This is a genomic window from Fictibacillus barbaricus (assembly GCF_014635025.1).
Lineage (GTDB): Bacteria > Bacillota > Bacilli > Bacillales > Fictibacillaceae > Fictibacillus > Fictibacillus barbaricus.
Window position 1 is genome coordinate 634386 of record NZ_BMCE01000001.1, and the last position, 922746, is coordinate 1557131.

Annotated in this window: 934 protein-coding genes, 9 tRNA genes, 2 other RNA genes, 6 pseudogenes, 6 riboswitches and 8 other annotated features (2 of these 965 running past the window's edge); of the genes and pseudogenes, 758 read left to right on the plus strand and 193 right to left on the minus strand. The window is 38.9% G+C overall.

Translation table 11 applies throughout. The features are described 5' to 3' along the window. Window positions 1–407 carry the start of a sugar transferase gene (locus IEV52_RS02965; protein ID WP_188401035.1) on the minus strand. The gene continues 943 nt to the left of window position 1, outside the view, so only the first 407 of its 1350 coding nucleotides appear in the window; the start codon lies at window positions 405–407; the stop codon falls past the left edge of the window. Window positions 408–1182: 775 nt separating this feature from the next. Here IEV52_RS02965 and IEV52_RS02970 point away from each other — a divergent pair. The 4 genes from IEV52_RS02970 (at window position 1183) to IEV52_RS02985 (ending at window position 7005) form a co-directional block, all read left to right on the plus strand. Next, window positions 1183–2211: a processed acidic surface protein gene (locus tag IEV52_RS02970; RefSeq protein ID WP_188401036.1), complete on the plus strand. Its 1029-nt coding sequence runs from the start codon at window positions 1183–1185 to the stop codon at window positions 2209–2211. A 9-nt stretch (window positions 2212–2220) separates the two neighbouring features. Continuing rightward, window positions 2221–2847, plus strand: a complete 627-nt coding sequence (locus tag IEV52_RS02975) for a class D sortase (protein WP_188401037.1) — start codon at window positions 2221–2223, stop codon at window positions 2845–2847. 471 nt (window positions 2848–3318) lie between these two features. Continuing rightward, window positions 3319–6102: a SpoIID/LytB domain-containing protein gene (locus IEV52_RS02980; RefSeq protein WP_188401038.1), complete on the plus strand. Its 2784-nt coding sequence runs from the start codon at window positions 3319–3321 to the stop codon at window positions 6100–6102. 183 nt (window positions 6103–6285) lie between these two features. Further along, window positions 6286–7005 (plus strand): hypothetical protein, encoded by a 720-nt coding sequence (locus IEV52_RS02985; protein ID WP_188401039.1) that lies wholly within the window; start codon window positions 6286–6288, stop codon window positions 7003–7005. A gap of 40 nt (window positions 7006–7045) precedes the next feature. Here the strand turns inward: IEV52_RS02985 and IEV52_RS02990 are convergent, their stop codons facing one another. Beyond that, entirely contained in the window at window positions 7046–7939 is an 894-nt protein-coding gene (locus IEV52_RS02990) for an accessory Sec system S-layer assembly protein (RefSeq protein WP_188401040.1), read from the minus strand. Window position 7940: 1 nt separating this feature from the next. Further along, the gene (gene secA2 / locus IEV52_RS02995) at window positions 7941–10322 is read right to left on the minus strand and encodes an accessory Sec system translocase SecA2 (protein WP_188401041.1); all 2382 of its coding nucleotides are present in this window, start codon (window positions 10320–10322) and stop codon (window positions 7941–7943) included. A gap of 249 nt (window positions 10323–10571) precedes the next feature. Between secA2 and IEV52_RS03000 the strand changes: the two genes are divergently transcribed. From IEV52_RS03000 to IEV52_RS03070, 15 genes are all read left to right on the plus strand, one after another. Next, the gene (locus IEV52_RS03000) at window positions 10572–11858 is read left to right on the plus strand and encodes a lipopolysaccharide biosynthesis protein (protein ID WP_188401042.1); all 1287 of its coding nucleotides are present in this window, start codon (window positions 10572–10574) and stop codon (window positions 11856–11858) included. Window positions 11859–11868: 10 nt separating this feature from the next. Next, window positions 11869–12876: a polysialyltransferase family glycosyltransferase gene (locus IEV52_RS03005; protein ID WP_188401043.1), complete on the plus strand. Its 1008-nt coding sequence runs from the start codon at window positions 11869–11871 to the stop codon at window positions 12874–12876. 29 nt (window positions 12877–12905) lie between these two features. Beyond that, window positions 12906–14132 carry a hypothetical protein gene (locus IEV52_RS03010; RefSeq protein WP_188401044.1) on the plus strand — a complete coding sequence of 409 codons (1227 nt, stop codon included), beginning with the start codon at window positions 12906–12908 and terminating at the stop codon, window positions 14130–14132. A 27-nt stretch (window positions 14133–14159) separates the two neighbouring features. Further along, complete coding sequence (locus tag IEV52_RS03015) at window positions 14160–15164, plus strand: UDP-N-acetylglucosamine 4,6-dehydratase family protein (RefSeq protein ID WP_188401045.1); 1005 nt, start codon at window positions 14160–14162, stop codon at window positions 15162–15164. Window positions 15165–15173: 9 nt separating this feature from the next. After that, window positions 15174–15866 (plus strand): acylneuraminate cytidylyltransferase family protein, encoded by a 693-nt coding sequence (locus IEV52_RS03020; RefSeq protein ID WP_188401046.1) that lies wholly within the window; start codon window positions 15174–15176, stop codon window positions 15864–15866. Then, window positions 15853–16902, plus strand: coding sequence for an N-acetylneuraminate synthase (gene neuB, locus IEV52_RS03025; protein WP_229754169.1), 1050 nt, complete (start codon window positions 15853–15855; stop codon window positions 16900–16902). The genes IEV52_RS03020 and neuB overlap by 14 nt, the downstream gene beginning before the upstream one ends. Beyond that, on the plus strand, window positions 16899–18053 hold the full coding sequence (neuC, locus tag IEV52_RS03030; protein ID WP_188401047.1) for a UDP-N-acetylglucosamine 2-epimerase: 1155 nt from the start codon (window positions 16899–16901) through the stop codon (window positions 18051–18053). Before neuB ends, neuC begins: the two co-directional genes overlap by 4 nt. A 9-nt stretch (window positions 18054–18062) precedes the next feature. After that, window positions 18063–18677 carry an acetyltransferase gene (locus IEV52_RS03035; protein ID WP_188401048.1) on the plus strand — a complete coding sequence of 205 codons (615 nt, stop codon included), beginning with the start codon at window positions 18063–18065 and terminating at the stop codon, window positions 18675–18677. 26 nt (window positions 18678–18703) lie between these two features. Continuing rightward, window positions 18704–19867, plus strand: a complete 1164-nt coding sequence (locus IEV52_RS03040) for a DegT/DnrJ/EryC1/StrS family aminotransferase (protein WP_188401049.1) — start codon at window positions 18704–18706, stop codon at window positions 19865–19867. A gap of 280 nt (window positions 19868–20147) precedes the next feature. Continuing rightward, the gene (locus IEV52_RS03045) at window positions 20148–22496 is read left to right on the plus strand and encodes an N-acetylmuramoyl-L-alanine amidase (protein WP_188401050.1); all 2349 of its coding nucleotides are present in this window, start codon (window positions 20148–20150) and stop codon (window positions 22494–22496) included. Window positions 22497–22612: 116 nt separating this feature from the next. Continuing rightward, window positions 22613–23365, plus strand: coding sequence for a glycosyltransferase family 2 protein (locus IEV52_RS03050; RefSeq protein ID WP_188401051.1), 753 nt, complete (start codon window positions 22613–22615; stop codon window positions 23363–23365). Between the two features lie 56 nt (window positions 23366–23421). Next, window positions 23422–24303 carry a UTP--glucose-1-phosphate uridylyltransferase GalU gene (galU, locus tag IEV52_RS03055; RefSeq protein ID WP_188401052.1) on the plus strand — a complete coding sequence of 294 codons (882 nt, stop codon included), beginning with the start codon at window positions 23422–23424 and terminating at the stop codon, window positions 24301–24303. A 22-nt stretch (window positions 24304–24325) separates the two neighbouring features. Further along, window positions 24326–25639: a UDP-glucose dehydrogenase family protein gene (locus tag IEV52_RS03060; protein WP_188401053.1), complete on the plus strand. Its 1314-nt coding sequence runs from the start codon at window positions 24326–24328 to the stop codon at window positions 25637–25639. Window positions 25640–25977: 338 nt separating this feature from the next. Further along, window positions 25978–26652, plus strand: a complete 675-nt coding sequence (locus tag IEV52_RS03065) for a sugar transferase (RefSeq protein ID WP_268234746.1) — start codon at window positions 25978–25980, stop codon at window positions 26650–26652. A 121-nt stretch (window positions 26653–26773) separates the two neighbouring features. Continuing rightward, window positions 26774–28132 carry an O-antigen ligase family protein gene (locus IEV52_RS03070; protein WP_188401055.1) on the plus strand — a complete coding sequence of 453 codons (1359 nt, stop codon included), beginning with the start codon at window positions 26774–26776 and terminating at the stop codon, window positions 28130–28132. Window positions 28133–28157: 25 nt separating this feature from the next. On the opposite strand, the gene IEV52_RS03075 is transcribed toward IEV52_RS03070, so the two are convergent. Next, window positions 28158–29597, minus strand: coding sequence for an oligosaccharide flippase family protein (locus IEV52_RS03075; RefSeq protein WP_188401056.1), 1440 nt, complete (start codon window positions 29595–29597; stop codon window positions 28158–28160). A gap of 374 nt (window positions 29598–29971) precedes the next feature. On the opposite strand from IEV52_RS03075, the gene IEV52_RS03080 reads away from it, so the two are divergent. After that, window positions 29972–30925 carry an LCP family protein gene (locus IEV52_RS03080; RefSeq protein ID WP_308464559.1) on the plus strand — a complete coding sequence of 318 codons (954 nt, stop codon included), beginning with the start codon at window positions 29972–29974 and terminating at the stop codon, window positions 30923–30925. Between the two features lie 62 nt (window positions 30926–30987). Here IEV52_RS03080 and IEV52_RS03085 read toward each other — a convergent pair whose 3' ends face one another. Continuing rightward, on the minus strand, window positions 30988–32055 hold the full coding sequence (locus IEV52_RS03085) for a glycosyltransferase family 4 protein (RefSeq protein WP_188401058.1): 1068 nt from the start codon (window positions 32053–32055) through the stop codon (window positions 30988–30990). Between the two features lie 70 nt (window positions 32056–32125). Next, window positions 32126–32758, minus strand: a complete 633-nt coding sequence (locus IEV52_RS03090) for a YigZ family protein (RefSeq protein WP_188401059.1) — start codon at window positions 32756–32758, stop codon at window positions 32126–32128. A gap of 313 nt (window positions 32759–33071) precedes the next feature. Here IEV52_RS03090 and IEV52_RS03095 point away from each other — a divergent pair, with 313 nt between their 5' ends. Both IEV52_RS03095 and IEV52_RS03100 read left to right on the plus strand, forming a co-directional pair. Continuing rightward, complete coding sequence (locus tag IEV52_RS03095) at window positions 33072–34220, plus strand: sensor histidine kinase (protein WP_188401060.1); 1149 nt, start codon at window positions 33072–33074, stop codon at window positions 34218–34220. A gap of 12 nt (window positions 34221–34232) precedes the next feature. After that, the gene (locus IEV52_RS03100) at window positions 34233–34964 is read left to right on the plus strand and encodes a response regulator (RefSeq protein WP_188401061.1); all 732 of its coding nucleotides are present in this window, start codon (window positions 34233–34235) and stop codon (window positions 34962–34964) included. A gap of 120 nt (window positions 34965–35084) precedes the next feature. On the opposite strand, the gene IEV52_RS03105 is transcribed toward IEV52_RS03100, so the two are convergent. Then, window positions 35085–36872, minus strand: coding sequence for an ATP-binding protein (locus tag IEV52_RS03105; RefSeq protein WP_188401062.1), 1788 nt, complete (start codon window positions 36870–36872; stop codon window positions 35085–35087). Between the two features lie 154 nt (window positions 36873–37026). Between IEV52_RS03105 and IEV52_RS03110 the strand changes: the two genes are divergently transcribed. The 14 genes from IEV52_RS03110 (at window position 37027) to IEV52_RS03175 (ending at window position 47628) form a co-directional block, all read left to right on the plus strand. Continuing rightward, window positions 37027–37950 (plus strand): ROK family protein, encoded by a 924-nt coding sequence (locus IEV52_RS03110; protein ID WP_188401063.1) that lies wholly within the window; start codon window positions 37027–37029, stop codon window positions 37948–37950. A gap of 129 nt (window positions 37951–38079) precedes the next feature. Next, the gene (locus tag IEV52_RS03115; RefSeq protein ID WP_188401064.1) at window positions 38080–38928 is read left to right on the plus strand and encodes a DegV family protein; all 849 of its coding nucleotides are present in this window, start codon (window positions 38080–38082) and stop codon (window positions 38926–38928) included. A 48-nt stretch (window positions 38929–38976) separates the two neighbouring features. Further along, window positions 38977–40473 carry an ATP-dependent helicase ComFA gene (locus tag IEV52_RS03120; RefSeq protein WP_188401065.1) on the plus strand — a complete coding sequence of 499 codons (1497 nt, stop codon included), beginning with the start codon at window positions 38977–38979 and terminating at the stop codon, window positions 40471–40473. Further along, a complete protein-coding gene (locus tag IEV52_RS03125) occupies window positions 40470–41180 on the plus strand; it encodes a ComF family protein (RefSeq protein WP_188401066.1) in 711 nt (236 codons plus the stop codon). The genes IEV52_RS03120 and IEV52_RS03125 overlap by 4 nt, the downstream gene beginning before the upstream one ends. An 80-nt stretch (window positions 41181–41260) precedes the next feature. Continuing rightward, the gene (locus tag IEV52_RS03130) at window positions 41261–41656 is read left to right on the plus strand and encodes a TIGR03826 family flagellar region protein (protein WP_188401067.1); all 396 of its coding nucleotides are present in this window, start codon (window positions 41261–41263) and stop codon (window positions 41654–41656) included. A gap of 87 nt (window positions 41657–41743) precedes the next feature. Then, a complete protein-coding gene (gene flgM, locus IEV52_RS03135) occupies window positions 41744–42010 on the plus strand; it encodes a flagellar biosynthesis anti-sigma factor FlgM (RefSeq protein ID WP_188401068.1) in 267 nt (88 codons plus the stop codon). Between the two features lie 9 nt (window positions 42011–42019). Then, entirely contained in the window at window positions 42020–42478 is a 459-nt protein-coding gene (locus IEV52_RS03140; protein WP_188401069.1) for a flagellar protein FlgN, read from the plus strand. A gap of 21 nt (window positions 42479–42499) precedes the next feature. Then, window positions 42500–44023: a flagellar hook-associated protein FlgK gene (gene flgK, locus IEV52_RS03145; RefSeq protein WP_188401070.1), complete on the plus strand. Its 1524-nt coding sequence runs from the start codon at window positions 42500–42502 to the stop codon at window positions 44021–44023. A 10-nt stretch (window positions 44024–44033) separates the two neighbouring features. Then, the gene (gene flgL, locus IEV52_RS03150) at window positions 44034–44915 is read left to right on the plus strand and encodes a flagellar hook-associated protein FlgL (protein ID WP_188401071.1); all 882 of its coding nucleotides are present in this window, start codon (window positions 44034–44036) and stop codon (window positions 44913–44915) included. A 64-nt stretch (window positions 44916–44979) separates the two neighbouring features. Continuing rightward, window positions 44980–45555 (plus strand): DUF6470 family protein, encoded by a 576-nt coding sequence (locus IEV52_RS03155; RefSeq protein ID WP_188401072.1) that lies wholly within the window; start codon window positions 44980–44982, stop codon window positions 45553–45555. A 12-nt stretch (window positions 45556–45567) separates the two neighbouring features. Continuing rightward, window positions 45568–46002, plus strand: a complete 435-nt coding sequence (fliW, locus tag IEV52_RS03160) for a flagellar assembly protein FliW (RefSeq protein WP_188401073.1) — start codon at window positions 45568–45570, stop codon at window positions 46000–46002. 1 nt (window position 46003) lies between these two features. After that, window positions 46004–46231, plus strand: a complete 228-nt coding sequence (gene csrA / locus IEV52_RS03165) for a carbon storage regulator CsrA (RefSeq protein ID WP_188401074.1) — start codon at window positions 46004–46006, stop codon at window positions 46229–46231. 145 nt (window positions 46232–46376) lie between these two features. Beyond that, window positions 46377–47219 (plus strand): flagellin Hag, encoded by an 843-nt coding sequence (gene hag / locus IEV52_RS03170; RefSeq protein ID WP_188401075.1) that lies wholly within the window; start codon window positions 46377–46379, stop codon window positions 47217–47219. A 100-nt stretch (window positions 47220–47319) separates the two neighbouring features. Next, window positions 47320–47628: a DUF5658 family protein gene (locus tag IEV52_RS03175; RefSeq protein ID WP_188401076.1), complete on the plus strand. Its 309-nt coding sequence runs from the start codon at window positions 47320–47322 to the stop codon at window positions 47626–47628. A gap of 57 nt (window positions 47629–47685) precedes the next feature. On the opposite strand, the gene IEV52_RS03180 is transcribed toward IEV52_RS03175, so the two are convergent. After that, entirely contained in the window at window positions 47686–49629 is a 1944-nt protein-coding gene (locus tag IEV52_RS03180; RefSeq protein ID WP_229754170.1) for an acyltransferase family protein, read from the minus strand. 250 nt (window positions 49630–49879) lie between these two features. On the opposite strand from IEV52_RS03180, the gene flaG reads away from it, so the two are divergent. From flaG to fliT, 4 genes are read left to right on the plus strand one after another with little or no spacing between them, the layout of a single operon-like run. Beyond that, on the plus strand, window positions 49880–50218 hold the full coding sequence (flaG, locus tag IEV52_RS03185) for a flagellar protein FlaG (protein WP_229754171.1): 339 nt from the start codon (window positions 49880–49882) through the stop codon (window positions 50216–50218). A 21-nt stretch (window positions 50219–50239) separates the two neighbouring features. Further along, entirely contained in the window at window positions 50240–51763 is a 1524-nt protein-coding gene (locus tag IEV52_RS03190; RefSeq protein WP_188401078.1) for a flagellar hook-associated protein 2, read from the plus strand. A gap of 27 nt (window positions 51764–51790) precedes the next feature. Beyond that, window positions 51791–52192 (plus strand): flagellar export chaperone FliS, encoded by a 402-nt coding sequence (gene fliS, locus IEV52_RS03195; RefSeq protein ID WP_188401079.1) that lies wholly within the window; start codon window positions 51791–51793, stop codon window positions 52190–52192. Beyond that, window positions 52132–52542, plus strand: coding sequence for a flagellar protein FliT (gene fliT, locus IEV52_RS03200; protein WP_188401080.1), 411 nt, complete (start codon window positions 52132–52134; stop codon window positions 52540–52542). The genes fliS and fliT overlap by 61 nt, the downstream gene beginning before the upstream one ends. A 299-nt stretch (window positions 52543–52841) precedes the next feature. Here the strand turns inward: fliT and IEV52_RS03205 are convergent, their stop codons facing one another. After that, window positions 52842–53945 (minus strand): citrate synthase/methylcitrate synthase, encoded by a 1104-nt coding sequence (locus IEV52_RS03205; protein ID WP_188401081.1) that lies wholly within the window; start codon window positions 53943–53945, stop codon window positions 52842–52844. Between the two features lie 111 nt (window positions 53946–54056). On the opposite strand from IEV52_RS03205, the gene IEV52_RS03210 reads away from it, so the two are divergent. After that, window positions 54057–54935 carry a LysR family transcriptional regulator gene (locus IEV52_RS03210; protein ID WP_188401082.1) on the plus strand — a complete coding sequence of 293 codons (879 nt, stop codon included), beginning with the start codon at window positions 54057–54059 and terminating at the stop codon, window positions 54933–54935. Window positions 54936–54939: 4 nt separating this feature from the next. Here the strand turns inward: IEV52_RS03210 and IEV52_RS03215 are convergent, their stop codons facing one another. Continuing rightward, complete coding sequence (locus IEV52_RS03215; RefSeq protein ID WP_188402225.1) at window positions 54940–55203, minus strand: YqhV family protein; 264 nt, start codon at window positions 55201–55203, stop codon at window positions 54940–54942. 283 nt (window positions 55204–55486) lie between these two features. Between IEV52_RS03215 and IEV52_RS03220 the strand changes: the two genes are divergently transcribed. From IEV52_RS03220 to IEV52_RS03235, 4 genes are all read left to right on the plus strand, one after another. Next, complete coding sequence (locus tag IEV52_RS03220; protein ID WP_130296881.1) at window positions 55487–55684, plus strand: cold shock domain-containing protein; 198 nt, start codon at window positions 55487–55489, stop codon at window positions 55682–55684. 124 nt (window positions 55685–55808) lie between these two features. Beyond that, the gene (locus IEV52_RS03225) at window positions 55809–56078 is read left to right on the plus strand and encodes a DUF4282 domain-containing protein (RefSeq protein WP_188401083.1); all 270 of its coding nucleotides are present in this window, start codon (window positions 55809–55811) and stop codon (window positions 56076–56078) included. 132 nt (window positions 56079–56210) lie between these two features. Further along, window positions 56211–56765 carry a ribosome hibernation-promoting factor, HPF/YfiA family gene (gene hpf / locus IEV52_RS03230; protein ID WP_188401084.1) on the plus strand — a complete coding sequence of 185 codons (555 nt, stop codon included), beginning with the start codon at window positions 56211–56213 and terminating at the stop codon, window positions 56763–56765. A gap of 13 nt (window positions 56766–56778) precedes the next feature. Beyond that, window positions 56779–57390 carry a DinB family protein gene (locus IEV52_RS03235; protein ID WP_229754172.1) on the plus strand — a complete coding sequence of 204 codons (612 nt, stop codon included), beginning with the start codon at window positions 56779–56781 and terminating at the stop codon, window positions 57388–57390. A 33-nt stretch (window positions 57391–57423) separates the two neighbouring features. On the opposite strand, the gene IEV52_RS03240 is transcribed toward IEV52_RS03235, so the two are convergent. Beyond that, entirely contained in the window at window positions 57424–59289 is a 1866-nt protein-coding gene (locus IEV52_RS03240) for a dihydroorotate dehydrogenase (RefSeq protein ID WP_188401085.1), read from the minus strand. Between the two features lie 220 nt (window positions 59290–59509). Here IEV52_RS03240 and IEV52_RS03245 point away from each other — a divergent pair, with 220 nt between their 5' ends. Then, window positions 59510–61135 carry a long-chain fatty acid--CoA ligase gene (locus tag IEV52_RS03245; protein ID WP_188401086.1) on the plus strand — a complete coding sequence of 542 codons (1626 nt, stop codon included), beginning with the start codon at window positions 59510–59512 and terminating at the stop codon, window positions 61133–61135. Between the two features lie 235 nt (window positions 61136–61370). On the opposite strand, the gene IEV52_RS03250 is transcribed toward IEV52_RS03245, so the two are convergent. Next, the gene (locus IEV52_RS03250) at window positions 61371–61571 is read right to left on the minus strand and encodes a cold-shock protein (RefSeq protein ID WP_188401087.1); all 201 of its coding nucleotides are present in this window, start codon (window positions 61569–61571) and stop codon (window positions 61371–61373) included. A 171-nt stretch (window positions 61572–61742) separates the two neighbouring features. Next, window positions 61743–62339 carry a hypothetical protein gene (locus IEV52_RS03255; protein WP_188401088.1) on the minus strand — a complete coding sequence of 199 codons (597 nt, stop codon included), beginning with the start codon at window positions 62337–62339 and terminating at the stop codon, window positions 61743–61745. 212 nt (window positions 62340–62551) lie between these two features. Here IEV52_RS03255 and secA point away from each other — a divergent pair, with 212 nt between their 5' ends. Together secA and prfB are read left to right on the plus strand one after the other, a co-directional pair. After that, window positions 62552–65068: a preprotein translocase subunit SecA gene (gene secA / locus IEV52_RS03260; RefSeq protein ID WP_188401089.1), complete on the plus strand. Its 2517-nt coding sequence runs from the start codon at window positions 62552–62554 to the stop codon at window positions 65066–65068. A gap of 135 nt (window positions 65069–65203) precedes the next feature. Continuing rightward, window positions 65204–66302 (plus strand): peptide chain release factor 2 gene (gene prfB, locus IEV52_RS03265; protein ID WP_229754173.1). Its coding sequence is split into 2 segments (ribosomal slippage): window positions 65204–65266 and window positions 65268–66302, totalling 1098 coding nucleotides; the frame shifts between segments, so codons are not numbered across the junction. 273 nt (window positions 66303–66575) lie between these two features. Here the strand turns inward: prfB and IEV52_RS03270 are convergent. Next, the gene (locus IEV52_RS03270) at window positions 66576–66731 is read right to left on the minus strand and encodes a hypothetical protein (RefSeq protein WP_188401091.1); all 156 of its coding nucleotides are present in this window, start codon (window positions 66729–66731) and stop codon (window positions 66576–66578) included. Between the two features lie 364 nt (window positions 66732–67095). Here IEV52_RS03270 and IEV52_RS03275 point away from each other — a divergent pair, with 364 nt between their 5' ends. The 3 genes from IEV52_RS03275 to tatC all read left to right on the plus strand — a co-directional run bounded on the left by IEV52_RS03275 (window position 67096) and on the right by tatC (window position 69808). Further along, window positions 67096–68727, plus strand: coding sequence for a PhoX family protein (locus IEV52_RS03275; protein WP_229754174.1), 1632 nt, complete (start codon window positions 67096–67098; stop codon window positions 68725–68727). Between the two features lie 44 nt (window positions 68728–68771). Next, window positions 68772–68957, plus strand: a complete 186-nt coding sequence (gene tatA / locus IEV52_RS03280; RefSeq protein WP_188401092.1) for a twin-arginine translocase TatA/TatE family subunit — start codon at window positions 68772–68774, stop codon at window positions 68955–68957. An 80-nt stretch (window positions 68958–69037) separates the two neighbouring features. Then, window positions 69038–69808 carry a twin-arginine translocase subunit TatC gene (gene tatC / locus IEV52_RS03285; RefSeq protein ID WP_188401093.1) on the plus strand — a complete coding sequence of 257 codons (771 nt, stop codon included), beginning with the start codon at window positions 69038–69040 and terminating at the stop codon, window positions 69806–69808. A gap of 211 nt (window positions 69809–70019) precedes the next feature. Here tatC and IEV52_RS03290 read toward each other — a convergent pair whose 3' ends face one another. Then, a complete protein-coding gene (locus IEV52_RS03290; protein WP_188401094.1) occupies window positions 70020–71264 on the minus strand; it encodes a helix-turn-helix domain-containing protein in 1245 nt (414 codons plus the stop codon). Between the two features lie 300 nt (window positions 71265–71564). Between IEV52_RS03290 and IEV52_RS03295 the strand changes: the two genes are divergently transcribed. The 22 genes and pseudogenes from IEV52_RS03295 to IEV52_RS03400 all read left to right on the plus strand — a co-directional run bounded on the left by IEV52_RS03295 (window position 71565) and on the right by IEV52_RS03400 (window position 94632). Next, window positions 71565–75632 (plus strand): S8 family serine peptidase, encoded by a 4068-nt coding sequence (locus tag IEV52_RS03295; RefSeq protein WP_188401095.1) that lies wholly within the window; start codon window positions 71565–71567, stop codon window positions 75630–75632. A gap of 293 nt (window positions 75633–75925) precedes the next feature. Further along, complete coding sequence (locus tag IEV52_RS03300; protein WP_188401096.1) at window positions 75926–77437, plus strand: glycine betaine uptake BCCT transporter; 1512 nt, start codon at window positions 75926–75928, stop codon at window positions 77435–77437. Between the two features lie 189 nt (window positions 77438–77626). Next, complete coding sequence (locus IEV52_RS03305; RefSeq protein ID WP_188402228.1) at window positions 77627–78487, plus strand: YitT family protein; 861 nt, start codon at window positions 77627–77629, stop codon at window positions 78485–78487. A 459-nt stretch (window positions 78488–78946) separates the two neighbouring features. Then, window positions 78947–79633: a cell division ATP-binding protein FtsE gene (ftsE, locus tag IEV52_RS03310; protein ID WP_188401097.1), complete on the plus strand. Its 687-nt coding sequence runs from the start codon at window positions 78947–78949 to the stop codon at window positions 79631–79633. Next, window positions 79623–80516, plus strand: coding sequence for a permease-like cell division protein FtsX (gene ftsX, locus IEV52_RS03315; RefSeq protein ID WP_188401098.1), 894 nt, complete (start codon window positions 79623–79625; stop codon window positions 80514–80516). The genes ftsE and ftsX overlap by 11 nt, the downstream gene beginning before the upstream one ends. Before the next feature lie 68 nt (window positions 80517–80584). Beyond that, window positions 80585–81799 (plus strand): murein hydrolase activator EnvC family protein, encoded by a 1215-nt coding sequence (locus IEV52_RS03320; RefSeq protein ID WP_188401099.1) that lies wholly within the window; start codon window positions 80585–80587, stop codon window positions 81797–81799. A gap of 132 nt (window positions 81800–81931) precedes the next feature. Continuing rightward, window positions 81932–83392, plus strand: coding sequence for a S41 family peptidase (locus IEV52_RS03325; protein WP_188401100.1), 1461 nt, complete (start codon window positions 81932–81934; stop codon window positions 83390–83392). Beyond that, entirely contained in the window at window positions 83382–83669 is a 288-nt protein-coding gene (locus IEV52_RS22255) for a hypothetical protein (RefSeq protein ID WP_229754175.1), read from the plus strand. The genes IEV52_RS03325 and IEV52_RS22255 overlap by 11 nt, the downstream gene beginning before the upstream one ends. Further along, window positions 83666–84865, plus strand: a complete 1200-nt coding sequence (locus IEV52_RS03335; protein ID WP_188401101.1) for a PDZ domain-containing protein — start codon at window positions 83666–83668, stop codon at window positions 84863–84865. The genes IEV52_RS22255 and IEV52_RS03335 overlap by 4 nt, the downstream gene beginning before the upstream one ends. Before the next feature lie 244 nt (window positions 84866–85109). Beyond that, on the plus strand, window positions 85110–85598 hold the full coding sequence (locus IEV52_RS03340; RefSeq protein ID WP_188401102.1) for a DinB family protein: 489 nt from the start codon (window positions 85110–85112) through the stop codon (window positions 85596–85598). Window positions 85599–85784: 186 nt separating this feature from the next. Next, window positions 85785–86747 (plus strand): helix-turn-helix transcriptional regulator, encoded by a 963-nt coding sequence (locus IEV52_RS03345; protein ID WP_188401103.1) that lies wholly within the window; start codon window positions 85785–85787, stop codon window positions 86745–86747. Window positions 86748–86821: 74 nt separating this feature from the next. Beyond that, on the plus strand, window positions 86822–87454 hold the full coding sequence (locus IEV52_RS03350; protein WP_188401104.1) for a type 1 glutamine amidotransferase family protein: 633 nt from the start codon (window positions 86822–86824) through the stop codon (window positions 87452–87454). A gap of 312 nt (window positions 87455–87766) precedes the next feature. Further along, on the plus strand, window positions 87767–87991 hold the full coding sequence (locus tag IEV52_RS03355) for a hypothetical protein (protein ID WP_188401105.1): 225 nt from the start codon (window positions 87767–87769) through the stop codon (window positions 87989–87991). A 515-nt stretch (window positions 87992–88506) separates the two neighbouring features. Continuing rightward, window positions 88507–89520, plus strand: a complete 1014-nt coding sequence (locus IEV52_RS03360; protein ID WP_188401106.1) for an AraC family transcriptional regulator — start codon at window positions 88507–88509, stop codon at window positions 89518–89520. Between the two features lie 57 nt (window positions 89521–89577). Continuing rightward, a complete protein-coding gene (locus IEV52_RS03365; protein ID WP_188401107.1) occupies window positions 89578–90372 on the plus strand; it encodes an SDR family NAD(P)-dependent oxidoreductase in 795 nt (264 codons plus the stop codon). Window positions 90373–91126: 754 nt separating this feature from the next. Further along, window positions 91127–91612 (plus strand): DinB family protein, encoded by a 486-nt coding sequence (locus tag IEV52_RS03370; RefSeq protein ID WP_188401108.1) that lies wholly within the window; start codon window positions 91127–91129, stop codon window positions 91610–91612. Between the two features lie 318 nt (window positions 91613–91930). Next, complete coding sequence (locus IEV52_RS03375) at window positions 91931–92185, plus strand: hypothetical protein (RefSeq protein ID WP_188401109.1); 255 nt, start codon at window positions 91931–91933, stop codon at window positions 92183–92185. Between the two features lie 121 nt (window positions 92186–92306). Then, window positions 92307–92834 carry a P-loop nucleotide/nucleoside kinase family protein gene (locus IEV52_RS03380; protein WP_188401110.1) on the plus strand — a complete coding sequence of 176 codons (528 nt, stop codon included), beginning with the start codon at window positions 92307–92309 and terminating at the stop codon, window positions 92832–92834. A 122-nt stretch (window positions 92835–92956) separates the two neighbouring features. Beyond that, window positions 92957–93331 (plus strand): annotated as a pseudogene (locus tag IEV52_RS03385) (alpha/beta hydrolase); the annotation flags it as partial. A gap of 179 nt (window positions 93332–93510) precedes the next feature. Continuing rightward, entirely contained in the window at window positions 93511–93729 is a 219-nt protein-coding gene (locus tag IEV52_RS03390) for a hypothetical protein (RefSeq protein ID WP_188401111.1), read from the plus strand. A gap of 60 nt (window positions 93730–93789) precedes the next feature. Then, window positions 93790–94278: a hypothetical protein gene (locus IEV52_RS03395; RefSeq protein WP_188401112.1), complete on the plus strand. Its 489-nt coding sequence runs from the start codon at window positions 93790–93792 to the stop codon at window positions 94276–94278. 105 nt (window positions 94279–94383) lie between these two features. After that, a complete protein-coding gene (locus tag IEV52_RS03400) occupies window positions 94384–94632 on the plus strand; it encodes a hypothetical protein (RefSeq protein ID WP_188401113.1) in 249 nt (82 codons plus the stop codon). 416 nt (window positions 94633–95048) lie between these two features. On the opposite strand, the gene IEV52_RS03405 is transcribed toward IEV52_RS03400, so the two are convergent. Beyond that, a complete protein-coding gene (locus IEV52_RS03405; RefSeq protein WP_188401114.1) occupies window positions 95049–95966 on the minus strand; it encodes a Gfo/Idh/MocA family protein in 918 nt (305 codons plus the stop codon). A 710-nt stretch (window positions 95967–96676) separates the two neighbouring features. On the opposite strand from IEV52_RS03405, the gene IEV52_RS03410 reads away from it, so the two are divergent. From IEV52_RS03410 to IEV52_RS22725, 7 genes are all read left to right on the plus strand, one after another. Further along, window positions 96677–97009, plus strand: a complete 333-nt coding sequence (locus tag IEV52_RS03410; RefSeq protein WP_188401115.1) for an ArsR/SmtB family transcription factor — start codon at window positions 96677–96679, stop codon at window positions 97007–97009. Between the two features lie 45 nt (window positions 97010–97054). Further along, window positions 97055–97501, plus strand: coding sequence for a DoxX family protein (locus IEV52_RS03415; RefSeq protein WP_229754176.1), 447 nt, complete (start codon window positions 97055–97057; stop codon window positions 97499–97501). A 32-nt stretch (window positions 97502–97533) separates the two neighbouring features. Continuing rightward, window positions 97534–98052, plus strand: a complete 519-nt coding sequence (locus IEV52_RS03420; protein WP_188401116.1) for an SRPBCC domain-containing protein — start codon at window positions 97534–97536, stop codon at window positions 98050–98052. Between the two features lie 109 nt (window positions 98053–98161). Then, the gene (locus tag IEV52_RS03425; RefSeq protein ID WP_188402231.1) at window positions 98162–98542 is read left to right on the plus strand and encodes a VOC family protein; all 381 of its coding nucleotides are present in this window, start codon (window positions 98162–98164) and stop codon (window positions 98540–98542) included. 386 nt (window positions 98543–98928) lie between these two features. Next, a complete protein-coding gene (locus tag IEV52_RS03430; RefSeq protein ID WP_188401117.1) occupies window positions 98929–99423 on the plus strand; it encodes a DinB family protein in 495 nt (164 codons plus the stop codon). A gap of 116 nt (window positions 99424–99539) precedes the next feature. Then, the gene (locus tag IEV52_RS03435) at window positions 99540–100106 is read left to right on the plus strand and encodes a GNAT family N-acetyltransferase (protein WP_188401118.1); all 567 of its coding nucleotides are present in this window, start codon (window positions 99540–99542) and stop codon (window positions 100104–100106) included. 196 nt (window positions 100107–100302) lie between these two features. After that, window positions 100303–100491 (plus strand): hypothetical protein, encoded by a 189-nt coding sequence (locus tag IEV52_RS22725; protein WP_373869399.1) that lies wholly within the window; start codon window positions 100303–100305, stop codon window positions 100489–100491. Between the two features lie 231 nt (window positions 100492–100722). On the opposite strand, the gene IEV52_RS03440 is transcribed toward IEV52_RS22725, so the two are convergent. After that, window positions 100723–101073 carry a YkgJ family cysteine cluster protein gene (locus IEV52_RS03440; RefSeq protein WP_188401119.1) on the minus strand — a complete coding sequence of 117 codons (351 nt, stop codon included), beginning with the start codon at window positions 101071–101073 and terminating at the stop codon, window positions 100723–100725. A 788-nt stretch (window positions 101074–101861) separates the two neighbouring features. Here IEV52_RS03440 and IEV52_RS03445 point away from each other — a divergent pair. The 3 genes from IEV52_RS03445 (at window position 101862) to IEV52_RS03455 (ending at window position 103796) form a co-directional block, all read left to right on the plus strand. Further along, window positions 101862–102530, plus strand: coding sequence for a Type 1 glutamine amidotransferase-like domain-containing protein (locus IEV52_RS03445; protein WP_188401120.1), 669 nt, complete (start codon window positions 101862–101864; stop codon window positions 102528–102530). 144 nt (window positions 102531–102674) lie between these two features. Further along, window positions 102675–103031, plus strand: a complete 357-nt coding sequence (locus IEV52_RS03450; protein WP_188401121.1) for a hypothetical protein — start codon at window positions 102675–102677, stop codon at window positions 103029–103031. A gap of 78 nt (window positions 103032–103109) precedes the next feature. Continuing rightward, window positions 103110–103796: an HAD family hydrolase gene (locus IEV52_RS03455; RefSeq protein ID WP_188401122.1), complete on the plus strand. Its 687-nt coding sequence runs from the start codon at window positions 103110–103112 to the stop codon at window positions 103794–103796. Between the two features lie 504 nt (window positions 103797–104300). Here IEV52_RS03455 and IEV52_RS03460 read toward each other — a convergent pair. Continuing rightward, the gene (locus tag IEV52_RS03460) at window positions 104301–105440 is read right to left on the minus strand and encodes a S8 family peptidase (RefSeq protein WP_188401123.1); all 1140 of its coding nucleotides are present in this window, start codon (window positions 105438–105440) and stop codon (window positions 104301–104303) included. A 975-nt stretch (window positions 105441–106415) separates the two neighbouring features. Continuing rightward, window positions 106416–107603, minus strand: a complete 1188-nt coding sequence (locus IEV52_RS03465) for a MalY/PatB family protein (protein ID WP_188401124.1) — start codon at window positions 107601–107603, stop codon at window positions 106416–106418. 181 nt (window positions 107604–107784) lie between these two features. Between IEV52_RS03465 and IEV52_RS03470 the strand changes: the two are divergent. The 5 genes and pseudogenes from IEV52_RS03470 (at window position 107785) to IEV52_RS03490 (ending at window position 111908) form a co-directional block, all read left to right on the plus strand. Continuing rightward, window positions 107785–108285, plus strand: a pseudogene (locus tag IEV52_RS03470) (DinB family protein). Between the two features lie 139 nt (window positions 108286–108424). Beyond that, window positions 108425–108907, plus strand: coding sequence for a PaaI family thioesterase (locus IEV52_RS03475; protein ID WP_188401125.1), 483 nt, complete (start codon window positions 108425–108427; stop codon window positions 108905–108907). A gap of 341 nt (window positions 108908–109248) precedes the next feature. Next, window positions 109249–110253 (plus strand): ROK family transcriptional regulator, encoded by a 1005-nt coding sequence (locus IEV52_RS03480; RefSeq protein WP_188402232.1) that lies wholly within the window; start codon window positions 109249–109251, stop codon window positions 110251–110253. Between the two features lie 23 nt (window positions 110254–110276). Further along, window positions 110277–111521: an MFS transporter gene (locus IEV52_RS03485; RefSeq protein WP_188401126.1), complete on the plus strand. Its 1245-nt coding sequence runs from the start codon at window positions 110277–110279 to the stop codon at window positions 111519–111521. Between the two features lie 6 nt (window positions 111522–111527). Beyond that, window positions 111528–111908: a VOC family protein gene (locus IEV52_RS03490; protein WP_188401127.1), complete on the plus strand. Its 381-nt coding sequence runs from the start codon at window positions 111528–111530 to the stop codon at window positions 111906–111908. Between the two features lie 244 nt (window positions 111909–112152). Here the strand turns inward: IEV52_RS03490 and IEV52_RS03495 are convergent, their stop codons facing one another. Further along, window positions 112153–113136, minus strand: a complete 984-nt coding sequence (locus IEV52_RS03495; RefSeq protein WP_188401128.1) for a LacI family DNA-binding transcriptional regulator — start codon at window positions 113134–113136, stop codon at window positions 112153–112155. 85 nt (window positions 113137–113221) lie between these two features. On the opposite strand from IEV52_RS03495, the gene IEV52_RS03500 reads away from it, so the two are divergent. From IEV52_RS03500 to IEV52_RS03530, 7 genes are all read left to right on the plus strand, one after another. Next, entirely contained in the window at window positions 113222–114049 is an 828-nt protein-coding gene (locus IEV52_RS03500; protein WP_188401129.1) for an HAD-IIB family hydrolase, read from the plus strand. A 526-nt stretch (window positions 114050–114575) separates the two neighbouring features. Further along, complete coding sequence (locus IEV52_RS03505; protein ID WP_188401130.1) at window positions 114576–115445, plus strand: YitT family protein; 870 nt, start codon at window positions 114576–114578, stop codon at window positions 115443–115445. A gap of 301 nt (window positions 115446–115746) precedes the next feature. After that, the gene (vanR, locus tag IEV52_RS03510) at window positions 115747–116442 is read left to right on the plus strand and encodes a vancomycin resistance response regulator transcription factor, VanR-F/VanR-M family (RefSeq protein WP_188401131.1); all 696 of its coding nucleotides are present in this window, start codon (window positions 115747–115749) and stop codon (window positions 116440–116442) included. Beyond that, complete coding sequence (locus IEV52_RS03515; RefSeq protein ID WP_188401132.1) at window positions 116435–117547, plus strand: sensor histidine kinase; 1113 nt, start codon at window positions 116435–116437, stop codon at window positions 117545–117547. Before vanR ends, IEV52_RS03515 begins: the two co-directional genes overlap by 8 nt. A 103-nt stretch (window positions 117548–117650) precedes the next feature. Beyond that, window positions 117651–118517 (plus strand): VanY-A/VanY-F/VanY-M family D-Ala-D-Ala carboxypeptidase, encoded by an 867-nt coding sequence (vanY, locus tag IEV52_RS03520; protein ID WP_188401133.1) that lies wholly within the window; start codon window positions 117651–117653, stop codon window positions 118515–118517. 457 nt (window positions 118518–118974) lie between these two features. Further along, a complete protein-coding gene (locus tag IEV52_RS03525; protein ID WP_188401134.1) occupies window positions 118975–119349 on the plus strand; it encodes a WapI family immunity protein in 375 nt (124 codons plus the stop codon). Window positions 119350–119547: 198 nt separating this feature from the next. Then, the gene (locus IEV52_RS03530) at window positions 119548–120051 is read left to right on the plus strand and encodes a DinB family protein (protein WP_188401135.1); all 504 of its coding nucleotides are present in this window, start codon (window positions 119548–119550) and stop codon (window positions 120049–120051) included. A gap of 190 nt (window positions 120052–120241) precedes the next feature. Here the strand turns inward: IEV52_RS03530 and IEV52_RS03535 are convergent, their stop codons facing one another. Further along, window positions 120242–121405, minus strand: coding sequence for a DUF5667 domain-containing protein (locus tag IEV52_RS03535; protein ID WP_188401136.1), 1164 nt, complete (start codon window positions 121403–121405; stop codon window positions 120242–120244). A gap of 84 nt (window positions 121406–121489) precedes the next feature. Next, window positions 121490–121573, minus strand: a riboswitch (cyclic di-GMP riboswitch). Between the two features lie 370 nt (window positions 121574–121943). On the opposite strand from IEV52_RS03535, the gene IEV52_RS03540 reads away from it, so the two are divergent. The 4 genes from IEV52_RS03540 to IEV52_RS03555 all read left to right on the plus strand — a co-directional run bounded on the left by IEV52_RS03540 (window position 121944) and on the right by IEV52_RS03555 (window position 124356). After that, window positions 121944–122264, plus strand: coding sequence for a PadR family transcriptional regulator (locus IEV52_RS03540; protein WP_188402233.1), 321 nt, complete (start codon window positions 121944–121946; stop codon window positions 122262–122264). Between the two features lie 72 nt (window positions 122265–122336). Further along, window positions 122337–122678, plus strand: coding sequence for a DUF1048 domain-containing protein (locus tag IEV52_RS03545; protein ID WP_188401137.1), 342 nt, complete (start codon window positions 122337–122339; stop codon window positions 122676–122678). Window positions 122679–122844: 166 nt separating this feature from the next. Then, on the plus strand, window positions 122845–123606 hold the full coding sequence (locus IEV52_RS03550; RefSeq protein WP_188401138.1) for an ABC transporter ATP-binding protein: 762 nt from the start codon (window positions 122845–122847) through the stop codon (window positions 123604–123606). Beyond that, window positions 123607–124356, plus strand: a complete 750-nt coding sequence (locus IEV52_RS03555; protein WP_188401139.1) for an ABC transporter permease — start codon at window positions 123607–123609, stop codon at window positions 124354–124356. Between the two features lie 212 nt (window positions 124357–124568). On the opposite strand, the gene IEV52_RS03560 is transcribed toward IEV52_RS03555, so the two are convergent. Next, window positions 124569–125315 (minus strand): SDR family oxidoreductase, encoded by a 747-nt coding sequence (locus IEV52_RS03560; protein WP_188401140.1) that lies wholly within the window; start codon window positions 125313–125315, stop codon window positions 124569–124571. A 186-nt stretch (window positions 125316–125501) separates the two neighbouring features. On the opposite strand from IEV52_RS03560, the gene IEV52_RS03565 reads away from it, so the two are divergent. The 3 genes from IEV52_RS03565 (at window position 125502) to IEV52_RS03575 (ending at window position 128380) form a co-directional block, all read left to right on the plus strand. Beyond that, window positions 125502–126047, plus strand: a complete 546-nt coding sequence (locus IEV52_RS03565; protein ID WP_188401141.1) for a TetR-like C-terminal domain-containing protein — start codon at window positions 125502–125504, stop codon at window positions 126045–126047. Window positions 126048–126229: 182 nt separating this feature from the next. Continuing rightward, window positions 126230–126772 carry a PepSY-associated TM helix domain-containing protein gene (locus tag IEV52_RS03570; RefSeq protein WP_188401142.1) on the plus strand — a complete coding sequence of 181 codons (543 nt, stop codon included), beginning with the start codon at window positions 126230–126232 and terminating at the stop codon, window positions 126770–126772. 465 nt (window positions 126773–127237) lie between these two features. Beyond that, a complete protein-coding gene (locus IEV52_RS03575; protein WP_188401143.1) occupies window positions 127238–128380 on the plus strand; it encodes an MFS transporter in 1143 nt (380 codons plus the stop codon). A 989-nt stretch (window positions 128381–129369) separates the two neighbouring features. On the opposite strand, the gene IEV52_RS03580 is transcribed toward IEV52_RS03575, so the two are convergent. Then, window positions 129370–130131 carry an MBL fold metallo-hydrolase gene (locus tag IEV52_RS03580; protein ID WP_188401144.1) on the minus strand — a complete coding sequence of 254 codons (762 nt, stop codon included), beginning with the start codon at window positions 130129–130131 and terminating at the stop codon, window positions 129370–129372. A gap of 127 nt (window positions 130132–130258) precedes the next feature. On the opposite strand from IEV52_RS03580, the gene IEV52_RS03585 reads away from it, so the two are divergent. The 3 genes from IEV52_RS03585 (at window position 130259) to IEV52_RS03595 (ending at window position 131696) form a co-directional block, all read left to right on the plus strand. Continuing rightward, on the plus strand, window positions 130259–130669 hold the full coding sequence (locus IEV52_RS03585) for an Lrp/AsnC family transcriptional regulator (protein WP_188401145.1): 411 nt from the start codon (window positions 130259–130261) through the stop codon (window positions 130667–130669). 140 nt (window positions 130670–130809) lie between these two features. Continuing rightward, window positions 130810–131298, plus strand: a complete 489-nt coding sequence (locus tag IEV52_RS03590; RefSeq protein ID WP_188401146.1) for an SRPBCC family protein — start codon at window positions 130810–130812, stop codon at window positions 131296–131298. 206 nt (window positions 131299–131504) lie between these two features. Then, the gene (locus IEV52_RS03595; protein WP_188401147.1) at window positions 131505–131696 is read left to right on the plus strand and encodes a YbxH family protein; all 192 of its coding nucleotides are present in this window, start codon (window positions 131505–131507) and stop codon (window positions 131694–131696) included. 78 nt (window positions 131697–131774) lie between these two features. Here IEV52_RS03595 and IEV52_RS03600 read toward each other — a convergent pair whose 3' ends face one another. Both IEV52_RS03600 and IEV52_RS03605 read right to left on the minus strand, forming a co-directional pair. Then, window positions 131775–132422: a YczE/YyaS/YitT family protein gene (locus tag IEV52_RS03600; RefSeq protein WP_188401148.1), complete on the minus strand. Its 648-nt coding sequence runs from the start codon at window positions 132420–132422 to the stop codon at window positions 131775–131777. Beyond that, complete coding sequence (locus tag IEV52_RS03605; RefSeq protein WP_188401149.1) at window positions 132406–132864, minus strand: GNAT family N-acetyltransferase; 459 nt, start codon at window positions 132862–132864, stop codon at window positions 132406–132408. Before IEV52_RS03605 ends, IEV52_RS03600 begins: the two co-directional genes overlap by 17 nt. 118 nt (window positions 132865–132982) lie before the next feature. On the opposite strand from IEV52_RS03605, the gene IEV52_RS03610 reads away from it, so the two are divergent. After that, window positions 132983–133435 carry a MarR family winged helix-turn-helix transcriptional regulator gene (locus IEV52_RS03610; protein ID WP_188401150.1) on the plus strand — a complete coding sequence of 151 codons (453 nt, stop codon included), beginning with the start codon at window positions 132983–132985 and terminating at the stop codon, window positions 133433–133435. 275 nt (window positions 133436–133710) lie between these two features. On the opposite strand, the gene IEV52_RS03615 is transcribed toward IEV52_RS03610, so the two are convergent. After that, a complete protein-coding gene (locus IEV52_RS03615) occupies window positions 133711–134538 on the minus strand; it encodes a MerR family transcriptional regulator (RefSeq protein WP_188401151.1) in 828 nt (275 codons plus the stop codon). Window positions 134539–134658: 120 nt separating this feature from the next. Here IEV52_RS03615 and norA point away from each other — a divergent pair, with 120 nt between their 5' ends. The 3 genes from norA (at window position 134659) to IEV52_RS03625 (ending at window position 136624) form a co-directional block, all read left to right on the plus strand. After that, complete coding sequence (gene norA, locus IEV52_RS03620; protein ID WP_188401152.1) at window positions 134659–135861, plus strand: multidrug efflux MFS transporter NorA; 1203 nt, start codon at window positions 134659–134661, stop codon at window positions 135859–135861. Window positions 135862–135992: 131 nt separating this feature from the next. Then, entirely contained in the window at window positions 135993–136118 is a 126-nt protein-coding gene (locus IEV52_RS22500; protein ID WP_268234748.1) for a hypothetical protein, read from the plus strand. Window positions 136119–136255: 137 nt separating this feature from the next. Further along, window positions 136256–136624: a DUF2750 domain-containing protein gene (locus IEV52_RS03625; protein ID WP_188401153.1), complete on the plus strand. Its 369-nt coding sequence runs from the start codon at window positions 136256–136258 to the stop codon at window positions 136622–136624. 231 nt (window positions 136625–136855) lie between these two features. Here the strand turns inward: IEV52_RS03625 and IEV52_RS03630 are convergent, their stop codons facing one another. After that, a complete protein-coding gene (locus IEV52_RS03630) occupies window positions 136856–137452 on the minus strand; it encodes a class I SAM-dependent DNA methyltransferase (RefSeq protein WP_188401154.1) in 597 nt (198 codons plus the stop codon). 500 nt (window positions 137453–137952) lie between these two features. On the opposite strand from IEV52_RS03630, the gene IEV52_RS03635 reads away from it, so the two are divergent. The 5 genes from IEV52_RS03635 (at window position 137953) to IEV52_RS03655 (ending at window position 143012) form a co-directional block, all read left to right on the plus strand. Continuing rightward, window positions 137953–138720 carry a 3-hydroxyacyl-CoA dehydrogenase gene (locus tag IEV52_RS03635; protein ID WP_188401155.1) on the plus strand — a complete coding sequence of 256 codons (768 nt, stop codon included), beginning with the start codon at window positions 137953–137955 and terminating at the stop codon, window positions 138718–138720. Further along, window positions 138720–138869: a hypothetical protein gene (locus IEV52_RS03640; protein WP_188401156.1), complete on the plus strand. Its 150-nt coding sequence runs from the start codon at window positions 138720–138722 to the stop codon at window positions 138867–138869. Before IEV52_RS03635 ends, IEV52_RS03640 begins: the two co-directional genes overlap by 1 nt. Before the next feature lie 200 nt (window positions 138870–139069). Beyond that, window positions 139070–140215: an acyl-CoA dehydrogenase family protein gene (locus IEV52_RS03645; RefSeq protein ID WP_188401157.1), complete on the plus strand. Its 1146-nt coding sequence runs from the start codon at window positions 139070–139072 to the stop codon at window positions 140213–140215. Between the two features lie 35 nt (window positions 140216–140250). Further along, entirely contained in the window at window positions 140251–141393 is a 1143-nt protein-coding gene (locus tag IEV52_RS03650; RefSeq protein WP_188401158.1) for a thiolase family protein, read from the plus strand. Between the two features lie 50 nt (window positions 141394–141443). Continuing rightward, window positions 141444–143012 carry a fatty acid--CoA ligase gene (locus IEV52_RS03655; RefSeq protein ID WP_188401159.1) on the plus strand — a complete coding sequence of 523 codons (1569 nt, stop codon included), beginning with the start codon at window positions 141444–141446 and terminating at the stop codon, window positions 143010–143012. A 198-nt stretch (window positions 143013–143210) separates the two neighbouring features. Here the strand turns inward: IEV52_RS03655 and IEV52_RS03660 are convergent, their stop codons facing one another. Further along, the gene (locus IEV52_RS03660) at window positions 143211–143840 is read right to left on the minus strand and encodes a LysE family translocator (protein WP_188401160.1); all 630 of its coding nucleotides are present in this window, start codon (window positions 143838–143840) and stop codon (window positions 143211–143213) included. A gap of 247 nt (window positions 143841–144087) precedes the next feature. Here IEV52_RS03660 and IEV52_RS03665 point away from each other — a divergent pair, with 247 nt between their 5' ends. The 6 genes from IEV52_RS03665 to IEV52_RS03690 all read left to right on the plus strand — a co-directional run bounded on the left by IEV52_RS03665 (window position 144088) and on the right by IEV52_RS03690 (window position 149260). After that, complete coding sequence (locus IEV52_RS03665; RefSeq protein ID WP_188401161.1) at window positions 144088–144300, plus strand: hypothetical protein; 213 nt, start codon at window positions 144088–144090, stop codon at window positions 144298–144300. Between the two features lie 362 nt (window positions 144301–144662). Then, the gene (locus tag IEV52_RS03670) at window positions 144663–145544 is read left to right on the plus strand and encodes an alpha/beta fold hydrolase (protein WP_229754177.1); all 882 of its coding nucleotides are present in this window, start codon (window positions 144663–144665) and stop codon (window positions 145542–145544) included. Window positions 145545–145697: 153 nt separating this feature from the next. Then, on the plus strand, window positions 145698–145949 hold the full coding sequence (locus tag IEV52_RS03675) for a cyclase (protein WP_188401163.1): 252 nt from the start codon (window positions 145698–145700) through the stop codon (window positions 145947–145949). A 260-nt stretch (window positions 145950–146209) separates the two neighbouring features. Next, window positions 146210–146605 (plus strand): hypothetical protein, encoded by a 396-nt coding sequence (locus IEV52_RS03680; RefSeq protein WP_188401164.1) that lies wholly within the window; start codon window positions 146210–146212, stop codon window positions 146603–146605. Window positions 146606–146757: 152 nt separating this feature from the next. Continuing rightward, window positions 146758–147231: a YjdJ family protein gene (locus IEV52_RS03685; RefSeq protein WP_188401165.1), complete on the plus strand. Its 474-nt coding sequence runs from the start codon at window positions 146758–146760 to the stop codon at window positions 147229–147231. Between the two features lie 673 nt (window positions 147232–147904). Next, window positions 147905–149260, plus strand: coding sequence for a glycosyltransferase family 2 protein (locus IEV52_RS03690; protein WP_188401166.1), 1356 nt, complete (start codon window positions 147905–147907; stop codon window positions 149258–149260). A 442-nt stretch (window positions 149261–149702) separates the two neighbouring features. On the opposite strand, the gene IEV52_RS03695 is transcribed toward IEV52_RS03690, so the two are convergent. Continuing rightward, window positions 149703–150155, minus strand: a complete 453-nt coding sequence (locus IEV52_RS03695; protein ID WP_188401167.1) for an anthrone oxygenase family protein — start codon at window positions 150153–150155, stop codon at window positions 149703–149705. A gap of 284 nt (window positions 150156–150439) precedes the next feature. On the opposite strand from IEV52_RS03695, the gene IEV52_RS22730 reads away from it, so the two are divergent. From IEV52_RS22730 to IEV52_RS03710, 3 genes are all read left to right on the plus strand, one after another. Next, window positions 150440–150508, plus strand: coding sequence for an SEC-C metal-binding domain-containing protein (locus IEV52_RS22730; RefSeq protein WP_188402234.1), 69 nt, complete (start codon window positions 150440–150442; stop codon window positions 150506–150508). A gap of 122 nt (window positions 150509–150630) precedes the next feature. Then, window positions 150631–151602 (plus strand): hypothetical protein, encoded by a 972-nt coding sequence (locus IEV52_RS03705; RefSeq protein ID WP_205724050.1) that lies wholly within the window; start codon window positions 150631–150633, stop codon window positions 151600–151602. Window positions 151603–151732: 130 nt separating this feature from the next. Continuing rightward, complete coding sequence (locus tag IEV52_RS03710; protein WP_188401169.1) at window positions 151733–152422, plus strand: MBL fold metallo-hydrolase; 690 nt, start codon at window positions 151733–151735, stop codon at window positions 152420–152422. Window positions 152423–152686: 264 nt separating this feature from the next. Here IEV52_RS03710 and IEV52_RS03715 read toward each other — a convergent pair whose 3' ends face one another. Beyond that, window positions 152687–153169 (minus strand): hypothetical protein, encoded by a 483-nt coding sequence (locus IEV52_RS03715; protein ID WP_188401170.1) that lies wholly within the window; start codon window positions 153167–153169, stop codon window positions 152687–152689. Window positions 153170–153311: 142 nt separating this feature from the next. On the opposite strand from IEV52_RS03715, the gene IEV52_RS22505 reads away from it, so the two are divergent. From IEV52_RS22505 to IEV52_RS03755, 10 genes are all read left to right on the plus strand, one after another. Then, window positions 153312–153440, plus strand: coding sequence for a hypothetical protein (locus IEV52_RS22505; protein ID WP_268234749.1), 129 nt, complete (start codon window positions 153312–153314; stop codon window positions 153438–153440). 143 nt (window positions 153441–153583) lie between these two features. After that, entirely contained in the window at window positions 153584–153856 is a 273-nt protein-coding gene (locus tag IEV52_RS22510; RefSeq protein WP_268234750.1) for a GyrI-like domain-containing protein, read from the plus strand. Between the two features lie 37 nt (window positions 153857–153893). After that, window positions 153894–154070 (plus strand): GyrI-like domain-containing protein, encoded by a 177-nt coding sequence (locus IEV52_RS22515; protein WP_268234762.1) that lies wholly within the window; start codon window positions 153894–153896, stop codon window positions 154068–154070. 151 nt (window positions 154071–154221) lie between these two features. Next, the gene (locus IEV52_RS03725) at window positions 154222–154824 is read left to right on the plus strand and encodes a GNAT family N-acetyltransferase (RefSeq protein WP_308464567.1); all 603 of its coding nucleotides are present in this window, start codon (window positions 154222–154224) and stop codon (window positions 154822–154824) included. Window positions 154825–155238: 414 nt separating this feature from the next. Further along, window positions 155239–155709: a DinB family protein gene (locus tag IEV52_RS03730; protein WP_188401171.1), complete on the plus strand. Its 471-nt coding sequence runs from the start codon at window positions 155239–155241 to the stop codon at window positions 155707–155709. 146 nt (window positions 155710–155855) lie between these two features. Continuing rightward, window positions 155856–156758 carry an alpha/beta hydrolase gene (locus tag IEV52_RS03735; RefSeq protein WP_188401172.1) on the plus strand — a complete coding sequence of 301 codons (903 nt, stop codon included), beginning with the start codon at window positions 155856–155858 and terminating at the stop codon, window positions 156756–156758. 419 nt (window positions 156759–157177) lie between these two features. Further along, entirely contained in the window at window positions 157178–157543 is a 366-nt protein-coding gene (locus IEV52_RS03740) for a DUF2089 domain-containing protein (RefSeq protein WP_188401173.1), read from the plus strand. Between the two features lie 12 nt (window positions 157544–157555). Continuing rightward, window positions 157556–157960, plus strand: coding sequence for an SHOCT-like domain-containing protein (locus tag IEV52_RS03745; protein ID WP_188401174.1), 405 nt, complete (start codon window positions 157556–157558; stop codon window positions 157958–157960). 13 nt (window positions 157961–157973) lie between these two features. Continuing rightward, window positions 157974–158255, plus strand: coding sequence for a hypothetical protein (locus IEV52_RS03750; RefSeq protein WP_188401175.1), 282 nt, complete (start codon window positions 157974–157976; stop codon window positions 158253–158255). Between the two features lie 646 nt (window positions 158256–158901). After that, window positions 158902–159516 (plus strand): flavin reductase family protein, encoded by a 615-nt coding sequence (locus IEV52_RS03755; RefSeq protein WP_188401176.1) that lies wholly within the window; start codon window positions 158902–158904, stop codon window positions 159514–159516. 362 nt (window positions 159517–159878) lie between these two features. Here IEV52_RS03755 and IEV52_RS03760 read toward each other — a convergent pair whose 3' ends face one another. Next, the gene (locus tag IEV52_RS03760; protein ID WP_188401177.1) at window positions 159879–160394 is read right to left on the minus strand and encodes a C1q-like domain-containing protein; all 516 of its coding nucleotides are present in this window, start codon (window positions 160392–160394) and stop codon (window positions 159879–159881) included. A 499-nt stretch (window positions 160395–160893) separates the two neighbouring features. Between IEV52_RS03760 and IEV52_RS03765 the strand changes: the two genes are divergently transcribed. Then, window positions 160894–162006 carry an ATP-binding protein gene (locus IEV52_RS03765; RefSeq protein ID WP_188401178.1) on the plus strand — a complete coding sequence of 371 codons (1113 nt, stop codon included), beginning with the start codon at window positions 160894–160896 and terminating at the stop codon, window positions 162004–162006. Window positions 162007–162130: 124 nt separating this feature from the next. Here the strand turns inward: IEV52_RS03765 and IEV52_RS22520 are convergent, their stop codons facing one another. Then, window positions 162131–162262: a hypothetical protein gene (locus IEV52_RS22520; protein ID WP_268234751.1), complete on the minus strand. Its 132-nt coding sequence runs from the start codon at window positions 162260–162262 to the stop codon at window positions 162131–162133. Then, window positions 162259–163329, minus strand: coding sequence for a response regulator aspartate phosphatase (locus IEV52_RS03770; RefSeq protein ID WP_188401179.1), 1071 nt, complete (start codon window positions 163327–163329; stop codon window positions 162259–162261). Before IEV52_RS03770 ends, IEV52_RS22520 begins: the two co-directional genes overlap by 4 nt. Before the next feature lie 344 nt (window positions 163330–163673). Between IEV52_RS03770 and IEV52_RS03775 the strand changes: the two genes are divergently transcribed. Beyond that, entirely contained in the window at window positions 163674–163844 is a 171-nt protein-coding gene (locus tag IEV52_RS03775; RefSeq protein WP_188401180.1) for an imidazoleglycerol-phosphate dehydratase, read from the plus strand. 160 nt (window positions 163845–164004) lie between these two features. Here the strand turns inward: IEV52_RS03775 and IEV52_RS03780 are convergent, their stop codons facing one another. Beyond that, on the minus strand, window positions 164005–164310 hold the full coding sequence (locus IEV52_RS03780; protein ID WP_188401181.1) for a WGxxGxxG family protein: 306 nt from the start codon (window positions 164308–164310) through the stop codon (window positions 164005–164007). Between the two features lie 181 nt (window positions 164311–164491). On the opposite strand from IEV52_RS03780, the gene IEV52_RS03785 reads away from it, so the two are divergent. From IEV52_RS03785 to IEV52_RS22735, 5 genes are all read left to right on the plus strand, one after another. Next, window positions 164492–164620 carry a DUF4023 family protein gene (locus IEV52_RS03785; protein ID WP_188401182.1) on the plus strand — a complete coding sequence of 43 codons (129 nt, stop codon included), beginning with the start codon at window positions 164492–164494 and terminating at the stop codon, window positions 164618–164620. Between the two features lie 518 nt (window positions 164621–165138). Then, window positions 165139–165342, plus strand: a complete 204-nt coding sequence (locus IEV52_RS03790) for an alpha/beta-type small acid-soluble spore protein (protein ID WP_188401183.1) — start codon at window positions 165139–165141, stop codon at window positions 165340–165342. A 120-nt stretch (window positions 165343–165462) separates the two neighbouring features. Beyond that, complete coding sequence (locus tag IEV52_RS03795) at window positions 165463–165609, plus strand: hypothetical protein (protein ID WP_188401184.1); 147 nt, start codon at window positions 165463–165465, stop codon at window positions 165607–165609. A gap of 35 nt (window positions 165610–165644) precedes the next feature. Then, window positions 165645–166280, plus strand: coding sequence for an FMN-dependent NADH-azoreductase (locus IEV52_RS03800; RefSeq protein WP_188401185.1), 636 nt, complete (start codon window positions 165645–165647; stop codon window positions 166278–166280). A 236-nt stretch (window positions 166281–166516) separates the two neighbouring features. Then, the gene (locus IEV52_RS22735) at window positions 166517–166699 is read left to right on the plus strand and encodes a Spo0E family sporulation regulatory protein-aspartic acid phosphatase (protein ID WP_188401186.1); all 183 of its coding nucleotides are present in this window, start codon (window positions 166517–166519) and stop codon (window positions 166697–166699) included. A 15-nt stretch (window positions 166700–166714) separates the two neighbouring features. Here the strand turns inward: IEV52_RS22735 and IEV52_RS03810 are convergent, their stop codons facing one another. Continuing rightward, entirely contained in the window at window positions 166715–167614 is a 900-nt protein-coding gene (locus tag IEV52_RS03810; RefSeq protein ID WP_188401187.1) for a LysR family transcriptional regulator, read from the minus strand. A gap of 364 nt (window positions 167615–167978) precedes the next feature. Here IEV52_RS03810 and IEV52_RS03815 point away from each other — a divergent pair, with 364 nt between their 5' ends. After that, window positions 167979–168290 (plus strand): PTS lactose/cellobiose transporter subunit IIA, encoded by a 312-nt coding sequence (locus IEV52_RS03815; RefSeq protein WP_188401188.1) that lies wholly within the window; start codon window positions 167979–167981, stop codon window positions 168288–168290. A gap of 7 nt (window positions 168291–168297) precedes the next feature. Next, complete coding sequence (locus IEV52_RS03820; protein ID WP_188401189.1) at window positions 168298–169377, plus strand: DUF871 domain-containing protein; 1080 nt, start codon at window positions 168298–168300, stop codon at window positions 169375–169377. A gap of 68 nt (window positions 169378–169445) precedes the next feature. Here the strand turns inward: IEV52_RS03820 and pdxR are convergent, their stop codons facing one another. Next, entirely contained in the window at window positions 169446–170831 is a 1386-nt protein-coding gene (gene pdxR / locus IEV52_RS03825; protein ID WP_188401190.1) for a MocR-like pyridoxine biosynthesis transcription factor PdxR, read from the minus strand. A 124-nt stretch (window positions 170832–170955) separates the two neighbouring features. Between pdxR and IEV52_RS03830 the strand changes: the two genes are divergently transcribed. From IEV52_RS03830 to bcaP (IEV52_RS03860), 7 genes are all read left to right on the plus strand, one after another. After that, a complete protein-coding gene (locus tag IEV52_RS03830) occupies window positions 170956–171879 on the plus strand; it encodes a DMT family transporter (RefSeq protein ID WP_188401191.1) in 924 nt (307 codons plus the stop codon). A gap of 30 nt (window positions 171880–171909) precedes the next feature. Continuing rightward, on the plus strand, window positions 171910–172584 hold the full coding sequence (locus tag IEV52_RS03835; protein ID WP_188401192.1) for a response regulator transcription factor: 675 nt from the start codon (window positions 171910–171912) through the stop codon (window positions 172582–172584). Continuing rightward, the gene (locus IEV52_RS03840) at window positions 172581–173960 is read left to right on the plus strand and encodes a sensor histidine kinase (protein ID WP_188401193.1); all 1380 of its coding nucleotides are present in this window, start codon (window positions 172581–172583) and stop codon (window positions 173958–173960) included. The genes IEV52_RS03835 and IEV52_RS03840 overlap by 4 nt, the downstream gene beginning before the upstream one ends. 83 nt (window positions 173961–174043) lie before the next feature. After that, complete coding sequence (locus IEV52_RS03845; protein WP_188401194.1) at window positions 174044–175132, plus strand: ABC transporter permease; 1089 nt, start codon at window positions 174044–174046, stop codon at window positions 175130–175132. Continuing rightward, window positions 175132–175815 carry an ABC transporter ATP-binding protein gene (locus IEV52_RS03850; protein WP_188401195.1) on the plus strand — a complete coding sequence of 228 codons (684 nt, stop codon included), beginning with the start codon at window positions 175132–175134 and terminating at the stop codon, window positions 175813–175815. Before IEV52_RS03845 ends, IEV52_RS03850 begins: the two co-directional genes overlap by 1 nt. Window positions 175816–175934: 119 nt before the next feature. Beyond that, window positions 175935–176138 (plus strand): hypothetical protein, encoded by a 204-nt coding sequence (locus IEV52_RS03855; RefSeq protein WP_188401196.1) that lies wholly within the window; start codon window positions 175935–175937, stop codon window positions 176136–176138. 106 nt (window positions 176139–176244) lie between these two features. Beyond that, on the plus strand, window positions 176245–177651 hold the full coding sequence (bcaP, locus tag IEV52_RS03860; RefSeq protein ID WP_188401197.1) for a branched-chain amino acid transporter BcaP: 1407 nt from the start codon (window positions 176245–176247) through the stop codon (window positions 177649–177651). 309 nt (window positions 177652–177960) lie between these two features. On the opposite strand, the gene IEV52_RS03865 is transcribed toward bcaP (IEV52_RS03860), so the two are convergent. Continuing rightward, window positions 177961–178161: a cold-shock protein gene (locus tag IEV52_RS03865; RefSeq protein WP_066245567.1), complete on the minus strand. Its 201-nt coding sequence runs from the start codon at window positions 178159–178161 to the stop codon at window positions 177961–177963. A 382-nt stretch (window positions 178162–178543) separates the two neighbouring features. Between IEV52_RS03865 and moaA the strand changes: the two genes are divergently transcribed. From moaA to IEV52_RS03930, 13 genes are all read left to right on the plus strand, one after another. Further along, window positions 178544–179563, plus strand: a complete 1020-nt coding sequence (gene moaA / locus IEV52_RS03870) for a GTP 3',8-cyclase MoaA (protein WP_188401198.1) — start codon at window positions 178544–178546, stop codon at window positions 179561–179563. 104 nt (window positions 179564–179667) lie between these two features. Further along, the gene (locus IEV52_RS03875) at window positions 179668–180522 is read left to right on the plus strand and encodes a VOC family protein (RefSeq protein ID WP_188401199.1); all 855 of its coding nucleotides are present in this window, start codon (window positions 179668–179670) and stop codon (window positions 180520–180522) included. Between the two features lie 77 nt (window positions 180523–180599). Next, complete coding sequence (locus IEV52_RS03880; protein ID WP_188401200.1) at window positions 180600–181274, plus strand: TVP38/TMEM64 family protein; 675 nt, start codon at window positions 180600–180602, stop codon at window positions 181272–181274. Between the two features lie 302 nt (window positions 181275–181576). Further along, a complete protein-coding gene (locus tag IEV52_RS03885) occupies window positions 181577–182119 on the plus strand; it encodes a peroxiredoxin (RefSeq protein ID WP_188401201.1) in 543 nt (180 codons plus the stop codon). A gap of 78 nt (window positions 182120–182197) precedes the next feature. Continuing rightward, window positions 182198–182647 carry a TlpA family protein disulfide reductase gene (locus tag IEV52_RS03890; protein WP_188401202.1) on the plus strand — a complete coding sequence of 150 codons (450 nt, stop codon included), beginning with the start codon at window positions 182198–182200 and terminating at the stop codon, window positions 182645–182647. Window positions 182648–182658: 11 nt separating this feature from the next. Next, window positions 182659–183093: a Dps family protein gene (locus tag IEV52_RS03895; RefSeq protein ID WP_188401203.1), complete on the plus strand. Its 435-nt coding sequence runs from the start codon at window positions 182659–182661 to the stop codon at window positions 183091–183093. 132 nt (window positions 183094–183225) lie between these two features. Continuing rightward, window positions 183226–184212, plus strand: coding sequence for a TAXI family TRAP transporter solute-binding subunit (locus IEV52_RS03900; protein WP_188401204.1), 987 nt, complete (start codon window positions 183226–183228; stop codon window positions 184210–184212). 48 nt (window positions 184213–184260) lie between these two features. Further along, complete coding sequence (locus IEV52_RS03905; RefSeq protein WP_188401205.1) at window positions 184261–184767, plus strand: DUF1850 domain-containing protein; 507 nt, start codon at window positions 184261–184263, stop codon at window positions 184765–184767. Window positions 184768–184819: 52 nt separating this feature from the next. Continuing rightward, window positions 184820–186745: a TRAP transporter permease gene (locus IEV52_RS03910; protein WP_188402236.1), complete on the plus strand. Its 1926-nt coding sequence runs from the start codon at window positions 184820–184822 to the stop codon at window positions 186743–186745. A gap of 152 nt (window positions 186746–186897) precedes the next feature. Beyond that, window positions 186898–188517 (plus strand): ABC-F family ATP-binding cassette domain-containing protein, encoded by a 1620-nt coding sequence (locus IEV52_RS03915; RefSeq protein ID WP_188401206.1) that lies wholly within the window; start codon window positions 186898–186900, stop codon window positions 188515–188517. Between the two features lie 94 nt (window positions 188518–188611). Further along, window positions 188612–188917: an MGMT family protein gene (locus IEV52_RS03920; protein ID WP_276208353.1), complete on the plus strand. Its 306-nt coding sequence runs from the start codon at window positions 188612–188614 to the stop codon at window positions 188915–188917. Between the two features lie 27 nt (window positions 188918–188944). Beyond that, window positions 188945–189433 carry a GNAT family N-acetyltransferase gene (locus IEV52_RS03925; protein ID WP_188401208.1) on the plus strand — a complete coding sequence of 163 codons (489 nt, stop codon included), beginning with the start codon at window positions 188945–188947 and terminating at the stop codon, window positions 189431–189433. A 170-nt stretch (window positions 189434–189603) separates the two neighbouring features. Beyond that, window positions 189604–190977, plus strand: a complete 1374-nt coding sequence (locus tag IEV52_RS03930) for a DUF2254 domain-containing protein (protein ID WP_229754179.1) — start codon at window positions 189604–189606, stop codon at window positions 190975–190977. 301 nt (window positions 190978–191278) lie between these two features. Here IEV52_RS03930 and IEV52_RS03935 read toward each other — a convergent pair whose 3' ends face one another. Together IEV52_RS03935 and IEV52_RS03940 are read right to left on the minus strand one after the other, a co-directional pair. Then, window positions 191279–192073, minus strand: coding sequence for a serine/threonine protein kinase (locus IEV52_RS03935; RefSeq protein ID WP_229754180.1), 795 nt, complete (start codon window positions 192071–192073; stop codon window positions 191279–191281). Window positions 192074–192095: 22 nt separating this feature from the next. Further along, on the minus strand, window positions 192096–192281 hold the full coding sequence (locus IEV52_RS03940; RefSeq protein ID WP_188401210.1) for a hypothetical protein: 186 nt from the start codon (window positions 192279–192281) through the stop codon (window positions 192096–192098). Between the two features lie 261 nt (window positions 192282–192542). Here IEV52_RS03940 and IEV52_RS03945 point away from each other — a divergent pair, with 261 nt between their 5' ends. Then, the gene (locus IEV52_RS03945) at window positions 192543–192773 is read left to right on the plus strand and encodes a DUF2198 family protein (RefSeq protein ID WP_188401211.1); all 231 of its coding nucleotides are present in this window, start codon (window positions 192543–192545) and stop codon (window positions 192771–192773) included. Between the two features lie 15 nt (window positions 192774–192788). On the opposite strand, the gene IEV52_RS03950 is transcribed toward IEV52_RS03945, so the two are convergent. Next, window positions 192789–193658 (minus strand): sulfite exporter TauE/SafE family protein, encoded by an 870-nt coding sequence (locus IEV52_RS03950; protein ID WP_188401212.1) that lies wholly within the window; start codon window positions 193656–193658, stop codon window positions 192789–192791. A gap of 257 nt (window positions 193659–193915) precedes the next feature. Between IEV52_RS03950 and uvrB the strand changes: the two genes are divergently transcribed. Beyond that, window positions 193916–195892 carry an excinuclease ABC subunit UvrB gene (uvrB, locus tag IEV52_RS03955; protein ID WP_188402238.1) on the plus strand — a complete coding sequence of 659 codons (1977 nt, stop codon included), beginning with the start codon at window positions 193916–193918 and terminating at the stop codon, window positions 195890–195892. A gap of 6 nt (window positions 195893–195898) precedes the next feature. Further along, window positions 195899–198775, plus strand: a complete 2877-nt coding sequence (gene uvrA, locus IEV52_RS03960) for an excinuclease ABC subunit UvrA (RefSeq protein ID WP_188401213.1) — start codon at window positions 195899–195901, stop codon at window positions 198773–198775. 149 nt (window positions 198776–198924) lie between these two features. On the opposite strand, the gene IEV52_RS03965 is transcribed toward uvrA, so the two are convergent. Continuing rightward, window positions 198925–199131, minus strand: coding sequence for a hypothetical protein (locus IEV52_RS03965; protein ID WP_188401214.1), 207 nt, complete (start codon window positions 199129–199131; stop codon window positions 198925–198927). A gap of 106 nt (window positions 199132–199237) precedes the next feature. Further along, complete coding sequence (locus IEV52_RS03970; protein WP_188401215.1) at window positions 199238–199438, minus strand: hypothetical protein; 201 nt, start codon at window positions 199436–199438, stop codon at window positions 199238–199240. Window positions 199439–199564: 126 nt separating this feature from the next. Between IEV52_RS03970 and IEV52_RS03975 the strand changes: the two genes are divergently transcribed. The 17 genes from IEV52_RS03975 to IEV52_RS04055 all read left to right on the plus strand — a co-directional run bounded on the left by IEV52_RS03975 (window position 199565) and on the right by IEV52_RS04055 (window position 213842). Beyond that, window positions 199565–199918: a magnetosome magnetite crystal formation protein family gene (locus tag IEV52_RS03975; protein WP_229754181.1), complete on the plus strand. Its 354-nt coding sequence runs from the start codon at window positions 199565–199567 to the stop codon at window positions 199916–199918. 90 nt (window positions 199919–200008) lie between these two features. Then, entirely contained in the window at window positions 200009–201088 is a 1080-nt protein-coding gene (locus tag IEV52_RS03980; protein ID WP_188401216.1) for a DUF4097 family beta strand repeat-containing protein, read from the plus strand. Between the two features lie 14 nt (window positions 201089–201102). After that, window positions 201103–201291: a PspC domain-containing protein gene (locus IEV52_RS03985; protein ID WP_188401217.1), complete on the plus strand. Its 189-nt coding sequence runs from the start codon at window positions 201103–201105 to the stop codon at window positions 201289–201291. Between the two features lie 4 nt (window positions 201292–201295). Then, window positions 201296–201658, plus strand: a complete 363-nt coding sequence (locus tag IEV52_RS03990) for a phage holin family protein (protein WP_188401218.1) — start codon at window positions 201296–201298, stop codon at window positions 201656–201658. Window positions 201659–201883: 225 nt separating this feature from the next. Then, window positions 201884–204304, plus strand: coding sequence for an immune inhibitor A domain-containing protein (locus IEV52_RS03995; RefSeq protein ID WP_188401219.1), 2421 nt, complete (start codon window positions 201884–201886; stop codon window positions 204302–204304). A gap of 607 nt (window positions 204305–204911) precedes the next feature. Beyond that, the gene (locus IEV52_RS04000; RefSeq protein WP_188401220.1) at window positions 204912–205406 is read left to right on the plus strand and encodes a DUF1062 domain-containing protein; all 495 of its coding nucleotides are present in this window, start codon (window positions 204912–204914) and stop codon (window positions 205404–205406) included. Window positions 205407–205462: 56 nt separating this feature from the next. Next, window positions 205463–205966 (plus strand): GNAT family N-acetyltransferase, encoded by a 504-nt coding sequence (locus IEV52_RS04005; RefSeq protein ID WP_188401221.1) that lies wholly within the window; start codon window positions 205463–205465, stop codon window positions 205964–205966. Window positions 205967–206043: 77 nt separating this feature from the next. Continuing rightward, the gene (gene hprK, locus IEV52_RS04010; RefSeq protein WP_188401222.1) at window positions 206044–206979 is read left to right on the plus strand and encodes an HPr(Ser) kinase/phosphatase; all 936 of its coding nucleotides are present in this window, start codon (window positions 206044–206046) and stop codon (window positions 206977–206979) included. Between the two features lie 22 nt (window positions 206980–207001). Beyond that, window positions 207002–207814, plus strand: a complete 813-nt coding sequence (lgt, locus tag IEV52_RS04015; RefSeq protein WP_188402240.1) for a prolipoprotein diacylglyceryl transferase — start codon at window positions 207002–207004, stop codon at window positions 207812–207814. 16 nt (window positions 207815–207830) lie between these two features. Continuing rightward, window positions 207831–208799 carry a nucleoside recognition domain-containing protein gene (locus IEV52_RS04020; protein ID WP_188401223.1) on the plus strand — a complete coding sequence of 323 codons (969 nt, stop codon included), beginning with the start codon at window positions 207831–207833 and terminating at the stop codon, window positions 208797–208799. Next, on the plus strand, window positions 208774–209415 hold the full coding sequence (gene ppaX / locus IEV52_RS04025) for a pyrophosphatase PpaX (RefSeq protein WP_188401224.1): 642 nt from the start codon (window positions 208774–208776) through the stop codon (window positions 209413–209415). The genes IEV52_RS04020 and ppaX overlap by 26 nt, the downstream gene beginning before the upstream one ends. Beyond that, window positions 209416–209931, plus strand: coding sequence for an acyltransferase (locus IEV52_RS04030; protein WP_188401225.1), 516 nt, complete (start codon window positions 209416–209418; stop codon window positions 209929–209931). It abuts the gene before it with no gap. An 89-nt stretch (window positions 209932–210020) separates the two neighbouring features. Beyond that, a complete protein-coding gene (locus IEV52_RS04035) occupies window positions 210021–210611 on the plus strand; it encodes a hypothetical protein (RefSeq protein WP_188401226.1) in 591 nt (196 codons plus the stop codon). A 181-nt stretch (window positions 210612–210792) separates the two neighbouring features. Continuing rightward, window positions 210793–212265 carry a sodium/proline symporter PutP gene (gene putP, locus IEV52_RS04040; protein WP_188401227.1) on the plus strand — a complete coding sequence of 491 codons (1473 nt, stop codon included), beginning with the start codon at window positions 210793–210795 and terminating at the stop codon, window positions 212263–212265. Between the two features lie 169 nt (window positions 212266–212434). Further along, on the plus strand, window positions 212435–212734 hold the full coding sequence (locus IEV52_RS04045; protein ID WP_188401228.1) for a hypothetical protein: 300 nt from the start codon (window positions 212435–212437) through the stop codon (window positions 212732–212734). Between the two features lie 80 nt (window positions 212735–212814). Continuing rightward, on the plus strand, window positions 212815–213276 hold the full coding sequence (locus IEV52_RS04050) for an SRPBCC family protein (protein ID WP_188401229.1): 462 nt from the start codon (window positions 212815–212817) through the stop codon (window positions 213274–213276). 23 nt (window positions 213277–213299) lie between these two features. Then, on the plus strand, window positions 213300–213842 hold the full coding sequence (locus IEV52_RS04055) for a histidine phosphatase family protein (RefSeq protein WP_188401230.1): 543 nt from the start codon (window positions 213300–213302) through the stop codon (window positions 213840–213842). 72 nt (window positions 213843–213914) lie between these two features. Here IEV52_RS04055 and IEV52_RS04060 read toward each other — a convergent pair whose 3' ends face one another. Both IEV52_RS04060 and cax read right to left on the minus strand, forming a co-directional pair. Next, entirely contained in the window at window positions 213915–214937 is a 1023-nt protein-coding gene (locus IEV52_RS04060) for a TlpA disulfide reductase family protein (RefSeq protein ID WP_188401231.1), read from the minus strand. A 242-nt stretch (window positions 214938–215179) separates the two neighbouring features. Then, window positions 215180–216235 carry a calcium/proton exchanger gene (gene cax, locus IEV52_RS04065; RefSeq protein WP_188401232.1) on the minus strand — a complete coding sequence of 352 codons (1056 nt, stop codon included), beginning with the start codon at window positions 216233–216235 and terminating at the stop codon, window positions 215180–215182. Window positions 216236–216460: 225 nt separating this feature from the next. Between cax and IEV52_RS04070 the strand changes: the two genes are divergently transcribed. From IEV52_RS04070 to trpE, 17 genes are all read left to right on the plus strand, one after another. Next, complete coding sequence (locus IEV52_RS04070) at window positions 216461–217645, plus strand: ATP phosphoribosyltransferase regulatory subunit (RefSeq protein WP_188401233.1); 1185 nt, start codon at window positions 216461–216463, stop codon at window positions 217643–217645. Beyond that, on the plus strand, window positions 217642–218283 hold the full coding sequence (gene hisG, locus IEV52_RS04075) for an ATP phosphoribosyltransferase (protein ID WP_188401234.1): 642 nt from the start codon (window positions 217642–217644) through the stop codon (window positions 218281–218283). Before IEV52_RS04070 ends, hisG begins: the two co-directional genes overlap by 4 nt. Continuing rightward, window positions 218283–219554 (plus strand): histidinol dehydrogenase, encoded by a 1272-nt coding sequence (hisD, locus tag IEV52_RS04080; RefSeq protein WP_188401235.1) that lies wholly within the window; start codon window positions 218283–218285, stop codon window positions 219552–219554. The genes hisG and hisD overlap by 1 nt, the downstream gene beginning before the upstream one ends. Further along, window positions 219555–220151 (plus strand): imidazoleglycerol-phosphate dehydratase HisB, encoded by a 597-nt coding sequence (gene hisB / locus IEV52_RS04085; protein ID WP_188401236.1) that lies wholly within the window; start codon window positions 219555–219557, stop codon window positions 220149–220151. Then, window positions 220152–220787 carry an imidazole glycerol phosphate synthase subunit HisH gene (gene hisH / locus IEV52_RS04090; RefSeq protein WP_188401237.1) on the plus strand — a complete coding sequence of 212 codons (636 nt, stop codon included), beginning with the start codon at window positions 220152–220154 and terminating at the stop codon, window positions 220785–220787. It begins immediately after the preceding gene. 2 nt (window positions 220788–220789) lie between these two features. After that, window positions 220790–221521, plus strand: coding sequence for a 1-(5-phosphoribosyl)-5-[(5-phosphoribosylamino)methylideneamino]imidazole-4-carboxamide isomerase (hisA, locus tag IEV52_RS04095; RefSeq protein ID WP_188401238.1), 732 nt, complete (start codon window positions 220790–220792; stop codon window positions 221519–221521). Next, window positions 221521–222279, plus strand: a complete 759-nt coding sequence (gene hisF, locus IEV52_RS04100; protein ID WP_188401239.1) for an imidazole glycerol phosphate synthase subunit HisF — start codon at window positions 221521–221523, stop codon at window positions 222277–222279. The genes hisA and hisF overlap by 1 nt, the downstream gene beginning before the upstream one ends. Then, entirely contained in the window at window positions 222276–222920 is a 645-nt protein-coding gene (gene hisIE / locus IEV52_RS04105; RefSeq protein WP_188401240.1) for a bifunctional phosphoribosyl-AMP cyclohydrolase/phosphoribosyl-ATP diphosphatase HisIE, read from the plus strand. The genes hisF and hisIE overlap by 4 nt, the downstream gene beginning before the upstream one ends. 808 nt (window positions 222921–223728) lie before the next feature. Further along, window positions 223729–224892: a tetratricopeptide repeat protein gene (locus IEV52_RS04110; protein WP_373869407.1), complete on the plus strand. Its 1164-nt coding sequence runs from the start codon at window positions 223729–223731 to the stop codon at window positions 224890–224892. Window positions 224893–224975: 83 nt separating this feature from the next. After that, entirely contained in the window at window positions 224976–225932 is a 957-nt protein-coding gene (trxB, locus tag IEV52_RS04115) for a thioredoxin-disulfide reductase (RefSeq protein WP_188401242.1), read from the plus strand. A gap of 260 nt (window positions 225933–226192) precedes the next feature. After that, window positions 226193–226651 carry an NUDIX hydrolase gene (locus IEV52_RS04120; protein ID WP_188402241.1) on the plus strand — a complete coding sequence of 153 codons (459 nt, stop codon included), beginning with the start codon at window positions 226193–226195 and terminating at the stop codon, window positions 226649–226651. A gap of 53 nt (window positions 226652–226704) precedes the next feature. Continuing rightward, entirely contained in the window at window positions 226705–227580 is an 876-nt protein-coding gene (gene rapZ / locus IEV52_RS04125; RefSeq protein WP_188401243.1) for an RNase adapter RapZ, read from the plus strand. Then, a complete protein-coding gene (locus IEV52_RS04130; protein WP_188401244.1) occupies window positions 227581–228531 on the plus strand; it encodes a gluconeogenesis factor YvcK family protein in 951 nt (316 codons plus the stop codon). A gap of 40 nt (window positions 228532–228571) precedes the next feature. After that, on the plus strand, window positions 228572–229513 hold the full coding sequence (gene whiA / locus IEV52_RS04135) for a DNA-binding protein WhiA (protein WP_188402242.1): 942 nt from the start codon (window positions 228572–228574) through the stop codon (window positions 229511–229513). A 39-nt stretch (window positions 229514–229552) separates the two neighbouring features. Then, window positions 229553–229810 carry an HPr family phosphocarrier protein gene (locus IEV52_RS04140; protein WP_188401245.1) on the plus strand — a complete coding sequence of 86 codons (258 nt, stop codon included), beginning with the start codon at window positions 229553–229555 and terminating at the stop codon, window positions 229808–229810. A 144-nt stretch (window positions 229811–229954) separates the two neighbouring features. Continuing rightward, entirely contained in the window at window positions 229955–230254 is a 300-nt protein-coding gene (locus tag IEV52_RS04145) for a hypothetical protein (protein WP_188401246.1), read from the plus strand. Window positions 230255–230487: 233 nt separating this feature from the next. Next, window positions 230488–232017, plus strand: coding sequence for an anthranilate synthase component I (trpE, locus tag IEV52_RS04150; RefSeq protein WP_188401247.1), 1530 nt, complete (start codon window positions 230488–230490; stop codon window positions 232015–232017). A gap of 208 nt (window positions 232018–232225) precedes the next feature. On the opposite strand, the gene clpP is transcribed toward trpE, so the two are convergent. Together clpP and yvfG are read right to left on the minus strand one after the other, a co-directional pair. Next, window positions 232226–232828, minus strand: coding sequence for an ATP-dependent Clp endopeptidase proteolytic subunit ClpP (clpP, locus tag IEV52_RS04155; RefSeq protein WP_066245680.1), 603 nt, complete (start codon window positions 232826–232828; stop codon window positions 232226–232228). A 219-nt stretch (window positions 232829–233047) separates the two neighbouring features. Then, complete coding sequence (yvfG, locus tag IEV52_RS04160) at window positions 233048–233263, minus strand: protein YvfG (RefSeq protein ID WP_066245683.1); 216 nt, start codon at window positions 233261–233263, stop codon at window positions 233048–233050. Between the two features lie 336 nt (window positions 233264–233599). Here yvfG and cspD point away from each other — a divergent pair, with 336 nt between their 5' ends. The 9 genes from cspD to eno all read left to right on the plus strand — a co-directional run bounded on the left by cspD (window position 233600) and on the right by eno (window position 243215). After that, entirely contained in the window at window positions 233600–233800 is a 201-nt protein-coding gene (gene cspD, locus IEV52_RS04165) for a cold-shock protein CspD (protein WP_066245685.1), read from the plus strand. A 216-nt stretch (window positions 233801–234016) separates the two neighbouring features. Beyond that, on the plus strand, window positions 234017–235342 hold the full coding sequence (gene rpoN, locus IEV52_RS04170) for an RNA polymerase factor sigma-54 (protein WP_188401248.1): 1326 nt from the start codon (window positions 234017–234019) through the stop codon (window positions 235340–235342). Between the two features lie 94 nt (window positions 235343–235436). Next, on the plus strand, window positions 235437–235682 hold the full coding sequence (locus IEV52_RS04175; protein WP_188401249.1) for a glutaredoxin family protein: 246 nt from the start codon (window positions 235437–235439) through the stop codon (window positions 235680–235682). Between the two features lie 277 nt (window positions 235683–235959). Then, window positions 235960–236982, plus strand: a complete 1023-nt coding sequence (locus IEV52_RS04180; protein ID WP_188401250.1) for a sugar-binding transcriptional regulator — start codon at window positions 235960–235962, stop codon at window positions 236980–236982. An 81-nt stretch (window positions 236983–237063) separates the two neighbouring features. After that, the gene (gene gap / locus IEV52_RS04185; protein ID WP_188401251.1) at window positions 237064–238071 is read left to right on the plus strand and encodes a type I glyceraldehyde-3-phosphate dehydrogenase; all 1008 of its coding nucleotides are present in this window, start codon (window positions 237064–237066) and stop codon (window positions 238069–238071) included. Between the two features lie 130 nt (window positions 238072–238201). Next, window positions 238202–239386, plus strand: a complete 1185-nt coding sequence (locus IEV52_RS04190) for a phosphoglycerate kinase (RefSeq protein WP_188401252.1) — start codon at window positions 238202–238204, stop codon at window positions 239384–239386. Window positions 239387–239538: 152 nt separating this feature from the next. Continuing rightward, window positions 239539–240297 carry a triose-phosphate isomerase gene (gene tpiA / locus IEV52_RS04195; protein ID WP_188401253.1) on the plus strand — a complete coding sequence of 253 codons (759 nt, stop codon included), beginning with the start codon at window positions 239539–239541 and terminating at the stop codon, window positions 240295–240297. Beyond that, window positions 240294–241826, plus strand: coding sequence for a 2,3-bisphosphoglycerate-independent phosphoglycerate mutase (gpmI, locus tag IEV52_RS04200; RefSeq protein WP_188401254.1), 1533 nt, complete (start codon window positions 240294–240296; stop codon window positions 241824–241826). Before tpiA ends, gpmI begins: the two co-directional genes overlap by 4 nt. A gap of 96 nt (window positions 241827–241922) precedes the next feature. Further along, window positions 241923–243215: a phosphopyruvate hydratase gene (eno, locus tag IEV52_RS04205; protein WP_188401255.1), complete on the plus strand. Its 1293-nt coding sequence runs from the start codon at window positions 241923–241925 to the stop codon at window positions 243213–243215. Window positions 243216–243360: 145 nt separating this feature from the next. Here eno and IEV52_RS22740 read toward each other — a convergent pair whose 3' ends face one another. After that, complete coding sequence (locus IEV52_RS22740; protein WP_373869408.1) at window positions 243361–243429, minus strand: putative holin-like toxin; 69 nt, start codon at window positions 243427–243429, stop codon at window positions 243361–243363. Here IEV52_RS22740 and IEV52_RS22525 point away from each other — a divergent pair. The 14 genes from IEV52_RS22525 to IEV52_RS04270 all read left to right on the plus strand — a co-directional run bounded on the left by IEV52_RS22525 (window position 243398) and on the right by IEV52_RS04270 (window position 256000). Beyond that, window positions 243398–243526 carry a hypothetical protein gene (locus IEV52_RS22525; RefSeq protein ID WP_268234752.1) on the plus strand — a complete coding sequence of 43 codons (129 nt, stop codon included), beginning with the start codon at window positions 243398–243400 and terminating at the stop codon, window positions 243524–243526. The two genes, IEV52_RS22740 and IEV52_RS22525, sit on opposite strands and share 32 nt — an antisense overlap. A gap of 376 nt (window positions 243527–243902) precedes the next feature. Further along, window positions 243903–244604: an FHA domain-containing protein gene (locus tag IEV52_RS04210; protein WP_188401256.1), complete on the plus strand. Its 702-nt coding sequence runs from the start codon at window positions 243903–243905 to the stop codon at window positions 244602–244604. A 198-nt stretch (window positions 244605–244802) separates the two neighbouring features. Continuing rightward, the gene (locus IEV52_RS04215) at window positions 244803–245063 is read left to right on the plus strand and encodes a hypothetical protein (RefSeq protein ID WP_188401257.1); all 261 of its coding nucleotides are present in this window, start codon (window positions 244803–244805) and stop codon (window positions 245061–245063) included. Between the two features lie 45 nt (window positions 245064–245108). Continuing rightward, window positions 245109–245441, plus strand: a complete 333-nt coding sequence (locus tag IEV52_RS04220) for a hypothetical protein (RefSeq protein ID WP_188401258.1) — start codon at window positions 245109–245111, stop codon at window positions 245439–245441. 89 nt (window positions 245442–245530) lie between these two features. Continuing rightward, entirely contained in the window at window positions 245531–245761 is a 231-nt protein-coding gene (gene secG / locus IEV52_RS04225) for a preprotein translocase subunit SecG (RefSeq protein ID WP_188401259.1), read from the plus strand. A gap of 140 nt (window positions 245762–245901) precedes the next feature. Further along, entirely contained in the window at window positions 245902–246591 is a 690-nt protein-coding gene (locus IEV52_RS04230) for an alpha/beta hydrolase (protein ID WP_188401260.1), read from the plus strand. A gap of 12 nt (window positions 246592–246603) precedes the next feature. Then, window positions 246604–247350, plus strand: coding sequence for an alpha/beta hydrolase (locus IEV52_RS04235; protein WP_188401261.1), 747 nt, complete (start codon window positions 246604–246606; stop codon window positions 247348–247350). A 57-nt stretch (window positions 247351–247407) separates the two neighbouring features. Beyond that, on the plus strand, window positions 247408–249699 hold the full coding sequence (rnr, locus tag IEV52_RS04240) for a ribonuclease R (protein ID WP_188402243.1): 2292 nt from the start codon (window positions 247408–247410) through the stop codon (window positions 249697–249699). A 103-nt stretch (window positions 249700–249802) separates the two neighbouring features. Next, window positions 249803–250270 carry an SsrA-binding protein SmpB gene (smpB, locus tag IEV52_RS04245; RefSeq protein WP_188401262.1) on the plus strand — a complete coding sequence of 156 codons (468 nt, stop codon included), beginning with the start codon at window positions 249803–249805 and terminating at the stop codon, window positions 250268–250270. A gap of 139 nt (window positions 250271–250409) precedes the next feature. After that, window positions 250410–250770: a transfer-messenger RNA gene (gene ssrA, locus IEV52_RS04250) on the plus strand. Between the two features lie 390 nt (window positions 250771–251160). Further along, window positions 251161–252036: a YitT family protein gene (locus IEV52_RS04255; RefSeq protein ID WP_188401263.1), complete on the plus strand. Its 876-nt coding sequence runs from the start codon at window positions 251161–251163 to the stop codon at window positions 252034–252036. A gap of 898 nt (window positions 252037–252934) precedes the next feature. After that, window positions 252935–253396: a CarD family transcriptional regulator gene (locus IEV52_RS04260; protein ID WP_188401264.1), complete on the plus strand. Its 462-nt coding sequence runs from the start codon at window positions 252935–252937 to the stop codon at window positions 253394–253396. A gap of 533 nt (window positions 253397–253929) precedes the next feature. After that, entirely contained in the window at window positions 253930–254991 is a 1062-nt protein-coding gene (locus IEV52_RS04265) for a M42 family metallopeptidase (protein WP_188401265.1), read from the plus strand. A 172-nt stretch (window positions 254992–255163) separates the two neighbouring features. Further along, window positions 255164–256000 (plus strand): undecaprenyl-diphosphate phosphatase, encoded by an 837-nt coding sequence (locus IEV52_RS04270; RefSeq protein WP_188401266.1) that lies wholly within the window; start codon window positions 255164–255166, stop codon window positions 255998–256000. A gap of 119 nt (window positions 256001–256119) precedes the next feature. Here IEV52_RS04270 and IEV52_RS04275 read toward each other — a convergent pair whose 3' ends face one another. Both IEV52_RS04275 and IEV52_RS04280 read right to left on the minus strand, forming a co-directional pair. Then, complete coding sequence (locus tag IEV52_RS04275; RefSeq protein WP_188401267.1) at window positions 256120–256326, minus strand: CsbD family protein; 207 nt, start codon at window positions 256324–256326, stop codon at window positions 256120–256122. A gap of 17 nt (window positions 256327–256343) precedes the next feature. After that, the gene (locus tag IEV52_RS04280; protein WP_188401268.1) at window positions 256344–256871 is read right to left on the minus strand and encodes a general stress protein; all 528 of its coding nucleotides are present in this window, start codon (window positions 256869–256871) and stop codon (window positions 256344–256346) included. A 213-nt stretch (window positions 256872–257084) separates the two neighbouring features. On the opposite strand from IEV52_RS04280, the gene IEV52_RS04285 reads away from it, so the two are divergent. The 3 genes from IEV52_RS04285 (at window position 257085) to IEV52_RS04295 (ending at window position 260309) form a co-directional block, all read left to right on the plus strand. Then, a complete protein-coding gene (locus tag IEV52_RS04285; protein WP_188401269.1) occupies window positions 257085–258326 on the plus strand; it encodes an EAL and HDOD domain-containing protein in 1242 nt (413 codons plus the stop codon). A gap of 308 nt (window positions 258327–258634) precedes the next feature. Then, entirely contained in the window at window positions 258635–259654 is a 1020-nt protein-coding gene (locus IEV52_RS04290; RefSeq protein WP_188401270.1) for an LLM class flavin-dependent oxidoreductase, read from the plus strand. A gap of 133 nt (window positions 259655–259787) precedes the next feature. After that, window positions 259788–260309: a DinB family protein gene (locus IEV52_RS04295; RefSeq protein ID WP_188401271.1), complete on the plus strand. Its 522-nt coding sequence runs from the start codon at window positions 259788–259790 to the stop codon at window positions 260307–260309. 240 nt (window positions 260310–260549) lie between these two features. On the opposite strand, the gene IEV52_RS04300 is transcribed toward IEV52_RS04295, so the two are convergent. Both IEV52_RS04300 and IEV52_RS04305 read right to left on the minus strand, forming a co-directional pair. After that, window positions 260550–260915, minus strand: a complete 366-nt coding sequence (locus IEV52_RS04300; protein WP_188401272.1) for a hypothetical protein — start codon at window positions 260913–260915, stop codon at window positions 260550–260552. An 86-nt stretch (window positions 260916–261001) separates the two neighbouring features. Then, the gene (locus IEV52_RS04305; RefSeq protein ID WP_188401273.1) at window positions 261002–263377 is read right to left on the minus strand and encodes an immune inhibitor A domain-containing protein; all 2376 of its coding nucleotides are present in this window, start codon (window positions 263375–263377) and stop codon (window positions 261002–261004) included. Window positions 263378–263784: 407 nt separating this feature from the next. Between IEV52_RS04305 and IEV52_RS04310 the strand changes: the two genes are divergently transcribed. The 4 genes from IEV52_RS04310 (at window position 263785) to IEV52_RS04325 (ending at window position 268188) form a co-directional block, all read left to right on the plus strand. Then, the gene (locus tag IEV52_RS04310; protein ID WP_188402244.1) at window positions 263785–264639 is read left to right on the plus strand and encodes a GAF domain-containing protein; all 855 of its coding nucleotides are present in this window, start codon (window positions 263785–263787) and stop codon (window positions 264637–264639) included. Window positions 264640–264778: 139 nt separating this feature from the next. Beyond that, window positions 264779–266014 (plus strand): aminopeptidase, encoded by a 1236-nt coding sequence (locus IEV52_RS04315; protein ID WP_188401274.1) that lies wholly within the window; start codon window positions 264779–264781, stop codon window positions 266012–266014. 165 nt (window positions 266015–266179) lie between these two features. Continuing rightward, window positions 266180–266986, plus strand: a complete 807-nt coding sequence (locus IEV52_RS04320; RefSeq protein WP_188401275.1) for a 2-phosphosulfolactate phosphatase — start codon at window positions 266180–266182, stop codon at window positions 266984–266986. A 23-nt stretch (window positions 266987–267009) separates the two neighbouring features. Next, window positions 267010–268188 (plus strand): glycosyl hydrolase family 18 protein, encoded by a 1179-nt coding sequence (locus tag IEV52_RS04325; RefSeq protein WP_188401276.1) that lies wholly within the window; start codon window positions 267010–267012, stop codon window positions 268186–268188. A 243-nt stretch (window positions 268189–268431) separates the two neighbouring features. On the opposite strand, the gene thrB is transcribed toward IEV52_RS04325, so the two are convergent. From thrB to IEV52_RS04340, 3 genes are read right to left on the minus strand one after another with little or no spacing between them, the layout of a single operon-like run. Further along, entirely contained in the window at window positions 268432–269346 is a 915-nt protein-coding gene (gene thrB, locus IEV52_RS04330; protein WP_188401277.1) for a homoserine kinase, read from the minus strand. Beyond that, on the minus strand, window positions 269343–270404 hold the full coding sequence (thrC, locus tag IEV52_RS04335) for a threonine synthase (RefSeq protein ID WP_229754182.1): 1062 nt from the start codon (window positions 270402–270404) through the stop codon (window positions 269343–269345). Before thrC ends, thrB begins: the two co-directional genes overlap by 4 nt. A gap of 1 nt (window position 270405) precedes the next feature. After that, on the minus strand, window positions 270406–271698 hold the full coding sequence (locus tag IEV52_RS04340; protein WP_188401279.1) for a homoserine dehydrogenase: 1293 nt from the start codon (window positions 271696–271698) through the stop codon (window positions 270406–270408). A gap of 207 nt (window positions 271699–271905) precedes the next feature. On the opposite strand from IEV52_RS04340, the gene IEV52_RS04345 reads away from it, so the two are divergent. Beyond that, window positions 271906–272688 (plus strand): STAS domain-containing protein, encoded by a 783-nt coding sequence (locus tag IEV52_RS04345; protein ID WP_188401280.1) that lies wholly within the window; start codon window positions 271906–271908, stop codon window positions 272686–272688. Between the two features lie 110 nt (window positions 272689–272798). Here IEV52_RS04345 and IEV52_RS04350 read toward each other — a convergent pair whose 3' ends face one another. The 3 genes from IEV52_RS04350 to IEV52_RS04355 all read right to left on the minus strand — a co-directional run bounded on the left by IEV52_RS04350 (window position 272799) and on the right by IEV52_RS04355 (window position 275276). Further along, window positions 272799–273902: a response regulator aspartate phosphatase gene (locus IEV52_RS04350; protein WP_188401281.1), complete on the minus strand. Its 1104-nt coding sequence runs from the start codon at window positions 273900–273902 to the stop codon at window positions 272799–272801. Between the two features lie 280 nt (window positions 273903–274182). After that, on the minus strand, window positions 274183–274314 hold the full coding sequence (locus IEV52_RS22530; protein WP_268234754.1) for a hypothetical protein: 132 nt from the start codon (window positions 274312–274314) through the stop codon (window positions 274183–274185). A 281-nt stretch (window positions 274315–274595) separates the two neighbouring features. Continuing rightward, on the minus strand, window positions 274596–275276 hold the full coding sequence (locus IEV52_RS04355) for a DNA alkylation repair protein (RefSeq protein WP_188401282.1): 681 nt from the start codon (window positions 275274–275276) through the stop codon (window positions 274596–274598). Between the two features lie 239 nt (window positions 275277–275515). Here IEV52_RS04355 and IEV52_RS04360 point away from each other — a divergent pair, with 239 nt between their 5' ends. Both IEV52_RS04360 and floT read left to right on the plus strand, forming a co-directional pair. Continuing rightward, a complete protein-coding gene (locus IEV52_RS04360; protein ID WP_188401283.1) occupies window positions 275516–276049 on the plus strand; it encodes an NfeD family membrane protein in 534 nt (177 codons plus the stop codon). 22 nt (window positions 276050–276071) lie between these two features. Next, the gene (gene floT / locus IEV52_RS04365; protein WP_188401284.1) at window positions 276072–277637 is read left to right on the plus strand and encodes a flotillin lipid rafts scaffold protein FloT; all 1566 of its coding nucleotides are present in this window, start codon (window positions 276072–276074) and stop codon (window positions 277635–277637) included. A gap of 603 nt (window positions 277638–278240) precedes the next feature. Here the strand turns inward: floT and IEV52_RS04370 are convergent. Further along, window positions 278241–278552, minus strand: coding sequence for an MTH1187 family thiamine-binding protein (locus IEV52_RS04370; protein WP_188401285.1), 312 nt, complete (start codon window positions 278550–278552; stop codon window positions 278241–278243). A gap of 76 nt (window positions 278553–278628) precedes the next feature. On the opposite strand from IEV52_RS04370, the gene IEV52_RS22535 reads away from it, so the two are divergent. The 4 genes from IEV52_RS22535 to brnQ all read left to right on the plus strand — a co-directional run bounded on the left by IEV52_RS22535 (window position 278629) and on the right by brnQ (window position 281658). Then, window positions 278629–278754 carry a hypothetical protein gene (locus tag IEV52_RS22535; protein ID WP_268234755.1) on the plus strand — a complete coding sequence of 42 codons (126 nt, stop codon included), beginning with the start codon at window positions 278629–278631 and terminating at the stop codon, window positions 278752–278754. A 108-nt stretch (window positions 278755–278862) separates the two neighbouring features. After that, window positions 278863–279477, plus strand: coding sequence for a DedA family protein (locus IEV52_RS04375; RefSeq protein WP_188402245.1), 615 nt, complete (start codon window positions 278863–278865; stop codon window positions 279475–279477). 135 nt (window positions 279478–279612) lie between these two features. After that, window positions 279613–280158 (plus strand): YhcN/YlaJ family sporulation lipoprotein, encoded by a 546-nt coding sequence (locus IEV52_RS04380; RefSeq protein WP_188401286.1) that lies wholly within the window; start codon window positions 279613–279615, stop codon window positions 280156–280158. A gap of 189 nt (window positions 280159–280347) precedes the next feature. Then, entirely contained in the window at window positions 280348–281658 is a 1311-nt protein-coding gene (gene brnQ, locus IEV52_RS04385) for a branched-chain amino acid transport system II carrier protein (RefSeq protein ID WP_188401287.1), read from the plus strand. Between the two features lie 56 nt (window positions 281659–281714). On the opposite strand, the gene IEV52_RS04390 is transcribed toward brnQ, so the two are convergent. Both IEV52_RS04390 and IEV52_RS04395 read right to left on the minus strand, forming a co-directional pair. Continuing rightward, on the minus strand, window positions 281715–283172 hold the full coding sequence (locus IEV52_RS04390) for an NAD(P)/FAD-dependent oxidoreductase (protein WP_188401288.1): 1458 nt from the start codon (window positions 283170–283172) through the stop codon (window positions 281715–281717). Window positions 283173–283352: 180 nt separating this feature from the next. Further along, on the minus strand, window positions 283353–284177 hold the full coding sequence (locus IEV52_RS04395) for a hypothetical protein (protein WP_229754183.1): 825 nt from the start codon (window positions 284175–284177) through the stop codon (window positions 283353–283355). A 136-nt stretch (window positions 284178–284313) separates the two neighbouring features. Between IEV52_RS04395 and IEV52_RS04400 the strand changes: the two genes are divergently transcribed. The 3 genes from IEV52_RS04400 to IEV52_RS04410 all read left to right on the plus strand — a co-directional run bounded on the left by IEV52_RS04400 (window position 284314) and on the right by IEV52_RS04410 (window position 287030). Next, complete coding sequence (locus IEV52_RS04400) at window positions 284314–285171, plus strand: ABC transporter permease subunit (protein WP_188401289.1); 858 nt, start codon at window positions 284314–284316, stop codon at window positions 285169–285171. Beyond that, a complete protein-coding gene (locus IEV52_RS04405; RefSeq protein WP_188401290.1) occupies window positions 285168–286190 on the plus strand; it encodes an ABC transporter permease in 1023 nt (340 codons plus the stop codon). The genes IEV52_RS04400 and IEV52_RS04405 overlap by 4 nt, the downstream gene beginning before the upstream one ends. A gap of 63 nt (window positions 286191–286253) precedes the next feature. Beyond that, window positions 286254–287030: a protein-glutamine gamma-glutamyltransferase gene (locus tag IEV52_RS04410; RefSeq protein ID WP_188401291.1), complete on the plus strand. Its 777-nt coding sequence runs from the start codon at window positions 286254–286256 to the stop codon at window positions 287028–287030. A 36-nt stretch (window positions 287031–287066) separates the two neighbouring features. On the opposite strand, the gene IEV52_RS04415 is transcribed toward IEV52_RS04410, so the two are convergent. Further along, complete coding sequence (locus IEV52_RS04415; RefSeq protein WP_229754184.1) at window positions 287067–288386, minus strand: murein hydrolase activator EnvC family protein; 1320 nt, start codon at window positions 288384–288386, stop codon at window positions 287067–287069. A 188-nt stretch (window positions 288387–288574) separates the two neighbouring features. Between IEV52_RS04415 and IEV52_RS04420 the strand changes: the two genes are divergently transcribed. The 4 genes from IEV52_RS04420 (at window position 288575) to IEV52_RS04435 (ending at window position 291607) form a co-directional block, all read left to right on the plus strand. Beyond that, window positions 288575–289486, plus strand: coding sequence for a GNAT family N-acetyltransferase (locus tag IEV52_RS04420; RefSeq protein WP_188401292.1), 912 nt, complete (start codon window positions 288575–288577; stop codon window positions 289484–289486). Window positions 289487–289553: 67 nt separating this feature from the next. Next, complete coding sequence (locus IEV52_RS04425) at window positions 289554–290108, plus strand: sigma-70 family RNA polymerase sigma factor (protein WP_229754185.1); 555 nt, start codon at window positions 289554–289556, stop codon at window positions 290106–290108. 4 nt (window positions 290109–290112) lie between these two features. Continuing rightward, complete coding sequence (locus IEV52_RS04430) at window positions 290113–290793, plus strand: hypothetical protein (RefSeq protein ID WP_188401293.1); 681 nt, start codon at window positions 290113–290115, stop codon at window positions 290791–290793. A gap of 46 nt (window positions 290794–290839) precedes the next feature. Continuing rightward, window positions 290840–291607, plus strand: a complete 768-nt coding sequence (locus IEV52_RS04435; RefSeq protein WP_188401294.1) for a DUF4931 domain-containing protein — start codon at window positions 290840–290842, stop codon at window positions 291605–291607. A 141-nt stretch (window positions 291608–291748) separates the two neighbouring features. On the opposite strand, the gene IEV52_RS04440 is transcribed toward IEV52_RS04435, so the two are convergent. Beyond that, window positions 291749–293386: a M20/M25/M40 family metallo-hydrolase gene (locus IEV52_RS04440; protein WP_188401295.1), complete on the minus strand. Its 1638-nt coding sequence runs from the start codon at window positions 293384–293386 to the stop codon at window positions 291749–291751. A gap of 158 nt (window positions 293387–293544) precedes the next feature. Between IEV52_RS04440 and IEV52_RS04445 the strand changes: the two genes are divergently transcribed. From IEV52_RS04445 to IEV52_RS04460, 4 genes are all read left to right on the plus strand, one after another. Continuing rightward, a complete protein-coding gene (locus IEV52_RS04445) occupies window positions 293545–294249 on the plus strand; it encodes an ABC transporter ATP-binding protein (RefSeq protein ID WP_188401296.1) in 705 nt (234 codons plus the stop codon). After that, the gene (locus IEV52_RS04450) at window positions 294233–295546 is read left to right on the plus strand and encodes an ABC transporter permease (protein ID WP_188401297.1); all 1314 of its coding nucleotides are present in this window, start codon (window positions 294233–294235) and stop codon (window positions 295544–295546) included. The genes IEV52_RS04445 and IEV52_RS04450 overlap by 17 nt, the downstream gene beginning before the upstream one ends. 317 nt (window positions 295547–295863) lie before the next feature. Next, entirely contained in the window at window positions 295864–296550 is a 687-nt protein-coding gene (locus tag IEV52_RS04455; RefSeq protein WP_229754186.1) for a Type 1 glutamine amidotransferase-like domain-containing protein, read from the plus strand. Between the two features lie 65 nt (window positions 296551–296615). Beyond that, entirely contained in the window at window positions 296616–297200 is a 585-nt protein-coding gene (locus tag IEV52_RS04460) for a superoxide dismutase family protein (RefSeq protein WP_229754187.1), read from the plus strand. Between the two features lie 71 nt (window positions 297201–297271). On the opposite strand, the gene IEV52_RS04465 is transcribed toward IEV52_RS04460, so the two are convergent. Genes IEV52_RS04465 through IEV52_RS04475 form a run of 3 tightly spaced genes read right to left on the minus strand, consistent with a single transcriptional unit; the run spans window position 297272 to window position 299876 of the window. Further along, the gene (locus tag IEV52_RS04465) at window positions 297272–298063 is read right to left on the minus strand and encodes an ABC transporter permease (RefSeq protein WP_188401298.1); all 792 of its coding nucleotides are present in this window, start codon (window positions 298061–298063) and stop codon (window positions 297272–297274) included. 12 nt (window positions 298064–298075) lie between these two features. After that, window positions 298076–298864, minus strand: coding sequence for an ABC transporter permease (locus tag IEV52_RS04470; RefSeq protein ID WP_188401299.1), 789 nt, complete (start codon window positions 298862–298864; stop codon window positions 298076–298078). Next, a complete protein-coding gene (locus IEV52_RS04475) occupies window positions 298848–299876 on the minus strand; it encodes an ABC transporter ATP-binding protein (protein WP_188401300.1) in 1029 nt (342 codons plus the stop codon). Before IEV52_RS04475 ends, IEV52_RS04470 begins: the two co-directional genes overlap by 17 nt. 337 nt (window positions 299877–300213) lie before the next feature. Between IEV52_RS04475 and IEV52_RS04480 the strand changes: the two genes are divergently transcribed. Then, complete coding sequence (locus IEV52_RS04480; RefSeq protein WP_188401301.1) at window positions 300214–301959, plus strand: mechanosensitive ion channel; 1746 nt, start codon at window positions 300214–300216, stop codon at window positions 301957–301959. A 115-nt stretch (window positions 301960–302074) separates the two neighbouring features. Next, window positions 302075–302803, plus strand: coding sequence for a ZIP family metal transporter (locus IEV52_RS04485; protein WP_188401302.1), 729 nt, complete (start codon window positions 302075–302077; stop codon window positions 302801–302803). Window positions 302804–302864: 61 nt separating this feature from the next. On the opposite strand, the gene IEV52_RS04490 is transcribed toward IEV52_RS04485, so the two are convergent. Then, window positions 302865–303644, minus strand: a complete 780-nt coding sequence (locus tag IEV52_RS04490) for a hypothetical protein (RefSeq protein WP_188401303.1) — start codon at window positions 303642–303644, stop codon at window positions 302865–302867. A 332-nt stretch (window positions 303645–303976) separates the two neighbouring features. On the opposite strand from IEV52_RS04490, the gene pyrH reads away from it, so the two are divergent. From pyrH to IEV52_RS04545, 11 genes are all read left to right on the plus strand, one after another. Further along, on the plus strand, window positions 303977–304711 hold the full coding sequence (gene pyrH, locus IEV52_RS04495) for a UMP kinase (RefSeq protein WP_188401304.1): 735 nt from the start codon (window positions 303977–303979) through the stop codon (window positions 304709–304711). 216 nt (window positions 304712–304927) lie between these two features. Next, on the plus strand, window positions 304928–305794 hold the full coding sequence (locus tag IEV52_RS04500) for a hypothetical protein (RefSeq protein ID WP_188401305.1): 867 nt from the start codon (window positions 304928–304930) through the stop codon (window positions 305792–305794). A 160-nt stretch (window positions 305795–305954) separates the two neighbouring features. Then, window positions 305955–307040: a copper resistance D family protein gene (locus IEV52_RS04505; protein WP_188401306.1), complete on the plus strand. Its 1086-nt coding sequence runs from the start codon at window positions 305955–305957 to the stop codon at window positions 307038–307040. 25 nt (window positions 307041–307065) lie between these two features. Further along, entirely contained in the window at window positions 307066–307314 is a 249-nt protein-coding gene (locus tag IEV52_RS04510; RefSeq protein WP_188401307.1) for a DUF2573 family protein, read from the plus strand. 173 nt (window positions 307315–307487) lie between these two features. Next, window positions 307488–308405: a proline dehydrogenase family protein gene (locus IEV52_RS04515; protein ID WP_188401308.1), complete on the plus strand. Its 918-nt coding sequence runs from the start codon at window positions 307488–307490 to the stop codon at window positions 308403–308405. 282 nt (window positions 308406–308687) lie between these two features. Then, entirely contained in the window at window positions 308688–311084 is a 2397-nt protein-coding gene (locus IEV52_RS04520) for a 3-hydroxyacyl-CoA dehydrogenase/enoyl-CoA hydratase family protein (RefSeq protein WP_188401309.1), read from the plus strand. Window positions 311085–311099: 15 nt separating this feature from the next. After that, entirely contained in the window at window positions 311100–312281 is a 1182-nt protein-coding gene (locus IEV52_RS04525; RefSeq protein WP_188401310.1) for an acetyl-CoA C-acetyltransferase, read from the plus strand. A gap of 15 nt (window positions 312282–312296) precedes the next feature. Next, window positions 312297–314081, plus strand: a complete 1785-nt coding sequence (locus tag IEV52_RS04530; RefSeq protein ID WP_188401311.1) for an acyl-CoA dehydrogenase family protein — start codon at window positions 312297–312299, stop codon at window positions 314079–314081. Window positions 314082–314229: 148 nt separating this feature from the next. Then, complete coding sequence (locus tag IEV52_RS04535; RefSeq protein WP_188401312.1) at window positions 314230–314589, plus strand: arsenate reductase family protein; 360 nt, start codon at window positions 314230–314232, stop codon at window positions 314587–314589. A 74-nt stretch (window positions 314590–314663) separates the two neighbouring features. Further along, window positions 314664–315050, plus strand: a complete 387-nt coding sequence (gene gcvH / locus IEV52_RS04540; protein ID WP_066239057.1) for a glycine cleavage system protein GcvH — start codon at window positions 314664–314666, stop codon at window positions 315048–315050. 62 nt (window positions 315051–315112) lie between these two features. After that, the gene (locus IEV52_RS04545) at window positions 315113–315352 is read left to right on the plus strand and encodes a YusG family protein (RefSeq protein ID WP_188401313.1); all 240 of its coding nucleotides are present in this window, start codon (window positions 315113–315115) and stop codon (window positions 315350–315352) included. A gap of 62 nt (window positions 315353–315414) precedes the next feature. Here the strand turns inward: IEV52_RS04545 and IEV52_RS04550 are convergent, their stop codons facing one another. Then, window positions 315415–315735 carry a KGG domain-containing protein gene (locus tag IEV52_RS04550; RefSeq protein WP_188401314.1) on the minus strand — a complete coding sequence of 107 codons (321 nt, stop codon included), beginning with the start codon at window positions 315733–315735 and terminating at the stop codon, window positions 315415–315417. Window positions 315736–315974: 239 nt separating this feature from the next. On the opposite strand from IEV52_RS04550, the gene IEV52_RS04555 reads away from it, so the two are divergent. The 16 genes from IEV52_RS04555 (at window position 315975) to sufB (ending at window position 329516) form a co-directional block, all read left to right on the plus strand. Continuing rightward, window positions 315975–316322: a toprim domain-containing protein gene (locus IEV52_RS04555; protein WP_188401315.1), complete on the plus strand. Its 348-nt coding sequence runs from the start codon at window positions 315975–315977 to the stop codon at window positions 316320–316322. Between the two features lie 377 nt (window positions 316323–316699). Then, the gene (locus IEV52_RS04560; protein WP_188401316.1) at window positions 316700–316900 is read left to right on the plus strand and encodes a hypothetical protein; all 201 of its coding nucleotides are present in this window, start codon (window positions 316700–316702) and stop codon (window positions 316898–316900) included. 8 nt (window positions 316901–316908) lie between these two features. Continuing rightward, window positions 316909–317250 (plus strand): thioredoxin family protein, encoded by a 342-nt coding sequence (locus IEV52_RS04565; protein WP_229754188.1) that lies wholly within the window; start codon window positions 316909–316911, stop codon window positions 317248–317250. A 461-nt stretch (window positions 317251–317711) separates the two neighbouring features. Further along, complete coding sequence (sigI, locus tag IEV52_RS04570; protein WP_188401317.1) at window positions 317712–318467, plus strand: RNA polymerase sigma-I factor; 756 nt, start codon at window positions 317712–317714, stop codon at window positions 318465–318467. Between the two features lie 91 nt (window positions 318468–318558). Continuing rightward, complete coding sequence (locus tag IEV52_RS04575; protein ID WP_188401318.1) at window positions 318559–319671, plus strand: anti-sigma-I factor RsgI family protein; 1113 nt, start codon at window positions 318559–318561, stop codon at window positions 319669–319671. A gap of 121 nt (window positions 319672–319792) precedes the next feature. Next, window positions 319793–320137: a hypothetical protein gene (locus IEV52_RS04580; protein WP_188401319.1), complete on the plus strand. Its 345-nt coding sequence runs from the start codon at window positions 319793–319795 to the stop codon at window positions 320135–320137. A 78-nt stretch (window positions 320138–320215) separates the two neighbouring features. Next, a riboswitch (SAM riboswitch) is annotated at window positions 320216–320340 on the plus strand. 86 nt (window positions 320341–320426) lie between these two features. Continuing rightward, window positions 320427–321452, plus strand: a complete 1026-nt coding sequence (locus tag IEV52_RS04585; RefSeq protein WP_188401320.1) for a methionine ABC transporter ATP-binding protein — start codon at window positions 320427–320429, stop codon at window positions 321450–321452. Next, entirely contained in the window at window positions 321445–322113 is a 669-nt protein-coding gene (locus tag IEV52_RS04590) for a methionine ABC transporter permease (RefSeq protein ID WP_188401321.1), read from the plus strand. The genes IEV52_RS04585 and IEV52_RS04590 overlap by 8 nt, the downstream gene beginning before the upstream one ends. Before the next feature lie 27 nt (window positions 322114–322140). Beyond that, a complete protein-coding gene (locus IEV52_RS04595) occupies window positions 322141–322959 on the plus strand; it encodes a MetQ/NlpA family ABC transporter substrate-binding protein (protein ID WP_188401322.1) in 819 nt (272 codons plus the stop codon). A 265-nt stretch (window positions 322960–323224) separates the two neighbouring features. Beyond that, window positions 323225–323605, plus strand: a complete 381-nt coding sequence (locus IEV52_RS04600) for a carboxymuconolactone decarboxylase family protein (RefSeq protein ID WP_188401323.1) — start codon at window positions 323225–323227, stop codon at window positions 323603–323605. 256 nt (window positions 323606–323861) lie between these two features. Next, window positions 323862–324014, plus strand: coding sequence for a YuzK family famiily protein (locus IEV52_RS04605; RefSeq protein WP_188401324.1), 153 nt, complete (start codon window positions 323862–323864; stop codon window positions 324012–324014). 284 nt (window positions 324015–324298) lie between these two features. Continuing rightward, window positions 324299–325084, plus strand: coding sequence for a Fe-S cluster assembly ATPase SufC (sufC, locus tag IEV52_RS04610; protein WP_077359600.1), 786 nt, complete (start codon window positions 324299–324301; stop codon window positions 325082–325084). Between the two features lie 19 nt (window positions 325085–325103). Next, window positions 325104–326405, plus strand: coding sequence for a Fe-S cluster assembly protein SufD (gene sufD / locus IEV52_RS04615; RefSeq protein WP_188401325.1), 1302 nt, complete (start codon window positions 325104–325106; stop codon window positions 326403–326405). A gap of 1 nt (window position 326406) precedes the next feature. Next, window positions 326407–327627: a cysteine desulfurase gene (locus tag IEV52_RS04620; protein WP_188401326.1), complete on the plus strand. Its 1221-nt coding sequence runs from the start codon at window positions 326407–326409 to the stop codon at window positions 327625–327627. Next, window positions 327617–328063 carry a Fe-S cluster assembly sulfur transfer protein SufU gene (sufU, locus tag IEV52_RS04625; RefSeq protein WP_188401327.1) on the plus strand — a complete coding sequence of 149 codons (447 nt, stop codon included), beginning with the start codon at window positions 327617–327619 and terminating at the stop codon, window positions 328061–328063. The genes IEV52_RS04620 and sufU overlap by 11 nt, the downstream gene beginning before the upstream one ends. 55 nt (window positions 328064–328118) lie before the next feature. Next, on the plus strand, window positions 328119–329516 hold the full coding sequence (gene sufB, locus IEV52_RS04630; protein WP_188401328.1) for a Fe-S cluster assembly protein SufB: 1398 nt from the start codon (window positions 328119–328121) through the stop codon (window positions 329514–329516). 400 nt (window positions 329517–329916) lie between these two features. On the opposite strand, the gene IEV52_RS04635 is transcribed toward sufB, so the two are convergent. Beyond that, complete coding sequence (locus tag IEV52_RS04635) at window positions 329917–330879, minus strand: helix-turn-helix transcriptional regulator (RefSeq protein ID WP_188401329.1); 963 nt, start codon at window positions 330877–330879, stop codon at window positions 329917–329919. A 104-nt stretch (window positions 330880–330983) separates the two neighbouring features. On the opposite strand from IEV52_RS04635, the gene IEV52_RS04640 reads away from it, so the two are divergent. The 4 genes from IEV52_RS04640 to IEV52_RS04655 all read left to right on the plus strand — a co-directional run bounded on the left by IEV52_RS04640 (window position 330984) and on the right by IEV52_RS04655 (window position 336800). After that, window positions 330984–331463 carry a GyrI-like domain-containing protein gene (locus tag IEV52_RS04640; protein WP_188401330.1) on the plus strand — a complete coding sequence of 160 codons (480 nt, stop codon included), beginning with the start codon at window positions 330984–330986 and terminating at the stop codon, window positions 331461–331463. A 19-nt stretch (window positions 331464–331482) separates the two neighbouring features. Further along, window positions 331483–331944 (plus strand): phage tail protein, encoded by a 462-nt coding sequence (locus IEV52_RS04645; protein WP_188401331.1) that lies wholly within the window; start codon window positions 331483–331485, stop codon window positions 331942–331944. A 184-nt stretch (window positions 331945–332128) separates the two neighbouring features. Continuing rightward, on the plus strand, window positions 332129–332551 hold the full coding sequence (locus IEV52_RS04650; RefSeq protein WP_188401332.1) for a DoxX family protein: 423 nt from the start codon (window positions 332129–332131) through the stop codon (window positions 332549–332551). Window positions 332552–333230: 679 nt separating this feature from the next. Beyond that, window positions 333231–336800 carry a S8 family serine peptidase gene (locus IEV52_RS04655; RefSeq protein WP_308464560.1) on the plus strand — a complete coding sequence of 1190 codons (3570 nt, stop codon included), beginning with the start codon at window positions 333231–333233 and terminating at the stop codon, window positions 336798–336800. Between the two features lie 170 nt (window positions 336801–336970). Here IEV52_RS04655 and IEV52_RS04660 read toward each other — a convergent pair whose 3' ends face one another. Next, window positions 336971–338215 (minus strand): helix-turn-helix domain-containing protein, encoded by a 1245-nt coding sequence (locus IEV52_RS04660; RefSeq protein ID WP_188401333.1) that lies wholly within the window; start codon window positions 338213–338215, stop codon window positions 336971–336973. Window positions 338216–338618: 403 nt separating this feature from the next. On the opposite strand from IEV52_RS04660, the gene IEV52_RS22540 reads away from it, so the two are divergent. The 8 genes from IEV52_RS22540 (at window position 338619) to IEV52_RS04700 (ending at window position 349870) form a co-directional block, all read left to right on the plus strand. Beyond that, a complete protein-coding gene (locus IEV52_RS22540; protein ID WP_188401334.1) occupies window positions 338619–342764 on the plus strand; it encodes a S8 family serine peptidase in 4146 nt (1381 codons plus the stop codon). Between the two features lie 115 nt (window positions 342765–342879). Then, on the plus strand, window positions 342880–344124 hold the full coding sequence (locus IEV52_RS04670; RefSeq protein ID WP_188401335.1) for a helix-turn-helix domain-containing protein: 1245 nt from the start codon (window positions 342880–342882) through the stop codon (window positions 344122–344124). Between the two features lie 181 nt (window positions 344125–344305). Further along, window positions 344306–345751, plus strand: a complete 1446-nt coding sequence (locus IEV52_RS04675) for a spore germination protein (protein WP_188401336.1) — start codon at window positions 344306–344308, stop codon at window positions 345749–345751. A 147-nt stretch (window positions 345752–345898) separates the two neighbouring features. Continuing rightward, complete coding sequence (locus IEV52_RS04680; RefSeq protein WP_188401337.1) at window positions 345899–346462, plus strand: NUDIX hydrolase; 564 nt, start codon at window positions 345899–345901, stop codon at window positions 346460–346462. 414 nt (window positions 346463–346876) lie between these two features. Next, window positions 346877–347530, plus strand: a complete 654-nt coding sequence (locus IEV52_RS04685; RefSeq protein WP_268234763.1) for a DsbA family oxidoreductase — start codon at window positions 346877–346879, stop codon at window positions 347528–347530. 411 nt (window positions 347531–347941) lie between these two features. Continuing rightward, window positions 347942–348688: an oxygen-insensitive NADPH nitroreductase gene (gene nfsA / locus IEV52_RS04690; protein ID WP_188401339.1), complete on the plus strand. Its 747-nt coding sequence runs from the start codon at window positions 347942–347944 to the stop codon at window positions 348686–348688. 27 nt (window positions 348689–348715) lie between these two features. Then, a complete protein-coding gene (locus IEV52_RS04695; protein WP_188401340.1) occupies window positions 348716–349558 on the plus strand; it encodes a DUF72 domain-containing protein in 843 nt (280 codons plus the stop codon). Between the two features lie 153 nt (window positions 349559–349711). Further along, the gene (locus IEV52_RS04700; RefSeq protein ID WP_188401341.1) at window positions 349712–349870 is read left to right on the plus strand and encodes a hypothetical protein; all 159 of its coding nucleotides are present in this window, start codon (window positions 349712–349714) and stop codon (window positions 349868–349870) included. A gap of 126 nt (window positions 349871–349996) precedes the next feature. On the opposite strand, the gene IEV52_RS04705 is transcribed toward IEV52_RS04700, so the two are convergent. After that, on the minus strand, window positions 349997–350299 hold the full coding sequence (locus IEV52_RS04705) for a YunC family protein (protein WP_188401342.1): 303 nt from the start codon (window positions 350297–350299) through the stop codon (window positions 349997–349999). A gap of 144 nt (window positions 350300–350443) precedes the next feature. Between IEV52_RS04705 and IEV52_RS04710 the strand changes: the two genes are divergently transcribed. The 4 genes from IEV52_RS04710 to IEV52_RS04725 are packed head-to-tail and all read left to right on the plus strand — an operon-like array spanning window position 350444 to window position 352882. Beyond that, entirely contained in the window at window positions 350444–351238 is a 795-nt protein-coding gene (locus IEV52_RS04710; RefSeq protein ID WP_188401343.1) for a thymidylate synthase, read from the plus strand. Beyond that, entirely contained in the window at window positions 351235–351717 is a 483-nt protein-coding gene (locus IEV52_RS04715; protein WP_188401344.1) for a dihydrofolate reductase, read from the plus strand. The genes IEV52_RS04710 and IEV52_RS04715 overlap by 4 nt, the downstream gene beginning before the upstream one ends. Before the next feature lie 59 nt (window positions 351718–351776). Next, the gene (gene yunB, locus IEV52_RS04720; RefSeq protein WP_188401345.1) at window positions 351777–352628 is read left to right on the plus strand and encodes a sporulation protein YunB; all 852 of its coding nucleotides are present in this window, start codon (window positions 351777–351779) and stop codon (window positions 352626–352628) included. A gap of 23 nt (window positions 352629–352651) precedes the next feature. Then, window positions 352652–352882, plus strand: coding sequence for a hypothetical protein (locus tag IEV52_RS04725; protein WP_188401346.1), 231 nt, complete (start codon window positions 352652–352654; stop codon window positions 352880–352882). A 282-nt stretch (window positions 352883–353164) separates the two neighbouring features. On the opposite strand, the gene IEV52_RS04730 is transcribed toward IEV52_RS04725, so the two are convergent. Next, window positions 353165–354166 (minus strand): M23 family metallopeptidase, encoded by a 1002-nt coding sequence (locus tag IEV52_RS04730; protein WP_188401347.1) that lies wholly within the window; start codon window positions 354164–354166, stop codon window positions 353165–353167. Window positions 354167–354366: 200 nt separating this feature from the next. Between IEV52_RS04730 and lipA the strand changes: the two genes are divergently transcribed. Next, window positions 354367–355251, plus strand: coding sequence for a lipoyl synthase (gene lipA, locus IEV52_RS04735; RefSeq protein ID WP_188401348.1), 885 nt, complete (start codon window positions 354367–354369; stop codon window positions 355249–355251). 44 nt (window positions 355252–355295) lie between these two features. Here the strand turns inward: lipA and IEV52_RS04740 are convergent, their stop codons facing one another. Then, a complete protein-coding gene (locus tag IEV52_RS04740; RefSeq protein ID WP_188401349.1) occupies window positions 355296–355907 on the minus strand; it encodes a YhcN/YlaJ family sporulation lipoprotein in 612 nt (203 codons plus the stop codon). A 121-nt stretch (window positions 355908–356028) separates the two neighbouring features. Between IEV52_RS04740 and IEV52_RS04745 the strand changes: the two genes are divergently transcribed. After that, the gene (locus IEV52_RS04745; RefSeq protein ID WP_077359566.1) at window positions 356029–356304 is read left to right on the plus strand and encodes a YutD family protein; all 276 of its coding nucleotides are present in this window, start codon (window positions 356029–356031) and stop codon (window positions 356302–356304) included. A 19-nt stretch (window positions 356305–356323) separates the two neighbouring features. On the opposite strand, the gene IEV52_RS04750 is transcribed toward IEV52_RS04745, so the two are convergent. After that, window positions 356324–356620: a hypothetical protein gene (locus tag IEV52_RS04750; protein WP_188401350.1), complete on the minus strand. Its 297-nt coding sequence runs from the start codon at window positions 356618–356620 to the stop codon at window positions 356324–356326. A 91-nt stretch (window positions 356621–356711) separates the two neighbouring features. Beyond that, a complete protein-coding gene (locus IEV52_RS04755) occupies window positions 356712–356981 on the minus strand; it encodes a DUF3055 domain-containing protein (protein WP_188401351.1) in 270 nt (89 codons plus the stop codon). A 106-nt stretch (window positions 356982–357087) separates the two neighbouring features. On the opposite strand from IEV52_RS04755, the gene IEV52_RS04760 reads away from it, so the two are divergent. From IEV52_RS04760 to IEV52_RS04770, 3 genes are all read left to right on the plus strand, one after another. Continuing rightward, entirely contained in the window at window positions 357088–357528 is a 441-nt protein-coding gene (locus IEV52_RS04760; protein WP_188401352.1) for a DUF86 domain-containing protein, read from the plus strand. 75 nt (window positions 357529–357603) lie between these two features. Further along, window positions 357604–358260, plus strand: coding sequence for a helix-turn-helix transcriptional regulator (locus tag IEV52_RS04765; protein WP_229754189.1), 657 nt, complete (start codon window positions 357604–357606; stop codon window positions 358258–358260). A 66-nt stretch (window positions 358261–358326) separates the two neighbouring features. Beyond that, window positions 358327–359094 (plus strand): TIGR01457 family HAD-type hydrolase, encoded by a 768-nt coding sequence (locus IEV52_RS04770; RefSeq protein WP_188401354.1) that lies wholly within the window; start codon window positions 358327–358329, stop codon window positions 359092–359094. 57 nt (window positions 359095–359151) lie between these two features. Here IEV52_RS04770 and IEV52_RS04775 read toward each other — a convergent pair whose 3' ends face one another. After that, window positions 359152–359649 (minus strand): phosphatidylglycerophosphatase A family protein, encoded by a 498-nt coding sequence (locus IEV52_RS04775; protein ID WP_188401355.1) that lies wholly within the window; start codon window positions 359647–359649, stop codon window positions 359152–359154. Window positions 359650–359847: 198 nt separating this feature from the next. Here IEV52_RS04775 and yutH point away from each other — a divergent pair, with 198 nt between their 5' ends. The 10 genes from yutH (at window position 359848) to argF (ending at window position 372321) form a co-directional block, all read left to right on the plus strand. Beyond that, window positions 359848–360870, plus strand: coding sequence for a spore coat putative kinase YutH (gene yutH / locus IEV52_RS04780; RefSeq protein ID WP_188401356.1), 1023 nt, complete (start codon window positions 359848–359850; stop codon window positions 360868–360870). Window positions 360871–361060: 190 nt separating this feature from the next. Further along, window positions 361061–362026 (plus strand): 2-hydroxyacid dehydrogenase, encoded by a 966-nt coding sequence (locus IEV52_RS04785; protein WP_188401357.1) that lies wholly within the window; start codon window positions 361061–361063, stop codon window positions 362024–362026. A 12-nt stretch (window positions 362027–362038) separates the two neighbouring features. After that, window positions 362039–362815: an SDR family oxidoreductase gene (locus IEV52_RS04790; RefSeq protein ID WP_188401358.1), complete on the plus strand. Its 777-nt coding sequence runs from the start codon at window positions 362039–362041 to the stop codon at window positions 362813–362815. 149 nt (window positions 362816–362964) lie between these two features. After that, the gene (argC, locus tag IEV52_RS04795; RefSeq protein WP_188401359.1) at window positions 362965–363999 is read left to right on the plus strand and encodes an N-acetyl-gamma-glutamyl-phosphate reductase; all 1035 of its coding nucleotides are present in this window, start codon (window positions 362965–362967) and stop codon (window positions 363997–363999) included. Window positions 364000–364017: 18 nt separating this feature from the next. Further along, window positions 364018–365244, plus strand: a complete 1227-nt coding sequence (gene argJ / locus IEV52_RS04800; RefSeq protein WP_188401360.1) for a bifunctional ornithine acetyltransferase/N-acetylglutamate synthase — start codon at window positions 364018–364020, stop codon at window positions 365242–365244. Between the two features lie 15 nt (window positions 365245–365259). After that, window positions 365260–366003 carry an acetylglutamate kinase gene (gene argB, locus IEV52_RS04805; protein ID WP_188401361.1) on the plus strand — a complete coding sequence of 248 codons (744 nt, stop codon included), beginning with the start codon at window positions 365260–365262 and terminating at the stop codon, window positions 366001–366003. Then, window positions 366000–367163, plus strand: a complete 1164-nt coding sequence (argD, locus tag IEV52_RS04810; RefSeq protein ID WP_188401362.1) for an acetylornithine transaminase — start codon at window positions 366000–366002, stop codon at window positions 367161–367163. Before argB ends, argD begins: the two co-directional genes overlap by 4 nt. A gap of 73 nt (window positions 367164–367236) precedes the next feature. Then, the gene (locus IEV52_RS04815; RefSeq protein ID WP_188401363.1) at window positions 367237–368289 is read left to right on the plus strand and encodes a carbamoyl phosphate synthase small subunit; all 1053 of its coding nucleotides are present in this window, start codon (window positions 367237–367239) and stop codon (window positions 368287–368289) included. Continuing rightward, complete coding sequence (carB, locus tag IEV52_RS04820) at window positions 368282–371374, plus strand: carbamoyl-phosphate synthase (glutamine-hydrolyzing) large subunit (protein WP_188401364.1); 3093 nt, start codon at window positions 368282–368284, stop codon at window positions 371372–371374. Before IEV52_RS04815 ends, carB begins: the two co-directional genes overlap by 8 nt. Then, window positions 371374–372321: an ornithine carbamoyltransferase gene (gene argF, locus IEV52_RS04825; RefSeq protein WP_188401365.1), complete on the plus strand. Its 948-nt coding sequence runs from the start codon at window positions 371374–371376 to the stop codon at window positions 372319–372321. The genes carB and argF overlap by 1 nt, the downstream gene beginning before the upstream one ends. Before the next feature lie 361 nt (window positions 372322–372682). On the opposite strand, the pseudogene IEV52_RS04830 reads toward argF, so the two are convergent. Continuing rightward, a pseudogene (locus tag IEV52_RS04830) lies at window positions 372683–372952 on the minus strand (NifU family protein); the annotation flags it as partial. Between the two features lie 135 nt (window positions 372953–373087). Here IEV52_RS04830 and IEV52_RS04835 point away from each other — a divergent pair. After that, a complete protein-coding gene (locus IEV52_RS04835; RefSeq protein ID WP_188401366.1) occupies window positions 373088–373411 on the plus strand; it encodes a YuzD family protein in 324 nt (107 codons plus the stop codon). Window positions 373412–373500: 89 nt separating this feature from the next. Beyond that, the gene (locus IEV52_RS04840) at window positions 373501–373809 is read left to right on the plus strand and encodes an LSM domain-containing protein (protein WP_188401367.1); all 309 of its coding nucleotides are present in this window, start codon (window positions 373501–373503) and stop codon (window positions 373807–373809) included. A gap of 41 nt (window positions 373810–373850) precedes the next feature. On the opposite strand, the gene IEV52_RS04845 is transcribed toward IEV52_RS04840, so the two are convergent. Continuing rightward, complete coding sequence (locus IEV52_RS04845) at window positions 373851–374915, minus strand: NAD(P)/FAD-dependent oxidoreductase (RefSeq protein ID WP_188401368.1); 1065 nt, start codon at window positions 374913–374915, stop codon at window positions 373851–373853. A 235-nt stretch (window positions 374916–375150) separates the two neighbouring features. Between IEV52_RS04845 and IEV52_RS04850 the strand changes: the two genes are divergently transcribed. Together IEV52_RS04850 and IEV52_RS04855 are read left to right on the plus strand one after the other, a co-directional pair. Then, entirely contained in the window at window positions 375151–375387 is a 237-nt protein-coding gene (locus IEV52_RS04850; protein WP_188401369.1) for a YuzB family protein, read from the plus strand. A 213-nt stretch (window positions 375388–375600) separates the two neighbouring features. Beyond that, window positions 375601–376776, plus strand: coding sequence for a NupC/NupG family nucleoside CNT transporter (locus IEV52_RS04855; RefSeq protein WP_188401370.1), 1176 nt, complete (start codon window positions 375601–375603; stop codon window positions 376774–376776). 268 nt (window positions 376777–377044) lie between these two features. Here the strand turns inward: IEV52_RS04855 and IEV52_RS04860 are convergent, their stop codons facing one another. Continuing rightward, window positions 377045–377623: an ECF transporter S component gene (locus tag IEV52_RS04860; protein WP_229754191.1), complete on the minus strand. Its 579-nt coding sequence runs from the start codon at window positions 377621–377623 to the stop codon at window positions 377045–377047. Window positions 377624–377730: 107 nt separating this feature from the next. Here IEV52_RS04860 and IEV52_RS22850 point away from each other — a divergent pair, with 107 nt between their 5' ends. From IEV52_RS22850 to dapF, 3 genes are all read left to right on the plus strand, one after another. Further along, complete coding sequence (locus tag IEV52_RS22850; protein WP_425589496.1) at window positions 377731–377910, plus strand: hypothetical protein; 180 nt, start codon at window positions 377731–377733, stop codon at window positions 377908–377910. A 332-nt stretch (window positions 377911–378242) separates the two neighbouring features. Next, window positions 378243–378485, plus strand: a complete 243-nt coding sequence (locus IEV52_RS04865) for a hypothetical protein (RefSeq protein ID WP_188401371.1) — start codon at window positions 378243–378245, stop codon at window positions 378483–378485. A gap of 15 nt (window positions 378486–378500) precedes the next feature. Continuing rightward, the gene (gene dapF, locus IEV52_RS04870) at window positions 378501–379364 is read left to right on the plus strand and encodes a diaminopimelate epimerase (protein WP_188401372.1); all 864 of its coding nucleotides are present in this window, start codon (window positions 378501–378503) and stop codon (window positions 379362–379364) included. A gap of 32 nt (window positions 379365–379396) precedes the next feature. Here the strand turns inward: dapF and mqnE are convergent, their stop codons facing one another. Continuing rightward, window positions 379397–380494 carry an aminofutalosine synthase MqnE gene (gene mqnE, locus IEV52_RS04875; RefSeq protein WP_188401373.1) on the minus strand — a complete coding sequence of 366 codons (1098 nt, stop codon included), beginning with the start codon at window positions 380492–380494 and terminating at the stop codon, window positions 379397–379399. A gap of 307 nt (window positions 380495–380801) precedes the next feature. Between mqnE and IEV52_RS04880 the strand changes: the two genes are divergently transcribed. Together IEV52_RS04880 and IEV52_RS04885 are read left to right on the plus strand one after the other, a co-directional pair. Beyond that, complete coding sequence (locus IEV52_RS04880; RefSeq protein ID WP_188401374.1) at window positions 380802–380981, plus strand: aspartyl-phosphate phosphatase Spo0E family protein; 180 nt, start codon at window positions 380802–380804, stop codon at window positions 380979–380981. An 80-nt stretch (window positions 380982–381061) separates the two neighbouring features. After that, window positions 381062–381418, plus strand: a complete 357-nt coding sequence (locus tag IEV52_RS04885; protein ID WP_188401375.1) for a HesB/IscA family protein — start codon at window positions 381062–381064, stop codon at window positions 381416–381418. Between the two features lie 58 nt (window positions 381419–381476). On the opposite strand, the gene IEV52_RS04890 is transcribed toward IEV52_RS04885, so the two are convergent. The 3 genes from IEV52_RS04890 to IEV52_RS04900 all read right to left on the minus strand — a co-directional run bounded on the left by IEV52_RS04890 (window position 381477) and on the right by IEV52_RS04900 (window position 382990). Then, a complete protein-coding gene (locus IEV52_RS04890) occupies window positions 381477–381638 on the minus strand; it encodes a hypothetical protein (protein WP_188401376.1) in 162 nt (53 codons plus the stop codon). A gap of 136 nt (window positions 381639–381774) precedes the next feature. Beyond that, a complete protein-coding gene (locus tag IEV52_RS04895) occupies window positions 381775–381948 on the minus strand; it encodes a hypothetical protein (RefSeq protein ID WP_188401377.1) in 174 nt (57 codons plus the stop codon). A gap of 64 nt (window positions 381949–382012) precedes the next feature. Then, entirely contained in the window at window positions 382013–382990 is a 978-nt protein-coding gene (locus IEV52_RS04900; RefSeq protein WP_188401378.1) for an NAD(P)/FAD-dependent oxidoreductase, read from the minus strand. Between the two features lie 378 nt (window positions 382991–383368). Here IEV52_RS04900 and IEV52_RS04905 point away from each other — a divergent pair, with 378 nt between their 5' ends. The 5 genes from IEV52_RS04905 (at window position 383369) to IEV52_RS04925 (ending at window position 386593) form a co-directional block, all read left to right on the plus strand. Next, on the plus strand, window positions 383369–384568 hold the full coding sequence (locus IEV52_RS04905) for an NAD(P)/FAD-dependent oxidoreductase (protein ID WP_188401379.1): 1200 nt from the start codon (window positions 383369–383371) through the stop codon (window positions 384566–384568). A gap of 76 nt (window positions 384569–384644) precedes the next feature. Next, on the plus strand, window positions 384645–385127 hold the full coding sequence (locus tag IEV52_RS04910) for an NUDIX domain-containing protein (protein ID WP_188401380.1): 483 nt from the start codon (window positions 384645–384647) through the stop codon (window positions 385125–385127). A gap of 148 nt (window positions 385128–385275) precedes the next feature. Continuing rightward, window positions 385276–385407: a YuiA family protein gene (locus IEV52_RS04915; RefSeq protein WP_188401381.1), complete on the plus strand. Its 132-nt coding sequence runs from the start codon at window positions 385276–385278 to the stop codon at window positions 385405–385407. A gap of 81 nt (window positions 385408–385488) precedes the next feature. Continuing rightward, window positions 385489–385812: a YuiB family protein gene (locus IEV52_RS04920; RefSeq protein WP_188401382.1), complete on the plus strand. Its 324-nt coding sequence runs from the start codon at window positions 385489–385491 to the stop codon at window positions 385810–385812. Between the two features lie 112 nt (window positions 385813–385924). Continuing rightward, complete coding sequence (locus IEV52_RS04925; protein ID WP_240460862.1) at window positions 385925–386593, plus strand: 3D domain-containing protein; 669 nt, start codon at window positions 385925–385927, stop codon at window positions 386591–386593. A gap of 18 nt (window positions 386594–386611) precedes the next feature. Here IEV52_RS04925 and IEV52_RS04930 read toward each other — a convergent pair whose 3' ends face one another. Next, window positions 386612–387442, minus strand: coding sequence for a cobalamin-binding protein (locus tag IEV52_RS04930; RefSeq protein WP_188401383.1), 831 nt, complete (start codon window positions 387440–387442; stop codon window positions 386612–386614). A 13-nt stretch (window positions 387443–387455) separates the two neighbouring features. Then, window positions 387456–387941, minus strand: a complete 486-nt coding sequence (locus tag IEV52_RS04935) for a divergent PAP2 family protein (protein ID WP_188401384.1) — start codon at window positions 387939–387941, stop codon at window positions 387456–387458. Between the two features lie 114 nt (window positions 387942–388055). Here IEV52_RS04935 and IEV52_RS04940 point away from each other — a divergent pair, with 114 nt between their 5' ends. The 4 genes from IEV52_RS04940 to IEV52_RS04955 all read left to right on the plus strand — a co-directional run bounded on the left by IEV52_RS04940 (window position 388056) and on the right by IEV52_RS04955 (window position 391708). Next, on the plus strand, window positions 388056–388433 hold the full coding sequence (locus tag IEV52_RS04940; RefSeq protein WP_188401385.1) for a DUF309 domain-containing protein: 378 nt from the start codon (window positions 388056–388058) through the stop codon (window positions 388431–388433). Between the two features lie 80 nt (window positions 388434–388513). Further along, window positions 388514–390001 carry a leucyl aminopeptidase gene (locus IEV52_RS04945; protein WP_188401386.1) on the plus strand — a complete coding sequence of 496 codons (1488 nt, stop codon included), beginning with the start codon at window positions 388514–388516 and terminating at the stop codon, window positions 389999–390001. A 150-nt stretch (window positions 390002–390151) separates the two neighbouring features. Continuing rightward, on the plus strand, window positions 390152–391471 hold the full coding sequence (locus IEV52_RS04950) for a Na+/H+ antiporter family protein (protein WP_188401387.1): 1320 nt from the start codon (window positions 390152–390154) through the stop codon (window positions 391469–391471). 87 nt (window positions 391472–391558) lie between these two features. Then, complete coding sequence (locus IEV52_RS04955; RefSeq protein ID WP_188401388.1) at window positions 391559–391708, plus strand: hypothetical protein; 150 nt, start codon at window positions 391559–391561, stop codon at window positions 391706–391708. Between the two features lie 42 nt (window positions 391709–391750). On the opposite strand, the gene IEV52_RS04960 is transcribed toward IEV52_RS04955, so the two are convergent. Next, entirely contained in the window at window positions 391751–392911 is a 1161-nt protein-coding gene (locus IEV52_RS04960; protein WP_188401389.1) for a CapA family protein, read from the minus strand. Window positions 392912–393023: 112 nt separating this feature from the next. Here IEV52_RS04960 and kynU point away from each other — a divergent pair, with 112 nt between their 5' ends. The 4 genes from kynU to IEV52_RS04980 all read left to right on the plus strand — a co-directional run bounded on the left by kynU (window position 393024) and on the right by IEV52_RS04980 (window position 396495). Then, the gene (gene kynU, locus IEV52_RS04965; RefSeq protein WP_188401390.1) at window positions 393024–394295 is read left to right on the plus strand and encodes a kynureninase; all 1272 of its coding nucleotides are present in this window, start codon (window positions 393024–393026) and stop codon (window positions 394293–394295) included. Window positions 394296–394307: 12 nt separating this feature from the next. After that, window positions 394308–394928 carry an arylformamidase gene (gene kynB, locus IEV52_RS04970; RefSeq protein WP_188401391.1) on the plus strand — a complete coding sequence of 207 codons (621 nt, stop codon included), beginning with the start codon at window positions 394308–394310 and terminating at the stop codon, window positions 394926–394928. A gap of 126 nt (window positions 394929–395054) precedes the next feature. Further along, complete coding sequence (locus IEV52_RS04975) at window positions 395055–395357, plus strand: hypothetical protein (RefSeq protein WP_188401392.1); 303 nt, start codon at window positions 395055–395057, stop codon at window positions 395355–395357. Window positions 395358–395364: 7 nt separating this feature from the next. After that, window positions 395365–396495: a conserved virulence factor C family protein gene (locus IEV52_RS04980; protein ID WP_188401393.1), complete on the plus strand. Its 1131-nt coding sequence runs from the start codon at window positions 395365–395367 to the stop codon at window positions 396493–396495. A gap of 36 nt (window positions 396496–396531) precedes the next feature. On the opposite strand, the gene IEV52_RS04985 is transcribed toward IEV52_RS04980, so the two are convergent. Continuing rightward, entirely contained in the window at window positions 396532–397413 is an 882-nt protein-coding gene (locus tag IEV52_RS04985; RefSeq protein WP_188401394.1) for an alpha/beta fold hydrolase, read from the minus strand. 540 nt (window positions 397414–397953) lie between these two features. Between IEV52_RS04985 and IEV52_RS04990 the strand changes: the two genes are divergently transcribed. The 4 genes from IEV52_RS04990 to yugI all read left to right on the plus strand — a co-directional run bounded on the left by IEV52_RS04990 (window position 397954) and on the right by yugI (window position 402687). Next, on the plus strand, window positions 397954–398112 hold the full coding sequence (locus tag IEV52_RS04990) for a sporulation protein YjcZ (RefSeq protein ID WP_188401395.1): 159 nt from the start codon (window positions 397954–397956) through the stop codon (window positions 398110–398112). Window positions 398113–398659: 547 nt separating this feature from the next. Next, window positions 398660–400042 (plus strand): class II fumarate hydratase, encoded by a 1383-nt coding sequence (locus IEV52_RS04995; protein WP_188401396.1) that lies wholly within the window; start codon window positions 398660–398662, stop codon window positions 400040–400042. Between the two features lie 230 nt (window positions 400043–400272). After that, entirely contained in the window at window positions 400273–402189 is a 1917-nt protein-coding gene (asnB, locus tag IEV52_RS05000) for an asparagine synthase (glutamine-hydrolyzing) (protein WP_188401397.1), read from the plus strand. Window positions 402190–402267: 78 nt separating this feature from the next. After that, entirely contained in the window at window positions 402268–402687 is a 420-nt protein-coding gene (gene yugI / locus IEV52_RS05005) for a S1 domain-containing post-transcriptional regulator GSP13 (protein WP_188401398.1), read from the plus strand. Between the two features lie 46 nt (window positions 402688–402733). Here yugI and IEV52_RS05010 read toward each other — a convergent pair whose 3' ends face one another. Further along, window positions 402734–402970 (minus strand): DUF378 domain-containing protein, encoded by a 237-nt coding sequence (locus tag IEV52_RS05010; protein ID WP_188401399.1) that lies wholly within the window; start codon window positions 402968–402970, stop codon window positions 402734–402736. A 195-nt stretch (window positions 402971–403165) separates the two neighbouring features. Between IEV52_RS05010 and IEV52_RS05015 the strand changes: the two genes are divergently transcribed. From IEV52_RS05015 to IEV52_RS05025, 3 genes are all read left to right on the plus strand, one after another. Further along, a complete protein-coding gene (locus IEV52_RS05015) occupies window positions 403166–404329 on the plus strand; it encodes an iron-containing alcohol dehydrogenase (RefSeq protein WP_188401400.1) in 1164 nt (387 codons plus the stop codon). A 149-nt stretch (window positions 404330–404478) separates the two neighbouring features. Beyond that, complete coding sequence (locus tag IEV52_RS05020) at window positions 404479–405828, plus strand: glucose-6-phosphate isomerase (RefSeq protein ID WP_188401401.1); 1350 nt, start codon at window positions 404479–404481, stop codon at window positions 405826–405828. A 127-nt stretch (window positions 405829–405955) separates the two neighbouring features. After that, window positions 405956–406360 (plus strand): YugN-like family protein, encoded by a 405-nt coding sequence (locus tag IEV52_RS05025; RefSeq protein WP_188401402.1) that lies wholly within the window; start codon window positions 405956–405958, stop codon window positions 406358–406360. 33 nt (window positions 406361–406393) lie between these two features. Here IEV52_RS05025 and IEV52_RS05030 read toward each other — a convergent pair whose 3' ends face one another. From IEV52_RS05030 to IEV52_RS05040, 3 genes are all read right to left on the minus strand, one after another. Then, the gene (locus tag IEV52_RS05030) at window positions 406394–407161 is read right to left on the minus strand and encodes an NAD-binding protein (RefSeq protein ID WP_188401403.1); all 768 of its coding nucleotides are present in this window, start codon (window positions 407159–407161) and stop codon (window positions 406394–406396) included. A 103-nt stretch (window positions 407162–407264) separates the two neighbouring features. Then, entirely contained in the window at window positions 407265–408725 is a 1461-nt protein-coding gene (locus IEV52_RS05035) for an anti-sigma factor domain-containing protein (RefSeq protein ID WP_188401404.1), read from the minus strand. Further along, window positions 408725–409156 (minus strand): hypothetical protein, encoded by a 432-nt coding sequence (locus IEV52_RS05040; protein ID WP_188401405.1) that lies wholly within the window; start codon window positions 409154–409156, stop codon window positions 408725–408727. The genes IEV52_RS05035 and IEV52_RS05040 overlap by 1 nt, the downstream gene beginning before the upstream one ends. Before the next feature lie 171 nt (window positions 409157–409327). Between IEV52_RS05040 and IEV52_RS05045 the strand changes: the two genes are divergently transcribed. Then, window positions 409328–409588: a hypothetical protein gene (locus tag IEV52_RS05045; protein WP_229754192.1), complete on the plus strand. Its 261-nt coding sequence runs from the start codon at window positions 409328–409330 to the stop codon at window positions 409586–409588. A gap of 103 nt (window positions 409589–409691) precedes the next feature. Here IEV52_RS05045 and IEV52_RS05050 read toward each other — a convergent pair whose 3' ends face one another. Further along, a complete protein-coding gene (locus IEV52_RS05050) occupies window positions 409692–410042 on the minus strand; it encodes a hypothetical protein (protein ID WP_188401407.1) in 351 nt (116 codons plus the stop codon). Window positions 410043–410144: 102 nt separating this feature from the next. Here IEV52_RS05050 and IEV52_RS05055 point away from each other — a divergent pair, with 102 nt between their 5' ends. The 5 genes from IEV52_RS05055 (at window position 410145) to IEV52_RS05075 (ending at window position 415165) form a co-directional block, all read left to right on the plus strand. After that, window positions 410145–410687 (plus strand): flavodoxin family protein, encoded by a 543-nt coding sequence (locus IEV52_RS05055; protein WP_188402255.1) that lies wholly within the window; start codon window positions 410145–410147, stop codon window positions 410685–410687. 129 nt (window positions 410688–410816) lie between these two features. Next, window positions 410817–412646: a PAS domain S-box protein gene (locus IEV52_RS05060; protein ID WP_188401408.1), complete on the plus strand. Its 1830-nt coding sequence runs from the start codon at window positions 410817–410819 to the stop codon at window positions 412644–412646. 219 nt (window positions 412647–412865) lie between these two features. Continuing rightward, window positions 412866–413651, plus strand: coding sequence for a transporter substrate-binding domain-containing protein (locus tag IEV52_RS05065; RefSeq protein WP_188401409.1), 786 nt, complete (start codon window positions 412866–412868; stop codon window positions 413649–413651). Window positions 413652–413758: 107 nt separating this feature from the next. After that, on the plus strand, window positions 413759–414418 hold the full coding sequence (locus tag IEV52_RS05070; protein WP_188401410.1) for an amino acid ABC transporter permease: 660 nt from the start codon (window positions 413759–413761) through the stop codon (window positions 414416–414418). 24 nt (window positions 414419–414442) lie between these two features. Beyond that, window positions 414443–415165 (plus strand): amino acid ABC transporter ATP-binding protein, encoded by a 723-nt coding sequence (locus IEV52_RS05075; protein WP_188402256.1) that lies wholly within the window; start codon window positions 414443–414445, stop codon window positions 415163–415165. A 48-nt stretch (window positions 415166–415213) separates the two neighbouring features. Here IEV52_RS05075 and IEV52_RS05080 read toward each other — a convergent pair whose 3' ends face one another. After that, entirely contained in the window at window positions 415214–416119 is a 906-nt protein-coding gene (locus IEV52_RS05080; RefSeq protein ID WP_188401411.1) for a DMT family transporter, read from the minus strand. A 103-nt stretch (window positions 416120–416222) separates the two neighbouring features. Continuing rightward, entirely contained in the window at window positions 416223–417104 is an 882-nt protein-coding gene (locus tag IEV52_RS05085; protein ID WP_188401412.1) for a formate/nitrite transporter family protein, read from the minus strand. Between the two features lie 278 nt (window positions 417105–417382). Between IEV52_RS05085 and IEV52_RS05090 the strand changes: the two genes are divergently transcribed. Continuing rightward, window positions 417383–418549 (plus strand): M14 family zinc carboxypeptidase, encoded by a 1167-nt coding sequence (locus tag IEV52_RS05090; protein WP_229754193.1) that lies wholly within the window; start codon window positions 417383–417385, stop codon window positions 418547–418549. Window positions 418550–418885: 336 nt separating this feature from the next. Beyond that, a complete protein-coding gene (locus IEV52_RS05095; RefSeq protein WP_188401414.1) occupies window positions 418886–421021 on the plus strand; it encodes a YhgE/Pip domain-containing protein in 2136 nt (711 codons plus the stop codon). 46 nt (window positions 421022–421067) lie between these two features. On the opposite strand, the gene IEV52_RS05100 is transcribed toward IEV52_RS05095, so the two are convergent. Together IEV52_RS05100 and IEV52_RS05105 are read right to left on the minus strand one after the other, a co-directional pair. Next, window positions 421068–422339 carry an MFS transporter gene (locus IEV52_RS05100; protein ID WP_188401415.1) on the minus strand — a complete coding sequence of 424 codons (1272 nt, stop codon included), beginning with the start codon at window positions 422337–422339 and terminating at the stop codon, window positions 421068–421070. Between the two features lie 26 nt (window positions 422340–422365). Continuing rightward, window positions 422366–423682, minus strand: a complete 1317-nt coding sequence (locus tag IEV52_RS05105) for an alkaline phosphatase family protein (RefSeq protein WP_188401416.1) — start codon at window positions 423680–423682, stop codon at window positions 422366–422368. A gap of 135 nt (window positions 423683–423817) precedes the next feature. On the opposite strand from IEV52_RS05105, the gene IEV52_RS05110 reads away from it, so the two are divergent. Next, window positions 423818–424261: a hypothetical protein gene (locus tag IEV52_RS05110; protein WP_188401417.1), complete on the plus strand. Its 444-nt coding sequence runs from the start codon at window positions 423818–423820 to the stop codon at window positions 424259–424261. A gap of 33 nt (window positions 424262–424294) precedes the next feature. Here IEV52_RS05110 and IEV52_RS05115 read toward each other — a convergent pair whose 3' ends face one another. Continuing rightward, complete coding sequence (locus IEV52_RS05115; RefSeq protein WP_188401418.1) at window positions 424295–424972, minus strand: hypothetical protein; 678 nt, start codon at window positions 424970–424972, stop codon at window positions 424295–424297. 379 nt (window positions 424973–425351) lie between these two features. Between IEV52_RS05115 and IEV52_RS05120 the strand changes: the two genes are divergently transcribed. From IEV52_RS05120 to IEV52_RS05175, 12 genes are all read left to right on the plus strand, one after another. Beyond that, window positions 425352–425801: a YndM family protein gene (locus IEV52_RS05120; RefSeq protein WP_188401419.1), complete on the plus strand. Its 450-nt coding sequence runs from the start codon at window positions 425352–425354 to the stop codon at window positions 425799–425801. A 300-nt stretch (window positions 425802–426101) separates the two neighbouring features. Then, window positions 426102–427214, plus strand: a complete 1113-nt coding sequence (locus IEV52_RS05125; RefSeq protein ID WP_188401420.1) for an ABC transporter substrate-binding protein — start codon at window positions 426102–426104, stop codon at window positions 427212–427214. Further along, window positions 427204–428037 (plus strand): alkaline phosphatase family protein, encoded by an 834-nt coding sequence (locus IEV52_RS05130; RefSeq protein WP_188401421.1) that lies wholly within the window; start codon window positions 427204–427206, stop codon window positions 428035–428037. The genes IEV52_RS05125 and IEV52_RS05130 overlap by 11 nt, the downstream gene beginning before the upstream one ends. 32 nt (window positions 428038–428069) lie before the next feature. After that, window positions 428070–429008, plus strand: a complete 939-nt coding sequence (locus tag IEV52_RS05135) for an ABC transporter permease (RefSeq protein ID WP_229754194.1) — start codon at window positions 428070–428072, stop codon at window positions 429006–429008. Next, window positions 429005–429877, plus strand: a complete 873-nt coding sequence (locus IEV52_RS05140; protein WP_188401422.1) for an ABC transporter permease — start codon at window positions 429005–429007, stop codon at window positions 429875–429877. The genes IEV52_RS05135 and IEV52_RS05140 overlap by 4 nt, the downstream gene beginning before the upstream one ends. Then, the gene (locus IEV52_RS05145; RefSeq protein ID WP_188401423.1) at window positions 429877–430890 is read left to right on the plus strand and encodes an ABC transporter ATP-binding protein; all 1014 of its coding nucleotides are present in this window, start codon (window positions 429877–429879) and stop codon (window positions 430888–430890) included. Before IEV52_RS05140 ends, IEV52_RS05145 begins: the two co-directional genes overlap by 1 nt. 27 nt (window positions 430891–430917) lie before the next feature. Then, window positions 430918–431700: a DeoR/GlpR family DNA-binding transcription regulator gene (locus IEV52_RS05150; RefSeq protein ID WP_188401424.1), complete on the plus strand. Its 783-nt coding sequence runs from the start codon at window positions 430918–430920 to the stop codon at window positions 431698–431700. Window positions 431701–431830: 130 nt separating this feature from the next. Beyond that, window positions 431831–432703, plus strand: a complete 873-nt coding sequence (locus IEV52_RS05155; RefSeq protein ID WP_188401425.1) for a Cof-type HAD-IIB family hydrolase — start codon at window positions 431831–431833, stop codon at window positions 432701–432703. A 29-nt stretch (window positions 432704–432732) separates the two neighbouring features. Continuing rightward, a complete protein-coding gene (locus IEV52_RS05160; protein WP_188401426.1) occupies window positions 432733–433062 on the plus strand; it encodes a DMT family transporter in 330 nt (109 codons plus the stop codon). A 40-nt stretch (window positions 433063–433102) separates the two neighbouring features. Continuing rightward, window positions 433103–433423: a DMT family transporter gene (locus IEV52_RS05165; RefSeq protein ID WP_188401427.1), complete on the plus strand. Its 321-nt coding sequence runs from the start codon at window positions 433103–433105 to the stop codon at window positions 433421–433423. Window positions 433424–433489: 66 nt separating this feature from the next. Continuing rightward, window positions 433490–434830 carry a D-serine ammonia-lyase gene (gene dsdA / locus IEV52_RS05170; protein ID WP_188401428.1) on the plus strand — a complete coding sequence of 447 codons (1341 nt, stop codon included), beginning with the start codon at window positions 433490–433492 and terminating at the stop codon, window positions 434828–434830. A gap of 195 nt (window positions 434831–435025) precedes the next feature. Then, on the plus strand, window positions 435026–435475 hold the full coding sequence (locus IEV52_RS05175) for a cupredoxin domain-containing protein (protein ID WP_188401429.1): 450 nt from the start codon (window positions 435026–435028) through the stop codon (window positions 435473–435475). A 37-nt stretch (window positions 435476–435512) separates the two neighbouring features. On the opposite strand, the gene IEV52_RS22745 is transcribed toward IEV52_RS05175, so the two are convergent. Both IEV52_RS22745 and IEV52_RS05185 read right to left on the minus strand, forming a co-directional pair. After that, window positions 435513–435767 (minus strand): multicopper oxidase domain-containing protein, encoded by a 255-nt coding sequence (locus tag IEV52_RS22745; protein ID WP_373869409.1) that lies wholly within the window; start codon window positions 435765–435767, stop codon window positions 435513–435515. Between the two features lie 6 nt (window positions 435768–435773). Further along, on the minus strand, window positions 435774–437216 hold the full coding sequence (locus IEV52_RS05185; protein WP_188401430.1) for an alkaline phosphatase PhoX: 1443 nt from the start codon (window positions 437214–437216) through the stop codon (window positions 435774–435776). Window positions 437217–437526: 310 nt separating this feature from the next. Here IEV52_RS05185 and bcaP (IEV52_RS05190) point away from each other — a divergent pair, with 310 nt between their 5' ends. The 5 genes from bcaP (IEV52_RS05190) to IEV52_RS05210 all read left to right on the plus strand — a co-directional run bounded on the left by bcaP (IEV52_RS05190) (window position 437527) and on the right by IEV52_RS05210 (window position 441795). Then, entirely contained in the window at window positions 437527–438912 is a 1386-nt protein-coding gene (gene bcaP, locus IEV52_RS05190) for a branched-chain amino acid transporter BcaP (RefSeq protein WP_188401431.1), read from the plus strand. A 182-nt stretch (window positions 438913–439094) separates the two neighbouring features. Then, on the plus strand, window positions 439095–439850 hold the full coding sequence (locus IEV52_RS05195) for a transporter substrate-binding domain-containing protein (RefSeq protein ID WP_188401432.1): 756 nt from the start codon (window positions 439095–439097) through the stop codon (window positions 439848–439850). 67 nt (window positions 439851–439917) lie between these two features. Further along, window positions 439918–440562, plus strand: coding sequence for an amino acid ABC transporter permease (locus tag IEV52_RS05200; RefSeq protein WP_188401433.1), 645 nt, complete (start codon window positions 439918–439920; stop codon window positions 440560–440562). Next, window positions 440559–441287 carry an amino acid ABC transporter ATP-binding protein gene (locus IEV52_RS05205; RefSeq protein WP_240460864.1) on the plus strand — a complete coding sequence of 243 codons (729 nt, stop codon included), beginning with the start codon at window positions 440559–440561 and terminating at the stop codon, window positions 441285–441287. The genes IEV52_RS05200 and IEV52_RS05205 overlap by 4 nt, the downstream gene beginning before the upstream one ends. A 373-nt stretch (window positions 441288–441660) precedes the next feature. Beyond that, entirely contained in the window at window positions 441661–441795 is a 135-nt protein-coding gene (locus tag IEV52_RS05210) for a sporulation histidine kinase inhibitor Sda (RefSeq protein ID WP_229754195.1), read from the plus strand. A gap of 101 nt (window positions 441796–441896) precedes the next feature. On the opposite strand, the gene IEV52_RS05215 is transcribed toward IEV52_RS05210, so the two are convergent. Beyond that, on the minus strand, window positions 441897–444236 hold the full coding sequence (locus IEV52_RS05215; RefSeq protein WP_188401435.1) for an alkaline phosphatase D family protein: 2340 nt from the start codon (window positions 444234–444236) through the stop codon (window positions 441897–441899). Between the two features lie 52 nt (window positions 444237–444288). Continuing rightward, window positions 444289–445122, minus strand: coding sequence for an endonuclease/exonuclease/phosphatase family protein (locus tag IEV52_RS05220; protein ID WP_229754196.1), 834 nt, complete (start codon window positions 445120–445122; stop codon window positions 444289–444291). A gap of 408 nt (window positions 445123–445530) precedes the next feature. On the opposite strand from IEV52_RS05220, the gene IEV52_RS05225 reads away from it, so the two are divergent. Both IEV52_RS05225 and IEV52_RS05230 read left to right on the plus strand, forming a co-directional pair. Next, a complete protein-coding gene (locus tag IEV52_RS05225; RefSeq protein WP_229754197.1) occupies window positions 445531–446739 on the plus strand; it encodes a sensor histidine kinase in 1209 nt (402 codons plus the stop codon). A 660-nt stretch (window positions 446740–447399) separates the two neighbouring features. Continuing rightward, entirely contained in the window at window positions 447400–447828 is a 429-nt protein-coding gene (locus IEV52_RS05230; protein WP_188401437.1) for a hypothetical protein, read from the plus strand. Between the two features lie 130 nt (window positions 447829–447958). On the opposite strand, the gene IEV52_RS05235 is transcribed toward IEV52_RS05230, so the two are convergent. Both IEV52_RS05235 and IEV52_RS05240 read right to left on the minus strand, forming a co-directional pair. Next, window positions 447959–449092, minus strand: coding sequence for a YdcF family protein (locus IEV52_RS05235; RefSeq protein ID WP_188401438.1), 1134 nt, complete (start codon window positions 449090–449092; stop codon window positions 447959–447961). A 426-nt stretch (window positions 449093–449518) separates the two neighbouring features. After that, window positions 449519–449779, minus strand: coding sequence for a hypothetical protein (locus IEV52_RS05240; protein WP_229754198.1), 261 nt, complete (start codon window positions 449777–449779; stop codon window positions 449519–449521). Window positions 449780–449999: 220 nt separating this feature from the next. Here IEV52_RS05240 and IEV52_RS05245 point away from each other — a divergent pair, with 220 nt between their 5' ends. The 11 genes from IEV52_RS05245 to mngB all read left to right on the plus strand — a co-directional run bounded on the left by IEV52_RS05245 (window position 450000) and on the right by mngB (window position 459893). Continuing rightward, on the plus strand, window positions 450000–450203 hold the full coding sequence (locus tag IEV52_RS05245; RefSeq protein WP_188401439.1) for a DUF1657 domain-containing protein: 204 nt from the start codon (window positions 450000–450002) through the stop codon (window positions 450201–450203). A gap of 92 nt (window positions 450204–450295) precedes the next feature. After that, window positions 450296–450757: a YhcN/YlaJ family sporulation lipoprotein gene (locus IEV52_RS05250; RefSeq protein ID WP_188401440.1), complete on the plus strand. Its 462-nt coding sequence runs from the start codon at window positions 450296–450298 to the stop codon at window positions 450755–450757. A gap of 32 nt (window positions 450758–450789) precedes the next feature. After that, window positions 450790–451266, plus strand: a complete 477-nt coding sequence (gene spoVAC / locus IEV52_RS05255) for a stage V sporulation protein AC (RefSeq protein WP_188401441.1) — start codon at window positions 450790–450792, stop codon at window positions 451264–451266. A gap of 1 nt (window position 451267) precedes the next feature. Further along, entirely contained in the window at window positions 451268–452281 is a 1014-nt protein-coding gene (gene spoVAD, locus IEV52_RS05260) for a stage V sporulation protein AD (RefSeq protein ID WP_188401442.1), read from the plus strand. Continuing rightward, window positions 452282–452635 carry a stage V sporulation protein AE gene (gene spoVAE / locus IEV52_RS05265; RefSeq protein ID WP_188401443.1) on the plus strand — a complete coding sequence of 118 codons (354 nt, stop codon included), beginning with the start codon at window positions 452282–452284 and terminating at the stop codon, window positions 452633–452635. A 20-nt stretch (window positions 452636–452655) separates the two neighbouring features. Further along, window positions 452656–452862, plus strand: a complete 207-nt coding sequence (locus tag IEV52_RS05270; protein ID WP_188401444.1) for a DUF1657 domain-containing protein — start codon at window positions 452656–452658, stop codon at window positions 452860–452862. 24 nt (window positions 452863–452886) lie between these two features. Then, window positions 452887–453747, plus strand: coding sequence for a DUF421 domain-containing protein (locus IEV52_RS05275; RefSeq protein ID WP_188401445.1), 861 nt, complete (start codon window positions 452887–452889; stop codon window positions 453745–453747). Between the two features lie 152 nt (window positions 453748–453899). Continuing rightward, window positions 453900–454163, plus strand: a complete 264-nt coding sequence (locus IEV52_RS05280) for a YrzE family protein (RefSeq protein ID WP_229754199.1) — start codon at window positions 453900–453902, stop codon at window positions 454161–454163. A 325-nt stretch (window positions 454164–454488) separates the two neighbouring features. Further along, window positions 454489–455232 carry a MurR/RpiR family transcriptional regulator gene (locus IEV52_RS05285; RefSeq protein ID WP_188401446.1) on the plus strand — a complete coding sequence of 248 codons (744 nt, stop codon included), beginning with the start codon at window positions 454489–454491 and terminating at the stop codon, window positions 455230–455232. 124 nt (window positions 455233–455356) lie between these two features. Further along, window positions 455357–457276: a PTS 2-O-a-mannosyl-D-glycerate transporter subunit IIABC gene (gene mngA, locus IEV52_RS05290; protein ID WP_188401447.1), complete on the plus strand. Its 1920-nt coding sequence runs from the start codon at window positions 455357–455359 to the stop codon at window positions 457274–457276. 16 nt (window positions 457277–457292) lie between these two features. Next, window positions 457293–459893, plus strand: a complete 2601-nt coding sequence (gene mngB, locus IEV52_RS05295; RefSeq protein WP_188401448.1) for a mannosylglycerate hydrolase — start codon at window positions 457293–457295, stop codon at window positions 459891–459893. A 59-nt stretch (window positions 459894–459952) separates the two neighbouring features. Here the strand turns inward: mngB and hpt are convergent, their stop codons facing one another. Beyond that, window positions 459953–460480, minus strand: coding sequence for a hypoxanthine phosphoribosyltransferase (gene hpt, locus IEV52_RS05300; RefSeq protein WP_188401449.1), 528 nt, complete (start codon window positions 460478–460480; stop codon window positions 459953–459955). A gap of 247 nt (window positions 460481–460727) precedes the next feature. Here hpt and IEV52_RS05305 point away from each other — a divergent pair, with 247 nt between their 5' ends. Beyond that, on the plus strand, window positions 460728–461717 hold the full coding sequence (locus tag IEV52_RS05305) for an NAD(P)-dependent alcohol dehydrogenase (RefSeq protein WP_188401450.1): 990 nt from the start codon (window positions 460728–460730) through the stop codon (window positions 461715–461717). Between the two features lie 465 nt (window positions 461718–462182). Here the strand turns inward: IEV52_RS05305 and IEV52_RS05310 are convergent, their stop codons facing one another. Then, window positions 462183–462530: a hypothetical protein gene (locus IEV52_RS05310; RefSeq protein WP_188401451.1), complete on the minus strand. Its 348-nt coding sequence runs from the start codon at window positions 462528–462530 to the stop codon at window positions 462183–462185. Between the two features lie 206 nt (window positions 462531–462736). Between IEV52_RS05310 and IEV52_RS05315 the strand changes: the two genes are divergently transcribed. The 5 genes from IEV52_RS05315 (at window position 462737) to IEV52_RS05335 (ending at window position 470667) form a co-directional block, all read left to right on the plus strand. Further along, the gene (locus IEV52_RS05315; RefSeq protein WP_188401452.1) at window positions 462737–463531 is read left to right on the plus strand and encodes a DUF2935 domain-containing protein; all 795 of its coding nucleotides are present in this window, start codon (window positions 462737–462739) and stop codon (window positions 463529–463531) included. 345 nt (window positions 463532–463876) lie between these two features. Next, entirely contained in the window at window positions 463877–465733 is a 1857-nt protein-coding gene (locus IEV52_RS05320) for a GAF domain-containing sensor histidine kinase (RefSeq protein ID WP_188401453.1), read from the plus strand. Then, window positions 465708–466364 carry a response regulator gene (locus tag IEV52_RS05325; RefSeq protein WP_188401454.1) on the plus strand — a complete coding sequence of 219 codons (657 nt, stop codon included), beginning with the start codon at window positions 465708–465710 and terminating at the stop codon, window positions 466362–466364. The genes IEV52_RS05320 and IEV52_RS05325 overlap by 26 nt, the downstream gene beginning before the upstream one ends. Before the next feature lie 225 nt (window positions 466365–466589). Beyond that, window positions 466590–468008 carry a S8 family serine peptidase gene (locus tag IEV52_RS05330; RefSeq protein ID WP_188401455.1) on the plus strand — a complete coding sequence of 473 codons (1419 nt, stop codon included), beginning with the start codon at window positions 466590–466592 and terminating at the stop codon, window positions 468006–468008. 190 nt (window positions 468009–468198) lie between these two features. After that, window positions 468199–470667 carry a S8 family serine peptidase gene (locus IEV52_RS05335; RefSeq protein WP_188401456.1) on the plus strand — a complete coding sequence of 823 codons (2469 nt, stop codon included), beginning with the start codon at window positions 468199–468201 and terminating at the stop codon, window positions 470665–470667. 352 nt (window positions 470668–471019) lie between these two features. On the opposite strand, the gene IEV52_RS05340 is transcribed toward IEV52_RS05335, so the two are convergent. The 3 genes from IEV52_RS05340 to IEV52_RS05350 all read right to left on the minus strand — a co-directional run bounded on the left by IEV52_RS05340 (window position 471020) and on the right by IEV52_RS05350 (window position 473274). Further along, window positions 471020–471172 (minus strand): YpzG family protein, encoded by a 153-nt coding sequence (locus tag IEV52_RS05340; RefSeq protein ID WP_188401457.1) that lies wholly within the window; start codon window positions 471170–471172, stop codon window positions 471020–471022. Window positions 471173–471797: 625 nt separating this feature from the next. Further along, window positions 471798–471950: a hypothetical protein gene (locus IEV52_RS05345; RefSeq protein ID WP_188401458.1), complete on the minus strand. Its 153-nt coding sequence runs from the start codon at window positions 471948–471950 to the stop codon at window positions 471798–471800. Further along, window positions 471943–473274 (minus strand): purine/pyrimidine permease, encoded by a 1332-nt coding sequence (locus IEV52_RS05350; protein WP_188401459.1) that lies wholly within the window; start codon window positions 473272–473274, stop codon window positions 471943–471945. Before IEV52_RS05350 ends, IEV52_RS05345 begins: the two co-directional genes overlap by 8 nt. 127 nt (window positions 473275–473401) lie before the next feature. Here IEV52_RS05350 and IEV52_RS05355 point away from each other — a divergent pair, with 127 nt between their 5' ends. The 25 genes and pseudogenes from IEV52_RS05355 to IEV52_RS05470 form a co-directional block, all read left to right on the plus strand. Beyond that, window positions 473402–474295, plus strand: coding sequence for a LysR family transcriptional regulator (locus tag IEV52_RS05355; protein WP_188401460.1), 894 nt, complete (start codon window positions 473402–473404; stop codon window positions 474293–474295). A 193-nt stretch (window positions 474296–474488) separates the two neighbouring features. Further along, window positions 474489–475784, plus strand: a complete 1296-nt coding sequence (locus IEV52_RS05360; RefSeq protein WP_188401461.1) for a serine hydrolase domain-containing protein — start codon at window positions 474489–474491, stop codon at window positions 475782–475784. 20 nt (window positions 475785–475804) lie between these two features. Further along, a complete protein-coding gene (locus tag IEV52_RS05365; RefSeq protein WP_188401462.1) occupies window positions 475805–476494 on the plus strand; it encodes a response regulator transcription factor in 690 nt (229 codons plus the stop codon). A gap of 3 nt (window positions 476495–476497) precedes the next feature. After that, on the plus strand, window positions 476498–477862 hold the full coding sequence (locus tag IEV52_RS05370; RefSeq protein ID WP_188401463.1) for a sensor histidine kinase: 1365 nt from the start codon (window positions 476498–476500) through the stop codon (window positions 477860–477862). Window positions 477863–477930: 68 nt separating this feature from the next. Next, window positions 477931–478638 carry a PepSY domain-containing protein gene (locus IEV52_RS05375; RefSeq protein ID WP_188401464.1) on the plus strand — a complete coding sequence of 236 codons (708 nt, stop codon included), beginning with the start codon at window positions 477931–477933 and terminating at the stop codon, window positions 478636–478638. A 144-nt stretch (window positions 478639–478782) separates the two neighbouring features. Then, window positions 478783–479355, plus strand: coding sequence for a PepSY domain-containing protein (locus IEV52_RS05380; RefSeq protein ID WP_188401465.1), 573 nt, complete (start codon window positions 478783–478785; stop codon window positions 479353–479355). A 288-nt stretch (window positions 479356–479643) separates the two neighbouring features. After that, entirely contained in the window at window positions 479644–480252 is a 609-nt protein-coding gene (locus tag IEV52_RS05385; protein WP_229754200.1) for an HAD-IIIA family hydrolase, read from the plus strand. Between the two features lie 154 nt (window positions 480253–480406). Then, complete coding sequence (locus tag IEV52_RS05390) at window positions 480407–480691, plus strand: hypothetical protein (protein ID WP_188401466.1); 285 nt, start codon at window positions 480407–480409, stop codon at window positions 480689–480691. Between the two features lie 171 nt (window positions 480692–480862). Continuing rightward, window positions 480863–481651, plus strand: a complete 789-nt coding sequence (locus IEV52_RS05395; RefSeq protein ID WP_188401467.1) for a TIM barrel protein — start codon at window positions 480863–480865, stop codon at window positions 481649–481651. A 180-nt stretch (window positions 481652–481831) separates the two neighbouring features. After that, entirely contained in the window at window positions 481832–482038 is a 207-nt protein-coding gene (locus IEV52_RS22270; RefSeq protein ID WP_205724057.1) for a hypothetical protein, read from the plus strand. A gap of 12 nt (window positions 482039–482050) precedes the next feature. Continuing rightward, a pseudogene (locus tag IEV52_RS22275) lies at window positions 482051–482287 on the plus strand (GNAT family N-acetyltransferase); the annotation flags it as partial. A gap of 255 nt (window positions 482288–482542) precedes the next feature. Continuing rightward, the gene (locus IEV52_RS05405) at window positions 482543–484924 is read left to right on the plus strand and encodes an RCC1 domain-containing protein (RefSeq protein ID WP_188401468.1); all 2382 of its coding nucleotides are present in this window, start codon (window positions 482543–482545) and stop codon (window positions 484922–484924) included. Between the two features lie 379 nt (window positions 484925–485303). Beyond that, complete coding sequence (locus IEV52_RS05410) at window positions 485304–485786, plus strand: DUF2975 domain-containing protein (protein ID WP_188401469.1); 483 nt, start codon at window positions 485304–485306, stop codon at window positions 485784–485786. 11 nt (window positions 485787–485797) lie between these two features. Beyond that, the gene (locus tag IEV52_RS05415; protein ID WP_188401470.1) at window positions 485798–486013 is read left to right on the plus strand and encodes a helix-turn-helix domain-containing protein; all 216 of its coding nucleotides are present in this window, start codon (window positions 485798–485800) and stop codon (window positions 486011–486013) included. A gap of 47 nt (window positions 486014–486060) precedes the next feature. Beyond that, window positions 486061–487308 carry a DUF4153 domain-containing protein gene (locus IEV52_RS05420; RefSeq protein WP_188401471.1) on the plus strand — a complete coding sequence of 416 codons (1248 nt, stop codon included), beginning with the start codon at window positions 486061–486063 and terminating at the stop codon, window positions 487306–487308. A gap of 352 nt (window positions 487309–487660) precedes the next feature. Continuing rightward, complete coding sequence (locus IEV52_RS05425; RefSeq protein ID WP_188401472.1) at window positions 487661–488113, plus strand: GNAT family N-acetyltransferase; 453 nt, start codon at window positions 487661–487663, stop codon at window positions 488111–488113. 309 nt (window positions 488114–488422) lie between these two features. Then, window positions 488423–488959 carry a DinB family protein gene (locus IEV52_RS05430; RefSeq protein ID WP_188401473.1) on the plus strand — a complete coding sequence of 179 codons (537 nt, stop codon included), beginning with the start codon at window positions 488423–488425 and terminating at the stop codon, window positions 488957–488959. A gap of 132 nt (window positions 488960–489091) precedes the next feature. After that, window positions 489092–489490, plus strand: a complete 399-nt coding sequence (locus tag IEV52_RS05435) for a YxiJ family protein (protein ID WP_188401474.1) — start codon at window positions 489092–489094, stop codon at window positions 489488–489490. A 235-nt stretch (window positions 489491–489725) separates the two neighbouring features. Beyond that, window positions 489726–490685, plus strand: a complete 960-nt coding sequence (locus tag IEV52_RS05440; RefSeq protein ID WP_188401475.1) for an ABC transporter substrate-binding protein — start codon at window positions 489726–489728, stop codon at window positions 490683–490685. 327 nt (window positions 490686–491012) lie between these two features. Then, the gene (gene nikA, locus IEV52_RS05445; RefSeq protein ID WP_188401476.1) at window positions 491013–492635 is read left to right on the plus strand and encodes a nickel ABC transporter substrate-binding protein; all 1623 of its coding nucleotides are present in this window, start codon (window positions 491013–491015) and stop codon (window positions 492633–492635) included. A gap of 16 nt (window positions 492636–492651) precedes the next feature. Beyond that, window positions 492652–493596 carry a nickel ABC transporter permease subunit NikB gene (nikB, locus tag IEV52_RS05450; RefSeq protein ID WP_188401477.1) on the plus strand — a complete coding sequence of 315 codons (945 nt, stop codon included), beginning with the start codon at window positions 492652–492654 and terminating at the stop codon, window positions 493594–493596. Further along, window positions 493593–494426, plus strand: a complete 834-nt coding sequence (gene nikC / locus IEV52_RS05455; protein ID WP_188401478.1) for a nickel ABC transporter permease subunit NikC — start codon at window positions 493593–493595, stop codon at window positions 494424–494426. The genes nikB and nikC overlap by 4 nt, the downstream gene beginning before the upstream one ends. 15 nt (window positions 494427–494441) lie before the next feature. Then, window positions 494442–495269, plus strand: a complete 828-nt coding sequence (gene nikD, locus IEV52_RS05460) for a nickel import ATP-binding protein NikD (protein WP_188402263.1) — start codon at window positions 494442–494444, stop codon at window positions 495267–495269. A gap of 33 nt (window positions 495270–495302) precedes the next feature. Beyond that, window positions 495303–496133: a nickel import ATP-binding protein NikE gene (gene nikE, locus IEV52_RS05465; protein WP_188401479.1), complete on the plus strand. Its 831-nt coding sequence runs from the start codon at window positions 495303–495305 to the stop codon at window positions 496131–496133. A gap of 101 nt (window positions 496134–496234) precedes the next feature. After that, a pseudogene (locus tag IEV52_RS05470) lies at window positions 496235–496444 on the plus strand (MATE family efflux transporter); the annotation flags it as partial. Between the two features lie 989 nt (window positions 496445–497433). Here the strand turns inward: IEV52_RS05470 and IEV52_RS05475 are convergent. Further along, window positions 497434–497509: transfer RNA gene (locus IEV52_RS05475), tRNA-Ala, on the minus strand. Window positions 497510–497881: 372 nt separating this feature from the next. Between IEV52_RS05475 and nagZ the strand changes: the two genes are divergently transcribed. The 7 genes from nagZ to nagE all read left to right on the plus strand — a co-directional run bounded on the left by nagZ (window position 497882) and on the right by nagE (window position 507033). Beyond that, window positions 497882–499900, plus strand: a complete 2019-nt coding sequence (gene nagZ, locus IEV52_RS05480) for a beta-N-acetylhexosaminidase (protein ID WP_188402264.1) — start codon at window positions 497882–497884, stop codon at window positions 499898–499900. A 15-nt stretch (window positions 499901–499915) separates the two neighbouring features. Continuing rightward, window positions 499916–501169, plus strand: a complete 1254-nt coding sequence (locus IEV52_RS05485; RefSeq protein WP_188401480.1) for an exo-beta-N-acetylmuramidase NamZ family protein — start codon at window positions 499916–499918, stop codon at window positions 501167–501169. 239 nt (window positions 501170–501408) lie between these two features. Further along, entirely contained in the window at window positions 501409–502128 is a 720-nt protein-coding gene (locus tag IEV52_RS05490) for a GntR family transcriptional regulator (protein ID WP_188401481.1), read from the plus strand. A gap of 49 nt (window positions 502129–502177) precedes the next feature. Continuing rightward, a complete protein-coding gene (locus IEV52_RS05495) occupies window positions 502178–503551 on the plus strand; it encodes a PTS transporter subunit EIIC (RefSeq protein ID WP_188401482.1) in 1374 nt (457 codons plus the stop codon). A 17-nt stretch (window positions 503552–503568) separates the two neighbouring features. Continuing rightward, window positions 503569–504618, plus strand: coding sequence for a DUF871 domain-containing protein (locus tag IEV52_RS05500; protein WP_188401483.1), 1050 nt, complete (start codon window positions 503569–503571; stop codon window positions 504616–504618). 84 nt (window positions 504619–504702) lie between these two features. Then, a complete protein-coding gene (gene murQ, locus IEV52_RS05505) occupies window positions 504703–505608 on the plus strand; it encodes an N-acetylmuramic acid 6-phosphate etherase (RefSeq protein ID WP_188401484.1) in 906 nt (301 codons plus the stop codon). Window positions 505609–505623: 15 nt separating this feature from the next. Beyond that, window positions 505624–507033 (plus strand): N-acetylglucosamine-specific PTS transporter subunit IIBC, encoded by a 1410-nt coding sequence (gene nagE, locus IEV52_RS05510; RefSeq protein WP_188401485.1) that lies wholly within the window; start codon window positions 505624–505626, stop codon window positions 507031–507033. 127 nt (window positions 507034–507160) lie between these two features. Here nagE and IEV52_RS05515 read toward each other — a convergent pair whose 3' ends face one another. After that, window positions 507161–507835: a hypothetical protein gene (locus IEV52_RS05515; protein WP_188401486.1), complete on the minus strand. Its 675-nt coding sequence runs from the start codon at window positions 507833–507835 to the stop codon at window positions 507161–507163. Between the two features lie 304 nt (window positions 507836–508139). Here IEV52_RS05515 and IEV52_RS05520 point away from each other — a divergent pair, with 304 nt between their 5' ends. Together IEV52_RS05520 and IEV52_RS05525 are read left to right on the plus strand one after the other, a co-directional pair. Next, complete coding sequence (locus tag IEV52_RS05520) at window positions 508140–508784, plus strand: 3'-5' exonuclease (protein ID WP_188401487.1); 645 nt, start codon at window positions 508140–508142, stop codon at window positions 508782–508784. A 219-nt stretch (window positions 508785–509003) separates the two neighbouring features. Further along, window positions 509004–509231: a hypothetical protein gene (locus IEV52_RS05525; protein WP_188401488.1), complete on the plus strand. Its 228-nt coding sequence runs from the start codon at window positions 509004–509006 to the stop codon at window positions 509229–509231. Between the two features lie 101 nt (window positions 509232–509332). Here IEV52_RS05525 and IEV52_RS05530 read toward each other — a convergent pair whose 3' ends face one another. After that, window positions 509333–510046 (minus strand): TrkA C-terminal domain-containing protein, encoded by a 714-nt coding sequence (locus IEV52_RS05530; protein WP_188401489.1) that lies wholly within the window; start codon window positions 510044–510046, stop codon window positions 509333–509335. Between the two features lie 134 nt (window positions 510047–510180). Between IEV52_RS05530 and IEV52_RS05535 the strand changes: the two genes are divergently transcribed. Further along, the gene (locus IEV52_RS05535; RefSeq protein ID WP_188401490.1) at window positions 510181–510339 is read left to right on the plus strand and encodes a hypothetical protein; all 159 of its coding nucleotides are present in this window, start codon (window positions 510181–510183) and stop codon (window positions 510337–510339) included. Window positions 510340–510413: 74 nt separating this feature from the next. Next, window positions 510414–511151 (plus strand): GDSL-type esterase/lipase family protein, encoded by a 738-nt coding sequence (locus IEV52_RS05540; RefSeq protein ID WP_188401491.1) that lies wholly within the window; start codon window positions 510414–510416, stop codon window positions 511149–511151. A 137-nt stretch (window positions 511152–511288) separates the two neighbouring features. Here the strand turns inward: IEV52_RS05540 and IEV52_RS05545 are convergent, their stop codons facing one another. Beyond that, a complete protein-coding gene (locus tag IEV52_RS05545; RefSeq protein WP_188401492.1) occupies window positions 511289–511483 on the minus strand; it encodes a hypothetical protein in 195 nt (64 codons plus the stop codon). Window positions 511484–511818: 335 nt separating this feature from the next. On the opposite strand from IEV52_RS05545, the gene IEV52_RS05550 reads away from it, so the two are divergent. Continuing rightward, complete coding sequence (locus IEV52_RS05550; protein WP_188401493.1) at window positions 511819–512508, plus strand: hypothetical protein; 690 nt, start codon at window positions 511819–511821, stop codon at window positions 512506–512508. On the opposite strand, the gene IEV52_RS05555 is transcribed toward IEV52_RS05550, so the two are convergent. Next, entirely contained in the window at window positions 512505–513080 is a 576-nt protein-coding gene (locus IEV52_RS05555) for a DNA-3-methyladenine glycosylase (RefSeq protein ID WP_188401494.1), read from the minus strand. The genes IEV52_RS05550 and IEV52_RS05555 overlap by 4 nt on opposite strands. A gap of 165 nt (window positions 513081–513245) precedes the next feature. Between IEV52_RS05555 and IEV52_RS05560 the strand changes: the two genes are divergently transcribed. From IEV52_RS05560 to abbA, 4 genes are all read left to right on the plus strand, one after another. Beyond that, complete coding sequence (locus IEV52_RS05560; protein WP_188401495.1) at window positions 513246–513410, plus strand: hypothetical protein; 165 nt, start codon at window positions 513246–513248, stop codon at window positions 513408–513410. A gap of 114 nt (window positions 513411–513524) precedes the next feature. After that, window positions 513525–513713 (plus strand): Fur-regulated basic protein FbpA, encoded by a 189-nt coding sequence (locus IEV52_RS05565; RefSeq protein WP_188401496.1) that lies wholly within the window; start codon window positions 513525–513527, stop codon window positions 513711–513713. Between the two features lie 118 nt (window positions 513714–513831). After that, window positions 513832–513914: riboswitch (cyclic di-GMP riboswitch) on the plus strand. Between the two features lie 42 nt (window positions 513915–513956). Further along, on the plus strand, window positions 513957–514142 hold the full coding sequence (locus tag IEV52_RS05570) for a hypothetical protein (RefSeq protein WP_188401497.1): 186 nt from the start codon (window positions 513957–513959) through the stop codon (window positions 514140–514142). A gap of 92 nt (window positions 514143–514234) precedes the next feature. Further along, a complete protein-coding gene (abbA, locus tag IEV52_RS05575; RefSeq protein WP_188401498.1) occupies window positions 514235–514423 on the plus strand; it encodes an antirepressor AbbA in 189 nt (62 codons plus the stop codon). Window positions 514424–514468: 45 nt separating this feature from the next. Here the strand turns inward: abbA and IEV52_RS05580 are convergent, their stop codons facing one another. Beyond that, complete coding sequence (locus IEV52_RS05580) at window positions 514469–514681, minus strand: hypothetical protein (RefSeq protein WP_188401499.1); 213 nt, start codon at window positions 514679–514681, stop codon at window positions 514469–514471. Between the two features lie 217 nt (window positions 514682–514898). Between IEV52_RS05580 and IEV52_RS05585 the strand changes: the two genes are divergently transcribed. The 3 genes from IEV52_RS05585 to ytkD all read left to right on the plus strand — a co-directional run bounded on the left by IEV52_RS05585 (window position 514899) and on the right by ytkD (window position 516542). Further along, the gene (locus IEV52_RS05585) at window positions 514899–515162 is read left to right on the plus strand and encodes a holin (protein ID WP_188401500.1); all 264 of its coding nucleotides are present in this window, start codon (window positions 514899–514901) and stop codon (window positions 515160–515162) included. Window positions 515163–515266: 104 nt separating this feature from the next. Next, on the plus strand, window positions 515267–515803 hold the full coding sequence (locus tag IEV52_RS05590) for a hypothetical protein (protein ID WP_188401501.1): 537 nt from the start codon (window positions 515267–515269) through the stop codon (window positions 515801–515803). A gap of 259 nt (window positions 515804–516062) precedes the next feature. Next, a complete protein-coding gene (ytkD, locus tag IEV52_RS05595) occupies window positions 516063–516542 on the plus strand; it encodes an RNA deprotection pyrophosphohydrolase (protein WP_240460866.1) in 480 nt (159 codons plus the stop codon). Between the two features lie 5 nt (window positions 516543–516547). On the opposite strand, the gene IEV52_RS05600 is transcribed toward ytkD, so the two are convergent. Genes IEV52_RS05600 through IEV52_RS05610 form a run of 3 tightly spaced genes read right to left on the minus strand, consistent with a single transcriptional unit; the run spans window position 516548 to window position 519138 of the window. Then, window positions 516548–517342 (minus strand): ABC transporter permease, encoded by a 795-nt coding sequence (locus tag IEV52_RS05600; RefSeq protein WP_188402266.1) that lies wholly within the window; start codon window positions 517340–517342, stop codon window positions 516548–516550. Beyond that, the gene (locus IEV52_RS05605) at window positions 517335–518114 is read right to left on the minus strand and encodes an ABC transporter ATP-binding protein (protein WP_188401502.1); all 780 of its coding nucleotides are present in this window, start codon (window positions 518112–518114) and stop codon (window positions 517335–517337) included. Before IEV52_RS05605 ends, IEV52_RS05600 begins: the two co-directional genes overlap by 8 nt. Before the next feature lie 19 nt (window positions 518115–518133). Continuing rightward, entirely contained in the window at window positions 518134–519138 is a 1005-nt protein-coding gene (locus IEV52_RS05610; RefSeq protein WP_188401503.1) for an ABC transporter substrate-binding protein, read from the minus strand. 104 nt (window positions 519139–519242) lie between these two features. Here IEV52_RS05610 and IEV52_RS05615 point away from each other — a divergent pair, with 104 nt between their 5' ends. Continuing rightward, window positions 519243–520040, plus strand: a complete 798-nt coding sequence (locus IEV52_RS05615; protein WP_188401504.1) for an alpha/beta hydrolase family protein — start codon at window positions 519243–519245, stop codon at window positions 520038–520040. A gap of 33 nt (window positions 520041–520073) precedes the next feature. Here the strand turns inward: IEV52_RS05615 and pckA are convergent, their stop codons facing one another. Then, window positions 520074–521657 carry a phosphoenolpyruvate carboxykinase (ATP) gene (gene pckA / locus IEV52_RS05620; RefSeq protein WP_188401505.1) on the minus strand — a complete coding sequence of 528 codons (1584 nt, stop codon included), beginning with the start codon at window positions 521655–521657 and terminating at the stop codon, window positions 520074–520076. Window positions 521658–521919: 262 nt separating this feature from the next. Beyond that, window positions 521920–522051, plus strand: a riboswitch (SAM riboswitch). A 162-nt stretch (window positions 522052–522213) separates the two neighbouring features. Between pckA and metK the strand changes: the two genes are divergently transcribed. Next, window positions 522214–523419 carry a methionine adenosyltransferase gene (gene metK / locus IEV52_RS05625; RefSeq protein WP_188401506.1) on the plus strand — a complete coding sequence of 402 codons (1206 nt, stop codon included), beginning with the start codon at window positions 522214–522216 and terminating at the stop codon, window positions 523417–523419. Between the two features lie 258 nt (window positions 523420–523677). On the opposite strand, the gene IEV52_RS05630 is transcribed toward metK, so the two are convergent. From IEV52_RS05630 to IEV52_RS05650, 5 genes are all read right to left on the minus strand, one after another. Continuing rightward, window positions 523678–524835, minus strand: coding sequence for a glycosyltransferase family 4 protein (locus IEV52_RS05630; RefSeq protein ID WP_188401507.1), 1158 nt, complete (start codon window positions 524833–524835; stop codon window positions 523678–523680). Between the two features lie 16 nt (window positions 524836–524851). Then, window positions 524852–525403, minus strand: coding sequence for a phosphatase PAP2 family protein (locus tag IEV52_RS05635; protein ID WP_188401508.1), 552 nt, complete (start codon window positions 525401–525403; stop codon window positions 524852–524854). Between the two features lie 119 nt (window positions 525404–525522). Continuing rightward, entirely contained in the window at window positions 525523–526092 is a 570-nt protein-coding gene (gene cotJC / locus IEV52_RS05640; RefSeq protein ID WP_188401509.1) for a spore coat protein CotJC, read from the minus strand. Between the two features lie 21 nt (window positions 526093–526113). Next, the gene (locus tag IEV52_RS05645; RefSeq protein ID WP_188401510.1) at window positions 526114–526377 is read right to left on the minus strand and encodes a spore coat protein CotJB; all 264 of its coding nucleotides are present in this window, start codon (window positions 526375–526377) and stop codon (window positions 526114–526116) included. 5 nt (window positions 526378–526382) lie between these two features. Further along, a complete protein-coding gene (locus IEV52_RS05650) occupies window positions 526383–526607 on the minus strand; it encodes a spore coat associated protein CotJA (protein WP_188401511.1) in 225 nt (74 codons plus the stop codon). Between the two features lie 140 nt (window positions 526608–526747). Between IEV52_RS05650 and IEV52_RS05655 the strand changes: the two genes are divergently transcribed. Continuing rightward, the gene (locus tag IEV52_RS05655) at window positions 526748–527119 is read left to right on the plus strand and encodes a VOC family protein (RefSeq protein WP_188401512.1); all 372 of its coding nucleotides are present in this window, start codon (window positions 526748–526750) and stop codon (window positions 527117–527119) included. Here IEV52_RS05655 and IEV52_RS05660 read toward each other — a convergent pair. Next, window positions 527109–527627: a gamma carbonic anhydrase gene (locus IEV52_RS05660; RefSeq protein ID WP_188401513.1), complete on the minus strand. Its 519-nt coding sequence runs from the start codon at window positions 527625–527627 to the stop codon at window positions 527109–527111. The genes IEV52_RS05655 and IEV52_RS05660 overlap by 11 nt on opposite strands. Window positions 527628–527713: 86 nt before the next feature. Here IEV52_RS05660 and IEV52_RS05665 point away from each other — a divergent pair, with 86 nt between their 5' ends. Both IEV52_RS05665 and IEV52_RS05670 read left to right on the plus strand, forming a co-directional pair. Next, complete coding sequence (locus tag IEV52_RS05665) at window positions 527714–528514, plus strand: alpha/beta hydrolase (protein ID WP_188401514.1); 801 nt, start codon at window positions 527714–527716, stop codon at window positions 528512–528514. 28 nt (window positions 528515–528542) lie between these two features. Next, a complete protein-coding gene (locus IEV52_RS05670; protein WP_188401515.1) occupies window positions 528543–529613 on the plus strand; it encodes a tetraprenyl-beta-curcumene synthase family protein in 1071 nt (356 codons plus the stop codon). Between the two features lie 32 nt (window positions 529614–529645). Here the strand turns inward: IEV52_RS05670 and mnmM are convergent, their stop codons facing one another. Both mnmM and mnmL read right to left on the minus strand, forming a co-directional pair. Continuing rightward, window positions 529646–530221 carry a tRNA 5-(aminomethyl)-2-thiouridylate-methyltransferase MnmM gene (gene mnmM / locus IEV52_RS05675; RefSeq protein WP_188401516.1) on the minus strand — a complete coding sequence of 192 codons (576 nt, stop codon included), beginning with the start codon at window positions 530219–530221 and terminating at the stop codon, window positions 529646–529648. Beyond that, the gene (gene mnmL / locus IEV52_RS05680; RefSeq protein ID WP_188401517.1) at window positions 530218–531180 is read right to left on the minus strand and encodes a tRNA modification radical SAM protein MnmL/YtqA; all 963 of its coding nucleotides are present in this window, start codon (window positions 531178–531180) and stop codon (window positions 530218–530220) included. Before mnmL ends, mnmM begins: the two co-directional genes overlap by 4 nt. Before the next feature lie 164 nt (window positions 531181–531344). On the opposite strand from mnmL, the gene IEV52_RS05685 reads away from it, so the two are divergent. Continuing rightward, window positions 531345–532544: an MDR family MFS transporter gene (locus tag IEV52_RS05685; RefSeq protein WP_188401518.1), complete on the plus strand. Its 1200-nt coding sequence runs from the start codon at window positions 531345–531347 to the stop codon at window positions 532542–532544. Between the two features lie 46 nt (window positions 532545–532590). On the opposite strand, the gene IEV52_RS05690 is transcribed toward IEV52_RS05685, so the two are convergent. Beyond that, complete coding sequence (locus tag IEV52_RS05690) at window positions 532591–533160, minus strand: biotin transporter BioY (RefSeq protein WP_188401519.1); 570 nt, start codon at window positions 533158–533160, stop codon at window positions 532591–532593. Window positions 533161–533367: 207 nt separating this feature from the next. Beyond that, window positions 533368–533598, plus strand: a binding site (T-box leader). Window positions 533599–533662: 64 nt separating this feature from the next. On the opposite strand from IEV52_RS05690, the gene leuS reads away from it, so the two are divergent. The 5 genes from leuS to IEV52_RS05715 all read left to right on the plus strand — a co-directional run bounded on the left by leuS (window position 533663) and on the right by IEV52_RS05715 (window position 539476). After that, the gene (gene leuS, locus IEV52_RS05695) at window positions 533663–536083 is read left to right on the plus strand and encodes a leucine--tRNA ligase (RefSeq protein WP_188401520.1); all 2421 of its coding nucleotides are present in this window, start codon (window positions 533663–533665) and stop codon (window positions 536081–536083) included. Between the two features lie 15 nt (window positions 536084–536098). Further along, window positions 536099–536401: a rhodanese-like domain-containing protein gene (locus tag IEV52_RS05700; RefSeq protein ID WP_188401521.1), complete on the plus strand. Its 303-nt coding sequence runs from the start codon at window positions 536099–536101 to the stop codon at window positions 536399–536401. 142 nt (window positions 536402–536543) lie between these two features. Then, window positions 536544–538463 carry a putative bifunctional diguanylate cyclase/phosphodiesterase gene (locus IEV52_RS05705; protein WP_188401522.1) on the plus strand — a complete coding sequence of 640 codons (1920 nt, stop codon included), beginning with the start codon at window positions 536544–536546 and terminating at the stop codon, window positions 538461–538463. A 100-nt stretch (window positions 538464–538563) separates the two neighbouring features. Further along, window positions 538564–539199, plus strand: coding sequence for an SDR family oxidoreductase (locus tag IEV52_RS05710; protein ID WP_188401523.1), 636 nt, complete (start codon window positions 538564–538566; stop codon window positions 539197–539199). 88 nt (window positions 539200–539287) lie between these two features. Further along, window positions 539288–539476, plus strand: a complete 189-nt coding sequence (locus IEV52_RS05715; protein WP_188401524.1) for a sporulation protein Cse60 — start codon at window positions 539288–539290, stop codon at window positions 539474–539476. Window position 539477: 1 nt separating this feature from the next. Here IEV52_RS05715 and IEV52_RS05720 read toward each other — a convergent pair whose 3' ends face one another. Further along, a complete protein-coding gene (locus tag IEV52_RS05720; protein ID WP_188401525.1) occupies window positions 539478–540740 on the minus strand; it encodes a BaiN/RdsA family NAD(P)/FAD-dependent oxidoreductase in 1263 nt (420 codons plus the stop codon). 181 nt (window positions 540741–540921) lie between these two features. Between IEV52_RS05720 and IEV52_RS05725 the strand changes: the two genes are divergently transcribed. Continuing rightward, entirely contained in the window at window positions 540922–542526 is a 1605-nt protein-coding gene (locus IEV52_RS05725; RefSeq protein ID WP_188401526.1) for a putative polysaccharide biosynthesis protein, read from the plus strand. A gap of 49 nt (window positions 542527–542575) precedes the next feature. On the opposite strand, the gene IEV52_RS05730 is transcribed toward IEV52_RS05725, so the two are convergent. Next, window positions 542576–543010 carry a DUF6884 domain-containing protein gene (locus tag IEV52_RS05730; protein WP_188401527.1) on the minus strand — a complete coding sequence of 145 codons (435 nt, stop codon included), beginning with the start codon at window positions 543008–543010 and terminating at the stop codon, window positions 542576–542578. A gap of 99 nt (window positions 543011–543109) precedes the next feature. Here IEV52_RS05730 and IEV52_RS05735 point away from each other — a divergent pair, with 99 nt between their 5' ends. Both IEV52_RS05735 and IEV52_RS05740 read left to right on the plus strand, forming a co-directional pair. Beyond that, window positions 543110–543838 carry a pseudouridine synthase gene (locus IEV52_RS05735; protein WP_188401528.1) on the plus strand — a complete coding sequence of 243 codons (729 nt, stop codon included), beginning with the start codon at window positions 543110–543112 and terminating at the stop codon, window positions 543836–543838. Between the two features lie 41 nt (window positions 543839–543879). Further along, a complete protein-coding gene (locus IEV52_RS05740; RefSeq protein ID WP_188401529.1) occupies window positions 543880–544509 on the plus strand; it encodes a PRC-barrel domain containing protein in 630 nt (209 codons plus the stop codon). A gap of 75 nt (window positions 544510–544584) precedes the next feature. Here IEV52_RS05740 and IEV52_RS05745 read toward each other — a convergent pair whose 3' ends face one another. Further along, window positions 544585–544803, minus strand: a complete 219-nt coding sequence (locus IEV52_RS05745; RefSeq protein WP_188401530.1) for a DeoR family transcriptional regulator — start codon at window positions 544801–544803, stop codon at window positions 544585–544587. A gap of 418 nt (window positions 544804–545221) precedes the next feature. Between IEV52_RS05745 and IEV52_RS05750 the strand changes: the two genes are divergently transcribed. Genes IEV52_RS05750 through IEV52_RS05760 form a run of 3 tightly spaced genes read left to right on the plus strand, consistent with a single transcriptional unit; the run spans window position 545222 to window position 548861 of the window. Next, window positions 545222–546229 (plus strand): potassium channel family protein, encoded by a 1008-nt coding sequence (locus IEV52_RS05750; RefSeq protein ID WP_188401531.1) that lies wholly within the window; start codon window positions 545222–545224, stop codon window positions 546227–546229. Between the two features lie 24 nt (window positions 546230–546253). Further along, window positions 546254–547660 carry a dipeptidase PepV gene (gene pepV, locus IEV52_RS05755; RefSeq protein WP_188401532.1) on the plus strand — a complete coding sequence of 469 codons (1407 nt, stop codon included), beginning with the start codon at window positions 546254–546256 and terminating at the stop codon, window positions 547658–547660. Window positions 547661–547679: 19 nt separating this feature from the next. After that, a complete protein-coding gene (locus IEV52_RS05760) occupies window positions 547680–548861 on the plus strand; it encodes an MFS transporter (RefSeq protein ID WP_188401533.1) in 1182 nt (393 codons plus the stop codon). Between the two features lie 45 nt (window positions 548862–548906). Here IEV52_RS05760 and cysK read toward each other — a convergent pair whose 3' ends face one another. Continuing rightward, the gene (gene cysK, locus IEV52_RS05765; RefSeq protein WP_188401534.1) at window positions 548907–549836 is read right to left on the minus strand and encodes a cysteine synthase A; all 930 of its coding nucleotides are present in this window, start codon (window positions 549834–549836) and stop codon (window positions 548907–548909) included. A gap of 112 nt (window positions 549837–549948) precedes the next feature. Here cysK and thpR point away from each other — a divergent pair, with 112 nt between their 5' ends. From thpR to IEV52_RS05795, 6 genes are all read left to right on the plus strand, one after another. Continuing rightward, window positions 549949–550509 (plus strand): RNA 2',3'-cyclic phosphodiesterase, encoded by a 561-nt coding sequence (gene thpR / locus IEV52_RS05770; RefSeq protein ID WP_188401535.1) that lies wholly within the window; start codon window positions 549949–549951, stop codon window positions 550507–550509. A 21-nt stretch (window positions 550510–550530) separates the two neighbouring features. Continuing rightward, the gene (locus IEV52_RS05775) at window positions 550531–551316 is read left to right on the plus strand and encodes a hypothetical protein (RefSeq protein WP_188401536.1); all 786 of its coding nucleotides are present in this window, start codon (window positions 550531–550533) and stop codon (window positions 551314–551316) included. A gap of 49 nt (window positions 551317–551365) precedes the next feature. After that, a complete protein-coding gene (locus IEV52_RS05780; RefSeq protein WP_188401537.1) occupies window positions 551366–552289 on the plus strand; it encodes a diacylglycerol/lipid kinase family protein in 924 nt (307 codons plus the stop codon). Between the two features lie 22 nt (window positions 552290–552311). Continuing rightward, window positions 552312–552515 carry a hypothetical protein gene (locus IEV52_RS05785; RefSeq protein ID WP_188401538.1) on the plus strand — a complete coding sequence of 68 codons (204 nt, stop codon included), beginning with the start codon at window positions 552312–552314 and terminating at the stop codon, window positions 552513–552515. A gap of 94 nt (window positions 552516–552609) precedes the next feature. Further along, window positions 552610–554748, plus strand: a complete 2139-nt coding sequence (gene pulA / locus IEV52_RS05790; protein WP_188401539.1) for a type I pullulanase — start codon at window positions 552610–552612, stop codon at window positions 554746–554748. A 153-nt stretch (window positions 554749–554901) separates the two neighbouring features. Continuing rightward, the gene (locus IEV52_RS05795; protein WP_188401540.1) at window positions 554902–555684 is read left to right on the plus strand and encodes a phosphotransferase family protein; all 783 of its coding nucleotides are present in this window, start codon (window positions 554902–554904) and stop codon (window positions 555682–555684) included. Between the two features lie 44 nt (window positions 555685–555728). Here the strand turns inward: IEV52_RS05795 and IEV52_RS05800 are convergent, their stop codons facing one another. Then, window positions 555729–556013: a YtzH-like family protein gene (locus tag IEV52_RS05800; protein ID WP_188401541.1), complete on the minus strand. Its 285-nt coding sequence runs from the start codon at window positions 556011–556013 to the stop codon at window positions 555729–555731. Window positions 556014–556140: 127 nt separating this feature from the next. Between IEV52_RS05800 and trmB the strand changes: the two genes are divergently transcribed. The 3 genes from trmB to IEV52_RS05815 all read left to right on the plus strand — a co-directional run bounded on the left by trmB (window position 556141) and on the right by IEV52_RS05815 (window position 558389). Further along, window positions 556141–556785: a tRNA (guanosine(46)-N7)-methyltransferase TrmB gene (gene trmB / locus IEV52_RS05805; RefSeq protein WP_188401542.1), complete on the plus strand. Its 645-nt coding sequence runs from the start codon at window positions 556141–556143 to the stop codon at window positions 556783–556785. 95 nt (window positions 556786–556880) lie between these two features. Then, entirely contained in the window at window positions 556881–557723 is an 843-nt protein-coding gene (locus IEV52_RS05810) for a YtnP family quorum-quenching lactonase (RefSeq protein WP_188401543.1), read from the plus strand. 129 nt (window positions 557724–557852) lie between these two features. Continuing rightward, window positions 557853–558389 (plus strand): hypothetical protein, encoded by a 537-nt coding sequence (locus tag IEV52_RS05815; protein ID WP_188401544.1) that lies wholly within the window; start codon window positions 557853–557855, stop codon window positions 558387–558389. Between the two features lie 38 nt (window positions 558390–558427). On the opposite strand, the gene IEV52_RS05820 is transcribed toward IEV52_RS05815, so the two are convergent. Further along, entirely contained in the window at window positions 558428–558736 is a 309-nt protein-coding gene (locus tag IEV52_RS05820; RefSeq protein WP_188401545.1) for a PepSY domain-containing protein, read from the minus strand. 231 nt (window positions 558737–558967) lie between these two features. Here IEV52_RS05820 and queD point away from each other — a divergent pair, with 231 nt between their 5' ends. The 6 genes from queD to mltG (IEV52_RS05850) all read left to right on the plus strand — a co-directional run bounded on the left by queD (window position 558968) and on the right by mltG (IEV52_RS05850) (window position 563707). Then, a complete protein-coding gene (gene queD, locus IEV52_RS05825; RefSeq protein WP_188401546.1) occupies window positions 558968–559450 on the plus strand; it encodes a 6-carboxytetrahydropterin synthase QueD in 483 nt (160 codons plus the stop codon). Further along, the gene (locus tag IEV52_RS05830) at window positions 559437–560165 is read left to right on the plus strand and encodes a 7-carboxy-7-deazaguanine synthase QueE (protein WP_188401547.1); all 729 of its coding nucleotides are present in this window, start codon (window positions 559437–559439) and stop codon (window positions 560163–560165) included. The genes queD and IEV52_RS05830 overlap by 14 nt, the downstream gene beginning before the upstream one ends. Window positions 560166–560167: 2 nt before the next feature. Continuing rightward, on the plus strand, window positions 560168–560839 hold the full coding sequence (gene queC / locus IEV52_RS05835) for a 7-cyano-7-deazaguanine synthase QueC (protein WP_188401548.1): 672 nt from the start codon (window positions 560168–560170) through the stop codon (window positions 560837–560839). A gap of 84 nt (window positions 560840–560923) precedes the next feature. After that, on the plus strand, window positions 560924–561994 hold the full coding sequence (locus IEV52_RS05840; protein ID WP_188401549.1) for a M42 family metallopeptidase: 1071 nt from the start codon (window positions 560924–560926) through the stop codon (window positions 561992–561994). Between the two features lie 13 nt (window positions 561995–562007). Next, complete coding sequence (locus IEV52_RS05845) at window positions 562008–562520, plus strand: DUF84 family protein (RefSeq protein ID WP_188401550.1); 513 nt, start codon at window positions 562008–562010, stop codon at window positions 562518–562520. A 161-nt stretch (window positions 562521–562681) separates the two neighbouring features. After that, window positions 562682–563707, plus strand: coding sequence for an endolytic transglycosylase MltG (gene mltG / locus IEV52_RS05850; protein WP_188401551.1), 1026 nt, complete (start codon window positions 562682–562684; stop codon window positions 563705–563707). Window positions 563708–563743: 36 nt separating this feature from the next. Here mltG (IEV52_RS05850) and IEV52_RS05855 read toward each other — a convergent pair whose 3' ends face one another. After that, window positions 563744–565912, minus strand: a complete 2169-nt coding sequence (locus IEV52_RS05855; protein ID WP_188401552.1) for a methyl-accepting chemotaxis protein — start codon at window positions 565910–565912, stop codon at window positions 563744–563746. A gap of 170 nt (window positions 565913–566082) precedes the next feature. On the opposite strand from IEV52_RS05855, the gene IEV52_RS05860 reads away from it, so the two are divergent. The 7 genes from IEV52_RS05860 to murC all read left to right on the plus strand — a co-directional run bounded on the left by IEV52_RS05860 (window position 566083) and on the right by murC (window position 574583). Continuing rightward, window positions 566083–567090, plus strand: coding sequence for a PTS sugar transporter subunit IIC (locus IEV52_RS05860; protein ID WP_188401553.1), 1008 nt, complete (start codon window positions 566083–566085; stop codon window positions 567088–567090). Window positions 567091–567103: 13 nt separating this feature from the next. Next, window positions 567104–567430: a thioredoxin family protein gene (locus IEV52_RS05865; RefSeq protein ID WP_188401554.1), complete on the plus strand. Its 327-nt coding sequence runs from the start codon at window positions 567104–567106 to the stop codon at window positions 567428–567430. Window positions 567431–567493: 63 nt separating this feature from the next. Further along, entirely contained in the window at window positions 567494–567919 is a 426-nt protein-coding gene (gene queF / locus IEV52_RS05870; protein ID WP_188401555.1) for a preQ(1) synthase, read from the plus strand. Window positions 567920–567993: 74 nt separating this feature from the next. Next, a complete protein-coding gene (locus IEV52_RS05875; protein ID WP_188401556.1) occupies window positions 567994–568806 on the plus strand; it encodes a DUF1444 family protein in 813 nt (270 codons plus the stop codon). 148 nt (window positions 568807–568954) lie between these two features. Next, window positions 568955–571648 carry a DNA translocase FtsK gene (locus IEV52_RS05880; RefSeq protein WP_188401557.1) on the plus strand — a complete coding sequence of 898 codons (2694 nt, stop codon included), beginning with the start codon at window positions 568955–568957 and terminating at the stop codon, window positions 571646–571648. 301 nt (window positions 571649–571949) lie between these two features. After that, window positions 571950–573047, plus strand: coding sequence for a nicotinate phosphoribosyltransferase (locus IEV52_RS05885; protein WP_188401558.1), 1098 nt, complete (start codon window positions 571950–571952; stop codon window positions 573045–573047). Between the two features lie 228 nt (window positions 573048–573275). After that, window positions 573276–574583 (plus strand): UDP-N-acetylmuramate--L-alanine ligase, encoded by a 1308-nt coding sequence (gene murC, locus IEV52_RS05890; RefSeq protein WP_188401559.1) that lies wholly within the window; start codon window positions 573276–573278, stop codon window positions 574581–574583. Between the two features lie 240 nt (window positions 574584–574823). On the opposite strand, the gene IEV52_RS05895 is transcribed toward murC, so the two are convergent. Next, the gene (locus tag IEV52_RS05895; RefSeq protein WP_188401560.1) at window positions 574824–575936 is read right to left on the minus strand and encodes an aminopeptidase; all 1113 of its coding nucleotides are present in this window, start codon (window positions 575934–575936) and stop codon (window positions 574824–574826) included. A gap of 178 nt (window positions 575937–576114) precedes the next feature. Here IEV52_RS05895 and IEV52_RS05900 point away from each other — a divergent pair, with 178 nt between their 5' ends. From IEV52_RS05900 to IEV52_RS05925, 6 genes are all read left to right on the plus strand, one after another. Further along, complete coding sequence (locus IEV52_RS05900) at window positions 576115–576570, plus strand: DUF948 domain-containing protein (protein WP_188401561.1); 456 nt, start codon at window positions 576115–576117, stop codon at window positions 576568–576570. Further along, entirely contained in the window at window positions 576571–576987 is a 417-nt protein-coding gene (locus IEV52_RS05905; RefSeq protein ID WP_188401562.1) for a YtxH domain-containing protein, read from the plus strand. Window positions 576988–577051: 64 nt separating this feature from the next. Continuing rightward, a complete protein-coding gene (gene ytxJ, locus IEV52_RS05910) occupies window positions 577052–577408 on the plus strand; it encodes a bacillithiol system redox-active protein YtxJ (protein WP_229754202.1) in 357 nt (118 codons plus the stop codon). A gap of 291 nt (window positions 577409–577699) precedes the next feature. Next, window positions 577700–578788: a bifunctional 3-deoxy-7-phosphoheptulonate synthase/chorismate mutase gene (locus IEV52_RS05915; RefSeq protein ID WP_188401563.1), complete on the plus strand. Its 1089-nt coding sequence runs from the start codon at window positions 577700–577702 to the stop codon at window positions 578786–578788. Between the two features lie 260 nt (window positions 578789–579048). Beyond that, on the plus strand, window positions 579049–580050 hold the full coding sequence (gene ccpA / locus IEV52_RS05920) for a catabolite control protein A (protein WP_188401564.1): 1002 nt from the start codon (window positions 579049–579051) through the stop codon (window positions 580048–580050). 21 nt (window positions 580051–580071) lie between these two features. Next, window positions 580072–580776, plus strand: a complete 705-nt coding sequence (locus IEV52_RS05925) for a 5'-methylthioadenosine/adenosylhomocysteine nucleosidase (protein ID WP_188401565.1) — start codon at window positions 580072–580074, stop codon at window positions 580774–580776. Window positions 580777–580944: 168 nt separating this feature from the next. Here the strand turns inward: IEV52_RS05925 and IEV52_RS05930 are convergent, their stop codons facing one another. Genes IEV52_RS05930 through IEV52_RS05940 form a run of 3 tightly spaced genes read right to left on the minus strand, consistent with a single transcriptional unit; the run spans window position 580945 to window position 583417 of the window. After that, window positions 580945–582099 (minus strand): acetoin utilization protein AcuC, encoded by a 1155-nt coding sequence (locus tag IEV52_RS05930; protein ID WP_188401566.1) that lies wholly within the window; start codon window positions 582097–582099, stop codon window positions 580945–580947. Beyond that, window positions 582089–582739: an acetoin utilization AcuB family protein gene (locus IEV52_RS05935; protein ID WP_188401567.1), complete on the minus strand. Its 651-nt coding sequence runs from the start codon at window positions 582737–582739 to the stop codon at window positions 582089–582091. Before IEV52_RS05935 ends, IEV52_RS05930 begins: the two co-directional genes overlap by 11 nt. Window positions 582740–582784: 45 nt before the next feature. After that, complete coding sequence (locus IEV52_RS05940) at window positions 582785–583417, minus strand: GNAT family N-acetyltransferase (protein ID WP_188401568.1); 633 nt, start codon at window positions 583415–583417, stop codon at window positions 582785–582787. A 160-nt stretch (window positions 583418–583577) separates the two neighbouring features. On the opposite strand from IEV52_RS05940, the gene acsA reads away from it, so the two are divergent. After that, window positions 583578–585293 carry an acetate--CoA ligase gene (acsA, locus tag IEV52_RS05945; protein WP_188401569.1) on the plus strand — a complete coding sequence of 572 codons (1716 nt, stop codon included), beginning with the start codon at window positions 583578–583580 and terminating at the stop codon, window positions 585291–585293. Between the two features lie 30 nt (window positions 585294–585323). Here the strand turns inward: acsA and IEV52_RS05950 are convergent, their stop codons facing one another. Then, window positions 585324–588182 (minus strand): transglycosylase domain-containing protein, encoded by a 2859-nt coding sequence (locus tag IEV52_RS05950; protein ID WP_188401570.1) that lies wholly within the window; start codon window positions 588180–588182, stop codon window positions 585324–585326. Between the two features lie 125 nt (window positions 588183–588307). Beyond that, window positions 588308–588527, plus strand: a binding site (T-box leader). 54 nt (window positions 588528–588581) lie between these two features. Here IEV52_RS05950 and tyrS point away from each other — a divergent pair. Together tyrS and IEV52_RS05960 are read left to right on the plus strand one after the other, a co-directional pair. After that, complete coding sequence (gene tyrS, locus IEV52_RS05955) at window positions 588582–589841, plus strand: tyrosine--tRNA ligase (RefSeq protein ID WP_188401571.1); 1260 nt, start codon at window positions 588582–588584, stop codon at window positions 589839–589841. Window positions 589842–589910: 69 nt separating this feature from the next. Continuing rightward, window positions 589911–590813 carry an aldo/keto reductase gene (locus tag IEV52_RS05960; RefSeq protein ID WP_188401572.1) on the plus strand — a complete coding sequence of 301 codons (903 nt, stop codon included), beginning with the start codon at window positions 589911–589913 and terminating at the stop codon, window positions 590811–590813. 124 nt (window positions 590814–590937) lie between these two features. Here the strand turns inward: IEV52_RS05960 and rpsD are convergent, their stop codons facing one another. Continuing rightward, entirely contained in the window at window positions 590938–591540 is a 603-nt protein-coding gene (gene rpsD / locus IEV52_RS05965; protein WP_188401573.1) for a 30S ribosomal protein S4, read from the minus strand. A 344-nt stretch (window positions 591541–591884) separates the two neighbouring features. Here rpsD and megL point away from each other — a divergent pair, with 344 nt between their 5' ends. After that, window positions 591885–593063: a methionine gamma-lyase gene (gene megL / locus IEV52_RS05970; protein ID WP_188401574.1), complete on the plus strand. Its 1179-nt coding sequence runs from the start codon at window positions 591885–591887 to the stop codon at window positions 593061–593063. Between the two features lie 40 nt (window positions 593064–593103). Here the strand turns inward: megL and IEV52_RS05975 are convergent, their stop codons facing one another. Continuing rightward, complete coding sequence (locus tag IEV52_RS05975; protein WP_188401575.1) at window positions 593104–593589, minus strand: GAF domain-containing protein; 486 nt, start codon at window positions 593587–593589, stop codon at window positions 593104–593106. Between the two features lie 152 nt (window positions 593590–593741). Between IEV52_RS05975 and refZ the strand changes: the two genes are divergently transcribed. Beyond that, window positions 593742–594428, plus strand: coding sequence for a forespore capture DNA-binding protein RefZ (gene refZ, locus IEV52_RS05980; RefSeq protein WP_188401576.1), 687 nt, complete (start codon window positions 593742–593744; stop codon window positions 594426–594428). Here the strand turns inward: refZ and hisJ are convergent. Then, on the minus strand, window positions 594393–595226 hold the full coding sequence (gene hisJ, locus IEV52_RS05985; protein ID WP_188401577.1) for a histidinol-phosphatase HisJ: 834 nt from the start codon (window positions 595224–595226) through the stop codon (window positions 594393–594395). The two genes, refZ and hisJ, sit on opposite strands and share 36 nt — an antisense overlap. A gap of 186 nt (window positions 595227–595412) precedes the next feature. Here hisJ and ezrA point away from each other — a divergent pair, with 186 nt between their 5' ends. The 6 genes from ezrA (at window position 595413) to IEV52_RS06015 (ending at window position 603398) form a co-directional block, all read left to right on the plus strand. Then, window positions 595413–597140 (plus strand): septation ring formation regulator EzrA, encoded by a 1728-nt coding sequence (gene ezrA, locus IEV52_RS05990; protein ID WP_229754203.1) that lies wholly within the window; start codon window positions 595413–595415, stop codon window positions 597138–597140. Between the two features lie 168 nt (window positions 597141–597308). Next, complete coding sequence (locus IEV52_RS05995; protein WP_188401579.1) at window positions 597309–598454, plus strand: cysteine desulfurase family protein; 1146 nt, start codon at window positions 597309–597311, stop codon at window positions 598452–598454. A 2-nt stretch (window positions 598455–598456) separates the two neighbouring features. Next, window positions 598457–599668 carry a tRNA uracil 4-sulfurtransferase ThiI gene (gene thiI / locus IEV52_RS06000; RefSeq protein ID WP_188401580.1) on the plus strand — a complete coding sequence of 404 codons (1212 nt, stop codon included), beginning with the start codon at window positions 598457–598459 and terminating at the stop codon, window positions 599666–599668. A gap of 134 nt (window positions 599669–599802) precedes the next feature. Then, window positions 599803–599988: an alpha/beta-type small acid-soluble spore protein gene (locus IEV52_RS06005; protein WP_188401581.1), complete on the plus strand. Its 186-nt coding sequence runs from the start codon at window positions 599803–599805 to the stop codon at window positions 599986–599988. Between the two features lie 136 nt (window positions 599989–600124). Beyond that, window positions 600125–601699: an acyl-CoA synthetase MbcS gene (mbcS, locus tag IEV52_RS06010; protein ID WP_188401582.1), complete on the plus strand. Its 1575-nt coding sequence runs from the start codon at window positions 600125–600127 to the stop codon at window positions 601697–601699. Between the two features lie 91 nt (window positions 601700–601790). Further along, window positions 601791–603398 carry an amidohydrolase gene (locus tag IEV52_RS06015; protein WP_188401583.1) on the plus strand — a complete coding sequence of 536 codons (1608 nt, stop codon included), beginning with the start codon at window positions 601791–601793 and terminating at the stop codon, window positions 603396–603398. Between the two features lie 43 nt (window positions 603399–603441). Here the strand turns inward: IEV52_RS06015 and IEV52_RS06020 are convergent, their stop codons facing one another. After that, window positions 603442–604239 carry an NAD kinase gene (locus IEV52_RS06020; protein WP_188401584.1) on the minus strand — a complete coding sequence of 266 codons (798 nt, stop codon included), beginning with the start codon at window positions 604237–604239 and terminating at the stop codon, window positions 603442–603444. A 128-nt stretch (window positions 604240–604367) separates the two neighbouring features. Between IEV52_RS06020 and IEV52_RS06025 the strand changes: the two genes are divergently transcribed. The 8 genes from IEV52_RS06025 (at window position 604368) to IEV52_RS06060 (ending at window position 610857) form a co-directional block, all read left to right on the plus strand. Then, a complete protein-coding gene (locus IEV52_RS06025) occupies window positions 604368–605039 on the plus strand; it encodes a DUF2953 domain-containing protein (RefSeq protein ID WP_188401585.1) in 672 nt (223 codons plus the stop codon). A 1-nt stretch (window position 605040) separates the two neighbouring features. After that, a complete protein-coding gene (gene ytfJ / locus IEV52_RS06030; RefSeq protein ID WP_188401586.1) occupies window positions 605041–605487 on the plus strand; it encodes a GerW family sporulation protein in 447 nt (148 codons plus the stop codon). Between the two features lie 88 nt (window positions 605488–605575). Beyond that, complete coding sequence (gene tpx / locus IEV52_RS06035; protein ID WP_188402268.1) at window positions 605576–606076, plus strand: thiol peroxidase; 501 nt, start codon at window positions 605576–605578, stop codon at window positions 606074–606076. Window positions 606077–606211: 135 nt separating this feature from the next. Next, the gene (locus IEV52_RS06040) at window positions 606212–607210 is read left to right on the plus strand and encodes a class I SAM-dependent methyltransferase (protein ID WP_188401587.1); all 999 of its coding nucleotides are present in this window, start codon (window positions 606212–606214) and stop codon (window positions 607208–607210) included. 206 nt (window positions 607211–607416) lie between these two features. After that, window positions 607417–608604, plus strand: a complete 1188-nt coding sequence (locus tag IEV52_RS06045) for an acetate kinase (protein WP_188401588.1) — start codon at window positions 607417–607419, stop codon at window positions 608602–608604. Between the two features lie 154 nt (window positions 608605–608758). Next, window positions 608759–609430, plus strand: a complete 672-nt coding sequence (locus IEV52_RS06050; protein WP_188401589.1) for a GNAT family N-acetyltransferase — start codon at window positions 608759–608761, stop codon at window positions 609428–609430. Between the two features lie 72 nt (window positions 609431–609502). Then, a complete protein-coding gene (locus IEV52_RS06055; protein WP_188401590.1) occupies window positions 609503–610333 on the plus strand; it encodes an EcsC family protein in 831 nt (276 codons plus the stop codon). Between the two features lie 17 nt (window positions 610334–610350). Continuing rightward, window positions 610351–610857 carry a MogA/MoaB family molybdenum cofactor biosynthesis protein gene (locus IEV52_RS06060; RefSeq protein WP_188401591.1) on the plus strand — a complete coding sequence of 169 codons (507 nt, stop codon included), beginning with the start codon at window positions 610351–610353 and terminating at the stop codon, window positions 610855–610857. 28 nt (window positions 610858–610885) lie between these two features. On the opposite strand, the gene IEV52_RS06065 is transcribed toward IEV52_RS06060, so the two are convergent. Next, window positions 610886–611200 carry a hypothetical protein gene (locus IEV52_RS06065; protein WP_188401592.1) on the minus strand — a complete coding sequence of 105 codons (315 nt, stop codon included), beginning with the start codon at window positions 611198–611200 and terminating at the stop codon, window positions 610886–610888. Window positions 611201–611414: 214 nt separating this feature from the next. Here IEV52_RS06065 and IEV52_RS06070 point away from each other — a divergent pair, with 214 nt between their 5' ends. The 7 genes from IEV52_RS06070 (at window position 611415) to IEV52_RS06100 (ending at window position 618108) form a co-directional block, all read left to right on the plus strand. Beyond that, a complete protein-coding gene (locus IEV52_RS06070) occupies window positions 611415–612617 on the plus strand; it encodes an argininosuccinate synthase (RefSeq protein WP_188401593.1) in 1203 nt (400 codons plus the stop codon). Then, window positions 612614–613999, plus strand: coding sequence for an argininosuccinate lyase (argH, locus tag IEV52_RS06075; protein WP_188401594.1), 1386 nt, complete (start codon window positions 612614–612616; stop codon window positions 613997–613999). The genes IEV52_RS06070 and argH overlap by 4 nt, the downstream gene beginning before the upstream one ends. A 69-nt stretch (window positions 614000–614068) precedes the next feature. Continuing rightward, window positions 614069–614230, plus strand: coding sequence for a hypothetical protein (locus tag IEV52_RS06080; protein WP_188401595.1), 162 nt, complete (start codon window positions 614069–614071; stop codon window positions 614228–614230). Window positions 614231–614470: 240 nt separating this feature from the next. Then, entirely contained in the window at window positions 614471–615595 is a 1125-nt protein-coding gene (ald, locus tag IEV52_RS06085; protein ID WP_188401596.1) for an alanine dehydrogenase, read from the plus strand. 131 nt (window positions 615596–615726) lie between these two features. Continuing rightward, complete coding sequence (locus IEV52_RS06090; protein ID WP_188401597.1) at window positions 615727–616407, plus strand: metal-dependent hydrolase; 681 nt, start codon at window positions 615727–615729, stop codon at window positions 616405–616407. 58 nt (window positions 616408–616465) lie between these two features. Continuing rightward, complete coding sequence (locus tag IEV52_RS06095; protein ID WP_188401598.1) at window positions 616466–616708, plus strand: hypothetical protein; 243 nt, start codon at window positions 616466–616468, stop codon at window positions 616706–616708. A gap of 83 nt (window positions 616709–616791) precedes the next feature. Beyond that, the gene (locus IEV52_RS06100; protein ID WP_188401599.1) at window positions 616792–618108 is read left to right on the plus strand and encodes a DRTGG domain-containing protein; all 1317 of its coding nucleotides are present in this window, start codon (window positions 616792–616794) and stop codon (window positions 618106–618108) included. A 44-nt stretch (window positions 618109–618152) separates the two neighbouring features. Here the strand turns inward: IEV52_RS06100 and IEV52_RS06105 are convergent, their stop codons facing one another. Next, window positions 618153–618449 (minus strand): YtpI family protein, encoded by a 297-nt coding sequence (locus IEV52_RS06105; RefSeq protein WP_188401600.1) that lies wholly within the window; start codon window positions 618447–618449, stop codon window positions 618153–618155. An 85-nt stretch (window positions 618450–618534) separates the two neighbouring features. Here IEV52_RS06105 and IEV52_RS06110 point away from each other — a divergent pair, with 85 nt between their 5' ends. Then, the gene (locus tag IEV52_RS06110) at window positions 618535–619482 is read left to right on the plus strand and encodes a DHH family phosphoesterase (RefSeq protein WP_188401601.1); all 948 of its coding nucleotides are present in this window, start codon (window positions 618535–618537) and stop codon (window positions 619480–619482) included. Between the two features lie 49 nt (window positions 619483–619531). Here the strand turns inward: IEV52_RS06110 and IEV52_RS06115 are convergent, their stop codons facing one another. The 3 genes from IEV52_RS06115 to IEV52_RS06125 all read right to left on the minus strand — a co-directional run bounded on the left by IEV52_RS06115 (window position 619532) and on the right by IEV52_RS06125 (window position 620684). Next, window positions 619532–619717 (minus strand): YtzJ family protein, encoded by a 186-nt coding sequence (locus IEV52_RS06115; RefSeq protein WP_188401602.1) that lies wholly within the window; start codon window positions 619715–619717, stop codon window positions 619532–619534. A gap of 122 nt (window positions 619718–619839) precedes the next feature. Beyond that, window positions 619840–620352, minus strand: a complete 513-nt coding sequence (gene ytrI / locus IEV52_RS06120) for a sporulation membrane protein YtrI (RefSeq protein ID WP_188401603.1) — start codon at window positions 620350–620352, stop codon at window positions 619840–619842. Then, a complete protein-coding gene (locus IEV52_RS06125; protein WP_188401604.1) occupies window positions 620352–620684 on the minus strand; it encodes a YtrH family sporulation protein in 333 nt (110 codons plus the stop codon). The genes ytrI and IEV52_RS06125 overlap by 1 nt, the downstream gene beginning before the upstream one ends. A 140-nt stretch (window positions 620685–620824) precedes the next feature. Here IEV52_RS06125 and dnaE point away from each other — a divergent pair, with 140 nt between their 5' ends. The 8 genes from dnaE to IEV52_RS06165 all read left to right on the plus strand — a co-directional run bounded on the left by dnaE (window position 620825) and on the right by IEV52_RS06165 (window position 631568). Continuing rightward, window positions 620825–624229, plus strand: coding sequence for a DNA polymerase III subunit alpha (dnaE, locus tag IEV52_RS06130; RefSeq protein ID WP_308464561.1), 3405 nt, complete (start codon window positions 620825–620827; stop codon window positions 624227–624229). A gap of 114 nt (window positions 624230–624343) precedes the next feature. Continuing rightward, window positions 624344–625585, plus strand: a complete 1242-nt coding sequence (gene ystJ / locus IEV52_RS06135) for an NADP-dependent malic enzyme (protein WP_188401605.1) — start codon at window positions 624344–624346, stop codon at window positions 625583–625585. Next, window positions 625582–626256: a FadR/GntR family transcriptional regulator gene (locus IEV52_RS22650; RefSeq protein WP_188401606.1), complete on the plus strand. Its 675-nt coding sequence runs from the start codon at window positions 625582–625584 to the stop codon at window positions 626254–626256. The genes ystJ and IEV52_RS22650 overlap by 4 nt, the downstream gene beginning before the upstream one ends. Window positions 626257–626272: 16 nt before the next feature. Next, complete coding sequence (gene accD / locus IEV52_RS06145) at window positions 626273–627127, plus strand: acetyl-CoA carboxylase, carboxyltransferase subunit beta (protein ID WP_188401607.1); 855 nt, start codon at window positions 626273–626275, stop codon at window positions 627125–627127. A 2-nt stretch (window positions 627128–627129) separates the two neighbouring features. Beyond that, window positions 627130–628107 carry an acetyl-CoA carboxylase carboxyl transferase subunit alpha gene (gene accA, locus IEV52_RS06150; protein WP_188401608.1) on the plus strand — a complete coding sequence of 326 codons (978 nt, stop codon included), beginning with the start codon at window positions 627130–627132 and terminating at the stop codon, window positions 628105–628107. Window positions 628108–628225: 118 nt separating this feature from the next. Further along, a complete protein-coding gene (gene pfkA / locus IEV52_RS06155) occupies window positions 628226–629185 on the plus strand; it encodes a 6-phosphofructokinase (RefSeq protein WP_188401609.1) in 960 nt (319 codons plus the stop codon). A 96-nt stretch (window positions 629186–629281) separates the two neighbouring features. Continuing rightward, window positions 629282–631036 carry a pyruvate kinase gene (pyk, locus tag IEV52_RS06160; protein WP_188402270.1) on the plus strand — a complete coding sequence of 585 codons (1755 nt, stop codon included), beginning with the start codon at window positions 629282–629284 and terminating at the stop codon, window positions 631034–631036. A 58-nt stretch (window positions 631037–631094) separates the two neighbouring features. After that, complete coding sequence (locus tag IEV52_RS06165; protein ID WP_229754204.1) at window positions 631095–631568, plus strand: FxsA family protein; 474 nt, start codon at window positions 631095–631097, stop codon at window positions 631566–631568. A gap of 49 nt (window positions 631569–631617) precedes the next feature. Here the strand turns inward: IEV52_RS06165 and ytvI are convergent, their stop codons facing one another. Beyond that, window positions 631618–632736 (minus strand): sporulation integral membrane protein YtvI, encoded by a 1119-nt coding sequence (ytvI, locus tag IEV52_RS06170; RefSeq protein WP_188401610.1) that lies wholly within the window; start codon window positions 632734–632736, stop codon window positions 631618–631620. Between the two features lie 47 nt (window positions 632737–632783). Here ytvI and IEV52_RS06175 point away from each other — a divergent pair, with 47 nt between their 5' ends. From IEV52_RS06175 to IEV52_RS06300, 26 genes are all read left to right on the plus strand, one after another. Continuing rightward, entirely contained in the window at window positions 632784–633245 is a 462-nt protein-coding gene (locus IEV52_RS06175; protein WP_188401611.1) for a DUF441 domain-containing protein, read from the plus strand. Window positions 633246–633492: 247 nt separating this feature from the next. Beyond that, a complete protein-coding gene (gene citZ, locus IEV52_RS06180) occupies window positions 633493–634608 on the plus strand; it encodes a citrate synthase (protein ID WP_188401612.1) in 1116 nt (371 codons plus the stop codon). A 114-nt stretch (window positions 634609–634722) separates the two neighbouring features. Then, a complete protein-coding gene (gene icd, locus IEV52_RS06185; protein ID WP_188401613.1) occupies window positions 634723–635991 on the plus strand; it encodes an NADP-dependent isocitrate dehydrogenase in 1269 nt (422 codons plus the stop codon). Window positions 635992–636070: 79 nt separating this feature from the next. Further along, a complete protein-coding gene (gene mdh / locus IEV52_RS06190) occupies window positions 636071–637009 on the plus strand; it encodes a malate dehydrogenase (protein WP_188401614.1) in 939 nt (312 codons plus the stop codon). Between the two features lie 83 nt (window positions 637010–637092). Then, window positions 637093–637569, plus strand: a complete 477-nt coding sequence (locus IEV52_RS06195; protein ID WP_188401615.1) for a MaoC family dehydratase — start codon at window positions 637093–637095, stop codon at window positions 637567–637569. 150 nt (window positions 637570–637719) lie between these two features. Continuing rightward, complete coding sequence (locus IEV52_RS06200; RefSeq protein WP_188401616.1) at window positions 637720–638430, plus strand: response regulator transcription factor; 711 nt, start codon at window positions 637720–637722, stop codon at window positions 638428–638430. Further along, window positions 638430–640151 (plus strand): two-component system histidine kinase PnpS, encoded by a 1722-nt coding sequence (gene pnpS / locus IEV52_RS06205; RefSeq protein WP_188401617.1) that lies wholly within the window; start codon window positions 638430–638432, stop codon window positions 640149–640151. The genes IEV52_RS06200 and pnpS overlap by 1 nt, the downstream gene beginning before the upstream one ends. A gap of 215 nt (window positions 640152–640366) precedes the next feature. Next, entirely contained in the window at window positions 640367–643006 is a 2640-nt protein-coding gene (gene polA / locus IEV52_RS06210; protein ID WP_188401618.1) for a DNA polymerase I, read from the plus strand. A 64-nt stretch (window positions 643007–643070) separates the two neighbouring features. Then, a complete protein-coding gene (gene mutM, locus IEV52_RS06215; protein WP_188401619.1) occupies window positions 643071–643892 on the plus strand; it encodes a DNA-formamidopyrimidine glycosylase in 822 nt (273 codons plus the stop codon). A 59-nt stretch (window positions 643893–643951) separates the two neighbouring features. Beyond that, on the plus strand, window positions 643952–644584 hold the full coding sequence (ytaF, locus tag IEV52_RS06220) for a sporulation membrane protein YtaF (RefSeq protein ID WP_188401620.1): 633 nt from the start codon (window positions 643952–643954) through the stop codon (window positions 644582–644584). 14 nt (window positions 644585–644598) lie between these two features. Beyond that, window positions 644599–645204, plus strand: a complete 606-nt coding sequence (coaE, locus tag IEV52_RS06225) for a dephospho-CoA kinase (RefSeq protein ID WP_188401621.1) — start codon at window positions 644599–644601, stop codon at window positions 645202–645204. Between the two features lie 132 nt (window positions 645205–645336). After that, on the plus strand, window positions 645337–646380 hold the full coding sequence (locus tag IEV52_RS06230) for a glyceraldehyde-3-phosphate dehydrogenase (RefSeq protein WP_188401622.1): 1044 nt from the start codon (window positions 645337–645339) through the stop codon (window positions 646378–646380). 286 nt (window positions 646381–646666) lie between these two features. After that, window positions 646667–647050: an adenosylmethionine decarboxylase gene (gene speD, locus IEV52_RS06235; protein ID WP_066396744.1), complete on the plus strand. Its 384-nt coding sequence runs from the start codon at window positions 646667–646669 to the stop codon at window positions 647048–647050. A gap of 103 nt (window positions 647051–647153) precedes the next feature. Further along, window positions 647154–647540 (plus strand): cytosolic protein, encoded by a 387-nt coding sequence (locus IEV52_RS06240; protein WP_188401623.1) that lies wholly within the window; start codon window positions 647154–647156, stop codon window positions 647538–647540. Between the two features lie 72 nt (window positions 647541–647612). After that, entirely contained in the window at window positions 647613–648074 is a 462-nt protein-coding gene (gene nrdR, locus IEV52_RS06245) for a transcriptional regulator NrdR (RefSeq protein ID WP_188401624.1), read from the plus strand. Between the two features lie 150 nt (window positions 648075–648224). Beyond that, entirely contained in the window at window positions 648225–649604 is a 1380-nt protein-coding gene (locus IEV52_RS06250) for a replication initiation and membrane attachment family protein (RefSeq protein WP_188401625.1), read from the plus strand. Between the two features lie 14 nt (window positions 649605–649618). After that, window positions 649619–650563 carry a primosomal protein DnaI gene (dnaI, locus tag IEV52_RS06255; protein WP_188401626.1) on the plus strand — a complete coding sequence of 315 codons (945 nt, stop codon included), beginning with the start codon at window positions 649619–649621 and terminating at the stop codon, window positions 650561–650563. A 139-nt stretch (window positions 650564–650702) separates the two neighbouring features. Further along, entirely contained in the window at window positions 650703–651809 is a 1107-nt protein-coding gene (gene mqnC / locus IEV52_RS06260; protein WP_188401627.1) for a cyclic dehypoxanthinyl futalosine synthase, read from the plus strand. Between the two features lie 256 nt (window positions 651810–652065). Then, a complete protein-coding gene (locus IEV52_RS06265; protein WP_188401628.1) occupies window positions 652066–652869 on the plus strand; it encodes a basic amino acid ABC transporter substrate-binding protein in 804 nt (267 codons plus the stop codon). 18 nt (window positions 652870–652887) lie between these two features. Beyond that, window positions 652888–653544 (plus strand): amino acid ABC transporter permease, encoded by a 657-nt coding sequence (locus IEV52_RS06270; RefSeq protein WP_188401629.1) that lies wholly within the window; start codon window positions 652888–652890, stop codon window positions 653542–653544. A gap of 100 nt (window positions 653545–653644) precedes the next feature. Beyond that, window positions 653645–654514 (plus strand): sporulation protein YtxC, encoded by an 870-nt coding sequence (gene ytxC / locus IEV52_RS06275; protein WP_188401630.1) that lies wholly within the window; start codon window positions 653645–653647, stop codon window positions 654512–654514. Between the two features lie 64 nt (window positions 654515–654578). Continuing rightward, window positions 654579–654810, plus strand: a binding site (T-box leader). 48 nt (window positions 654811–654858) lie between these two features. After that, complete coding sequence (gene thrS / locus IEV52_RS06280) at window positions 654859–656769, plus strand: threonine--tRNA ligase (protein WP_188401631.1); 1911 nt, start codon at window positions 654859–654861, stop codon at window positions 656767–656769. A gap of 543 nt (window positions 656770–657312) precedes the next feature. Then, window positions 657313–657816, plus strand: a complete 504-nt coding sequence (gene infC, locus IEV52_RS06285) for a translation initiation factor IF-3 (RefSeq protein WP_188401632.1) — start codon at window positions 657313–657315, stop codon at window positions 657814–657816. A gap of 23 nt (window positions 657817–657839) precedes the next feature. Beyond that, window positions 657840–658043 carry a 50S ribosomal protein L35 gene (gene rpmI, locus IEV52_RS06290; RefSeq protein WP_188401633.1) on the plus strand — a complete coding sequence of 68 codons (204 nt, stop codon included), beginning with the start codon at window positions 657840–657842 and terminating at the stop codon, window positions 658041–658043. A gap of 38 nt (window positions 658044–658081) precedes the next feature. Then, window positions 658082–658441: a 50S ribosomal protein L20 gene (gene rplT, locus IEV52_RS06295; protein WP_066243619.1), complete on the plus strand. Its 360-nt coding sequence runs from the start codon at window positions 658082–658084 to the stop codon at window positions 658439–658441. Between the two features lie 74 nt (window positions 658442–658515). Further along, entirely contained in the window at window positions 658516–658767 is a 252-nt protein-coding gene (locus tag IEV52_RS06300) for a DUF1294 domain-containing protein (protein WP_268234756.1), read from the plus strand. Between the two features lie 3 nt (window positions 658768–658770). Here IEV52_RS06300 and IEV52_RS06305 read toward each other — a convergent pair whose 3' ends face one another. Then, entirely contained in the window at window positions 658771–659796 is a 1026-nt protein-coding gene (locus IEV52_RS06305) for a cytochrome d ubiquinol oxidase subunit II (protein WP_188401634.1), read from the minus strand. Window positions 659797–659812: 16 nt separating this feature from the next. Beyond that, on the minus strand, window positions 659813–661153 hold the full coding sequence (locus tag IEV52_RS06310; RefSeq protein WP_188401635.1) for a cytochrome ubiquinol oxidase subunit I: 1341 nt from the start codon (window positions 661151–661153) through the stop codon (window positions 659813–659815). Between the two features lie 142 nt (window positions 661154–661295). Here IEV52_RS06310 and IEV52_RS06315 point away from each other — a divergent pair, with 142 nt between their 5' ends. Together IEV52_RS06315 and IEV52_RS06320 are read left to right on the plus strand one after the other, a co-directional pair. Next, window positions 661296–661898 carry a TVP38/TMEM64 family protein gene (locus IEV52_RS06315; RefSeq protein ID WP_188401636.1) on the plus strand — a complete coding sequence of 201 codons (603 nt, stop codon included), beginning with the start codon at window positions 661296–661298 and terminating at the stop codon, window positions 661896–661898. A 161-nt stretch (window positions 661899–662059) separates the two neighbouring features. Beyond that, complete coding sequence (locus IEV52_RS06320; protein ID WP_188402273.1) at window positions 662060–662554, plus strand: dUTP diphosphatase; 495 nt, start codon at window positions 662060–662062, stop codon at window positions 662552–662554. A 25-nt stretch (window positions 662555–662579) separates the two neighbouring features. Here IEV52_RS06320 and sspI read toward each other — a convergent pair whose 3' ends face one another. Beyond that, window positions 662580–662786, minus strand: coding sequence for a small acid-soluble spore protein SspI (gene sspI / locus IEV52_RS06325; protein WP_188401637.1), 207 nt, complete (start codon window positions 662784–662786; stop codon window positions 662580–662582). Window positions 662787–662894: 108 nt separating this feature from the next. Here sspI and IEV52_RS06330 point away from each other — a divergent pair, with 108 nt between their 5' ends. The 3 genes from IEV52_RS06330 to pheT all read left to right on the plus strand — a co-directional run bounded on the left by IEV52_RS06330 (window position 662895) and on the right by pheT (window position 667467). Beyond that, the gene (locus tag IEV52_RS06330) at window positions 662895–663662 is read left to right on the plus strand and encodes a TrmH family RNA methyltransferase (protein ID WP_188401638.1); all 768 of its coding nucleotides are present in this window, start codon (window positions 662895–662897) and stop codon (window positions 663660–663662) included. Window positions 663663–663728: 66 nt separating this feature from the next. Beyond that, window positions 663729–663950: a binding site (T-box leader), on the plus strand. 40 nt (window positions 663951–663990) lie between these two features. Continuing rightward, entirely contained in the window at window positions 663991–665025 is a 1035-nt protein-coding gene (gene pheS, locus IEV52_RS06335; protein WP_188401639.1) for a phenylalanine--tRNA ligase subunit alpha, read from the plus strand. A gap of 18 nt (window positions 665026–665043) precedes the next feature. Next, entirely contained in the window at window positions 665044–667467 is a 2424-nt protein-coding gene (gene pheT / locus IEV52_RS06340; RefSeq protein ID WP_188401640.1) for a phenylalanine--tRNA ligase subunit beta, read from the plus strand. Window positions 667468–667654: 187 nt separating this feature from the next. Here the strand turns inward: pheT and rnhC are convergent, their stop codons facing one another. Continuing rightward, a complete protein-coding gene (gene rnhC, locus IEV52_RS06345) occupies window positions 667655–668602 on the minus strand; it encodes a ribonuclease HIII (protein WP_188401641.1) in 948 nt (315 codons plus the stop codon). A gap of 152 nt (window positions 668603–668754) precedes the next feature. Between rnhC and zapA the strand changes: the two genes are divergently transcribed. The 14 genes from zapA (at window position 668755) to IEV52_RS06415 (ending at window position 684143) form a co-directional block, all read left to right on the plus strand. Continuing rightward, window positions 668755–669018: a cell division protein ZapA gene (gene zapA / locus IEV52_RS06350; RefSeq protein ID WP_188401642.1), complete on the plus strand. Its 264-nt coding sequence runs from the start codon at window positions 668755–668757 to the stop codon at window positions 669016–669018. A 1-nt stretch (window position 669019) separates the two neighbouring features. Further along, a complete protein-coding gene (locus IEV52_RS06355; RefSeq protein ID WP_188401643.1) occupies window positions 669020–669556 on the plus strand; it encodes a CvpA family protein in 537 nt (178 codons plus the stop codon). Window positions 669557–669622: 66 nt separating this feature from the next. Next, window positions 669623–671338: a DNA polymerase/3'-5' exonuclease PolX gene (gene polX / locus IEV52_RS06360; RefSeq protein ID WP_188401644.1), complete on the plus strand. Its 1716-nt coding sequence runs from the start codon at window positions 669623–669625 to the stop codon at window positions 671336–671338. A 35-nt stretch (window positions 671339–671373) separates the two neighbouring features. Next, a complete protein-coding gene (locus IEV52_RS06365) occupies window positions 671374–673731 on the plus strand; it encodes an endonuclease MutS2 (RefSeq protein WP_188401645.1) in 2358 nt (785 codons plus the stop codon). Window positions 673732–673784: 53 nt separating this feature from the next. After that, complete coding sequence (locus tag IEV52_RS06370) at window positions 673785–674189, plus strand: DUF350 domain-containing protein (protein WP_188401646.1); 405 nt, start codon at window positions 673785–673787, stop codon at window positions 674187–674189. A 257-nt stretch (window positions 674190–674446) separates the two neighbouring features. Beyond that, on the plus strand, window positions 674447–676138 hold the full coding sequence (locus tag IEV52_RS06375) for a long-chain-fatty-acid--CoA ligase (protein ID WP_188401647.1): 1692 nt from the start codon (window positions 674447–674449) through the stop codon (window positions 676136–676138). Between the two features lie 181 nt (window positions 676139–676319). Further along, entirely contained in the window at window positions 676320–676919 is a 600-nt protein-coding gene (fadR, locus tag IEV52_RS06380) for a fatty acid metabolism transcriptional regulator FadR (RefSeq protein WP_188401648.1), read from the plus strand. 24 nt (window positions 676920–676943) lie between these two features. Next, complete coding sequence (locus IEV52_RS06385; protein WP_188401649.1) at window positions 676944–677717, plus strand: enoyl-CoA hydratase; 774 nt, start codon at window positions 676944–676946, stop codon at window positions 677715–677717. A 14-nt stretch (window positions 677718–677731) separates the two neighbouring features. Next, window positions 677732–678502, plus strand: a complete 771-nt coding sequence (locus IEV52_RS06390; protein WP_188401650.1) for an electron transfer flavoprotein subunit beta/FixA family protein — start codon at window positions 677732–677734, stop codon at window positions 678500–678502. Between the two features lie 12 nt (window positions 678503–678514). Then, a complete protein-coding gene (locus IEV52_RS06395) occupies window positions 678515–679486 on the plus strand; it encodes an electron transfer flavoprotein subunit alpha/FixB family protein (protein ID WP_188401651.1) in 972 nt (323 codons plus the stop codon). Window positions 679487–679550: 64 nt separating this feature from the next. Continuing rightward, window positions 679551–680144: a histidine phosphatase family protein gene (locus tag IEV52_RS06400; protein ID WP_188401652.1), complete on the plus strand. Its 594-nt coding sequence runs from the start codon at window positions 679551–679553 to the stop codon at window positions 680142–680144. A gap of 114 nt (window positions 680145–680258) precedes the next feature. Then, entirely contained in the window at window positions 680259–680570 is a 312-nt protein-coding gene (gene trxA, locus IEV52_RS06405) for a thioredoxin (protein WP_066396676.1), read from the plus strand. 210 nt (window positions 680571–680780) lie between these two features. Beyond that, window positions 680781–682532 carry an excinuclease ABC subunit UvrC gene (uvrC, locus tag IEV52_RS06410; protein WP_188402274.1) on the plus strand — a complete coding sequence of 584 codons (1752 nt, stop codon included), beginning with the start codon at window positions 680781–680783 and terminating at the stop codon, window positions 682530–682532. Window positions 682533–682597: 65 nt separating this feature from the next. Continuing rightward, a riboswitch (Lysine riboswitch) is annotated at window positions 682598–682786 on the plus strand. Window positions 682787–682904: 118 nt separating this feature from the next. Further along, window positions 682905–684143 (plus strand): aspartate kinase, encoded by a 1239-nt coding sequence (locus IEV52_RS06415; protein WP_188401653.1) that lies wholly within the window; start codon window positions 682905–682907, stop codon window positions 684141–684143. A gap of 36 nt (window positions 684144–684179) precedes the next feature. On the opposite strand, the gene IEV52_RS06420 is transcribed toward IEV52_RS06415, so the two are convergent. Further along, a complete protein-coding gene (locus IEV52_RS06420; protein WP_188401654.1) occupies window positions 684180–684626 on the minus strand; it encodes a YslB family protein in 447 nt (148 codons plus the stop codon). 303 nt (window positions 684627–684929) lie between these two features. On the opposite strand from IEV52_RS06420, the gene IEV52_RS06425 reads away from it, so the two are divergent. The 31 genes from IEV52_RS06425 to yihA all read left to right on the plus strand — a co-directional run bounded on the left by IEV52_RS06425 (window position 684930) and on the right by yihA (window position 719479). Continuing rightward, window positions 684930–685538, plus strand: a complete 609-nt coding sequence (locus IEV52_RS06425; protein WP_188401655.1) for a succinate dehydrogenase cytochrome b558 subunit — start codon at window positions 684930–684932, stop codon at window positions 685536–685538. A gap of 15 nt (window positions 685539–685553) precedes the next feature. Then, the gene (gene sdhA, locus IEV52_RS06430; RefSeq protein ID WP_188401656.1) at window positions 685554–687314 is read left to right on the plus strand and encodes a succinate dehydrogenase flavoprotein subunit; all 1761 of its coding nucleotides are present in this window, start codon (window positions 685554–685556) and stop codon (window positions 687312–687314) included. A gap of 2 nt (window positions 687315–687316) precedes the next feature. After that, the gene (gene sdhB, locus IEV52_RS06435; RefSeq protein WP_188401657.1) at window positions 687317–688072 is read left to right on the plus strand and encodes a succinate dehydrogenase iron-sulfur subunit; all 756 of its coding nucleotides are present in this window, start codon (window positions 687317–687319) and stop codon (window positions 688070–688072) included. A 144-nt stretch (window positions 688073–688216) separates the two neighbouring features. After that, window positions 688217–688684 (plus strand): acyl-CoA thioesterase, encoded by a 468-nt coding sequence (locus IEV52_RS06440; RefSeq protein ID WP_188401658.1) that lies wholly within the window; start codon window positions 688217–688219, stop codon window positions 688682–688684. A 156-nt stretch (window positions 688685–688840) separates the two neighbouring features. Next, entirely contained in the window at window positions 688841–689065 is a 225-nt protein-coding gene (locus tag IEV52_RS06445) for a helix-turn-helix domain-containing protein (protein ID WP_066243534.1), read from the plus strand. Between the two features lie 137 nt (window positions 689066–689202). Next, window positions 689203–690048, plus strand: coding sequence for a glucose PTS transporter transcription antiterminator GlcT (gene glcT, locus IEV52_RS06450; RefSeq protein WP_188401659.1), 846 nt, complete (start codon window positions 689203–689205; stop codon window positions 690046–690048). Window positions 690049–690261: 213 nt separating this feature from the next. After that, window positions 690262–692334 carry a glucose-specific PTS transporter subunit IIBC gene (ptsG, locus tag IEV52_RS06455; protein WP_188401660.1) on the plus strand — a complete coding sequence of 691 codons (2073 nt, stop codon included), beginning with the start codon at window positions 690262–690264 and terminating at the stop codon, window positions 692332–692334. Between the two features lie 13 nt (window positions 692335–692347). Beyond that, window positions 692348–692614, plus strand: coding sequence for a phosphocarrier protein HPr (locus IEV52_RS06460; RefSeq protein WP_188401661.1), 267 nt, complete (start codon window positions 692348–692350; stop codon window positions 692612–692614). Then, window positions 692614–694329, plus strand: coding sequence for a phosphoenolpyruvate--protein phosphotransferase (gene ptsP / locus IEV52_RS06465; RefSeq protein WP_188401662.1), 1716 nt, complete (start codon window positions 692614–692616; stop codon window positions 694327–694329). The genes IEV52_RS06460 and ptsP overlap by 1 nt, the downstream gene beginning before the upstream one ends. Before the next feature lie 150 nt (window positions 694330–694479). Continuing rightward, window positions 694480–695274: a glutamate racemase gene (gene racE, locus IEV52_RS06470; protein WP_188401663.1), complete on the plus strand. Its 795-nt coding sequence runs from the start codon at window positions 694480–694482 to the stop codon at window positions 695272–695274. Window positions 695275–695404: 130 nt separating this feature from the next. Next, window positions 695405–696451 (plus strand): GerMN domain-containing protein, encoded by a 1047-nt coding sequence (locus IEV52_RS06475; RefSeq protein ID WP_188401664.1) that lies wholly within the window; start codon window positions 695405–695407, stop codon window positions 696449–696451. A 74-nt stretch (window positions 696452–696525) separates the two neighbouring features. Further along, the gene (locus tag IEV52_RS06480) at window positions 696526–697137 is read left to right on the plus strand and encodes an XTP/dITP diphosphatase (RefSeq protein ID WP_188402275.1); all 612 of its coding nucleotides are present in this window, start codon (window positions 696526–696528) and stop codon (window positions 697135–697137) included. After that, window positions 697122–697640 (plus strand): metallophosphoesterase family protein, encoded by a 519-nt coding sequence (locus IEV52_RS06485; RefSeq protein WP_188401665.1) that lies wholly within the window; start codon window positions 697122–697124, stop codon window positions 697638–697640. Before IEV52_RS06480 ends, IEV52_RS06485 begins: the two co-directional genes overlap by 16 nt. A 95-nt stretch (window positions 697641–697735) precedes the next feature. Further along, window positions 697736–697809 (plus strand) — tRNA-Gly (locus IEV52_RS06490). A 191-nt stretch (window positions 697810–698000) separates the two neighbouring features. After that, window positions 698001–698077: transfer RNA gene (locus IEV52_RS06495), tRNA-Arg, on the plus strand. A gap of 314 nt (window positions 698078–698391) precedes the next feature. Then, complete coding sequence (ilvE, locus tag IEV52_RS06500; protein WP_188401666.1) at window positions 698392–699294, plus strand: branched-chain-amino-acid transaminase; 903 nt, start codon at window positions 698392–698394, stop codon at window positions 699292–699294. A 24-nt stretch (window positions 699295–699318) separates the two neighbouring features. Then, the gene (gene ilvD, locus IEV52_RS06505) at window positions 699319–700986 is read left to right on the plus strand and encodes a dihydroxy-acid dehydratase (protein ID WP_188401667.1); all 1668 of its coding nucleotides are present in this window, start codon (window positions 699319–699321) and stop codon (window positions 700984–700986) included. Between the two features lie 345 nt (window positions 700987–701331). After that, on the plus strand, window positions 701332–703050 hold the full coding sequence (gene ilvB, locus IEV52_RS06510; RefSeq protein WP_188401668.1) for an acetolactate synthase large subunit: 1719 nt from the start codon (window positions 701332–701334) through the stop codon (window positions 703048–703050). Continuing rightward, entirely contained in the window at window positions 703047–703565 is a 519-nt protein-coding gene (gene ilvN, locus IEV52_RS06515) for an acetolactate synthase small subunit (protein ID WP_066243502.1), read from the plus strand. Before ilvB ends, ilvN begins: the two co-directional genes overlap by 4 nt. A 15-nt stretch (window positions 703566–703580) precedes the next feature. Next, window positions 703581–704606, plus strand: a complete 1026-nt coding sequence (gene ilvC / locus IEV52_RS06520) for a ketol-acid reductoisomerase (RefSeq protein WP_188401669.1) — start codon at window positions 703581–703583, stop codon at window positions 704604–704606. Then, window positions 704593–706137: a 2-isopropylmalate synthase gene (locus tag IEV52_RS06525; protein ID WP_188401670.1), complete on the plus strand. Its 1545-nt coding sequence runs from the start codon at window positions 704593–704595 to the stop codon at window positions 706135–706137. Before ilvC ends, IEV52_RS06525 begins: the two co-directional genes overlap by 14 nt. A gap of 18 nt (window positions 706138–706155) precedes the next feature. Next, complete coding sequence (gene leuB / locus IEV52_RS06530; protein WP_188401671.1) at window positions 706156–707250, plus strand: 3-isopropylmalate dehydrogenase; 1095 nt, start codon at window positions 706156–706158, stop codon at window positions 707248–707250. Window positions 707251–707263: 13 nt separating this feature from the next. Then, a complete protein-coding gene (gene leuC / locus IEV52_RS06535; protein ID WP_229754206.1) occupies window positions 707264–708700 on the plus strand; it encodes a 3-isopropylmalate dehydratase large subunit in 1437 nt (478 codons plus the stop codon). Further along, the gene (gene leuD / locus IEV52_RS06540; RefSeq protein WP_188401673.1) at window positions 708687–709280 is read left to right on the plus strand and encodes a 3-isopropylmalate dehydratase small subunit; all 594 of its coding nucleotides are present in this window, start codon (window positions 708687–708689) and stop codon (window positions 709278–709280) included. The genes leuC and leuD overlap by 14 nt, the downstream gene beginning before the upstream one ends. A 43-nt stretch (window positions 709281–709323) precedes the next feature. Then, window positions 709324–710277 (plus strand): threonine ammonia-lyase, encoded by a 954-nt coding sequence (ilvA, locus tag IEV52_RS06545; RefSeq protein WP_188401674.1) that lies wholly within the window; start codon window positions 709324–709326, stop codon window positions 710275–710277. A gap of 306 nt (window positions 710278–710583) precedes the next feature. Next, complete coding sequence (locus IEV52_RS06550; RefSeq protein WP_188401675.1) at window positions 710584–711597, plus strand: hypothetical protein; 1014 nt, start codon at window positions 710584–710586, stop codon at window positions 711595–711597. A gap of 106 nt (window positions 711598–711703) precedes the next feature. Next, window positions 711704–712996, plus strand: a complete 1293-nt coding sequence (tig, locus tag IEV52_RS06555; RefSeq protein WP_188401676.1) for a trigger factor — start codon at window positions 711704–711706, stop codon at window positions 712994–712996. 330 nt (window positions 712997–713326) lie between these two features. Next, entirely contained in the window at window positions 713327–714601 is a 1275-nt protein-coding gene (gene clpX, locus IEV52_RS06560; RefSeq protein ID WP_188401677.1) for an ATP-dependent protease ATP-binding subunit ClpX, read from the plus strand. Window positions 714602–714769: 168 nt separating this feature from the next. Then, the gene (gene lonB, locus IEV52_RS06565) at window positions 714770–716437 is read left to right on the plus strand and encodes an ATP-dependent protease LonB (protein ID WP_188401678.1); all 1668 of its coding nucleotides are present in this window, start codon (window positions 714770–714772) and stop codon (window positions 716435–716437) included. Window positions 716438–716576: 139 nt separating this feature from the next. Continuing rightward, the gene (lon, locus tag IEV52_RS06570) at window positions 716577–718892 is read left to right on the plus strand and encodes an endopeptidase La (protein ID WP_188401679.1); all 2316 of its coding nucleotides are present in this window, start codon (window positions 716577–716579) and stop codon (window positions 718890–718892) included. Then, window positions 718892–719479, plus strand: coding sequence for a ribosome biogenesis GTP-binding protein YihA/YsxC (gene yihA / locus IEV52_RS06575; RefSeq protein ID WP_188401680.1), 588 nt, complete (start codon window positions 718892–718894; stop codon window positions 719477–719479). Before lon ends, yihA begins: the two co-directional genes overlap by 1 nt. A 64-nt stretch (window positions 719480–719543) precedes the next feature. Here the strand turns inward: yihA and IEV52_RS06580 are convergent, their stop codons facing one another. After that, entirely contained in the window at window positions 719544–720020 is a 477-nt protein-coding gene (locus IEV52_RS06580) for a LiaF transmembrane domain-containing protein (RefSeq protein WP_188401681.1), read from the minus strand. Window positions 720021–720254: 234 nt separating this feature from the next. Here IEV52_RS06580 and hemA point away from each other — a divergent pair, with 234 nt between their 5' ends. The 20 genes from hemA (at window position 720255) to minD (ending at window position 743717) form a co-directional block, all read left to right on the plus strand. Beyond that, window positions 720255–721622: a glutamyl-tRNA reductase gene (hemA, locus tag IEV52_RS06585; RefSeq protein WP_188401682.1), complete on the plus strand. Its 1368-nt coding sequence runs from the start codon at window positions 720255–720257 to the stop codon at window positions 721620–721622. 37 nt (window positions 721623–721659) lie between these two features. Next, window positions 721660–722478, plus strand: coding sequence for a cytochrome C assembly family protein (locus IEV52_RS06590; RefSeq protein ID WP_188401683.1), 819 nt, complete (start codon window positions 721660–721662; stop codon window positions 722476–722478). A 20-nt stretch (window positions 722479–722498) separates the two neighbouring features. Next, window positions 722499–723431, plus strand: coding sequence for a hydroxymethylbilane synthase (hemC, locus tag IEV52_RS06595; protein ID WP_188401684.1), 933 nt, complete (start codon window positions 722499–722501; stop codon window positions 723429–723431). Further along, window positions 723431–724192, plus strand: a complete 762-nt coding sequence (locus tag IEV52_RS06600; protein WP_188401685.1) for a uroporphyrinogen-III synthase — start codon at window positions 723431–723433, stop codon at window positions 724190–724192. Before hemC ends, IEV52_RS06600 begins: the two co-directional genes overlap by 1 nt. 2 nt (window positions 724193–724194) lie before the next feature. Then, window positions 724195–725166 carry a porphobilinogen synthase gene (gene hemB, locus IEV52_RS06605; RefSeq protein WP_188401686.1) on the plus strand — a complete coding sequence of 324 codons (972 nt, stop codon included), beginning with the start codon at window positions 724195–724197 and terminating at the stop codon, window positions 725164–725166. 14 nt (window positions 725167–725180) lie between these two features. Beyond that, window positions 725181–726467 (plus strand): glutamate-1-semialdehyde 2,1-aminomutase, encoded by a 1287-nt coding sequence (gene hemL, locus IEV52_RS06610; protein WP_188401687.1) that lies wholly within the window; start codon window positions 725181–725183, stop codon window positions 726465–726467. Between the two features lie 121 nt (window positions 726468–726588). Continuing rightward, on the plus strand, window positions 726589–728376 hold the full coding sequence (locus tag IEV52_RS06615) for a LysM peptidoglycan-binding domain-containing protein (protein ID WP_188401688.1): 1788 nt from the start codon (window positions 726589–726591) through the stop codon (window positions 728374–728376). 14 nt (window positions 728377–728390) lie between these two features. Further along, entirely contained in the window at window positions 728391–729308 is a 918-nt protein-coding gene (locus IEV52_RS06620) for a hypothetical protein (RefSeq protein ID WP_188401689.1), read from the plus strand. Then, a complete protein-coding gene (ysxE, locus tag IEV52_RS06625) occupies window positions 729305–730372 on the plus strand; it encodes a spore coat protein YsxE (protein WP_188401690.1) in 1068 nt (355 codons plus the stop codon). The genes IEV52_RS06620 and ysxE overlap by 4 nt, the downstream gene beginning before the upstream one ends. A gap of 387 nt (window positions 730373–730759) precedes the next feature. After that, window positions 730760–730984 (plus strand) — a binding site (T-box leader). Window positions 730985–731087: 103 nt separating this feature from the next. Further along, on the plus strand, window positions 731088–733736 hold the full coding sequence (locus tag IEV52_RS06630) for a valine--tRNA ligase (protein WP_188401691.1): 2649 nt from the start codon (window positions 731088–731090) through the stop codon (window positions 733734–733736). 78 nt (window positions 733737–733814) lie between these two features. Further along, window positions 733815–735104: a bifunctional folylpolyglutamate synthase/dihydrofolate synthase gene (locus tag IEV52_RS06635; protein ID WP_308464562.1), complete on the plus strand. Its 1290-nt coding sequence runs from the start codon at window positions 733815–733817 to the stop codon at window positions 735102–735104. 114 nt (window positions 735105–735218) lie between these two features. Then, window positions 735219–736940 (plus strand): GGDEF domain-containing protein, encoded by a 1722-nt coding sequence (locus IEV52_RS06640; protein ID WP_188401693.1) that lies wholly within the window; start codon window positions 735219–735221, stop codon window positions 736938–736940. 134 nt (window positions 736941–737074) lie between these two features. Next, window positions 737075–738076, plus strand: a complete 1002-nt coding sequence (locus IEV52_RS06645; protein WP_188401694.1) for a hypothetical protein — start codon at window positions 737075–737077, stop codon at window positions 738074–738076. 279 nt (window positions 738077–738355) lie between these two features. Next, window positions 738356–738949 (plus strand): Maf family protein, encoded by a 594-nt coding sequence (locus IEV52_RS06650; RefSeq protein ID WP_188402276.1) that lies wholly within the window; start codon window positions 738356–738358, stop codon window positions 738947–738949. Window positions 738950–738979: 30 nt separating this feature from the next. Next, window positions 738980–739651, plus strand: a complete 672-nt coding sequence (gene radC / locus IEV52_RS06655; RefSeq protein ID WP_188402277.1) for a RadC family protein — start codon at window positions 738980–738982, stop codon at window positions 739649–739651. 72 nt (window positions 739652–739723) lie between these two features. After that, on the plus strand, window positions 739724–740761 hold the full coding sequence (locus tag IEV52_RS06660) for a rod shape-determining protein (protein ID WP_137788747.1): 1038 nt from the start codon (window positions 739724–739726) through the stop codon (window positions 740759–740761). A 14-nt stretch (window positions 740762–740775) separates the two neighbouring features. After that, window positions 740776–741648 (plus strand): rod shape-determining protein MreC, encoded by an 873-nt coding sequence (gene mreC / locus IEV52_RS06665; protein ID WP_188401695.1) that lies wholly within the window; start codon window positions 740776–740778, stop codon window positions 741646–741648. Further along, window positions 741648–742166, plus strand: a complete 519-nt coding sequence (mreD, locus tag IEV52_RS06670) for a rod shape-determining protein MreD (protein WP_188401696.1) — start codon at window positions 741648–741650, stop codon at window positions 742164–742166. The genes mreC and mreD overlap by 1 nt, the downstream gene beginning before the upstream one ends. Before the next feature lie 63 nt (window positions 742167–742229). Next, window positions 742230–742907: a septum site-determining protein MinC gene (minC, locus tag IEV52_RS06675; RefSeq protein WP_188401697.1), complete on the plus strand. Its 678-nt coding sequence runs from the start codon at window positions 742230–742232 to the stop codon at window positions 742905–742907. A 15-nt stretch (window positions 742908–742922) separates the two neighbouring features. After that, a complete protein-coding gene (gene minD / locus IEV52_RS06680) occupies window positions 742923–743717 on the plus strand; it encodes a septum site-determining protein MinD (RefSeq protein WP_188401698.1) in 795 nt (264 codons plus the stop codon). Between the two features lie 41 nt (window positions 743718–743758). Here the strand turns inward: minD and IEV52_RS06685 are convergent, their stop codons facing one another. Further along, entirely contained in the window at window positions 743759–744040 is a 282-nt protein-coding gene (locus IEV52_RS06685) for a hypothetical protein (protein WP_188401699.1), read from the minus strand. A 219-nt stretch (window positions 744041–744259) separates the two neighbouring features. Here IEV52_RS06685 and IEV52_RS06690 point away from each other — a divergent pair, with 219 nt between their 5' ends. The 9 genes from IEV52_RS06690 (at window position 744260) to IEV52_RS06730 (ending at window position 750982) form a co-directional block, all read left to right on the plus strand. Next, window positions 744260–744988: a M23 family metallopeptidase gene (locus IEV52_RS06690; protein ID WP_188401700.1), complete on the plus strand. Its 729-nt coding sequence runs from the start codon at window positions 744260–744262 to the stop codon at window positions 744986–744988. Continuing rightward, window positions 744981–745832, plus strand: a complete 852-nt coding sequence (locus IEV52_RS06695) for a site-2 protease family protein (protein ID WP_188401701.1) — start codon at window positions 744981–744983, stop codon at window positions 745830–745832. The genes IEV52_RS06690 and IEV52_RS06695 overlap by 8 nt, the downstream gene beginning before the upstream one ends. 72 nt (window positions 745833–745904) lie before the next feature. Then, a complete protein-coding gene (locus IEV52_RS06700; protein ID WP_229754207.1) occupies window positions 745905–747350 on the plus strand; it encodes an Rne/Rng family ribonuclease in 1446 nt (481 codons plus the stop codon). Window positions 747351–747396: 46 nt separating this feature from the next. Beyond that, window positions 747397–747472, plus strand: a sequence feature (ribosomal protein L21 leader region). 14 nt (window positions 747473–747486) lie between these two features. Next, window positions 747487–747795, plus strand: a complete 309-nt coding sequence (gene rplU / locus IEV52_RS06705; protein WP_188401703.1) for a 50S ribosomal protein L21 — start codon at window positions 747487–747489, stop codon at window positions 747793–747795. Window positions 747796–747800: 5 nt separating this feature from the next. Then, on the plus strand, window positions 747801–748154 hold the full coding sequence (locus IEV52_RS06710; protein ID WP_188401704.1) for a ribosomal-processing cysteine protease Prp: 354 nt from the start codon (window positions 747801–747803) through the stop codon (window positions 748152–748154). Continuing rightward, the gene (gene rpmA / locus IEV52_RS06715; protein WP_066291343.1) at window positions 748147–748437 is read left to right on the plus strand and encodes a 50S ribosomal protein L27; all 291 of its coding nucleotides are present in this window, start codon (window positions 748147–748149) and stop codon (window positions 748435–748437) included. The genes IEV52_RS06710 and rpmA overlap by 8 nt, the downstream gene beginning before the upstream one ends. Before the next feature lie 140 nt (window positions 748438–748577). After that, window positions 748578–749114 carry a Spo0B domain-containing protein gene (locus IEV52_RS06720; protein WP_188401705.1) on the plus strand — a complete coding sequence of 179 codons (537 nt, stop codon included), beginning with the start codon at window positions 748578–748580 and terminating at the stop codon, window positions 749112–749114. Window positions 749115–749132: 18 nt separating this feature from the next. After that, on the plus strand, window positions 749133–750419 hold the full coding sequence (gene obgE, locus IEV52_RS06725; protein ID WP_188401706.1) for a GTPase ObgE: 1287 nt from the start codon (window positions 749133–749135) through the stop codon (window positions 750417–750419). A 116-nt stretch (window positions 750420–750535) separates the two neighbouring features. Continuing rightward, window positions 750536–750982 carry an ACT domain-containing protein gene (locus IEV52_RS06730; RefSeq protein ID WP_188401707.1) on the plus strand — a complete coding sequence of 149 codons (447 nt, stop codon included), beginning with the start codon at window positions 750536–750538 and terminating at the stop codon, window positions 750980–750982. Window positions 750983–751346: 364 nt separating this feature from the next. Here the strand turns inward: IEV52_RS06730 and IEV52_RS06735 are convergent, their stop codons facing one another. Further along, entirely contained in the window at window positions 751347–751883 is a 537-nt protein-coding gene (locus IEV52_RS06735; protein WP_188401708.1) for a transcription repressor NadR, read from the minus strand. Next, window positions 751874–753022, minus strand: coding sequence for an IscS subfamily cysteine desulfurase (locus tag IEV52_RS06740; protein WP_229754241.1), 1149 nt, complete (start codon window positions 753020–753022; stop codon window positions 751874–751876). The genes IEV52_RS06735 and IEV52_RS06740 overlap by 10 nt, the downstream gene beginning before the upstream one ends. 105 nt (window positions 753023–753127) lie before the next feature. Here IEV52_RS06740 and nadB point away from each other — a divergent pair, with 105 nt between their 5' ends. The 12 genes from nadB to yajC all read left to right on the plus strand — a co-directional run bounded on the left by nadB (window position 753128) and on the right by yajC (window position 764783). Next, window positions 753128–754711, plus strand: coding sequence for an L-aspartate oxidase (gene nadB, locus IEV52_RS06745; protein ID WP_188401710.1), 1584 nt, complete (start codon window positions 753128–753130; stop codon window positions 754709–754711). Beyond that, window positions 754665–755513, plus strand: coding sequence for a carboxylating nicotinate-nucleotide diphosphorylase (gene nadC, locus IEV52_RS06750; RefSeq protein ID WP_188402278.1), 849 nt, complete (start codon window positions 754665–754667; stop codon window positions 755511–755513). The genes nadB and nadC overlap by 47 nt, the downstream gene beginning before the upstream one ends. Continuing rightward, a complete protein-coding gene (nadA, locus tag IEV52_RS06755; RefSeq protein ID WP_188401711.1) occupies window positions 755500–756597 on the plus strand; it encodes a quinolinate synthase NadA in 1098 nt (365 codons plus the stop codon). Before nadC ends, nadA begins: the two co-directional genes overlap by 14 nt. 136 nt (window positions 756598–756733) lie before the next feature. Beyond that, window positions 756734–758671, plus strand: a complete 1938-nt coding sequence (locus IEV52_RS22655) for a LysM peptidoglycan-binding domain-containing protein (protein ID WP_308464564.1) — start codon at window positions 756734–756736, stop codon at window positions 758669–758671. Window positions 758672–758717: 46 nt separating this feature from the next. Then, complete coding sequence (locus tag IEV52_RS06765; protein ID WP_188401712.1) at window positions 758718–759650, plus strand: phosphotransferase; 933 nt, start codon at window positions 758718–758720, stop codon at window positions 759648–759650. A 71-nt stretch (window positions 759651–759721) separates the two neighbouring features. Next, window positions 759722–760309, plus strand: a complete 588-nt coding sequence (locus IEV52_RS06770; protein WP_188401713.1) for a YhcN/YlaJ family sporulation lipoprotein — start codon at window positions 759722–759724, stop codon at window positions 760307–760309. Between the two features lie 177 nt (window positions 760310–760486). Then, window positions 760487–761080: a Holliday junction branch migration protein RuvA gene (gene ruvA / locus IEV52_RS06775; protein ID WP_188401714.1), complete on the plus strand. Its 594-nt coding sequence runs from the start codon at window positions 760487–760489 to the stop codon at window positions 761078–761080. 14 nt (window positions 761081–761094) lie between these two features. Continuing rightward, window positions 761095–762096, plus strand: coding sequence for a Holliday junction branch migration DNA helicase RuvB (gene ruvB / locus IEV52_RS06780; RefSeq protein ID WP_188401715.1), 1002 nt, complete (start codon window positions 761095–761097; stop codon window positions 762094–762096). Beyond that, a complete protein-coding gene (locus IEV52_RS06785) occupies window positions 762093–762284 on the plus strand; it encodes a DUF2905 domain-containing protein (protein WP_188401716.1) in 192 nt (63 codons plus the stop codon). The genes ruvB and IEV52_RS06785 overlap by 4 nt, the downstream gene beginning before the upstream one ends. A gap of 18 nt (window positions 762285–762302) precedes the next feature. Next, the gene (gene queA / locus IEV52_RS06790) at window positions 762303–763331 is read left to right on the plus strand and encodes a tRNA preQ1(34) S-adenosylmethionine ribosyltransferase-isomerase QueA (protein WP_188402279.1); all 1029 of its coding nucleotides are present in this window, start codon (window positions 762303–762305) and stop codon (window positions 763329–763331) included. 17 nt (window positions 763332–763348) lie between these two features. Beyond that, on the plus strand, window positions 763349–764491 hold the full coding sequence (tgt, locus tag IEV52_RS06795) for a tRNA guanosine(34) transglycosylase Tgt (protein ID WP_188401717.1): 1143 nt from the start codon (window positions 763349–763351) through the stop codon (window positions 764489–764491). A 22-nt stretch (window positions 764492–764513) separates the two neighbouring features. Continuing rightward, window positions 764514–764783, plus strand: coding sequence for a preprotein translocase subunit YajC (gene yajC / locus IEV52_RS06800; protein WP_188401718.1), 270 nt, complete (start codon window positions 764514–764516; stop codon window positions 764781–764783). Between the two features lie 33 nt (window positions 764784–764816). Here yajC and IEV52_RS06805 read toward each other — a convergent pair whose 3' ends face one another. Further along, window positions 764817–765194: a TIGR04086 family membrane protein gene (locus IEV52_RS06805; protein ID WP_188401719.1), complete on the minus strand. Its 378-nt coding sequence runs from the start codon at window positions 765192–765194 to the stop codon at window positions 764817–764819. 197 nt (window positions 765195–765391) lie between these two features. Between IEV52_RS06805 and IEV52_RS06810 the strand changes: the two genes are divergently transcribed. Next, a complete protein-coding gene (locus IEV52_RS06810) occupies window positions 765392–766051 on the plus strand; it encodes a DUF421 domain-containing protein (RefSeq protein WP_188401720.1) in 660 nt (219 codons plus the stop codon). Between the two features lie 23 nt (window positions 766052–766074). On the opposite strand, the gene spoVB is transcribed toward IEV52_RS06810, so the two are convergent. Beyond that, entirely contained in the window at window positions 766075–767625 is a 1551-nt protein-coding gene (gene spoVB / locus IEV52_RS06815; protein WP_188401721.1) for a stage V sporulation protein B, read from the minus strand. Window positions 767626–767720: 95 nt separating this feature from the next. On the opposite strand from spoVB, the gene IEV52_RS06820 reads away from it, so the two are divergent. The 11 genes and pseudogenes from IEV52_RS06820 to IEV52_RS06870 all read left to right on the plus strand — a co-directional run bounded on the left by IEV52_RS06820 (window position 767721) and on the right by IEV52_RS06870 (window position 780907). After that, window positions 767721–767966, plus strand: coding sequence for a post-transcriptional regulator (locus tag IEV52_RS06820; protein ID WP_188401722.1), 246 nt, complete (start codon window positions 767721–767723; stop codon window positions 767964–767966). 165 nt (window positions 767967–768131) lie between these two features. Beyond that, window positions 768132–770349: pseudogene (secDF, locus tag IEV52_RS06825) on the plus strand (protein translocase subunit SecDF). Between the two features lie 72 nt (window positions 770350–770421). After that, the gene (gene recJ / locus IEV52_RS06830) at window positions 770422–772773 is read left to right on the plus strand and encodes a single-stranded-DNA-specific exonuclease RecJ (protein WP_188401723.1); all 2352 of its coding nucleotides are present in this window, start codon (window positions 770422–770424) and stop codon (window positions 772771–772773) included. Between the two features lie 21 nt (window positions 772774–772794). Further along, a complete protein-coding gene (locus IEV52_RS06835; protein WP_188401724.1) occupies window positions 772795–773307 on the plus strand; it encodes an adenine phosphoribosyltransferase in 513 nt (170 codons plus the stop codon). Window positions 773308–773457: 150 nt separating this feature from the next. Beyond that, window positions 773458–775641: a RelA/SpoT family protein gene (locus tag IEV52_RS06840; RefSeq protein WP_188401725.1), complete on the plus strand. Its 2184-nt coding sequence runs from the start codon at window positions 773458–773460 to the stop codon at window positions 775639–775641. Window positions 775642–775663: 22 nt separating this feature from the next. Next, window positions 775664–776107, plus strand: a complete 444-nt coding sequence (gene dtd, locus IEV52_RS06845; RefSeq protein ID WP_188401726.1) for a D-aminoacyl-tRNA deacylase — start codon at window positions 775664–775666, stop codon at window positions 776105–776107. Between the two features lie 65 nt (window positions 776108–776172). Continuing rightward, complete coding sequence (locus IEV52_RS06850; protein WP_188401727.1) at window positions 776173–776346, plus strand: hypothetical protein; 174 nt, start codon at window positions 776173–776175, stop codon at window positions 776344–776346. 43 nt (window positions 776347–776389) lie between these two features. After that, window positions 776390–776620 (plus strand) — a binding site (T-box leader). Between the two features lie 71 nt (window positions 776621–776691). After that, a complete protein-coding gene (gene hisS, locus IEV52_RS06855) occupies window positions 776692–777960 on the plus strand; it encodes a histidine--tRNA ligase (protein WP_188401728.1) in 1269 nt (422 codons plus the stop codon). 14 nt (window positions 777961–777974) lie between these two features. Continuing rightward, entirely contained in the window at window positions 777975–779753 is a 1779-nt protein-coding gene (aspS, locus tag IEV52_RS06860) for an aspartate--tRNA ligase (RefSeq protein WP_188401729.1), read from the plus strand. A gap of 90 nt (window positions 779754–779843) precedes the next feature. Further along, window positions 779844–780023: non-coding RNA, 6S RNA (ssrS, locus tag IEV52_RS06865), on the plus strand. 116 nt (window positions 780024–780139) lie between these two features. Continuing rightward, window positions 780140–780907, plus strand: a complete 768-nt coding sequence (locus IEV52_RS06870; protein WP_188401730.1) for a tRNA threonylcarbamoyladenosine dehydratase — start codon at window positions 780140–780142, stop codon at window positions 780905–780907. 159 nt (window positions 780908–781066) lie between these two features. Here the strand turns inward: IEV52_RS06870 and IEV52_RS22550 are convergent, their stop codons facing one another. Then, complete coding sequence (locus IEV52_RS22550) at window positions 781067–781906, minus strand: RsfA family transcriptional regulator (RefSeq protein ID WP_188401731.1); 840 nt, start codon at window positions 781904–781906, stop codon at window positions 781067–781069. A gap of 162 nt (window positions 781907–782068) precedes the next feature. After that, entirely contained in the window at window positions 782069–783403 is a 1335-nt protein-coding gene (locus IEV52_RS06880) for an AAA family ATPase (protein WP_188401732.1), read from the minus strand. A gap of 123 nt (window positions 783404–783526) precedes the next feature. Between IEV52_RS06880 and IEV52_RS06885 the strand changes: the two genes are divergently transcribed. The 27 genes from IEV52_RS06885 to IEV52_RS07015 all read left to right on the plus strand — a co-directional run bounded on the left by IEV52_RS06885 (window position 783527) and on the right by IEV52_RS07015 (window position 808182). Further along, window positions 783527–784270: a YczE/YyaS/YitT family protein gene (locus IEV52_RS06885; RefSeq protein WP_486599024.1), complete on the plus strand. Its 744-nt coding sequence runs from the start codon at window positions 783527–783529 to the stop codon at window positions 784268–784270. Further along, on the plus strand, window positions 784203–784622 hold the full coding sequence (cymR, locus tag IEV52_RS06890) for a cysteine metabolism transcriptional regulator CymR (protein ID WP_188401734.1): 420 nt from the start codon (window positions 784203–784205) through the stop codon (window positions 784620–784622). Before IEV52_RS06885 ends, cymR begins: the two co-directional genes overlap by 68 nt. A gap of 14 nt (window positions 784623–784636) precedes the next feature. Next, entirely contained in the window at window positions 784637–785776 is a 1140-nt protein-coding gene (locus IEV52_RS06895) for a cysteine desulfurase family protein (RefSeq protein ID WP_188401735.1), read from the plus strand. 40 nt (window positions 785777–785816) lie between these two features. Beyond that, on the plus strand, window positions 785817–786944 hold the full coding sequence (gene mnmA / locus IEV52_RS06900) for a tRNA 2-thiouridine(34) synthase MnmA (protein WP_188401736.1): 1128 nt from the start codon (window positions 785817–785819) through the stop codon (window positions 786942–786944). Window positions 786945–787276: 332 nt separating this feature from the next. Beyond that, on the plus strand, window positions 787277–787936 hold the full coding sequence (locus IEV52_RS06905; RefSeq protein ID WP_188401737.1) for a tetratricopeptide repeat protein: 660 nt from the start codon (window positions 787277–787279) through the stop codon (window positions 787934–787936). A gap of 12 nt (window positions 787937–787948) precedes the next feature. Then, window positions 787949–790270 (plus strand): SF1B family DNA helicase RecD2, encoded by a 2322-nt coding sequence (gene recD2 / locus IEV52_RS06910; protein WP_188401738.1) that lies wholly within the window; start codon window positions 787949–787951, stop codon window positions 790268–790270. A 147-nt stretch (window positions 790271–790417) separates the two neighbouring features. Further along, window positions 790418–790615, plus strand: a complete 198-nt coding sequence (locus tag IEV52_RS06915; RefSeq protein WP_188401739.1) for a hypothetical protein — start codon at window positions 790418–790420, stop codon at window positions 790613–790615. Between the two features lie 31 nt (window positions 790616–790646). Further along, a complete protein-coding gene (locus IEV52_RS06920; RefSeq protein ID WP_188401740.1) occupies window positions 790647–790826 on the plus strand; it encodes a DUF3918 family protein in 180 nt (59 codons plus the stop codon). A gap of 53 nt (window positions 790827–790879) precedes the next feature. Next, on the plus strand, window positions 790880–791962 hold the full coding sequence (locus tag IEV52_RS06925; protein WP_188401741.1) for an AI-2E family transporter: 1083 nt from the start codon (window positions 790880–790882) through the stop codon (window positions 791960–791962). Between the two features lie 27 nt (window positions 791963–791989). Then, window positions 791990–792208: a binding site (T-box leader), on the plus strand. A 56-nt stretch (window positions 792209–792264) separates the two neighbouring features. After that, window positions 792265–794901 carry an alanine--tRNA ligase gene (gene alaS, locus IEV52_RS06930; protein ID WP_188401742.1) on the plus strand — a complete coding sequence of 879 codons (2637 nt, stop codon included), beginning with the start codon at window positions 792265–792267 and terminating at the stop codon, window positions 794899–794901. 78 nt (window positions 794902–794979) lie between these two features. Beyond that, window positions 794980–795255, plus strand: a complete 276-nt coding sequence (locus IEV52_RS06935; RefSeq protein WP_066240205.1) for an IreB family regulatory phosphoprotein — start codon at window positions 794980–794982, stop codon at window positions 795253–795255. After that, window positions 795255–795674: a Holliday junction resolvase RuvX gene (gene ruvX / locus IEV52_RS06940; protein WP_188401743.1), complete on the plus strand. Its 420-nt coding sequence runs from the start codon at window positions 795255–795257 to the stop codon at window positions 795672–795674. The genes IEV52_RS06935 and ruvX overlap by 1 nt, the downstream gene beginning before the upstream one ends. Window positions 795675–795695: 21 nt before the next feature. Further along, window positions 795696–795995 carry a DUF1292 domain-containing protein gene (locus IEV52_RS06945; protein ID WP_066240211.1) on the plus strand — a complete coding sequence of 100 codons (300 nt, stop codon included), beginning with the start codon at window positions 795696–795698 and terminating at the stop codon, window positions 795993–795995. A 122-nt stretch (window positions 795996–796117) separates the two neighbouring features. Beyond that, window positions 796118–797254, plus strand: a complete 1137-nt coding sequence (gene mltG, locus IEV52_RS06950; RefSeq protein WP_188401744.1) for an endolytic transglycosylase MltG — start codon at window positions 796118–796120, stop codon at window positions 797252–797254. 140 nt (window positions 797255–797394) lie between these two features. After that, on the plus strand, window positions 797395–798039 hold the full coding sequence (locus IEV52_RS06955; protein ID WP_188401745.1) for an O-methyltransferase: 645 nt from the start codon (window positions 797395–797397) through the stop codon (window positions 798037–798039). A 30-nt stretch (window positions 798040–798069) separates the two neighbouring features. After that, window positions 798070–798711 (plus strand): uridine kinase, encoded by a 642-nt coding sequence (gene udk, locus IEV52_RS06960; protein ID WP_188401746.1) that lies wholly within the window; start codon window positions 798070–798072, stop codon window positions 798709–798711. A gap of 151 nt (window positions 798712–798862) precedes the next feature. After that, window positions 798863–799339 carry a transcription elongation factor GreA gene (greA, locus tag IEV52_RS06965; RefSeq protein WP_188401747.1) on the plus strand — a complete coding sequence of 159 codons (477 nt, stop codon included), beginning with the start codon at window positions 798863–798865 and terminating at the stop codon, window positions 799337–799339. A 96-nt stretch (window positions 799340–799435) separates the two neighbouring features. Next, window positions 799436–801220: a peptidoglycan D,D-transpeptidase FtsI family protein gene (locus IEV52_RS06970; protein ID WP_188401748.1), complete on the plus strand. Its 1785-nt coding sequence runs from the start codon at window positions 799436–799438 to the stop codon at window positions 801218–801220. Between the two features lie 80 nt (window positions 801221–801300). After that, window positions 801301–801915, plus strand: coding sequence for a YrrS family protein (locus IEV52_RS06975; RefSeq protein WP_188401749.1), 615 nt, complete (start codon window positions 801301–801303; stop codon window positions 801913–801915). Between the two features lie 181 nt (window positions 801916–802096). Next, a complete protein-coding gene (locus IEV52_RS06980) occupies window positions 802097–802735 on the plus strand; it encodes a class I SAM-dependent methyltransferase (protein WP_188401750.1) in 639 nt (212 codons plus the stop codon). A 15-nt stretch (window positions 802736–802750) separates the two neighbouring features. Further along, window positions 802751–803455, plus strand: a complete 705-nt coding sequence (gene mtnN, locus IEV52_RS06985; protein WP_188401751.1) for a 5'-methylthioadenosine/S-adenosylhomocysteine nucleosidase — start codon at window positions 802751–802753, stop codon at window positions 803453–803455. After that, the gene (locus tag IEV52_RS06990; protein ID WP_188401752.1) at window positions 803452–803919 is read left to right on the plus strand and encodes an S-ribosylhomocysteine lyase; all 468 of its coding nucleotides are present in this window, start codon (window positions 803452–803454) and stop codon (window positions 803917–803919) included. The genes mtnN and IEV52_RS06990 overlap by 4 nt, the downstream gene beginning before the upstream one ends. 12 nt (window positions 803920–803931) lie before the next feature. After that, entirely contained in the window at window positions 803932–804855 is a 924-nt protein-coding gene (locus tag IEV52_RS06995; RefSeq protein ID WP_188401753.1) for a PLP-dependent cysteine synthase family protein, read from the plus strand. Between the two features lies 1 nt (window position 804856). Then, entirely contained in the window at window positions 804857–805990 is a 1134-nt protein-coding gene (locus tag IEV52_RS07000) for a bifunctional cystathionine gamma-lyase/homocysteine desulfhydrase (protein WP_188401754.1), read from the plus strand. 151 nt (window positions 805991–806141) lie between these two features. Then, window positions 806142–806378: a YrhC family protein gene (locus tag IEV52_RS07005; RefSeq protein WP_188401755.1), complete on the plus strand. Its 237-nt coding sequence runs from the start codon at window positions 806142–806144 to the stop codon at window positions 806376–806378. A gap of 145 nt (window positions 806379–806523) precedes the next feature. Continuing rightward, window positions 806524–807378, plus strand: coding sequence for a GRP family sugar transporter (locus tag IEV52_RS07010; protein WP_188401756.1), 855 nt, complete (start codon window positions 806524–806526; stop codon window positions 807376–807378). Window positions 807379–807390: 12 nt separating this feature from the next. Further along, window positions 807391–808182: a glucose-1-dehydrogenase gene (locus IEV52_RS07015; protein ID WP_188401757.1), complete on the plus strand. Its 792-nt coding sequence runs from the start codon at window positions 807391–807393 to the stop codon at window positions 808180–808182. Window positions 808183–808220: 38 nt separating this feature from the next. Here IEV52_RS07015 and menA read toward each other — a convergent pair whose 3' ends face one another. From menA to IEV52_RS07040, 5 genes are all read right to left on the minus strand, one after another. Then, a complete protein-coding gene (menA, locus tag IEV52_RS07020; protein ID WP_188401758.1) occupies window positions 808221–809111 on the minus strand; it encodes a 1,4-dihydroxy-2-naphthoate octaprenyltransferase in 891 nt (296 codons plus the stop codon). A 301-nt stretch (window positions 809112–809412) separates the two neighbouring features. After that, window positions 809413–810018, minus strand: coding sequence for an adenylyl-sulfate kinase (cysC, locus tag IEV52_RS07025; protein ID WP_188401759.1), 606 nt, complete (start codon window positions 810016–810018; stop codon window positions 809413–809415). Window positions 810019–810034: 16 nt separating this feature from the next. After that, window positions 810035–811177 (minus strand): sulfate adenylyltransferase, encoded by a 1143-nt coding sequence (gene sat, locus IEV52_RS07030; protein ID WP_188401760.1) that lies wholly within the window; start codon window positions 811175–811177, stop codon window positions 810035–810037. A 14-nt stretch (window positions 811178–811191) separates the two neighbouring features. After that, a complete protein-coding gene (locus IEV52_RS07035; protein ID WP_188401761.1) occupies window positions 811192–811917 on the minus strand; it encodes a phosphoadenylyl-sulfate reductase in 726 nt (241 codons plus the stop codon). Window positions 811918–812126: 209 nt separating this feature from the next. Next, on the minus strand, window positions 812127–812891 hold the full coding sequence (locus tag IEV52_RS07040) for a sulfite exporter TauE/SafE family protein (protein WP_188401762.1): 765 nt from the start codon (window positions 812889–812891) through the stop codon (window positions 812127–812129). Window positions 812892–813208: 317 nt separating this feature from the next. On the opposite strand from IEV52_RS07040, the gene IEV52_RS07045 reads away from it, so the two are divergent. Beyond that, window positions 813209–813505 (plus strand): hypothetical protein, encoded by a 297-nt coding sequence (locus IEV52_RS07045; RefSeq protein WP_188401763.1) that lies wholly within the window; start codon window positions 813209–813211, stop codon window positions 813503–813505. A gap of 41 nt (window positions 813506–813546) precedes the next feature. Beyond that, on the plus strand, window positions 813547–814410 hold the full coding sequence (gene comA / locus IEV52_RS07050) for a phosphosulfolactate synthase (RefSeq protein WP_268234757.1): 864 nt from the start codon (window positions 813547–813549) through the stop codon (window positions 814408–814410). Between the two features lie 40 nt (window positions 814411–814450). On the opposite strand, the gene IEV52_RS07055 is transcribed toward comA, so the two are convergent. Further along, window positions 814451–815569 carry a mandelate racemase/muconate lactonizing enzyme family protein gene (locus IEV52_RS07055; RefSeq protein WP_188402280.1) on the minus strand — a complete coding sequence of 373 codons (1119 nt, stop codon included), beginning with the start codon at window positions 815567–815569 and terminating at the stop codon, window positions 814451–814453. A 250-nt stretch (window positions 815570–815819) separates the two neighbouring features. On the opposite strand from IEV52_RS07055, the gene IEV52_RS07060 reads away from it, so the two are divergent. Then, entirely contained in the window at window positions 815820–817079 is a 1260-nt protein-coding gene (locus IEV52_RS07060) for an MFS transporter (protein ID WP_188401765.1), read from the plus strand. 2 nt (window positions 817080–817081) lie between these two features. Here IEV52_RS07060 and IEV52_RS07065 read toward each other — a convergent pair whose 3' ends face one another. After that, on the minus strand, window positions 817082–817546 hold the full coding sequence (locus tag IEV52_RS07065) for a DUF441 domain-containing protein (RefSeq protein ID WP_188402281.1): 465 nt from the start codon (window positions 817544–817546) through the stop codon (window positions 817082–817084). Between the two features lie 43 nt (window positions 817547–817589). Then, on the minus strand, window positions 817590–818306 hold the full coding sequence (locus tag IEV52_RS07070) for a 2-phosphosulfolactate phosphatase (RefSeq protein ID WP_188401766.1): 717 nt from the start codon (window positions 818304–818306) through the stop codon (window positions 817590–817592). 285 nt (window positions 818307–818591) lie between these two features. Between IEV52_RS07070 and IEV52_RS07075 the strand changes: the two genes are divergently transcribed. The 3 genes from IEV52_RS07075 (at window position 818592) to IEV52_RS07085 (ending at window position 820340) form a co-directional block, all read left to right on the plus strand. Then, window positions 818592–819500, plus strand: a complete 909-nt coding sequence (locus IEV52_RS07075) for a YIEGIA family protein (protein WP_188401767.1) — start codon at window positions 818592–818594, stop codon at window positions 819498–819500. Window positions 819501–819503: 3 nt separating this feature from the next. Then, on the plus strand, window positions 819504–819710 hold the full coding sequence (locus tag IEV52_RS07080) for a capping complex subunit for YIEGIA (RefSeq protein WP_188401768.1): 207 nt from the start codon (window positions 819504–819506) through the stop codon (window positions 819708–819710). Window positions 819711–820178: 468 nt separating this feature from the next. After that, window positions 820179–820340, plus strand: coding sequence for a YrzI family small protein (locus IEV52_RS07085; RefSeq protein WP_188401769.1), 162 nt, complete (start codon window positions 820179–820181; stop codon window positions 820338–820340). Window positions 820341–820384: 44 nt separating this feature from the next. Here IEV52_RS07085 and IEV52_RS07090 read toward each other — a convergent pair whose 3' ends face one another. Then, window positions 820385–821623: a glutathionylspermidine synthase family protein gene (locus IEV52_RS07090; RefSeq protein ID WP_229754209.1), complete on the minus strand. Its 1239-nt coding sequence runs from the start codon at window positions 821621–821623 to the stop codon at window positions 820385–820387. A gap of 79 nt (window positions 821624–821702) precedes the next feature. On the opposite strand from IEV52_RS07090, the gene IEV52_RS07095 reads away from it, so the two are divergent. Beyond that, window positions 821703–822149 (plus strand): RNA helicase, encoded by a 447-nt coding sequence (locus IEV52_RS07095; RefSeq protein ID WP_229754210.1) that lies wholly within the window; start codon window positions 821703–821705, stop codon window positions 822147–822149. A 27-nt stretch (window positions 822150–822176) separates the two neighbouring features. Here the strand turns inward: IEV52_RS07095 and IEV52_RS07100 are convergent, their stop codons facing one another. Together IEV52_RS07100 and IEV52_RS07105 are read right to left on the minus strand one after the other, a co-directional pair. Beyond that, window positions 822177–822572 carry a DUF350 domain-containing protein gene (locus IEV52_RS07100; protein ID WP_188401770.1) on the minus strand — a complete coding sequence of 132 codons (396 nt, stop codon included), beginning with the start codon at window positions 822570–822572 and terminating at the stop codon, window positions 822177–822179. Window positions 822573–822591: 19 nt separating this feature from the next. Next, window positions 822592–822915, minus strand: coding sequence for an aminotransferase yhxA (locus tag IEV52_RS07105; RefSeq protein ID WP_188401771.1), 324 nt, complete (start codon window positions 822913–822915; stop codon window positions 822592–822594). A 174-nt stretch (window positions 822916–823089) separates the two neighbouring features. Between IEV52_RS07105 and sigK the strand changes: the two genes are divergently transcribed. From sigK to IEV52_RS07120, 3 genes are all read left to right on the plus strand, one after another. Beyond that, window positions 823090–823797, plus strand: coding sequence for an RNA polymerase sporulation sigma factor SigK (gene sigK, locus IEV52_RS07110; protein WP_188401772.1), 708 nt, complete (start codon window positions 823090–823092; stop codon window positions 823795–823797). A 293-nt stretch (window positions 823798–824090) separates the two neighbouring features. Then, complete coding sequence (locus IEV52_RS07115) at window positions 824091–824372, plus strand: alpha/beta-type small acid-soluble spore protein (RefSeq protein ID WP_188401773.1); 282 nt, start codon at window positions 824091–824093, stop codon at window positions 824370–824372. Window positions 824373–824662: 290 nt separating this feature from the next. Continuing rightward, window positions 824663–826444, plus strand: coding sequence for a M3 family oligoendopeptidase (locus IEV52_RS07120; RefSeq protein WP_188401774.1), 1782 nt, complete (start codon window positions 824663–824665; stop codon window positions 826442–826444). A gap of 49 nt (window positions 826445–826493) precedes the next feature. On the opposite strand, the gene pssA is transcribed toward IEV52_RS07120, so the two are convergent. The 7 genes from pssA to IEV52_RS07155 all read right to left on the minus strand — a co-directional run bounded on the left by pssA (window position 826494) and on the right by IEV52_RS07155 (window position 832452). Further along, window positions 826494–827039: a CDP-diacylglycerol--serine O-phosphatidyltransferase gene (gene pssA / locus IEV52_RS07125; protein WP_188401775.1), complete on the minus strand. Its 546-nt coding sequence runs from the start codon at window positions 827037–827039 to the stop codon at window positions 826494–826496. 171 nt (window positions 827040–827210) lie between these two features. Beyond that, window positions 827211–827564: a monovalent cation/H(+) antiporter subunit G gene (mnhG, locus tag IEV52_RS07130; protein WP_373869400.1), complete on the minus strand. Its 354-nt coding sequence runs from the start codon at window positions 827562–827564 to the stop codon at window positions 827211–827213. After that, complete coding sequence (locus IEV52_RS07135) at window positions 827536–827826, minus strand: Na(+)/H(+) antiporter subunit F1 (protein WP_188401777.1); 291 nt, start codon at window positions 827824–827826, stop codon at window positions 827536–827538. The genes mnhG and IEV52_RS07135 overlap by 29 nt, the downstream gene beginning before the upstream one ends. After that, a complete protein-coding gene (locus IEV52_RS07140; RefSeq protein ID WP_188401778.1) occupies window positions 827823–828299 on the minus strand; it encodes a Na+/H+ antiporter subunit E in 477 nt (158 codons plus the stop codon). Before IEV52_RS07140 ends, IEV52_RS07135 begins: the two co-directional genes overlap by 4 nt. A 4-nt stretch (window positions 828300–828303) precedes the next feature. Continuing rightward, complete coding sequence (locus IEV52_RS07145) at window positions 828304–829779, minus strand: Na+/H+ antiporter subunit D (protein WP_188401779.1); 1476 nt, start codon at window positions 829777–829779, stop codon at window positions 828304–828306. Next, on the minus strand, window positions 829772–830110 hold the full coding sequence (locus IEV52_RS07150; protein WP_188401780.1) for a Na(+)/H(+) antiporter subunit C: 339 nt from the start codon (window positions 830108–830110) through the stop codon (window positions 829772–829774). The genes IEV52_RS07145 and IEV52_RS07150 overlap by 8 nt, the downstream gene beginning before the upstream one ends. Next, on the minus strand, window positions 830110–832452 hold the full coding sequence (locus IEV52_RS07155) for a Na+/H+ antiporter subunit A (RefSeq protein ID WP_188401781.1): 2343 nt from the start codon (window positions 832450–832452) through the stop codon (window positions 830110–830112). The genes IEV52_RS07150 and IEV52_RS07155 overlap by 1 nt, the downstream gene beginning before the upstream one ends. A 442-nt stretch (window positions 832453–832894) precedes the next feature. Between IEV52_RS07155 and IEV52_RS07160 the strand changes: the two genes are divergently transcribed. Further along, window positions 832895–833053: a hypothetical protein gene (locus IEV52_RS07160; protein ID WP_188401782.1), complete on the plus strand. Its 159-nt coding sequence runs from the start codon at window positions 832895–832897 to the stop codon at window positions 833051–833053. A gap of 15 nt (window positions 833054–833068) precedes the next feature. Here IEV52_RS07160 and sda read toward each other — a convergent pair whose 3' ends face one another. Beyond that, window positions 833069–833212, minus strand: coding sequence for a sporulation histidine kinase inhibitor Sda (sda, locus tag IEV52_RS07165; protein ID WP_188401783.1), 144 nt, complete (start codon window positions 833210–833212; stop codon window positions 833069–833071). Between the two features lie 418 nt (window positions 833213–833630). On the opposite strand from sda, the gene IEV52_RS07170 reads away from it, so the two are divergent. The 13 genes from IEV52_RS07170 to IEV52_RS07230 all read left to right on the plus strand — a co-directional run bounded on the left by IEV52_RS07170 (window position 833631) and on the right by IEV52_RS07230 (window position 846309). Further along, window positions 833631–834146 carry a YqeG family HAD IIIA-type phosphatase gene (locus IEV52_RS07170; protein WP_188401784.1) on the plus strand — a complete coding sequence of 172 codons (516 nt, stop codon included), beginning with the start codon at window positions 833631–833633 and terminating at the stop codon, window positions 834144–834146. After that, window positions 834143–835246: a ribosome biogenesis GTPase YqeH gene (gene yqeH, locus IEV52_RS07175; RefSeq protein WP_188402284.1), complete on the plus strand. Its 1104-nt coding sequence runs from the start codon at window positions 834143–834145 to the stop codon at window positions 835244–835246. The genes IEV52_RS07170 and yqeH overlap by 4 nt, the downstream gene beginning before the upstream one ends. 15 nt (window positions 835247–835261) lie before the next feature. Beyond that, window positions 835262–836089, plus strand: a complete 828-nt coding sequence (gene aroE, locus IEV52_RS07180) for a shikimate dehydrogenase (protein ID WP_188401785.1) — start codon at window positions 835262–835264, stop codon at window positions 836087–836089. A 2-nt stretch (window positions 836090–836091) separates the two neighbouring features. Continuing rightward, window positions 836092–836382, plus strand: a complete 291-nt coding sequence (gene yhbY / locus IEV52_RS07185; protein ID WP_188401786.1) for a ribosome assembly RNA-binding protein YhbY — start codon at window positions 836092–836094, stop codon at window positions 836380–836382. An 11-nt stretch (window positions 836383–836393) separates the two neighbouring features. Beyond that, window positions 836394–836987 carry a nicotinate-nucleotide adenylyltransferase gene (locus IEV52_RS07190; RefSeq protein WP_188401787.1) on the plus strand — a complete coding sequence of 198 codons (594 nt, stop codon included), beginning with the start codon at window positions 836394–836396 and terminating at the stop codon, window positions 836985–836987. Next, on the plus strand, window positions 836965–837534 hold the full coding sequence (yqeK, locus tag IEV52_RS07195; protein WP_188401788.1) for a bis(5'-nucleosyl)-tetraphosphatase (symmetrical) YqeK: 570 nt from the start codon (window positions 836965–836967) through the stop codon (window positions 837532–837534). Before IEV52_RS07190 ends, yqeK begins: the two co-directional genes overlap by 23 nt. A gap of 17 nt (window positions 837535–837551) precedes the next feature. Next, the gene (rsfS, locus tag IEV52_RS07200; RefSeq protein WP_188402285.1) at window positions 837552–837920 is read left to right on the plus strand and encodes a ribosome silencing factor; all 369 of its coding nucleotides are present in this window, start codon (window positions 837552–837554) and stop codon (window positions 837918–837920) included. Continuing rightward, the gene (locus IEV52_RS07205) at window positions 837921–838661 is read left to right on the plus strand and encodes a class I SAM-dependent DNA methyltransferase (protein WP_188401789.1); all 741 of its coding nucleotides are present in this window, start codon (window positions 837921–837923) and stop codon (window positions 838659–838661) included. It abuts the gene before it with no gap. Window positions 838662–838763: 102 nt separating this feature from the next. Beyond that, window positions 838764–840137, plus strand: coding sequence for a sigma-54 interaction domain-containing protein (locus IEV52_RS07210; protein WP_188401790.1), 1374 nt, complete (start codon window positions 838764–838766; stop codon window positions 840135–840137). 297 nt (window positions 840138–840434) lie between these two features. Next, entirely contained in the window at window positions 840435–841829 is a 1395-nt protein-coding gene (locus IEV52_RS07215; protein ID WP_188401791.1) for a GntP family permease, read from the plus strand. Between the two features lie 28 nt (window positions 841830–841857). Then, window positions 841858–842643 carry a 3-hydroxybutyrate dehydrogenase gene (locus IEV52_RS07220; protein ID WP_188401792.1) on the plus strand — a complete coding sequence of 262 codons (786 nt, stop codon included), beginning with the start codon at window positions 841858–841860 and terminating at the stop codon, window positions 842641–842643. A gap of 66 nt (window positions 842644–842709) precedes the next feature. Then, window positions 842710–842912: riboswitch (cobalamin riboswitch) on the plus strand. Window positions 842913–843041: 129 nt separating this feature from the next. Further along, window positions 843042–845267, plus strand: a complete 2226-nt coding sequence (locus tag IEV52_RS07225; protein WP_188401793.1) for a ribonucleoside-diphosphate reductase subunit alpha — start codon at window positions 843042–843044, stop codon at window positions 845265–845267. Window positions 845268–845283: 16 nt separating this feature from the next. Further along, window positions 845284–846309, plus strand: a complete 1026-nt coding sequence (locus IEV52_RS07230; protein ID WP_188402286.1) for a ribonucleotide-diphosphate reductase subunit beta — start codon at window positions 845284–845286, stop codon at window positions 846307–846309. Window positions 846310–846371: 62 nt separating this feature from the next. On the opposite strand, the gene comER is transcribed toward IEV52_RS07230, so the two are convergent. Next, window positions 846372–847205: a late competence protein ComER gene (gene comER, locus IEV52_RS07235; protein WP_188401794.1), complete on the minus strand. Its 834-nt coding sequence runs from the start codon at window positions 847203–847205 to the stop codon at window positions 846372–846374. Window positions 847206–847299: 94 nt separating this feature from the next. Between comER and IEV52_RS07240 the strand changes: the two genes are divergently transcribed. The 3 genes from IEV52_RS07240 to IEV52_RS07250 all read left to right on the plus strand — a co-directional run bounded on the left by IEV52_RS07240 (window position 847300) and on the right by IEV52_RS07250 (window position 850750). After that, window positions 847300–847935 (plus strand): helix-hairpin-helix domain-containing protein, encoded by a 636-nt coding sequence (locus IEV52_RS07240; protein ID WP_188401795.1) that lies wholly within the window; start codon window positions 847300–847302, stop codon window positions 847933–847935. Window positions 847936–848003: 68 nt separating this feature from the next. Then, window positions 848004–848465 (plus strand): ComE operon protein 2, encoded by a 462-nt coding sequence (locus IEV52_RS07245; protein ID WP_188401796.1) that lies wholly within the window; start codon window positions 848004–848006, stop codon window positions 848463–848465. Further along, window positions 848462–850750, plus strand: coding sequence for a DNA internalization-related competence protein ComEC/Rec2 (locus tag IEV52_RS07250; protein WP_188401797.1), 2289 nt, complete (start codon window positions 848462–848464; stop codon window positions 850748–850750). Before IEV52_RS07245 ends, IEV52_RS07250 begins: the two co-directional genes overlap by 4 nt. 42 nt (window positions 850751–850792) lie before the next feature. Here the strand turns inward: IEV52_RS07250 and IEV52_RS07255 are convergent, their stop codons facing one another. Further along, window positions 850793–850924, minus strand: coding sequence for a YqzM family protein (locus IEV52_RS07255; protein WP_188401798.1), 132 nt, complete (start codon window positions 850922–850924; stop codon window positions 850793–850795). 288 nt (window positions 850925–851212) lie between these two features. Here IEV52_RS07255 and holA point away from each other — a divergent pair, with 288 nt between their 5' ends. Next, the gene (gene holA / locus IEV52_RS07260; protein ID WP_188401799.1) at window positions 851213–852235 is read left to right on the plus strand and encodes a DNA polymerase III subunit delta; all 1023 of its coding nucleotides are present in this window, start codon (window positions 851213–851215) and stop codon (window positions 852233–852235) included. 460 nt (window positions 852236–852695) lie between these two features. On the opposite strand, the gene rpsT is transcribed toward holA, so the two are convergent. Further along, on the minus strand, window positions 852696–852962 hold the full coding sequence (gene rpsT / locus IEV52_RS07265; protein ID WP_066291124.1) for a 30S ribosomal protein S20: 267 nt from the start codon (window positions 852960–852962) through the stop codon (window positions 852696–852698). A gap of 158 nt (window positions 852963–853120) precedes the next feature. Here rpsT and gpr point away from each other — a divergent pair, with 158 nt between their 5' ends. The 37 genes from gpr to IEV52_RS07450 all read left to right on the plus strand — a co-directional run bounded on the left by gpr (window position 853121) and on the right by IEV52_RS07450 (window position 889082). Next, the gene (gene gpr, locus IEV52_RS07270) at window positions 853121–854230 is read left to right on the plus strand and encodes a GPR endopeptidase (RefSeq protein WP_188401800.1); all 1110 of its coding nucleotides are present in this window, start codon (window positions 853121–853123) and stop codon (window positions 854228–854230) included. 69 nt (window positions 854231–854299) lie between these two features. Beyond that, window positions 854300–854647 (plus strand): DUF3679 domain-containing protein, encoded by a 348-nt coding sequence (locus IEV52_RS07275; RefSeq protein WP_188401801.1) that lies wholly within the window; start codon window positions 854300–854302, stop codon window positions 854645–854647. Between the two features lie 151 nt (window positions 854648–854798). Continuing rightward, window positions 854799–856634, plus strand: a complete 1836-nt coding sequence (lepA, locus tag IEV52_RS07280; protein ID WP_240460873.1) for a translation elongation factor 4 — start codon at window positions 854799–854801, stop codon at window positions 856632–856634. 73 nt (window positions 856635–856707) lie between these two features. Next, a complete protein-coding gene (gene hemW, locus IEV52_RS07285) occupies window positions 856708–857853 on the plus strand; it encodes a radical SAM family heme chaperone HemW (RefSeq protein ID WP_188402288.1) in 1146 nt (381 codons plus the stop codon). 80 nt (window positions 857854–857933) lie between these two features. Then, complete coding sequence (gene hrcA / locus IEV52_RS07290) at window positions 857934–858959, plus strand: heat-inducible transcriptional repressor HrcA (RefSeq protein ID WP_188401802.1); 1026 nt, start codon at window positions 857934–857936, stop codon at window positions 858957–858959. 24 nt (window positions 858960–858983) lie between these two features. Beyond that, window positions 858984–859556: a nucleotide exchange factor GrpE gene (gene grpE, locus IEV52_RS07295; protein ID WP_188401803.1), complete on the plus strand. Its 573-nt coding sequence runs from the start codon at window positions 858984–858986 to the stop codon at window positions 859554–859556. Between the two features lie 30 nt (window positions 859557–859586). Beyond that, the gene (gene dnaK, locus IEV52_RS07300) at window positions 859587–861422 is read left to right on the plus strand and encodes a molecular chaperone DnaK (protein ID WP_188401804.1); all 1836 of its coding nucleotides are present in this window, start codon (window positions 859587–859589) and stop codon (window positions 861420–861422) included. Between the two features lie 177 nt (window positions 861423–861599). Next, window positions 861600–862712: a molecular chaperone DnaJ gene (gene dnaJ, locus IEV52_RS07305; protein ID WP_188401805.1), complete on the plus strand. Its 1113-nt coding sequence runs from the start codon at window positions 861600–861602 to the stop codon at window positions 862710–862712. Window positions 862713–862763: 51 nt separating this feature from the next. Continuing rightward, complete coding sequence (gene prmA, locus IEV52_RS07310; RefSeq protein ID WP_188401806.1) at window positions 862764–863705, plus strand: 50S ribosomal protein L11 methyltransferase; 942 nt, start codon at window positions 862764–862766, stop codon at window positions 863703–863705. A 17-nt stretch (window positions 863706–863722) separates the two neighbouring features. Then, the gene (locus IEV52_RS07315; protein ID WP_188401807.1) at window positions 863723–864475 is read left to right on the plus strand and encodes a 16S rRNA (uracil(1498)-N(3))-methyltransferase; all 753 of its coding nucleotides are present in this window, start codon (window positions 863723–863725) and stop codon (window positions 864473–864475) included. Between the two features lie 5 nt (window positions 864476–864480). Further along, a complete protein-coding gene (gene mtaB, locus IEV52_RS07320) occupies window positions 864481–865833 on the plus strand; it encodes a tRNA (N(6)-L-threonylcarbamoyladenosine(37)-C(2))-methylthiotransferase MtaB (protein WP_188401808.1) in 1353 nt (450 codons plus the stop codon). 132 nt (window positions 865834–865965) lie between these two features. Next, the gene (deoC, locus tag IEV52_RS07325) at window positions 865966–866640 is read left to right on the plus strand and encodes a deoxyribose-phosphate aldolase (protein ID WP_188401809.1); all 675 of its coding nucleotides are present in this window, start codon (window positions 865966–865968) and stop codon (window positions 866638–866640) included. A gap of 138 nt (window positions 866641–866778) precedes the next feature. Further along, complete coding sequence (gene rpsU / locus IEV52_RS07330) at window positions 866779–866952, plus strand: 30S ribosomal protein S21 (protein WP_007202240.1); 174 nt, start codon at window positions 866779–866781, stop codon at window positions 866950–866952. A gap of 14 nt (window positions 866953–866966) precedes the next feature. Beyond that, the gene (locus IEV52_RS07335; RefSeq protein ID WP_188401810.1) at window positions 866967–867410 is read left to right on the plus strand and encodes a GatB/YqeY domain-containing protein; all 444 of its coding nucleotides are present in this window, start codon (window positions 866967–866969) and stop codon (window positions 867408–867410) included. A 103-nt stretch (window positions 867411–867513) separates the two neighbouring features. Beyond that, the gene (locus IEV52_RS07340; RefSeq protein ID WP_373869401.1) at window positions 867514–868860 is read left to right on the plus strand and encodes an NfeD family protein; all 1347 of its coding nucleotides are present in this window, start codon (window positions 867514–867516) and stop codon (window positions 868858–868860) included. 16 nt (window positions 868861–868876) lie between these two features. Next, window positions 868877–869884, plus strand: a complete 1008-nt coding sequence (gene floA, locus IEV52_RS07345; RefSeq protein ID WP_188401812.1) for a flotillin-like protein FloA — start codon at window positions 868877–868879, stop codon at window positions 869882–869884. Window position 869885: 1 nt separating this feature from the next. Next, the gene (locus IEV52_RS07350; protein WP_188401813.1) at window positions 869886–870311 is read left to right on the plus strand and encodes a hypothetical protein; all 426 of its coding nucleotides are present in this window, start codon (window positions 869886–869888) and stop codon (window positions 870309–870311) included. A gap of 73 nt (window positions 870312–870384) precedes the next feature. Beyond that, window positions 870385–870666 (plus strand): sporulation protein YqfC, encoded by a 282-nt coding sequence (gene yqfC, locus IEV52_RS07355; RefSeq protein ID WP_188401814.1) that lies wholly within the window; start codon window positions 870385–870387, stop codon window positions 870664–870666. Window positions 870667–870692: 26 nt separating this feature from the next. Further along, window positions 870693–871883, plus strand: a complete 1191-nt coding sequence (gene yqfD, locus IEV52_RS07360; RefSeq protein ID WP_188401815.1) for a sporulation protein YqfD — start codon at window positions 870693–870695, stop codon at window positions 871881–871883. A gap of 5 nt (window positions 871884–871888) precedes the next feature. Beyond that, on the plus strand, window positions 871889–872851 hold the full coding sequence (locus IEV52_RS07365) for a PhoH family protein (RefSeq protein WP_188401816.1): 963 nt from the start codon (window positions 871889–871891) through the stop codon (window positions 872849–872851). A gap of 104 nt (window positions 872852–872955) precedes the next feature. Further along, entirely contained in the window at window positions 872956–875073 is a 2118-nt protein-coding gene (locus IEV52_RS07370) for an HD family phosphohydrolase (RefSeq protein WP_188401817.1), read from the plus strand. 2 nt (window positions 875074–875075) lie between these two features. Next, window positions 875076–875540, plus strand: coding sequence for an rRNA maturation RNase YbeY (ybeY, locus tag IEV52_RS07375; protein ID WP_240460874.1), 465 nt, complete (start codon window positions 875076–875078; stop codon window positions 875538–875540). Next, window positions 875537–875917: a diacylglycerol kinase family protein gene (locus IEV52_RS07380; RefSeq protein WP_188401818.1), complete on the plus strand. Its 381-nt coding sequence runs from the start codon at window positions 875537–875539 to the stop codon at window positions 875915–875917. Before ybeY ends, IEV52_RS07380 begins: the two co-directional genes overlap by 4 nt. 22 nt (window positions 875918–875939) lie before the next feature. Beyond that, a complete protein-coding gene (locus IEV52_RS07385) occupies window positions 875940–876338 on the plus strand; it encodes a cytidine deaminase (protein WP_188401819.1) in 399 nt (132 codons plus the stop codon). Beyond that, on the plus strand, window positions 876331–877239 hold the full coding sequence (era, locus tag IEV52_RS07390; RefSeq protein ID WP_188401820.1) for a GTPase Era: 909 nt from the start codon (window positions 876331–876333) through the stop codon (window positions 877237–877239). Before IEV52_RS07385 ends, era begins: the two co-directional genes overlap by 8 nt. A gap of 104 nt (window positions 877240–877343) precedes the next feature. Next, the gene (locus tag IEV52_RS07395; protein ID WP_188401821.1) at window positions 877344–877487 is read left to right on the plus strand and encodes a YqzL family protein; all 144 of its coding nucleotides are present in this window, start codon (window positions 877344–877346) and stop codon (window positions 877485–877487) included. A 42-nt stretch (window positions 877488–877529) separates the two neighbouring features. Further along, window positions 877530–878273, plus strand: coding sequence for a DNA repair protein RecO (gene recO / locus IEV52_RS07400; protein ID WP_188401822.1), 744 nt, complete (start codon window positions 877530–877532; stop codon window positions 878271–878273). A 116-nt stretch (window positions 878274–878389) separates the two neighbouring features. Continuing rightward, window positions 878390–879025, plus strand: a complete 636-nt coding sequence (gene ccpN / locus IEV52_RS07405; RefSeq protein WP_188402290.1) for a transcriptional regulator CcpN — start codon at window positions 878390–878392, stop codon at window positions 879023–879025. 18 nt (window positions 879026–879043) lie between these two features. Beyond that, window positions 879044–879859 carry a pyruvate, water dikinase regulatory protein gene (locus IEV52_RS07410; RefSeq protein ID WP_188401823.1) on the plus strand — a complete coding sequence of 272 codons (816 nt, stop codon included), beginning with the start codon at window positions 879044–879046 and terminating at the stop codon, window positions 879857–879859. Between the two features lie 186 nt (window positions 879860–880045). Next, a complete protein-coding gene (locus IEV52_RS07415; RefSeq protein ID WP_188401824.1) occupies window positions 880046–880513 on the plus strand; it encodes a YaiI/YqxD family protein in 468 nt (155 codons plus the stop codon). A 58-nt stretch (window positions 880514–880571) separates the two neighbouring features. Then, on the plus strand, window positions 880572–882380 hold the full coding sequence (gene dnaG / locus IEV52_RS07420) for a DNA primase (protein ID WP_188401825.1): 1809 nt from the start codon (window positions 880572–880574) through the stop codon (window positions 882378–882380). A 42-nt stretch (window positions 882381–882422) separates the two neighbouring features. Further along, window positions 882423–883553 (plus strand): RNA polymerase sigma factor RpoD, encoded by a 1131-nt coding sequence (gene rpoD / locus IEV52_RS07425; RefSeq protein ID WP_188401826.1) that lies wholly within the window; start codon window positions 882423–882425, stop codon window positions 883551–883553. A 255-nt stretch (window positions 883554–883808) separates the two neighbouring features. Beyond that, window positions 883809–884948, plus strand: a complete 1140-nt coding sequence (locus IEV52_RS07430; RefSeq protein WP_188401827.1) for an acyl-CoA dehydrogenase family protein — start codon at window positions 883809–883811, stop codon at window positions 884946–884948. 30 nt (window positions 884949–884978) lie between these two features. Next, entirely contained in the window at window positions 884979–886592 is a 1614-nt protein-coding gene (locus tag IEV52_RS07435; RefSeq protein ID WP_188401828.1) for an AMP-binding protein, read from the plus strand. Between the two features lie 217 nt (window positions 886593–886809). After that, window positions 886810–887154, plus strand: a complete 345-nt coding sequence (gene cccA, locus IEV52_RS07440; protein WP_188401829.1) for a cytochrome c550 — start codon at window positions 886810–886812, stop codon at window positions 887152–887154. A 108-nt stretch (window positions 887155–887262) separates the two neighbouring features. After that, window positions 887263–887964, plus strand: a complete 702-nt coding sequence (locus IEV52_RS07445; protein ID WP_188401830.1) for a tRNA (adenine(22)-N(1))-methyltransferase — start codon at window positions 887263–887265, stop codon at window positions 887962–887964. Beyond that, window positions 887961–889082, plus strand: a complete 1122-nt coding sequence (locus tag IEV52_RS07450; protein WP_188401831.1) for a Nif3-like dinuclear metal center hexameric protein — start codon at window positions 887961–887963, stop codon at window positions 889080–889082. Before IEV52_RS07445 ends, IEV52_RS07450 begins: the two co-directional genes overlap by 4 nt. Before the next feature lie 97 nt (window positions 889083–889179). Here IEV52_RS07450 and IEV52_RS07455 read toward each other — a convergent pair whose 3' ends face one another. Both IEV52_RS07455 and vrrA read right to left on the minus strand, forming a co-directional pair. Continuing rightward, window positions 889180–890124, minus strand: coding sequence for a 4-hydroxy-3-methylbut-2-enyl diphosphate reductase (locus IEV52_RS07455; RefSeq protein ID WP_188401832.1), 945 nt, complete (start codon window positions 890122–890124; stop codon window positions 889180–889182). A gap of 119 nt (window positions 890125–890243) precedes the next feature. Next, on the minus strand, window positions 890244–890867 hold the full coding sequence (vrrA, locus tag IEV52_RS07460; protein ID WP_188401833.1) for a VrrA/YqfQ family protein: 624 nt from the start codon (window positions 890865–890867) through the stop codon (window positions 890244–890246). A gap of 177 nt (window positions 890868–891044) precedes the next feature. On the opposite strand from vrrA, the gene IEV52_RS07465 reads away from it, so the two are divergent. Continuing rightward, on the plus strand, window positions 891045–892328 hold the full coding sequence (locus tag IEV52_RS07465; protein ID WP_188401834.1) for a DEAD/DEAH box helicase: 1284 nt from the start codon (window positions 891045–891047) through the stop codon (window positions 892326–892328). A gap of 27 nt (window positions 892329–892355) precedes the next feature. Next, on the plus strand, window positions 892356–893249 hold the full coding sequence (locus IEV52_RS07470; protein ID WP_188401835.1) for a deoxyribonuclease IV: 894 nt from the start codon (window positions 892356–892358) through the stop codon (window positions 893247–893249). Between the two features lie 37 nt (window positions 893250–893286). Here the strand turns inward: IEV52_RS07470 and IEV52_RS07475 are convergent, their stop codons facing one another. Beyond that, entirely contained in the window at window positions 893287–893547 is a 261-nt protein-coding gene (locus tag IEV52_RS07475; RefSeq protein WP_188401836.1) for a DUF2624 family protein, read from the minus strand. A gap of 101 nt (window positions 893548–893648) precedes the next feature. Then, the gene (locus IEV52_RS07480; protein ID WP_188401837.1) at window positions 893649–894908 is read right to left on the minus strand and encodes an NCS2 family permease; all 1260 of its coding nucleotides are present in this window, start codon (window positions 894906–894908) and stop codon (window positions 893649–893651) included. Window positions 894909–895197: 289 nt separating this feature from the next. Between IEV52_RS07480 and IEV52_RS07485 the strand changes: the two genes are divergently transcribed. The 10 genes from IEV52_RS07485 to IEV52_RS07530 all read left to right on the plus strand — a co-directional run bounded on the left by IEV52_RS07485 (window position 895198) and on the right by IEV52_RS07530 (window position 902103). Beyond that, entirely contained in the window at window positions 895198–895947 is a 750-nt protein-coding gene (locus IEV52_RS07485) for a metal ABC transporter ATP-binding protein (RefSeq protein ID WP_188401838.1), read from the plus strand. Beyond that, window positions 895944–896816 carry a metal ABC transporter permease gene (locus IEV52_RS07490; protein ID WP_188401839.1) on the plus strand — a complete coding sequence of 291 codons (873 nt, stop codon included), beginning with the start codon at window positions 895944–895946 and terminating at the stop codon, window positions 896814–896816. Before IEV52_RS07485 ends, IEV52_RS07490 begins: the two co-directional genes overlap by 4 nt. A gap of 13 nt (window positions 896817–896829) precedes the next feature. Further along, window positions 896830–897750, plus strand: a complete 921-nt coding sequence (locus IEV52_RS07495; RefSeq protein WP_188401840.1) for a metal ABC transporter substrate-binding protein — start codon at window positions 896830–896832, stop codon at window positions 897748–897750. Between the two features lie 102 nt (window positions 897751–897852). After that, a complete protein-coding gene (locus IEV52_RS07500; protein ID WP_188401841.1) occupies window positions 897853–898503 on the plus strand; it encodes an HAD family hydrolase in 651 nt (216 codons plus the stop codon). 140 nt (window positions 898504–898643) lie between these two features. Beyond that, window positions 898644–899420: a metal ABC transporter ATP-binding protein gene (locus IEV52_RS07505; protein WP_188401842.1), complete on the plus strand. Its 777-nt coding sequence runs from the start codon at window positions 898644–898646 to the stop codon at window positions 899418–899420. Window positions 899421–899432: 12 nt separating this feature from the next. Further along, window positions 899433–900281 carry a metal ABC transporter permease gene (locus IEV52_RS07510; protein WP_188401843.1) on the plus strand — a complete coding sequence of 283 codons (849 nt, stop codon included), beginning with the start codon at window positions 899433–899435 and terminating at the stop codon, window positions 900279–900281. Further along, a complete protein-coding gene (locus IEV52_RS07515) occupies window positions 900278–900703 on the plus strand; it encodes a Fur family transcriptional regulator (protein ID WP_188401844.1) in 426 nt (141 codons plus the stop codon). The genes IEV52_RS07510 and IEV52_RS07515 overlap by 4 nt, the downstream gene beginning before the upstream one ends. A 69-nt stretch (window positions 900704–900772) precedes the next feature. Next, on the plus strand, window positions 900773–900985 hold the full coding sequence (locus tag IEV52_RS07520) for a DUF1540 domain-containing protein (RefSeq protein WP_188401845.1): 213 nt from the start codon (window positions 900773–900775) through the stop codon (window positions 900983–900985). Between the two features lie 113 nt (window positions 900986–901098). Then, complete coding sequence (locus IEV52_RS07525; RefSeq protein WP_188401846.1) at window positions 901099–901467, plus strand: DUF4190 domain-containing protein; 369 nt, start codon at window positions 901099–901101, stop codon at window positions 901465–901467. A 189-nt stretch (window positions 901468–901656) separates the two neighbouring features. Next, complete coding sequence (locus tag IEV52_RS07530) at window positions 901657–902103, plus strand: hypothetical protein (RefSeq protein WP_188401847.1); 447 nt, start codon at window positions 901657–901659, stop codon at window positions 902101–902103. Between the two features lie 61 nt (window positions 902104–902164). Here the strand turns inward: IEV52_RS07530 and ispG are convergent, their stop codons facing one another. After that, window positions 902165–903265 carry a flavodoxin-dependent (E)-4-hydroxy-3-methylbut-2-enyl-diphosphate synthase gene (gene ispG, locus IEV52_RS07535; protein WP_188401848.1) on the minus strand — a complete coding sequence of 367 codons (1101 nt, stop codon included), beginning with the start codon at window positions 903263–903265 and terminating at the stop codon, window positions 902165–902167. A gap of 96 nt (window positions 903266–903361) precedes the next feature. Continuing rightward, window positions 903362–903682, minus strand: a complete 321-nt coding sequence (locus IEV52_RS07540; protein WP_188401849.1) for a LysM peptidoglycan-binding domain-containing protein — start codon at window positions 903680–903682, stop codon at window positions 903362–903364. A gap of 168 nt (window positions 903683–903850) precedes the next feature. On the opposite strand from IEV52_RS07540, the gene IEV52_RS07545 reads away from it, so the two are divergent. After that, a complete protein-coding gene (locus tag IEV52_RS07545) occupies window positions 903851–904726 on the plus strand; it encodes a DUF1002 domain-containing protein (protein WP_188401850.1) in 876 nt (291 codons plus the stop codon). Between the two features lie 32 nt (window positions 904727–904758). On the opposite strand, the gene IEV52_RS07550 is transcribed toward IEV52_RS07545, so the two are convergent. Then, window positions 904759–905298: a DUF1189 family protein gene (locus tag IEV52_RS07550; RefSeq protein WP_188401851.1), complete on the minus strand. Its 540-nt coding sequence runs from the start codon at window positions 905296–905298 to the stop codon at window positions 904759–904761. Between the two features lie 174 nt (window positions 905299–905472). Between IEV52_RS07550 and IEV52_RS07555 the strand changes: the two genes are divergently transcribed. From IEV52_RS07555 to IEV52_RS07595, 9 genes are all read left to right on the plus strand, one after another. Further along, window positions 905473–907092, plus strand: coding sequence for a Na/Pi cotransporter family protein (locus IEV52_RS07555; RefSeq protein ID WP_188401852.1), 1620 nt, complete (start codon window positions 905473–905475; stop codon window positions 907090–907092). An 80-nt stretch (window positions 907093–907172) separates the two neighbouring features. Beyond that, entirely contained in the window at window positions 907173–907655 is a 483-nt protein-coding gene (locus IEV52_RS07560; protein ID WP_188401853.1) for a DUF456 domain-containing protein, read from the plus strand. 153 nt (window positions 907656–907808) lie between these two features. Then, a tRNA-Asn gene (locus tag IEV52_RS07565) sits at window positions 907809–907883 on the plus strand. Between the two features lie 4 nt (window positions 907884–907887). Next, window positions 907888–907964 (plus strand) — tRNA-Met (locus IEV52_RS07570). Window positions 907965–907985: 21 nt separating this feature from the next. Then, window positions 907986–908061 (plus strand) — tRNA-His (locus tag IEV52_RS07575). A 24-nt stretch (window positions 908062–908085) separates the two neighbouring features. Next, window positions 908086–908162 (plus strand) — tRNA-Ile (locus IEV52_RS07580). A gap of 8 nt (window positions 908163–908170) precedes the next feature. Then, window positions 908171–908263 (plus strand) — tRNA-Ser (locus IEV52_RS07585). Between the two features lie 27 nt (window positions 908264–908290). Then, window positions 908291–908366, plus strand: a tRNA-Phe gene (locus IEV52_RS07590). A gap of 211 nt (window positions 908367–908577) precedes the next feature. After that, window positions 908578–909189 (plus strand): superoxide dismutase, encoded by a 612-nt coding sequence (locus IEV52_RS07595; RefSeq protein ID WP_188401854.1) that lies wholly within the window; start codon window positions 908578–908580, stop codon window positions 909187–909189. Here the strand turns inward: IEV52_RS07595 and IEV52_RS07600 are convergent, their stop codons facing one another. Then, on the minus strand, window positions 909190–909447 hold the full coding sequence (locus IEV52_RS07600; RefSeq protein WP_188401855.1) for a hypothetical protein: 258 nt from the start codon (window positions 909445–909447) through the stop codon (window positions 909190–909192). It lies immediately after the preceding gene. Window positions 909448–909547: 100 nt separating this feature from the next. Here IEV52_RS07600 and IEV52_RS07605 point away from each other — a divergent pair, with 100 nt between their 5' ends. The 7 genes from IEV52_RS07605 to phoU all read left to right on the plus strand — a co-directional run bounded on the left by IEV52_RS07605 (window position 909548) and on the right by phoU (window position 917645). Next, window positions 909548–910825: an MFS transporter gene (locus tag IEV52_RS07605; RefSeq protein ID WP_188401856.1), complete on the plus strand. Its 1278-nt coding sequence runs from the start codon at window positions 909548–909550 to the stop codon at window positions 910823–910825. A gap of 122 nt (window positions 910826–910947) precedes the next feature. After that, on the plus strand, window positions 910948–912999 hold the full coding sequence (locus tag IEV52_RS07610) for a penicillin-binding transpeptidase domain-containing protein (protein ID WP_188401857.1): 2052 nt from the start codon (window positions 910948–910950) through the stop codon (window positions 912997–912999). 229 nt (window positions 913000–913228) lie between these two features. Beyond that, entirely contained in the window at window positions 913229–914188 is a 960-nt protein-coding gene (locus IEV52_RS07615) for a PstS family phosphate ABC transporter substrate-binding protein (RefSeq protein ID WP_188401858.1), read from the plus strand. Window positions 914189–914292: 104 nt separating this feature from the next. After that, a complete protein-coding gene (pstC, locus tag IEV52_RS07620) occupies window positions 914293–915249 on the plus strand; it encodes a phosphate ABC transporter permease subunit PstC (protein WP_373869402.1) in 957 nt (318 codons plus the stop codon). Next, window positions 915249–916127 (plus strand): phosphate ABC transporter permease PstA, encoded by an 879-nt coding sequence (gene pstA, locus IEV52_RS07625; protein ID WP_188401859.1) that lies wholly within the window; start codon window positions 915249–915251, stop codon window positions 916125–916127. Before pstC ends, pstA begins: the two co-directional genes overlap by 1 nt. 48 nt (window positions 916128–916175) lie before the next feature. Then, entirely contained in the window at window positions 916176–916961 is a 786-nt protein-coding gene (pstB, locus tag IEV52_RS07630) for a phosphate ABC transporter ATP-binding protein PstB (protein ID WP_229754243.1), read from the plus strand. A gap of 24 nt (window positions 916962–916985) precedes the next feature. Then, on the plus strand, window positions 916986–917645 hold the full coding sequence (phoU, locus tag IEV52_RS07635; RefSeq protein WP_188401861.1) for a phosphate signaling complex protein PhoU: 660 nt from the start codon (window positions 916986–916988) through the stop codon (window positions 917643–917645). Window positions 917646–917690: 45 nt separating this feature from the next. On the opposite strand, the gene IEV52_RS07640 is transcribed toward phoU, so the two are convergent. Continuing rightward, window positions 917691–918161, minus strand: coding sequence for a hypothetical protein (locus IEV52_RS07640; protein WP_188401862.1), 471 nt, complete (start codon window positions 918159–918161; stop codon window positions 917691–917693). Between the two features lie 19 nt (window positions 918162–918180). After that, the gene (locus tag IEV52_RS07645; RefSeq protein ID WP_188401863.1) at window positions 918181–918372 is read right to left on the minus strand and encodes a hypothetical protein; all 192 of its coding nucleotides are present in this window, start codon (window positions 918370–918372) and stop codon (window positions 918181–918183) included. Window positions 918373–918748: 376 nt separating this feature from the next. Between IEV52_RS07645 and IEV52_RS07650 the strand changes: the two genes are divergently transcribed. The 3 genes in view from IEV52_RS07650 to IEV52_RS07660 are tightly spaced (at most 11 nt apart) and all read left to right on the plus strand, a layout consistent with a single transcriptional unit that may run on beyond the window. Beyond that, window positions 918749–919393, plus strand: coding sequence for a DUF4912 domain-containing protein (locus tag IEV52_RS07650; RefSeq protein WP_188401864.1), 645 nt, complete (start codon window positions 918749–918751; stop codon window positions 919391–919393). 11 nt (window positions 919394–919404) lie between these two features. Continuing rightward, a complete protein-coding gene (locus IEV52_RS07655) occupies window positions 919405–922203 on the plus strand; it encodes a 1,4-alpha-glucan branching protein domain-containing protein (protein ID WP_188401865.1) in 2799 nt (932 codons plus the stop codon). Then, on the plus strand, window positions 922203–922746 hold the 5' portion of the coding sequence (locus IEV52_RS07660; protein WP_188401866.1) for a sugar phosphate nucleotidyltransferase. 1868 nt of this gene lie beyond the right edge of the window; 544 of the gene's 2412 nt are visible here — the first part of the coding sequence; it begins with the start codon at window positions 922203–922205; its stop codon lies beyond the right edge, outside the window. The genes IEV52_RS07655 and IEV52_RS07660 overlap by 1 nt, the downstream gene beginning before the upstream one ends.

Below are 922746 nucleotides of genomic sequence, written 5' to 3' on the forward strand. Positions count from 1 at the left end.
GTCCCTTCATTCGTTTTACGTGATGTGTTTACTAAGATCAATTTAAACGAGATTAATAGAACAATAGATAAAAAGTATGCCAGCAAAATGACGGAACGCGGTAAAGCGAACGCACGGAACATGAACGATGCTGACATCGTAAAGAACATTATAAAGGTTGTTACGATAAAAATATTGCTGTATATATCCCAGATGGTTTTACGGTGAAACGAGTACATTTCATACGCCGCTAAGAAGAATAAGCTTACAACCAGGATCCAAGGCAGGACTTCTAACGATGCGTCCCAGTTTCGTACCTCTAGGTCAGGTCTTCTTAGGAAGAGGGCTATAAAATACGAAAGGGTGATGAGAACAAGATCTGTTAAAAGAACTGTTATCTTTTGTGTTGGTGTTTCAATTTTATTCATTCATTAATTTCTCCTATCTTGAAAACTATGTTCTGTGAGAAATGCATTGACATGTTGAAAAAATTACTATATACAATGTAACGCTTAACCCCTTAAAAAACAAGTGAACATATGTTTATTCTCGACAAATTTTATAATTCCCGGTCTCTCATTTAAGAAACCTGTAGAAGCATGTTAGTAACAGTTTAAAGTATTCTTTCGAAAAAGTACGAAATATGAATAAAATTACAAAATCTTAGAGAAAGCAGTCATTAAAATGCGTTTCAGTCTGTTGTTTAAAAATTTGATCAAAATACTGACATCCAGAAAAATTGTAATGTTTGATCCGTCTGAAACAGCTATCATCAGAAGAATTTTATTCACCACAATATAGACGAAGCAATTGAGTTATTTTATTCAAAATCGGAAGAGCAACATGAAGACTTATTATTAAAGAGACGATTTCCATTTAGGAATCGTTACAGGCAAAGCTATAAGAAGCCTTGAATTATCATTTAAAAAATTTAACATGATGTACTTTACCGTTTTTCTTTTTGATTACCAGTGATGATGTAGTGATGTCCAGTCAGCAGCATTTAATGGACCTGACCTTTACATCATGAGTTTTAAACAAATGTTTATTTTAAACTAAGGAATAAAGACCTAAAAAAATCTGTAAAAGCCTTATAAATAGCTGTATGTCGAAATTTGTCTATATTAAATTATATATTATTTTATGCCTACGAATTATACTATATTAGTAAAATATAAACATATTTTGGTAGGAGGCTATTACGTGAAAAAGTTGGTAGGGATATTTTTAGCATTTGTAATGGTTTTAAGTTTTTTCTCATCACCTGCATCAGCAGCAATCGACGAGACAGAACTGGATGCATATTTGCAGGAAGTTAGTGCTGAAAGAGGTTGGCCAACACTAACAGCTGATGAGTTTAACGATTATTTAAACACTTACAGCTTGCTTGAAGATGGGGTCAATGAATTTGAAACACTTGATGAAATGAAAGAATACTTAGGAGAAGTCATCTTAGCTGACCTTAGCAATGTTGAACAGCTAAATGAAGTCTTTGAAACTGATGTGTTAAAAGTTTTGGAGGAAAACGGCGATTCTGTAGAAAACTATCTGTATATTGATGATGTTTATTTCGCTGTTGAGGAATACATAGGTTATGACTGGGAAGAAGAGGAAGAAATGTTTGATGAAGAATTCCTTGGCTTCTTAGCAGAAACTTTTGGTTTGACGGGAGAAGAAGTTGACCGTTTAGTTGCTCATCTGGAAATGCTTGATGAAGAGCTGAGTACGCCTGAAAACGAAGCGAAACTTGAAGAAATTGCCCTTCGTATGATGGAATTTGAAGAGTTTGAGAGTGTTAGTGAATTAACTGACGACCAAGTTGCAGAACTTCTATACCTAACAAAAGAATTAATGACTACATTGAAGCTTGATGGTGAAATCTATCTTTTAGATGCAGATGGAAATAAGACTTCTATCAGCTACAAAGAATTGATCTTTATGGAAGACCTTAAAGGGTATAGCGTTTTAGTAGAGTTATATAGCGCAGTTGATGGAGAGTTCTTGGCTGATTTTATTCTTACAGCTGATATGTTTGATTCTGAAATCATCACAGATACAGGTAAAGAGATCAAAGAAACGCCTGTAGCTGCAAAACCTGTTAAACCTGCAAAAACAGTTAATGGGGCGAAACTTCCTAAAACAGCTGGGTTCCATGCTGAGTATATGATTCTTGGAGCAGGCATGCTTGCTCTTGGTCTATGGGTTAGACACCGCGCTATTTCAGTAAAATAGGAATTAATAATGAAAAAAAAGCTGATTCTGCTTATCGTTTCCGTAGCATTGATTTCAGGCGGCACATGGTTTTCTTCTACCAGTATCTATCAATTAACAAAGGGTTATTTGATGTTTAAGTTTGGTTCGGAAAAAACATTTACTCAAAAGAAAGAAACGGTGCAGGCAAAAGAGAGTACAAAAGAAGTAGAGGAATCTAGCGATCAAACTTTGTATGATGTGAGACCAAAAGTAGGAGAGCAGATGGGAGAGCTAAGAATCCCAAAGCTCGATGCTGCTTTACCCATTTATCATGGTACAAACGAAGATGAACTAGAAAAAGGTGTCGGTCATTTTGCAGATAGTGTGCTGCCAGGTGAAAAAGACAATTCCGTTCTTTCAGGACATCGTGATACGGTGTTTCGTAAACTAGGTGAAGTCGGGAAAGGGGATTTGTTAGTCGTAGAAACAACAGCAGGTACATTTACGTACAAGGTTCGAAAAGTGCGTATTGTTGATAAAGATGACCGTTCTGTCATTGTTTCTATGCCGCGTGCTACTTTAACGGTAAGCACTTGTTACCCTTTTACGTTTGTCGGTGCAGCGCCTGAGCGTTATGTATTGGTGGCTTATTTAGTTAAAAGTGAAAAGAAATAGTTCTAATACAGCTGACTCATACGGGTCAGCTGTATTTTTTGTGAAATTAAGAAGGAATGAACCACTTATCATGAAGAGTAAGGAAGATATCATGAATTCAGAATCAAATATCATGAAAAAAGTGATTTTATCATGAAAAATTAAAGATTTATCAGGAATCCACAATTTCGTTCACTTCTTTATAGTTGCCGTAGGAACGAGCCTAAAAATAAACGTAACCATACCGATATTAAAAGTGTTCTTACATTTGAGCAGATTTCCTAGCTGGAATATTCTAAGATAATTTCACCTTCAAATGTATTAGTTGAAAATACCTATTTTTTTAAAATGAATCCTTTTATATCAACCTTTCCTCACCGTTTATTGGAAAACTTTACATTAATTTTACTGATTTATCTTGTTATTGAAAAAATAGATTACTATACTAATAATGTACAATATTTGCATAAATTTGTTGAAAGAGGGGCGAAAATGAAGAAATTTGCAATATTTTTCTTTTTGGTGTTGGGGGTGTTGATTTCTCCTAATCTACTGAACAAGGTTTCTGCGGAGGTGCCTAAAGGATTAGTAGAAGTTAAGCTCAGAAACTTTTTGGGGAACCAGACGAGTATATCTCTTGACGTGATCGGCAAATATATTGTCGACAGCGACAGGAGAACCTTATCTGGCACTGGCTTTATTTTGAAAGCAGAAGCAGGCAGTCTAAACTTATATAAAGACACAACTCTAGTAAAAAAGTATGGGGCTACTTTTTCTATGCATCCCGAACAATATGGGACAAGTCATTATGTGAAGCTGAACAATAAAGCTTATACGGGGGCTTTTGCTTTTGAAATCGAAGACGGCAAATATGTGAGGCCAATTAACTCTCTTTTAATGGAAGATTATTTAAAAGGGGTAGTTCCGCGTGAGATGTCAGGAAGCTGGAATGTTAACGCGTTAAAAGCGCAGACGCTTGCAGCAAGAACGTATGCGATGAGATATGCAGGTGCCTCGATTAACGATACGCAAAGCTATCAAGTATACGGAGGCTACACATGGTTCGATAATTCAAACCGTGCCGTAAATGAGACCAATGGTGAAGTTATTAAATATAATGGTAGTTTAATAACAGCACTTTACTCTTCCAGCAACGGTGGTATGATTCTTTCTAACAAGAATACATGGGGAACAGATCGATTAGCTTACTTTGACAAAAAACAAGATCCTTATGATCTGCAAAGCGGAAATCCCAATCTTAATTGGTCATACAGCTTAAGGAAAACTCAAATTGATATGACAGGTAAGGATCTGAAAAAACCTGAACTATGGTGGGGACAAGTGCAAGAAGCAGATAGTGCCATCATGAAGAATCTAAAATCAAAGCTGATCGGCGGAAAGATCTCGTCAAACTCGGATATAAAGATTACAAATGTAACAGCTGTGAATTTTAAAACTTCATTTACGGCAGATGACGTTCTAACTGGTTATATTAATATTGAGTACTACCGAAAAAGAACAGATACCAGTGAATTTATTAAAGATCCGGCTACAGGCAACATTTTAAAGCATAAACTGACGGTGGACGGCGAAAGCTACGATCTTCGTTCTATGATTGGTTCTACTATTATGAAAAGTGCTTATGTGAAATCTGTTAAAAATGAAACAGACCGATTTACAGTAAACGGCGGAGGCTGGGGTCATAGCATCGGGATGAGCCAATTCGGTGCAAAAGTGATGGGGGACCAAGGAAAGCCGTATACTGAAATTCTTTCTTTCTACTACCCGAACACATCGATCGTAAAAGAATCGTATGGCTATCAAGGTGTTAAAGTGAATGGGCTATCAGCAAATGTCCCTAGTCCACAGCTCCAAAATACATCTATCACACTTTCAGCGGATGCAACAGGTGGATATGATAAAGTGTACCGTTTCTGGGTGCAGGATGGAACTCAATGGAGAATCGTTCAGGATTATTCTACAAAAAGTACATACTCTTGGGTGCCTAAAGAAGGCGGAGATTACAAGTTCAGTGTACATGTGAAAGACAAGTATTCTACAAAGTCTTATGATGGATACGCAGCACTGGATTACCGTATTGCTTCAAGTGTTAAAGTAAACAGCGTAACTGCTGACAAACCATCTCCTCAAGTTGCAGGAACACCGATTAAAGTAACAGCAAACGCTGAAGGCGGCCATGAAAAGCTGTATAAGTTTAACCTTCTTAAAGACGGAAAATGGACAGTGGTGCAAGAGTATTCATCATCGAGTTCCTTTGCATGGACACCAACGGCAGCAGGGGATTATCGATTTAGCGTCCATGTAAAAGATGTAAGCTCTTCTAAAAGTTATGATGCTTACGGAGTCTTAGATTATAAGATCTCAACAAAAATAGATCCTGTTGTCATGCAGAGTGTTACAACGGACAAACCTAGTCCGCAGGTTACAAACACAACGATCAACATGACAGCAAATGCAACAGGCGGCACAACGAAGCTGTACAAATTCAATATCTATAACGGAAAATCATGGGTAGTTGCTCAAAATTACAGTACGAAGAACACATACGCATGGAAACCAGCGGCTGCAGGTGCTTATAAGATAAGCGTACATGTAAAGGATCAGTCATCCTCTAGAAGCTATGATTCCTATAAAGCTTTTGATTATAAGATCACTGCATCAACTTCTGGACAATTTGGAACACCTATTAAAATTGATAGTGTTGTAACTGATAAAACATCACCACAGCCTGCTAATACCTCTGTTAAGGTAACGGCGAACGCATCTGGTGGAACTGCGAAAGAGTACAAGTTCTGGATTTCAAAAGATGGCGGAGCGTATGTGAGAGTTCAGGATTACTCAACGAACAACACATATAATTGGCTGCCTACTGCAGCAGGAAGCTACAAGATTAATGTCCATGTAAAGGACCAATCTTCCAGCAAATCATATGATGCATACAAAGTAATTGACTATGTGGTAACAAAAGATGAAGTAGTTGTACAAAGTGTGACATCTGATATTCCTTCTCCGCAGCGTATGAACACTGCGATCAATGTAACAGCCAATGCAAGTGGCGGAGAATCGCTTCTGTACAAATTCAATGTCTTTAATGGTACAGATTGGATCCTATTAAGAGATTATTCACCTGAGAAAACGTTAAAATGGGTTCCTATTAAGCCAGGAGCATATAAGTTTAGCGTACATGTGAAAGATTCAAGTTCGAGTAAAGCTTATGATCATTACGGGGTATTAAACTATAACATAACGAATTAATAGTAGAAGGAAGCTGACTCTAGGGGCACATTGCGTGTAATTCGGGTCAGCTTTTCTTAATTTTAACTGCGTACTCAGTTAATATTTCACCCAACATGTATAGAAAATTTAGTCGTTGTTGAACATTGTGAATAGCGAATGGTAATATTAAAGTTGTATGCTGTGACATGAAAGGGAATGGATATGAAAACAAAGTGGAAATGGATTGTTTTTAGCTTAATTGCAATTGCAGCTAGTTTTTTAATAAAAAATCCGTATTACGATGCATCGCATGATGATAAAGTGCTTACTGAGATAACGGTTGAAAAAGCAAGGGATGCATCAAAGAAACTAAGGGGTGCATATCAGGATAATAGCATCTATCTTAACGGGATCGATGCACCTTATGATAAGGCTAGAACGGAATATGCACATGCGATCGGTATGGTAAACGAACTGGAAAATGGTGAACGGAAAACGAGGTTGGAAGGGCAGCTAAAATCAGTAGAGCAGGAAATTGAAATAGCAAATACCTTTAATAAAGCCGTTCGATCTGGTAAAAGAATGTTAGAGGCACAACAAAAAGCAGAAGCTGTACATGTGAAAGAACCTTTTGATATTAAAGCGGCAGTCAGATCACAAAAGGAACTGGAAGACTCCATAGATAAACTATCTGGAATCTTCAATGACATTCCTTTTACATATGTACAGAAGGATATGAAAGTCACGTATGTTTATCCCGCTAAGCAATTTAACCGAGATGCCATTTTCTACGTAGAAGGTCTTGCATTACTAGATGAAGCAAAGCAGAACCAAATAGAAAGTGAAAAATTGAAATATATAGATCAAGCAAAAGTGAAAGCAAAGGGAATCAAACATAAGGAATTAAAAGCGAAGTTAGAAAAACAAATTAATGAGCTATAAAAAAGCAGAGGGCCTTCAATGGCACTCTGCTTTTTCTCTATTAACCTGCTGAAGGAACACTTACTTTCCAGCTCGTAAACTCCTCTGGCATTGCCAGTACGAGATTCTCAGGGAATATAAATGTCCAGGGCTTACATGAGTAGGGACTTATCGAAAAGTCCTTTAGCTGGAATAAACCTGATGCGATGATCTTTCCGTCTTCGCTTTCCAATTGGAGCGGCAACTGCGATAACTCAATTTTTTTGCCGGTCCCATTCCGAATGAGCAAGGTTAAGGCAACATTTTTTTCATTTGATCTTTCTGCTTTTAATCCAAATAAATTCACTTCTTCATTTTTAAGGGGCGGAAGTGTAGAGATAAGCTTTCTCAAATCCTTTTGTTCCTCTTCACTTAAACGTTCTTCCCATGAAGCTTCAAGTTCGAGTGTTTCATTGGCAGGATTCTGTTTTTTTAACTCAAAAGCCAGTTTCCAATCATCTTTGTTCCATTCCGATAAGTTCACCAGAAAATCTTCTGGTTCGAATAAGAACTTCCATGGTATAGAAGAGGAAGGAGGCAATTCACCAAGCATGTTAAAATCAAAGACCTTACGAGCCAAAATACGGCTATCGGAATCCATGATTAACAGAATCACTTCTTCAAAACGAATTTTTGAAGGCAGTGTATTCCGAATAAAACCTTCAATAATAACGGAATCATTAAATTCCATCAGCTCATAACCATTGATCGAGATTTGATTAGGCTTTAGGTCAGGTAAAAGTTGGTGGTAGAACTGAAATACATATTTTTCTTGCGGGCTAACCACAACAGCTGGGTGAATAAATAACTGAGTTCGACCTGGTTTTTCCTCTTCAGCTGTATCTACTACCTGAGACGTATCACTGTCTAAAGAAGGAGAATGGTTATCTTTTTTTCTCTTTAATAAAGACCACATATTAAACCTCCACGGTGCTTAGAGCTTGTTCGGCTGAATTCTGATTATAGTCCATCTGCAGCAATAGTTTGATGCGATGAAGGATTTCTTTGTTTAAGTGATTAATCATCTCTTGAAATAGAGCAAAACCATTCTTCTGAAAGGCACGAGTTGGATCTTCCTGACTGTAGCTATGAAGGTTGATTCCTTCTTTTAAATTTTGCATGTTTTCAAGATGCGCAATCCAGTTGCGGTCCAATGTTTGCAAGTAAACGCTTCGAACTTGTTCGCTCATGCATAGTTGCTGCAATTCATCTTGTTCAAAAGCATGCCTTGCTTTTTCAAGGAACTCAGCTTCAATTTCATATTTTTCTTTTCCTTTTAATTGATCGAATTCAAACGGTTGAAAAGGCAAAATATCATTTAATTGATTAATGAGCTGCTCTAGGTTCCATTCCTCAGCAACCAACTCATCATTGCACTCTTGATCAATAATCATCATTCCGGTAGATACTAAAGTCTCTTCTGCACGATCACGGATATTATCCGTTTCTAAAAGTTCATTTCGCAGCTGATAAATCGTTTCCCTCTGATTTTCAATCACGTTTTCAAGTTTTAACATGTGAGAACGAGAAGAATAATGAATACTCTCAATAGCTTGCTGGACATTTGTGATATACTTCCCAGGTTTAGGAGATAACACGATACCGGTTTCATCTGTTTTTACTTTTTTCCTCCAGCTATCAATAAGCTCCTGGTCATATAATTTAAAAAGTTCATCATCAAGTGAGATGACGAATTGAGTCGTACCAGGATCTCCTTGACGGCCAGCTCTTCCTCTTAACTGGTTATCGATCCGGCGGCTTTCATGACGCTCAGTGCCGAGAATAAAGAGACCGCCTGAATTCTTAACGTCCTCATCCAGCATTATATCGGTTCCGCGACCGGCCATATTGGTTGCGATCGTGATCATGCCTTTTTTGCCCGCTTTTGAAATCATCTCAGCTTCTAGTTCTTCACTTTTTGCATTTAATAGCTGGTGAGGAATTTTTTCTTTTTTTAATCCGCCAGACAGCTTTTCTGACTGTTCAATTGAAGTCGTTCCGATCAAGACCGGCCTTTTTTTCTTATACAGCTCTTTAACCATTTCAATGATCTTTGTATACTTTTGTTCCATCGTTTCATATACAAGGTCATCTAAGTCAACCCTTTGTCTTTCACGATTCGTAGGGATTACAGACACGTTTAGTCCGTATGTTTGGAAGAACTCATCTTTATCCGTAAGGGCAGTTCCCGTTAAACCTGAAAGGGAACGATAGAGCTGGAAATAATTTTGTATCGTAATGGTCGCAAAGGTCTGGTTCTCTTCGGTAATTTCTACACCTTCTTTTGCCTCGATAGCTTGATGCAGTCCGTTGCTATAGCTTCGGCCCTCCATCACTCTTCCAGTGAATTGGTCTACAAGCATGATCTTTCCGTCACGAATGATATAATCAATATCTTTTCTCATGATCACTTGAGCTTTTAGAGACTGATTAACAAAATGATTCAAAAGCTGATGTTCTGCATCATAGAGGTTTTCGATACCGAAGGCTCGTTCAATTTTATTCGCTCCTTCGTCAGTCAAGAAAACTTGCTTAGTATTAATCTCAAGGCTGTAGTCTACGTCTTCCATAAAATGCGCGACAACCCGTGATGTGACAGTAAACAATTGAGCAGATTCATTGGATTTGCTTGCTATAACAAGTGGTGTTTTTGCCTCATCGATCAGAATGCTGTCCACCTCATCAATTAACGCAAAATGAAGGGGACGCTGGACGCGTTGAGAGAGATCTTGTACCATGTTATCCCTCAAATAATCGAATCCAAATTCACTTCCAGTTCCGTATGTAATATCACATGAATAGGCATGCTGCTTATCACCCGTATCCATTTGAGAGATGTTTAATCCAACCGTTAAACCTAGAAACTCATGAATTTTGCCGATGGTTTCATAGTCTCTGTTCGCTAGATACTCGTTTACTGTAATAACATGTGTACCTTTACCTTCAAGTGCCTTCACATAGCTTGGGAATGCAGCCACAAGTGTTTTTCCTTCTCCAGTTTGCATTTCAGCGATCTCATTATTAAGTAGAGATAAACCTCCAATTAATTGAACATCATAAGCTCTTAAACCAAGGACTCTGTATGCTGCCTCACGGACGGCTGCGAATGCTTCTTCCTTTATCTCATCTAGTGACGTACCTTTATTGAGCGCTTCTTTAAATTTAATAGTTTGTCCTCTGAGCTCTGCATCACTGAGATTCTGATAAGTTGGCTCTAATTTATTAATTTTTTCTAACATTTTTTTAAATTTTTTAACAGTCTTGCTCGTTTCACTGGATGCTTTCAAACCCAATACCATAATTCATCTCCCAATTCATGACAATATTAGTGAAATTATAACATAAAATACTAAAATTTAGAGATGGAATGGAATATTTTTATATTTATATAACATATTTCTTGTGGGACCTATAACGAATCTTCTGGCGAAGAAGTATTGGTGGGATATAGTTAGTTTAAAATGAAGATATACAATGGTATGATTATGATGATTTTGAAAAAAACATGTCGAAATTAAGACGAACAAAATTGTGAGGAAAGTAATTACATGAAATATACACCAAAGATAAAAAAGCTTCTTACAAATAAATTCTTTGTGAATTCATTCTGGTATACATTCGCAACGATGCTGCCTCCATTGACAGGTATTATTCTTTTGCCTGTTTTCACGAAATATTTTACACCTGGAGAATATGGTATTTTCACAACAGTCCAATCCTATGTGTGGATCCTTCAGCTTCTTATGATTCTTTCTTTACATGGAGCCATAACGAGACTTTATTACGATTACAAAGAAAATAGCAAAGAGCAGAAAGAATATCTGGGCTCTGTTGTGATGTTTACGATTGTATTTGCAGCTTTAACATCCGCTTTGCTTCTATTATTAAAGCCTATTGTTGCGCCATTATTATTCAAAAATATTCCGATTGATCCTTACTATGATATTTTAATATATTTTGCATTATCATCTTCCTTATCTTTAGTTCCTATGGCGATCTTAAGAGCGCAGGAAAGAGCAAAATCGTTTGTTATCATCAACATTATTAAGAGTGTAATCGTAATGGCAGTAACCAGCATTGCGGTTATCTTTATGAATAAAGGACCGGAAGCCGCTTTATTTTCTTTTGTTATTGCTGGTATCGGAACAGGACTTGGATACATTGCAGTGTTATTTAAGAGTGTCCGCTTGTCTTTTAAAACTCAATATATTAAACAAAGTTTAGCATTTAGTATTCCTTTAATGCCCCATGTAATCAGTGGTTGGGCAATTACCGCATCCAGCCGTTTTATCTTGGAGAAGTTTGTATCACTAGATGAATTAGGAAGATTCTCTTTGGCTGCACAGATGGCTATGGTTTTGGGGATGCTATATACAGGTGTTAATAATGCGTTTGTTCCGCGTTATACGCGATTGCGAAAAGATTCTAAAGACCAAGAAGCCAATAAAATCATGAAGTTTTTCCAAATGGCTGTAATCGTACTGGGTGTACTGGCTATTATCTTTTCTTTATTAGTTATTGAGTGGCTGCTTCCTCCGAAATATAATGGTGTAAGTGGAATACTCGTCTTTTTGCTAGCAGCAGAAATTGTAAGAGGTTTCTATTTTGTTGTAGTAGCCCGATTATTTTATATCAAGAATACAAGGATCGTTGGAATTAGCAGTGTGTCAGCTGCAACCGTTAACGTTGGTGTCAATTTGATCTTGATTCCGATCATCGGTGTATGGGGTGCTGTAGTCGCAGCGATAGCGGCAGAATTAACAAGATTCCTTTTTAACCTTTTTATGGAGAGAAGTTATCTAAACAAAAAGTTGCAAGCTGAAAGCCAGGAGTGAAGAAGAAGCTATGAACATATTTATGATTGAATCGCCATTGCAGTTAATAAACGCGATAGAAGCCAAGCACCATTTTTCTATTAAAAAGGAACATGCCGTTCTTTTAATCCTGCAAGCTGAGAACGAAAATACGATGAGACAGATCGCGAACATGGTTTCTAAAGATGAGTGGGCAGATGTTCAAATCATAGGGAGCGGTACCGGGAAAGTAACATGGATTACTCGTTTGCTCAGTCTTCGCAGTGTGGTTAAGAAATACAGCAGGGTAGATTACATTTTCATCGGGGACTACCGGTCTGATATCATGAGAGATTTTGTTGTTTCTGTTGAGCATAAGAAAGTGTATCTACTCGATGATGGAAACGTAACGATCAGAATGTTCGAAATGATTTCCAATGGAAGGCTCCCGCAGGATTCTGGTGCCAAATATTTAATAAAATCAGCGTTCAAAAAAGTGTTAACCCCTAAATCACCAAAGAATAACGAAATAACCAATATTGCGTTCTTTACAACCTTTGATCTTAAGTCAGATCGAATGGAAATCGTAAGAAATAATTACGAATACTTTAGTTCCTTAAGCAAGGATCAGAAAAAGAAACCTGTCTTCTTCTTTTTAGGAGCACCTCTAAGTGAAAAGAATGTGATGGACAGTGAAGATCGGTATATTGAATATTTAAGGGATGTAAAGAGCTACTTAAACGAGACGGAAATGGTTTACATTCCGCATAGAAGTGAAAGTCCCGAGAAGTTGGACAAGATTAAAAATGAGTTAAATATCTCAGTTACCCCAATCGATACGTGTATAGAATTTGAGCTGACTAGAAACCCATACTTGCCTGAAGGATTAGGTTCTTTTTATTCATCTGCACTAGGCACTTGTCATCAAATATTTAAGGATTTGATCGAAATTAAAGCTTTTTATTTACAGCCGGGGGATCTAGCAGAGAAAAATCAAGCTGAAATCGAAAAGATATACCATTACTATGGGGACTTTATTGATGTTGTCAGGGACTACTAAATTAGAATGCTGCAGTTGGAGGAAATAAAATGTTTCTTTATGTTATAACCCCATGGATATTATTCTTTATATTTGCTTATATCGCTTATAAAAAAGACCTGCTAAAAAGTTTCTCAGGTGCCTTTTATGTAACGGTAACCTTCATGATTCTTCCGGCAGGGCTTTTCTATGCTTTTGGCGGAGAGAGATACTATGTCCCGAATGAAGAGAGCATAAAATGGTTTAGTATATATATGAGCATTTTATATGTGTCAATGATTGCTGGGCTTTTTGTACAGCAAAAAGTAAAAAATCTTTTCTTAAATCGTGAGTACAAACTCTCAGAAGGGTTTCAAAATTATACGTATATTAAATGGGTTAGTGTGATTGTGTTTTCCGCGTGTTTTATATATGTGATTGCTTTTGCGGAAAAAATCCCTCTTATTCAGCTCGTGATCGGAAAAACCTTGCAGACTTCGTTTAGCCGTCCGGACGTCGCTGGGGGTATTCCTTTCTTTTATACCTTTACTATCGTAGCCAATACCGTAATTCCTTTTTTCCTAATTCTTATGCTTCGAAAAGAGAATTTCTTTAAGCATAATAACCGAATCCTATTGGTTGTATTTACAACGATGGCTGTTATCTTTACATCTGTTGCATTAAATAAAAATACTTTATTTCTAATTATCATATTCTTTATCTTGTATGTGATTAAAAGCCAAAAACGTTTTATCTACCTTTTCTCGGCAGGGTTTGTTTTTGTTATATATTATTTTGCAACAAAGGTATTTTTTAACGCAGGGGAGAACCCTTACAGTGCTTTTACATTCGTCGAAAGTATTCTTAAACGGATTTTTGTTACACAAGGTGCTGGCCTGACTACTCGGATCGAATTTGAAGACAAGCCTTTGCCTGACGATATTTCTATTAAACGATATATTTTTGAAATTATGTATGGAAAAGAAGGGGGAAGTGCTCCGACGATCTTCTTTGGAGATAACATTATGACCGATTCCCTTCTTGTAACGGCAAGTTTAATTGTAGTAGCTACACTTTTCTTTTTCGCACTTGCCGGCATGACGGATGGGCTCTATCAGAAATCAGGAAAAGTGGAGTTCCTTGCTCTCGGTTATGTTGTTTTTTATGGCGGACATTTATTAGGAATCTCAGAGATTCAAAGCTTCGGGCTCCGAACATTGCTTCCTATCGCATTGATCGCTGGATTATACCTGACAGACAAGCTTGTGGATCGAACACAGCTTTTTAACAAAAATTAAGAACTAAACATGAGGAATGGTGATTATATGTTACAAGGAAAGAAAATTCTTATTACCGGTGGTACTGGATCTATAGGCAGCGAGATCGTTCGTCAGGTTCTTGCCCAAAACCCTGCAGTTGTTCGTATTTTCAGCAGAGATGAATCTAAGCAGTTTGCACTGCAGCACGAGCTTTCTGATTTCACAAATGTTCGTTATCTGGTTGGTGACATTCGTGATAAGAACCGCTTGAATTATGCAACGAAAGATATTGATGTTATTTTCCATGCTGCGGCACTGAAACATGTCCCATCATGTGAATATAATCCGTTTGAGGCTGTAAAAACAAACGTAATTGGTGTTCAAAATATTATTGAGGCAGCGATTGAAAACAATGTAGAACGAGTGGTTTCCATTAGTACAGATAAAGTCGTTAACCCAATGAACACGATGGGTGCAACAAAGCTTCTTTCTGAACGCCTTATATTAGCTGCTGAATATTACAAAGGTTCTGCGCAAACAATTTTTTCTTGTGTTAGATTCGGAAATGTAATGGGCTCCAGAGGTTCCGTTATCCCTTTGTTCAGACAGCAGATTGAGTCTGGTAAACCTGTAACTTTAACCGATCGCGAAATGACTCGCTTTATGATGTCCATTCCACAGGCAGCAAGACTAGTATTAAGAGCTGCTGAGCTTGCAAAGGGCGGAGAAGTTTTTGTCCTCAAGATGCCTGTCCTTAAGATCGAAGACTTAGCTCAAACGTTGATTGATGATTACAAGGAAAAAAGAAATGTTACAGACGTTTCTGAGATCGTTGAAGTAGGGGTGCGTCCGGGTGAGAAGGTATATGAAGAGCTGATGACTCTGGAAGAATCAGAAAGAGCTTACGAGAACGACATTATGTATGCGATCTATTCTCATCTAGACGATGATTGGCAAGCTCCAGAAGGATTTAGAAAAGCTGATCGAAAAGCTTATTCTTCACATACGAGTCCTTTAATCACGAAACAAGAAATCTTCGAGTTAATCAATGAGCAAGGACTTACCTTTTAGGAGGGTTCCATGAATATTGTAGCTATTATCCCGGCGAGAGGCGGTTCTAAGGGCTTAAAAAGAAAAAATGTCCTCCCGTTGAACGGTAAACCGCTGATCGCATATTCCATAGAAGCTGCATTAAAACTAAATGATGTTAAACGAGTGATCGTCTCAACAGATGATGAAGAGATAGCAGACATTGCAAAAGAATACGGGGCAGAAGTTCCTTTTCTTCGTCCTGAATACTTAGCTTCTGATACAGCAACAACCATTGATGTTTTAAAGCATACGATCGAGTTCTTACTAGAAGCGGAAGGGTATAAGACAGACCATGTTCTGTTGCTTCAACCTACTTCTCCGCTGCGAAATGAACGGCATGTAAGAGAAGCGCTGGATCTATATCTTGGAAATCAATGTCCTGTGGTGAGTGTTTGTTTAGCAGACACACCCCCTTTCTTAATGAGGGTGAAGAAAGAAAACTATTTGGTTCCTTTTATGGAGCTGCCTGAACAAAAGGCAACGAGAAGACAAGACCTCCCAGAGGTATATGAATTAAATGGTGCGATCTATTTAACAGATCATCACCACCTTATGAATGAAAATGCGATCTATACAGATAAAGTAATTCCTTATGTGATGGATAAAAGGTCATCTGTTGATATTGATGATGAGATAGATTTTAAGTTAGCAGAAGTACTTTTAAAAGATGGAGCTGTTTAATATGTTTCAAATCGGTGATAAAAAAATTGCTCAGAGTGAACCTGCCTATATCATTGCTGAGATTGGCGTAAACCATAATGGAGATATGGAACTTGCTAAGAAATCAATCGCAAAAGCTGCTGAAATCGGGGCAGATGCTGTTAAATTTCAAACGTTTAACAGTAAGAAGCTTGTGTCCAAATACGCGGCTAAAGCAAAGTATCAAACCCAGAATACAAGTTCCGAAGAGTCTCAGCTGGATATGCTGAAGAAACTGGAACTCTCTTATGATGATCACATTGTGTTAAAAAACTATTGTGAACAGCTTGGTATTGAATTCCTTTCTACTCCTTTTGATACAGACAGCGCGAAGTTTCTGAATGATATCGGAGTACATGCCTTCAAGATCGGATCTGGTGATCTAACAAATATCCCGCTGCTTGAAGAGATCAGCACCTATAAACGTCCTGTTCTTCTATCGACTGGGATGGCTAATCTTACAGAAGTAGAAGAAGCTTTAGAAGCACTAAAAGGAACGGAAACGGCAATCCTGCATTGTACTTCTAACTACCCAACACCTGTCGAAGATGTAAACCTTCGTGTGATGAATACGATGGAGCAAGCTTTTGGGAAAATTGTTGGCTATTCTGATCACACATTGGGTTATGAAGTAACCGTAGCTGCAGTAACGCTGGGAGCAAAAGTGATCGAGAAGCATTTCACGTTAGATCGTGATCTTCCTGGACCTGACCATAAAGCATCAATGAATCCAGAGGAATTTGCAGAACTCGTTCAAGCGATACGTAATGTGGAAGAAAGTTTAGGTGACGGAATCAAGCGGTGTATGCCTTCTGAAGAAGATACAAAATCAGTGGCCCGTAAAAGTTTAGTTGCTATAGCTGACCTCAAGCCGGGTGATGTTTTAACAGAAGAAAATCTGACGGTGAAGCGGCCAGGTACCGGCATACCGCCAAAATACTTTTCATTACTGATCGGTAAAACGGTTAAAAATGAAGTGAAAGAAGACAATGTCTTAACCTGGAATGATGTGCTATGAGCAGTATTCTAAATAAAATAACTGTGGTAACAGGCACCCGCGCAGATTATGGGATCTATTATCCTGTTCTAAAAAGACTGGAGAGTGAACCTGTTTTTCACGTTAACCTTCTTGTAACGGGTATGCACTTGTCACCCCAATACGGTATGACGGTTCAGGAGATTGAAAAAGACGGCTTTGAGATCTTAGGGAAAGTTGATATGCTCCTTCAAGGGGACTCGGATGCCAACATGTCTAAAGGTATCGGGATTGGATTATTAGGGATGACACAGCTGCTTGAGCAAGCAAGGCCTGATCTTCTGATCGTTTTAGGTGATAGAGGCGAGATGCTTGCAGCAAGTATTGCTGCAGCACACCTTAACATTCCAATCGCCCATTTTCATGGTGGAGAAGTTTCGGGTTCCATTGATGAGTCAGTTCGTCATTCTATCTCGAAATTCTCACATATCCATTTCCCGGCTACGGAGAAGAGCGCGGAACGTCTTCGTAAGATGGGGGAGGATGAATGGAGAGTCTATCCAGTAGGTGCTCCTCGGATCGAGACGATCCAGAATGCTGAACTGAAAAGCTGGTCAACGGTTAAAGACATCTACTCGCTAAAAGCAGAAGACGATTTTATTCTTCTTGTGTTCCATCCGGTAACAACAGAGATTGAAGGAATAGAAGATCAAGTAAAAGATGTTCTGGAGGCTGTTGAGAAAACGGGCAAGTCTGTTGTTTGTATTATGCCAAATTCAGATGCAGGGACGGAGCATATTCTTCGTATCTATAAGCAGTATCAAAACCATTCTAGTTTTGATTTTGTCACGAACTTTCAGCACCTTGATTATTTAACGGTGTTGAAGCAATGTGCAGCTTTAGTTGGAAATTCATCTTCTGGCATCATCGAAGCAGCGAGTTTTTCAAAACCTGTGCTAAATATTGGGTCTAGACAAAACGGACGTGAAAGAAGCGGTAATGTTATCGATGTTCAGCCAAACTTTAAAGATATCAAACAAGGACTTGAAAAAGTTCTGTCAGAAACGTTTAATAATGAAGTAAAGTCCATCAAAAATGCTTATGGAGATGGAACAACAAGTACAAAGGTAGTAGAGATTCTGAAGAAGTTAGAGGTTGCTGATTCCCTTCTTCAAAAGAAAATCTCTTATTAGGAGGACAGCATGATCGTACTCATAGGGGCTGGCGGCCATGCCAAGGTAATTGTTGACATCCTGAAAGCCAGCGGTAAACAGATTGCAGGTTTTTACGATGACCATCCACAAGCTAAACTAGAGGATCTTACTTTGCTGGGAAAGATTGAAGATATTACGAATGATCAACCAGAATATCGTTTTATAATTGCGATCGGCAATAATGAGGTGCGAAAGAAGATTGCTGATCAATTAGAACGGTTAGGCTGTAAAAACGGAACCGCTATTCACCCTGCTGCCATCATTGGGAGTGACGTTGAGGTGGGTGAGGGCACAGTAGTAATGGCTAATTGTGTGATTAATCATTCAGCATCCATAGGCGCGCATTGTATTATTAATACAGCTGCAACTGTGGATCATGATTGCAAGATCAAAGACTTTGTCCACCTTTCACCTGGGGCACATCTTGCAGGGAATGTATCGATTGGATCTGGTTCTCACATTGGTATCGGCTCTTCTGTCATCCAATCTGTAAAGGTTGGAGCTGGTTCAGTCATCGGGGCAGGCGGAGTGGTCATAAATAATATTCCGGATCATACGGTTGCTGTAGGTTGCCCAGCAAAGGTCATTAAATCAAATAAGTAAATCTTATGAGAAAGCAGGTTGTGAAAATGTCTGCAAACGAAAGAATTTTATTATCTACTCCCCACATGAGCGGGAATGAACAAAAATATATAAACGAAGCATTTGAAACGAACTGGATTGCGCCACTCGGACCAAATGTTGATGCATTTGAAAACGAAATCGCTCAGTATGTTGGCTCAAAAGGTGCTGCAGCTATTAGTTCTGGTACAGCTGGTATCCATCTTGCATTAGATCTTTTAGGGATCACAAGAGATGATTATGTTTTCTGCTCGTCCTTGACGTTTATAGCGAGCGCAAATCCAATTCTTTATTGTGGTGCGATTCCAGTATTCATCGACTCAGAACCTGAGAGCTGGAACATGTCTCCTGCTGCTCTTGAAAAAGCTTTTAAAGAAGCGGAAGAAACGAACACTCTCCCTAAAGCAGTAATCGTGGTTAACTTATACGGCCAAAGTGCAGACATGGACCCGATCCAGGAAATCTGCAGCCGTTATGATGTACCTATTATTGAGGATGCGGCTGAATCATTGGGTGCAACGTACAAAGGTAAAGCAAGCGGAACAATTGGGAAATACGGAATCTTCTCTTTTAACGGCAATAAGATTATTACGACTTCTGGTGGAGGGATGCTCGTTTCCAATGATACTGAAGCACTGAGCAGAGCTCGTTTCCTTGCAACGCAAGCGAGAGACCAAGCCCCGCATTATCAGCACAGCAAGATGGGCTACAACTATCGCATGAGTAACATCTTAGCTGGTGTAGGAAGAGCACAGCTTGAAGTGTTAGACGAGAGAGTGAATGCAAGAAGAGAGATCTTTGACCGTTACAAAATTGCATTCTCAGAGATAGACGCTATTGAAATGATGCCAGAAGCAGAATTTGGCAGATCAACAAGATGGCTATCCACACTAACGATTAATCCTGACAAAACGGATATTAAGCCGATGGACCTCATCAACTGGTTGAATAACAAGAACATTGAAGCACGGCCAGTATGGAAACCATTGCACCTTCAGCCGGTCTTTGAAGGGATAAAGTATTTCACACACGGCGATGAAAGTGTATCTGATTATCTGTTCTATAACGGTGTTTGTTTGCCGTCTGGTTCAAATATGACGGTTGAACAGCAACAGAGAGTGATCGAGCAAATAAAAGATTGTTTTGTCACACATGGAGCGAACGTAAAATAAAAAAATTCACGATGAAGAGTTGAACGTAATTAAGTTCAGCTCTTTTTTTTATTGTTCTTTTATTATTTTGTAAATATTTTCATAAGAATCCAAATTTATCTTCCCGACAGTTGGTAAAACCTTTAAAATTATAGAAGATTTTGTAGGAAAATGTCTAAACAACAAAATCTATCTGACGATAATTATATTGTTAGAATCTATCAAAAATTGGTAAAGGGGGAGCGATTTTACACATACCGGTCGAAGCGGTAAAGGAAATCAAAAAGGGGTTAGGGATTTAATGTCTAAAAAAATATATATTGTGCCGTTAATTTTAATTCTTTTATTTACGTTTGCTTATAGTCAACCCGTAGATGCTAATGTGGCAAAAGCTCAAGTAACATCCATGACAGTGGGAACACCACTAGTCGTAGGGAAAGCAGCAACTGTCAGTGCCAAAGCTTCAAGTCCGAACCAAACATTATACAAATATCATTTAGGCGACAGAAATACGGATACTTGGACTGTTATAAAAGATTATTCAACATCATCCTCTTTTTCATGGACACCTAAGAAAGAAGGTAAGTATCGCTTAGTTGTACATGTTAAAGACAGCCAGAGCAATGCTGTTTACGATTCATATACCTTTAAAGACATCGAAGTCACTTCAGGTATGTCAAAGGCAAACATATCTTCCATTTCGGTTGGAAATCCTTTGGTGATCGGCAAGTCCACAACCGTTAAAGCTTCTGCGACGAGTGCAAACCAGACGCTCTACAAGTATTACCTTGGAGACAGAAAGACCAACCAGTGGACGGTCTTAAAGGATTATTCTACATCTTCATCGTATACGTGGGTTCCTAAAAAAGAAGGTATTTATCGGGTTGTCGTGCATGTAAAAGACAGTACAAGCAATGCGTCTTATGATTCTTATCTTTCTAAAGATGTCGAGGTCTCAGCTGCGTATTCAGCAGCAGCAAAAAGCTTATCAGTGAACGAGAAAGCATATGTAGGGTACTCCGAGTCGATTTCAGGAAGTTCGGAAAGTACAACAAGTCCGCTTTATAAGTTCTATTTAAACAATCGAGATACGGGTGAGTGGATCACGTTACAAGAATATGCAAGCTCTTCCAAACAATCTTTTACACCGCAAAAGCCGGGTAGTTACCGAGTGGTCATGCATGTAAAGGACGCCCAAAGCACAAAAGAGTATGACAGCTACCTGTACAAAGACGTTGATGTAAAACACCTATCAAAAGCAACGATTGAATCCTTTCAAACAACCGATGAAATGTTTGTAACACCAGCTAATGTGATCGCTGCAACTGCCAAATCAGACAATGCAGCTCTTTATAAATTTTTGGTGAGGCATCCAGATCAAACATGGGAAACGCTTCAAGAATACTCACCTAACGGAAGGATCTCATGGAAACCTTCCAAAACGGGCGACTACCGCGTTGTTGTACACGTGAAAGACAGTTACAGCAAAAACACGTATGACGATTATACGTTTAAAGATGTTGTCGTGAAGGAACACCCTGAAGCTGATTATCAAGGATTTACGACAGATCGTCCTTTTTACTACAATCAGTCTACACAGATCACACATGCAGCTAAGAGTTCTATCACCGCACAATTCAAGACAGTTGTGAAGAACTTGTCTACAGGTGAAGAAACCATCCTTCAGAACTTTGATACAAGAACAAAGATCAGCTGGGCACCAAAACAGACTGGGAATTATCAGATTACCGTTTATGCAAAAGACCAGTACAGTCCAAAAGCCTATGATGACTCTTATCAAAAAAGTATTACCGTAACGCCGGTTCCTAAGGCTTCGTTAACTACTTTTACAATGAACGGAAGTGCGTTCTACACAGGAAAAACGTATCCTGTTTCAGCATTTGCTTCATCTCCGAATGGTGCTCTATATAAATTTATTGTAAAAGACGAAACAACAGGACAATGGACAACGGTACGCGACTACAGCATCAACAGTTCGATCAACTGGATTCCTAAATATAAAGGAAAATACCGAATTGTTGTTCATGTGAAGGATCGCTATACCGATGCTTCATTTGATGCATATCGTTTTAGGGACGTTACCGTAACGAAGATTACAAAAGTCGTGATCGATGCAGGACATGGTGGTTCTGACCCTGGTGCGATCGGCAGCAATGGTACACATGAAGCAGACTTAACCTTGGATATTTCAAAACGAATTGTTCAAATGTTGAATGAAAGATCTGATTTTACTGCCCTTGCAACGAGAGAAACGGATAAGTATGTATCCTTGGAAGATCGAGTGGCATTTGCTAACTCCCAAAATGCCGACTTATTCATGTCCTTACACTACAATTCCAGTACGAGTAAAGAAGCGAATGGTACAGAAACATATATATACTATAATTCTGACCCTCTATTCGGACAGACCATTCATAAGCACCTGATCGCGGCAACTGGTTTAAGAGACAGAGGATTAAAAGAAAGCGGCTTTTATGTAATTAAGAATACAAAAATGCCAGCTGCACTGGTTGAAATTGCTTTTGTAAGCAACCCTGCTGAAGAAAATCTTGCCAATACTTCTGCATTTAAAGAGAAAGTTTCAAGAGCGTTAGCAGATGCATTAATTGAATATTCTTCCTTACGTTAAACAAAAAGAGAGGCTCTACGGAGCGCTCTTTTTTGTTTGTTTGTAACCTATTGCATGGAAGGTTATAATAAGAATGCTTTATAACCATGTAGCTATAAAATTGAGGTGTAAGGAAATTGGAAGAAATTTTAGTGAGTGTTATTACTCCATCATATAATGCTGAAAAATTTATAAGGCACACAATAGGGTCTGTACAAGCTCAAACCCATCAGAACTGGGAGATGCTGATCGTAGATGACTGTTCAAAAGACAGTACAGTTGAAATTATTAAACAGATCTCATCAGAAGACCCTCGAGTAAAGCTTATACAGCTCGAAACAAACTCAGGAGCAGCTGTAGCCCGAAATACGGCAATAGAAAATGCTAAAGGAAAGTACATAGCTTTTTTAGATAGCGACGACTATTGGAAGCCGGAAAAGCTGCAGAAACAGCTGGCATTTATGGAAGAGAATGATTATGTTTTTTCATATACGAACTATGACATCATGAATGAAGCTGGTGAATCTTTAGGAATCGAAGTCAAGGTTCCACCATCCCTTACTTACCATGATTTACTAAAGAACACGATTATCGGCTGCTTGACCGTCATGATTAACATTGAGAAAATAGGGAAGTATAAAATGCCGAACATTCGTACAAGACAGGATTTTGCACTGTGGCTGTCCATCTTAAAAGATGGATATACAGCGTATGGCCTGCAGATTCCTTTGTCCCGCTATCGAAAAGTAGAGGGTTCAATCTCAAGCAATAAAGTAAAAGCGGCTAAAAAAACATGGGCTGTTTACCGTGAAATTGAAAAATTAAGTCTTCCTTATTCAGCGTGGTGTTTTGTGAACTACGCGTATAATGCTGTCAAAAAATCTAGATGAACGACGACTACTATCTACACAGAGATAGACTCTATAAGTTAACAGGAGTGAGATGAATGAAGGTAAAAAAAGCCATAATTCCAGCAGCAGGATTAGGAACAAGATTCCTGCCTGCTACAAAAGCACAGCCTAAAGAAATGTTGCCGATCGTGGATACACCAACTATTCAATATATTATTGAAGAAGCTGTAGATGCTGGTATTGAAGATATCTTAATCGTAACCGGCAGAGGAAAGCGCGCGATCGAGGATCATTTTGATAAGTCTCTTGAATTGGAAGAAACATTAAAAGAAAAAGGCAAAGATGAGGAACTTGCACGTATTCAAAAGATCTCAAATATGGTCGATATCCATTATATCCGACAAAAAGAGCCTAAAGGCTTAGGACATGCCATCTGGTGTGCACGCAAATTTATCGGAAATGATCCATTTGCTGTTATGCTTGGTGATGATATTGTCCGTGCACAGACACCTTGCTTAGAACAGCTTATAAATGAATTTGAAGCTAGAAATTCATCCGTCATTGGCGTACAAGAAGTGCCGACGAAAGATGTCTCAAAGTATGGGGTTGTTGAATACGACAACACGTTCAATTCCGGAAGCGGGTTGTATAAAGTAAAGAGTCTGGTTGAAAAGCCTGCAATTGAAGAAGCTCCATCTAACTTGGCTATTATGGGCAGATATGTCCTAACACCAGAAATTTTGGATATACTTGAACACTTAAAGCCAGGAAAAGGAAACGAGATTCAGCTTACAGATGCTTTGCAGGAATTAAGTGGCATTCAAGAAGTGTTTGCATATCTCTTTGAAGGTAAACGCTATGATATAGGGGATAAATATGGCTTTGTTCAAGCAACAGTTGAATTTGCCTTAGAAAGAGAAGATATTGGAGAACCATTGCTTAACTGGCTGAAAAAGGTCGTTAACGAGCGTTCATAATTGTTCATTGGGGAGTGGAAGAATGAATATTTGCGTTATAGGAACAGGTTATGTTGGGCTAGTGTCAGGCACATGTTTTAGTGAAGTCGGCAATAACGTGACTTGTATAGACTTAGACGAAGGTAAGATCGAGCGCCTGAAACAAGGGATCATTCCGATCTATGAGCCAGGTCTTAAAGAATTAGTATTAAAAAATATTGAAGAGGGCCGTCTTCACTTTTCAACGAAGCTTGAAGAAGGAATGAAGGATGCTGAGGTTGTCATCATTGCAGTTGGAACACCACAAGCACCTTCTGGTGAGGCTAATTTAGAATACGTTGAAAATGTAGCTGTTTCCATTGGGGAGAACTTAAACGGTTATAAAGTCATCGTAACGAAGAGTACCGTTCCTGTCGGCACCGGCCAGCGTGTGAAGAGCATTATCAGCGAATACTCTCACGGCAAGCATGAATTTGACGTAGCTTCTAACCCTGAATTCCTAAGAGAAGGAACAGCTGTCTACGATACGATGAACATGGATCGTGCAGTTATCGGGGTAGAATCTAAACGAGCAGAAGAAGTTCTTACAAAGCTGCACGAGCCATTCAACACGGAGATTGTTGTTACAAACGTCGAAACATCAGAGATGATCAAGTATGCATCTAATGCTTTCTTAGCGACAAAAATCAGCTTTATCAATGAGATCGCAAATCTTAGCGAGCATTTCGGCGCAGATGTAACAAAAGTTGCTGAAGGCATGGGTCTTGATAAAAGAATCGGTAAGCACTTCTTGCAAGCCGGTATCGGGTATGGAGGTTCTTGTTTCCCTAAAGATACTAGTGCTCTCATTCATATTGGAAGAGAAGTTGGAGAAGATCTTACCATTCTGAAGGCTGTAGAAGACGTAAACCGACAGCAAAGAATGAAAATCGCAGATAAAGTAAACGAAGTCTACCCAGATTTAAAGGGTAAAAAACTTGCAGTACTCGGACTTGCTTTTAAACCTAATACGGATGATATGCGTTACGCTCCATCCATCGATCTGATTCCATACTTTACGAATAAAGGTGCTGAAGTTGTTGCCTTTGATCCGATTGCTTATGAAAACGCAGCAAAAGAAATTGAAGGATTACAGTATTCAACAGACCTTTACGAGACGATCAAAGATAGCGACGCTGTTGTTATTCTGACAGAGTGGGACGAAGTGAAGAAGATGGAACTTTCAAAAGTGAAGGAATTAATGAAAGAACCAATCATTATTGATGGACGAAATATCTTTAATCTAGAAGAAATGAAGGCATCTGGTTTCTATTACGCTTCAATCGGACGTCCAACCATTTCACCAGTTAAAGCATAAATATAAATGCTCTTGTAGCTTCGGCTATGAGGGCATTTTTTTGTTAAGTTTTTGTAAACACCACCGATGATAACGTTTGAATCCCTTGTAAACAGGGGATTTAATACTCGGAGTCACATCATTTGTTTATGAAGGAATAAATTCACAATGATTGAATACCCAGAAACAATCGAAAAAAGTCGAAAAAATGAATATCACCTTGAAATCCAATCAAGGGTTCTTTAGTGCAAGTAACTAAAAATTGACAAAAAAAATATATGTACTAGAGAAAATTGTGTGATATGATATGAAATGGTTTATAAACAGACATCAACGATAGAACTATGAGGTGAATGTTAGTGGCAATTAATCGAGCTGAAACAAACAATTATTATAATACCTATACACAACAAGCCGAAACGAAACTAACTGCAATAGACTCAAAAATCAATGATTCAACGTTTTTATTTGTGAAACGTTTGATTGATTTAGCAGCCGTTCTTATATTAAGTATACCAGCCTCAATCATTGTATTGATTACAATGCTGGCGATCCGTTTAGAATCTAAAGGCTCTGCTTTATACTTTCAAGAACGCTGTGGTTTAAATGGCAAAGTTTTTAACGTAATTAAGCTTCGTTCCATGTACACGGATGCAGAATGCAATGGACCTCAATGGGCTAAAAAGAACGACTCACGGGTAACACGAGTAGGTAAGTTTATTAGAGCTACCCGTATTGATGAGCTTCCTCAGTTAATTAACGTTTTAAGAGGGGATATGAGTCTTGTCGGTCCTCGTCCTGAACGTCCTATGTTTGTAGAAGAATTCTCTAAAGAGATTCCCGATTTCAAGGACCGTTTACTGGTTAAACCAGGCCTTACGGGTTGGGCACAAGTTAATGGAGGATATGATATTTCTGCAAAAGAAAAGCTGCATCTGGATAAGTATTATATCCGCAACATCAGTATTATGATGGATCTGAAAATCTTATTAAGTACGGTCCGTGTAGTTTTTACAGGTGACGGCGCAAGATAAATCTCTTAATTAAACGCTTCTATCATTAAAGATAGGAGCGTTTTCTCCATGAAAAAATGTATTTATTATCGTTTTTTTCGTTACAATAGAGATAGATTTATTATGAGAGGATCGACGATTTATGAAAACTTCCAGCTTTGACAAATGGATAGATTATCTATTCTATTTGTATATCTTTTTTATTCCTTTTTCCGTATCAGAAGATTTTAGAGCCATAACAGGTCCCATACCAGCTTCTGTATTATTGACCTTTATTATCTCTCTAGCTTTTATGATTTATTACATAAGGACTACCCGTAAACTTCCATTCGTTGTTAATCAAGATCTGAGTAAGAACTTACTTGTTGTATTGATCTGCTTTTTCCTGCCGGTCTTATTTTCAACGATAAGTGCTGTATATAATTTTTTATCCATTGACGCTTATCCATACAGCGAATATTTTAAAGGTGATTTTCCAGCCCGAATTATTAACTTTGACTTATTCTTTGTGTTCTTAATTTCCTTTGTACCTCTAATTAACAGGTTTAAAACTGAAAGATTGCACGCATACATCAAGGCTTATTGGATTGCTGTATCTTTCTTATTATTGATTGGTTTTTGGCAATTTCTTCACTTAACGGTTGGGATCCCAATGTTTGATATGCAGACTCGTTCTTATGTTCATAGTGTAGGAGGGGGCGCTCAGTTATTTGACTTCCGATTAACATCATTCGCATCTGAACCAAGTTACATGGTCCCATTTGTAATTGATGGTTTCCTAATCGGAGCATTGGTTTTCAGGTCATATAAAAAATATATAATCTGGAGCTTTCTGCCGGCTTTATTTATTTTGTTATTTTCCTTTTCGTTAGGTGGATACCTAAATTTCTTTCTCGTTTTTTGCGGCTTCTTATTGATCATATTTACAACTACTAACCCATACAAAGGGAAAGTGTTAAAAGGTCTAGCGGTTTTAATCGGATTGGCTTTAGTCGCTGCACTTTTTAATACGGGGTTTATCTTAAAATTAATCGGTCCTGTAATTGGAAGGCTTGATACCGTTTTTGATATGCAAGAACACGAAAGACTTTTCTTGCTTCTTATGCCGTTTATCTGGATCTTCCAGCACGGACAGACTTTCTTCCAAGTTCTGTTTGGAATGGGACCAGGTTCATTTAAGTATTTAAACATTACACAGTACTTTCCTGATGACCTGCACAAAGTATATGTGACGTCCAATAACTTTTATATTGATGTTTTATATGAACATGGTTTGATTGGTTTCATTTTATCTATTGTTCTAATGGTTTATTTTCTCTGGTTCTTCTTTAAACGACGTAAGGAAGGAAAATACGCTCAGGTTGGATTCTTAATCACCCTTCATCTGAGTATTACATCTCTATATCGAGCAGACTTTACGTCACCACGCTTTTGGATGATGTTTATCATCTTATTTATCCTTATCCATCTGCTGTCCCTTAAAAAAACAAAAATTGAATAAAAAGAAGGGGGGTTAACCAAAATGGTCAACCCCTCTTTTTTATGATCTTTTTATATGCTTTTGGCAGCAGTGCCCTGCAATTTCCTACGTTCAAAACGTAAACAAGCAACAGATAAACAATTCCACCGATCAGTACTTTTAAGAACATCCACATGACGCCGTTTACGTTATATAGCGGGTAGAGGCATAAAGCCATCCCAGAAGCGGCTAGAAATAGTTTTGCCACATTCCTGCCGGGGAAAGTTAAAGGAAAAGCTTTCTTTCCGATCGACCAACTCATAATGATCGCAACGATATAAGCAATAATGGATGCGTAAGCTGATCCTTTGATGCCAAACGGCGGGATCAGTATGAAGTTAAGCACAATGTTGATTACACCAGCGATTAAAACAGGCCAAATTTGATACAATGTTTTTTTGCCAAGCTCAAATGCTAAATCAAAATAATACGTTTTGATCGTTTGAATAAATACAGCTACACAGATCAGTGAAAATATGATACCTCCAGCTTCTCTGAAACTTGCCCCTAAAAATACGGATGTTATATCTGGGCTTAGCAGGATCAGGCCTAATGTTGCAGGGAGTCCGATAAAGAACAGCAAGATAGTGTTTTGGTCGAGCTGTTTTTGAGCAGCTTTAACTCCTTCGCTCTCCAGGGCTTTAATGACTAGCGGGTAGGCAGCTAAGTTAACAATCATCATAAGCAGCACCAAAATCTGCTTCGCCAAATCATATCCTACAGAATATAATCCGGTACTTTTCGTTCCTAATAAATAGCCGATAATAAAACGGTCAGAACTAAAAATGATGTAGTTCATGGATAATGTCGCTACCAGAGGCATTCCGTACCGGAACACTTCTTTAACCAGTGTCCAATCAATATGTTTAAGTCGAATCTTCCTAAGGTATCTTGGCAGCAAATAGATAAGAGGAACAATCATACCAACGATAAGACCCCAAAGAATGGAACTAGCCTCAAGTCCCCATTTGATCAACAAGAAAGAAATTCCTAGTGATAGAACGGTTTTTACAAGTGTGATGATTCCATATAAAAGTGATGATAATTTCGATCTTAAGTATTCGGTAGCCATGTCAAACAAGTTCTGTACAAGCAAGAGTGCTAGTCCGATCAGCCAAAGTGCCTGCCATTCGTCCGTTTTTGCAAAATAAAAGAATGGTCCTGTAAAAAGTAAAAGTGAAAAACCTACCAGAGAAAGAAAGGCAGCAGCAATGGAACTTAAGAACAGGTTCTCTTGCTCTGTGTATCTTGGTGCAAACCGTAACAGACCAAGTCGCAGCCAATGAAACAGACCTGTACTTGCAAACCCTACGGCTGATAAGACAAGTGCATATTTACCATATTCTGATGGTGAGAGGAGCCGTGTATATAAGGCAATTGCCGCAAAGTTAACAAGGCCAGGCAGCCCCCTTGATAAAAAGTAGATGAACGTGTGTTTTAAAAGCATTTTGTACTCCTAACATAATTTTACACATTTCTAACCGCTACAAAAATAAAACTTGAGTCGAAATGTGTCAAAGATAGTCTTTTTTTAATAAAAATTGTAAAATATTATCACGGGTCTTTTGTGCTATAATGTATCCTGATACAAATATATAGATAGACGTTTAATCAAGCAATAGATATTACCAAAATCAAAGACTGACTAAATAAATATGGCCTTAACTATTATTTTATCGAATAAAGCAGGATCAGCATAATTTTAATTTTTTATTTAAGTTAGAATGGGGAGTTTTTATAATGGATGAGCGCAAAAGGGCAGTACGCAGGAATAGAAAAAAACGGAAGAAAAGACGTCTGTTATTAGGTTGTTCGTTTTTTATGTTTGTCTTTTTAGCTATAGGCGGATACATGTTCTACAATGTTTACGAAGCAGCAAATAATTCGTATTCTGAACTAGATCGTGGTGAACATTCTAAGCTTAGAGAAGAGTCTGTAGCAATTGGAAAAGATCCAATTAACATTTTGATCATGGGTATTGAGGACTATTCCAGCGGTGGTGGAAACGGACGTACGGATTCCTTGATGGTGGCTTCCGTTAACCCTGATAAAAACTCAATTAAAATGTTGAGTATACCTAGAGATACGTATGTTGATATAGAAGGACACGGACAATCTAAGATCAATCATGCGCATGCTTATGGCGGTAAAGAGTTGACGATCGATACAGTTGAAGGGCTGCTGGATGTTCCTATTGATTATTATGTGACAGTCAACTTTAAAGGTTTCAAGGACGTTATTGATGAGCTGGGTGGCATTACTGTTGATGTTCCATTTGACTTCTCTGAAGTTAGTGATGGGGAAGCCGGATCAGAGAAACATAAGATCTATTTTAAAGAAGGCGAGATGACTCTAGACGGTCAAGAAGCACTTGCTTATGTTCGTATGAGAAAACAAGACCCTAGAGGAGACTTTGGTCGAAGTGAGAGGCAGAAACAGGTCATTCAAGCTGCGATTAAAGAAAGTGCTTCTGTAAGTACTTTGCTTAACTTCAGTGATCTTGCAGACCATATTGGAAATAATATAGAAACCAATTTATCTGTCTCAGAAATGTATACGCTGAAAAATAAATACGCAGAGAAGAACATTGAAAGTTTAACACTTGAGGGTGTAGATGATACGATCAACGGCGTATATTATTATGTTCCTACAGAAGAGGGATTAGCCAATGTACAGAATGAATTAAAGAGTCACTTAGGACAGGAAGTTTCTGCTTCAGAGACGACATCTGATACTGAAACAACTGAAAATGGATCTTCCAATTATAGTGAGTAACAAAATGAGATGATCCGGATAAAGAGCTGCTTTAGGGAGAACACCTGAAGCAGCTTTTTTATTTACGATTTCTTTTTATGGGGAGCTAGAACACCATATATAAAGTGGGTAAGAGGTTTTTTCTGACCCATGAGACCTAGAAATTCTGCTATCAGTTCGATGGTCAGCAATAAGAGTAGAAACAAAAAGAAGGACTCTTCTAAAGTGGATAAGGAGAAAGCAAAAGCAAGTATGCTGAAAAAGATGCTGATTCCATAGATAAGTAATACCGTTTTAGGGTGGCTGAATCCTACTGCCAAGAGCCTATGGTGCAAGTGAGACTTATCTGGCTGCGACCACTTTTGCTTATTTACAAGCCGTCTTATAATAGCGAAAGCCGTATCCAAAAAAGGAACACCTAAAATCATGATAGGTACAAATAAAGATAGGAACGTTACGCTTTTAAAGAAGCCAGATATGGAGATTACCGCTATTAAAAGGCCAAGTAGCTGTGACCCTGTATCACCCATAAAGATCTTAGCAGGGTAAAAGTTAAACAAGAGAAACCCTAATGTACTACCCATGACAATCACACACAGCATGATAACAAGCAGCTGATCTTTGCCGATAGCCATGATTAAGATTGTGGAGAGAGCAATTGTAGAAACGCCGCCAGCCAATCCATCAAGACCATCTATTAAGTTGATCGCATTTATTAGTCCGATCATCCAAAAGAGCGTCAGAGGAATAGTCATTAATTGCAGTTCAACTAATCCAAAATAAGGAATCGTGATGTAGTCTATAACAAAACCACCGTAAATTAATATAAAAGCAGATAGGAATTGTCCGAGCAGTTTTTGTTTAGCAGAGAGTTCATAAATGTCGTCGAGTACCCCTGTAATGACAATAACAGCAGTACTTGAGAAGATGTACGTTTTTGTATGAAAATCGATTGGGAGGATGAGAAGACCGGCTATAAAAGCAACATAAATAGCCAGCCCGCCTAGCCTTGGCTTTGCCTCACGATGTACTTTTCTTTTATTGGGCTTATCAACAGCCCCGATTTTTTTTGCTAATCTGGAAACGAAAGGTGTTATCAAAAGAGCGATTAAAAAACAAAAGATAAAAGTAATGAAAAGTTGAAGGTTCATGGAATTACACCTTTCCGTGAAAAATAAACTCATCATTAGTTTTATCTCATAACCTCAAAATTATTTATCTTTATACGTCCTTTTCTAAGTACGCCTGCCCACCAAAAACGATCTCACTCTGTGCATTGGAAAGATCGGTGATCCATTCTTTGAAAGACGCTGCTTTATCTATCGGTACATACATCTGAATTTCTACTTTATCCAAGTAATTCATCTCTTTAATGGGATAGACAGAATTTCGAAGTTCATTTTCCATTTTGCCCAGGAGTGTGTAGTCAACGGTGATGTGTACGATCTGTTGAAGCTGACGTTCTACAACGCCAATAGACTTTAGGCCTTCTGAAACGGCTTTACCGTAAGCCCGAATAAGTCCTCCTGCACCAAGCTTGATTCCGCCGAAGTAACGGGTAACGACAGCAACCGTATCTTTCAGTTCCTTTTTTTTGAGAACCTCTAACATCGGAACACCCGCTGTACCGCTTGGTTCTCCGTCATCGTTCGCTTTTTGGATATTATCCGTCTCGCCGATTAAATAGGCAGAGCAATTGTGTGTAGCACTGTTATGCTCTTTTTTGATGGACTGGATGAATTGAATCGCTTCGTCTTCTGTTTTTGCTCGTGCAATATGTGCGATAAAACGAGATTTTTCAATCACGATCTCGTGCTGGCCTGTCTCTTTTACAGTAAGATAGTCGGATAACATATATTAAGAATCTCCTTTAAGTAGCGAATATTATGAATTCGATATCAAATTTGTCGAAAAATCTTCATTCTTTAAGTAGAACATGATATCCTTCATTATAAGGTGATTAAAAGAAGCGTTCAAATTCTTAAATTTTTTTAGTAAGAAAAGTCATAAAATTCCACATCTTGGCGAATGTAGTATAATAGAAGGATTGATGTCTTCCTGTTCATATTTTGCTTAGATAGTTAAAAAGTCCTATGTGCAAATTAGGCAAGATGGTTCTAGAACTTCCGTTTATACTTCTTTATCGTTTTAATTGGGGGAAATTTACATGTCTGCAGCTAAGTTAACGATAGATCCACATTTGTTGGACGGAATATTAAATAAAACCATCGACACGGTTACAGAAAGCCAATCGCAGATCTTTGAGATCAGCGAGCATTCTCGCCAAGAGTTTCAGCAACTGCACCGTGAGATGGAGTTAGTGAAGCAGCAGGTTATTGAAGTCATTCATAAATCTGATCGAACGGAAGAGTATGCAAAGCTGGCAAGAACTCGCTTGGCTGAAGTGAGCAAGCATTTTCAAAAGTATAGCGAGTCAGATATCCGCGATGCGTATGAGAATGCGAACAAATATCAAATTGAGCTTTCGATTATCCGGCAAACAGAAAAACAGCTTCGTGAAAAAAGAGATGAGCTGGAGCGCAGAATTGGTGCGTTAAATGACACCGTCCAAAAAGCTGAATCTCTAGCAGGTCAGATTTCTGTCGTATTAAATTATCTTAACGGGGACTTAAGAAAGATCAACGAGCTCGTACAAAATGCTCAACAGAAACAGGAATTTGGTCTCCAGATCATAGAGGCGCAGGAAGAAGAGCGTAAACGGGTTTCAAGAGAAATTCATGACGGGCCCGCTCAATTAATGGCAAATGTCCTTATCCGCTCAGAACTTTTAGAGAAAATCTTTGTAGAAAAAGGAACTGAGGCTGCCCGTGCCGAAATAAAAGATTTACGGGTTATGGTTCGGAACTCTTTAAAAGAGGTTCGCCGAATTATATATGATTTACGTCCAATGGCTCTAGACGATCTTGGAATCGTCCCAACTTTAGACAAGTATTTACGAAATGTAAAGGAAAGTACAGGTATAGAGGTAGAGCTTCATGCACTAGGTCAAACGAGAAGATTTCCAAACAAAATGGAGATTGCGATTTTCCGTCTTGTGCAAGAGTCAGTCAGCAATGCAGTTAAACATTCTGATGCCAAGCTGATCGAAGTTAAACTGGAATTCACTCAAAAGTTTATTTCATTATATATCCGAGATGATGGCAAAGGATTCGATATGGCTCAACCTGCGAAATCCAATTCCTTTGGCATGATGGGGATGAGGGAGCGGGTCGAACTGCTCGAAGGTACATTAAAAGTTAAATCCCGCTTGAACTTCGGTACTAGTGTTTACATTCAAATTCCCATTCAAGACTAGGAGGGTTCACACATGAATAATATTAATGTGTACGAAAATAATGCCTCAGCACCTGAGAAAACAAGAATAGCAATCATTGATGACCACCGTTTGTTCCGTGAAGGAGTAAAACGCATTCTAGATATGGAAGATCAATTTTCTGTGGTCGCTGAAGGTGACGATGGTTCTGAAGCCGAAAACATCGTCCGAGATCATAATCCAGATGTAGTATTGATGGATATCAATATGCCGAACATCAACGGTGTTGAAGCAACACGTCGTTTAGTAGAGAAATCTCCGGACACTAAAGTAATTATTCTTTCCATCCATGATGATGAGACATATGTATCCCATGCCGTTCAAACGGGTGCATCTGGTTATTTATTAAAAGAGATGGACGCAGACTCTCTAATTGAAGCTGTAAGAGTTGTTGCTGATGGAGGGGCGTATTTGCACCCGAAGATTACTTATAACCTTTTAAATGAATTTCGCAGATTATCTACCAATACAAAAACTCAGCAGAACAAAGCGGGATTTGTAGAAGTAGAATACCGCAAGCCGCTGCACATCTTAACGCGTCGTGAATGTGAAGTTCTTCAACTTTTAGCGGATGGGCGAAGCAACCGTACGATTGGCGAAGAGCTGTATATCAGTGAGAAGACGGTTAAGAACCATGTAAGTAACATTCTTCAAAAGATGAATGTGAACGACCGTACGCAAGCAGTTGTTGAAGCGATTAAAAATGGCTGGGTAAAAGTTCGTTAATGAATGGAGAGAAAAGACCTTCTGTAGTGAAGGTCTTTTTTTGTTTGAAGAAGCGGGAAAAAGCGTGGAGGCTTGAAACGGAGATTTATGTTTGAATCATTGTGGATCATGTTAAAAGTGCTAAAAACTCATCTCAAGGGCTAATTCTTCAGATGGCACATTCAATGGAAACTCGAGGGAAACCCTTGTCCCGCAGCCTTCTTTTGATTGAATGTGCATCTTCCCGCCATGGTTTTGAACGATTTGATAGCAGATGAGCAGGCCAAGACCCGGGTTGCCTTCTTTTGTTGTATAAAAGGGCTGTCCGAGTTTTGATAGAAGATGATCCGGTATTCCTGGGCCATCATCTTGAATGATGATTTGAATGTTCTTATCATTATTCTTGAGTTTCACCAAGATATTTCCCCGTGAAGAAGTAGCTTCTAAGGAATTTTTTAATATATTTAAAAAGAGTTGAGTCATCAAATTTTCTTCGCATGTAAAAAGGACTGGTTGATCAGGAAGTTCTAAATTGAGTCTAGTTGTTTGAAAGTCTGTTTCATCCTCCATACATTTTAAAGACCGTTTAATCACTTCGTTTAAATCGTGATCATGTTTTAAAATCATATGCGGCCTTGCTAAGATCATAAGCTGGCTGATGATAAAGTTAATGCGATCGGTTTCTCGGAGCATGATGCCTAAGAAATGCTCGGTCTCTTCTATGGTATTTTGAGATTGAAAGAGCTGTGCAAAGCCTTTGATCGAAGTGAGCGGATTACGGATCTCATGGGCAAGTCCGGCGGCCAGTTCCCCAACATAAGCCAGAGTGTTCGCTCGCTGTTTAAAGTTATGTGCTTCATTAACGGCAGTCATGTCTTTTGCAATCCCAATTACGGCTTTGATATCATTGCTTAACGAATAAGGAATACTTGTGATATCTAGTTCCACTTCTTTTCCGCTTTTATGAAAAATGGTAAGGGTGCGTTCTGCAGTTTCGCCTTGCATCACTTTTTTATAGAAATGAAGAGAAGTATCTATTTCACTTTTGTCTAAAAGCTTCGTGTAAGGCATACATTGCAGTTCTTCGATGGTATAACCCGTAATCTTCTCAAAGGATGGATTGACTCTTATAAAATGTCGGTCAGGGCCGATCACAAAAACACCTTCACGGTTCAGTTCAAAAAGAGAGTTATAACGATGTTCTGATTCAAGAAGGTCCATTCGCTGCTGAAACAGCTTTTTTTGATTGCGCTGTTCTAAAATATATAAAACTAAAACCACTGTTGTTGCTCCAAAAACAAGCAGCGTCACAACGATGTTAATATTGTTTAATGGAAAATCACTATACCAATTAAAGGTTGGAATACCAGCTATTAGAGCCATCTCACCGATATAGTGCATAAAGCTAACTCCAGCTGTAAAGGCAAGACTTGCTGATATTTTTTTAAATCGATAGTTCTTTCTTAAGATGTGAAAACCAAGCCATGAAAAGAAAATAGCTGAAAAGAGAGATAGAATGATAAGAAGTGTGTTTGGCTGTATCGACATATGAACGTGAAAGGACATGATTCCGATCACATGAACCAAGATTAATCCAAGACTATAAGAAGTAACTGAGACCCACATTTTCTTCTGTGGCTGCTGAGAGGTAAAATGGTAAAAGGATATGTATGAGAAGACAATGCCAGTTCCAAAGGCAGCTGTCATCACTGGAAGGTTATAAGCAGATGGGACAGGGTTTTGGATAGATAGCATCCCCATATAATGTGTGGCCCATAGGGCAATGCCCATTGTAACGGAACCTATTAACAAAAAATGATGCTGCGATTTTTGCTCTTCTGAACGCCTTATAGCCCAGTCGATGGAGATAAGAGTAAACAGAAAGCAAACGAATAGAGAAAGTATTACGATATATAGATTGTGATCCAATGGTGCTAACCCTCCTTTAAATCTTGTGACATATTCTAATTTCTTCCATTTCCGACAAATTCCTTCTTAATTCGAAAAAATCTTTTAAAAATTTTAATGATTAAATTATCGAATAATGAATAGCTTGAATGTCTAGCTTATGGAGGTGGTAAGCTTGAAGAAAAAGTACATATTAGCAGTGGATGTAGGCGGAACTTCTATCGAGTGTGGATTGTTTGATTTTAGCAGAAATCTGCTTTCTTCAAGTATGCTTGCGACCCGGGATGTATTGATGACGGATGTTGCGGAATGCATAGCGGTTGAAATGGGAGATATATTGAGTAAACATGGGATCTCATTTGACGAAGTATGCTGTATCGGACTTGGAGTTCCAGGCTTGGTGGATACGAAAGCAGGAGTAATAATAAAAGCACCAAGTTTAAAATGGAACCAATATCCTTTGAAAGAAAAATTGCAGCGATTGCTTGGAATTCCTGTTTTTATCGGTAATGATGTGAATACGGGACTTTTAGGAGAAGTAGAGAATGGCAGTCTGAAGAAAGTCAATCATGCTGTTTATGTGATGATCGGAACGAGTATTGGTGCAGGTCTGTTGATTAACGGTGAGGTTTATGAAGGCAGTCACTTTTCTGCCGGTGAATTGGGATATTTGGTTACGGATCAGACGGTCATTCGAGAGGGCTTCACACCAGCTCGTCCAGGATATGGATATTTAAGTTCTAAAGCGGGCGGTTTTGGTATGAGTTTTGAATACGAGCAAAGGACGGGTGTCCAAGTGTCAGCTCAGCAGTTATTTGAGCAAGCTCGTAGTGGCGATTTCACAGCTAGTAAAATGATAGAGGAAGCAGTCAGCCATATTACAACGGCATTGATAAATATAGCTGCAGTTATAAATCCAGAAGTGATTCTGATTAGCGGTGGAGTGGGCAGTCAGCTGAGTCCTTTCTTAGAGCAAATGGATGGGAACCTTGAAAAATACGTACCGATAAAGCCGGAATTAAGAATATCGTCTATGCAAAATCGCTCTGTTTTGTATGGTGCATTTTCATTATGCCGAAAACAGTTAAAAAACCTTTAGAGGATAGCGATAATAAAAAGCGAATACTTCCTTTAAGGTAAACCGGAATTTAGTGAATTACTTTTTCTGATGGTGTACACTGTTAGAGGAATGGAAAACAAGATTTTGGCATAAGAGAGGACAAAAAATATGAGCAAGGTAGCCGTCATTACAGACAGTACTTCATACATACCCGAGCATATCCGCAGCGAAAAAAATATTGTAATGATTCCGCTCAACGTGGTTTTTGATAAAGAAACATACAAAGAAGAAGCCGAAATAAAAGCAGACGATTTTTACGAGATGGTAAGTAAAGAAGAAGCACTTCCTAAAACATCACAGCCAGCGATCGGAGAGCTCGTGGAGTTATTAGAAGAGCTGGCGAAAAATTATGAGGAAGCAGTCATGATTACTCTATCCAGCGGGATTAGCGGTACTTATCAAAGTGCTGTCGCAGCAGGTGAGATGGCGGAAGGGATCAAGCTTCATGTGTTTGATTCTGAGATCAGCTGTTCACCACAGGCATTTTATGTATTAAAGGCAGCAGAGCTTGCGAGTGAAGGTGCGAACGGTTACGAGATCATGAACCGATTGCTGGAGATGAAGAATAATGGAATTCCAGCATATTTCTTGGTTGATGATTTGAACCACCTGCACAGAGGTGGCCGTTTGAACACTGCACAGCTTTTTGTTGGTAACCTACTTCAGATCAAACCAATCCTTCATTTTGAGGATAAAAAAATCGTTCCGTTTGAAAAAGTGCGTACGAAGAAAAAAGCATTGAAACGTATCTTTGATATCATGGATGAAGATTTGCTGCCTGAGGATACGGTAACAATAAGCGTGATTCATGCGAAGCGCGAAGATGATGCGGTTGAGATCGCAGAAGAATTGCGACAAAAGTTTGTGAATGCAGATGTGGGTGTCAGCTACTTCGGACCAGTCATCGGTACTCACTTAGGTGAAGGATCGCTAGGTATTACGTGGATAAAAGAATAATATGGGAGAGATGTAAATGAAATCTCTAACACTTCGGGAGACAACACAATGAGGTTTGTCTCCCTTTTTTTAAACAACCGTTTAACCATTGCCCCTGAACACCTTGTGGATGACCCCGGTTTAAAGCCAGTTCCGTTTAGTGAGTTGCCTTTTACTAAACCACCACCTCTAAATACTTCGTTTGTATTTGATGAAAGTCTCCAGCAAATTCTTCATGGTAAGCTGCTTCTCCTTGATGAACTTCCTTTTTCTATAGAAACTCTTCATGAGCATTATGAGAATGGCTTTATAGATTACCAAGTTGGTGTAAGTAGGACAAAGTATGGCCATAATTGCGGAAGGTGTGGAAATGAGAAGGACCGCTTATTCGCTTCTTTTTCTTGTTACCGTTGTAAAAGTGAGACATGTACATACTGTCGAAACTGCATCATGATGGGACGAGTAAGCCAGTGTACACCATTATTATCGTGGACAGGGCCTAAAGTTCAGTGGTCTGGTGAGAACAAACTGGAGTGGGATGGGAAATTGTCGTCCGGTCAGAATGTGGCTTCTCAGCGGTTTGTTGAACAAGTTGGTCTTGATGGAGAACTGTTAATCTGGGCCGTGTGTGGTGCTGGAAAAACAGAAGTCCTTTTTAAAGGGATCGAAAAAGCGTTGCAACTCGGACTTCGAGTTTGTATAGCCACTCCTCGAACGGATGTAGTCTTAGAACTCGCTCCACGGTTAAAGAAAGTTTTCCCCCATACCATGATTGCGAGCTATTATGGTGGCTCAGAAGAACGAGAATTACCCGCACAGCTCGTCATCTCAACGACTCATCAGCTCTACCGATTTAAACAAGCGTTTAACATCATGGTTGTCGACGAAGTCGATGCCTTTCCTTACTCCTACGATACAACCCTTCAGCATGCTGTCTCACGAGCGGTTACACCTGATCATTTTCTTCTATATCTCTCAGCAACACCTTCTAGATTAATGAAAAAAGCAGTGAAGAATAGAAAGCTTTCCTGTGTAAAAATACCACGACGATTTCATGGATATCCTTTGCCTGTTCCGAAAATGGTATGGAGCGGTGAGTGGAAGAAGCGTTTGGAACGCGGGGAACTGCCGACTCCATTTGTAAATTGGATTAGGGAGCAAGCTAAAAGTGGCAGAAGAGCAATGATTTTCGTGCCTTCTGTTTCTATTTTAAAAAAGGTAACGGAAATCATTCGTGGGATGGTAGAAGTACCTATAGATTGTGTACATGCCGAGGATCCAATAAGGAAAGAAAAAGTAGAACAGTTTCGAGCTGGGGAGATACAGCTTCTCGTATCAACAACGATCTTGGAACGGGGTGTGACCGTCCCTTTTTTAGATGTGGCAGTGTTTGGAGCTGATCATAACGTATTTTCAGAAAGTGCTCTTGTTCAAATTTCTGGTCGAGCTGGCAGGAGTAAGGATGATCCGAATGGACAAGTTATCTATTTTCATTATGGGAAATCATTAGAAATGGTACGAGCAATAAAGCATATTAAAGAGATGAATAAGGAGGATAATTCTTGAGTTACTGCCTGTACTGTCATCAATCATATACCGAAAGATGGTCATGGACGGATCTGTTTGGCCTTTCAATTCGAACTTTGCTCTGTTTAGACTGTGAAGATATATTGGAGTTGGTTAAAGGGGATATTTGTAGTATATGTGGTCGCTCTTTTTCATTATTTCCCGAGCAATATCGACAGGGTGACTGTTGCAACGACTGCATTCGGTGGGAGGAAAACGAAGATTGGACCGGTATTCTACAGCAGAATCGGTCACTTTATGTCTACAACGACTTTTTAAAAGAGGTTATTGCCAAATTTAAATATCGAGGAAACGCAGAACTTATAAAAGCCTTTTATCCTGTTTTGAAAAAACAATATAAAAAGATTTCCCAACAGGCTTTCATTATACCGATACCATTAAGTGAAGAACGGAACTATGAAAGAGGGTTTAACCAGGCTGAACTTTTAGCTAGAGGGATCAGCAACCATATAGCACTTCTATTAGAGAGAAAAACTCATGAAGAAAAACAAAGTAAAAAGACTCGTGATGAAAGATTGGAGCAGAAAGAGAATCCATTTATAGTTATCGAGCCTAATAAAGTCCAAGGTCAAAAGGTACTCCTGGTAGATGACGTTTATACGACGGGCAGCACATTGCGATATGCGGCTAAAGTCCTGTTAGAAGCTGGTGCTAAACAAGTATCATCTATAACCCTCGCAAGATAAATAAAACAAACGTCCTGTTAAAAACTCTATAGCACATTCCGATATAAAAGAAAGATAGAAGTGCTAAGGAGCGGAACGTAATGGGTGATTTAAAGAACTGTCCGCAGTGCGGAAGGCTTTTTGTAAAAGGAATTCGTGAACAATGCGATGCTTGTTTTCGTGAAGAAGAGCAGCAATATGATAAAGTGTATCGCTATATAAGAAGAAGTGAGAATCGGAATGCAACGATTGTGGATGTAAGTGAAGCTACTGCTGTCTCAGAAAGTAAAATTATCTATTTTATACACCAAGGGAGAATTCGTGTAAAAGGCTATCCGAATTTTACGTATCCCTGTGATGGGTGTCAAAATCCAATTAATGATGGACGTCTCTGTCAAACATGTAAGGACAAGCTAAAGTCAGAGCTGTCCATTGAGGACTTTATCAAAAGAAAACAAGAAGAAGCATTACCTTCTTACCATACAGATGAAAATTAACCTAATTTGTTTTCATTCTTTAAAGAATTCTTTAGAATTGCCGATATAATAAATAAGAAAAACAGTCTCTAAATGAGGTGACTAATAATGCGTATAAACCACTATAATTCCATTCAAAGTAATCCATATAAAAAACAGACACCTGAAATGAAACAAGAGAAGGTCCAGTCTTTATATAAGAAAGATGAAATTCAAATTTCGGATGAAGCAAAAAAGCTATTGTCTTCTTCCAAGTTTGAACAAGAGCGTGCGGAGAAAGTAAGCGAAATTAAACGTCAAGTTGAGAGCGGGAACTATCAAGTCGATTCTGCAAAAACTGCAAAATCAATTCTTGATTTTTGGCGTAGATCCTAGGAGGATTCCATGGAAACGGCACAAATGACTTCATTGTTAGAACGATTATTAAGATCTCACGAGGATCTTCTTTCATTGGGTGAGCGAAAAACGAGTGTATTGAAGCTGGGAGATATGAAAGCACTCGACATTCTATTAAAAGAAGAAGATCTTCAGGTTAAGAAGCTGCAGATGCTCGAAAAAGAAAGGTTGCTTAAGTTTGCTAATGTTACATTATCAGATGTACTCGAGCAAGCGGAAAGCGACGAAAAAGAGAATTTAACTCATCTGCAAAATAAATTAATCACTGCCTATGAAGCTTTAAAGAGCAGAAACCAATTAAACCAAGAGCTATTAGAACAATCTCTTCAGTATGTAAACATGTCATTAAGCATGGTTCAGCCAGATAATGAACCAGCTACTTACCGAAATCCAAAAGGAAATCTATATCAAACAAACTCAACATCATTATTTGATTCAAAAGCTTAAACTTTACGGAGGAAACTGATCATGCGCTCAACTTTTCACGGCTTAGAAACAGCCCGCAGGGGTATGTTTACTCAGCAAACAGCTCTACAAACAACAGGGAATAATATTGCGAATGCCAATACACCTGGTTATTCAAGGCAACGAGTAAACTTCTCACAAACAGAACCTTATCCGGCTGCTTCTATGAATCGTCCGCAAATTCCTGGTCAGCTGGGAACAGGTGTTGAGGCTGGATCGATCCAACGTGTACGTGAAGGCTTTTTGGATACTCAATTTCGTGGTGAAAACAATAAGTTTGGTTTCTGGAATGCAAAAAGTGAAGCATTAGCTAAGATGGAAGACATCATGAATGAACCATCGGATAACGGATTAGCCAAAACGATGGATCGTTTTTGGCAGTCTTTGCAGGATCTATCAGTGAACCCTGAAGATTCAGGAGCTCGTTCAGTTGTACGGCAGCGTGGTCTAGCTGTTGCTGAAACCTTTAATTATCTATCAAACTCGTTATCTTCAATTCAAGAGGATTTAAAAGCACAAGCTGACTTAACAGCAAAAGAAATTAATTCTCTATTAACTCAGATTAGTAACATCAATACACAAATCAAAGAAATAGAACCACACGGGTACCTTCCAAATGATCTTTATGATGAGAGGGATATGCTGGTAGACCAGCTCTCAACAATGGTCAACATTAAAGTAACGAAAACAGGCAGTGGTGGCCAATCGTCACCACTTGCTGAAGGGATTTACAACATAGAGCTTTTAAATGCAAATGGCGAGTCTTATCCTGGCTCACCTGCACCAGCTGCTCCAGTCATGTTACTAGATTCAGCAGCTGCAACACCTGTAAACCCTGTTTCGATTCAATACAATGCTAATAACCTTGCAGATACAGTAACGGTAGATGGAACGGCAATCGATATTCAAGATTTCTCTGGTGGTAAATTAAAAGGACTATTAGAATCTTATGGATATGATGATAATGGAACATCTAAAGGAACTTACCCAGATATGCTAAAGAGCCTTGATGAAATGGCTTTAAACTTTGCCACTGAATTTAACAGAGTTCATCAAGCAGGAACAGGATTAGATGGCAACACAGGGTACTCATTCTTTGATGTAACAGGTACTAAAGGTGCAGCCAAAGATATTAAACTTCATAGCGATACTAAAAATCTTGATCATATCGCGGCTGCAAAGAGCAACTTTGATGGAGATGGAAGTAATGCTCTATCTCTAGCAGATGTAAAAAATGCAAGCTTAACATTTACGAGTGGAACAGCTACTTTAAAGAGCTTTTATGAAGGTGCTATTGGTAAAATGGCTGTTGATGCTCAACAAGCGGTACGATTAACCAATAACTCATCCGTGTTGTCAGGAGCAGTCCAACAAAGAAGAACTTCTGTAAGCGGAGTCTCTCTTGATGAAGAAATGACAAATATGATTCAATATCAGCATGCTTATAATGCATCAGCGCGAAACATTACGGTGATCGATGAAATGTTAGATAAAATTATTAACGGCTTAGGTGTTGGTGGAAGGTAGGTAGAGGTAAATGCGAGTAACTCAATCAATGCTAGCTAATAACACATTGAGACACATTAGCGAAAGCTACGGGCGTATGGCAAAAACACAAGAGCAGTTATCTACAGGAAAGAAAATTAGCCGTCCGTCCGACGATCCTGTCGTTGCGATGAAAGGTATGACTTATCGAACAAATCTTACTGAAGTTGAACAATACAAGCGGAATCTGTCTGAAGCTTACAACTGGATGGAGAACTCGGATGCGGCTCTCGACAAAGCAACGAGTGTTATGCAGCGTATCCGGGAGTTAACAGTTCAGGCGAGTAACGGAACGTTAGAAGATTCGCAACGAGAAATTATTGCAAAAGAAGTAGGACAATTAAAAGAACACCTTGTCTCTATTGCGAATACACAAGTAGCAGGAAAGTTCATTTTTAACGGAAATGATACAACGGCAAAACCAGTGGATTTAAACGCCTCAAAAGTTTCTACGAACGGTAACCCTGTAGAGTTAGAGTTATCAAAAGGGATAAAAATTGCTGTGAATATCGATCCTAGGAATGTATTTACTCTTACACCGGATGGGTTGTTTGGAGATATCACAGCTTTAGAGAATACATTAAATAGCACGAATCCTGCAAATGTTGACAGTTTCCTTGGTAAACTAGATAAGCACATTAATAATCTAGTATCAGAGCGTGCTGAACTTGGTGCACGATACAATCGTGTAGAGTTAATCGATGAACGTGTCAGTGAGCAAGAGGTTATTGCTAATCGAATTCTCTCAGATAATGAAGATGCAGATATTGAACGTGTGATTACAGACCTTAAAATGCAAGAAACTGTTCATCGGGCTGCACTAGGCGTTGGGTCACGTATTATGCAGCCGACTTTAATGGACTTTTTACGCTAAACTTTAGAGCTATCCTTGTGATAGCTCTTTTCTTGCAATTACACTCTTTTTTAGGAGGGACTCTATGAATTTTCCTCAATTAAAAATGGAATCTACGTTTGGGCAGTTAGGATTAAACATACAAAAACCGGTTCAGGAAATTGAACAGCCAGCAGCAGAAATATCCATTCAACAACCAAAAGCAGAATTAGAAATGGAGACAACACCTGGCAAGTTAACGATTGACCAAACACAAGCCTGGGAAGACATGGACTTAAAGCATATCTTTAAACGAATTGAAGACTTTGCTCAAAATGGGTATCAGGATTGGTTAGCCGGGATGGGACGAAGAGCTTCAGAAGGCGATGACCTGATGAGAATAGAAAATGGTGGTATTCCAATTGCTGACCATGCGAAAATAAATGGAGAGAGCCCCATTTATGAATTCAATATAGGATTTGTTCCCTCTCATTTTAGTGTGAAGACAAACTATCAGCCCGGGGATTTAAAAATTAATTGGAAAGCAAATAAACCAGAAATAGATGTCCAAGTAAATAAACCACGTCATGACTATACTCCAGGAGTCATCCGTGGAGAAATGAAACAATGGCCATCTTTAAAAATCGAAGTAATCGGTTTAGAAGTAGATGAGAAAAAGTAAAGGACTGAGTATATGAAACTTCAAACGAAATTCGAAGAGACAATAGAAGTGAATGAATCTGATATTCTGGATTTTGAGTTGGGTTTACCAGGATTTGAAGAAGAAAAGAAATTTGTTTTGCTGCCAATAGAAGGAACACCGTTCTCAATTCTTCAATCAGTAATATCACCAGATCTAGCGTTTATAACTGCAGATCCATTCGTGTTTTTTAAGAATTATGATTTTGAATTATCCAATTCTGACCAGGATCAATTAGCTGTATCAACACCAGGTGATGTGATGGTGCAAGTAATAGTTACAGTAGCCGAACCTTTTGAAAAATCGACAGCTAATTTACAAGCTCCAGTTGTTATCAATACTAAACAAAACAAAGCAAAACAGGTGATTATAAATGATGGGAATTATGGGACGCGTCATCATTTAAACACTACTAAAAGGGAGGGTTAATATGTTAGTCTTAACCCGAAAACTACAGGAAGCGATTAAGATTGGACAGGATATTGAAATTACTATATTAACTATAGAAGGCGACCAAGTAAAGCTAGGAATATCAGCACCAAAGGATATTGAAATACATAGAAAAGAGATTTTTCTTTCAATACAAGAGGAAAACAACAAAGCTTCAAATACTAATTTTAATCAATTACAACAATTATTTAACATTAAAAAAAATTAAAAATGGATTAAAGATTAATTCTCTTATTCCGATATAAGTAATGTAGAAACAAACAGTGTTTTTAACGGCCGGTAAAAACACTCGCGTTTCAAAAAACATCCAACCACAAGGACGTGGGCGGAACACATTCAAGGAGGAAAATGAAATGAGAATTAATCACAATATCGCTTCACTTAACACGTACCGTCAGTTGTCTACAAACAGTGCGAACACTGGAAAGTCTTTAGAGAAGTTATCATCAGGTCTAAAAATCAACAAAGCTGGTGATGATGCAGCAGGATTAGCAATATCTGAAAAAATGCGTGGGCAAATCCGTGGTCTTGAAATGGGTTCTAAGAACGCACAAGATGGAATCTCTTTAATTCAAACGGCTGAGGGTGCATTGAACGAAACACATGATATCCTTCAACGTATGCGTGAATTGGCTACTCAATCTGCCAACGATACTAACACAGCAACTGACCGTGGAGAACTTCAAAAGGAGTTTAACCAGTTATCAAAAGAAATCACTCGTATTGCAAAAACTACCGAGTTCAACACTCAAAAACTTCTTGATGGTTCTGATGTTGACGGTAAAGTATTCCATATCGGTGCTAATGCAGGGCAAAGCCTGACATTAACTATCAATGCTATGGATGCTACAACTCTTGCAGTTGGTACTGGAACAACTGAAGCTGACACAGTTGGTATCGACATTACAACTCAAGCTAATGCGAACGCAGCTATCACTCTTGTAAATACAGCGATCGAAACTGTATCTGCGGAGCGTTCAAAACTTGGTGCTACTCAAAACCGTTTAGAACACACTATTAATAACCTTGGAACTTCTGCTGAAAACTTAACGGCTGCTGAATCTCGCATAAGAGATACAGACATGGCGAAAGAAATGATGGAGTTCACAAAGAACAACATCCTATCTCAGGCTGCTCAAAGCATGTTAGCTCAAGCCAACCAACAACCACAAGGAGTTCTTCAACTTCTTCGTTAATTTACCTAAAGTCATCGGATACTTATCCGGTGGCTTTTTTATCTTAATACAGGCAACAATCCTTCTGATTGGGATATACTCCTAATGTGGGGGTGTTGAAATGAATAGAGCCGTTTGGTTGAAAGCTCATTTTTGGGTATGCGTGGGTATCGCTGTCTTAAACTTGCTGGATGCTTCTGTTACCCATTTTCTTCTGATGAATGGTGCAAAGGAATTAAACCCTTTGATGAATGCTTTATATGGATATCATCCTCTATGGTTTATTAGCATTAAACTTTTTTTCTCTTTAGTCATTTTGGGGTTTGGCTTTTTTCCCGTTCATCGTATTGCAAGAAAGCTAACTTTTGGGGTGTTAATTGTTTATTCGTTTGTGGTTTTTTGGCAATTGTATCTATATTTTTCTTTATGAGTATTTTTTGTGTACAAAAAAGCCAAACACCCTAATACTGGATGATTGGCTTCTTTTTTATTCAATATGATCGATCAAATATTTTGAGTATTCTTTTGCACCTGTTAACGTGAGATGAACACCGTCATTGCCAATGTATTCTGGATGAGATTCACTCATTTCAAACCAGTCAACTACTTTCACGTTTTTGTGTTGTGTGGCAACCTTTTTAATCGTCTCATTGACTTCATTTTGCCATGGTTTTGGTACGCGTGTTGTTATCATGTAAATGTCCCGGTCGCCGATTTCCTCAATCAGCTGATGCATCTTTTTCTCGGCTAGAGGTCCATTGGCACCAAGTTCGATGACCACGATCTCTCCTAAGCTGTTAGAACTTTTCTTTTGCTGAACGATTTCTTCCGCTTCTCTAAATTGACGACCAATCTTCGCGTCTACATCAACTTTTTTGAAGGCTTCTTCTAAATGTTTTGTTACATCAATCATGACGGAGTCACCAATTACTGAGAGAGAACGTGAATCTTGAACAGGTGGCTTTTTCTCTTTATTAGAATCTTTTTCCTCAGTTGGTTTCTTTTCAGGCTCATCTTTCTTGTCTTCTTTTTTAGGCGCATCTGGTTTAGGTTCAGGTTTTATTTTGTTCTCCGTCGGCGGCTCTTCGTTTACAACTTTTGCTTGGATCGTGTTAATTACTTTATCTTTGCTTAACGCTACTGTAGTTGTAGTAAAGCCAATTACAGATACACATGTGAGCAATCCTAAGATACATGCCGTTGTGACAAAGCGTCCAATAAATGATCGTTCCCGCTTCCACTCACCGCGTTTAACCACGCGGCAGAACTTTGTTAATGCTCCTTTTCGGATAGGGCTCTCGATAAACGTATAAGAGAGACTTGCAAGAACTAAGATTAACACGAGTTGAAATGGCGTTCTAAACAGGCTTGGTGCATCCGCTCCCCATTGTGGAGAAGTGAGCACGATGACAGGAAAATGCCAGAGATAGATGCCGTATGAACGGACGCCGATCCAACGTAACGGTTTAAAGCTGAGCCAAATGTTCAGTCTGCTGGACGGATGAACCATGACGGCCACAACAAGTAATGATGCTACAGAAATCGCAACCATTCCTCCTTGATAGAGGAAGTCTTGATATTGGTTTGTGCTCCAGAACATATAAAAGACGAAAGCGAGTGCTGACAATCCTACAAAATCTAGTTTCCAACGAATCTCCGGTGGAAGACTGCTAGACAGCTTTCGGCTAGGCCAGATCACAGCTAGACTTGCGCCAAGAAGGAGAGAAAATACACGTGTATCCGTTCCGTAATAGACACGGCTAGGGTCTGCGCCTGGTTCGTACATCAAAGTCATGAGAGCTGCGGATACAAGGGCACCTGCTAGAATAATAGAAAATAGATAGCCTTCACGTACTCTAAGCTTTAACACAGCCATGATAACGATTGGCCATAGAATATAAAACTGTTCTTCCACCGCCAACGACCAGAAGTGCGTTAGAAGGGAAGGGGGACCGAAGCTTTCGAAATACGATAGGTCCTGGAAAATGTACCACCAGTTGCTCACATAAAAGACAGCTGCTACCGTGTCTTCCTCTAGCTTTTCAAGCATGGCGGGCTCAAAAAGTGTGACATATGTTATTACCACGAGCAGCATGGTGAACATAGCAGGTAATAGTCTTCGGGCCCGGCGAATCCAAAAGTTTTTAAAATTTATTGAATTAGTTGCGACATATTCCGCTACTAGAAGGTCTGTTATTAAGTATCCTGATAAAACAAAAAAGACGGTAACTCCCAGTAATCCGCCTGCAGCCCACTCGAAGTTTAAATGATAAGCGATGACGGCAAGGACGGCGATGGCTCTTAGTCCATCTAATCCGGATATGTACCTGTTCTTTCCTAGAGGTTGTTCAATGGCTTCATTTTGCTTTATACCGGATTGCCGGCTACGTTTCATGTGCTGCTTTTTGTGACGGTCTTTCATTACTGCCATTATCCTCTCGTTTTCAATTTTCCATTTAATGTTATTTGTATTTTTATATGTAAATGCCATCCATTAGTGGTCATTTTTCTACATTTTTTTTATCTTCCTAAGCAACTATTTTACAATAAAAAAACGGGTGTTTGAGAAGTTTCATAGAATTGTAATAAATTTTTTTTGTACTTTTGCATGGATCTACTTCCTCAACAATTATTTAATGTATCCGATATAAATTTTAGAGAAAATAAAAGGGGCGATGAAGGTGGAACTGCAAACGATTAGTTCTCCCGTTTTTTCAAAATCTGAGCCTGTGCTTAAAAGCCAAAATCAACAAGAACCAACACCTAAAGCTGAAGCTTCAGCACAAGTAAAGCCAACAAAAGATCAATTAGAAAAAGTCATAGATGCCATGAATGACATGCTGAAGCCGGCACCTACTTCCTCTAAGTTCGTGCTTCATGAAAAGCTGAACGATTATTACGTGCAGATCGTGGATCAAGTGACTCAAGAAGTTGTCAAGGAAATACCAAATAAAAAGTTCCTTGATATGTATGCTGAGATGATTGATTTTATGGGTATTTTTGTAGATAAAAAAATTTAGGGACGGTGATGAACCGTGAGTATGAGAATAGGTGGATTAGCTAGTGGTATGGATATTGATACTCTCGTAGGCGATCTGATGAAGGCTGAGCGTATTCCATTAGATAAACTCTCACAGAAGAAGACCACTTTGGAGTGGCAGCGTGACGACTATCGTTCTATGAATAAATTGTTGGACGAGCTTGATCGCTTTATTTTAGATGGTATAGCTCTGCAAGGAACATTTAACAAGAAAACCGTAACAAGTACGAATCCTAACGCTGTTACGGCAACCGTCTCAGGAAGTGCTTCGAATATAACGTCTACTATTAAAGTTACGCAGTTAGCAACTGCACGAAGTTGGGTATCAACTGAGATTTATAATAAAGGTGGAACTACTAAAGCAAGTGGTAAGGCAACTTTAGCTGCAATAGATGACACTAAATTTACAGCTCCTGTTGAATTAAAGGTTGCAGTTCAAAAACCTGGTAGTACTGCTACAGAGGCTGTAAAAACAATATCAATAGATCCTTCTAAAGACACTTTAGAGTCTGTAGCTAAGAAATTTTCTGAAGCAGGATTAGATATTTCGGCATTCTATGATGAATCAACTGGAAAATTTGCAATATCAAATAACGTAACAGGTAAGGGATCAAGTCTATCACTAGAAACTCCTGAAACAGTAGCATTTTTTAATAATATTGGGTTTTCAACGGATGGCACAAAACTTGGTGCAGCCGGATCAGACAATGGATTAAACGCCACGTTTGATCTTAATGGTCTTAATGGAATTGAAAGAACTTCAAATACTTTCGCCATCAGTGGTGTTACTTATTCACTAAAAGCCCTTGGAGAATCAACCATCAGCTCTAGTACGGACACAGATGGTGTAGTTACTTCTATTAAGGATTTTGTGAAAAAGTACAACGAAACGATTGAAGCCATTAATAAAAAAACGGCTGAAACAAAGTATCGTGATTTCCCTCCGTTAACCGATGCTCAGCGTAAGGATCTATCCGATAAGGAAGCGGAGCTGTGGGATGAGAAGGCAAAGAGCGGGATGCTGCGAGGTGATTCCATCCTTTCAAGCGGATTAAACACGATGCGTTCGGTTTTGTACGCTTCCGTTAATACTGGGGACACAAAATATGACCAGCTTTCAGAGCTTGGAATTACAACCTCTCGTAACTATTTGGACAAAGGGAAGCTAGAAGTCGATGAGAAGAAACTTCGTGATGCTTTAGCTGCTAATCCTGATGCAGTCATGAAAATGTTTACTGGGGATAGTGCTAATAATATCGATGGAATCGCAAAGAAACTTCGTACGACGATTGATCAAACCGTTGAAAAGATTGAACTAAAAGCGGGTAACGCCCTTCGAACAAATGCTCAATTCACGCTTGGCCGTGAATTAACGGACGTTGATAAGCGGATATCGGCTTTTGAAGACCGTTTAGTACAAGTAGAGGACCGTTATTGGCGTCAGTTCCAAGCAATGGAAGCGGCTATCCAACGATCCAATCAGCAAAGTGCTTATTTAATGCAACAGTTTGGCGGCGGACAATAGTAAACTAAAAAGGAGTGTTACCTTTACATGTCCATACTTAACGCAAAAAATGTGTATCAAAACAACTCAGTCCAAACGGCGTCTCCAGGTGAGCTGACGCTTATGCTCTACAACGGGTGTTTGAAATTTATCGGTCTTGCGAGAACAGCGATCGAGCTTAAGAATACAGAACAAAAGAATACAAATCTATTAAAAGCTCAGAAGATCATCCAAGAATTGATGGTCACCTTAAACATGGATGTCGAGATCTCAAAATCTATGATGCAGATGTACGACTACATTAATCGTCGTCTGATCGAAGCGAACATTCAAAGTGACGTTACGATCTTGGATGAAGTGGAAGACTATGTGACGGATTTTCGGAATACGTGGAAAGAGGTTATCCAGATCAACCGTCGAATGCAGCATGGCGAGACTGGACGCGTATAATGCCTGCTATTAAGATTTTGCTTGAGATCACGAAAAACTTGCATAATCATGTGAGTCCAGGACTTCCAAAAGAAAACCGAGAATCTTATATTGAACGGTTAAACGAACTTTTAGAACAACGGCAGGTTGCTATGAACCAGCTTCCCAGCTCTTATTCAGCAGAAGAACAGAGGGTAGGCCAGATGATCATAAAATTAAACGAGTCCATTGACCCGCTGTTAGCACGGCAATTTGAAGAGATCAAACATAACCTTACAATAATGAAAAAGAAAAAGGTCAAGAACAATCAATACGCTAATCCCTATCAGACATTATCGGGTGATGGGATGTATTTTGATAAAAAGAAATAAACAAAAGGCACCAGTCCAAGAACTGTGTGCCTTTTTACTTTAAATCACGATCTCCTCCTCTTGCTGTAATAGTGTTAAGCACTATCAAAAAAAGGTAAAAAACGTTTAAAAAAACCGAACAGAGTTGTTCGGTTTTTCTTTTTAGGTTCATGTATGCAATATATAATGAAACATGTAAGTGATATCAGTAAAAAGCACTAATTATCAGCAAAAAAATAAAAATATCAGGAATAAATAGAATATATCAGGAATTCTAGAACTGATATCAGGCATACCAGCAATCTACACACAGATGCTGTCTAAATCATAGAGGGCTTATCATAAAGCTTCCCCGTATAGACAGACTGGGGCCGATAGATCGTGTTGTCGTCGGCTTGCTCAAGTATATGAGCAGTCCATCCGACCATGCGGCTTGCCGTGAAAGTAGGCGTGAAAAGGGAAGGGTCAAGTTGAATGGATTTCATGATAGCAGCTGCGTAGAATTCAACATTCGTATACAATGATCTCCCTGGTTTGTATTCTTTGAGCAAATCCACAGCCGTTGTCTCAACTTCTAGAGCAAGGTCGAGCCATTCGTCTTCACCGACTAACTCTGAAAGTTTTGCCTTTAGAGCGACGGCTCGAGGATCATGTGTTTTATATACACGATGGCCGAATCCCATGAGCTTTTCACCTTTTTCGAGCTTTTCACGAATAACACTCTCAGCACTGCCAGCTTCCCGCACCTCGTCCAACAAATCTATAACCCCAGATGGTGCTCCTCCGTGAAGTGGGCCTTTCATTGTCCCGATGGCAGAAGTTACAGCAGACACCATATCGGACTCCGTGGATGCGGTCACGCGGGCTGAAAAAGTTGAAGCGTTCATCCCGTGTTCTAATGTCAGGATTATATAGGTTTCGAGCGCAAGGGTTTGTGCCTTGGATGGAGTTTCTCCGTTTAACATGTAGAGGTAATTTTCTACATGGCTTAATTCTTTTGATGGCTCCACAATAGATTTCCCTTCTAATTGACGCTTGCGATAAGCAATGATTGTCGGCACCAGACTTGTTAGCCGTATCGCTTGTGATATGGTAGGTTTCCATCCATAACTCTCGTTTCCTTCCGAAGAGATAGCTGTTCGGATCACACTCATTAAGTCCATCTCTTTTGGCAGGTGTTCTAGAATATTTTTCATATGGACGGGAAGTGTACGATTTTTGATCAGTTCTTTCTTTAAGGCTGCGAGTTCTTTTTGTTCAGGAAGTTCACTATACCACAGCAGATACGCTATTTCTTCAAATGAGTAGGCAGAGGTAAGTTCACCAATCTCATATCCTCGGTAGATTAACTTTCCTTCAGCACCGTCGATGTGGCTGATTTCCGTCTCGGCTGCAACGATTCCTTTTAGACCTTTTTGTATCATCGTCTTCACTCCTTCCATTATTTAGTACTATTGTATAGAATGAAGTTGATTTATGATATTAATTGTTTTTAATTGAATTAATACGATTTATTAATAAGGGTGGTGAATGTCATGGAATTCTCTTGGCTTAAGACTTTCATAACGGCAGCAGAATGCGAGAACTTTAGAAGAACGTCAGAGATCCTCCACGTGTCACAGCCTTCTGTCACTGTCCATATAAAAATGCTGGAAGCTGAGTTAGGGATGTCTTTATTTTTACGTGAAGGAAGAAGAGTGAAACTGACAGCGGAAGGAAGAAGATATTTAAAGCATGCCAAAAAACTGATGGAAGTTTATGAAGGCGGGTTAGAGGATTTAAACGCTTTTCAGCAAGGATACCACTCGAAACTTTGTATCGGCATCTCACCGCTTATCGCGGATACGATTCTGCCATCGGTTTTAAAAAGATACGTAAAAGGACATCCGGAAGTGGAGATCTCCATTAAGATTATTGATTCTGAAGATATAGAGCATGCGGTCTTAAACGAGGAAGTGGATTTAGGATTGTCTTGCTTAGGCAGTACCCATTCTGAGATTACGAGTCAGCTGCTTTATAAAGATAAAGTCGTTTTGGTTGCGCCACATGATGGGATCGATTTTGAAGCCGCTCTGCCATTAGAGGAAAGAGAAGTTCTTCTATCAAGCTATCTTTTGACACATAATCACCCTGGGTATTGGGATGACCTATGTAAACGTGTAAAGCTGGTTTATCCTGGTGTCCGTATGATGAAAGTTTCTCAGATTCATATTACAAAAAGGTTTATCTCTGAAGGTCTTGGCGTATCATTTTTACCGCTGTCAACGGTTAGAAGAGAATTGTTAGAAGGCAGATTGCTCGAGGTCGATTGCTTTTCTGTGAACCTGCCTGACGCCAACACTTATGCGCTAACAAAATACAATCATGGTAAGCAAACAGAGTTTTTAGCTTATCTATCTGGGTACAGGTTTTAATTTGTTATCTTTTTATCCCATAAACAATACAAATCACGCCAACCATGATCCAGATCAAACTGGTGAATGATAGTTTAGTGGATAATCCGTAGATTCCTAGTGTCATTGTAGAGAAAAAGATGATGGGACCGACGATTGAGAGAAGGGAATTGATGACGAGCGCTCGATCGACGGTATTGTAATGCAGCATGAAAAGAGCCGCTGTAATTTCAAGCGTTCCCGATAGAATGCGAATTGCAGCCATGCCTAGGACGACTTTTTCAATCATATGCAGCAACGTCCATTGCCTCCTTTAAACACTTGTTTAATTTTCCTGTGCTGTATATTGCATTATATGTGGCCAAGCCCGAATTAGAAGTGTTAAAGCTAATGTGAATTAATATAATAAATTTGCGGATATTTATGCGGTTTGATCAATGGAGATTTTTCGACAAAACTTCTTACAATTCGCTAATCTTAAGCCTTTGACAACTTTTTTGGGTATGTGTCATACTATGAAGTGTATAGATTAACTATACAAAGATTCGCATGATGAAGGGATTGTGAAAGGCATGTTAGGAAAAGTAAAATGGTTTAACGCAGAAAAAGGTTTTGGATTTATCGAGCGCGAAGACGGAGACGATGTGTTCGTACACTTCTCTGCAATCAACACTGAAGGATTCAAAAGCCTTGATGAAGGTCAGCAAGTCGAGTTTGATATTGTAGATGGCGCACGTGGGCCTCAAGCGGCTAACGTAACTAAACTATAATTCATTGGCAATATGACCATAACTGTGATCCCGTCTGTTTAATGCAGACGGGTTTTTATTTTGCGTGCTAAACCTTCTGCTGGTCTCATAAATTGTAATAAGTCAATTTACATAGGAGGTAAGCATGCAGGATTTTTTGAACTTCAATAAAATGCTAACGCCAACAATCATAAAGGTGATCTTTTTGGTAGGGTCTGTTTTATCTGTCATCGGGGGCTTATTCGCTATGGTAGCTGGAGCTCAACAACCGTATGGAGGTGGAGCTGCTGTTTTTATGGGGTTTCTTATGATACTTTTTGGTCCGTTCGTAACACGCGTCTATTGTGAGCTTCTCATCGTCCAGTTTAAGATGCACGAAGCACTGGATAAACTCGCTAAACAAAACGAATCTTAATAAAATAATGAGCAGAATGTAAATATTTTGTCGACACTGTTAAGAAATTGTCAAACTTTTTTAAATGTTACAAAGGAATTCTTTTCGGGTATATCGAAATATATATACATCACCGAAAGGAGGAGTTAAGTTATGCATTTTAACATTCGTGGAGAAAACATCGAGGTGACCGAAGCTATCCGAGCTTATGTGGAGAAAAAGGTGACGAAACTCACAAAATATTTTAACGAAACTCCGAATTCTGAAGTACACGTCAATTTAAAGGTGTATAACAATGAACAATCCATCGAGGTTACAATACCGATGAAGGGCCTTCTGCTTCGTGCAGAGGAACGTCATTTGGATTTATACGCTGCGATTGATTTGGTGGTAGAGAAATTAGAGCGTCAAATTCGAAAGCATAAAACAAAAGTGAACCGCAAATTCAGAAGTGCTGACAATTCCAAGCACATGTTTGCTAACGGTACAGAAGGCGTATCAACGGCACTGTTAGAAGAGGAAGATGACTTTGAGATTGTTCGTGAAAAGCGTTTCGATCTTAAACCGATGGACACGGAGGAAGCTATTCTTCAAATGGGCTTACTTGGCCATAACTTTTTCGTCTATAACAATGCCGAAACTGGTGAGATGAACGTCGTGTACAGACGTAAAGACGGCAAATATGGATTGATTGCAGGAACTAACTAATAACATAAAATGTATGGGCACACCCCAAGGTAAGGGGTGTGTTTTTTGTTGTGCAAAACTTCTCTTTTTTACCAAGAAAGAGGAAATGCCTCTATTTTTAGCGAAAATGTACTCCGAAACGATTGATGAGGAGGGTTACGCTATGAGAAACGAAATCCTTTTAAAACAACTGGCTGCATTCCGGCATAATACACTTAGCTGCGTTGAAGGTTTGACGGAAGAGGAAGCGGATTTCATCCCGGAGGGCTTTAACAACAATATCCGTTGGAACTTAGGGCACATCTACCTGGATCAGTATGACTGGCTGTATCATAAAACACGCGAGGACAATCCGGCACCTAAACATTACCGCGAGCTTTTCGGTTATGGGACAATGCCTGAGAACTGGCAGCAGACACCTCCAACACTGGAAGAGCTCCGCAATCACCTGATGGAACAAGTGAAGGTGATCGACCAGGAGTTCGGACATCGCCTTGATCAAGAACTGGATGAGCCCACTGAACTCGGAATGAGCACGTTTGCGGAAGTGCTTCCCCGGACGTTTTATCATGAAGGGCTGCACATGGGGGCGATCCTGGCAATCCGAAAAGCCATTACTCTTCAAAACCAGAAACAGCTTAAATAGGTTAAAAGAAAAAGTGCAGACGCAGCTATACGTCTACACTTTTTTTGCTTCCATCATACGAGCTTTGCTGACTCGTACTCCTCCATTTAAATAAGAATACGAGTACACCAATCCGGTAATATAAAATACAAATAACAGATAAGCAGGGGAAAGGTGGAAGTGGTTGTCATAACCGATCATAAAGTGTGTACCCACACCGGTAATAAATCCAGGTAAACCTCCAATCGCAAGTGTCCACCAGACCCATTTTGCTCCTTCCCGGTACCCCCATAACGCAATCGTCAACAATAGGAATCCTTCCGAGATCAATGCACCGCCAAATCCGGCGCGGTCATGCGCGATCAACGGAATCAGCCTGTCATTGAACGCTGAGATCTGTTCAGGAGTGAGCGAAAAGAATAATAGATCTTCTTTAACAAAAACGCCGTTCATGCCGATGATGGAGATCACAATCCCCGCTGAAAAAAGGGACATGCCGGCGATCACAAACATGCTTTGCCCAAGCTGGCTTCTCTTCCAAGGGGCAGAATTATATGTGTTCACGCCTTTACTCCCGATTCTAAAATTCCTGGTTTGATAAAGTCCGTAGATAAAGAACGGAAAGATGATAAGGTAATAGAGAAAGTGCAGCTTATCAAAGTAACCGAATCCCATAAAATAAAAAATATTGAAAAAACCGAGTGCTGCGGCGATCACGTACGCTTTTCTCGCCCAATGTTCACTAAAACGGATGCCATGATAAGAGAGCTGCATGAACATAAAACCGGCTGAGATCATGACACCAGCTAAACAGATCCGATCATGAGACATAAAATGAAACAGGTTGTGGTCAAAGGCCATGATTTCTTCTTTTTGAATACCTAAAAAATGCTCATCATAGGGCAATAGAACTTCCGTCAAGCCGATCATTAAGGCAATGATTCCTGCGATAAAAACACCTAGTCCCATCATGAAAAATGATTTCCACCCAGCTGTCTGATCACGCGAAGCCTCCGTATGATTGCCATAAAGGTATCGTTCGTTTATCCGTTTCGGAAGACCGGGTCCGGAGTAGACGAACCCGCTGTGAAGCTGAACAAGTGATGCACCACTTTGAAAAAGCTCCATCGCTTCGTTAGGCTCGTGAACACCACCTGATACAATGATTGGCAAATTAAACGGAAGGAGCTGCTGAATACCTTTTTTAAGATAAGGCATCTCTGACTTTCCAAGCTCAATCCCACCGTCTATCTCTATACCTTCCCGGATTAAGAAACCATCTGCAGCCAAAAGTCCAATCTCATCTGGTGTTAAGGAGTTAAGTCTATGGATGGTGAATTCTATAAAAAGAGGTTTTGCCGTAAGTCTTCGAATCTTATCCATATACCGAACCGCATCTTCCCCTATGATAAAGAAATCTGCTTGTTCATCCAGTCTTTGAACAAGCATCTGCCACTCGTTTTCTGTTTCTCCTTTTATCCCGATGCCGATGGGAATCTTTAGCTGAAGTGACTGAAGCTTCAATCGTGCCGCCTCAAGCCCCAGGTTGGCATGTAAATGGGGATACCACAATGTTTCATCCTCCGTTTTGCGCAGGATTGGTTTCTCCAACGAGCAGGGCTTGACCGAAATGGGTCCAACTTCTATATATCCAAAGCCAAGGTTAGAAAAAGCGGTCGTTCCGTTTAATTTAGAATCTAATGCACCACTGATCCCAACAGGAGATGGAAAGGTGATACCTGCAACATCCTTTTTCAACTCTTCACTTGGCTGCATATGCCCAAAAAATTGAATGATTTTATCACCTATCGGAAGCTTTGCGAGGGTGTTCATCGTATACAAGGTAAGGTCGCGGCTCCATTCAGGTTTTATCCGAAACAGCAGCGGTTTAAAAAATGTATGATAGGACCAGTCTGGCATAAGTGACACTCCTTTTTATGCCTTTTTTTATCAGTGTAACGTAAAAGATGGCTAGAATTTCAAATTATTTTTATAAATCTATATTTTGTGCGGCCGGAATAAGTTCTCCTAGCAGGATTTTGCACGAGGCAAGGTGAACTAGTGATAAAGAAAGCGCTTACATCAATTGTATTTATCGTTTACATTAATAATTTTTATAATTAAAGGAGGAGTAGCAGTTATGATGATGAATGTGCCGTTTCGAGTTACAAGTATGCTGGAGCACGCAGAGCGTTATTTTGCTAAAAAAGAAGTAACGAGCCGCACGATGTCGGGGATTAGAAAGTTCAGTTACCGGGAGATCGGTGAGCGAACACGAAGGCTTTCAAGTGCGCTTAAGCGCCTAGGTGTTCAAAAAGGTGAGAGGATTGGAACGCTCGCATGGAATCACCATCGGCATCTTGAGGCTTATTTTGCAATTCCTGGTGTTGAAGCTGTACTGCACACGATTAATATCCGACTTTCTCCTCAGCATATCGCATACATTATCAATCATGCCGATGACCAGATTTTAATGATCGATCAGGACATTCTTCCTCTTGTAGAACATTTAAAAGACCATCTTCAAAACGTAAAAGCTTATATATTAATGACGGATGAGGTGGAACTGCCACAGTCACCGCTTCAACCTCTTTATCATTACGAAAAACTTCTTGAAACGGGTGACCCGGCTTATGAGTTTCCGCAAAACGTGGATGAGAACGACCCCGTGGGAATGTGCTATACCTCTGCCACGACTGGAAATCCGAAGGGGGTAACGTACACACATAGATCAACGGTTCTGCATTCTATGGCGCTAGGCCTAGCTGATGGCGGTGCTGTTTCGGAAAGCGATGTTTGTATGCCTGTTGTTCCGATGTTTCACGTAAACGCTTGGGGTCTTCCGTATGCGGCAACGTGGTTCGGATCTAGCCAAGTGATGCCTGGACCTCAGTTTACGCCTAAACTTTTAGCTGAACTTATTGAGATGGAGAAGGTTACGGTAACAGCCGGGGTTCCAACGATTTGGATGGGACTGCTGCGTGAATTGGATGAGAAAACTTACGAAACTTCAAGTCTTCGAGCGGTGTTATGCGGAGGATCAGCTGCACCAAAAGGAATGATCAGACAGTTCCAGGAAAAGCACAACATTCCTTTCATGCACGCGTACGGGATGACCGAAACGAGTCCGCTTGTTATCTCAACGAGACTCAAAACCTATCAAAGCGATTTGGATAATGAAGCAAAATTGGACTTCAAAGCAAAACAAGGCTATGTCGTGCAAGGAGTAGAAATGAAAGTTATTGGCGCGAACGGCGAAGTGAAATGGGACGGCAACGAGATGGGTGAGCTTCTTCTGCGTTCGAACTGGATCGCGGATGAATACTACAACGACGATCGAACGGAGGGAACGTTTGTTGATGGCTGGCTTCACACTGGTGATGTGGTGACGGTTGATGAAGAAGGCTTCGTAAAAATTGTGGATCGGACAAAGGATCTGATCAAGAGTGGGGGTGAATGGATATCGTCCGTAGATTTAGAGAATGCGATCATGGCTTACCCGGATGTATTTGAAGCTTCTGTTATCGCGGTTCCGCATCCGGAATGGCAGGAACGGCCGCTTGCATGTGTGGTTTTAAAGCCTGAGGCAAAAGGCAAAGTACCGAAAGAAGATATTATGGCGTACTTGCAGCCGCAATTCGCCAAGTGGTGGATTCCAGACGATATCGTGTTCATGGATGAAATTCCGAAAACATCAGTAGGAAAGTTTTTGAAACGGACGCTTCGCGATCAGCTGAAAGATCATTATATGACACCGGCTACCTAATAAAACAAAAAAAAGCACTGCCCTAATCTTTTGAGGGCAATGCTTTTATATATGGCACCGTTAAAGCGTTTAGTATGTTATAATAAGGACAACCTTTAATGCTTTAAATGATTTACTTTGCCTGTACCATGTCCCTGCTCAAATTTTTTGAGTGGGGTTTTTTTATTGAGTTTTTTATATAAACAATAAAAAAAACAGGCTCTAAAGAGAGCCTGTTAATATAATTTATTTAAAATTATACTTTTTGAACGTTAGCAGCTTGAGCTCCACGAGCACCTTGCTCAACTTCAAATGTTACTTTTTGGCCTTCGTCTAAAGACTTGAAGCCATCAGTTTGGATTGAAGAGAAATGTACGAATACGTCATCTCCATTTTCGCGTTCGATAAATCCAAAACCTTTTTCTGCGTTAAACCATTTTACTGTACCTTGTTCCATTTTTGTTGCCTCCTAGTGTGTTGCCACACAATATATTACTATCCTTGCCCAAATCTATTCTCAAGAAGAAAAGTTATATCTCAAACTATCGATTACACCGAACAAAAATAATTCTATAATCATCATAACAGTAATCAGCAGATGTTGCAAATCGGCGTCTAAAAGAGACCCTTATCGTGCTCTCTGAAGCCATTCCCACGTTTCGGTAACTTCCCAATAGTCCGTTGCTTGCTTATAACCGTTTAAAGTAATGTCGAGATCATGGAAGATGCGGTGCACACCTTTTAACGGCTCAACACTCTTTGATTTCAGACTAGACTCAATCTTCGCAACAGCATTCTCTGTATCTTCCTTAAGAGGACCTGCTACATAAGGAAGAAGGTCTTTTTGGATGTCATTTGCAATCATTTCTAATTCTTTTGTATGAGTGCCAACTTTATAGTTCGACCATTGATCAAAGCCAAGCTCACCATTCCAATATTCATGCATAACATTTAGTCGCTTTTGTATTTCGGTTACAGGAACTTCGATGGTCGGTTTATAGATTGGAGTACCGCTTGATTTTTCAGCCGCCAGCACTTCTTCGTTAGAAGGAGGATCAAAGTCAGATGCTAATTTAGTACCAAATACCGCATAATACCCCCATGTACCAAAGCCCCCAATAAAAATGAAACTTAATACAAGGGTTAATATAATGGTTCTCCTGTTTTCACTGCGCCGCTGATCTTGTTTTGTGCTGCTTGTCCTGTCCAGATCTGTTTTCTCCATGCAGAACCTCCTGGTTATATCTTTTTATTATTTTACCAAAATTTAGGTACATTGTCTTGGCAAATTATTTAATTTTTCACACAAATAGAAAGTGATTTCGTGGCAGATGGTACAATTCATCATGAAAAGATTTGGGATTTCTTGTGGCTCGTTTCACAAACTGGTAGAATAGAAGTGGTATATAATTCTCGAGAACAGGGAGCGTTTATCGGATGATTAGCATTTTGAAAAAGATTTTTCCAAGTTCCAATGATCGGACCTTAAATAGATATGAGAGAGTTGCTGAAAAAGTAGAAGCTTTAGCAGATGAGTATAAAGCGTTGAACGATGAAGCTTTAGCGAATAAGACGGCAGAATTTAAAAGCCGTATTGAAAAAGGGGAGTCACTTGACGACCTGTTGCCAGAAGCGTTTGCAACTGTGCGAGAAGCATCAGAACGTGTTTTGAGCATGCGCCATTACCCTGTACAGATCATGGGTGCTGTTGCGCTTCATGAAGGTAACATTGCAGAGATGAAAACAGGTGAAGGTAAAACGTTAGTTGCGACGATGCCTGTTTACTTGAATGCACTTGATGGGAAAGGTGCTCACGTTGTAACCGTCAACGAATATTTGGCTCGCCGTGACTCCGAGATCATGGGGCCGCTATACAACTTTTTAGGCTTAACGGTTGGACTGAACGTATCTGACCTTTCGAAAGAAGAAAAGCGTGAAGCATATGCTGCAGATATCACTTACGGAACGAACAACGAGTTCGGCTTCGACTATCTGCGTGATAACATGGTTGTTTATAAAGAACAAATGGTTCAGCGCCGTAACTATGCGATCGTCGATGAAGTGGACTCTATTTTAATTGACGAAGCGCGTACACCGTTGATCATTTCTGGTTCTGCACAGAAATCTACCCAGCTTTATCAGATGGCAAACATGTTTGTGCGCCAGCTAAAAAAAGACACGGATTATACAGTGGATGAAAAGACAAAGAACGTACAGCTTACTGAAGATGGAATCAACAGAGCTGAGCAGATGTTCTCTATTGATAACCTTTATGATTATCAGCATGTGACGCTTAACCATCACATCAATCAGGCTTTAAAAGCGAACATCATCATGCAGCGTGATGTGGATTATGTTGTTCAAGATGGTGAGATTGTTATCGTTGACCCGTTCACAGGACGTTTGATGGCTGGACGCCGTTACAGCGATGGTCTTCATCAAGCGATTGAAGCGAAGGAAGGTCTTGAGATCCAGCGTGAGAGCATGACGCTTGCGACGATCACGTTCCAGAACTACTTCCGTATGTACAACAAGCTTGCTGGTATGACAGGTACAGCGAAAACCGAAGAAGAGGAATTCCGCAACATCTACAATATGGATGTTATCGTGATTCCGACAAACCGTCCGATCGCCCGTGATGATAGGTCTGATCTTATCTATAAAACGATGCAGGGCAAGTTCAAGGCGATTGCTGAAGAAATTGAAGAGCGTCATAAGACAGGACAGCCGATTCTTGTTGGTACGGTTGCCGTTGAAACATCTGAATTGCTTTCACAGCTTTTAACAAAGCGTAAAATTAAGCATAACGTGTTGAACGCGAAAAACCATGAACGTGAAGCTGAGATCATTGAAAATGCAGGTCAGCTTGGCATGGTCACGATTGCAACAAACATGGCCGGCCGTGGTACAGATATCAAGCTTGGCGAAGGTGTTCGTGAAGTTGGCGGTCTTCATATTCTAGGTACGGAACGTCATGAATCTCGCCGTATCGATAACCAGCTGCGTGGACGTGCAGGACGTCAAGGGGATCCAGGGTCTTCTCGTTTCTATATCTCGATGGAAGACGAATTGATGCGTCGATTCGGTTCTGATAACTTGATGACGATGATGGAACGCCTCGGTATGGATGAAGATACGCCGATCGAATCCAAAATGGTTACAAAAGCGGTTGAATCTGCACAAAAACGTGTTGAGGGCTCTAACTTTGATGCGCGTAAACAATTACTTCAATATGACGATGTTATGCGCCAGCAGCGTGAGATCATCTACGCTCAGCGTCAGGATGTTTTAGATGCAGAGAATTTGAGCGATATCGTTCTTCGCATGATCGATTCTACGATTGATCGTATCGTAACGGTTCATACGCCGGAAGCGGAAGTCCAAGAAGAGTGGAACACAAAAGAGATCGCTGATTATGTGAACGCGGTTATGTTCACTGAGCCTGTGTTCACGGAAAAAGATTTCTACGGACTTGATCGTGAAGAGATAATCGAGAAGATCCAAGCGAAAGTGCATGCTGCATTTGCTGAAAAAGAAACTCAACTGCCTCCAGAACAAATTGCAGAGTTCCAAAAAGCCGTTATCCTTCGTTCGGTTGACAGCAAGTGGATGGATCACATTGACCAGATGGAACAGCTTCGCCAAGGAATCCACCTTCGTGCGTATGGTCAAACCGATCCGCTGCGTGAATATCAGTTTGAAGGCTTCGAGATGTTTGAAGCGATGGTTGCTGCGATCGAAGAGGAAGTTACGACTTACATCCTAAAATCGCAGATCGAACAAAACATGCAGCGTGAACAAGTGGCTGAGGGTAAAGCCGTTGTTCCGAGCGATAAAGCAGAAGCATCAAAAAAGAAACCAGTTCGTAAAACGCAGGACATTAAGCGTAACGACCCTTGTCCGTGCGGAAGCGGCAAGAAATACAAGCAATGTCACGGAGCTGACCAGGAATAATCTTAAGTTGCGTGCGTGAAGAGAGTCTCTTACAGGGCTCTCTTTGCACTTGTAATCAGACGTAAACAAGGTTTATTTTAATAGGGTTTGGCATATTTTAAAAAGTGGAACAAAACAAGATGAGGTGCAGAGAATATGGATTTAGTAGAAGTAAAACAAGAACTTAACGTGATTGAGAAACGTATCAACGACTTTAGGGGGTCTCTTTGACCTCGATTCAAAGAAAGCACGAATCGCTGAACTAGATGAACAGATGAGTGCACCGACGTTTTGGGATGACCAGAACGCAGCGCAAGTGGTTATTAATGAAGCGAACGGGTTAAAAGAGCAAGTAAACGAGTTTGAAGAACTGTCTTCATCTTATGAGGACTTGGAGATTGCGCATGAGCTTGTGAAAGAAGAAGCAGATGCAGATCTTCAGAAAGAGCTTGTTAAGGATTTGAAAGATCTTATCGCAAAACTAAACGACTTCGAGCTTCAGCTTTTATTAAACGAACCGTACGATAAAAACAATGCGATCCTGGAGCTTCATCCAGGTGCGGGTGGTACGGAATCCCAAGACTGGGCATCCATGCTGCTTCGTATGTACACTCGTTATGCGGAGCGCCAAGGCTACAAAGTGGAAACTTTGGATTATCTGCCTGGTGATGAAGCTGGTGTAAAATCAGTAACTTTAAGCATTAAAGGCCATAACGCATACGGTTATTTAAAAGCGGAAAAAGGGGTTCACCGTCTCGTTCGTATTTCTCCGTTTGATTCGTCAGGCCGCCGTCATACATCATTCGTTTCTTGTGAAGTCATGCCGGAAATTACGGATGATACAGAGATCGAAATCCGTACAGAAGATTTAAAGATCGATACGTATCGTGCATCAGGAGCGGGTGGTCAGCACGTTAACACGACGGATTCTGCCGTTCGTATTACACATACACCAACCAATACGATTGTATCGTGTCAAACAGAACGTTCGCAGATCAAAAACCGTGAACGTGCGATGAAGATGCTGATGGCAAAATTAGTACAACGCCGTTTGGAAGAGCAGCAGGCACAACTTGCTGAAATTCGCGGTGAGCAAAAGGAAATCGGGTGGGGAAGCCAGATTCGTTCTTATGTTTTTCATCCGTATAGCCTTGTTAAGGACCACCGTACAAATACAGAAGTTGGTAATGTACAGTCTGTTATGGATGGCGAAATCACGCCGTTCATTGATTCTTACTTGCGTTCAAAACTTTAGGAAAAGACAGGAAATCCACTCCCTTTCCGCAGGAGTGTCGCATATTTCCTTTTTAAAAAAGTTGATTGGAGCGTAAGGATCGAGACTCCTGCGGGATCAGCGGGACAGGTGAGACCCCGCAGACGCAATTAGCTAGCTCACCTTACCCCTCGCGGAAAGCGAGTATCCTGAAGCGTAAATCAACCATTCCTCTCACTACTTAAATAGCAACAAAGATTGCGAAAAAGGCTTAAAAAAACAAAACTTCCGGGGCATCTGCTTCCGGAAGTTTTTTTATAATCGTATTTGTGTAAGATCACCCTTTTGTACAAGTTCGATCTTTCGATGCTGTCCGTCTTTTACGATTTCTACATTCCCATTTCCATAAATCCATACCACTTGATACTCTTCGCCGTTATAAACGACCGAACTCCCCACTTCAATCTTCATGGCTTCACCTCAAATAAAGCTCTCTCTGGTTAATTATACCTATAAAAAATGGAATGTAAATTGGGAAAATGATAGAACTCTTCTATCAATTAGTGTAAAGTAAATTACCCTATTTTCCCAACTTATATGTTTGATAGAAGGAAACTTCACCATATAAAAAGTTTGACAGAGTAATACTTCAATAAATTGGATCTCTTGGATACCATCGCCAAGCTGCTTATTTTTTTGTCCGCCGGGATGCCAACTTTATAAAAAAACAAAAAATTCTTAAACGTTTGTTTATACATCCTACATAGTTCCTTAATATTTCGACAGTATTCTTATAGATGCAGCACAAACTTATTTGTCTAGGGGGAAATTTTAAGTGGAAAAGAAACCATTGGATAGAAGAACTTTTTTAACATATTTAGGAACAGGCGCAACTGCACTTGCTGCGGCTACTTCTGGATTAGGGGCTCTTACGGAAACAGCAAACGCACAATCTGACAGCTTAATGCGTATGAAACCGCGTAAACAGGGATTTAAGTTTCACCCGATCGCACCAACAGACAAAGACGACCTTGTACTTCCAAAAGGTTATAAATATGAAGTGATTGCGTCTTTCGGTGATGTGATTAACCAAAAAGGTGATACATTTGGATTTAATAATGACTTTACGATGTACTTCCCAATTAACGAATCGAGTGAACATGGTTTGCTTTGGGTAAACCACGAATACACAAACCCTCTTTATGTAGAAGGTGAAAAAGTAAACGGCAAGTATACAGCTGCTCAAATTGAAAAGATGCTTTACAACCAAGGCGGCTCAATTATTGAAGTAAAAGTAAAGAATGGCAAGTGGATGATGGAAACGAATTCTGAGTATGCACGCCGTGTAACAGGACTAACACCGTTTGCTCTTACAGGTCCAGCAGCAGGAACATCATCTGTTTCAGGTGCAACAACAGCTCAAGGAACGTTTGCAAACTGCTCAGGCGGACGCACGCTTTGGAACACAGTCATGTCATGTGAAGAAAACTTTGAAACAACTTCTAAAGATGCTGGACTTGATCAAACACACTATGGCTGGGTCATTGAAGTTGATCCTTTCGATCCGAACTTCAAAGTTAGAAAGCACACAGCTCTTGGCCGTTTCAACCATGAAAACGCAAGCATGGGCCTCTCAAAAGACGGACGTGTCGTTGTATATATGGGAGACGACAAAAAGGATGCTTGCGTGTACAAATTTGTAAGTAAAGGAAAGTATGTTGAAGCAAAAGGAAAAGAAAACAGCAAGCTTTTAGAAGAAGGAACCCTATATGCTGCAGACCTTGCTAAAGGGAAGTGGGTAGCTCTAACGATTGAAGCGGTTCGTGAAAAAGCAGCTGGCAATGCAGCTCTTTTAGAGAAGTTTAAAACGCAAGGTGATGTTGTTGTTAACGCACATGATGCAGCTATCCTTTTAGGTGCTACACCAACTGACCGTCCAGAAGACGTTGAGATCTCGCCGCTTGATCAAACTGTTTTCATCGCACATACGAATAATGACAAGCATGGTAACATTCACGGACACATCACACGCTTCTTCGAAAAAGGCGGAGATCATGGTGCAGAGTACTTTGATTTTGAAATCTTTGCAGCAGGCGGGCGTCAGAGCGGATTCAGTGCTCCAGATAACTTAACGTTTGATTCAAATGCAAACCTTTGGACGGTTACTGATATTTCTTCAAGCAAGTTGAATTCTGAAGCATGGACAAGCTTTGGGAACAACGGAATGTTCATGATTCCAACTGTTGGACCTGATAAAGGGGTTGCGTTCCAATTCGCCTCAGCACCTGTTGAAGCTGAGCTTACTGGACCATCTTTCACACCAAACGAAAAATCATTGTTCTTAAGCATCCAGCATCCGGGAGAAGAAACACAAGATAAAGCAAATCCAACAAGCACATGGCCACAAGTGCGCGGCGGCAACATGCCAAGACCATCTGTTGTAGCGATTACAGGATTTAAGTTTTAAACGTTCACTTAACGATTGATCACCAATTTGAGGAGGCGATATACATGGGTTTCACTAACATTGGAGTACCAGGTTTAATCTTGATCTTAATCATCGCTCTTATTATCTTTGGTCCATCTAAGCTGCCAGAGATCGGACGAGCATTCGGAAGCACGCTGCGTGAATTCAAGAGTTCTGCAAAAGATTTAATGTCTTCTGATGAAAAAGAAGAAAAACCGCAGGCAAAATAAAGAGTAACGAGTAGAAAGGATGCGGGCGTCGTTTAAAGTCTGCATCTTTTCTCTATTAAGCAGAAAAGGAGGGCTAATGTATGAAAGCAGAAGAGATGTATTTTGTTGAGCATCTGGGCGAACTTAGAAAACGAATCATAATCACGCTCGCTGTATTTATGACAGTTCTTGCAGTATCTTTCTTTTACGTTCAGCCGATCTATGACTGGCTGATACGAGACTTGGATCAACAGCTTGCCATCCTTGGTCCAAGCGAGATTCTTTGGGTGTATTTTATGATCTCGGGTGTTATTGCTATTGCTCTAACCATTCCGGTGGCAGCACATCAAACGTGGATGTTCATTAAGCCAGCACTAAACAAGAAAGAGCAAAAGGTAACACTGTCTTACATTCCAGCACTATTTCTATTGTTTTTGCTAGGGTTGGCATTCGGCTATTTTATCGTTTACCCGATGGTTTTGAACTTTTTACTGAGTCTGTCAGAAGGCCATTTTCAGACATTCTTCACATCAGAAAAATACTTCAAGTTTATGATGAACTTAACATTGCCGTTCGGTTTTTTGTTTGAAATTCCGCTTGTCGTCATGTTTTTGACGTCGCTCGGCATATTAAACCCTCTATTACTTGCAAAAGCACGAAAAGTATCTTATTTCGCTCTAGTCGTTGTGGCAGTCTTGATTACACCGCCAGACTTGGTTTCAGATTTTCTTGTGGTCATTCCGCTTCTTGTACTCTATGAGATCAGCATCATGCTATCAAGATGGGTGTATAAGCGAAAGTTAGCGAAAGATCAGCTCGTTACAGATGAGGAAGAGGAAGATAAGGTCGTGCAGATGAGACGTCCGTCTTAGTAGTAACCCTTTAAAATGATTAACGTGATAAATTGGGAACAAGGTTAGGCAAGAAATCATAAAGTCAAAAAATGAAGAGAAAGCTGGCTCTTTATACTGAAGAGCCAGCATTTTTATGGACTAAATGGATGAATCTGTCCAATTGGAGCCAATAATTTGTCCATTCGACAAAATAGGGGAAGAAAAACCTACTTTGAGGGCTGTCTCATCCCTACACAAAATGATTCTTACGTCGATTCTTTTCTGCGAGGGACCGCGCATATTCGTTTGCCTTTTCTATGCTCCCTTTTGCTATATGAAAATCAAACAGTTTGATCTCATAATGTTCTGCTGGGAGTACATAGCCGAGCTTTTTAAGAAACGGGTACAGTTCCGTTTCAATGTAATTAAAATAATGATCTTCCTGCTTTTTCAATTTATAGATGTGCAGTTGAAAGAAATGAACAAAGGTAGTGGCACCGTTCTCTTTCGCGGTTTTCAATCCTTTTTCAGCTAAAGCGATCAGTTTTTTCGGTGACTCTTTTCCGAGAAGTACTGATGCATTTAAGTACCCCTCTAGAGAACCTAAATAATTTGGAGTTGCAGGATCTTTCAGTTTCATTGATTCTTGATAATAATGGCAGGCATCCTCATAATTTTCATGTCGGATAGAATGATAGCCAAAGTTATGAAGAAGGAGGGACTTTTGTTTTTCTAAACCGAAATTCTCACATTTTTCAATCAGTTCATGATACTTTTCGTTTTGTGGACCGCTTGTTATATCTTGTTCGATTTGAATCAGCATGAGCATTTCCGTTTCAATTACACGTACATAACAATGTGCTTTTTCGAAAAAGGCAAGAGCTTTGCTTGCATAATAATATGAAAGTACCCGAGAATTTGTAGAGTGATAGGCAACAGCCATATGATAATAATATTCTGAGTTGTTGTAATAGGCAGAGTCCACTTGTTTTAATAGATCGATCGCTTCGTAATAGTCATGTTTTATTTGCAGGCCATAGATGCCTTTTATGTGAAGAAGCATGTTCCTCTCACGATGGGTGAGATCTACCCATTTATCCATCTCTTCAATAAGTGCTTCTGCCTTGGATCTTTCATCCGTCATCAAGTAATAACGAGTTAATAATAGAGTATGTGAGCGATGGAAGTCAGGGATTTGCAGCAGGGCGATCTGTTCAAGCTGTTTCTTCAGATTTTCCGCTTTGGCATCCAGCTTCATGATGATCGCTTCTTCCCATTTTTTTAAAAGAAGGTCTAATCCGGTATACGTCTTCATCTCTCTTTCAATGTCAATCTCTAACCGGTCTGCCAGGAATTGAATGGTCTCCTGAGAGACTTCTGTTAACCCTCGTTCAATTTTACTCACATGTGTACCGGAGCAAATGCCGTCTCCAAGTTCCTTTTGTGTCATATTTTTGCGTTCACGAAAGAACTTAATGATTTTTCCCTCTAGCATATCTCTCTGCCCCCATCTCCAACATAAACAGCTTATTCCGTATTATTTCTATTCTACTAAAGAAAACCCCAATTCGGTTTTACGTTTTTTAAGTCTATTTCCCTATTTCTCATAGTCATTTTACGTATATCCCTATTAAGTAAACAGTTGATATAGGCTATGAGTCACGAACGTAACCCCGATAGCAAACCTCAGAAACTACCTTTACAATTACTTTTAAATAAACACAATTTTCAATTAATGAGAGGAGGTACCTGTTACATTTTTGTTTTTCTAAAAAATCAAGAAAGCAGGGAAACTATGAAAAAGAAATCTTTCATTAAAAAATCTACCGCGCTGACATTAGCAGCAGGATTGCTGTTATCTCCAAACTCAACTCTCTTCACACCAAAAACTAACGCTGCATCTTTTAAAGCAGAGGAAATCTTATCATCGCTTACTGCTAAGCAAAGAGAAGCCTTAAAACAACTTGAATTAACAGACGCTCATGGTCTTCAAGGTTTCAAGAAGCAAGACCTTATAAGTGATACCGAAATCTCCGTCATCGTCCAATTTCAATCAAAACCAGGTCAGGCTGCTGTGTTAGAAGCACAATTAAAAGGAAAAAAATTATCCCGTCAAGAAGCTGATGCTCAAGTCGATCGAGAGCATGCTCAATTCGAAAAAGACCTAGAAACACTATTGCCGACAGTAGCTTTAACTAATAAAAAATCCAACCACAAGATTACATCAACTTATAAAACGGTATACAACGGTGTGGCGATGAAATTGCCTGCTAATCAAGTAGAAACTCTTTTACAATCAGATACGGTTAAAGCCGTATACAAGGATGTGAAGTTTCAGGTAGACCCGATCACACTGGGGGATGAAAAAGCATTTAACAGTGGCAGTGCAGGAACAGCTGTAGAGAGTATTCCTTATTTGAAGATCGATCAGATACATAAAGAAGGAATCACTGGTGAAGGTGTTAAAGTTGGAATTTTGGATACAGGAATTGACTACAACCACCCTGATTTAAAAGACGCATATAAAGGTGGATATGATTTTGTCGACGGTGACAGCGATCCGATGGAAACGACCTATAAAAACTGGCAAGACTCTAAGAAGCCGGAGTTCAATGGAAACTCATATTACACAGCACATGGTACACACGTTGCAGGAACGATTGCTGGACAAGCAACGAACGGGAATGTATCTGTTCAAGGTGTAGCGCCTGACGCGGACATCTATGCTTATCGTGTATTAGGTCCTTATGGCTCTGGTACATCTGAAGCTGTAATTGCCGGAATCGAAAAAGCAGTTCAGGACGGGATGGATGTTATCAACCTATCGCTAGGTGCCGGAATAAACGATCCTTATTATCCAACAAGTACAGCGATCAATTATGCGGTGCTTAACGAAGTAACAGCAGTGGTATCTGCAGGGAACTCAGGTCCGAACGATTACACGCTGGGTTCACCAGGTTCAGCCGCTTTGGCATTAACGGTTGGTGCTAGTGATGTACCGATGACAGTGGCTTCTTTTACTGGATCAGTTGGTGCTGAGAGCGGACTTCAGCTGACTGGACTTGCACGTCATTACGTAGACCGTCTGAACGAGCTTTCTGGAAAATCATACGACCTTGTTGATGTTGGTTTAGGAAAACTAGCAGACTACACGGGTAAGGATGTAACAGGTAAGATCGCGCTGATTTCTCGTGGCGAGACTACACTGAACGAAAAAGTGAACAACGCGAAACAAAAGGGTGCTGTTGCTGTTCTTCTTTATAACAATGTGGACGGTGTGATTGAAGCAAATCTAGGTGAATCCACTGGCTTTATCCCTGCTTTTTCTCTAACGAAAGCAGCTGGAGAAAAGATCAAGGCACAGATCGCAGTAGGCAAATCCAAGTTCACGTTTGGAAACTATTCTGAAGTGCAAACAGAAGGGGACCGTCTAGCAGCGTTCAGTTCAAGAGGTCCAGCCAGACAGACGTACGATATGAAGCCAGAAGTAACAGCACCAGGTGTTGCTGTGCTTTCAACTGTTCCGTCTTATATGGTCAATCCAACTCAGCAAGAAAACTATGATTATGCGTATTCCAGATATTCAGGAACGTCTATGGCAGCACCTCACACAGCAGGAATCGCGGCTCTAATGCTTGATGCAAACCCTGAGCTTGAGCCGGAAGATGTAAAAACGCTGTTGATGAATACAGCTGACCCACTAAACGGTGATTATTCTGTATTTGAAGTAGGAGCAGGACGTGTAGATCCATATCAAGCGATTTATAGCGGAACGAGTTTTCAGGTTAATGACGAGACTATGGTTCCAGGTGCGACCAGTCTTGTAAAGATCAAAGAACGCACAGGGGGGATCGCGTACGGAAGCCATTATGCAGGAAAGAATCTAGCTATCCCAAAAACCATTACGATTGAAAACCATGACAGTGTGAACAAGACCTTTTCTGTTGAGGTACACGGAACGAAGGGTTCACCTGGTTTAAAAGAAAATCGAATAAACATCAACATTCCAGATGAGATCAAAATTGCGAGTGAAGATTCAAAGAAGGTAACGGCGGGTATTGAGATTCCAAAAGATGCAAAAGAGGGCATTTACGAAGGCTATATCATATTGACGAATAAGTTAAAAGAAGCTGAGCAATACCGTATTCCGTTCAGTGTTCGTATAACAGAAGAAGGCTACAATGCATTAGAACTGCTTTCACCTGCTATTGCTCCAAACTATCTGAACCAAGATGGATTCTTCGGATATCGCGCCATTTATACGCCGATGGAATTCAACATGAAAGCACCAATGGAAAAAATGGAGGTAGTTGTTCAAGACGGTAAAACAGGTCAAGATCTAGGATTTATCGGAACGATGAACTTGAATGGACGTAACGAAAACCAAAGCTTTTTTGTGTTGAACGCGTTCAGCGGAATTTACTATAAATTCACGGGTGATGACAAACAGCCGATTGACTCAGAACCAACCTATGCTCCAGCAGGGCACTATAAGCTGAAATTCATCTCTACTACAGCAACCGGAAAAGAAATCATCGAATATCGTCATGTGTTCATTGACATTGATGCTCCAACTTTTGAAAGTTCACTTGACGGGGAATCACCTTTCTTAGAGTACAAACCAGGTCAAGCTACCTATCCGTTTGACATCCAGATTAACGACCCACTTGTGGATGAGATGAAGGAAGCAGGCGTGGACGTTGATCAATCTTCAAACTCGATGATCTATTATTGGAACAGTCCTTTCCCATCATCTGCGATCAAAATGGACAAAGAAGGAAAGTTCGTTGAAGAGATCGCGATGAACGAAAAAGTTCCAGCTCTTAACTTCCGCATGGACGGGTTTGACATGGCTGGAAATAGAGCATTACAGAAAAACTATTATTTTGTAAAAGAGGGTACTCCTGTATCCTACACGGAGAGTACGGATGAAGTTTTAAAAACAGGAGATACAGTAAAAGCAACTCTAAAGTTAGATAATCTTACAGATCTAACGAAAGCAGAATGGAACTTAAACAGCAGCAGCTATGGAGCAGCCTCACTCGTGGATGCGAAGTTAAGTGACTCTTACAAAGACAAAGCGTCCATCGATGTGAAAGATGGCATCGTCACTGTTCAGTTTAACGGCGGAAGCGGTGTTTTAGACCACGCTGGTATCGTAGAAGTAACTCTAAAAGTAAGTGATGAGTATTACGCAACACGAGCAGGTGTCGTGCCAGTTGTGAAAGTTACGGACAACAACGCAGTGACATCAACTGTCCTGCAAGCTCCCTATGTCTGGAAAGTAAATCCACAGTTCTCTACAGCGAATGGCTATGTTACACCAGAAGGATTTAAGAATGAAGCAGGAACGATTACCGAAAAACGAGATTGGACTAAAGTAGGCGGTTCCGTACAGATCGTTGATGCAGAAGGCAATGCACATGATCCATCAGCCAAAATCTCGGACAACGGCCAGTACGTTTATAACAAGCTTCCAATCCAAAAAGAGGCATTTACAGTGGAAATGAAGGTGCCGGGGCATTTTGTGACGAAAGGTAAAGTGTATGCCGGGTTTGAACATAAAGGAGAACTGTATGGGCAAAGCCGCTTTATCACTGCATTGCAAGTAAAAGCAGGTGACGTGAACCAAGATAACGTAATTGATATTTATGACGCGATTGAAGTCCAAAATGCTTGGGGAACGGCAAAGCGCGGGGCAGACATTAACTTTGACGGAAAGGTGGATGAAAAAGATATGAAACATGTACAAACGAATTACATGCTCCAAAATCAGCACGTTGACGATTCCCCTCAGCCAAGAAAACAGCATCAAGGAAAAACATTAGAAATCATTCTAGCAGAACTGGGGATTCAGCAATAATGTATTACAGTGACAGCCAATAAGGGAGCGAGTCTTCCTGAAGGCTGTTTCTTTTTGTTTTTGGACAAAAATAGTTAACTTGCCACGTATGCTATACTGGTAACTTGTTGTTTTAAAGTGAGTTATAGAAAGGGGAGGTATAGATTGTTTCACCTATTCACTTGTTTATTATGAATAAACCGAATGTGGGTACAATAGAAAAATGAATCTCGCTTAAAACTGGACATAAAAATAGGAAATACAGGTGAATATAAAGAAGTGTATCCATTTTCGAAGTGCAAAGGGGAATTAAATTGAGTACTAATCATCGTAAAGGGAAAAGTGTTCTTTATATATCGCTGCTATTGACAGTGGTGTTCATATTATGGGGAATATTCTTCAAAAAGAATCTTACGTACGTTACGAATAATATTTATGGCTATACGATTGACTACTTAGGGTGGATCTATCTAGCTTCAGCATTGTTCTTTGTTTTGTTCTCGGTCTATCTCTTATTCTCAAAATATGGCCGAATTCGATTAGGCAAAGAAACAGACAGACCGGAATTTAAAACTTCCTCTTGGTTAGCCATGCTGTTTGGAGCGGGAATGGGAATAGGAATCGTTTATTGGAGTGTCGCTGAACCTGTCACTCATTATGTTAACCCTCCATATGGAGAAGGGTTTACGGATGCTTCAGCAAAACTAGCAATGAAATATACGTTTTTCCATTGGGGACTGCACCCTTGGGCAATTTATGCAGTTATCGGATTAGCACTTGCTTTCTTCCAATACAACAAGAAGCTGCCTGCATCCATAAGTTCTGCTTTCTATCCTTTATTGGGAGACAAAATTTATGGACCAATTGGTAAAACGATTGATATTCTTGCTGTGTTTGCTACAGTATTCGGCATCGCTACCTCATTAGGTTTTGGAGCATTGCAAATTTCAGGCGGATTTAATACTTTATTTGATGTTCCAAACACCTTAACTTTACAAATTATCATCATCGCTGCAGCGACCATCCTTTTCTTGATCTCTATTACGACAGGCTTGGAAAAAGGGATTCAATATTTATCAAATACCGCAATGATTCTATCCTTCTTGATCATGCTTCTCGTTTTAATACTAGGTCCAACATTTTTCATCTTTAATTTATTCTTTAATTCATTAGGAAATTATTTAAACGATTTCCTAGAAATGAGTTTAAGATCCGCTCCATTCAGTAAGGGAGAATGGATCGGTAACTGGACACTGTTTTACTGGGCATGGTGGATTGCGTGGGCGCCGTTTGTCGGTATGTTCATTGCAAGGGTTTCTAAAGGAAGAACTATAAAAGAGTTCATTCTAGGAGTGCTTGTTGCGCCAACATTAGGCACCTGCTTCTGGATTGCAATCTTTGGTGGTACAGGGCTTCATTTTGTACAGAACTTAGGCAATCATGAATTGGCTAATAAAATCGCGGATAATGTTTCGCTATCTATCTTTTATTTATTTGATCAGCTGCCGTTCAGCACCGTGTTAAGTATGATCGGCTTGCTGGTGGTGATCACGTATTACATTACGGTTGCGGATACTTCTACATTTGTTTTAGGAATGCTTAGTGAATCAGGAAACTTAAATCCTTCCAACAAGATTAAAATCACATGGGGAGTTATTCAATCATTGGTTGCTATCGTTCTTTTAGCAGCAGGCGGTTTAACTGTCTTACAGACCGTATCAATAGCAACAGCTCTTCCATTTGCCATTATTATGGTATTCATGTGCTGGTCCTTAGTAAAAGGCCTAAGACATGAAGTAAAGAAGAAATCAATAGAAAAAAAATAAAGGAATAAAAACGAGGGCCAGAGATAAGCGGCTCTCGTTTTTTGTGTTACATTGCATAACAGTCACTTCACCTTATCACCGCGGCACTAAGGTCGCATTTACAAGGGTATACTGAGATTGATATACTTTTTTCGGTTTAAAGAAATTGATATGAAAGTTTGAGGTTAACAGACAGCGATGATGATGGCGATACGAAAACGACGCGGGTTTCTACACCCGGCAGTTGAACTCATTTTAGAATATGTATATGTTGTGATTGGCTCAGGGCTAGTGGCACTGGCATTCTCGGTATTTCTCCTTCCAAACCAGATTGCCTCTGGCGGAGTAAGCGGGATATCTACAATCCTATATGGCCTTTTCCAATGGAAACCTTCAATTGTACAGTGGAGCTTAAACATTCCGCTTTTCTTAGCTGGGCTTTTCTTTCTAGGCAGACGATTTGGAGCAAAAACCCTAGTCGGAACCATTGTACTTCCATTCTTCGTTTTTATTTTTGAAGAGTGGGGAGCAGCAACAGAAGATCCGCTTCTTGGTGCGATTTTCGGAGGACTTGGAATCGGAGCGGGACTTGGAATCGTTTTCCGAGGCAAAGCTTCCACTGGCGGGGTAGACCTCTTAGCACAGATCGTCCATAAATACACAGGAGCGTCACTCGGAACCATTATCCTATTCATAGACGGTACGGTCGTATTGGCTTCAGCTCTGTTCTTTGGAATTGAACAAGCTTTGTACGCACTTATTGCCATGTTCATTACGGCGAAGACGATTGATGTTGTGCAGATTGGTCTAGGCACTACAAAAATGGCCCTTATTATCTCTGATCATGAAGATGAGCTGCGCCAGGGCATCCTTACCCATATTTATCGTGGTGTTACAAAGATCAACGCGTTCGGTGGATATACACAAGATGAGCGGCCGATGCTGATGGTCGTTGTTGCACAATATGAAGTGACGAAATTAAAGCAGTACGTAAAAAGCGTGGATCCTTCCGCTTTTGTAATCGTAGTAAATGCGAACGAAGTACTAGGAGAAGGGTTCAAACGAGGTTAACTGTACCACCAAAATTCACTCCCAAACCAGTCTGGTCTCAAATCGGCTGGTTTTTTTAATGTTAAAGGACTTTTTACCTAAGTCTGCCTTTTTTACTATAAAACCTGCCATCTAGAGCGATAAATCGTAACGTGCATGCAGGACAAAAGTGCCTAAATTCAGTTCAATGGTCGACTTTAGAACCCGGTTGTCGAAAAGTCTACCTGCAGGTTTTTTCTGATCATGAAGGATTACAGCGAATTTTGTCGTATTTTATACATTACAGTTTTATTAAAACACAACCATTGTCCCTTGTTTGAGGAAGATGAAACACAACTGTAATAAAATTGTCAGTACGAGATGTTATAATAGTTATTGCGGAAAAAAACTGACATTTATCGCGCTTTTGTCGAAAGACTTAAATAGATTGTTGATTAAATAGGGAAATATTTTTTTGGGGTAGTAAGGAAGTGATTTAGATTGATAGAAATGATTGATGTGTGGAAAACCTATCCGAACGGTGTTATGGCACTAAATGGGATTGATGTCTACATAGAAAAAGGCGAGTTTGTATATGTGGTCGGACCCAGTGGTGCAGGTAAATCTACATTTATAAAATGCATGTATCGTGAAGAAAAACCAACACAAGGGTCTATTATTATTAACGGAACAAACCTTGCAAAAGTAAAAGAACGCCAAATTCCAAAAGTACGACGTAAGATCGGCGTTGTTTTCCAAGACTTTAAACTTTTACCGCGTCTAACGGTTTACGAGAATGTAGCGTTCGCACTTGAAGTTATTGAAGAATCGCCAAAAGTGATCAGAGAACGTGTAATGGAAGTTCTTGATCTCGTAAAACTAAAAAACAAAGCCCGCATGTTTCCAGACGAGCTGTCTGGTGGAGAACAACAGCGTGTATCGATCGCTCGTTCTATCGTGAACCATCCGCCGGTTATCATTGCGGATGAGCCGACTGGAAACCTTGATCCCGAAACAGCTTGGGAGATCATGGACATCTTTAAAGAGATTAATGCAAGAGGAACGACAGTTGTCATGGCAACTCACAATAAAGAAATCGTTAATACAATCACAAAGCGCGTAATTGCCATAGAAGGCGGCCGAATTGTACGTGATGAGGCGAAGGGGGATTACGGCTATGAAGATTAGAACATTAAAACGACATGTAGTAGAAGCGTTTAAGAGCATGGGAAGAAACGGCTGGATGTCCTTTGCTTCCATCTCTGCAGTAACGGTTACATTACTCCTAGTAAGTGTGTTCTTGGCTATTCTATTGAACATTAACTATATTGCTAGTCAGATTGAAGACGATGTACAGATCAGAGCTTACATTGAAAGAACGGAAAAGCCTGAAAACTATAAGGATTACCAACAAGACCTTGAGAAACTGGATAAAGTTAAAACGGTCGAGTACCAATCCAAAGAAGAAGGTCTAGATGAATTGATTGAAAGCCTTGGAGATGAAGGAGAAGCCTTTTCTTCATTAAAAAATGAAAATCCGCTTCGAGATGCGTTCATTATCTATACGGACAAGCCGCAAGATACAGCTGCTGTAGCGAAAGAAGTAGAGAAATTTAAATTTGTTAACAAGGTTGAGTATGGAAAAGGGACCGTCGAAAAGCTCTTTAAAGTTACAGATGTTGCCCGCAACGTTGGGATTGTCCTCGTGTTAGGACTTGTATTCACAGCGATGTTCCTGATCTCAAATACGATAAAATTAACGATTGTTACACGTCGCCGTGAGATTGAAATTATGAAACTCGTTGGTGCGACAAATGGATTTATCCGCTGGCCTTTCTTTATCGAAGGGTTTGCCTTGGGTGTATCCGGTGCAGTCCTTCCGATCGTCGTGATCGCTGTAGGATATCAAGCCATTTTTGATATTGCTAATCAAAAATTAGGGACGGTATTCATTGAGCTATTGCCAGTAACGCCGCTTATCCCGCAGTTATCGTTATTGATGCTGTTGATCGGTGGAGTCATTGGCGTATGGGGAAGCTTAACATCTGTCCGTAAGTTCTTAAAGATATAAGTAGAGATAGCAGAAGTAAAGATCCAAGAAAAGCGAAACAAATTAATAGGGGTTAGGGAGGAAAACGAATGAAAAGGAAAGTGGTTGGTACAGTGCTTTCGTTAAGTTTAGCACTGGGCGCTTTTACTGTGTATCACTCTGAATCCGTCGTTAACGCGGAGTCTTTATCAAGCATCAAGAAAAAACAACAAGAGAATGCAAAGAAAGCTCTGGATTCTAAAGCAAAGCTTGACGCAAACAAAAGCAGCCAGGCTGCTGTTGAGAAAGAAATAGAGCGTATTGATATGCTTTCTTCTGAGACTGATATGAAAGTACAGGAGAAACAAGCAGAAATTAAAAAAACAAAAGATGAGATCGCACAATTAAAAAGTGAGATTGCTGTTGTTCAAAAGAGAATTGACGAACGTGATAAACTTTTAAAAGAACGTGTTAATTCTATGTACGAATCAGGCGGAGCAGTATCTTACTTAGAAGTTGTTCTAGGTTCTAAAGACTTCGGTGATTTTCTTGATCGCGTGTTAGCACTTAACATGATTGCAGAACAAGACCGCCAGCTTCTAGAAGAACAAAAGAAAGATAAAGAACTGCTGGAAGAAAAGATGGCAGCTGTTGAGAAGAAACTGATTAATCTTCAAAAAGCGATGCAAGATCTTCAAAAACTTCAGCAGCAATTAAAAGCACAAATGACTGAAAAAGCCCGTTTGATGGCTTCTCTTGAAAAAGAAGAAGAGCAGCTTCATGCAGAAGCGCACAAGATTGAAAATGAAGGTGCACTTCTAAAAGCTCAAGAAGACGCGTTCCGTGCTGAACAAGCGCGTGCAGCTGCAAGGGAAAAAGCGGCTCGTGAGTCTTCGTCTGGTGGTTCAGCTCCATCAATGGGACCTGTTTCTGGAAATGGCATGATCATTAAACCAGCTGCAGGAAGAGTTTCTTCTGGTTTTGGAATGAGAAGCAGTGGTATGCACGAAGGAATTGATATCGCACAAGGCGGAACAGTTCCGATCTATGCTGCAGCAGATGGAACTGTTATTAAATCAGAATACTCATCTTCATACGGAAATGTCGTTTACATTTCTCACTCTATCGGAGGCCAGCAATGGACAACGGTTTACGCTCATATGAGCAGCCGTGCTGTATCCGGTGGATCAGTATCAAAAGGCCAGTTCTTAGGCAATATGGGGAACACAGGGCATTCATTTGGTCAGCATCTGCACTTTGAGCTTCATAAAGGACCATGGAATGCAGGAAAAACAAATGCTGTAAATCCTGCGGCTTACTGGTAAAATAAACACATAAAGTAAACAAGCTATTCATATAGTGAAGTAGGAGACAGGCTGTTGCCGAAACTCTTACAATGGAAGGCATCGCACTTTGCAGGGTGTGATGCCTTTTCCTGCAAAAATGAGGTGAGCAGAATGAACTTAACTAAAAAAATGTTGGCCCTGCTGATTGTCCTGTCAATGCTTGTTGGTGCTGGTGGAATGTATGGCTCTATGGCGCTTTTTGGAAATGAATCAAAGTACGTACAGAATGGTGAAGTGAACGAGCTGCCGAAAACAGAAACAAAGATCAACAGTGACGGAGAGTTTGCAAAGCTTCAAAAGACATATGAGATCATCTCTTCTCGGTATGTTGAAGATGTTGATCGAGATAAGCTCCTCGAAGGTGCTATTCAAGGAATGGTTAAAACGTTAAAAGATCCATATTCTGTTTATATGGATGAAGAGACGGCAAGCCAGTTCACACAATCATTAGATTCTTCCTTTGAGGGAATCGGTGCAGAAGTAAGTATGGTGGACGGAAAAGTAACGATTGTTGCACCATTTAAAGACTCTCCTGCAGAAAAAGCAGGTCTAAAGCCGAACGACCAGATCATTACGATTGATGGGAAAAGTGTTGAAGGCCTTGATCTTTATAAAGCCGTATTGAAGATTCGCGGTGAAAAAGGGTCTGTCGTCACACTTGGTGTTAAACGCAGCGGTGTTAACGATGTAATGCCGATTAAAGTAACACGTGACGAGATTCCGATCGAAACGGTTTATTCCGATATTGAAGAAGTAAAAGGTAAAAAGATTGGGGTTCTAGAAATCACATCGTTCTCTGAGAAAACAGGTTCTGATTTTAAAAAGCAGTTAACAGAGCTTGAGAAAGAAGATATTGATGGTCTTGTTATTGACGTACGTGGTAATCCTGGGGGCTATCTAGAAGCGGTTGACAGTATTCTTCGTCAGATCATTCCTGAGAACAAACCATTCGTGCAGATAGAAGACCGTAAAGGGAACAAGGAACGTTATGTTTCTGCACTAAAAGAAAAGAAAGACTATCCAATCGTAGGTCTGATTGATAAAGGAAGTGCCTCAGCATCTGAAATTCTTGCTGCAGCGTTACAAGAAGCAGGAAACTATGACCTTGTTGGTGAGAAGTCATTCGGTAAAGGTACCGTTCAGCAGTCTATCGACCTAGGTGATGGATCGAACATCAAGCTTACTTTGTTTAAATGGCTGACACCGGATGGAAACTGGATTCATAAAAAAGGTGTCAAACCAACCTTTGAAGTAAAGCAGCCAGAATACTTCTACACGAACCCAATTGCGGTGGAGAAAAAAGCACTTGAATTTGATATGAACAATGAACAAGTGAAAAACGCACAAGTTATGCTTAATGGATTAGGGTTCCAGACAGGTAGAGATGATGGATACTTTGACGAAAAAACACAAGCTGCAGTAACAGCCTTCCAACGTGCAAACAACTTGCCTGCAACAGGAAAAGTAGATGCAAAAACAGCTGGCAAAATGGAGTCTAAAGTCATTGATTCTATCCGTGACGAAAAGAATGATGTTCAGCGTAAAACAGCCATCGAATTACTTGCAAAATAAGGGATTATGGCAGGAAAAAACAACTGAAACACGAATACTATCCGTAGAGGAAATATTCTCTGCGGATTTTCTTTTTACACTTAAAGGGGCAAACAAAATGGGATCATTCAATATTGGAGATATACTTTTTCAGCTGGCAGCCTTTCTGGTACTTGTTGCAATCATTACCGGAATAGGCTTGCTGATGAAACGAGCTGTAAGCACAGATAGAAGATTAAAAAGAATCGAAGAAAAAGTGGATGAATTAAAAGAAGAGAAAAGGAGAGAACGCCCATGACAGACACCTTTGTGAACGAACTGCTGCAAGGCATAGGGCTGCTTTTTTTACACCCGCTTTTTTATGGCTTTATCCTCATTGCATTTTTAATCGGTTTAAAACGGGTAAAACGTGAGCGCAAAGAATTTAAAGTAAGAGTCCATCCGGTGATTGATAATCTGATCTTCTCACTGTTGCCTGGTATCTTGATAGGTCTAATTGGTTCCGTAATCTTTGTTTCTGCCGGGGTAACACTGCCTCTTGGGATGATCGCTTTAATCGGGATTATGTATTTAGTGCTCGGTTTAACGTTTAAAACGCGCTTTTTAAACCCTGCGTATGCTGTAAGTTTAGCAGCAGTCATCGGTCTTCTGCTGCCAAAGTTTGAAACTGGTTTAGTTTTTTTAGACAGATGGATAGTAGATGTTCAAAAAACACCCCTTGATTCATTAGCTGTTATTATTGGTGTTCTTCTGATACAGGAAGGGATTTTGGTAATCTGGAGAGGGGCAGATCGAACGTCACCTCGTCTGTTTAAAGGGAAGAGAGGTCATTACATAGGCGCACATGAAGCTACAAGGTTTTGGATCGTTCCTCAGTTTCTTGTACTGCCTGCTGGTTCTATCCCTGTTTTAGATTGGTGGCCTTTGTTTCCGATGGGAGCAGTCGGCTTTTCATTCTTTCTTGTTCCTTTTGCGATCGGATACCGCCAGCTTGTAACACATACACTGCCTGCTGAAGCCATTAAACACCTTGGCAAGCAAGTTTTGTTTCTAGGAATAATCGTTACAGGTATTGCAGCGGTTGGTCATTTTTATAATCTGCCTCTTTTGATTGCCATATCGATTGCGTCCGGTCTTGCAGGCCGAGAACTCATTACACTTGTAACAAGTCAGCGGGATGACACGAGGCCATCGTTTTTTGTACCGCGAGATAAAGGGGTAATGATTCTTGCTGTAGTCCCTGGAACGCCTGCTGCAAAAATGGGCTTAAAAGCAGGGGAAGTGATTGTAAAAGTAAACGGAGTCATGCTTTCACACGAGTCAAGTCTTTACAAAGCACTTCAGATCAATGCTGCATATTGTAAGCTCGAGGTTCTTGATTTGAACGGAGAAATTCGTTTTGTACAAGGTTCTCTATACCAAAATGAACACCATCAATTAGGTGTGCTGCTCGTTCACGATGTCGTTGATCGTAACGTTGCGGTAGGGAACTAGTTGTGATTTTTCATAATTAACCGGAATCTGGTCAAAATTCTCCGGAATCATTTTTCATAATTTATCGGAATCGTATAATTGTTATAAAAAGGCTCATTCAACTTGAGTCTTTTTTTATTCCAGTTATTCCACAAACGGGCCAGATTGTTGAGTAAGGAAGGTGATTAGATAGTTCATCTTGAAATTGTAAGTTATGCCAGAACAATCGACCGCAATAGATTATTTAGATTGGAGGAAATAGAAAATGGATGTAAGGACACTTTTGTTACAGCAATGGGCAAGCTGCTTAGATCAGGAAGACTGGTTTCCACCACTTGAAAAAGTGCTAGAGGATATCACTTTTGAACAGGCAATTTGGAGACCAGTTGAGGGGGCACATTCCATTTGGGAATTAGTTTGTCATTTGCTTTTCTTTGAAAAAAGAATTCTGTTACGATTTCTTGGTGAAACAGCGAATGAACCACAGGCAGAAAATAATGACGCTACATATCGATTACCAACTGAAACGTCTCAAAATTGGCAGAAAACAAAACAAGAATACTTTTATGTTCATCGTGAACTTGAAAAAATACTTGCAACATCAGAACTAGAAGATTTGTATAGAGAAATCCCTGAAGACAATCCATTAATGATTGAACTGAAGAGTTTAGCCATGCACGACGCCTATCATATTGGGCAAATTGTATTCCTTAGTAAAATGCAAGGAGCTTGGGCAGCGAAACGCAGCTTTTAAAAAAAATTATTAGCTTTCAGTTATTCCATTATAGGGTGCATTTCTGTAATAAGAAATGTACTCTTTTATATGAAACTGGCCATTTAATGGAATAAGGGGATTGCTCAATATTATAGTATTTGAAATAATTGGTATTGTAAGATGGTTATTAATTATATATATAGAGGGATATAGAGGTGGAATTATATGCCTAAAATTGACAATATGTTAGCAATTCTATGGATGCTTCGTTCAGGTGAAAAAATTACTGCAAAACAAATTTCAGAAAAGTTAGAGATGAATATAAGGACTGTGTATCGTTATATTGATACAATTTCAACAAGTGGCGTACCTATAATTTCAGAACCAGGACATAACGGTGGATACACTTTATTGGACAATTTTATTGAGGCTCCTCTATTTTTTGATTTTGAGGAGCAAACTTCATTATTTCACGCTGCTGTTTTTGCAGAAGAAGCCGGATATTATGGTGGTGAGGCACTAAATAGGGCCATTTCAAAACTAAGTAACTACTCAAATCAAGAACAGGAAACAAAGGTAAACCAACATTTAACGAGTCTTGAAGTAATCAGTCGATTACGTTCACTTTCTATGGAACCTTTTTTGAAGGAGTTGGAGCAGGCCGTAGCTGACGGGTACTCAGTAAAAATTGTTTACCATAAAAGTGGAGAAAAGCAATTAAATGATAGATTGGTCGATCCGTACAGAATGATCTATTGGAATAATAAGTGGTATGTGATTGGATTTTGTCATCTTAGAAATGATATCCGTAGTTTTAGAGTAGATCGAATTGAAAGTCTAATGCTGACCGAAAATACGTTTAACCGGCCGGAAGATTTTTCAGCACGTGACTTTTTTACAAGAAATCTTCTTCCAGCTATAGAAGATAAGGAAGGGATTATTGCTTTGGTTATTTCTGGGGACAAAAGTGTATTGGATGATATTTGCCAACATTGGTTTATAGGACATTATTTACAAGAACGGACTTCAAATCAAGCCGTTTTTCTTCTTGAAAAAGATGTGATTCATACATATGTACCTTATTTACTTTTACCGTACAATCAATCTATTAAAGTGATTGAGCCGATCAGTCTGAAGAAAAGACTTGTTAAAGTTCTGTCGGAATTAATAAAATTTCATGAAGTATGATCACTTCCCTGACGCTAACTGTCAGGGAAGTTTTATTATACTGGCTATATCAATTGTGATTGGAGTGTTATTGGATGCAAACAAAAAAAGTTTTTTTATATGTATTTAATACAATGTCAGACTGGGAATATGGATATTTAATAGCTGAACTAAACTCAGGAAGGTATTTCAAAAAAGATTTAGCACCTTTAAAAGTAATGACAGTAGGAGCTAATAAAGAAATGATTACGACTATGGGAGGGCTGAGCATAAAACCAGATATGTCCCTTGATGAATGTACTTTTGAAAATAAAGATCTTTTAATTTTACCGGGAGGAACTACTTGGAGTGAAGACATTCATCAGCCTATCTTGGAAAGAATCGGCCAGGCTTTAAAGCTTGGCACCATTGTTACTGCAATTTGTGGCGCAATTGAGGCCCTCGCGAATAGGGGATACTTAGATACTAGAAAGCACACAAGTAATAACTTGGAATATACCAAAATGGTATGTCCTAACTACAAAGGAGAAAAGTTTTATGAGTTGGGATCTGCGGTATCTGATGCGAATTTAGTCACCGCATCAGGAATAGCTCCTCTGGAATTTGCCATGGAGGTACTGAAAAAAATAGATGTATTTACACCAGATGCATTACATTCATGGTATAACCTAAATAAGACTCATAAACCTGAATACTTCTTCCAGTTAATGAATTCAATAAATAAATGAAGTAACTGAAAAGCTCAATTTCTCTATTTTGATTTGTAGAGAAGTTGGGCTTTTTAATTTGGAATCTCCTTATCGTTGTAAATCCGCATTTTCCTGACGCTACCCCGGAAAGGAAATAATCTTTAATAAAGCCTATTATGAAAAGGGATTGGAAAATGTATTTTAAGGGATGTTCAAAATATACAAGATGGTCAGTTAGTTAAAATTACTTTTATTTCTAAAACGTCGCCTCATAGACAAGGAGTTTGGTTAAGAACTGATAAAGGTATTGAAATTTCTGCATTAAAAAGTGAAATCTATAAGAGCATAAATTTGTGGGAAGACACATCTCCAGAAGAAGTCATTATTAAATGGCATACAAACGATGGCAAATTGAGTATTTATAATATTTGGGATGAAGGTGACGGTAGAGAATCTCAATCATACTCCTCAGGAATGTTGATAAGCGAAAAAGACGGTTCATTAGTTTATAAATGCAATGCATATGGATTCGATACTGAATTTAATGATTTAATATTTTCTATTGAAAAACTATGATTCGTTCTTCAACAATCGGGTGCGTTTGTGGAATAAACCTTAATTTTAAACAACTTAGTAATTATTAATTTTAGAGTCATAAATTTTTGTTGAAGAAAATTAAAACTATTTTATAACACCGTTCCTTTTTCGAACGGTGTTATGTTTGTTTCGAGTAATAAAATTCAACGACTTTACCACTCTTTGAATACTTTTTACATTCAGAACAATCACGGCATGAGTCCTGGAATACGGAACTTATACCGCATAAGGATAGGCTTTTTTTTCTGTATACTTGATAGGAACAAGTTTCATTTGTATTTTAAATGGAGCTGCATGTACTAATTCTAGTTTCTTTATTTTAATGGTTTATATTACAAACGGATTTATTAGACGTAATCGGCAAGTAAAATGTCGCCGTTTGCTAGTTACAAAGCGACATTGGATAGGTAAAGTAATAACTGTCCTGCCAACAAAATAAGATGCACTCACAATTAAAACTGGTGAATTTGTAGATAGCTAAGGAGGGCATATGTATGACTTCTCATACTCGTATTAAAATCCCGGCAGGATTTTGGGCAGGATTAAGTCAAATAGGGATTGCCGCCCACGAGGTGCTTCGAAAAGCACGACTGCCGCTCACCATTATTACTGAACCAATTGTCACCACCGGCCAATATTTCGCGATCTGGCAGGCTTATTCCGATCTCATTGATGACACTGCCAAAGGAATCATCAAGCTTACAACCAGCTTTGAAACAGCGCATTACCCACCAGCCGTGTTAGCGACTTACCACGCCCGTGACTACCGAGACGCTCTAAAGCGAATGGCCAGGTTCAAACAAATGTGCCCCCCCGAAAGCTTACGCATCACCGAGGAAGGTGAGCTCTGTACAATCGAACTGGAATGGTTGGATACCGAGCAACCTGGTCCGCCGTTGCTGGTTGGTATCACGCTGGCATTTCTTCTGGAGCTAGGGCGTCGGGGCACAGGTCAACCTTTGACGGCGAGGTTCGTTGAATTTTCGGACTCAATGGGCGACGTACAGGCACTTGAAGCTTACTTCGGCTGCGGTATCCGAATCGGTGCAAATTGTAACCGGTTAAAGTTACATAGAAGAGATCTTGACCGCCCCTTTGTCTCGTACAATGCAGAGTTGCTGGAGATTCTAACTCCCGTACTGGACCAATCGTTGGATGAGCAGGAACGCCAGCGCTCAATCACTGAGATGGTTAAGTGGATCATGAAACGTAGCCTAACAGGAGGGCGTCCTGACATTCAGACTGTCGCGAGTGAGTTGGGGATGAGCGATCGTACCTTGCAGCGCCGGCTTACTGACGATGGCACGAGTTTCAAGCATCTGTTGACACAAGTCCGACATGAGCAGGCACGAGAGTATTTGGCAGACCCCTCACTCGATATTAAAGAAGTCGCCTTCTTGATTGGATATGAAGATCAGAACTCGTTCTACCGCGCCTTTCGCCTTTGGGAAGGGGATACTCCTTCAAATTGGCGTACTGAACATTTAGGGACAAATTCGATAAATTAATTCTAGCATTAGGGGTTTATTTTTTTACACTAAGTTAATTAAGAGGAGAAATGTATTATGGATATGGGATTAAATAATAAAACAGCTTTAGTTACAGGGTCAACGAAAGGTATAGGTAAAGCAATTGCCATTGAACTTGCTAAAGAAGGTGTTAATGTGCTAATTAATGGACGAAATTATGAAGAGGTAGAACGAATTGTAAATGAAATTAAATCAGATTTTCCAGCTACCTCTCCTCAAAATGCTACAGCCGATATTGTGGATATTCAACAGAGAGAAGCTTTATTTGAAAAATACCCCAATATTGATATTTTAGTGAACAATATGGGGATTTATGAAATAATGCAATATGAGGACGTTGAGGATGAAGTATGGGAAAAATACTTCCGCACTAATGTTCTTGCTGCAAATGGATTATCTAGATTTTATTTACCTAAAATGTTGAACAATGATTATGGCCGTATTATCTTTATTGCGAGTGAAGAAGCAATTATGCCTTCAGGACAAATGCCTCAGTATTGTATGACAAAATCAATGCTATTATCATTATCAAAAAGCTTATCTAAATTAACAAAAGGAAAAGAAGTTACAGTTAATACGATCATGCCAGGACCAACACTCTCTGAAAATGTGCATCAAATAATTGAAGGTATCTACCCTAATGATGATATGAATTTTTCAGAGAAAGAGAAAGAATTTATGACTACAAACCTACCTCAATCTGAAATTCAACGATTTATCAGACCAATTGAAATAGGTAGACTAACTACATTTGTATGTAGTCCTTATGCATCCGCATTTAAAGGGTCTCCAATCCGTATGGATGGGGGAATGGTACCGACTATTTTTTAACATTTTTTTAATTGCGAATTTTTATATACGATTAATAAATAACAATAGGCTGCAGTATAGGAGCAGCCTATTTATTCACTATATCTATTTTATTCATGAATCTATTAATTAGATGGTATTAATCAGTTGTTCCACAATCGGGTGCTTTTCTTCAAGAAGGATGTTAGAATTTAATAGCTGGATTATGGAGAAAAGAACTATTGTTAATAACGATTCGGAGAAAATGATGACCTCTTAGATTAAATGCATAATTATTTAATTCAACTTTATTTACAAAAAAAAGATTTTCTAACTAATTATGAAATATCGAATCCATTCCTAAATGAATTATAGAGATTTCTAATAAATTTTGAAGAAAGTAAGTTAATAAGTACTATTTTTAGATGACGTAATTATGAAAAATCACAACTAGTTGTGATTTTTCATAATTTCTTAGAATCTTAGAATTCTTTCATAATTTGTTAGAATATATTTCAAAATTTATTAGAATGAATTTTAAGTTACAATCTAGAGCTGACCTCAAAGGTTAGCTCTTTTTTTATTCTACAAACGGGCCAGATTGTTGAAGAACGCTTGGCTATAAGATTTTGTAAGTATTAAGATGTGTGAAAATTTCACTTAAACTGACGGTCATGATTTAAGAAGGAATTTATACTATTTAGTTGGAATAGTAATACTGGAGTTTGTTTTGTTTTATTCTCAGAAGTGAAGTATTTTATCAGTTGTCATATTCTTGAAATATGGAGGGGTTTCATTGCAAACATTTTTTCAATATAACTGGATGGTCAGAGAAGAATGGTATCGGTGGTGTGAGGAGTTAAGTGAAGAAGATCTTCTATGCAACCGAACTGGCGGGGTAGGTAGTATACTTCATACACTCTTCCATATTGTTGATGTTGAATGGAGCTGGATACGTGTCTTACAAGGTAAAACTGACTTTCAGGAGAGTTTCGATAGTTATAAAAGCTTGAACAAGGTTCGAAAATTGGACGCTGAATTTCATTTAGAAGTGGAAAACTTTGTGAACAATTGGGATGCTAGGATGGAAAATCAAATATTTTACGATACTTTGCCAGATGGAAGAATTGTGACGGATACTTGGGGTGAAATCATGCGACATGCCATTGCTCACGAAATTCACCATATAGGACAATTATCAATTTGGGCAAGGGAATTAGGAAAAAAGCCAGTTTCTGCAAACCTTATAGGTCGGGGTCTTTCCTCTCATTTGAATAAATAATTTAAAGAGATATTAATTTAGTCGGTTTCTGTTTAATGGGTGTGATACTTTAATAACAATTCGCCTTTTCCAGGTTCTGCTGCATGTTCAATTTTGTGGAGAATTATGAAGATTATATAGAATACCACATTAAAATAATGGATATTACGTTTCAAAATCCAGATTATAAGACAATAAAAATAAAAAAAGCAATTATAAGCTATTTAAATGACTAAATAGTAAGCATACCGCTGTTTAATTTACTCTATTCAAAAAACGGGCAGGAAAGTGGAATAAGACATGGGGATTTGTATTGCTTATAGAGAGAAGGGAATCAACATGGCCGAAGAAGTTGAGAAGGTTAAGAAACGTGTTGACAAACGTTTGGAGCAATCTAACAGTCCCAAAAACGGAGAAGTGCCTTTTAATGATGTCATAGATCATATGAGGCAGATCGAAGGCTATCCAACTAAAAACCTTTCGAAGGTCAATTTATATAGTTTACTATTACCCATCCGTATTCTCGGATATTTGTTGATAGGTTCTATGGGTTTAGGAACTCTTATTGTGATTATATTGATGCTTTTTAAATAAAAGGAACTCTTTTATTGAACAATCGTAGCAGGATTGTTGAAGAAGGGATTAATGTCTAAGATTGAGAATTAACTTAAGGTAATGTAGGGATTCACTTAAAAAAATGTGAGGGTATAGGCAGATGTTTGAAAAAGTTAATTTTGACTTAATTTATCGTGAACAAAATGATGTAACTCCTTTAGTGGTGATGATGTGTGGTGTTGCTGGTTCTGGGAAAACTACTTTTTCACAACTATTAGAAAAGGAAGGTTTTGTACGTATTTCTATTGATGAAGAAGTATGGGCTACCAATGGTCGTTGGGGGATTGACTTCCCAATGGATAAATTTGAGGAATACAGGAAAGATGCAGAGAGAAAATTACGCAACCGTTTAATAAAGTTAATTCACGATAAACATCAAGTGGTAATTGACTTTAGTTTTTGGGATCGTTTAAGAAGGAACCAGTATAAAAAACTTATTGAGGATTCTGGCGGTAAATGGAAACTTATCTATTTAAAAGTTCATCCAAATGATTTACGTGAACGACTTAAGTTACGTAACAAACGTTCTGATGCAAATTCGTTCCCAATTTCAGAAGAACTTTTAACTTCTTACCTTAATGGTTTCGAAATTCCAAATGGCGAAGGAGAAATTTTAATTAAAAATTAGAACTATCAAATAAAAACCACTAAGACTTACTTCAATAAAGAGTGAACCCCTTATTTTCTTAATGCTAAACTAGCTAATAGCTGATACTTAGTTATTCCACAAACGGGTGTGTTAGTGGAAGATTCAATACTGAAAAAGCAGCGTATACAAGATGGTCCCCAATGATTGAAATGGCAGTAAAAGATCTGGCCGTTGAAAAGGAAGGAAAAATATATTGGCATGCGAGAGGTACTACAGCAGCAAATATTATTAAAGCCATGCATAAGCACGAAACAGTCGACATTTATGAAAAACTACCATCTTCAATCCTGTTGTTAAGAGCAACGTTACCGAACAGCTGGAATGAGTATAGGAATAAGACTGCTAAAATTTTCGGAGAAAAAACAAAGGGAACAGTAAAATTAATCCCAGACTCAACCCACATGTTGCATTGGGATTACCCAGAAATAGTTGTTGAAGAAATAAGAAAAATTTGGTCTGTGTCTCAATTGTCCTAGCTAATGTTATTCAACAAACGGGTGCGTTTCTACAATAAGGAATGCGCTCTTTTTTATTGAACTTATTGAACAAACAGGCAGGATTGTTGAATAAGCAATAAAGTGAGTTCTTGAGAATAATATATAAGGTGATTAAATATGTTCTATGTTCCTTTAATAACAATGCTGGAGGTCATAATATGCATATAATAAGAAAGACTTTAATTGTATGTCTGTTTTTATTGTTAATAAGTGGTTGTGGGGCTCCAGGCAAAGGGGAAAAATTTAAAGTGGGTGACCCAGATGCTCCACCTCCAAATAAACAAGAGGAAAAAGTAATTTATCTAATATTCAACAATCGGGTGCAATTCTTTATTAAGGATTGTGTTTTTTATTTTGGACTTAAAACTGTTAAATAACTTGATATATTAATGCTAAAGCCGATATAAAGATTTAAGAAATAAAGGAGTTTGATAATTATGGCTGAGGATATAAAAAAATTATTTGAAAGTGTAATTAAAACCCCAAGGAATGATGGAAGAGTAATTTATAAAATTAAAAACATAGATTATAATTCAAGACCATTTGTTAAGCTATTTTCACTAAGTTCTCCTGAAGCTAAAGAAAAATTTTTAAAAGAACTAGGTCTGAAAAATAAACGGATTAAAAACAAATGGAAAAGGGTTGAAAAAGAAAATGCACATAAAATAATTGATTATTTACTATCGAGGGATATGGCATATGATTTTGAACTTGACACTAAACCAATGGCGAACCGATTGAGTAGTTATTTTTTCGACCAATTTACCCCAGAGGCTCAATTTTATACAAATGGTGAATTTAATGAAGAACGAGGTTTCTTCGCTTTAGGTTCCTGGATCTCTATTACGAATTCCGTGTTTGATACTGGAGTGCTAGTAGTGGATCAAAGGAAAATAGGTATTTTGTGGGCTGAAGATAACGATTAGATTTAAAAATCGGGACTGTTAATTGTTAATCCTACCTATGTTATTCCACTAACGGGTGCATTTTTTTAAAAAATTATATAATGCAATAATCAGGAGGGGAATTATATGTATTTGTTATTATCAATTTTTCTAAGTGGAATTTTAGGAGCATTTCTACTTATGATAGAACCTCATTATGCTGACTTAATTGCCTTCGCTATCGTTGCTGGTTGCTTATTTAGAGGGATATATTTACTAAACGATTTAAATAAAAGATTAAATACAATAGCACCAAAAAAAGACAAAGTCCAGGAAGCTTATGAAAACTATCTAAAAGAAAAGGAAAATAGAGAAAAAAACGAACCTATCCAGTAATAATGGCCATTTTTCACAATATAAAATTTTCAACAATCGGGTGCATTTCTTCAAGAAGGAGAAGTGCATCTTTTTATTGAACAATAGGTCAGGATTAAATAACAGAGTAGGTAGGGTAGTGAGGTGATAGCCTTGCAGCATCAAATTTCTACAACCGTTTTGTTGCCTTGAAGCCACTAAAACGCCTTAAGGCTTTAAGGAGTAAATACCTTTGTTCTTCCTGGACAATGTATAGAATGGTACGGTTTATCTAGGCAAATTTTTTTGATCCTTCTCATTGTCAAGACATCACTACATTCAATTAAATGGGTGGTTTATTCACATATAGTTACCATATCGTCGTTAAAGGAAATTAATCAAAATTTAAAGCTGACTTTAAAAGCCAGCTTTAAAACACCCTTTACTTATGAATTTAATTATTTTTGTTTTAGTAATTGATCAACAAGTAATTGAGACTTTAACCCTTCTAAACCATCAACAACGGGTTGCTCATCATTTTCAATACAGTAAATAAAATGCCGTACAGCATCTTCAAAGCCTCGTTGTTTTAAAGTTGTTTCCCATGAAGAAGAAAATGTTGTAGATATTGCATTGTTTTCTTCGATTTCTGTTGTATTCATATTTTTCACACGGATAATTGCTCCGTCTGTTACCAGTTCTATTTGTTCTAAATTCGTTCCTGCTTTTCTATGCATTGCTGTAGTGAAAGGTATATTTTGAGAGGATTCATATGTATGCTGTGTATATAAAAGTTGATTTTCATCGTTCGTATGAACAGTTCCATATAGCACACTAAGATCTCCATCCCCCAACCAACGTACTGTATCGACTAAGTGAAGATAATCATCTAACATTGTGAACTCATAAGAATATGGACCCACACTGTCCGTTCTATGCTTTTCAACTCGTACCCAAGCTATATTATTAGCTTTTTCCTTTGCCTCCACATACATTGGAGCAAAACGGCGATTAAATCCAACCATAAGCTTTCTTCCCGATTTTTCACTTAACTCGATTAATTTTTCTGCTTCAGAGATAGATGCTGCCAATGGTTTATCAACATACACATCAATCCCTTTGTTAAGTAATTCCGAAACCACTTCATAATGTGATTCAGTAGAGCTGTGTACAAACATAGCATCACATTCTTGAGCCAATGCTGGTAAGCTATTAAAATCTTGTATACGATACTGATTACAGATTGCCTTCCTCTTCTCTCTAGTAGGCGAAAATGCACCAGCAAATGTCCAATCTATTTCTTTTGAAAGAATAGGCAAATATGCTTTCTGAGCGATACCACCCAGTCCTACCATACCGATTCTAGGTTTCACCAAATTAATCATCCTTTATCATATATAGATTTGGTACCAGAGACTATTTTACAACCCACCTATGGTATATACAACTTAGTGTTTTTTTGAATTTAAAGAGATTGAATTTAAAAACAGAATAAAGTTAATATCAAAAAATTAAAATACCGAGCTCATTAAATGTAAATTACTCTAAATCGGATGCGATTGTTGAAGAAAATGAATAATGTTTTCTAAGTTATTGAATATTGAACCATAATTTTTACCTTTTACTTCTGTATTCTAATGAATTTTGAAATATTATATGTTTTTATTCCTTTTATAAAAGCGTTTAATTCTAATAAATTATGAAAAGTCACAACTAGTGTGATTTTTCATAATTTCTTAGAAATGATTTGACCTATCCTTACTAAAGGATTTTTATTCAAAATTATTTAATTTTTATGTAGTATTTCAAAATCGCTAAAGGATATGAGCTTACCGAGAGGTGGGCTCTTTTTTTTCGTATTCCAGAAACGTGCCATATTCTTGAATAACGGGTGACCCATACATGTAATCTCTACATTTAAACCTTAGCGGAAATAATAAAATCCTTTTTTGTTAGAGGACTTAGAACCTTTAATTCCTGGTGTTAATGTCCTCTATCCTTTTTTATCGAACATCAGAAAACCGTTGCTAAAAAATATTCTGAATATTCCTTGACAGGAATATTCCTTTTAAGGTATATTGAATTCATGAAAACAACTTTGAATGCTCTTGCTGAGCCCAACCGGCTACACATTGTCGAACTCTTGCGTGACGGCCCTCTCACTGTAGGGGAAATTGCTGACCGACTTGGGCTAAACCAGCCTCAAGCTTCCAAACATCTTCGTGTACTTAGTAATGCAGGACTCGTCGAAGTAAATGCAATCGCCAATCGACGGATCTACAAGCTAAGGGCCGAGCCGTTCAAAGAGTTTGATTCCTGGTTAGAGTCCTACCGCCACATTTGGAACGAGAGATTCGACCGCTTGGACGATTACCTGCAGGACCTACAAAGAAAGGATGTGAACCATGACGACAAGTAGGAGTGCTGCCAAAGATTAAAAAAACGATATTGGAGGAATGAGATCATGGAAAACCTTTTGACGTCTGTAGAAGATCGGAAACTCATTAGGAATGACCAAACCAAAGAAGGAAAAATGGTATCTCTGAAGAAAGTAACAATCGGATACTGGTGTTTTACAGGGCTGTTAATTGCATTAATGCTTCTAGGTTCCATTGGTGATATAATGTCTGCCCCTGAAGCAGTTGCTTTATTTAAACATTTAGGGTATCCGACATACCTTCTTCCCTTTATTGGCATTGCCAAACTGTTAGGTGTAATAGCGATACTAATACCTGGCTTTCCGCGAATTAAGGAATGGGCTTATGCCGGATTTGTCATTGATTTGACGGGTGCCATGTATTCAACCATAGCAGTGGGCGATCCTTGGGTATTTTTCATTATTGGGTACATTTTAATTGCCGGTTCGTATATTTTTTATCATAGAAAACGAAAAACCATTTCTGCGAAATAACTTAACAAAAAATTTAATGGGAGGAATTACGAATGTCCAACAATACCATAATTTCGAGAGTAGAGAACGATCGGGTACTTGTGCTAGAGCGTATTTTCAATGCATCGCGCGACCTCGTGTTCGAAATGTTTAAAGATCCTGAGCATCTCAAACGCTGGTGGGGGCCCAGAGGCTGGGAGCTTCCTGTATGTAACGTGGATTTCCGGCCGGGCGGCGTTTGGCACTACTGCATGAAGTGCGTCGATCAAAACCAAGGTGAATTTTTCGGTATGGAATCTTGGGGAAAAGGGGTTTATAAGGAGATTATCGAGCCTGAGAAGATCATCTACGTCGATTTCTTCTCGGATGCCGAAGGCAATACGAATGATGCCATGCCATCGTCTGATGTTACATTGGAATTCATCGATTTGGGCTGCGGCAAGACGAAGCTGATCAACCGTGCTGAATATGCGTCGGCAGAGACCCTCAAGACCGTCACTGACATGGGCATGATGCAAGGAATCACCGAAACTTGGGACCGTCTGGAAGAAGTTCTTCAGCACCTGAAGTAAGGAAATACCACGCGCACGGCAGGCCGGTTCAGTAAAGAAACCAGTATCTATAGTAATGATTAGGAGCATGGAGTTTGGTAATTACTTATACAAGGGAGTGGAAAAATCAATGATTAATAAAGTCGGTCAAATTATGTTGTATGTAAATAACCAAGATGAGGCAGTGAATTTTTGGACAAAAAAAGTAGGGTTTAGCGTAATTTCTGATGAAGATAACGGTCAAGGAATGAGATGGATTGAAATGGCTCCAACAAAGGAAACAGAAACAAGCATCATTCTGCACAATAAGGAATTCGTTGCTAAAATGTCACCTGGATTAAATCTTGGTACACCTTCTTTAATGTTTTTCTCGGAAAACTTTGATGAATTATATACCGATTTATCCAATAAAAATATCAAAGTCGGTGAAATTGTAAATATGCCTTCTGGTAGGGTATTTAACTTTGCTGATAATGAAGAAAATTACTTTGCAGTCATGGAAAAAAAGTAAACCACAATGAAAAAATAATAAAGTAATTCATACACCGTTCATTGTTGGACGGTGTTTTGGATTTAAAGTAATAAAGTTAAACTAATTCTATATATTATTTTTCTATCCTCCTAAATTAATATTAAGCCTCTTATTCTTATTGAACAAAAGGGGCTTTTCAGGAATAAAAGTACAGCCAACATACAGTAATACGATCTTCAGCAATCGGGCGCAATTCTGCAGCAGGAATTGTGCTCTTTATTTATGTTAAGGGCCAGATTGTGGAGTAAGGAAGGTAATTAGATGGTTCATCTTGAAATTGTAAGTTATACCAGAACAACACGCCGCAAATGAATTTTAACCAACGGGATTATCTAGTAGAGGGTTTAAATTGGAGGGAATAGAAAATGGATGTAAAGACACTTTTGTTACAACAATGGGCAAGCTGCTTAGATAAAGAAGACTGGTTTCCACCACTTGAAAAAGTGCTAGAGGATATCACTTTTGAACAGGCAATTTGGAAACCAGCTGATGGGGCAATGAATTCCATTTGGGAATTAGTTTGTCATTTACTTTTCTATGAAAAGAGATTTCTGATGCGATTTCTTGGTGAAACAGCGAATGAACCACAGGCAGAAAATAATGAATCTACATTTCGATTACCAACTGAGACGTTAGAAAATTGGAAGGAAACAAAACAAGAATATTTTTATGTTCATCGTGAACTTGAAAAAATACTAGCAAAATCAGAACATGAAGATTTGTATAGACAGATCCCAGGAGAAGATAATTCATTAGTGCTTGAACTGAAGAGTTTAGCAATGCACGACGCATATCATATTGGGCAAATTGTATTCCTAAGTAAAATGCAAGGAGCTTGGGCAGAGAAACGAAGCTTTTAAAAAAGCTTCATTAGCTTTACAGCTATTCCATTAAAGGGTGCATTTCTTTAAGAAGGAGAAATGCTCTTACTGATTTTCATTATTAATCTAAAATAATCAAGGAGAGGGAAAATCAAATGAACCCTTTGTTATTAGATATTCCTTTACAATTAGAAACCGAAAGGCTAATTCTTCGAGCACCACTTCAAACTGGAGACGGAGAAATTGTGAACCAAGCAATTAGAGATTCATTTTATGAATTAAAAGCGTGGTTGTCACTTTTCCAAGAACTTCCTACTGTTGAAGAAACAGAGATCATGTTAAGGAATGCTCATATAAATTTTTTGAAAAGAGAAAGTTTTCGTTTTCTTATCTTTGATAAAGGTGGCGGCAAGGACTTTATTGGAACTACGAGCCTTCATGGGATTGACTGGGACATTCCAAAATGTGAAATGGGATACTGGATTAATACAAAATATAGCGGTAATGGATATATGACGGAAGCAGTAAAGGAGTTAGCTAACTTCGGATTAAATCACCTCGCATTTAAGAGAATTGAAATAAGATGTGAATCAAGAAACTTTAAAAGTCGCTTTATACCGGAAAAACTTGGTTTTATATTTGAAGGTACTTTAAGGAATGAGGATCTATCCGCAGATGGCAGCAAGCTGACTGACACTTGTATTTATTCTAAAATAAATTAACATCGCTTAAATTAAAGGCAGCTAAAAAGAATTATCTCAATGCAAGTCTTCAAGAAAAGGGTTCATTTCTTCAAGAAAGAGAAGTGCACTTTATTATTAAAATAGTGCTTAATTGATTTAAACAGAAAATAGGTGACATCTATTGAGTGCTTTAATTGATTCCATTATATCTGGTGAGTTATCATCAGTACTTTAGTTGGTTCAGTCTGGATCGAACATAAATATTCGAGATGAAGACGGTAGAACCCCATTGATCCACGCATGGTTTACTAACGCTCGAACCAATGTAGCTAGGATATTTATTTTATTAAGTTTAATTCCCTCAGCTATCCTCTTTATCTTTTTCAGTTTCTTTTTTTCATTTGGTTATGGATACAGACCTTAAAAGTTAGGTTAAAAGGGTAAGTAAAATTCATGTAATAAGAAACATACTTTTTCTTTATGCCAGATTTATGAAAATAAAGGAATTTTCAAGCTAATATCCTAGTGAAAAATTGATAAACAATAGGAAGCTGTATGTTCGGTAGCTTTCTTTTTTCAACAATCGGGTGCTATTCTTCAGGAAAAGTGCAATTTTTATGGATAAAAAGCAAGTAAACTATAAAGTGTATTTCTATTATCTAAAATCATCCCAAGTTAAATCGAGTGTTAAAATTCCAACATACTTTTCTTTAACAATTTGATTAATGCTTTTTGTTGCTAATTCTGGTTTTCGAAAACAAGTTAGTTCCTTGTAATACCCAAACTTCCGACAAATGTCTGGTCTAACAGAATGTATACCACATCTATCTTTATCTAGATCATAGAAAATACAAGTTCCATAATATCTTTTTTGATTCTCAAGCTCTGAACGTAATTTTGAAGGCATTGATTGTATTTTCTTTTTTATTTTTTTAACTTCGTTTTCACTAACAGGAACTGGACCACAACACAAACCTTTACAACCTTCACATGGTAAAGTTTGCATATTTACACCTCTTAATAGTTTATTTGATATGAAGCCGAATAAAAAAAGCCTCGCAAAATGCGAGGCTTTAAGAGTCATTAGCTTGTTATATGTTAAATAAGCTGAGACCATATGATATGGTACAAATGTTATTCTTAATATATTATAACAAAAAATCTGTATATTCTAAATATCTTTTCGTCGTAACCTTTTCTTTTTGCAACAATCGGGTGCATTTCTTCAAGAAGGAGAAATGCATCATACAACTCGAACGTGAACTGAACAACTTAAGTGTAAATTATACAACTTGAGTGTTCACTATACAACGCTGGTGTGAACTAAATTTTGTAAACCCCACTCATTAGAAGAGTGGGGTTTTATTGTGGTTAAAAAAGCTGCTTCTTATTCCGCAAACGGGCCAGATTGTTGAATAAGGGATAGTTTTACAATATTAATTTTGAAATGAGATTGGAATTAAATATCTAATTAAATCTTACTACATTAGGAATTTTACAATTAGAGTATTCAACTTGGATACCGTAGGCTGTGTACTATTTAGTACATGTTACACTTGAAAGTGTTTTCTTTTCAGAATATTATAAAAATATCAGTGTTGTAAGTTGGTAGTCTAAAAAGTTTATAAAAAATTATCTTTAAAGCTTCGAAGATAGGGTGCATAAACCCTAAGCTTCTGATATTACAAGAATTGTTCTAATCATGCTAAATATAGTTAGAAAAATCAAAGAGTTGACTGTCTTAGAAGTATGAAAAACTTTGACAGTACTACACAATGACAAGGAGTTGATTTTATGAAGTTTCTCCTCACATCAGGAGGCATCAATAATAAAAGCATTCACGACGCGCTGGTTGATATGCTAGGTAAACCCATCGCCGAATCCAACGCCCTGTGCATCCCAACCGCGATGTACGGACACCCCTGGGTCGGCCCCGGCGTCAAAGCCTGGGAGTTCATCAGCGGGAAAGAAGAGAATCCCATGGTTAATCTAGGCTGGAAGTCAGTGGGCGTGCTGGAGCTCACTGCGCTGCCAAGCATCGACGAAGACCGCTGGGTACCGCTGGTTCGGGAGACGGACGTCCTGCTGGTGTCGGGCGGCGACGCCCTTTACCTGTGCCACTGGATGCGGCAATCCGGGCTGGCAGACCTCTTGCCGTCGCTGCACGCAGTATATGTTGGAATGAGTGCTGGGAGCATGGTGATGGCACCTAACATCGGGGAATTCTTCGTTGGCTGGACTCCACCCAACGGTGGTGATAAAACGCTGAGTCTGGTCGATTTTGCAATGTTCCCGCATCTGGATCACGAGATGCTGCCGTATAACACGATGGCTGCTGCAGAGAAATGGGCCGCTGGAATGGAGGGGCCGGCGTATGCGATTGATGATCAGACAGCCATCAAAGTGATCGACGGAGCAGTCGAAGTTGTTTCCGAAGGGCATTGGAAATTGTTTTCGCCCTGATATTACTCCTACGCTAAAAATATCAAAAACGTTGGCGAGATTCATTGTGATGCAATTTAGAGAGAATTGTATAGGTTTCTTGTCAATATATTGTGAATGGTTTCACTTAAGCAACGGGTGCATTTCTTTAAGAAGGAATAAAGAATGGATTTAGAAAAAGTAAAAGAGTATCTAGAAATTGGACATGATATAGAACCTGAGTTCCATGGGGAGAAGTATTCTATTACACCTATTCCCACTATTCCAAATGGGGTATGTTTAACTAAATTTTATAGTGAAGAATACCAAGAATACGAAAATCCAAAAGATCTAATTGAAAATGCAACTATAACAAATCAAAAATTCAAAAAAATATTAAATAAAATTACCAATATATATTTACTAAAAAACGTATATAAGTTTAAAGCTTATTCAACAAACGGGTGCATTTCTTCAAGAAGGAGAAGTGCTCTTTTTATTGAAGTGAAGGATAAGGCCCTTTTCTTACCACAAATAGAATGAGTAAAATGAAGCGTGCAAAGTCATAAATAAGGGTATTTACCCTTTATAAAGAGAATACAAGGATAGGAGAGTGTCATTTTGATTAAAGCTGTATTGTTTGATTTGGACGGAACGCTTTTGGACCGCGACACGTCGGTTAAGAAGTTTGTAGAGGACCAGCATACCCGTCTGTCATCCGTGCTGTCCCATATTCCTAAAAAGATATTTGCAGAAAGATTTATCGAGCTTGAACAGAACGGTTATGTGTGGAAGGACAAAGTGTACCAGAAGCTAGCCGAGGAGCTGGCTGTCAGGAGAATGCCTCCAGGAGAACTGCTCGCTGACTATTTAACACAGTTCAAACACCATTGCACACCGTTTCCGAACCTTGTAAGCATGCTGAATGAACTGAAGAAAAAAGGCCTGCGCCTCGGTTTGGTCACGAACGGATACGGTGTGTTTCAGTATGACACCATTAAGGCACTAGAAATTAAGGATTACTTCGACACGATCCTTATATCTGAGATGGAGGGGTTGAGGAAGCCCGATCCACTCTTGTTCGAGAGAGCTGCAGAGCGATTGAACGTTAAGACGGAAGAGTGCATGTTCGTGGGCGACCACCCGAAAAATGACGTAGAAGCCGCGAAGAACACCGGAATGTTAGCCGTCTGGAAAACAAGCCCCCATTGGGATGAAGCAGAAGCCGCCGATTATACGATAACTGATTTGTCAGAGCTAAATCTGATCGTAGAAAATAAGGTAAAGGCAGTACAACCTTCTAAATAAAGAAAAGAGCATTGCGTAACTTGGAAACAAAATTTTTTTAGAGTACAAACCCATAAAAAAGTAAAGCAAATAGCTAGCTAATTCATTTATTTTGTTGATAGTCCGAATTTGCATACGTTTAGAAAGATGATAATAATTTCTGTCATGATGCATTTGGTATGCTGTTTCACTTGTTAAATAACTTACTAATCCGCGAGAAAAAGGAGTAAACGAAGGTTATATTGAATATGTCATAAGGTTTAAGAGTGAATCTTATTCCACAAACGAGCAGGATTGTTGAAGAAGAAAGTAAGCGGGGGACTGAAAAATGGACCGAATCTAAATCATATTAACTTTTGGGGGTTTTATGACAAACATCTTACCTTAATGTGCTAAGGTGTAGTTTCATCTGCAACTGTAGGATCTGTAGTAGGAGCTTTGGTGCTCAGTATCAACTGATGTATTAGATATTCAAAAAAGTATGAGTCGATAGAAATACCTACTCATACTTTTATACTTTTTTATTTATCGAGTTGCTGCATACACATCGATTACACCATTTCCATAGTAGAATGGATCGCCCAGTGGAATAGCTGTATCGTTCAGCTTCTGTCGGACTTGAACGTTAGATAATCCAGGATTTCCTGCCATGATGAGCGCTGCTGCTCCTGCTACGTGCGGAGAAGCCATTGATGTTCCATTGTAACTGTCATAGCTGTTACCAGGAACAGAGCTTAAGATGTTTACACCAGGTGCCATCACTTCGAGCTCAGAGCCTACACTTGAGAAAGAAGCACGGTTGTTACTTGAATCCACCGCCCCTACCGCCATAACAGAAGCATATTTAGCCGGGTATCCGATCGTGTTTTGCTTCCCTTTAGTACCTGAGTTTCCTGCAGCTGCAACTACTAGAACACCAGAGTTATAGGCGTTGTCACATGCTTGCTGTAGGGCAGTCGATCCCGAGCTGCCTCCTAAGCTCATGTTTATGATATCCATATTGTTAGCTACAGCCCACTCAATCCCTTGAATGATGCCGCTGTATGTTCCACTTCCAGAGCTGTCTAACACTTTTACCGCATAAAGACTTGCTGAATGAGCCACACCGATAACACCAGTCGTGTTATTTAATGCAGCAACTGTTCCTCCAACGTGAGTACCGTGGCCGTTCCCATCGATTAACGCATTTGGCTCACCTGCAACGAAACTCGCTCCGCCGCTGACGTTTAAGTCCTCGTGACTAGCGTCGATTCCCGTATCTAATACCGCAACCTTCACACCAGAACCCGTGTTGCCAGTCGCGTGGACTTGATCTGCCTTAATATGTGGTATTCCCCATGGAGTAGATTGACCGATCGCATACGCCATCTGATCTTCTTCTACATAAGCTACATTCGGGTTCTTTTTAAGGGCTTCTGCTGCCGCTTCTGGTATAGAAACAAGCATCGTATCCATAAACTTGTACTGATGCTTAACCTGTCCACCCATCTTCTTAATGTCGTTCACCTGAGCTGTTTGAATATCTGATTTAAAACCAACGAGGAAGTTTTTCGGTCCTTTATCAGCCGTTGCTGCTGATGCAGAGAAATGGAGATTTCCTACCAAAAGGGATAGGACAAACAACAAACTGAGAACAGCACTACATGCACGTAAAACAGCTTTCATTTCTTTTCCCCCAATCATGATTTTGCAACAATCAAATCATGCTCATGGTGAATCAGGTCCCGGACACCTTTATGTATATTCTGAATTATTTGACTATTACTTATTTATGGTAACACAATCTATAAATTCAAATATTGGGAAATATACGGTTAAAAATGGAAAATAAACAACCTAAGCAATGATTGATTTTCCCAATTAACATACTAAAGACCTAATGCTATAATAAAAGTTTTAAAATTAATCTAATAATGGTAATCTCCCTAATAAGAGTGTGATACAAACAAATGTCTTTGTTTATTCACAAAGTCAAGAATCTCTCTCTCTAGTTTTTTCTGAGCATCCTCTGGAGTACCTATCATTTCCTCTTTAATTGGGTGATAGTATATGAGTTTGTACATGTCTTCTTTAAAACCAAAATAGCTATAGATGATAATTAATGTCTTATAGAGGTCGACTAACAACATCTTTTTTTATGAAACTATTGTGATCTCGTGGTTTCTATACGAGAAGATTTTCCTTCCGAATCGTAAAACGATGTTGATACACTAAGCTTCTTTTCGGTACTATTTTTGAGTTCTTTTTAATTTCCTTATTCTACAAACGGGCCAGATTGTGGAGTAACATTTCTTAAGGACATTGGATATTTATGTTAAAATTGACATTGTGAAGGTTTTCACTTAAAGTAACGATGCAGTTTAGTGGAATATGAAAAGGTGAGTATTTGTCCTCAATATTACAAGTAGTATAAAAAAAGCAAATTGAGAGGACGAAAATATGAAGGATTTCATATTAATCTGCACATTATTTTTAGTACTAAACCTTTAATCCTTTATTTTCATTAGCTGAAGGGAAAACTAGTCTATCGTCTAAATGTCTAGATGAAATAAAGCACAGAGTGTGAATCTAAGGATATCTTTGAAAAGTTGTATTCAATTGGGCTGTTATTTATTAGAAGCAAGAATAGGTGCCTTGCACCTATTCCTGCTCAAATTCTCTGGCAATCCTATCGAATGCTTCCTTAATAATCGGTCTTGGCGATGGAATACAAATTCTTTGATAGTGTACACCTTCTTCTCCAAACATGACGCCATCTTCTAATAATACGTTCGCTTTGTTATAGATACGATCATGGACTTCTTCTGGTGTTAGGCCATATTCGCTAAAATCCATCCACATAATATAAGTGCCTTCTGGAATTCTCACTTTCACTTTCGTCATTCTTTCAGCCAAGAAATTAACAACCCATTCCATGGTGCCGTCAATATATTCTTTCAGTTGCTCTAACCAATCTTCCCCCTCATTGTATACAGCGATGAGGGCAGATATTGTAAATGGCGATGCTAATTGAAAGCCCATTTCTTTACCGAATATTTCTCTAAGCCCTGAGTTTGGGATGATCGTATTTGTACAATGAAGACCTGCTACATTAAATGTTTTGTTGATAGCGGTTAACGTGATAATATGATCAGTATTGTCCGCAGCTTTTGCAATTGGTGTAAAGGTTTGATCACGTCTAATTAAATCGCCGTGTATTTCGTCTGCTACGATAAGGACACCATTTTTTGCACAAATATCGGATATTTTCTTGAGTTCATTCACATTAAATATTCTTCCTGTAGGATTGTGAGGATTACATAAAATAAACATTTTCGTCTTTTCTTCTTTTGCTTTTGCTTCAAAATCATCAAAATCGATCGAATAATACCCATCATTATCACATTTAAGAGCATTATTTCTTATTTTTCTACCATTACCTTCTGTCACCGATGTAAAAGGCGGGTAAACTGGACGCTGAATAATGATCCCATCACCTGGATTGGTAAAAGCTCTTACTGCAATATTTAATGCATGGACCGTTCCAGGGCTATAGATGATTTCTTCCTTCTTGATCTCCCAATCATGTCGCTTTTTAAACCAACGTTGTATGGCTTCATAGTACTCATTAGGAAATATTGAGTAACCAAAAATTTTATGATCCACGGTTTTATGTAAAGCATTAATCAAGGCTTGAGGTACAGGTAAATCCATGTCTGCAGTAAATAAAGGTATAGTCTCTTCATCATATCTTTCAGTCAGGCCAAATTCTTTAATTAACTCTCCACCATCCCATTTTATTGAATAGGTCCCTCTCCGATTTACTATTTCATCAAAGTTATATTTCATTTAAATCCAACCTTTCTCTAGTTATAAATATCGTATTAATCTCCAACTATACTATTCTGCATATATAGTTGATATCATTCTTTGTTCCACAAACGGTTGCATTTCTCGAAGAAGGAGAAGTGTACTTTTTTATTGAAGTAAAAGTATTATAATTTAAAATGAAACAAACGGAGTGTGAAATATGATTCATGCAAAAGAATTATTGTCTGATCAATTATTAGCCAATGCCAATGATCCTAGCTGTTACCTTCCGTTTACCGAATCAGTCGAAAACCTTACAGAAGAAGAAGCTTTTTTGAAACCTAATGAAAATTGCAATAGTATTGCTGAAATTGTGCAACACCTACTTTATTGGAATGAAACATGGCAGATAAGATATCAAAAATCTCATGTTAATGCCGTCTCTTCGTTAGAGGATAATGATAAGAGTTTTGTTCTACCGGAAAATGTGAGATTTGATCATTTGAAGGGACGTCTTTTAGAGGTCTTGTTGAATTGGCAAGACTTATTATCTGAAGAAAAAATGGAAGACGATGTGATTGGCTTTTCTGTACCTGCTAAATGGTAGGCAATCATAGGAAATGTCACCACCCATAACGCTTATCATATTGGCCAGATCATATTCATTCGTAAGCTGCAAAAGAGCTGGAAAGTTGAAAAAGTTGGAAACACAATCGATTAAAATTTATGTGAAGATCCTCTAACTTTATATCATCAATATTTAACAAACGGGTTCATTTCTTCAAGAAGGAGAAGTGCGAAAAGAGGATTTCGTAATCGTTGTAATTATTGGATTTTGTATTATATAGGGAGGTAAAACGATGGAAGAAAAGGTCTTAAAAGCAATTCAGGATGAATACTCAGATGATTTTGCATGGTGTTATGGATGTGGAAGACTAAATGAGAATGGCCATCATTTTAGAACAGGTTGGCAAGGGGATAACACGATAACGATTTATAAACCACTTCCCGAACATACAGCAATACCTGGCTTTGTTTATGGCGGACTGATTGCATCGTTAATAGATTGTCATGGAACAGGATCAGCGTCATTAGCATTGCAACAGAAAAATGTGGAAAAGGAGGGTGGAAACTCAGAGCCACCACGATTTGTGACTGCATCTTTAAAGGTAGATTTTATAAAGCCGACTCCACATGGTGTTCCTTTAAAAGCAATTGGTGTGGTAGAAGAGGTTCATCCAAAGAAATGGAAAGTCTATACAGAAGTATTTGCTGAAGAAACTCTTTGCGCAAAGGGAGAAGTCGTTACGGTTATTATGCCCGCAACGTTTAAGCAAAAATAGAATTATTTTAAACTTCTGTATAATCGTATGTAAATGTTATGGAATTCTTTTCAGGAAGCGAAGGGATCATTATAGAGCATAGACATATTTATATACAGATATTAGTTATTCAACAAACAGGTGCATTTCTTCAAGAAGGAGAAATGCTTTTTTTATTGAACTTCTTGAACAAACGTAGCAGATTTGTGGAAAACAGCTATTGTTTTCCCTATTTCTGTATGATATAGTTTCAACGACACTTATTAAAGCAATTTAATAAGTTTTTTATCGGATACTTATTAAATATCTTTAATAAGTTTATTACACAGGAGGTGACCGTTGTGGATGCTACTCCAAAAGCAATGAAGAAGGTAATCCTTAACGGAATTCGTAAAACTCTTTTAGAACATGGAAGTGCAACAAAAGTTGAACTTAGTGATCAATTGGGGATCAGTTTTCCTACAATAAGCAAATTTCTATCGACGATGGAAAAGACAGGGGAACTTACATTAATCGGTCTAGATGAATCGAGTGGGGGAAGAAGGGCAAAACGATATGCCTACAATCCAGAGTATATGTTAGGGTTGGCTATCTTCTTAGAGAGAACGGAGACCAATTATATCGTTTTTAACTGTTTAGGAGAAGTGAAGGATACGGGAAAAACAACAAGCTTATTAGAAGATAATGACCTGCAGTCCTTAACAAAATGTGTAGAAGAGATCATAGAGAACTATCCGAAAATCTGCTCTATCACCATTGGGGTACCTGGTTCTGTCGATCAGGGACGGATCATTTACATACCAAATTATGAGCATCTTCAAAACTACGATTTGAAGAAATACTTGGAAAATCGTTTCTCCGTACCTGTTATCATCGAAAATGATATGAATGCGGCGGTGCTCGGATATCACAATCGTAAGGAATCTAAGAAAGGTCAATCTTTGATCTATTTTTATTTCGGGCAGAACGGTCCAGGTGCTGGAATTATGGTAAATGGAATTGTGGCAAGGGGCAGCACGCATTTTTCTGGAGAAGTTTCATTCATTCCACAATATGATGACCGAAATTTCGGCCAGGCTTTAGAAAATGAAAATGTTCTGAAGAAAGCCTACACGTTCGAGGAAAAGGAAATCGATGCCATCAGCAGGTTAGTTGCTTCGTTTGTAGCGATCATAAACCCTCATACGATCATTTTCTGCGAGGATGAGGTCAACGAGCTTAACATAAATCAAATTGAAAAGCAAAGTTCCATGTATGTTCCCATAGAACATCTTCCTGAACTGATCATGAGTGATTGGAAGCAAGATTATCTATTTGGCTTACAGCGTCTTGGTCTGGATTGTATGATGAACGGAATGAGCAGCTAAAACAAAAAGAGGCGAGGTTAATTATGGCTACATTTTTTTTAGTAATTATTTATTTGGCATTTATCAGCTTAGGTTTACCGGATTCATTGTTAGGCGTGTCATGGTCCATGATGCAGCCGGAATTTGGAGCACGGCTCGAGACCGCTGGATTGCTTTTTATGACGATCGCAGGAGGAACGATTATTTCCAGTTTTGTTAGCGGAACATTACTGAAACGCTTCGGAACGGGTATCGTCACATTTATTAGTTGTTTCATGACAGCTGCAGCACTTCTTGGTTTTTATTATGCACCGTCATTAATTTGGTTATTTCTCTTTGCCATACCACTTGGACTAGGGGCAGGGGCAGTTGATGCCGGATTAAACAATTACGTTGCTACCCATTATAAAGCACAACATATGAGTTGGCTCCATTGTTTTTGGGGAATTGGGGCTACAATGGGTCCCGTCATCATGGCTCAGTTTATTTCAGAGCAAAACTCGTGGAGAAACGGTTATATTGCCATCGCAGGTCTTCAGTTTGCATTGGTTATGATCCTTTTCTTCACATTGCCTTTATGGAATAAGATTTCAGAAAACAGTAAGATAAACGCGACGAAAAGGCAAGAAGAAATAAACGATGGAATTGGTGGAGATACGAAACACCAAAAACCTATCCAAATAAAAGGAGTTAAGTTAGCTCTTGTTTCATTCTTGTTTTACTGTGGGACGGAAGCAACGATGGGACTGTGGGGAAGCAGTTTTCTCGTCAATGTTAAAGGCTTATCGGTAGGTGTAGCGGCTAAATGGGTTTCCTTGTATTATGCGGGGATCACCATTGGAAGATTTATCACAGGATTTATTACCTTGTGGATGAGCAGCCAACTTCTCATTCGAATCGGGCAAATCACCGCGTTAGCTGGGACGATCCTGTTACTTTTACCGTTGCCATCTATTTTTTCAATGATTGGTTTTATCCTGATCGGATTAGGGTTAGCACCTATTTTTCCATGTATGTTGCATGAGACACCAGCACGATTCGGGAAGGATCACTCTCAGACCATCATGGGCTATCAAATGGCAGTTGCCTATACAGGCAGTACATTTCTGCCACCTCTTTTCGGTTTCATGGCTGCTAATTCAACGATCGGAATCTTCCCGTTCGTGGTTGCAGGGTTTGTAGCCATCATGCTTTTGGGGTCTGAAAAGTTAACGAGTCTATTGAACAAGAACCGTTGGAGTTCGCGCGAAGATTTTTTAAATGGGGGAAAAACAACATTTGGGGAGTAAAGCGAAATGAAGATTGAACATATGGCAATCTGGGTTAAAAACTTGGAAGTGATGAAGTGGTTTTATGTCACGTATTTTAATGGAACCTCAAACACAAAGTATTACAATCCAAACAAAGAATTTGAATCTTATTTTCTAACGTTTGAAGGTGGTGCACGATTAGAGATCATGCGTCAGTCAGGCATCGATCAGCTGGATTCTGGCAATCGAATCGGATGGGGTCATATTGCTTTTTCCTTAGGAAGTAGGGAGTCCGTCGATCTGTTAACAGCACGTTTACAGCATGATGGATACCAGCTCGTGAATGGTCCTCGTGTAACGGGGGATGGTTATTACGAGAGTGTGATTGAGGACCCTGAAGGCAATCTCATAGAATTAACGGTGTAATTTAAGTGGTTAAAACTGTGGCTGTTAATGTACAACACTTCCGTTACTTACTGTTATTAAACACAATACAATTAATAAGTTATTCAACAAACGGGGCATTTCTGTAATTAGAAATGTACCCGTTTTTTTATGAAGCGGGCCAGATTGTGAATCGGTTGGATGTATTTATTCAACAAAATTTACTCCAGGATTAGAGAAAAAATAATACGAAAATCTATTTTAACAAATATATCACCTGTTTATTCTAGGTCCCCCTAATTATTAGTTCTCCTTTATAGACCCTTCTGATAGTGGAAAATTTTTTTTGGCCAAGTCTGTCTAACAAACAGGTAACTAGGTCGTTGACCATCATTTCAGTCTGATTTTGAATGCTGGAAAGTGCAGGGAAAGTTGTCAGGCAAATGGGATGGTTGTCAAAACCAATAATGGATAGTTCTTTTGGAACAGAAACACCATGTTTTTTAGCGGAAGTAAGTAATCCTACTGCTAAAAAGTCGCTGCCTGCAAGAATTCCATCATAATTGCTTTTATCTAAAAAAATTTCATCTCCTAGTATAATACCTTCTTCAATCGTGGAGTAACCACTGATCTTCTGCTGAATCGTACATGTTTTATTTAAATCAAGATGAGCTTGTACAAACCCTTCCCATCTTTGTTGCTGAAGTGGCGTTCTTTCTTCATCCGCACAAAACAACAGGTAGTTACGACCTTCCTTGAGCAAGTATCGGGTAGCCGAATAAACTGCTTCACTTTCATTCAGTGAAAAGACATCCAAGCATCCTGTTTGAAGTGGCTCATTGCAAACCATCACGATTTTATCCCCAACTCTTTGTTTTATCTCTTCCTCACTTAACAGAGTATGTGTGATAATTACCGCATCCAACTCATTTTCAGTTAATTTTTCATAAATCTCGTATTCTTCATCAATAGAATAATATGTTTGGAAGATTACTATCTTATATCCAGCTTTTCGGCATTTTTCAGCGATTTTACTCACAAGCGGGCTAAAATAGGGGTGATCAAGGACAGGTATAGTCACACCAATAGTGTTAGTTGATTTAATTCTAAGATGTACTCCTCTGGCATTTCGAACAAAAGACAATTCCTCAATAGCTTTCATTACTCTTTTTCTACTGTCTTCTGATACATGTGGATGATTATTGATAACACGCGACACGGTGGACTTAGAAACACCGCTTAGACGAGCTATGTCAAGAATGGTAGCCATTTTTTGTCCTCTTTAAAAAATATATTGACCTGGGAACGTTCCCTGCCTGTAACCTATAAAACACATAGTACAGGAGGGATTAAAGGTGCCATTAAAAGTATACCATTCTAACGGAAATCCTGAATACTTATTGCTTTTTGATTTTGATGAGACATACTATCCACACGAGCTAAAAGGTTGGCAGTTAAAAGATTTATATGAGCTTGAGGATTATCTTGAAAAGATTCTTCATGAGAAAAATGTCCGGATTGGTTGGGTAACAGGGAGTAGTTTGGTTGATATCCATAAAAAAATGAGAGCAGCCCGGATGCGTTACCTTCCACATTTTATTGCTTCCGACCTAGGAACAGAGTTGTGGGAGATCAATCAAAAGGGAGAATTTTATCAAAATCAAACATGGTTGAAAAGAATAAAAAGGTCGGGCTTCAGTCATAGAGTAGTTGAAGAGTTGATTAATGATTTAAGGCTGCTGTACGGGATAACGTTACACAAACAAACACAATTTGGTCAACAATTGTTTAAGATGAATTATTATTATTTTATAGAGGAACATGTAAGGGTTAAGTATGATCTTGATACTATAAGAAGATTAGCAGGCAATAGCGGAATATATATTAATATTAACCGTTGTAACCCTCTTGCAGGAGATCCAGTAAATGCTTTTGATGTAGATTTTATTCCACAAAAAACAGGTAAACGAGCAGTAGTAGAATTTTTAATGAAACAGTATAAGATCTCGTTTAAAAATACATTTGCTTTTGGGGATAGTGGGAATGATATTGAAATGCTTAAAGCGGTTCAACATGGATATTTGTTAAAAAATGCCACAGAAGAAGCAAAACTATTACATCATACTATTACGTCAGAGCCTTATGCCAAAGGTATCCAAAACGTTTGTAGTAATTACTTTTGATTGTTATTAAATAGTAGTTCATGATTAAAACATGGTGTTATAAATGACTTCATGGAAGGTTGCCCGGATGATTAAAAAAAATGTTCAAAGATTTATGTTATTCAACAATAGGGTGCGATTGTTGAATAAGGTGGTTTTTAAACAACTTTATTATTATTAATTTTAGAGACTCTTATTTAATACGAAGAAAATATTTAACGTTATCTTGCTCGGTAATTGTAGATAAATGTGATAATGTTTGTCTTTTACAATTGAAGATCTACACACTTTATAAATTTCAACGATTGGGTGCATTTCTTCAATCTGCTGAAGCAATCGCAATAATGTAACTGAGGTCTTGGTTGTGATTCTGCTGAGGTTTAGCGGCAACTCCGACCTGAAGTTAAGGTATTATTTTGTAAATCGGAACTTTATATTGGACCGTTATATAGAACTTAACAAATATATCCTTTGAGATACACTTAAAGTAAGTGTTATTATATCTAATTATGATAGCAATGTTCTTTAAAGAAAGGATAAGGTAAAGTTGAAGAAACATACATCTCAGACAAAATTACTCAATGAATACATTTCTATTATCTTAGGTTCTATATTAGTTGGCTTATCGTATAATGTTTTTTTATTACCAGCTAGGCTTGCAGCAGGTGGCGTTTCTGGTATAAGTACTATCCTTTATGAGCTAAATCAGTATAACCCGGCATATGTACAATGGATGATTAATATTCCACTTTTTATTGTCGGTTTTCTGCTCCTTGGAAAAGACTTTAGTTTAAAGACGTTAGTAGGTATCTTTTTTGTTCCATTCACCATTTGGCTTAGTACCGATATTCCCTTTAAAATTGATAATCCTTTGTTATCAGCTATCTACGGGGGGATCATGCTAGGAGTTGGACTTGGAATTGTGTATCGTGGAAAGGGATCAACAGGAGGATTAGCTACGGTGGCACAAATCCTTAAAAAGTATACAGGGCTATCAAGTGGCTACTCCCAGTTAATCGTTGATGGTTTTGTTGTTATCAGTTCTGCTCTTGTTTTTAATTTAGAACTAGCTTTATATGCAATGATGTCAATTTATGTAACGAGTAAAGTGATTGACTTTGTTCAACTCCAAACCTCACCATCCAAACTGGTACTCATTATTACTGAACAAGAAGAACTTATTCAGTCTATTATTAAAGATGAAATTGATCGAGGTCTTACAAAAATCCGCTCGATCGGCGGCTTTTCTAATAAAGAAAAAACAATGATCCTATGTGTTGTTGAGCAGGAGGAAGCTATTTATTTGAAGAAAGTGATGCAAGAGCAAGAACCTACTTCCTTTGTTGTATTCCTCAATGCCTCTGATATCCTTGGACGAGGTTTTTCACTATCAAAATTATATGGATCAGCAAGGTAAGTGTTGGTGTTTTTACTCTTCCCTTGAAAAGGCAATGTCCCCTCCCATAGAAAGACCTCCCATATAGACTTAAGGCTACACGTAAAAACTCCTTAGATTCATAGATTCTAAGGAGTTTTTGATTGTTCAAATCAAGCATGGAGAAGCATCGTACTTAAAGTAACGGGGCAGTTTAGTAGAAGAGCTGTGTTTATTTTATGTGACAATGTGACCATATTTTTGAAAAAGAAAAGGAAATAATAGAAAATGAATATGACTTGATATATACCTGTTTTGTAATCTTTTATTTAGGAGTGGGAAGATGAGAGATATTTCGATATTAATAGCTGATGATGAGGAGGACATTGCTGATCTGATTGCCATCCATTTAGAAAAAGAAGGGTATCATGTTATTAAAGTGTCGGATGGACAAGAGGCTGTTGGTGTAGTCGAGACTCAATCGATTGATTTGCTGATTTTGGATATTATGATGCCGAAAATGGATGGATATGAAGTAACCCGCCGCATTCGCGAACGGCATAATATGCCCATCATCTTTTTGAGTGCTAAAACATCTGATTTCGATAAAGTACAGGGACTGGTTATTGGAGCAGATGATTATATGACTAAACCATTCACCACGATAGAATTGGTTGCTCGTGTAAATGCTCAGCTCCGGCGTTTTATGAAGCTAAATCAGCCGAAAACAGATAATAAAACCTCCTTGGAATATGGCGGGTTAGTGATTACTCCTGATCAGCGCACAGTAACCCTATATGGTGAAAGCATCGAGCTTACGCCGAAAGAGTTTGACATTTTGTATTTACTTGCGAGTCATCCAAAGAAGGTTTATAGTGTGGAAAATATTTTTCAACATGTGTGGGGAGAAGCATACTTTGAAAGTGGCAATACTGTCATGGTACATATTCGTACGTTGCGGAAAAAACTTGAAGCAGGCAAACAGAACCACAAATGGATTAAAACCGTGTGGGGAGTGGGGTATTCCTTCAATGGCTAAAATGGTACACAGCTTTCGTTCAAAGATGGTGCTATTATTTGGTTTTAGTATGATTTTTTCTGGAATTATAACGTTTATAGTCTTTAAATCACTCCAATTCTATTATCACTCGAATGTCCAGTATGGTGACCGACTGGAATATTATCGGAAAATTATGAACCGAATTGGCGACATTAACGTCTTTTTACTACTATTTATCCCGCTTTCGTTCATGTTCTTTTACTTACTCACGCAGCGATATTCTAGCTATTTTAACAAGATTTCAATTGGAATTCATTATCTCTCTCGGGGAGACTTTTCACATCAAATTCAAATTGAGTCAAATGATGAATTTCGAGATATTGCCCATGATATTAATTTGGCAAGTGAAAAATTGAAACAAGCTGTAGAAAGAGGAGATTTTTCGGAAAGCAGCAAGGATCAATTGGTCGTAAATCTAGCTCATGATTTGCGGACTCCGCTTACCTCTGTTTTAGGATATTTGGATTTGATCCTTAAGGATGAGAGCTTGACTAAAGAACAAGTCAGACATTTTTTAACGATTGCCTTTACTAAATCTCAACGTTTAGAAAGGTTAATTGATGAATTATTCGAAATAACTAGAATGAACTATGGTATGCTTCCAGTTGAAAAAAAGAGAATAAATTTAACTGACCTGCTTAATCAATTAAAGGAAGAATTGTATCCTGTATTCAAAAAGAATCATTTGGTCGCTCGGATGGATAGTACACCCCATTTACCCATTTTTTGCGATGGAGAATTGTTAGCACGTGTGTTTGAAAATCTTCTAACCAATGCCATTCGTTATGGATATGAAGGTCAGTATGTCGATATTAACGGCTTTATTGATGCAGATGAAGTGGTCGTTCAAGTTGTGAATTATGGAGATAGCATTCCTCCGGATGAACTCCCGCATCTCTTTGATATGTTCTATACCGGTGACAAAGCACGAACGCATCAAGAAGATAGCACTGGTCTTGGCTTGTTCATTGCGAAGAATATTGTGGAGCAGCATAATGGAACCATTACTGTTGAAAGCAGTGTCATCAAGACAATTTTTGAAGTTCGTTTACCAAAGGAAAGTGAACCAATTAATGAAGATTAGCAGTAATTACAGGATTTAAGAAAAATTTAATATTTACCCTACTCTTTTTTTTAATAGTTTTTCCTATTCTTTAAGCAAGGAAGAATAAGGAGGAAACTGAAAAATGAAGAAGTGGGGCTTTATATTATTAGTTTGCTTGGGGTTAACTTTCGTTAATATTGAACCTATTTTTGAACCAAAAGTAGAAATACAAAATTATGATCAAAATGAAAATGATAAAGATGATAGAAGGACTTCTGAAAATATCCAAAAAGAGATTGCAGAAGATCAAATCTATCAAGGAAATTTGCTTTTGGTCAACATTGAATATCCGGTTCACCCGGAAAGTATTAAATCGGATGTCATCAATCTATCTGCGCACAATGAATTGACAAAGGATTACGGATTGTTAAATAGCGAAATTTATTTGTCAGAGGATGTTGCACGTGAATTTTCAGAGATGATAGCTACAGCAAAAAAAGAAGGAGTTCGAAATTTCTCCATTAATAGTGGCTTTCGAGGCTTTGATGAGCAAAGTGTGCTTTATCAAGAAATGGGTTCTGACTATGCCTTGCCAGCTGGCAATAGCGAACACAATTTGGGCCTATCGCTTGATGTAGGATCTACTCAAATGAAGATGGCCGATGCACCTGAAGGAAAGTGGATAGAAGAAAATGCTTGGAAATACGGATTCATTTTACGCTATCCAAAGGATAAGACAGAAATAACTGGTATTCAATATGAACCGTGGCATATCCGCTATGTTGGTTTGCCACATAGTGCAATTATGAAGGAAAAAAATTTTGCTTTCGAAGAGTATTTAGATTACCTAAAAGAAGAAAAACACATTTCTGCTAGTATTAACGGGGAAAAATACTCAATTACTTATTACTCCATTTCTCAAAGCAGGATGATTAACGTACCGGATAATAAATATTTTGAGATTTCAGGTAACAATATGGATGGAGTAATTGTGACCGTTTATAAATGATAATGTTTTTTGCAATCGAAAAATACATAGTTTTTGCAACGGGGAGTGCAGAGAACCAAACGAATCAATAGTTGAAGCAGTAATTAGAGAAGCAAGCATAGATATAGAAGTTGGTCCATTAGCCTTTGTATATGAGTATGCACCACATCTTAACTCGGAAAAGTTCGGAAATACTCACACCTTAGTTTTGATGTTCGATTGCACCTTGAAAAATAGTTCTATTCCTAAGCTACCTCTTAAACCGGATCCTAACCAAACTGGTGTTAAGTGGGTTCCATTATCTGAGTTAGAGAATGTGCAACTTTACGCTAATATTGAAAAGCAGATAAAAGGTTTCACATTAAATAAAAGAAATATTGAATTGCTCGAAGAACATAAACTTCTAATACGCACGACTTAAAAAAGTTATCTCACAAAACAGGTGCATTTCTTCAAGAAGGAGGAATGCACTTTTTGATTGAACTTATTGAACAAACGGTCAGGATTATATAATAGAGTAGGTAGTGAGGTGATCATTTTAAATTTTATTATCCTAGGTGAAGATACCCAGATAGAGATCGAGGTTATTCGTAGAAAATATCCTAATGCTACGGACTATTGGGATATAAATTGGGTGGATTGCACAGTCAGCGTTAACATCCCTGGGTATAAAGCTCATTTTAGCGCAGATTTGACAACCAATGAGATCAGAGATTTTTATACTGAACTTATAAGGATGGAGACAGACCTTAAAGGACAAGCAAAACTAAACAATCCTAAAGATAAACAAAGCGGGGCCTACATATCAATGTCTTTAAAAGAATTAGCTAATAAAGGATACAAACTAATGTAATCATTAATTTGTTATTCCACAAACGGGTGCATTTCTTTAAGAAAGAAATGTGCTCTTTTTTATGATTAGGACCCGATAGTTAAGTATGTCTTATTAGAAAAATAGTTAATAAAAATGAGCATACGAAGAGTTATTTCTGGGAGGGAAAATTTTCGGTTTGTCGAAAGCCTTATTCATACTAATAATAGGAGGAATTTCATGTTCCTAACTTTAAAACATTTTCTGGAATCTTGGGAGTACGAAGCTGGTGCCACACAGAAATTACTAAATAATCTAACCGATGTGTCACTGAAACAGGAAATTACTTCACAGAGCTGGAATTTAGGACGTATCGCATGGCATACTGTTGCTTCCATTTATATTATTGCTGCAAATACAAACTTAGTATTTCAAGCACCATCAAAAGATTGGCCAGTTCCTAATTCAGCTAAGTTTATTGCACAAAGTTATATGCGGACAAATGAAGCTTTTGTACAAGCGATAACAACTCAGTGGAAGGATCAAACTTTAGAAGAACTTATCACCTTTTTGGGTAAACAGATACCAAATGGTTCTCTTTTAATGTTTTTAATCCAACATCAAAGCCACCATCGAGGACAAATGACAGTTCTTATGCGACAAGCTGGATTAACCGTTCCAGGAATCTATGGTCCTTCAAAAGAAGAATGGGCTAACTTTGGTATGGAACCACCTAAAATATAAAAACAGAGCACTTTTTATTCTTTAATACCTGAACAATAAGTTATTTCATTATAAAGTGCTTTAATTAAATGAGGAGTTTATTCCACAATCGGGTGCATTTCTGTAAAAAGAAATGCACTCTTTTTATGAAAAGGGCCAGATTGTTCAATAATTCAAAAACCCTGCCAAATTAGCTGGCAGGGTCTCTGAATTATTCTATGTTTTTACCTTTGTTGCCTTGCTCTTTACCTTTTTTATCTTCTCCACGTTCATTTTTATGATTATCATTGTCTTTTTCTTCTTTATGATCATCGCTATTTCCATGATCTTCGTTTTTATCTTTCTCTTTTTTCGGTTGCTCCTTCTTAGGCTCTTCTTTCTTAGGTTGTTCCTTTACTGGCGGAATTTTATCCTTTAATTCCTCCTTTTTAGGCTTTTCCTTCTTCGGTTGCTCTTTTTTAGGAGCAGAAATAACAGGCTGCTGCTTCGTCTTCTTTTCTTTTACAGGTACAACTGTTGCTGCAACAGTACCTTCATCTGTTTCCGTTGTTTCCTCAGTTCGCTCTTCCACAATTGGCCCTTCAGCTTCTGGCTCATCTGTTCCAGGTGTTTCTTTTGTTGAATCTTCGTCTTCTTTCGATTCGTCATCATCATTAATTTGCTTTTTCTCATGTTTTGCGATCTTTTTTTCAAGCTTTGCAAATGCTTTTGCTATGTTATTAGAAAGTGCTTGTTGAGCCTTCGGATTATCAATCTTTTCAAGAGCTGTCATTAACGCTACGATATTTTGGAAAAACTTTTTCTCAAGCTCCGATGCCGGCTCATCTTCAGGAGCATCTTTATCATTAGCTGTATCGTCTTCTGTTCCTTCTTCAGCTGGCGTTTCCTCGGTTAATTCTACTTCAGTTACCTCATTTATTACTTCTTCAGAAGCTTCTTCCTCTTTTTCAACAGCTTCTTCTTGCTGTGCGATAGCTTCTTCTAAAAGCTTTGTGGCCCCTTCTAAATCACCATCTTTTAAAAGAACGTTTGCTTCTTTAATACGTTCAGCTGCGAAATCCGCTAAAAGTGTAGCTTCCTCATAGTTATCAGTTGTTACAGCCAGTTGAATCTTTTCCATCATGATTTTTACAAAATAAAAGAAATCTCCTGGGACGAGGTCTGGAGCTTCTTCTTCTGCAAGTTCCTCAGACACTGTATCATCTGTTGCATTTTCTTCTATAGTTTCTGGAGTCGTTTCAACCGTTTCTTCTGTTTGTGTTTCTTCAGCAGGTTCTTCCACTGGTGTTGCTGCATCAGTATTAGCGAATACAGACGGTCCAAACCCAGTAGTTGCAAGTCCTAATGCTAAAATCGAACTTAAAATCTTCTTCACTTTCATTCTCCCTTTCTTCTTAAAAGAATCGGAAAACTATAAAAAGACACACTCATACCGTTTGGCGGAGTGTGCTCCGAGAAAAACGGCGGCTGGCTGGCATTACCAAATGTAGAAGCCCCTTTAGCTTTGCGTCGCTATGTTTCCATAGGTTTGCCTTTATCTTTTTAAGTTTTCAGTGTTGTGATTCATGTTTTATATCGGTTAGAAATTGTATAGTTAAGATATTTTTTATGGAATACAAGAAAATTTACCTATTTATTTACTTCCTTACCAGTCCAATAAGAAGCATAGGATAATATTGAAATAAAAACGAGTACCTGTTGTAGGTTACACTAGATACCGACAACACTGATTAGTGAGACTGAAAAAATATTTTATGGAAAATAGTTGACATTTAATCTACTCGGTCATACAATGTAGAAGTAATAAGCATTACTTAATAGCGCGATTTTTTAAAAGCTATTAAGTAAAAATTTTTTTCATAGTACTAAGTCATACTTATTATAAGTCAGACTAAATAGAGGAGGCTTTGAACATCGAAAATTTAACTGAGATGCTGAAGGGTTCGTTGGAAGGCTGCGTGCTGGAAATCATCAGCCGCCATGAAACCTATGGCTACGAGATCACCCGCCGTCTGAACGATCTTGGGTTTACCGAAGTTGTGGAAGGGACGGTTTACACCATACTCGTGCGATTGGAAAAGAAGAAATTGGTAAACATAGTCAAGAAACCTTCAGATATGGGACCACCTCGCAAATTTTACTCACTTAATGAGGCTGGCCGGCATGAACTTGAATTGTTTTGGAGAAAATGGGATTTTTTATCATCAAAAATCAACGTCTTGAAGTCACACTAGTTTCATAAGATGATTAGTCAGATATTTTTGGAGTGTTCTTGTTCAAAAATTTTAAATAAGGAGGAAAAATTCATGTTGGAAATGATCAAAAAATTGATAGGTGATAAAAAAGAGTACAAAATGATGATGGCACGGGTTGAAGACCTTCCTGAGGATTACCAGTTTGTATTTAAGAAAATTCAAAACTACATGTGGAATTTCTCAGCGGGCAACGGGATGGATATGCTGCACATGCAGTATGAATTAATCGATTTGTTTGAAGCTGGAGCGGCGGAAGGCAGACAAGTGCTAGAAATTACTGGGGACGACGTGGCGTCCTTTGCTGACGAACTAGTGGCAAACGCTAAAACCTATTATGCCAAGTATCGTGAAGATTTGAATCAGAGCATCATGAAGCACCTGGGAAAGAAATAATTTCAATTGATAATACCGACTGAATAGCTGGTTATAAATGTGAATCACCACCTTTGCTATTCAGTTATATTTTCAAGCTAGTAATAAGTAATACAGATTATCAGTAACACTAAATAGTAGAGTATAGACAATATAGCTCATGTAGATTTTATAAGGAGGAAAAAATATGAATAATGCAGCGATTTCTGTAAAAGGGTTAAAAAAATCGTTTAAAGACAAGGAAGTCTTAAAGGGGGTGGATTTTGAGGTGCGGCGTGGCGAAATTTTCGCACTGCTGGGCTCAAATGGAGCGGGCAAGACGACAACGGTCAACATCCTCTCGACGCTGATGAAGCCCGATGGCGGCGAAGTAGGTATTTGCGGATTTGACGTCCAGCGTCAACCGGATCATGTTCGCCAGAGCATCAGCTTGACAGGGCAGTTCTCAGCTTTAGACGGCATGCTCACCGGGCGAGAAAACCTGATGATGATCGCCAAGTTGCGGGGAGTTTCCAATCCCGCTCAAGTCGCCGACAATCTCCTTGCAAGATTCAGCCTGACCGATGCGGCCAACCGCCGGGCGGACAAATATTCCGGCGGGATGAAGCGCCGGCTTGACATCGCCATGAGCCTGATCGGGAAGCCAGCAGTCATTTTTCTCGACGAACCGACGACAGGGCTTGACCCTGAAGCGCGGATTGAAGTCTGGAATACCGTCAAGGAGCTTGCCGGCGGCGGCACGACCATCTTGCTGACGACCCAGTATCTGGAGGAAGCCGAACAACTGGCGGACCGTATCGCCATCCTGCATGGCGGAAAAATCATCACGACCGGTACCCTTACCGAACTCAAGGAGATGTTCCCACCAGCGAAAGTGGAGTACATCGAGAAGCAGCCGACATTGGAGGAAATTTTCCTCGCGATCATCGGCAAAAAGGAGGAGATGTAAATGAAAAGCAAAACAGGGGTATTACTAGGGCGTTTAATGCGCAACATCATGCGTAGTCCAGATACGATTATCACGGTGGCGATTACACCGATTATGATGTTACTGCTGTTTGTCTACGTATTTGGCGGCGCCATAGAGACAGGCACGGACAACTACGTCAATTATTTATTGCCGGGAATCTTGCTGATGGCTATAGCATCCGGCGTCGCTTACACTTCCGTGCGCCTGTTTACGGATGTAAAGAGCGGGCTGATGGCGCGTTTCATTACCATGCCAATCAAGCGCTCGTCGGTATTGTGGGCTCACGTGTTGACCTCGCTTGTTTCCAATGCGCTTACTGTCGTGGTGGTTATCCTTATCGCGCTCTTGATGGGCTTCCGTTCCAGCGCTGATATCCTGGATTGGCTCGCGGTAGCTGGGATACTCGGGCTGTTTACGCTGGCGCTGACATGGCTGGCGGTCATTCCCGGATTGACAGCGGGGTCTATGGAAGGGGCGACAGCCTACTCGTACCCGCTGATTTTCCTGCCGTTTATCAGTTCGGCCTTTGTCCCCACCGAAACCATGCCTAAAATTGTCCGTGCGTTCGCTGAGAACCAGCCCGTGACTTCAATCGTGAATGCGATTCGTGCTCTCTTGTATGAAGGGTCTGTTGGCAACGGTATCTGGATCGCGCTTGCCTGGTGCGTCGGCATCACGGTTATCGCTTACTTCTTCGCCAGTAAACAATTTAAACGCCAGTTAGAATAAGTACACCATTCTGGGATTAGCCATATCAATTGACAAGTATCCTTTGACATTTTAATTCATCCATTTTTCGGGCTAATAGTTTTGAGCAGAGGAGATTTTTTCAATTAAAATCTGTATAAAATATTGAAAAGAAATTAAAAGGCTGTCGAGAAGACCTCGACAGCCAAAGCTTTAGAAAATGAATAGCTAAGTTTTATCTTATCTTGTAGTTATTACCAAGGTTGACTTGTTGGTCCAATTGTAAACTCATTAATGTTCGTATCTTCTGGCTGATCAATCGCAAATGCAACAACATTGGCAACTCGATCAGGTGAAATACCATATTGTTCGTACAACGTAGTCATACCTTCTGAAATATTCTTATCAGTAATCGTATCCAACAATTCCGTGTTGATCGCTGCTGGATAAATAGTTGCTGTGCGGATGTTAGTACCTTCTTGAGCAGATTCCATACGCAAAACTTCCATTAAATCACGAACAGCCCACTTTGTTGCACCATAAACCGCACCGCCAGGGTAAGCTTTAAGCCCAGCTACTGATGAAGTAGTAATGATATGTCCAGACTTTTGCGATGTAAATGTTGGCAATACTGCGGCGATACCATTCAATACACCTTTAATATTAACGTCAACCATACTGTTCCACTCTTCAGTTTTTAATTCGGAAAGTGGTGAATTAGGCATTAGTCCAGCGTTCAAGAAGATTACATCGACTCCACCAAAAGTGTCTTTAGCTAGTTGAACAAGCTGCTGACTATCATCTGGATTAACAACATCTGTGACGCGATACGCCGCTTGACCACCATTCGATTTGATTTCTTCAACTAATTTTACTAAACGCTCTTTACGTCTTGCACCAAGTACAACTTTTGCGCCTTTCTCAGCTAACAGCTTAGCTGTAGCTTCCCCAATACCTGAACTTGCGCCTGTAATTATAACCACTTTGTTTTCAATAGTCATTTCATTTATACACCCTTTCATATTAAATAAAACTACAATTGTTGCTTTCTCGACATCTGTAAATAATTTATAATATAAAAATAAACAAAACAAGGCATAGAAATCGTTAATTTATTCAGTTTTGTTGTTTACGCAACAAAACGATAAAAATTGTTGATTATTTCAAGAAAGCAGGGTGTTTTTAACATGACAAAAATAGATCGAAGGGTAGCAAGAACCCAAGAAGCAATTAAAAAAGCGTTCCTTGAATTAATGTCTGAAAAAAATTTCGATAGCATTACCATTCAGGATATTTCTGACAGGGCAAATATTAACCGCGCAACTGTTTATCTTCATTACTTGGATAAATTTGACCTGTTGGATAAGATCATCGAAGAACATATCAGTAACATGGCTAATCTTTGTGAGTTGGAAGCTGAAATGGATTGGATTGAAGGGACTGTACTCTGCATGGAATATCTTGAAAGTAATTATTTATTTTTTTCGACGATGTTGGCGAGTGAAGGTGCTCCGTTTTTTCGAAGCCGGTTTGTTCAACATAATATCGAAGAGTTCAAAAAAGACGTGGATATAACAAAAGGTAAAAATTTTGGCCAAAGCGAAGAGGTAGTTGTCGAATTTGTTGCAAATGCTTACGTAGGTGTAGTGGAATGGTGGCTAAAAAATGGCATGCCTTATCCACCGCAGGAAATGGCAGAAAAAGTGGGGGATTTATTAGAAAGGATTATATAGATTTATCGTTCAAACAGCTCCGGAAAAGAACTTTTTTATTTAACAATTTTGGAATAACTATTAGATATAACTTCATATAGTTTTTCCTACTTAAGGTTCAGAGGAGTTGCTTTTGTTTTATTGAATACTAGAGACATCTATTAAACAAAAACGAAGGTTACGAATGAAACGGAGGAAAAGATATGTCAAACCCAGCAAAGTTCTACCAAGTAAGTAGGAAAGTACATAAATGGTCTGGTTTACTTTTATCTCTCATTTTTATGTTCGTAGCAGTCACCGGTCTATTGTTGGTATATATGATACCGCTCGGAGTCACTGATGATATCAAAATGGGGAAGGATGCTAGCCCAAGTCAATCGATATCAATGGATAAAGTCATCTCGATTGCAATATCTCAAGACCTTCCAGGTGTAGCATCCGTTGAAGATATCTTTAGGATAGAATACAGACCAAGTGCGAATATTTATCAAATTCGTTTTAATAATAGTCAAGGTCTGCAATTAGATGCAAGCACTGGAGAAGTTTTATCTAAGAAACAAGATTACTCAACTTTCCTCATTACTTTACATGATGGATCTTACTTTGGTAACTGGTACAGATTCAGTTTTCTTACGCTTGCAGGTTTATCCTTAATTCTCCTTTCATTTTCAGGTTATTACATGTTTGGTTATCCTCTCTATAGACGCTTGAAGACAAAAAATAAAACATCGAATCTAGAGGTTTAGAAGGCAATCATAATTTTGGTTAGTTTCTCTTCAACAAACGGGTGCATTTCTTCAAGAAGGAGAAGTGTGCTTTTTTATTGAAATAAAACAAAGATTGGAATGATAAGGGAGACGGGGATATGAACTGAGTATATACAATAATTATGACCGCGGTCGGAACTGCTTTTTGGAGTGATCACCAATCATTTAATTGAAGAAACCTTGCTGCGATCAGGAATAGAGGAAGCATCTGTATTAATCACATATTACATCTTCAAAATCTACATAAGATAGGTGTAACAACATAATAGTGTAAATAATATATAAAAACTAAAGGAGATGTTAGCATGTCAACATACGCAAGACCACCCTGTTAATTTAAAAAATTAGACCGTTTACGAGCACCTCCAACTTTTTGGTTAGCAAGTTGCAATCAAAATGAGAGGAGCTTGATTATGGACTATAAAACGAACATTTGGAAACTGTATGTCTTTCGTTTTTTTTTATAACCTAATTCCTGCATATGTAATTGAAAGGTTATTCTGGGAACAGAGGGGCATGTCCATCCAGATGGTTGTATACACAGAAATTATCTTTGCCATTACCGTTGTTCTGCTTGAGGTCCCAACAGGCATTATTGCCGATAAGTGGGGTCGGAAGAAAATGGTCGTGTTAAGTGCGTTGTTGGAATGCTGCATGTTTCTTATACTAGTTTTTGCAACGGAATTCTGGCATTTTGCAATTGCAATATTTCTCGCAGGGATTGCCCGTACTTCAAGCAGTGGGTCAGAAAATGCACTGCTATATGACTCGTTATTACAAGATAATAAGGAGCAACAATTTGAAAAGTACCTAGGCCGCTTAAATGTTTGTGATTATTCATCAGCTATAATAGCGGCAATTTGTGGGAGTTTTTTTGCAAGCAAATATGGTTTTGAGATGAACTATTGGATATCGGTTTCCAGCATGCTAGTATCTTCGTGTATTTCGTTGATGCTTATTGAGCCAGCTATTAAAAGCAAATCTGATGAATCCATTGAAATCAGTGTGTATATTAAAGCTTCTATTAATTTTTTTAGAAAAAATCAGGGCGTTTGCCTTGTAGTGCTTTCGGGCATGATTACAGGAGCAGCTTTATCCTTCATCGATGAGTTCTGGCAGCTTTATTTAAACAGACTTGAGATTCCAGTTTTATACTTTGGGCTTTATTCGGCAGTCATTATGGTCTTAAGACTTCCAGGAAATATAATTGCTTATGTAATGAAAAGACGGTTTCGTTACAAGACGATTCTGACTTGGGTGATAGCAGTTTTTACAGTAGGGTTCTTATATGTATCCGTGACCCAAGACTATACTGGTTTGGGCGCAATTTTCCTCATCTGTCTATTCTCAGGGATCATAGAACCCATCTCTACAGGATATTTACATCATCGAACCGATTCTAACATGAGAGCAACCATTGATTCATTTCAGTCATTAGGGCTGAATGCAGTACTTATTATTACAGGTTTGGGTTTCGGGTACTTTTCATCTAAATATGATATTTTCGGTGGATTCGGGTTTGTTGCATTCATTTGCGGGGTGTTTTTTGTATATTTTTTAATTGCTTCAAAAGAAACAATTGAATAGAAAAGGAAATCATGCTGTCCTTTGTATCATTTTAGACCTAAGTGGGCAGCTTTCTTATTCAATTAAAGGGCAGCATTCCTGGATAGTTTATTCAACAATCGGTTGCGTTACTTGAAGATTGAGCTGTCTTATCAGGCAGCTTTTCTTATTCAGCAAAAGTAACAGGATAGTTGAAGAAGGAGATAATTAATAACTCTCGAATTTTTAATCTATCTTTTATGAAAAGAAGTGATCTCTATATGAAATATCAACAAAGAGAGTTTACAGAGGATTTATTGGAGAAGATTAGAAATACTTATGTATTCCAAATCTAGTAAGATAAACATCGTCTTAAGGTTTTAAAAAAGGGAATGATATTTTTAGCAAATATCTTTAGACTTTTATATTAACATTAATTATCACAAAGCATTTGATGAACTAGTATCATAAAACATCTTGAAAAATCCCCTATTCAACATCTAATCCAAGTGTCTCTTAGCGTGATCTGAGTAGCAAAAAAAAATTGTTTGTCCAAACATTTTAGATAAGCTTGCGTAAAATAAAGTATGAAAAAAGGATATTCCAATATCCTCTTTTCTAGGTTCATAAATAGAAGGGGGGTGTCTATTGTGATTCCGATTTTATTCCCAATTTTATTTCCCTTGAAGAAAAGAAAGAAAATTGAAAAGAAAAGACCTGTAATTATTGCAGAATAATTACTTAAAAACCGGGGCCTTCCCAGTTTTTTAATTTCCCTTTTAATATTATTTTCAGAGCCCTTTTAACACTATTCTAAACTCGCAATAAAAGACCAAAAAGAAATTCAGGCTTTTGGGGAGATTAATAGATTTAAAGTAGTAAAATCAATTTACTTTTTAACATCTATGTCTTATTCAACAAAAGGGGTGCATTTCTTCAAGAAGGAGAAGTGCTCTTTTTATTCAATTAAAGGGCAGGATTTGTTGAAAATCAAAGAAAAAAAGACAGAAAATTTTCTGTCTTTTTTATTCTTAAAATGTGTATGATTCACCGTCATCTGGCACTAATACACTAGACATAATTCCTTTTTCACTTACAAAGTTCTTTAATTCTTTTCTGGACAATGCCCAATGGTTTAAAGCTTCCATGTGAACAGCAATAATTTTTGCGCTAGGAGCAGCCTTATACACTTCATAGACATCATCTTTGCCCATGACAAGAGAACCGCCTTCAAAGAATTGGTTATCTCCAGCATTTACCACAATAATTTCTGGTTTATGTGTGTCTATTACCTCTTGAACTGCACCATACCATACCGTATCTCCAGCAACATATAAAGTTTTCTCGGTTGAGTGTTTGAAGACAATACCACATACTAGACCTGTAAGTTTTAAGATTTCTCCTCTTCCATGTTCGCCTTTTGTTTTAATTAATTGGATACCTTCAAAGACTGTATCCACTTGTAAAACTTCTACATTTTGAAAACCAGCTTTTCGAATTTCTGCCGCATCTTCTTCATTTTGGGCAAATATTTTAATCTCTTTTGGCAATGCTTCTTTAGCAGCATCATCCCAATGATCATAGTGTAGATGAGTAACGATAACTGCATCAATATTTTGAATAAGATTATCAATGGAAGTAGGTAAGTTTACCAAAGGATTATTTTGATCTTGTCTTGGTGCATTTGGGAAAGGTGGGTAAGCCCCTATTTCCGCCAACATTGGATCGATTAAAAACCTTTTACCTGCGTATTCAATAACTATTGTTGCATTACGAATATGTTGTATATTCATATTCATTAACTCCTCTCTTTGAAATTTTCTTTGAACAATGTATATTCTAAACTATGGCACATAGAGGATACATAGATTAAATAAAGTGTTTTGGCTTTTTACTTTATTTATGAAAGGAGTTAGATAAATGTTAGATAACACCGATTCTCATATTTTAGATGAACTATCCAAGAACAGTCGGATTACAATGAAAGAATTGGGGGAAAAAGTCCATTTGACTGGACCAGCTACTTCAGCTAGAGTTGCAAAATTAGAGGACAGTGGGATTATTGAGGGATACACCATTAAAGTTAATCAAGAAAAAATGGGGTATTCGGTTCACTCAATCATACACGTCTATACCAAAAACACGAATCATCAACCTTATCTGTCCTTCATAAAAAATCATAATCAATACGTCATAAATAATTACAAAGTCAGTGGAGAAAGTTGTTATCTTCTTGAATGCAAATTTCAATCGAATGCAATATTAGATGAATTTTTAACAGGCTTGAGCAATTTTGTAAGCTATAAATTATCGATAGTTATTAACAAATAGTTCATAAATTGAATGATAAATGTAAAATAATTCACTTAAACAAACGGGTGCATTTCTTTAAGAAGGAATGTACTCTTTTTTATTGAATTAAATCCTTTGTAAAAAACCACAAACAATTTTTGTATTAGGAGGGGATTTTTTTGTCTATTACATCTCAGAATAAAGTTCTTTCGAAAGAGTGTTTAATTAACGTACATCTGTCATTAGTTTGGCATGCATGGACGAATTCTGACCGTGTTTCACAATGGTTTGCTGGAGAAGCCAATGTTGATCCAGTGGTCGGGGGCGCATATGAATTATATTTTGAACCAGGTAATACTACTGGAATGAACACTAAAGGGTGTAAAATAGAAAAAATTATTCCTAATCAAGAGTTGAATTTTACTTGGAAGGGACCAGATCAATTTAGAGATTTAATGAACCAAGGAGATTTGACACTGGTTAAAGTGAAATTTGAAAAACTCGGTGAAAATACAACAAAAGTTGAAGTAAATCATGTCGGTTGGAAAAATGAAAAGGATTGGAATGAAGCGATTAAATGGCATGAAATGGCTTGGTCGGGTGTCCTTAATAGCTTAAAATTTGCCCTAGAAAAAGGCGAAGGGGATTTATGTTGTCAACCCGAATAAAAATACAATTAATATAACCTTACGATTTTCACAATCGAGTGCATTAATTTAAGATCCAGAGAGCTGTTACGCAGCTCTTTTTTATATTGAACAGTTAAATATGATTTTTTATGAACTGGATACAAAAGAAAAATATGAATTTTAAGATTGTTAACAGCAGATTTGTTAAATAATAATTGTTGTGTTTTAAGGAGGTGATTTGGCAAATGGGTGCAGTGGAACGAAATGGGTATCGGTTTGAACCAGAATATAGTGTAATCAACCAAAATGGCGCGATTCATGTTTATAACAAAGGAGAGTTTTTAGAAGAAATAAAATTTTCTTTTTCCGGAAAATTTCCGAATTTTGATCAAATTGAACAGTTAATTGATACCTACTGCAATCAGCGAGGGGTTTGATTTTTTATAGGGTGAATTGTGGTTAAATAGAAAGTTAGGGAGATAGGCAAAAGCCATTCATTAGAATGGCTTTTATCTTTATCCATTTTTAGCTATTGTAGCTATACTTTTTGAAATATTTATGTTGTTAAATCTTCTCTCAGTGATTGGCATAAAGTAATTAAGGATAGGGCCTCCTAGACAAACTGTAAATACAGTCCCAATGCCAATTGGTCCATTTAATATAATAGCCACTATTAAGAACAGGAGATATAGTAATGTTCTTGAAAACAGTATGTTCATTTTAGTTAAGTCTCGTATTATTAACATTGACTGATCAATAGGAATTGGTGCAAAATTTGTTTGTAAATAGATTGCAGTACCTAGACCAATTAGGATTAATCCCATACTAAAACAAACAAGTTTACTGAACCATATTTCTGGGGTTATGAGAGTCCCTAATAAAAGTAGCCATAAATCTATTCCTAGTCCAGTAAAAAAAGCTGTTAGTAGCCCAAGAAATTCTGGTCTCTTTCTTTTTAATAACGAGTTACAAAAAATTAGTACTAAGGCAAGTAAGATTTCCCAACTTCCAACAGTTAGCCCAACAGTCCTTGATAGTCCCACCAAAAGTGCATCAAACGGAGATGTTCCGAGGTCTGATTGAATAGTAAAAGAAATTCCAAGGGTCAATATCAAAATACCTAATCCATAAAAAATAAATTGCTGCTTACTCAGCTTTTTCATATTTACCCGAAAATAATTTTTTTGTCATTAATATATGAGGAATCCCATCCTCCATAAATACACTTGATGAAGTCTGATAGCCAAGTTTTTTATAAAAACCCTCTGCCTGTGTTTGACCGTGCAATTTTACTTGGGATACTCCTTTTTCTTCTGCTATTTCCTCTAAACCTCTAATAATTACTTTTCCCATACCAAATTTACGATACGGTTCTAAGATACAAATTCTCTCCAATTTTCCTAATCCATCAACAACTCTTAATCTTCCCGTTCCAACTGGTTCTTCATTGTAGTAGACCAATATGTGTTTACATTGGTCATTAAGTGTGTCAAATTCATCGAATTCATCTTCTAATGGTACGCCTTGTTCCTTAACAAAGACTTCTTCCCTAATATAAAATGCGGCATTTAAATCCTCTTCCATGATGATTTTCTTTGAATTCATGAATTCTCAGCCCTTTCTGGAATTATTATTTAAGACAAGTCATAATAAAGTTAATCATATAGTATTATATATGGAATTTATTTTGTTGTAAATGCAACAAAATATCGGAGGTTTTATAATGAAGGAAATTCTTCGTGAAATTGGAATGATTGCAAGGGCACTAGATTCTATAAGTAATATAGAATTTAAAGAATTTGACCTGACAAAAGGACAATATTTGTATCTTGTTCGAATATGTGAAAATCCAGGAATTATACAAGAAAAATTGGCAGAAATGATCAAGGTGGATCGAACAACAGCAGCTCGTGCGATAAAAAAGCTAGAAATTCAAGGTTTTATTGAAAAAAGAGACGATAATTTTAACAAGAAAATTAAAAAACTTTATTCTACTGAGAAAGGTGAGACTATTTATCCCTTTTTAAAGAGAGAAGGAGATTATTCCAATAAGGTAGCCCTTTCCGGATTATCCAAAGAAGAAACAGATCTTCTCCATAATCTTCTTTGCAGAGTTAGGAAAAATGTTGAAGTTAATTGGGACTTTGTAAAGAAGGGAAACAAAAGGGACTACTGAATGTTCCTTATTAGTGGAAATATGCATTGCATTAGGCACGAGTATTGGCTAGAGGGGAGCATTCCTATGAATAAACCTTTACTTATTCCACAAACGGGTGCATTTCTTCAAGAAGTAGATATGCTTCTTTTATGAATTAAAGGGCAGGTTAAATGAACAAGGAAGTTACTAAAAAAGAACTACAAAAAAATATTGTAAAGAGAGGTTCTTTTGCAATTTTTTATCGGGAGCTTGGGTTGAATCTTCCCAAGCTCATCTATGAAGAGCATGGATGATTATTTTTGATCGACTTGTATCATAATTTTGGTTACATAATGTTCTTTATGATTCTTTACAACTGTATCATAAATATACTCTTCAAAAACATAATCTCCTAAGGCTAAATTTAAACGTTCCATCTCTAAAAAAAGCCGCTTATATGTATGATTTATTGTTTTTTCATCCCCAATATGGTATCCAATGAGAAAATTACCCTTTACTGCTTGAAAATACGGATATCCTTCCTTAGGGTTTGGTTGCTCAATATATAAATAGCTATAATTAGAGAATTCTCCCTTTATTACTTTCTCCCGTTTCGTTATACAACCTATTGGATATCCAGAATCAAGATGCGATATGTTCAATTCATTAATAAAATCTGAAATGACCTCTACAAATTCTTCATCAGTTATATTTTGAATGTTTCTACTTAGATAAAGTGTTGCTTCTGGTAAATGTTCGAGCGTAATTTGATGAAAATCAAGGTGTGACGCTTCTTCCATCAATGTTATTTTTGCCTCTATCATTTTTTCCTTCATTTCAATCTCCTGACGTTTTTTTACAATCTCCTCTTTTTTTCGATACATCAATGACAAAAATTTTTCAGGCGATTTATTTTGCATGTATTGTTGAATATCGTTAAGTGACATTCCAAGATCCTTTAATAAATCAATAACAAAGAATAATTCTATTTGGTGGATTGAATAATAACGGTACCCTTTTTCATTTTTTAATACCGGAGACAAAAGTCCAATTTGATCGTAATAGAAGATTGTCTGTTTGTTTACTTTGCAAAGCCTCGCAAATTCACCTGTAGTCAAATATTTCCCATCTTTTTTATTCATCTTTTACAGCACCACCCTTGACTATATAGTTACTATATACACTAGGATAATCTTATAAACAAATGAAAACAAATAAAGTTTGTTCTTAGGTAATTATTTTTGTTAAGGAGAATGTAGAAGATGAAGACTTACAAAATCACTTTAATATTATTATTAATGAATTTATTCATTGCCTTTTTAGGAATTGGTCTAGTAATTCCAGTCCTACCTACACTGATGAATGAATTGGGCATAACTGGAACAACAGTTGGTTATTTAACAGCAGCTTTTGCAATTGCTCAATTAATTGTTTCCCCATTTGCAGGGAAAGCAGCAGATAAATGGGGTAGGAAAATTATGATTGTAACTGGCTTATTTATTTTTGGGATATCAGAATTTTTATTTGGCTTCGGAAAAGAAATCGAACTGTTATTTATTTCTCGTATTTTAGGTGGAATTAGTGCTGCATTCATTATGCCATCTGTAACAGCTTTTATTGCTGATATTACAAATTTGGATACTCGCCCCAAAGCACTCGGTTATTTGTCAGCTGCAATTAGTACAGGATTTATTATTGGTCCAGGTATCGGTGGATTTTTAGCGGAATTTGGGACACGGCTACCATTCTTCTTTGCAGGGGCACTTGGTACATTTGCTGCTATTCTTTCTATTATTTTATTAACTGAACCCAATCGTACAGAAGAAGAAAATAATAAACAAAACAAAGAAGGTAAGACTGGCTTCAAACGTATAACCGTGCCAAAGTATTTCGTTGCGTTTATTTTAATTTTTATTGCTTCATTTGGTTTAGCAGCTTTTGAATCATTCTTTAGTCTATTTGTGGATCACAAATTTGGATTTGAACCATCTGATATAGCCATTGTTATCACAGGTGGAGCGATTTTGGGTGCTGTTTCACAAGTTATACTATTTGATAGGCTAACTCGGATTTGGGGTGAAATTAAACTGATTCGATACAGCTTAATATTATCAGCCTTCCTTGTCTTTTTAATGACAATTGCTCATTCATATTTCTCTATTTTACTTGTTACATTTATTGTTTTTGTAGGATTCGATTTATTCCGACCAGCTGTTACTTCCTATCTTTCGAATATCGCTGGGAATGAACAAGGCTTCGTTGGTGGAATGAACTCTATGTTTACAAGTTTAGCCAACATTAGTGGACCAATTCTAGGGGGTATATTATTTGATATAGATATTAACTACCCGTACTATTTTGCGACTATAATTCTAGCTCTAGGAATAGTTTTAACGTTGTTCTGGAAGAAGCCAACAAATGATGCAGCTAATAAGGTGAAGGCTAGTGTAGTAGGTCTTAAATAAAAATGAAAGTTCTTTAATATTGAAAAAATACATTTTGAGTCTAGATTTTATTATTAAAGTAGATCTGCCAAACTCGATTGTACAAATGATCAAAAGTGTAGTTTTTTTAATGCCCTTAAACTTACTGTGATATGGAGTACCTTTCATATAAAAATGGCAGCGTTCCTGTAATTAGTTATTCCACAAACGGGTGCATTTCTCTTCAAGAAGGAGAAGTGCATTTTTTTATTGAATTATTAATCAAACGTTTTGATTAATTCATCATGATTTGTAGTTTGAATTGCATAAGTCTAAATGCATCATGCGATTGACAATGTATTGAAATGAAAAAATATAGTAACTTTCAGTTCTGTTTGTTATATTCTTTAATAATTACCGTAAAGGAATGACCGATATGAAATTAATTAAACGATTTATTTTAAACCGCCCTGCTGAAAAGCGTCTTGTCTATTTTTATAGTATGGTTGCAACGGATGAACAGGTATGGTTACTACGCGACGAAAATGGCGACTTATTACTATTGGAAGATAATGAAGACTGTTCATTTTTACTACCTGTTTGGCCAAGTCGAAGCTTTGCTGAAATGGAAGCTGCCAATTTGGAAGAGTCATACGAAGCTTTCAACCTACCACTTTCAATATTTTTAGACGATTTACTAGTAGATATTGAAAATGACGGCGGTGCCACAGCGATTTTCCCAAATAAAAACGACACAACCGTTCAATATCGTGATGAAATAAAGGAAATGATTAGCCAAATATAGCAAGTAGGAGGCTATGCCACATTAGATAAGTAAGACAAGATCGTACCTTCTGATACTTCAATATTATTATCATCTGTTTCTTCAACAAACGGGTGTTTTAGTGGAACAAGCCAAACTAAAAAAGTCGACTAAAAATGTCAAAAGAACCAGTCATATGTCAAAGGCCAAAACCCTTGATATGAATGGTTCTTTTTTAGAGATTATGTGAACTAAGAAATAAAAAACAAGAAATCACTTTATACTACTGGATATAAACATTGAGGCATCTTGATTCATAAAAATACGATTACCATGATAGAATGTCTTAATTTCAATTGATTGAAATCCAACTTCGGAAATTCTTTTTTTTAGTTCTTCATGCGAAAAACCGTTATGAACTTTCGGATGATTTATTTTATCGTTTTTGTCAAAATCAATAATAATTAGCTTGCCACCATTATTTAAAATGTTGAACAATTCTTGTAAAATTCTTTTAATATCCGGAATATGAAGAAGGACTAGTGACATTAAAACTATGTCTGCCTTAAGTTCAGGAGTTTCTTGAGTAAAATCTGAATAAAATACTTTTGAGTTGGTAATTCCTTTGTGAGAAATTTTAGATTTCGCAACCTCCAACATTTGTTTTGATGAATCTACCAACAAAATAGAATCTACTAAATCTGATAATTCTAAACTAATTAAACCAGTACCACTCCCATAGTCTATTAAAGATTTTGATTTACTATTTCGTAATTCTGGTCGTACTTCCTTAACTATAACTTTAGCTAATTCAATTCTTTCTTCAGTATCATATCTTTTTGCCATCTGTTCAAAAACGTTATTTTCCATTTTCCACTCCGCTTCCGTATTTATTAAAAATTAAACCTACATAGTGGCCATTATAGCAAAAGTCATAATCTTGAGGGGCAATTCTCCCCCTCAAACCCTTTCGTATAGATCATCTGGCCCATCGAAAAAAATTTTAAAAAAATCATCAATATAGGGGTAGTGTCATTGGCAGTACTCCTTATAGAAATAACGATATAAGCTCTTACGACTCATTAAGAATAATATCGACATTACAGTAAATTAATTATTCAAAAGACGGGTGCATTTCTTCAAGAAGGAATAAGATATGCGCCTTTTTATATGAAGAAGGGATTTATAAAAAGACAAGAGAATAATTAGAAGAAAATGGGCAGTAATATTACTGTGTTTTATACATACGTTTATCTCAAATCATGTGCAATTTCAATTTTTGCCAGAAATAATTTAAGATGAACAAACACTAGACATCAAGACAGGATAATGGCTTATTTTTTTACTGTTTTTAGTTGGGAGGGATGATAATGAATATAAAAGAATGCAAAGCACTTGTAACAGGCGGGGCTTCAGGTCTTGGGGAGGCGACGGTAAGAAAAATTGTTGAAAACGGAGGCCAGGCTGTGATTCTTGACCTTTCCGAAGAACAAGGAAAGAGAGTTGTTGAGGAGCTTGGATCAGCTGTATCGTTTATTAAAACGGATGTAACCAGCGATGAGGAAGTCAGGACAGCAGTTGCTTCAGCCGTGAACCGGATGGGTTACATTAATACGGTTATCAATTGTGCCGGTATCGGTATTGCCGAAAAGGTACTTGGAAAAAAGGGAACGCATAGCCTGGATCTTTTCTCCAAAGTGATATCCGTTAATCTGATCGGCACGTTTAATGTATGTCGGCTTGCAGCAGAAAGTATGGTTCAAAACGTGGAGAATTCCGATGGTGAAAGAGGAGTCATCATTAATACTGCTTCCGTAGCTGCGTTCGAAGGCCAAATCGGCCAAGCTGCCTATAGCGCTTCAAAAGGCGGAGTGGTGGGGATGACCCTCCCGCTTGCAAGAGAGTTCGCCAGGTATGGTGTGCGAGTGATGACAATAGCCCCGGGTCTTTTTCATACACCGATGTTTGAAATGCTACCTGAAGAGGCTCGGATTGCACTTGGAAAGATGGTTCCGTTTCCATCAAGACTAGGACTTCCGGAAGAGTATGCCCAGCTCGTACAAAGCATTGTCGAGAACTCGATGCTGAACGGCGAAACCATCCGTCTGGATGGGGCAATTCGAATGCAGCCAAAATAATGATTGAAAAAGAAGGGATTGACCGAAAAGGAATCGTAAAGGTACCTTTTGGTGTCAGCCCTAATTCTTTTAAAGCTTGTAGAGAAAGACTGATGGAGTCTATGAACCAAAATAGTAAGTCTTTAAAAAGTTATTGCACTATGAACTAAACCAATAATCCTAAAAATCAATAATCCTTTTATAAGGAGGGTTCCTCATCAAGAGGCTCCCTCTATTTTTTGTTAAGTTAGAAAATTCTAAAAACTTCAAAAAAACATTATAATAAGCTGAAGAGACGAAATGCAATTTGGTAAATGAGCTTATTATGCAAACTGTAATAAATAACAACTATGGAAAGAGGTTACGGAAAATGAAACGTTCTTTTTTGAATGATGAACATGAGATGTTCCGTAAATCATTAAGAAAATTTTTAGAAAAAGAGGCGTATCCGTTTTATGAACAATGGGAAGAAGATCGGATGATTCCGCGTTCTTTTTGGAGAAAAATGGGCAACCAGGGCTTCCTTTGTCCGGATGTGGATGAAAAGTATGGTGGGAGCGGAGTTGACTGGGGCTTTTCTGCAGTTATTAATGAAGAGCTTGAACGAGTCGGATCAGGGCTTATTGGAATAGGGCTGCACAATGATATCGTTGTTCCTTATATCACGGCATATGGAACCGAGGAGCAAAAGAAGCGTTGGCTGCCGCGGTGTGTGACAGGAGAAACCATTACTGCTATTGCCATGACAGAGCCTGGCACTGGATCGGATCTTGCCAGCATCAAAACGACAGCGAAGCTTGAAGGCAGCCATTACGTGATAAACGGACAAAAGACATTTATAACGAACGGAATTCAGTCCGATCTGGTCATTGTGGCTTGCAAAACAGATCTCAATGCAAAACCAAAACACAAGGGTATCAGCTTATTTGTCGTTGAAAGGGATACACCGGGTTTTTTCAGGGGGAGAAAGTTAGATAAGGTAGGGCTTCACTGCCAGGATACATCAGAACTTATTTTCGAAGACTGCCGCGTCCATAAGGATAACATGCTTGGTGAAGAAGGAAAAGGTTTCATCTATTTAATGGAAAAGCTGCAGCAGGAAAGGCTTGTAGTGGCTATTGGAGCGCAGGCAGCGGCTGAGGAAATGTTTAAGCTGACGTTTAACTACGTAAAGAACAGGGAGGCATTTGGACGTCACGTCAGTCAATTTCAAAACACGCAGTTCAAAATGGCAGAGATGGCTACTGAAATTGAGATGGGTAGGGCATTTCTTGATTCACTTATCGCCAAACATATCGCGGGCGAAAATATCGTGACTAAGGTTTCGATGGCGAAATGGAAGCTCACAGAGACGGCTAAGCACATTGCTGGAGAATGCATGCAGCTGCATGGCGGTTATGGTTATATGGAAGAATACGAGATTGCTAGAAGGTACAGGGATATTCCGGTTGCGAGCATATACGCTGGTACAAACGAAATTATGAAAGTGATCATTGCTAAAAATCTGGGACTGTAGAAAGTTTTGCACAAAGAAAAGTGAGGGAGAAAATAATGAGAGAAGCAGTAATCGTAGAGGGGTTAAGAACAGCAGTTGGAAGAAGAAACGGGGGTTTGAAGGACATCCGCCCGGATGATCTGGCGGCAATCGTCATTAAGGAACTGGTGGACCGTACAGGCTTAGATCCTCATTTAATAGAAGATGTCATTCTTGGCTGTGTCACTCAGTCAGGTGAACAAGCTGGTGATATTGCAAGGGTGTCCGCGCTGATTGCCGGTCTGCCGATCGAGGTACCTGGCACCACGATTGACCGTCAGTGCGGGTCAAGCCAGCAGGCTGTCCATTTTGCTGCACAAGCGATCCTTTCTGGAGATATGGATATCGTCATCGCAGGCGGTGTAGAGAGCATGTCTCGCGTGCCAATGGGATCGAACTATCAGGGAAAAGGCTTCAGCCCAGCCCTCATGGAAAGGTATGAAGTGATTCATCAAGGATTGTCGGCAGAACGAATCGCTGAAAAATACAAGTTTACAAGAGAGGACTTAGATCGTTATTCACTGGAAAGCCATAAAAGAGCACTTCGAGCACAGGCAGAAGGCTATTTTAACCGGGAAATTGTTCCTGTTCAGCTTTCAGATGGAACCGTGTTTTCCAAGGATTCGGGTCCACGCGAAGAGACTTCCCTAGAGGCATTGGGAAGTCTTAAGCCTGCCTTTACAGAGAATGGAGTTATCCATGCCGGAAATGCAAGCCAGATAAGTGATGGAGCTGCTGCAATCCTCTTGATGAGCCGGGAAAAAGCGGAACAACTTGGACTGAAGCCGCGTTTTAAAGTCCATACCCGTGTTGTGGTTGGTTCCGATCCAACGCTGATGCTGACCGGTCCGATTCCAGCCACACAGAAAGCATTAGAAAAATCAGGTCTTACCCTTGACGAAATTGACATTTTTGAAGTGAATGAGGCGTTTGCATCCGTTACACTTGCATGGCTAAATGAGACAGGCGCCGATCCAAAGAAACTGAACCCGAATGGAGGTGCTATCGCCCTAGGGCATCCTCTAGGAGGCAGCGGTGCCCGATTGATGGTTACGCTAATGCACGAGCTTGAACGCACAGGTGGCAGATACGGACTGCAGACGATGTGCGAAGGCCACGGAATGGCTAATGCAACCATCATTGAACGACTTGATTCATAACGATACGAACGTTAAAAAGATGGATCCTATTGATAATGGAGGGAATTGAGATGGGAACAACGATTGGCAGAATTTTTGATTTGACAGTGCAGAAGTATGCAAACAAAGAGGCGATTTATGATGTAAGGAAGAACCAACGCTTGTCATACAGCGAATGGAGCGTACAGGTCAATAAGCTTGCAAATGCACTTCTTGCTGAAGGAGTGACAAAGGGAGACCGCGTTTCAACGTTTTTATTCAATACGGAAGAACTCGCTACTGCTTTCTTTGCCTGTACTAAAATCGGGGCTGTCTTCAACCCCATCAATTTCCGTCTGACGGCAGAAGAGGTGGCGTTTATCCTTCATGATGCAACACCCAAGGTCGTACTATTTGAAAAGGGACTAGAGCCAACTGTAAAGGCGGTTAAAGATCGGTTTTCGAAAACTTCATTCTGGCACATTGACGGAGAAAACCCTGGATATGCCGCGAGCTATCACCAAAGAATAGCAGCAGCATCAGAAGAATTACCTGACATAACTATAGATGAAAATGACTTGTATGCCATCATGTATACGAGTGGGACGACCGGAAGGCCAAAGGGTGTGCTTCACTCCCATCGTGAGATTGTAGAACAAAGTTTAATTGTTATTGGGGCAACAAAGCTTGATTCTTACGATGTTGGACTTGTGACCGCACCAATGTTCCACTGTGCTGAACTGCATTGTGCTTTTTTACCAAGAATCCATGTCGGAGCAAGTAATGTTATTCTTCATCAATTTGATCCGAAAAAAGTGCTTAGCTTGATTGAAGAAGAAAAAATTACGAAATTTTTTGCTGCTCCGACAATGTGGAATATGCTTTTGCAAGAAGATCTGGAGAAGTACGATATTAAGAGTTTAAAAACAGGTTTGTACGGGGCAGCACCGATGGCTCCTTCCCTTGTTCATGCGTGCCACGATCAATTAGGAATTACTCTCGTCCAAGCATATGGAATGACAGAGATGGGTCCGGCGATTACTTTTCTCGGGGAAAAAGACCAACTTACAAAAGCAGGATCTGCAGGGCAGGCTTGCTTGAACCACGAAATCCGTATTGTCCGCCCAAACGAGAATGGTCCGTCTGATCCAAATGATGTTATGCCGACAGGTAAAACGGGTGAGATCATCGTCAAAGGACCTTGTATGATGGCCGGTTATTTCCAAAGGGAAGAGGCTACAGAAAAGGCTTTGTACAAGGACTGGTACCATTCAGGTGATATTGGCTATCTCGATGAAGAAGGTTATTTGTGGGTCAAGGATCGCGTGGATGACATGATCATTTCCGGCGGTGAGAACATATACCCGCGTGAGGTCGAAGATATTCTACATGCCCATAAAGGTGTGCTGGATGCGGCAGTTGTCGGGCAGCCGGATGACCGCTGGGGGGAAACGGTCACGGCTTTTGTTGTAAAGAAGGATTCTTCCATTACAGAAGGAGACCTTGATGAGTGGTGTAAAAACAGTGATCAAATCGCCAATTATAAACGCCCACGGAAATATATTTTCTGTGAGGCGCTCCCAAGGAACGCAAGCGGCAAAATTCAAAAATTCATACTCCGTAAACAAATAGAGGATATGTTCTTGCCAAATAAGCAGTAACTGAAGATCGATATTAATGTCTGAGTAGTTTGAGTGTTTCTCTTATTCCATTAAAGGGTGCATATCTGTAACAAGATATGCGCTCTTTTTATAAATCGGCCCAGTTAGTTGAACAAGATTAAAGATTAGTTATTCTGCCAAAAAACAAGACCCTTCGATTTATGGAAATCAAGGGTCATCCTTATAAATACAAATATCCTAATTATGGGACTTTTCTAGTGCTAGTTTTATTCCAAAACCTATCAGTATTGTACCTGTGATTCCTTCAATAATACTTTGTGCTTTAGGTTTTTTCATAACAGCACTAATCTGATTAATTAAATAGATATAAAGTAAAAACCATATGGAAGTCAATACAGTATAAGTGATACCCATTATAAGAAACGGTATAAAGGTATTACTTCCTGAGTCCACGAATTGAGGCAAAAAGGTTAAGAAAAAGACCGCAACTTTGGGATTTAGGATATTGGTAAGGAACCCTTGTTTAAAACAAGATGTGTTTTCAAATTGTTTTGTATTCATCTCTACGCTTGCTGCTTCTTCTTTTTTCCTCAAAGACCACAATGTTTTAATACCCATATAAATTAAGTAAATTGCACCAATGTATTTGAAGACAGAAAATAATAACGCTGATTTAACAATGATTGCTGAAAGTCCTAATACAGCAGCAGAAGTATGGATAAGAAGGGCACAACAAGTACCTAAAGCTGTTTTAAGACCTCCCCTTTTCCCAACGGTGAGAGTATTTTTTGTAGCAATGGCAGTATCGGGACCGGGTAAAATAATTAGAAAAATACACATAAGGACAAACAGATAAAAGTTTTCCATTTTAGTATCACCTTTCTGGTTATGATAAGATCTTCTGAATATGTGATTCTTACACTTTATTATAAATAATTCGTGTTATTAATTGAATTTAAACATTATTTGATTGACTTCCTTATTTCACTAACGTGTGCTTTCATGTAAAAAAACGATCTTCCGCATTCGGGTGCATTTCTTCAAGAAGGAGAAATGCTTTTTTTATTGAAGTAGACTAGCAGCTTAATGTCATAAAGGTAAATTAGGAGGAACAATGGAGATAGGAACTGAGATCATTTTTAATGCTGCCTTTACTGAAAGAGGCTTAGATAATGTAGTTTTATGGGATGTTCAAAATATAAAAGATGGTCAATCCATCAAAATTACTTTTATTTCTACAAATTCACATCACCGACAGGGAATCTGGCTAAGGACAAATAAAGGTATTGAGATTCCTGTCTTAGGAAATGAAGTAAAAAAAACATAAATTTATGGGAAGAGACAGCTCCAAAAGAAATTATAATCAACTGTCGTACAACTGATGGGAAGTTGAGTATTTATAACATTTGGGATGAAGGTGATGGAAAAGAATCTCAAGCATACTCTTCAGGAATGTTGATAAGCGAAAAAAACGGCGTATTAGTATATAAGTGCAACGATTATGGTTTTGAGACCGATTTTAGTTCTTTAGTATTTTCGTTGGAAAAACTTTAACTCCATTTTTTGAAACTCTAAGATTATTCAACTAACAGGTGCATTTCTTTAAGAAAGGAATGTGCTCTTTTTTATTGAACTAATAAAGGCTTGGAATTTCACGTGAATAAGAGGTGCCTTTAATTGAAGAGTCTTATGGATGGAGAATATAAAGTAAAATTAAATGGAATTACCCATTGGATAAGGGTGGTAGGAAGTGAGAACAACACAATGCCTTTAGTTATTTTACACGGTGGGCCAGGTGGGAATCATTATGTATTTGAACGAACAATTGGTCCTTTACTCTCAAATAGTAGAACCGTTATCTATTATGAGCAGCGCGGATGCGGTAGGACTGAAAAACCTTCTGACGATACTAAGTACTCTATAGATTTGCTGGTTGAGGATTTTAAATCTATACAGAAATGGTTAGATGTAAAGAAAGTAGATCTACTGGGATATTCTTTTGGTGGAGAATTAGCTCTAGAGATTGCCCTTGCAGCTCCAACAGTTATAAATAGAATAGTTCTTTCCGGACCAAGTTTAATAAATTCAGAAATAAACAAGATGGTTCAGATCACAGGAATTTGTTCCGTGGTTGATATCCAATTGTATCGACAGATGCAAGATGTCCTTAAAAAGGTGTTAACAATCGACGAAACATACAACAAGATTTGGGAACTGGCGGATAGTAAAACAGTTGATTTATTATTGTTTGAAAATCAAGAAATAGCAAAAAGGAACAGGGAAATGTGGGCGGAAAGTAATTTAGTAAACACGGGATTAATGTATAAAGCCTTAAAAAAAAATCCTGTTAAAATCCCATTATTAGATCGATTAAAAGAAATTCAACAAGAAACCTTAATTATTGCTGGTGCATTTGATCGTAATACAGGAATTTCTATTTCAACATTAATCCATAAAGAATTAAGAAATAGTGAAATGGTATTGTTTAATAATAGTGCCCATTTCCCCGATTTAGAGGAACCTGACAAATTTAATAAAATAGTACATGAATTTTTAGAACCTTTATTATAAGCATTAGTTATTCCACAATCGGGTGCATTTCTTCAAGAAGGAGAAGTGCCTTTTTTAGTGAAGTGAAAGGCAGTTTAAGTCAGGTAGGTTATTGTTTCAATTAACTAGAATATATATAATATCAACCCAAAAATAATAAAAAGGGGATTCATAATGGATAAAAGAGTTCAATTCGACTTTGAAATCGATTTTACAAATGGCGGTGGAATACAAGGGCAGGAATTTCGTCTTGATATTGATGGAGATGATATTACCGATGAAGAGTTAGCTAAGTATATCGTAGAAGATATGAGGTTGTTAATGGTTGGTGAAGTTAGGATTCTTAACAAGAAAATAATTAATGAAAAACATAAACGAAGACTTCAGATGAGAAGTCTGAGTAATAACCTCAAGCACAAAATATAAGAAAGAATCAAAATTTATTTTTACAAGGGTTATAGATTGTGCTGCCAAATAGGTGTCTTTTTGTTTAACAATCGGGTGCGATAGTTAAAGATCCAGAGGGCTCTTAGCAGCTCTCTTTTTTATACCATTAACGGGCCATATGGTGGAATAAGGAAGGGATTGTAATGGTCATTCTTGAAATTGTAAGTTATTCCGTTAAAGTAGCAGGATAGTTTAATAAGGAATGTAATAAGTTAGTCATTCAAGTAGGAGGTGTTTTAATGAAAAATCATATATTAGTATTCTCGTTTTTTCTTATATTTCTTAAGACTGGTTGTGGTTTAGAAACAAAGACGCTTCCTCAATTTTATGAGAAAGACCTTGCTGATGTATCTAAAATAGTGATTGTTGATGGGAATACAGGATATAAAAAAACAATTACAGATAATATAATTATAGAGGATTTTCTTGGTGATATAAAAGATATAAAGTTCATTCTAGATGAAAATCAAAAAGCAAGAGATGGTTTTATTTATTCAATTACCCTTTTCCAAGATGATGAAGAAACTTTCCAATTTGGATTAACACAAGTAAATGACTATTACTATCATACGGAACCAGATATTTATCCAATTGTAGATGAATTTTATACAGATCTTAACAATAAAGAGGAATAATTTTAAATTTAATTATTATACTAACGGGTGCTATTTCTTCAATAAGGAATAGCTTTTTCTTATTGATGGAAAATTTAGTTAAATAGTTATAAGCAGCAATTAGGTCATTCATGGTAAAATAAGGTTCTAAAATGAAAACGAGAGGAAATGCTATGGCGTACATAATTCAATATGCTTTATCGATCTTTGTGTTTTTATTTTCAACATTTTCTGCATGGTATGAAGGAAGTGAATTAAGAGATAAAACATGGGAATGGAATTACTCGGCTATTTTTTCTAAATGGAAACATGGAACGATAACAAATGCTTCTGAAATCTCTGGGTTCGACCATTTTATTTACGCAGCAAAATTCAAACCACTTTATCCCATACTCATGACGATAAGTATGCTATATATCCTTGTATTAATAGCTACATGGCTTTTAAGAAATAATACAAATAAACTGGTCCTATTTTTTAGCATACTCGGTCTTTCATTAATTCTAGCCAGCTTGTTAACTTTCAAATCTCCTACAACGGGTCTAGAATTGTTTACTTGGTTGTTTGCTTTAATAGGAATGTCGAGTATCATCGTTTCAGTTATATTGAAGTTAAAATTACCAACACAAGAACAAGAGATTTATTAGCTGCAATTTCAAGCAGGTTTATTCAACAAACGGGTGCATTTCTTCAAGAAGGAGAAGTGCTCTTTTTTATTTCGATAAAAGGGAGGATTATAAAACTAGAAAAGCCGATACACTAAAAAAAGAACTTTAAAATGGGGTATTTCCAATGACGATATTTAATTATCTTGGATGCAATTTTAAATGTCCAGCTAGTGATATTAATAGTGATGAAAAAATTTTGATTATTGAGAACTTCCCTGGAGACGAAACAATAGAAAATGTAAAAAAACATTTTTCAACTAGGTATGTGTACGAAGTTTCTCATATGTTGGGCAGGAGATGAAGAAGAAAATAGAAATAAAGAATTAGATCAAACCTTTATTCTTAATAATTCCGACATTAATGACATTGAAATATATGAGAGAACACTGTTAGTAAAAAAGAAATAGTTATTCAACAAACGGGGGATTATGAAGAATTCTATAAACAAGGATAATAATAGAAAAATATCAAAAAAGATATATAGTTTTATGTGGGGGGATAATATTATTGAAAACTTCTATTTAATTGGAAAAAAGTTTACGTTTTTGTAAAGTAAGCCCTTACATATCATCTGTTTTATTTTCAACCCACAAAAACGGACTTCCTATTCCCAAGTTATATTAAGATAACAATTAGGATTAGGAGGTTTATTTTGGATTATTTGCTGTTGATATTCTTTATCATGTCGATCACTTTCCCCGTCATTCATTCAATTAATTGTTTACCATTCTTTCAAAAGAAAAGTAACAAGCTAAGCAAGTCATATGCCAAAAAGGGTATAAGTATTTTAGTGCCATGTTATAACGAACAAGGTATCATCGAGACTTCAGTAAGCAGTATGAAACAATTAACCTATTCAAATTCGGAAGTCATATACATAAACGATGGTTCGTCAGACAGAACTTTAATCATCTTAAATCAGCTGTTGAAGTTAAACCCTTTTAATAAGCCAGCAAAACGAGAACTTCCATATGAAAAAGTAAAAATGGTTTACCAATCAGAAATCTATCCTCATATTTTTGTAGTAGATAAATTAAATGGGGGCAAAGCTGATGCTTTAAATGCGGGGATAGAGTATGCGGACAAGCCCTTAGTTATTACACTTGATGCAGATACCATTCTAAATGATAATGCGCTAACGGCTGTCAATAAAGCTTTTCAGGATGAAAACGTGGTTGCAGCTGGTGGTATGGTACATGTCTTGCAGACAAAAGCGGCAAAACCTTTATACGGGTTGTCATTAAGTAAAGCAAATCTTTTGGTGCAGGCACAGACCTTGGATTTTTTAAAAGCGTTCTATGTCAACAAAGTATCACTAGCTCGTTTTCATGCATTAGCGGTAATATCTGGTGCTTTCGGTATTTTTACCAAAAAGTCTTTACTAGATGTTGGCGGGTATCGTTCTACTATTGGAGAAGACATTGATATCACACTTAAAATGCACAAGTATATTTCTAAAAAGAAAAAAAGAAAAGTGATGCTTATTCCAGACGCTGTTTGTTATACGGAATTGCCAGAGACCATTAAAGATTTATTTAAACAGCGTGTCAGATGGCAAAAAGCATTTGTAGATTGTTTATTATATTTTGCGCCGTTCTTGTTGAAATCACTGTTTAAAAAGCCTGTCTCCTTCTTTTATTTATTTGAAGGCTTCCTTTCAGGAACTTTAGCCGTATATTTTATGACTGCCGTATTACTATTCGATATTGTTACTGGTGAATTCTTCTCTATTTCTTTTCTAATCATTTATACCTTGTGCGTTTTCATTCTTGGATATACGTATGATGTGCTCGCTGTTGAAATGTCAGATCATTACGGCTACTCCTTCCAAGATGAGGACAGTTATAAATTATTGCATGCAATCTTTTTCGATATATTTATCTATCGTTTTATTACCATTACCGCAGTGATATACGGTACAATCGCTTATTTCTTTAACAACAAAAACTGGAATAAAGTAGCTAGAACAGGACGAAATTATCAAACTGAACCGGAATCTGCCGCATAAGTATGGTACTGGAATAAAAAGCCCCGCAAAAAATGCGGGGCTTTAAACTATTGGTTGGGTACTCTTATGCTTGTGTTTACCATAAATACGACTGGTATTCTGTTAAGGCAGTTATATATGAGTAAATGAAATAAAAGTATTTAATACATAGAAAAAAGCAAGCGGCCAGCTTGCTTTTAACTGTAGGACAATAGGGAGTATCGTTGTATTAAACCATTCGAATGAATTTAAATAAACCTGTGCATAATAAATTTTTTTCTAAAAAAATTTAGATAAACCAAACTGTTCAGTTTTTGTAAAAGTGTATAAAAAATAACAGTCTACTCAGGAATTAAAGGCAAACATTACTGTAGTATGTTATTCCACAATCGGGTGCATCTCCTTAAGAAAGAGATATGCATCTTTTTATTAAAAAATAGAACAGGAAGTTTGGAACATAAAATTATATGGTAACTGAGAAACAAAGTAACACAAATCCGATTAGAAGCAACCATGACCGGATAGCCTGAAAGAACATCCATCGATTTCTTATCTCCTTCCAATCAGTTGGTGGATTGTCTGATTCCCATTGTTTGATTTTCTTGTTAAAAGGAACATTAAATATAATAGTAATTATCGTTGCTAATACGTACATTCCAGCACAAGAAACACGAATTATTAATTCGATACTTTCAAGATCTTGACTAAATACAACATATAACACAGTAAGTATTACGCAAAAAGGCATTAGTACGGGCATAATAATTCCATAGGTTCTTAGTGAACCTTGTTCAAAGCGTATATGAAGTTTTTGAGGTAAACGACGAATAACTGGATGTACCAAGGCGTATGAAGCAAACTCAGCACAAGCAGTGAATCCAGCTATTACCAACGTTAAAAAACTTAAGATATCCAAGTTGTATCATCTCCTAAATTTAAATGATGCATCACATTTTTTCTGTGTTTTATTAGTGGCAGTCATAAGGATTAAAACAATATTCTTAATACTTCAACAAACTGGTCCATTTCTGTAGTAAGAAATGTACCTTTCTTTTTGAAGGGGGCCAGATTTTGGAATAAGATGGAGCAGTCCTTCCTCTTCTAGCGAAATGGAAAAATGCATTGAAACCTTTTCCCAGTGGGATTTATAATATAAAAGAGCAATTTTACATATTTTGAAATTTGAGGTAAAAGACATCCATGACTAACTTGAAAAGAAACGCCCGGTGCAACTGTGGTTCGGGTAAAAAGTACAAAAACTGCTTATAAACAAAGGAATTTTAACAGCCAAATCGATCCTGATTGACGAAAGTAATATCAGAGATGTAGTCGCAAATGCATTGGTTTCCAGGTTCAGAAATGTAAAACCCGACAGTGAACTTTTAAAAACTTTGAATTTCACCCAAAACACCGATAAAAAGGCTGCTGTTTTATCCTGCCTAGATTTGATTCTTTCGGAGTTAGGTAAGGACACAAAGAATGATCGTGTCCTTCAATATGCTTGCACCGAAATCTTAAAGATATGGTTAAGCAAGCAGTATCAAAACTTATCAACTAATGAGATCGTCATTGCGGAAATCATTGCAGAGAGTACCCTTACCGACTATATAAACCAGGAAGTCGATTACGCAGCCATCCGGGTTAATGGTGAATTTGCGTATCAAGCAATCCTGCAGGGGCTGAGTGATGAGACGAAATATGCCGGAGCAACTCTAAGTGTCGATACGAATGATGTACTCGTCAATTGGAAACTAACATCTGGTAATCCTGAGAACTCTTCGAGCGGATTTTTTATACAATGGAATGTGCTTGATAAGATATACAATGAAAATAAGAATCTATCAAAAAGCTACCCGAACTTCGATAAACACTCTCTTAAACTATTGTCCACTGTCAGGCTGCAGGAAAATGAGATCAGTATTAACAAATCAAGAGACCTTTTTGCTTATAACGGCTGGGTGGTTGCCTATTTAAGCGTATTCGAACGGGAATTAAGAAACGTTATCAGACTCATAGACAGTAATCCTAAAAAAGAAAAATTAATGCTGCGGAAATTATGCGAGGAAATCATCAAAATGAGGTCGGCCAATTTTCATTTCATGGACATGGCTGAAATCGAAGGCCTTATCAGTATAAGAAATAAAGCCGCACACGGAGAAGAACTATCAAAAGAAGACTATGAATACTGCAAGAAAACCTTAAACTCAAACTACTTTGAAAATCTTTCCGAACTAAAAGGCGATCTAAAAGACGATACCACCCTGAATCACCTGAAACTCATGAAATTCCTATCCAACAAAGAAGGAAAGGACTTCATCAAAGAATTCCAATCCTCCCCAGACTACAAGGACCCATGGGCATAGGAAGCGGGGACGGTGTGCACTTTATATATCAAGACAGGTTCATAGAAAGGTTGTTTAAAAAGTGAAGAATGCAATAGGATAATAAACAAGAATATTTATGATTAGAATTCTGGGACTTGGGGGAAAACAGATGAAAATCATAGAACTACCTATTGAATATGAATTTAATGACCAAAAAAATCACATTTTTCCTAGCTTAATTATATCGAATAATGAACTAACATTAGTCGATACAGGGTATCCAAACTTTTTATCTTTAATTGAAAATAAAATTAATAAAAATGGATATGAAATAAGGGATCTAAAGAATATAATTATTACTCATTATGATATTGATCATATTGGTTCATTAAATGATCTCAAAGTAAAGTATCCTTGGATTAATATTATTGCAAGTGAAATTGAATCAAAATACATTAGTGGTTTAATGAAGTCAGAGAGATTGGTTCAAGCTGAGGAATTGCTTGGAAATATGAATTCTGAAGAAATCGAATTTGGTAAATGGTTTATACAACAATTAAATAAATTAAAGCATGTTTCAATAGATGAAAAAGTACAAGATGGTGATTGGATTTTAGATAACAAATGTAGGATAGTAGCAACACCAGGGCATACTTCAGGGCATATTTCATTATATTTTCCAAGCATAAAAAGTGTAATTACTGGGGATGCAGCTGTTAATGAGAATCATGAATTGGTCATTGCGAATCCACAATTTTGTTTGAATACTGAAAAAGCAGAACGTTCTTTAAAGAAGATTAAAAACCTTAAAGCCAAAACTTACTATTGCTATCATGGTGGGAAGTTGAAGTTTATTTAATTCTTTGGGACTAAACGTAGATGTAGATTTTTCGGAAGAAACTTTAATTAATTGAAGAAATTGATTTATATCATTTTGACACTGAATCCATAAGCTAAGCCTCGTCAAAATTTAACTTACTTGGTCAACAAACGGGTGCGATTGTACTAACACTAAAAACCTTCTTTCCTAAATCAGGATAGAAGGTAATTTTAATGCTCTATGTTTGAAATGAAAAAGGTGTCTAGTACTTCTTGATTTTATCATTATAATTCCTGTCCTTATTTATTTTGATTCTTTGCTAACTTTAAATAATGCCTTAAATGCATTTTCGTTCATTTTCGATTTTTCTCCTGAAGAATCCTCAACGATATATTCAAAACCATCGTAATAATAAGTATAAGTAAACCCAGAAATTAATGTAGATTCACATTCGTTCTGAATACTTTCGATTAATGAATAGTGTCCTTCTTCCTTTGTTTTAAATTCATCGTTTAATTCTTCTTCTGAAAAATAATATTTTGACTGATCAAATACGAGTTCAGCTTCACCTTTTGTTATTTCAGACCCATCATTTTTCCATATGTATATTTCTTTCTCTAAACACTCTTGAGGATCATTGTATAAAGAGTTTAAACTTGTGCTTCCACCTCTTCCAACATTCCAATCAGCGTAGGTTATACAGTTCATTTGACATTCTTCATAATCCACTAATTTTTCTTCTATATTTTTTTCCTTCCAGAATGAGAGCTTCTTCTCTTTTTTCATCCTATTTGTCCCCCATCGTTCTATTAACTTATTTAGTTTATCGCTAGAAAATGGAATAGACAGGTCCATATTATTCCAGTTTAAGAGCTTGATAGTTTGGCAACAATTTAGATAACACAATCATTTTAGGGGAGGAACTAGAATGTTAAACAGTACAGTAAAATTAAGTGAATTTGTTAAGGATGAGCGTTTCGATCTTAAAGAGTATTTATCCCAGTTAATTTCTACTTCCCAAAAGATACATTTCTTTTATAAAGATAAACGGCTTTAAGTGATTATAAGTTCCTTAACAAACTGGCGCATTTCTTTAATAAGAGATGTGCCTTTCTTTATAAATAGCTAATAATTGGAATAAGAAGGGAATTCATTCCTGTTTATAGAAATAAAAGAAATAGGTGAAAAGGAGAAATATTTATGTCAAACACAATAATTAAGAGTAAAGTGATCGAACGAAACGGATTTAGTTTCTTAGGAAGTTCAATACGAACAAGTAATGAAGCTGAGATGAAAGGAGAAGGGGAAATCCCACAACTTTGGGAAAGGTTTTATAAGAATAAAGTATTGGACTCTATACCTAATAAAGAGAATTCAATTATTATAGCTCTATATACCGATTACGAATCTGATGAAACTGGCACCTATACATATGCTATTGGTACAGAAATAATAGATAACGAAAGATTCTAAAGGTCTAGAGTCTTTTGAAATCGCTGATGATACTTATATTGTTTTTACTACTAGAAAGGGACCTATTCCAGAAGTAGTTATTGAGGCATGGCAGGAGATATGGGATTGGTCAGAAGATCGAGAAAGAGCCTATAAAACAGATTTTGAAGTATATGGTGAAAATGCTAAAGATCCTCAAAATAGTCAAGTTGATATTTATATCTCAGTTAAGTAATACCAGAAAATATTATAACGTTGTTAAAGAAAAAGTGGGACTTTTTAATTGAAGTAAAGGGTAGCAAACCTGTACGAAGTTCACAATCGTGTGCATTTCTTCAAGAGCTCTTTTTGTTGAAGTAAAGGTAAAGTCGGAAAGGTTGAAAAATATTTTAATAATAATCAATAAGAATATCAATATTTTGAAAGGGAGTGTTGGTATTATATCAACAAATGTTAATTCTTATAAAACAAAAAGTGGAAAAACAGTAACAGTTAGGGAAGCCAGCGTACAGGATGCGGAAAGGATGTTAATTGCTGCATCAAAAGCATTAGTAGAAGCCCCATACATGCTAAGTACAGTCGAGGATATAGAAAAGGTAACTCTTGAAGATATGAAAGGGTTATTAGAATTTTACTCCCAAAACCCTAATTATGTAAAATTCGTTGCTGAAGTTGAAAATAAACTTGTTGGTGCAATCGATTTTAGGAATGGAGATAAAGAAAAAATAGCACATCAAGGCTCTTTTGCGATGACAGTGTTACCTGAATATCGAAACAATGGTATTGGAAAGGCATTGGTAGAATCACTAATCACCTGGGCTAGAAACAACGATCAAATTGAAAAGATTTGTCTTGAGGTAATGGAAGAAAATTATGGTGCAATTAATTTATATAAATCTATGAACTTTGTGGAAGAAGGAAGGAAAATGAAAGCTGTTAAAATAGAAAATGGATATCAAGATTTAATATTAATGGCTTTATTTGTTTAAAGTTTTTTAATTTTTAAGTTCTTATAATGAGCTGTTAACAAACGGGTGCTTTACTTCAATAACGATCTTCAACAAAAGGGCGGATTTCCCGAGTAAGGAAATAGCCTTTCTGTATGAAAAGGACCATTTAATTGAGTAAGGCTTATTGAGCTAACAAGCAGGTTAGTTGAACAAATTATAAATTAAATAGTTTTAAGTTTTATAGAGCATTTCTTTGTAATAAGGAATGCTCTTTTATAATGAAAAGGAAATTTCACTAACAATAATAATTTTTATTCCATGGGCGGATTGTTGAATAAGAAATAGCAGGATAATTAAAAAGCAGGATGTTTAATTAAAATGCAGAATCTCAACAGAGGTAATTTAATTTGTTGGGATTTTTTGGAATTCTAAATATTCAAGGAGTTGATGACTTTGAAGCGAACTGATTTGCTTTTAAAAGTACTAGATTCAACATTCGAAAAAGAAAGCTGGTATGCACCGTTTAAACATGCTATAGAAGGACTTACAGCCGAACAGGCTATCTGGAAACCATTTGGAGAGGCAACTAAAACCATTTGGGAGAACGTTAATCATCTAATTTATTACAAAGAGAGACTTGCTGCAAACTTGGAAGGTCGGGAATGGCCACATAATCTTGACGGTAATGAAACCTTTTATCTTACCGATCAATCTAATGATGATAAGGAATGGAAGAAAGTCGTTGAACGTTCCGAAAACGCTCAACGCAAATTAAGACAGGTATTGAGTACAATTTCCGACCAAGAGCTTGATCAAAATTCACTTGAAAGGAAATTACTGGATATCATGCTTCATGATGCTTATCATACAGGCCAAATTATTCAATTAAGAAAAATGCAAGGGTCGTGGCCATCAAATCGTTGACCGAACGAAGAAATATTTTGTACTTTGTTATTCCATTAAAGGGCATATTGTTGAAAAAAATACAGATCCTCAACAAACAGGTGCATTTGTTCAAAGAAGAAATGCTCTTTTTTAGAAGTAACCTTTTTTTAAAGAAGGAGATAGCTATGATCGAAATAAAAGCTACACTAAAAAACGATTTGACTATTAATGCCCAGGTCAATGAATCGGAGAAATCGGCAGTTTGTTTTCTTCATTTTAGCGGAGGAACACTTCATATGTGGAACGGGGTACTTCCTCTGTTTGAAAATAATTATAAAGTGATCGTACCGGATTTACGTGGACATGGGAAATCAGATAAACCGGCTGACAGCTATCACATCGACGATATGGCAAATGATGTTTATTTACTTCTGCGTAAGCTTGGGATTAATGAGTGTCATATTATAGGGAGTTCTCTCGGTGCTGAAGTTGGGCTGAGTCTAGCTGCATCACACCCTTCAATGGTTTTATCACTTGTATGTGAAGGAGCCATTTATAACGAATTTGGTGAATACGGATTGTTTAACGGAACTGAACAAGAGATTCAAGATAAAAAAGAAAAGTTGACCGAAGAACTGATGCAAAGAAAGGTACCGTTTCATGGTTCGAAGGCTGATTATTTAGCGGAAGCACGTTCTCAATTAGTCGAAAACAAACTTTGGAATCCCTATTTCTCAAAATACCTTGATAGTACAGTGGCTCAGACGGAAGATGGAAGGTACACCAGCCATTATCTAAATAGGGTACGTACAGCATATATACAAACATACTGGAATCTTGAGTTTGAAGACTACTACAAGGAGATTCAGTGTCCTGTACTTTTTTTAGTGAGTAGAGAAGAGAAGGAAAATCCTAAAATTACCCACTCCTTATCATATTTTCAGAGTTTAGTTAAGAGCTATAGTGAGGTTGTGGTCACCCAAGGTATGCATGCTTATGTATGGATGCAGTACCCAAAAGAGACCGGAGAGAGGGTCGAGTCATTTATTCGTTCAGTTACGAAAAATAATAAAATACATTCGATCTAAAAGAATAAATAAGGTTAGGGCATATATTTAATATTCATGATTGGGGTCACATTGACCATATTTCAAAAAGGCAATTAACGTCCTAATTGCCTTTTTTGTGCTTTCCGCTGTATTCCCAATTTCATGGGTCTGAATCAAAACGTAGGGGATATTTATACTGGAATTGTTCAAAGGGCAGCATTTCTCTAATGAGTTCTTCCACAATCGGGTGCATTTCTGTAATAAGAAATGGGCTCTTTTTTATGAAAAGGGCCAGATTGTGGATTAAGGATCTTCGAAATAAAAAACTTTAAAAAGTAAACATACTCTACGTGAAAATTAAAATATTTAATATTAAAATTAAATATTTTTATAAATCACGTTCACTTTTTTAAGTTTATTGTATATAATCTAATTAAATCAAAAGAAAGGAATCTATTATGGCCCATCCATTACTAACGAATTGTCCTGTTTGTACACAAACACTCAAGATTACGAAACTGCATTGCTCACATTGCCAAACGACAATCGAGAACGAATTCGAATTATCCAAATTTGCTTCACTAACTAGAGAGCAGCTTCATTTTGTTGAGGTCTTTCTCGTATGTAGAGGCAATATTAAAGAAGTAGAAAAAGAACTTGGGATCTCATACCCAACCGTTCGAGGCAAGCTGAACGACATTGCATCTTCATTAGGGTATGAACAAAAAAAGAAGAATGAAGTAGACGAGAAAAAAATCGTTATGATGCTTGAACGTGGTGAGATTACCCCAGATGAAGCAATCAAAATGTTAAAAGACGAATAGGAGGAATGTGAAATGAAAAGTGAGATCGAAAAGGTTTTAACAATGGTTCAAGAAGGTAAGATTGACACTGAAAAGGGTTCTGAATTAATTCAAGTTTTAAAAGAAAAGGAACAAAGTACATCTGTTAGACCATTAAGCTATACGACTCATAAACCTTCTAGTTACATCGACAAAACATTAAAGATTCGTGTCGTATCTGCTGAAAGTGACAACGTAAATGTGAACCTTCCAATTAAACTAGTAAAGGTCGTTTTAGCAGCAGGTCACAGCATCGCTTCAAAGATTCCACAATCTGAACAATATGTAAAAGATATTAATATTGATCTAATCCTTGAAGCGATCGAAAATGAACTGGACGGTCAGATTGTTGATGTGAAATCGGCAAACGGTGACACCGTTTCAATAGTTATTGAGTAAGAGGATACAGAACATGTTACATGTAAATGTAAAAACAAAAGGGGCAAAGTTCACGATACCTGTTCCTTATATCCTTTTAAACATCGGTGTTTCGATCTTAACCTCCAGACTGCTGATTCGACATGCAAACAAATGGTCCAAACCTCATCTAGATATGAAGAACATATCCTTTACCATTCCTTCCATAGATAAAATAGAACTCAAACGTATTATTAAAGAACTGAAAAAGCACAAAGGTCTAGAGTTAGTTAATGTGAAAGCCCAAGACGGCACCGAAGTGATTGTAAGATTATAAAAAACACCGAGAATTTCGGTGTTTCAGATGGTCGATAACTCCTATTTTAATTTTCATCTGAGCTTACCGAAAGGTGCGCTCTTTTTTATTCAACAATCGGGTGCAATTCTGTAATAAGAAATACACTCTTCTTTATGAAATGGGCAAGATCTTGAAATAAGAATAGATGGTTAGTAAAGGCAGTAGAAATATTTAATGATAATTTTTAAGAAGAGAAAAACAGCTCTATCCAAAAAGGGATAGAGCATTTTTTATAGTAGAGGTTCTAGTATAATCCCAAAAATATTTTGTATATTTTTTTCACCTTCCTTTGTTATTTTGATTGCCCGTGTATCATGATGTCTGCGTAACCATTGAAGTTCCAGTAATCTTACTAAAAGTGCGTTGCCCACAGCTCCTGAAATATGATGGCGACGTTCACTCCAGTCTAAACACTTGCTTATATAAGTACGACGTTTTTTTCTAACTTCTTGTAGGTCAATCTTGAGCTCAGGCGAAAAATTTCTCCCCTTTCTGGGTCACGATAAAGGAGTCTTCATTGTTTTCAAGATATTCATTCTTAATCCCCCTATGTAATCCATATTTCGATGATAATGGAAATGTAATTCCTTTACAATATGAATATACAAATAGGGAGGTTAAATAAATGGAACAATCATTAATTAATACGGAAACAAAAATTATCCACCCGAAAATACTGTACTATGGGACACCCGTTATTTTACTAACAACCCTTAACGAAGATGAGACCGTTAATATAAGCCCAATTTCTTCATCATGGGCATTGGGAGACTACATCATCATGGGACTCGGAGTTGGGGGGAAAGCTTTTGAAAACCTTAAGCGCCATCCTGAATGTGTAATCAATATCCCTGGTCCAAACCTGTGGAAAAACGTAGAGTTGTTAGCTTCATTTACAGGTAAGAACCCTGTACCGGAGAATAAAAAAAGAATTGGATTTACATACAACAATCAAAAATTTGAAGCGTGTAAACTAACTCCAATCAACTCAAACAGTGTTAAGCCTACCCGTATTCAAGAGTGTCCAATTCAAATTGAAGCAAAAATAAACGAAATTAGGGTTCCAGATTATTGTGAGGAGTTAGCTATAGTCGAAACATATGCTGTACATGTTCATGCACACAAAAACATTCTTTCAAAGGAAAATCACATTGATCCTGAAAAATGGAGCCCATTAATTTATAATTTCCGTCATTATTTTGGCCTGGGTGACCAATTGGGAAAAACATTTCGAGCGTAAAGTTCAGCCTTTATTCAAAAAACGGGTGCTTAATGGAAGATTGACAGAACATTTATGAGCACATTGAAAGAACAAATTGAATTGTGAAAAAGGACAAAAGTAAAAACCAACCTAATAGTTGGTTATTACTTTTTTAAGCACAGTACGGGCACTGTCGCTGCAATATTAAAACAGCGTTTGATTCTAACAAATTATGAAAAAAAAAAAAAGCTTACAAACGGCAAGCTTTTTTTGTTTTGTTTTTATTCTAAAAGGGACAGTCGTTTTTTTAATGCAAAACTGTGCGAGAGATTTTGTGTGCTGTGTTGAACGCAAAAGGTTACTGAATTATTCACATAAAGGTTATATTGAACAAAAATTTCTTAACCTATTCGCGTTGCCTCAAAATGTGAGAATGCTTCGTCACCCACTAAAATGCTAAATTGTGGTACTTCAGCAAAAACTTGAACTCTATCGCCCGCTTGTAAACGTATGTTGGTGGACACACTTAATCCCGTTAATTGTGTAATAGTCGAATTTTCATTGTCACTGGCTACATCGTTACCGTTTACACGTATGTTTATTCGAAAACTTACATCCGGACTAGAACTCACTAATATACTTGCAATAATGGAATATACACCACTTTGTTTAGGAATAAACGTCGATGTAGCCGGATCATATTCATTGTTGGTATCGTATTGTTCCACAGGATATAGAACTTGAGTAGGAACATTTTGTAGAACTTGTTGACCAACTGTCTTGATAGCCCTAAAAGCGGAGTTGCATCCACACCGTTCACTCTTATCGCTTTTGCATCCTCTACTTTTCCCTACTAATGGCCTTGGTGATCCGAGAGGCCGAACACCATACCAATCGTTATGGTCATATCTAGTCATTTTTTATCCTCCTTTTATCCATGACTATAGAGGCTTACCCTATAGCGAACCAATCAGAACAGTTCTTGTCATTGGTTGTAACAAGAATCCACTGTTGATTGGTATTACTATTAATCTATGAGGACAAGCCATGGAAGGTTTGGACTTATAGATAGGTCAGTCGATTGGAATTTAAAAATGATGAATAAAAAATGATAAAACACTTTTTTAAAGCTAACATACAACACAAACATAGGGTTGCTTTAATAGACTAACTAACATCAAAAATTATAGATATAAATACCTAGAATTTTAGTTTTATTGACAAGGATATTCCTAAATTTTGTCGAAAATCAAATAAAGTGGGTAAATCTAGGAAGTAGGGAACGGTATGTGGGAGTCTATTCAAAGTATGTGCTTGCACGTGGTCTTCATTCTTTTTACAATCCTTATCTATCAAGTCTTTTTTAAAGAAAGAGAAGAGAAACGGAAAAAAATTCGTTCGAAATTTTTTCTGTTCATGCTCATTATTTTAGTTTTTACTATGAGCCAGCCTGTCCTTTATTCCGAAATCTATAAGTATGACTTTAAAGCAGTCGCTATAATCCTGTCCTTTTTATACGGAGGCAAAAGGGCAGGATTTGCAGCCTTTTTGGCACTGATTGTAACCGGTTTCTTTACAGACCAGAGGCTGTTGATCCTATTAGGCAATTATACAGTGTTTTGTCTATTGTTACTCCCAGTAACCAGTATGTTTCACCGTTATCGAATAAAAGGTAAAGTCATAGTGATCAGCTTGTTTTATATGATGATCCCGATCACAAGAGGGATCTTTCTTCAGTTAAAAGAAGACCACCGGCAAACCATTTTTGAATTAAGCTCCTCTCTTATTGTTTTGGCAACCTTGATTGCAATCGTATATTTAATTGAAAACATGAATGAGCAAATTGAAATGAAACAAGAGCTGATTCGAACGGAAAAAATGAATGTCGTCAGCCAGCTGGCTGCTTCGGTTGCACACGAAATCCGCAATCCGATGACATCTGTCCGTGGGTTTATGCAGTTAATGCAAAAGGAAAATTTAACTAAGGAACAGCATTTGTACATTAGCATCTCGATTGAGGAATTAGACCGGGCACAGGAAATCATTAATCAATATTTAGCTCTCGCAAAGCCGCAAACCGATCAATATGAAACCATTGATTTAACTTCCGTCATTCAACAATCGATTGACGTGATGCATTCCTACGCCATTCTGAACAGCATTCATATTACACAACAAGTGGAATCATCTTTAGAAATCGAGGGGCTTAAACTAGAAATTCAGCAAGTGTTAATTAACATCATCAAAAATGCGATTGAAGCGATTAAAAGCGAAGGGGAAATCTGGATATCGGCTGCAAAAAATTCCAATGGCTTCGTATCAATTCAAATTCAAGATAACGGTGTAGGTATGACCGAAGACCAAATGAAAAAACTAGGCAGTCCGTATTACTCAACAAAGGAAAAAGGAACTGGCCTGGGGTTAACGGTATGTCATCAAATCGTGAAGCAAATGGGCGGACAAATTATGATTAAGAGCGAGTTAAAAAAAGGAACATGCTTTACGATAAATCTTCCCTCTATAAAGTAAGAAAAAACAGAGATACTAGTTACTGGATCTCTGTTTTTTTTGTGTCTCCTTTTTAAGTGCTCCCGCTATCTAGTATAGATCTTTTGACCAAACAAAAAGACCTCTTTTTAAGAGGCCCTGTATATTAAAATTTTTGAGCAGCTGTAAATACTCTACCATGTTCAGCTTTTTCAACTGTTTTTGTGGATAGAGTTCCAATGAGGACAGCTGTAAGTACTATGGAAGTGAGCATGATGCCAGCAGCTATTTTTTTCATTTTAGTGCCTCCTTTTTTTGTAAAGCTCGTTTAGCTTCATAAGCTTTGTTAAAGTATTGGCTTGCTTTTTTATAGTCTTCTTTGTTGTAGAAGTATTGTGCGAGTTCTCCAGCATAATCTTCTGCGAACCCATGGAGTTCATGCTGTTTAAAGTAGTCGATAGCCTCCCTAAATATGCTCTCGAGCTCATCTTCATTCATGTCAGTATTGAGTGCTTTTAAGATCCCGAAGTGATGTTTATATTCGTCATTCGTGATCTCTATTCCTTTATTGTAGAAGGCCTTCGCTTTTTCTATATCGTTGATCCTATAGAATTCACGAGATAAAAGGAAATGTGTCTTAAAATAAGGTTCCTCTTCTTCGTTGACTTCCAACAGATAACGGATTGCAAGAGCCGACAGGGTCTGTTCAGCGTAGAGGAATCCGATGTTATATTTGATAAGGGTTGTGTAATTCTTGCTCTCTTGTTTAGCGAGATCCAGTGCACTTAAAAAATGTTCTTCCGCTTTTCCGTATTGTTTGAGCGATAATGAGGCGAGACCTAAGATATTCTCACAACCAGACCTAACCAACTCATAACCTTCTATTCCAGAAAGTATTCTTAATGCTTCGTTCGCATAGTTTAGTGCGGTCAGCGGCTGACGAATATGATAATACAACATGGAAGCTTTATGATAGAAGTCTGCCTTGATCGTCTCATCCGTAATGTGATTTAAAAGTTCATAAGCACGGATGAATCTCGCCTCAGCGACTTCGTACTCTCCCTCAGAGGTTAAAAGTATTCCTGTAATAAGATTAATATAGTACCCAAATGCGTCAGTTCGATTGAGGTGGGTGCCAGTGAGGGTATCTAATGTCGCATGAGCTGCTGAAAAATCTCTTTTTAAGATGAGGTACCGGCTGTTCAACAATTGATAGTAAAGCTGTGTAGTAGGATTTTGGATCTGTTGTAATTCGTCTATTATTTCCTTATGTATTTTCTCAGATTCTAGTAGGCGATTAGTACGAAGAGCTGTATGCCAACGTTCCAGTTTCTGTGTGATTTGTTCGCTTGTTCCTACGTTCATAATGGAACTCCTTTCTAAGAGACGCTTAATACAAATCTAACATAAAATGGAAAAATATAACTTGGGAAAATAGAGGGCAGAAAGTGTAAATTAATCCACATATATTTCATGTATTTTCCCAATAAGATTATCCTCGGACATGAAAAAACGTTTTTTAGATGAAAAAACCCCTTATGTATAAGCAATATTTCATGAGTATTAAACAATCATTTTTCAAGAAGCTAATTTGTGATATAGCGTGAAATCAGCGTTTAACACAAATACTGTTTCATACTGAACAATGAGTAAAAAAGCATCGAACGAGCAATACTAAAAAGGATGTTTTTGAGTAAAGGAGGGAATGTATGACAAGTCGCAATGGCAGCAAAGGAAGCCAAAATCAAGGTTCACCAAAAGCGCAATACAATCAAGAATTCAGCAGTGAGTTTGTGAGTGGGGATAATAACAAAGGAAATGAATATCGTTCTAAAAAGGGCAGTAAATCAAAGAGTAAACCAAAGCAAAGTAAAGAATAAAAAATCGTGAGGTCCGCGCCTCACGATTTTTTTTAGGTCTATATCAATATCACAATGTTTGAAGGCAGCTTAGCTTAGTAAATTCATCCTCGGGTTTACTCACATCAGCAGCTACCGAATGGCTATTGCCGATGTCTTACCAAAGAAGAATGTGGGTTATTTATCTTTTATCGTCTCTTCTTCTTAATCCTAGTAATCCAGCTAACCCGATTAGTCCTATCCATCCTAAATCCAAATCATTATCCTCTTGGTCATTCGTAGCAGCAACATTTCTTGTCATATTGTTATTATCTGTAACATCCCTTGGAACATTATTCGTATCAGAAAAATTATCATCATTATCTGCTGCATCTCTTATTGTATTATTGTTGTTGTTGTTATTATCTGCAGCATTATTTCCATTATTACAACCAAATAATAGTGCTAGAGAAAGGATAAAAGCTGATATAATTTTTACTTTTTTCATGATAAACCTCCTGTTTTTAAATAAATCACAACATTAATATCTCTTTTTTTACCTTTTTTATACATAAATTTCATATGTTTATCCAGATAAATAAACTACCAGATCTTATTTAAGTATGTGTGTATTTTCACTGTAAGTTGGAAAAAGTAACAAAGGAAATATATATAAGGAGGCTATATCAGTGGAAAGCACAAATGATTTTGTTGAAAAATTGCACGAAAACCAAAAAAAGGCCGAGAAAAATAAGAACCAAGGAAAGGGTAATCCTCATACCCAGTTGCCAAATAAAAAGCATACAACAAATAAGTAAACATTGATTATGAGTAAGTACGCTTCAGTTTAATTCGTTATATGTAAGTCCAATCAAAAGAGCTAACCAGCTGGTTAGCTCTTTTAGCATTGTTTAATTTAGGTTAGCCAATTCTCTTCTTGTTCTTCTTACTCTTCGCTCTTTTTTTGTTAGTAAGAATACCATTTAATAAGCTGATAAGACTTCTCACAATAGAAACCCCCTAATTGTAACTAGGAAAAGAGAATAGAAAATCGTTTCTCTTTTCTACATTATTTTACGCAAGCTTGTCTGAATTGCTTGGACAATCATACAAATAAATCAAAAGGGTTTGCTTTTGCCCTTTTTTTGTCACGAAGGAGAAAGCGGATCACTCAACAATAGTAGCTGTACAATCGTAAAGTTATGTTTTAACCAGGACAATTCGAAAACGTACCTTTCATTATGGCATCGGTCTTATTAGAAAATACTACCTTTCTTATTTGCGAATAAGAAGATAGCATGGTGGAATTCTAAGGACAGAAACGGAGGTGAAAAATATGGCTAGAAACAACAGCAACAACCAATTAGTAGTACCTGGAGCTCAACAAGCTCTTGACCAAATGAAGTATGAAATCGCATCTGAGTTTGGTGTACAACTTGGTGGTGACACAACTTCTCGTGCTAACGGATCTGTAGGTGGAGAAATCACTAAGCGTCTAGTAGCACAAGCACAATCTCAATTAGGCGGACAAATTCGCTAATTGCAATTAAATATCATGGCTCAGGCTGCCTGTCTCGTACAGGTAGCCTTTTATTATTTAACTTGAATGAATCATTTCTTAAACAACCGTTCAAACTAACTTTGTTGGAGGTGACGTAAGATGAACAAAGAAAAACCACTGCATTTTGATGGCACTATGTTAAACCACGAACAAGCTTACACGGACACAACACAAGAACCTATTGTACTTACAGATGAGATGAGAGCCAATATAAGCGGCAATCCTTTCATGACCCAAGGTGAATAAAAAAATACGGCATAAGAAAGGCAGGGTTAATCTCTATGACAAAAGTTTTATATATTACTGCACATCCCCACGATGATAAACAATCTTACAGTATGGCAGTTGGAAAAGCATTCATCGAGCAATATAAACAAATAAATCCCTCACATGAAGTAGTTCATGTTGACCTGTATAGAGAAAATATTCCCCAAATTGATGTAGATGTTTTTAGTGGATGGGGAAAACTTCAATCAGGAAAAGGATTTGAAGAGCTTTCTTCTGAAGAAAAAGCAAAAGTAGGCAGATTGTCTGAGCTATGTGAACAGTTTATTGCAGCAGACAAATATGTTTTTGTAACACCGTTATGGAACTTTTCATTCCCTCCAGTAATGAAAGCCTATATTGATTCTGTTGCAGTAGCAGGTAAAACATTTAAGTATACAGAACAAGGACCAGTCGGCCTTTTAACGGATAAGAAAGCTATACATATCCAGGCAAGAGGCGGGATTTATTCAGAGGGCCCAGCAGCTGAAATGGAGATGGGTCACCGTTATTTAAGTATAATCATGCAATTCTTTGGAGTCCCAACTTTTGAGGGATTGTTTGTAGAAGGTCATGCGGCAATGCCTGATAAGGCAAATGAAATTAAAGAAAATGCAATTGCACGGGCAAAGGATCAAGCTCATACTTTTTAGTACTTATAGACTGTAAAACAAGAAAGAGTCAAAGTCCTGCGTTGATAAAGGAAAAAAGCTGACCTCCTATGGTCAGCCTTTTTCCTTTTTATTCGTTTCAAGCGCCAAATATGAATAGATTAAGAAATACTAATTCTTCATTAAATAATTCTAAATTTACATGAAAACACGGAACATCTATCATAAATGCATACCTATACAGTTGGAAGTATTTTGTATTTAGAAAGGAAATCATGATGGATGATGATTTGAGTATATTATTGCAAGAAATTAAAATATGTCGTCAGGAGATGTATCATCTCAAACCACGCTCCAATGATTTTTCAGATATGAAATTAGTAAAACAAAGTCAAAAGTTAGACAAACTGATCTTTCAATATCAAAAAAGAATAATGCAGAAAAATTACAATTCAAATTAATTCCACTAGATACCATTACTGATCCAGTAAATACTTTACTTTCTCTTTGAATTCTTTTGCTTCACGTGATAACCCTTTCGTTAGAGGGTACAGTGTCCAGAAGTCTTGATAAATAAGCTCCGGCTTCTTAAAAGGAATGATCGCTAAATTACCGTTTTTTACATCCATATTATTTTTAAACGTAAAATTAAAGACAAAAGAAAAAGCGTGCCCATCCAGTATAGCCGAACGTAATACTTCAATGTTGTTGGATGAAAAGAGTATTTGTTCGTTTTTTAAGTATTTATCGTTAAAAGTAATGCCGCCTTTTGAATTATAGATAACCATCTTTTCGTCTGTTAACTCATCAGGAGTTAGGAAGTCTTTATAAAACAATGGAGATTTTTTGCCTGCACAAACACAAACGTATCCGGTATACAATAATTCATATCCCATTCCTTTTTCGTGCTGAAGGTTGGATAATTCATACTCTGTAAAAGGGCTTAGGCCGATATCTATATGACCGTTTTTCATTTCCTCCAAGATATGATCTTGATCAATTTCTCTAATCATGACATTAGTTTCTGGAAACTGCTCATGAAATAATAAAAAGGCATCGTACACCATGTACATGAGAGCCGGGGCGCAACCTACTTTTAATACATGGTTTTTTGCTTGGTGTTTAGCCGCTAATTCTTCATGTAATTCCTGCATTTTCTTAAGTATTTCATAAGCTTTTGAAACGATAAATTTTCCTTCCGAAGTTGGAATGGTGCCATGTCTCGAACGTGTAAAGATTGGAACTCCAAACTCTTTTTCAAGCTGTGATATGGACTGACTGATAGCCGAGGGTGATAAGTGGAGTTTGTCTGCAGCCTTCGTGATCGAACTTTGTTTTGCTACCTCAACAAGGTATTTCATTTGTTCTAAGTTCATACCAATCTCCTTTAATTAAGCTGTGGTTAACAAAAGAATAACTAAATTCATTTTATCTTAAAAAATTGTGGTTTTGTTCAATATGGAAAAATTTTTAAAAGGATACCGAATAACGAACGAGAAAAATAATCAAAAAATCAGAGCACTTCTTTAAGGAGGGATTGAGTGAGGAAAAAGGATATTTTAAAGACAGTTAAAGATGTTGCTGGCCAGAAGGTGTTACCGCACAAGAAATATCAGAAATTCTAGGACTAAATAAAGTAAACGACAATTTTATCTTAAAAAATATGATGCTCCAAAGAAGAACAAAACTTCTGTCGTGCCAGGAGACGGGAAAAGCATATCGAACTAGAGGTGAAACCTATTGAAAACGATTGAACAAACGATATTCTCTTTAATACTTCATAGCGGGGATGCTAAGAGCAGCTGTATGGAAGCGATCATGTATGCAAAAGCAGGTGATTTTACAACAGCAGAAGAATTGATCGAGAAAGCAGGACTTGAACTGAATAAAGCACACAAAATACAGACGGCACTCATTCAAGATGAAACAAGAGGAGAGAGTACAGATATTGCCCAAGATCATCTGATGAACGCAATGACAGCACGTGATTTTTCAAAGGAAATCATTGATCTTCACAAACGTCTTGCTGACCGTTTGGAAGGCAGGGAGTGAGGACAACATGAAAAGGCTTGGATTATCGATCTATCCGGATCAAATGCCGCTAGAAGAAACGGTTAAATATTTGCAGCTTGCTTCAGGATATGGTTTTAAGCGCGTGTTTTCTTGTCTTCTGTCTGCTGAAGGAGGCAGGCAGGAGATTTTAAATCAGTATCAGCCCGTTTTAAAGGAAGCGGCATCACTTGGTATGGAAGTGATCGTTGATGTTGCCCCTTCTCTTTTTCATAAACTTAATCTTTCGTATGACGATTTATCTTTTTTCCATGAACTTGGAGCAGCGGGTATCCGGCTTGATGAAGGATTTGACGGATCAAAAGAAGCCGCTATGACGTACAATCGTCACGAATTGAAGATCGAATTGAACATGAGCAGCGGTACACGGCAGATCGAGAACATTATGAGCTTTAAGCCCGACGCCGAAATGCTCATTGGCTGTCATAACTTTTATCCTCAAGCGTACACAGGACTCTCGAGGAAACATTTTCTGAAAACCAGCCAACAATTTAAGGCACATGGGTTAAGAACGGCTGCTTTCATTAGTTCGGCAAACGGTGAAATAGGACCCTGGCCGGTTTCTGAGGGATTATGTACATTAGAAGAACACCGTGAACTGGGCATCGATGTACAGGCAAAAGATTTGTTTGCAACTGGTTTGATCGATGATATCATTATCGGAAATGCTTTTGCGAGTGAAGAGGAACTTCGAGCGTTAAGTATGATTGATATGGATGTTCTTTCGTTAAAGGTAGACTGGTCAGAATCAGCGACCGATCTAGAAAGGAAGATCGTTTTAGAAGAACAGCACTTTAATCGTGGAGATGTTTCGGAATATGTTATTCGTTCGACCCAAAGCCGGGTGAAGTACAGAGAACATTCATTTCCGCCTCATAGCACTGAACATATTAAAAAGGGAGACGTATTGATCATTAATGATCTGTACGGCCACTATCGCGGTGAACTGCAGATTGCGCTGAGAGACATGCCTTCATATGGAAAGAAAAATGTTGTAGGTCGAATACCGGAACAAGAACATTTTCTGCTGGATCAGATTCACTCATGGAGTAAGTTTCGGTTTGTTTAAACATTTTTAGATAAAAAAGAGCTGGACTCAAGGAAAAGAGCAGCTCTTTTTTTATGTTAAACAATTGTTTAAAACCAAGCATTCTGAAGCAGTTCAATAGCTTTTCTTATTTCTTCCACTGACAATACCGCGAAACCCAGCAGCACGGTTTGATCATCATTTCTGCCGTAAGATGATACGGGATAAACTTTTATGTTTTGAGCGGCGGCTGATTCCACTAGCTCTTTTTCAGTCATTCCATTATGCGGGCGAATCAATACATGGAGTCCTGAATCTTGACCGATCACCTCAACGCTATCAGGAAAACATCGTGAGATCTCGGAAACGAGAGCATCTCTTTTCTTTTGATAGACAACCCTCATTTTGTTAATATGTTTTGCCCAATGCCCATCTTGTAAAAAACGGTGCAATATTCTTTGATCTATGCGTGAAACCGTTTGTGTATAAAAAAAGAAATCGTTTTGATACATTTCGATAAGCGTTTTTGGGAGAATCATATAACTAATCCGTAAAGATGGAATAAGTGCTTTAGAAAAAGTACTCATATAGATAACATTCTCGTATGAATCCAGCCCTTGAAGTCCTGGAATCGGTTTACCGACATAGCGGAACTCGCTATCATAATCATCTTCAATAATAAAACGATTCTTTTCTTTCTGAGCCCAGTTTAATAGCTGGTGACGCCGTGATATCGGCATGACCATTCCGCATGGAAACTGGTGAGAAGGGGTCACGAAAACTACGTTTGCTCCACTCTTTTCTAGTTCTGAAACCATTAACCCGCTCTCATCAAGAGGTATCAGTTTCACATCTTCATCTCTTTTCTCAAATAAAACGAGTTTGCGGTGATACCCAGGATCCTCGACAGCAAACCGGCTTCCTTTAAGCAGCTGAAAGAGAACCTTAATCAAAAAAGGTGATCCGGCCCCGATTACGATTTGACTCGGAGAACATCGTACACCTCGAGCTTCATAAAGGTATTTTGCAATTTCTTCACGAAGTCCAAATTCTCCTTGTGGATGTCCGAGCAGCAATAAATCATTGTTTTCTTCTCTAAGTACTTCATTTGCAATTTTACGGTAAACGGAAAATGGAAAAGAATTTATCTCGATTCCTGCGTTATTGAAATCGTACTTCCAATCTTTCTTTGGGAATTTTTTCTCTTTGATGGAAGAACGTTTTTCTTTTACATCCATCCGGTCCTGATTCACATCACAAACAAAGAATCCTTTCCTTGGAAAACTATCAATATATCCTTCAGCGGCTAGCTGATTATATGCAGCTTCTATCGTGTTTTGACTAATATCCAGATGCTTCGATAACTTTCGTTTAGAAGGAAGTTTTGTATGGTGCTGTAGATGACCTGCTTGTATCTCTTGTTTTATAAATTCATAAAGTTGAAGATACAAAGGTTCTGCACTTTGCGTATCAAGTTTTGGTGTAATTTCAACCATACAACTGACCCCCTCAGTTTTAATGAATCTGGCTCTTTTTATAGAGTCACTCTTTCATTATAATACCTCTATGCTAATCAATTCAATTTCGTAAAATGAAGCTGCAGCTTAGGAGGTATTCAACATGAAATCAACCCGTCATATTGGTCTAGTCATGATCATTACCGGTGCTGTACTCTGGGGAGTGTCTGGCCCTATGATCCAGTGGCTTTTTCAACATACAAATCTAACTTCAGCTGACTATTTAGTGGTACGGTTAATAGCTGCTGGCGTTATTACGCTCTGTTTTTTATTTTTTAGAAAACAAGATATCTTTAAGATCTGGAAGCACCCTCGGCATTGGATTCAGCTTGTGATCTTTGCAGTGCTTGGCATGCTGGGAGCACAATATGCTTTTATCGAGACCGTCTATATCAGCAATGCTGTAACGGCTACTCTTTTTCAATTTCTTGGCCCTGTTTTGATTATGGTGTATGCCGCCATTTTAAATAAGAAGTTTCCTTCCGCTGTACAGTTTATTGCTTTATTTGCTGCACTGGCAGGGGTTTTTTATCTCATTACAAACGGATCTGTCCAAGACATTGTATTATCAAAAAAGGCTATCATTTTCGGGATCCTAACAGCATTAGGATTTACGTTTTATACCTTGCATCCGGCTTCATTGATTAAGACATGGGGTACATCAGTCATAGTAGGCTGGGGGATGTTACTAGGAGGAGTGGTTTTGTTTTTCATGAATCCCTCATTCCGTATTAGTGAAATGGCAAAAACGTTAACGCTGCCAACTTTATCTATGCTGATTTTTATCATTCTCAGCGGTACGGTTTCGTTTGTACTTTATATAGGAAGTTTGAAGTATTTAACGGCTACAGAGACAAGCCTGCTATCAAGCATTGAACCGCTTATCGCGGCTATTTTGTCTATTATGTGGCTGGATGAATCGTTTGGAGGATATCAGCTTTTAGGCGGAGCATTTATTGTGATAGCTGTCGTTTTCTTGACGATTCCTGAAAAAGAGGCAACAATCATAACGGAGAAAGTTTCCTGATATTTATTAAACGGGTACGGAGGTAGGACGATGATTCATGTATTGATTGCTGATGATGATGATCACATTCGCGAACTCTTAAAGCATCACCTTCAATTAGAAGGGTATATGGTCCATAAAGCGAAGGACGGAGAGGAAGCTTCACAGATTCTTTCAACTAGACAGGTTCATCTAGCCGTTATCGATATCATGATGCCTTTTAAAGATGGTTATCAGCTATGCGAAGAAATCAGGACGTATTATGATTTTCCCGTTATCTTATTAACCGCAAAAGATCAGCTTACCGACAAAGAGAAAGGGTATTTAGCAGGAACCGATGATTATGTCACAAAACCGTTTGAGCCCAAAGAACTACTGTTTCGAATAAAAGCATTATTAAGAAGATATCAGTTTGTGAATGCTGAAAAAATTATCCTGCACAAAACAGTCATCGACCGCAAAAGTTATGAAGTGCAAAGCAACGGAAAAATCCTTATGCTCCCAATGAAAGAATTTGAGCTCCTAGCACAGTTAGCGAGTTATCCCGGGCGGATCTTTAACCGAGATGAATTGATTCAGCTGGTTTGGGGTTCTGATTTTAGTGGGGATGACAGGACCGTTGATGTACATATCAAAAGACTCCGTGAACGTTTTAAAGAAAATACAGATGACTTTCAAATACTGACTGTAAGAGGAATCGGTTATAAATTGGAGTGTAAGAGGTGAAAACATTATATTTACGAATCGTGATCACGACCGTTTTCGTGATGATCATCAGCTCTGTTTTTGCCTTTATCCTATCCAATGTGTATTACCAGTATTACTTAAAACCTGCAAATGATCAGAAAATTACCCAGATGGCGAAAGAGATTCAATTCTTTAATCAAACAGAAAACAAAAATGTAGATCCTTATTTAAAAAGTGTTGGAAACCTAGGTTATCAGTTGTATGTTGCAGATGCGAATGGAAATGGAACATTTTATGGAGAAGCCTTTCGGGAGAAGAAATTGGATGCTGGAGTGGTTCAGCAAGTTATTTCTGGTGAGGTCTATCACGGGATAAAGAATTTCCCGACTACTCTCTTTATTACTGGTTTTTTTGATAATGATCTACGAAACACAATTGGAGTTCCAATAGAGGAACAAGGGAAAAATTACGCACTTTTTATACGTCCTAACTTAGATGTTCAGTTTGGAGAGATGCGGATTTTCTTTGCCTTGCTTTTAGTATTGACTGTTTTATTAAGCATATTATGTGTATTCGTTAGCACCCGATATATTGTAAAACCTATTATTCGCTTAACAGATGCGACCAAAATCATCTCAAAAGGCAACTATAAAGTCGATCTCAAAGTAAATCGTCAAGATGAAATAGGAAAGTTAGCAAGTCATTTTGCTCAGATGACAAAAAATTTAGAGCAATTAGAAGAGATGCGCCAGGAGTTTGTTTCAAATGTTTCCCACGAGATTCAATCACCACTCGCAGCTATTCAAGGCTTTTCTAAAACATTGCAGTCAAAAAATATATCTGAAAAACAAAAAGATAAATACTTGGCTATTATTGAAGAAGAAGCGAAGAGGATGTCACAACTCAGTAAGCATTTGCTCACTCTAGCTTCATTAGATAAAGAAGACCATCAATTAGATAAAAGTACCTTCGATATAGCGGAACAGATTAAGCAAGTTTTGTTTATGACAGAATGGAGCTGGCAGGAAAAAGAGTTAGCGATTGAGTTGGATTTGCCTTCTTCTGCCTATATCTTTGGTGATCAAAAATTACTTTATCAAGTTTGGACCAATTTATTTACAAATGCTATTAAATATACGCCTGTTGGCGGCACGGTGTCGATTCACGTAGAAGCGCTGCCTGAACTGCATCACATAAAAATCACAGATACAGGTGTCGGAATCTCGAAGGATGATCTTCCCTTCATTTTTAACCGTTTTTATAAAGCGGATAAGGTTCGAACTCGAACAGAAGGAAGCAGTGGTTTAGGGCTTTCCATCACGAAGAAAATCATAGACCTCCATAATGGCAGCATTCATGTAAAAAGTGAGCTGCATAAGGGGACAGTGTTTCATATCTACCTGCCTCGAATGTAAAATGCCGTTCATCTTCCGTTCATATTCATCCTCTATACTTTGATTGTTCAAAAAGAAAATCAAAGAAATGGAGATGAATCATCATGTTTTTGGCATTACGTGAATTAAGGCATGCGAAATTGCGTTACGCTTTAATCTCTTTAATCATGATTTTAATTGCATGGCTCGTCCTTTTTGTAACGGGTTTAGCAAATGGTCTATCATCGGATAATGCAGCTTCAATTCAATATAGCAGTGTTGATTATCTGCTTCTTTCAAAAGATGGTGATCAAAAGATTACTCGTTCATCCTTATCTGGACAATCTTTAAATGATATTGGGAAATTCGTACAAAAAGATGATGCAGCACCGGTCAGTATCCAAATGTCCACCGTGGAAAATGAGAATAAAAAGATTGATGTTGCCTTCTTCGCCATTGATGCAACAAGCTTTTTGAAACCTCAGTTGGTCGAAGGAAAGATGTTTTCTAATGATAGGTCAAACGAGGTAGTCGTTGATCGTTCTATAAAAGAAGAGGGGCTTTTACTCGGAGACAAGATCAAGGACGAACTCTCAGGAAAGACGTTTACCATCGTTGGTTTTTCAAAAAACCAAACGTTCAGCCACTCACCGGTTGTTCATATGAATGTGAAGACCTGGTCCCATCTAGGTAGGCCTTATTCAAAAGAGACAATGAATGCAATCGCCCTAAAAACTGATAAAGATACGGCGGACAAAATAGAGAGATCATATTCTGAGATAGAAGCAGTAGAAAAGAAACAAGCGTTAAAAGGGATACCAGGATACCAAGAAGAGCAAGGCTCCCTTTTAATGATGATTATTTTTCTTTTCATTATTGCTGCCTTTGTGCTAGCTGTTTTCTTTTATGTCATTACGATTCAAAAAATGAATCAATTTGGTGTATTAAAAGCGATTGGTGCCAAAACGGGTTATTTAGCAAAAAATATTCTGTACCAGGTATTTCTTTTGTCTTCGGTTAGTTTATTGATCAGCAATGGTTTGACGTATGGTGTATCTTTCATGCTGCCTGCTAGTCTGCCATTCGTGCTTAGTCCACTTCTCGCTTTAGGATGCTCGCTGCTCTTTTTAGGGGTGGCTCTGCTCGGCTCGGTACTCTCTTTGTATCAAGTAGCTAAGATTGACGCCATTGAAGCAATAGGGAGGGCAGCGTGATGAAGGCTAAATTATATCTAGAGAAAATCAGTAAAGTTTTTACAGATGGTGATCATGAAGTCACCGTTTTAGATGAACTATCTTTAAAAGTAAATGAAGGTGAGTTTGTCGCAGTGGTTGGCCCTTCTGGGTCTGGAAAAAGTACGTTTCTTTCCATCTCAGGTGCTTTGCTCAGTCCATCAAAGGGACGTATGTTTATCAATGGGAAAGATCTTAGCAAAGAATCCGATGATAAATTAAATGAGATTCGTTTAAAGAACATCGGTTTTGTCTTTCAATCATCGAATCTGATCCCTTATCTAACGGTCCTAGACCAGCTTATTCTCATTTCAGTGCTGGCTGGAAAGGATAAGCAAGAAGCTGAAGTTAAAGCAAATAAATTATTGGATAGGCTCGGGCTGTCTCACCGCGTTCATCATTATCCAGAAACTTTATCAGGCGGGGAACGGCAGCGTGTTGCTATTGCCCGCGCTTGGATGAATGACCCTGAGATCCTTTTAGCGGATGAGCCAACAGCGAGTCTCGACGCTGAGCGAGGCAGAGAAGTTGTACAGATGCTGTCAGATGAAGTGAAGCTAAGAGGTAAAGCTGCGGTCATGGTTACGCATGATCAGCGGGTTTTGGATTTATGCGATAGGGTCTTATATATGGAAGATGGAAAATTAGTAGAAAACAAAAGGTAAGGTAGAGATGACTTCTTCTTTGAAGTCATTTTTTTTATGGTGAGAAATTATGATGAAGTGTGATCTGCTTGTCATGCTCGGAAGTGGATTAGCAGCTTTCATCCCTTAGTCCACTCTGAATGTACACTGCTAATGATTATCACGGAAAAAACAAGGATAATCACGGAAAAATGACTGTTAATCACGGAAAAGTAAGCCATAATCACGGAAAAAATGCGGTTCATTTTAGAAAAATTCAAAATACCTATTATGGTGTCCGTCCCATACGTACTCTAACATCAATCGACCAAATTTGTAATATTAATCAAGAATCACATGCTTAAAATCAGAAAAATAAGAATCAACCCTAAAAAAAGTGTCGAAAAATTACGAATAATGAAATATAATAGATTCAGATAGAAAATAATTATAGTTTTGGAGGGGGTTCATATGAGTATCTTCAGGAAGAAAAGTATTTCAGATTTAGTTGCAGCTTCAAAAACAGGTACTACACTAAATAAAGAACTAGGTACATGGGACCTGACAATGCTCGGAATCGGAGCAATCATTGGTACAGGGATTTTCGTTTTAACGGGAACAGGAGCTCTTACAGCAGGGCCTGCACTTATTATTTCTTTTATCATTGCTGGGCTAGCCTGTTTATTTGCAGCCCTTTCTTATGCTGAATTTGCCTCTACGGTTCCGGTATCTGGATCTGTTTATACGTACACGTATGCTACAATGGGTGAATTTTTGGCATGGATTATCGGATGGGATTTGATTTTAGAATATTTACTGGCTGTAAGTGCCGTTTCAGTAGGCTGGTCTGGATACTTTCAATCTTTGCTAAAAGGTTTTGGTATTACAATTCCAACAGCTTTTACAGCAGCACCTGGTGCAGTAGAAGGAGCAACCACCTATTTTAATCTTCCTGCATTTTTAATTGTTATGCTTATTACCGTATTACTTTCATTAGGGGTTAAACAATCGAAACGTGTAAATAACATCATGGTTGTTATCAAAGTGGCTGTAGTCATCCTGTTTATCGTTGTAGGCGTAGGTTATGTAAAGCCAGACAACTGGACTCCGTTTACACCATTTGGTTTTGACGGAATCTTTGCAGCAGCTGCACTCGTTTTCTTTGCATTTATTGGTTTTGATGCCATCGCATCTGCCGCTGAAGAAACAAAAAATCCAAACCGTGACTTGCCAAAAGGTATCATTTATTCTTTATTAATTTGTACGATTCTGTATGTTATAGTAACGGGCATCATGACAGGTGTTGTACCTTTCACTGACTTTAAAGGTAACGAAGATCATCCGATTTCGCTTGTTCTTCAAGTTGCAGGACAAAACTGGGTGGCTGGGATTATAGATATTGGTGCCATCCTCGGGATGACAACCGTTATGCTTGTTATGCTTTATGGACAAACACGTGTATCATATGCGATGTCACGTGACGGTCTATTGCCGAAGTTCTTTAGAACAGTTCATAAAAAATATAGAACCCCATACGGATCAACGTGGTTCTTTGGTCTTGTCGCAGGTCTTATGGGAGCATTAATCCCTCTTGATGAACTTGCAAAACTAGTTAACATTGGAACGCTATCTGCATTCATATTGGTTTCTGTAGCAGTTCTGGTTCTTCGTAAAACACAGCCAGACCTTCCGCGTGCTTTCCGATGTCCAGCGGTTCCTTGGATTCCGCTATTAGCTATTCTGTTTTGTGGATTCCTCATGCTTCAGCTAGATGGAGACACATGGATTCGCTTTATCATCTGGTTAGTTATTGGTGCAGCGATTTACTTCATCTACTCTAAAAAGAACTCTCATTTAAATAAAGAAATTAATAAGTAAATTAAGATCTAAAAAAGAGGCAGAGAATGCCTCTTTTTTTATTGGGAAAATCAGATAAACTATTTAAAGATTATGTATTTTGAAGGGGGATCCTGAAAATGGGGACCCTTTTGCTTGGGAAGAAGAGACCATTACAATGTTAAACGATGAGTTAAAAAGAAGCGATAAGATGGTGGTTTCACTCTGATCTTGTTTTTGCTTAATTTGAAAGTGTGAATTAAAATTCAAGAGAAAAAAATGGATTAGAATAAGAAGACAATCAAAAAAACAGGCCCCTCTTAAGAGAGTCCTGTTTTATCTATTGGGTTATTATGCTTTACGTACGTTAGTAGCTTGAGGTCCGCGTTGTCCTTGTTCAACTTCGAACGTTACGTCTTGACCTTCGTCTAAAGATTTGAAACCTTCAGCTTGGATAGCTGAGAAGTGTACGAATACATCGTCTCCACCTTCGCGCTCGATGAATCCGAAACCTTTTTCTGCGTTAAACCATTTAACCTTACCTTGTTCCATTTTTGTTGCCTCCCTGTCGTGCCAATCCGCACAATAATACTATCTCTGCTCAAAAATATCAAGATAATCGGTTACCATGTACAATCGAACAAAAATAATTCTTTTTTATCGTAACACTTTACTAACCAATAAACAAGTGCAACTGAAGAAAGGAGACGTCTAATGAATGGGGAGTACCTCAAAAAGCCTTAACGGCAGGGGATAACGCTGATCAATCGTTTGGAAATTTAGTAACAATGGTCTAGGAATTTTCAGCAAATAGTGATTAAGAACTAAAAATGGAACAAATAACCAAAAAGCGGTTTAGAAGCGGTTCTGGTTTTAACTTCCTTTTATTCGTGGTACATTTAGAAAAATACTAAAATAATTGGCGTGATGATATATGAAGGAGAAGAATCGAGTTACAGATCGTTTTCAGCGACCTCTTCAGGACTTACGGATCTCCGTTACAGATCAATGCAATTTTCGATGTACGTACTGTATGCCTAAGGAGATATTTGGACCTGATTATCCGTTTTTACCACAATCAGAATTGCTCTCGTTTGATGAGATTGAGCGGATTGCTTCCCAATTTGCCCGCGCAGGTGTTGAAAAGATTCGTATTACAGGCGGTGAGCCGCTGCTCCGAAAGGGATTGCCGGAGCTTCTGAAACGCCTGCGTTCCATTGATGGTATACGGGATATCGCATTAACAACGAATGGAGTATTGCTTCCAAGAATGGCTACGGAACTGAAAGAGTCCGGGATGGACCGAGTAACTGTAAGCCTTGATACGCTTAATGATACTCTCTTTGGTACGATTAATGGAAGAGGCGTCGGAGTAGACCCCGTATTAAGAGGGATAGAAGCTGCACACCAAGCAGGACTTTTTGTGAAAATAAATATGATGGTCAAAAAAGGAATCAATGATAGAGAAATTTTGCCAATGGCGCGTTATTTTAGGAATACTCCATATGTGCTAAGGTTCATCGAGTATATGGACGTAGGTACCTCTAACGGTTGGAACTGGGATGATGTAGTTTCAAAGGATGAAATATTGTCAATCATAGGAGATGAATTCCCTTTAGAGATGGCTGGTATAAATTATTACGGTGAAGTGGCTAAGCGTTACCGTTATAAAGATGGCCAAGGGGAGATCGGAATAATTTCTTCAATTAGTGATACATTTTGTTCCACTTGTACAAGAGCAAGATTATCTGCTGATGGGAAAGTATACACATGTCTTTTCACTGGGAAAGGGACAGATTTTAAAGATTTCCTTCGTGAGGGAGCTTCTGATGATGAGCTCTATATGCGAGTGGTTGAGACGTGGCGCGATCGATCTGATCGTTATTCAGATGAAAGAAGAGAGCAAGGCGCGAGTGAACGCAAAAAAATAGAAATGTCCTATATCGGAGGCTGAATCATTCAGTCTCTTTTTTTATAGGAGTTGAGGTTTGTTAATAACTATTTTATAATTACTTACATAAAGTAATTAGTTATATTATTTGAAAGAAGGTAGTATAAATGAAACCTATTCATAAAGACACACATATCGGTAGCGTTACATTAAAAGTAAGAGATCTAGAGAGCATTACTAACTTTTATACAGGAACAATGGGGTTGAAAATTTTGTCTCAAACTGAGTCTGTTGTTCATTTAACAGCGGATGGGGAAACACCGCTGCTCATTCTAGAAGGAAATCCAGAGCTTAAACAGAGGCCCATTAAAAGTGCGGGGTTATATCACTTGGCTTTACTTGTTCCAACCAGAAAAGATCTTGCCAACATTCTTTATCACTTTATTGAAACCAAAACTCATTTAGCTGGTGCATCCAATCATAAGTTTAGTGAAGCTATTTATCTACAGGACCCTGAAAATAATGGCATCGAAGTTTATCGAGACGTAGATCGTGCAGATTGGATCCGGGATGAAAGAGGAAAATTGCCTGCAGTCAGCGAACCATTAGATGTACATGGATTATTAGAGGAAAGGGATGCAAAAATTTGGAGCGGCATTCCTGAAAAGACAGTTATGGGGCATGTTCATTTAAATGTAACCAGTATTCCAGAAGCTGAAGAGTTTTATGTGAATGTTCTAGGTTTTGAAGAACAGACCAGAATGGCAAACCATGCGCTTTTCATATCAGCGGGCGGATATCACCATCACATCGCATTAAACATCTGGAATGGTCCGAATGCTGTCAAAGTTTCACCTGAAACAACAGGTCTTTTACACTATGAAATTATTGTTCCGTCAAAAGCAGAAATCCAACATGTAGAGCGTGCGCTTGAAATCAGTCAAACTCCTTTTAGAAAAGAAGGAGAGATACTAACACTAAAAGATCCTGCGGGCAATGGTGTCATCATAAAGTCACGTTAAGTTTACAGCTATAGGTTATCTGGGAATGATTTATGTAAAAGAAAGTACTGAATAATGACTGCAAAGAGGGGGGCTTTATGAAGAAGAACACGTTGGTAAAGTTAGCGGCCATACTTCTTATTGTTATTGCCTTGTTAGCACTAAACCACTTTGTTTTTAAAGTCACCCCTATCTCATTACGTGATTGGGTCCTATCCTTTGGTATGGTGGCACCTATAATCTATGTCATATTAAACGTCATTCGCCCTTTTACATTGTTTCCAATCTCTGTTTTATCCCTGGCAGGCGGTTTAGCCTTCGGCGTCATCTGGGGTACCGTTTATACTGTATTCTCTGCAACTATTGGGGCTATCCTTTCGTTTTATATTGCAAAACACCTTGGTTCGAGATGGCTAAAGAACAAAACAGATACACCTTCCAGGGTTGTGCAATGGCAAAACCAATTGAAAGACAAAGGATTTCTATATATTTTGTTACTCCGAATCATCCCCATTCTAAACTTCGATCTTGTAAGTTACGTGGCTGGGATTTCAAAACTGAAGCTTAGATCGTACATTTTTGCAACAATGCTCGGAGTTCTTCCAGGTACACTCGCATACAATTTGTTAGGTGACAGTTTTATTAAAGGTAACGGGACAGCAATTGCTGTAGCTGTAACCTTAGTTCTATTCGTAGCATGTATTCCGGTAATCGTAAAGAATAAAAAGCTGATGACAGATCAGATGCAGCGCCATAAAGAAGATAATGTATAAACCTTGCTAAGATTTAAAGCAAGGTTTTTTGTTTTGTTCATTGAAAAGCGGCAAATCTCGTCAGATTCGGTTTTACGGTACTCATGTAATAGAGTTACAATCCGTTTCCTCAAAACTTCACGTCCTCGACCTTCCTAATTCTGAATGAACAAATGATTTACGTGTTTTGAGCATAATACTTGTTCCTTATTAATAATTATTATAAATTAGTATTGACTTCAAATAAGAAGTAAGTATAATTAAGAATGTGAAGAAAACGTGATAATGATTTTCATTATCACTTAAAAGGAGTGAAGATTTCAATGGCAGAACGTATGGTAGGTAAACAAGCACCTCGCTTTGAAATGGAAGCGATCATGCCAAATAAAGAAACGAAAAAAGTAAGTTTGGAAGAGAACATGAAAAATGGAAAATGGACTGTTCTTTTCTTTTATCCGATGGACTTTACCTTTGTGTGTCCGACTGAAATTACAGCACTGTCTGATCGCTACGAGGAATTTGAAGATTTGGATGCAGAGGTAATCGGCGTTTCTACAGATACCGTCCACACGCATCTAGCTTGGATTAACACAAGCCGTGAAGATAACGGACTAGGAGAATTAAATTACCCTCTAGCTGCAGATACGAACCACCGTGTGTCCCGTGACTATGGCGTATTAATTGAAGAAGAAGGGATTGCCCTAAGAGGGCTGTTCATTATCAATCCAGAAGGTGAGATGATGTATCAAGTTGTCTTCCACAACAACATCGGACGAGATGCTGACGAAACATTGCGTGTTCTTCAAGCACTGCAAACAGGTGGCCTTTGCCCTGCAAACTGGAAGCCAGGACAAAAAACACTTTAATAACAAAGATCTGTAATCAACAGGGCTCACTTAATAAAAAAAATTTGAACAAACGTTTAACTTTGGAGGGAATAAAAGATGAAATTACGTGAACAAATGCCTGAACTTGATGGTGCTGCAGCATGGTTAAATGATGAAGTAAAAAAAGAAGAACTAGTTGGAGAAAAAGCTACTTTGATTCATTTCTGGTCTGTTAGCTGCGGACTGTGTAAGGAAGCTATGCCTGAAGTGAATGAACTGCGTGACGAATATGAAGATGATCTGAACGTAGTGGCGGTCCACATGCCTCGATCTGAAAACGATCTTGATATGAGTGTAATTGAACAGATGGCAATTGGACATGATATTACTCAGCCGGTCTACGTAGACAGTGAGCATAAACTCACTGATGCATTTGAAAACAAATATGTGCCTGCATACTATGTTTTTGATAAAGAAGGAAAGCTGCGCCACTTCCAAGCAGGTGGAAGCGGAATGGACATGCTTCGTAAACGATTAAACCGTGTTCTAAACGAAGAAACAAAATAGGAGATGATACGATGAATACGATCCAAGATGTACTGAATCGCCAAGTTGCCAATTGGAATATGCTATTCGTAAAGTTGCACAACTACCATTGGTACGTTAAAGGACCTCACTTTTTTACATTGCATGAGAAATTCGAGGAGCTTTATAATGAGGCGGCAACAAACATTGATGAATTGGCAGAACGACTGCTCGTTTTAAAAGGTACGCCTGTTGCTACGATGAAAGAATACCTTGAGATGTCTACTGTAAAAGAAGCGAATGGCGGCGAAACAGCTGAGGAAATGGTTCAAAGTGTTATTAAAGATTTTGAGCTTTTGATCTCTGAGATTAAAGAAGGTATGGAAGTAACTGAGCGTGAAGGTGATGAGGTTACCCATGATATGCTTCTTTCCGTTCGTGAAAGCCTTGCAAAACATAACTGGATGCTGCGAGCATTTGTGAGTTGAATTGACAAAGAGTGACTTGAGTCGCTCTTTTTTTTTGTATCTATCTATCTAAAAATTGTAATAATTCTGCATTTTAGTGTGGTTTATGCTAAAATATTTGAAGTAACTACAAATTCCAAAAGGAGGAAAAACATGAAAAAGGGGATTGCTTTTATTTTCGTTTTACTTTTGGCATTTTCACTTGCAGCATGTGGGCAGAAGATTGAAACACCATCTGAAAAGAAAGAATCAGGTGAAAGTCCTGCATTAAACCTTGACCGAATCAGTATTGTGACAGGCGGTACGGGTGGTACATATTATCCACTTGGTGGAGAAATGGCGAAAATTGTTGGTGATGAGTTAGACATTGAGGCAAATTCACAAGCTTCAGGAGCTTCTGTTGAAAACATGCAGCTTCTACAAGATGGTGATGCTGATGTGGCATTCACACAAACAGATATTGCTAGCTACGCAGTAGAAGGTAAAGAGATGTTCAAAGAGAAAGTCGATCAAGTAACAGGAATCGGTACGTTATATCCTGAAACGATTCAAATCGTTACGCTGAAAGACAGCGGCATTAAGAGTGTTGAAGATTTAAAAGGCAAGAAGGTTTCGGTTGGAGCACCTGGAAGCGGAACGTTTGCCAATGCTGAACAAATCTTAAAAATTCATGGTATGACGATGGAAGATATTGATGCACAGCACCTTTCTTTTGATGAGTCTGCAGAAAGTATTCAGGACAAAAACATTCAAGCTGCATTTATCACAGCGGGAACACCGACTGGAGCTGTTGAAGCATTATCCGCAACAAATCCTGTTACGATTATTCCAATCGCTGACGACAAGGTTAAAGAACTAATCGAAGCACATCCTTATTACATTGAGGATACAGTTAAGAGCGGAACGTATAAGCTGGAAGCCGATGTGAAGACGGTAGCTGTTCTTTCTATGCTGACTGTTCGTAAAGATATGGAAGAGGACGCAGTGTACGCGATTACAAAAGCGATCTTTGACAATACAGATAAGATCAGTCACGCAAAAGGTGAGCTTATCTCTCCAGAGAAAGCAGTAGAAGGAATGGGAATCGACCTTCACCCTGGAGCTAAAAAGTATTTTGAAGAAAAAGGAATTTTAAAATAAGAGGTGTTGGCATGGGCTGAAGAGATTTCTTTAGTCCATGTATTCTTTATGAAGCGAATTAATGTAATCATCTTTGTTGTTATGTGTCTCTCTGCTGCCATGATGTATCCGTTCTTGTCGGGCGTGGTTATAGAAGAGGGTGAGACGGGGAAATTGCTGGCTTTCTTTAAAATGGAGCCAAGTAAAGAATTTAGTATCACATACATACACTCAATCCATAAAACGCCTGTTCTCGAAACATACCATATCAATCAAGAGGGGCAGATTGTACAGACTGAAATGAGGTTCGAGGAATTTGGCGTTGGTATGCCTTCTGGGGCAACCGGAAACGAAGTGTTTACACAAAAAGACGGAACGTATATTTTGTCAAACATGAATAGAACGTTTCCTTCACTAGATATTCGGACCGGACAGATTATAGCCAATCATACACTTCTGTTTGAAGGACGTGAATATCCGTTTTCAAGCTTTAGTGAAAAAGGTTCATGGGTCCGATTAAAAACAGAAAAGTTGAATGTATGGCAATGGATGATTGGAGGGAAAAAACTTGGATAACAAAAAAGAAGTGCAGCGTGAACAAATATCAGATCAAGCTGTACAGGAATTGATGGAAAAGTACGATCCTGAAGCAGGTTTTCGTAAATTAAAAGGTGCCCTATACTGGATTACACTGATCGGCCTAGTTGCTTTTTCTTTATTCCAGTTGTATACAGCGATTTTCGGTGTCTTGCCTGCTCAGCTGCAACGCACGATCCATTTAGGTTTTGCACTAACTTTAATCTTTTTATTATTTCCGGCATCTAAAAAGAAGCGTGAGAAGAAACAGCGTTTTCAAGTAGCCTGGTATGACATGGTGCTTGCTGCATTATCCATAGCAGTCGGATCCTATTGGTACGTATTTATGGACGACCTTGTAATGAGGGTTGGAAGACTTACGACTCAGGATTTCATAGTAGGTGTGATTGCAATCCTTCTTGTCTTGGAAGCAACAAGACGCGTCGTTGGACTTCCGATTACTTTCATCGCGGGCTTTTTCTTGCTATACGCTTATTTTGGACCTTATATGCCAGGGTTCTTAGAGCATAAAGGGTTAACTATTGAACGTATTGTAAGAACAATGTTTTTTACAACAGAAGGAATTCTAGGTACACCGCTCGCGGTTTCATCTACATATATCTTCTTATTCCTCTTGTTTGGAGCATTTCTTGTCAAGACAGGTGTAGGGGAATATTTTAATGATCTATCTATCGTTATTGCGGGAAGACGTGTCGGAGGCCCTGCTAAGGTAGCGATTTTTTCAAGTGCCCTTCAAGGAACGATCAGTGGAAGTTCGGTTGCAAACGTTGTAACGTCTGGGGCTTTTACCATTCCGATGATGAAACGTTTAGGCTATGATAAAAACTTTGCTGGAGCTGTTGAGGCTGCTTCTTCTACAGGAGGGCAGATCATGCCGCCGGTTATGGGTGCTGCAGCATTCCTTATGGTTGAATTTATCGGAGGCGGCATCACGTATTGGGATATCGCAAAAGCTGCTGCCATCCCTGCTATTCTCTATTTTGCAGGGATCTGGATCATGACCCACTTTGAAGCGAAACGGATCGGTCTAAGAGGACTTTCCCGTGAAGAGATGCCCGAAACGAAAAGAGTTATCAAACAAATTTACTTATTGATTCCGATCGTCGTGGTTATTATCCTCTTAATGGGCGGGATGAGTGTAACGAAAGCCGCGCTATGGTCGATCGTCAGTGCGATTGCAGTTGGCATGTTCAATAAGCAAACACGAATGGGGCCAAAGCTCTTTATTGAAGCGTTAGCAGATGGTGCCAGAACTGCTCTTGGCGTCGCAGCGGCTACGGCAGCAGCAGGTATGATCGTCGGTGTTGTTACGGTAACGGGTGTTGGGCTAAAGATGGCTAACGGCTTGCTTGAACTTTCAGGCGGATACTTGATTCCAACGCTGATTTTAACGATGGTTGCATCGCTCGTACTTGGCATGGGGTCACCAACGACAGCTAACTATGTCATAACGTCTACCATTGCGGCACCTGCTATTCTGTTGTTCGGTGTTCCGGATCTATCGGCGCACATGTTTGTATTCTATTTCGGCATTATTGCAGATATCACGCCTCCGGTAGCACTTGCGGCATTTGCTGCAGCTGGTGTTTCTGGCGGTGAGCCGATACGGACCGGGATCATATCATCGAAACTCGCTATTGCGGCGTTTATTATTCCTTACATCTTCGTTATCTCACCGCAGCTCATGCTGATTGATACGACATGGACTGAAGCGGTGTGGGTCATCTCAACGGCATTTGTTGGAATGATCGCGATCGGGGCAGGAATGATCGGATATTGGATGCGTCCTCTTAATTGGTTAGAAAGAATAGCAGCAGTTGTGATCGGTTTCCTGCTTATCTACCCGGAGGGCATTTACAGTGCGATCGGTCTTGCTGCGTTTGCTCTTATGCTTGGAAGCCAATACTGGCTATTAAAAAAAGACAACATGCAAGCTCCATCATCACCAGCGCTCTGATTGAATGCAAGCCCAAAGGCTTAGGCTTTTGGGCTTTTTTGTGCAGTTAAAGTTTAAAAAATTCACAGTGGGTACAAGATTGTAAAGTTGAACAGGTTTCATTTATGATACAATCATTGGGAATGTGTTTTTTATAAAGGAGAGAACCTATTATGATTACGGTAACTAACGTTGGTCTTCGCTACGGCGACCGCAAGCTGTTTGAAGACGTTAATATAAAGTTCACACCAGGAAACTGCTACGGTCTAATCGGTGCGAACGGTGCGGGAAAATCTACATTTTTAAAAATTCTTTCTGGTGAGATCGAGGCACAGACAGGTGACGTGCATATGACCCCAGGTGAGCGTTTAGCAGTATTAAAGCAGAACCACTTTGAATACGAAGATCAAGAAGTGCTGCAGACGGTTATCATGGGACACACTCGTCTTTATGAAGTGATGCTGGAGAAGGACGCAATCTATATGAAGGCTGATTTCTCTGACGAGGATGGTATTCGTGCTGCTGAACTTGAAGGTGAGTTTGCTGAGCTAAACGGTTGGGAAGCTGAGTCTGAAGCGGCGATCCTATTAAAAGGTCTTGGTATTAAAGAAGACCTTCATACGAAGAAACTTGCTGATTTAACTGGTTCTGAAAAAGTAAAAGTGTTGCTTGCTCAAGCACTTTTTGGTAAACCAGATGTTCTATTGCTGGATGAGCCTACGAACAACTTGGACCTTCAAGCGATTCAGTGGCTTGAAGACTTCCTGATCAACTTTGAGAACACTGTTATCGTTGTATCCCATGACCGTCACTTCTTAAACAAAGTATGTACGCACATGGCTGACCTTGACTTCGGTAAGATCCAGATCTATGTAGGAAACTATGATTTCTGGTATGAATCTTCTCAATTAGCACTTAGGATGGCTCAAGATCAAAACAAGAAAAAAGAAGAGAAGATCAAGGAACTTCAGGCGTTCGTTGCGCGATTCAGTGCGAATGCTTCTAAATCCAAACAAGCTACATCTCGTAAGAAGCTTTTAGATAAAATCTCTTTAGATGATATCAGACCTTCTTCTCGTAAATATCCGTATGTGAATTTTGGCATCAACCGTGAGATCGGTAATGACCTTCTTCGTGTAGAGGGACTTACAAAAACGATCGATGGCGTAAAAATTCTGGATAACGTAAGCTTTGTTATGAACAAAGATGACAAGATTGCTTTTGTTGGTAAAGAAGAAATTGCGATTTCCACATTGTTTAAAATTTTGATGGGCGAGATGGAAGCGGACAGCGGAACATACAAATGGGGTGTAACAACTTCTCAAGCGTTCTTCCCGCGTGACAACTCTAAGTATTTTGAGGGCAGTGAGCAGACACTTGTTGACTGGCTGCGACAGTACTCTCCTGAAGATCAGACGGAAAGCTTCCTTCGTGGTTTCCTTGGCCGCATGCTTTTCTCTGGTGAGGAAGTAATGAAGAAGCCTTCTGTATTATCAGGGGGAGAGAAAGTACGCTGTATGCTTTCTAAGATGATGCTTAGTGGATCAAACGTATTGATCATGGACGATCCAACGAACCACTTGGATCTAGAATCTATTACTGCATTAAACAACGGTTTAATCAGCTATAAAGGATCATTGCTATTTACTTCTCATGACCATCAGTTCGTTGAGACGATTGCGAACCGTATCATCGAGATCACACCAAAAGGAATCATTGATAAGCAGATGTCTTATGATGAATACTTGGCAAATGATGAGCTGAAAAAACAGCGTCAGCTTATGTATCAATAATTTAAAAAAGGAGTGTTAAGTCTGAAACAGGATTTAACGCTCCTTTTTTATGTACATGTTAAAGGGGGAGAAAGGTGTGGAGCGATTTACCGAAATGGTGATGGAGATTATTAAAAGTATCCCAAGCGGCAAGGTAATGTCTTATGGCCAGATCGCGCGAGTTGCCGGTAAGCCAAGAGGAGCGAGACAAGTAGTTCGTATCCTTCATGCTATGAGTAAAAAACATAAACTGCCATGGCATCGGGTAATCAATTCAAGGGGTGAGATCGGGATTCAGGATGAAGAACTATTTTTTACACAAAAATCATTATTGGAAGGCGAAGGAGTGCAATTTAAAGGGAAAAGCACAATTGATATGGAAAAGTACAGATATCATCCAGATTGTGATGAGTATCTTTAAAAAAGTAGAACAGGGAGTCATTGATCTATGAAGACTAGACCAATTCCAGTAATAAAAAAAGCAGAGTTAAAAGATAAAGAAACGATTAAAAATCTAATGCAATTTTACTTTTACGATTTCTCAGAGTTTGTTGAAGCGTACGTTGGTAACGATGGTTTATTTGGTGTGTATTCTTATTTGGACAACTATTGGGAAGAAAAAGAGAGAATCCCTTATCTTATCGAGAAAGATGGAAAACTAGCAGGTTTTGTCTTAGTAAGAGAAGTCCAAGAGGAAAATAAGCTTTACTGGTCAATCTCTGAATTTTTTATAATGAAAAAATTTCGGCTTAGCGGGTTAGGTAAATATGCGGCACATCAAATTTTTGAAAGGCATAGAGGAAATTGGGAAGTATTTCAGATAGAAAAGAACAAGCCTGCTCAAGCTTTTTGGAGAAAAGTGATTAATGAATATACAGAAGGGCAGTTTGTGGAGCGGACAAAAGAGGGGAAAATCGTCCAAACGTTCTGCAGTTAAAAGATAACTATTTTTAGAGCGATTCTTTGAGAAGAATCGTTTTTTTATTTCTTAATAGAACTTTGGCAGTTTGACTTTTTTTCATTAGGACAAAATAGGATAGGAGCTCATATGGATATGTTTATGGTTTCTTAATAACGGTAGTTTTTCATTCAAGAGAGGATGTACATATGTTTAGGATGAATCTGCTTGATAATTATTTAAAGAAATATACGAGGATGTCAGAGCGGGAATTATCTCATACGGTTCAATCGAATATGTGGTTTACACCCGTCCTCTATGTCCTTTTTTCTTCTTTATTAGTCATTGCTACATTAACATCTGATCTTAAATATGATTTAGGAAATCAAATGAGACCTTTTTTTGCAGTGGATTATGATCTTACTCGGGATTTGGTAGGCACGCTGACAGCTGCCATTTTGACATTGACTACCTTTACATTTAACTTGATTCTGGTTGTTTTCACAACATTCTCGGGACAGTTTTCCCCGCGCATGCTGAAAAATTTTATTGCGAGTAAATCAACACAGCGAGTGCTAGGGATATTTACATCCAGTTTTATCTATATGTTATTAAGTTTTCTATTTTTGAATAAAAGACTCGCAGAATATTATTTTGCTGTACCTGTATTAGCTGCTTTGATTGCTGCATTATCAATGGGAACGTTTATCTTTTTTATTAACCATGCCGTCGCTTGGCTGCAAGTGAATCAGATGACATATGACATGAAAAATGAAGCTTTATCCATTATGAAAAGTACATTGGAGGAAGAAGTCGATCCTTATAAAGTAAACGATTTAAGCACCCTGAATAGTAAAATATGCAAAGAGAAGGGTTTTACGATTACAGCTGGTAAATCAGGCTTCATTCAACTGGTGGATTTTATTTCTATTATTAATGAGGCTGAACGAGATGATATTGTTATCCAGCTGGAGTATACGATCGGAAGTTATGTGTTTGCTTCAACACCATTCATCACCTATTGGAAAAAAGGTGAGAATGAAGTAGATGAACATAAATATCTGACACTCATAAGTATTGGAAGAAGGCAGACGGAAGTTCAAGATATTGAATTTAGTATAAATAAGCTGGTGGAAGTTGCGATAAGATCTCTCGGAAATTATGATCCTAAAACTGCGACAAACGCCATCTATCAACTTGGAGAAGTACTTGCTTCTATTTCACGGGGATCGATATTTTCGAAGTATTTAGTGGATAAAAACAATAATTTGCGTGTGATTTTACAAGAGAGAGACTTTAATCATTATTTATATAATGCATTTGGTTCTATTAGGCACTACGCAAAAGATAATGTAATTGTGTGTACTGAATTACTGAAAGTACTGGATCTGATGGCAAAATCTCTTAATAAGCGTGATTATAATGCTGTTTGGGAATTTGGGGTGTTCACTGCAAGCGGATTTGAAAATCTTTTCTTATTTGCTTTAGACTATCAGCAATTTTACCGAGCTCTGCAAAATCTGGCAGTAACGACAAAACATGAAAAAGAATATGAAGAGTTCTTAGAAAGAAGCAAAAAGTGAGTAGATCCTGAATCTTCTTAAGACATGTTAAGCCCGGAATGATATCCGGGCTTTTTTATTTTAGGCTGTTTTCGTAAACTTTGTTGCTATCTAACCAAATGAAAGGATTGGTTGATTTCCGCTTCAGGATGCTCGCTTTCCGCGGGGCGTGCGGTGAGCCTCCTCGGCTATTTAAGCCTGTGGGGTCTCACCTGTCCCGCTGCTCCCGCAGGAGTCTCGCACCTTACGCTCTAATCAACTTTCATCGAATTGTTTTACAAATCCTATACATAACAACAATCTTTTAGAAAATAGCCTTATTTTAAATACGTTTTAATGCTTTTTGAGCCTCAGAAGAGGAATGAAAAGGCTCGTCCAGCTGAAGCATTTTACGAAGAACGGATGTAAGGGACTGTGAGATATCTAGCTCTTCTTCCCAGCTTTTTTCCTTCTTAGTCTGAGGTACATAAGAAGAGTAAAGAAGAAACAGTGCAAAATGACCAAGAGCAAACAGATCGCTTTTAACCGTGACTGCCCGCATTCGGAGTTTCTCAGGATGATCATCTGGATCTTGAATTTCTTTGTCTGACAAATAACAGGCAAGACCTAAATCGATAACGATAAGTTTTCCATCCCGTTGAATGATATTCGGAATGCGAAGGTCACGGTGTATTATTCCTTTTTGGTGGAAGCATTCAATTATATTTAATAGCTCTAGCAATAATCCTATCGTTTCTTTTTCACTATATGTGTGGTGGTCACGAAAAATCAGATCTTCAAAGGTATTTCCCCTTATCCATTCCATAGCGATAAAGAAGCCTTGTTCATTTTGAAAGGCGTCCAGCAGCTTTGGAACTTGTAGATGCTGTAATGCTTTCAGAATCTGAGACTCTCTTTGAAAAGACCGAAGACCGCTTTCTGTTTTTGCTTTAGTATTCCTGAGCTGTTTTAAGACAATTATCTCATGTGTATATATATCAAGTGCTAAATAAGTAATCCCGTAACTCCCCATTCCTAACACTTCTTTGATGCGATAGCGCTCATGAATGTGGAGGCCGGATTTAAAGGGTCTGTCAAATAACGTCCTTTGCAGACCTTTCCAAAGTTCAGTTACCATCGTATTCGTTTATTAGTTTAGATCAGCTGCTAAAGAAGCTGCTTCTCTTTTTCTTCTTATAATGCTTGTGTCCATATCCGCCATAATGCTTCTTGCCAAAGTCACTGCTGCTGTATTTCTTATGACTTTTCTTATATTTGTATCCAGAGCTGCTGTATTTTTTATAGCTGCTGTGTCCCAATAATGATTTTAATAGTTTCTTTAACATAAATGATCATCTCCTTTAAAGATACTTGTTAATGATATTCGAACTTTTTAAGCAATATCCTACTGTACGTACTTTTAAACAGAAAGTTTCATCGGGGATGGGAAATGGGGTCTGGGAAATGGGGTCTGACCCCCAACAATTTATTTCCCTCAACAATTTCCTTGTTTTTGTCTAGAGAGTTTTGTTAAATTTAAAGAGGTATATATGAACGTTTAAAGAAGCTGTGTTTTTGGATGTTCAAGGAGAGGGGTCAATTGTTTCATGTTGGAGTACGTTTTTGCAGCACTGTTGCCTGTGTTTTTACAGCTGCTTTTTAATAGGGTGTTATTTACAAAGTATTTACCGTTAGGAATGACAATCATCATTCTAATTTTTGGTTTTGATGGGTTGAATCAACCGCTGCCTCTCCAAATCGTTGCTTTAATCTTTACGATCATAGGCTTCTTTCTTGGACTTAAAATTTATAATAAACAAAAACGAAAAGTTAAATAAAAAAAGACGTCACCTTTAAGAGGTTGACGTCTTTCTTTTGGTATAAGTAATCGTTTCTTTTAGGAAGAGTATGAGCATCGTTAGCACATAAAGGGTAATAACACCTAATCCTGCTTTATCGAAGTTAAAGAGTTTTAGAACAACAGAACTTAAGATGGTGATATAAAGCGCTCCTAAATATTTTTGAATCTGTTCATTTGAATAGATCGTAGTAAGTTTTGCGCCAAGCTGAGTACCAACTAAAGCACCTAGTATTAATAAGATGCCAAGCTTGTAATCAAGTTGCACTGATGAAGCATAGGTTAAAAATCCTGCCGTCACTATTAAGAAGACGCTGACTAAGCTTGTACCAACAGCTTTTCGAGAAGGGAATTTCATTAAAGAGATGAGCATAGGTACCATAACAAACCCTCCACCAACTCCTAGTGTGGTAGAAATGAATCCGCCTGTAAATCCAATAAAGATCGCTTTGATCCAGGAAAAATGAATCCCATTAGAAGACTCTGTCTTTTTATTGTGTTTTGTTTGCTTATAAAGCAGGGAAAGGGCAAAGTAGGCAAGAAGCAAAATATAGAATACAGGAATGATTGTATCGTCATACCCTTTTTCAAGCCATACAACAAGCGGATGAGCTACCTGGGTAGCTACTATGCCGACTGAGCCCAAAACAGCAGCTGTTTTCCAAATAATATTTTTATATCTTAAATGCGCAGCAACGCCTGATACGCTCGTTCCGATTGAATACATCAGACTAATGCCAATCGCTGATAATGGTGGTAAGCCGAATAAGATAAGAACCGGAGTTAGGATGAATCCTCCGCCGATTCCGAAGATTCCTGAAAAAATCCCGATGGACAAACCAAGTAATATATAGAAAAACTCCATTCGAAAAAAACTCCTTTTGGGGACACACCTACTACAATTTTCCCGCACCCATTGGTATTGCTTGCGGGAAATGGGGTCAGACCCCAAACAATTTATTTCCCAACAAGCGCCTGTCCATTAGTATAACACTTTAGTTTCTTTCCAGAAACTTCTGCGAATATTTGTTCGTAATTATTAGGTTTTTGGATAGGGGCTGTGCTATAATTTGAGTAACCAGAATTTAGGAACGGAGGTTCGGTTTTGTGAGTCAAAGTCAAATGTTCGAAATCAAATCAAACTATCAGCCCCAAGGGGATCAGCCCGCAGCGATCAAACACCTTGTGGAAAATATTAACGCAGGGAAAAAGAGTATGACCCTCCTTGGTGCGACCGGAACAGGGAAGACGTTTACGGTTTCCAACGTTATTCAGGAAGTAAACAAACCGACTCTTGTTATTGCACATAACAAAACACTAGCCGGCCAGCTTTATAGTGAACTAAAAGATTTCTTCCCGAACAATGCAGTAGAATACTTTGTATCCTATTACGACTATTATCAGCCGGAAGCTTACATCGCTCATTCAGATACGTATATCGAAAAAGATGCAAGCATCAACGATGAGATCGATAAACTTCGCCACTCAGCAACGTCGGCTCTTTTTGAAAGAAAAGACGTTATTATTGTGGCCAGTGTGTCGTGTATTTATGGTCTAGGTTCTCCAGAAGAATATAAAGACATGGTGATTTCCTTAAGAGAAGGAATGGAAAAAGACCGCGACCAGTTACTGCGTGATCTTGTAGATATCCAATACAACCGTAATGACATTAACTTTACACGTGGTACGTTCCGTGTTAGAGGAGATGTTGTTGAGATTTTTCCAGCCTCACGGGATGAACATTGTTTGCGTGTGGAGTTTTTTGGTGATGAGATTGACCGAATTACAGAAGTAGACGCTCTAACTGGTGAGATACTAGGTGAACGAAATCATGTTGCCATTTTCCCGGCATCCCACTTCGTTACTCGTGAAGAGAAAATGAAGCTGGCGATCAAACGGATCGAAGCTGAACTTGAGGAACGGCTAAAAGAGTTTAACGAAGCTGGCAAACTATTAGAAGCACAAAGACTTGAACAGCGTACAAGATACGATCTTGAGATGATGGCTGAAATGGGCTTTTGCTCAGGGATCGAGAACTATTCTGTTCATCTGACACTAAGACCATTAGGATCGACACCATACACTTTGCTAGACTATTTTCCAGACGATTCATTAATCGTAATCGATGAGTCGCATGTTACACTTCCTCAGATTCGTGGAATGTTTAATGGAGACCAGGCGAGAAAGAGTGTTCTTGTAGATCATGGATTCCGTCTGCCTTCAGCAAAAGATAACCGTCCGCTTACATTTGAGGAATTTGAGAGATATACAAAGTTCCAGCATATCTATGTTTCTGCAACACCAGGTCCTTATGAGCTCGAACATGCACCAGAGCCTGTTGAGCAGATCATTCGTCCTACAGGATTACTTGACCCTACACTGGAAGTCCGTCCGATTAAAGGCCAGATTGATGACTTGCTTGGTGAGATAAACGAGCGAATTGCCCGCAACGAAAGAGTGCTCGTCACAACGTTAACGAAAAAAATGTCTGAAGATCTAACAGACTATTTTGTAGAACTAGGTGTCAAAGTTCGTTATCTGCACTCGGAAATCAAGACGCTTGAGCGAATCCAGATCATTCGTGACCTTCGCCTTGGTGTGTTTGATGTTCTAGTGGGGATAAACTTGCTCCGAGAAGGACTCGACATCCCGGAAGTTTCACTTGTCGCTATTTTAGATGCAGACAAAGAGGGCTTCCTTCGCTCAGAACGATCACTCATTCAGACGATCGGACGTGCTGCTCGTAATGCGAATGGTCACGTTATTATGTATGGTGATAAAATTACAAAATCAATGCAGATTGCGATTGATGAGACGCAGCGCCGGCGTCAAAAACAGATGGAACATAATGAAAAACACGGCATCACACCGACAACGATCAAAAAAGAAGTACGTGATGTTATCCGTGCTACACAAGCTGCTGAAGACACAGCAACTTATACAGATACAAAAGCTCCTAAGCAAAAAATGAGCAAAAAGGATCGCGAAGCTTTTATCCAGCGTATGGAAAAAGAAATGAAAGATGCAGCCAAGAATCTTCAGTTCGAACGAGCAGCAGAGCTTCGTGACCTCATTCTTGAGTTAAAAGCGGAAGGATGATTGCAGTTGGCAACCAATCAAAACATCATTGTTAAGGGTGCAAGAGCCCATAATTTAAAAAATATAGATATTACGATCCCGCGCGATAAGCTGGTTGTTGTAACCGGCTTATCCGGTTCAGGGAAATCTTCACTTGCTTTCGATACGATCTATGCGGAAGGTCAGCGCCGTTATGTCGAGTCTCTTTCCGCTTATGCCCGTCAGTTCTTAGGGCAGATGGACAAGCCAGATGTTGATTCGATCGAGGGACTTTCGCCTGCTATTTCGATCGATCAGAAAACAACTAGCCGTAATCCCCGTTCAACCGTTGGTACAGTTACTGAAATCTATGACTATCTTCGTCTTCTATTCGCGCGTATCGGACGACCGGTATGTCCTGTTCATAACGTAGAGATCACCTCTCAGACGATTGAACAGATGGTAGACCGTATTCTAGAATACCCAGAGCGAACAAAGCTGCAAATCTTAGCGCCGGTTGTTTCGGGACGTAAAGGTGAGCATGTTAAAGCGCTTGAGGATATCAAAAAACAAGGCTATGTACGTGTTCGTGTAGATGGGGAAATGCGCGAGATATCAGAAGAGATCAAGCTTGAAAAAAATAAAAAGCACTCCATTGAAATTGTGATCGACCGTATCGTTGTTAAAGAAGGCATTGCAACGCGATTAGCAGACTCCCTTGAAGCCGCTCTTAATCTTGGTGGCGGAAGTGTGATCGTTGACGTGATGGGAGAAGAAGAACTTTTATTCTCACAAAACCATGCATGTCCCTACTGCGGATTTTCAATTGGAGAGTTAGAGCCTCGTCTGTTTTCTTTTAACAGTCCTTTCGGGGCATGTACGTCATGCGACGGATTGGGTGTAAAGCTTGAGGTGGATCCTGATCTCGTTATCCCTGACTGGAGCCGCTCTTTGCGTGATAACGCAATCGCGCCTTGGGAACCGATCAGTTCGCAATATTATCCGCAGCTCTTAGAGAGCATCTGTAACCATTTTGGTATTGATATGGATGTTCCAGTAGAAAACCTGCCAAATGATCAAATGGATAAAATTCTGCTTGGAAGCAATAAAGAATATATTTTATTCCGTTATAAGAATGATTTTGGACAAGTTCGTGAAAACGAGATTCAGTTTGAAGGTGTTCTTGCAAACATTCAACGGCGTTACCGGGAGACAAGTTCTGATTACATCCGTGAACAGATGGAAGGGTATATGGCACAAAAGCCATGTCCAACATGTAAAGGGCATCGCTTGAAAAAAGAAGCTCTGTCTGTCTTGATTAATGGAAAGCATATCGGAGAAACAACTTCACTTTCTATTACAGAAGCAAAAGAATTCTTCGATAACCTAGATCTTACAAACAAAGAACGTGCAATCGCACGACTTATTCTGCGTGAGATCGTTGATCGTTCAGGATTCTTAATCAACGTCGGGCTGGACTATCTTACATTAAGCCGCTCAGCAGGGACATTATCTGGCGGAGAAGCACAGCGTATCCGACTCGCCACACAAGTCGGATCCCGTTTGATGGGCGTTCTCTATATTCTGGATGAGCCTTCAATCGGTCTTCACCAGCGCGATAACGATCGGCTTATTCGCACGCTTGAGGAAATGCGTTCACTCGGAAATACCCTTATCGTAGTCGAACATGATGAAGATACGATGCTTGCGGCTGACTATATTATTGATATTGGGCCTGGTGCAGGTGCACACGGTGGTTCGATTACGTCACAAGGTACGCCTCAAGAAATTATGGAAGACCCTAACTCACTAACTGGACAATATTTGTCCGGTAAGAAGTTCATTCCTCTTCCTAAGAAAAGACGGAAACCAGATGGCCGATATATCGAGTTAAAAGGTGCAACAGAAAATAACTTAAAAAATGTATCTGCTAAAATTCCGTTAGGATTATTTACCGGTGTTACAGGGGTTTCCGGATCAGGTAAAAGTACACTTGTGAACGAGATTCTTCACAAAGCACTGGCGCAAAAGCTGCACCGTGCAAAAGATAAGCCAGGTGCTCATAAGTCCATCAAAGGATTAGAGCATATTGATAAAGTCATCGATATTGATCAGTCACCGATCGGGCGTACCCCACGTTCAAACCCTGCAACTTATACAGGGGTTTTTGATGACATTCGTGATGTCTTTGCTTCAACGAACGAAGCAAAAGTTCGTGGCTACAAAAAGGGACGCTTCTCATTCAACGTGAAAGGCGGACGCTGTGAAGCTTGCCGTGGAGACGGAATTATTAAAATTGAGATGCACTTTTTGCCAGATGTTTATGTACCATGTGAAGTGTGTCATGGAAAACGATATAACCGTGAAACATTAGAAGTGAAGTATAAAGGTAAGAACATCGCGGACATTTTGGATATGACGGTAGAGGATTCAGTAGAATTCTTCGCTAACATTCCAAAGATTAGGCGGAAACTCCAAACGATCCTTGATGTAGGACTTGGTTATATTAAATTAGGCCAATCTGCCACAACACTATCCGGCGGGGAAGCACAGCGTGTGAAACTGGCATCACAACTTCACAAGCGATCTACCGGAAAGACTATTTACATTCTTGACGAGCCTACGACAGGCCTTCATGTAGATGATATTTCTCGTTTACTTGTTGTCTTGCAGCGTTTGGTTGATAATGGAGATTCTGTACTTGTAATCGAACATAACCTGGATGTAATCAAACAGTGTGATCATTTGATCGACCTTGGACCTGAAGGAGGGGACAAGGGAGGCATGATCGTGGGAGCTGGTACTCCAGAAGAACTTGCAGAGATCGAGGAATCTCATACAGGCCGCTACCTGGCACCGATTCTAAAACGAGATAAGAAACGAATGACCGGGAAGATTAAAGAAAAAGAAAAGCTAGCAAATTAAATGAAGAAAGAGATCAAACACACATCCAAGTGGTTTGATCTCTTTTTTTATTTTCAGATATTGACCATAATGGACTGTCTCACTAGGTATGGTATTAGATGATGCACGGCTGAAGTAAAAAGTGCTCCTATAAAAGGAGCACAAAAAACTTATGGTTTATACTTTTCCTCGCTGGACGAAGTATCCTTTGTACCATGTTTATCCTTTTCTTCACGCTTTTCTTGTTTTAAATCTTCCATAGGAATAGGGTCCACGTTTCGTTCACTTTCAAATTTATCAAACAAGCTTTCTTTGTCAGTGTCGTATTGTTCAGGGTTGTCCATTTTTCCTTTTTGCTTCCGTTTATCTTCAGCCATTAGACATCACTCCTGTTCGTATATTTGTTTAACCATTCCTTTTTCGATTTAACTTTAAACAAATTCTCCTCAAAACGACAATTTTCGTTTAAAATAGATAAGTGTTTTATTTCCATATCTTAGAAAGAATTTTATAGATTACATAATTGATTCCTAACACCATGAACGAACCGAATAAACCTGCAAGTATTCGATCTGTCGCGTTTAGATCCATAGAATCCTCGGTGATCACACCGAATATAATGCTAGTGATCATAAGTGTGGCTAATACTATAAAAAGAATCCTTAATGATTTTATCTGTTTCAAAGAAAGTCGCTCCCTTGGGTGTTTTTGTCATAATGATACGGAAATTTAGAAGTTATGTCGAATGCCTCTAGAGATAAAGGATGTTTGTTTAATGAGGTCGAAATAAAAAAGGCACATGCCTTTTGCTTGCAAAGCAGTTCAGGAATCGTTCTTATTAAAGCAGGAGGTCTTGGCTTGATGAAGGAAGGCTCGAAGAAAATCATTTCAGCACTTTGTTATTTTAGTTTATTTTTTGCTCCTTTTTTATTTCCCATCGCTGTCTATTTTATAGCAGATGATAATGAAGTCATGGAACACGCAAAGAAGTCATTTTTATCCCACATATTGCCAATCATTGCAGTTCCACTAGGCATTATTATTATTTTTGAAACACAATATCATCCTGCAGCAATTGTGATTAGCGCACTCATTTTTGGTACGCTGACATTAATTGTGATGATCTGGAATATTGTTAAAGGAATAAAGGTAATTCTTTCATAAATAATTTTTTGTACAAGTAATACCGGAAAGTCTTAAGCATCTTAGAATCAGCCGGCGCCGGTGACGGAATCCAAAAGGAGGCGTCAATGTATGGAAGAACGCAAAATGATTTTAAACATGTTGAACGAAGGAAAGATCTCTGCTGAAGAAGCAGAGAAACTTCTATATGCCCTTAATGATAAGAAAAAGATGCAGCTGAGCCCAATTAGCTCTTTAAGTCTAAAAAAGAAGGTAGTTAATGGAGCAACTGCGGTAAAGATGCCGACTTCGGGCTATAAAGTGGCAAAATTCTTTGACCGTGTCGTAAAACGTATCAGAACGGTAGATTTTGATTTGAATTTTGGTCCATCTGAACCGGTACATTATGTTTTTCAAGACAGTCATGTTATGTTTCAGGAAATGGACGTAGAGGTGTACAACGGTTCAGTGACGATTGTTCCATGGGATCGAAAGGACGTACAAGTGGAATGTGATGCACATGTATACAAAGTGCCAGAAGGGTCTTCTGCTAAAACAAAATTTAGAAATGAAACCTTCTATGATTGTGATGCTACAAAAATGCGTTTTTATTCAAGAAACAAACATCAAAAGGTGAATGCGGTTATCTCTATCCCAAGGGAATCATATGATGAAATTAAAATTACGACTTTTAATGGTCCCATTAAAATAAGTGATTCCCATGCAAAAACGCTCAACGTCAAGACGACTGTAGGAGGTATCGCGATCAATCATTGTACTGGAGAAACAGCAAAAGCAACAGCGGCAAATGGTTCATTAACTCTAACTGATTGTCAGTTTAAAGATGTTGAAGCAGAAACCATGAATGGCCCTGTACGATTATCGATTGATGCAGCCCAAGTACGATCAGAAACCATTAATGGATCGATTTATTGCCGTTTTGCGTCAGCAGTAGAGGGGTATGCATCTTTTAAGACGGTGACGGGAAAAATAGAAACAGAATTCCCAGAAACACTCGAGCTAGATGCTGAACTCAAAACAATAGTAGGTGGATTTATTTGTGATTTCGATACTGTGGAAGTACGAGAAGAAAAGAAAGAAGTCACGCGCAAGTTTCTTTCTTTTATCGCGAATAAAGGAACAACATGGCCTTCATTTAAGCTCGAAGCAGAGGCAAAAACAGGCTCTGTTGCGGTGTTAAAAGCGAAATAGAGGTGACTAACATCATGAAAAAACTGAAACGATCGAATGACGCAAAAATATCAGGAGTATGCGGCGGGATTGCTGAATATATGAATCTTGATCCGACCGTTGTTCGGCTAGGTACAGTAGCACTTGCTGTGTTCACGGCAGTGATTCCTGTGGGCATATCCTATATGATTGCTATGGCAGTTATGCCTGAAAGTGAAGTCTAAATCAATGAGCTGGCTGGCTTCTTTACTGATCAATACTATTGCATTAATGGTCGTTGCAGGTTATTTTGATGGTTTTCACATAGAGAATATAAGTGCAGCTCTCTTGGCCAGCGTGTTATTGTCACTGTTTAATGTCTTCTTAAAGCCTATCTTGGTTCTTTTGACATTGCCTGTTACACTCTTCTCCTTTGGTTTATTTCTAATCGTCATAAATGCAGCTCTGTTATCGTTAACTGCAGAACTGATGGGTGATTCGTTTAATATCGATGGTTTTGGAATGGCTCTATTGGCTGCTGTAATTATTTCTATACTGAATATGTTCCTTGCGAATTTTATCTTAGAACCATTAAAGAAAAGAAGAAAATGAAAAAAAGAAAAAGAAAATAAGTCAATGTAAGCATCTCTGAAAACAGAGGTGCTTTTTATTATTCAGGAAGAAAGATTTGCTTTTAAAGTAAAAATAAGTATAAATACCCATCATATCGGTTGCCTTTGTGGTAATATAGTCCAATTTAAAAAAGTAGACTATATGGTACATTTTAGTAGAAATAAATAACTGAATATTCATATTAGTCAAACAGGAGGGAACGTTATGGGGAAAGGGAAGATTGTTTGGGGTAAAACTCTGCTTGCTACCAGTCTATCAATTGGACTAGCATCATCTTCATTATTTGCTGGAACAGTTGATGCAAAAGTACAAAATGCGTTAGATGAGGTGTTGAAAGGGAATCACAATCACAGTCACTCGCATTCTGGTTTGGATCTAGCGATCGTGAATGAGGAAAAATTACTAGATTCACTCATTAAAAGAGGTGTGATCTCTAAAGATGCTTCTGCGAAACAAAAAGAAGCAGAATTGCATGAGTACCTTGAATTTAAGGGGAAAAATACTGAAGCAAAAGGAAATGATCCGCTTGCAGCTAAAGTAAAAGCTTCTGAAGCTGAGAAGCAACAAGACTTTAAAGAATTCAATAATGGTTTGCTAAACGGAGATGGAAATAAGAATGGCCATCTTAAAGGTAATCCAGGACCAGTTAAAGAAACGGAATACAATGGTGTAGTTCGTAAAGACAAAGTACTCGTACTTAATGTAGAGTATTCGGATTATGTCCACAATAATATACAAAAAGGTGAAACAGACAATTATTACAGCGATTATACTCTAGGACATTATGAAGATATGATTTTTGGTGATGATGGTGTTAAAGGACCAAATGGTGAAGACCTAGTTTCGATGAAGCAGTATTATGAAGAGCAATCAGGTGGTTCTTATACTGTTGAAGGTAAAGCTTATGGCTGGTTAAAAGTACCTGGTACTGCTGCTTTTTACGGAGCTGATGATGCAGACAGAGGCGGACATGATAACGTAGCGCCAGGTGGATCTAAGCAGTTAGTTAAAGATACATTAATTGCAGCTAAGAATGCAGGTGTCCCACTTCAAGACTACGACCAAGAAGATGTACATGACTTAGATGGTGATGGAAACTTGCGTGAGCCAGACGGCCTTGTTGATCACTTAATGATTATTCATGCTGGGATGGGACAAGAAGCAGGTGGTGGTTCACTTGCAGACAACGCAATCTGGTCTCACCGTTCAGCATCATTCTATGATCCAGATGGTCTAGGTAAAGGCCTTCCAGGTTTCTATGATTATACGATGATGCCTGAAGATGGAGCTACAGGAGTTTTTGCTCATGAATATGGACACGATCTAGGATATCCGGATGAGTATGACACAATTTACTCTGGAACTGGTGAGCCAGTAGGATACTGGTCTATTATGTCAGCTGGTTCGTGGGCTGGGAAAATTGCAGGCACAGAACCTACAGGATTCTCTCCTGCAGCTAAATCGTATTTCCAATCTTATTTGGGAGGTAACTGGACATCTACAGCCGAATTAGATTGGGATGAAGTATCATCTAAAGGAACACAGTTCTTATTAGATCAAAGTAACTCGCCAAATGGTCAAAACAATCAAGCTATCAAAGTAAATCTTCCACAAAAGAAAACGTTAATAAATACACCTAAAACAGGTACTTACGAATACTTTGGTGGAGTAGGCGATGAAATTGACACTAACATGGTAGCAACTGTTGACCTTACAGGAAAAACATCGGCTACATTAAACTTTGATTCTTGGTACAAGATTGAAAAAGACTGGGATTATGCATTTGTTCAAGTGTCAACTGACAATGGTGCAACATGGAAGTCTCTAGGAAATTCAAACACTACTTCTAATCCAGTTCCAGGTGCGTATCCAACGATTGCTCCAAACCTTCCTGGTTTTACGGGAAGCTCAAATGGCTGGACGGCACAAGAGTTTGATCTTTCTGCATACGCAGGACAAAAGGTACAACTAAAGTTCCGTTACATTACGGACTGGGGAACTAGTGAAGAAGGTTTCTATGTAGATAATGTAAAAGTAACTGCTGATGGTGCTACGGTGTTTGAAGATGGAGCAGAGGGTACAAGCTCGTTCAATCACAAAGGGTTTGATAAATCAGATGGATACCGTTATGGTGATCACTACTATTTACTTGAGTGGAGAAATCATGCCGGAGTAGATATGGGTCTTAAGAATATCAAGCGTGGTCAGTCTCTAATGAGCTATGATGGCGGTCTCGTTGTATGGTATGTTGACCCGTCTTACACAGAAAACTGGACAGGCGTTCACCCAGGAGATGGATTCCTTGGAGTAGTTGACGCTCACGTGAACACTGATCTTCAATGGAACGTTGTAGGTAAAGAGCCAGCTCAAGCAAGCAGCCGCTTCCATATTGCTGATGCTGCGTTTGGTTTAGACCGTACATCTGGTCTGAATTTAAACTATCCTGGTGTACAAACATTAAACCTTGCTAGCCAGTCTGCTGTATCACTGTTCGATGACAGCAAGTCATTTAAGAATCCATATATGGATGACGCTGGGCGCAACATTACAAACTATGGTTTGAAGGTTCGCGTTAACGGACAAGCGAAAGACAAATCAGTTGGTTCAATCGTAATCTACAAATAATGATGCAAATACCTCTCGCAATCTAGCGGGAGGTATTTTTTTCTAGGATTTTCAGCTATTTTAAGAAAAGTGAGGCATCTTTTCTTCCTGGAAAATCCATGGCGGCGGTATATACGGCTAAATAATTCAAGAAAATTTATAGATAATTCCAGAAAAACATGCAATAATTCCAGATATTTTAGTAAGAATTCAAGAAATATTGATGATAAATCCACAATTGCAATTTCCGTGTTCACCTGAGGAGTACAACTCATGTAAAGGGAGGTGAGGTATGACTAATCTCCTATTCCCAAATTATTCTATTTATGGTAAGCTAAAAATAATCTATTTGAAAGAAAGGAACTTCAGTGACCTGTATGCCAACAACTAATCTGTAATGGAAAACAATTGGATCGCTTCTCAGCCGTTAAAAAACAGTTTGTTTTTGACCACGGGAGAAGTCTGTCTACATCCCATTACAGAGGAAATACAGCGAACTGCAGTCCGTTAATTTTTTACTGCGTGTTTACTAAGCTCTCCTTGTTATAAGGGGAGCTTTTTTTCGTTCTGCAAGACTTTCAAATAGAAGCTGTATTCCCTCGTTACTAATTTTCGAGGTGAATAAATGATGCAAATTCAACAATATTCATTAGTACTTCAGCAACAAAGAAAAGCTGATTCAGTAAAAAAACAATGTAAGATGTGCGGTAAAGTAACCCTATTCACAGATACTACGATCCGGAGACATAATGCCAACGGGAAAAATATCTATCAATTTGCCATCTATAAATGTCCGGAAAACCACTCATGGAACAAAAAGCTCGATATCTACAAGACATTTTCCGACCATGTTGACCCAGCTTCGCTTGTACCTACAGAATTTAAAGCCATCGAGCCTGGGGAAAAGATTACAATTAATCCGATAGAAACCATTGAAATTAAAATCTTAGGAGTCGCCGGAAACTTTCGATTAGACTGTACCCTTGCCGACCACATCGAAGGATGGAGCCGTACTGAAATTACAAACAAAATAAAGGCTGGAAACATCAGGTTGAATAATTGTTTAACGAAACCAAGCAAAAAACTTTCTGTTCATGATAAAATTTTAATAGATGTAAATTGATTCGGAGGCCGTTTGTACTGTACAAACGGCTATATTTAATCAGGGAGCGGATACTTATGGAAACAGGACGGCTTCATATTAAAAGATACCATCCAGATGATTTTTCCTTCTTCGCCTCATTATGGGCAGATCCGGATGTAGTTCGCTATATTGGCAAAGGTGTCACTCGGTCTCAGGAAGAAGCTCGAAAAAGTTTTGAAGAATGGCTGCTTCCTGGCTATCGTGAAGGAAGAGGACTTTATCTTCTTCTTCATAAAGAAACAGGGTTTCCACTAGGGCACGCTGGAATCGTTCAACAGACAGTAGATGGCAAGAAAGAGTTTGAGATCGGTTATTGGCTTGCCAAAAAATATTGGGGCCAAGGATTTGCAGTAGAAGCGGCAGGTTTTTTTAAGCATTATGCTTCCGAAGAGCTTGGACTGCAACGGCTTATCTGCTTGATTCAGAGAAATAACATAAACTCCATTAAAGTAGCAAAAAAATTAGGAATGTCTCTTCAAAAGGAGACGACGTTTAACACGATACCCGTGCATGTATATACTTGGACGAAAGATCATTAAATAACCGTGTGTACCTTTTGGTTATACGGGGTTGAAGTGATACAATAGTGACATTGGAAAAAGTCGAGGAGGACCCTATGGCGAAGGTACATATTCATGAATTAATTAAAAAATTTCAACTAGAGCTCGTTAGTGGTGAAGAAGGTATCCACCGTACGATTCGAACGAGTGATATTTCACGGCCTGGGCTTGAGATGGCTGGGTATTTTACATTTTATCCAGGAGAGCGTCTTCAATTATTAGGGAAGACCGAGCTTTCGTTCATTTCAGAGCTTGATCCTGATACACGGATGGAGCGTTTATCAGCGCTTTGTACAGATGAGACGCCGGGAATCATTGTTTCCCGTGATATCGAAGTGCCTAAGGAGCTGCTTAAGGCTTCTCATAAAAGCGGTGTGCCGATTATGCGTTCACCTGTAACAACAACCCGTCTTTCTAGCCGTATCACCAACTATCTTGAGAGCCGTCTGGCACCCACAACTGCCAAGCATGGTGTACTTGTCGATATATATGGGATTGGCGTTTTGATTACAGGTAACTCAGGAGTTGGTAAGAGTGAAACCGCGCTTGAACTTGTGAAGCGCGGTCACAGATTGGTTGCAGACGATTCTGTTGAAATCAGACAAGAAGACGAAGATACGCTTATTGGAAGTGCACCGGAATTGATTCAGCACCTGCTGGAAATCAGAGGTCTGGGGATCATTAATGTGATGACGCTTTTTGGTGCGGGAGCAATCCGAAACTACAAAAAGATCTCTATTGTTATGAATCTTGAAGCTTGGGATTCTAAGAAGGTGTATGACCGGCTAGGATTGGAAGAAGAGACAACTAAGATCATTGATACGGAGATTCCGATTTTGACGATACCAGTTCGTCCTGGTCGAAACTTGGCTGTAATTATTGAAGTGGCAGCGATGAACTTCCGTTTAAAACGGATGGGCATGAATGCTGCACAGCAATTTTCCGATCGCTTAACGGATGTGATTGAAGCTGGAGATGACGAAGACCTATAAGAACTAAAAGGAAGTGGAGACTTTGGAACAATCGATTCAACCCTTGGACCGTGTAGCACTGGAGTTAGGGCCTATTACGATCTATTGGTATGGCCTTATCATAGGCTTAGGAGCTATGCTCGGCCTTTGGCTAGCAGTTAGAGAATCAGAGAGACGCGGTCTATCAAAGGACACGTTTGTTGATGTTGTAATGATTGCAGTACCTGTAGCAATTCTTTCTGCGAGACTGTATTATGTCGCGTTTGAATGGGATTTCTATAAAGATAATCCGGGTAAGATTTTAGCGGTTTGGGAAGGCGGAATCGCAATACATGGTGCATTGATCGGTTCGTTTTTAACTGGACTTATTTTTTCTAAAAAAAGAGGCATTTCTTTCTGGAAACTTGTTGATATTGCAGCTCCAAGTATTTTGCTTGGCCAGGCGATTGGTCGCTGGGGTAACTTTATGAATCAAGAAGCTCATGGAGGAGAGGTAACAAGAGGCTTTTTAGAGTCTTTGATGCTGCCCGACTTTATCATTAATCAAATGTATATTGATGGCGCATACTATCATCCAACTTTTCTTTACGAGTCTCTCTGGAATTTCCTTGGTGTTATTGTGCTTCTTTCTTTAAGAAGAGTCAATCTACACAGGGGAGAATTGTTCTTAACCTATCTGATCTGGTATTCAGTAGGCCGTTTCTTCGTTGAAGGTTTGCGTACGGATAGCTTGATGCTGACAGAGTCACTTCGAATTGCTCAAGTCATGAGCTTATTGTGGATTGCTGTTGCAGTCGTTCTTTGGGTATATAGAAGAAAATCAGGCTTGGCTGAAAAACGTTATTTAGAAAGCTAAGGAGGGCGAATGAAAAGTGGGGATACTAAAAAAGGGCACACTTGCAGGCTTGAAAACCACTTGGACGCTGGGTAAAATCATTTTCCCGGTAACGCTGATCATCACGCTGTTAAGTTATACCCCTGTTTTGGATTGGCTTATATCAGTGATCTCACCTGCTATGAAGTGGATCGGACTTCCGGGTGAAGCGGCAATTCCGCTCGTACTCGGTAATTTTTTAAACCTTTATGCCGGGATTGGCGGTATCTTAACGCTTGATTCGCTAACGGTGCAAGATGTATTTATCTTAGCTGTGATGCTATCGTTCTCTCATAATCTTTTTATCGAATCAGGCGTTGCAGCGAGTGTTGGCATTAAGTTATGGGTCATCCTGCTTGTACGTATTGGATTGGCTTTATTCTCGGCATTTATGATCAACCTTTTATGGGATGGCGGAACAGAAGTTGCTCAGTACGGTTTCATCTCTAAGCCTGAATCGGCTCCGAATGGATGGGGAGAAATTACACTGGCTGCTCTTGAAAAAGCATCACTGGGCATCTTGCAGCTGGCACTTATCGTGATTCCGCTCATGATCATCTTGCAATTTATGAAGGACAAAGGCTGGCTCAACAAGTTTTCAAATTGGATGTCACCCGCTATGAAACTGTTAGGGATGAAAGAAAACACATCGATGACAATGGCTGCAGGGCTTACGATCGGTCTAGCGTACGGTGCTGGCGTGATGATGCAGGCTGCAAAAGAGGACGGTGTATCTAAGAAAGACCTGTATCTAGCCTTTATCTTTCTTGTAAGCTGTCATGCAGTAGTGGAAGATACACTTGTTTTTGTTCCACTTGGTATTCCGATACTGCCGCTTTTGATCATTAGACTTGTAACAGCAATCGTTCTTACCATAACAGTCGCTTACTTCTGGAACAAGATGGAGCGGAAAAATAGTTTAACAAGAGAGGATTTTCAACATGAAACGCGACACAATACTATTTGATCTGGACGGAACCCTAATTAACACAAATGAACTGATTATCGCTTCTTTTTTGTATACACTCGATAAGTATTTTCCTGAACAATACAATCGGGAGCATATCCTGCCTTTAATGGGGATGCCTCTTGTCGAAACCATGGAACAGTTTGATAAAGAGAAGGTTCAGGAATTGGTTCAAACCTACCGGGAACATAACATCTCACATCACGATGAGCTTGTGACTGAGTTTAAAGGAGTTTTTGAAACCGTAGAAAAATTGTATAACAAGGGCTACAAGCTGGGCATCGTAACGACTAAAATGAGAAACACGGTTGAAATGGGATTGAAGCTTGTTGGGCTCGATAAATTCTTCGAAACGGTCGTTACGCTTGATGATGTTGAAAAAGCAAAGCCCGATCCTGAACCGATTCTAAAGGCATTAACATTATTACAGTCATCTCCAGAACACGCCATCATGGTAGGGGACAGCAAGTATGATATCCTTGCTGGACAAAATGCCGGTACATTAACAGCTGGTGTGGCTTGGACGATTCGAGGCAATGATTATTTGCAGCAGTTTAATCCTGATTACATGCTGAATGAGATGACGGATTTACTGGATGTTTTAGGAGAGAGATAAGTGCGTAATACGGAGCGTTATCCTGTTAAGGGAAGGAACTCATTGTATCAAGTATATGATACGGTTCCCTTCTGGAAAGTTGTAAAAAATTTCATAGCTATTCAAATCGCCCGTTATACGCCATTTTTACCGGTGAAAAACTGGCTTTATCGGACCTTCTTGAGGATGAAAGTCGGAGAGGGTACAGCATTTGCATTGATGGTCATGCCTGATATCATGTTTCCTGAACGAATAACGGTAGGGAACAACTGTGTTATCGGCTATAATACAACGATTCTAGCGCACGAATATTTAATAAAAGAATACCGTCTTGGTGATGTTATCGTGGGGGATGAAGTGATGATCGGTGCGAATTCCACGATTCTGCCGGGTGTTACGATAGGCAACGGTGCGATCGTATCAGCCGGAACACTTGTCCACAAAAATGTACCTGCAGGATCATTTGTTGGCGGCAATCCCATGCAGGTTATTTATACAAAAGAAGAACGATCAAAGAGGGAAATAGAAAACAGCTAGAAATTTGTCGGATGTTCCCCTCTTGGGTTTTCTTTGTTTTCGTCGTATACTAAAAACAGGCAAAAAAGCGAAAGCTGGAGGCGCATACTATGAGAAGGAAATCATTCTCGATCGTTTTTATGAAGAATACATTTAAAATTGGGCACCTAGTAGAAGATAACTGTCAATCTCAGCATGCACCTAAGGCGTCCCATCCACAAAGTAAGGCCGAACAGCTGGCTGCCCGTGATACGTATCGTTTCCGGACCGCTGTGTCAAAAATGAAAGGCCATGGACTTTTGAAGCATTATGAACTACAAAGCCAACGTGCTAAGCTGGTTTTTTACGGCGATTATTCTACCTACAAGCGTCAAGTACCTCATATTGCGTTTACACGCGAACACTTTCAACACTACTTTGGAACAGAAGACTTAATCTGTGAATTTCTCCTTGATACTTCTATTTATCTATTTAAAGAACTCCATTTTTTAAACGAGATCCAACTGGATATCCCAAGTCACGGCAAGATGTATACGGTCGAACTGACGCGTAAAGAACTTGATGACCACATGAAGTGTGATCTGACAGAGATGAAAGACGGCCATCACCACCGATTTTTCTACATCTATCGAGACGAAGAGCTGGATCAGTTTACTAATCATTTTGTGAAAGTAAAACGGTTAAGACGAAAGAAACTATAAGAAGTTTTTAAACTGGCGCCCAAACGCCTTTTTGATGGGTGTCAGTTTTTTTTGCCTTTTTACCAAAAAGTTTTTATTCCCTTTGTCGAAAAATGTCTTTATAATAAAAATGTTCCTTTTTGAAATTTTATAAAAATTGAAAGCGCTCTAACAACGAGAGAGAACAGGAGGAAAACCAATTATGGATTATGGTGTTATTTTTTCGATCAGTGTTTATATGATTGGTATGGTTCTTATAGGACTGTATGCATATAAAAAAACATCCAACCTTACAGATTACATGCTTGGCGGCAGAGACCTAGGACCAGCTGTCACTGCATTAAGTGCAGGGGCTTCAGATATGAGTGGCTGGCTGTTAATGGGACTGCCAGGTGCTATGTATATTTCTGGATTAAGTGCAGGCTGGATTGTAGTAGGTTTATGTATAGGTGCTTACTTAAACTGGTTATATGTTGCACCACGATTAAGAACGTACACAGAAGTATCAAATAATTCAATTACGATACCAGATTATTTTGAGAATCGCTTTAAAGACACATCTAGAATTCTGAGAATCACTTCAGCATTAGTAATTATTATCTTTTTTACTTTTTACACATCATCAGGAATGGTTGCTGGAGGCCAGCTTTTTGAAACAGCTTTTGATACAGGCTACATGTGGGGAATGATTATTACTGCTGGTGTAGTTATCATTTATACTTTATTCGGCGGCTTCTTAGCTGTAAGCTACACAGACTTTGTACAAGGTGCCATCATGTTTTTAGCACTTATTCTCGTTCCTTTTGTTACCATTTTAAAAGTTGGCGGATGGGATGCAACATTTAACGAAATCGAAAGCATAAACCCTGCTTTATTGGATGCATTTACAGGGACAAGCTTAATCGGTATTATCTCTTTGCTTGCTTGGGGTCTTGGATATTTTGGACAGCCTCATATCATCGTTCGTTTTATGGCAATCACTTCTGTAAAAGAAATGAAGAGTGCGAGACGAATCGGTATGGGCTGGATGATTTTCTCAATCGTTGGAGCGATGTTCACAGGACTTGTAGGAATTGCTTATTTCAATCAAACGGGTGCACCTCTAGGAGAGGCGAAAGCCGAGACGGTATTTATCTTGTTATCTGAAATCCTGTTCCATCCGATCATTACGGGGTTCTTGTTAGCTGCTATTCTTGCTGCTGTAATGAGTACGATTTCTTCACAGTTGCTTGTAACGTCCAGTGCGCTGACAGAGGATTTTTATAAAGCGTTTGTTAAGCGTTCAGCTTCTGATAAGGAGCTCGTATTCATTGGCCGATTAGCCGTTCTGGTCATTGCAATCATCGCATTTGTATTAGCGATTAATCCGAGTGAAACGATCTTAAATCTTGTTGGTTATGCATGGGCAGGATTTGGAGCAGCGTTCGGACCGGTTGTCTTGTTAAGTTTATATTGGAAACGCATGACGAAATGGGCTGCTTTTGCAGGTATTATAGTAGGTGCCATCACTGTAATCGTGTGGGAGCTGATCCCGGCATTTGCGGATGTATATGAGATCATTCCAGGTTTCATTGCAGGTGCTCTTGCAATCGTTATTGTCAGCCTTTTAACGAAGGAACCTAATGAAGCCATTCAGCGTGAGTTTGAGGAAGCTAAAAGATTAGTGAATGAATAAAAATGAGAATCTCTCTTGAAAAGGAGAGATTCTTTTTTATGCTCCTAATGAAACAACATGATCATTTAAAAAGGCTTACATAAAATTTTTCAAGAAAAAAATTACTGGAATAAACCGGATGTAACAATAAACTGCACCCGCATATGATGAAATAAGCGGGGTGAATGACATGGGTATTAAAGATAAAGTCAAACAGTGGTTTTTAGGACCGATTTATACACGGGAGTCATTAATACCAATTGAAAACCAGGAGCAGTTTATGTACCGCTTAAAGTTGGGGTGTCCTGTCATTTTTACAATGCGGGATGGCTATGGCTTAATACTATTTGATGAACGAGAGCAACTCGGCATCATGTATGTCAAAGATGTTTTTGGATTGAACGAAGATTATCGAAGCTATTTTACTCTGCCAGATCTGACTGCCTTTTTTAAGGACCAAATAAGTGAAGGAATTTCCTTTTACGCGTAGAATAGTTAAAAAGTAATGCCAAGTGCAGCACCTCACCAATGTGGGGTGTTTTTAATCGTTAGGAAAGCGAGATTAATTTTATGCCTATAATCGAACATCGTGAATTTATAAAAGCTTCAGCGGAAGTATGTTTCGACCTTGCTCGAAACGTGGACGTACATACACTAACAACTGCCCATACTAAGGAAAGAGCTGTTGGGGGGAATACATCAGGTCTTATGGAAAAAGGAGACTATGTAACATGGGAAGCTGTGCACTTAGGTGTGAAACAAAGACTTACAGCTAAGATCATGGAGATGGAAAGACCACATATGTTCATAGATGTGATGGTGGAGGGAGCCTTTCATTCTTTTATCCACACACACACCTTCAAACCAACAGATAACGGAACAGTTATGATCGACCACTTTCATTACAAATCCCCATTTGGGTGGGTTGGCAGATTAGCAGATTGGCTGTTCCTGGAAAAATATATGACAAACTTTTTAGTGCAAAGGGCCAGAGCTTTAAAAGATATGGCAGAAAACAATCAAGATTCATAAAGAAAAGAGAGCAGTGATATGAGATGAAGATTGGACTGGTACGTCACTTTAAAGTGACACGGGGGTACCCGACTGAAAAATGGATCACACCAACTGAATTTGATCAATGGATGAAAGAGTATGAAGCATCAGATGTGGAAGAGACAGAAGTTGATCTAGGGGACATTACATGGGAAAAGTGCTATTCAAGTACGGTTCGAAGAGCAGAATATACGGCAGAAAAGATCTATCAAGGAGAATTGATCAAAACGGATGAACTTCGCGAGATTCCGGTGTATCCATTCTTTAAAAGAGAGATCAGGATTCCGATGATCCTTTATCCGCTTTGTATACGTACAGCATGGTTCTTTAACCATAAATCCCAGCTTGAGCGAAGAACAGATGTGGAAAAGCGTGTATCTAAAATAATTGACCGCATTTTAGAAGAGGGAGAACAGAACGCATTAGTAGTCAGTCATGGTGCCCTCATGATGTTTATGCGTAAAGAGCTGATCCGTCGGGGCTTTAAGGGACCAAGACTCGGCAGGCCTGAAAATGCAAAGCTTTATTTGTTCGAGAGGGTTTGATTTTTATAGCAAACGTACATAAAAGCTGGTTATATTCCTATATAGGTACATACTCCAGCTTTTTCGTGTATTTTATTTAGCGGCCTGATAAAAGTCTTCCATCATTTCATAACTCATCGGTCCAATGTGCTTCTGCTTAATGATCCCTTTTTTATCAATAATAAAAGTGGTAGGAATCGTAACGGTTTTATAAGTATCGCCGACTTTCCCTTCAGGGTCTAGAAGGATAGGGAAGTTAAGATTAAAGTCTTGTGCAAACTTTTTTACTTCTTTTTCGGAATCGCTGTCTGTTAAGTTAACGGCAAGCACTTCGATATCTTTTGAAGAGTGATCTTTATAATAACGAACCATTTCAGGCATCTCTGCGCGGCAAGGAGGACACCATGTTGCCCAAAGGTTAACAAATACCACTTTGCCTCTTAAATCAGAAAGCTTTATCGTATCTCCTTCAATCGTTTGAAGTTCAAAATCAGGTGCACGGTTTCCAGGTTTGATTCCAGATGCAACAGCTGCGACTGCTTTTGCATCCTCCTTCTTGCCTCCAAGCGGTGAGTTGGTAAGTGCTGAAAAGAAAAGGGCTGTTACAAGCATAGAAAGCACAGTTTTTCTTAACTCAAATGAACCCAAAGTATATAAGTAGATAGAAAGCAACGCGAAGAACAGTGAAATCAAGCCATCTGCTAATAGTGAAGCTGATATATATTGAGCTCCATAATAAAACGTGAAAAATAGGGTTAGGCCTAAAATCCCAGCATAGAAAACTCTGCCCCTGTCCAGTTCACATTTTCCAGAGGTCCGTAAAAGGTACAAAAGCGTAGCAATAATTCCTAAAACAAGGCCTGTTTCTCCTCCACTAAAATACAAAAGGTTAAAAGGCTGTTTAACGGTAAGGATAGGATGTAAAACAGCATAGCTGATTTTCCACACGAACCAACAAAGCACTACTCCATTACTCAAAACGTCCAGCAGATCTTTTTTATCTGGTTCTTTTCTCAGTTTCAATCCCAAAAGTCCATACGCGATTAATGCTGCACCTAAGATAGCAAGCCACACCATCTTTACCGGAAAAGACCCGATCGATAAGTAATTCTCCATCATCACACCGCCTCAAAACTTGTCCTTATTCTAAACTTTATCAAACATCAGCCCTATTTATTCCTATTTTGCTTAAGAAAACTAGGCTCGGTCTTTTTCCGTCAGCCATAGCTGCACTTATACTTTAATCGTTAACTTGTAACGACGTCGAATATCATCTCTTAACAGGTTATGATTTATGAAAGTGCAAAAGAAAACGGCGAAGGACTTAACTCCCTTCACCGCGTTCATCCATATACATATTATAGAAGATAAAAGCCGACACCCATGATCAGATAAGCTGCTAAAAGTGTTAATCCTTCAAACCAGTTTGTGTCCCCGTCGCTTGTTAAAGAAATCGTGAGGAAGACAGAAAGGACCATTGCTACTAGTTCTGGCAAGGTGAATACAAGGGACATCGATTTTTCAAAAAACAGAGAAACCAGCACAAGCAATGGTGCGACAAACATCGCGATCTGTAATGTTGACCCGATTGCAATTTCCACAGCAATATTCATCTTATTCTTATATGCCATGATGATGGCGGAGGCGTGTTCTGCGGCGTTACCTACGATTGCTACAATGATAACCCCGATAAAGACTTCGCTCCAACCTAATGTTTCTCCCACTTCCTCAAACGTATGAACCAGCTTCTCAGATACATATGCTACCGCAATCGTTGCAAGAGCAAGGATAATAAGTGCTTTCCATTTGCTCCATTCTGCCACTTCATCTGAATGTGATTCATCATGTTCCGTTTGGTAAACCCCGCGGTGAGTTACAAGTTTAAAGAATAAGGCAGCTAAATAAAGGATGATCATGATGACAGAAACCCAGACACTTAACGTAAGTGAGTCCGCGTCGTTCAAATTATAGGAAAAGACCTCAGGGAAAACAAAAGCGACCACAACAGCAAAAATTAATAACCCAGCATTATGCCTAGCATCATAGATGTTGAACTTTTGCTGTTTATACTTTAATCCTCCTACAAAAAAGGACAATCCGCCGACAAGTAAAAGATTCCCGAGTACAGAACCTGTCAATGACGCTAATACTACACTTATGAGGCCCTCTTTTAAGGCAAAAATAGAGATGATAAGTTCAACAGCGTTTCCAAAGGTGGCGTTAAGCAGTCCGCCGATCCGGGGTCCAGCGACAATAGCTAAACTTTCGGTTGCACGTCCCATATAACCGGCAAGTGCTACGATCGTGGCACAATAGATCACGAAAAGAATGACCGCAGGCCAATGCTGCATGCTGCCAAACACAGAAAGCGGTACACCAATAATGATTGCTAAAAAAAAGATGCGATTAAACAAGGAGCATTCCGTCCTTTCATATGTATGGATTTATTTCTACATACTATTCCCTGAAATCCGATTTCTTAACTACTAAAATGAAACAAGAATTTTAAGTGAATGGGTTGACAGTTTTTAAAGCGAAGTGTAGACTTACAACTAAATCTTTATCATGGTAGTATATTAGCGAACTAAAGTGTTTTAAACTTTTAAAAAATTTACTTCACATATAAAGGATGAAGGAAAATGTCAAAACCGTTTGTATTTGAAAAGCCTGCAGGCATGCGAGATACACTTCCTGCTTTTTATCAAAAAAATGAGGAAATAAAAAATACGATAAAAAAAGAAATGGAGTCTTGGGGTTATCAATTTATTCAGACTCCGACACTTGAATATCACGATACGGTTGGGGAGGCGTCAGCCATTTTAGATCAGCAGCTTTTTAAACTGCTTGATATGGAAGGGAAAACATTAGTACTTCGTCCAGACATGACCGCTCCAATTGCACGTGTCGTATCTTCAAGCATGAAAAATGTAGCTTATCCGCTGCGGCTTGCTTATAATTCTCCTGTTTTCCGGGCTCAGCAGCGTGAGGGCGGGCGTCCGGCGGAATTTGAACAAGTTGGCATTGAACTGATAGGAGAAGGAACGGCAAGTGCAGAAGCTGAAGCACTCGCATTAATGACCGAAGTGATCAAGAAGAGCGGTATTCATTCATTCACTGTAGCTGTTGGCCATATTGGGTTCGTACAAGAACTTTTAAGAGATATTTTAGGAAATGAAGCCCGAGCAGGGGAACTTTTGCGATATTTAAATGAAAAGAATTATGTAGGTTATACATCACATGTAAAGCAGCTGCCACTTTCATCGATCGACACACAACGATTGTTAAAACTTTTAGATCTAAGAGGCGGAATCGAAGTACTTGATGAAGCTTCTTCTCTAAATCCAAAAGAAAAAGGCAAACAAACATTAAAAGAACTAAAAAGCTTATATAAACTTCTTCAAGAGTACGATGCAGCAAAAAATATTGTTTTTGATTTTACATTGTTTAGTCATATGAGTTATTACACAGGAATCGTATTTGAAGGCTATGCTGCCGGAATCGGTGCACCTATTGCAAGCGGCGGCCGTTATGATGAGCTTTTAAGCCGATTTGAACGAAAAGCACCCGCGATCGGTTTTGCGATTCGAATGGATTATTTTGTTGAAGCACTCGGAAATAAAAATAACCAGATGAAAAGACAGTGTATTTTGTATACTGGGGAGCGCCGAAAAGAAGCGTTGCAGTTGGCCCGATCTAAACGGGAAGAAGGCGGGCACGTGGTGATGCAAGATCTTTCTGGTGTTGAGAATGTTGATGAATTTAGCAAACGTTTTGATGAAATCCACTATTTGATAGGAAGTCAGCAGGGAGAGGACATTTTATGAGTACGGTTCTAACGATGGCGATGCCGAAGGGAAGAATATTTGAAGAAGCGGTCGAACTTTTAAGGCAAGCAGGATATCCACTGCCTCCGGAATTTGAAGAATCCAGAAAGTTGATCATAGATGCACCCGAAGCAGGACTTCGATTTATTTTAGCAAAACCAATGGATGTACCGACTTATGTTGAACATGGAGTAGCTGATATCGGTATCGCCGGAAAAGACGTTATGCTCGAAGAAGAACGTGATGTATACGAGGTATTAGATCTGAAGATTTCAGAATGCTATTTAGCTGTCGCGGGTCTTCCAGACGGTAACTATCAAAAGGCAGCACCAAAGATCGCCTCAAAGTATCCAAACGTAGCTTCTCATTATTTTAGAGAGCAAGGCCAACAAGTGGAAGTCATAAAACTGAACGGATCGATTGAGTTAGCTCCTCTTATCGGTTTAGCTGACCGTATTGTCGATATTGTTTCAACTGGCCGAACGTTAAAGGAAAATGGACTCATTGAACTTGAAAAGATTGCAGATATCACTTCTAGACTGATCGTAAATCCGGCAAGTTACAGACTTCATGCTTCACGTATTAACGATCTAGTGGAACGCATGCGTTCACTTGTTGAAAGCAAGGAGGAACTTTAATGAGAATACATGAAGTATCAGAATTGAAGACTCTTGAAAGAAGCGTCGAACAAAACACAGAGAGTCAAAGAAAAGCAGTTCTTGATATCTTAAAGGATGTTAAGGAGAAGGGGGACAAAGCCCTTTTTCAATACACAGAAAAATTTGATGGTGTGCCTTTAGATACACTTGAAGTGACAAATAAGGAAATTGATGAAGCGGTCGCTTCTCTTGATCCAAGTATGGTTGATATTATTTCTGAAGCTGCTCGTAACATTCGTGAGTATCACGAGAAACAGAAACATGAGTCTTGGTTTTTCACTCGTGAAGACGGAACATTATTAGGTCAAAAAATAACACCGCTTGATTCTGTAGGCGTCTACGTTCCAGGTGGAACAGCTGCGTATCCATCCTCTGTATTAATGGGAGTAATCCCAGCTGCCGTTGCTGGTGTTAAGGAAATCGTACTTGTGTCACCTCCAGGAAAAGACGGGAAGCTCCCGGCTGCCGTTTTAACTGCAGCATCAATAGCAGGTGTTAAACGAATGTTTAAAATCGGTGGTGCCCAAGCGATAGGAGCCCTTGCTTATGGAACTGAGACGGTACCGAAGACGGATAAGATTGTAGGACCTGGTAACATCTATGTGGCTTTAGCGAAGCGAGAAGTGTTCGGCGTTTGTGATATAGATATGATCGCAGGACCTAGTGAGATTGCTGTTCTTGCAGATGAAACAGCAAACCCACGTTTTATTGCAGCCGACCTTTTATCCCAGGCTGAACATGATCCGCGATCTGCAGTATTCTTAGTAACAACATCTGCTGAACTCGCTGACAAGGTTGCGGCAGAAGTTGAGGCACAGCTTAGTAGACTGCCTAGAAAAGATATTGCGATACAAGCCATTAAAGATTATGGAGCAATCTATTTGGTAAAGTCTCTTTCAGAAGGTGCAGATGTGATCAACAAAATCGCACCTGAACACTTAGAGATTATGACAAAAGATCCGATCAGTCTTTTAGGAAAAATAAAACATGCCGGTGCCATCTTTCTTGGGGAATACAGCTCAGAGCCTGTTGGAGACTATTTTGCAGGAAGCAACCATGTACTTCCGACAAGTGGAACAGCACGCTTTTCAAGCCCATTGAATGTGGATGACTTTACTAAAAAATCAAGCGTGATTCGTTATAGCGAACAAGCCATAAAAGAGAACGGACGGAAAATTTCTGCATTTGCCCGTTTAGAGGGACTTGAAGCACATGCGAGAGCGATCGATCTTCGATTGGAGGATAAGTAAATGGGAAATCAGCAGCGTCAACATTCGATTGAACGAAATACGAAAGAAACACAAATCAGGCTCTCGTTAAATATTGACGGAGAAGGACAAGCAGATATCCAAACTCCCGTACCTTTTTTAAACCATATGTTGGATGCAATTGCACGCCATGGACATTTCGATCTTACTGTAAATGCAGCTGGGGATGTTGAGATCGATGACCACCATACAACAGAAGACGTTGGCATATGTCTTGGACAAGCGATTCAAGGAGCTTTAGGCGATAAGCGGGGAATCAAACGATATGGTAGCGCGTTTGTGCCGATGGATGAAACACTTGCTCAAGTGGTTATCGATCTATCAAATCGACCTCATCTCGAGTTCCGTGCAGAGTTTCCAAGCCAGAAGGTCGGTACGTTTGATACAGAGCTTGTCCATGAGTTCTTCTGGAAGCTCGCATTAGAAGCGAGAATGAACCTTCATGTAATCGTTCACTATGGTTCAAACACGCATCATATCATCGAGGCTATTTTTAAAGCTTTTACAAAAGCCCTAGATGAAGCAACACAGATCGATCCACGTGTTAAAGGAGTGCCTTCTACGAAAGGAATGTTATAAATGATCGGAATTATAGACTATGGAATGGGGAATCTTCACTCTGTCTGTTCTGCATTAAAACGAATCAATCAGCCGTACATCCTTTCAAGTAACCCTGAAAAACTTCAAGAAGTCGATGGGTTGCTGCTCCCTGGAGTAGGTTCATTTAAAGATGCCATGAATGGACTGGTGAAAACCGGCCTGGATAATTTTGTGAAAAAAGAAGCTGCAGGTGGAAAACCGCTGTTGGGTATCTGTCTTGGTATGCAGTTATTGTTTGATGAAAGTACGGAGAATGGATTAACAAAGGGCCTTGGACTCTTACCCGGAAAAGTGAATCGGTTTTTAGGAAAAACAAGCGAGGGAACTGCTTATAAAGTACCTCATATGGGTTGGAATAACCTTCAATTTTTGCAAGATGATCAACCTCTCTTGAAAGGTTTAGAAGAGGGTTATGTTTACTTTGTTCATTCCTTTGTCGTTCAAACAGAAAACAGAGAAGTGTTGGCGGCAGTCGCTAACTACGAGGACGTTGAAGTTCCGGCTGTAGTAGGACGCGGCAGAATTATGGGTACGCAGTTTCACCCTGAAAAGAGTTCAGAGACTGGCATGGGCATGCTGCAGAATTTCTGCCGTTTCGTCGAGGAGGGAAAGTAAATATGAGTGCATTTATCCTATATCCAGCAATTGATATGCGTAACGGAAAATGTGTGAGATTGATGCAAGGGGACTATGACCAAGAGACGATTTACGGAGATTCACCGTTTGATATGGCTATGCAGTTTGCCGATCAAGGTGCTGATTGGATCCATATGGTAGACCTGGATGGCGCAAAGGACGGAAAAAAGATCAACCATGAACATGTATTGCGCGTTGCTAAAGAACTTCCGGTGAAAGTTCAGATTGGCGGAGGCATCCGTTCGATGGAGGACGTTTCCTATTATTTAGATGGGGGCGTTGACCGTATCATTTTAGGAAGCGCGGCAGTATCTGATCCTGAGTTTGTGCGTGAAGCATTAAAGCGTTATGGGGGTTCTCAGGTTGCAATCGGACTCGATGCCCGTGAAGGGTATGTAGCAACAGAAGGATGGCTTGAAACCTCCCACATCAAAGCTGTTGATCTGGCGAAAAGGCTGGTAGAAGAAGGGGCCGAAACTTTTATTTTTACCGATATCTCAAAAGACGGCATGCTGCAAGGACCAAACGTTGATGCAATCGGCGAGTTAGCTGGCATAACTGGAAAAGAAGTCATCGCGTCAGGCGGAGTAAGTTCTATACAAGATTTAGTGAATTTAAAAAATGATGAACGGAAAATTGCGGGAGCGATCATCGGAAAAGCCCTATACAAAGATAGATTTACACTATCAGAGGCGTTAGGAAGTGTGAACTGATGCTTACAAAACGAATTATTCCTTGTTTGGATGTTAAAGAAGGACGAGTTGTTAAAGGCATCCAGTTTCTTAATCTGGTTGATGCAGGAGATCCTGTAGAGCTTGCTCGTTTCTACGATGAAGAAGGAGCAGATGAGCTTGTTTTCTTGGATATATCAGCAAGCCATGAAGGCCGTGATACGATGGTGGAAGTCGTTGAACGTGTAGCTGCTGAACTAGCCATCCCCTTTACAGTAGGTGGGGGCATCAACAGGCTTGAAGATATGAAGCGTGTACTAAGAGCTGGAGCAGACAAAGTTTCAGTTAATACAGCGGCTGTTTTGCGGCCAGAATTGATCACCGAAGGGTCGGATTATTTTGGTGCACAATGCATAGTAGTGGCGATCGACGCGAAGTTCGATGAAGAGCTCGGGTCGTGGCGCGTCTATACCCATGGAGGGCGTAAACCCACTCAGTGGGAAGTCACTGAATGGGCGAAAGAGGCAGTTACTCGGGGAGCTGGAGAGATTTTATTAACCAGCATGGATAAAGACGGAGAAAAGTCTGGTTTTAACCTAGAGCTGACAAAAGCAGTGAGTGAAGCTGTAACCGTTCCTGTCATTGCTTCAGGTGGAGCAGGTTCAGCTCAGCATTTTTTCGATGCTTTTAAAGTTGGTAGAGCAGATGCAGGCCTGGCTGCTAGTATTTTTCATTATAAAGAAACTTCCATTAAAGAGGTAAAGACAGAATTGCGAAAGCTGGGGGTGTCTGTACGTTGAATTTAGAAAAACTGAAGTTTGACAAAAACGGTCTGATTCCTGCCGTAGTCCAAGATTTCCAGTCTAAAGAGGTCTTAACGGTCGCCTATATGAGCCGTGAGTCGCTTGAAAAAACAGTTGAAATTGGCGAAACTGTATTTTTTTCAAGAACTCGTCAAGAATTGTGGCATAAAGGGGAAACGTCGGGCAACATACAAAAAGTAAAGACCATTCGGTATGACTGCGACCAAGATGCACTAGTGGTTCTGGTAGAGCCACAAGGACCTGCATGCCACACAGGTGCATACAGCTGTTTTTCAGAAACCTTGTATAATGCTGAAGATAAAAATTCATCACCCATTCCCGACCGGTATGCAATTTTAACTGAATTGCAGGAGATTATTGCTCAACGTGAGCATGAGATGCCTAAAGGAGCCTATACGACATACCTTTTTGAAAACGGAGTAGATAAAATACTGAAAAAAGTTGGGGAAGAAGCTGGCGAGGTTATTATCGCTGCGAAGAATCGAGACCCTGAAGAACTTAGGTGGGAAGTTTCTGATCTTCTTTATCATGTTTTGGTGCTTTTGCAGGAACAAAAGGTACCGTTTGATGAAATTTTAGCAACTTTAAAGGAAAGACATACGAAAAGTGACAACTGAGGATTCGTTTCTCGGTTGTTTTTTTTAGGGGAATTACATAATCACATAAAAATGGATCGTCATCACATAAAAACAATAGTTCACCACATAAAAACATTAAGTCATTACATAAATAATGAATTTCAGACTTTAAGTGTCCACCTTGGGAAGACAATACTGCTTGTGGTAATACCATCTACCCATCATGGTTAACATCACAATTTTTTGTCGAAACTTTCCTGCCCATTAATTACAGTTTAAGGGGTGTTAGTCTTTTTAGGCTGTGTTATAATTTTTGGGTTGAAAACTTTGTAAACTGAACGATAAAGAATTACAGGGGTTTACATAGTAGATGGAGGAACAAATTATGCAAAAACAAGAAAGGGCCAGTGAAGCTAGCGGCCGCGTTCTTCCCTTTATCCAGGATGGGGATTATTTTTTCGAAAAAGGAATTAAAGCCTATAACAGGCGTGACTTATATACAGCAAAAAAAATGTTTGAGCGGGCCGTTACTTTCCAGCCGGAAGAGCCCTCTTTTTTGTGTCAGCTGGCTTCAACGCTTGCTGAGATTGGTGAATACGAAGAATCGAATCGCCATTTATTGAACGTTCTAGAGCAATCAGGTTCTGACCTTTCAGAATGTCACTTTTTTTTGGCAAACAACTTTGCACATTTAGGGATGTATTCTGATGCGGAAGAGCATGCTCTTTTATATATACAGCACGACCCGGACGGTGAGTTTGTCGATGACACTCAGGAACTGCTGGATTTAATCTCACTTGAAACAGGAAACAGATCCACGAATTTGCCACTTTCTACAGAGGAAGAGTTGATTAAGCTGCACGATGAGGCAAGGCAATCGATCGAACGGGGCGATCTCCCGCTTGCTCAGCAGCAGTTGCGAGATATTATCAAGAACCACCCTAAGTTTTGGGCAGCTTATAACAACTTAGCACTTACTCATTTCTATAAAAGTGAGTTTGATGAGGCGATGGATGTTCTTCAAGACGTTCTTGATAAGAACCCTGGTAATTTGAACGCGCTATGTAACTTAGCCATATTCCTGTTTCATTTGGGAATGGATGAGCCTGGCGGGAAGCTAGTTGAACGGTTGAAGATGGTGCACCCGATGCATCCGGAGCACCGTTACAAGCTCGGCAATACGTTTGGGTTATTAGAGGAGCATACGTATGCGAACAAATGGCTTCAAACACTAAGAAAATCATCTTTTGTTTATGATCCTGTAACCACGCATATGCTTGCTGTTTCTTATTATGCGCTCGGCCAGAAAGAGCTCTCTTTAAAGACGTGGAAAAAAGTCAAGGACCTGGATCCTGAAGGACGTGTCGCACCGTTTTATATGGAGAAAGCCATTAAGGATGAACTGACAGTGGCTGGCGGAGACTATCAATACCGCATTCCGACGAGCAATCAGAACAAGCCGAAGAAAGATCGTCAGATTAAAGCGATGGCACACATTCAGCAGGTGCGCAAAGGGCTGGAAAAAAATAAAATTACGCATTTATTTCTTTTGAGAGGGAATAAAAATGAAGAGGCCTATGAGACTCTTCGTGATTTTTGCATGCGTAAAGAAGAATCCCTTTTTGTTAAGGAAATTGCTGCAAATATTATGCTGGAATATCGGCCAGAACTTCCTGTAAAGCTCGCACACGATGATGAGCTTATAGAAGTCGGCATGCCATCCGAAATGATAAGCCAAGCTTTGGATGTTCTTTATACAGTAAAAGAAAATGGGGCTTCGCTAGATGAACATGTTCTATTTTACTGGTCAGAAGCAGTTAAGTTTGCAGATCTAACTGGAGAAAGAATTTTTGACAACGAAAAGGCTATTGCAGCGGCAATTGATCATTTAGCTCGTAAGCAAAAAGGACGATCAACGCAAAAAGCTGTTGCTGAGCAGTACGAAGTTTCGGTTTCAGTGCTCTCTTTAAGGATCAAAAAACTGATCGGCTGGGTTAATCGTAACGTTTGAGCAGAATGATGGACTTTATCCCTTTGAGCCGATAGGATAGAGATATAGTAAATAAGAATTTCCTTATATAAGGAGTGTGCTTTATGACTGAAGAAAAAATTTATGATGTAGCCATTCTTGGTGCAGGACCAGCCGGTATGACAGCGGCTGTTTATACATCACGTGCGAATCTGGATACGATTATGATTGAACGTGGTATCCCTGGCGGACAGATGGCTAATACAGAAGATGTTGAAAACTATCCTGGTTTCGATCATATTTTAGGACCAGAGTTATCTAACAAAATGTTTGAACATGCAAAGAAGTTCGGTGCTGAATACGCATATGGTGATGTAAAAGAGATCGTTGACGGTGAAGAGTACAAAACGATCAAAGCAGGAAGCAAAACGTATAAAGCTCGTTCGATCATCATTTCAACGGGTGCAGAATACAAAAAGCTTGGCGTTCCTGGAGAGAAAGAATTTTCTGGACGCGGTGTATCGTATTGTGCGGTCTGTGATGGAGCTTTCTTTAAGAATCGTGAATTGGTTGTTGTCGGCGGTGGAGACTCTGCTGTTGAAGAAGGTGTCTATCTAACACGCTTCGCATCCAAAGTAACGATCGTTCATAGACGTGATAAGCTTCGTGCTCAAAAGATCCTGCAACAGCGCGCGTTTGACAATGATAAGATCGATTTCATCTGGAATCATTCAGTAAAAGAGATTCACGGTGAGAACAACAAAGTGAATAAAGTGACTCTTGTTCACTCTGAAACAGGTGAAGAGCAAGACTTCTCAGCAGATGGTGTATTCATTTACATCGGTATGCTGCCACTTAACGATGCGTTTAAAAATCTTGGCATCACGAACGAAAACGGATATGTTGAGACGAACGAACAAATGGAAACAAGAATTCCAGGTATCTTTGCAGCCGGAGATATTCGTGAAAAAACGCTTCGCCAGATCGTTACCGCAACAGGTGATGGAAGTATTGCGGCACAGGCGGCTCAGCACTATGTAGAAACTTTGGCTGAAAAGTTAAAAAACGTAACTTCCAATTAATGTGATTGTAACAGTGGTGAAATAAATGTGGGGTATTATAAAAATAAGAAATTGACCCCCTTTTTATAAAGGCAAGACTTTGACACGGAGCTATGCGCCGTGTCCTTTTTTATTTTCTGATGTTTTTCACATAATAATAAAAAATTCTATACCATAATTTAAGAATGCTAAAATACGTGAAACCCTTGAGGCATCTGTATTGTGAGGGGTTACATAATTTAGTATACTAACAAGTAGGACATAGCCCTGAGGTGAAACAAGTGCAAAGAGTAACAAACTGTGTGTTAATAAGAGATAATCAAGTGCTTTTGCTTCAAAAGCCTAGACGGGGCTGGTGGGTAGCACCCGGTGGGAAAATGGAGTCTGAAGAATCGATTCGAGATTCTGTTATTCGTGAGTACCGGGAAGAAACGGGAATCTATTTAAAGAATCCTCAACTCAAAGGTGTCTTTAATTTTATTATCAAACAAGGTGACAAAATTGTTTCGGAGTGGATGATGTTTACCTTCTTAGCAACAGATTCTGAAGGGGCAGCATTAGAAGAATGTGAGGAAGGAATTCTTGCTTGGAAGCCTGTTGATGAAGTGCGTGAACTGCCGATGGCACCAGGTGATCATCACATCCTTGATTATGTGACAAACGGAAGCAATATGATTTTTGGCACATTTACGTATACACCTGATTTTGAATTGCTTTCTTATCGATTAGATCCAGCATAACTATCAGCTGGCTGCATAAGAATTGAAAACATAGCATACTGGGGGGAAATGGCATGGAGAGACACGATGTACAAATGGTGATTATTACAGGAATGTCAGGGGCCGGAAAAACGGTAGCCATGCAGAGCTTTGAGGATTTAGGCTTCTTCTGTGTTGATAATCTTCCACCTGCATTACTCCCTAAATTTGTAGAATTGATGCAAGAATCTGCTGGCAAGCTGAACAAAGTCGCTCTTGTGATGGATCTTCGAGGCCGTGAATTTTTTGATCAGCTGTTTTCAACGCTGGATCAATTAGCGATCTCGTCGGATGTTCAGCCGCAGATTTTATATTTAGACTGTAAGGACGCAACGCTGGTACGCCGATATAAAGAAACACGCCGTTCACATCCCTTGGCGAAAAGTGGAAACCCTCTTCAAGGCATTACGCAAGAACGTGAGATGCTTGAGGAGCTTAAGGGAAGAGCGCAACAAGTGTTAGATACAACAGATCTAAAACCTCTTCAGCTGCGTGAACGAATCATTCAGCGTTTTTCAGCTAATGCTGCACATCCGTTTACGATCAATGTGATGTCATTCGGATTTAAGTACGGCATGCCGATTGATGCTGACTTGGTTTTTGATGTGCGTTTCTTGCCGAACCCTCATTATATCGAACATATGAGACCAAGAACTGGACTTGAAGCTGATATCTCTGAGTACGTATTAAAGTGGCCTGAAACAACTAAGTTTTTAGAAAAGCTGTTAGACCTTCTGCAATTTATGGTTCCTCAATATAAACGAGAAGGAAAAAGCCAACTCATAATCGGGATCGGATGTACAGGCGGAAAACATCGTTCTGTAGCTCTAGCTGAATACATTGGAAACTCACTTTCCAAAGAATTTGTTACATTCAGCTCTCACAGAGATATGGGAAAGGATAAAGTATAGATGAAAAAGCAGCCGAAAGTGGTAGTGCTTGGCGGAGGAACAGGACTTTCTGTTCTGCTACGCGGATTAAAGCGCTATCCTGTTGATATAACTGCTATCGTTACGGTTGCAGATGATGGCGGAAGTTCAGGAAGATTGAGGAGGGATTATGACATGCCTCCTCCTGGCGATGTGAGAAACGTGATCGCTGCTCTTTCTGAAGTTGAACCGCTCGTGGAAAAAATGTTTCAGCACAGGTTTAAAGTAGGGGATGGCATTGTCGGTCATTCCCTTGGGAACCTGCTTCTTGCTGCGATGCATGATATTACCGGTGACTTTTTAACTGGGATTCGGGAACTTAGTCGTGTTTTAAACGTAAGAGGTCAAGTACTGCCTGCTGCAAAGAACAGCATTATTTTATGCGCAGAGCTAGAAGATGGCTCGATCGTGCAGGGGGAATCTAAGATCCCGCTGTCGAATAAGAAAATCAGACGAGTCTTTTTATCAGATGAAAGAATTGAACCTCTCCGTGAAAGCGTTAAAGCGATACAAGAAGCAGATCTGATCGTTATTGGACCAGGAAGTCTTTATACAAGCATACTGCCGAATCTTCTTGTAACCGGAATCTCTAATGCGATTCGCGAGGCAACGGCACCTAGAGTATATGTTTGCAACGTGATGACTCAGCCTGGTGAAACAACAGGCTATACGGCTGGAGATCATATCCAGGCGTTGATCGACCATGTCGGCCATAACTTTATTGATGTTGTCATCGTGAACAATGAAACGATTCCTTCTGAATTTTTGGATCTTTATCTGGAAGAAGGTGCATCTCAAGTTCAATTTGATGAAGAACGGCTAAAGTCGTTTAGAATCGGCTTGGTGTGCGACAACATCATACAATATGGAACGCTTGTAAGACATGATGCTAAACGGGTTTCTGATTTGCTTTTAGGGCTGTTAGAAAAATAGAACGGTGTTTGTTATGGAATGAAGAGGGGTGGTGATGCAGATGTCTTTTGCTGCAGATACAAAAAAAGAATTAACGCAGCTCGAACTAAAGGATTGCTGTAAAAAAGCAGAGCTAGCTGCCTTGATTCGAATGAATGGCTCCATCTCTTTCAGCAACAGAAAATTGATTCTGGATATTCCGACTGAAAATGCTGCTATCGCAAGAAGGATCTATACGTTGATTAAGCGTGTCTATCCATACCACGTAGAGCTTTTAGTACGAAAGAAGATGCGCTTGAAAAAGAATAACGTCTATATTGTTCGTGTTTCAGAGGAATCAAGAGCATTGTTGGAAGATTTGAAGATTATTGACGGGTCGTTTTCGTTTACGCGGAACATTGCAGATGAATTTAATAAAAAAAGCTGCTGTCGCCGTGCATACATGAGAGGTGCTTTTCTAGCAGGTGGTTCAGTGAATCATCCTGAAACAAGCTACCATCTTGAGATTTTTTCCATGTACGAAGAGCATACGATTGCATTAGCTGAACTGATGAACAAGTTTAAGCTAAAAGCAAAAGTACTCGAACGCAAAAAAGGGTATATCATCTATTTAAAGGATGGCGAAAAGATTTCAGAGTTTTTAACACTGATCGGCGCCCATCATGCTGTTTTGTTCTTTGAAGATATTCGTATCTTAAAAGATATGCGTAACTCCGTTAACCGTCTTGTGAACTGTGAAACGGCAAACTTGAACAAAACGGTTGGAGCGGCCATGAGACAAGTAGAGAATATAAAGTACATTGATGAACAAGTTGGTCTTGAAGTACTTCCAGATAAACTGAGAGAGATTGCTCAACTAAGAGTAACTCATCAAGAAATTACACTCAAAGAACTGGGCGAGATGGTTTCATCAGGTCCAGTGAGTAAGTCAGGTGTAAACCACCGATTGCGAAAGATCGATGAAATCGCAACGAAAATTAGAAACGGTCAACCCATCAATTGATGTTCCAATAGAGAGATAAGGATATAGGAGGAAAGTAGAATGGTTGAGAAGAAAGTAACCGTGCAGTTAAAAAGTGGACTGCAAGCACGCCCGGCCGCATTGTTTGTTCAAGAAGCAAACCGTTACACATCAGATGTTTTTGTTGAGAAAGAAGGCAAGAAAGTTAACGCTAAAAGTATCATGGGAATTATGAGTCTAGCAGTAGGTACTGGCTCTGAACTTGTGTTAGCTGTTCATGGACCTGATGAGAATGAAGCAATCGAAGCACTAGCCGCGTTCGTTTCCAAAGCAGAATAGTTATAGGGGGACAGACCCCAGACAAATACAAACCGCCATTTTGTCCGTGTGGAAAGGACAAAAGGCGGTTTTTTCTTTTAAATAGGGTTGGCCTAGCAGCTTCTCCTTATATACTGTTAGTAAGAGCAAAGGGAGGCGATTATTTTGCATCATACGAGTATTATGCATGACTGGTCGTTTGCCGCTGGATTAACGCTGCTAAATATTCTTTGTACGCTCTATCTCATTAAACCTCGGAAAAGTACCCTCCGGCTGATCTATTGGGGTTCGATGCTCATTTTTATTTTTATCTATCCGATCGCTCTGATGGGTTACACTTTGCAATATCCTCAAAGTTCAGGGCTGTTTCTTGGGTTAGCATTTATGATTACCGTCATTTTTAGTCTGATTTTATTTTTTAGTGTTTGCTGGGTTTGGGTGATTCGACACTCCTTTTATCGATAATGTTTTTTACTTCATCAACAGTTGACAGATAAGGGGTAACCCTATATATTAATCACTAATCAGGAGAATAAGTTTAGTTGAGATGAGTGGAGAGAAGAGAGCATAGCTTGAGCTGAGTTGAGAGATTTTAATCCTGGATTAAACCTCTTTCTTAGTTTATTAATGATGCACAAACCAGCCTCCGCTGTAACAAGCGAGAGGTTTTTTTATCATTTGGAAGAGGTGAGTAGAATATGTTTACACCATCTTTAGAAGACGTCACGTCTCTATCGAAAGAAAACTATAATATAATTCCTATCGGTTTTACCTATTTGTCAGACCATGAAACGTGCATCTCTCAATTTGAGAGAGTGCGTCACGAATCGTATGCGTTCTTGCTTGAAAGTGTTGAAGGCGGAGAACGCTGGGCAAGGTATTCTTATATCGGCAGAAAGCCTTTTTTAGTGATTGCTTCAAAAGGAAATGAAGTAGAATTATCTTTTATAAAAGAGAATCAACACATACACGAACAAGGTTCTCCATTAGAAATTGTGAAGAAATATATGTCACGATATAAATCTCCTAAACTCTCCTCTCTGCCTCCATTTACAGGAGGTGCCGTTGGCTTTTTCGGATATGACCTGATTCATACGTTTGAAAAAGTTCCAAAACCACAATCTGCTTCCAATCAAAAAAATGAAATGGAATTTTTGTTCACAGATGAAATCATTGTATTTGATCACCTGAAGCAAAAAACCACGATTCTTTGCAATCTGCACGTATCTCCTGATGATAATAAAAAGACGATCCAACAAAAGTATGATCAAGTGTGTTCGAATATCCGAAACACAATGCATGAATTGCAACATCCGCCGAAAAGGAAGGTCCAGAAAACTGGGCGATCTGCATCTGCTGAACAGAATGAAAAAGTACGTTCTTCTCATTCAAAAGAAGAATTTTGTTCCATGGTGAAGCAAGCAAAGGAATACATCAAAACCGGAGACATCTTTCAAGTGGTCCTATCACAGCGTTTTGAACAGGAAACAGAAGCTGATCCGTTTGATGTGTATCGACTTCTGCGGTCGATGAATCCATCACCTTACATGTATTATTACAAATCAAACGATACCTACATAGTAGGAGCCTCACCAGAACTGCTCGTAAAAGTAGATAACGGTTGTGTGGAAAATCGTCCGATCGCCGGGACACGTCCAAGAGGTAAAACGCTTGAAGAAGATCTAGCCTATGAAAAAGACCTTTTAGCTGATGAAAAAGAGCGAGCTGAACACGTTATGCTCGTTGACCTCGGGAGAAACGATGTAGGTCGGGTAAGTGAATATGGCACAGTAGACGTAGAATCCTATATGGAGATTGAGCGGTATTCGCATGTCATGCATATGGTTTCACACGTAAAAGGGAAGATGCAGCAAGATAAAGATTTCTTTGACGCCTTGAGGTCCTGTATGCCTGCTGGAACGGTGTCTGGAGCACCAAAAGTTAGAGCCATGCAGATTATCTCAGAACTCGAGAAAGAATCACGTGGTGTCTATGGTGGCGCTATAGGCTATCTTGGGTTCAACGGGCAGATGGACTCTTGTATCGCGATACGCACCATCGTGTTTCAAGGTGGCAAAGCATATGTTCAAGCAGGTGCTGGAGTTGTTGCTGATTCTGTACCGGAGCGGGAATACGAAGAGACGATCAATAAAGCCAAAGCCATGCTGAAAGCAATCGAGGGGGGGACAGACCCCAGACAAATACAAATCCCTGTTTTGTCCATATAAGGAGGACCCCACTGCTGTTTCGAGCGCCATCATGAGCTTTATGGTATCCCAACATCAGAAGGATGTACTGTCCCATATAGGATCTTGAACAAGCTCATTACGCAACAAGAGGATCATAGAGATGAATGTTAAAAAAAATCTTATCCGTACGTTAAATAACATAAAAAAGGACTGCTCATTGATGAGCAGTCCTTTTTGTTAAAATTTATTATTTTTTAATATCTGTGCTGTCTACAGAAGTGATTAGTTTATCAACTAATCCGTACTCAACTGCAGCCTCAGCTGTTAAGAAGTTATCACGATCTGTGTCGCGCTCGATCACTTCAAGCGGTTGACCTGTTTTTTCAGCTAGGATTTTGTTTAGCTGTTCACGCATTTGGATGATACGGCGTGCATGAATTTCGATGTCACTCGCTTGCCCGCGGGTTCCGCCAAGCGGCTGGTGAATCATAACTTCTGAGTTTGGAAGAACGTAACGTTTTCCTTTTTCACCTGCAGCTAGCAAGAAAGCACCCATAGATGCTGCCATACCGATACAGATCGTTGAAACATGCGGCTTAATAAAATTCATCGTGTCATAGATCGCCATTCCTGCTGTGATTGATCCACCTGGGCTGTTTATGTATAACGAGATGTCTTTATCAGGATCTTCAGCTGCAAGGAATAAAAGCTGTGCTACGATTGAGTTTGATACGTTATCATCAATGGCACTGCCAAGCATGATAATGCGGTCTTTTAGCAGACGGGAGTAAATGTCGTAAGCGCGCTCCCCACGGTTCGTTTGTTCAATTACTGTTGGAATTAAGTTCATGGAAATCCTCCTTCTCCTTTTTCAACTTAAACTGTACTGTCATCATACAAAAAAGGTCAAACAAGGTCAAACAATATGCTGTATGTAACACATTTCGCCAGCATTGCAAAATATCCTTCTTACACCTTATGTATGGCCTATCATCATAATGCCCGCTCGAAGCAGGATTTTAAACCTCTTGATCATAAAACATTACCCTAAATTCATGAAAGATAAGCTTTAGTTCTCGTTTTTAATTTCAATATAAGCAGTTTCTAAATTACGGATACGACGTACGATCTCACTGTTTTTATTCAAATTATCATTGATGAGTGTTCCTACGATCGAACGGTAATACGCATTCATAGCGTGTGTTTTTGTAAAAACATCTTTATTTCGTTCAATATATTGCTGAAAGTTCTCCTTAAAATAGGGTACTGAAAATGCTTCACTCACAGTTCTTCCTCCTCATAACCATAAAACAGTCCATAATAATATGTTAGTAAATCATTATCTATCATAGCCTATTCGCTTAACGAGAAAAAGTATATGAAAAAAAATCATCCCTTGTTTTGACAATTGGTTTTGGGCATGTTATAGTTATCTCAACCATTTACCTTGTGAATATTTTTGGATTTAAAGCGGTCGTACTTTTGAATAAGAAGTGGAACACTTGAATCCGCTTCTGAACTATTCATATGAGTACGCATTTTTTTATGCTCTTTTATTTACATAGTAAAACGGTTAAACGAGTTAAAACGCTTACATAGCGTTTGTAAGGAGGAAACACCCATGCAAAATGGTAAAGTAAAATGGTTCAACGCTGAAAAAGGTTTCGGCTTCATCGAAGTTGAAGGCGGAAACGATGTATTCGTACACTTCTCTGCTATTCAATCAGAAGGCTTCAAGTCTCTTGAAGAAGGACAAGAAGTATCTTTCGAAATCGTTGATGGCGAGCGCGGACCACAAGCTGCTAACGTAACAAAACTTTAATAGTAAAGTTTAAAATGCCAGACTGCCTTCGGGCGGTGCTGGCATTTTTTTGTATCCTTTTTTCGGTCAAACAATAACTTAAACTCTTTGTATTGATTGTCTTCCTGACAAATACATTTTAGGTCAATATGTATTTGTCTGGGGTCTGTCCCCAAATTTTGTAGGATGTAAAGCGCTTACACCTGTAGTATGATTAATAACAGGGGAGGGATTTAGATGGAAATGGGTTTGTTTCAACAACAGAGCATGAACCTTGTCATGACAACAGAATTGCGTCAGGCCATCGCCATTTTACAAGTTCCCAGTTACGAACTTACTTCATATCTGCAAGAACAGGCGTTAGAGAATCCTTTAATCGAAATCGCTGAACCTAAAGGCATGTTCACTACATTGAAAAAGAGTGTACGAAAGAACGGAGTAACCGGCCGTTCCAATGACGAACATCCACTCGAACACCTCATCATAGAAAAAGAAACACTATATGATTATCTTTACAAGCAATCGATTCTTCTGCCGCTCGAAAATCAGGATCGAAGAATCTTTCAATATCTGCTGTTAAGTGTGAACGAGAACGGCTATCTAGCCGTTTCAGTTCAAGAAACGGCAGCTCGCTTTTCAACATCTGAAGAAAAATGTGAAGAGCTGATCGCCCTGCTACAAACACTTGAACCTGCAGGGATCGGAGCTCGAAATTTAAGAGAATGCCTCTTGCTGCAGCTCCGTGAACAAAATCTTGAGAACACACTAAGCTACATATTAGTCGATCAGCATTTAGATCTCCTTGCTGAAAGAAAAATAAAGAATCTTGCTTCACTTCTTGCAGTATCACCACAGCAGATAGAAGCAGCTGCAGATTTTCTACAAACCCTGGATCCGCGCCCTGGTGCCGCTTTGTCTCCAGTAAGTGATCAGGCTTATTTATATCCGGATGTGTCTGTTAAAGAAGAAAATGGTCAGTTTCATATTTCTGTAAACGAACAATATTCACCTACACTAAAATTAAATGACAGTTATGGTTCACTTTTAAACGGGAAAAATGCGACCTCTAAATTTTTAGATGACTCTTTTCAAAAGTTTAATTGGCTAAAAAAAGCGCTTGAACAAAGAAAAGAAACATTGCTTAACATAACGAAAGAAATCGTGAGAGTACAAGAAAAGTATTTTTTAACTTTTGAAAAGTCAGATCTTATACCTCTAACCCTTAAAGAAGTAGCAGACCAGATCGGTGTCCATGAATCGACTGTGAGTCGTGCTGTGAAAAATAAAGTGCTTCAAACTTCTAAAGGAGCCGTGGAACTTAAATCCTTCTTCACAGCAAAAATCTTTACCCAGGACGGAGGCAGTGCATCTGCTACATCTGCAAAAACAGAAATAAAAAAACTTGTAGACAATGAAGATAAATTGAAGCCTCTTTCTGATCAAATATTGGCTTCTCTTTTAGAGAAAAACAGCGGTTTATCGATTTCCAGGAGGACGGTGGCAAAATACCGGGAAGAACTGAACATTCCATCCTCTTCCAAACGCAAACGTTATTCTTCATAAAAAGATCTTTTCCATGTGGAAGAGATCTTTCTTACGTTTTTCGGAATGCATGATAAACTAGCAATGATAGCTCAAAGAAAAAAGGAGAGAAAAAATGGGTGAAAAAAGGGTAGTTCTTTATACAAAATTGCATTGTCCACTTTGCGATGATGCGCATAAACTATTACAGAAGCTGCAGTTAGAAATTCCTTTTCATATTCAAACGATCGATATTTATAAAGATGATGTCCTTCTCGAAAAATATGGACTGATGATACCCGTAATAGAAGTTGAAGGGGAGGAAATCGATTACGGAAGGATCAATGAGGAAAAGGTTAAGAAAGCGCTTACTAATTTTTAATAAGTAAAAGTTGTTGAAATGTAGTGAAAGTATTTGATATTATAAACTTGCCAGAAAGAAATCCGACACTTTTATGACAAAAAGTGAATCCTGGCACGTTTTAAATAATGTCATTCAGGGTAATCTACAATAGGTAATGTGGAACTTGGGTTAAACCAAGTTATTTTCTTACGCTAATGGGACATAAAATGACTAACCGGGACATTTTAAGTCCATAAGGAAGTCACAAACATCCCGCGAAGCTAAATCGTTATTCCATTAAATCAGGAGAATGTGTATGAAAAACCTAATAGATGTGCAAAAGAAATTGCTCCCAGATCTTCTGGAAACGATGCGAAAAAGATACAACGTCTTAAATGTTGTAAGAATTCACGAACCTATTGGAAGAAGAAGTTTAGCATCGACCCTGAACATGACAGAGCGTGTATTACGCTCTGAAGTCTCGTTTCTGAAAGATCAAGGACTTCTAAGCATCCAAACAGCTGGCATGTCATTAACCACTGAGGGGCATGATATTTTAGTAGAGCTTTCTGAGATGATGAAAGAATTGTCAGGTTTGCATGTTTTAGAATCAGAACTTAAGGAAATGTTAAATCTGTCAGAAGTCATCGTTGTTCCGGGCGACAGTGATCAAGATACGTGGGTAAAAAACGATATGGGTAAAGCTGCAGCCGATCGCCTTGTGCGCCAGCTGTCAGCAAAGAACATCATCGCAGTGACTGGCGGAACAACGCTAGCATCCGTAGCAGAAATGATGTCTCCTATCCAAAAAGGACAGCAGTTATTGTTTGTCCCTGCCAGAGGCGGTCTTGGTGAAAAAGTAGAAAACCAAGCGAACACGATTTGTTCCACGATGGCTCAAAAAGCGAATGGGGAATATAGACTTCTCCATCTGCCCGATCAGCTAAGCAAAGAAACCTATCTTTCTCTCATGGCTGAACCGGGTGTAAAAGAAGTCATGGAGCTCATACGCTCCGCTGGTATAGTGCTTCACGGGATTGGCGATGCTAAAACAATGGCAGAACGCAGGAACTCTAACCCTTCTCTATTAGAAAAGCTGGATGAAGAAAAAGCCGTGGCAGAAGCGTTTGGCTATTATTTTAACCAGCAAGGTGAAGTGGTTCACCGCGTTCGCACGATCGGACTGCAGCTGGATGAGCTGCAGAACAGTGATTTCATTATGGCTGTTGCAGGCGGATCTTCTAAATCTGATGCGATTGCAGCGTTCATGAAACACGGTCCCAAAAAGGTTTTAATTACTGACGAAGGAGCTGCCCGCAAGCTATTGGGTCGTTCGTAAGTCTGTTTTCATTATGTTATTGAGGGGTTTTCCCTTTATATAAAAAATAAATTCTCTCTTAAATCAAGGAGGTCATTTTACATGGCAACAAAAATTGGTATTAACGGTTTCGGTCGTATCGGCCGTAATGTTTTCCGCGCAGCGTTCAACAACCCTGAGGTAGAAGTTGTAGCTGTAAACGACTTAACAGATGCTGACACACTTGCATTTCTTCTAAAGCATGACACAGTTCATGGCAAGTTCGCTGGTTCTGTAGAAGTTAAGGAAAACGCACTTATTGTAGATGGCAAAGAAATCAAGGTTTTAGCTGAACGCGATCCAGCACAACTTGGCTGGGGAGACCTAGGTGTAGAAGTAGTAGTTGAATCAACTGGACGCTTCACTAAGCGTGCTGACGCTGCTAAACACTTAGAAGCTGGCGCTAAAAAAGTAATCATTTCTGCTCCTGCTTCTGATGAGGATATCACAGTAGTTCTTGGTGTTAACGAAGACAAGTACGATGCAGCTAGCCACGATGTAATCTCTAATGCATCTTGTACGACAAACTGTCTTGCACCATTCGCAAAAGTACTTCACGAAAAATTTGGCGTGAAACGCGGTATGATGACAACTGTTCACTCATACACAAACGATCAGCAAATTCTTGATCTTCCACATAAAGATCTTCGTCGTGCTCGTGCGGCAGCTGAGAACATCATTCCAACTTCAACTGGTGCTGCTAAAGCAGTATCTCTAGTGCTTCCTGAACTTAAAGGCAAGCTTAACGGTATGGCTATGCGTGTTCCGACTCCAAACGTATCATTAGTTGACTTAGTTGCTGAGCTTGATAAAGACGTTACAGTTGACGAGATCAACGCTGCGCTTAAAGAAGCTGCAGTTGGCAACCTTAAAGGAATCCTTGGCTACTCTGAAGAGCCGCTTGTATCTACTGACTACAATGGCGACACTCACTCTTCTACAATCGATGCTCTTTCCACAATGGTTATGGAAGGAAACATGGTTAAAGTAGTATCTTGGTACGATAACGAAACAGGATATTCAAACCGCGTTGTAGATTTAATTGACTATATCGCTAAAAAAGGACTTTAATAGATAGAGAAGAACAATAAGGAGGGGGAGAAGTCGTTTTAAACTGGCTTCTACTCCTCTTTCCCATGTAAAACCTGGGGGATTGTCATTCTTTTAATCTTTTTGACTAGTCAGGAGGCTGCATGTACTTATGAACAAAAAAAGTGTTCGTGACATCGATTTAAAAGGCAAAGTCGTTTTTTGCAGAGTTGATTTTAACGTGCCGATGAAAGATGGGAACATTACGGATGAAACGCGAATTGTCGCTGCTCTTCCTACCATCAAATACTTAACAGAGCAAGGTGCAAAAGTTCTTTTAGCAAGCCACTTAGGACGTCCAAAAGGACAAGTTGTGGAAGAGCTTCGTTTAGATCCAGTAGCTCAGCGTTTGAGCAACCTTCTTGGAAAAGAAGTTGTGAAAACAGATGAAGCTTACGGGGAAGAAGTGGAGAAAGCAGTTGCTAACCTAGAAGAAGGCGGCGTTATCCTTTTAGAGAACGTTCGTTTTTACCCAGGTGAAGAGAAAAACGATCCTGAGTTAGCACAGAAGTTTGCTGCATTAGCAGATGTGTATGTAAACGACGCTTTCGGAGCAGCACATCGTGCACATGCTTCAACAGAAGGCATTGCAAAACATCTTCCAGCCGTTTCTGGTTTGTTGATGGAAAAAGAACTTGAAGTGCTTGGAAAAGCTTTATCCAATCCTGACCGTCCTTTCACAGCTATCATTGGCGGTGCAAAAGTTAAGGACAAGATTGATGTAATCGACAATCTTTTAGACAAAGTAGATAACCTGATCATCGGTGGAGGCCTTGGTTACACATTCATTAAGGCTCTTGGCCATGATGTAGGAAAATCTCTTTTGGAAGAAGATAAAGTTGAAACAGCAAAAGCCTTCATGGAAAAAGCAAAGAAAAACGGTGTGAACTTCCTGATTGCTGAAGATGTTTTAGTAGCAGACGACTTTTCAAACGATGCTAACACAAAAATTGTAGAAATTGATTCGATTCCTTCTGATTGGGAAGGTCTTGATATCGGAACGAAAACGATTGAAAAGTACGTAAAGGTTATCAAAGAATCGAAGCTTGTAATATGGAATGGACCAATGGGTGTGTTTGAAATTGACGCATTCGCAAACGGTACACGTTCTGTTGCAAACGCACTTGCAGAAGCTACTGACACATATAGCGTAATCGGCGGCGGAGACTCAGCAGCAGCTGTTGAAAAGTTTGGCTTAGCTGATAAGATGAGCCATATCTCAACAGGCGGGGGTGCTTCCCTTGAGTTTATGGAAGGTAAGGAACTTCCTGGCGTCGTAGCATTAAACGACAAATAATTAGCGGCGAATTTCTTTGTTGCCTGGTTCCTCTGATCCTCATTTATGAGTAGATAAACGCTGGGTCTTCGGAACGGACGGCGCATCGAACTTCTTGTTTCTTCTTTGTCATTATTTGGTAATAGTAATAAACCGTTTAAGAGGTGAAAAGAATGCGTAAACCTATTATTGCAGGTAACTGGAAAATGAATAAAACGTTGACAGAAGCACGCAGTTTTGTAGAAGAGGTGAAGGGCCTTGTTCCTTCAGCTGAAACTGTTGATTCTGTAATCTGTGCGCCTGCTCTTTTCCTAGACTGTTTAGCAGACGAAGCTGAAGGTACGCCTTTAGCGATCGGTGCTCAAAACATGCATTTTGAAGAAAGCGGTGCTTTCACAGGTGAAATCAGCCCGGTTATGCTTAAAGATCTAAACGTTCAATATGTTATTCTTGGGCATTCTGAACGTCGCGAGCTTTTTGGTGAAACGGATGAGCTGGTTAACCAAAAAACACATGCTGCCTTTAAGCATGGTTTAACTCCGATCGTTTGTGTTGGTGAAACGCTTGAACAGCGTGAATCTGATAAAACGAAGGATGTTGTAAAAGAACAGACTGAAAAAGGTCTTTCTGGATTAACTGATGAGCAAATGAAACAAACGGTAATCGCATATGAGCCAGTTTGGGCGATCGGAACTGGAAAAACAGCATCTTCTGAAGATGCAAATGAAGTATGTGCATACATCCGCAGCGTAGTAGCGGAACAATTCTCACAAGATGTGGCAGATGCTGTTCGCATTCAATACGGCGGAAGTGTAAAGCCTGACAACATCAAGGAATTGATGAGCATGTCTGACATTGATGGCGCTTTGGTCGGCGGAGCCAGCCTTGAGCCGAAATCTTACCTTCAGCTTTTGGAGGGCGTTAGCCGATGAGCAAAAAACCGGTAGCTTTAATCATCTTAGACGGCTTTGCTTGTCGTAAGGAAGACAAAGGTAACGCTGTTGCACAAGCGAAAAAGCCCAACTTTGACCGCTACTGGGAAACGTATCCGCACGCTCAACTTACAGCTAGTGGGGAAGCCGTTGGACTTCCTGATGGTCAAATGGGAAATTCAGAAGTGGGTCATTTAAACATTGGTGCCGGCCGTATCGTGTATCAAAGTTTGACTCGGGTGAATCTATCGATCAAAGAAGGTGATTTTTATGAAAATCAAACCTTTATCGAAGCAATGAACCATGTTAAAGAAAAAGGAACGGCTCTTCATATCTTTGGATTACTTTCTGATGGGGGGATCCATAGCCATATTGAGCACATTCTTTCATTGTTAGAATTAGCTAAAAAGCAGAACGTGGAAAAAGTATATCTGCACGGATTCTTGGACGGGCGTGATGTGCCTCCTCAATCTGCTAAGCACTATATTCAAACAACAGTGGACAAGATCAACGAGCTAGGTGTTGGTGAGATCGCAACACTTTCTGGCCGTTATTACTCTATGGACCGCGACAAGCGCTGGGACCGTGTAGAAAAGTCATACCGAGCGATGGTTTACGGTGAAGGACCTGACTACAAAGATCCGTTTGAAGTGGTAGAAGACTCATACAGCAATGGAATTCACGATGAATTCGTTCTTCCTTCTGTCTTGAAAAAAGAGAACGGCGAACCGGTTGCGACAATTAAAGACGGAGACGCAGTTATCTTCTGTAATTTCCGTCCAGACCGAGCGATTCAGATTTCTCAAGTATTTACTAACGAAGATTTTCGTGGTTTTGATCGTGGAGAGGCGTTTCCGAAAAACCTTCACTTTGTATGTTTAACACACTTTAGTGAAACAGTAGATGGAGACGTGGCTTTTAAACCAACAAACCTAGATAATACACTGGGCGAAGTACTGTCACAGCAAAACTTCAAACAGCTTCGTATTGCAGAAACAGAAAAATACCCGCACGTAACGTTCTTCTTCAGTGGTGGACGTGAAGCGGAATTTCCTGGTGAGACACGTATCTTAATTGATTCTCCAAAAGTAGCAACTTACGACTTGAAGCCTGAAATGAGTGCGTATGAAGTGACAGATGCCCTTTTAGGGGAGATTGAAGCGGATAATCATGATGTGATCATCTTAAACTTTGCCAATCCTGACATGGTAGGTCACTCAGGTATGCTGGAACCAACGATAAAAGCAGTTGAAACAGTGGATGAGTGCTTAGGAAAAGTAGTAGATGCGATCATCAAAAAAGGTGGGGCTGCAATCATTACAGCCGACCATGGTAATGCCGATGAAGTGATTACGATGGAAGGCAACCCGATGACAGCTCATACGACAAACCCAGTACCTGTAATCGTTACGCAAGAAGGATTGGAACTTCGTCAAGACGGTGTACTGGCTGATCTTGCACCAACGGTACTAACTCTTATAGGCGGTACTCAGCCAAAAGAGATGACTGGTAAAACGTTAATTAAATAGGGCACTTTTACGGAATATGTACAAAGGGCCCTTGTGCGTATTGCCGGAAATGCTTTATTCTCAAATTACATTTTCTAATAAAAAGGAGAGACAATTATGTCAGCGATTATTGAAATCTATGCTCGCGAAGTCCTAGACTCTCGCGGAAACCCAACAGTTGAAGTAGAAGTGTACACAGAATCAGGTGCATTTGGACGCGCGATCGTTCCATCTGGTGCTTCTACAGGTGAATACGAAGCAGTTGAGCTTCGTGATGGCGACAAGAGCCGCTACCTTGGAAAAGGTGTTATGAACGCAGTAAACAACGTAAACGAAAACATCGCTCCAGAACTTATCGGTTTCGATGTACTTGATCAAGTTGGAATCGACCAAACATTGATCGAGCTTGATGGTACTGAAAACAAAGGCAAGCTTGGTGCTAACGCGATCCTTGGAGTTTCCATGGCTGTTGCACACGCTGCTGCTGATTTCTTAAACGTTCCTCTTTACATGTACCTTGGAGGATTCAACTCTAAAACTCTTCCTGTTCCAATGATGAACATCCTTAACGGTGGAGAGCACGCTGACAACAACGTAGATATCCAAGAATTCATGGTTATGCCTGTTGGTGCTGAAAGCTTCCCAGAAGCACTTCGCATGGGTGCTGAAATCTTCCACAACTTAAAGTCTGTTCTTAAAGAAAAGGGCTTGAACACAGCTGTTGGTGACGAAGGCGGATTCGCTCCAAACCTTGGTTCTAACGAAGAAGCTCTTCAAACCATCATGGAAGCGATCGAAAAAGCAGGCTACAAGCCAGGTGAAGAAGTTCGCCTTGCAATGGACGTTGCTGCTTCTGAATTATTTAACAAAGAAGACGGTAAATACCACCTTTCTGGTGAAGGTGTTGTTAAAACATCTGAAGAGATGGTTGCTTTCTACGAAGAGCTTGTTAACAAATATCCGATCGTTTCAATCGAAGACGGTCTTGACGAGAACGACTGGGATGGCCACAAGCTATTAACAGAACGTATCGGTGACCGCGTACAGCTAGTTGGTGACGACTTGTTCGTGACAAACACAGCTAAGCTTTCTGAAGGTATCGAAAAAGGCGTTGGTAACGCGATCCTTATCAAAGTTAACCAAATCGGTACGTTGACTGAAACGTTCGACGCGATCGAAATGGCTAAACGCGCAGGCTACACGGCAGTTATCTCTCACCGCTCTGGTGAATCTGAAGACAGCACAATCGCTGACATCGCTGTTGCAACAAACGCGGGACAGATCAAAACAGGTGCTCCTTCACGTACAGACCGTGTTGCGAAGTACAACCAGCTTCTTCGCATCGAGGACGAGCTAGGTAACCTTGCTGTATACCCTGGAATGAACGCATTCTACAATCTAAAGAAATAAGTAGTACAAAAGTAGGGGTCTGACCCCAAACAAAGACAAATTCGCCATTTTGTCTATCTGAAAAAGACAGCCCCCGGATAAGGCGCATCAAGCACCTATCCGGGGGCTGTCTTCATTTCAAGCTTACAAAGGATTTCCCTGCTGGTTATCGAGAGCGATTGTTAGAATGAAGGATGGTAACAATGAGCATTGAGAAACTGATCATGAGCGACATCGTTTCAAAAACAGTCATTTCGATCCCTCCAATCATGTTACCCTTAAGATTCGTAAAAACAGGGTTGTCCTATACAAAAATAGAAAAATATGAGTAAAAAGGCTTGTCTTTTTTCAGTTTTATGTAAAGGTATTATGTTTACGACGGAATTTATGCTCGCTCGCAGTGATTTATGCTCGTACGCGGGAATATATGCTCGCTCGCAGTGATTTATGCTCGTACGCGGGAATATATGCTCGCTCGCAGTGATTTATGCTCGTACGCGGGAATATATGCTCGCTCGCAGTGATTTATGCTCGTTCGCGGGAAATTATGCTCGCTCGCAGTGATTTATGCTCGCTCACAAATCATTACGCTCTCTAACAAATTAACAGCTTGTTTATTAAAATCACCACTCATAATCCTTCTATTTTCATCTGAAATCATTTAAAATGCTTATAACAAGTACTTGTTGATGTACGGGGGAATTACGAATGAAAGACAGTTTATATATACGAATCGAGGCGGGGGATCCTTATGATACAGGGAGCCTCATGCCGCTTAAACCCGAAGGAGAAACGTTAACCTTTGGAAGATCATCACACACCAATGAAACCGATGTATCCTTCATTAGTCCTTATGTGTCAAGGATGCACGCTGAGATTTACTTAGAAGATGGTATCACTTTTATACGCGATTTAGATTCTAAGCACGGAACAGCGCTGAATAACAATCTCTTAGAACCAAACATACCAAAACGGCTTCAGTCTGGTGATGTGATCAGTCTCGCAAAAGGAGTTGTCCTGCTAACCTATTTAAATACACAAGCTGAAGAAACAGATTTGACGATGGAATTCACATCACCCATAGAACCCACAGGAACTCAGATTATGAGTGGTCTTCACATAATTCCTGAACGCCGCCAGATCTCGATAGATGGTGTACCTTTATTCCTATCCGGAAAACATACCGATCTGCTAGTGTTCCTATACCGGAAAAAGAATCAAGCAGTCAGCAGTGACGAGATCAAGATTCACATTTGGCCTGAAAGAATGGTAGCTGGATCGAACGAAGTGCCTGACGTTGGAAACGACGAAATCAATGCTCTTGTATACCGCCTTAGAAAAAAGCTTGGTCCATACGGAGACTCAATCATTACCGTCCCGCGTTATGGCTACATGCTTCAAATTGGATAGAACGCTTTAAAAACCTGCATGAACACTTTGTTCCTGCAGGTTTTTTCTATAGCTAATTTTCAGAAACTTATCATGTTCGAGTGAGAAAAGAATCATGATAAATCCATTTTAGAGCAAACAAAAAGAGAGTAAATTAAGTAAAAGGAAAAAACTCCTTTAATAACGATGTTTCTTCCAAATAGGTGTGGTGAATTGAAAATGAGGGTAGAGGAAACTAGACAGCATCGCAGAGGCAGAGCATATCGTTTTAAGTTATATCGTAGATTTATCATTATCTTATTTACTATTTTATTAATTAGAACGTATGACCTGCAGATTACAAACGGGGAAAAAGCACGCTTGAAATCTGAAACTTACGAAGATGTTGTGATTAAGAAATCCATATTCAATGACAACTATTATTCTTCAAAAAAAGACACACCCTTAGAAACAGACATAAAATCAAACAGAGAACAGTAAAATGAATATGGGGGATGTCCCCATAAATGCGAAGAGGGGATGTTTATGATGCAACCACTTAAACAGGAATCTTCGGATGGTGCAGAAAACAAACAGGAAACATTGAATCCGATCAGTTTTATAGGCAAAGTGAAGGAAGCCAATGGCTACGTATTTACCGTCTATCATAAAAAAACAGTAATGAAAGTAAAAATAGATTTAAAAACCGAGCTCCTTGATGGGGACAAGACACTTGATATTGCGCCAGATGAAGCAGTACAGCCAGGAGCTACCGTACAGGTAGTAGGGCTATTAAATAAAAGACTGAATGTCATAAAAGCTGTACGCCTTTATATTTTTCATAAAGAATTCGATATTAATTATCTTGGGACAAATTAACGAAGGTTCTGAAAAAAGTTTTGCCTCGTCCCTTCTAGTTATGATACATTTATAGTAATGTAACGTGGAACGGTGGAGGTGTAACATACATGCTAACAGTAGCAACAATCCTTCTTATATTAGTATCATTAGCTTTGATCATTGTCGTTGTTCTTCAATCAGGTCGTTCGGCAGGATTATCAGGCGCGATTACAGGTGGAGCTGAGCAACTTTTTGGTAAACAAAAAGCGCGTGGTATCGACGCATTGCTTAGCAAACTTACAGTTATCCTTGCAGTCTTGTTTTTCATTCTGACTGTACTCGTAGCGTATTTCTTATAAAGCAATAAAGGCAACAGGTGGAAAAAATCCGCTTGTTGTTTTTTATTTGGCGAAAATCGCTGCACACCCTTTCTTTAAGTGGATGTGATATGATTTGATACATACATAAAAGGGTAACCTAAAGTCAAAAAGGTGGTAGCATGATCGGTTGTCTTTGTTTGCATGGTTTTACAGGCGGGCCTTATGAAATCGAGCCAATCACTGAGTATTTAGAGAAACATACGGATTGGGTTCTTTCTGTCCCAACCTATCCTGGACACGGAAAAGAGCTTTCCTTGCATGGAAGAACACATACAGAATGGCTGGAAGAAGCCGAAAGATCTTATTTAGAACTTCGTGAAAAGGTCGATAACATTTACATTGTCGGCTTTTCAATGGGTGGCATGATCGCGGGTTATTTAGCTTCCAAATATGGATGTGACAAATTGATCCTGCTGAATGCCTCTGCTTATTATTTAAATCCAGGACAAATGATCAAAGATGTGGCAAATATGATTTCCTCAGGATTTAGTGGCCAGCTGAAAGATCATGAACTATATAAAAGATACAAAAAGAAATTTAAAGATACACCTTTTAGTGCAACTCGAGAGTTTCGAAAACTGGTTAAGCTGCTCAAACCAGAGTTCTCACAAGTCTCAGCACCTACATTAATTATTCAAGGAGAATGCGATGGCCTTGTTCCGCGAAAAAGTGCTGAATATTTGTATGGTGCTATAGCAGCTACCAACAAACGCATTTGCTATTTTAAAGAATCAAAACACATGATTTGTCACGATGTAGAAAAAGATCAGCTGATCGATGAAGTTTATCAATTTTTAATGAGTGAATAGGAGAGAAGCAACATGAAAATCACAGCACCAAAACCGTTTTTCTTTGAAGGAGGAAAGCGGGCAGTCTTAATGCTGCACGGATTTACCGGCAGTTCAGCAGATGTACGAATGCTGGGGAGATTCCTTCAAAAGAAAGGTTACACATGTCATGCCCCGCAGTATAAAGGACACGCAGTACCTCCTGAAGAATTAGTACACACTGGACCTGAAGACTGGTGGGAAGATGTGATCGGCGGATATAATCACTTAAAAGAAAAAGGGTACGATGAGATTGCCGTATGTGGACTATCATTAGGCGGTGTATTCTCATTGAAATTGGCTACAGAACAGCCGGTAAAAGCAGTCATTCCCATGTGCGCTCCTATGTCCATCAAAAGCGAAGAAGTGATGTACAAAGGGGTCTGTGAATACGCTGAAGAATATAAAAAGCGGGAGCAGAAGACACGAGAACAGATCGAGCAAGAAATGGAAGAATTTAAAAAAACACCAATGAACACACTAAAAGCACTCCAGGATCTGATTCAAAGTGTAAGAAATTCTGTCGATCTCGTATACGCACCCACGTTTGTGGTGCAGGCTAGAAATGATGAAATGATTAACACCGATTCTGCAAATATTATTTATAACGAAGTTGAAAGTGAAAAGAAAGATATAAAATGGTATGAAAATTCATCACATGTTATTACATTGGACAAGGAAAAAGAACAGCTGCATGAAGATGTTTATGCTTTCTTAGAAGACCTCGACTGGTCGGAATAGGACTCTTTCCTTAAAAAAGGAGGTCAGTTTTTGGATAAACTGCAAATACTCCAGCTCATGAAAGAATCGGAAAAACCGATGACCGTCACCGAGATTGAAGAAGCCCTTCAATTACCGGATGCTGAAGCTTTCAAGGAACTGGTTTTAACATTAAACGAACTAGAAGACGAAGGATCTGTGGTTAGAACACGCACCAATCGTTACGGGCTCCCTGAAAAGATGAGTCTTATTAAAGGGCGTGTTCAAGGCCACGCAAAAGGGTTTGCTTTTTTAATTCCTGAAGATAGTGAACAAAAGGATGTGTACATCTCACAATCCGATATGAATGGTGCGATGAGTGGTGATACCGTCCTCGTCAGGTTAAACAATACGACGTCTGGGTCACGTCCAGAGGGAACGATTATCCGTATTCTGGAACGAGGCGTTACAGAAGTAGTTGGTACGTTTCAGGAAAGCCGCAGATTCGGTTTTGTCATCGCAGATGATAAACGCATTCCAAACGATATCTTTATCCCTGCAGAAGGGGTTAACGGAGCGGTAGAAGGCCATAAAGTATTGGTGAAAATCACGAAATATCCTGAAGGCCGGAACAGTGCTGAAGGGGAGATCATCCATATCATCGGACATAAAAACGACCCTGGTGTGGATATCATCTCCGTTATTTTTAAGCATGGACTCCCAAGAGAGTTTCCTGAAGAAGCACTAGATCAAGCACATAATACGCCCGATGAAATAGATCCGAAAGATATTGAAGGACGGCGCGATCTTCGGAATGAAACGATTGTAACCATTGACGGAGCTGACGCCAAAGACTTGGATGATGCCGTACATGTGATCAAGCTCCCGAACGGTCATTACAAGCTTGGTGTTCACATTGCAGATGTTACCCATTATGTAACAGAAGATTCGCCTATTGATAAAGAAGCACGTGAACGCGGTACGAGTGTGTACTTGGTAGACCGTGTTATCCCGATGATTCCGCATCGTCTCTCAAATGGTATCTGTTCTTTAAATCCAAAAGTGGACCGCTTAACGATTTCGTGTGAGATGGAGATCAACGGTGATGGAGAAGTAGTGAAACATGAGATCTTCCCAAGTGTGATCAAGACAACAGAGCGTATGACCTATACGGATGTCCGAAAAATCCTGCAGGATGAAGATGAGGAAGTTACAAAGAAATATGAACCACTCATCCCATTCTTCCAGCTGATGGGAGAACTTGCTGAAATTTTAAGAAAAAGACGCTTTGCACGGGGAGCGATTGACTTTGATTTTTCAGAAGCAAAAGTCATTGTTGATGAGAACAGCGATCCGCAAGATGTTATCATTCGAGAACGATCTGTTGCAGAACGTCTAATCGAAGAATTCATGCTTTGTGCAAACGAAACAGTCGCTCAGCATTTTCATGAAAAAGAGCTGCCTTTCATGTATCGAATCCATGAGGATCCAGATGAGGGCAAGCTAGAGCGTTTCTTAGAGTTCATCGGAATGTTTGGTTATGCCTTAAAAGGGACGCCAACCGACTTACATCCTCGGTCACTTCAGCAGCTTTTAGAGACTGTAAGAGGCGAGCCAGAAGAAATGGTAATCAGTAAGATTATGCTTCGTTCCATGAAACAAGCAAAGTATGATCATATGTCTCTCGGGCACTATGGTTTGGCAACCGAGTTCTATACTCACTTTACATCTCCAATCCGCCGTTATCCGGATTTGATCGTTCACCGATTAATCCGTACGTATCTGTTCCAAAAAGATACCGGACCAAAGACAGTGAGTCATTGGAAGTCAGAACTTCCGGGTATTGCAAAACATTCATCAGCTATGGAACGCCGTGCCGTTGATGCGGAGCGTGAAACGGATGAACTGAAAAAAGCACAGTTCATGCTTGATAAAGTGGGAGAAGAATTTGATGGTGTCATTAGCTCTGTAACCAACTTTGGATTGTTCGTTGAGCTGCCAAACACGATTGAAGGCCTCGTACACGTCAGCTACTTAACGGACGACTATTACCGCTTTGACGAAAAGTTTATGGCGATGATCGGTGAACGAACGGGGAACGTATTCCGTATCGGTGATGAAATTTCAATTCGCGTTGTGAACGTAAACGTTGATGAACGGGCCATTGATTTTGAGATCGTCGGTATGAAGGGAACGCCACGCAAGCGTCATAAAGACCGCCAGCAAGTGATAGACATTGGGGACACACCTAAACGCGGACGGGGCAGACGCAGCAACAACCGTAATAGTGAGTCTGAGCGATCGAACGGTCCTCAAGATTCAAAAAAAGGAAAGAAAAAGCCTTTTTATAAGCCGGTTGCGAAGAAAAAAGGGAAAAAGAAAAGAAAGTAACATGGTAAATGCTCAAGGTTCATCTTCAGTGGTGAACCTTGACGTTATTTGACCAAATTGATATAATTAGATTTCACTTGCTGTGGGGAGGATTGAGTTTTACATGCCAAAAGGAGAAGGGAAAGTAGTCGCACAGAATAAAAAGGCGCGGCACGATTACCACGTTGAAGAAACATTTGAAGCTGGAATTGTCCTTCAGGGCACGGAGATAAAATCCATTCGCGCAGGCAGGGCAAATTTAAAAGATTCCTTTGCCCGTGTGCAGAACGGCGAGTTGTTTTTACACAACATGCACATCAGCACGTATGAGCAAGGAAACCGGTATAACCATGATCCGCTACGTACGCGTAAGCTGCTTTTGCACCGCAAGGAGATTAACAAGCTGTTGGGTGCAACAAAAGAACAAGGATATTCGATTGTTCCTTTGAAAATGTATCTGAAAAATGGTTTTGCTAAGCTTCTCATTGGTCTTGCAAAAGGGAAAAAGCATTATGACAAGCGTGATGACTTGAAAAAGAAGGATGCAAAACGTGAAATCGAGCGTGCATTCAGGGATCGTCAGAAGATCTAATTGGAGCTCCTTACAGGAACTTACAATTGAGACGCGGCGTCGAAAATGTTATACTAAGCACACAAGTGAATAAGGGCAAATTAGCTTTTATCTCTTTCCGTGGTTCGGCAGAATTAAGTTTCTGCACCATTTTAATAATGGGGACGTTACGGATTCGACAGGGGTAGTTTGAGCTTAAGTTGCGAGTCGAGGGGGTCGGCCTCGTTAAAACGCCAAAGCCAATAACTGGCAAACAAAACAACAACCTAGCTTTAGCTGCTTAATAGCACTTTAGCTGTTCCTCCCTCCATCGCCCATGTGGTAGGGTAAGGGACTCACTCTTAGTGGGCTACGCCGGTTGTCCTCCGCCTGAGGACGATGGAAGAGAATAATCAGGCTAGCGGTCCGGACGCCTGTCGGCTGGCAGATGGATTCGCGAAATGCGAATAAACCGACTACACTCGTAGAAGCTTAAGTGCCAATATCTTTGGACGTGGGTTCGACTCCCACCGTCTCCACCAATACATAGGTGGATTAAGATCAATTTTGATATATTATTAATTGATTAATGAACTTGGTCTTCTTGATTTTGCTAATTTAAACATTAAAAAGAGCTCACCAATTGGTGAGCTCTTTTTTTTTATTCCATAAACCGGCCAGATTGTGGAAGACTTAAAGTAAGTAATTACTGAAGAAAAGTTTATCGCGATTAAAAAACTAATTTCTTTTCAGGACATCTCTTCGTAATAATAGAAATTAATAATCTCTATGTATTTGAGAGGGAGTTCATATTTTGTCTCATGAATGAGATATACATTATTTCTTGATTAACTTTAAGACCAGAATCGTTCAAAAATAATTTATTGGGTAACTTAAATAAGATATAACATGTTTGAAGGTGAGAAATTTTTATGAATACAATCAAAAGGCTCAATAAGCTAAAAATGATTTCACGAGGATTGATGGTAATTATTGGCGGATTTATAGCAGCGTATGGACTAGAAACGGTATTAATTCCAAACAATGTTTCAGACGGTGGTGTGACCGGTCTTGGTATCGTTGGATCACAACTATTTGGATTACCGTTAGGAGTTCTAATTACAGTTTTAAACCTTCCTTTTATCTGGCTAGGTTATCAACAAATTGGTAAAAATTTTGCTATTTTTTCGATTATAGGAATAGCTTCACTTGCTGTTGGTACATTCCTCATGCACCATACACCAGCGATTATTGAAGGGGATACATTATTAGTTACCGTTGTTGGTGGTATTATCCTAGGTTTTGGGATGGGGTTAGCATTGCGGAATGGCGGGGCACTAGATGGGATTGATATGCTGGCTGTACTGCTTTCTCGGAAATTACCGTTTGGGACAAGTGATCTCATTCTTTTCTTAAACACCTTCGTATTTATTTTCGTGTCAACTGCATTCGGCCTACAAGGAGCAATTCTTTCGGCAATTGCTTATTATATTGCTTCAAAAGTGATTCACATAGTGGAAGAAGGTTTAAGCGGCTCTAAGACCTTTAAAATTATCACAACTCAACCTAAATTAATGGTAGAGACTATACGTGATTGCTTAGGTCGAAGTGCGACATATAACGAAGTTTACGGTGGTTTTTCCCATGAAAAATTTAAGGAAATCACATGTGTCATTAATCGCCTAGAAGAAAGCAAAATGAAAGAAATCATTAATGAGATTGACGAAACTGCTTTTGTTACCGTATATGACGTAGCAGAAGTTAAGGGTGGTAATTTCAGAAAACATAATTTATTAGACAAAAACTAGTTAATTTAAAATCCATAAAGATTTATTCAACAAATGGGTGCATTTCTTAAACAGAAGAAATGCATTTTTTAATGAAATAGAATAAAAAATGGGGAAAAAATCAAGAAAAAGTTTTGTACGGATGTCGATATTACAATTTATCATTCGTTTAATCTATAGAGGAGCTTCGAACAAATTATGACAGAGTCTGGATAGAATATATAATTAACCTTACTCAACAATCGGGTTCGTTAGTAGAAGATCCTGAGGGTACAGTTTCCTAATTCATTTTCATAAAAATTTATTTTATTATCCAGATGCTCTAAACTCTGCTATCGAAAGTTTAAAGGCTCTGGTTCATGAACCAGAGCCTTTTATCGCTTTCCATGCTCCGAAAAACGGAGTATGAGTTATTTGTCTGCCTAGATTTCGAATGAAATTTATATGACACCAAACAAGAAAAACAAGATTAATGCAATAAGGAGTAATACTGACGGATCAATGGTACTCAATAAAGGGTTTTCTGCGACATTTTGCAGAGCAAAAGTTGTCCCCGAGTTATTCACACAACGTTTTTTCTTAGACATGTTTTTCCACCTCTATTTTTATTAACAATGAGCTATAGTTTTTTAAATATAGCAAACCAGATAAAGGAGATTTCTTGAGGACTAACAAAGAAAAGATAATCGATTGTGCCAAGATTATTCCTTTAACTTGGTCTTACTATCAATTTATGAGGACAAGCTATGGATGGTGTGGGTGTTCAGAAAGCGTTTTAGTAATTCTGATAAAAAAGGCTCTAATTTCCAAAGAAAAAGTTATTGACTCTAAAAATAAATTTATGATATTATTAAATATTTGATAAATAAACACATGTATGGTAAGCTTAAGCAGGTTAGCATACATGGAGGTGGGTTATATGTTTCAAATTGGTGATAACATTGTTTATCCAATGCATGGAGCAGGTATAATTGAAGCCATAGAAGAAAAAGCATTCTCAGGGAAAACACAACAGTATTATGTAATTAAAATGTCAATCAGTAATTTGCAAGTTATGATTCCAACGAGTAAAATATTGAGTTCACGTATTCGACCAGTTACTGATATTTTTGCATTAAAACACATCTTACACATTTTTCAGCATGGAGAGTCAGATAGATTACTGCCGTGGAAACAAAGGTATAAAGTGAACACCGACAAAATGAAAACGGGTGAAATACAAGATGGTGCTGAAGTTGTACGTGATTTAATGCGTATGAAGAAAGAAAAAGCACTTAATTCAAGCGAAAAAAAAATGTTGGATAATGCATATGAATTATTGATCAGTGAGCTGGGATTAATTAAAGGAATCACTGAAAATCAAATAAAAAGTTTCAGTTAAGATTAATTATAAATAATGTAATGCATTCCGATCCTGAATTTTTCGGAATATTATTTTTATTAAAAGTAAATCATTTCAAAGCATTCTACTTCTTCAACTCGCTTTTTGAGTAATAGCCTCTTTTGTTATTTCTACAATCTAATCCATTTATTTTTTTTGATTTCTTTTACTAACGTTCGAAGTTTCATAAAAATTACTCGGCAAAATAGTTACTTGATTTTTGCAATCCTGATTCACACTGGCACGGACAAGGAGCCGTAAGGATGAAAGAGAGGTAGGGCTTTCATTGTTTTAGGTATATTATCTAAGTCATTATTTCAAGAACAGAGAAACGCATTCCAAGCGTTTTTTCTAGGCTTTAGAGGTTTTGGAGGTCTTGTTTTCCCATTCTTTGCAACGCCATTTTTTACCGGGTTCGGTCTTTTCAGATTTCCGTTCTTTGGATTTAGACGTGCTAAATTTAGAATTTCCCCACTAAAATTATAATAATTCCTCATCATTTTCCCCATCCTAGACATAGGAAGGTGAAAATAATGGACTTATTAAAAGAGTTAACAGAAGCGAATGGTGCTCCGGGATTTGAAAAAGCCATTCATGACATCATGAAACGTGAAATAAATAAAACTGGAGCAGCCTTAGTCAACGACCATCTTGGAAGCATATTCGGAGAAAAAAAAGGTTCAGATGCAGACGGTCCGAAAATCCTATTAGCCGGCCACATGGACGAAGTAGGATTCATGGTAAGTGAGATAACAAAAGATGGTTATCTGCGTTTTGTTCCACTAGGCGGCTGGTGGTCACAAGTTCTTTTGGCACAGCGTGTTCACATTGAAACGAAAAATAAAACGTTTACAGGTGTAGTGGGTTCGAAGGCTCCACACATTTTAACGCCAGATGAACGCAATAGAGTGTATCCAATGAAAGAGATGTTCATTGATATTGGGGCTAATGATAAAGACCAAGTGAAAGAATGGGGAATAAGAGTAGGTGATCCAGTTCTCCCCATCTGTCCTTTTGAGCTGATGCCAAACGGGGATACGATCCTTGCAAAAGCTCTTGATAACCGTGCAGGCTGTTATACAGCGTTAAACGTACTTCAGCAGCTGCAGAACATCAGCCACCCAAATACGGTTTATTGCGGTGCAACGGTTCAAGAGGAAGTTGGATTAAGAGGTGCGATGACAGCTCCTTACATTATGGAACCAGATGTTGCGATCGCACTGGATGTAGGTGTTGCAGAGGATGTCCCTGGAGGAAATGCAAACAAGGCGAAACTGGGTGAAGGACCACTATTAACTTTCCTTGACTCATCCATGATCCCCCACACTGGTTTTCGTGATCTGATGATTGAGGTCGCAGAAAAGAACAATATCCCTTACCAGGTAGATGTTATGCTCGGAGGAGGAACAGATGCAGGAAAGTTCCACCTTTATAAAAAGGGGATACCAAGCATTGTGGTTGGTGTGGCTGCACGATATATCCATAGCCATACCTCTATGATCAGTAAAAGTGACCTCGAAAACAGCGCTAAGCTTCTAATAGAACTCGTTAAGGTTCTGGATAAAGAGAAACTCCAGTCGCTTCTTCACTATTAAACAACAAACAAACCCCGCTGGAATATCTCTGGCGGGGTTTTTCATGCGGACTCATCATGTTACAGAGTTATAAAAAGTTTTACATCATTCTTTGCTAATCATGTAAAAAAGACTATTATAGAGAGATGAGAGTATAAGTAGTATAAGTAGTAAAAGGAGATAAGTAATTTTTATGGACATCCTATTGTTATTAAAAGCCCTTATTTTAGGGATGGTAGAAGGTTTAACGGAGTTCGCTCCTGTTTCATCAACAGGACACATGATTCTAGTCGATGATATGTGGCTAAAATCACAAGAGTTTTTAACAAAATATGTAGCAAATACATTTAAAGTCGTGATTCAGCTTGGATCGATCTTAGCGGTTGTTGTCGTATTTAGGCAGCGTTTTATTGAGATGCTGGGATTGAAAAGAAACAAAGCTGCTAATGAAGTAACTGGAGGCCGTTTAAAGTTAACTCAAGTAATCGTAGGGTTACTGCCGGCGGGTATTTTAGGTATTTTATTTGAAGACTATATCGATGAGCATCTGTTCACGGCTAATACCGTGCTTATTGGTTTGGCAATTGGTGCTGTTCTTATGATTATTGCAGATAAATTTGCTGCTAAGAACCAGAACCCTGTCATTGACAGTGTTGATCAAATCACATACAAACAAGCTTTCTCAATCGGACTCATTCAATGTTTGTCACTCTGGCCAGGATTCTCACGCTCAGGTGCTACCATTTCAGGTGGTGTTCTTCTCGGACTGAGCCACCGTGCGGCTGCTGACTTTACATTTATCATGGCCGTGCCGATCATGGCTGGTGCAAGTGGAATTTCTTTATTGAAGAACTGGCAATACTTTACGATGGACGCTATGCCGTTCTTCGTAGTTGGATTCATAAGTGCGTTTGTATTCGCGATGCTTTCAATCCGATTCTTCTTAAAAATTATTGAAAAAGTAAAGTTAACACCGTTTGCTATTTATCGATTAGTTCTTGTAGGCGTTATCCTGCTTATCATGATGTAATAATCAGAATCCTCTACTCAAAAAAGCTGGTCAAAATGTTAACAAATTAATATATAAGCAGCTCTTTTTGAATAAAAAGAATGAAAACCCGCTAAGCATCAGCCTTAGCGGGTCTTTCTTTAATATTGGTCGATTCTGCTGTACCAGTCGTCGTATTCGCGTTCAGCATCTTCTCTTGATCTTCCATGTCTTTCCTGAATCTTGCCGATCATCTTCTCACGATCACCTTGTGCTTGATCGTAATCGTCATCCGTTAAGTTGCCCCATTGTTTCTGAGCCTCACCTTTGAATTGTTTCCATTTGCCTTCCATTGTATCGTTTTTCATTTTCTACCTCCATTCATTTATTTTGTAGAATAAGAATCTTCATAGCGGTGTGCATTTGAAGAACGGTACGTACGGAATGTATCATTTACTTTTCTATGCCTGTCCACTTCATTTGTTTCAACGAGTACGAGAATGTCACCTTCTTCAACAGACCTTTCATACTCTTTTGCCTCGTCTTCAGGAATTCCTAACCCTACTAAAGCTCCAACAATTCCTCCAGCACCAGCACCAACTGCTGCACCGCCTAGAGCAGCTGCAATCGGTCCTGCCGCAACAATCGGTCCGATGCCTGGGATTGCAAGTGCACCAGCCCCAAGAAGTAATCCTCCGATGCCGCCAAGAATTCCACCTGTAGCCATCCCTGTCGCAGCACCTTCCGGAGCTTTGGTGCCTGTCTCTTCATGAATGTGTTTTACATCTTTTTTGTCTTTGGCAATAACCGAGATGTCATTTTCACTATACCCTTGATCTCTAAGTTCTTTAATTGCATCAATTGCATCTTCTTCTGTACGGAAAACGCCTACTACTTTATTATGAGTTTCCATCGAATTCCTCCTTTTGTAGAAGATCAATACGTAGGTTATGTTCCCATAGGGAAATAAAACTAAACGTAAATGAACATGTTTGAGTCGAAAGAACCAGTCTTGCATCTAAATTGGAACATATTAACAGTGCCGTTTGTATTGTCCTTTCTTACAATTTATGGTTTGATGTCTATATATAGGAAATAAACAAATAGGTCGCAATGGGGATTGAATATGGATATATTTATTGGCAGGCAACCGATTCTTGATAAAGAGGAGAAGGTTGTTGCTTATGAACTTTTATACAGAAATAGTGATAAGAATAGATACGAAGAATTAGATCATGATAGTGCTACGATAGATGTTATGGTGAACAGTTTTACTGGAATTGGCATTAAAGAAGTGGGTGATCGGAAAAAGTGCTTCATAAACTTTACTGAGAACCTGTTATTGAACCGCATTCCTACATATATTTCTCCTGAGTATATCGTGGTAGAGATTTTAGAAGACGTTAGAATGAGTGATGAAATATTAGCTGTTTGTAAAGAGTTAAAGAATAAAGGGTATATCATAGCACTCGATGATGTTTCTGTTAATAAAGATCTCGATTTGCTCCTGCCATATATTGATATTGTTAAAGTGGATTATTTAGCGATGGATACATTTGATATGAAGAAGATGATTGAGGAATATAGAGATCAGTTTACGTTCTTGGCTGAAAAAATTGAAACACGTGCACAATTTGATGAAGCGAGAGATATGGGCTTTGAGTATTTTCAAGGCTACTTATTTAGCAAGCCAATCATCCTGCAAAGTAAAGACATCGCTCCAATTCCTGCAAACTATATGTTATTGTTAGAGAAATTGAACAAGCAAGAACCAGATATTAATGAGATCAGTACGTTAATACAACGAGATTTATCTCTTTCTTATAAACTGTTAAAAGTCATGAATTCAGGAACATACTTTTTCAAAAGCAAAGTAACTTCAATCAAACAAGCCGTTGTTTTATTGGGGCTTTACGAGATAAAAAAACTCATCATCATCTTATTGATGTCAAGTTTAAACAAAACAGACAACCAAATGGAGATCGTAAAGATCAGCTTAACGAGAGCATTATTTTTTGAGCGAATTGCAAACATGATTGGAATCTCTAAAAATAAACTCTATCTGTTCGGTATGTTTTCTTTAATGGATACCTTGCTTAGTAAAAATATGAAAGATATCATTGATGATCTGCCGATTACGAATGAGCTCGCAGAAGCACTTCTAGGGGAGAATGAAAAATATAATCTTGCCCTAAAACTTATTGGATATATGGAAAAAGGAGAAGGGCATATCGTTCGAGAGTTATGTGGAAATTTAAATGCATCTGACGATGAACTCTATCTGCATTATCAAGCGAGCATATTATCTGCTCAACAGTTTTTTCAGAAAGATCAAGAAGGAAATGTTAACATACTGGACCTCCATTAGTTGGAGGTCCTTTTATCTTTTAACCATGAGAGCAATGGGAAAGTAAAACAAGGGTGATTGGAGTAGAATAGGTGGTAGAGGATGGAGGGAGTCATTTATGAAATTAAGCATATTGGACCAATCATCGATTTCAAAGGGTAAAAGTGCCAAGGAAGCATTAGAAGCTGCTAGCTGATCAAGTACTTTCTTAGGAAAGTAAGCAGCAGAGCATAATTTTTCATTTAAGCTATTATTCTTGTTATACTTATAACGATTATTAAAATATAGTAGCTAATTTTTTGTTGCTTTATATAAGGAGGACGTTAAGGATGTCCAATAAAAAAAGGTTAAGTGATATCAAATGGTCCGTTCTTGATCTTGCACCAGTTGTTGAAGGCGGAACTGTTTCTGATTCATTCAGGAATACGCTAGAGCTTGCACAGCATGCGGAAAAATGGGGATATAACCGCTATTGGCTTGCTGAACATCATAATATGCCTGGGATCGCCAGCTCAGCTACTTCTGTTGTTATTGGCCATGTCGCTGGCGGTACATCAAAGATACGCGTAGGGTCTGGAGGAATCATGCTCCCAAACCACTCGCCCCTTGTTATCGCTGAACAATTTGGAACACTTGATGCACTTTACCCAGGGAGAATTGACTTGGGACTCGGACGTGCACCTGGAACAGATCAGCTAACGGCACAGGCATTACGCCGTGATCTAGGCAGCATGGGAGATGATTTTCCTTATCAGTTAGAGGAATTACGCACTTACCTGGATCCTGAACGAGCAGAATCACCTATGAAAGTAAGAGCGGTTCCTGGCGAAGGGCAAGACATTCCGATTTGGCTCCTCGGTTCCAGTGGATTTAGTGCACGTTTAGCAGGACGAGAGGGTCTGCCTTTTGCTTTTGCAAGCCACTTTTCCCCGGATAATACACTTCCTGCCTTAGAGCTTTATAGAAATACGTTTACCCCATCAGAAATACTTGATGAGCCGTATGCAATGGTTGGAGCAAACGTTGTGGTTGCAGATACGGATGAGGAAGCAGCTCGAATAGCCACTTCGCTGCAACAGCAATTCGTAAACCTAGTCCGTGGAAATCCTACAAAACTTAAACCGCCAGTTGAAAGTATGGAAGGAATCTGGAGTTCCTACGAAAGAGCAGCCATTGAACAGCAGCTTCGTACAACGATTATAGGTAGTCCTAAAACGGTTAAAGAGAAAATACAAGCGTTCCTGGACGAAACACAAGCAGATGAGATTATCGTCAATGGTCAGATTTATGATCACCAGGCACGATTACGTTCTTTTGAATTATTAGCTGAAATCATTAATGAAAAATAAATGATAAACGTACTCCTATCGAGGGGTACGTTTTTTCTATAAAATAAGAATATTTGTTCGGTTCGGCTAAAGGGATTTTTTATTAAGGGCAGAATATATATAGTGATGTGATTATCATGAGGAGGTTCTAAACATGGAAAAGCCAATGCAGCTTCTTCAGTTTAACACGTGGGCAAACGATAAAGTCTTTCAGCATTTAAAAAGTTTGCCTGCCGATCTTTACCGTAAGGAGGTAAAAAGTGTATTTCCTTCTGTTTCTGCTGTGCTTGTTCATATGTATCAAGTTGATTATGTATGGCTCGAAGCTATTAAAGGGGAGAAGTTTGAAGATATTATAGCTTCTGTCGGTCCGTTATACGCTGGGCTGCAAGCTGCTTCGCTAGAGGACATGGAGTTGAAATTTAATGAACTTGATGTCGAATACAATGCTTTTGTTAATAAAAAGAAAGATCTATCGCAGCAGACAATCGTTCATCATCCTCACTTTGGCACATTAGAAACAAGCTATAAAGATCTTATTCAGCACATTGTGAATCACGGAACCTATCACCGTGGTCATATTTCTGCGATTTTAAATCAGCAAGGTCATAAAGGAGCATCAACGGATTACATTTTTTACTTATATACGCTGCAGCAGCAAAAACAAACAAAATAGCAAATGTATGAAAAGGATGTATCCAACGGGATATGTCTTTTTTGTGTTCTTCCATTATTGATTCCAGTATTGGTTAAGAATTTTGAAGAAGCAAATTGTTGACCGTATAAAAGAAGTTAATTGAATGAGAAAAAGATGGTTCAATGAGGAGGATGTCATGCCTCTTGGTCCATCTTTTTATATTTTTAGTCTATTCATTTTTGAAAAAAGGCTGTCGCTTAAATGCCTTTTTCAATTTCTCTACTCCGTTTTTTTATTTTCATTTTGTATTTTTTCTTTAATCTCTTTTAGGTACTTGTTCTTGGCTTTTTCGTCTTGCAGGTTTACAGGATTTTTATTCTGCAGATACTTTTGAAGGGCTTGGCTGATTTCCTCTTGTGTAGCATCCTCTGGAATTTCACCTTTTTCCTTAAGCATCTTTATGATCTTCTCATCATTAGCGATCATCGTACTCACCTCGTTTGACTGTTCTGATGAATGCGCTTTTTCATGTTGTGCATCCTTTTTGTTATATTGAACATCTTCTTCTTTATTGGATAGGGAGCTGCAGCTTGTGAAAACAGTCATTAAGAATAAGACTATACATACACTCATCAACTTTTTCATCATTCACTCTCCTTATTCGCCCGGTACCCTTAGTATACAAAACCCAACTGCAGGAATACAGTTGGGCTTATGGTTACTATTCTTTTTTAACGAGAAATCCTGATCTTAGCTACAGAATCATCTTTACTTTTTCCTGTAACTTCAAACTTAAGTCCGTATTGAGGAACGTTACGTCCAGCGTCGACAAGACCAGGGTTGCTGTAATCGTCATTATCGTTAAATACTTGATTTGGATGAACAGCGTTATCTGTTAGAGTTGTTCCAAGCAGTTCTCTGTAATCCAAGAACATTGGTTTACCCTTCTCTGTATTGAAAGCTGCATCGTGAACGAGGTAACGAGTAGAGGCAACTGTTCCGTCACTCCACTTAAGTGTCTCTTGGTTTGCATCAACAACGCCTAAGAAACCTTCTCCTGGATGAACGCCTGTCCAGTTATCCGTATATTTATTATCTACGTACCACACAATAAGACCGCCATCATAAGACATTAAGCTTTTACCGCGAGCGATATGAGCCAATCCTTTATCAACACCTTGATGGTTTCTCCATTCTAATAAGTAGTAATGATCAGAATAGAATTTGCCCTGGCTTTTTGTGAAGCCTTCTAGAATAAAGGCAGAATCACCTTCAGCATCATCAAATAACTTTTCTGAACCATCTACGTCTACAGAGATATCATCCACAAAGAATCCCGGATTTATTGAAGCACCATCTGTCCAATAGTTAAATCTCAAGTCGATCTTCTTGCCCGCATAGTTAGAAAGGTTAAATGAACCATCTACCCATCCCTTAGACTTACCAGTAATTCCGTTACCAGGGTTTTGGTTATAAGGGTTGGTGTCAGTTGTCAGGTTTCCTTTGATACCAATCCATTTGTCTGAACCTTCTTCTTTCACTTGTACAGAAGCATAATCCCAATCTGTTTCAATGTCATACCATGTTTTAAATGTTAGAGAAGCAGAATCAGCATCAGACAAATCAAGTGATGTAACAAGTGAGTTATTTAAATTATTACCTTTGCCGCTAAAGTATTCGTACTCTCCGCCAAACGGTGTATTTACAACTGTTTCTTTTTGTGGGAGATCAACACGTACAGCATCGTTGTTTGTTCCTTTTGTATTGGCTTGATCTAAAAGAACGTCAATTCCTTTGCGATCGATCTCATCGAGTACGAACGTTTCTCCGCTTAACCAGTTACCACCAATGTAAGATTGTAAGAATTCTTTTGACCAAGCACTGAATCCAGTAGGCTCAGTTCCAGGAATCTTACCCGCCCAGCTTCCACTGGACATGATTGACCAGTAGGCAACAGGTTCACCTTGTCCTGTATATTGTGTGTCATACTCATCAGGTAGCTCCAGGTCATGTCCGTATTCATGTGCGAATACCCCGGCCGCACCATCAGCAGGTTCAATTGTATAATCGTAAGCGGCCATTGCACCATCCCAATACGGTACATCTGATTCAGTACCTTCAATCGCATATGGCTCCTCAAGACTCCAACGGTGGCTCCATACAGCATCTCCGCCTAGAGAACCTCCGCCCGCTTCTTCACCAACACTGGAGTGAACGATCATCAGATGGTCTACGAGACCGTCTGGTTCACGTGTGTTTCCGTCTTGGTCAAGATCATAACGGTCTTCTTGGTCAAAGTCTGCTAGGTTGATATTTGGATCCTTGGCTGCTGCATCCAATGCTTCTTTTACTAGTTCACGAGGTTTTGCGTCGCTGCCATCTGGATCAGGAACGTTTCCTCCATAATAAGCGGCAGGGTGCTTCGCTTTGTACCATCCGCCGACCTTACCTGTGATAGAGTAGCTTCCACCAGATTGCTGTTCATAATATTGTTTTACAGAAATAAGCTTTTCCCCAATCGGACCTTCATATCCTTTTTTACCAAAGATCATATCTTCGTAGTGTTCTGGGTTGTACTCATCGTAAAACATATCTGTTTCTTCAGATGTAATATTTGTCGCAGGAAAGTCAGGGTATTCAACGAGCAGAACGAGAACGTTATCTACACGTTTTCCGCTTTTCCACTTTTCTTCCTTTACATTCTTGATCTTGTCCTCTTTCTTACCGTCCTTTTTAAGCCCATCTCTTATATGTTTCTTGCTAATTTTTTCACGCTTATCTCCGTGCTCGTCTTCTAACTCACCTTTAGGAAATTTAGCAGCATTCTCTTGTTTATTTTCTAAAAACTGTTGAAGCTCTTGCTGTACTTCCTTTTCACTTGCACTACTACTGATCTGACCGTTCTTTTTAAGCATCTCTATTAATCTTTCATCATTGGCAATGGCTAAATCGAATGGACCGCCGGCATGTTTATGTCCTTTTTCTTCAACTGCAGATGCTTTATGAATATCTGACAATACGTTAACTGGTGCTGCACTTACACTTGAGAAAGCACTGCAGCTTAACATTGCAGCAAGGGCTGCTGAAGCCCATTTACCCTTTTTCATCAAAATCCCCCCTAATGTTGTAAGTTTCATAACTTATATCCGATAAATATTGTCGGATAATTCCGCATATTGAAAATGTTACCATGTTATATCGAATTCTAGAATAGGTGATATATCTCAGGTTTGAATATAGAAATAGGTATATATTTCTATTTTAAGGACTATTTTCTAATAGGTTCTGTTCGGAAAAAATGTATAATTCGTTATATAATAAGGGTTTGTAATATGGGTCTTTTGAATCAAATAACTTCTTATACAAAGGTGATATTTTTTATAAAAAAAACATATAATCTTCTGTTTTAACTTTTTAAAAGAAGGGAAACAGATATGGTGGAGCATAAAATTGTGATCGCGCTACTTTAAGTCAGACTACATGAATTTCGAAAGGTTGGTTAATTACCTTGTCTATGATATTAGCACCCACACTTAATACAAAATCTGTAAGAAACTTTGAAGAAGCGACTGAAAATATACTTCGATTTATGAGTAAATTAATCGATATAAACACCTTATTTGTTGCAAAAAACGATAAACAAATAAATGAAATAAAAAAAGCAGTCAATAAAGATGCCGTTTTAGTTGAGGCGGGTTCAACTCTTCCATTTCATGAAACTTTCTGTAAGCTCAGTGTAGAAAGAGGGAAAGAAATTTTATTTATTGAAGATATAACAGAAAATGACCTGACGAGGCATTTGGATGTAACGGCAAACTTAGGTGGAGGAAGCTTTATCGCGATTCCGATCTATTACGAAGATGGTGAGAACTACGGGACGATCTGTGGTCTTGATACAAAACGCTTTGATTTTACAGAACAGCATCTTGAGTTATTCCAAACAATGGCATCATTGTTAACGTATGTACTAGAACTGGATAAAGCCAATAAAGAGATCAAAGAACTCTCAGTGCCAATTGTCCCTCTTACGAAAGGTGTCGCGATTCTGCCGATCATTGGACATATAAATGAGTACAGAGCTGAGATTATTATTCAAAGCACATTGGAAAGCAGTACAAATTTGGAGCTTGAATATATGATTATTGATCTGTCTGGTGTAAGCCGGATTAATAATAGTGTCAGTGAGTATTTGTTAAACATTGTGAAGCTATTAAAACTGATCGGAGTGACACCTATTCTTACGGGATTTAGACCCGACCTTGCTATAAAAACTCTTGAGATCCATGTGGATTTCAAAGGGATCATGATCACGAATAATTTAGAGAGTGCACTTCTTGAAATCGGATTTACGCTTAACAGAAATGAATAATCTACCTTCCGATCACAGTTCAGTTCTGTGATCTTTTTTTGAAGAAAAATATTAGTCTAAATTTTCATTTTTTTATATAATGTAATATTATAAACTTATCAGTCGCTTTTTATGTTTAACCAATCGGAGGGGGAAAATAATGAAGTCGTTTGAAGAGAAATTAGATCATTATGCAGAATTGGTTGTTAAAGTAGGATTAGGTCTATCAGAAGGTCAAAGGTTAGTAATCAATTCTCCTATTGAAGCTGCTGAATTTACACGTAAAGTATCTAAGTATGCATATGAAAATGGATGTAAAAGAGTAATGGTGGATTGGACAGATACACAAACAAACCGCATCCATTTAACTCATGCTGCTGAAGAGGTCCTTAAAGATGACCTTCCATCATGGGAAATTGACAAGCTCAACAGTCTTGTTGAAAATCATGATTGCTTTTTAATGGTGACGGGTAATGATCCCAACGCATATAAAGGCGTTCCGTCGGAGCGAATGATGTTTGTTCAAAAGGACCGCGGCGAAAAGCTGCAGGCTTTTTCGGCGGGTCAATTACGAGGTGACATGCATTGGGCAATCGCTGGTGCACCGACAGTTGGATGGGCAAAAAGTGTATTTCCTGAAATGAATGAAGAGGAAGCGGTAGCAGCATTATGGGAAGCAATCTTTAAAACGGTCCGAGTAGATCAAGCTGATCCTGTTGCAGCATGGGAAGAGCATGTCAAAACGCTGACGGAAAAGGTAAACTACTTAAACGAGCAGCAATTTAAAACACTTCATTATAAATCAACAGGTACAGACCTGAGCATTGATTTACACCCTGATCATACGTGGATCGGCGGCGGACATCATTCTACATTTGGCACGTACTATATCCCGAACCTTCCTACTGAGGAAGTTTTCACAACGCCAAGAAAATATGGGGTAAACGGTAAAGTATCAAGCACTAAACCTCTTTCAGCAATGGGGAATTTAATCAATAACTTTAGTTTAACGTTTAAAGACGGAAAAGTAGTAAATTTTTCAGCGGAAGAAGGATATGACACACTTAAGCAGCTGTTAAGCATTGATGATGGAATGGGGTACTTAGGAGAAGTTGCATTAGTTCCTTATGATTCGCCGATCTCCAATTCAGGAATCATCTTTAATAACACACTCTATGATGAAAATGCTTCATGTCACTTAGCGATCGGAACATCTATTACGATGTCTGTTAAAGATGCTGGAAGCTTAACACCTGAGCAGATGGAAGATAAAGAAATAAACTTTAGCCGCGGACATACGGACTTCATGATCGGTTCTGCTGATCTTGAGATTGATGCAGAATACGAGGATGGTAAACGAATGCCGCTATTTAGAAACGGAAACTGGGCAATATAAATATCTAAAAAAGACTCCAATAGCTTGGAGTCTTTTTATTTATATTCTACATCTTTTGATTTGCAGACCTCAATCAAAATTCTACCAAATTATAGAAAAACAGTCTATTTCTTTTTTTGCTTTCTCGCTATTCTTTTTATATAGCAGTCAAAAGGAGGCACTCTCATGAATGTTTATGATCAATCGCCATATAAAATCAAAATGGACTGGGGTATAAGAGGTGCAAGGGAAGCCGCCAAAAGAAAAGAAATCATAATCATTGTAGATGTACTAAGCTTTTCTTCAACCGTAACCAAGGCTGTTGAAAATGGTGCGATCATCTATCCGTTTCCACCTGGTCAGACGAAATATGCGAAAGAATATGCCAACGAAATGGGAGCAGAATTGGTTGTTGGCAGAGGGGAGGCAATTAAAACAGGAAAGCCGTCACTTTCACCCTTTTCATTTTCTGAAGAAAGCAAAGGGAGATCTTATGTTCTTTGTTCCTTAAATGCGGCGGCATGTGTGGCTGCCTCCAAGCATGTACCTGCCCTTTTCATTGGAGCATTACTTAATGCAAAAGCAGTAGCTGAAGCAGCTCTATCTATCCAGAGTAAAACGGGCATGCCCATTACCGTAATAGCCTGTGGGGAAAGATGGGAAAACCCGTCACATGAAGAAAATATACTTAGACCAAGCATCGAGGACTATCTAGGAGCAGGTGCGATTATTTCGTATTTAACCGGCACCTTATCGCCAGAAGCCTTTGTTTGCAGCCAAGCGTTTGTGGCTTCAAAGGATCAATTGTCTTCTCTCATTAAGGATTGTGCAAGCGGGAGAGAGCTTATAGAACGAGGTTTTGCCTATGATGTTCATTATTGTTTGCAATACAATACAAGTTCAATCGCACCCATCTTATCTGATGACTGTTTTATCAGCTTTCATACAGATCAAAAATATAAGAATAGTATACACCTCTTTTTGGAAAAATAACGAAAACAAAGGGAGGTCTGTAAATGAAAAGATTATCTGCACTTTTTGCGGCGTTTACCATTTTGCTAGGTGGCTGCGGTGGCGGGTCTGACAATATGCAAGAAAGTGAAGCCGCACCAAAGAGTATGAGTAATGAAACGAGAGAAAGTCCTAGACTTGAACAGATTAATTCTCCGCAAAAAACTCAACAAGATACAACGAAAGCCGAAACCAGCCATGGAAAAACGAAGATTGAAACACTTGGGTATTTAGAACCGATAGAAGCAAAACAATCGGTTAAAGATGTAAAAGAAGCTGTTAATGATTTAACATATGTAGCTTTTTTTAGCTATCAAGTGAATAAAGATGGCACTTTAAAGCCGATCAAAGATTATGCTGCGTTAAATGCAGTAAAAAAATCAAACTCCATCCCAATGATGGTGTTAACAAACTTTACGGAGGGTAACTTTTCTTCTGAAGTAGCACATACGATTTTTACAGATAAAACGGCATCCAAGACATTAATAGGCAGTGTGATCAGTACGATGAAACAAAAGGGATACAAAGCACTGAATATTGACTTCGAACATATTAAAGAACAAGATCGAGAGCTCTACAACGGATTTTTGGAAACGATCATCCCACAATTGCAAAAAGAAGGATTTAAAGTATCAACAGCATTGGCTCCAAAAACAAGTGATGAGCAAAAAGGACCTTGGCACGGGGCTCATGACTATAAAAGACACGGAGAGCTTGCTGACTTTGTTGTACTAATGACATATGAATGGGGCTGGTCAGGGGGACCTCCAATGGCTGTTGCACCCGTTCCACAAGTAAAGAAAGTGGTAGATTACGCTGTCTCAGTAATCCCGCCTGAAAAGATCATAATGGGAGCTCCACTCTATGGTTATAACTGGACACTGCCATATAAAAAAGGTAATAAGTTCGCGAAACGTATTGCACCAGCAGAAGCCCATGACCTTGCTCTTAAAGAAGGCGCTACTGTTAAGTATGATAACGATGCACAAGCTCCTTTCTTTAATTATAAAGATGATAAAGGAAAAGAGCATGTGGTCTGGTTTGAGAATGAACAAAGTGCTGAAGCGAAAAATAAGCTCGTGAAGCAATATAAACTAAGAGGCCTTGCTTATTGGGTACTAGGTGAACCGTTCCCTGAAAACTGGATGCTCTTGCGTGATGAATTCAAAATAGCAAAAAAATAAAAAAGAAAGGATTAAGCCGCTCAGGCTTAATCCTTATCTTTTTTGTGTATCAATCATGCGGTTCTGTTCGTTTGGAACCCGTTTTGTTTGTTCATACGTTCTTTTTCATGTCTCTTCTTTTCCTGCTCTTTAAAATGTTCTTGATTCTCTTCACTCATCTGTATCCCTCCTAAAAAGGTGATAGTAACCTTTACCACGTCTTGTTAAAACCAAACGTGATTTAGAGGAAAAACAACTTATGACCTATAAGGCAGCGGATAAACACTTTTCCACTACTACACCTTTTCGGTCAGGAAATACCGTCTCAAAATGGTACTGTGGAAATAATAAACTCAATTGCTCTGTAATGGACGCTGCTTTTTGATGAGGTGCAAAACAGACGATAGCGGGACCTGATCCACTTATAGCGGCACCATAGGCACCAAGTGCAACAGCCTTTTGTTTAAGCTCAGCATACATAGGAACCCATTTAGATCGAAACGGCTCATGGAATAGGTCACGATTCATCATATCAGCAGCCTTTTTCCAGTCATTTTTAAGTAATGCCGCAACAAGGACATTGCTGATCGCACTCGCTTCAACCGCTTTATTAAACGGAAGAAGATTAGGCAGTGATCCACGAGAATGCTTCGTATGAAGAACTCCATCAGGGATAGCTAAAATCATTTCAACAGCTACATCCGGGACATGCACCGTCTCAACTTCTTGTCCATTGTAAAAGCTGATCGTAAGTCCTCCAAAAATAGCAGGGATCACATTATCAGGATGTTCTTCTAACGAACTGGCGAGAAAAGCCTTTGTTTTCTTTGAAAGGTTTAGATCTAAAAGGATATTCGCAAGTTCAATTCCTGCAACGATCGCTGCTGCTGAACTGCCCATTCCTTTTGATGTAGGGAAAGTGCTGACAACATCCAGCTGGCATGGAGGCAGTTTTTTTTCGTATGAATCCGCTGTAAAGTTTGCAGCTTGAACGATTAAATTATTTTCTTCTTTATTTAACGCATTTAACTCTTCACCATGAAATGTCGTTTTTCGTGGTGCATATGGCTGAACATGAACGGTTAGGTATCGGTTCAAAGCGAGTCCTACTGAATCGAAGCCAGGACCTAAGTTAGCTGTACTTGCTGGTACGTGAATGGAAAAAGGCTCTGCTTTCATTTAACAACACATCCTTTCAGCTGCTGACGCAGTTGTTCGAGATCATTTGGAATAACGACAGGTTCTTGTTCGACCCTTTTTAAGGCGATGTCTGGATCTTTAAGGCCATTTCCCGTTAAAACAGCAACAACAGAAGCTCCTTTAGGAAGAAGTCCTTGTTTGTATTGCTTATATAATCCGGCGATCGTACTGCAAGAGGCAGGTTCGGCAAAAACACCTTCTTTGGATGCAAGCATCTGATAGGCCTCCAAGATTTCTTCATCAGACACAGAATCAATCAGCCCGCCAGACTCCTCTAAAGCAGCTGTTGCTAGGCTCCAGCTCGCAGGATTACCGATCCGAATTGCCGTTGCAACGGTTTCTGGGTTTTTAACAACTGATCCATTAACGATGGGAGCTGCACCTTCAGCCTGAAACCCATGTATTCTAGGCAGTCCAGAAGAATGAACGGAATCGTATTCTTTGAATCCTTTCCAATAAGCACTAATGTTTCCCGCGTTTCCAACAGGAATAGCTAGAATATCAGGAGCTTTCTTCAGTGAATCGACCAGTTCAAAAGCAGCTGTCTTCTGGCCTTCTAATCGATAGGGATTGACCGAGTTAACGAGGGTAAAATCTTCTTCTTCACTCATTTGCTTCACCATTTGAAGAGCTTCATCAAAATTTCCTTCAATCGCAAAAATTTCCGCTCCATACATTTTCGCTTGAGCCAGTTTTCCTTGAGCGATCTTTCCGTCTGGTATAACCACGATACATCGGAGACCTGCTCTCGCTCCGTATGCAGCAGCTGCCGCAGAGGTGTTCCCTGTTGAGGCACAGATGATGGCTTTACTGCCTGCTTCTTTCGCCTTTGCGACAGCCATCACCATTCCTCTGTCTTTGAAAGAACCTGTGGGATTGGCACCTTCATATTTCGCGTAAAGCTTGATGCCCCATTCTTTTGACAAATGTTCTAAAGGAATGAGGGGAGTTTGCCCCTCATTTAATGATAGAAGGGGAGTAGATTCATTAATTGGCAAGTATCCCTTGTATTGATGCAAAAGACCGTTCCACTGCATGTTAAGCACCCTCCACACGATAGTGACTTTTAATTTCTTGTACAACTTCTGAATCACGAAGCAGATTGTAGACTTGATTATCTTGATGTTTGTTTGTGCCATGTGTCACGATGACCACTTCTGCAACACCTTTATGATCCACAGGACTTTGTATTAATTTTTCAAGTGAGATCTCATGCAGAGCAAAAAGGGAAGTAATCGCTGAAAAAGCACCTGCTTCATCTTTAATATATAAACGGTAAAAGAACTTACCATCGATCTCGTCTGGTTTCTTTAACTGTTTATCAAACTGAGGAGCAACAACAATTTTTCCGTTAACACCCAGCCGCATGTTCTTAACAACCGCAACTAGATCCGATACGACAGATGTAGCTGTTGGAAGCTGCCCTGCACCTGGTCCAAAGAACATCGTCTCACCAACAGATTCCCCGTAGACATATACCGCGTTATATTCATTGTGAACGCTCGCAAGCGGGTGGGAATGCGGGAGCAGAGTAGGCTCGACGCTGATCTCTACTTTTCCGTTGTCCTTTTTTGCGTTGCCGATCAGCTTAAGCGTATAGCCGAACTGACGAGCATATTCGAGATCCTCTTGTGTTACTTTCGATATTCCGGAGACTTGGACATCATCCAGGTGGATGTGCATCGAGAATCCGAGCGTTGAAAGAATAGCCATTTTTCTTGCCGCATCAATTCCTTCCACATCAGAAGTAGGATCTGCTTCGGCATAACCAAGATCTTGAGCTTCCTTTAATACTTCTTCATAGTTGCGCTGCTGTTTATCCATTTTTGTAAGGATATAATTTGTAGTTCCATTCACGATACCCATCATTTTTGTGATTCGATCAGAAGCTAAGCCGTCAACTAGTGAACGAATGATAGGGATTCCACCCGCAACGCTTGCTTCATAAAAAAGATCACATCCATTTTCATGAGCAATTTGCAAGAGTTCTGCGCCGTGAAGTGCCATCAGATCTTTGTTCGCCGTAATCACATGCTTTTTATTTTGGAGTGCAAGTGTGATGTATTCACGCGCTAGCTCTACACCTCCCATTACTTCAATGACTACGTGTATGTTTTGATTTTGCAGTACTTCTTCTGGCTGCTGTGTCAGCCAATCATTGTTAATCGCTACAAGCCTTTCTTTTTCTATGCTTTGAACTAATATTTTCTCAATAAAAACTGGGCATCCAACACGATGCTGCAATTCTTCGCGATTTCCTTCAATCATTCTAACGACACCGCTGCCGACAGTTCCTAATCCCAATAGTCCAACTGAAACATGAGTAACCATTTAATCCGCCCCTTTGTTTTTATGGAAAATACATTTGTTTGTTCTATATGGACATTTTACACGGAGTTGAATGATCGCACAACAGGGTTTTTTGTAAAGATTAAGAGAGCGCTTACAAACGAGATTTGGAGTGTGTAAATCTTATAGAAGAATGTTCAGATCTCAGATATGATAGGATCAGGACAAAATAAAAGGGGATCAGCTTTTATGGCTTATCAATTAGAGGAAACGATTAAAGATACATTAAATTGTTTAGAGGAAAATATCTTTTTTATTGATTTAGACTTTCGGGTCGGCTGGATGAATGAAGCAGGAAAAAAAGTAATAGATTCGATTAAGGCGTATCTAAAACTGGAGCGTGCGGAAGATTTAATAGGTACGCCGATCGGATGGTTTCATAAGAATCCTTCATACCAGGAAGAAATGCTTCAAAGGGGCGATTTCCCAATTGATATGCAGCTCGTTTTATTTAATACGTTCGTTACAAGATTAATAGTAAAAAAACTTGTTGTAAGAGGACAGGAGCTGGGCTACCTCTTGACTTGGAAAGATATAACAGAACGTGAAAAAGAGAAGGAAAAGACAAAAGCTCTCATTAATGAATTATCTACGCCTGTCCTGCAGACCATCGCTGATCATACGCTCCTCGTTCCATTAATTGGGGAACTGACGATAGAACGGATGGAGACACTGACCAGCAAACTATTAAATGAATGCTTAAGCAGCCAGGCAGATTATGTCATAATAGATTTTTCAGGCGTAACCCACTTGCAGGATACTGAAGCGGGCCATGAAATACAAAAACTGACGGATTCGATCCAGTTGATGGGAGCAGAGGTTCTATATTGTGGTTTTCCAAAAGAGATGGTAAAAAATATGGTATCACTCGGTGTAGAAACGAATCAGTTATCGTTCGTATCATTTCGTAACGCGATTCGGTATGTGGTCTCTAAGCTTGGCGATCGAATTAACAATGATAATCAGAACTAGTGCTATTTATGAAGTTCGTTCTTATTTTTACTGTTCATTATTTTGATTTGCCGGGGTGTCCCTCCATGTAAAAAGCGGCTGCTATTGCTCAGCCGCATTAATGTTTGATTTTAGTTAGTTTCTTTATTTAAATTATTTCTAGCTTTTAAAGCCAAATGGAAGTATTTGCTGGCTTTCTCAAAATGGTTTATTTTGTAAAACTCTGAAGCTGTTTTTTCGGCATAGTCTTGTATGTAGCCCCATAATTGCTGAGACTCAAAAAATGTAATAGCAGCTGCCACGGACTCTTCTAATTGGTCAGGATGCAAAAAGTGATTGAATGCATTCAAAATGGCAAAGTGATGCTCGTATTCTTCGCTTTTTAATTCTTTAGCCATTTTTGATCCCCGGAAAATCCATTCATCAGCTATGGTTTTGTTTCCTAGTTTACAATGTTCGCGGGCGATCAAAAAGGTAGTTTTATAATCGGAGTCTTTGTCCTCAAATGCTTCATTTAAATGCGAAAGTGCCTTTTCAGAAAGGTCTTGTTCTGCATACAGCAAGCCGAGATTATAACGTATCATCAAATCGAACTGTTCAATGTTTAAACCATATTCACGAAGAATACTTAAAGCTGAGAGGAAGTTTTCCTCAGCTTCTTTATATTGCTTCAGCGATGTTGAGGCTAACCCAATAATGTTCTCGCAGCCTGCTATTTTGACTTCATATCCCTTTTTTCCTTCAAAGAATTCTTTTGCTTTTAAGGCATGGGTGACAGCATGCAAAGGCTGGCGGATATGGTAGTAAAAGGTAGCGACTTTATAATTAAATTCAGCTTTTTCGATGTCATCAGGAAACTGTTTCAATAATTTTTCAGCCAGCCGGTAGTGAGTTTTTGCCTCCCTATAGCTGCCAGTCGTAGTTGCATATATAGCCTTAAAAAAATTGTAATAGTATGACAGAAAATCATCAGTCTGTCCTTTTTTCTCAAAGTCTATTTTGTTAAGTGTATACCTTGCTTCCCATAATTGATTGATCAGGATTTGATACCGAAAACACAATAAGGAATAATAGATAAAAAGTGTCTGTGAAGGGTCTACTTCCATCGATTCAATTTTTTCATCGATCTCGACTTTAAGCTTACGCGCTTTAATCACATTTTGTGACAGAATTTCATGATACCAGTTATTGAGCAGCTGAATCATTTGTTCTTTACTCGTTACCTCTACCTCCAAACTGTCCGCCCCCATTCTTTTGCATTATTTTACAATTCAGCACAATATTAGCACAGGAAAAAAATGTTTGATTGAGTAAAATGTCGGAATTAATAGAAAATTTAAACCTAACTTTTATCCTAAATCTACTAGTTATTTCTTTTCTTCAACCATATAGGCAAAATAGTAGTACATCGTGTATAGAAATTTCGAGAGAAAAATAAAAAGAGGGAACAATGATTTCTCTGTTCCCTCTTCGATGATAGGTAATTGTCATGGTGTATTAACTGCTAATTTGAAATTAGCTTTTGGTTGTAGAAAATGTTTTTCCGTGTTCTGCTTGAAACACTGTAGGTTGATTTAAAACGTAACCACCAATCAATAATGCACCGGCTAATGTAACGCCGACTAGTGAACCTACCATTTTCTTCATAATTGACACCCCTTATAATTATTGTTTCTTTGCCGTAAATGTGATGCTGATGTGCTCAAAGAGTCAATGTTGAAATCCAAAAAGATTCTATTAGAAACCATTAAACCTCCTTTTTCAACATCATTTTACAATTTACAACAATAATAGCAGATAATTTTAGATTTGCATTGGGTTAAATGTCATAATTTATAGAAAATTCTTACATAACTTTTTTACTAAATTTACCTAAAAAAGTTCCAGAAAACAGACATTTAAAATCGTCATTATTCGGGAACCGTTTTTTATGAAGTTTGTTTCGTTTTCTTAATGTTTTTGATGGCTTCTTTATACGATAGAGGGCTTAGCTCCTCATTATGTACGAAATCCCAGACCCAATCCTTATTTACCTTTGCATATTCTCGAAGTGCCCATCCAATTCCCTTTCGGATAAAGAAATCTTGCTCATACTTGGTTTCTTTGATGATGTGTGCCAAAAGTTCGTTGTCTGTCTTTTCCTTATACCCTAGCTGAAATAGAATGGCCGAACGCATCAGCCAGATGTTTTCGGAAGCAATCCATCGCTCTGTCACAGGAATGATTTCTTCAGGAAATCTCATAAAATAATAGCCTGCCACATTCTTGGCAATATGATCGATCGTGTCCCACCAGCTTTTGTTAACGATGATATATTCAATCCACTGTATATCCTCTTTTGTCATCTGCTTTTTTAGCTTGTCTGCAACAGTTAAAGCTGCATACTGCATTTCACGTTCAGGTTTTGCCCAAGCTTCTTTTATAAATGATGAAAGTTCGTTTGATGCAGGCAACCCATTCTCTCTTATAAAATTTTTTACGGCTTCCTTTAAGATGGGCGAACGAAGCCCGAAAAAGTCAAACTGATCCCGCATGTATTTTTTCATTGGTTCAGCATCCACTTTATTCTCTTGTTTTTTTAAATGCTCCCATAATTGTTCGGTATACATAGAATCCCGCCCTTTCTTAGTAAAATTATATAAAAAATTCTTAACAAACTGAAACTTTTTTCCTGAATATTCGTAAATTTACTTATACAACCAATATTGGAATTTATTTATATGTCGACATATTTTTACAATATTTTCTTGTTCCTTTTGTTAAGGTTAAAGAAATTCGACAAGGAGGATGGGTAAAAAGCAGGTTAATTGTAACTTTAGTAACAGCTAATAGGACAGGAGAGATGACCATGGAACTATTTGGGTATCCGTTGTCTACCATTTATTTAGGCAGTTTCATCTTTTTTGGGTGTATCACATTTCTTTACATTCTGTTTGGTGACATGCTCGATGCTGCAGTAGATTTCTTGCACCCGTCGCTGATCTTATCCTTTTTAACCATAGGAACAGCATCAGGTTATCTGTTGGAGATTATGACCGGTTTTAACAGCTGGTTTATCCTTGTGTTTAGCGCATTGCTATCTGTTCTGCTCGTTACTCTTCTTAACGTATTCGTACTGATGCCGATCCGATCTTCAGAAGAGTCGCTGGCTTATCATGATGAAGATCTAAAGGGCAGGATAGGTACTGTATTAACCTCAGTTCCGACAGATGGATTTGGAGAAATATTGATTGAAGGTATTAGCGGGAGAATTTCTAAATCTGCGATTAGCATGGATAATAAACCGATCTTACAAGGAGAAAAGGTCCTCATTATTGATATCCAAAAAGGTGTCGTTTCCGTCATGCGTTATGAGCAAGTGGAACAAACGTATATTCATTAAACAGTAAACTGGAGGGGTTGTTATGAGTTTTTCGCCGTTATTTATCGTGATAGGGATTGCTGTATTTTTAGTAGTAGCTCTTATTAGTGTTTTTATTACCAAGTACCGTACAGCAAGTCCTGATGAAGCACTGATCGTGACAGGAAGTTTCTTAGGAAGTAAGAACGTGAACATCGATGAGTCTGGAAATCGGATTAAGATTGTACGTGGTGGCGGGACGTTCGTTCTGCCCGTATTTCAACAAGCAAAGCCACTAAGTTTACTTACAAGTAAGCTCGATGTTCAAACACCTGAAGTATATACAGAACAAGGTGTTCCGGTTATGGCTGATGGTACGGCTATTATCAAAGTTGGGAGCTCTATTGGAGAGATCGCAACCGCAGCCGAGCAGTTTTTAGGAAAAACAAAAGAAGACCGTGAAAATGAAGCTCGTGAAGTATTAGAAGGACATTTGCGTTCCATTCTTGGTTCCATGACCGTTGAGGAAATTTATAAAAACCGTGAGAAGTTCTCACAAGAAGTTCAGCGTGTTGCCTCTCAAGACCTTGCTAAAATGGGATTGATCATTGTTTCATTTACGATCAAAGATGTTCGCGACAAGAATGGATACTTAGATGCGCTAGGGAAACCTCGAATAGCACAAGTCAAACGTGATGCAGATATTGCAACAGCAGAAGCTGAAAAAGAAACACGTATCAAACGAGCAGAAGCAGATAAAGAAGCGAAACAGTCAGAGCTTGGCCGTGCAACAGAAGTGGCTGAAGCTGAAAAGATGAATCAGCTGAAAGTAGCAGAGTTCCGTCGTGAGCAAGATGTTGCCAAAGCCCGTGCTGACCAGGCTTATCATCTGGAAGAAGCGATCGCAAAACAGCAAGTTACAGAACAGCAGATGCAGATTAAGATCATCGAACGCCAAAAACAGATCGAATTAGAAGAAAAAGAGATCGCTCGTCGTGAAAAGCAATACGATTCAGAAGTGAAGAAGAAAGCCGACGCAGACAGATATGCGGTTGAACAGTCTGCTGAAGCGGAAAAGCGCAAGCAGTTAGCAGAAGCTGATGCTCATAAGTATCGTGTGGAGGCAATGGCGAAAGCAGAAGCGGAGAAGGTTCGACTTGACGGTCTTTCCAGGGCGGAAGCAGAACGTGCTAAAGGGGAATCCGAAGCTGAAGTTATCCGTCTCAAAGGTCTCGCTGAAGCAGAAGCGAAGCAAAAGATCGCTGAAGCATTTGAATTGTACGGTCATGCAGCTATGATGGATATGATGATCAAGATGCTTCCTGAATACGCAAAACAAGTGGCAGCACCACTTTCCAACATTGATAAAATAACAGTCGTCGATACAGGCGGCGGTGAGAATGGCGGAGCGAACCGCATTACAGGTTATGCGACAAACTTGATGTCTTCTTTGCAAGAGTCATTAAAAGCTTCATCGGGCATTGATGTAAAAGAGTTATTAGAGAACTTCTCTGGCAAAGGAAATGTTCGTCAAAGCATCGATGATCTTCGCATCGAATTCTCGAAAAAAGAACCGAGTGCTGTGGGAACGAAGGAAAAAGCTGAAGTAACCGCAACAAAAGGAGAATAATGAAGAAAAGCTTACTCCAATCGGGAGAAATGTCCCGAACGAGTAAGCTTTTTTCTGAATTTTGAGTGGGCGGAATCGGATTTATGCTCATTCGCGGAGATTTATGCTCGTTCACGGAGATTTATGCTCGTTCGCGGAGATTTATGCTCGTTCACGGAGATTTATGCTCGTTCGCGGAGATTTATGCTCGTTCGCCGAGATTTATGCTCGTTCACGGAGATATATGCTCGTTCACGGAGATTTGTGCTCGTTCACGGAGATTTGTGCTCGTTCACGGAGATTTGTGCTCGTTCAACGAGGCTTTTGTCTCGTTGAACGAGCGCAACCGAAGAATTACGAGCGCAACCCAAGATTTACGAGCGCAACCCAAGATTTACGAGCGCAACCGAAGATTTTACGAGCGCAACCGAAGATTTACGAGCGCAACCCAAGATTTACGAGCGCAACCGAAGATTTACGAGCGCAACCGAAAATTTACGAGCGCAACCGAAGATTTACGAGCGCAACCGAAGAATTACGAGCGCAACCCATCATTTACGAATGCAATCCAAAAATAAGCGCGCTAATCATATATTAGCCCTAATTCCATCCTCAAACTCAAAACTACTCCTTGTTCATCTGGGCCTCAACAGCCTGGAGTTTCCCAGCCATGGTGGATTTTTTATCGCGGCGGTCATCAATACGGATGTTTGTCGCCACTCGCTGTATGCCGCTTGAAAAGGGAACTTCATGGAGCTGCTGAATCACATCAAAGAGATCAGGCAGCTCACCTTCGATTAAGGTACTCATTGGTGTCAGTTGATAGTTTACTTTATCTTTATTTTGCTGAAGCACTTTTTGTATTTCCGCTACATAGGCACTGACACTTGGAGTCTCGGTACCAATCGGAATAATCGTAATGTCTGCAATAGCCATGTATACAACTCCTATACTTTTTTCTCTATTGTAGCAAACCCGTAAATAAGAACAAATAAAGGATGGCCCATCTTACATGAACATTACAAAAATAGCGATAGCAGCTGGAGATAAGGTGTATGCGATGGAAGAAGCAGAAAAAATGGGATCGCAGGCTTATTTTTCTGCAATCTGTATGCAGTGTCCATCCTCGTCCACTTAGCATAAATTAAAGGGACTACCATTTTAATAAATTTTGTTTTCCCCTTCCCAAATAACCCAATTTATCGTTACAATGGTAGAAGGTGTAAAAAGAGAAGTTGGTGACGTCATGGAATTTGACTTAATAAATATTATTCAACAATATAGCTACTTCGGCATTGTTTTACTCTTGGCCTTAGGTATTATTGGGTTACCGATTCCTGATGAAATCCTCTTAGCCACAGTCGGCTATTTCATTTTTGCAGGGGACCTCTCAGCAGTGCCTGCAATATGCAGTGCTTTTTTGGGAGCGTTTGCAGGTATTACAGGAAGCTATTATTTTGGTACCGTTTGCGGAAAACCTTTATTGAAAAAGGTAAGTCCTAAGATTGGAATAACCGAAGAAAAAATAAATAGAACACAAAGTTTCTTTTTGAAATACGGAAAAACGGCTTTGTTTTTCGGATATTTTATGCCAGGAATTCGGCATCTAACAGCTTATTTTGCAGGCATGTATTCTTTGAACTTCCGACAATTTGGTCTTTATGCTTATAGTGGCGCTATCTTTTGGTGTTCGTTCTTTATATTGATCGGTTACCAACTAGGGGGGCGCTGGTCCCTTGTTATGGATGTGATTCATAAGGTTGGGATCTATGCACTAACGATTATTATACTCAGCATTATCGCATGGCTGATTTTTAAGCCCAAAAACAAAAACACATATTCAAATGAATGGTTTAAATAAGAACGCGTCTTCCATCTGGAAGGCGCTTTTTTATACCCAGTTTGTTACAACCATCATTGTTCATGTATATTTTCCCTTGCTGCTACAAATTTTATTAGATGACAGTCAAAAATTTTAAAAAGGAGTGTCATCATAATGAAAAAGACAATTTTAGCAACTTCGATGGCGGTTATGCTTTCTTCTTTCTTAGGTGCTTGTAATTTTAACAACAATGATCGAGACATGGGAAGAGAAGCGCGTAACGACCTTACAGAAGTAAACTACGACAATCGTGCAGATCGTAATATGGATAACTTGAACAACAACATGGATATGGGCATGGACAACAATCAGAATGACGAGAACGCACGCATGGATGTTGCAGATGAAGCGGCAAAGAAAGTAGAAGATATGAAGCAAGTTGAAGACGCAACGGTTATCATAACAGATAATAATGCTTATGTTGCAGCACAGCTTAAAGGCGGCGAAAGCGCTAAACTTACAAAGGAAACTGAAAAAAAGATCGGTGATGTTGTAAGAAGTACAGATCCTGACATTAATGATGTTTTCGTTTCTACGAATCCTGATTTTATGGATCGAATGCAGGGCTATGCAGATGAGATCAACAAGGGAAATCCGGTTACAGGTTTCATGGAAGAGTTTAACGAGACTATAAGACGAATATTCCCAACAAACCGTTAACCACTCAAAAAGGACTGAGAAATTCTCAGTCCTTAAGCTTTGTCACCATTTATTAGAAAATTCATTATATCTGAATATTGACTCCAATCGAATATCGTGTTACAAATACATATGGATTTAAAATTATTTCGACAAATTTCGATAAATTAAGAGAACTTACTCGTTAAAACCACGGAGGAGGATCACAACATGCAAAAAAGAACGCTCTCGGTGGGCTTAATGTTATTTGCATTATTTTTTGGAGCAGGTAATTTAATCTTCCCGCCAGCATTGGGTCAGGCCGCAGGAGATATGGTCTGGCAATCCATGATCGGCTTTTTTATAACAGGGGTAGGTTTACCTCTGCTTGGAGTTATCGCACTAGCCAAAACGGGTGGAGGACTTCAGACCTTAACAGAACGTGTTAATCCACTATTCGGTTCTATATTTGCAATAATATTATATTTAGCTATAGGTCCTTTCTTTGGGATTCCTAGAACTGGAACCGTTTCTTATGAAATGGCAGTGGTTCCATTCTTGCCTGAAAGCATGAATAACGGCCTGACACTTTTCCTGTTTACTGTTGTATTTTTTGCGATAACGTATTGGCTATCGTTAAATCCATCTAAGCTTGTGGACAGGATCGGCAATATCTTGACGCCTTTATTATTGCTCATTATTGCGTCACTGCTTGTAAAAGCAATTATTACACCGGTTGGAAAATTAGGAACGGCTTCATCCGATTATGCAAGCAACCCTCTTGTGAAAGGGTTTATGGATGGATATTTAACGATGGATACTCTGGGGGCACTCGCTTTTGGCATCGTAGTCATTACAGCGGTTAAGCAGCCAGGAATGAAGAAAGAACAAGTTACGAACATGGTTATAAAAGCAGGACTTATTGCTGCAGCTTGCTTAGCTGCTGTGTATGGCATTTTGGCTTATCTTGGTGCAACAAGCCAGACATTGGGGCAATCTGATAATGGCGGACAAATCTTAACAAACGTTGTTGCTCAATTATTCGGTCAATCCGGTAACGTATTACTCGGACTTGCTGTAGCGTTAGCGTGTCTCACAACATCTGTTGGGCTTGTAACAGCTTGTGGTGAATTTGCAAAGAAAATGTTCCCGAAAGTTCCTTACAAAACAGTTATTCTCGCTATTTGTATTTTCAGTGCGGGTGTAGCCAACATGGGTCTAAGTCAACTAATTTCCGTTTCTGTACCAGTCTTAACAGCGATTTATCCGATTGCGATCGTTCTTATAATGCTTTCATTTTTACATGAGGCATTCTCAGGCAGAAAAGAAGTCTATATAGGTGGAATTGTTGCAACTGCCTTGGTTTCTATTGTTGATGGGCTAAAAGCATTTGGCATAAAGGTTGGCGCGATTGAACAAATCTATTCGTATATTCCTCTTTATGCGGATGGAATCGGATGGTTGATTCCAGCATTGATCGGCTCAGCTGTCGGATTTATTATTGCTTTGATCAGAGGAAGAATTGTTATCTTTTCGACTTAAACCAATAAGAAAAAAAGATGCTGAAGAAATTATTTCTTCAGCATCTTTTTTATTTATTAAACCATTGCTGGCATTTTTTCTTTTAACTTAACGGCTACATTTTGAGCGATCCAAACACCGCAAGCACTTGCTTGAGCAAGACCCCGTGTAATACCAGCTCCATCTCCTCCAACATACAATCCGCTGATTTCGGATTCAAACTTGTCATCTAACTTTGGACGAGCTGAATAGAATTTTGCTTCTACCCCATAAAATAAGGTATGTTCCGAAGCGATCCCTGGAGTGACTTTATCTAATGCTTCAGTCATCTCGATCAGACTTTTTATTGTGTTATAAGGAAGAACAAGGCCTAGATCACCTGGTACAGCTTCTTTTAAAGTAGGGCGCAAAAATCCTTCTTTGATGCGTTTTTCTGTAGAACGACGGCCCTTCAGGATATCTCCGTACTTTTGAACCACAAGACCACCCATAGATAGTTGGTTCGCTAATCTAGAAACTTCATGAGCATACTCGGTCGGCTGATCGAACGGTTCAGCAAATTGGTGTGAGACAAGCAGTGCAAAGTTAGTGTTCTCACTTCCAAGCTTAGGATCTTTATAAGCATGACCATTGGCAAGCATGATACCTGAATGATTCTCAACGACTACATGACCTGATGGATTTGAACAAAACGTTCTAACTTTCGTGCCTACAGAAGTGTTGAACACAAATTTGCCTTCGTATAGATGTTTGTTGATTTCTTCCATAACTAGATTAGATGTCTCTACACGAACACCAATGTCTACTTGGTTAGCTGTCATTTTAATGCGGCGTTTCTTTAATATTTTTGTCAGCCAAGAAGAACCGTCGCGGCCAGGAACGATGATTACTTTTTCTGCTGAAAGGGAAGTCCCATCTTTTAATAGGATACCTTTTGCCACATATCCGTCAGCAGTACGTTCTGTGATTAGATCTTCAACCTCAGCTTTATATTTCATCTCTATACGTGTTTTTAAGTATTCGTAGATGCTCTTTAATATCTCAAGGTTCTGTTCGGTACCGAGATGACGAACTTGAGCACGTAATAGCTTCAGACCTGCTGCATAACCACGCTTCTCGATATCTTTAACTTCAGGTGTCAGAGGATCTGTTATAGAATCCGTTGCACCGTGCTCTAAGTTGATTTCATCTACATATTTGATGAGTTCAACCACTTTGTCTTCAGAAAGGTAATCCGTCATCCATCCACCGAATTCACTTGTAATGTTAAACTTGCCATCCGAATAAGCCCCAGCTCCTCCAAAACCGTTTGTTATGGAGCAAGCAGGCAAACAGCCGGCAAACTCTTTTCTTCCTGCTGCAGGAGGGCATTTCTTGATCTTTTTTTCTAAAATCGGGCACGAACGGGCATAAATATCGTGTCCTTTATCTATTAATAAAATTTTTGCTTCAGGAAGCTGTCTTGTTAATTCGTAACTTGTAAAAATACCTGCAGGGCCTGCACCAACAACAATTACATCATAATGGGTATTCATAATATCCCCCTTGAAATACATGGTAGTTTTTATTGAATTGTTTTTTCCCTTGGTAAATATAACAATTATCAAAACAGATTTCAACTAAAATACGAACATTTTAATAAAAAATATAAATTTTATTCGTGTTTTTATTATAAATGAAAAAACCTTAAGGAGTTTTATACATGCCTTAAGGTTTTAAAGTCTTATTTTTATGATCTTCCATCCGTCGGTCATTGATTTTCTTTCTAATAAAAACGTGTAAAGGTCTGATTGTAATCCTGATTCATCATATTTTTTGATTCTTGCTTGTATTTGGGTTCGGACGATCGGCGGATATCGACTGCTTTGCGGTTTAATCTCATATTGCATACTAGTGATTCCTTTAAAAAGGCTGGTGATCTTTGTATCTTTAAGCAAAGCTGGAGTTAGAATAGGCTTGGCAATTTGAATATCCTGCTGCTTCATGCCAACTAAAAACATTGAGACGGCTTGCTTGGCACTAGCACCTGAAGCATATTTTGCCAATTGGCCTCCTGCTTTTAAGATCATGAATTGGTGAGAGGGATCAATATTGCGAGAACGATGTGTCGAACTTCCCAAAAAGTGAATACAAAAGTGTCCTGGAAATCCGTTCTCAAGCGCTCCTGCTCCATGAGGCATACCATGCATGCTTCCAGCAATCATTTTCCCTTTAACAGGAATGAGTATCGCACGTCGGTTCCAGCTCCATTTACCGTTATACAAGTGCTTTAAAACCGCTGTATCATCTCGTGTGAGTGGCTGAACATCGGCATGTTTGTTCCCAGCTCTTCTTTGTACTTGAAAATAAAAACCCGTCTCTAGATCAACTACCTTAAACGTAGCACCTTTTGGAAGTAGTTTATTGACTTCATCCCACTCTAAAACCTCGCCTTTTTTTACGATAGGAAAATAAGTCAGCGGTTCTTTTGCATCAGCTTTACTGGGGTAGATACAACTTAAACAAGCAGCAAGCAGAATTACGACCATCTTATTCCACATATGAAGTCCTCTATTCCTTGTGTTTTCTCTTCCTTAATATGGGTTGTTTTCATTTTTTTATCCTTCAAAATGATGGAAGGGATGAATGATTTTTACGCGGTGAATCGTCTATGTAAGAAAGAGAAGGGGGAAGAGAATGAGAATCTTTAAAAAATTGATACTGCAGCTATCGCTAACGATTATTTCCATCATCCTTATAAGCGGATTGCCAGACTTAATCATGAATAAAGATGTATCTCTTTATCGTGACAAAATCACTGCGGTGTTCACTGCAGTAATAAAGTTAAATGAGATGACTTATTTTAACCAGGGTAAGGAGCGTTTGTTTATGGGAGATATTTGGGAGCCCTACCTGTATTCCCTGACCATTCTTTTCGGTGCACTGATCATTGCATTCTGCATAGCGCAATTGCTTACTTGGTGTACGTTAATGCTGCCGTTGTTTATAAGAAGAGTCGTTAAAAATCTACTTACATTTTTAGAATCATTACCAGACCTGCTTGTATTTGCACTAGTCCAGATGGGAATCGTATTTATCTATAAGAAAACAGGAATACTTATTTCAAATGTAGCTTCATTAGGAGCGGACGACAGAATTTACTTCGTACCTATTGCTTGTCTGATGATACTGCCACTTGTTTATTTTTATAAAATGATGATTTTATTAGCGGAAGAAGAACTTCAAAAACAGTACGTTGAAACAAGTCTGGCAAAAGGCTTGCGTAGAATATATGTACTAATCGTTCATGTGACGAGAAATACAAGTGAAGGCATTTTTCACTTTTCTAAGTCTGTTCTCTGGTTTATGATATCGAACCTTCTATTGGTCGAAATCATCTTCAATATTCACGGTCTAACACACTACATGTATCACGACTTTAGGCCGGAAATGTTGGCTGCTTGCTTGATCTTGCTGGTTATACCATTTTTTCTTGTTTATGCCCTTTTCGAATGGATCATTACTCACTTTACGAGAAGAGGTGAAGCGATATGATCAGAAGTTTTAAATTTTGGATCGGCTGCTCCATACTATTCGGATTAATCGCCTCTAGCTTTATATTCGCTATATTTTTTGACAGTGAAGTGCGCCAAGTACAATTGCTATATGATGAGAACAAGAATTTAATAGGCGCCGCTCCTTTTGATCCATCACTCATGTTTCCCCTTGGAACAGACCGGCTTGGGTATGATATTAGTCATAAGATATTGCAAGGAGCGAAATTTACATTATTAGCCGCTATTACCACTGGTGTTTTTCGGGTTCTTTTGAGCTTTATAGTAGCCATACCTCTTGCCTTTTATATGCCTGATAAGGTTAGAAAAAGCTTTGATCAGCTGCTTAGCTCTTTTTATTTTATTCCACTGACCATTGTTGCAGTTTTTATTTTATCACCTATATTAAATGAACAAATAGATGCTCAAGGAAACCCGTATTTTATTTATAGCTTTATTGAACGAATCGGACTTGAAGTAGTTATTTTAACCCTTCTCGTCGTACCGCTATTGGGTTCGATGATCGGGAATATGATGGCTTCTGTTTTAAAGGAAGACTTTATTGACGGAGCACACCTTTTAGGTGCTAGCAGATGGCGTATCTTTAGAAAACATGTAATGCCTCATCTCTTGCCGAAACTTATTATCGTATGGTGTCAGCAATGTGTGCAAGTGTTAATAATCTTTGTACACCTTGGCTATTTAAAACTTTTCTTTGGGGGGACGGATATTGATTTTAGCCCTTTCATGGCGGATCCTCCAAAGTCGTTGTCAAATGAATGGTCTGGTTTAGTTGGCGATTATTACACCCTTATTCAAGCCAATCCGTCCATTGCTCTTGGCCCGATCATCATGTTCGGTATCGCCATATACTCCTTTCAGCTGATGGGTGAAGGCTTTCAGCAACATATTCAGACGAGACACGTGAAGAGGGGAAAAAAAGCAAAACCACGATCTAAAAACAATACAGTAACAGTAGGAAAGACACCTTTTGAATTTTTACAAAATAGGGGGGCATAAAAAACACCACTTATCTCTTCCTGCCATAGTATGTAATATCCTGTGCAGACAGGGGGGAGAGAAATGATTTTTGTTCATGGGTATCCGGTAGATACGGCTAAAATCTCTGGATTTAATCAGCTTACATCCAGACAGAAACAAATAGGTAAAAAGCTTGAAAACTCTAGGGAATCGTTTTATTACACAAGTCCGCACCAGTTTTTATTTGAAGCGATCATGCGTTCAAATATTGTTGCGGCTGCAGAAGCTATGCGGGATAGCGGTGCAGGTTTTGCCACGTTTGTAACAGCACGCTGTAATCCGCAATATTGGAGAAGAACAGCTTACGGCGGTTTTTTGCTTAGACCAGACGTACGTCCCTCTGATGCGATTACAGATATCTTCATCAATGGAAAGAGATACGGATTTGAATGTACAACCGCCATAATGATTATGTTTTATAAAGCAGTTCTTGAGACAATTGGAACGAGGATGTTTGATCAATTGTTTAACGGGTTGCTTCTCTACAGTACAGAGCATGATGAAGATCTTCAAATCATTGCAGTGCCATCCGGGGATTCATTGCCGGGGGATGTGAGATATATAAAAAATCCGCAGCACCATCCAAATACGCCTCAATGGCAGGGGGAGAACGTGATCGACCTTGGAAACGGGCAAGTATTTGGTCATGGAATAGGAACGGGGACATTTGGAGAGATCATCGATGTACTTAATAAAAAGAGAATGCCTGGTGCAACGGTATCGGCGTTTTTAACCGCTGAGATCATCAGGCCAAACTATCGATTAATGGCGGAGTATACACGTCACCCGGTTCGCCGGCTGCTTGGGACAGTCATATAAAAAGACGCAGAGAGTAAGTTCTCTGCGTCTTTTTGTTTATTGAAGATAAGGTCTAGGGTCAACAGCATTTGATTTCGATACGTTCCACGGACCTTTGTGCAATTCGAAGTGAAGATGCTGTCCTCTTGATGCACCCGTATTTCCTTGATAGCCAAGGAATGTACCTTGTGAGACTGATTGCCCTTGGCTTACTGCAGGGGCAGTTCTCATGTGTGCATAGATTGTTGTATACAATTGACCATTAATATAGTGATTCAAATAAACAACGTTCCCATAACTGCTGGAATAATAAGCTCTGGCGACCGTCCCTGAAGCTGCTGCAACAATCGGAACTGTGCTGCCGCCCTTTGCAATATCCATACCATAATGCATACCAGAGCTTCTGTAACCGAAGTTCGAAGTGATTATCCCTTGTGTAGGGAAAATGAAATCACGGTATACAGGGGTTGGAGCTGGTGCAGGTGCAGGCGGTGGTGTAGATGGTTTTGAAGAACCGCTTGAAGAACCTGAGCTGGAAGAACTTTTAGCTCTTGCTTCAGCTTCAGCTTTCGCTTTTGCAGCTGCTGCTTCTGCCGCTGCTCTTGCAGCCGCTTCTCTCTTTTTACGTTCTTCTTCCTCTTTTTTAGCACGTGCTATTTCAGCTTTAATTGCTACTTCTTGTGCAGAGAGCAATTCGTTTTTCTCATCCAACTGCATGATATGGTCATGAATTTCTTCTTCTTCAGCCTCTAACTGTGATAGAAGAGCATTCTTTTGTTTTTTCTGGTCAGATAATTTTTGGTTTAATCCTTCAAGCTCTTTTAGGTCTTGATTAAGAGATGCAAGTTCACTTTCAACTTCTCCCTTTTTCTTTTCTACAGCTAGTTTATCGCGTTTGTGCTCTTCTAAGATCGCCTTATCTTGCTCAGCAATGACGTTCAGAGCAAATACGCGGTCTAGAAAATCGCCAAAATCTTTAGCCCCTAATAATACATCTAAGTAATTGATAGCCCCGCCGCTTTCATACATCGAACGTACACGGTCTTTTAACAGTTCATCACGTTCTTGTATTCTCTTTTCCAGCACTTCAATTTCTTTTTTTAGCTTTTCGATCGAAGCTTTTGTTCCTTGAATAGACTCCTTTTTGTTTCCGATCTCTTTAAGAGTTATATCTATAGAAGACTCTAATTCTTCGATTTGTTTAACCATATGTTCTTGCTGATTTTGATTCTTTTTTAATTCACTCTGCTTTTTACCTTGTTCAGAGCGGTTTTGTTCTTTTTTTTCTTTTATAGAAGACAGTGTTTCTGCCGAGACGGTATATGTACTAAATGCTAGACTGAGAGACAGTGTAGCCATCACAAGCTTGCGTTTCAAAATGGGTACTCCTCCTTGTATGTGCAAATGTTGCCAATTTCTTTTCTGAAGTGATTATACCATTGATTACCTATCAATTATTGCGAAATAATATTACATTTGTGTTTCAAAATATTACACTATGAAACATAATTCGACGCAGTTTTGTAACAATTTGTCTGGAAAAGGAAATGACATGGTATATTTAGATGGATAGAATTCCAAAAAAAGTAGGTAATTATATGGAGCTTACATTACAAAAAAGTCAGAAGCTGCAGAAGTTTCATAGAGAAGCACTCTATCCGTTATTTGAACAAGTTTTTGGCATACCACCTGAAATGTTAGAGGATTATTATTCAAAAGGATTCTGGAACCCTCTGTATTGTCCTTATTCATTATTTAAAAGAAATCGAGCAGTCGCAAATGTGTCAGTCATTCCGATGAAATGGATCATTAAAGGTGAAGTTGTTGACGCGGCCGGCATACAATCTGTTATGACCTTGCCTTCTGAGAGAAAAAAAGGATATATGACAAGACTCATGAATTTAGTTCTTAAAGACTTAAGAAAATATCCATATGTATTTCTTCAAACGGAGAATCCAGGACTTTATGAAAGATATGGATTTAAGCAGATAGAAGAACAAATTTTGATAATAGAAATGCTCCAAGATGATTTAGTACATAAACACATGCTTAAAAAAATAGATTTTAATTATATGGAAGATATCAAGTTGATCCAAAAGTGTTTTTCAAGACAAGTGGAAAACTCCCAAGTTTTTGTGCCGCTTCATTACAAGCACTCTATGCTACTAAACTTGTATAATCCGTCCTTAGCAGAAAAATTATATTACTCAGAGCTCTTAGATCTTTTGTTAGTCTTTGAGGTAAGTGAAGGCGTGCTGAGAATCTATGATGTGATCGGACCAACAAAGGTCGATCTGGATGACATATGCAGGATCATTGGAGGAAGATACAGCTCTATAGAATTACACTTTTCAGCTGATCAGATCATTGAAACAAACAATATAAAAACCAAGAAAAAACAAGGGACCCTTATGGTTAAAGGCCATTTAGACTTAGGGAATCGCCCAATAGGATTTCCCATTACCGCTTCATTTTAAAAAAGTTGAATAAAAAATAGATTGGGAATCGTCTAACGTTTAGTGAAAGTGAAAGGGGGGATTGTCCTTGAAAACGGTATCTGAATATGGTTCAAACGAGTTTAATTCACAATATCTCAGTCAGGAAGAATGGCTGATACACATTATGGATTTGTACCAAGATAAGGTGATCAGACTAGCTTATACATATGTGAAAGATAGAAAGCTAGCTGAAGATTTGGCACAAGAGGTCTTTGTAAAATGCTATGTACATAAAGACAATTTTCGAAATGAATCGTCTGTAAAAACATGGGTTTACGCCATAACTGTCAACTTATGCAAGGATTATTTAAGAAGTGGCTGGAAGAAATACATCCATGTGATCGACCGTTTTGGGAAGTCCAGACAATCCTCAGTACTAACACCTGAACTTTCTATCGTACAAAAAAGCGAACATGAAGCATTAGCTGAACAAGTCTTAAAACTACCGCTCAAATATCGGGAAGTTATCCTTCTCTACTATTATAAAGAACTTACAGTTAGTGAGATCAGCCAGATTTTAAATAAGAAAGAACCTACAATCAGGACGATCCTTCAGCGAGGTCGAGACATGCTGCGGCGTAAATTGGAGAAGGGAAGGTGAGATCATGGAAGATCCTTTGAAACAGCTGCCTGAAATATTGAACAACGGCCGTCTGAAAAGTATAGCTTTTAAAGAAGAACACCGGCAAAAGGTTTTTCAGAAAACACGTGATCTAAATAAACCTCCTGCACCAAAAAGCTTATGGTATCACTGGTTCCATCAAAGTTTAAGTCTAGCGTTAGGTGTAGCATTCATCTTTATCTTTATTCAGTTTGCAGAAAGCATGCCGCTTAAAATGGATAAGAATAAAGAAGCTGAAAACACATCTGAAATTCCTTATGTCAATCAAGCCATCTTAACAAAGGCCAGACATGATATGCGAAACCATCATGATGTTACGGGTATTGATGCCTATCAAAAAGGTGATACACTTACCGTATATATTATGTTTCCTGAAGATCTAACTCAAGATGAACACATTTTTCTAACGGAGTCTTATTTAAAAGAAGTATCTCATCTCACATTAAACGAGCCTTATGCAGCACAGGAAAACTTGGGAGAGCTTTGGAATTATGTTAATGTTAAAGTCTATACAACAGGTACAACAGACAATGACATGCAAGCTGATCTCCTCCAACTGGATCAAAATTTCGAATGGCTCGGTTCTATTAATAAACATGACGGTGTACTGAAATGGGAAAGAATAACAGATAATGATAAAGTCCAGAAGACAGGAAATTTATAAAATGAGATAGAATTAGACAGGAAACAAGCAAAAGCGGTGAAAAAGCATGAATAAAACACATATTACATTTTTTACAGAAATAGGAGCTCAAAAGCCGAATAGCATTAAGAACAAAGAAATCCCATGTCCGTTTTGTCGTATTGATGAACTAGAGGAAGTATTGGATAAGCGCGGATCGATTATTTTAGTAAAAAATAAATACACGGTACTTGATCAAGCATACCAAACAGTTCTTATTGAAACCGATGAATGCGAAGGTGAACTCTCCAACTACAGCAAAGACCATCTTTATAACGTTCTTCATTTTGGTATGGAACATTGGGAACGAATGTTAAGCAGCGGGGAATATAGGTCGGTTATGTTCTTTAAAAATCACGGTCCTTTATCTGGAGGTACCATTCGCCACCCGCATATGCAGATCATTGGTTTAAAAGAAGTGGACTGCCAGCATGATTTTTCCGAAAGTCAATTCGAAGGGATTACTATTCTAGAAAAACAAGGCGTTAAATTTACTGTTTCTAACAAGCCGCGGGTAGGTTTTTATGAACTGAATGTCATTTGGGAAAAAGACGCGGAGCTTTCCTTGTATGCAGATTGTATACAGACAGTTGCTCATTTTTTGCTTAACCACTTTCATAGAAACTGTACAAGCTACAACTTGTTCTTTTATAAGAATAACGGCAGAACATACTGTAAAATTATGCCCCGATTTATTACTTCGCCTCTTTATATGGGGTATGGCATACAGCAAGTGGCCAACAGCATCGATATAATTGCAGAAAAGATTAAAACGATCTATTTTCCAAACGAATAAAAAATCAGATTAAACGAATTAATTTGTTTTTAGTACATGAACCATCTTCTCTTGATTGTGAGATAAAAACTTAGCCGAATTAGTCCCCCTGCATGTACAAGCACCGATCAAAGCCATACAAGCAAAAAAAAAACAGATCTATCAGATCTGTTTTTTTGATTTTTCAAATAGAGTTTCCATCGCAAACACGATAAGGGGATGAGTTTCCTCCATAACCTTGTTTATCTCCAGCCGTTCTGTCCATTGATGAGCATCCTTACCTAAAGGTCCGATGTTAATGACAGGTATATTGATTTCTCTCATATCATCAAATGGAATATTATATCTGGATCCGAGTAACGGAAAGTTACTTGTAAAGGATGAAAGATCTTTTGAATCACCATTGAACCCTATATAGCTTAGATCTGATAGACCGCTAAAGTAATGAACATTAACAAGGTCGCTGTTAAACTGGCTTTTTGCATGCTTCACCACTTGATCGGATGTCGCTTTAATTAACGGATGGTCACTGGAACAAACGGCTGGATAGAATGGCGGCGTATAGAATAAAACGATCATAGGTGAAATATCACGGCACAAACTTGCTAGCTCGAAAACATATTGAATGGTAAGTTCCCTTTCATCTGCGTTCGGATTATTGGTTTGCAGCATGTTTTCTCTGCGATCTAATTCCTCTTGTCCATACTTTGTGACCGCATGCTCATATAGTTCATTAAAGGTAAGTACTTTGATCTCTTCCTTTTCAGGTGTAAAAGGAACGATCTTAGAAACAGCTTTACTTCTTTCAAAGAGACGTTCTTCTATTGACCTTGCAGCTTTTTGTGCACTGTTCATCAACATAGAAGTAATGTCCGATAGCGAACGATTAAATAGCATAAGGTTGAACAGGGTTACAGCAGCATGCGGAATTTGGACGGAATAATGGTCTTTTAAGTCTTTTTGGATCAAGTTCGTAGGAACAGGTGTAGCTTCCTCCCGAAATGTCTCCACATAATCAACGTTCCATTCTAATTCTCTTGTAATCTCAGCTGCCATCGCATTTCCGTTCATACCAGCCAATGGTTCACCAACATGCGTTTCTTTTCCGTAACAAAGAAAGCCAGGCAAAATTTTTCCGGTTGATCCTGTATACATATATGGGGAAGTATCACCTGGGTATTTTGTAAAACTAGGTTCACCGTTCAGGCAGGTGATATATTGAATATCATATTCTTCCTGCAACTGCCGTAATACGCTGACACCAGCAAGCATTCCTTCAGAATGAACCTCTTCATCCGGGACCGAAATCATGAGAACATTACCATTAAAATGTCCTGTTGCTGCTTTTTCAACCATGGACATATGAAGTGCGACACCAGCCTTCATATCCATAATTCCACGTCCGAAAAGCCATTCACCATTTTTTAGATCTTCTTGAACGAAAGGATGTAGAAGCTCTTTATTTTCCACGATCTTCTCAGTCAGCTCATCAGGACGGAAAGCTAAATGCTTCCACTCACCAAAATCCTCGACAGAAACAACATCAAAGTGACTCAATAGAATAATGGTCTCTTTCACACTAGGGTCATTCTGGACAAAAGCCGTGACAAGTTTTCGGCCATCTGGAATCGGATGATGACGAAGATGATCAGGATTTTTAGTGAAATATTCCAGAGAAGAAAGCGTATGGTGAAGATGCTCAGCCATAAACATTTCTCCATCATGATGGGTAATACTTGGAATAGAAACGAGGTCTTTTAATAGTTTCGTATATCCCTCTTTTGACTGCCACTTTAACATATGTGTACCTCCTTGATGGATGCCTTTGTTATCTATACTACTCTTTCCCTGAAAATCCTTCTTTCAAAAATAGCTTGGAATGTATTGACATTGTATTACATGACGTGGTATATGTGTATTATAGTAAATAGTACACTTAATACATAAGGGGTGGGGTAATGATTAGCGTAAGTAATTTATCGTATGCTTTTAAAATTGGTAAAAAAGACAAAGAGAATGTTGTTCCCGTTTTACATGATGTTCATTTGCATGTAGCAAAAGGAGAAATCGTGGCGATCGTTGGCAGAAGCGGCTCGGGAAAGTCAACACTATTAAACTTAATCTCCGGCTTTATAAGACCTGAGATCGGAGAAATCACGATTGGAGGTACTAAAGTTAGTGGTCTAACAGAATCAAAATGGGCGGAGTTTCGCTTAAATCATCTTGGTTTTATTTTTCAAAGTTTTCAACTGATACCAAGCATGACAGCCTATGAAAACGTAGAGTTCCCTTTAGTCTTAAAAGGGGTGAACGAAAAAGATAGAAAAGAAAAAACACTTGAAATGTTAAAACGTGTTGGTTTAGAGCCATACCAAAATCATTATCCTGGTGAACTTTCAGGAGGACAGCAGCAGCGGGTCAGCATAGCTAGAGCGTTAGTGCTGAATCCGCCGCTTATCTTGGCGGATGAACCAACTGGAAGCCTTGATTCTGAAAACGAAAGAGAACTATTGAATTTTATTAAAGAACTTAATGAGGACTACGGAATTACTTTTTTAATGATTACACATGATCATGAAGTGGCTTCTATTGCTCATCGTAAAGTAGAAATTGTAGATGGTTATTTAAAGGAAGGGAGAATGCTTCATGAAGTTCAAAGATAAACATCGTTTTGTAAGAAGCAATATGAAGAAGAACAGAACACGTGTGTGGATGACCATTCTCGCATCAACAATCGGTTGCGCCTTTTTAATCATGCTTGCATCTGTCGGATTTGCCATTCATAAAACAGCGATAGATGATGTGATGAGCTACCGGATGATGAACGAGATCCAGATTCAAAAAGAGAACAGCATGTTAGAAGAGAATGATGTGAAAAAGCTAGAACAGATTAAAGGTGTTAAGGCGGTAACAAGGAAAAAGTATACGCCTGCCAACCAACTATCCATCGATGAATATAACACGTATGCTGATGTGAAGAGTGCCCATATGCCTTCTGAAGAAAAAGCAGGGTTTGAATTGGAGAAAGGCCGTTTGCCGCAAAGCAAAAATGAGATCGTAATCGGATACCATTTTGCAGAAAACTTACGAAAGGATGCTCCAAAAAACTTTTTAGAAGGATTGAGTGAGGAAGAAGCACAAAAGAAAATGAAAGAACTTTCATATAAAGGTGATCTGTTAAACAAGACAATAACCTACCATATGAAAACAGATAACCAAAACGTAAAGGTGGATGAGCAAGCAAAGACACTAGAAGTTAAGATTGTTGGTATCGGGAAAAAGCCAACAAAAGAATGGGCGATGGATAACTATGTATTTATAACCGAAGATCTATATAAGGAAGTGTTTTCGATTTTAGGTGAACAAGATCCTGAGTTGGAGGCAGCTGAAAATAATTATAGCGAAGTGAATGTATATACAGCGTCTGCTGATGAAGTGAAAGCGGTATCTGAAAAAATTGAGAAATTAGATTACCTGACCTATTCAGTAGTAAGTGAATTGAAGGAACTGAACATTTACTTTACCTTGTTTAAAGCAGGATTGATTTTTATTGGTGCGATCGCAGTACTGATTGCTTCCATCGGTATATTTAATACGATGACGATGGCGGTTACAGAACGTTCTCAGGATATCGGTATCATGAAAGCAATCGGGGCTACTCCAAAAACGATTAAACGCATCTTTCTTTTAGAAAGCGGTTATATCGGCTTATGGGGAGTGGGATTAGGAACCATCTTGGCGTATGTGATCAGTTATGGAGTCAATTTTGCTCTGCCAATTATCATTGAGCAGTTTATCAACGAAAAACCACCGGAAGATTTTATCCTTTCATATATTCCATGGAGCCTTACAGTCATTTCCGTTACGATATGTATGGGTGTAACACTGTTATCAGGGTGGAGACCGGCTGCCAAAGCAACGACCGTGGATGTACTTAAAGCTTTAAGAAGAGATGTATAAAAATGGGAGCACCAGCCGATGTTTAAAGTCGACTGGTGTCTTTTTGTAGGGATGTCTTTTTAGGATGTCCAGCGTTTTTATAGAAATTCACTTTTCCGTGATTACTAGATTTTTTTCCGTGATTATTAAACTTTTTTCCGTGATTGCCACCTATTTTAACGTGGTTATCCAAACTTTTCCCGTGATTATGAACTATTTTAATAGTTTAGAACTAGAGTATTCTCTTAGTGTTGGTCTGGAGAAGAAAATTGACCAACAGAAACAGGAAAAAGGATCGTTTTCCCCGAAAACGTACTTTAAAAGGAGTGGATTACATCTTGAAACAAATCATAGCTATGGGTGGCGGCGGTTTTTCCATGGAACCCGAAAATAAACGACTGGATCATTACATACTTCAGCAATGTCGAGTTGAAAAACCGCACATTTGTTTTATCCCAACAGCAAGCGGTGATGCTGAAGGGTATATCGAGCGCTTTTACAAAGCCTTTGAACGGGAAAATTGTGTCCCTTCACATCTATCTTTATTCTCTCCGCCTGTTGATTTAGAGAAGTTCGTGAAGAAGCAGGATATATTTTATGTTGGCGGCGGCAACACAAAGAATCTGCTAGCACTATGGAAAGAGTGGGGGTTAGATGTTCTATTAAGACAAGCTTACGATGAAGGAAAGATTTTAGCTGGACTCAGTGCAGGGTCTCTTTGCTGGTTTGAAGAAGGAGTAACCGATTCCTTTGGGCCACTCAAGGAGCTTGAGTGCTTAGGTTTTTTACAAGGGAGCCACTGTCCGCATTATGATGGAGAACAAGAAAGAAGACCTGCTTATCATAAGCTTGTGAAAAATGGATTAAAACCAGGATATGCGGCAGATGATGGAGCAGCACTGCATTTTATTGATGGGAGACTGCACAAGGCAGTTAGTTCAAGAGAAATGGCTAGAGCCTATTATGTAGAGAAGCTTGAAGGAGAAGTAGTAGAGAGAGAGTTAGAAACACTTTTTTTAAAATAGATGTTTAAAGTCCTGATCATTGGGCGGAAAATAGACTATTCGCTAATCATCAGGAGGTTAAAATCTTGAAAAAAATTGTAACGATCGTGTTTCTATTAATGCTTATAGTTGTTCTTACTGCATGCGGGAACAACAATAAGGATGAGCATGAGAATCACGATATGGAAGAATCTCAAGCTGCATCAAGTAAGGTTAAAGGTGGATCATATATCGTAAATCTAATCGATACAAAAGGGAAGAAGGCTGGAGAAGCGACGTTAACACAGATGGCTGACGGTGTTAAAGTGGAAGTGAACGCAACAGGATTAAAGCCTGGAGAGCACGGAATACACTTTCATGAGAAAGCAATCTGTACACCACCCGATTTTAAGTCAGCTGAAGCTCACTTTAATCCTACAGAAAAAAAACATGGTTTCCTAAATCCGAAGGGTCCGCATATAGGTGACATGCACAATATAAAGGCGGATGAAAGCGGAGTCGTTCAAGATGAAGTGCTCTCCAATCTGGTGACACTTTCTGAAGGGAAATCCAATTCACTGTTTGCAAAAAGCGGTACAGCGCTGGTGATTCATGATAAGTCAGATGATTACAAAACTGACCCTGCAGGGAACTCAGGCGATCGCGTTTTGTGCGGTGTAATTAAAAAATAAAGAGAAAGCTGGCTTACATGCGTCTATGATGAGACAATGAGCCAGCTTTTCTATTTCATTCATGATCTTCTTTAACTTCCCGTACTTGTAAAGGCTCGCAGACCTCTGTTCCAAAACCAGTAGGCGGCTATACATGAAATTACGGCGATGATCGGCGTCAATAAAGCAAGCTTTTCAAACCCTGAGCCTTCGATAAAATAAGCAGCAGGATAGAAGGCAGTAAATCCATATGGGATTATCCATGTTAATAAGTAACGAATCCCCTTATGATAGATGGTTAAAGGATAGCGGGCAAAATCGCTCAAGTTAAAGATTGTCCATACGATTGGAAGACTATCAACCATCCAGAAGGATAACGTCGCAAAGAATAAATTGATCGCAACAAAAATAAATCCTGATGCAATAATCATTACAACTAAAATGGCGAACTCCAATACTCCCCACGAAATATCTAAATGCGGCATGGCTGTACTGATTACAATAATGCCTATAAACAGCTGTCCGAATCCATCTTGCTGAAGCCGGTCTGCGATAAAATGAAACAATGGATTAATCGGACGGATAAGGAGACGGTCAAACTTCCCTGGGCGTATGTACTGCCATCCAAGCGTCCATAGATTATCAAAGAATATGTGGTGGATAGACCTGCCCGTAGCTGCAATACCATAGATAAATAGGATTTCATAAAAAGTCCATCCGTTCAATTCATGAATATGATCGAAGACAATTTTAACAAAGAATATTCCAGCGAACTGCTGAAGCATAACAGATAGGACCCCGAGTAAAAAATCCATCCTATACTCCATCATGACTTTTAAGTTTTGCTTGCAAAACAGATAATATAATTTCATGTACCTTATCATGAACACCACCTCCTACCCTCCAAAAATAGTTACCTTTTTCATAGCGAATGACCATAGCACTCTTAACAAGATAAAGAGCAAGACAGCCCAAACAACTTGTGATCCTACAGCAAGCCATGCCTCTGTTCCTGTTAAAATGCCTGTATAAATGGCTACGGGGACATAGACCATAGCCTGAAACGGTAAGAAGAGACTTGCGGTCTGAAACCATTCAGGAAATAGAATAAGAGGTACGAGCGCTCCTGAAAAAAATGAGATCACCGCTTCTTTCATTACTTCAAGGCCCCAAAGGTTAATCGTCCAAAATGCGAGGATGGCTATCAATAAATCAAAAAAGGTACCAATCCATATCCCCAGTATTGCACTAAACAAGAATAGAACCCCACCTTGCCAAGTTTCGGGAAGTGTAATATCCATAAAAACAAAAGCGAGTAAACCGAGCGGAAGTGCTCCTCGTATAAAATAAACCACTTTATCACCGATATCCATGGCGATTAACCGTGTGATCAGATGATAGGGGCGCATGAGTTCAATGGCTACATTGCCGTCTTTTATCGTATGAGCCAGTTCGCGTCCAACACCTGACACGAACATCTGCAAGAACATGGCAATAATAATATAAGTAATCATTCCATCAAAATGCAGACCTTCAATTTCAGTGCGACTGCTGTAAACCGCTTTCCAAAAGAAATAAATAACAAGCATTCTTAATAATACTGAGAAGGTATTCGCCCAAAACCATGCTGAATAAGCCGCATGGACCTGCATTTGTACTCTGGCAAACTCAATGTATTTCCTCATGATGCACCCGGCCTTTCATTCCTCTTCCATAGATTTCTTCTACGATTGTTTCAATCTTTGCATCGGCTATGGTTAGATCAGCAACTGAGTATTGGTTCATCATGCTATGAATCACTTCGGCTCCTGAAATATCTTTATTGCTAAAGGAAATAGACACATTGTGGTGATCTTCATCCGTTCTTGGAAGAATTTTTGCTACTTTTTTAAGTTCTTCAGGTAAAACACATTCAGTGATGGAGTCCTCCAGTTCAAAATGAATAACTCGCTTTTCACCAAACTGAGATTTGATATCTTGGATGGAGCCATCGTAGATGACATTGCCGTCATCAATAATAATAATCCGTTGACAGATTTCTTCGATGTCCTGCATGTCATGGGTTGTTAAGAGTACAGTCGTACCATACCTGGCGTTCATCTGTTTAATAAATGCTCGAATTCGTACTTTAACAGCGACGTCTAATCCGATCGTTGGTTCATCTAAATAGACCACTTTGGGGCGGTGCAGAAAAGCAGCGGCAAGTTCACAACGCATTTTTTGTCCTAATGACAGCTGCCTGACGGGAATGCCAAGCAAAGGCCCTAGATGAAGAACATCAACAAATTCAGCCAATGTTTCTTCATACTGCTTTTGAGGAATTTCATAAATATGTTTTAACAGTTCATAACTTTCTCTGACAGGGATATCCCAAAATAATTGAGTGCGTTGACCAAAAATGGCACCGATATGACTGGCATTCTGTTTTCTGTTTTCATAAGGGACGATTCCGTTCACTTTTACTTCCCCTGAAGTAGGAGTTAAAATGCCGGTTAGCATTTTTATCGTTGTAGATTTACCAGCACCATTTGCACCGATGTATCCCACCATTTCACCAGCATTAATATGCATGTTTATTCCTTTAACTGCTTTTTTGGTTTCATACTTTCTATGAAACAATGATTTAATGGCTCCTCTTAATCCAGGATCACGTTTAGCGATTCTATAGTGTTTTTCTAGGTCATTAACTATTATCATGTTGTCTCTCCTTTTAAAAATGAACACAAAAAAACCACAGACCTAATTCCTGCGGGCATGTGTGCATATGAAATTTATATTAAATTGCTCACGTGAGACGTCAGGTTTGAAAGGGATATGAAATTAATTTGATTGTATGATTGAAATCCACATTTAATCCCTCTCCTTTTGAAAACGTTTGCACAATGGTGAATAAACGTATTATATCGAAACTTCATGTGATTGTAAAATATATCCTTTACTTTTAAATATAAGCTTTTAGTTTAACTGAACAGGGCTTTGGGAAAGTAGAGCTAGTGTAGAGCTTAATAAATGATTCTAAAAAAGGAGGAAGAATATGTACGATTACAACGGAATAACAGATTCTTGGATGGCTTACTTGGGTAGGTTGCCAGATTTGCTTCTAGCTATTTTGGTTTTACTAATTGGTTGGCTGATTGCTTCCTTAGTTGCGAAAGCTGTAAAGAAGGGCTTACGCAAGACAGATTTTGATAACAAGATGGCAAGATGGATGAAACCAGATTCAAACGGGCAACAAGGAGAACAAAAGAGGTCAGGAAAATATTCTTCCGAAGAAATTATAAGTAAAGTTGTATTTTGGATTCTTATGGCAGTTGCGATTGTTATGTTCTTGAACATGCTTAGTCTTCCATATGTCGCACAGCCGATTTCAAACGCATTAGGTGTGATTGCTGCTGCAATACCAAATCTATTAAAGGCAGCCTTGATCGCTGCTGTTGCATGGCTTATAGCATCTGGTCTATCCATTTTAGTTAAAAAACTAGGACAAAACACAGGATTTGAAAGATTGCTTCACCGCTGGAAGCTTACTCGTGACCCGGGTCAGTCAGATAAAGCAGTACTTTCTGTATCTAAAGCAGTGTTTTATCTTACATTGCTTCTTTTCTTACCAGCTGTATTATCTGCGTTAGGTATCGATGCTATTTCTGAACCATTAGAAGGAATGCTTACAGGCTTCTTTGCTTTCTTGCCAAAACTTCTCGGTGCAGCTATTATTCTATTTGTTGGCTGGCTAGTAGCCAAGATTGTGAAGGAGATTCTAGTAAATTTCTTGCAGAGCATCGGAACAGATCGTTTAGCATCAAAGCTTGGTGCTGACCGTGCTTTGGATAAAACATCACTTTCTCAAATCATCGGAACGATTGTTTATGTTTTTATTTTAATACCGGTTGTGATTTCTGCACTCGAAACCCTTGATATTAACGGTATTTCAGGACCAGCCATCGGCATGCTTGGCCAAATTATGGACATGATCCCGAATATCATCGTTGCAATCATTCTGGTTGCAGCAGGATTATGGATTGGAAAATGGGTAAAGAATGCCATTACAGGGTTGCTAGAACGAGTTGGCTTTAATGGTATTTTTCACAAGATGGGGCTTGGTTCACTTCATAAGACAAACCAAACGCTAACCATTTCAGAAATCATTGGCTATGCAGCTCAAATTGTCGTTGTTCTACTGTTTACAATCGAAGCGCTTCAACTAGTGAACCTTGAAAGTTTAGTTGACATTCTGAGTGTTGTACTTGCCTATATTCCAATGGTACTAACTGCCGTACTAGTTCTTGGAGTTGGATTCTACGCAGGAGACCTTGTAAAACGTGTTGTACAAAGCATGGTAAAACAGGAAACGGAAGGCAAGCTGTTAGGAAACATTGCAAAATATACGATTATTACGCTTGCGTTCTTTATGGCTCTCGATCAGCTTGGTGTTGCCAAAACGATTGTTAATGCTGCATTCATTCTGATCTTAGGAGGCTTTACGATCGCTTTTGGTCTAGCATTCGGTCTCGGAGGACGCGAAGCTGCAGGGCGAACATTGAATAAATGGAGCAGAAGAATGGAACAGACGACTATTCAAAGTCCTGATCCTGAACAATGGAAAGATAAGACGAGTTTAAAAGATTTCCGTACAGACTCATCTAAACAAGATCATTCTTCAACAAATGTTGATCTTGATAAGCCTCACACGATTGCAAGAGATCGCCAGTTTAATCACTTGAACACGCCTAGTGATGAGTTTGGTATCAATAAGAACAATTCAAAACGAAACGATTTTTAATCTGTAAATAGTAAGAATAATGGACAATCTTTTTTGTCCATTATTCTTTTTTCTTTGTGTATATAAGGATGCTTTTAGGGAGAAGTTGATAAAAAAAGAGAGGAGTAAGTTAAGAATGCAACAAGCCGCCTTTTGGGGAGGAATAGCTGGATCTGCTGTACTGTTAGGATGTTTTACAGCCCTTGTTTTTCGCATCCCCCAAAAATGGACAGCGTGGATCATGGCTTATGGAACAGGAATCCTAATCGGAGCTGTTTCTTTTGAACTTTTGATAGAAGCTGTTGAGCAAAGTGGTTTAATGGTAACAGCAACTGGTTTTATTGTAGGTGCAGCGATTTTTACCGTGATAAATAGCATCCTCTCAAAAAAGGGAGGTCATGAAAGAAAAAAATCAGGGGAAAAGAAGACAAAAGGGGCAGGGATGGCGATTTATTTCGGCACTCTGCTTGATGCTATACCCGAATCTGTTTTGATCGGAGCAAGCTTGATCGATCATAGTAAAGTAAGCTGGCTGCTTGTTATTGCTATTTTCTTAAGTAATTTTCCTGAAGGTTTATCTAGTTCGATCGGATTACTAAAGGAAGGGTTCTCGAGGCGGAAAATCATTGTCATGTGGATCTCCGTTTTTTTCATTTCAGCCTTGGCTGCATTTCTTGGATTTGTTTTTCTGCAAAATGCAACTGTAGCTTCTCTTTCGTTAATTGGAGCCTTTGCTGGAGGGGCCATCATGGCGATGGTGGCTTCTACCATGCTTCCCGAAGCACATAAAGATGCTGGTGCTGCTGTTGGTTTTATTACCTCATTAGGACTGCTCAGTTCTCTGATTCTTACCCATTATTCGTAGGATGACCACACAAGAAGATAAAAAAAATGTCCTGTTCAAATGAACAGGACATTGATCTGAATTAAAGTTTAAACCAGCCTTTACTTTCTAGATCAGATAAATTCCTTTTGTCATGGCCCTTCTTATGTGTTTTCTTTATTTTCATCCAATGATCGTAATCACTTGAAGATGAAGAGGAAGAAGACGAAGACGATGAAGATGACGATGACGAAGAAGAAGATGACTCTTTCTTACAATGAAAAGATGAAGAAGACGAAGAAGATTCTTTCTTACAGAAAAAAGCAGTTGAAGATGAAGAAGATTCTTTTTTACAATGATCATCTTTTTTACAATGATCATCTTTTTTACAGTGATCTCTCTTTCTGCAAGGATCTTCTTTTTGACAGCATAAAATTTTGCAGTCATGGTCATCCCCGCCAGCTTGAGCAATAAAGTTAATAGCTCCAATTCCGATGATTACAATTTCGTCGTTACTGACAACTTGAATGGATTGGCGTCTTACGGCTGTAAGAATACCTTCAACTTCCCCGTTATCATTGGTACCATCGTTAACTCTTACCCGGCAATTGATTAATTTCCTTAATATGCTTCGGAACGTATCATTGCACACTCTTCTTCGTTTTCCATCACAGCAGCTCCTGTCAGCTTCGACAGTAACCGATCTTACATTATTTAGCGGAAAGTAGAGAACTTCTCTGTCGTCTGTTTTGATTGCGATGAAATCTCTTCCAACGCAGACTAATTTGCCTGACTCTTCAAAATCATCGCCGCTAACTGTGACGAATTTACATAATAATTCTGCTAACTCTCGTGGCGAGAGTATATTCTTTTTACAACCCAAAAAAATTTCCTCCTGATGGTGATATTGACTATTTCTTGTCCATGCATTATATGTAACAAGGAAGCAAAAAGGCATAGGTCACTTGTCTATATTTAGTATTTTAGGTGAAACATATTGCTTTTTGGGTTAGATATCGTTTAAATTTCACCTAAATATATTCTTATGTATATAATGGATGAAGAGTAGAAATGGGGAGGCGAGTTATGATGGGTTTAACACCATACCAAAAATTGTTCAACACATCCGTAAAATCGTCCCCAGAAATAGAAAGAACAGATGACTTTTAATTGTCATTTGTTCTTTTTTTGTATACAGGACAGGAGGAGAAGAAGATGCGTTATAAAAGGGTACTCATTAAACTAAGTGGCGGAGCTCTTGCAGGCACTCAGGGAACAGGGTTTGATCATCTTTCTTTAAATCATATCGCAAAAGAAGTTTTATCGGTCATTGAAAAAGGCATTGAAGTAGGTATCGTTGTAGGCGGAGGAAATATTTTTAGGGGAAACCTTGCAGACTACTGGGGAATTGAAAGAGTCGAGGCAGATCAGATCGGTACGCTGGGGACGGTTATCAACAGCTTAATGCTTAGAGGAGTTCTGAAAAGTAAAATGGAACAGGAAGTAAGAGTGATGAGTTCTGTCCCGATAAGCGCAGTTGCAGAACCCTATATTCGGTTAAGAGCTGTTCATCACTTGAACAAAGGTTATGTGGTTATCTTTGCTGGGGGTAACGGACAGCCCTATGTAACAACAGATTATCCAGCCGTCCAACGGGCTTTGGAAATGAACTGTGATGCCATCCTCTGTGCGAAGCAAGGGGTAGATGGTGTATATGACAGCGACCCGAACCGCTTTAAACAGGCAAGGAAATATGCGACATTACAGTATGATGAAGCCATTCGAAATAATTTAAAAGTAATGGATCAATCTGCACTCATTTTAGCTCGTGACCATGGACTACCGATACATCTGTTTGATTTTAATCAAGAAGGTTCGTTTTTAAAAATATGCAATGGCGAAGATATAGGAACATTTATCAGCCATAATATCGAAACTGCACTCGTTTAATGAAGTCTTAGAAAATAAGGCATTCCAGAGCTCTAAACGGAATGCCTTCTGTATATCTAGCTCTCTTTTCTCATACATACAGCGATATAAACAGCTGTCCTTATTAGGATAGCTGTTTGTTTTTGTTATTAAGATTCCGGACAAAAAAACAGAATGAACACGAATAGTATATGGTTATTCCTTTATAGAATAACGAGCTTAAAGGGGGCAATTGTTTTGAGAACAACAGATGAGAAAATTAAACTCCGCAATCATTGGTTTAAAATTATTTTGATCAGCCTGTTTTCATTGGTATTCATGTTTAAGATTGCTGTAACTAAATTCACGTTTCATTTTTCGGATATGCTGGCGTTCATTCTAGCCATATTTGCAATTGGTATTTGCAGCATGTTTTATGTAAAAGTGAATGAAGCATTGCAGGCATTTGCATCTGCAAGTAAATCTGTGCTGCCATTTCCAAGAAAAAATCTTAATGATGCAGAAGAACAGCCACAAGATCACACAGCAGAAATAAAAGAAGATACTTTAACAGAAACTGAAGCGGAAGAACTTGAGCGATTATTGTTATCGCAAGAAGAACAAGTAAAACGAATGAAACAAGTACAACAAGAAATTAAAAATCGATTGGTAACGGAAGACCTTCATGAAGAGGACAAAAAGGATTATATTGACTACCTGCTTCAAAAGGAAAAAGAAATTATGCTTGCAAAACAAGAGATTGTAAGGATTACTTCTTTATTAGAACCCGAAGAAGATGCTGATGAAGAAGTAGAACAACAGAACTCAGATGAGTATCATGATGAGAACTCTATCCAAACAGCAAGGGCTAAAGACATCGTTCAATTGCTTGGAAAAGAGTTTGTATTAAACGCTAGTCTAGAACAATTTAATCATAAAATGAGAGAGATCCAGCATTCGATTACGATCGAAACTGCCAACCATTTAAAAGAAGAAGGGCTGATTGATCCGTATTTCAATGTAACGCGCAAAGGATTAAAAGAATTTAGACGTGCTGCGAAAAAATTCAGCTATGGTGATGGAGTTAAGTTTCTATCAAAAGTGGTACAAAGAGGGAACCGATAAAAAGGTAAAAGCTAATTCAGAAGCGTTAAGAGACAATACGCTAACTGTGTTAGCTTTTCCTTGTATTTCAGGAAATTCGCTATATTGTCAATCTTAATTTTTTTGCTATTTCCTTTTCCCTGCTACAATAGACATAGATTGTGGTGAAGGAGATTATTTTATGTTTATTGTTGCTAAGGTGATGCTCTATGTGAGTTTTGCTATTCTTATGGGAGCATTTATACTGTTTACCGTACCAAAATCAAAGCGCTTTGAAATAAAACTTTCTAAAAAAGTACTTTTAATCTTGATCGGATTAATCCCTTTGTTTGGTATGGGTGAACTACTTAGACTTACCAATCATTTAGGAGAAGATTTTGGTTATTGGCTTACTTTTCAAAACATAGTCTTTAGTTTTGAAGTCGGAAAGGGATGGATATTCCTTACTGGCATATCGGTACTGCTGTTTTTCATGGTTTTATTTAATAATGTGGCAGAAGAGCGTTTCTTTGCAGGTTTATCTCTGTTTTTACTCATTGGCATGGGAGTTTCGGTAGGTTATTCGAGTCATGCTGCAAGTTTAGAATCTTTTGGTATATTAGCTCACACACTTCACTTCCTTGCTGTTATCACTTGGTCTGGAGTATTATTAGTAACCGGTTTTTTCAGTAATGGTGAAGGTCCTGTCTTGTCATTCTATAAATGGTTTACGCCATTAGCACTTGCTTGCTTGTTCACTGTTATCGGAGCTGGATTATGGCTCATGTCTTATATCGTGCCTGAATATGTGAACAGCTATATGCTGAATTACGGACAAGCATTAGTGATCAAGCATATACTCTTGTTTATTATCGTGTTTTATAGTTTGATAAACGGAGTTTGGTTAAAGAAGAAGATCAAAGAGGGATCAAATTCATTATCGTTGTTAAAGTGGATCAAAGCAGAAGGAATTATCTTGTTTCTTGCTTTTGTTACAACAGCTGTTATGAGTCAGCAAACACCGCCGCATGATGTAGCGGAAACGCTGCAAATGCAGGATCCATCACCATTGTTTACCTTAATTACAGGGCTGAGTCCTGGCGAGAATCCTATGCTGACCTTTAATTTTTCATTCATTAGCCTCATTTGGATTGCTGTTGCTGCCTTGCTTATTTTCACTGTTTTTACAGCGATTAAAAGAAGCAAAGGTATTGCGTTTGTTACGACAGCTTCCATCCTTGCTTCAGGAGCAATCTATTTAGCGATTATGTCTTCTCTAACCTTATAAAAATGAGAAAGGGAAAAAAAGAAAAATGGATAAAAAACTAAAGTCACAGTTAGACGGACTGACAGAAAAGTACGCTGAGTTATTAATTGGGAGCACAGACCCAGAACATATTGAAATGGTGAAAGCGTATATCCTTTACTCTTCGATTGCAAAAAGTATGCCGCCTCTTGCAAAGCATTGGAACGAGCAATATCCTGATGCAAAAGAAGCGATGAAGCAGTTAATTACAGAAATAAAAATGTTAAATGAAATGCACCGGGAAGCAAAAAAATAGATCATGGTGTAAGGGCAGTTTTCGTGCTGTCCTTTCTTTTTACATTGAAATATTTTTAATTTTTCAAAATCGACATTATTCGCAAAAAGAATGATATATTTAAAGCGGTTACATCATTAAAAAGTATATAACTAATCTATTTAAATTTTTAAGGGTACTAGGGGGTAGTTGGTTTGGAACAACTTATGCGCAATTTTTTCTTATTTCTTGCTAAAAATAAATGGTTAACAAAGCTTGCTAAAAGATATGGTCTGCGTTTTGGAGCGGGGCGTTTCGTAGCAGGAGCCACACTTGAAAGCTCCATCACAGCTATTAAACGTTTAAATGAAAAGGGTATGCCTGTTACGATCGACCATCTTGGGGAATTTGTTGACAACGAACAAGAAGCCGCTGAAATGACAGAGCATTGCATCGAAGCGATCAAAGCGATCAGCAAAGAAAAGCTTGATTCACAGCTTTCGTTAAAAATGACTTCCATGGGGTTAGATATCAGTGATGAGCTCGTTCTAAGCAACATGAGAAAAATCATGGAAACAGCTAAAAAACATAATGTCTTTATCACGATCGATATGGAAGACTATACGCGTTGTGAGAAAACATTAGAGATCTTTAAACAGTTGAAGAGTGAATATGATAACATTTCAACAGTTATCCAGGCATACTTGTATCGTTCCTTAGAGGATGTACAAAGCCTGGATGAGTATCATCCGAACTTGCGGCTTGTAAAAGGTGCATACAAAGAACCGGAGACTGTTGCTTATCCAGAGAAAAGTGATGTGGATAATAACTTTAAAAAGTTGATCGAAACACATCTGTTAAACGGAAACTATACAGCAGTGGCTACACACGATGACGCAATCATTCAATATACGAAAGATCTTGTGGAAAAACACAACATTCCATATGATCAGTTTGAATTCCAGATGCTTTATGGAATCCGAGTAGAACGCCAAGACCAGCTAATGCAAGAAGGCTATAAAATGCGTATCTACGTGCCATACGGAAATGACTGGTACGGTTATTTCATGAGACGTCTTGCAGAACGCCCAGCAAACGTACTATTTGTGCTAAAAGGTGTATTCGGCAAATAAGAAAGTAAAAAAGAACCCAATTTTGGGTTCTTTTTTTGTTGAATGATTAGGGGACAGACCCCATACAAATACAAATCCTTCATATTTGTATGTACCAGGAAGACATAGTTTGGGGTGACCTTCCTTCAAATTAGCTCGAATTAAAACAATTTCCTTATTTGAAAGAAATAGCTCTCAACTATTGCTAAAATTCTGAATATATTTTATATTGAGTATAGGTTGATTATTTTTTTATGGTTAAAAAATGAATGAGTATTCATTCAATAAAGGAGGAAGTCTATTTTGTCTCGAGAAATCCGAAAAGCTGCCATACTGGGTTCTGGTGTTATGGGATCAGGCATCGCCGCTCACTTAGCAAACGTCGGAATACCAACTTTACTACTGGATATCGTACCGCCTTCTTTAAGTGAAGAGGAAAAAGCAAAGGGAATCACAGAAGATCACCCGACCTTCCGAAACAAATTTACATTGTCTGCTACACAAAAATTACTAAAACAAAAGCCGGCTCCGCTCGCGGTAAAAGAAAACCTTGAGTTGATTTCGATTGGAAACTTAACGGATGATTTAGAAAAATTAAATGACGTTGACTGGATCATTGAAGTCGTTGTAGAACGTTTAGATGTAAAGCAGAAACTTTTTGAAAAAGTTGATCAATACCGTAAACCGGGAAGCATCATAACGTCCAATACGTCTGGAATCTCCATTCGGGCCATGGCAGAAGGACGATCAGAAGACTTTAAAGCTCATTTTCTAGGTACGCATTTCTTTAATCCACCAAGATATTTAAAGCTTCTTGAGATTATTCCTACTGACGATACAAAGCCGGAAGTTGTTCAATTTATGCGTAACTTTGGTGAGAATGTACTAGGAAAAGGCGTCGTTGAAGCGAAAGACACACCAAACTTTATCGCTAATCGCATTGGGACATACGGACTGATGGTTACGATGCAAGAGATGCTGAAACAGGGATACAGCGTAGGAGAAGTTGATTCAGTTACTGGCCCGCTCATCGGCCGTCCGAAATCAGCTACTTTTAGAACGCTTGATGTTGTTGGTCTTGATACATTTCTGCATGTTGCCCGCAACGTGTACGAACAAGTTGATGGGAAAGAAAAAGAAGTATTTGAGATTCCTGCTTTTCTGAATGAAATGGTCGATAAAGGATGGACAGGAAGCAAGACCGGGCAAGGATTTTATTTAAAGCAAAAAAGCAATACAGGAAGTGAGATTCTAGAGCTCGATCCTGCAACTCTTGAATATAAACCGCGCTCCAAGATGAAAACAGCAACACTTGAAGCAGCCAAACAAATGAAAACAACAAACCAGAAAGTGAAAGCGCTTTTATATAGCGATGACAGAGCAGGGAAACTGCTCTGGAATATCATCAAGCCAGTGCTTTTATATTCAGCAGAAAAGTGCTATGAAATTGCGGATGACCTAGTTGCCATTGATCAAGCTATGAAATGGGGATTCGGCTGGGAGCATGGTCCGTTTGAGATTTGGGATGCAATCGGTCTTCAAGAATCAGTAGAAAGAATGAAAGCTGAAGGAGAAACGATCCCTCAGTGGATCGAAGAAATGATTCGCTCTGAAAAAACATCTTTCTACACAAAAGCAGAAGGTGATAAGTCCTACTACCATCATGGAACATATTTACCTGTTGAAGAAAACAAAAAAGTTATTCATCTAAGCCGCTTAAAAGAGAAGGGCAACGTGATCACTAAGAACGGTGGAGCAACTTTAATTGATCTTGGCGATGATGTGGCAGGTCTGGAGTTCACTTCTCCAAACAATGCGATCGGACCAGAGATCATCATGATGCTTCATCAAGCGATCGATGAAGTTGAAAAGAATTACAAGGGGCTTGTAATCGGAAATCAAGGCAAAAACTTCTGTGTTGGTGCTAATCTTATGCTGATCTTAATGGAAGCACAAGATGATAATTTCTTTGAACTAGATATGATGGTCCGTCAATTTCAACAAGCGATGGCAAGGGTCCGTTATAGTGCAAGACCTGTGGTTGCAGCCAATTTTGGCATGACACTAGGCGGTGGAGTGGAAGTTTCGTTGCCTGCAGCAAGACTTCAAATGTCATCTGAGACTTATATGGGACTTGTTGAGACGGGTGTCGGCCTAATTCCGGGCGGTGGAGGAAACAAGGAACTATATCTGCGTCTATTAGAACAGCTCCCTGAAGGATCGAAGGGTGATCTGCAAAAGGTTGCAAACCAAGCATTCGAGACGATTGCGATGGCCAAGGTTTCAACATCAGCTCAAGAAGCTGGAAAACTAGGTTTCTTACGAAAAGAAGACAGCATCTCTGTAAATGGGGACCACCTTTTACACGATGCAAAAACTCAAGTGCTTGCACTCGCTGATCTTGGGTACACACCTCCTGTTAGAAAGAAGATTCCGGTTGTCGGTGAAGCAGGGTATGCCACGCTTGCTTTAGGTGCTCAAACGATGCACTTCAGCCAGTATATTTCAGAACATGATCTCAAAATTGCCAAGAAACTAGCATTCGTTATAGCTGGAGGAAGAGTGCCAGAAGGAACACTTGTGGATGAGCAATACTTGCTTGACCTTGAAAGAGAAGCGTTCCTCAGTCTAGCTGGAGAACCAAAAAGCCAGGCAAGAATGCAGCACATGCTTGTAAAAGGCAAGCCGCTAAGAAACTAAGGGGGGAAGAATTCAATGTTAAAAGAGGCAGTAATAGTAGCAGGTGCAAGAACAGCAGTAGGTAAAGCAAAAAAAGGTTCTTTTGCACATATGAGACCAGATGAACTGGCTGCAGTAACGATAAAAGAAACGTTAAAACGTGCAGGTGATTATAGCGGTCCGATCGATGATCTAATCATTGGATGTGCTGTCCCTGAAGCTGAACAAGGCATGAACATGGCGCGTCTGATTGGTGCCAGAGCAGGCTTGCCAGAAACCGTTCCTGCCATTACGATCAACCGCTTTTGTTCATCCGGTTTGCAGAGTATTGCATACGGAGCAGAGAAAATCATGCTCGGTGCTGCAGAAGCGATTCTTGCAGGCGGTGCGGAATCCATGAGCTTAGTACCTGTGGTGGGCCACGTTGTAAAGCCAAATCCATACTTAGTTGAAACGGTTCCTCAATATTATATGGGGATGGGTCACACGGCAGAGGAAGTAGCTCGAAGATTTGGTGTTTCTAGGCAGGATCAAGATGAGTTTGCAGTTCGCAGTCATCAAAAAGCAGCTGCGGCAATCAAAGAAGGCAAGTTTAATGATGAGATCGTACCTGTGCATGTTATGAAACGCTGGCTTGATGAGCAATCCAAACTTGTAGAAAAAGAGATTGCCGTATCCGTTGATGAAGGTGTACGCCCTGATACATCACTTGATGTCCTGGGCAAGCTGCGTCCTGCCTTTACACCCACGGGATCTGTAACAGCAGGAAACTCCTCGCAAACAAGTGATGGAGCAGCAACTGTTCTTGTTATGAACCGAGAAAAAGCAGAGGCAGAAGGGTTAACGCCATTGTTAAAATTCCGTTCATTTGCTGTAGCGGGAGTTGCACCTGACATTATGGGAGTCGGACCTGTTGCTGCCATCCCTAAAGCACTAAAAATGGCGGGGCTCGAATTATCGGATATTGGATTATTTGAGCTGAACGAAGCATTTGCTTCTCAGAGCGTGCAGGTTATTCGTGAACTGAACCTGCCTGAAGAAAAAGTAAATGTAAACGGTGGAGCAATCGCACTCGGCCATCCGTTAGGGTGCTCAGGTACAAAATTAACACTTACGCTATTACACGAAATGAAACGCCGCAATGAGCAGTTTGGAATTGTCACGATGTGCATCGGCGGCGGAATGGGTGCTGCTGGCGTATTCGAACTTGTAGGATAAAAAGGAGGAGAAAGAATGTCAAACACAGCGGAAAAACAAATTATTGGAGGCAGTTTCTTAATTGAAGACCTTGCTGCAGAAGATATTTACACACCGGAAGATTTTTCTGAAGAACATCTGATGATTGCAAAAACTACTGAAGATTTTATTATAAAGGAAGTTGTGCCTCAACTGGAAAAGATGGAGGATCATGACTTTGAAGTATCCCGCAAGCTGTTAACAAAGGCAGGGGAGCTTGGACTTCTAGGAGCAGATGTACCAGAAGAATATGGCGGTCTTGGACTTGATAAGATTTCTTCTTCATTAATCACTGAGAAGTTTGCACGCGGACGCGGTTTTTCGATCAGTTACGGTGCTCATGTGGGGATCGGTTCTCTTCCAATCGTTCTTTTTGGAAATGAAGAACAGAAGAAAAAGTACTTGCCGGAACTTGCAACAGGTGAAAAGATCGCTGCGTATGCACTGACAGAACCAGGCTCAGGTTCAGATGCACTTGGCGCACGAACAACAGCAAAACTGAATTCAGAAGGTACACATTATGTCCTTAACGGCGAGAAACAGTGGATCACGAACTCTGCATTTGCTGATGTTTTCGTTGTTTATGCAAAGATTGATGGTGAGCAGTTCTCTGCTTTTATCGTGGAAAGAGACTTCCCAGGTGTATCAACTGGGCCAGAAGAAAAGAAGATGGGAATCAAGAGTTCTTCTACACGTACATTGATTCTAGAGGATGTAGCTGTTCCAAAAGAAAATTTATTATGGGAAGCAGGCAAAGGGCACCTTATCGCCTTTAATATCTTGAATATTGGTCGTTATAAGCTGGCTTTAGGCTGTGTGGGTGCTGCAAAACGTGCATTTGAAGTGTCTGTAAAATATGCAAACGAGCGTCAGCAATTCAAACGCAAGATCAGTTCTTTCAGCTTAATCCAAGAAAAGCTTGCTAACATGGCTGTTCAAACCTATGCTGCTGAAAGCTCTGTATACAGAACAGTCGGTTTGTTTGAAAACCGTCTTGGTGCTTTATCAGATGAAAAGCAAAAAGATGGCCGTGAATTAGCGAAGGCGATCGCAGAGTATGCGATTGAATGTTCATTAAACAAAGTATCAGCATCAGAAGCCCTTGATTATGTAGTAGATGAAGGAGTTCAAATTCACGGTGGTTATGGCTTCATGTCTGAGTATGAGATCGAAGGGGCTTACCGTGACTCTCGTATTAACCGCATCTTTGAAGGAACTAACGAGATCAACCGTTTACTTGTACCAGGAACACTTGTCAAGAAAGCAATGAAGAATGAATTGCCGCTTATTCAAAAAGCAACAGCTCTTCAGCAAGAATTGATGATGTTGATGCCTATTGAAGTTGGTTCCGAAGCCCTTGATCAAGAAAAGTACTTAGTTTCCATGGCTAAGAAGATCTTCTTGATGACGGCCGGCCTAGCGGTACAGAAATTTGGTACGAATTTGGAAAAAGAGCAGGAAGTATTGTCAAACCTTGCTGATATAATCAGTGAAATCTATAGCATGGAATCTGTATTATTACGTACTGAAAAAGCAATCGGCAGATCTGGAGCCGAAAAGGCAAAACAAAAACTTCTATATACAGAAGTTTATTGTCAGGAAGCCTTTAACCGTATTGAAGCTCATGCAAAAGAATCCATTATCGCTGCAGAAGAAGGCGATATGCTGCGTATGATGTTATCTGCATTAAAGAAATTAACTCGTCACACACCAATCAATGTGATTAAGAAGAAGCGCGAGATGGCTGTGCAGCTTCTTGAGGAAGAACGTTATATTGTTTAATTGAATCTATTCACGCTATCCTTCAAATTCTATCTTCCCTCTTACGTATGTAAGAGGGCTTTTTTTCTTTAAACAAATTTTAAAAAGTGTAGAATTTCTTGTTTTATTGGTGACACTATTTTGTGGTACTATGAATAGGGGTGATATTATGATACTGAAAGTTTATGAATATCCAAAATGCTCCACATGTCAAAAGGCTAAAAAGTGGCTGAAAGAAAATGATGTAGCCTTTGAACCTGTACATATAGTGGACAACCCTCCTACAAAAGAAGAGCTCAAGAATCTGATTCAGTTAAGCGGATTAGAGATAAAGAAGTTCTTTAATACGAGCGGGATGAAATATCGCGAGTTGGGTATGAAAGAGAAAATGAAAACGGCTACTGAAGAAGAACTGCTAGAACTTTTGGCAAGTGATGGTATGCTCATTAAAAGACCGATTGCAACAGATGGCAAGCAGGTCACAGTTGGATTTAAAGAAGAACAATACGAAAAGACTTGGAAAAAGTGATGCGTTACTAACTATGATAAAAATTTTTTATTGTAGTTCTTATAAAAACAAAGAAAAAGCTGGAGGGATTACACATGGAATTTCCAAAAGAATTACGCTATTCAGAAGAACACGAGTGGACAAAAACAGAAGAAGGAAATAAAGTTCGTATCGGTATTACTGCATTTGCACAAGACGAGCTAGGAGATATCGTGTTCGTTGAGCTTCCTGAAGTTGGTGATGAACTTACTGCAGACGAGCCATTCGGCAGCGTAGAATCTGTAAAGACAGTTTCTGAGCTTTATGCTCCTGTTTCTGGAAAAGTTGTAGAAGTTAACGCTGATCTTGATGACAGCCCTGAGCTTGTTAACGAATCTCCATATGAGAAAGCATGGATGGTAGTGGTAGAGCTTTCAGATTCCTCTGAGCTTGAAAAATTAATGACTGCTGAACAATACGAAGAATTAATTAAAGAAGATTAATGAAAAGAATCTCTTCAGGAAAGAATAGACATACTGCTATTCTTTTTTGGAGGGATTTTTTTATGAACCAAGATAGACGCGATGTGACATCAAGAGTATTTGGAAAAATGAAAGGCGGCTCGATGTCCCTATACCTGGATAAAGATGAAATCGGTCAAATTCGTTTCACGAATCAGGGGAATTTATATGAAATGGCTGAGGGATTTGAATTTGATGCGGATAAAATATATAAACGTGACAAATCGCCAGAGATTCCGAACCCATCAAAATATGTAGACGAATGTGACAAGGGCTGGTGCTAGAGAAAAAAAGAGGATGATGTCAAACGAATAGTTTGCATTCATCCTCTTTTTGCTTAATTTTCTCAATCACCCTTTTGTCGTCCAGCACTTCCGCCTTTAGCTCCTATTTTCTGATAAAAATTCTTATCTTGATTCTGAGAGGTTGTTATACCCCCTTTTTTTCCTATTTGCTGATAGAAGGTTTTACTATGGGTGCGGGATGTTGTGCTGCCGCCTCTTCTCCCTATTTCTTGATAAAACTCACTGCTATGTTTTTTTGCGGTAGAAGAACCGCCCTTTTTTCCAATTTCCTGATAAAACTCCTTCCCTCGAGACTTGGAAGTTTTTTCTCCACCTAAGCGGCCTGCTTCTGCTCGGCTCATTTTTGCTTCTGTTTTTGGCATTTTAACACTCCTCCCTATTTTGTTTATGCCTCCTTTTTCCCTCAATTACTAGGAAACCAAACACTTTTACAAAGAATTAGGACAAAACGCATACGACTTTCATATAAGAGTAGGAATATAGGAAAAAGGGGTATAGTAATAAAGAACATCTCTTGCAGGATTTTAATAAAATAAAGCAAATATATAATCTAAGCGATGCATTCATTTAATAGTTCTTCAACGTATAGGAGAGATGAGTAATGAATGAAAGCATAAATAAAGTGATCATTGTCGAAGGAAAATCAGATAAAGATAAACTAGCGGCCATCTTAGATGAACCTGTGGAAATCATTTGTACAAACGGAACATTAGGTTTGGATAAATTAGAAGAGCTTGCATTAGCTATAGAAGATCGAGATGTATATATCTTGGTGGATGCTGATGATGCAGGCCACAAATTAAGAAAACAGCTACAACGCGAGCTTCCGAATGCAGAGCATTTATATATTAATAAAATGTACAGAGAAGTTGCAAAAACACCACTGATGTACCTTGCAAAAATATTGGTGGGTGCACACTTTAATATTCATAAGAATTGTTTAGGATAGTGATGATGAAAAAATGGGTTTATATATGAACGTCTTTTACTTTAGTTAATGGATGTAATTATAAAACAACGAAGACAAACAACCTGTATGACATGATGTCATCGCTAAAAATTTAAATATACCCTGGCAAATTAACAGCTCCCAAAGTGAGATATGGATTAGTTTACGAACAGAAGGATTGTTTCAAAGGCCAAAGTAAAAACTTACCTCTTTTCCCCTGAATCTTAAAGAAGATTTCTGATGCGGGGAAAGGAGGTTTTCTTAGGTTTATAAGACATACAGTTTGAAACAACAAAAAAGCATATGCTTATTACCCATATCAAGCTGATGGAACTACTTTAAACAGAATGGCGGAAATGAATATTTAAGGCTGGAAAATGGACCGAAAACCGCATTCAGATCAAATAACAGTCAATACATTTTCCAAAGAGCCAGACGTAATCGTTACCAAACAAGTACGAATTCGTGATATCCTTATTAAAGAAGTCGGTTTATTTTTTGTAACGAATAATACAGATGGAAGAGGGCGGCCTTCTCAAGATAATGAGAAGCGGCTTAAACTATCATTAGATAAATAACGGAGTAAATGATGAAAGAAATCACACGTAGTAATTGGGAAACAGTTATAGATCAATCTCTGCATCAACCATTCTTTTTATACTTGGAGACCCCATTATGCGGTACATGTAAGATGGGGAAAAAGATGTTTGAAGTGGCTGTAGAGACGATTCGGGTTCAAAGAGCCGAATCCATACAAGTAGGGGTTAGCAATATAAACGAAATGCCTGAACTTGCTTCTAAATATGGTATAACAAGTGTTCCGTGCTTACTTATTCTCTCAAGAGGTATTGCGATCAATCGAATTTATGCCTTGCAATCAGCTGGAAATATTTATCAATCTATGTTAAAATTATTGGATAAGGAATAAAATCCGTTGAAAAAAAGTGTGGGAAAATGCCCATATTTTGATCATGAGTATCTAATTCTACAAAAAAATAGCTTTTTCGGGGGTAATTAAGCAAGAAAAAAATGGGAATTTAATGTCGGCGGCACACTCTTCTGTAACAATGAAGGGTGTGCTTTTTGATTTAAAATCCATCATAACCCTTGTGATATAGGGCTTTTAAAAAAATCGCTAAATTATCAGTTAGTTTTGTGTATTCAGTACTTTAACAATAACGTCACAAATGTTACGAGCGCTGTAACATTGTTATAGAACTGTATCCTACAAATGTCAAAAGTCATGGTATAAATGAATAGGAGAGCTTGTTTGTATGTTTGCTCCTGGGCTAATTGTGGTAAATAAGAATGATTTTACTTTTATAACAAAAACAAAAGATTTCCTGGAATAATTGAACGTAATTTTTTTAACAGAGGTGATTGATAATCATGACATCTTTAAACCTAAATGCAGTATTTCCGATAGCAAAGAAAAAACTAACTAGCATAGAAGATAAAGTTCTAACGATCCAAGAAAGAAACGATGAGAAACTAAGAAATGAATTAATCGGTGATTACCAGCCATTCATTAAAAAAGTGACGTCAAAAGTTTGCAGTCAATATATAGATCGTACAATGGATGAATTTAGTGTAGGTCTTTTTGCCTTTAATGAAGCGATTGATCAATACCAGGAAGGACAAGGAAGCCGTTTCTTATCCTTTGCGGATATGGTTATCAGACGAAGAGTCATTGACTATATTCGAAAAGAAGTCCGCCAGAACAGACTTATCTTCTTACAGCCAGATGAGGAAGATGAAGAAGGACGCTTAGAAGAAAGTTATGCAGAACAAAAGGCTGCAATGGACCACTTTGAAGATCAAATTCAAGTTGAAAATCGTGTATACGAGATCGAAGAATACCAAAAACTTTTAAAATCATTCGGCTTAAACTTTAAAGTGTTAAGTAAACACTGTCCTAAGCATGTTGATGCGCGTGAAAATGCTAAAGAGATCGCGCGACTTTTAGCTGAAAACGAAGAACTTGCCGCATTTCTGAAAGAAAAGAAACAATTACCGATAAAAGATTTGTTAAATATGGTATCCTGTAGTCGTAAAACCATAGAGAGAAATCGAAAGTATATAATAGCAGTATCACTTATATATTTAGGCGATTTTCAAGCGCTGAAATCATACATTCAGCCTTAAGGTGAGGTAATGATGATTACATGGTAAGAGAGAATACGTCTTCTCTTACCTGTAATCTATACTGATCCTGCTACATGCGGGAGGGATATCATTGAAAAAAGGCAGCGGCATTGTGATTGAAGTAACAAATAAAAAGGCTACTTTGCTTATGAGGGACGGAACATTTGTTACGGTAAAAGTACCAGCAGGTAAAAAGCCTCTTGTAGGCAATGAGTATCAGGCTTCTTATTTTTCACAAAGAAAAAGAAGTCTTTTTGTGTTGCCATCAATCTCTCTATCGGTCGCGGCTTTAGTTGCTTTTCTCTTTATATCAGGTTTGATGCCGACTAGCAGTCAGCCTGCAGCTGCAGCATATGTAAGCTTTGATATCAACCCGAGCCTAGAAGTAGGCGTAGATGAAGATATGAACGTTATAGAAATTGATACGTTTAATGAAGAAGCAAAGCATATTATAGAAAAATACAACCTTTCAGCAGATGATTCACTCTTGTTTGAAATATTTGCTGATCAATTAATTAAAGCTTATGAAGCAGAAGGTTACATGAAGGCAGATCAGTCTATGCTGATTACAACAATATCGAAAAAGTCCAGCAATAAAGAGACAGAAACCGCCTTAGACCAAGCGGTAAATACGATCGTAAAAAAAGCGGTCGTCCAATACCCGGTGGCTATTACAGTATCTGAAACGAATGAGGATACCCGTAAGAAGGCTAAACAGCTAGGAGTGTCTTCCGGAAGATATACGGCTTTCCAAAAAGCCAAGAAAAACGGGAAACCGTATACAGAAAAAAAGATAAAAGAAGTTAAATTTCAAGAATTAAAGGTAAATGCATCTTCTGAAAAGGATATAAAAGTAGTACCGCATCCTCGTCAGATTAAGTCGTCGAAGCACGAGATCAAACAAGAGATAAAACAACAGCAGCCTAAAATGAATGTAGATCATAAGATACAACAAAACCTTGATCACAAGCAACACCTGAATAAAACTAAAGAAAAAAAAATAGTTAATCCTAAAAAATCCAATTCAATTCAAAGCAACAAACATGACAAATACAACAATAGAGACAATGACCAGCCGCAAAAAGAAAAAAAAGCTGTACCAAAAGAAAAAAAACCAAAAGAATTTGCAAAGAAACGGATGACAAACAACAAAAGTGCTAAAAATCAGCAACAAAAACAGCATAAAAATAAACATAAACACTAATTGTGAGTAAACCTGTCGCAATACCAATAACGATTCCTTGCAGCTGTCGAAGAGTTTATAAAGGTATATGAATATTCCTCTCGAATCGGTGAAGTAACAACCAATTCGGGGGGGATTTTTAATGTTGGATATCCATCACTATGAAGACCAAATTGCCAAAAGTCCGTATCTGCCACTTTATAATATCCCGGTTAAACCAAACTTTAATTTTAATAATGAATTTACCCTAAGGATTGAATACAGAGAGGGAGAGCGGAACAGAACTGTAACGTTTACAGGGGATCCGAGATATCTTTCTTTAATGTTAGAAGGGAAGATGAAGCTAACCACTTTGTTGCGTCAAGAGATGATTGAATTTCATGGAACACTTAGGCAGCGATTAAAATGGGAAGCCATTTTTTATCTGAGCTCGCATTGGGAGCAAATATCTGCAGGGGTTTTATTAAAAAGTGCAAAAAATATTTGACACATATCGACAAGGGTGATAATATTCTTCACAGTGATTCAAAACATGAAACGAATTAACTGAATAAAGTAACACTTTTACTTATCACGAGAGGTGGAGGGACTGGCCCTATGAAACCCGGCAACCGCTAGATCTATTGTCTAACTATAGAACTAGAAAGGTGCCAATTCCTGCGAGGCTTTATAAGCCTTGGGAGATGAGGAGAACGTGCATAGAATACTATATGCCTTTCTGCTCATATTGAAGCAGAAAGGCATTTTTTATTTAGATAAGAAATGAGGTAAGGATCTTGATTAATTTACAGTCAGTCCGTAAAGTCTTTCAAACCAAGGATGGTGAGGTAAAGGCTGTTGATACGGTAGATTTAAACATAAGACAAGGAGAAATCTACGGGATTATTGGATATAGCGGTGCTGGTAAGAGTACCCTTATTCGAATCCTTAACATGTTAGAGCGTCCTACCAGCGGAACCGTTACAATCGGCGGGAAAAACATGTCAGAACTTTCTTCTAAAAAGTTAAGAGAAGCCAGACAAGAGATTAGTATGATCTTTCAGCACTTTAATCTCTTATGGTCTCGTACAGTAAGAGAAAACATTGCATTTCCGCTGGAGATTGCCGGCTATCCAAAGGATAGGATCAAACAGCGCGTTGATGAACTGATCGATCTTGTAGGTTTAGAGGGCAGAGGCGGCTCCTATCCTTCACAATTAAGTGGCGGGCAAAAGCAGCGTGTGGGTATCGCTCGTGCTCTTGCAAATGAGCCAAAGGTTCTTTTGTGTGATGAAGCTACCTCCGCTCTTGATCCTAAAACAACTGACAGCATTCTTGATCTTCTAGTTGAAATCAACCAGAAGCTAGGATTAACAATCGTTCTCATTACCCATGAAATGCATGTTATTCGAAAGATCTGTCATCGTGTTGCGGTTATGGAAAAAGGTAAAGTAGTAGAAGAAGGCGATGTACTAAACGTTTTCAAAAATCCAAAAGAACCCATTACTAAGGATTTTGTTAAACAGGTCACAGAGCCAGAAGAAACAGTAGATACCATCAGGCAGTTTATTCAGGAGTTTCCTGAAGGCAGGATCGTCCAGCTTACTTTTGTCGGCGGCCGGGCAGGACAGCCATTAATTACAGAACTAATTCGTAACTACGAAGTAGATGTTAATATCCTTCAAGGGAAAATTACACAAACCCAAAATGGACCTTATGGGACGCTATTTATCCAGATAAAAGGTTCTGAAGCTGCACTTTCTAACGCAATGGAGTTCTTAAACAGCGTGCAGGTTGAAGTAGAGGTGATTCACAATGCTTAGTACATGGTTCCCTAATGTACAATGGGATGTTCTTTTAGAAGCGACACAAGAAACACTTTATATGTCTGCTATATCAGTGGTCATAACTTTTGTTTTGGGCCTTGCGCTTGGGCTAGCTCTATTCTTGACATCTCCAGGAAACTTATGGGCAAATAAATTTTTAAACAGTCTTATCGCTATTATCGTTAACGTCTTTCGTTCGATCCCGTTCATTATCTTAATCATTTTATTGATTCCATTTACTCGTTTTATTGTAGGTACCATGCTTGGGGCAGAAGCAGCACTTCCTGCGTTAATCGTAGGAGCTGCACCATTTTACGCTCGTATGGTTGAAATCGCTTTGAGAGAGATTAATAAAGGGGTAATTGAAGCTGCTAAGTCAATGGGAGCTACAAATACTCAGATCATCTTTAAAGTCTTAATTCCTGAAAGTACGCCAGCTCTTGTATCGGGAATTACAGTTACGGCGATTGCACTTGTAAGTTATACCGCAATGGCTGGAGTTGTAGGTGCAGGAGGGCTAGGTAACTTGGCCTACATGGAAGGATACCAAAGAGATAATGCAGATGTGACACTTGTATCAACTGTACTTATCTTAATAATCGTATTTATTATTCAATGGATAGGAGATCGAATCACTACTACTCTAGATAAGAGATAACGTTTAGACAACAAGGAGGAACTTCACATGAAAAAAGTATTATCTTTTCTTTTATTAGCTCTTCTTGCAGCAGCGCTTACGGCTTGCGGGAATAAAACGGAAGGCGGGATCAGCGACGAGAAATTGGTTGTTGGTGCATCTAATGTTCCGCACGCTGAAATCTTAGAAGAAGCAAAACCCCTTTTAAAAGAAAAAGGTGTTGAGCTTGAAATCAAGACGTTCCAGGACTACGTGCTACCGAATAAGTCTTTAGATGAAAAAGAGATCGGTGCTAACTACTTTCAGCATATACCCTATTTAGAGGCGCAAATGAAAGACCATGGCTATAAATTTGAAAATGCAGGCGGTATTCACATTGAGCCGATCGGTGTATATTCTAAAAAGTACAAATCACTTGATGAACTGCCAGAAGGCGCAACAATCATCATGTCCAACTCTGTAGCTGACCATGGACGTATGCTTGCTTTATTAGAAAAAGAAGGCTTGATCAAAGTTAAAGAAGGTGCAGGATATGAAGCACAAGTAAAAGATATCGCTGAGAATCCTAAGAAACTTAAGTTTAAAGCTGATGTCGACGCTGGTATGCTGCCAAAAGCATATAAAAATGGTGAAGGCGATGCCGTTCTAATCAACACAAACTATGCTATTGATGCTGGTTTAAACCCGCAAAAGGATGCAATTGCTCTTGAAGGTTCTGATTCTCCATTCGTAAACATCATTACAGTTCGCGAAGGTGATAAAGATAAGAAATCTGTTAAGGCATTGATAGAAGTATTGCGTTCAAAAGAAATCGGAGACTTCATTGAAAAGAAATATGAAGGCGCGGTTGTACCGGTAACAGAATAAATAATGTATAGGATGTCTCACTACTGTAGTGAGACATCCTTTTTTTTTAGGTGACTACAGTCTATATGGTTACTTTTATGTGATTAGGTTCATTTTTTATGTGATCAAATGAAGAAATTATGTGATAAAGCATATTTTTTATGTGATCTTAAGGTGTTTTTATGTGATTGTCTTGTCTCATTATGAAATATCTTTTATTACATAACCGTTCCTGTAATAACCCATACTAATCCTGTTTACTATTTTGGTGACAGGAGTGAATGAAATGAAACAAGAAGAACAGCCTCTACCAGGTGCAAACTCAGCTCAATATCACCTGATTCGTTATAAAGAAGGTTTGGGAAAATACAACGAGAATATGCCTGAATTAACACATGCTTTTAATGAATTTACTCGTCATTGTTTCAAAGAGGGAGAAATCTCAGAGAAGTATAAGCAGTTGATCGCACTAGGCATCAGTATTTATTCCCAAGATGAGTATTGCATTATCTATCACACAAAAGGGTGTCTTGATCAAGGATGTTCTGAAAATGAAATTCTTGAAGCTGTAGGAGTTTCAGCTGCATTTGGCGGTGGAGCTGCCATGAGTCAAGGTGTAACGCTTGTTCAAGAATGTATCCAAGAATTAAATAATCCTCGCCACTGATAAGCCATTTTTAATTGACCATACTAACATGTTTAAGAATCACTCTTAACGGTAATGGAAGTTATATAGCGTAATATGCAGGAAAACGGAGAGATTTACCTCTGATCTTTATAATAAACGCAATGGACGTTTTAGAGATGTAAATTCGTGTATCAACTCAAGTTGAGCATTGTGACTGATGCTGTTACGCTATAATTACTAACTTCGAAAGGATTGATTCATTATCCACCCCATTAAAGTAAAACATACGTCCGAAATGGAAAAGGCAATGCACCAATCACACGGTTGTGGCTTTGCAGAGTATGAAAGGGATTTGGAAAAACGGTTAGATGTTGAGAAAGACCGTGAGAAAGAATACAAAAAAGGCTTAGAAGTAGCGGCAGATGCGATCAGGAACCAAATGCCGTAATATATGAAATTAAAATATGAAAGTAAAAGGCTTACTCAGAAAGGTAGTATTTTGCCTCGTGAGTAAGCCTTTTTAACATTCAAATCATTGAAAAACGTTTGAAATGAATACAATGATAAAGTTTTGGGATTAGAACTGAATAGAATAACCCTTACTTTCTGACTCGTTCCCTTGAAGATACTTTTCATTTGTTATAAGATTAGAATGAGAATAAATTGAGAATGGCTATTTTGTGCCTTTTATCAAAAAAATCTTGAGAATGATTTCATATTGGAGGTTGTATTATGTCAGCACCTAATTTAAAGATTGAAGATCTTCGTGTATCTATTGAAGATAAAGAGATTATTAAAGGTTTAGATCTCGAAATAAATGGTGGAGAAATCCATGCGATCATGGGACCAAACGGAACAGGAAAGTCCACTCTTTCTGCAGCTTTAATGGGTCACCCTAAGTATGAAGTAACTTCTGGTAAAGTTACGTTCAACGGTGAAGACCTTCTAGAGATGGAAGTTGATGAGCGTGCACAAGCTGGACTATTCCTAGCTATGCAATATCCATCTGAAGTAAGCGGTATTACGAACGCTGATTTCCTTCGCTCTGCGATAAACGCAAAGCGTGAAGAAGGCGACGAAATTTCTCTAATGAAATTTATCCGTGAATTGGATAAAAAGATGGATCATCTTGAAATGGACAATGCGTTTGCTCATCGATACTTAAACGAAGGATTTTCTGGTGGAGAAAAGAAGCGTAACGAAATTCTTCAAATGATGATGCTTGAGCCAAAACTTGCAATTCTTGATGAGATTGACTCAGGTCTTGATATCGATGCTCTTAAAGTTGTAGCTAAAGGTGTTAACGAAATGCGCAGCCCTGATTTCGGTTGCTTAATCATCACTCACTATCAGCGTCTATTGAACTACATCACACCAGATAAAGTACACGTAATGATGCAAGGGCGCATCGTAAAATCTGGCGGACCTGAACTAGCTCAACGTCTTGAGGCTGAAGGGTACGACTGGATTAAAGAAGAACTAGGAATTAAAGACGAAACTGTTGGTCAAGAAGCGTAAGCAATAAGGGGGACTAAACATGTCAGTTGATACGAGCCTAAGATTTGATAAGGACTACGTAAACGGTTTTTCAAGCAGCAGACAGGAACCCGCTTGGCTGCAGGAGCTTCGTTTGCAAGCATTGGAATTGGCTCAAAATCTGCCAATGCCTAAACCGGATAAAACAAAGATTGATAAATGGAATTTTACTGAGTTTAAACATGAAGCAACTGGTAATCCAGTCGCTTTTAACGAACTTCCTGAAGATGTTAAGGCATTGATCGGTTCAGAAGAAGAAGCGAAAAATGTTCTTGTTATCCATAATGGAACACCTGTTTACTTTGCTCTCGAGCAAGCTGTAAAAGATCAAGGTGTTGTTTACACAGATATTTTAACGGCAGCAAAAGAACATGAAGACTTAGTGAAAAAATATTTTATGAAGAGTGCGGTATCTGTAGATGAAAACCGTTTAACAGCGTTGCATGCAGCCCTTTTCGTGAACGGTGCTTTTCTATATGTTCCAAAAAATGTTGAACTTTCTGCCCCGATTCAAGCTGTTTATTATCAAGATGATGAGGCAGCATTGTTTAACCACGTAATCATTGCAGCAGAAGATAACAGTTCTGTAACGTATGTAGAAAACTACCTTTCTACAAATGAAAACACTGAATCTGTAGCAAACATCGTTGCTGAAGTGTTTGCAGGCAGTGGCGCAAAAGTGGTGTTTGGTGCAGTTGATAACCTTGCTAAAGGTATGACAACATATGTAAACCGTCGAGGCCGTGCTGCAAAAGATGCTCGCATCGAGTGGGCGCTTGGTCAGTTTAACGACGGAAACACAGTTTCTGATAATACTACACACTTAATCGGCGATGGTTCATTTACAGATACAAAGACTGTAACAATTGGACGCGGCGATCAAAAACAAAATTTCGTTGCCCAGATCTTTAACCACGGAAAACATTCTGAAGGTTATATCCTGACTCATGGGGTAATGAAAGATAGTGCGAGCTCCATTTTTAACGGTATTACTAAAATCGAGCATGGTGCTACAAAATCTCATGGTGAGCAAACAGAGCGTGTTCTTATGTTGAGTGAAAAAGCACGCGGTGATGCGAACCCTATTCTTTTAATCGACGAAGATGACGTTACTGCAGGTCATGCTGCTTCAGTAGGACGGATTGATCCGCTCCAATTGTTCTATCTCATGAGCCGCGGTATTTCAAAAGCTGAAGCTGAACGTCTGATCATTCACGGTTTCCTGGCACCGGTTGTCAGCCAAATGCCGCTTGAATCTGTTAAAAAACGTTTAGTAGAGGTTATTGAAAGGAAAGTGCGCTAAGATGAGTGCAAAGGAATGGAGAAAGCTGTTTCCTATCCTGGATCAGGAAGTTAACGGCAAACCTCTTGTTTACCTTGACAGTGCAGCCACTTCACAGAAACCAATACAAGTAATTGAAACACTAGATAAGTATTATAAAGAGTACAATTCAAATGTTCACCGTGGTGTTCATACGCTTGGAACCCGTGCTACTGATGGATATGAAGGAGCTCGTGAAAAGGTTCGCCGTTTTATCGGTGCTAAATCCACTCAGGAGATCATCTTTACACGTGGAACGACAACAGCGATCAACACGGTTGCAAGAAGCTATGGAATGGCTAACCTCTCTGAAGGTGATGAGATTGTGATCACTCCAATGGAGCATCACAGCAATATCATTCCATGGCAGCAGGTTGCTAAAGTAACTGGTGCAACACTTAAATACATTCCTTTGCAGCCTGATGGCACGATCAACCTTGGGGATGTTGAAAAAACGGTAACAGAGCATACTAAGATCGTCTCGGTTATGCAGGTATCAAACGTATTAGGAACCATTAACCCGATCAAAGAAATTGCTGCGATTGCTCATAAGAACGGCGCTGTTATGGTTGTAGATGGTGCCCAAAGTGCCCCACACATGAAAGTTGATGTTCAAGATCTTGATTGTGATTTCTTTGCCTTCTCTGCACATAAAATGTGTGGACCTACAGGTATTGGTGTCCTTTATGGAAAAAAAGCGCTTCTTAACAAGATGGAACCTGTTGAGTTCGGCGGCGAAATGATTGATTTCGTCGGTCTGCAGGAATCCACGTGGAAAGAGCTTCCTTGGAAATTTGAAGGAGGAACACCGATCATCGCTGGTGCGATTGGGTTAGGCGCAGCGATCGATTTCCTTGAGGAAATAGGTCTTGATCATGTTTTAAAGCATGAGCACGAACTTGCAGAATATGCGATGGAACGTCTTTCAGAACTAGAAGGTGTTACGATCTTTGGTCCAAAGGAACGTGCAGGGCTCGTTACATTCAATCTAGATGATGTTCATCCGCATGATGTAGCAACTGTTCTTGATTCAGAAGGAATTGCTGTTCGCGCAGGTCATCACTGTGCACAGCCCCTTATGAAGTGGTTAGATGTAACCGCAACAGCGCGTGCTAGCTTCTACCTGTATAACACAAAAGATGACATCGACGCTTTTCTTAAAGGCTTAACAACAGCAAAGGAGTATTTCGGTCATGTCTTCTAATTTAGATCAGCTATACCGGCAAGTAATCATGGACCACTATAAAAACCCCCGCAACAAAGGGGTTATTGAAGATGGTGCACTAACGATTAATATGAACAATCCGACATGCGGCGACCGTATTCAACTCACATTAAAAGTGGAAGACGGAAAGATCGAGTCTGCTAAGTTTGACGGTGAAGGATGTTCAATTAGTTTAGCATCTGCATCCATGATGACACAGGCTGTAAAAGGTCTTGCCGTTGAAGATGCTGTAAAGCTTTCAAAGATTTTTTATGATATGATGTTAGGGAACGACTATGATGTTGAGTCCTATGATCTAGGTGACATCGAAGCTCTTTCTGGCGTTTCCAAATTTCCTGCTCGCATCAAATGTGCCACACTTGCGTGGAAGGCGATGGAGCAAGGAATAGGGAAAAAAGAGGAAGAGGAAGAATAAGTTCCTTTTTGATAATGAGTAATAGAGTGCCAATCCAGTAAGGAGGGATTCTGTAATGGCTAAGAAAATGCCGGATATCGGCGAATATAAATATGGTTTTAGAGATAAAGACGTATCCATTTTCAGATCGAAGCGTGGTTTAACAAAAGAGATCGTTGAAGAAATCTCACGCATGAAGAGTGAACCTGAGTGGATGCTTGAATTCCGTTTGAAGTCACTGGAACAGTTCTACAAAATGCCAATGCCACAATGGGGCGGAGACATGAAGGACTTAAACTTTGATGATATTACGTATTATGTAAAGCCATCTGAGAAATCTGAGAAGTCTTGGGATGAAGTGCCTGCAGAGATTAAGGCTACTTTTGACAAGCTTGGAATTCCAGAAGCTGAACAAAAATACCTTGCAGGTGTATCTGCACAGTATGAATCAGAGGTTGTATATCACAACATGAAAGAAGATCTTTCTGACTTAGGTATTCTTTTCACGGATACAGATACAGCTTTAAAAGAGCACGAAGAAATCTTCCGTGAGCACTTCGGAACGATTATACCTCCTACCGACAACAAGTTTGCAGCGCTAAACTCTGCAGTATGGTCTGGTGGATCTTTCATTTACGTACCAAAAGGCATTAAATGTGATACACCGCTTCAAGCTTACTTCCGAATCAACTCTGAGAACATGGGTCAGTTCGAACGTACGCTTATCATTGCAGACGAAGACAGCTCTGTACACTACGTAGAAGGATGTACAGCACCCGTTTATTCTACAAACTCACTTCATAGTGCTGTTGTAGAAATCATCGTTAAGAAAAACGCGTATTGCCGTTATACAACGATTCAAAACTGGGCGAACAACATCTACAACCTTGTTACAAAGCGTGCGGTAGCTGAAGAGAACGCAACGATGGAATGGGTAGATGGAAACATCGGATCTCGTCTAACGATGAAATATCCGGCTGTTATCATGAAGGGCCGCGGAGCGAAAGGTACGATCCTTTCTATCGCGATCGCAGGTAAAGGACAGCATCAGGATGCGGGAGCAAAAGTATTGCACCTTGCACCAGATTGTTCTTCTACAATTGTATCGAAGTCAATCTCAAAGCATGGCGGTAAAGTAACATATCGTGGTATTGCTCACTTCGGACGTAAATCTGACGGATCAAAATCCAACATCAAGTGTGATACACTGATCATGGATAACCAATCCACTTCAGATACGATTCCGTACAACGAGATCCTAAACAACAACATTACGCTTGAGCACGAAGCGACTGTATCGAAAGTTTCTGAAGATCAGTTGTTCTACCTTATGAGTCGTGGTGTTTCTGAACAGGAAGCAACAGAAATGATCGTAATGGGCTTCATCGAGCCGTTTACAAAAGAGCTTCCAATGGAATATGCAGTAGAGATGAACCGTCTGATCAAGTTTGAGATGGAAGGTTCAATCGGATAAAGTCTGAAAAGCCTTGGTATATAAGGAATATACCAAGGCTTTTTTATGTCTTAATTAACTGCGTGCCGATTCAGATTTTGTTAAAAGTCTTTTTATGCACTGGATTATCAAGAATATCATAATATTTTTCATACCTTAAAATATTTTTTTCTAGCATAAAAAAATAGTCCTTATAAAGATTTATAATTTGTTTTATTCAAGAAACGAGCCAGAGTTTCTATCATCTAATTAAATTTTTTTTATTCAACAATCGGGTGCTTGTCCGGGATAGGAATTGCTGTAGATTTGAAAGAAAGATGAACCGTTTTGAAGAAAGTTATACCGTTTATAAATAATTACACTTTTTCTCGTTAGGATAATTACCTAAAGGGTGCTTTTATGAAAAAGGGTTGACCACTGCTTATTGGCAGTATAAGCATAATCTCTTTTGTAAACCTTCTAACACCTCTTCTGGCACTTCCCTGACCTTAATATCCCCACCTAGAAAAAGTAGCCAATTTGTCATCTCTGTCAATTCTTCGGGATTATTGACATTGATAAAAATCTTTAGAATGGCTGTGGTTTGGTAAGGATTGGTATAGGAAATTGAAACTTTTATAGGATGGTATTTTTTGAATTGGGCAATCGCTTTTGGACCAAGTTCAAGGACAAGGTTGATTACTTCTTCCTGCTTACTTAGTTTTTCTAATATCTTTTTCTTATTTAATCTTTTTTTCGTCGGGTAGGGTTCGACATCGATGAGATGGTCGACAGGGAAAAATTTTTTCTTTTCTTCATTTAAGTCAAAGCCTTCAATCAACCAAGCGCTTTTTTCATGATAAAGGTGCAAGAGATAAATGGGATAAGACTTGATCGCTTTCTCTTCTTTGATGGTAATGATTAAATAGCTATCCACAAGAAGAGTCTGGATGAGTGTTTCTAGCATGGGATGGGGGAGGTCTGACAGATCAAGCAATTCGGGATTATGGGGGTTGGTCCCTTCGAAAAGCAAGATCTGATTTAAAAGAACAAGGTCATCTTGCTGGTTTTCTGAGATGAGTCCCAGTAATTTTTCAGCTAAAGACTGACGGCTCTTAAGATAGGGGAGCTGCTGATTTCTTGTGGCCATAAAAGCAATAAAAAGAGCTTTGACCTCATTATTGGTAAAGCGTATATCAGGCAGGACGGAGTTGTGCATGACAAAATAACCACCATCTCTTCCAACCTCAGAGACAAGCGGCATACCCATGGCCTCAATTTCTCTAATATCTCTAATAACTGTTGAACGAGAGATGTTAAACTCCCGCATGATTTCAGAAATGGTAAAGTGGGCGCGGTTGTTGATATACCGCATGATGACATTAATCCGTTCAACTTTTTTCATAAGGACTCCTAAACAGTACCATTTTTTGACATGATTTAAGGATATGATATACCTATCAAGTGAAAAATACAAATAATTAAAAAATTAGAAAAGAGGTTTTGTAAATGGCAAATTATACGCTAGAAGAAAAAGAAGGCTTTACCGTGATCGGTCTTGGAACGGAGCTTAAGAGCGATTACACGGACTATGAGGGCATAAACAAGGAAAAGTCAGATTTTTGGCAGGCTGTCAGCCAAGATGGAAGGCTGGACACTTTAAAATCCATGGCCGCAAATGACTTCGTTTTTGCTGTGAACGAAGCGGTGAATAACAAGATGATGCATTATGCAGGAGTCATGACAGAGGCATCGGCACCAGAAGAAGCTAGGGTGATTCAATTTCCTAAAGGGGAATACGTAGTGGTTAAAGGAGAAGGGAAAACGGCTGATGATTTGAATAACAAGCTTGCTGGCATTGCCTTTGGTCAGGTCTTGCCAGAAGCAAAGAATATTGCGTATGTTGGCGGACCAAATGCAAGTGTTGAGATGGGGCGGCGAAACGGCATAATTTTTGGTGAAATGTGGATTCCTGTTGTCAGAAAATAATAAAAAGGGAGTGGTGGAAATGTCCACTATCGTTGATTATAAAAATGTGTCTGCAGTTGGTTTAGAGTCTTCACCCGCAGTAGAAGCGCTTGCTGGTTTACGTGCTAATGAAGCCCGTTACTTTATGAACAAATACAAGCATGAATTTACGGTTGAACCAGCTAGGGAAAGCCAGGAGACCCTTGATTATGTGAACCGGATTTTAAAAGAACGTGATATTGAGTTTGCAGCTAAACCTTTGGAAACGTCGAGGTTTCAAGTTGAAAACATTAAATTTGCTTATGTCTTTTATGAGGATGGTCTTGCGGTCAACGTCATGTATACGATTGATAACCCTAAGAAGCGTGCAGTTGGTTTTAAGCTTTCTGAAGGGATGGAGGTACCAAAGGAATTAGAAGGAAAGTTTAAGTTTGCTAGGCAAAAGTCGAAACTCGCTGGAGTCATTCGGGGCTCGTTCTTTGTAATTAAAGGAGAATATTAAAGCAGGTAAAAGCGGTAGAGGAATCTATCCATTTTCAAATTAGAGTTTACAAACATTCATGAGAGTATACCATCTTATTAAACATTGAATAGATTTAAAGCCACGAGCATTCTGATCATTGATCGGAAATGTAGGCCCATTATTTCCGTTTTTGTGGTCATATGCCATTATGAGGAGGAAACAAATGAGTAAGATGATCGTCGCGGAAACAGCCGCGAAAGTAGAAAACCAGTTCCGAGGAAAAATGATTGCTTACTGGACTGTCACATTATTACTCGCAGCAGCTCTTATGTTGAGTGGTATCGGGCAACTGATGCAATATGGGGGGAACGTCGAGTTAGTGACGAATCTTGGTTACCCATTATACATCTTGACCATTCTTGGGGTTTGGAAAGTACTTGGAGTCATTGTTCTCGTCGTGCCAGGTTTTACTCGTCTTAAAGAATGGGTTCACGCTGGTATCTTCTTTTTAATGACTGGTGCAGCTTTATCTCATGCGTTTGTTAACGATTATGGTGATTACGGGTTTCATATTATCCTTCCGCTTTTATATGCTGCACTAAATATCGCCTCGTGGGTGCTCCGTCCGAAAAGCCGCATGCTTTAATGAGGTGTATCTTCCTATTTTTTCTTTCATAGCGTTTTGACTGATCGTTTGGTTTATAAATAGAGGGTATCATTCAGCTCAAAAAATAAATATATTGCTCCACAATCGGGTGCTTTAGTTGAAGATCCAGAGGGCTGATTACAGCTCTCTTTTTTATTCAATAATTGGGCCAGATAATTGAATAAGGCTTATTTTTATTTTAAGTCCATTTTTATTAAAGTTTATCATCTATTCACATATTAGAAGGAATCATAATTAAATTCCCCCAATTTTTTGGTTAATTTTTTTAAAAAGTAAAATTTTCGAAAAAAGAAAAAACATATTTCCATCAAATAAACTTAAATTTTATTTAATAGTTTTTTAAACGACAATATATCTAATTTAAATTGAAAAATTAGTCGATTTTTGAATGCATTATCCTTTGAAATTCCCCCAATACACATTATTTTAAGACATTTGTACAATGAAAATATAAAATTTTTCATTCCACTTATTAGAAAATAGTTGAGTGTAACTCCAACCCTACAACATCTTTACTCCATTATTTCTTTAAATTGTCATACTAGTTTTCCTTCTTTTTATTCGGCGAACTACGATTACTAACTAGTAATCTCCGAAACATTCGTAAAAAATATAAAAACTTATAGATAAAAATCTCAAGTTTTTTTATTTAATAATAATGATAAAAGGAGCTATGTTAATGAAAAACAGGAAAAAGAATGCATTTAAAGTAATGACGACTGCAGCTTTAACCTCATTATTTTTCACTAGTTTTACAGCTTTCGCCGAAAATAATGAACAATCAAACCAGCAACTCTCTGTTGAAGAAATAGTGGAACAAGGGAGACAAATTCTTTTAGATCAGAATCAATTTGAATCTAGTAAAGACGATTTTAATTATAAAGATCTAAAAGAAAAAGGCTTAGCTAAAGCATATAAACCGAATGATATTGTTCGATTAATTGTTGAAATCGAACAACCAATCTCTGAAGACGTATCACAAAAAAACAAAAAAATAGTATATAAGCAAAAACAAGACAAAGTGATAGAAGAAATCTCAAAGATAAAGAAATCTAAATCTAAGGCTACTGAAAAAGTAAAACAACGTTTTTTTGAAGGATTTAATGGATTTAGTTTAGAAACAGAATTTCAAAATATGAAAGAGATTCAATCAATTCCTGGCGTAACAAATGTTCATATCGCTAAAACGTTTCAGCCATCAATGGGAGCAAGTAAAGAATTAATACAAGCTCAAAAAGTTTGGAATCAATATGGTTATAAAGGTGAGGGGTTACTTGTAGCAGTCGTTGATTCCGGGATTGATTATACCCATAAAGATATGAAACTAACTGAAAAAGGAAAAGAAAAAGAGAAGTTAACTCAAACTGGTATAGCTAGTAAGTTTGAAGAAACAGATGTAAATGAAGTTTGGTACACAGATAAAATACCGACTGGTTATGATTGGGCAGACGATGATACAAATGTAATTCCTGGGCCGGATGGAAGTCCTCATGGCATGCACGTTTCTGGTACAGTGGGAGCTAACGGTGACGAAAATAATGGCGGTGTGGAAGGGATTGCACCTGGTGTTCAATTATTAGCAGAGAAGGTCTTTTCAGATAATGGTGGCGGAGCATTTGAGGATGATATTATAGCAGGAATAGAACATGCCGTTACAATGGGTGCAGATGTAATCAACATGAGTTTAGGATCTGATTCGGGTTATGTTGGTGAAGAAAATGATCCGATTCAAAAAGCTATTCGATTTGCGACAGAACAGGGATCACTTGTAGTTGTAGCAGCAGGTAATGCATCATACAGTACGAAGAATAATTTAATTTTACCTTCATTAAAACCATATGCAGAAAATCCAGATATTGGGGTAGTTGGTGAACCATCTGTAAGCCCATATGCACTATCGGTCGCTTCATATGAAAATACAAAAATACATCTAAATACATTAGCTGACTCAAACGGATTACAGCTTCCTTTCCAAGATCAAACCCAATTTCCTTCATCATATAACTTTAAACTTTCAAAGTTTTTATCATCAACTCAAAGCTATGAATTGGTATATGTGGGAAATGGACTAAAAAAAGCTGATTATTTAGATCAAAATGGAAAACCAAAGGTACAAGGTAAAATCGCAGTAGTAAAACTGAAGGATCAATATAGCCATTATTCTAGTTTTCAATTTGATGCACAGCGTTATGGGGGAGCGATAGCAGTTATTATTATCCCACCTGATAGTATGGCTGACTACCCTTACCTAGGTTTAAGCCCTTATTCAATTCCTGCAGCAACAACAGGCAAGGCTTCCAGTGAAGCATTAGTAAATAAGCTAACTAGTGGAGAAATTGTCCAAATGAAATTATCAAGTGGTACTTGGGTAGAAAGCTCAACGAAAAACACGATGTCCCACTTTTCATCAGTTGGTTCACCACACACATTAGATTTTAAACCAGAGATTTCTGCACCTGGTGGAAATATCTATTCAACTGTACCTGGTAACGATTATGAAATAATGAGCGGAACTTCAATGGCCACGCCTCATGTAGCAGGTGGTTCTGTATTGTTATTGCAAGCACTTTATGAAAAAGGATTGCCACATTCAGAAAATACGGTTTTAAAAGCAAAGCTTGCTTTAATGAATACAGCTAAAGTTGTAAAGGATCCTAAAACGAATGGAACTGTGCCATATTCACCAAGAGTCCAAGGCTCTGGCTTAATGCAAATTCAAAATGCAATCAACACACCAGCAATTGTCACTAGTCGAAACACTCCTTTAGAGCAGGCCGGGGCTGTTGCCTTAAAAGAAATAGATCAAAAGACAAGCTTTAAATTAAACCTAGAAGCATTTGATACTCCTAAGAATAAAGCTGATATTGAATACAATGTGTATGTAGATGTCTTAAAAGATCAGACTGAGATGAAGGAATTTGATTTAGATTATGATGGGAATATGGATTCAAAAGAGTATTTAACGTTACAAAGTGAACAAGTTAGCGGTGCAGTCGTCACTGTCAATGACAAAAAAGTAACGCAAACACAAGGTGCATCGGTTAAAATTAAACCTGGTCAAACAAAAATGCTTACTGTTAACGTGTCATTACCGGATACATTAAAGAAGAATAGTTTCGTTGAAGGATTTGTCCGTTTAGTTCCAGCAGTAAAAGACCAAGATAAAGCAGTGCCATTAACGATTCCATATATGGGCTACTTTGGAAAATGGGACGAGCCAAAAAATATCGACCCTGCGGCATGGGAGAAGGATGCATTTTTAGGCTATACAGCACTTTGGGACGAAGTATCAGAAAGATACCCAATGGGATATGATCCTGCTACTGGAAGATTTGATCTTAACCATATTGCATTCTCGCCAAACTTCTTCGCAAATGGTATTTATTCTACCTTTACTTCTTTACGTAATTTACAAAAAGTTGAGATGTATGTAGAAGATCAAACAGGACATATTATTAAAAATTTAGGTGACTTTAGTGAATATACAGGTAAACCGTGGAAGTTCAGAAAAAATATTATGTCATATGGGGATTATATGTATGGTGGATATCAATGGGATATGAAAGACCAGTCTGGACAATTTGTACCTGATGGAAATTATCATTATGTTATTAAAACGACATTAGATTACGAAAACGCAAAACCACAAGAGGTTAAAATGCCGATTAAGGTAGATTCAATTGCTCCTAAAATCTCTAATATTCAAGTAACAACAAAGGACGGAAAATATGAAATTTCCTTCAATGCAGAAGATAATGAAAACGGAAGCGGATTTAATGCAGCAGTTATTTGGTGTAACGGACAATATTTTGAAGTAGGAAGAGAACAAAAATCTTTACTCGTTGATGAAGAACCGAAAAGTGTTGTTGTTTTAGGAGCCGATTATGCATACAATCAATCGTATGCAGTTTGGGGAGATCCAAGTTATGTTAATGAAAATATGGTCATCTCATTTTTCTGGGTAAGTCCTACTACAGATGTTAACCAAAACAATCCAGCCGAAATCATTAGCTATGCTTCAAACCGAGTAGACTGGACAATCAATATAAGAGATGTAAATGGAAATATAGTAGATTCATTTGAAGTGAAAAATGAACATACTTTAAGAACACAATGGGCACCTAAACCGGAACTACAAGATGGTACTTATTTTATCTCAGCTGATATTGTTACTAAAAGTGATTTAATAGTACATTCTTCACCGGAACAAATTACTGTCCGCCAATAATTTGTAAGTAATTATATGATTAATTAAGAAGCTATCATTCCTATTTATTTTAGGAGTTTGATAGCTTTTTCTTTTTTACTGATAAATCATGTGTTTTAGCAGCTCTTTTTTTATTTGAAAAGGCCACTGAATGAACTTAATGATATAAAGGGTGAAAAAAGGCATGTCTCTTATGAAAAGTGACATGCCTTTTTTTCATGATTGATTAGTAATTCAGCCATTTTTAAAGCTTTATTAGTTTGCTTTAATTTAATGTAATAGTTGAACAATTCTTTTTTTGAGCGCTGGATTAAATAGACAAAACCAAATTGTTTAAACATAGGTAATGCTTGATCACATAAGAATCGATGGTATTCTTGTTCCTTATCTTGAATTAAATAACAAAGCAGGTTAAATAAATTGATATATAAACTTTCCTTTTTCTTAACAGCCGTTTCTAGTCCCTCTTTTGCTAGCTGTAATAATTCCTCTTGTGGAAGTATGCTCCCATTTAATGAACTTCGAATATATCCCTCTAAAGATAGCAAGTAAGGGCCAGATTCCTTATGTTTAATACTCATTGACTCTTTATAGTACTTACTTGCGAGTTCAAAATTATTTCTTCTAAAGTATTCAAAAGCTAAGTTGTGGAATACCCTTGCTTTTCGATCAGGTGAATTACAAAGTTCGCAGCTTTTGATTAACTTTTTGAACCTCTGAATGGATTCTTTAAAATCTCCATCATCTTTTACTTGAATCAGCATAAGCATTTCTGCATCAATTACTCTAAGATAATTATTAATTTCTTTAAAAAATTGACGTGATTTCTCTGCGTAAAAATAAGCCATAACTGGTGATTCGATGGAATGGTATGCGACTGCTAAATGGTATGTATACTCTTTGTTATTATAATCTGTTTCATTTATTGATTTTAATGCTTGTATAGCTTTGAGATTTTCATGTTTCGCTAAATAGTAAATACCTAATACGTGTTTAAAAAGATTAGCTTCGTAGGCTGATAATTTATGCTCTTTCTTTTGTATTTCATAGATGATGTTTAATGCATCCTCGGTTAAACCATGCATCAGTAAATATCTAACCCGAAGTAATTGATAAAGATTTTTATAATCTGAGATTTGAATTAAATCTTCCTGCTCAAGTTCTTGATTGATAAGATCCATTTCATCAAACAATTGCATGATAATAACGTCTTGCCAATGATTTAAGAGCCTTTTGATATTATTTAGTTTTGTTAATTCGTATTCAATATTTATTCCTAGACGGTCTGATAATAGAGTAATAATTTCAGGTGCATATTCAGTGTGTAAACGCTCAATTTTACTAAGATGTGTACCAGAACATATACCTCTCCCTAATTGCTCTTGAGTTAATTTGTTTTTTTCACGATAAAACCTAATGATTTTCCCCTCATTCATAAGGAAAGTCTCCTTTTAGAAACATAGTATTTTGACCAGTTCGAGTAATAGAAAACCAAGATTCCCCCAAGTAGAAGGTAATAATTTCTATAACATTTAGTAGTTGTTTTTTACTTGTTATCCAATATTTTAAGTTTTTACAAAAATACTGTTCATTTTATCTTAGTTTTAAAATATTTTTACATACTAGCTGTGAATTATAAGCAACTTGATGAATAATTTCCCCCAATTTACCTTACATAAATGCTTAAGTACAATTGAATTAATAGAGTTTTCAAAATTATTTATATTCTAATATTACACTATCTTTCATTCAGGAGGAATGTTATGTCCTAAGGAATATTCAACCATTTCATTGCCAGTAAATGTTATTTTGCTATTTTATTAAGGAGAGTGTTGATGGATGAAATCTCGAAAGAAGAAAAAACTTCTAAATGTTATGTTAACAGGTGTACTAGCATCAAGTTTTCTTACATCTTTTACATTGCTGCAACAAAAATCTTATGCAATCTCAAATTCTACTGAATCGATTTTAAATGGATTATCAGAAGAACAAAGACAGTCTATAAAACGATTAACCCCACAAGAAGGCTTCATCATTGATCCAAGTTTATTGTCACTTAAAGATAAAACCGCAAATGTCATAGTTGAGTTCAAAACAGCTCCGATCGACAATACGCAGGAATCAAGATCAAAAGGTACATCAAAAAATAAAGCAGTAAAGATTAAAGGTGAACAGGAACATTTCAAGCAACGCTTAGAAGAGCTTTTCAATAAAAAAAAGGAATTGAACCCAAAATCAAAAGAAAAATCACTCCAATATCAAATTAAACAAACTTACCAGAATGTATTTAATGGAATGGCTATGACGATTCCTACAAGCGAAATTAATACCTTGCTTGAGACCGGTGTTGTTAAAAGGATTTGGAAAGACAATGTCGTTAGTTTACCGAAAAATGAATCGACTATTACTCAAGAACCAACAACTGGAAAGGTAGTTCCACCTGCGCTTCCTCATATAGGAGTTGATCGTTTACATAATGAGGGCTTAAAAGGACAAGGAATCAAAGTTGGGGTACTTGATACAGGGATTGACTATAATCACCCTGATTTAAAAGATGTTTATAAAGGCGGATATGATTTTGTCGAAAATGACTCTGATCCAATGGAAACAACTAGAGAGCAATGGCTTGCATCTGGTCAACCTGAAACGATAAATGGTACTACATACTATACAGAACACGGAACTCATGTTGCTGGAACAATCGCATCCAATCCTAAAAATGATGTTGAATATGCAATGACAGGTGTAGCACCGAATGTTGACTTGTATGCATATCGAGTATTAGGAGAATATGGATCAGGATATGATTCATCCGTTATAGCAGGTATAGAAAAAGCGGTAGAAGATGGAATGGATGTTATTAATCTATCTTTAGGTAATGGTAATAATCATTCTTTAGACGCTACATCTGTAGCAATCAACAATGCAGCAATAAAAGGGGTCATACCAGTTATAGCCGGAGGAAATTCAGGGCCAAATCCTGGTACGTTGGGTTCACCAGGTGCTTCTCCACTAGCAATCACTGTTGGTGCAAGTGATGTGCCGACTGATATACCAACCGTTAAGGCAAGTTTAGCAGATATTTCAGTTCAAAATACTTTAATGGGACATGGCCTCGGTAAGGATTATCTAAAGTTAATTGATAAAGAGTATGATGTTGTTGAAGTAGGAATTGGCACAGAAGAGGATTTTACTGACAAAGACGTAAATAGGAAAGTGGCATTAATTGCTCGTGGTACGATATCATTTGATGAAAAAATTCGTCGTGCTCAAGAAAAAGGTGCTGTAGCTGTATTGATATTCAATAATGTTGATGGCGAAATTCCCTTTTTCTTAGGTGAAAATCATGGTTATATTCCAACATTTAAAATGTTACAGGCCGACGGAGTAAAGCTTTCAGAAAAATTAAAAGCAGATCCTACAGCTAAACTTAAATTATCAGACCTACAGTCAAATATGACTACAGGTGATGTGTTAGCTGATTTTAGCTCACGTGGTCCAGTTAGAAATAACTTTGATATTAAGCCGGATGTAGTAGCACCTGGGGTGTCTACATTCTCTACAGTACCAGAATATATTAATAGTCCAGAAGATGGTGTGGATTATTCGAGTGGTTATGCTAGTTTAAGTGGAACTTCCATGGCAACACCACATGTAGCGGGGGTTGCAGCCTTATTATTACAATCACATCCAGATTATACAGTTGCAGATGTAAAAGCAGCGCTTATGAATACTGCTGATCCTTTAAAAGGTCGTACGTACAATGTGAATGAAGTTGGAGCAGGACGTGTAGACGCTTATGAGGCAGTCCACAATACAACGTTATTTGAAGTACAAAATAAAGCGACTACCTTGGATGAAGAAGGATTAAAAATCGAAATCGATGACATCTCAGGTTCTCTTCCTTTTGGTAGTATTGCACAATCAAGTGAGACTCAAAATAGAGCAACCTCGATTTCTATTAAGAATTTAAGTAGTGAAGTAGAAACATATCATACGAGAGTTGAATTTTTAACAATCGATGGTGTCTCAAAGGAAGCTGAAAAGAATGGTGTGACGCTTCAATTACCATCCAAGATTGAAGTGAATGGAAATGAGAGTAAAAATATTAATGCAGAAATATCAATTCCAGCTAATGCAGAATTTGGTATATATCAGGGATATATTTATATTGAAAATGAGTCAAAAACTGCAGAATATCAAATTCCTTTCCATGTACGTTATGCTAAACCTGGATTCGAAAAACTAAAATTCTTTAAACATGCAATAACGAATGACCTTAGTAACTTCCATCCATACATCCAGCCGTTTACACCAGTTGAATTCAAGTTAAATAGTCATATGAAAACGATTGATGTAGTGGTTAGCGATCTAGATGGAAAACCAATTGGGGTTTATGGCACGTTTAATTTAGAAAATGCGGCAGTTGATACGGATTACTTAATTTTCTTCGGATTTTCAGGTGAAGTAAAACATTTTACAGGTGATCCGAATAAACCTTTAGCACTTGAATATGAACCACTTAAAGAAGGTAAATACATTGTTTCTTATATTGGTACAGGGGTAGATGGTAAAACATATAAAATTGATAATGACATGGTGATCGATAATACAGCTCCAACACTGGAATTTGATAAGGAAACAGGAATCAAAGAACTTACAAGTTCAGATTTAACAACTGAAAGTTATGACGGACAAGACTATACTGCGTATTGGGTGCATGGAAAATTGTATGATGATACGATTGACTATTTAAAAAGTAGAGGACATGACATTACTCAAGAAGCAAATACCGTGTACGCTTATCAAGATTCTTATTGGCCAACAGCTGAATTTTTCCCAAATGCAAATGGTGAATTTAAATTTGGTGTTCTACCAGAAGAATACGCAAACTATCCAACGAATGTAGCCATCTATACTTATGATTACGCTACAGCAGGAAATCCGATTTTCCCAGACTTTACTTTTATAAATAAAGGGGATAAATATTCCACAATAAAACCAAATACAAAAACTGTAAGTCTTGGATCTGAGTTTGTAAATACATTTACAGTTCAAAACGCGAAAGATTTAACAAGTGCTTCTGTAACAATCGATGTCCCAAATTTCTATAAAGTTATAGACGTTAAGCCATCAAAACAGCTAGTGGATCTTGCAACGAAAAATAATTGGACTATTCGCGTTGCAAAGCCACAAATTACAGAAAACACTTGGTCTAATATTTCAGCATTTGCTGTAGATATTTCAGACAAAAAGACACAATTACCAGTTTCAATTAATGATGATATTGATTTATTGGATATCAAATTAAAAGTAGTCGATGACCATAATTACATGGTTGAAAGTTCATTCTATTATCAAGAATCTTCATATCAAACAAGTTCTGGTAGTAAGTCTTCTTTACCAACATTTGCCGAAAGGTTTAAATTCATTTCCCAGCACTCATGGGTAGAAGGTTACTATCATGGTGAAGCAGTTAATTTAGACAACTATGATTTAGATTATTCCAAGATTGGGACAAAAGCCTATCTGGTTGATAAAAACGGTAAAAAGTACCCTGCGGATATTTCAGAAAATGGGTATATGACGTTTACGGATATTCCTGCAACGAAAGATGAATATACGTTAATCGTAGATATTCCTGGTCATTTCCTATACAGTAAAAAATTAACTTTAAGCAGGACAATTGATGGAAAAGTCCAAGGCAATTTCTATTCTATATATACAGATACAGCTGCTGCTGGAGATGTCAACGGAGATCATGTAATCGACATTTATGATGCAAAGCTTGTTGCAAATAGTGCTGGAATTTCAGGTGATAGATTGAAAGAAGATCTTAACAAGGATGGAGTCGTTGACATTAAGGACTTCAACTATATCGAAAAGAACTTCATGTCTATCAATCCATACTTCCCTACGTCCAATAAACCAGTTGAAAAAACTAAGAATCTAACATTAGAAGAATTGAAAAAAAACTTTAATTAAATAAAAAGGGGTGCCTTTCATTAAAGGCACCTTTTTAATAAAGAAATAGTTCTACGTATGAGTAATTAAATTGTAATTATAGCTACAGTTACAAGGTTTGGGAGGGGGATTAAAGATGATTGAGGGTAAGATAATAAAATTTTATAGAGAAAAAGCGAAATTAACACAAAAAGAGTTAGTAAAAGACATTTGCTCGGTAACCCATTTAAGTAAAATTGAACGAGGTTCTACAGAATATTCTTCAAAAACAATGAATATCGTAGCTAATCGTTTGGGTATAAACATGGAACTAGAAATAAAAAATCTTAACTTAATCAAAAAACTTCTTGACCGCTGGCATGAAATGATAATTAAAGAAAGAGTTCAAGAAATTGAAAGCATTAAAGAAAAATTAGAAATAAACCCTTTTATCGAAATTTCTACTTATACAGACCTATATAAGTTACTCTTAGCAAGGTACGACCTTATCCATAACCAAAGTGATAAAGCTTTTGGCATCATAAAGGACCTACAAAAGAGCAGCATTCATTTATCACAATATGAGAGTAATTTATTCAAGCATGTAAAAGGAATATATTATTTAGCAAAAAATGATTTTTATAAAGCGATTGAGAAATTAAACGATGTTACTTATGAGGATTATAACAATCCCGAATACTACTATCATCTTGCGGTGGCTTACCATAATATTAACTCTCAAATCATGAGTTATCATTATGCAGACAAAGCTTTGATCGAGTTTAAAAAGACGAATAACTTCCTTAAAGTCATTGATACTGAGATGCTGATGCTTGTTCAACTGCAGTTCGAGCATCACCCTGATTTTAATGATACTGTAAAAAAGTATGAAATTTTAATTGAGACGTGCGATATTTTCAACGAGAATAGAAAAAAGTCAAAGCTTTTACACAACCTAGCATTTTTTTACTTTATTCATAAAAAGTATGAAGCAGCAAGCGAACTATACAAAAAGTCATGTGAGCTAAAAAACAGAACTTCAAATGAATACTTGCTGTCGTTGGAAGGTTACATTAGAAGCACCTTTGAAGCAGGCATATTATCACGAGAGGAACTCTTAACATATATTAATGAAGGATTGACAATAGCAATGGAAGTACAGAATAAATTGTTTATTATTCTCTTCAATCTTCTTATGTATTTAATAAATACGCAACAAGATCTGTATTGTGACTATTTAATGACTGAAGGTTTACCGTTTTTTCAAAAATACGGTTACGTATATTTAATTCAACGTTCAGAAAAAGAATTGTTCGATTATTACGACGCATCAGGTAATAAGGAGCTTGCTTTAGAAATTTCTCGTCATTTTTTTAATCAGAACAAATATATAAAGTATTAAAAGGAAGATAATAAAATACTTTTGTTATTCCATAAAAGTGTGCAATTCTGAAAAAAGAATTGTGCTCTTTTTTTCTGGGCAAGAACGTGGATCTCAACAACAGGCTTTTACGTGGAGAAGGTCTTATTCGTCTTAAGAATGAACATACTAAAATGTAACATGTATTTAAGGTGGAAAAATGATGAGCAATACAATATCAGAATCACTTGAAAAAAATATCCAGAAAATAAAGGATAGTATTTATAATAAGGATAATTTAACTGTGAGAAAGGTAAAGGTCGATTCAAAACGTTTAAAAGAGATTAATCTAGTATTCCTTGAAGGAATAGCCAACACTGATAACATTCAAGAATATATAATAAAGCCTATTAAATCAACGGCTACAACCTTGTATAAAAGTAGTTCTCTTATAGATGAAATTGCTGACGAAGTTATTGAAACCGCAAACGTAAAAATAACTTCAACATATGAAGAAATAATCGATGCCATTATTAACGGAAACACGGTTGTACTTATCGAAGGGCAAAACAGAGGAATTATTGCTAAAACGGCTAAGTTAAAAGAGCGGAATTTAGAACAGGTAACGAGCGAACGGTCACCAAGAGGTCCAATGGTTGGATTGACTGAAAATATAGATACCAATGTTAGCTTGATCCTTGGAATGGTTAAGACTCCTGATTTATGTGTTGAATCAAAGGATGTGGGAAAATATTCTAAAACTAAGATTTCCATGCTTTTTTTAAAAAACATTGTTGATCAAGATGTTTTAGGTGAAGTTCGTAAAATAATTGATCAAATATCAGTAAACTACATACTTGAATCCAGAGTAGTCACAGAAGAAATAGATGGAAAGTATTCTCTTTTTAATCTAAGCGAGGAATCAGAACGCCCAGATGTCATTATATCTTCTTTATATGGTGGCAAAGTGGTCATTTTTGTTGACGGGAATCCTTTTGGAATTATATTACCTGGGTTGTTCATATCCTCATTTGAAGCCCCTGACGAATATAATCAAAAGCATGGAAGGTTCACTCTTCGACTTTTAAGATTCATTGCTTTAATCATGTCTGTATATATACCAGCTGCTTATGTAGTTATGTCTAAATATTATGCTAACGATTTACCTCAAAAAGTATCAAAAACATTGTTTAAAGGGGATGAACTGATTCCAGCTTTTTGGACAATGCTGATCCTGATTATTTTATTAAATATGCTTATAGATGCTACATTCAGAATACCTCAAGGAACCATTTTTTTAATTTCGTTAGTTGCTACGATTACAATTGGAGAAATGGCTGTTAGTTCCAAACTGATTCACCCATTCAGTCTAATTTGTATAGGGATAACATTTATAGCGACCTTTCTTATCATTAATAAAGGGATGGGAGCTCCAATCAAGATATTACGCCTCTTATTTTTGGTGATTGGAAATTTCTTTGGTCTGTCTGGTTTGGTAATCGGTACAACGATAATGATTATTTATATGATCTCTTTACGGTCTGTCGGAGTACCTTATTTATCTCCAATCATACCGTTCCGAATGGAAGAAATGAAGGATACGTTTTATAGAGGCAGGTTAGCTAGGTTAAACAGTAGTCGACATAGTTTTCCTGAGACTGATCAATAAGAAAGGCGACAAGTTTAATCTTCGCCGTTTTTATTTTACTTTGATCAAATTTAGTAATGGGGGCATTTCTTCGAGAAGGAGAAATGCTTTTTAGTATGGAAGAAATAGGAGGATGAGAAAAAATTAATTTTTATGGAGAGGCCACATATGAAAAAATGGAAGACAATAAGCTCTGAATATTTTTATAAGACTCCATTTGGCAATTTAAGAAAAGACAAATGTGAACTTCCAAACGGAGCAGTGATTAATGATTATTTTATAAATGAATACTCTGATTGGGTTAATGCAATCGTTGTAACTCAAGAAAATAAGATTGTACTAGTGGAACAATATCGATACGCAGGGAATGATATTTTTTTTGAAATTCCAGCTGGAAAAATAGAGGAGAATGAGTCGTGCGAGGAAGGTATACTTAGAGAAGTTAGAGAAGAAACTGGATTTACTTCAATGACAAGACCGATTAAATTAGGAGAGTTTATGGTTAACCCTGCTACACAAAACAACAAAGTAATTACTTATCTCATAATGGATGCTTTTAAAGAATTCGAACAAGATTTAGATGAGACCGAAAACATAAATGTGCACTTATTTGATTATGATAATCTGGGAGATTTGCTCAGAACGAATCAGATAAAAACACAACTATTCACAGCAAATGCTTATTTTATGGCTAAGGACTTTTTAGCTGAGAAATTATTAGACAATAAATAATCCTTGTTAACAATCGGGTGTATATCTGTAAGTAGTAGGCCTCCCTTTTCAGTTGCTGGGAACGATAGTTTAATTAACCGCCTTTTTGTAGGCGGATTTCCTTTAGAATTAACACAAACGAGTGCATTTCTCCACAAAGAGAAGTGCACTTTTTTAATGTTAATAAATAAATCAAGAGTAGTAGATGCAACTAAACATTGTTCTTGTTGAACATGGATGTAACTCTTAAAGGAGGAGAAACTTGAATTAGGGTCAGGTTAGTTGAGATATTCCAAAAGAAGTACGGGGGTTAGAGGAATCAAATCACGTGTAATATACTAGCTTAACTTCTATACTGAAGGGAGAAAACAACAATTGGAGGGAGAAAATATGCATATTGAAATGTGGACAGATTTTGCTTGACCATTCTGCTATATTGGCAAAAAGCGTCTGGAGGACGCTATTAAGCAGATAGACCACTCAATTGAAGTAACATACCGATGCTTCGAGTTGGATCCAACAATGGAAAGAGATATAAAAGAGAATATGTATGAAAAACTATCCCAAAAATATGGGATGAGTATAGCTTCAGCAAAAGCAAACACTCAAAACATGGTACAAATGGCCAAGGAAGCTGGATTAGATTTTCATTTCGATACTTTAATTTTAACCAACACCTTTGATGCTCATCGGTTGACGATGTTTGCTAAAACACATGGTTTAATGAAAGAGATGACCGAACGGATTTTGCGTGCTTATTTTACCGAGTCCAAACATATTGGAGATCATGAAACATTAACAAAGTTAGCAGTAGAAGTCGGATTGAACCGGGAAGCCGTAGAAAAAATGCTTGCAAGCGATGAGATGGCCGACGCCGTTCGTACTGATGAGCAAACAGGACAACAATATGGCATAACCGGTGTTCCATTCTTCCTTATTAATGAAAAATACGCCCTTACAGGTGCACAGCCAACTGAGGTGTTTGTCAATGCATTGAAACAAATCATCGCAGAGGATGAAATCAACGTTTTAAACGACCAAGATGGAGCTATATGTGATGATGATGGATGTGATATCCATAAAAAGTAGTTGTTTGGTTGATTGATTTATTTTTAGGGTCATCATTAAATTAACTCCAGGGTATTTCCTCTAACAAAGAGGTCACCTCGTCAATAACGACGATCCCCCTAAAAATCCTTAAAGAAATGTGTATGAACTATAAAGTGAGATTCTTATCATAGAAAAAAGACGCCCCATAGGACGTCTTTTTGTGCGTTTGCGGCGAGAGACAGCACTCCACATAGTGCATTGCCTAAAAGGCGCGTCAATCTCGACTTATGCAATAAGCTCATCGCTTGACAAGTATAACACTTTTCATGTTGAAAGAGAAGTGGAAATTATGTTAGATCATAGGAGAACTCAATCCTTTGGGTTCGCTTTTTTGCTTTCGAAAAAGATATAATGCAAACAACCATAATTTTTCAAAAAGGAGCATGTACCATGAACGAAGTCATTGAAACCATTTTAGCTCACAGATCTATCCGTAAGTTTAAAGACAAACCGTTAAGTGAAGATACAATCACTACGCTTGTCCAGTGTGCTCAAGCTGCATCCACATCAAGCTATCAACAAGTTTGTACGATTATAGGCGTTGAGGATCGGGAAAAGAAAGAAAAACTGGCTGAACTAGCTGGTAATCAGTCATATGTAGCTGACAATGGATATTTCTTTGTATTTTGTATGGATTACAATCGTCACATGATTGCTGCTGATATGAAGGAAACAGATATTAAAGAAACAATTGAATCGACCGAGGCATTTATTGTAGGGGCGGTGGATGCTGCCCTAGCTGCTCAAAACCTATCGGTAGCTGCAGAATCTCTTGGAATAGGCATCGTTTATATTGGAGGACTCCGTAATCGTCTTAAGGAAGTTTCGGACTTATTAGACTGTCCAGAATATGTTCTCCCTCTGTTTGGCGTAGCGGTTGGTTATCCTGACGCTGAGCCAGGCATAAAACCACGTTTGCCGTTGCCAGCCGTCTTTCATAGAGATAGTTATCAAACAAAAGAAGAGACAGCAAACCTATTAGAAAAATATGAGATCGAAACAGCAAAATATTATTCAGAGCGAACTGGCGGAAAACGTACAGAAGGCTGGGTTACCCAAATAACAGCTTCTATGGCATCACCAAAACGTACGTACATGAAAGACTTTGTCCGGTCAAAAGGATTAAATAAATCGTAAGTAGATAGAGGCAGGTGACTTCAAAGAATGATAAAGATCGGTGTAACAGGATGGGGAGATCACGACTCTCTATATCCAGATGGCACTCCTGCGAAAGACAAGCTTGCTGTTTACAGCGGCCATTTTCCAGTAGTAGAGGTCGATTCTTCCTTTTATGCAGTTCAGCCTGTTAAGAACTATGAAAAGTGGGTCGCGGCCACTCCGAAGGACTTTTCTTTTGTTGTAAAAGCTTATCAAGGTATGACAGGCCATTCGAGAGGTAAGATACCATTTGAATCGGTTAACGAAATGTTTGAAGCGTTCATACAATCCATTCAGCCTGTCATCTCATCAGGAAAACTTGAAATGGTATTATTTCAATATCCTCCGTGGTTTGATTGTAAAAAGGAAAATGTACAAATGCTCCGATTTTCTAAAGAAATGATGGGCGATATACCTGTTGCAATAGAATTCCGTAATCAAACTTGGTTCAAAGAGGATATGAAAGAGAAAACACTCCGTTTCATAGATGAGGAAGGCTGGATCCATGCGGTTTGTGATGAACCGCAAGCGGGTATGGGCTCGATCCCAATCGTCATGCATACAACACAAGATAAAACATTAGTACGCATGCATGGCCGAAACGTATATGGCTGGAATAATCAAGGTCAGCCCAATTGGAGAGAAGTTCGTTATCTTTACCGTTATAATGAGGCTGAACTGAAAGAATGGAAGGAACGCTTCCAAAAGCTTGCATCCGAAACAAAAGATCTAACTATTTTGTTTAATAATAACTCTGGCGGGGATGCAGCAGATAATGCCAAACAGATGATTGATCTCTTGGATATCCAATATGACTTCTTGGCACCACGTCAGTTGGATTTATTTTAAGGGCCTTATTTTCCTTATATTACAAATAAGTTTCAAAAAGTGGTAAACGATTCACTTTACAAAATAGCCTGATATACTAATAGGGTGAATTAAATAACGTGAGCTGGATGAAAGAAAGTGGGGATCACTTTGGATTTTAAAAAATTGATTCAGATGATGTACTACTTACAACTTGCCTTTATCGTCAGTGGCGTTTACTTGCTTTTTGTATACATATTTACGAACAATTCAAAACGGATTCAATTTTTAACCCTTGTGTTATGTATTAATTTAATATCTTTAAAGGTCACGAGAGACCGCTTTAAAGCTTAATAACATGAAATCCCCCTGCATTTTATGCAGGGGGTATTAAAATTCAAGCAGGTAATTGGTGATTTTTAGGTGAGGTTTTTCTTTATATGCCGTTATATTTAATATCTTTTTTGAGACCTGCAAAAATTAAAGCATCTTTAACAGTGCTTTTCTCCCTTGCATACCAACTTCAATACCTTTTTCTTTTGCTTCAAGTGTAATAGATTCTAAAGGTGCATCCAGCAACTGTTCAATGGTTCTTACACCAACAGCACGCCCTGCAATAATTTTACGGTCTGCTAACTTTTCGTTTAATAGTGCTACGTCTAAAGCTCCGCACATAATATATCCGTTCTCGTTAAATACAGCCATAAAATTTGTTTTTGGCAAACGAAGGGTGACAGCGGTAAATGGATGTCCTTCAATTAAGATTGGGTTCATCTCTAACATGCTTCCACTCCTTTCTTCCCTATTATTTTTATGTGTAATTATGTAAAAAGTGTTAGGTGTTAACGCTATTTTTACGGCCTTTTGATGAACAAAAATGGATCCGGATATGATACGATAAAAAGAAAATAGAGGAGGCGATGAGGGATGAAACAATACTTGGACTTTCTTCAAGATATTTTACATAACGGTACGAAAAAAGAAGATCGGACAGGCACGGGAACGGTTTCTGTATTTGGCCGTCAGATGAGGTTTGATTTAGAGGAAGGTTTTCCACTAGTTACGACAAAAAAACTTCATTTAAAATCGATCATCCATGAATTGCTTTGGTTCTTAAAAGGTGACACAAATATCGCATATCTAAAAGAAAACAAGGTGCGAATCTGGGATGAGTGGGCGGATGAGGATGGAAATCTAGGTCCTGTCTACGGTCATCAGTGGCGTTCTTGGACAGCTCCGAATGGTGAGACCATTGATCAGATTACAAATGTGATCTCAGATATCAAGAATAATCCTGATTCAAGAAGGCTGATTGTCTCTGCTTGGAATCCTTCTGATATACCGAATATGGCTCTTCCTCCATGCCACTTGCTGTTTCAATTCTATGTAGCGGATGGAAAACTATCATGTCAGCTCTATCAGCGATCTGCAGATAGCTTTTTAGGAGTGCCGTTTAATATTGCATCTTATGCGCTATTAACAATGATGGTAGCTCAAGTAACGGGTCTTAAGCCTGGTGAGTTTGTTCATACTGTTGGGGATGCCCATATTTACACAAATCATCTTGAACAAGTAGAACTGCAGCTTACTCGTGAACCTAAGCCGTTGCCAAAAATGAAGTTAAACCCTAATGTAACAAGTATATTTGACTTCACTTATGATGATTTTGAACTCGTTGACTATGAGGCGCATCCTCACATTAAAGGTGTGGTAAGTGTATGATTTCATTTGTCGTAGCAATGGATAAAAATCGTGCGATCGGGAAAGACAATGACCTGCCATGGTATTTACCGAACGATCTTAAGCATTTTAAGAATGTAACGATGGGAAAACCAATCGTTATGGGCCGTAAAACGTACGAATCAATCGGTAAGCCGCTTCCTGGACGAGAAAATATTGTGGTTACAAGAGATGACAACTACAAAGCTGAGGGAACAACAGTTGTACATTCTGTAGATGAAGTAATGCAGAAAGAAGCTGAAGAAATATGCGTGATCGGCGGAACGGAGATCTTTAAACTGTTTATGCCTGTTGCAGATTACCTGTATGTTACTGAGATCCATCACAGCTTTGAAGCCGATACTTACTTTCCGGAAATCGATCGAGACGAGTGGCGTGAAGTATCACGTAAATCAGGAATCGTTGACGAAAAAAACAAATATTCACATGATTACGTTGAATATGAAAAAATTAAACGATAAAGTTTGAATGAGCCCCCCTCTTGTCTGCATACATATGTAGATATAAGGGGGGTTACCTTTTGCTTAAACGTCGAAAAATGAAACTTCGAAAAGGTCCGCTTCCGTTCCGATATGTCATTTTAATCTCATTTTCTCTTTTTGTATTTATAACTCTTCAAGGTTTATGGCTTGTTGATCGGGGGATTGAACCTACTTTGATGCATGTAGCACAAAGGAAAACGGAAGAAATCGCTTCATTAGCTATCAATGAAGCAATTATTAATAAACTATTTGATTCGATTGATATGCAAGATATTCTAATTTCTAAAGAAGATAAAGATGGAAATATTGTCTATGCAGGAGTGAATCAAAAGATTGTAAACAATGTTCAAAATAAATCTGCTATAGTGGTCCAAGAGTTTTTGAAAGAAATTGAAGAAGGGCGGATTCCAGAGAGCATTGCAGCATCAGAAGACCTTAATTTTAAAAAGAACCATTCTAATGAACCAGGAGTAATCATGGAAATTCCACTGGGGCAAGCAACAGAAAACTCGCTACTCGCCAACTTAGGTCCTAGAATACCTATTAAATTTACCATTGTTGGAGATGTAAATACTGATATCGAAGAAAAAATAGAAACGGTCGGTATTAATAACACCTGGATTTCGATTAATATTATCGTGACGGTTAAGGCTAAAGTGGTTATTCCTTTTGCAACGGAAACGGCTACAGTAACAAGACCTATCCAAATAATGGCCCAGTTCATACCTGGGGAAGTCCCGATTTACTACAATCAATCTGGTGATCCGATACAGCCTGCTTTGCCAATTGATCCCGATATTAAAGAAAAAGAGGAAGATAAAAAGGAAAAGGATACTGAAATAATTGAGGAAAGCGATAATGAAGAACCCGCTGAAGAAGCGGCAGAATAGAAAAAAATAGAATCACGGAAAAAATGAATAAAAGCTTAAGCAGCAAAGTGTCTGGTAGTAAACCGGGCACTTTTTCTGATGTTCATAATGGCAAATGCGATGGACAGGGGAGAAGAAAATTTGTGATGGTAATTGGAATGGTGATTCTATGTGCCGGCCTTCTAACGTGGTTCGCGTTTCAAAAAGAAAATAAAGAAAAAGCTGGTTCTTTATGTGGAAGAACCAGCTTTTTTATGTTTAAAGCTCATCAATGAGAGCTTCGCTCGAAATTTATGAGCGCAATCCGAGATTTACGAGCGCAATCCGAGATTTACGAGCGCAATCCGAGATTTACGAGCGCAATCTGAGATTTACGAGCGCAATCTGAGATTTACGAGCGCAATCTGAGAATTACGAGCGCAATCTGAGAATTACGAGCGCAATTCGAGATTTACGAGCGCAATCCGAGATTTATGAGCGCTTCCCGAGATTTACGAGCATTTATTAAACTTGCTGCTGCTAAAAGAGGAAAAAGAAGCCCTTCAGCTTCTTTTTGTTCATCTTTTCCTGCTGCTGATTCGCTCTTGTCTTTCCCACGCTTTTAAATATGGATACGGATCAAATGCCCATTCGGTATACCCGTTATCACGGTACATGCCAAAATGCAGGTGTGGCGGGAACTTCCCTGAAGTTCCGGGAGGTCCATAGCCTGTACTTCCAACATAACCAAGAACCGTACCTGGTTCTACAATCGAGCCTTTTTCAATGCTTTTATTAAAACTGCCTAAATGAGCGTAGTAATGGTACACATTATTTATGTCACGAACCCCTATTCTCCATCCGCCAAAACGGTTCCAGCCTTTTACTTCTACAATGCCATAAGAGACAGCCTTTACCGGTACGCCATAATCAGCAAAAATATCAGTTCCTTCATGAATACGAAGTCCGCCAAAACCACGGCGGTCTCCCCATGTACTTCGATAGCTGTAGTTTGATCTTAATGGCACAATAAAGCTGTGTTTATCTAAAGAAACCGTACCATATGTCTCATAGATCTTTGCGTTTTCCATAATCATGTCAACGGCCTTGTCTCTTTGATAATAGCTCCATAATCCAATCCTGAAATTTTCGATATCATGACCATGTTTTTGAATGATATCAGCAAAAGTAAATAAGATATCTTCATCATTGTTTCGGTCAGCAATGCCATCATTATTTCCATCTTTTCCGATTCCGCCAAACATCGATATCCTTTCAGGGTTTGTATCGTCCATCATTGGGTTAATGGGGCCAGACCATTGGATAGGCGAAAAATATATACCGACCAATCCTTTTCTAGCGGGCAGATCCTTGCGTGCTTTTCTTACACTTCTTTCATATTGATCCACACCGGCAAAATAGTGCCACGGAATAAGCGTGACAGACTCCATTTTTTTATAAAGGCTCAGCCTATCTACATCTTCCTTTGTAAATCGCTCGGCCGCCTCACTCTTGCTTTCGGGAAGAAAGGTTATTAGAAGGGCTGCCAGAGTGAGGAACAGGACAGTAAATTTCCTCATACGTCCCAATCCACTCCTTTCTTTCATTTACCATTAGTTTGTTGAAGTTGCGGGAAATCATGAAGGAAAAATGTTGGAAAAAACTCTTATTTGGAGTTTTTGCCTGTCGTATGGTAGAGTATTCATGGGAATAATGTTTAATTAAAACCAAAAGTAAACGTTCATTATACGTAAGACCAAGAAAATTTGGGGTGATGATGATGGCAAAAAAAGAAGAATACGTACGTAAACCCGAGTGGTTGAAAATAAAGTTAAACACGAATGAAAATTATAAAGAGCTTAAAAAAATGATGCGTGAAAAGAAGTTACATACTGTTTGTGAAGAAGCAAAGTGTCCTAACATTCATGAATGCTGGGCAGTTCGTAAAACTGCTACATTCATGATTTTAGGTGACATCTGTACACGTGCATGCCGTTTCTGTGCGGTAAAAACGGGCTTGCCGACAGAACTTGATCTGCAAGAGCCAGAACGTGTAGCTGAATCTGTTGAACAAATGGGATTAAAGCATGTTGTTATTACAGCGGTTGCTCGTGACGACCTGAAAGACGGTGGTGCACATGTTTTTGCCGAAACCGTTCGTGCTGTTCGTGCGCGTAACCCGTTTTGTTCGATCGAAGTACTTCCATCAGACATGTTAGGTGATTTTGATGCACTGAAAACATTGATGGATGCAAAACCAGATATTATGAACCATAATATCGAGACGGTTAGAAGACTTTCTCCAAGAGTTCGTGCACGTGCAACGTACGATCGCACAATGGAATTCTTAAGACGTGCTAAAGAGATGAATGCAAATATCCCAACGAAGTCCAGTCTTATGATCGGATTAGGTGAAACATGGGAAGAAATTATTGAAACAATGGACGATCTTCGTGCAAACAACGTTGATATCATGACCATCGGACAATATTTGCAGCCTACTAAGAAGCATTTAAAAGTTCAAAAATACTATACACCTGATGAGTTTAAGGAACTGCGTGATATTGCATTCAGCAAGGGCTTCAAACATTGTGAATCAGGTCCGCTTGTGCGTTCTTCTTATCATGCGGATGAACAAGTGAATGCAGCTGCACAAAATATTTAATCAAAAACAAAAAAGAACCAGAAGCAACGAACTGCTTCTGGTTTTTATTTTCCTTCCATCTTACTCCGCATAGGATTTGTTTCGCCATTCATCTCACCGTTTTCATTTTCCCCATAGTTCCATTTCTTTCCTTGAGGAGCTTTTTTCATTTCTTGAATCAATCGGTCCATGATTCCTTCGATTTCCTCTGTATCATTATTTAATGATTGATACTGCTCAATCTTATCGATCATGCCTTTTTCATCTGATACATAAACATGATAGTATCGCGGTACAACAGCAAAAGCGGTCATTTTAACTTGATCAGCAGCAGCGTTTCGGTCTTTGTTTGTTGTTTTATACCCGATTAATACTTCTTCATCTGTTACTAAGGTGCCGACATCCTTTATGTTTGGCAATTGAAGAACCATATCCGAAATCATGTCTGCCAGCTTTTGACGATTTAAGTATGGAACTCCGTTTCCTGATTTTACTTTATCCCCGGACATATGACGCATATATCCAAAATCCCCATAGTTCGTGTTGTCGCCAATCCGATTCTCATCTTTTACGTTGGTTTTTGAAAATTTATATTCCTGACCCATCTTTTTTTGATCATCACCACCACAGCCGGAGAGCATGATGCTGATCATTAAAAGGATTCCTAATTTTTTCACAGGTGTTTCACCTCCTTACTCTATAGAATGGCCTTAAACTCAATTACTTTACGAAGAAATTGTTGGCTGTAAAAGGCACAAACATGGTAAAATAAGTATCAGGAAATGAGGTGAAGCATTTTTGATTACAGTTGGTAATTATTCCTATGAAGTGATTGAAGATGTACGTGAAGCCTTTAATGAGGAACAATTTAAAGCGCGCTACAGTGAGATTTTACATAAATACGATTATATTGTTGGTGATCTCGGATACGAACAGCTTCGTTTGCGTGGCTTTTTTGAAGATAACCATGAAAAGGCTACGTTTGATACAAAGATCAGCACATTGCCGGAATACATTTATGAATATTGCAATTTCGGATGTCCGTATTTTGTATTAAAAAAAGTAAACCCCTGAGTATATCCAGGGGTTTTTCTTATGAGCCTCGAGAATCATCGTAGGGCTGTTCCGTTTGATATTCTGGGTCATCATGTGTTGGGTGAGACCCTGGATCCTGTCTCTCCAGCCCTTCATGAAGGTTTTTGTTTTCATAGTTAAAGGCACTATAGTATCGCTGTTCTTCTCTCCAAGGTGTTGATTTACCTAAAGCCCTTTTTATGGGAGAACCATAAGGACCTTCAGGCAGATCTTCAGGTAGTACGTAATTGCGACCGGTCTCCACATTCGAGAAATCAGTGTATTGCCTTTTTTCTTTTTCGAACAAAAAAACCATCCTCTCACAGGCCAGTTTAGGATATAGGTATCCTTACCCTAAAGTGTGTCCCATAAAGGATGATTCTTTCTTGGTACATTTTGATTACTACTTAAACAACATCTGCTAAAAATTCACGGAGCTCCATCGCATCTTCTTCTGTTAAATTAAAAGCATGTTCTAGATAACCTTCTTCCTCAAGGTCATCCTGCCCAATGATGGCATAATGGCTGCCGAGCATATTGAGAACGAGAGACTTTCCATAATGTCTTGTTGTTTTGACAATAGCTAGATCAAAACGTGTGTTTCTTCCCATGAAGCTGACAAAACGCGTTTCAGTCGTTTCCTTATCATCATATAAGAAAAATGTTTCTTCACTCATTCTTAGTCCTCCTGAAATCCAATACTAAATTTTCATTTCTGTTGATAAATGAATTCTCCTCTTTTATGTTACACTTTACTTGAGAAACTTACAAAAGGTGATGACTATGTATTTCGTGGATAGAAAGAAAATCAATGAGCATCTAGCGTATATGAACGATCTATTGAAAGCGTTGAAAGAAATGCCATCTCCAGTGAATAAGGTGGAAATATTAGCAGTAGAAAGAATTGCCCATATGCTTATTGAATCGATGATGGACGTTGGCAATATGATCATCGATGGCTTTATCATGCGTGATCCGGGGAGTTTTGAAGATATCCTCGATATATTAATTGACGAAAAAGTAGTTCCTAACAACGAAGCTGTGGCATTAAAACAAGTAATAAATCTTCGGAAGTTCCTTGTTCAGGAATATACGTCAGCAGATGTGAAAGCCACATTTGAAACTATAACGAAACATCAAAGTGAACTTTCTGCTTTTCCTGTTCATATCAAACGCTACTTAGAAGAAGAACTAGGGCCAGTTTCAGCCTTTTTACCTGAATAAGAAAGTTTTTATACATTTATATTTAAAAATGTACGAATTCTTTGATCTGCGGTAAAATGGTAAAAAAGGATGGTGATGAACATGAAGAATCACACCTCAACCCGTGATGAAATCATCTATCTTTTAAAAAGAAATAAACGGATGACCGTGACAAAAATGGCGAAATCCCTCGGTATAACCGAAATGGCTGTTAGACGCCATCTTAATACTTTAGAGCGAGACCATGTGATCGAGACGACTCTCGTGCGCCAGGCGATGGGAAGACCAATCCATTTTTATCATCTGACAGCAAGCGGGGACGAACAATTTCCTCGCAACTATTCAGGACTTACTGTTGAATTTTTAAAAGATATTGAAGAGGTAAGCGGAACACATACAGTTGATGAATTATTTAAAAGACGTGAGAATCGTCTGCAGGATAAATATAAAGATAGAATGAATGCCTTGACTGATTTTGAGCAAAAAATAAATGAACTTGCTAACATTCAAAATGAGGCAGGATACATGGTTGATTGGAAAAAGGGGGAAGAACCCGGCACGTATGTACTGACAGAGTACAACTGCCCGATCGCTATGGTGGCTAATGAGTATCAGCAAGCCTGTTCATGTGAACTTTCCCTATTTAAGCGAATGCTTCATACCGATGATGTTGAGAGAAAGACATGTATGGCAAAAGGCGGAGATTACTGCTGCTACATGATAAAAGAAAAAGAGTCAGCATCTGAAGTCTAAAACGCTTCAGGTGTGTTTTTTTTTGAAGTGGGCAAAATGAGATTGTACATAAAAGGAGAGAAAAAGATGAAGGCATATAAAGGTTTTTTGATTGATTTAGACGGAACCATGTACCGCGGTACAGAAAGAATTATTGAAGCTGTTGATTTTGTGAAAAAGCTGAACGAACAAGAGTTACCTTATCTATTTGTGACGAATAATTCCTCTAAGACAAAGAATCAAGTAGCAGAAGTACTGCAAGGATTTGATATCCCAGCAACTGCAGAACATGTTTTTACAACAAGCATGGCAACTGCCAGCTACATAGCGGAGTTAAAAAAGGAAGCATCTGTTTATTGCATCGGAGAAGACGGAATTCGAGAAGCACTTGCAGAAAAAGGATTACAACTTGTAGAAGAGGATCCTGACTTCGTAGTTATCGGAATTGACCGGTCCATCACATATGAAAAGCTAGCTAAAGCTTGTCTTGCTGTTAGAAACGGAGCAGCCTTTATCTCTACCAATGGTGATATTGCTCTTCCAACAGAAAGAGGGCTTCTGCCTGGAAATGGATCCTTGACCTCTGTAATTACGGTATCAACGCAGAAAGAACCAACGTTTATCGGAAAGCCGGAATCGATTATCATGGAGATGGCATTAGAGACTCTTGGAACAAAAAAAGAAGAGACGCTTATGATCGGGGACAACTACCAAACAGATATCTTAGCCGGTATACGAGCAGGATTAGACACGTTACTTGTTCATACGGGTGTGACGACAAAAGAACATCTTGAAGACATTGAGATTCACCCAACATATACGGTGAACGGGCTAGACGAATGGGAAATTAAATAAATGAAAAAGGCTTAAAGATCAAAAGAAATGAATCTCTCTTGTTCTTAAGCCTTGCTTTTATTCTTCATTTACGGCACGATGTGCCAATCGACTTGAAGCTGCTGCAGCAATCGCACCTACAATATCATCTAAAAATGTGTGGACTTTTCCTGTGGATTTATCATTTAACTTCTCTAATATGCCTGGTTTTTGTTTATCAATAAATCCGTAGTTTGTAAAACCGATTGAACCATATATATTCACTATAGAGAGTGCGATTACTTCATCAATCCCATAAAGGCTTTCATCTCTGGCCAATATCTCTTGAAGCGGTTGTTGTAGTTTTTTCTCTTCCGCTAATACATCAAGTCCAATGCCGGTAAGAATTGCATTTTGTACTTCTCGTTTGGCAATGACTCTTTCAACATTTTCCCTGCACACGTCCATCTTTAGGTCAGGATGATAGGGGACTTGGAGAAAATAAACGAGTTCGGCTATATCGTTTACCGTAACGCCCCGTTCGTTCAGCAGTTTGCGTGCTGTTTCTTCGACATTTTCCACTTTTTTGTTTGACATCCCTGTACTCCTTTTCTCGGTTAGTCTCCTTAGCTTTGTATAGTATATGTTTTCATGATAAAGTTATGAATTTATAAAAAGTGCTAACCACTTCGCCCATATAGGCATACAATGTTGTATCCATTAATGCGGATTGTCAGCTGAACATCTTAAAAAAGCAACAGCCGCAGGAAAGCTGAAGAGGTGGGGGGATCGCCTTTGTTTGAAAGAGACATATTTCATCACTACCAACTGGTTTGTGAAGACAGAAGATCAGAATCAGGCTATCGGACATTTTCGTGCAAGGGAAATCAGTATATCGTGATTCCGCAACAGCAAATGTCCTATGAAAAGCTTCAAGAAATGACGTATATCAGTGATTATCTGCAGCAGCGTGGAGAAGATCAACTGCCAGTGCTGCAGCCAACTATTACAAACATGCCAAGTGCTTATGTCGATGGTGAATCGGTTATCATTTTTAAAGTCGAGCACCAAAAAAGAGAACAACGAAATTTATCACTAGGAATGGAACTTGCTGAGTTTCATAAACGAGGTAAGGGGCTAGAGCAATATTACCCCATGCAGCAAGTCGCATACGGTCAATGGCCTTTATTATGGATAAACCGTGTTGACGAAATGCACAACAGATATTCAGAAATATCGGCAAGAAAACAAAAAAATGACTTTGATCATCTATTCCTAACTACATTTCCGTATTATGAAGGACTGGCGGAAAATGCTATCCAGTACATCACGGATTATCAGCTGGAAAGAGGTCCAAAGGGAATCGGATCAGCTTCCATCTGTTATGACCGGTTCAGTGAACGTTCCTGGATCAGAACATCAAATACCTTTGTCAAACTGCCTGTTGGCTGGGTGATCGACAGTCCGATGAGAGATGTTGCCGAATGTATCCGCGAAAAAATTTATCAGCCAGAGTTTAGAAGTCATGAGGTCTTACATTTAATTGATGATTATGAAAAAGTTAAGCCATTATCAAAAGGGGCTTGGCGTCTGCTGTATGGAAGACTTCTTTTCCCCTCACAATATTTTGATACGGTAGAAGACCATTATGCCAACGAGAGAGATATAGGAAAAGAATTATATGTACGCCGCTTTACTGACTTAATCTCCTACGAAAAACAAAATGAATATTTCTTAAAAAGCTTCTTTAGATCAATCGGTTTGCCGGTTCGAGATCTGAATATTCCGGTTGTTGACTGGCTAGTGCCAATGATTTAACGAATTTGAAGACTCAAAAGTGTAAACTTTTGAGTCTTTGTCTTTTACTAGTTGAAAAATGAATAACGGGTTATTGTTTCAGACGAACATTAAGATTCTCCTCAATTACCCAACATCACATCATGATCAGCTTGCTTTTCTTTATTTTTTACTGTCCACATGAGAAAATATGAATAAGGAGTGAAAACGGATGCAAAAACCTTATGTGTATGTTACAAGAAAATTACCTGAAGAAACACTTGCTGAGTTAAAGAAGAGAGCAGAAGTTAACATGTGGCCGCATGAAGAAAAAGCAGTTCCTCGAGAAGTACTAATGGCGGAGGCAAAAAAAGCTGATGCACTTCTTACCATGCTTTCAGACAAAATTGATGCTGATTTGCTTAAGGATGCATCATCACTTAAAGTAATCGCTAATCTAGCTGTGGGATATGACAACATTGATATCTCTTCAGCTGCTAATTTAGGGATTACCGTTTGTAATACACCAGATGTGCTGACTGATTCAACAGCAGATTTGGCTTTCTCACTCATTCTTGCTGCAGCTCGTCGAATCGTTGAGTCAGCAAATTACGTGAAAGAAGGAAAATGGAACAGTTGGGGACCTTTACTTCTTGCCGGAGCCGACGTACATCATAAAACAATTGGAATCGTTGGGATGGGCAGGATTGGTGAGGCTGTCGCAAGGAGAGCAAAAGGGTTTGATATGAAAATTTTATATTATAATCGAAACCGAAAACCAGAAGCTGAACTCTCTTTGGACGCTGAGTACAGAGAATTTCATGAGCTTCTAAAGGAATCAGATTTTGTTGTCTCTTTAGCTCCTCTAACTTCAGAAACAAAAGGGATGTTTAACCGTGAAGCATTTCAAAGTATGAAGGAAAGTGCAATCTTTATAAATGCAGGAAGAGGAGCATCAGTTGATGAAAATGCACTTGTTGAAGCTCTTAAGCGTAAAACGATCGCGGGTGCAGGACTGGATGTTTTTGTGAAAGAACCAATCGATCCAGAGCATCCGTTGTTAACGATGAATCAAGTTGTAGCTTTGCCTCATATTGGCAGTGCCAGTGTAGAGACAAGAATGAAGATGGCAGAACTCGCCTGTAGAAACATTTCTAATATCTTAGACGGAAAAGATCCAGAAACGCCTGTTACATAAGGAGGAACACAATTGTTTCGTTCATTAGAGGGAAAAACAGCTCTTGTCACAGGAGCAAGCCGTTTAAACGGGATCGGTGCGGCGGTTTGTTTACAGTTGGCACAACGAGGGGCGAATATCTTTTTTACTACATGGGGTGCATATGACAAACAAATGCATGATGGCAATTACAATAGTGATAGAGATCTGCTTGTAGAAAGACTTGAGAGCTTAGGTGTAAAAGCTTTTTATGAAGAGGTCGATTTTACTGTCTCAAACTCCATTCCTTCCCTTTTTGAAAATGTGGAGAAAAAGTTTGGAAAAGTCCATATTCTAGTCAATAATGCCTGTTTTTCACAAACACATAAGTGGGAAGAGACAACAAGTGAGGTTCTTGACCTGCATTATGCGGTTAATCTCCGTGCAACGACCCTTCTGAGCGTGGAATTTGCAAAATGCTTCTCAGGTGAAAAAGGCAGCATTATTCATCTAACTTCGGGTCAGTCAAAAGGTCCGATGACAGGTGAACTCGCTTATGCTGCAACAAAAGGAGCAATTGATGCGCTAACCGTGACAATGGCCGCCGAACTAGGGGCTAAAGGAATCACGGTTAATGCTGTAAATCCTGGACCAACAGATACTGGATGGATGACTGAAGATCTTCAAAAATTCCTTCTCCCTAAGTTTCCGCTTGGCAGGATTGGAAAACCGGAAGATGCAGCAAGATTGATTGCGTTTTTAGCAAGTCCTGAAGCTGAATGGATTACAGGACAGATCATTCATTCAGAGGGTGGATTTTTAAGACAATAATTTATAAATGGTAATACTGACTTTTGGGTTTAATCTTAAAACCTGGAAGTCAGTTTTTTTTTGAAATAAAAAATTAATAAATATACTCTTGAATTAATTTTTATACAGTCATATAATGAACCTTAACTTATTTAAGGAGTGGGTGTGATTTGAAAGCAGGAATTATAGGAGTGACCGGTTATGGCGGGTTAGAATTATTCCGGCTATTATCTGCACATCCGGAGATTGATGAACTATTTGTATTTTCATCCTCAAAAGCAGGTCAAGAACTTTCAAATGAGGTACCGCATCTATATCAAATTTTTAATACTAAGCTCAGATCGATCGAACAGCTTGATCCCGGCCGTTTAGATGTATTATTCTGTTCTGCTCCGAGTGGGGTTTCATCTGAACTGCTTCCCCCACTAACCCAAAAGAATTTAAAAATCATTGATTTAGCAGGGGATTTTCGTATAAATGATGCAGACACATATCGGAAGTGGTACCGAAAAGAACCACCACCTGCACCACTGGCGGACAACGCAGTTTACGGACTAACAGAATGGAACAGAGAACAAGTAAAAAAAGGTGAATTGATAGCGAATCCGGGGTGTTATCCAACAGCAACTTTGCTCGGTCTTCTTCCATTGCTAAAAGAAGGAATCCTAAACCCGTCATCACTTGTGATTGATGCAAAGAGCGGCATTTCAGGTGCGGGTGCTTCACCACAAAGTGCAACACACTTTTCTAAAGCCAATGACAGTTTCAGCATTTATAAAATCAACGAACATCAGCATATTCCCGAGATCGAACAAACTATAAAAACAATAGCAAATGTTGATACAAACATCACTTTCACTACACACCTAGTACCGATGACAAGGGGAATTATGGCTACGATGTATGCAGAACTAGCAGCTGGCGTAAACTCGCAATCTATAAAAGAAATCTATCATGAATGTTATGGCAAAAAACGGTTTGTACGTATCTTTAACGAAAAAACAAATTTGTTTACTAAACAAGTCTATGGTTCAAATTATTGTGACCTAACTTATGCGGTAGATGAGCGTACCAACAGGATTACAGTTGTTTCTGTAATTGACAATCTAATAAAAGGAGCAGCTGGTCAGGCGGTGCAAAATATGAACGTGATGTTTGATCTAGATGAGTCAGAGGGACTGAATCAATTACCGATGTTCCCTTAACTAAAGGAGGCAGTATACATGCAGGCGACAAAGGCAGCTATTCACAAAATAACAGGAATCAATATTGCAACACCAAAAGGTTTTTATGCAAGCGGTCTTCATTGTGGAGTGAAACATAAGAAACTGGACCTTGGGTTATTGTACAGCCTTATTCCAGCTGCCGCAGCTGGAGTTTATACGACAAACCAGGTTCAGGCAGCACCATTAAAGGTTACTCAGGACAGCTTATCTCAAGAAGGAAAGCTTCAGGCAGTAATCGTTAATTCAGGGAACGCCAATGCATGTACAGGAAAAAGAGGTTTAATTGATGCTAAGGCAATGCAGCTTCAAACCGCAGAAAAGCTAGGAATTCCTTCACATTATGTTGGAGTAGCCTCTACAGGGGTAATCGGTGAACATATGCCGATGGATAAAATCTCTTCAGGCATACAAAAGCTAGTTCTAGATTCCGAGTTAAAAGGATCAATCGATTTTTCACAAGCCATCTTAACTACGGATACTGTTTCAAAAAACACAGCGTACTCACTAAAAATTAATGATAAAGATATTACGATTGCAGGGACTGCTAAAGGTTCTGGCATGATTCATCCTAACATGGCTACCATGCTCGGTTTTATTACAACAGATGCTGCTGTTAATAAGGATGCACTTCATGAAGCATTATCTTATGCAGTAGAGCGCACGTTTAACTGCATTACGGTAGACGGTGATACCTCAACAAATGACATGGTTCTTATGCTGGCTAACGGAATGGGTGAGAATGAAGAACTTAACAAGAATCATCCTGAATGGGAACTGTTTTTAGACGCTCTTGTCCTGGTTTGTGAAGATTTAGGCAAACTGATCGCCAAAGATGGAGAAGGAGCAAGCAAGCTGATTGAAGTTAACGTGTTAGGTGCTAAAACAGAAAAAGAAGCTAGAATCATAGCCAAAACCGTTGTAGGTTCACCTCTTGTTAAAACAGCTGTCTTTGGATGTGATGCAAACTGGGGCAGAATTATCGCTGCAGCGGGATACAGCGGGGTTTCTTTTAATCCAGATGCCGTAAAAATTTTAATTGGAGATAGTGAAGTTGTTATAGACGGGGAACCTGTTTCTTTTTCAGAAGAAGAAGTTCGAAACTACTTAAAAGGTCATGAGATTCACATTACCGTTATCTTGGCAGAAGGAATTGGAAACGGCAGAGCATGGGGATGCGATCTGACGTATGACTATGTTCAAATCAATGCAAGCTATCGTACGTAAAAGGATGTGAGTATTGTGTTACATGTAATAAAAATTGGAGGCAGTACACTAGCTGACTTAGAGCCAGCATTCTTCAATAGTGTTAAACAAAAGATCCAGAATGGCGAGAAAATTGTTATTGTTCATGGAGGCGGGCCAGAAATCAATAAAAAACTAGAAGAAACAGGACTGGCAGTAGAGAAGAAAGACGGAATAAGAGTTACAAACAAAGAGACTCTCTCCTGTGTGAAGGCTGCATTAAAAAATATCATGAACGCAGCTCTTGTAAAACGATTACAGCAAGAGAATATTCCTGCAGTGGGTCTATGCGGATCAGAAGAATCTCTTATTCAATGCGATTTTCTAGATCATGTTCAGTATGGATGGGTTGGAAGTGTTAGAAAGATAAATACGGGTGTTATAAAAAAACTGCTTGATGCAGAAAAGGTGCCAGTGATTGCACCTCTTGGTGTAACCAACAACGGAGAAACAGTAAATATAAATGCTGATACTGCTGCAGGAGAAACAGCTGCTGCCCTTTCAGCTAAATCGATTTGTTTTGTGACAGATACGCCAGGAATCCAAATCAGCGGGGAATGGGAGGATTCATTAACAATTTCTGAAATCCATAATGGTATACAAGATGGTCAAATTTATGGAGGGATGCTGCCAAAGGTAGAGTCTGCTATAAAATGCTTGGAGTTAAACATTGATGAAGTGCAGATCACAGATCAAACGCTTACGGGCACACGAGTGGTAAAGGAGGTTGTGGTTTCATGAGTTCACTATTTCCAACCTATAAAAGAAAACAGATTCAGCTTCAAAAGGGAAGCGGAGTATATGTTTATGATCAAAATAACAACCGTTATCTAGATTTTACAAGCGGCATCGCTGCCACAAGTGTAGGACATTGTCACCCAGAAGTTATTGCAGCATTAAAGAAACAGAGTGAAAAGATCTGGCATACATCTAACCTTTTCCAGATTGAACTACAAGAAACCTTAGCTGAAAACCTAGTCAAACCCACCAATTTAGATCATGCCTTTTTTTGCAACAGCGGGGCCGAAGCGAACGAAGCGGCTATTAAGCTAGCAAAAAAGTTTACCGGGAAAAATAAGATCATTACGTTTAATGATTCCTTTCATGGACGTACATTCGGTTCTATGTCAGCGACTGGACAGCAGAAAATAAAAGCAGGATACGGCCCCCTCGTTTCGGAATTTGTGCATCTGCCTTGGAACGATTCAGAGCAGCTTAAGAATACTGCTGACTTTGAAACAGCAGCAATCATGATGGAAGTGATTCAAGGCGAAGGCGGCATTCGTATAGCAGATGTTTTGTTTTATGAAGAAGTACAAAGGATCTGTAAAGAGTATGACATTCTTTTAATCATTGATGAAGTTCAAACAGGGATCGGCAGAACTGGCAGAAGATATGCTTATGAGCATTTTGGGTTAGATCCTGATATTGTGACTCTCGCAAAAGGGTTAGGGAACGGTTATCCAATTGGAGCTATGCTCGGTAAAAGTAAGTTAGCTGAAGCCTTTGGCCCAGGAAGTCATGGAACCACATTCGGAGGAAATCCGCTTGCTTGTGCAGTAAGCCAAACGGTATTGGATATCGTTTTTAACGATTCATTTTTAAGTGATGTAGAAGCAAAAGGCAAATGGCTGAAAGAGAAACTAATAGAGGCATTAAATAAACATTCACTCGTTAAAGACATTCGAGGAGAGGGATTATTAATTGGAATAGAGTGTGAAAATGCTGCTCGGCTTATTCAAGATCTTGAGGACAACGGGTTGCTTACAGTCCCAGCTGGTGAAAGCGTCATCCGGTTGTTGCCGCCTTTAACGGTCACAGATCAAGAATTAGAAAAAGCTTTAGAAATTGTTATTCATACATTCAAAAATATATATGAATTCAATATAAAGGACGAATAATCCTTATTTTTTATACGTAAACATGTATAAAAATACAATCTTATAACTGTTTTATACAAGGAGAGGAATTTATATGAAAGGCTGTATCACTTTATCAAATGGCACTTCTTTTGAAGGTGACTGGCTTGGCGAACATCATCATTGTTCAGGAGAAGTTGTATTTTATACAGGAATGACAGGGTATGAACAAGTGTTGACTGATCCTTCTTATCAGGGACAGATCGTTGTTTTCTCTTACCCTTTCATTGGAAACTATGGCTTTCACCAAAAAAATATGGAATCTGAAAGAATTCAAGTAGCGGGCGTTGTAATGGCTGATTGCTTTTCATTTAATGAAAAAGGGAACTGTAAGTCTTTGGCGGATTTTTTGGAGGCAAATCATGTTCCTGCTCTGACAAATGTGGATACAAGGTCGCTCATTCAACAGATTCGGAAAAAAGGATCTCTGCCAGCTGTTATGCATATGCCGGGTTTTAAGCCTGATTCTTTTTCTATAGATGAGTGCTGGCCGAATACTGTTCTGACAAAAACAGGTTCAGGAAACACCCATATTGTTTTGATTGATTTCGGATATAAAAAGTCAATTGTTGATGCTCTCGTTGACGAGGGCTGTATCGTTACTGTAGTTCCTTATGATTATGAACTAGCTGATATCGAGAAGCTTCATCCGGATGCTTTTGTTTTTTCAAATGGTTCAGGTGATCCCATGAGATTCTCAAGCTATTTTAATAGTTATAAATATATAGCCGTCCGCTATCCTGTACTAGGCATTTGTCTAGGCCATCAGATTCTAGCATTAGTGTTTGGCGGTGAAACGAAAAAGCTTAAATTCGGTCATCGTGGTGCCAACCACCCTGTTATGAACTTGAAAACCGGAAAAGTATCGATGAGTTCTCAAAACCATAGTTATGTGGTGAAAAAAGAGAGTTTAACAGATACCGGCTTTAACATTTGGTTTGAAAATGTGAACGATCAGAGCGTGGAAGGGCTATGGCATAGTCATTATGAAATTTCGAGCGTACAGTTCCATCCAGAAGCAGCACCTGGTCCAAAAGAACACGGTGAAATATTTCAGGAGTTTATCAACTCAGTTAAACATAAAGAGAAGGTGAGAAGCTATGCCTAAACAACAAGAAATCAAGAAAGTACTCGTGATCGGTTCAGGCCCGATCGTAATCGGGCAGGCTGCAGAATTCGATTATTCAGGTACACAGGCATGCAAAGCTCTGAAAGATGAGGGTATAGAGGTAGTTTTGATCAACAACAACCCTGCAACAATCATGACAGACACCACCTTTGCAGACGAGATCTACTTTGAGCCGATAACGGCCGAGTATGCAGAGGAAATCATCCAAAATGAGAAGCCAGACGGACTCCTGGCAACAGTTGGAGGTCAAACAGGGCTTAATTTGGCTATGGATCTTCATCAAAAAGGCGTCTTGCAAAAATACGGAGTAAGACTTTTAGGTACGAATATAAATTCTATACAAAAAGCGGAGAACCGAGATTCGTTTCGTTCGCTGATGAAGGAACTTGGGGAACCTGTTCCAGAAAGTGAGATTGTTACTTCTGACAAGGAGGCTATCTCATTTGCCGAAAAGACGGGGTATCCAGTTATTGTTCGTCCAGCTTATACGCTTGGTGGATTTGGTGGAGGCATTGCCACATCAAAAGAAAAACTTGCTTCTCTTGTAAAGCAAGGCTTGTCTGCAAGCCCGATCAATCAATGTTTGATTGAAAAAAGTATAGCTGGCTACAAGGAGATCGAGTATGAAGTGATGCGTGATCAAAACGGAACATGTATCACGGTCTGTAACATGGAAAATGTTGACCCGGTTGGTGTGCATACTGGCGATTCAGTTGTTGTTGCTCCAAGCCAAACATTAACAGATGAAGAGTATCAACAATTACGAAAAGCATCTCTAACAATCATTAACGCACTTGAAATAGTGGGTGGATGCAACATACAATTCGCACTTCATCCAGAAACATCCCAGTATTACTTAATTGAGGTAAATCCACGTGTGAGTAGATCTTCAGCTCTTGCTTCTAAGGCAACGGGCTATCCTATCGCGAAGATAGCAGCTAAACTCGCACTCGGATATAACCTCCATGAGTTAAAAAACCCAGTTACAGGAACCACCTTTGCAAGTTTTGAACCTGCGCTGGATTATGTGGCCGTAAAAATGCCGCGCTGGCCATTCGATAAGTACTACAGTGCTGACCGAATGCTCGGAACCCAAATGAAAGCAACTGGCGAAGTGATGGCACTAGAGAGAAACATGGCTTCTGCTTTTCAAAAGGCAATCCGTTCATTAGAACTGAAAACAGATGGCATGTATTTAGAAGAACTATCTGTTTTCAGCGAAGATGATTTATTAAATCTTGTTGTTTCCGCAGACGACCGCCGTTTTTTTGTCGTACTGGAACTTTTACGCCGAGATGTTCCTTCCGAGAGAATACATGACCTAACGAAAATCTCACACTATTTTTTATCGATATTCAGCGGAATGGTTTCTTTGGACCGGTCTCTACAGAACACAAACTTTACAAAAGTGAATAAAGAACAGCTCCTGCAAGCTAAAAAGTTTGGCTTTTCAGATCAATATCTCTCTAACGTTTGGTCTGTTTCTGAACAAGAGATACGAAGTAAGAGGGAAGAATGGTGCATCACGCCTTCTTACAAAATGGTGGATACATGTGCAGCGGAATTTGAAGCAAAAACTACCTATTTTTATTCGAGCTGGAGCGGACAAAACGATAAAGAACCTCAACAGAAAAAGAAGGTAGCTGTTATTGGGTCAGGACCAATTCGTATCGGGCAAGGGGTGGAGTTCGACTATTGCTGTGTCCATAGCGCCATCGCTTTGAACCGTTCTGGCTATGAAGCTATTCTGATCAATAACAACCCAGAAACGGTGAGTACCGACTATGAAGTGTCAGACTCTTTATATTTTGAGCCATTAACGTTTGAAGATATCTATCATGTATTAAAATTTGAAGGAATTACGGATGTGATCCTGCAGTTTGGCGGTCAAACGTCCATAAACTTAGCAAAGGAGCTAGAAGGCGCAGGGTTTTCTGTATTAGGAAGTCCGGCTGATACGGTTGACCAAATGGAAGACAGAGATCGTTTTTATGCGTTTTTAGATTCTATAAACATTCCTAAAGTGGCTGGGTACACAGCTAAGAATAAAGAAGAAACAAAGTTCTATGCAGATAAACTTGGCTTTCCTATTCTTCTTCGCCCGTCATATGTGATCGGCGGAAGTGGCATGAAGGTTTTATACTCCAAAGAAGATTTAACAGACTTCTTGAAACATGAACGAATTAACTTTCCTGTCCTTATCGATACGTTCTTACAAGGAAAAGAAGCAGAAGTTGATGTGTTAACAGACGGTACAGACATTTTTATACCCGGAATTTTTGAGCACATCGAAGGAACCGGTGTTCATTCTGGAGACAGTTTGACCGTTACTCCACCTCAGACGCTCACAAGTCATGTGACGAGTCAGCTATTCGCATATTCAAAAAAAATCGCTTTAAATATGGACTATAAAGGCCTTTTCAATATTCAGTTTGCGATAAAAGACGAACAGATTTATGTAATCGAAGTAAACCCAAGGGCATCCCGAACAGCACCGATCATGAGTAAGATAACAAATGTGAACCTTATTCAAAAAGCTACACAGCTGCTGCTGGGAGATTCCATAAACGCATTGAAGCTAGAAGAGGAACATAACGGGCAGCCAATGATTACAGTGAAAGCACCTGTGTTTTCAACGATTAAACTTCCAGGTGTTTCACCTGTATTAAGTCCGATGATGTCTTCAACAGGGGAAGTCATCGGCATCGATACAGAATATGAATCAGCTTTGCTAAAAGCACTTATCGGTTCTAGTCTTCAATTATCCGATGTATGGAATGGCAAAGGAAGTATTTTTGCAGAAGGAGCTTTAGCTTTAGATGAAGCGAACAAGTGGGCCGAATACGGTTATCACATCAAGACCGCAGCGGATATTTCTTTTGATGACTGGTTAAAAACAGAGGATAAGACAGCTTATATGAATTTTACAAATAACAGTGAAAGCCATGATGCAAAATGTGCAGTACTGGAAAGAGTACATGTCCTGACAAGAATAGAAACAGCACGTGCATACTATCAAGCCATTCATGCACGTAACAAAACAAGAAAGGAAGTGGTGATCTGATGTCAATCGTTCATCCGTTACACTCTGCCAAAACAAAGAAAGACTTTCTTACGCTCAGGGATTATTCCACAGATGAAATAATGGATTTACTGAATTTGGCAAAAGATTTAAAAAAGCAGGGCCCAGGTGCACCTTCATTATTAAAAGGAAAAATTTTAGGCATGATCTTTGAAAAATCATCAACACGTACTCGTGTTTCGTTTGAAGCTGCGATGCTGCAGCTTGGTGGAAACGCTATCCATTTATCAACACGAGATATTCAGATGGGAAGAGGAGAGTCGATAGCCGATACGGCAAAGGTGCTGTCGGGGTATCTAGACGGATTGATGATCCGAACCTTTCACCAATCTACAGTGGAAGAGCTTGCACATAACAGCTCCATACCAGTAATCAACGGTCTCACGGATGATTTTCATCCATGCCAGGTGCTGGCAGATCTATTAACGATACTTGAATACAAAGGTTCATTTAAAGGGAAGAAGCTGGCATATATTGGGGATGGGAACAATATGGCGCATTCATTAATGATCGGCGCCGCTAAGGTTGGGATGGACTGCACGATTATTGCCCCAAAAGAATATGAACCAAAGAAATCCATCGTGTCCTATGCGAAGGAGGTTGCAAAACAAAGCGGCTCCACTATCGAAGTAACGAATGACCCGATAGATGGAATAAAAGACAGTGATGTGATCTATACAGATGTGTGGGCGAGTATGGGGCAGGAAAGTGAAACACTTGAACGCATATCTCATTTTGAACCTTTTCAAGTGAATCAAGAACTTGTTTCAAATGCAAAAAAAGATTACATCTTCATGCACTGTTTACCTGCACATCGGGGGGAAGAAGTAACAGCCGATATCATTGATGGTCATCATTCTGTTGTCTTTCCTGAGGCAGAAAACCGTCTTCATGCACAAAAAGCATTGCTTGTTTATCTACTGTCTTAAGTAAAGAAATCTCTTTTTTAAATGAATGGTTGCTATCGAAGAGTTTTTGTAGAGACGCATCATGGCAAGTTGATTGGAGCGTAAGGTGCGAGACTCCTGCGGGATCACGCCAACGACCTGAGAATACTTCTCGCAAGGCATGCGACGAGGAAGCCAGCTTCAAATTGGATTAGCTTACAGACGCAGGGGCACAAATGCTTCCTTGAATGGGAGACTCCTAAGGGTGAAAAGCGCTTAGGAGGCTCACCGCACGCCCCGCGGAAAGCGAGCACGTGTAAGCAGAAATCAACAACTACGAATTGTGCCAAAGAACAGCTAAAAAGAAAGAAGCCGCTCAAATAAGAGCGGCTTCAATGTTTCATTAAAATACTTGTTCTAATTCAACTACACCAGGTACTTCTTCAAGAAGTGCACGTTCTATACCAGCTTTTAAAGTAATTGTGGAACTTGGGCAGCTTCCGCAAGCACCCATAAGGCGTACTTTAACTACACCTTCTTCAATATCCACTAATTCCACGTCTCCTCCATCACGAAGAAGGAACGGGCGTAATTTATCAAGAACTTCTTCAACTTGCTCACGCATCTCTAAGTTTTGTGTTTCAGCCATAGCTATCAAGGCTCCTTTCTTTAAAAAGAACTTATCTATAGTATACGAGAAATGGAATAAAAAATCCATGCACAAGCATCATGATAATTGTGCCTTTTTCTTTCATTCAAAATAAGGTATGATGAAAGCAAATAAGCGCACACATTGAGGTGATTCTTCATGAGTAACTCACTAATAATTAAAGTATATGGTGCAGAACAAAAATGTGCCAGCTGTGTTCATCTCCCATCTGCTAAAGAAACGGCGGAATGGCTGGAGGCGGCGATCTCTAGAAAATTTCCGACTACGTTATTTCAAGTTCTATATATTGATATGGAAAGACCGGAAAATGAAGCAGATCAAGCTTTTTCAGAAAGAATTATAGAAGAGGACCTTTTTTATCCCGTTGTTGTGATAGACGGTAAGGTTGTTGCTGAAGGCAATCCGAACTTAAAGACTATTTATAGCATTATTGAACAGAATGGTTATGGCGCTGTAAGTTAAGCGCCTATTTTTTATATATTGGGTTTGTACACATGCTTTGCACTTCTTATAGGAATATGATGTATTGAAGAAAAAGGAGGCAAATAGCATTGTTAAACCCTTCGAAAGGTAAAAGTTATAAAGATGAGTCACCATCGTTTGCAGGACCTCATCACCATCATTATCATGATCTTTGTCTCAAGTATATGGGACAGAACGTTACGATCGAGTTGAATGATGGGAATATCTACCACGGTAAACTGCATAGTTATGACCAAGATAACATGTACATGATCATGCCAGGAGAGACTGCAGATCGTAATAGCCGTATTATTTTTGTTGGGCCTTTTTTTCCAGGATTCGGGTTATTCGGTTTTCCGTTTTTCCGAATTCGCCGTTTCCGTCCTTTTTGGTGGTAAAGACATTAAAAGACCCATGCAGCTGCTGCATGGGTCTTTTTTTATACCTGATATTTATATAACCATAAGATACCTGATTTTAATAAACGAGGAACTCGGCCGATTAGGGCTGTACTTCCCATAGTACCAAAACCGCTTTTCTTGCCAAGGGATCCCATGACGCCTTTTAACTTAATCTCATTCATTTCAGGCAGTGGCTGGCTGTTCCATCGAGCCAAAAGTACTTGTGAGATCTGCTCGGCTTGTTCTTCTGCAAGCTGTGCGCTCGGCGCGTAAGGAAGACTTGCACAATCTCCTACTACATATACATGCTCTTCAGAAGGAAGGTGATGGTGCTCACTTAATACAACTCGTCCTTGACTGTCTTTTTCAACATCCATTTCACGGACGATGCGACTAGGCTGAATCCCGGCAGTCCACACGATAGCATCGCAAGGAACTTTTTCATCGTGATTGTAAAGTGCGCCTTCTTCTACTTTAGTCACATTAGAGTTATTGATCACTTCAACTCCATGTTCGACAAACCAATTCTGTACGTAGTTGCTTAATCTTTTCTTATACCCAGAAAGAATGATATCTCCACGGTCAAAGAGTTTAATGGTTAAGTCAGGGCGGCTTTCCCGAAGTTCGGATGCCAGTTCTACACCAGAAAGTCCTGCTCCTACAACACCAACAACCGCATTTGCATGCAAGTTATTTAGAACCTGATAAGTGTGCCGAGATTTATCGATCGTTTGAATACTTAAAGTATACTGATCGGCACCAGGTACATTATGATACTTGTCCTCGCAGCCAAGTCCGATAACTAGGTCGTCATAAGAAATAGCATCTTGATCTTTTAACAATACTTTTTTGCCTTCAATATCAATTCCAGTTACTTCACCATATTTAATATTTAAGCGCGGGTGTTCTGGGAATGTAACGCGAACATGATGGTCGGAAATGGTACCTGCTGCTAGTGCATAATATTCGGTTTTCAAACAATGATAAGGTACACGGTCAATAAGCGTAAGCTGAATGTTTTCAGGGAGGTCTGAGGAATTTAGAAGTCTCTTCAACACACGCATATTTCCATATCCTCCGCCAAGTAAAACGAGGTGTTTCATTTGTCATTTCCCCTTTTCTTTCAAGACAATTCTTATCTGTTTTTATATTGCTATATATATTAAATAACCTTAACTCGTTATAAGTAAACGATTTCACGTTTTTGACATGTTTAAGTATAGCACTTTGCAACAATTTCACAACTCTTTTATGGAAAAAACACAGTATGAATGAGTGTTTACATTGACTAGCCAAAAATAATCCTTTAGGATGGATTCATCAAGAGGTGAGAGATAGATGAGACCGATTATAGAGTTTTGTGTAAGTAACTTAGCAAGCGGTGCACAAAAAGCACTCGAAGAACTCGAGAAAGACTATGATCTTGATGTGATTGAGTATGGTTGTCTGGGATATTGCGGACACTGTGCCAAGTCGCTTTTTGCTCTTGTGAACGGAGATATCGTTCACGGAGAAACACCGGATGAACTTGTAAAGAATATCTACACTCATATAGAAGAAAATCTAATGTTTTAAGAAGCAGCTTCACTTTACTAGTGGGAAGCTGTTTTTTTAATGGTTAGGTTATTTTATTATGGGAAAAATATCTAGCAATGATTTTTATAAAAACGATTGCAATTTTGTCGGAATTTGTTACATTAGTAAAGGGTCAGTCATTTGATGTCTGACATCTGGACGTCAATTAAGAAACAATCAAATATTTTATACTCAATTAGGGGGAAATTTAATATGTCAATTCTTATTGGAATCTTGGGTATTCTTCTATTAATTGCAATCGCTTTCATAATGTCGAATGACAAAAAGAATATTAATTACAGAGCGGTTGGAATCATGCTCGTTGTACAATTAGCATTAGCGTACTTCATGCTCAATACATCAATTGGTAAGACCGTATTAAACAAAATTGTAAACGTTTTTAATAAGGTTCTTTCATTTGGTAATGACGGTATCGCATTTGTATTCGGTGATTTAAGCGGGAAAGAATATTTCTTCATCAACGTCCTAATGATGATCGTTTTTGTATCCGCTTTACTTTCAATCTTAACTTATACACGAATTTTACCTTTAGCTATTAAATACATTGGTGGTGCTGTTGCAAAAGTTACAGGGCTGCCTAAGATTGAGTCTTTCGTTGCCGTTAACTCAATGGTATTTGGTGATACTACAGCTATTCTCTCTGTTAAATCTCAATTGCACAAACTATCGGCTAACCGCTTGTTCGTAGTTGTAACATCTTCATTAGTTGCTGTAAGCTGTTCGATCTTAGGTGCTTACATGCAGATGATTCCTGCAGAATATGTTTTAGTAGCACTACCGATCAACGTGTTCTCTGGTTTAATTCTTTCTTCTATCGTTGCTCCTGTAACAGCCGAGGAAGATGATGAGATTGATGTTAAAGAAATGTCTAATGAGAAATCTTTATTCGAAGCAATTGGTAACGGTGCATTAGATGGGGGTAAAGTAGCATTGATCGTAGGTGCGATGCTTATTACTTACATTGGACTACTTTCAATGGTTAACTTTGCTTTCGATGCAGTCACAGGATTGACGTTCCAACAAATTTTAGGATATGTATTTGCTCCAATCGCCTTTATCATGGGTATTCCAGCTAATGAGATCGTACAAGCAGGTTCAGTAATGGGAACTAAAGTTGCAGCAAATGAGTTCGTAGCTATGCTGGACTTCATGAAAATGATTCCGGATATGAATCCTAAAACAGTAGGGATTGTATCAGCGTTCTTAATCTCATTCGCTAACTTCTCTTCAATTGGAATTATCTTAGGTACTGTTCAAGCAATCAATGGTGAAAAAGCTTCGATGCTTGCTAAAGTTGGTTTAAAAGTATTGCTTGTTGCTACAATGGGATCTGTATTAACTGGAACAATCGTAGGGTTATTCTTATAAAAAATAAATCATTTGATTTGATGGAAAATGTGCCTAAAGCTTTTTGCTTTAGGCACATTTTTTATACTATTCTTATACGGCAAAACCATAATTCAAGAAAAATCATAAATAATCCAGCGAGATTTAGTAGTAATTCAGCAAGTTTTCAAGATAATCCGGCGAGTTTTCATCATATATCAGCGAGTCGACATCTTAAGACAGCGAACGACAGCACCAATAATAAAAAAACCGCCGCGAAACTTTCTCGCAGCGGTTTTAACCATTATTTTTAAGCCTGTTGAGTAATTTGTTTCATTACCCATGGCTGCATTCTGTTGTATAAAGCGATAAATAACAATGTAATGATTGTACCTTTGATCAGATTAAAAGGAGCGATTCCCTTTAGAATTAATTCAATCATCATTTGGCTGGACATTGGATCAGCACCTAGGAACCATGTGTAAGCAGGTAAGATGATCACATAATTTAGTAATCCCATCATAAATGTCATTAGTACTGTGCCAAAGACTAAGCCTATAGAAAGACGTTTAACCGTATGTTTTTTGCGGAATAAGTAGGATACTGGAAGAATAAAAAGGATTCCTGCCACAAAGTTGGCTAATTGTCCTACTGGTACCCCTGTAAAGCTTCCGGTAATCCCGTAATGAAGCACATTTTTAATTGCCTCAACCATTACACCTGCTGCTGGCCCGAAAATGATCGCTGCTAGTAAAGCAGGAACCTCGCTAAAGTCAATCTGTAAGAATGGAGGCAGTCCTGGAAATGGAAAGTCGAACATCATCAGTACATATGCAATCGTACTGAGCATAGACACGGCTACCATTTGTTTGATTTTTCCCTTTTGCATTGAAATCTCTCCTCTTTGTGTTGCGCCATCTCATGATTTCGAATGCAGCACAGCCTGTTTCACACAAAAAAACCTTAGTCAAAAAAATGGACTAAGGGAGTTGTATGATGAACAGCATGAAAAAGAAGCATTTTTTCTTGTTAAAATGCACACTTAAACAAAGGTTCATAATTTACATGAACCGCTGTACCAACATCTTCTCCCATCCAGACTATACTGTCGGCTCTGGAGTTACACCAGATCAGCAAAGAGGGGACATTGAAGTAATGTCCAGCTTCAGCGGCTAAAAGCTCGAGGTCGCAACGTTTTTTCGTGTAACACAAAAAGCGTGTTCTCACTCGAAAATTTTTGCGCTTGCACCATAGGCACAAGTTCAACATCAGCTTGCTAAAAACGCAAACTGTGTTTCCAATGTCGCTTTTAAACGAGCCGCTTCAGCATTTCCAATCGCTCACGGGCTGATGAAGAGGGAATCTTCAAATACCGCCGGTCGGGAATTTCACCCTGCCCCGAAGATGGATCGCTATTGTATTTTATTACATCACCTATTATACTTTAAAAAATGTTAGTTGTGAACGAATATGCAATGACCAGACCTTCCAATAGAGGATGAGAACACATGAAATTAACCTTTGAATATACATGGCCATATGAAAGAATGATGAATGATATCTATATATCGGAATGTCCTTTCTGTAAGCAAGATAATGTATTAACAAACTTTAAGAAAGAACAGTTGGCATTAGCAAAAGAAGGCATTAAGCAACTATTGATCATGCCTTGCTGTCACGGTAAGTTAACCATCCTTAATGCGGATGACGACTATTTCTATACAGATGAAAAATTAAGAGGGCAACAATAAGGAGCAATAGGGAACATGAACACATTGAAATTTACAAAAATGCATGGACTCGGTAATAACTACATCTACGTAAACATGTTTGAAGAAACCATTGCAGAAACGGACCTGCAAGATCTTGCAGTAGCTGTTTCCAATCCTTATACCGGAATCGGCTCAGACGGAATGATCTTAATCTGTCCAAGTGAGATTGCGCCAGTTAAGATGCGGGTCTTTAACAACGATGGTTCAGAAGCAAAAAACTGTGGCAATGGTCTTCGATGTGTAGCGAAATATGCGTATGAAAATGGAATTGTGGAACAAACAGAGTTTCATATTGAAACGCTTGGCGGACTTGTATCAGCGAGTCTAACGCTAGATGACAGCAACAAGGTTTCTTTAGTGACAGTAAACATGGGGAATCCTATCCTTCATCCTGACCGGATTCCTGTAAAAGGCTTCCGAAAACTGGATTACATTATCAACGAGCCTGTTTCATTCAAAGGGAACGATCTGAATATGACTGCAGTATCTATGGGGAATCCGCATGCTGTCTTCTTTGTTGATAACATCAATAAAGCGCCATTGCACTCACTTGGTCCGGTAATTGAAAAAGATCCTATGTTCCCCGATTGGGTGAATGCTGAGTTTGTTGAGATGGTATCTGATAAAGAGATGCATTTTAGAGTTTGGGAGAGAGGTTCTGGCATTACACAAGCTTGTGGTACAGGGGCGTGTGCCGCAGCCGTGGCTGCCATCCTAAACCATAAAGCCGAACGAAATACTGACATTATGGTTCATTTAGCTGGTGGAGACCTTATCATTAACTGGCAGGATAATGGTGATGTTTTGATGACAGGTCCAGCAGAGGTTATTTGTAAAGGTGAATTCTATATAAAATAAAAAGTGGAGGCACTAGATGCCTCCACTTTTTATTAGTATTTTTGGATAATGTTATAGAACGTATCACGCTCAACAGGAACTTTGTTTGCTGTCTTGATTAAGTGTACGAGTTCTTTTCGAGTGATACCAGAAGAAGTTAATGCACCTACCGCATGAGAGATTCGTTCTTCAATTAATGTACCATGAATATCACTTGATCCGAACGTTAGCGCCATCTGTGTAAGCTGAACACCGATATTGATCCAATAAGCTTTGATATGGTCAAAGTTATCTAACATAAGACGGCTGATCGCGATCGTTCTCATATCATCAAAAGCAGAGGTTCTTCTCATCAGTCCCATAGATTGTGTACGAGGCTGCATTGCCAATGGAATAAATACCATGAAGCCATTTGTAACATCCTGCAGCTGTCGAAGACGATCCATGTGTATCAAACGCTCTTCCTTAGATTCGATTGAACCATACAGCATCGTTGCATGTGTTTTTAATCCTAATCCATGTGCAATCTCGTGGGCTTCAAGCCATTGATCCGTTGATGCTTTATCAGGACTCATTTTTAAGCGGTATCGTTCTGTAAGAATTTCTGCACCGCCACCAGGCATTGTATCAAGTCCGGCTTTAATCAGTTCTTCTAATACTTCTTTCATAGAAAGACCGGCAATTCTTGAGAAGAACTCAATTTCTGCACCAGTATAAGCTTTTACCGTTACTTGCGGGTAATGTTGTTTTAATGTACGAATGGTGTCTAAATAATAATCAAAAGGCACTTCATGATTGTGGCCGCCGACAATATGAAATTCACGGATATTATCGTTCCAGCGTTTTTGAACATAATCCAAAAGCTGTTCATTATTCATTGTATAAGCCCCGTCTTCACCAGGCTTGCGTTTAAATCCACAAAAGCTGCATGTTGCTTCACATACGTTTGTAGGATTGATGTACAGATTTTCAATAAAATAAACATGATCCCCGTTTTTACGGGTGTTTACTTCGTTTGCTAGCGTTGCTACGCTTAACAAATCATTTGTTTCATATAAAAATAAACCGTCTTCAATGGTAAGACGTTCACCATGTTTAACTTTCTCTGCAATTGCTTCCATTCGGGTATCGAAAGTCAATATATTTGCCATTATTTATCCCCCTAATTTTTCAGATGAAATGTTCGGATGATGTTCACATTTTTCTAATGAGAGTAAACACTACACTCTCTCTTTACCAATTTTATACGAATACTTATATGTATCATTGGATACAAGCCTTGAATGCACTTATCATTATAATCCTAATCAAACATTAGGACAAGGGAAGTCGCTTTTGTTGCATATTTTGCAGTTAAAAAAAGTTAGGTTTTTTTATTCAAGGTTTATTGTCTAATAATTGAAGAAAATGTAAAATAAAAGGAAAGATTATGTTTAAATTTAGAGTGGAGTGACTAAAATGAAAGCCACATCTGCAGCAGATAAACTAGAAAAGATCGAACAATTAGAAGCGCTGCGAAATAAAATGATACAGACGGCAAATACGTTAGGAATACAGCATCCATTGGTTTTAAACTATAGTAGAAAAATTGATGAAACGCATAATAAGATTATGGAGATGCAGCAAAAAAAATATTGATTTAAAGCCGATTGCTTGAGAGCAGTTGTTGAAGCCGTTATACTATATACAATAGATCCTTATTTAAAGGAGTGTATAAAATGATCGTTGAGATAACAGATAGTGCAGCCAGCAGAATTAAGGAAATGCTTGCTGATGAAGAAGACCAAAATCAATTTCTCCGTGTGGCTGTAAAAGGTGGCGGGTGTACGGGATTATCATATGGTATGGGATTTGATAGTGATAAGAGTGAATCCGATCACGAAGAAATGATTGAAGGAATCCGAGTGGTAGTAGATGAAGAAAGTGCAAAAGTTCTAAAAGGTACTGTAGTAGACTTTAAACAAAACATGATGGGTGGAGGATTTACGATTACAAATCCGAATGCCATTGCTTCATGTGGCTGTGGTTCTTCATTCCGTACAGCTGCTAACGCAGGAACACCGGAAGAATGCTAAAGAAATTCAGCTCCTAAAGAAAGCTCTTTCCCACTTACGGGAAAGAGCTTTTCTGATTTTAAAATTTATTAAAGATAAAAAGTACACCAATTAAATCTGCCAATATGGATGCACCAATAAGTATGTATTTCTTTTGCTGGCTCTGCTGTTTTAAACCAAGAGGCATTAAAAAGGTACCAGCTATAAAAAAGATTATGCCTAGTATCAAGTTAAACTCCATTTGTCTATCTCCTTAACTAAAAAGGGTAAAAGAAAACCCGGTGCGCCAACACCGGGTGAAAATACACATTGTTCAGCGGCACTTGTCCGCCTCACAAACATCATAACAAAAGCGAAGTGTTTTTTCTACAAGCAAATTATTCCACCGTGTATCTTTCCATTTCACTTAAAAGCTTTTTTAAATGGGGAATTTCTTGTCTAGTATCCTCTAAGAAGGATTCATCCGTTATGTGAAGTTGATTGATAATCCTTTTCATCTCTTGCAGGCAATCTGCCACAAGCGTTTCTTCTTCGGAAAATTGTCTATTCAATCGTAAGTGACTCCTTTCTTAAATAAAATGACGCCAGAATTTTAAATCCGGCGCCATGAATCATTTAGAATAAGCTAGTGCTGTGCAAAGGCTGTGTCTTTGCGTTTGGATCGATGTAAGCTTTGGCATTGTTGATGGCTGTTGGAGCTTCACCAAATCCTGATGCAATCAATTTTACCTTTCCATCATACGTACATACATCACCTGCAGCATAAATGCCTTTAACGTTCGTTTCCATTTTGGAGTTTACAACGATAGAGTTCTTTTGGATGTCTAATCCCCAGGTTTTAATTGGACCTAGAGAAGAGATGAAACCATAGTTGATGATGACCGCATCTACTTCTATCGTTTCCTTTACATCTCCATTTTCTAATACAACTGAGGAAATGTTTTCTCCATCACCGATTAATTCCGTGATTTGATAAGGTGTCTTTACAACTACTTTGGAGTTCATTAATTGTTCAACACTGTGTTCATGGGCACGGAATTTATCTCGTCTATGGGTTAATGTTACTTGTGGAGAGATCGGTTCTAACATTAAGGACCAGTCAAGAGCAGAATCCCCGCCTCCGCACACTAAAACGCGTTTTCCAGCAAAAGCATTAAGGTCGTTCACGAAATAGTGCAGGTTCTTGCCTTCATATTGTTGAGCAGTGTCTAACTCTAAGCGACGAGGCTGAAAGGCACCTACGCCAGCAGTAATGAGAACAGCTTTACTGTAATGAACAGTTTTATCCGTTGTTAATTCAAAGATTTCTTCGTTTTTTTCCACATTCTGCACGGATTCCTCTAAAACGACAGTCGGATTAAACTGCATTGCCTGTTCTTTTAAGTTGTTCACCAAATCTTGAGCGAGGACCTTAGGAAAACCGGCAACATCATATATGTATTTTTCAGGATAAAGCGCAGATAATTGTCCGCCAAGCTGCGGCATACTCTCGATGATCTTTACTTTCATCTGTCTCATACCACCGTAAAAAGCTGCAAACAATCCTGACGGACCTCCACCTATAATTGTAATATCGTAAATTTCTTTTGACATCACTTTCACCTCTTCTGTTTTTTATGACTGACGAACATGTAATATGTTCTGACCCAAGTATCTTCTTACTATCTCCCATTTACATTCTTGAGAGAAGCGAAAAGTCCTCTTTTCATTTTGTATAATTTGTCATTTGCCCCTATATAACTGACTTAAAAGGAACAAGTATTTGAATAAATATCATAACGAAAAAAAGGTTGAAATAACAAGAAAAAAGGAATAAGATGAGGATGTATGATTAAAAAATGTCGATATTCCAACATTTTTTGCACTCTTTTATGTCTTATTACGTGAAATATATCACAATCTATTCCTTTTCTTCATATTTAATGAGTGAAAAGGTCAAACTAAAAAAAATGAGAACTGGAAGTGAATTGAATGAGTAAGCCAAAAATTCTTATATTAGGCGGCGGTTATGGCGGGATCATGTCAGCTGTACGTTTACAAAAAGAATTAGGATCAGACGAAGCAGAAGTAACATTGGTAAACAAGCATAACTACCATTATCAAACAACTTGGCTTCATGAAAATGCAGCAGGTACATTACACCATGACAAAACGCGTATCATGATCGACAGCATCATCGACATGAACAAAATTAATTTTGTCCAAGATACTGTTGTTGAGATCAAGAAAGACGAAAAGCGCGTTATCTTAGAAAATCAAGAATTAACTTATGATTACTTAGTAATTGCTTTAGGATCTGATCCTGAAACATTTGGTATCCAAGGTCTTAAAGAGAATGCGTTCAGCATCCGCAGCATTAACTCTGTTCGTAAAATTCGTGAGCACATTGATTATTCTTTTGCCCGTTATAATAACGAAGGACAGCCTGATGACCTTATCACAATCGTAGTAGGTGGAGCTGGATTTACTGGAATCGAGTTCGTTGGGGAACTTGCTGACCGTGTTCCAGAGCTTTGCCGTGAATACGATATCCCACGTGAAAAAGTGCGTATCGTAAACATTGAAGCAGCTCCAACGGTTCTTCCAGGTTTCGATGAAGAACTAGTTGAATACGCAATCAACAACCTAGAGCGCCGCGGGATTGAATTCCTTGTAAGCACACCGATCAAAGAGTGTAATGAAGACGGTGTTATCTTAGCTAACGGTGAAGAAATTAAAGCAGCAACAATCGTTTGGACAGGTGGAGTACGTGGTAACCACTTAGTTGAAGAAGCTGGTTTTGAAACGATGCGTGGCCGCGTTAAAGTTGAAAAAGATCTTCGTATGCCTGGCTTCGACTATATTTTCGTTGCAGGTGACTGTGCGCTTATCATTGATGAGGAAGCAAACCGTCCTTATCCTCCAACAGCTCAAATCGCAATTCAACAAGCTTATACAATCGGCCGTAACATTAAAGCATTAATGAACGGTGGCAAGCTTGAAGAGTTTAAGCCAGATATCAAAGGTACAGTTGCATCACTAGGTAAAGGTGAAGCAATCGGTAAAGTAGGAAACAAAAAACTATTTGGTGCAACTGCATCAGCTATGAAAAAAGTAATCGATAACCGTTACTTATTCTTACTTGGCGGCGTACCGATGGTTATTAAAAAAGGTAAATTAAAACTGTTTTAATGGATAATGGTACACTAAGAACAGAAGCAGAAGCTTCTGTTCTTTTTTATTACCTTTAGAAAGGGCGGGCAGTCAGATGGCAAAAAAAGACAGAGGAACGGTATGGCTGGCAGCTGCGGGCTTATTAATAGATGAAGACGGCAAGTGGCTTGTAGTTAAGAAAAAGTATGGCGGCCTAAAAGGAAAGTGGTCCATTCCAGCAGGTTTTGTGGATTCAGGAGAAACAGTAGATGAAGCAGCGGTACGAGAAGTGTTTGAAGAAACAGGCATCAAAGCCGAGGTTTCCGCTATCCTGGGTATCCGGTCTGGAGTGATTAAGGAGACCATAAGCGATAATATGGTCGTTTTTTTATTGAGTAAAAAGGATGGAAGCCTTTCTCAGAACTGCGATGAAATTGAATGCGCAGCTTTTTTAACCCGTGAAGAGTTAAAAAAAGATCCTGATACCTCATTGATGGTTCACTATTTTATGGACTCCAAACAGAGCTTCTTAGAAGATAAAATAAACCCTGGCGATGTATTTGGATATACAACATATAAAATAATGGATTGCAGGTAAAAATGTACGAAATATTCTGATAATTAGAGATTGTGCAAGATGATTACGCTTACATTGGCTTATTTAACTTTAAAATAGGTTTTTCAATACACGCATTCCCTGTTATTATTATCTGAAAATTTAAACAAAAAAGAGGGAGTGTTACAACATGAGAAAACATGCGATTCAGACAAAACAAGATCAATGTTCTTATTGTGAAGGGAAGGGTTATTTCCAGCTCTTGCTTGGCGGTTCTGAAACGTGTGTAGAATGCTGCGGAAGCGGAAAGAAAAGAGCTTAAAACAGGTAACGCTCTCAAACCCGATTGACGTAGTTGCCCCCGTTTAGTAAACTATCTTCAGATATATGGGGGTGCTACATCATGGATTTGCTTTTGCCACAAGTTATCATTTCAATGTTGCTGTTCATGGTTTTATTCTTTGGTATTGGTTTCTTATTCAATATGCTTCTGCGCGCTACATGGTTTATGGTTATTTTATATCCTTTAGTTGTCATAATGATTGTCGATGATATTCGATTTTTTGAGTATTTTACAAAGCCGGGAAACAGTTTTCAACTGCTTGGCAGTGATCTTCTCAACCTATCACCATCAGACATTACCATACTAACGTGCGGTTTTATCGGTGCAGTCCTAGCCGGTACCGCCATTAAGATGCTGCGGGTACGCGGATATCAAATGTTTTAAGAAGTCCCTGTTTCAAGGGGCTTTTTTATTTCCACTTTTCTCCTTCTTTCAGAAATGTGTATACATTTTTCCCCTCCTGGGAAGGAATAGAGAGGAGAGGAGTGGACAATTTTTGCTGATTTTAAGAAAAATTGTAAAGAGAACCACTATTACGTTTCTTTTTATTTGTGCCATTTTTACAACCTTTAGATCGATTTCTGGTGTACAGGCAGATGATATTGCGACATGGATTGACCAAAAAAAATCTGATAACGTCTTAGTGGACGCTGCGCTAAACGTTCTTTCCGATTCCTTAAAAGCTATGCCTGCGATCTATGCACCAAATAGGATGCTTTCTTCAGCCGAGATCAAACAAACTGAACCAATTGACTATTCAAAATATCCTGCTGTAAATGTAACGGCTACAGGGTATACGGCAGGACAGGAAAGTACAGGTAAGACAAAAAGTCATCCTGCATATGGGATTACAAAATCAGGTTTAAAAGTAAAAAGAGACCTTTATTCTACGATTGCTGCAGACACTTCTATTTTTCCGATCGGAACGGTTCTTTGGATACCAGGTTACGGTTTTGGTGTTGTAGCGGATACGGGTTCTGCCATTAAAGGTCACAGAATCGATCTTTATTACAATACAGTTGAAGAAGTATATGAAAAATGGGGCAAAAAGAAGATTGATGTATATGTGGTAGAGCGTGGCGATGGAAAGATTACAGAATCAGAATTAAAAAGCTTGAACGAAGATAAAACGATGCAAGTGTTTAGGCAGCAATATCTATATTAAATCAAAAAGAGCTTCAGGTTATGTGGTAACCTGAAGCTCTTCTATGTTGCTTTCTTCATCTTCCGGCAAAAAAGCAGGAAATTCAGTGGGGTGTAAAAGTGCTGCTAACCGCTTTAATCCGAAAATTAGCCTAGGAGACGGGCGGCAAAAAAGAGATTCCTCGAGTTTTATAATCTTTGTTTGATGGGCTTTTAACAGATTCCATCCTTCTCTCTTTGTAATGTGAGCAGGCTGCATCTTTGCTGTTTTGACGCCTACCCATACCATTCCGATTATATCAGGCTGTCGGGTTACAACGTCCTCCCATGTTGTTTGTAAGCTTGCTAGCTCTACATCATCGAAGACGTTTTGAGCGCCGGCAAGAAGAGCGATCTCAGTAAGCCAATTTATTCTCCCAGGGGTAAATACAGGCTTTGGCCACCATTCAAAATAAATCCTTTTCTTTTGTTTTATGCTATGGCTTATTGTTTCGTATGTATGGATTTCATTCCTCATCCATGTAACCATCTGATGAGCTTCAGCCTGCTTATTTGTTCTCATTCCCAAATCGAGAAGATCGTTTTGGATGTCAATAAGGGTCTGTGGATTATAAACAACGTGTGGGATGTTCCTCTCTTTGAGTTTTTCTACATTCTTTTCCATACCTGGTACACTTAAACTAGCTAAAACGAGATCTGGCTTTAATGACTCAAGTTTATCCATATCAATAGATAGATCTGGTCCTAATCTCGGAAGATCTTGCAAGGCTTTTGGCCAATCGGAAAAATCGTCAACTGCTATCAGGTTGGATGTTAAACCTAAAAAGTGCAAAAGCTCTGTATTGCTTGGACAAATAGAAATCAATTTCAAGTTGAAGTACCTCCTATGCTAAAAACAGCCATGATAGAAGTAAGGTTTGAAGAATACCAAGTAAACCGCCAAAGAAAACCTCAGCTGGACTGTGCCCTAGAAGTTCCTTTAACTCTTTTCTTTGTTCATCAGCATTCTTCTGGTTGAAATCTTCATTAGTCTTCTTAACATGGTCTCTGAATTCCTCTACTAAATCATTCAATACAGCTGCTTGTTCTCCTGCATGCCAGCGTATTCCTTTTGCATCATACATAACAATAATTGCAAACATAGCTGCGATGGCAAATAGGGAAGATCCTAATCCATGAAGAGCCCCAACGGCTGTTGCTAAGGAAGTAACCGAAGCAGAATGCGAACTCGGCATTCCACCAGTACTTATAAATAAATCCCATCTAACTTTTTTTGTTTGATAATAGTGGATAGGAATTTTTAAGAATTGTGCAGAAAATACACCTAATAAGGCTGCGATTAAAGGAAAATTAAATAGTATATCAGGCATAGGGAGCTTCCTCTCAGTGTAGTGTTTTATAGTATGGCTATTTTAGATAGTTGTTACCCGATTTCGATTAAGTTCAATCTCTGGTAACATGAACAAAGAGGGAGGTTTTCAAGAATGGATATTTTTCCTCAAGATTATTATGAGTTTTTCATTGTTTTTAATGATGGTGATTATTACACAGGGCATGACCTGTTAGAGGCGGTATGGCTGACAGATCGCAGCAATCTATTCATTAAGGGTCTTCTGCAGATGACCGTTGCTTTGTATCATTATGAATATGGGAATGTAAAAGGAGCTAGAGAAATGTTGAAGGTTGCAAAACATTATCTCACACCGTATAAGCCCGTTCACTGGCAATTAAACTTAGTTCCCGTCCTCAAATATATTGATAAGTGTTTGCTTGATATTCCCTTACATATAAACAGAGTGAAGTTTGAAGAGATTCATACATTGCCAGCACTTCCGAGACTCTATTTAAATTTAGAAGAATAAAGAGCCGTGAATTCGAAATATTCTAATAGAAGGAGTATAATAAATGGAGATTAGGAAAACGAATAAGGGGGAACTTTCACGTGTTTACAATCAAACAGCTTTGGAGTACTAACGAACAAGAAGAAGTCCTACTGGTCGGTTTATTTCAAGAACCAAAACTTACTGGTGTAATGGCAGATATGGATAAAAGTTTAAATGGAAATATTACGGAACTGATTAAAGACGGAGATCTTTCTAACAAATTAAAAAATATAAAGAAACTAAATACATTAGGTCAGCTTGGAACGAAGAGGATCTACTTTGCCGGTCTAGGGAAGCGTGAAGATTTTACTTATGACAAAGCTAGAAGTTCCTTTGGAAGAGCTGTACAAGAAATTTTAAAGGAGAAAAGAACCCATTTTTCTATTCTTCTTGATACATTTCTTACAGACCAACTCTCAGTGGAAAAACTAGCACATGCGTTTAGTGAAGCGGCAGGTACAGCCGTTTATCGTTTTGAAGATTATAAAAAGAAATCCAATGAACCACAAAGAAGATTAGAAACGGTTACGGTCTATACAGAGAATAATGAAGCAGAAGCAGGCTTAACGAGCGGATACGCTTATGCTAAAGGCATCAATCTTGCTCGTGACCTTGTTAATACTCCTGCAAATCTTCTTACGCCGACAGATCTTGCTGCAGAAGCGATCGATGTAGCACTTGAATATGACATGGAATACGAAATTCTTGAAAAAGAAGATATGGAAAAGCTGGGTATGGGAGCTATTCTGGCTGTAAGCAAGGGATCAGATCAGCCTCCTAAATTGATCACAGTAAAATATCAAGGTGGAAAACCAGAGGATGCTTATGTGGCTTTAGTTGGAAAAGGCTTAACGTTTGATGCTGGCGGATATTCGATCAAACCGGCACTTAATATGCATGAAATGAAGAGCGACATGGGTGGAAGTGCAGCTGTTATAGGAGCAATGGAAGCGATTGGTCGATTAAAACCAGAAATTAATGTAATGTTTGTCATTCCATCTTCTGAAAACTTGATCAACGGAACAGCCATGAAACCGGGTGACGTGATTACTTCACTAAGCGGAAAAACGATTGAAGTACGTAATACGGATGCAGAAGGTCGTCTTATCTTAGCTGATGCCATTACGTACGCTAAAGAACAAGGAGCTAAATATATTGTTGATGTTGCAACGCTAACGGGAGGCGTGTTAGTAGCACTTGGAGACTGTACAACAGGTGCGCTAACCAACGATGAAAGTTTCTATGAACACATTAGACAATCAGCGTCAGATGAAGCAGAACTTTTATGGCTGCTTCCTAGCTTCCAACCATTTAAAGACATGCTGAAAACGAGTGATGTTGCGGATCTGAACAATTCTACAGGCAGATTAGGACACGCGATTACAGGAGGCTTGTTTGTAGGAGAGTTTGCTGAGAATACTCCATGGGTTCACTTGGATATCGCAGGGACTGCCTATTCTTCAAAATCAACAGAACTGGGGCCAAAAGGTGCTACAGGAGTCATGGTTCGAACCCTTACGACATTCGTAAGAAATTTTAAAGCTTAATTTTATATACAAAAACTGGATCTCTATAAGAGGTTCAGTTTTTTTGTTTTCTGATTGACACTTTTACCTATCCGTGTTAATTTGTTAAAGGTTTAACAAATTAGCGATTTAGCGAAATAAAGCAATAAAGCTTCTAAGGAGGAAATACTAATGAATGCTGTAGTATTAGCTGTTGCAGTTATGCTAGTACTTAGCCTTTTACGTATACATGTTGTAGTAGCATTGCTTGTAGGCTCTTTGACAGGCGGACTACTTGCTGGAATGGGGTTGACAGAAACCATAACAGTATTTACTGAAGGGTTAGGTTCTAATGCAGTTATTGCCTTAAGTTATGCGTTACTAGGAAGTTTTGCAGTAGCATTATCACGTACAGGACTTCCAGAATTGATGGTGAGTAAAGCTGTTCTCCTTGTTGGCAGGGAAGGTGAAGGAAGAAAGAAATCTTTATCAAAGGTTCTTATCTTATTTGTCATTCTAATGATTTCTTGTTTTTCACAAAACTTGATCCCGGTTCATATTGCCATCATCCCGATCTTTATTCCACCACTTATAACCATCTTAAATGAGTTGGAACTTGATCGAAGACTTGTAGCAACCGTGATTACATTTGGATTGATCACCCCTTACATGTGGTTCCCTGTAGGTTTCGGAGGGATTTTCCATGAAATTCTGCAGACCAATATGAAAGACAGTGGATTAACGGTAGACCTTGATCAAATACCATCTGCGATGACCATTCCGTCTTTAGGGATGATTGTTGGTCTTCTGGTTGCTGTTTTTATTTCCTACCGAAAACCAAGAAAGTACGAAGATAAAATAGCGAACACATTCGAAGCTGAGAAAACAAATTACACCAAACAGTCCATTATCGTAGCTGTTTTAGCAATTGCCGCAACTCTGGTCGTCCAACTAAAAACAGACTCTATGATCTTTGGGGCTCTATCAGGAATTATCGTTCTTTATTTTAGCGGAAAATTAAAACTGAATACTTCAGATCGGCTGTTAACGGAAGGAATGAAAATGATGTCTTTCATCGGTTTTGTTATGATTGCAGCCGCTGGTTTTGCAGCTGTTATGCGTGAAACAGGTGAAGTCGAAACATTGGTGAAAGACAGTGTAGCACTTATTGGAAACTCCACAGCACTAGGTGTTCTTCTTATGTTAGTTATCGGCTTGCTCGTAACCATGGGAATCGGTTCATCGTTTTCTACGATTCCAATCATTACAACGATATTCGTTCCCCTTTCAGCGGAATTAGGTTTAAGTGTTATGGCCACGATTGCGGTTATAGGTACCTCTGCGGCCTTAGGAGATGCGGGTTCACCTGCTTCAGACAGTACACTCGGACCAACTTCTGGTTTGAATGTGGATAATCAGCATAACCATATCTGGGATACTTGTGTCCCAACTTTCCTGCATTACAACTTGCCGCTGATCGCATTTGGCTTTATAGCTGCTATGGTGTTATAGAGAGTTCAAAGGACAGATTCTTTTTAGAGTCTGTCTTTATTTTTTTATAAAAAAATACACATGCTATGTGGTAAGGAGGGATAAGCAGTGGCAAAACGAAAACATTCTTGGAACGCAGCAGCAAAGAATAATTCAACACCAACAGAAAGCATGGCTAACGTTGAGTTTTCGGATGAGAAATTTTCAGATGACATTCCAAAAAGAGATACACAAAGCCCTAGATCAAAAGGAAAATAAAAAAAAGCTGGCTCCGTCGTTCATGGAGTCAGCTTTTTGTTTTTATTCAAAAAAGGTAAGTTCAGGCACCCACTGTTTCATGTGGCTTTTGATCTCCTCATAAGATTTTTTCATGGCAGGAAGGTCTTTCATGGGATGGATAACAAACGGTTGATCGACATAAGTTGGAAGAAATTTAGGTTCCGTTAATTCGATGCTGATTTGAGATCCTTTTTGTCGTTTTGTAACGGAAAGTTGAACAATGCCTCCGATGTCTTTAAATTCCCGTCGTTGACCTGATAAGAAGTTTCCTAAAGAATAAGCTACAAACGTTTTAGAACCATCACTGGCTGTTTCCCACTTGACTGGCTGAAGAACATGAGGATGATGTCCAATAATAATATCACCGCCAGCTTCCGTTACAACTTTCACCATTTCCTTTTGAAAATCATTTGGCATGCGTTCATATTCATTTCCAAAGTGAAGAGAGACCACATTTACATCAGACAGTTTTTTTGCCTGGGCAATGTCATGCTTGATGCGCTCCACCTCAATTAAATTCACAAGATGATCTTTCCCGGTTGGTACCGGTATGCCATTTGTTCCGTAAGTATAGCTTAAAAAAGATACAGTTATATCATTCTTTTTGATCAATCTTATATTCTGACTGTCTTTTTCATTTAAAAATGCACCTGTATACATCACGTCGATTTGATTCCAATAGTTCAGGGCACTTAAGATTACTTTTTCTCCTCGGTCAAGAGTATGGTTATTCGCTAGTGTAACAAGATCTACCCCATTTGCTTTTAAAGCATCACCCACTTCATGAGGTGAATTAAAGGATGGATAAGATGAAAGCCCATGCTGTTTACCGCCAATCATTGTTTCCTGATTCGCAATTGTAATATCAGGCCCAGTTAAATAAGGCTTTACAGGCTGAAAATTACGATTAAAATCATACCCGGATGGTGTTTTGGCTTTATTATAAACCCTATCATGGATCAATATGTCCCCTACGGCTGCAAGAGTTAGGTTTGTTGTTTTCTCAACAGGCTTCTCTGCTGCTGGCTTAGGTTTATTCTCTATTGGTAAGGCATTGTTTTCTTGTTTCGGTGCCTTTTTTTCTTCTACCGTCTTTAAATCTGCGGTATTATACATATATATAAGTGCGATTGTCGAAAAGAAAACGATAACGATTCCGGCAAACCACCAAATACGTTTCATTGGCAGCACCCCCCTTGGCTCTATCATAATGGAAAAAGAGGGGATATGTATATGTCAAATTACCTTGTATTGAAAACGGTTCCAATCAGAACATTCAGGAGGAAAGTACAAAATGAGACAAATTACAGCAGAAACAGTAGAATTTTTAGATCAAAATGATGAACTGGCTTCCTTTAAAAACGAGTTTTATACAAAAGATGATTCAATATACTTAGATGGAAACTCACTGGGTCTTCTATCCAAGCGAGCAGAACAGTCCCTTTTAGATGTTTTGAATGATTGGAAAGAGCAAGGAATAGACGGCTGGATGGGTGGGAAATACCCTTGGTTCACGTTGAGTGAACAGTTAGGAGAGAAGCTAGCTGTACTGGTAGGAGCTGAAGCAAAAGAAGTAATCGTTACAGGTTCAACGACAGTGAACCTTCATCAGCTAGTTGCTACGTTTTTTGAACCTAAAGAAGGAAAATCAAAAATATTAGCGGACGAACTGACATTTCCTTCTGATATTTATGGATTGCAGAGCCAATTGAGATTAAAAGGATTTAATCCGGATACAGAATTGGTGCAGGTTAAAAGTGAAAATGGATTAACACTTAATGAAGAAGATATTATAGATGCAATGACAGATGATATAGCACTTATTCTATTACCATCTGTACTATACAGAAGCGGGCAATTGCTTGATATAGAGCGACTTACAAAAGAAGCACATAAACGCAATATTCCGATCGGTTTTGATCTATGTCATTCAATCGGTGCTCTTCCACATGAATTAAGTAAATGGGATGTTGATTTTGCTTTCTGGTGCAATTATAAATATGTAAATGCTGGGCCAGGAGGAGTCGGCGGACTATATGTAAACAAAAAGCATTTTACAAAAACTCCTGGTCTTTCAGGATGGTTTGGCAGCAAGAAAGAAACGCAATTTGATATGGATCATCATTTTGATGCAGAAAACTCTGCAGGGGGTTATCAGATCGGTACACCTCACATGCTGAGCACGGCTCCTTTAATCGGGTCATTGTCTATTTTTGAAGAGGCGAAAATTGAAAGAATTCGGAGCAAATCTTTAAAATTAACAACACTGTTGATGGACTTGCTGAATCAAGAACTTGAAAGTGAATTCATCATCGTAAATCCACTCGATGATAAAAGGCGTGGAGGACATGTTGCTCTTATGCACAATGATGCAGCACGAATCTGTAAAGCTTTGAAAGATAATGGCATCGTTCCAGACTTTAGAGCTCCAAATATTATACGGCTAGCTCCTGTAGCTCTTTATAACTCATTCAGTGATGTATATAAAGCGGTAGGGATATTGAGTAAGATTATGAAAACACGTGAATATGAAAAGTATGAAAACAAAAGGGAAGTTATCGCTTAAGGAGGGATATGGATGAAGCTCTTCGATATTTCTATGCCTCTCTATAATGGTGTACCTGGATGGCCGGGTGATACTCCTTATCACTTTGAGCTGGCATGGACAAAAGAAGCATCCGGTTCAGTAAATGTCGGAAAAATGGAAATGAGCAATCATACTGGTACGCATGTAGATGCCCCGTATCATTTTAATAATGAAGGGGAAAAGGTTATCGATCTTCCTCTGGATTTATATATGGGACCAGCTCTGGTCATTGATGTTTCAGGTGTTGAGGAGATTACAGTTGAATGGATAAGGGAAAAACTTGTGGATGGTACTAAACGAGTACTCTTTAAAACAAAATGCTGGCAAGATCGGACGGTGTTTCCGGAAAAAATCGTTCCTATTTCACCAGCCGCTGTGCCTTTTTTATACCAGTGCGGCGTTCAGTTAATTGGTGTTGATATGCCTTCAGTCGATCAGTTGGACAGCAAAGAATTGGGAGCACATCACGCACTTTACAAACATAACATTCATATTCTAGAAGGTTTGGTGCTCGATGATGTGCCTGAAGGAGACTATGAATTAATCGCACTGCCACTTCCTTTAAAAGATGGTGACGGAAGCCCTGTCAGAGCTGTACTAAGGGAAATATAAAAAAAGATGATGAAAAAAACAAGCACAGATCTGTGTTTGTTTTTTCTTTTTAACTTAAAACTGCACTTTTGAGATTTTATTAGCAGTTCCTTATAATAGAAAAGAGATATACATTGGAGGAACGTTATGTACAAGTATGGTTTTACGAATTATTTTGAAGGTGAACTGCACTTTACAGGTCATGATGCAGTTCAAGTTGGTCCATGGCTGAATGTCTACATTCTTTTTGAGATCAAAAATGTTGAGATTTTGCCAGAGGGATTAACAGAACCGAGTGCACTAGCTGTTTATGATAAAGATGGAGAGCTGCAAGAGATTATCGCTCATGATGAAGGCGTAGACTGTGAGTATAAGTTTACGGATAAAGAAAAGGTTCAGATTACAGACTACTTGCAAAAAGCAGGTGTAAACAGAGTCGAGAAGGAGTGAGTGCTAGATGAAAATTACAGGGATTGAACCAACACCAAGCCCAAATTCAATGAAGATCAACCTTACGGAAACACTGCCCGGAACCGAGCGTTACAATTATACAAAAGATCAGGCGGACAAAGCTCCTGAATTTATTTCTGAAATCCTTAAAGTAGAAGGAGTAAAAAGCATCTATCATGTTGCAGACTTTATTGCGCTGGAACGCAATCCCCGTGCAAAATGGGAAGATGTACTTGCAGGAGTAAGAAAAGTTTTTGGTCAAGATGAAGAATTCGGCACTCAGGAGCAAGAAGCCCAAAAAGAAGATGAAATTACAGAAATCACAGTTCTTGTTCAGATGTTCCGTGGTCTTCCAATGCAAATAAAGCTAAAGACAGAACATGAAGAAAAACGTGTGGGATTACCTGAGCGTTTTGCAAAAGCGGCTCTAGAGGCTCAGGATTCATCGGAAAACCTTGTCATGGAACGCAAATGGGAAGAACAAGGGATTCGTTATGGGACTTTTGAACAAGTAGGAAATGAAGTAGCTGAAGAGCTATCTGCAGTTTATCCACAAGAACGTTTAGATCTATTAGTGAAACAAGCCTATAGCTCAAATGGAGATCAAGAACTAAATAAGGAGGCTGTTTCAACCTCAGAGGTTGCTGAAAAACTTCGGGATACGGATTGGCAGACAAGATATGCGGCTCTAGAGAAAATGAACCCTACAATAGATGATGTAATGGTACTTAAACAAGCACTTAAGGATGAAAAACCGTCCATCAGACGTTTGGCTGTTGTGTATTTAGGGATGATTGAAGATGAAGCCGTTCTTCCTCTTTTATATCTGGCACTTCAAGACAAAAATGTTTCAGTTCGGCGTACGGCTGGTGATGCCTTGTCTGACTTAGGTAATCCAATGGCTATCCCAGTTATGTGCGATGCACTTTCAGATAAGAATAAGCTTGTTAGATGGCGTGCAGCTCGTTTTCTTTTTGAAGTCGGCGACGAAACAGCTCTTCCTGCATTAAAAGCCGCTCAAGATGATCCGGAATTTGAAGTTGCTTTACAGGTAAAAATTGCAATCGAACGAATTCAAAGCGGTGAAGAGGCTGCTGGTACAGTTTGGCAGCAGATGACAAAAAGCCGTGAAAAATAAGAAATAAAAGACCCGCTGATGAACAGCGGGCTTTTTTTATGAAGTTTCCTGATGTATGCCTTCTTCGTGCTCTTCTCTCTCTATAAAACAAATAATTTCGTTGGAGATTTCTTGTGGTTTTTCCTCCATCACTAGATGCCCGCACTTTTCATATATGATAAGTTTAGCATTCGGAAGATCATGCTTTAAACGGTATCCAGTTTTAACTGGGATGACTTTATCTTCTTTACCCCATATCATTAAAACAGGCTGCTTAATTTCTTTTAGCTCGTTTGAACTCATATCCCCTTCACGATGTCTTAACAGTCTTATTAATGAGTTAATAAAAGCTGCTTCACTTATCGGTTTTTTATAGCTTTCAATCATTTCTTGAGTGACTAGTTTTGAATCATGCAGAACAGATAATAAATTTTGCTTTACATCTTTTTTTTGAATCCAATTTCTCATTCCCCAAGTAAACAAAGGCAAATAAGAACATGCGATTAACGATCTGCTTGCGCGTTTAACATATGAACAGCATCCGAGTAATATAAGCTTCTGAATGCGTTTTGGTGCTTTTTTGGCAGCGTGCATGGAAATCTGGCCACCCATTGAATGACCTATTAAAATCACATCTTGAATATTAAGTTTATCTAAGAAGTCAATGATCAGCTGCCCATAATTACTTAATTTATAGATGAAGCTAGTCGATTTTTCGCTTTGCCCAAAGCCTGGCAGATCCAGAGCGATCACTTTGTACTTTTTGGTTAAGTAGGGCAGAAGTTGTCTAAAGCTGATCGTGGAGGATAAAAATCCGTGAACAAGAACAACTACTTGTGCATCCGGATCTTCGTGTTCATAGTATTCATAATAAATTTGAACATTGTTTACAATCAAACGATATCCTGGAGAATAAATATGCTCTTCGTTAACAGCCATGAATGTCCTACCTCCGTCCGCAGAATTCTATGTGTAGTTTTACCAAAGTGGGTTAAGTATACAAGGTGAAATTATTTCCTTTCGTTTCTTCCGATTTAAACAGAAAAACGTTTGTTGTACCACTAGTGCAATATCGTCAAGGAAATTGCGATTGCCTTGTTTTCTAAGTCGGAATTAACCGTTATTTCAGCATTTCTATTGTCCAGCCTCAATGACCAGCTCCTCGAGGTCAAATTCTCTCCTTTCCTGGATACAAAAAGCGTATCCTCGTTCAGGAGATTATTTGCTTGTCGGAGCTATCCCGGTCATTTCAGCATTTCTACTGTCCAGCCTCAATGACCAGCTCCTCGAGGTCAAATTCTCTCCTTTCCTGGATACAAAAAGCGTATCCTCGTTCAGGAGATTATTTGCTTGTCGGAGCTAACCCGGTCATTTCGGCATTTCTAGCTAAATTTGTGCGTTTGTCTCTATTCCTCTTTACCCACTTCGTACATATTTTATTAAGGAGTAAGAACGCATAAAGAAGAAGGAGGTAGCAGGATGGCATTTCCATATTATCCTTACTATTATCCGTATGCATATGGTGCCTATGGTGGTTATGGTGGCTATGGTTACGGTTGGGTCTGGGCTGTAATAATAATCTTGTTTATTCTCATATTGATTTTCGGTGGCTGGTGGTGGTGGAACACTAGAGATTAACAAAACAAGGCTTGGAGGTAGGGTCTTCAGGCCTTTTTTTGCTTGAGTATGGATGAACTGCAATGCGGGGATAATGAAAGAAAAAATGGAGAGATGTTATGCATAGTCGACAAACAGTCCGCTATATATGTGAGGAGTACGTTAGCGGAAACTGTTATTATTACAAAAGTGAAATCATTACACATGATAATTGGAAAAATCTTGACTCCCTTTCCTGGTCAAGGCCCCGTCCAATTTCCAAGAAGACCTTTCTGAAACAGAAAAAAGCAGGGTACAAAACAGAGCATAAGTTTATAAAAAAAGAACCTGCTGTGGTCGTTTCACTTCATAAGATGAAAACCGTCTAGCTCTAGGCGGTTTTTTCGTTTGGAAATAAAAAAAGACCGATCCTGAAAAGACCAGTCAAAAGGGGGGAATATCTTAATGCATTTACAACATCAATTATGATCAGATTGTACATTTTTTAAACTCATTTTATTAAAAGGGTTACATCTTTTTTGAGTAGGGGATACAAGTTGTATGATGTTTAATAAAGGAGCGAACAGGTATGGATAAATTCAGAATTGCAAGAGACACGTTAGGTGAAGTCCGTGTGCCAGAAGATGCATATTATGGAGCTCAAACACAGAGAGCTGTAGAGAACTTTCCCATTAGCGGGTTGCGATTGCCGTTTTCCTTCATAAAAGCACAAGCCATTATTAAAGCCGGTGCAGCATATGCGAATAAGGAATGCGGTGTACTGGATAATCAAAAAGCAGAAGGGATCATAAAAGCCGCAGATGAAGTGATTGCTGGAAAATGGAACGAACAATTTGTTGTAGATGCTTACCAGGCAGGGGCTGGCACCTCGCAAAACATGAATATCAATGAGGTGCTTGCTTCACGGGCAGCAGAGATTTTAGGAGGTAAAAGAGGGGATTACTCGATTGTCCACCCTAACGATGATGTGAACATGTCTCAGTCTACAAATGATACAATTCCAACTGCTATTCAAGTGTCTGTCGCTGATCAGCTTCACAAAACCTTATACCCTGCACTTAACAAGTTACTCGATGTGCTGGAAGAGAAAGAAAAAGAATTTCATGGTGTTATTAAAGCAGGAAGAACACATTTGCAGGATGCTGTCCCCATTCGATTAGGGAGTGAATTTAAAGGGTACAGAGGAGCTATTGAATCTGTTAAGCATGCATTAGAACATACTGAAGCATCTCTATACTTACTAGGGCTTGGCGGTAACGCAGTAGGTACTGGGATCAATGCCCATAAAGATTATGCAGATCTTGCCATTAAAGAGATTGCAAAACGAACAGGCTTGCCATTTTCCAAAAGTGAGAACACGTATGCGTTTATGCAAAACACGAATGCTGCAATTCGTGTAAGCGGGCATTTAAAAGAATTAGCCATCCATCTTATAAAGATCTCAAGTGATCTTAGACTTTTAAGCAGTGGGCCCAGAACCGGGCTCGCTGAGCTCACCTTGCCTGCAGTACAGCCTGGCTCTTCTATAATGCCGGGAAAGATCAATCCAGTTATCTTAGAAAATCTGTATATGATCTGCTCTCAAGTTATTGGTAATGATACTTGTGTAACAACAGCAGCGATCGGCAGTCAGCTGGAAATTAATCCAATGATGCCTGTAATCGGATTTAACGTCTTGCAATCCATCACGATCCTAAGTAATGGGATAATGATCTTCACGGAGAAATGTTTAAAAGAAATTACGGCAAACAAAAAAAATATTGAAGCATGGCTAAATCAAAGTCTCTCACTTGTTACAGCGCTTAACCCGCATATCGGTTATGAAAAAGCAGCAGCATTAGCAAAGGAAAGCTTTGAAACAGGTAAAATCTTAAAGGATTTATTAATTGAGAAAAAACTGTTTTCACCAGATGAGGCTGAACGTATCTTAGATCCTAAATCGATGATATAAAAATACGGATTTGTAACTTTTACATCGGTTTTCTCGACAATTATAGTACAGAATTCTTGTTTTTCATTTAATAAATAAAAATGTAGTGAAGAGTGGGAGTTACGGAGGTATAATAGAGAAGTTCATTCACATATATAGGGAATGAATTAATATTCTGGAAAACAAATTTGGAAACTCGGTATTGAAATGAAAAGTGGGTATTTGAACTGTTTTTGGGGAGGAACTTGAAAATGTGCGGTTTTATTGGGTATATGTTAAATACACCTGAGACGGTAGAACAAAAGGAAACGGAACAATTAATTAATATGACAAATATCATAACTCACCGGGGTCCGGATGATAGTGGTCATTTTGTCGATCAGTACGTACGCTTTGGGTTTCGCCGTCTTAGCATCATAGATATAGAAAGTGGTAAACAGCCATTATCCTATGAAGATGATCGCTATTGGATCATTTTCAATGGTGAAATATATAATTATGTTGAAATAAGAAAAGAGCTAGAAGAGAAAGGGTTTGAATTTAAAACTCATTCGGATACCGAAGTAATCTTGGCACTTTTTAGTAAAAATCGAGAAGATGCTTTTAAGGAACTTCGCGGTATGTTCGGCTTTTTGATTTGGGACAAAGAAACAAAAGAGCTTTTTGGAGCAAGAGATCCTTTCGGCATTAAACCATTTTTCTATCTAGAAGATGACGAAGGGCTTTATTGTGCATCTGAAAAGAAAAGCATTACCCTTGTAAAAGAAAAACAGGAAGTGGATGCCGAAAGTTTGCACCACTACTTAACCTATCAATTTGTTCCCGAGCCGATGACTTTAACAAAGGGTATAAAGAAGTTAGAGCCGGGTCATTATTTCGTAAAAAAAGCAGGAAGACCTTTACAAATAAAATCCTTTTGGAAGCCAAACTTTGCTCCTAAGAACTTGAGTTTGGAAGAAGCAAAGGACAAGATTCGTTCAGTCATGAGAGACTCTGTTAAGGTGCATATGCGTTCTGATGTACCTGTTGGTGCTTTTCTATCAGGCGGCATTGATTCCAGTACGATTGTAGCTTTAGCCAGTGAACTTCATCCGTCATTAAAGACATTTACGGTTGGGTTTGAAAGAGAAGGGTTTAGTGAGATTGATGTTGCGGTCCAAACGGCAGCGGCACTAAATGTAGAGAACATTCACTACCTTGTAAAACCAGATGAGTTTATGAGAGAACTGCCAAAAATCATTTGGCATATGGATGACCCAGTAGCAGATCCTGCTGCTGTTCCGTTATATTTTGTAGCCAGAGAAGCAGCCAAGCATGTTACGGTTGTTCTTTCTGGTGAAGGTGCTGATGAACTATTTGGGGGATACAATATCTATCATGAACCACACTCTTTAAGACATCTTTCTTCGATGCCAAAAGGAATCACAAAGGGTCTTGCTGCAATTGCGAGCCTATTGCCTGAAGGTGTTAAAGGAAGGAGTTTTATCGAACGAGGAAGCATGACAATTGAAGAACGTTATATCGGAAATGCCAAAATGTTTTCTGAAGCTGAAAAGAGCAAACTGTTAAAGAACTATCGTTCAGCCTACAACTATAAAAATGTTACAAAACCTTTATATGAAAAGGCTGCTCAGTTCCATGATGTTCATAAGATGCAATATATTGATCTGCATACCTGGATGAGAGGAGATATCCTCGTAAAAGCAGACAAGATGACGATGGCTCATTCACTGGAATTACGTGTGCCGTTTCTCGATAAAGAAGTGTTTAATGTGGCCTCAGAATTGCATCCTAATCTTACCGTTACGAATGGAACAACTAAATATGCACTAAGAGAATCCATGAAAGGAATTGTTCCTGATTCTGTGCTGCACCGCAGAAAATTAGGCTTTCCAGTACCGATCCGCCACTGGCTGAAGAGTGAAATGTATGACTGGGCTAAACAATTAATCCATGCTAGCGATACCGATCAATATATCAAAAAAGATGTTGTATTAGACCTGTTAGAAGGTCATCGTGCAGGGCGTGGCGACTACAGCAGAAAGATCTGGACCGTGCTTATGTTTATGCTATGGCACCAAATCAATATTGAGAAAACATATGACTTTGGTGAAGAATATTTACTTACACCGAAACAGCTTCATGAAATGACTGTTTCAAGCCAATAACACTCCTTGTATTAGTTTTGCTTGTACGATTTAATTATGTTATACTTAACAGGTTAAAAAATAGTTAGGAGTGTTTTCATGAATTTTGAAGTAGGTAGCATTGTTGAAGGTAAAGTTACAGGCATTAAGCCTTTTGGTGCGTTTGTTGCATTAAATGATAATGTACAAGGTCTTGTACACATTTCTGAAGTTTCTCATGGTTTCGTTAAAGATATTAATGAGGCTTTGAGTGTTGGGGACGTTGTGTCAGTGAAAATTCTTTCTGTTGACGAAGACAGCAAGAAAATTTCACTTTCCATCCGACAAACACAGGAAGCTCCAGCTCCTGCACCTAAAAAAGAACGCCGCCCAGGTGGGTTCAACAACAACAAAAAGAGCAACACAAGCAACAACCAAGATGCTAACAAAGGTTTCAACACACTTGAAGCAAAACTTAAAGACTGGTTGAAAGAGTCTACTGACCGCCAGGCTCAACTAAACAAGCGTCTTAAGAAATAATTAAAAAACCTCTCGAGTCGAGAGGTTTTTTTTATTGTACAAATATTTAAGCGCGATTATGTTCCGCTTGACCTTCAGGGCTTAGTTCTTCAGAAGGCTTAAATAACAATGTTAAACAATATAAACCAGAGAGTCCAACTAGGCCATAAATAATTCGAGCTAATGCAGAATCCTGTCCGCCGAAAATAGCAGCCACTAAATCAAATTGGAAGAATCCAATAAGACCCCAGTTGATTGCTCCGATGATCACTAAGGCTAATGCAAAACGTTGTAATCCACTCATTATACTTCCTCCTGATCTGTATCAATAGACTGCCCACATATGGTGCCAATTTTTTACTTTATTTATACATTCCCTTAATCTCCTAAATGAAACAAAGCAGTTAAACACATCCTAATATTCGGTAAGCTAATTACTTTACATTGCTTTCCCTGTCCCACATAATACGGGTTAACCATGCCCGAAGGAGAGATCATGATGAACGAATATATATATTACAATCCAACTCGATTAGTATTTGGAAAAAATCAAATTCAAACGTTAAAAGATGAACTAGGGAACTTTGGGAAAAAAGTGCTTGTCGTTTATGGAGGCGGAAGCATTAAACGTAATGGGCTATACGACGAAGTCATGAATGAGTTAAAGAAAATGGATGCGGAAGTCAGTGAACTCTCAGGGGTGGAGCCAAACCCGCGGGTTTCAACTGTTAGAAGAGGAGTTGAAATCTGCAAAGAAAAAGGAATCGATACTTTATTAGCTGTGGGGGGCGGAAGTGTTATCGATTGTACAAAAGCAATCGCAGCCGGTGCAAAATATGATGGAGATGTTTGGGATCTTATAACATTGAAAGCTCAGCCACAAGAAGCACTTCCATTTGGAACAATCCTAACTTTAGCTGCAACTGGATCTGAGATGAATTCAGGTTCTGTCATTACGAACTGGGAGACACAAGAAAAATATGGATGGGGAAGTCCGCTTGTATTCCCTAAGTTTTCAATTTTAGATCCGACATATACATTCTCTGTACCAAGAGATCAAACGATCTATGGTATCGTTGATATGATGTCACACGTATTTGAGCAATACTTCCATAATGCAACAAATACGCCGTTACAAGATCGTTTTGCAGAATCCATTCTCTTAACCGTAATGGAAGCTGCACCTAAACTTTTAGAGGACCTTGAAAACTATGATTTACGTGAGACTATCCTTTACAGCGGTACAATGGCGCTGAACGGCACTCTGCAAATGGGACTTCGTGGTGATTGGGGCAGTCATAATATTGAACACGCAGTTTCTGCTGTTTATGACATTCCGCATGCAGGCGGTTTAGCCATCCTTTTCCCTAACTGGATGAGACATAATGTAGATACAAATGTAGCTCGCTTTAAGCAGCTTGCTGTTCGTGTATTTAACGTTGAATCAGAAGGTAAATCTGATAAAGAAATTGCTCTTGAAGGAATTGACCGTCTATCAGCGTTCTGGACTTCTCTTGGCGCTCCAAGCGCTTTAGCAGATTATGACATTGATGACTCTAAACTAGACCTTATTGCCGATAAAGCAATGGCTAGAGGAGAGTTCGGTAACTTTAAGAGTCAAAATAAAGAAGATGTATTAAACATCTTAAGAATGTCATTATAAAAGGAGGGGATGTACCCCTCCTTTTTCTTATCGTTAGTTTTGAATATTTCGTCTATTTAAAGAAACCGATTTCATTTGCTTGGTTCCTTGATTTGAAAGTTGTACTTGTATAAAGTGAAAGAATAATGATGTTTTTAGGAGGCTTACATATGACAAGAAAGCTAAGTTTTGATTATAGCAAGGCCCTTTCTTTTATCGGCCAGCACGAAGTAGATTATCTATCAGGTGCTGTAAAAGCAGCACACCATGCTATTCACGAAAAAACAGGTGCAGGAAACGAGTTTTTAGGCTGGGTAGACCTGCCTGAAAATTATGACCGTGAAGAGTTTAGCCGTATCGTTAAAAGTGCAGAAAAAATTAAAAGTGACTCAGATGTATTAATCGTGGTGGGAATCGGCGGTTCTTATTTAGGAGCACGTGCAGCCATCGAAATGTTAAATCATTCTTTTTACAACCTTTTATCAAACGAAGAGCGTAAAACGCCACAAGTATTTTTTGCCGGGCAAAACATCTCATCAACATATGTTAAAGAACTATTTGATGTATTAAAAGATAAAGATGTATCCGTAAACGTGATCTCTAAATCAGGAACTACTACTGAACCTGCTATCGCTTTCCGTATCTTCCGAAAGTTCTTGGAAGAAAAGTACGGAAAAGAAGAAGCACGTAAACGTATCTATGCTACGACAGATAAAGCTCAAGGAGCATTAAAAACATTAGCTAACGAAGAAGGTTATGAGTCATTTGTTATTCCTGATGATGTTGGTGGACGATACTCAGTGTTAACAGCAGTAGGACTTTTACCAATTGCGGTTAGCGGAGTAAACATCGAGGAAATGATGAATGGAGCTAAGGAAGCTTCATCCGACTTTAATAATCCAAACCTGGCAGAAAACAGCGCATATCAATATGCAGCCGTCCGAAATGCGCTATATAACAAAGGGAAAACAATTGAATTGATGGTTAACTACGAGCCAGGCTTACACTATGTATCAGAATGGTGGAAACAGCTTTACGGAGAAAGTGAAGGAAAAGATTATAAAGGAATTTACCCTGCATCTGTTGATTTCACTACTGATCTTCATTCTATGGGACAATATGTACAAGAAGGTCGACGTGACCTTTTTGAAACCGTTCTTTATGTCGATCAAGCTCGTGAAGAATTAACGATTGAAGAAGATGACCAAAACTTGGATAAGCTTAATTTCCTTGCAGGTCAAACGATGGATTTCGTAAACAAGAAAGCGTTCCAAGGAACACTGCTTGCACATACAGATGGCGGAGTACCTAACTTAATCGTTTCCATTCCTGAAATGACACCTTATCACTTTGGGTATATGGTCTATTTCTTTGAAAAAGCATGTGCAGTTAGTGGATACCTTTTAGGTGTTAATCCTTTCGATCAGCCTGGTGTTGAGGCTTATAAGAAAAACATGTTTGCCTTACTTGGTAAACCAGGATTTGAAAAAGAAAAAGAAGAACTTGAAAAACGTCTATAATGGTTTTAAACTGGCTTAACAACGGTTGAGCCAGTTTTTTTATCTCCTTTCTCCATTGATGAAACATCCAAATAATCTTTTCATGATTTGGATACGCTAAACAATAGGATACAAAGGAGGAACGTACATGAAACTCATTAAAAGCAAGCTGGAGAATCAATTATGTGCTTTGAATGAAGCGGAAGAAGTGATGAAGAGCATGGGCTTTTCATACGGAGGTAATTGGGATTATGACCATGGATATTTTGACTATAAAATTGACGATGAAATAGGATACACCTTTTTAAGAATCCCGTTTAAAGCAGTCGAGGGTGAACTGGATAAAAAAGATACAGTGATTCAATTAGGTGAACCTTTTCTTTTATCACACAAATATCAGATCGGTCTTGATGATAACGCTGAAACAGGAAATCTATCAGGCAGTTTAAACCAATTTTCAGAACCTCAAGACCCAGACGCTACAATTGATAAAAAGTGGATAGGTATTGGAAAAGAACTGGTGCAAAAAGTGGAAACGGCTCTTTTAAAGTAAAAACAGATAGGCTTATAAATCCTATCTGTTTTTTTATATGAGCTCTTTTTCTAAATTTAATACCATTGCATGTGAAGCAAGACTAGACGTTTGTATAATATGATCAGCACCCGCACGCCTAGCATTTGTTGCCTGTTCGGAGGTTAGTATTTCAGCATGTATTGATACTTCTGTATTTAATCCTCGTGCTGTAAGAATGGAAAGGATCGTATTCCTATCAGCATCAGATTCTTTTAAGTTAGCATCGGCAGTAATAAGTACTGTGTGAGCCTTTTCGATACGAGCTTTTATCCACGTATAGTCTATACTCGGTTTGCCGTGAATAAAATGGAGACCCTCCATATATAGCGGGTTGGCTTTTAACGAATCATCAATCAAAACAATGTGATCTGTTTGAAGTATGTTTCTCATTGCTTGGATCGTATTTCGTGAACGTTCATTCCATCCAACAATGATAAAATGATCTTTTTTTCTGTACATATTCTTCCCCTCAAAGAAACGATTTTCATTCTTTACGACAGTGCTGGCAAAATGAACCGTTAAAAAGGCTAAAAAAGACCCGCCTAAAAAGACCAAGAAGATAGAGAGTAGCCTGCCTTTAAATGAATGTGGCGCATAGTCACCATACCCTACTGTTCCTGCCGTCATAACAGCCCAATAAAAACCTTCAAAAATGGTTGGAAACGTATCTGGTTCGAAGAGGTGGACTAAAACAGCGCTCAAAAAAAGAATAATAAATAAGTTGATACCTAGCCTGATTAGCATAGGCATTCTCAGATATACGTAATAGATTTCGCGCATAGGTACACTCTCCTCCTATTATCACTATTGCCAAAAAAGAGTCCTGTTTATACGAAAAAAGAGAAAACAAAAAACCTCCAGGTTTTACCCAAGAGGTCTTGTTTTATGAAGCTTGTTGAGTTATTGCTTCGGTAGGAACTGAGCTCTCCTGCATAACAGGATCTGATGAATTTTGATTGTTAAGTGATATAGCTTGTTTATAAAGTTCTTCGCTTATAACTTGTGAATCTGTTTTCATCCTCACTTCAATAACGATGCCATCCATAATAATTTCAATATAGAAGCAATCTTCTTTTGGTTCAGAAGTTGGTTCAGGATCGATTAGAACAGGTTCCTCAACAGGATTAGGAGGATTTTCTGCTTCCTTTGGTTTATCCTCTTTCGGTTTTTCTTCTTTTGGTCGATCTTCTTTAGGCTTCACTTCTTTAGGTTTTTCTTCCTTATGCGTTTCATCCCTAGGTGGAACAATCGCCGCAGGGACATCCTTTTGTGGTGGTTTTGAAGTTTCTTTTCCATGTACACTTACCACTGCAGAAGGTGAATTCGGTTTTACCTGTTTTTCTTCTTTATCTTCTTTTTTCAGTTCAGCTGCTGGGTGTTCTTCGTTATGTGAAATAACAACATGGCTTGTTTGCGATTGAATGGGTTTCTTTTTTTGAGCTTCGTCTACTTTTTCATAGACAGGTAATATAGGTATTTCTTTTTTTGTTTTTTCGTCTTGTTCTTTTTCATCTAGAATGGGAAGAGGGGGTTCGTATACCAGGTCTGCTGATTCTTCTGCAGAAGCATTTACTATTTTCTCTTCTTCTTTCAAAAGCTCTTTAATCGGGCCGACTTTTTCAGAGATTTCCTCAATGGTTTGACCAGAAATTTCATTTTTTGTAATCTTAATGCCCGATTTCTTAGCTGCTGTATAGATTGCATAATGTCCAGGTGACATGTTCATCTTTTTTGATTGTTCACGCTCTTTAGAACTCATAACAATCGTTGTCATTTCAACCGATTTCTTTTTTGCGGTATTCGTCATAACCTCGTTTACACGTTGTTTCATTTCTTTCTCCATATCTTCCGGAATCTCTTCAGATAAGGTTGTAGTAATTAAGACTTCTTCTTGTGTTTTTAAGTATCCAAGGTCTTCACAAGTTTCAAAGATAAGGCTCGTTACATATGCGATGTCTTTCTTTTCCCAATCTGGCATATGGTCCAAAACGTTATGACCTTGCTGATTAAAAGCGGCAATTTCAAGGACTTTCATATCCTCGTCGATCTTTAATTCCAGACTTGGATCCATGTCCATCCCAACATATGCATAAGCTCCTTGTCCTGAGAGGGGGGACAGAACTTGGAAGAACAAAAGAAAAATCGCTAAAGCAACAGCAGTACCCGTCTTCCAATTTACTAGAATAGAAAAGATTGAACTCTTTTTCTCATGTACTAAAGGAAGAGTGATTTCTTGTCCTACTGCGTAAGCAGCATTTGTGTTTTTAACCTTTTTAAATTCGCCGCCTTCAGCCAGAACGATAAGGTGGCGTTTGCTGACCTCTACAATAATCGCTTTGTTCATTAGTGTTTTCCTCCCGTGCCCGGCACATACTGCAGTAACACATGATAGTTTTCAATAAAGATAAGTGTGAGTGCGGTTATGTATTCTCGTTGCCTTTTCATGGTGAGTTTCTGGTGCTGTGTACTCTCATTATGAAGAAGGGGCAATCGTTTCCATGTTAAAAAGTAGTTTCGCATATCAGGATCTCCCGCTATCTCTTCAGCCACTTGAATGGCTTGATGTCTATCATCTATCTCTTGTGGAGTACTGGCTACTAAATGTTTAAAATCTACTCCGAATTCCTTTAATCGCATTTTAAAATGCGAGATTTCTTTAACAGGATCTATTTCTGCCATTGTATTGGAGCATAAGCTTAAAGCTGAATCCGTATGATGCGATTCAAGCCCCGGCTGCATGGATTTATTCTTTTTGGTAAACCACCGGCGAATCAATTGTTCCCCCTCCTTCCGTACCATATGTAAAAATATATATTTCAAGATAATAATAACCAAATTATTATAGTATACTTTCACTAGAAAAAATAGTGAAAAAAGTCATGCCAGTGAATGTTTAATGAGTTTGATAGTACAAAGAGTTGGAAAAGATGTGAATGGGTGATAATTGTGAAATACAATAAAGAGGACCGTGAAAAATATAGTGAAGCGATAGATCGCATGCAAGAAGGATTAGACAGCATGATCGATTTATATAACGAAGCAGAAGATGACGAAGACTTGATTCAGTATGATGAAGACGTCATTACGGCAATAAAAAAGGCAAAAGAAAACTTTGGTGACGAATTCATCGACCAAAAGATTAACACGATCGTCAAAGAAGTACTTTCACTCATGCAGGGGGGACAGACCCCAAACAAAGACAAATAGTCCTTGTTTGTTTATCTGAAGTGGACACTTTAAATAACGAATGAAAAAACCGTCTTAGGAACTATTCCTAAGACGGTTTTTTAAGAATATAGATTTCAGTATTTTAAAGAATATACAGCACGATGGGAAGCATGTTCCAAGAAACCCATAGCGTTACAATAAATAATAAAGATACCGGAATGACAATTGCATATTGGATCCACTTTGTTGTTCCTGCACTCAACTGCCAGATTTTCCGAATAACAAGCATTAAAATTGGTATCAAGAATAACAGGGAGAATATTTTCAGCCAAAATACATAAGTGACAGTGTCTGGATCCATCGTAAGCAAGCTGATCAAACTGACAACAACCATAACAGCTATTACTGGCCAAATCACTTGTTTAACTTTCCTGGAATCGTGTATCGTTAAAAGGTAAAAAGCAATTAGGCAGCTAATTAAAAATAAAATCATAAATAATAGACCTCCAATTCTCTATTTTTAAATCTATTCTATGGATTCAATTTTTATGAGAGGTTAAAAGGAAATTAAAGAGAAAGGTGATTACCTATGAAGATAGCAGTACTATTTGGAAGTTCCAGAGATCATGGAAATACAGAGACTTTAACAAAACTGGCTCTTGAAGGGATGCAGTACACTTCTTTTTACCTCAAAAATTACAAAGTCAATCCTATTGATGATTTGCGTCATACAAAGAGTGGCTTTGTAAAGGTAGATGATGATTATGACGAGCTGATGCGAGAGGTTATCCACCACGAAATTCTTATTTTTGCTACCCCTGTATATTGGTACGGAATGAGTGGTGTGATAAAAAAATTTATAGATCGTTTCTCACAAAGTTTAAGAGATGAATCGCTAAACTTCAAAGATAAAATGGGCCGTAAAAAGGCATTTGTTATTACAGTTGGAGGCGATAACCCGCGGATAAAAGCTTTACCACTCATTCAGCAATTTCAATACATCTTTGATTTTTCAGGTACAGAGTTTGCCGGTTATTTGATTGGAAAAGCAAATGCACCTCATGAGATACAATCGGATTCTAGAAGTATATCCGATGCTATGGAATTTAGAAAAGTATTACAGAAGCACACAGAATGATGACTGTGTGTTTTTTATATAAAAATAAATATATATAAAAATCTTGTAATTTAATGTATTTAATAGAAAAATAGAGAAAAGACAATTCTTGTAAACAATAATAAAAATAATTCAACAAGGATGTAGCCTATGCGAGAAACTCCGTTTGAATTACAGAATAAAAAACAGTTGCTTCGCACATTTTATGAAGCCGTGAATAACGGGATTATAGTAATAGAACCCTCTGGAAAAATGATATTTGCCAATACAATAGCTTGCAGCCTTTTAGGGCTGGCTGAAGTGGAAATAGAAGACCGTTTTTTTTATAACCTGCCTTTTAATGTGATAGATAAGCATAACCATAACATTTCTCTTCAAGACGTTTACTTAGAATGGGCTAAACAAACCCAAAAAACCGATCCTTTGGAACTTGGTCTGCAGTGCAAAGAAACAGGGAATATTCAATACGTTCTGGCTGCTGCAGCACCGATATTTGATGGATTTGACCGGCTGGAGCAAATCGTGATTACATTAACTGACAATCAGAAGTTAATGAACAATGAAAAAGAACTTAGCCGGAGTCGAGAACGTTTTTATTCACTTGTTGATTCGATGGAAGACACTGTTTTTACGCTGGATCAGAACCTTATACATACGGGGATCTATGGAAAATGGATGGAGAAGCATCAGGTAAAGCCATCATATTTCTTAGGTAAGACCATACGGGAAGTCTTTGGTGATGATATTGCTGAAGGGCAAGAGAAAGCATGCCGGCTCGTCTTACAAGGAAGATCTCAGATTTATGAATGGGGTAATGTGCGCAATGGAGAGCGTTATTATTATCAGGCTATTCTTTCGCCTATAAAAAACGATCAAGGGCAAGTCGAGGGCATTGTTGGTGTTTCCAGAGATATAACGGAAGGCAAAAGAATGGAAATCGGACTTCGAGAAAGTGAAGAAAGGTTTCGGCAGTTTGCTGAAAACGCAAAAGATGTATTCTGGATGAAAGATTATGAGACTCGGAAATTATTATATGTTTCTAAAGCATATGAACATATATGGGAGCTAGAAGATTCGGAAACATTCGTATCGGTGTTTGATGAAGTTCATCCTGAAGATAATGAATCAGTACAAGAGTTTATAAAGTCGATTGCTCAAGGTGAGTCTCAAATTGAGTATCGTATTCAAGGTAAAAATAAAAAAGTGCGCTGGATCAGAACTAGAGCTTTCCCGATAACGAATGACCAAGAAGAAATTTATCGAATAGCTGGAATTTCTGAAGATATTACAGACCTCAAGGAAAAAGAAGAACTGCTCAGGAAGTCAGATAAACTCACTGTAGTAGGTGAACTTGCTGCAGGAATAGCTCATGAGATACGCAATCCGCTAACAAGCATAAAAGGGTTTGTTCAGTTAATGAAACCTGACATGGAGGATCTGCATAGCGAGATTATTCTATCAGAAATGGATAGGATTGAATCGATCATCAATGAATTTCTTGTCTTGGCTAAACCACATCAAGAAACAGTCTTTCAGCAAAGAAGTGTAAATGATTTTATTAGGCAAACCATTACTCTACTAGATTCCGAAGCAAATCTGAATAATGTTCAATTTGATACACATCTAAGATATGTGCCGAATATCCTTTGTGAAGGAAATCAGATTAAACAAGTGATAATTAATGTTATAAAGAATGCCATCGAATCTATGCTTAATGGTGGTACGATCTTTGTAGAAACAGGAATTCATGATGAAGGGTATGTGTTTATAAAGATAACAGACCAAGGTGAAGGAATAAGTGAGGAACGGCTTGCTAAACTGGGTGAACCTTTTTACTCAAATAAAGAAAAAGGAATAGGATTAGGTTTGATGGTTTCATTAAAAATAATTGAAAATCATCATGGTAATATTACGTTTGAAAGTATATTAGGTATCGGGACTACCGTCACGATCTTGCTTCCTAATAAACTTTTACCATAATCTATTAAAGCACATTTCAGCCAGTCTGAAATGTGCCTTTTTTTGCTTGCTGACTAAGTGTTTATAACTTTTTTATTAAGGGTAAATGTAGAGGAGAAGCATGAAAAATCAGATCTATATGATTGAAATGAATTGACGTAAAATTGTGAACAATCCTGATTCATGCTACCCTAGTATAGTAGGGGAATCAAAAAAATGGGATATTCAAGGAGGATAAGAATGAAAGATTTCAAGAAAAAATTGGGTGTTTTAGTGGTGGTTTTTTTAATGTCTTTATTGGCTGCTTGTGGCAGCAGTGATTCAAGTGATGGGGGACCTGAACTGAAAAATGAAGGAGAATTTAATTTTATTGTTTCTGGTGAGTTCCCTCCATTTAGTTCAGTTGATAGCAGTGGAGAACTAACAGGCTTTGACGTTGCAGTAGGTAAAGCTATAGCAGATGAACTAGGGTTAAAAGCCGTACCGGAAAAGTTTAAGTTTCATGGTGCTGTATCCGCAATAAAGGCAGATCGTTTTGACGCAGCAGTGGCAAGTCATACAATCACTGAAGATCGAAAGAAGGCAGTGAATTTTAGCGAGCCATATTATTATTCAGGTCCTGTTATATTCACAAGACCAGATAGTGATATTAAAACAAAAGAAGATTTAAAAGGAAAAGAAGTTGCTGTTTCAAAAGGTTCTACCTATGAAAAATCCGCTCAAGATTATACAGATCAAATTAAAAATTATGACAGTGATGCGACAGCACTGCGTGCGCTAAGTGAAGGGAAGCATGACGCGGTGATTACAGATGCGATCACAGGAAAACAAGCGATAGAAAAAGGATTTAAGATTGTGGAACAAGAACAGCTAGGTACGAGTGAACAAGCGATAGCTGTTAAAAAAGAAGATAAAGAACTGTTAAAAGCAATCAATGAAGCTTTAAAGAAGCTTAAGGATAGCGGAGAGCTTGCTAAACTCAGTGAAAAATACGTCGGTGCTGATATCACGAAAAAGCCTGAATAATGGTGTGAGAGCCGCCCGCATGGTTTATTGCAGGGTGGCTTTCTTTTTATCAGTAAAGATAGTGAAAAATTAAGGTAGAAAAGAGAGGAAAAGGGGAGGAGTATGGCATGTTTGATCTCGCACACATTATAGACGTATTAATGGAAAGTTACCCGCTCTTTATTAAAGGACTTTGGATTACATTAAAACTTACCTTTGTTTCCATTCTAATTGGTACAGGTATCGGACTTGTGTTTGCTCTATTTAAGATTTCAGGGATCAAGGTGTTGAATTGGATTGCTAATATCTATATCGCACTTATTCGGGGTACACCCTTAATCGTTCAGATTTTTATCTTTTATTTTGGACTTGCTGAACTTGGCATATCTGCTTTTTGGTCTGCTGCTTTTGGTCTTGCTATGCATAACGGGGCTTATATTGCAGAGATCTTTAGAGGCTCCATCCAGTCTGTTGATAAGGGGCAAATGGAAGCAGGACGCTCATTAGGAATGACTTACGGACTTACGATGCGAAGAATTATATTGCCCCAAGCTTTTAAAAGAGCACTTCCACCACTTGGCAATCAATTCATAATCGGCCTTAAAGATTCTTCACTTGCATCGTTCATCGCTCTAAACGAACTGTTTAGTATTGCAACAACACAAGGGTCTAGAACATTTGATGAAATGACCTACTTGATCATCGTAGGTTTATATTATCTAATCCTCGTCCTTCTTTTCACTCTACTTGTAAACCTGTTGGAAAAGAAACTTTCAGCTGGAGAATAGGAGGCGTTTGAGTTGAAAAAAGAAATGATACGGATTGAGAATTTAAAAAAGAGCTTTGGTGATCTAGAAGTCTTAAAAGAAGTCAATTTAGAAGTTCATGAAAGTGATGTAGTCGTGTTAATCGGAGCGAGTGGGTCGGGAAAAAGCACCTTGCTTCGATGCATAAACTTCCTAGAGATAAAAAACGGCGGAAGAATCGTTATCGAAGGGGAAGAAATTGATCCTAAATCGCATAACTTAAACGAAGTGCGGCAAAAAGTGGGGATGGTGTTTCAGCACTTTAATCTCTTTCCTCATAAAACCGTTCTGGAAAACGTTATGGAGGCACCTGTTATGGTGAAAAATCAAAATAAATCAGAAGCTGAAAAAGAAGCAAAAGCCTTGCTAGGGAAAGTTGGACTATCAGATAAAGCAGATGTGTATCCAGCAAAACTATCTGGCGGACAGAAGCAACGTGTTGCAATAGCCAGGGCACTTGCCATGAAACCGGATATTATGCTTTTTGATGAGCCGACCTCAGCACTTGACCCAGAACTAGTCGGAGAAGTATTAGCTACAATGAAGGAACTTGCACAAGAAGGTATGACGATGGTCGTTGTGACACATGAGATGGGATTCGCAAAAGAAGTGGCAGATGAAGTGGTATATATGCATGACGGTCAGATTTGGGAAAGAGGAAGACCTGATGAGCTGTTCAATCATCCAAAAGAAGATCGTACGAAAGACTTTTTAAGTTCTATTCTATAAAAATATGAAAAGGTGCAGCATGATAAAGCTGCACCTTTTTAACGTTTATTATATAGTATTTTCGGTGGCCATTGTTTTAGGCTTTCGTTCTTGAATCAACAGAACGGCACCAAGCACAAGTAAAATCCCGGCTGCTTGAATCAGGGATACGTTTTCCTTATATATCAACAGCCCCATGATCGTGGCTACTACTGGTTCAATGGTAGACACAATAGAAGCTTTGCTTGCTTCGAGTTGTTTCAAGCCTTGCGTATAAAACCAATATGCTAAAACGGTCGGAAAAAGCCCAAGACCCATAATATAAAGAATGGCACTCGTACTGAATACATTAGCATCAGAAGATGAAATATGACTAGTCGGATAAAGAACAACCATTGCAAATAAAAACGTATAATAGCTAATGGTCAATGTCTCATACTTCTTACCGGCTAACTTCCCAAAGATGCTATAAAGCGAATATCCAAGTCCAGCCCCTAACCCGATCAACAAACTTTGCATAGAAAGTTCTAATTGAGCTGAAAATACACCTGATACTAGAGTGCAGCCCAGCAAAGTAACAAACAATGCACACAGCTTTTGCTTCGTAAGTTGTTCTTTAAATACAAAAAGAGATATGATCAGCACAAAAGCAGGAGCAGTGTATAACAGGATTGCTGCAATGGCGATTGAAGATGTTTGAATGGTGGTAAAGTAGCACCAATTAAAGAAGGAAACACTCATTACACCTGTACCGAAAAAATACCACAAGTGAGAGACCTTAATCTTGAGAAGAGAAGGCTGCTGAACGACAATCCATAACAAAAAAAATAGAAACGCACTGGCTGCTCTTAAGAAAACGATTTGTAGAGGAGTAAAGCCAAGTTCAGCTAATTCTTTTACAAAATAACCAATAATCCCCCAAAGCGAAGCTCCTATGGCTACATAAAAAAAGGCAATCCTCGTTTGATAAGGCATACCCATTCATCCTTTTCTAACTAAATAATGACTACTAATTGAACTCTAACAAAAAACACCTTTATTGTATATGACAATAAAAGTGTTTTATACCCAGTTTATCTTATTGATTCATTTTTTCTGTGATCTTCTCAACATCCTCTTCTTCTTCTTTCATAATGTCATCGTCAATATCTTCTTTAAATGCAAATGATAGTAATAAAGAGACTAAGATTCCACCTCCAATGAGATTTCCAATAGTGGCTGGAATTAAATTAAGCAGAATAAATTCATACCAGCTATATTCAAAGCCCTCTAAAACAGAAATACTGAAATACCCCATATTTGCTACAGCGTGCTGGAAATTTCCAGCTTCGAAAATAATAACTGGCAATAAAATACCGAATATCTTTCCCATTACATCACGGGCAGCAGTAGCTAAAACGGCTGCTATGCCAATCAGCCAGTTTGCAAGAATACCAGAGAAAAGAACCTGAAACCATCCCCATGTACCACGATCTGTAAATTCCATCTTCTTCTCCATAAATTTTAAGAGCCCTTCATAAAACTCTTTGTCTAATGAGCCTGAAAGATTTAAGAGAAACCCAACAAATAAAGCTCCTAGAAAATTTCCGATATAACAAATTCCCCAAAATCGAAGAACTTTTTTGCTAATCCAATACTTACTCTGAAGGATATAACTTGGAAGCAAGATATTAATCTCTGTAAAAAGAATGGAGCCTGATAAAAAGATCATCGTATACCCTATAGCAAACCCGACACCAGATAAGAGATTATATGTCCCAAGTGTGTCGACTTGCATGGAGAGAAGCACGGAGCCAAGTGCCCCAAACGCAATAAAAGCTCCTGCCATAAATGATAAAATAAATTGTGCCAAGTTCGTGATCTGTAGAGAGGCCTTTCCTTCTTCAATAAAGTATTCAATAATCTGGACGGGGAAAAAGTACTGCCGATCTGGTACATCTACTTTGTTTTTATTTTTCATCTATAGTCCCTCAAATTTTGTCATCCGTCCTACTACTCTTCCCATAACTAGAAACATGCAAAACCAAATTTTTATAAAATTAAGGTCAGTCTTGTTCTTTTTGTTTTTAAATACCAAATTCCTATGAGATTTTGCTTAATTGTAGTAATCAAATTGAAACAATAAAGGTTACTATCTTCATGCGAATGGCTCTCTTTTATTCCTATATTATTAATATATTCAAATAATAATAGATTTTGGAAGGAGAGAATTCGTTGAAGAAGGGTTTTATGTTGTTCATGGGGATTTTGCTTGGAAGCCTATCGATCTGGAGTCATAAAGGAGAAGCGGCAAGCTACGTAAATCCTAACCAGACGTATACATATGAGATGATGACAAGTAATATCAAAACGCTAGCCCAAAAATACCCGGGGCTTGTTCAGTATCGGTCACTTGGTAAAACGCCCTACGGCAGAGACATATGGGCAGTGAAGCTGGGGAGAGGGGATGCTACTGTTCTATATAATGCATCCCATCATGCAAGGGAATGGATTACAACAAACATCGTCATGGAAATGATCGATCAATATAGTGAAAAGTACATGTTAAATAGTTCAATGGATGGCTATAATGTTGCGCATGTGCTAAACAATACATCGATATGGTTTATACCTATGACCAATCCAGATGGGGTTACACTTCAGCAAAAAGGATTGGCGGCTTTTCCAACTGCGTCACATGCAAACCTTATTAAAATGAACGGCGGAAGCAAAGACTTTAAAAGATGGAAATCCAATGCTCAAGGAATTGATCTGAACAGGCAATATCCTGCCAGATGGGAAGAAATCAATAATAATGCCAAATCGCCTTCTTACAAAGACTATAAAGGAACTGCACCCCTTGTGACTGCTGAAGCTAAAGCAGTTTCAGCACTTACTTATTTAGTCGATCCTGAAATAACAAATTCTTACCATACAGCTGGAAGAATTCTTTATTATCATTTTAATTATGGAACCGGAACTTACGAAGGAGATAAAACGCTTGGTGCTGCTCTAGCAAACATGACAGGTTATCGGCTGATTCCGCCTGATACAAACTTATCAAGTGGAGGAGGATATAAAGATTGGTTCATCCAGAAATTTAAAAGGCCAGGATTTACGTTTGAACTTGCTCCGTATGCAGGTGAAACGAACCCGTCTATCACCATTTTTCCAGAAGAATGGGCAAGAAATAAAAAAGCAGGCCTTTACATGGCGATAGAGGGAGATAGGCGCTGGGAGAATCGGATAACACCCTTAACAAAAACAATAACGCTTACGCAAAAGGTACCCCTTTATGACAGACCAAACGTGAATCACAAAATGGCAGCGGCAAGTTTGTACGCAGGAACATATAAAGTGAATGCCTCATATGGAAACTTTTATCGCATACAAACGATCCTTGGACCAAAATGGATACTAAGGTAAATATAGTTCATCTTTAACAAGTTTTTATTTTTCAAGATATTAAACCAGAAGTAATCACATGAACCAGTTTCCTCATGGTGGACCAACTCAATAATCGAGGTCTCTACAATAGAATATAGTAAAAAGGAGCTTTGACTTAAATCGGTCAAAGCTTTTTTGTATAGAATGTCCTATATGATTAAAATATCAAAATACTACTTTATAAGGAGTATATATAGTAAAGAATATGTGTTTTTTAAGAATTACTAGCTTTTATAATATTGTTTGAATATTATGATAATTAAATGAATGGCTGCTCATTCATTTTGTGTTAAACAACCTTAGGGAGGTGAATGAATGAATTTAGCTAAGCTGTTTTTCAATGAGTCTGCAAAACTTTCCGCTAATAAGGCCATTTTATGTTCTATAATTGCAGCATTGCTCGTCCCTGTTGTGTATAGTGGTATTCTTTTATCCGCTACTTGGGGGCCTTACGATCATCTTTCAAACTTGCCGGTAGCGGTCGTTAATAATGACAGAGGTGCCGCGGCAGGCGATCAAGCTATTCATGTGGGCAATGATCTAATTGCGAACATGAAAGAAGGAAAAGACTTAGGGTGGAGATTTGTAAATTCAACCGAAGCTATGAAAGGTCTTCAGAATAACGAATATTATATGGCGATTATCATCCCGGAAGATTTTTCTGAAAGGGTTACTACAGTTTTAGATCCAAATCCGAAAAAGCTTGAGTTAGAGTATATTCAAAATGAAGGTCTAAATTTTTTAGCTTCAAAAGTTACTGAAACAGCTACCCAAAAGATGCGGGAAAAGCTAGCCGATACAATCACTCAAAAATATGTAACGAATATGTTTGCCAGCTTAGGAGAGGTCTCAGAAGGTTTTGGAGAAGCGGCTGATGGATCTTCTAAGCTTTCAGAAGGAACTGATCAGCTGCATAAAGGAACAAACGAGTTAGCAGCAACTGTAACTTCCAAACAATCCGATATATCAAAGCTTGCAAACGGCACGAGAGAACTCAAAAGTGGTACAGGGCTCTTACTTCATAATCTACAAGGGAAATCCGGTGATATTCATAAATTAGCTTCTGGTGCAGATCAGTTACATGGTGGATTGGTCACCTTAAAAAGTGGTTCTTCTCAAATTTTAGATGGATTAGAAAAAGCTGAAGCAGGAAGCGAGGAACTAAAAACGGGGGTTTCAGAGCGATTGGTACCAGGAAGCAGAAAAGTAGCGGATGGTACAGGCCGTTTAAAAGATGGATCTTCTAAACTAGCAGCTGGAGCAGATCGGTTAGTTGCCGGACTGGAAGAATATAAGAAAGCCAATCCGACTGTGAATATTGGACCTTATTATCAACAAATCCTAGATGGAGCCAAAGAAATATCAAGTGGTTTAAATAATCTATCAGCCAAGTCAGTTGCTTTGAACGAAGGAGCAGTTTCAGTAGCGGATGGAATCGCTTATAATTTAGCGCCAGGAACAGTTGAACTAAATGAAGGGCTTAATCAACTGTTAGCAGGTCAAAGCAAGCTTGATCAAGGAGCTGTAAAACTTGAAGCTGGGGCAAAGCAGATAGCAGATGGAAATGCCGCTGTTGATAAAGGATGGAATGAACTAATATTAGGTGTTACAAAATTAGATTCTGGTGCAGCAAAGATCTCAGATGGAAACAGCAAGGTAGATGAGGGATGGAGAAAACTATCTCAAGGAGCAACGAAGTTAAATGATGGGGCAGGGAAATTGAATGAAGGAAGTGAAAAACTAACTTCTGGTCTAAAGTCAGGTGCAGAGAAAACAGGGAAATTGAACACAGAGAACGATAATATTAACATGTTCTCGTCACCTGTCAAACTTAAAAGTAAAACGGTCAATGAATATGAATACTACCGCGATTCAACTGCTCCATACGTTATAACACTCGGGTTGTTTGTAGGAATCTTAATTATGTCACTCTTTATTAATTTTAAAAGACCACACTTTATTTCAGGTTTCAATTGGTTTTTAGTAAAATTTATCCATTTAGCAGCACTTTCTATTGTTCAAGCAATCCTCCTGCTTATCACTGTTCTTTTTGTATTAAAAGTGAACGTTAGTAATCCGGGTGGTTTGATTTTATTATCACTGATTGTAAGCGTTGCCTTTGCGGCGATTGTCTTATTCTTAGCAGCCCTCGGTGGAAACATAGGCCGATTTATCGCATTAGGATTGGTCATCATGCAACTATCGATAACGGGAGCAAATCTCCCGATTGAAATGCTGCCGGAAAATTTAAGAACGATAAGTGAATATATGCCATTTACGTATTCTATCGCAGGGTTTAAGTCCGTAATCACGCTAAATGATTTCGGGACAGCTGTTTACAACATGACAATTTTGCTTACATTCTTTATTGTTTTTTCACTATTAGCTTTTCTTGTATTTAACTTTAAGGGGAATAGGGTTCAAGATCAACCCAGTGAAATTACAGCTTAATAAAAAAACGAAACTGCTCTAAAAGAATATTTTAGAGCAGTCTTTTTTATGCACTAATCGTATGTGAAGAGTCTGCCTTTGGCTCTGGAACGAACAGAAGGATGGTCATACCAATGATAAATAAGATGACAAGGCTAAATACTGCACTTGCTGAGTTGCCGGTAACTTGAGCCGTAACAGCAATAAGCAATGGTCCCATAATGGAAGCGAATTTGCCGAAAATGTTGTAGAACCCAAAGAATTCATTGGAGTTTTTTTTCGGTACCAATTTTGCAAAATAAGCACGGCTTAATGCCTGAATCCCTCCTTGGGATGTAGCAACAAGCATAGCAAGGATCCAAAAGTCTAACGTTGTTTTTAAAAAATACGCATAAATGCAAACTACAATATAAACAGCTATTCCAACATAAAGCATCGTTTTACCTGTAAACTTTTCTGCTAGCCTTCCATACAAAATCGCAAAAGGCGCTGCAACCACTTGTGTGACAAAAAGGATGATCAACAGGCTGGTAGAGCTGATCCCTAGATCAGATCCGTAAGCTGTAGACATTGTTATAATGGTTCCGACTCCATCAATATAGAAGAAATAAGCTAATAAAAATAAAAACAAAGGACGGTATTTTTTTATTTCTTTTAAGGTGTTTCCTAACCGTTTAAAGCTGTTCATGATTGGTTGGGGTTCACGTTCGATACCGTATTTCTGATATACATTTTTCAGAAGAGGAATCGTAAAAATACCCCACCATATCGCGGTTATTACAAAAGCAATCTTACTTGCGATCGTTGTAGAGATTGGAAGGACTTCATTTTGAGATAATACGATAATAGCAATGCTAATTAAAAATGGAATCGTACTTCCGATATAGCCTAACCCGAAGCCTCTTGCTGATACTCTATTCATTCTTTCCTCAGACGTAACATCTGTAATAAAAGCATCGTAAAAAACATTGGATCCGCTAGAGCCTATAGCTGTTAACGTATAAAAAACTAATAAGAGCAGCCATTGATCACTTGGAATAAATGCTAGTGAAGCGGTAGAAACAAGGCCAAGTACAAAAAAGAAGGTGAAAAATCGTTTCTTCAGCCCTTTATAATCAGCAATTGTCCCTAAAACAGGACTTAGCATCGCTAATATAGAGGTTGCAATGGCAATCGTATAACCTAAGTAGGCTGTTGAATCAGCTGGGCTAACTCCTGCTCTAGTAGCGGAAGCCTTAAAAAATAGAGGAAAGACAGCAGTTGAAATAATAATGGAATATGCAGAATTTGCCCAATCATAATACATCCAGCTATTCTCTTCTTTCGTAAACCGTTTCATTGGTTTTGGTCCTTTCTATTGCAATTTTAAGATGGACTAAGAGAAAAGAACTCTTCGATCACCTTACCGTCTGTGTGTCCTAGTGAAAGACCTAATAATCTAGCAAATGTAGGTCCTTCGTCGATTAAATGCATGGAGGGAACAACTGTATGCTGCCGAATCCCTTTACCAGCTAACATAAGAAGAGTGGTATAGTCTTCTTTTTCAGGAGAATAGCCATGACATGCATGTGTATACCTTTTTGCTCTAACATCCTTTTCAGTAATATGATGAATAACGCTTCCATCTATATCTTCATTAAAATAAAAGCCATGTCTCGCCTCTACCATAAAGGAACAATTTTCATCAGCCCCCATTGCTGTTGCTTCTTCTTGATTGAAGATTTTTTCAACACCATTGGCTTCATCGACTAATAGATTCTCCAAAAGCTCATTTACGACCTCCTTTGTTTGTTTATCCGATGGATCTTTTAAGTAAATATATGCGGAGCCATCACAACTTTTGCAAAAGGCTCTCCAATTTTTTAACCTTTTCTTCATATCGACTTCTATTAGCTGGTATTTCTTAAATAAGACATTAAGTTTAATAGCTTTTGATTCATCTAGTGCACTATGGTCTCCTAAGATCGCAATGGTTGTATCATCATAAATCCCAGCTTCTTTTACGGCCTGAACAATTCTGCCAAGGCGTTTATCATGCCGCTTAACAGCTTCCTTTGCTTCTTCGGAAGAAAATCCATGGTAGTGTCTCTGTGAATCAAGGTCAACAAAATGTATGAGTAAAAGATGAGGTTTCTTAGATTTTATAGTATGTACAGTGGATTCTAATACGAAATCATCGAGTTCAGGTTGGCTTAAACCATTACGGAAGTGTCCAAATCGACGATTCATGTCTAATTGATACAGAATGCTTCCATTTGTTAGAGAAACAGGAATTTGATGATGCCACTTACGGTTTGCAAATATTTCAGGCATATTGTAATCAATGTCTGCTCCAGCAGTAACGGGCCATAATAAAGCAGCCGTTTTCATCCCTGCTTTTTTAGCTTCATCATATAAGGTTGTTCCATTTACATGTTTCCTGTGCCAATACCAGTCCGGAGAAGTTCTTCCCGGCTGAAGAAAAGTATTGTTCACAATGCCATGATTTTTAGGGTAGTTTCCTGTCACGATTGTTGTGTGGCATGGGTATGTAACAGAAGGATAGATTGTTTGCACATATCTGCAATAAGCCCCATTTTGTATGAAATCATTGAAATGGGGAAGCTGCTCCAGCATTGGAAAATCGAGGGAAGATAGACAGTCAAATGATATAACGATTAAATGGTTGGTTAGACGAGACATACAATTCCTCCAAGATAAGATAATCTTCCACTATGGTAAATAATAACATAAGAAAATCCCGCACATGTAAAGGCTGTATGTTGTTTATCAAAAATAAATATTTCTCCTTTCCAAAGCTTGGAAGGTGTGTTATGAATGAATTATCTCATTTTAGTGGGTGATGATGTGATAAAATGGTGGCTTGGTGTTATATGTATGTTTTTCATAGCCTTAGGGGTGATAGGGTACTTATACACGATGGACTATGCCTCTGAAAAAGCAATGGAAGAAATCACGAAAGAGTTAACGGCAAACGAAGAAGAAATTAATAAACTACTTGAAGATCCAGAGATACGAAAGTACATCGAAACAGGTGAAACACCTAAGAAGAAATTACCGTTTACTTCAAAAAACGAGGCAGTAAAACTTATCTCCGAAAGATATACGATCAATGAACTAGCTAACATAAGAGAAAAGGTAAGTAAAGGATTAAACGAGCAAGAGAAGCTTGTCGTATATGAAAAATTACTTGAAAAAGTAACAGATGATGAGCTCGTTGCTTTAAAGGTAGTAGCATTAAAGGAAATAAAGAAGAAATAAAAAAGCCCAGATTTAATAGGGCTTTTTCTTTCATTAGAAAGATAATCGGATTCGTCCATCTACTTTTGAAATGAGATAGCTTTCGTATTCTCCAATTTTAACATTTGCTTCTTTTCCTGTTTCAACAACACTCTTAATTTGTTCTTTTATATAAGGGTGCATGTCATAAAGAATCTCAACGTTCTCAACAGAAACAGATCTAGAACCAGTACTAAACATCATGATCACTTGATTAGAAGTATTGTCAAACATAGCAAAGCAATCGCTGTATTCAATAGCATATAACGTTGCATCATGTTTCTTTGCAATATTTACTAGATCGATTAGATTTTCTTCTGCTCTACTCATTAAATTAACATATTTATCCCCGTCAATTACTTTTATATCTGGCATCTCATTTTGTGTTTGAGTGGTTACTTTTTTTGTTTCACTCTCAGTCTGGGTTTGCTGATCAGGTGTCTTAACTGTTTCCGTTTTCTTTTGAGGTTCCTGCTTGGCAGGATGAGTTTCGCTATTCAAACTATCTACTTTAACTGTTTCTTTTGTCTTTAAAGATTGATTTGGGGGATTAACAGATACCAACTTACTATTAACAATAACTTTTTGGTTAGTTGCATTGACCTTGCTTTCAATTTCACTATAGTTTAATACTCCAATGATCAATAGTATTGCAGTTGCAAAGATAATCGCACGACTACTCTTCTTCTTCAATTTTATTATCCCCCTCATTAACTTCTTGTTACTTATTAGACGAGGTTATATTCTAAATGGTTTCAAAATTATTACAAAAATATTTCATGATTATTACAAATTAATTCATGAGAAAAATCTGATAAAAAATGTACTTTATATGAAGTTAAAAAATTAGCAGCTTGCTCTGAATGAAAGAAGCGAAAAAGAGCTATAGGGCTGCAATTTCATTTTTGATAAAAGTACATGTGTCTAAAAAGAAGCTGAAAAAAGGAACAATGATCCCCGCTGTATCCGAAAATTAGGCAAGACCCATGTATATTTGTAAGGGTTCTTTTTTGTTGAAGTATGAACCTCCTTTTTTTGTTGCAAACTAAGAACAGATGAAGGAGGGCTTTATATGGAACAAGTAAAAGTCATTATCATGAAACTTATTGTATGTTTAATTGCTTTTTGGATAGGATTAGATCTGTTATTTGATGCTACGTTAAGTGATATTGTTTCTTTCGCTGTCACAACCACAGTTATTACGTATATTATTGCGGACCGCATCCTGCTGCCGCGTATAGGTAAGAGAAACACTTTGATGGCAGAATTTATTTTGGCGTACGTAGTGGTTTGGATATTTGGATCAATTCTCTTAGATGGATACCTTCAAATTGCTTGGGGAAGTGTAATTGCAGCAGGGATTATTACAGCATCAGAAGTTTTTGTTCATCAATATTTACTTAAACATATTTCAGCAAAGAATTCAGAGAGAAAACAACATAGAAGATTTAGACCAGGCCTTAGATACGCGACAGAGTTCGCAGAAGAACAAGATCCTAGAGGGAAAAATAAAAAAGATTAATGAGAGCATCATTTATTCGAAAAAACAAACCAGCCAATGCGGCTGGTTTTTTTATTTGCGCCTTCCCTAGTACACCTCATTATATTATTGATACTCATAACCATCATTCTTTTTTGATACACCTTAAGCAACCGACACAAAATTAATGAAAAGTGTATTTATTACCGAGTTTTGCTAACGGAGCTGATTTACAAAATCTTAACGTTGGATTAATGTGGGGTTAATATTGTCTGATTATGATTAAACCGTAACAAACAGCAATAAACATTAAAAATTCCACATTAAATGGAGGCACTTTTTATGAATAACACATTCAAGAAGAAATGTTACAAGTCTATTCAAGCTGTGATGTTAGGAGTGAGTGTACTAGGATTAGCAGCTTGTGGAGCTGCTCAAGAGGAGGCTGCTCCTATTGTTAAGGATCCAAGTTCGTTAACCCTGAAAGAAATTGAAACAAAGGCAAAAGAAGAGGGAAGCGTTAATAGTGTCGGTATGCCTGATTCATGGGCTAACTGGGGAGAAACGTGGAATGAAGTGACAAAAAAATATACATTGGAACACAAAGATACAGATTTATCCAGTGCCGAAGAGATTGCCAAAATGGAATCTGAAGGAGAGAATGCAACAGCTGATATCGGGGATGTAGGAATTTCCTTTGGACCAATCGCTGAACAAAAAGAATTAACGATGCCATATAAAACTTCCTATTGGGACGAGGTACCTGATTGGGCAAAAGATGACAACGGAGATTGGGTTGTTGGCTACCAAGGAACAATTGCATTCTTTACTAATAAAGAATTAGTGGATAACCCGCCAAAGTCTTGGGATGACATATTAAAAGGAGATTACAAAGTGACTGTTGGAGATGTTCAGCGCGGCACACAGAACCAAATGGCCGTTCTTGCTGCGGCTATCGCTTCTGGCGGTGATGAAACAAATCTCCAACCAGGAATTGACTATTTTGCTAAGCTTGCCAAACAAGGACGCCTTAGCTTAACTGATGCCAAGCCGGCCAACATTGAAAAAGGGGAAGTGGAAGTTGCCCTTGTTTGGGATTTCAATGCCCTTGGTTACGCTGACCAAATCAACCGAGATCAATTTGATGTCACCATTCCAAGTGAAGGTTCAGTCGTGAGCGGGTACGCAACTATTATTAACAAATATGCAAAGCATCCGCATGCAGCGATGGCAACTAGAGAATATATCTTAAGCGATGAAGGACAAATTAACTTAGCTAAAGGATTTGCCCGTCCGATTCGCGATGTAGAGCTTCCGAGAGAAGTAGCTGAAAAAATGGTTCCAGAAGAACAATACAAAAATGCAAAACCAATTGAAGACTACAAAGCTTGGGAAGAAACGGCTAAAAATTTACCGCAGATTTGGCAAGAAGAGGTGTTAGTCCATGTCAAATAAAGTAATAACAATTGTTGTTGATGGTATGAGATATGATAAAGGATGTGAAGCTCTCGGATATATTCAACATCTAGTTGAAACCAATCAGGCAGCACTTTACAAAGTAAAGTCTGAACTCCCAAGTCTCTCCCGTCCTTTATATGAAGTGCTGTTAACGGGTACACCGGCATCAGTGAACGGAATAACGTCCAATCAAGCCGTACGCTTATCTACTGAGAAAAGTCTCTTTCATCTTACGAAAGAAAACGGCTTAAGAAACGGGACGGTATCGTATTACTGGATAAGTGAACTTTATAATCGCGCGCCATTCCATTTTATTGAAGATCGTGAGCAAGAGGATGAATCTAACCCGATTCAATATGGGAAATTTTATTGGGACGATGACTATCCAGACAGTCATGTGTTAATGGATGCAGAAGCCTTGCGCAGAAAATATGACCCGCACTTTTTATATATCCATCCGCTCGGTGTGGATGTAAAAGGAGAAATTTTCGGATCAGAATCGAAAGAATATCGTGAACAAATCTTAAAAATGGGAAGCTTGTTGGCACAGCTTTTGCCAATTTGGATCAAAGAAGGTTACCACATTTTGATTACATCAGATCATGGCATGAGTGAATATGGCAACCATGGCGGCATAACTGATGGTGAGCGTGATGTACCGCTCTTTATCATTAGTCCAAAAGTTGAGCCTGGCGTTTACAGTGAAGTGATTCCGCAATTAGCTTTTGCACCGCTCGTTTGTGAACTTTTAAATATTGAGCCTTCCAATAAGATGATTTCATATCAATTGCCGGGCCTAAAAGGGAAAATCACCATTTAAAAGGGATAACCTATTCAATATTTAAATGAAGAATGAAGGTTGACTGGAATTGGTTTAACGAACGTACTGTTAAACCAATTCCCAAATTGTTAGAGAACACAGAGGAGCGAGAAGTCTTGCGAAAAATAAAAAAACAAAAAATTTACTTATTAGCTCTTTTACTGCCATTTATTACGTTTGTGATTGGATTTGAAATAGGACCATTGGTGGCGATGATTAAAAATAGTTTTTATGCAGACGATGGAATTCAAGTTACGATCAATCAATATATCACCATATTTAAAAGTAAATTTTACTTACAAGCCATTCAAAACAGCCTTGTTATCTCCTTATTTTCTGCTGTAACTTCTGTGATTATAGCAGTCATTGCAGCTTATTCGCTTACAAAGTTCTCACAAAAAATACAAAATCGTTTACTGATGATTACTAATATGACGTCGAACTTTGAGGGGATTCCCCTTTCATTTTCATATATTATTTTACTTGGAAACAATGGGCTGTTTACGTTGCTTTTTTCTAAGATTGGTTGGGATGTGTTTGCAGATTTTAATTTATATTCATGGACAGGCCTCATCCTTGTTTATATTTATTTTCAAATTCCGCTTGCTGTTATGCTCATCTACCCGTCTTATCAAGGAATTAAGAAACAATGGAAAGAAGCCTCTTCATTATTAGGAGGATCAACTTCATCATTTTGGCTTCACATTGGGATTCCGGTTCTTTTACCGAGTATTGTAGGGACTTTCAGTATTTTGTTTGCTAATGCGATGGGAGCTTACGCTACAGCCTATGCATTGGTCGGCAGCAACTATAACTTGTTGTCCTTGCAAATTGCCTCTCTAGTTGCTAGTGACGTTGCGTTAAAACCGCAGCTGGGTAGTGCGATGGGAGTTCTGCTAGCAGCGACCATGATAGGGGCGATGTGGTTCAATGAACGAATGATGCGTCGCATTAGGAGGGATCTTCGATGAAAGCTTCATTGACTTTTCATAAATTGATGGTTGGATTACTTGTTATTTATTTATTAATTCCGCTTGTAGGAACATTATTATTCTCGATTGCTGGTAAATGGGATCATACCATTTTGCCTGAGAGTTATACAATGAAATGGTATATTGAATTGTTTCAGGATGAACGGTTTTATGATGCTTTTCGAAGAACACTGTTTTTAATTGTCATGTCTGTAGGTCTAAGTGTTGTTATTATGCTTCCGACTATTTTTATCATCACAGTATATTTCAGTAAATGGGAAGGATTTCTACAAGCAGCAGCTATGCTTCCTTATGGAATTCCTCCTATTGTTGGAGCTGTTGGATTAATCAAGGTGTATTCAGATGGACCCATTCAAATTGCCGGAACACCTTGGATTCTAATTGGTGCTTATTTCATAACCATTCTTCCATTTATGTATCAAGGTATCCGTAACAGTCTTCGGACGGTTAATGCTGTGCAGCTTGTTGATGCAGCTGAATTACTGGGTGCTACAAAATTCCAGGCGTTCCGCACAGTGGTGTTTCCCAATATTATATCTGGGATTTTAGTGTCTACCTTATTATCAGTCGCTCTTTTATTTAGTGAGTTTGCTTTTGCCAATTTGCTTGTCGGGGGCCGATTTGAAACCATTCAAATTTATCTAGCTGACAAACTAAACAGCAGTGGTCACTTAACAAGTGCAATTGTTATTACTTATTATTCAATGATTTTACTATTAACGGGGACTGTATTAAAACTTTCTTTTAGAAAAGAGAAAAATCCTGTCGTGTCAAATAAGAATCGAATTCTTTCATTGTTTAAAAAACAATACCGTCATAAAAATACTGCTTTAGAAGGTGAAAAATAATGAGCTATGTAACCATCGATCAAGTGACTAAGGGGTATGAAAATCAAGTCGTTTTAAATAACATTTCTATAACATTAAAAAAAGGAGAATTTGCTACACTTCTTGGTCAAAGCGGATGCGGAAAAAGTACATTATTACGTTCCATTGCGGGGCTTGAAGGCGTTGATGCAGGAAGAATATTAATCGATGGAATTGATATTACTAATTTATCACCGCGTCAGCGTGAAGTCGGTATGGTATTTCAGTCTTATGCGCTCTTCCCAAATATGAGCGTTTTTGATAATATCGCTTACGGTCTCAAAATGAAGAAAGTAAAAAATATTAAATCACGAGTAAAAAAGATAATTGAGATGGTTGATTTAATAGGAAAAGAAGAGTCATATCCCCATCAATTATCTGGTGGACAACAGCAGAGGGTTGCTCTTGCCCGTGCGCTTGTCATGGAGCCGAAAGTACTGCTTTTAGATGAACCGTTAAGCGCATTGGATGCTAAAATAAGAAAAAGTTTACAAAAAGAATTAAAGAGAATACAGAAAGAATTAGATATTACAACTATTTTTGTTACTCATGATCAGGAAGAAGCAATGACGATGTCGGATCGAATTTTTGTCATGAATAATGGACAAGTCGTACAATCCGGTTCTCCATCAGAAGTTTATACTTCTCCAGTCAATACATTTGTGGCGAAATTCATTGGAAACTACAATGTTTATGATATGGAAGTTTTCCGTAAAATCGTTCGCAATAGAGAATTAAAGGGAACTGAAGTCGCGATTCGTCCTGAGGTTTTACAATTAGTTTCTGTTGGTGAGGATAGCTTGGATTTACAGGAGAACTGGGGAATAAAAGGATTTATTAAAGATGTTTCCATGACAGGGAATGTTTTAAGATATGAAGTAGAAACAGAGGAGTCCGCTTTCCATGTAGACTATCTTCACCACCGTGGGAAAATGTTTGAGCAAGGAGCACTCGTTCATATTCTTGTACCGAAGAAAGAATGCATCATTTTATAAATTATTAATGATCGTGGAGGAAGAAATATGTCTGTTTTGCCAGAAGAAAGAAAGAATGAAATTTTAAAAGAACTTAACAAAATGGGAAAAGTAAAAGTTGTGGAATTAGTTGATCAATTTAATGTTTCAGAGGAAACGATTCGACGCGATTTGATGATATTAGAGGAAAAAGGAGTTTTAAAGAGGGTTTACGGGGGAGCGATTAAAACAGTCTTTGAATTTGAGGAACCTCCATTTACACAGCGTACAACGGTGAATCAAGAAGCGAAAGTTAAAGTTGGGAAAAAAGCGGTAGAACTCATTTCTAACGGAGATGTGATTGTTATTGATGTAGGGACAACCATGCTTGAATTTGCGCAGTGTCTTGAAAATAAAAAAGACATAACGATTTTAACCAATTCTCTTCCTGTGTCGTCTGTGTTGACCGAATCGCTCAATCAATATAAGTTTACAGGACAAATTCTATTACTAGGTGGACAAATTGATCCGAAGCAGCAATCTATATGCGGCAGTCTCACTGAACAAATGTTAAATCAATTTAATATTGATAAAGCGTTCATTTCAGCTGGTGGTGTGTCTATTCAAAATGGGATTAGTAATTATCATTTACATGAAACATTAGTTTCACGCAAGATGGTCGAGGTATCAAAGCAAGTAATATTGCTAACCGATTACTCTAAAATTGGTGTCGACACATTTTGTAAAGTTTGTCCTCTAGAAAAAGTCGATGTGATTGTCTGCGAGCAACCGTTTCCAGAGGAATGGAGAAATCATTCAAAATTAGAGGAAATCAATTGGATTAAAGCATAGTCAGTTCATAAAAGGACATGTCGAGACGGAAGAGGGAGTCCTCTCTTATTTGATTAGATTTTTATTGATGGCAGGTAAAATAGCTAGAAAGAAAATTTAATAGATAGAATGAGAAAAGGAGCTATATAGCATGAGTTTCATCGCGATAGATTTAGACGGAACATTATTAAATGACCAGAATGAAATTAGTGAAGAAAATATAAAGGCGATTCAATATGCCCAAGATAGAGACTTTGAAGTAGTTATTTCAACAGGACGGGCTTATTTTGACGTTCAAACCATTTGTGAAAAAGCCGGGATTTCTCCATTTGTAATCGGGACAAATGGCGCGACCATTCATTCAAAAAGCGGAAAGTGCATTTCTTCTATTACGATGACTAAAGATCGTGTCGAATCTATTCTCCAATGGTTAGATGGACGAAATTATTATTACGAAGTGTTTACTGATAAAGCCATTTATACGCTTAAAGAGAGAAGAGAACATTTCCGTAATGAGATTAAAAGTTTGAAAAGCGAAGATTTGAATACAGATATGAAAGAATTAGTTGAAGTGGCGGAAAGGCAATTTGACCAGTTTGGATATGTTTTAGTTGAAAACTATCATGATATCTTAAAACAGGAAGAAGAATTCTATAACATTTTGGCATGTTCTTTTGATAAAAATAAATTAGACGAAGCATGGAACCAATTCAAAAAGTTTGATGAGTTGATGGTTGTTTCATCTGCTGATCATAACATTGAAATTACTAGTAAAAGGGCTTCAAAAGGAATGGCCCTTGAAAAATTGGCTATCTTGATGAATGGCTCTTTAGATCATGCTATGGCAATCGGGGACAGCAACAATGATTTATCCATGTTCCAGAAAGTTGGTTACAGCGTAGCGATGGGAAATGCGAAAGATGTCATAAAAGCTGTTTGTACCACGACAACCCTTAAAAATGATGAGAATGGGGTAGCTTATGCGATATATCGATATATGGAGAACTTCGTGGTTCAAAAGTAAGTGTCAATGCCGAAGGAGCGAGCGTTAAAATGGCATGGATCTATATCATAATGGCAGGAATTTTGGAAATTTTCTGGGTGATCGGTCTAAAATATTCACACGGATTCACCAAAATTATACCTAGTATAGTAACAGTAGTTATTATCATCATTAGTTTCTTTTTCCTTTCAAAAGCTTTACATTCAATTCCCTTAGGAACTGGTTACGCCATTTTTACTGGATTGGGTACGGTGGGAACAGTAGTAGCTGGGATGCTATTTTGGGGAGAGACTATTAATCCACTGAAAGTATTTTTTGTGGCTTTAATGATATCAGGAATAATTGGAATAAAAATTAGTTCAGCACAACCTAAACATTAAAGAAAATGAAATGATTTATACAAGGTTAGGGGATAATTCAATGGCTTGGTTTTTTCTTCTTATTGCCGGAGTTGCCGAGATTGGTAGTGTTATTAGCTTGAAACATGCAGACGGGTTTAAAAAATTACTCCCCTCTGCAGCGTGTCTATTTTTTGGGAGTTTAAGCTTTTATTTTCTTTCTTTGTCATTAACTTCTCTACCAGTAGGGACTGCGTATGCAATATGGACCGGGATCGGCACTGTTGGAAGTGTTTTAGCAGGGATGATCTTCTTTAATGAACCTAGAAGTTTAAGAATAACCCTATTGATTATGTGTATTATTTCTGGGGCGGTAGGTATTAAAATGACTTCTGGCCATTAGATAAGGGTTTTAGATGGAAATATGTTGATACAGAAAAAGGTACGATCACTATGGAGGAGAAGAGAGATGAAAACTGTTCAAGATTGGATAAAAGAATTTCCTTTACTAAACGAGTTAATTGATACAAAGGAAGTATTTTGGTCAAATCCTAAATATGAACCATTTCAAACTGGATTAAATAAACTTCTACTTAATGAGAAAGATGTAAAAGATGCAGAGGAAAGGTTAAAGCGTTTTGCTCCTTACATCGCTAGAGTTTTTCCTGAAACAAGAAAACTAAACGGAATCATTGAATCTCCTATCGTACCCATCCCGGCGATGCATCAACATTTATCAAATATGCATGAGCATCCATTAGAAGGGACATTTTTGTTGAAATGTGACAGCCACCTTCCTATTTCAGGTTCCATTAAAGCACGCGGCGGCATTTACGAAGTGTTGAAACACGCAGAAACGTTAGCACTTAAACATGATTTATTAACGGTAAATGATGATTATTCCATTCTTGAAAGTGAAAAATTCAGAAACTTCTTTTCACAATACTCAATTGCAGTAGGGTCTACAGGCAACCTAGGGTTAAGTATAGGTATCATGAGTGCCAAATTAGGTTTTAAAGTTACGGTCCATATGTCTGCTGATGCAAAGAAATGGAAAAAAGATCTCCTTAAAAGCAAAGGAGTAACCGTTATCGAATATAAGGAAGATTACAGCAAAGCCGTAGAAGAGGGCCGAAAGCAGGCGCATAACGATCCGAATTGTTACTTTATTGATGACGAAAACTCTCGTGACTTATTTTTAGGCTATGCTGTGGCTGCAATTCGACTTAAAAAACAATTAGAAGATTTAAATGTAACTGTAGATGAAAACCATCCACTATTTGTTTACCTTCCATGTGGAGTAGGCGGTGGGCCGGGAGGAGTGGCTTTTGGTTTGAAACTAATGTATCAACATCGAGTGCATTGCTTCTTTGCAGAGCCTACACATTCTCCATGTATGTTACTGGGGCTAGTAACAGGGCTTCATGATAAAGTTTCTGTACAAGATTTTGGAATTGACAACATCACATCAGCAGACGGCCTTGCGGTTGGAAGGCCATCAGGATTCGTTGGTAAAACCATCAAGTCTTTATTAAGCGGAAGTTATACGGTAAGTGATAATGAATTATTTAAACTATTAAGCGCATTGGTCGATACAGAAAACATTCACCTGGAGCCTTCCGCATTAGCCGGTGCAATAGGACCGGTAAAGTTATGTACTGAGAAAGAAGGAAAAGAATACATACAAAGTCATAACTTAACAGATAAAATGAAAAATGCTACACATCTTATATGGGCTACCGGTGGAAGTATGGTTCCTAAAGAAACGATGAACGAATATTATAAAAAAGGTGCAACGTTATCACCGTAAATGTTTTAGTTCTGATTTGAAATGTATTCTTAGACAAGGAAAGTTAAGCAGATGAGAGAAAACTTCAGTATTCAACTGGAGTTTTTCTTTTTGATTTCCAATTAACCTTGGTGAATTAATAATTATAATAAATAGACAACTTCTTCCTTCTTTTAACATACAAATTAAAAGACAAGCCTATTAGGAGGGAGTTTCATGAAGGTTCTTTATATTGACAAGAAATGGTTTTTATTTTTATCAGTTATCTACATCTGCCTTTTGGTTGGAGGCTGGTTTATGACAAGACCAGAAGCAGTTGAGACAACAGGACCATCGACTGGGGCAAAAAAATTCGAAATTAATATGGTCACCGGAGAATTTACATCTACAGGTGATGATGGAAAAGAGATTGAAGCTTACCGCTGGGATCCAGGTACAATTTATGTACCTAAAAATGAACCAATAAAACTAAGCATATATGGAGTGAACAGTAAAGAACATCCCTTTTATATAGAAGGAACTAACATTAAAGGAACTGTCAAAAAAGGCAAGGAAACTGTTTTGAATTTACGTATTAAGAAAGAAGGAGTCTATAGGCTTATTTGTACTGCCCATCATAATATCAAAAATAATGGACCAATGGTTGCCTATATTGAAGTGCACTAAATCCTCCCTGTTTTAAGGAGGATTTTTTTACGTTATCTTATCTTATAACCATATATAGTTTCATCATTTCATAATCCTCGTACTTTAAAATATGACAGTGCCAAAAGTACAATCCTGTATACGGTCCAAACTTCATAATAATTCGTGCTACTTGTTTCGGATTAGCTCTTACTGTATCTTTCTCTCTTCGTATTGAGCCTTGTTTATCATCTGCTGCAATTGAGGAATAATACTTTGTATTAAAAAAAGATGTAAACCATACACGTGTAGGCTTACATCCTTTTATAGGTATCTAAGTTTAAATCTTCAGTCCGTGGCGCTTAAAAGCTGCTGCTTCTAGAATGGACATTCCTTGATTCTCAGCAAACTCAACCAGTTTGTCCGACACTTTTGGTGCAAATTCTTTAGCAGGTGCAGCATAAGACATTTCCCTTGCCCGTGATGAGTTACTTCGTGCGAATGGTCCCCAGATGGCAAAGGTTTTACCTGGACTTTGAATATTCATAAAAAGCGTATTTCCATCTGGCGAGAAGATAGGACCTGCTAATTCAGATCCACTGAGACGATTGGAGGCAAAAGGATAGATCTTGCCTTCAGGTGTAATCCCCATAAGTCTATCGTTGCCGGAACCATCTTCTGCGAACCAAAGATCGCCCCATGGAGTCATGCAGATATTGTCTGGAGATTCCATGTTTTGTGCATCCGTTGCCTCATAGAAAAGCTCTAGTGTATTAGTTGCAGGAAAATAGCGGTAAATACGGCCAAGATTTTTTTCACCTGCTGAGCTGTCATCAAACCAAAAGACACCTGCTTGGAAGAACGCTCCCTCAAGTTTTTTGAACTTAATACAGCCATGTTTATCAGCATCCTCGCGACAGAAATAAGGATCTAGTTCCTTCCAAACTACCCCAAATTTCTGTCCTGTTTTAAATGTGCTTGCTGCTGGACCATGTATCTCTTCAATCGCAGCCGCATATAGCTTACCGCCTTTTTGTAACGCTCCCGGTTTTTGACTGACATCATTTGGGATAAAACGGTAAAAATAGCTCGGGCTTGCATCTTCTGTTAAATATACATATCCCGTCGCCGGGTCGATTGCGCAAGCCTCATGGGAGAAGCGACCCATATCTATAATCGGAGTTTTGGATATTTCGTCTTCTGGCTTTTGCGGATCCACTTCAAACACATAACCATGTGTCGCCGAACGGGTTTCTTCACAAGTCAGCCAAGTCCCCCATGGAGTAGCTCCTCCAGCACAATTTCGAATCGTACCTGAAGAGGTTACATATTCATTTATCACTTCCCGGTTTGGACCTACTACTAAAGCGGTTGTTCCGCCTACTGCAGCAGGGTCATAGGGATTAGTCCCAACTACAGGATTTGAAGCACTTGTCCCTAATTCATGGTTACGAACAAGAATGGTCGTGTTGTTTGGCCCCTCGAATGCAGCCATTCCATCAAATGCCCCGGGAATTTTTCTTCCGTTTGTCAATAGGTTCCCTTCTTCGGAGATAATTTTGTAATGGAATCCTTGTGGAAGATCGAGAATTCTGTTTGGATCAGGAACCAAAGGTCCATAGCCGCCAAACCCGCTTGAAGGGTTGTCAGTATTATTCGCTAACGCTTTAGAACCGAGGGATAATACTCCATTCGCCCCAATGGTAAGTGCAAGTGTGCTCATTCCTCCTGCTTTTAAGAAATCCCTTCTGCTTAATCCTTTTTTTAGGTTTTTATCTTCCATAACGTAAAATCTCCCTTTAACATAAATTTTTGATTCTAGTTATAGATTAATTATTCATTATTATAAGGGAGTTTGATTTTTGTAAAAATTCAATAAATAAATGGTGAAGTGGAAAAGTGATATTGAAAATAATTATTACCTTCTATTTACAATATATTTTGAAAATTGCATGAACGCATCAAATGAATGATTTCCTTCTAAACCTATATTTGGCAATGATTCAGAAAATTTATATGTTTACAAATTTATTATATATTAGTAAAATTACCTAGGGCATTCGACTATATTCGACATAATTCTGGAGGTTTCTATGAGTTTATTTAGGAAAAAACAACTATCAAATGAATATTCTGATAATTCACTCAACAGGGTATTAGGTGCAATGGATCTAACCATGTTAGGTGTAGGTGCGATTATCGGTACAGGTGTATTCGTACTTACCGGAGTAGCCGCTGCAAAATATGCTGGCCCTGCCTTGATACTATCTTTCATCATTGCTGGATTAGCCTGTGTATTTGCTGCATTATGTTATTCAGAATTTGCTTCAATGATCCCGCAATCGGGAAGTGCCTACACGTATAGTTATGTGGCATTTGGAGAAATATTTGCCTGGATCTTAGGGTGGGATCTAGTTCTTGAGTATGGACTTGCCTCATCTGCTGTCGCGAGTGGATGGTCAGGGTATTTTCAAAGCTTGTTAAACGGTTTTGGAATTCATCTTCCAACAGCCTTAACCAGTGCCTTTGATCCCTCAAAAGGTACTATAATCGATTTACCAGCGGTTATAATCGTTCTATTGGTTACTTTGTTGCTTTCAAAAGGAGTTAAGGAATCTGCCAAGTTCAATGCGATCATGGTAATTGTTAAGGTGGCAGTTGTCCTTCTTTTTATCGCAGTTGGGGTTTGGTACGTTGAACCTGTCAACTGGGAACCGTTTATGCCATTCGGCTTTTCAGGCGTTGTAACGGGTGCTGCAGTAGTCGTGTTTGCCTACTTTGGTTTCGACGCAGTATCAACAGCTGCTGAGGAAGTAAAAAACCCGCAGCGTAATCTTCCGATTGGAATTATTTCTGCTTTGGCGATCTGTACTGTCCTTTATATTGTGGTTTCTCTTATACTCACAGGGATCGTACCGTTCAACATGCTGAACGTTAAGGATCCGGTTGCTTTTGCGTTACAGTTCATTGGTCAGGATTGGGCAGCTGGGTTTATCTCACTTGGAGCAATTGTAGGAATTACTACAGTTCTTATCGTTATGATGTTTGGTCAAACTCGTTTATTCTTTGCAATGAGCCGAGATGGTCTTCTTCCAAAGAAGCTTTCCATGGTACATCCAACATCAAAAGTTCCTTTGCCAAGCACTTGGGTAACGGGAGGATTAGTTGCACTCTTTGCAGGCTTTGTTCCTTTGGATAGATTAGCAGAATTGACTAGTATCGGTACTTTGTTCGCTTTCGCCACTGTCTCACTTGGAGTCGCGGTACTTCGTAAAACAAGACCGGAGTTGAAACGTGGTTTTAAAACTCCGTGGGTACCTTTAATTCCTGCTTTAGCTATCATTTTCTGTGTGTATCTCATGCTTCAGCTTTCTTCTTTCACATGGAAAGGATTTGTTGTGTGGCTTGTACTAGGACTTGTGATCTACATTGCTTATGGCTATAAACATAGTAGATTGAATCCAGTAAAGAGTGAATAATTTAAGCATTTGAAAATCAAAATATACTAGATCGATTCTGGGATTTAAGAAGATATAGAAAGTGTTCTGTATTTTAAAAGGAAATTTTTTCATTCGACATTTTTATACATCATTCTGTATTTTCTAAAAAAATATGGTAACATAATCTTTGGACATCATTTAACAGCCTAGGAGGTAACCAGATGAAAAAAATTAACATTTTTAGTTTATTATTAATCTTGTCTCTACTTTTAGCAGCCTGCGGTACGAGTGGTGGAAAAGAAGGGGACGTAGTAAAAGTTGGTGTAGATACAACGTATCCTCCGTTTGAATTTGAAGAAAAAGGTGAACAAAAAGGGATCGATATCGAACTCATTAAAGCGATTGCGAAGGATCAAGGATTTAAAATCGAGATCGAACCGATGGATTTTAAAGGAATCATACCAGCTCTACAAACAGGTGAACTTGATGTCGCTATTGCAGGTATGAGTATTACAGATGAAAGAAAAAAAGTGGTGGATTTTTCAAAACCCTACTTTGATGCAGGGTTAACATTAGTTGTTGCTAAAGACAACGGTACCATTCAATCGCCAGATGACTTAAAAGGGAAAAAGATAGCTGTTAAAAAAGGGACAACAGGAGCAAAATTTGCACAAGATCTTGCTAAAGAAAATGGTGCAGATGTCGTTCAATTTAATGACAGTCCTTCTATGTTCCAAGAAGTCTCTAATGGTAATGCTGATGTATTAATTGAAGATTACCCAGTTGTAGCATATGCTATCGCTCAAAAGGACCTTGGATTAAAGATCGTAGGTGACCGTTTGAATGGTGACCAATACGGTATCGCTGTTCAAAAAGGTGAGAATGAGGAATTATTGAAAAAGATAAACAAAGGTCTTGCTGAACTAAAAAAGAACGGCGAGTATGATAAAATCGTAAATAAATATTTAGGGGAATAATTGAATTTTATTATTTTATTACGGCGCGCCTAATAAGCGCGTCGTATTTTTGGAAGGAGAAGATTAGATGGAAGCTATTGTAACAGCTCTCCCGTATTTGTTAGACGGACTACAAGTCACACTTTATATATTTGTTACAGCACTTATTTTAGGACTAATCATCGGGTTAATCATGGCGCTATTCCGACTTGCACCCTTAAAAATATTAAATTGGATCGCTAAAATCTATATTGATGCTATTCGGGGAACTCCTATACTAGTCCAATTATTCTTTATCTATTTTGGGCTTAATACATTGGATTGGATCTCTCTTGATAAAACAACAGCAGGGATTATTACAGTTGGTCTGAATGCGGGGGCCTATTTTGCTGAAATCATTCGTGCTGGTATTCAGTCGATTGATAAAGGGCAGACAGAAGCAGCTCGTTCCCTTGGTTTAACAAGTTCGCAGAACATGCGTTACGTGGTATTGCCACAAGCTTTTAGAAGAATGCTTCCAACGTTTACGAACCAGTCGATCATCAGTTTGAAAGATACCTCTCTTTTATCAATCATTGGGATTGCTGACCTGACACAACAGGGTGAGGTAGCTACTGCAACTACCTTTGAAGCGTTTAAAATATGGTTTGCAGTTGGGGTAATCTATTTTATTTTAATCTATCTGCTTTCACTCTTAGCTAACTTCCTTGAAAGGAGATTTGAGTTGCGATGAGCATCATTCAAGTTACTAACCTAAAAAAATCGTTCGGTACGCTGGAAGTTCTAAAAGATATTAACTCTGAGATCAAAGAAAAAGAAGTCGTTTGTGTAATAGGTCCGTCAGGTTCAGGAAAAAGCACCTTCCTTCGCTGTTTGAACAAATTGGAGGACATCACGAGTGGGCATGTGATAATCGATGGCCATGATATTACAGATCCGAAAGTTAACATCAATAAAGTCCGTCAAGATGTCGGGATGGTTTTTCAAGGCTTCAACTTGTTTCCTCATATGACGGTACTTGAAAATGTTACGTTAGCACCAACCAAGGTACGTTCAGATAAAAAAGAGTCTGCAAAATCAAAAGCACTCGATCTGTTAGAAAAAGTAGGTTTAAAAGAAAAAGCGAACAGCTATCCCGGGGAATTGTCTGGTGGACAAAAGCAACGTGTAGCAATTGCTCGCGCATTAGCCATGAGTCCGAAGATCATGCTTTTTGATGAACCGACTTCTGCCCTGGATCCCGAGATGGTTGGAGAAGTTCTCGAAGTTATGAAACAGTTAGCTAACGATGGAATGACGATGATCGTGGTCACTCATGAAATGGGGTTTGCCCGTGAAGTTGGCGATCGTGTTATCTTTATGGATGGCGGTTATATTGTCGAAGAAAACATTCCAAATGAATTATTCGGTAATCCCCAGCATGAACGAACAAAGTTATTCTTAAGTAAAGTACTCTAATTGTTATCTTTTTTAGATTAACGCTGCCTCAAGAGCTATCTTGCGGCAGTTTTTTTGTGTTACGAGCTCACGGTGTGAATGTGAAATTATGTAATAAATAAACCCAGTAAGTTCAAGCCTATGAAAAACCTCGGAAAAGTGAATGAATCAAGTTCGAGATGGAAGGTTCATTGTATCAATAGCTTAAAATACCGATAAGAAATTTGACCTCCATATGGGAATTTAGCCGCATGAATGTTTCGTGGTTTTAAAGTTCTAAAGTACCTTTTTAAATTTTTAGAACTTTTTGTCTTTTCATATCGAATTTTTTCACTTAGAATGAGTACATGTTAGATTTATTATCTGACAAAAGCAATTATGAGGAGGAATGCATTTGAACAATATTTTGAGCAACGAACAATTGATCATTAATTATCGTGAAGCTTTAAAACACGAAAAAAACAGTGAGATTGCAAAAACCCTCAAACAAGAAATTAACCGACGTGGATTAAAACCTGTTATAAATTAAAGTTATGGTCACCTTCTACCCCCTAGGAAGGTGGCTTTCTTATTGTTATCAGAGGAATAAAAAAGTCCGTATGAAATGATCATACGGACCTTAGTAAAAGTCTACTGCTTCATCATGACCAATGATGCGATTCGCCACCATCCATCCTGGAGTTCACCAGTTATCTCAAGGTCCACTTCTTTTCCGGTATTTCCTCCATCCAAATCGAAATGAATCCATCTAAACTGTCCAGGTGATAATTCATTGCCTGATTCAGCAAGGAATTTATTATCAGAACGTATGATGGTGTTACCAGATCCATACGAAGCATCACCAGTAAGAATATACACTTTGTGCACCCCTATGGGAACTGCAAGTCTTAGGATAGTAGGTTCATTACGTGAAAGGGTAAAATCCCTTTGAAGGGGATCCGTTTTTTTTCTGTCCCGTGAAGAGGGCACTTTTCCAACCCAGCCGTAACCACTAGCAACATCCCAGGTATTCTTAGGTGATAATTTTGTGAAAGAGGGCAGTACTGGGCTCGTTTCATCGCCTGCATCAAGAGCAAGCGGGAGTCCTTCCCCATATGGTACAGATACAACCTGGATGTTCTCCAATAGGCCGTATACGGCAGTTTTATCAGCGTTGACTTCAATCTTAAGTATTTCAGCTGCCGGAACGCTAGCGGGAGGAGTTACCATCACTTCAAATGTGGCAGTTTCGGAAGGTTCAAGAACTTTGGATTCACTTTCACTCTTCCATCCTGCAGGTACAGGGATGTTCACGGTTACTTTGACATGTTTGTTGGCCCCGTTGCTCACAGGAATCGAAACAGGGCTTGGCTTTCCAGCAAACATTGTATTGGCGGTTGCACCCGACACATTAATTCCTCCGATTTGAATAGCGCCAGGTTTTCCGTTTTGAACAGAAAACGAAGCAAGTGTACTAGCTGCAGCTTCTGGATTACTAGGCGATGAGACGACTTTGTAATCGCTCTTCCATGAATTATGTGTCACATGACAGCTAATATATCCGCGGTAATCACCATTAAAAAATTTAACGTGCGGATTAACAGAAAGAGCTGCCTCAACTTGCTCTTTCCAACCGCATCCAGAGCTGATTGATGTACCGACAAACTCTGTTGCCAATGTCTCTGATTTAGGATTGTTGAAGTCTTCTTTTAAATCGTTTACCCAGCTTGAGTGCCAGTCTCCGCTAAGGACGACCGGATTGGACGGCCGACGTTTTTTTATATAGGTTAATAGACGGTCCCGATCAGCGGAGTAGCCGTCCCATTGGTCATGGTTCACGCTTATCCCCGTACCAGTATCATAGTCGAATTGTGCCATGATTGTTTGCTGAGCGAGTACGTTCCATCGAGATCTTGATTGCTCAAGGTTTTTAAGAACCCAGTATCCTTGTTCGGAGCCTAGAAGTGTTCTAGAGGGATTCGATGCTTCAGGATGAAGTGGAGCCCCTGGAAATCCATCTGCTGGCTGATCATCACGATATTGACGAGTATCCATAACACTGAACTCAGCCAGATCACCAAATGTAAATTTTCGATAGAGCAACATGTCTGAACCATTTGGTTTAGACCGGCGTCTTAACGGCAGATGCTCGTAAAATGCTTGGAATGCGGCAGCACGAAGAGCAAGGAAACGCTCACGTTCATTCGATTCTTCTCCGTCATTTTGAGAGACATCGTTCGCCCAGTTATTTTCAATCTCGTGATCATCAAACGTTACTATGAAAGGAAACTTTGCATGTGCAGCCTGTAAGTCAGGTGAAGTCTTGTAAAGGGCATGATTAATACGAAAGTCGGCAAGGGTTTCTGTTTCCCTTTTCTCGTATACGTAATCACCTAGATGGAGAACAAAGTCAATGTCTTCATTAATCATATTTTTATAGGCAGCATAACGTCCGCCGGTCCATGATTGGCAAGAAGCTATAGCAAAGGAAAGACTTTTTAAGTGGTCACTTGAGTCTGGTGCAGTTTTAGTACGGCCGACAGGACTGATCTCATTACCTGCCTTAAACCGATAATAGTACTCTTTACCGGCTCTAAGTCCAAAAACTTCTGCATGTACAGAATGCCCGAGTTCAGGTGTAGCTACCTCGGTTCCACTACGGACGATCTTCGTAAAATCTTCATCTTCTGCCATTTCCCAATGGACGGTAAAGTTTTTCTGTATCATCCCCCCTCGACCATCTTCTGCCAGAGGATTCGGAGCGAGTCGAGTCCATAATACGACACTATCCGGCAGTGGGTCACCCGATGCAACACCAAGCGAGAAGGGGTAATCGGAAAAAGTTAGTTCTTCATTAGCATCGGCCTGATGCATAGATGGGATTGTAAGTCCAAGGGTCGCCACAGCTGCTGTTTTTCCTGTCATTCCAAGAAAACTGCGACGGTCGATCTTTTTTGTATTCATTTCTTTTAACCATTTTTCATGATCCATCTTTAGCCACTCCTACATCAAGATTTTGGTGTGAAAATTCTTCTAACTGTGTTTAGCGTTCCAGCTCAATTTCCGCAGTCAATGGAAGATGGTCGGATGCAGGTGTTGAAATCACTTCTGTATCCTCAATCTCAATATCTTCAGATGTAAAAATATAATCGATCCGTTTTGATGGATTCTCTGCAGGATATGTGTAAGCCTCAGGCGTTTTTGCAAACGCATCGGCATAAGCATCGTACATCGGCTTCATTTCGGTACTTTCTGGTGTCGCGTTCAGGTCACCCATGAGCACCTTATTACCTTTTTTCTGTTCAGCTATTTCGATCATTTCCTTAATCTGAACCTCTCTCTCAGCAGAAGTCAACGCGAGATGCGTATTATAAAAATGCAGGGAAGTCCCTTTAACATTAATGGTAGTTTCCAGCAGCCCTCGCTGTTCGGTATTCCCGATCTTCGTAAGTGGATAATTCTTAAAATCGGTGATTGGATACTTGCTCAGAACCGCTGTTCCGTACTGTCGGCGGTGTCCTCCTTCCTCCGTTGGTTCCAGGTCTAGGTTAGCTGCATATGTATAGTACATCCCAAGATGTCTTGCCAGCTCTTTTGCCTGATCTTGAAAGTCACTGCGTTCAGACCAGTGGTTATCGACCTCTTGCAGTCCAACAATATCTGTATCAGCATCTTTAATGATTCGTGCGATTCGTTTTAGATTCAACTCACCGTCAATTCCTTCAGCATGATGGATATTATATGACATCACCTTAACCTCTACTTCGCGTTCATGATCTGTCTCATCATCCTCTGCAAAAGTGGTGGTTCCAAAACCATTCAGAGCCATCACCATTAGTCCGGCGTTCAAGATCTGGATTGCCTTCCTTCTTTTCAACTTAAACAATTCCATACAATCACTCATTTCCTCTGTTTTTTTTTGACACAATCAGAGGATATCAAGACGATGTAGAGCTTCCATTGTTATTATGTAAAAAATAATATGGGTTCTGTTACTTTTGTAAAGGCGGGTACAGAGTTCCTAATATTGAAATGAAACATTTATTTATTCCCGCGCAAAATTAATATGAACAACTTCTTCTCTATTCAATTGTTACTAAAGTCTCTTATATAACCTCTCTATTAAAAAAGAGGATTTTTTTCATTTTATTTTGAATTATTTCTAAATGGGAGTTCGTGTAAAAATCGTAGTTTGTATCATAGTGGTAAAAAATGAAACAATTCCAGATGGATGGTGAGTTGATTGGAAATAACCAAGCATATGTTCTTCAATCTTTCTTTAATCATGGTCATTATATTTGTTTGTCTAATTTGGTCCTTAAAAAGAAATGGTACACCGATCTCAAAACGAGCAGCTGTTGTTTGTGGAGTTGTATCGATATGGTTATGTATTTCCTTTGCATATGAGCAGACTGACGTTACTCGATTCGACTTACGAGCAGTTCCTGTAGTAATCGGTGGGTTATATATGGGGATCGGTCCCATACTTTCATTATCTACGATCATTATCCGTGCATTGTATGGTTTGGACTCTGGTTTTTTTACTAGCATTATATTATATGGCCCTCTAAGTTTCATATTGTGGCGTACATATCCATGGTTCTGGAAGCAGGGGTCGAAGATGCGAATTGTTATAGCAGTAGGACTCATCTTTATTATAAGTGTATTAACTGTTACAGATATGGCCTTTGAAAACCTTTCGATTGATCGGTTTGATGCTTTTTTTGCCTACCTAATTGTCCCCCCTTTAGGTATAGGGATTATTTCATACTTGATCGAATTGTTCCGAACATATATTCAAATGCGCCAACAATTATTTCGAACAGAGAAGCAAAATGCAGTTGAGCAGATGGGAGCTGCCATCTCTCATGAGATCCGCAACCCACTGACCGTATCAAAAGGATTCGTTCAGCTGCTCGAAGAGGATGAGATTCCTGCTGTTAAAAGAAAGGAGTACCTCGCCTTGATAAAAGAGGGACTTGATTCGGCTGAGAAAGTCATACAAGATTACCTGACATTTTCAAAACCAACCATCGAAAGTATGGAAGAGCTGGATGTTAAATTAGAACTCGAACAAATTATTAATATCTTGTTACCAACGGCTAATCAAAATTCGGTACATTTCTCAACCCAGTTCTCTTCAAGATCCATCATTAAAGGTGACCGGCAGAAGTTTAGACAGTGTATGTTAAATATCATAAAAAACGGTATCGAATCAATGCCGCAAGGAGGATCTCTATCCATTGTTCTGCTAAAAGAAAGAAATCATATAAGTATCGAGATAAAAGATACAGGTACAGGTATGACAAAGAATCAACTAAACAGGTTAGGTGAACCCTACTATTCTACAAAGGGCTCCAATGGAACTGGTCTTGGCACTATGGTAGCATTCAGTATCATCCGAGCTTTGGGAGGAACGGTGGAAGTTAAGAGCGATATCGGGAGGGGTACTATTTTCCTAATTAAGTTTCCCAAGGTTCATTTAGAGCATTAATATTTTTTGAATGAAACATAGTTGGCTGCAGCACATGACGGACTATTGTTTACTACGCTAGTTTTGTAGCAGGTCAGTATTGTGTGTACATATAAAATCATCAATTTGTTTTCAAGTTGAACGTATCAATGAACAAGCTGTATCGAATTAAAATAGGGATATAATTATTAGCAATAATGTAGCCCTGTGCCAATGTTTTTGTGGTTAGGAGCTTTCCGTTTAAGCCGCAGACTCAAAATGACCGTGTATTGAAAAGAGGTCAGGCCGAGGGCGACATTAGCTGAAAACTGAACCGTACTTTCGATTTTGACCGTCTGCAGGCTCTGTTCGTTAATGATGGGAAGGTGAGTACAGTCGTCTCGCTGTTAAAGGGAAGAGATACATTATCTTCACTTTCCGTAAAAAATAGTTTGGGATTTTGATTTGAAGCAGATACGCAAATATGGCAGACCTTAAAAAGCGAAACAATACAAGCTTGCTGATCTTGTTTGGTGATCCTGGCTGTCTGCCCAAAATTTTAGATTGATCCTCGCAAACTTAAACTCTACATAAGCCTGTTGCTCCCTTAAAACTCGTTAGTATATAATCCCATTTTCTTAATTTGTACAAGCACTCTTCTTTCAATATCCATAGAATATTGATAGGAAGGGGGTGGAAAAATTGGCAAGATTTCTAGATTTAAGAACTAGTCAAAATGCTAGTTATGCAAACTCGATCTCTGTTCCTATTCTAGCGATTAATACTCCTCAATTGGTTGGCAGAATCGGATTAGCAACACAGAATGCCGGAACGAATATCCGTGTTACTATGTTTGGTACTGTATCTTTACAACTCCCTCTATTACCTGCGGCCACAACCATTACATTAACAGTAGTAAGAGGTACTTTACCCACTGATCCATTAGTCTACTCGGCAACGGAAAATATGAACTTGAACATAACAGGGGCTCAAGTATTTACTTTAAATGCACTAGATTTTAATCCTCCAGCTGCAGCACAGTTAACATACACCATGTTTGTTTCATCAAGTTTAGTAGGAGTAACCCGTGTCGGACCTGAGAGCTTTTCAGGCATTGCTGCAAGTGATTAATAAGAAATAAGACACAACTTAACTTCTGTTGTTTTCTTTAAAAAACAAAAAAAACGCTCAGATAGGATGTATCTGGGCGTTTTGCGATGTTATGACATTTGTGGTTTTATTAGTTATTATAGTTTGAGACTTATCTTTGCAATTCTGGGTACTGCCAGATACCTGAAGTTCTGAGAAGATCACGGTAGACGACCATTTTTTCATCTTTCGTGACTTTATGTGCTTCCTCGATCGTTGGATAATCTAGATAGACCATATTTGTTAAGTCTCTCTCTGTTTCCTTCCCGTTCAATTTATCCCGAAGGTCACTTGCTTCGTTAAAAACAGTCAGGGCTCTTCTCATGTGGCTCGCGCTTGTTACGAGGGTAACATCTTTTAACCCTGCGTCTTCGAGTTTGGCTGTCGAGAACAGACCATTCTCTACCGTGTCAGTCGATTTATCTTCTAGGATGATTCGTTCTTTAGCAATTCCTTTTGATATTAGCCATTCACTCATGGCACCCGCTTCCGTTACTCCTTGTTTAGGAACTCCGCCCGATACGATAATTTTAGAATTAGGGTATCGTTCTGCGATCTTAAGACCTGCATTTAAGCGCTCGATCAATGTTTGTTTCATCGTGCCATCATCTGCAAGCGCGTAACCTAAGATTACGATCGCATGGTCCTTCTGTGGGAGTCCGTCTGGAACATCAGTGTTAAATTCAGTTTTCATAATCTCTTCTGTGGATTCAAACTTTTGTATATATTCTTTTGTGGCTGCGGGATCGATCTGCATAAGTTTGGCTAATGATTCTTTATACGTTTTTTCGTCACCGTTTACTCTTGAATAGGTCCCGTACAACAGGTTAGCGTTATAATGATCCGGCTCTAGGTTCAGCACCTGTTTGTAGGTCTCTAATGCTTCCGGTACTTTCTTTTGGATGATCTGTGTAGAGGCAAGAGAAATCTTCAGATCATTATCGAGAGGATCAAGTGTCGTAGCTTCCTTAAATGCGTTCTCGACAACATCAAACTTCCCTTTGAGCGTAATCCCTTTGAATATCTCTTCTTCTGCTTTCTTAATATCGCCGCCATGCCAGTAAAAGTGCATGGCGATGTCTGTTAATTGTTCAATCCGATCGGATGTGGGTTCATCATTCTTGATGACGTTCACATCTTCGGATGGTGCAGCTGAAGAATCTGTCGTCACATATGCAGCAGATAATGCAGTGGTTGTCAGGACAGCAGCAAGTGTGAGTCCCATCTTCTTCTTGAATTTATTCATAATATATTTCCCTCGCTTTACAGTTAAAGTTATGCAGGAGCATATGTACCAAACTAACAGTGAATTGTTAATATCTATTTGGTTCTTTGTAAATTAATTGTAAAGTTGCGAATCTATAATCAATATAATGACCCATGTTACTTTTAATAATAGAGGAGTATATTTTCTGCAAAAAAGGGTTATTTATCTAATCTTTTATGTTTGTAGGAATGGATAGATTTAAGAGAAGAAGAGCTCATCGTAAACGCTGAAGCGTACTAAAAGAAATGAGTGTTATTTGATAGTAGAAGGATAATACTTTGTTTGGATCATTTGAAAAAGCCTGGTAACCAATGGTTATCAGGCTTTTTTATAAATCCCCACAATGTTTTTGTCAGGGTAAATTTAATTCCGAAGAAGTTGGTTAAAAGCAGTATAGAGATAAAATTATTGAGATTTTTTTGTACTCGATGTCCCTTGTACTTGGTTAACTGCTGTAAGAGCTGATGTGATTTCATTTGCTGCTTGTTTGATTGCTTCTTGTGCCAGTGTTGGATCGGAAGAAGATTTTTCAATCGCTTGGCTCAATAATGTTTGAGTTAACGTAACATTAGCTTTAGCTTGATTTAATTGGTTTACATCAATGTTTTGAGGCATCTTGATCGCTCCTTTAAAAAATTTTAATACTTCAATATATTTACCCTCCATCAAAGATTTATGATTAGAAAAAATTACCTCGAAATGGCGTTTATTAAATTGGTCTTTGAGGATTTAGTCCTCAATAAGATCTTGATCAGAAGTTGAACAATCTAAAGTATTAAACATTTTTTTTTTGTAATACTAACAATTGTTCTAAGAAGAAATTTCGGAACATGGATTCAGGAATATATATCTAAACAAAATCAAATTAAAAAGGAGAAAGAGAAAGATGACAGTAGCTAATAATATAAAAACGACCCTTGCAGGATTAAAAAGTGCTCAAGCCAGTCTTGAAACATTTGCTCTTGATACTGAAAACCAGCAAGCGAAGCAGTTGTATCAAAATGCAGCCCAACAAACCCAAGGCATAGTGGACTCTCTAAGTTCCCGCTTACAGGAAGTAGAACAAGAAGAGCCGCAATATAAACAATAAGAATTTCTTTTGTATGGTGAAAAGGGTGAAAATTCATCCTTTTCTATTTGCATTTATACATATTTTTGATGAAAGGGTGTTACGTAAGCTCTATGAAAAAAACGAGATTTTCCAAGGTTCTTCTGGTTTCCCTATTTTCATCTGTCATTTTCGTTTCCGGATGTAATAACCAAAAAGAAGAGGGAGGAACTAAGAACGATTCACCAACTCCAATATCACATATAGAAAATAATCAATCTCCATCGATAGAAGCCAAAAAAACCGTTCTCTCTATGCCAGAAATAACAGATGTAAAAGCGGTGAATTCTAAGGATGAAATGTTTTTGGCTGTAAAACCAAAACATATGGAGCGGTTCCAATTAACAAGTCTAAAGAAAAAAATAAAAAAGAAGTTAGAGAGAAACAATCCCGAAATGAAAGTAACTGTCAGCACCGATCAAAAGATATTTACTTTGCTAGGTGAGCTGGAGGGGAAATTGGATAAAAAACTAGGCCGCCAGGATATCGAAAAAGAATTGAAAAAGATAAAAAAGAAATCAACGGATGAGGCCTAACTATTTAAGAGTAGAAGAAGGGAAGTGTTTGTATGGCAAGCAAAGATAAAGAATTGACACCGGTACAACAAGAATATCAGAAATTTCAAGATCAGCACGAAACCAAGAGACCAGTATTCACGAATTGCATAAAAGCATTTTTTGTCGGAGGTTTTATTTGTTTTGTTGGACAGCTCATCTCCATTATGTACGTGACCTACTTTAATTTTACAGAACAAAACGTCGGAAATCCGACTGTGGCTACTTTAATCTTTATCTCAATGCTCTTAACCGGGTTTGGTGTTTATGATCGAATGGCTCAATTTGGCGGGGCAGGTACGGCGGTTCCGGTTACGGGCTTTGGCAACTCTGTCATTTCTGCTGCAATCGAACATCGTACAGAAGGATTCGTCTTAGGCGTAGGAAGCAATATGTTCAAGCTTGCAGGATCGGTCATTCTATTTGGTGTGTTTTCCGCCTTTGTAATCGCGATCATTAAAACGATTTTAATTCAATACGGGGGTCTGTAAAATGCTAAAGGGCCATCGTACATGGGTGTTTGAAAATAAACCGGTAATCATATCAACGGGGACGGTCGGGGGACCGTTCGAGGCGAATGGGCGTATAGCTGACGACTTCGATCTTCTTCACGGAGATTTATGGCTCGGCCAAGATTCTTATGAAAAAGCACAAAAAGTCCTCTTTGAAGAATCTTGTCAAAAAGCAATGGAAAAGGCAAATATCCAAAAAGAAGACGTACAGTTTATTCTAGCGGGTGATCTAATTAATCAGATCACATGTACAAGTTTTGCCTGCAGGACGATAGAAGCTCCTTACCTCGGTTTATTCGGAGCATGCTCTACCTCTATGGAGGGGCTCGCTATGGGAGCATTCATCGTAAATGGCAAAGGAGCAAAATACTTATTGACAGGAACAGCGAGCCATAATGCAGCTGTAGAAAAACAGTTCCGCTATCCTACGGAGTATGGCGGACAAAAACCGCCGACCGCGCAATGGACGGTTACAGGAGCGGGAAGTGCGTTGTTAAGTGATCAAGGTGAGGGCCCTCGTGTGACTTCGGCTACGATCGGGAAGGTCGTTGATATGGGATTGACTGATCCCTTTAATATGGGCGGCGCAATGGCTCCTGCTGCTATAGATACGATAGAAGCCCATTTACGGGACATGGAGATCGACCCTTCTTATTATGACCTGATCGTAACCGGTGATCTAGGATCGATCGGTCACGAGATCGCTCTAGATCTGCTTAATAAACATGGATTCTCATTAACCGCAGAACAATTTCAGGATTGCGGTATGATGATCTACCGGGAAGGGCAGCCTGTGCTTGCTGGAGCGAGTGGCTGTGGATGCTCAGCTACCGTCGTATATGGACACTTATTGAACCGTATGAAAAAAGGAGAATTCAAGAGGATGCTGGTAGTTGCGACAGGAGCCCTTCTTTCTCCACTGACTTTTCAGCAGAATGAATCCATTCCATGCATCGCACATGCGGTGTCTATCGAATATGGAGGTACAGAATAAATGGCGATTCTTTTTTGGGCCTTTGTAATAGGCGGAGCGATTTGTGTAATCGGACAGATCATGTTTGATGTTTTCAAATTAACCCCTGCCCATACGATGACAACATTAGTTGTAGCAGGTGCAATACTTGATGGAGTCGGTTTATATGAACCATTGATCGATTTTGCGGGTGCAGGTGCCACAGTGCCGATCACGAGCTTTGGAAATGCCCTTGTGGACGGAGCGATGGCTGAAGGAGAAAAACACGGAATCATCGGAGTAATAACAGGAATGTTTAAAGTAACAAGTGCCGGGATCTCCGCTGCGATCATCTTCGGATTCATTGGAGCATTACTGTTTAAACCCAAAGGCTAAAAATTAAAGGGAGAGAAAACATGACTATTGCATCAAATGTGAAACAATGCATGGTGACTTTGAAAAGCGCTAAAGAAACTTTAAGTAAATTAGCGCAAAAATCAAGAGATGACGAAGCGAAGCGAACGTTTCATGAGAGTATGATGGAGGTAGAGGAGATCATTATTGATCTGCAAATGAGAATCGGGCAGCTTGAATTTGAAGAGCCGCAATATAAAGGAAAATAGACAGATTTATTTAAGGAGACCATTATGCTTAATTGGGTAGAAATTGTTATACGTTCCTTTATTTTTTTAATCGCACTCTTTTTATTAACAAAATGGCTGGGAAAGAAACAGTTAGCAGAACTTTCCTTTTTTGAATACGTAACAGGGATCACGATCGGAAGTATCGCAGCTGAAGTAACGATGGGATTGGAACGTCATATTATGCATGGAATAATAGCGATGTCAATATGGACGTTATTTCCTATTGTTATGGGATTGATATCCTTAAAAAACAAGAAAGTGCGCGATTTTGTTGAAGGAAAAGCAACGATCGTGATCAAAGATGGGAAAGTAATGGAGGATAATTTAAAAAAGGAACGATACTCCATTGATGAATTGATGGAGGAACTGAGAAGCAAAAACGTGTTTCAAATTTCTGATGTTGAGTTTGCAGTAATTGAGCCGAATGGCGATGTAAGCGTCTTATTAAAAAAGGAAAATCAGCCTCTTACTGCAAAGGACATGCAGTTAAAAGTAGCTCCTATTAAAGAACCCCAAACCGTCATTATGGATGGGAAAGTCATTGATGAACCACTTTCAACAATCGGATTAAACCGAGGTTGGCTGAATGAGGAATTAGAGAAAATAGGTGTATCTGTTGATAATGTTTTTTTAGGACAGATCGATTCCTATGGCCAGCTAACAGTAGATCTTTATGATGACAAGATCCAAGTTCCAACACCTCAAGAAAAACCATTGCTTCTGGCTTCATTAAAGAAATGCCAAGCTGATCTTGAATTGTTTACTATTCAAACTGAATCAATGGAAGCAAAACAAATGTACAATCATAACAGCCAAAAGTTAAATCAAATACTCAGCAAGTTGACACCACTGCTTAAAACGTAACTAAAAAACGAGTACCTACAATCAAAATTAACCAAAGAGTAAAACAACTCTTCCCAATAAATTGTTAACATATTTACTCCCATTCAAGCAAAAGATATTTCGGGAAGGAGTAAATACTGCTTTCAACTATTTTTAAAAGGGAGTGCTCAAATTTGAACAACTGGATGACTGCGCTTTTTAACATGAATGGGCGAAGAAGAAACGGCAGAGGCTGGATGTGGGGAACTTTATTAAGCCTGGCATTCAGCTTGATCGCATATGGTCTAAGAAGAAACCGAAATGGTAACTGGTTGCGTCCGATGCAGAATGTGATGAACAATGTTCGGATGGGTTCAGGACAAAAACCGAATATGGCTGGAATGACAGAGTTTGCAAACGAAATTTCTCCAAATAAAAATCCATTTTCAAACAAATAACAAGCTTCATGAAAAATGTCCACGATTGTGGGCATTTTTTTAAAGAGGAATTAAGATAAGCTATGGTGGAAGAAGCTTTAAATGCAAACATATGGGTTGGGTTTACTTCTTAATTTCGTAATTGTAGAGTGGATCATTCTTTTTAAAATAGAATCAATACACTTGAAGTTTCCTTATATAAGTAGGGAATAAATAATTATTGAATTATCAATTCTGAAGATTTCATATCTAAACGGAATTACTCTGAATACTATTCCAAAACGTTTAGGTATAATTAACAATCATAGAATAAAAGTAAACTCTTCCAAAAGAAGGTGTAGTCCGAATGATGCAATTCGAAGATCAGGTACAAAAATTCGAATATAAGCTAAACGATACTGATGATCAGATCGTCAATTATATAATAAAAAATAAAGAAACAGCAGTCACACTATCCATACAGCATCTTGCCTCTAAGCTTTATACCGTACCAAATACAATTACAAGACTCTCGAAAAAATTAGGGTATGAGAGCTTCTCACAAATGAAAAACAAACTGAAAGAAGAGATCCAACAAAATAAGGCGATACCAGAAGAAGACAGTCTTCTTTACAATATAGATAAAACAACCAGACTGATTGATCAAGAGAAATATGTTCTTGTCTCTAGAATTATTTCTGAAAGTCGGCGAGTTCTATTTTTTGCAGTTGGAGATACAGCACCTTTTTGTGAGATCATGATTAAGAACATTAAGGTTGTCGGGAAACACGGTGAGTACTATGTTCATAGACATGATATGGTTCACGAAGTAAACCACCTTGAGAACTCTGATGTTCTTTTTTTAATATCTCTTTCGGGTGAGACCCCTCAAGTACTGGATATTGCAAGACTTGCAAAAAAAAGAGGTGTCAGACTAATCTCACTTACTCACTTTAATAAGAATACATTGCAGAATCTCGCGGATCTAAACTTGTATTGCTATTCGCCTGCAAAAAAACTGAACGAGTACAATATTACCGATAAGACACCGGTTATGCTGGTTCTGCGTGCCCTGTCAGAGGTTTACTGGCAATCACAAGGGTCTTATTAATGTGTATAAATACACAATGAATATAAAAATAGGGAAGAAACTGTGTAAAAGTACGAACAAAACAGTTTCTTCTTTCATTTTTGCTACTATAAACTCACAGCTAAAATGAAAGGGGTTACAAAATATGCTGTTGAAGAACTTAACTTCAGAATCCTTAATCAATACGAATCAATTGTTTACCTCTAAAGAAGAGGTTTTAAGGTATTTAATCAAACAGTTGGCGACAGAGGGTAAGATACAATCGGAAGAAGATTTTTATCAGACCGTCATGGAAAGAGAGTCTCTATCACCGACTGGATTTGAAGGGGGTGTCGCTATCCCTCATGGGAAATCTTCTACAGTAAAAGAAGCAGCTTTCGCGGTTGCTACCCTTCAGAAACCAATTGGCTCCTGGGAGAGCGTCGATCCGAACAATGAAGTCGAACTAGTCTTTTTGTTAGCAATCCCAAAGAGTGAGGAGGGGTCTACACACCTTTCTCTTCTGGCTGAATTGGTGACAAGGCTGTCAAACGAAGAGTATAAAAATAGGCTGATAGAAGCAAAAAACAGCCAAGAACTTTATGAATTACTAGATGCGAAGCAAACAGAGACTGAAACGATCACGTCACCCACAATAGATAAAACAGTGCTAGCTGTCACAGCCTGTCCAGCTGGTATCGCCCATACGTATATGGCAGCGGACGCTCTTGTAAAGGCCGGGAGAGAGTTAGGAATCCAAGTATATGTTGAAAAACAAGGTGCAAATGGAATCGAGGACCGCCATACTAAGGACCTCCTACAAAAAGCGGATGCGATCGTTTACGCTGTTGACGTAGCAGTAAAAGATGAAGAACGTTTCAATCATCTTCCTAAGATTAAAACTTCAGTCGCTAGTCCACTAAGGGATGCAAAAGGCATCCTGCAGCAAGCGTTGAAAAAAGCAGAGAATCATACAAAATCGGAATATGTAGAAACAGATGACATAAGTGATTCAAATGAAGGAAAATCAATCAAAACTGAAATCAAGGACTCGCTGTTAACGGGTATCTCTTATATCATCCCTATCATTGTGGCAGGAGGGATGACACTGGCAGCAGCTGTATTTATCGCCCAGGCTTTCGGACTACAGGAATTGTACAACCAAGAAGGCTCATGGCTTTGGCTATTAAGGCAGCTCGGGGGGACCCTTTTAGGTCAGTTGATGATACCGATCTTAGCTGCTTATATGGCTTATTCGATCGCAGATAAGCCGGCGTTAGGACCAGGTTTTGCTGCAGGGGTCGCTGCAAACCTAATCGGAAGCGGATTCCTCGGTGGTATGCTCGGCGGGCTGTTGGCCGGTTATTTCTTGAAATACTTGAAACAAAAAGTAAAGCCAAAAGGTACGTTTGCTGGATTCGTAAGTTTCTGGTTCTATCCTGTTATCGGAACACTTGTGGTCGGTTCGATCATGTTGTTCGTCGTTGGTAAGCCGCTTGCATTCTTAAACACAGGTCTGATCGAATGGCTGAACGGCCTGAGCGGTGCAAACGCCCTTATCCTAGGGGCCATCATCGGAGCTATGGTATCGTTCGACCTCGGCGGGCCTGTAAATAAAGCCGCGTACACGTTCTGTATCGGTGCGATGGCGAGTGGAAACATCGTTCCATATGCCGCGTTCGCATCTGTCAAGATGGTGTCGGCATTCTCGGTAACGGGTGCAACCATCCTTGGAAAAAAATATTTTACAAAGCAAGAACAAGAGATCGGCAAACAGACATGGTTACTTGGCTTAGCGGGTATCACGGAAGGGGCTATCCCGTTTATGATCAATGATCCGCTTCGTGTGATCCCATCCCTTATCGCGGGATCTGCTGTAACAGGTGCCATCGTGGCATACGCTAACATCGGGCTGGATGTACCCGGGGCAGGAATTTTCTCACTTGCTCTTTTAAAAGGACAACCTCTACTAACTGCAGCAAGTATCTGGCTAGGAGCCGCTTTAGTCGGTGCAGTCATCTCGATGGTCTTATTGATTGTGACACGTAGGAACAAACTGAACAAAGCCGGACAAAAAGAAGCATAAGATTGGAGAGAATTGAATGAAAAACGTTCATATTGTACCCCATATGCACTGGGACAGAGAATGGTACTTTTCAACGGAAGAATCCAGAATACTATTGGTAAACAATATGGAAGAGATCATGGAGATGCTCGAGAACAATCCCGAATATCCTTACTATGTACTCGACGGCCAGACATCTATTCTGGAGGACTACTTCGCCGTTAAGCCTGAGAACAAGGACCGAGTGAAGAAACTCGTACAGGATGGCCGGTTGATTATTGGTCCATGGTATACGCAGACAGACGAGATGGTCGTTGGAGGAGAGTCCATCGTTCGTAATCTTTTATACGGAATAAAAGATAGTGAAGAGTTTGGTGATTATATGAGAATCGGCTACCTTCCGGATTCATTTGGACAATCCGCCCAGATGCCTATGATCCTAAACGGGTTCGACATTACGTACTCCATCTTCTGGCGTGGGACATCGGAGCGCCATGGTACGGACAAGACAGAGTTCTATTGGAGAACAGACGACGGCTCCAAGGTACTTGTTCAGTTGTTCCCGCTAGGCTACGCGATAGGGAAGTATCTCCCAGAGGATGAGGAGGCACTCCAAAAGCGCATCGATAAGTATTTCACTGTTCTTGATCGTGGTGCGACAACTGATCATATCATTTTACCGAACGGGCATGATCAGATGCCGATCCAAAAGAACATCTTTACAGTGATGGAGAAGCTAAAGAAACTATACCCTGACCGGGAATTCTTCTTAAGCAAATATGAGAACGTCTTCAGTGAACTTGAAAAACAAGGTGATCTCGCAACATTGGAAGGTGAGTTTCTGGATGGAAAGTACATGCGTGTCCACCGCAGTATCTATTCGACTCGTATGGATATCAAAGCCGCGAACACGAGGATAGAGAACAAGATCACAAATATTCTTGAACCGCTGGCTTCTCTTGCATATAGCTTAGGTTTTGAATACCACCATGGGCTGATTGAGCTGATCTGGAAAGAGATCATGAAGAATCATGCACATGATAGCATCGGCTGCTGTTGTTCCGATAAGGTTCACCGAGAAATAGCCAACCGCTTCTTTTTAGCTGAGGAAAAAGTGGACCAGCTGATCGAATTCTACAAACGAAAAATCGTTGACAGTATGGATACCGAAAAACAACATGACCGTTTAACGGCGTTTAACCTGCTACCGTACGAACGTACAGAAGTGATCACGACGAATGTAATGACGAAGTTGAAATCCTTTAAACTGGTCGATAAGGATTCAAACGAGATCGATTATGAGATCTTAAAGAGTGAGGTAACAGATCCAGGTTTGATCGACCGTCAGATCGTTCATTACGGCAACTACGACCCGTTTATTAAATACACGATCCAGTTAAAAGACACTCTGCCATCAATGGGGTATAAAACTTATTTTGTTGTAGAAAGTGACAAAGTGGTTCCGCATTCTTTGGTAACAGCAGACCAGGTAGTGACCGATTATTACGATATCACTATAAATCCGAATGGCACACTGAACATCTTCGATAAAAAAATAAACAAGCGTTTTGAGAATGTACTCCTTCTAGAAAACGGAGGGGATGATGGAGATGAGTACGATTTCTCTCCATTACAGAATGAAGAGTTGATCTACAGTGAAAGCGTAGTTGCGAAGTCAGAGATCCGCAAGAACCGTTATGGAGCAACGATTGATATCCAATACAGGCTGGCTGTTCCAGCTGATCTTGAGCAACGAAAAACAAAGGTGATTGATAGTCATGTAGATATTCACATCGTTGTTACTGTTCATAACCATAAGCCGATAATCGAAGTAGAATTCAAGTTGAATAATTTGGCGAAAGACCATCGTCTAAGAGCATTGATACCAACTGGCATCGCATCAAAGTTCTCTATCTCTGATAACCAATTCGGAATGATAAAACGTGATGTGATCGATCCTGCTATCCATGTTTGGGAAAGAGAAGATTGGGACGAGCGTCCGGATCCGATCTATCCGATGCTGAGCTTTGTTGGGTTGTCGGACGATAATTACGGAGTCAGTGTGTTAACAAACAGCACAAGAGAGTATGAGATTGTAGGGGACAAATTTGACACCATTGCTATTACGCTCTTTAGAAGCATCGGTTTTCTAGGTAAGGAAGAGATGCTCAGACGACCTGGCCGTCCGTCAGGAATAAAGTTGCCAACTCCAGATTCTCAAATGTTGGGTGAGCTGAACATAAACTTCGCCATAACAACAGATTCTAAGCAAACGAACGTAGCTCGGACTGCTAAAGAGTATCTAACGCCAGTGGTTACCTATAATAAGATTCCACATGATGCGATGAAACTGAACAAAGCTGATGTTACGACACCTTTGGAGTTTAGTTTCTTCCAAGAGGTTCACCCGAATGTTGTCCTGAGCACGTTAAAAAAGGCAGAAAAAGATAACCGATTCGTGCTCAGGTTCTATAATCCAACCGAAAAAATAGAAAATACCGGGTATTCTTTCAACCGAGAAATCACTTGCGCTTCGGTCGTCAACCTTAACGAGCGTATAGTGGAAGACTTATCTATAGAGGATAATAGAGTTCAAATAGAAGTTCAGCCCAACCAAGTGAAATCAATTCTGTTTTAACCAAAATAAGAAAAAGACACTTCATTAGTGTCTTTTTTCTATTGGCAAAAGGTTTACTTCTATTCCTCTTTCATGGTAGAAATATAAGGCAGATTTCGGTAACTCTCTGCATAGTCAATGCCATAACCCACTATAAATTGATCCGGTATCACAAACCCTACATAATCTGCTTTAAGATCAACCTTTCGGCGCTCAGGCTTGTCCAACAGTGTACAGATCTTCATGGACTTTGGTTGGTGAAGCTTGAAATGCTCTCTCAAGAAGGAAAGTGTTAGACCCGAATCGATGATATCTTCCACTATAACAACATGCTTATCTGTTATATTGATATCGATATCTTTTAAAAGACGAACTTTCCCGGTGGTTTCGGTCTGATTGCCGTAACTTGAAGCCACCACGAAATCAACTGTAACTTTTCTTTTCAGTTCTCTGATCAAGTCTGCCGCAAAGACAAAGGCCCCTTTAAGTACAACGATGAGCACAATCGATTCATCTTGGAAATCCTCACGCATTTGTAGACCGATCTCTTTTACTTTTTGCTGCAGCTCTTCTTCTGTTATTAAAACACTATCCAGTGTGTAAGCCATTTTCTTGTCCTCCTCTTACATATTGTTTCAATTTTTAAAAAAAAAATTAGTTTAAGATACATTCATACTAAAGCATAGCATAAAAGAAGAGTGTGAAGGTTAAGTCCAACAGCTACTGCGTTTTTTTCTAATTTTATAACATAATCACCATAAACCCTTGAGAATTAATTGAAGAGTGAACAAGTGGTCTATTTATTCGTAATATTCGTATCATATAAAAGAAATAAAACGAATGTGAGGTGGATAAATGAAAGCAATTGTGTACACAAAGTACGGCACCCCTGACGTTCTTCAACTAAAAGAGGTAGTAAAACCTATTCCTAAAAAAAATGAAATTTTAGTAAAAGTAAAAGCGACAACCGTAACAATAGCAGATATTCGGTCACGAAGTTTTACAGTTCCTTCCACTTTTTGGCTGCCTGCCCGAATTAAACTTGGTTTCAGACAACCCAAAAAAGAGATATTAGGGATGGAGTTAGCTGGAGAAGTTGAGTCGGTTGGGAAAGAAGTCAAAAGGTTTAAGGAAGGTGACCAGGTTTTTGCAGCATCTCTGGCTGGTTTTGGTGCATACGCCGAGTATAAGTGTTTGCCGGAAGATGGACCAGTATCTATTAAACCTTCCAATATCACATATGCAGAAGCCGCTGCCATTCCAATTGGAGCACGTACAGCATTGTATTTTCTTAGAAAAGCTAATATTCATAACGGCAAAAGGGTTCTAGTTTATGGTGCTTCAGGCAGTGTAGGAAGTTATGCAGTTCAGCTTGCCAAGTATTTCGGTGCAAACGTTACAGGGGTATGCAGTACAACGAATTTGGAATTGGTAAAATCTCTGGGAGCCGACAAGGTAATTGATTATACAGCAGAAGATTTTTCTAAGACCATCGAGACTTATGATGTCATCTTTGAAGCTGTAAACAAGAGTTCCTTTTCAGATTGTATGAAAGTGTTAAAGAAGGACGGTACTTATATAAATGTTACTGAACCGTTACCAAGTGTTCAAATGATGATGACTAAATTGACAACCGCCAAGAATTTATTATTAAGCCGAAATTCACCCGAAACCCCAGAAGCACTAGTCTTCCTTAAAGAACTTGTTGAGAGGGGGAAATTAAAAGTGGTCATCGATAGATACTATGAGTTTGAAGAGATAGTTGAAGCTCATAGATATGTCGAGAAAGGACATAAGAAGGGGAATGTCATCATAAATGTGGAACATAAAAACAAATCCTCATAAAAGAAGCACTTAAATCCAGACCTTTGGTGAAATTTTTATAAGAAACTTTCTTTAATATTACCTTTGAGATTCATATTCTTACCCATCTTGTTATTTACACTTTTTTTCAAATATGAAAATGGTAAAACGTAGAATTCAGGAGGTTACTAGAAAAATTTCACATAATACGAAAAACAGGATAACGGATCTATTTCTATAAGCTATTTAGTTAATGCTCCTGTATGATCGTCAGGTCATAGGGTGAAAAATGAATAAGATAAAAAACGCTCAGAAAGGGATATCAGAGCGTTTTCATGTTAATTATCTATCCAATTATGGTGCTTATGCCCAAAGGCATGCGGATTATGAAATCCTCCACGAAATAAGAGCGGTTGAACGGGATTTTCTATATTATGTTATAAACCATCCATCTCAGTTTTTGAACATAATTAAGACGTAACACATTTCAGAGTCCGTTTAACAAGATTAATATGGATATGCATAAGGAGGATAGTAACCTGACGGGTAGTAATATGGATAATACGGATAGTAGTATGGATAATAAAATAATCTTCTTATAAACGGAAAAGGAAACCGTCTTCGGCGAAATCTTCGGAACCTTGGCCGATGCCTGTCATCATAATCATCATCACCATTAAAGTCACCAAAATATTGACGTTCTTCTCTAGTCATCTCTTCAGCGACCATCATAGTTACTCCTTGGTCATCTGTACTTTCTATGATGCCATCAATCGTTTGTCCATCTGTGGTTTCAAGTAGCATATGGCTGCCTATATGTTTTTTACATTCGTCCTGCATATTTCTTTCATCCATCGAATCTCACTCCTTTTTATAAACTTAGGTAGAAACAAAATCATTATATCCGGCTAATTCAAAAAAGGTGCGAGTCCAAAGCTTACAAAAAGAAGACAGTTGTACCGACGAACAGATTTATACAATAAATAGAGACTAATAGGCATGAGCCCAAGATATTAACAATACATTAAAAAGGAGACTGATTACGATTGCGAGGGGATACAATGGCAGATCCTATTGTGGCAAGGTCATTAGATGAAATTAGATTTTGGTCTAGGATTATGAAAGAACATGCTCTATTTCTAAGCTTAGGTTTCACTTATGAACAGAAGCAGTTGATCGATGAAGCACGCCAGTTTATCACCATGTTTGAAAGGATAGAGGAAAAGTTATCTACATTTACAGTAAACTCAGATTTACGCCAAGTTCAAGCTTTTAATACAGAAGTTTACCAAGCAGTAGCTGCTATATGGAGCTATAAACGAAAAGTATTAGGCCTGACTTTACGCTGTCAGATTCGTCACAATAATTTTCCTTTATTAGTTGACCATATCAGCAGAGAAGCTGCCTATTTTGCTAACCGATTAAAAGAACTGAATGAAGGAATATTAACACCAAAACCTGATGATGTGATTGAGGAGAATGTATTCTTTTTAAGAATTATGGCGGATCATGCAAAATTTATTGGACATCTCTTAGATCCTTCTGAAAGGAAGTTAGTGGAACAGGCAAGAGAGTTCAGTCATGATTTTGACCAACTTTTATTTCAAGCCATTGATTTGGATTCCATGCGTCCTCAATCCGAAACAAAACCAATTCTTAGTCAATTCTTAGACCAGAATAAAGTTTCAGTTGTCTCTTTAAGGGATTTTAAGAAAACAGCGAGAGAGCTAATAGAAGCATGTCGTATTAAGAGTAATATCCATCCTCTATTAGCAGACCATACCTTTAGAGAAGCTGAAAGGTTCTTAGAAATCATAGATTTATTTGAGGCTAATCTCAATAGAAAACAAAGTTAATAAGAAAAATGAGCACTTCAAGCTCCTGATCCAACCTTCTGGTTTTATAGCCGGGGGTTTTTTTATTCCATTAAAAAGTTATTTGTGATTTGGAAGAAAATTTTTTCATTTGGTGTTGGAGAATATAACTTTTGTACTATGTAACTAATTCATTCGTTGAATGGTTTTTTTTATGAAAAGTTGTCATAATTATGCTCAACCTATGTCATTAGGTTTGACCCATCATTGGCTAGTGGCTACCCCATTCGGCCAGTGATGGGTCTTGTTGTGTTTTTAATGCTTTCAAGCTAAAATTAAATTACTTTATATTAACTGAAAATTTTTATAATTTGGGAAGTGAAGCTGATGAATCAGGATCTCTTAATAAAACGGGAAAACTACTCCAAGGTCTATTTAACAGCCATTTCGTTAATCGGTTGGAGTATCATTTTTTACTCCTTCACTAATTTGGAGCCAATCAATCAACCAGTTGTTTTCGTCCTCTTACTTCTTTTCCTGCTTATTAGCGAATATTATCCTATGCCAGTCTGGAGAGGATATACCGCTATTACGTTCCCGCTTGTATACATGATTGATCTACTCTACGGTTTTTACTATACTGCTCTCGTTTACGGAATTGCGGTATTGGCTGTTAACCTCCTCCATCGTAGGCCGCTAAGAATTGTCTTATTTAACCCTGCCCAATTGGTTGTCAGTTTTTATGTTGCAGTGTCATTCATACGGCTTATTCATCCGTTCCTGGATAACTTTTTACTAACGCCGGCTATCCAGGGCATTGCAGAATACATTCTTCTGTTAGGAATTTTTTTTATTTTAAATAACTTTATCGTCGACATTGTCCTCATGATAAGACCCCAGGCTTACACATTAAAAATGTGGAAACAAAAGACGTTCACAGAGCTGAACAGCGCCGTTATTTCGCTGATTTATGGAATAACACTCTATATTGTCGGGAGTCAGAACCGCGGTGAAATTGATGCCTTTTCCTACTTCTTCTTCTTTTCTCCATTAGTGGGGATTTCTCTATTAGCAGCAATGATCGGGAGGCTAAAAAGGGAAAAACACCGATTGAAACTGCTTTTTTCAATCACAACCGATTTAAACCGAATGCTTCCTGCCCAAGAGTGGCCGTCGGGACTGAGAGAACGCTTTAATGAATTTATCCGGGTAGATGGAAGCTTGCTTTGGATTAAAAAAGCTGGCGAATGGGAGCTATTCTATAAAGACGGAAGGACGTTTGACTGCAACTTAAAGCCGCAAGATTTTCTACGGTTTGAAGAGATGAAGGAACCTATTACCTATGAAGACCGACAAAAAGAAGGTGGCATTGCCTCATCCTGTTTTGATCCTGATCTAAAATCGATCGTCTATATGCCGCTTGTTGTGGAGGATGAGACGGTCGGAATGTTCGTCAGTGCAAGAAGCCGGACAAAAAGTTTTGAGGATGATGATGTACAGTTGATCGCTACGCTCGCAAACCAGCTGGCAGTTATCATTAAAACACGCATGCTTTTTTCTGAAAAAGAAAAACGGATTGTCTTGGAGGAGCGTAACCGGATTGCACGTGACATACACGATGGGGTTGCACAAACGCTTGCCGGAGCAGTCATGAAACTGGAAACAGCCGGAAAAAAATTCAAGAAGAACCCGGAAGAAACGATTAAGCTTATTGATGAAAGCGTGATGGGACTCCGGAAAAGTTTGAAAGAAGTTCGTGAATCAATATATGCATTGCGGCCGTATCCGACAGATAGAGCTTCTCTTACAGAGGCCATTCTGAGTAAAATAAAAAAAGTCCAAAAGGAATACCAAGAACATATTGAGTTTGAGATCAGGGGCGAGGAAGTTCCTTTAAGTCCAATGACTGAAAAAGTGCTGTTTGATACGTTTCAAGAGAGCCTACATAATGCGGTGAAACATTCGGAAGCTTCTAAGATTGAGATTCTCCTAAGCTATCAATCTCAGCACTTTTTATTGAAGATCAAGGATGATGGCATCGGATTTTCTCTGTTCCAAGCAATGCTGAAGGCGAGGAACCAACCACACTTTGGTATTTTGCAGATGAATGATGCTGCTGAGAAGATAAATGCTTCACTTCAGATCGATAGTAAAGAAGGAGCAGGAACGGAAGTAACCATTACAGTGCCGAAAATGGGATTTGAAGGAGGGGACATAGATGATCAGGCTTATGTTAGTGGATGATCACGCGATTTTAAGGGATGGACTTCGCAATATTTTATCTGTAGAAGAAGATATTGAAGTGGTTGGAGAAGCGGAATCCGGTGATGATGCATTAAAAAAAGTAGAGAGCTGCAGGCCAGACATAATTTTACTGGATATTAACATGCCTCAAAAAAACGGAGTTGAAGTGACAAGTATTCTAAAAAAGAAATATACGCATATCAAAATACTTGTGTTGACAATGCACAGCCATGAAGAATATTTCATGTCTGCGATCCGGGAAGGTGCAGACGGCTATCTGCTAAAAGATGCACCCTCCGATCAAGTCGTGGAGGCCATTAGGACAGTTGCGAGCGGTGAATCGGTAATCCATCCTTCCATGACAAGAAAGCTGCTGGCTTTTCATCAGCAACAACAAATTGAGCAAGAAGATAATGCGTTAACCGAACGGGAAAAGGAAGTGCTGCTCTGCCTTGTTGAAGGGCTGAGTAACAAAGAAATCGCCGAGCGCCTGTTTATAAGCGACAAAACGGTAAAGATACACGTGAGCAAGATCTTCAAAAAACTGAATGTGAAGAGTCGTTCCCAAGTTGTAATCCACGCAGTTCAGCACCAGCTAGTTCCGCTACCGCCGACGTTCAACGGAATATAATCTTTTTATCATTGAAGAGGAACGCAAAAGAGGCTAAACCTTTGTGTCAGCCTCTTTTTTTATTTGGGATTTTTTAAATAGAATAGCACTATAGTGGTTTTAACTCTTACTACCAAAGTAGTATACAAATTAGTACCCGGGCCATCTGGATTTACCCCTTATGCAGAATAGTTATAATTCAGTGTTCATGAGAAAATCAGGAAAAATAGCTAAGGAGTTGAGCGAATGAAATGCAAAGCTATACTTTTTTCTGTTGTTCTGATGATTGCTGCAGTCATTGGGTTTATGGTTCCCGTAAAAACCTCCCAAGCAGTTGAAACACCGAAAGTAATAGTTGATCCTCAGTTGATGAAAATTTTTTTAACACCCGTGGAGGTTATTATCACCTTTAAAGGCAGTGAAGGCGTTACGTCTGAACAGCTGAGTATTTTGATGAATGCCGGTATTACAAAAGGATTATCCTTGAAAAGCTTACCGATGGCAGGGGTATTAGCGACAAAGTCACAAATAGACAAACTGTCACAAAGCGACCAGATCCAATCCATCTATCTCAATAAAAAGCTTCAATTTGAAAATGCAGATTCAACAGATCTGACCGGTGTAGACGAAGTACGCACGGATGACACAATGCGCAAGTTGAACGGCGGACTGCCGGTAACTGGAAAAGGAATCGGCATTGTTATCAATGACAGCGGAGTGGACGGAACACATAAAGATCTCGAATACGGAAGCCATCTTGTTCAAAACGTACTGGGATCAACGAACCTGAATGCCGTAGATACTCTTCTTCCGATAACCTATACAGAAGGGGTGCCAAACACAGATAACAACTCTGGACATGGCACACATGTAGCGGGAATTGTTGGAGGAACAGGGGCCATGTCGGGCGGGAAATTTGAAGGAGCGGCCCCCGGGGCGAGCTTGATCGGATACGGATCTGGAGCGGCTCTTGCAATGCTTGATGTCATCGGAGGTTTTGATTATGCGCTGACTCATCAGCAGCAATATAACATCCGGGTCATCACAAATTCTTGGGGAGACACGAGCGATTCAGGAACTGACTTTGATCCTGCCAATCCAATTAATATCGCGACAAAAAGGTTATTTGACCGCGGAATTGTAACCGTTTTTTCAGCAGGGAATTCAGGGCCTAATAATAGCACCATCTCTGGCAACTATAAAAAAGCCCCTTGGGTTGTAACAGTTGCAGCAGGCGACAAAACAGGAAAACTTGCTGATTTCTCATCACGAGGGGAAGAAGGCAGAGGCGGGACCGTTAATATAGATGGACAGTCTTGGAAATGGGAAGACCGTCCAACCGTCACCTCACCCGGTGTTGATATCATATCAACAAGAGTCTTAAGCCCCATTCCTATTCTTGGAGCAGTGGATGACGCCAATTATATCGAGCCTGCTTATCTGCCGTACTATACAACCATGAGTGGAACATCGATGGCGGCACCGCATGTTGCCGGAATCATCGGATTGATGCTCGAAGCGAACCCATTGCTTTCACCTTCTGAAATTAAATCAATCCTAGAAAGTACGGCTTCTTTTATGGGGGATTATCAATCTTGGGAAACAGGGGCAGGATATGTGAACGCCTACAAAGCAGTTGACGCTTCTTTTAAAAAGAAAAAATAAGAAAAGGGAGCTGGCTTAACAAGCCAGCTCTTTTGTTTCAATGGCACTACATCTCTACGACTTTTGTACGACCAGATAATAGTAATTTCGTAAACACATTTTATAACCTTTGATGAATAGTTTTTCTTGGGTGCTTTCAAGAAAATAAAGGTATAACCTGTAAAGTTACAAGAGATGAGAGGAGAATAATATGAGACGTTTATTTTGTACCTTGTTTGTTTTATTGCTGATCTTCCCAATTTTATTCGCACAACAAGAAAAAGTGGTTGCCGAAATAAGTGATCGGCCGGTTGTCGATCCGCTTGTAACGAAAGCCTTGAACACAGCGAACTCCCTTCAAGTGATTGTCACGTTTAAAGGAGAGGGCCCTCCAGACAGCGGGCAGCTTTCTATTTTGAAAAATCTCGGTATCGACACAGGAGTTACCATGAAATCATTACCGATGGCCGGTATAGTGGCTTCAAAAGATCAAATAGAGCATCTTTCCGCAAACCCTGCAGTCCGCTCCATCTATCTGAACAAAAAACTGACGTATTTTAATGCAGAAGCGACTGCAGTTACAGGCGTCGATAAAGTAAGAACAGATGACAGCTTCCGCCAATTAAATGGGGGCCTGCCAGTTTCGGGAAAGGGAATTGGCGTAGTTGTCAATGATAGTGGGATTGACGGGACACATAAAGACCACGAGCTTGGGAAAAATCTTGTGCAGAACGTATTGGGTTCTACCAATCTAAACGCGATTGAACCAAGCTTACTCCCTGTCACGTATCAGGAAAACGTTCCGAATACGGATACAAATTCTGGACATGGAACCCATGTTGCAGGAACAGTAGGCGGCACGGGAGCGATGTCTGGTGGGAAATACGAAGGCGCTGCTCCTGGCGCTGACCTGATTGGATATGGATCAGGAGCCGCACTTTTTGTTCTGGATGGCATCGGCGGGTTCGATTACGCCATTACCAACCAACAAAGATACAACATCCGTGTCATTACAAACTCATGGGGATCATCAGGGGATTTTGATCCAAACAATCCAATTAACATCGCGAGCAAGAAAGCCTATGACAGAGGCATCACTGTTCTTTTTGCCGCTGGAAATGAAGGGCCAGGTGAGAACACACATAATCCGTACGCAAAAGCCCCTTGGGTTATCTCGGTTGCAGCCGGAACGAAAGATGGAAAGCTGGCTGAGTTCTCTTCAAGAGGAACAAAAGGTGTAGGTGGAACGTTTACAATTGACGGGAAAGAATGGACATGGAAAGATGAGCCGACACTAACAGCACCTGGCGTTGATATCGTCTCTACTCGTGTGGTCGCGCCTGTGTCAAGTCTTGGTGCTGACAAGGATGCAGAAACGATTGAGCCTGCACACTTGCCCTATTATACAACCATGAGCGGAACTTCGATGGCGACACCACATGTAGCCGGAATCGTTGCATTAATGCTTGAAGCAGATCCGCTTTTATCACCGGCAAAGGTGAAGGATATTCTCACTCAGACAGCTTCGAACATGCCAGGCTATGAATCGTGGGAAGTGGGAGTTGGATATGTAAACGCCTACGCTGCAGTAGACAAAGTGTTTAACGGTACAGATTATGGAAAAACATTAAACACCTCACAAACTTTCAACAGCAATGTTCAGTCTTCTACAGAGCGAAAAGAGTTTTCGGTTGATTATAACCCTTTAACCTTTCTATCAACTAATCGTTATGAGTTTACAGTAGGTCAAGGTGTTTCGGCTCTTGTGGCAAAAATAGATGGAAAAGGAGTGATGGAAGCGACGGGCAACCCTATTAACCTGGTATTAATCGCACCAGACGGAACAGAGTATAGCTCTGGTGTCAGCCTGTTGTTTGCTCTTTACACGGACAGAACCGTATCAGTTAACTCGCCGGCTGCTGGTACTTGGCAAGCGGAAATTAGGGGGCTTCGTGGCAATGAACTGAACCCGGTTGGCGGAGCACTTCCTGAAACTGTAAATGGCACCCTCGCATTCACAACAGTCAGCGGGATTACAGGACTTTCTGATATTGAGGGACACCCAGCTGCTGACGCTATTAAGCTAGGTGTAAGTGAACGCTTACTGGATGGTTTTTTAAATGGAACTTACAAACCGGATAATCTGTTAACAAGAGCCGAACTTTCAAAATATCTCGTAATGGGTGCAGAGATTCGCCAGTCACTCCCCGCAGCAAAAAGTTTTACTGATGTAGGTAGTGAAGATCTGGCTTTTGTGGAAGCTGCTGCAGCAAAAGGGGCTGCATTCCGTGATCAGCAGCAAATCTATAATGGAGTGATACTTCCAAAGGCAACAGGAAAGTTTGCTCCCAAAGACGGGGTAACGAGAGCAGAACTGGCTTACTCACTTGTTCAGGCACTTGGTCTTCAAAAAGAAGCAGAAGCGTTTGATGGCAAACTTACTGTTCAATATAAAGATGAACGGATTGCAATAGAAGATGCCGCAGAAGTTCCAGCCAGCTTGAAAGGTTACGTTCAGCTTGCTTTAGACTTAAACATTATGAATGTAAAGTTCTCTGTCACACAAGGTCCTTATGACCTGAAGCCGACTGTTAAGGCGATATTCAACCCATCTGGTAAAAACACACGCGGAGATTTTGCCGTTGCAATAACTCGTTATTATGATGCTTTTCTAAAATAAAAACGATATGATTAATTAAAGGTGGCCTATGAATTAATGGCCACTTTTAATTATTTTTCGTGTTTGGTTACTTTGACCAAATTGGATTATATAAGTGATTGAACATATATACAGGAAAAAATACACTCAATCACACAATCGTGGCCATTAGGTGTGATTGAGATTCAAAAAATTGTCTAAAAGTGCAAAACACAATGAAGGAGTAGTAGGGATTTATTTATACAAATTTATCATTCCTTGTTCTTCCACAATCCGGTGCATTTCTTCAAGAAGGAGAAGTGCATTTTTATGTATCTTTGACTGTAAACAAATGATAAACGGAGGAAGGAAAATCCTTCTTCCGTTTATGATCCTACCACCTATGAGCCTTAGCGTTACTTCTTAATATAATGTTTGTCTGAGAAATTTGCGTATGGCCATTAACTTGAGATTTCGAACGTTTAGGTCTTGTCCAATTATGGTGAAAAAGCTGAGAATGTGGATCTAGATGATCTTTATAGCTCAATTGAATTCACCTCATAGTCGTAAGATTAAAAAACAATGATATTCAAATGAATATCACTTATAGTTATTTGTTGTTGTTTCATTAAATATTCTATCTCTGTAATGTTCGAATTAAGAACACTCGACCTTTACCGAAAAGTTGTGCAAAAAAGGAGAGCCTAGAGATAAAATACCAAAGAAGGGTCGAAACATGTTTTCTTAACCTACTTAACAAACGGGTGCGATTGTTGGAACTAGAAATTTTCTTATTATGCCTGTTATTCTGTCCAATTCCCTCTTTAGTTAACTAAATGGGGGAAATGTAAGCCTAAGAAGTTTAACGTTTTGTCTCTTTGAAAAAATTTAAGTTTATAAAAAACAAAACCCTTGATTCCTCAAGGGTTTTTGACTGTTATGTATGTTGGAGACTAGCGGGATGGAACCGCTGACCTTTTGGCTGCCAGAGGAAATCCAATAATAAAACTAAGTTAATTAAGGTAAATTAAGATTAAATAAGTCTTAGTTAATAAGGGTTTTTAGAAATTCGGAATAAAAAATTCCTTAGGGAGTATTCCGGATTCAATTAGTTTTTGGCAGATCACTAATGTGCTTATTTCCTCTAAATGTAGTAATGCTAAAATCTCATCCTATAGAGGGGAAGCGGAAGAAATTTGAACTGTTTCTGTTTTTTCTTCCGCAAATAATTCTAATGTAATATGACTAACCGTTTCATCTCCTTTACTGATTAAATGTCTTGTAAACACATGTTTAAGGGTGGTTTCTATCACCTCTTTATCCAACCTTATTTATGGGAAGCTTTGTTGTTTCTTTTTTCATTTCTTTTGGTTTCCATAGTTGTTCTAGCAAAATTACTAGGATTGTACCAACAATAAGACCATTGCTAAAAATATATTGTAAGATCGTGGGAAGACTACGGAATAAACCTTCAGGAAGAAACATTAGCCCAGTACCTATCAGCAAAGTTATCCCTAGAATGGTTAACCTGCGCTCATCTAATGAATCTTTCAGAAGAGACTGAAAAGAGATCCCAATCATTTGGACAAAGGATGCTAGACTTGCCGCACAGGCAATAGGACTAGGAAGGGTAGCCAAGAAGTTGACGATAGTTGGAACAAAGGATATGCCTGCTAAAGCTAAACTTGCAGCCATAAAAGGAAAAATACGTTTTTGCCCAGTTAACCTGATAAATCCTGCCGATACCGGCAATGGTACAACACCAACAGCAGAAAAGAGAGCGGTGAAAACATGGGAAATCCCTCCTGCCTTGCTAGCCCGGCTAATGGTTTGATTTATAGCTTTTTCAGATTTGGGAGGAATTACTTGAGTAACAGCCGTAACGGCGGCTACTGTATTAGAAATTAAAACAAAAGTAAAAATTATTGAAGTTACTGCCATTCCAATATTTAAACTTGGAGCCCCCCACGGTAAAATATCTGGGAACTTTATCAGTGAATCCGGTGTAGAGATGATGTTTGAACTTTGGCCAGAGATAAAATATAGCAACCATCCAAATAAGATTCCAAACAGCACGGAGTAACTTTTTATCCAGCCTTTTCCCTTAATTGATAACACAATCACTAGTACAAATACGCCAATTGAAATCACTGCTATTTCATGGTTAAGGTTGGAATCCCCTTGTAATCTGAGCATTCCATCTAAAAAAACACCACTAAGTTGAAGAGCCAAGATTAAAAGAAAAGAACCAGTAACCAATGGAGTGAACAAAAACTGTAGCCGATTAACAAGACCAGTCGCTCCCAGAATGAAGAGTAATAGTCCTGAAAAAATCATTCCCCCTTCTAATAGCTGTAAGGTTTCTTTCGTACTTTGACCATTTTGAACGGCTACACCCGCTAAGATTACAAAAACACTGACCCATGAACCTGCAGGCCCATCAGCAACCGGATAACGATGTCCTAGCCACCCTTGTAAAAAAGAGCTGATACCGACTACAAAAAAAGTCCGTTGCATTAATTCAGATATTTCCTCCATCGATAAATGAAATACCCCACCGATAACGATCGGTAATGCAACAGAAGTTGCCAATAAGAAAAAAAACCATTGAATGATGCTTAACCCACCATAAAAACGTAGTTGCTTCATATTGCTTCACCTTTATTGTTAAAATTTCTTTTCACTTGAAATCATGATATCTTAGAACCGAATATATGAAAAATATAAAAAAAATTAATTTTACTTAACTTTTCCATATAGGAAGGTGTTTCCACTAATGGATATTAGACAATTACGTTATTTTATGGCAATTGTAGAGGAAAGAAAAGTATCTGCTGCCGCTCAAAAACTTCATATTTCCCAGCCTCCTTTGAGCCAGCAGCTAAAAGCAATGGAAAATGAACTGGATGTAAAATTAGTAGAGAGAAATGGGAAATTTTTAGAGGTTACGGAAGAAGGTAAAGCCTTATATAAATATGCTCAACAGATTACTCAATTAATGGAAGAAGCCAAAATGGAAGTAAGGGAAGTTGGAAAAGGGAGTAGTGGAAGACTGGCGATAGGAATTAATACTTTTTCGGTTATCGGCTTTCCTAAATTACTTCGCGAATTTAAAACAAAATACCCTAACATTTCCTATAAAATACATCAAAATGAGTCTTCCTATCTTTGTCAATTAGTGAGAGACAGGATTGTAGAACTGGCGATTATCCGATTACCGCTGGAATTGGAGGGTTTTTCAGTAATTCATCTTCACACAGAGCCTTTTTACTTTATTTCTTCTATTAACAAGGAACATTCTAATGATCAGATCATGCTTGCTGACATTCAAAACCACTCGTTAATTCTACCGAGTACAGAGGGGCTAGGCGTTCATTATCAGATTTTGGAGGCTTTTTCAAAAGCCCAACTTCATCCGAATATCGTTGCTGAGTGCTCTGATATCTCTCTTTTATTAGATTTAGTTGCATGTGGTTTTGGAGATGCTATTGTTCCGGAAACCGTAATAAAGCAATACAAGAACTACAATATTCAGTCGACTAGAATTGTAGATACAGAACTGTCTGCATCTACGAGCTTAATATGGCTGAAGCATCATCATTTATCAAAAACTGCTCAAAACTTTATTAATCAATTAACTGGTTACCAGCAAATCGCAGATACGGATTAATCGTATGTTTGGTAATAACTACACAATATCCTCTATTTTTGAACTCTATTTCGTTTTTATTGTCAATCATTTAATTTGCTAAAAAATATAGAAAGGAACTGTCCGGTAATCCTTAGAAATTAGTAAGTAAATTATTCCGATAAGTATATTGAACCCTACAAATTAGCATGAAAAAAGACGGGGGAATGGGAACATGGAAGATACACATTGGGGAAAATTTGAAAGGTTTCTTGAAAAAAAGCTTGAAGAGGAGCATATTCCTGGGTTGTCGATAGGTATTTCGCAAATGGGGAAACCGATCTTCCAGAAAGGGTTCGGGTATAGAGACTATAAAGCGAAACTGCCTGTTACGCCGGAAACGATTTTTGGAATCGCATCCGTTACAAAATCGATTACTGCTGTGGCTATACTTGAATTGGAGGACAGGAAATTACTCTCAGTTCACGATTCTATTGTAAAACATCTTCCTGAACTCAAAATGAATGGAGTAAAAGAGATCGAGCAAATCAAGATTCACCACCTTCTCTCTCATACGACCGGAATTCCTCCTATGGAGCGGAAAGAGGAATTCATACGGTTTGAAGAACACATGGCCTATTTTGCTGAGACGGTGATCGAACCCTTAGGAAAGCCGGGTGAGTACTTCAGTTACTGCAATGATACCTTCCTTTTATTAGGGGCAATCATCGAACGGGTAACCGGACAATCATTTGAGACCTACATGACAGAACGATTCCTTCACCCGTTGGGAATGAACCGCTCGACGTTCCGTTTGGAGGAACTTGCTGAAATGGAAAATGTGTCTGTTCCTTATGAGTACCATAATAAGACGAATACTTTTCAAGAAACAGCATGGCCAAAGCTCGGCAACTACAAAACTGGAGGTGGAATTCGTTCCAACGTTCAGGATCTATTAAAATATGGCCAATATTTGCTCGGCGACAAGACCGTTTTAAACAGGCTCGCAGATCCCGTTTATAAAGTGGGCAGAAATACATATTACGGTTATGCACTTAATGTTATACCGAATCATTTTGAAAATTGTACGCTGATTAGCCATGGAGGAGGACAACCAGGGGTTTCCTCATTTTTTGGGGTAGTTCCCGAAAAAAATCTTATAGCTGTTGTCCTTACTAATGTTGGCGGTATTCCGGCAGGAGAGATCTGGCTAGCAGCGGTAAATGCAGCGCTCGGAATTCCATATAATTACAAACGAGAGACAGAGCCGTTTTACGATATCTCGACTGAAACATCTAAAGGATTGATGGGTACTTATCAATCCCTTGAAGGGGACAGGGTCAGGTTTTTTGTAGAAAAAGATACGATGTTTATGGAAGAGAATGAGGAGAAAAAAGAACTAAGAGCAAGCGCTAAAGACCGTTTAGTTATCCAAAATACGGATAGGGCCTTCCAGTTTTATTTGAACGATGACCAAAAAACGTGGGGCGTGTTCAATGGATCCAGGATGCTAAGAAAAGTAGGAGAGTAACTTTTATTGGAGGATCAACCATGAGTGCAGAAAAAATTCTGATCATTGAAGATGAAAAGAAGATTGCTAGAATTATTCAATTGGAGCTTGAACACGAGGGATATAAAACGGAAACAGCCTGGACGGGCATAGAGGGATTAGAAAAGTTTAAATCAGAAAAATGGGACCTAATATTGCTTGATGTGATGCTGCCCGAATTAAGCGGGATGGAAGTACTCAGAAGAATAAGAACGACAGGAAGTTATACACCAATCATACTATTAACCGCAAGAGATTCATTGCCTGACAAGGTAAGTGGACTTGATCTTGGAGCGAACGACTATATTACAAAGCCATTTGAGATAGAAGAATTGCTGGCTCGAATACGTGCGTGCCTTAGGATGAATCTCCTCTATACAGAAAAAAAAGAAATCGAAACATATGAAATGGGTGACTTGACCGTCAATACAAAAACAAGGGAAGTGCTACGCGGCTCTAAACAGGTTGAGTTGACGCCTAGGGAGTTTGATCTCTTGGTCTATCTTCTGAAAAATAAGAACCAGGTACTGAACCGTGAACAAATTCTTTCTAAGGTATGGGGATTTGATTATTATGGCGATACAAATGTTGTAGATGTGTACATTCGTTATTTAAGGAAAAAGATCGATTCTTCCTTCCCGACTCCTTATATTCATACCATCCGGGGAGTAGGATACACGATGAAGGAGTAACGTATGAACATAAAAAATCGTATAACGCTGTTTTCGACGGTTTGGATGTTGATCATACTGTTGATCACCAACAGCGGGATTTATTTTTTGTTTGAAAGAAACTTAAAAGATAACGCACTCAATCAAACAGAAACCAGAATTACCAGTATAGCAGAAGCCGTGAAATCATCCGTAGAAACAAACCTGGAAATGGGTCGCCTTTTAAGGGCTTATCTTCCAGCGAACTCGATGATTCGTATCATTGCTTCTGACAACAAGGTAGCTTTTTCGAGCACGAAGATGACTAAACTTAATGAGTTCAAACCCATGTACCGAACCGATGAGTACAGTCATATAAAGACAGAAGATGGAGCTTTTTACACCGTTTCTCAGCATCCGGTCATTTGGACGGATGGTGAAGTCGTTTCACTTGAATTAATAGAAGAAGAAACATCTATACCCAATACATTGCGTATTCTAAGAATCGTTCTGATTCTAGCAACCCTGCTTATTCTAATTCCTTCGTTCTTAGGTGGCCGAATTCTTAGCCAACTTATTCTGGTACCGATCAGTTCTCTTACAAGAACGATGGAAGATATACAAAAACAAGGTACATTTAAAAGGATTGCCATAGAAAGTGAATCAAACGATGAATTAAATAAGATGGCAACAACGTTCAATCATATGATAGATTTGCTTGAAGATAACTATAAAAAGCAGGAGCAGTTTGTCTCGGATGCCTCACATGAATTAAAAACACCTCTAACGGTAATAGAAAGTTATGCTAGAATGCTTAAACGATGGGGGAATAAAAGGCCGGAAGTATTAGAAGAAGCTGTAGAAGCCATTCACTCAGAATCAGTAAGAATGAAGGATCTAACACAGCAGATGCTCCTTTTGGCAAGGGATGATTCCCAACCTTCTCAAATTCAAAAAGTGGATTTGGTATTAATGGTAAAAGAAGCTACAAAGAACCTAAGAAATGCGTATCCACGGGATTTCTATGTTCATTCAGACTTAGAACTCCTTGAGATAGAAGGAGATTCTTTGAAATTGAAACAAGTTCTGTTTATCCTCTTAGATAATGCTATCAAGTACAGTTCAGATCGTATTGATATTGTATTATCTAAAAACGGAGGAATCGCTAAAATTGCAGTTACTGACTATGGCATAGGTATTCCAAAAGAAGATCTTGATAAAGTATACGATCGTTTCTTTCGTGTAGATAAAGCAAGAAGTCGTGATACAGGGGGTTCCGGATTAGGTCTTTCGATTGCCAAACGTATTATGATGGCTCATCATGGTGAACTCAACATAACGAGTGAAGAAGGAAAAGGTACGACCGTTACGATGGAATTGTCGGTCCTTCAGGGAATTAATTCTCACTGATTTCTCATTTTCTTCTTATTTGGTTCTCATTCTTTTATGAAAACGTATTAGAAAAGGGGGCATTCCGTTTGAAAACAAAGACAGCAGCGATAATCGGAGTGGTAATCCTGATGATACTACTTATTTTTGGAACGAGGCAGTGGGTAGTCGGGAACAATGATTCAACACTCAGCAAGGAGAAAATCAATGAGATCGTAAGCACGAAATACTCAGGTGAAATCCTCTCCACAGAACGAACGGACCGAGAAGGGAAAACGCAATATCAAACAGTCTTAAAAGGTGAGAATGGTGTTTATGTGATCTGGTCTGATGCTGTATCTGGAGAAATCTTGGAGATCAAGAGAACGGAAAAAACAGAACCGAATAATAAGCTTTTAACGAAAGATGAAGCATCTCGGATCGCTGCAAAAGCAGGTAAAGTTCTAACTTCAGAGTATAATGCACAAAATAAGGTCTATTTCTTTACAGTCGAGAAAGAGAGTAAGAAATTCACATTCGAGATAAATGCGAGCACGGGAAAGATTCAAAACAAAAAAGAGATAAAACCTTCAACCGAACCTCCAAAGCCAAACACCAAGATAACCGAACAAGAAGCAAGGAAGATCGCCCTAAAAGAAGTAGAAGGAACGGTTACGGATGTTGAACTCGATGATGAAGACGGAGTTCTGGTTTATGAAATCGAAGTGGAAACAGATGTTCAAGAAGGCGTAGTGATTATAAATGCTTTTACAGGTGAAGTCGTCTCGGTCACGATGGAAACAAAAGATAATGATTAAGGATGCTCGTACTCTAGAGCATTCTTTTTTATTATATGAGTGAAAACTATCCAACTTCTCATCGTTTTCTAATCTTTTCTTCTCTTTGTTCTCATTTTCCCTGTCTATGATATGGATATAGTTCATAACAAGGAGGAACAAACAATGAAAAAACTAACAAAAGTTTTAGCAGGAACGGTATTAGCTGGTGGAATTGGTCTAGGAGTATATGCGTTTTCAGATAACACACCAAACGTGTTTGCTGCAAATGATGCTATCTCTGAAAAACAAGCAGAAGATATTGCTCTTCAACGAACAAACGGTGGTTCTGTGAATGAGTTAGAATTCGATCGTGATGACCAAAAGGATAAATATGAGATCGAAGTTCACAAAGACGGCAAATCATATGATCTTGATATTCTTGCAGGATCTGGTAAAATCACCAAGTTTGAAGAGGATAGAGACGATGATCTAGATGAATCTGACATCGACGATAAAGACGATGAGGATCGCGATGATCAAGTAGATGCAGCAAACATGAAGATCTCAACAGAGCAAGCTCAAAATATTGCGCTGAAGCAAGTGCCTGGCACCGTAACAAAAATAGAGCTTGATGAAGAAGACGGTCAATATTTCTATGAGATTGAGATCAACAAGGATAAACAAGAAACAGATGTGGATGTAGATGCGATGACAGGAACTGTACTAAAAGTAGATAAAGACGAAGACAATAATTAGTATTTAGGAAGCATTGGTGGAGCCACCAGTGCTTTTATTATTCTCAACATTAAAAATTTCTTCTCTGATTCTCATGATTTTCTCATTTTGCTCTAATGGCTCCTTATGGAGAATGGGAAACATTAATATGTCTTCCCCCCTTGCCCCTCACCAATTATAGAACTATATTTAATTGCTGCTAACTATACAAATAATTCCAAATTATTCTGATAGGAAAGGATTGTGGTAGAAAGTTTCTTATTCAGCTAACGGGTGCATTTTTTCAAGAAGGAGATTTGCCCTTTTTGATTGAAATTAAAGAGGATTGTAAAATACTTGATGTTGGTGGTGTTTGTGATAAAGGCTGTGTTTCTTGATCGTGATGGTACCATTGGTGGAACAGGTGGCGGTATGCATCCGTTTGAGTTTACTATGTATGATTTTGCACCCAGTTCGATTAGACGTCTTAATAAGTTAGGTGTTAAAGTTTTTCTTTTTACCAATCAGACTAGAGTGGGAAGAGGATTCTTCTCTGAAGATGACTTACTTAAAGGATTTGAAATAATGAAGGAAGAACTCTCACGACATTCTGCTTTCTTAGATGATATCTTTTATTGTCCACATAGTCCTGATGAGGGATGTAGGTGTCAAAAACCTGAAATTGGACTTTTATTAGCTGCAAAAGAAAAATACAAATTAAATTTGGCAGACTGTTATGTTGTAGGAGACACTGGGAGTTCAGATATGGTGTCTGCTCATAAGGCTGGAACAAAAAAAGTTTTAGTTAAAACAGGCTGGGGTAAAGGCTCACTTACATCATTTCGTAAAGATTGGAAAGGAATAGAACCAGATTATATAGCAGAAGATTTAGTGGATGCAGTTGATTGGATTTTAGCAGATATTATTAATAAAGTTTGAGTTTATTTCACAAACGGGTGCTTTTCTGGAGTAACGAAAAAAGCCCATTTTTTTCTTCTAAGGGCAAGTCATTGGAAGAAGAAGGAATATCCGATTACTTAAACGAATAAATAATGATGAAGTTAAGTGAATGGTGGAAGAGGGGTATTTAAAGTTGGATATCCTTTTTATAGGGATTATTTTGCTCATTTTAGGGCTAACAAACTTTATCGCTTTTAAAGTAGCTGGAAGAAATAAAAAGAAAAGAATTTTATCGGGTATTATAGTGATACTTATTACACCTCTTGTCTTTAAAATATCTTTAGATGCAATAAGTTCTTTTGATCCTGGTGGATTTGCAACAGGAGCTATTACTTTAATTTATTCTTGTTTATTTTTTATGAATGGAATCATTATAATTTGTATTGGAATAGCTACAAGTAATACTAACAAAGCTTGAGAACAAGATATTACTTATTCAACAATCGGGTGCATTTCTTCGAGAAGGAGAAGTGCTCTTTTTATTTAATAAACGAGCAGTTTTCGTGAAAAAGGACATTCATTTAATTAGTAGAATTTGTAAGATAGATTATTAAAAAACAAATGATGAGGCAGGTGTATTTGGTCTAAAATGAAGAATGTAAAATGTTCTTTAGCCATTGAGCAAATTGAAGATAGATTGAGATACGAACCAAATATTGTAGAACTACAATTGTTTGAGGAAGATATTAGAAATCCTAACCGAATAATACAAACTATTCAACTATTTCAAGAAAGAAAAGTAAAAGTTTATCTTCATCACCCCATGAAAGTAAATCGAAAATTCCTTGATATCTTAAGTAAAGATCCTGAGGTTTTTGAGTTTTATCGATCTTCATGTTCAATAATATACGACATCTGCGAGTCGGAAGATATTCTTTGTGTTGTACATCCACATTATGAAAAGTGTGTAAGTGGCATGGCAGATACTTTTAACGAGAATTATATTATTGAAAAATCTATAGAATTAAAAAATGCTATTCAAGAAATACGTAATCATAAAGTAGACCGATTTTTGTGGGAAAACGCACCTACAGGGATTTTTTCAAGTTTAAACCCATATTGGTTAACCAATATTGTTGAACCCATACAATTACCGCTTTGTTATGATATAAGCCATGCATTTATGTCATTCCGAGGGGACAACGATAAGTTAGAAAACGAGATTATCAGTACATATCCTTTTACGCACCATTACCATGTGGTGGATAGTAAAGGTACAGAAATACATGATGCACTATCATTAGGTCTTGGAAATATAGATTGGTTACGATTTAAAAAATACATTTTGAATCGAGATTTTATTTTTGAAGTTGATTTACCTAACTATAATGATTGTACCCCAATGGTAGAAAGTGCAGCCTATTTTTACTCCCTTTAATTAAACAAGAGGGAAGCATTTCTTTAATGAGTTATTCCACAATCAGGTGCATTTCTTCAAGAAGAAGAAGTGCTCTTTTTTATTGAACTTATTGAACAAACGTAGCAGGATTATGTAAGAAGCAGGGCATTATCAATAAATAAAGAAAATTAATTTAGACTATTATTAGGGGGATAAATGATGGAGTTTAAATTTTTGGACTTTAAAGTTATTAAGGGTGAAGAAATTGATTTACATCTTATTAATACAGTACCAGGGAATGGGTATAAGAATAGGGTTCCAGCATATCGTTTTAATATTTGTTTAAGTGGTTCAACAAAACCTATTGGGAATATAAATATTAGAATCGGATACAATGAAAACTTATATTATGTCGGTCATATTTGATATTCAGTAAATGAAGAAAATAGAGGGAATCATTATGCTTCAAAAGCTGTAAGGCTTTTAAAGAAAGTAGCACATGCTCATGGTATGGAAAAACTGATTTTTACATGTAATCCAGATAACATTGCTTCAAGAAGAACATGTGAGTATGTGGGAGGTAATCTGTTAGAAATCATTGATGTCCCAGAAAACAATGATATGTATCAACAAGGAGAAAAGAAAAAATGTATATACGAATGGGTTTGCAAATAATTTAGGAGCAGACTTATTCCTCAATTGGGTGCATTTCTTCAAGAAGGAGAAATGCTTTTTTTATTTTTAGAAATATGGTTGCTGGGGGTTAGGACTGAAATTTCCTAAAAGATAAAGTTATTTGTTATGTAAAGACTTTTTCTTTGGATTTATTAGACTTTAACTATAAAACTAGAATGTTTTACAAATAGTATTTACCAATTAAGGCAATTGAAGGTAAAATTATCTTAGAATATTTAGAAATGGGGAATCTCCTTGAAAATAAGAACACTTTTAATGACGGCAGGATTGAGTTTATTTATAGGTACAAATATAAAAATCATGGAAGTTTCTGCTGTTACGGATGTGTATGGAGGAAGTAATCATTCTTATTTGATTGATTATGAGAACACGGGATACGGTTGGGGTGATAATACTTATTACCAATTAGGCTTTAAGGAAACGACATCATCAATTCACTATCCTGAGCAAATTTCATTTAAAGACGGCAGCCTTGCTAAGAACATAAAAATGTTCTCCTCATCAAAGGCCAATTACTTTACTCTTGCGATGATGGAAGATGGTTCGCTTAGATTTTGGGGAAGTATCTTTTCATATGGCGGAGGAATAGGAGGATATTGGAGTGATTGGGATTATAGCAAGTACATAACCATTCAAAATCAAGATGGAACTCCTTTTAAAGGAGCTACTATGATCACTTCTGGAGATACCCATATGGCGGCACTCAAAGAAGACGGTACAGTTTGGACATGGGGTGAAAATTGGCAAGGACAATTAGGCAACAAAAAGACCGACCATAATCCATATGCACAACAAGTTGTAATGGATGACGGTACTCCACTAAAAGGTGTGGTAGCCATCTCTGCTGGAGCTTGGCATACCCTTGCTCTTAAAAAAGATGGAACAGTATACGGCTGGGGATGGAACAGAAACAATCAGTTAGGAGTGACTACTCAAAAAGTTATACCATATGCTATACCTATCTTGACAAGTGAGCAGAAGGTACTTTCTGGAATAACAGGGATTGAAGCTGGTGGAGAACATTCTCTTGTACTTACCCATAAAAATAAAGTCTTGTCTTGGGGACATAATGGATACGGTCAACTCGGAAATGGGAATACAACAAATCAGCCCTATCCTGGTTTAGTGGTGGATGCAAGCAATCAACCGATTCATGATATAAAAACAGTTAAAACAAGTGGGTATAGTTCGTTTGCTCTTACTTCAGACTCAAAAATACTCGCGTGGGGGAGAAATCAGTTCGGACAGACCGGTAACGGCAATACAACAGAAAAAATCCTTATCCCTGATTATGTTATGACATCCGATCATACCCCGCTTGAAAATATATATACTTTCTCAGCAGGTTGGCAGCATGTATTAGCCATGCAAAAGGATGGAGCTATGTGGGCATGGGGCAGCAATATAGGCAATATACTTGGAGTAGGTGTTACAAACGGCGGTGGAGTACCTCTAGCTAAACGGGTCCTTAAACAAGCAGACGAACCTCTATCAGTAAAGGTTGAAGGAAACACACTTCAAGAGGAAGTGATAAATCCAACACTCACGGTTCAGAACAAACAGGCTTTATTGCAGTGGAATAATCCTAATTCTGCTGTACGCTATGTAGAGATCTATAAAGATGGTACGTATATAGGTACTTCTTTTTCTACTATATATGTAGATCCTACTATGGATCCTACAAATTCTCATACGTATACATTAAAAGCTGTAGATGGACTAGGGAATAGAACGACTGGAGTGAATGCTGAGCTAAAGATTGTTCAACCGGTTAAAATGGTTGAAGTTACAACGGATAAACTGTCACCGCAGCCTGTAAAATCCACCATTACCATTAATGCTTTAGCAGAAGGTGGAAATGAGCGCCTCTATAAATTCTGGTTACTTGAGAACGGAACATGGAAAGTATTACAGGATTATTCTTCATCCAGTTCAGTAAAATGGACTCCTTCCAATGAAGGAAATTATAAGATTAGTGTTCATGTGAAAGATCGGGATTCTGTTAAGTCGTATGATGATTACAAAGCGCTGGAATATAAAATAGAGTCTGATTCCGTACTGCTGAACAGCTTTTCGAGCCAGCTGTCTTCACCGCGTTCTGTCTATTCCAGCATTCCGATAACAGCAACAGCAACAGGCGGATCAGAAAAACTGTATAAATTCTTTGTTTACCATAACGGTGTATGGAAAGTGCTCAAAGATTATTCACCAGTATCCAACTTAAATTGGGTTCCAAAAGTGCCTGGCGATTATAAACTAGTTGTACATGCCAAAGACAAGAATAGTACTAAAAACTATGATTCTTATAAACAGCTCATCTTCAAAGTATTGAACGGGCCTGTGCTTCAATCCGTTTCTACTAATCTAACCAGTCCGCAATCTTTAGGTAAAACGGTGCAGATTAAAGCGTCAGCGATAGGTGGTACTGAGAAACTGTATAAATATTGGGTGTATGACGGGGTGAAGTGGCATATACTTAAGGATTTCACGTCTCAGACAACAGTTGACTGGAAGCCCGCAGCAAAAGGTACTTACAAGATTTCTGTTCATGTAAAAGATCGATATTCTACTCGCTCCTATGACAGCTATAAAGCCGTAAACTATACGATCAAATAAGGGAAGGCCCTCTTAATGAGGGCCGACTTTTTTGAGAAATATTGGGTAAAAGGCACGTACTTAATTGGTGCGTTCGCTTTTAAATATATTTTTCTTAACTTAATTCATTATTTATTCCATAAACGGGTGCGTTTCTTAAATACCGAGCTGTCTTATCAGGCAGCTTTTCTTATTCAGCTAAAGGAGCAGGTTAGCTGTACAAGTTATAAATTTAATGGTTTAAAGTTATAGAGCATTTCTTTGAATGAGAAATACTTTTTATTTTTGCTTAAAACAAAAATCTACAATAAAAATGTTATCCAAATTAATAAAATTTTATTGTAAAACGATAATATATATATTAAAATCAAAATCAGAATAAATAAGTGAGGTGCTTTTTATGGAAAAAGTAACAACGTTGTTTTTAAAAATAGCTGTTATTCTTTTAGGAGTCCCAGTTCTTGCTCTGTGCATCTTTTTGGTGCCTGAGATGGCGAATCTTGCAGCAAAATTGCTTCCAAAGTTTGCTTTTATAAAATATCTCGTTTTCATCGCTTTTGATGCATCGGCGATACCTTTTTACTTTGCTTTGTATCAGGCTTTCAAACTCTTATGCTATATTGACAAAAATAAAGCTTTCTCCGATTTATCTGTAAAAGCTTTAAAGAAAATCAAATACTGTGCCATCACAATCAGTATTTTGCATGTGCTAGTTTGGCCGCTCTTCTATATCTTTGCGGAAGTAGACGACGCACCAGGAGTTATCTGTGTCGGATTGGTTGTTCCTTTTGCTTCGATGGTTATCGCAGTCTTTGCGGCTGTTCTCCAAAAACTTTTACAAGAAGCAATTAAAATCAAATCAGAAAATGATTTAACGGTCTGAGGTGAATAACAATGGCAATTATAATCAATATTGATGTGATGTTAGCAAAAAGGAAAATGAGCGTAACAGAACTTTCGGAGAATGTTGGAATAACAATGGCGAACCTTTCTATATTGAAAAATGGAAAGGCAAAAGCGATTCGATTATCCACTTTAGAGGCAATTTGTAAGGCTTTAGAATGTCAGCCTGGAGATATTTTAGAATACAAAAGTGACGAAGACAGTTAAACATATTAAGGAAACTTAACATAACAATTGTTAGGGGAGGTATAACTATGGACATTAACAATTTGATTATTGAAAATATTGCTAACCCTCATGAGCTGGAGAGAATGTATAGAAAAGACCCGAAAACTTTTAAAAAGTCATTCTCACACGCATGGGATCAAAATCCTGATTCTCAGGTTCTTGGCGTTTGGTACGAAAGATTGCATTTCAAGGAGACGGCAATTACAGAAAAATCTTCCTTGCTTCAGAAAGGTTTCTTATTCATGGGCATTTTAGCCATTCTGGCCGGGATAAGCACCAGGATCATTTTCCATTTTGTCGAACAGGAAGCAATTGCTCCAATTAACCTGGCTTTTGGTATAATTCCCTTTATTGCTGCCTATTTTGTTTACAATAATACTCCGAAAAAAAGTGTTATTTATTCCCTTGCAGCGTTGTTCCTAATTTCCGGGTTTTATCTTAATATGCTGCCATTAAATTATAAAGACAGTATTATCCTTGCTTATTTACACCTTCCCATATTCTTATGGGTATTGGTAGGGCTTGCATTTTCAGGAAATGAATATTCAAAAGGCAGTACAAGATTAGCCTATATTAAATTTAATTTGGAATATTGTATTCTCTACGCCAGCATGGCAGTTAGCGGAATGGTACTAGCAGCATTAACCATGAAGTTATTTAGCTTTGTTGGCTTGGATATAGAAGACTTCTATTTTAGTAATGTCGTTTTATTTGGTGCTGCCGCTCTCGCTATTGTAGCTGCATACCTGGTATCAATGAATCTTAAACTTGCTAAGAACATTACACCATATATAGCTAAAATTTTTAGTCCTCTTGTCCTGGTCACATTGTTGGTCTATCTTATAACGGTTATATGGGTCGGAAAAAATCCATTCTTGGACCGCAATTTCCTGATAGCCTTCAACGGAATACTCCTTGGTGTATTGGCCGTTACCATATTTTCCATTACCGAGAGCGACTCAGACGAGAAAAAGAACATTTCAGATTATATAAATTTTGCCTTAATTGTTCTTGCGCTTATCATTGACAGTGTGGCTTTATCAGCCATCGTGTTCAGACTTTCTTCTTATGGGATTACGCCTAATAGACTTGCTGTTTTAGGAGTAAACATACTTATCTGGGCAAATCTAATTTGGATTATGCTCTCCTATATGCGTTTTCTACAAAACAAATCCGGACCTTCAACTATCCAAGATGCCGTTACTAAGTATTTGCCGGTCTACGGACTTTGGGCAGCTTTCGTTACATTTACTTTTCCTATAATTTTTAATTAGAAAGGCTCTGTTAATGTAACGAAAAGCTAATCTTTTATAACGTATAAAATCTTTAGAGTCGATATTATGCAGCTTTTTATACAGAGTTGCATAGTTTTGGCTTATTTTCATTACTAAAGTTAAAAAGAGGGAACTAGAAGACATAATATATTGTTGCAACTGGATTCTTTAAAATATGTCTAGTTTCATGTGCCCAACGAAAAAGGACTTCATGAAACGTATTTGATAAGCTAAACTTGCAGGTTTTAAGTTTGAGTTTGATTTAGATTAAATGTGAAAAGTCTTGAATTAAAGGGCAGGTTAATAGAATTAGAAATGGTAAAATTATTACAGTTTATTAGAGGAGAGCAATATGAATATTAGGAATTTAAAAATAGGGGAAAAACCGCCAATGGATTTACTGTTATTAGCTGATCCTTCTCATACAATTGTTGAGGATTATTTAAAAAGGGGAGAATGCTTTATTGCAGAAAGCAGTGAAAAAATTGTTGGTGTCTACGTATTACTTCCAACAAGACCTGGAACGGTGGAGTTAGTGAACATTGCAGTTGCAGAAGAACAGCATGGAAGAGGGATAGGTAAACGGTTAGTGATGGATGCAATTCAAACAGCCCAAAAGAAGGGATTCAAAACAATTGAAATTGGTACTGGAAATTCAAGCATAGGGCAACTTGCTCTTTATCAAAAATGTGGTTTTAGAATAATCGGTGTTGATATAAATTTTTTTATAAGGCACTACTATGAGGAAATTTTTGAAAATGGAATACAGTGTAGGGATATGGTAAGACTATCACAAGATTTATAGTGAAAATTTTCTTCAACAATCGGGTGCATTCTTCAAGAAGAAGATCTGCACCTTTTTCTTCTGCAAACGTAGCAGGATTCTGGAATAAGAGCTTCCTATATTTAATCCACAAACGGCCAGATTGTAGAATAACATCTTCACTGACTGGTTTGTCAGGGGAGTTGTTTTATTATAAACCAATCAAAAAAATAAAAATAAAGGAGTGATAGAAGTGCGTTTCTTGTTTTGAGAAAGCAACCGGCCCTGTGATAATGTTTTTGCATACCCAATATCTGAATATTAATAACTTGAGGTGAGGGGAGAAAGCAAATGAACCTAGAACTGATGGATATTTTTCGCATGGAATTCGACTTTAGTTGGGATACTGAGACCTGGTTTTTACCTTTAGAATCTGCTCTTGAGAGTTTAAGTTCCACAGATGCAAGCTGGCAACCCCCTGGAGGAGGGAATACAATTTGGCAAACTGTGAACCATCTAAATTATTACAACGCCCTACTTGTTAGACAAATCAATGACACAACGCCTAGAAAAAAGGCATCTAATACCAAGGCTACATTTGGAGATATCGGGGAACAACCAGATTCTAGATGGAAGGCAGTCTTGGCAGTGAATACATTTGGAGATATCGGGGACCCAGCAGATTCTGAAAAATGGAAGGCAGTCTTGACAGAAACACGTCTAATTTGTGAAAATTTGCGTAAATCACTAGCACAAGTTAATGACAGTCAGCTGGAAGAGGAACTTGTTGGGGGTCTGGCTCGTCAAATTTTGCACAACGTATACCATATAGGACAAATTGTATTAATTCGTAAACAACAAGGGTCTTGGCCAAAGGAGCGAGAATAATTTGTATATTCCGCTATAGGGCGCAATTCTAAAGTATTGGATTGCGCTCGTTATTCCATTATAGGGTGCATTTCTTCAAGAAGGAGAAGTGCCTTTTTTATTGATTAAAAAGGACAGTAAAATTAATTAAATATGCTAAAAATAGGAGGATCAATAATAACATTGCTTGATAAATTTAAGATATTCTCTAAAAAGAATGATAAACAAAAGCTAGATAAATTAAACGAACTCCAAAAGTTTTATAATAATGAAATTTTACATTCAAATCTACACGATGATTACGAAAAGATTGAGAAAGATTTGGGGATTCAAGAAGATGAATTATTTGCTGATTTTGAAGAATTTATAATGTTGATAGCTGGTAGTTGTTCATATGTTTTCGGCAAAAAGAAAATTCCTAAATATCAAAGGAATATGTTATATAAAGATTTTTTCTCACAATATCCTCAATATACTATGTTAAAAGAGTCGATTAGTAATTATCCAGGCTTTCACAAAGAACTAGAAAGCATAGAAAACGTCGAAAATTAATACTGAACATTATTGAAACACGTTAACATTCTTTTAACAGCAGGATTCTTTGATTAATAGACGCGAATACAATGTTATTAAACATTGAAAATACAATAATGGCTTACTAAAGAGATTGTTTTATTGTACGCTGAGATTTTCAAATGATAATCTTTATCATTTAGTGTTGATTTGTTTTAAATCCTGGTATAAAATACTAGTTGTTGAAAATCATTCTCAATAAAGGAGAGTAAAAATGAAAAGAAGACACGGTATACATACTAGGGTAGGAATTTTCACCTTGATACTTTTTCTTGTTCTATCCTTAACTGCATGTGGAGAAGGTGCCACAGAAAAGCAAAATTCTTCTGGTTCTTCAAAAGCTTATAAAGTCGATCATGCTATGGGTACAACTGAAGTGAAAAAAAATAAGCGTGTTGTTGTTTTAACCAATGAAGGAACTGAAGCTGTTCTTGCAATGGGTGTGAAGCCAATTGGAGCAGTTCAATCATGGATTGGAGATCCATGGTACGACCACATCAAGAGTCAGATGGACGGGGTTGAAGTGGTTGGAGATGAGATGAATGTAAATATAGAAAAAATTGCCTCTTTAAAACCAGACCTCATCATTGGCAACAAGGTACGTCAAGAGAAGATATATGACCAACTTAATAAAATCGCTCCTACAGTTTTTGCAGAAACATTAACTGGAAACTGGAAAGAAAATTTCAAGTTATATGCAAAAGCTATAAACAAAGAGGAAAAGGGACAGGAAGTCCTTGCATCTTATGACAATCGAATTGATGAACTGAAAACGGAATTAGGGGATAAATTGAACCAAAAGGTTTCAATTATCCGTTTCTTACCAGGAACATCTCGAATCTACCTTGAAGATTCTTTCTCGGGTGTAATATTAAAAGACCTTGGATTTAAAAGACCTGAAATTGAAAGCAAAGACCGATTTGCGTTAGAAGTAAAAAAGGAACAAATACCATTAATGGAAGGTGACCTATTATTTTACTTTACCTATGAAACCGGCGATGGTGAAGCTACAGAAACTGAAAAAGAATGGACAAAAGATCCACTTTGGAACAACCTTAATGTCGTGAAACAAGGCAAAGCTATAAAAGTAGAAGAAGCAATATGGAACACAGCAGGTGGGGCTATTGCAGCTAATCTGATGTTAGATGACATAGAACAATATCTTATCAAATAACCATTACACACAGTACGTCTCTAATGAGCGAAGAAAGTTATAAAATATCCTTTAATAAGTAATAGGCATTATTTTTGTAGTGAAAAATGACACTTATTTAACGAACTAGTGCTTTAATGGAGCGACGAAAAAAGCCTAATTTCTCAATTTTAATAGTGAGAAATTGGGTTTTTTAATATTAGAATTTCCAAAAGTTATAAATACGCATTTCCTGATGCTACCTCTAATATAACTTTTCCGAAAGTTTCCGACATTGTATTGACAGTATCATGCACAATACTTACAATTGAAAACGATTATCATTATCGAGTTGGGGGAAAAGTCACTATGTTTAATGGAAGAAATAGCCGAAAAATGCTATTAATAACTGTATTTATTTTATTATTATCAAGCCTATTACTCGGTTGTACAAAAGCAAGCGATGGTTCAGCGCCAAAAAGCGAAAATGACAACATGCTAAAGATAGCTTGGCCGAGAGATATAGGTGAATTGAATCCTCATGTTTATAATCCTTCACAGTTATTTGCTCAGTCGATGGTGTATGAACCGTTAGTAAGTTACCAAGAGGGTGGCGAGTTAAAACCGCATCTAGCTGAGTCATGGGATATTTCTGAGGATGGCAAAGAATACACGTTTCATCTTCGTAAAGATGTGAAATTTTCTGACGGAACAAGCTTTAATGCAGACATTGTGAAAAAGAATTTTGATACGATTTTGAATAATGTTGCCTTACATAGTTGGTTAGGTTTCATTACGAAAATAGAACGAACAGAAGTAATTGACGAAAATACGTTTAAACTGACATTAACCGAACCATATTATCCAACGATTCAAGAGTTAGCTGTTGTTCGGCCAGTTCGTTTCTTGGGTGAGGCTGGATTCCCAGAAGATGGTGATACCTCAAAAGGTGTCGTTGAACCAATTGGTACAGGTCCATGGGTTTTGGAAGAGTATAAAACGGATGAATATGCTATTTTCAAACGAAATGAAAATTATTGGGGTGAGCTGCCAAAAGAAGAAAAAATCCAAGTAAAAGTCATTCCTGATGCGGAAACGAGGGTACTTGCTTTTGAAAAAGGTGAGCTAGACCTTATTTATGGAGAAGGTGTCATCAATTTAGATGCTTTCAAACAGTTGGAATCTACTGGAGATTATGAAACTAGTATTTCAGAACCAGTTGCAACGAGACAACTCGTCATCAACTCAACGAAAGAACAGCTTTCTGATGAACGGGTACGTCAAGCATTACATTATGGTTTTAATAAAGAAGCACTTGTTGAAGGGATTACATCTGGTTATGAGGAAAAAGCAGATTATATTTTACCGACTAACTTCCCTTATACGAAAGAAATTGACGCTAATGTCATTAATTATGATGTAGAAAAAGCGAAATCGTTATTAGATGAAGCAGGGTGGGCGCTTCCTAAAGGGAAAACGGTTCGTGAAAAAGATGGACAACCTCTTGAAGTCGAGCTGATGTATGATTCAGCAGAATCGATTCAAAAAACAATGGCAGAAACGCTTCAATCTGAGTGGGGAGCCATTGGTGTGAAATTAAACATTGTTGGAGTTGAATTAACAGAGCAAATTCAGAGATTTAAAGATAATAAATTTGATATTAATTTCTTTAGTAACTACGGAGCACCTTATGATCCTCATACGTTCCTAAATATTGTTTTGTCAGAAGGATTTGGATTTAATGAGGCGATATCGGCATATCAGAACAAAGGCGAATTGCTCAAACAAATAGCAGAGGTTCCAAAAACAACAGATGAGGAAAAACGCCAACAGCTCTACTCGTCTATTTTAAAATCAATTCAAGACCAGGGAGCGATTATACCAATCTCTTATATTAAGAAAACAGCGATTTATCAAAAAGATGTTACTAATTTTACTTTCCCTGCGAATCGTGACGAACATCCCTTCACGGGAATTAGCATTAAGCAGTAAGTTGCAGGAGGCTTTCATGGGCACCTATATTTTCAAACGATTGATCTCAATTATTCCGGTTTTTCTCTTAGCTGCATTGCTTACAACTGGAATGATTCATCTTTCACCGGTAGATCCGGCTGAGGCCTATTTAGCAGCCGCCCATATTCAACCAACCGATGAAATTTTGGAGCAAAAAAGACAAGAGTTTGGTTTAGATCAACCATTCTTTAACCAATATATAAACTCAATTATGAAGATATGCCAACTTGATTTTGGCATATCTTATGTTTCGAATAAGCAGGTTTGGGATGAGGTTATATCCAGAATACCGGTTACCATCCAGCTAGCTCTAGGAAGTATATTAATAGCTGTACTAATAAGTATCCCGCTAGGCTTCCTTGCCGGAGTAAAGAAAAACAGCCTAATCGACCATTTTAGCCGGATTCTCTCGTTTTTAGGGGCATCGATTCCCTCTTTTTGGCTAGGTTATCTTTTCATTTTTTTCTTTTCTGTTAAACTTGATCTTTTCCCAGTTGAAGGAGTTGGGACATGGCAGCATCTTGTTCTGCCTTCGGTTACATTGGCTCTTCCGTTAATTGCAATCTATACAAGGTTGTTGCGTGCTAGTGTTCTTGAAAATTTGCAGCAGCCATATGTGCTTTTTGCGAGGACTAGAGGAATTAACGAAAGAACGATAATGGCCAAACATGTTTTAAGAATTGCCATTTCCCCGATGATTACTGGACTTGGGATGAATCTTGGAAAACTACTAACTGGAACGATAATTGTTGAAGCAGTTTTTTCTTGGCCGGGGTTTGGACGTTATTTTATTGAAGCTATTTTTAATCGTGATATACCTGTTATTCAATGCTATGTGCTAATTGCAGCTATCTTATTTATCGTTAGCAATTTAATTGTTGATTTAATTCAAATGTATATTGACCCGCGTATTTCCAGGAAAGAAGGACACCAGCAATGATCATGAGCATACCTAAGATATTTAGAAGTCAAAAAGTCATTCCGATATGCTCGATTATATTATGTATTCTTTTTATCATCGCTATCTTTGCTCCATGGATTGCACCACATGATCCAATAGCTGTAAATTTAGCTTATAAGCTTCAGCCTCCATCTTGGGCATATCCATTAGGAACTGATCATTTAGGAAGATGTAACCTTTCACGAATTTTATATGGGACGCGCCTTTCATTAGGATTTGCGATGCTGATTTTTATTTCTTCCATTCTCATTGGTTTACTTGTTGGAACTTTTTCAGGGTATAAGGGCGGCATTGTTGATCATGTTTTGATGAGGTTTTGTGATGGTGTCATGGCTTTTCCAAGTCTTATCCTTATTCTTGGACTGGTTGGTATATTTGGGCCTGGACTTACGCAGGTCATTATAGCACTGATGCTTGTCCAATGGGTCTACTACGCAAGAATGTTCCGAGGAATGGTCCTTAGTCTGAAAGAACAAAACTTTATTGCAGCTGCGAAAATAAGCGGCTCTTCTCAATGGAAGATTATTAAAAATCACATTGTCCCAAATGTGCTCCCACCACTTGTCGTTATGGGCACATTGGAAATGGGCTGGGCTATTATGGATATATCCGCCATGTCGTTTCTGGGATTAGGAGTGCAACCCCCAACACCTGAATGGGGAGCGATGATTCACGAAGGAAAATCGTATATTCGGACAAATCCAGAATTAATGCTATATCCAGGTTTGATCATTATGCTCGTTATTGTTACTTTCAATTTATTAGGCGAAGCATTATCAGAACAGTATGGTGTCAAACGTAGATTTTAAAAAGGAATGAGAATATTGGGTGCAGAACAGACCAATGTGTTACAAGTGAAAGATTTACATGTACAGGTAAAAACAAAAGATGGTGTTATTCCACTTGTTCAAGAAATAAATTTTGAACTAAAGCGTGGACGTGTACTTGGTCTTGTAGGGGAGAGTGGATGCGGTAAAACCGTTACAAGTATGTCCATTTTTCAGCTTCTTGATCGGAAAACGACAATGATTGAAGGAAGTATAGCATTACAAGGACGTGAATTGAACGGTTTAACCGATAAAGAAATGCGTAAGATCCGTGGCAAGGACATAGCCTTTATTATGCAAAATCCGATGAATGCTTTTACACCTGTTTTTACGATTGGCCATCAATTTATTGAAACCATTCGTTCACATACACCTTGTAGTAAAAAAGAAGCAACAGAGCTTGCCATTGAGACAATGCATAGTGTCAACTTAACAAATCCTGATAAACTATTGAAATACTATCCTTTTCAACTGAGTGGCGGTATGCTTCAACGGGTAATGATTGCTATTGCTGCCTGCACACATCCAGCTGTTATTATTGCCGATGAACCTACAACCGCACTTGACGTAAAGAATCAGAAGAAAGTGCTGTTCCATTTAGATAAAATTCGTTCTGAATTTGGTTCTGCCATTTTATTAATTTCTCATGATCTCGGTGTCATTTCTGAAATGGCAGATGAAGTTGCCGTTATGCAGAATGGCAGAATAGTGGAAAAAGCAGATGTGTTCCAACTATTTGATGAACCACAGCATGAGTATACGAAGAAACTGTTAAATGCACGCTCACTATTACATGTAGATGAACCTATCATTCATTTGGCATGACCTTATGATAGACATTTTATTAGGGGTGAACAAATGAGTTTAATACAAGTAAATGAAGTAACCCATAGCTACGGATCCCGATCGTTTTTCAACTGGAAAGACCGATCAAAAAAAGTTCTTTCCGATATTTCCTTCTCAATTGAAGAAGGAGCATGTTTAGGGCTGCTTGGTTCGAGTGGAGCCGGTAAAAGTACTTTAGGAAAATTGATTCTTGGTTTGGAACGACCACAAAATGGACAAATTCTGTTTCAAGGGCATGATATTTATACTGCAGATAAGCATACTCGTCAAAAAATCCGTCGCGATATTCAGGCTGTCTTTCAAGATTCATACTCATCTGTTAATCCCCGAATAACAGCAGAACGTATTATTGCAGAGCCTTTAGAAAACTATGAAAAGCTAACAGCTGCCGAACAAAAACGAACCATTGTTGAATTATTGGAAAGGGTAGGGCTAAGCGAAGGGGACTTAAAAAAATATCCACACCAATTTAGCGGAGGGCAATTACAGAGGATTAATATTGCAAGGGCGATCTCTATTAAACCAAAGTTTATTGTGTTAGACGAATCTGTTAGTAGTTTAGATATGGTTAACCAGAAACTTATTTTAGAACTACTAAATGAGCTAAAGGAAGACTTCGGCTTATCTTATCTTTTTATAACACACGATATTAAAGCTGCCTATACGATTAGTGATTCATTGGGTGTACTCGAAAAAGGAGAATTAGTCGAGCTATATGATTCAAAAAATCAGTTTTTTACTTCAGAACATCCTATAGTAAAAGAGATGAGAGGTTCCATACTTGCCGAGCACCCACGTTTTCGTTCGATAAGAACAAGAGTTAGCCGGGTTAGCCATACTTAATTTAAATGTATTTATATTTATTCTAAGGCCTTGATTTCATTCACGTAATCGGGGCTTTTATTTTTAATTTCATCTTAAAAGTTTAGAAGGAGGAAAGTCGGATGAATCATCTTGCATACCTTGCTTTGGCGATTCCTCTAACGATTTCAACCATGACGACGCCTTTATTAGGTGCCGTCGATACAGCCGTTGTCGGGCAGCTTCCTGATCCTGCTTATATTGGAGGCGTTGCAGTAGGGACTCTTATTTTTAATACTTTGTATTGGGTATTCGGCTTTTTACGGGTTAGCACGTCTGCTTTTGCCGCGCAAATGTTCCATTACTAAATAAACAGATTAAAAGGCTGAAGCAAACTATTATAGGTGAGGTGGAGGAAGAACGGTTACACAGGAACCAGGATGAAGTATCCAGAAAAACTACTTATTCTTCCTAAACTAAATACATGCCAGAATTAACTGACTCATACACAGTACAAAAATGTTATGCGATAGAAAAATGATATTCAACGAGGGTGCGTTAATCCAAGAAGGATTAACGCACATTTAATGAATTTATTAAACAAACGAGCGGAATTATTAACAAGGAGGCTTGAAAGTAATGGAAATGAGACTTTATTCTTCATATAGATATATTATCAGTTGAAGTAAAAATTGATGGAAATGATTATAGGTTTGATGTGAGATGATAAGCACCTGATAAACCTTACGGTGAAACTTGGATTTTACAATCTTATGCTAATAAGTTGACTGGGGAAAAGGATTTATCAAATGAACAAATCGAAGAATTTTTAGATACTATCAATGCAAAATGGAACTGGAATATGGACGATTTTTAATTTAAGTTATTCCACTATCTGGTGCGTTTGTGGAATAAAGAGCATGGTTACTTATTGTTAACTCTAAGTAAAAAATGAAATTATTTATTCGTGTTTAAAATAAACCTTGATGGAACATATTTTATTGGAACATGGCCATCAACCATAATTTTCCTTACGTAGCTATCTCACGAAGTGTAGTAAAGTAATGTAAATAAAGAATACAAAAAAGCACCTCGATTATCTGCAAGCCAGAGCAGATAATCGAGGTGCTTTTTTACAATTTATTACCGGAATTTCTGCAATATACCGTGTATGAAAGAAAAGGCGATTTTCTTATAATAATCATCCTTTTTTCCCCTTTAGTTAACTAAAGGTGAACCAAATGTGAACCTATGTTATTGAACTTAATTTAAACATTAAAGATTAAGTTTTTATAAAAAAAACAAAACCCTTGATTCCTCAAGGGTTTTTGACTGTTATGTATGGTGGAGACTAGCGGGATCGAACCGCTGACCTTTTGGCTGCCAGCCAAACGCTCTCCCAGCTGAGCTAAGCCCCCAATATGCGATATGAAAATTATATAAGTTTCTTAACAAGGGAGCAAGCTTTTTTTGATAGTTCTGCATAATTAAGTTCCATAATTCAAACAATGACCAAATAATGACATGCAAGCTTTGTCCAACAGAGGATGAAGTTTTTTATATAAGTCTTTTTTACCGCACTTTTTAGCCGTTAAAATTGGTATAGACAACTAGTCCTATATAGTCTAAGGACTTAAGTTCTGTTTTATCATTATGTGACAGGAACCTCCCTTTTTCTACCGAAAAGTGTCAAGAATGAAAGCGTTATCAAAAATCTGAAGGAGGTAAAAATTTTGAAAGCTATTATCAAGGTTCGTTATTTTCTCTTAGTGGCTTTGTTAATCGTTCCTATGTTTACCGGATTAATTGAGGTTAATTCTATTTCTGCTAATCAACATAGCGGAGAACAATTGATTATTGCTCAGAATATGCCACAGCTTACCGAAGCGTTTAATGATAATACTATCGATTTAACAGCTTTATTAGCTAAAGAAGATGGTACGTATGTTGAAGTTAAACAGAATTTGAAATGGGGATCATTGAATAAGAATGTAGCTTCAGTAACGAAAGATGGTCTTGTGAGTTTAAGTGGAAAAAATGGAAGGACATTTATTTTTGTTACGAACGATAAATCCTTCGACAAGATTGGAATCCACGTAAAAGATGGCCAGGCAAGCTTAGAAAAGCAAAAAGGCACAAAGTATGACATCATTACTAAAGCAATTCATTCCATGACCGTAAAAGAAAAAATAGGACAGATGTTAATGCCTGATTTCCGGAATTGGAACGGCAAGCCAGTTACGGAAATGAATGATGAGATTAGAGAACTTGTAAAGAAATATCATCTTGGCGGAGTTATCCTTTTCCGTGAGAATGTAGTAACTACTGAACAAACAGTTCGACTTATTGATGCGTATAAAAAAGCTAATGAAGATTATGGCCTGCTGCTTTCAATCGACCAGGAAGGTGGAATTGTGACACGTTTGCAGAGCGGTACCGATTTCCCAGGAAATATGGCGCTTGGTGCAACAAGGTCAATTGAATTGGCGGAATCTGTCGGACATGCTATCGGGTCTGAGCTTCACTCCTTAGGAATTAACATGAACTTAGCTCCTGTTTTAGATGTAAACAACAATCCAGACAACCCTGTTATTGGTGTCAGATCATTCGGTGAGGATCCACAGCTTGTTGCAGACTTAGGGACAGCGTATGCAAAGGGTCTGCAGAAAGCAGGAATGGCTGCTACAGCTAAACACTTCCCTGGACATGGAGATACGGCTGTTGATTCTCATTTAGGATTACCATCAGTTCCTCATGACAAAGAGCGCTTATTGAAAGTAGAGTTGTATCCTTTTCAGCAAGCGATGGATCAAGGAATGGATGCGATCATGACAGCACATGTAACTTTCCCTAAAATTGATCCTACTAAGGTAATTTCTAAAAAGGATGGAACTGAGATTGCACTACCTGCAACTTTGTCGTATGAAGTTTTAACAAACTTAGTGAGAAAAGAGATGGGATTTGAAGGTGTAATTTCTACAGACGCTTTAAACATGAAAGCTATTGCTGATCATTTCGGTCCTGTAGATACTGCAATTCGCGCGGTTAATGCAGGTACAGACATTGTATTAATGCCTGTAGGGTTAGAAGAGGTTGCAAACGGATTGTATGCTGCTGTTGAAAACGGAGAAGTAACAGAAGAAAGACTAAATCAATCTGTTGAACGTTTATTAACCTTAAAAGCGAAACGTGGTATTTATAAGCAAGTAAATGAAACGCCGATTGACGAAAAAATTGTACACGCAGAAAAAATAGTAGGAAACAAAGCTCATAAAGATCTAGAAAATGAAGTGGCTAGAAAATCGGTTACATTAGTTAAAAACAATGGTGTATTACCTGCTAACAAAGATAATATTAACTCCATTGTAGTAGTTGGTAACACATACAGTGAAAATCTTCAACAAGCTTTGATTGCTTACCATCCTTCCGTTGAATTGATTAAATCAGCTCAAGTATTAAGTCAAGAGCAATTACAAAAAGTCCAAAATGCTGATTTAGTTGTACTTGGCACCTATACGTTTAACGTTTCTGGACGCCTGCCATCTTCTCCGCAAATGCAGATGGTACAACAAGTTATTAATGCTGCTCCAGATAAAACAATAGCTGTTGGTATACGAAACCCATACGACATTATGGCGTTTCCAGAAATCTCAGGTTACCTAGCACAATACAGTTTTAGAGATGCAAGTTTTAGAGCTGCAGCTGAAACTATTTTTGGGATGAACAATCCATCCGGAAAACTGCCAGTAACCATTTTTAAAGACGCAGAAACGGTTCTTTATCCGTTTGGTCATGGATTAAGCTACTAAAAGGGGGATAAAAGAATGAAAAAATGGGGAATCTTTTTAACCTTTCTGTTGATGTTTTCTCTAATACTTCCGGGTGCACAAGCTATCAATAATACGAGTAAAGAAAACAGGCAGAACTTTAAAACAGGATTAGAAAGACTTTTAGAGAATGATATGTCTGTTTTAGAAGGAAAAAAAGTTGGCTTGATTACGAACCCAACGGGAATTGACCGAAATCTAAACAGTATTGTGGATGTTTTATATAACCATCCAAATATCGAACTAAAAGCATTATATGGCCCCGAGCATGGTGTACGCGGAAGTGCACAAGCAGGACAGTATGTCGAGTTTTATACTGATCCTGCAACAGGGCTGCCAGTTTACAGTTTATATGGAGCGACAAAGAAACCAACACCCGAAATGCTTGAAGGGATAGATGTTCTTGTCTTTGATATCCAAGATGTTGGAACTCGATTCTATACGTACATCTACACGATGGCTTATGCGATGGAAGCTGCAAAGGAGAACAACATTCCTTTTGTCGTATTAGATCGTCCGAACCCGCTGGGGGGTGAACAAGTAGAAGGTCCTGTTTTAGATCCAACATATTCTTCTTTTATAGGCTTATATCCGATTCCGCTGAAGCACGGAATGACGGTTGGAGAAATGGCTCATCTGTTTAACGAAGAATTTGGGATCGGAGCAGATTTGAAAGTTGTTGAGATGAAAGGATGGAAGAGATCTTGGGCATATGAAGACAGTGGTCTGGAGTGGGTGCTTCCTTCACCAAATATGCCGACAAAAGATACGGCACTTGTTTATCCAGGAAGCGCACTAATTGAGGGTACAAATGTTTCAGAAGGACGAGGGACAACAAAGCCGTTTGAGCTGATTGGAGCACCTTTCATTAATGGTGATCAACTCGCTAAGAAATTGAATGAAGAAGCCTTGCCTGGAGTGAAATTTCGTTCTGCTTCCTTTATTCCTGCATCTTCAAAACATGTAGGTAAGCTGTCACATGGCATAGAGATCCACGTTACAGATGATAAATTATTCCAGCCGGTATTAACAGGAATTACACTAGTAAAAGCCATTCATGATCTGTACCCGAATGATTTTCAATTTCGGGCTGAAGACAGCAGAGGTATTTCTTTCTTCGACCTTTTAGTAGGTAATGGATGGATCAGGGAGTATATTGAATCTGGACGTTCGGTTGATGATATTGTTTCCCGTTACAACGAGGAATTAAATACCTTCAAGGATTTAAGAGAAGAATATTTGTTGTACTAATAAATAGAGAGCTAAGGCAGCAACTTTAGCCTTAGCTTTTTTTATTTGAATTTTCTGACTGGTATAGACAACTAGTTATAACAATGATACTCTTGGCATAAAGTGATAAAAGGGGAATGGACATGTAAGAATGTTTTGAAGGAAATGTAAATAAAGATATACCAACAGCAGTTCATAATAAGTACGCTATTGGATCAAGGTGCCAGGAGTCTTGTAGATAAGGAGAGTTGACTCATTTTATGATAGATAAAACATCACCAATGCCTCTTTATTTTCAGATAGAAGAAGCAATTAAACTAAAGATCGAAAAGGGGGAATGGGTGTCAGGATCCATGATCTCTTCTGAAAGAGAATTTGCTGAAGCCTATGAAGTAAGCCGGATGACTGTCCGTCAGGCTATAAATAATTTAGTGAATGATGGATATTTAACACGCCGTAAAGGAAAAGGAACTTTTGTTTCTGCAAAAAAAATTGAGCAGAAACTTTTAGGGCTGACTAGTTTTACAGAAGACATGAGGTCAAGAGGGTATAGGCCAGCATCAAAACTTGTATCCTTTCAAACGATAAATGCCAATCAACGACTGGCAAAGGTATTAGACATTACAGAGAACCATGAAGTTTATGAGATTAAACGGGTACGTCTAGCAAATGATATTCCGATGGCAATCGAGACCACCTTTGTTCCCGTTGATCTTATTCAGCTACAAGAAGATCATATTAAAGAAGGATCATTGTATTCACAAGTGGAGAATGCAGGCTTTGTTATTGATTATGCGACTCAGAGTTTGGAAGCATCCATCGCCCGTGAAGCTGAAAGTGAAATTCTCGAGATCACAAAAGGTGCACCTGTACTTTTGATCGAAAGACAAACCTACTTGACCACTGGAAAGCCGCTTGAATTAGTACACTCTGTCTACAGAGGAGACCGCTACAAGTTTATGATTGATATGAAGCGCTAAAAGGCGTTTTATATAAAAATGAAAGCGTTTACTAAAAGGGGGAAGGAAAATGGGGAAAGAGCAGCAAATGGCTCAAGGCATTATTGAAAAGCTCGGAGGTTCATCAAACATCAAATCATTGATGCATTGTATGACTAGGATTAGGGTTAATTTACATGATCCGTCAAAGGCAGATTTGAATGGGTTAAAAGATGTTGAAGGTGTGCTTGGCGTTGTTGAAGATGACACACTCCAAATCATAGTGGGGCCAGGGATTGTTAACCGGGTAACACTTGCAATGAGTGAAGAGACGGGAATGAACATCCAGTCTGTTGATGAAGCGAACCCAATGGATCTTGAACAGATGGCACGAATGAATAAGGATGCCATCAATAAGAAAAATGCGACTCCTTTTAAACAGTTCTTAAGAAAGATCGCTAGCATCTTCATTCCTCTAATTCCAGCAATCGTTGCTTCAGGTTTGATCGCAGGTATTACGAACGTGGCGATAAGAACGGGTGCTGATCCAGAATCTTCAATCATGCAGATGCTTAGTTTAATAGGCTGGGGAGTTTTTAGCTACTTAGCAGTGTTTGTTGGTATTAATACAGCTAAAGAGTTTGGCGGAACCCCTGCATTAGGTGGAGCAGCTGGTATTTTGCTCATTAACCCGGGTCTTGCAAACATTACTCTATTTGGTGATCCGCTTGTTGTAGGCCGTGGTGGCTTGATTGGTGTTATGCTTGCAGCATTTTTTATCGCCTTTTTAGAAAAACGTATTCGTAAATTTGTACATCCATCTATCGATATCATTGTAACTCCTACACTAGCTTTATTGATCACTGGTTTTGCAACGCTATTTGTCCTTCAGCCTGTTGGTGGTTTCTTATCAGATCTGATTACAAAAGGATTATTAAATTTAATTGATATTGGCGGTATTTTCTCAGGACTTATTTTAGCTGGTACATTCTTGCCTCTTGTTGTTACGGGATTGCATCAAGGATTGACACCGGTACACATGGAGCTTATCAATACCATTGGTGATGATCCATTATTGCCGATTTTAGCCATGGGAGGGGCTGGTCAAGTTGGTGCCGCGTTTGCCATCTACTTTAAAACAAAGAACCAGCGTCTTCGTAAAGTTATTAAAGGCGGACTGCCAGTTGGTATGTTAGGAATCGGTGAACCGCTGATCTTTGGGGTTACCCTTCCATTAGGCCGCCCGTTCTTAACAGCTTGTTTAGGAGCTGCAGTTGGAGGAGCATTCCAGGCATTTTATGAAGTGGCTACAATTGCGATAGGTGTTTCTGGTATTCCTCTCGTATTCCTTGTTAACGCGAACGAAATGGTTCTTTATTTAGTAGGTCTCGTCATTGCATATATTTTTGGTTTCCTGTTCACATGGACGTTTGGATTTAAAGAAAGTATGGCTAAAGACATTTAATCAGGAGTGAATGCTCTTTGTGTTATGGAATTTCTATCTATTTAAGTGAATCACACTCATTTAACAAAAACTGGGTTGAGAAGGCAGCGAAAAATGGTTTTCAGTACATCTTTACTTCTCTTCATATTCCAGAGGAAGCAGAAGTCAACTTTATTAAACAGGTAAAATCACTGGGTAAAATGGCTGCGGAAGCTCATATGGAAGTTATGGCAGATGTGTCGCCTGCTTCTCTTAGAAGGTTGGGTTTATCATTTACTGAACTGCCTTCAATTGCAGACTGGGGGATTTCAGGATTGAGGCTGGATTATGGGTTTACAGCTAAGCAGATTGCTTGGCTGTCCCATTCTCTAAAAATTGGATTGAACGCGAGTACCACCGATGAAGAACAGTTAAAAGAACTGTTGGATGAAGGACTGCAAACGAACCAGGCAGAAGCGTGGCATAACTTTTATCCAAAACCATTCACAGGCATCTCGAGACAGTCACTCAAAGAACGTAATTCTCTTTTTCATCGATATGGAATAAAAACAATGGGGTTTATCCAAGGTGATGACAGGTTACGGGGACCGCTTTATGAAGGACTGCCTACAATCGAGGATCACAGAAATGTCACACCCATTGATGCAGCACTTGAACTTCGTGAATTAGGCACTGATAAAGTCTGTGTCGGAGATCTTAACCTTACTGACCAGACCTTAAAAGAGTTTTGTAGCTTAATGGATGGGACAGTTCCGCTTTATGTTGAACTTAACGAAGGTTATGAGCATTTCTACAAATTGATCCACACCAACAGAATGGATGCAGCACAATATGTGATCAGGTCGGTCGAATCAAGAGGGATGGAACTTCTATACGATCAAGAGGCTCATAATTCGGAGACATTTAAAAAAGGTTCGATTACGGTTGATAACAAGTTATATGGGAGATATGCTGGTGAGCTTCAAATCTGTTTAGAAGACCTGCCAGCGAATCCTAATATGAATGTTGCTGGATATGTTCGGGAAGAAAGCCTATCTATGTTGAAGTGGGTTGGAAGTGGTCAGAAGTTTGTTCTTCATAAGAAGTAGAAGTATATGTAATATCGGCGAGAATTTATTTTTATCGGCAAATTAAACTAGTCTGTTCAAATACATTTAATAAAGGAGATCAAGATGGACTTAACCAAATTGGCTACTGAAAAAAGGAACCTAGACACATTAAATATTGATGAACTTTCAACAGCAGAAGTGGTCAAAAAAATACATGAAGCCGATCTTGGAGTAGCCAGTTGTATTACTCCTGTTTTAAATGAAATAAGTAATGTAGCAGAAAAAGTGGTAAAAGCGTTCGAAAGTGGAGGTCGGTTAATCTACATTGGTGCGGGAACGAGCGGCAGACTAGGTGTACTTGATGCTTCTGAATGCCCTCCTACTTATGGGACTGATCCTGATATGGTTATAGGTCTGATCGCAGGTGGTGAATATGCACTCCAACATGCAATTGAGGGTGCTGAAGATAATTTGGAGCTCGGTAAGTCGGATCTTCAGAAAATAAACTTAACGGATAAAGATGTAGTAGTCGCTGTTGCTGCATCGGGTCGTACGCCATATTGTATGGGTGCAATAGATTATGCCAAAGCACAAGGTGCATACACGGCAGCACTCGTTTGTGCCGAAGATTCACCTATGCAGAAACTTGCGGATATATGCATACCAGTAATTACTGGTCCAGAAGTAGTGACGGGCTCTACACGTATGAAGGCTGGAACGGCTCAAAAACTTGTACTTAATATGATTAGTACAACGAGTATGATCAAATGGGGGAAAGTGTACAGCAATTTAATGGTAGATGTTCAGCCTACCAATGAAAAACTAAGGCAGCGGGCAAAAAATATCATTATTGAGGCTGCTGGTGTTTCAGAAAAAGAAGCAGAACAAGCATTGCTGGAGCAGGAAGGCAACACAAAAGCAGCTATATTTCAGCTTATTACCGGAGTTCAAGCAGATAAAGCAAGAAAACATCTAAATCAGCATAACGGTAAGTTAAAAGAAGCAATACGTATGTTCACTCAAAAGTGAGAGGGGTAGATGAATATGTTAGGTTTCTTGCAGCGCATAGGTCGTGCACTCATGCTGCCAATTGCGGTTTTACCTGCAGCTGGGCTCATACTTCGTTTTGGTCAAGATGATTTACTAGGTATTCCTTTTTTAGCTGCAGCTGGTAATGCAATATTTGGTCACCTGGCTTTAATATTTGCGATTGGGGTAGCGGTTGGACTTGCAAAAGACGGTAACGGGGCAGCAGGGCTTGCGGGAGCTATCGGTTATTTTGTATTGACAGAAGGGGCAGTAAAATTTGCCGAAGTTAACCTGGGATTTGAAGGCAAGTTTGACATGTCTGTTCTGGGAGGTATTCTGGCAGGGGTTGTAGCAGGGCTCTTATATAATAAATTCTCTAATACGAAACTGCCCGAATGGCTTTCCTTTTTTGGAGGAAGACGATTTGTACCGATCGTGACAGCAGGAACTATGGTTGTTCTAGCTTTAATTTTTGGCTTTATCTGGCCATATATTCAAATGATGTTAGAAAACGTTGGTACATGGATTACCAGTGCGGGAGCAATAGGTGCAGGGATCTTTGGTTTCTTTAACCGATTATTAATACCTCTAGGGCTTCATCATGTGCTTAACAGTTTCTTATGGTTTGTGTTTGGAGAATTTACAGGTGAGAACGGAAAAGTTGTAACGGGAGATTTAGCAAGATTCTTTGCGGATGATCCAAGAGCAGGCTTTTATATGGCTGGATTCTTCCCTGTTATGATGTTCGGTTTACCGGCTGCTTGCTTTGCCATGATCCATGCCGCAAAAAAACATCGTAAAAAAGCAGTTGCTGGAATGTTAGGAAGTATGGCACTCACTTCATTTGTAACAGGGATTACTGAACCAATTGAATTTGCGTTTATGTTCTTATCACCGCTTCTATATGTTATTCATGCTGTACTGACAGCAGCATCTATGTCAATTGCTGTCTTGTTTGATATCCATCATGGATTCACATTCTCAGCGGGTGCCATCGATTATTTCTTAAATATTGGCAAAGCACAAAACGGTTGGCTCTTGCTTCCGATCGGAGCTGTGTATTTTGCTGTATATTATACAGTCTTCCGTTATCTGATCGTGAAACTTGATCTCAAAACACCAGGGAGAGAAGATGAAGACACGATCGTATCTGAGGCAGCTGCGACATCAACAGCAGCGAATGAAAAGTATGATCGAGCAGCTGAAGCATATTTGGAAGCCTTAGGCGGAAAAGAGAATATTGTCTTGCTAGAAAACTGTATTACTAGATTAAGGATTCGGATTAAGGATCTTGCTAGAATAAACGAAGATGCGCTTCGTAAAGCTGGATCAAAAGGTTTAATTAAACTAAATAACGAAAATATCCAGGTCATTGTTGGGTCAGAAGTGGAGCCTATAGCAGATAGCATGCGAGAAAAGCTATAAAAAAGAGAACACCATTTCATAGAAATGGTGTTCTTCTCTATTACGCGTTCCAATAACCACTAACTGGTACGTTTGCAGCGTATCCGTATGGATTTGGACATGGATAATGGATAGTCAATTCATATTTTTATTTATAAGCCTCATCTAAAATAATATATAGATAATCTACAAAACCACCTTTTGAGAACATAGTAACTTCATAGATATCACCAAGTTCGTTATAGACATAGGCTGTATCTGTGTCTGTAGTTTCTTCAATATCTGTTGGAAGTCCAGCTAGTTCTAAAGCTTTTGTTCTTTCTTCATCATCAAATAAAATTTCTTCATCAAAAACGGAATAAACTAAACGAGCAGCTTTTCCTTCTACAAAAGTAACGGCATATTTCTCATTTTGGTAGTAGTGAACAACTGCTGGTACGAACTTAGTAGTCCCAGAATAACGGAATTGTATTTCTTCGGATCGTGTTGGTTGTCCCCACTTTTTGCTGATTTCTTTTTCAGAAAGGTGGGCAAGTTCACTCGCTACGAATTGAGTGTTGGTAGTTGAATAATCTGTTTCATCTGTGGGTGTATTTTCTTCGGCCGTATCTTCGACGTCTGTCGTATCTTCCTCTTCCGTCGGAGTTGCTTCTGCAGCATCCGTTTCTTTATCGTTTCCATCTGGAGTGGAAGCATTAGTAGATACTTCCTTAGTAGCTTCAGTGTTTTCTGCTTCAGCTTGATTAGCTTGTTTGCTGTCCTTAGAACAAGCTGTAATCATAAGTATTCCAATTAATAAAATTAGAAGTAATAGTTTTTTCATTATAATCCCTCATTATGTAATTCATTTAGTTAAATAGACAATAACAATGTTAACAAAAGAAAATGTAAATTGAAAATGAAAAGTATGGCAGATTAAGAAACTTATAGCCTTTAAAGAATAGAATGACATCTAAACCGATTCATTTCATAAAATAAGGGTAACTCCATTTAAAACAAAAAAAGTCATATTTAGGGTAGTCGGAGAAAAAATTTGGCAATATTTCATTTTTGTTAACCAATCATCTACAATATATGGTAGACATCTATTTATTGACGGTAAACCATGAAGGGCAGGTGTGAAGGGGATGCAATATATTGTTTATGATTTAGAAATGACAAACCGATTGTCAGAAATTATTGAAATTGGTGCAATTCGAATGAGCGAAGTGAATGGTGAACTTAAGATCCTTGATACTTTTCAATCTTTTGTACAGCCAACGATGGATAAGTTAAATACACGTATAACGAACTTAACGGGAATAACAAAGAAAGATTTAATTTCTGCACCTGTTTATACAGAGGCGATAGAAAATTTTAGATCGTGGATTGGACTTGAGGATTATTATCTGTGTTCTTGGGGACCGGAGGATAAATGGGCACTCATAACTGATTCTTCCTTTCATCAATCAGAAATCGAGTGGATTATTAATCATAATGATCTACAGTTTCATTTTAGTCTCCTGCATGATAGTGAAAAAGGATTCAGGTATGGATTATCAAGAGCACTTCAAACGATGGAACTCGTGTATGAGGGATCAAAACATAGGGCATTGGATGATGCTATCAATACAGCACGGATTCTTCAAAAGATATATGGAAAGATTGAATTTAAAAAAAATCCAACCTCCTATTTAGAATCCAAGCTTTTTGAGCCGGAAAAACTTGTATATAAAACAAAGACAGAAGAACATATTTCTCCATTTGCTTCATTATCTAAGTTATTTAACTAAAGTATTTTTCAATAAAAATGTAAACCAATAAATAAACTTGGATAACAAAAATAATCTATATGTGACTTTTGGCTTAATTATTCGATTTTTTTCGACATGATTTTGTAGGTATTATAGAGTGAAATCCATAAAAAGTAAGATATGTCGTCATTTGACGAATAGTATTTGTAGGAAAATGACCTTAGTTTCGCTAATAATGATAGCAGGGGGTGTTTATTGGTGAATACTACATACTACATAACCAATAAAAACAATCAATTATTGGAATTATTAAACACGATAGATTATTGCCTTACAGATGCACGTCTTGAGGAAGCTGATTCTATTATAAAGCTTAAAGAGGAATTGCTGGCAAATGACGGTATACATATAACTCCTGAACAAATAAACAAAATCATTTCTTTGTTGTTATCTTTTGTCCCTATAACAGTTAGGGAAGTAGGTTAAACTCGAATCTCTTTTAAAGAGGTTCTTTTTTTTGTACTAAAAAACTTTTTTCGAATACACATATCTAAATATGAGGGTTGTTTTTTAAATAAAAAAAGGAGCTAGACATTGCTCCTCCTGAAATTTTCTTTCTCCTTTTTTGACTTGAGATCCTCAATCTCTTTTTTAAATCGTTTTTGCAGTGAACTTTGGTGTCCGTATAGAAAGATCATATCTCCTTCCTGAATTTCAGTTGTATAGCTATCTCTTCTGAGCGTAACATCTCCACGCTTAATGAAAAGAACTACCAAATCATCATCCTGTTTGATGACATCTTTTAATTGTTTGCCGATAACAGAGGAATCTTTATGGATGGGGAGTTCGATCACAACATCTTCTTCATCAAAATACATAACATCCCGTAGCGGAAGGTCTGCTAAATTGTATTTCTTTTCCAGGTGGTTTTCAAAGGATTTCTTCATAAAGTTCTTAAGTTTTGGAATGGTTAAAATCAGATAAAGTGTTATCAATACCAGAATGATAATTCCAAGCTCTATTGAACGAAATTCCTCAGACAAAATGTTGCTTATTGAAGATATAATAACAGCTAGTGAAAAGACTCCAAATAAGATGAGAAATGTACTTAACCGCCTTCTGATAGGATGTTCTAGAATTAACTCCGATTCACCAGTCGTAAATCCAGTGGCAGTGAACATTGAGATTACTTGAAAACGAGCAATTTCTTTCTTTAATCCTGTTAGTGTAAAAAGCAGAACATTGATTTCTATTACGATTGCGATTATTGCAAAATATAGTAGTGTGAATAAAAATCCCACAAAGGCACCTCCTGTCTAAATTCTTCTATAATGTCTATACCCTTAATCTTCTTATGATAGGCGGTTTAATAAAATTTCAATTTTTTCATAAAAGGCTGCTGCTCCTCATATAGTTGGTACGGGAGGGGATGAAAATGACTGGTTTTCTTATTACCTTAGTACCGGCGGGCTTGTTGTGCGGAGGAGTAGCTTTACTCATTCATTCTTTTGTAAAAAAGGACTCGTATCAGTATGACCAAGAAAACCTCTGGGAAGACACATCTCTAACATCAGAAGATTATCGGATCAAATAGCACATTTATTACTTGATATTTTCCCTCGTTATGGTAAAAAGTAATATAACAATAACTAGAATTGAGGATATAATGTGAGGAAAGTATCAACGAAATGGTTAATTAGCGGAGTAGTTCTGGCTATACTTTTTTTTACTATATTTCAAGTGTTCGATAAAACAGAAGGTGCTAGTGATACAGATACCATTAAGATTGTTGCTCTTGGCGATTCATTGACATATGGTGTTGGAGATCCATCTAAAACAGGATATATAGGCATCGTCAGAAGAAATATTCAACAGCAAACTGGCCGTAATGTCATTGTTAATAATTTTGGAATCAGCGGTCAAAGATCGGATCAACTTTTGAGGCAGTTAGATAATGGTGTCGTCATTAAAGCATTAAAACAAGCTGATCATATTTTTGTTTTTATTGGAACAAATGACTTTAGGCATGCTGCAGGATGGAATTTTCGCCAGCTTCCACAGCAGCCCCTTTTGCTTGGAAAAGAAAAGCTAAGAAACAATTTGAGTAAGACGCTAACCGTTGTAAGAGAGAATAATTCGTTTGCCCCCGTCTATGTACTTGGTCTGTATAATCCTTATTTTGGTGAAGAATATGATCCAGCAGCACCAGAAAGTATTAAGTCATGGAATCAAGTGATCATCGAGGCCAGCAGAGAGAGTACACTTACTAAATACATCTCAACTTATGAGTTATATGAAGATGTTGAGAAAGAAATGTATTTTGCAGATTCATTACATCCAAACAGAAGAGGATATAACAAATTGGGGAACTGGGTATATAATCAATGGAAACCTTTAAATCAATAGCAATCTCCACGGAAATTTATTCTGGATCGAATTATCCTTTTGAAACAATGTGAGATTCAGAAGCAGGAAAACCTGATATCGTATGAGAGAAATTATCTCTTGCTTATGTATAAAGAAAAACCGGGGGATCCCCGGTTTTACTTTTTGAATTGAGTATCTAATTTTCCGTTCATATCAATTAAGAACCCGATTTCACGGCCTAATAACTCACCAAGTTCTTTTGCTTTCTTTTCACTCTCGTTTTTTATCTGCTCAATCGTTAATTCTCCTTTTAACTTCGAAGCACCAACGATAATGCTTAATTCGCCCTTTTCAAAAAATACAATCTTCATTTACAATACCTCCCTGAAAAATAGAACCTTTTACATATTTCGCTTATTTTATTAGGCTTATGGGGTAGTGATTAGAATATGGAAAAACCTTCATGGTGAAACTTTTAACTAGAATAAATACGTGTATTGCCTTTTTTCTTAACAAAATTTATGTATGTTGACAAGATTATGTCCTAGTAATAGGATTCGCTGAAATCTTTTGTTCTATTCTGGACGAAAGAAGGGGGCATTTATTTATATATGTTTTAGTAAATATGAGTAAATAAATGTAAGCATAGATCCAAAATCATGTTAAAATAGAAAGATACATAATGAAATTTTCGGAGTGATCTTCTTTGGAAAAATGGCTAGAGATATTGATGCTTACTGGTAAAGTCATATGGGTACAGATTCAAACCGTTATTAACCCCATAATCGAATTGATTGAAAGCAGCCTGAATGTTTTCTGGTTTGTTTTTGTTTTAACTGTAATCGCAGGATATCTGTTACTTGGCATAATCAATAAAGGGATTACCTTTTATCATGCACATAATTTCATCCACCGTAAGATGGCTGTTGAATCAGCACAAGATATTGAATTTACTATATTTATAAAGTCTTTATGGCAAAAAGACCCTTCTAAAGGACTAGTAGCAAATGCAAAGTCGGCCAAGAGCAGATACCTGCAATTCAATGCCCAAGAGCGTCTCTATGTTCAATCGTATCTACAGCATCGCCTTAGATTTTTGCGTACAAATCAACCGCTTTTTATACTTGGAGCTGTTTTTATCGGATTGATCTCCAGCATAGCTGTTGAGGTATTGCATCTTGAAGCTGTTCAACTTACTGCTGAAAATATATTAAAAACAACGCTTTTTGTACTAGTTTGGCTTTTTCTTATGCAATCGAAATATGTATCCGTAAAAAAGCAAACTTATCATCATCTTGCTTGGTTACAAGAAACGAATAGATCAGCGACCATTGATTATATACCAGAAGAAGATAAGGTTGTATCAATGGAAAAAGAAAACAACCCTGCGTATTAACGCGATACGTAAGGGTTGTTTTTTATCCAAAATCGATATGGATAATGAATAGCTTCTTCAGCATACTGAATCCCGATCCTTGGGCCAGATGCGATTTGATAAGGTTTGACCTCTAGTCCTTCCTCGATTCTTATACCACCTGCATTTAGCTTATTACCATTATCCTGTAGGCTGAAACCCATACTTTTTGAAAGTTTGCCAGGCCCATTTGTTAACAGAATATCATTCTTTATTCTTCCTCTTCTTTCCCTCATTATCTCGATTCCTCTTACAGGTTCGATCGCCCTGATTAAAATGGCTTCAGGCTTATCGAATGGCCCCGATACAATATTAAAGCAAACGTGCATTCCATAGATAAAGTAGGTGTATATGGTGCCTGCATGGTGAAACATGACTTCTGTTCTTGCTGTTCTTCGATTTCCGAAGGAGTGGGCAGCCCGATCTTCTGGTCCTAAATATGCTTCTGTTTCAACGATATATCCTGTTGTAACTCCTTCGTTACTTTCATGAATGAGTTCCATTCCTAGAAGTTTTTTTGCCAAAGCAAGGGTTGGTAAGCTCCATAAGTCCATATTATTCTCCTTTTATGTATGACTTTTGCATTAAATAAGTACAATAGAAAATAGGAGTTTGTTGTATTATGTTTCCTTTTGTCGAAGTTTTACAAACGTTAAAAAAAGGAAATATGGTAAGGGCAAAGAAGTTTTTATAAAGCAAATAAATGGGAGGCGTTTAATGTGGATGGTTGGGTAAATGAAACTGGGATCTATGAGAATCTCTCCAAAAGACGCTGGGAATACTGGGAAGTAAGCCAACAAGGTATTAAGACGATGGTTTCCTGGCTGTGCTGGAATGCGCCTAATTCTGTTTATGAACAATGGAGTAAATCTGTCTTACATTAAACACATGAACTAGCTTTAAAGTTCCTTTCTGCTGAAGGAACTTTTTTATTTGGTTCTTTTGCTTGAATCTTCTTTTATGTGGTTAAAATGTTTAACAAAAAGGAGAAGATTGGGATGAATCATAATAAAGGTCAGCTGCGCAGAGCAGTTGAAGGACGTAAACAGCGCTTGATCCAACATCTAATTCATAAAGGTCTTTACGGGTATGAAGATCACAGGCACCTTATTGAGTATACGCTAACTGAACTAGAGATGGAATGGAAAAATGCCCAATTCATTGATCACGAGAATCATATTAGCTGATTTTTTTAAATAGTAAAAAAACAGTTCCTTGTCTATAACTGATTCTGGTATAATATCCCTATAAGCGGGAAAATGGTCTTGTTTTCGCGACAAAATTTGAGGAAATTTGCCATAAATCGTTTGATAAAGGCAAACTCGCTGAAAAGTGAGGACGCAAAGCTATAGGGGCTTCATTTTAAAATATGCCAGCCAGCTACCTTACGAAATTATCCTTCGATTTATGAATCAATTGGGGGGATATCAATGGATAACCACTTGCTGTTGCTTTCATGGTCTGCAATTGGTTTTTATTTAGCAATTATCTTTTGTGTTTGCTTGGTACTATATTTTACAGGAAATATACTTAAAAAAGATACACGGATTATAGATGTGTTTACTAATATCCTTATCATTATAGGTGCTATTGCTTGGGTTGTGATTACCAGTTAATCGTTAGATTTAAAAATTTCCAAATTTTTAGTAAGGATTCACTTAAAAGCCCCACGTTATAATGTATTCATAGAAGAGAGGGGGCTTACCAATTGAATACTAATTTAAAAATAAACCTTACAGACGAAGAAAAAGAGCTGCTGGTTGAATCATTATTAAGCCAAGGTTATGCATATGAAGTTGTGGACTCTGAACTAAAAGATCTAGAATATGAGTTAAAGCCAGGTTACGAGTCAAAAGTAAGAAAATTGAACAGTCTATTAAAAAAATTACATAGTTAAAAAATAAAGCAAAAGGCCCGAAAAGCGGTTCTTTTGCTTTTTATATTAAGTATCGAGTAATCCTTTTCTTCTAGCTTCCATGCGCCATTCAGCTTCTTTAACTAATCTTCTAGGAAGTTTGCCCCTGTTTTTTAAGAATGACCAATACGTTAAATATTGTTTGGGTCTGGATCCAGGGGAAACATTTCTTGCGTACTCCCACCAAGATATTTCATTTGCTTCTAATCGGATTAGAAAAAGATCATCGCCTTTTACCATAAAACTCACTCCTGTCTAGCCTTTCATTACCAATAGTATGGACGGATTTTAATAAAATAACCGAAAAAAATCATGGCACTTTATTTTATGAATATTTATTTCATTCTGTTTAGGACAAAAAGTAATTTTTTAGTTAGGCAGGAAATAAGTTATGAAGCTTGAATCTTTAAGTTACATAAAAGGAAGAACGTGCTTATGAAAAAGGGGGGTGGTCCTGTTGGAGCAAGTGCTTATGTTTTCCACACTGCTAGCTCCTTTAGTAACAGCGTTGATGGAGCTCTTAAAACGTACTTTCCCGATTCCTAAGAAATATATACCGTTCACCAGTTTTATTGTTGGATTATTGATCGGTTTACTAGCATCTCCTTTTACAGGTATGAATATTGAACTGCGTTTGTGGTCTGGAGGAATCGCAGGCTTGGCAGCAACTGGATTGTATGAAATCGGCAAGAAAAGTAAAAAATCAAAAAGAGCCTGTTAGGAGTATTTATTGGCAGCCTTTTCATGTTTTCATAAAAAGGGTTTAAAAATACCAATACAGTGAATAGATTATAGTAAGAAAATAATGTGAGGCGGTGAATTATCATGAAAGCTTTTCTAGCACTTTGTTTTGCTGTTATGCTATCATTTCTATTTATCCCTAACATACCAGAGAATGTACAAGAGAAGTCCGGTGCTCCGGATCAAGTGATTAACCAGCCCGTTACTGCTGAAGAAAGTAAAGATCAACAAGTTCCGGCACTTACGGAGGATACCGCGAAGAAACAGGCGAATCTCTTTATGGAAGCATTAAAGCAAGAGACGGATGAAAACTATAGAGTTTTAAATTATTCCACAAAAGAAGAATATATGACGTATCTCAGGAATTTTGTGTCTGAAGATCTAGCTGCTTATTATACCGATGGATTATTTGAGGAAAGAGAAAGCTCCCTATATATCATCCCAACTGAACTTCCACCATGGTTAGAGGAGAATGAACCTGTGAATATTAAACAGCTATCGGGTACTTCTTACAGGGTTTATCAAAAGAATACGTCTGACTTATATGGGACTTATGAGATCACATTAGGCTATGAATATGTGGGAGGAAAATGGATTATTACATTTGCATCTGTGGACTGAACATGGGGTTACCCATGTTTTTGTTCATTGATAAGAGTTTGATCTCTTTGTCAGTGAGGAGCAAAACTTGCACAAAAACTGCGAGTTGCCCTTGTGATCGCAGGTGCATTGTTTTTGAGGTACTCACGTATAAATAAGCTTCGTTCCTCAAAAATTCACTTCCTAGGCCGTCTCGCTTCTGAATGAACAAATTAAAACAAATGGACTTTAAATGTTGTGAACTTTACAATAAAGGAAACAGTCGAGATGGAGTAGTGTGATGGATATTATTACATTTAAAGATTTTTATAACAACACAGTACAATTGTCGTTTTCAGACCACCCCTTTTCGGAAACTCCTAAACATGTTTGGTGTTTATGTAAATTTAAGGATCAATGGTTACTGACAGAACACCCTAGACGGGGAATTGAATTTCCAGGTGGAAAAGTAGAACCTGGTGAAACAGCTGATGAAGCTGCCGTTCGTGAAGTGTTTGAAGAAACTGGCGGTCGAGTTTCAGAGCTCAAGTATATTGGTCAATATTACGTGGATGGAAAAGGCGGAAAAATAATAAAAAATATATATGTTGCAAAGGTTGATAAGATTCTTTTAAAGCATCGTTATTTTGAAACGAACGGTCCTGTCTTAATGAGCGAGCTGCCGAAAGATGTTTCAACAAACCAAGCGTTTAGTTTTATGATGAAAGACCAGGTTCTGAAGGAGAGCATGAAGTATGCACTCGAACATTCCCTGGCCTGATCCCTTTATTGGATATGATGCTTAATAAGTTTCCGTTCTAATAATTCTACTCCTTGATACATGACGGTTGCCATTAAAGCAATAATGAGGAGACTCATCAGGACAAGGGTAAAATTAAAAACTTGGAAACCATAAATAATCATATAACCTAAGCCTTGCTTAGAAACTAGAAATTCACCTACAATAACCCCTACCCATGACAATCCCACATTAACCTTTAGTGATGATATGATAGTTGGAAAACAGGCTGGAAGGATAACCTCCTTAAAGCACTGTTTTTTATTTCCGCCAAAAGACCGAATAACTTTGATATAGTTATCATCTACATTTTGAAACGCTGTGTAAACAACTAAAGTTGTGATGATGATTGAAATGAGGATTCCCATTGCAATAATTGATCCAAAGTTCGGCCCGATTGCAACGATTAAAATGGGTCCTAATGCGACCTTAGGCATTGCGTTCAGAACTACAAGATAAGGATCCAGCACTTTTGATAAGAAAGGGGACCACCAAAGCAAAGCAGCTAGCAGTGTTCCTAAAAGTGTTCCTAATATAAACCCTAACACTGTCTCACCGAGTGTATAGATAACGTGAATATAAAGGGAACCATCTCCGATCTTTTCTAGGAAAAGTGCCCATATTTTTGTAGGTGAGCTAAACAAAAGCGGATTTATCCATCCCCTCAGTGAGGAGACCTCCCATAAAGAAAAAAAACTAATAAACATGATCAGTTGAACAAATCGTATATTACGTTTTTCTTTTTTTATGGATTGGAGAAACTCCACGTGTTTTTCATTCATTATCGTTTTGTTCAATATGTTCCAACTCCTCCCATATTTGCTGAAAAGTTGAAGAAAAGTGTGGGTGCTGTCTCGCTTCAAAAGGTAGGAGTTTTTTTAATGTTTCAGGAATCTTAAATGTTCGGAAGATCCGTCCAGGATTACTGGATAGCAGAATTACTGTATCACTCATTGCAATAGCTTCACCAATATCATGTGTGACTAGAATTGCTGTTTTTCCATGTTCCTTTAAGGTAGAAGAAACAAGGTCCTCCAGCTTTAACTTGGTCTGATAATCAAGTGCGGAAAAAGGTTCATCCAATAAAAGCATTTTTGGCTGGGTGGCTAGGGTGCGGACAAGCGCAACCCTTTGTCTCATGCCACCTGAAAGCTCTGAAGGATATTTGCTTCTTGTATGATCCAATCCAATCTCTTTTAATAGACGTAAAGCAGCCTGAATATGTTCATTTGTGTTTTGATCTCTGAGTTTTAAGCCGAGTGTGATATTATCTTCGATCGTTTTCCATGGAAACAAATAATCTTGCTGCAGCATATACCCAATTTTGGGATGTGGCTGAGTAACAGGCTGATTGTTTACCATGACAGAACCTGTAGTTGGAAGCAACAATCCGGCAATAATTGAAAGGAGAGTTGATTTACCGCATCCACTTGGTCCAAGAATAGAAATGAACTCGCCTTCATTTACTGAAAGTGTTATATCTTCCAAGGCCGTTGTGGCAGAGGTTTTTGAAAAGTAGGTTTGACCGATTGATTTTAGTTGTAATAAAGCCACGACGATCCCTCCCAGAACATTATTTGATCGCTTTTTTAGCTAGAGTCGTATCAACAAGAACGTCATAATCTACCTTTTTTGGAAGTTCTCCTGCTTCATCCATAATCGTTTGAAGATTGTTCCATTCTTCTTCATCTAATATAGGGTTTAGTGCAAAACTGTGCTGACTCTTATAACGGTCAACAACGGTTTCAATAAGTTCTACAGGGGTATCTTCAAAGTATGGAGCAATCACTTCTGCGATCTCTTTAGCTGAGTGATTCTCAACCCAGAGCTGTGCTTTATATAATCCCTTTGTGAACTTCTCCAGTGTTTCTTTGTTCTCTTTCATGTAACTTTGTTTAGCCATAAAAGTCGTATATGGAATCTTTCCTGATTCAGCTCCGAACGAAGCAACGATATGACCGATCCCTTCTTGCTCAAAAAGACTTGCTTGTGGCTCAAACAGCTGAACATAATCGCCAGTGCCTGAAGCAAAAGCGTTCGCTATGTTAGCAAAATCAATGTTCTGAATCATGGTTAAGTCACTCTTTGGATCAATGCCGTGTTTCTTTAAACCAAATTCACCAGCCATTTGGGGCATACCGCCCTTGCGTTGCCCTAAGAACGTACTTCCTTTTAACTGATCCCATGAAAAGAACTCTGGCTTTTTACGTGCCACCAAGAAAGTCCCGTCAGTTTGTGTAAGCTGTGCGAAATTGATAACAGGATCTGTGGATTCTTGTGCATGGACGTAGATCGTTGTTTCCGATCCAACTAACGCAACATCCGCACCATCGGACAATAATGCAGTCATCGTTTTGTCTCCGCCCCAAGTGGTCGTAAGCTCTACGTCTAACCCTTCTTCTTTAAAAAACCCCTTTTCAATAGCAACATATTGAGGTGCATAAAAGATGGAGCGAGTTACTTCTGCAATTCGTACTTTTTCCTGTTTGGGGCTCGAACTGCTGCATCCTGCAAGCAGCAAGGAGAAGGCTAGTAAACAAGTAAAAAGCACTGTAATTTTTCTTCTGATCTGTTTCATTTCTGGTCCTCCTGCAAATAGGGATGAAGTCATGACTTTTATGTAATAATGTATGTGATTGCTGTAAATGTGTGTTTACCCACAAAAAAACAAGGAGGGTCGGAATGAAAAAAGCAAAAATAATCGAGTGGCAGCGTTTTCCTTCCCCACATCCAACAATTCGGTTATATGTCGTCACTTATTTAAATGATGGATTGAAAATTAAAGGATTGGCCGCATTGCCAGAAGGAAAAGGCCCGTTTCCAGGGTTTCTTTATCTTAGGGGTGGAATTAAATCAGTTGGAATGGTAAGGATTGCAAGAATTATACAGTTTGCTTCCCAAGGATTTGTAGTAATGGCACCTTATTATCGAGGGAATCAAGGAGGAGAAGGGAACGAAGATTTTGCTGGAAAAGACAGGACCGATGCCTTTGCTGCTTTTGAAGTATTAAAACAATTTCCAAAAGTTGATGTTAATGAGTTACATGTGTTTGGTTTTTCCAGGGGAGGACCTATGGCTTTGTTTACGGCGATAGAATATCCTGAGATACGTTCTGTTGTGACTTGGGGCGGTGTGACAGACATGGCGGTTACGTATGAGGAAAGAGAAGATTTACGAAGAATGATGAAGAGAGTAATAGGCGGTACACCTGATAAGTATCCAGAAGAATTCGAGTGGAGGTCACCGTTATATTATTGTGGTGAATTAAAGGCTCCAATACTTTGCATTCACGGAATGAAAGATGAAAACGTAAGTGTCGAACATACGCTTAAGATTGAAAAAAGATTAAAAGAGCTTGGGAAACCTTGTGAAACATGGATTTATCCTGAGTACACGCATTACTTTCCGCCAAAAGAGAACCGAAAAATTACATATGCGCTATGTGAATGGATGAAAGAACAAGTAAAAGGAGCTGAATGATGTTCAGCTCCTACTTTTTTATATTGCCATTGTTTATACTAATGGGCCTGCTTGTGAAATTTCAGTTGAAACAGAGTTGAATTTTTCAAAGTTTGCCTTAAATTTAGCTGCAAGTTCTTGTGCTTTTACATCATATTGATCCGGGTTTTCCCAAGTCTTCTTTGGTTGAAGTACTTGATCAGGTACTCCAGGACAATGTGTTGGGATATGAAGTCCAAAAATAGGATCTACAACCGTTTCAACTGAAGTTAATTCTCCTTCAAGAGCAGCTTGAACCATTGCTCGAGTATAGCCTAAGTTCATACGGCTTCCGACACCATACTCTCCTCCAGACCATCCTGTGTTAACAAGGTATACTTGCACATTATGCTGATCGATTTTCTTTCCGAGCATCTCTGCATAAACAGTAGCCGGTAATGGAAGGAAAGGCGCGCCAAAACAAGTTGAGAAAGTCGCTTGAGGCGAAGTTACTCCTCTTTCTGTACCTGCAAGTTTGCTTGTATAGCCTGATAAGAAATGATACATCGCTTGTTCTTTTGTTAATTTGCTGATTGGAGGCAATACTCCAAATGCGTCAGCTGTTAAGAATATGATCGTGTTTGGATGACCTGCAACACTTGGCTGAATCACATTAGGAATTGCATCTACAGGATATGCAGCTCTTGTATTCTCAGTCAATGCTGAGTCCTTGTAGTCAGCTAATCTAGAATCAGGATTGATCATAACATTTTCTAAAACACTTCCAAAACGAATCGCGTTCCAGATCTGCGGTTCTTTTTCTTTAGACAGATCAATCGTCTTTGCGTAGCAGCCGCCTTCAATATTAAAGACTCCCGTGTTAGCCCAGCCATGCTCATCATCACCGATCAACCGGCGGTTTGGATCAGCTGAAAGAGTAGTCTTTCCAGTACCAGATAATCCAAAGAAAAGAGCTACATCTCCTTCATTCCCAACATTTGCAGAACAATGCATAGAAAGGATTCCTTTTTCGGGAAGCAAGTAGTTCATTACAGAGAATACGGACTTCTTAATTTCACCTGCATATTCTGTTCCGCCAATGAGAACGATGCGTTTTTCAAAAGAAATAATTATGAACGTCTCAGAGTTTGTTCCATCTTCAGCTGGATTCGCTTGGAATCCAGGTGCTGAAACTACTGTGAACTGTGATTCATGAGCACTTAGATCATCTTGATTCGGGCGTACGAACATTTGATGGGCAAACAGGTTATGCCAAGCGTATTCGTTAATAACTTGGATAGGTAAGCGGTACTCGCGGTCAGCTCCAGCGTATCCTTTAAATAAGAATAATTCTTCTTTACTTCCTAAGTACTGAAGCACTTTTTTGTATAATTTATCAAAGTTTTCAGGTGAAAATGGCTTATTAACCTTTCCCCAGTCGATTGCATCTTTAACGGAGGCGTCTTCAACGATAAATTTATCCTCAGGAGATCGACCTGTGTATTTCCCCGTAGTGGCTTGAAGAGCTCCTGTGGATGTAAGGATGCCTTCTTTACGCTTAAGTGATTTTTCCACTAAAACCGGAACAGGTAAGTTCTGGTGAGTTGTTTCACGGGTCACAAGTTCATTTAAGGTTGTAGTAAATTCCAAAGTATTCATATCAGACAGTACCATCCTTTATCCTATAGTCATATATTCGAAAATTAGTATAACACATTAAATCAAATAATGTATACTATTTTATGAAAGCACATCAAAAAAGTTCGTACTTATTTAAAATATGACTAATGTAAAGCATATTATCCAACATATTAAAAACGCTTTCAATAAATTGTGTTTTTAATTTTTAACTTATTGTTATTCCTGGGGTTTTCTATTGACATGGGGGAATCGTTGCGCTATCATATTTCGAGAACGGCTACTCTTATTCTGAGTAGGTGGAGGGACAGGCCCTATGAAACCCAGCAACCGACATGAAAGTGGAATGATTAAGCTCCACCGGAAATGAAAAGGTGCTAACCTGCAAGGTGAAAATAACCTTGGACAATAAGAGGTTGAAGGCATTTTATTGTGAAACCTTTTCCCTCGTGAATGATATGTCAAACAGGGAAGGGCTTTTTTTATGCCTTTTTCAAGTTAAGAACATAAACTAACCAAAATAGATAAGAATAAAGTACCGTATCATACTGAAAGCAGTTAAAGGGAGGATATTAACTTGTCCAAAAAAGTTAGTCGTCGTTTATTTACATCTGAATCCGTTACAGAAGGACATCCGGATAAAATTTGTGACCAGATTTCAGATGCGATCTTAGATGAAATCTTAGCAAATGATGCAAACGCTCGTGTTGCTTGTGAAACATCTGTAACAACAGGTCTTGTACTTGTTGCTGGTGAAATCACAACTTCCACTTACGTAGATATTCCAAAAGTTGTACGCGAAACGATCAAAGAAATTGGATATGACCGTGCAAAATATGGTTTTGATTCTGAAACATGTGCTGTATTAACTTCTATCGATGAGCAATCTGCTGATATCGCAATGGGTGTTGACCAAGCGCTTGAAGCTAGAGAAGGTTCTATGACTGATGCTGAGATCGAAGCAATCGGAGCAGGTGACCAAGGTCTTATGTTCGGGTTTGCTTGTAATGAAACAGAAGAGCTTATGCCTCTTCCAATCTCATTAGCTCACAAATTATCTCGCCGTTTAACAGAAGTTCGTAAAACAGAAGAGATTCCTTACTTGCGTCCTGATGGAAAAACACAAGTAACTGTCGAGTATGACGAGAACGACAAGCCAGTACGTATTGATACAATCGTTATTTCAACTCAACATCACCCAGAAAACACACTTGAAGAAATTCAAAGAGACATCAAAGAAAAAGTAATCAAGCCAGTTGTTCCTGCTGAATTAATCGATGAAAACACGAAATACTTCATCAACCCAACAGGCCGTTTCGTAATCGGTGGACCACAAGGGGATGCAGGTCTTACAGGACGTAAAATCATCGTTGATACTTACGGTGGATATGCTCGTCACGGTGGTGGTGCATTCTCTGGTAAGGATGCTACTAAAGTTGACCGTTCTGCTGCATACGCTGCTCGTTATGTTGCAAAGAACATCGTTGCTTCAGGTCTTGCTGATAAAGTTGAAGTTCAGCTTGCTTATGCAATCGGTGTTGCACAACCAGTATCAATCGCTGTAAACACGTTTGAAACAGGAAAAGTATCTGAAGAAGTTCTTGTAGAGCTAGTTCGCAATAACTTCGATCTTCGTCCGGCTGGAATCATCAAGATGCTTGATCTTCGCCGTCCGATCTACAAGCAAACTGCTGCATATGGTCACTTTGGCCGTACAGATATCGAGCTTCCTTGGGAGCAAACAGATAAAGCAGAAGAGCTTAAGCAACAAGCTAATATCTAACATGTTAATAAACAGACTTCCTGCTGAAGGGAGTCTGTTTTTGTATACCAAAGCTTATTTAAAAAATTCTTTATCCAGTAAAATAAATATTAAAAAGCCTGCCTTTTTAACGTGGCAGGCTTTTCATTTTAGATAATTCCTTGATTTCTTACCATTTCCCATTTATTCTCATGTAAAGTACTCACAATAGGTCTGCCAATCGATACATAATGAAGAGGTTTCTGATCAGAAACCTTTCGTTTTCATGTACCTCCGCTCCTAAGCGATAATCGTCTTACTTTTATTCTTCTTATAAGCGACCTCTTCGTACTGCATTAGTAAGTTTCCAAAGATGGTTGACCAGGATTGGCTAAGTGCATAATTTCTTGCTTTTACCCTCATCGATTGTAGAAGTACAGGATCTTCAAGTAAAGAAACCGTGCTGTGAATAAACGATTCTGCATTGCCAGCTTCACAAATTCTGCCTGTAATTCCATCTTGAACAATTTCTGTTACACCGCCTCGATCTGATACGATAGCCGGCAATCCAGATGCAGCAGCTTCTAGAACAACATTACCAAATGTTTCTGTGGATGAAGGAAAAACAAAGAGGTCAGATGATGCATAAACGCGTGCAAGTTCATCTCCAGACAAATAACCAGCACATGTAACATTGGAATGTTCTTTTTCCCATTGATCAACCATATGCCGGCTCGGACCATCCCCGACGATCAGCCAATGGATTTTAGATTTTAATGAAAGAGGTAATTTTTTTATCATCTCATATAAAATCTCCAAATCTTTTTCGGGTGCCAATCTCCCGACGAATAGAAAGATATACTTCTCTGAAATGTTATATCTTTCCCGAACGTAAGAATCACGATTATGAGGTGTGAACATTTCGCAGTCAACTCCTCTTGCCCAAATTTCTACATTCGTAAAACTTTTCGTATATAGTGTCTGCCTAGTTTCTTCACTTGGAACAAAAATCTTTTCAAATGGTCTATGAAACCATTGGAGGTAACGCCAGAGTAAGGGAGAAAAGAAGTCTAGATGATAATACGAAAGGTATCGGTCAAAATGTGTGTGGTAAGAAGCGACCATAGGGATGTTTTCTTTCTTGCCGTACCGCATGCCATAAAGACCGATATTAAAAGGAGTAGCAACGTGTAGGAGATCTGGACTAAATTTGTTGAGTATATTATTCATCGAACGTAATTGAGGGATAGCAAGCCTGCACTCAGGGTATAGAAAGAGAGGCAGGCTTTTCATTGCATAGTATTGATCATCAAAAGATTTAGGGAGATCTTCAAGTGAGGGCATAATAACCCTATATTCAATATTGTTTCCTTCCAGGTAACCTGTAAGTCTCTTTAACGTACGTGCAACACCATTAATTTGTGGATGGAACGTATCTGAAAAAAGAGCAAGCTTCATTTCCTTCATCTCCTTTTTATAAAAAATAAGGCAAGATAAAAGTATTGACTAAAAACAAAGAAAAGAAGCTGGAACTGATACCTAGAACCATTCCTGCGAGTACATCTGATGGGTAGTGTAACCCTAAGTACATGCGAGAAAGTGCTACGAGCAGGGCAGCAACAAGTAAAAATAGACCTGCGAACGGATTTAATAAAATAAGTGGTGTGACGATTGAAAAGACAGCGGTTGTGTGCCCGGAAGGAAATGAGTGGTCTTGTAATGGGTTTTTACCAATGTTTGTATCCGGAAGACTCAAATAAGGTCTCTTACGAGGATACATTTTCTTAGAGATCGCAACCGGAATGTGACTGATGATTAATGAGAGCATACAAACGATTCCCCAAGATTTTAATGACATAGGGAGAAATAACAAGAGCAGTATAGCTGTTGAGATGGTAGCAGTTGCACCACCAAGATGTGTCCACAAGTGGAAGAAAAGATCCATAGAATCACGATGAAGCCTTCCGTTAATCATCCGAAAAAAGGAACACTCTTTTTCGTAAAGCCAATCAATTACTTTTGCCATAAATATCCCCCTTATCTTACAGTTTGTTGTTAGTTTAATCATAAAGAGTAATTGTAAGGGTAACATGAAGGCAGTATGAATTTATTATAAAAAACCATCCAGCAAAATAGCTGAACGGTCTAAAAGAATATTTTACGATCTCTTTCTTCTTTTAATATTTCTACAGCTTCACGAAAACGCTGCGAATGAATGATCTCTCTTTCTCTTAAGAATCGCAATGAGTCATTCAAATCGGGGTCATCAGACATATTAATGATCCATTGATACGTTGCACGTGCTTTTTCCTCCGCAGCAATGTCTTCATAAAGATCAGCAATCGGATCTCCTTTGGCAGCTATGTAGCTTGCTGTAAAGGGAACACCTGCTGCATTATGATAAAACAAAGCACTGTCATGATTTACGTAGTGATCAGCAATTCCAGCTTCTTTTAACTGCTCGGGAGTCGCATCTTTTGTTAGCTTGTATATCATTGTTGCGATCATCTCTAAATGTGCAAATTCTTCAGTTCCAATATCAGTAAGGAGCCCAATTACCTTATCAGGAATAGTATATCGTTGATTTAAATAGCGAAGAGCAGCGGCAAGTTCTCCATCAGAGCCGCCATACTGTTCAATTAAGTATTTAGCAAGCGTCGGATTACATGAGGTTACTTTTACAGGATATTGCAGCTTTTTTTCATATACCCACATTCATCTGTACCTCCTATTTTTCTATAACTGCCACGGCCATGGTCCATCGCTCCAATTCCAAGGCATACCAGAATAACTGTTTCCATATTGCTGAAGCGGACCATACTTGGACTCGATAGCTTTTTTAATATGCTTACGCTGCTGAGCAAATTGGTTAAACTGTTGAATGGCCGTTTGATCTTGAGGATGAGTATCTAAATATAACGTTAGTTCTACAAGCACGAAGTCTACAGCTTGAAGTTCTTCCATCCATTGATAGAACTCTTCAGGTAAGGTTTGCTGCATAGAGACTACCTCCTTTTTTCATACGGATTTTCATAATAATCATAGAAGGCAGGCCATAGCGTACCTTTCATTAAAGCCTCTTTAGGGGAATATTGAGGCAGGTTATAAGGTTGAAAACCCATGTATAAATTTGGAGGGGTGGAATAAAATTTTTTACCTATCGGAGGGCAAGGATCATAAGGGCTGTGGTAAGGGACATATGATTTTTGATTGGTATTCTTGCTGTTCATCTGAAACCTACCTTTCATAAAGTCAACTTTTATTTAAAGGTATTCAAATAGTGTAAGGTTTCAGTACGAATAAATCTCAAATTTTATCTATTTGTGTTAAAATTATGGGCAAATCATGAAGAGGATGAGGTGAAAGGTACATGTATTCAGGAATACATCATGTATCACTGCTTGTAACGAATCTAAAAGAATCACTATATTTTTATGAAGGAATTCTTGGTTTTAAACAAAATAAAAAACGCCCTCAGTTTGATTTTCCGGGCGTCTGGTATGATATCGGAAATACACAGCTCCATCTGATCGTTAATAACAAAGGAACTGCTAGAAGAAATACAACAGAGATCGATAGCAGAGATGGGCATTTTGCAATAAGAGTCGAAGATATGGAAAAACTATTAAAGACACTGGACACACACGGTGTGCCCTATATAAATAAACCGAACAACAAAACGGATTGGCACCAAGTTTTTGTTAGTGATCCAGACGGAAATTTGATTGAATTTAACGTTTAGTCTGCAGTGACTTATAATATTGTCCCTTCTCGTAATATTCCCGGCGAATTCGTTCCATGTCTGATATATCTTCTTCTGTAAGTTCTCGAATGACTTTAGCAGGTCTGCCGAAAGCCAGAGTGTTTGGAGGAATCTTCTTACCAGGTGGTACGAGACTTCCTGCACCAATAAAAGCCCCTTTGCCTATATGGGCACCATCCAGTACAAGAGAACCCATACCGATTAATGCGTTCTCTTCTATTGTACAACTGTGCAGTATTACACTATGTCCAACCGTTACACCATCCTTTAAGTGAAGTGTGCGGTTCGGGCTTTGATGCAGCACCGAATTGTCCTGAACATTTACATAGTTTCCAATGATGGTTGGTGAAACATCTCCACGAATGGATGTATTGAACCAAATGGATGAATAATCCCCAATTTGAACATCTCCAGTTATGGTAACATAATCTGCAATGAAAGCTGTTTCTGAAATTTTTGGTTTTTTGTCACCGTATGGGTAGATCATGAAATACACTCCTGTTTTTCAATTTTTTAGATAATCTTAGTTTAGCAAAATATGAACGCTCATGAATAGAAAAGAGGGTGGGACCATTGTGGACTTGGAATACAGACAAACATGCAATTGGAACCGTTGTTGTTGTACATGGTGCAAATGAACATCATGGAAGGTATGATTGGGTAATTAAACAATTAAATGATGCAGGATTTCATTGTGTCTCGGGAGATCTTCCCGGTCAAGGAACGACGACGAGAAGAAGAGGCCATATTGATACTTTTGATGAATATGTCTACACAATAGAAAGCTGGTTCTTAGAAGCACAACAGTTAGGATACCCTGTTTATATTTTAGGACATAGCATGGGTGGCTTAGCCGTAATACGAACACTGATGGAATTACAGCTTGATGTTGAAGCCGTTATTTTATCATCTCCGTGTTTAGGGTTAGCCCATCATCCATCAAAAGGTAAAGAGGCTGTATCTGTACTATTGAACAAACTTGCTCCAGGCGTAAGGTTAGCAACCAATCTGCCAGAAGGGAGTGCGACAAGAAACGAAGAAATAAGAGTTCGTGACAAAGAAGACAAATTGATTGTAAAGAAAGTATCTGTTAGATGGTATCGTGAATTAATCGCTTCTATTAAATATGCATTTGATCATTACAAAAACTTTCCCAATGTTCCATTATTGCTCTTACAGGCAGGCGATGATCTCATAGTAGACAAAGAATCTGTAAAGCGATGGTTTAATGGAATCCAGTCAGAAGAAAAGTGGTACAAAGAATTTCCTTCTCTTTATCATGAAGTTTTAAATGAGCCTGAAAGGGAGCATGTATTTGAATATGTAAAAAGATTTTTATTTTTGCATAGCGAGATCAATAAAGGAAAAAGGTAAAGAAAGAATAATCAAAAGGAGCCAGCTTATGAACAAAATTCCGGTTCACCCCTGGGCATTGATGTATTCCGTTTATACTCATATTTTTCCGGCTGTTGGTCAATTGCTTAAAGAATGGCATATCAAAGCTGAACAAATTCCAAATCCTGAACTGCGAAAACAGGCTGTTAACAGTATTACTGATAAGATGTTTCACTGTGAGGGGGGCGCGATTCTTACACTGCTCGCTGGAAAGCATCGTAGGAAAGCTATTGAATTTGTTGTTGCTTACCAAACAATCAGCGACTATTTAGATAACTTGTGTGACCGAAGTACTTCTTTAGATGAAAAAGATTTCCGGGCACTTCATGAGAGTATGTTTCATGCTCTAAGTCCTGGTGCTAAGCCAACCAACTACTATCGATACAGAGAAGAACAAGATGATGGAGGTTACTTAAACCAACTTGTTTACACCTGCCAAACAGTATTATCAGAGATGGAAGCATATCCCAATATCGCGAGTGAGTTGATCGGTCTCGCTCAAATTTATTGCGATCTTCAAGTTCATAAGCATGTGGTAGTTCAAGAAAGGGAGCCTCGTCTGATCAGCTGGTTTGGAGAATATCAGTCTGTATTGCCTGATATTACTTGGTATGAGTTTTCCGCTTGTGCGGGTTCGACCCTTGGCATTTTCTGTTTAGTCAGCTATGCATTTCAAGGAAACTTCACAAAAGAATCTGCAGCAGCGATTAAAAGAGGATACTTTCCATGGCTGCAAGGACTGCATATTCTTTTGGATTATTTTATTGATCAAAACGAGGACAAGCTTGAAGGGGATCTAAACTTCTGTACATATTATAGAAACGAACAGCACATGCTTGAACGTATGGTGTACTTTGCCAAGAAAGCAGAAAACAGCTGTTCAACCCTGCCTAATTCCAGATTTCATCGTTTAATCCAACGAGGACTCCTCGGCATTTATCTTGCTGACCGGAAAGTTTCAGATTGTCCCGGGATTAAAAAAATGGCTTCTCAGCTGGTGAGAGTTGGAGGGGCTACAAGCTATTTCTTTTATGTCAACCGTAAAGTGTATCAAAAGCTGAGACCGTCACTATCATAAAAAAGGGCTGATTCAACTTATATAAGTTGAAATCAGCCTCTTTTTTCTATAGCAACGACAAATGGAGGATCATTTTTCTGATTGATGAATTCATATTGTAAGACGTGTGCATGTTTTTGATCCAGCTGTTTTACAAAGTCTAGTACGAGTTCTTTTTCCCGTTTTCCTTCATCATGCCCGTGATAGATCACGAGTACGATTACTCCTTCATTTTTTAAGAGGTGAAGCAGCTGTTCGATAGCACGGATCGTAGAAGAACCTGTGGTTGTAATCGATTTATCACTTCCCGGCAAGTAACCAAGGTTAAAGATAGCAGCAGCTACGTTATTTGAGAGATGATCAGGAAGCTGTTCGATAAGCTGGTCATGTGACGCATGAAAAAAAGTGACGTTTTGATCTGCTTTATGCTCGGCTAAACGCTGTTTCGAATTCGTTATCGCTTGCTCTTGAATATCAAAAGCGAATACATGGCCATTTTCACCTACTAATTTTGATAGAAACAATGTGTCATTTCCGTTTCCGCATGTAGCATCTATTACCAGATCACCTGGTTGGCAAAACGTACGGAGCAGCGTTCTGGCAAAAGGGAGCACACCCTCTAATTTCATAGTGACACCTCAGACGTTTTATATAATTTTCCTTGAAAGCTGTTTCTTCGTTTAAGTTCACTTTCTATTGCATTCAATACCTTCCATTTGTTTAGGCTCCACATCGGTCCAACTAAAAGATCAGATGGACCGTCTCCTGTCAGCCGGTGAATCATCATGTTAGGTGGAAGAATTTCCAGCTGATCACAAACTAGGTTTACGTACGTATCAAAATCAAGAAAATCAAGCATTCCTTGTTCATATTGCTTAACCAATGGTGTTTTTTTCAGAAGGTGAAGAAGATGGATTTTAATCCCTTGCACATCAAGTTTTGCTACTTCACGGGCTGTTTCCATCATCATCTCTGGTGTCTCAAGTGGTAATCCGTTTATGATGTGGGAACAAACGTTAATATTATGCTTTCGAAGTTTTTCTACCCCTTCTACATATGTTGGATAATCATGTGCACGATTGATCAGCATAGCTGTTCTTTCATGTACGGTTTGCAGTCCCAATTCAACCCAAAGGTACGTTCGTTTATTTAAATCGGCAAGATATTCAATAACATCCTCAGGTAAACAATCAGGGCGAGTTGCAATAGAGAGTCCAACAACACCTTCTTGTTCAAGCACGGTTTCATAAAGCTCTTTTAATTGATCAACAGGCGCATATGTGTTTGTAAAGGCTTGAAAATAGCCGATATACTTTCCTTTTTTCCATTTTGTGTGCATTCTCTCTTTTACAGTATGAAACTGAGTGATGATATCATCACGGCGGTTCCCTGCAAAATCTCCTGAGCCGCTCTGTGAACAAAATGTGCAGCCTCCAAAAGCTGCTTTACCATCGCGATTAGGACAATCAAATCCCCCGTCTAATGGAATCTTTATAATTTTATCGCCAAAGTGCGATTTTAAATGCTGGTTCCATGTGTAATATCTTTTATCGCCAAAATAGGACGGTCTTTCTATGAGGTGTGTCATCTTTCTCACTCCTTCTTCACGGTGATGAGCACCATATGACATTGTAGCATGTTCAGGCTATGAGCCGCAAAATCACTTGTCAGTTCTTACTCATTGTAAAGTAAAGGGAAAAGGAATAAAATACAGAAGTGATTTATGACATCTTAGTAAGCGGGGGATTATTTATGCCAGCGAAAGTATGGCTGCTCATTATTGGAATGGCACTTAATGTTACAGGCTCGAGTTTTTTGTGGCCGATCAATACGATTTTTATTAATGAACACCTAGGGAAGTCTTTAACCGTAGCTGGAATCGTGCTGCTGCTAAACTCCGGGGCGGGGATTATTGGGAACCTGACAGGTGGACTTTTATTCGATAAGTTAGGCGGATATCGTACCATTATGCTAGGTGTTACTGTTTCATTTACGACATCTGCTCTTTTAATCTGGTTTCATGATTTCTGGACATATAGCATCCTTTTAGTATTCATGGGCTTTGGTATGGGAATCGTATTTCCTTCTATGTATGCCCTGGCAGGCACCATGTGGAAAGAGGGAGGAAGAAAAGCGTTTAACCGCATCTATATTGCACAAAATGTGGGTGTTGCGCTTGGAGCTGCTCTTGGCGGGTTAGCGGCTTCTTACTCTTTTACTTTATCGTTCATCAGCTGTTCAACTCTATCATTCCTCTTTTTTATCATTGTTTTGTTCGGCTTTAAAGGAATGGATGAAAATGACGATGCTTCAGTGCAAACTGTTTTTTCTCAGAGTAAAAGAATTCATAATAAAGAGGCTTTTATTGCATTACTGATTCTATGCGGAGGTTACCTATTGGCATGGATTGGTTATGTACAATGGCAATCAACCATTGCAGCATATACCCAAACCTTAGGTGTCAGTCTTAAGATGTACAGTCTGTTATGGACGGTTAATGGTTTATTTATCGTTTTAGGTCAGCCGATAGTGAACCTTTTCTTAAAAAAATGGCTGCATTCAACTACATCTCAGATTCTGGTAGGCTATTGCATTTTTGTCGTATCTTTTGTAATAGTTGGCAATGCGAAAGATTTTAACGGATTCATGATTGCGATGGTTGTTCTTACTATTGGGGAGATGCTGGTTTGGCCGGGTGTCCCATCGATTGCAGCAGAACTAGCTCCTCCAGGAAGGGCGGGCTTCTATCAAGGGGTGGTAAACTCTACAGCAACTGGCGGTAGGATGCTTGGTCCGCTATTCGGTGGAATGGTTGCCGATCTGTTCAATATTTCTGTGCTGTTCCAAACCATTATTGGATTGATGGTCATTTCCTTTATCCTAACCGTTGTTTACAGCAGGAATCGTCATTCGATTAAACAGCAGGATGCTTCTCAGCAGGTATCTATATAAAAAAGACAGGTGATGGTGGCTTCATCACTCTGTCTTTTTTGGTTTATTAGGCAGCTTTTGTTTCGTGTACGGGTAGAAGCTTTGCTGCTAACAGTCTTTTTCGAATCGTAATCCCAAGAATGGATGCTAACACAGCTTTTATGACTCCAACTACAAGAAATGGATATACACCGCCTGATAAAGCTTGATCCCAAGTGAGACCTGCAGCAAATTTTAATTGGACAGCTCCAAAAATAAGGGTGATCACCATACCGATAATATTTGCTGCAATGGCAGGAGCCAAGCTGAATCTTGTTTTTTCTAATAAAAGACCCGTTAAATAAGCTGAAATGATAAAGCCGATGATATAGCCGCCAGTAGGACCTACCAAAATGGAAAAACCGCCTTTAGCTTCTGAGAATACGGGAAGTCCGATTGCGCCCATTGCAACATATAGCGCAACTGCTAATGTACCGTATCTGCTTCCTAATATAGTTGCACAAAGTCCTATCGCGAGTGTTTGTCCTGTAATAGGAACTAGTGGAAGCGGTATGGTCAGCTGAGCTAAAATGGCTGTAATGCCTGCCATCAGTGCCGCATAAAGCGACATTTTCAATCTTTCGTTTGTTGCATGCATAATACTTGCACCCCTCATCAAAGAAATGTAAACAGAATAAACGTTTTAGTTAACATTACTGTAAACAGCAGCAAGATCTTTGTCAAGAAGTGGATTAAATAGAAGAGAATGATCGTTTGGAAAAGGAAAAAATAGGTTATAATAGTTTCAAACAACCTTGACAATTTAGGAAAGTATTCATAAAATACAAATTAACATCTAAATTTTTTAATAACGATGATAGGGAGTAGTAAAAAAAGAATGGAAAGTTAGAGAGTTGACGGCTGGTGCAAGTCAACCCGGAACTTTTTTGAACTCGCCCTTTAGTTGCAAGTCTGAATGAAGTAGTTCTTGCCGTTCGCCGCGTTAAGGTATGTTTTGAGTGAATGTGATTTTTGCATTAATCAGGGTGGTACCGCGGCAGGTTTAACAAATGTTAACTAACCTTTCGTCCCTAATAGTAGATTAGGGGCGGGAGGTTTTTTTGTTTTTAAAGTAAAGGTTTATTGAAGGAGGAGCGGTTATGTACTATAACCACAAAACAATCGAGAAAAAATGGCAGCATTTTTGGGATGAGAACAAGACGTTCCAAACCAAAGAAGAATATGACAAGAAGAAGTTCTACGCATTAGATATGTTTCCTTATCCGTCCGGAGCAGGTCTTCATGTAGGACACCCGGAAGGTTACACGGCTACAGATATTCTTTCAAGAATGAAGCGTATGCAAGGGTATAATGTACTTCACCCGATGGGATGGGATGCATTTGGTCTTCCTGCTGAACAATACGCACTTGATACGGGAAATGACCCGGCTGAGTTTACGGAAACGAACATCAACACGTTCCGCAGACAGATTAAAGAGCTTGGTTTTTCATACGACTGGGACCGAGAAGTAAATACAACAGATCCTTCTTATTACAAGTGGACACAATGGATCTTTATCCAGCTTTACAAAAAAGGTCTTGCATACGTAGATGAAGTACCCGTGAACTGGTGTGAAGCACTTGGAACAGTTCTTGCGAATGAAGAAGTAATTGATGGCAAGAGTGAACGTGGCGGACATCCGGTTGTCAGAAAGCCTATGAAACAATGGATGCTAAAAATTACTGCTTATGCAGACAGACTATTAGAAGATCTTGACGAGTTGGATTGGCCTGAGAGCTTAAAAGATATGCAGCGAAACTGGATCGGTCGTTCAGAAGGAGCAGAAGTTCATTTTGATGTAGATGGACATTCCTCTAAAATAACCGTATTTACCACACGTCCTGATACTCTTTTCGGTGCAACCTACTTAGTGCTTGCCCCTGAAAATAAGTTAGTAAAAGAAATTGTAACAGATGGGCAACTCGAAGCAGTTACAAATTATCAAAGACAAGTAGAAACAAAATCTGATCTTGAGCGTACAGAACTTGCAAAAGAAAAGTCTGGCGTTTTCACAGGTGCTTATGCGATCCATCCCGTAACAGGTGCTAAGCTTCCGATCTGGATTGCTGACTATGTTCTAGCAAGCTATGGAACAGGTGCGATTATGGCCGTTCCTGCTCACGATGAGCGTGATCATGAGTTTGCTGTCAAGTTTGAGCTTCCTATCGCAGAAGTAGTTGCAGGCGGAAATGTAGCAGAAGCAGCGTACACAGGTGACGGTGAACATGTGAATTCTGATTTCTTGAACGGTATGCAAAAAATCGAGGCCATTGCTAAGATGAACGAATGGCTTTCAGAAAACGGAAAAGGTGAAAAGAAGATTACGTATCGTCTTCGTGACTGGCTTTTCTCTCGTCAGCGTTATTGGGGTGAGCCGATCCCGATCATCCATTGGGAAGACGGAACAATGACAACTGTCTCTGAACAGGAACTTCCGCTTCTTCTTCCGGTAGTAAAAGAAATCAAACCTTCTGGTACTGGAGAGTCACCACTTGCTAACGTAGAAGACTGGGTGAACGTAGTAGATCCTGAAACAGGCAAGAAAGGGCGTCGGGAAACGAATACGATGCCACAGTGGGCGGGTAGCTGCTGGTACTACCTTCGTTATATTGATCCAAAGAACGAAGATGAATTGGCATCTGCTGAAAAGTTAAATCATTGGCTTCCAGTTGACATTTATATCGGCGGTGCAGAACATGCGGTATTGCATCTTCTTTATGCACGTTTCTGGCACAAAGTGTTGTATGACCTTGGAATTGTTCCAACAAAAGAGCCTTTCCAAAAATTGTTCAACCAAGGAATGATTCTTGGCGAAAATAATGAAAAGATGAGTAAGTCCAAAGGAAATGTAGTTAATCCAGATGAGATTGTAGTCAGCCATGGAGCGGATACTCTTCGTCTATATGAAATGTTTATGGGGCCTTTAGATGCATCAATTGCTTGGAGTACAACAGGTCTTGATGGTGCACGCCGTTTTCTTGACCGAGTTTGGAGATTGCTTGTTTCAGAAGATGGGCAGAATCTTAATCCAGCAATAACTGATACAAAAGGAACAGAAGCTTTTAACCGTCTCTACCATCTCACTGTTAAAAAAGTTACAGAGGATTATGAGGGACTCCGCTTTAATACAGCCATTTCACAGCTAATGGTATTTGTAAACGAAGCAAATAAACAAGATTCACTTCCTAAAGATTTGATTGAAGGTTTTGTTAAAATGCTATCCCCAATCGCACCGCATATTTGTGAAGAGCTATGGGAAATGCTAGGTGGAAAGGGCAGCATCACATACGCATCTTGGCCTGTTTGGGACGAAGCACAGCTTATAGAAAATGAAGTTGAGATCGTTGTCCAAGTCAATGGTAAATTAAAAGCGAAGATGAAGATTGCTGCAAACATCAGTGGTTCAGATATGGAACAGGCTGCTCTTGAAGACGAATCTGTTCAACAAAGCATTGAAGGGAAAACGATTCGTAAAGTGATTACTGTACCTGGTAAACTTGTGAATATCGTTGCCAATTAAAGGAGGATTTTTTCCATGGAAAATGAATTAAAAGAAATTTCACCATTTGAAGTAAAGCAAATGCTAAAAGACGGAAAAAAGATATCCTTAATCGATGTTCGTGAAGATGAAGAAGTTGCGGAAGGTAAAATTCCAGAAGCTGCTCATATTAAGATGGGTGAAATTCCTGACCGTTTAAATGAGATTGATAAGAATGAAGAACATATTATCATCTGCCGCTCAGGACGACGCAGCGAAAATGTTGCTTACTTCTTGCAAGATCAAGGTTATAAAGTAAAGAATATGACTGGCGGAATGCTAGATTATAACCAAGACTAATTTAAACTCCCTGCTTGTTATCAGCAGGGAGTTTTTTTATCCTAATAAATCCTTTTGACTGTTTAAGTTTCAAATGACGTGTGAAAATTTTCAGGAATGAGCCGATAGAAAGGGTATATCTAATACCCCCTTGGAGGCTCAAATGCCATTAAAACATTCAAAAACAAAAAAGTGGATAAATATAATTGCCGTCTTGTTTACCTTGCAAGTAATAAGCACAATAGGGTTAATGTTCATTCAGAACTATCTTATATACGTACTTGATCTTATCATCGTTGCTCTCTTTGGAGTTCTAGTCTATAAAATCCTGAAGATAAAGGATAGTTATGCAATCAATCTAGAAGAGGAGATTTTAAAACATAAGGAAACTTTTTCAGAATTAGAAGCCAGCAGAACAAAACTTCAAAACATTTTCGACAGCATTGATGTAGCCATCTGGTCACATAATATAGAAAGCAATAAACTACTTATCACATCTGGTATTGAAAAATTATATGGCTACCCCCTGCAAGCTTTTTATGAAGACGCAGAATTATGGAAAAAAGTCATACATCCTGAAGATAGTGAAATCATTCAAAGGCGGGCTATAGACATTCAAAACGGAAATGTTGCGACAAGTGAGTATCGAATCATAAGGCCAAATGGGGAGATCCGGTGGATACATGACAGAGGGATACCCTTTTTAAATGAAGAGAGAAAATTAGTGGATTTTAACTCTATACTTATTGATGTAACCGAGAGAAAGCGTGCCGAAATTACCATTGAACATATGGCTTACTTTGATGAATTAACAGGTCTGCCGAATCGAAATGGTTTCATGCAAACCATTGAAGAACAGATGAAGGAAGCCGAACTTAAAAATAGTAATCTTGCTCTTTTGTTTTTAGACCTGGACCGCTTTAATGTTTTAAACGATACTCTTGGTCATAGTTTTGGTGACCTGCTTCTGCAAAAAGTAGCGGAACTGCTAAAGTCAACTGTTTCTCACAAAGGAAAAGTGTTTAGAAGGAGTGGAGATGAATTTTTAATCCTTCTGGAGTTCAATAAAATATGTGAAGTTAAAACAATAGCAGAAGAGATCATTCATTCTTTTACCAAACCTTTTATGCTAAGCGGTCAAGAAGTTTTTACAACGCCAAGTATAGGTATCAGTACATATCCAGGGAACGGATCTGATAGTGAAACACTTCTGAAAAGAGCGGATTCAGCTCTTTATCAGGCGAAAGAGAGAGGCCGAAACACGTATCAATTCTTTACCAATCAACATGACGGGAAAATGGAAAGAAGACTTAATTTGGAGCATGGATTAAGAAAAGCGCTAATTAATCATGAATTCTTTTTGATGTATCAGCCGCTCGTGCAAATCACTGCCAAAAAGATAGTTGGTGTAGAAGCTTTATTACGCTGGAATAAAGAGGATGAAGGCATTATTTCTCCTGCAGAATTTATACCGATCGCAGAAGAGACGGGCATGATCATACCAATAGGTGAATGGGTCTTGAAAAATGCTTGCTTACAAGGTGCAAAATGGCACGAAAATGGTTATAGCGACCTTTTGATCTCTGTAAATATTTCAGTAAGGCAGTTATTAGAGGAATCATTTATTGAAAGGGTAGAGAGCATTCTATCTGAGACAAATTTCCCTGCATCATCATTAGAGATGGAAATTACAGAAAGCACAACCATGCAAAATATGGATGAAGCAATTCCTGTTCTAAACCGTTTAAGAGAGAAGGGGATTCGGATTTCAGTCGATGATTTTGGAACTGGCTATTCATCATTAACCTATTTACGGCAGCTGCCTGTTGACACATTAAAGATAGATAAGATGTTCATAGACGACATTTTAATCGATCCAAAAGCAGGAGCGATTGTAAAGACGATTATTGATATGGGTCACAATCTCGACTTTTATGTTATTGCGGAAGGCATAGAAACCTCGCAACAAATTGAGTTCTTATTAGAACAAGGATGTTTGTACGGACAAGGTTATCATTTGTTTAAACCACTCGCTGCAAAAGATGTAGCAGCGTATCTACAGCAAAATATGGTGATAAATTAAGGCTGGCTTAGTTTTATACTTCCAACCACCTTTACATGTTTTATAAACTCCATTTCGTGTAACACTACATAGGCAGAGAAATAGAAGGAGTGGATGTGTAGTGAATATACTTTTGATAGGAGCTAATGGTAACATCGGTAAATTAACGTGTAATATACTGGCCGAACAAGGTCATTCAGTTAAAGCTATGGTTAGAAAAGAGGAACAGCAAGAACATTTTCAGCACCCTAACATTGAAGCGGTTTTAGGTGACTTAGAACAGGATTTTGAACATGTATTCGAGGGTGTTGAAGCCGTTATTTTTACTGCAGGTTCTGGAGGGCATACAGGTCCAGAGAAAACGGATGCTGTAGATTATAAAGGAGCAGTAAAATCCATTAAACACGCACAAACTCATAACGTGAAACAATTTCTTATGGTAAGTTCCCTGGGGGCGGACACACCTGAAAAAGGGCCGGAAGGTTTGCAGCATTATTTGGAGGCAAAAGGAAAAGCTGATAATGAACTCATGGAAAGCTCATTAAACTATACGATCTTGCGTCCTGGCGCACTAACTGATGAAGACGGAATGGGTCTAATTTACGCGAAGAAAAAAATAAACGAACGAGGGTCTATTCCCAGAGCTGACGTAGCAAGAACACTCGCAGCCTGCTTAGGAAACGAAAAAATGTATCACCAAGTTTTTGAATTGATTGAAGGAGAAATACCTATAAAGACAGCGATAGAAGATTTGTAAGACAAAAGTAGTCAAATCCCAACAAAGGAAAAGCATCCTCTGAGGCCGAATAAATGAACGAAACTCTTGGCTAAAGGGGATGCTTTTTATGATTCAAGTTAAGGTGTTTGATGAAGATCACGAAGACGATTTAGAAGAGTGTGTAAATGAGTTCTTAAGTGTCATTCCTGCTGATCACCTTATTGATATCAAGTTTCAGATAGCGGTATGTGAAAACGTCCACGAGGAGAACGAGACGATGTTTTCTTTTTCTGCAATGATTATTTATAAGAAGTAAATCAGCTCAGTGCATGATAAGCTGCATTTGTTCCTGCGATGTTTCCGGTAACAAATGCAACCGTTATATTGTAACCGCCTGTGTACCCGTGCAGATCTAAGATTTCTCCGCAAAAGAAAAGACCTTCTTGCTTCTTGGATGCCATCGTCTGAGGGGCAATTTCCTTTACTGAGACGCCGCCCCCAGTTACAAAAGCTTTTTCAATGGATAACGTTCCATTAACATGAAAAGAAAAACTCTTCATTTGGGAAGTCAGCTTCCGAATTGCTTGTTTTGGTACCTGATCAGCAGCAGTTTCGCCATCTATTTCTGCTTTCTCAATTAAGAACAAGAGGAATTTTTCTGGCAGTATGCCTTTTAAAACGTTCTTAAGAGACTTCTTTGGTTCGGCATCGATCTTCTTCTGGATGGTAGAGAGCAAGTTCTCTTCATTTTCTTCAGGAAAAGAATCGATACGCATCTCTATCGAGGGAACATTGAATTTTTTTAGAGCTTTTACTACATATTGGCTGCAGCGTAATGCAGCAGGTCCTGAAACCCCAAAATGGGTAAATATCATGTCCATCTGATGAGATTTGATCAGCTTCCCTTTCGGGTTCCAAACAGAAAGTTCCACATTACGAAGGGAAATACCTTGTAATGTTTTTTTATTAATAAACGCTTCATTTGAAGTAATAGGTACTTCTGTCGGGTATAGGTCAGTTATGGTGTGGCCTGCTTTTTTTGCCCACGCATATCCATCCCCAGTGGATCCGGTATGTGGAACGGATTTACCGCCAACTGCAATAACTATAGATTTTGTTTGTAACGACTCACCATTCTGCAGGATGATCTCGTGAAGTCCATCACCATAATTAATCGTTTTTACAGGAGTATTCGTTCGAATCTGAACACCGAGCTGTTTAATTTTTTGAAGAAGCGCTGCAACAACATCAGTGGCTTTGTTGGAAACAGGAAACATTCTGCCATGATCCTCTTCTTTCAGCTCAATGCCCAGCCCTTCAAAAAACGATATGATGTCTTCATTGTTAAAAACAGAAAATGCACTATATAAAAACCTGCCATTGCCTGGAATGTGCTTAATAATCTCTTCAACAGGCAAACGGTTTGTAACATTACAGCGGCCACCGCCTGAGATGGCCAGCTTTCGGCCTAACTTCTCTCCTTTATCAATGAGAAGTACACGAGCTCCGTTGGAAGCAGCACCTACGCTGGCCATAAGACCTGAAGGCCCTCCTCCAATCACAATACAATCATAAATCATACAATCCCAACTTTCTTAAACGTTCAGCTAAAAATTATTGTATACAATAGTATAGCTTAAAAAAAGCTATGGTTTTCATATTCCTTACTTTTTTGCAAAAAGTTAATTGAGGTTACATCATGTTCTTATGTGATACAATATCAATAATGTTTTTTAGGATGATTAGTAGGAGCTGAAATAGTTGTCTCGATTACTTCGTGGAACATTGATCTTATCCGCTGCAACTTTTTTCTCTAAATTTATCGGATTGATCTTTGTAATACCGTTTACCAATCTAGTAGAAGAAAAAGGTATGGCTCTTTATGGTTATGCCTACATACCGTATACAATATTGCTTAGTATATCTACAATGGGAGTTCCACTGGCCGTTTCTAAATTTGTATCTAAATATAATGCCTTAGGTGATTATGCCGCAGGAAGAAAATTGCTCAAATCCGGTTTGCTTGTAATGACACTGACAGGAATTATAGCATTCCTCATTCTGTATATGTTAGCTCCTGTTCTCGCTCATCAGATTATTGATGAAAAAGGGGGACAAGGAAATAGTATAGATGACATTACATTGGTTATTCGTATGGTAAGCACAGCTTTAATTATCGTACCATCCATGAGCTTGATCCGTGGTTATTTTCAAGGTTTTCAATCCATGGGACCTACTGCTGTTTCACAGGTTGTAGAGCAGATCGTACGAATTGTATTCATTCTCGTAGGAAGTTTTGTTGTTATCAATATTTTAGATGGTGAAACAACAACGGCAGTTGCCCTGTCTACTTTTGCAGCAACACTTGGTGCTGTTGCAGGATTGGCGGTTCTGATCTGGTATTGGATCAAAAGAAAACCACACCTGCAGAAAATGTATGACAAAAGTAAGCCAGTTGCTAATATTTCTTTAATGGATATCTATAAAGAGACGATTAAATATGCGATACCTTTTGTAGCAGTTGGTCTAGCGATCCCGCTTTATCAATTAGTCGATCAGTTTACGATTGTAAATACGTTAAAAGATATGGATTATTCGCAAAAAGAAGCAGAATCTGTCTTCGCGATCATTACACAGATTGCCCATAAGCTCGTCATGATTCCTGTGTCCCTAGCAACAGCTTTGGCTTTGACACTGATACCTGTGATCACTAAGTCATTTACGGAAGATAATAAAGACGTTTTGAATAAACAAATCACACAGACGTTTCAGATGGTGTTGTTCTTAACGGCACCTGCTGCTATCGGTTTAACAGTTCTAGCATACCCTGCCTACGGTGCTCTTTTTGGAATGTCAGCCATGGATACTGGCGGGTACTATCTTCAGTGGTATGCACCAACAGCTTTATGGTTTGCCATGTTTACCGTAACAGCAGCAATCTTACAAGGATTAAACCAGCAAAGATATGCATTTATCAGTTTGTCAGTCGGATTCCTTGCGAAGCTGCTCTTGAATAAACCGCTGCTGTTAGCATTTGGTGGAACTGGATCTGTTATCGCAACAGATATTGGATATACTCTTTCTATATGGTTTAACCTGTATATCATAAAAAAATACAGCGGCTTCTCCTTTAAATGGGTTTACCGCAGAACGGTACTTATTTCTGTATTCATTGTGGCGATGTCAATTACAGTTATATTTGTTTCGATGCTGTTAGGAGAGACAGAAACAAGAATCGAAACGGTAATGAAATTAACGGTTGGAATTCTTACGGGAGGAGCGGTTTATGGCTTCTTAAGCTATCGCTCAGGACTCTTAACCATTATTTTAGGAGACCGTATCCCATTCTTACGACGCAGAAAATAGGCAAAAGAAAAGAAGGCTGATAGAAAGCCTTCTTTTTCATTCGGTGTGGTTACTTTTTGATTTGTTTTTGCTCATCGTACCATTTTAGTTGATTTCCAATGCTATAACCTTCAAGTGGTACTTCAAAGTCATAACCTGCTTTTTCTAATTCTGGCTGCAAGAATTCTCGATATACCCAGCCGCCGTGAATGTAGATTTTACATTGAGAAGGCAAAACACGCTGTTCTAAGTCATGGATCACTTGGTGAGCCCACTCCCGCTTTTCAGATGTTGAAAAATTTTTGATTGAAACATTATACGGTTCAATGTATTGGTCTTTCGTTAAGAGCCCTTCTTTCGCACTATAAAAGAAAAAATCATCATAATGATCCTGTGCGTATTGAACAGACTTAACGAATAAAGGGCTTATGTATAAATCTATAGCTGCCGAAGGGTTTATTGCCTTTTTTCGTGCGGTTGCCAGAAGACCTATTTTCCTTTTCATTCCAATTCCTCCTATAGTACTAAATTACCCTGATTCTTCAAGAATCAATCAATTTTTTTACAATAATATAGGAAAAATAGATCATAACCGGAGGTACTTATGAGAATAGATAAATGGCTATCAAATACTGGGTATGGAAGCCGTAAAGAAGTAAAGCAATTATTAAAATCAGGTGCTGTTACATTAAATGGTTCGATTATAAAAGATCCCAAAACACAAGCTGATCCAGATAGAGATCATGTCTTGGTTCATGGCGAAGAGGTTGTCTATCAGGAGTTTATTTACTTAATGATGAATAAGCCACAAGGAGTGATTTCTGCTACAGAAGATTCCCGGCATGAAACAGTGATTGATTTACTTCACTTAGAGGCACAAACTTTTGAACCTTTTCCAGTGGGAAGGTTAGACAAAGATACAGAAGGATTACTGATTTTAACGAACGACGGGCAGCTGGCTCACACTCTGCTCTCACCAAAAAAACATGTACCAAAAACATATTTTGCAAAAATAAATGGATCCATTCCAGATGGTACAAATGAAAGATTTAGAGAAGGTGTAATCTTAGAAGATGGATATAAAACGCAGCCAGCGTATCTTAAAGTAATTCATAACTCGGATGAAGAATCTGAGATAGAATTAACAATTACTGAGGGGAAATTTCATCAGGTTAAGCGAATGTTTGAAGCAGTTGGCAGAAGAGTCGTATACCTTCAAAGAATTCAGATGGGTAAACTAAAACTCGATGAGTCATTAGAACTTGGAACCTATCGAGAGCTGACGGAAGAGGAACTTTCCTTGCTATCACTAAAAGAGGATGTTTTTGAATAATTTATAAGGGGTATCTTCCAATAAAAAGGAGATGACTCTATATGAAATTATCTGCTGAAAAATTGATCGGGATAAAAGCCCAACATGATACAGCTGAACTGACTGAACATAGAATCGACGACATCCTTTTTAACATGTATGATCATCGTCTTTGTTATTTTACTTTTTCTGTTGAAAACAATAGTTATCAGCATGAAGAGATGCCAGCAGATCAACATATGGAAACCGTTGTAGCTGCTACTTCTGGTATCGGAACACAGAATACACCGTTAACGGGAAGTGCTTATCCCGAAACGAATCAGAATTATAAAAAAGAAACTTATTATATTCCGTGGCATCGGGTTAAAGAGTTCAATGAAGACAGATTATTATTTGCAGGGAATGAACAGCAAAGAGATGAACCTATAGAATGTTATTCCTTTCAGGCAATAAAAGATTTGCCAGTTATTGATCAAGACGGTGAAAAAATCGGAAAGATAAATGATCTTATTGTTGATACAGATCGTCAGCAAGTGATCGGTTTCTCTCTTTCAGAAGGATTTTGGAAGAGTCTTTTTGGTCACAGTGACAAATTTATGCCAGTTTCTGGAAATCTGGATTGGAAAAATCAAGAGTGGAAAATTGAAAGAACATCCGATCTCCTTTTAAAAGACAGCTCGGATGAATTATAATGATGAACCATATGAAATAAAAAAATCCCCGCTACTAATAGCGGGGATTACTTATGCTTATCCATGTATTTTTCTTTATGAAACTTTAACTTTTTTTGCTGTAGTCTCCCACAATCCGCGGGCAGGACTTGTTACTAAGTTGTTATATGAGAGCACATTAAGGTCCCTCTGGATGGTTCGCTGTGTAGTTCCAAATTCTTCAACTAGTTCTCGTGTTGTTACAGTACCTTTCTTTCGAATAAACAAATACAGGGCTTTCACACGATTCAACATTCTGTCAGTTGAAGGACTCAAAAAACCACTCCTTGTTATTTAGATAGTTGTTAACACACTATATGATACCAGTCTAAAGTTAATGAAATATGAATGTTAGGTTACAATCTTTTTAATTCATAACACCCATCCATTTATAAATAAAAAAGCGAAGAATCCAACTTGGTTCTCCGCTGCTTAAGCCTTAGTAGTTTCGGTCACGTTCAAAGATGTCTGTGCGGCTATGCAGCAATACCTCATAACGAACATTTGATCCCCATTAAAGGAAAATTGTCAGTTGAGCAATACCACACCTCCCATTTACGCATCATTATACACGAAAGTTCGAATTTGTCAATAGTCTAAAATTTCCAGTGAATTGTAAACTGATCAACCATTTTTATAAGGAATAAGGTACAATAAAAAGGTTATTAATTCGTAACAAGTTAGGAGCGTTGCGGTGTATATTATACAAAAGCTGATCAATCGCTTTTTCGTTAAAAACAAACTTGGAATTTTCTCCTTTACTTTTTTTATTGTCATCTTTTCATCAGTTGTTATGCAAATTTTAGAACCAAAAACATTTCCACGTTGGTTTGACGCATTATGGTATGTAATGACGACGGTTACTACGGTTGGTTATGGTGATTTTTATCCTGTAACGGTTGCAGGCAGAATGTATGCAATTTTCATTTTTTTAGTTGGCATTGGAATAGCAGGTCTTGCTATTGGAAAATTGGTTGAAGCAATGGGAGCTCATCGTAAGCGTAAGGAGGAAGGAAGGTTGACTTTTAAAGGCAAGAATCATTTTGTTATTATTGGGTGGTCTGAGAAGGCAAAGTATGCCATAAATGAGATAACTGAGACTCATCCAAACCTTGAAGTTGTACTTATTGATCGATTACCAGTCACACCGATTACTCACCAAAACGTTCATTACATTCAAGGTGATCCTTCTATTGAATCGACCTTGATACAAGCAAATATAGAGGAAGCACAATCTGTACTCGTTTTTTCGGATGATTCCATTCATGACTCAGCGTTAGCGGACGGCAAAACACTTCTGATCGTAACGTCTGTAGAAAGATTGACGCCTCATATACATAGTACGGTTGAAATAAAAAGAGAAGAGCATATTAAGAACTTTAGACATGCTAAAGTAGATGAGTTTGTGCTAAGTCATGAAACGGTATCTCGTATGGCTGTGCGTTCTGCTTTCTCAAAAGGGATAACTGGCATCTATACTCAACTTCTTTCACATAAAGAAGGAGAAAATTTATTTGAGGTTCAAAAAAAAGCAGAATGGAGAACGTATAAAGATGCTTTTGACGGGCTATTAGAACAAGGAGCCACATTAATAGCAGATGGGAACGATCTTAGCATAAACAAAAAGTTGAATGAAGCTATACCTGAAGATGCACGCTTATATATTATCTGTAGCAAAGATGTGTATGAAGCACTTGCATAAATCGTTAAGGAAAGGACGTTACAAATGACACAGATTAATTGGAAAGAAGAAGTTGAAAAAAGAAAAGGTCAACTGTTGGATGATACGAGAGATCTTTTGCAAATCCCGAGTATTCTTGATGAGGAAGGCGGAAAAGAAGGAGCACCTTTTGGACCTGAAATTGAACGAGCATTAAGATATATGCTAGACCTTGGAAAAGAAGCTGGAATGCATGTGAAGAATGTAGATGGATATGCGGGACACATTGAAGTAGGAAGCGGAGAAGACCTTGTAGGGGTTCTTTGCCATGTCGATGTTGTTCCTGCAGGCGAAGGGTGGTCCGTTGAACCATTTGGAGCAGAAATCAAGGACGGCAAGATTTTTGCAAGAGGAGCCATTGATGATAAAGGACCCACGATGGCAGCTTTCTACGGAATGAAAATCATTCAAGAATTAAAGCTTCCTCTTTCAAAGCGAGTACGAATGATTATCGGCTGTGACGAAGAAAGCAATTGGCAGTGTGTGAGGCATTATTTTAAAAAAGAAGAAATGCCTGCAATCGGATTTGCACCTGATGCAGATTTTCCGATAATTTCAGCAGAAAAGGGAATATTTGATGTGGAGTTCAGTTTAAGTGGAGAAGAAAAGGCTGTTAGCAAAACTCTTCAGTTGCACTCTTTTAAATCGGGTCAGCGATTAAACATGGTACCAGATCAAGCTGAAGCAAAGATTAAAGGCCAAGGAATAGATGGGCTTAAACAAGCATTCGAAAGCTTCACCATTACAAAGGGAATTGAAGGCGGAGCCATTTTAGAAAATGACGAACTCACACTGAGAACGGAAGGTAAATCAGCACACGGCAGCACACCAGAAATCGGAAAAAATGCTGGCCTCATGCTTGCTGAATTTTTAAACAACTACACTTTTGATGGAGAAGATAAGGTTTTTCTTAACTTGCTTAAAGATGTTTATGGAGAATATACAGGAAATAAATTAGGAATTGCAGCTGTTGATCAAGCAAGTGGAGAATTAACTGTGAACGTAGGAGTAATGAATTACCAGTGTTCAGATGGCGGTAAGGTTGGTATGAACATTCGATACCCAGTAACGCATGACAGTGCTCTTATTGAAACTACATTATTGCAAAGAGCAAAAACAGACAATTGGACCATGAGAATCATTGAGAATAATCCGCCTAACTATGTGGATGAAAACCACCCATTGATTAAAACGCTGCAAAACGTGTACGAAGAGCAAACCGGAAAAAAAGGAGAATTGCTGGCAATCGGCGGTGGCACGTACGCGCGTTCGTTAGAAACAGGTGTTGCTTTTGGAGCGCTGTTCCCTGGCAGAGAAGATGTGGCACACCAAAGAGATGAATATATGTATGTAGATGATCTGCTTCTTGCAGCAGCCATTTACGCTCAAGCCATTTATGAGCTTGCAAAATAGAAATTAAGCGAGGTGCATCATGACAAAAACATTTGATCAAACCTCCATCAGTCTAAAAGGCTTTTATCTGTTAAGTTTTTTTGGTCTCGGGAGTTTATTTCCTTTATTAGGCGTTTACTTTAAAGAGGAAGTAGGGCTTAGCGGAACGGAGATCGGCACACTTATGTCGATCGGTCCTGTTGTCATGATCTTTGCTCAGCCGTTATGGGGTATTGTAACGGATTATACAAGACGGCCGCGCTCGGTGCTGGTTTTTTCTTTGGTCTTAACAGCGGCATTTGGATACAGTATCTATCTTTTGGAGTCATACATATGGCTTATCGCGCTGCTTATTGTATTTTCATTTATGCAAAGTGCTTTAGTACCTGTTTCTGACAGCATCCTTTTAAATTACGTTCAAAAAGAAAACAAACAATACGGAAACTATAGACTCTTTGGGGCTATAGGATTTGCTATTGCCGTTTATATGGCGGGCAGACTTGCTGAAGCATTTGGAACTCGAGTTATCTTTTATATGTTTATTGCTGTTCTCATCCTATGCGTATTATTTGTGTTTAAGATGCCAAAAGAAAATCAATCGCTTAAAACGGACCTTAAAAAAGGGATCGATCAATTGATAAAGATGCCTTCGTTCCTGGTCTTTCTTTCAGCCACTTTTTTAGTATTTGGTCCTATTTTTGCTAATAACTTTTATTTTGGTTTTTATATTCAAGAAGCAGGCGGAACATTAGCAGGAGTGGGGTTAGCGTTCTTACTAGCAGCAGGAAGCGAAGCTCCATTCATGAAATTTGCAGGTTTCACGATTAAAAAATGGGGCATGATGCATATTATGATTTTTGCAGCAGCAATCTCTGCTGCTCGCTGGACCTTCTATTTCTTTGAACCTTCATTTCCAGTAGTATTATTGACTACTGTTGTACAGGGGTTCTCAGTGGGGTTGTTTATTCCTGCAGCTATGGACTACGTTCGAACCAACACACCTATTGAAGTAAGAGTTACAGCAGTCTCTTTGTATACAGCTGTTGGAAATGGTTTAGGTTCGTGGTTTTGTACCTTTGTGGGTGGCGTCATATTTGATAAATTTAATATCTTCTATACGTATCTATTTTTTGGGGCTTTGTCATTTATCGGGCTTTTCATGGTTTTCATTTTGTCTCGTATGGAACTGCAAAGTAGTATCCTGATACAACGGTCTATATAAAAATAAAAACGGGCATCCGAAAGATATGGGATGCCCGTTTTTTTATTAAAATTGAAACAGATCGCTGGAAAGATAGCGTTCACCTGAGTCACAAGTGATACAGACCACCACTTCTCCTTTTTTGCGCTTTTCTGCAATTTTTATAGCAGCGTATACGGCAGCACCTGACGATGGACCAACTAATATTCCTTCTTCTGATGCAAGGCGTCTCGTGATTGAATATGCATCTTCGTCATTGACTTGGATAATCTCATCATAGACGTTTTGATTTAAAATAGGAGGTATAAAGCCGGGGCTCGTTCCAACGAGCTTGTGCTTTCCAGGTTTACCACCTGACAGAACAGGTGACCCTTTTGGTTCCACAACATGAATCGTCAGTTCCGGAAAGAATGATTTCAGCGTTTCCCCAGTTCCAGTAATTGTACCGCCAGTTCCCGCTGGGGCAACAAAAGCAGCAAACGGTTTATTGATTTCCTCTATCGCTTCTTTAATTTCAATCGCAGTGCTGTTTCGATGTGCATCTGGATTTGAAGTGTTCTCAAATTGCATTGGCATATAACTGTTGGGAATCTCTCCTGCCATCTCCCTTGCCTTCTTTATCGCACCTGGCATTTTTTCATCACCGGGGGTTAGTACAACTTTTGAGCCGTAAGCTTTTAATAAATTGATTCTTTCTTCTGTCATCGTATCAGGCATAACAATTATGGATTTATAGCCCCTTGCCGCTGCATTCATAGCGAGGCCGATACCGGTGTTCCCTGAAGTAGGCTCAATAATGGTTGATCCTTCTTTTAAGAGGCCTTTTTTCTCAGCTTCTATGATCATGTTATAGGCTGCTCGGTCTTTTAGGCTGCGGCTTGGGTTGTAATATTCTAATTTAACATATACATGTGCTCCATCTGCATGAGGAAGACGGTTTAATTTAACGATAGGTGTATCTCCGATTAGATCAGCAATGTTTGATACGACTCTCATGGTTTACACTCCTTTTTGTTGCTATCTTAAGTATAACAAATTAATCATTAGGTAAAAAAGCAGATAGAACCTTTTAAAATTTTGATAAAATAAAATGAGAGCGGTGAACTGTATGAAAAGGCATCATTTTGTAGCAGTAGAGCTTCCAGGAGAAGTCAAAACAAAGCTTGCAGGATTCTGCAGCAACATTAAGAAAGAACACAATTTCAAGACTTGGGTACATCCAGAAGATTTTCATATTACATTAGCCTTTTTAGGCACAGCATCTGGGGAACAAATAAATAAACTTAGTACGTTCTTAAAAGAAGTGGTGCCAAAACATCCCTCTTTTATACTTAATGTGGACCACTTCGGCTTTTTTGGGAACAAACAGCATCCAAGGATCTTTTGGACAGGTGTTGAAGAACAATCTAGTTTATATCGTCTTCAAAATGAAGTCGCCAATGCATGCAAACAAGCTGGCTTTACTCTTGAAAAGAGACCATATGCACCTCACATAACGCTTGCACGGAAGCATATTGAATCAGAGTCTTTATCAATGAACCATGAAGACTGGTGGAAACAGTATGGGCAAGAAGTACAGTTTAAAGCCGATCATATCGTTATTTACGAAACACACCTTGAAAGAGTGCCTAAATACCAGACTATAGAATCTTTCTCATTAAGAAATTAAGTACACAGGAGGGGAGACATCATGGCGCAGCTTGTTAAATTGCAAGACTATGTTTCACGTTACGAAAAAAACCTTTATCACTACCAATCTCTGTTTATGAGGATAAAAGAGAATCGATATAAATTGGTCAAGCAGAACAATGAAAAAATGGACAAAAAAACCATCAACAAAGATTTCCGAAAAAAACTATATGATCACCAATTGAACTGGGCTACTTCTACCGTAAAAGAAATTTCAAATTGGGACACTGTTTATAGGCAAGATCAAACGTTGCAGTTCCTCACTCAAGAGGTTCCTGATAACTACTTTTTACTTTATGAACCTGTACTCCAAGTCAAGAATGCTCCTGTTGAATTAGACATCATTTTAGTGGGACCTGCAGATGTATGGCTGCTTGTTTGGCTGGACGGAGAAGGGATATGGCAAGAATCAAATGAAAATAAACGATTTTGGAAGAATGTTCGTTCAGATGAAAGAGAAACAAGTTTAAGTCCAATCATTCGTCTTGAACGTATGAATAGTATGTTAAGAGAGTATTGGGAGCCTTATCAGAAACAGTTAACATTGAGGCAATGCATTGTAGCGCCTCATGCTTTTATTGATTTCTCAAGCGACTGGAGAAAGATCTCATTTACGGATACACGAAATTTCAAAGAATGGCACAATCAGCTTCAACAGAATCCAGCACCTATCAAGAGTCAGCAATTAAAATTTATATCCGATCTATTGGCTTATGGCGTAACCAATTCGATATTCAGAAAGGATCCTTTATCCAACGAGTCTGAGATTAATTTTGAAGGGATTTGAAAGATTTTGTCGAATTTCTTTGAAAAACAACAAATCGAGGACCTGATGAATGAAAAAGTACTTTTTTATTATTAATGCAAATAACGCAAAAGCTATTAAAACGTTTAAATCGTTAAAAAAGGAAATGGACAAGGAAGAGATACCCTATAGAACGTTTTACACAGAATATAGCGGTCATGCCATAGAAATTGCAAAGAAGATTACATACATGAATAAAGATCTGATTAAAGCTGTCATTGCTGTAGGCGGAGACGGAACCATCCATGAAGTATTCAACGGGATTAAAGAACACCCGGAAATTCCTATTGGTTTTATATCTGGGGGCTCAGGTAATGACATTGTTCGTGTGCTTGCTAAAGAGATAAAAGGGTTGAAGAGCCAAATCTCTTATCTGAAGCGGAATCGGACGATTAAAGGTGATTCTGGAACGATCCAGTTAATGGGAAGAAGCAAGAAAAGCCAAGTTTTTTTAAGTGCTATTGGAATCGGGTTAGATGGCGAAGTTGCAAAGTACACAAATGAGTCAACCTACAAAAAGCATCTGCATAAGTTAAAGTTAGGAACAATCGCTTACGTTATTACATTATTTAAAGTCCTAAGATTCTATCAGCCTGATTCAATGATTTTGAAGATTGATCATCAAGAACATGTTTTTCATAACGTCTGGCTTGTAGCTATTGGAAACATGCCCTATTATGGAGGGGGTATGAAAATTTGTCCTGGAGCCCGTTTTAACGATGGAATCCTTGATGTCTGTGTTGTACATAATCTTTCACTTTTAAAACTTTTAGCGCTTTTTATTTCCGTCTTCTGGGGTGGCCATGTGAATGTGAAAGGCGTCGCTCAGTTTAGAGGAACTGAAATTTCAGTTGCGACGAAAAGACCTGTGGCTATTCATGCTGATGGTGAATTTAAAGGTACAACACCAGTTTGTATTGCAGTGAATCCAGCATCTGTGCCTTTGAAAATTTGAAAATTTGAGTGGGGAATAAAAAATGAAATGGACTGATTTTTTTAATATAGCACTTTTCGGAATCCTCTGGGTTGCATTAATTGAAAAAAAATCCGGGGTTAAAGAATGGCTGTTACATATAACAAATGACCAACTGATGTTAGGAGTCGTTGTTCCAGTTATCATTTATGCTGTCTTGGTCATTGCCGGAAGACTCGTAAAGAACAAATATTTAAACGCTGAATGAGAGGGAGAATTCCCTCTCTCTTTTTCATATAAAGGAATAACAAAATGAAAAATAGTTCAATATGATGTAATAGCGATTTAAAGGGGTGTGACTGATGAGATTAGATACCATTTCAGCGGAAGCATATATCGATAATTTCTCAATGATAACGATTGTAGTGAATAAGCCATTTTCAATCATCCCATCACTTGTATTGATAGATCGTAAAGGAGCTAAACAGCCGTTAACGATTGATATACAAGAAGATTACCATGAAAAATACATCTACAAATGCAAAACTTCACAACCTTTAGATTTGTACACGGAGTATTGGGTTGCCTGTGAGGAAATAAGAATCCCTTTAAAGGTTGGAAGTGTAGTTAGAACCGAGCGTTTTGACACACTTTTTTATGATGATGGTGTACTTGGAGCTATCTATTCCCCAGATTCTACAACATTTAAGGTGTGGTCACCAGTCGCAAATGAAATAAGACTAAAGTATAAAACGGAAGAACTTAATTCTTTTTCAGAATGTAAGATGATTAGATCCGAAAAAGGGGTGTGGCACCTTACATTAGAAGGAAATCATCACTTAACAGAATACACATACTTGGCTAAAGTAAATCATGAATGGGTGGAAACGACAGATCCTTATACTCGTTCGGTTACAATAAATGGTGAGAGATCTGTTGTTATCAATTTATCGGAGACAGACCCTGAAGGCTGGAATCGTTCAGAAAAAAGAATAAACCTCCGTGCCAAAACCGACAGCATCCTCTATGAAGTTCATATACGAGATTTTACGGTACATGCCGACAGTGGTGTGAAAAATAAAGGTAAATATCTAGGGTTAACAGAAAAGAGTACAAAAACTTCTAATGGGTATCCAACAGGGTTAGATTATTTAAAGAGTTTAGGTGTGACGCATGTTCAGCTGATGCCAGTAGCGGATTTTGGAAGTGTTGATGAGACGAAATCGGATAAGGAATATAACTGGGGATACGATCCTGTTCACTTTTTTGCACCTGAAGGGTCTTATTCTACAGATCCTTATGATCCCGTCAGCAGAGTAAAAGAATTAAAAGTCTTAATTCAAACTTTGCAAACCAATGGCCTTTCCGTTATCTTAGATGTCGTTTTTAACCACGTATACATTCGAGAAGATTCAGCTTTTGAGAAACTAGTTCCAGGTTATTATTTTCGTTATGATGATGGCGGCAACCCTGTAAATGGAACAGGTGTTGGGAATGATACAGCCTCTGAAAGAAAAATGGTGAGAAAATTCATCATAGACGCACTCACGTACTGGTTGAATGAGTACAAAGTGGATGGATTCCGTTTTGACTTGATGGGAATACATGATATAGAAACAATGAATATTGCATCAAAAAAATTAAAGTCATTAAATCCAGGGGTATTTTTGTTAGGAGAAGGCTGGGATTTAAACACGTATTTAGAACCTGAAAGAAAAGCTTCTCTATCATCAGCCAAGAGGATGCCTGACTATTCCTTCTTTAACGATGCATTTCGAGATCATGTTAAAGGAAGTATATTCCCCGAAGGTGCCAGCGGGTTTATAAACGGAAATCAAGACGACCGTGTTAAAAATCAAATGATACATGTACTTAGAGGATATGCAGGAAATCAAAATCTATTTTTGGCTCCCGAACAAAGCATTAATTATACGGAATGTCATGATAATCATACGTTATTTGATCTTTTAGCCATTCGGCATCCACATGAAAATGAGACCACCAGAAGAAAACGTCAGCAACTGGCTCTAGCTTTTACGCTGTTTGCTCGCGGTGTACCTTTTATACATGCAGGGCAAGAATTCTTTCGTACTAAACACGGAGCAGAAAATAGTTACAACCTCCCTGATCGTATAAACGCAATAGACTGGAATTTTTGTGAAAAAAACGATCACTCGGTTGTTTATTTTAGAGACCTAATAAAAATAAAAAAAGAGCAGCCGATTTTTCGTAATGGCTCTGCGGAACTTCAGGAAAAAAATGTTCCAAGAGGGGCATTGGGATTTGAATTACAACGTGTTTTTACCGATAAAGAAGGTGGCGTATTATATTGGAAAAAAGTCTTACTGTTCTTTAATCAAACATTAAAGCCGATTGGCGTACCTCTCGAACATCAAGAGTGGAACATCGCGGTTGAGGACCAAAGATGCGGCAAAAAAGCAACTAGTTCTGACTGTTATTTAATACCCCCTTTATCTTTTTCGCTGCTATACAAAGAGTAGGTATGTAAAGTATCAAGAATCAAGTGCTTTTCTTATTTTTTTGTGTTAAAATAATGACTTCGCAGTATTTTATTTTGAAACGGAAACAGCTGACAGTTGTTGAATGAACATCATGTAAAAGCGGACTCTTTACTAGATAAGAAGGTGAACAATTTGGAACAGATTTTGGGAGAAGATTGGCAGGTTTCCCCTGCTGGCGGAGCAACAGGAGAAGCATATATAGCTGAATATGGGAACCAAAAACTGTTTTTAAAGCGTAATTCCTCTCCGTTTTTAGCTGTTCTTTCAGCTGAAGGGATTGTCCCTAAACTACTTTGGACAAAGAGGCTGGGCAATGGGGATGTCATAACAGCTCAGCAATGGTTAGACGGCAGGGAATTGAAAGCAGCGGATATGAAAAGTGAAAATGTTGCAAAATTATTAGCTAAGATACATCGATCACAAGAATTACTCGGTATGATGAATCGCCTTGAAAAGAAAAAATTAACCCCGCTGGATCTGTTGAACGATATTCAATTACAAATGCGCAAAGAAAAAGATTATCTAGAAATCATAAATGATTCATTTGCTTATTTGATGGAAACGGCCTCAGAGGTTGAAGTTGATAACTTGGTGGTTTGTCATTGTGATGTAAACCACAACAATTGGCTTTTAAGTGATTCCAATGAATTGTTTCTAATCGACTGGGATGGTGCAATGATAGCTGATCCGGCACTTGACCTTGGTATGCTTCTGTATAGTTACATTCCTTATGAAGACTGGGAAGAATGGCTTGGCATATATGGTGAAACACTAAACGATCATTTAGAGAGACGAATGCATTGGTATGTTTTGGCTCAGACCATAAGCTCTTTTTTCTGGTATAAAGAAAAAGGACAGTCAAAAGAGACTGCCCGTTTTGCTGAAAGTATTAAAGAACTTGCAGGTGCTATCTGACAATATGGAAGTCTATCTGACACTATTTCCTAGGGAATAGTGTCTTAATATGGATGATGGGTCTGTATGGTGTTGATCCATGATTCTAAATATGGACGATTACTTGATATATGTTCATCCAAATGGTGATGAGAAAAGCCGGTATGACTGTACTCATTGATATTGGATAGTATGTTACGCACCTCTTCATGAACTTCACCGTTTTCCAATAAATGTGCAGCAAGTCGTTCTATCTGTGCACATTCTGAGGGTGAACCAGCACAATCGGTGTAATGGTCTTGAAGAAGGTCTCTTATTATATGCAATTGATCGTTGTGATTTAATGGCATTATGCTGCACATCCTTTCATTGCATAGCTTATGGATTTCTGAAAAAAATATCCTTAAATAGGACAATTAGATAATTAAAAAGGTTTATCCAAACAGATGATTTTTAATCGTAAGGCGGGGAGAAAATATGCGTCAAAGATTTAAGCCATGGGCTAAAGAAAAGTTGATGGAGAATCCTAAGATAGTTTCTATTGAACCACAAACACAAAAAGGTCAATGGCACTCTTTCTTTGGTAATGACAATCCTATTCATATTGAAGTTGGAACAGGAAAAGGTCAATTCATTAACGGAATGGGCGAGCAGAATCCTAATATTAATTATTTAGGGATGGAGCTCTACGATAGCATTATTGTTACAGCGCTTGATCGTATCCTTGAAGACAATAAGCCGAATGTTAAACTAGTTCGAGCTGATGCTACACATTTGTTAGATTATTTTGAGACTGGTGAGATCGAACGGATATATTTAAACTTTTCAGATCCGTGGCCAAAGAAAAAACATGCAAAAAGAAGACTGACACATGAAAGTTTCTTAAAACGCTATGAAACCATTTTAAAAAAGCCTGGTGAGATTCATTTTAAAACCGACAATCAAGGTTTGTTTGAATACTCACTTCATAGCATGTCCAAATACGGTATGTTCTTTAAAGATGTTAGTCTTGATCTTCATAAGAGTGACATGGATGATGATAACGTAATGACTGAATATGAAGAGAAGTTCTCTGAAAAAGGATTTCGTATCTATAGAATGGAAGCACAATTTCGATCTTAAAAAACTCAAGCTTAGCTTGAGTTTTTTCTTTTATTCTGTTCTTTGGTTCTTATGATACACTTGTAAAGAGATAAGAAAAGAAAGGAGATAGGGATATGGATAAGTGGGAAATTGGAAATCTAAAACTTAGCTGGTTAGACGGTGGCGTAACCCATATGGACGGCGGTGCTATGTTTGGGGTAGTGCCTAAACCTTTGTGGGAGAAGAAATATCCTGTTAACGAAAGAAACCAGATTGAGCTGAGAACAGAACCCATTTTAATTCAAGGATTTGACGGGAAAAATATCTTAATTGAGTCAGGAATCGGTTCTGGTAAATTAACAGAGAAACAAAAAAGAAATTATGGAGTTACTGATGAATCACAACTAGTGAAAAGCCTTGAGAAAGAAGGATTAACTACAGGTGATATTGATATCGTATTGATGACACATATGCATTTTGATCATGCCTGCGGTCTTTCTCGTTGGGAAGGTGAAAAATTAGTACCTGTTTTTGAAAACGCTATTATTTATACGTCAGAAACAGAATGGAACGAACTCAAGAACCCAAATATACGATCACAAAATACATATTGGAAAGAAAATTGGGAGCCTGTTGAGCACCAAGTTAAAACATTCAAAGAAGAGATAGAACCGTTAAAAGGAATTAGAATGGTCCATACAGGCGGGCATAGTGATGGTCATTCTATTGTTGAGCTGACATTAGAAAGTGGAGAACAGGTATATCATTTAGGTGATATCATGCCAACACATGCTCATCATAACCCGCTTTGGGTACTTGCTTATGATGATTATCCAATGACTTCAATATATGAAAAGCAAAAATGGATCAAGCCAGATACATGGTATTTCTTTTATCATGATTGTATCTATCGAGCTGTTAAATGGGATAGTGATGGACAGTTATTGGAACGAGTCCCGCGTTCACCAAAAATGTGAAAAAATCGACACATTTTTTCCATTTTCAAGTGAATGTCGAAAACGGCAGGATATGTTAAAATATGATAGGCATGCAATTATCAATTTTTATTTATATCTATGAGAGGTAAAATGAGAGGGGATTAAAAAATGAAAAAACAGTTTGTTGCCATTTTTACCGTTTTAGCACTGTTTTTATCAATGGGTTCTTTTGTATCAGCTGAAACAGCGACCGATGAAATGAAAAAGACAATTGAAAAAGGTATTGAGAGTAAACACAAAGATTTTAAAGAAGGTTCATTAATACTATCAGAAATTGAGACTTTTCCGAATGAAGATGCGGAATTAGACGCTTCGGAAGTAACAGTTGCGATCGCAGAGTATGAAACAGTTCGAGATAACATCTTTTATTTCGATCACACAGAAGTTGTTTTTTATGATGCTGACAAAAACGAACTTCTAGCGGAAGGTGCAGTAGCTAAAGCGAACTCAAAAATTCAGGACTATAAAAAATCACATGAATCAGATCTTGGAACACATATGGATTGGGTGGTTGTTACAGTTCTATTATTCCTGTTGATCGTTATTCCTTTATTTATTTTAACCGTTTGGGAAAAGCGTCAATATCTTACTACTAAATTTAAGATTGAGAACAATCTATATAACCAAACAAAATTGTATCGTTAATTTGTTGAAGCCCTTAGGTAAGGACCTAAGGGCTTTTTTTATTTTTGGATAAGCTGCAAAACTGTGCCTGTGCCAGCATCGATTAAAAACTCATAATGTACAGCTTCACTGCCGGGCATTGAGTGAGAGAATCCGCCCTTGTAGACCGAATAGGGAAGTCCATGTACGCTTGTGTCTTCAGGATTCACAACGATCCATGCACCTGTAATGCTATAATGCTGACTTGCTTTTTCCTTTAATAGCTTTAATGCTTTTTCTGGTGTCAAGGAATCGGTCTGCTTTTTTGTAATAACATAACCTATCACAGCCCCAGTAAGGCCTGACAGAATCAGGTTTCTCCAATTCATTCATTTTCCCACCTTATGTAAAATTCTTTTTCTTTTCTATTTTTTAGTATAACAAAGAAAAGCCTTCTTTTTCTTGTCTGTTTTTGATAAGATACACATGATAAAGCTGGAGGGTTCGAAATTCCCACCCCTCTTAAAACAAAACTAGGGAGCGTGAAGAATGATCTTTTACACTCTCTGCGTTTGCAGAGAGTTTTTTGTTTTCGTGCTCCAATGAAAGGATGAACAGGAATGACTTATAAGATTCCATCGGATGTTCAAATACTAGGTCGCGATATTCAGCGCGAACAGTTAAAGTATCATAATAAACGTGTTGCAGTATGCAAAGAATTTACATTTGATGCGGCACATCATTTACATGCTTACGAAGGAAAATGCAAAAACCTTCATGGCCATACGTATAAGCTTGTAATAACAATGAGCGGTTTTGTAAATGAAATTGGCATCTCAGTAGACTTTGGAGAGATTAAGGAAATTTTTAAAACAGCGATTGACAGCAAACTGGATCATCGTTACTTAAATGAAGTTCTTCCTGCTATGAATACAACTGCTGAAAATATGGTGGTATGGATATGGGAGCAGATCGACAATGAACTGCAAGAGCGCGGGCTTTCTAAACGAGGCCATCGTCTAGAAGAACTTAAATTATATGAAACACCTACAAGTTTTGCATTACTAAAAAGAGAGTGGATGGTGGAAAATGAAAACATTTAATCTGCCATCAAAAGATGTATGGAAACATTGGAAAGTTCCGATGGTCGAAATATTTGAAACGGTTGAAGGTGAAGGACTCCAGGCAGGTTATCCCACCGTTTTTGTTCGAGTATTTCACTGTAATCTAAGATGTACGTGGTGTGATACAACGTATAGCTATGCACCAGCAAAACCTGAATTTGAAGCAACGATAGAAGAGATCGTTGCTGCGATCAAATCATATCGGTCAACCCGTATATGTTTTACCGGTGGTGAGCCTCTTATCCATCGCGAAAAATCTGCAGCTCTTCTTATGGCCATGGCAGACATAGACCACATTGTGGATATTCATATCGAAACAAATGGTGCTATAGATTTGCAACCGTTTGAAAATCTGCGCAACTCTCATCCTGAACTTCAAAGAAAAATGAGATTTGTTATGGACTATAAGCTCCCTGCATCAGGGGAGATGGATAAAATGAACTTGGGTAATTTTAAAGAACTTCAGCATCAAGATGAAATAAAATTTGTAGTAGGGTCAGAAGAAGACTTTGAAATTACAAAACAAGTAGTAGGAGAGCACTATCGCAACGGGCAGATCTGTGTAAGTCCTGTTTGGGAGAGCATGCCTCCCCGGCGACTTGTTGAACTTTTATTAGCAAATCCGTTGCCTAATGCTAAATTAAGTCTGCAGTTGCATAAGGTAATCTGGCATCCAGAGGAGAGAGGGGTTTAAAGATGAAGAAAAAAGCAGTAATCGTTCTAAGTGGAGGCCTTGATAGTACAACCTGCATGGGCATAGCAAAAAAAGAAGGCTACGACCTGTACCCGATCACCTTCCATTACGGTCAGCGCCATAACCGTGAAGTAGAACAAGCGATAGAAGTAGGGAAATTTTATAATGTGGAAGATCATAGGATTGTAGATCTCACGTTTTTAAAAGATATCGGCGGAAGTGCCCTAACGGATGAGAAGTTGGATGTCCCAACTGAGGCAGAAGAGGGTATTCCTGTCACGTATGTTCCTGCAAGAAACATGATATTTCTTTCTCTTGCCAGTGCTTATGCCGAAGTAATCGGAGCAACTGCTGTATATACGGGAGTATCAGCTGTTGATTTTAGCGGTTACCCGGATTGCCGTCCTGAATTTATCCAGAGTATGGAAGAGACGATCAATTTGGCTACTAAAGCCGGTGTAACAGGAAAGAACATTTCTGTAGAAACACCGCTCATTCATCTTTCCAAAAAAGATACGATCGAAAAAGGATTGTCACTAGACGTTCCCTATGGATTAACAACGTCTTGTTATAATGGAAAAGAAACTGCCTGCGGCAAATGCGACAGCTGTGTCTTGCGTTTAAAAGGTTTTAAAGAAGCGGGTGCCAAAGACCCGATTCCCTACGAAAACTAGAACATTCATAAACCTAGAAAACCCCTTCTGATTAGGTGTACAATAAATGTGTACATAGGATCAATTAGAAGGGGTTGTTTTTATATGAATAAAGAAACACTCGATTTGTTTAAAACGTTGACCGAGTTGCCTGGTGCTCCAGGTTTTGAGCGAGATATCCGCAATTTTGTCCGTAAGGAAATCGAACCTGTATCAGACGAAATTATTCAAGACGGGCTTGGCAGTATATTCGGTGTGAAAAAAGGAAACGGTCCTAAGATCATGGTAGCTGGACACATGGATGAAGTAGGATTCATGGTTACGAAGATCACAAAGAACGGGATGCTTAAATTTCAGGAATTAGGCGGCTGGTGGAGCCAGGTGCTTTTAGCACAGCGTGTGAACATTTATACAGATAAAGGAGATGTAATTACAGGTATTATTGGTTCAACACCTCCACACCTTCTTTCTGAAGATCAGAGAAACAGACCGATGGGCATTAAAAACATGTATATTGATATCGGTGCTGATGATGATAAAGAGGCTCATAGCATGGGGATAAGACCTGGTCAGCAAATTGTTCCGATCTGTCCTTTTACACCAATGACAAACCCAAAAAAGATCATGGCAAAAGCTTGGGATAACCGATATGGTGTAGGGCTTGCTATTGAGCTTTTAAAAGAATTAGAAGATGTAACCTTACCAAACGAACTATACAGTGGAGCTACAGTACAAGAAGAAGTAGGTCTCCGCGGCTCAAAAACAGCTGCAAACTTAATTCAGCCTGATTTGTTCTTCGCCTTAGATGCAAGCCCAGCGAACGACATGATGGGGGACAAGAGTGAATTTGGTCAGCTTGGTAAAGGAGCATTATTACGTATCTTAGACAGAACGATGGTGACTCATAGAGGGATGAGAGAATACATTCTGGATACTGCTGAAACGCATAATATTCCATACCAATATTTCATCTCTCAAGGCGGTACAGATGCAGGAAGTGTTCACGTTTCAGGAAATGGTGTACCTTCAGCAGTAATCGGGATCTGTTCTCGATATATACATACACATGCCTCAATAATCCATGTTGATGACTATGCTGCTGCAAAAGAACTTCTTGTTAAACTTGTAAAATCTGCAGATGAATCAACACTTAAAACGATATTAGAAAACAGTTAAGGATGAGTGCGTTATGAAAATTGGAATGGGGTCTTCAAATCCTGCGAAAATTAAAGCAGCTGATCCGTTTTTAGCCTACTTTAAAGAAGCTGAACTGCTATCATATTCTTCTGACTCCTTAGTTTCAGCTCAGCCTTTTTCCGATGAAGAAACAAAGGAAGGGGCTATTAACCGTGCCAAAGATTGCGTAAAGCAAGGAGCATCCATCGGACTTGGATTTGAGGGTGGTGTGATGGAAATGGAGGATGGCATGTACCTTTGTAATTGGGGAGCTGTTGCAGATAAAGACGGAAATGTCTTCTCTGCTGCAGGTGCACGCATTCTGCTTCCTCTCTCTATAGTCGAGGGTCTAAAGCAAGGGCAGGAGCTTGGCACGCTCATGGGCGAATTCACACAGGATCCTGAGATCAGAAAAAAGGATGGCGCGATCGGTGTCTTCACAAGCGGCATGCTAACGAGAAGTGAAATGTTCTTGCACATTTCCACTATTCTTTTAGGGCAATATGTTTATCATCTTAACCGTTAAGATATAAACCGACAACAATAAAACACATAAATGTTATTATAAGGCTGGCAATGAAGGTAACTCCTCAGTTGTCAGCCCTTTTTGTACAAAAGATACGATAGCAAGGAATGAACAAATGTGTTCTGGGCAGATTAGAAACAAAAAAATAAGGCGGCTTTTTTATGAATCGATCTGTAAAGAGCATCTTAATCATTTTTTTCTTCATTTTGGCAGGTTTTATTGCGTGGGTTATCTATGAAGCTAAACCTGTAAAAGGTACAGCAGAAAAATCGATTATCGTAAAAGCGAATAGTGATTACTCTGTATTATCTCAGCAGCTTCAGCATGAAGGTTTTATAAACAATTCTTTTCTTTTTTCTTTATATGGAACATTAACGGGTAAAAAAGAAATGATTGCTGCAGGAGAGCATACGATCAAGCAAGGGTCTGACTTTAACGAAATATTTGCTGATCTTTCTACGTTACAGAACGAAACAGAGGCAAATGAAGTTATTGTTCCGGAAGGGCTAACGGTGATTGAACTTGCAGATAGATTAAGTGAAAAAGAAATTGTAGATCGAACTGCATTTCTTGAAAAAGCAAAAACGTTAAACACCCTTACGAAAGAACAGCGAGAAAGTTTGCAGCTTAATGATGAAAAGCAAAATCTTGAAACAAAATATGCTGTAGAAGGTCTGCTTTTTCCGGATACCTATTTCTTTGAAAAGAAGATGGATGAAGGAGAGGTCATCCGCCAGATGACCGAGCGGATGATTGAAAAAATGGAAGACCTAACGATTACTACCAACCAGACACCTTATGAAATGATCACATTGGCCTCCATTATTGAAAAAGAAGCATTATTAAATAAAGAAAAGAGAACAATTGCAGGCGTCTTTATAAACCGGATCCGAGAAAAGAAGAAATTACAATCTTGTTCAACGGTTCAATACTTGCTGGATAAACCAAAAGCAGCTCTTAAAAGAAAAGACTTAAAAATTAAGAGTCCATACAACACCTATATAAACTCAGGACTTCCGCCCGGACCTATAGCAAGTCCGGACCTTCCTTCTTTAGAAGCGGCAGCAGACCCTGAACAGCACGATTTTTATTACTTTGTTGCAAAACAGGATGGTACTTGGAGTCATTATTTTTCAAAGACATATAGAGAACATAAAAAATACACTCGATTAAGTGGGAATTATTAAACCCCGGTGAAGAAATCACCGGGGCTCGTCTTAAGATTAATCTTTTATTTCTTCATTAATTAAATGTTTGTTCCTTTGATCCTCTTGTTCATGATCGGTATCCCATGTTTCTGCTTCTGCCATATAATCATCAATTTCCAGATCACTAGTTACATCTTCGGTTTCTTCGGATTCAACTGCATCAGACGCAGCTGCAGCTTCTTCCCAATTGTCCATAAATTCTATATTTCCACTCTCATTAAGGGTGATCACATCTTCGCCTAGCTGGAACTGATCAACCTCTTGCTGAAGGGTAAGCGCAATTTCCTGTAGTTCTGTTGCTGCCAAGTTAACTTGATGAATCGCTTCTTTTTGATGAATGCTTGAAGCACTTACTTGTTCACTTGTTGCAACGGATTCCTCAGATATCGCACTAACTTCAAATAATTTCTCAGATAAATTCTCCTTGGCTGATTCAACTCGGGTAATGGCACCCTTCACTTGATTGATTCTGCCATTGATCTGTGACACATTATGAATGATACTGCTAAACGCTTTTTCTGTCTGTTGAACAGATTCAACTTGATCGTTTCGATATTGCTCAAAACGAACGGTTTCTTTGGATAATAATTCCATCTGGCTTGTCATCGACTTGACGAGCTGCTGGATTCTAAGTGCTTCATTCTTTGAGCGTTCCGCAAGTTTTCTGACCTCACTTGCCACTACTGAAAACCCTCTTCCGGCTTCTCCTGCTCTAGCGGATTCTATTGCCGCATTCAATGCGAGCAGATCTGTACTTCCTGCTATCTCTTGAATCGTTTTCACAATAGAATTAATCTGTTTTGATTGTTGGCTCGCATGCTGAATCTCAGAGATCAGACTTTGAGCCAATTCAAGGAAAGCTTCAGAATGCGTATTCAATTGATGAACAATGGTTGAACCTGCTTTTCCTTCGTTTTCAGCGTTTTGAGCATCTAGAGCAATCGCATCGCTTATAATGGCTGTCTCTTTGATGGACTCTGTAACACCTGATAATAAAAGAGTGCATTCTTGCAGATGGTCTGCCTGACTTTGTGCTCCAGTTGCCACTTGTGAGATCGCTTCTGTTACTTCATCACTTTGAGCGGTTGTTTCTTCTGATACGGCTGCTAGGTTTTGAGAAGAGCCTGTTAGCTTTTCTGCTGCAAATTTAACTTCCGTCATTGATTTTTGCATTTTCTCTGCCATCGCATTAAATGTTTGAGCCAACTCACCCATCTCATCTTTAGACTGCGTCTCGACACGGTAGGAAAGATCTCCTTCACCAATAACAGATGCCCCTTCTTTCAGGACAGTGATAGAAGATTGTATAGAGCGAAGAAGCCAGATACCAAGAACACTTAGAACTCCAAGGATAAGCAAGCTAAGAACGATTAAACTGATCGTAAGCCAGAACTTAACAGACTTTTGCTTCTTGCTAAGCTCTTCTGTCTCTTTGAGCAAGTTCTTCTCAGCATCTTCAGTAGACTGATCAACTACTCCTGCAATTTTCTCGAACGTTTTAACGTCATCGTCAATCTTCTTGGTAATAGTTTGTATCGTATCTGCAGAAGTTGTATACTTTAACAATTTTGATTTGAAATCTGATAATTGTTCAGCAGGCAGGTTTTTTTCATCCAGCATCCGGTCAAAAACCTGTGCGCTCTCTTTAAAGTTCTTAACAGATGTGCTGTCGTATTTAATATGAACATCCTTTTCATACGTCTGCATCTGAAGCAGTGTTATGAGCAGGGCTGAATCGTTCATCCCTTTAACCGTTTCTGCAAATTCATTGGATGTCTCGGACATTATCTGTTTTAAAGATGTGAGCTGGGTGATAAGTCCTGTAGCTGAATTAAATGAAGTCTGATAAGCAGCCAGATCCTTTTGAATTCCTTCTAAAGCTGGATGGTTTGTTTCCTTTGCGATCTTGCTTGTTTCATTCTGCAAATTTTTTAGAAAGGTAAGTACGTTCTGCTTGGAATCTGCGCTCGGTGTTCTTAAGTATTCTTGTTCTAGTTTACGTACTTCATTAAACGAACTGCGAATGCTGTTACTGGAGAGTAACGATTGTTGCACATGTTCTCTTTCATTTTCCATTTGGGTGTTCTGCCATAAAAATAATCCAATAAATGCAAGTAATAGTAACATTCCGGCTAAACTGATAAGAAGCATCAGCCGAACTCTTTTTCTAATCGACATGTTCATATGAATTCCCCCCTGACATTTTATCGGCTTTATTTAAATAACTTTGAGTTACTATGAAAAAACATAAGATAAAACCCACTGAAGTTTACACGTGTCTTTACACCATGGTGAAACAAGTTATAATGTGTTAGGGACATGGTGAAAACTGAAAGATAGAAGGAGTATATATCATGAGGAATTACTTACATAAAAAGGGAGTCAGTCTATCTCCAAAAATTTATTTTATTACGGGATTTCAATATTTTGCGCTAGGGCTGATGGCTTCTCTAATAGTTGGCCTAATACTTAAAACGATAGGTGAGCAGCTTTCCCTACCTTTTTTTATAGAGATGGGACAACTGGCGATGAGTTTAATGGGTCCTGTTATAGGTACTGCGGTTGCATATGGATTAAAAGCACCCACACTCGTTATTTTTTCAGCTGGAATTGCAGGTGCAGCAGGAGCTGAGCTAGGAAGTGTTGCAGGCTGTTATGTTGCGGCAGTTATAGCTGTTGAAATAGGAAAGCTGGTTTCAGAGGAAACGAAGTTTGATATTTTGGTAACCCCTGCTGTGACAATCTTAACCGGATACACAGTTGCTACGTTCATAGGACCGGGAATCGATCAATTTATGAAAGCATTTGGGCAGGTCGTGATGTGGTCGACAGAACAAAGACCATTGATCATGGGGATTCTAGTTGCAGTTTTATTGGGATTCGCACTAACAGGACCGATATCTTCAGCTGCTATAGCAATGATGCTAGGGCTTGAAGGACTTGCGGCAGGTGCAGCGACGATCGGATGCGCAGCTCAAATGATTGGGTTTGCCACTAGTTCCTTTAGGGAAAATGGATTTGGCGGCTGGTTTACACAAGGCATAGGAACATCAAAACTACAATTTCCAAATGTGGTGAAGAATCCATTTATCCTGATCCCGCCTACAGCTGCTGGAATCATATTAGCACCGATAGGTATCATTTATTTCGGAATGGAAAATATTCCGGCTGGAGCAGGAATGGGTACAAGTGGCCTTGTAGGGCAAATTATGACTCTCAGGACAATGGGCTTTACCTTTGAAACGTTTCTTGCTATATTTATTTTGCATTTTGCAGGACCAATGATCATAAGTCTTCTACTCTCAGAATGGCTAAGAAAAAAAGGCTATATAAAATTTGGCGATATGAAGCTGAATCAATAAGGAGTTTTTAAAAATGGAAAACATAAAATCAATTGAACAATTTAAGGAAACCATTAAATCAGGTGTTACAATAGCTGTCTTTTCAGCGGATTGGTGCCCTGACTGTGTAGTGATCAAACCAATACTTCCTGAAATTGAGGAAGAGTTTTCAAGTTATCAATTTGTTTATGCAGATCGTGATGAGTTGATCGAGCTTTGTCAGGAGCTTGATATCTTTGGTATTCCGAGTTTCTTAGCTTTTAAAGATGGAGAAGAAATCGGACGATATGTGAATAAAGAAAGAAAGACGAAAGAGCAGATTGTTTCTTTTTTAGAAGAGCTGAACATTCCTTCAAAATAGTATAAAAGAGTATGTTATAATAGCAAAAAATGATTCTTTTAAAGTGAAGGGAAGTTACTCATAATGGCTAAAGTTGAAGTAAACCATAGTAAATATGAAGGTATTCGATTCGATATACAAGATGAAAACGTAATCCTGGTTGATATATTAGAAACGATTCCATACGAATATGTAGGAAAAGATACGTTGGTTACGATTCCTACTACTGAATTTACATCTGTATGTCCTTGGTCTGGTCTTCCGGATTTTGCAGATATTATCATCAGCTATATTCCAAATGAAGATCTCGTGGAGATGAAGTCCTTAAAGTATTATCTAACTTCATACCGTAACGTCGGGATCTATCAAGAACATGCTACGAACCGAATTTTGGAAGATCTAGTCAAACTATTAAAACCTAAGTATATCAAGGTAACAGGAAACTGGAATGCTCGTGGCGGACTAGGAACTGAAGTAGTCGTAGAATATAAAGAAGATAGCAACAAATAATTGCAGAAAACCTCCTTTAGGAGGTTTTTCACGTTAAAAGAAGACGTTCTAAAATGGAAGGGAGGATCTATTTCATGAGTAGTTCAATCAAACTAAAAAAGGCTCTCGAGGAAAGACTGTCTAGTCCTGAACGTGAGATTGTGTATGATAGAGACGAAGAAACCTTAAGAATAACAGACAATAAAACAGGTAAAGGTGTTTCTCTTTCACTAGGAGGGCTCAGTGCACGCTGGGCAAAGGAAAAAGATGAGCTTCTTGAAGAACTTGTATATTATGTGGAAGAAGGATTGAACGCTATACATCAAAAAGCAGATGACAATGTTTTATCACGTATCTTTCCAGTTATCCGTTCCGCATCTTTTCCTCATGAAACACCAGAGGGTGAGGCTCTCTTTTATCAGGAGCATACTGCTGAAACACGAATATATTATGCTTTAGACCTAGGCAAAACCTATAAACTTTTAACGAATGATAAAATGAAGGAGTTAAAAGTGGTGGAGTCTCAGGTTCTGGATGCAGCGCGCTTTAATGTAAAGCGGTTATCAACAGACTATAAACAGGATCAGGTTGCCGAAAATACTTTTTACTTTTTAAATCATAATGATGGATACGATGCGAGCCGTGTTCTAAATATAAATTTCTTAGAAGAAATGAAAAATAAGATCACAGGCGAGATGGCTGTAGCTGTACCACATCAGGATGTACTTATCATAGCGGATATTAAGAACAAACAAGGATATGATATCTTAGCTCAAATGGCGATGCAATTCTTTATGAATGGCCGTGTACCTGTAACCGCCCTGCCTTTTATTTATGAAAACAGGGAACTTGAACCAGTCTTTATTTTAGCCAAAAATAAACCAATAGAAGATGAAACAAACGAGTGATATATAATAAAAAAGCCGCTAGAGCATCTAGTGGTTTTTATTTCTTATAGCCTTTTGAATGTATGTGCTGCAAATAGATATTTATACTATTGTTTCTCTTCTATTTTCGCTACAATAAAGAAACAACCCAACAGAAATAGGTGAGAAAATGAGTTGGATAAAAAAATTAATGAATACGTTTTTTGATGATGAAAATGATGATGACTACTACTATGAAGAGGAGCAAGAAGAACAACCTGTAAAAAAGAAGCGTTTTTCAGAAGAAAATAATGCAACATCTAAGACAAGACCTGCTGCTTTCACGAATAATGGAAAGAGAACTGTCCAAACGAGTATACAGCATCCTGCTAAAATGCTGCATAAGTATCCTGAGAACGCACCGTTCCGCTTTCCTGTTATACCAGATGAAAAAACAATGAAGTCGTCCCCGCAGCGCCATACATATCAGCCTAGGGAAACCAGCCATTACAAGGAACCGGTTCGGCAAGAAAGGTCTTATCGAGAAGAAAGGTCAGTTCGGGAGGAAAGGCCGCAGAATCGCGAGAATAGAAGGTTGCCAGGCAAATCGCCCGACATGAATTCAGAGCAAAAACGGCCAGCTTTTAAGGCAACACATGTGCCATCTCCTGTTTATGGATTCGAAAGACGGGATAAAAATGCTGCTAAACAAACCAATGAGACTAAGGAAGTGTCTTCTGAAGTTAAATCAAGATTTACGCCAACAGATGTACCATCTCCTGTATATGGATTTGGTAAGAGAAAACCTGAGGGCATCCTATTTATAGGCAGAGATATCCCTCAGAAAGATTCGGTGACAGAAGAATTATTAAAAACGGTTGAAGAAACACTACCAGCTGGTGCTAAAGAAAAGTTAATCGCATTAGAAGAAAATAGAGAAATAATACCTTCTGATCTGCATGATTCGGCATGGAAACAAGAGCAGGAAATAGAACATGTTGCTGAAGCAGCTCCGCGTTTTAACGTTCAACAACCTGATGAGCAAATTCAGCAGCATTATACGCCTAATGAAGTTCGTACAGAATCGGAAATTGTACCTGACCAAATCCAGAAGCAAGAACAGGATCTTGCTGAAGAACCTTCACAAGGAACAGAACCTATCTCTTCGAATGAAAGATTCAACGACGAGCTTCAGGTTCAAGAGCTGGACCAACTTGTAGAAGAAGTTGAAGAAAAAAAGGTATACAACGATGAAAGCACTTTTGTAGAGGATGAACATAGAACAGCTTCTCCGCCAAAACGAGAGTCTGCCAAAAGTGGAGGGCAGTATGTTCCATTCAATGTCCTAATGCTTAAAAAGGATAGAAAAACATATGCCAATAAAGTACAGCCGCAACCAGAAAACAAACCAGCTGTACCTTCATTAAGAAATGATCAAGAAAAGGTTTCAAATGGTGAAAATCAACTGTTCGTACCACTGTCTTTTCTAAACAAGGCTAAGGTGTCACTCGAAGATGATGATCTTTGGCTAAATGAACAGAGACAAACATTGCAGTCGACCCTTGATAATTTTAATGTGAACGCAAAAGTGGTTCATATGACAAAAGGGCCAGCGGTTACAAGATTTGAAGTACAACCTGCTCCGGGTGTAAAAGTTAACAAGATCACGAACTTAACAGATGATATCAAACTAAGTCTGGCCGCTCGCGACATTCGTATCGAGGCTCCGATACCAGGAAAGAACGCGATCGGTATTGAAGTGCCGAACCAGCATAGCAGAGCAGTCTTTCTGCGTGAGATCATAGAGCATGATGTTTTTAAGGAATCGGCTTCTTCCTTAACAGTTGCCCTTGGGTTGGACATTTCAGGAGCACCGGTTGTAACCGATCTGCAAAAGATGCCGCATGGATTAATTGCAGGAGCTACTGGTTCAGGTAAGAGTGTCTGTATCAACTCTATCCTAGTAAGCTTGCTATATAAAGCAAAGCCAGAGGATGTGAGATTATTGCTGGTAGACCCTAAAATGGTTGAACTTGCTCCATACAATCACATACCACATCTAGTAACCCCTGTTATTACAGACGCAAAAGAAGCTACTGCCGCTTTGAAATGGGCAGTCGAAGAAATGGAAAGACGTTACGAAGAATTTGCAAAAACAGGCGTTCGAGAAATTAAACGATACAATCAAAAGATGGAAGAAGAGCGACACTATCAAAATAAGATGCCTTATATTGTGGTGGTGATCGATGAGCTTGCCGATTTGATGATGGTATCACCTCAAGAAGTCGAAGAAGCCATCTGCCGAATCGCACAAAAAGCTAGAGCATGCGGAATCCATTTGCTATTAGCTACTCAGCGTCCATCAGTTGATGTTATAACGGGACTCATTAAAGCAAACGTACCAACACGAACAGCGTTTGCAGTTTCGTCAGCTATTGACTCGCGTACCATCCTCGATATGAGCGGTGCTGAGCGATTATTAGGACGCGGGGACATGCTCTTTATGGAAAATGGATCGAATAAGGCTGTCCGGATACAAGGAACGTTTGTATCAGATGAGGAAATTGAAGAAGTGACTCGATACGTAAAAGAAGAATATCAAACTGATTATCTTTTTACCCGCGAAGAGCTGATCCAGCATCAGCAAACTACAGAAGTAGAAGATGAACTTTTTGAAGAGGCATGTTTTTATGTAATAGAAGTCGGTGCAGCCTCATCATCGAGTCTTCAACGCAGGTTTAGAATAGGCTATAACCGTGCTGCCAGACTTGTAGATATGATGGAAGGCTTCGGCTTAGTATCAGAAGCGATGGGAAGCAAACCAAGGCATGTTCTTTTAACGCATGAAGAACTGGAAAACCGTTTATATAGTCAAGTTGATTAATAGTAAGAGCTGGTAACGAAACCAGCTCTTTTCTTATACGAATTTTTTAGGAACCTGATTTCTATGGCTTTAACCGAAATTTAGATTTTTCGGCTAAAATAGAAATTATCAGCATTTTCCATTAGATTGCATTCTTCAACCCTTTTTGCTTTTTATCTGCCTGTTAAATAGATCCGGACTCTATAGCAAAGGCTCATAACCAAATGATTTTCTTGAGTTATTGCACCTTGTCAGCTATTATAGTGTGGGGAATAGTTCCCTTCTGTTTTATACCATGGAAAAAGTCATGAGGAGTAAATAGATGAAAGAAATAGAACTAAAGCTGCAAGGTAAGATCAAGCGGCTCACAAATAAAACATTTAAATTTGATGAACGAATCAAAGAGGGCTGGTTCTCTGCTGTATATTTTCTAAAAACATGTGAGATAGTAGAATCTTTTAAACCAGATAACATCGTAACGATGCAATTCTTTCAAAAAAGCGAAGCCGTTCTGTGCGGTTCAGATGAAGCGATTGCACTTATAAAAACATTTGCGAAAGACCCAGATTCATTGGAGATTTACTCACTAAAAGATGGAGATAAAATCTCTCCATTCGAAACAGTGTTAACAATAAAGGGACCCTATCAGAACTTTGGTTTCTTAGAGGGAATGATTGATGGAATTCTAGCCAGAAGAACTTCAGTTGCAACGAATGTTTATAATGTAGTAAAAGCTGCGAGTAAATCAGGTGTTCAAAAGCCTGTAATCTTCATGGGTGATCGAGACGATCATTTTGCCCAGCAAGCAGGAGATGGCTATGCTTCTTATATTGGAGGATCAACAGCTCAGGCTACACATGCGATGAACGAATGGTGGGGCAAAAAAGGCATGGGAACGATGCCTCACGCACTCATACAGATTTTTAACGGAGATATTGTTGAAGCTACGAAAGCTTATCATGCAAAATATCCAGAGGATGATTTGATCTCACTAGTTGATTATAACAATGATGTGATTACAGATGCCCTTAAAGTAGCCAGAGAGTTTGGGGAAACGCTAAAAGGGGTAAGGGTTGATACTTCAAGAACAATGGTCGATCAATACTTTTTTAGAAATCCTGATGTGTTAGGTTCTTTTGATCCAAGAGGAGTAAACCCCGAATTAATCTTTGCTCTTCGAAAAGCGCTTGATGATGAAGGGTTTCACCATGTAAAAATCGTGGTGAGCGGCGGATTTAAAAAGGAACGAATCGAGCAGTTTGAGGAACAAAGAGTCCCTGTGGATATTTATGGCGTTGGAAGTAACCTGTTGAAAATTAACATAGGTTTTACAGGAGATAATGTAATGATGAATGATCAGCATCAAGCAAAAGCAGGCAGAATCTATCGTCATAACCCAAGGCTAGAGCTGGTAGAGTAGGGATATCATGATTTTTTGAGAAGTTGGGCAAAATAGGTAAGTATAGAGTAGAACGGTCTATTAGATGTTTATCATTTGGCTATCATGGTGATGAGACTCCAACTTTGCTATAATGATTCAAGTATTCCGAATCAAGCCTGAATGTGCATAAATAACCAAACCATACATCAGGCATATAATAATACAAATAGGCCTTTTAGAAGGTGTTCTTTTTGTGGAGGGCTATACATGACAAAATACCATTTTATTGGAATTAAAGGGACAGGAATGAGCCCGCTGGCACAAATCCTTCATGACATTGGTCATGATGTACAAGGATCTGATATTGAACAACATATCTTTACACAAGCAGCACTTGAAGAAAAAAAAATTCCGGTATTACCGTTTGACAAAAATAACGTACAAGAGGATCAAACAATTATCGCCGGCAACGCATTTGGTGAGCAGCATGAAGAGATTCAAGCTGCCAATGAAAAGAACATACCTATTCATAGATATCACCATTTCCTAGGAGAGTTCTTATCTAACTTTACTTCTATTGCTGTTACAGGTTCTCATGGAAAAACTTCGACAACCGGATTGCTAGCACATGTAGTAGGTGCAGCAAAGCCTACATCTTATTTAATCGGAGATGGAACTGGGAAAGGAAGCAAAGGCAGCGAATATTTTGTGTTTGAGGCGTGTGAATATCGCAGACATTTTCTTTCGTATGAGCCTGATTATGCGATTATTACAAACATTGATTTTGATCACCCTGATTACTTCTCTGACATAAAAGATGTTATCAGTGCCTTTCAATCAATGGCCATGCAGGTTAAGAAAGCGATCATCGCATGTGGTGATGATGCAAATCTTCAGGAAATTCATGCACAGGTTCCGGTTGTGTTTTACGGTTTCGGTGACCATAATGATTTCCAAGCTAAAAACATTCAGCGTGGAGATGAAGGTACAACGTTTGATGTATTTGTAAGAAACACGTTTTATGGAACGTTTCAGATCCCAGGGTATGGCACACATAATGTGTTGAATGCACTTGCTGTTATTGCAATCTGTCACTACGAGGCACTGCCGATGGATATTATTAAAGAACAGTTAAAGACTTTTACAGGGGTAAAAAGACGGTTTTCTGAAAAGTCTATCGGTGATCAGATCTTAATTGATGATTATGCTCACCACCCAACAGAAATTAAAGTAACGATAGAGGCTACTAAGTATAAATATAAAAATCGTGAAGTAGTGGCTATATTCCAGCCTCATACCTTCACAAGGACGAAAACATTTTTAGATGAGTTTGCTGAGAGCTTAAGTGAAGCAGATCACGTTTATCTTTGTGACATATTCGGTTCTGCAAGAGAGAATGCAGGAAATCTTTCGATCGAAAATCTTAAAGAAAAAATTCCGAACGCAGAGCTGATCTCTGAAGATAACGTTGATGTACTCAAGAAGTATAACGATGGTGTGTTATTATTCATGGGAGCTGGAGATATCCAGAAATTCCAGAGAGCTTACGAAGAAACTCTGACAGCAACTCCATAATAAAAGGGTCTGGCTTAGAATTTAAAAGTCGGACCCTTATTTTTTAGATGAAAGTGAACACATCAAAATAATTTCACGGTAATCTTGATTTTATCCACAAAAGATTAGAAAATATCCAGACAAAAGAGCAATAATTCCACGATATTTTTTATTTATCCGATTATCGACAAAATTTATCCAAATCCCAATCAAAAAAATAGACCCACAAAGCCGATATCTGACTTTATGGGTCTCTTTGTTTTACTTCAAGTTCTCCGGATTTAATTGCTCTAGTTCAGGCAGTACGAATACACCGTCTTTACGGATTAATACATCATCAAAGTAGATCTCTCCGCCGCCGTAATCAGGACGCTGAATCATAACCATATCCCAATGAATGTTTGATTCATTTCCGTTGTAAGCTTCTTCATACGCTTGACCTGGAGTAAAGTGGAAGCTTCCATCAATTTTCTCATCAAACAAAATATCTTTCATTGGATGCTTGATGAACGGGTTAACCCCGATTGCAAATTCCCCAACATAACGAGAACCTTCGTCTGTATCAAAGATCTTGTTAATACGTTCAGAATCATTTGCAGTAGCTTTTACAATTTTCCCGTTTTCAAACGTTAACTGTACATTTTCAAACGTAAAACCATTATAAGGAGATGGTGTATTGTAAGAGATGGTTCCGTTTACAGAATCTTTTACTGGTGCTGTAAATACTTCTCCGTCAGGAATGTTGTTTTGACCAGAACATTTGATAGAAGGGATATCTTTGATTGAGAAGGATAGATCAGTTCCTGGTCCTGTAATTCTGACCTTATCTGTTTTATCCATCAGATCTTTTAAAGCGGTCATGGCATCATCCATTTTACCGTAGTCAAGGTTGCAAACTTCAAAATAAAAGTCTTCAAAAGCTTCTGTACTCATGCTTGCTGATTGTGCCATAGAAGCGTTCGGATAGCGAAGAACACACCATTTTGTTTTCTTGATACGGATCTTGCGGTGCATAGCAAAAATAGTTTTCTCGTATAGAGCCATTTTTTCAGACGGCACATCAGACATTTCATTTATGTTGTCTCCCGAACGCAGACCGATGTATGCATCCATCTGACTCATAAGATCACCTTCGTGTTTTGCAATGATCTCCATTTGTTCTTCTGTTGCTTGTGTATACTGAGCACGCATAACAGAATGATCTTTTAACAATACAAATGGATATCCGCCAGCTGCATATGCCTCTTGAACAAGAGCGTTTACTAACTCTTTTTGAAGGCCAAAGTTCTCAATAAGTACTTTTTCGCCTTTTTGCAGGTTCACTGAGTATGTAATCAAATTTTTTGCAAGTTGTTGAATTCTTGGATCTCTCATATTGAAGAAGCCCCCTACATGTATTTATTATCTTCTTTATTTTAACTTAATTTAAATAATTTGTAATGTTCTAGAAAAGGAATTTAGTGATTAAACAAAGAATAGTTAATAAAACACGTTTTCTTTGATAAAAACTCGGGAAAAAGCAATAATATACTTTCAGGAGGTGTCTCGTATAATGGAGATCATTATTTCAATCAGTGTAGCTATCATTGCAGTTGCATTTGTCGTACTCGTTTATTTTTTGTCAAGAGCTCTAAAGTCCTTGCAAATTACCCTCGATAATGTCGCGGTAACGCTTGGAAGTCTGGAAAAACAACTCGACGGCGTGACGCGCGAGACAACCGATTTGTTACATAAAACAAACCAGTTAGCCGAGGATGTTCAAAAGAAATCAGATTCTCTAAACCATGTTTTTTCAGCAGTACAGGATTTCGGTCAATCTGTTCAAAAGGTGAACCAATCTGTCCGCAAAGTTACAGACCAGATAACGGTTGAAACAGAGCGACAGTCTAAGCAAATATCGCAAGCGGTTCAATGGGGGAATGCAGCATTGAATTTATGGGAGAAATACAAACTCAAAAAATCCAATGTTGAAACAGCAACAAACCAATATTCCAGAGGAGGAGTGTAAATGAGCAACAATAACAATCAAAATATTGACAGCAAAGATTTTATGATCGGTGCTCTTGTTGGTGGTATGTTAGGAGCGGCTGCTGCATTATTATTAGCGCCAAAGGCTGGTAAGGAACTTCGAAGCGATCTTAACGAACAGGCAGTTTATTTAAAGGATAAAAGTAACGAGATCTCTCACTTGGCTCGTGAAAAATCCTCAAATATTGTTCGTACTGTATCTGAGCAATCTAATCAAGTAGCTACTAAAGTAAAAGACTTAACATCAAATCTTCGCAAGGACATCGATAAGTGGCGATCCAAAGAAGAAGAAAATGCATCTGAACTATATGGTGAAATTTCTGACGATCTTCAGGAAGAAAGGCAATTAGATTATGATCCTGCAAATGAGCAGGAATTAGTAGAGCAAAAATATTGATAAGTATAGTCTGTATATGAAAAGATAAGAAAAAGAACTCGTTTCTTTTTCTTTTCTTTTTATTATGGAGGTAGATAACGATATGGCACTTATTCAACTGCAAAACGAACAAGATTGGAACTTGGTAAAAGAACAAAAGAACCGTATCATGATCATGAAGAACAGCACAACATGTCCAGTGAGTCATGAGGCGTTTAAGCAATATCAAAAGTTTGCGTCTGAAAATGAAAACGAAACAATTTATTACTTGAATGTTCAAGATGCAAGGCCACTTTCTAATCTACTAGCAGAGCAAACGGGAGTAAAGCATGAATCACCACAAGTATTAATATTTGAAGGTGATACAGTCGTTTGGCATGATTCTCATTGGAACATTACAAACAAAAAACTTGCTGAGGCAAATCAAAAAACAAAAGCGTAGCAGGGACACCCTGCTGCGCTTTTCTTTTAAACAAGAACTTCAATCTTAAGAGTCAAGTGATTATCTTTACCGATACATGTAATCGTAAAGGTACTGATATTCAGTCAGCTTCTTACAATCAGACCGACGACTGAACGTGCCGTTATCACATGCAAATAAAAGATTTTTGTCCACGAAGGCACCTCTTTTTGATACGATAGATGTAGTAGGATTTGTGATCGCAAGAATACATCCTGATTACTAGAAATGTATCAAATTTCTTACATTAAATAAATGCTGAGGTGCACATAAATGAATCATCCAGAATTGAACGCATTACGAACAGAACTTGATGAAGTGAATAAAGAGCTCTTGTCACTTATCAATAAGCGTGGGGAGCTTGTCCAACAGATCGGTAAGATTAAATCTGCACAAGGGATAAAAAAATATGATCCAGTAAGAGAGCGACATATGCTAGATCTCATTTCTACAGAGAATGATGGGCCATTTGATACAAGCACTCTTCACCATCTGTTTAAAGAGATTTTTAAAGCGGGACTTGAACTGCAAGAAGATGACCACAAAAAAGAACTTCTTGTTTCAAGAAAACAAAGACCTGAAAATACAGTTGTCTCGGTAAAAGGAACAGACATTGGGGGCGGAAACCCGATCTTAATTGCAGGTCCTTGTGCTGTGGAAAGTTATGAACAAACAGCAGAAGTAGCAGAAGCAGTTAAGAGAAACGGTCTTAAAATCTTACGTGGTGGAGCGTTTAAACCTCGGACATCACCCTATGATTTTCAAGGTTTAGGAATAGAAGGTCTCCAAATACTTAAGAAGGTTGCTGATCAATACAATTGTGCCGTTATCAGTGAAATTGTTCATCCACAAGACTTGGAACTGGCATCTGAATATCTCGATATCATCCAAATCGGTGCAAGAAACATGCAAAACTATGAGCTGTTGAAAGCAGCAGGCAGGATCAACAAGCCTATATTATTAAAAAGAGGATTAGCGGCAACAATAGAAGAGTTTATTAACTCTGCCGAATATATTATGTCTCAAGGAAACGGACAGATCATCCTTTGTGAAAGAGGGATTCGCACGTATGAAAGAGCAACACGAAACACTTTAGATATAACAGCAGTACCCATTCTAAAACAAGAAACACACCTGCCAGTCTTCGTGGATGTTACGCATTCAACAGGCAGAAAAGATCTGCTCCTTCCAGCAGCAAAAGCAGCTTTAGCAATCGGAGCAGACGGGGTTATGGCTGAAGTCCATCCTGACCCAGCAGTGGCTCTATCAGATGCTGCACAGCAAATGAACATTGAAGAATTTGAAAGATTTGTTGAAAAACTTGTTCAATCAGGTTTTATAAAAACGAAACAAACGGTGTAAAAAAAACATTAAAATAAGGCCGGTGAGCTATTATTTAGCTGCCGGTTTTTTGTCTGTAAAGAAGCTATCGAAAAGAGTATGATTCTGGCTATTTTCGCCAAAAATAAGCAAAATAGGTTTATTTACTAAGATTCCTTTTTTTAATAAATGAATAAATCGTGAAACATGCCCCTATTCGTTGCCTACATTACTACTTTATCGTATGATAATAGCATTACATAGCAGTCGGACGGACATGCAGTAAATAAGGAGGACTTTAATTGAATACAACTATTTATGATGTGGCTCGTGAGGCGGGCGTCTCTATGGCAACGGTTTCACGTGTTGTTAACGGGAACCCAAACGTCAAACCATCAACCCGAAAAAAGGTTCTAGAAGCGATTGAAAGATTGGGCTATCGTCCAAACGCCGTTGCTAGAGGACTAGCAAGTAAAAAAACAACAACTGTTGGTGTAATCATTCCCGATATCTCCAGCATCTTTTTTGCTGAATTAGCAAGGGGGATTGAAGACATCGCTACGATGTACAAATACAATATCATCTTATGTAACTCGGATCAGAATAAAGAAAAAGAAATCCACCTACTGAATACTCTACTTGGTAAACAGGTAGACGGAATTGTATTTATGGGTGGCAAAATTACAAAAGACCATGTAGACGAGTTCAAACGTGCAGCCGTTCCGATTGTAATGGCAGCAACAGTGGATATGAACGAAGAAGTTCCTTCCGTTAATATTGACTATGAGAATGCTGTATACGAAGCGGTTACCCATCTGCTTGAAAAAGGGCATTCTTCTGTTGCGATGGTTACCGGCCCGCTTGAAGATCCGATCAACGGCTATTACAAGTTCAACGGATACAGAAAAGCGCTTGAAGAGCACGGAAAAAAAGTAGAAGACAGTCAAGTTTTCGTAGGAGAGTATACGTATGATTCAGGTATTGAAGCTGTTGAATCTTTCCTTGAAAGCGGAAATAAACCTTCTGCTGTTTTTGTTGGTACGGATGAGATGGCATTAGGCGTTATTCACGGTGCTCAAGACCGTGGCTTAAAAGTTCCGGAAGATATAGAAGTGATTGGTTTTGATAATACAAGGCTTGCTACTATGGTCAGACCAACTCTATCGACTGTTGTGCAGCCAATGTACGATATTGGAGCTGTAGCAATGCGCCTTCTTACAAAACTAATGAATAAAGAAACGGTGGAAGAACAAACTGTTGTACTCCCTCATCGTATTCAATTCAGAGACTCTACAAAACAATAATGAAGGGTTGAGGTGGGAGAAGTGAAGATAGGTATCATCGGTGCAATGGACGAAGAAATCGTTTATATGAAAGAAGCACTTGATATATATGGGGAAAGTGTTTTTGCACAAAATAAATTTTACGAAGGCACACATCACAACAAAGAAGTTGTTCTGTGCAAATCTGGTGTAGGTAAAGTAAACGCAGCAATTACCACACAAATCTTGATCGATAGATTCCAAGTGACACATGTTTTATTTACTGGTGTTGCAGGTGCGCTCGACCCTGAGCTTGAAGTAGGTGACATCGTTATCTCTTCAAGTGCGATGCAGCATGATATCGACGCATCTGCTCTAAGCCCTGATTTTCCTAAAGGGACCATACCGATGTTTGCTTTTGATTCTGAATTTAAAGCAGATACTAAACTCATAAAGCTAGCAGAGGCTGCGGCTGAAAGATTGTCTGGTCCCAAAGTGAAAGTTGGAAAAGTATTAAGCGGAGATCAGTTTATTGCCGATCGTGAACTAGTAGATATGTATTCTGCCCTCTTTAACGGAACTTGCATTGAAATGGAAGGTTCCGCAGTAGCCCAAGCTTCTTTCTTAAACGAGGTGCCTTTTGTAATTATCCGTTCTATTTCAGATAAAGCGAATGGTGAGGCCCCAGCAAGCTTTGCAGAATTCACTGCACTTGCAGCCAGACGATCTTCCGATATGGTAGAAACAATTATAGAATCTTTAAGTTGATAGAAGGCTGGCTCATAAGGATGTTTTACCTTATGGGCTGTTTTTTTGTTCGCATGAGGAGATGGCACTTGTCAAAAATCTTTTTTTGAAAATTAATATTCATTGAAGCTAAAAAAAACCGCACCTTCAAGCATAGAGGGTGCGGTTCAAATTGAAATCTGCTGTCTTTTATGAGCTTTTTCTAATGGAATATAAACTTTTCTCTAACGTTGCTCTGTTTTTTGAAGTGATTTCCTCTTTTCTAGGGATCGGCTTATAGATGCCTGATTCATCTTCCCACGTTAGAGGTAATGGATGCTTGGCTTCTTTATTCCAACGCTCTAGCCACTCTTCGGCAATTGATCCTTTAGGAGCTTGGCCATTCATCACACACCATAAATAAGACCATGCCCTCGGAACGACACGCCAGATGTCATAGCCGCCTCCGCCTGTTGCAATCCAGCGGCCGCCGCAATATTTTTCCGCTACGTTTTTCGCGATCCTGGGGATTTCAGTGTAAGTCTTCATCGTAACAGAGAGATGTGTTAGAGGATCATAATAATGGGCATCAACGCCATTTTGCGTGATTATCACATCTGGTTTAAAAAAATCAGCAACTTCCCAAAGACTCTTTTCATAGCATTCTAAGAATGATTCATCTTCTGTAAACGCATCGACAGGAATATTAAAAGAATACCCATAGCCTTTTCCTGCTCCTTTTTCATGGATGGATCCCGTTCCAGGAAATAAATATCGACCTGTTTCATGGATAGATAATGTACATACATCGGGATCATCATAGAATGCCCACTGTACACCGTCTCCATGATGAGCATCCGTATCCACATATAAAACGCGTGCTTTGTATTTTTGCTTCATATATTCGATCGCGATCGAACTGTCGTTATAGATACAAAAGCCGGATGCTTTTCCTCTAAAGCCATGATGAAGGCCACCGCTTAAACTAAGAGCGTGTTTTGCTTTTCCTTCCATTACCCAATCAACGGCCGTTAAAGTGGCACCTACAATCCAGCTGCTAGCTTCATGCATGTTTGGGAATATTGGTGTATCTTCTGTACCAAGTCCATAATTTAAAGCGATCTCATGATTAAGCTGTCCTTCTCCTGCTTTTTTAACAGCTTCTACATACCCTTTATCATGAATCAGCATGATTTCTTTATCCGTTGCTTGTCTTGGCAGGACAATCTGATCTTCATTCAAACACCCTGAATCTTTTAACAGTTCATAAGCGAGTTGAACCCTAAGTTGATTAAAGGGGTGTGTTTCATTGAATTTATAGCCTAAGAGATCTGGTGAATAAACAAAAACAGAATCATTCTTCATGGTTTTCACCCGGCACAGGGGGCCATTTCACTTCATAACCGTTATCTATTAAGTGTTCGATGACAGGCAGGGGGTTCATCGTTCCGACTCTGAACACAATGATTTTTTCTTTCTCGTTATGTGAAGGATAGACAAGGACAGAGCTTATATTCAAGTGGAAATCTTTTAGAACACTTGCGACTTTTGCAAGCTGACCTGCCTCGTTTGGAACTGCTACCTCTAGGTGGGACCCGGGCTGATGGGTTCCTGTCAGTTGGATAAAGGCATGGAGCATCTCGCGTTCTGTAACAAGACCAACCAGTTTTTTCTCTTCAAGAACAGGAATACAGCTAATGTTTTGCTCATAAAAAATAGTCGACAGTTCTTCAGCGATATCAAAGGGGTGCGCTGTAAACACTGCATGTTTCATAATAGTTGAGACGGGCTTCTCAAAATCCTCGAGATGCTCGTTTTGGTGAAAGATAGAAGGACTTGCATCTTTCACTTCTCGGTCTGTTACTAGTCCAAGCAAGCTGCCGCCTTCATCAATAACAGGCAGATTACGAATATCTTTTTCCAGCATCACTTTTAAAGCTGTACCGATCGTTTCGTTTTCATGAATCGTTACAACATTTTTTTGCATCATATTCTGAACGATCATCATGTACCACTCCCATTTGTGTTCTCTATACACTTTCTGTATGTATCAATACATAAAACGATTTTTAAATCGAAGCCGATCAAACTGCTGGATCGATTCAAGATCGATTCTTTTTCCGATACGAACCATTAAGCAATTGGCTGGATGTGAACTGATCTCAGGATCATCTGTCGCCATATACTCAAGTCCACCTGCATTCATCATTTTCTCCATCACTTTACGGTAATCCCAAACGGATAGTTTTGTGCCTTTTAAGTCCCAGTGCCAGTAATATTCTGTAGTGATAATGATATAGTCTTCCATGGCGTCATCCATCATCGAGACTCTTAAAAGGGTTTTACCTACTTTGAAATTTCGATAATCGGGTATTACTTCGATTGCCCCAAGTTCCAGCAAGTTGGCCATCTTTCCTTCTGACCACCGCTCCAGCGGATCAGGATATACATATGTAACATAACCGATTACTGTATCTTTGTTTCTTGCGATAATAATTCTTCCTTCATCAAGTCTAGCGATCTCAGTAACGGCTTTTTTTTGCTCGTTTGCTGGTCTGAATGCTTTTAAATCCTCGTGGAAGTATAGACTCTCTAATGTTTCAGCCGAAACTGGGCCTTCAACTGTAATTGTTCCATGAGCTGTTTTTAGTGCTACACAGTTATATGTTTTTTTATGTTTCATTTTTACACCACCTAGGTTTGTTTCCAACTCCTATTATACATTATATAAGCGGGTTGTAAGGGTTTTCAAAACGGTTTTTATAGATAGTTCTAATAAGTTAAAAAATTTTGATAATATGATATAATTGAAGAGATATTCAAAAGGGAAGGGAGATTTAGCAATGAAACTGGAAGCGCTTCCGATTATTAAAGGTGATTTTAATTTGCAAGATTATGAGGCTACATACGGAGCATTTGATTGGAAAGACATTGAGAAAGAATTCTCCTGGCATAAAACCGGTCGTGTCAATATGGCCCATGAAGCCATAGACCGTCATGCTGCATCCCACAGAAAGAACAAAGTAGCTCTCTACTTTTCTGATCAAAAAAGAGATGAAAAGTATACATTTAAAGAAATGAAAGATATGTCAAACAAAGCCGGTAACATGCTCCGTCAAATTGGTGTTGAAAAAGGAGATCGCGTGTTTATTTTTATGCCGCGTTCACCAGAACTTTATTTTACTTTTCTAGGTACAATTAAACTAGGCGCTGTTGTTGGGCCACTTTTTGAAGCTTTTATGGAAGGTGCGGTACGAGATAGACTTGAAGACAGTGAAGCCAAAGTGCTTGTAACAACTCCATCACTATTAGAACGCGTTCCAGTTGACGAACTGCCGAATTTAAAGAATGTGATCTTAGTAGGAGAAGATGTAAAAGAAGAAGGACCATATGTGAGTTATTATGACCGTATGAAAAAAGCGTCTAAGGATCTAGATATTGAATGGGTGGACCGAGAAGACGGTTTAATACTTCACTATACATCTGGCTCAACTGGAAAGCCTAAGGGAGTACTGCATGTTCATAATGCGATGCTGCAGCACTATCAAACTTCTAAGTGGGTACTTGATCTTAAAGAGGATGATGTATATTGGTGTACAGCTGACCCAGGTTGGGTAACGGGGACTTCTTACGGAATATTCGGGCCTTGGCTGAACGGAGCATCAAGTGTTATTCGTGGAGGGCGTTTCTCTCCAGAGGATTGGTATGGAACGATTGAAAATTACGGTGTAACGGTTTGGTATAGTGCTCCAACGGCTTTCCGCATGTTGATGGGAGCAGGTGACGAAGTGGTTAAGAAGTTTGATATGTCTTCGCTTCGTCATGTGTTAAGTGTTGGTGAGCCCCTAAATCCTGAGGTTGTAAGATGGGGGATGAAGGTGTTTAACCTTCGTATTCATGACAACTGGTGGATGACAGAGACAGGCGGACAACTCATCAGCAACTATCCTGCAATGGAAATTAAACCCGGATCAATGGGCAAGCCCTTCCCTGGTGTAGAAGCTGCGATCATTGATGACCAGGACAACATCCTTCCTCCGTATCGAATGGGGAACTTAGCCATTAAAAAAGGCTGGCCATCTATGATGCGTGCGATCTGGAATAACCCTGAAAAATATAATTCTTACTTCACTCCTGGCGGCTGGTATGTTTCAGGTGACTCTGCTTACATGGATGAAGACGGTTACTTCTGGTTCCAGGGAAGAATTGATGATGTGATCATGACTTCTGGTGAGCGTGTTGGTCCGTTTGAAGTGGAAAGCAAACTGGTTGAACACCCTGCAGTAGCGGAAGCAGGTGTTATCGGTAAGCCTGACCCTGTTCGCGGTGAAATAATCAAAGCGTTTATTGCACTTCGTTCTGGTTATCAGCCAAGTGATGAGCTTATTGAAGAGATTCGCAGCTTTGTAAAATCGGGGTTAGCCGCGCATGCAGCACCGCGTGAAATTGAATTCCGTGATAAACTTCCAAAGACAAGAAGTGGTAAGATCATGCGCCGAGTTCTTAAAGCATGGGAACTTGACCTTCCAACCGGTGACCTTTCGACAATGGAAGACTAAACTCACGATATAGAAAAACCCTCGAATTTTTTAATTCGAGGGTTTTTTATCTTTTCTATTATCTTGTGTTGTAGCTGGAGGCGGATCACCAGTGCCAGGTTCGGTTGGCGGCGGCGGATCCTGTGGTTTATCTGGTTTTTCCCCATCTCCGCCAGTTGGTGGAGGTGTTGTTGGCTCAGTTGGAGGTTTCTTTTCACCAACTTGAACTTTTGTTTGGGCAGAAGATTCATTCCCAGCAATATCAACCGCTGTAACATATACGACTCCATTTGGCACTTTTGCAGATGTTTTATCAGCCGTTACAGATCCAATCTTCTTAAATGAGTTGCCATCAGAAGAATGGTAGATGCGATAACCGATTACATCATTCTCACCATGAGCGGCCCAGGATAGAACGCCTTCAGACATCTTCGTTCCTGCTACTGGAGAAGGTGCTTTTCCGTTCTCTTGCAGTTCTTTTTCAGGAACGATGTTGTTTAGAAGGTTCGTTGTATTAGTTAATTTATTCAGGGCTTCCAAGCCAAGTTCTCTTAAGAATTCCTCCTTGATCAGAACACCATCTTTTGTGAACTCTTGAGGTGTAGAAGGAAGAGCTTTATATTTGGCATCTCCAACAAGTACGTAACGTCCTTTTGTAAGTGTATCATCCACTTCTCTAGGTGTGAACTTCGCATTAAACAAGTCAGTTGTGACTAATCCTGCACTTCGGCATAAATCAGAAGGCAGTTTGCCTGAAATGCCGCAGATCTCACGACGAACAATACCCGAAGGCATTGCGAATTGTTGCTGTGGATCAACGAGTTGTGGTGCATGTTGATAAGCTGCGTTTATAAGCTGCGCCCAGATGGTCTGGTTTCTTTGTCCTGTATTCCCAGACAAGTCTGCTGGTGTGTCATACCCGATCCATACACCAAAGGTAACATTAGGGTTAGAGGCGACAAACCATGAGTCTTTATCTTCGTTTGTTGTCCCTGTCTTTCCAGCCCAATCAGATTGGAAGGCTAGCTTACTAGGTACACCTGCAGCAGTTCCGGAAGAAAGGACATCTCTCATCATATCTATCATAAGGTATGATGTTTGTGGACTAAACACTTGCTTTGGTTCACTCTTATGCTGATAGATAACCTTACCATCATTGGTTTCAATGCGATCAATCATATAAGCATCAACAAACTTTCCACTGTTTGCAAAAGTTGAGAAAGCATTAACGTTTTCTTCTACTGTTATACCTACATCAAGCGCACCTAAAGCCATTGCTGGTTGGGTTCGATCACCTTCAGTAAGACTTGTAACTCCCATTTGTATAAGTTTTTCCGTGGCTTTTACATGATCAACACGCTGATAAGATTTAATAGCTGGTATATTTCTAGATTTCTTAAGTGAATGACGAACTGAAACCAATCCGTCAAAATCCTTATCATAGTTATTAGGCTGCCAACCGCCGATATTAATTGGTGTATCCGGAACGATGGTGCCTGGCTGAACTTTTCCAGTTTCCATCGCATAAGAATAAGCAAGTAACGGCTTCATTGTTGAACCGTTCTGACGAGGTGCTCTCATCGCATGGTTCGTTTGTTCGCGATTAAAATCACGTCCGCCGACAAAGCTGATTATTTTACCCGTATTGTTTTCAATTAATGTGGCACCAACCTCTTCAGGTTGAGGTTTTTCAAGCTTTATCTGTTGGCCATTGCTGTTATATACAAATTGATTGGCAGGTCCAAATAAATGATCGTTTTTAACTACTTTTTGCATTTCATCATATACTTTTTGGTCAATCGTTGTATAAATTTTAATTCCTTTTTGTCTTACTTGAGTACGAGCGTTGTCTTCATACTCTTTTCTTTCTTCTGGGCTAAGCTTTTCTAATTTTTTTCCATCTTTTTCAGCCTCTAATTTTGAAAGCAATTCTACTGTTCGACGCTGAATTTCAACCGTTAAGTATGGATATCTTTCAAAAGAAGACTGCTTTTTAGTCGTTAGATTCTTTTTAATATCGTATTTTATGGCTTCATCATATTCAGTCTGTGTGATTGAGCCTGCTGATAACATTCGGCTAAGGACGGTTTGCATGCGCTTAATTCCAGCAGATATATCCTCCTTCTGTTCACCGCCATTATTAAATGGAGTATAAACAAATGGGTTCTTTGGAAGTCCTGCTAGATAAGCAGATTGAGCTAGATTCAGTTTTGAAGCTGGTACTCCGAAAATACCTTCTGCTGCTGCTTGTATGCCCGCGACATTTCGGCCAGATGAATTACGTCCAAAAGGAACGATATTTAAATAAGCTTCAAGTATTTCATCTTTTTTTAGAATCTTTTCAAGGCGCATCGCTAAAAGAATTTCTTTTGCTTTACGGTCGAATGAAACTTCATTTGTTAGAATCTGATTCTTGATCAACTGCTGTGTTAAAGTACTGCCGCCAGTTACAATGGCCGCACCAGAGAATTCTTCGTACATAGCGCGAAGAATCGCTTTTGGCACAACACCATCATGTTCATAAAAATATTGGTCCTCAGTTGATATTACAGCTTTCATAACATATGGAGAAATATCTTGTAGTTTAACTTCCTGTCTGTCCAAATCGGATTGTAATTTGCCTAAGTATTGATTGTTTGCAAAATAAGCAGTGCTTGTTTCTTCATAATTGTAGATGTCTTCTTTCATCGAAGAGTGAGCTCGTACTGGCTCATCTTTTACGAGTGAAGCAAAAAAGCCAGCTCCGACTCCTGCTGCGAAAACACCACCTAGAATAAGTAGTACTGTAACAATCAAAAACATGTTCCATGTGACGTTATATGTAATTCGTGCTGTTCGAATAATCCGTTTTTCATTCAAAAAGTGGACAAATTTCTCCCATTTTTGCTTAAGTCCATCAAAATGAGACATCATTTGGTACTCCCCCCCTGTGTATAAGTATAACATAAGGTCGAAATATGAAAGAATGAGATTTTTTGATTGTGATGATTGACATGAAATTCAACCATATGGTAAAAATAAATGAAGATTAATATATGAAAGCGAAGATAGGAATCAGTAGCAGGTGTCTCCCTGTTTCAGAAAGCTGGTGGTTGATGCGAACCAGTGCAAAGGCATGCTGTGAATTACCTCCTGGAGCTGTCTCTGTGAACAGTAGTAGCAGAGAACGGATTGAACCGTTATGAAATGAAGTGAAAAGCTTGTTTTTAGCTTTTAATTAGGGTGGTACCGCGAGATTGTCATCACGTCCCTTTCCAACTGGAAAGGGACTTTTTTTATTGCCATTAACAAAAGAAAGGATAGAAGAAAATGAACATATTACAGGATTTAGAGTTTAGAGGGCTGCTCAATCAGATCACTGATCGAGAAGGACTTGAAAAAGAACTTGAAAGCGGGAAAGTAAAGCTATACTGCGGATTCGATCCAACAGCTGACAGTCTGCATATTGGCAACCTTTTACCTATCTTAACCTTAAAAAGATTTCAGGAAGCTGGTCATCAGCCATTCGCTCTTGTTGGCGGCGGAACAGGATTAATTGGAGATCCGAGTGGAAGACAGACAGAACGTACATTAAACGAAGCAGAAGTGGTTGTTCAGTGGACAGATAAAATCAAGAACCAACTTTCAAAACTACTCGATTTTGAAAGAGAAGGAAATGCTGCTAAAACAGTAAATAACTATGATTGGCTAAGTCAGCTAACGGTTATTGAATTTTTACGTGATGTAGGTAAAAACTTTTCTGTAAATTACATGCTTGCTAAAGATTCTGTTGACTCACGTTTAGAAGGCGGCATCTCGTTTACGGAGTTTTCTTACATGATTCTGCAATCTTATGACTTTTTGAACCTTTTCCAAAAAGAAAACGTTAAGCTGCAGATTGGCGGAAGTGACCAGTGGGGCAATATTACAGCAGGAATGGAATTGATCCGGCGTTCTGGTGAAGAAGATAAAGCGTTTGGTTTAACGATTCCTTTGATTACAAAAGCTGACGGTACAAAGTTCGGGAAGACAGCGTCAGGAACGATCTGGCTGGATGCAGATAAAACAACTCCATATGAGTTCTACCAGTTCTGGGTGAACGCAGCAGATGCTGATGTGATCAACTGGCTAAAATACTTCACATTCTTATCAAAAGAAGAAATTGAAGCTCTTGAGAAATCGTTAGCGGAAGCGCCTGAAAAACGTGAAGCTCAAAAAGCGTTAGGCCGTGAAGTGACAACGCTTGTTCATGGCGAAGCGGCTTACAAACAAGCAGTGAAGATTACCGAGGCTCTTTTCAGCGGCAACCTTTCAGAACTTACTGCAAGCGAAATCGAACAAGGATTTAAAGATGTTCCATCATTCAGTGCAAATAATAATGAAGAATTAAATATTGTTGATTTACTCGTGGAGGCGAAAATATCTCCTTCTAAACGTCAAGCAAGAGAAGATGTAACAAATGGTGCAGTTTCCATCAATGGTGAAAAGGTTCAGGATACAGCTTATATGATTGGTGAGAAGGACCGTATTGAAAATAAGTTTGTTATCGTAAGACGCGGAAAGAAAAAGTACACTTTGATCAGATATTAAACGAAAACTATAGGAACCCTGTCGTTCAGAGGGGTTCCTCTCTCATTTTAATATTAGGATGTGTTTGTTGTGAAAAAAATTCAATTAGCAGAAGATCTTCAATTCTCGCAGATTATTCATGGACATTGGCGTTTAGCTGAATGGAACCTCTCACCTGAAGAACTTCTTTCTCTTATGGAGAGATGTATTGAAGCAGGTATTACAACGTTTGACCATGCTGATATCTACGGAAACTATATGTGTGAAGAACTCTTTGGACAAGCCCTTAAGCTTAAGCCTTCTCTGCGAGATAAGATCCAAATTGTTACAAAATGCGGAATCAAGCTTGTTTCCGAGAAACGTCCGAGCCACACGATTAAGTCATATGATACGAGTAAAGAACATATCATTTCTTCAGCAGAAAATTCATTGCAAAAAATGAATACTGATTATGTAGATGTACTTCTGATCCACCGTCCTGATCCATTCATGGATCCTGTTGAAACGGCTGAGGCATTTCGGACGTTAAGAAAAGACGGGAAAGTAAGACACTTTGGTGTTTCGAATTTTTCTCCTGCACAAATGGAAATGCTTCAGCGTGAATTTGATGGTCCGCTTGTTACAAATCAGATCGAACTATCCGTTCTTCATGAACAACCGTTCTTTGATGGTACCGTAAATCACCTTCAAAAAGAAAAGGTAAAGCCAATGGCTTGGTCTCCTCTTGCTGGTGGAAGACTGTTTAAAGGGGAAGATGAAAAGAGTCAAAAAGTTAAACGTGCTCTTGAAAAAATAGCTGAAGAGACAGAAGCTTCTTCAATCGATGTGGTTGCATATGCTTGGCTTTTGAACCATCCTGCACAAATCATGCCGATTGTTGGAAGCGGGAAGATGGAGCGTATCCAATCAGCTGTAGATGCGGCAAACATCACATTATCCCGTGAGCAATGGTTCTATATCCTGCAAGAAAGCATGGGGAAAGATGTAGATTGATTTAATAAGATAAACTCACACATAATTAACATTTTGTGTGGGTTTTTTATATTTGGCATCTCCTTTAAAAGAAGAAAAACCCCTAATGCCTTTAATAAAGGGATTAGGGGCTTTTTCACTCTTATTAACGAGAGTAGAATTCAACGATAAGCTGTTCAGTGATCTCAGCTGGAAGTTCAGAACGCTCTGGTAAGCGAGTGAAAGTACCTTCCAATTTGTTTTCGTCGAATGTTAAGAAGTCAGGTACGAAGTTGTTTACTTCGATTGCTTCTTTGACAGCTGAAATGTTGCGTGATTTTTCACGAACACCGATTACATCTCCAGCAGATAGACGGTAAGAAGCGATATCAACACGCTTTCCGTTTACTGTGATGTGACCGTGGTTTACTAATTGACGAGCTGCACGACGAGTACGAGCAAGACCAAGACGGTAAACTACGTTGTCTAAACGAGATTCTAAAAGAATCATGAAGTTTTCACCGTGGATACCAGTCATTTTACCAGCATCGTTAAAAATGCGGCGGAATTGACGCTCGTTTACACCATACATGAAACGAAGCTTTTGCTTCTCTTGTAATTGTAAACCGTATTCAGAGATTTTTTTACGTTGAGTAGGACCATGTTGTCCTGGAGCGTATGGACGCTTAGAAAGTTCTTTCCCAGTTCCGCTTAGAGAAATTCCAAGACGACGAGAAACCTTCCATGTTGAACCTGTATATCGAGCCATTATAGACTCCTCCTTCACATGTTTGTTTTGTGTTAAAACAATAACAGTGACTATGACCTTTTCATAAGCTTATTTTGTATGAAAAACATCATCACTTCAGCAGCCATGAAGCTACGCGATGTTCCCAGATCATGAAGATCAGGGTACAAAATAAAAACATATGATGGGCACAGTGCCGCTTATTTTACACAAAGAACAGTATAAGCTTTTTGCCTATACTATGTCAACTATATCACAAATACACAGAACATTTTTAGGGACAAATTGTAATCCGACAATAAATTCTATATGATAGAAACAAGAAAGCGCTTACATCTTAAAATGCCCTAAAAGGAGAAGTAAAAATGGATAATAAACGCTTTGAGACAGAAGTGATTCACAAGGGATACCATGCCACGCAGCATCAAGGCAGTTTAGCACCTCCGATCTTTCAAACTTCTACGTTTGTGTTCGATAGTGCCGAAACAGGAGCTGCCCGCTTTGCAGGAGAGCAAGAAGGATATATATATTCTAGGCTTAGCAATCCAACAGTTGCGATGCTTGAAGAGCGGATTGCAGCCATGGAAAATGGAGAAAGAGGTCTTGCGTTTGGCTCAGGGATGGCTGCTGTATCTGCCATTTTACTTGGACTGACGAAAACCGGAGATCATGTGCTATGTTCAGAAGGAGTTTATGGATGTACGTTCGGTCTTCTGCAGTTGATGGAAGAAAAATATCATATTACGCATAACTTTCATTCGATGGATGATGAAGATTCGATTCGATCATCCATTACAGACCATACATCTGTGATCTATATTGAATCACCAATAAATCCGACCATGAAGCTTGTGGACTTAGAGATGATTGCAAGAATTGCAAAAGAATTTGGAATACCTGTAGTGGTCGACAATACGTTTTCTTCCCCATACCTGCAGCGTCCGCTTGATTTAGGATGTGATGTAGTCATCCACAGTGCTACGAAGTATCTCTGTGGACATGGAGATGTCATTGGAGGTCTTGCAGTAGGAAAAAAAGAACTGATGAGCCACCTGGCTATGACTACCCAAAAAGATATAGGCGGTGTCATGTCACCATTTGATGCTTGGCTGCTTTTGCGAGGAATAAAGACATTGCCAGTCCGTATGGATCGGCATTGTGATAATGCAAAAAAACTTGCCAATTTACTAAAAGAGCACCCTTCTGTAAGTAAAGTATTATTTCCTGGAGATTGTGATTTTCCTCAGTATGAGCTTGCGAATAAACAGATGTCTAATTCAGGGGGTCTCATCAGTTTTGAATTAAAAGGAGATAAAGCAACAGCTCAAAAGTTTATGAACACCTTAAGGCTCATTAAGATAGCCGTAAGTCTAGGTGATGCTGAGACGCTCATACAGCATCCTTCTACAATGACACATGCAGTCGTTCCAGAGGAAAACAGAAAACAGATGGGAATCAGTGATCAGCTGCTGCGTCTCTCAGTAGGCTTAGAAGCATGGGAAGACATTTGGGCTGACTTAGATCAGGGATTAAATCAGATATAAAGAAAAAGCACTGTGCAGAAGAATGCACAGTGCTTTTGCATTAAATATACTGAAGCAAAATGTTGGTAAACTTTTCTAAATTCTCACGGTCCATCTCATCAAAACGTGCTTTTTCAGGGCTGTCTATGTCAAGAACGCCTAGTAGTTTTCCGTCTTTAACAAGAGGCACCACGATCTCAGATTGAGATGCAGCATCACAAGCGATGTGTCCAGGAAATTCATGAACATCTTTAACAACGAGTGTTTCCTGATTTTGAGCAGAAGTTCCGCATACACCTCTGCCAAGAGGGATTCTGACACAAGCCGGAAGTCCTTGAAACGGACCTAGAACTAATTGATTAGACTCTTCTTCAAATGTATAAAATCCAACCCAGTTTACTCTGTCTAAAAATTGATTTAATAATGCAGAGGCGTTCGCCAGGTTCGCTGTTGCATTTGTCTCACCCTCTAATAATGCAGAAAGCTGTTTAATCAGAAGAGAATAAGCCTCATTTCTGTCTGTGCTATATTGCTGAACGGAAAACATCAAGATTCCTCCAAACCTGATAAATTGTTTATTCTATCCTATCAAATAATGTTGAACTATACACCCAAAAGCTCTTATTTGTCGAGCGATTCTTAAAGGTTTCTGTCTGCCGCCCAAGAATTTTATACATGAAGGAAGGAAGGTGGAAAAAAATGAAGGCAGATTCTATGGAAACGAAACTAAAAATAGCCGAAGCAGCCATTGCTCTTTTTACAAGCCAGGGTTTTAAAGGAACTACCGTAAGGCAGATTTCAAAAAAAGCAGGGGTTAACCTTGCTTTGATCTCGTATCATTTTGGAGGAAAGAAAGGGCTTTTAGAAGAATTGATCACTTCTTTTTTTGAAGGATATATCAGAAGGATAGAAATCATTTATCATACATCGAATTCTGCTACGGTAAAAGGAAGTTTTATAGAACTGGTAGAAGCTCTGTTGATCTATCAACAGAGAAACCTTCCTCTCGCGCGGTTCGTATATCGCGAAATGACACTTGATTCAACTCTTGTCCGTGAATTAATGTCCACTTATTTAGTAAAAGAAAAATATTTTATTCAAACTTTATTTGAAAAAGGCATGAAGAAAAAGGAATTTAGAAGACAGCCTGTTGATTTTTTGACTATACAGTTTAAAGATATGATGATGCTCCCTTTTCTTCATCCATTATATTTGTCTGAAGTGTATCAAATAACGGCTGAGACTGAGACTTTCATCAAACCCTACAAAAAATGGATGGTTAACTGGTTTGATAAATGTGTTTGCCAATCGGAAAGAAGAAACCCCCTGCTTTCTGCTGTGCAGAAACCTCTATTTGGAAGTATTCAAGAGAAGTGGGGAAGTTAATGCAGCAGATGGTACGAACTGATCCAATCCTTGGCCAAGTCCCTTAGCGCTGTGGGCATCTGACCCATAAACGAGAGGGATTTTTCTTTTTTGTGCTTCCTTTACTACCCAGTCAGGTGGATATGGTTCCAGACAATACGGTTTGACAGCACCAGCACCATTGTAGTCCAAGGACATGTTTCGTTCAGACATATTTTTCAATATTTCATATATCTGATCTTCATAACTGAAATCAGCTGGAAAGTAAGTTTGGAACTTTTTTGCTAATGTTATGTGACCGATTCGATTTGGCTGAAACTTGCCAAAAGAGTGCAGGATTGATTGATTTACCGTCTTAAAATATTGGGAATAGACGGCAGAAAGACCTCCAGACCTTTCAACCATATCTTTAAATACATTCTCATCATAATCCATGCAATAATAGTTTCCTTCAATCTCTAAAAAATGAACAGAAAGAATAGCATCATCGAGCTCAGGCCAAACTTCTCTCAGAAATTGGCTTGTTTCCTGTTCGTATCCATCTATATAATCGATTTCTAACCCCGTGTTTATGGTAATTTCTTTTTTATAATACTTCTTTAATTTATTTACTTGATCAAAATAGTCTCCAAGATCTTCATAAAACATAGCGCTGTCTTTGGTAGGAGCAGGATCTATAAAATTTTTGGGCAGCGGGGCATGTTCGGTAAATGTTATACCTCTAATACCAAGAGATATGGCTCTTTCAATATACATTTCTAATGTATCAGACGACCCGTGTGGACAAAACGGGGTATGCACATGTCCATCATAGTACATCCTTTTTCCTCCCTCTTTCGACAAAATCTTCATTAATTTGGAAAAAAATTATCGTATTATGCAATTTTTTTGCGTCAAAAGTGTGTTTACATGTTATCATAAAAGCATTAAACTCCTATTTTACATAAGCAAAACTTAATTTTAATCCTCAATCTTAAAATTACATTCTTATACATAATACAAGGAATGGAAGAAATTGAACAAGTAGAAAGGGTGCCTCTGATGATATACATAGTCATTGCCATAGTTACATTCCTAGCATTGATCCTGTACGGCGCCATGTCACGCCGGAGAATATACAAAGAGATCGATCGTCTGGAAGCATGGAAGATGCAAATTATGAACCGCCCACTAACAGAAGAAATCTCTAAAGTTAAGGGTATGGCGATGATAGGTGAAACGGAAGAAAAATTTGAATTGTGGCGTCAAGAATGGGACGAGATGGTAACGACGCACCTGCCTAATTTAGAAGAAGATTTATTCGATGCAGAAGAATATACGGATAAGTACCGATTTAAAAAAGCCCGTTCTATTCTTATGGGTGTCATACAATCATTAGAAAAAATGGATACGAGAATAAAAGAGATTACTTCTGAGATTAATGAGTTAGTAACGAGTGAAGAACTCAACCGGGAAGAGATCGTTGAAGCAAAAGAAAAGCTGCAGGAAACGAAAAAGTATTACTTAACACATATAAGAGCACTCGGCCAAACCGCAACACTGTTTGATAAAGAACTAGATGAGATCAAATCATTGTTTGAGACTTTTGAATCTCTTACTGTCCAAGGAAGTCATTTAGAGGCAAGACAAAGACTTGTAGAAAGCTTAAACAGAATCTCGGTTTGTAAAACAAAGATGCAAGGTGTACCAGAACTGCTTGTGATCTTACAGTCAGATATTCCCAATTCGCTAAAAGAACTAAGTGCTGGTTTTACTGAGATGGAGCAGCAAGGGTATGTTCTTCACCATATCGGAATTGAAAAAGAGATCGGATCTCTTAAAGAACTGAATGAAATAGCGTTAAATAAAGTATTTGATTTAGAACTTGATTCTGCACAAAAAGACATGGATGAGCTCGTACAAAAGATGGACCAGCTATATGAAATGCTAGAGAACGAAGTTCATTCTAAGCAATTTGTAATGAAGGAAAGAGAAGTCTTTTTCACTAATATTCAAGATCTTCAAGACCGCATCGACAATTTGAAACATGAGACTCAAATTGTTTCTTCTACTTATTTAATCGAACAAAATGAAGCAGAGATGCAAAAGAAAATTGAAAAGCTTTTCCATAAGCTCGAAAGCAGATTCATGATCATCCAGGATTCGATCGATGAAAAAAGGGAATCCTTTTCTGTTATTCGCGAGATGATGGAAGAGATGCAAAAACAAATGGAAGAGCTGCAGCGTTCTCAAAAAGTATATGAGGAAATGCTTCATAATCTTAGAAAAGATGAGCTTGATACGAAACAAAGCTTAAAAGAATTAAGAAAAAAACTGTTAGAAGCTAGACGTATGGTACAGAAAAGCAATCTGCCTGGTCTGCCAGAACACTATTTGATCACAATCGGGAAAGCAGAAGAATATATCATTGAGGTTTCAAAAAAGCTTGATGAAAAACCGCTTGAAATGTCAGATGTGTCTTATGTACTTAATAAAGCTCACGAAGCTGTAAACGATGGCTATGAAGAGACTTCTAAGATGATCGAAAATGCCTTTTTAGCTGAAAAGCTTATTCAATACGGAAACAGGTTCAGAAGCTCATATCAATCTGTATCGATTCGATTGATCGAAGCAGAGATCGCTTTTCGCAACTATCAATATGAAGATGCTCTCCAAATCGCTGCTTCTGCTATAGAGAGCGTGCAGCCAGGGATACTAAAAGAAATGGAAATCAACTTAAAGTCACATGTATAAAGAACTGTCAGGATCTATTCCTGCAGTTTTTTTGCTGTAAAAAAAGATTTAAATGGTACACGTTTAACAAAGACTATGAAATAACGTGATGATGTGCATGATCACTAAATTATGGTATCATAATGAAATGTGTGTTTAGGAACGGACGGATAATTGGAGGATTCAATAATGATTTATCTTGATAACAGTGCAACAACAAAGCCTTATAAGGAAGTGCTTGATACCTTTGTTACGGTGTCGGAAAAATATTTTGCCAATCCATCCTCTCTGCATTCTAAAGGAGGAGAAGCTGAGAATTTGCTTAGTCAGGCAAGAAAGTCTATCGCTCAGTTATTGGAAGTTGCACCCTCAGAAGTGATTTTTACTTCTGGCGGTACAGAAGGCAACAATATTGCCATTAAAGGTATTGCTTTTCAGCATCAAAACCGAGGTAAGCATCTGATTACAACTTCTGTTGAACATGCATCTGCTTATGAATCCTTTCAATACCTTGAAAAGCAGGGTTTTAACGTAACGTATCTGCCAGTCAACACGGAAGGCATGATTTCTTTAGAAGACCTTGAAGGAGCGATTCGACCTGAAACGATACTTGTTTCAGTGATCCATGTTAACAATGAAACAGGGACGATACAGCCTGTAAAAGAAATAGGAAACATTTTAAAAAAACATCCCAAAATATTTTTCCATGTGGACAACGTGCAAGGAATCGGGAAAGTACCTTTGCCTTTGAAGGATTGGGGCATTGACCTATGTACGATATCCGCGCATAAAATCCATGGATTAAAAGGAAATGGTGTGTTATTTGTTAAGAATGGTGTAACGCTATCTTCTTTATTTACCGGGGGAGAACAAGAATTGAAGAAGAGAGCAGGAACTGAAAATGTTGCCGGAATCGTTGCTATGGCGAAGGCTCTTCGTTTAATCCTTCAGGAGATGAATGAAATGAAAGAAAAAATTCTTGCTGTAAAGCGTTTATTTCTTGAAGGCTTAGAGGATATGGAGGATGTCGAAATCAATACACCAGAGGATTATACAGCACCTCATATCATTAATTTTTCAGTAAAAGGCGTCAAGCCTGAAGTTCTTATTCATTCTCTTGATAAAAGAGATGTTTATGTTTCGACTCGCTCAGCTTGCTCATCCAAGCAAGGGGGTGCTAGCCGCATCCTTTTGGAGATGGGATTAGGAGAAAAACGTGCATCGACTGCTATACGAATCAGTATTTCCTATGCTACAACTTTAGAAGAAGCTGGACATGCACTCCGAATATTAAAAGAAGAAATCTTAAATTTTAAAAAAGTAATGAGGTCATAAAGATGATTTATAATCATTTAGTAGTACGCTATGGTGAATTGTCGTTAAAAGGAAAGAACAGAAGGCATTTTGAATCGCAGCTTTTTGAGACAGTTAAAAGGAAATTGCGTTCATATGAAGGTCTGAAGATGGCTAAATTATTTGATCGGATTGTCATTGAATTAAACGGTGAGTCTTATGACCCAATTGTTAAATCCCTTCAAGATATTTTTGGGATACATTCGATCAGTTTAGCGGTAAGAGCGGAGAATGACTTAGAAGAAATACAAAAAGCTGCATTATTAGCCTTAAACGAAGCGATCGATGGAAAGAGAACGTTTAAAGTTACAGGAAAACGTTCCTTAAAATCGTTTCCAGTAAACTCAATGCAGCTTAACCGAGAAGTAGGCGGATATCTTTTAAAGCACACGGATGGCCTGACCGTTGATGTTCATCGTCCAGATGTTGATGTAAAGGTTGAAGTAAAAGATACAGGCACGTATATCAGCTGCAAGACCTTTGAAGGTGCTGGAGGCTTGCCGATCGGTGTAGGCGGAAAAGCCATGCTTATGCTTTCAGGAGGAATCGATAGCCCTGTTGCGGGATATCTAACCATGAAACGTGGAGTTCGTATTGAGGGTGTTCATTTCCATAGTCCTCCTTTTACTAGTGAACGAGCAAAACAAAAGGTAGTTGATCTAACGCAAGAGCTTACCCGTTATAGTGGAGGGAAAATAAAGCTTCATGTAGTTCCTTTTACTAAGATCCAGCAAACCATTAAGGATAAGATTCCTTCTAGCTATAGCATGACAATCATGCGACGTGTGATGCTTAGAATTACCGAAAAGCTAGCAGTGAATAACCATGCTATGGCCATCGCAAACGGCGAGAACCTTGGTCAAGTAGCGAGTCAGACTATGCACAGCATGTATGCCATAAACGAAGTAACAAACATGCCAATTTTACGGCCAGTTATCACGATGGATAAGCTTGAGATAATGAATATCTCACATAGGATCGGAACATACGATATTTCAATCCGTCCATATGAGGATTGCTGTACGATCTTTTTGCCGTCAGCACCAAAAACAAAACCAAAGCGCGAAAAAGCAATCCAGTTTGAAAAAAATATTGAAAACCTTGAAGAATTGATAGACGAAGCAGTTAATGAAGTGGAAACCCTTATTCTTGAAGAAGGTAAGAGTACGGATCAAACATTTGAAGATCTGTTCTAATGGAGGAGCTTGCACAAGTATGTGCAGGCTTTTTATTTGCGATAAAATACCGGAATGGTAATGTGCGCAACAATTTCCAAGGATTGAATCGGTCATTTTGACACACATTATTAGTACAGAGGAGGTGAAACAAAATGGCAAACCAAAACCAATTAGTAGTTCCTGGTGCTCAACAAGTTGTTGACCAAATGAAGTATGAGATCGCGACTGAATTCGGTGTAAACCTAGGAGCAGATTCAACTTCTCGTGCTAATGGATCTGTAGGTGGAGAGATCACTAAGCGTCTTGTAGCACAAGCTATGGGTGGATTCACAAAATAAATAATAAATGGCTAACGGAGCGGGTTATCCCCGCTCCTTTTTATTTTATCGCAATATGACCTAATTTTAAAAATTTTCAAAAATATATTATAATGATTATGTTCAACACGAATTTTAATGAAAGGGTGAATGTGATATGAATTTAATTGCACCAAGTGTTTATAACTTAACAACAGAAATGGAAAAGTACGCTTTAAACCCTGACAAAAAAGCTTTAATCTGTATTGACGAACAGAATGTAACAGAAGAGATAACGTATAAAAAACTTATGGATCGAGCCAACCAGATTGCAAATTCGTTAGAGGAGTTAGGTTTGACAAAAGGTGACCGTGTCCTCATTATCATGCCAAGGTTAATCGAAACTTACGCAGTTTATATTGCTTGTTTAAAAGCGGGTATAACGGTCATCCCTTGTTCTGAAATGTTAAGAGCAAAAGATTTAAGTTATCGAGTTCATCATAGTGAAGCTAAAGCAATCATCGCAGATTATCGGTTCACAGAGCAAGTGAAGGATATAAAAGATGAACTGCCAACCCTTACATATAAGATAAGTGCAAACGGTGAAACAGAGAATTGGCTTAGTCTCGAAGCAATAACGGAAAATGTAAGCGTTTCTTATAAAGCGCCAGAAACGTTCAAAGATGATATGGCCTTTTTATCCTATACTTCTGGCACGACGGGACAGCCAAAAGGGGTAGTACATACACATGGATGGGCATATGCTCATATTCGTACAGCAGCTAAGCGCTGGTTAAACATATCTGAGGATGACAAGGTATGGGCAACAGCTGGACCTGGCTGGCAAAAATGGATTTGGAGTCCCTTCCTGTCTACTTTAGGTACAGGTGCGACTGGTTTTGTATACCAAGGGAAATTTGATCCAGTGAAATATTTAACACTTCTAGAAGATCAAAAAATTTCAGTTTTATGCTGTACACCGACAGAGTATCGATTGATGGCTAAAGTTGAACATCTCGATCAATATCGGCTGCCGCATCTAAGAAGTGCAGTATCAGCAGGAGAGCCGCTGAATAGAGAAGTTATTGATACATTTGAAAAGTATTTTCATATCAAAGTACGTGATGGCTATGGCCAGACTGAAAATACTCTTTTAGTCGGTACAATGGAAGGAATGGAGATCAGACCTGGATCCATGGGGAAACCAACACCAGGAAACGATGTAGAAGTGATTGATGAACATGGAAATCCAGTAGGCCCAGGAGAAGTAGGAGATATTGCTGTGCACAAAAATTGTCCTGCTCTTTTTAAAGAATATTACAAAGATCAGGAACGCACATTAATGACCTTTCGTGGAGATTATTATGTTACAGGTGATAGAGCGAAGAAAGATGAAGATGGTTATCTTTGGTTTGAAGGCAGAAGTGATGATATTATCATTTCTTCTGGATACACGATAGGTCCTTTTGAAGTAGAAGATGCTCTCGTAAAACATCCAGCTGTCAAAGAATGTGCCGTAGTGGCAAGTCCAGATGAAATTAGAGGCCATATTGTTAAGGCGTTCGTTGTACTTCGGGATGGTACTGAAAATAATGAAGCGTTAACAAAAGAATTACAGGAACATGTTAAACAGCTTACAGCGCCTTATAAATATCCAAGATCTATTGAATATGTGAGTGACCTTCCGAAGACAACGTCTGGAAAAATCCGACGTGTTGAACTTCGTCAACTCGAAGCGTCTAAAACAAGATAATTAGTCAGAAAAGCAGGCTAATGTCTGCTTTTTTACATGGAATAACGATATAATTATTGTTAGAAGAATGGTTAACAAAGGAGGTCTGAACATGGGTACTTTGTTTTATAACAGTAAAATTTATACAATGATCAAAGAAAAAGATTGGTGTGATTCAGTATATGTTGAGAATGGTTTAATCCAAAGAACGGGAACCAGGGAGCAGCTATCAGAAAAATATGCTGAAAATATAACGCATAAAGTCGACTTAGAGGGGGGTGTCATGTACCCCGGTTTTGTGGATAGTCATCTGCATCTTATTGGTCATGGTGAAAAATTGATCAGACTAGACCTTTCTGAAATGGCAACGGCAGAAGAGATGGATCAAGCTCTTCGAGATAAAGCGAGAACACTTGAAAAAGATGAATGGCTTATTGGAGAAGGCTGGAACGAGAATAATTTTATAGATCGAAAAATATTTCATAGACAAGAGTTAGATGATATTTCTGAGGGACGCCCAGTGTTATTATCAAGAGTTTGCCGCCATGCTTTTCTTGCTAATTCTAAAGCACTTGAGCTAGCTGGTATTACGAAAGAAACACAGGACCCTGCAGGCGGGATCATTGTGCGAGATGCAAGTGGAGAAGCTACTGGTCTTTTGCATGATAGTGCAGCAGAACTTGTAAAAAGAGTAGTTCCGGAAGTGTCTCAGGAGTATTTGAACAGAGCACTCACAACCTCTATCAAACACCTGCTTTCTCTAGGTTTAACAGGAGGGCATTCAGAAGACTTGAGCTACTATGGAAATGTAGAAAGACCTTTAAAGGCTTATAAAACAGTGGTTGAAGATGAAAAGCTCAAATTCCGCGCACATTTACTTGTACACCACGAAGCATTTAACGAATTTAAAGAAGTTGAACCAAAGTACCAGATACCTTTTGTGGAATATGGTGCAATGAAAATATTTGCAGATGGTGCATTCGGAGGAAGAACCGCCTGGTTAACTCAACCGTACAATGATGCCCCTGAGACTTCAGGCGTATCAATCCATGAAGATGAAGCCTTTTTAAAGCTTGTTCAAACAGCAAGGAACGAAGGTATGAATATTGCTGTACATACAATTGGAGATATGGCCTTGCAGCAAACCATTAATGTTATAAAAAAATGTCCGCCAAAAGCGGGAAGAGATCGCCTAATCCATGTTGGTCTCGTTAATGAAACGCAGATAGAAGAGATGAAAAAGCTAGCTGTTATTTTAGATATACAGCCTGGATTTGTTGCTTCTGATTTTCCGTGGCTGATTGAACGCTTGGGTACAGAACGAATCTCGAACGCTTTCCCATTTAGAACATTGATGGATGAAGGTTTAATTTGCGCAGGTGGATCGGATGCACCTATTGAACCTGTAGATCCTCTTCTTGGAATCTATGCTGCTGCATCACGCAGGAAACCTGGGGAAGATCATGAAGGCTATGTCCCTGAACAAAAATTAACTGTTTTTGAAGCGGTCGGGTTATATACAAAGGGAAGCGCTGCTGCTATCGGACAAGAGCACAATAGAGGTTTTATTAAGGAAGGATTTATTGCTGACTTTACCGTTTTAGACCGTGATTTATTTCAGGTGCCCATTGATAAAGTCTTAGAAGCTGAAGTAAGGTTCACTATCGTAAACGGTGAAGTGGCGTACGAGAAATCGACTCGGAGCCAATACGTAGAATAAACAAACAACAACAGCCTGCAGTGACTGCATGCTGTTGTTGCTGTTAAAGGAAACTTCTTTTTACTTTATGCCAGAACGAATTATCTTTTAGTTTTACAGTTTTGATCCGTTTATCTGTTAATTCAAAACTTAATTTCTCACAGTGTTTAATACTCATGGCCTCATTATCCATTCCAATGATCGGATAGTGGCTATTATCATGCTTGATCATTAGTGTCATCTTTCTGTTATCGCTTAATAGGAAAGAAGATCCGAGTGTACGGTAATGGTTATTGTTTAAGGAAGCGAGTTCGCTTATCTGATAACAAGCAAGCATAGGATCTACAACAGCTCCGTTAACGGATTTATTGTATGCTGTGCTTCCTGTTGGAGTTGATATGATCATGCCATCCCCGCGAAATGTTTCAAAATATAAATCATCAATAAATACGTCTATTTCAAGTGTTCGAATAATGGATGAACGAAGAGAACATTCATTTAAGCAATAAAAAGATCCTTGTCCATCAATTGTTACGGATAAAGCAGGATATTTTCGAACCTCAACCTGCTCATTTTTCATCGCTTCAATCATGCCGGTTGTATCATCGATGTGAAAATCACAATAGAATTCAGATTCTAATGTGCTAACCCCAACATATAGGCAATCATCTCTGAAACCTGTTTTACGGACTGCTTGTAAGAAGGAACCATCACCACCGATACTTGCAATGATATTTGCTTCTTTCTCATTTTCTACAACTTCAAATCCTTCTCGGACAGCGAGCACTTTTAAACCTTCAGCTTTTTCAAGAATGGAATCCTCTCTTTTGTAAAAAAAGAAAATCTTATTGCGGATGGTCATCTTTTATTCCTCCTTAAAAAATTCTTCTTTTCATTACTATGTTCTCTTTTCTATTGTATCAGACATTCTACAAGGGTTTAGAATAAATCCATCATGCCCATAATGAATGACTAGAAGGGATGAAAAGCATGAACTGGATTTTTATTGTTATTGGCATTCTATTATTACTTTTTATTTTGTTATGGTTCACTACTTTACATATATCATTGTATTTTGTTCATCGGAATGATAATAGCGATATACGGATTACGTTACGAATGTACAAGTTTATTAAATACACACTGGATGTACCACTAATTCAAGTGGATGCAAAGGATCATTCGATCAAAATAAGGGAAGAAAAACAAGCAACAATGGGAAAGACAAAAGAAAAAAAGAAGAGAATATCATTTATGCAGTTAAAACAGCAATATGGAACATATCAAAAAACGTTAGGTCACATTCAGCATTTTTATCGGATTACTTCAGAGTTCTTAAAGAAGATCGAAGTAACAAAAATAGAATGGCATAGTGCAGTGGGTCTCGGTGAAGCTGCATCATCAGCCATTGCTGCAGGCACAGTCTGGGGAGTTAAGGGAACGGTTCTGCAATTTCTTAATCATTTCTTCAGAGTAGAGGGAAACCCAAAAGTATCTGTTGTGCCTGTTTTTCAAGGTATGCATAGTGAAACAAGGTTTTCCTGTATGTTTTCTTTAAAAATCGGGCAAGCTATTGTCGTTATGTTAAAACTAGTAAAAGCCTGGCGGATGAAAACTCGTTCATCGCAGGTGAATACTGAATATATGACTGGAGGCATGTAAAATGAGTGAACATCCAATCCAGGGTTTAATGAAAACCGCGATGGAAAATTTAAAGGAAATGATCGATGTAAATACGATTATCGGTGATCCGGTTGAAACACCTGATGGAAGTGTTATCCTAACTGTTTCAAAGGTAGGTTTTGGTTTTGCTGCAGGAGGAAGTGAATTTGGCAACCAGGAGGAATCATCCTCCCAACAAGGATCTTCAAGTCAATCAAAAGAGATGCCGTTTGGCGGAGGTAGCGGAGGAGGAGTCTCAATCACTCCAATCGCATTTCTCGTAGTGAGCAATACAGGGATTAAGACGATTCACTTAGATAATAGCACGCATTTATATGAAAGAATATTAGATCTTGCTCCTGGTGTCATCGATAAACTTCAGAACCTAATGAATAAGAACAAACAGCAAGGACAATCATCTACAAACACACAAAATCCTGATTTCTAAAAAAGCTAACATCTTGTTAGCTTTTTCTTCTGTGTTGCTTTAAGATGGAATGGAAAGTACATATTACTATTTTCGAGGAGGAGTATAGATCATGAGCGTAACATTTAAAGAAAAACCAGTTACTTTATTAGGGAATGAAGTAAAAGTAGGGGATCAAGCTCCAGATTTTAAAGTATTGGCAAATGATATGTCAGAGGTTACTTTAGCTGATACTAAAGGAAGCGTACGTTTAATTGCTGCTGTACCTTCAGTAGATACAGGAGTTTGTGATGCTGAAGTTCGCCGTTTTAACGAAGAGGCTTCAAAACTTGATAACGTAAAAGTATTAACAATTTCAGTGGACTTGCCCTTCGCACAAAAAAGATGGTGCGCTGCAGCTGGCATCGAAAATGTACAGACTCTTTCCGATCACCGCGACCTTTCATTTGGTAAAGCATATGGAGTTGCGATCGAAGAACTTCGTCTTTTAGCACGATCTGTATTTGTTATCGATAGCTCAGACAAGATCACATATGTTGAATACGTGAATGAAGTAACGAGCCACCCTAACTATGAAGCTGCAATTGAAGCAGCTAAAGCAGCAAAATAATCACCTAGGATTTCTCCGGTATAACCATTTCATACCGGAGATTTTTTTATTTCCTAAAAAATAGATGCTATTCATTGTATATGCTGTGCCTGATTTGCTAAAATGTTTCCTGTGAAAACTTAGGAGGAAGCGGATATGAGTTCTTTTAAAGATGTAGAAAAATTGTTTTTCGTTATGGATAACACAGCAACCGCCATTAAGGATAAGCTGGAGCTGCCTTATTTAGATGCTCTTGTAGAAACAGGTGAAAATCTGTTTTTTCAAGAAATACCGAAAGAATACCCAAAAGAATTAACAACTGTATTAATGGATGAATATAAGAAAATTAACTTAAGCGAATTTGACAAAGATATGACACGCAAAGCATTTCAATTAGCTGTATTAAAAGGTATGAAAGAAGCTGTACAGCCGCATCATGCTATGACACCAGATGCTGTTGCCCTATTTACTGGCTATCTTGTACAAAAGTTCATGAAGAAATCTGAGAAGCTGACACTGCTAGATCCTGTTGCAGGTTCGGGGAATTTGTTAACAGCTGTCATGAACCATCTTAAAGACAAAGAATGTGATGCATTTGGTGTTGAAGTGGATGAAACGCTGTTACGTTTAGCCTGGGTAAACGCTAATCTCCAAAAACATAAAGTTGAGCTTTTTCATCAGGATGTGATCAAGCCTCTTTATGCAGACCCGGTTGACGTTGTAGTTGCCGATCTGCCTGTTGGGTTTTATCCGGACGATGAAGGTGCGAAAGTCTTTAAGGTGTATGAGAAAGAGGGCCATACGTACGCACATCATCTGATCATTGAACAAGCAGTCCATCATCTGAAAGAAGCAGGAATCGGAATTTTTATCGTTCCTAATAATCTATTTGAAAGCGAACAGTCTGGGTTGCTTCATGCTTGGATAAAAGAAACGGTAACAATCCTAGGTTTATTACAGCTGCCTGAAACATTGTTTAAGTCATCTGTACATGCAAAAAGCATCTTGATCCTACAAAAGAACGGAGAAGGTGCCATTAAGCCAAAACAAGCTATGCTTGCACAGCTGCCATCCTTCTCAAACAAAAATGGATTGGGAAATGTCATGGATCAGATGAATGAGTGGTTTAAAACAGAATGGGAACGTGAAAAATAACAGCGTGGGTTAGATCCTATGCTGTTTTTTTATGGGTTTGCAAACGGATTCAAGTCTGAATTGCATGAATATAGGGTGTAAGCGTTTTACAGCCTTGATAATAACAATCGGCAATGTTTAAATAAGGAAGGATTAAAGTATCAAGTGAGATCGAAGTGTGCCTACTCCGCACTTCTTTGTCAATGAATATGAAGGAGATGGCTATTTTGGCTAAAATTATTGCAATTAATGCCGGAAGCTCGTCCTTAAAGTTTCAACTTCTTCAAATGCCTCAAGAAGAAGTACTAACAAAAGGACTTGTAGAACGTATCGGATTAAACGATTCAATATTTACTATTGAAGTAGATGGCGAAAAAGTAAAAGAAATCAAAGATATTCAAGACCATTCAGAAGCGGTTTCGATGCTTTTAGATAAATTGGTAAAACATAACATTATCTCTTCACTTAATGAGATTGAGGGAATTGGACATCGTGTTGTACACGGAGGAGAAAAGTTTAATGACTCAGTGTTGATCACGGATGAGATCTTAAAAGAGATTGAAGAAATCTCATACCTTGCTCCGTTGCACAATCCTGCAAACGTTGTGGGGATTAAAGCGTTTAATAACGTATTACCGAATGTACCGGCAGTTGCTGTTTTTGATACTGCGTTTCATCAGTCAATGCCTGAGAAATCATTTTTGTACAGCCTACCTTATGAATATTATACAGAATATGGAATTCGCAAATATGGTTTCCACGGCACAAGCCACAAATATGTTTCCGAAAGAGCCGCAGAACTTCTTGGCCGCCCGGTAGAACAGCTTCGTCTTCTATCTTGCCACCTTGGTAATGGCGCAAGTATCGCTGCGATTGAAGGCGGAAAGTCGATCGATACATCTATGGGCTTCACACCGCTTGCGGGTGTAACGATGGGTACTCGTTCAGGAAATATTGACCCTGCGTTGATCCCTTACATCATGCAAAAAACAGGTCAAAGTGCTGAAGAAGTATTAAACGTATTGAACAATAAGAGCGGTATGCTTGGCGTATCTGGTTTTTCTTCTGACCTTCGTGATATCGAAAGTGAAGCAGAAAAGGGCAACGAACGCGCTGAACTTGCTCTAGAAGTTTTCGCAAGCCGTATCCACAAATACATTGGATCATATGCAGCGAGAATGGCTGGAATTGATGCAATCATCTTTACAGCTGGTATCGGTGAAAACAGTACAGCTGTACGTGAACGTGTCTTACGGGGTCTAGAATTCATGGGAGTTTACTGGGATCCGGCTCTTAACCAAGTCCGCGGAAAAGAAGCATTCATCAGCTATCCTCACTCACCGGTAAAAGTTATTGTCATTCCTACAAATGAAGAAGTAATGATCGCGCGTGATACAATGCGTTTAGCGATATAGACTTTAAAAGCAATCTTTTCATGTCTTATGTACATGAACAAGGTTGCTTTTTTCGGTTTAGAAGTGTAACGCTAAAGAAGGAAAACTGGCTGTAATCGCGTAAATCCTATTATGTACTTAAAATAGTGTGCACCTATAACAAGGGAGAACTGTCATGTACAAAAAGGAACAATACTTATATGCGAACGGTAAACATTTAAAAGCTGTGATAAGAAATTACAATAAAGATGATTTTATGGAGCTTATTTCAATTCAAAAAGAAAGCTTCCCACCGCCGTTTCCTTCAGATCTATGGTGGAATGAGAATCAGCTCTCCAATCATACTTCGCTTTTTCCGGAAGGAGCTCTTTGTGTAGAGATCGATGGAATCCTTGCAGGTTCCGTTACCGGCCTCATAGTAAACTTTGATCTGGAGCATCCTGATCATTCATGGGAAGAGATAACAGATAACGGATATATTAAAAATCATGATCGAGATGGAGATACATTATATATAGTTGATATTTGTGTTAGACCTTCCTATAGAAAACTGGATCTTGGGAAACTCCTTATGCAGTCTATGTATGAAACGGTTGTTCATCTTAAATTAAGCCGCTTATTAGGTGGAGGAAGGATGCCAGGTTTTTATAAACATGCTCAGGATCTTACCCCAGAAGAATATATTGAAAAAGTTGTAAGCGGGGAGCTTCGTGACCCGGTGATCTCGTTTTTGCTTCGTTGCGGCAGAACGCCACTTGTTTTAGTTCCTGATTATTTAGTGGACGATGAATCTTGTAACTATGCATTACTAATGGAATGGAGAAACCCCTTTTTAAAAAGCACATGAAATGCTGTAGATTTTTTTACTTCAACAACAGATTATAATACACTATAAAAAAGGATTAAAAGGAGGAGAAGTATGCCACTAACAGAGCGCGAAGAACAAATCTGGCAGAAGGTCAGTGCATGGGAAGAACAATTTTTTACATATGAACCGACAGATTTTGGCCGTACTTATGAAAAATGGGCAACGAGACAGATGGATCGGCTTTCAGAAGAGATGCAGGAGACGATTAGCGAATATGTTGATGCTGTCTTGTTCCATATTCATGCTCTAATACAAAACTCCCAATTCCAACTCGATACAAAACAAAGGCTTTTATCCGAAGCGAGAGTCTTTCGAGATGATATTTTTGAAATTGAAGATTTGAAAAAGTGCTCGATCGATCAGTTATCTTATATGGCAGATCAACAGATCGCAAGAAATCGCTTATTATCATTCTCCCAAGGTGGACTCGCAGGGACTGGAGGACTCCTTTTCTTAGGAACGGACTTTCCAGCAATGGTCACACTCGGCATACGTTCGGTGCAATCCATTGCTATGCATTACGGATATGACATTCAAAAACCATCTGAGATGATGAGATCTCTAAAAGTCTATCATGCTGCAACGATGCCCAAACGTTTTCAAAAGGAAAAATGGAACGAGCTTATGGCAGAGATCAGGGAAGAAGAAGATCCTATTTTTTACGCGGGTCAAGACGTCATAGCGGACATATCATGGATGTCGCATCCGGTTCAACAAGCTGTGAAGATGATGGCCATTCTGCTTCTCAGAAAGAAACTGACACAAGGACTTCCTATCTTCGGCATGGCGTTTGGTGCGGTCATGAACTACCAGCAGTCTAGAAAGATTACAGAAATTGCACACAATTTTTATCAAAAGAGATATCTCTTCGAGAAATATTAAGAAATAGGAGTTTTTCTATGAGTGTCCAAGAACATAAAGAACTTGCCCCGAAGATGGTTAGATGTATGATCGTGACTGTAAGTGATACGAGAAACGAAGAGACCGACAAAAGCGGCCAGCTGATTCGGTCGTACTTAGAAGCACAGAGGCATGTGATCTCTGAATATCGGATTGTCAGTGACGATAAAGAATTTATTCAAGAGGCTGCCCATTTCGGCATTCAGGATGAAGGTATTGATGTTGTTCTTTTTAACGGTGGGACAGGCATAGCTTCTAGAGACGTAACGATAGAAGCCTTAACACCAATGTTTGATAAAGAAATAACCGGTTTTGGAGAGTTGTTCCGAATGCTCAGTTATACAGAAGATATTGGTTCAGGTGCCATGCTTAGCCGGGCAGCTGCAGGTGTAAAGGAGAGAACGGCAATTTTTTCTCTGCCCGGTTCAACCGGAGCTGTTAAGCTAGGAATGGAAAAACTGATCTTGCCCGAAATCGCTCATGTTGTCCAACAACTTCAAAAATAAAGAGGGTGCCTAAGCATCCTCTTTTTTATTATCCGTGAATTTTTGAAGTTATATCTTGATTCAATCTGTACCACAGCCAAAGGTCGTTTATGACTGATGCTAAACCAGCTATCTTATAATTCAACTCGCATGATAGCTCAAAGCTTTCTTCGGTAGATAACTGATCCTGCAATATGTTGATATGCTTCTCAATTTCTCCGATCCGATCTGGGATTGTTCCTCTTATTTTTTCCCATTGCAATAGAATAGAAGCTTGTTCTCTTTTATCATACAATTCCCATGGTCTAATTAAATGTGGCAGGGAGATTCCAAGCCTTTCATCCCATACAAAGTTATTCTGCAATTGAAATCACCTCTGCTTCCATTGTACAAAAGGTAACTCGTTGATGCGAGAGAAATAATTGATGTTATTTTTATTCATTTTTAAGAATAACCTTGCAATCACTACAGAAATTATGTTATTGTATGAACTATCATAAATGGTATTTTTATAAGAATATATGTATAAATATAAACAAAATATTTATATTTAGGGATTTCAGGAGGAGAGATTTCATATGGGGAAAAAGGTAGTTTTAGCTTATTCTGGTGGTTTAGATACATCGGTTGCTATTCCATGGTTAGCGGAAAAAGGATTTGAGGTTATTGCATTATGTTTAGATGTTGGTGAAGGGAAAGACCTTCCTTTTATTCAATCAAAGGCATTATCAATCGGGGCATCTGAATCCATTGTGTTAGATGTACAAAAAGAATATGCTGAGGAATATGCATTAGTTGCTCTTCAGTCGCATGCATTATATGAAGGGAAGTATCCGTTGATCTCTGCTCTTAGCCGACCGTTGATCGCTAAGAAGTTAGTTGAGACAGCAAGAAAATATGGAGCGACAGCTGTTGCGCATGGCTGTACAGGGAAAGGCAACGACCAAGTTCGTTTTGAAGTATCTGTTGCAGCTTTAGCGCCAGACCTTGAAGTGCTGGCACCAGTACGTGAGTGGAGCTGGTCTCGTGAGGAAGAGATTGAATATGCAAAGCAGCATGATATCCCGGTACCAATCAAAAAAGAAAACCCGTTCTCTATTGATCAGAATTTGTGGGGGAGAAGCAATGAGTGCGGGATTTTAGAAGATCCTTGGGCTGCACCGCCTGAAGAAGCTTACGAAATGACAGCTTCGTTAGAGAATACACCAGATAAGCCACAAATCGTAGAAATTGGATTCGAAAAAGGGGTGCCGGTGTCACTTAACGGTAAAACTGTGTCACTTGATCACCTTATCCATCAGTTAAATGCATGGGGAGGCGCACATGGAGTTGGACGTATCGACCATGTGGAAAATAGATTAGTCGGGATTAAATCACGTGAAGTATATGAATGCCCTGCAGCAACTACGCTTATCAAAGCGCATAAAGAGCTAGAGGATCTGACTTTAGTAAAGGAAGTCGCTCATTTTAAACCGATCATTGAAAAGAAGATGACAGAATTAATCTATGAAGGACTATGGTTTTCTCCACTAAACGCATCCTTAAAAGCCTTTTTAGATGAAACACAAAAATATGTAACAGGTACAGTGCGTGTTAAATTCTTTAAAGGTCACGCCATTGTAGAAGGCAGAAAATCACCATATTCGCTATATGATGAGAAGCTGGCAACGTATACGTCAGACGATGCGTTTGATCATACCGCTGCAAAAGGATTTATCTCATTGTGGGGTCTGCCAACGAAAGTAAGCAGCATGGTTCAAAAAAATGAGGTGAAAGTGTGAAAAAGTTATGGGGAGGACGTTTTTCAAAACAGCCAGAGGAATGGGTAGATGAGTTCGGTGCATCCATTTCGTTTGACCAGCAATTAGCAAGTCATGATATTAAAGGAAGTCTTGCCCATGCCAAAATGTTGTTTCAGTGCGGAATTATTGAAGAAAGCGCCTATGAAAACATAAAGAAGGGTCTGCTCTCCCTTCAGCAGCAAGAGCAAGAAGGGGAACTTTCTTATTCGGTGAAGTACGAAGACATCCATCTTAACCTAGAAAAACTGCTAACGGATAACATTGGACCTGACGGCGGTAAACTTCATACAGCGAGAAGCAGAAATGACCAAGTGGCAACAGACTTTCATCTTTATGTGAAAGAAGAAACATTGCTGATCATGGACCATATTGAAGAATTACAAAAGTCACTATTAAATCTTGCAGATGAACATGTTGAAACGATTATACCGGGGTATACACACCTTCAGCGCGCACAGCCAGTTTCTTTCGCCCATCATCTGTTAGCTTACTTTTGGATGCTTGATCGTGATAAAGAAAGGCTACAAGACAGCTTGAAGAGAACTGATATCATGCCGCTTGGTGCTGGAGCTCTAGCAGGAACAACCTTTGATATCAATCGAAATATTACGATGACCGAACTCGGCTTTTCTGGCAAGTACCCTAATAGTTTGGATGCTGTGAGTGATCGGGATTTTGCGATTGAATGCTGCAGCAATGCCTCCATGATTATGATGCATCTATCACGCTTCTGTGAAGAACTGATCCTTTGGTCCTCCGAAGAATTTGGATTTATTGAGATCAGCGATAGCTTCACAACCGGAAGCAGCATGATGCCGCAAAAAAAGAATCCGGATATGGCTGAATTGATCCGTGGTAAGAGCGGCCGAGTATTTGGGTCACTAGTATCATTGCTCACGTTAATGAAGGGGCTGCCTCTTGCGTACAACAAAGACATGCAAGAAGACAAAGAACCTGTTTTTGACACCGTTAAAACGGTAAAAGGGTGCTTAAGCATCATGACAGGTATGATGAATGAAATAAAGATCAATGTTGAAAAAATGAACAAAGCGGTTCATCAAGATTTTTCAAATGCTACAGAGCTTGCAGATTATCTTGCGAAAAAAGGAATTCCTTTTCGCGAAGCACATGAACTTGTAGGACAGATGGTACTTCATTGTATTCAAAAAGGATGCTATCTACTTGAGATTAGCATCGAGGAATATAAAGAGTGGTGCCCGCTTGTAGAAAAAGACTTATATGATGCACTCTCACCAAAAACAGCTGTTGAGAGAAGAAATTCTGAAGGCGGTACAGGATTTGATGCTGTACGCCAGCAAATCGATTCAGCTAAATCCAAGATGTACATTTCCAAAAATTAACCTAGATTAACTTTCTCCCTCAAAACAAAAACTATGGTTAAAGTTTTAATTTTCAAGGAGGAAGTTTCAATGGATAATGAAAAACGTCCGAACCAACAGCTCGAATACGATCTAGAAGGCGAGATGACCGTACATCAGCAGTTGACGGAAGCTTACCAAAGCGGGGTCGTTGATAAAGTAGATCAAGGTCAGCAGCGTACGAAGTTGGATGAGGATGAAAGTCTTCAATAGCAGTTATAAGGGTAGGATGACTCACTATGAGTCATCCTTTTTGCGTATGGAATCAATGTTTAGCGAATAAGGCTCCGATCGACTTCCATGTATTATTCCAGCTTAAAACGGGCACATTAAATGCTGTCTTCAAATAAATAAATCCTCAAAAATATTCAACTTTTTATTTTGTTTTTTTGGTGGTATGGTAACTATAGATATGAAGAAAAAATTTCCAATAAAGATCAGGGAGGGAATGCTGTGAAAATAGGTGTACCTACTGAAATAAAGAATAATGAAAATCGGGTAGCAATGACACCTGCAGGCGTTTTAAATCTCGTAGCGTCTGGTCATGAAGTGTTTATACAAAGAGGTGCAGGGCTTGGCTCAGGTTTTTCAGATGAAGAATACGAAAGTGCCGGCGGAGTGATCGTTGAGACACCGACCCAAGCATGGTCGATGGAAATGGTTATGAAAGTGAAAGAACCATTGCCAGAAGAGTACTGTTTTTTTCGTGAAGGGTTAATTCTTTTCACTTATTTGCATCTTGCCCCTGAACCAGAATTAACAAAAGCATTAATAGATAATAAAGTTATTGGAATAGCCTATGAGACAGTGCAGCTCCCGAACGGAACACTTCCATTGCTTACGCCAATGAGTGAAGTAGCAGGAAGAATGGCTGCTCAAATTGGGGCTCAGTTTTTAGAAAAGCCAAAAGGCGGTCTAGGTATCCTTTTAAGTGGCATTCCTGGTGTAAGACGCGGCAAGGTAACGATAATTGGCGGCGGAGTGGTAGGAACAAATGCTGCTAAGATTGCAATGGGTCTTGGAGCTGATGTCACAATTATTGATTTGAATCCTGAACGTCTTCGTCAGCTAGATGATATCTTTGGTGTTGAGATTAATACACTAATTTCTAATCCGCTTAACATCGCACTTGCTGTACAAGAATCGGCTTTGGTTATTGGTGCAGTGCTGATCCCAGGGGCAAGAGCGCCTAAACTGGTTACAGAAGAGATGATTAAAGGGATGCAGCCAGGCTCTGTAATTGTGGATGTAGCCATCGACCAAGGTGGTATTTTCGAAACGGTTGACCGGATTACGACACATGATAATCCGACGTATGAAAAGTATGGTGTTCTGCATTATGCAGTAGCAAACATGCCTGGGGCTGTTCCTAGAACATCGACTATCGGTCTTACAAACGTAACGGTCCCATATGCCCTGCAAATAGCGAACAAAGGGTACGCTAAAGCGTGTTTAGATAATGAGGCATTGTTAAAGGGGATTAATACGTTAGATGGATTTGTAACTTATAAAGCTGTTGCTGAAGCACACCAGCTCGATTATATGGATGCAGCATCCATACTGACTCAGAAAAAATAATAAACATCATACAAAAAACATAAAAAGTCCACATTCCTTTTCACTGGAATCGGACTTTTTTTTCATTCTATAATAGGGTATGTAAGGATAGAAGAATATAGTAAACCAATTGATTGAAGGGAGCAGGTAAGATGAGAGTAACATATCACGGACATTCAGTGCTGGAGATTAAAACGCGAGATCATTCGATTTGGATAGACCCTTTTATTAACGGAAACGGACAAGCTGCTATTAAAGTGGGAGACATTACAGCAGATGTTATTCTATTGACTCATGGCCATAATGATCATGTTGGTGACACAGTTGAGATCGCAAAAGCTAACAACAGTTTAGTTGTAGCACCTTTTGAACTGGCAGAATATATCGGATCACTAGGAGTGGAAACACATCCAATGCATATTGGCGGAAGCCGCACGTTTGATTTTGGAAAAGTAAAGTTTACTCAAGCTTTCCATGGTTCAAGTTTTACACAAGAAGACGGCACGGTTGTCTATACCGGTATGCCAGCAGGTATTTTATTTTCACACGGTGGCAAAACTTTATACCATGCAGGAGATACAGCTCTTTTCTCAGATATGAAATTGATCGGAGAATTTGAGAAACCAGACGTAGCCTTCTTGCCGATAGGGGATAATTTTACAATGGGTCCTGAAGACGCCCTCATTGCTGCAAAATGGATCGGTGCCAACTTGACTGTTCCTATTCATTACAATACGTTCCCTGTTATTGAGCAAGATCCAGAGAGTACTTTCACATCCAAACTCGGTAATAAGGGAAAGGTGCTTCAAAGCGGTGAAAGCTTAAACGTATAATTGATTCTAACCTCTCTTTCTATGCATACGAATGATAGTAAGGGAGGTTGTATTTATTATGAGCCAGGAAAAAATCGCAAAGCTATTAATGTTAATCGTGCTGCTTTATGTAGCCATTCCGGTTTTATCATTCGATGGACCGCCTATGCAAAAGATATTTACCTTTGCATGGAGCGGGTTTGCGTGTATGTTACTGATGAGTATTCTATTTAAAAGAAATCCTTTCAATAAAAAGGCCATCAAGAAACAAAGTAGTCTTGAAAATCAAAAAACGAGAAAAAGAATGCACACGGGAAGTTGAGTTTCTGTTTTAATGCCTGTATAATCTGTATTAGTCAATTAACAAAAACAGATAGATACAGGTAAAAAGGAACGGTGAATGTAATGCTAACAAAGCATGAACAAATATTGCAGCATATTTTGAACCTTGATGTCGGATCAAAAATCTCCGTTCGGCAAATAGCTAAAGATTTAACCGTAAGTGAAGGTACTGCTTATCGTGCGATTAAAGAAGCTGAGAACCAGGGAATTGTTAGTACCATCGAACGTGTGGGTACCATTCGTATTGAAAGGCAAGCAAAGAGCAGTATCGAAAAATTAACATTCGCTGAAGTGGTCAATATTGTTGAAGGACAAGTGCTTGGCGGACGGGCAGGACTTCATAAAACACTGCATAAGTTTGTCATTGGCGCCATGAAACTAGAAGCGATGATGAGATATGTAGACGCGGGCAGCTTATTAATCGTAGGTAACCGGGTAAATGCCCATGAATTAGGACTTAAAGCAGGCAGTGCGATCCTAGTAACAGGGGGCTTTGATACAGAGGATGAAGTGAAGAGACTTGCTGACGAACTTGAGCTGCCGGTTATTTCAACGAGTTATGATACGTTTACCGTGGCAACCATGATCAACAAGGCCATTCATGATCGTTTAATCAAAAAGGATATCGTTTTGGCATCTGATATATTAATTCCTATCGATGAAACTCACTATCTCTTTCAACATGATAAAGTACAGCGATGGCATGAGTTGAATCAGAAGACGATGCATAGCCGTTATCCTGTTGTTGATCAATCTAATCGTGTCACAGGTGTTGTTACCTCCAAGGACATTATTGGTGTACCTATGAGCATGCAAGTAGAAAAGGTGATGACACGTGCACCACTAACGGTTACCGAAAAAACGTCGGTTGCCGCATGTGCTCATATGATGATTTGGGAAGGAATCGAATTACTTCCTGTAATAGGTTCTTCTCATAAATTGATTGGAATTTTAACAAGGCAAGATGTATTAAAAGCTATGCAGATGATGCAGAAGCAGCCGCAAGTTGGTGCAACCTTCGACGACCTGATCACAACAGAATTAAAAGAATTAAAGTCAGACCATGAAATAAGATTTTCCTGCAGAATTACCCCACAGATGACAAACCATCTAGGGACAGTTTCATACGGTGTACTAATGACATTAGTCACTGAGACAGCACGTAAAGCTTTAAGAAAAATTAAAAAAGGTGATCTCGTTGTTGAGAACGTAACCTTCTACTATATTAAGCCCGTTCAGATTGATAGTGATATCGAATTGATTCCAAGAGTGCTAGAAGTGAGCCGCAAATTTGGAAAAGTTGATGTAGAGATCCATCATGATGGCAAGATTGTTGGAAAAGCGATGATGATGGCTCAGCTGCTAGATCACCGTTCATAATATAAAAAGTCCCTGTATAAGGGACTTTTTTATCAATAACTTCTTTAATTTTTTTGTGCTTCTTGTCGTGCAAGCGTAAGAAAATGCTTATACATCTTATAGTTCATGATCAACAGAACGATACCGTATGCTAAAAAGATAAGTGCGACCCATAATTGCACACGGCCTTCAACCGCTGTTAATTCGTTCAATCCGAATGAAGCTAAGAATGCACCGAGTGCCATTTTTGCTTTTGTTCCTGTCCAGCGTTTTAAGAAAGGTTCTTTTGCACGTACTTCTGATACTTTATAAAACACATATAGAGCAAAAGAAAGTATAATAAGAATAATAAAAATCGGCATTAAAAATTCCCCCACGTATTTACTCCACTTTATTGTAAACGTTTAAAACCATAATTGCCACAACGACGTCAAAAAGGAGTTTGCTATGAGAGAGGAAATCTTAAAGAAAATTCAACAATATGATCGAATTATCATTCATCGTCATGTTAGACCAGACCCAGATGCACTAGGATCACAAGGCGGCCTTGCTTCTATTATTCAAGCAAGTTTTCCCGAAAAGGAAGTTTTTGTAGTAGGGGAAGAAGACGCTGGGCTACTATTTCTAAACAAAATGAATGAGATTGAAGATGAGATGTATAACGGCTCTTTAGTCATTATTTGTGATACAGCAAACTCTCCTCGTATCAGTGATCCGCGTTACAGATTAGGAGATTTTGTTATCAAGATCGACCATCACCCGAATGAAGACCCGTATGGAGATCTGGTCTGGGTGGATACAACAGCAAGTTCTACTTCTGAAATGATTATGGATCTATATCTTTCAGGAGCGGATTCAGGTCTTAAGTTAAATGACCGGGGAGCAAGGCTTTTATATGCTGGAATAATAGGGGATACAGGACGTTTCTTATTTTCGAACACCTCTATGAAAACACATCGGTACACGGCTCTTCTACTAGAGACAGGGTTTTCACCATCTGAGGTTCATGAAAATTTGTACAAGATATCAGAAAAACTAGTAAGGTTAAACGGATATGTATTACAGCATTTCTCCATTGTTGATGATTGTGTGGGCTATATCCATCTAACAAGTGATACATTAAAGGAATTCAACACGAGTGCTAGTGAAGCGTCCCTTCTTGTTAACTCTTTTTCTCATGTTGAAGGGCTCCTTGCGTGGGTTTTCTTTGTAGATGAGCCTGATCAGATCAGAGTCAGGCTGCGCTCAAAAGGACCGGTCGTGAATAAGGTTGCTGTGAAATTTAATGGTGGAGGCCATCCGAGAGCGTCAGGAGCAACGGTTTATACGGAAGAGGAAACGCAGTCGGTGCTTGCTGAGCTTAGAAAACTTTGTAAAGAATATAAAGCAAAATAAAAAAGGCCTCATCGGGGGGCCTTTTTACACGTAATGAGAGCGTGTGAAATTAGTTTCCTTTTTCAGGGATAAACCAAGAGCCAACATCTGTTACATCTTCATGCACTTTTAAGTTTAACTTTGCAAGCTCTCTTTTGATTAGGTCTGCTACTTCTTTTGTTTCTGCAAATGCTGAGAAGCCATTTTGTAATTCCTTCACCTTTTCACGGGCAAGTTCTTTTCGATTAATAATCATGTAGTTTTCCCCCCAATATTCACTTCTTATTACTCGTATTTTATACAAAATAAGGAGGGATTGCTATTTCTTTGCCCAAAGATTCATAAAAACGTAATATTTCACCCATTATTTATGCATAATCATTCACTTGCTTTTGCTGATATATAAATTCTAAGTATGCCATTGTATAAATAAAGATGGTCAATATTAACTCTATAAGCTTGTTCATCATCATCAATACGATAGGGTTTATTTTCAATAGCCTGGAAAAGTAAAGTATTACTTTTAGCAATGGTTTCTGTATCTTCTCCCATTAAATGTTCGAGATCATCTTCAACCGCTTTTATTAAATGCACCCTCGTTAGATTAGATAATTTCTTAGAGTTTATTTCTGAGAAACGTACATTAATCTCGTGCAGTTTAAACTTTTTTGCAAGTTCTTTATTCGCTTTTTCATCATCAGACGTAAGGATTTCGTTTTTCTTTTCTAAATCTGTAATGATGAGTTTCTGGTCATCGATCCTATGGATTAGCCTTTCATGAGCTAAACCGCCTTGTATTAAAAAAAACGCCCAGCCGATAATAAATCCAATCGCTATGCCAGCAAAAAAACGCTGGTAGCCTTTTCGTTGATATAGCGGGGGAATCCTCATCAGTTGATATTCTCCTGGCTGAGCCACTGAATTAACTGCATGGCTGTGTTAGCTCCTGCAATTGCAACAAAGATATAAGTTAATTGTTTAAAGATCTCAATCGTCGCTCCGTTTTCAAAACTTCTTTCAAAGTTTGTGATGGTATCAAATGTCCCGCCAATCGCAGCGACGATCGCCCATATTTTTAGCTTTTTAGCCAGCTCCATCATTTCTAGTATCGGAGCTTTCCCTACAAGAAAAGCCGCGAGTCCGCCGATTAATGCACCGCCTAATAGTACACCAAAAGCAATAGCAAAATCTAAGATTATGTTAGCAAAAAAATCCCGTACCATGAGAATCCTCCTCTCCTACTCAATGTATGGACAACAACTACAGAGTATGCTCGTTTCATAATAGAATCAGAAAACTTGACAGATAAAACCTGTTTCATTAACACACACAGACTTCTGTACTATAATGGAGGTGCAAACAGGTGCGAAAAGGAAGTGAAGGTATGGGATTTGTCCCCTTGCATATACATAGTGAATATTCGCTTCTAGAAAGCTCTTGCCGTATTGAAGGGCTTATTACCCGAGCAGTAGAAATGGGTTATTCCTCATTGGCTTTGACCGATAAAGCAAATATGTACGGTGCATTAAAATTTTACACCGCATGTATAAAGGCAGGACTACAGCCGATTATTGGGTTGGAAGCTGAAATAGGCAAAGAGCACCAAAACAATAAAGCCAAAATACGGTCTACATACAAAATTCTTCTATATGCCATGAACATGGACGGGTATAAAAATCTATTAAAACTTACAACCCTTATGCAAACAAAGCAGGAAGGGGAAGTTTCACCGGTTACTCATGAGGAACTTTCAATCCATTCTGAAGGACTGATTGCTGTTTCCGCTGGTCCAGAAGGAGAGATCCAACAGTACCTATCTAAAGAAGACCGTGAAAAAAATCAAATAAATAGATTGCTTGAATTTTATATGTACTGGTTTCCTGGGCGCTTCTATCTCGGTCTTGAAGACCATGAAACAGGCTTTGAAAAAACGTTAAACCTGCAGCTGCAAGCACTCTCAAGGAAGTTTCACATACCGTTGATCTGTACCCATGAAACATACTATGTGAATAAGGAAGATTCACATGCACATGATATTCTTCTTTGCATTAAACAAGGTGAGAAAATTAATAATTCTGAGCGATATAAACTTCCAACAGGCGAGTATTATCTAAAATCACAATTTGAGATGGAACAGATGTTTTCACATGTTCCAGAAGCAGTTGAAGAAACGGCCAAACTTGCACAGAGATGCTCATTAGAACTCACTTTTGGGGAGATCGCCCTTCCGAAGTACCCTGTTCCAAGTCATTTGGACAGCAATGCATTTTTAACGGAGCTATGTGAAAAGGGTCTTTCAAAGAGATATGAAACCATTACGCCTGAGATTAAAAAAAGGCTTTCTTATGAACTAAATATCATTAAGAATATGAATTTTGAAGACTACTTTTTGATCGTTTGGGATTTCATGAAATTTGCACATGACGAAAAGATGATCACCGGCCCAGGTAGAGGGTCGGCTGCAGGTTCATTAGTGGCTTATGTTCTCGAGATTACGAACGTTGATCCAATACATCATCAACTTATTTTTGAACGGTTTCTAAATCCAGAGCGTGTTACAATGCCAGATATCGATATTGATTTTCCGGACAACCGCCGGGATGAAGTCTTAAGATATGTAGCCAGAAAATATGGAACAGACTATGTTGCCCAAATTATTACTTTTGGTACGCTAGCAGCCAGAGCTGCCATAAGAGACGCCGGAAGAGTAATGGATTTTGCGCCTTCACTTATAGATTTAACCGCTAAGAAAATACCTTCTAGACCAGGGATATCATTAAAGGATGCATTAAAAGAATCGGCTGGATTACAGCAAGCTTATGATGCAGATCCCGATGTAAAGAAACTCGTAAGTATTGCCATGACACTTGAGGGATTGCCTCGGCATGTTTCTACACATGCAGCAGGAGTTGTGTTATCAGGAGCTCCACTCGTTCAAAAGGTCCCTTTACAGGCGGGGCATGAAGGAATACCGCTCACACAATATAGTATGGAATGGCTTGAGGCATCCGGACTTTTAAAGATGGACTTCTTAGGTTTACGAAACTTATCTTTAATTGAAAATATTTTGGTCTCTATTGAAAAGAACGAAAAAGTGAAAATCAATCTGAATGATATTCCTTTTACAGATGCAAAGACGTTCGACCTTCTTGCAAAAGGTGATACCACGGGTGTCTTCCAGTTAGAATCAGACGGGATGAGAAAAGTTCTGCAGCAGCTTAAACCAACCGAGTTTGAGGATATTGTGGCTGTAAACGCACTCTATCGACCAGGTCCGATGCAGAACATCCCAGATTATATAGCAGGAAAAAACGGGCAAAAGACCGTTGAATATATGCATCCGGATCTTGAACCGATATTAAAGTCCACGTATGGTGTAATCGTCTACCAAGAGCAAATTATGCAGATTGCAACAAAACTAGCAGGATTTACACTTGGTGAAGCAGATCTATTAAGAAGAGCGGTTGGTAAAAAGAAACGTGATATTTTAGTCAGGGAGCGCGAACATTTTGTTGCAGGCTGTTTAAAACAAGGCTATGATGAAAAGTCTGCTGATGCTTTATATGATCTTATTGTTCGGTTTGCTGATTACGGATTTCCACGAAGCCATGCTGTAGCTTACAGTGTAATCGCATATCAGCTCGCTTTTTTAAAAGCTAATTATCCCGCATATTTTATGGCAGCATTACTTTCAAGCGTTATTGGCAATCATGATAAAGTTAATCAGTATATAAAAGAGTCAGAACAAAAGGGAATTCCTGTACTGCCTCCTTCTATAAAAAAAAGCAGTGCTGTTTTTTCCTCAGAAGGATCTAAAATCTTATTTGGACTATTAGCAGTAAAGAACGTTGGTCTAAATGCAATAAAAACGTTAATGGAAGAGAATGCAAAAGAACCATTTCAAGACCTTTTTGATATTTGTGCAAGATGTCCTCAAAAATTAGTAAATAAACGAACACTTGAATCGTTGATCTTTGCTGGAGCCATGGATGATCTTGGGGAAGACAGAGCAGTACTGCTGGCTTCTCTTGAAACGGCAATCGAATATGGTGAAGAGTTTCAAGAAATCTCACGAAAGAATCAAATGTATCTGTTTGATGATGATATCAATCTCCCTAAACCATCTTATGTGTCAGTTCAGCCGTTTCAAAACGGTGAAAGACTTAAGTTTGAGAAGGAAGCACTTGGTTTCTTCTTTTCCTCTCATCCGCTGCAGAGATATCGATCTATCTTAGCAAGCTGGAAAGCGGCAAATGTTCGTGAGATACAAGAGAAAACGTCCTCTGTCCGTCTTGGCGTTCTAGTGGACAAGGTACGTGTCATTAAAACAAAAAAAGGGGAACTTATGGCCTTTCTTACCATTAGTGATGAAAGCGGAGAGATAGAGGCAGTAGCTTTTCCAAAAGTATATGAGACCTATCACGGTATTCTGCAAAAAGGAGAACAATTATTTTTAGAAGGAAGTGTGGAAGAGCGTAACGAATCACTACAGATACTTATAAATAGATGTAAGCTGCTTTCAGAACTCAAAACCAATGATCAACCTACTGTATTTATAAAAATTGATAAGCACCATCAGTCACCCCAGCATCTAAATGCAGTAAAGACGATCTTGGAGCAGTCTAGAGGCAGCATACCTGTTGTACTCATCTATGAAGAAAACAGGCAAAAAGTTCAAATCTCACAAAAAGTACATGCTGATGAGAACCTGCTTTTAGAATTGCAATCTGTTATTGGTAAGGGTAATGTCGTCTTTAGAAGAAATTAATAACTTTACAGCTTGTTAACATTTGTTATAATTAATGAGTCAATAATAGTGGTCTGACCACCTCCTAATTTGACTCATCGACCTTAAATTTAAAAAACATTAGGAGATGAAATGATGTCTACATTACGAGAAGAAGCACTACACATGCACCGCATACATCAAGGAAAGTTAGAATCAAAGTCAAAGGTACCCGTACGTAATGCAAAGGATTTAAGCCTTGCTTATTCTCCTGGTGTTGCAGAACCGTGTAAGGATATTTATGATGATAAATCCAAAGTCTATGACTATACGATGAAAGGAAACACAGTTGCTGTTGTTTCAGATGGAACGGCAGTATTAGGTCTAGGCAATATTGGGCCTGAAGCTGCGCTTCCTGTTATGGAAGGAAAGGCTGTTCTTTTTAAAAGTTTTGCTGGGGTTGATGCATTCCCAATCTGTTTAAGTTCAACAGATGTGGATAAAATTGTTGAAACAGTTAAATTACTCGAGCCGACATTTGGAGGAGTAAATTTAGAAGATATTGCAGCACCTAATTGTTTCGTAGTCGAAGAGCGTTTAAAGAAAGAAACAAATATTCCTATCTTCCATGATGATCAGCATGGAACAGCTATTGTTACGCTGGCTGGTCTCGTAAACGCACTGAAACTGACAGGACGTGAAATGTCTAAGATAAAAGTTGTTGTAAATGGTGCCGGAGCAGCTGGTATCGCGATTATTAAACTCCTAGACCGATTTGGCGTAAAAGATATCGTCATGTGTGATACTAAAGGTGCTATTTATGAAGACCGCCCATATGGAATGAACAGTGTTAAAAAGGAAGTAGCAAGATTTACAAATCGTTCAAAACAAGAAGGTACTCTTGCTGATGTAATCAGTGGAACAGATGTATTTGTAGGGGTTTCTGTAGAGGGTGCTCTTACAAAAGCGATGGTAGAATCCATGAACCCTGAACCGATTATCTTCGCGATGGCTAACCCTAATCCGGAAATTATGCCGCATGAAGCACGTGAAGCAGGAGCAATGGTAATTGGAACTGGACGTTCTGATTTCCCGAACCAAGTGAATAACGTGCTTGCATTTCCAGGTATCTTCCGTGGTGCTCTTGATGTAAGAGCAACTCACATCAACGAAGAGATGAAAATTGCAGCTGTACATGCGATTGCTAATCTTGTAAATCCTGTAGAATTAAGTGCAGAATACGTGATCCCTGCACCGTTTGACCCTCGTGTTGCTCCAGCAGTTGCAGCAGCAGTTGCAACTGCTGCTATGGAGACAGGTGTTGCTAGAATACGTGTGAATCCAGAAGACATCGCTGAAAAGACAAAGAGACTTGCAATTATCGGAAAAGATGAATGAAACCGGTAGAGGAGAGAGGGATGTCTGTCCAGCCTACCGAAAAAGTATATATTGAAATTCTTAAACAAATTAAAGCCATTATTGTAGAAGACGGCCTTCAAGCGGGTGACAAGCTCCCCTCCGAAAGGGAGCTTAGTGAGCGATTAAAAGTAGGAAGGTCGTCTGTTCGTGAAGCGCTAAGAGCTCTTGAGCTGCTAGGTTTGATTGAAACCAGAAGGGGAGAGGGCACTTTTATATGTGAAGCGACAGGACATAGGCTTGTTGAAGTATTGGCTTCCTTTATATTAAACGATAAAAAAGCAAGGAAAGATCTACAGGAAACCAGGCATATTGTCATTAAAGAGTGTACAGAGCTTGCGGTTTTAAGATGTGATTCTTCTAAGATCAGCAAACTTGAGAGTTTAATTCAGCAGATGGACAAAAGCGGTCAAGGCAAAATATATGAAGTCTGTAAGCAATTTGAAAAAATTGTGATTCAATCATGCGGCAATCATCTTCTTTATCGTTTATATGTGGAACTTACGGGTTATGGGTTATCATTGCAACGTACAAATTCATATTGGCCACCAGACTTATGTGAGGAAGTTCTTCAACTTCTTCAGCAAAAGAATGCCGTGAAGCTAACGAATTTGTTATCAAAACAAAACGATGCCCTTTATCGCATCGAATAGGTGGTGTTATTCATTCATGATCAAAGGTTTGTTTGTTAAAAAGAAAAAATATGCCACAATACCGACTGGTAAAGTAAAACAGGATGTACCTGAAGGAATAATGAGTAAATGTCCAGAGTGCAAGCACATCATGGTAACAAAAGAGCTAAGAAAAAATTTGCTTGTATGTCAGGCTTGTCAGTATCATTATCCGATGTCATCACAGGAACGAATTGCGGGTCTGATCGATGAGGGAACTTTTACGGAATATGATGCAGATATGATTTCAAAAAATCCTTTAGAATTTCCGGATTATGTAGAAAAACTTGAGAGTGACCGAAAGAAAACGAAGATAAACGAAGCTGTTGTTACCGGAGAAGGTCAGATTGATGGTCTGGATGTAACTTTGGCTGTTATGGATTCTCGTTTTAGAATGGGAAGCATGGGCTCAGTTGTTGGTGAGAAGATTACACGCGCTATTGAAAAGGCAATTGAGAACGAAAGGCCATTTATCATTTTTACAGCCTCAGGCGGTGCTAGGATGCAAGAGGGTGTTCTAAGTCTCATGCAGATGGCTAAAACAAGTGTAGCGCTTAAAAGGCTGAGCGATAGAGGGTTATTATTTATCTCTGTAATGACTCATCCGACAACAGGTGGGGTATCTGCTAGTTTTGCATCCGTGGGGGACTATAACTTTGCAGAACCAAAGGCTCTCATCGGTTTTGCTGGAAGAAGAATAATTGAACAAACGATCCGACAAGAATTACCCGAGGATTTTCAAACGGCTGAGTTTTTACTAAAACATGGACAGCTTGACGGTGTTATCCACCGCAGCCAAATGAAGAAAACATTAGGCACATTATTAAAGATTCATTCAGAAGGGAGGCGTTAAGCATGGCGGCAGAATTAGAATTTGAAAGACCGATACACGAACTTGAGAAGAAGATAGCAGAGCTGAAGTCTTTTATGGATGAGAAAGGTATTGATCTAACAGATGAGATTAAAAGGCTTGAAGAAAAATTGTCTAATCTGGAAAAAAGTACTTACTCAGATATGAAGCCTTGGGATCGTGTACAGATTGCCAGACATGCTGAACGTCCGACCACTCTTGATTATATAGGTTACCTTTTTTCCGACTTTATCGAACTGCATGGAGACCGTCTTTTCGGCGATGATGAGGCTATTGTAGGTGGAGTGGCTTTTTATAAAGATATTCCCGTTACAGTAATCGGACATCAAAGAGGCAAGGATACAAAAGAAAACTTGCGCCGTAACTTTGGTATGCCTCATCCTGAGGGATATCGCAAAGCTTTGCGCTTAATGAAGCAAGCTGAGAAGTTTAATAGACCTATCATTTGTTTTATTGATACAAAGGGTGCCTACCCCGGAAAAGCAGCAGAAGAAAGAGGACAGAGTGAAGCTATCGCTCGAAACCTTGTTGAAATGGCTGGACTAACTGTTCCTGTTATTTGTGTTGTGATCGGAGAAGGTGGAAGCGGCGGTGCGCTTGCACTTGGTGTAGGAAATTATGTGCATATGCTGGAGAATTCAACGTACTCTGTTATTTCACCAGAAGGTGCAGCGGCTATTCTATGGAAAGATGCTTCCCTTGCAAAAAAGGCAGCTGAATCTATGAGGATAACAGCTCCAGATTTAAAAGAATTGGGAATCATTGATGAAATTATTGAAGAAGTAAAAGGCGGAGCGCATAAAGATGCAAAACATCAAGCTGAGCTGATCGACCAGGTCTTGGAAACTTCTCTTCATTCTTTATTGGCTATGTCCCAGGAAGAGCTTATTAATCAGCGTTATGAAAAATATAAAAAAATCGGACAATTTGGGTTTGTAAACGATTCCATTGTTGTTAAATAGGGAATGTGCCTTTCCGCCTTAGGAAAGGCGCATTTTTTTGCCTATTGTTGTCTATTGTGTTCAACATTTGAACATGATATTTTAATAAGACGAGAGAACTAGAGAGGTGAAATGTTTCATGAAACGGATAGGAGTTCTAACTAGTGGTGGTGACTCACCTGGCATGAATGCTGCCATCCGAGCGGTTGTTAGAAAAGGGATCTACCATGACTTAGAAGTTTATGGGATATACAATGGTTATGCAGGACTAATTTCAGGGAATATAAAGAAACTAGAGTTAGGTTCTGTTGGAGATATTATACATCGGGGTGGCACAATGCTTCACTCAGCCCGCTGCCTGGAATTTAAAACACCAGAAGGTCAGCAAAAAGGCATTGAGCAGCTAAAGAAATTTGGCATTGAAGGATTGGTAGTAATCGGCGGAGATGGATCATTCCAAGGTGCGAAGAAGTTATCTGAGCAAGGATATCCTACAATTGGTGTTCCTGGTACGATTGATAATGACATCCCTGGAACTGATTTCACAATCGGTTTTGATACGGCATTAAACACGATTATTGATGCCATTGATAAGATTCGTGATACAGCAACCTCTCATGAGCGTACGTATATTATCGAGGTAATGGGACGGGATGCAGGAGACCTTGCTCTATGGGCTGGACTAGCTGATGGAGCTGAGACGATCCTAATTCCGGAAGAAGAACATAAGATGGAGCAGGTTGTTCAAAAGCTTCAAAGAGGACATGAACGCGGAAAGAAACACAGTATCATCATTGTTGCTGAAGGTTGCGGAAGCGGTGTAGATATCGCAAAAGAAATTGAGACACTTACCGGTTTCGAAACGAGAGTTACGGTTCTTGGACACATCCAGCGCGGCGGATCACCGACTGCTTTTGACCGAGTATTAGCAAGCCGTCTTGGTGCGCAAGCGGTTGAACTGTTGTTACAGGGCAAAGCTGGGCGTACAGTAGGTATTGAAAATAACAAACTTGTTGATTATGACATTACAGAAGTTTTATCCCAAAAACATTCGATTGACAAACAAATGTACAGATTATCTCAGGAATTATCCATATAATCCGCAAAAACAGCATCGCACGGCTGCAGGTTTCTGTATATCCCGTGCGATGCCTTCTTGCGAAAAAAGAAAAGAAAATCAGGAGGCCATTATATGATGCGCAAAACTAAAATCGTTTGTACAATAGGTCCTGCAAGCGAAAGCATAGATAAATTAAAAGAATTAATGAATGCTGGGATGAATGTTTCCCGTCTTAACTTTTCACATGGTGATTTTGAAGAGCATGGTCAACGAATCAAGAACATTCGTGAAGCATCTAAGGAGCTTGGCAAAACCGTTGCGATTCTTTTAGATACTAAAGGTCCTGAAATTCGTACACAAACACTTGAAGGCGGAGTTGCTGAGCTTGTGGCAGGAAACGAACTGATTGTTTCTATGGAAGAAGTTATTGGGAACGAAAAGAAAATCTCCGTAACATATCCTGGACTCGTGGAAGATGTTGGAGTGGGGTCTAGGATCCTTCTGGATGATGGTCTTATCGAGCTTGAAGTAACAGCGATCGGTCAGAATGAATTGACTACAAAGATCTTAAACTCAGGAACACTAAAAAACAAAAAAGGCGTTAATGTTCCAAATGTAAGTGTTAAGCTTCCAGGTATTACTGATAAAGATGCAAAAGATATTGAGTTTGGTATTGAGCAAGGTGTTGATTTCATTGCTGCTTCTTTCGTACGCCGTGCAACAGACGTACTTGAGATCCGCGAAATCCTAGACAAACACAATGCAAACCATATTCAAATTATCCCTAAGATCGAGAACCAAGAAGGGGTAGATAACATCGATGAAATTCTTGCTGTATCTGACGGCTTAATGGTAGCTCGTGGGGATCTAGGTGTAGAAATTCCCGCTGAAGAAGTTCCGCTTGTACAAAAAATGCTGATCAAGAAATGTAATGAGCTTGGAAAACCAGTTATTACAGCTACACAAATGTTAGATTCTATGCAGCGTAACCCTCGTCCTACACGTGCGGAAGCAAGTGACGTAGCAAACGCTATCTTTGACGGAACTGACGCAATCATGTTATCTGGTGAAACAGCTGCAGGTAATTATCCTGTAGAAGCGGTTCTTACGATGCACAAGATCGCAAGCCGTGCTGAAAGTTCACTAAACTATAAGACACTTCTTTCTTCTAAGAGCAAGGAAAGCAAGACGACGATTACAGATGCGATCTCACAATCTGTGTCATTTACTGCCCTTAATTTAGATGCGGATGCAGTGATCACGGCAACTGAAAAAGGACAAACGGCTCGCATGATCTCAAAATACCGTCCTAAGGCACCAATCATCGCTGTTACAAGCAATGAAGATGTTTGCCGTAAACTCGCACTCGTTTGGGGTGTTACACCTGTTAAAGGTGAAAAGGCTGGAACAACGGATGAAATGTTCCAGATCGCGATTGATTCTGCATTAAAGGCAAACGCGGTTCATCATGGCAACCTTGTTGTTATTACTGCTGGTGTTCCAGTTGGTGAATCAGGTTCTACTAACTTAATGAAGGTTCACATTATTGGGGATGTACTTGCAAGAGCTCAAGGTATTGGCCAATCATCTGCATCAGGTAAAGTTATAGTGGCTAAAACAGCACAAGAAGCTATGGAGAAGATGACAGAAGGTGCCATTCTCGTTACGGTTGGCACAGACCGTGATATGATGCCTGCGTTTGAAAAAGCTGCAGCTGTTATTACGGAAGAGGGCGGCTTAACAAGCCATGCTGCTGTTTGCGGTGTATCTTTAAGCATCCCTGTTATTGTTGGACTTCAAAATGCAACTGAAATCTTTAAAGATGGACAAGAGATCACAATTGATGCCTCTGTTGGTTACATCTATGATGGAAGAAAGAATGTTATCTAAGATAAGGAAAAAGAGAAGGAAATGAAACCTTCTCTTTTTTTTACGTAGATCTATATAAATGAGAGAGACAAAGAAGGAACATTTATCAACAACGGAATTTGTCTCATATTTTTGTCTTCTGAAAGCGGTGAAAAATATGTTCCGAGTTCTACTATTTATTTTTATACTTGTTCCAGCAATCGAAGTAAGCATATTTATTTTGGCAGGCCAGTATATGGGTATTCCGGCAACAATAGTATGCATATTGTTTACTGGGATTCTAGGGGCATACTTGGCCAAAAAAGAAGGAACAGAAACGCTCAAACGCGCTAAGTTGCAGATGGAAAGCGGACAGGTGCCAGGTGATGCTGTACTAGATGGTGCTTGTATTCTAGTGGGTGGTGCGCTGTTATTAACACCAGGATTTTTAACGGATTTTATTGGATTTGCACTGCTGTTTCCTCCGATTCGAAAGCTGGCTAAATATTGGCTAAAAGCGAAGCTCTATCATAAAATAAAATCAGGTCAGTTTTATTTCATTAAAAGACCCTGAAGAAAAAAACAAAGAACGCTGCTATCTTTTTTTTACGCAGTCGTTCTTTTTATTTGTGTATTGGTTTTATGATGAACTGATAAATTTCATGGAAGAACTTAGCTTCGTAGAGAGCTCGGATAATGACCAGAATTACTGGTCCTATAATCAATCCGACAAATCCGAATAACTGAAAACCCGCAAAGAGAGCCACTAATGTTGCTAGCGGATCAAGTCCAATTGTTTTCGATAATAGTTTTGGCTCCATGATTTGTCTTTGTATAACAACGATACCATATAGTATAGATAATCCTATTGTTAGCGTATAGTTGCCTGTTAAGAAACAATAGGCGATCCAAGGCAAAAAAACTGCACCCGTACCAAGGTATGGGAGTAGATCAATAGCTCCGATCAACACAGAGATCGTTACAGCATAATCAATACGCAGGATAAGGAGTCCGACTAAAACGATGCAGGCGGTTATCGAGATTAAAGTAAGCTGTGCTTTTAAAAAACCGAACAATGCTTTTCGAAGTTCAATATAAACAGTTTTAACAGTAAGGGTTAATTTATCTGGAAATATGGCAGTGAGAAAACCGGTTAATCTGTACCAGTCCTTACTAATGAAAAAGGCTGCTAAAAGAGAAAAAATAAACACGGTCAGAAAGGTTGGCAAGCTTACAATCATTAAGGAAACACTATTAATGATCGTTTGTGTAATACTTGTGAAGTTAGTTGTGATGCTGTCGCCTATCTTCTCAATATTGTCCATGACCGTTTCTTGCTGATCTGTACCTAGCTTGCTGTAAATAGAAAGCAAATCATGATACAACGGAAGAACGTTCGTCTTAAACGAGTTTTCAAAATAGAACACAAGCTCCTGAATATAAGCAGGCAGTTCATGAGCAATATAAGCAAATCCAGTCATCATCTCCTGAATAAGCAATGTTAGAAGCAGCACTAATACACCAAGAAGAACGAATATGGAGAAAATGACGGCAAGAGCTCTGTTCATTTTAAATCTGTAAGCCAAAAACCCTACAAGCGGATTAATGGCCAATGCAATGATAGCTCCTGCAATAAAGGGATAAAGGATTCCAGATACATAATAACCAGTAAGAATAAGAGCTGCAGCGAAAAAAAGGATAAGCAATAGACGGATTAATCGCTGTATCAGTTCGGGATGCACCGTGTTCACCTGCTTTCTTAATACCTAGACCAGAAAGGATTTATAATATGGAGCCATATCTTTTTTTAATTGGGTTACTAGTCATAGGAATCATCGCTAAAAATCAGTCTTTAATGATAGCAGTCGTATTTTTGTTAGTGCTGAAATTCACAGGATTAGGTGAAAAATGGTTCTCGCTTATTCAGCAAAAGGGAATAAATTGGGGAGTTACCATTATTACAATTGCCGTTTTAGTACCGATCGTTTCTGGTGAGATAGGTTTTAAACAACTATCGGAATCTCTTCGCTCACCTTATGCATGGATCGCTCTCTTATCAGGGATATTCGTTGCAGTTATCGCAAGCAGAGGGCTTCACTTGCTTCAGAATGATCCTCATATTACAGCAGCTTTAGTCTTAGGTACGATACTTGCAGTGGCTCTGTTTAAAGGTGTCGCTGTAGGACCTTTAATCGGTGCAGGAATTGCTTATCTGGCTATGAAGATAGTTGGGATCATTACGGGTTCATGACGCTACTGGCACGAATTAAGCGATATTCGTTCACAAATATCAGATTATTGTTTATAATTGATGTGTATGTCCCATTTCCTTTAAATAGTCTTTCATTTTTCAAGTCTCAGTTTTGAGATTAAAAAGCCGGAAGCAGTACTCTTGTTCCGCCTTTTTTTAAACAAGAAAAATGTAAGCTCTTTCTATTTTTAAAAAAATGAAACAATTAAAGGAGAAGAGAGAATAACAGAAAAAAGGAGAGATAGCCATGACAGCTACAAGAGGATTAGAAGGAATTGTTGCAACAACATCTTCTGTCAGCTCCATCATTGACGATGTATTAACCTATAGAGGGTATAGCATTGATGACTTAGCTGAACATGCAACTTTTGAGGAAGTTGTGTACTTGCTTTGGAATGGTAAACTGCCTAACCAATCTGAATTAGATCAATTTAAATCAGAACTTGCAGAGGCAAGTGAGCTGCCTGCAGAATTGTTGGAACAAATGAAATCGCTTCCTTTGAAGAATGCACATTCTATGACAGTTTTACGTACGATCGTGTCAACACTGGCGATGTATGATAAAGATGCAGAGGATATGTCTACGGAAGGAAACTATAAAAAGGCCATCCGTCTTCAGGCACAGATGTCTTCACTTGTGACGGCATTTGCACGTATTAGAGAAGGAAAAGATCCGATTGCTCCTAAAAAAGAACTGAGCTATGCTGCTAACTTCCTATATATGCTTACAGGCAAAGAGCCTGATGAAATTTCTGAAACAGCTTTTAACAAAGCGTTGGTATTACATGCTGACCATGAACTTAACGCATCTACCTTCACTGCACGTGTTTGTGTAGCAACACTTTCTGATATCTATTCAGGAATTACCGCTGCAATCGGTGCACTAAAAGGACCACTTCACGGTGGAGCAAACGAACAAGTAATGAAGATGCTTTCTGAAATCGGTGAAGAAGCAAACGTTGATTCTTACTTGGAGCAAGCGATTGAAAACAAGCAGAAGATCATGGGCTTTGGCCACCGTGTATACAAGAATGGCGACCCGCGTGCGAAGCACTTGCGTGAAATGTCTAAGCAGCTGACTTCCATTACGGGTGAAGAAAAATGGTATACGATGAGCGTAAAGATTGAAGACACATTAAAGCAGAAAAAAGGCTTGCTACCAAACGTAGATTTTTATTCTGCAAGTGTTTATCACAGCTTAGGTATCGACCATGACTTGTTTACACCAATTTTTGCGATCAGCCGTGTATCTGGTTGGATTGCACACATTTTAGAACAATACGAGAACAATCGTCTGATCCGTCCTCGTGCTGAATATATCGGTCCAGATAAGCAGCAATATGTTGCTTTAGATCAAAGATAAAGTAAAAACAAAAGGATTTTCATAAAAAGAGAAGGGATTCTTCTTCTCTTTTCCCTATGTTTTTTAGTAGACTAGTAAAGTACATGCATTTGAAGAAATAGGAGGAATTTAGATATGTCTAACGGAGATCGTATTACAGTTGACAACGGAGTGTTGAACGTACCAAACCAGCCAGTCATCCCTTTCATCGAAGGTGACGGAACTGGACCAGATATTTGGGCTGCTGCTTCACGTGTATTAGAAGCTGCTGTTGAAAAAGCATATAACGGTGAGAAAAAGATCGTGTGGAAAGAAGTTCTTGCTGGAGAAAAAGCCTTCAACCAAACTGGCGAATGGCTTCCTTCCGAAACACTTGATGTGATTCGCGATTACATAATTGCGATTAAAGGACCACTAACTACTCCTGTAGGCGGAGGAATCCGTTCTTTAAACGTAGCATTAAGACAAGAATTGGACCTGTTTACTTGCTTGCGTCCTGTCCAGTACTTTAAAGGGGTTCCTTCACCGGTAAAGCGCCCTGAAGATACAAACATGGTCATCTTCCGTGAAAATACTGAAGATATCTATGCAGGTATCGAGTATGCGAGCGGATCTGATGAAGTGAAAAAACTAATCCAATTCCTTCAAGACGAAATGGGTGTTAATAAGATCCGTTTCCCTGAGACTTCAGGTATCGGAATCAAGCCAGTTTCTTCTGAAGGTACACAGCGTCTTGTGCGTGCTGCTATCCAATACGCGATCAACGAAGGCCGTAAGAGCGTAACGCTTGTTCATAAAGGAAACATCATGAAGTATACAGAAGGTGCTTTCAAGAACTGGGGCTATGAGCTGGCTGAAGCTGAATTCGGAGACAAAGTATTCACTTGGGCTCAATATGACCGCATCGCTGAAGAAAGCGGTAAAGATGCAGCAAACAAAGCTCAAGCTGATGCTGAAGCTGCAGGGAAAATTATCGTTAAAGATTCAATCGCTGATATCTTCTTACAACAAATCTTAACTCGCCCGGCTGAGTTTGATGTAGTTGCAACGATGAACTTGAACGGTGACTACATTTCAGACGCACTTGCTGCACAAGTTGGAGGAATCGGTATTGCTCCTGGAGCAAACATTAACTATGAAACTGGACATGCTATCTTTGAAGCCACTCATGGTACTGCACCGAAATATGCAGGTCTTGATAAAGTAAACCCTTCATCAGTTATTCTTTCAGGTGTCCTTATGTTAGAACATTTAGGATGGAATGAGGCTGCTAAACTTGTTTTATCTTCTATGGAAAACACGATTGCAAGTAAAGTGGTAACATATGACTTTGCTCGTCTAATGGATGGTGCTACTGAAGTTAAATGTTCTGAGTTCGCGGACGAACTAATTAAGAATATGTAAGCTTCCCCCCCTTTTATAAGGGGGCTTCTCTAGACAATGAAATGATGACGTTTTCTATAATGTTCCTGGAGGGAAAGACATGGCTAACAAACGTAAAAAGATTTCAGTTATTGGCGGAGGATTTACCGGAGCAACAACGGCATTCATTTTAGGGCAAAAAGAAGTTGGGGACGTTGTATTAGTAGATATCCCTCAAATGGAAAACCCTACAAAAGGTAAAGCTTTAGATATGATGGAGGCAAGTCCTGTTCAAGGGTTTGACGCTGCGATTACAGGTACTAGTGATTACGCAGATACAGCTGGATCTGATGTAGTTGTTATCACTGCTGGTATCGCACGTAAGCCTGGAATGAGCCGTGATGACCTAGTGAATACGAACGCAGGAATCATGAAAAGTGTAACGAAGGAGATTGTTAAGCATTCTCCAGATTGTACGATCATTGTATTAACAAACCCTGTTGATGCCATGACTTACACTGTTTTAAAAGAGTCAGGTTTCCCTAAGAACCGTGTAATCGGTCAATCTGGAATCTTGGATACAGCTCGTTTCCGTACATTCGTGGCAATGGAATTAAACTTATCAGTAAAAGACGTGACTGGTTTTGTTCTTGGCGGGCACGGAGACGATATGGTTCCATTAGTTCGTTATTCCTATGCTGGCGGAATTCCATTAGAAAAATTGATCTCTAAAGATCGCCTTGATGCCATTGTAGAGCGTACGCGTAAAGGCGGCGGTGAAATCGTTAACTTGTTAGGTAATGGTTCCGCTTATTACGCTCCGGCTGCATCATTAGTTGAGATGGTAGAAGCGATCGTTAAGGACCAACGCAGAGTCCTTCCGTCAATCGCTTATTTAGAAGGTGAATACGGCTATGAAGGAATCTGCCTTGGGGTTCCTACAATACTTGGCGGAAACGGTCTTGAGGAAATCATTGAACTTGAGCTGACTGCTGAAGAGAAATCAGCTCTTGATCAATCTGCTGCATCTGTAAAATCAGTAATGAATGTATTAGCATAAGCATGTGAAAGATTCGGGTACTCCCCGAATCTTTTCTCCTATAAATATGAAAGCGCTATCATGAAGAAGAAGGAGGAGTTTAAATGCTGATAGGAAAGAAAAGAAAACTTGGACGAAAAATTAATGAGATTCAAGCCGGTGAGAAGCTGGAGATGCAAGAGACGATTGAGGATAAAGATCTTCTTCTGTATCTAGGCTTAACAAACGATAATAACCCTTTATTTATACAGCATGACTATGCCACACTAACACCTTTTAAAAAGCCGATGGTGCCGCAGATCATGTTAATGGGAATGGTTACTTCTGCTGTTTCTAAGTACTTGCCAGGCCCAGGAAGTTCTATCATTGAGTCGCAATTTACTTTTATCAAACCGGTTTATCATTATTCAAAACTTACTTTTCTATTTGAAATAACAGAAGTAGATAGAGATAATCATGTTGCACATATGGAAGTAACTGCAAAAAATGAAGAAGGAATGGAAGTGCTGCAGAGTCGCTTAAAAGTATGTCCTCCATATGCCCCAAAATCTATCACATCAAATACGATGGAAAACTTTTAAACCCTCCAATTTGGAGGGTTTATTTAATTGGAATGTAAACGCAATGTAAACCTTATGTAAAGCGAGTGTGAAAATTTGGCGATTTTTGTACACACTAATAAAAAAATAGTATGATAAATTTGTACAAGTCGTAAAAAGGTGGGAATTTGAATGAGCCAAAAGTTACTCGTTGTAGAAGACGAAATTTCGATCTCAACATTGTTGCAATTTAACCTAGAACAAGCAGGATTTCAAGTAGTAACGGCAATGGATGGCAAGAGCGGATTAGAGAAAGCAGAAAGTGAATTACCTAATCTGATTATTTTAGATCTCATGCTGCCAGAAATGGACGGGCTGGAAGTTTGCAAGGAGCTTCGTCTAAGAAAATTAAATATTCCTATTCTCATGTTAACGGCTAGAGATGATGAATTCGATAAAGTTTTAGGCCTTGAGTTAGGTGCTGATGACTATATGACAAAACCTTTTAGTCCAAGAGAAGTTGTTGCCAGAGTGAAAGCAATTCTTCGCAGGACTGCATCAGTAAATACAGATTCTGAAAAACAAAAAGACGAAGTAGAGCATCTCCGAATTGGGGAAGTAGATATCTATCCAGAGAACTATGAAGCTTACTTTAAAGAAAAAGCACTTGAATTAACACCAAAGGAATTTGAGCTTCTCGTCTATCTGGCAAGACACAAGAGCCGTGTGCTTTCCAGGGAGCAACTTTTATCTGCAGTATGGAACTATGATTTTGTCGGTGATACCCGAATCGTTGATGTGCACATCAGTCACCTACGTGAAAAGATTGAAAGTAACACGCGAAAACCTGTATATATTAAAACGATTAGAGGATTAGGTTATAAATTAGAGGAGCCTCAATAATGCATGATTTTAAAAACCGGGTACTTACTTTCTTTCTGCTCGGTATTTTACTTGTCTTTATCCTGCTTGCTCTAATTATGGGGAACATTGTTCATCATAGTGTAAAAGAGAAACGAATGGAGTTTTATACAGGAGAACTAAGATTAATTGAACAAGTCCTAAAGACCGAGGACCAAGAATCAAATATAACTAATTTACTTAGAGCGGCATCTAAAGATCTAAAAGGTGAGATTTATGTTCTTGATGCTGACTGGAACGTGAAATATACGTCAGACGGTGATAGTCCAAGGAATATGGCATCTTATTATTCAGATCGTAAACAAGTCTCAGATCAAAGCCTTGTCCAAAAAAATGAAGAAGGCAAAATGTATTATACGTTAAGAAAGAAAGATGAGTCAGGGTATATACAGTTTGCAATTCCAGAAGGCGCAGCTGAATCTGATGAAAGATCAATTTGGATCATGATGTCGATTGGTTTTTTGATTTGTTTTATTATTATTCTTTATGTTTCGATCAAGGTCATTCATAAGATCGTCAGGCCGGTTGAGGAGGCAACACAAACCGCAAAGGAACTGGCTAAAGGGAATTTTAAAGTAAGGACATATGAGTACTATGGTGAAGATATTGGAGAGTTAAACTACTCATTGAACGTGTTGGCCCGTAATCTGGAAAAAATGACGAAATCTCAGGAATCACAGCATGATCGACTGATCACTTTGATTGAAAATATGGGCAGCGGTTTGATCTTAATTGATTCAAACGGCTATATCAATTTAGTAAATAAAGCATTCAAGGAATTGTTTAAGGAACATGCTGATTATTGGACAGGGCATCTTTTCTATGAAGTATTTCCCCATGCCTCCATTAAAGATATCGTAAAAGAGACCTATTTAACAGAAAAGAATGTAAGGAAAACTACTGTTATTCCCATTCATATAGAAAGAAAACACTTTGATGTTTACAGTGCACCCGTATTGAATGTTAAAGGCAAGTTAAAAGGAATCGTTCTTGTATTTCACGACATTACGGAACTCAAGAAACTAGAACAAGTAAGAAAAGACTTTGTCGCTAATGTTTCACATGAGCTTAAGACTCCTATCACCTCTTTAAAAGGATTTGCTGAAACCCTTTTAGACGGTGCCGGAGAAAATGAAGAGTTTCGAAATAAATTTCTCACGATCATTTTAAATGAAAGTGACAGGCTGCAGGCGTTGATACAAGATCTCCTCGATCTATCAAAAAGTGAACAAGGATTTCGTTTAGATACGCAATCCATTGATCTTGCTTCTTTAGTGAAAGAAACAGTAGAAATTTTGCATCCAAAAGCTGAAAAGAAAGAAATATCTCTTTCAGTTAACGTTTTTGGAGACACACTAATGGAAGGAGATCCGCCACGATTGAAACAGATCATTATTAATCTTGTTTCAAACAGTTTAACGTATACACCAGCGGGCGGCTCCGTATTTGTAATTGTGGAAGAACAGGACAAACACATTAAATTTATGGTTAAAGATACGGGGATTGGCATTAAGGAAAGTGAGATACCTCGTATTTTTGAGCGATTCTACCGCGTGGATAAAGCAAGGAGCAGAAATTCAGGTGGAACCGGATTGGGATTAGCTATAGTAAAACATCTAGTGGAAGCTCATCAAGGGACGATCGATGTGCAAAGTAACCCAGGTGAAGGCTCTCAGTTTACGATTTTATTCCCCAAAAAATAGAGATATAAGATTTACAAATCCTTTACACCCTTGTTGTCTTTAGTTAATAGAAAAGGCTTACTATAAAAGTATCCTTTTTCAGTACCCCCTTAGCGAGAATCTATTAGATTCTCGCCTTTTTTTATACATCTTACTCTTCTGGTTACTATTTTTTGTTTCTATTAGCCGGCATGATACAATAGATAGAAGAGAAATGCCTTCAGGAGGTTACGGACTTGGGAAAATCAAATAAATTAGTATTAATTGATGGTAATAGTATTGCGTATCGTGCTTTTTTTGCATTGCCCCTTTTAAATAACGATAAAGGTGTTTATACGAACGCTGTATACGGATTTACACAAATGCTTTTAAAGATACTGGAGGATGAGAAGCCAACACATATGCTGGTTGCTTTTGATGCAGGAAAAACAACCTTCCGCCATAAGACGTTTGGCGAATATAAAGGCGGACGTCAAAAAACACCACCAGAACTGTCTGAACAGTTTCCTTTTATCAGGCAGCTATTAGATGCGTTTCAGATTAAGCGATATGAACTTGAGAACTACGAAGCAGACGACATTATTGGAACACTCGCATCGCATGCTGCTGATGGTGACTGGGATGTGAAAGTATTTACAGGTGACAAAGACTTATTGCAGCTCGTAACGCCGGATGTTGAAGTTGTTCTGACGAGAAAAGGGATTACCGAGGTAGAGGCTTATACAGTCGAACAAGTAAATGAAAGATATGGAATTACACCAGATCAGATTATTGACATGAAAGGTCTAATGGGGGATCCATCTGATAACATCCCCGGGGTGCCAGGTGTTGGTGAAAAAACGGCTATAAAGCTTATAAAGCAATTTGGTTCCATAGAAAAAGTATTGGATTCAATTGATGGCATTTCTGGAGCTAAGCTTAAAGAACGTTTAACCGAGAACAAAGACCAGGCTCTAATGAGTAAAGAACTTGCTACAATAACAAAAGAAGCACCCGTAGAAATTAGCTTAGATGAAACAAACTATAAAGGGTTTGAAAACTCCCTTGTCTTTCCTCTTTTTAAAGAGCTTGGATTCAACTCCTTGCTCGAACGATTAGGCGGGGACGAGGAAATTCCTCAAGAAACAGAAAAAGAAGAGCTTACTTATAAGAATGCAACTTCCATTGAACCTGATATGCTGAAGAGTCCTTCATCCCTAGTTGTTGAGACACTTACAGAAGATTATCATAAAGCTAAAATTCACGGATTTGCACTTAGCAATGAAAGCGGGACGTTTTATATTTCTTCAAATCTTGCAGAGAAATCTGAGGATTTTAAAGCATGGCTCGAAGATGAAAACCAGAAAAAGAAAATGTTTGACGCAAAAAGAGCTCACGTGGCACTTCACGGCCAGGGAATTACCCTTAATGGAATTGAATTTGATGTACAATTGGCTTCTTATCTACTTAACCCATCTGAATCCCTTGATGACGTAGCGGATGTGGCAAAGCAATATGGTAAGTTAAACGTGGACGCCAATGAAGCGGTTTATGGAAAAGGTGCGAAGAAAAAGCTCCCAGAAGAAGATGTTCTAGCTGAGCATCTGAGCAGAAAAGCACATACCATCTTCCGGTTAAGTGATATTTTAGCTGAAAAGTTGAAAGAGAATGAACAAAGTGATCTTTTCTATCACCTTGAGATGCCTTTAGCACTCGTATTAGCGAAGATGGAAGAGTACGGAGTCAAGGTTAAAGCAGATACACTTCAAAAGATGGGAACTGATCTAGAATTACAAGTCACTTCATTGGAAAAAGAGATCCATGACCTTGCAGGAGTTGCATTTAATATCAATTCTCCTAAACAGCTTGGGGAAATCTTGTTTGAGAAATTGAACCTTCCTGCAATCAAAAAGACAAAAACTGGCTACTCTACATCGGTTGATGTATTAGAAAAATTAGAAGGAAAGCATGAAATCATAAACAAAATTCTTATTTATCGTCAACTTGGTAAACTGAAATCAACGTATATTGAAGGTTTATTAAAGGTTGTAAAAGAAGATACAGGGAGAATTCATACGCGATTTAACCAAGTGTTGGCTCAAACAGGAAGACTAAGTTCTATAGATCCAAACCTGCAAAACATTCCAATTCGATTAGAAGCAGGAAGAAAAATCAGACATGCCTTTGTTGCATCTAAGCCAGGATGGAAGATACTTGCCGCTGATTATTCTCAAATTGAACTTCGAGTACTTGCGCATATCTCTCAAGATGAGAATTTGATAGAAGCTTTCAAAACTGAGATGGATGTTCATACCAAAACAGCGATGGATGTCTTTCATGTAGAAGAAGGCGAAGTAACGTCTGAGATGAGAAGACATGCTAAAGCAGTTAACTTTGGTATTGTTTATGGTATCAGTGATTATGGTTTATCTCAAAGTCTAGGAATTACAAGAAAAGAAGCAGGGGAATTTATCAAGTCCTATTTAGAAAGTTTTCCTGGTGTACAGCAATATATGAAAGACAGCATCACCGATGCCAAACAGAATGGGTATGTTTCGACACTGCTGCATAGACGCCGTTATTTACCGGAAATTAATAGCAGAAACTTTAACCTTCGAAGTTTTGCAGAGCGAACAGCGATGAATACACCGATCCAGGGAACAGCAGCTGATATCATTAAAAAAGCGATGGTAGATATGGATCAACGCTTAAGTGAAGAAAAGCTGGAAGCAAAGATGCTGCTTACTGTACATGATGAACTTATTTTTGAAGTGCCTGAAGAAGAACTACAAAAACTTGAACAGATTGTTTGTGAGGTAATGGAACAAGCCGTTGAATTGGATGTTCCTCTAAAAGTGGATGTGAACTGGGGAGATTCCTGGTTTGAAGCAAAATAAATAATAAACAGCATCCTCATGAATAATGGGGTGCTGTTTTTCTTAATAAAAGTAGGTGGGAATAATGCCTGAATTACCTGAAGTTGAAAATGTAAAAAATACGTTAAATCAATTTCTTCCTGGCAAAAAGATCAAAGATGTAAAAATATATTGGGAGAATATTATTAAACATCCAGGGACAGAAGAGTTTGTTATTAAACTAAAAGGACAAACATTTGAGAAAGTCTATCGGAGAGGTAAGTTCTTAATTTTTCATCTTGATGAAGATTCGCTTGTGTCTCATCTTAGGATGGAAGGCAAGTATGGATTATATCATTCAGGTGACGCTAAGGATAAGCATACTCATGTAGTCTTTGAGTTTACAGATGGCACAGAGCTTCGTTATCGTGATGTTAGAAAGTTCGGTACTATGCATCTATACCCGAAAGGAACCGAAGAAAGCAGCGTTCCTTTAAAAACACTAGGGTTAGAGCCGCTTTCAGACACTTTAACGGCAGCACTAATGAAAAAGCTATTCTCTAACCGAAAGCGCAATATTAAAGCAGTACTCCTAGATCAAACGATCCTTGCCGGACTAGGCAATATCTATGTTGATGAAGTTTTGTTTCAAGCGGGAATCCACCCGGAGACTCCTGCTAACGAGCTGTCACTAAATCGGTTGAAAAAATTAAAAACGGCAATAACTGAAATTTTGTCTGAATCGGTTAAGCACGGGGGAAGCACCATTCGTTCCTATACGAACTCAATGGGTGAAGAAGGCGGATTTCAGCTGAAATTGTTTGTGTATGGCAGAAAAAACGAGGCATGCAGATTATGCGGCACTGAGATAGAAAGGGTAGTGATAGCCGGAAGAGGGACTCATATTTGTAAGTCTTGTCAAAAATAAACCATTTTTCATCTCCTTTCATATACTACTTTACCGTTAACTGAAAGGAGTACAGGAACATGGTGGCTTACTCATTTGTTCTACTGGCTCTAGCCGTCAGCCTGGACAGTTTTGGAGCCGGATTAACGTATGGTATAAAATCCATTAAAATTCCTTTTCGCTCCATTGTCATTATTGCTATTTGTTCAGCTTTTACCTTTTTATTCTCAATGTTGCTAGGTTTTACGTTGGAACAGTTTATTTCTCATAAAACTAGTGAAGTATTGGGAGGCTTGATTCTTTTAGGAATCGGAATCTACTCACTATGGCAGGTTTTCTTACCCGAGAAAGAGAACATTGAAAAAGAACCAAAGAATATTATGCTTTTTGAAATCAAATCGCTGGGTATTGTGATACACATCTTAAAAAAACCAGTGATTGCAGATATTGATAAGTCAGGCTCCATTACGGGTTGGGAAGCCGTTTTATTAGGGATCGCTCTATCTTTAGATGCCTTTGGAGCAGGAATTGGAGCTGCACTTATTGATCTATCACCAATCCTTACGACTCTTTGCATTGCAGTAATGAGTTCGTTGTTTTTATGGGGTGGAATGGCATTAGGCCTATATTTTTTCAATAAAACAAATTGGATGAAACGGTTATCTATCCTCCCTGGTGTTTTATTGATCGTGATGGGTTTATTAAAAATGTAGCAGGAGGATAACCAGTGATCATTGGATTAACAGGCGGTATTGCAACTGGAAAATCGACAGTCAGCCAGATACTAAGGGGACAGAAAATCCCAATCGTTGATGCTGACATCATATCAAGGGAAGTCGTTATGCCTGGAGAAGAGGCTTATGGAAAAATTCTCTCCTTTTTTGGAACAAAGATCCTTCATGAGGATAACACTATAAATCGAGCAAAATTAGGAGAAATCATATTTAACGATGCTGAAAAAAGGGAAGTATTGAATGGAATAGTACATCCTGCTGTTCGTAAGGAGATGAAGAAGCAAGCTGAAGACTTTCTCCAAGCCGGTCATCCTTTAGTAGTGATGGATATTCCTTTATTGTTTGAAAGCAAACTGACCCATATGGTGGATCAAACATGGCTTGTTTACGCAGATCCGGATACCCAGCTAAAACGTCTCATGATGCGTGATGATTTTACAGAGCAACAAGCCTTCTCTAGGATACAGTCACAGATGCCGATTGATGAAAAAAAGAAATTAGCGGATATCATTATCATGAACAATGGGTCAAAAGCTGAATTAGAGAAGGAAGTTTTGCAGCTCCTAAAAGAAACAATAAAAACAGACCTTATCAATTAGGTCTGTTTTTTTATATATAAGCCCCTTTTTTGCCTATTTTAAATAAAAGTATGTTCTTTTTAGATTCCATTATGATATACTAATTGCAGAGAGAGACCTTAATGAGTATAACACATTGGAAGGAGCAGCTTCATGAAAGCAAAAATTGCAATTAATGGCTTGGGGAGAATCGGAAGAATGGTCTTCCGCAAAATGATGGAGAACGATGAATTTGAGGTTGTAGCTGTAAATGCCAGCTATCCAGCAGAAACACTTGCCCATATGGTCAAATACGATTCTATACATGGAACATATCCAGGAGAAGTTGTCGCTGGAGAAGATGCCCTTTTTATTAATGGAAAAAAAGTTATTTTAGTAAATTCCCGTGATCCTCGTGAACTTCCTTGGGGGAATTTGGATATTGATATCGTCATTGAAGCGACAGGTAAATTTGTATCACAAGAATCTGCAGGACTTCATATTGAAGCAGGTGCGAAGAAAGTTATTATTACAGCACCAGGGAAAAATGAAGATATAACGATCGTTATGGGAGTAAATGATAGCGATTACATTTCTTCAGAACACCATATTATTTCAAATGCATCTTGTACAACAAACTGTTTAGCGCCTGTTATCAAGGTACTCGATGATCAGTTCGGTGTACAATCAGGCATGATGACAACGGTCCATGCTTATACGAATGATCAAAAAAATATCGATAATCCGCATAAAGATCTAAGACGTGCTCGTGCTTGCGGTCAATCGATTATTCCGACTTCGACAGGTGCAGCGAAAGCCATTGCAAAAGTACTTCCGCATTTAGAGGGGAAACTTAATGGTATGGCACTTCGGGTTCCTACACCAAATGTTTCATTAGTTGATGTGGTTGTTGAACTGAAGACGCCGGTTTCGAAAGATCAAGTAAACCATGCGTTCCAATCTGCAGCAGAAGGATCTATGCGCGGAATTTTAGGTTATAGCGATCTTCCTTTAGTTTCGATCGATTATAACGGAAATGAAAACTCTTCAATCGTAGATGGATTGTCTACAATGGTGATGGATGGCAACAAGGTGAAGGTTCTTGCATGGTATGATAATGAATGGGGTTATTCTTGCCGTGTGGTAGATCTTGCGAAACATGTAGCTTTCATGCTAAACAGCACAACACATGAAGAAAAAAATGTTTCGGTATCTTAAAACATCTTTTATATAATGATTAAGCCAGTGATTTTACTGGCTTTTTTTTATTTTCAGTAAATAGGATTCATTCTACAAAAAAAACTAAACAAAAAAATTGCCCAATCTTATTGCAAATCAATTTTAAAAGAAGTATACTATGATTCGTGAACTTCAAATAAAGCAAACAAAGGCATTGAATGCTACTTAAAGGGTTAGGACCTCTTTGGACTAACTTGCCCCCGTGGTAGATGTTCGATACCGCATGCTTGAAGGCATGATTATTTTTAAAAGGGGGACTATGCTAATGGATACAATGGGAAGACACGTAATTGCTGAGTTATGGGGTTGTGATTCTGAAAAATTAAATGACATGAAATTTATTGAAGAGACATTCGTAGATGCTGCATTGAAAGCTGGTGCAGAAATTCGTGAGGTTGCTTTTCATAAATTCGCTCCACACGGTGTAAGTGGGGTTGTTATCATTTCTGAATCTCATCTAACGATTCACAGTTTTCCTGAGCATGGTTATGCAAGTATTGATGTTTATACGTGTGGAGATCGAATCGATCCTAACGTAGCTGCTGATTACATTTCAGAAGCACTTGGCGCTAAGAAACGTGAAAACTTGGAAGTTCCTCGTGGAATGGGTCCGATTTCCGTTGCCAAATCAAAAGTTACCGCTCAATAATTAATTACAGAATGTAAGCGAGGTGTGAGATTTCACACCTCTTTTTTATTTCATTAAAATAGGGAATAATACGGTACAAATTACGCTGCTTTGGAGGACGCCTATGTTTAGAAAACTTAAAAATCTTATGGAAAACCATGCAGAAACGAGCGAACACCATGTGGACGAAAGACTCAGAACACATTATTTTAAAGCTAATAGAGCAGAAGTGATGAAAGTGATCAGGCAAATGCTAGATGAAAACGATCATTTCAAGGGGTTGGGGTTTTCTGAAGAAAGAGGAGAGGTGACATTTGAAGTAAAGCAAACCTTTGTCGTTATAAGTGTTGTTACTGTAAGGGTCAACCGCACGGCCGTAGATCTCAATGTATCAACCGAATCTGTTCTTCCACTTCATTTCGGCTCCAACCAAAAACTTATAGTTTCGATTTATGACAATTTAAAACGAAGGCTAACATTTCTCGGAACATCTCTGGCTGAAAAATTATAGGAATAGCTTGTCACACACCTGCCTTTTCTTTAAGATAGATAGTGAACAGAAAAATGTTTGGGGATGATTACAATGAGGTGTCCTACTTGCCAGCACAATGGAACAAAAGTGCTTGATTCAAGGCCTGTACATAGCGGGCGGTCGATTCGCCGCAGAAGGGAATGTGAATCTTGCAGCTATAGGTTTACTACATTTGAAACGGTAGAACAAACACCGCTTATCATTGTTAAAAAGGGCGGGGAACGAGAAGAATTTAGCCGTGAAAAAATTCTTAGAGGGCTTATTAAAGCTTGCGAAAAAAGACCTGTCCCCTTGGAAACACTTGAAAATATAGTAGATAGCATCGAAAAAGAATTGCGTAACAGCGGTGCATCTGAAATCTCTAGCACAGCCGTTGGAGAACAGGTAATGGAACACCTATCGAAAACGGACGAGGTTGCTTATGTAAGATTTGCATCTGTTTACCGCCAATTTAAAGATATTAACGTTTTTATTCAGGAATTGAAGGAACTCATTAACAAAGAGGAGCGTTAAAGCGTCTAGTGTACAGCTATAACGCTCTTTTTGTTCCCTATCAAAAAGAGCAGCGTCAAAAAGACGACAAGATAGATTTTTAAAGGCTGACGATTAAAATTCCGTCGGCCAAATTTCTTTTAGAACATTTTTTTATAAAGGGTGAAAACGATGACGGTACATTTTCAAGAAGTAGTGCCCGTTGATACGTATTCCGTCCAGTGCAAGGGTGTATTGCATGAGGTAGACCACAAAGTCCTCGCCATGCTTTATCAACCATTGGTTGGGGCTTTTGCGCATAGTTTGTATATGACTTTATGGTGCGAAGCAAATATGGATCAGCAAACAAAGAAGCACCAGCATCTTATGAACGTAACACAATTCTCATTAAAGGATATTTTATCAGGCAGAAAGAAATTAGAAGCGATTGGTTTGCTAAAAACATTCAAGAAAGTTGGAGAAACATCGAGGGAATATATCTACGAACTTCAGCCCCCCCTATCTCCAAATGCTTTTTTTACAGATGGTTTTTTAAGCATCTACTTATTCAATCGACTTGGCAAAGCCAAATTTAATGAAGTAAGAGAATCCTTTTACATCACTCAATTTGATGTTTCCGACTATAAGGATGTGACAGCTTCGTTTAATGAGGTGTTTACTTCTCTACATCCCTCTGAGATGTCATCAAAGAGTTATGCGGAGATAACGGAAAATGTTCTTCCAGAAGATGCCGCTTTACATGAAAAAGGTGTTCATGGGAAAGTTGTTTTAGGCGAAGAAACATTTGATTTTGAGTCAATGGTCAATCAGATCTCTACATTTATTGTACCTAAAGAAGTTTTGACTCCTAAATTAAAAGAAGCCATTTATAAATTAGCCTACATCTACCAATTACAACCTACAGATATGAGTAAGCAGATTCAAAACGTTTATTATTCAGCTGGTGAAATCTCTGTTGAGAACCTAAGGCGTGAGATTCAAAAATGGTATCGTTTTGAACATGAAGAAAGACTTCCGGTTCTAGCATTAAAAACGCAGCCTGTTCCTCTTAAGGCGCTTCAAGGGATGGAGCCTAAATCAAAGGAAGAAGAGCTGATCAAATACTTTGAAGAAGTGTCACCATATCAATTATTAGAAGATTATTCAGGTACTACACCTTCTGAAGTGGATTTAAAACTTGTGGCTTATTGCATGCTTGATCAAAACCTGACACCTGGAGTAACGAATGTTCTCTTAGATTATGTCTTATCAGAGAATGACATGAAACTTGCAAAAGGATTGATTGAGCGAATAGCCTCTCATTGGGCCCGAAAAAAAGCGCAAACCGTACCAGAGGCAATGGAGCTTGCCAGGGATGAGAAACGAAAGTATAAAGATTGGCAAGAAAAGAAGACAAAGTCTGGGTCGTATAGAGCAAATAAAAAACCGAACGTGACTGTACCGGATTGGTTGAAACAAGAAACGGGTTCAAACATTAAAACAGAAGAGAGCAGCTCTACAGAGGATGAAAATCGCAAATGGCTAGAAAGTCTGTTGAATAGTTCGAAATAAAGGGGGGAAAAGACATGGAGTCTATAAAGGAATCTGTTAAACACATGCCGGGGTTTGATAAGTTTCAAGAGAGATATGAATTAATGAAACAACAAGTTCTCACTGATCCAGGTGTTATGCGCTTTTTAAGAGAGAACCCTGAAATTTCAGATATCCATGCGGAAAAATTATTGTCCAGTTTTTATACCTTTAAGAACGAACAGCATGCCTGCCGCAATTGTACAGGTCTAGAGAATTGCCCTAACCTCATGCAAGGATACCGTTCTGAGTTAACAAAAGTCAGACAAACCGTTGAGTTGAGATATAAGCCATGCGAGTTAAAGATTCGGGATGAACAGAAAAAATCGATGTCTTCATTGATCAAGAGCTATTTTATTCCAAAAGAGATTCTTGAAGCACGGTTTGATCGCTTATATAAACATAGTATCGATGAGACTAGACGGAATGCCATCTCAAAAGCATACGAGTTCGTTCAAATGGCAGGTATGGGCCAACAGGTAAAAGGAATTTATTTTTATGGAAAATTTGGAGTCGGTAAAACATACTTACTCGGTGCTATAGCAAATGGGTTAGCTGAGAAAGGGGTTCAGTCCCTCATGGTGCATACACCAGAGTTTCTCCGAGAGATGAAATCGTCACTTTCCGATGGTAGCTTTGATTCCAAAATGGAGTTATTAAAAACGGTTCCTGTATTAATGCTTGATGATATTGGTGCAGAGAACATGACCAATTGGGTAAGAGACGAGATATTAGGAGTCATCCTTCAATATAGGATGATGGAGAAGCTCCCGACTCTCTATACGTCTAATTGTGATTATGACATGTTGCAGCAGCACCTGTCCTTTTCACAAAAAGGCGGACTGGATGAAGTGAAAGCTTTAAGAATAATGGAGCGGATCAAGCATTTAAGTTCTCCGGTATTCATTGGCGGCAACAAAAATTTCAGAGAAGATTATTAAATAGTTTCTGCTCTTAACGGGGCAGAAGCTTTTTTTGTTGTTTTTCTCTTTCTTTCATACACGAAAGCTGTCTCTTCTATCAAAATATGATAGGATAAGAAAAGATAAGAACATTAGAAATTCGATTCGGAGGTTACCGATGAGTATAGAATCTATTTTACAAAAAGCTTTAGATGGCGAACGTTTATCGGTAGAAGACGCCGTTAAACTTTATGAAAGTGATGAAGTAGAACGCATGGGAGAAGTTGCGGATATTATTATGAAACGGTGGCACCCAGAACCAATCACCACCTTTGTAATAGGACGCAACGTAAACTATACAAACTTTTGTGATACATATTGCAGGTTCTGTGCCTTTTATCGTCCGCCAGGAAGTGAAGAAGGGTATGTACTGGACGATGAAGTCATTTTTCAGAAGATCCAGGAAACTGTAGATGTCGGCGGTACAGAAATTTTAATGCAAGGCGGAACAAATCCTAATCTGCCGTTTAGCTATTACACAGATTTATTGAGAGAGATTAAAAAGCGTTTTGATATTACGATGCATTCATTCTCACCTGCAGAAGTTTGGAAGATGGTAGAAGTATCAGGGTTATCACTTGAAGAAGTTCTGCATGAATTAAAAGAAGCTGGGCTTGATTCATTACCTGGAGGAGGAGCGGAGATATTAGATGACCGCACCCGAAAGAAAATCAGCAGATTAAAAGGTTCTTGGACTGAGTGGATCGAGTGTATGAAGACAGCTAAAAAAGTAGGATTACATTCAACAGCTACAATGGTAATCGGTTTTGGGGAAACATTTGAAGAAAGGGCTCTCCATCTGAAGCGAGTACGTGATGCTCAAGATGAAACAGATTGCTTCCTTGCTTTTATTTCGTGGACGTTCCAGCCGGATAATACGAATATGAAAGCTGAAAAAACAACACCACGGGAGTATTTGAAAAACGTTGCGATCTCTCGTATATTCCTAGACAATATTCCAAACTTCCAATCTTCTTGGGTAACAATGGGACCTGAAGTTGGTAAGAAGTCTCTTCATTACGGATGCAATGATTTTGGAAGCACCATGATGGAGGAGAATGTTGTTTCTGCTGCGGGTACAACGCATAAAGTCAATACGAATTTAACCTTGCGCTTGATCCGTGAAGCAGGAAAGATTCCTGCGCAGAGAAATACGAAATATGAGACTCTTCGTGTCTTTCAAGACGAAGAGGAAGCTGAAAAAGATTTTGTTATGCAAAATTAGCTTTCGAACACCTGACACAATGCGTGTCAGGTGTTTTTATGTAGATCCCGTTTTGATTTAACATCACCATCATTATCACCTTTTTGGAATGTTTGAAGACAGCTTGCAACTGTGAAGACTGTCCGCTTGAAATATGCAGAGTTTAAGAAAAATCCCTTTAAGGTTTTTTTTTTATAAAAAAATAAATCGAATTTTCCTTATATTAAAAATTTTGTGTATAATATAAGAATATTTAGAATAAAGGGGGAAACAAAAAATGAATTTGAAAAGAAAATTAAAGTTGGGGATTATCGGACTCTCTGCCGCTTTCCTTGTAGCTTGTGGCAGCACACCTGCAGATTCAGGATCAGGTTCTGGTTCCGAAGAGAAATTAATTGTTGGAACTGATGCTGCATATGCCCCTTTTGAATCATTGGATGGGGAAAAGATTGTTGGGTTTGATGTAGAATTGTTAAATGCGGTTATGAAAGAAGCCGGCCTGGAATATGAGCTAAAAAATATTGGCTGGGAACCACTCTTTATCGCTCTGCAAAACAATGAGGTGGATGCAGGTATTTCTGCCATCACCATAAACGATGAAAGAAAGAAATCATATGACTTTTCTTCTCCTTATTTTGAATCAGTTAATATGATCCTTGCAAAAGAAGGTACTTCTATAAAAAGTGCAAAAGACCTTGAAGGGAAAAAAGTGAGCGTGCAGAACGGTACAACTGGTCAAGAAGCGCTTGAAAAGATGTTTGGAGCAAATGAAAATATTAAAAAATATGAAAACAATGTTTTAGCTATTCAGGCTTTGTTAAATGGTGAGGTAGAAGCAGTTGTTGCGGATAATGCTGTTGTACAAGAGTACGCAAAAAATAATCCTGACAAAAAGCTTGTTACCATTACCGATAAAGAAAACTTTGAGAGCGAATTTTATGGAATCATCTTCCCGAAAGACGGAGAACATCAAGAAGAGATCAATAAAGCGGTGAAAAAGGTCATCGAAGACGGCAAATATGCTGAGATCTATAAAAAATGGTTTGGTGAAGAACCAAATGTAGATGCGCTAAAACAATAACTTTCTCTGGAGGTCTACATGGAACATTCTTTTCAAATCATAGGAGAGTATATGCCCTTGTTTCTTAAGGGAACATGGGTAACTGTACAGTTATCATTGCTGGCTATTCTTTTTGGTACCCTATTAGGTTTGTTTATAGGCCTTGGAAAAATGGTCAAAAATCCATTTATCAACATGCCGTGTGCTTGGTACATCAGCTTTTTTCGTGGAACTCCATTACTTGTACAGATCTTATTGATTCATTCGGCGTTAATGCCGCTGTTTATGAAGCCCCCAAATGTATTTATATCGTCAGTTTTGGCATTGTCACTTAATGCAGCAGCCTACATTGCTGAGATCTTCAGAGCAGGTATCCAATCGATCGATAAAGGTCAGATGGAAGCTGCACGTTCGTTAGGAATGAATCATGTACAAGCTATGAGACATATAATTCTGCCGCAAGCTTCGAGAAGGATGATTCCTCCTCTTGGTAACGAATTTATTGTTTTGATCAAGGATTCGTCACTAGTTTCCATTATTGCTACTCCAGAATTAATGTACTATGCGAGAGCCATGATGGGGCAATATTACCGGCCTTGGGAACCTTACATGACAGCAGCATTAATGTATTTGATCTTAACGCTTGGAATGGCATTTATCCTATCTAAAATTGAGCGCAAATTTGTTTATGATTAAACAACCCGAATTTTGGGTTGTTTTTTTATGACTCCTAACATTTTTTGTGACCAGGTCCCATATAGTGTATTATTGAGGATTTTATATGGGGGGGACTTTTTTGGTCGCGATTTCTTTTTCACACCCATCAGATGGAATAGCTGTCTTGAAAAAAATGATTAGGATGGCAGCAAAACATAATATAAACCCTTCCTTTGCCAAATTATCTGAAGCTTCTTCAAAAATTCTTGAACTGCACATACAGGAGAAAAAGTCGTTCATAGTGGATGTGTTAACAGAATTTACACGAAATAAGGTAGAAGATATTTGCTTAAAGGAAATGATCGAACATGCCTTTTTTTATAGTGACACTTCTGAACAAAAAGAAATCTTATCAATAACCAAAAGTATCATACGAGGAGAGATTGAAGGAATTCCAAATGTAAAGCATCTGCCAAACCTCAACGGACTCATCCGCAGGCAGTGGAATGCCATCCTTGAAGCGAAGACCGAATTTTTAGAGTTTGAATCGTTTATTAAGTTTCGATTAAAGGAATACTTAGCGACTTTGCTTAAGATAGTTGAATGTGCCATTGATGAATACAAACTAGAACTGGAGTACCAGGTGTTTGTGGAACAATTAAGGACGTGTATAACGAAACAAAGGTCTTTTTCGAAAACAGATATCGTGATTATATTCGAACAAGAGACTGTACTCCTTTTTGATGAACAGCAAAACCAACTATCACATACAGATTTAATGATGTTTCATGAAAAGGCACTTCGATTAACGAACGTTTCGAACCTTGATGAAAGGTTATTGGGACCTTTAATCGGATTGTCTCCAAGTTCTGCAAGAATTTATGCGTACGATATCGATCATCCTCTCTTGCAGACGATAAAGAATATTTTCCAGGAAAAAGTTACAATTACCCCCATCGAGAAGATGCCTTTTAGAGAACATCGATCCCACCGTAAAAAAAAGTCATAAACTTACAGAGTCCTCTTGCATTTTGAAAAATGACTGCATATAATAAGTTTATAATTTTATCATTCAATCTGTATTGATGAGGACACGAAGCAAATTTTTACGGTTCAAAGAGAGGGAGGCCTTGGCTGAGAGCTTCCTAACACGGAAAATTGCTTTACCACCTTGGAACTTCAACGGTGAAATGATTTTAGAGTAATCGTTGACGGCCGCAGTCCGTTATACTGTCCGAGTGCCGTTTAGCATTCTTATGCTTTCGGAACAAGGGTGGAACCACGAGATTATCACTCGTCCCTTCTATTAGGGACGGGTGTTTTTTGTTTTACAATAAAAAAGGAGATGTTCTTATGTCGTCAATTTCAATCAAGTTCCCAGATGGATCTGTCAGGGAATATCCAAAAGGAGTAACTTCCGAACAGGTAGCAGAAAGTATCAGCCCAAGTCTAAAGAAAAAAGCTGTTGCGGGAAAAGTAAACGGACAATTATATGATTTTTCACGTCCGATCGAAGAAGATGCATCTATCGAGATCGTGATGCATGATTCTGAAGAAGGTCTTGAAATGACAAGACACTCAAACGCCCACTTATTAGCACAAGCTCTTAAGCGTTTATATCCAGATGTAAAGCTTGGAATCGGTCCTGTCATCGACAATGGCTTCTACTATGATGTAGATATGTCTCACAATCTAACACCAGAAGATCTGCCTGCGATCGAAAAAGAGATGAAGAAGATCGTTAATGAAAACCTTCCGATCATCCGTAAAGAAGTGACTCGCGAAGAAGCTTTGTCCATCTATGAAAAATTGAATGACCACTTAAAAGTAGAACTGATCCGCGACCTTCCAGAAGGTGAAAAGATTACGATCTATGAACAAGGTGAGTTCTTTGACCTTTGCCGAGGGCCGCATGTTCCTTCAACTGGGAAGATCAAAGCGTATAAGCTGATGAGCATCTCTGGTGCATACTGGCGCGGTGACAGCGACAACCAAATGCTTCAACGTATTTATGGGGCAGCTTTCCTTAGCCAAAAAGATTTAGATGAGCACCTGCACTTTATCGAAGAAGCTCAAAAACGCGATCACCGCAAACTTGGAAAAGAGCTAGAACTGTTCATGTTCTCAGAAGAAGCACCTGGAATGCCGTTCTATCTTCCTAACGGCCAGACAATCCGTACAGAGCTTGAGAACTTCTCCCGCGAACTTCAAAGACAAGTGGATTATGATGAAGTACGTACTCCATTCATGATGAATCAGCGGTTATGGGAGCAATCAGGGCACTGGGATCATTATCACGAAAACATGTATTTCTCTGAAGTAGATGATACAAAATTTGCGATGAAACCAATGAACTGCCCGGGACACATGCTGATCTTTAAGAACAAGCTTCATTCATACAGAGATCTGCCTGTTCGTATGGCCGAGTTCGGTCAGGTTCACCGCCATGAGTACAGCGGAGCGTTAAACGGGATGATCCGTGTCCGTACGTTCTGCCAGGACGATGCACATATCTTTGTAACACCTGGTCAGATTGAGAGCGAGATCAAAAACGTATTTAAGCTCGTAGATAAAATCTACAGCACTTTTGGTTTTGAATACTCTGTTGAACTTTCTACTCGTCCAGAAGATTCTATGGGTGATGATCGCTTATGGGAACAAGCAGAAGGCGCGTTGAAAAACGTGTTAGAAGATCTAGGCATGAACTATCACCTTAACGAAGGGGACGGTGCATTCTACGGTCCTAAGATCGACTTCCATATTAAAGATGCGCTCAAACGAAGTCATCAATGTGCAACAATTCAGCTGGATTTCCAAATGCCTGAAAAGTTCGACCTTACTTATGTTGACGAGAACAATCAAAAGGTTCGTCCGGTTGTTATTCACCGCGCGATCTATGGATCGATCGACCGTTTTCTAGGAATTCTTGTTGAGCACTTTGCTGGTGCATTCCCAACTTGGTTGGCACCTGTTCAAGTAAAGCTTATCCCTGTATCTGATGTTCATAACGAGTATGCATATAAGCTTCAACAAGATCTGAAGGAACATGCTATTCGTGTTGAGATCGATACAAGAAATGAGAAGATGGGTTATAAGATCCGTGAAGCTCAGATGAAAAAGATCCCTTACATGCTTGTTCTTGGTGACAAAGAGATCGAAGACAATGCAGTAAACGTTCGTAAATATGGTGAGCAAAAATCAGAAACAGTATCTTATGAAGATTTCAGAGATAAGATCTTAGCTCAAATTAACGAGAAGAGATAGTATAATGAGGCGGCCAGCAAGAGTTGGCCGCTTTTTTAAAGGAAAATGGAGAGTGGACAGTAAATTTTCCAAAGTAGACAGAAAAACAGAAAAAGTGGACAGTTAATTGCTGAAAGTGGACAGAAAAACAGAAAAAGTAGACAGTAAATTGTCCTAAGTAGACAGTAAGAACAAAAAATGTGAACAGTTCTCTTAAATCACTTAAAAAAAACTCTTGCATTCCTAACTTCAACGAAGTAAAATTAATTTCGTTGCTTAATACATTCGTTGTTTGACACGTTTCACACCAATATGTTATAGTATGTAAGGTTAATAAAATAAGCAAAGCATCAAACAAGCAGAAGCACCCGCTTCTCACCTGATTCGACGTCCTATTGACTGTTGATGGGTAGATGGATATTCAGGCATGTCAAAGTGTACATAGCCGGTTTACTATGTGTGGGTGATCGTTGCGCCGACGCTTTTTTTATTTGCAGAAATAACAAGTCGAGTGTATTTACACTCACTGAAAAAATTTGGAGGTGACTTACTATTAGTAAGGACATGTCTGTCAATGAAGGTATTCGTGCCCGTGAGGTTCGCTTAATCGGTCCTGATGGAAGCCAGCTTGGCATCAAATCTAGACAAGAAGCTTTGGACCTTGCGTCAAATGCAAATCTTGACCTTGTGCTTGTTGCTGCAACTGCTAAACCGCCTGTATGTCGTATCATGGACTACGGTAAGTTTAAATATGAGCAACAGCGTAAAGAAAGAGAAGCACGAAAAAATCAAAAGGTCATTACGACTAAAGAAATTCGTCTAAGTCCAACAATTGAGGAAAACGACTTTAATACAAAGCTTAAAAATGCCCGTAAGTTCCTTGAAAAAGGCGACAAAGTAAAGGCAAGTATTCGTTTCCGTGGACGTGCAATTACTCATTCTCAAATCGGAAAAACGGTATTGGAAAAGTTAGCGAAAGAATGCGAAGATCTTTCTACGGTGGAAACTCACCCGAAAATGGAAGGTCGCAGCATGTTCCTTATCCTTGCACCTAAAGCCGAAAAATAATTTTTACCAGGGAGGAAACCATTATGCCTAAAATGAAAACTCATAAAGGTGCTGCAAAGCGCTTTAGAAAAACTGGATCAGGTAAATTAAAGCGTGCTCGCGCTTTTACTAGTCACTTGTTTGCTAACAAGTCTACAAAAGCTAAGCGTAAGCTTCGTAAAGCGAAACTTGTTCACAGCGGTGATTACAAACGTATCCGCACATTGTTAACTTACAAAAAACGTTAATCGTTCAATAATCGATTTAAAAATAGGAGGTTTTTAATATGCCAAGAGTAAAAGGTGGCTATGTAACACGTCGTCGTCGTAAAAAAGTTCTTAAATTAGCTAAAGGCTATTTCGGATCCAAACATAAATTATTTAAAGTAGCACAACAACAAGTATTCAAATCTTTAATGTACGCTTACCGTGACCGCCGTCAGAAGAAGCGTGACTTCCGTAAGCTTTGGATCACTCGTATCAATGCTGCTGCACGTACAAACGGTCTTTCTTACAGCCGTTTAATGCACGGTCTTAAACTTGCGGGTATCGATATCAACCGTAAGATGCTTTCTGAAATCGCAATCACAGACGAAAAAGCTTTCTCTGAATTGGCTTCAAAAGCAAAAGAAAGCTTAAAAGCTTAATTAGACAAAAAGAAAAGATCATTTCCTATTTTGATGGAGATGATCTTTTTTCATTCTGAAGGGGAAATAAAAAAGTGTTAATCATCTATTTAATCATTTTAAACGCAGTCGCCTATCATGTTATGAAAAAGGATAAAGCATTTGCTAAAGAAGGTAAGTGGCGTACACCTGAAGCACGATTATGGCTGATTGCTTTTATAGGTGGGGCACCTGGAATGTGGCTTGCTATGAAAAAGTTCCGCCACAAAACGAAACATCCATCATTTCGATACGGCTTGCCTATACTAAGTATTTTTATAACTGTTGTGGCAGGATGGTTTCTATAATTACTATTCTTGCTGGAGATATCGCTTGTCTTTTAAGAAAAGTCTCCAGAACACGTAAAAGCCTGGTGTTAAAATAGCAAGTCCTACTATATACATAATCATGAGTGAGTAAAAGGTTTCAGTAGCGGTGAACGCCTCATAGATGGTCAGATCAGGATAAACGATATATGGCAGATGTGCCAATCCATAACCAATACTTGCCAATCCATACTGTGCAACAGTTGCTAGCAATGTAAAACGCGGCCGTCCAATCCCTGGGCGGTTTTGTTTTGGCCACCAAAGTGAGCCATATGCGATAAAAAAAGCGGCTAAAGATAATACGAACCATATTTTTTGGTCCACCAGATTGTCGATCAGCCATCGAGATTCAGGTGCCATGAATAACAGTGTAAAGAGGGCAGAAAGCAATGTAAGCGGCCCTAATAGAATAGCGTTGCTGCGATATAGCCTGTACGCCTCTTCTTTATTTGAAACACGCGCGTAATCGGCCAAAAAAAGGGATGATAGATACAGCTCAGACGTTAAACCAAACAGTACATACAAATAAAGGGTGGGGCTGGTGAAGAGTTTTTCTAACAAAAGGTTCTGAGTCTCTCCGTCAACACCTATGAATCCTCCTTGTGAGATCGGAAGAACAGCGATAAGTAAGGAAGGGATCAATAAGCCAGAAATCCCTGAGATAATAAACATAGTCCTCCTATATCCCTGTACAGAATAAGAGAACACCATAAAAGCACTTCGAATGGCCAAAAAAAAGAGAATCAATGAAACTGGAACAAGCATAACGGTTCCTAACGTATAAGCTCCTTTCGGAAAGAAACCTACAAAGGCTACAACTAAAAGTACAAGGAACGTGTTTGTAATCTCCCATGTAGGAGATAAGAAACGATTGGCGATTTTTCCTGCCATTGTTCTGTGATTATTGTAGATCATTGCCCAAAATCCTGCTCCAAAATCGATGGAGCCAAAGATACTGTAAACAAAGATAAAGGTCCACATGATCAGTATCGCTAAAACCTCTTCACTCATCATCTATTCCTCCTTCCTATCCAGATATTCTTTCCATATCTTTTGATACAGGGTTACGTTTAAAATAAGCTGTTAAGATTAATACCGTCAGCACACTTAAAAGGGCATATAAAAATAAAAATAGAAGGAAGAGCATGCCAAGGTTTTCATTTTTAGTAGCCGCTTCTGCTGTGGTCTGAACTCTATAGATGGTCCAAGGCTGTCTGCCGCTGCAGCTGAAAACCCAGCCGAATTCGATCCCGAGCATAGAGAGCGGTCCAGAAAAAACGAGCGACCAGAGCAGCCACTTTGGAAATGATTTCGCTCGCTTTTTTGCAAAGAACCACCAATAAAATAAGGCGAATGCGGCGAGTCCTAATAAGACTACGCCAACCCCTACCATTAGGTTAAACAAGGTATGTACATAAAAAGGCGGCCACGTCTCACGTGGAAATTCATACAATCCCTTAACTTCCGTATCAAACTTTCCGGCAGCAAGCCAGCTGAGTGCCCAAGGAATCTCTATCCCATATTTAACTTCTTCTGTTTTAGGATCTGTATAACCGCCAATTGCAAGTGGTGCATAACGCTGTGTTTCAAACAAACCTTCTGCAGCAGCCAGCTTCTCTGGTGAGTGCTGATGTAGAATTTGTGCAGAATGATGTCCGGAAAGAGAAGAAACAAAACTCATTAAGAAGGCAACAGCTAGAGACATGAACAGTCCTTTAAGGTGGTAAGCACGTTCACGCTCTGGACGCTTTTTTAATAGTTTGAATGCCGCAACAGAAGCAACAGCAAACGCTCCTGTCATATAGGCAGTGATCGCAACGTGAAAGGACGATGATAGGAAACTAGGATTGAAAAATGCATCCCATGGATTTACATCATAAATCGTGCCATCAGGTTTGATCTTAAAACCATCAGGTGTATTCATCCACGTATTTACCGCAGAAATTAAGATTGCAGATGCAACAGCTCCAAGGGCTACGAAGAAAACAGAAATTAAGCGGAAATACCTAGGCAGTCTGTCTGCGGCATATACGTAGATGGACATAAATAAGGCTTCGAGGAAAAAAGCAAAGATTTCAATTTGAAAAGGCAGAGAGATAACTTTCCCTACGATCTCCATGAATCCGGGCCAAAGCAGTGAAAGCTGAACTCCGACGATTGTTCCAGACGGAATAGCAACACCTAATAGAACAGCGAAAGCTTTTGTCCAGCGCTTGGCCATAATGGCATAATCGTTGTCTCCTTTCACTTGATGAATAATTTCTGCAATTACGATCATCAAGGGAAGTCCAACACCAAGCGTAGCAAAAATTATATGAAAACCTAGAGAAGTTCCAAAAAAGGCTCTCGCGAGTACAACTGTATCCATGCCCGATTCCTCCTAAAAACTCAAACTATATAAGTTTACAATCTACCTTTAAGGTGTCAAAAAGAAGGGTGGTTTATGCACGTGATAAATTTGTCATACAGAGCTCGTCTTCTGTCATATGCTGACTTAAAGGGGGTGCAGCGTGTTAGACAATACGAGTTTTTACATCGAGTTGCTTAAGTTTAGTGGGATCTTTGCCCCTTTATTGTTCATCCTTCTTCAGGCATTCAGGCAATTCTTTTTTCTGCCAGTCGGACTTATCTGTCTAACGGGGGGAATACTGTTTGGTGCAGTGGCTGGCACTTTTTATTCTGTGATAGGAATTACATTGTCGAGTGTCTTCTTTTACTGGGGAATGAAATGTATGCCGAAACTTATGAAAAAAGTAAAAAAGCTTCAGAAAAAGTGGATTGGTAAAAGAATGCCATTCTCAGTAGGTCAGATTGCTATATTAAAAATGATCCCATTCATGCATTTTCATCTTTTAAGCTTTTGTTTGATCGAAGTCTCTGCAAATTTTAGAGAATATACAAAAGCTAGCATTATCTCGAATATCCCGATTGCCATTTTCTACTCTACTTTTGGTTCTGTGCTGCTGTCTCTCTCTTTATTTACTTCAGCAGGAATCATTATTGTGCTATCGTATCTGTTTTACTTGTTAAGAAGAAAGGAATGGGTCATGAAGTGGAGTGAATTTTTTGAGGAAGATACGGCAAAAAGAGAAAAACACCGCATGCCTGCATAAGGTATGCGTTTTTTTGTTTTTAGCTAAGGAGAGCTCCTGAGGGATATATCCGCGAGTCTCGCACTTTGACAATTTCTATCATCTCAATCAATTAAATTTCATTCTCGAATGTCGTGCGAGATACGTTATAATAGCTAAGAATGAAAGGCAGGGATGAAACAATGAACATCGAGAGACTTTTTTCTATGCAGAGTGATTTAAATACACGTATTGTTAAAGAACACAATCTTGAAGAGGAGTCTTTATCTCATCAAAGAAGATTGGCTTTTCTTGTGGAGCTTGGAGAATTAGCCAATGAAACAAGGTGCTTTAAATACTGGAGTAAACGCCCGGCATCAGAAAAAGCAGTTATTTTAGAGGAATATGTAGATGGTTTGCATTTTGTGTTATCCATTGGGCTAGATTTAGGAATCACAGAGATTGAACTGCCAAATGATGTAGAACTTCGTGAGAAAATGGACAAGATAGGTCTAAACGAACTATTTCTTTCCCTTTACCAATTGGGCTCAAAATCTTTATCAACAAAAGAATTCCAATTACTTTTTGATACATTTTTAGGTCTTGGGAAAAAACTTAATTTTTCTTTTGAAGAAATAGAAACGGCCTATTTAGAGAAAAATGCAATAAATCACGAACGTCAAGATACAGGATACTAAATAGAAAAACCCGGGAATCCGGGTTTTATTTTAAACCGTTAGATAAAGTTGTTAAGAGTTCTTCCTTTTTTTGCTCATCTGAATTTTTCCAGATGACTTCAAAAAGTACACCGAGACCAGGGAGCATTTTTTCTTCTCCGCTTTCGATTGCATCAACAATCGTATCTTGTAACTGTTCCTTATTGTTTCCAGTAACGTTATGCAATACAGCTTTTCTTAAATCAAGATTCATGGGATTAGCACCTCATATTAATTTTATTCTTTTTTTATTGTGTACGTTCAGAACATGTTTTATGAGAAAAATAATAAATATTTATGATTTAAAGGAGTACACCCGATAATGAAGCACATTGAATCAGAATCCAACGCTTCCTTGAAGCAATGGAAAAAGTTGCATAGTAGGAAAGAAAGAGAGAAAACAGGAACCTTTTTGTTAGAAGGACCTCATCTAATTGAAGAAGCGATCCATTCAGGCGCAAAGCTGCAACATGTAATTGTTGAAGAGAACTATCAAATGAAAGACGAGTGGCTAAAGGAGAGGTTTTCTTTATGGTCTGTTCCAGCCAAATTGATGAAGCAGCTTTCTGAAACAGAAAAACCTCAAGGGATTCTAGCTGTATGCGAAATGATGGACCAGCCTGAAGATCTTATTAAGCCAAAGGGCCGTTATTTGTTAATCGATGGTGTTCAAGATCCAGGTAATTTGGGTACGATAATCCGTACTGCTGATAGCGCTGGACTTGATGGTGTGTTTTTGGGAGAAGGGACGGCTGATCTTTATAACGGTAAAACAGTGCGATCCACTCAAGGTTCACTTTTTCACCTGCCTGTTGTAAAAGCTGATCTATTACAGATTATCGGACAATGTAAGGAGCAAGACATTCCGGTACTTTCCACCTCTCTGCAAGAAGCGGTAGATATGCGTAGGGCATCAGAAGTGGAAGGTTTTGCTTTAATCGTAGGAAATGAAGGCGCTGGGGTGCAGGAAACCCTCCAAAAAGAATCGACGATGAACGTGAAGATCCCTATTTTTGGTCAAGCTGAATCCTTAAATGTTTCGGTTGCAACGGGCATTCTTCTTTACGAATTACAGCGGAATCGATCGTAATTTGTTCGGAGGCGTTGCAATTGTTGATTTTTTTCATATATAATGAAAAAGATGAATGGAATAAAAATAAAAACGAAGACGGAGAAGAGTAGGTAATGATTCCGCCAAAAAGGGAGGAAATGTCCTGGACTGCGAGCATTTCTTTGGTAGGTATTATTGAATTCACTCCTGAGTTGTCACCTGAATGTATGAGTAGGGCTGACCGGTGAAGAGCCGTTATTGAAATGAAGTGAACAGTGTATTTGTCATTGTTAAATTGGGTGGTACCGCGAACTCCTCGTCCCTTATTGGATGAGGAGTTTTTATATTTATAAGGAGGGGTTGTACGGTGAAAGACCGTTTAGAAGCTCTTAAAGTAGAAGCGATCGGCAAGATCAATGAAAGCCAGGACTTAAAAGATCTGCAAGCTGTTAAAGTTGCTTATTTAGGAAAAAAAGGGCCCATTACCGAAGTTCTAAAAGGAATGGGGAAATTATCTGCAGAAGAAAGACCGGTTATTGGTGCCTATGCCAATGAAGTCCGTGACAGCATTCAGAAGGAACTGGATAAAAAACAAATCGAACTAGAACATGCAGCAATCTCAGAAAAGCTTGCGAAAGAATCATTAGATGTATCCTTGCCAGGGAGACCTGTCAAAAAAGGAAATCCTCATCCATTAACAGCGGTTGTTACTGAGATTGAAGATCTGTTTTTAAGCATGGGATTCACGATTGCTGAAGGACCAGAAGTAGAAACAGACTATTACAATTTTGAAGCACTTAACTTGCCTAAAGGCCATCCTGCCCGTGACATGCAAGATTCATTCTTCATCACAGAAGATATTCTGCTTCGTACACAAACGTCTCCCGTACAGGCTCGTACAATGGAGAAGCATGAGGGGCAAGGACCTGTAAAGATCATTTCTCCAGGAAAGGTTTACAGAAGAGATAATGATGATGCGACACACTCTCATCAATTCATGCAGATTGAAGGACTTGTGGTTGATAAGAACGTTCGTTTAAGCGACTTAAAAGGTGTTCTTGAAACGTTTGCTAAGAAAATGTTTGGAGAAGACCGCAAGATTCGTCTGCGTCCAAGTTTCTTCCCATTTACTGAGCCGTCTGTTGAAATGGATATTTCATGTTTCAAATGCAGCGGAAAAGGTTGCTCGATCTGTAAACAAACGGGCTGGATCGAAATTCTTGGAGCGGGTATGGTCCATCCAAACGTTCTTGAGATGGCTGGATTTGACTCAAAGAAATATACAGGTTTTGCATTTGGTATGGGACCTGAGCGTATCGCGATGCTTAAATACGGTATAGACGATATCCGTCATTTCTATGCGAACGACATCCGGTTTCTAAAACAATTCAAAAATGCATAACTCAAGGAGGGGAAATACATGTTAATCTCTTATAACTGGCTAAAAGAATACGTAAACATAAAAATCAGCCCGTCTGAACTAGCGGACAGAATTACAAAAAGCGGTATCGAAGTTGAAATGGTCGAGTCGTTAAATAAAGGAATCAGCGGTGTTGTTGTTGGATATGTGCAAGAATGCATCCAGCATCCGAACGCCGATAAACTTAGAGTTTGTAAAGTCGATATCGGACAGGGCGAAGTTTCACAGATCGTATGTGGTGCACCGAATGTAGCCCAAGGCCAAAAGGTTGCTGTAGCCGTACCTGGTGCAGTGCTGCCTGGTAACTTTAAAATTAAAAAAGCAAAGCTTCGAGGAGAAGAATCACACGGTATGATTTGTTCTCTGCAAGAGTTAGGTGTCGACACAAAGCTAGTACCAAAAGAGTACGCAACAGGAATTTTTGTGATGCCTTCTGATGCGGAACCAGGAAGTGATGCTCTAGAATTCTTAAACCTTAACGATCATGTATTGGAGCTTGGGCTTACACCTAACCGTGCTGATTGCTTGAATGTGATTGGAGTTGCTTATGAAGTTGCTGCAATCCTTGAGGAAGAAGTTAAACTTCCAAATACATCAATAACAACAACAGAAGAAAAAGCAGAGGATTTTATTTCTGTAAGCATCGAATCATTTGAAGATAATCCCTATTACGGAGCAATGATTATCCGTGATGTTAAGATCGGCCATTCACCGCTTTGGATGCAGAATCGCCTGATGGCATCAGGTATTCGCCCGATTAATAACATTGTCGATATCACAAACTATGTTCTGCTTGAATACGGTCAGCCGCTTCATGCGTTTGACTATAACCGATTAGGATCAAAAGAAATTGTTGTTCGCCGTGCCGCTGAAGGAGAACATATTCAGACACTTGATGATCAAGACCGTACACTAAAAGACACCCATTTAGTGATTACAAACGGCACAGATCCTATTGCTGTTGCTGGTGTGATGGGCGGAGCAACGAGTGAAGTTCAATCAGACACAACAAATGTACTTTTAGAAGCAGCGTATTTTGCTTCAGGCCGTGTAAGAACTGCGTCAAAGGATCTTGGTTTACGAAGTGAAGCAAGTTCTAGATATGAAAAAGGGATCGACCGTAACCGTGTTTTTGCAGCAGCAATGAGAGCAGCTGGATTGATGGCTGAACTTGCAGGTGGTAAAGTAGCAGAAGGAATCGTAGAAGCTGGAAAGCGTGAGGTAAACACTTACAGCGTTAAAATGGACGTTTCTAGAATGAATGGCCTTCTTGGCACAAATATTACAGCCGAGCAAACAGGAGTTGTCTTTAATCGCCTAGGTTTTTCATATAAAGAGACAGACGGACATTTTGAAGTTGTTGTTCCTTCAAGAAGACCTGATATTACGATTGAGGCAGATCTGATCGAGGAAGTAGGACGAATCTATGGGTATGACCGCATTCCAACGACTTATCTCCTATCAGAAGCTCGTCCTGGCGGATTGACAGAGAATCAAGCGAAACGCCGTAACATCAGAAACTATCTTGAGGGAGCAGGACTTTATCAAGCTGTAACGTATGCGTTGACAACTCCAGCGAAATCAGCTCACTTCTCATTCAGTGGAGAAGAGGTATATCCGATCTCCGTTGCACATCCGATGAGTGAAGAGCGCAGCACGCTTAGAATGAGTTTGTTGCCACAGCTTTTAGAAGTGCTTCAATATAACAGAAATCGTTCCATGGAAGATCTCGCTATCTATGAGATGGGTTCTGTTTTCATAAACCGTCAAGAAGTATTAACTGACCTGCCAGAAGAGTATGTGTTTGTTTCTGGTGCTGTTACAGGCGTATTTAACGAACACCTGTGGCAAGGGGAAAGAAAGACGGTTGACTTCTTTGTTCTAAAGGGGATATTAGAAGGATTATTGGATGAACTGAACCTTTCAGAGCGTATTACGTATGAAGCGGGAGAAATTGAAAACATGCATCCGGGAAGAACAGCTATCGTGAAACTCGATGGTATTTCTGTAGGTTTTGTTGGACAGCTTCACCCTGCTCTTCAAAAAGAGTTAGATCTTAAAGATACGTATGTGTTCGAGCTGAATGCAACAAGTCTTTTAGAGAAAGAAACAGATCAGATGGTGTATCAAACATTGCCACGCTATCCATCTATCACAAGAGATATCGCATTAGTTGTCGATCAAGAACTGCCAGCAGGGGATCTGACGACAGTGATACAAGCGGCTGGCGGTGTGCTGTTAAAAGAAGTGAACCTCTTTGACCTGTATGAAGGTGAAAAGATGGAGGAAGGAAAGAAATCTCTTGCCTTCTCACTAAAATATTTTGATCCAGAACGTACACTTACAGATGAAGAAGTAGTAACGGCACATGATCGAGTATTAAAGAGCTTAGAAGAACGCTTTGGTGCTCAATTAAGAAAATAAACAGCAAAAACCGGCTCATTAAGATGAGCCGGTTTTTTAATAGTGAAATATGAATTTCCGTAATTAGACACATTTTTTCCGTGATAATGATTAAAAATTCCGTGGTTATACTCATTAATTCCGTGATAATGATCAATTTTTCCGTGATCTCGATAACGGAAAAAATTAAGACTAATCTTTAGGACCATTACTTCCTCTTCTTATTCAAAAGATTTAACGCTTTTTGAGTGTTCGCAAAATGCTTCTTAGTTGCAGTATCAAATACGGACTCACCAAACTTTTCAACGAGTTCAGCTGCCTTCACATCCACATGCGGGCCAGCTCCTTTTGGAATAACCGTATGGAAACGAGCTCCTAGTTTATCCATCTCTTTTAGAAAGCTGTATCTTGCCAAAATGGAAGCAGCTGCTACGGAAAGATGAACGGATTCACCCTTTGTTGCGAAATAAAGCCCTTCTTTTAAAAGGTTCTTCTCTTTCGTTAAGTAATTAAAATACACCCCTGGCTCACAAAACTGATCTACTAGGATACCATCGAGTTCTTCCCCCTCAATTTTCGCTTTAACATTCTGAAGGGCGCGGTTATGTAAAATGGCTTTTATCTTGCCTTGACTCATTCCTTTCTGCTGAAGTTCATTGTATTTTTCGTTGTTTAGAACCAGAAGGCTGTAAGGGACGGTATGTATGAGCTCTTTTGCGATTTGAACAATCTGTTTATCATTTAAGTGCTTTGAATCCTTTACGCCAAGCTCCTTTACAAGCTCCAGCTGGTCTCGTGATACATAAGCTGCAGCAACAGTCATTGGTCCAAAATAATCACCAGTTCCAACTTCATCGCTTCCAATCATGGATAACTCTGCAGCATTTTGGGGCGGTGCGTATCGATGAGGTGTTTTAGTTGATGTCTTGTTTTTTTCTTTAGCGGGTGAAACTTGACCCGAAAACTGCTGTGAAGCTTTTTCTGCTCCCTTTCCCTGAAAGAGTACTTTTCCTGAATTGTAAGCTGTAACTGTACAATCACTAAGTTTTGCAGTAAAAACTGCTCCAGGAGGTGTTTTACCTGAAATGGCATGTGATAGTTCCTTTTTCATTGCAAGTATCTCTGAGTCCGTCATTTTTTTTACAACATGAGCCATGACTAAATTCCTCCTATGATTACGAGATTTCCAAATATATCAAAAAAACTGAAATCATACAGAAATATTTTCATCTATGTACGATATTTGATAAGATAAAGATTAGAGTATCATTAAATGAACGATCCTTTTCATGGCAGGGAGGTTATTTTGTGGCGGAAGACAAAAATAAAAACCGTACTACGGTCGAGATCTATGGACAGCGATATGTAATTGCAGGGACCGAAACTTCCAGCCACATTCATTTAGTAGCTGACAAAGTAGATTTGAAAATGAGAGAAATTCAATCTCACAATCGGTTTCTTGATACGAAACAACTTGCTGTACTAACAGCAGTAAATACAATGAGTGAATATTTAAAGATTAAAGAAGAGCTGAAAAAATTGCAACAGCGAATTGGAAAAGAGGAAGGTTAGCATGCTGGATTTAATTTTATTTATCGTATTATTAGGTGGGTTCTTGATCGGTTTAAAACGTGGTTTCATCATGCAATTGGTTCATTTAGCCGGATTTATTGCGGCATATATTGTTGCTTATCTGTATTATGATGATTTAGCGCCAAAGCTGGAACTGTGGATTCCATATCCTTCTTCTAATGATAGCTCAGTATCATTTTTGCTGAACAGCATCTCACTAGAGCAAGCTTATTATAATGCGATTGCCTTTGCTATTTTGTTCTTTGCAACAAAAATTATCCTGCAAATTATCGGTTCTATGCTAGATTTTCTGGCTCACTTGCCGATTCTCCATACGTTTAATAGATGGCTTGGCGGCTTGTTAGGGTTTGTGGAAGTATATTTGATCGTGTTCATCCTGTTATTTATTGCAACATTAGTACCGATTGAAGCCTTTCAAGCTCATTATGAAAATTCATGGATCGCACAGGGAATGGTCAAAAATACCCCCGTATTTTCTGAGTCAGTAAAGGAAATGTGGATGAAACATATGGCGTAACTTCTCCTTTGCGGAGAAGTTTTTTTATTCAGCATCCTAAAGTATGCAATAGGAGGAGAGCTTAACATGGCGAATAAAAAAGAAGTCGTACGTGCGTTAGAGCAAATTGCACTTTATCTTGAAATATTAGGAGAGAATTCGTTTAAAGTTTCCGCATACCGTAAAGCAGCCAATGCTTTAGAGGGTGATGAGCGGACGATGGAAGAAATAGATGATGTGTCAAAGATCAAAGGGATCGGGAAGGGTACTGCAACCGTTATCCTTGAAATTGTGGAAAAAGGTGAATCAGAACTACTGGCTGAGCTTCAGGAAAAAGTCCCTTCTGAACTAATCACTTTATTACAAGTACCGAACTTAGGCGGAAAGAAGATTGCTAAACTTTATTCTGAGTTAGGCGTAACGAATATTGAAACTCTAAAAGAAGCATGTGAAAATGGTAAGGTACGGGAACTAGCGGGGTTTGGTGCGAAAACAGAAGAAAAAATTCTTGCTTCGTTAAAAGATTTCGGTAAACGGCCGGAAAGACTTCCAATTGCATATATGCTGCCGATCGCCGAAAGAATTGAAGCACAGCTCGCCAAAATGAAACACATTGAAAAGTTTTCTAGGGCGGGAAGTCTTAGAAGATACAGGGAAACGATTAAGGACCTAGATTTTATTATATCAACAAAAAATCCAAAGGAAGTTAAAGAACAGCTGTTAAACTTACATGGGGTAACGGATGTTATTGCTGGCGGTGATACGAAAGTCTCCCTTGTACTAGATGAGAATTTGTCCGTATCCGTTGACTTTAGAATCGTAGAGTCGAAGCAATTCGCTACTACCCTTCATCATTTTACAGGCTCGATGGATCATAATGTAAAAATGAGACAATTAGCAAAATCTAGAGGGGAAAAGATTAGCGAATATGGTGTTGAGAATACGGAAACAGGTGAAGTCCAAACGTTTACGAATGAAGAAGAGTTCTATTCGCATTTCGGACTGAACTGGATTCCACCTGAAGCTAGGGAAACTGGAGAAGAAATAGATCTATTTAAAGAAAGTCATGATCTCATACAGTTATCAGAAATCAAGGGGGATCTGCATCTTCACTCGACTTGGAGTGATGGAGCTTTCTCCATTGAAGAAATGGCTGAAGAAGCAAGAAGAAGAGGTTACGAGTACATGGCGATTACGGATCATTCTCAGTATCTGCGAGTAGCGAATGGGCTTACACCAGAAAGAATCCGAATGCAGCGTAAAGAGATCGACAAACTGAATGAAAAATATTCGGATTTTAAAATATTTGCTGGAATCGAAATGGATATACTGCCAGACGGAACTTTGGACTATGATGATGATTTATTAGAAGAATTGGATTTTGTAATTGCGAGCATTCATTCTGCCTTCTCACAAGATAAAAGCAAGATTATGAAGCGTTTAAAAACAGCACTTCTGCACAAGAAGGTTGATTTAATAGCTCACCCTACTGGCCGCTTGATCGGCCGAAGAAAAGGATACGACGCGGACATTGATTTGCTTTTAGAGCTGGCTTCAGAAACGAATACAGCCATCGAGCTAAATGCGAATCCAAATCGGCTTGATCTTGCACCTGAATACTTAAGAAAAGCACAGGACATGGGTGTGAAGATTGCGATTAATACAGATGCACATTATAAAGATACGATGAAACATATGGAGATTGGAGCCGCGGTTGCCCGAAAAGGTTTTATCCGAAAAGGCAGTGTTATAAACACGATGTCACGTAAAGAATTAGAAACCTACTTAAACCGTAAAAGATAGCTCTATATCCTCGTCTCGGATCAGGAGGAAAGTATATGCAAGAAAAAATGCTGCGTGTTTTAGAATTAAGAAAAGTGATAGATCGGCTTAAAAAGCATGCAAGCTGTTCACTTGGACTAAAAAAAATTGATTCACTTGTTCCATTTACAACACTTGAAGAAGTGGACGAAGCACAAGAGGCAACAGATGAAGGGGTAAAAGTTCTCCGGTTAAAAGGCCAGGTTCCTTTTGGCGGAATCTTTGATATCTCCTCAAACGTAAAACGCTCTAAAATTGGAAGTCTTCTAAACGAAGAAGAATTGATGGATATCGCTTCAACTCTTTACGGCGGGAGACGTTTCAAGCGTTTTATTGAGGGATTAACAGAAGACGGAATCGAACTGCGTATTTTAAAACAAGCAGCAGATCAGATCATTCCTCTTCATGAACTAGAACAGTCCATTAAAAGCTGTATTGATGACCATGGCCATATGATGGATAGTGCCAGTCCTGAACTGCGAGCGATCCGTCAGCAGCTTCGTACGTTTGAAGCAAGAGTACGAGAAAAGCTGGAATCCATCGTAAGATCCTCAAGCTATCAGAAGATGCTATCAGACTCTATCATCACGATTCGTAATGACAGATTTGTTATTCCCGTTAAGCAAGAATACAGAGGGAGCTTTGGCGGGATGGTACACGATCAATCTGCCAGCGGTGCAACTTTATTTATTGAACCGCAATCCGTGGTTATGGTTAACAATCAAGTAAAAGAAACAAAAGCGAAAGAAGCACGAGAGATTGAAAAGATATTAAGAGAACTGACTGCCCAGGTTGCTGAGAGTGCCGATGATATTTTAATAAACGTAGAAATTTTAGCTGAAATGGATTTCATACTAGCAAAAGCCAGATTTGCTAATGAGTTAAAATGCACCCGTCCGATCATGAATGATAAAGGATATATCTCACTGAACAGCGGAAGACATCCCCTTCTTGATCAGGAAACGGTTGTTCCGACTAGCGTTAAACTGGGAGGAGAATATCAATCCCTTGTAATTACAGGTCCTAATACCGGTGGTAAGACGGTTACCCTCAAAACAATAGGGCTTCTTACTTTGATGGCACAATGCGGACTTCAGATACCTGCTCAGGAAGAATCAGAAATGGCTGTGTTCAAAAGGATATTTGCAGACATTGGTGATGAGCAATCGATTGAACAATCATTGAGTACGTTTTCTTCACATATGGTGAATATTGTAGATATTTTAAATAAAATCGATTATGAATCACTCGTTCTTTTTGATGAATTAGGTGCAGGAACCGATCCCCAGGAAGGAGCTGCACTTGCCATCTCCATCCTGGACTTTGTTTTTGCTAGAGGAGCACGTGTAGTAGCTACAACGCATTACAGTGAACTAAAAGCATATGCCTATAATCGTCCAGGTGTCATGAACGCATCGGTTGAATTTGATGTGCAGACGCTAAGGCCTACATACAGATTGTTAGTAGGTGTGCCTGGAAGAAGTAATGCGTTTGAGATTTCAAAAAGACTGGGGCTTCGTCAAGATATCATTGATTCTGCTCGTTCCCAGATTAGTGAAGACGAAAACAAGATTGATAACATGATTAAATCACTTGAAGATAATCGGAAACAAGCAGAAAAAGAGATGGAAGAAGCGGAACATAGACGAAAGGAAGCGGAGTCTATTAAAGCTGATCTGGAGCGGGAGCTTGAGCTTTTCCAAAATGAAAAAGAACGACTATATGAGAGAGCGAAGCAAGAAGCCGAGCAAGCTGTTGAAAAAGCACGGGAAACAGCAGAAGAGATCATACGTGAAATCCGTGAACTGCAAAAAGCCGGCGGACAGATTAAAGAGCATAAACTGATCGAGGCAAAGAAGAGATTGGAAGAAGCAGTACCGAAGTCAAAAGCAAAAACAAAGAAACCTAAGGCTGAATCTACAAAGAAAGAATATGTTCCTGGTGATGAAGTTAGAGTCCTGAGTGTAGGGCAAAAAGGGCATATTGTTGAGAAAGTAAGCAGCACAGAGTATCAAGTGCAAATAGGAATCTTAAAGATGAATGTATCAGAAAAAGATCTTGAATGGGTAAAGCAAGCCAAAGCGAAACCTGAACCGCGTTCATTCGTAAGAGTAACTGGAACTTCTGATTCTTCCCGGCCTGAACTTGATTTGAGAGGAAAAAGATACGAAGATGCCATGCTTGAAGTAGACCGTTATTTAGATGAAGCACTGTTAGCAGGGTTTAACCAGGTATATATCATCCATGGTAAAGGAACGGGTGCACTTCGAAAGGGTGTACAAGAGCTCCTTAAGACGCATCGTAATGTAAAATCTACACGTATGGGTGCCGCTGGTGAAGGTGGAGGCGGTGTTACTGTCGCTGTGTTAAAGTAGTTTAGAGTTAGATAATAAAACCAACAAAGCCATTTGCAAAGGGGTACTGCTGGATGGATTTTATGAGTAATGCTTTTGTTAAAACGGCAGCCAACTACAGCGTTGTTGTGCTATGTCTTGTCGTGTTCTTAGCTGTTTTTGAGCTTGTTACCCGATATAAAAATTGGGTTGAAATCAAGAACGGCAACTTGTCAGTTGCAATGGCAACAGGTGGGAAAATCTTTGGTATCGCAAACATTTTCCGTTATTCAATTGCACAGAACGATTCATTGCTCATGATGATCACATGGGGTATTTATGGATTTATATTACTTTTGATCGGATACTTTATCTTTGAGTTCCTCACACCAAAGTTTCAGATTGATAAAGAAATAGAAAGTGATAATAAGGCTGTTGGTTTTATTTCAATGATCATTTCAATTGGCCTGTCGTTTGTAATCGGTGAAGGTATTGAATAGCTGAAGGGAACAGATATGGAAACATTATTTAAAGTCTTGTTTGTACTAAGCGGTGTGTTTATCGCTGCAGGTCTTATTTATTTATTTTTCTTTGCATAAGAAAAACCCAGGTCTCGTGTATGAGCCTGGGTTTTTTTTAGAACTACTTTACCGATAATTTTAAATTTTTAAAAAAGTATATAAAATTGAATACGTTTTCAATATAATAGGAATAAAGATATAGAATTTTTGAAGGAAGGCGTGAATTAAAGGAGGAGATGCAAGTGGAAAGAAGGTGGCTTAATAGTTACCCAAGTGAAATTCCGGGACATCTTGAATATGACAGCAAACCTTTATTCGCGTATTTAGAATCAGCAGCAGAAGAGAAAAAAGATAAAACTGCTGTACACTTTTTAGGAAAAACATTAACGTTTGGCGAGCTTCATGAGTGCAGTTTGCGTTTTGCACATGCTCTTTCAAAATTAGGAGTCGAAAAAGGGGACCGGGTCGCCATCATGCTCCCTAATTGTCCGCAGGCAGTCATTGCTTACTACGGAACACTATTTCTAGGAGCGATCGTCGTGCAAACCAATCCGCTTTATACGGAGAGGGAACTGCGCCATCAGCTATCTGACAGCGGTGCAAAAGTCATTGTAGGATTGGATCTCTTGTTTGGCAGAATCTCAGCGGTTCGAGCGGATACAAATATTGAACATATCGTGGTGACCTCGATTAAAGATTACCTGCCTTTTCCGAAAAATCTGCTTTATCCAATTGTTCAAAAGAGGCAGAATCCGACTGTGGTCGTCAATATTTCTTTCAATCACGAGGTTCATTCGTTTCGAGATCTCCTTAAACGTTCACAGCCCGTTAAGCCACAGACAGAAGTATTTCCTGATGAAGATCTTGCCCTGCTGCAATACACCGGCGGTACAACGGGACCTGCAAAAGGTGTGATGTTAACTCACAAGAACCTTGTAACAAACGCACTTCAATGCAATGCATGGATGTACAAAAACAGGGATGGAAAAGAAAAGATCCTCGGGGCTTTGCCCTTCTTTCATGTTTATGGAATGACTTGTGTAATGAACCTGGGTATTATCACAAAAGCTGAGATGATCATTCTTCCTCGATTTGATCCGGCACAAGTATTGAAAACGATTCATAAGGAGCGTCCGACTCTGTTTCCGGGTGCACCGACCATGTATATTGCACTTTTGAATCATCCAGACCTTAAGAAATACGATTTATCATCAATTACAGCTTGTATAAGCGGATCCGCTGCTTTGCCACTGGATGTTCAAGAAAAGTTTCAGGCTGTTATATCTGGTTCTTTGGTGGAAGGGTATGGACTAACTGAAGCATCACCTGTTACGCATGCCAATTTAATTTACGGTAACCAGGTGAAAGGAAGTATCGGCTTGCCATGGCCGAATACGGAGGCCGCTATAATCTCGGCTGAAACGGGCGAATGGGCAGAACCTGGTGAGATCGGGGAACTGGCTGTTCGGGGACCGCAAGTTATGAAAGGCTATTGGAACCAACCAGAAGAAACCGCTTCTGTTTTCCGTGAAGACTGGCTTGTCACGGGTGACATGGGCTATATGGATGAAAAAGGCTACTTCTATATTGTGGACCGTAAAAAGGATCTGATAATAGCTGGTGGTTTTAATATTTATCCCCGTGAAGTAGAAGAAGTCTTATATGAGCATGAAAAAGTTAAAGAAGCTGTAGTTGTTGGTGTGCCAGATGAGTATCGGGGCGAAACAGTAAAGGCATTTGTTGTGTTGAAAGAAGGCGTCGAATGTTCGGAAGAAGAATTAAATAAATTCTGCCGGGAACATTTGGCTTCGTTCAAAGTACCTAGACTTTATGAGTTTAGAAATGAGCTCCCAAAAACGATGGTAGGAAAGATATTAAGAAGGGTTCTACTAGAGGAAGAACGTGAAAAAGCGAAACATAACATTTAAAAAAGCCGCCAATGCGCGGTTTTTTTTCTTTTTCGGTTTTCATTAGAAGTTAAACTTGTAAAATGCATAAAAAAAATGACATAATGAAATTGACAGAAAAGAAAGATTTGTTTTACAATTATGAATGAACAATCATTCATTTTTTTAAGTGATTGTGTTCTACACAAATGAGGCGATCGTAATGAAACGTAAAGGTCCAAAATACGAAAAAATAATTGATGCAGCTGTGAGTGTTATTGCAGAACATGGTTACCATCAATCCCAAGTATCAAAGATAGCGAAAGAAGCAGGTGTCGCTGACGGCACCATCTATCTATATTTTAAAAATAAAGAAGATCTGCTTGTTTCTGTTTTTAATGAGAAGATGGGGACCTTTATCGAAAAAACAGAAAATGAGCTAAAGAGTAATGATTCAGCAATCGAGAAACTTAGAATTCTTGTCGAGATGCACTTTAAGCAACTGACTGCTGATTATGAACTATCAATCGTTACCCAGCTAGAGCTGCGTCAGACGAACAGACAGCTTCGTGCCAAGATCGGGGAAGTATTAAAACGTTATTTGGATTTAATCGACTCTATCTTAAAGGACGGTATGAATGAAGGTGTGTTTGTACACAACATGGATTACAGACTGGCTAGACAAATGATCTTTGGGACGATTGACGAAACAGCTACTAACTGGGTCATGAACGACCATCGATATGATCTGCCAGCACTAGCTGGACCCGTTCATCAAATGCTGGTTAATGGTCTATCAGTCAGGACTGCTTATTCAGAGTGAATTCAATAGGAAGGGGCTGCAGAATTGGAATTTTTAAAAATTGAAATTGAAAATAAAGTGGCAACGATTAAACTTAACCGAGCACCTGCTAACGCATTGTCGACAAGTGTCATAGAAGAGATCGATGAGGCATTAGATCAGATTGAAAACGACAATACGGTAAAAGTGGTTGTTATTCTAGGTGAAGGCCGTTTCTTCTCAGCCGGTGCTGACATTAAAGAATTTACTGAAGTTCCCGATGAAAAAGGCTTTGCTAAACTTGGCAAAAAGGGCCAGGATGTATTTAACCGAATCGAACAATTCTCTAAGCCTGTCATCGCTGCCATTCATGGTGCAGCACTTGGCGGAGGATTAGAACTTGCGATGAGTTGTCATATCAGACTTGTGGCAGAAGATGCTAAGCTTGGTCTTCCTGAACTTACGTTAGGGCTAGTGCCTGGATTTGCTGGAACACAAAGACTTCCTCAGCTTGTAGGTGTACCAAAGGCTTGTGAGATGCTCCTTTCCAGTAACCCGATCACAGGAAAAGAAGCGGTAACATACGGTTTGGCGAATAACGCTTTTCCAGCTGAAGAACTTTTTGAAAAGGCTTACAAAATGGCTGAGAGTTTTTCAGAAAAGAGCGCAGTATCCATCAAATACACACTAGAGTTATTAAATTATGCAAAACATGGACTTTATGAAAAGGGAGCAGAAAAAGAGCAAGAGCTGTTTGGAAAAGCATTTAAGAGCTTTGATGGACAAGAAGGAATCTCAGCCTTTATTGAAAAGAGAAAGCCTGTATTTCAGGACCGATAACTAGGAGGGTAACGATGAATATTTATGTTATTTTAAAACGTACTTTTGATACTGAAGAAAAAATTTCCGTTTCAAACAATAAGATTTCAGAAGACAGTGCAGAATTTATTATCAACCCTTATGATGAGTATGCTATTGAAGAAGCGATCACTTTAAAAGATGCTCATGGCGGAACTGTTACCGTTGTTACTGTAGGAGACGAGGATTCTGAAAAAGAACTTCGTACAGCTTTAGCAATGGGAGCAGATCAAGCAGTTTTGATTTCAAACGAAGATCTGGAAGCCCAAGACCAATATACGACTTCAACGGTATTGGCGGCTTTCTTTAAAGATAAGGAATATGACATTATTCTGGGCGGAAATGTCGCGATCGACAACGGAACAGGTCAAGTTGGTCCTAGACTTGCTGAACTTTTGGATATTCCACACGTAACAACAATCACTAAGATTGAAATTAGCGGTACAACTGTAAATATTGAGCGTGACGTTGAAGGAGACCTTGAGAAGATTGAAACATCACTTCCGTTATTGGTGACTGCCCAACAAGGTTTGAATGAGCCTCGCTATCCTTCTCTGCCAGGGATTATGAAGGCGAAGAAAAAACCACTGGAAACGTTAGATTTAGACGACATAGACATTGATGAGGATGACGTAGAAGCTAAAACAAAAACTGTAGAAGTGTATCTTCCTCCTAAAAAGGAAGCTGGAAAAATCCTATCGGGTGAAACAGCAGACCAAGTAAAAGAGCTTGTATCTCTGCTAAGAAACGAAGCAAAGGTAATATAAGGAGGAGACATCATGGCAAAGAAAGTTTTAGTACTTGCAGAAACTCGTGACGGTGCATTACGTAATGTTTCATTTGAGGCTATTGCAGCAGCAAAAGAAATTTCTGGGGGCGGAGAAGTGTTCACTGTATTATGTGGTGATACAGTTCAATCACTTGCAGCCGAATTAATTCATTTTGGAGCTGACCGTGTTCTTGTTGCTGAAGATGAAAAACTAGCAAACTATACGACAGATGGCTACTTTCAAACCCTAAAGAAGATTATTGACGATGAAAGTCCAGAAGCTATCGTATTCGGCCATACTTCACTAGGTAAGGATCTTTCACCAAGACTTGCAGCACGTTTGGAATCAGGATTGATTTCTGATGTAACAGGTCTTGAGCAAGCAGGGGAAAACACAGTGTTTACTCGCCCTGTTTATTCAGGAAAAGCATTTGAGAAGAAATTGATCTCTGATGGTCTCGTATTTGTTACGATTCGTCCAAACAACATCGCCCCTTTAGAAAAGGATGAGTCTAGAACTGGTGATGTTAAGTCAGTTTCAGTAGAAATTAAAGATCTAAGAACAATTGTAAAAGAAGTGGTTCGAAAGGCTTCTACAGGAGTAGATCTTTCTGAAGCAAAAATTATCGTTGCGGGCGGCCGCGGTGTTAAATCAGAAGACGGCTTTAAGCCTCTTCAAGAGCTTGCTGATGTTCTTGGAGCAGCAGTCGGCGCATCTCGTGGGGCATGTGATGCTGATTATTGTGATTATTCCCTTCAGATCGGCCAAACTGGTAAAGTAGTAACTCCTGACTTGTATATTGCTTGTGGAATCTCTGGAGCTATTCAGCACCTTGCTGGTATGTCCAACTCCAAAGTAATCGTTGCAATCAATAAAGATCCTGAGGCAAGCATCTTCTCCGTTGCGGATTATGGAATCGTAGGAGACCTATTTGAAGTAGTTCCATTATTAACAGAAGAGTTTAAAAAAGTGTTAGTATAATAGCAGCTAAAAAAACGTCTGGTTTCCTGGACGTTTTTTTAAATCGTAAAAAGGTGGGGGTTGTATGACGACTATCGCATTCATACGTCATGGGGAAACTGATTGGAATATAGAAAAAAGAGCCCAGGGATGCAAAGATATTCCTTTAAATGGAAATGGGATAAAGCAGGCTAACCGATTAGCAGAAAGATTACGCGGACAAAAGTGGGATGTGATCTATGCCAGTCCCCTTTCACGAGCCTTTGAAACAGCTAAAGCTATTTCTCGCGTAACAGGGTTACACATAACGTCTGATGAAAGATTACGGGAGATTTCGTTTGGAGAAACAGAAGGAACAACTGAAACTGAACGCATTGAGCGTTGGGGAGAAGAATGGATGAATCTTGAATTGGGCAGGGAAACGGATGAAGAAGCTGATCTTCGCTGGAAATCAGCACTACAAGAAATCGTTCAAAATCATAAAGACCAAAAAGTGTTGATTGTCACACATGGTGCGCTTCTTGTTAGAATATATAAAGAGCTTCTTCAAGATAAGACGGATCGATGGTACGGATTAAACAATACTTCTTTTTCTATCTTTCAACTTACAGCAGAGAATAATTGGACATGCGAATTGTTTAACTGTCAAAAGCACCTAGAAGAGACTGCAACCATTTGACGTTTGTCGAATTAAAAACTTGGGTACCATATTGTTGAGCAAACTATTAGCAACTGTGTAATTTGTGGGATATACTTTGTTTACACTTTGTTATTTAAAAGGAGGGCCAAATAAATGGCTATTGTAAATGCATCAGATCAAACATTTAATACAGAGACTAATGAAGGTTTAGTACTTGCTGATTTCTGGGCACCGTGGTGCGGACCTTGTAAAATGATCGCTCCAGTACTTGAAGAAGTAGATCAAGAAATGGAAGAAGTAAAAGTGGTTAAGCTTGACGTTGATGAGAATCAGGAAACAGCTGGTAAATACGGTGTGATGAGCATCCCTACGCTATTAGTATTCAAAGATGGTCAAGTAGTTGATCAAGTTGTAGGTTTCCAACCAAAAGAAGCTTTAGTTGAACTTTTAAACAAACATAAGTAAGTCGAAAAGAGTCCGGGCAACCGGGCTTTTTCTTTTTCAGACATATTTTATTATTTTCAAGGAAATATTTGTCGAAATGAAAAACATTTACATAAACGAAAGAATCAGGATACTATAAAAAAATATGGCTTGCATGATATGATATAAGAAAAGAATGCTTTCAAGTTAGGGGGGGTGAACTTGACCTCTATATCTATCAAACAAAAATTAATGCTGCTTCCTGATCAGCCAGGATGCTATCTCATGAAAAATGAGTTCGGTAAAGTAATCTATGTTGGAAAAGCAAAGGTATTAAAGAATCGAGTCAGATCTTATTTTTCAGGAACACATGATGGTAAGACGCAAAGGCTTGTCAGTGAAATCAGTGACTTTGAATATATTGTTACTTCTACTGAAATGGAAGCCTTGGTTCTTGAGATGAACCTTATAAAAAAGCATGACCCCCGCTATAATGTCATGCTCAAAGATGATAAAAGCTATCCATACTTAAAGGTAACCTCTGAAAAACAGCCAAGGTTATTATATACAAGGAAAATTAAAAAAGATGGCGGCAAATATTTCGGTCCGTTTGTTAATGCATATGCAGCACAAGAAACAAAAAAGCTGTTGGATCGCATATTCCCGCTCAGAAAATGCGATACCATGCCTAAAAGAGTTTGCCTTTACTATCATATTGGTCAATGTCTAGGACCTTGTGTGTATGATATAACCGAAGAAGAAAATAAACAGATGGTTGAAGGTATAATTAAATTTCTTAACGGCGGATATCAGGAAGTTAAAAGCCAGCTTTCAGAAAAAATGATCGAGGCATCTGAAGCTTTGAACTTTGAACGCGCAAAAGAACTGCGAGATCAAATTCAGCACATTGAAGCTGTCATGGAGAAGCAAAAGATGATGACAGCAGATCTGGTAGACCGGGATGTATTTGGATATCACTTTGATAAAGGCTGGATGTGTGTTCAAGTTTTCTTTATCCGTCAAGGAAAAGTGATTGCCAGAGATATCTCTGTTTTTCCTTTTTATGGTGAAGCACATGAAGACCTTCTAACATTTATCGGCCAGTTTTATCTGCAAAAGAATCACTTGCTGCCAAAAGAAATTCTCCTGCCTCAGGAAGTAGATGCTGATCTCGTTTCAGAGCTTCTTCAATTAAAGGTGCTAAAGCCTAAAAAGGGGCAGAAAAAAGAACTAGTTGAATTAGCAACTAAAAATGCGACCCTCGCACTTAACGAAAAGTTTGCACTGATCGAACAAGATGAAGCAAGAACGATTAAAGCTGTTGAAAACCTCGGAGAACGAATGGGTATAGCTCCGCCATATCGGATCGAAGCGTTTGATAACTCTAATATTCACGGAACAGACCCTGTTTCTGCCATGGTTGTCTTTGTAGATGGTAAGCCGTATAAAAAGGATTATCGGAAATATAAGATTAAGTCGGTAGAAGGTCCAGATGACTATGCATCCATGAAAGAGGTCGTCCGAAGAAGGTACACCAGGGTATTACGTGAAGAAGGTGAACTTCCGAGTTTGATCCTGATTGATGGAGGGAAAGGGCAGATTTCAGCTGCTCAGGATGTATTAGAGAATGAGCTGAGCTTATTTATACCGGTTGCGGGATTATCGAAGGATGAAAAGCACAGAACCTCACAACTTTGGCTTGGAGACCCTCCTCAGATGATCCATCTGCCAAGAAACAGCCAAGAATTTTACTTGCTTCAACGGATTCAGGATGAAGTGCATCGATTTGCTATCTCGTTCCATCGTAAAGTACGTTCTAAAAGTATGTTTGAGTCTACTTTAGATAGCATAGCTGGGATTGGAGACAAGAGAAAGAAGATGCTGCTCCGTCATTTTGGCTCGTTAAAAAAGCTGAAGGAAGCTTCTATAGAAGATATACAGGCTGCCGGTGTCCCTAAATCTGTTGCAGAACTTATCACAAAAGCTTTTTTATCTAATGAGTAGTTGCAGGATAAAGATATCTTTGTTAAAATGAATCCAACTTTATAATAATGCCATGCTTCGTAGGAAGTGATGGTAGAGGAGCAGGAACCAATAGTAGCCCATCTGAAGAGAAGAAGCTCTTATGATGATGGATAAAAGGGGATTCTTGCCGAAGTGTAACAGGGCTTCTGACCTTTTATGCTGGACCTGTATTGAATAAATACAGAGCTGTCACACAAGTCCCCCCAGGATTTGTGTGGAGGACTATCTCACTAGGGGAAACAAACTTGGCTTGCTGCGGATATAAGCAACAATAGGGTTTTTTCCTTATTGTTGCTTTTTTGTTTTCTTAAAAGAGATAGAATATTTCAACAGGAAGGGAATTGGAGAATCATGGGGAGAATCGTACAAAAATTTGGCGGGACTAGCGTTGGCTCTGTTGAGCGGATTCAAAATGTCGCAAAACGGGTCATAAGTGAAGTGGATAGCGGAAATGAAGTGGTTGTTGTTGTATCTGCAATGGGTAAAACAACAGATGAACTCGTGAGGCTGGCTGGACAGATCAGTCAAAATCCTTCCAAACGTGAAATGGATATGCTTCTTACAACTGGTGAGCAGGTAACGATTGCACTGTTAACGATGGCTTTACAGCAGGAAGGATACAAAGCTCAATCTTTAACGGGATGGCAGGCTGGGATCCAAACGGAGAATACATTCTCGAATGCCAGAATTCTAGATATTGATTCACAAAGAATTCATGAACTGCTAAAAGAAGGGAACATTGTTGTTGTTGCAGGCTTTCAGGGGCTTATTCCAGATACTAAAGACATTGCAACACTTGGCAGGGGTGGTTCTGATACAACAGCTGTTGCATTAGCTGCTGCTTTAAAAGCTGATCGGTGTGACATCTATACAGATGTTACAGGTGTGTATACGACGGATCCTCGCGTCGTAAAATCGGCTAGAAAAATACCTTCTATCTCTTATGATGAGATGCTTGAAATGGCGAATCTAGGAGCAGGAGTGTTGCATCCAAGAGCCGTAGAATTTGCAAAGAATTATTCCATAAAATTAGAAGTTAGATCAAGTATGAGTAACGAACGCGGTACGTTAGTAGAGGAGGAAGCATCAATGGAACAAAACTTAATGGTAAGAGGCTTAGCATTTGAGGGGAATATTACGAAAATAACAGTTTCAGCTATCCCTAACGAAATTCATGCATTAGCGAATTTGTTTACGATTTTAGCATCTAACGGAATTAACGTAGACATTATTATTCAAAACGTACTGAATGAAGAAAGAACAAATATCTCCTTTTCCATCGATTCAAGCAGTTTGTCAGAAACCCAGGAAGTGCTTGCAGCTCACCAAGAACAATTAGGATTCGAATCCATCAGCTATGAAGGAAATCTTGCGAAGGTATCTATTGTTGGTTCAGGAATGATCTCTAATCCTGGTGTTGCAGCACAAATGTTTAAAGCATTATCAGATCAAGATATTATGATAAAAATGGTAAGTACATCTGAGATCAAAGTTTCAACAGTTGTTAAACAAGAAGATATGATTAAATCGATTGAAACTCTTCATGATGTGTTTGAACTGGATGCCCGCCTTCCTGTAGAGAACAAGTAAGGGTGTAATTGAAAAGCCGGCATCTGCCGGCTTTTATTATTCGAGCGTATCCTTTTTATCCCATTGTACGGTAATGGAAACTTTGTTGCGTTTAATAAATTCCAAAGCTTCAGTTGTACATTTTTTTTGCAGTTGGATTTGTTCGGCCAAGAAACCTGCTTCTAAGCTGAAAGTATGGTGACTAAAATTCTCGATGCGCTGATCAATAAGAACAGAGTGCAAAGAGAACACCATTTCTGATTTTGAAGCTTCGATCATTTCAAGGCTACCCCAGCCTGCTTCATTAAAAAAAGCATGTACTTCTTCCATCGTATGTAAAGGATACTTTCTAGCTAGATGTCTTCCTGCCCAATATAGAATATTTCTTTCTTGTTTACCGAGAAGTTCAGGCAACAAATCGCTTCTAAGGATCTCATACCCGAAAGCTGAAACAGAAGGCTGTTCTACAGGGGTGTTATCATCCTTTGTTTTTTGTTTAAACATTCTGCATCCCTTCTTTCTTCTTTTATTATAACGGGTATACTGTTCAAACTCTATAGCAACAATCGGTATTTGTCGAAAATCTTAGAGTGAAAAAACGTTGATTTATCAATAAAAATTACCATTTAAGTTGTTAGCGTTTTCTTGACGGTGTCAAACGATGGGAGTAAAATGAACATGTTGCTAGTTAATTAAACTAATTGTTTAACACACATCCTCTAAAAGAGGAAACCTAAAACGCTTACATGTGGAGAGGAACAAAGAATTAGCAGCCAGAGAGAGGCTAAAATTGAAGGGGGCAAGAAAATGGCTGGCAGTAAAGATTTTGTTAACAGAAGGATTCATTCATTATTAGGAGTAATTCCTATCGGGGTTTTTCTCGTTCAGCATTTAGTTGTAAACCATTTTGCAACTAGAGGTGTTGATGATTTTAATGCCGCAGCACATTTTATGGAAAGTCTGCCGTTTCGTATTTTCCTAGAAACGTTTGTAATTTATTTACCACTTTTATTTCATGCGGTGTTTGGTCTTTATATTACGTTCCAAGCAAAAAATAATGTAAGCCGATATGGTTACTTCCGGAATGCGATGTTCCTCGTTCAGCGTGTAACAGGTGTGATCACATTAATTTTTATCGCTTGGCACGTTTGGGAAACTCGTGTTCAAGCTGCATTAGGACATGAAGTGAACTTCTCAATGATGGAAGATATTTTAAGTTCTCCATTCATGGTTGCATTTTATCTTGTAGGTGTATTATCAGCAGTATTTCATTTTGCAAACGGATTATGGTCGTTCTTTGTCAGCTGGGGCCTTACAGTTTCGCCTCGTTCACAGAAAATTTCAACTTACGTAACAATGGGTGTATTTGTAGCGCTCGCTATTGTTAGCGTAAGAACTATCTTTGCATTCATTTAAAAGGGGTGAGACAAATTGAGTAATCAAAAAATTATTGTTGTTGGCGGAGGTCTCGCCGGTTTAATGGCTACAATTAAAGCAGCTGAGGCTGGTGTAAATGTTGACCTCTTTTCAGTTGTTCCAGTTAAACGTTCCCATTCTGTTTGTGCTCAAGGTGGTATAAACGGTGCTGTAAATACAAAAGGTGAAGGTGACTCACCATGGGAGCACTTTGATGACTCGGTTTATGGCGGGGACTTTTTAGCAAATCAGCCCCCTGTAAAAGCAATGTGTGATGCCGCACCAGGAATCATCCACTTAATGGATCGTATGGGTGTTATGTTTAACAGAACGCCTGAAGGTTTGCTTGATTTCCGTCGTTTTGGGGGCACTCAGCATCACCGTACTGCGTTTGCGGGTGCTACTACAGGACAGCAGCTATTATATGCTCTAGATGAGCAAGTCCGTCGTCATGAAGTAGCAGGACTTGTTACAAAGTATGAAGGCTGGGAGTTTTTATCTGCTATTATCGACGACGAAGGTCAATGTCGCGGGATCACTGCTCAAAACTTAAAGACGATGGAGATTGTAAGTTTTGCAGCTGATGCTGTTATTATGGCAACTGGTGGACCAGGAATCATCTTTGGTAAGTCTACAAACTCTGTAATCAATACGGGTGGTGCTGCTTCCTCTCTTTATCAGCAGGGGGTTTACTATGCCAATGGCGAATTTATCCAAATCCACCCAACGGCTATTCCAGGAGATGACAAACTTCGTCTTATGAGTGAGTCAGCACGTGGTGAAGGTGGACGAGTTTGGACATATAAAGACGGGAAACCTTGGTATTTCCTTGAAGAAAAATATCCTGCATACGGTAACCTAGTTCCTCGTGACATCGCAACACGTGAAATCTTCCACGTTTGTGTAGATTTAAAGCTAGGAATTAATGGTGAGAACATGGTATACCTGGATCTTTCTCACAAAGATCCAAAAGAGTTAGATATTAAACTTGGTGGAATCATCGAGATCTATGAGAAGTTTATGGGTGATGATCCACGTAAAGTGCCTATGAAAATCTTCCCTGCTGTTCACTATTCAATGGGTGGAATGTGGGTTGATTACGACCAAATGACAAATATTCCTGGTCTTTTTGCAGCTGGTGAATGTGAGTATCAATACCACGGTGCTAATAGATTAGGAGCAAACTCATTATTATCTGCTATTTTTGGTGGAATGGTGGCAGGCCCATCTGCTGTTAAATATATTAAAGGCTTGGAAAAAACTGTCGAGGATGTTTCGTCTTCCGTGTTTGATAACCAGGTGAAGAAAGACCAAGAAGTATACAATAATATCCTTTCCATGGATGGTACTGAAAATGCTTATGTGATCCATAAAGAACTTGGAGAATGGATGACGGACAACGTAACAGTAGTTCGATATAATGACAAGTTAAAACAAACGGATGAAAAGATTCAAGAATTGATGCAGCGTTATAAGAACATCAATATCAATGATACGTCCAAGTGGAGCAATCAGGGAGCTTCTTTCACTCGTCAGCTATGGCACATGCTTCAGCTTGCTCGTGTTATCACTCTTGGTGCACTTAATCGTGACGAAAGCCGCGGAGCGCATTATAAACCTGATTTCCCTGAACGTAATGACGAACAATGGTTAAAAACAACTAAAGCGAAATTTAATGCTGCAACAAACGGACCTGAATTTGAGTATGAAGATGTAGACGTTTCGCTTATACAGCCACGTAAACGTGACTACTCTAAGAAGAAGGCAGGGGTATAAACATGAGCACAAAAATGGTGAAATTCGTCATCTCAAGACAGGATAACCCAGAATCTGCCCCATATTTAGAAGAGTTTGAGATTCCACATCGTCCAAATATGAACGTAATATCTGCTCTTATGGAAATTCGTAGAAACCCTGTAAACGCAAAAGGGGATGCTACGACTCCCGTAACATGGGAGATGGGATGTTTAGAAGAAGTTTGTGGGGCTTGTTCAATGGTGATCAATGGAAAGCCTAGACAATCTTGTACGGCTCTTGTTGATCAGCTAGAACAGCCGATCCGACTTGAACCAATGAAAACTTTTCCGGTTGTTCGTGACTTGGCGATCGATAGAAGCAGAATGTTCGATGCACTTAAACGTGTTAAAGCATGGATTCCAATCGATGGCACATACGATCTTGGACCTGGTCCTCGTATGCCTGAAACAAAACGTCAATGGGCATATGAACTTTCGAAATGTATGACTTGCGGTGTTTGCTTAGAGGCTTGCCCGAACGTTAACTCGAAGTCAGACTTTATCGGACCTGCACCATTATCCCAAGTTCGGTTGTTTAACGCGCATCCAACAGGTGAGATGAATAAAGAAGAACGCTTGAATGCAATTATGGATGATGGAGGATTGGCATCTTGCGGAAACTCCCAAAACTGTGTCCAATCTTGTCCTAAAGGGATTCCATTAACAACATCTATTGCGGCACTTAACCGTGATACATCGTTCCAGGCATTTAAGAATTTCTTCGGCAGCGATCGTTAAAAATTGTAAAGTTTGACTCATATCATCTTATAGTTTCACTTGAATGAGCTAAATTTATCTCGATTACGACCTAACATTACTAAACTCAAAAAAGGGGCTTCTCTCATAAGGGGGAAGCTTTTTTTATAAGAAGGTGGAAAGTAGATGGCTAGACAAGATTACATTATAAACATGGAGGAATGGAGAGCGGATTTTACTTTTTTTCATGAGCTGCAGGTCCGTTTCGGTGAGATTGACGGTTTTGGACATGTGAACAATACGAACATTTTTACATATATGGAAGAAGCGCGGATCGCACTTTTTAAAGAACTAAAATTGATGAAAGATTGGGGTTCACCAAATTCAATGGAGATTCCAGTAGTAGCAGACCTTCAATGTGATTATCTAGCACAGGTTCTGTATGACGAAAAGTTGAAGATATATGTAAAAGTCAATGAAGTGGGTTCATCCTCCATTGACTTGCACTACTTAGGAATCAATGAAAAACAAGTGCCTGTCTTTACAGGGAGAGGAACGATTGTTCAGATCTCCAGACAGAGCGGCCGTCCATCTAAGTGGAACGATGAACTAAGAAAACAATTAAATCAGTTTTCTCAAAAAGCCCGTGTGTAAAAAATGGGCTTTTTTTTATGGTTAAACTGTAATATTATAGATACTTTTTATTTGAACCAAGTCACTTACATCTATCCTTTTACATACTATATGTTGACTAAATACTTCCAATATTCGTTGGCGGTTCCTAAACCCTAGCAAGGAGGGGTGAATTCATTGAAAGATAAACACTACCGACCGAAGCCTCTACTTACAAAAAGAGAGAGAGAAGTTTTCGAACTATTAGTCCAAGACAAAACCACAAAAGAAATTGCGGAACAATTATTTATCAGCGAGAAAACAGTTCGAAACCATATTTCGAATACCATGCAAAAGCTTGGGGTTAAAGGACGCTCTCAAGCCGTTGTAGAGTTATTGAGGCTTGGAGAACTCGAGATTTAGTCAGAGAGCGGCTTTCATGAGAAAGCCGTTTTCAGTTTGCAGGCAAAAAGTGTAATTGATTTTTCTGCACTTTTTCAGCTATGATGAAAGTTATGATGTCTATGGTTTATGGACCTAAATGAAAAAGGTGAAAATTCATGAACAAAAGCCTGCAGGTAAAGAAAGTACTCAACAATAATGTAGTGATCGTAACGGATGCATCCAGTCTGGAAAGAATCGTAATCGGTAAAGGAATCGGCTTTGGAAAAAAACAAGGCGCGCACATCCTTCCTGAACAAGTAGACAAGCTGTTCGTATTAAAAGATGAAAACGAACAAGAACAGTACAAAACCCTCTTGACTCATATAGATGAAAAAGTAGTCGAAGTTATTAATGACGTCATTGTTCATATCAGAACCCGTTTTGATAATGATTTGAATGAACACATCCATGTCGCCTTAACAGACCATATCACGTTTGCTATAAAACGATTAGAGCAAGGGCTAGACATAAAGAATCCTTTCCTAACTGAAACGCAGACTCTTTATCCGAAAGAGTATACAGTAGCTGAAGAGGTTATTGAAGTGATTAACAAGTCACTCCGTATACATTTACCAGAAGGTGAAATCGGATTCGTCGCTCTTCACATTCACAGTGCTATTACCAATAAAAGTGTGACGGCTATAAAAAAGCACTCTCAGCTCATTAACACACTCATGCAGATGGTTCAGCATGCACTCGATCTGAAAATCGATACAAAAAGTATTAATTATCTTCGTCTTGTCCGTCATTTACGACATGCGATCGAACGCATTTCAATGGGAGATATAATGGAAGAACAAGAAAAGCTAGCAAAAGTGTTGAAAGAAGAATATCCGATATGCTACAATTTGGCGTGGAAGTTGATTAAGGTTATGCAAAATGCCTTAAATAAGCCCGTGCCACATGCAGAAGCAGTATATTTAACTATGCATTTGCAAAGGCTTTCGCGATACGACAATTAAAACAAAATGTAATAAGTAAATAAATATATAATAAATCGTTTTTACGTGTTACTGATTCGATCAGGCATAAGTAAGAAACAAAGTGTAGCAGATGCTTAATTAGGATATATTAAATCTGATTAGGTCATTTTGCTCATGTTTCTTGTTTATGTCTTTTTTTTGTTTTATGCGGAAGTAAATGGAAGGGTTATCATATGAAAAGGAGGACTTCCTATGTGGAAAAAACTTTTTGGTGTTCTACAACGCGTAGGTAAAGCACTAATGCTTCCGGTAGCGATCCTGCCAGCAGCTGGTTTATTGCTTGCCTTTGGTAATGCGTTTAAAAACCCAGCGTTAATCAAAGTAATACCAGCACTAGATGCTTCATGGTTTCAGCTTGTTGCAGATGTAATGGAAAAATCCGGAGATATCGTCTTCGCGAATCTGTCCTTGCTATTTGCAGTGGGTGTTGCCGTTGGTCTTGCTGGCGGTGAAGGGGTAGCGGGACTTGCTGCCATCATCGGATACTTAATTATGAATGTAACAATGAGTGTAATTGAAGGTGTTACACCGGATATGATCGGTAAAGATCCTTCTTTTGCGAATGTACTAGGTATCCCGACGCTTCAAACAGGTGTGTTTGGAGGTATCATCGTAGGTATCTTAGCTTCTTATCTGTATAAACGTTTTTACAATATTGAACTTCCTCAATACTTAGGATTCTTTGCAGGAAAGCGTTTCGTTCCAATCATTACTGCTGTATCTGCATTAGCACTTGGTATCGTGATGACGTTCATCTGGCCACCTGTACAGCAGGGTCTGAACACTTTCTCTGAAAGTATGATCAATTCAAACCTGACTGTTGCAGCGTTTATTTTTGGGGTTATTGAAAGATCATTAATCCCGTTCGGACTGCATCATATTTTTTATTCACCATTCTGGTTCGAGTTCGGTTCATATAAGTCAGCTGCTGAAGGACTTGTTCGTGGTGACCAGGCAATCTTCTTTGCTCAATTAAAAGATAATGTTGAATTAACAGCTGGAACTTTCATGACTGGTAAATTCCCATTCATGATGTTTGGGCTTCCGGCAGCGGCGCTTGCTATGTATCACGAAGCTCGTCCGGAACACAAAAAAGTTGTAGCAGGAATCATGGGTTCTGCAGCATTAACTTCATTCTTAACAGGGATCACAGAACCTCTTGAGTTCACGTTCCTATTCGTTGCTCCAGTTCTTTTTGGTATCCATGCTATCTTTGCAGGACTTTCCTTTATGGTTATGCATTTGTTAAATGTTAAAATAGGGATGACATTCTCTGGCGGTGTAATTGACTATCTTCTATTCGGAGTTCTTCCTAACCGTACCGACTGGTGGCTGGTTATTCCGGTAGGTCTAGTATTTGCGGTTATCTACTACTTTGGTTTCCGTTTTGCTATTCGTAAATGGAACTTAAAAACTCCAGGAAGAGAAATCGTTGACGATGAAGTAGAAACAAACGTTGGACCGTCCAATAAAGATTCATTAGCTGCGAATATTTTAGAAGGTCTTGGCGGTGAATCTAATATTTCAAACCTTGATGCATGTATTACACGCCTTCGTGTATCTGTGCATGACCCGAAAGAAGTGGATAAGAACCGCTTAAAGAAACTTGGTGCTTCTGGAGTTCTTGAAATGGGTAACAACATCCAAGCGATCTTCGGAACTCGCTCTGATACGATTAAGAGTGAAATTCAAGATATTATGAATGGAAAGACTTCAGCTAAGCCAAAAAACAGTGAGAAGCTTCCTGAGCAAGGCAACATTGCTGATACACAAGAGAAGAATGATGTTAATCCGACATCTTCAATTTCTACAGACGACCGTTTCGTTTCACCGATTAAAGGGAAAATACTTCCGATAACAGAGGTTCCTGACCAAGTATTCTCAGGAAAAATGATGGGAGACGGATTTGCGATCGAACCAGCAGAAGGCTTGGTTGTATCACCTGTTAATGGTAAGATTATCAATATCTTCCCTACAAAACACGCGATTGGTATTGAGTCGGATGGCGGTAAAGAGATCTTAATCCACTTTGGTATCGACACGGTAAAATTAAAAGGTGAAGGTTTTGAAAGCTTTATTTCTGAAGGAGACAGAGTGACGGTTGGCCAAAAGCTTTTAAAGGTGGATTTGAACTTTGTTAAGGAAAACGCTCCATCCATCATCACGCCGATCGTATTTACAAATTTATCGGGTGAAACTGTTTTTGTTGAAAAAACAGGAACGGTCGATATAGAAGAAGAAAATATTATTACATTTAAAAAATAAAGGGGTAATTATCATGGCAGAAAAAACATTCAAAGTAACAAGCGAATCAGGAATTCACGCGCGTCCAGCAACAACATTAGTAAACCAAGCAGGTCAGTTCAGTTCAGATATTACGCTTGAATACAACGGAAAAAGTGTTAACTTAAAATCAATCATGGGTGTTATGAGCCTTGGAATCCAACAAGGATCATCAATCGTGATTAAAGCAGAAGGTTCAGACGCAGAAGAAGCATTATCAGCATTGGAAAATGTTATGAAAAAGGAAGGGCTTGGTGAGTAATGTCTGAAAGAATTTCAGGTATTGCAGCATCGGCCGGCATCGCAATCGCAAAAGCATTTGTTCTTCAAAACCCTGAATTAACGATTGAAAGAAAATCAATTACAGATTCAGCGAGTGAAATTGAGCGTTTTGAAGCAGCGATCTCTGTGTCTAAAGATGAACTTTCTGTTATCAAAGAAAAAGCTAACAAGGAACTAGGTGAAGATAAGGCAGCAATTTTTGCTGCCCATCTTCTTGTACTTAGCGATCCAGAACTAGTTGATGCTGTAAAACAAAAGATTGAAAATGAAAAAGTAAACGCTGAAGCAGCGATGGATGATGTCTCGTCCATGTTCATTAATATGTTTGAACAAATGGATAACGAATATATGAAAGAGCGTGCAGCAGATATTCGTGACGTATCAAAACGTGTATTAGCTCACTTATTGAATGTAACCTTCACAACGCCTGCTAGTATTTCTGAAGAAGTGGTCATTCTTGCAGAAGATTTAACTCCTTCAGATACGGCACAATTGAACCGTAATTTCGTTAAAGGGTTTGCAACAGATATTGGAGGAAGAACTTCTCACTCGGCGATCATGTCCCGATCAATGGAAATTCCTGCAGTCGTAGGAACAAAAACGATTACGGAAAAAGTTGAAAATGGTGTAACGGTGATCATCGATGGATTAGATGGACATGTTATTGTTAATCCATCTCAAGATGAAATTGCGACGTATCAAGAAAAACAAAAACAATACCAGCAGCAAAAAGAAGAATGGGCTAAGCTAGTCAATGAAAAAACATTTTCATCCGATTCTGTTCAAGTTGAACTTGCTGCAAATATTGGTACTCCAGCAGATATAAAAGGTGTGTTAGAAAACGGAGCTGAAGGGGTAGGTCTATACCGTACAGAATTCCTTTACATGGGCCGTGATCAGCTTCCGACAGAGGAAGAACAATTTAAAGCCTACTCTGAAGTTCTTGAGAAGATGGAAGGTAAGCCTGTTGTGATCCGTACCCTTGATATTGGCGGGGATAAGGAACTTCCTTACTTAAACCTTCCTAAAGAGCTTAACCCGTTCTTAGGATTCCGTGCCATTCGACTTTGCTTGGAAGAACAAGAGATCTTCCGTACTCAGCTTAGAGCACTTCTGCGTGCCAGCAGCTTTGGTAATTTGAAGATCATGTTCCCTATGATTGCAACTCTAGGAGAATTCCGTGCAGCTAAAGGAATCTTATTAGAAGAAAAAGAGAAGCTTGTTTCTGAAGGTACTAAAGTATCAGAATCCATTGAAGTTGGAATCATGGTTGAGATCCCGTCTACTGCAGTAATGGCGGATACATTTGCTAAGGAAGTAGATTTCTTCAGCATTGGCACGAACGACTTGATTCAATATACAATGGCAGCAGACCGTATGAACGAGCAAGTATCGTACTTATATCAACCATACAATCCTGCCATTCTAAGACTTGTGAAAATGGTCATTGATGCCGCGCACAAAGAGGGTAAGTGGGCTGGAATGTGCGGTGAGATGGCTGGAGACCCGATCGCTATCCCAATTCTTTTAGGATTGGGACTGGACGAATTCTCTATGAGTGCAACATCTGTTCTGCCAGCACGCAGTCAGATCTTAGGCTTGTCTAAAGAAAAGATCAGTGCACACATCGATCACATTTTACAAATGGATACGATGGAAGATGTCATAAAGTTTGCAGAAGAGAACTTTAAATAAAAAAGAGAAAAGGACTATGGGAAATTCCATAGTCTTTTTCTTATCACTTTTAATGATTTTTATTGCAATTTCATAAAAATATTAGCAGAATAGAGAACAATGATAAACGCCTTTTGTTTTCAGTTTGGCATATAGAGATGAGGAGATGTTTTGAATAGACCAATCGGAGTAATAGATTCAGGAGTGGGAGGCTTAACAGTAGCCAGAGAGATCATGAAGCAGCTCCCGAAAGAAGAAATTATTTATGTAGGAGATACGAAGAGATGTCCGTACGGTCCAAGGCCGTTTGAAGAGGTTCGGTCATATACATGGGAACTGATTAATTTTTTGCTCGAACAGGAAATTAAAATGTTGGTTATCGCTTGTAATACAGCCACTGCCGCTGTACTTGAAGAAGCGAAAAAGAAGCTGAGCATTCCTGTATTAGGAGTCATACATCCAGGTGCACGTTCAGCCTTAAAAGCAACACAAAATAACCATGTAGGTGTAATTGGGACAGTGGGTACAATTAATAGTGGTGCATATAAGCAAGCACTTCAGCAGATCCGTAACGATGTTATCGTAGAAAGTTTAGCTTGTCCTTTATTTGTACCGCTTGTTGAACAAGGAAAATTGTCGGGAGAAGAAACCCTAAACGCTGTTTCTGAAACCCTTTATCCGCTAAAGGATGTTTCGATCGATACATTAATTTTAGGCTGCACACACTACCCTTTATTAAGACCTGTTATTCAGCAAGTGATGGGTGAGCATATTAAGCTTATTTGCTCAGGGGCGGAAACTGCTCGGGAAGTTTCTGTTATTTTGGATCATAGCGGTCTTTTAAATACGAAAGATGTTAAACCGAATCACCGTTTCTTAGCTACTGCAGAAAGCAGTCATTTCTTGCAAATTGCCAATCACTGGCTGGATCGCCGGATTGAAAAGGTTGAGTGTATCTCGCTATAATTTCAGATAGTAAAAAGATTTAAGAGCAGAGTCATTTAATGGTTCTGTTCTTTTTATTTTTGTACAAGTGGTCTAACAAAAGAATATAGCTCGTATACATAGTAGTACAAACCACTTGAGGAGGGAAAGTATGCGCAAAACATGGAAGTCAGGAGCTCCGCTGCTTTTGTTGTCAGTGTCTTTATTGGTATCAGGTTGCGGGTTTGGGGGAGAGAAAGCAGGTAATGAGCTTGATCCCCCGAAGGTGAATTATGTAAAAGAAGGGAAGTCACTAGATAAGAAGGACAAGGCAGCGAATGCAGAACAAACCCAAAAAAGACAGCTGTTCTTATTTGACAGCAATGGGATGGTTGTACCTCAAGTATTAGCTCTCCCGAAAAATGATGAAACAGCTAAGCAGGTCCTTCAGTACCTTGTTAAAGATGGCCCTGTGAGCAATATCTTGCCTAACGGTTTCCAAGCTGTACTTCCAGCAGACACAGAAGTTTTATCGGTAAATATCAAAAAGGGAACCGCGACAGCAAACTTCTCAAAAGAGTTTACAGAATATAACGCCAAAGATGAGATGAAGATCCTACAGGCGATTACATTTACACTTACACAGTTTGATAATATTAAAAAGGTAAAGATACAGATTGATGGAAAGAATCAAAATTCAATGCCGGTAAACAATACTCCTGTTGGCGATGGTGTAAGCCGTATAGACGGGATTAATCTTGAGAACGGCAGTGTAGCCGATATTACGAATAGTGAATTGGTCACATTGTATTTCTTAGCTCAAACGCAAGATCAGACTTATTATGTTCCTGTTACACGCCGTGTAGCAAAAGAAGGAACCGATAAAGTGACTGCAACGATTGAACACCTGATTGACGGCCCTTCGGCAGAAAGCAGTCTTCTAACAGATTTTAGGACAGATGTAAAATTATTAAGCACTCCTGTTGTTAAAGATGGTGTTGTAACCCTTAATTTTAACGGTGCATTATTGGATAATAAAGAAGAAAGCATGATAGCTGATGAAGTCTTAAATTCAATCGTACTTTCCTTAACAGAACTATCAGAGGTTAAAAAAGTAGCGATAAAAGTTGATGGTAAGTCTAAGATTTTCACGGAAAAAGGAAAAGAATTAACCGCTCCTGTTTCAAGGCCGAAAGAAGTAAACACTGGTGAATTTTAAAAGGATATAGGTTATGATACAGTAAGAGAGACGAGAGATCGTCTCTTTTTTGATGAAAGAAATCGGAGGCAGACATAATGAAAATCTTGATAGCCACAAAAAATAAAGGAAAAGTAAAAGAGTTTCAAGCCATGTTTGAGAGTCTTGGAGTTGAGATTCTTTCCTTAGCTGATATTGAAGGAAGTCCAGATGTCGAAGAAACAGGAACGACATTTGAAGAAAATGCTGTTTTAAAAGCAGAAACGATCTCAAAAGAGATGAATATCCCTGTCATTGCCGATGATTCTGGATTGGAAATAGATGCATTAAACGGAAAGCCAGGCGTTTATTCGGCCAGATATGCAGGAATACACAAAAGTGATGAAGATAATATGGAAAAGGTCTTAAATGAGCTAAAAGAAGTAAAGGATTCAGAAAGAAGTGCCCGTTTCATCTGTGCTCTTGCTTTCGCCAGACCAAATGAAAAGACAATTGTGGTAAAAGGTGAATGTGAAGGTAAGATCTTAAGAGAAAAACGAGGCCATCAGGGCTTTGGATATGATCCAATTTTCTTTGTGCCGCATCTAGGTCTGTCCATGGCTGAATTATCCAAAGCCGAAAAGAATAGTATCAGTCACAGAGCGGTTGCTTTGCAGAGATTGAACAATCTGATCGATGAGGAGGATATGCTATGGCAAAAGCCTTAATTGTTAGTGATAGTCATGGATTAACGGAAGAATTGATTACGCTGAAAGATCGGCATAAATCTGACATGGATTTGTTGATACATTGCGGTGATTCAGAATTATCGACAAATGCAGAGGAACTGTCTGGTTATGTAACCGTCAGAGGAAATATGGATTTTTTAGGTCGTGATTTTCCGAATGAAGCGATAGAAATGCTAGGTGATAAATGTATATATATAACACACGGTCATTTGTATGATATAAAAATGTCCTATCTTTCACTTGCTTATAGAGCTGAAGAAACAGGTGCATCAATTGCTTGTTTTGGCCACTCACATGTAGCAGAAGCCTTTGAGAGAGAGGGAATGATTTTTATTAACCCAGGCAGTATTCGGCTTCCAAGGGGTAGATTTGAGAAGACATACGCGATTCTAGAGGTAGAAGACAAGCTTGTCTCTGTAACTTTTTATTCATTAGATGGTATACGTATCGAGCAGTTAAGTAAAACCTTTAAGAAAAAGTGAGAATTAAAATATAAAAAATTTAAAGAAATGGGTTGACTCTTTTTTAGATATCATGTATATTAAGTTATGTCGTCGCGACAAGATCTTAAATGTCTGCGGGTGTAGTTTAGTGGTAAAACAAGAGCCTTCCAAGCTCTGGTCGTGAGTTCGATTCTCATCACCCGCTCCATTTGTTTTTCTCACGTTCAAATGGCACAAAACAGTTACATCAGAAATTTAACAGATCTTACAAATTAAAATGCATGAATAAAAAAACATAATTGTATCCACAGTCGACGGGTGGAACAATTCACTGTGTGCCCGCAGCGCATGGTAATTGCGGAAAGCGCATTGCTATGCGAAAAGGGCTCAAATACATATGTCCCAGTAGCTCAGCTGGATAGAGCATACGCCTTCTAAGCGTACGGTCGGGAGTTCGAATCTCTCCTGGGACGCCATAATATATACATAGAACAATAATCGACACGCCTTATTTCCTCTATTAAAGGAGATAAGGTGTGTTTTTTTGTGTTTTCATAAATGTCAGATGTAAGCGCTTTAAAAATGTTTACAATATGCTTTTTCAATCCGTAAAAACCTTATGCCCATGGGAATGTAAGCGTGTACAAAATATCAGAAAAGTCAGAATTGATTCAAAAAATTAAAAAATGATGGTTGACCCTTGCAGAATATGGGCGTAATATTGTCAACAATTATTATATTGTTTTTAAAAAATTCTAATTATTCAAAACGAAAGAAAAGGAGGATCACGATGCAGGAGCAATGGGTTTACGTTAATGGTGAGTACGTATTAAAGGACGACGCCAAAGTCTCAGTTTATGATCATGGATTTTTATATGGAGATGGGGTGTTTGAAGGTATTCGTGTTTACAACGGAAATGTCTATCGTCTAGATGAACACCTTCAGCGTTTATACGAATCTGCTCAATCCATTATGCTGAAAATTCCACATACGAAAGAAGAGTTAACAGACATCATTGTCGAAACGCTCCAGAAAAATAAATATCGTGATGCTTATATCCGTTTAGTTATCTCACGAGGAAAAGGAAACTTAGGTTTGGACCCTTTTACTTGCGGCCAGCCTGGTGTAATCGTAATCGCAGAGCAGCTTGCTCTATTTCCAAAGAAACTTTATGAGACCGGCTTAGAGATCATCACGGTTGCTAGCCGAAGAAACCGTCCTGATGTATTAAGTCCAAAAGTTAAATCCCTAAATTATTTAAACAATATCCTGGTAAAAATTGAAGCGAGTCTTGCAGGCGTCAGTGAAGCGCTCATGCTGAACGATCAAGGGTACGTAGCTGAAGGATCAGCTGACAATGTCTTTATTATCAAGGGCAATACCATCAAGACACCTCCCGGCTACCTGGGTGCTCTAGAAGGGATTACACGAAATGCGATTGTTGAGATCGCCCGAGAGCAAGGCTACAACATGGTAGAAGAACCTTTTACAAGACATGACGTTTATGTGGCAGATGAAGTCTTCCTTACGGGTACAGCTGCTGAAGTGATTGCAGTTGTAAAAGTAGATGGCAGGGTGATCGGGAACGGAGCTCCAGGCAAACATACAAACAAACTTTTAGAAACATTTAGAGAAAAAGTGGTTGAAGAAGGTGTAAAAGTCTATTCAGATCAAGCCGTCCAAGCAGGATAAAAGGAGTATAGGAGTGTTTCAGATATGCGCAGCAATATGATCAAGCAAGGAATCGATAGAGCCCCGCACAGAAGTCTTCTCCACGCAGCGGGAGTTGCACCGGAAGACATGGATAAACCTTTTATCGGTGTTTGTAATTCCTATGTTGATATTATTCCGGGGCATATGCATTTGAACAAAGTTGGTGAATGGGTAAAAGAGGCCATAAGAGAAGCAGGCGGCATCCCTTTTGAGTTTAATACGATCGGTGTAGATGATGGTATCGCCATGGGGCACATTGGCATGCGTTATTCTCTTCCGAGCAGAGAAGTCATTGCAGATTCGGCAGAAACAGTCATTAATGCCCACTGGTTCGACGGTGTGTTTTACATACCGAACTGCGATAAGATCACACCTGGTATGCTGATGGCAGCTGTCAGGACAAATGTACCAGCCGTATTTGTTTCGGGGGGGCCGATGGAAGCCGGAAAATCGATGACCGGAAAATCACTTTCTCTTGCCTCTGTCTTTGAAGGCGTTGGTTCTCACCTTGCAGGAAAGATGACACGTGAAGAGCTATTAGAACTTGAGACGAGCGCTTGTCCCACATGTGGTTCCTGTTCAGGCATGTTTACCGCGAACAGCATGAATTCCATTATGGAGATGCTTGGAATCACTCTGCCAGGGAACGGTACGATAGTTGCCACATCTGATGAACGAAGAGAGTTAATAAGAGATGCGGCTTATTCTTTAATGGATTTAGTAAAAAAAGATATCAAGCCTCGTGACATTATCACAAAAGAAGCAATTGATGATGCATTCGCACTTGATATGGCAATGGGAGGATCTACAAATACGGTCCTTCACATGCTTGCCATAGCTAACGAAGCTGAGATCGAATATGATCTGTCACGAATTAACGAAATTGCCGAAAGAATTCCTTATTTATCGAAGATCAGTCCAGCTTCCGACTATTCAATGCAGGACGTTCATAGGGCCGGAGGAGTCAGTGCCATCATCAATGAGCTTTGTAAAATGGATGGTGCTGTTCATAACGACAGGATCACGATCACGGGTGAAACATTAGAAGAGCGGGTGAGGCATGCTGAAATATTAGACGATGATGTCATCCGCAGGAAAGAATACGCTTATTCTCCAGTAGGAGGCTTATCCATTCTATATGGAAACATCGCTCCAGATGGATGTGTGATAAAAGTTGGTGCGGTTGATCCTTCCATCAAAACCTTTCAAGGAGAAGCGATCGTCTATGAATCCCAAGAGGAAGCCATCCAAGGAATCAATAACGGCGAAGTAAGAGAAGGTCATGTCGTAGTCATTCGGTATGAAGGTCCAAAAGGCGGGCCAGGCATGCCTGAGATGTTATCACCAACCTCAGCGATAGCAGGAAGAGGGCTGAGCACAAAAGTGGCTTTAATCACAGACGGCAGGTTTTCAGGAGCTTCCAGAGGAATATCTATCGGACATATCTCACCTGAAGCTGCGCAAGGCGGTCCTATCGCATTTGTCAAAAATGGTGATCCGATCTTAATCAATCTTGTAAACAGAAACATTCAAGTCTTATTAACAGAAGAGGACTGGAAGGTTCGTAAAGAAAGCTGGGTGAAACCGGAACCCAAGATCAAAAAAGGCTATTTAGCTCGCTATGCAGCGTTAGTAACGTCTGCAAACACCGGAGGAATTTTAAAAATTTAAAATACTAAAACGATGACGGAGAATAATGGTAGATGTGGAATACTCAGAGAGCCGGGTTTGCTGTGAACCGGTTATTCCTAATACCAGGACATCCCTCCTGAGTGTCCTTTTGAAAGATTTTTTAGTAGGAAGGGCCAAGCGATGCTTCCATTTAATCGCTTGTTATCAAATGACGGCTCGTCCGTCTTGAGGCGGTGGCTTGTTTAAGAACAAGTAACCGCGAAAAAGGGTGGTACCGTGGAAAAAATAAACTTTTTCACCCCTTTGGATAGGATTAACCTGTCCATTTGGGTGGAGAAGTTTTTTTTATTAAATAAATAGGGACCAACGTTAGGAGGAATGAAAATGAAGGCCAGTTGGGTGGCTGAAAAAAAGTCGGTAGAAACGTCATTAGTCTCTGGTGCTGAACTATTTATTCAAGGGTTGCAGAATGAAAACGTGGATGTCGTATTTGGTTATCCAGGAGGTGCAGTTCTCCCAATCTATGATGCTTTATACAAAGCTGAAATGAAGCATGTTCTAACAAGGCATGAGCAAGGAGCCATTCATGCAGCACAAGGGTATGCGAGAGTCACCGGAAAACCAGGGGTTGTCCTAGCTACATCTGGACCAGGTGCAACCAATTTAGTTACCGGCATCGCTGATGCAATGATTGATTCGATTCCTCTTGTAATATTCACCGGACAGGTAGCAACAAGTGTAATCGGTACAGATGCTTTTCAAGAAGCCGATATTGTCGGAATAACCATGCCGATTACAAAACATAATTATCAGGTTCGAAGAGCAGAAGATTTGCCTACGATCATGAAAGAGGCATTCCATATTGCCAATACGGGAAGAAAAGGCCCGGTTCTTATCGACATACCGAAAGATGTTGCCGTAAAAACAGCGAAAATAAAGGAAAACTCTGACATCCATCTTCCCGGTTACCAGCCGACGCTACAACCTAATATCCTACAGGTGAAACGATTAAATGAAGCCTTGCAGTTATCTAAAAAACCGGTTGTTCTAACTGGTGCAGGAGTTCTTGCAGCTAAAGCCGAGAAAGAACTATTATGTTTTGCTGAGTACCACCAAATCCCGGTTGCTCAAACACTTTTGGGACTAGGGAGTTTTCCGGCAGACCATCCACTCTGTCTAGGGATGGCAGGGATGCACGGTACGTATGCAGCAAATATGGCGCTTTATGATTGTGATCTATTGATTGGTGTCGGTGCAAGGTTTGATGACAGACTAACGGGGAATCTCGATCATTTTGCAAAAAAAGCCATAGTTGCTCATATCGATATTGATCCAGCTGAGATCGGAAAAAATATTCAGACGGAGATCCCAATTGTGGGTTGTGCGAAAGAAACGCTGTCGGCATTAAATCAGACAGCAGGAGAAAAAGGGGATACAAGCGATTGGGTTATTCATCTTTCAACTTATAAAAGTGAATACCCGCTTACTTATAAAACCGATGAAAATGAATTAAAACCACAGAAGTTATTGCAGATTCTTCATGAAGTAACAAAAGGTGCAGCTATCGTATCAACAGATGTTGGTCAGCACCAGATGTGGGCTGCTCAATATTATACATTTTCCGCTCCGAACAGATGGATCACTTCAGGTGGACTTGGGACAATGGGCTTTGGATTTCCAGCGGCTATTGGAGCAAAAATTGGAAATCCTGACCTGCCAGTAATCGCGGTTGTGGGTGATGGCGGATTCCAGATGACGCTTCAAGAACTAGGCGTCCTGCAAGATTGGGAGCTTCCCGTGATCGTAGTGATCGTAAATAACAAATCACTAGGAATGGTAAGACAATGGCAGGAGATTTTCTATGAGAAAAGGTACTCACATTCTCTTCTTGATATTCAACCCGATTTTGTCAAGTTGGCGTCTGCTTATGGTATTGACGGAAAACGTGCTGTAACAGAAGAGGAAGTAAGAGAAGCGCTCACAGCGGCTCTTTCTTCGAAGAAGCCATTCGTACTGGATTGTGTGGTAACAGCAGATGAGAATGTGTATCCAATGATTGCTCCAGGAAAAGGAATTCATGAAATGATTGGAGTGAGAGGATGAGACGCATCATTTCAGCAACGGTATTAAACGAAAGCGGTGTGTTGAATCGTTTAACCGGATTGCTGACAAAACGGCAATTTAACATTGAGAACATAACCGTAGGACATACAGAAGACCCTGCTGTTTCAAAAGTTACTCTAACGGTATGGGTAGAAGATGACAGGAAAGCCGAACAGCTCGTTAAACAGCTGCATAAACAGATCAATATTTTAAAAGTGCGAGACTTAACAAACATGGCTCTTGTATCGAGAGAATTGGCGCTGATCAAAGTGTTAACAACTCCAGATACAAGAAGTGAGATTAAAATGCTGATCGAGCCCTTTAGAGCAACTGTATTGGACGTCTCTTTAGAAAATGTGACTCTGGAAGTAACAGGTGACAGTGAGAAGATCGATGCTCTTATCGAACTGCTGCGTCCATATGGAATCAAAGAAATATCCAGAACAGGCGTCACTGCTATACCTCGCGGAACACAGAAGAAAGTGCTTGAACTTCACCCCTATTCTATTATGTAAAGGAGATTAATTAAAATGGCTAAAGTATATTATGAAAACGAACTTTCAAATGACGTGTTGAAGAATAAAAAGGTAGCAGTGGTGGGCTACGGTTCCCAAGGTCATGCACATGCATTGAACTTGAAGGACAGCGGATATGATGTTGTAGTCGGTGTACGTGAAGGAAGATCTTTTGATGAAGCAGTAAAAGACGGATTTCAGGTATACACCGTTCGTGAAGCTGCACGGCTTGCAGATGTGGTTATGATTTTACTACCTGATGAGAGACAGCCAGAAGTGTATAAAAATGAGATCCTTCCTGAACTATCTCCGGGTAATTCTCTCGTATTTGCTCATGGATTTAATGTTCATTATCACCAAGTTGTACCACCTGAAGATGTAGATGTTTTCTTGGTTGCCCCGAAAGGTCCAGGGCACTTAGTACGCCGCACATTTGAAGCAGGTGAAGGTGTTCCGGCACTTTTCGCGATATATCAAGATGCCACTGGTAACGCTCGCGAGACAGCTCTCAGCTACGCAAAGGGAATTGGATCTGCAAGAGCAGGCGTACTTGAAACCAGTTTTCAAGAAGAAACCGAAACAGATCTGTTTGGAGAACAGGCTGTCCTTTGTGGAGGATTGTCATCTTTAGTAAAAGCAGGCTTTGAAACCCTAACAGAAGCAGGGTATCAGCCAGAAGTTGCTTATTTTGAATGTTTGCATGAATTAAAGCTGATCGTTGATCTTATGTACGAAGGCGGACTAGAGGGAATGAGATACTCTATCTCAGATACAGCACAGTGGGGAGACTTCCAGTCAGGTCCTCGTGTTATCGATGAGAGAGTAAAAGAATCGATGAAGGAAGTGCTGAAAGATGTTCAATCTGGTGAGTTTGCTAAGGGCTGGATCTTAGAGAATCAAGCGAACCGTCCAGTCTTCCATGTGGTTAACAATCAGGAGAAGAACCACCCTATTGAGAAGGTAGGGAGGGAACTGCGAGCAATGATGCCGTTCGTTAAAGCGAAGCAAAAGAAGGAGGCCGCTCTAAGTGCGAAAAATTGAAATCTTTGATACCACACTGCGTGATGGAGAACAAACGGCTGGGGTTAACCTAAATACTGCAGAAAAGATTGAGATCGCCAAGAGGCTGGAGCGTTTAGGTGTAGATGTAATGGAAGCGGGATTTCCTGCAGCATCAAAAGGTGATCTAGATGCTGTAAAAAAAGTAGCTTCGATTGTTAAGAACTCAACAGTAACGGCTTTGGCGAGATCAAACAGATCTGATATCGATTACGCTTGGGAGGCTCTAAAAGACTCTAGCGAACCCCGACTTCATGTTTTTATCGCAACTTCTCCTATCCATATGACATATAAGCTTAAAAAGACGCCTGATCAAGTTGTTGAGGCGGCTGTTGGTGCCGTGAAATATGCAAAAGAAAAATTCCCGGTCGTTCAGTGGTCAGCAGAGGATGCATGTCGATCAGATCTTGTATTTTTATCACGTATCGTTGAAAAGGTTATTGACGCAGGTGCAACAGTCATTAATATACCGGATACGGTTGGTTTTACGAACCCGGAAGAATATGGAAAAATATTTCGCTATCTCTTAAATACCGTTCCTAATATTGAGAAAGCCATTTTATCAGCGCATTGTCATGATGATCTTGGAATGGCTGTAGCGAATTCTCTTTCAGCTATTGAAAATGGTGCAAACCAGATCGAATGTACGATAAATGGGATTGGTGAAAGAGCGGGAAATGCTTCGCTTGAAGAGATTGCTGTCGCATTAGCTATTCGTGAAGATTTTTATAAAGTAAAAACCAATTTGACACTAAATGAAATCAGCCGCACGAGCCAGCTTGTGAGCAGACTGACAGGCATTGCTGTTCCTCCGAATAAAGCAGTTGTTGGTAAAAATGCATTTGCACACGAGTCTGGTATCCACCAAGATGGTGTATTAAAAGAGAAATCAACGTATGAAATCATTACACCTGAACTTGTAGGTGTCCCTTCCAATCAGCTTGTTCTCGGTAAACATTCAGGACGGCATGCTTTTAAAGATTACTTGCACAAGCTAGGTTTTCATCCGGAAGAGAGCAAAGTAAACGTCCTGTTTGAAGACTTTAAACAGTTAGCTGATCGAAAGAAAGAGATGACAGAAGAGGATATCTTTGCTCTATTAATCGATCATAAAATCCAGCCAGAGGTGCCTTTGTATCAGCTGAAGGATATCCAGGTGAACTATGGGACAAATCAGATTCCTACAGCAACATTAAGACTTCTAACACCAGACGGGACACTTATTCAAGATGCCGCAACTGGTTCAGGAAGTGTAGAAGCGATCTACAATACACTTGGAAAGATGCTTCCTTCGTCATTAAAATTGAACGACTATCGGATCCAATCCGTAGGGGCAGGAAGAGATGCACTGGCACAAGTTTTTGTACAGATTGTATGTGACGGCCATGAGATCAATGGAAGCGGGACCGCTCAAGATGTCTTGGAAGCCTCGGCAAAAGCTTACGTACACGCATTTAATAAGCTTCAAATGCATTCTTCTGACAAGAAGAGTTATGAACGTATGAGTATCTAAATTTAGGAGGGATGTTAGATGAAAAAGAAAATAGCAGTTTTACCTGGTGACGGGATCGGGCCAGAAGTGATCAAGAGTGCTCTTCAAGTGCTGGACGGTGTAGCAACTCGGTTTGGTCATGAGTTCGAGACAGCAGAAAAAGTATTTGGAGGTGCTGCTATTGACCAGAAAGGCACTCCTCTTCCAGACGACACGTTAGAAGTCTGTAAAGGAAGTGATGCTGTGCTGCTTGGAGCTGTTGGCGGGCCGAAATGGGATAAAGGAAACGTGCGGCCAGAACAAGGGTTATTAGCATTAAGAAAAGCATTGAATGTATATGCAAACTTAAGACCCGTTCAAGTCTTTCCTGGTCTCGAACATCTATCTCCCCTTAAATCTTGCAGAGTCAAAGGAGCCGATTTTGTTTTTGTCCGAGAACTGACAGGCGGTATTTATTTTTCGGAACCTAAAAAAAGAGATAGAAAAAGTGCTGTCGACACATTGTCATATACCCGTGAAGAGATTTCAAGAATCGTAGAAAAAGCATATGAATTAGCCGCAGGCAGAAGGGGGAAAGTGACTTCGGTCGATAAGGCAAACGTGCTGGAAACAAGTAAATTGTGGAGAGAAATTGTTGAGGAGACGGCTAAAAAATATCCAAACGTACAAACAGAACACATGCTAGTAGACTTTGCCGCAATGAGAATGATCAGTGATCCTGGAAGTTTTGATGTGATAGTAACCGAGAATATGTTCGGTGATATTCTATCAGATGAAGCATCCGTCCTTACAGGATCACTCGGCATGATGCCTTCTGCTTCACTTAGTGAGAGGGGGCCTGGACTTTATGAACCGATCCATGGTTCAGCACCTGATATTGCAGGAAGTGGAAAGGCAAATCCGATCGGAATGATTTTAAGTGTAGCGATGATGCTCCGCCATTCTTTTCAGCTTGAAAAAGAAGCGGCTGCTGTTGAATTGGCTGTCTTCGAAACTCTTCAAGCAGGCTATCGCACACAGGACATTTATGACGGAACAGGTAACCTCGTATCAACGAAAGAAATGGTAGATCAGATTCATTTTAGAATGCTTGAAGACTCAACAAGCGCAACACTTCTAGAGGTTTATGTGTAGGGAGGGATCTTTTTTGAGTAAAACGATAATAGATAAACTTTGGGATAGCCATGTTGTAGTAAAAGAAGATAATAAACCTGACCTGCTTTATATTGATCTGCATTTAATTCACGAAGTAACATCACCGCAAGCATTTGCAGGTCTAAGAGAAAAGAACAGGAAAGTCAGAAGGCCTGATCTCTGTTTTGCCACAATGGATCATAACATTCCGACGGTAGATCGGTTCAATATTAAAGATGTGACTTCACGCTTGCAAGTGCAGACACTTGAAAAAAATTGTGAGGAATTTGGCATACAACTCGAAGGGCTTCATTCTGATCAGCAAGGAATTGTCCATGTTATAGGACCGGAATTAGGATTAACCTTACCTGGTAAAACAATTGTTTGCGGGGACAGTCATACATCAACACATGGAGCATTTGGAGCGCTAGCTTTTGGGATTGGTACAAGTGAAGTGGAGCATGTTCTAGCCACACAAACGCTGTGGCAGCATAAACCAAAACAGATGAATGTAAGGATCGAAGGGGATTTAGGATTCGGTGTAACTGCAAAAGATGTAATTTTATGGTTCATTGCTAAATACGGAACCAATATTGGCACTGGATATATCATTGAGTTTTCTGGCAGCACTGTTGCAGGATTTACGATGGAAGAAAGAATGACCCTTTGTAATATGTCGATTGAAGCAGGCGCTAAAGCGTCCGTTATTGCTCCGGATGAAACAACGTTCCATTATATCTCGGGTAAGCGTTACGCGCCAAAACAACAAGAATTTCAGAAGAAATGTGAAAGCTGGAGAAACCTTGCGACCGATCCTGATGCAACATTTGATAAAACGATAGAAATCAACGCAGCAGAGATCGAACCGATGGTCACATGGGGAACGAATCCATCAATGTGCCTGCCGATCAGTGGTCAGATTCCTGCTGAAGATCCTTCTTCCTCAAATGAAGAAAGGCATTCTGTGCGCAATGCTCTCTCTTACATGGGCTTTAAAGGAAATGAAAAAATAGAAAATATCAACGTTCAGCATGTGTTTATAGGATCATGTACGAATTCTAGGCTCAGTGATCTTGTTGAAGCCTCAAGAGTAGTTGAGGGCTCTAAGGTTCATCCAGGTGTTCGTGCTATCGTGGTACCGGGTTCTCAATCTGTTAAACAAGAAGCGGAAAAATTGGGTCTTCACCAGATCTTTTTGGATGCCGGTTTTGAATGGCGTGACTCGGGCTGTTCCATGTGTCTTGGTATGAATGATGACATTGTTCCAGAAGGAGAAAGGTGTGCTTCTACTTCAAATCGCAACTTTGCCGGCAGACAAGGTAAGGGCGCTAGAACGCATCTGGTTAGCCCTATAATGGCTGCGGCAGCGGCTTTACACGGTAAGTTTACAGATGTTCGTTCAGTACTTCCTAAAAGAGAAGAGGAGGTGGAGCGATATGCCGGGGTTTAAGACACATACAGGAAAAGCAGCTGTACTTGACCGGGATCATGTCGATACAGATCAGATCATTCCAAAGCAATTTTTAAAAAAGATCGATAAAGCCGGGTATGGAGAGTATCTGTTCTATGATTGGAGGTACCTTCGTGACGGAAATAAGAACGGATCTTTTGAACTAAACCAAGAAAAAACAAAGGGAGCCACTATTTTAGTAACAGGCAAAAACTTTGGATGCGGATCATCTAGAGAACATGCCCCTTGGGCACTTAAGGATTACGGTTTTCAGGTAATCATCGCTGAAAGTTTTGCCGATATCTTTTTCAACAACTGTGTGAAAAATGGAATATTGCCTATACGGCTCTCGAGGAATGAAATACAACAGCTGCATTTAAGCCATTCTGATGGGGTAATCGATGGGTTGAAAGTGGATTTAGAAGAGCAGTATGTTGCGGATGTGAACGGGGAAATCTTTCGGTTTGATTTTGATCCGTATTGGAAAAAGATGCTTTTAAATGGCTGGGACGAAATATCAGTCACACTTCAACAAGAAGCAGACATTAAAAAATATGAAGATGAGAGGATCGTGAACTGACAATGGGGATTTAACGATCACAGGGGAACGCTTATTCCACGCAATGGAGGAAGTGTCGAAAATTGCACACAGAACTCCGCTTAAACAATCGGCAACTTTAAATAAGTGGACGGGCGGAAAGTTGTATATGAAGCTCGAGAACTTACAAAGGACGGGTTCGTTTAAATTAAGAGGGGCTTATTACAAAGTATCAACATTAAATGATTTTGAAGGAGCGAGAGGCGTTATTGCCGCTTCAGCTGGTAATCATGCGCAAGGATTGGCCCTCTCCTGTTCGTTGCGTGGCATCAAATCAAAAATCTTTATGCCGGAAAATGCACCCCTATCCAAGATTGAAGCAGTTAAATCGTATGGCGCAGATATTGTTTTAGAAGGTGATAATTATCAGGCGGCGTATGAAGCAGCTAAGAAGGAAGAGCTTGTGAACGGCTCGGTCTTTGTTCATCCTTTTGACGATTATGATGTGATTGCCGGACAAAGCACTGTAGCACTCGAGATGCTGCAGCAGAACCCGGAATTAAAAACGATTGTTGTACCTGTCGGAGGGGGCGGACTTTTAGCGGGTATCGCCTTGGCCGTAAAATCGATCAGACCCGATGTCCGAGTAGTAGGTGTACAGTCTGCTAATGTAAGTGCTGTTTACCAGGCATTCACTGGCAGCTCTAAGAAGCCGTTATCACGCTGCTCTTCAATAGCGGATGGGATAGCAGTAGTAAAACCCGGAGAGATTACCGTTCCTGTGATTTCAAAGTATGTAGATGAAATGGTCACTGTCACGGAAGAACAGATCGCTTTTGCTATGATGTTTATGCTCGAGCGAGAAAAGATGGTGGTAGAAGGAGCAGGCGCTGCAAGTCTTGCTGCGGTCCTGTTTCATAGCCAGTTAGCTGCCGGTCAAAAAGTAGGACTAATCATAAGTGGCGGAAACGTAGATCCGCAAAAGTGGTCCTTTTACAAAGGGTTAGCAGATAAGTTGAATATGAAGAGAATAAGTTAGGTCTTTTGAGCTCTTAAGGAAGCGAAAAACTTCTTTAAGGGCTCTTTTTTTTATAGTGTCTGTTTCAGGTGTACATAATGAGAGGAGGATAAAGCTTTTATGTAATGAGTTCAATTTTTTATATGATGATGCTCCATTTTTATGTGATTATCTTGTTTTTTTATGTGATTATTACGCATGTAGGACCCCTTTGTATTTTCAGGAAGAAAACGGACGTTTAAAGCAACTTTGAACGAAGGCTTTCTTGAGTTCCCCTCATGAAACTGATATTCTTTACTCAAACATTAACGGAAACGGAGAGTTGTGATGACTAACGATAAGAGCAACAAAAACAATATCATTCGGTTTCCAAATTTAAATGGACGTCTATTGGAAAAGGGCATGGATTCCTTAAAAAATAAAAAGTATGATGAGGCGTTATCCTGCTTCGAACAATTGCTCCATTCCGATCCAATGCATGCACAAGGCAACCTTGGACTTGTTCTTAGCTTGGTTGAGTTAGGAAGGCTGCATGAAGCAAAAAAGAGATGTGACAGGATGCTTAAAGAAGGGATCGGAGAATATTACGACGTTCTTCAGATTTATTTAAGTATTTTAGTTCAGCTGTCTGAATACATAACGGTTGTTTCTGTGATCGAAGCTGTTTTAGAAGAGCAGAAAATACCTGCTGACAAAGCAGAAACGTTTTATCAGCTGCTTCAGTTCAGCCGCAAAGTGATCGAACAAGAAGGAATACCAGAAGTTAAAAGAGACCCGGAGCCGAAAGTAAATGAAAATCCTGATTTTCATACATTAAAGGAGATGCTCTCAAGTGACAGGGCGGATTCACAATGGATTGCTGTTCAACAGCTAAAAAGATTAGGAGCTGAGATCACTGTTCCATTGTTTGAATCTTTCTTGATTGATGAGAAAAAACATCCGGCTGTAAAAAGCTTGATCCTGCAATACTTGAAGGAAAACCAGATCAACAAAATCGTCAAACTTGAAAAATATGGACAAACAGACGAGGTCGACATAGCTGAACTGACAGAATTAAACGAACATCCTTTTTATAAAGAAGTAAGGACCCTGATCCAGGATGAACTCGAACAAGAAAATCCTTCTTTGCTAGATATTGCCCTTGCAGTATGGAAGGACTATACGCTTGCATTGTATCCATTCTCCCCACAGCCAGAAAATAAACTATTATGGTTTGAAGCATCTGTCATGGCTGCCTCTATCTTGTGTGGGATAGAAGAAAGCATGGAATCAGAAGATGAAGAATTGCAGCATGCAGTTAAACTTCTTGTTGAGCTGGAAAGATTTTATATGCAGACATAATGAGAAAGTGTTGTAACTTGTTGAAATACAAAACGTCTATGCTATAATGGAATGGTTGTAATCTATATGATATTTATGGAAATACCGATGTTGGAGGGAACATTTAATGAGTGCTAAATGGGAAAAGTTAGAAGGCAATCAAGGTGTCTTAACGGTTGAAGTTGAGGCTACTGAAGTAGATACAGCGCTAGACCAAGCGTTTAAAAAAGTTGTTAAAAAGGTTAACGTACCAGGATTCCGTAAAGGAAAAATGCCGCGCAGACTTTTTGAACAACGTTTTGGTGTTGAATCTCTTTACCAAGACGCTTTAGATATCCTATTGCCAAAAGCATATGGAGACGCTGTACAAGAGACAGGAATTGAGCCTGTTGACCGTCCAGAAGTTGACATTGAAAAAATGGAACAGGGAAGCAACCTTGTTTTCACAGCAAAAGTTATCGTTAAGCCTGAAGTGAAACTTGGCGAATACAAAGGACTTGAAGTTGAAAAGGTAGAAACGGAAGTTACTGATGAAGATGTTCAAAACGAACTGACTTCTTTGCAAGAACAACAAGCAGAATTAGTTGTTAAAGAAGAAGGCACTGTTGAGAATGGCGACACTGTAAACATCGATTTTGAAGGATTCGTTGATGGAGAAGCGTTTGAAGGCGGAAAAGCTGAGAACTACTCGCTTGAAATCGGATCTGGTTCATTCATCCCAGGCTTTGAAGAAAAATTAGTTGGTGAAAAAGCTGGAGCGGAAAAAGACGTAGACGTTACTTTCCCTGAAGAGTACCATGCTGAAGAATTAGCTGGTAAGCCTGCGGTATTTAAAGTTAAGATTCATGACATCAAAGCTAAACAACTTCCTGAACTTAATGATGAGTTTGCAAAGGAAGCTGAAGGCGATGCTGAAACTTTAGAAGAACTAAAGAAAGAACTTCGCACGAAGCTTGAAGAAAGCAAAAAGCAAGAAGCTGAAAACAAAACTCGTGAAACAGTTATCGAAAAAGCTTCTGAAAATGCAGAGATCGAAATTCCAGAAGCAATGGTAAACACAGAGCTTGACCGTATGGTTCAAGAATTTGGTCAACGTCTTCAAATGCAAGGTATGAACCTTGACCTTTACTACCAGTTCTCTGGAACTAGCGAAGAAGCACTTCGTGAGCAAATGAAAGAAGATGCAGGAAAGCGCGTTCGCACAAATCTAGTGCTAGAAGCAATCGTTGAAGCTGAAAACATTGAAGTTTCTGAAGAAGAAATCGATGCTGAACTTAACAAGATGGCTGAAATGTACAAGATGGAAGTAGAACAGATCAAGCAGATGCTAGCAATGCAAGGTGGAAACGATGCGGTTGCTGCTGACTTGAAAGTTCGCAAAGCGATTGATTTCCTTGTTGACAACAGCAAAACTGCTTAATAAACAACTAAATCAGTTTAAAAATGAAACAAGGCGCGATCCTTATTTATCGTGCCTTGTTTTGCAATACATAACAAATTATGGGTAAATCCTCCTCCTGTTTGAAAAATAGGTTTTAAAACCCGCTGGATTGTTCATACTTATATAGAGCCATACCATACATATTTATTAAGCGTTATTATTTCCGTTTTAATATGGAAGTGTGATACAATCCATTATAATCAACGGAATGCTTAAACAGTAGAAATAGAACATACCAGACTTTAATTCAGATAAGACTGAAAATAGGTCAAGCGTTTCATCCATATTCTTGTTTTAGGGGTGATATCATTGTTTAAATTTAATGATGAAAAAGGGCAGTTAAAGTGTTCTTTCTGTGGTAAAACACAAGATCAAGTTAGAAAACTGGTTGCTGGACCAGGTGTATATATTTGTGATGAGTGTATTGAACTCTGCACAGAAATTGTAGAAGAAGAACTAGGTACGGAAGAGGATGTAGAGCTAAAAGAAGTACCTAAACCAGTCGAAATCCGCAAGATACTAGATGAGTATGTAATCGGACAGGATCAGGCCAAGAAATCTCTTTCTGTAGCCGTTTACAATCATTATAAACGTATTAATTCATCTCAAAAATCAGATGAAGTTGAACTGGCAAAAAGTAATATTGCGATGATCGGACCGACTGGAAGCGGTAAAACCCTTCTTGCTCAAACTTTGGCTCGTATTTTAAATGTACCTTTTGCTATTGCTGATGCTACATCTTTAACAGAAGCAGGTTATGTAGGTGAGGATGTTGAAAACATTCTTCTTAAACTGATACAGTCTGCTGATTATGATGTTGAAAAAGCAGAAAAAGGAATCATTTATATTGATGAGATTGATAAGATCGCTCGTAAATCAGAGAATCCTTCCATTACAAGAGACGTATCTGGTGAAGGGGTTCAGCAAGCGCTACTTAAAATCCTTGAAGGTACGGTAGCTAGTGTTCCGCCTCAAGGAGGTAGAAAGCACCCTCACCAAGAGTTTATTCAAATCGACACGACCAACATTCTATTCATTTGCGGTGGTGCGTTTGATGGAATTGAACAAATTATTAAACGACGTCTTGGTAAAAAGGTTATTGGTTTTAGTTCTGATTCCAAGCAAGCTGATTTAAAAGCAGGAGAATACTTATCTAAGGTTCTGCCTGAAGACTTGCTTCGATTTGGTCTGATCCCTGAATTTATCGGCCGTTTACCGGTTATTTCTAACTTGAATCCTTTAGATGAAGATGCATTGATCGAAATCTTAACGAAGCCTAAGAATGCTCTTGTCAAACAATATCAAAAGCTATTAGATATTGATGGGGTAGAATTAGAATTCACAGAAGAAGCTCTTCGTGAAATCTCTGCTCAAGCGATCGAGCGTAAGACAGGTGCCCGTGGACTCCGTTCTATCATCGAAGGGGTTATGCTTGATGTAATGTTCGAGCTGCCTTCAAGAGACGATGTTGTGAAATGTATCGTGACAAAAGAAACGATTTCTGACAAAGTGCCTCCAACATTAGAACTTGAAGACGGTACTGTGATAGAACAATCAAAAGAAACTCCAAAAGAGAGTGCCTAATCTCAATGTGTAAAAAACCAGCGAAAGCTGGTTTTTTATTGTTTTATCACCATTAAAAATATTCTAATCATAAATCAATCAAATTCTTTTTGCCTTTATGACCGTTTAGCCCATCACCTCCTCGGAGATACTATGACTATCACTACATAGGTACCGGGAGGAAAAACAATGAACTGGACTGGCATAGCATTACTTATTCAATTATTTTTTGGTATCATAATCGGGCTGTATTTTTGGAACCTGCTTAGAAATCAGCGTTCTCAAAAAGTAAGCGTGGATAAAGAATCAAGAAAAGAGATGGAACAGCTAAGGAGACTGCGTTCGATCTCCCTATCCGAACCATTGTCTGAGCGTGTACGGCCTGGCAAATTTGAAGATATTATCGGACAAGAAGATGGCATTAAGGCATTAAAGGCAGCATTATGCGGACCTAACCCTCAGCATGTGATCGTTTATGGCCCCCCAGGAGTTGGGAAGACGGCAGCAGCTCGTCTAGTGTTAGAAGAAGCGAAAAGGAATAAGACCTCACCTTTTCGATCAAGCGCTGTATTTGTAGAATTGGATGCGACAACAGCTCGGTTTGATGAACGGGGCATCGCTGATCCTTTAATCGGATCAGTTCACGACCCGATCTACCAAGGTGCAGGGGCGATGGGACAAGCGGGAATACCACAGCCCAAACAAGGTGCAGTTACGAATGCGCACGGAGGGGTCCTGTTTATTGATGAGATAGGGGAACTTCATCCAATACAGATGAACAAACTTTTAAAGGTATTAGAAGATCGAAAAGTTTATTTAGAGAGTGCTTATTATTCGGAGGAGAACGCTACTATTCCTCATCACATCCATGATATATTCCAGAACGGTCTGCCTGCGGATTTTAGAATGATAGGTGCTACAACTCGTATGCCTGAAGAGATACCCCCTGCGATTCGATCCAGATGTTTAGAAGTCTTTTTTAGAGAACTCCAGCCAGCTGAGATAGAGCAAATCGCTAAACGAGCGGCTGATAAGATTCAATTAGGAATCGATGCAGAATCTTTACAGTACATGGCTCAATATGCGAAAAATGGCCGTGAAGCGGTAAACATGATTCAAATTGCAGCTGGGCTAGCGATCACAGAAGAGCGGAAGACTATCACGAAAAGCGATGTAGAATGGGTGACACATTCAAGCAGGATGGCTCCTAGACCTGAAAGAAAAATAGGAGCAAAACCAAAGATTGGTTTAGTAAACGGCCTTGCCGTATATGGACCGACAAGCGGTGCATTATTAGAGATCGAAACAACAGTTCTGCCGGCCAAGAAGCAAGGATCGATAACGATTACAGGCATAGCAGAAGAAGAGAGTATCGGAAACCAATCAAAATCTATTCGAAGAAAGAGTATGGCTAAAGGTTCTGTCGAAAACGTAATCACTGTTCTTAGGTACATGGGAGTAGATGCATCGATGTATGATATCCATGTGAACTTTCCGGGCGGCGGTCCTGTAGATGGTCCTTCAGCAGGAATAGCTATTGCTTCTTCCATCTATTCTGCGATTCATAATATTAAAATTGATCATGAAGTTGCAATGACAGGAGAAATCAGCATTCATGGAAAAGTGAAGCCTGTCGGAGGTGTTATGGCAAAGATTTTAGCCGCAAAAGATGCCGGTGCAAAGCGAGTGCTCATTCCTTTTGAGAACAACCAGAAAATATTCGAAAGCATTGAAGATGTAGAAATCATCCCGGTTAAAAAACTCTCAGAGGTGTTTCAATATGCATTTTTAGATGAGAGCGAGGAGCAATCAGTTCCTGCATCTGCAGCGCTTAATTCCCCTCCTTCTTCCGTATAAGGAGAAGAAGGGGTTTCTTTTTGTTCAACTTTTCAATATAAATAGCTTACATTAGACAAAGTTAAGCATTATCGGTAGAATTGTACAAAGACTATGCATATAATTAATGATTACACAGCAGTTTTCGGAGGTGTTTTTAATGGGGGAAAAACGAGTTCTTCCGCTCCTCCCTCTACGCGGATTGTTGGTCTATCCGACAATGGTGCTTCATCTTGATGTAGGAAGAGAAAAGTCCATTCAAGCGCTTGAAAAGGTGATGCTTGATGACCAAATGATTTTTCTTTCTACACAAAAAGAAGTATCAATAGAAGATCCGGCTAAAGAGGAAATATATAATGTAGGAACGTTATCAAAAGTAAATCAGATGCTCAAGCTGCCAAACGGCACGATTCGAGTATTAGTAGAAGGTATTCAACGTGGGAAGATCACTTCTTTTATGGATGAAAAAACACATGTTGAAGTAGAAGTTGAACTAACAGATGATGTTGAAGTCAAGGAAGCCGAAACAGAGGCGTTAATGAGAGCTGTTCTGGCGCAATTCGAACAATACATAAATCTTTCAAAAAAAGTTACGCCAGAAACTTTGGCGTCTGTTCAAGATATAACAGAGCCTGGGCGAATGGCTGACGTGATTTCTTCACACCTTTCTCTAAAGATTAAAGAGAAGCAGAAAATACTTGAGATCTTCGATGTGAAAGAAAGACTTGAACATCTTCTCACATTGTTAAACAATGAAAAAGAAGTGCTTGGACTTGAAAAGAAAATTGGTCAGCGTGTAAAAAAGGCCATGGAAAAAACACAAAAAGAATATTATTTGCGCGAACAAATGAAAGCCATACAAAAAGAACTTGGTGATAAAGAAGGCAAAGTTGGCGAAGTCAGTACCCTAAAAGAACGTATTGATTCATCTGATATGCCCGAGAATGTCATGGAGCTGGCAAAGAAAGAACTTGACCGATACGAAAAAATGCCAAATTCATCTGCAGAAAGTTCTGTGATAAGAACATATATCGAGTGGCTCGTCAATCTTCCGTGGAAACAAGAAACGGTAGATAATTTAGATATTCCGCATGCAGAAACCGTTTTAAACGAAGATCATTACGGGCTAGAAAAAGTGAAGGAACGCGTTTTAGAATATTTAGCTGTCCAAAAACTGACAAACTCGCTTAAAGGGCCAATTCTTTGTTTAGTTGGACCTCCTGGTGTTGGTAAAACATCCTTAGCAAAGTCTATTGCACGTGCGATCGGCAGAAACTTTGTTCGAATCTCACTTGGTGGAGTAAGGGACGAAGCGGAGATCAGAGGCCACCGGAGAACATATGTAGGAGCAATGCCAGGCAGATTAATTCAGGGCATGAAAAAAGCAGGCACGATCAATCCTGTGTTCTTGCTTGATGAGATTGATAAGATGTCTAGTGATTTTAGAGGAGACCCATCTTCTGCCATGCTGGAAGTTTTAGACCCTGAGCAAAACAGCACGTTCAGTGATCATTACATCGAAGAGCCTTATGATTTATCTAAAGTCATGTTCGTAACAACAGCCAACTCTCTTTCAACGATTCCAGGTCCTCTTTTAGATCGAATGGAAGTTATTTCAATCGCTGGTTATACAGAAGTCGAGAAACTTCACATTTCTAAAAACCACTTGATTCCTAAACAGTTGAAGGAACATGGTCTGAAAAAGAGCCAGATTCAGTTTAAGGATGATTGTATTTTAAAGCTAGTTCGTAATTACACAAGGGAAGCAGGAGTACGTAACCTTGAACGTCAAATTGCAGGACTATGCAGAAAAGCAGCTAAACAAATCGTATCTGAAGAGAAGAAAAAGGTTGTACTTTCGGCAAGAAACCTTGAGGATTACTTAGGTAAACCACGCTTCCGATATGGCCAGGCTGAACTTGAAGATCAAGTTGGTGCAGCTACTGGTTTAGCTTATACGACGGCTGGCGGAGATACACTTTCCATAGAAGTCGCTCTTTCTCCGGGGAAAGGGAAACTTATCCTTACCGGAAAATTAGGCGATGTGATGAAAGAATCAGCTCAGGCTGCTTTAAGTTATGTTCGGACAAAAGTAGAAGATCTAGGGATTGATCCGGATTTTTACGAAAAAACAGATATTCACATACACGTTCCAGAAGGGGCAACGCCAAAAGATGGACCTTCAGCAGGTATCACAATCGCTACAGCTCTTGTATCTGCTTTGACCAAGAAGCCTGTAAGAAAAGATGTAGGGATGACAGGTGAGATTACATTGAGAGGCCGTGTATTGCCGATCGGCGGATTAAAAGAAAAATCATTAAGTGCACATCGAGCAGGAATTAAGACGATCATTCTTCCAAAAGAGAATGAAAAAGACATTGAAGATATACCGGATACAGTAAAAGAAGGCTTATCTTTTATAGCGGTATCCCATTTAGATGAAGTGTTAAAAGTAGCATTAGCGGGTGATAGATAGTGAAAGTAAATACAGCAGAAATTGTTATTTCGGCAGTTGGACCTAAACAATATCCGGAAGGAAATCTTCCCGAAATTGCTCTGGCAGGTCGATCGAATGTAGGGAAATCATCTTTTATTAATAAGATGATTCATCGTAAAAACTTAGCGCGTACATCTTCTAGACCAGGAAAAACACAAACGCTAAACTTTTATATCTTAAATGAAAGTTTCTACTTTGTAGACGTTCCTGGTTATGGATTTGCTAAAGTGTCAAAAACAGAAAGAGAAGCTTGGGGTAAGATGATTGAACAGTATCTTGTTGAACGAGAACAGTTAAAAGCAGTTGTTCAGCTCGTGGATCTCAGACATCCCCCTTCAAAAGACGATTGCTTGATGTATGACTGGCTTAAATATCACGAGCTTCCTGTCATTATTGTTGCAACAAAAAGTGATAAGATCCCTAAAGGAAAATGGGACAAACATAAAAAAGTTGTCAAAGAAACATTAAACATGGATCCGAGTGACAAGATCGTATTATTCTCATCTGAGACCGGGCACGGAAAAGACGAAGCTTGGGGTGTACTTAACTCCTACTTAACCAAATAAAAACTAAAACCCTGTGCTCTTAGTGAGCACAGGGTTTTTTAGTATGAAAGATAACAAAAACAAACTATTTCTTTTTAAAAAACATGAGATAAGCACCTAATACCATCAGAATAATAGGCCAGAAATCTTCTGCTTTTACAAATATATTCTCTACAGAAGGGGTATTACTCTTAAAGAAGATCAGCCAAATAGCTAAAAGGGTTAAGAACAGCCCGGGTATGAGTCCTTCTTTTGTTTTTCGGTACTGCATGAGGAAAGATATTCCTGTAAGTAAAGTGATCATCTGCAGGGGTTCAGGCCATGCGGAAATTTTCGCTGCCAAATGAAAATGCAGCCCAAGTCCCGTAAGGAAGACTCCTGAAAACAGACTTGAAGAGTCCTTTCCGCCGTTTGCCTGCATGATCAGAGCGATACCGATGATTACTAATAAAGTTGGCCAAGTTAGGTAGGGCTGAAGAATTTCAATGTTCATTCTTGTTGTAAAATAGAATAATCCGATACCTAGTAAAATGATGCCGCTGAATGTGTTTCTTTGTTTCATAATTCCTCCATCTTAAACGTAAACCTTTGCTAATTTGGTCGAAATTTGTTATTTTTAATAATGGTGCTAAGTGTTAGAGAATATGGTTACCCTAAAACTCCACGAACACCGATTAAAAAGTAATAATCCTATCATAGCATAAACGTTTAAATTCTGTTCACAATATCGGATATTCCGTTTTTTAGGACATGCTATAATAAGGATAGAACATACATAATTAAGGGAGGTGAGCGCATGCATATTCTAGTGGTTGGACTTAATTATAAAACAGCACCCGTAGAAATCCGGGAAAAAGTTTCATTTCAGCCCGCTGAATTGTCTGATGCGATCTCTACACTCCGAAAACAAAAAAGTATACTTGAATGTGTAATCGTTTCAACGTGCAACCGTACTGAGATTTATGCAGTTGCCGATCAGCTACATACAGGAAGATACTACATCAAATCTTTTTTGGCGGACTGGTTTTCAATAGATAAAGAAGAACTTTCTCCATTTTTGAGTATCAGAGATGGGGAAGCGGCTGTAGAACATCTTTTCCGTGTTGCAGCGGGCTTGGATTCTATGGTTATTGGAGAAACACAAATACTCGGTCAAGTACGAGATGGTTTTCTTGAATCTCAGAAACTTGATGCTACGGGCACGATCTTTAATAAATTGATGAAACAAGCGATCACGTTTGCAAAAAAGTGTCACTCTGAAACTGATATCGGTGAAAATGCGGTTTCAGTCAGCTATGCAGCTGTTGAACTTGCCAAGAAAATCTTTGGCGGTCTTCAAAATAAGACGATCTTGATCGTCGGAGCCGGTAAAATGGGTGAGCTTACAGCTAAACATCTTCATGCAAGTGGTGGCAATGAAGTATTAGTGATTAATCGTACATTTGAAAAAGCAAAAGAAGTAGCCAAGAAGTTTCATGGAACAGCACAGCCTTTCGAAAGCTTAGAAAGCTTGCTTGTAAAAGCAGATATCGTGATTTCTTCCACAGGAGCAAGCGACTTTGTTATTACAAAAGAAATGGCGGCTCCAGCTGTTAAGAAACGTAAAGGGCTCCCATTGTTTATGGTAGATATTGCGGTTCCGCGAGACTTGGATCCCGCTTTGCACGATTTAGAAAGTGTTTTCTTATATGATATCGATGATTTAGAGGGTATTGTTGAGTCAAATCTTGCTGAACGCATGAAGGAAGCAGAAAAGATTGAAATCATGATTGAAGCTGAAATCGTAGCTTTCCAATCCTGGATCTCTATGCTTGGTGTTGTTCCGTTGATTTCTGCCCTTCGTGAAAAAGCACTAAACATCCAAGCTGAGACCATGCAAAGCATTGAACGCAAGCTTCCTGATCTTACAGAACGCGAAAGAAAGATTTTAAGTAAGCATACCAAAAGTATAGTGAATCAATTGCTGCGTGATCCAGTCACAAGAGCGAAAGAAATGGCTGGACAGCCAGGGGCAGATGAGCAGCTACAGTTGTTTACAGAGATTTTTGGGTTGGAAGAATACTTGGATAAACAGAAGCAGTTGGAAACAGGACTCGCTGCAAACAGAGAAGAGAGACCTTCTTTGACGGATGAAGTGGTTAATTCCGCTGCAGTGAGAACGTAAGCTTTCGTTTCCCTCGAGCTCATGGAGTGTGAGCAGAATGAATTGGATATATGATCTGACTATCGTCTTATATGCACTTAGCATCATAGGCTATTTTATAGATTTTCTTCAAAACAACCGGAAAGCGAACCAATTTGCTTTCTGGTTGCTTTCTATTGTCTGGATACTACAATCGGTCTTTTTTGTGTTAAGGATGCTGAAAGATCAGCGGTTTCCGATATTAACACCCTCGGAAGGCCTGTTTTTTTATGCATGGATACTCGTAACTTTTTCGGTGGTCATGAGCAGGTTTTTCAGGGTAGATTTCTTAGTTTTCTTCACTAATGTACTAGGGTTCCTGTTAGTGTCGATTCATTTGTTCGCACCTACAGGACAGGCCAGCGCAGTGCTGGAAAAACAGCTCTTTTCAGAACTATTGATTATTCATATAACTATGGCTTTTATCTCATATGGAGCCTTCTCACTGTCTTTTATCTTTTCATTCATGTATTTGCTGCAGCATGGCATGTTAAAACGAAAAAAATGGAGTAAAAGACTGCAGCGATTCGGCAGTCTATCATACTTAGAAAAGTTATCATTTAGGTTGAATACAATAGGAGTCCCTCTCCTCCTGCTAAGTTTAATATTAGGAGTGGTATGGGCATTCTGGAAGTTGAATGACTTTACGCTTCTCGATGCAAAAGTCATCTCATCGTTTGTCGTTCTTCTGGTTTACAGCACATACTTGTATCAAAAGGTAGGAAGGGGCGTTCAGGGGAAAACACTGGCACTTTGGAATGTGGCTGCGTTTCTGGTCGTTTTGATTAACTACTTTTTAGCATCAACGTTTACAGAATTCCATCTATGGTATAAGTAAAGAGATAGGAGATTCATATAATGAGAAAAATTATTGTAGGTTCTAGAAGAAGTAAGTTAGCTCTAACACAGACAAATTGGGTGATCGACCAATTAAAAAAAGCAGGTATGCCTTTTGAGTTTGAAGTGAAAGAAATTGTTACTAAAGGTGATGTAATCCTAAATGTAACTTTGTCTAAAGTAGGGGGTAAAGGGCTTTTTGTTAAAGAGATCGAACAGGCTATGTTAGATAAAGAGATTGATATCGCTGTACACAGTATGAAAGATATGCCATCTGAATTGCCTGAAGGATTAGAAATCGGATGTACACCGAAACGCGTTGACCCTAGAGATGCATTGATCTCAGAGAAGTATTCTTCATTAAGAGAATTACCTAACGGTGCAGTTGTAGGAACTAGTTCATTAAGAAGAGCAGCACAGCTATTGAACAGACGTCCAGATCTGACAATGAAGTCTATCCGCGGTAACATCGATACACGTCTTGAAAAGCTGAAATCAGGAGAATTTGATGCTATCATTCTTGCCGCAGCAGGATTAGAAAGAATGGGCTGGTCCAGTGATGTCGTAACAGAATATTTAGATGTTGACCTCTGTTTACCGGCTGTAGGACAAGGCTCATTAGCGATCGAATGCAGAAGTGAAGACAGTGAAGTGAAAGAGCTGTTATCAACACTTAATGATGAATATACGTATCAAACGGTTCAAGCTGAACGTGCTTTTTTACATTCGTTAGAAGGCGGCTGCCAGGTGCCAATCGCTGCATTTGCAACAATGACCGATGATCACGAAGTAACATTAACTGGCCTTGTTGCCGATCCAGAAGGCAAAAAAGTATTAAAAGAAATAAACAAAGGTAAAGACCCTCAACGTGTAGGAGTCGATCTTGCTGAAGAATTAAAGAGCTTAGGTGCAAAGAAAATTCTGGATGATGTAAAAAAGGATTTAAACGCTTAATGAAATGGAAGGATAGATCGTTAGAAGGCAAAACGATTCTTGTTACCAGGCCGAAAGAACAGGCAGAACCTTTGATTACACGAATTAAAGAAAGAGGAGGAATACCCCTTTCTTTTCCCGTTGTATCCATTAAGGGTGCAAAGAATGTTCTGAAAGAAAAAATTTTGGATGATCTTTCATCGTTCCATTGGATTATCTTTACGAGTAAGAATGGAGTTGACTATTTTTTTCAGCTGATCAACGATCTAGACGTGTCTTTACAAAACCATAAGTTTGCTGCTGTAGGTGAAAAAACAGCGGATACATTAAGACGATATGGAGTGACATCAATACTCGTACCGGGACGCTTTGATGCATCAGATTTAGCGGAAGTTCTGAAGAAACAGGTCCTAAAAGATGAAAGGATTCTGTTTCCAAAAGGAAATTTAGCTCCTTCATATCTTAAAGAATCCTTAGCAGATATTGCTCATGTGGAAGAGCTGATTGTCTATGAAACAACTTCTGCAGTAGATTTGGATTGGTCATTGCCAGAGAAAGCCGATTGTTTCTTTTTTTTGAGCCCTTCCGCTGTTTCATTTATGATGAAACAAGATGCTATCAAGCACAACAGCACGATCTATAAGACCCCAGTATTCTGTATTGGGCCGACTACAAAGGCTTCCGCTGAGAAAAGTGGATTCTTGCATGTTTTTATGCCGAATAATTTTACTGCAGAAGATATGGTGAACTGTGCCATCTCTTATTTTCAAGGAGGAAGATAATCATGAATTTTCAGCGTCATCGTCGTTTAAGAAAATCAGCATCCATGCGTTCTCTTGTCCGTGAAACACATCTTCATGTGTCAGATTTTATTTACCCATTATTTTTTGTTGAGGGCGAGAATGTAAAAAAAGAAGTACCTTCTATGCCGGGTGTATACCATCTGTCTCTCGACTATTTACAGGAAGAAGTAAAAGAGATTGAAGGGTTAGGCATCCAATCTATCATCGTGTTTGGTGTGCCTAACGAAAAAGATGATTGCGGAAGCTCGGCTTATGATCATAATGGAATTGTACAAAAAGCTATTCGCCAGATTAAAGAAATCGCTCCGTCTTTGACGGTAATTGCTGATACCTGTTTATGTCAGTTCACAGATCATGGACATTGCGGAGTGATCGAGAACGGTGATGTACTCAATGATGAAACACTGGCACTCTTGGCAAAAACCGCTGTCTCTCAAGCGGCAGCAGGGGCTGACATTATTGCTCCCTCAAACATGATGGACGGTTTTGTAGCAGCCATCAGACAAGGATTGGATGAAGCAGGATACTATGATGTTCCAATCATGTCCTATGCTGTTAAGTATGCATCCTCATTTTATGGACCTTTCCGTGATGCAGCTCATAGTACACCTCAATTTGGAGACAGAAAAACGTATCAGATGGATCCGGCAAACCGATTAGAGGCTCTTCGTGAAGCTGAATCGGATATCGCTGAAGGCGCTGACTTTTTAATGGTAAAACCAGCACTATCTTACCTGGATATTTTAAGAGAGCTTAAGGACCGATATCCTCTGCCTCTTGTTGCTTACAATGTGAGTGGAGAATATTCGATGATTAAAGCTGCTGCGTTGAATGGCTGGGTAGATGAGAAGAGCATCGTGCTCGAAAAATTGATCTCTATGAAAAGAGCTGGAGCAGATCTCATCATTACGTATTTTGCAAAAGATGCAGCTGGATGGCTGAACGACAAATAAAAAGGGGTGTTGGTATGAAAAGCTTTGATAAATCGATCGCTGCCTTTAAAGAAGCAAAGGAATATATGCCAGGTGGCGTTAATAGTCCCGTTAGGGCATTTAAGTCAGTAAAAATGGACCCTGTATTTATGGAGCGAGGGAAAGGCTCTAAGATTTACGACATCGACGGAAATGAATATATCGATTACGTATTATCTTGGGGACCATTAATTTTAGGACATGCTGATGAAGAAGTTGTTAAAGCACTTAAGGAAACAGCTGAACGTGGTACAAGTTTCGGTGCTCCTAACGAAATGGAAACGAAGCTTGCAAAACTAGTCATTGATCGTGTACCATCTATTGAAGTCGTTCGAATGGTAAATTCTGGTACCGAAGCAACTATGAGTGCCCTTCGTTTAGCACGCGGTTACACAGGAAGAAGTAAGATCGTAAAGTTTGAAGGCTGTTACCATGGACATGGAGATTCACTATTGATAAAAGCTGGCTCTGGTGTAGCCACTCTTGGACTTCCTGATTCTCCAGGTGTCCCGGAAGGAATAGCACAAAATACGATTACAGTACCTTACAATGATCTTGAGAGCCTTCAAGTTGCATTTGACCAATTTGGCGAGGATATTGCGTGTGTGATCGTAGAACCAGTAGCAGGAAACATGGGAGTAGTTCCTCCTCAAAAAGGTTTTCTTGAAGGGGTGCGTAAGATCACGGAACAGCATGGCTCACTTTTGATCTTTGATGAAGTTATGACCGGATTTCGTGTGGATTACGAATGTGCACAAGGGTACTTTGGTGTAACTCCTGACCTTACATGCTTAGGAAAAGTAATCGGCGGTGGTCTGCCTGTAGGTGCGTATGGCGGGAAACGGGAAATTATGGAACAGATTGCACCAAGCGGTCCGATCTACCAAGCAGGTACTTTATCAGGAAATCCACTTGCGATGGCTGCAGGTTATGCTACACTTTCTCAACTTACAAAAGAAAGTTATGGTTACTTCCAAAAGCTTGGAGATCTTCTCGCGACAGGAATTTCTGAAGCTGCAGAACATTATGGTATAGAGCATACGATCAACCGTGCAGGAAGTATGATCGGTTTCTTCTTTACCGATCACGATGTTATCAACTATGAAACAGCAAAGTTATCAAATCTGGATCATTTTAATTCTTGTTTCCGGACAATGCTTCAAGAAGGTATTTCGCTGCCTCCATCACAATTTGAAGGATTGTTCCTGTCAACAGCACATACGGAAGCAGATATCGAGAAAACAGTAGCTGCCTTTAGGAAAGCTTTTTCACAATTAAAATAGTATTACTTCCTAGCGTTCGCTCATTATTGCGGACGCTATTTTTATTTGATTCATATTTCGTCCCGTTCACTCATACACCTATATTGTATAACTATATGCAAACCGAAAGGAGGAGAAGGGCATGAGTCAATCGAAGCTGCGTTTCTCCATTGAGGAGTCTGTTTGGCTTAAGAAAGGACAGGAAGTAGCTGAAGTTTTGTCGATGTCACTTGATCCTGAAATTAACATTACAGAGGAAGCCGGACAGGTTTATATCAAGGGAGCTCTCATTTTAAAAGGTAAATATTGTGCAGAAAAACAAGAACAAGATGCTGCTGATGTAAATCAGAATCCGTTAGCTGAAAGTGTATCTTATCGATCGCTTACACAGTTAAATGTGTTAGAAGACGGGGTAACAGAACTGGTGCATCGTTTTCCAGTTGATATTACCATCCCATCTTATCGTGTAGAGGATTCAAACGAGGTAAAGGTGGAAGTAGAATCATTCGAATATGAACTTCCAAATTCAACCTGCTTTGAGCTATCTGCATCGATCTGTATTTACGGAATAAAAGATGAAAAACAGCGTCAGGAAAGTCCGGCTTATGACCTTCCAAAAGAAGCGGTACGTTCAGCAGCTTCCGAAGAACGATCAGCACAGAATGAAGAGAGACAGGATATTTTTACTCCTTTCCAGTTTGAAGCTCGTCAAAGTGGGGGAGTGCCTTCACAGCCTCAGCCAAATGAATTGTTAGCTAGATTCAATGAAAATAAAGCTGAGGTTCGTGACGAAACACAGACAGCTTTTGAGTTTAAACCGCATTTTGAACCACAAGATGACCGTACAATGGAAGCTACGTTTGATTCATTAAAAGCTATTGCTTTTTCAAATGAAGATACACGCAGCTCTAACTCATCTTCTACACGAGAAGATGAGATTCAATATGAAGATGCTCAGGAAGTGTATGGAGAAGTAGAATCTATTGATGGAGCTGATTATTCGGATTACGTTCAAGAAGAGCAGCATGAAAGCTACCAAGAATCTCAAGAATTACAAGAGTACCAGCCTGAATCTTATAATAGCCAAGCAAAAAGCTATAATGATCCGCAAACGTATCAAGACCGTCCGTATCCATACAATCCATATCAGCAGCAAAATGGTTACCAGCAGCAAGATTCCTACCAGAAAGAGGGGTACCAGCAGCAAGAGACTTACCAGCAGCAAGAGGGGTACCAGCAGCAAGAGGCTTATCAGCAGCAAGAGGCTTATCAGCAGCAAGAGGCTTACCAGCAGCAAGAGGGGTACCAGCAGCATGAGGCTTACCAGCAGCAAGAGGGATACCAACAGCATGAGGCTTACCAGCAGCAAGAGGGATACCAACAGCATGAGGCTTACCAGCAGCCTGAGGCTTACCAGCAACAAGAGGGATACCAACAGCATGAGGCATATCAGCAGCAGCCAGTGTACCCTTATCAGCAAAACAACTATGGCAATTATCAATATCAAGAGACCCAGTCAGATCGGCCTTCCTATACAAATGATTATGAGTATGGAGAACAAACCTATGAGGCTGAACAAGAGTATGATGATACAGTTTATCATCAACAAGATGAAGAACATGATCCTTCTTATGAATATGAAGATACTAGTTATGAAGAAACAGAAACTTCTTCCGCACCAGAAGCTAAACAGCATGAACGAGATGATGAACCAAGAGATGAAAATGCTCTTTATCTTACAAAGATGTTATCAGGTAAAGAAGATCGTTTCTCTAAGATGAGGATGTATATTCTTCAAAGAGGAGATTCTTTAGAGCATATTTGTGAGAGGTACGATATCTCATTAAATACTCTTATGCGCATGAATCAATTGCAGCAAGGTGAAGTATCTGAAGGACAGATTATCTATATCCCTGTAACTTCACGATAAAATGAGGTGCTGATATGGATCTGATTAACACCTTAGAAAATGAATATGAGCTATATGGAGTAAGGTGGAAGGAAAGACCTCATGTTATCCTAACGGATTTTGGAGAAAAACGTTTACGCTATTGGAAGGAAGAAGAATGTTTAAAATGGCACGTGAAATGGCGCGATGAGTCTTCAAAAGGCTCAGGCGCCGTGCCTGATAGGATGATTCGTACTAGAAGCGGAGATCATGCAATTTATTATGGTAAACAGTGGATCACGCTGCATGATTATGCGGATACTCCATTTGGCTGCGATGAGGTTGAAAGATGGGGACAGTTTATAGGTAGTCTGTTATCAGCCTCATTAAAGGCTCAACTAGAGCCTGGTCATGACATGAAAATAGAGGTACCCGTTTTTAATATAGAGAATGCATTACATGTAACACAAAAGTATATGGAAGGGAACTTTCGATGCATCACGTCTAGCATATATGAAGCAAAACAGCGTATTCAGTTTTCTGAGGCACTAAAAAGCAAAGTGAGAAGAAGCAGATTGCCGATACTTGAAAAAGAGCTGAGTATCAAAAATGGCCAGCGAATCTTTCATTTTCTTTTTTATCAGGGTGGTGATGCCTGGCCGGTCAAAGGATACATGCCCGTTCGAAGCTTCTTATTGGAATGGCTGGAACATACTTCAACTGCTTCATTGAAATTGCTGTTAACGGAGGTCAATAAACATTTCTCGTTAGAGGGAGAACAAGGTTTATTATTACTAGCAGAAATTGTGACTCCATGGGAATTGTATGATTGTCTCAACCAGTTAGATAACAGCAGTTTGGAAAGAATGGTTGAAGGGTTAAAAAAGTACGAAGAACTATGGGGGTTAAATCGTACTCTGCTTAAGACTGTAACAGAATGGTTTGATGAAAATAGGAGGAAGGTGGCCCTATGACAACGGAAAAGGATACATTAAATTACGGGCCCGTCCTTTTTCACTATGATCTATTTCCCGAAAAATTAGAACAGCATGGGAAAGTAAAAAAGGTCATAACGAAAAGGGGTACTTTTGCACTGAAAGAAGCAGAAATGACCGAAGACGAAAGAAACTGGTTCACACATGTTATTCAAAGGCTCTCGGAAATAGGTTTCCATCAGGTTGTGCCTCTTTATCCTACAAAGTTTGGTGATTATACCGTACAGTTAGGTTCAAAAACCTTCTATCTGATGCCTTGGTTTGCTTCTGATGAAAGAAATGAAAAAGCTAAAGATGAGGTCCTTTTAGATTATATTGGAAAAGTGCATGCTCTGACGCTTAAAGAACAAGATTTTTCAAATGAAGTGGTAGAGCATTCGTATCAGTATCTTATGAACAGATGGGAAAATAGACAGTATGAGATGGAACGATTTACAGAAGAAGCAGAACAGAAAACATATATGTCGCCGTTCGAATTAACATATTTAAGTCATTTTCATCAGATCATGAGAATGACGGAAGAAGCGAAAAGAAGATTAAAGGATTGGTACGATACGTGTCAAAGGGAAAGACGTTACCGGAGCGTCCTTTGTCACGGAAAAGTGTCAAGGAACCATCTGATCTTTAATCCTACGGGTGAAGGTCATCTGCTTAACTTTGAGAAAGCCGTACTCGATACACCAGCCAGGGACCTAGCGGTTTACTTCCGAAGGGTTGCCCATCAAAGAGAATGGGCCGTGGAGGAAGGAATGTTATTATTAGATTTATACGAGAAACATGTACCATTGTTAAATGAGGAAAGAGGATTATTAATCAGTTATTTATCATATCCCGAACCTGTTTTTAATGCTGTAGATCTATACTGCAGCAAGCGAAACGATTATTCCCAAATAGAAATGGTGCACAGGCTAGAGAGCAGAATAAGCGCAATGAAAAAAATCCGGGATTTTTGTAATGCGATTATGCAAGCTCCTCCACCTGCACCTTTAGATAATGCTGTTCCAACAAAAATTCACATAAATGATGAAGGAGATCACATATAATCCTATATGTGATCTCTTTTTTAATTTAAAAGACCTCGTAAGCAAATCCAAAATGAAGGATTAATAAGGTTAAGAGTATAATAAAATCTACTGCCGAGGGAAAAAGGATCGTCCTTAGGAGTTGAAAGATGATTAGTGGAACAGTTAATTGACAGATTGCATTCTTTAAAGTCAAAAGCCATCCAGGAAAGCGGGCTTTCCTAAAATATCTTCGAGCCAAGAGAAGCCCTCCATTCGCCCTTTTTTCTATAAGTTATGCAAAATTACCTTTACCGTGAAAGACGGGCTTCACACTAAGCATTCTTTTGCATAGAATAACTTTTACAAGTTACGGTTATCCTATTGACTAAAAAGAGATATCTTGTATAAAATAAAATCAGATTCTATATTGTTGCGTAGACAGGGAATAGTACAAATGTAACGCCTTTTAGAGAGAGGATTCATCCGCTGAAAGAATCCTTAAGGAAAGTTAGTTGGAAGTCGCCCTTGAGCATCTTCTTTGAAAATAGGAGTAGAAGAAGACGGTGCATCCGTTATCAATGAAGTGTACAGCAGGTTTATTTTATCCTGCCGTAAATAAAGGTGGTACCGCGGAGTCCTTTCGTCCTTTTCGACGAAAGGGCTTTTTTGTCTTTTTAAGAGGCAGACTTTTGAGCGTAACTTTTAAGAGAGACTTTAGATTCTATTCAGCCAATCAATAAAGGAGGAGAACATAATGACGAACGAACAGAAAGAACTGACGATGCCTACGAAATATGATCCTAAGGCAACGGAAGAAAACCGTTATGATTTTTGGTTAAAAGGAAAGTTTTTTGAAGCAAAAAGTGAGGAAGGGAAAAAACCTTATACGATTGTTATCCCCCCTCCAAACGTTACTGGAAAACTTCACCTCGGGCATGCTTGGGATACGGCACTTCAAGATATTTTAACTCGTACAAAACGTATGCAAGGGTATGATGTTTTATGGCTGCCTGGTATGGATCACGCGGGCATTGCCACTCAGGCAAAAGTTGAAGGTAAGCTGCGCGAGGAAGGCATCTCACGTTATGACCTAGGAAGAGAAAAGTTTTTAGAGAAATCATGGGAATGGAAAGAAGAATATGCGGAGTTTATCCGTCAGCAATGGGCTAAACTAGGGCTTGGACTCGATTATTCTCGTGAGCGTTTCACATTAGATGAAGGACTTTCAGATGCAGTTAAAGAGGTATTTGTTACGCTTTATGAAAAGGGCTTAATCTATCGTGGTGAATATATCATCAACTGGGATCCACAGACAAAAACAGCACTTTCTGATATTGAGGTTATCCACCAAGATGTTCAAGGTGCTTTCTATCATATGAAATATCCGCTAGCAGATGGTTCAGGTCATATCGAGGTTGCTACAACTCGACCGGAAACTATGCTTGGTGATACAGCGATTGCCGTTCATCCAAAAGATGAACGATATCAGCACCTGATCGGGAAAAAGGCGGTTCTTCCAATCGTTGGGCGTGAGATCGAGATCGTTGGCGATGATTATGTAGATATGGAATTTGGCTCAGGAGCTGTTAAGATTACACCAGCACATGACCCGAACGATTTTGAGATTGGAAACAGGCATAATCTTGAGAGAATCCTTGTAATGGATGAAGGCGGAAAGATGAACGAAAATGCTGGAGAATATCAAGGATTAGATCGTTTTGAATGCCGTAAGCAGATCGTAAAGGATCTTCAGGAGCAAGGTGTACTTTTTAAGATTGAAGAGCACATGCATTCTGTTGGCCATTCAGAAAGAAGCGGGGCAGTAGTTGAACCATACTTATCAACACAATGGTTCGTAAAAATGAAGCCGTTAGCTGAAGAAGCGATCAAGCTACAAAACAGTGACGACAAAGTAAACTTTGTTCCAGACCGTTTTGAGAACACGTATATGCGCTGGATCGAAAACATCCGTGACTGGTGTATTTCCCGTCAGCTATGGTGGGGTCATCGCATACCTGCTTGGTTCCATAAAGAAACGGGAGAAATCTACGTTGGGAAAACCGAACCGAAAGATCCTGAAAATTGGGAGCAGGACACAGATGTTCTTGATACGTGGTTCTCATCTGCATTATGGCCTTTTTCTACAATGGGATGGCCCGATAAAGAAGCTGCTGATCTTAAACGTTACTTCCCTGGAAATGTATTAGTAACAGGATATGATATTATTTCATTCTGGGTTTCAAGAATGATCTTTCAATCGCTAGAATTCACAGATCAAAAGCCGTTTAATGATGTATTAATTCATGGGCTTGTACGTGACTCAGAAGGCAGAAAGATGAGTAAATCACTGGGCAACGGTGTAGACCCGATGGATGTTATCGAAAAATATGGTGCAGACGCACTACGATTCTTCTTAACCACAGGAAGTTCGCCTGGTAATGACCTTCGATTCTATTGGGAAAAAGTTGAGTCTACGTGGAACTTTGCCAATAAAATCTGGAATGCGTCACGTTTTGCTTTGATGAACATGGAAGGGATACAATATGACGAAATTGATTTAAGCGGCAAGAAATCATTGGCTGATCAATGGATCCTTACACGATTAAATGAAACAACAGAAGACATCACTAGATTGATCGATACTTATGAATTTGGAGAAGTAGGCCGCCTGCTTTATAACTTTATCTGGGATGATCTCTGTGACTGGTATATTGAGATGGCGAAGCTTCCGTTGTACGGGGAAGATGAAGAAGCAAAGAAGACAACACGTTCGGTACTCGCATATGTGTTAGACAATACGCTTCGATTGCTGCATCCATTTATGCCGTTTATTACAGAGGAAATTTGGCAGCACCTGCCTCATGAAGGTGAGTCAATCACCGTTGCAGCATGGCCAGAAAAAAGAGAAGATCTTCATTTCTCTGAAGCAGCAAAAGAATTTGCGCTTGTTACAGAAGTGATCCGATCTGTTCGTAACATTCGCTCAGAGATGAATGTTGCACCAAGTAAACCGATCGAACTTCAGATCAAACCGAAAAATAAAGAAATTCTTGCTGCTCTTGAAAAGAACCGTCAATATCTACTTCGTTTCTGTAACCCGAGTGAACTTGTAATTTCAGATGAGATCTCAGCACCTGAAAAGAGCATGAGTACTGTATTGTCAGGTCTTGAAATGTACCTTCCTCTTGAAGGATTACTGAACATTGACGAAGAGATTAAGCGACTTGAAAAAGAAGCAGAAAAGTATGCGAAAGAAGTAGAGCGTGTACAGAAAAAGTTAAGCAATGAAGGGTTTATGAAAAAAGCACCTGAAAAGGTTATCGCAGAAGAACGTGCAAAGGAAGCAGATTATCAAGAAAAATATGATAACGTGTTAGCACGAATCAAAGAGCTTCAAAGCTAAAAACAATTAGTTAACTGAAGGCGGATCCTTTTTTGCAAGGATTCGTCTTTTTAAATGTTAAGAAAGGCGGTAGTACAAGTGAATTCTTATGAGGAAGCGCTGAACTGGATACATAGTTTGCTGAAATTCGGGATTAAACCAGGGTTGAAAAGAGTAGAGTGGCTTTTGAAAAAAACAGGAAACCCTGAAACGGAGTTATCGTTTATCCATATAGCTGGTACGAATGGCAAAGGGTCATCCGTAGAATATTTAAGAAGCATCTTTAATGAAGCGGGTTTTAGTGTTGGAACCTTTACGTCTCCGTACCTCATAACGTTTAATGAAAGAGTCTCTATTAATGGTTCTCCTATTAAGGATGAAGAACTGCTTCAATATTCAAGAGCTCTAAAGCCGCTGGTTGAAGAATTGACTGCTACACCTCTTGGCAGCCCGACAGAGTTTGAAGTCATCACGGTTATTTCACTTTTATATTTTGCCGAAAAGAAGCCTGATATTGTTCTTTTTGAAACGGGTCTAGGTGGATTGTATGATTCTACTAATGTGATCACACCGATCCTAAGCTTAATAACAAACATCGGATATGACCATATGGGGATACTTGGAGAAACGATCGAGGAAATCGCCTTTCAAAAGGCGGGAATCATTAAAGCGAATGTCCCTGTTATTTCAACAGTTGAACAAGAAGCTGCCATCGAAGTGATCGAACGTAAAGCCGTTGAAATGAAATCAGACTCCTATTTTTTAAAGAGAGATTTTGACGTTCTGCATCAAGAAAGTACTGATAATGGTGAGAAATTTACTTATATCGGACAAGAAAATGTGAAAGAGGAATACGTCATCTCCATGAAAGGAACACATCAAATAAAGAATGCAGGATTAGCAATAGCTGCAATCCATCATCTGCGTAAATCCGGAAGATTTACATTTTCTACTTCTGATATAAAAAATGGGTTGCATGATGCAAACTGGGCTGGAAGATTTGAAAAAGTATCACAGTCACCCGATATAATAATCGACGGAGCACATAACTTGCAAGGTGTTCATGCTCTTAAACAAACATTGCTGAATCACTATAGATCGAAAAAAGTGTATTTATTGTTTGCTGCATTGCATGATAAAGACTATGGTCACATGATGAAAGAACTAGAAGAAATCGTATATGAGGCATGCTTCACAACTTTTGATTTTCCAAGAGCTGCTTCAGCAGAAATGCTTCTTGCTGAAAGTCCTTTTCCAAACTCTAGCGCAAATTCCTCTTGGACTGAAGCATTAGATGAACTTAGAGGGCGATTAAATAAAGAAGATGTGCTGATTATTACAGGATCCCTCTACTTTATTTCTGAGGTAAGAAAAACATTTAAAAAATAAGAATAACATTTATTGTAATTTTTAGAACTTTTGATAAAATAAAAAGATAATGAAAATGTACTAGTAAAAAAGATGTGTTTTAGGCTTTTATATGGTAGAAAGGGGGATAAGTTGATGACGAGGCAGATGAGAGATAAGAAAAAACGAATGTATCTCATAATAGCATGGGTTTGCTTTTTCCCCCTTGCGATATGGACTGCTTCTCGGATGACTGTCAATCAGCCTGAGATCAATCTTATTGATTTAAGCATCATCTCTCTGCTCGCGGTTGTTGTTTCCTTTTTCCCTATAAAAGTTTTAGATACAAACATCACATTTATGTCAGGCATTAATTTAGCCGTTTTCCTATATTTCGGGATGAATGTCGCCTTATTTATAACTATATTGTCTTTAATCGCCATGTTCATAACCCTAAGAGTGAACCCGATCAAAGAATATTACAGATATATGGCTAACACCCTTATGTTTTCTTGGATCATCATTTGTGAAGGGTTCATCTTTCACCTTCTTGGCGGTGAGACGGGAGCGTTTGACGTTAGTGAATCTATTAATTTAATTCCTGTTGTCGCTTACGTATTTACAGGTTTAGTTTTAAATCATGTAGGACTATATTTTATTGTTACCGTTCTTTATGAACAAGACATTGCTTTTTTTGACAGAGATGCGCTATGGGATCTTGTCTCAGAAGTACTCGCAATTCCAGTAGGGCTAATGTTGTATGTTCTTTATTCTCAATTAGGACGGCCAGGTATCTTCTATGTCGGACTTCCATTTCTTTCGCTCTCTATTATTATTAACCTCTATCATGCGAGTAAGCAGGTTAACGATTCTCTTCAAAAAGCAAGCGAAATTGGCCAGCAGCTTTCTGAACATCTTAAAGTAAATCATATTTTAGATGTTTTTATTGAAAAGCTAATCGGGTTTATGGAGGTAGACTTTGCTTTTATCTATGATGCTGACGCAGGTGAACATCTAAATATCATACGTAAATATGAAAGTGAAGAAGGAATATTAACAGTTGTCCCTATTAAAAAACACGAAGCGATCAGCGGCAGGGTCTGGGCGACAGGAAAAAGTATACGCTACAGTAAAGTAAAAGCATGGCAGCAGGTATCAGATCTCTTTTTTCAAGGTAAAGCTGAATCCGTACTCTCCGTTCCTATGATTCGTAACCAAAAGATCGTTGGAATCATTACCTTTGCTTCAAAAGAAAAGCACGCATTTCAAAAACACCACTTAATTATTTTAGAGATTCTGGCAAACTATCTAGCAGTTGCCATCGATAATGCTAGAAACTATGAGTCAACAAAATTAAAGAGTGAACAATGTCCGTTAACAGGTTTATATAATTATCGGTACTTTGAAGATCTCCTTACAAGTATGTACCAAAACTATGAGTACTTTAGAAAGCAATTCTCGGTTATTCTGCTTGATATTGATCATTTTAAAACTGTTAATGATACTTATGGACATCAAAGTGGAAACGATGTTCTTATCCTGCTAGCTAGAAGACTGGAGAACTTTATTGGTAACCGTGGAACCGTTGCACGCTATGGCGGTGAAGAGTTTATTATTGTATTGCCTGAAACAGATGAGAAGGAGTGTTTTGTTATAGCAGAAGCGCTTCGTTCTGTCATATCTGATGAATGGTTTGAAATATGTAACGATTTGACCGATCAATGCAGACATAATATTTACATAACAGCAAGCATTGGTGTTGCCACTGCGCCCCACCAAGGAGAAGATCCGCTTGCACTAATCAGAAATGCAGATCGGGCCATGTATACCGGAGCGAAGCAGCAAGGACGAAATAAAGTAGCTGCATATGTTGGATAGATGAGACTTCAGGTGAAAACTTGAAGTTTTTTGTTTTATATACAGCTTGATTTCTTATTTCCCGTTTTATTTTTAGTTCTATTAAAACAAGAAAAGCATATGTTTTAGTAGATGATAGAGAGGAGCGGATATAGGTGAAACATGAGATATCAATCTTAATCAATGGAAAAGAAAAGAACTTCAGTGAAGATAGAAAAGAGGAGAATCAAGGACACTCCGATCATGAAGTTGCTGCTGCAGTTGAGGAAGTGAACACAGGAGAATATGCTATTCTTTCCGCAGCGCCACTAAAAAAGAGGGATGCATTTTTAAAAAGAAGAAACTGGAATGTATTATCAAATAAGAAGACGAGCTTTCCCATGCCGCAAAAAGGTAGATCACTCTCAAAGCAAATTATTGCAGCTATAATGGGGGCAGTTGCCACAGGTACCGTTTTAGGAGTATTTGTATTAATGGTCTTCTCTTCTGATATAACAGAAGCGGGCAATCAAAAACCGGATACACCTTCTGTAAAAATGGAACAAACCACAACGAAAGGAAAACTAGTAAATTTAAGGCCGATCCAGCTAGATTTTTCTGCTCTTCAAGCTGGTGTATTCTCATCAAAAGACAGAGCTGAGGGAGTGGTGAATTCAATCGAAGAAAAAGGGTTTTCAGCAATCGCGGTTAAAGCCGATGAAGAAAAATATTCTGTTATTGTTGGACTAGGTAATGAAAAACATCAACTCGATAAATACAGTGAGGCCTATCAAAAAGAGATGGATAAACCTCTCTCAAAAACATTATCCTATTCCTTTGATAATCTAAAAACGCCAAACCATTTGGATGAAACGTATTTTACGAACGGTCAGATCCTTCTTCAGAATGTGTTAACCCTTTCTCAAATGCCTGGGACCAAGGAATCTGGACTTGATCAGACATTAAATGACTTCAATAAATGGAAAGAGTATGGAAAAAAACAAAAAGGAAAGTGGAAAGATGAAACGGCAAAGACGGCATCAGATTTCGAAAAACAGCTTGAAGGGGCATTTCTTGCATTAAAAGATTCAAAGAAAGGTGAATTAAATTGGGCCTTTCAGCAAAAGGCAATGGATAGCTTCCAGGCATATATTCGTTTGCTTTCAACATTAAAATAAGATAAAAGGAGAGGTATTGCTCAAAAGCATCCATTTTTGAGTTATACCTCTTCTCTGTTTTTATCATTATTAGAGGTTAAGCTTAATGCATTTTTATACCTTTAGGGAAATTTGTCAAATTTGGTCTATAGAATTTGTCATTTGCCCACATAAAATCGGGAAATTTACCGAAAGACTAATAGAAGTATGTTTTAGGCGTAGTTTGTATAATTTTTACATTTTTGTTATTGTGAAACTATACAAAAATGACCATCAATGAATGAGATGAAAGGTGATATCATGAAACGCCTCATATTAGCCTCTGCTTCACCTCGAAGATATGAACTTCTGTCATTAACGCTTCTTCCATTTGAGACTTATCCAAGTACACTTGAAGAAAAAATGGATCTAACTCTTACTCCAAGTCAATTGGTAGAATCACTCGCGGAGCAAAAAGCTGCTGATGTTTTCACTCAAAAACCTAATCATGTTGTACTAGGTGCTGATACCATTGTTTCATATAAAAACAAACGACTTGGCAAACCGAAGAATGCAGTGGAAGCTGCTGAAATGTTAAGGATGCTTTCTGGTCAAACCCATGAAGTGTATACCGGTGTTTGCATTATAGACCAAGCAAAGAAAGTGGTTTTCTCGGTTAAAACGAGTGTAACGTTTTATACGTTGGATGAAAAAACAATTTCTTGGTACATAAGTACTGGTGAGCCATTTGATAAAGCAGGGAGTTATGGGATTCAAGGTTCTGGTTCATTATTAGTAGAAAAAATTCAAGGCGATTACTTTAACGTCGTAGGTCTACCGATATCAAAAGTGGTGCGATCACTAGAAGATTTCGGGTATTTATTCACCGAGTCAGTCACGCAGACTGAAAAATAAGGGGGAACGTAAGTGGTGACAAAACCGCTTATGATAAAAGATTACCCAGTACAGGAGAGGCCGAGGGAAAGACTGTTGAATGAAGGCCCTCATGCACTCTCCAACTATGAATTGTTAGCTATACTTTTACGAACAGGTACAAAACAAATGTCGGCTATTCAATTAGCACACCACATTATCCAGCAATTTGAGGGATTGAGACATTTAAAAGAAGCTACAATTGGTGAATTAAAAGAGATCAATGGTATTGGATCAGTAAAAGCAGTTGAACTGTTGGCTGCGATAGAAATCGGTAAACGAATCAGTCGCCTTCAATTTGAAGAAAAGTATTCGATGCGGTCTCCAGAAGATGGAGCACGTTATTTGATGGATGAATTGCGTTTTTTGCAACAAGAGCATTTTGTTTGTTTGTATTTAAACACAAAAAACCAAGTGCTATATAAAAAGACCATATTCATCGGAAGTTTAAATACGTCAATCGTCCATCCTCGGGAAGTGTTTAAAGAAGGATTTAAGCGATCGAGTGCTTCGATCATCTGTTTTCATAATCACCCTAGTGGAGATCCAGCACCAAGCAGGGAAGATATCGAGGTAACAAAAAGATTAGTAGAGTGCGGTAAAATGCTGGGGATTGAAGTGTTAGATCATATTATTATTGGCGATCAAAGATATATAAGTTTAAAAGAAAAAGGATATGTTTAACATTGTCTTTTGTTTCTTTTTTAGCGTATAATCAAACGTATGAGTTTTGCTTGATGAAAGGAGTTTACATAAATGTTTGGTGGATTTTCAAGAGATTTAGGAATTGATTTAGGAACTGCAAACACACTTGTTTACGTGAAGGGCAAGGGTGTTGTTGTGCGTGAACCTTCCGTTGTTGCTTTACGTACTGACACTGGTTCGATCGAAGCAGTAGGTAATGCTGCAAAAAATATGATTGGACGTACTCCGGGAAATATTGTTGCAGTAAGACCTATGAAAGATGGGGTTATTGCTGATTTTGAAACAACAGCGACTATGATGAAATATTTTATTCAACAAGCGCAAAAGAACCGTTCTGTTTTCGCTCGTAAGCCTTATGTAATGGTATGTGTTCCATCAGGAATTACGGCTGTAGAAAAACGTGCAGTTGAGGATGCGACGAAGCAAGCAGGTGCCCGTGAAGCTTATACGATTGAAGAGCCGTTTGCAGCTGCAATCGGTGCAGACCTACCTGTCTGGGAGCCTACCGGAAGCATGGTAGTTGATATCGGTGGAGGTACGACCGAAGTTGCGATCATCTCATTGGGTGGTATCGTTACAAGCCAGTCTATCCGCATTGCTGGGGATGAAATGGATGATGCGATCATCGCATACATTAAAAAGACTTATAACTTAATGATCGGTGAAAGAACAGCCGAAACTCTGAAATTAGAGGTCGGTTCTGCTGGCGCGCCGGATGGTATTGAAGATATGGACATCCGAGGGCGTGATTTGTTGACAGGTCTTCCAAAAACGATTACGATTACGGCGGAAGAAGTTTCCAGCGCTTTGCGTGATACAGTGAACAGCATTATGGATGCTGTTAAAGTAACTCTTGAAAAAACACCGCCAGAACTTGCTGCAGACATCATGGATCGCGGTATCGTTCTTACAGGTGGAGGTGCTTTATTAAGAAACTTGGATAAAGTAATCAGTGAAGAGACAAAGATGCCTGTAATCGTTGCTGAGAACGCATTGGATTGTGTAGCAGTTGGAACTGGCCGTGCGCTTGAAAACCTGCACCTATTCAAATCAAAAGCTGGTATAACTTCTAGATCTAAATCCAAGTAAGTAGGTGTATTTTCATGCCACATTTTTTTTCGAATAAACGCCTTATCATTCTGCTAGTCAGTATTATTATTCTAGTAGCATTGATTGGTTTTTCGATGAAAAAAAGGGAAAGCCTAACCTTACCTGAACAGTTCTTAAAAGATTCTGCAGGCCTAACACAAACGATTTTCTATAAACCCGCTAATACAATAGCGGGTTTCTTTGAGAATTTAGCTGAAATGAAACAGCTTTATAAAGAGAATCAAATGTTAAAAGCTAGGTTAGATGAGTACGCGAAACTTTATGTACAGTATGAGGAAGTTAAAAAAACGAATGAAACGCTAAAAGCGCAGTTGGACAAGGAAGAAGACCTCACCGATTTTAAAGTGAGGGAAGCTACAGTTATCGGTCGTTCTCCTGACCAATGGAATCAATTTATCTACATTAATAAAGGGGAAAAAGACGGAATTAAGCCTAAGATGGCCGTTATATCTCCGCAAGGATTTATCGGAAAAATAACGAATGTTTCCCTGTTTCAATCAACTGTTCAGCTTATCAGCGATAATGATCGAACAAACCGTTTCTCTGCCATTGTTCAAGGGGAGAAGAATATTTTTGGAACAATAGAAGGTTATGATCCAAAGAGACAAGCATTGCTGTTTAAAAAGATCCCAGTAGATGCAAAGATCAAGAAGGGACAACAGGTTATTACCTCTGGTCTTGGGGATGTATTTCCTCCTAATCTTCTAATTGGAGAAGTGATTGATGTTGAGCCAGACGAAGTAGGTTTGACTCAGACCGCTTACTTAAAGCCTTCTGCGGATTTATATGATTTAGATCATGTTATGGTATTGGAAAGAGAGATGCCTGCAGTAGATGAAAGTTTAAGAGAAGAGGAGGAAGAATGATGAAAAAAGTCCTTCTTCCTTTTCTTATCTATTTAGCTTTTATTAGTGAAAGTTCTCTTATTCAGGCCTTCTTGCCTCAAGAAAACAGTATGGACTGGCAATTGATACCCCGTTTTTCAATGGTCATGATCTTGTTTATTGCCATGTACTTAAATACCACTTACGGCCTTTTGTATGGGTTAGCTTTTGGTCTTCTGACTGACCTTCTCTATACAGATATCATTGGTGTTTATTTGTTCTCAATGGCTGCAACGGCTTATATTACATCAATTTTTTCAAGATATTTATTCGGAAACTTAATTGTGACACTGCTTCTATCCATTGTAGGAGTATCTATCTTAGAGTTTTTTGTATACGGTTTGAACAGTCTGATAGGAATAAGCAATCAAATGATTGATGAGTTTCTGTATAAAAGATTGTTGCCTACCCTCATCTTAAACGGTTTCTTTGCGATACTCATTTATTATCCATATGTAAAGCAGCTAAACCAATTAAAGGATACGCTAAAAGAAAACTAACTTCTGCAAAGAGGAATTAAGACCTAGCTGTCGAATGTTAGTACGTTGAGGTGAACAATGGCAATGGTACATAAACTCCAGCACAACGTAACAATAAAAGGTACAAAAGACGGCCTCGTTTTATTGTTGGACGATAAGTGTTCCTTCGAAAAGTTAATCGAAGAGCTTTATGATAAATTAACAGCAGGCAGTGGACAGTTATTGAATGGTCCCGTTATCTCTGTAAAAGTAAAAGCAGGTAATCGATACGTTACAGCTGAGCAAGAGGGAAAACTCAGAGAAGTCCTAAAACAAAAAGAAAATCTTATCTTGGAAAAAATAGAGTCAGATGTTATTACAAAAGCTGAAGCGGAAGAGATGAGAAAGGATGCTCAAGTTGTAACTGTTTCAAAGATTGTCAGATCTGGTCAGGTTCTCGATATCCAAGGTGACCTGCTTCTGATCGGCGATGTGAATCCTGGCGGTACTGTAATGGCGACAGGAAATATTTATATTCTTGGTTCTTTAAAAGGAATCGCTCACTGTGGTACTAAGGGCAACGAAGAAGCAATCATTGCAGCATCAATGATGAAACCTTCTCAACTTAGGATTGCTCATCATATTAATAGAGCACCAGACTCTTATCCGGAGATAGGAAATGAGATGGAGTTTGCTTACATATCCGATGAAGAACAACAGATTCGTATTGATCGAATCAGTGCTGTTCACCGATTAAGACCGATGTTGAACAGTTTGGTATAGAAAGGGGAATGACGCATGGGAGAAGCGATAGTCATTACGTCTGGGAAAGGTGGAGTCGGCAAAACAACGACTTCTGCCAATATAGGGACTGCTCTAGCTCTTTCTGGGAAAAAAGTATGTCTTGTTGATACGGATATTGGGTTGCGTAACCTTGATGTATTAATGGGACTCGAAAATAGAATCATCTATGATCTTGTCGACGTTGCAGAAGAACGCTGCAAACTGAACCAAGCTTTAATTAAAGATAAGCGGTTTGAGTGTTTGTACCTGTTACCAGCTGCTCAAACAAAAGATAAATCTTCCATAACACCTGAACAAGTTAAGAAAATTATATCTGAGTTGAAGCAAGACTATGATTATGTCATCATCGACTGTCCTGCTGGAATTGAACAAGGCTTCAAAAATGCGGTAGCGGGTGCTGATAAGTCGATCGTTGTTACGAATCCCGAAATCTCTTCTGTACGTGATGCAGACAGAATTATTGGATTGTTAGAACAAGAGAATGTTGAAGCACCAAAGTTAATTGTAAACCGTCTTCGTAATCATCTTGCTAAAAGCGGTGATATGTTGGATGTTGACGAAATCGTGTCAGTACTATCTATTGAACTGCTGGGAGTAGTCATCGATGATGAAAATGTGATCAAAGCGGCGAACAAAGGTGAGCCTGTTGCCATGCAGCCGGACTCTAAAGCTTCTATCGCTTACAGGAATATCGCAAGAAGAATCTTAGGAGAGTCTGTTCCACTTCTTTCACTAGAAGAAGAAAAAGGATTCTTTGGAAAGATTAAAACGTTATTAGGTATGAAATAAAGAAGTGGCCACTCGGCCACTTCTTTTTTATTCTATCTTTTTTATGCTGTGAAATTTGAAAGTGAATTTCGCAGTGCACTAAAAGCTTGCTGCACTTGAGATAATTTTTCTTCATTCGTTAGTCCTGCTAAGTCCCCGACTGAACCAGCGCGGATACATAGCGGTCCAATGTTCAGCTGAATCAAGCCTAAAAGTACAACCGTAGTCGTACACGGTATATTTAAGCAAAGTAGATCGCCGTCCTCACAAACTGTCCCTTCAGGACATGTAGGACATTCAGGCTCCTGCTGCTGAACTACCATAGTCTCGTTTCTGTTTTCCATTTTTTATTCCCCCCTTTTTTCAAGATATCATATGGTATGTAATACAAATAATTTCCGGAAGGACAAGTATCCTGAAGTTAAAAAATATGCTTTTATACCAAAAGTTTTTGAAACGCATATATTCTGATCTTAAATGGTTGATAAGGGTTACCATTTTACTCATATCTCTGACGGACAAGTCATAGTATGTACATATATGATAAAAATGGAGGAACGGTTATGAAAAATAGAGCAGATGAAATCCGAAAAAAATATGGAAATTTATCTAAAAAAGGTAGCCCGAAAGAAAAAAGTTCTGTCATCTCAACAAGAGACGAATCGGAGAAGTCTCATCCTCTATTTAACCGTCACGCTATGTTGATGCAGATCATGTTCTCCATTATCTTATTCTTAATAGTAGGGATCATCTTCAAAAATAATGGTGAACAAACAGCAAAGGCTCAAAATTTTATAAAACATATTTATGAGGATGAGTTTCAGTTTGCTGCGGCTAAAGATTGGTATGAAGATAAATTCGGAAAGCCTTTAGCTTTGTTGCCAAAAGATAAGATTCAGAAGGAGCAAAGTACGGAAGAAGTAAGTGAAGTCTTTGCGGTGCCGGCTGATGGCAAGGTGTATGAAACGTTCAGCACAAATGGTAAAGGAATCTGGATTGAAACGGGAAAAGAAGAAGATGTTGAAACGGCAAAAGACGGGTATATCGTTTATGCAGGAAAAAAAGATGACCTGGGGTATACCGTAATCATACAGCATTCTGATGAACAAGAATCCTGGTATGGAGATTTAAAGGAAATTGATAAATCAATTAAGCTTTACAATTATGTAGAAAGCGGAACCCGTCTTGGTAAAGTATCTGAAAATGATGATGGCAAATCAGGTAAATTTTATTTTGCGATCAAAAAAGACAAAAGTTTTATCGACCCAAGCAAGGTGATCGATATTGATTAGATTAACAATTGAATTTATACGAAAAATAAAGGTTAATCCCTCATTTTGGTTTGTTATTTTTGGAGCTGTCTTTACAGGACACTTTAGGGAGATTATCATCTGGTTTTTCGTGGTTCTAATTCATGAGATGGGTCATTTTGCAGGTGCCCATCTTTTTAAATGGAGAATTTCAAGAATTGATCTTCTTCCCTTTGGAGGCGCAGCAGTTGTTGATGAGCACGGAACACGGCCTTTTCATGAAGAAGTTTGGGTAGCAATACTCGGTCCGCTTCAGCATATATGGCTAACAAGTGGAGCGTACGTTTTAAGCCAGACAGAAGTCATCTCTACCGATCATTTTTATTGGTTCTTTATTTTGAACCTGACGTTGTTCTTATTTAACTTGCTTCCAATTTGGCCGTTAGACGGAGGGAAAATTGTTTTTGCTCTTTTCACCAAGTGGTTTCCGTTTAAAGAAGCTCAACGCCGGTATCTAATGGGATCTGGAATTTTATTATGTATAAGTGGTGCTTGGCAGATATCCATGCAGCCAACTCATTTAAACCTATGGGTGATCTTTATTTTCTTAGCAATCGCACACGTTCTTGAATGGAAGCGCAGACATTATGTGTTTATGCGGTTTTTGCTGAGCAGGGTGCAGCAAGTCCCATCAAGTACTACACGAACGATTATCGTTTCTCCGACTTTGTCTCTTTCAAAAGTGACTCACCGGCTTATAAAAGGAGTTACACATTCTATCGTCATTAAGAATATAAAGCCTATTACGATTAAAGAAAAAGAACTTTTAGAAGCTTATTTTCATAAACATCCTCCTGAATGTGCAATCGGTCAAGTTTTTCGTTAGAATAAGATCATGATGGATGAACAGGGAGATGTGAAATAAAAGATGCAACGAGTGGTAGTCAATGCAGCAGGAATGGAAAAACGGATAGCCCTGCTAAATAACGAGAAACTGGTTGAATGTGCTTTTTACCGGCCAACTAAGAAGCCGTTAACAGGAAGTATATATAAAGGGAAAATCCAAAAAGTATTACCTGGTATGCAGGCTGTATTTGTAGACATTGGAACAGATAAGAATGGTTTTCTTCATAAAGATGACCTCCCTGCTTTTCAAAAACTTTCTCATAACGAAAAAAAGAGCATATCAATTTCTAGCCTGATTAAAGAGGGAGAATCTATACTGGTTCAAGTGGCAAAAGAAGAGACTGGAGATAAAGGTGCAAAACTAACAGCGCTTTTATCGTTTACAGGTCATCTGCTTGTTTATTTTCCTTTCACTCCTCACATTGGGATATCTAAGAAGATTAAAGAGTCAAAACGAGGTGCTCTGCAGTCATGGGGGCATTCTGCTTTAAATAACGGAGACGGGTTGATCATCCGAACTGGATGTGAGGAGTTTCCTGAAAAAGCTATGGGTCTTGAGCTGGATAGTCTTAAAAGACAGTTTAATGAAACAATAAATGAAGCAGCTTTAAAGAAAGCTCCAAGCCTTATCACCCAGTCTCCATTTTTTTATTCATTATTAGAAAGATGGCTGAATCCCCATGTACAAGAGATCATAGTGGATGATTTTGATACGTTTAATCAACTTAAAGAGTATGCAGCTTCCTTTCAAAATCCTTATCCGGTAAAGTTATACCATGAAAAAGAACCTTTATTTAGGAGATATGGAATAGACATAGATATCGAAAAAGCGATCTCACCCCTTGTCTGGCTGAAGAACGGTTCGTCTCTTTACTTTAACGTAACAGAGGCATTAACAGCTATTGATGTGAATACTGGAAAGTTCACCGGGAAAAAAGACCGGTCTAAAACAGTAGTAGACACAAACATTTTAGCAGCCAAAGAGATTATGAAACAGCTGCGGTTACGCAATATAGCTGGAATGGTCGTTATCGATTTTATTACGATGCAAGCGAACGAAGACAAGGAACAAATATTGTCTGTATTGCGTGAAGAAATTAAAAAAGACTCATCCACTATTGTTATATATGGATTCACAAAGATGGGCTTGTTTGAGATGACTAGAAAAAAAGAACGGCCTTCGTTGCTTGAAACACTTGCAGAAAAATCAAACGATGAATGGATAGGTGGATACCGGCTTCGTTCAGAAACCCTTTATTTTGAACTCGAAAGATCGATAAAAGAATACACGTTTGAAGATATAGAAGCATTATGGATAGAGGTGCCTCCACATTTTGCAGACTGGCTTGAAAAGAACAATGACAAACTTACCTGGTTAGAAAAGAGCTGCGGATACAAACTATTTATTTCTCGTGGTGATTCGAACCGTAAATCGCATGTCAGACATACGGGAACAGCAGCGGATATTACTAACCGCATGTTAAAAGATTCAGATTGACACGAGGGTGCCAAACATGGTATCCTTTTTTCGTTAGTGTTTGGAGCACCCGCTCCAACCGCACAGACTAGGTTTTTAAGTATTTTATTGATACACCTAGGATGGCGAGTCTGAGTATAAGAGGAGGTGCACGTTGATGTACGCAATTATTCAAACTGGTGGTAAGCAAGTTCGTGTTGAAGAAGGTCAAGCAATCTATGTTGAAAAACTAGATGTTGAAGCTGGTGAAACAGTTACATTTGAAGATGTATTGATGGTCGGTGGAGACAGCTTGAAAGTAGGAGCTCCTTTAGTAGATGGTGCTACAGTTACGGCAAAAGTTGAAAAACACGGCCGTGGCGAGAAAGTGGTTGTCTACAAGTTTAAGGCGAAGAAGAACTATCGTCGTAAGCAAGGACACCGTCAACCTTACACAAAAGTTGTGATTGAAAAAATTAACGGGTAATTCTTATGATTCGAGTTTCTATCTACAGGAACAACAATCAAGATATACGTTCGTTTTCGATGGAAGGACATGCTGATTTTGCTCCACATGGCCAGGATCTGGTCTGTGCAGCCGCAACAGCCGTGTCGTTCGGTACGATTAACGCGATTGAAAAGCTTTGCGGTTATGAGCCGGAAGTTACGACTCACGAAGATGGCGGCTTTTTAGAGTGTAAGGTACCGGATAATCTCAATGATTCTACCTATCAAAAAACACAATGGCTTTTGGAAGGCATGATTGTATCCTTGGCTTCAATTGAGGAAGGATACAGCGAGTATATAAAATTGACTGAACATGAAGGAGGTGCAACGAATGCTTAAATTAAACCTTCAATACTTTGCCTCTAAAAAAGGGGTAGGTAGCACAAAGAATGGTCGTGATTCACAGTCTAAGCGTCTTGGCGCGAAGCGTGCTGACGGGCAATTCGTTTCTGGTGGTTCAATTCTTTACCGTCAACGTGGTACTAAGATCTATCCTGGTACTAACGTAGGTAAAGGCGGAGATGACACACTATTTGCTAAGGTAGACGGAATCGTTCGTTTCGAGCGTTATGGCCGTGACCGCAAAAAGGTAAGTGTTTACCCAATCGCGCAAGAAGCGTAAGAGGGAGATAAAAACTCTAACCAGATTGGTTAGAGTTTTTTCTTTGCTTTGTTAATATGTTGAACCCAGTATTAAGTACTGCGCTAAATTTGTTGGTGTAAGGTATAGCCATATTTTAAGGAAAGGCTAGGAGTGCGATAATGTCAAAAAAATGGACAACTGTCGATCTTTTGCGCCATGCCAGGCATGACTGGCTAAACCAGCTTCAGCTTATTAAAGCCAATCTATCACTTGACCGCACGGAGCGGGCAAAAGAGATTATGAACGAAGTAATTGAACTATCCCGGGAAGAATCAAGAATCTCTAACCTGAAAACCCCGAATTTATCGGAGTACTTATTAACATATAATTGGTTGAAGCATCCGGTTAAATTGTTTGGAAAAGTAAATGGTGAAAGCGGCGATTTCAGCTTATTTGAAGATGAATTGTTACATACAACGAAAGAATTGTGTAAAGTGTTGAACAATTCTATCTCGGGTTATGATGAATACTCACTTACTGTAGCATTTAATCCTGCAGCTCTTCGCGTTTCATATATGTTCCAAGGAACGCTAGCCGATCAGGAGAAAACGTTCGAAGACATGAAGAAAATTTTTTCAACACATAAAAGCATGCTACTCATCGAAAGCTATACTCAGGACAATAAGTGTTATTTAGAAATTCAATTAACTTCATAAAGGAAGGAGGAGAAATGAATGTTTGTCGATCAGGTCAAAATTTATTTAAAAGCAGGTGACGGCGGAAACGGAATGGTTGCGTTTCGCCGTGAAAAATATGTTCCAGATGGTGGTCCTGCTGGTGGTGACGGAGGAAAAGGAGCTAACGTAATCTTTGAGGTAGAAGAAGGATTGCGAACACTGATGGATTTCCGCTATAACCGTCATTTTAAGGCACCAAGGGGCGAACATGGTATGTCTAAGGGCATGCATGGAAAAAAAGCCAATGATATGATTGTAAAAGTACCTCCTGGGACTGTGGTTACAGATGCAAACACAGGTGAGACGATTGCTGACCTTGTTCATCATCAGCAGCAAGCAATTATAGCAAAAGGCGGCCGAGGCGGCCGTGGAAATACTCGTTTTGCAACTCCGGCGAATCCGGCTCCTGAAATCGCAGAAAATGGTGAGCCAGGTGAAGAACGCGAAGTAGTATTAGAGTTAAAAGTATTAGCTGATGTAGGATTGGTTGGTTTTCCTAGTGTAGGAAAGTCGACATTTTTATCCATCGTTTCTGCTGCTAAGCCGAAGATTGCAGAATATCATTTTACTACGATCACACCTAACTTAGGGGTTGTGGCAGTTGAAGATGGCAGAAGCTTCGTTATGGCCGATCTACCAGGTCTTATCGAAGGGGCTCATGAGGGTGTTGGGCTTGGACATCAATTCTTAAGACATATTGAAAGAACACGTGTTATTCTTCATGTTATTGATATGTCTGGGATGGAGGGTCGAGATCCTTACGATGATTTTGTTAAGATTAACGAAGAGCTTAATCAGTACAACATGAGATTAATGGAACGTCCTCAAATTGTTCTTGCCAACAAGATGGATATTCCTGGAGCAGAGGAAAATCTTGCCGAGTTTAAAGAAAAAGTAGGGAAAGATGTTCAAGTGTTCCCGATTTCAGCCATTTCCCGTCAAGGAATTCGCGAAGTGTTATTCACCACTGCAGACATTCTTGAAGTGACTCCTGAGTTTCCACTTATTCATGACGATGGAGTGGAGCAACAAAGAGTTCTTTATAAACATGAAAAAGAAGAAGCAGGATTTTATATCACACGTGATCCTGCTGGAACATTCGTAATTAATGGTCCAAAGATTGAAAAACTGTTTAAAATGACCGACTTTTCTCGTGAAGAGTCAACGAAACGATTTGCCCGTCAAATGCGTACCCTTGGTGTTGACCAAGCATTGCGTGAACGCGGAGCTGAACATGGTGACGTTGTTAGAATATTAAAATACGAATTTGAATTTATTGATTAAATTTAGGCAGCCTTGTATCGGGCTGTCTTTTATTTTTACAAATGTCCGCGTGGAATAGACATTTTTGCCTTTTTTTATTATAATAGAGGTAAGATTGACACCGGAGGAAAGTAGAAATGAAAAATGATCAGCAATATTATATGGTTAGAGAAGATGTATTATCGGAATCCATGCAAAAAGCTTTGGAAGCCAAATCTCTTTTAGATAGAGGCAAAGTAAAGACAGTAGCTGAAGCCGCTGAAAAGGTAGGCTTAAGCAGAAGTGCATTTTATAAATACCGTGACGGAATCTTTCCGTTCCATACGATGGTAAAAGAAAAGATTATTACGCTTTCCATCCATCTTGAGGATAGATCCGGTGCTCTGTCCAGCCTCTTGACGGTCGTTGCCTCACAAGGCTGCAACGTATTAACCATTAATCAGACGATTCCCTTGCAGGGCCGTGCTCATATTACATTAACCATTGAAACAAACATGCTTCAAGGAGATATAAAAGACCTTTTGAGTACACTTAACCGAATGGAAACTGTTGAGAAGGTAGAAGTTGTAGGAACAGGTGCTTAAGAACATAGAAAATCCCCTGGCGAGTCTGGCCAGGGGATTTGTTGTTTAGGCTCTTTTCTAAAGGATTGTTGCTTTTGGGACATTTTTGTATGAATGTCTTCATTGACTAGTTTGTTGGAGTGTATGGTGCGAGACTACGGCTAGGAGCAGCGTGCCAACCACCTGAGAATTCTTCTCGCAAGGCATGCGACGAGGAAGCCCGTTTCGGCAGCATTTGCTGGCAGACGCAGGAGCACACATGCTTCCTTGAATATGAATCTTTATCCATCTACAAAGCTCACCTTACCCCCCGCGGAAAGCGAGCATCCTGAAACGGAAATCACAACCATCCTAAAAACAACAAAGGTTACGAAAATAGCCTTGTTTATAGTAAGAACCCTTTTTCTTTTAAAGCTTCACAGGCTTTATCTAATTTTTCCTTCGAATCAGATGAAAGGGTATGCATATGAATTCCTTCGGTTAGTTCACTCAGCAAAATAGCGTTCGTATCTCGCAGGCGCTTGATCAAATCTTCTACATCTTTACGGGTAGAGAGCTTCAGTGAAGCTTTTATGTCGCCATAAACGGGATGTTCAACCGTTACATCTTCTACAGTAACCCCATAGTCAACAATTGTATTTAATTCACTGATTGTTTCTTCAGGCGAATGGTTTGCCGCTATCACGCATGTATACAGGTTCCCTTTATCAGGCTTTAAATAAACGTAACCCTGTGCTGTTGCCATTATTGGTTCCCCGGTTGCTTTTAATAGTGACATATCCTGAACGATCACTTGTCTGCTAACGTTCGTTCTGGCAGCCAGCAATGAACCACTCATCGGCTCACTCGCCTCTATCAGCCAGGTGATTAACTGTGACCTTCTATCTTCACCTTTTAATTTATCTGTTTTGTTCATTTCCATGTTACCTCTCTAACAGCTAAAAATTTATTTGTTATTTCATTAAGTGCTTTTCCTAGGGCTATAATATCTTCTTTGGTGGTTTGATGACTCAGCGAAACCCGAACAAGCCCATGAGCTTCACTGTCGGTTCTCCCGACTGCGAGGAGTGCTTTGGAAGGTTCTTGCTGCCCGTTTTTACAGGCAGAACCAGTAGAAACAGCAATCTGATTACGATTGAGTTCCTGCATGACGATTTGTCCTTCCACTCCTTTTAAACGAAATGGAATGATAAAAGGTGAACTATTTTCTGTTCCCTCATAAACGATCAATTTATTATTTAGTATAAGCGATAAGAACAGTTTACGCATTTCTTCAGCATGTTGAAAATGTGCTGGCTGTTTACGTATGGATTCATCAGCTGCAGTAACAAAAGCCACAATCGAGGGCAGATCCACAGTCCCAGGCTTAAATCCGCGTTCATGAGTAACATTAGAAAGAAGCGGAATGACGTGGACTTTTGGTGAGATGTATACTGCTCCTGTTCCTTTTGGTCCATGTATTTTGTGAGCTGAGATCGTAAAAGAATCTATGATGGCTGAGTTAAATAGATCCTTATCCCATTTTCCAAAAGATTGCACACAATCACAGTGAAAGAGTATGGAGGAATCAGCCAAAAAATCTCCTATTTGCTTGATATCCTGCGCAAAACCCGTCTCACTGTTAACATGTTGAATGGTTACAAGTATGGTGTCCTTGCGAATAGTGTCTTCCAATAACTTAAGAGAAATTTTCCCGGATTTTTCTACAGGAATTCTGGAAACTTCGAAACCATTCTTTTCTAAAAAGTTAAGGGCGTATTCAACAGAAGGATGTTCGATAGCAGAAGTAATAATATGTTTCCCCTTCCCCTTATTCAGTGCCCCGAAGGCTAAAGAAGTGATAGCAAGAAAATTCCCATCGGAACCCCCGCCGGTAAAATAAATGCCTTCACTTTCCCTATTTAACAGTTTTGCAAGTGATGTTCTAGCATGCTCTAAGAGATCTTTAGCTTGTAAGCCGACATCGTGCAGACTTTCCGTATTATGAAAATAAGTTTTAGAAGTCTGAACAAAGGCGTTTAAAGCCGTTTCTGACATAGGAGATGTAGCTGCAAAATCCATATATATCAAGGTTTTCACCTCAGTTTAAATAAAATAGTTGTATCTAGTTTAAATCTATGTAAATATAGGTGTCAAGACACGTGTAAAGTTGAGGTGTTTTTTAAAATGAATCGTATTGAGGCAGATGTTTTGATTATCGGCGGGGGAATCGCTGGTTTGATGGCTGCTGAATATTTAAGTTCGCATAAGAATGTGATAGTTGTCACAAAGTTTTCTGCTGAGAAATCAAATTCCTACTTAGCGCAAGGCGGTATCTCTGCAGCGATAGATAAAAATGACTCTTGGGCGGAACATCTTTTAGACACTCTTAAAGCGGGTCACCATCATAATGATCAAGAAATGGTAAAACGTCTCGTACAAGAAGGAACAGAAGTCGTTCATACGCTTGCAGATTGGGGCGTACGGTTTGATCGGAATAACGATGGCTCTTTTATGCTTGGAAAAGAAGGAGGCCACCATCGAAACAGAATCGTTCATGCAGGTGGAGATCAAACCGGAAAAAAAGTAATGGATGCCCTCTTTAGCCGTCTAAATGACAAAGTAAGGATCATAAATCATCAGTATGCAGTCGACTTGGTCATCCAAAATAACCAATGTTTTGGGGCTTATTGTAAAGATGAAGCTGGAAATTTAGTTTTCTTTCATTCAAGGCATACGATTTTAGCAGGTGGGGGCTACGCGGGCATATATGCGACTACTTCCAACAAATATGGATCGGATGGAAGTGTAATATGCATGGCCTATCGGGCTGGTGTCGAACTTTCCGACCTGGAGTTTGTTCAATTTCATCCCACTCTATTCTCAGGCGGAGAATCGGGGGGACTGATTACGGAAGCTGTTAGGGGACAAGGAGGTATTCTGGTTAATTCCAAGGGAGTTCCTTTCATGGAAGGTGTTCATCCCCTGAAAGACTTGGCACCAAGAGATATCGTTTCTAGAAGAATCTTTGAAGAGATTCATATTCATGGAGAGAAAGTTTATTTAGATATTAAGGGAATCACTAATTTTGATAAAAAGTTTCCAGGTGTAACCGCATTGTGCAAAAAGGGCGGGATATCAATTGAAGAGGGGCTGATCCCTGTTGCGCCTGGTGCCCATTTTACGATGGGGGGCATTCGCGCGGATCATAATGGTAGAACATCGATGAAAGGATTATACGCTATTGGTGAATGTGCGAATACAGGAGTTCACGGGGCAAATCGATTAGCCAGCAACTCACTTTTAGAAGGAGCTGTGTTCGCTAAAGCCGCTTCACAAAGTATCCTGAGCAAAAGTGAAGAGAACGTTTCAGTTCCTTTCCCTTTTCCTGGACTAGAAACCTTTTCTCAAAACAATGACTTATCCTCAGAGCTTCTTAGTGAAGAACATATACAATCCGTGATGGATAAGCATGCAGGAATCTGCAGGAATCAGAAAGGACTAGAAGATGCTTCAGATAGGGTACAACTCAATACGCTAAACCCTTCATTAATAAATGAGCCGCTGTCGGTGATCAAACGCTTCAATATGCAAACGATGGCTTGGCTGACTATAACAAGTTGTCTGAAGCGTGCAGAAAGCAGAGGAAGTCATTATCGATCGGATTTCCCTTTTAAGCAAAATGATTGGGAACAAAAAAAGATTATAAGGAGTTTACAGCATGATGAATCCATTATTGCTAAAAAAACAGCTGCAGGACTTTTTTATTGAAGATATTGGATCAGGGGACTTGTCAGCATCCCTCTTTGAAGAAAGTGGAGAAGTTACAGCAACAATAATAGCAAAGGACAAAGGAGTATTTGCAGGAGGGCAGATCCTTACGGCAGGTTATGAGTTGATTGATTCAATGGTACAAACAAATGTTTACGTAAAGGATGGTGAAAAGGTTGAAGCAGGAACAATACTTGCTGAAATCACAGGAAAAAGACAGAGTGTTCTATCAGGTGAAAGAGTCCTATTAAATTTGCTGCAGCGTCTTTCAGGGATCGCAACAGTAACAGCACAGGCTGTTGCAAATACAAACGGGATAACACGGATTTGTGATACGAGAAAAACAACTCCAGGATTAAGAATGCTCGAGAAATATGCAGTGAGATGCGGGGGTGGCTTTAACCATCGATTTGGACTTTATGACACGGTTATGTTGAAAGAAAACCATCTAGCAGGATTTCCTTCCATAAAGGAAGCGGTAAAAACCGCTCGTCAAAAGTTTGGGCACACCGTAAAGATCGAGGTAGAAACGGAGACAGAACAACAGGTGATCGAAGCGGTCTCTGCCGGAGCGGATATCATTATGTTTGATAATTGTACACCAGAAGAAATTAAGCAGAGATTAATCCAAGTACCCCCTGGAATTATTACAGAGGCCTCTGGCGGTATTACCCTTGAAATGATAAATGCCTATAGTGAAACGGGAGTTCATTATATTTCTTTAGGCTATTTAACACATTCCTATAAATCACTTGATATTAGCATGAACGTAAAAGGAGTTGTAAAGCATGTCTATTCTTGAAACCTTTACTAAAAACAAATCATTGCCAGCCCGCTTGTCAACGATGTCAATAACAGAGATGGAACAAAGGATTAAAGAAATCAAGGCTCAATTAGGTGATAGGCTTTACCTCCCTGCACATCATTATCAAAAAGATGAAGTTGTACAATTTGCAGATGTAACAGGAGATTCACTGCAGCTGGCCAAAATATCAGCTCAAAACAAAGAAGCTGAATTCATTGTGTTCTGCGGTGTTCACTTTATGGCCGAAACGGCTGATATGTTAAGTGGTCCTGATCAGACTGTTATTCTGCCAGATCTTAAAGCAGGCTGTTCAATGGCAGATATGGCGGATATTCATCAAACGGAAAGAGCATGGATCGAGCTGAACAAGATATTTGGTGACACGATCCTTCCGCTTACATATGTAAACTCCACAGCGGAAATTAAAGCTTTTTGTGGCAAACATGGGGGAGCAACTGTTACTTCTTCCAATGCTAAAGAAATGGTGAGCTGGGCTTTCCAACAAAAAGAGAGACTCTTATTCTTGCCCGATCAGCATCTAGGCAGGAACACCGCTTTTGATCTAGGTATCCCGCTTCAAGATATGGCGGTTTGGGATCCGATCCAAAACAAGTTAATTTACGAAGGTTCTGAGATAGAACAGGTCAAAGTAATCCTATGGAAAGGCCATTGTTCCGTTCACGAAAAGTTTACCGTTGAACAGATCCAGGAATTTAGAATGAATCACTCAGATTATCAGATCATTGTTCATCCAGAATGTACACATGAAGTCGTAAGAGCAAGTGACATGAATGGTTCTACTCATTACATTATTGAAACAATAAGAAATGCAGCTCCTGGAACGAAATGGGCAGTTGGTACAGAGATGAACCTGGTTAACCGATTAGCTCAGCAGTTTACTGATAAGAAAATCGTTTCTTTAAACCCTAGTCTTTGTCCTTGTTTAACAATGAACCGGATTGATCTTCCACACTTATTATGGTCTTTAGAAAATATCGTAGAAGGTAATGTGGAGAATGTTATTTCCGTAGATGACGAAACAAAAAAATACGCGATCATGGCTTTAAATAGAATGATGTAGTGCGTATCTCCCCCTGTCATATCCTTCTTTTATCAGGCATAAAGTGATAAAGGAATAATGACATTCAATAAGATGTAGCAATATGCCCAAATGTTCATATACTGTAAGGAAATTTGGCAGGAGGGAGTTTTGCAGCGTGAGAATTCACATTGTGCAAAAAGGGGACACACTTGACAAAATAGCTGAAAAATATGATGTTCCAGTGAATGAACTAAGAAAAGCAAATCCTGGTTTCTCAAGAACCGATGTAATCGAGCGGGGGGAAAAGATAAAGATCCCAATCAAGATACCTGGTATGAAAAAAGAGCAGCCTATAGTACCGGTAAAAGAAAAGCCGGTAGCACCTGTAAAGGAAAAACCGGTAGCACCTGTTCAAGAAGTACCAAAACCAGCACCAATGAAGCCTGCACCATTAAAACCAGCACCTGTTAAACCGGAAATGAAACCAGCTCCGATGAAACCAGCTCCGATGAAACCAGCACCAATGAAGCCGTCACCACCTAAGATGGATAAAAAAGACGTGCCGATGAAAAAAGATGTGCCAATGAAAAAGGACGTTCCGATTCAAAAAGATGTGCCAATGAAAAAGGACGTTCCGATTCAAAAAGATGTACCGATGAAAAAGGACGTTCCGATTCAAAAAGATGTACCGATGAAAAAGGACGTTCCGATTCAAAAAGATGTGCCAATGAAAAAGGACGTTCCGATGCAAAAAGATCTGCCAATGAAAAAAGACGTTCCTATCCAAAAAGATATACCGATGAAAGCGCCTATGAAACAGCCAATGGTACCGATGTATGATAAAGATTTAGCTGGTATGATGGAATCTTCAAACTTAGGTCATTACGTTCCTATGGGTTATCCAAATCAACAGCCGAATATAGGAAACATGCCGAACATAGCTAATCAGCCGAATATAGCGAACATGCCGAAAATAACAACCCAGCCGAATATAGCGAACATGCCGAAAATAACAAACCAGCCGAATATAGCGAACATGCCGAAAATAACAAACCAGCCGAATATAGCGAACATGCCGAAAATAACAAACCAGCCCAATGCAGCGAACATGCCGAACATATCAAACCAGCCCAATGCAGCAAACATGCCGAACATGGCAAACCAGCCCAATGTTGCCAATCAGCCTAACGTTGCCAGTAAGCATGGGTTATATCCATCAGGAAAAGATGGATATGCACCTAATAAGCATCCATTCTTAATGGAAGAATCATCAGGAATGATGCAAAATATGTACGGTTCTATGCCAGCGATGTTTCCAAAACCGCAAACCTATTCTCAAATGCCTCAAGGCTATGGAATGATGCCTCCTCAAGGTTTTAGCGGTATGCCTCAACTGTACGGAGGAGGATATCCACAAGCTGGTCAACAGGGTGTGGCCGGAATGCAGCAAGGTTCTATGCCATTTGGTGAGTTTCCTGATTCTGACATGGATCTGATGCCAGCTGGAGAATATACACCTGGAGAGCCGCAGGATTTACAGGGCATGCAGATGGGTATGCCTCAAACTTTTGATATGGGCATTTCAGGAATGCCGCAGATGGGCCAAATGAGCACGATGCCGATGGGCATTTCAGGAATGCCGCAGATGGGTCAAATGAGCACGATGCCGATGGGCATTTCAGGAATGCCGCAGATGGGCCAAATGAGCACGATGCCGATGGGCATTTCAGGAATGCCGCAGATGGGTCAAATGAGCACGATGCCGATGGGTATGCCAGGAATGCCGCAGATGGGCCAAATGAGCACGATGCCGATGGGCATGGCAGGAATGCCGCAGATGGGCCAAATGAGCACGATGCCAATGGGTATGCCAGGAATGCCGCAGATGGGCCAAATGAGCACGATGCCGATGGGTATGGCAGGAATGCCGCAGATGGGCCAGATGGGAATGACGATGCCACAAGCGGGAACAATGCCACAGATGGGCTTCCCGGGAATGCCGCAAATGATCTCGCAAGGTCAAGGAATGTATAACATGCCTAATCCATATACTCAAGCACAATCCCGTGAACTTCATGAAGATTTTGCTGAGGAAACGGAAGAAGATGAGTAGGGATGGGAGGGACGGTTTCCAAGGAGATCGTCTTTTTTTAAAAAAGATGAAAGAAATGGGTTTTGAGATTCATGATTTTGGTTTTTTTCGAGAAAATGTTATCTGGATCAAGACCCATCAAGGCAAATTTGTTTTAAAAGGCTTCAAACACGAGGAAACTTGCCGTAAGCAATTAAAATTATCCAAACTTTATAAAGATGAGAGACCTAGGGTTATGGGGACATATACCGTTTATCCTAATCAAAAGAAGACTGTCGAATTTGGAAAATATATTTGGGCCATTATGCCTTTTTATAAGGGTGAAGGACTCCACTTTGGGAATTCAAAAGATGTAATTGCCGGTATGGAAGCTATAAGCCGTTTTCATTCTTTCTCAACACATATTCCATCCTCGATCTATGAAGGGTTATCTTCCTATTCTCTATATAAAAAATGGAGTGACCGCTTTGATGCTTTCAAATATCATGCACGATCAGCAAATTGGAGTCATCAGTTACAGCCATTACTTTCTGATATTGTAATGTGGGGGAATTGGAGTTTAAAAAACTTTGATCATAACGCAGTGGAAGCTCTTGAAAAAAAAGCTTATAAAAGGAAAGAGATCACCCATGGTGACGTGGCTCCTCATAATTTTGTAATCAATAAAGAGAAATCTAAAGATGCCTATCTCATAGATTTTGATTTGTTTGCTGCTGTACCCCAAGCTTTTGATTGGCTGCAATACGCGAACAGAATCTTGCCCTTTTGGTATTGGTCTTATGCTAAGATGGAAGAAATGGGGAATCAAGATTTCCTAAAATGGTTCAGCAAAAAATGGTTTGTAATTTGTTTGGTATTTCCAACAGATCTTTATAGAGAGTGGAATAGAGCTTTAAAATCAAGAGATCCTGAATTGATTGAAGCAGTAACAAGATTCACTTTGCGTGATTATCAGCACAGAAAAAAGTTTGTGGAAAGAATTATAACTAAAATGAATTGATTCTATCCTACATTTAACAGATTAATTCAAGCCTCCTCTTGCCAAGCTAATGGTGAAAGGAGGTTTTTCCATTGAAGGTATTGATAAAGACACTTTCTGTAACAATACTTGCTGGTGGTCTTGCAGCCTGTAATGGAGTGAATGAATCGCAGGACAAGTATGACAACGATACTCGCCCAATTGGATATTATTCAAATGAAGGAGATAATCGCGGTGATCTTGACAGAGGCGCTGGGTTCATATCCGATATGGCGGACAGAGATGTAAGAGACCATGCCTCTACCTATCATGAAGATTATGATGGTAAGCTTGCTGAACGTATTGCCAAACAAGTAAACGACATCCGTGGTGTAGACGATGCTCACGTTATTCTAGAGGATAACAACGTCATTGTAGGAGTAGATACGGATGAATCGAAAAAGGATCAACTGACGGACAAAGTCAGAAAGATCACTGCTCATATGGCACCTAATCGTGAAGTGCAAGTAGTTGCTGATCAAAATATGTTTAACCGCATCGAGAATGTTGACGACGATCTGCGTGATGGCCGTGCTTTCACGGAAGTGGAATCAGATGTTCGCGGAATCAGTAACGACATTGTAAGAGCAGGCAACAATCTTGGAGATGCGATAAAACGTCCTTTCGAAAATAACCGCTAGCTTTAAGGGCTGACTCACAAGTATCCTACTTTTGAGCAGTCCTTTTTATTTTTTCCCCATTTAAAAGCCTGTTGCTCAGCAATTCAATTTCACTTTTTATAAGGATTTAAGAGGTTGCCTATGTTACAATAAAGAATAGAAACATACGCTCGGTTTTAGCGTTAGGGAGAGAAGAAGTTGATAGAAAGCATTACTGGAAATGTAGATTACATAACAGCAGAACATATTGTCATAAACAATAACGGGATCGGCTATAAAGTATTATGTCCAAACCCTTTTATTTATAAGTTGAATGAGCAAAAAACGGTGTATACGTATCAATACGTTCGGGAAGACATTCTTGCATTATATGGTTTTAAAAACCGGAAAGAACGCGACTTGTTTTTAAAATTATTAAATGTTTCTGGAATAGGCCCTAAAGGTGCTCTGGCCATCGTAGCTTTCGGCCAGCCGGAGCAGGTAGTGAATGCTATAGAACAAGAAGATGAAAAGTTCTTGACCAAGTTCCCTGGTGTAGGAAAGAAAACAGCACGGCAGATGATCTTGGACTTAAAAGGCAAGCTGTCCATTTTTGCGGACATCGAAATTACAGAAGGACTTTTCGCTGAGGTTGAGACGAACGGTGATGAACTTGATGAAGCACTCGAGGCACTTGCTGTATTAGGATACGGTAGAAAAGAGATACAAAGAATTCTTCCTGAGTTAAAGAAAGAAAAAATGACTGCAAATGAATATGTTAAAACAGCATTGAAGAAGTTAATGAATTCATAAGGACGTGAGGATGTATGGAAGAGAGAATTGTTTCTTCAGAGGAACGTCAAGATGAAGCAAACATTGAGTTAAGCCTGCGCCCTGAAGCATTGGATGAATATATAGGACAAACAGCCGTTAAGGATAACTTGCGGGTATTTATTAAGGCTGCAAAACTTCGGAACGAACCACTCGACCATGTGCTGCTCTATGGGCCTCCTGGTCTTGGGAAAACGACTTTAGCTTCCATTATTGCAAATGAAATGGAGGTTAATCTGCGTACGACCAGTGGTCCCGCTATCGAGCGTCCTGGGGATCTAGCGGCTATCCTTACCTCACTTGAACCCGGCGATGTTCTTTTCATTGATGAGATACATAGACTTTCTCGCGCCATTGAAGAGATATTATATTCGGCAATGGAAGACTTTTGCTTAGACATTGTTATTGGAAAAGGAGAGGTGGCCAGGTCTGTCCGTTTGGATCTGCCTCCTTTTACTCTGATTGGAGCTACTACAAGAGCAGGATCTCTGTCAGCTCCGCTTAGAGATCGTTTTGGAGTTATGGCAAGGCTTGAATACTATAAGCCTGATGAGTTGGGAGAAATCGTAAGACGGACTGGCGACGTTTTCGGGGTTAGAGTGGATGACTTGTCGGCAGAAGAGATCGCAAGAAGATCAAGAGGAACACCGAGGATTGCAAACCGGCTACTAAGAAGGGTTCGGGATTTTGTACAGGTAGAAGGAATGGATACAATTTCTCTGCCTATCTGTCAAAAAGCCTTAGAACTTCTGCAGGTAGACCGTTTAGGTTTGGACCATATTGACCATAAATTATTACTAGGGATTATTCATACGTATAAAGGTGGTCCCGTTGGTCTAGAAACCATTTCGGCGACGATTGGGGAAGAGTCAATGACGATTGAAGATGTATATGAACCGTATCTTTTGCAGATTGGTTTTTTGCAGCGCACTCCTAGAGGCCGAATGGTAACAGAACAAGCCTATCATTATTTTGGACTGGAGGGGTCCACGGAATGAACCGTCTCTTAATTATTGCAGGGATCGTCCTGATTATAATAGGATTAATAGGGACATATATCGGTAAACTTCCTGGTGATATGGTATGGAAAAAGGGTAATACTACAGTATATTTTCCAATTATGACTTCCATTATCATCAGTGTTGTTCTTTCCTTGATCTTTATGATTATAGGTCGATTTAAATAGAAAGCAGGAATGAATTACATGAACGTAAATGACTTTGATTTCCATTTGCCTGAAGAACTGATTGCACAGACACCTTTAGAGGACCGAACATCTTCAAGGTTAATGGTATTAAATAGAGCAGAAGAAAGAATAGAACATAAGCATTTTTATGATTTGAAAAATTTCCTACAAGAAGGAGACTGTCTTGTCTTAAATGACACACGCGTCCTGCCAGCAAGACTTTTTGGACATAAATCTGATACAGGTGCCAAGGTTGAAGTTCTCCTCTTAAAAGAAGAAGGCAACGATACGTGGGAGACACTTGTAAAACCTGCAAAACGAATAAAACCTGGGACGGAGATCACATTTGGGGACGGACGTTTAAAAGCTGTTTGTAAGGGTGAGAGCGATCATGGAGGAAGACAGTTAAAGTTTGTGTATTCCGGGATATTCTACGAACTTCTCGATGATCTAGGGCAGATGCCGCTTCCTCCTTATATTAAAGAACAGCTAGAAGAAAAGGACAGGTATCAGACTGTGTATGCGGTTCACCAAGGATCAGCAGCTGCACCTACCGCTGGCTTGCATTTCACTGCTGAAATGATTGAAGAGCTAAAAGGCTTAGGTGTTCATGTAACTTTTATAACACTCCACGTGGGATTAGGTACTTTCCGTCCTGTAAGTGTAGAAAACATTCTAGAGCATGATATGCATGCTGAGTTTTATCAGATCACAAAAGGAACAGCGGAACTCTTAAATCAAGTTAAAGCTTCTGGCGGAAGAATTATTACAGTTGGAACGACTAGTACGCGTACGCTTGAGACGGTCGCAAACAAATTTGATGGAGAGTTTAAGGAAGACTCGGGTTGGACAGATATCTTTATTTATCCAGGCTATACTTTTCGAGCGATAGATGGTCTGATCACAAACTTTCATCTGCCAAAATCAACGTTAATCATGTTGGTCAGTGCATTCGCAACTAAAGATTTCGTTTTAAGAGCATATCATGAAGCCGTTGAAGAAAAGTATCGTTTTTTCAGTTTCGGTGATGCGATGCTTATACTTTAAGGGGGATTTATTTTAAAATGAAACCAGCTGTAACTTATGAATTAATAAAAACATGCAAGCAGTCAGGAGCCAGGCTTGGAAAAGTACATACTCCACATGGGTCGTTTGAGACACCAATCTTCATGCCGGTAGGTACACTAGCTACTGTAAAAACGATGAGTCCTGAAGAACTTAAAGAGCTTGGTGCAGAAATTATTCTAAGCAATACGTATCACCTTTGGCTTAGACCTGGCCATGATATTGTTAAAGAAGCAGGCGGACTTCATAAATTTATGAATTGGGATCGTCCGATTCTTACGGATTCAGGCGGCTTCCAAGTATTTTCTTTGAGTGATTTAAGAGAGATTAAAGAAGAAGGTGTTCACTTCAGGAACCATCTTAGCGGTGAAAAACTTTTCCTTAGTCCTGAAGGTGCCATGGAGATTCAGAATGCACTAGGTTCGGATATTATGATGGCGTTCGATGAGTGCCCTCCATATCCAGCAGAATACGACTATATGAAGGCATCTGTCGAACGTACGAGCCGGTGGGCTGAACGTTGCTTAAAAGGTCATGCAAGACCCCAGGATCAAGCTCTGTTCGGAATTGTCCAAGGGGGAGAATATGAAGAGCTCAGAAAGCAAAGTGCACAAGACCTTGTTTCGCTCGATTTTCCAGGTTATGCAGTAGGTGGTTTATCGGTAGGTGAACCGAAAGATGTGATGAATCGCGTGTTGGATTTTACAACACCGCATCTTCCTGAAAATAAGCCTCGTTACTTGATGGGTGTTGGATCTCCTGATTCCTTGATCGACGGTGCTATTCGAGGGATTGATATGTTTGACTGTGTACTTCCTACCCGTATCGCACGAAATGGAACTTGTATGACAAGTGAAGGAAGACTCGTTGTTCGAAATGCCAAATATGCCCGTGATTTCAGGCCAATTGATGAGAAATGTGATTGCCACGTATGCCGAACATATTCCAGAGCCTATATTCGTCACCTTGTAAAAGCGAATGAAACATTCGGTTTCAGACTAACAAGTTACCACAACCTTTATTTTTTGGTAAACTTAATGAAACAGGTTAGACAAGCTATCATGGAAGACAGGCTTCTTGATTTTAGAAATGAGTTTTTTGAAATGTACGGATTTAACAAACCAAATGCTCGTAATTTTTAACTAATAGAAAGGGGTGATAAGTATGGGAAATCTTGGAGGATTATTGCCGATTATTTTGATGTTTGCTATTTTTTATTTTCTGTTGATTCGTCCGCAGCAAAAAAGACAAAAAGCGGTTCGTCAAATGCAGACCAATCTAAAAAAAGGCGACAAAGTTGTAACGATTGGTGGCTTACACGGAACACTTGATAGCATTGATGACAATGTAGCAGTTATTCGTTCAAATGATGGTGCAAAGCTAACATTTGACCGCAATGCGATCCGTGAAGTAAAAGAAGAAGCAGCACTATAGTAAAAAAAGACCCGTTAAATAACGGGTCTTTTGTTACTTATTGCTGCTTAAATTGACTCCCATGATACCGCCCACCATTGCTAACAGAAGAAAAAGGCCATGGTACATATATTGCGAGGAATTAAAAGTGCTTTGATATCCTAAATATTGAACAAGAAAAACAAGAAAGGAGAACAAAAGACTTGTACCTCCGCCTAAAAGCCAACCCTTACTTTGGCCCTTTTTCCCAGAGATCAAACCGCCTATAAATAATGATAAAAAAGATAGTCCAATCGTGACCCATTTTAGTGAACCTTCAGTAAGTCCAGTAAACCGCAACAATAGGGAGAGTACTAAACTGCACATCATGATCATAAGAAGAACTGCTATCAAACCCCGTCCCATTGAAGAAACCATATGTTTAATCCCCATCTTTGATCCTCCTTATACCTGCAAGCTTTCTATATACTTTATTCAGCTTTTATAAGAATTAGAAGTACAAGCAATGGATTTTACCTTCCTTTCCCATTTAATTGTTATTGGCAAAACCTTCGTATTATGTTTTTTAAAATCTGTGTCACACTAACAAATGGAATGGAAATGATTAAGATATTGGAAGGAGGGGGATCGTGGAGCTTTATACGATTATTTTCAGGACACTTTTTATATATTTTCTAATCATCATCGTCTTTCGAATGATGGGTAAACGCGAAATTGGAAAATTGTCCATCATTGATTTTGTAGTTTCGATTATGATTGCCGAGTTAGCTGTCATTTCAATTGAAGATCCCAAAATTCCAATGTTAAATTCCCTCGTATCTATTTTTGTATTGCTCGGTATTCAGCTTTTGTTAGCGATTATTTCATTAAAGAGCAGAAAAATGAGAGAACTTGTTGACGGCAAACCTTCTATAATCATTAAAGAAGGCCAAGTGGATGAACAAGAGATGAAGAAACAGCGTTATAACTTTGATGACCTTCTTACTCAGCTAAGAGAGAACAATATAAGGAGTTTGAATGAAGTAGAATTTGGCATATTAGAGACGACAGGTAAACTGTCTGTTATAAAAAAAGATGAAGATTCAGAAAGTAGCCCGATCCATATGATCCTTCCCCTTATTTTAGATGGAAAAATTTTAGAAGATAACCTCGAGAAGATGAACAAGACATCTTTTTGGCTAAGACAAGAACTGAAAAAAGTAGGTTTTAAAGATATAAAAACAATTTCCTTTTGTACACTCAATGATGATGGTTCACTTTATGTGGATGAAATAAATAATAAAAAATAAAACAGCCATAAATTTGGCTGTTTTTATACCCATTTTTTAATAAATGGAATGTGTTTAAGATCTTCTTTTTTCAAGAGTTTAAAGAAGATCAGTGTGAACAGATAAATAGCGCATGTAGCAGCAACACAGATTGCTAATCCTTGTAGAGGCTGGAACTGAGGCATCATGTAACGGTAAAGGTAAACCGCTCCGGCGCCTGTTATAAATACGGATAAAAGACAGAGTGCAAAGTCTTTAACAACAATCGTGTAACTGATCGCTTTAATAACTGTAGCAAAGTGCAGAAGTGTTACGACCACAATACTGATGACGATTCCGAGTGCTGCACCCATAATACCGAATTCAGGTCGAGTAGCAAGTGCAAAAATGGCTGCTAGTTTGACCAAAGCACCAATAAGGCTGTTAATCATGGCAGATCGTGCCAGGTCTAATGCTTGAAGAACAGCTTGAAGCGGTCCTTGGAAATATAGAAAAAAGAAAAAAGGAGTCATGATTTTTAAATAAGAGGCCGAAGCTGGTGAATCATACATAAGATCCATAATAGGAACCGCAAATACATACAGAACAACAGCCGCAATTCCACCTGATAACATGGAAAGTTTAAGTGCTTGATTAAGACGGTGCTCGATAAGATGGTATTTTTTTTGTGCGTTTGCTTCACTGATTGCAGGGACTAAAGACACAGAAAGCGAATAGGTTATAAACGTTGGCAAAAACAATAAGGGAATTACATAACCGGCAAGCTCCCCATATTGTGCAGTAGCCACTGCTGTGGTTATCCCTGCAATGGCTAAACTGTTGGCAACAACAATCGGTTCAAAAAAGTACGAAACCGAGCCGATCAATTGACTTCCTGTTGTAGGAAGTGCGATATTCAAAAGGTCTTTGAGGGTTTCCTGCCCTTGTTTTAATTGCTTGAAAAAACCTTTGCGAATTCTCATCTTCTTTTTCACTTTAAACATAGAAAACATATAGAGAAGTGAAGCCAGTTCACCGAGAATAACAGAGATCATTGCACCTGCCGCCGCAAATTGCACACCATATGGCAAAAATAAACCCGTTAATAAGGCGACCAGGGCAATCCTGACAACTTGTTCAATCACTTGTGAATACGCGGAAGGCCTCATGTTTTGAAGCCCTTGAAAATAGCCTCTCAATACGGAGGAGACAGCTATTACAGGAACAACAGGGGCGATGGCTAATAATGGCCATATCGTTCTATCATCTGTAAAAAAATGCTGAGCTAACAGCGGGGCAGCAATAAATAAGCCGATGGTGATAACTATGCTTAATATACCTGTAATTGCTAAAGATACGATCAAAATTTTTCTCACTTTTGAGCGGTCACCTGTAGCATCTGCTTCAGCCACGAGCTTTGAGATCGCAATCGGAAGGCCAAGTCTAGTCAGTGTAACAGCAAGCAAGAATGTTGGAACTGCCATCATGTAAAGACCTACACCTTCATGACCCATAACACGAGCCATCACAATACGGTTAACGAAACCAAGGATTCGAGTGACCAGACCCGCCAAGATCAGCAGTATGGTACCTTGTACAAGTGTTTGTTTTGTCATAATACCTGTCCTTTCTTGGACAATCTCATACTTAACTATATGCAGGATGAGTGCAGAGTCATGACAGCTTGTTTCATTTGAGAGGAGAGAAGAAGATGGAGAACACTCATTTTTCGCAATGGAAAAAGGAAGTGCAGCCAGCTGTACAAAGTAAGAAAGAAGAATTTCATTATATGGGGTATGAAAGTGTTACGGACGCGGAAATATGGGAATGTGTGCAGGCAAGGCTTAAGAAAAAAAAGGTAGAACCTCGTCTGCATTCGCTCGTTGATCACATTTTGGCTCTATCCCTTAATGATTTTATGACATGGCTAACCATTCAAGCTTATAGGGAAGAGTAATCCATAGAAGTGAAGCGGATGCTTCACTTTGTTTTTATTTTATTTATGAACATTCTCAAGACAAATTGACAGAAAAAAACAACAATCGCTATAATGGGAAGGGTTAGTATTCGTACTTATACATAGTGTTGTCTTTTTGATGCAGCATGAAGGAGGTTTCTTGAAGTGGTAAAGAGAAGCAAGATCGTCATCTTTTTTGTGGTCCTTCTTATGTTTGCCGCACTTATTGGGTTAACGACAGAAAAGATCGTAAAAGAAACAAAGCTTGGACTAGACCTCCAAGGTGGTTTTGAAGTGCTTTATGAAGTGAAACCAGTAAAAAAGGGTCAAAAAATTACACAGGAAACGCTAAAAAGTACGGTAGAAGCATTAAACAGCCGAATCAACGTACTTGGTGTTTCAGAGCCTGAGATTCAAATTGAAGGAAATAACCGTATTCGTGTTCAGCTTGCGGGAGTTACTGACCAAAACAAAGCCCGTGAGCTTCTATCCACACAAGCAGAATTAACATTTCGTGATGTAGATGATAAGGTGCTGCTGGATGGATCAGACTTAGAAGGAAATGGAGCAAAACAAACATTTGAATCCCAAAATAATAAGCCGATCGTATCTCTTAAGTTAAAAGACGCTGATAAATTCGCACAAGTAACGGAAGAAGTTCTTAAGCGTCAGCCACAAGGAGAAAACATTCTCGTAATATGGCTTGATTATGAAAAAGGCGATTCTTTTAAAGAAGAACAAAAGAAAGAGTTAGCAGGAAAAAAGCCTAAGTATATTTCTGCTCCTTACGTAAATGAAGTACTGACACAGAAAGATGTAACGATCACTGGTCAATTTACAGCTGAAGAGGCTCAGAGTTTAGCTAAAATTCTTAACGCTGGAGCACTCCCAGTTAAGCTTGATGAAGTTTACTCAACTTCTGTTGGTGCGAAGTTCGGGGAAAAAGCTCTGAATGAAACAATTTTCGCAGGCTTTATCGGTATCGCAGCTATATTCTTATTCATGCTGATCTTCTATCGTGTTCCAGGAATCATTGCTGTACTGACATTAACGATATATATTTGGTTAATCCTGGCGATCTTCTATCTCATGAACGGCGTTCTGACGCTGCCGGGTATTGCGGCATTAATTCTAGGTGTCGGTATGGCTGTTGATGCAAATATCATTACGTATGAGCGTATTAAAGAGGAGTTAAGAAGCGGTAAATCTGTACTAAGTGCATTTAAAGCAGGAAACCGCCGCTCGTTTACGACAATCTTTGATGCGAACATTACAACGATCCTTGCAGCTGCTGTATTATTCGCTTATGGGACAAGCTCTGTAAAAGGGTTTGCCTTGGTATTAATCATCTCAGTGCTGGCAAGTTTTATTACAGCTGTATTTGGAACAAGACTATTCCTGGGCTTATGGGTTCAATCTCGTATGATGGATAAGAAGCCAGGTCTGTTTGGTGTAAAGGAGAGTGACATCCGTGAGCTTTAATTACGACTTTGTAAAACACAGGAATCTATATTTTATCATTTCTGTTCTCCTTACGATTGTAGGAATCTTCTTTCTGTTAACTGCAGGCTTGAAACTTGGGATTGATTTTGAAAGTGGATCACGTGTGAATATTCAGGCAAATGAGACACTAACAAACGAGCAAGTGCTGGCAGACTTTGAAGAACTAGGTTTTGAAGATGCAACGGTGGTACTCGCTGGCGAAGACAATAAACAAGCAAATGTCTCATTTAAAGGAGTACTTTCAAAAAATGAGATCGCTAAACTTAATACTTACTTTAAAGAGAAGTATGGTGAAACGCCAAGTATAAGTACGGTTACACCGACTGTTGGCCGTGAGCTTGCACAAAATGCACTATTTGCGGTACTTATTGCTTCTCTTGGTATCATCATTTATGTAGCATTCCGTTTCGAGTGGTCCATGGCAGTTGCAGCGGTTACCGCTTTGCTGCACGATGCTTTTATGATTATTGCAATTTTCAGCATGTTCAGGATTGAAGTAGATCTGCCCTTTATAGCAGCCGTGCTCACCATTGTTGGTTATTCCATCAATGATACGATCGTTACGTTTGACCGTATACGCGAAAATATGAAGCTTGAAAAAGTAAAAACACAAGAGAAACTTGCTGAAATTGTAAATAGAAGTATTCATGAAACATTAGGACGTTCCATAAATACTGTCCTTACCGTTATCATTGCAGCTGTAGCTCTATTGATCTTTGGAGCTGATTCTATCCGAAACTTCTCCATAGCCTTGTTAATCGGGCTTGCGTTCGGTGCTTATTCTTCTATTTTCATCGCGTCGCAGTTGTGGTACGTTATGAAATCCCGCCAGATGAAAAGTAAGAAGACACGTCAGGTAGAAGCAGAACCAGAAATTTAAAGTAAATATCGTTCTTAAATTGTCACCTCTTATCCTGTTTTGTATAATGAATAGGTTAAGAGGTGATTTTTTATGCTGGAGCCTAGAACAAGGTGGGAAATTCAAAAACCTTCGGAAGAAAAGGCAAAATGGTTGTCACAAGAGTTAGATATTCCTCTTCTGATTGCAAATTTATTAGCAGTAAGAGGGATTGAGACCATAGAAGAAGCACAGGCATTTTTAAAAATAGATATAGATCAGTTTCACGATCCATTCTTAATGGATGGGATGAAGGAAAGTGTTGAGCGGATACATAAAGCAGTTGAATCTCAAGAGAAGATTTTAATATTTGGAGACTATGACGCAGACGGTGTAAGCAGTACAACAGTCATGTATTATGCGCTTAAAGAATTAGGGGCTGATTTTGATTATTACATTCCGAATCGGTTTACAGAAGGATATGGACCGAACGAACCGGCACTTCGGAAAGCAAAAGAAGAAGGCTACTCACTCGTAGTGACTGTAGATACAGGAATATCTGCTGTACATGAGGCTGCAGTTGCAAAAAAAATTGGATTGGATTTCATCATAACGGATCATCATGAAGCACCTCCTGTCCTGCCTGATGCATACAGCATTATCAATCCCAAAAAACCAGGCTGCACATATCCTTTTTCAGGCCTAGCTGGTGTAGGTGTAGCCTTTAAAGTAGCTCACGCACTCCACGGTAAGCCGCCCATGCATTTACTCGATTACGCCTGTATTGGAACAATCGCTGACCTTGTACCATTGATTGATGAAAATAGAGTGATAGCGAAAATGGGAATTGAAGCTTTGTCCAAGACGGATAAAATTGGACTTCAAGAACTATTAAAGGCTGCTGGTCTTTATGATAAGGAACTTTCAGCAGAAGATGTCGGATTTGCTATAGGTCCGAGAGTAAATGCTGCAGGAAGACTAGGTTCAGCCATGCCTGTTGTTGAATTGTTCACGTCGAGCGACCGTGAAGAGTCAGCAATGTTGGCACAAGAGTTAGATTCTGTAAATAAAGAACGTCAAGGGATTGTAAATGAAATTACAAAAGAAGCGATCGCTATGGTTGAAGAACAATTTCCACCAGAGCATAATGAAGTATTGGTGCTGGCCAAAGAGGGCTGGAACCCAGGTGTTATCGGAATTGTCGCCTCACGATTAGTTGAAAAGTTTTACCGACCTACTATTGTGCTATGTTTAGATCCGGAAAAAGAAACAGCAAAGGGTTCAGCACGAAGCATTAAAGGTTTCGATATGTTTGAAAATCTTTCTGAATCGAGAGACATTCTTCCTCATTTTGGAGGACATCCGATGGCAGCAGGTATGACTTTATCAATGCATGATGTGAATGAATTAAGAAACAGACTCATTAAACAAGCCAAAACCTGTTTAACACAAGAAGATTTTCTGCCCGTCACATCTATTGATCTTACAGCGGCTTTAGATGAGATCTCCTTAGAAACCGTCGAGATGCTCAGTACGTTAGCACCATTCGGAGTCGGGAATCCATCACCTCGTATACTGATCGAGGAAGTGCCTATACGAGAAATGAAAAAAATCGGCAGTCAGTCAAACCACCTTAAACTGCAGGTTGGAAACGGAGAGATGTCTGTTCTGGATTGCATCGGCTTTCAAAAAGGAAGCTTGCTTGATGAGATGACACCCTATTCACTTCTTTCACTAGTTGGGCAGATACAATTGAATGAATGGAATGGTTATAGAAAACCTCAGCTGCTTTTAGAAGATCTTTCCGTATCTCACTTTCAGCTTTTTGATTACCGTGGACTAAAAGATGCTGGTAAAAGGCTCATTGGTCTGCCGGATTCTAAAACTTGTTATATCGCGTTTGATAAAAGTACGCTGCAGGAATTAGGGATGGAGTCACTAGCATCCCAAACAATTGGGGAAGATGAACTTTTCTTGCAGCCTAAAGATGCATTTCAAGATAAATATATTGTGTTTTTAGATGTTCCCACGTCTCTATCCCGTTTTTCTGAATGGCTTGAGACGATCGGAGAGCCAGCTAGAATCTATGCGGTATTCCACCAAAGTACGGAACATTTTTTCACTACTTTACCGAATAGAGATCATTTTAAATGGTTTTATGCTTTCCTGGCAAAACGGAAAACCTTTAATGTTCGTAAAGATGGAGCAGAACTGGCAAAATGGAAGGGCTGGTCCAAGGAAACAATCGATTTTATGTCAAAGGTGTTTTTTGAGCTGGAATTTGTTACAATAGACAATGGTGTTATTTCGATTAACAGCAAACCTAGCAAAAGGGAATTAGACAGTTCTGAAACGTATCAGAAAAAGTTTGAGCAAGCCGATATTGAGAATCAGCTCGTTTATTCTTCCTATCATTCTTTAAAAAGCTGGTTTACACAGCAAACACGGCCAAAAGCCAGTTTGTAATTTTTCAGGAGGCAAAGATTCATGGATTATAAGCCGTATATTTCAGTAGTTAACGATTTTCCAATCGAAGGCATTCGCTTTAAAGACATTACGTCTCTTATGTCAGACGGTGCGATCTATAAAAAAGCAATGGATGAAATTGCAGAGTATGCAAAAGAAAAACAGGTAGATGTTATTGTTGGACCAGAAGCACGCGGGTTCATCGTAGGCTGTCCTGTTGCTTATACATTAGGATTAGGATTTGTTCCGGTCCGCAAAGAAGGAAAACTTCCTCGTGAAGTCATTAAAGTAGACTACGGTCTTGAATATGGTAAAGATGTTTTAACGATGCATAAAGATGCTATCAAACCAGGTCAAAAGGTCTTGATCACTGACGACTTGCTAGCAACTGGCGGAACAATTGAAGCCACCATTAAACTTGTAGAAGAACTTGGCGGAATCGTAGTCGGGATTGCTTTTATGATTGAACTAACCTATTTAGACGGCCGTAAGAAGTTATCTAGCTATGATATTTTTACGTTAACACAATACTAAAATGAAGAAGAGCTCCTCACGGGTGCTCTTTTTTTACAATCCTGTCACAAAAATTGCCCATTCATTCGACAAATTTCGTTTTTTGCTTTACATGAGGGTTCAATTTAACGATAATAGAAGCAATATACAATGACAACGTAAGGTGATTCCATGACGATTGAGCAAGTTTTGCAAAAAGCGGAAAGCTATCTGTCTAAAGATGATATCAGCTTTATTACTAAAGCTTATGAATATGCTAAAAGTGCACATGAAGGACAATTCCGTAAATCGGGAGAGCCCTATATCCATCATCCTGTTGAAGTAGCAGGTATCCTTGTGAATCTGCAAATGGATCCTGTAACAGTAGCTGCAGGGTTTCTTCATGATGTGGTCGAAGATACTCCTATTACTTTAAAGGATATTTCAAATCAATTTAATGAAGAAGTAGCCATGCTTGTTGATGGGGTGACAAAGCTTAAGAAGATTAAGTTTAAGTCAAAAGAAGAGCAGCAGGCTGAGAATCACCGAAAGATGTTTGTTGCGATGGCACAAGACATCCGATGTATCTTGATCAAGCTTGCTGACCGTCTTCATAACATGCGTACACTGAAACACATGCCAAAAGAAAAACAGATACAAAAAGCGAATGAAACGCTCGAAATCTTTGCTCCGCTTGCACATCGTCTAGGAATCTCAACGATTAAGTGGGAGCTGGAAGATGTTTCTTTAAGATACCTTAATCCACAGCAATACTACCGAATTGTTAACTTAATGCAGCAGAAACGAGCTGAACGAGAAGAATATGTTCATCAAGTGATGGATGAAATGAAGAACAAGTTAAAAGAAGTTAATATACAGGTAGATATTTCTGGAAGACCAAAACATATTTACAGCATCTATAGAAAGATGGCTAAACAAGGTAAGCAGTTTAATGAGATCTATGACTTGCTTGCTGTACGGATTATCGTTCAAAACATTAAAGATTGCTATGCCGCATTAGGTATAATCCACACCGCTTATAAACCGATGCCGGGCCGTTTTAAAGATTATATCGCGATGCCTAAAGCAAATATGTACCAGTCCCTTCATACGACCGTTATCGGTCCAAAAGGTGATCCTCTTGAAGTCCAGATCAGGACTGCTGATATGCACCGTGTAGCAGAATATGGAATTGCAGCCCATTGGGCATACAAGGAAGGTGCTGCAAAGGCACCCGTGAGCTCATTTGAAAATAAACTTACTTGGTTCAGGGAAATTCTAGAGTGGCAAAACGATGTAGTTGATGCAGAAGAATTTATGGAGTCACTAAAAGTCGATCTTTTCTCTGATATGGTGTTTGTTTTTACTCCTAAAGGTGATGTATACGAATTGCCTTCAGGTTCTGTTCCGATTGATTTTGCCTACCGCATTCATACGGAAATTGGTAATCGGTGCATCGGAGCAAAGGTAAACGGGAAAATGGTAACGCTAGACTACCGTTTAAAAACGGGTGATATCATTGAGATCTTAACAAGTAAACATTCTTATGGCCCAAGCCAAGATTGGCTGAAGATCACTCAAAGTTCACACGCAAAAAACAAGATTCGTCAATGGTTTAAGCGTGAAAGAAGAGAAGAGAACGTTGCAAAAGGGAAAGAACTTGTTGAAAAAGAGATCAAGAACCGCGGTTATGAACTTAAGGAAATCTTCACTAACGAAAATATACAGTACGTAGCACAAAAATATAATTTTGCAGGCGAAGAAGATATGTATGCTGCAGTGGGCTACAATGGCATCACCGCTGCACAGATCGCTACTCGATTAACGGATAAGGTTCGCCGTAAAAAAGAACTGGACCCTGATAATTCAGAACTGCTTGATGCTATAAAAGAATCTGCTGATAAACCAGAACCAAAAAGACGAACCGATTCCGGAATCGTTGTTAAAGGTATTGACAATATGTTGATCCGCTTGTCAAAATGCTGTAATCCTGTACCTGGAGACGACATTGTAGGTTACATTACAAAAGGGCGAGGTGTCTCTGTTCACCGAGAAGATTGTGTAAATGTGCACAACGAAGATGCTCAAGTCCGCCTATTGCCAGTAGAATGGGAAGGAAACTTGGAACAGCCTAAAAACTACAATGTAGATATTGAGATCAATGGGTTCGACCGACGCGGACTTCTTAATGAGGTTCTGCAGGCAGTTGCGGAAACGAAGACGAACATAACTGCTGTTAGCGGGAAGTCAGATCGAAATAAGATGGCGACGATCAGCATGTCGATCTCGATACACAACGTCAGCCATTTGCAGAAAGTAGTTGAGCGGATTAAACGTATACCAGATATCTATGCTGTAAGACGCCTTATGCAATAGGATTAAGGGAAGTGATTCTATAATGAAAGTAGTACTCCAGCGTGCTAAAAATGCTGAGGTTTCAGTAGATTCTGTAGTGAGAGGTAAAATTGACAGCGGCCTTATGCTGTTAGTTGGTGTTACACACGAGGATACAGAAAAAGACGCTGAATATTTAGCCGAGAAGATAGTGAATCTGCGTATCTTTGAGGATGAAAATGAAAAAATGAACCTCTCATTAAAAGACATGGAAGGAAGCATCCTCTCTATTTCCCAGTTCACTTTGTATGGTGATACAAAAAAGGGAAGAAGGCCTAATTTCATGGAAGCTGCTAAGCCTGACCATGCCATTACGATGTATGAATATTTTAATGATAAGCTTAGAAACTTAGGCGTTCATGTGGAAACAGGCGTTTTTGGAGCGATGATGGATGTTTCATTTACGAATGATGGCCCAGTAACGTTAATTTTAGATTCCAAAATGTAGATTATCTTGAATGAAACCTCCGCCTGGATGGAAAGACTAATTCAAAAAAGGCGGAGGAGTTTGTTATGAGGCAGAATCGAAAAGGGATAGAAGGGGTGTCACAGTGGAAACAATTAAGTTTTCATGATTTTCTATCTCTTGAAAAATCATCAAACGACATGGAGCTTGCCGAAGAATTCGGCTTAAACCTTTATCAAGTCAATCAATTAAAGAAAAAAATAAAACGCGAAAACTATTGACATCATACCCCATTGAAAAGTATGATAGTCTACAATTCCAAAATGAAAACTGATGACGAAGAAAAGTAGCTTTACCCCACAGGGTTAGAGAGGAAGTACCATGGCTGAAAGTATTTCTCCCTGATGATAAAGTGAAAGACACTTCATAGGTTTTAATTCGAACGGTTAGTATAAACCTCAGTAGAGTTACACGTGGGCAATCGTTACTTGCATAATGAGGAAGCTTTTTTAGGCTTCGAAGCAGGGTGGCACCGCGGGAACTCCCGTCCCTTATGAAATTACTGATTTCATGAGGGACGGGAGTTTTTTTATTTTCTAGAAATTGAAATTGGGAGGATGAAAGAAATGAGCATTAATATTCCAAGGGGAACGAAAGATATTCTTCCAGGAGAAGTGGAGAAGTGGCAGCTGATCGAACAAAAGGCCAAAGAGGTATCGGCCCGATTTAACTATAAAGAGATCCGTACACCGATCTTTGAGCATACCGACCTATTTCAGCGAGGTGTTGGTGATTCAACTGACATTGTACAAAAAGAAATGTACACCTTTACTGATCGAGGCGACCGCAGCTTAACGCTGCGTCCAGAAGGTACTGCGCCAGTTACACGATCTTATGTTGAAAATAAATTGTTCGGTCTACCGGGACAGCCGGTGAAACTCTATTACATCCAGCCCATGTTCCGATATGAAAGACCGCAGGCAGGACGTTATCGTCAATTTGTTCAGTTTGGTATCGAAGCGATGGGTTCAGCAGACCCTGCCATTGATGCAGAAGTAATCTCACTGGCCATGACAGTTTACAAAGAACTTGGTCTGAAAAAGCTTCGACTTGTACTGAACACATTAGGTGATATAGAGAGTAGAAAATCACATAAGGAAGCACTGATCGCACATTTTGAACCGAGGATTGAAGAGTTTTGTACAGATTGTCAAAACCGTTTGACTAAAAATCCGTTACGCATCCTGGATTGCAAGAAAGACCGTGATCATGAGCTGATGAAGAGTGCACCTTCCATTCTGGAACACTTAAATGAGGAATCAAAAACATATTTTGAAGAAGTTAAGTCAAGTCTAGATGCCATGAACATCGAGTATGTGATCGATCCAACGCTAGTAAGAGGCCTGGATTACTACAACCATACTGCGTTTGAGATCATGAGTGAAGCAGACGGGTTTGGTGCTATTACCACACTAAGCGGAGGCGGAAGATATAACGGACTCGTAGAAGATCTGGGTGGTCCAGCCACACCAAGCATCGGCTTTGCGATGAGCTTAGAACGTCTTCTTTTAGCACTTGAAGCTGAAGGGGTCACGCTTGAAACAGAAGAAGATTTAGAATGCTATGTTGTTGCACTCGGGGATGAGGCAAAGCAGAAGTCAGTTTCAATCTTAAGTCAGCTTCGTCAGGCCGGGATTAAAAGTGATAAAGACTATTTAGATAAAAAAATGAAGGCGCAGTTTAAAGCCGCTGACAGATTAAAAGCTAAGTATGTTGCCATTTTAGGTGAAGAAGAACTGACAAAGGGAATCATTAATGTTAAAAATATGGAATCCGGCGAACAAACTGAAGTAGTGATTGAGGAACTAAGTACTTTTATTAAGCAAGGGAAATAAGGAGGACACATCTTATGGAATATCGCACACATCAATGCGGAAAAATTACGGAGCAATATATCGGTGAGAAAGTTACAATCACAGGTTGGGTACAGAAAAGACGTGACTTGGGTGGATTGATCTTTATTGACCTTCGTGACCGATCTGGAATCGTGCAGATCGTTTTTTCTCCAGAGATATCTGCAGAAGCGCTAGAAACAGCTGAAAAAGTAAGAAGTGAATTTGTTCTAACCATCACAGGAAGTGTTCTTGAAAGAGATCCAAGCACCGTGAATCCTGCGATGTCAACAGGTAAGATCGAAATCTCGGGTGAAGAGGTTCAGATTTTAAACAGCGCTAAAACGCCTCCCTTCTCTATCTCTGAAGATACTGATATAACAGAAGACATTCGTTTGAAATACCGTTACCTAGACCTTCGCCGTCCGGTTATGCAGGAAACGTTGAAGATGAGACACGAAGTTACACGTTATATCCGAAACTTCTTAGAGACAGAAGAATTTATGGAGATGGAAACACCTATGCTCACGAAAAGTACTCCTGAAGGAGCACGTGACTACTTAGTCCCTAGCCGTGTACATCCAGGAGAATTCTATGCATTACCGCAATCTCCACAATTATTTAAGCAGCTCTTGATGGTATCAGGATTTGAAAAATATTATCAGATCGTACGCTGCTTTAGGGATGAAGACCTGCGTGCTGACCGCCAGCCTGAATTTACACAAGTCGATATTGAAACTTCATTCATGGGTCAGGAAGCTCTTTTATCTATGATGGAAGAGATGATGACAGGTCTTGTTAAACAAGTAAAAGGTATTGAGATTCCAAAGCCATTCCCGAGAATGACTTATAAAGAAGCTATGGATCGTTATGGATCAGATAAACCGGATACTCGTTTTGGACTTGAACTTATTAACGTATCTGAGATTGTAAAGGAATCCGGATTTAAAGTTTTTGCTGCAGCTGTGGAGAACGGCGGTCAAGTAAAAGCGATCAACGTAAAAGGAAAAGCTGCTAATTATTCGAGAAAAGATATCGATGGACTTACTGAATTTACCGCTCGTTATGGTGCAAAAGGTCTTGCTTGGTTAAAAGTTGAAGCAGATGGCTTAAAAGGGCCGATCTCTAAGTTCTTTAGCGAAGAAGAAGCTGCTGCTCTAACTAATGCATTAAATACAGAAGAGGGAGATCTCCTTTTATTCGTAGCAGATAAATCGTCTGTTGTAGCCGATAGCCTTGGTGCTCTACGCCAAAAATTAGGGAAAGATCTTGGTTTAATCGACCAATCCAAGTTTAACTTCCTTTGGGTCGTAGACTTCCCGCTTGTCGAGTACGATGAGGAAGCTGATCGTTTCGTAGCTCTTCACCATCCGTTTACAATGCCTAAAACTGAGGACCTGCATTTAATGGATTCTAATCCTTCTGAGGTTAGAGCTCAAGCATATGACCTTGTACTTAATGGGTATGAGCTAGGTGGAGGATCTCAGCGTATTTACCAGCGTGAAATTCAGGAGAAGATGTTCAAAACGCTAGGATTTACCGAAGAGGCTGCACGTGAGGAGTTTGGATTCTTATTAGATGCTTTTGAATATGGTACACCTCCTCATGGCGGGATTGCGCTTGGTTTGGATCGGATGGTAATGCTGTTAGCAGGAAGAAGCAACTTAAGGGACACGATTGCATTCCCGAAAACAGCATCTGCTTCTTGTCTATTAACAAATGCACCTTCGCCAGTTAATGAAAAGCAACTGGATGAACTCCATTTATCTGTTAAAGTAAAGCAAGAGACCAAGTAACGAATATTTAGAAAAATAAGAATTGTTTTTTACGGAGACACATTTTGTCTTGTATTTCATAAATCCGTATGATAGTATGAATTTAAGCGATGGGTCCTATGGTGACCGTTAACAACCCGAAGTTTTGAGCCAACATTAAGTACTAGGGAGTTTGTGTTTTCTCACAGCGTCCATGCCCTGATAGATAGGGGACGGATAAAATGCGAAACAGGACACCCACCTGCGAGAGCAGGTTCAAAACTAAGGGACGACGGCATTTTTGGGGCTCATTTTTTTTGTGCGAAAAAAACCGAGTAAGCATATTGATTTTGTTTTCAAAACTGGATATGCTGATAAAGATGCATTTTCTTTATTTATGTGCACGCTGAAAGGAGATTTCGTTAAGTATGCTTTATCAATTTTCAAGAAATGAACTTGCGATCGGAAAAGATGGAATAAACGTTTTGAAAAACTCAACAGTTGCTGTACTGGGAATCGGCGGAGTAGGATCTTTTTCTGCTGAGGCTCTTGCACGTTCGGGTGTCGGGCGTTTAATTCTTATAGATAAAGACGATGTTGATATTACAAATGTGAATCGTCAAATACATGCTCTTGTAACAACGGTAGGACAGCCAAAAGTTGACCTGATGAAAGAAAGGATTGCTCTAATAAATCCTGAATGTGAAGTAATTGCACTCAAAATGTTCTATACAGAAGAGACTTATGAGCAAATCTTTGAATATGGTTTAGATTTCGTAGTGGATGCATCAGATACGATCTCCTATAAGATACATCTTATGAAGGAATGTCTTAGAAGAAATATTCCAATCATCTCCAGCATGGGTGTAGCCAATAAGCTAGATCCTACTCGCCTGCAAATTGTGGATATTTCTAAGACAAGCTATGATCCGATCGCAAAGGTTATCCGCCAGCGGTTAAGAAAAGAAGGAATTACAAAAGGGATCCCCGTTGTTTTCTCTGATGAGAAGCCCGTACAAATCCGCGAAGAAATTCGCAAAGAGATTGTACCGGAGAACGCACCTGGAATTCGTAAAGCGAAGATGCCGCCATCTTCCAACGCTTTTGTTCCGTCCGTATCAGGTCTTTACATGGCTGGATATGTCATCAACAAGATCATCGAGAAAAATAACATTAAAATCGAAAGAATTCGTTAACATAAAAGAGGTCCTGACAAAAAGACATAGCTTTTTTAGTCAGGACCTCTCTATATATGTTTGGCTTTTTTTTGATTAAAAAAGCTTGAAACTCCGCCGGGTCAACTAGAAAAAATGACCCAATAGAGTCCGATTTCACCCCTATGAGTCATTTCTTTTTTATTTTGCGAGTTTTTCTAAATTACCGTTCTTATCCATCCGGAAGGTGACATTAGGATTTGTGTCCTCATCTTGGAAGAGAACCATTTTCCTGGCCCGATCCATAATCTGAATTAGAGCTTGATAATCTTCTTGAACAGTTTGATGCTCTTTCTCAAGAACAGATAGTTGTTCTTTCATGACTTTATTTTGCTGCATAAGTTCATTCATCTGTAAACGCAGTTCCATATTCTCCTGAACTAATTTCCCGCTCGACATACCGTTTCTTTTTAATCCGTTTAGGAAATCTATGACTTCATCTAGTGTAATTCCATCTTCATTACTAGTTTGAGTCTGGCGATATGTTGAGTGTGATACAGGTGATGGAGCTGGTGTGCTTGAAACTTCAGAAACTGCAGGTGCTTCTGCTGCTGGCTGATGAACATAGCTTGATTGATCAGCAGGAGTTGGAGCAGAAGTTGAAGCAGTACTATTCCTATCATAAGTAAAGGGTGTTTTAAAGAATTCTTCTGGATGATAGGTTTCATCGTCATGTATTTGTGGCGTTTGAACAGGCTGAATCGGTTTTGATACAGGCTTAGATTGTTGCTGCTGCGACCTTGCCAAAGCCCTCTGACGCTCTTTTCTTTGTTTTTTAGCAATCTTTAAAGCTTGTTCGTATTTCTTTCTTACGATTGCATTCCATCGAAAGCCAACAGCAGCACTCGTACGTTCTAATTTATCTCCAACTTCTTCAAAAGCATGCAACTGTGTACTGCCTTCACGGACATGGCGCAAAACCGTTTCGGCCAGCAATAGATCGTCTTCTTCTGACCATGCGTCCTGTCTGATTTTTGACACGTAAATCCTCTCCTTAGCTATAAAAATATTCATTTGCTATTTTCATGTTTACCAAATAGAGAGAATCCTATACACGAAGAGAATAAATTTTGATAGTTTGCTAAGTTAGAAAAGAAAGATCTAAGCGGTCATAACAAGAGAGCAGTTAAAAGTCTCATAGATTTACTCGCCTTTTTTCTTTCGTTCATTAAAATAATCAAGCCGTCTTTTAATATTTTTTTCGTAGCCGCGTTCTGTCGGTTCATAAAAGGTCTTGCCTTGCAGGTGCTGAGGCAAGTACTCTTGAGGCACATAGCCATCCTCAAAATTATGAGGATACTTATAGTCCTCTCCATGTTTTAATTCTTTTGCACCCTTATAATGTGCGTCTCGGAGATGGATGGGAACAAGTCCTGTTTTTTCTTTCTTAACAGCATCGAGTGCTTTATCTATTCCCATGATCACTTTATTGCTTTTAGGAGCGGTAGCTAGATAGAGGGTTGCTTCAGCAAGGGGGATTCTTGCTTCGGGCATCCCTGTAAAATCAGCAGCATAACTAGCAGCATGTGCAACTAATAAAGCATTGGGGTCAGCAAGACCAATATCTTCGGCAGCATGCACAAGCAGGCGGCGAGCAATAAAGCGAGGATCTTCTCCTGCATAGATCATTTTAGCGAGCCAGTAAAGAGCAGCGTCTGGATCAGAACCACGAATGCTCTTAATAAAAGCAGAGACGGTATCATAATGATTGTCTCCCTTTTTGTCGTATTGAAGAACTCGCTGCTGGATCGATTCTTCCGCAATTTCGACTGTAATCGTAATATTCCCGTCGCGATCCGGCTTGGTGGTCAACACAGCAAGTTCCACAGCATTCAGTGCCGTTCTAGCATCACCATTTGCGATAGATACAATATGATCTGCCGCATCTTTTTCCATAGTTATCGGATGCTTGCCGTATCCTCTTTCTTTATCAGATAGTGCTTGCTCAATAATTTTAGCAATATGTCTATCCGTAAGCGGTTCGAAGCGGAATAAACGTGATCTTGATAATAGTGCGGGATTGATCTCGAACATAGGACTTTCTGTTGTGGCTCCTATCAAAATAACGCTGCCATCCTCGACGTAGGGCAGAAGGGCATCTTGTTGACTCTTGTTGAAGCGGTGGATCTCGTCAATGAATAACACAGTCTTTTGCTCTTCTAATATAAGCCGTTCTTTAGCTGCCCCCATGATTGCCTTTAAATCTGCCACACCAGAAGTTACTGCGTTTAATTGTTCGAACCAAGCTGAAGTGGAATTCGCGATGATCCTGGCTAATGTAGTTTTTCCTGTTCCAGGAGGACCAAAAAAGATCATCGGTGTGAGCTGATCGGCTTCAATAGCACGCCTCAATAGCTTTCCTTCTCCTGCTATATGTTCTTGGCCGATAAACTCATCAATCTTTCTTGGCCGCATCCGATTCGCTAGCGGTCTTTTTAATGAGTCAGAGTTTTCGTCTTTATATGAAAACAGGTCCATTGATTTGTCATCCTTCCGTACACTTGTTCTAATTGTCATATGACAATACTATACATCAGTACATCATGCAAGGTGAAATGATTTCATGCTATAATAAGCTTTAGATTTATGGCAACTAATAGGATGAGACAACTTAATAAGGAAGGGTTTTGCAAAGTGAAAGACCAAAAACATTCAAGATGGAACAGATTTTTGTTTCAGTGGTCTGTATTTTTTGTGGGTTTATTTATTACGGCCTTTGGAATTGCTCTTATGATCAAAGCTGACTTAGGAAGTGCTCCCTGGGATGTTCTTCATATTGGCCTGTTCTCACAGTTCGGTTTAACAATTGGAACTTGGTCGATCATTATGGGCTTTTTCGTGATTTTAGCGACATCATTACTAACAAAAAAGACGCCCAAATCAGGTGCTTTTTTAAATATGGTGTCTGTAGGCTTATTTATTGATTTTTATTTATGGCTGCCATTTTTTCATGATCCTATCACATGGGTTGGAAAATGGCTTTATCTTTTAATCGGTATTTTAATACTGGGTTTTGGGATCGGACTTTATATTTCTTCAGAGTGTGGTGCAGGACCAAGAGACAGTCTGATGCTGGCTCTTACAGAGAAATCCGGAATGAAGGTTGCTAACATCCGTCTTTTTATGGAGTTAGTCGTCCTGTTCTTCGGATGGGTACTCAAGGGGCCGGTGTCGTTTGGTACCATTCTATTTTGTGTAACGATAGGTGCAATAGTTGGAAGAACGCTTCCGTATTGCCAGAAATTGATGAAGTTTGTTTTAGAACGGAGTGAACAATATGAAAATATCAACAAAGGGCCGGTACGGGCTAACCATCATGATGGCCTTAGCAAAGAGATCAGGTGAAGGTCCGATCGCATTAAAATTAATCGCAAAAGAATACAGTCTGTCAGAGCATTACTTAGAACAGCTTATCGCACCATTACGAAATGCTGGACTGGTAAAAAGTATAAGAGGAGCTTACGGAGGTTATATTTTAGCTAAAGAAGCTTCGACAATCACAGCAGGAGATATTATCCGTGTTCTGGAAGGACCGATCTCACCCGTTGAGGTGATGGACGATGAAGAACCAGCAAAACGAAACCTCTGGATCAAGATCCGTGATGCTGTTAAGGATGTGTTAGATTCTACAACACTCGAAGACTTGGCTAACTATGAAGACGAGGGCGCACAAGACGCTTATATGTTTTATATATAGGAAGGAAATGAATAATGAAAAACGTTTATTTAGATCACGCTGCAACATCTCCTGTTCATCCTGAAGTGGTTGAAGAGATGATTCCGTATCTAACCGAGCATTTTGGAAATCCTTCCAGCATTCATCAATATGGAAGACGTGTTCGAAAAGTGCTTGATGATGCCAGAACCGCGATTGCATCATCTATCGGTGCCTCCCGAAATGAAATTATTTTTACAAGCGGGGGAACAGAGAGTGATAACCTGGCCATACTAGGTGTTTCTTCAGCTTTAAAAAGTAAAGGGAAACATCTTATCACTACGAAGATCGAGCATCATGCTGTTCTTCACACTTTTCATGAGCTTGAAAAAAGAGGATTTGATGTCACGTATCTATCAGTGGATGAGAACGGACGCATTTCTTTGGATGAACTGCAGCAGGAACTAAGAGAAGATACGATTCTTGCTTCAATCATGTTTTGCAATAATGAAACGGGAACGGTGCAAGATATAAAGTCGATCGGATCGATGCTTAAGGAAAAGGAAGTTATTTTTCATACAGACGCTGTTCAAGCATATGGGCTTGTTTCCATCGAAGTGAAGAAGTTGAACATTGATCTGTTAAGTGCTTCTGGGCATAAGATCAACAGCCCGAAAGGAACAGGTTTTCTTTATGTAAATGAAGGTGTTCCTTTCACTCCTCAAGGGTTTGGAGGAGAGCAAGAGCGTAAACGCCGGGCAGGTACAGAGAACGTAGCGGGTATCCGCGCTCTTCATAAGGCAGCCGTTCTTGCAGAAAATGAACGCAATGAACGCTTCCATCAATATCAAGAATTCAAAGAAACCATGAAAAAAATATGGGATCAAGAAGGAATTACTTATAAAGTAAACGGCAGTTCAGAGTTTACTATGCCACACATCCTTAACGTAAGTTTTCCTGGGGTTAAAACAGAAGTGCTGTTAGTCAATCTCGATTTAGCAGGGATCGCCGCTTCGAGTGGATCGGCTTGTACGGCAGGAACACTAGAGCCGTCCCATGTTCTTACAGCTATGTTCGGAAAAGATGAACGGACAAAATCGTCGGTGCGATTCAGCTTTGGATTCGGAAACAAACTGGAAGATATTGAGTATGCTGCCGCTGAGACAGCAAAAATCGTGAAACGTTTAACAAAATAAGTTACAATGTTTGTCATATGAAAGAAATGAGGTGGACAATATGCAAACCGAATCAAACAAAAAGGCACCTCAAGATACACGAGTAGTCATTGGAATGAGCGGCGGTGTGGATTCTTCAGTTGCCGCACTTTTACTAAAAGAGCAAGGGTATGACGTCATTGGCATCTTTATGAAAAACTGGGATGATACCGACGAGAACGGCGTCTGCACAGCAACAGAGGATTACAACGATGTGATAGCGGTCTGCAACCAGATCGGCATTCCATATTACGCGGTGAATTTTGAAAAGGAATACTGGGATAAAGTATTCACGTACTTTTTGGAAGAATATAAAGCAGGAAGAACACCTAATCCTGATGTAATGTGCAACAAGGAGATCAAGTTCAAAGCCTTCCTTGAGCACGCCATGAATCTGGGTGCTGATTATGTAGCAACTGGCCACTACGCACGAGTGGCTGAAATAGATGGAGAAGTAAAAATGCTTCGCGGTGTGGATGAAAATAAGGATCAAACTTATTTCCTGAATCAACTTTCTCAGGAACAGCTCAAAAGAGTCATGTTTCCGATCGGCGAATTGAAAAAGCCTGAAATACGTCAGATCGCTGAAAAAGCGAACCTTGCAACTGCTAAGAAAAAAGACTCTACAGGTATTTGCTTTATTGGGGAAAAAGACTTTAAAGAATTCTTGAGTCAGTATCTGCCTGCAAAACCAGGTGAGATGCAAACTTTAGATGGTGAAGTGAAAGGCAAGCATGATGGATTGATGTACCATACGATCGGTCAGCGTCATGGTCTTGGAATCGGTGGAAGCGGAGATCCATGGTTTGTTGTCGGGAAGAACTTAAAAGAAAATGTTCTATATGTGGAACAAGGGTTTCATAATGACAAACTGTATTCTGACAGTTTAAAAGCGGTTAAGCCGAGCTTTGTTTCGGACAGACCCATCACTTCAACATTTACATGTTCAGCGAAGTTTAGATACCGTCAGCCTGACATGGGCGTTACCGTTCATGTAATGGAAGACGAAACACTTCATGTTGTCTTTGATGAACCGCAAAGAGCCATCACTCCTGGACAAGCCGTCGTATTCTATGATGGTGATGTTTGTCTAGGCGGTGCGACGATCGATACAGTCTACAAAAATGATGAAGCGATCACTTATTTATAAGAAATAGATCGAAAAACTGGCTTTTCTGGGTGAGATAACCTTAGAAGAGCCAGTTTTTTGTATTATTGAAGGGTTTTGAAAAGAGAATAAGCTGATTTATGCTCGTTCGTGGAGATTTATAATCGCTCTGGGAAATTTACGAGCGCAATCCGAAATTTACGAGCGCAATCCGAAATTTACGAGCGCAATCCGAAATTTACGAGCGCAAACCGAAATTTACGAGCGCAATCCGAAATTTACGAGCGCAAACCAATGAACAAGGCAGAAACGTTGTGCGATTTTCAGCCTTATTTGATATACTTTTGAAGGAAATCAAAAGTGGGGGTATTAAGATGGAACCTTCAAAAGGTCTTGAATATCTGAAAAAAGGAAAGTTTGAAGAAGCAGCAAAAAGCTTGGAGGCTATGATCGAAGCAGATCCCAAAAATCCGGTTCATTATATCAATTTCGGTAATTTACTTTCTGCCGTTCATGAACATGAGAAAGCGATCCGATTTTTTGATAAGGCACTATCCTTGGATGAAGATGCTGCAGCTGCATTATATGGAGCAGGAATTGCTTGCTATCATCTCGAGCAATTTGCTAAAGCAGCAAAGCTTTTTCAGGAAGCGATCAAGAGTGGACTCCAAGATGGAGATACGCATTTTATGGCAGGCATGTCATTTGTATCACTCGGTGAAAACAGACTTGCGTTTCCTTACTTAATGAGAGCAGCAGAACTAAATCATGAAGATCATGAAGCACTGTTTCAGTTTGGACTGTGCCAGGCGAGAACAGGCGATATACAAACAGCATTAAACACATTTGAAAAAGTGGTCAAGCAACATGAAAAGCATGCAGATGCATGGTACAACCTCGGTGTTACGCTCACTTATTTTAATCGGGATGCTGAGGCTCTTCAGGCCTTTGAAAAAGCGTTAGCGATCCAGCCTGATCATTATCTAGCAGGGAACGGGAAAAGAAATATCGAAAATAAGAAGACAAACCAATAAAGGGGGTGCTTTATGGCACAGCAGCCTTCCTTTCATTTAGACGATGATACGTCCCGTTATATAAAAGGTACGCTAATTGCCACTGTATATCATCAAACGGAAAGCCTTTATACAGTTGCCCGCATAAGAGTTAAAGCTACGAATGAAAATTATAATGAAAAAGAAGTAATGATTACGGGTATCCTTCCTCCTTTAAGAGAAGATGAGCTTTATCTGTTTTATGGAAAATTTAAAGATCATCCTAAATACGGCAAGCAATACGAGGTTGAGCTCTTTAAAAAAGAGATGCCCCAATCCAAAGAGGCCATGATCCAATATCTATCGAGCGATCTTTTTAAGGGAATCGGTAAAAAAACAGCAGAGCATATCGTTGATGTAATGGGAAACGACGCCATTACAAAGCTGTTAGAAGCGCCTGAATACATTAGTCAAATCCCAAAGTTAACAGAAGAGCAGGCTAAAAATCTGCATGGAGCCCTTTTAGAGAATAGAGGTTTAGATCAAGTGATGATGGCTGTTCAACCTTATGGTCTGGGGCCTCAGCTTGCGATGAAGATCTTTCAAACCTATCAGGATGAAGCAGTTACCGTGATTAAGAATGAACCATACCGGCTTATAGAGGATGTACCGGGAATTGGATTTCATCGTGCCGATGAAATCGCAAAAGGGAACGGGATGCAAGTAAACCATCCAGAACGTATACAAGCAGCTTGTCTATTTTTATTAAGAGATCAAGGAACAGACCTCGGCCATTCTTACCTCCCGATGGAAGATTTGCTTGAAGGTGTAAGAAAACTTTTAGCAGACGGTAAAGACACCGTAGATGAGATGAGTATTTTCAGAGAAGTCCAAGACATGGAAACAGAAAAGCGTTTGATTATAAAAGAAAAGGTTGTATATTTGCCTTCTCTTTATTTTGCTGAGAGAGGCTTCGCTCAAAAAATGAATACGCTCTTACAAAATCAAAAATCAGACTATGATCTTCCAGATGAAAAATTGGAGGATGAACTTTCTGCCTTAGAAAAACGGTTAAATATGAACTATGCGAAAAGTCAGCGAGAAGCGATCAAAAAAGCATTAACTTCATCTTTAATGGTACTTACTGGAGGGCCCGGAACCGGCAAGACGACCGTTATTAAAGGGATTGTGGAACTCTATAGTGAGATTCATGGCATCAGTTTGAATCCTGAAGATTACCGCGGGAAAAAAGAGCCTTTTCCTGTTTTACTCGTGGCTCCGACGGGTCGTGCCGCTAAACGCATGACTGAATCGACCGGAATCCCTGCTCACACGATCCATCGATTGCTAGGATGGAAAGGGGGAGGTCATTTTGAAAAGAATGAAGATGAACCCATAGAAGGAAAGCTGCTAATCGTAGATGAGATGTCGATGGTCGATATTTGGCTAGCTTATTCGCTGTCAAAAGCACTTCCGGAACAAATCCAGATTATTTTTGTAGGTGATGAAGACCAGCTGCCTTCTGTTGGACCGGGACAAGTATTAAAGGATTTGCTACAAACAGAGCATATACCTCAAACGCGATTGATTGATATTTACAGACAATCTGAAGGTTCATCCATCATACGATTAGCACATGAGATGAAAAACGGACAAGTTCCAGAAGATTTACTAATACCTCAAAATGACAGACGATTTTTTCCTTGTTCAGGGGAACACGTTTTTCAGGCGATCCTTCAAGTATGTGAGAACGCTATAAAAAAAGGCTATACTTCAAGAGATATCCAAGTTCTTGCTCCCATGTATAAGGGTCCTGTTGGAATCGACAGGCTAAATGTAGAACTTCAGCGCTTGTTTAATCCTGAAAAACAAAAACAACGCCAATTGCAAGTGGCAAATGTCTTCTACAGAAAAGGGGATAAAGTCCTTCAACTTGTAAATCAGCCGGAAGATCAAGTTTTTAACGGGGATATCGGTGAGATTGTTGCCGTTATTTATGCGAGGGAAAATACAGAGAAGGAAGATCAGATCGTTATAAGCTTTGATGAGATTGAAGTAACGTATAAAAGAAGTGAATTTCATCATTTTACACATGCATTCTGCTGTTCCATACATAAATCACAAGGCAGTGAATATCCAATTGTTGTCCTTCCGGTTGTAAAGAGCTTTTATCGGATGCTGAAGCGGAATTTACTTTATACGGCCATAACGAGAAGTAAAGAATATTTAATTCTTTGTGGTGAACAAGAAGCGTTTAATTGGGCAGTTCAGCGTTCGGATGAAACAGAACGATATTCAGGCTTGAAGCTTCGGCTCGAAGAAACCTGGCTGGAAAAAGATAATACGAATGATACCCTTCTAAACGAAACAAACTAGGAATGTTCGGTAGATGAACGAATGTCATCTTGTCGGACATTTCTTTTTTATCTTTATTAGCAAAGATCTTTAATAACCAATTCTTACGTATATTCTCTACAGTTTCAGGACACCCTTGTAAAAGTAAATTTAAAGGAGAGAGAGCAAGTGGAATGTCCGAACTGCAGCAGAAAAGATATTGGAAAAATCGGAGTGAACCAGTATTATTGCTGGAACTGTTTTATTGAGCTTTCCATTGTTAAAGGAAGACTGTCCCTTCATCAAGTGGAAGAAGATGGCTCTCTAACATCACTCGATGATTTATTTGAAGATCATGATCTGACTTATAGAGAAAGCACATCATAACTAAAATACTCTAATGTCGAGGTGATGCAGCATGAACAGGACGATGAGTTCTCTTTTCGCACTTGGTATTGGAGCGGCAACATATGCGATGAGAAACAGAAGGATGTCTAGAATGTCCGGAATGAACATGAATTTCTCGGATATCGGTGATCTTTGGTCTTCAAGACGTGCAAAGAGAATCCGAAAAAGAATCGCAAAAGCCATTTATTAAAAGTACACCCCGTCTCCAATAAAGACGGGGTTTTTTAAGAAGAGGGTGGGATTATGACAAGAGACAATCGAATGAAGTGGGTTTACAGGCTGAGCCTTTCTTTACTATTGTTTTTGTGTTTGTTTCTTCTTATGAAACTATACCCATTATATGAGCCGCTATGGAATGCTTTAAAAGGTGTTTTTTTGCCATTCTTTCTTTCAGCTCTTATTACATATCTTCTTCATCCTTTGGTGGAATACGTACACGATAAAGGGCTGCCGCGGTTCGTAGCAATCTTAAGCATCTATTTTCTCTTTTTCGGGGGATTAGGGTACGCGGCAGTTAAAGGATTCCCATATTTTGTCGTTCAGATGAAACAACTTTTGGAAAATGTTCCAGCGCTTGCCGCAGATTATAAAGAACTTCTTTATAAAGTTGATAAAGGAACATCAGCACTTCCTTATTCCGTTCATTCAAAAATAGAAAACTACATTGTTAAAATGGAGACAAATGCACAGAATATCCTTACGAATGCGATTTTCTCTTTAAAAAAACTCGTTGATTATTTCTTTGTCATTGTCGTTGTTCCTTTCTTAGTCTTTTATTTTCTTAATGATTTTGAGAAACTGAAAAAAGCCGCCTTGTACATTACGCCTCGCAGATACCGTAATGAGGGAGTGCATCTATTAAAAGATATTGATCAATCTCTTGGAGGTTACATCAGAGGCCAATTGTTCGTTGGAGCCATATTAGGGGCAGCGGCGATGCTCGCACTATGGCTGGTTGGCATGCCTTATCCGATCCTTCTCGGTCTTGTTATTGCCATAACGGATATAATCCCTTATTTCGGGCCAATCTTAGGGGCGATTCCCGTCGTTTTGATCGCTTTAACGATTTCTTGGAAGATGGTATGGATTACCGTTGGGATTATGCTCGTTTTACAGTTCATAGAAGGAAACATCCTGGGACCTTTTATCGTAGGACGCAATCTTCATATCCATCCCGTTTTTATTATCTTTTCTTTATTGTTGGGAGGAGAACTTGCAGGTGTACCGGGCATGATCCTTGCTGTACCTATTTTCAGCGTGATAAAAGTGATTGTGATTCACATAAGGGAACATCGACTAAGACATCCGATTGACAAGTCAGAATAAATAAACGTATACTATCGCTAGATGATAAAAAAATCGTTGAAAGAGATGAGTACGTTTTAGTCCTTCCAAAAGAGAGAAACATCCACCGGCTGAAAGATGTTTTAGGAAGAAGGAAAACCGAAAGCTACTCTGGAGTGCAGAAGGAAAATCTGCCGTTATGCCGCGTTAAGGCTTTAATCAAGGTGATATGCTGAATGAGCATATAACCAGGGTGGTACCGCGTGAATTCAAACTCTCGTCCCTGTTTTATAGGGATGGGAGTTTTTTATTTATCTAAAAATGATCAAAGGAGAATGAAAACCATGAAAAACTTGACTTCAGCACAAGTCAGACAAATGTTCCTCGATTTTTTCAAAGAAAAAGGACACCGAGTAGAGCCGAGTGCGTCTCTTGTTCCCCATGAAGATCCTACATTGCTTTGGATCAATAGCGGTGTTGCGACACTAAAGAAATATTTTGACGGACGCGTAATTCCGGAGAACCCGCGTATTACAAACGCACAAAAATCTATTCGCACAAATGATATTGAGAACGTTGGAATTACAGCACGTCACCACACATTCTTTGAGATGCTCGGTAACTTTTCTATCGGAGATTATTTTAAAGAAGAAGCGATTCTTTGGGCATGGGAATTCTTAACGAGTAAAGACTGGATCGGTTTTGATCCGGAGAAACTATCTGTTACGATTCATCCCGAAGACGATGAAGCGTTTGACATCTGGACAAAGCAAGTGGGATTGCCTGAAGAGCGTATTATTCGTTTAGAGGGGAACTTCTGGGATATTGGAGAGGGCCCGAGTGGTCCAAACACGGAGATCTTCTATGATCGGGGTGAGTCTTACGGAAATGATACATCCGATCCTGAACTGTATCCGGGCGGTGAGAACGATCGTTATCTAGAAGTATGGAACCTTGTATTCTCACAGTTCAACCATAATCCGGATGGCAGCTACACACCGCTTCCAAAGAAAAATATTGATACAGGAATGGGACTTGAAAGAATGGTCTCTGTTATTCAAGACACAAAAACAAATTTTGAAACAGATCTTTTTCTGCCGATCATTAAAGAAACAGAAAAGCTTGCTGATACTTCCTATGGGTTGAATACAGAGACAGACACTGCTTTTAAAGTAATCGCTGACCATGTACGTACGGTTAGCTTTGCGATTGGGGACAGCGCACTTCCATCAAATGAGGGAAGAGGCTATATACTTAGACGTTTGATCAGAAGAGCGATTCGATTTGCGAAAAAAATCAACATTAATAAGCCGTTCATGTATGAACTTGTTCCGACAGTAGCTGACATCATGGTAGATTTTTATCCGGAAGTAAAAGAAAAAGTGCCTTTTATACAAAAAGTTGTAAAAACGGAAGAAGAAAGATTCCATGAAACAATCAACGAAGGTTTGGCGATCTTAGAAGATGTTATGGCGAAAGAAAAGGCAGAAGGGAATTCCGTTATCTCTGGAAAAGACGCGTTTAAATTATACGATACATTTGGATTCCCGTTTGAGCTCACAGAAGAGTATGCTGCTGAAAACGGGATGGGAGTAGATTTAGAAGGCTTCGAAAACGAGATGAAAGCACAGCGTGAACGTGCACGAGCAGCTAGACAAGAAGTGGACAGCATGCAAGTTCAAGGAGGAGTACTTTCTGATATTACCGTGAAAAGTGAGTTTTCTGGCTATGACCGTTTATCTGGAGAAGCTAAGATCCTAGAGGTTCTGCAAAACGGTGAACGAGTTTCAATGGTAGCTTCAGGAGAGGAAGCACAGGTTATCCTTGATGTAACACCTTTCTATGCAGAGAGCGGAGGTCAGATCGCTGACCAAGGAACAATCGCAGGCAAAGAGCTATCTCTGAAAGTGAAAGATGTACAGAAGGCGCCTAATGGCCAAAACCTGCACACAGTTATCGTTGAAAAAGGTGTATTAGAGAACCATATGGAAGTAGATGTACAGGTAGATCCAGAAACGCGCGCAAAAGTAGTGAAGAACCATACTGCAACACATCTTCTGCACCAAGCATTAAAAGATGTACTAGGAACGCATGTTAACCAAGCAGGATCACTTGTACAGGAAGGTCGTCTTCGCTTTGACTTTACCCATTTTGGAAGCATTTCTTCAGAGGAACTTGAAAGAATCGAAGAAATTGTGAACGAAAAAGTTTGGGCAAACATCCCAGTTGAAAAGATGGTTAAAAACATCAATGAAGCAAAAGCGATGGGGGCAATGGCTCTATTTGGTGAAAAGTATGGAGAGACGGTTCGCGTTGTAAAAGTAGGAGATTACAGCCTAGAACTTTGCGGAGGCTGTCACGTAAACAATACAGCTGAAATTGGTTTGTTTAAAATTGTTTCAGAATCAGGGATTGGAGCGGGAACTCGCCGCATTGAAGCTGTGACTGGTGAAAATGCATACCGACTGATGAATGGGCAAGTGCAGTTGTTAAAAGAAACAGCTGCCAGATTGAAAACGAATCTAAAAGACGTACCACAGCGTATTGACGTATTAAACGATCAGATCCGTGAACTGCAAAAAGAAAAAGAGTCTCTCGCTGCGAAAATTGGGAACATGGAAGCAGGAAGTTTAGTTGACGAAATACAAACGATCAATGGTGTCTCTGTCATTGCCAAAAAAGTAAATGGTATGGACATGAACGGCCTCCGCTCAATCGTTGATGACTTAAAGAACAAGCTTCAAAGCGGAGTTGTTATCTTGGGTGCAGAAAACGGCGGAAAAGTTAATATTGTCGCTGGGGTAACAAAAGATTTAGTATCAAAAGGGTATCATGCAGGTAATCTTGTTAAAGAAGTAGCAGTTCGTTGCGGCGGTGGGGGCGGAGGCCGTCCTGACATGGCTCAAGCTGGCGGGAAAGATCCTGAAAAGCTGCAAGAAGGAATAGATTCTGCAGTTGAAATGATTAAAACGGTTTCCTAAGCTTTCCTCTATCATGTACAATAGAGACAAGAACTAATTTATCCCTTAAGGGAGATCTTCAGAAAGAGGTGTTCACTAATGAGTTCCATGGACAAAACGATGAAGTTTAACTTCAACGAAGATGATGCTTATAAAACAAATGTTGAAACTGTCCTGTTTTCTGTTTATGACGCCCTGCAGGATAAAGGATATAACCCGATTAACCAAATCGTTGGTTATCTGCTTTCAGGTGATCCCGCTTATATTCCTCGTCACAATGATGCGAGAAGCATGATCAGAAAGCTGGAGCGTGACGAGCTTATTGAAGAGCTTGTAAAATCATATCTTTCAACTCAAAAAGAAGGAAGCCGTTAATGACAAAGACACTTGGCCTGGATGTTGGAACGAAGACGATCGGTGTTGCTGTCTCAGATGCACTGGGGTGGACAGCACAAGGAGTTGAGACGATCCGGCGCCGACCTAACCATCCTGAAGAAGATTATGCTAGAATTCAAGAGCTGATCCAGAACCACGATATCAGCAAAATCGTGGTCGGCCTTCCTAAAAATATGAATGGCACGATCGGTCCAAGTGGTGAGGCTTGTCAAAACTTTGCCAAAGATATTGAAAGTATTACAGGACTTTCGGTTATCCTATGGGATGAGAGGCTGACTACAATGGCAGCTGAAAGAACTTTAATTTCAGCTGACGTAAGCAGAAAGAAACGTAAACAGGTGATTGATAAGCTTGCTGCTTCGATCATCCTGCAAGGTTATTTGGACAGCCAACAATAATAAAAACTGAGGTGAGCCATTATGGCAAAAGAAGAACGCGAACGTATTATTATTCCTGACGAGAACGGTGACGAAAACTTATTTGAAGTATTATTCAAATTCGATGTAGACCAGACAGGAAAATCATACATGGTAACAATCCCTGTAGCGGATTCAGAAGATGATGATACAGATGAAGTAGAAGTTTTTCCTTTCCGATATGAAGAAAAGGGAGAGGAAGATGATGATCTTGCTTTGTTCCCATTAGAAACTGACGAAGAATGGGATATGATTGAAGAAATGTTGAATACATTTCAAGATGACGAGTTCGAAACTGAATAATAAGAGCGAAGAAGACAAGAAGGTGGATTTAATCCACCTTCTTTTTTTATTCCAAATTACGGCCATTCTCGACAATTTCTGCTAGCAAACGTATAATTAAACAGGTAGAAGGGGGAAATAAAATGTTGCATCTCCAGTCATCTGGCAACGATATAAACAATACTAAACAAAAAAAACGTATAAAAACCATTTTACTTACAATTCTTGTTCTTATTTTAGCAGCCGTACTTCTCGCTGCGGCTGGCGGATACTATTATTTTAATAAAAATACAGGCGCATTAGATTCAAACAACAAAGAAAAAATAACCGTAGAAATTCCGATAGGTTCTTCTTCAGCAACTATTGGAAATGAACTTGAGAATAAAGGAGTTATAAATAACGGTGACTTCTTCAGGCTCTATACTCGTGTAAAAGGTGAAGGGAATTTTCAGGCAGGTGTTTACGAACTTTCACCTTCTATGAACCTTAATGAGATCATAGCAGCACTTAAAGAAGGAAAGATGTTTAAAAAGCCAGAACTAACGTTTACGATTCCAGAGGGATATAACGTTCCACAGATAGCCGGTATAATCAGCAAGGCAACGGGGTATGAAGAAGCTGTTATAATTAAGAAGATGGCTGATAAAACATACTTAAAACAACTAAAGGAAAAGTACTCGATATTACCAGATGATATTTTAAAAGAAGGTCTCTATTATCCTCTAGAAGGGTTCCTATTTCCTGCGACTTACGATTTTGAAGTGAAGAAACCAGAATTAACAGAGATTATCGAAAAAATGGTTGAACAATCATCTGCAGTCTTAAAAAAGCATGAAGTAGAGATTGAAAATAGCGGTTATTCTCTTTTCGAACTGATCACATTATCTTCACTTATTGAAGAAGAGTCACAGCGTGATGAGGATCGAAAGAAAATTGCGGGCGTTTTCTTTAACCGTCTAAGTCAGGGAATGAAGCTGGATTCAGATCCAACAGTCAAATATGCCCGAAAAGACTTTAATGTTCAGGTTTTATATGATCATTTAGAAGTTGATTCCCCTTATAATACGTATCGATACAAAGGCATTCCGATCGGACCGATCACTTCTCCAGGTGAAAAAGCAATTGAAGCAGCCTTAAAGCCCGTTAAAATGGAAGAACTCTTTTTCTATGCAAGACCAAACGGTGAAGTTATCTATACAAAGACATTAAGTGAACACAATGCTGTATACAAAAAGTATAGAGACGAATGGAAAGTCTGGCAGGAAAAAGATAAACAATAGCTTTTTAAGGATACTATTAAAAAGTATCCTTTTTTTATTTTGCTGCCCCAATCATTTAAGATTTAAAAGAGATAGGACTCTCGCCATCATAAAAAGATTATGTTACAATATACCGGTTAGTGTGAAGGAGGCGTGTTACTTTGGTCTCAAATGAAGTAAACCAATACATTGAAAAAATAATTCCAGCGCGCTCTGAACAAGTACTGAAAATAGAACAATACGCAAAACTTCATAATGTGCCGATCATGGAGCTTACAGGGATGGAGACTCTTCTCTCATATGTAAGGCTAAAAAAACCAAAACGTATCTTAGAAGTAGGCACGGCTATTGGATATTCTGCCATTCGGATGGCACTTGCTTGTCAAACAGCCGAAATTATTAGTATTGAAAGAGATGAAGAACGGTACAATATAGCAAAAGAAAACGTTGAATCATTTCATCTTGAGAACAGGATTACATTATTGTTTGGGGATGCGAATGAATTGCAGAAACAAGTAGAAAACTATGCCCCATATGACTTTATTTTTATAGATGCAGCTAAAGGACAATATCAAAACTTTTTTGATCACTATTCCTCCATGCTGTCACCAGACGGCATCATCGTCACGGATAATGTTCTCTTTAGAGGGTACGTCGCGGAAGAAAGCGGCCTAGAGAGCAGAAGACTTCGTTCTCTTGTGAAAAAAATTAGGAGTTTTAATGAATATATCATGCAGCATCCTGACTATCAGTCTTCAATCCTGCCCGTTGGGGATGGTATGATGGTGAGTATTCGTAATTCTTAAAGGGCAAAGCAGTTTGGAGGAGTATTAACAATGGCACAAAAACCGATCGTAATTGGGGTTGCAGGTGGATCCGGTTCAGGTAAAACAACGGTTGCTAAAGAAATTTACCGTCAGTTTGCCAATCAATCCATACTAATTATTGAACAAGACGCTTATTATAAAGATCAATCCGAAAAATCAATGGAAGAGCGATTGAATACGAATTATGACCATCCTCTTGCTTTTGATAATGATTTATTGATTAAACACATTTCCTCACTTCTAGCTTATGATTCCATTGAAAAACCAGTGTACGACTATACAGCACATACAAGAAGTGATAAAATTATCCCAGTTGATGCTAAAGATGTCATTATATTGGAAGGTATTCTGATTCTTGAGGACGAACGATTGCGTGATTTGATGGACATCAAGCTATTTGTTGACACAGACGCAGATGTGCGAATTATTAGACGAATGGTTCGTGATATTCGTGACCGTGGAAGAACATTAGAATCAGTGATTGATCAATATACTTCCGTCGTCCGGCCTATGCATAACCAATTTATTGAACCAACGAAAAGATATGCAGATATCATTATCCCAGAAGGCGGCCAAAACCGTGTGGCGATCGACTTAATGGTGACTAAGATTAAGACGATCTTGGAAGACAAAGCATTACTGAAAAAATGAGGAACAACATCCTCATTTTTTCGGTATACACGGACAAATCACAGCTTTTAAACGGCATGGCAATCAACTATTGTCCTATTTTTTATACATACCCTGCCCGAAACATCATATAACGTAACAAGGGTACTGATTATCGAAGGAGTGAAAGATCATGGCAGACGAGAAAAAACACTATATGACCTTAGAAGGTAAACAAAAGTTAGAAAATGAATTAGAGTATTTAAAAACAGAACGCAGAAAAGAAGTTGTGGAACGTATAAAAGTAGCTCGCAGTTTTGGAGATCTTTCTGAGAACTCTGAATATGATGCAGCAAAGGACGAGCAGGCATTTGTTGAAGCGCGTATCGTTCAATTGGAAAAGATGATTCGTGATTCTGTGATTATTGAAGATAATAAAGATCAATCTGATAACGTTTCCATTGGTAAGACAGTGAAATTTCAAGAGCTTCCGGATGGGGACGAAGAAACTTATGTAATCGTAGGAAGTGCAGAAGCTGATCCGTTTGAAGGGAAAATTTCCAACGATTCTCCAATGGCAAAAAGCTTATTAGGCAAGAAACCAGGAGATAAAGTTTCTGTTCAAACACCCGGTGGTGAGATTAGCGTTATTATTTTAGAAGTAAAATAAGAATGAGAAGAAGGCTTGCAGATACTGCAAGTCTTCTTTTTTTATGGTTTCAATTATAAGCCATATCGTTTAGGAACAAATCCTGGAGGCGAAAATGTGGATAAGGTGGTGAGACAGTTGATATCCAAAAAACGAATCATAGGTCTGGCTATTTGTTTTCTTTCCATAATCCTTTTTTTAACCTATCGATTAGCTGACATACAATTAATCTCTACAACATCTTTTTCAAAAAATAAAGTTAACCTTATACAAGAAAGTGTTGCACAGCGTACACATCGATTTACGATTAATGACGGGAGAGGTTACTTTTTAGACCGAAACGGAGAACTGCTGTCTACAGACGTGAAGCCGCAAGTCGTTGTGTTTCCAAATCTGTATACGGATGACTGGCCAGTAGCAACCATCGCAAACATTTTAAAGCTGTCAAAAGATGAGGTTTCAAGCCAGATTAAAAAGCTCAAAAAGCCTTCAGCGCTCTCACTTCAGAATGATATCAGCCTGGAGGAGATGGATGAGATCAATCAGCTGGAGATACCGGGACTATATGCACAGCTAGTTACGAGAAGAAACCCTCTTCCGTTTGCCAATCATATCATTGGCGCAGTGGGTCAAGATCCTGAACTAATAAAGCGTAAATATAGTGATAAGTTAGAGAAAGGAACGGTAACCACATCGACGAAAACGGGGAAGAACGGCATGCAATATACATTTGACCCATTTTTAATATCAGAAGGAGAGACGCAGTATATCTATCATGTAGACAGACAAGGCAACCCTTTATTTGGTCTTGACGTGAAATACCGTTCTCAATCAAACCCGCTCTATCCCTTGCACATCAAGACGACTATTGATAAAAAGATGCAGGAATCCGTAGAAAAGTATTTAAACGTTCATGGTGTTAAAGATGGTGGTGCTGTTCTCCTGGATATTGAATCAAATGAGCTGTTAGCTATGGCAAGCAGGCCTCTATTTACGAGCAGGACAATCTATGAACATGAAGATAAAATGACATCACAGCAAATTCCTGGCTCGATCTTTAAAATCGTTACAGCGGCTGCAGCTATAGAAGAAAATATCATTCAGCCTGATAAAAAATACGATTGCAACCTTAATATTTATGGCAAACCTGATGAAAGACAATTAGGTATGCTTAATGTAGAAGAAAGTTTCACACAAAGCTGCAACAGAACGTTTGGAGACCTTGCAAATCACATAAAATTAAAAAAACCTGATTTTATGGAGAAATATGCTGAGAGGTTAGGTCTTCTAAACTATAACGGCTGGAGAGGAAAAGTATATCATCTGGATCCATTCTCTCACCTTTACCAAGAAGAACGGGGACAAGTTCAAAGCATGATCAAGACAAACAAGGATTATCAATCCTCTTTAGCAATTTCGCAAACTGCAATCGGCCAGCTAGATGTGAAGATCACTCCTCTTGCTGTAGCTAATATGATGGCAACTATAGCGCGTGGAGGATCTTGGTATGAGGTTAAAGCAGCCAAAAGTGTCAATTTTGCCAATGGGACGGAATTAATTAAATTTGACGATCATAAAAGAGAGAACCCAGCACTATCTTCTTATACCATGATGAGGCTTCAGTCTATGCTTCTGAATGTAGTCAAGGATGAAGAAGGTACTGGACATGCTTTGCAATCCTTGCCGTTTCAAGTGGCAGGTAAATCTGGAACGGCACAAAAAGGTGATGGAAATAGTTTTAACAACAAATGGTTCGCTGGTTATTTTCCTGCAGATCGACCACGCTTTGCTCTAGTTGTTATTGACATGAAGCACGATACAATGAATCGGACAATCCCTGTTTTTTCCGATATAGCAAAGGAAATAATGAACATGGAAGGTTCAAGAATAAATAATAACTAAAAAGACAAGTAGGAAATAGTGTTCGTGGACCTCAACTCCGTGGTAAAATAAAAAAAGTTAATTTTACTGGGGAGGATATTATGAAACGAAACCAGCGTTATGAAACGAGATTAGAAAAGCGAAAGCAAAATCGTTTTTTAAACATAGCAATCGGATTGGTCTTTTTACTGATTGTTGTTGTGGCGTTTAATCTTTTCTCTGGTGATGATGAAAACGAAACCGCATCAACAACTGAAACAGAACAGACTGCTGAAAAAAACGAATCCAATGATAATCGTTCAATAGAGATGGAAACAGATGATTCTAATAGCAGTTCAGAACAGAAAAACGAAGATTCAGCGAATAAAGAGGATACAGAGAAAGAAGCAGAACAAGAAGAAGAAACAGAATCTGAAGAGCCTGAAGTAGGCGGTCCTGAAGGGCCATGGGAACCGATTGGTACTTCTCAGACGGAGCCTCACCAAAAGTCTTACGATGATCAATCTCAAGACTGGCAAGAAATGATTCAAGCCCTGTCCTATGCAACAAATATCCCTCAAGACCAGATGACCATCTTTTGGCTGGGTAATGGAGGGGGGCCTGACCTTTCAAAAGGAACGGTTCAATCCAAAGTTGATGGAGCTAAATATGATGTGGTTTTACAATGGATACCAGAGAAAGGCTGGCAGCCAACAAGTGTAACGCCAGTACAATAAGACAATAGACAATCTACTTATGAGTAGGTTGTCTTTTTTTCATGCTCTAAAATAAATAACTCCCTTTTCTAAGATCATACATTTGAAAATTTTTTGAAATTATGATAATTTGGAACCTGTAACATCTTAATTCATAGTATATTGATAGGAATTATATATTTTAAAATGTGGAGTGGGAAAAATGGGACGAGAATTTATTGAGCTTTTTGACGAGTGGTCTTCATCTTATGACGAAACGGTCTCTGGAGATGATCAGGAATACAAAGAGGTCTTTCATAAATACGATGAAATTCTGGAAAAGGTCGTAAGTAAATCAGGCAGTATTATTTTAGAATTTGGGGTTGGTACTGGTAATTTAAGCGAGAAACTTCTCTCTAGAGGGAAAACGGTGTTTGGTATCGAACCATCAAAAGGAATGCGTGAAAAAGCGTTAAAGAGAAATCCAGATCTTACTTTGCATGATGGGGATTTTTTATCATTTCCAAAATTTGATCAGGAGATCGACACGATCGTAAGCACATATGCTTTCCACCATTTAACAGACGCTGAAAAAGATGCAGCGGTCAGACAATATAGCCAGCTGCTCAAAAAAGATGGTAAAATTGTCTTTGCAGATACCGCTTATCTTCACGAAGACGATAAGAAAGAGCGTCATGAAAAAGTGAAATCCCAAGGCTACCTTAACTTATTAAAGGATTTACAAACGGAATACTATACAACCCTAGGCGTGCTAGAAGATATCTTTAAGAAATATGATTTTGACGTTTCGTTTGAAAAACTTAATGAGTATGTCTGGCTCATGGAAGCGGTAAAAAAATAGACATTGGAGAATAAGATGAAAAGAATTGGAATTATTGGTGCAATGGAAGAAGAAGTTGTTCTTTTAAGAGAGCAGCTGACAGAATTAGAAGAGAAGAAGATCGCAGGCTGTGAATTTTATTCAGGCTTCTTAAACAATCAAGAGGTTGTACTGCTAAAATCCGGAATCGGTAAAGTAAATGCTGCGATCGGAACAACATTGTTAATTCAAATGTATCAACCAGATGCTATCTTAAACACGGGTTCTGCTGGCGGTTTTCACTCAGGCTTAAATGTAGGGGATGTTGTGATTTCCACTGATGTTCGCCATCATGATGTGGATGCTACTATTTTTGGCTATGAATATGGCCAAGTGCCACAGATGCCCGCTAATTACCTGCCAGATGAAAAGCTTGTAGAGGTTGCTGTAAAAGCAGGGGAGAACGTTCAAAATATCCAGGTGGCTAAAGGACTTATCGCTTCTGGAGATTCGTTTATGAGTGATCACGAAAGGGTAGAAGACATCAGAAGCAAGTTCCCAACTTTATATGCAGCAGAAATGGAAGCTGCGGCGATTGCGCAAACATGCTATCAATTCTCCGTTCCTTTTGTCATAATCCGTTCTTTATCGGATATTGCTGGAAAGGATGCACGTGTATCATATGATCAATTTCTAAAAAAGGCTTCAAAGAATTCAGCAGAACTAGTACAACAAATCGTAGAGGAGCTGAAAAAGTTATGACAAAGAAAATGAATGTTGAAAGTTTTAACCTTGACCATACGAAAGTAGTTGCACCATATATTCGTTTAGCGGGCACTACAACAGGTGCGAATGGAGACGTTATCCATAAGTATGACATCCGTTTCTGCCAGCCGAACAAAGATCATATGCCTATGGAAGGTCTTCATTCCATTGAACATCTGATGGCAGAGAATATTCGCAACCATCATTCAACTGTTGTGGATATCAGTCCAATGGGTTGTCAGACTGGCTTCTATCTATCTGTTATCAATCATGATAACTATGATGAAATCCTAGAAGTGCTTGAAAAGACACTTCACGATGTATTAGAAGCAACTGAAGTTCCAGCTTGTAACGAAGTCCAATGCGGATGGGCAGCGAACCATAGTCTTGAAGGTGCCAAAGAGATCGCACGCAAGATGCTGGCAAAAAGAGATGAGTGGCATATTGTTTTTTCAGAATAGAGGACGATTTAAATGAAATTTTATAAAAACGTGCACGATTTAATAGGCAATACCCCTCTGATGGAACTCACTCAATTTTCTCTGCCAGAAGGGGTGCGTCTTTTCGCAAAATTAGAGTTCATGAACCCAGGCGGTAGCGTGAAAGATCGCCTTGGGATGGAACTCTTGGAAAGTGCTTTGAGGAATGGTGAGCTTGTTCAAGGCGGAACGATAATTGAACCTACAGCAGGAAATACTGGCATCGGTCTTGCCCTTGCTGCGATCAATAAAGGAATCAATGTCTGCTTTGTTATTCCTGAAAAGTTTAGTATTGAAAAACAAGAGCTTATGAAGGCATTAGGAGCAAAGATCGTTCATACGCCAACTTCTGAGGGTATCAAAGGTGCGATTAAAAAGACGAAAGAACTCTTAAATGAGATTCCAAATTCTTTTTCACCCTCTCAATTCTCGAATCCAGACAACCCAAACACCTACTATAAAACATTAGGACCTGAGATCTGGAATGACCTTGATGGGAATGTCGATGTATTTGTAGCTGGAGCGGGGACAGGCGGAACGTTTATGGGAACCGCACGTTACTTAAAAGAAATGAATCACAATGTAAAAACGGTCATCGTTGAGCCAGAAGGGTCTATCTTAAACGGCGGAGAGTCTGGTCCTCATAAGACTGAGGGAATTGGAATGGAGTTTTTGCCTGACTATATGGACCCATCCTATTTTAACAGCATTCATACGGTTACAGATATGGATGCTTTTAAGCGGGTAGCCGAACTTGCGAGGAAAGAAGGCCTGCTCGTTGGAAGTTCATCAGGTGCAGCACTTCATGCTGCACTGATCGAGGCACGAGAAGCCAAAGCAGGACAAAACATTGTAACAATATTTGCTGACAGCTCTGAGCGATATTTAAGCAAGAAAATTTATGAAGGAGGCATCTGATATGAAACGAAAGACAAAACTTATCCACGGAGGCATACCTTCTGATAAAACAACAGGAGCCGTTTCCTTTCCTATCTATCAAGTAAGCACGTATAAGCAAGAAGATGTGGGTGTTCACAGTGGGTTTGAATACTCCAGAACAGGAAACCCAACACGTCATGCACTGGAAGAATTGATCAAAGATCTAGAAGGCGGAAAGCGCGGGTTCGCGTTTGGATCTGGTATGGCGGCCATTACAGCCGTTATGATGCTTTTTGATTCGGGAGATCACGTCATTTTAACAGATGATGTATACGGCGGAACGTACCGTGTAATGTCTAAGGTATTAAATCGCCTCGGTATCGAATCGACATTTGTGGATACAACAGATATTGAGCAGATTGAAGCGGCACTGAAACCGAACACAAAGGCTGTTTATGTTGAAACTCCAACAAATCCATTGTTAAAAGTTACTGATATTGAAGCTGTCGCTGCATGGGCAAAAACAAAAAACCTTTTATTTATGGTAGATAACACGTTTAATACACCATATTGGCAAAATCCAATCGAACTTGGAGCAGATATTGTGCTGCATTCAGCAACTAAATATATTGGCGGCCATAGTGATGTGGTAGCAGGTCTAGTGGTTGTAAACGATGAAAAGCTAGGGGAAGATCTGCATTTCGTTCAAAATTCCACGGGCGGCGTTTTAGGACCACAAGATTCATGGCTTTTAATCCGTGGAATTAAAACGCTTGGACTACGTATGGAGGCTCATGAAAGCAACACGAAAAAAATTGTTGAGTTTTTAAAAGAACATCCAGCGGTCGAGAAAATTTATTATCCTGGACTTGAAGATCATCCACAGCATGAAATTGCCAAGAAACAAGCGGGCGGTTTTGGCGGAATGGTATCTTTTGATGTTGGCAGTGAGGAAAATGCGAATGCTGTACTGAAAAAGGTAAAATATTTTACTTTAGCTGAAAGTTTAGGAGCAGTAGAGAGTCTTATTTCAGTTCCTGCAAGAATGACGCATGCTTCGATTCCAGTTGAACGCAGAGCGGAACTTGGAATTACAGATGGATTAGTCCGTATCTCGGTTGGGATTGAGGATGCAGAAGATCTGATCGAAGACTTGAGGAACGCTTTACAATAAATGATTGAAGAACAAGTGCTGATATCAGTACTTGTTCTTTTTTCTCTCACGATTTAGACATACTTTTTTCACGTTTTTGTCAAAAACTGCTTGGCGAGTCGCTGGCTTACCTATGTTATCCTTTTAATAGAGGTTAGGAGGTAGACTTGCTATGAAAAACAAAGTTGAACAATTACAGAAAAAAATGGCTGACTACCAGCGTTTTGGTTTTATTTTGTTGTCTGTTAGCACGTTCTTTTATTTAGGGTTAGTACTTCCTGTTGAAGATAAGAACTTAATCCAATCCATTACATTAGGTATTGCTTCTTTAACGTGTTTAGGATTCACTGCCCTAATGTACAATGTGGTTAGAAAATGCAAAACACAATTACAAGAATTAAGTGAATAAACGATAAATTTAATTTCACATACCGTTCCTGAAAAAGGGGCGGTATTTTTGTTTTTATGGATTAAAAAATGGGGTATGGATACTGAACAGCCTAAACAGGTCATACTAAGTTTTAACAATCATTCGAAAGAAAGAAGTGGATTTATTGGGTATCATATGGGCACTTATTACAGCAGTTTGCTGGGGAAGTATTGTGTTAGTGAGCGAGAAGCTCGGAGGTGACTTTCACAGTCAAACGTTTGGGATGACATTAGGAGCATTATTATTTTCGGTCGTTGCTTTCTTTATCGTTCAACCTGATCTAAACATGGCCGTTTTTGCTATTGGCATTGTTTCAGGTATCTTTTGGGTGATCGGACAGCGAAACCAATTTGCGAGTGTTGATTATCTAGGTGTATCGAAAATCGTACCTTTATCAACGGGAATGCAGTTATTCGGAACAACTCTTTTTGGAGTTATCGTCTTTCATGAGTGGAAAACGACTACTGAAATTATCATCGGATTAATTGCGATCTGCGCCATTATAGCGGGTGCACTATTAACTTCGAGAAGAAGTGAACAAGGCGACCAAAAGGACAAACAGAACTTTAAAAAAGGGATTACCTTTCTTTTAATTTCTACAGTTGGATATGTTACATATGTTGTGATCATCAGATGGTTCGAAGTGAATGGATGGCAGGCTATTTTGCCGCAAGCCGTAGGAATGTTCTTAGGGGCTTTGGTATTATCGCTTAAACATAAGCCTTTTAATAGATATTCAGTAAGAAATATACTAACAGGGCTCATATGGAGCACTGGAAATCTAACACTCTTGCTTTCGTTGCCTTTAATCGGAATAGCGACAAGCTTCTCACTCTCACAAACAGGTATCATTATCTCGACTTTGGGCGGGATTTTTATCTTAGGTGAAAAACGAAGCAGGAAAGAAATCATATGGGTGATCTCAGGCTGTGTCCTGATCATAATCGGCGGGGTCATGTTAGGATTTACGAAATTATAAGGAGATGAAGATATGTATCCAGATCTTAACGGAAAAACGGTTGTCATTACAGGTGCAGCTACAGGTATAGGAAAGGCTTGTGCGATCCGTTTTGGCCAGGAGAAAGCGAACGTAGTCATCAATTATCATTCTGATAAACAAGTTAAGGAAACAGAAGAAATGATTCATGAAATAAAGAAAAACGGAGGAAATGCAATTGCAGTTCAAGGAGATGTAACGAAAGAAGAGGATATCAGACAATTAATTATAAAAGCGGCAGAAGCGTTTGGTTCACTCGACATCATGATCAATAATGCCGGAATAGAAAATGAGGTTCCATCACACGAACTGTCGTTAGAAGATTGGAATAAAGTGATCTCTACGAACTTAACAGGGCAATTTTTAGGATGCCGTGAAGCGATTGACTACTTTTTAGCAAATAATATTCAAGGCGCTGTTATCAACATGTCTAGCGTTCATGAGATTATACCTTGGCCGCATTTTGTACATTATGCTGCAAGTAAAGGTGGAATAAAGCTCATGACTCAAACGTTAGCATTGGAATACGCACCAAAGAATATTAGAATCAATAGTATCGCACCAGGTGCGATCAACACACCGATCAATGCAGAAAAATTTGCGGATCCGAAGCAAAAAGAAGGGGTTCTTAAACTTATTCCTATGGGGTATATTGGAGAACCTGAAGAAATAGCAGCAACAGCAGTATGGCTTGCTTCCAATCAAGCGAGTTATGTGACGGGCTTAACATTGATCGCTGATGGCGGTATGACCCTCTATCCGGGATTCCAAGCAGGAAAAGGTTAAAAAAAGTTGTCCTCCCTTGCAGGGGGACAACTTTATGTTTATAAAAGAATTCCGGTGAGGGTACCAATACAAAGCAAGACGCCAAAAGACAAATGAAGAAGTGCAGTAAGACCAAGTACTTGGTTTAATTGTTTAGCTTCCCAAGTTGATACTGCGATCTTGAGACCTTTTATAGCCAAGGGAAGTGTGATTGCAGCAATAAGACTCCACGATGGCAGTATGTTCAACAAAACAAGAGCAGTTAAACTCACATAAGTTCCAATCATTAAAATGTAAAACTCAACTCTTGATGCTTTTCTTCCGATTAAACCAGCAACGGTTGTTTTGCCGATCTGCTTATCTGTTTCAAAATCCCGCAGGTTATTCGCATGAAGAATGGCCATAACTAAAAGCGCATTTGGGATAGCTGCTAAAAAGATTTCATTGTTTATACTTAATGTTTGGGTATAGAAAGAACCTACAACAGCTAGAATACCTAACGTACTTCCAGATGCGACTTCACCTAGACCGTTATAAGCAAGTGCGTAACGGGTAGCCGTGTAAAAATATCCTACTAAAAGTGAAGGTATACCGATAAAAAGTACGACAGGACCTGTTAGAGCAGTTAAAATAAGTCCAACGATGATACTAAGGCTAAAGAAAATAAGTCCTGTCACATAAACTTGGCGCGGAGTCATTTCTTTCCGGTCGATTACTCCTGATGGACTTAACGACCCTGGGATATCCGCTCCCTTCACATGGTCGAAGTAATCATTTACAAGGTTCGTCCCGCATTGTAAAAACAATGCACCAAGAAGTGTTAATATGAAAGCAGTCCAATGGATGTTTGTCCATTGCAGCGCAAGGATGGTACCAAATAGTACAGGTATGATGGAAGCTGTAAGTGAAATAGGCCGTACTGAAGCATAGATGACCTTAGGATGTATCATTTTGTTTCCCCCTTATAAGAATTATTATAGCAAAAGTTTGTGAAAGTAAGTATTGGTTTTATAGGTATTAAAGCCTAATAGGGGGTAGAAAAACACAAATGTTCTGTCCGCTAATTCATCCTTGGGAACACGAATAATATATAAGCTTGTTTTAAATCCTGGAATCCCTGACACCATTGGTGTCAGGGATTTTCTTTTATTCTAACTCTTTTTGATCACCAGAATTTTAGACTAACAGTTTTTTTGTGGAGATTCAAATCGACCAAGGTAAGCTTCTTGTAAAGGCAGGTGAGATGGGCAATTAATCTGGAATGTAACCTTTTTCCACCAAGTAATTGATAACCTGATCAACAGATTCGGTTATCGATTGTTTATCGGATTCGATAATTATTTCCGGCTGTTTTGGTTCTTCATATGGAGACGATATACCTGTGAAACCAGGAATTTCCCCAGCTTTCGCTTTTTTATAAAGTCCTTTTGGGTCGCGCTTTTTACACTCATCAAGGGAACATTTTATATATACCTCAATAAATTCTTCTCCTTCAAGGAGACTTCTAGCCATTTTTCGATCTTCACGAAAAGGGGAGATAAAAGCCGTAATCACAATCATGCCTGCGTCTACAAAGAGTTTTGAGATTTCTCCGATTCTCCGAATATTTTCTTTTCGATCTCCCGGACTAAAACCTAGATCTTGATTGATTCCATGACGAATATTGTCTCCATCCAATAAATAAGTCCTCAAGCCTTTCTCATAAAGGCACTTTTCAACTGCGTTTGCTATCGTAGATTTACCTGCACCAGAAAGACCAGTGAACCAAAGTACTGCACTTTTATGATGGTTTAATTTTCTTCTATCATCTTTCGTCACAGCAGTATGATGCCAAATAATGTTGATATGAGGTCCCACTATTTTTATCTCCTCTTTATTTATTTTGTAAAGACATTTTCATTCCTTTAATCAGCACGTCCGCGACTTCAGGTCGACTAAATTCAGGAGGCGGTGCCTCTCCATTCTTCAGCATTTCCCTTACTTTTGTGCCGGAAAGAATAACCCGGTCCTTGGCACCATGCGGGCATGTTTTTGTTGAAGCCATATTTCCGCATTTCCTGCAAAAAAAGCTGTGTTCAAAGAATAAGGGGATAATTCCTAATTCTTCTTTGGTAAAATGATTAAAAATAAGTTGGGAATCGTAAGTTCCATAGTAATTGCCGACTCCAGCATGATCCCTGCCGACAATAAAATGTGTACAACCATAGTTTTTTCGTACCATGGCATGAAAGACTGCTTCTCTTGGACCTGCGTAACGCATTGCTGCAGGAAACACCACAAGAAGTACTCGTTCTTTTGGATAATAATTTTTAAGTAAGACTTGGTAACTTTCCATCCGAATATCTGCAGGAATGTCATCTGCTTTTGTTTCGCCGACAAGAGGATTAAGCAGTAGTCCATCAACAATTTCCAGAGCTGATTTTTGAATGTATTCATGTGCACGATGAACCGGATTCCGTGTTTGAAAGCCGACAATTGTATTCCAGCCTAGCATCTTAAAGGATTTCCTCGTTTCGGCTGGATCTTGGTAAAAATCAATAAATTTCTTCTTTGGTGGGCGTGTTACAAGTGTAATGGGTCCTGCAATGTAAATTTCAGGCCGTTCCCAGAGCTTTTTTACACCAGGGTGAGCGAGGTCTGTTGTTTGAAATATTTTCTCAGCTTCCACTTTTTTATCAGGACGATATTTTTCTTCTACTGTCAAAATTCCGTATACAGTTCCTTTATGAACAAGTTTTATTTTCTCTCCTTCGATTAGAGAAGAGGCTTTACATTCTGAGACTGGTAGCGTGATTGGAATACTCCATACGTGACCACTGCATAGCCTCATTTCATTTAATACACAGAGGTAATCTTTTTCTCCAAGAAAGCCTGTAATCGGACTGTAGGCACCAATTGCAATTAATTCAAGATCGGATAAAGCGTAAAGATCCAGTTCGATTTCGTTTTCAATCGCTGAAAAATCATAGTCTGTGTTCACCCGGTTAACCAATGTCCCTCCATGAGGCTCAATCATGATAACAGCACTCCTTATTTGTTTGGTGAATTCAGGTGCAGACCGCACTCTGTTTTAATCAACCCGGTCCATCGACCTGAGCGTAGATCACTGCCATCTATAACAGGCCGTGTACAATGCTTGCAACCAATGCTTGGGTATCCTTGTTTGTGCAAAGAATTGTATGGCAATTGGTGCAGCATGATATAGTCCCATACTTCTTCCCAGCTCCAATGAATAAGCGGACAGATTTTAATTGATAAAAATCGATCATCTTTATTAATAAATTGCGTGTTTGCGCGGGTCGGTGATTGATCCTTCCTTAAACCGGTCATCCATGCTTTTTTACTGGATAAAACATCCCCCAGCGGTTTTATTTTTCGAATATTGCAGCATAAATCCGGATTCATCTTCCATAATGCTTCCCCGTGTTTAGCTGTTTGCTCATCCAGCGAAAGTGATGGTTGAATGAATTCAATACGGAGAGCGGGATATTTTTGTTTCACGCGTTCAATTAACTCATACGTTTCATTAAAATGAAGGTTTGTATCAAGAAATATAACGTTTGCATCAGGCTTTACTTTGCTTATTAAGTCAAGGAGGACAATCCCTTCTGCGCCAAAACTGCAGGCATAGACTAATTCACTTTTAAAGGTTTGAAAAGCCCATTTAATAATATCTAATGCTTCACTTCCTTCGAGAGTGTTATTTATTCTTGCGTAGTCATTCTCCATAAGATTTTTGTAAGAAAGTTCAGTCATATTCACCCCTCCTTTTTTTATTAGTAATACTGGGTAATTATTCTCGGTTTTAATTATATTAAGGGTACATTCCTTAGGTTCCACCATAAGCTTGTAAGCTTCATAATAGATATTAGATTCGGACCATTAATAAGGCAGGATAAAAAAATGCTAGGGGAACAAAAAATCGAAGCGGATAGATACCTCTTCGATTTTTCTTCATTTTCAGGCTATAAAAGTTTGAAACCACTGAAGAGAATTACCAGTGCGACAGCGGCACGAAGTGGTTTTGTCTTTACTTTGGCAGACAAAGTACTACCAATTATTACACCTGGTATCGAGCCTGTCAGCAGGTTTATTACAAGTGGATAATCAATATTGCCGGCGGATAAATAGAGCATGCCAGCCACTGTAACTAACAAAAATGCATGTGCAATGTCTGTACCAACCAACTCCGAGCCCTTTAATTGGTACATGTAAAGCATCGCGACTGCAAACAAAGAGCCAGATCCAATGGAAGTAAGCCCTACAATAAACCCCAATAATATACCGATCAAAATAGTAAGTCCTTTTTTTTGCTTAATAGGTTTTAATTGAAAACGGTTTGGCCTTAACTTATTATCGAAAAATATGCGAGCAATGATCGATAAGGAAACTAAAATCAGAACATACCCGAGTGCATTTTTTATGATTTGATCTTGATTTAGAAAACTGTCATCAAAGTGATTCAGCAGGCCGATAGCTATAGCGGCACTAGGAATACTGCCGATAGCAAGGTATTTCACTAATTTGAAATTAATCGTCTTTTGTCTCCAATGCTGAATGGCGCCAAAAAATTTAGTAATCGAATTGTAAACGAGATCAGTACCTACTGCAATTGACGGATTAATTCCTGCAACAATCAAAATAGGAGTCAAAAGAGCAGCTCCTCCTACCCCTGTTAAACCTACCAAAAAACCAACGAAAAACCCCATTATTATCATATCTATACTCATCATTCCCAACTCACTTACTTTTGTTTTTAATTATCTTGTGCGGTTTTCTTTTACCAAAAGGGAGAATCAAGATTGGAACATAAAGTTGCTCACTTCAGGGGATTACAGTATTGATACTATGCCTAATCATTGAAATGGGTGTATACATACACGGGGTGATGGAAAAAGGGGGGAGAAATTGATAAGAAAGGGAAGTATGCCTTAGTGATATGGCACTTGCATTGGTTTTGTATTTTTTATGCTTTATATAGCCACTATAAGTACTATTAAGGATTTTAATACGACGGACGTCTACTTCCTGAAAGGAGTTTTTAATTTTGATATTCTTACAACCAGAGTTTTGCAATTCACAAGGAGAAATCATAAATATTGTTGACACCAATGGGAAAGCTGTAGGGTACATTGCCTACATGTATAAAGGTGAAAATGACCTTTATATCATGGGTCAGTTGGATAATGAAGGAGAAAAGCAGAATTTTATTGATGTTACATCAAGATTTATAGACGGTCTAAAAAAATCTATACTTGGAAACGGGGAGAAAGAGCCGAATTTATTTCTCCATCTTGGCGGAGAGGCAATTGGTATGGATAACGGAGAAGAAGAAAACAGTTAACATAGATAGAGATAGAACCTCTTTAAACGGTTATGCATACGATGTTTCGTAGACAAATACCCATAGGGAGGGACTATTTTGTGAAGTATCCTCAAAACGACTGGCATCCACATCTTATTGATCCATCAGGAGAAAGGGCAAATAGATCTGAAGAACTCGGTTTAACGATGTTAATTGATAAAGGAATAAGTATAGGTTTATTTGAAGAACTCCTGCAGCTTGCAGGTCAATATATTGATTATATAAAACTCGGTTTTGGAACAACCATGCTGTATCCAATGGAACTATTACAAAAAAAAATTCGGTTGGCCAAAAAAGCGAATGTAATCTTATATCCTGGTGGAACATTATTTGAAATCGCCTCTCATAAGGGTTTAATAAAAGAGTATTTCTATTTTTTGAAAAAAGTTGGGTTTGATCATGTTGAAATTTCAGACGGTACGATCGATATGCCTTCAAGCAAACGGCGGAAGTGTATTCTCGAGGCTGTTAATCAAGGGTTTACTGTCATAACCGAACACGGTAAAAAAGCAACCGGCAGTCAAATTGAAGTGAAAGAATTAAAACGGACTCTTTATTCCGATCTTGAATGTGGTGCTTCTTATATGATTGTGGAAGGAAGGGAATCGGGTGAAGATGTGGGCATCTATAATAGCAAAGGAATAATTGATAAAGAATTTCTTCATGATATCGAAAAAATGATTCCCAAGCATATGAGAAACTATCTAATATGGGAAGCTCCGCAAAAACAACAACAAAACGATTTAATTCATTTTTGGGGAAGAAACGTAAATTTGGGGAATATCCATTTTGAAGACGCCTTTAATCTTGAATGCTTAAGAAGGGGGCTGAGATTCGATACTTTCTTAACAGACAGACCCGGACCTATTTTACAGACTGATTAATTAGTTATGAAAACTGGAGGAGAAGTGCACTCCAGTTTTTTTAATGATATACGGTCCCATCCCATCGATAATTATCCAATTTGTCCTTATCCAGCAATGCTCCTATGCCAATCGCATCTGGTATTGTTACCGTACCGTTAGTAGGCTTAACCGAAAGAAGTGAAGTAAACGGATTTTCCATAACATCCCATTCAACAGGCTCGATATTGTCATTATCCATTTTACTCCATGGAGGCAGGCAGGCTTGGGCTAATAGAGCATATAGTCTTGAAAGTGGCCCGTCAAATGTATGAGGGGAGCTCTGTATGCCAAAAGCCCGGGATAGATGAATAGTTTCTCGATATCCATCTATCCCATCTTCATGCATTACATCAGGCTGAAGAATATCAACTATCCCACCTTTTAATAGAGGAAGAAATTGAGCGGTTGATTTTAGATTTTCTCCCCCTGCGACCCGAATTGACAATTTGGTACGTAATAGTCTGTAGTCTTCCAACCGGTCCATCGGTATTGGTTCCTCGATCCATAACATATTTGGCCACTCTCTAAAATAACGATCCCATTCACGTGCTGTTGCAGCATCATAACTTTGATTCGCATCAAGTGCAAGTTGAATTTTTTCTTCCAACATGCTCTGGACTGATTGGATGTGAGCCAAATCCACCTGCAGTCTTTTTCCGCCAATTTTAACCTTTATCTTACTAAATCCTCCACATATCGCTTGCTCAATTAATTTCAAAGAATGGTTTATCCAGTCTTCCTTTTGCGTATATGATTGAAACGAAGCATAGACGGGAATCGAATCTCTCAGCTTTCCTCCCCATAGATCGCAAACTGAAAGCCCTGCTGATTTTGCAACAATTTCTGTAAGTGCCATGCTAATTCCATAGGCCGACCTTTTGTTCCATTTTTTTACAGTGGTTACAATCTGATTCCTGTCTGTCGCTTTTTTACCTAGCAGATAGGGAATGATACGATCATGAAACCCCTTTTCTAGCGTTGGCAGCCAATCGGCACATTCTCCCCATCCTTCTATTCCAGAATCTGTCGTAATTTTAAATAAAAAACACGATCGATATTTTTTATATCCGTTGGCATCACCATATGGAACAGGAAGTTTATACAGCAATGGAAAAGTTTCTACATTTTTAATTTTCAAATGAGTTGCCTGCCTTTCTTTCATTTACACAAACATAGATGGTAAGAACCACATTTTCATGTATTTATGTAAGGGACAATCGAATGAAAGATCCAAAAGTATATAGGACCCATTCCTTATGAGTAAATTTTTTTTATGCAATCAAGATTAGGTTGTGAAAAAAGTTAGCATGTATTCATTGTTTTGAATCAAAAAATGAGTTAAAGGAAAAGGTAATTAAGAAAATGAAATTTAATTGGGAGGAAGTAAAATGAAAAAACAGGGAACTGTTGCCATGATTGCTATAGCTTTTATACCAATGGTAATGGTACTAGGAAATTCTATGCTGGTCCCGGTACTTCCCACCATGAAAACAAAATTGGATTTATCTCAATTTCAAGTAAGCCTAATCATAACGGTGTTTTCTCTTGCAGCAGGTTTGATCATTCCTTTAGTTGGATATTTATCTGATCGATTTGGTCGTAAGTGGATCATTGTTGGTTCACTTGTGATTTATGGAATCGGGGGAATCGTCTCAGGATTATCAGCTTGGTTAATGGATAATTCCTACATGATGATTCTATTGGGACGTATCATTCAAGGAATTGGAGCAGCGGGTACGGCACCGATTGCTATGGCTCTGATCGGCGATTTATATTCAGGGGCGCAAGAAAGTAAAGCCCTTGGTATCATCGAGTCTTCCAACGGTGTAGGAAAGATTTTATCGCCGATTATTGGATCTGCCATCGCTCTTATTACGTGGTTTGCGGTATTTTTCACCTTTCCAATTCTTTGTTTTGCAACGGCTATCTTTATTTGGTTTGGTGTAAAGGAAAAGAAAAAAGAGAAAGGAAAAGCTCTTCCTGAATATCTAGGGGCTTTGAAGCAGATATTCATAGATAAAGGGAGATGGCTGATTCCAGCATTTTTTGTAGGTTCGGTAGGCTTGTTTATTCTTTTTGGTGTTTTATTTTATATGTCAGATATTTTGGAACAGAGATTTAAAATTGACGGTATTATTAAAGGGTGTATCCTAGCCATTCCATTATTGGGAATGGTGGTCACAGCTTATATTACCGGTTCTAAAATAAAACAGAACAAACCATTAATCCGAAAGTTAATGGTCATAGGATTATTAATTTTAACAGGGTCAATGATCGTTGTATCTTTCTTTCAACAAATATATCTTTTGATTGGTCTTTTAACGTTGGGGAGTGTCGGAACAGGTCTATTGCTGCCTTGTTTAAACACGATGATTACTGGAGCCGTTGAAAAAGCAGAAAGAGGTATGATCACCTCTTTATATGGAAGTGTTCGTTTTCTTGGTGTAGCTTTCGGACCGCCTCTCTTTAGTTGGTTAATGAGCATTTCACATAAGACAGTTTTTTTAACCATGGCTGGTTTAAGCTTGGTCACCTTAATTTTAGCCTTTATTTTAATTAGACCAGAAAAGAGTAATGGAAGTGAAACAGAAAGTAAGCAACAATTGGGAACTTTATTTAAAAAAAGAGAGAAAGTGCCAACTTCATGAGACTAGAAAATTTTTGATACTATATAAATTATTTTCATTAACAAAGCGGTAATTGCGGCTGCCATTAGAGGGCCGACCGGAATTCCACGTAAAAAGACAATCCCGATGATGGAACCGACTACGAGTCCGACAACCATATGGGGTTCAACACGAAGCATTTCCAATCCTTTCCCGTTCATATAAGTAGCAAGCGCTCCTCCTGCCAGGGCGACAGCTCCTGAAAGTGTAGTAAGGAGGAGTAATATATCTTTCCCGCTAATCTTTCCGCTTGCAAATGGTACTAAGACAGAAATTGTTAAAAACAAAAGGCCTAGTTCTAATCCACGCCGTTCCAGCATTGGAAAGAAACGTTCCAGTGAAGACAATTTCAACACCATCAAGAAGCTGGCAGCTGTGGCAATTATCGGTGAGCGGCCGACTAAACCTATGATAATTAGAATTACAAGTGATAATTCACCTGAAGACATATTCAATGATATTCAACCCCTGTCCAATTTCTACTCTAAAGGTTTATGTGTCCGATAAAGAAAGTATTCTATTTCCTTTCAATATAGGAACAATTTGAGATATGTCTGTCTGGCCGCAATATCGAATATCTTCTTCAAACTGGTTCTGAAGCAGCCTTTTACCGGTAGTGGTTGTAAAAAGGAGTTGAGGCAATTTTTTTGCAAGCTGAAGAAAGCTGGCTTCCATTGCATCTGAAAAATCACAGGTTATGATGGAAGATGCCTGTTTTTTTACTAAATGAACCATCATGCCGGCCGCAAGTCCATCCTCAAAAGAAAATTCATTTCGTGTCCCTGCACAATAAATTGTAATATCACTATTATGAACCAATGCTTCTTTTATACAAGCGGATGCATTGAGAAAACAACCAATTAACAGCCTGTCTGCTTGAGCTGCTTTTTTCATTGCCTGAGTACCATTTGTAGTTAATAAAACAAGATGTTTTCCTGTATGTTTTTTTGTCTTAAGAATTGTAGGTGAATTATTGTAGTCGAATCCTTCAATTTTTTTACAATGCCATTCCCCCGCTAAAATAGTATTTAAAGAGCGTAAAGCAAGTGCCTCCTCGGCTTTCTTAACAGGAATAATGGATTTGAAGCCGGAGTCTAAAGCTGTAACAATTGTACTTGATGCTCTTAGTACATCAATTACGATCACCGTCCGACCTTTTACATGTTCAGGTTTGATCTCTCCAACTGTTGATATCGTTTTAACTTGCATACGCAAATTCCTCTCCTTTAAAACTCTTAAGGTTAAGAACTAATGTTTACATACTCTACAAAAATTTGGACGTGCAAGTCCTTTTTAGAATATATTCGGTTGTAACTATTTAAAACCCTCATTTTAGTTCTCGAAGAAATATGATAAAAAATTCAGTCCTACAAGAGGATTTGTTAAACCTTGATAGATATTTTAAAAATTATTGAATGGATAGGGATTGATGAATGCTTTTAAGCATTTTGTTTAGAATACTAAATATTAAATAAAAAAAATGTAGGTGTAATTATGCCAGGGAAAGAGTTTTTAACAACATCTGATATAAATGTTATTGTTACAGCGATTCTGATCGGAACTTTCGCCCGCATCATAACGTTAAAGGAAGATTTCCGCCAGTATCCCAGTTATCCAAATGGCTATTTAATTCATTTGATAACAGGATTTGTAGCTGCTTCTTTAGGAGCAGTAGCACTTCCAGCACTGTTAAGTAAAAACTTTATAGCAGTGACTTTTTTAACTTTAGCTATTCAACAATTCCGGGATGTTCGAAAAATGGAAAAAGAAAGTTTGATTGACTTAGAAGAAACTGAATTTACATACAGAGGAAAGGCTTATATTGATGGCATCTCTAAAACATTTGAAGCAAGAAATTATTTTTCATTAGTAGTAGCCCTAGTTACATCTATAACTATCAAGTTAGTTCCTGTAAAAGGGTGGTTGGACATAATAATAGGGATTGCAGTTGGTCTTTTGCTGCTGTTTTTATTAGTCAGAATATCAAAAGGAAAAACAATTGGTGATATTGCCCAAGTTAAAGCTGGTAAAATTGAAGTTAAGGGATCTGAACTGTTTGTAGAAGGAATGTTTATTACCAATCAATTAGGAAGTGACCTAGCGCAAAAGCTATTTAAAGATGAAGGAATGGCGGTTGTCATTTATCCAAATGAAGACCATTTTCGCATCAACCTTGAAAACTATGGCCAACGCCAAGCAGCTCTTTTTGAAGCAACTAGATCGTTGGGTTTAAAACGTTTTCATTATACAAGGAGAGATTTTGAAGATGGGAAGGTAGTCGTTGCTCTTGTCCCAATAAAAAAGGATATGGATGCTCTCATCGAAGTTGTTAAAAAATGTCCTTTACTCGAAAGTGTCAAAAAGCCAAATTCCGTCATGAAAACAAACTTGAGAGGAAGATAAAAAATGGGAAGAGAGTCAAAGGTAAGTCCAAAATATGACATTCTAGCTGTAGTTACGCTTAATAAGGATCGTGTTCTTTCCGGAAAACCTCTTACATTATTAGCCCAGAACGAAGAGGAGCAAAAGGAAATGACAGATGATATTGCAAAAGCATTAAAAGCGGAAATTGTCAGAATGAAAACAAATGACTTTCTTATTATTAGAGAATAAGCGGAAATGGATCGTACACATATATAATTCTGAAAAAATCACTATTTTTAGAAATAGGCGCTGATTTTAGGAAACAAACTAATAAAACATGCATATCCTTTTAAAGGTTAAAATATTTCTTTACAATACTTGGCAATTTGTGTATGATTTGCTAAGGATAGTAAAAACAAAAAAGGAGGTTGAACAAAATGACTATGACTATGATTAATATTTCTAAAAAGAATAGAAGTGTACGTTCGACCGCCCTCAGGAGCTTTGTGTCTATTTAAATTTGTTTAAGAGACACCGTAGGTCGAATACCTGCGGTTTTATTATGTCTTTTTTTAACACCGCAGGATTTGTTCTGCGGTGTTTTTTATATATAACCTAAAGGAGGAGATAGAAATGATAATGGTTGGAATTACACTGCTTACTTGGCTTTTAACGGAGAAAGACTCGACCTAAGGAAAAAATAAATTGAATTGAGGAGTGAATCAACATATGTTTACACTGCATTTGTTTTTTGTAACCATAACCTTTTCTATAAAGAAAAACACGAGGTCAGAAGAGTTTTATGCCTATGACGAGGAAGTAAAGTCCCTTTATGATCGTGCTAAAGAAAAGGCTGCATATAATTTAACATCAATGTAATAAGATAGACAAAGAGCGCCTTCCTTAAAAATGGAAAGGCGCTTTTATCTTAAACAGGACGGAAGAAAATATGAGAGGTTATCTGTTATAGGATTACCAATCCTATACCCGAACGCACTCGGCTGTCCATTAATTATAAACGTACCAGTCATTCTATGGCCTTCAAGAACCCCAAGCCTAGACTCGAATTTCATCTTAGGGAGCGGTACATGCTTTTGATAAACACTTACATAGTTATCGTACGTGGTGTTTTGGTCTTGATCGAGTAAGCTGCCAGTCTCATCATAGATACGAACGGTATCACCTTCACGTCCAAAGACAGGTTTTTGAACAAACTTTTCTTTCTTTTTTAAAAAAAGATCGGGCTCCAGATAGGTTGGAAGGAAATACTGTGCGATCCATTCATGTTCTTCTTTTGTGAAAAATGGAGATTCTTCTTCGTGAAGGCCCCAGATCACAGCAAGAACTGCTTTACTTTGTAATAAGAATGCTGAAGGTGGATTGATAACCGCCAGTTTATTTTGGATTACAAGCTGAGTGAGCTGAAGTCCAATTTCTTCATTTGTATTTTTGTCTCGATCTTGAATGAGAAGTTCAATGGGAAACGTCTGTCTGTATAAAACATCAATCCTGTCACCTTCCAGGTCGAACAGTCCTTCATCCTTCTTAATCACTAACTGATCCAAAGGTATAAATTGAGAAGGAAATCCAGAAAGTCTCTTTAAATATAGAACCGTTTCTTTATCCTCTATATTTTCCTCATGAGCTGTAAAAACAATATTAGGTGCATGTGAGGTTTTTAAGTGGCGATAAGCCGCTAATATAGCAGATCGAACAGCTTGTTGCAGCTGATTTTCCCTACCTTCGTTCGGATCTTTAAACCCAAAGTATTTACTGATCAGCCCATTTACTTTAAAACATTCATAAATAAAGGTAGGAGTATCACTATTAAACTCCATTATTTTGTGTCCATCTGGAGTTTCTACAGAATCGATTCTCCCGATCACGGTTTTAGCTAAGGGTGTTTGTAACCGAAGAAAGGGAAACAATGAATCAGGAAAACCTAGTAGTCTTAATGTGTCATCTTCTATATTTTTTGACTGTAAAAGAGTAGCTGTCTTAAAAAGAATATGGCCAGCTTTTTCCCCAAGTCTTTTAATTTCCTCGGGTACAGCTTGAGGAATTGAAAAGGGTTTAAACAGCGCATACTCCTGACCATACATGTCTGCCCAAAATTCAGGGAACTGCTCATAAAATTTTTGTCTTTCCTCTTTATAATCCACAATAACTTTCCTCCGAACATACAAACATAGCGGTAAACTGGTATTATAAACATAACAAAGAATAAAAGGAATGAAAATAATGGAACTTACATATTACATAGAAAAAAACGAAAGTTATGAACCGTTTTTAACGTATAAGATTCCTGAGAACATGCACAACGATGAAAAGTACGCGAGGCAGCTCTGTGAATTTTTAGTTTCAGGTCAAAAGGAATACGAGCTCCAATCAAACGAAATGAAGGGTAGCGAAGAGATTTTAATCGTAAAAGAAATCGGCCCCATAAGACGTTTTACAGAAGAACCAAGTTACAAAGGAAGAGGAATATTTTTAGAATTTAGAAAGTACAACGAAACGGGGGACATGCCGCTTTTACATGTTCAAGCCTTAAATAATCACTGGGATGTCATAAGATACTTATTAAAGGATGTAGTTGATATTCCACGTCAAGGACAATATATTAGGGATTCAGCAGAGATCGACGAAGACCGTGCAGTTTATGTCATGTATGTAGGTGAAAAAATATAAAGCATGCGGCAGCCGCCGCATGCTTTTTTAATAAGTTAGACACTGAGCGATAACCCAGCCGACTGAAACACTTAATAACAAAACTAAAAGTCCAACCGCTTTATTATCTGCATCAATTGCTTTAGATATACTTGAACGAATCGCTAAATGTTCAGCAACAAACAAAGCAACGATTTGAGCAATGATACCAACTGATCCCCATATCAGTAGATCAACTATGCTCAATGAATTCGCAATGGCAGATCCAATGACAAAAGCAAGACCGAATAGTCTTCCACCAAGTGAAAGCGCAGCTGCAGAGTTCCCTTTGCTGATTAATTGAAGTTCTTTTGTTTTTGTTGTTAACTCAAAAATGATAAAGCCGACAAATAATAATCCAAGGCCCGTAGCTGCATAAAGGGCAAAATTAAGAAATAATTCCATCTCGACAACTCCTCATGATTTATCCACCAAATCCTTTGCTTCCACCAAAACCAGATCCACCGCCTTTAAAACTTGAACTGTTTTTGTAGGACTTATAAGCTGAACTCTTTAACAAGCTGCTTTTTCCCTTGAAAAATGAGCCACCAAAAAAATAATAACCAAAATAGCGAGAGTTTGTATCATCACATTCATATACTCCGTCATCTTCATCCCATTCCCAATCTTGGCACTCAGAATCAGTAGGTTCCGGCGGAAGTTCTTCCGCTTGATCATTACAGCCAGATAGCATCATGGCAACAGATGCAGAGGAAACCCCAGCGATTAGCTTCTTTGTTTTATTCACGTCTTCACCTCATTCCAAGCCTAATTATAGTATGTATAATACTGCAGTTAAACCATTTATTTCTAGTACGTTAGAAAAAATAAAAAGGTTTCGTCTCATTTTGGATGTACAGACACACCCAAGCCCAGCTCCGCATAAAGATAAGGGAGTAGAGAATGTCTTGGAGGTGCTGTTATGTCATTAGTAGGTGTGTTGGCCTATTTCTTTAAAGAAGTCATGCTGTTTGTGTCATATGTTAAGAACAATGCCTTTCCCCAGCCCCTGTCTGAAAATGAAGAGAAGCAGTACTTAAAAGATATGGCAGACGGAGACGAACATGCAAGAGCCATGTTGATTGAGCATAACTTAAGACTTGTAGCGCATATCGTTAAGAAATTCGAAAATACTGGTGAAGATACCGAGGACTTAATATCAATCGGGACCATTGGATTGATCAAGGCGATCGAGAGCTATTCTAGAGGAAAAGGAACTAAACTTGCGACATATGCCGCGCGCTGTATTGAGAATGAAATATTGATGCATCTTCGTGCATTAAAGAAAACGAAAAAAGATGTTTCCCTTCATGACCCCATCGGAACAGATAAAGAAGGAAATGAAATCACGTTGATTGATGTGCTAAAAGCCGAAACAGAAGATGTCGTGGATGCGATCCAATTAAAGATGCAGAAAAAGAAGATCTATGATTACATCCACGTACTAGATGACCGTGAAAAAGAAGTGATTGTAGGGCGCTTTGGCTTAGACCTTCAAAAGGAGAAAACACAACGAGAGATCGCTAAACAGCTGGGCATATCAAGAAGTTATGTTTCACGCATTGAAAAAAGAGCACTTATGAAGCTGTTTCATGAATTTTACAGAAGCCGGCAGCAGAGTGAGCGGTAGAAGTTTAAAGTTTAAGCCTCTTCTAGGTGACTTTGGAAGAGGTTTTTGCTATAGATGCATTGAATTCTTTTTGAAAAAAACACGTACGAAATCAAAAAAATAAATCACATAAAAAAAGTCTTTAATCATATAAAAATCTAATGTAATCAAGTAAAAATAGGGTATGATCACATAATTCTTGTCCTTCTGCGGTTTTTTGTCCACTCTATATAGGCCACTTAAATGATTGGTAACAATTACAGTCTTTTTATTTTTTTTATCGGGCAAACTAAAATAAAAAAGGAGTTAAGAACATGGCAAGAAGAAAACGACAGCCGATCGTTCCAGAAGCAAGAGAAGGACTCGATCGTTTAAAAGCAAAAGTTATGAGGGAAGCAGGGTATAAGGTGTCGGACCAATCTCCAGATGATGTTAAATATGAAGTTGCCAAAGATATGGGTGTATCATTAGAAAAAGGCTATAACGGAAAAATCACTTCAGTTGATGCTGGAAAAGTAGGCGGTCAAATAGGTGGGAGAATGGTAAAAGAATTGATCCAGCAGGCAAAAGCTAATCTTGGTAAACAGGTTCGTTAAGAAAAAAAACACAAACGTGTTTAAATACACAAAACAGGGAATAGAATAGGTAAAAAAACCAGGAGGCGTTGATATGCAAGAAGCCGTATTGTATGGATCATTCGTTGTCATGCTAGCCTATTTTATTTATGCTGCAATAGCTGAATAGTACTCACGTACAAACTCTCCAAGCAGGAGAGTTTTTTAATGGAAAATAAATTACATAAAAATAAACTTCATAGTCGATTTTTGCGTGAATATTTTTTATAATAAGAAAAGAATGGAAATATGTACATAATAGGGGGAGAAATATGCTATTACAAGATTTAAGGCAAACATGGGAACTTGATTCCGTTTTTCCTGGCGGAAGCGAGTCCAAAGAGTTGTTGGCAGAGATTAAATGGGCGGAAGAGGAAGTTAAGGTCTTGGCTAAGAAAGCAGAACAATTTACTTTTTCTAATGAAAATTTCTTAAACCTTATTGGAGAACTTCAGAATTTTTCTGAGAGATTATCTACTGCCGGTTCTTTTGTAGGCTGTTTGATCGCACAAGATGTTAAAGACAAGAAAGCGATGGCACTTCGCGGAAGATTGGAATCTGTTTATGCAGCATTTTCTAATGTTGGTTCTTTAATCGATCAACAACTCATGGAAATTTCAGAAGATACTTGGAACGAACTCATCAGTCTTCCTGAGTATCAGCACATTTCGTTCTCCTTAAACGAAAGAAGAACGAATGCAAAAGAGAAGCTTGGCATCTCAGAGGAATCTTTAATAAATGATCTAGCTGTTGATGGATACCATGCATGGTCTACTCTCTATGATCTTGTTGTAGGAAGAATCAATATTAAAGTAGAAATCGATGGCAAAGAAGAAGAACTATCAGTTGGCCAGGCAGAAAACAAGTTCTCAAATCCTGATCGTCAAATAAGAAAAGATACGTTCAAAAAGTTTGTGGAAGCATGGGATCACGAGGGAGAGTTTTGTGCGGCTTCTCTTAATCACATCGCAGGCTTTAGGAATGAAATCTATAAGCATAGAGGTTGGAAAGAAACCCTGAAAGAGCCACTTGCGATTAACCGAATGAAGGAAGAGACACTTACAGCAATGTGGGATGCAATCTCTTCTCAAAAAGATATTTTCGTTAAATATCTTGATCGAAAAGCGAAACTTTTAGGTCTAGAAAAATTAAGCTGGTTTGATGTAGATGCTCCGCTATCTTCAGCAAACAGCAAGATGAGCTACGATGAGTCAGCTCAATTCATCGTTGAACAGTTCCGTACACTAGCGCCTAAGATGGCTGAGTTCTCTGAAAAGGCCTTTTTGGATGGATGGATTGAAGCAGAAGATCGTTCCGGTAAGCGACCAGGCGGATTCTGTACGGGGTTTCCTACTAAAAAAGAAACACGCATCTTTATGACGTTCTCTGGAACACCAAGTAACGTATCAACCCTTGCCCATGAGTTAGGTCATGCGTTCCATTCGGATGTATTAAAAGAAATGCCATATTATGCAACGAATTACGCCATGAACGTGGCCGAAACAGCTTCAACATTCGCTGAAATGATCGTTGCCGATGCAGCAGTATCAAATGCAAAAACAAAAGAAGAAAAGATTGCGCTGCTAGAAGATAAAGCACAAAGATCTGTAGCGTTCTTTATGAACATCCATGCTCGCTTCTTATTTGAAACAAGAATGTATGAAGAAAGAAAAACAGGCCAATTATCCGTAGAACGGTTATGCGAATTGATGGAAGAAGCACAAAAAGAGGCATTCAACGGTGCTCTTGATGAATATCACCCATATTTCTGGGCGTCTAAACTCCATTTCTATATTACAGATGTTCCGTTTTATAACTTCCCATACACATTCGGATACTTATTCTCAGCAGGTATCTATGCAAAAGCAAAAGAAGAAGGCCCTTCCTTTGAAGAAAAATATATTGCACTTCTTCAAGACACAGGAAAGATGGAAGTAGAAGAGCTTGCGCAAAAGCATTTAGGTATTGATATTACAAAACAGGATTTCTGGCTAAAAGGCATTGAATTAGCTGCAGCCGACGTAGAAGAATTCTTAGAGCTTACTGAAGAATAGAAAAAAGAAACCGCAGTGATGCGGTTTCTTTTACTTTTTATAAAGTCATTTATCTCTTTTCAATAGAAATGGTACTGATCATTAAAACGGATAGAACGATGGAGAGGAACATGTAAAAGAATCCTGGTACCAAGTTAACGGTGAGATATCCTGTAGCCAGTAAACATCCGGCTACCGTAATAGGGACCCCTACGAATGATCCAGTAAACTCCGTAATATTAAACCGTGCAAGGCGGATCGCTCCACAAACAATAAAGATAATCGTAAAGATCATACCTGGAACACCGAACTGATGAAGTACAACCTGATAAATTAAAAATGCGGGTGCAATACCAAACGATATTAGATCACAAAGTGAATCCAACTGTTTTCCAAACTCCGATTCAATATTTAGCTTTCTTGCAACCATTCCATCAAAGCGGTCAAAAAGACCTGCCAAAAAGATTAAGATAAATCCCGTTTTCAAATCTTCATTAATCATGAATAACAAAGCCAACGCACCTAGTGATAGATTGATCAATGTTAAGAAGTTAGCTGTTTGGCCTTTCACTTTCTTAAACGTTGAATCAATGCGCTCTCTTTCGAGCATGAACATACAATCACTCCTCAAATGGTAACCAACTGGAACTATGGTGATCAAATTTAAGCGGAGGATGATACGTTATTCCTGCTGCTAAATTCGGGCAACAATGGTTCGTTGCTTAAAATTATATACCTATTTTATTTATTATATGTCAAAGAGAAAGTGATTAAAAGTGGATAATGGTCATCCTCTATTTGACTTATTATTCTCTTCAAGATCATTAAAAACGGTTTTTTCTGATAAAGGAACACCAGTCCGATAGGCTGCTCTAGAAATCATATGACCTGCCACAGGTGCTGTCATAAGCACGAAGAGAATACCAAGAATTAATTTTCCGCTAAACAATTGCATTTCAGATAATACATAGATAAAGGAACCTATTAGTATGCCAGATACACCTAAAGTAGAGGCTTTACTGGCAGCGTGAAGTCTAGAATAGACATCCGGGAATCGGAGAACACCAAGGGTTCCTGAGAAAATAAAAAAGGTGCCGATGATAAGGAAAAAGCTAATCACGATCTTGATCAATGATAACACCCTTTTCTAAGAATTTTGCAACAGAAACGGTTGCAATGAAAGTCAATATTCCTATCAGCAAAATAATATCATTCAGTTGAACCGTATCTAAAATAATTGCCATTAAACCAGTGATCGCTATTAAGTTAACACCGATTGTATCTAGAGCAACAACACGATCTGGATTGGACGGACCAACGACAGCTCGATATAAAAGAAGCAGAATCGAGATGGTTGTTATGAACAAACAAAGATGGACAACAATAGAGAACCAATCTGTCATCGAGTTACCTCCCTTATTGCTTTTTCAAAAGAATCTTTGATGCCGACAATGGTTTTGTTTACATCAGGAAGATCGATTGCGTGAATATAAATAAAACGTTGGTCTCTGGAAACATCGACTGATAATGTTCCAGGTGTAAGAGTGATTAAATTAGCGAGTAAAGTAATTTCCCAATTCTTTTTAACATCAATCGGAAGAGCGATTATCCCAGGCTGAAAATCAAGACGAGGCTTGTACACCCACTTTAGGACTTCTATGTTAGCTAGAATAAGCTCTTTAATGAATAGGAAGATTAAGTAAAGAATTGATTTCACTTGTTTGAAATAGAATGAATCAGGAATAAATCGGTTAAGCAAGAACAGAAGTGCTGCCCCAATCACAAATCCAACCAAAAAACTTGCGAAAGAGTAGCTCTCAGATAAGAACATCCAAATAATGCCGATCAGCAAATTTAAAATAAGTTGAAAAGTCATGGGATTACTCCTTTAATACATAATCTATATAGATTTCCGGGTCGATCAAGCTATCTGCTGTAGATTGGATGTATGGATAGAACCATTCAGCACCGACACCTAGGATGATTGTGATCGCTATCAATACAGCAGAAGCTGCCAATCCAGAGCGCCTTACTTTCTCCTTTGGTTCTTCTTTTAACTCACCCCAGAAAGCACCGATGAAGATACGGATTACGGAAAATAAGATTAACAAACTTGATAACAAGCCAACACCTGCTGCCCAGTAATGTTCCTCGTCCATGGCACCTCTTAAGAGAAGATACTTACCTATAAACCCGCTAAAGGGTGGTATTCCAGCTAGCACGAGTGAAGCAATAAAAAACATCCAGCCCATTAAAGGTGCGGTTTTGATGTATCCACCCATCTTATTTAGATCAGATGTTCCTGAATGCCATACGAGTAGGCCGGCAAGGAAAAACAACGCTGCCTTTATCGCCATATCATGCACAAGGTAATAGATCGTTCCAGCAAGCGACTCCGCTGAAAATGTCCCGATCCCAAGAACCATAAATCCTATAGCAGGCATGATGTTATAAGCGATGATCAATTTAACATTTGATGTAGAAAGTGCTCCGATCACGCCAATCAGCATGGTAATCGTCGCAACCCAGATGAAAAAGGTGTGAGTCAACTCAAGTTTGTGTGAGAAGATGAGTGTGTACACCCTAAGCATGGAATAGACACCTACTTTTGTCAGAAGCGCTCCGAATAGTGCGGACACGACTGGCGCAGGAACGATGTACGATTTTGGAAGCCAAAAGTACAAAGGAAACAATGCACCTTTAGTTGCAAAAACAATAAACAAAAGTATCGCAATAGCTGTTAAGATCCCTCGCTGCTCGACTTCTGCAACCCGTTCGCCAAGCTGTGCCATATTAACCGTTCCTGTTACTGAGTATAGAAAAGCTACTGTAGTAACAAAAAGGATCGAAGAAAATAAGTTTAATAAGATATACTTAACAGATTCCCTAAACTGGTGTTTTGATCCGCCGATAATGATTAAACCATATGAGGCCATTAGAAGTACTTCAAAAAAGACAAATAAGTTAAATAGATCCCCTGTTAAGAAAGCCCCGCTCACACCTGCGATCAACAAAAAGAACAACGGATAAAAGTAATGCTGTGTCATATTGCTGGTAACGGATGAGGCTGCAAAAATAACAGCGCTTATCGCAATGACATTTACAGCGAGAATCATGATGACAGATAACTGATCGGCCACTAGGATTATCCCATATGGGGCTTTCCAGGCTCCTGTTTCTAAAATGAGAGGACCGTTTGCAAAAACATAGTAACTAAGGAAGATAGCGACTCCTAAGTTTAGAAACACAGTAAAAAGTGATAGATTTAACGTCAGCTTTTGTTTCTTATTAAAGAACACAAGCAAAGCTCCGAAAAATAAAGGTATGAATATTGGCAAAAAAACTAAATTACTCATCGTCCGTTCCCCTTAGCTGATCCATCATATCCGTCTTATTGCTTTGATAGGTACGGTAAGCCAGTACAAGTAAAAAGCTCGTAACCCCAAAACTTATAACAATAGATGTCAGTATTAGCGCTTGAGGAAGAGGGTCTGTATAGATTTTGATCCCCTTTTCCAATATAGGCGGTGCACCACGGTTCAGTTTTCCCATCGTTAAGATGAACAGGTGAGCTCCATGGGATAATAGCGCTGTCCCTAGTACAATTTTTAAAAGTTGTTTTTGAAGTAAAAGATAAACACCGGCTGCAAATAAAGTTCCGGCTAGTATAGACATAACAATTTCCATTAGTGATTCATGTCTCCTTTATCCCGGTATTTTATCATGGCAAAAATGCCTAAAGCAGCTAGGCCGAGTACCGCTATTTCAAATAATGTATCGAGTCCACGGAAATCTACGAGTATAACGTTTACGATGTTGTCTCCTCCACCGAGTTCATAGGAGTTATCCACGAAATATTTCGCAATGCTGTCAAAGTACTTTGAACTGTGTGAAGAAATCGCTACGATTGTAAGCAATGCTCCGGTTGATGCTGCGATAACGAAATCAACAAGCTTTTCAGAGGATTTCTTATCTGACTTTTTTAACTTTGGCAGATGTGTAAAACAAAGCAAGAATAATGCCACTGTGATGGTTTCAACGATTAATTGTGTTAATGCAAGGTCAGGTGCCCGGAAGAAAACAAAGAGCAGTGACAGCCCATAACCGACGACACCGATTACAATGATTGCTGCGATACGCTGCGTCATCCAAATCGTTGCAATAGCTGCTACCGCCATAACAAATCCTACTAATACTTCTGGCCAAGTAACGGGTGCCAAGTCATCGAATGAAATTTTAAATCCATCAGTAACGTATATGAATATAGAAGTTGAAGCTGTCAAGAATACGAGAATAATGGAAGTATATAGACGCAGTGAACCTGTCATATAAGATTTTGTAAAAACACTAGAGAACTTTAATAACCCGTTTATTAACGATTGATACCAATAATCTGAGGAAAATTTCCCAGGTATGGCATTATAAATGGGCTGCCATTTCTTTAATGTAAAAGCCAGAATCGTCCCAATTACGACAACAATCAGTGACATATAAAGCGGTGTATTAAAACCATGCCAAAACGCAAGGTGTGTAATGGCAAAGTCACCTGTAATCGAAGCTACAGCAGGAGCTAGAAGCGGCTCGTTGATCAAGTTTGGCAACAGACCAACTAAAACGACAAAAACGATAAGTATAATTGGTGATATTAGCATTCCGATCGGAGCCTCATGTGGCTTTTTCTCTAACTGGCCAAGTTTTGCTTTCCCCGTAAATGTACCGAATACAAGATACATGGAATAGACAAAGGTAAAGATGCTTCCAATCACCGCTAAGATCGGAGCCCACTCTGCGAACAATCCAGCAAAACCACTTGTTTGTTCTAATTTCAATGATGAATCAAAGAACATTTCCTTGCTTAAGAACCCGTTAAAGATAGGCAATGGTATGCCTGCCATAGAAAACGCTCCGAAAAAGGCAAGGGTAGCTGATATTGGCATAAACGTATAAAGTCCGCCAAGTCTTCGAATATCTCTTGTTCCAGTCTCATGATCCACTATTCCAGCAATCATAAATAGACTGCCTTTAAATGTAGCGTGATTAAAGATATGGAATATGGCTGCAAGAGCTGCAGCACCAGTTCCAAAACCTAGCATCGTCATGATCATTCCTAACTGACTGATCGTTGAATAAGCAAGAATTCCCTTTAGGTCAGTCTGTCTAGAAGCAAGGAACGAACCTATACACAGGGTGATCAAACCGATCCCTGAAACGATGATAAAAAATTCATCAGATCCGCTAAAAATAAGGGAAAATCTTGCTACTAAATAGATTCCTGCTTTGACCATCGTTGCAGAATGAAGATAGGCACTAACAGGTGTTGGTGCTTCCATCGCATCAGGAAGCCAGCTATGAAAGGGGAATTGTGCAGATTTCGTAAATGCTCCTAACAGCAGTAATATCAGAATTGGTATAAAAAGATTGCTTTCTATGATTTCAGACCTGTTGGCGATCATCGTTCTGATGCTGTTTGTCTCGGCAGTAATAGATAGCAGAATAAGAGCACCCAACATAGACAGTCCGCCAAAAACGGTTACAAGCATAGATTTCTGTGCACCATACGTTGACTTCTCCCGATAGAACCAGAAACCGATTAATAGAAAGGATGAAATACTTGTAAATTCCCAAAAGGTATAAAGAACAAAGACATTATCTGAAAGAACTACCCCTAGCATCGATCCCATAAATATAAGCAGATAAACATAAAAATGAACGAGTTGTTCTTTTTTTGATAGATAAAAGATGGAATAAAGTACAACGAGGGAACCGATCCCTGTTATTAAGAGAGAAAAAAGCATGCTTAGGCCGTCCAAGTAAAAGCTCAGTTGGATGTCTAATGAAGGTATCCAATTGGCAACACTTTGCACGATTTTTCCCTCAGCGAGTATAGGCATTTTCGTACTAAATAAAATAAACAGAACGACTGGAACAGGCAGAACAAACCAGCCAGTATGTATCCGGCTTACTCTTTTTGCAGAGATCCCGATCAACAGCGCTGCTAAAAAAGGCAAGAATATGTAAAAATGTAACATAAATACGAGCAAACCTCCTTTAAACCCAAATAATCATCATAGTCCATTACATTGTAAGCAAAACCTTTCCGTTTTAGCAAATACTTTACCGAACAGAAACCCTCTCATTTCCTAGTTAAATAACTATTGAATATCCTTCCCAAAAAATACCTAACCTATCTGAGAGGTGAATGATAATGAGACCCATTCATATATACGGATTAGTATTAATTTTGTTTCAACTGACGGGGTGTCTAAATGACTCTATTTATAAGAAGGAAGAAGGAAGAAGGAAGAAGGCAGCCCTGTTTTTGGGTCAAGGGAATACTACCGAAAGCAAATAAGTTTCTCAGATACAGGTGTATTTAGCGCTTCTTCCCTGGCAGAAGAAATGAAGAGGGAAATTAAAAAAGATACACTAATCAAACATCCCTTAGTCTGGAAAGAAGATAAAAAGTATGTTGTGGCTATAAAAGTAAAAGCTTATCATCTAAAGGAGGCTGAAGGATTGAGTAAAAAATATAAGGAGATTTGGGAAGATAAATGGAAGATTCCTGTAGAGATTACCTTTACTCCAAGTGATTATAGAAAAGCAGAAAAAATCCTAGCAACAAAAAAATAGAGCGTCATAGACGCTCTACATTAACACTTGCTGTAATCTTGCATGAAGTGATCTTCTGTCGATCTCTTTTTTTATTAACATAATAAAATCTTTGCTCAGCTTTAATTCTCTAGCTTTTAAGTATGACTCGATCAACAGGTCGTCCGAAAGTTTTTCCATAATATAGCCCTAGAGAAGCGGCATGGTCACCTCCTGTTTTTTAAAGAAAATGGTTATTCGTTATTCTAAATTCGTATAGAAGTCATAAAGTAGTAAGTCAGTGTTTATGTACTGGGTTTATGTACTTTGAAGCTTACCATGTATTGTAAAATAGAACAATCGTTCGTTTATCCACAGTGTTTGGTGGATAAGTTGTGGGTAAAATGTTAACATCTTTATGAAAGATAGCAGGATACTAGGTGAATAATGTGTATAAGATTATCCACACTGTTGGGTAGGGGAACAATTTGTCGAAAACTTTTTTTGTTCTTTTGTATTTCATGTACATAGAGACGAATAATGTAGAAAAATCGTTTGTTCTTCCTTACATTACTGGTAAAATAGAAACGTTCAAAAGGAAATGTGAAGAGGTGCTAGAATGTTAAAACATTTTTTACCGGATCAGCATGTTCAAAATATATTGGATATCACACCGGAAATGTTAGTTGAACGTGGAGTGAAAGGGATTATCACAGACCTAGATAATACGCTAGTAGAATGGGATAGACCTGAAGCTACACCAGAGTTGATTAAATGGTTTACTTCTATTAAAGAAAAAGGAATTTTGATTACGATCGTTTCGAATAATACACAACATAGAGTTAAAAGCTTTTCTGATCCAGTCGGGATCCCTTTTATCTATAGTGCAAGAAAGCCGATGACAAAGGCGTTTAAACGAGCATTAAAAGATATGAAGCTTAAGGATAAAGAAGTTGTTGTGATTGGAGATCAACTTTTGACTGACGTGCTAGGAGGTAACAGATTAGGTTTGCATACTATTCTGGTGGTTCCGGTAGCAAGCAGTGACGGATTTTGGACAAGGTTTAATAGAAAGATCGAACGTATCATATTGTCTTGGATGAAAAGAAAAGGCATGTTGCATTGGGAGGAATAGGATTGGAACAAATTAGATGTGTGGGCTGTGGTATATCCATACAAACAGAGGACAAAGAAGCGCTCGGATATGCACCTCTTTCTGCACTGACGAAAGAGCTGCCTATTTGCCAGCGCTGTTTTCGTTTAAAACACTATAATGAAATTCAAGATGTAAGTTTAACGGATGACGATTATCGTAAAATAGTTTCAAGCATTGGAGATGAAGATGCATTAGTCGTAAAGATCGTTGATATATTTGATTTTAATGGCAGTTGGCTCCCAGGTCTCCATCGATACGCCGGCAAGAACCCCATACTTCTAGTAGGGAACAAACTTGATCTGCTCCCTAAATCTGTCAATCCCAACAAAGTCGTTCATTGGATGAAAAAAGAAGCGAAGGAATTGGGATTAAAACCAATCGATGTTCAGCTGATATCAGCAGAAAAAGGGTATGGCATCGAAGAGCTGGCAGAAGCCATTGATCATTTCCGTCAAGGAAAAGATGTATATGTAGTAGGCTGTACGAATACAGGGAAATCTACGTTTATAAATCGATTAATTAAACAATATGGTGAAGAAGCATCCGATTTTATTACAACATCCCATTTTCCGGGTACAACATTAGATTTAATCGATATTCCTTTAGATGGAAGAAGCCATATGTATGATACACCTGGAATCATTAATCACCACCAAATGGCACATTATGTATCTAAAAAAGAACTGAATATCATCATGCCGAAAAAAGAAATAAAGCCGATGGTATTTCAGTTGAATGAAATGCAGACGTTATTCTTTGGCGGTCTTGCGAGAATGGATTATTTAAAGGGCGGGAAACAATCCTTTGTATGTCATTTCTCGAACCATTTGAATATCCATCGAACAAAAACAGAAAAAGCGGACGAGCTTTATAAAAACCATCTTGGAGAAATGTTATCACCTCCAGAAGACATCACAAACTTTCCGACATTAAAGCGCTATGAATTTATGATTAAAGAAAGTAAAACAGATGTTGTGATATCAGGATTAGGGTGGGTTACGTTTACTGAGGCAGGAGCAAAAGTCGTTTTTCATGCTCCAGAAGGTGTTGCAGTAACTGTTAGAAAATCCTTAATATAAGGAGGATTTTTATTTATGGTAAAAGCACTTGTTATAGGCGATCCCATTGAACATTCCTTATCACCAGTTATGCACAATGTGGCTTTTAATCAGGCAGGGATACATGGGAGTTACGAGAAGCAAAGAGTAACATCAGAGGAATTAGATGGATTTATTCAAGGTTTTAGAAACAGTGGATATGCTGGGTGTAATGTCACCATACCCCATAAGGTTTCAATTCTTCCTTATTTAGATGAAATTGATGAGGAAGCAAGGGAGATCGGCGCAGTTAACACCGTTGTAAACAAGAACGGTAAATTGATCGGATATAATACGGATGGAAGAGGATTCTTACTGAGTTTAAAGGAGAAGATCACTAAGCCTCTTACAGATCTTAGTATTTTGTTAATTGGTGCAGGCGGTGCCTCAAGATCCATTGCATATGCATTGAAAAAGGAGAATCCTAAACAGTTTTCAATCGCGAATCGTTCAGAAGAGCGGCTCCGTTCGTTATTAAGAGACTTAAAAGAAGAACGTATAGAACCATTATCATTAAAAAGAGCTGAAGAAGATCTTTCCCGTTTTGATGTTTTGATCAATACAACAAACGCAGGCATGTACCCTGAGGTTCAAACAGTACCACTGAACCTTCATCATCTAAAAGAAGATGCAGTTGTATGCGATATTGTCTACAACCCGCTTATGACCAGATGGCTTGAGACCGCAAAAGATAAAGGTGCAGAGATTGATAATGGAGTTTCGATGCTTGTTATGCAAGGTGCTATGGCTTTTGAGAAATGGACAGGTATCTTTCCGGACACAGATAAAATGAAACAAATTGTTATAGAACAACTTAGGAGGTAATTATGCTTACAGGTAAACAAAAACGTTTTTTACGATCACAGGCTCATCATATTCAACCTATTTTTCAGGTTGGTAAAGGCGGAGTTAATTCTAATTTAGTAAAACAAGTCGAGGATGCACTTGAAGCAAGAGAACTTATAAAAGTAAGTGTGCTCCAAAATTGTGAAGAAGATAAAGATACTGTAGCCATAGAACTTTCTACTGGTTCAAAAGCAGAGCTCGTACAAGTAATCGGTAGTACGATCGTACTTTATAAAGAATCTGTTAATCAAAAACGCATTGAGCTCCCATAAGGAGTGAGAGAATGGATAAACATATCGGGCTTTTTGGCGGAACATTTAATCCACCGCACATCGGGCATCAGATTATTGCTCAAGAAGCATTGAAGCAATTGAAATTAGACGAAGTGTGGTGGATGCCTTCTTCTAAGCCACCTCATAAAGTAAAAGATATGGAAGTTTCCGACGAACAGCGTATTGAAATGATTCGAAAAGCTATTGGTAACAATATTCAGTTTTCCCTTTCTTTACTTGAGTTTGAGAGAAGAGGTCCATCATATACTATTGATACAATACGTCTCTTAAACCAAAAGTATCCCGATGTTAATTTCACTTTTATAATGGGTGGAGACATGGTCCATTCTTTAAACAGCTGGCATGAAATTGATGAGTTGAAAAATCTTGTTCAATTTGCAGGTGTCAGCCGGGAAGGGTATCCTTTTGACGATCATTGGGAGAGGTATCAAGTAAAGCATGTAGAAATACCTCATATCGGAATATCTTCTTCTTTTATACGTTCAAGATCAAAAGCTGGGGTGAACATTCGTTATTATATAGCGGATGAGGTCTGGAAACATATTAAGGAGAATCATCTATATGGATCGAACACAAGCACTTGAAATTGTTAAAAGCCATCTAACAGAACACCGCTATATTCATACGATAGGTGTGATGGAAACAAGTATAACGCTGGCACAAAAATATGGTGCTGATGTAAAAAAAGCTGAAATAGCAGCTATTTTTCATGATTATGCTAAATTTCGGCCAAAAGATGAAATGAGGCAGATTGTTAAAAATGAAGGACTTCCACAGGATCTATTGCTTTATGGAAGTGAAGTACTACATGCCCCAGTAGGTTCAGTTTTGGTAAAAAAAGAAGTGGGAATTCATGATGTAGAGATTTTGAATGCTATTTATCATCATACAACGGGTAATAGCAATATGACGACACTCGAAAAAGTAATATTCTTAGCAGATTACATCGAACCAAACCGTCAATTTCCAGGCGTTGATGAAGTTAGAGAAGCAGCACAGCAAGATCTGAACAAGGCATGTTTAATGGCGGTTAAAAATACAATTCATTTTCTAATAAAACAAAACCAAAAGATTTATCCACTAACGTTTGATACGTACCATGGATTGTTAGAGATAATTAAACAAAAATAATAGGAGGAATGCACTGGATGGATGTAAAAGAGCTTATGGAATTAGTGGTTAAGACAGCAGATGATAAAAGAGCAGAAAACATAGCTGTTTTAGATATGGAAGGCATTTCTTTAGTTGCGGATTACTTTGTAATTTGTCACGGTAATTCAGAAAAACAAGTTCAAGCCATATCAAAAGAACTAAAAGATATTGCATTGGAAAATGGTATTCAGATTCGTCGAATGGAAGGCTTTGACCATGCACGCTGGGTATTAATTGACCTAGGAAATGTAGTAGTACACGTATTCCATCGTGATGATAGAGGATATTATAACTTAGAGAAATTATGGGGAGACGCAAATACAGTGGATGTAGATGCTATTCTTTCACCCCAACAGAACATATAAATGGCTTATCAGCAATTTGCCTATCTTTATGACGAGTTAATGGACGATGCACCATATTCAGATTGGCTTTTCTTTGTCAAATCTGCTGCGTCAAAATACCTTAAGAATGCTGAGCGCTTTTTAGATGTTGGATGCGGCACAGGTTCTATGACGGTCCTTTTGGCCCAAGAGGGTTTTGATGTGACTGGGGTAGACCTCTCTTCAGACATGTTGATGGTTGCACAAGAAAAAGCGGAAAAGGCGATGGTTCAACTTTCTCTTTTTCAGCAAGATATGAGGGAGTTAGAAGGGTTAGGCGAGTTTGATTGTGTAACCATCTTGTGTGATTCACTTAATTACATCTTGTCACAAGAGGATGTAAAAAGGACCTTTATTTCAGCAGGCAAACATATGAGTTCTGGCGGTCTTCTTTTATTCGATGTTCACTCCATACATAAAATTAACGACATTTTTATTGGACAGACCTATGGAAGCAACGAGGAGAATCTCTCTTATATATGGCAGTGCTACCAAGGAGAATTAGAAAATAGTGTTGAACATGATCTTTCTTTCTTTATTCTAAATGGGTCAAAATACGATCGTTATGATGAATATCATGTCCAACGAACGTTTTCCGTTGATGAATATACTGAATGGCTGAAAGAATGCGGGTTTGAACTACTAGATGTCACAGCTGATTTTAAGCCGTCAGTCCCAACTGAAAAAAGCGAACGTATATTATTTGCAGCTAAAAAAATATAAAAAGATTCTATGAAGACAGCCAATGTGCTGTCTTTTTTTATAGGAAACGGTACAATAACGAACATAGAGTGTAACATCTTAAAGAGATTAGGGTGAGTGTAAATGTTAGATCATGACCCATTATTAAAAAATAATATTTTAGAAACGATTATTGATAGCGCTTACGAATGGATTGTTGTAGTGGATCATGAAGGCATCGTTCGCTATATGAATAAAACATATTGCGAGTTCTTAGGCGAGAATCCTAAAGAAGTTATTGGGAAGCATGTTACAGATGTTATTGAAAATACGAGGATGCATAAAGCTGTTTTACAGGGAAAGGTCGAAATTGCAGACCTTCAATTTATTAGAGGCAATTATATGATAGCGAATCGGATTCCCATTTTTAACGAAGGTAAAGTGATAGGTGCTGTTGGTACAGTTATTTTCAGAGATACCGAACAATGGAAAAGAATGAACTCTCATATTAAGGCACTCCTTCACGAACTAAACTTCTATAAAAAAGAATGGGAAGAGATAAATGGAGCAACTTACACGTTAAATGATTTCGCTGGAACTTCTATGGAAGTAAAGAAGATTAAAGAACATGTAAAGAATATTGCAAGTGGCGATCTATCTGTACTTATTCGAGGTGAGAGCGGAACAGGTAAGGAACTGTTGGCGCACAGCATACATCAATTAAGTGAAAGAAGTGCTAAGCCATTCATAAAGCTAAATTGCGGTGCTGTTCCAGAGCACTTATTTGAGTCTGAACTATTCGGATATTCTGAAGGAGCCTTTACCGGTGCTAAAAAAGGAGGGAAACTTGGGAAATTTCAGCTAGCCGATGGCGGAACATTGTTCTTGGATGAAATTGGCGATCTTCCTCAAAGTATGCAGATTAAACTGCTTCGTGTACTTCAAGAGAAAGAAGTTGAACCTGTTGGCGCTGTCCATACACACAAAGTAAACGTTAGAGTAATAGCTGCTACAAATCGCCCTTTAGAACAACTAATCTTAGAGAATAAGTTTCGGGAAGATTTGTTTTATAGGATTAATGTACTTCAGATTCAGATCCCTCCGCTCCGTGAACGCAAAGAAGACATCTGGCCTTTGGCAGAAAGTTTTATACGGATTAATTGCAGAGATACAGGGAAGAGAATAGTAAGTGTCGATGAAGAAGTGAAAGAAGCTTTTCTTCATTACAACTGGCCAGGAAATGCAAGGGAACTTAAGAATTTTGTAGAAGCAGCTATTCAGCTTACTCAGTATGACCGTTTAACCTTAAATGCATTTCCTGACTTTTTAAAAGAAAAACTTGAAGTTAACAATACTCAAAAGACCTTAAAAGAACATGTGCAAGAAACAGAACGAAAAGTTATTACTCATTACCTTAAAAAGATGAACGGTGACATTATGAGCGTTGCAAACCAACTCGGAATCGGAAAAACAAATCTTTACGATAAAATTAAAAAATATAATATTCGAAATGAATAAACAGGTTCCGGAAAATCGGAAAGTCTTTCCGATTTTCCGGAATTTTTTAACTTTGTAAAATATATAAGCTGAACGTAGCTTTATTACGAATAAGTTCCCTATTTGAGTGGTGCAGGACTTACTTATTTTCCGATTTTTCGGAATAAAACAAACTTTAAAACTTCTTTTACAAGGTTTGTTTATTTGGCACGGAACTTGCAACAAATAAATAAGGGCGCAGAATGCTGAAGGGAGATGTTATTTTAAGATTTGAAAGCGCTTTATTAATAGGAAAGATTGAAAGAATGGGGGATTGAAATGGACATTATTATTATTTTATTAGCTTTATTCTTCTTAATGTTCGTTGCATACAGAGGTTTTAGTGTAATTTTATTCGCACCGATCGCTGCTTTATTTGCTGTATTGCTGACAGAGCCGGGGCATGTACTTCCATTTTTTTCGGGTGTTTTTATGGAGAAGATGGTTGGTTTCATTAAGTTATACTTTCCAGTCTTCTTATTAGGAGCGATATTTGGAAAGGTTATAGAGATGTCAGGATTTGCAAAATCTATCACGCAATTTGTAATCAAGCTGATTGGACCGGCGAGAGCGATGCTTGCGATCGTGCTTGTAGGAGCTATTCTAACCTATGGCGGGGTATCCTTGTTTGTTGTTGCCTTTGCTCTTTATCCGTTCGCAGCAGAACTATTTAAGTTAGCTGATATTCCAAAACGGCTTATTCCAGGAACAATTGCATTAGGAGCTTTTACATTTACGATGGATGCTTTCCCAGGCAGTCCACAGATACAAAATATCATCCCTACATCCTTCTTTGGTACAACAACTTGGGCTGCGCCTTGGTTAGGTTTCATTGGAGGTATGTTTGTCTTCATTCTTGGTATGGTCTATTTAGAATGGCGGCGAAGACAGGCTGCAGCAAAAGGGGAAGGGTATGGAACAGGTCACAGCAATGAACCTGAAAAAATAGAGTCTGAAAACCTTCCTAACGCATTTATTGCGATCCTTCCTCTAATTTTAGTGGGAGTGTTCAATAAATGGTTTACAGTTCTTATTCCAAAATATTATGGTAAAACGTTCGACTTTTCTGCGATCGGCATGAAAAACGTACCTGAGATTCAAATTCCATCACTGGCAGCGGTATGGGCGGTTGAAGGAGCATTGATTATCGGAATCGTTACCGTGCTTCTGTTCTCGTTTAAGAGAATTAAAGACAACTTTAATAAAGGGCTCAACTTATCGATTGGCGGTGCACTGCTTGCTACTCTAAATACTGCATCAGAGTATGGGTTCGGTGGAGTAATCGCAGCACTTCCTGGTTTTACGGCAGTAAATACAGCAATGTCAAATACGATTAAAGATCCGTTGGTGAATGAAGCTGTAACAACTACTACATTAGCTGGTATTACAGGATCAGCATCAGGGGGTATGAGTATAGCACTCGCCACAATGAGTGAAACGTATATTGCTCAAGCGAATAAATTAGGCATCGACCCAGAAGTACTCCACCGTGTAGCATCAATGGCTAGCGGAGGGATGGATACACTTCCTCATAATGGTGCCGTTATTACACTTTTGGCTGTTACAGGATTAACTCATAAACAGGCTTATATTGATATCTTTGCCATGACGATTATAAAGACAGTAGCGGTATTTGTCATAATCGGACTGTATTATATGCTTGGTATCGTATAAAAACGGATGGATGTTAGGAGTGGTTTTGATGAAATCGTTCGTACAAGATAAAGTTGCCTTTATCACTGGGGCTGCTAGCGGCATTGGTTTACAGTTAGCAAAAGCATTTGCTGAACAAGGAGCAAAAGTTGTAATCAGTGATCTAAATGAAAAACAGGCGAAGGAATCAGCTGAGTCTTTAAAAAGCAGTGGCTTTGAAGTTTTAGGGGTAGGATGCAATGTTACAGTTGAGGAAGATTTAACAAGAGCATTAGATCAAACCATTCAACAATATAGCAGGATAGATATACTTATTAACAATGCCGGGTTGCAGTACGTATCTCCGTTAGAGGAGTTCCCTACTGAAAAATTTCAGCAGTTGATCAATGTGATGCTTACCGCTCCATTTATGGCTACTAAACATGTGTTTCCGATCATGAAAAAACAAGGGTTCGGCCGAATCATAAACATGGCCTCTATAAATGGTTTAGTTGGCTTTGCAGGGAAAGCAGCTTATAATAGTGCAAAACACGGGGTTATCGGCCTAACAAAAGTAGCTGCTTTAGAAGGGGCCCCACATGGTATAACGGTTAATGCTGTCTGCCCAGGATATGTTGATACACCTCTAGTGAAGGGACAACTTGAAGACCTGGCAAAAACACGAAACGTAGAGCTGGAAAAAGTTTTAGAAGAGGTAATCTACCCACTTGTCCCTCAAAAACGGTTGCTGGATGTTCAAGAAATTGCGGATTATACGCTTTATCTTTCCAGTGAAAATGCAAGAGGTGTAACAGGGCAAGCTATTGTCATCGATGGCGGTTATGTGGCACAATAAAGAAGGTAATAATGATGAATTTAATTGACATTTACTATATTTAGTGTCAAAGTAGATAATACAAACCTATATATGGAGATTTCAGGTGCCGGAATGTTCCGGCTTAAAAGGGAATTCGGTGTGAGACCGAAGCTGTCCCCGCAACTGTAATTGTGGACGAAATGGAAAAGCCACTGTACAGATAAGCTATTGAGAATGGCTGCTGTATGGGAAGGCCCAAAGTAGGAAGAAGCAAAAGCCAGTAGACCTGCCTGAATACTCCTATTTTCTTTTCCTCGGGGATTGGGAGAAAGAACAGTAGCTGCGTGCGCTATATTCTTGCAGATTAAACATGTTCCTTTCACCCTCTTCCTGATTGAAGAGGGTTTTTTATTATTTACTAAAGGAGTGTTTTGGATATGAAAAATACAGCGGAGGCTTCTTTGCTCGGGGAATGGTTAAGAGAGTGTGTTGGTAATTTCCCAGGAATTCAAGGAGAGTCCTTTTTAAAAAAAGCAGAAGAAATTGAAGGTAGAAGCAGTGATTCTGCAACCCTATACAGGCTGCTAACCATGGAAGCTCTTAATGGCTTAAACGCCGAGGAGCCTGACTGGACATTTGTAGCATCACGTATATATTTAAGGCAGTTGTATGAAGAAGTGATGCAAAACAGGGGAGAAATAGAACAGCCACCTTATTCAAATCTGTATGGGCTGATCAAAAAGCTTGTAAGTTTAAACATCTATGATTCTACAATTCTATCTGCTTACACTGAACAAGAAATAGAGGAAGCGGGTAAATGGATAGACCCTGCTAAGGATAAGCTTTTTACATACATAGGATTGAAGACACTAGCAGACAGATACCTGGCAAAAGGTTTTGATCATGAAAAATATGAACTGCCTCAAGAGCGATGGTTGATGATTGCCCTGTTTTTAATGAGAGACGAAGATCAAACGCAAAGATTAGAACGAGTGAAAGAAGCATATTGGGCTCTTTCTAACCTGTATATGACCGTCGCAACTCCAACTTTGGCAAATGCCGGTAAGAGCTATGGCCAATTAAGCTCATGTTTTATAGATACGGTTGATGACAGCCTTAGAGGAATCTTTGATTCAAACACAGATGCTGCAACTGTTTCAAAAGGTGGTGGGGGTCTAGGCTTATACCTTGGCAAGATTCGTTCTAGGGGATCCGATATAAAAGGATTTAAAGGAAATTCATCAGGAGTTATCCCATGGATGAAACAGTTGAACAATACAGCAGTATCGGTCGATCAGCTTGGTCAGAGACAAGGTGCTATCGCTGTTTACTTGGATGTTTGGCATAAAGATATATTGGAGTTTCTTGATGCTAAGTTAAACAATGGTGATGAGCGTATGAGGACCCATGACTTATTTACAGGCGTTTGTCTCCCGGATCTTTTCATGGAGAGTGTTGAAAATCGTGATGATTGGTTTCTCTTCGATCCGCATGAAGTACGTAAAGTAAAAGGCTATTCACTCGAGGATTTCTATGATGAAACAAAAGGATCAGGCAGTTTCAGAGAAAAGTATGAAGACTGTCTGAAAGATGAGAGGCTGTCCAAAAAATGTGTGCCTGCCATTGAGATTATGAAAAGAATCATGAAGTCTCAGTTGGAGACAGGAACACCATTTATGTTCTACCGCGATACGGTTAACCGGTTAAATCCTAATCCTCATAAAGGGATGATCTATGCTTCCAATCTTTGTACAGAGATTATGCAGAACATGTCGCCTACAATTATTTGTTCTGAGACAACGGAAGATGGAAAGATCGTGATTAGAAAAAATCCTGGTGATTTTGTCGTCTGTAATTTATCATCTCTTTCTCTTGCTAAAGTGATCAAAGATAATGTTTTGAAACGAGTCATAGATATTCAGATTAGAATGCTTGATAACGTCATAGACCTTAATCGGATCGATGTTCCACAAGCAGAGATAACGAATAAAAAGTACAGAGCAATAGGGGTAGGAACATTCGGATGGCATCACCTTTTAGCAAAAGAGGGGATCAAATGGGAAAGCGAAGAGGCTGTAGCCTATGCAGACAAACTGTACGAAAAGATTAATTATTATGTAATAAATGCAAGCTCTGAACTGGCTAGAGAAAAAGGAAAATATCCTGCATTCCAAGGGTCAGATTGGGAAACGGGCAATTATTTTAAAAAACGTAATTATACGAGTGAAGAGTGGATGTGCTTAAAAGAAAAAGTAAGCACACAAGGTTTAAGAAATGGTTATCTCATTGCTGTTGCACCTAATTCGTCAACGTCGATCATTGCAAATTCAACTCCAAGTGTAGATCCTATCTTTAAGAAGTTTTATTCAGAAGAGAAGAAGAACTATAAGATTCCTGTAACGGCGCCTGATTTAAATGCTGAAACAACTTGGTTCTATAAATCCGCATTTCTTATTGATCAAACATGGAGTATCGAACAGAACGCGGCTAGACAAAAGCATGTGGACCAGTCGATCTCATTTAATCTGTACGTTAATCACAATATAAAAGCTAAAGATCTGCTGAACCTTCATATGCAAAGTTTCAAAAAGGGTTTAAAGACAACCTATTACACGAGATCCACTTCGATTGAGTTAGAAGGATGTGAAAGCTGTGAAAGTTAAAGAAAATTCTAAGCTGATGGAAAGAAAAATGTATGATGTTACTGCACCAAACGCATCTACAGGAATTATTAATGGACAAAGTTCCAATGTGTTAAATTGGGATGATGTCAGGTATAAATGGGCCTATCCACTCTATAAGAACATGCTCTCTAATTTTTGGACCCCATTTGAGATCAATATGTCTAGTGATAGTAAGCAGTATGTAAACCTAACTGAAAAAGAGCAAGACACATTTAATAAGATCATCGGATTGTTAGCTTTTTTAGACAGCATTCAAACAGACTATTCAAGCAGAGTTGCTGCTTACTTAACAGACTCGAGTCTAGCGGCACTAATGGCTACTCTATCCTTTCAAGAAGTGGTACACAATCAATCTTATTCCTATGTATTGTCTTCGTTAGTTCCGAAGTCTAAGCAAGACGAAATTTTCGAGTATTGGAAGACTGATGTTATTCTTCGGGAGCGCAACGATTTTATTGTACAGGGTTACGAGAAGTTTCTTGATGACCCTACTCCTGAAACATTTATAAAATCTATAATCTACGATGTGATCTTAGAAGGGTTAAATTTCTATTCAGGATTCAGCTTTTTCTATAATTTAGCAAGAAACCAAAAGATGGTATCTACTTCCACGATGATTAATTATATTAATAGAGATGAACAGCTTCATGTTTACCTTTTCTGCCAGGTGTTTAAAGCTGTTTTGGAGGAATATCCACAACTGAGAAACGAGGAGCTTGAGTCATTTGCAAAAAATACTTTCGAAAGAGCAGCTCAGCTGGAAATCAAATGGAGCAAATATATAATAGGAGATTCTTTTGAGGGGATTAATGAATCGGATCTCGAAGCATATATCAAATTTATGGCGAATAAACGATTGAATGAGCTCGGCTTTGACAAACTTTATCCAGAGTATAATAAAAATCCGCTTCCTTGGATAAAAGCTTATTCTGATGTCAATTCCGGAAAAAGTGATTTTTTTGAGCAGAAATCGAGACAATATACAAAGGTCTCGGACGAAAATGGGTTTGATGAACTATAAAAAGCCGGGAAACTCATTCCGGCTTTTTTTCTTTAGGTTGTTTATAATGACAATATAGGTTATTAGAACTCTTCTCTTATTTCGAATTGCTGACTAACCTTTTCACATTCTTCATAATATTTTTCATGTGTTCGTTTAATAACGTGATCAAATACGTCATTTACCTTATCGCTTAAGATCTTTATACCTTCCCCTGTAATTCCACCCTTTACACATACCTTTTGTATCAGAGTCGGCAATGTATAAATATCTTTTTCAAGCAGTTTACCCATGCCGATGATCATGTCACTTGCCAGCTGTGTTGCCTGTTCTTTCGTGATGTCTGTTTGATCCACAGCGCTATTAATGAAGCATTGCAGCACATATCCTATAAACGCTGGGCCGCAGCTCGCAATATCAGAAGAGATCCGAGTAATACTATCATCGATAACGAGCGGTGTAGAAATGCAGGACATTAATGAAAGCAGCTTTTCTTTAAATTCATTGTGACATCTCTTTCCGAACGAGATGAGTGAGGAGCCGGATAATGCTCGATTATTGATGCTTGGTATCGCTCTCGCAATATTGCAGACTAGCAAGTCTTCCAGCTGTTCACAGGAAATGGGGCTTGTAATAGAGACAAGTAATTGATGTTTAGAAATATTGTTTTTATGACTGGAAAGCAACGAATAAAATTCATGTGGTTTTACACAGATAAAAACAATCTCAGCAAACCGGAATACGTCTTCGGGTGTAATTCCTATCTTTATTTTTGGATAGGCATGTTGCAGCCTCTCCGCTTTGGACAGGGTGCGGTTAGTAACCATCAGCCGTGATGGCGGAATGGCAGAAGATTCGATGAAAGAAGCAGCAAGGACGCTCCCCATGTTTCCAGTTCCGATAATTCCAATCTTCATACCTGAACCTCCTTCCTCTACCTTAAAATCTATGCGGTCATTGTTTCGAATATGAATTCTGTAATGTTCAAGCATATCTAAGCAGGTGAAATAAATGGAGAAAATCAAACAACATTTAACATGGTTTATCGGCGCAGGCTGTATCCTTTTTCTTTTAATAAGTTTATCTCTATTCAATTATTTCAAAAGTGAATCAAATATGCCAATAACATCTCAAATACCTATACAAGACCAACCTGAAATAAAATCCTCTGATACTGAAGGCGATAAAAATCAAAGACAAATTACAAATGAAAAAAATATTATCATGATCGATGTACAAGGTAGTGTGAAGAAGCCAGGGGTATATCAGATGAAAAGCGGTGATCGGGTGATCCATGCGATTCAAAAAGCTGGAGGTTTTTTAGAAGAAGCAGAAATTCGTTCAGTTAATCAGGCATTAAAAATATCAGACGAGATGGTTATTTATGTTGCTTCAAAAGGGGAGGAATATGAAAACCAGGAAGGTGGCAGCAACAGCGATCATCCAGTCAGTGAAAAAATAAACATCAATTCTGCCGATCAATCTATACTTCAGACACTTAATGGAGTCGGTCCTGCTAAAGCCGAAAGCATTATCGCATACCGTGAAGAACACGGTCCATTCTCATCTCTAGATCAATTATTAGAAGTAAAAGGGATTGGTGAAAAGACAATAGAAGAATGGAAAGATAAAATCAGCTTTGAATAAGGGTTTTTATTGACCCTTTAATTAGCGGGGTCTACACTAGGGTTATAGAAACAGAGGAGGCGGATTAGTTGCAACGAATTTCTTGGAATGAATATTTTATGGCGCAAAGCCAGCTGCTTGCCCTTCGCAGTACTTGTACCCGTTTGGCAGTTGGAGCGACTATTGTAAGAGATAAGCGGATAATTGCAGGTGGTTATAACGGTTCAATCTCTGGCGGAGTTCATTGTATTGATGAGGGCTGTTATGTGATTGATGGTCACTGTGTAAGAACTATACATGCTGAAATGAATGCTCTTTTGCAATGTGCAAAATTTGGGGTGCCTACAGATGGAGCAGAAATGTATGTCACTCATTTCCCTTGTTTGCATTGCTGCAGATCGATCATCCAAAGCGGTATCAAAAAAATTTATTATGGTGAAGACTACAAAAACCATCCATATAGCATAGAACAGTTTAAAGAAGCCGGTGTAACGGTAGAAAAAGTAGAAATGAAAATCCCTCCTTCAGCCTTCATTCCTAACGGAGTATGAACCCACGGTATGCCGTATTAAGTGCTATCTCTGCACTTAGTGGTATATGGCTGTATAAGTATCATTCGATAACCGGGTTTGTATTATCTGCCTTCCTGGTTATCGTTATTGTTTTACAGTTTAAAAAGAAGTCAGCCTTCATCGTAAGTTTTCTTCCGATATTCTTCTTTTATTCTAGCCTCACATTAAATCCACATGCATCAAAATTATCAGCTCAAAGTATCAGATTTTCAGGACAAATAGTTTCCATACCGAAGATGGACGGCAGGTTGCTCAGCTTTCAATTTAAAGCGAACGACGAAAATGTAATAGTCCAGCACCGGATGAAGTCGTCAAACGAAAAAAATGAACTATCAAAATTAGAAATAAATATGACTTGTCTACTGAAAGGAAATCTGAAAAAACCTGAACCCCAAAGTCATTTTTACGGAATGGACTATCTGGAGTATTTAAGCAGCAAAAGAATAAAATGGATTCTTGAAACCGGGAGCATTAGTAGTAAACATTGTGCAATTAAGAGCCAGAAAAGTATAAAAGAGAGTGTACAAATATGGAGAAGCCGGGCTATCCATCATTTGGAGGAGTATTTTTCTCAAAACACTGCCAGTTTAATGAATGCTCTTCTTTTTGGCTACAGAGAGGGGATCAAGCCGGAAACTCTTGAGGCCTATCAGAGATTAGGATTAACCCATCTATTAGCTGTATCAGGTTTTAATGTGGGGATCGTCTCGTTCATTCTTTATTCGCTTTTAGTTAGAGCTGGTATAATAAAAGAACTTGCTTACATGCTTATTGTTTTATGTTTACCGCTTTATATTGTTTTAACGGGTGGAGAAAGTTCTATTGTACGAGCAGGGATGATGGGAATCCTTTTGTTATGCTTTATTATCTTTAGAAAAAAGATTAGTCCTGTCGTTCTTTTATCAATTGTTTGTATAGGGATGCTTTTTTGGAACCCTTCCTATGCCTTTGAACTCGGATTTCAGCTTTCATTCTTAATGACCTTCGTTCTGATTACGTCTCTTGCTTTTTTTCAATCAAAGTCATACGTTCAACTCCTTATCCTCACATCATGTTTGTGCTCGTTATTTTCGTTTCCGATCATCTTATATCACTTCTATGAATTTTCAATTTGGTCAATCCCCCTCAATATCCTCTACATTCCTTTTGTATCTATCCTTTTGTTTCCTGTTTCTTGTATGGTTCTTATTCTTACTTTAACTGTACCGGAGAATCTTCCATTTATCGTTTCCATTGTAGAATTCATTTTCGGAAGTTCCGCCTTGTTTTTGGAAAGAGCTCAGCTGCTTAGGGGTAGTATAGTCTTAGGGAAGCCAGCAGAATGGATATTTATATTATACTTCATCTCGATTTTCTATTTTGTGTATAAGTGGGAAGTGAATAAGAGGCTCAAGGTTAAATCAGTTGTCCCTTTTCTACTGATTATCATCATTCACGCTTGCCTTCCATATGTTAATCCAAATGCAGCTGTTTCCTTCATTAACGTAGGCCAAGGAGACAGCATTTTAATAGAACTGCCTTTTAGAAAAGCGGTATACCTGATCGACACAGGAGGTTCTATTTCTTTTGAAAAAAAAGAGTGGGAAAAAAGGGACGAAGAATATAATGTAACAAAACAAGCAGTCCTCCCTTTCTTAAAGGCTAGAGGTTTAAGAAGAGTGGATGGAATGATTTTCAGTCATGGAGATATGGATCATGCAGGAGGGGGGCTTTTTTTACTTAATCATTTTAATATCAATACTGTTTATCTGCCGAATAGGGTAAATAGTAATGAACTTGAGAAGCTGATAGAAGAAGAAGCTAAAATACAAAATATAAACTTGCTTTATTTACGTAAAGGCATGGGATGGGGAAATAAAGATTCGTTTTTCTCTGTTTTGCATCCAGATTCAAATCGTACTTCGTCCAATAATGGTTCCATTGTATTATGGGTAAAACTTTATGAAAAGAGCTTTTTATTTACGGGGGATATCGAAAAGGAAGCAGAAGACGAGATCTTAAAGAATTATAATTACATTCATGCTGATATACTGAAAGCTGCACATCATGGGAGCGGCACATCATCCACTGCTTCGTTTTTGAAAAAGCTTTCACCTTCTTATGCGGTCATCTCAGCAGGTAAAAATAATATGTATGGTCATCCGTCAAATGACGTTCTAGAACGATTAAAAGAAGAAAAAATTGTGATCTATCGGACGGATCTGCATGGTGACATCTCTTTTGTGGTGGGAAAACAAAGAATCAAAATAATAACTGCTCAATAAAAAAGAACCGAATAGAATTTAAATTCGGTTCTTTTTTATGTATTATGCGATTGCTTTTAGAATGACTCCGATGGCGAAGATTACCGTAAAGAATACAAAGGATACAACAAAGCCAATTCCGGAATCTATAAGGTCGTTACGCTTGCTTTGTACGTCTTTCTCGAAATGGTTCATGTGACAACCCTCCTAATCCATCCTTAGTATACGTTATCATTTTACAAAAATCCATACTGAAAATGCTTTCTTTGCCTGCTTTTATCAAAAACTTACCAAAGTTGAGAGTCGTTGTCACCAATAATGTGTAATCGCATAGGATATCCTAATTAAAGCTAACTCGTGAGCGAAGGACTCGTTTATGTGTTAGTGTTTATCATAAATGAAGGAACGGGCTATTGCTCTGTTCCTTCTTTTGCTTGCAAAAGATCTTACTTCCTCATAGGATTATATAGAGAGGTGAAAAAGGTGCTTACAGTTGAAACATTAAAGAAGAATATTAAAAATAAGAAGACCTCCCCGATCTATTTGATCTGGGGTACTGAACATTATTTAGCAGAAGATGCGATCCAGACAATAACGAGCCTTTTGTCGCCTGATGAAAAGGATTTTAATTTGAGCGTACATAACCTGGATGAAATCTCTGTTCAGGAAGTAATAGAAGATGCAGAAACAATGCCGTTCTTAGGTGATCGAAGAGTTGTTATCATGAAAAACGCTGTATTCTTAACTGCGGCAAAAGATAAGGCGAAAATCGAACATGATCTGAAAGTATTTGAACAATACATACAAAATCCTACAGAATATACGACCTTAGTAATCGTTGTACCCAATGAGAAGCTGGATGAAAGAAAAAAGATCGTAAAACAAGTGAAGGCACAATCGGAAATCATTCAAGTATCACAGCTAAGCAATGAAACAGCAGAAAAATGGCTGTTAAAAGAAGCGGAATCTTCAGGTGTTATTATTGAGAAAGAAGCAATCGAGCTGCTTCTCTCCAGACTTGGGGCAAAGATGGCAGTGTTAGCTAAAGAGATGGAAAAAATGGCACTCTTTGTTGGAGAAAATGGCAGAATCACTAAGGAAACGGTAGATCGTCTAGTTGCACGAACACTTGAAGATGATGTTTTTGGCCTTGTAGATCATGTGGTTCACAAACGGACAGAACAAGCGTTAAGAAGTTTTTACGATTTAATGAAACAGAACCAGGAACCGATCCAGGTACATGCTTTAATAACACGGCAGTTTCGGATTATAAACGGAGTAAAAGAACTATCTAAGAAGGGATATGGAGAGAAGCAGATGGCTTCCTTGTTAAAGCTCCATCCGTATGCTGTAAAACTAGCTTCGAAACATGCCAAACAGTTCGACGAGACATTTTTACGGGACTGTTTAAGTGATTTTGCAGAAACAGACTATAAATTAAAAACGGGTCAGATGGATAAGACGCTGTTGCTTGAATTGGAGATTGTAAAGCTCTCGCAAAGTTAATAAACCATAAATTTCATGAAATCGTGAACTCCTTTCATAGTTTGAAAAGGGGTTTTTTCTATTATTACGGTCTTTTTCGATGGCAATTAAGTCTTTTGGTTTATGTATTAAGTCTTTTTCCCCTCTAATTAGGTCATTATCTCATGCAGTTAAGTCTAAACACCGTGCATATAGGTCTTTCTGCAAATTTCGACAAAAGAAAGCCAGCTCCCATGTAGAGAGCTGGCTTCTATTTGAACTCGTGCTATGGAGTTGATTTTTCAAATAATAAATGGCTATTTTCATAAACTATTTTGTTATCTCAGCGAAAGAGAGGATTGTTTCATTCCGCTCCGATCAACTTCTATATAAACGGTTTGCTATCACAGCAACTATTTAATAAACCACATCTTTTGAAAAAAGCCAAATAAAAAAACGACCTATTGGTGTAAGGCCGTTTTTCGGGTTTTCATCCTTCAATTTATGCATTAACACCGTTTAAAGCCTTAGCAAGACGAGACTTTTGGCGAGAAGCTGCATTTTTGTGGATAAGTCCTTTGTTCGCTGCTTTGTCAATCTTCTTAGAAGCAGTAACAAATGCTGCTTGAGCACCTTCTGCATTGTTTGAAGCTGCTAGTGCTTCAAAGTTTTTGATAGCAGTACGCATGCCAGACTTAAGTGAAGCGTTGTGAGCACGACGCTTTTCGTTAGTTTTTACACGTTTAATCGCTGATTTAATATTAGCCAATCCATTCACCTCCCTAAATGAACCATGAGCAACAAAATTACTTTTCCGTTGCAAAAAATAGGACACAAAGTATTCTATCAAAATCACCCTTTAATTGCAATACAAGAATGAAAAGCAAGAGTTGCGGCAAAAATAAAACCAAAGGACGGTGGTAGATTATGGGTAAAGAATTAGACCTTCAAGCCTATTCAGTTCGTACGGATCTAGCGATAGAAGCTCATGACATGCTTTTAAAAGAAGATGAAGTTGTCAATAAAAGTACACTTGAGGGTGTCATTATACATGAGAGGGATAGAGATGGAATTAAGTGTGTGAGGGTGGAGATTGACGAAAAAGGGGCAGAGACCACCGGTAAAAAAGCAGGGATATATTTAACCTTTGAGGTACAAGGGATCCGCGAAAAAGATTCTAAGCTTCAGCAGCGTGTTCAAGAAGTATTTGCACATGACTTTAATCAGTTCTTGAGAGAGCAAGGAATCAAACAAGATGATACTTGTTTAGTTGTAGGATTAGGTAACTGGAACGTTACGCCTGATTCTCTCGGCCCGCTTGTGGTCGAAAACTTAACGATCACAAAACACTTATTTGAACTAGCACCTGAGAACGTAGAAGAAGGCTTCAGACCGGTATGTGCAATCTCACCAGGAGTTATGGGGATTACAGGAATTGAAACGAGCGATATTATTGATGGAATCGTAAAAAGAGTGAACCCGGATTTTGTGATTGCCATTGATGCATTAGCTTCACGCTCTATTGAGAGGGTAAATGCAACTATTCAAGTTTCGAATACAGGTATCCATCCAGGTTCAGGAGTTGGAAACAAACGTAAAGAATTAAGTAAAGAAACACTAGGTATTCCGGTTGTTTCTATAGGTATTCCAACCGTAGTTGATGCTGCTACTATTACGAGTGACACGATAGATTTTATCTTAAAGCACTTTGGACGTGAGATGAAAGAGAAAGATAAACCTTCTAAATCCCTTCTGCCTGCTGGTATGACCTTCGGGGAGAAAAAAATATTAACAGATGAAGATATGCCTGAAGAAGGTCATCGGCAGTCTTTTCTTGGAATGGTAGGAGTCCTTGAAGACGACGAAAAGCTCCGGCTTATACGCGAAGTTCTTGCTCCTATCGGTCATAACCTTATGGTTACACCAAAGGAAGTCGATGTTTTTATTGAAGATATGGCAAACGTTCTAGCTAATGGTTTAAACACAGCCCTGCACGGTCAGATCGACCAGGGCAACACATCATCTTACACCCATTAAGTTTTAGGCATATCTGGACAAGCTTGTGCATAAATTTGAATTGTATATCCTCATGGGGAGGAATCTGTAATGACAAAATTTATGTTGAAGTGTTTTGGACTGGTCACGCTGCTTCTGTTCGGCGTTTTATTTGGGATACAAAAAGCACAATTTGAGATGAATGAATTAAAGAGTCCTTCTCAGGAGAATGTTGAATCGTTAATCAATCTTTCTTCAGTTGAAAGTGATACTGAGTCAGAAACGGTTACGAGTCATGATATTAAGTCGAAACAAGAAACTTTAAAAAAAATAGACTCATTTAATGTATTCTCAGCATTGGGGCAAAAGCTTTCATCCTGGATTTCATCAACCTTTAGTGTCATGATTTCAGTTTTCGGCATTATTATCCAGGAAATGCTGGATGTCTTTTCACCATAAGAACCATGAGGGGGCTGCTCCTTTAATGGTTCTTTTTTTATTTAGTAGGACTGTCTTACTCCTGTTTTTCAGGTTGTGATTGAAACAGTTACCTGGTATTGCTATAATCAAAGCTAGTGACTTTTCCTAAAATTGTAGGAGTGAACGTATAATGAACAGAGAAGAAAAATTAAAAAGACAAGCAAAGATCCGTAACTTTTCCATTATTGCACACATTGACCATGGAAAATCTACGTTAGCTGACAGAATTTTAGAAGAAACAAGTGCTCTGACACAGCGTGAAATGAAAGAACAGCTATTAGATTCAATGGACCTAGAACGTGAACGGGGTATTACAATTAAATTAAATGCCGTTCAGCTTCAATATAAAGCAAAAGATGGCGAGATCTATACCTTCCACTTGATTGACACTCCTGGACACGTAGACTTCACTTATGAGGTGTCTAGAAGTTTGGCAGCATGTGAAGGGGCATTACTTATTGTAGATGCTGCTCAAGGAATCGAAGCTCAAACGTTAGCCAACGTTTATCTTGCACTCGAGAATGATTTAGAGATCTTACCGGTTATCAATAAGATAGACCTTCCAAGTGCTGAGCCTGAACGAGTTCGCCAAGAGATTGAAGATGTAATAGGGTTAGATGCGTCTGAGGCTGTACTTGCTTCCGCAAAGGCGGGTATCGGAATTCAAGATATCTTAGAACAGATCGTTGAAAAAGTCCCAGCTCCTCAAGGAGATCCAGAAGGGCCTCTTAAAGCACTTATCTTCGACTCCTTATATGACCCATACAGAGGTGTAGTTACGTACATTCGTGTTGCAGAGGGTACGGTTAAGATCGGTGATAAAATTAAGATGATGGCAACCGGAAAAGAGTTTGAAGTGCTAGAATTAGGCGTATTTACTCCTAAAGCGGTTCAAAAGGACTTTTTAACAGTTGGTGATGTTGGTTTCTTAACAGCATCCATCAAAAACGTTGGAGACACACAAGTCGGTGATACGATTACCAGCGCAGTAAAAGGGGCGCAAGAACCACTGCCAGGTTACAGAAAAATGAACCCGATGGTTTATTGCGGATTGTATCCTGTCGACACAGCAAAATATAACGATTTACGTGAAGCGTTAGAAAGGCTTGTGTTGAATGATTCTGCACTTCAATATGAACCGGAAACTTCACAAGCACTTGGATTTGGATTCCGCTGCGGATTCTTAGGACTACTTCATATGGAGATTATTCAAGAACGTATTGAACGTGAATTTAATATCGACCTTATCGCGACAGCGCCAAGCGTTATCTATAATGTTACGATGACAGATGGGGAAAAAATCGTAGTGGATAACCCTGCGAACATGCCCGAAGCGCAAAAGATTTCTGTAGTTGAAGAACCATATGTTAAAGCTTCCATTATGACACCAAATGATTATGTTGGAACGATTATGGAAATCTGTCAAAAGAAGCGCGGTATCTTCATGACGATGGATTATCTTGAAAACAATCGGGTTAACGTACTATACGAGATTCCGCTTTCTGAGATCGTGTACGATTTCTTTGATCAGTTGAAATCCAGCACAAAAGGATACGCATCTCTTGACTATGAATTGATTGGTTATAAGCCGTCGAAACTGGTTAAAATGGAAATATTATTGAACAATGAGAAGATCGATGCATTATCAGTAATTGTGCATAAAGACTTTGCTTATGAACGTGGAAAAGTAGTCGTTGAAAAATTAAAAGAACTGATTCCTCGCCAGCAGTTTGAAGTGCCGATCCAAGCGGCGATCGGTCAAAAAATTGTAGCTCGTTCAAACATTAAAGCATTAAGAAAGAACGTTCTTGCTAAATGCTACGGCGGGGATATCTCACGTAAGCGTAAACTATTGGATAAGCAAAAAGAAGGTAAGAAGCGTATGAAGACAATCGGTCGAGTTGATGTTCCGCAAGAGGCGTTCATGGCCGTTCTTCGTATGGATGATACGAACAATAATAAATAATAAGCATGTATAGACCGCGAAGGGAATTTTAGCGGTCTTTCCTGATTTATGAGAATAAAAGGCGGTGAACATGATGCTTAAAGCGGCATATCTTCATATCCCATTTTGTGTTCAGATCTGTCACTATTGTGATTTTAATAAGATCTTTATCCATCAGCAGCCGGTAGACGAGTATTTAAAGTCTATGAAAACAGAAATGCTAAATACGACAAACCGATTTAACAACTATAAAATGGAGACCATCTTTGTAGGTGGGGGCACCCCGACTTCTTTGAGTGAAAGTCAGCTCGATACTTTTTTACGCGATGTAAATGAAGTGTTGGGGAATCAATCTTTAAAAGAGTTTACGGTTGAAGCGAACCCTGAACAAACGACAAATGAAAAGATCGCTGTATTAAAAAGCAATGGGGTAAACAGGTTAAGTATCGGGGTTCAAGCATTTCAAGACTCTTTATTAAAAAAAATTGGGCGAACACACAACAAAGAAGATGTTTACTCTACCGTTTTCAGTGCAAAGAAAGCAGGAATCCATAACATGTCTATAGATCTGATGTTTGGTCTGCCGGGACAAACAATGGAAATGTTTAAGGAGTCTGTGAACGAGGCTTTGGCACTGGATGTTCCCCATATTTCTTCTTACTCTTTACAGATAGAAAAGAAAACTGTTTTTTACAACCTTGCACAAAAAGGAAAGCTTGTTCTGCCAGAACAAGAACTCGAAGCAGCCATGTACGAATATTTAATTGAAACGCTCGATAAAAGAGGTTTCAAACAATATGAGATCAGTAATTTTGCTGTTCCAGGGTTTGAGAGCAAGCATAATCTCCAATACTGGGATAATAACGAATATTTTGGTATTGGGGCAGGTGCTCATAGTTATGCAGAGGGTACGAGAAGAAGAAATGCTGGCCCATTAAGACAGTATATGAGCCTAATAGAGGAAAACGGATTTCCATATGTGGAAGAGCATCTGGTACCGCTTTCTGAAAAGATGGAAGAAGAAATGTTTATGGGCCTCAGAAAACACCAGGGAGTATCTGATAAGACTTTCTTTGATCGATATGGGAAGTCTATGTTTGATGTATATAAAGACCCCATCGAGAGGCTTATTCAAAAAGGCTGGCTTGAAAGGAAGAAGGATACCCTTATGCTGACAAAGGAAGGAATACCTTTAGGGAACGAAGTCTTTCAAGAATTTATTGGTGTAGTTTTAGATTGACAACAAAGAGCACCTTTTGGTAACTTATATTATAGATTTAGCACTCGCTGTTTAAGAGTGCTAACAAATGAGGTGATAGTATGTTAACGGAACGACAACTCTTTATTCTGCGTGTTTTAATAGATGATTATATTAAGCATGTTGAGCCTGTAGGTTCCCGTACAATCTCTAAAAGAGAGGACATTACCTACAGTCCTGCAACGATTCGTAATGAACTTGCAGATTTGGAGGATCTTGGATTCTTAGAGAAAACACATACTTCATCTGGTAGAATTCCGTCTGAAAAAGGCTATCGGTTTTATGTTGATCATCTTCTGCCATCTCTTTCGATGAGTGAAGGTGAAATTGGCCATTCTGAACTTTTATTTACAGAAAAAGTTCAGGAAGCAGAAGCATTATTTGATCAATCTGCTAAGATTCTTTCGGACCTAACTAATTATACATCTGTTGTTTTAGGGCCTAACGCCTTAGACATGAAGCTAAAGCACATGCAGATTATTCCGATATCTTCACAGATGGCAGTAGCTATTTTTGTGACGAATACGGGGCATGTTGAGAACAGACAAATTGTATTGCCCGATACCATTGAGCCTTCAGATCTGGAAAAACTGGTTAACATTTTAAATGAAAGACTTGCAGGTGTGAGATTGATAGAGCTGAACACTCGAATTCAAAAAGAGCTTTCAGCTGTATTCAAAAAGCATCTTCAAGACTATCAAAACACGGGTGTTTTCCTGGACCAGCTTCTTTTATGGAGCAAAAAAGAAAAGCTTTTTTATGGCGGGAAAACAAACATGCTTTCTCAGCCGGAATTCCGTGACCTTGACAAGGTTAGACCGCTTCTGGATTTTTTAGAAACACGTGATCTGATGGAGAAGCTTGTTTCTTCTACTGAAAAAGGTGTAACGGTTAGAATTGGCACGGAGAACGAGCATGAAGCGATGAAGAATTGCAGTGTGATAAATGCTTCCTATACGATGCATGGGAAACATATAGGTACAATATCTTTAATCGGTCCTACTAGAATGGAATATAAAAAGGTTATTTCTTTGCTAGATTCGCTTTCTAAAGAAATGACGACCCGGTTAAATGATTTCTCAGATTAATGGATTTTTTAGGGAGGTGAAAGCATGAACAAAGAGGAAATCACTCAAGATCAAGAGCAAACAGATGTTAATGAAGAAGTGACGGAAGTGGAAGAAGTTGTTGTTGAAGAAGTAGATTCTTCAAACGAAGAAACACTTAATGAGGAACAACAGCGTATTTCGGAACTTGAAGCTAAACTCGAGGAAGCTAGCCAAAAAAACCTTCGTCTGCAAGCGGATTATGACAACTTCCGTCGCCGTACAAGAGAAGAACAGGCAGCGAGCCTTAAATATAAATCTCAAAGTTTGCTTGAACAATTACTGCCGGCACTAGATAACTTTGAGCGTGCTTTAAAGACTGAAGCTACGAACGATCAGGCCAAAACCTTAATTCAAGGTATGGAAATGGTTTATCGTCAGTTATCAGATGCATTGAAACAAGAAGGTCTAACAGAGATTCCTTCAGTAGGGCAAACCTTTGACCCGAACCTGCATCAAGCTGTTATGCAAGTGGAAGATTCTGAATTCGAATCCAACACGGTGATTGAAGAACTGCAAAAAGGTTATATGTTAAAGGATCGTGTAATACGTCCTGCTATGGTAAAAGTAAACGCGTAGAACTACATATGAATTATGGAGGGAAATAACATGAGCAAAATCATCGGTATTGACTTAGGTACAACAAACTCTTGTGTAGCTGTAATGGAAGGTGGAGAAGCGGTAGTTATTCCAAACCCGGAAGGCAACCGTACAACACCATCTGTTGTAGCGTTTAAAGATGGAGACCGTTCTGTAGGTGAAGTAGCTAAGCGTCAAGCTGTTACTAATCCAAATACTATCATGTCTATCAAACGTTATATGGGAACTGATCATAAAGAAACAGTTGAAGGAAAAGACTATACTCCTCAAGAGATCTCTGCTATCATCTTGCAAAAACTGAAGTCACATGCCGAAGACTATCTAGGCGAAAAAGTTGAAAAGGCAGTTATTACTGTTCCTGCATATTTTAACGATGCACAGCGTCAAGCAACAAAAGATGCAGGTCAGATCGCAGGTCTTCAAGTAGAGCGTATCGTAAACGAGCCAACTGCAGCAGCATTGGCGTATGGCCTAGAAAAAGATGAAGATCAAACGATCCTTGTATTTGACCTTGGTGGTGGTACGTTTGACGTATCCATTCTTGAACTAGGTGATGGTTTCTTCGAAGTTAAAGCTACTTCCGGAGATAACAAGCTTGGCGGAGACGACTTTGACCAAGTTATCATCAACCACTTAGTGAGCGAATTTAAAAAAGAGAACGGCATTGACCTTTCTCAAGATAAGATGGCGTTACAGCGTCTAAAGGATGCTGCTGAAAAAGCAAAGAAAGATCTTTCTGGTGTAACTTCTACACAGATTTCATTGCCGTTTATCACAGCAGATGCTTCTGGACCTAAACACTTAGAGTTGAACCTGACTCGTGCAAAGTTTGAAGAACTTTCTTCTGATCTAGTAGAACGCACGATGGGACCAACTCGCCAAGCACTTAATGATGCTGGAATGTCTCCATCAGATATCGATAAAGTAATCCTTGTTGGTGGTTCAACTCGTATTCCTGCTGTACAAGAAGCAATCAAGAAGTTTACAGGTAAAGATCCTCATAAAGGTGTAAACCCTGATGAAGTAGTTGCGCTTGGAGCAGCTATCCAAGGTGGAGTTCTTGCCGGTGATGTAAAGGATGTTGTTCTTCTTGACGTAACACCGCTATCATTAGGTATCGAAACAATGGGTGGCGTATTTACACGATTGATTGACAGAAACACTACAATTCCTACATCGAAATCACAAGTGTTCTCTACAGCTGCTGACAACCAAACTTCAGTTGATATCCATGTTCTTCAAGGAGAGCGTGAAATGGCTGCACACAACAAGACACTTGGAAGATTCCAGTTGTCAGAAATTCCGCCAGCACCGCGCGGCATTCCTCAAATTGAAGTTAGCTTTGATATTGATGCGAACGGTATCGTAAATGTACGTGCAAAAGATCTTGGTACGAACAAGGAGCAATCCATCACGATCAAGTCTTCTACTGGACTTTCAGACGAAGAGATCGAACGCATGGTAAAAGACGCTGAAGAAAATGCGGAAGCGGACAAGAAGAAACGTGAAGAAGTAGATACACGAAATGAAGCAGATCAGCTTGTATTCACAGTCGACAAGACGTTGAAAGACCTGGAAGGCAAAGTAGACGAAGCAGAAGTGAAAAAAGCTGAAGAAGCAAAAGAAAGCTTGAAAAAAGCCCTTGAAGGTACGGATATTGAAGCGATCAAAAAAGAAAAAGATGCTCTGAGTGAAATCGTACAACAGCTTTCAGTTAAACTCTATGAGCAGGCGGCACAACAAGCTCAAGCTCAGCAAGGTGATGCAGAAGGACAAACGTCTGGCAAAAACGATGACAACATTGTTGATGCAGATTACGAAGAAGTTAACGACGATAAGAAGTAATTTTTTAAAGCAGTTAAAAGTCAAAGTCAGGCTATCTTGACTTTGGCTTTTTTTCTGAAGTGAAGTTAGTGATCAATACTGGCTTTAGACGTAACAAAACCTTTGCAGTTTTCGTCTTGAGTCAGGTGGTATTCAATGGTAAGATAACTTTTATGTGAGAATTCGGGAGTGTCCTATATGAGTAAAAGAGATTATTACGAAGTACTTGGATTAGATAAGAACGCCTCAAGTGATGAGGTTAAAAAAGCATACCGTAAACTTGCCAGAAAGTATCACCCAGATGTTAATAAAGAGGCAGATGCGGAAACAAAGTTTAAAGAAGTAAAAGATGCTTATGAAACGTTGAGTGACCCTCAAAAGAAAGCTCACTACGATCAGTTCGGCCATACTGATCCTAACCAGGGATTCGGTGGCGGAGGAGCTGATTTTGGAGGCTTCGGCGATATATTCGATATGTTTTTTGGCGGCGGAGGAGGAAGACGAAATCCGAATGCTCCACGTCAAGGGAATGACCTCCAATATGGACTTCGGCTTTCTTTTGAAGAAGCAGTGTTTGGTAAAGAAACAGAAATTCAGATTCCAACGGAAGAAACGTGTGGAACGTGTCATGGTTCGGGTGCGAAGCCTGGAACAAAACCTGAAACATGTTCTCATTGTAACGGCAGCGGCCAGTTGAACGTAGAACAAAATACACCGTTTGGCCGAATTGTTAATCGAAGAGTATGTCACCACTGCAGCGGTAAAGGAAAGATCATAAAAGATAAATGTAATACGTGTCATGGTGCGGGGAAAGTCCGCAAAAACAAGAAGATCTCAGTTAAAGTGCCAGCTGGAGTAGATAATGGTCAGCAAATCCGTATGTCAGGTCATGGGGAACCTGGCATAAACGGCGGACCTGCAGGTGACCTTTATGTGGTGTTCCAAGTAGCCGATCATGAGTTCTTTGAACGTGATGGAGATGATATCCATTGTGAGATGCCTTTAACGTTTGCTCAAGCGGCATTAGGTGATGAGATTGAGGTTCCTACGTTGTACGGCAAAGTTAAGCTGAAGATACCTGCCGGAACACAGACGGGGACACATTTCCGTTTAAGAGGAAAAGGTGTAAAGAACGTACATGGGCGGGGGCAAGGCGACCAGCATATTCAAGTGAAAGTGATAACACCTAAAAACTTAACAGAAAAGCAAAAGCAGCTTCTTCGAGATTTTTCCGAAATCAGCGGCACTCTTCCTGATGAACAGCAGGATGGTTTTTTTGATAAAGTAAAGCGTGCATTCAAAGGTGAGTAAGAAGCATCTAAGGTAGATGGCCTTAAGCAAATAATAAACGGAGTTGATATGATGAAATGGTCAGAAATTAGCATCCACACTACTCAGGAAGCTGTTGAACCAGTATCGAATATTTTACATGAGGCAGGAGCAAGCGGAGTTGTGATCGAGGATGTAGATGACCTCTCAAAAGAGCGCCAATCCGTGTTTGGGGAAATCTATCAGCTTAACCCCTCTGATTATCCTTCAGAAGGTGTTATTTTAAAAGCATACCTTCCTGTTAACAGCTTTTTAGGTGAGACCGTTGAAGAGATCAAACAGGCGGTAACCAATCTTATAAAGTATGATATTGATATCGGAGCGAATACGATTTCAATATCAGAAGTAAACGAAGAAGAATGGGCGACTGCTTGGAAGAAATATTATAAGCCAGTAAAGATCTCATCAAGGATTACGATTACTCCAACGTGGGAAGATTACAAACCCGTTCACTCGGATGAGCTGATTATCGAATTGGATCCGGGTATGGCGTTCGGTACAGGAACGCATCCAACGACTGTGATGAGTTTGCAGGCTATCGAAAAGTATATAAATGAAGGCGACTCTGTCATCGATGTTGGAACGGGCTCAGGTGTTTTAAGTATTGCATCTGCCTTGCTGGGTGCTGAAAAAGTAGAAGCGTATGATCTTGATGAAGTTGCTGTTAACTCTGCGCGCTTGAATGTGAAGCTGAACAAAGTGAATCATAAAGTACATGTAGACCAAAATGATCTCCTTAAAGGAATAGAAGGTCCAATTGATCTCGTTGTAGGAAATCTTTTAGCTGAAATTATTCTATTGTTTGTTGATGATACAGCAAAGGTGCTTAAACCAGGCGGCTATTTTATTACGTCAGGAATAATTCAAGGAAAAAAACGCGATGTGAAAGCTAAGCTAGAAGAACAGGGCTTCACGATTATAGAAATTTTAGAAATGGAAGATTGGGTTGCGATTGTCGCTCAAAATCAGAAATAAGATAGGAAGTGCACTTCATGCAAAGGTACTTTGTTACTTCAGAAGACTGGAGAGGCGACCGAGTTACTATAAGAGACGAGGATGCGAAACACATCTCAAAAGTGATGAGAATGCAGGTTGGGGACAACATAATATGCTGCGATAACAACGGTCGTGCTTCTGTTTGTGAGATCATTGATCTTGGCGCTGGCACAGTTGAAGTACAGGTGATACAGGATGTAGAAATGCATGCTGAGATGCCTGTTAAGGTTACCATTGCACAGGGACTTCCGAAGTCAGATAAACTTGAATTCATCGTTCAAAAAGGAACAGAACTGGGAGCGTCTATCTTTTTTCCGTTTTCTGCTGACCGGTCAGTTGCAAAATGGGATGATAAAAAGGCGGTTAAGAAAAGAGAACGTCTAGAAAAAATAGCAAAAGAAGCAGCAGAACAATCACACAGAAACAAGATTCCGGAAGTATTAACCCCAGGAACTTTTTCGGATTTGCTAAAATTGGCGCAACAGTATAAGATAAAAATCGTTGCATTTGAAGAAGAAGCAAAACAGCAGGAATTAACACGTTTTGCCTCTGCTTTAAATACAGGTACTGAGGGAGATTCCATCCTTTGTGTTATTGGTCCTGAGGGAGGTCTCAGCGAACAAGAAGCAACCTGCCTAAAAGAACATGGATTTCAATTATGTGGGCTAGGTCCTAGAATATTAAGGACAGAAACGGCTCCATTATATATGTTATCTGCTATATCTTATCATTTTGAATTAAAGGGGTGATCAATTTGCCATCCGTAGCATTTCATACATTAGGTTGTAAAGTAAATCACTACGAAACAGAAGCGATCTGGCAGCTGTTTCAAGCAGAAGGTTATGAAAGAACTGACTTTGACAGCACCGCTGATGTTTATGTAATAAACACGTGTACCGTTACGAACACCGGTGATAAAAAAAGCAGACAAGTCATAAGAAGAGCGATCCGTAAAAATCCGGATGCAGTCATTTGTGTAACAGGTTGTTATGCTCAAACATCACCAGCAGAAATTATGGCCATTCCTGGCGTTGATGTAGTAGTTGGAACACAGGATCGTTCAAAGATGCTGTCATATATCCAACAGTACAAAGAAGAACGTATGCCTATTAACGGAGTTTCAAACATCATGAAGGCGCGAGTATATGAAGAGTTAGATGTACCTGCCTTTACAGACCGAACAAGAGCATCATTAAAGATCCAAGAAGGGTGCAATAACTTCTGTACGTTCTGTATCATTCCATGGGCTAGAGGCTTGCTGCGTTCAAGAAAGCCTGAAGATGTGTTAGCTCAGGCACAGCAGCTGGTTGATTCTGGATACAAAGAGATCGTTCTTACTGGAATCCATACAGCGGGTTACGGTGAAGATATAAAGGATTATTCTTTTGCTAAACTTCTTGCTGATCTAGACAAAAATATCACTGGGCTTAAACGTATACGTATTTCTTCTATCGAGGCTAGTCAAATTTCGGACGAAGTGATTGAAGTTATGGGAAAATCGGACAAAATTGTTCCTCATCTTCACATTCCGCTACAGTCTGGATCTAACACGGTCCTTCAAAGAATGAGAAGAAAGTATTCGATGGAGATGTTTGGTGAAAGATTAGACCGTCTTAAAGAGGCACTACCAGGACTTGCGATCACATCAGATGTTATTGTTGGTTTTCCTGGGGAGACAGAAGAAGAGTTTATGGAAACCTATCGTTTCATCGAGAAACACAAGTTTATGGAGCTTCATGTATTTCCTTATTCAAAGCGTACAGGTACTCCAGCTGCCAAGATGGAAAATCAGGTTCCGGAAGAAGTTAAAAACGAACGTGTTCATAAATTAATTGCACTATCCGATCAATTAGCTAAAGAATATGCATCTGACTTCGAAGATGAAGTAGTTGAAGTTATTCCAGAGGAATCATTTAAAGAAGAACCTGGAAATAATTTATTTGTAGGATACACTCCAAATTATCTTAAGGTAGTATTTGAAGGAAATGAAGAGATGATTGGTAAATTGGTAAAAGTGAAAATCACAGAAGCTGGGTATCCTTATAATAAAGGTGTATTTGTAAAACAAGAAATGGAAGAAATCCTGAAGCAAGCTGTTTCAAGCTAACATCCTGGAGTTCACGCCAGGATGTTTTTTGTTTAGTATGGAGAATTGATCTGCAGTAACTCGATTTATGTCGAATTATTTGATATGATTACTAACGGTATTTAATTTTGATTTACGAAAGGGTTTGTTGAAATGAGCGAATTAAACGTTGCAAGAATGATCGACCACACAGCATTAAAAGCAGAAACTACAAAAGAGCAGATTCTAACTCTTTGTGAAGAAGCTAAAAAATATAATTTCTTTTCTGTATGTGTAAATCCTACATGGGTCTATACAGCATTTGAACAACTAAAAGACTCAGATGTTGCCGTTTGTACGGTAATTGGTTTCCCATTAGGAGCAAACACACCTGAAGTAAAGGCGTTTGAAACAAAGAATGCGATCGAAAATGGTGCAACAGAAGTAGATATGGTAATAAACATCGGTGCTTTAAAAGATGGCAACTTTGAGCTTGTTGAACAAGATGTTCGCGCAGTTGTTGAAGCGGCAAAAGGAAAAGCATTAACAAAAGCAATTATTGAGACTTCTCTTTTAACAGACGAAGAAAAAGTAAAAGCTTGCGAAATTGCTGTAAAAGCAGGAATTGACTTCGTTAAAACCTCAACAGGCTTCTCTACTGGTGGAGCGACTGTGGAAGATATTAAGTTAATGCGTAAAACGGTTGGACCTAACATCGGTGTGAAAGCATCAGGTGCAGTTCGTGACCGTGAAACAGCTTTAGCCATGATTGAAGCAGGTGCGACACGTATTGGAGCAAGTGCAGGTATTGCGATTGTTGAAGGCGGAACATCTACTTCAGATTATTAAGCAATAGACAAAAATCTCTCCTGAACCAGCCTGTTCAAATTAAGTTGACCGCATGACGTGGATATATTATAATGGCAAAAGATATGTGACGCATTCTTACGATTCTTGTAAGGGTGGTCTGGAGGGAGGGAAATACAAATGGCAGAAACACGTGTTCGCAAGAACGAATCCATTGATGATGCTCTTCGTCGTTTTAAAAGATCCGTTTCCAAAGATGGAACATTGGCTGAAGTTAAAAAGCGCAAGCATTATGAAAAGCCAAGCGTAAAGCGAAAGAAGAAGGCTGAGGCAGCAAGAAAGCGTAAGTTCTAAGAGAGGTGTAAGATATGAGTCTTCTTGATACATTGAATCAAGACATGAAGCAAGCGATGAAGAATAAAGACAAGCAAAAGCTTTCCGTTATTCGTATGTTGAAGGCATCTCTGCAAAACGAGGCAATCAAACATGGACACGAATTAAATGAGGAAGAAGAGCTCACTGTGCTTGCACGCGAAATGAAACAAAGAAAAGACTCCCTCCAAGAATTCGAAAAAGCGGGCCGCGAAGATTTAGTAGCTGGTCTAAGAGATGAAATTGCTGTTCTTACGCCATATTTACCGAAACAGCTCACAGAAGAAGAACTGCAAGAAATAGTTGCTCAGACCATTTCTGAAACAGGTGCTGCTTCAAAAGCTGACATGGGTAAAGTTATGGGTGCACTTATGCCGAAAGTTAAAGGGAAAGCCGATGGCGGACTCGTTAACCGTATAGTGCAGCAACAATTATCATAATTGAAATGACAAAACGCTCTGTATTTATACAGAGCGTTTTCTTATTTTCATTTTTTGAAACTTTTTTCCATAAATTAACGTAAAATAGAAATGAAGGGGGTGTTTGTTTGTGAAAAGAACCCGATTGCTTATTTATACCCTTTGCCTTTTGTGGGGAATCTATGGATTGTGTTCAACTTCTGAAGTATTTTCAGCAGGTAAAGGAAAGACAGTAGCATTCATACCAGTTGAACATGAAGTCGAGAGAGGTCTGGAAGCTTTTTTAGAACGAAATATTGAAAAAGCAGAAGAAGATGGAACAGACCATGTCGTTCTTGAAATTTACACACCCGGAGGCAGGGTCGACGCCGCATTACATATAGCAAAAATAATGAGGGAAACAGAAATCCCTATCACCGCTTATGTCGTTAAAAATGCTTTTTCGGCTGGTGCGTATATTGCCTTAAACGCAGATCAGATCGTTATGAAACCTTCTACGACTATCGGGTCAGCAGCTGTGATCGACAACCAAGGAAATACGGCAGGACAAAAGGCAGAATCTGCTTGGAAAGCTGAAATGCTTGCAGCGGCAGAGCTTAATGAAAGAGATCCTTTGTATGCTGAAGCTATGGTCGATCCTGATGTTGAGATTCCTGAGCTGGGATTAGAAAAAGGAGAGCTTCTTACATTAACGGCAAGTGAAGCAATAAAAGTAGGGTATGCAGAAAAAATTGCAGAAGACCGGCAGGAACTTTTGGCTCATTTAAACTTAGATGATGCAAAAATAGTGGAATCAGAGCCTACGCTCGCTGATAAGATAGCCCGATTTGTTACGAATCCTGTAGTTGTACCAATCTTGTTATCATTAGGAAGCTTAGGTCTTGTATTGGAACTGTATACACCAGGGTTTGGAATAGCAGGTTCAATTGGAGCGTTATCCCTATTATTATTCTTTTATGGTCATATGATAGCAGGTTTAGCGGGTTGGGAAGCAATCCTATTATTTGGCACTGGATTGGTATTAATCATATTGGAATTATTTTTGCCTGGTGGAATTATAGGCATACTTGGAGTGGTTGCCATGTTGACAGGGCTGATACTAGCAGGTGGTTCACTATCAGGAATTTTGATTGCAATTGCAATAGCGATTGTTGTTACTGTAATTGGATCTTACTTTTTCCTCAGATCTTTTGGATACAATGGTCCATTAAAACGGCTCGTATTATTCGATTCAACGAGTTCCGAAAAAGGGTACCTTTCACATCAGGAACGTACGGATCTGACCGGCAGAGTAGGGATTGCCGCTACTCCCTTAAGGCCTTCAGGCAGTGTGAAACTAGATGATGAATATCTAGATGTAGTTACAGAAGGAACTTATATTGAAAAAGGCAAAACAGTAAAGATCATTAAAGTAAGTGGTGGACGTGTTGTTGTTCGGTCTGTTGAAAAGACGGAAGAAAATATTGATTAAATAGGAGAGTGTTGTGATGTTGGAATTTGGTTCGATCGCAAGTATTGTTATCATTGGGCTAATCGTTATTGCCTTAGCAGTATTATTCACTTTTGTTCCAGTGATGCTTTGGGTCTCTGCATTAGCTGCAGGTGTTAGAGTTGGGATTTTCACATTAGTAGGGATGAGATTAAGAAGAGTTATTCCAAGTCGTGTAGTAAACCCTTTGATTAAAGCCGTAAAAGCTGGATTAGAATTAAGTACAAATCAGCTTGAAAGTCATTACTTAGCGGGAGGGAACGTAGACCGTGTTGTTAATGCATTAATTGCTGCACATCGTGCAAATATTGAACTAAGCTTTGAAAGAGCAGCAGCGATTGATCTTGCAGGGCGTGATGTGCTCGAAGCCGTTCAGATGAGTGTCAACCCAAAAGTTATCGAAACACCTTTTATCGCAGGTGTAGCTCTAGATGGAATCGAAGTTAAAGCAAAAGCAAGAATTACAGTTCGTGCGAATATAGAACGTCTTGTGGGCGGGGCAGGAGAAGAAACAGTAATCGCACGTGTTGGCGAAGGGATTGTAAGTACAATTGGTTCTTCTCAAAATCATAAAAAAGTTCTTGAAAACCCGGATATGATCTCACAGACCGTACTATCGAAAGGATTGGATGCGGGGACTGCATTCGAGATTCTCTCTATTGATATTGCCGACATTGATATCGGTAAGAATATTGGGGCGGAACTTCAGACTGATCAAGCGATGGCTGATAAGAATATCGCACAGGCGAAAGCGGAAGAAAGACGTGCGATGGCCGTTGCGAATGAACAGGAAATGAAAGCAAAAGTTCAAGAAATGAGAGCAAAAGTTGTGGAAGCTGAAGCGGAAGTACCTATGGCTTTAGCAGAAGCGCTCAGATCAGGAAATATGGGTTTTATGGATTATATGAACATGAAGAACATAATGGCAGACACAACCATGCGTGAATCCATCAGTAAATCATCAAATCCTGATAAAGAGAACGATGATAAAGGACGGAAGATGTAACATGAATGTTGTAGAAGCGATTATTGAACTTCTATTTGCGAATATCGCTTTTGTTATTCTTATTGCAGGTGGACTATATAGTTTCTTTAAAAGGTTAAAAGAAACAAAAAATACGGCAAAACCCATCCCTGAGAGGCGTGTTAACAATCAACCGAAACAAACTGTGTCGCCCTTTGGTGTGCCTTCTGCTCCTCCTGAAGCAAAAGAGGCAATAGATAATGCCGCACCTATTCATTCCGAAAAGAAATATGAAAGATCGGGCAACGTGCGCCACGAGAGAATAGCAAATGAAAAAGCTTTATATCGGTATCAGGATAAAGAAGAAGCTATATTAAGTACGTTTAAGGTCGATCAAAAGGAATTGCAAAAAGCAGTTATCTGGTCAGAAATTCTTTCTAAGCCTAAAGCATTGCAGAGGCGATCATAACTAAAGGAAAACAATGAAATAGTGTGATAGTTTACCCCCTACTCTCATAAAAATGGAGAGAGGGGGTTTTTTTATGGGAAAATTGCGGCAGCAAGTTAGCAAATGGATGATGCAGAACCTTGAGCTTCCAGCAGACGTAGTAATGGATCTTCCCCGGATTACGATGATCGGACAACTACACATTTATATAGAAAACCACAGGGGTGTAAAAGCGTTCTCGAATGAGCAGCTTACTCTCAAATTAAAACAGGGGACTCTCGTTATTAAAGGGAGTGAGTTTGTAATTAAAACAATCTTGCCAGAAGAGATTCTGCTTGAAGGGACGATAGCTTCCGTAGACTTTGAAAATGACTAATCGCTTGGATAATAGGGAGGGACAAAATGAAAAGCAAATGGAAAAATGTTAAAGGCTATGTAAGAGTTGAAATTATTGGACAAGAATCCAGCTCGTTTATTAATAAGTGTATACAATCTGGAATACAGATTTGGGATATTCATCCCCTAGATAAAGACCGCGTACTCGTCTCCATTTCTGTTACCGAGGTTCGAAAAGTGAAAACCATCCTAAAAGAAAATAAATTAAAAATCAGGATTAAAGAAAAGAAGGGCACGCCATTTCTTTTAAAAAGAATGTGGAAAAGAAACGGCTTTATCCTCGGTATGCTCTCATTTATTTTTGTCCTTTTTTTACTATCTAATATGATTTGGAATATAAATGTAACAGGCGCAAATCCTAAGACTGAATATGAGTTAAGAAAAGCAGCTGTTGAAATTGGGGTTACAAAAGGAAAGTTCATATTCCTGCTCCCGAATGTGAGAGAGATTCAAAGAGAGTTAACTGAAAAGATGGAGAATGTAACGTGGATCGGAGTTACACAACACGGAACATCTTACCGATTCGAGGTTGTTGAAAAAGAAATACCAGAAACAAAACAGACTACGGGTCCAAGGCATTTGGTGGCGACTAAGCAAGCCGTTATCCATTCCGTATTCGTTGAAAAAGGACAACCCGTCGTAAGGGCTAATGATTACGTTAAAAAGGGCTCATTGTTAGTATCAGGACTCATAGGAAAAGAGAAGAAGCCAGAACTTGTAAGTGCAAAAGGGGAAATATGGGGGGAAGTCTGGTATCAAACAGAAGTTGAAGTCCCTTTAAACACTTCTTTTCAAACCTATACCGGAAAATATAAAAACAGGCATTATGTATCATTATTTGGTCTGGAGCTTCCCGTTTATGGATTTTCTGATGGAGAATTTCAAGATAAAACGGAAACACTAAATGAAACCCCTCTTTATTTAGCAAAATGGAAGATGCCGATCTCTTATATTAAAAAAGAAATTCGGGAAACAGATGGGGTCAAACGTTCTTATACAAAAGCAGAAGCCATTGAAGTTGGAAAACAGATGGCAAAGAAAGAATTAGCAAAAAAAGTGCCTGACGATGCAAAAATTAAAGGCGAAAAAGTTTGGCAACAAAACGTCTCGAATGGTAAAGTTAAAATAACGATGCTCTACCAAGTAATTGAAAATATTGCATCTGAACAACCTATACCTATCCAACAAGGAGAATGAGTAGTTTGTCAGAAACGAAAAGACTTAATTCATTACAACTCGAAAATACAACAGAAGCGGCTTCCCTATTTGGGCCGAACGATGCCTTTTTAAAGGTAATTGAAGACAAGCTTAACGTAAGTATAGTTACCCGTGGAGAGGAAATTTTAGTTTCAGGGCAGCTAGAGAAGGCCGAGATGGTCGAAGAGACGCTATTTGTCTTGCTGAAATTAGTGCGTAAAGGGATAAAGATCTCAGAACGAGACATTGTTTATGCCGTTCAGCTTGCAGAAAAAAATATGCTGGATGAATTAAGTGAGCTATATGAAGAAGAAATTGCCGTAACAGCAAAAGGAAAGCCTATTCGAGTTAAGACTCTCGGCCAAAGGCACTATGTTCAGTCTATGAGAAAACGTGATCTTGTTTTCGGGATAGGACCTGCAGGGACTGGAAAGACATATCTAGCGGTAGTTATGGCTGTTAACGCATTAAAAGAAGGAAAAATGAAAAAGATTGTACTAACTCGTCCTGCCGTTGAAGCTGGTGAAAGCCTTGGATTTCTTCCTGGAGACTTAAAAGAAAAAGTCGATCCATACCTTCGCCCTCTTTATGATGCGCTTCATGATCTATTAGGAGCTGAACATACAGAAAGGCTGATCGAGCGCGGTACCATTGAAATTGCACCATTAGCATACATGAGAGGCCGTACTCTGGATGAAAGTTTTGTTATCTTAGATGAGGCTCAAAATACCACACCGGAACAAATGAAGATGTTCCTGACACGCCTTGGATTCGGTTCAAAGATGGTTATTACAGGTGACCTAACTCAGATCGACCTTCCTCGAGGAAAGGAATCAGGATTAAAAGTGACGGAAAAAAGACTTGAAAGCGTAAAAGGAATCGATTTTATATACTTAAAACAGCTGGATGTAGTACGTCATCCACTTGTTCAGCGAATTATTGAAGCTTATGAAACATACGAAGATTAAGGCCTCCACATATCTGGAGTCCTTTTTTACTTTTGACAAGTACCATATTTGTACAATTTTTGCTAAGATTAGTATAGGATGTACAGTTTAAGGAGTGGTAACGCTTGGCCAATTTAAGGCATCATCTGTCCAATTACTTTCGTTTAAGTGTAGCAACGGTATCCTTTATTCTAATGGGGATTATACTTTTTGCCATATTAGTCAGCAATGTAACCCCAAACGTAGTAGACGTAAACATTTATGAGCGTGCTCCACGGGATATCCAGTCTCCTATTACGATTCCTTTAGAAGATCAAACGGAAGCAAGAAAAAGACTTGCTGAAGAAAGTGTTAAGAACGAATATACCTTTGATAAGGATCTGGCTTTGAATCAAGCTGTAGAATTAGAAAGTCTTATTGATATCATCATAACGATCAACGAATCTGAAAAAAAGAAAAAAGATGATGAAGCCCCGCTTTCTTTTGATCAGAAGGTGGATCAACTGAAAGATTCTATCGATACTTCAGAAATATCAGATGAAACATTTGCTGCTTTGTTTCAAGCAAGTGAAACAGATTTAAATAATGTTAAGAATTTAGGTGCGGGAGTTGTAAATAAGGTTCTAACAAATCCCATCATGGTCGAAGAGGTCGATGGTGCAAGGAATGAAGCTGTACAGCTGATTCGTGAAAACAGTAATTTATCCTATTCTTTAAAAAGTGCAACAGAAGAGATCACTAGAAGTTTTATAATCGCAAACAGAACGCTTGATACTGAAAAAACACGTCAAAAACGTAAAGAAGCAAGTGATAAAGTTGAAGAGGTTGTCATTCGAGAAGGTGAAGTTCTCGTTAAAAGCGGCGCTGTTATCACCCCGGAAATTTATGACAGGCTTAAGAAGGTCGGACTGCTCGATCAGGAAATGAAAATGTATCCCTATTACGGTCTATTCATTTTTGTGATCATTGTTATTGCTGGTTTGTACTACTTTATGAAAGAAGAACGGGAGAAGGAGCATTTTAGAAAGTATGTAACGATCTACGCTCTATTGTTTACCCTTACTCTTGTTGTAATGAAAGTACTAAGTATCAGTACAGAACTTGGTCTATCCAGCCTCATGTACGCTGTTCCTGTAGCTGCGGGTGCCATGATGATCAAGATGCTTTTTAACGAAGAACTTGCGGTAGTTTCAACCATTATATTTGCATTTAGTGCAGCGTTAATTTTTAATGAGCAGACTACAGGGAACTTTAACTTTATTATGAGTTTATACGTTTTATTTAACGGTATAGCAGGAATCGTATTTCTAGGGAAAACCCAGCAGCGTTCTAAAATTCTGCAGGCTGGATTTTTCGTATCCTTTATAGCCATCCTAACAGTAGCGTGCGTGCTTTTATTGCAAAATGGGAAGTTTACTTCCGTGCAAATAGGACTAGATCTTGGATGTGCTGGGATTTCTGGGTTTGTTTCTGCAGTACTGACACTAGGACTTCTGCCTGTAATCGAATCGTCCTTTAATATATTGTCTGTAACCAAACTGATTGAACTGTCTAACCCGAACCATCCTATTTTACGAAAAGTCCTAATGGAAGCTCCAGGTACTTATCATCACAGTATTATGGTTGCCAACCTATCTGAAGCAGCTTGTGAATCTATTGGTGCAAATGGACTTCTTGCCAGGGTAGGTTCGTATTATCATGATGTAGGGAAAACTAAACGACCTCATTTTTTTATCGAGAATCAGATGAATATGGAGAACCCGCATGATAAAATTGCTCCTCAGTTAAGTAAAACGATTATTACAGCACATCCATATGACGGGGCCGATATGCTTAGAGCGGAAAAAATCCCTAAAGAAATCATAGATATTGCAGAACAGCATCATGGCACTACTCTATTGAAATTCTTTTATCATAAAGCCGCCCAGCTTACAGATAAAGAAGTAGCAGAATCAGATTTTCGTTATCCGGGTCCTAAAGCTCAGACAAAAGAGGTTGCTATTATTGGTATTGCAGATGCGGTAGAAGCTGCTGTCCGATCTTTATCGAAACCGACACCAGTAAAAATTGATGGGATCATCCGAAAAATAATTAATGACAGACTAGAAGATGGCCAGTTTGATGAATGTGATATTACACTTAAGGAACTGGATACAGTTGCTAAGACCCTAACAGAAACACTTAAAGGAATATTCCATTCCAGAATCGAGTATCCAGAAGAATCGAAAAAGGTGGAGAGATAATAATGTTACATGTAGAATATTTGAACGAAATCGATGAGAACAGCACAGAATTCCAGGAGCTTTTAACAAAAGTTCTTGAAAAAGCTGCAGAAATGGAAGGAACAGGTCAGGCAGAAGTGTCTGTAACGATTGTAACGAAAGAAAGAATTCAAGAAATTAATAGTGAATACAGACAAAAGGACAGTGTAACGGACGTTATATCTTTTGCTATGGAAGAAATGGGAGAAGATGAGACGGAAATTATTGGTGGAGAAGAAACGAGAATCCTAGGCGACATTATAATCTGTCTTGATGTTGCAAAAGAACAAGCAGAAGAATATGGTCATTCAGTGGACAGAGAAATGGGCTTTCTTGCCGTTCACGGTTTCCTTCATCTGTTAGGTTATGACCACACGAACGAAAGTGATGAAAAGAAGATGTTTGGAAGACAAGAAGAAATCTTGGAGCAATACGGATTGAAGAGATGATTTCATGGAAAAAGCTGTTCTCAAGCTTTATTTTTGCATTTTCAGGAATTGTAACTACGTTTAAAAGTGAACAGAATTTCAGAATTCACACCATGGTGAGTGTAATCGTTATTGGGTTAGCGATTGCACTTGATTTTTCTATTGAAAGATTCATTATTTTACTCATTGTCATAGGTCTTGTCTTATCTTTAGAGCTGGTGAATACAGCTATAGAAAAGACAGTTGACCTGATCACAAAAGAATATCATCCGCTGGCAAAGAAAGCGAAAGATGCTGCTGCAGGTGCAGTTTTGGTTTTTTCAATATTTGCTGTTATAATCGGTATACTGCTCTTTATAGAACCGCTTATAAACAGCATAAATAGTGTGAAGCGATAAATGTTGAGAAGGTGAATGTATAATGAACAAAGAACAGTTGATGGAACAGGCAAAGATAGCTCGTGAAAAGGCATATGTACCGTATTCCAAATTTCAAGTAGGTGCAGCTCTTCTGACGGCTGATGGTAAAGTATATAATGGAGCAAACATTGAAAATGCAGCATACAGTCTAACGTGTTGTGCTGAAAGAACAGCTTTATTTAAAGCGTATACAGAAGGCGATACGAAGTTCAGCGCAATCGCTGTAGTAGCGGATACAAAGCGTCCTGTACCACCCTGTGGAGCATGCCGCCAAGTGATTTCAGAGCTCTGCCCGCCAGAGATGCCCGTTTATTTAACCAATCTTAAAGGTGACGTACAAGAGATCTTAGTAAAAGATCTATTGCCAGGTGCTTTTTCACCGGAGGATTTAAATGAATAAAGAAAGTTACAAATCAGGGTTTGTAACCATCATCGGAAGACCGAATGTGGGAAAATCCACACTGCTAAATCAAGTAATCGGCCAGAAGATTGCAATTATGAGCGACAAGCCGCAAACAACAAGAAATAAAATTCAAGCAGTTTATACAACAGATGAAGCACAGGTTATTTTTATCGATACTCCGGGAATTCATAAACCTAAGCATAAATTAGGGGACTTTATGACGAGAACCGCTCAGCAGACTTTAAACGAAGTAGATCTTATCCTATTCGTAATTAATGCTGAAGAAGGCTACGGGCGTGGTGATCAATTTATCATCGACAGACTGCAGCATGTAAAGAATCCTGTTTTCCTTGTTATTAATAAAATCGATAAAGTTCACCCTGATCAATTATTGCCGCTGATCGATATGTATCGAAATAAGTTAGAAGTAGCAGAAGTTGTGCCTATCTCAGCATTAAAGGGAAACAACATTGATACGCTTCTAAATCAAATCGTTTCTTATATGGAGGAAGGACCCCAATTCTATCCTGAGGATCAGGTTACAGACCATCCAGAGCGATTTATTACCGCAGAACTTATTCGGGAAAAAGTCCTTCATCTGACACGCGAAGAGATTCCACATTCAGTGGCTGTTATCATCGAAGAGATGAAAGAGCGTGAACAAAAGGACGTTGTCTTTGTTAATGCAACGATCATCGTTGAGCGTTCTTCACAAAAAGGAATAATCATTGGTAAACAAGGAAAGATGCTGAAGGAGATCGGTAAGAGAGCAAGAGCTGATATCGAAACCTTGTTAGGGTCTCGTGTCTTTTTGGAATTGTATGTAAAGGTTCAAGAGGATTGGAGAAACCGTCAGAAACAGCTTGTTGAATTTGGTTTTAATGAAGACGAATATTAATAGTAAAAAACTGTTAAATTTTCCTTCACATGAAAACAACTATTAAGGTGAACCTAGTTATATCAGGAGAAAATAAAAACAAATAGAAAGGTGTGTCCATAAACATGAAAGAGTTTACATGGAAAGTGTTCTGTGAAACGGGCAATATTGATACCTATTTGTTATACAAAGAGCTAGACCATGAAATAACAGCACTTTCAGCAGTTATTCCTCATGATGAGTCTCTTGAGGAACCTCCATTTCATTAAAAGTAACTACGGAACCTTCTTACTTCAGGGTGGTGATTTACCTTGCTTTATAAAGTGGAAGGAATTGTCATTAAAACTGTTCCGTATGGTGAATCCAATACTATTATTACTCTGTATACAAAGGAATTAGGTAAAATCGGCGTGATGGCAAGAGGGGCTAAGAAACCAAAAAGCCGCTTTACTTCCATTACGCAGCTTTTTACATACGGAATTTTTGTGTTTCAAAAAGGAAGAGGATTAGGAACCTTGCAACAAGGTGAAGCTCTATCTTCTTTTAGAAAGATTCGTGAAGATTTAGTAAAGACTGCTTATGCCGCCTATTTAGCAGAACTTCTAGATCGATATACATCTGAAGATGAACTGAAACCAGATCTATTTGGATGGCTGAAACAAGCTTTAGAATATATCGATCATGGTATCGATCCTGAAGTGATCACCTTTTTATTCGAGTTGAAAATCATGAAGACAGCTGGAATTGTGCCTGAACTGAGCAGATGTGTATCTTGTCATGCTTCAGAAGGAGATTTTTCGTTTTCAATTCGAGAAGGCGGTTTTCTTTGTGAAAGGTGCTCTTACAAAGATCCCTATCGTATAAAGATCTCTAGAGGTGCGGCTAAACTCCTAAATATGTTTTATCACTTAGATTTAGCTCGACTTGGTAATGTATCATTAAAAAAAGAAACTAAAAAAGAACTTCGAATGTTATTTGATGCCTACATGGATGAATATTCAGGAGTATTTTTAAAATCTAAAAAGTTTCTCAAGCAACTAGATGAATTATCGTGAAAAACTGCGAAGCCTACATCCTTTGCAGTTTTTTTAGTTCGCAATCCTACTGCAATAGGTTATAATAATAAGAAATAAGTATAACACATTGGATGCGGCAAAAGGTGGTGTAGACAATCGAACTAAATAAAAGGCAGCAAAAGATTATTGAGATTGTTAAAGATCATGGACCAATTACGGGAGAACAAATTGCAGATCAGCTAGATCTTACACGAGCGACGCTTAGACCAGATCTGGCCATTTTAACGATGGCCGGATATCTTGATGCAAGACCAAGAGTAGGATATTTTTATACAGGTAAAACAGGATCTCAGTTATTAACAGAAAAGATCAAAAAGATTAAAGTCGCTGAATTTACGTCGATGCCAGTTGTTGTCCAAGATTCTGCCACAGTTTATGAAGCGATCTGTACGATGTTCTTAGAAGATGTTGGAACCCTTTTTATTATTAATAAAAACGGACATCTCGCAGGTGTGGCTTCACGAAAAGATTTACTCCGAGCGAGCATGGGGAAGCAAGAAATAAACAGTATTCCAATCAACATCATCATGACAAGAATGCCGAATATAACGTATTGTTTTAAAGAGGACTACTTATTGGACATCGCTCACATTCTAATAGGGAAACAGATAGATGGTCTTCCAGTCGTAAAACGCTCTACTAACGATAGCGGTCTAGAAGTAGTCGGCAGAATTACAAAGACAAATATTACGAAGGCTTTTGTAGAATTAGCACATGATGAATTACTATAACTGAACGGGGAGGCCAACATGATAGGACGTCCAATCGTATATGTCGTATCCGATTCAGTCGGAGAAACGGCAGAGTTGGTTGTAAAAGCGGCTGCTAGCCAATTTAATTCAAACGGGATCGAGATTAAGAGGGTTCCTTATGTTGAAGACAAAGAAACCATTGACGAAGTAATCTCTTTAGCCAAAGATCATAACGGAATTATCGCTTATACGCTTGTAGTACCTGAAATAAGCGACTATGTCGCTAAGCAGGCAGCGCTGCATAACATTCCTACTGTGGACATTATGGGACCCATAATGAATCAGCTGCAATCCAGACTGAATCAAGTGCCAAGGTATGAACCAGGTGTAGTACATAAGCTGGATGATGATTATTTTAGAAAAGTAGAAGCTATAGAATTTGCTGTAAAGTATGATGATGGAAGGGATCCAAGAGGTATATTAAAAGCTGATGTTGTACTAATCGGTGTCTCAAGAACATCAAAGACCCCTCTTTCTCAATACTTAGCTCATAAGCGGTTAAAGGTAGCGAATGTACCTATTGTTCCAGAAGTAGAACCGCCGGAAGAACTATTTAAAGTTTCTCCTCACAAGTGCTTCGGTTTAAAGATCACTCCTGAGAAGTTAAATGACATAAGGCGTGAACGGTTGAAGGCACTAGGCTTAAATTCTGAAGCAAACTACGCAAATATGGAAAGAATCAAACAGGAGCTTGTGTATTTTAATAAGGTTGTAGACAAAATAGGATGCAGGGTAGTAGAAGTCTCTAACAAGGCTGTTGAAGAATCTGCAAACGTGATCTACAATCTGTTTCAGGGGAAATCATATAAATAAAGCGCAGAGATTTGCGCTTTTTTATTTTTAATCTTTTTACTGGTAAAATAGGGCGGTTTTTATTATAATATTACATTGTGATTAAAATTTATAAGTTTGACTAAAATAGTGATACATTCACTATGCTTTTTTTCGACAAATGCTCTCGTATGAAGGAGAATTCTTGTAAAAGTAGAACATAAGAATATGGAAAAATTAATTGGTAATGTATTTGTTGATGCAGATGCTTGTCCTGTTGTGATAAAAGAAGAGATTAATAAGTTTTCAAAGGAATTTCACTTTGAACCCATATTTGTCACATCCTATGCACACGCAAGCAGTACCGACCAGCCAGGACGCTGGATATTGGTTGATGCAAGTCCTGAAGAAGTTGATTTGTACATACATAATCATTCCAAGAAAAATGATCTTGTTGTCACACAAGACCATGCGTTAGCAAGCCTTCTTGTATCAAAAGGGGTTTACGTCATTACCCCCAGAGGGAAACAGTTTCTAGAGAATGAGATGGAAAGAGTACTTCATGAACGTTACATGTCTGCAAAAGCAAGGCGTTCAGGAAAGCATTCGAAAGGGCCTGCAAAATTTAAAAAGGAGGACACTGAAAGGTTCTGCACAGTTTTTTGCGAAATCCTGTCGAATGTTGAAGGAAAATAGAATTGTGCCGCGAATATATATCTAGTGTCTAAAGAAACAGAGATTCTGTGGTGGTAAAATGGAACGTATACCTGAGGATTTAATAGAAAAAGTCAGGTCATCAAACGATATAGTAGACGTGATCAGTGATTATGTTCCTCTAAAAAAACAAGGCAGAAATTATTTTGGACTTTGCCCTTTTCATGGCGAGAAGTCACCTTCATTTTCAGTCTCACCTGAAAAGCAAATCTATCACTGTTTCGGGTGTGGAGCAGGAGGTAACGTTTTTTCTTTTTTGATGAACATTGAAGGGTACTCGTTTATTGAAGCCGTGACTCATTTGGGGAAAAAAAGTGCCATCGAGTTGCCTCAGATTCATCAGCAAAATTTCTCCGAAAAAAGTTCTGACGAAAAAAGGGCAATGGCTGAGATTCATGAGTTATTGGCTAAATTGTATCATCATTGTTTACTCCACACAAAACAGGGAAGACCGGCATTGGAATATCTGGAAAACAGGGGCTTTACGAGAGAGTCCATCGAACGTTTTCAAATTGGCTTTGCTCCGGATTCTTGGGAAACCGCCTCACAGTTCCTGCAAAAACGCGGACTTGATCTGAATACAGCTGAAAAAGCTGGATTGATCGGAAAAAGGCAATCTGATGGAAAGCCGTATGACCGATTCAGAAATCGGGTTATGTTTCCGATATGGGATCGGACAGGCACCGTTGTTGCTTTTGGAGGAAGGGTATTAGATGGTAAGGACGAGCCTAAGTACCTAAATAGTCCAGAGTCTAAGATATTCCATAAAGGGAAAACGCTGTATGGATTAAACTTGTCCCGTGCCGAGATGAGACAGAAACAGCATGCAGTTATTTTTGAGGGATATGTGGATACGATTGCTGCTTTCAGGGCTGGTGTAACAAACGGTGTTGCGACTTTAGGTACATCACTTACAGATGATCACGCAGCTATTTTGAGAAGGAATGTTCAATCTGTCACAATCTGCTATGATTCTGACCGAGCTGGAGTGGAAGCAGCCTTTCGAGCTTCAGAAATTTTAACGAAACAAGGCTGCACTGTAAAAATTTCCCAAATGCCAGATGGGATGGACCCCGATGACTATATCTCAAAGTTTGGAAGCGAATCGTTTCTAAAAGATATAATAGGGGCTAGCCTAACCGTTATGGCATTTAAAATACAATATTACCGACGTGGCAAAAATCTCCGAGATGAAGGAGAACGGATGATCTATATCGAAGAGATTATCAAGGAAATAGCCCGTCTTCCAAAAGCGGTTGAAAGAGATCATTATCTCAGGCAAATCGCTTCAGAATTTAATTTGTCATTAGAAGCATTAAAACAGCAGCAAACACAGACTTTTAAGCAACTGCAAAGGTCAAAGGATAACGGCCCTAAAAAGCGGGATAATAATTTTAGAATACAAACACTTTTGCAGAAGTCTTTATTGCCAAGAAACCTTAATGCTGAACGAATTGTTCTTGCCCACATGCTAAAAAGCGAAGATGCAGCTTTTTTAATTCAGGAAAAGCTGAGTACAGGCTTTAATGTAGAAGAACATAATGCAATCGCTGCGTATCTCTATGCCTTTTATGAAGAAGGAAATAAACCCAATGTAGGGTTGTTCATGCAGCGTATTGACGATGACAAATTAAGAAAATTAGCTTCAGAATTAGCTATGCTCACGATCAGTGAAGAACTGAATGAAATAGAGCTAGCAGATTATATTCGCATTATTTCAAGCTATCCTTTATTGCGCGAAATACAAGAAAAAGAGAAGCAGCAAGAAGACGCAATACGAAGGAATGAAATAAAACTGGCAGCCCAAATTGCCCAAGATATTATGAGAATGAAAAGATCTCTTAAATAATCGGGATGTAGGATGGTTGAAGTTTTGGAAGGAGGGGATCGAATGGCTGAGAAACCAAACCGTCAAGGAACGGAAGGCGAATTAACCATCGATCAAGTTAAAGAACAATTAGTTGAAGCCGGTAAGAAGCGAGGACGGCTCACTTATACAGAAATTACAAGTAAGCTTGCACCTTTTGAACAAGATTCCGATCAGATGGATGAATTCTATCACTATTTGGAAGAACAAGGTGTTGAAGTTGCCGAAGCATCAGAGGATGCAGACGAAGAGGACGACCCTAAGTTTGAAATGGAAAAAGATGAGGAAGAATTCGATCTAAACGACTTAAGTGTTCCGCCAGGTGTAAAGATTAATGACCCAGTTCGTATGTACCTAAAAGAGATCGGCCGAGTAGACTTGCTTTCAGCCGATGAAGAAATTGAACTTGCTAAGCGGATTGAAAATGGAGACGAAGAAGCGAAACGCCGTCTTGCAGAAGCTAACTTGCGTCTAGTAGTAAGTATCGCAAAGCGCTATGTAGGCCGGGGTATGCTGTTCCTGGATCTTATTCAAGAAGGGAATATGGGTCTAATTAAAGCTGTTGAAAAGTTTGACTATGATAAAGGATTTAAGTTTAGTACGTATGCTACATGGTGGATTCGTCAGGCTATTACACGTGCCATCGCCGATCAAGCCCGTACGATCCGTATTCCAGTCCATATGGTTGAGACGATTAATAAATTAATTCGTGTTCAACGTCAGCTGCTTCAAGATCTTGGCCGAGAGCCTTCACCAGAGGAAATCGGAGCTGAAATGGAACTTACGCCTGAAAAAGTTCGTGAAATTCTAAAAATCGCACAAGAGCCTGTTTCATTAGAAACACCTATTGGTGAAGAGGATGATTCTCATCTTGGTGATTTTATCGAAGATCAGGATGCACTTGCTCCATCTGAAGCTGCTGCTTACGAACTATTAAAGGAACAACTTGAAGATGTCTTAGATACACTAACCGATCGAGAAGAAAATGTTCTTCGCTTACGTTTTGGTCTTGATGATGGACGTACTCGCACATTAGAAGAAGTAGGTAAAGTCTTTGGTGTAACACGTGAACGTATTCGTCAGATTGAAGCTAAAGCACTCCGTAAACTCCGCCATCCAAGCAGAAGTAAACGATTAAAAGATTTCTTAGAATAGGAAGCTTGCCCCTCTTTTGGGCGGGCTTTTTTTATTTCTTTTATTTTACTGATTAATCAACTTCAATGCAAACCGTCCAAAAATCTATTTTCTGCTCCAATTTACGTCTTTTTTCTTTTTATTACTAACGCATTCTACTGTATATTAAATTTAAAATCGTTTAAATCTTGTAAAAATTCAGCCTTTATATCTATAATAAAGATGTAAGCGCATACAAATAGAAGCAAAATTATTTTTAAAGGGTGGGATGCAGCCATGGATTTTACATTAACAGAAGAGCAGTTAATGATTCAAAAAATGATGAGGGAATTTGCAGACGAAGAAGTTGCACCGGGAGCAGAGGCCAGAGATAAAAATAAAGAATTTCCGGTAGAGATTTTCCAAAAACTTTCTAAACTTGGCATGATGGGTCTTCCTTTTCCAGAAGAATATGGAGGCGGCGGTGCTGATACAATCAGTTTTGCAATAGCCGTTGAAGAGCTAAGCCGTGCATGCGGATCAACAGGTATTACATATTCTGCACACGTTTCATTGGGGGGAGCTCCATTAAACTTATTCGGTACACATGAACAAAAAGAGAAGTATCTAACACCTATTTGTACAGGTGAGTCTTTTGGTGCGTTCGGTTTAACAGAACCAAATGCTGGTTCAGATGCAGGTGGAACAGAAACAACTGCAGTTGCAGATAACGGTGAATGGGTTATCAACGGCAGTAAATGCTACATTACGAATGCAAGCTATGCAAAGCATTTAGCTCTTACAGCTATTACAAACAGAAACAGCAGTGATAAAGAAATATCAGCTATCATTGTTCCTACGGATGCCAAAGGATTTCGAGTGATTGATAACTATGAAAAAATGGGGCTTCATTCCTCTAATACAACAGAACTATTTATGGAAGACGTCAGGGTGCCAGAAGAAAACTTGTTAGGAAAGCGCGGAGACGGCTTTAAACAGTTCCTAGTTACATTAGATGGCGGCAGAATAGGTATTGGCGCTATGGCTGTTGGAATCGCACAGGCAGCCTATGAGAAGGCTCTAGCCTATGCAAAAGAGCGGAAACAATTTGGAAGATCTATTTCTAAGTTTCAAGCTATACAGTTTAAACTAGCAGACATGGCGATGAAGATTGAACTTGCCAGGTTAATGGTATATAAAGCGGCATGGTTAAAAGATCAGGGCAAAAAGTTCTCAAAAGAAGCTTCAATGGCAAAATTATATGCATCTGAAGCTTGTATGCAGATCTGCTCTGAATCCGTTCAGGTTCACGGTGGTAACGGCTATATGAGAGATTACCATGTAGAACGTTATTTTAGAGATGCAAAACTTCTGGAAATTGGAGAAGGAACTTCAGAAGTTCAGCGTATTGTTATTGCTAGGGAGATTGGCTGTTAACGTTCATATTATCAGGTGATGAGGTGGATTATGGCTAAGTTAATGAAAGTAACTATAGGAGATTGTTTAAAGAAACAGGCAGAAGATTATAAAGATCAAGAAGCTATGGTTTACAGTAAACTTGGAATTCGATACACCTATCAGGAATTTTATGAATTAACGACTAAAGTCGCAAAAGGATTAATGGCCATGGGAATTGAAAAAGGAGACCATATCGCAGTGTGGGCAACAAACGTACCGGAATGGCTGCTCCTACAATTCGGATCTGCAAGAGCTGGAGCTGTTTTAGTAACTGTAAATACGAACTATCAGACTTCTGAACTGGACTATCTATTAAAACAATCTGATTCAAAGGCTCTGTTCTTCATTAAAGAATTTCGTTCGACGTCGTATAAAGAAATGGTCGACTCCGTTAAAAGCCGGTTGAATGAGTTTCCTAAGCTTAAACATTTTGTACAACTGGAGGATCAGTCATCTTCATATGATACCTTTCGTGAAATCATGACAGCTGGAGAGATCATCTCTGATGCAGCTCTTCAGGAAAGAGAGGACTCCCTTCACTGTGATGATGTGATTAATATGCAGTATACGTCAGGAACTACTGGTTTTCCAAAAGGTGTAATGCTGACACACTACAATATCGTGAATAATGCAAGGCAGATTGCTGAAAGCATGAACCTTACAAATGCCGACAGATTGTGTATACCAGTTCCATTCTTCCATTGTTTTGGCTGTGTTTTAGGAACTCTTGCTGCGGTTTCTGTCGGGGCAACAATGGTACCCATCGTTCAGTTTGATCCAAAGGAAGTGTTGGAGACTGTCGAGAAAGAAAAATGTACAGGGCTTCACGGAGTTCCTACCATGTTTATTTCAGAGCTAAATCTCCCAGACTTTGACTCTTATAACCTTAGCACATTGCGTACGGGCATCATGGCAGGCTCTCCATGTCCGATAGAAGTGATGAAAAAAGTAATCGAGAAAATGGGAATGACAGAAATAACAATCGCTTATGGGCAAACTGAATCTTCACCAGTTATTACACAAACTCGAACAGATGACCCGATCGAGCGGAGAGTGGAAACGGTTGGAAAAAAACATGTACAAGTAGAAGCGAAAATTATAGATCCAGTGACAAATAATGAAGTAAAGCCTGGAGAACAAGGAGAACTTTGTACGAGAGGCTACCATGTCATGAAGGGCTATTATAAAATGCCGGAAGCTACAAAAGAAGCAATTGACAGCGAAGGCTGGCTTCATACGGGTGACTTAGCGACTGTGGATGAAGAAGGCTACTTTAAGATTACCGGACGTTTAAAAGATATGATTATAAGAGGCGGAGAAAATGTATATCCAAGAGAAGTAGAAGAATTTCTCTATTCTCATCCTTCCATTTTAGATGTCCAAGTAATTGGTGTACCAGATAAGAAGTTTGGGGAAAAAGTTGCAGCATGTATACAGCTTAAAGAAGGGCATGATCTTTCCGAAGAAGATTTAAAGGCTTATTGCAAAGGAAAGATCGCACATTTTAAGATTCCTGAATATTACATGTTCATCGATCAATACCCTATGACTGCCTCTGGCAAAGTACAAAAGTTTAAACTTAGAGAACAAGCGATTGAGGCTTTATCTGTTGTGCATGAATAGCCACTACTTGAGTGGCTATTTTTTTGGTTAAAAAAAATGTAAATCAGCAAAGTATTGTTTAAATAGTTAATCGTGTGACAAAACTGGGAAAAATAGAGTTTGCCCTTCCCAAGTAAACGCTTTTAAAGTACAATAGGTTATGGATTGTTTACCAATACATATATGCTTTTAAAAAGACAACAACAAATGTACCTGTACAGACGAAGGAGGAATATGCATGAAACGTAATCCACTCATTCCTTTTGCCATTATTGGAGTTATTGGGATTGTTCTTATGCTTACAATGGGCGGATATGGTATCAACGAAATTCATCAGGCAAGTCAGGATAAAGAAAAGGCTGCGATGGATCCAGAAGCAATTTATAAGCAGAACTGTTCTTCTTGTCACGGACAAAACCTAGAAGGTAACGTAGGTCCTGCTCTTGAAAAGATCGGTGGCAAGTATTCTGCAGAAGAAGTCGGAGAAATCGTTAAAAACGGTAAAGGCTCTGGAATGCCAGCAGGACTAGTAAAAGGTGAAGAAGCAAAAATATTAGTTGATTGGCTAGCAGAGAAAAAATAAAATAAAAAGGGCTTCTTGTTTATTAGACAGGAAGCTTTTTTTCTTTGCAAAAAATAAAAGAAGTGACGAATACTAAAGTGAAACATACTAATGAAACGGTGATAAAAAATGAATTCTGAAAAATTGTCAAAGCGGCTAGAACGAGTTGCTTCCTATGTACCCAAAAATTCAGTTTTAGCTGATATCGGATCTGATCATGCGTATTTACCTTGTTATTTAGGTTTAAAGAATATGATTAATAAAGGGATAGCTGGTGAAATTACAGACGGCCCCTTTCAATCTGCAAAAGAACAAGTTGCGCTTGATGGATTAACTGAGATCATTGAAGTCAGAAAAGGGGACGGATTGTCCGTTCTTGAACCAGATGAAGCAGAGGTCATCACCATATGCGGCATGGGAGGTTCGCTTATTACTTCTATCCTTGAAAGAGGTAAAGAGAAGTTAGGCAATGCTAAACGTTTGATCTTGCAGCCCAATGTTGGTGCAAGAACTGTTCGAAGATGGTTGTTAAAAGAAAATTGGGTGCTTACTGAAGAAGAAATTATTAAAGAAGACGGAAAGATTTATGAAATACTAGTTGCTGACCGACAAGGCAAACAACCTTATACACAAAACAGCGATGCAGAGCTATTATTCGGACCTTTTTTATTGCGAAATCAGAATGAAGCGTTTAAAGAAAAATGGTCGGGGGAAGTCAACCAGTGGAATGCTATATTATCTCAGATGGCCAAAGCACAAAGCACAGATGCGGAAGAAAAAAGAAGTGAATTAGAAAAGAATATAAGACTTGTCGAGGAGTGGATTCATTGAGTAGAACAGCGAATGGACAGTTAATCATTTCCCTCTTAGAAGGTTTTGCACCAAAAAAGATGGCGATGGAAGGTGATCCCATCGGTTTACAGGTTGGTTCATTAAATAAACCTGTTAAAAAAGTGATGATCGCTTTAGATGTACTAGAAAATGTAGTTGATGAAGCGATCCATGGTGAAGTTGATTTAATCATTGCTCACCATCCATTGCTTTACCGTCCTCTAAAAAGAATAGATACTAGTACATCTAAAGGAAGGGTGATCGAAAAGCTGATAAAACATGATATAACTGTTTATGCAGCTCACACAAACCTGGATGTAACAGCATTAGGTGTGAATAATTGGCTTGCTGATCAATTGCAGCTAATGGATACCGAAGTCCTCTCCACAACATATGAAGATAAGCTTGTAAAATTATCAGTATTTGTCCCTATCACACATGAAGAGAAGGTAAGACAAGCTATCGGGAACGCGGGTGCAGGGCATATTGGAAACTACAGTCATTGTACGTTCACTTCCAGCGGCATGGGGACATTTACTCCTTTAGAAGGAACCTCGCCATTTATAGGTAAACAGGGACAATTAGAACAGACAGAGGAAGTGAAAATTGAATCCATCATGCCTGAATCGATCCGAAAATCGGTTATTTCTGCGATGAAGAAAGCACATCCATATGAAGAGGTTGCGTATGATCTTTATCCGCTTCTGAATAAAGGGAATGAACTCGGAATAGGAAAGATTGGAAAACTGGCTAAAGAGATGGATCTTCAGGAGTTTGTTGACCATGTAAAAAAGGCTTTTGGGATATCGAGATTGCGTGTTATAAAAGGTCACAAAGATTCTATAAAAAAAGTAGCTGTTGTTGGCGGAGATGGCAACAAATATATTTACACATCCCTTCATAAAGGTGCAGATGCATTGGTTACTGGAGATATCTATTACCATAACGCGCACGATGCACAAGAAGAGGGACTTACAATTGTTGACGCAGGACACCATATTGAAGGAATTATGAAACGAGAACTGAAAAAAGTTCTGGAGGATGAGCTGCAATCAAGAAATTATGACACGGTTGTCATTGAATCTGAGTTAATAACTGATCCCTTTACGTACATGTAGCCTATAGGGACAAAATCAGATTAATTTTAAAGAGTACAGAAAAATAGCATAAACAGAAAAAGCCAAGCTCGTACAGTCACCAGCTTGGCTTTTTAAATTACTTCTTCTCTTTAACTTTCGGAAGGATACGATTTAATGTAACTTTTCGTTCTTTCTTCCACGTTTCTTCGTTTTTCTCATCATAATTTTTAAGGAAATCAATAACTTCTTTCGTAATTGGTGTTGGAGTTGACGCACCAGAAGTAACTCCCACTTTTTTTACGCCTTCCAGCCAAGATAGATCAATCTCTGAAACATCAGAAATCCGATAAGCCTTCGTACCTGCAATTTCTTCAGAAACTTGTGCTAGCCGGTTTGAGTTATTGCTTCGCGGGTCACCCACTACTAGCACCAGGTCACATTCCCCAGCCTGGGTTGCAACAGCTTCTTGTCTTACTTGTGTAGCTAAACAAATTTCTTTATGAACCTCAGCCGTCGGGTATCTCATCAGTAGACGTTTAATTAGTTCGGCTACATCCCATTGACTCATTGTGGTTTGGTTGGTGATCAGGATCTTTTCGCTCTTAACCTCTAATGAATCAAGATCATCTACATTTTCTACAAGATGTACGATATGAGGGGCGATCCCGATCGCACCTTCTGGTTCAGGATGTCCTTTTTTTCCGATATAGATAATTTCATAGCCTTCTTTTTCTTTCTCACGAATGAGGTCATGGGTTTTTGTCACATCAGGGCAAGTGGCATCTATTTCATAGAGTCCTTTTTCATGAGCGATTCGCCTTACTTCCGGTGAGACACCGTGAGCTGTATAAATAACTGTGCCAGATTCAATGTTTTGAATAATATCTAAACGGTTATTTCCATCAAGTGTAATAATTCCTTCTTCTTCAAATGCATCTGTTACATGTTTGTTATGAACAATCATGCCAAGAATATAAATGGGTCTCGGTAGAGTAGGATCATTTGCTGCCTGACGTGCCATTACCATGGCATCAACAACACCATAACAATACCCTCTTGGAGATATTTTTACAATTTCCATGTTGGATCTCTCCTTTATTCATATATAAAAGACAGCACAGAGATCTATGCTGTCTTGGGAGATTTACTTCTGTATGCTTTTATTATAAAGGAGAGACCATAAGAACTCAAACACTATACTTATACATATAGCTTAGGCCCAGAAAGGTGATAGCCTTTAGGTACATTTGTTTTTGGTGCTGGTGGTATGGTTTTAGTGCTTGAAGAAACTTTTTTCCTTTTTTGATCCGCTGGCTGTATGGATGGTTTTGAAGATTTAGGACCTTCCACAACCACTTTTTCTTCTGTTTCTAATTTTCTTTTTTCTTTTTTGTCTGTTTTCGCTAAATCATTTTTTTCTATCATCTCGTTTTTTTGTTCTTTCGTTTCCGCTTTATCGGAGGTATCTGCCTCAGGATCGTTTTCTGCCTTTGCACTAGAACCGCTTTGAAAGTCCTTGAGAGCTGTCATGATGGACGGTAGATTCTTCATAGCAGGTCCATATTGCTTAATCATAGGTCCCATTGTTTCGGCAACTTTTAATACCTTTTGAACGTTATTGAGCATGGTGAAAACATTAGTCCCACCAGTTACACTTCCACCGTTGCCGATCGTACCCAAGAATCGGTCGACAGTACCAAGCTGACGAGGCATCGTATTCATCCCAGGCATTCCATTCATGCCTTGCATTTGCATATAAGGATTCACCTGGAATGGCTGCATCGGATGCTGAGGTTGATTCGGATATCTATAAAAAGGCTGCATAATTCCCCCTCCTTTCCAAAATAATACGCTCATATACAGAATATGAAACAAGAAAACCATGTGTGATATTTATCCCTGTTTTCTTATAAGTGTTAAGGATGGTTGGCGGAAAATGAAAACTTCCTCTATAATACTAAAAGTGAATAGCTTTATATTTGAAAAAGAAAAGGTGAGCGTATGAAATCTCCGTTTGAACGGTTAAAAATAAACGAATCTCTCCAAACTGCATTAAGTAGTATTGGATTTGAAAGACCAACTGATATTCAAGAGCGTGTTATCCCTGCGATAATAAATGGACAAGATATGATCGGACAATCACAGACTGGTTCTGGAAAGACTTTTGCTTTCCTATTGCCGCTTATGCACAGGATCGATGTTAAAAAAGACGAAGTGCAAGCCGTTATTACAGCTCCAACTCGTGAATTGGCTCAACAGATCTATAACGAGTTTTTAAAAATATCTGAGCATCTGCCAGAAGAAGAACAAATTCGAGCAAAAGCTATTGTAGGCGGGACAGACAGAAAAAGAATGGCAGAGAAGCTTAAAACAGCTCCTCAACTCGTCATCGGAACACCTGGACGAATAAAAGATCTAGTTAACACTCAGGAACTTGTGGTGTTTACAGCAAATATGCTAGTAGTAGACGAAGCCGATCAGATGCTGGATATGGGGTTTATTGAAGATGTTGACCAAATCGCATCCCGGATGGCCAACGAGCTGCAGATGATGGTTTTCTCTGCAACAGTTCCTGAAAAGCTGCAGCCGTTCTTAAAGAAATATATGCAAAATCCGAAACATGTTCATGTAGAGCCGCAGCAAATTACAGCAAAAGATATTAAGCATGTACTCATACAGGCAAAGCATAATGACAAACTTTCTATGCTGATCAAAACAGCAAAGAATTATAATCCTTACTTTGCGATTATTTTTGCCAACACAAAGAAAGCGGTCGATGAGATTGCAGATGCTATGGCAGCAGAAGGTATGAGTGTCGAACGTTTACACGGTGATATTCCTCCTCGAACAAGAAAGAATATCATGAAACGAGTTCAAAAAGCGGAGTTTCAATTCTTAGTCGCTACAGATCTTGCTGCGCGTGGAATTGATATTAAAGGTGTCAGCCACATCATTAACTATGAGTTTCCAAAAGATCTTGATTTCTACGTTCACAGAGCTGGCAGAACGGGGCGAGCAGGGATGTCTGGGATCTGTGCGTCACTTTATGAGCAAACAGATCAGCATTCTGTACAAAAGTTGAAAGAGAGAAAAATTACCTTCACCATCGAACAATATAAAAATGGTGAATGGGTTCCTGTAAAGCAGCGCGAGAAAAGTACTTCGCCGAAAGATCAAGAGGGCATTTACGTACCTAAGCCTCGCAAGGTGAAACCAGGTTATAAGAAGAAGATGGATGAGCAGAAGAAGAAACTGATGAAAAAGAAAAGAAGAAATCAAAGATAGAGTAATGATGGAGAAGAGGGGAAAGCAATGATTAAGATCGGATCACATGTTTCAATGAGCGGGAAAAAAATGCTGTTAGCTGCAAGTGAAGAAGCAGTTTCATATGGTGCTAATACGTTTATGGTTTATACGGGGGCTCCTCAAAACACGAGGCGTAAAAAAATTGAAGACCTGAACATTGAAGCAGGAACAAAACATATGATCGAGAATGGCATTGTTGATATTGTCGTTCATGCACCTTACATTATTAATATTGGAAATGCGATAAAACCTGAGACCTTTCAGCTTGGGGTAGACTTTTTAAGAAGTGAGATCGAACGTACAGAAGCCATCGGCGCAAGACAAATCGTATTGCATCCTGGTGCACATGTTGGTGAAGGGTCAGAGGTCGGGATTAAGAAGATTATTGAAGGCCTTAACGAAGTGTTAACAAAAGATCAAAATGTTCAAATTGCACTTGAGACAATGGCCGGCAAAGGATCTGAATGCGGTAAAACATTTGAGGAACTAGCACAGATTATTGATGGTGTTACACTAAACGAAAAGCTGTCTGTTTGCTTTGATACGTGTCATACACATGATGCTGGGTATGACATCGTCAACGACTTTGATGGGGTAATGAACCAGTTTGATAAATTGATCGGTATAGACCGTATTAGAGTATTCCACATAAACGACAGTAAAAATGTTACTGGAGCAGCGAAAGACAGACATGAAAATATCGGCTTTGGCCATATTGGATTTGATCCATTAAGTTATATCGTACATCATGAGCAGTTCAAAGATATTCCAAAAATTCTTGAGACACCTTATGTGGGAACAGATAAAAACAATAAAAAGCCACCTTACCAATTAGAAATTGAGATGATCAAGGCAAAGAAATTCAACCCAGAACTTCAGAATAATCTGTTGACTGTATAAAAAAAGCCGCACACTGTGCGGTTTTTTTGTTATGAGTTTATCTGTCGATATACGTTTGGATTAAGTATTGGATATAGTTTGCTTTTTCGGGGCTGACCTCTTTAGCAATTGTGGCTATGATTTGTTTTCTCTGTGAAAGGTTCTTGATATCAATGGTCTGCCTGCGCAGTATGTTTACGATTTTTACGGCCTCTTTTTGAGATATTGGCAGCTGGTATTGAGCTGCTAATGTGACCAGTTCGTTTGGACTGATCGAGTTCAATTTCTGGTTTACAAAATGAACGATAATTGGATTCATATAGTAACTCCCTCCCGACTTTCTCATTGTATGAGCCAAAAGGGGAGAAAGTGCTAAAAAAAAAAGACTTTGGAATTGTCCAAAGTCTCTTTATTTATTGTTTACACAATTGTATGAAGAATAAAATTCATAAAGAATAAGAAGGCGATCACATACATCGTTATCGGTATTTGCTTTTTTTGACCAGACATCCACTTGATTAATGGATAGGCAATAAAGCCAAAAGCTAATCCGTCCACTATGCTGTATGTTAACGGAATCAAAGCGATGATCAAGAATGATGGAAACATTTCCGTAAAGTCGGACAGCGGAATATGCTGAATCTGTTGAACCATCAGTCCACCGATAATGATCAAAATAGGAGCAATGGCCCCATCAGGAATATAAGCAATAAAAGGAGCTGCAAAAATAGACCCTATGAACAAGACCGCAACCGTTATACTTGTTATACCTGTTCTTCCGCCTTCTGTAATACCAGATGCACTCTCTACCGTTGAGATCGTCGGACTCGTTCCGAATAAGCCGGATACGATTGAAGAGACTGCATTGGCTTGAAATGCTTTTGGGAATTTTTCTTGGTCAGGCAGTAGGCCATATAATAAGCCCATGTTTTCAAACGTGATGATCATTGTGAGTGAAAACGTGGCAATCCAAAAGGAAAGCTCGGTAATGCCTGAGAAATCAAGAGCAAATAGCAATTCACCAAAAGGTTGAAAAGAAAATCCGTCTGACATCCCTTTAACTTCCTGTTTGTGACCCATTAACAAACCGATCAGAGTTGTTAATGCGATTCCTATTAGGAAGCTTCCCTTTATATTCTTTAAGAACAAAGCCAGTGTTATAGCGAGACCAACCATTGTTAGAATCGCGTCTGGATGGTTTAAATGTCCTAATTTTACAAAAGTGGCAGAACTTGCTTCAATAATTCCGCCTTTTTGCAGACCTATAAAGGTTAAGAACAAACCAATACCAACTGTAATGCTATGTTTTAAAGATTGAGGGATACTTTTTGAAAGTATATCTTTCAATGGTGTGGATGCTGCGATTAAAAAGAAAACCCCAGAAAGAACGACTGCTGCAAGTGCTTCTTGCCAGCTTAAGTTCATTCCTTGCACGATGGTGTAGGTGAAAAATGCATTTACACCCATACCAGGGGTTAAGACGATAGGAGCATCTGCATAAAGCCCCATAATCAAACATCCAACAACAGAAGTTAGGATCGTAGCTAAGACTACACCTTCATAAGGCATACCAGCATCCGCTAATATTAATGGGTTAACGACAATAATATAAGCGATCGTAAAGAATGATGTGATCCCAGCGAGTACTTCCTTTTTTAGTGAAACGTGATTCTGTTTCATTTATTTCCTCTCTTAAATCTTAAAACAAACCCTCTCCCACCCAGCAGATTCCTGCCAGAGATGATTATATAGCAAATGTAGAAATATGGCTAGAAAAAATCGTTTACAATCTTGTGTCCACACTATATAATTTGACTTAAGTAAAAAAGTTGCCTAAAGGAAACTTTTTCTCATGTGAATGAATCACTCTCCTTCTTCTTGTTTCATACATTGTGAAGGGATTATTTTTTTAACTAAAAGTTGCACTAAGGCAAAATTAGTTACCGAGTGAAAAAGGAGGTCTTTTTCTATGGAACGTGCATTAAAGATAGATCAGCTATATGTTTCATACCTGGGGAATCAAGTGGTGAAAGATATAACATTTTCAGTAGAAAAGGGAAGTTTGGTAGGTATAATCGGACCTAATGGTGCAGGGAAATCTACTATGATGAAAGCTGTGTTAAATCTTATCGCAAAAGATAAAGGTGAAGTTGAAGTATTTGGGGAACCCCTGAAAAAATGGAAAAAAAGAATCGCCTATGTTCCTCAGCGTTCTGATATCGACTGGGACTTTCCGATAACAGTATTTGACGTAGTGTTATTAGGCACCTATCCGAACCTGGGATTATTTAAACGTCCTTCTAAAGCCGATAGAAAGTGGGCACATGAATGTTTAAAAACCGTAGGAATGGATGCGTTCAGCAACAGGCAGATCGGAGAACTTTCAGGAGGACAGCAGCAAAGAGTTTTCCTTGCCAGAGCACTTGCACAAAATGCGGAACTTTTTTTCCTAGATGAACCGTTTGTTGGAATTGATGTAGCTAGTGAAGAAACGATCATTCATATTTTAAGAGATCTGAAAAATGAAGGTAAAACCATTCTTGTCGTGCATCATGATTTAAGTAAAGCTGAATCTTACTTTGATCACTTGCTTCTTCTTAATAAAAATATGATTCAATATGGCGCTTCTGAAGAAGTCCTTCAGCCAGAGGTGATCACGAAAGCATATGCGAATCAGTTCTCATTTCTTCAGACAAAAGGAGTGAATGTAACATCATGAATATGTTTGAATTTTTTCAGGCGCTCTTCCAATATGAATTTTTACAGAAGGCATTGTTTACATCTGTAGTAGTGGGCGTGATCTGCGGTATTGTAGGGTGCTTTATCATCTTAAGAGGAATGGCACTCATGGGAGATGCCATTTCACATGCTGTGTTACCTGGAGTCGCGATCAGCTACATGCTGGGCATCAACTTCTTCTTCGGTGCCGTAATTACAGGTGTTCTTACGGCGGTCGGAATTGGTTATGTCAGTCAAAACAGCCGAATTAAACATGATATGGCGATTGGTATTATGTTCACGAGCATGTTTGCAGTAGGTATCGTTATTATCACGATGATGAAAAGCTCCGCAGATCTTTATCACATCCTTTTTGGAAACGTGCTGGCTGTAAGAATGAGTGACATGTGGATTACACTTGGAATCGGAGTACTAGTGATCGGGCTTGTTGTTATCTTTTACAAAGAACTTCTCGTTTCTACTTTTGATCCAACTATGGCACAAAGTTATGGTTTGCCGAATAAATGGATCCATTACGCATTAATGGCAGTATTGACGATGGTAACGGTAGCTTCACTTCAGACGGTTGGGATTGTTCTTGTTGTTGCAATGTTAATAACTCCAGCAGCTACCGCTTATCTGCTCACGAACCGTTTGTCAGTCATGATCTATTTGTCTGCAGCACTAGGTATTGTAGCATCCGTATTCGGTTTATATTTTAGTTTTACTTACAACCTTGCATCAGGTGCCACAATTGTTTTAGTTTCAGCATTTCTGTTTGCCATGGCGTTTTTCTTTTCACCATCCCAAGGGTTGGTTTGGAAAGCTCATAAATCAAGAAGAAACAGACTGGAACTGATGCGAAAATAGGGAGGATGGTTATATGTTTAAAAAGTTAGCAAGTCTCATTCTTGCAAGTGCATTATTAGCTGCTGCAGCAGGATGCAGCGCAGGGAAAGATGGATCTGAAAAGGTAGAAGTCGTTGCCACATACTCCATTATTTATGATTTAGTTAAGAACGTAGGCGGAGACAAAGTGGATGTTCATAGCATGGTGCCGATTGGTGCAAATCCTCATGAATATGATCCCCTTCCAGAAGATGTACTAAAAACAACTGATGCAGATGTTGTATTCTATAATGGATTAAACTTAGAAGAAGGGAATTCATGGTTTAACAAACTATTAAAAACATCAGATAAGGATGGAAAAGATGCACCAGTTTACCGCGTAAGTGAAGGGGTAAAAGCGATTCACTTAGAATCGAAGGGACTTGAAGAAGAACCAGATCCACACGCTTGGCTGAACATTGAAAACGGTATTATCTATGTTGAGAATATAAGAGATGCCCTTATCAAAGAAGACCCGGACAACAAAGAGTACTACGAAAAAAATGCAGAAAAATACATTTCAGAATTAAAAACACTCCATGAAAAAACCATAACTGAACTTCAAAAAATACCAAAAGAAAAACGTGTCCTAGTAACAAGTGAAGGAGCATTTAAATATTTTGGTGAAGCGTATAACATGAACACTGCTTTTGTATGGGAAATAAATTCAGAAAACCAAGGTACTCCTCAACAGATAAAAAATCTGGTAGACCTTATTAAAGGAGGAAGTGTTTCAGCTCTATTTGTAGAAACCAGTGTAGATCCAAGAAGCATGGAAACTGTCTCAAAAGAAACGGGTGTCCCGATTAAAGGTAAAGTATTTACAGATTCTCTAGGAAAGCAGGGAGAAGAAGGAGATACGTACAAAAAAATGATGGAGTGGAACACACAAACAGTTATCGAAGGTCTAAAATAAAATTTATTGATCAGAAGCAGGAAACGTCCAGCTTCTGTTTTTTTGTTTTCTATAACTTTGATTTATAATAATGTAAGATGATATTAAAAGGCAGGGTAACGTATGAAAATAAAAGCTGTCTGTTTTGATATGGATGGTGTCGTTGTAGATACAATGAGTCACCATGTTGAAGCATGGCGTTATGCATTTAATAAAAAGGGCTATGATCATGAAGATCTAGTATTTTATACAAGAGAAGGAATGCCCGGGAAGAAAACCATTGAAGATATCTTTAAATTTTCCGGTATAGATTTTACAGAGCAAGAAGTTGAAGAGATCTATTTGCAGAAGAGAGATTACTTTAAAAACCATGCTAAATACAGTTTTATTGAAGAAGCAGTCTCTCTATTAAAAACCCTGTACAGTCAAGGTGTTACAATAGCCTTAGTAACAGGAAGCCGGAAAGAGTTCGTTTCTGAAGTACTTGCGGAACTTCCTATTACCTTTCATTCCATTATTACTGGTGATGACGTAATAGAAGGAAAACCGTCACCCGAACCCTATTTATTAGTCATGAACGAGTATGATTATCAACCATATGAGTGGCTTGTTATTGAAAACGCACCACTTGGCATAGAGTCAGCAAAGTTTGCAGGAGCTTATTGTTTAGCTGTAGAGACAACACTTGAAGAGGAATATCTAAAGAAAGCAGATATGATCATAAAACCCTCAGAACTGCAGCAAACAGTCGAGGGTCTTTTGAAGAAGAGGTGAGGAACTCCGGTTATCATCAAATTTTCTTACAGCATGTCAAATTAGGCATGTTGTTTTACTTTGTTCATTTTTCGTGTATACTATGAGACAGTCTAAATCGTACTCATTACTACTTATTTTCATTTTCACGGAGGTTTATCATGAAGAACAATTTAAATTCTATAGCCATTCGTGTAGATGATTTATCATTCCATTATGGTGACAAAAATGTATTGCAGCATGTAACGATGGATATAAAAAAAGGATCTTTTTTAGGACTAGTAGGTCCAAATGGATCCGGTAAATCTACACTGATCAAATGTATACTAGGTCTCCAAAAGCCTCAGCAAGGCAATGTTTATCTATTTGGAGAAAAAATAAATAAATTTAATGATTGGGAAAAGATCGGCTATGTTTCCCAAAAAGCAAACAGTTTTAATACAGCTTTCCCGGCAACTGCTTTTGAAGTCGTCTCTATGGGGCTTTTTGGAAGGGTTGGATTATTCCGCTTCTTAAAGGCTGCAGACAAGAGGAAAGTTTGGGAAGCACTTAAGTCAGTAAACATGGAACAATATGCACACCAAAATATAGGGGAACTCTCCGGGGGGCAGCAGCAGCGAGTCTTTATTGCAAGGGCGCTCGTAAGTGATCCAATGCTCCTTATATTGGATGAACCGACTGTTGGTGTTGATACAGAGTCATCAGAATCCTTTTATAAACTGTTAAAGGAACTTCATTACAATAATAATATGACACTGGTTTTAGTTACACACGATGTCGGAGTAATGACGGATTATGTGACAGATGTAGCTTGTTTAAATAAGCAGATTCATTTTCATGGAAACACTAGAGAATTTGAAACAAGTTCTTCTGAAAATATTTCTGCTTTTTATGGTCATCATGTTCATGTTCTTCACCATGATCATGACCATGCGTAAGGGGATGAATGAATGTTACCGTTTTTAAAATATGAATTTTTACAAAATGCCTTCTTAACTGGGATCATGGTAGGACTCCTGGCTCCTGTGCTGGGGGTGTTTATCGTTGTCAGAAGGCAAGCTCTTATTGCTGATGCGCTCTCCCATATTACATTGGCTGGGATAGCAGCAAACCTGCTTTTAGGTAAATGGTCATCTTTTTTTGCTACAGCCAATCCCATTTACCTTGGAATGGCCTTTTCAGTAGGAGGAGCCATATTTATTGAACAGCTTAGAAAAGTGTATAAACATTATGAAGAGCTGGCTATACCCATTATTATGTCAGCAGGAATCGGTCTAAGTGTGATCTTCATATCAATGGCTGATGGTTTTAATACGGATTTATTTAATTATTTATTTGGAAGTATTATCGCGGTTAAGCAGTCAGATGTATGGACCGTTTTTGCTATTTTAATTGTTGTTTTGCTGTTTGTATTCTTTATGTATAAAGAATTGTTTGTTCTCTCTTTTGATGAAGAACAAGGGAGACTTTCGGGAATCAGGAGTAACTGGATATTGGTTGCTTTTATGGCGATGACCGCATTAGTCATTGCCGCCTCCATGAAAATAGTCGGGATCCTTTTAGTTTCTGCACTGATGACTTTGCCAGTAGCAGCAAGTATCCGCATCGCGAAAGGATTTAAACAGGCGATCTGGCTTTCTGTCCTTTTTGGCGAGGTTGCCGTTATTTCCGGTATGTTTCTTTCCTACTACCTGGACCTTGCTTCAGGTGGAACCATTGTGTTATGTCTCGTTGTAATATTATTTTTGTGTATTAGTTATAAAAAATTTACAGGTTCTCGAAAGGTGGGTCACTTGTGAAATTTTCATTAACGATAGATGAAGCGCTGACTCTTTTAAAAGAGAAGGGTTATAAATATACAGAAAAAAGAAAAGATCTTCTTTCTGTGTTTGCCCGAGAAAAAAGGTATCTTTCTGCAAAAGATGTTCAAGAAGAACTGAAGGAACAATATCCAGGTCTTAGTTTTGATACCATTTATCGTAATTTAACAACTTTCGTTGATTTAGGATTACTTGAAGAAACGGAATGGGAAGGCGAAAAGAAATTTCGATTCACATGCTCTCATAACGAGCATCATCACCATTTAATCTGTTTGATGTGCGGCAGTACAAAGTCCATTCTTTCATGTCCGATGGAAGCACTTAACAATGAGCTAAAGGGTTTTGATGTAACAGGCCATAAGTTTGAGATCTATGGCTATTGTTCTGAATGCAGAACGTAAAATTTTATTCTAAAATGTAGTATGTTCCTCCTTTCATTTAGCCAAGCTAAAGAGAAAGGAGGTTTTTTTATGCCTGAAGTAAAATGTAATGTTTCGAATTGTACCTATTGGGGGGAAGGCAATAACTGTATAGCAGATGCCATTCTTGTTGAGATTGACAAGCATGCCAATATGTCTGTGGACATGAGTGCTGACGGTGACCTCCTTGGCGATGCTGCACATAAAGATGCAGCACACGATCCAGCTGAAACTTGCTGTCACACTTTCAGACCGAAACACTAAACAAGGGGCCGTTATTGGCCTCTTTTCTTATGCCCATAAGTTAACATCTATGAAATACCCTTTTTAAAGCCATAATAAGAACGCTCCTTAAGACTATAAGAGGGGGAATTCTAATGGCATACGAAGAAAAAGATGAACGTCGTATAAATGAAGCCGACTATCGTGAAGAAATGGCGGCAGAGGCTGTACCCATAAGAAGTGATATGACATTACCTGAAAACGAGCGACCTCGTTTTGCGGATAACGATCACCGACATGAGCACGAAGGTAAACGTGAGCGTGAAGGCGGAAGAGCGACTGGTATGATCGCGATCATCCTTTCCGTGCTATCTCTGTTTATACTTCCTGTGTTATTTGGAGCAGCAGGAATCATCGTTGGATTTATTGCCAGAAGACAAGGTGCAAAATCGCTTGGAAACTGGGCGATCGGAATAGGTATCGTTTCGATAATCATTTCATTATTTTTTGCACCATTCTTTTAAAGGACAAAGGAGCTGAGAAGAAGCAGATGCTTCTTCTTTCTTTGTTTACCTTCTCATTTCAATTATTAAAACATTTGGAAATATGTTTATAGAGTATAAAAGAAGGGTAATTAAAAAAGTTTTATTTTACTTAATAATTATATATAATGTTTATCTATACTTTTTAAGGTCAGGTGTAAAAAAGTGGAGATGAATGTTAAACGAATAATTAATGACTTATTAATACAATCAGGCAGTAAGGTTAGTGTGGAGATTGATACTTATTTTCCGGGAGGGCGTTTAATCGGTGGGAAATACAGTATGAGTCATCACTCGATAACGATGTACATAGAGGTAATCAAGGAACAGTGTTTGCAATTATTTTCATCACTAGAGTATATGGCCGATTATTTCGCGGTGGTTTTCGCTCATGAGCTGGGACATGCCGAAGACCCAGAATTAGCTATACTAGCTGAACAACTTGATGAATGTAGAACAGAAATGGAACGGAATAAAATTTCTCTAAAGATTGAAGAAAACGCCTGGGATTTTGCCAGAGAACTTCTTCCTGAAATGAATTATGTTTTTATGGACAGAATTATTTTTCACTCTTTACTGCCTTATCATGATCGATTATCGCAGACGGACATCGCTTAACTTAAATAACTCTAAGATATGCTTCTTATATAAAAAAGCCCCCATTTATGGGAGCTTTTTATTATGCTTGCTGTGCTTTTAATTTTTCTTCATGAGCTTTTGCCAAAATATCAACTTCTTTTTTTAGTTCATCTAATAGTTGATCTTCTGGAATCTTTCTGATGATCTCCCCGTGTCGGAATAATAGACCTTCTCCACGTGCGCCGGCTATGCCGATATCAGCTTCACGTGCCTCGCCAGGTCCGTTTACCGCACATCCAAGTACAGCTACTTTGATAGGAGCGCGTACTTTAGAGATATATTCTTCAACCTCATTTGCAATTGAGATCAAGTCGATCTCGATACGACCGCAAGTCGGACAAGAGATCAGTGTTGCAGCATCAGAAAGAAGACCAAACGACTTCAATAATTCACGAGCTACTTTAACTTCTTCCACAGGATCAGCACTTAATGAGATACGAAGTGTATTCCCGATCCCTTTGTGAAGAATAACCCCAAGTCCCGCAGCACTCTTAACTGTACCTGCAAACAATGTACCAGATTCGGTAATCCCAAGGTGCAAGGGATAGTCAAACGCCTTAGAAGCTTTTTCATATGCTTCTATTGCTAAGTTTACGTCTGATGCTTTCATCGAAACGATAATGTCGTGAAAATCTAGTTCCTCTAAAATTTTAATGTGGTGTAATGCACTTTCTACCATGCCATCTGCAGTAGGATAACCATACTTTTCAAGATACTTCTTTTCAAGAGAACCAGCGTTAACACCGATTCGGATGGGAATCCCTTTTTCTTTTGCGGCTTTAACAACAGCTTCCACTTTTTCACGGCGGCCGATGTTGCCAGGGTTGATTCGAATCTTGTCTGCTCCGCCTTCAATAGCTTTAAGGGCTAGTTTATAATCAAAATGAATATCCACTACTAGCGGAATGTTAATTTGCTTCTTTATGTCCGCGATTGCTTCGGCCGCACGCATATCAGGACAAGCTACACGAACAATCTGACAGCCTGCTTCTTCCAAACGCTTGATCTCGGCAACTGTTGCTTCAACATCATGTGTCTTTGTTGTTGTCATGCTCTGAACAATAACCTGATCGGTACCTCCAATTGTTAAAGGTCCTACTTTTACAGGCCTTGTTTTAGAACGGTGGGTGATTTCACTCATTTGGTGAATCGCTCCTTTTTTCAAATTGACAGTATTAGTCTGTCCTATCGTCAGTTCATTTTAGCAGGGATTATTTTGTTTTGACAAGTAATGTTATCAATCTGTCTCGTTGTAGAGCGGAAATTTATATGTTTTGCCTAATTGAATATGTTCTGGATTTACTCCCGGGTTTAATGATTTGAAGTCTTTTATCATCGAAAAAATGGAGTATTCCCCGGAAGTGTTTAACTTTTCCACAACTGATATTAATGTATCACCCGGATTAACTTCATATGATTTATAAGCTTTATCCTGTTTTTTTTCTGTCTGGACCTCTGCATTTGCCGGTGTAGCTTGAGGGAGTGTCCCGATCTTTAAGTCATAAGCCACTACATATAAAATAAGTAAAACGATACACCCTGTTAAGAAACGTTTCATGATTTCCCTCTCCTTTCGCATATAAGACTATATGCTTGTCCAAGTTTTTTATGACAAGTTAAAAGTGACTACTTATGATGCTTGGTGTAAAATGGAAAGGCAAGAAGGACAGAAAATATAATTTCTTGCGTATCATTGTAGATGTACCGATTGGAGAGGTGAATAATTATGAAAAAAGCAAAAGTGATTGCACTGCTATCTGTTATGGCTGCAGCCTTATTTATTGCTCCTTTAAAAATGCTTGCTGATGCAGCACCAGGGGATGTCATTGTAACGTTAGGACAGAATCTAACGGAAGAACAAAAGAGTACTTTATTAAAAGAGATGGATGTTTCAGCGGATGTAGAGACAGTAACGGTTACGAATGAAGAAGAGCACAAATATCTAGGTCAATATATATCAAAAGCTCAAATTGGCTCAAAAGCGATCTCATCAACAAAAATTACAATCGGTGACAAAGATCAGGGATTGTCGGTTGAGACCAATAACATAAATTGGGTAACAGAAGAAATGTACATGAATGCATTAACGACTGCAGGGGTAACAGATGCTGACATTTATGTGACAGCTCCTTTTGAAGTGTCTGGTACAGCAGCGTTAACAGGTATTTTAAAAGCCTATGAAACAACGGCTCAAATTGAGATTCCAGAAGCACAAAAACAAGTTGCCAATGAAGAAATGGTTAAAACAGCTGAATTAGGAGAAAGAATCGGTACAAAAGAAGCAACTGAGTTAATGACCCGTGTCAAAGAAGAAATAGCAAAAAATCCAGTACAGTCAGAAGAGGATCTTCGTGCCTTAATTGAAAAAGTTGCGAAGGATATGGGGATTGAACTTACTCAAGAAGAACTAAACGGGCTTCTTGCATTGTTCAATAAGATGAAGGACCTTAACATTGATTGGGATCAAGTTCAGAGTGATTTGAAGAATATCAGTGAAAACCTTGGGGATTTTTTAAATAAAGAAGAAACACAATCATTCATTCAGAGAATAATTGATTTTCTCATTGCGATTATAGAAGCGATTAAATCACTGTTTAAATAGACAGTAAAAAAAGCGGCTGCAGAGCCGCTTTTTTATTTTTTTGCAGGAATCTTCTTGATGGCCAACACGCAAATAGTAAATGAAAATAGCCAAAACCAGAAAAATGAGAATGGAATGTGCACATTGAATGTAAAGAGAATCGTTAACAGAACGGAAGGAAGAGTTATGGAATAGCAGGAGATCACCCACAAATGTCGATAAGATAGTCTTTTGCCAATGATGTTCGAGACAGGAATTGCACATCCCGCAATGAGTGAAACGCCAGAAAATAAGATACCTGAAAACAGGATATACATGACCATATATATAACAGCAACAATAATCGGAAATATACCATCTAATGATGAAGCGAATTCTTGCATCTGATCAGGATTCAAACCATAGTTCTCAAAGTTTTTTAATGTCTGTTGATCTGACAAAAGGCTCAATATGAAGACGATTAAAACAGGAAAGATACATAATAGAGTTAGTAATAAAACATATAGGATTGTACTTCCGACTCCTAAAAATCGAAACTGTGCGATGGATTTTATGGAATACAAACTTTTGATAAAACGAATATGTAATTTCATGTAGAAGCTCCTTTATATGTTAACCATCATTAGTTTACATGAAGCATGACCATCCTACAATAAGTTTCGATTGTAAAGGTAGTGTTACAAATTTACTATTTTCATTTACACTAACTTCACAAATAGAGATAATGTCAAAGGCTGACATAGATACGTATTAAGGAGCTGTAAAGATTGGATTATCAAGAAATGCTGTTTAAATTTATAGGTGGATTGGGTATCTTCTTATTCGGAATTAAATATATGGGAGATGGACTTCAAAATTCTGCTGGAGACCGCCTGCGAGAAATACTTGATAAATTAACGACAAATCCTTTTATGGGTGTATTAGCAGGAATATTTGTAACAGTACTCATTCAAAGTAGTTCGGGGACTACAGTTTTAACAGTAGGGCTTGTAAATGCAGGTTTCTTAACGCTGCGGCAAGCCATTGGAATCATCATGGGAGCAAACATCGGGACAACAGTAACTTCATTCATTATAGGGATCGAGATTGGTGAGTATGCTCTGCCAATAATAGCTGCAGGATCTGTTCTCATTTTCTTTTTTAAAAATCTTAAATGGAACTATATAGGACAAATTATCTTTGGTTTTGGAGCCCTTTTCCTAGGTTTAGAGCTGATGGGAGAAGGCATGCAGCCGTTAAGTAATCTGGGAGCTTTTGAAGAGCTGATGGTTTCTATGAGTGACAATCCAATCCTTGGCGTAGTAATCGGCACAATATTTACACTAATTGTCCAATCTTCGAGTGCAACGATAGGTATCCTTCAAGAACTATATGCACAAGATTTGATAACGCTAAACGCGGCTTTGCCTGTTCTTTTTGGTGACAATATCGGCACAACGATTACTGCTGTCCTAGCAGCAATCGGAACAACTGTGGCTGCGCGCCGTGCTGCTTTAACACATGTTATCTTCAATATAGTAGGAACAGTTATTTTTATGGTCATATTAGCACCATTCCAGATATATATTGAATATTTGACGGTTAAGCTTAATCTAGAACCAGCGATGCAAATTGCTTTTGCTCATGGAACTTTTAATATTACAAATGTCTTAATTCAATTCTGGTTTATAGGTTTGTTAGTTATGATTGTGACTAAAATGATTAAAGGTGAAGATACATTAATTGAATATAAAGCAAAACATCTTGATGAAATTGTTTTAGCAACTTCACCGGTCTTAGCCATCAGGCAGGCAAAAAAGGAAATTATTCGTATGGCTAATTATTCACAAGCAGGTTTAAAAGAAGCCATTGAATATTTAAATCGAATGGACATTAAGAGTTCAGGTCTAGCCTTGCAATATGAGGAAGCGATCAATCATTTAGACCGTCAAATTACTTCTTATCTTGTAAAGTTGTCCACTCATCCGCTAACTCCACAGGAATCCAATGAACATTCCATGCTTCTGGATACAACTCGTGACATAGAACGTATTGGCGATCATATGGAAAATATCATTGAGCTAGTTGATTATCAATTACGTAATAATGTCCGTTTAACTGATATAGCAAAACAAGATTTAGATAAGATGTTTACTTTAACTGTTTCGACCGTTAATAAAGCTGTAATAGCATTAGAGGAAAACAATGTTAATTTAGCAAAAGAAGTTCTTGGTTTAGAAGATAAAATTGATAAAATGGAACGCACTCTTCGCAAGCAGCATATTTTGCGTATAAATGATGGGCTTTGTGAAGGAAATGCAGGAATTGTTTTTGTTGACATCATCAGTAATCTTGAAAGAATAGGTGACCATGCTGTTAATATTGCAGAAGCAGTGTTAGAGAAGTAAACTTGAACCAGGAGGGGAAATTCTCTCCTGGTTTTTAGGTGTTTCATTCAACTATACGATGACAAAGAAAGGAATAAGTGATGGATACTTTATACTGGATTTTTATAGGTATAGCATTTGCGATCAGCTTTGTTGCTTTATTTTATCCAATCTTGCCTGGTGTGTTATTCTTGGCTGCCGGTTTTTTAATCTATGGATTTGCTTTTTCATTTGAACCGTTTACCCCTTTATTTATATCTGTTCAGATCCTATTATTTTTAAGTTTGTTTGTTGTTGACTATGTTGGTAATGCATATGCCGTTAAAAAGAAAGGCGGGTCAAAGGCAGCTTTATGGGGGAGCACGATAGGCCTTATAGCCGGACCGTTTATCATTCCTGTTGCAGGTATATTGATTGGCCCTTTTTTAGGTGCTGTACTTGCGGAACTTATCTTTCAGAAAAAGGGATTTAAATCAGCAGTATCCATTGGGATAGGTACTGTACTTGCATTCATTGGCACCACTCTTGTCAAAATCGTTACACAAGCTTTAATGATCGGATATTTTTATTATCAAGTCCTTTAAAACTTCCCTTGCTAATAAAGGTCCAGCGTGATATATTATTTTTGTTCAAAATAGGACATGTGTTCGTTAATAACTCATTTTAAAAATAGTATTGACATTAATCATGACGACATGCTATAGTAGTTCTTGTCCTTAACAATGTTAAGACATTATTCCACAGTAGCTCAGTGGTAGAGCTATCGGCTGTTAACCGATCGGTCGTAGGTTCGAGTCCTACCTGTGGAGCCATTTTGGCGGTGTAGCTCAGCTGGCTAGAGCGTACGGTTCATACCCGTGAGGTCGTGGGTTCGACTCCCTCCGCCGCTACCAAAATGTTTTTTATTCACGATGGCGGTCGTGGCGAAGTGGTTAACGCATCGGATTGTGGTTCCGACATTCGGGGGTTCGATTCCCCTCGTCCGCCCCATAACAATTACATAGCTTTTCTTTTGGACCCTTAGCTCAGTTGGTCAGAGCGGTCGGCTCATAACCGATTGGTCGTAGGTTCGAGTCCTACAGGGTCCACCACATATCGAGGAGGTATACCCAAGTCCGGCTGAAGGGATCGGTCTTGAAAACCGACAGGGGTGTAAAAGCCCGCGGGGGTTCGAATCCCTCTACCTCCTCCATTACATATTTTGGCTTTTAAATATCTTGGCTCGATAGCTCAGTCGGTAGAGCAGAGGACTGAAAATCCTCGTGTCGGCGGTTCGATTCCGTCTCGAGCCACCATATCATACATACTAACCTTGCGGCGTGCCGTAAGGTTTTTTTATATCTAAAAAAGTAAAGTGTTTATAAATTGAAAGTTCAGTATAAATTTGATAAGGTAAACATGTTAAATACTTTTTAAACAAGTAAGTTGATTAAATGGTTTCACTTTTCAAGTTAACCTTGAAAATGAAAATAAAAAAATCCTACATATTATAAGGAGGAAATGAACATGGCTAAATTTGAACTGCCTGCATTACCTTATGAATCAAACGCATTAGAACCACATATCGACAAAGAAACAATGGAGATCCACCACGGTCGCCACCATAAAACATACGTGGACAATCTTAACGCTGCTCTTGAAGGGCAAGCTGAATTTGAAAGCAAGAGCTTGGAAGACCTTCTAACTAATCTAGATGCTCTTCCTCAAAAAATCCAAAACGCTGTTCGAAACAATGGAGGCGGCCACGCAAACCACAGTCTTTTCTGGGAAGTGATTGCTCCAGGCGGAGCGAATGCTCCATCTGGCGAACTTGCTGATAAAATCAACAGCAAGTTTGGAAGTCTTGATGCATTTAAAGAAGAGTTTGCAAACGCTGGGAAAACAAGATTTGGCTCTGGATGGGCTTGGCTTGTGGTAAATAACGGAGAGCTTGAAGTAACAAGCACGCCAAACCAAGATACTCCATTGATGGAAGGAAAAACACCAATTCTTGGTCTGGATGTTTGGGAGCATGCATACTACTTAAAATATCAAAACAAGCGTCCTGATTACATTTCAGCGTTCTGGAACGTTGTAAACTGGGATGAAGTTGAAAAGCGTTATAACGGAGCGAAGTAATTATTGAATGAAGCTGCTGGCATGCCAGTGGCTTTTTATTATGCCTTTGTCATGAACTTCGTAATATTTGGATAGAGTTACTAAAAAATCATCTAGAAGCAGATGACCATCTCCAAAGGGTACATTAGATTGAATTACAAAAATATTTTTCCCCTGAAAATACCAAAAAAGATTTTGGCTGGCCGAGTTTTTCTTATAAATATCGATTTGGAAAACAAACTCTGAAACCCCGGAATTATAGATCCAATATTCATACATATAATTTCTCCTTTATACAATAAAATCCAATTGAATGAAAAATGAATAGCTCCTATCGTCTTGAAAGACACTAACGACGATATGTAAAGGGGCGAGTAACATGAGATTGAAAAAATTCATGGAAAACGACCAATACCCTAGAGATCTGTTTTTACTTTTATTTGTCGGTGGTTTGTTTACGTTAAGCACGGCTTTGTCGAATACATTTGTTAACATATTTCTATGGAAACAGTCCGGACAGATTATTGATATTGCTTTTTACAATTTGTCTATTGTAGTGATGCAGCCAATAGCATTTTATGGAGCAGGATGGTTTGCTAAAAAGATTGATCGGGTGATCGTTCTAAGAATTGGTGTATTAATCCTGGCCTTATTTTATATCGGTGTTCTTTTCCTTGGCTCTTTGGCTAGCAACTACCTAATTGTATTAGGAGCTACTTTAGGTTTAGGATTAGGTTTTTATTGGCTTGCGTTTAACGTTCTAACACTGGAAGTTACAGAACCAGAAACACGAGATTTTTTTAATGGATATCTTGGTGTATTAAATTCTCTATCCGGAATGATCGGTCCACTTAGTGCAGGTTTTATTATTACAAGAATGGACAAACATTTAGGATACGAAACCATTTTCACCATTTCAATGATTTTATTTCTAATCGCTGTCGTGATAAGTTTCTTTTTAAAGAGAAGAAAAGCCGATGGTCATTTTGGGTTAAAGGAAGTTTTTCAGGAAAGAAAAGAAAACAGGTCATGGATGCAGCTGTTAAAAGCACATTTTTTTCAAGGGTTTCGTGAAGGTACTTTTATCTTTTTAATTGTAATCTGGGTGTATACAGCTTCAAAGAGTGAATTTGCTCTTGGTACATTCGGATTCGTACAATCTGTAGTTTCTTTTATTGGGTACTATACCGTCTCACATTATTTAAAACCGAACAACAGAAAAAAAGCTATTTTTGCAGGAGGGTTATTACTCTTTATCTCTCCTTTCATACTGCTCTTGCCCATATCGTTTACATTGCTTATTATCTATGGCGTATCCGTATCGATTGCTTATCCTTTATTGTTAGTTCCCTATGTCACTCTAACGTATGACATCATAGGAAAATGCCGAGGTATTCATGAAAAAAGGATTGAGTATATTGTTGTACGTGAATTTTATTTAAATGCAGGAAGAATCATCTCAATCATTACGTTTCTCATTGTTGTTAACCTGTTATCCGAAGAAAAAGGGATTCCATTGCTATTGCCTATATTAGGAGCAGGCCACTTTTTGATCTATTTTTGTATTAAAAATGTTCCGATGCCTAAAACTGTTCCTCAAAAAACAATCGAGCTTGCTGAAACGCAGCAAGATGGAAACACTCCAAATAAACAATAATTATCTTTTGACATAATAACCTTGGTAAGGATACTATTGTTATGTAGATATAATTACCGGTTGGCTTTTAGACACCTTTTTAAAAGGTGTCTCTGCTGTTTTAAAGGGAGATTTACAATATTATGAAAACAAAAGGTAATAAAAAGAAAAATCATGTACCGATTCGGATCAATGCCCTCTTTTTATCGGTATTTTTCCTCTTCTCAATACTTGTCCTTCGTCTTGGTTATGTTCAGATCGTTAAGGGTGAAGAATATAAGCGTAATGCCTATCTTACAGAAAACGTAACAACAAAGCTGGATGCTCCACGTGGAAAAATGTACGATTCAAATTATAGTGTCGTGGTTGATAATGAACCTGTTTTCTCTATTACATATACGAAAACACAAGATGTTGATGCTGATGAAAGACATGAGCTCGCTAAAAAATTAGCCGTAATGATCGACAAAGATACAAAAGAATTAACTGAACGTGATAAAAAGGATTACTTTATATTTCTGAATGAGAAGGAAGTAGAATCAAGAATATCTAAAGCCGAGGAAAAGGAAACGCCTCCAGAAGAGCTTTATGATCTGATGCTGGAAAAAGTAACAAAAAAAGATATCGATTCCCTAACAGGTAGTCAGCTTGAAGTACTTGCGATTAAAAGTGAGATGGACAGGGGGTATACGCTATCTCCTCAGCGGATTAAAATTGGTGCAACTGAGAAAGAAATCGCTACTATCAGTGAACACTTACCAGAACTTGAAGGTGTTGATATTAAGCCAGATGCAGAACGCTCTTACCCATACAAAGATTCATTTCGTGACATCTTTGGTCAAGTAAAGCAGATCCCGAAATCAAGAATGGATTATTATACGTCTCGCGGTAACGACAGAAATGATCTGGTTGGAACAAGCTTCTTAGAAGAACAATATGAATCTCTTCTTCGCGGCACAAAAACAAAAATTAAATATGTAACTGATAAAACAGGAAATCCGGTAGGAGATCCCGTAGAAGAAGACGGAGCAAGGGGCAGTGATCTTGTCTTAACCGTTGATATGAGCCTTCAAAAAGAAGTTGAGAAGGTAGTTGAAGAAAAATTAAAAGATGCTATTCGAGGGAAGAATGCATACGATAACAAAGAACTAGACAGCGCATATGTTGTCATGATGGATCCGAATACGGGCGCTATTTTATCGATGGCTGCCAAGGAATATGACCGAAAGACGGGCAAGTTTAAAGACATACCATTTGGAAACATCTATCATTCGTATGCAATGGGTTCAACTGTTAAGGGAGCAACAGTCTTGACTGGGCTTCATGAAGGAGTAATCTCTCCAAACACAGTTATATATGACGCTCCCCTCACATTTGGTGATGGACGTCCGCTAAAATCACATGAAAACATGGGTCCAGTTGATGCAGTAGAAGCGCTAGAAAGATCTTCTAACGTTTACATGTGGCACATTGCCATGCGATTGGCCGGTTACGATTATTCAAACAAACAGTTTAACGAGCACAGAGTACAAGAAGCATTTGAGATTTTAAGAAATTCTTACAGTCAATTTGGGCTAGGTGTACCAACTGGAATCGACTTGCCTTCTGAAGCGACTGGTTATAACACAGGGATGAGTAATGAATTGTCACAAGCTATGTTTTTCTCGATTGGACAATTTGATACGTATACACCTATGCAAATGGCTCAGTATGTTTCTACCATTGCCAATGGTGGTTTAAGAATGCAGCCGCATCTTCTAAAAGAGGTTAGAGAACCATCTAAGGATCCTAACAAACTGGGTAAATTATTATATCGTTTTGAGCCAAACATTTTAAATAAAATCGAGATGTCTCCACAAGAAATTGAGGTGGTTCAAAGAGGATTTTATGAAGTGATGCATGGCAATAATGGTACCGCTGCATGGATGTTTAAAAATAAAGACTACAACCCTGCAGGAAAAACGGGTACAGCTGAAATCGATAAAGCTACTGGTGTCGTAAATAAAACATTAGTTGGCTATGCGCCCTATGAAAATCCAGAGGTAGCATTGGCAGTCGTAGTTCCAAACATTAAAGAAGGAAATACAAACAGTGAGATTGCTGAGGGAGCACTAGATGCCTATTTCTCAATGAAAAAAGAAGGGATACCCTCAAAACCTGATTCTGAAAATAAAGAAGTAAAAGAACCGCGCTAAACTGTGCGGTTCTTTTTGTATAGATTTAGAGTTCCAGTAAAAGATAAGAATATATTCATGATTACGCCAGTCTTAACAATTCCTTTACAATTCATTAAAACCTAATTAATATTCAAGGTTTATTGTAGTACATGTAAGAAAGAAACATGCTTAACAAAGGGATCATGACCTGAGAATTATTTCTCTAACATGAATAAGACGAAAATCATATTTAGGGGGACCTATCAAGATGAAGAAAATGAAGTCTGTGTACCTTTTGGCAGTAATGTCATTAATCCTAGTTTTCGCTGCAGCATGCGGAAATAAGAGTGAAGATGGAGCTGCTGGCGGCGGAGATCTAAGCGGAAAAATCAAAATCGATGGATCATCCACAGTATTCCCAATCATGGAAGCTGTTTCTGAAGAGTTTCAAGCTGCTAACCCTGATGTTCAAGCACCGGTAGGAGTTTCTGGTACTGGCGGTGGTTTTGAGAAGTTTGTTCGTGGAGAATTAGATCTTGCTAACGCTTCACGTCCGATTAAAGATGAAGAAAAAACAGCAGCAGGAGATAAAGGTATTGAATTTACAGAATTCGAACTTGCAAAAGACGGTTTATCTGTTGTTGTAAGTAAAGAAAGCGACTTTATTGATCACTTAACTGTTGATGAACTTAAAAAGATGTGGTTAGAAGAAGGGAAAGTTAAGACGTGGAAAGACGTTCGTCCTGAATGGCCAGCAGAGAAAATTGAGTTCTTTAGCCCAGGAACTGACTCTGGTACTTTTGATTACTGGAATGAAGCAATCCTTGAAGAAAAGCCAATGCGTCGTGATGCTCAACTTTCTGAAGATGACAACGTACTTGTACAAGGTGTAACTGGTTCTAAGAATGCAATTGGATTCTTCGGTTATGCATACTATCAAGCGAATAAAGATAAATTAAAAGCTGTACCGATCGATGGTGGTAACGGTCCTGTTGAACCAAATGCTGAAACAATTGAATCTGGTGAGTATGCACCACTATCTCGTCCACTATTCACATATGTTAATAACAAATCTTTAAAAGATAACGAAGCTGTATATGAGTACACGAAGTTTGCTCTTGAAAATGCAGGTGAGCTTGCATCATCTGATACGATCGGATATGTTTCTCTTCCGAAAGAAAAGTACGAAGAGCAAATGAAAAAGCTTGATGAGCTTGCAGGTAAATAATAATCCTTTATAGAATTAAAGGAATATTAACAAATAATAAAGGGTGAGGAGTGTAACTCCTCACCTTTCACCTGTTTAGTATTGTCGAATTATAGGAGGTCTTGTTGGTGTCAAGAGATAAATCAAACCAAAAATCTATCCGCTCTATGATTCAGGAGAAAAAATCTTCAAGAAGTCAATCGGCGGTAATGGAAAAGGTAGTTCCGAAAATCTTTTTAATTTGTGCTATTATTTCTATTTTTACAACGTTAGGTATTGTTTTTACATTATTAACAGAAACTTTTACATTTTTTAGCCGGGTTTCAATTGTAGAATTTATCACGAACACTCGATGGTTTCCATTTACTTCTGACGAAAACGCAGATTACGGGATCCTCGCGCTTGTAATGGGGACATTAACTGTTACAGCCATTGCCATGGTTGTCGCAATTCCCGTTGGTCTTGCTGCAGCTATATATTTAAGTGAGTATGCTTCTGCTAAAACAAGAAAAGTTATAAAGCCAATCCTAGAAGTGTTGGCTGGAGTCCCTACCATCGTATACGGGTTCTTTGCACTCACGTTTGTTACACCATTATTAGATAAAATAATCCCTGGTGGAATTTCTATCTTTAATGCATTAAGTCCAGGAATTGTTGTTGGTATTATGATCATACCGATGATTGCGTCATTATCAGAAGATGCTATGAATGCTGTACCGAACTCTATGAGAGAAGGCGCTATGGCTTTAGGTGCAACACGTTTTGAAGTTGCGATTAAAGTGGTATTGCCTGCAGCCCTTTCAGGTGTAATTGCTTCATTCGTACTAGGAATTTCAAGAGCGATCGGTGAAACGATGATTGTTACTATTGCTGGTGGTTCAAGACCTACCGCTGATATAAATGTGACTGAATCGATCCAAACGATGACAGCCTACATCGTACAAGTCAGCCAAGGAGATACCGGTTTTGGGACCACAATCTACTATAGTATCTATGCAGTGGGTATGACGCTGTTTCTATTTACGTTAATCATGAATTTACTTGCTCAATTTATTTCCCGCAAGTTTAGGGAGGAATATTAATGGGTTTAATTAATAAAGAGTCTGTTAAAAAGAGAATGGGAAGCCGAATAGCCGCGAACGGATTAGCAAAATTTTTATTCATCCTTGCAACTGGCTTTTCTCTTCTAGTATTGGGTGTTCTTATTTACAGGATCCTGTCACAAGGGCTGCCATATTTAAGCTTTGATTTTATTACAAACTTTGCATCAAGAATGCCTGAACGTGCAGGAATCTGGGCGGCATTACTCGGTACGATCTGGATCATGGCTGTAACAGCACCTGTTTCATTTATCCTTGGCGTTGGAACAGCAATCTATTTAGAAGAATATGCAAAGAAAAATGCTTTTACAAAATTTGTTCAAGTAAACATTTCAAACTTAGCAGGTGTTCCTTCTATCGTGTTTGGATTACTGGGACTAACGATTTTTGTCCGTTTAGCTGGACTTGGTTCTAGTGTACTAGCTGGGGGACTAACGATGAGTCTATTAATTCTTCCCGTCATTGTAGTTGCTTCCCAAGAAGCGATCAGAACTGTTCCAAGGGAAATTCGAGAAGCTTCATTTGGAATGGGTGCAACAAAGTGGCAAACGATTAGAAGAATTGTATTTCCTGCCGCACTGCCTGGTATCTTAACAGGGACCATCTTAGCTTTATCACGTGCAGTAGGAGAAACAGCTCCGTTATTAGTACTTGGAGCATTGGCATATGTTGCGTTTGTGCCAGAAAATCTATTATCACAATTTACTGTGCTTCCGATACAGCTTTATAACTGGACCAGCAGACCGCAAGAAGATTTCCATATGCTTGCTGCTAGTGGAATTATCATTCTTTTGATCATCTTGCTGATCATGAATTCAATCGCGGTATTGATCCGTAACAAATTTCACAAGCGTTTCTAACAGAGAGAAGGAGGACAATAAAACATGGATATTACAATTAATAAGCAAATGGTACAAAAGGATAAAAAAAATCAGGAGTTCACACCTGTTTTTAATATAAATAACTTGAACCTTTGGTATGGTCAGGATCATGCCCTAAAGGATATTAAATTTGATATTCCAGAAAAACAGGTTACTGCCATTATCGGACCCTCTGGGTGCGGTAAATCAACATTTATCAAAACGTTAAACCGAATGGTTGAAATGGTTCCAATCGTTCGTATGTCCGGGGAAATTGTCTATAGAGACAAAAATATATTTGATCCAAAATACGGTGTTGAAGAACTTCGCACTCAGGTAGGTATGGTGTTTCAAAAGCCGAATCCATTTCCTAAATCCATATATGATAATGTAGCTTATGGACCACGTATTCATGGCATCAAGAACAAAAAAGTGTTAGATGAAGTGGTTGAAAAAAGCTTAAGAGGCGCAGCGATTTGGGATGAAGTCAAAGACCGTCTGAACGAGAATGCTTATGGTTTATCTGGTGGGCAACAGCAGCGTTTATGTATTGCAAGATGTCTTGCGATCGAACCAGATGTTATCCTCATGGATGAACCAACATCAGCATTAGATCCTATTTCTACGTTAAAGGTTGAAGAGCTTGTTCAGGAATTAAAGAAGGATTACAGCATTGTTATCGTTACACATAACATGCAGCAAGCTGCACGTATCTCTGACCGTACTGCGTTTTTCCTAAATGGAGAAGTTGTTGAATACACAGATACAAGCACGTTGTTCTCTAACCCTTCTGATAAGCGCACGGAAGATTATATTACAGGACGATTTGGTTAATAAAAGGGAATAGGAGTGAGATAAATGGTTGTTCGTGAAAATTTTCAGCTTCAATTAGAAGAGATGAAACAGGCAATTGTTCAGATTTCTAAGCTTACTGAGGAAGCACTAGAGCTTTCTGTAGATGCGTTAAAGAATCAAGACCTGGATAAAGCTTTACAAATCATTGAAAATGATAACCGTATTAATGTATTAGAAGATGAAATTAACGATATGGCCATTCTTTTAATTGCAAAACAAGCACCTGTTGCTTCTGATTTGCGAAGAATTATTGCAGCGATTAAGATTTCATCTGATATTGAAAGAATGGCTGATTTTGCTGTGAACATTGCAAAGTCTACTATTCGAATCGGTAAGCAAGAACTTATTAAACCACTCGAAGAACTCCCTAATATGGCATACCATGCTATAAAAATGCTTACGACAGCAACAAAAGCCTATATTGATGAAGATGTTGCCCTGGCAAAAGAATTAGCAGATCTTGACGACTACGTCGATGAAACATATGGAAAGATTATTAAAGAACTTCTAGAACTTATGACTCAAAATCCTGAACATCTTTCTCAGATCAGCCAGTTGCTGTTTGTATGCCGTTATATTGAGCGTACAGCTGACCATGCAACGAATATTGCAGAAAGCATTATCTTCTTAGTAAAAGGTAAAAGATACGGTTTGAATGATTAAAAAGAGAGCAAGCGCGATTTAGCGCTTGCTCTTTTTATGTATTCATTATGAACTTGTAATTTCTTCGGCGATTTCTTCAAAGCTCATCTTGCTGTTCACTTGGTGAGATTCTGCTCTAACTGCTCCTTCTAAGTTGTTCGAGCGTAAAAACTTCAAGAATTCACCGCTGTCCTTAATAATATTTCCTTTTTTTAAGAGGTCACAAACTTCACCAGTACTCATTCCTTGTGTGATCGTCAAAGTCATTTGAAATACTTTTTCTTCTTCCTTTTCTTTGACAGGTTCAGTTTTTGGTTTTTCTGTTGCTGTTGCTGGAACGGCTGCAGTTTGAGTTTTTAGTGTATTATACTCCTCTTTTGAAATTGCTAATTCGCCTTTTTCAGAAAGATATTGTGATACCGATTCATCTGTTAAAACTGATTCGGTATCTGTATCTGCTGTATAATAAATACCAGCCAAAATACCAGTTGAAAGAATAATACCTGCTGAAAATCCGCGAAGGTTTTTGCTTGTCATACCCATACCCCTCACAAATTTAGTTCTTATCGTTAATCATCATTTCGTCTTCAAGAACTTTTAACTTCTTTTTTATTTGGTAGATTTCTTTCATTAGTTGAATCGTGAAATTTTCTAGTTGTGTTTCCACTGAGTTTTCACGATTTTTACGAAAGGAAAGAATCAAAAGAATAACACCTACAAGTAACAATCCGAAAATAGCAAACTCCATAATATCCTCCCCAAAATAAAGCTATACACTTTACTTTTATAACATAGTATTCAGCTTGGGTATAGGTTTTTTCGCAAAAGTTTACACAAAATACTACATTTCGACTATTTTCTCCCTCGCCGTCAATTTCATAGGTGTGAGGTTTAAGGAAACAAGGGCGGTTTATGTCCTCTTTTGTCTATTTGACAGAATTATCTGACTAAGCAACCGGTTACAAAAACTTTACATTTACGGAAATCTTAAGCGGGATAAGGAAGCGTCATTTTTCGACTTTTTTGACACATTGTACATAAAAATATCCAATGATACGATTATTAAAAATATTAGGAATACAAACAAGTTTACCAGAATAATTGATTAAGATGAGGTGATGAACTTGATCGAAGATATTGTGAAGCTAAAAGAAAAAGGCCTTACATTACAGGAGATCGCACAAAGAATGAACATGTCTTTAGGAAAGGTTCAATACCGCTGGAATAAATACCGCCAGCAGCAAACACCATCTAAGCCTGAACTTACTCCTCCTCCTAAAGAGGTGCAACAGGATAAATGGTCGATGCCATATGAATATGCAGAAGCCAACGTATGCCTGATGCCTCGAACGCCTGATAGTTTGTACGTATATTGGAGCTTCTCTGAATCGATAATGCAGATGGCTGAACAGCATTTTCGGACAGAATGGGGGGAACTTCCTGTTGTTCTTAAAATATATGATGTAACAGATATTCATTTCTATGGACATAATGCCCACAGAACGTTTGAAATTGATCTCCCTCCAATGACAAATAATTGGTTTCTTCAATCATTAGAACCAGGCAGAACTTTCATTGCCGATATTGGAACCCGTACTTTTGATGGAAGTTTCTTTACACTACTTCGATCTAATCCAGCTGAAACCAGTCCTGATCCGTATAGCAGTTTTCACGATGAAAAGATTGAGAGATGGAAACATGAGGATGTTAAAGAGCCTGAGTGGCTTGAGAATTTTTCAACCTATTCCTACTATCAAAAAATCAGATAGGAGAGTAAACGATGTCTAACGGGTATTTTTCATTAGTTTTGCACGCTCACCTTCCTTATGTGAGGCATAATGAAGCAAATCGTTTAGAGGAAAGATGGGTATTTGAGGCACTTACTGAGACATATATCCCGTTATTATGGGTACTCGACGAACAGCCTGAATCCTTATCTTGGACCTTATCATTTTCCCCCCCATTACTTGAACTATTAAATGATCCTGTCATTCAGAAGCGGTATTTAGAACATCTGGATCTTACGTTAAAACTCATTCAAAAAGAGAAAAAACATTCGGCTGAACCCGATGAGCAAACAGTTATCCAATTCTACGAAGAACGCTTCAAAAAAATCATGCAAACCTATCAAGAACATGATTGCCAGATAATTAAAGCATACAAAGGTTATATGGATCAAGGGAAGGTAGACTGCATTACTTCATCTGCTACACATGCCTTCCTTCCATACATTCAAACAGAGCAAGCCTTAAGAGCCCAAATTATTTCAGGTGTTCAAACATTTGAAAAATATTTTGGTGAGAAGCCCACTGGATTTTGGCTTCCTGAATGTGCGTATTCACCTGGAGTAGATAAGATACTAGCTGAAGCTGGTATACGTTATACATTTGTGGATGAAGAAACCTTGCTTAGAAGTAAACCTGTACCGAGTAAAGGAATCGGAGCTCCTGTTTATTCACCCCATGGTGTGGCTTTATTTTCTAGAAATCAATGTATTTCAGAGACCATCTGGAACTCTTCTGTTGGTTATCCAGGTGATTACGACTACCGGGAATTCTACCGTGATGTCGCATACGAACGAGACTTTGAATATATTAAGAGCTTTATCCATCCAGAAGGGATACGGATAGACACTGGCTTAAAGTATTGGCGCATTACTGGTGAAACTGAAAACAAAGATTGGTACAAAAGAGAGTGGGCTATTAATAAACTTCAGCTGCATTCTGACGATTTTAGTCATCGTATTAAAGAATATTTACATACCAATAAACAATCTTATCCACCTCAACTCGTAACTGCACCATTTGACGCAGAACTTTTCGGCCATTGGTGGTTTGAAGGACCAGAATTCTTACTTAAAACGATGGAAGTTTCACTAGAACAAAACATTAACTGGATTACACCTCAAGAATTCTTACACAGACATTATCGAGATCTTGATACCGTTAGACCGTGTTTTTCAACATGGGGCAGAAATCAGACAGGTGAAGTATGGCTGAATGAAAGTAATGCCTGGATGTATCGGCACCTGCACCATTGTGAAAGAAAATTAGTTCAGCTTGCGGCTCATCTTTCAAAAGCAAAAGGGAATATCATCGTGGAACGTTATGCAAACCAGATGGTAAGAGAATGGATGTTAGCTGCCAGTTCAGACTGGGCATTTATTGTTGAAGGGAACAGTGCAGCACAATATGCAAAAGAGCGGTTCCAACAGCATATTGAAAGATTCCATACACTAAATGAGTCGATATATAACGAGACCTATCACCCTGATGAGATTTCTGATTATGAAAATGAATATCCGTTTCTTATGACAGACCTGTGGCACTTTTTCCAAAATCCTCATGATCAGTATGTGGAATCCAATTATCAAACTAAAAAAGATCATAGGAAAAAAATATTGATGCTTTCATGGGAGTTTCCGCCAATGGTTGTTGGTGGTCTGGCAAGACACGTCTATGATCTGTCACGTAAATTAGTTGAACAAGGTTCTGAAGTATATGTTATTACTTCTTCTGTTGACGGATATCCCGAACATGAAGTGAACAATGGTGTTCATGTATACAGAGTTGCAGGCAAACAGCCAAATTTTGAATCTTTCTTCCATTGGACTGGGAGTTTGAATATCGCAATGGCAGAACATGCAATATCACTTGCTAAAAAATTTGATTTCGATTGCATCCATGCCCATGATTGGCTTGTCTCAGTTTCGGCTCTAGCTATTAAGAAAGAACTTGGAATACCTTTATTAACGACTATTCATGCGACAGAACATGGCAGAAATAACGGTATTACTTCTCCACTTCAATATGAAATAAATCAAAAAGAATGGGAACTCATGGATGGTTCTGATCGTCTGATCGTTTGCAGCAAATACATGAGAACGGAACTGATAAACGTTTTTCAAATACCAGAAGAAAAAATAACGATCCTCCCAAACGGAATTGACCCTGATCAGATTGCTTATCAATCCAATGTCACACTGCAACATGATGAATATAACAATGATTTGCTGCTTTTTTCAGTAGGTAGGCTTGTAAAAGAAAAGGGGTTCCAGACGATAGTCGAGGCTGCAGAGATACTAAGGAAAAAGGGAACACGAGTGAAATTTGTTATCGCCGGAAAGGGCCCTTTATTCGAAGAGCTAAATGAAAAGGTTAGACAAAAAGGACTAGAACAATTCGTTCACCTCGCTGGATTCGTAAGTGACGAAGAAAGAAATGAATGGTTTGCTAAAGCAGATGCAGCTCTTTTCCCAAGTCATTATGAGCCATTTGGTATTGTCGCTTTAGAAGGAATGGCTGCCGGAAAGCTCACCATCGTCTCCGATACAGGCGGTTTAAGAGAGATTATTGATCATGAACAAACGGGTTTAAAAGTTTATCCAAACGATCCAAACAGCATTGTATGGGCGGTTGAATATATACTTTCCAATCGAGAACGTTGTAAAGAGATTGCACAGAACGGAGAAAAAATAGCAAAAACAGTTTTTAGCTGGGATTCGATAGCAGAAAAAACAGCAGAACTATACGTGAATATTCATAAAAACAAAACATCAAAAGTGGGGGGAATCGTGTAATGAAGGGTGTAATTATGGCAGGCGGAAAAGGGACACGCTTAAGACCTCTTACATGCAATATGCCAAAACCTATGGTACCAATGCTTCATAAACCTGTAATGGAATACGGGATTGAGCTTTTAAAGAAATTTGGCATTACAGATATCGCTGTCACGGTCCATTATCTTCCGGATGCGATCAAAAATTATTTTGGTGACGGTCGAGCTTTTGGTGTAAACCTTCATTATTTTGTAGAAGATTCTCCATTAGGAACAGCAGGTTCCATTAAAAACGCAGAAGAATTTTTAGATGAACGTTTTATCGTTATCAGTGGAGATGCTCTAACCGACTTTGATCTTGCTAAAGGAATCCATTTTCATGAAGAAAAAGAATCATTGGCGACCATCTTTATGAAACAAGTAGATTCTCCCCTGGAATATGGCGTGATCATGACAAATCATGATGGAAAGATTATTCGTTTTCTTGAAAAGCCAAGCTGGAATGAAGTTTTCAGTGATACTGTAAACACAGGAATTTATGTGTTAGAGCCGGAAGTATTCAATT

Coding starts and splice junctions, on each gene's coding strand:
- IEV52_RS06125 (WP_188401604.1), bottom strand. CDS start 620,684: ATGGTACGGGATTTTTTTGCTAACATAATCTTAGATTTTGCTATTGCT.
- IEV52_RS03400 (WP_188401113.1), top strand. CDS start 94,384: ATGTATTTGTTATTATCAATTTTTCTAAGTGGAATTTTAGGAGCATTT.
- IEV52_RS22505 (WP_268234749.1), top strand. CDS start 153,312: ATGTTAAACAGTACAGTAAAATTAAGTGAATTTGTTAAGGATGAGCGT.
- IEV52_RS06640 (WP_188401693.1), top strand. CDS start 735,219: ATGACGAGGCAGATGAGAGATAAGAAAAAACGAATGTATCTCATAATA.
- IEV52_RS22530 (WP_268234754.1), bottom strand. CDS start 274,314: ATGAAGAAAATGGTAGGTTCACTAGTCGGCGTTACATTAGCCGGTGCA.
- mreC (WP_188401695.1), top strand. CDS start 740,776: ATGCCACATTTTTTTTCGAATAAACGCCTTATCATTCTGCTAGTCAGT.
- IEV52_RS07615 (WP_188401858.1), top strand. CDS start 913,229: ATGAAGAAAATGAAGTCTGTGTACCTTTTGGCAGTAATGTCATTAATC.
- IEV52_RS05305 (WP_188401450.1), top strand. CDS start 460,728: ATGAAAGCAATTGTGTACACAAAGTACGGCACCCCTGACGTTCTTCAA.
- IEV52_RS05660 (WP_188401513.1), bottom strand. CDS start 527,627: ATGATCTACCCATACGGTGACAAAAAACCAAAAATTTCAGAAACAGCT.
- ilvD (WP_188401667.1), top strand. CDS start 699,319: ATGCGCAGCAATATGATCAAGCAAGGAATCGATAGAGCCCCGCACAGA.
- IEV52_RS06685 (WP_188401699.1), bottom strand. CDS start 744,040: ATGGAAAACAGAAACGAGACTATGGTAGTTCAGCAGCAGGAGCCTGAA.
- IEV52_RS03900 (WP_188401204.1), top strand. CDS start 183,226: ATGAAAAAGGGGATTGCTTTTATTTTCGTTTTACTTTTGGCATTTTCA.
- IEV52_RS03550 (WP_188401138.1), top strand. CDS start 122,845: ATGAATAATGCAGCGATTTCTGTAAAAGGGTTAAAAAAATCGTTTAAA.
- IEV52_RS04655 (WP_308464560.1), top strand. CDS start 333,231: ATGATAAAAGGAGCTATGTTAATGAAAAACAGGAAAAAGAATGCATTT.
- IEV52_RS07605 (WP_188401856.1), top strand. CDS start 909,548: ATGAGATTGAAAAAATTCATGGAAAACGACCAATACCCTAGAGATCTG.
- IEV52_RS04000 (WP_188401220.1), top strand. CDS start 204,912: ATGCAAATTCAACAATATTCATTAGTACTTCAGCAACAAAGAAAAGCT.
- IEV52_RS03445 (WP_188401120.1), top strand. CDS start 101,862: ATGAAGTTTCTCCTCACATCAGGAGGCATCAATAATAAAAGCATTCAC.
- bcaP (WP_188401197.1), top strand. CDS start 176,245: ATGAGTATCTTCAGGAAGAAAAGTATTTCAGATTTAGTTGCAGCTTCA.
- IEV52_RS03515 (WP_188401132.1), top strand. CDS start 116,435: ATGGCTAAAATGGTACACAGCTTTCGTTCAAAGATGGTGCTATTATTT.
- polX (WP_188401644.1), top strand. CDS start 669,623: ATGGCGAATAAAAAAGAAGTCGTACGTGCGTTAGAGCAAATTGCACTT.
- IEV52_RS07550 (WP_188401851.1), bottom strand. CDS start 905,298: ATGAAATTACATATTCGTTTTATCAAAAGTTTGTATTCCATAAAATCC.
- IEV52_RS03080 (WP_308464559.1), top strand. CDS start 29,972: ATGTTTGTCTTTTTAGCTATAGGCGGATACATGTTCTACAATGTTTAC.
- IEV52_RS05940 (WP_188401568.1), bottom strand. CDS start 583,417: ATGAAACATAAAAAAACATATAACTGTGTAGCACTAAAAACAGCTCAT.
- IEV52_RS04785 (WP_188401357.1), top strand. CDS start 361,061: ATGCAAAAACCTTATGTGTATGTTACAAGAAAATTACCTGAAGAAACA.
- IEV52_RS04605 (WP_188401324.1), top strand. CDS start 323,862: ATGGAAAAGGCAATGCACCAATCACACGGTTGTGGCTTTGCAGAGTAT.
- IEV52_RS07480 (WP_188401837.1), bottom strand. CDS start 894,908: ATGAAACAGAATCACGTTTCACTAAAAAAGGAAGTACTCGCTGGGATC.
- IEV52_RS04450 (WP_188401297.1), top strand. CDS start 294,233: ATGAAGTTCAAAGATAAACATCGTTTTGTAAGAAGCAATATGAAGAAG.
- nikA (WP_188401476.1), top strand. CDS start 491,013: ATGTTTAATGGAAGAAATAGCCGAAAAATGCTATTAATAACTGTATTT.
- IEV52_RS04590 (WP_188401321.1), top strand. CDS start 321,445: ATGCTTAGTACATGGTTCCCTAATGTACAATGGGATGTTCTTTTAGAA.
- dnaK (WP_188401804.1), top strand. CDS start 859,587: ATGAGCAAAATCATCGGTATTGACTTAGGTACAACAAACTCTTGTGTA.
- IEV52_RS05810 (WP_188401543.1), top strand. CDS start 556,881: ATGGATAAGTGGGAAATTGGAAATCTAAAACTTAGCTGGTTAGACGGT.
- IEV52_RS03790 (WP_188401183.1), top strand. CDS start 165,139: ATGGCTAGAAACAACAGCAACAACCAATTAGTAGTACCTGGAGCTCAA.
- ezrA (WP_229754203.1), top strand. CDS start 595,413: ATGGAAGAAATTGAACAAGTAGAAAGGGTGCCTCTGATGATATACATA.
- IEV52_RS05175 (WP_188401429.1), top strand. CDS start 435,026: ATGAAGGTTCTTTATATTGACAAGAAATGGTTTTTATTTTTATCAGTT.
- IEV52_RS04340 (WP_188401279.1), bottom strand. CDS start 271,698: ATGGTTACTCATGTTTCAGTTGGACTATTGGGATTAGGAACTGTCGGC.
- cymR (WP_188401734.1), top strand. CDS start 784,203: ATGAAAATATCAACAAAGGGCCGGTACGGGCTAACCATCATGATGGCC.
- IEV52_RS07000 (WP_188401754.1), top strand. CDS start 804,857: ATGAAACGAAAGACAAAACTTATCCACGGAGGCATACCTTCTGATAAA.
- IEV52_RS07135 (WP_188401777.1), bottom strand. CDS start 827,826: ATGACAGATTGGTTCTCTATTGTTGTCCATCTTTGTTTGTTCATAACA.
- IEV52_RS22525 (WP_268234752.1), top strand. CDS start 243,398: ATGAGCATTGAGAAACTGATCATGAGCGACATCGTTTCAAAAACAGTC.
- thpR (WP_188401535.1), top strand. CDS start 549,949: ATGAAAAGGCATCATTTTGTAGCAGTAGAGCTTCCAGGAGAAGTCAAA.
- IEV52_RS06005 (WP_188401581.1), top strand. CDS start 599,803: ATGGCAAACCAAAACCAATTAGTAGTTCCTGGTGCTCAACAAGTTGTT.
- IEV52_RS05715 (WP_188401524.1), top strand. CDS start 539,288: ATGATTCAAGTTAAGGTGTTTGATGAAGATCACGAAGACGATTTAGAA.
- vanR (WP_188401131.1), top strand. CDS start 115,747: ATGAGAGATATTTCGATATTAATAGCTGATGATGAGGAGGACATTGCT.
- kynU (WP_188401390.1), top strand. CDS start 393,024: ATGAGACAAATTACAGCAGAAACAGTAGAATTTTTAGATCAAAATGAT.
- IEV52_RS04175 (WP_188401249.1), top strand. CDS start 235,437: ATGGGTGAAAAAAGGGTAGTTCTTTATACAAAATTGCATTGTCCACTT.
- rpoN (WP_188401248.1), top strand. CDS start 234,017: ATGGAAATGGGTTTGTTTCAACAACAGAGCATGAACCTTGTCATGACA.
- IEV52_RS03745 (WP_188401174.1), top strand. CDS start 157,556: ATGAAAAGTGAGATCGAAAAGGTTTTAACAATGGTTCAAGAAGGTAAG.
- ybeY (WP_240460874.1), top strand. CDS start 875,076: ATGTTACATGTAGAATATTTGAACGAAATCGATGAGAACAGCACAGAA.
- IEV52_RS03040 (WP_188401049.1), top strand. CDS start 18,704: ATGTCTGCAAACGAAAGAATTTTATTATCTACTCCCCACATGAGCGGG.
- IEV52_RS05435 (WP_188401474.1), top strand. CDS start 489,092: ATGCTAAAAATAGGAGGATCAATAATAACATTGCTTGATAAATTTAAG.
- IEV52_RS03495 (WP_188401128.1), bottom strand. CDS start 113,136: ATGGCTACCATTCTTGACATAGCTCGTCTAAGCGGTGTTTCTAAGTCC.
- mnmA (WP_188401736.1), top strand. CDS start 785,817: ATGCAAACCGAATCAAACAAAAAGGCACCTCAAGATACACGAGTAGTC.
- IEV52_RS03100 (WP_188401061.1), top strand. CDS start 34,233: ATGAATAATATTAATGTGTACGAAAATAATGCCTCAGCACCTGAGAAA.
- IEV52_RS07215 (WP_188401791.1), top strand. CDS start 840,435: ATGGACATTATTATTATTTTATTAGCTTTATTCTTCTTAATGTTCGTT.
- putP (WP_188401227.1), top strand. CDS start 210,793: ATGGATTATGGTGTTATTTTTTCGATCAGTGTTTATATGATTGGTATG.
- IEV52_RS05105 (WP_188401416.1), bottom strand. CDS start 423,682: ATGTCTCGTCTAACCAACCATTTAATCGTTATATCATTTGACTGTCTA.
- IEV52_RS04285 (WP_188401269.1), top strand. CDS start 257,085: ATGGATATATTTATTGGCAGGCAACCGATTCTTGATAAAGAGGAGAAG.
- IEV52_RS05150 (WP_188401424.1), top strand. CDS start 430,918: ATGTCTGTTTTGCCAGAAGAAAGAAAGAATGAAATTTTAAAAGAACTT.
- phoU (WP_188401861.1), top strand. CDS start 916,986: ATGGTTGTTCGTGAAAATTTTCAGCTTCAATTAGAAGAGATGAAACAG.
- IEV52_RS07510 (WP_188401843.1), top strand. CDS start 899,433: ATGTTACCGTTTTTAAAATATGAATTTTTACAAAATGCCTTCTTAACT.
- IEV52_RS03155 (WP_188401072.1), top strand. CDS start 44,980: ATGAATTTTCCTCAATTAAAAATGGAATCTACGTTTGGGCAGTTAGGA.
- IEV52_RS03020 (WP_188401046.1), top strand. CDS start 15,174: ATGAATATTGTAGCTATTATCCCGGCGAGAGGCGGTTCTAAGGGCTTA.
- IEV52_RS03810 (WP_188401187.1), bottom strand. CDS start 167,614: ATGAACTTAGAACAAATGAAATACCTTGTTGAGGTAGCAAAACAAAGT.
- IEV52_RS04710 (WP_188401343.1), top strand. CDS start 350,444: ATGAAACAATACTTGGACTTTCTTCAAGATATTTTACATAACGGTACG.
- IEV52_RS04910 (WP_188401380.1), top strand. CDS start 384,645: ATGGCAAAAAAAGACAGAGGAACGGTATGGCTGGCAGCTGCGGGCTTA.
- ftsX (WP_188401098.1), top strand. CDS start 79,623: ATGAAGATTAGAACATTAAAACGACATGTAGTAGAAGCGTTTAAGAGC.
- IEV52_RS03735 (WP_188401172.1), top strand. CDS start 155,856: ATGATCGAAATAAAAGCTACACTAAAAAACGATTTGACTATTAATGCC.
- ruvX (WP_188401743.1), top strand. CDS start 795,255: ATGACAAAGACACTTGGCCTGGATGTTGGAACGAAGACGATCGGTGTT.
- IEV52_RS05365 (WP_188401462.1), top strand. CDS start 475,805: ATGAGTGCAGAAAAAATTCTGATCATTGAAGATGAAAAGAAGATTGCT.
- dsdA (WP_188401428.1), top strand. CDS start 433,490: ATGAAAACTGTTCAAGATTGGATAAAAGAATTTCCTTTACTAAACGAG.
- ptsP (WP_188401662.1), top strand. CDS start 692,614: ATGTCTGAAAGAATTTCAGGTATTGCAGCATCGGCCGGCATCGCAATC.
- IEV52_RS06620 (WP_188401689.1), top strand. CDS start 728,391: ATGGATCTGATTAACACCTTAGAAAATGAATATGAGCTATATGGAGTA.
- IEV52_RS05420 (WP_188401471.1), top strand. CDS start 486,061: ATGGACATTAACAATTTGATTATTGAAAATATTGCTAACCCTCATGAG.
- yajC (WP_188401718.1), top strand. CDS start 764,514: ATGGGAAATCTTGGAGGATTATTGCCGATTATTTTGATGTTTGCTATT.
- IEV52_RS07610 (WP_188401857.1), top strand. CDS start 910,948: ATGAAAACAAAAGGTAATAAAAAGAAAAATCATGTACCGATTCGGATC.
- IEV52_RS03770 (WP_188401179.1), bottom strand. CDS start 163,329: ATGAACGTAGGAACAAGCGAACAAATCACACAGAAACTGGAACGTTGG.
- hrcA (WP_188401802.1), top strand. CDS start 857,934: ATGTTAACGGAACGACAACTCTTTATTCTGCGTGTTTTAATAGATGAT.
- IEV52_RS04865 (WP_188401371.1), top strand. CDS start 378,243: ATGAAATTAACCTTTGAATATACATGGCCATATGAAAGAATGATGAAT.
- radC (WP_188402277.1), top strand. CDS start 738,980: ATGATAAAAGATTACCCAGTACAGGAGAGGCCGAGGGAAAGACTGTTG.
- queD (WP_188401546.1), top strand. CDS start 558,968: ATGACTTATAAGATTCCATCGGATGTTCAAATACTAGGTCGCGATATT.
- IEV52_RS05050 (WP_188401407.1), bottom strand. CDS start 410,042: ATGATTTTATTTTTAATTAGCTGCCTAATTGCTTTTTACCTTTTAACG.
- IEV52_RS03090 (WP_188401059.1), bottom strand. CDS start 32,758: ATGTTATCCGACTATCTTACTGTAAAAGAGACAGGCCAGCACGAGATC.
- rnhC (WP_188401641.1), bottom strand. CDS start 668,602: ATGGCTCATGTTGTAAAAAAAATGACGGACTCAGAGATACTTGCAATG.
- IEV52_RS05685 (WP_188401518.1), top strand. CDS start 531,345: ATGCCAGCGAAAGTATGGCTGCTCATTATTGGAATGGCACTTAATGTT.
- IEV52_RS04060 (WP_188401231.1), bottom strand. CDS start 214,937: ATGGAGAATTACTTATCGATCGGGTCTTTTCCGGTAAAGATGGTGTGG.
- IEV52_RS07520 (WP_188401845.1), top strand. CDS start 900,773: ATGCCTGAAGTAAAATGTAATGTTTCGAATTGTACCTATTGGGGGGAA.
- trmB (WP_188401542.1), top strand. CDS start 556,141: ATGCGTCAAAGATTTAAGCCATGGGCTAAAGAAAAGTTGATGGAGAAT.
- IEV52_RS04580 (WP_188401319.1), top strand. CDS start 319,793: ATGTTGGATATCCATCACTATGAAGACCAAATTGCCAAAAGTCCGTAT.
- ystJ (WP_188401605.1), top strand. CDS start 624,344: ATGTCTACATTACGAGAAGAAGCACTACACATGCACCGCATACATCAA.
- IEV52_RS07060 (WP_188401765.1), top strand. CDS start 815,820: ATGAAAAAACAGGGAACTGTTGCCATGATTGCTATAGCTTTTATACCA.
- IEV52_RS05740 (WP_188401529.1), top strand. CDS start 543,880: ATGAAATTATCTGCTGAAAAATTGATCGGGATAAAAGCCCAACATGAT.
- uvrB (WP_188402238.1), top strand. CDS start 193,916: ATGTTCGAAATCAAATCAAACTATCAGCCCCAAGGGGATCAGCCCGCA.
- IEV52_RS03990 (WP_188401218.1), top strand. CDS start 201,296: ATGAGCTGGCTGGCTTCTTTACTGATCAATACTATTGCATTAATGGTC.
- IEV52_RS04220 (WP_188401258.1), top strand. CDS start 245,109: ATGATGCAACCACTTAAACAGGAATCTTCGGATGGTGCAGAAAACAAA.
- leuS (WP_188401520.1), top strand. CDS start 533,663: ATGTACTATAACCACAAAACAATCGAGAAAAAATGGCAGCATTTTTGG.
- nikB (WP_188401477.1), top strand. CDS start 492,652: ATGGGCACCTATATTTTCAAACGATTGATCTCAATTATTCCGGTTTTT.
- IEV52_RS05135 (WP_229754194.1), top strand. CDS start 428,070: ATGAAGGTTGACTGGAATTGGTTTAACGAACGTACTGTTAAACCAATT.
- IEV52_RS05285 (WP_188401446.1), top strand. CDS start 454,489: ATGATGCAATTCGAAGATCAGGTACAAAAATTCGAATATAAGCTAAAC.
- IEV52_RS04595 (WP_188401322.1), top strand. CDS start 322,141: ATGAAAAAAGTATTATCTTTTCTTTTATTAGCTCTTCTTGCAGCAGCG.
- nadC (WP_188402278.1), top strand. CDS start 754,665: ATGAATCCATTATTGCTAAAAAAACAGCTGCAGGACTTTTTTATTGAA.
- IEV52_RS07115 (WP_188401773.1), top strand. CDS start 824,091: ATGGCAAGAAGAAAACGACAGCCGATCGTTCCAGAAGCAAGAGAAGGA.
- IEV52_RS05225 (WP_229754197.1), top strand. CDS start 445,531: ATGGTCATTATATTTGTTTGTCTAATTTGGTCCTTAAAAAGAAATGGT.
- IEV52_RS03240 (WP_188401085.1), bottom strand. CDS start 59,289: ATGCCAGACTGGTCCTATCATACATTTTTTAAACCGCTGCTGTTTCGG.
- IEV52_RS06020 (WP_188401584.1), bottom strand. CDS start 604,239: ATGACCATCCGCAATAAGATTTTCTTTTTTTACAAAAGAGAGGATTCC.
- IEV52_RS06925 (WP_188401741.1), top strand. CDS start 790,880: ATGACAAGAGACAATCGAATGAAGTGGGTTTACAGGCTGAGCCTTTCT.
- IEV52_RS04315 (WP_188401274.1), top strand. CDS start 264,779: ATGAAGTCGTTTGAAGAGAAATTAGATCATTATGCAGAATTGGTTGTT.
- IEV52_RS06265 (WP_188401628.1), top strand. CDS start 652,066: ATGAATTTGAAAAGAAAATTAAAGTTGGGGATTATCGGACTCTCTGCC.
- IEV52_RS04980 (WP_188401393.1), top strand. CDS start 395,365: ATGAAAATTACAGGGATTGAACCAACACCAAGCCCAAATTCAATGAAG.
- ruvB (WP_188401715.1), top strand. CDS start 761,095: ATGGAAGAGAGAATTGTTTCTTCAGAGGAACGTCAAGATGAAGCAAAC.
- IEV52_RS05820 (WP_188401545.1), bottom strand. CDS start 558,736: ATGAATTGGAGAAACCTGATTCTGTCAGGCCTTACTGGGGCTGTGATA.
- IEV52_RS07455 (WP_188401832.1), bottom strand. CDS start 890,124: ATGGAAATTGTAAAAATATCTCCAAGAGGGTATTGTTATGGTGTTGTT.
- IEV52_RS05160 (WP_188401426.1), top strand. CDS start 432,733: ATGGCATGGATCTATATCATAATGGCAGGAATTTTGGAAATTTTCTGG.
- IEV52_RS06305 (WP_188401634.1), bottom strand. CDS start 659,796: ATGAGTGAAGAGGTTTTAGCGATACTGATCATGTGGACCTTTATCTTT.
- IEV52_RS04725 (WP_188401346.1), top strand. CDS start 352,652: ATGAATAAAAGCTTAAGCAGCAAAGTGTCTGGTAGTAAACCGGGCACT.
- IEV52_RS05880 (WP_188401557.1), top strand. CDS start 568,955: ATGAGTTGGATAAAAAAATTAATGAATACGTTTTTTGATGATGAAAAT.
- IEV52_RS04310 (WP_188402244.1), top strand. CDS start 263,785: ATGATATTAGCACCCACACTTAATACAAAATCTGTAAGAAACTTTGAA.
- IEV52_RS07040 (WP_188401762.1), bottom strand. CDS start 812,891: ATGAGTATAGATATGATAATAATGGGGTTTTTCGTTGGTTTTTTGGTA.
- IEV52_RS04900 (WP_188401378.1), bottom strand. CDS start 382,990: ATGTCAAAAGAAATTTACGATATTACAATTATAGGTGGAGGTCCGTCA.
- IEV52_RS06935 (WP_066240205.1), top strand. CDS start 794,980: ATGAGTTCCATGGACAAAACGATGAAGTTTAACTTCAACGAAGATGAT.
- IEV52_RS06870 (WP_188401730.1), top strand. CDS start 780,140: ATGCTTTATCAATTTTCAAGAAATGAACTTGCGATCGGAAAAGATGGA.
- sspI (WP_188401637.1), bottom strand. CDS start 662,786: ATGAATCTTGATTTAAGAAAAGCTGTATTGCATAACGTTACTGGAAAC.
- IEV52_RS03085 (WP_188401058.1), bottom strand. CDS start 32,055: ATGAACCTTCAACTTTTCATTACTTTTATCTTTTGTTTTTTAATCGCT.
- IEV52_RS05865 (WP_188401554.1), top strand. CDS start 567,104: ATGGAAAACATAAAATCAATTGAACAATTTAAGGAAACCATTAAATCA.
- ppaX (WP_188401224.1), top strand. CDS start 208,774: ATGAAACGCGACACAATACTATTTGATCTGGACGGAACCCTAATTAAC.
- mnmM (WP_188401516.1), bottom strand. CDS start 530,221: ATGAAATTAGAGGGTGTGCTCCCTTTTGCCAGAACGCTGCTCCGTACG.
- hemB (WP_188401686.1), top strand. CDS start 724,195: ATGAATTTTCAGCGTCATCGTCGTTTAAGAAAATCAGCATCCATGCGT.
- IEV52_RS03320 (WP_188401099.1), top strand. CDS start 80,585: ATGAAAAGGAAAGTGGTTGGTACAGTGCTTTCGTTAAGTTTAGCACTG.
- ptsG (WP_188401660.1), top strand. CDS start 690,262: ATGTGGAAAAAACTTTTTGGTGTTCTACAACGCGTAGGTAAAGCACTA.
- IEV52_RS04620 (WP_188401326.1), top strand. CDS start 326,407: ATGAGTGCAAAGGAATGGAGAAAGCTGTTTCCTATCCTGGATCAGGAA.
- IEV52_RS05915 (WP_188401563.1), top strand. CDS start 577,700: ATGAATCATCCAGAATTGAACGCATTACGAACAGAACTTGATGAAGTG.
- IEV52_RS03760 (WP_188401177.1), bottom strand. CDS start 160,394: ATGACTAGATATGACCATAACGATTGGTATGGTGTTCGGCCTCTCGGA.
- IEV52_RS05140 (WP_188401422.1), top strand. CDS start 429,005: ATGAAAGCTTCATTGACTTTTCATAAATTGATGGTTGGATTACTTGTT.
- dtd (WP_188401726.1), top strand. CDS start 775,664: ATGAAAGTAGTACTCCAGCGTGCTAAAAATGCTGAGGTTTCAGTAGAT.
- IEV52_RS07385 (WP_188401819.1), top strand. CDS start 875,940: ATGAACAAAGAACAGTTGATGGAACAGGCAAAGATAGCTCGTGAAAAG.
- minC (WP_188401697.1), top strand. CDS start 742,230: ATGGTACATAAACTCCAGCACAACGTAACAATAAAAGGTACAAAAGAC.
- IEV52_RS03380 (WP_188401110.1), top strand. CDS start 92,307: ATGTTTGAAAAAGTTAATTTTGACTTAATTTATCGTGAACAAAATGAT.
- IEV52_RS03395 (WP_188401112.1), top strand. CDS start 93,790: ATGGCTGAGGATATAAAAAAATTATTTGAAAGTGTAATTAAAACCCCA.
- IEV52_RS05610 (WP_188401503.1), bottom strand. CDS start 519,138: ATGAAACAGATCAGAAGAAAAATTACAGTGCTTTTTACTTGTTTACTA.
- accA (WP_188401608.1), top strand. CDS start 627,130: ATGGCGGCAGAATTAGAATTTGAAAGACCGATACACGAACTTGAGAAG.
- IEV52_RS06100 (WP_188401599.1), top strand. CDS start 616,792: ATGCTAACAAAGCATGAACAAATATTGCAGCATATTTTGAACCTTGAT.
- IEV52_RS07005 (WP_188401755.1), top strand. CDS start 806,142: ATGAAAAACAAAGTTGAACAATTACAGAAAAAAATGGCTGACTACCAG.
- pstB (WP_229754243.1), top strand. CDS start 916,176: ATGGTACAAAAGGATAAAAAAAATCAGGAGTTCACACCTGTTTTTAAT.
- IEV52_RS06905 (WP_188401737.1), top strand. CDS start 787,277: ATGGAACCTTCAAAAGGTCTTGAATATCTGAAAAAAGGAAAGTTTGAA.
- udk (WP_188401746.1), top strand. CDS start 798,070: ATGGCACAAAAACCGATCGTAATTGGGGTTGCAGGTGGATCCGGTTCA.
- alaS (WP_188401742.1), top strand. CDS start 792,265: ATGAAAAACTTGACTTCAGCACAAGTCAGACAAATGTTCCTCGATTTT.
- IEV52_RS03925 (WP_188401208.1), top strand. CDS start 188,945: ATGAAGACTAGACCAATTCCAGTAATAAAAAAAGCAGAGTTAAAAGAT.
- IEV52_RS03365 (WP_188401107.1), top strand. CDS start 89,578: ATGGATATGGGATTAAATAATAAAACAGCTTTAGTTACAGGGTCAACG.
- IEV52_RS07415 (WP_188401824.1), top strand. CDS start 880,046: ATGGAAAAATTAATTGGTAATGTATTTGTTGATGCAGATGCTTGTCCT.
- IEV52_RS03915 (WP_188401206.1), top strand. CDS start 186,898: ATGATTACGGTAACTAACGTTGGTCTTCGCTACGGCGACCGCAAGCTG.
- IEV52_RS03660 (WP_188401160.1), bottom strand. CDS start 143,840: ATGGAAAACTTTTATCTGTTTGTCCTTATGTGTATTTTTCTAATTATT.
- IEV52_RS04905 (WP_188401379.1), top strand. CDS start 383,369: ATGAGTAAGCCAAAAATTCTTATATTAGGCGGCGGTTATGGCGGGATC.
- IEV52_RS04985 (WP_188401394.1), bottom strand. CDS start 397,413: ATGGCTGTTAACGAAGAGCATATTTATTCTCCAGGATATCGTTTGATT.
- IEV52_RS03325 (WP_188401100.1), top strand. CDS start 81,932: ATGAACTTAACTAAAAAAATGTTGGCCCTGCTGATTGTCCTGTCAATG.
- IEV52_RS05320 (WP_188401453.1), top strand. CDS start 463,877: ATGAATCAGGATCTCTTAATAAAACGGGAAAACTACTCCAAGGTCTAT.
- IEV52_RS04005 (WP_188401221.1), top strand. CDS start 205,463: ATGGAAACAGGACGGCTTCATATTAAAAGATACCATCCAGATGATTTT.
- hemW (WP_188402288.1), top strand. CDS start 856,708: ATGCTTAAAGCGGCATATCTTCATATCCCATTTTGTGTTCAGATCTGT.
- IEV52_RS04675 (WP_188401336.1), top strand. CDS start 344,306: ATGAGCAATACAATATCAGAATCACTTGAAAAAAATATCCAGAAAATA.
- IEV52_RS04835 (WP_188401366.1), top strand. CDS start 373,088: ATGAGTAACTCACTAATAATTAAAGTATATGGTGCAGAACAAAAATGT.
- IEV52_RS07475 (WP_188401836.1), bottom strand. CDS start 893,547: ATGAATCCAATTATCGTTCATTTTGTAAACCAGAAATTGAACTCGATC.
- IEV52_RS03750 (WP_188401175.1), top strand. CDS start 157,974: ATGTTACATGTAAATGTAAAAACAAAAGGGGCAAAGTTCACGATACCT.
- IEV52_RS05235 (WP_188401438.1), bottom strand. CDS start 449,092: ATGAATAAATTCAAGAAGAAGATGGGACTCACACTTGCTGCTGTCCTG.
- hemC (WP_188401684.1), top strand. CDS start 722,499: ATGAGAAAAATTATTGTAGGTTCTAGAAGAAGTAAGTTAGCTCTAACA.
- IEV52_RS06920 (WP_188401740.1), top strand. CDS start 790,647: ATGAACAGGACGATGAGTTCTCTTTTCGCACTTGGTATTGGAGCGGCA.
- IEV52_RS05655 (WP_188401512.1), top strand. CDS start 526,748: ATGTATTCAGGAATACATCATGTATCACTGCTTGTAACGAATCTAAAA.
- IEV52_RS03410 (WP_188401115.1), top strand. CDS start 96,677: ATGAAAACAACTTTGAATGCTCTTGCTGAGCCCAACCGGCTACACATT.
- IEV52_RS03075 (WP_188401056.1), bottom strand. CDS start 29,597: ATGCTTTTAAAACACACGTTCATCTACTTTTTATCAAGGGGGCTGCCT.
- nfsA (WP_188401339.1), top strand. CDS start 347,942: ATGAACGAAGTCATTGAAACCATTTTAGCTCACAGATCTATCCGTAAG.
- icd (WP_188401613.1), top strand. CDS start 634,723: ATGTCTAACGGAGATCGTATTACAGTTGACAACGGAGTGTTGAACGTA.
- IEV52_RS04645 (WP_188401331.1), top strand. CDS start 331,483: ATGTCCACTATCGTTGATTATAAAAATGTGTCTGCAGTTGGTTTAGAG.
- nadA (WP_188401711.1), top strand. CDS start 755,500: ATGTCTATTCTTGAAACCTTTACTAAAAACAAATCATTGCCAGCCCGC.
- IEV52_RS06070 (WP_188401593.1), top strand. CDS start 611,415: ATGGGGAAAAAGGTAGTTTTAGCTTATTCTGGTGGTTTAGATACATCG.
- ilvE (WP_188401666.1), top strand. CDS start 698,392: ATGCAGGAGCAATGGGTTTACGTTAATGGTGAGTACGTATTAAAGGAC.
- IEV52_RS05670 (WP_188401515.1), top strand. CDS start 528,543: ATGAACAAAATTCCGGTTCACCCCTGGGCATTGATGTATTCCGTTTAT.
- IEV52_RS04845 (WP_188401368.1), bottom strand. CDS start 374,915: ATGAAACACCTCGTTTTACTTGGCGGAGGATATGGAAATATGCGTGTG.
- ytfJ (WP_188401586.1), top strand. CDS start 605,041: ATGAGTGAACATCCAATCCAGGGTTTAATGAAAACCGCGATGGAAAAT.
- IEV52_RS06080 (WP_188401595.1), top strand. CDS start 614,069: ATGGATAATGAAAAACGTCCGAACCAACAGCTCGAATACGATCTAGAA.
- IEV52_RS06740 (WP_229754241.1), bottom strand. CDS start 753,022: ATGGATTTTGCAGCTACATCTCCTATGTCAGAAACGGCTTTAAACGCC.
- IEV52_RS05325 (WP_188401454.1), top strand. CDS start 465,708: ATGATCAGGCTTATGTTAGTGGATGATCACGCGATTTTAAGGGATGGA.
- IEV52_RS04990 (WP_188401395.1), top strand. CDS start 397,954: ATGGCATTTCCATATTATCCTTACTATTATCCGTATGCATATGGTGCC.
- IEV52_RS03290 (WP_188401094.1), bottom strand. CDS start 71,264: ATGCTAGAGGGAAAAATCATTAAGTTCTTTCGTGAACGCAAAAATATG.
- pyk (WP_188402270.1), top strand. CDS start 629,282: ATGCGCAAAACTAAAATCGTTTGTACAATAGGTCCTGCAAGCGAAAGC.
- IEV52_RS05395 (WP_188401467.1), top strand. CDS start 480,863: ATGAAGAATGTAAAATGTTCTTTAGCCATTGAGCAAATTGAAGATAGA.
- IEV52_RS06165 (WP_229754204.1), top strand. CDS start 631,095: ATGAGAGAGACAAAGAAGGAACATTTATCAACAACGGAATTTGTCTCA.
- nagE (WP_188401485.1), top strand. CDS start 505,624: ATGTTAGGTTTCTTGCAGCGCATAGGTCGTGCACTCATGCTGCCAATT.
- rpmA (WP_066291343.1), top strand. CDS start 748,147: ATGCTTAAATTAAACCTTCAATACTTTGCCTCTAAAAAAGGGGTAGGT.
- mutM (WP_188401619.1), top strand. CDS start 643,071: ATGCCTGAATTACCTGAAGTTGAAAATGTAAAAAATACGTTAAATCAA.
- IEV52_RS06090 (WP_188401597.1), top strand. CDS start 615,727: ATGAGAGTAACATATCACGGACATTCAGTGCTGGAGATTAAAACGCGA.
- IEV52_RS05815 (WP_188401544.1), top strand. CDS start 557,853: ATGAAAAAACAGTTTGTTGCCATTTTTACCGTTTTAGCACTGTTTTTA.
- IEV52_RS05095 (WP_188401414.1), top strand. CDS start 418,886: ATGAATTTAGCTAAGCTGTTTTTCAATGAGTCTGCAAAACTTTCCGCT.
- hisA (WP_188401238.1), top strand. CDS start 220,790: ATGAGTGCATTTATCCTATATCCAGCAATTGATATGCGTAACGGAAAA.
- gap (WP_188401251.1), top strand. CDS start 237,064: ATGGCAACAAAAATTGGTATTAACGGTTTCGGTCGTATCGGCCGTAAT.
- IEV52_RS07545 (WP_188401850.1), top strand. CDS start 903,851: ATGAAAAAAGCAAAAGTGATTGCACTGCTATCTGTTATGGCTGCAGCC.
- argD (WP_188401362.1), top strand. CDS start 366,000: ATGAGTTCACTATTTCCAACCTATAAAAGAAAACAGATTCAGCTTCAA.
- IEV52_RS03610 (WP_188401150.1), top strand. CDS start 132,983: ATGAAGGAAATTCTTCGTGAAATTGGAATGATTGCAAGGGCACTAGAT.
- hisF (WP_188401239.1), top strand. CDS start 221,521: ATGCTTACAAAACGAATTATTCCTTGTTTGGATGTTAAAGAAGGACGA.
- IEV52_RS04680 (WP_188401337.1), top strand. CDS start 345,899: ATGAAAAAATGGAAGACAATAAGCTCTGAATATTTTTATAAGACTCCA.
- IEV52_RS05030 (WP_188401403.1), bottom strand. CDS start 407,161: ATGCGCGAAATCTATTACGTATATCTGAGAATGCCTATGCTAATCAGG.
- IEV52_RS04695 (WP_188401340.1), top strand. CDS start 348,716: ATGATAAAGATCGGTGTAACAGGATGGGGAGATCACGACTCTCTATAT.
- spoVB (WP_188401721.1), bottom strand. CDS start 767,625: ATGACAAAACAAACACTTGTACAAGGTACCATACTGCTGATCTTGGCG.
- IEV52_RS04390 (WP_188401288.1), bottom strand. CDS start 283,172: ATGAATACCCATTATGATGTAATTGTTGTTGGTGCAGGCCCTGCAGGT.
- accD (WP_188401607.1), top strand. CDS start 626,273: ATGATCAAAGGTTTGTTTGTTAAAAAGAAAAAATATGCCACAATACCG.
- mngA (WP_188401447.1), top strand. CDS start 455,357: ATGCTGTTGAAGAACTTAACTTCAGAATCCTTAATCAATACGAATCAA.
- IEV52_RS07645 (WP_188401863.1), bottom strand. CDS start 918,372: ATGGAGTTTGCTATTTTCGGATTGTTACTTGTAGGTGTTATTCTTTTG.
- hisG (WP_188401234.1), top strand. CDS start 217,642: ATGAGTACGGTTCTAACGATGGCGATGCCGAAGGGAAGAATATTTGAA.
- IEV52_RS07485 (WP_188401838.1), top strand. CDS start 895,198: ATGGAACGTGCATTAAAGATAGATCAGCTATATGTTTCATACCTGGGG.
- flgK (WP_188401070.1), top strand. CDS start 42,500: ATGCGCTCAACTTTTCACGGCTTAGAAACAGCCCGCAGGGGTATGTTT.
- IEV52_RS04600 (WP_188401323.1), top strand. CDS start 323,225: ATGAAACAAGAAGAACAGCCTCTACCAGGTGCAAACTCAGCTCAATAT.
- mtnN (WP_188401751.1), top strand. CDS start 802,751: ATGAAAAGAATTGGAATTATTGGTGCAATGGAAGAAGAAGTTGTTCTT.
- smpB (WP_188401262.1), top strand. CDS start 249,803: ATGCCAAAAGGAGAAGGGAAAGTAGTCGCACAGAATAAAAAGGCGCGG.
- IEV52_RS03875 (WP_188401199.1), top strand. CDS start 179,668: ATGAAACCTATTCATAAAGACACACATATCGGTAGCGTTACATTAAAA.
- IEV52_RS05185 (WP_188401430.1), bottom strand. CDS start 437,216: ATGGAAGATAAAAACCTAAAAAAAGGATTAAGCAGAAGGGATTTCTTA.
- IEV52_RS03635 (WP_188401155.1), top strand. CDS start 137,953: ATGAATATAAAAGAATGCAAAGCACTTGTAACAGGCGGGGCTTCAGGT.
- IEV52_RS05195 (WP_188401432.1), top strand. CDS start 439,095: ATGAAAAAAATTAACATTTTTAGTTTATTATTAATCTTGTCTCTACTT.
- IEV52_RS04765 (WP_229754189.1), top strand. CDS start 357,604: ATGAACATGAAGAATCACACCTCAACCCGTGATGAAATCATCTATCTT.
- IEV52_RS06390 (WP_188401650.1), top strand. CDS start 677,732: ATGAATATTTATGTTATTTTAAAACGTACTTTTGATACTGAAGAAAAA.
- speD (WP_066396744.1), top strand. CDS start 646,667: ATGGATACAATGGGAAGACACGTAATTGCTGAGTTATGGGGTTGTGAT.
- IEV52_RS05085 (WP_188401412.1), bottom strand. CDS start 417,104: ATGAAAAATAAAAACAAAGTAGATGTACCAGATCGGCAGTACTTTTTC.
- IEV52_RS04070 (WP_188401233.1), top strand. CDS start 216,461: ATGTCAAAACCGTTTGTATTTGAAAAGCCTGCAGGCATGCGAGATACA.
- IEV52_RS03980 (WP_188401216.1), top strand. CDS start 200,009: ATGGAAGAACGCAAAATGATTTTAAACATGTTGAACGAAGGAAAGATC.
- IEV52_RS03375 (WP_188401109.1), top strand. CDS start 91,931: ATGGCCGAAGAAGTTGAGAAGGTTAAGAAACGTGTTGACAAACGTTTG.
- ytxJ (WP_229754202.1), top strand. CDS start 577,052: ATGGAGGTAGATAACGATATGGCACTTATTCAACTGCAAAACGAACAA.
- spoVAD (WP_188401442.1), top strand. CDS start 451,268: ATGCTAAAGGGCCATCGTACATGGGTGTTTGAAAATAAACCGGTAATC.
- eno (WP_188401255.1), top strand. CDS start 241,923: ATGTCAGCGATTATTGAAATCTATGCTCGCGAAGTCCTAGACTCTCGC.
- IEV52_RS07150 (WP_188401780.1), bottom strand. CDS start 830,110: ATGGAAATTGTTATGTCTATACTAGCCGGAACTTTATTTGCAGCCGGT.
- IEV52_RS05900 (WP_188401561.1), top strand. CDS start 576,115: ATGGAGATCATTATTTCAATCAGTGTAGCTATCATTGCAGTTGCATTT.
- IEV52_RS06355 (WP_188401643.1), top strand. CDS start 669,020: ATGCTGGATTTAATTTTATTTATCGTATTATTAGGTGGGTTCTTGATC.
- pstA (WP_188401859.1), top strand. CDS start 915,249: ATGGGTTTAATTAATAAAGAGTCTGTTAAAAAGAGAATGGGAAGCCGA.
- recJ (WP_188401723.1), top strand. CDS start 770,422: ATGCTGGAGCCTAGAACAAGGTGGGAAATTCAAAAACCTTCGGAAGAA.
- IEV52_RS04370 (WP_188401285.1), bottom strand. CDS start 278,552: ATGGCTATTGCAGACATTACGATTATTCCGATTGGTACCGAGACTCCA.
- IEV52_RS04470 (WP_188401299.1), bottom strand. CDS start 298,864: ATGAGGAAATACATTGAGTTTGCCAGAGTACAAATGCAGGTCCATGCG.
- lon (WP_188401679.1), top strand. CDS start 716,577: ATGGGGGAAAAACGAGTTCTTCCGCTCCTCCCTCTACGCGGATTGTTG.
- IEV52_RS07095 (WP_229754210.1), top strand. CDS start 821,703: ATGGAACTTACATATTACATAGAAAAAAACGAAAGTTATGAACCGTTT.
- sufU (WP_188401327.1), top strand. CDS start 327,617: ATGTCTTCTAATTTAGATCAGCTATACCGGCAAGTAATCATGGACCAC.
- IEV52_RS05855 (WP_188401552.1), bottom strand. CDS start 565,912: ATGAACATGTCGATTAGAAAAAGAGTTCGGCTGATGCTTCTTATCAGT.
- tgt (WP_188401717.1), top strand. CDS start 763,349: ATGAAACCAGCTGTAACTTATGAATTAATAAAAACATGCAAGCAGTCA.
- lipA (WP_188401348.1), top strand. CDS start 354,367: ATGGCAAAAAAAGAAGAATACGTACGTAAACCCGAGTGGTTGAAAATA.
- IEV52_RS05155 (WP_188401425.1), top strand. CDS start 431,831: ATGAGTTTCATCGCGATAGATTTAGACGGAACATTATTAAATGACCAG.
- IEV52_RS06195 (WP_188401615.1), top strand. CDS start 637,093: ATGCTGATAGGAAAGAAAAGAAAACTTGGACGAAAAATTAATGAGATT.
- IEV52_RS03945 (WP_188401211.1), top strand. CDS start 192,543: ATGTTGGAGTACGTTTTTGCAGCACTGTTGCCTGTGTTTTTACAGCTG.
- IEV52_RS04760 (WP_188401352.1), top strand. CDS start 357,088: ATGTATTTCGTGGATAGAAAGAAAATCAATGAGCATCTAGCGTATATG.
- queA (WP_188402279.1), top strand. CDS start 762,303: ATGAACGTAAATGACTTTGATTTCCATTTGCCTGAAGAACTGATTGCA.
- megL (WP_188401574.1), top strand. CDS start 591,885: ATGGATAATAAACGCTTTGAGACAGAAGTGATTCACAAGGGATACCAT.
- IEV52_RS07120 (WP_188401774.1), top strand. CDS start 824,663: ATGCTATTACAAGATTTAAGGCAAACATGGGAACTTGATTCCGTTTTT.
- fliS (WP_188401079.1), top strand. CDS start 51,791: ATGTCCATACTTAACGCAAAAAATGTGTATCAAAACAACTCAGTCCAA.
- IEV52_RS03450 (WP_188401121.1), top strand. CDS start 102,675: ATGGATTTAGAAAAAGTAAAAGAGTATCTAGAAATTGGACATGATATA.
- IEV52_RS06250 (WP_188401625.1), top strand. CDS start 648,225: ATGACGGTACATTTTCAAGAAGTAGTGCCCGTTGATACGTATTCCGTC.
- IEV52_RS05250 (WP_188401440.1), top strand. CDS start 450,296: ATGAAAAAAACGAGATTTTCCAAGGTTCTTCTGGTTTCCCTATTTTCA.
- IEV52_RS05360 (WP_188401461.1), top strand. CDS start 474,489: ATGGAAGATACACATTGGGGAAAATTTGAAAGGTTTCTTGAAAAAAAG.
- IEV52_RS05430 (WP_188401473.1), top strand. CDS start 488,423: ATGAACCTAGAACTGATGGATATTTTTCGCATGGAATTCGACTTTAGT.
- IEV52_RS05570 (WP_188401497.1), top strand. CDS start 513,957: ATGGATAACCACTTGCTGTTGCTTTCATGGTCTGCAATTGGTTTTTAT.
- argF (WP_188401365.1), top strand. CDS start 371,374: ATGTCAATCGTTCATCCGTTACACTCTGCCAAAACAAAGAAAGACTTT.
- IEV52_RS03360 (WP_188401106.1), top strand. CDS start 88,507: ATGACTTCTCATACTCGTATTAAAATCCCGGCAGGATTTTGGGCAGGA.
- mdh (WP_188401614.1), top strand. CDS start 636,071: ATGGCTAACAAACGTAAAAAGATTTCAGTTATTGGCGGAGGATTTACC.
- lonB (WP_188401678.1), top strand. CDS start 714,770: ATGAACTGGACTGGCATAGCATTACTTATTCAATTATTTTTTGGTATC.
- IEV52_RS03940 (WP_188401210.1), bottom strand. CDS start 192,281: ATGTTAAAGAAACTATTAAAATCATTATTGGGACACAGCAGCTATAAA.
- infC (WP_188401632.1), top strand. CDS start 657,313: ATGTCTGTCAATGAAGGTATTCGTGCCCGTGAGGTTCGCTTAATCGGT.
- IEV52_RS03595 (WP_188401147.1), top strand. CDS start 131,505: ATGGGTGCAGTGGAACGAAATGGGTATCGGTTTGAACCAGAATATAGT.
- IEV52_RS03295 (WP_188401095.1), top strand. CDS start 71,565: ATGAAAAAGAAATCTTTCATTAAAAAATCTACCGCGCTGACATTAGCA.
- IEV52_RS05975 (WP_188401575.1), bottom strand. CDS start 593,589: ATGTTTTCCGTTCAGCAATATAGCACAGACAGAAATGAGGCTTATTCT.
- IEV52_RS05520 (WP_188401487.1), top strand. CDS start 508,140: ATGCAATATATTGTTTATGATTTAGAAATGACAAACCGATTGTCAGAA.
- IEV52_RS03130 (WP_188401067.1), top strand. CDS start 41,261: ATGGGTGATTTAAAGAACTGTCCGCAGTGCGGAAGGCTTTTTGTAAAA.
- IEV52_RS03210 (WP_188401082.1), top strand. CDS start 54,057: ATGGAATTCTCTTGGCTTAAGACTTTCATAACGGCAGCAGAATGCGAG.
- IEV52_RS04235 (WP_188401261.1), top strand. CDS start 246,604: ATGAAAATCACAGCACCAAAACCGTTTTTCTTTGAAGGAGGAAAGCGG.
- IEV52_RS03235 (WP_229754172.1), top strand. CDS start 56,779: ATGGGCACACCCCAAGGTAAGGGGTGTGTTTTTTGTTGTGCAAAACTT.
- IEV52_RS06975 (WP_188401749.1), top strand. CDS start 801,301: ATGAAACGAAACCAGCGTTATGAAACGAGATTAGAAAAGCGAAAGCAA.
- IEV52_RS04230 (WP_188401260.1), top strand. CDS start 245,902: ATGATCGGTTGTCTTTGTTTGCATGGTTTTACAGGCGGGCCTTATGAA.
- dnaI (WP_188401626.1), top strand. CDS start 649,619: ATGGAGTCTATAAAGGAATCTGTTAAACACATGCCGGGGTTTGATAAG.
- IEV52_RS04545 (WP_188401313.1), top strand. CDS start 315,113: ATGAACCAAGATAGACGCGATGTGACATCAAGAGTATTTGGAAAAATG.
- IEV52_RS03485 (WP_188401126.1), top strand. CDS start 110,277: ATGGCTACATTTTTTTTAGTAATTATTTATTTGGCATTTATCAGCTTA.
- IEV52_RS06175 (WP_188401611.1), top strand. CDS start 632,784: ATGGAGCCATATCTTTTTTTAATTGGGTTACTAGTCATAGGAATCATC.
- IEV52_RS06615 (WP_188401688.1), top strand. CDS start 726,589: ATGAGTCAATCGAAGCTGCGTTTCTCCATTGAGGAGTCTGTTTGGCTT.
- IEV52_RS05615 (WP_188401504.1), top strand. CDS start 519,243: ATGAAAAAAGCAAAAATAATCGAGTGGCAGCGTTTTCCTTCCCCACAT.
- IEV52_RS03575 (WP_188401143.1), top strand. CDS start 127,238: ATGTCTTTCGTTTTTTTTTATAACCTAATTCCTGCATATGTAATTGAA.
- IEV52_RS06200 (WP_188401616.1), top strand. CDS start 637,720: ATGAGCCAAAAGTTACTCGTTGTAGAAGACGAAATTTCGATCTCAACA.
- IEV52_RS04880 (WP_188401374.1), top strand. CDS start 380,802: ATGAAAGCCACATCTGCAGCAGATAAACTAGAAAAGATCGAACAATTA.
- IEV52_RS07395 (WP_188401821.1), top strand. CDS start 877,344: ATGAAAGAGTTTACATGGAAAGTGTTCTGTGAAACGGGCAATATTGAT.
- IEV52_RS06730 (WP_188401707.1), top strand. CDS start 750,536: ATGAAAAATGATCAGCAATATTATATGGTTAGAGAAGATGTATTATCG.
- IEV52_RS03585 (WP_188401145.1), top strand. CDS start 130,259: ATGTTAGATAACACCGATTCTCATATTTTAGATGAACTATCCAAGAAC.
- IEV52_RS05760 (WP_188401533.1), top strand. CDS start 547,680: ATGACAAAAACATTTGATCAAACCTCCATCAGTCTAAAAGGCTTTTAT.
- IEV52_RS04465 (WP_188401298.1), bottom strand. CDS start 298,063: ATGATAAGGTACATGAAATTATATTATCTGTTTTGCAAGCAAAACTTA.
- IEV52_RS04265 (WP_188401265.1), top strand. CDS start 253,930: ATGGACTTATTAAAAGAGTTAACAGAAGCGAATGGTGCTCCGGGATTT.
- acsA (WP_188401569.1), top strand. CDS start 583,578: ATGAAACTGGAAGCGCTTCCGATTATTAAAGGTGATTTTAATTTGCAA.
- IEV52_RS04860 (WP_229754191.1), bottom strand. CDS start 377,623: ATGCAAAAGGGAAAAATCAAACAAATGGTAGCCGTGTCTATGCTCAGT.
- IEV52_RS03430 (WP_188401117.1), top strand. CDS start 98,929: ATGGATGTAAAGACACTTTTGTTACAACAATGGGCAAGCTGCTTAGAT.
- hisH (WP_188401237.1), top strand. CDS start 220,152: ATGATCGGAATTATAGACTATGGAATGGGGAATCTTCACTCTGTCTGT.
- IEV52_RS04410 (WP_188401291.1), top strand. CDS start 286,254: ATGATTTTTGTTCATGGGTATCCGGTAGATACGGCTAAAATCTCTGGA.
- hisB (WP_188401236.1), top strand. CDS start 219,555: ATGGGAAATCAGCAGCGTCAACATTCGATTGAACGAAATACGAAAGAA.
- IEV52_RS03060 (WP_188401053.1), top strand. CDS start 24,326: ATGAATATTTGCGTTATAGGAACAGGTTATGTTGGGCTAGTGTCAGGC.
- IEV52_RS03710 (WP_188401169.1), top strand. CDS start 151,733: ATGAAAATCATAGAACTACCTATTGAATATGAATTTAATGACCAAAAA.
- IEV52_RS03855 (WP_188401196.1), top strand. CDS start 175,935: ATGTACACTGCTAATGATTATCACGGAAAAAACAAGGATAATCACGGA.
- hemA (WP_188401682.1), top strand. CDS start 720,255: ATGCATATTCTAGTGGTTGGACTTAATTATAAAACAGCACCCGTAGAA.
- IEV52_RS05780 (WP_188401537.1), top strand. CDS start 551,366: ATGAAAAAGTACTTTTTTATTATTAATGCAAATAACGCAAAAGCTATT.
- IEV52_RS05995 (WP_188401579.1), top strand. CDS start 597,309: ATGATTTATCTTGATAACAGTGCAACAACAAAGCCTTATAAGGAAGTG.
- IEV52_RS06650 (WP_188402276.1), top strand. CDS start 738,356: ATGAAACGCCTCATATTAGCCTCTGCTTCACCTCGAAGATATGAACTT.
- IEV52_RS05245 (WP_188401439.1), top strand. CDS start 450,000: ATGACAGTAGCTAATAATATAAAAACGACCCTTGCAGGATTAAAAAGT.
- IEV52_RS06475 (WP_188401664.1), top strand. CDS start 695,405: ATGCGCAAAACATGGAAGTCAGGAGCTCCGCTGCTTTTGTTGTCAGTG.
- queC (WP_188401548.1), top strand. CDS start 560,168: ATGAAGAAAAAAGCAGTAATCGTTCTAAGTGGAGGCCTTGATAGTACA.
- IEV52_RS03120 (WP_188401065.1), top strand. CDS start 38,977: ATGAGGTTTGTCTCCCTTTTTTTAAACAACCGTTTAACCATTGCCCCT.
- IEV52_RS05060 (WP_188401408.1), top strand. CDS start 410,817: ATGCGAGAAACTCCGTTTGAATTACAGAATAAAAAACAGTTGCTTCGC.
- IEV52_RS05845 (WP_188401550.1), top strand. CDS start 562,008: ATGAAAATTGGAATGGGGTCTTCAAATCCTGCGAAAATTAAAGCAGCT.
- refZ (WP_188401576.1), top strand. CDS start 593,742: ATGAAGGCAGATTCTATGGAAACGAAACTAAAAATAGCCGAAGCAGCC.
- IEV52_RS22650 (WP_188401606.1), top strand. CDS start 625,582: ATGAAACCGGTAGAGGAGAGAGGGATGTCTGTCCAGCCTACCGAAAAA.
- IEV52_RS07350 (WP_188401813.1), top strand. CDS start 869,886: ATGAATGTTGTAGAAGCGATTATTGAACTTCTATTTGCGAATATCGCT.
- IEV52_RS04295 (WP_188401271.1), top strand. CDS start 259,788: ATGGAAAAGCCAATGCAGCTTCTTCAGTTTAACACGTGGGCAAACGAT.
- hpf (WP_188401084.1), top strand. CDS start 56,211: ATGCATTTTAACATTCGTGGAGAAAACATCGAGGTGACCGAAGCTATC.
- IEV52_RS06110 (WP_188401601.1), top strand. CDS start 618,535: ATGAGAGAGGAAATCTTAAAGAAAATTCAACAATATGATCGAATTATC.
- IEV52_RS06270 (WP_188401629.1), top strand. CDS start 652,888: ATGGAACATTCTTTTCAAATCATAGGAGAGTATATGCCCTTGTTTCTT.
- IEV52_RS03115 (WP_188401064.1), top strand. CDS start 38,080: ATGAGCAAGGTAGCCGTCATTACAGACAGTACTTCATACATACCCGAG.
- IEV52_RS06375 (WP_188401647.1), top strand. CDS start 674,447: ATGCAAGTGGAAAGAAGGTGGCTTAATAGTTACCCAAGTGAAATTCCG.
- tpiA (WP_188401253.1), top strand. CDS start 239,539: ATGCGTAAACCTATTATTGCAGGTAACTGGAAAATGAATAAAACGTTG.
- IEV52_RS04430 (WP_188401293.1), top strand. CDS start 290,113: ATGGAAGATCCTTTGAAACAGCTGCCTGAAATATTGAACAACGGCCGT.
- IEV52_RS03530 (WP_188401135.1), top strand. CDS start 119,548: ATGTTCCTAACTTTAAAACATTTTCTGGAATCTTGGGAGTACGAAGCT.
- IEV52_RS04650 (WP_188401332.1), top strand. CDS start 332,129: ATGAGTAAGATGATCGTCGCGGAAACAGCCGCGAAAGTAGAAAACCAG.
- gpr (WP_188401800.1), top strand. CDS start 853,121: ATGGGTAAAGAATTAGACCTTCAAGCCTATTCAGTTCGTACGGATCTA.
- flgL (WP_188401071.1), top strand. CDS start 44,034: ATGCGAGTAACTCAATCAATGCTAGCTAATAACACATTGAGACACATT.
- rpoD (WP_188401826.1), top strand. CDS start 882,423: ATGGCTGAGAAACCAAACCGTCAAGGAACGGAAGGCGAATTAACCATC.
- IEV52_RS07500 (WP_188401841.1), top strand. CDS start 897,853: ATGAAAATAAAAGCTGTCTGTTTTGATATGGATGGTGTCGTTGTAGAT.
- IEV52_RS07335 (WP_188401810.1), top strand. CDS start 866,967: ATGAGTCTTCTTGATACATTGAATCAAGACATGAAGCAAGCGATGAAG.
- IEV52_RS06720 (WP_188401705.1), top strand. CDS start 748,578: ATGTCAAAAAAATGGACAACTGTCGATCTTTTGCGCCATGCCAGGCAT.
- aspS (WP_188401729.1), top strand. CDS start 777,975: ATGGAATATCGCACACATCAATGCGGAAAAATTACGGAGCAATATATC.
- IEV52_RS06115 (WP_188401602.1), bottom strand. CDS start 619,717: ATGATTATTAATCGAAAAGAACTTGCCCGTGAAAAGGTGAAGGAATTA.
- IEV52_RS03420 (WP_188401116.1), top strand. CDS start 97,534: ATGTCCAACAATACCATAATTTCGAGAGTAGAGAACGATCGGGTACTT.
- IEV52_RS07560 (WP_188401853.1), top strand. CDS start 907,173: ATGGATACTTTATACTGGATTTTTATAGGTATAGCATTTGCGATCAGC.
- IEV52_RS05730 (WP_188401527.1), bottom strand. CDS start 543,010: ATGAAAAGGAAAATAGGTCTTCTGGCAACCGCACGAAAAAAGGCAATA.
- IEV52_RS04770 (WP_188401354.1), top strand. CDS start 358,327: ATGAAGGCATATAAAGGTTTTTTGATTGATTTAGACGGAACCATGTAC.
- cysK (WP_188401534.1), bottom strand. CDS start 549,836: ATGAGAGTCGTATCAAACATTGCTGATCTAATCGGAGATACACCTATC.
- IEV52_RS04325 (WP_188401276.1), top strand. CDS start 267,010: ATGAAAAGATTATCTGCACTTTTTGCGGCGTTTACCATTTTGCTAGGT.
- pckA (WP_188401505.1), bottom strand. CDS start 521,657: ATGAATACTTTGGAATTTACTACAACCTTAAATGAACTTGTGACCCGT.
- sigK (WP_188401772.1), top strand. CDS start 823,090: ATGTCATTAGTAGGTGTGTTGGCCTATTTCTTTAAAGAAGTCATGCTG.
- hag (WP_188401075.1), top strand. CDS start 46,377: ATGAGAATTAATCACAATATCGCTTCACTTAACACGTACCGTCAGTTG.
- IEV52_RS05905 (WP_188401562.1), top strand. CDS start 576,571: ATGAGCAACAATAACAATCAAAATATTGACAGCAAAGATTTTATGATC.
- menA (WP_188401758.1), bottom strand. CDS start 809,111: ATGATACATCCTAAGGTCATCTATGCTTCAGTACGGCCTATTTCACTT.
- IEV52_RS05120 (WP_188401419.1), top strand. CDS start 425,352: ATGGAACAAGTAAAAGTCATTATCATGAAACTTATTGTATGTTTAATT.
- thrC (WP_229754182.1), bottom strand. CDS start 270,404: ATGCAGTGGAACGGTCTTTTGCATCAATACAAGGGATACTTGCCAATT.
- IEV52_RS03070 (WP_188401055.1), top strand. CDS start 26,774: ATGAAAACTTCCAGCTTTGACAAATGGATAGATTATCTATTCTATTTG.
- IEV52_RS05080 (WP_188401411.1), bottom strand. CDS start 416,119: ATGCCTTATCAAACGAGGATTGCCTTTTTTTATGTAGCCATAGGAGCT.
- flgM (WP_188401068.1), top strand. CDS start 41,744: ATGCGTATAAACCACTATAATTCCATTCAAAGTAATCCATATAAAAAA.
- IEV52_RS03795 (WP_188401184.1), top strand. CDS start 165,463: ATGAACAAAGAAAAACCACTGCATTTTGATGGCACTATGTTAAACCAC.
- dnaJ (WP_188401805.1), top strand. CDS start 861,600: ATGAGTAAAAGAGATTATTACGAAGTACTTGGATTAGATAAGAACGCC.
- IEV52_RS05690 (WP_188401519.1), bottom strand. CDS start 533,160: ATGCATGCAACAAACGAAAGATTGAAAATGTCGCTTTATGCGGCACTG.
- IEV52_RS05165 (WP_188401427.1), top strand. CDS start 433,103: ATGGCTTGGTTTTTTCTTCTTATTGCCGGAGTTGCCGAGATTGGTAGT.
- IEV52_RS04260 (WP_188401264.1), top strand. CDS start 252,935: ATGTTTCAAATTGGTGATAACATTGTTTATCCAATGCATGGAGCAGGT.
- cotJC (WP_188401509.1), bottom strand. CDS start 526,092: ATGTGGGTATATGAAAAAAAGCTGCAATATCCTGTAAAAGTAACCTCA.
- IEV52_RS05075 (WP_188402256.1), top strand. CDS start 414,443: ATGATACGGATTGAGAATTTAAAAAAGAGCTTTGGTGATCTAGAAGTC.
- IEV52_RS07080 (WP_188401768.1), top strand. CDS start 819,504: ATGGGAAGAGAGTCAAAGGTAAGTCCAAAATATGACATTCTAGCTGTA.
- IEV52_RS05700 (WP_188401521.1), top strand. CDS start 536,099: ATGGAAAATGAATTAAAAGAAATTTCACCATTTGAAGTAAAGCAAATG.
- IEV52_RS06365 (WP_188401645.1), top strand. CDS start 671,374: ATGCAAGAAAAAATGCTGCGTGTTTTAGAATTAAGAAAAGTGATAGAT.
- IEV52_RS04190 (WP_188401252.1), top strand. CDS start 238,202: ATGAACAAAAAAAGTGTTCGTGACATCGATTTAAAAGGCAAAGTCGTT.
- IEV52_RS05065 (WP_188401409.1), top strand. CDS start 412,866: ATGAAAGATTTCAAGAAAAAATTGGGTGTTTTAGTGGTGGTTTTTTTA.
- IEV52_RS05440 (WP_188401475.1), top strand. CDS start 489,726: ATGAAAAGAAGACACGGTATACATACTAGGGTAGGAATTTTCACCTTG.
- IEV52_RS07275 (WP_188401801.1), top strand. CDS start 854,300: ATGACAAAATTTATGTTGAAGTGTTTTGGACTGGTCACGCTGCTTCTG.
- IEV52_RS03820 (WP_188401189.1), top strand. CDS start 168,298: ATGAAAAGGCTTGGATTATCGATCTATCCGGATCAAATGCCGCTAGAA.
- cspD (WP_066245685.1), top strand. CDS start 233,600: ATGCAAAATGGTAAAGTAAAATGGTTCAACGCTGAAAAAGGTTTCGGC.
- IEV52_RS03885 (WP_188401201.1), top strand. CDS start 181,577: ATGGCAGAACGTATGGTAGGTAAACAAGCACCTCGCTTTGAAATGGAA.
- IEV52_RS05315 (WP_188401452.1), top strand. CDS start 462,737: ATGGCAGATCCTATTGTGGCAAGGTCATTAGATGAAATTAGATTTTGG.
- IEV52_RS06710 (WP_188401704.1), top strand. CDS start 747,801: ATGATTCGAGTTTCTATCTACAGGAACAACAATCAAGATATACGTTCG.
- IEV52_RS03250 (WP_188401087.1), bottom strand. CDS start 61,571: ATGGAACAAGGTACAGTAAAATGGTTTAACGCAGAAAAAGGTTTTGGA.
- IEV52_RS05635 (WP_188401508.1), bottom strand. CDS start 525,403: ATGGCAAAAGTAATTGATTGGCTTTACGAAAAAGAGTGTTCCTTTTTT.
- IEV52_RS07240 (WP_188401795.1), top strand. CDS start 847,300: ATGGAGAAAATCAAACAACATTTAACATGGTTTATCGGCGCAGGCTGT.
- IEV52_RS03190 (WP_188401078.1), top strand. CDS start 50,240: ATGAGAATAGGTGGATTAGCTAGTGGTATGGATATTGATACTCTCGTA.
- rnr (WP_188402243.1), top strand. CDS start 247,408: ATGAAAGAATCGGAAAAACCGATGACCGTCACCGAGATTGAAGAAGCC.
- IEV52_RS04215 (WP_188401257.1), top strand. CDS start 244,803: ATGAGGGTAGAGGAAACTAGACAGCATCGCAGAGGCAGAGCATATCGT.
- IEV52_RS05860 (WP_188401553.1), top strand. CDS start 566,083: ATGAGGAATTACTTACATAAAAAGGGAGTCAGTCTATCTCCAAAAATT.
- IEV52_RS22535 (WP_268234755.1), top strand. CDS start 278,629: ATGAACATTACAAAAATAGCGATAGCAGCTGGAGATAAGGTGTATGCG.
- IEV52_RS06600 (WP_188401685.1), top strand. CDS start 723,431: ATGAAATGGAAGGATAGATCGTTAGAAGGCAAAACGATTCTTGTTACC.
- IEV52_RS06895 (WP_188401735.1), top strand. CDS start 784,637: ATGAAAAACGTTTATTTAGATCACGCTGCAACATCTCCTGTTCATCCT.
- IEV52_RS04660 (WP_188401333.1), bottom strand. CDS start 338,215: ATGAATGAGGGGAAAATCATTAGGTTTTATCGTGAAAAAAACAAATTA.
- IEV52_RS05600 (WP_188402266.1), bottom strand. CDS start 517,342: ATGAATGAAAAACACGTGGAGTTTCTCCAATCCATAAAAAAAGAAAAA.
- pepV (WP_188401532.1), top strand. CDS start 546,254: ATGACACAGATTAATTGGAAAGAAGAAGTTGAAAAAAGAAAAGGTCAA.
- IEV52_RS05200 (WP_188401433.1), top strand. CDS start 439,918: ATGGAAGCTATTGTAACAGCTCTCCCGTATTTGTTAGACGGACTACAA.
- queF (WP_188401555.1), top strand. CDS start 567,494: ATGGCTAAAGTTGAAGTAAACCATAGTAAATATGAAGGTATTCGATTC.
- murC (WP_188401559.1), top strand. CDS start 573,276: ATGACAAAATACCATTTTATTGGAATTAAAGGGACAGGAATGAGCCCG.
- dapF (WP_188401372.1), top strand. CDS start 378,501: ATGAACACATTGAAATTTACAAAAATGCATGGACTCGGTAATAACTAC.
- IEV52_RS04510 (WP_188401307.1), top strand. CDS start 307,066: ATGGATAAAAAACTAAAGTCACAGTTAGACGGACTGACAGAAAAGTAC.
- pyrH (WP_188401304.1), top strand. CDS start 303,977: ATGCGTTATAAAAGGGTACTCATTAAACTAAGTGGCGGAGCTCTTGCA.
- IEV52_RS06015 (WP_188401583.1), top strand. CDS start 601,791: ATGGGTACTTTGTTTTATAACAGTAAAATTTATACAATGATCAAAGAA.
- IEV52_RS05895 (WP_188401560.1), bottom strand. CDS start 575,936: ATGAGAGATCCAAGAATTCAACAACTTGCAAAAAATTTGATTACATAC.
- IEV52_RS07140 (WP_188401778.1), bottom strand. CDS start 828,299: ATGACTTTTCAACTTATTTTAAATTTGCTGATCGGCATTATTTGGATG.
- IEV52_RS05015 (WP_188401400.1), top strand. CDS start 403,166: ATGAACGAATATATATATTACAATCCAACTCGATTAGTATTTGGAAAA.
- era (WP_188401820.1), top strand. CDS start 876,331: ATGAATAAAGAAAGTTACAAATCAGGGTTTGTAACCATCATCGGAAGA.
- IEV52_RS07220 (WP_188401792.1), top strand. CDS start 841,858: ATGAAATCGTTCGTACAAGATAAAGTTGCCTTTATCACTGGGGCTGCT.
- IEV52_RS03835 (WP_188401192.1), top strand. CDS start 171,910: ATGATTCATGTATTGATTGCTGATGATGATGATCACATTCGCGAACTC.
- mbcS (WP_188401582.1), top strand. CDS start 600,125: ATGAATTTAATTGCACCAAGTGTTTATAACTTAACAACAGAAATGGAA.
- IEV52_RS07065 (WP_188402281.1), bottom strand. CDS start 817,546: ATGTCTTCAGGTGAATTATCACTTGTAATTCTAATTATCATAGGTTTA.
- IEV52_RS03180 (WP_229754170.1), bottom strand. CDS start 49,629: ATGGCAGTAATGAAAGACCGTCACAAAAAGCAGCACATGAAACGTAGC.
- IEV52_RS03490 (WP_188401127.1), top strand. CDS start 111,528: ATGAAGATTGAACATATGGCAATCTGGGTTAAAAACTTGGAAGTGATG.
- IEV52_RS06310 (WP_188401635.1), bottom strand. CDS start 661,153: ATGGATACAGTTGTACTCGCGAGAGCCTTTTTTGGAACTTCTCTAGGT.
- IEV52_RS06040 (WP_188401587.1), top strand. CDS start 606,212: ATGAGTTCTTTTAAAGATGTAGAAAAATTGTTTTTCGTTATGGATAAC.
- IEV52_RS03475 (WP_188401125.1), top strand. CDS start 108,425: ATGGAAGAAAAGGTCTTAAAAGCAATTCAGGATGAATACTCAGATGAT.
- IEV52_RS06835 (WP_188401724.1), top strand. CDS start 772,795: ATGGATTATAAGCCGTATATTTCAGTAGTTAACGATTTTCCAATCGAA.
- IEV52_RS05535 (WP_188401490.1), top strand. CDS start 510,181: ATGACTGGTTTTCTTATTACCTTAGTACCGGCGGGCTTGTTGTGCGGA.
- IEV52_RS05645 (WP_188401510.1), bottom strand. CDS start 526,377: ATGCAGCAAACCTTACCTGAAGAGTTCTATCAATGGATGGAAGAACTT.
- pssA (WP_188401775.1), bottom strand. CDS start 827,039: ATGTTCATGCTCGAAAGAGAGCGCATTGATTCAACGTTTAAGAAAGTG.
- ilvB (WP_188401668.1), top strand. CDS start 701,332: ATGAAGGCCAGTTGGGTGGCTGAAAAAAAGTCGGTAGAAACGTCATTA.
- IEV52_RS22500 (WP_268234748.1), top strand. CDS start 135,993: ATGGAGTACCTTTCATATAAAAATGGCAGCGTTCCTGTAATTAGTTAT.
- IEV52_RS06820 (WP_188401722.1), top strand. CDS start 767,721: ATGGAGAACACTCATTTTTCGCAATGGAAAAAGGAAGTGCAGCCAGCT.
- IEV52_RS07155 (WP_188401781.1), bottom strand. CDS start 832,452: ATGTTACATTTTTACATATTCTTGCCTTTTTTAGCAGCGCTGTTGATC.
- minD (WP_188401698.1), top strand. CDS start 742,923: ATGGGAGAAGCGATAGTCATTACGTCTGGGAAAGGTGGAGTCGGCAAA.
- IEV52_RS03205 (WP_188401081.1), bottom strand. CDS start 53,945: ATGATACAAAAAGGTCTAAAAGGAATCGTTGCAGCCGAGACGGAAATC.
- IEV52_RS03685 (WP_188401165.1), top strand. CDS start 146,758: ATGGCGTACATAATTCAATATGCTTTATCGATCTTTGTGTTTTTATTT.
- fliW (WP_188401073.1), top strand. CDS start 45,568: ATGAAACTTCAAACGAAATTCGAAGAGACAATAGAAGTGAATGAATCT.
- IEV52_RS03415 (WP_229754176.1), top strand. CDS start 97,055: ATGGAAAACCTTTTGACGTCTGTAGAAGATCGGAAACTCATTAGGAAT.
- gpmI (WP_188401254.1), top strand. CDS start 240,294: ATGAGCAAAAAACCGGTAGCTTTAATCATCTTAGACGGCTTTGCTTGT.
- IEV52_RS05630 (WP_188401507.1), bottom strand. CDS start 524,835: ATGAAGCTTGCTCTTTTTTCAGATACGTTCCATCCACAAATTAATGGT.
- IEV52_RS05270 (WP_188401444.1), top strand. CDS start 452,656: ATGACTATTGCATCAAATGTGAAACAATGCATGGTGACTTTGAAAAGC.
- IEV52_RS06320 (WP_188402273.1), top strand. CDS start 662,060: ATGAACATCGAGAGACTTTTTTCTATGCAGAGTGATTTAAATACACGT.
- vanY (WP_188401133.1), top strand. CDS start 117,651: ATGAAGAAGTGGGGCTTTATATTATTAGTTTGCTTGGGGTTAACTTTC.
- IEV52_RS03640 (WP_188401156.1), top strand. CDS start 138,720: ATGATTGAAAAAGAAGGGATTGACCGAAAAGGAATCGTAAAGGTACCT.
- IEV52_RS04475 (WP_188401300.1), bottom strand. CDS start 299,876: ATGATAATAGTTAATGACCTAGAAAAACACTATAGAATCGCTAAACGT.
- IEV52_RS03565 (WP_188401141.1), top strand. CDS start 125,502: ATGACAAAAATAGATCGAAGGGTAGCAAGAACCCAAGAAGCAATTAAA.
- IEV52_RS07465 (WP_188401834.1), top strand. CDS start 891,045: ATGAAATCTCCGTTTGAACGGTTAAAAATAAACGAATCTCTCCAAACT.
- IEV52_RS06550 (WP_188401675.1), top strand. CDS start 710,584: ATGACTAACGATAAGAGCAACAAAAACAATATCATTCGGTTTCCAAAT.
- IEV52_RS05545 (WP_188401492.1), bottom strand. CDS start 511,483: ATGAAGATTGTATTTTTTGAAAAGGGCGAATTAAGCATTATCGTTGGT.
- spoVAC (WP_188401441.1), top strand. CDS start 450,790: ATGGCAAGCAAAGATAAAGAATTGACACCGGTACAACAAGAATATCAG.
- rpsU (WP_007202240.1), top strand. CDS start 866,779: ATGGCAGAAACACGTGTTCGCAAGAACGAATCCATTGATGATGCTCTT.
- IEV52_RS05950 (WP_188401570.1), bottom strand. CDS start 588,182: ATGTCTCATTTTGATGGACTTAAGCAAAAATGGGAGAAATTTGTCCAC.
- IEV52_RS07100 (WP_188401770.1), bottom strand. CDS start 822,572: ATGGAATTATTTCTTAATTTTGCCCTTTATGCAGCTACGGGCCTTGGA.
- nrdR (WP_188401624.1), top strand. CDS start 647,613: ATGAGGTGTCCTACTTGCCAGCACAATGGAACAAAAGTGCTTGATTCA.
- IEV52_RS03645 (WP_188401157.1), top strand. CDS start 139,070: ATGAAACGTTCTTTTTTGAATGATGAACATGAGATGTTCCGTAAATCA.
- IEV52_RS07210 (WP_188401790.1), top strand. CDS start 838,764: ATGTTAGATCATGACCCATTATTAAAAAATAATATTTTAGAAACGATT.
- IEV52_RS03425 (WP_188402231.1), top strand. CDS start 98,162: ATGATTAATAAAGTCGGTCAAATTATGTTGTATGTAAATAACCAAGAT.
- IEV52_RS04775 (WP_188401355.1), bottom strand. CDS start 359,649: ATGTCAAACAAAAAAGTGGAAAATGTCGAAGAAACAGCACGCAAACTG.
- IEV52_RS03035 (WP_188401048.1), top strand. CDS start 18,063: ATGATCGTACTCATAGGGGCTGGCGGCCATGCCAAGGTAATTGTTGAC.
- thrS (WP_188401631.1), top strand. CDS start 654,859: ATGTCGTCAATTTCAATCAAGTTCCCAGATGGATCTGTCAGGGAATAT.
- IEV52_RS05580 (WP_188401499.1), bottom strand. CDS start 514,681: ATGGTAAAAGGCGATGATCTTTTTCTAATCCGATTAGAAGCAAATGAA.
- IEV52_RS05125 (WP_188401420.1), top strand. CDS start 426,102: ATGAATAACACATTCAAGAAGAAATGTTACAAGTCTATTCAAGCTGTG.
- IEV52_RS07380 (WP_188401818.1), top strand. CDS start 875,537: ATGATTTCATGGAAAAAGCTGTTCTCAAGCTTTATTTTTGCATTTTCA.
- IEV52_RS05335 (WP_188401456.1), top strand. CDS start 468,199: ATGAGACGTTTATTTTGTACCTTGTTTGTTTTATTGCTGATCTTCCCA.
- floA (WP_188401812.1), top strand. CDS start 868,877: ATGTTGGAATTTGGTTCGATCGCAAGTATTGTTATCATTGGGCTAATC.
- IEV52_RS04050 (WP_188401229.1), top strand. CDS start 212,815: ATGCCTATAATCGAACATCGTGAATTTATAAAAGCTTCAGCGGAAGTA.
- leuB (WP_188401671.1), top strand. CDS start 706,156: ATGAAAAAGAAAATAGCAGTTTTACCTGGTGACGGGATCGGGCCAGAA.
- ysxE (WP_188401690.1), top strand. CDS start 729,305: ATGACAACGGAAAAGGATACATTAAATTACGGGCCCGTCCTTTTTCAC.
- IEV52_RS06485 (WP_188401665.1), top strand. CDS start 697,122: ATGGCAAAAGCCTTAATTGTTAGTGATAGTCATGGATTAACGGAAGAA.
- IEV52_RS04915 (WP_188401381.1), top strand. CDS start 385,276: ATGAGAAAACATGCGATTCAGACAAAACAAGATCAATGTTCTTATTGT.
- sigI (WP_188401317.1), top strand. CDS start 317,712: ATGACATCTTTAAACCTAAATGCAGTATTTCCGATAGCAAAGAAAAAA.
- IEV52_RS07640 (WP_188401862.1), bottom strand. CDS start 918,161: ATGACAAGCAAAAACCTTCGCGGATTTTCAGCAGGTATTATTCTTTCA.
- neuC (WP_188401047.1), top strand. CDS start 16,899: ATGAGCAGTATTCTAAATAAAATAACTGTGGTAACAGGCACCCGCGCA.
- sufD (WP_188401325.1), top strand. CDS start 325,104: ATGTCAGTTGATACGAGCCTAAGATTTGATAAGGACTACGTAAACGGT.
- IEV52_RS07170 (WP_188401784.1), top strand. CDS start 833,631: ATGTTAAAACATTTTTTACCGGATCAGCATGTTCAAAATATATTGGAT.
- ytaF (WP_188401620.1), top strand. CDS start 643,952: ATGGTGGCTTACTCATTTGTTCTACTGGCTCTAGCCGTCAGCCTGGAC.
- IEV52_RS06415 (WP_188401653.1), top strand. CDS start 682,905: ATGGGGAGAATCGTACAAAAATTTGGCGGGACTAGCGTTGGCTCTGTT.
- IEV52_RS06630 (WP_188401691.1), top strand. CDS start 731,088: ATGACGAACGAACAGAAAGAACTGACGATGCCTACGAAATATGATCCT.
- IEV52_RS03865 (WP_066245567.1), bottom strand. CDS start 178,161: ATGGAACAAGGTAAGGTTAAATGGTTTAACGCAGAAAAAGGTTTCGGA.
- IEV52_RS07445 (WP_188401830.1), top strand. CDS start 887,263: ATGAATTCTGAAAAATTGTCAAAGCGGCTAGAACGAGTTGCTTCCTAT.
- tig (WP_188401676.1), top strand. CDS start 711,704: ATGAGTGCTAAATGGGAAAAGTTAGAAGGCAATCAAGGTGTCTTAACG.
- IEV52_RS04280 (WP_188401268.1), bottom strand. CDS start 256,871: ATGGAAACTCATAATAAAGTAGTAGGCGTTTTCCGTACAGAAGAAGAT.
- IEV52_RS03965 (WP_188401214.1), bottom strand. CDS start 199,131: ATGGCTGAAGATAAACGGAAGCAAAAAGGAAAAATGGACAACCCTGAA.
- IEV52_RS04750 (WP_188401350.1), bottom strand. CDS start 356,620: ATGGTTTTTTTGTTCGAAAAAGAAAAAAGGCAATACACTGATTTCTCG.
- hprK (WP_188401222.1), top strand. CDS start 206,044: ATGGCGAAGGTACATATTCATGAATTAATTAAAAAATTTCAACTAGAG.
- pulA (WP_188401539.1), top strand. CDS start 552,610: ATGAGATTAGATACCATTTCAGCGGAAGCATATATCGATAATTTCTCA.
- IEV52_RS03630 (WP_188401154.1), bottom strand. CDS start 137,452: ATGGAAAATAACGTTTTTGAACAGATGGCAAAAAGATATGATACTGAA.
- bcaP (WP_188401431.1), top strand. CDS start 437,527: ATGAGTTTATTTAGGAAAAAACAACTATCAAATGAATATTCTGATAAT.
- IEV52_RS07255 (WP_188401798.1), bottom strand. CDS start 850,924: ATGAACCATTTCGAGAAAGACGTACAAAGCAAGCGTAACGACCTTATA.
- trpE (WP_188401247.1), top strand. CDS start 230,488: ATGTTTACACCATCTTTAGAAGACGTCACGTCTCTATCGAAAGAAAAC.
- IEV52_RS04035 (WP_188401226.1), top strand. CDS start 210,021: ATGAGAAGGAAATCATTCTCGATCGTTTTTATGAAGAATACATTTAAA.
- vrrA (WP_188401833.1), bottom strand. CDS start 890,867: ATGCAGCCTTTTTATAGATATCCGAATCAACCTCAGCATCCGATGCAG.
- IEV52_RS22540 (WP_188401334.1), top strand. CDS start 338,619: ATGAAATCTCGAAAGAAGAAAAAACTTCTAAATGTTATGTTAACAGGT.
- IEV52_RS03390 (WP_188401111.1), top strand. CDS start 93,511: ATGCATATAATAAGAAAGACTTTAATTGTATGTCTGTTTTTATTGTTA.
- IEV52_RS03995 (WP_188401219.1), top strand. CDS start 201,884: ATGGGGAAAGGGAAGATTGTTTGGGGTAAAACTCTGCTTGCTACCAGT.
- IEV52_RS06370 (WP_188401646.1), top strand. CDS start 673,785: ATGGATTTTATGAGTAATGCTTTTGTTAAAACGGCAGCCAACTACAGC.
- secA2 (WP_188401041.1), bottom strand. CDS start 10,322: ATGGTATTGGGTTTGAAAGCATCCAGTGAAACGAGCAAGACTGTTAAA.
- IEV52_RS05885 (WP_188401558.1), top strand. CDS start 571,950: ATGAAAGAAATAGAACTAAAGCTGCAAGGTAAGATCAAGCGGCTCACA.
- IEV52_RS04975 (WP_188401392.1), top strand. CDS start 395,055: ATGTACAAGTATGGTTTTACGAATTATTTTGAAGGTGAACTGCACTTT.
- IEV52_RS03850 (WP_188401195.1), top strand. CDS start 175,132: ATGAAGGCTAAATTATATCTAGAGAAAATCAGTAAAGTTTTTACAGAT.
- IEV52_RS03715 (WP_188401170.1), bottom strand. CDS start 153,169: ATGAAAAAAGAGAAGAAGCTCTCATTCTGGAAGGAAAAAAATATAGAA.
- hemL (WP_188401687.1), top strand. CDS start 725,181: ATGAAAAGCTTTGATAAATCGATCGCTGCCTTTAAAGAAGCAAAGGAA.
- IEV52_RS05515 (WP_188401486.1), bottom strand. CDS start 507,835: ATGAAAAAACTATTACTTCTAATTTTATTAATTGGAATACTTATGATT.
- IEV52_RS03910 (WP_188402236.1), top strand. CDS start 184,820: ATGGAAAAGTACGATCCTGAAGCAGGTTTTCGTAAATTAAAAGGTGCC.
- IEV52_RS06690 (WP_188401700.1), top strand. CDS start 744,260: ATGAAAAATAGAGCAGATGAAATCCGAAAAAAATATGGAAATTTATCT.
- IEV52_RS05495 (WP_188401482.1), top strand. CDS start 502,178: ATGGGGAAAGAGCAGCAAATGGCTCAAGGCATTATTGAAAAGCTCGGA.
- IEV52_RS06995 (WP_188401753.1), top strand. CDS start 803,932: ATGAAATTTTATAAAAACGTGCACGATTTAATAGGCAATACCCCTCTG.
- yugI (WP_188401398.1), top strand. CDS start 402,268: ATGAATTTTGAAGTAGGTAGCATTGTTGAAGGTAAAGTTACAGGCATT.
- floT (WP_188401284.1), top strand. CDS start 276,072: ATGAGTTTTTCGCCGTTATTTATCGTGATAGGGATTGCTGTATTTTTA.
- IEV52_RS03545 (WP_188401137.1), top strand. CDS start 122,337: ATGTTGGAAATGATCAAAAAATTGATAGGTGATAAAAAAGAGTACAAA.
- IEV52_RS03560 (WP_188401140.1), bottom strand. CDS start 125,315: ATGACTATTGAAAACAAAGTGGTTATAATTACAGGCGCAAGTTCAGGT.
- IEV52_RS07655 (WP_188401865.1), top strand. CDS start 919,405: ATGTCTAACGGGTATTTTTCATTAGTTTTGCACGCTCACCTTCCTTAT.
- IEV52_RS07525 (WP_188401846.1), top strand. CDS start 901,099: ATGGCATACGAAGAAAAAGATGAACGTCGTATAAATGAAGCCGACTAT.
- IEV52_RS05485 (WP_188401480.1), top strand. CDS start 499,916: ATGAAAAAATGGGGAATCTTTTTAACCTTTCTGTTGATGTTTTCTCTA.
- IEV52_RS03740 (WP_188401173.1), top strand. CDS start 157,178: ATGGCCCATCCATTACTAACGAATTGTCCTGTTTGTACACAAACACTC.
- IEV52_RS03950 (WP_188401212.1), bottom strand. CDS start 193,658: ATGGAGTTTTTCTATATATTACTTGGTTTGTCCATCGGGATTTTTTCA.
- IEV52_RS04505 (WP_188401306.1), top strand. CDS start 305,955: ATGTTTATTGTTGCTAAGGTGATGCTCTATGTGAGTTTTGCTATTCTT.
- rplU (WP_188401703.1), top strand. CDS start 747,487: ATGTACGCAATTATTCAAACTGGTGGTAAGCAAGTTCGTGTTGAAGAA.
- tatC (WP_188401093.1), top strand. CDS start 69,038: ATGAAAGCAGAAGAGATGTATTTTGTTGAGCATCTGGGCGAACTTAGA.
- IEV52_RS03800 (WP_188401185.1), top strand. CDS start 165,645: ATGACAAAAGTTTTATATATTACTGCACATCCCCACGATGATAAACAA.
- mqnE (WP_188401373.1), bottom strand. CDS start 380,494: ATGGCAAATATATTGACTTTCGATACCCGAATGGAAGCAATTGCAGAG.
- IEV52_RS04485 (WP_188401302.1), top strand. CDS start 302,075: ATGCAACAAGCCGCCTTTTGGGGAGGAATAGCTGGATCTGCTGTACTG.
- whiA (WP_188402242.1), top strand. CDS start 228,572: ATGTCTTTTGCTGCAGATACAAAAAAAGAATTAACGCAGCTCGAACTA.
- brnQ (WP_188401287.1), top strand. CDS start 280,348: ATGCAAAAAAGAACGCTCTCGGTGGGCTTAATGTTATTTGCATTATTT.
- IEV52_RS06440 (WP_188401658.1), top strand. CDS start 688,217: ATGGCTAGACAAGATTACATTATAAACATGGAGGAATGGAGAGCGGAT.
- IEV52_RS06230 (WP_188401622.1), top strand. CDS start 645,337: ATGAAAGCAAAAATTGCAATTAATGGCTTGGGGAGAATCGGAAGAATG.
- asnB (WP_188401397.1), top strand. CDS start 400,273: ATGTGCGGTTTTATTGGGTATATGTTAAATACACCTGAGACGGTAGAA.
- IEV52_RS04935 (WP_188401384.1), bottom strand. CDS start 387,941: ATGCCTGATATACTATTTAATTTTCCTTTAATCGCAGCCTTATTAGGT.
- rsfS (WP_188402285.1), top strand. CDS start 837,552: ATGGATGTAAAAGAGCTTATGGAATTAGTGGTTAAGACAGCAGATGAT.
- IEV52_RS04995 (WP_188401396.1), top strand. CDS start 398,660: ATGGATAAATTCAGAATTGCAAGAGACACGTTAGGTGAAGTCCGTGTG.
- secA (WP_188401089.1), top strand. CDS start 62,552: ATGATTAGCATTTTGAAAAAGATTTTTCCAAGTTCCAATGATCGGACC.
- IEV52_RS03775 (WP_188401180.1), top strand. CDS start 163,674: ATGACAAGTCGCAATGGCAGCAAAGGAAGCCAAAATCAAGGTTCACCA.
- IEV52_RS05380 (WP_188401465.1), top strand. CDS start 478,783: ATGAAAAAACTAACAAAAGTTTTAGCAGGAACGGTATTAGCTGGTGGA.
- IEV52_RS06885 (WP_486599024.1), top strand. CDS start 783,527: ATGAGACAACTTAATAAGGAAGGGTTTTGCAAAGTGAAAGACCAAAAA.
- IEV52_RS03255 (WP_188401088.1), bottom strand. CDS start 62,339: ATGGAGAAAACAGATCTGGACAGGACAAGCAGCACAAAACAAGATCAG.
- IEV52_RS04355 (WP_188401282.1), bottom strand. CDS start 275,276: ATGTATACCGAACAATTATGGGAGCATTTAAAAAAACAAGAGAATAAA.
- IEV52_RS02985 (WP_188401039.1), top strand. CDS start 6,286: ATGAAAACAAAGTGGAAATGGATTGTTTTTAGCTTAATTGCAATTGCA.
- IEV52_RS03440 (WP_188401119.1), bottom strand. CDS start 101,073: ATGCAAACTTTACCATGTGAAGGTTGTAAAGGTTTGTGTTGTGGTCCA.
- IEV52_RS04480 (WP_188401301.1), top strand. CDS start 300,214: ATGTACGATTACAACGGAATAACAGATTCTTGGATGGCTTACTTGGGT.
- IEV52_RS05370 (WP_188401463.1), top strand. CDS start 476,498: ATGAACATAAAAAATCGTATAACGCTGTTTTCGACGGTTTGGATGTTG.
- IEV52_RS03670 (WP_229754177.1), top strand. CDS start 144,663: ATGGATGGAGAATATAAAGTAAAATTAAATGGAATTACCCATTGGATA.
- citZ (WP_188401612.1), top strand. CDS start 633,493: ATGACAGCTACAAGAGGATTAGAAGGAATTGTTGCAACAACATCTTCT.
- hisD (WP_188401235.1), top strand. CDS start 218,283: ATGAGAATACATGAAGTATCAGAATTGAAGACTCTTGAAAGAAGCGTC.
- IEV52_RS07075 (WP_188401767.1), top strand. CDS start 818,592: ATGCCAGGGAAAGAGTTTTTAACAACATCTGATATAAATGTTATTGTT.
- IEV52_RS05350 (WP_188401459.1), bottom strand. CDS start 473,274: ATGAAGCAACTACGTTTTTATGGTGGGTTAAGCATCATTCAATGGTTT.
- galU (WP_188401052.1), top strand. CDS start 23,422: ATGAAGGTAAAAAAAGCCATAATTCCAGCAGCAGGATTAGGAACAAGA.
- IEV52_RS04375 (WP_188402245.1), top strand. CDS start 278,863: ATGGAATTTGACTTAATAAATATTATTCAACAATATAGCTACTTCGGC.
- IEV52_RS03220 (WP_130296881.1), top strand. CDS start 55,487: ATGTTAGGAAAAGTAAAATGGTTTAACGCAGAAAAAGGTTTTGGATTT.
- IEV52_RS07530 (WP_188401847.1), top strand. CDS start 901,657: ATGAATGTTAAACGAATAATTAATGACTTATTAATACAATCAGGCAGT.
- IEV52_RS03015 (WP_188401045.1), top strand. CDS start 14,160: ATGTTACAAGGAAAGAAAATTCTTATTACCGGTGGTACTGGATCTATA.
- IEV52_RS07600 (WP_188401855.1), bottom strand. CDS start 909,447: ATGTATGAATATTGGATCTATAATTCCGGGGTTTCAGAGTTTGTTTTC.
- sda (WP_188401783.1), bottom strand. CDS start 833,212: ATGGAAAAACTTTCGGACGACCTGTTGATCGAGTCATACTTAAAAGCT.
- IEV52_RS03930 (WP_229754179.1), top strand. CDS start 189,604: ATGTTTAGGATGAATCTGCTTGATAATTATTTAAAGAAATATACGAGG.
- IEV52_RS04210 (WP_188401256.1), top strand. CDS start 243,903: ATGAAAGACAGTTTATATATACGAATCGAGGCGGGGGATCCTTATGAT.
- pheT (WP_188401640.1), top strand. CDS start 665,044: ATGTTAATCTCTTATAACTGGCTAAAAGAATACGTAAACATAAAAATC.
- IEV52_RS06420 (WP_188401654.1), bottom strand. CDS start 684,626: ATGTTTAAACAAAAAACAAAGGATGATAACACCCCTGTAGAACAGCCT.
- IEV52_RS22270 (WP_205724057.1), top strand. CDS start 481,832: ATGGAGTTTAAATTTTTGGACTTTAAAGTTATTAAGGGTGAAGAAATT.
- IEV52_RS06945 (WP_066240211.1), top strand. CDS start 795,696: ATGGCAAAAGAAGAACGCGAACGTATTATTATTCCTGACGAGAACGGT.
- kynB (WP_188401391.1), top strand. CDS start 394,308: ATGAAGCTCTTCGATATTTCTATGCCTCTCTATAATGGTGTACCTGGA.
- IEV52_RS03005 (WP_188401043.1), top strand. CDS start 11,869: ATGAACATATTTATGATTGAATCGCCATTGCAGTTAATAAACGCGATA.
- IEV52_RS06590 (WP_188401683.1), top strand. CDS start 721,660: ATGAATTGGATATATGATCTGACTATCGTCTTATATGCACTTAGCATC.
- IEV52_RS07435 (WP_188401828.1), top strand. CDS start 884,979: ATGGCTAAGTTAATGAAAGTAACTATAGGAGATTGTTTAAAGAAACAG.
- IEV52_RS03345 (WP_188401103.1), top strand. CDS start 85,785: ATGCCTAAAATTGACAATATGTTAGCAATTCTATGGATGCTTCGTTCA.
- IEV52_RS03755 (WP_188401176.1), top strand. CDS start 158,902: ATGGAACAATCATTAATTAATACGGAAACAAAAATTATCCACCCGAAA.
- greA (WP_188401747.1), top strand. CDS start 798,863: ATGGCAGACGAGAAAAAACACTATATGACCTTAGAAGGTAAACAAAAG.
- pnpS (WP_188401617.1), top strand. CDS start 638,430: ATGCATGATTTTAAAAACCGGGTACTTACTTTCTTTCTGCTCGGTATT.
- sdhB (WP_188401657.1), top strand. CDS start 687,317: ATGAGCACAAAAATGGTGAAATTCGTCATCTCAAGACAGGATAACCCA.
- IEV52_RS03465 (WP_188401124.1), bottom strand. CDS start 107,603: ATGAAATATAACTTTGATGAAATAGTAAATCGGAGAGGGACCTATTCA.
- spoVAE (WP_188401443.1), top strand. CDS start 452,282: ATGGCGATTCTTTTTTGGGCCTTTGTAATAGGCGGAGCGATTTGTGTA.
- IEV52_RS04525 (WP_188401310.1), top strand. CDS start 311,100: ATGTTAAAAGAGGCAGTAATAGTAGCAGGTGCAAGAACAGCAGTAGGT.
- yqfC (WP_188401814.1), top strand. CDS start 870,385: ATGGGAAAATTGCGGCAGCAAGTTAGCAAATGGATGATGCAGAACCTT.
- leuD (WP_188401673.1), top strand. CDS start 708,687: ATGCCGGGGTTTAAGACACATACAGGAAAAGCAGCTGTACTTGACCGG.
- prmA (WP_188401806.1), top strand. CDS start 862,764: ATGAAATGGTCAGAAATTAGCATCCACACTACTCAGGAAGCTGTTGAA.
- ispG (WP_188401848.1), bottom strand. CDS start 903,265: ATGAGTGAAATCACCCACCGTTCTAAAACAAGGCCTGTAAAAGTAGGA.
- IEV52_RS05785 (WP_188401538.1), top strand. CDS start 552,312: ATGAAATGGACTGATTTTTTTAATATAGCACTTTTCGGAATCCTCTGG.
- IEV52_RS04855 (WP_188401370.1), top strand. CDS start 375,601: ATGTCAATTCTTATTGGAATCTTGGGTATTCTTCTATTAATTGCAATC.
- rplT (WP_066243619.1), top strand. CDS start 658,082: ATGCCAAGAGTAAAAGGTGGCTATGTAACACGTCGTCGTCGTAAAAAA.
- IEV52_RS05020 (WP_188401401.1), top strand. CDS start 404,479: ATGACAAGAAAGCTAAGTTTTGATTATAGCAAGGCCCTTTCTTTTATC.
- IEV52_RS05240 (WP_229754198.1), bottom strand. CDS start 449,779: ATGGAGGGTAAATATATTGAAGTATTAAAATTTTTTAAAGGAGCGATC.
- IEV52_RS05205 (WP_240460864.1), top strand. CDS start 440,559: ATGAGCATCATTCAAGTTACTAACCTAAAAAAATCGTTCGGTACGCTG.
- IEV52_RS06850 (WP_188401727.1), top strand. CDS start 776,173: ATGAGGCAGAATCGAAAAGGGATAGAAGGGGTGTCACAGTGGAAACAA.
- nagZ (WP_188402264.1), top strand. CDS start 497,882: ATGTTTACCGGATTAATTGAGGTTAATTCTATTTCTGCTAATCAACAT.
- nadB (WP_188401710.1), top strand. CDS start 753,128: ATGAATCGTATTGAGGCAGATGTTTTGATTATCGGCGGGGGAATCGCT.
- IEV52_RS05410 (WP_188401469.1), top strand. CDS start 485,304: ATGGAAAAAGTAACAACGTTGTTTTTAAAAATAGCTGTTATTCTTTTA.
- IEV52_RS07225 (WP_188401793.1), top strand. CDS start 843,042: ATGAAAAATACAGCGGAGGCTTCTTTGCTCGGGGAATGGTTAAGAGAG.
- IEV52_RS07070 (WP_188401766.1), bottom strand. CDS start 818,306: ATGCAAGTTAAAACGATATCAACAGTTGGAGAGATCAAACCTGAACAT.
- yhbY (WP_188401786.1), top strand. CDS start 836,092: ATGCTTACAGGTAAACAAAAACGTTTTTTACGATCACAGGCTCATCAT.
- IEV52_RS05415 (WP_188401470.1), top strand. CDS start 485,798: ATGGCAATTATAATCAATATTGATGTGATGTTAGCAAAAAGGAAAATG.
- IEV52_RS04530 (WP_188401311.1), top strand. CDS start 312,297: ATGTCAAACACAGCGGAAAAACAAATTATTGGAGGCAGTTTCTTAATT.
- IEV52_RS06980 (WP_188401750.1), top strand. CDS start 802,097: ATGGGACGAGAATTTATTGAGCTTTTTGACGAGTGGTCTTCATCTTAT.
- IEV52_RS06460 (WP_188401661.1), top strand. CDS start 692,348: ATGGCAGAAAAAACATTCAAAGTAACAAGCGAATCAGGAATTCACGCG.
- IEV52_RS04950 (WP_188401387.1), top strand. CDS start 390,152: ATGAATGCTGTAGTATTAGCTGTTGCAGTTATGCTAGTACTTAGCCTT.
- IEV52_RS04755 (WP_188401351.1), bottom strand. CDS start 356,981: ATGAGTGAAGAAACATTTTTCTTATATGATGATAAGGAAACGACTGAA.
- IEV52_RS03270 (WP_188401091.1), bottom strand. CDS start 66,731: ATGAAGATTGAAGTGGGGAGTTCGGTCGTTTATAACGGCGAAGAGTAT.
- IEV52_RS03600 (WP_188401148.1), bottom strand. CDS start 132,422: ATGAAAAAGCTGAGTAAGCAGCAATTTATTTTTTATGGATTAGGTATT.
- rapZ (WP_188401243.1), top strand. CDS start 226,705: ATGGAGAGACACGATGTACAAATGGTGATTATTACAGGAATGTCAGGG.
- ilvN (WP_066243502.1), top strand. CDS start 703,047: ATGAGACGCATCATTTCAGCAACGGTATTAAACGAAAGCGGTGTGTTG.
- IEV52_RS05590 (WP_188401501.1), top strand. CDS start 515,267: ATGAAAGCTTTTCTAGCACTTTGTTTTGCTGTTATGCTATCATTTCTA.
- IEV52_RS04400 (WP_188401289.1), top strand. CDS start 284,314: ATGAGAATCTTTAAAAAATTGATACTGCAGCTATCGCTAACGATTATT.
- grpE (WP_188401803.1), top strand. CDS start 858,984: ATGAACAAAGAGGAAATCACTCAAGATCAAGAGCAAACAGATGTTAAT.
- IEV52_RS05215 (WP_188401435.1), bottom strand. CDS start 444,236: ATGGATCATGAAAAATGGTTAAAAGAAATGAATACAAAAAAGATCGAC.
- IEV52_RS03665 (WP_188401161.1), top strand. CDS start 144,088: ATGGAGATAGGAACTGAGATCATTTTTAATGCTGCCTTTACTGAAAGA.
- IEV52_RS03655 (WP_188401159.1), top strand. CDS start 141,444: ATGGGAACAACGATTGGCAGAATTTTTGATTTGACAGTGCAGAAGTAT.
- murQ (WP_188401484.1), top strand. CDS start 504,703: ATGGACTTAACCAAATTGGCTACTGAAAAAAGGAACCTAGACACATTA.
- IEV52_RS06765 (WP_188401712.1), top strand. CDS start 758,718: ATGAAAGAAATGGGTTTTGAGATTCATGATTTTGGTTTTTTTCGAGAA.
- IEV52_RS02975 (WP_188401037.1), top strand. CDS start 2,221: ATGAAAAAAAAGCTGATTCTGCTTATCGTTTCCGTAGCATTGATTTCA.
- moaA (WP_188401198.1), top strand. CDS start 178,544: ATGAAGGAGAAGAATCGAGTTACAGATCGTTTTCAGCGACCTCTTCAG.
- IEV52_RS03830 (WP_188401191.1), top strand. CDS start 170,956: ATGAAATCAACCCGTCATATTGGTCTAGTCATGATCATTACCGGTGCT.
- IEV52_RS04640 (WP_188401330.1), top strand. CDS start 330,984: ATGGCAAATTATACGCTAGAAGAAAAAGAAGGCTTTACCGTGATCGGT.
- lepA (WP_240460873.1), top strand. CDS start 854,799: ATGAACAGAGAAGAAAAATTAAAAAGACAAGCAAAGATCCGTAACTTT.
- IEV52_RS05090 (WP_229754193.1), top strand. CDS start 417,383: ATGGGGATTTTGCTTGGAAGCCTATCGATCTGGAGTCATAAAGGAGAA.
- IEV52_RS07190 (WP_188401787.1), top strand. CDS start 836,394: ATGGATAAACATATCGGGCTTTTTGGCGGAACATTTAATCCACCGCAC.
- IEV52_RS22510 (WP_268234750.1), top strand. CDS start 153,584: ATGTCAAACACAATAATTAAGAGTAAAGTGATCGAACGAAACGGATTT.
- neuB (WP_229754169.1), top strand. CDS start 15,853: ATGGAGCTGTTTAATATGTTTCAAATCGGTGATAAAAAAATTGCTCAG.
- IEV52_RS05735 (WP_188401528.1), top strand. CDS start 543,110: ATGAGAATAGATAAATGGCTATCAAATACTGGGTATGGAAGCCGTAAA.
- IEV52_RS07035 (WP_188401761.1), bottom strand. CDS start 811,917: ATGACTGAACTTTCTTACAAAAATCTTATGGAGAATGACTACGCAAGA.
- IEV52_RS05130 (WP_188401421.1), top strand. CDS start 427,204: ATGTCAAATAAAGTAATAACAATTGTTGTTGATGGTATGAGATATGAT.
- IEV52_RS04270 (WP_188401266.1), top strand. CDS start 255,164: ATGGACATCCTATTGTTATTAAAAGCCCTTATTTTAGGGATGGTAGAA.
- IEV52_RS03920 (WP_276208353.1), top strand. CDS start 188,612: ATGGTGATGGAGATTATTAAAAGTATCCCAAGCGGCAAGGTAATGTCT.
- IEV52_RS03175 (WP_188401076.1), top strand. CDS start 47,320: ATGAATAGAGCCGTTTGGTTGAAAGCTCATTTTTGGGTATGCGTGGGT.
- IEV52_RS04320 (WP_188401275.1), top strand. CDS start 266,180: ATGAATGTTTATGATCAATCGCCATATAAAATCAAAATGGACTGGGGT.
- hisJ (WP_188401577.1), bottom strand. CDS start 595,226: ATGTACTATGATGGACATGTGCATACCCCGTTTTGTCCACACGGGTCG.
- IEV52_RS04290 (WP_188401270.1), top strand. CDS start 258,635: ATGTCCAATAAAAAAAGGTTAAGTGATATCAAATGGTCCGTTCTTGAT.
- IEV52_RS04670 (WP_188401335.1), top strand. CDS start 342,880: ATGATTGAGGGTAAGATAATAAAATTTTATAGAGAAAAAGCGAAATTA.
- aroE (WP_188401785.1), top strand. CDS start 835,262: ATGGTAAAAGCACTTGTTATAGGCGATCCCATTGAACATTCCTTATCA.
- IEV52_RS05110 (WP_188401417.1), top strand. CDS start 423,818: ATGAATTATCTCATTTTAGTGGGTGATGATGTGATAAAATGGTGGCTT.
- IEV52_RS05705 (WP_188401522.1), top strand. CDS start 536,544: ATGCCATTAAAACATTCAAAAACAAAAAAGTGGATAAATATAATTGCC.
- IEV52_RS05720 (WP_188401525.1), bottom strand. CDS start 540,740: ATGATTTATGATTGTATTGTGATTGGAGGAGGGCCTTCAGGTCTTATG.
- argJ (WP_188401360.1), top strand. CDS start 364,018: ATGCAGGCGACAAAGGCAGCTATTCACAAAATAACAGGAATCAATATT.
- pfkA (WP_188401609.1), top strand. CDS start 628,226: ATGAAACGGATAGGAGTTCTAACTAGTGGTGGTGACTCACCTGGCATG.
- IEV52_RS05100 (WP_188401415.1), bottom strand. CDS start 422,339: ATGAAACGGTTTACGAAAGAAGAGAATAGCTGGATGTATTATGATTGG.
- IEV52_RS03000 (WP_188401042.1), top strand. CDS start 10,572: ATGAAATATACACCAAAGATAAAAAAGCTTCTTACAAATAAATTCTTT.
- nikE (WP_188401479.1), top strand. CDS start 495,303: ATGAGTTTAATACAAGTAAATGAAGTAACCCATAGCTACGGATCCCGA.
- IEV52_RS03580 (WP_188401144.1), bottom strand. CDS start 130,131: ATGAATATACAACATATTCGTAATGCAACAATAGTTATTGAATACGCA.
- IEV52_RS03680 (WP_188401164.1), top strand. CDS start 146,210: ATGAAAAATCATATATTAGTATTCTCGTTTTTTCTTATATTTCTTAAG.
- IEV52_RS22735 (WP_188401186.1), top strand. CDS start 166,517: ATGGATGATGATTTGAGTATATTATTGCAAGAAATTAAAATATGTCGT.
- hpt (WP_188401449.1), bottom strand. CDS start 460,480: ATGGCTTACACACTGGATAGTGTTTTAATAACAGAAGAAGAGCTGCAG.
- sat (WP_188401760.1), bottom strand. CDS start 811,177: ATGATTGAGCCTCATGGAGGGACATTGGTTAACCGGGTGAACACAGAC.
- nikC (WP_188401478.1), top strand. CDS start 493,593: ATGATCATGAGCATACCTAAGATATTTAGAAGTCAAAAAGTCATTCCG.
- IEV52_RS06400 (WP_188401652.1), top strand. CDS start 679,551: ATGACGACTATCGCATTCATACGTCATGGGGAAACTGATTGGAATATA.
- IEV52_RS06105 (WP_188401600.1), bottom strand. CDS start 618,449: ATGCCGATTTTTATTATTCTTATTATACTTTCTTTTGCTCTATATGTG.
- IEV52_RS04815 (WP_188401363.1), top strand. CDS start 367,237: ATGAAAGGCTGTATCACTTTATCAAATGGCACTTCTTTTGAAGGTGAC.
- IEV52_RS04940 (WP_188401385.1), top strand. CDS start 388,056: ATGGATATTTTTCCTCAAGATTATTATGAGTTTTTCATTGTTTTTAAT.
- comER (WP_188401794.1), bottom strand. CDS start 847,205: ATGAAGATTGGAATTATCGGAACTGGAAACATGGGGAGCGTCCTTGCT.
- IEV52_RS07205 (WP_188401789.1), top strand. CDS start 837,921: ATGGCTTATCAGCAATTTGCCTATCTTTATGACGAGTTAATGGACGAT.
- IEV52_RS05565 (WP_188401496.1), top strand. CDS start 513,525: ATGAATCATAATAAAGGTCAGCTGCGCAGAGCAGTTGAAGGACGTAAA.
- IEV52_RS04445 (WP_188401296.1), top strand. CDS start 293,545: ATGATTAGCGTAAGTAATTTATCGTATGCTTTTAAAATTGGTAAAAAA.
- IEV52_RS04055 (WP_188401230.1), top strand. CDS start 213,300: ATGAAGATTGGACTGGTACGTCACTTTAAAGTGACACGGGGGTACCCG.
- IEV52_RS06880 (WP_188401732.1), bottom strand. CDS start 783,403: ATGGACCTGTTTTCATATAAAGACGAAAACTCTGACTCATTAAAAAGA.
- IEV52_RS03650 (WP_188401158.1), top strand. CDS start 140,251: ATGAGAGAAGCAGTAATCGTAGAGGGGTTAAGAACAGCAGTTGGAAGA.
- IEV52_RS06805 (WP_188401719.1), bottom strand. CDS start 765,194: ATGGGGATTAAACATATGGTTTCTTCAATGGGACGGGGTTTGATAGCA.
- yqeK (WP_188401788.1), top strand. CDS start 836,965: ATGGATCGAACACAAGCACTTGAAATTGTTAAAAGCCATCTAACAGAA.
- IEV52_RS03935 (WP_229754180.1), bottom strand. CDS start 192,073: ATGGTAACTGAACTTTGGAAAGGTCTGCAAAGGACGTTATTTGACAGA.
- yqfD (WP_188401815.1), top strand. CDS start 870,693: ATGAAAAGCAAATGGAAAAATGTTAAAGGCTATGTAAGAGTTGAAATT.
- IEV52_RS04395 (WP_229754183.1), bottom strand. CDS start 284,177: ATGTGGAATAAGATGGTCGTAATTCTGCTTGCTGCTTGTTTAAGTTGT.
- IEV52_RS04360 (WP_188401283.1), top strand. CDS start 275,516: ATGGAACTATTTGGGTATCCGTTGTCTACCATTTATTTAGGCAGTTTC.
- IEV52_RS05310 (WP_188401451.1), bottom strand. CDS start 462,530: ATGGATGAAAGAAATATGCAGGACGAATGTAAAAAACATATAGGCAGC.
- IEV52_RS22520 (WP_268234751.1), bottom strand. CDS start 162,262: ATGAAAAAAATAGCTGCTGGCATCATGCTCACTTCCATAGTACTTACA.
- IEV52_RS03555 (WP_188401139.1), top strand. CDS start 123,607: ATGAAAAGCAAAACAGGGGTATTACTAGGGCGTTTAATGCGCAACATC.
- IEV52_RS04555 (WP_188401315.1), top strand. CDS start 315,975: ATGAATGAAAGCATAAATAAAGTGATCATTGTCGAAGGAAAATCAGAT.
- IEV52_RS03780 (WP_188401181.1), bottom strand. CDS start 164,310: ATGAAAAAAGTAAAAATTATATCAGCTTTTATCCTTTCTCTAGCACTA.
- IEV52_RS05330 (WP_188401455.1), top strand. CDS start 466,590: ATGAAATGCAAAGCTATACTTTTTTCTGTTGTTCTGATGATTGCTGCA.
- IEV52_RS07315 (WP_188401807.1), top strand. CDS start 863,723: ATGCAAAGGTACTTTGTTACTTCAGAAGACTGGAGAGGCGACCGAGTT.
- IEV52_RS03895 (WP_188401203.1), top strand. CDS start 182,659: ATGAATACGATCCAAGATGTACTGAATCGCCAAGTTGCCAATTGGAAT.
- IEV52_RS05070 (WP_188401410.1), top strand. CDS start 413,759: ATGTTTGATCTCGCACACATTATAGACGTATTAATGGAAAGTTACCCG.
- IEV52_RS07230 (WP_188402286.1), top strand. CDS start 845,284: ATGGAAAGAAAAATGTATGATGTTACTGCACCAAACGCATCTACAGGA.
- IEV52_RS07145 (WP_188401779.1), bottom strand. CDS start 829,779: ATGAGTAATTTAGTTTTTTTGCCAATATTCATACCTTTATTTTTCGGA.
- IEV52_RS06095 (WP_188401598.1), top strand. CDS start 616,466: ATGAGCCAGGAAAAAATCGCAAAGCTATTAATGTTAATCGTGCTGCTT.
- cccA (WP_188401829.1), top strand. CDS start 886,810: ATGAAACGTAATCCACTCATTCCTTTTGCCATTATTGGAGTTATTGGG.
- IEV52_RS03435 (WP_188401118.1), top strand. CDS start 99,540: ATGAACCCTTTGTTATTAGATATTCCTTTACAATTAGAAACCGAAAGG.
- tatA (WP_188401092.1), top strand. CDS start 68,772: ATGGGTTTCACTAACATTGGAGTACCAGGTTTAATCTTGATCTTAATC.
- IEV52_RS04920 (WP_188401382.1), top strand. CDS start 385,489: ATGGATTTGCTTTTGCCACAAGTTATCATTTCAATGTTGCTGTTCATG.
- ilvC (WP_188401669.1), top strand. CDS start 703,581: ATGGCTAAAGTATATTATGAAAACGAACTTTCAAATGACGTGTTGAAG.
- IEV52_RS06330 (WP_188401638.1), top strand. CDS start 662,895: ATGAAGCACATTGAATCAGAATCCAACGCTTCCTTGAAGCAATGGAAA.
- IEV52_RS06025 (WP_188401585.1), top strand. CDS start 604,368: ATGAACTGGATTTTTATTGTTATTGGCATTCTATTATTACTTTTTATT.
- IEV52_RS03095 (WP_188401060.1), top strand. CDS start 33,072: ATGTCTGCAGCTAAGTTAACGATAGATCCACATTTGTTGGACGGAATA.
- IEV52_RS03890 (WP_188401202.1), top strand. CDS start 182,198: ATGAAATTACGTGAACAAATGCCTGAACTTGATGGTGCTGCAGCATGG.
- IEV52_RS06060 (WP_188401591.1), top strand. CDS start 610,351: ATGAGTGTCCAAGAACATAAAGAACTTGCCCCGAAGATGGTTAGATGT.
- IEV52_RS04715 (WP_188401344.1), top strand. CDS start 351,235: ATGATTTCATTTGTCGTAGCAATGGATAAAAATCGTGCGATCGGGAAA.
- IEV52_RS04560 (WP_188401316.1), top strand. CDS start 316,700: ATGGACCGAAAACCGCATTCAGATCAAATAACAGTCAATACATTTTCC.
- gcvH (WP_066239057.1), top strand. CDS start 314,664: ATGGAATTTCCAAAAGAATTACGCTATTCAGAAGAACACGAGTGGACA.
- IEV52_RS05355 (WP_188401460.1), top strand. CDS start 473,402: ATGGATATTAGACAATTACGTTATTTTATGGCAATTGTAGAGGAAAGA.
- pdxR (WP_188401190.1), bottom strand. CDS start 170,831: ATGGTTGAAATTACACCAAAACTTGATACGCAAAGTGCAGAACCTTTG.
- IEV52_RS06735 (WP_188401708.1), bottom strand. CDS start 751,883: ATGGAAATGAACAAAACAGATAAATTAAAAGGTGAAGATAGAAGGTCA.
- IEV52_RS03480 (WP_188402232.1), top strand. CDS start 109,249: ATGAAGAAGGTAATCCTTAACGGAATTCGTAAAACTCTTTTAGAACAT.
- IEV52_RS06660 (WP_137788747.1), top strand. CDS start 739,724: ATGTTTGGTGGATTTTCAAGAGATTTAGGAATTGATTTAGGAACTGCA.
- tyrS (WP_188401571.1), top strand. CDS start 588,582: ATGAACATATTACAGGATTTAGAGTTTAGAGGGCTGCTCAATCAGATC.
- IEV52_RS03765 (WP_188401178.1), top strand. CDS start 160,894: ATGCTCATTATTTTAGTTTTTACTATGAGCCAGCCTGTCCTTTATTCC.
- IEV52_RS03985 (WP_188401217.1), top strand. CDS start 201,103: ATGAAAAAACTGAAACGATCGAATGACGCAAAAATATCAGGAGTATGC.
- IEV52_RS05830 (WP_188401547.1), top strand. CDS start 559,437: ATGAAAACATTTAATCTGCCATCAAAAGATGTATGGAAACATTGGAAA.
- IEV52_RS07595 (WP_188401854.1), top strand. CDS start 908,578: ATGGCTAAATTTGAACTGCCTGCATTACCTTATGAATCAAACGCATTA.
- hisS (WP_188401728.1), top strand. CDS start 776,692: ATGAGCATTAATATTCCAAGGGGAACGAAAGATATTCTTCCAGGAGAA.
- uvrC (WP_188402274.1), top strand. CDS start 680,781: ATGCTGCTTCCTGATCAGCCAGGATGCTATCTCATGAAAAATGAGTTC.
- IEV52_RS07250 (WP_188401797.1), top strand. CDS start 848,462: ATGAACCCACGGTATGCCGTATTAAGTGCTATCTCTGCACTTAGTGGT.
- IEV52_RS04850 (WP_188401369.1), top strand. CDS start 375,151: ATGAGACCGATTATAGAGTTTTGTGTAAGTAACTTAGCAAGCGGTGCA.
- IEV52_RS03460 (WP_188401123.1), bottom strand. CDS start 105,440: ATGAAAGCTGTTTTACGTGCATGTAGTGCTGTTCTCAGTTTGTTGTTT.
- IEV52_RS05775 (WP_188401536.1), top strand. CDS start 550,531: ATGGCGCAGCTTGTTAAATTGCAAGACTATGTTTCACGTTACGAAAAA.
- IEV52_RS04550 (WP_188401314.1), bottom strand. CDS start 315,735: ATGCCAAAAACAGAAGCAAAAATGAGCCGAGCAGAAGCAGGCCGCTTA.
- IEV52_RS07410 (WP_188401823.1), top strand. CDS start 879,044: ATGATAGGACGTCCAATCGTATATGTCGTATCCGATTCAGTCGGAGAA.
- IEV52_RS05840 (WP_188401549.1), top strand. CDS start 560,924: ATGAATAAAGAAACACTCGATTTGTTTAAAACGTTGACCGAGTTGCCT.
- IEV52_RS07540 (WP_188401849.1), bottom strand. CDS start 903,682: ATGAAACGTTTCTTAACAGGGTGTATCGTTTTACTTATTTTATATGTA.
- IEV52_RS06425 (WP_188401655.1), top strand. CDS start 684,930: ATGGCTGGCAGTAAAGATTTTGTTAACAGAAGGATTCATTCATTATTA.
- IEV52_RS06395 (WP_188401651.1), top strand. CDS start 678,515: ATGGCAAAGAAAGTTTTAGTACTTGCAGAAACTCGTGACGGTGCATTA.
- dnaG (WP_188401825.1), top strand. CDS start 880,572: ATGGAACGTATACCTGAGGATTTAATAGAAAAAGTCAGGTCATCAAAC.
- glcT (WP_188401659.1), top strand. CDS start 689,203: ATGAACAAAAGCCTGCAGGTAAAGAAAGTACTCAACAATAATGTAGTG.
- IEV52_RS05490 (WP_188401481.1), top strand. CDS start 501,409: ATGATAGATAAAACATCACCAATGCCTCTTTATTTTCAGATAGAAGAA.
- IEV52_RS06055 (WP_188401590.1), top strand. CDS start 609,503: ATGCCACTAACAGAGCGCGAAGAACAAATCTGGCAGAAGGTCAGTGCA.
- obgE (WP_188401706.1), top strand. CDS start 749,133: ATGTTTGTCGATCAGGTCAAAATTTATTTAAAAGCAGGTGACGGCGGA.
- IEV52_RS07495 (WP_188401840.1), top strand. CDS start 896,830: ATGTTTAAAAAGTTAGCAAGTCTCATTCTTGCAAGTGCATTATTAGCT.
- IEV52_RS03245 (WP_188401086.1), top strand. CDS start 59,510: ATGATGATGAATGTGCCGTTTCGAGTTACAAGTATGCTGGAGCACGCA.
- IEV52_RS05275 (WP_188401445.1), top strand. CDS start 452,887: ATGCTTAATTGGGTAGAAATTGTTATACGTTCCTTTATTTTTTTAATC.
- IEV52_RS04045 (WP_188401228.1), top strand. CDS start 212,435: ATGGGTATTAAAGATAAAGTCAAACAGTGGTTTTTAGGACCGATTTAT.
- IEV52_RS02980 (WP_188401038.1), top strand. CDS start 3,319: ATGAAGAAATTTGCAATATTTTTCTTTTTGGTGTTGGGGGTGTTGATT.
- mreD (WP_188401696.1), top strand. CDS start 741,648: ATGAAAAAAGTCCTTCTTCCTTTTCTTATCTATTTAGCTTTTATTAGT.
- IEV52_RS04380 (WP_188401286.1), top strand. CDS start 279,613: ATGAAAAAGACAATTTTAGCAACTTCGATGGCGGTTATGCTTTCTTCT.
- IEV52_RS02990 (WP_188401040.1), bottom strand. CDS start 7,939: ATGTGGTCTTTATTAAAGAGAAAAAAAGATAACCATTCTCCTTCTTTA.
- IEV52_RS03675 (WP_188401163.1), top strand. CDS start 145,698: ATGGATAAAAGAGTTCAATTCGACTTTGAAATCGATTTTACAAATGGC.
- IEV52_RS03570 (WP_188401142.1), top strand. CDS start 126,230: ATGTCAAACCCAGCAAAGTTCTACCAAGTAAGTAGGAAAGTACATAAA.
- IEV52_RS04440 (WP_188401295.1), bottom strand. CDS start 293,386: ATGTTAAAGTGGCAGTCAAAAGAGGGATATACGAAACTATTAAAAGAC.
- IEV52_RS06990 (WP_188401752.1), top strand. CDS start 803,452: ATGACAAAGAAAATGAATGTTGAAAGTTTTAACCTTGACCATACGAAA.
- csrA (WP_188401074.1), top strand. CDS start 46,004: ATGTTAGTCTTAACCCGAAAACTACAGGAAGCGATTAAGATTGGACAG.
- IEV52_RS07470 (WP_188401835.1), top strand. CDS start 892,356: ATGATTAAGATCGGATCACATGTTTCAATGAGCGGGAAAAAAATGCTG.
- secG (WP_188401259.1), top strand. CDS start 245,531: ATGCTAACAGTAGCAACAATCCTTCTTATATTAGTATCATTAGCTTTG.
- IEV52_RS06700 (WP_229754207.1), top strand. CDS start 745,905: ATGGAAAAACGGATAGCCCTGCTAAATAACGAGAAACTGGTTGAATGT.
- IEV52_RS22850 (WP_425589496.1), top strand. CDS start 377,731: ATGAACAGCATGAAAAAGAAGCATTTTTTCTTGTTAAAATGCACACTT.
- IEV52_RS06050 (WP_188401589.1), top strand. CDS start 608,759: ATGTACAAAAAGGAACAATACTTATATGCGAACGGTAAACATTTAAAA.
- IEV52_RS04420 (WP_188401292.1), top strand. CDS start 288,575: ATGGATAGAATTCCAAAAAAAGTAGGTAATTATATGGAGCTTACATTA.
- IEV52_RS05650 (WP_188401511.1), bottom strand. CDS start 526,607: ATGAACAGCAAGAATACCAATCAAAAATCATATGTCCCTTACCACAGC.
- IEV52_RS04435 (WP_188401294.1), top strand. CDS start 290,840: ATGAATAAAACACATATTACATTTTTTACAGAAATAGGAGCTCAAAAG.
- trxB (WP_188401242.1), top strand. CDS start 224,976: ATGACTGAAGAAAAAATTTATGATGTAGCCATTCTTGGTGCAGGACCA.
- IEV52_RS03350 (WP_188401104.1), top strand. CDS start 86,822: ATGCAAACAAAAAAAGTTTTTTTATATGTATTTAATACAATGTCAGAC.
- IEV52_RS06580 (WP_188401681.1), bottom strand. CDS start 720,020: ATGAAACAAAGAAACACATTCAGCGGCATCATTTTACTAGGTATCGGA.
- clpP (WP_066245680.1), bottom strand. CDS start 232,828: ATGAACTTAATTCCAACAGTAATTGAACAAACGAACCGTGGGGAGCGC.
- IEV52_RS04890 (WP_188401376.1), bottom strand. CDS start 381,638: ATGGAGTTTAACTTGATACTAGGCATAATCTTTTTTATAGCTGGTACC.
- IEV52_RS07015 (WP_188401757.1), top strand. CDS start 807,391: ATGTATCCAGATCTTAACGGAAAAACGGTTGTCATTACAGGTGCAGCT.
- mnmL (WP_188401517.1), bottom strand. CDS start 531,180: ATGACACACCTCATAGAAAGACCGTCCTATTTTGGCGATAAAAGATAT.
- IEV52_RS03045 (WP_188401050.1), top strand. CDS start 20,148: ATGTCTAAAAAAATATATATTGTGCCGTTAATTTTAATTCTTTTATTT.
- IEV52_RS05800 (WP_188401541.1), bottom strand. CDS start 556,013: ATGCCATTAAATCACAACGATCAATTGCATATAATAAGAGACCTTCTT.
- IEV52_RS03215 (WP_188402225.1), bottom strand. CDS start 55,203: ATGATTGAAAAAGTCGTCCTAGGCATGGCTGCAATTCGCATTCTATCG.
- sufC (WP_077359600.1), top strand. CDS start 324,299: ATGTCAGCACCTAATTTAAAGATTGAAGATCTTCGTGTATCTATTGAA.
- IEV52_RS04535 (WP_188401312.1), top strand. CDS start 314,230: ATGATACTGAAAGTTTATGAATATCCAAAATGCTCCACATGTCAAAAG.
- ytrI (WP_188401603.1), bottom strand. CDS start 620,352: ATGAGGATTCCCCCGCTATATCAACGAAAAGGCTACCAGCGTTTTTTT.
- IEV52_RS03615 (WP_188401151.1), bottom strand. CDS start 134,538: ATGAATAAAAAAGATGGGAAATATTTGACTACAGGTGAATTTGCGAGG.
- IEV52_RS03845 (WP_188401194.1), top strand. CDS start 174,044: ATGTTTTTGGCATTACGTGAATTAAGGCATGCGAAATTGCGTTACGCT.
- IEV52_RS04140 (WP_188401245.1), top strand. CDS start 229,553: ATGGTTGAGAAGAAAGTAACCGTGCAGTTAAAAAGTGGACTGCAAGCA.
- IEV52_RS04635 (WP_188401329.1), bottom strand. CDS start 330,879: ATGAAAAAAGTTGAACGGATTAATGTCATCATGCGGTATATCAACAAC.
- norA (WP_188401152.1), top strand. CDS start 134,659: ATGAAGACTTACAAAATCACTTTAATATTATTATTAATGAATTTATTC.
- IEV52_RS07430 (WP_188401827.1), top strand. CDS start 883,809: ATGGATTTTACATTAACAGAAGAGCAGTTAATGATTCAAAAAATGATG.
- IEV52_RS05935 (WP_188401567.1), bottom strand. CDS start 582,739: ATGATCGTTCAGAATATGATGCAAAAAAATGTTGTAACGATTCATGAA.
- IEV52_RS04255 (WP_188401263.1), top strand. CDS start 251,161: ATGAATACAATCAAAAGGCTCAATAAGCTAAAAATGATTTCACGAGGA.
- IEV52_RS04305 (WP_188401273.1), bottom strand. CDS start 263,377: ATGAAAAAGGGTAAATGGGCTTCAGCAGCCCTTGCTGCAATGTTAAGC.
- IEV52_RS03140 (WP_188401069.1), top strand. CDS start 42,020: ATGGAAACGGCACAAATGACTTCATTGTTAGAACGATTATTAAGATCT.
- ilvA (WP_188401674.1), top strand. CDS start 709,324: ATGGAGGAAGTGTCGAAAATTGCACACAGAACTCCGCTTAAACAATCG.
- IEV52_RS03340 (WP_188401102.1), top strand. CDS start 85,110: ATGGATGTAAGGACACTTTTGTTACAGCAATGGGCAAGCTGCTTAGAT.
- sufB (WP_188401328.1), top strand. CDS start 328,119: ATGGCTAAGAAAATGCCGGATATCGGCGAATATAAATATGGTTTTAGA.
- IEV52_RS03880 (WP_188401200.1), top strand. CDS start 180,600: ATGAAGAAGAACACGTTGGTAAAGTTAGCGGCCATACTTCTTATTGTT.
- IEV52_RS03905 (WP_188401205.1), top strand. CDS start 184,261: ATGAAGCGAATTAATGTAATCATCTTTGTTGTTATGTGTCTCTCTGCT.
- IEV52_RS05010 (WP_188401399.1), bottom strand. CDS start 402,970: ATGAGTGGATTACAACGTTTTGCATTAGCCTTAGTGATCATCGGAGCA.
- fadR (WP_188401648.1), top strand. CDS start 676,320: ATGAAACGTAAAGGTCCAAAATACGAAAAAATAATTGATGCAGCTGTG.
- carB (WP_188401364.1), top strand. CDS start 368,282: ATGCCTAAACAACAAGAAATCAAGAAAGTACTCGTGATCGGTTCAGGC.
- mqnC (WP_188401627.1), top strand. CDS start 650,703: ATGAGTATAGAATCTATTTTACAAAAAGCTTTAGATGGCGAACGTTTA.
- mltG (WP_188401551.1), top strand. CDS start 562,682: ATGAATCGATCTGTAAAGAGCATCTTAATCATTTTTTTCTTCATTTTG.
- comA (WP_268234757.1), top strand. CDS start 813,547: ATGTTTCGTAGACAAATACCCATAGGGAGGGACTATTTTGTGAAGTAT.
- rpmI (WP_188401633.1), top strand. CDS start 657,840: ATGCCTAAAATGAAAACTCATAAAGGTGCTGCAAAGCGCTTTAGAAAA.
- trxA (WP_066396676.1), top strand. CDS start 680,259: ATGGCTATTGTAAATGCATCAGATCAAACATTTAATACAGAGACTAAT.
- IEV52_RS06240 (WP_188401623.1), top strand. CDS start 647,154: ATGTTTAGAAAACTTAAAAATCTTATGGAAAACCATGCAGAAACGAGC.
- IEV52_RS05145 (WP_188401423.1), top strand. CDS start 429,877: ATGAGCTATGTAACCATCGATCAAGTGACTAAGGGGTATGAAAATCAA.
- IEV52_RS03625 (WP_188401153.1), top strand. CDS start 136,256: ATGAAATTAATTAAACGATTTATTTTAAACCGCCCTGCTGAAAAGCGT.
- IEV52_RS05555 (WP_188401494.1), bottom strand. CDS start 513,080: ATGGACTTATGGAGCTTACCAACCCTTGCTTTGGCAAAAAAACTTCTA.
- recD2 (WP_188401738.1), top strand. CDS start 787,949: ATGGCACAGCAGCCTTCCTTTCATTTAGACGATGATACGTCCCGTTAT.
- IEV52_RS06840 (WP_188401725.1), top strand. CDS start 773,458: ATGACGATTGAGCAAGTTTTGCAAAAAGCGGAAAGCTATCTGTCTAAA.
- IEV52_RS07505 (WP_188401842.1), top strand. CDS start 898,644: ATGAAGAACAATTTAAATTCTATAGCCATTCGTGTAGATGATTTATCA.
- IEV52_RS06785 (WP_188401716.1), top strand. CDS start 762,093: ATGAACCGTCTCTTAATTATTGCAGGGATCGTCCTGATTATAATAGGA.
- IEV52_RS04565 (WP_229754188.1), top strand. CDS start 316,909: ATGATGAAAGAAATCACACGTAGTAATTGGGAAACAGTTATAGATCAA.
- IEV52_RS04300 (WP_188401272.1), bottom strand. CDS start 260,915: ATGAAAAAGTTGATGAGTGTATGTATAGTCTTATTCTTAATGACTGTT.
- IEV52_RS03225 (WP_188401083.1), top strand. CDS start 55,809: ATGCAGGATTTTTTGAACTTCAATAAAATGCTAACGCCAACAATCATA.
- IEV52_RS07490 (WP_188401839.1), top strand. CDS start 895,944: ATGAATATGTTTGAATTTTTTCAGGCGCTCTTCCAATATGAATTTTTA.
- IEV52_RS04700 (WP_188401341.1), top strand. CDS start 349,712: ATGATGTACTACTTACAACTTGCCTTTATCGTCAGTGGCGTTTACTTG.
- IEV52_RS04960 (WP_188401389.1), bottom strand. CDS start 392,911: ATGAAACGTATTTGGTGGTTTGCCGGAATCGTTATCGTTTTCTTTTCG.
- IEV52_RS03010 (WP_188401044.1), top strand. CDS start 12,906: ATGTTTCTTTATGTTATAACCCCATGGATATTATTCTTTATATTTGCT.
- IEV52_RS04730 (WP_188401347.1), bottom strand. CDS start 354,166: ATGAGGAAATTTACTGTCCTGTTCCTCACTCTGGCAGCCCTTCTAATA.
- IEV52_RS05035 (WP_188401404.1), bottom strand. CDS start 408,725: ATGAACAAAGCGATTATTGTAGAGGTCAGCAAACGCCACCTTATCGTT.
- IEV52_RS04275 (WP_188401267.1), bottom strand. CDS start 256,326: ATGAAAAACGATACAATGGAAGGCAAATGGAAACAATTCAAAGGTGAG.
- thrB (WP_188401277.1), bottom strand. CDS start 269,346: ATGAAAGCAGAGCCTTTTTCCATTCACGTACCAGCAAGTACAGCTAAC.
- IEV52_RS05875 (WP_188401556.1), top strand. CDS start 567,994: ATGAGTAGTTCAATCAAACTAAAAAAGGCTCTCGAGGAAAGACTGTCT.
- mltG (WP_188401744.1), top strand. CDS start 796,118: ATGTTGCATCTCCAGTCATCTGGCAACGATATAAACAATACTAAACAA.
- thiI (WP_188401580.1), top strand. CDS start 598,457: ATGATTTATAATCATTTAGTAGTACGCTATGGTGAATTGTCGTTAAAA.
- rpsD (WP_188401573.1), bottom strand. CDS start 591,540: ATGGCTCGATATACAGGTTCAACATGGAAGGTTTCTCGTCGTCTTGGA.
- IEV52_RS05425 (WP_188401472.1), top strand. CDS start 487,661: ATGAATATTAGGAATTTAAAAATAGGGGAAAAACCGCCAATGGATTTA.
- ytkD (WP_240460866.1), top strand. CDS start 516,063: ATGGATATTATTACATTTAAAGATTTTTATAACAACACAGTACAATTG.
- IEV52_RS04180 (WP_188401250.1), top strand. CDS start 235,960: ATGAAAAACCTAATAGATGTGCAAAAGAAATTGCTCCCAGATCTTCTG.
- deoC (WP_188401809.1), top strand. CDS start 865,966: ATGAGCGAATTAAACGTTGCAAGAATGATCGACCACACAGCATTAAAA.
- IEV52_RS05025 (WP_188401402.1), top strand. CDS start 405,956: ATGAAACTCATTAAAAGCAAGCTGGAGAATCAATTATGTGCTTTGAAT.
- IEV52_RS05930 (WP_188401566.1), bottom strand. CDS start 582,099: ATGAAGAATGATTCTGTTTTTGTTTATTCACCAGATCTCTTAGGCTAT.
- IEV52_RS03605 (WP_188401149.1), bottom strand. CDS start 132,864: ATGAATTCAAAGAAAATCATCATGGAAGAGGATTTAAATGCCGCATTT.
- IEV52_RS04345 (WP_188401280.1), top strand. CDS start 271,906: ATGGCTTATCAATTAGAGGAAACGATTAAAGATACATTAAATTGTTTA.
- IEV52_RS04885 (WP_188401375.1), top strand. CDS start 381,062: ATGATCGTTGAGATAACAGATAGTGCAGCCAGCAGAATTAAGGAAATG.
- IEV52_RS04405 (WP_188401290.1), top strand. CDS start 285,168: ATGATCAGAAGTTTTAAATTTTGGATCGGCTGCTCCATACTATTCGGA.
- mngB (WP_188401448.1), top strand. CDS start 457,293: ATGAAAAACGTTCATATTGTACCCCATATGCACTGGGACAGAGAATGG.
- IEV52_RS03335 (WP_188401101.1), top strand. CDS start 83,666: ATGACAGACACCTTTGTGAACGAACTGCTGCAAGGCATAGGGCTGCTT.
- IEV52_RS04705 (WP_188401342.1), bottom strand. CDS start 350,299: ATGTTAGAGATGAACCCAATCTTAATTGAAGGACATCCATTTACCGCT.
- IEV52_RS04130 (WP_188401244.1), top strand. CDS start 227,581: ATGAAAAAGCAGCCGAAAGTGGTAGTGCTTGGCGGAGGAACAGGACTT.